Source organism: Vogesella indigofera (genome assembly GCF_028548395.1).
Classification (GTDB): Bacteria; Pseudomonadota; Gammaproteobacteria; order Burkholderiales; family Chromobacteriaceae; genus Vogesella; species Vogesella indigofera_A.
This window is the reverse complement of the sequence record NZ_JAQQLA010000004.1, coordinates 110,739-1,005,969: the sequence shown is the minus strand read 5'-3', so window position 1 is coordinate 1,005,969 and position 895,231 is coordinate 110,739. Positions and strand designations below refer to the sequence as shown.

At 65.2% G+C, this 895,231-nt stretch carries 852 protein-coding genes, 16 tRNA genes, 1 rRNA gene, 4 pseudogenes and 1 riboswitch; of the genes and pseudogenes, 471 read left to right on the top strand and 402 right to left on the bottom strand.

The features are described from left to right. The 3 genes from PQU89_RS10555 to recQ form a co-directional block, all read right to left on the bottom strand. Nucleotides 1-73 (bottom strand): 16S ribosomal RNA (locus PQU89_RS10555); the annotation flags it as partial. A 471-nt stretch (nucleotides 74-544) separates the two neighbouring features. Continuing rightward, nucleotides 545-1,762 (bottom strand): bifunctional glutamate N-acetyltransferase/amino-acid acetyltransferase ArgJ, encoded by a 1,218-nt coding sequence (argJ, locus tag PQU89_RS10550; protein WP_272765775.1) that lies wholly within the window; start codon nucleotides 1,760-1,762, stop codon nucleotides 545-547. A 55-nt stretch (nucleotides 1,763-1,817) separates the two neighbouring features. Then, complete coding sequence (recQ, locus tag PQU89_RS10545) at nucleotides 1,818-3,614, bottom strand: DNA helicase RecQ (RefSeq protein WP_272765774.1); 1,797 nt, start codon at nucleotides 3,612-3,614, stop codon at nucleotides 1,818-1,820. A 122-nt stretch (nucleotides 3,615-3,736) separates the two neighbouring features. On the opposite strand from recQ, the gene PQU89_RS10540 reads away from it, so the two are divergent. From PQU89_RS10540 to PQU89_RS10525, 4 genes are read left to right on the top strand one after another with little or no spacing between them, the layout of a single operon-like run. Continuing rightward, a complete protein-coding gene (locus PQU89_RS10540; protein ID WP_047967493.1) occupies nucleotides 3,737-4,219 on the top strand; it encodes a surface-adhesin E family protein in 483 nt (160 codons plus the stop codon). Nucleotides 4,220-4,260: 41 nt separating this feature from the next. Next, nucleotides 4,261-5,028 carry a ParA family protein gene (locus PQU89_RS10535; protein WP_272765773.1) on the top strand — a complete coding sequence of 256 codons (768 nt, stop codon included), beginning with the start codon at nucleotides 4,261-4,263 and terminating at the stop codon, nucleotides 5,026-5,028. Between the two features lie 17 nt (nucleotides 5,029-5,045). Further along, complete coding sequence (locus PQU89_RS10530) at nucleotides 5,046-7,616, top strand: ATP-binding protein (protein ID WP_272765772.1); 2,571 nt, start codon at nucleotides 5,046-5,048, stop codon at nucleotides 7,614-7,616. After that, a complete protein-coding gene (locus PQU89_RS10525) occupies nucleotides 7,616-8,503 on the top strand; it encodes an ATP-binding response regulator (RefSeq protein WP_272758961.1) in 888 nt (295 codons plus the stop codon). The genes PQU89_RS10530 and PQU89_RS10525 overlap by 1 nt, the downstream gene beginning before the upstream one ends. 155 nt (nucleotides 8,504-8,658) lie before the next feature. Here PQU89_RS10525 and PQU89_RS10520 read toward each other — a convergent pair whose 3' ends face one another. Beyond that, the gene (locus tag PQU89_RS10520; RefSeq protein ID WP_272765771.1) at nucleotides 8,659-10,878 is read right to left on the bottom strand and encodes a DNA internalization-related competence protein ComEC/Rec2; all 2,220 of its coding nucleotides are present in this window, start codon (nucleotides 10,876-10,878) and stop codon (nucleotides 8,659-8,661) included. A 93-nt stretch (nucleotides 10,879-10,971) separates the two neighbouring features. Here PQU89_RS10520 and PQU89_RS10515 point away from each other — a divergent pair, with 93 nt between their 5' ends. Together PQU89_RS10515 and PQU89_RS10510 are read left to right on the top strand one after the other, a co-directional pair. Further along, nucleotides 10,972-11,775, top strand: a complete 804-nt coding sequence (locus PQU89_RS10515) for a class I SAM-dependent methyltransferase (RefSeq protein ID WP_272765770.1) — start codon at nucleotides 10,972-10,974, stop codon at nucleotides 11,773-11,775. A gap of 124 nt (nucleotides 11,776-11,899) precedes the next feature. After that, a complete protein-coding gene (locus PQU89_RS10510; protein WP_272758964.1) occupies nucleotides 11,900-12,295 on the top strand; it encodes an acyl-CoA thioesterase in 396 nt (131 codons plus the stop codon). Between the two features lie 66 nt (nucleotides 12,296-12,361). On the opposite strand, the gene PQU89_RS10505 is transcribed toward PQU89_RS10510, so the two are convergent. Next, nucleotides 12,362-13,771 (bottom strand): MFS transporter, encoded by a 1,410-nt coding sequence (locus PQU89_RS10505; protein ID WP_272765769.1) that lies wholly within the window; start codon nucleotides 13,769-13,771, stop codon nucleotides 12,362-12,364. 80 nt (nucleotides 13,772-13,851) lie between these two features. On the opposite strand from PQU89_RS10505, the gene PQU89_RS10500 reads away from it, so the two are divergent. The 6 genes from PQU89_RS10500 to bluB all read left to right on the top strand — a co-directional run bounded on the left by PQU89_RS10500 (nucleotide 13,852) and on the right by bluB (nucleotide 18,061). Next, a complete protein-coding gene (locus PQU89_RS10500; RefSeq protein WP_272765768.1) occupies nucleotides 13,852-14,826 on the top strand; it encodes a LysR family transcriptional regulator in 975 nt (324 codons plus the stop codon). Nucleotides 14,827-14,978: 152 nt separating this feature from the next. Next, nucleotides 14,979-16,292 (top strand): Na+/H+ antiporter family protein, encoded by a 1,314-nt coding sequence (locus tag PQU89_RS10495; RefSeq protein ID WP_272765767.1) that lies wholly within the window; start codon nucleotides 14,979-14,981, stop codon nucleotides 16,290-16,292. A 63-nt stretch (nucleotides 16,293-16,355) separates the two neighbouring features. After that, nucleotides 16,356-16,431: transfer RNA gene (locus tag PQU89_RS10490), tRNA-Thr, on the top strand. Between the two features lie 87 nt (nucleotides 16,432-16,518). Then, nucleotides 16,519-16,722, top strand: coding sequence for a SlyX family protein (locus PQU89_RS10485; protein ID WP_189374747.1), 204 nt, complete (start codon nucleotides 16,519-16,521; stop codon nucleotides 16,720-16,722). Nucleotides 16,723-16,798: 76 nt separating this feature from the next. Continuing rightward, on the top strand, nucleotides 16,799-17,341 hold the full coding sequence (locus PQU89_RS10480; protein ID WP_272765766.1) for a hypothetical protein: 543 nt from the start codon (nucleotides 16,799-16,801) through the stop codon (nucleotides 17,339-17,341). Nucleotides 17,342-17,404: 63 nt separating this feature from the next. Beyond that, entirely contained in the window at nucleotides 17,405-18,061 is a 657-nt protein-coding gene (bluB, locus tag PQU89_RS10475; RefSeq protein ID WP_272765765.1) for a 5,6-dimethylbenzimidazole synthase, read from the top strand. A gap of 76 nt (nucleotides 18,062-18,137) precedes the next feature. Here the strand turns inward: bluB and PQU89_RS10470 are convergent, their stop codons facing one another. Both PQU89_RS10470 and PQU89_RS10465 read right to left on the bottom strand, forming a co-directional pair. Continuing rightward, nucleotides 18,138-19,805 (bottom strand): ABC-F family ATP-binding cassette domain-containing protein, encoded by a 1,668-nt coding sequence (locus tag PQU89_RS10470; RefSeq protein WP_272765764.1) that lies wholly within the window; start codon nucleotides 19,803-19,805, stop codon nucleotides 18,138-18,140. A gap of 216 nt (nucleotides 19,806-20,021) precedes the next feature. Then, nucleotides 20,022-20,930: a LysR family transcriptional regulator gene (locus PQU89_RS10465; RefSeq protein ID WP_272765763.1), complete on the bottom strand. Its 909-nt coding sequence runs from the start codon at nucleotides 20,928-20,930 to the stop codon at nucleotides 20,022-20,024. A 240-nt stretch (nucleotides 20,931-21,170) separates the two neighbouring features. Here PQU89_RS10465 and PQU89_RS10460 point away from each other — a divergent pair, with 240 nt between their 5' ends. Continuing rightward, nucleotides 21,171-21,929 (top strand): sulfite exporter TauE/SafE family protein, encoded by a 759-nt coding sequence (locus PQU89_RS10460; protein ID WP_272765762.1) that lies wholly within the window; start codon nucleotides 21,171-21,173, stop codon nucleotides 21,927-21,929. Nucleotides 21,930-22,087: 158 nt separating this feature from the next. Here the strand turns inward: PQU89_RS10460 and PQU89_RS10455 are convergent, their stop codons facing one another. After that, a complete protein-coding gene (locus tag PQU89_RS10455; protein WP_272765761.1) occupies nucleotides 22,088-22,555 on the bottom strand; it encodes an Lrp/AsnC family transcriptional regulator in 468 nt (155 codons plus the stop codon). A gap of 165 nt (nucleotides 22,556-22,720) precedes the next feature. Between PQU89_RS10455 and PQU89_RS10450 the strand changes: the two genes are divergently transcribed. The 5 genes from PQU89_RS10450 to PQU89_RS10430 all read left to right on the top strand — a co-directional run bounded on the left by PQU89_RS10450 (nucleotide 22,721) and on the right by PQU89_RS10430 (nucleotide 26,836). Beyond that, nucleotides 22,721-23,329, top strand: coding sequence for a LysE family translocator (locus PQU89_RS10450; RefSeq protein WP_272765760.1), 609 nt, complete (start codon nucleotides 22,721-22,723; stop codon nucleotides 23,327-23,329). 181 nt (nucleotides 23,330-23,510) lie between these two features. After that, nucleotides 23,511-24,860 carry a DNA (cytosine-5-)-methyltransferase gene (gene dcm, locus PQU89_RS10445; protein ID WP_272765759.1) on the top strand — a complete coding sequence of 450 codons (1,350 nt, stop codon included), beginning with the start codon at nucleotides 23,511-23,513 and terminating at the stop codon, nucleotides 24,858-24,860. Then, the gene (locus PQU89_RS10440) at nucleotides 24,835-25,119 is read left to right on the top strand and encodes a hypothetical protein (RefSeq protein ID WP_272765758.1); all 285 of its coding nucleotides are present in this window, start codon (nucleotides 24,835-24,837) and stop codon (nucleotides 25,117-25,119) included. Before dcm ends, PQU89_RS10440 begins: the two co-directional genes overlap by 26 nt. After that, on the top strand, nucleotides 25,068-25,637 hold the full coding sequence (locus PQU89_RS10435; RefSeq protein ID WP_308446593.1) for a very short patch repair endonuclease: 570 nt from the start codon (nucleotides 25,068-25,070) through the stop codon (nucleotides 25,635-25,637). Before PQU89_RS10440 ends, PQU89_RS10435 begins: the two co-directional genes overlap by 52 nt. Then, the gene (locus PQU89_RS10430; RefSeq protein WP_272765757.1) at nucleotides 25,583-26,836 is read left to right on the top strand and encodes a type II restriction endonuclease; all 1,254 of its coding nucleotides are present in this window, start codon (nucleotides 25,583-25,585) and stop codon (nucleotides 26,834-26,836) included. The genes PQU89_RS10435 and PQU89_RS10430 overlap by 55 nt, the downstream gene beginning before the upstream one ends. A 220-nt stretch (nucleotides 26,837-27,056) precedes the next feature. Here the strand turns inward: PQU89_RS10430 and PQU89_RS10425 are convergent, their stop codons facing one another. Next, nucleotides 27,057-28,445, bottom strand: coding sequence for a helix-turn-helix domain-containing protein (locus PQU89_RS10425; RefSeq protein WP_272765756.1), 1,389 nt, complete (start codon nucleotides 28,443-28,445; stop codon nucleotides 27,057-27,059). A gap of 39 nt (nucleotides 28,446-28,484) precedes the next feature. Between PQU89_RS10425 and PQU89_RS10420 the strand changes: the two genes are divergently transcribed. After that, nucleotides 28,485-28,946: a hypothetical protein gene (locus tag PQU89_RS10420; RefSeq protein ID WP_272765755.1), complete on the top strand. Its 462-nt coding sequence runs from the start codon at nucleotides 28,485-28,487 to the stop codon at nucleotides 28,944-28,946. 54 nt (nucleotides 28,947-29,000) lie between these two features. Here PQU89_RS10420 and PQU89_RS10415 read toward each other — a convergent pair whose 3' ends face one another. From PQU89_RS10415 to PQU89_RS10405, 3 genes are all read right to left on the bottom strand, one after another. After that, entirely contained in the window at nucleotides 29,001-30,011 is a 1,011-nt protein-coding gene (locus PQU89_RS10415) for a restriction endonuclease (RefSeq protein WP_272765754.1), read from the bottom strand. Nucleotides 30,012-30,128: 117 nt separating this feature from the next. Continuing rightward, complete coding sequence (locus tag PQU89_RS10410; protein WP_272765753.1) at nucleotides 30,129-32,627, bottom strand: S8 family peptidase; 2,499 nt, start codon at nucleotides 32,625-32,627, stop codon at nucleotides 30,129-30,131. Between the two features lie 15 nt (nucleotides 32,628-32,642). Further along, a complete protein-coding gene (locus PQU89_RS10405; RefSeq protein ID WP_272765752.1) occupies nucleotides 32,643-33,641 on the bottom strand; it encodes an AAA family ATPase in 999 nt (332 codons plus the stop codon). Nucleotides 33,642-33,997: 356 nt separating this feature from the next. On the opposite strand from PQU89_RS10405, the gene PQU89_RS10400 reads away from it, so the two are divergent. The 4 genes from PQU89_RS10400 (at nucleotide 33,998) to PQU89_RS10385 (ending at nucleotide 36,618) form a co-directional block, all read left to right on the top strand. Further along, a complete protein-coding gene (locus PQU89_RS10400) occupies nucleotides 33,998-34,546 on the top strand; it encodes a YkgJ family cysteine cluster protein (RefSeq protein ID WP_272765751.1) in 549 nt (182 codons plus the stop codon). 100 nt (nucleotides 34,547-34,646) lie between these two features. Then, a complete protein-coding gene (locus PQU89_RS10395; protein WP_272765750.1) occupies nucleotides 34,647-35,300 on the top strand; it encodes a hypothetical protein in 654 nt (217 codons plus the stop codon). A gap of 24 nt (nucleotides 35,301-35,324) precedes the next feature. Continuing rightward, entirely contained in the window at nucleotides 35,325-35,795 is a 471-nt protein-coding gene (locus PQU89_RS10390) for a GNAT family N-acetyltransferase (RefSeq protein ID WP_272765749.1), read from the top strand. Next, nucleotides 35,779-36,618: an HNH endonuclease gene (locus tag PQU89_RS10385; RefSeq protein ID WP_272765748.1), complete on the top strand. Its 840-nt coding sequence runs from the start codon at nucleotides 35,779-35,781 to the stop codon at nucleotides 36,616-36,618. The genes PQU89_RS10390 and PQU89_RS10385 overlap by 17 nt, the downstream gene beginning before the upstream one ends. Before the next feature lie 206 nt (nucleotides 36,619-36,824). On the opposite strand, the gene gyrB is transcribed toward PQU89_RS10385, so the two are convergent. The 3 genes from gyrB to dnaA form a co-directional block, all read right to left on the bottom strand. Continuing rightward, nucleotides 36,825-39,215, bottom strand: a complete 2,391-nt coding sequence (gene gyrB / locus PQU89_RS10380) for a DNA topoisomerase (ATP-hydrolyzing) subunit B (RefSeq protein ID WP_272765747.1) — start codon at nucleotides 39,213-39,215, stop codon at nucleotides 36,825-36,827. Nucleotides 39,216-39,372: 157 nt separating this feature from the next. Next, nucleotides 39,373-40,479, bottom strand: a complete 1,107-nt coding sequence (gene dnaN / locus PQU89_RS10375; protein ID WP_047967468.1) for a DNA polymerase III subunit beta — start codon at nucleotides 40,477-40,479, stop codon at nucleotides 39,373-39,375. Between the two features lie 41 nt (nucleotides 40,480-40,520). After that, a complete protein-coding gene (gene dnaA / locus PQU89_RS10370) occupies nucleotides 40,521-41,975 on the bottom strand; it encodes a chromosomal replication initiator protein DnaA (RefSeq protein ID WP_272765746.1) in 1,455 nt (484 codons plus the stop codon). 401 nt (nucleotides 41,976-42,376) lie between these two features. On the opposite strand from dnaA, the gene rpmH reads away from it, so the two are divergent. From rpmH to PQU89_RS10340, 6 genes are all read left to right on the top strand, one after another. After that, nucleotides 42,377-42,511, top strand: a complete 135-nt coding sequence (gene rpmH, locus PQU89_RS10365) for a 50S ribosomal protein L34 (RefSeq protein WP_008955801.1) — start codon at nucleotides 42,377-42,379, stop codon at nucleotides 42,509-42,511. 3 nt (nucleotides 42,512-42,514) lie between these two features. Further along, nucleotides 42,515-42,877 carry a ribonuclease P protein component gene (gene rnpA, locus PQU89_RS10360; RefSeq protein WP_272765745.1) on the top strand — a complete coding sequence of 121 codons (363 nt, stop codon included), beginning with the start codon at nucleotides 42,515-42,517 and terminating at the stop codon, nucleotides 42,875-42,877. Next, on the top strand, nucleotides 42,853-43,062 hold the full coding sequence (yidD, locus tag PQU89_RS10355) for a membrane protein insertion efficiency factor YidD (protein WP_082133746.1): 210 nt from the start codon (nucleotides 42,853-42,855) through the stop codon (nucleotides 43,060-43,062). The genes rnpA and yidD overlap by 25 nt, the downstream gene beginning before the upstream one ends. A 17-nt stretch (nucleotides 43,063-43,079) precedes the next feature. Continuing rightward, complete coding sequence (gene yidC, locus PQU89_RS10350) at nucleotides 43,080-44,738, top strand: membrane protein insertase YidC (RefSeq protein ID WP_272765744.1); 1,659 nt, start codon at nucleotides 43,080-43,082, stop codon at nucleotides 44,736-44,738. A 147-nt stretch (nucleotides 44,739-44,885) separates the two neighbouring features. Next, complete coding sequence (mnmE, locus tag PQU89_RS10345; protein WP_272765743.1) at nucleotides 44,886-46,238, top strand: tRNA uridine-5-carboxymethylaminomethyl(34) synthesis GTPase MnmE; 1,353 nt, start codon at nucleotides 44,886-44,888, stop codon at nucleotides 46,236-46,238. A gap of 232 nt (nucleotides 46,239-46,470) precedes the next feature. Then, a complete protein-coding gene (locus tag PQU89_RS10340) occupies nucleotides 46,471-46,728 on the top strand; it encodes a hypothetical protein (RefSeq protein ID WP_272765742.1) in 258 nt (85 codons plus the stop codon). A gap of 88 nt (nucleotides 46,729-46,816) precedes the next feature. On the opposite strand, the gene PQU89_RS10335 is transcribed toward PQU89_RS10340, so the two are convergent. Then, nucleotides 46,817-47,704, bottom strand: coding sequence for a LysR family transcriptional regulator (locus PQU89_RS10335; RefSeq protein WP_272765741.1), 888 nt, complete (start codon nucleotides 47,702-47,704; stop codon nucleotides 46,817-46,819). 108 nt (nucleotides 47,705-47,812) lie between these two features. On the opposite strand from PQU89_RS10335, the gene PQU89_RS10330 reads away from it, so the two are divergent. Then, nucleotides 47,813-48,616, top strand: a complete 804-nt coding sequence (locus PQU89_RS10330; protein ID WP_272765740.1) for a phytanoyl-CoA dioxygenase family protein — start codon at nucleotides 47,813-47,815, stop codon at nucleotides 48,614-48,616. Between the two features lie 194 nt (nucleotides 48,617-48,810). After that, a complete protein-coding gene (locus PQU89_RS10325; RefSeq protein ID WP_272765739.1) occupies nucleotides 48,811-49,629 on the top strand; it encodes a substrate-binding periplasmic protein in 819 nt (272 codons plus the stop codon). Here PQU89_RS10325 and ugpQ read toward each other — a convergent pair. Beyond that, a complete protein-coding gene (gene ugpQ / locus PQU89_RS10320) occupies nucleotides 49,563-50,300 on the bottom strand; it encodes a glycerophosphodiester phosphodiesterase (RefSeq protein WP_272765738.1) in 738 nt (245 codons plus the stop codon). The two genes, PQU89_RS10325 and ugpQ, sit on opposite strands and share 67 nt — an antisense overlap. Nucleotides 50,301-50,895: 595 nt before the next feature. On the opposite strand from ugpQ, the gene PQU89_RS10315 reads away from it, so the two are divergent. From PQU89_RS10315 to PQU89_RS10305, 3 genes are read left to right on the top strand one after another with little or no spacing between them, the layout of a single operon-like run. Further along, entirely contained in the window at nucleotides 50,896-52,053 is a 1,158-nt protein-coding gene (locus PQU89_RS10315; RefSeq protein WP_272765737.1) for a Re/Si-specific NAD(P)(+) transhydrogenase subunit alpha, read from the top strand. Then, nucleotides 52,046-52,342: a proton-translocating transhydrogenase family protein gene (locus tag PQU89_RS10310; protein ID WP_047967458.1), complete on the top strand. Its 297-nt coding sequence runs from the start codon at nucleotides 52,046-52,048 to the stop codon at nucleotides 52,340-52,342. Before PQU89_RS10315 ends, PQU89_RS10310 begins: the two co-directional genes overlap by 8 nt. A gap of 10 nt (nucleotides 52,343-52,352) precedes the next feature. After that, nucleotides 52,353-53,726, top strand: coding sequence for an NAD(P)(+) transhydrogenase (Re/Si-specific) subunit beta (locus PQU89_RS10305; protein WP_272765736.1), 1,374 nt, complete (start codon nucleotides 52,353-52,355; stop codon nucleotides 53,724-53,726). A gap of 100 nt (nucleotides 53,727-53,826) precedes the next feature. Here the strand turns inward: PQU89_RS10305 and PQU89_RS10300 are convergent, their stop codons facing one another. The 3 genes from PQU89_RS10300 to waaC are packed head-to-tail and all read right to left on the bottom strand — an operon-like array spanning nucleotide 53,827 to nucleotide 56,593. Then, a complete protein-coding gene (locus PQU89_RS10300) occupies nucleotides 53,827-54,372 on the bottom strand; it encodes a GNAT family N-acetyltransferase (protein ID WP_272765735.1) in 546 nt (181 codons plus the stop codon). 14 nt (nucleotides 54,373-54,386) lie between these two features. Further along, a complete protein-coding gene (waaA, locus tag PQU89_RS10295) occupies nucleotides 54,387-55,640 on the bottom strand; it encodes a lipid IV(A) 3-deoxy-D-manno-octulosonic acid transferase (RefSeq protein ID WP_272765734.1) in 1,254 nt (417 codons plus the stop codon). Continuing rightward, nucleotides 55,637-56,593, bottom strand: a complete 957-nt coding sequence (gene waaC, locus PQU89_RS10290; protein ID WP_272765733.1) for a lipopolysaccharide heptosyltransferase I — start codon at nucleotides 56,591-56,593, stop codon at nucleotides 55,637-55,639. The genes waaA and waaC overlap by 4 nt, the downstream gene beginning before the upstream one ends. Before the next feature lie 494 nt (nucleotides 56,594-57,087). Here waaC and PQU89_RS10285 point away from each other — a divergent pair, with 494 nt between their 5' ends. The 7 genes from PQU89_RS10285 to PQU89_RS10255 all read left to right on the top strand — a co-directional run bounded on the left by PQU89_RS10285 (nucleotide 57,088) and on the right by PQU89_RS10255 (nucleotide 63,553). Next, complete coding sequence (locus PQU89_RS10285; protein WP_272765732.1) at nucleotides 57,088-57,849, top strand: glycosyltransferase family 2 protein; 762 nt, start codon at nucleotides 57,088-57,090, stop codon at nucleotides 57,847-57,849. Nucleotides 57,850-57,851: 2 nt separating this feature from the next. Beyond that, nucleotides 57,852-58,820 carry an NAD-dependent epimerase gene (locus tag PQU89_RS10280; RefSeq protein WP_272765731.1) on the top strand — a complete coding sequence of 323 codons (969 nt, stop codon included), beginning with the start codon at nucleotides 57,852-57,854 and terminating at the stop codon, nucleotides 58,818-58,820. A 355-nt stretch (nucleotides 58,821-59,175) separates the two neighbouring features. After that, complete coding sequence (locus PQU89_RS10275; protein WP_272765730.1) at nucleotides 59,176-59,412, top strand: DUF2789 domain-containing protein; 237 nt, start codon at nucleotides 59,176-59,178, stop codon at nucleotides 59,410-59,412. Between the two features lie 146 nt (nucleotides 59,413-59,558). Beyond that, nucleotides 59,559-59,873: a hypothetical protein gene (locus tag PQU89_RS10270; RefSeq protein ID WP_272765729.1), complete on the top strand. Its 315-nt coding sequence runs from the start codon at nucleotides 59,559-59,561 to the stop codon at nucleotides 59,871-59,873. 307 nt (nucleotides 59,874-60,180) lie between these two features. Beyond that, nucleotides 60,181-62,160 (top strand): peptidase U32 family protein, encoded by a 1,980-nt coding sequence (locus PQU89_RS10265; RefSeq protein WP_272765728.1) that lies wholly within the window; start codon nucleotides 60,181-60,183, stop codon nucleotides 62,158-62,160. Nucleotides 62,161-62,313: 153 nt separating this feature from the next. Next, a complete protein-coding gene (locus PQU89_RS10260; protein WP_272765727.1) occupies nucleotides 62,314-62,967 on the top strand; it encodes a CPBP family intramembrane glutamic endopeptidase in 654 nt (217 codons plus the stop codon). Nucleotides 62,968-63,091: 124 nt separating this feature from the next. Then, nucleotides 63,092-63,553, top strand: coding sequence for a DUF3806 domain-containing protein (locus tag PQU89_RS10255; RefSeq protein ID WP_272765726.1), 462 nt, complete (start codon nucleotides 63,092-63,094; stop codon nucleotides 63,551-63,553). Between the two features lie 131 nt (nucleotides 63,554-63,684). Here PQU89_RS10255 and PQU89_RS10250 read toward each other — a convergent pair whose 3' ends face one another. Continuing rightward, complete coding sequence (locus tag PQU89_RS10250) at nucleotides 63,685-64,323, bottom strand: YitT family protein (protein WP_272765725.1); 639 nt, start codon at nucleotides 64,321-64,323, stop codon at nucleotides 63,685-63,687. A 300-nt stretch (nucleotides 64,324-64,623) separates the two neighbouring features. Here PQU89_RS10250 and PQU89_RS10245 point away from each other — a divergent pair, with 300 nt between their 5' ends. The 6 genes from PQU89_RS10245 (at nucleotide 64,624) to PQU89_RS10220 (ending at nucleotide 67,740) form a co-directional block, all read left to right on the top strand. Continuing rightward, nucleotides 64,624-64,803, top strand: a complete 180-nt coding sequence (locus PQU89_RS10245) for a hypothetical protein (RefSeq protein ID WP_272765724.1) — start codon at nucleotides 64,624-64,626, stop codon at nucleotides 64,801-64,803. 78 nt (nucleotides 64,804-64,881) lie between these two features. Next, nucleotides 64,882-65,343: a DMT family transporter gene (locus tag PQU89_RS10240; RefSeq protein ID WP_272765723.1), complete on the top strand. Its 462-nt coding sequence runs from the start codon at nucleotides 64,882-64,884 to the stop codon at nucleotides 65,341-65,343. Nucleotides 65,344-65,511: 168 nt separating this feature from the next. Beyond that, entirely contained in the window at nucleotides 65,512-65,910 is a 399-nt protein-coding gene (locus PQU89_RS10235; RefSeq protein ID WP_272765722.1) for a YkgJ family cysteine cluster protein, read from the top strand. Then, entirely contained in the window at nucleotides 65,907-66,239 is a 333-nt protein-coding gene (locus PQU89_RS10230; RefSeq protein WP_272765721.1) for a VF530 family protein, read from the top strand. The genes PQU89_RS10235 and PQU89_RS10230 overlap by 4 nt, the downstream gene beginning before the upstream one ends. A 65-nt stretch (nucleotides 66,240-66,304) precedes the next feature. Further along, entirely contained in the window at nucleotides 66,305-66,649 is a 345-nt protein-coding gene (locus PQU89_RS10225) for a nucleotide pyrophosphohydrolase (RefSeq protein ID WP_272765720.1), read from the top strand. A gap of 161 nt (nucleotides 66,650-66,810) precedes the next feature. Next, nucleotides 66,811-67,740 carry a GGDEF domain-containing protein gene (locus tag PQU89_RS10220; RefSeq protein ID WP_272765719.1) on the top strand — a complete coding sequence of 310 codons (930 nt, stop codon included), beginning with the start codon at nucleotides 66,811-66,813 and terminating at the stop codon, nucleotides 67,738-67,740. A gap of 55 nt (nucleotides 67,741-67,795) precedes the next feature. On the opposite strand, the gene PQU89_RS10215 is transcribed toward PQU89_RS10220, so the two are convergent. Together PQU89_RS10215 and PQU89_RS10210 are read right to left on the bottom strand one after the other, a co-directional pair. Further along, on the bottom strand, nucleotides 67,796-69,010 hold the full coding sequence (locus PQU89_RS10215) for an HD-GYP domain-containing protein (RefSeq protein WP_272765718.1): 1,215 nt from the start codon (nucleotides 69,008-69,010) through the stop codon (nucleotides 67,796-67,798). A gap of 116 nt (nucleotides 69,011-69,126) precedes the next feature. Further along, nucleotides 69,127-69,297 (bottom strand): hypothetical protein, encoded by a 171-nt coding sequence (locus PQU89_RS10210; protein WP_272765717.1) that lies wholly within the window; start codon nucleotides 69,295-69,297, stop codon nucleotides 69,127-69,129. 70 nt (nucleotides 69,298-69,367) lie between these two features. Here PQU89_RS10210 and PQU89_RS10205 point away from each other — a divergent pair, with 70 nt between their 5' ends. The 4 genes from PQU89_RS10205 (at nucleotide 69,368) to PQU89_RS10190 (ending at nucleotide 73,935) form a co-directional block, all read left to right on the top strand. Then, the gene (locus PQU89_RS10205) at nucleotides 69,368-71,446 is read left to right on the top strand and encodes a methyl-accepting chemotaxis protein (RefSeq protein WP_272765716.1); all 2,079 of its coding nucleotides are present in this window, start codon (nucleotides 69,368-69,370) and stop codon (nucleotides 71,444-71,446) included. Nucleotides 71,447-71,747: 301 nt separating this feature from the next. Further along, nucleotides 71,748-72,668 carry an aspartate carbamoyltransferase gene (gene pyrB / locus PQU89_RS10200; protein ID WP_047968249.1) on the top strand — a complete coding sequence of 307 codons (921 nt, stop codon included), beginning with the start codon at nucleotides 71,748-71,750 and terminating at the stop codon, nucleotides 72,666-72,668. An 11-nt stretch (nucleotides 72,669-72,679) separates the two neighbouring features. Next, a complete protein-coding gene (gene pyrI / locus PQU89_RS10195) occupies nucleotides 72,680-73,147 on the top strand; it encodes an aspartate carbamoyltransferase regulatory subunit (RefSeq protein WP_189374787.1) in 468 nt (155 codons plus the stop codon). A gap of 140 nt (nucleotides 73,148-73,287) precedes the next feature. Further along, nucleotides 73,288-73,935, top strand: coding sequence for an Ivy family c-type lysozyme inhibitor (locus tag PQU89_RS10190; RefSeq protein WP_272765715.1), 648 nt, complete (start codon nucleotides 73,288-73,290; stop codon nucleotides 73,933-73,935). 76 nt (nucleotides 73,936-74,011) lie between these two features. On the opposite strand, the gene PQU89_RS10185 is transcribed toward PQU89_RS10190, so the two are convergent. Further along, nucleotides 74,012-75,919, bottom strand: coding sequence for an SEL1-like repeat protein (locus PQU89_RS10185; protein WP_272765714.1), 1,908 nt, complete (start codon nucleotides 75,917-75,919; stop codon nucleotides 74,012-74,014). A gap of 484 nt (nucleotides 75,920-76,403) precedes the next feature. Between PQU89_RS10185 and PQU89_RS10180 the strand changes: the two genes are divergently transcribed. Then, a complete protein-coding gene (locus PQU89_RS10180; protein ID WP_272756201.1) occupies nucleotides 76,404-76,778 on the top strand; it encodes a hypothetical protein in 375 nt (124 codons plus the stop codon). A 158-nt stretch (nucleotides 76,779-76,936) separates the two neighbouring features. Further along, nucleotides 76,937-77,134: a hypothetical protein gene (locus tag PQU89_RS10175; protein WP_272765713.1), complete on the top strand. Its 198-nt coding sequence runs from the start codon at nucleotides 76,937-76,939 to the stop codon at nucleotides 77,132-77,134. Between the two features lie 75 nt (nucleotides 77,135-77,209). On the opposite strand, the gene PQU89_RS10170 is transcribed toward PQU89_RS10175, so the two are convergent. From PQU89_RS10170 to thiC, 3 genes are all read right to left on the bottom strand, one after another. After that, the gene (locus tag PQU89_RS10170; protein ID WP_272765712.1) at nucleotides 77,210-78,220 is read right to left on the bottom strand and encodes a tetratricopeptide repeat protein; all 1,011 of its coding nucleotides are present in this window, start codon (nucleotides 78,218-78,220) and stop codon (nucleotides 77,210-77,212) included. A 51-nt stretch (nucleotides 78,221-78,271) separates the two neighbouring features. Beyond that, complete coding sequence (locus tag PQU89_RS10165) at nucleotides 78,272-79,303, bottom strand: tetratricopeptide repeat protein (RefSeq protein WP_272765711.1); 1,032 nt, start codon at nucleotides 79,301-79,303, stop codon at nucleotides 78,272-78,274. Nucleotides 79,304-79,448: 145 nt separating this feature from the next. Further along, nucleotides 79,449-81,329: a phosphomethylpyrimidine synthase ThiC gene (gene thiC, locus PQU89_RS10160; protein ID WP_272765796.1), complete on the bottom strand. Its 1,881-nt coding sequence runs from the start codon at nucleotides 81,327-81,329 to the stop codon at nucleotides 79,449-79,451. 145 nt (nucleotides 81,330-81,474) lie between these two features. Further along, a riboswitch (TPP riboswitch) is annotated at nucleotides 81,475-81,614 on the bottom strand. Between the two features lie 128 nt (nucleotides 81,615-81,742). On the opposite strand from thiC, the gene PQU89_RS10155 reads away from it, so the two are divergent. The 3 genes from PQU89_RS10155 (at nucleotide 81,743) to PQU89_RS10145 (ending at nucleotide 83,649) form a co-directional block, all read left to right on the top strand. Continuing rightward, a complete protein-coding gene (locus PQU89_RS10155) occupies nucleotides 81,743-82,402 on the top strand; it encodes a protein-L-isoaspartate O-methyltransferase family protein (RefSeq protein WP_272765710.1) in 660 nt (219 codons plus the stop codon). After that, nucleotides 82,402-82,728, top strand: coding sequence for a rhodanese-like domain-containing protein (locus tag PQU89_RS10150; RefSeq protein WP_272765709.1), 327 nt, complete (start codon nucleotides 82,402-82,404; stop codon nucleotides 82,726-82,728). The genes PQU89_RS10155 and PQU89_RS10150 overlap by 1 nt, the downstream gene beginning before the upstream one ends. A gap of 207 nt (nucleotides 82,729-82,935) precedes the next feature. Then, nucleotides 82,936-83,649, top strand: coding sequence for a uracil-DNA glycosylase (locus PQU89_RS10145; protein WP_272765708.1), 714 nt, complete (start codon nucleotides 82,936-82,938; stop codon nucleotides 83,647-83,649). A 153-nt stretch (nucleotides 83,650-83,802) separates the two neighbouring features. Here the strand turns inward: PQU89_RS10145 and PQU89_RS10140 are convergent, their stop codons facing one another. Then, complete coding sequence (locus tag PQU89_RS10140) at nucleotides 83,803-84,576, bottom strand: response regulator (RefSeq protein ID WP_272765707.1); 774 nt, start codon at nucleotides 84,574-84,576, stop codon at nucleotides 83,803-83,805. 170 nt (nucleotides 84,577-84,746) lie between these two features. Here PQU89_RS10140 and PQU89_RS10135 point away from each other — a divergent pair, with 170 nt between their 5' ends. Next, the gene (locus PQU89_RS10135) at nucleotides 84,747-85,286 is read left to right on the top strand and encodes a hypothetical protein (RefSeq protein ID WP_272765706.1); all 540 of its coding nucleotides are present in this window, start codon (nucleotides 84,747-84,749) and stop codon (nucleotides 85,284-85,286) included. Between the two features lie 177 nt (nucleotides 85,287-85,463). Here the strand turns inward: PQU89_RS10135 and PQU89_RS10130 are convergent, their stop codons facing one another. Beyond that, complete coding sequence (locus PQU89_RS10130; protein WP_272765705.1) at nucleotides 85,464-86,132, bottom strand: flagellar basal body L-ring protein FlgH; 669 nt, start codon at nucleotides 86,130-86,132, stop codon at nucleotides 85,464-85,466. Between the two features lie 178 nt (nucleotides 86,133-86,310). On the opposite strand from PQU89_RS10130, the gene purT reads away from it, so the two are divergent. Continuing rightward, nucleotides 86,311-87,546 carry a formate-dependent phosphoribosylglycinamide formyltransferase gene (gene purT / locus PQU89_RS10125; RefSeq protein ID WP_272765704.1) on the top strand — a complete coding sequence of 412 codons (1,236 nt, stop codon included), beginning with the start codon at nucleotides 86,311-86,313 and terminating at the stop codon, nucleotides 87,544-87,546. 61 nt (nucleotides 87,547-87,607) lie between these two features. Beyond that, complete coding sequence (locus tag PQU89_RS10120; RefSeq protein ID WP_272765703.1) at nucleotides 87,608-87,949, top strand: FKBP-type peptidyl-prolyl cis-trans isomerase; 342 nt, start codon at nucleotides 87,608-87,610, stop codon at nucleotides 87,947-87,949. Between the two features lie 250 nt (nucleotides 87,950-88,199). Here PQU89_RS10120 and PQU89_RS10115 read toward each other — a convergent pair whose 3' ends face one another. From PQU89_RS10115 to PQU89_RS10070, 10 genes are all read right to left on the bottom strand, one after another. After that, a complete protein-coding gene (locus PQU89_RS10115) occupies nucleotides 88,200-88,598 on the bottom strand; it encodes a helix-turn-helix domain-containing protein (protein WP_272765702.1) in 399 nt (132 codons plus the stop codon). 522 nt (nucleotides 88,599-89,120) lie between these two features. After that, the gene (locus PQU89_RS10110) at nucleotides 89,121-89,912 is read right to left on the bottom strand and encodes a DinB family protein (RefSeq protein WP_272765701.1); all 792 of its coding nucleotides are present in this window, start codon (nucleotides 89,910-89,912) and stop codon (nucleotides 89,121-89,123) included. A 240-nt stretch (nucleotides 89,913-90,152) separates the two neighbouring features. Then, entirely contained in the window at nucleotides 90,153-90,629 is a 477-nt protein-coding gene (locus tag PQU89_RS10105; RefSeq protein ID WP_272765700.1) for an SRPBCC family protein, read from the bottom strand. A gap of 51 nt (nucleotides 90,630-90,680) precedes the next feature. Further along, nucleotides 90,681-91,088 carry a VOC family protein gene (locus PQU89_RS10100; RefSeq protein WP_272765699.1) on the bottom strand — a complete coding sequence of 136 codons (408 nt, stop codon included), beginning with the start codon at nucleotides 91,086-91,088 and terminating at the stop codon, nucleotides 90,681-90,683. Next, entirely contained in the window at nucleotides 91,073-91,807 is a 735-nt protein-coding gene (locus PQU89_RS10095; protein WP_272765698.1) for a helix-turn-helix transcriptional regulator, read from the bottom strand. Before PQU89_RS10095 ends, PQU89_RS10100 begins: the two co-directional genes overlap by 16 nt. A gap of 1 nt (nucleotide 91,808) precedes the next feature. Continuing rightward, nucleotides 91,809-92,051, bottom strand: a complete 243-nt coding sequence (locus tag PQU89_RS10090; RefSeq protein WP_272765697.1) for a recombinase RecA — start codon at nucleotides 92,049-92,051, stop codon at nucleotides 91,809-91,811. Nucleotides 92,052-92,115: 64 nt separating this feature from the next. Next, nucleotides 92,116-92,430 carry a hypothetical protein gene (locus PQU89_RS10085; protein WP_272765696.1) on the bottom strand — a complete coding sequence of 105 codons (315 nt, stop codon included), beginning with the start codon at nucleotides 92,428-92,430 and terminating at the stop codon, nucleotides 92,116-92,118. Continuing rightward, complete coding sequence (locus tag PQU89_RS10080) at nucleotides 92,427-92,909, bottom strand: EVE domain-containing protein (protein WP_272765695.1); 483 nt, start codon at nucleotides 92,907-92,909, stop codon at nucleotides 92,427-92,429. Before PQU89_RS10080 ends, PQU89_RS10085 begins: the two co-directional genes overlap by 4 nt. After that, complete coding sequence (locus PQU89_RS10075; RefSeq protein WP_272765694.1) at nucleotides 92,906-93,274, bottom strand: VOC family protein; 369 nt, start codon at nucleotides 93,272-93,274, stop codon at nucleotides 92,906-92,908. The genes PQU89_RS10080 and PQU89_RS10075 overlap by 4 nt, the downstream gene beginning before the upstream one ends. 294 nt (nucleotides 93,275-93,568) lie before the next feature. Next, nucleotides 93,569-95,422 carry a sigma-54-dependent Fis family transcriptional regulator gene (locus PQU89_RS10070; protein WP_272765693.1) on the bottom strand — a complete coding sequence of 618 codons (1,854 nt, stop codon included), beginning with the start codon at nucleotides 95,420-95,422 and terminating at the stop codon, nucleotides 93,569-93,571. A 272-nt stretch (nucleotides 95,423-95,694) separates the two neighbouring features. Here PQU89_RS10070 and adh point away from each other — a divergent pair, with 272 nt between their 5' ends. From adh to PQU89_RS10045, 5 genes and pseudogenes are all read left to right on the top strand, one after another. Then, nucleotides 95,695-97,209, top strand: coding sequence for an aldehyde dehydrogenase (gene adh / locus PQU89_RS10065; RefSeq protein ID WP_272765692.1), 1,515 nt, complete (start codon nucleotides 95,695-95,697; stop codon nucleotides 97,207-97,209). A 183-nt stretch (nucleotides 97,210-97,392) separates the two neighbouring features. Continuing rightward, entirely contained in the window at nucleotides 97,393-98,544 is a 1,152-nt protein-coding gene (yiaY, locus tag PQU89_RS10060; RefSeq protein WP_272765691.1) for an L-threonine dehydrogenase, read from the top strand. 211 nt (nucleotides 98,545-98,755) lie between these two features. Then, nucleotides 98,756-99,928 (top strand): annotated as a pseudogene (locus PQU89_RS17160) (FIST signal transduction protein); the annotation flags it as partial. A 159-nt stretch (nucleotides 99,929-100,087) separates the two neighbouring features. After that, on the top strand, nucleotides 100,088-100,744 hold the full coding sequence (locus tag PQU89_RS17155; protein ID WP_373322804.1) for a methyl-accepting chemotaxis protein: 657 nt from the start codon (nucleotides 100,088-100,090) through the stop codon (nucleotides 100,742-100,744). A gap of 191 nt (nucleotides 100,745-100,935) precedes the next feature. Next, nucleotides 100,936-101,589: an META and DUF4377 domain-containing protein gene (locus tag PQU89_RS10045; RefSeq protein WP_272765690.1), complete on the top strand. Its 654-nt coding sequence runs from the start codon at nucleotides 100,936-100,938 to the stop codon at nucleotides 101,587-101,589. Nucleotides 101,590-101,668: 79 nt separating this feature from the next. Here PQU89_RS10045 and PQU89_RS10040 read toward each other — a convergent pair whose 3' ends face one another. Then, the gene (locus PQU89_RS10040; protein ID WP_272765689.1) at nucleotides 101,669-102,574 is read right to left on the bottom strand and encodes a DMT family transporter; all 906 of its coding nucleotides are present in this window, start codon (nucleotides 102,572-102,574) and stop codon (nucleotides 101,669-101,671) included. A 137-nt stretch (nucleotides 102,575-102,711) separates the two neighbouring features. On the opposite strand from PQU89_RS10040, the gene PQU89_RS10035 reads away from it, so the two are divergent. Then, the gene (locus PQU89_RS10035; RefSeq protein WP_272765688.1) at nucleotides 102,712-103,176 is read left to right on the top strand and encodes an Lrp/AsnC family transcriptional regulator; all 465 of its coding nucleotides are present in this window, start codon (nucleotides 102,712-102,714) and stop codon (nucleotides 103,174-103,176) included. Between the two features lie 196 nt (nucleotides 103,177-103,372). Here PQU89_RS10035 and PQU89_RS10030 read toward each other — a convergent pair whose 3' ends face one another. Beyond that, nucleotides 103,373-103,975 (bottom strand): CBS domain-containing protein, encoded by a 603-nt coding sequence (locus tag PQU89_RS10030; RefSeq protein ID WP_120812827.1) that lies wholly within the window; start codon nucleotides 103,973-103,975, stop codon nucleotides 103,373-103,375. Between the two features lie 278 nt (nucleotides 103,976-104,253). On the opposite strand from PQU89_RS10030, the gene PQU89_RS10025 reads away from it, so the two are divergent. Beyond that, nucleotides 104,254-104,649 (top strand): ribonucleotide reductase subunit alpha, encoded by a 396-nt coding sequence (locus tag PQU89_RS10025; RefSeq protein WP_272765687.1) that lies wholly within the window; start codon nucleotides 104,254-104,256, stop codon nucleotides 104,647-104,649. A 97-nt stretch (nucleotides 104,650-104,746) separates the two neighbouring features. On the opposite strand, the gene PQU89_RS10020 is transcribed toward PQU89_RS10025, so the two are convergent. Beyond that, nucleotides 104,747-105,343, bottom strand: coding sequence for a phosphorylase family protein (locus PQU89_RS10020; protein ID WP_272765686.1), 597 nt, complete (start codon nucleotides 105,341-105,343; stop codon nucleotides 104,747-104,749). A 144-nt stretch (nucleotides 105,344-105,487) separates the two neighbouring features. On the opposite strand from PQU89_RS10020, the gene PQU89_RS10015 reads away from it, so the two are divergent. Beyond that, complete coding sequence (locus PQU89_RS10015) at nucleotides 105,488-106,636, top strand: HD-GYP domain-containing protein (protein ID WP_272765685.1); 1,149 nt, start codon at nucleotides 105,488-105,490, stop codon at nucleotides 106,634-106,636. Nucleotides 106,637-106,834: 198 nt separating this feature from the next. Here the strand turns inward: PQU89_RS10015 and PQU89_RS10010 are convergent, their stop codons facing one another. Then, on the bottom strand, nucleotides 106,835-108,016 hold the full coding sequence (locus PQU89_RS10010) for a benzoate/H(+) symporter BenE family transporter (RefSeq protein WP_272765684.1): 1,182 nt from the start codon (nucleotides 108,014-108,016) through the stop codon (nucleotides 106,835-106,837). A 207-nt stretch (nucleotides 108,017-108,223) separates the two neighbouring features. On the opposite strand from PQU89_RS10010, the gene PQU89_RS10005 reads away from it, so the two are divergent. Beyond that, the gene (locus tag PQU89_RS10005) at nucleotides 108,224-109,648 is read left to right on the top strand and encodes an aminotransferase-like domain-containing protein (protein WP_272765683.1); all 1,425 of its coding nucleotides are present in this window, start codon (nucleotides 108,224-108,226) and stop codon (nucleotides 109,646-109,648) included. Between the two features lie 69 nt (nucleotides 109,649-109,717). Next, on the top strand, nucleotides 109,718-110,035 hold the full coding sequence (locus PQU89_RS10000) for a putative periplasmic lipoprotein (protein ID WP_272765682.1): 318 nt from the start codon (nucleotides 109,718-109,720) through the stop codon (nucleotides 110,033-110,035). An 82-nt stretch (nucleotides 110,036-110,117) separates the two neighbouring features. On the opposite strand, the gene PQU89_RS09995 is transcribed toward PQU89_RS10000, so the two are convergent. Next, nucleotides 110,118-110,858: a sporulation protein gene (locus PQU89_RS09995; protein ID WP_272765681.1), complete on the bottom strand. Its 741-nt coding sequence runs from the start codon at nucleotides 110,856-110,858 to the stop codon at nucleotides 110,118-110,120. 202 nt (nucleotides 110,859-111,060) lie between these two features. Between PQU89_RS09995 and PQU89_RS09990 the strand changes: the two genes are divergently transcribed. Continuing rightward, a complete protein-coding gene (locus PQU89_RS09990) occupies nucleotides 111,061-112,161 on the top strand; it encodes an NAD(P)/FAD-dependent oxidoreductase (RefSeq protein ID WP_272765680.1) in 1,101 nt (366 codons plus the stop codon). Nucleotides 112,162-112,187: 26 nt separating this feature from the next. Here PQU89_RS09990 and PQU89_RS09985 read toward each other — a convergent pair whose 3' ends face one another. Further along, nucleotides 112,188-112,958 (bottom strand): substrate-binding periplasmic protein, encoded by a 771-nt coding sequence (locus tag PQU89_RS09985; RefSeq protein ID WP_272765679.1) that lies wholly within the window; start codon nucleotides 112,956-112,958, stop codon nucleotides 112,188-112,190. Further along, the gene (locus PQU89_RS09980; RefSeq protein WP_272765678.1) at nucleotides 112,939-113,739 is read right to left on the bottom strand and encodes an MOSC domain-containing protein; all 801 of its coding nucleotides are present in this window, start codon (nucleotides 113,737-113,739) and stop codon (nucleotides 112,939-112,941) included. The genes PQU89_RS09985 and PQU89_RS09980 overlap by 20 nt, the downstream gene beginning before the upstream one ends. Nucleotides 113,740-114,191: 452 nt before the next feature. Here PQU89_RS09980 and PQU89_RS09975 point away from each other — a divergent pair, with 452 nt between their 5' ends. After that, nucleotides 114,192-114,389, top strand: coding sequence for a DUF1059 domain-containing protein (locus tag PQU89_RS09975; RefSeq protein ID WP_120812923.1), 198 nt, complete (start codon nucleotides 114,192-114,194; stop codon nucleotides 114,387-114,389). A gap of 672 nt (nucleotides 114,390-115,061) precedes the next feature. Here the strand turns inward: PQU89_RS09975 and PQU89_RS09970 are convergent. The 7 genes from PQU89_RS09970 to PQU89_RS09940 all read right to left on the bottom strand — a co-directional run bounded on the left by PQU89_RS09970 (nucleotide 115,062) and on the right by PQU89_RS09940 (nucleotide 123,422). Further along, nucleotides 115,062-115,871 carry a toll/interleukin-1 receptor domain-containing protein gene (locus PQU89_RS09970; RefSeq protein ID WP_272765677.1) on the bottom strand — a complete coding sequence of 270 codons (810 nt, stop codon included), beginning with the start codon at nucleotides 115,869-115,871 and terminating at the stop codon, nucleotides 115,062-115,064. Nucleotides 115,872-116,162: 291 nt separating this feature from the next. Continuing rightward, the gene (hutH, locus tag PQU89_RS09965) at nucleotides 116,163-117,698 is read right to left on the bottom strand and encodes a histidine ammonia-lyase (protein WP_272765676.1); all 1,536 of its coding nucleotides are present in this window, start codon (nucleotides 117,696-117,698) and stop codon (nucleotides 116,163-116,165) included. 87 nt (nucleotides 117,699-117,785) lie between these two features. Further along, nucleotides 117,786-119,474, bottom strand: a complete 1,689-nt coding sequence (gene hutU / locus PQU89_RS09960; protein WP_272765675.1) for a urocanate hydratase — start codon at nucleotides 119,472-119,474, stop codon at nucleotides 117,786-117,788. An 86-nt stretch (nucleotides 119,475-119,560) separates the two neighbouring features. Continuing rightward, nucleotides 119,561-120,493 carry a formimidoylglutamase gene (gene hutG / locus PQU89_RS09955; RefSeq protein ID WP_272765674.1) on the bottom strand — a complete coding sequence of 311 codons (933 nt, stop codon included), beginning with the start codon at nucleotides 120,491-120,493 and terminating at the stop codon, nucleotides 119,561-119,563. A 3-nt stretch (nucleotides 120,494-120,496) separates the two neighbouring features. Beyond that, on the bottom strand, nucleotides 120,497-121,732 hold the full coding sequence (gene hutI / locus PQU89_RS09950; RefSeq protein ID WP_272765673.1) for an imidazolonepropionase: 1,236 nt from the start codon (nucleotides 121,730-121,732) through the stop codon (nucleotides 120,497-120,499). Between the two features lie 198 nt (nucleotides 121,733-121,930). Continuing rightward, nucleotides 121,931-122,656 carry a histidine utilization transcriptional repressor HutC gene (gene hutC / locus PQU89_RS09945; protein ID WP_272765672.1) on the bottom strand — a complete coding sequence of 242 codons (726 nt, stop codon included), beginning with the start codon at nucleotides 122,654-122,656 and terminating at the stop codon, nucleotides 121,931-121,933. A gap of 67 nt (nucleotides 122,657-122,723) precedes the next feature. Continuing rightward, nucleotides 122,724-123,422: a dienelactone hydrolase family protein gene (locus PQU89_RS09940; protein ID WP_272765671.1), complete on the bottom strand. Its 699-nt coding sequence runs from the start codon at nucleotides 123,420-123,422 to the stop codon at nucleotides 122,724-122,726. A 122-nt stretch (nucleotides 123,423-123,544) separates the two neighbouring features. On the opposite strand from PQU89_RS09940, the gene PQU89_RS09935 reads away from it, so the two are divergent. Both PQU89_RS09935 and PQU89_RS09930 read left to right on the top strand, forming a co-directional pair. Further along, nucleotides 123,545-124,414 (top strand): D-hexose-6-phosphate mutarotase, encoded by an 870-nt coding sequence (locus tag PQU89_RS09935; protein WP_272765670.1) that lies wholly within the window; start codon nucleotides 123,545-123,547, stop codon nucleotides 124,412-124,414. A 35-nt stretch (nucleotides 124,415-124,449) separates the two neighbouring features. Further along, complete coding sequence (locus PQU89_RS09930; RefSeq protein WP_272765669.1) at nucleotides 124,450-125,031, top strand: hypothetical protein; 582 nt, start codon at nucleotides 124,450-124,452, stop codon at nucleotides 125,029-125,031. Nucleotides 125,032-125,175: 144 nt separating this feature from the next. On the opposite strand, the gene PQU89_RS09925 is transcribed toward PQU89_RS09930, so the two are convergent. After that, nucleotides 125,176-125,904 (bottom strand): 16S rRNA (uracil(1498)-N(3))-methyltransferase, encoded by a 729-nt coding sequence (locus tag PQU89_RS09925; RefSeq protein WP_272765668.1) that lies wholly within the window; start codon nucleotides 125,902-125,904, stop codon nucleotides 125,176-125,178. Nucleotides 125,905-126,078: 174 nt separating this feature from the next. Here PQU89_RS09925 and PQU89_RS09920 point away from each other — a divergent pair, with 174 nt between their 5' ends. Next, nucleotides 126,079-126,864, top strand: coding sequence for an inositol monophosphatase family protein (locus PQU89_RS09920; RefSeq protein WP_272765794.1), 786 nt, complete (start codon nucleotides 126,079-126,081; stop codon nucleotides 126,862-126,864). 74 nt (nucleotides 126,865-126,938) lie between these two features. On the opposite strand, the gene PQU89_RS09915 is transcribed toward PQU89_RS09920, so the two are convergent. The 4 genes from PQU89_RS09915 to rarD (PQU89_RS09900) all read right to left on the bottom strand — a co-directional run bounded on the left by PQU89_RS09915 (nucleotide 126,939) and on the right by rarD (PQU89_RS09900) (nucleotide 129,996). Further along, entirely contained in the window at nucleotides 126,939-127,829 is an 891-nt protein-coding gene (locus PQU89_RS09915; RefSeq protein WP_272765667.1) for a DMT family transporter, read from the bottom strand. Nucleotide 127,830: 1 nt separating this feature from the next. Further along, nucleotides 127,831-128,493: an alanine--tRNA ligase-related protein gene (locus PQU89_RS09910; protein WP_272765666.1), complete on the bottom strand. Its 663-nt coding sequence runs from the start codon at nucleotides 128,491-128,493 to the stop codon at nucleotides 127,831-127,833. Further along, nucleotides 128,490-128,939 carry a GNAT family N-acetyltransferase gene (locus tag PQU89_RS09905; RefSeq protein ID WP_272765665.1) on the bottom strand — a complete coding sequence of 150 codons (450 nt, stop codon included), beginning with the start codon at nucleotides 128,937-128,939 and terminating at the stop codon, nucleotides 128,490-128,492. Before PQU89_RS09905 ends, PQU89_RS09910 begins: the two co-directional genes overlap by 4 nt. A gap of 148 nt (nucleotides 128,940-129,087) precedes the next feature. Continuing rightward, nucleotides 129,088-129,996 (bottom strand): EamA family transporter RarD, encoded by a 909-nt coding sequence (gene rarD, locus PQU89_RS09900; RefSeq protein WP_272765664.1) that lies wholly within the window; start codon nucleotides 129,994-129,996, stop codon nucleotides 129,088-129,090. 372 nt (nucleotides 129,997-130,368) lie between these two features. On the opposite strand from rarD (PQU89_RS09900), the gene PQU89_RS09895 reads away from it, so the two are divergent. Further along, nucleotides 130,369-133,863, top strand: a complete 3,495-nt coding sequence (locus PQU89_RS09895) for an indolepyruvate ferredoxin oxidoreductase family protein (protein WP_272765663.1) — start codon at nucleotides 130,369-130,371, stop codon at nucleotides 133,861-133,863. Nucleotides 133,864-133,922: 59 nt separating this feature from the next. Here PQU89_RS09895 and PQU89_RS09890 read toward each other — a convergent pair whose 3' ends face one another. Continuing rightward, entirely contained in the window at nucleotides 133,923-134,153 is a 231-nt protein-coding gene (locus PQU89_RS09890; protein WP_272765662.1) for a hypothetical protein, read from the bottom strand. Between the two features lie 246 nt (nucleotides 134,154-134,399). Between PQU89_RS09890 and PQU89_RS09885 the strand changes: the two genes are divergently transcribed. From PQU89_RS09885 to PQU89_RS09870, 4 genes are all read left to right on the top strand, one after another. Continuing rightward, nucleotides 134,400-134,963, top strand: a complete 564-nt coding sequence (locus tag PQU89_RS09885; protein ID WP_272765661.1) for a YIP1 family protein — start codon at nucleotides 134,400-134,402, stop codon at nucleotides 134,961-134,963. Between the two features lie 11 nt (nucleotides 134,964-134,974). Continuing rightward, nucleotides 134,975-135,397 (top strand): DUF488 family protein, N3 subclade, encoded by a 423-nt coding sequence (locus PQU89_RS09880; protein ID WP_272765660.1) that lies wholly within the window; start codon nucleotides 134,975-134,977, stop codon nucleotides 135,395-135,397. An 89-nt stretch (nucleotides 135,398-135,486) separates the two neighbouring features. Further along, complete coding sequence (locus PQU89_RS09875) at nucleotides 135,487-135,936, top strand: MarR family transcriptional regulator (protein ID WP_272765659.1); 450 nt, start codon at nucleotides 135,487-135,489, stop codon at nucleotides 135,934-135,936. 176 nt (nucleotides 135,937-136,112) lie between these two features. Next, complete coding sequence (locus PQU89_RS09870) at nucleotides 136,113-137,885, top strand: GGDEF domain-containing protein (protein ID WP_272765658.1); 1,773 nt, start codon at nucleotides 136,113-136,115, stop codon at nucleotides 137,883-137,885. Between the two features lie 31 nt (nucleotides 137,886-137,916). Here PQU89_RS09870 and PQU89_RS09865 read toward each other — a convergent pair whose 3' ends face one another. Continuing rightward, on the bottom strand, nucleotides 137,917-138,405 hold the full coding sequence (locus PQU89_RS09865; protein ID WP_272765657.1) for a GNAT family N-acetyltransferase: 489 nt from the start codon (nucleotides 138,403-138,405) through the stop codon (nucleotides 137,917-137,919). After that, nucleotides 138,402-138,512 carry an LPS translocon maturation chaperone LptM gene (gene lptM, locus PQU89_RS09860; RefSeq protein ID WP_189375630.1) on the bottom strand — a complete coding sequence of 37 codons (111 nt, stop codon included), beginning with the start codon at nucleotides 138,510-138,512 and terminating at the stop codon, nucleotides 138,402-138,404. The genes PQU89_RS09865 and lptM overlap by 4 nt, the downstream gene beginning before the upstream one ends. An 88-nt stretch (nucleotides 138,513-138,600) precedes the next feature. Here lptM and cyaY point away from each other — a divergent pair, with 88 nt between their 5' ends. From cyaY to PQU89_RS09815, 9 genes are all read left to right on the top strand, one after another. After that, on the top strand, nucleotides 138,601-138,918 hold the full coding sequence (gene cyaY / locus PQU89_RS09855; protein WP_272756271.1) for an iron donor protein CyaY: 318 nt from the start codon (nucleotides 138,601-138,603) through the stop codon (nucleotides 138,916-138,918). Further along, on the top strand, nucleotides 138,919-139,329 hold the full coding sequence (locus PQU89_RS09850) for a YqaA family protein (RefSeq protein ID WP_272765656.1): 411 nt from the start codon (nucleotides 138,919-138,921) through the stop codon (nucleotides 139,327-139,329). Nucleotides 139,330-139,516: 187 nt separating this feature from the next. After that, nucleotides 139,517-140,299: a 16S rRNA (adenine(1518)-N(6)/adenine(1519)-N(6))-dimethyltransferase RsmA gene (gene rsmA, locus PQU89_RS09845; RefSeq protein ID WP_047967719.1), complete on the top strand. Its 783-nt coding sequence runs from the start codon at nucleotides 139,517-139,519 to the stop codon at nucleotides 140,297-140,299. 113 nt (nucleotides 140,300-140,412) lie between these two features. Beyond that, the gene (locus PQU89_RS09840; RefSeq protein WP_189375634.1) at nucleotides 140,413-141,147 is read left to right on the top strand and encodes an amino acid ABC transporter ATP-binding protein; all 735 of its coding nucleotides are present in this window, start codon (nucleotides 140,413-140,415) and stop codon (nucleotides 141,145-141,147) included. Between the two features lie 104 nt (nucleotides 141,148-141,251). After that, complete coding sequence (locus PQU89_RS09835) at nucleotides 141,252-142,151, top strand: glutamate/aspartate ABC transporter substrate-binding protein (RefSeq protein WP_272765655.1); 900 nt, start codon at nucleotides 141,252-141,254, stop codon at nucleotides 142,149-142,151. A 130-nt stretch (nucleotides 142,152-142,281) separates the two neighbouring features. Continuing rightward, the gene (locus PQU89_RS09830; protein WP_272765654.1) at nucleotides 142,282-143,025 is read left to right on the top strand and encodes an amino acid ABC transporter permease; all 744 of its coding nucleotides are present in this window, start codon (nucleotides 142,282-142,284) and stop codon (nucleotides 143,023-143,025) included. Continuing rightward, nucleotides 143,025-143,690 carry an ABC transporter permease subunit gene (locus PQU89_RS09825; RefSeq protein WP_272765653.1) on the top strand — a complete coding sequence of 222 codons (666 nt, stop codon included), beginning with the start codon at nucleotides 143,025-143,027 and terminating at the stop codon, nucleotides 143,688-143,690. The genes PQU89_RS09830 and PQU89_RS09825 overlap by 1 nt, the downstream gene beginning before the upstream one ends. Nucleotides 143,691-143,692: 2 nt before the next feature. After that, the gene (locus PQU89_RS09820; RefSeq protein ID WP_047967758.1) at nucleotides 143,693-144,427 is read left to right on the top strand and encodes an amino acid ABC transporter ATP-binding protein; all 735 of its coding nucleotides are present in this window, start codon (nucleotides 143,693-143,695) and stop codon (nucleotides 144,425-144,427) included. Between the two features lie 165 nt (nucleotides 144,428-144,592). Further along, nucleotides 144,593-145,822 carry an EAL and HDOD domain-containing protein gene (locus PQU89_RS09815; RefSeq protein WP_272765652.1) on the top strand — a complete coding sequence of 410 codons (1,230 nt, stop codon included), beginning with the start codon at nucleotides 144,593-144,595 and terminating at the stop codon, nucleotides 145,820-145,822. A gap of 68 nt (nucleotides 145,823-145,890) precedes the next feature. Here PQU89_RS09815 and PQU89_RS09810 read toward each other — a convergent pair whose 3' ends face one another. Further along, nucleotides 145,891-147,027: a PilT/PilU family type 4a pilus ATPase gene (locus PQU89_RS09810; protein ID WP_272756277.1), complete on the bottom strand. Its 1,137-nt coding sequence runs from the start codon at nucleotides 147,025-147,027 to the stop codon at nucleotides 145,891-145,893. A 15-nt stretch (nucleotides 147,028-147,042) separates the two neighbouring features. Next, nucleotides 147,043-148,080 (bottom strand): type IV pilus twitching motility protein PilT, encoded by a 1,038-nt coding sequence (locus PQU89_RS09805; protein ID WP_272765651.1) that lies wholly within the window; start codon nucleotides 148,078-148,080, stop codon nucleotides 147,043-147,045. Between the two features lie 121 nt (nucleotides 148,081-148,201). Here PQU89_RS09805 and PQU89_RS09800 point away from each other — a divergent pair, with 121 nt between their 5' ends. The 6 genes from PQU89_RS09800 to aroG all read left to right on the top strand — a co-directional run bounded on the left by PQU89_RS09800 (nucleotide 148,202) and on the right by aroG (nucleotide 152,723). Next, nucleotides 148,202-148,891, top strand: coding sequence for a YggS family pyridoxal phosphate-dependent enzyme (locus tag PQU89_RS09800; RefSeq protein WP_272765650.1), 690 nt, complete (start codon nucleotides 148,202-148,204; stop codon nucleotides 148,889-148,891). A gap of 52 nt (nucleotides 148,892-148,943) precedes the next feature. Then, a complete protein-coding gene (gene proC / locus PQU89_RS09795; protein ID WP_272765649.1) occupies nucleotides 148,944-149,753 on the top strand; it encodes a pyrroline-5-carboxylate reductase in 810 nt (269 codons plus the stop codon). After that, on the top strand, nucleotides 149,750-150,334 hold the full coding sequence (locus tag PQU89_RS09790) for a YggT family protein (RefSeq protein ID WP_238377330.1): 585 nt from the start codon (nucleotides 149,750-149,752) through the stop codon (nucleotides 150,332-150,334). Before proC ends, PQU89_RS09790 begins: the two co-directional genes overlap by 4 nt. A 76-nt stretch (nucleotides 150,335-150,410) precedes the next feature. Then, nucleotides 150,411-150,716, top strand: coding sequence for a c-type cytochrome (locus PQU89_RS09785; protein WP_047967728.1), 306 nt, complete (start codon nucleotides 150,411-150,413; stop codon nucleotides 150,714-150,716). A gap of 274 nt (nucleotides 150,717-150,990) precedes the next feature. Next, complete coding sequence (dksA, locus tag PQU89_RS09780; protein WP_047967729.1) at nucleotides 150,991-151,401, top strand: RNA polymerase-binding protein DksA; 411 nt, start codon at nucleotides 150,991-150,993, stop codon at nucleotides 151,399-151,401. A gap of 245 nt (nucleotides 151,402-151,646) precedes the next feature. Beyond that, entirely contained in the window at nucleotides 151,647-152,723 is a 1,077-nt protein-coding gene (gene aroG, locus PQU89_RS09775) for a 3-deoxy-7-phosphoheptulonate synthase AroG (RefSeq protein WP_272765648.1), read from the top strand. 65 nt (nucleotides 152,724-152,788) lie between these two features. On the opposite strand, the gene PQU89_RS09770 is transcribed toward aroG, so the two are convergent. Continuing rightward, entirely contained in the window at nucleotides 152,789-153,583 is a 795-nt protein-coding gene (locus PQU89_RS09770; RefSeq protein ID WP_272765647.1) for a TIGR00266 family protein, read from the bottom strand. 90 nt (nucleotides 153,584-153,673) lie between these two features. Beyond that, nucleotides 153,674-153,835, bottom strand: coding sequence for a hypothetical protein (locus PQU89_RS09765; RefSeq protein ID WP_272765646.1), 162 nt, complete (start codon nucleotides 153,833-153,835; stop codon nucleotides 153,674-153,676). A gap of 93 nt (nucleotides 153,836-153,928) precedes the next feature. On the opposite strand from PQU89_RS09765, the gene PQU89_RS09760 reads away from it, so the two are divergent. Continuing rightward, complete coding sequence (locus PQU89_RS09760; RefSeq protein ID WP_272765645.1) at nucleotides 153,929-155,086, top strand: HPP family protein; 1,158 nt, start codon at nucleotides 153,929-153,931, stop codon at nucleotides 155,084-155,086. Nucleotides 155,087-155,158: 72 nt separating this feature from the next. Here the strand turns inward: PQU89_RS09760 and fba are convergent, their stop codons facing one another. The 5 genes from fba to tkt all read right to left on the bottom strand — a co-directional run bounded on the left by fba (nucleotide 155,159) and on the right by tkt (nucleotide 161,594). Continuing rightward, nucleotides 155,159-156,223: a class II fructose-bisphosphate aldolase gene (gene fba / locus PQU89_RS09755; RefSeq protein WP_047967732.1), complete on the bottom strand. Its 1,065-nt coding sequence runs from the start codon at nucleotides 156,221-156,223 to the stop codon at nucleotides 155,159-155,161. Between the two features lie 80 nt (nucleotides 156,224-156,303). Further along, complete coding sequence (locus tag PQU89_RS09750) at nucleotides 156,304-156,939, bottom strand: LysE family translocator (RefSeq protein ID WP_272765644.1); 636 nt, start codon at nucleotides 156,937-156,939, stop codon at nucleotides 156,304-156,306. A gap of 239 nt (nucleotides 156,940-157,178) precedes the next feature. Then, on the bottom strand, nucleotides 157,179-158,351 hold the full coding sequence (locus PQU89_RS09745) for a phosphoglycerate kinase (protein WP_272765793.1): 1,173 nt from the start codon (nucleotides 158,349-158,351) through the stop codon (nucleotides 157,179-157,181). Between the two features lie 176 nt (nucleotides 158,352-158,527). Next, complete coding sequence (gene gap, locus PQU89_RS09740; protein WP_272765643.1) at nucleotides 158,528-159,541, bottom strand: type I glyceraldehyde-3-phosphate dehydrogenase; 1,014 nt, start codon at nucleotides 159,539-159,541, stop codon at nucleotides 158,528-158,530. Nucleotides 159,542-159,602: 61 nt separating this feature from the next. Next, nucleotides 159,603-161,594 (bottom strand): transketolase, encoded by a 1,992-nt coding sequence (gene tkt, locus PQU89_RS09735; RefSeq protein WP_272765642.1) that lies wholly within the window; start codon nucleotides 161,592-161,594, stop codon nucleotides 159,603-159,605. A gap of 276 nt (nucleotides 161,595-161,870) precedes the next feature. Here tkt and PQU89_RS09730 point away from each other — a divergent pair, with 276 nt between their 5' ends. Further along, on the top strand, nucleotides 161,871-162,599 hold the full coding sequence (locus PQU89_RS09730) for a BPSS1780 family membrane protein (protein ID WP_272765641.1): 729 nt from the start codon (nucleotides 161,871-161,873) through the stop codon (nucleotides 162,597-162,599). Nucleotides 162,600-162,632: 33 nt separating this feature from the next. Here PQU89_RS09730 and PQU89_RS09725 read toward each other — a convergent pair whose 3' ends face one another. Next, the gene (locus tag PQU89_RS09725) at nucleotides 162,633-163,091 is read right to left on the bottom strand and encodes a GNAT family N-acetyltransferase (protein WP_272765640.1); all 459 of its coding nucleotides are present in this window, start codon (nucleotides 163,089-163,091) and stop codon (nucleotides 162,633-162,635) included. 89 nt (nucleotides 163,092-163,180) lie between these two features. Between PQU89_RS09725 and parC the strand changes: the two genes are divergently transcribed. Genes parC through PQU89_RS09710 form a run of 3 tightly spaced genes read left to right on the top strand, consistent with a single transcriptional unit; the run spans nucleotide 163,181 to nucleotide 168,397 of the window. Continuing rightward, nucleotides 163,181-165,535 carry a DNA topoisomerase IV subunit A gene (gene parC / locus PQU89_RS09720; RefSeq protein ID WP_272765639.1) on the top strand — a complete coding sequence of 785 codons (2,355 nt, stop codon included), beginning with the start codon at nucleotides 163,181-163,183 and terminating at the stop codon, nucleotides 165,533-165,535. A 5-nt stretch (nucleotides 165,536-165,540) separates the two neighbouring features. Continuing rightward, nucleotides 165,541-167,094, top strand: a complete 1,554-nt coding sequence (locus PQU89_RS09715) for a sensor histidine kinase (protein ID WP_272765638.1) — start codon at nucleotides 165,541-165,543, stop codon at nucleotides 167,092-167,094. Next, nucleotides 167,060-168,397 (top strand): sigma-54-dependent transcriptional regulator, encoded by a 1,338-nt coding sequence (locus PQU89_RS09710; protein WP_272765637.1) that lies wholly within the window; start codon nucleotides 167,060-167,062, stop codon nucleotides 168,395-168,397. Before PQU89_RS09715 ends, PQU89_RS09710 begins: the two co-directional genes overlap by 35 nt. 103 nt (nucleotides 168,398-168,500) lie before the next feature. On the opposite strand, the gene PQU89_RS09705 is transcribed toward PQU89_RS09710, so the two are convergent. Beyond that, nucleotides 168,501-170,537, bottom strand: a complete 2,037-nt coding sequence (locus tag PQU89_RS09705; RefSeq protein ID WP_272765636.1) for a methyl-accepting chemotaxis protein — start codon at nucleotides 170,535-170,537, stop codon at nucleotides 168,501-168,503. 169 nt (nucleotides 170,538-170,706) lie between these two features. Next, complete coding sequence (locus PQU89_RS09700; RefSeq protein ID WP_272765635.1) at nucleotides 170,707-171,582, bottom strand: LysR family transcriptional regulator; 876 nt, start codon at nucleotides 171,580-171,582, stop codon at nucleotides 170,707-170,709. A gap of 103 nt (nucleotides 171,583-171,685) precedes the next feature. On the opposite strand from PQU89_RS09700, the gene PQU89_RS09695 reads away from it, so the two are divergent. Both PQU89_RS09695 and PQU89_RS09690 read left to right on the top strand, forming a co-directional pair. Then, complete coding sequence (locus tag PQU89_RS09695; RefSeq protein WP_272765634.1) at nucleotides 171,686-172,615, top strand: DMT family transporter; 930 nt, start codon at nucleotides 171,686-171,688, stop codon at nucleotides 172,613-172,615. Beyond that, nucleotides 172,603-172,806 (top strand): 2-hydroxymuconate tautomerase family protein, encoded by a 204-nt coding sequence (locus PQU89_RS09690; protein ID WP_047967743.1) that lies wholly within the window; start codon nucleotides 172,603-172,605, stop codon nucleotides 172,804-172,806. Before PQU89_RS09695 ends, PQU89_RS09690 begins: the two co-directional genes overlap by 13 nt. Before the next feature lie 87 nt (nucleotides 172,807-172,893). On the opposite strand, the gene PQU89_RS09685 is transcribed toward PQU89_RS09690, so the two are convergent. The 3 genes from PQU89_RS09685 to PQU89_RS09675 form a co-directional block, all read right to left on the bottom strand. After that, nucleotides 172,894-173,376: a YehS family protein gene (locus PQU89_RS09685; RefSeq protein WP_120810358.1), complete on the bottom strand. Its 483-nt coding sequence runs from the start codon at nucleotides 173,374-173,376 to the stop codon at nucleotides 172,894-172,896. Between the two features lie 39 nt (nucleotides 173,377-173,415). Continuing rightward, a complete protein-coding gene (pdxH, locus tag PQU89_RS09680) occupies nucleotides 173,416-174,057 on the bottom strand; it encodes a pyridoxamine 5'-phosphate oxidase (protein ID WP_272765633.1) in 642 nt (213 codons plus the stop codon). A gap of 93 nt (nucleotides 174,058-174,150) precedes the next feature. Further along, entirely contained in the window at nucleotides 174,151-175,035 is an 885-nt protein-coding gene (locus PQU89_RS09675) for a LysR substrate-binding domain-containing protein (RefSeq protein WP_272765632.1), read from the bottom strand. 106 nt (nucleotides 175,036-175,141) lie between these two features. Here PQU89_RS09675 and PQU89_RS09670 point away from each other — a divergent pair, with 106 nt between their 5' ends. From PQU89_RS09670 to PQU89_RS09630, 9 genes are all read left to right on the top strand, one after another. Beyond that, nucleotides 175,142-176,272, top strand: a complete 1,131-nt coding sequence (locus PQU89_RS09670) for an S-(hydroxymethyl)glutathione dehydrogenase/class III alcohol dehydrogenase (RefSeq protein WP_441372968.1) — start codon at nucleotides 175,142-175,144, stop codon at nucleotides 176,270-176,272. Nucleotides 176,273-176,335: 63 nt separating this feature from the next. Beyond that, nucleotides 176,336-177,175: an S-formylglutathione hydrolase gene (gene fghA, locus PQU89_RS09665; RefSeq protein ID WP_272765791.1), complete on the top strand. Its 840-nt coding sequence runs from the start codon at nucleotides 176,336-176,338 to the stop codon at nucleotides 177,173-177,175. Nucleotides 177,176-177,286: 111 nt separating this feature from the next. Then, nucleotides 177,287-178,540 carry a glutamyl-tRNA reductase gene (hemA, locus tag PQU89_RS09660; protein WP_272765631.1) on the top strand — a complete coding sequence of 418 codons (1,254 nt, stop codon included), beginning with the start codon at nucleotides 177,287-177,289 and terminating at the stop codon, nucleotides 178,538-178,540. Further along, complete coding sequence (gene prfA / locus PQU89_RS09655) at nucleotides 178,540-179,622, top strand: peptide chain release factor 1 (RefSeq protein ID WP_047967750.1); 1,083 nt, start codon at nucleotides 178,540-178,542, stop codon at nucleotides 179,620-179,622. The genes hemA and prfA overlap by 1 nt, the downstream gene beginning before the upstream one ends. A gap of 327 nt (nucleotides 179,623-179,949) precedes the next feature. Next, the gene (locus PQU89_RS09650) at nucleotides 179,950-180,396 is read left to right on the top strand and encodes a hypothetical protein (protein ID WP_272765630.1); all 447 of its coding nucleotides are present in this window, start codon (nucleotides 179,950-179,952) and stop codon (nucleotides 180,394-180,396) included. A gap of 84 nt (nucleotides 180,397-180,480) precedes the next feature. Further along, complete coding sequence (locus tag PQU89_RS09645) at nucleotides 180,481-180,933, top strand: hypothetical protein (protein ID WP_272765629.1); 453 nt, start codon at nucleotides 180,481-180,483, stop codon at nucleotides 180,931-180,933. 635 nt (nucleotides 180,934-181,568) lie between these two features. Next, nucleotides 181,569-182,438, top strand: a complete 870-nt coding sequence (locus PQU89_RS09640; RefSeq protein WP_272765628.1) for a DMT family transporter — start codon at nucleotides 181,569-181,571, stop codon at nucleotides 182,436-182,438. 23 nt (nucleotides 182,439-182,461) lie between these two features. Further along, nucleotides 182,462-182,860 (top strand): hypothetical protein, encoded by a 399-nt coding sequence (locus PQU89_RS09635; protein WP_272765627.1) that lies wholly within the window; start codon nucleotides 182,462-182,464, stop codon nucleotides 182,858-182,860. Nucleotides 182,861-182,931: 71 nt separating this feature from the next. Next, complete coding sequence (locus PQU89_RS09630) at nucleotides 182,932-183,123, top strand: YgaP family membrane protein (RefSeq protein ID WP_047967753.1); 192 nt, start codon at nucleotides 182,932-182,934, stop codon at nucleotides 183,121-183,123. A 68-nt stretch (nucleotides 183,124-183,191) separates the two neighbouring features. Here PQU89_RS09630 and PQU89_RS09625 read toward each other — a convergent pair whose 3' ends face one another. Both PQU89_RS09625 and PQU89_RS09620 read right to left on the bottom strand, forming a co-directional pair. Next, a complete protein-coding gene (locus tag PQU89_RS09625) occupies nucleotides 183,192-184,499 on the bottom strand; it encodes an ATP-binding protein (protein ID WP_272765626.1) in 1,308 nt (435 codons plus the stop codon). Beyond that, nucleotides 184,496-185,227 (bottom strand): response regulator, encoded by a 732-nt coding sequence (locus tag PQU89_RS09620; RefSeq protein WP_272765625.1) that lies wholly within the window; start codon nucleotides 185,225-185,227, stop codon nucleotides 184,496-184,498. Before PQU89_RS09620 ends, PQU89_RS09625 begins: the two co-directional genes overlap by 4 nt. 197 nt (nucleotides 185,228-185,424) lie before the next feature. Here PQU89_RS09620 and PQU89_RS09615 point away from each other — a divergent pair, with 197 nt between their 5' ends. Both PQU89_RS09615 and PQU89_RS09610 read left to right on the top strand, forming a co-directional pair. Beyond that, on the top strand, nucleotides 185,425-185,832 hold the full coding sequence (locus tag PQU89_RS09615; protein WP_272765624.1) for a hypothetical protein: 408 nt from the start codon (nucleotides 185,425-185,427) through the stop codon (nucleotides 185,830-185,832). A gap of 70 nt (nucleotides 185,833-185,902) precedes the next feature. After that, nucleotides 185,903-186,226 (top strand): hypothetical protein, encoded by a 324-nt coding sequence (locus tag PQU89_RS09610; protein WP_272765623.1) that lies wholly within the window; start codon nucleotides 185,903-185,905, stop codon nucleotides 186,224-186,226. Nucleotides 186,227-186,310: 84 nt separating this feature from the next. On the opposite strand, the gene PQU89_RS09605 is transcribed toward PQU89_RS09610, so the two are convergent. The 4 genes from PQU89_RS09605 to PQU89_RS09590 form a co-directional block, all read right to left on the bottom strand. Then, nucleotides 186,311-187,285: a quinone oxidoreductase family protein gene (locus PQU89_RS09605; protein ID WP_272765622.1), complete on the bottom strand. Its 975-nt coding sequence runs from the start codon at nucleotides 187,283-187,285 to the stop codon at nucleotides 186,311-186,313. Between the two features lie 231 nt (nucleotides 187,286-187,516). Continuing rightward, entirely contained in the window at nucleotides 187,517-188,113 is a 597-nt protein-coding gene (locus PQU89_RS09600) for a YqiA/YcfP family alpha/beta fold hydrolase (protein ID WP_272765621.1), read from the bottom strand. After that, a complete protein-coding gene (locus tag PQU89_RS09595) occupies nucleotides 188,110-188,889 on the bottom strand; it encodes a substrate-binding periplasmic protein (protein WP_272765620.1) in 780 nt (259 codons plus the stop codon). The genes PQU89_RS09600 and PQU89_RS09595 overlap by 4 nt, the downstream gene beginning before the upstream one ends. Then, complete coding sequence (locus PQU89_RS09590; protein ID WP_272765619.1) at nucleotides 188,870-189,628, bottom strand: substrate-binding periplasmic protein; 759 nt, start codon at nucleotides 189,626-189,628, stop codon at nucleotides 188,870-188,872. The genes PQU89_RS09595 and PQU89_RS09590 overlap by 20 nt, the downstream gene beginning before the upstream one ends. Before the next feature lie 124 nt (nucleotides 189,629-189,752). On the opposite strand from PQU89_RS09590, the gene metH reads away from it, so the two are divergent. The 4 genes from metH to PQU89_RS09570 all read left to right on the top strand — a co-directional run bounded on the left by metH (nucleotide 189,753) and on the right by PQU89_RS09570 (nucleotide 196,411). Further along, nucleotides 189,753-193,478 (top strand): methionine synthase, encoded by a 3,726-nt coding sequence (gene metH / locus PQU89_RS09585; RefSeq protein WP_272765618.1) that lies wholly within the window; start codon nucleotides 189,753-189,755, stop codon nucleotides 193,476-193,478. Nucleotides 193,479-193,480: 2 nt separating this feature from the next. Beyond that, nucleotides 193,481-194,305 carry a substrate-binding periplasmic protein gene (locus PQU89_RS09580; protein WP_272765617.1) on the top strand — a complete coding sequence of 275 codons (825 nt, stop codon included), beginning with the start codon at nucleotides 193,481-193,483 and terminating at the stop codon, nucleotides 194,303-194,305. 163 nt (nucleotides 194,306-194,468) lie between these two features. Beyond that, nucleotides 194,469-195,974, top strand: a complete 1,506-nt coding sequence (locus PQU89_RS09575) for a SulP family inorganic anion transporter (RefSeq protein ID WP_272765790.1) — start codon at nucleotides 194,469-194,471, stop codon at nucleotides 195,972-195,974. Between the two features lie 188 nt (nucleotides 195,975-196,162). Beyond that, entirely contained in the window at nucleotides 196,163-196,411 is a 249-nt protein-coding gene (locus PQU89_RS09570) for a hypothetical protein (RefSeq protein WP_272765616.1), read from the top strand. A gap of 149 nt (nucleotides 196,412-196,560) precedes the next feature. Here PQU89_RS09570 and thiE read toward each other — a convergent pair whose 3' ends face one another. Together thiE and thiD are read right to left on the bottom strand one after the other, a co-directional pair. Next, nucleotides 196,561-197,175: a thiamine phosphate synthase gene (thiE, locus tag PQU89_RS09565; RefSeq protein WP_272765615.1), complete on the bottom strand. Its 615-nt coding sequence runs from the start codon at nucleotides 197,173-197,175 to the stop codon at nucleotides 196,561-196,563. Further along, on the bottom strand, nucleotides 197,162-198,022 hold the full coding sequence (thiD, locus tag PQU89_RS09560; RefSeq protein WP_272756318.1) for a bifunctional hydroxymethylpyrimidine kinase/phosphomethylpyrimidine kinase: 861 nt from the start codon (nucleotides 198,020-198,022) through the stop codon (nucleotides 197,162-197,164). Before thiD ends, thiE begins: the two co-directional genes overlap by 14 nt. A 65-nt stretch (nucleotides 198,023-198,087) precedes the next feature. Here thiD and PQU89_RS09555 point away from each other — a divergent pair, with 65 nt between their 5' ends. The 12 genes from PQU89_RS09555 (at nucleotide 198,088) to PQU89_RS09500 (ending at nucleotide 209,696) form a co-directional block, all read left to right on the top strand. Then, the gene (locus PQU89_RS09555) at nucleotides 198,088-198,252 is read left to right on the top strand and encodes a rubredoxin (RefSeq protein ID WP_047968505.1); all 165 of its coding nucleotides are present in this window, start codon (nucleotides 198,088-198,090) and stop codon (nucleotides 198,250-198,252) included. Between the two features lie 65 nt (nucleotides 198,253-198,317). Next, nucleotides 198,318-199,097, top strand: a complete 780-nt coding sequence (locus PQU89_RS09550; protein WP_272765614.1) for a M48 family metallopeptidase — start codon at nucleotides 198,318-198,320, stop codon at nucleotides 199,095-199,097. A 3-nt stretch (nucleotides 199,098-199,100) separates the two neighbouring features. After that, nucleotides 199,101-199,457 (top strand): MmcQ/YjbR family DNA-binding protein, encoded by a 357-nt coding sequence (locus tag PQU89_RS09545; protein WP_272765613.1) that lies wholly within the window; start codon nucleotides 199,101-199,103, stop codon nucleotides 199,455-199,457. Beyond that, nucleotides 199,458-199,874, top strand: coding sequence for a CopD family protein (locus PQU89_RS09540; protein ID WP_272765612.1), 417 nt, complete (start codon nucleotides 199,458-199,460; stop codon nucleotides 199,872-199,874). After that, a complete protein-coding gene (locus PQU89_RS09535; RefSeq protein WP_272765611.1) occupies nucleotides 199,871-200,275 on the top strand; it encodes a DVU_2496 family lipoprotein in 405 nt (134 codons plus the stop codon). The genes PQU89_RS09540 and PQU89_RS09535 overlap by 4 nt, the downstream gene beginning before the upstream one ends. Continuing rightward, complete coding sequence (locus PQU89_RS09530) at nucleotides 200,259-200,720, top strand: CYTH domain-containing protein (RefSeq protein WP_272765610.1); 462 nt, start codon at nucleotides 200,259-200,261, stop codon at nucleotides 200,718-200,720. The genes PQU89_RS09535 and PQU89_RS09530 overlap by 17 nt, the downstream gene beginning before the upstream one ends. A gap of 131 nt (nucleotides 200,721-200,851) precedes the next feature. After that, a complete protein-coding gene (locus PQU89_RS09525; protein ID WP_272765609.1) occupies nucleotides 200,852-201,274 on the top strand; it encodes a hypothetical protein in 423 nt (140 codons plus the stop codon). An 848-nt stretch (nucleotides 201,275-202,122) separates the two neighbouring features. Further along, the gene (locus PQU89_RS09520) at nucleotides 202,123-202,902 is read left to right on the top strand and encodes a zinc metalloprotease (protein WP_272765608.1); all 780 of its coding nucleotides are present in this window, start codon (nucleotides 202,123-202,125) and stop codon (nucleotides 202,900-202,902) included. Nucleotides 202,903-203,079: 177 nt separating this feature from the next. Next, complete coding sequence (locus PQU89_RS09515) at nucleotides 203,080-203,397, top strand: thioredoxin family protein (RefSeq protein ID WP_272765607.1); 318 nt, start codon at nucleotides 203,080-203,082, stop codon at nucleotides 203,395-203,397. A 447-nt stretch (nucleotides 203,398-203,844) separates the two neighbouring features. Next, complete coding sequence (hemL, locus tag PQU89_RS09510) at nucleotides 203,845-205,122, top strand: glutamate-1-semialdehyde 2,1-aminomutase (RefSeq protein ID WP_272765606.1); 1,278 nt, start codon at nucleotides 203,845-203,847, stop codon at nucleotides 205,120-205,122. A gap of 80 nt (nucleotides 205,123-205,202) precedes the next feature. Next, the gene (locus PQU89_RS09505) at nucleotides 205,203-209,327 is read left to right on the top strand and encodes a DEAD/DEAH box helicase (protein ID WP_272765605.1); all 4,125 of its coding nucleotides are present in this window, start codon (nucleotides 205,203-205,205) and stop codon (nucleotides 209,325-209,327) included. 144 nt (nucleotides 209,328-209,471) lie between these two features. Continuing rightward, the gene (locus PQU89_RS09500; protein WP_047968488.1) at nucleotides 209,472-209,696 is read left to right on the top strand and encodes an HP1242/YdcH family protein; all 225 of its coding nucleotides are present in this window, start codon (nucleotides 209,472-209,474) and stop codon (nucleotides 209,694-209,696) included. Nucleotides 209,697-209,760: 64 nt separating this feature from the next. On the opposite strand, the gene PQU89_RS09495 is transcribed toward PQU89_RS09500, so the two are convergent. Then, complete coding sequence (locus tag PQU89_RS09495) at nucleotides 209,761-210,042, bottom strand: hypothetical protein (RefSeq protein ID WP_272765604.1); 282 nt, start codon at nucleotides 210,040-210,042, stop codon at nucleotides 209,761-209,763. Between the two features lie 343 nt (nucleotides 210,043-210,385). On the opposite strand from PQU89_RS09495, the gene PQU89_RS09490 reads away from it, so the two are divergent. After that, nucleotides 210,386-212,209 carry a phosphoenolpyruvate carboxykinase (GTP) gene (locus PQU89_RS09490; protein WP_272765603.1) on the top strand — a complete coding sequence of 608 codons (1,824 nt, stop codon included), beginning with the start codon at nucleotides 210,386-210,388 and terminating at the stop codon, nucleotides 212,207-212,209. Nucleotides 212,210-212,398: 189 nt separating this feature from the next. Continuing rightward, nucleotides 212,399-214,258, top strand: coding sequence for an ABC transporter ATP-binding protein (locus PQU89_RS09485; RefSeq protein WP_272765602.1), 1,860 nt, complete (start codon nucleotides 212,399-212,401; stop codon nucleotides 214,256-214,258). Between the two features lie 60 nt (nucleotides 214,259-214,318). On the opposite strand, the gene PQU89_RS09480 is transcribed toward PQU89_RS09485, so the two are convergent. The 3 genes from PQU89_RS09480 to PQU89_RS09470 all read right to left on the bottom strand — a co-directional run bounded on the left by PQU89_RS09480 (nucleotide 214,319) and on the right by PQU89_RS09470 (nucleotide 215,988). Beyond that, entirely contained in the window at nucleotides 214,319-214,963 is a 645-nt protein-coding gene (locus PQU89_RS09480) for a tetratricopeptide repeat protein (RefSeq protein WP_272765601.1), read from the bottom strand. A 32-nt stretch (nucleotides 214,964-214,995) separates the two neighbouring features. Then, nucleotides 214,996-215,727: a substrate-binding periplasmic protein gene (locus PQU89_RS09475; protein WP_272765600.1), complete on the bottom strand. Its 732-nt coding sequence runs from the start codon at nucleotides 215,725-215,727 to the stop codon at nucleotides 214,996-214,998. A gap of 69 nt (nucleotides 215,728-215,796) precedes the next feature. Continuing rightward, the gene (locus tag PQU89_RS09470; RefSeq protein ID WP_272756334.1) at nucleotides 215,797-215,988 is read right to left on the bottom strand and encodes a Lar family restriction alleviation protein; all 192 of its coding nucleotides are present in this window, start codon (nucleotides 215,986-215,988) and stop codon (nucleotides 215,797-215,799) included. Between the two features lie 106 nt (nucleotides 215,989-216,094). Between PQU89_RS09470 and PQU89_RS09465 the strand changes: the two genes are divergently transcribed. Continuing rightward, nucleotides 216,095-216,529, top strand: coding sequence for a PaaI family thioesterase (locus tag PQU89_RS09465; protein WP_272765599.1), 435 nt, complete (start codon nucleotides 216,095-216,097; stop codon nucleotides 216,527-216,529). Between the two features lie 60 nt (nucleotides 216,530-216,589). Here the strand turns inward: PQU89_RS09465 and PQU89_RS09460 are convergent, their stop codons facing one another. The 6 genes from PQU89_RS09460 to PQU89_RS09435 form a co-directional block, all read right to left on the bottom strand. Further along, on the bottom strand, nucleotides 216,590-217,240 hold the full coding sequence (locus PQU89_RS09460; protein WP_272765598.1) for a YiaD family glycine zipper/OmpA-like lipoprotein: 651 nt from the start codon (nucleotides 217,238-217,240) through the stop codon (nucleotides 216,590-216,592). 256 nt (nucleotides 217,241-217,496) lie between these two features. Beyond that, the gene (locus PQU89_RS09455; protein WP_272765597.1) at nucleotides 217,497-219,113 is read right to left on the bottom strand and encodes an NAD(P)/FAD-dependent oxidoreductase; all 1,617 of its coding nucleotides are present in this window, start codon (nucleotides 219,111-219,113) and stop codon (nucleotides 217,497-217,499) included. 135 nt (nucleotides 219,114-219,248) lie between these two features. Continuing rightward, the gene (locus PQU89_RS09450; protein ID WP_272756338.1) at nucleotides 219,249-219,746 is read right to left on the bottom strand and encodes a M48 metallopeptidase family protein; all 498 of its coding nucleotides are present in this window, start codon (nucleotides 219,744-219,746) and stop codon (nucleotides 219,249-219,251) included. Between the two features lie 80 nt (nucleotides 219,747-219,826). Next, nucleotides 219,827-220,834 (bottom strand): class I SAM-dependent rRNA methyltransferase, encoded by a 1,008-nt coding sequence (locus PQU89_RS09445; protein WP_272765596.1) that lies wholly within the window; start codon nucleotides 220,832-220,834, stop codon nucleotides 219,827-219,829. Between the two features lie 298 nt (nucleotides 220,835-221,132). Beyond that, complete coding sequence (locus tag PQU89_RS09440) at nucleotides 221,133-221,486, bottom strand: DUF1304 domain-containing protein (protein ID WP_272765595.1); 354 nt, start codon at nucleotides 221,484-221,486, stop codon at nucleotides 221,133-221,135. Nucleotides 221,487-221,497: 11 nt separating this feature from the next. Then, entirely contained in the window at nucleotides 221,498-221,950 is a 453-nt protein-coding gene (locus tag PQU89_RS09435; protein WP_272765594.1) for an acyl-CoA thioesterase, read from the bottom strand. Nucleotides 221,951-222,016: 66 nt separating this feature from the next. Here PQU89_RS09435 and PQU89_RS09430 point away from each other — a divergent pair, with 66 nt between their 5' ends. Beyond that, entirely contained in the window at nucleotides 222,017-222,610 is a 594-nt protein-coding gene (locus PQU89_RS09430) for a TetR/AcrR family transcriptional regulator (protein ID WP_272765593.1), read from the top strand. A gap of 7 nt (nucleotides 222,611-222,617) precedes the next feature. Here PQU89_RS09430 and PQU89_RS09425 read toward each other — a convergent pair whose 3' ends face one another. After that, on the bottom strand, nucleotides 222,618-223,169 hold the full coding sequence (locus PQU89_RS09425) for a YaeQ family protein (protein WP_272765592.1): 552 nt from the start codon (nucleotides 223,167-223,169) through the stop codon (nucleotides 222,618-222,620). 156 nt (nucleotides 223,170-223,325) lie between these two features. On the opposite strand from PQU89_RS09425, the gene PQU89_RS09420 reads away from it, so the two are divergent. Further along, nucleotides 223,326-224,111 carry a substrate-binding periplasmic protein gene (locus PQU89_RS09420; RefSeq protein ID WP_272765591.1) on the top strand — a complete coding sequence of 262 codons (786 nt, stop codon included), beginning with the start codon at nucleotides 223,326-223,328 and terminating at the stop codon, nucleotides 224,109-224,111. A gap of 114 nt (nucleotides 224,112-224,225) precedes the next feature. On the opposite strand, the gene PQU89_RS09415 is transcribed toward PQU89_RS09420, so the two are convergent. After that, complete coding sequence (locus tag PQU89_RS09415) at nucleotides 224,226-224,828, bottom strand: FMN-binding negative transcriptional regulator (protein WP_272765590.1); 603 nt, start codon at nucleotides 224,826-224,828, stop codon at nucleotides 224,226-224,228. A 264-nt stretch (nucleotides 224,829-225,092) separates the two neighbouring features. Then, nucleotides 225,093-226,277: a 4-hydroxybenzoate 3-monooxygenase gene (gene pobA, locus PQU89_RS09410; protein ID WP_272765589.1), complete on the bottom strand. Its 1,185-nt coding sequence runs from the start codon at nucleotides 226,275-226,277 to the stop codon at nucleotides 225,093-225,095. A gap of 143 nt (nucleotides 226,278-226,420) precedes the next feature. Here pobA and PQU89_RS09405 point away from each other — a divergent pair, with 143 nt between their 5' ends. Both PQU89_RS09405 and PQU89_RS09400 read left to right on the top strand, forming a co-directional pair. Further along, nucleotides 226,421-227,362, top strand: a complete 942-nt coding sequence (locus tag PQU89_RS09405) for a helix-turn-helix domain-containing protein (RefSeq protein WP_272765588.1) — start codon at nucleotides 226,421-226,423, stop codon at nucleotides 227,360-227,362. Next, entirely contained in the window at nucleotides 227,359-228,681 is a 1,323-nt protein-coding gene (locus PQU89_RS09400; RefSeq protein WP_272765587.1) for an aminotransferase-like domain-containing protein, read from the top strand. The genes PQU89_RS09405 and PQU89_RS09400 overlap by 4 nt, the downstream gene beginning before the upstream one ends. A gap of 168 nt (nucleotides 228,682-228,849) precedes the next feature. Here PQU89_RS09400 and ccoG read toward each other — a convergent pair whose 3' ends face one another. Continuing rightward, nucleotides 228,850-230,238, bottom strand: coding sequence for a cytochrome c oxidase accessory protein CcoG (gene ccoG / locus PQU89_RS09395; RefSeq protein WP_272765586.1), 1,389 nt, complete (start codon nucleotides 230,236-230,238; stop codon nucleotides 228,850-228,852). Between the two features lie 176 nt (nucleotides 230,239-230,414). Continuing rightward, complete coding sequence (locus PQU89_RS09390) at nucleotides 230,415-232,253, bottom strand: diguanylate cyclase (RefSeq protein WP_272765585.1); 1,839 nt, start codon at nucleotides 232,251-232,253, stop codon at nucleotides 230,415-230,417. A gap of 123 nt (nucleotides 232,254-232,376) precedes the next feature. Here PQU89_RS09390 and PQU89_RS09385 point away from each other — a divergent pair, with 123 nt between their 5' ends. Beyond that, a complete protein-coding gene (locus PQU89_RS09385; RefSeq protein WP_272765584.1) occupies nucleotides 232,377-232,814 on the top strand; it encodes a hypothetical protein in 438 nt (145 codons plus the stop codon). A gap of 202 nt (nucleotides 232,815-233,016) precedes the next feature. Here PQU89_RS09385 and PQU89_RS09380 read toward each other — a convergent pair whose 3' ends face one another. The 3 genes from PQU89_RS09380 to PQU89_RS09370 form a co-directional block, all read right to left on the bottom strand. Then, nucleotides 233,017-233,643 (bottom strand): LysE family translocator, encoded by a 627-nt coding sequence (locus PQU89_RS09380; protein WP_272765583.1) that lies wholly within the window; start codon nucleotides 233,641-233,643, stop codon nucleotides 233,017-233,019. Nucleotides 233,644-233,672: 29 nt separating this feature from the next. Beyond that, nucleotides 233,673-234,203: a GNAT family N-acetyltransferase gene (locus PQU89_RS09375; protein ID WP_272765582.1), complete on the bottom strand. Its 531-nt coding sequence runs from the start codon at nucleotides 234,201-234,203 to the stop codon at nucleotides 233,673-233,675. A 753-nt stretch (nucleotides 234,204-234,956) separates the two neighbouring features. After that, nucleotides 234,957-236,126 (bottom strand): GGDEF domain-containing protein, encoded by a 1,170-nt coding sequence (locus PQU89_RS09370; protein ID WP_272765581.1) that lies wholly within the window; start codon nucleotides 236,124-236,126, stop codon nucleotides 234,957-234,959. A gap of 186 nt (nucleotides 236,127-236,312) precedes the next feature. Here PQU89_RS09370 and PQU89_RS09365 point away from each other — a divergent pair, with 186 nt between their 5' ends. After that, nucleotides 236,313-237,029: a pseudouridine synthase gene (locus PQU89_RS09365; protein WP_272765580.1), complete on the top strand. Its 717-nt coding sequence runs from the start codon at nucleotides 236,313-236,315 to the stop codon at nucleotides 237,027-237,029. Between the two features lie 125 nt (nucleotides 237,030-237,154). Here the strand turns inward: PQU89_RS09365 and PQU89_RS09360 are convergent, their stop codons facing one another. The 6 genes from PQU89_RS09360 to PQU89_RS09335 all read right to left on the bottom strand — a co-directional run bounded on the left by PQU89_RS09360 (nucleotide 237,155) and on the right by PQU89_RS09335 (nucleotide 242,691). Continuing rightward, the gene (locus PQU89_RS09360) at nucleotides 237,155-237,487 is read right to left on the bottom strand and encodes a rhodanese-like domain-containing protein (RefSeq protein WP_272765579.1); all 333 of its coding nucleotides are present in this window, start codon (nucleotides 237,485-237,487) and stop codon (nucleotides 237,155-237,157) included. Continuing rightward, nucleotides 237,487-238,695, bottom strand: a complete 1,209-nt coding sequence (locus PQU89_RS09355) for a heme biosynthesis HemY N-terminal domain-containing protein (protein ID WP_272765578.1) — start codon at nucleotides 238,693-238,695, stop codon at nucleotides 237,487-237,489. The genes PQU89_RS09360 and PQU89_RS09355 overlap by 1 nt, the downstream gene beginning before the upstream one ends. A 3-nt stretch (nucleotides 238,696-238,698) precedes the next feature. Next, a complete protein-coding gene (locus PQU89_RS09350) occupies nucleotides 238,699-239,727 on the bottom strand; it encodes a uroporphyrinogen-III C-methyltransferase (RefSeq protein ID WP_272765577.1) in 1,029 nt (342 codons plus the stop codon). Between the two features lie 192 nt (nucleotides 239,728-239,919). Next, nucleotides 239,920-240,672: a uroporphyrinogen-III synthase gene (locus tag PQU89_RS09345; RefSeq protein ID WP_272765576.1), complete on the bottom strand. Its 753-nt coding sequence runs from the start codon at nucleotides 240,670-240,672 to the stop codon at nucleotides 239,920-239,922. A gap of 1 nt (nucleotide 240,673) precedes the next feature. Then, complete coding sequence (hemC, locus tag PQU89_RS09340) at nucleotides 240,674-241,609, bottom strand: hydroxymethylbilane synthase (RefSeq protein ID WP_272765575.1); 936 nt, start codon at nucleotides 241,607-241,609, stop codon at nucleotides 240,674-240,676. 188 nt (nucleotides 241,610-241,797) lie between these two features. Continuing rightward, nucleotides 241,798-242,691, bottom strand: coding sequence for an AEC family transporter (locus PQU89_RS09335; protein ID WP_272765574.1), 894 nt, complete (start codon nucleotides 242,689-242,691; stop codon nucleotides 241,798-241,800). Between the two features lie 52 nt (nucleotides 242,692-242,743). Between PQU89_RS09335 and ppc the strand changes: the two genes are divergently transcribed. Beyond that, complete coding sequence (gene ppc, locus PQU89_RS09330; protein WP_272765573.1) at nucleotides 242,744-245,452, top strand: phosphoenolpyruvate carboxylase; 2,709 nt, start codon at nucleotides 242,744-242,746, stop codon at nucleotides 245,450-245,452. Between the two features lie 70 nt (nucleotides 245,453-245,522). Here ppc and PQU89_RS09325 read toward each other — a convergent pair whose 3' ends face one another. Then, nucleotides 245,523-245,663, bottom strand: a complete 141-nt coding sequence (locus tag PQU89_RS09325; protein ID WP_189373217.1) for a hypothetical protein — start codon at nucleotides 245,661-245,663, stop codon at nucleotides 245,523-245,525. Between the two features lie 103 nt (nucleotides 245,664-245,766). On the opposite strand from PQU89_RS09325, the gene PQU89_RS09320 reads away from it, so the two are divergent. From PQU89_RS09320 to PQU89_RS09310, 3 genes are all read left to right on the top strand, one after another. Further along, a complete protein-coding gene (locus PQU89_RS09320; protein ID WP_272765572.1) occupies nucleotides 245,767-246,675 on the top strand; it encodes a LysR family transcriptional regulator in 909 nt (302 codons plus the stop codon). 145 nt (nucleotides 246,676-246,820) lie between these two features. Continuing rightward, nucleotides 246,821-247,735, top strand: coding sequence for an EamA family transporter RarD (gene rarD, locus PQU89_RS09315; protein ID WP_272765571.1), 915 nt, complete (start codon nucleotides 246,821-246,823; stop codon nucleotides 247,733-247,735). A gap of 248 nt (nucleotides 247,736-247,983) precedes the next feature. Next, complete coding sequence (locus PQU89_RS09310; protein ID WP_272765570.1) at nucleotides 247,984-251,220, top strand: DNA translocase FtsK; 3,237 nt, start codon at nucleotides 247,984-247,986, stop codon at nucleotides 251,218-251,220. A 131-nt stretch (nucleotides 251,221-251,351) separates the two neighbouring features. Here PQU89_RS09310 and PQU89_RS09305 read toward each other — a convergent pair whose 3' ends face one another. The 11 genes from PQU89_RS09305 to PQU89_RS09255 form a co-directional block, all read right to left on the bottom strand. Further along, a complete protein-coding gene (locus tag PQU89_RS09305; RefSeq protein ID WP_272765569.1) occupies nucleotides 251,352-252,455 on the bottom strand; it encodes a methyl-accepting chemotaxis protein in 1,104 nt (367 codons plus the stop codon). A gap of 68 nt (nucleotides 252,456-252,523) precedes the next feature. Then, nucleotides 252,524-253,732 carry a winged helix-turn-helix domain-containing protein gene (locus PQU89_RS09300; RefSeq protein ID WP_272765568.1) on the bottom strand — a complete coding sequence of 403 codons (1,209 nt, stop codon included), beginning with the start codon at nucleotides 253,730-253,732 and terminating at the stop codon, nucleotides 252,524-252,526. Between the two features lie 178 nt (nucleotides 253,733-253,910). Then, nucleotides 253,911-254,852 carry an oxygen-dependent tRNA uridine(34) hydroxylase TrhO gene (gene trhO / locus PQU89_RS09295; RefSeq protein WP_272765567.1) on the bottom strand — a complete coding sequence of 314 codons (942 nt, stop codon included), beginning with the start codon at nucleotides 254,850-254,852 and terminating at the stop codon, nucleotides 253,911-253,913. Between the two features lie 120 nt (nucleotides 254,853-254,972). Beyond that, nucleotides 254,973-256,397, bottom strand: a complete 1,425-nt coding sequence (locus PQU89_RS09290) for a sensor domain-containing diguanylate cyclase (protein WP_272765566.1) — start codon at nucleotides 256,395-256,397, stop codon at nucleotides 254,973-254,975. A 213-nt stretch (nucleotides 256,398-256,610) separates the two neighbouring features. Then, the gene (gene tal, locus PQU89_RS09285) at nucleotides 256,611-257,672 is read right to left on the bottom strand and encodes a transaldolase (RefSeq protein WP_272765565.1); all 1,062 of its coding nucleotides are present in this window, start codon (nucleotides 257,670-257,672) and stop codon (nucleotides 256,611-256,613) included. Nucleotides 257,673-257,831: 159 nt separating this feature from the next. Continuing rightward, nucleotides 257,832-259,136 carry a phosphate regulon sensor histidine kinase PhoR gene (phoR, locus tag PQU89_RS09280; RefSeq protein WP_272765564.1) on the bottom strand — a complete coding sequence of 435 codons (1,305 nt, stop codon included), beginning with the start codon at nucleotides 259,134-259,136 and terminating at the stop codon, nucleotides 257,832-257,834. 4 nt (nucleotides 259,137-259,140) lie between these two features. Beyond that, entirely contained in the window at nucleotides 259,141-259,830 is a 690-nt protein-coding gene (gene phoB / locus PQU89_RS09275; protein WP_047965829.1) for a phosphate regulon transcriptional regulator PhoB, read from the bottom strand. Nucleotides 259,831-260,296: 466 nt separating this feature from the next. After that, the gene (locus PQU89_RS09270) at nucleotides 260,297-261,703 is read right to left on the bottom strand and encodes a 4Fe-4S binding protein (protein ID WP_272765563.1); all 1,407 of its coding nucleotides are present in this window, start codon (nucleotides 261,701-261,703) and stop codon (nucleotides 260,297-260,299) included. Further along, nucleotides 261,700-262,515 (bottom strand): FTR1 family iron permease, encoded by an 816-nt coding sequence (locus PQU89_RS09265; RefSeq protein WP_272765562.1) that lies wholly within the window; start codon nucleotides 262,513-262,515, stop codon nucleotides 261,700-261,702. Before PQU89_RS09265 ends, PQU89_RS09270 begins: the two co-directional genes overlap by 4 nt. A 24-nt stretch (nucleotides 262,516-262,539) precedes the next feature. Further along, nucleotides 262,540-262,869 carry a cupredoxin domain-containing protein gene (locus PQU89_RS09260; protein ID WP_120810301.1) on the bottom strand — a complete coding sequence of 110 codons (330 nt, stop codon included), beginning with the start codon at nucleotides 262,867-262,869 and terminating at the stop codon, nucleotides 262,540-262,542. 201 nt (nucleotides 262,870-263,070) lie between these two features. After that, nucleotides 263,071-263,616, bottom strand: a complete 546-nt coding sequence (locus PQU89_RS09255) for an iron transporter (protein ID WP_238377240.1) — start codon at nucleotides 263,614-263,616, stop codon at nucleotides 263,071-263,073. A gap of 672 nt (nucleotides 263,617-264,288) precedes the next feature. Here PQU89_RS09255 and PQU89_RS09250 point away from each other — a divergent pair. Then, nucleotides 264,289-264,732 (top strand): Lrp/AsnC family transcriptional regulator, encoded by a 444-nt coding sequence (locus PQU89_RS09250; protein WP_255908084.1) that lies wholly within the window; start codon nucleotides 264,289-264,291, stop codon nucleotides 264,730-264,732. Between the two features lie 50 nt (nucleotides 264,733-264,782). Here PQU89_RS09250 and PQU89_RS09245 read toward each other — a convergent pair whose 3' ends face one another. From PQU89_RS09245 to gap (PQU89_RS09230), 4 genes are all read right to left on the bottom strand, one after another. Continuing rightward, nucleotides 264,783-265,046 carry a hypothetical protein gene (locus tag PQU89_RS09245; protein WP_272765561.1) on the bottom strand — a complete coding sequence of 88 codons (264 nt, stop codon included), beginning with the start codon at nucleotides 265,044-265,046 and terminating at the stop codon, nucleotides 264,783-264,785. Then, nucleotides 265,043-265,429: a phage holin family protein gene (locus tag PQU89_RS09240; RefSeq protein ID WP_272765560.1), complete on the bottom strand. Its 387-nt coding sequence runs from the start codon at nucleotides 265,427-265,429 to the stop codon at nucleotides 265,043-265,045. Before PQU89_RS09240 ends, PQU89_RS09245 begins: the two co-directional genes overlap by 4 nt. Further along, nucleotides 265,429-265,743, bottom strand: coding sequence for an ElaB/YgaM/YqjD family protein (locus tag PQU89_RS09235; RefSeq protein ID WP_272765559.1), 315 nt, complete (start codon nucleotides 265,741-265,743; stop codon nucleotides 265,429-265,431). Before PQU89_RS09235 ends, PQU89_RS09240 begins: the two co-directional genes overlap by 1 nt. 278 nt (nucleotides 265,744-266,021) lie before the next feature. After that, a complete protein-coding gene (gene gap, locus PQU89_RS09230) occupies nucleotides 266,022-267,032 on the bottom strand; it encodes a type I glyceraldehyde-3-phosphate dehydrogenase (RefSeq protein ID WP_272765558.1) in 1,011 nt (336 codons plus the stop codon). A gap of 214 nt (nucleotides 267,033-267,246) precedes the next feature. On the opposite strand from gap (PQU89_RS09230), the gene PQU89_RS09225 reads away from it, so the two are divergent. The 3 genes from PQU89_RS09225 (at nucleotide 267,247) to PQU89_RS09215 (ending at nucleotide 269,180) form a co-directional block, all read left to right on the top strand. Continuing rightward, nucleotides 267,247-267,897, top strand: a complete 651-nt coding sequence (locus tag PQU89_RS09225) for an MBL fold metallo-hydrolase (protein WP_255908081.1) — start codon at nucleotides 267,247-267,249, stop codon at nucleotides 267,895-267,897. Next, entirely contained in the window at nucleotides 267,897-268,220 is a 324-nt protein-coding gene (locus tag PQU89_RS09220; protein WP_272765557.1) for an MGMT family protein, read from the top strand. Before PQU89_RS09225 ends, PQU89_RS09220 begins: the two co-directional genes overlap by 1 nt. 189 nt (nucleotides 268,221-268,409) lie before the next feature. After that, nucleotides 268,410-269,180, top strand: coding sequence for a DeoR/GlpR family DNA-binding transcription regulator (locus tag PQU89_RS09215; RefSeq protein ID WP_047965841.1), 771 nt, complete (start codon nucleotides 268,410-268,412; stop codon nucleotides 269,178-269,180). A gap of 84 nt (nucleotides 269,181-269,264) precedes the next feature. Here PQU89_RS09215 and kynU read toward each other — a convergent pair whose 3' ends face one another. Continuing rightward, a complete protein-coding gene (gene kynU / locus PQU89_RS09210; protein WP_272765556.1) occupies nucleotides 269,265-270,515 on the bottom strand; it encodes a kynureninase in 1,251 nt (416 codons plus the stop codon). A 312-nt stretch (nucleotides 270,516-270,827) separates the two neighbouring features. On the opposite strand from kynU, the gene PQU89_RS09205 reads away from it, so the two are divergent. The 3 genes from PQU89_RS09205 to PQU89_RS09195 all read left to right on the top strand — a co-directional run bounded on the left by PQU89_RS09205 (nucleotide 270,828) and on the right by PQU89_RS09195 (nucleotide 274,018). Then, nucleotides 270,828-271,319, top strand: coding sequence for an Lrp/AsnC family transcriptional regulator (locus tag PQU89_RS09205; RefSeq protein WP_272765555.1), 492 nt, complete (start codon nucleotides 270,828-270,830; stop codon nucleotides 271,317-271,319). A 105-nt stretch (nucleotides 271,320-271,424) separates the two neighbouring features. Next, nucleotides 271,425-273,314 (top strand): ribonuclease catalytic domain-containing protein, encoded by a 1,890-nt coding sequence (locus PQU89_RS09200; RefSeq protein ID WP_272765554.1) that lies wholly within the window; start codon nucleotides 271,425-271,427, stop codon nucleotides 273,312-273,314. Nucleotides 273,315-273,466: 152 nt separating this feature from the next. Beyond that, nucleotides 273,467-274,018, top strand: coding sequence for a methylated-DNA--[protein]-cysteine S-methyltransferase (locus PQU89_RS09195; protein WP_272765553.1), 552 nt, complete (start codon nucleotides 273,467-273,469; stop codon nucleotides 274,016-274,018). Between the two features lie 197 nt (nucleotides 274,019-274,215). Here the strand turns inward: PQU89_RS09195 and alaC are convergent, their stop codons facing one another. The 7 genes from alaC to ocd form a co-directional block, all read right to left on the bottom strand. Continuing rightward, nucleotides 274,216-275,424 carry an alanine transaminase gene (alaC, locus tag PQU89_RS09190; protein ID WP_272765552.1) on the bottom strand — a complete coding sequence of 403 codons (1,209 nt, stop codon included), beginning with the start codon at nucleotides 275,422-275,424 and terminating at the stop codon, nucleotides 274,216-274,218. Between the two features lie 146 nt (nucleotides 275,425-275,570). After that, on the bottom strand, nucleotides 275,571-276,329 hold the full coding sequence (locus PQU89_RS09185) for an ABC transporter ATP-binding protein (protein ID WP_272765551.1): 759 nt from the start codon (nucleotides 276,327-276,329) through the stop codon (nucleotides 275,571-275,573). A gap of 32 nt (nucleotides 276,330-276,361) precedes the next feature. Then, nucleotides 276,362-277,078, bottom strand: a complete 717-nt coding sequence (hisM, locus tag PQU89_RS09180; RefSeq protein WP_272765550.1) for a histidine ABC transporter permease HisM — start codon at nucleotides 277,076-277,078, stop codon at nucleotides 276,362-276,364. After that, nucleotides 277,075-277,764 (bottom strand): ABC transporter permease, encoded by a 690-nt coding sequence (locus tag PQU89_RS09175; protein ID WP_272765549.1) that lies wholly within the window; start codon nucleotides 277,762-277,764, stop codon nucleotides 277,075-277,077. Before PQU89_RS09175 ends, hisM begins: the two co-directional genes overlap by 4 nt. Before the next feature lie 89 nt (nucleotides 277,765-277,853). After that, the gene (locus PQU89_RS09170; RefSeq protein WP_272765548.1) at nucleotides 277,854-278,624 is read right to left on the bottom strand and encodes an ABC transporter substrate-binding protein; all 771 of its coding nucleotides are present in this window, start codon (nucleotides 278,622-278,624) and stop codon (nucleotides 277,854-277,856) included. Nucleotides 278,625-278,665: 41 nt separating this feature from the next. Continuing rightward, nucleotides 278,666-279,586: a citrulline utilization hydrolase CtlX gene (ctlX, locus tag PQU89_RS09165; protein WP_272765547.1), complete on the bottom strand. Its 921-nt coding sequence runs from the start codon at nucleotides 279,584-279,586 to the stop codon at nucleotides 278,666-278,668. Between the two features lie 20 nt (nucleotides 279,587-279,606). Next, a complete protein-coding gene (gene ocd, locus PQU89_RS09160; protein ID WP_272765546.1) occupies nucleotides 279,607-280,719 on the bottom strand; it encodes an ornithine cyclodeaminase in 1,113 nt (370 codons plus the stop codon). Nucleotides 280,720-280,769: 50 nt separating this feature from the next. Here ocd and PQU89_RS09155 point away from each other — a divergent pair, with 50 nt between their 5' ends. Then, nucleotides 280,770-281,192 carry an Lrp/AsnC family transcriptional regulator gene (locus tag PQU89_RS09155; RefSeq protein WP_272765545.1) on the top strand — a complete coding sequence of 141 codons (423 nt, stop codon included), beginning with the start codon at nucleotides 280,770-280,772 and terminating at the stop codon, nucleotides 281,190-281,192. A 55-nt stretch (nucleotides 281,193-281,247) separates the two neighbouring features. Further along, nucleotides 281,248-281,730, top strand: coding sequence for a hypothetical protein (locus tag PQU89_RS09150; RefSeq protein ID WP_272765544.1), 483 nt, complete (start codon nucleotides 281,248-281,250; stop codon nucleotides 281,728-281,730). Between the two features lie 302 nt (nucleotides 281,731-282,032). On the opposite strand, the gene PQU89_RS09145 is transcribed toward PQU89_RS09150, so the two are convergent. The 10 genes from PQU89_RS09145 to PQU89_RS09100 all read right to left on the bottom strand — a co-directional run bounded on the left by PQU89_RS09145 (nucleotide 282,033) and on the right by PQU89_RS09100 (nucleotide 292,724). Then, nucleotides 282,033-282,929: an aldo/keto reductase gene (locus PQU89_RS09145; protein ID WP_272765543.1), complete on the bottom strand. Its 897-nt coding sequence runs from the start codon at nucleotides 282,927-282,929 to the stop codon at nucleotides 282,033-282,035. Next, on the bottom strand, nucleotides 282,929-284,038 hold the full coding sequence (locus tag PQU89_RS09140; RefSeq protein WP_272765542.1) for an ABC transporter ATP-binding protein: 1,110 nt from the start codon (nucleotides 284,036-284,038) through the stop codon (nucleotides 282,929-282,931). The genes PQU89_RS09145 and PQU89_RS09140 overlap by 1 nt, the downstream gene beginning before the upstream one ends. A gap of 3 nt (nucleotides 284,039-284,041) precedes the next feature. Continuing rightward, nucleotides 284,042-284,899, bottom strand: coding sequence for a carbohydrate ABC transporter permease (locus tag PQU89_RS09135; RefSeq protein WP_272765541.1), 858 nt, complete (start codon nucleotides 284,897-284,899; stop codon nucleotides 284,042-284,044). Next, complete coding sequence (locus tag PQU89_RS09130; protein WP_272765540.1) at nucleotides 284,892-285,794, bottom strand: carbohydrate ABC transporter permease; 903 nt, start codon at nucleotides 285,792-285,794, stop codon at nucleotides 284,892-284,894. Before PQU89_RS09130 ends, PQU89_RS09135 begins: the two co-directional genes overlap by 8 nt. 109 nt (nucleotides 285,795-285,903) lie before the next feature. Beyond that, the gene (locus PQU89_RS09125) at nucleotides 285,904-287,148 is read right to left on the bottom strand and encodes an ABC transporter substrate-binding protein (protein ID WP_272765539.1); all 1,245 of its coding nucleotides are present in this window, start codon (nucleotides 287,146-287,148) and stop codon (nucleotides 285,904-285,906) included. A gap of 303 nt (nucleotides 287,149-287,451) precedes the next feature. Then, nucleotides 287,452-288,876, bottom strand: coding sequence for a sensor histidine kinase (locus PQU89_RS09120; RefSeq protein ID WP_272765538.1), 1,425 nt, complete (start codon nucleotides 288,874-288,876; stop codon nucleotides 287,452-287,454). An 11-nt stretch (nucleotides 288,877-288,887) separates the two neighbouring features. After that, nucleotides 288,888-289,571 (bottom strand): response regulator transcription factor, encoded by a 684-nt coding sequence (locus PQU89_RS09115; RefSeq protein WP_272765537.1) that lies wholly within the window; start codon nucleotides 289,569-289,571, stop codon nucleotides 288,888-288,890. A 199-nt stretch (nucleotides 289,572-289,770) separates the two neighbouring features. Further along, nucleotides 289,771-291,054 carry a TRAP transporter large permease gene (locus tag PQU89_RS09110; RefSeq protein WP_272765536.1) on the bottom strand — a complete coding sequence of 428 codons (1,284 nt, stop codon included), beginning with the start codon at nucleotides 291,052-291,054 and terminating at the stop codon, nucleotides 289,771-289,773. Beyond that, complete coding sequence (locus tag PQU89_RS09105) at nucleotides 291,051-291,662, bottom strand: TRAP transporter small permease (RefSeq protein WP_272765535.1); 612 nt, start codon at nucleotides 291,660-291,662, stop codon at nucleotides 291,051-291,053. Before PQU89_RS09105 ends, PQU89_RS09110 begins: the two co-directional genes overlap by 4 nt. 69 nt (nucleotides 291,663-291,731) lie before the next feature. After that, complete coding sequence (locus PQU89_RS09100; protein ID WP_272765534.1) at nucleotides 291,732-292,724, bottom strand: DctP family TRAP transporter solute-binding subunit; 993 nt, start codon at nucleotides 292,722-292,724, stop codon at nucleotides 291,732-291,734. Between the two features lie 364 nt (nucleotides 292,725-293,088). Between PQU89_RS09100 and PQU89_RS09095 the strand changes: the two genes are divergently transcribed. Together PQU89_RS09095 and PQU89_RS09090 are read left to right on the top strand one after the other, a co-directional pair. Then, nucleotides 293,089-293,982 carry a LysR family transcriptional regulator gene (locus PQU89_RS09095; protein WP_272765533.1) on the top strand — a complete coding sequence of 298 codons (894 nt, stop codon included), beginning with the start codon at nucleotides 293,089-293,091 and terminating at the stop codon, nucleotides 293,980-293,982. Between the two features lie 111 nt (nucleotides 293,983-294,093). Then, complete coding sequence (locus PQU89_RS09090; protein WP_272765532.1) at nucleotides 294,094-295,191, top strand: 4-oxalomesaconate tautomerase; 1,098 nt, start codon at nucleotides 294,094-294,096, stop codon at nucleotides 295,189-295,191. Nucleotides 295,192-295,330: 139 nt separating this feature from the next. Here PQU89_RS09090 and PQU89_RS09085 read toward each other — a convergent pair whose 3' ends face one another. Continuing rightward, nucleotides 295,331-295,957, bottom strand: coding sequence for a bifunctional 4-hydroxy-2-oxoglutarate aldolase/2-dehydro-3-deoxy-phosphogluconate aldolase (locus tag PQU89_RS09085; protein ID WP_120810283.1), 627 nt, complete (start codon nucleotides 295,955-295,957; stop codon nucleotides 295,331-295,333). 131 nt (nucleotides 295,958-296,088) lie between these two features. Next, a complete protein-coding gene (gene edd, locus PQU89_RS09080; protein WP_272765531.1) occupies nucleotides 296,089-297,927 on the bottom strand; it encodes a phosphogluconate dehydratase in 1,839 nt (612 codons plus the stop codon). 253 nt (nucleotides 297,928-298,180) lie between these two features. Between edd and zwf the strand changes: the two genes are divergently transcribed. From zwf to PQU89_RS09050, 6 genes are all read left to right on the top strand, one after another. Next, nucleotides 298,181-299,653 (top strand): glucose-6-phosphate dehydrogenase, encoded by a 1,473-nt coding sequence (gene zwf / locus PQU89_RS09075; protein ID WP_272765530.1) that lies wholly within the window; start codon nucleotides 298,181-298,183, stop codon nucleotides 299,651-299,653. A 266-nt stretch (nucleotides 299,654-299,919) separates the two neighbouring features. After that, entirely contained in the window at nucleotides 299,920-300,597 is a 678-nt protein-coding gene (gene pgl / locus PQU89_RS09070) for a 6-phosphogluconolactonase (RefSeq protein WP_272765528.1), read from the top strand. Beyond that, on the top strand, nucleotides 300,578-301,564 hold the full coding sequence (locus PQU89_RS09065) for a glucokinase (protein ID WP_272765527.1): 987 nt from the start codon (nucleotides 300,578-300,580) through the stop codon (nucleotides 301,562-301,564). The genes pgl and PQU89_RS09065 overlap by 20 nt, the downstream gene beginning before the upstream one ends. Then, complete coding sequence (hexR, locus tag PQU89_RS09060; RefSeq protein WP_272765526.1) at nucleotides 301,557-302,408, top strand: transcriptional regulator HexR; 852 nt, start codon at nucleotides 301,557-301,559, stop codon at nucleotides 302,406-302,408. Before PQU89_RS09065 ends, hexR begins: the two co-directional genes overlap by 8 nt. 42 nt (nucleotides 302,409-302,450) lie before the next feature. Next, nucleotides 302,451-304,097 (top strand): glucose-6-phosphate isomerase, encoded by a 1,647-nt coding sequence (gene pgi / locus PQU89_RS09055; protein ID WP_272765525.1) that lies wholly within the window; start codon nucleotides 302,451-302,453, stop codon nucleotides 304,095-304,097. 372 nt (nucleotides 304,098-304,469) lie between these two features. Next, the gene (locus tag PQU89_RS09050) at nucleotides 304,470-306,080 is read left to right on the top strand and encodes a methyl-accepting chemotaxis protein (RefSeq protein ID WP_272765524.1); all 1,611 of its coding nucleotides are present in this window, start codon (nucleotides 304,470-304,472) and stop codon (nucleotides 306,078-306,080) included. A gap of 43 nt (nucleotides 306,081-306,123) precedes the next feature. Here PQU89_RS09050 and PQU89_RS09045 read toward each other — a convergent pair whose 3' ends face one another. Continuing rightward, the gene (locus tag PQU89_RS09045; RefSeq protein WP_272765523.1) at nucleotides 306,124-306,381 is read right to left on the bottom strand and encodes a hypothetical protein; all 258 of its coding nucleotides are present in this window, start codon (nucleotides 306,379-306,381) and stop codon (nucleotides 306,124-306,126) included. Between the two features lie 179 nt (nucleotides 306,382-306,560). On the opposite strand from PQU89_RS09045, the gene PQU89_RS09040 reads away from it, so the two are divergent. Both PQU89_RS09040 and PQU89_RS09035 read left to right on the top strand, forming a co-directional pair. Beyond that, nucleotides 306,561-307,349 carry a substrate-binding periplasmic protein gene (locus tag PQU89_RS09040; protein ID WP_272765522.1) on the top strand — a complete coding sequence of 263 codons (789 nt, stop codon included), beginning with the start codon at nucleotides 306,561-306,563 and terminating at the stop codon, nucleotides 307,347-307,349. A 314-nt stretch (nucleotides 307,350-307,663) separates the two neighbouring features. Beyond that, on the top strand, nucleotides 307,664-308,242 hold the full coding sequence (locus PQU89_RS09035) for a LysE family translocator (RefSeq protein ID WP_272765521.1): 579 nt from the start codon (nucleotides 307,664-307,666) through the stop codon (nucleotides 308,240-308,242). Here PQU89_RS09035 and PQU89_RS09030 read toward each other — a convergent pair whose 3' ends face one another. The 3 genes from PQU89_RS09030 to PQU89_RS09020 form a co-directional block, all read right to left on the bottom strand. Continuing rightward, nucleotides 308,243-309,073 carry an AraC family transcriptional regulator gene (locus PQU89_RS09030; protein WP_272765520.1) on the bottom strand — a complete coding sequence of 277 codons (831 nt, stop codon included), beginning with the start codon at nucleotides 309,071-309,073 and terminating at the stop codon, nucleotides 308,243-308,245. 325 nt (nucleotides 309,074-309,398) lie between these two features. After that, on the bottom strand, nucleotides 309,399-310,781 hold the full coding sequence (argH, locus tag PQU89_RS09025; RefSeq protein ID WP_272765519.1) for an argininosuccinate lyase: 1,383 nt from the start codon (nucleotides 310,779-310,781) through the stop codon (nucleotides 309,399-309,401). 109 nt (nucleotides 310,782-310,890) lie between these two features. After that, entirely contained in the window at nucleotides 310,891-311,424 is a 534-nt protein-coding gene (locus PQU89_RS09020; protein ID WP_272765518.1) for a hemerythrin domain-containing protein, read from the bottom strand. Between the two features lie 612 nt (nucleotides 311,425-312,036). On the opposite strand from PQU89_RS09020, the gene ampD reads away from it, so the two are divergent. Next, entirely contained in the window at nucleotides 312,037-312,588 is a 552-nt protein-coding gene (gene ampD, locus PQU89_RS09010; protein WP_272765789.1) for a 1,6-anhydro-N-acetylmuramyl-L-alanine amidase AmpD, read from the top strand. A 22-nt stretch (nucleotides 312,589-312,610) separates the two neighbouring features. Here ampD and PQU89_RS09005 read toward each other — a convergent pair whose 3' ends face one another. The 3 genes from PQU89_RS09005 to gcvA all read right to left on the bottom strand — a co-directional run bounded on the left by PQU89_RS09005 (nucleotide 312,611) and on the right by gcvA (nucleotide 316,935). Then, nucleotides 312,611-313,813 (bottom strand): hypothetical protein, encoded by a 1,203-nt coding sequence (locus tag PQU89_RS09005; RefSeq protein WP_272765517.1) that lies wholly within the window; start codon nucleotides 313,811-313,813, stop codon nucleotides 312,611-312,613. A 196-nt stretch (nucleotides 313,814-314,009) separates the two neighbouring features. Beyond that, a complete protein-coding gene (kup, locus tag PQU89_RS09000) occupies nucleotides 314,010-315,875 on the bottom strand; it encodes a low affinity potassium transporter Kup (protein ID WP_272765516.1) in 1,866 nt (621 codons plus the stop codon). 178 nt (nucleotides 315,876-316,053) lie between these two features. Then, on the bottom strand, nucleotides 316,054-316,935 hold the full coding sequence (gene gcvA / locus PQU89_RS08995; protein WP_272765515.1) for a transcriptional regulator GcvA: 882 nt from the start codon (nucleotides 316,933-316,935) through the stop codon (nucleotides 316,054-316,056). Nucleotides 316,936-317,013: 78 nt separating this feature from the next. Here gcvA and PQU89_RS08990 point away from each other — a divergent pair, with 78 nt between their 5' ends. From PQU89_RS08990 to PQU89_RS08960, 7 genes are all read left to right on the top strand, one after another. Next, on the top strand, nucleotides 317,014-317,565 hold the full coding sequence (locus PQU89_RS08990; RefSeq protein WP_272765514.1) for a chromate transporter: 552 nt from the start codon (nucleotides 317,014-317,016) through the stop codon (nucleotides 317,563-317,565). Next, on the top strand, nucleotides 317,562-318,086 hold the full coding sequence (locus PQU89_RS08985) for a chromate transporter (protein WP_272765513.1): 525 nt from the start codon (nucleotides 317,562-317,564) through the stop codon (nucleotides 318,084-318,086). Before PQU89_RS08990 ends, PQU89_RS08985 begins: the two co-directional genes overlap by 4 nt. A 60-nt stretch (nucleotides 318,087-318,146) precedes the next feature. Further along, on the top strand, nucleotides 318,147-320,219 hold the full coding sequence (locus PQU89_RS08980; RefSeq protein WP_272765512.1) for a KAP family P-loop NTPase fold protein: 2,073 nt from the start codon (nucleotides 318,147-318,149) through the stop codon (nucleotides 320,217-320,219). A 111-nt stretch (nucleotides 320,220-320,330) separates the two neighbouring features. Next, nucleotides 320,331-322,037, top strand: coding sequence for a proline--tRNA ligase (locus PQU89_RS08975; RefSeq protein ID WP_272765511.1), 1,707 nt, complete (start codon nucleotides 320,331-320,333; stop codon nucleotides 322,035-322,037). Nucleotides 322,038-322,045: 8 nt separating this feature from the next. Beyond that, on the top strand, nucleotides 322,046-322,672 hold the full coding sequence (locus tag PQU89_RS08970; RefSeq protein WP_272765510.1) for a lytic transglycosylase domain-containing protein: 627 nt from the start codon (nucleotides 322,046-322,048) through the stop codon (nucleotides 322,670-322,672). 87 nt (nucleotides 322,673-322,759) lie between these two features. Further along, nucleotides 322,760-323,581 (top strand): class I SAM-dependent methyltransferase, encoded by an 822-nt coding sequence (locus PQU89_RS08965; RefSeq protein WP_272765509.1) that lies wholly within the window; start codon nucleotides 322,760-322,762, stop codon nucleotides 323,579-323,581. A 21-nt stretch (nucleotides 323,582-323,602) separates the two neighbouring features. Further along, entirely contained in the window at nucleotides 323,603-324,487 is an 885-nt protein-coding gene (locus PQU89_RS08960) for a LysR family transcriptional regulator (RefSeq protein WP_272765508.1), read from the top strand. A gap of 200 nt (nucleotides 324,488-324,687) precedes the next feature. On the opposite strand, the gene PQU89_RS08955 is transcribed toward PQU89_RS08960, so the two are convergent. From PQU89_RS08955 to PQU89_RS08930, 6 genes are all read right to left on the bottom strand, one after another. Beyond that, a complete protein-coding gene (locus PQU89_RS08955; RefSeq protein ID WP_272765507.1) occupies nucleotides 324,688-325,437 on the bottom strand; it encodes an anti-sigma factor family protein in 750 nt (249 codons plus the stop codon). Then, complete coding sequence (locus PQU89_RS08950; RefSeq protein ID WP_272765506.1) at nucleotides 325,434-325,937, bottom strand: RNA polymerase sigma factor; 504 nt, start codon at nucleotides 325,935-325,937, stop codon at nucleotides 325,434-325,436. Before PQU89_RS08950 ends, PQU89_RS08955 begins: the two co-directional genes overlap by 4 nt. A gap of 6 nt (nucleotides 325,938-325,943) precedes the next feature. Then, on the bottom strand, nucleotides 325,944-326,312 hold the full coding sequence (locus tag PQU89_RS08945; RefSeq protein WP_272765505.1) for a COG4315 family predicted lipoprotein: 369 nt from the start codon (nucleotides 326,310-326,312) through the stop codon (nucleotides 325,944-325,946). Nucleotides 326,313-326,483: 171 nt separating this feature from the next. Beyond that, nucleotides 326,484-327,710, bottom strand: coding sequence for a D-serine ammonia-lyase (dsdA, locus tag PQU89_RS08940; protein ID WP_272765504.1), 1,227 nt, complete (start codon nucleotides 327,708-327,710; stop codon nucleotides 326,484-326,486). A 64-nt stretch (nucleotides 327,711-327,774) separates the two neighbouring features. Then, entirely contained in the window at nucleotides 327,775-328,062 is a 288-nt protein-coding gene (locus tag PQU89_RS08935) for a GIY-YIG nuclease family protein (RefSeq protein ID WP_272765503.1), read from the bottom strand. Between the two features lie 52 nt (nucleotides 328,063-328,114). After that, on the bottom strand, nucleotides 328,115-329,296 hold the full coding sequence (locus PQU89_RS08930) for an aminotransferase class I/II-fold pyridoxal phosphate-dependent enzyme (RefSeq protein ID WP_272765502.1): 1,182 nt from the start codon (nucleotides 329,294-329,296) through the stop codon (nucleotides 328,115-328,117). A 157-nt stretch (nucleotides 329,297-329,453) separates the two neighbouring features. Between PQU89_RS08930 and PQU89_RS08925 the strand changes: the two genes are divergently transcribed. Further along, the gene (locus PQU89_RS08925; RefSeq protein ID WP_272765501.1) at nucleotides 329,454-329,834 is read left to right on the top strand and encodes a VOC family protein; all 381 of its coding nucleotides are present in this window, start codon (nucleotides 329,454-329,456) and stop codon (nucleotides 329,832-329,834) included. A gap of 77 nt (nucleotides 329,835-329,911) precedes the next feature. Here PQU89_RS08925 and ccsB read toward each other — a convergent pair whose 3' ends face one another. From ccsB to PQU89_RS08910, 3 genes are all read right to left on the bottom strand, one after another. Then, the gene (gene ccsB / locus PQU89_RS08920; RefSeq protein WP_272765788.1) at nucleotides 329,912-331,045 is read right to left on the bottom strand and encodes a c-type cytochrome biogenesis protein CcsB; all 1,134 of its coding nucleotides are present in this window, start codon (nucleotides 331,043-331,045) and stop codon (nucleotides 329,912-329,914) included. Then, the gene (locus PQU89_RS08915) at nucleotides 331,045-333,066 is read right to left on the bottom strand and encodes a cytochrome c biogenesis protein ResB (protein WP_272765500.1); all 2,022 of its coding nucleotides are present in this window, start codon (nucleotides 333,064-333,066) and stop codon (nucleotides 331,045-331,047) included. Before PQU89_RS08915 ends, ccsB begins: the two co-directional genes overlap by 1 nt. Nucleotides 333,067-333,138: 72 nt before the next feature. Continuing rightward, the gene (locus PQU89_RS08910; protein ID WP_047965890.1) at nucleotides 333,139-333,756 is read right to left on the bottom strand and encodes a c-type cytochrome; all 618 of its coding nucleotides are present in this window, start codon (nucleotides 333,754-333,756) and stop codon (nucleotides 333,139-333,141) included. 91 nt (nucleotides 333,757-333,847) lie between these two features. On the opposite strand from PQU89_RS08910, the gene yihA reads away from it, so the two are divergent. Further along, nucleotides 333,848-334,495, top strand: coding sequence for a ribosome biogenesis GTP-binding protein YihA/YsxC (yihA, locus tag PQU89_RS08905; RefSeq protein ID WP_272765499.1), 648 nt, complete (start codon nucleotides 333,848-333,850; stop codon nucleotides 334,493-334,495). 179 nt (nucleotides 334,496-334,674) lie between these two features. Here the strand turns inward: yihA and gabP are convergent, their stop codons facing one another. Then, nucleotides 334,675-336,078, bottom strand: coding sequence for a GABA permease (gene gabP, locus PQU89_RS08900; RefSeq protein WP_272765498.1), 1,404 nt, complete (start codon nucleotides 336,076-336,078; stop codon nucleotides 334,675-334,677). A gap of 197 nt (nucleotides 336,079-336,275) precedes the next feature. On the opposite strand from gabP, the gene pdxR reads away from it, so the two are divergent. Beyond that, on the top strand, nucleotides 336,276-337,802 hold the full coding sequence (pdxR, locus tag PQU89_RS08895; protein WP_272765497.1) for a MocR-like pyridoxine biosynthesis transcription factor PdxR: 1,527 nt from the start codon (nucleotides 336,276-336,278) through the stop codon (nucleotides 337,800-337,802). Nucleotides 337,803-337,858: 56 nt separating this feature from the next. Here the strand turns inward: pdxR and PQU89_RS08890 are convergent, their stop codons facing one another. Genes PQU89_RS08890 through PQU89_RS08880 form a run of 3 tightly spaced genes read right to left on the bottom strand, consistent with a single transcriptional unit; the run spans nucleotide 337,859 to nucleotide 339,817 of the window. After that, complete coding sequence (locus tag PQU89_RS08890; protein ID WP_272756444.1) at nucleotides 337,859-338,710, bottom strand: septal ring lytic transglycosylase RlpA family protein; 852 nt, start codon at nucleotides 338,708-338,710, stop codon at nucleotides 337,859-337,861. Between the two features lie 40 nt (nucleotides 338,711-338,750). Continuing rightward, a complete protein-coding gene (gene trmL / locus PQU89_RS08885; RefSeq protein WP_047965962.1) occupies nucleotides 338,751-339,215 on the bottom strand; it encodes a tRNA (uridine(34)/cytosine(34)/5-carboxymethylaminomethyluridine(34)-2'-O)-methyltransferase TrmL in 465 nt (154 codons plus the stop codon). Nucleotides 339,216-339,253: 38 nt separating this feature from the next. Beyond that, a complete protein-coding gene (locus tag PQU89_RS08880) occupies nucleotides 339,254-339,817 on the bottom strand; it encodes a ComF family protein (RefSeq protein ID WP_272765496.1) in 564 nt (187 codons plus the stop codon). A gap of 216 nt (nucleotides 339,818-340,033) precedes the next feature. Here PQU89_RS08880 and bioB point away from each other — a divergent pair, with 216 nt between their 5' ends. From bioB to PQU89_RS08845, 7 genes are all read left to right on the top strand, one after another. Then, complete coding sequence (bioB, locus tag PQU89_RS08875; protein ID WP_272765495.1) at nucleotides 340,034-341,017, top strand: biotin synthase BioB; 984 nt, start codon at nucleotides 340,034-340,036, stop codon at nucleotides 341,015-341,017. Between the two features lie 82 nt (nucleotides 341,018-341,099). Next, nucleotides 341,100-342,251, top strand: a complete 1,152-nt coding sequence (bioF, locus tag PQU89_RS08870) for an 8-amino-7-oxononanoate synthase (protein ID WP_272765494.1) — start codon at nucleotides 341,100-341,102, stop codon at nucleotides 342,249-342,251. Nucleotides 342,252-342,344: 93 nt separating this feature from the next. After that, a complete protein-coding gene (locus PQU89_RS08865) occupies nucleotides 342,345-345,221 on the top strand; it encodes an EAL domain-containing protein (RefSeq protein WP_272765493.1) in 2,877 nt (958 codons plus the stop codon). A gap of 67 nt (nucleotides 345,222-345,288) precedes the next feature. Then, complete coding sequence (bioH, locus tag PQU89_RS08860; RefSeq protein WP_272765492.1) at nucleotides 345,289-346,053, top strand: pimeloyl-ACP methyl ester esterase BioH; 765 nt, start codon at nucleotides 345,289-345,291, stop codon at nucleotides 346,051-346,053. Beyond that, nucleotides 346,050-346,955: a malonyl-ACP O-methyltransferase BioC gene (gene bioC, locus PQU89_RS08855; RefSeq protein ID WP_272765491.1), complete on the top strand. Its 906-nt coding sequence runs from the start codon at nucleotides 346,050-346,052 to the stop codon at nucleotides 346,953-346,955. Before bioH ends, bioC begins: the two co-directional genes overlap by 4 nt. A gap of 11 nt (nucleotides 346,956-346,966) precedes the next feature. Further along, nucleotides 346,967-347,860 (top strand): patatin-like phospholipase family protein, encoded by an 894-nt coding sequence (locus PQU89_RS08850; RefSeq protein ID WP_272765787.1) that lies wholly within the window; start codon nucleotides 346,967-346,969, stop codon nucleotides 347,858-347,860. 39 nt (nucleotides 347,861-347,899) lie between these two features. Further along, the gene (locus PQU89_RS08845; RefSeq protein WP_272765490.1) at nucleotides 347,900-348,547 is read left to right on the top strand and encodes a glutathione S-transferase family protein; all 648 of its coding nucleotides are present in this window, start codon (nucleotides 347,900-347,902) and stop codon (nucleotides 348,545-348,547) included. A 61-nt stretch (nucleotides 348,548-348,608) separates the two neighbouring features. Here PQU89_RS08845 and dinB read toward each other — a convergent pair whose 3' ends face one another. From dinB to PQU89_RS08830, 3 genes are all read right to left on the bottom strand, one after another. Then, nucleotides 348,609-349,679: a DNA polymerase IV gene (gene dinB, locus PQU89_RS08840; RefSeq protein WP_272765489.1), complete on the bottom strand. Its 1,071-nt coding sequence runs from the start codon at nucleotides 349,677-349,679 to the stop codon at nucleotides 348,609-348,611. A gap of 18 nt (nucleotides 349,680-349,697) precedes the next feature. Beyond that, nucleotides 349,698-349,997: an Rdx family protein gene (locus tag PQU89_RS08835; RefSeq protein ID WP_272765488.1), complete on the bottom strand. Its 300-nt coding sequence runs from the start codon at nucleotides 349,995-349,997 to the stop codon at nucleotides 349,698-349,700. A gap of 325 nt (nucleotides 349,998-350,322) precedes the next feature. Next, nucleotides 350,323-353,043: a bifunctional diguanylate cyclase/phosphodiesterase gene (locus tag PQU89_RS08830; protein ID WP_272765487.1), complete on the bottom strand. Its 2,721-nt coding sequence runs from the start codon at nucleotides 353,041-353,043 to the stop codon at nucleotides 350,323-350,325. A 156-nt stretch (nucleotides 353,044-353,199) separates the two neighbouring features. Here PQU89_RS08830 and PQU89_RS08825 point away from each other — a divergent pair, with 156 nt between their 5' ends. Beyond that, nucleotides 353,200-354,360, top strand: a complete 1,161-nt coding sequence (locus PQU89_RS08825) for a glycerophosphodiester phosphodiesterase (RefSeq protein WP_272765486.1) — start codon at nucleotides 353,200-353,202, stop codon at nucleotides 354,358-354,360. A gap of 63 nt (nucleotides 354,361-354,423) precedes the next feature. Here PQU89_RS08825 and PQU89_RS08820 read toward each other — a convergent pair whose 3' ends face one another. Next, a complete protein-coding gene (locus PQU89_RS08820) occupies nucleotides 354,424-356,034 on the bottom strand; it encodes a methyl-accepting chemotaxis protein (protein ID WP_272765485.1) in 1,611 nt (536 codons plus the stop codon). 188 nt (nucleotides 356,035-356,222) lie between these two features. Next, a complete protein-coding gene (locus PQU89_RS08815; RefSeq protein WP_272765484.1) occupies nucleotides 356,223-356,684 on the bottom strand; it encodes a copper chaperone PCu(A)C in 462 nt (153 codons plus the stop codon). 231 nt (nucleotides 356,685-356,915) lie between these two features. On the opposite strand from PQU89_RS08815, the gene PQU89_RS08810 reads away from it, so the two are divergent. The 4 genes from PQU89_RS08810 (at nucleotide 356,916) to PQU89_RS08795 (ending at nucleotide 359,591) form a co-directional block, all read left to right on the top strand. Beyond that, nucleotides 356,916-357,560 carry a MarC family NAAT transporter gene (locus PQU89_RS08810; protein ID WP_047965910.1) on the top strand — a complete coding sequence of 215 codons (645 nt, stop codon included), beginning with the start codon at nucleotides 356,916-356,918 and terminating at the stop codon, nucleotides 357,558-357,560. A gap of 91 nt (nucleotides 357,561-357,651) precedes the next feature. After that, nucleotides 357,652-358,476, top strand: a complete 825-nt coding sequence (locus tag PQU89_RS08805; RefSeq protein WP_272765483.1) for an AraC family transcriptional regulator — start codon at nucleotides 357,652-357,654, stop codon at nucleotides 358,474-358,476. 75 nt (nucleotides 358,477-358,551) lie between these two features. Beyond that, the gene (locus tag PQU89_RS08800; RefSeq protein ID WP_272765482.1) at nucleotides 358,552-359,274 is read left to right on the top strand and encodes an AzlC family ABC transporter permease; all 723 of its coding nucleotides are present in this window, start codon (nucleotides 358,552-358,554) and stop codon (nucleotides 359,272-359,274) included. After that, nucleotides 359,271-359,591, top strand: coding sequence for an AzlD domain-containing protein (locus tag PQU89_RS08795; RefSeq protein WP_272765481.1), 321 nt, complete (start codon nucleotides 359,271-359,273; stop codon nucleotides 359,589-359,591). Before PQU89_RS08800 ends, PQU89_RS08795 begins: the two co-directional genes overlap by 4 nt. Nucleotides 359,592-359,730: 139 nt before the next feature. Here PQU89_RS08795 and PQU89_RS08790 read toward each other — a convergent pair whose 3' ends face one another. From PQU89_RS08790 to PQU89_RS08765, 6 genes are all read right to left on the bottom strand, one after another. After that, entirely contained in the window at nucleotides 359,731-360,108 is a 378-nt protein-coding gene (locus PQU89_RS08790; RefSeq protein ID WP_272765480.1) for a putative zinc-binding protein, read from the bottom strand. A gap of 91 nt (nucleotides 360,109-360,199) precedes the next feature. Further along, on the bottom strand, nucleotides 360,200-361,297 hold the full coding sequence (rodA, locus tag PQU89_RS08785) for a rod shape-determining protein RodA (RefSeq protein ID WP_272765479.1): 1,098 nt from the start codon (nucleotides 361,295-361,297) through the stop codon (nucleotides 360,200-360,202). Next, complete coding sequence (gene mrdA, locus PQU89_RS08780) at nucleotides 361,278-363,230, bottom strand: penicillin-binding protein 2 (RefSeq protein ID WP_272765478.1); 1,953 nt, start codon at nucleotides 363,228-363,230, stop codon at nucleotides 361,278-361,280. The genes rodA and mrdA overlap by 20 nt, the downstream gene beginning before the upstream one ends. A 5-nt stretch (nucleotides 363,231-363,235) precedes the next feature. Then, complete coding sequence (gene mreD, locus PQU89_RS08775) at nucleotides 363,236-363,739, bottom strand: rod shape-determining protein MreD (protein WP_047965917.1); 504 nt, start codon at nucleotides 363,737-363,739, stop codon at nucleotides 363,236-363,238. A gap of 67 nt (nucleotides 363,740-363,806) precedes the next feature. Then, nucleotides 363,807-364,700 (bottom strand): rod shape-determining protein MreC, encoded by an 894-nt coding sequence (gene mreC / locus PQU89_RS08770; RefSeq protein WP_272765477.1) that lies wholly within the window; start codon nucleotides 364,698-364,700, stop codon nucleotides 363,807-363,809. A 44-nt stretch (nucleotides 364,701-364,744) separates the two neighbouring features. Beyond that, nucleotides 364,745-365,788, bottom strand: coding sequence for a rod shape-determining protein (locus tag PQU89_RS08765; RefSeq protein WP_255908014.1), 1,044 nt, complete (start codon nucleotides 365,786-365,788; stop codon nucleotides 364,745-364,747). A gap of 215 nt (nucleotides 365,789-366,003) precedes the next feature. On the opposite strand from PQU89_RS08765, the gene gatC reads away from it, so the two are divergent. The 19 genes from gatC to lpxC all read left to right on the top strand — a co-directional run bounded on the left by gatC (nucleotide 366,004) and on the right by lpxC (nucleotide 387,282). Beyond that, entirely contained in the window at nucleotides 366,004-366,291 is a 288-nt protein-coding gene (gene gatC, locus PQU89_RS08760; protein ID WP_047965920.1) for an Asp-tRNA(Asn)/Glu-tRNA(Gln) amidotransferase subunit GatC, read from the top strand. Nucleotides 366,292-366,364: 73 nt separating this feature from the next. Further along, nucleotides 366,365-367,816, top strand: coding sequence for an Asp-tRNA(Asn)/Glu-tRNA(Gln) amidotransferase subunit GatA (gatA, locus tag PQU89_RS08755; RefSeq protein WP_272765476.1), 1,452 nt, complete (start codon nucleotides 366,365-366,367; stop codon nucleotides 367,814-367,816). Between the two features lie 67 nt (nucleotides 367,817-367,883). Beyond that, entirely contained in the window at nucleotides 367,884-369,311 is a 1,428-nt protein-coding gene (gatB, locus tag PQU89_RS08750; RefSeq protein ID WP_272765475.1) for an Asp-tRNA(Asn)/Glu-tRNA(Gln) amidotransferase subunit GatB, read from the top strand. A gap of 293 nt (nucleotides 369,312-369,604) precedes the next feature. Further along, nucleotides 369,605-370,051, top strand: a complete 447-nt coding sequence (gene mraZ / locus PQU89_RS08745; RefSeq protein WP_272765474.1) for a division/cell wall cluster transcriptional repressor MraZ — start codon at nucleotides 369,605-369,607, stop codon at nucleotides 370,049-370,051. Continuing rightward, entirely contained in the window at nucleotides 370,048-371,007 is a 960-nt protein-coding gene (rsmH, locus tag PQU89_RS08740; RefSeq protein WP_120810237.1) for a 16S rRNA (cytosine(1402)-N(4))-methyltransferase RsmH, read from the top strand. Before mraZ ends, rsmH begins: the two co-directional genes overlap by 4 nt. Continuing rightward, nucleotides 371,004-371,282 (top strand): cell division protein FtsL, encoded by a 279-nt coding sequence (gene ftsL, locus PQU89_RS08735; protein ID WP_082133628.1) that lies wholly within the window; start codon nucleotides 371,004-371,006, stop codon nucleotides 371,280-371,282. The genes rsmH and ftsL overlap by 4 nt, the downstream gene beginning before the upstream one ends. Beyond that, nucleotides 371,279-373,033 (top strand): peptidoglycan D,D-transpeptidase FtsI family protein, encoded by a 1,755-nt coding sequence (locus PQU89_RS08730; protein WP_272765473.1) that lies wholly within the window; start codon nucleotides 371,279-371,281, stop codon nucleotides 373,031-373,033. Before ftsL ends, PQU89_RS08730 begins: the two co-directional genes overlap by 4 nt. Further along, on the top strand, nucleotides 373,030-374,517 hold the full coding sequence (locus PQU89_RS08725; RefSeq protein ID WP_272765472.1) for a UDP-N-acetylmuramoyl-L-alanyl-D-glutamate--2,6-diaminopimelate ligase: 1,488 nt from the start codon (nucleotides 373,030-373,032) through the stop codon (nucleotides 374,515-374,517). Before PQU89_RS08730 ends, PQU89_RS08725 begins: the two co-directional genes overlap by 4 nt. Further along, nucleotides 374,501-375,874, top strand: coding sequence for a UDP-N-acetylmuramoyl-tripeptide--D-alanyl-D-alanine ligase (locus PQU89_RS08720; protein WP_272765471.1), 1,374 nt, complete (start codon nucleotides 374,501-374,503; stop codon nucleotides 375,872-375,874). The genes PQU89_RS08725 and PQU89_RS08720 overlap by 17 nt, the downstream gene beginning before the upstream one ends. Before the next feature lie 5 nt (nucleotides 375,875-375,879). After that, complete coding sequence (gene mraY, locus PQU89_RS08715; RefSeq protein WP_373322802.1) at nucleotides 375,880-376,962, top strand: phospho-N-acetylmuramoyl-pentapeptide-transferase; 1,083 nt, start codon at nucleotides 375,880-375,882, stop codon at nucleotides 376,960-376,962. A 12-nt stretch (nucleotides 376,963-376,974) separates the two neighbouring features. Then, a complete protein-coding gene (gene murD, locus PQU89_RS08710) occupies nucleotides 376,975-378,342 on the top strand; it encodes a UDP-N-acetylmuramoyl-L-alanine--D-glutamate ligase (protein WP_272765469.1) in 1,368 nt (455 codons plus the stop codon). Further along, nucleotides 378,342-379,505, top strand: coding sequence for a putative lipid II flippase FtsW (gene ftsW, locus PQU89_RS08705; protein ID WP_272765786.1), 1,164 nt, complete (start codon nucleotides 378,342-378,344; stop codon nucleotides 379,503-379,505). The genes murD and ftsW overlap by 1 nt, the downstream gene beginning before the upstream one ends. 75 nt (nucleotides 379,506-379,580) lie before the next feature. Further along, on the top strand, nucleotides 379,581-380,672 hold the full coding sequence (murG, locus tag PQU89_RS08700; RefSeq protein WP_272765468.1) for an undecaprenyldiphospho-muramoylpentapeptide beta-N-acetylglucosaminyltransferase: 1,092 nt from the start codon (nucleotides 379,581-379,583) through the stop codon (nucleotides 380,670-380,672). Between the two features lie 38 nt (nucleotides 380,673-380,710). Beyond that, the gene (gene murC, locus PQU89_RS08695; protein WP_272765467.1) at nucleotides 380,711-382,105 is read left to right on the top strand and encodes a UDP-N-acetylmuramate--L-alanine ligase; all 1,395 of its coding nucleotides are present in this window, start codon (nucleotides 380,711-380,713) and stop codon (nucleotides 382,103-382,105) included. Nucleotides 382,106-382,155: 50 nt separating this feature from the next. Continuing rightward, a complete protein-coding gene (locus PQU89_RS08690) occupies nucleotides 382,156-383,067 on the top strand; it encodes a D-alanine--D-alanine ligase (RefSeq protein WP_272765785.1) in 912 nt (303 codons plus the stop codon). Further along, nucleotides 383,057-383,785 (top strand): cell division protein FtsQ/DivIB, encoded by a 729-nt coding sequence (locus tag PQU89_RS08685; protein ID WP_047965933.1) that lies wholly within the window; start codon nucleotides 383,057-383,059, stop codon nucleotides 383,783-383,785. The genes PQU89_RS08690 and PQU89_RS08685 overlap by 11 nt, the downstream gene beginning before the upstream one ends. A gap of 42 nt (nucleotides 383,786-383,827) precedes the next feature. Beyond that, nucleotides 383,828-385,039, top strand: coding sequence for a cell division protein FtsA (ftsA, locus tag PQU89_RS08680; protein WP_202902695.1), 1,212 nt, complete (start codon nucleotides 383,828-383,830; stop codon nucleotides 385,037-385,039). Nucleotides 385,040-385,087: 48 nt separating this feature from the next. Beyond that, nucleotides 385,088-386,272: a cell division protein FtsZ gene (gene ftsZ, locus PQU89_RS08675; RefSeq protein WP_047965934.1), complete on the top strand. Its 1,185-nt coding sequence runs from the start codon at nucleotides 385,088-385,090 to the stop codon at nucleotides 386,270-386,272. Nucleotides 386,273-386,370: 98 nt separating this feature from the next. Then, nucleotides 386,371-387,282, top strand: coding sequence for a UDP-3-O-acyl-N-acetylglucosamine deacetylase (gene lpxC, locus PQU89_RS08670; protein ID WP_272765784.1), 912 nt, complete (start codon nucleotides 386,371-386,373; stop codon nucleotides 387,280-387,282). Nucleotides 387,283-387,348: 66 nt separating this feature from the next. On the opposite strand, the gene asd is transcribed toward lpxC, so the two are convergent. From asd to PQU89_RS08650, 4 genes are all read right to left on the bottom strand, one after another. Next, a complete protein-coding gene (gene asd / locus PQU89_RS08665) occupies nucleotides 387,349-388,194 on the bottom strand; it encodes an archaetidylserine decarboxylase (RefSeq protein WP_272765466.1) in 846 nt (281 codons plus the stop codon). A gap of 95 nt (nucleotides 388,195-388,289) precedes the next feature. Then, nucleotides 388,290-389,195: a DMT family transporter gene (locus PQU89_RS08660; RefSeq protein WP_272765465.1), complete on the bottom strand. Its 906-nt coding sequence runs from the start codon at nucleotides 389,193-389,195 to the stop codon at nucleotides 388,290-388,292. Between the two features lie 12 nt (nucleotides 389,196-389,207). Further along, nucleotides 389,208-389,741, bottom strand: a complete 534-nt coding sequence (locus tag PQU89_RS08655) for a CNP1-like family protein (RefSeq protein WP_272765464.1) — start codon at nucleotides 389,739-389,741, stop codon at nucleotides 389,208-389,210. A gap of 2 nt (nucleotides 389,742-389,743) precedes the next feature. After that, nucleotides 389,744-390,517, bottom strand: a complete 774-nt coding sequence (locus PQU89_RS08650; protein WP_272765463.1) for an NRDE family protein — start codon at nucleotides 390,515-390,517, stop codon at nucleotides 389,744-389,746. A gap of 88 nt (nucleotides 390,518-390,605) precedes the next feature. Between PQU89_RS08650 and PQU89_RS08645 the strand changes: the two genes are divergently transcribed. From PQU89_RS08645 to oppF, 7 genes are all read left to right on the top strand, one after another. Continuing rightward, nucleotides 390,606-390,836, top strand: coding sequence for a sulfurtransferase TusA family protein (locus tag PQU89_RS08645; protein ID WP_272765462.1), 231 nt, complete (start codon nucleotides 390,606-390,608; stop codon nucleotides 390,834-390,836). 56 nt (nucleotides 390,837-390,892) lie between these two features. Continuing rightward, nucleotides 390,893-391,924, top strand: coding sequence for a dihydroorotase (gene pyrC / locus PQU89_RS08640; protein ID WP_272765461.1), 1,032 nt, complete (start codon nucleotides 390,893-390,895; stop codon nucleotides 391,922-391,924). Between the two features lie 229 nt (nucleotides 391,925-392,153). Continuing rightward, nucleotides 392,154-393,761 (top strand): peptide ABC transporter substrate-binding protein, encoded by a 1,608-nt coding sequence (locus PQU89_RS08635; protein WP_272765460.1) that lies wholly within the window; start codon nucleotides 392,154-392,156, stop codon nucleotides 393,759-393,761. A gap of 187 nt (nucleotides 393,762-393,948) precedes the next feature. Then, nucleotides 393,949-394,869, top strand: a complete 921-nt coding sequence (oppB, locus tag PQU89_RS08630; protein ID WP_047965941.1) for an oligopeptide ABC transporter permease OppB — start codon at nucleotides 393,949-393,951, stop codon at nucleotides 394,867-394,869. 14 nt (nucleotides 394,870-394,883) lie between these two features. Next, complete coding sequence (locus PQU89_RS08625; protein ID WP_082133630.1) at nucleotides 394,884-395,801, top strand: ABC transporter permease; 918 nt, start codon at nucleotides 394,884-394,886, stop codon at nucleotides 395,799-395,801. A 12-nt stretch (nucleotides 395,802-395,813) separates the two neighbouring features. Further along, nucleotides 395,814-396,815: an oligopeptide/dipeptide ABC transporter ATP-binding protein gene (locus tag PQU89_RS08620; protein ID WP_272765459.1), complete on the top strand. Its 1,002-nt coding sequence runs from the start codon at nucleotides 395,814-395,816 to the stop codon at nucleotides 396,813-396,815. Next, a complete protein-coding gene (gene oppF / locus PQU89_RS08615; RefSeq protein ID WP_272765458.1) occupies nucleotides 396,808-397,794 on the top strand; it encodes a murein tripeptide/oligopeptide ABC transporter ATP binding protein OppF in 987 nt (328 codons plus the stop codon). The genes PQU89_RS08620 and oppF overlap by 8 nt, the downstream gene beginning before the upstream one ends. Before the next feature lie 510 nt (nucleotides 397,795-398,304). On the opposite strand, the gene secA is transcribed toward oppF, so the two are convergent. Next, nucleotides 398,305-401,013 carry a preprotein translocase subunit SecA gene (secA, locus tag PQU89_RS08610; protein WP_272765457.1) on the bottom strand — a complete coding sequence of 903 codons (2,709 nt, stop codon included), beginning with the start codon at nucleotides 401,011-401,013 and terminating at the stop codon, nucleotides 398,305-398,307. A gap of 222 nt (nucleotides 401,014-401,235) precedes the next feature. On the opposite strand from secA, the gene PQU89_RS08605 reads away from it, so the two are divergent. Beyond that, nucleotides 401,236-401,664: a DciA family protein gene (locus tag PQU89_RS08605; RefSeq protein WP_047965945.1), complete on the top strand. Its 429-nt coding sequence runs from the start codon at nucleotides 401,236-401,238 to the stop codon at nucleotides 401,662-401,664. Nucleotides 401,665-401,971: 307 nt separating this feature from the next. Continuing rightward, complete coding sequence (locus PQU89_RS08600; RefSeq protein WP_047965946.1) at nucleotides 401,972-403,255, top strand: DUF3422 family protein; 1,284 nt, start codon at nucleotides 401,972-401,974, stop codon at nucleotides 403,253-403,255. 87 nt (nucleotides 403,256-403,342) lie between these two features. Here PQU89_RS08600 and PQU89_RS08595 read toward each other — a convergent pair whose 3' ends face one another. From PQU89_RS08595 to PQU89_RS08585, 3 genes are read right to left on the bottom strand one after another with little or no spacing between them, the layout of a single operon-like run. Continuing rightward, on the bottom strand, nucleotides 403,343-403,690 hold the full coding sequence (locus PQU89_RS08595) for a YfaZ family outer membrane protein (protein WP_272765456.1): 348 nt from the start codon (nucleotides 403,688-403,690) through the stop codon (nucleotides 403,343-403,345). 30 nt (nucleotides 403,691-403,720) lie between these two features. Continuing rightward, nucleotides 403,721-403,891: a hypothetical protein gene (locus PQU89_RS08590; RefSeq protein ID WP_272765455.1), complete on the bottom strand. Its 171-nt coding sequence runs from the start codon at nucleotides 403,889-403,891 to the stop codon at nucleotides 403,721-403,723. A gap of 27 nt (nucleotides 403,892-403,918) precedes the next feature. Further along, nucleotides 403,919-404,551 carry a YceH family protein gene (locus PQU89_RS08585; protein ID WP_272765454.1) on the bottom strand — a complete coding sequence of 211 codons (633 nt, stop codon included), beginning with the start codon at nucleotides 404,549-404,551 and terminating at the stop codon, nucleotides 403,919-403,921. A 126-nt stretch (nucleotides 404,552-404,677) separates the two neighbouring features. Between PQU89_RS08585 and PQU89_RS08580 the strand changes: the two genes are divergently transcribed. Beyond that, nucleotides 404,678-405,445, top strand: coding sequence for a TlyA family RNA methyltransferase (locus PQU89_RS08580; RefSeq protein ID WP_272765453.1), 768 nt, complete (start codon nucleotides 404,678-404,680; stop codon nucleotides 405,443-405,445). Between the two features lie 153 nt (nucleotides 405,446-405,598). On the opposite strand, the gene PQU89_RS08575 is transcribed toward PQU89_RS08580, so the two are convergent. Beyond that, a complete protein-coding gene (locus tag PQU89_RS08575; protein ID WP_272765452.1) occupies nucleotides 405,599-406,084 on the bottom strand; it encodes a universal stress protein in 486 nt (161 codons plus the stop codon). A gap of 196 nt (nucleotides 406,085-406,280) precedes the next feature. On the opposite strand from PQU89_RS08575, the gene PQU89_RS08570 reads away from it, so the two are divergent. Further along, a complete protein-coding gene (locus PQU89_RS08570; RefSeq protein WP_272765451.1) occupies nucleotides 406,281-406,616 on the top strand; it encodes a hypothetical protein in 336 nt (111 codons plus the stop codon). A 65-nt stretch (nucleotides 406,617-406,681) separates the two neighbouring features. Here the strand turns inward: PQU89_RS08570 and PQU89_RS08565 are convergent, their stop codons facing one another. Further along, nucleotides 406,682-408,034, bottom strand: coding sequence for a glutamine synthetase family protein (locus PQU89_RS08565; protein ID WP_272765450.1), 1,353 nt, complete (start codon nucleotides 408,032-408,034; stop codon nucleotides 406,682-406,684). 484 nt (nucleotides 408,035-408,518) lie between these two features. Beyond that, nucleotides 408,519-409,778 carry a glutamate-5-semialdehyde dehydrogenase gene (locus PQU89_RS08560; protein WP_272756495.1) on the bottom strand — a complete coding sequence of 420 codons (1,260 nt, stop codon included), beginning with the start codon at nucleotides 409,776-409,778 and terminating at the stop codon, nucleotides 408,519-408,521. A gap of 288 nt (nucleotides 409,779-410,066) precedes the next feature. On the opposite strand from PQU89_RS08560, the gene PQU89_RS08555 reads away from it, so the two are divergent. Together PQU89_RS08555 and PQU89_RS08550 are read left to right on the top strand one after the other, a co-directional pair. Next, entirely contained in the window at nucleotides 410,067-411,968 is a 1,902-nt protein-coding gene (locus PQU89_RS08555; protein WP_272765449.1) for a propionate--CoA ligase, read from the top strand. Between the two features lie 152 nt (nucleotides 411,969-412,120). Then, nucleotides 412,121-412,855, top strand: a complete 735-nt coding sequence (locus PQU89_RS08550) for a pseudouridine synthase (RefSeq protein ID WP_272765448.1) — start codon at nucleotides 412,121-412,123, stop codon at nucleotides 412,853-412,855. A 160-nt stretch (nucleotides 412,856-413,015) separates the two neighbouring features. Here PQU89_RS08550 and PQU89_RS08545 read toward each other — a convergent pair whose 3' ends face one another. The 8 genes from PQU89_RS08545 to PQU89_RS08510 form a co-directional block, all read right to left on the bottom strand. Further along, nucleotides 413,016-413,396, bottom strand: a complete 381-nt coding sequence (locus PQU89_RS08545) for a cupin domain-containing protein (protein WP_047965956.1) — start codon at nucleotides 413,394-413,396, stop codon at nucleotides 413,016-413,018. A 118-nt stretch (nucleotides 413,397-413,514) separates the two neighbouring features. After that, nucleotides 413,515-415,395: an MFS transporter gene (locus tag PQU89_RS08540; protein WP_272765447.1), complete on the bottom strand. Its 1,881-nt coding sequence runs from the start codon at nucleotides 415,393-415,395 to the stop codon at nucleotides 413,515-413,517. 260 nt (nucleotides 415,396-415,655) lie between these two features. Further along, complete coding sequence (locus PQU89_RS08535) at nucleotides 415,656-416,912, bottom strand: D-amino acid dehydrogenase (protein WP_272765446.1); 1,257 nt, start codon at nucleotides 416,910-416,912, stop codon at nucleotides 415,656-415,658. A gap of 129 nt (nucleotides 416,913-417,041) precedes the next feature. Continuing rightward, nucleotides 417,042-419,078 (bottom strand): prolyl oligopeptidase family serine peptidase, encoded by a 2,037-nt coding sequence (locus tag PQU89_RS08530; protein WP_272765445.1) that lies wholly within the window; start codon nucleotides 419,076-419,078, stop codon nucleotides 417,042-417,044. A 358-nt stretch (nucleotides 419,079-419,436) separates the two neighbouring features. Beyond that, nucleotides 419,437-420,405 (bottom strand): hypothetical protein, encoded by a 969-nt coding sequence (locus PQU89_RS08525; protein ID WP_272765444.1) that lies wholly within the window; start codon nucleotides 420,403-420,405, stop codon nucleotides 419,437-419,439. A gap of 217 nt (nucleotides 420,406-420,622) precedes the next feature. After that, nucleotides 420,623-421,381, bottom strand: a complete 759-nt coding sequence (locus PQU89_RS08520) for a sulfite exporter TauE/SafE family protein (protein ID WP_272765443.1) — start codon at nucleotides 421,379-421,381, stop codon at nucleotides 420,623-420,625. Beyond that, a complete protein-coding gene (gene ltaE / locus PQU89_RS08515; protein WP_272765442.1) occupies nucleotides 421,378-422,406 on the bottom strand; it encodes a low-specificity L-threonine aldolase in 1,029 nt (342 codons plus the stop codon). The genes PQU89_RS08520 and ltaE overlap by 4 nt, the downstream gene beginning before the upstream one ends. 128 nt (nucleotides 422,407-422,534) lie before the next feature. Continuing rightward, nucleotides 422,535-422,759 carry a hypothetical protein gene (locus tag PQU89_RS08510; RefSeq protein WP_047966654.1) on the bottom strand — a complete coding sequence of 75 codons (225 nt, stop codon included), beginning with the start codon at nucleotides 422,757-422,759 and terminating at the stop codon, nucleotides 422,535-422,537. 171 nt (nucleotides 422,760-422,930) lie between these two features. Between PQU89_RS08510 and tcdA the strand changes: the two genes are divergently transcribed. Further along, nucleotides 422,931-423,716 (top strand): tRNA cyclic N6-threonylcarbamoyladenosine(37) synthase TcdA, encoded by a 786-nt coding sequence (tcdA, locus tag PQU89_RS08505; protein ID WP_272765441.1) that lies wholly within the window; start codon nucleotides 422,931-422,933, stop codon nucleotides 423,714-423,716. A 114-nt stretch (nucleotides 423,717-423,830) separates the two neighbouring features. Here the strand turns inward: tcdA and PQU89_RS08500 are convergent, their stop codons facing one another. Further along, nucleotides 423,831-424,565 carry a substrate-binding periplasmic protein gene (locus tag PQU89_RS08500; RefSeq protein WP_272765440.1) on the bottom strand — a complete coding sequence of 245 codons (735 nt, stop codon included), beginning with the start codon at nucleotides 424,563-424,565 and terminating at the stop codon, nucleotides 423,831-423,833. Between the two features lie 73 nt (nucleotides 424,566-424,638). Further along, nucleotides 424,639-426,273, bottom strand: a complete 1,635-nt coding sequence (locus PQU89_RS08495) for a methyl-accepting chemotaxis protein (protein ID WP_272765439.1) — start codon at nucleotides 426,271-426,273, stop codon at nucleotides 424,639-424,641. 305 nt (nucleotides 426,274-426,578) lie between these two features. Between PQU89_RS08495 and PQU89_RS08490 the strand changes: the two genes are divergently transcribed. From PQU89_RS08490 to PQU89_RS08385, 22 genes are all read left to right on the top strand, one after another. Beyond that, the gene (locus tag PQU89_RS08490; RefSeq protein ID WP_272765438.1) at nucleotides 426,579-427,175 is read left to right on the top strand and encodes a Maf family protein; all 597 of its coding nucleotides are present in this window, start codon (nucleotides 426,579-426,581) and stop codon (nucleotides 427,173-427,175) included. A gap of 15 nt (nucleotides 427,176-427,190) precedes the next feature. Continuing rightward, nucleotides 427,191-428,687, top strand: coding sequence for a ribonuclease G (rng, locus tag PQU89_RS08485; RefSeq protein ID WP_272765437.1), 1,497 nt, complete (start codon nucleotides 427,191-427,193; stop codon nucleotides 428,685-428,687). Nucleotides 428,688-428,741: 54 nt separating this feature from the next. Then, nucleotides 428,742-429,524, top strand: a complete 783-nt coding sequence (cysE, locus tag PQU89_RS08480; RefSeq protein ID WP_047966649.1) for a serine O-acetyltransferase — start codon at nucleotides 428,742-428,744, stop codon at nucleotides 429,522-429,524. A gap of 337 nt (nucleotides 429,525-429,861) precedes the next feature. Then, complete coding sequence (locus PQU89_RS08475) at nucleotides 429,862-430,704, top strand: isopenicillin N synthase family dioxygenase (protein WP_272765436.1); 843 nt, start codon at nucleotides 429,862-429,864, stop codon at nucleotides 430,702-430,704. A 335-nt stretch (nucleotides 430,705-431,039) separates the two neighbouring features. Next, complete coding sequence (locus PQU89_RS08470) at nucleotides 431,040-431,270, top strand: DUF2061 domain-containing protein (RefSeq protein WP_272765435.1); 231 nt, start codon at nucleotides 431,040-431,042, stop codon at nucleotides 431,268-431,270. 106 nt (nucleotides 431,271-431,376) lie between these two features. Continuing rightward, nucleotides 431,377-433,527 carry a UvrD-helicase domain-containing protein gene (locus PQU89_RS08465; RefSeq protein ID WP_272765434.1) on the top strand — a complete coding sequence of 717 codons (2,151 nt, stop codon included), beginning with the start codon at nucleotides 431,377-431,379 and terminating at the stop codon, nucleotides 433,525-433,527. A 37-nt stretch (nucleotides 433,528-433,564) separates the two neighbouring features. Continuing rightward, nucleotides 433,565-435,271 (top strand): response regulator, encoded by a 1,707-nt coding sequence (locus tag PQU89_RS08460; RefSeq protein WP_272765433.1) that lies wholly within the window; start codon nucleotides 433,565-433,567, stop codon nucleotides 435,269-435,271. Then, nucleotides 435,223-436,104, top strand: coding sequence for a hypothetical protein (locus PQU89_RS08455; RefSeq protein WP_272765432.1), 882 nt, complete (start codon nucleotides 435,223-435,225; stop codon nucleotides 436,102-436,104). The genes PQU89_RS08460 and PQU89_RS08455 overlap by 49 nt, the downstream gene beginning before the upstream one ends. Nucleotides 436,105-436,156: 52 nt before the next feature. Then, nucleotides 436,157-436,336: a DUF3460 family protein gene (locus PQU89_RS08450; RefSeq protein ID WP_047966672.1), complete on the top strand. Its 180-nt coding sequence runs from the start codon at nucleotides 436,157-436,159 to the stop codon at nucleotides 436,334-436,336. A gap of 64 nt (nucleotides 436,337-436,400) precedes the next feature. Next, entirely contained in the window at nucleotides 436,401-437,066 is a 666-nt protein-coding gene (locus PQU89_RS08445) for a class I SAM-dependent methyltransferase (RefSeq protein WP_272765431.1), read from the top strand. 103 nt (nucleotides 437,067-437,169) lie between these two features. Next, nucleotides 437,170-437,574, top strand: a complete 405-nt coding sequence (locus PQU89_RS08440) for an ExbD/TolR family protein (RefSeq protein ID WP_272765430.1) — start codon at nucleotides 437,170-437,172, stop codon at nucleotides 437,572-437,574. Next, on the top strand, nucleotides 437,574-438,431 hold the full coding sequence (locus PQU89_RS08435; protein ID WP_272765429.1) for an energy transducer TonB: 858 nt from the start codon (nucleotides 437,574-437,576) through the stop codon (nucleotides 438,429-438,431). Before PQU89_RS08440 ends, PQU89_RS08435 begins: the two co-directional genes overlap by 1 nt. Before the next feature lie 4 nt (nucleotides 438,432-438,435). Beyond that, complete coding sequence (gene tolB / locus PQU89_RS08430) at nucleotides 438,436-439,734, top strand: Tol-Pal system beta propeller repeat protein TolB (protein ID WP_272765428.1); 1,299 nt, start codon at nucleotides 438,436-438,438, stop codon at nucleotides 439,732-439,734. A gap of 66 nt (nucleotides 439,735-439,800) precedes the next feature. Continuing rightward, nucleotides 439,801-440,364, top strand: a complete 564-nt coding sequence (locus PQU89_RS08425; protein WP_272765427.1) for an OmpA family protein — start codon at nucleotides 439,801-439,803, stop codon at nucleotides 440,362-440,364. A gap of 61 nt (nucleotides 440,365-440,425) precedes the next feature. Beyond that, complete coding sequence (locus tag PQU89_RS08420; protein WP_272765426.1) at nucleotides 440,426-441,181, top strand: YbgF trimerization domain-containing protein; 756 nt, start codon at nucleotides 440,426-440,428, stop codon at nucleotides 441,179-441,181. Between the two features lie 307 nt (nucleotides 441,182-441,488). Further along, entirely contained in the window at nucleotides 441,489-441,977 is a 489-nt protein-coding gene (gene purE, locus PQU89_RS08415) for a 5-(carboxyamino)imidazole ribonucleotide mutase (protein WP_047966639.1), read from the top strand. 1 nt (nucleotide 441,978) lies between these two features. Then, nucleotides 441,979-443,109: a 5-(carboxyamino)imidazole ribonucleotide synthase gene (locus PQU89_RS08410; protein ID WP_272765425.1), complete on the top strand. Its 1,131-nt coding sequence runs from the start codon at nucleotides 441,979-441,981 to the stop codon at nucleotides 443,107-443,109. 53 nt (nucleotides 443,110-443,162) lie between these two features. Beyond that, nucleotides 443,163-444,026: a phosphoribosylaminoimidazolesuccinocarboxamide synthase gene (locus tag PQU89_RS08405; RefSeq protein WP_272765424.1), complete on the top strand. Its 864-nt coding sequence runs from the start codon at nucleotides 443,163-443,165 to the stop codon at nucleotides 444,024-444,026. Nucleotides 444,027-444,199: 173 nt separating this feature from the next. Continuing rightward, nucleotides 444,200-444,781 (top strand): GNAT family N-acetyltransferase, encoded by a 582-nt coding sequence (locus PQU89_RS08400; RefSeq protein ID WP_047966636.1) that lies wholly within the window; start codon nucleotides 444,200-444,202, stop codon nucleotides 444,779-444,781. A gap of 91 nt (nucleotides 444,782-444,872) precedes the next feature. After that, a complete protein-coding gene (locus PQU89_RS08395) occupies nucleotides 444,873-445,805 on the top strand; it encodes a sodium-dependent bicarbonate transport family permease (RefSeq protein WP_272765423.1) in 933 nt (310 codons plus the stop codon). 10 nt (nucleotides 445,806-445,815) lie between these two features. After that, nucleotides 445,816-446,118 (top strand): P-II family nitrogen regulator, encoded by a 303-nt coding sequence (locus PQU89_RS08390; RefSeq protein WP_189373371.1) that lies wholly within the window; start codon nucleotides 445,816-445,818, stop codon nucleotides 446,116-446,118. Between the two features lie 21 nt (nucleotides 446,119-446,139). Then, nucleotides 446,140-447,078 (top strand): alpha/beta hydrolase, encoded by a 939-nt coding sequence (locus tag PQU89_RS08385; protein WP_272765422.1) that lies wholly within the window; start codon nucleotides 446,140-446,142, stop codon nucleotides 447,076-447,078. A 117-nt stretch (nucleotides 447,079-447,195) separates the two neighbouring features. Here PQU89_RS08385 and PQU89_RS08380 read toward each other — a convergent pair whose 3' ends face one another. From PQU89_RS08380 to PQU89_RS08360, 5 genes are all read right to left on the bottom strand, one after another. Further along, nucleotides 447,196-447,579, bottom strand: coding sequence for a diacylglycerol kinase (locus PQU89_RS08380; protein WP_047966633.1), 384 nt, complete (start codon nucleotides 447,577-447,579; stop codon nucleotides 447,196-447,198). Next, nucleotides 447,576-448,595: an FAD:protein FMN transferase gene (locus tag PQU89_RS08375; RefSeq protein ID WP_272765421.1), complete on the bottom strand. Its 1,020-nt coding sequence runs from the start codon at nucleotides 448,593-448,595 to the stop codon at nucleotides 447,576-447,578. The genes PQU89_RS08380 and PQU89_RS08375 overlap by 4 nt, the downstream gene beginning before the upstream one ends. Nucleotides 448,596-448,642: 47 nt before the next feature. Continuing rightward, nucleotides 448,643-449,596 (bottom strand): glutathione synthase, encoded by a 954-nt coding sequence (gene gshB, locus PQU89_RS08370; RefSeq protein ID WP_272765420.1) that lies wholly within the window; start codon nucleotides 449,594-449,596, stop codon nucleotides 448,643-448,645. A gap of 7 nt (nucleotides 449,597-449,603) precedes the next feature. Next, on the bottom strand, nucleotides 449,604-450,887 hold the full coding sequence (gene gshA, locus PQU89_RS08365) for a glutamate--cysteine ligase (protein ID WP_272765419.1): 1,284 nt from the start codon (nucleotides 450,885-450,887) through the stop codon (nucleotides 449,604-449,606). A gap of 172 nt (nucleotides 450,888-451,059) precedes the next feature. Beyond that, entirely contained in the window at nucleotides 451,060-452,004 is a 945-nt protein-coding gene (locus tag PQU89_RS08360) for a carbohydrate kinase family protein (protein WP_272765418.1), read from the bottom strand. 123 nt (nucleotides 452,005-452,127) lie between these two features. On the opposite strand from PQU89_RS08360, the gene PQU89_RS08355 reads away from it, so the two are divergent. Then, on the top strand, nucleotides 452,128-452,616 hold the full coding sequence (locus PQU89_RS08355; RefSeq protein WP_272765417.1) for a TlpA disulfide reductase family protein: 489 nt from the start codon (nucleotides 452,128-452,130) through the stop codon (nucleotides 452,614-452,616). A gap of 58 nt (nucleotides 452,617-452,674) precedes the next feature. Here the strand turns inward: PQU89_RS08355 and PQU89_RS08350 are convergent, their stop codons facing one another. From PQU89_RS08350 to PQU89_RS08340, 3 genes are all read right to left on the bottom strand, one after another. Further along, nucleotides 452,675-455,827, bottom strand: a complete 3,153-nt coding sequence (locus PQU89_RS08350) for a bifunctional diguanylate cyclase/phosphodiesterase (RefSeq protein WP_272765416.1) — start codon at nucleotides 455,825-455,827, stop codon at nucleotides 452,675-452,677. Then, complete coding sequence (locus PQU89_RS08345) at nucleotides 455,827-456,648, bottom strand: phosphate/phosphite/phosphonate ABC transporter substrate-binding protein (RefSeq protein ID WP_272765415.1); 822 nt, start codon at nucleotides 456,646-456,648, stop codon at nucleotides 455,827-455,829. Before PQU89_RS08345 ends, PQU89_RS08350 begins: the two co-directional genes overlap by 1 nt. A 313-nt stretch (nucleotides 456,649-456,961) precedes the next feature. Further along, nucleotides 456,962-458,983 (bottom strand): NADPH-dependent 2,4-dienoyl-CoA reductase, encoded by a 2,022-nt coding sequence (locus PQU89_RS08340; protein WP_272765414.1) that lies wholly within the window; start codon nucleotides 458,981-458,983, stop codon nucleotides 456,962-456,964. 330 nt (nucleotides 458,984-459,313) lie between these two features. Here PQU89_RS08340 and PQU89_RS08335 point away from each other — a divergent pair, with 330 nt between their 5' ends. Then, complete coding sequence (locus PQU89_RS08335) at nucleotides 459,314-459,655, top strand: zinc ribbon domain-containing protein YjdM (protein WP_272765413.1); 342 nt, start codon at nucleotides 459,314-459,316, stop codon at nucleotides 459,653-459,655. A 52-nt stretch (nucleotides 459,656-459,707) separates the two neighbouring features. Next, complete coding sequence (locus PQU89_RS08330; RefSeq protein WP_272765412.1) at nucleotides 459,708-460,277, top strand: carbonic anhydrase; 570 nt, start codon at nucleotides 459,708-459,710, stop codon at nucleotides 460,275-460,277. Between the two features lie 137 nt (nucleotides 460,278-460,414). Here PQU89_RS08330 and topA read toward each other — a convergent pair whose 3' ends face one another. From topA to PQU89_RS08310, 4 genes are all read right to left on the bottom strand, one after another. Next, the gene (gene topA, locus PQU89_RS08325; protein ID WP_272765411.1) at nucleotides 460,415-462,709 is read right to left on the bottom strand and encodes a type I DNA topoisomerase; all 2,295 of its coding nucleotides are present in this window, start codon (nucleotides 462,707-462,709) and stop codon (nucleotides 460,415-460,417) included. A 135-nt stretch (nucleotides 462,710-462,844) separates the two neighbouring features. Next, a complete protein-coding gene (locus tag PQU89_RS08320; protein ID WP_255907963.1) occupies nucleotides 462,845-463,303 on the bottom strand; it encodes a Smg family protein in 459 nt (152 codons plus the stop codon). Nucleotides 463,304-463,321: 18 nt separating this feature from the next. Further along, nucleotides 463,322-464,431, bottom strand: a complete 1,110-nt coding sequence (dprA, locus tag PQU89_RS08315; protein ID WP_272765410.1) for a DNA-processing protein DprA — start codon at nucleotides 464,429-464,431, stop codon at nucleotides 463,322-463,324. Further along, on the bottom strand, nucleotides 464,428-465,444 hold the full coding sequence (locus tag PQU89_RS08310; protein WP_272765409.1) for a LysM peptidoglycan-binding domain-containing protein: 1,017 nt from the start codon (nucleotides 465,442-465,444) through the stop codon (nucleotides 464,428-464,430). The genes dprA and PQU89_RS08310 overlap by 4 nt, the downstream gene beginning before the upstream one ends. Nucleotides 465,445-465,559: 115 nt before the next feature. On the opposite strand from PQU89_RS08310, the gene def reads away from it, so the two are divergent. The 8 genes from def to PQU89_RS08270 all read left to right on the top strand — a co-directional run bounded on the left by def (nucleotide 465,560) and on the right by PQU89_RS08270 (nucleotide 474,075). Next, entirely contained in the window at nucleotides 465,560-466,063 is a 504-nt protein-coding gene (def, locus tag PQU89_RS08305; protein ID WP_272756545.1) for a peptide deformylase, read from the top strand. 83 nt (nucleotides 466,064-466,146) lie between these two features. Continuing rightward, nucleotides 466,147-467,067 carry a methionyl-tRNA formyltransferase gene (gene fmt, locus PQU89_RS08300; RefSeq protein WP_272765408.1) on the top strand — a complete coding sequence of 307 codons (921 nt, stop codon included), beginning with the start codon at nucleotides 466,147-466,149 and terminating at the stop codon, nucleotides 467,065-467,067. Between the two features lie 57 nt (nucleotides 467,068-467,124). Continuing rightward, a complete protein-coding gene (htpX, locus tag PQU89_RS08295; protein WP_272765407.1) occupies nucleotides 467,125-467,979 on the top strand; it encodes a zinc metalloprotease HtpX in 855 nt (284 codons plus the stop codon). A gap of 84 nt (nucleotides 467,980-468,063) precedes the next feature. After that, nucleotides 468,064-469,311 (top strand): 16S rRNA (cytosine(967)-C(5))-methyltransferase RsmB, encoded by a 1,248-nt coding sequence (gene rsmB, locus PQU89_RS08290; RefSeq protein WP_272765406.1) that lies wholly within the window; start codon nucleotides 468,064-468,066, stop codon nucleotides 469,309-469,311. Then, nucleotides 469,274-469,885: a DUF4390 domain-containing protein gene (locus PQU89_RS08285; protein ID WP_272765405.1), complete on the top strand. Its 612-nt coding sequence runs from the start codon at nucleotides 469,274-469,276 to the stop codon at nucleotides 469,883-469,885. Before rsmB ends, PQU89_RS08285 begins: the two co-directional genes overlap by 38 nt. Next, entirely contained in the window at nucleotides 469,885-471,996 is a 2,112-nt protein-coding gene (locus tag PQU89_RS08280; RefSeq protein WP_272765404.1) for a sensor histidine kinase, read from the top strand. The genes PQU89_RS08285 and PQU89_RS08280 overlap by 1 nt, the downstream gene beginning before the upstream one ends. Further along, complete coding sequence (locus PQU89_RS08275; RefSeq protein ID WP_047966614.1) at nucleotides 471,996-473,264, top strand: sigma-54-dependent transcriptional regulator; 1,269 nt, start codon at nucleotides 471,996-471,998, stop codon at nucleotides 473,262-473,264. Before PQU89_RS08280 ends, PQU89_RS08275 begins: the two co-directional genes overlap by 1 nt. 52 nt (nucleotides 473,265-473,316) lie before the next feature. Next, nucleotides 473,317-474,075, top strand: coding sequence for a HesA/MoeB/ThiF family protein (locus tag PQU89_RS08270; protein WP_272765403.1), 759 nt, complete (start codon nucleotides 473,317-473,319; stop codon nucleotides 474,073-474,075). Nucleotides 474,076-474,146: 71 nt separating this feature from the next. Here the strand turns inward: PQU89_RS08270 and PQU89_RS08265 are convergent, their stop codons facing one another. The 5 genes from PQU89_RS08265 to PQU89_RS08245 all read right to left on the bottom strand — a co-directional run bounded on the left by PQU89_RS08265 (nucleotide 474,147) and on the right by PQU89_RS08245 (nucleotide 476,904). Continuing rightward, nucleotides 474,147-474,638 (bottom strand): peroxiredoxin family protein, encoded by a 492-nt coding sequence (locus tag PQU89_RS08265; protein ID WP_047966612.1) that lies wholly within the window; start codon nucleotides 474,636-474,638, stop codon nucleotides 474,147-474,149. A gap of 34 nt (nucleotides 474,639-474,672) precedes the next feature. Then, nucleotides 474,673-475,083: an acyl-CoA thioesterase gene (locus tag PQU89_RS08260; RefSeq protein ID WP_272756553.1), complete on the bottom strand. Its 411-nt coding sequence runs from the start codon at nucleotides 475,081-475,083 to the stop codon at nucleotides 474,673-474,675. Nucleotides 475,084-475,172: 89 nt separating this feature from the next. Next, nucleotides 475,173-475,535, bottom strand: coding sequence for a VacJ (locus PQU89_RS08255; protein WP_272765401.1), 363 nt, complete (start codon nucleotides 475,533-475,535; stop codon nucleotides 475,173-475,175). A 13-nt stretch (nucleotides 475,536-475,548) separates the two neighbouring features. Continuing rightward, on the bottom strand, nucleotides 475,549-476,388 hold the full coding sequence (locus PQU89_RS08250; RefSeq protein WP_272765400.1) for an energy transducer TonB: 840 nt from the start codon (nucleotides 476,386-476,388) through the stop codon (nucleotides 475,549-475,551). Nucleotides 476,389-476,439: 51 nt separating this feature from the next. Continuing rightward, the gene (locus PQU89_RS08245) at nucleotides 476,440-476,904 is read right to left on the bottom strand and encodes a Dps family protein (protein ID WP_272765399.1); all 465 of its coding nucleotides are present in this window, start codon (nucleotides 476,902-476,904) and stop codon (nucleotides 476,440-476,442) included. A gap of 77 nt (nucleotides 476,905-476,981) precedes the next feature. Between PQU89_RS08245 and PQU89_RS08240 the strand changes: the two genes are divergently transcribed. Continuing rightward, nucleotides 476,982-477,284, top strand: coding sequence for a DUF167 domain-containing protein (locus tag PQU89_RS08240; RefSeq protein WP_272765398.1), 303 nt, complete (start codon nucleotides 476,982-476,984; stop codon nucleotides 477,282-477,284). Here the strand turns inward: PQU89_RS08240 and PQU89_RS08235 are convergent. Continuing rightward, nucleotides 477,270-477,710: an FxsA family protein gene (locus tag PQU89_RS08235; RefSeq protein WP_272765397.1), complete on the bottom strand. Its 441-nt coding sequence runs from the start codon at nucleotides 477,708-477,710 to the stop codon at nucleotides 477,270-477,272. The genes PQU89_RS08240 and PQU89_RS08235 overlap by 15 nt on opposite strands. Nucleotides 477,711-477,725: 15 nt before the next feature. Between PQU89_RS08235 and cutA the strand changes: the two genes are divergently transcribed. The 4 genes from cutA to PQU89_RS08215 all read left to right on the top strand — a co-directional run bounded on the left by cutA (nucleotide 477,726) and on the right by PQU89_RS08215 (nucleotide 478,428). Beyond that, nucleotides 477,726-478,049, top strand: a complete 324-nt coding sequence (gene cutA, locus PQU89_RS08230; protein ID WP_047966605.1) for a divalent-cation tolerance protein CutA — start codon at nucleotides 477,726-477,728, stop codon at nucleotides 478,047-478,049. A gap of 122 nt (nucleotides 478,050-478,171) precedes the next feature. Further along, a tRNA-Lys gene (locus PQU89_RS08225) sits at nucleotides 478,172-478,247 on the top strand. Nucleotides 478,248-478,261: 14 nt separating this feature from the next. Next, a tRNA-Lys gene (locus tag PQU89_RS08220) sits at nucleotides 478,262-478,337 on the top strand. A 15-nt stretch (nucleotides 478,338-478,352) separates the two neighbouring features. After that, nucleotides 478,353-478,428 (top strand) — tRNA-Lys (locus PQU89_RS08215). A 125-nt stretch (nucleotides 478,429-478,553) separates the two neighbouring features. Here PQU89_RS08215 and PQU89_RS08210 read toward each other — a convergent pair. From PQU89_RS08210 to wrbA, 4 genes are all read right to left on the bottom strand, one after another. Then, nucleotides 478,554-479,615, bottom strand: coding sequence for an HD-GYP domain-containing protein (locus tag PQU89_RS08210; protein WP_272765396.1), 1,062 nt, complete (start codon nucleotides 479,613-479,615; stop codon nucleotides 478,554-478,556). 133 nt (nucleotides 479,616-479,748) lie between these two features. Next, on the bottom strand, nucleotides 479,749-481,644 hold the full coding sequence (locus PQU89_RS08205) for a sensor domain-containing diguanylate cyclase (RefSeq protein WP_272765395.1): 1,896 nt from the start codon (nucleotides 481,642-481,644) through the stop codon (nucleotides 479,749-479,751). Between the two features lie 223 nt (nucleotides 481,645-481,867). Beyond that, nucleotides 481,868-482,839: a TerC family protein gene (locus PQU89_RS08200; RefSeq protein WP_272765394.1), complete on the bottom strand. Its 972-nt coding sequence runs from the start codon at nucleotides 482,837-482,839 to the stop codon at nucleotides 481,868-481,870. Between the two features lie 310 nt (nucleotides 482,840-483,149). Then, nucleotides 483,150-483,743, bottom strand: coding sequence for an NAD(P)H:quinone oxidoreductase (wrbA, locus tag PQU89_RS08195; RefSeq protein WP_047966602.1), 594 nt, complete (start codon nucleotides 483,741-483,743; stop codon nucleotides 483,150-483,152). Between the two features lie 44 nt (nucleotides 483,744-483,787). Between wrbA and PQU89_RS08190 the strand changes: the two genes are divergently transcribed. After that, on the top strand, nucleotides 483,788-485,014 hold the full coding sequence (locus PQU89_RS08190) for a YihY family inner membrane protein (RefSeq protein WP_272765393.1): 1,227 nt from the start codon (nucleotides 483,788-483,790) through the stop codon (nucleotides 485,012-485,014). Here PQU89_RS08190 and PQU89_RS08185 read toward each other — a convergent pair. From PQU89_RS08185 to ispB, 4 genes are all read right to left on the bottom strand, one after another. Continuing rightward, nucleotides 484,945-485,805, bottom strand: coding sequence for a DUF3025 domain-containing protein (locus tag PQU89_RS08185; RefSeq protein WP_272765392.1), 861 nt, complete (start codon nucleotides 485,803-485,805; stop codon nucleotides 484,945-484,947). The two genes, PQU89_RS08190 and PQU89_RS08185, sit on opposite strands and share 70 nt — an antisense overlap. A gap of 7 nt (nucleotides 485,806-485,812) precedes the next feature. Further along, on the bottom strand, nucleotides 485,813-485,938 hold the full coding sequence (locus PQU89_RS08180) for a hypothetical protein (protein ID WP_272765391.1): 126 nt from the start codon (nucleotides 485,936-485,938) through the stop codon (nucleotides 485,813-485,815). Nucleotides 485,939-485,996: 58 nt separating this feature from the next. Beyond that, nucleotides 485,997-486,071 (bottom strand) — tRNA-Arg (locus PQU89_RS08175). A gap of 16 nt (nucleotides 486,072-486,087) precedes the next feature. Continuing rightward, nucleotides 486,088-487,059 (bottom strand): octaprenyl diphosphate synthase, encoded by a 972-nt coding sequence (ispB, locus tag PQU89_RS08170; protein ID WP_272765390.1) that lies wholly within the window; start codon nucleotides 487,057-487,059, stop codon nucleotides 486,088-486,090. A 183-nt stretch (nucleotides 487,060-487,242) separates the two neighbouring features. Here ispB and rplU point away from each other — a divergent pair, with 183 nt between their 5' ends. The 11 genes from rplU to PQU89_RS08115 all read left to right on the top strand — a co-directional run bounded on the left by rplU (nucleotide 487,243) and on the right by PQU89_RS08115 (nucleotide 498,315). Next, nucleotides 487,243-487,554: a 50S ribosomal protein L21 gene (gene rplU, locus PQU89_RS08165; protein ID WP_082133678.1), complete on the top strand. Its 312-nt coding sequence runs from the start codon at nucleotides 487,243-487,245 to the stop codon at nucleotides 487,552-487,554. Nucleotides 487,555-487,567: 13 nt separating this feature from the next. Beyond that, nucleotides 487,568-487,843 carry a 50S ribosomal protein L27 gene (gene rpmA, locus PQU89_RS08160; RefSeq protein WP_047966597.1) on the top strand — a complete coding sequence of 92 codons (276 nt, stop codon included), beginning with the start codon at nucleotides 487,568-487,570 and terminating at the stop codon, nucleotides 487,841-487,843. Nucleotides 487,844-488,005: 162 nt separating this feature from the next. After that, nucleotides 488,006-489,217, top strand: coding sequence for a GTPase ObgE (gene obgE, locus PQU89_RS08155; RefSeq protein WP_272765389.1), 1,212 nt, complete (start codon nucleotides 488,006-488,008; stop codon nucleotides 489,215-489,217). Between the two features lie 574 nt (nucleotides 489,218-489,791). Further along, nucleotides 489,792-490,112 carry a hypothetical protein gene (locus PQU89_RS08150; protein ID WP_272765388.1) on the top strand — a complete coding sequence of 107 codons (321 nt, stop codon included), beginning with the start codon at nucleotides 489,792-489,794 and terminating at the stop codon, nucleotides 490,110-490,112. A gap of 477 nt (nucleotides 490,113-490,589) precedes the next feature. Continuing rightward, on the top strand, nucleotides 490,590-491,879 hold the full coding sequence (locus PQU89_RS08145) for a hypothetical protein (RefSeq protein WP_272765387.1): 1,290 nt from the start codon (nucleotides 490,590-490,592) through the stop codon (nucleotides 491,877-491,879). Beyond that, nucleotides 491,876-492,577, top strand: a complete 702-nt coding sequence (locus PQU89_RS08140) for a hypothetical protein (RefSeq protein WP_272765386.1) — start codon at nucleotides 491,876-491,878, stop codon at nucleotides 492,575-492,577. Before PQU89_RS08145 ends, PQU89_RS08140 begins: the two co-directional genes overlap by 4 nt. Beyond that, nucleotides 492,577-495,387, top strand: a complete 2,811-nt coding sequence (locus tag PQU89_RS08135) for an AAA family ATPase (protein ID WP_272765385.1) — start codon at nucleotides 492,577-492,579, stop codon at nucleotides 495,385-495,387. The genes PQU89_RS08140 and PQU89_RS08135 overlap by 1 nt, the downstream gene beginning before the upstream one ends. A 264-nt stretch (nucleotides 495,388-495,651) precedes the next feature. Further along, nucleotides 495,652-496,323: a CsgG/HfaB family protein gene (locus tag PQU89_RS08130; RefSeq protein ID WP_272765384.1), complete on the top strand. Its 672-nt coding sequence runs from the start codon at nucleotides 495,652-495,654 to the stop codon at nucleotides 496,321-496,323. 39 nt (nucleotides 496,324-496,362) lie between these two features. Next, on the top strand, nucleotides 496,363-496,704 hold the full coding sequence (locus tag PQU89_RS08125; protein WP_272765383.1) for a DUF4810 domain-containing protein: 342 nt from the start codon (nucleotides 496,363-496,365) through the stop codon (nucleotides 496,702-496,704). Nucleotides 496,705-496,728: 24 nt separating this feature from the next. Then, a complete protein-coding gene (locus PQU89_RS08120; RefSeq protein WP_308446594.1) occupies nucleotides 496,729-497,382 on the top strand; it encodes a DUF799 domain-containing protein in 654 nt (217 codons plus the stop codon). A 195-nt stretch (nucleotides 497,383-497,577) separates the two neighbouring features. Then, nucleotides 497,578-498,315 carry a M48 family metallopeptidase gene (locus tag PQU89_RS08115; protein WP_272765381.1) on the top strand — a complete coding sequence of 246 codons (738 nt, stop codon included), beginning with the start codon at nucleotides 497,578-497,580 and terminating at the stop codon, nucleotides 498,313-498,315. A 159-nt stretch (nucleotides 498,316-498,474) separates the two neighbouring features. Here PQU89_RS08115 and PQU89_RS08110 read toward each other — a convergent pair whose 3' ends face one another. Beyond that, a complete protein-coding gene (locus PQU89_RS08110; RefSeq protein WP_272765380.1) occupies nucleotides 498,475-499,623 on the bottom strand; it encodes a glycerate kinase in 1,149 nt (382 codons plus the stop codon). A 152-nt stretch (nucleotides 499,624-499,775) separates the two neighbouring features. On the opposite strand from PQU89_RS08110, the gene PQU89_RS08105 reads away from it, so the two are divergent. From PQU89_RS08105 to tpx, 5 genes are all read left to right on the top strand, one after another. Continuing rightward, complete coding sequence (locus PQU89_RS08105; protein WP_272765379.1) at nucleotides 499,776-500,642, top strand: MBL fold metallo-hydrolase; 867 nt, start codon at nucleotides 499,776-499,778, stop codon at nucleotides 500,640-500,642. Nucleotides 500,643-501,012: 370 nt separating this feature from the next. After that, entirely contained in the window at nucleotides 501,013-502,446 is a 1,434-nt protein-coding gene (locus PQU89_RS08100) for a high affinity choline transporter 1 (protein WP_272765378.1), read from the top strand. 126 nt (nucleotides 502,447-502,572) lie between these two features. Beyond that, entirely contained in the window at nucleotides 502,573-503,472 is a 900-nt protein-coding gene (locus PQU89_RS08095) for a DMT family transporter (protein WP_272765377.1), read from the top strand. Between the two features lie 22 nt (nucleotides 503,473-503,494). Then, a complete protein-coding gene (locus PQU89_RS08090; RefSeq protein WP_255907927.1) occupies nucleotides 503,495-503,890 on the top strand; it encodes a carboxymuconolactone decarboxylase family protein in 396 nt (131 codons plus the stop codon). A gap of 123 nt (nucleotides 503,891-504,013) precedes the next feature. Further along, nucleotides 504,014-504,511, top strand: coding sequence for a thiol peroxidase (tpx, locus tag PQU89_RS08085; RefSeq protein WP_272765376.1), 498 nt, complete (start codon nucleotides 504,014-504,016; stop codon nucleotides 504,509-504,511). 92 nt (nucleotides 504,512-504,603) lie between these two features. Here the strand turns inward: tpx and PQU89_RS08080 are convergent, their stop codons facing one another. The 4 genes from PQU89_RS08080 to PQU89_RS08065 form a co-directional block, all read right to left on the bottom strand. Beyond that, nucleotides 504,604-506,256: a methyl-accepting chemotaxis protein gene (locus tag PQU89_RS08080; protein WP_272765375.1), complete on the bottom strand. Its 1,653-nt coding sequence runs from the start codon at nucleotides 506,254-506,256 to the stop codon at nucleotides 504,604-504,606. Between the two features lie 143 nt (nucleotides 506,257-506,399). Continuing rightward, a complete protein-coding gene (locus PQU89_RS08075; RefSeq protein ID WP_272765374.1) occupies nucleotides 506,400-508,373 on the bottom strand; it encodes an HD domain-containing phosphohydrolase in 1,974 nt (657 codons plus the stop codon). Nucleotides 508,374-508,391: 18 nt separating this feature from the next. Next, on the bottom strand, nucleotides 508,392-509,249 hold the full coding sequence (locus PQU89_RS08070; protein WP_272765373.1) for a PDC sensor domain-containing protein: 858 nt from the start codon (nucleotides 509,247-509,249) through the stop codon (nucleotides 508,392-508,394). 177 nt (nucleotides 509,250-509,426) lie between these two features. After that, on the bottom strand, nucleotides 509,427-509,966 hold the full coding sequence (locus PQU89_RS08065; RefSeq protein WP_272765372.1) for a gamma carbonic anhydrase family protein: 540 nt from the start codon (nucleotides 509,964-509,966) through the stop codon (nucleotides 509,427-509,429). A gap of 70 nt (nucleotides 509,967-510,036) precedes the next feature. Here PQU89_RS08065 and PQU89_RS08060 point away from each other — a divergent pair, with 70 nt between their 5' ends. The 4 genes from PQU89_RS08060 to PQU89_RS08045 all read left to right on the top strand — a co-directional run bounded on the left by PQU89_RS08060 (nucleotide 510,037) and on the right by PQU89_RS08045 (nucleotide 514,501). Next, complete coding sequence (locus PQU89_RS08060) at nucleotides 510,037-512,079, top strand: M3 family metallopeptidase (protein ID WP_272765371.1); 2,043 nt, start codon at nucleotides 510,037-510,039, stop codon at nucleotides 512,077-512,079. A gap of 254 nt (nucleotides 512,080-512,333) precedes the next feature. After that, complete coding sequence (locus PQU89_RS08055; RefSeq protein ID WP_272765370.1) at nucleotides 512,334-512,813, top strand: hypothetical protein; 480 nt, start codon at nucleotides 512,334-512,336, stop codon at nucleotides 512,811-512,813. Nucleotides 512,814-513,577: 764 nt separating this feature from the next. Continuing rightward, nucleotides 513,578-514,021: an Imm50 family immunity protein gene (locus PQU89_RS08050; protein WP_272765369.1), complete on the top strand. Its 444-nt coding sequence runs from the start codon at nucleotides 513,578-513,580 to the stop codon at nucleotides 514,019-514,021. Between the two features lie 162 nt (nucleotides 514,022-514,183). Next, nucleotides 514,184-514,501 (top strand): hypothetical protein, encoded by a 318-nt coding sequence (locus PQU89_RS08045; protein ID WP_272765368.1) that lies wholly within the window; start codon nucleotides 514,184-514,186, stop codon nucleotides 514,499-514,501. 124 nt (nucleotides 514,502-514,625) lie between these two features. Here PQU89_RS08045 and PQU89_RS08040 read toward each other — a convergent pair whose 3' ends face one another. From PQU89_RS08040 to PQU89_RS08030, 3 genes are all read right to left on the bottom strand, one after another. Then, a complete protein-coding gene (locus tag PQU89_RS08040; protein WP_272765367.1) occupies nucleotides 514,626-514,931 on the bottom strand; it encodes a hypothetical protein in 306 nt (101 codons plus the stop codon). A 217-nt stretch (nucleotides 514,932-515,148) separates the two neighbouring features. Continuing rightward, a complete protein-coding gene (locus tag PQU89_RS08035) occupies nucleotides 515,149-516,585 on the bottom strand; it encodes a sensor histidine kinase (RefSeq protein WP_272765366.1) in 1,437 nt (478 codons plus the stop codon). Continuing rightward, nucleotides 516,575-517,249 carry a response regulator gene (locus PQU89_RS08030; RefSeq protein ID WP_047966579.1) on the bottom strand — a complete coding sequence of 225 codons (675 nt, stop codon included), beginning with the start codon at nucleotides 517,247-517,249 and terminating at the stop codon, nucleotides 516,575-516,577. Before PQU89_RS08030 ends, PQU89_RS08035 begins: the two co-directional genes overlap by 11 nt. Nucleotides 517,250-517,435: 186 nt before the next feature. On the opposite strand from PQU89_RS08030, the gene PQU89_RS08025 reads away from it, so the two are divergent. Continuing rightward, nucleotides 517,436-518,416, top strand: a complete 981-nt coding sequence (locus PQU89_RS08025; protein WP_272765365.1) for a tripartite tricarboxylate transporter substrate binding protein — start codon at nucleotides 517,436-517,438, stop codon at nucleotides 518,414-518,416. A gap of 185 nt (nucleotides 518,417-518,601) precedes the next feature. On the opposite strand, the gene PQU89_RS08020 is transcribed toward PQU89_RS08025, so the two are convergent. Continuing rightward, the gene (locus tag PQU89_RS08020) at nucleotides 518,602-519,222 is read right to left on the bottom strand and encodes a LysE family translocator (RefSeq protein WP_272765364.1); all 621 of its coding nucleotides are present in this window, start codon (nucleotides 519,220-519,222) and stop codon (nucleotides 518,602-518,604) included. Nucleotides 519,223-519,438: 216 nt separating this feature from the next. Next, entirely contained in the window at nucleotides 519,439-519,621 is a 183-nt protein-coding gene (locus PQU89_RS08015; RefSeq protein WP_147424464.1) for a hypothetical protein, read from the bottom strand. 255 nt (nucleotides 519,622-519,876) lie between these two features. On the opposite strand from PQU89_RS08015, the gene xth reads away from it, so the two are divergent. Beyond that, entirely contained in the window at nucleotides 519,877-520,647 is a 771-nt protein-coding gene (gene xth / locus PQU89_RS08010) for an exodeoxyribonuclease III (protein WP_272765363.1), read from the top strand. 66 nt (nucleotides 520,648-520,713) lie between these two features. Here the strand turns inward: xth and PQU89_RS08005 are convergent, their stop codons facing one another. From PQU89_RS08005 to PQU89_RS07975, 7 genes are all read right to left on the bottom strand, one after another. Then, nucleotides 520,714-521,244: a DinB family protein gene (locus PQU89_RS08005; RefSeq protein WP_272765362.1), complete on the bottom strand. Its 531-nt coding sequence runs from the start codon at nucleotides 521,242-521,244 to the stop codon at nucleotides 520,714-520,716. Next, nucleotides 521,241-521,786 (bottom strand): DUF1523 family protein, encoded by a 546-nt coding sequence (locus PQU89_RS08000; RefSeq protein ID WP_272765361.1) that lies wholly within the window; start codon nucleotides 521,784-521,786, stop codon nucleotides 521,241-521,243. The genes PQU89_RS08005 and PQU89_RS08000 overlap by 4 nt, the downstream gene beginning before the upstream one ends. A 164-nt stretch (nucleotides 521,787-521,950) precedes the next feature. Continuing rightward, nucleotides 521,951-522,379 carry a universal stress protein gene (locus tag PQU89_RS07995; protein ID WP_272765360.1) on the bottom strand — a complete coding sequence of 143 codons (429 nt, stop codon included), beginning with the start codon at nucleotides 522,377-522,379 and terminating at the stop codon, nucleotides 521,951-521,953. 12 nt (nucleotides 522,380-522,391) lie between these two features. Then, entirely contained in the window at nucleotides 522,392-523,126 is a 735-nt protein-coding gene (locus PQU89_RS07990; protein WP_272756595.1) for a TerC family protein, read from the bottom strand. Between the two features lie 81 nt (nucleotides 523,127-523,207). Further along, nucleotides 523,208-524,716 carry a tripartite tricarboxylate transporter permease gene (locus PQU89_RS07985; protein WP_047966571.1) on the bottom strand — a complete coding sequence of 503 codons (1,509 nt, stop codon included), beginning with the start codon at nucleotides 524,714-524,716 and terminating at the stop codon, nucleotides 523,208-523,210. Continuing rightward, nucleotides 524,717-525,229 carry a tripartite tricarboxylate transporter TctB family protein gene (locus PQU89_RS07980; RefSeq protein WP_272765359.1) on the bottom strand — a complete coding sequence of 171 codons (513 nt, stop codon included), beginning with the start codon at nucleotides 525,227-525,229 and terminating at the stop codon, nucleotides 524,717-524,719. A gap of 3 nt (nucleotides 525,230-525,232) precedes the next feature. Continuing rightward, nucleotides 525,233-526,186: a Bug family tripartite tricarboxylate transporter substrate binding protein gene (locus PQU89_RS07975; protein ID WP_272765358.1), complete on the bottom strand. Its 954-nt coding sequence runs from the start codon at nucleotides 526,184-526,186 to the stop codon at nucleotides 525,233-525,235. A gap of 563 nt (nucleotides 526,187-526,749) precedes the next feature. Here PQU89_RS07975 and PQU89_RS07970 point away from each other — a divergent pair. Next, complete coding sequence (locus PQU89_RS07970) at nucleotides 526,750-526,953, top strand: cold-shock protein (RefSeq protein WP_047966568.1); 204 nt, start codon at nucleotides 526,750-526,752, stop codon at nucleotides 526,951-526,953. A 222-nt stretch (nucleotides 526,954-527,175) separates the two neighbouring features. Here PQU89_RS07970 and PQU89_RS07965 read toward each other — a convergent pair whose 3' ends face one another. The 5 genes from PQU89_RS07965 to PQU89_RS07945 all read right to left on the bottom strand — a co-directional run bounded on the left by PQU89_RS07965 (nucleotide 527,176) and on the right by PQU89_RS07945 (nucleotide 530,946). Beyond that, nucleotides 527,176-527,901 carry an anaerobic ribonucleoside-triphosphate reductase activating protein gene (locus PQU89_RS07965; RefSeq protein ID WP_272765357.1) on the bottom strand — a complete coding sequence of 242 codons (726 nt, stop codon included), beginning with the start codon at nucleotides 527,899-527,901 and terminating at the stop codon, nucleotides 527,176-527,178. Further along, nucleotides 527,864-528,025, bottom strand: a complete 162-nt coding sequence (gene nrdD, locus PQU89_RS07960) for an anaerobic ribonucleoside-triphosphate reductase (protein ID WP_272765356.1) — start codon at nucleotides 528,023-528,025, stop codon at nucleotides 527,864-527,866. Before nrdD ends, PQU89_RS07965 begins: the two co-directional genes overlap by 38 nt. A gap of 153 nt (nucleotides 528,026-528,178) precedes the next feature. Continuing rightward, the gene (locus PQU89_RS07955) at nucleotides 528,179-529,900 is read right to left on the bottom strand and encodes a ribonucleoside triphosphate reductase (RefSeq protein WP_272765355.1); all 1,722 of its coding nucleotides are present in this window, start codon (nucleotides 529,898-529,900) and stop codon (nucleotides 528,179-528,181) included. Nucleotides 529,901-530,067: 167 nt separating this feature from the next. Then, nucleotides 530,068-530,262, bottom strand: a complete 195-nt coding sequence (locus tag PQU89_RS07950; protein WP_047966564.1) for a YqaE/Pmp3 family membrane protein — start codon at nucleotides 530,260-530,262, stop codon at nucleotides 530,068-530,070. Between the two features lie 123 nt (nucleotides 530,263-530,385). Next, the gene (locus tag PQU89_RS07945; RefSeq protein ID WP_272765354.1) at nucleotides 530,386-530,946 is read right to left on the bottom strand and encodes a helix-turn-helix domain-containing protein; all 561 of its coding nucleotides are present in this window, start codon (nucleotides 530,944-530,946) and stop codon (nucleotides 530,386-530,388) included. Between the two features lie 82 nt (nucleotides 530,947-531,028). On the opposite strand from PQU89_RS07945, the gene PQU89_RS07940 reads away from it, so the two are divergent. Further along, nucleotides 531,029-531,931 carry a DMT family transporter gene (locus PQU89_RS07940; RefSeq protein ID WP_272765353.1) on the top strand — a complete coding sequence of 301 codons (903 nt, stop codon included), beginning with the start codon at nucleotides 531,029-531,031 and terminating at the stop codon, nucleotides 531,929-531,931. A 210-nt stretch (nucleotides 531,932-532,141) separates the two neighbouring features. Here PQU89_RS07940 and PQU89_RS07935 read toward each other — a convergent pair whose 3' ends face one another. After that, complete coding sequence (locus PQU89_RS07935) at nucleotides 532,142-533,209, bottom strand: glycosyltransferase family 4 protein (protein WP_272765352.1); 1,068 nt, start codon at nucleotides 533,207-533,209, stop codon at nucleotides 532,142-532,144. Then, entirely contained in the window at nucleotides 533,197-534,018 is an 822-nt protein-coding gene (locus tag PQU89_RS07930) for a UDP-2,3-diacylglucosamine diphosphatase (protein WP_272765351.1), read from the bottom strand. Before PQU89_RS07930 ends, PQU89_RS07935 begins: the two co-directional genes overlap by 13 nt. A gap of 187 nt (nucleotides 534,019-534,205) precedes the next feature. Between PQU89_RS07930 and PQU89_RS07925 the strand changes: the two genes are divergently transcribed. The 6 genes from PQU89_RS07925 to PQU89_RS07900 all read left to right on the top strand — a co-directional run bounded on the left by PQU89_RS07925 (nucleotide 534,206) and on the right by PQU89_RS07900 (nucleotide 539,592). Next, the gene (locus PQU89_RS07925; RefSeq protein ID WP_272765350.1) at nucleotides 534,206-535,846 is read left to right on the top strand and encodes a phosphoethanolamine transferase; all 1,641 of its coding nucleotides are present in this window, start codon (nucleotides 534,206-534,208) and stop codon (nucleotides 535,844-535,846) included. Between the two features lies 1 nt (nucleotide 535,847). Next, nucleotides 535,848-536,600 carry a phosphatase PAP2 family protein gene (locus PQU89_RS07920; RefSeq protein ID WP_272765349.1) on the top strand — a complete coding sequence of 251 codons (753 nt, stop codon included), beginning with the start codon at nucleotides 535,848-535,850 and terminating at the stop codon, nucleotides 536,598-536,600. Nucleotides 536,601-536,662: 62 nt separating this feature from the next. Next, nucleotides 536,663-536,932, top strand: a complete 270-nt coding sequence (locus PQU89_RS07915; RefSeq protein WP_189353907.1) for a PepSY domain-containing protein — start codon at nucleotides 536,663-536,665, stop codon at nucleotides 536,930-536,932. Nucleotides 536,933-537,052: 120 nt separating this feature from the next. After that, nucleotides 537,053-537,589, top strand: a complete 537-nt coding sequence (locus tag PQU89_RS07910) for a cytochrome b/b6 domain-containing protein (protein WP_272765348.1) — start codon at nucleotides 537,053-537,055, stop codon at nucleotides 537,587-537,589. Between the two features lie 42 nt (nucleotides 537,590-537,631). Then, the gene (locus PQU89_RS07905; RefSeq protein WP_272765347.1) at nucleotides 537,632-538,294 is read left to right on the top strand and encodes a response regulator; all 663 of its coding nucleotides are present in this window, start codon (nucleotides 537,632-537,634) and stop codon (nucleotides 538,292-538,294) included. Then, nucleotides 538,291-539,592 (top strand): ATP-binding protein, encoded by a 1,302-nt coding sequence (locus PQU89_RS07900; protein ID WP_272765346.1) that lies wholly within the window; start codon nucleotides 538,291-538,293, stop codon nucleotides 539,590-539,592. The genes PQU89_RS07905 and PQU89_RS07900 overlap by 4 nt, the downstream gene beginning before the upstream one ends. A gap of 185 nt (nucleotides 539,593-539,777) precedes the next feature. Here the strand turns inward: PQU89_RS07900 and PQU89_RS07895 are convergent, their stop codons facing one another. Beyond that, nucleotides 539,778-540,956, bottom strand: coding sequence for an NAD(P)H-dependent flavin oxidoreductase (locus tag PQU89_RS07895; RefSeq protein ID WP_272756612.1), 1,179 nt, complete (start codon nucleotides 540,954-540,956; stop codon nucleotides 539,778-539,780). 531 nt (nucleotides 540,957-541,487) lie between these two features. Between PQU89_RS07895 and PQU89_RS07890 the strand changes: the two genes are divergently transcribed. Beyond that, complete coding sequence (locus PQU89_RS07890; RefSeq protein WP_272765345.1) at nucleotides 541,488-542,453, top strand: LysR family transcriptional regulator; 966 nt, start codon at nucleotides 541,488-541,490, stop codon at nucleotides 542,451-542,453. 150 nt (nucleotides 542,454-542,603) lie between these two features. After that, nucleotides 542,604-543,890, top strand: coding sequence for an NAD(P)/FAD-dependent oxidoreductase (locus PQU89_RS07885; protein ID WP_272765344.1), 1,287 nt, complete (start codon nucleotides 542,604-542,606; stop codon nucleotides 543,888-543,890). 117 nt (nucleotides 543,891-544,007) lie between these two features. Here PQU89_RS07885 and PQU89_RS07880 read toward each other — a convergent pair whose 3' ends face one another. Further along, a complete protein-coding gene (locus PQU89_RS07880; RefSeq protein ID WP_272765343.1) occupies nucleotides 544,008-544,385 on the bottom strand; it encodes a SirB2 family protein in 378 nt (125 codons plus the stop codon). Nucleotides 544,386-544,648: 263 nt separating this feature from the next. On the opposite strand from PQU89_RS07880, the gene recC reads away from it, so the two are divergent. The 8 genes from recC (at nucleotide 544,649) to PQU89_RS07840 (ending at nucleotide 557,003) form a co-directional block, all read left to right on the top strand. Next, a complete protein-coding gene (gene recC / locus PQU89_RS07875; RefSeq protein ID WP_272765342.1) occupies nucleotides 544,649-547,831 on the top strand; it encodes an exodeoxyribonuclease V subunit gamma in 3,183 nt (1,060 codons plus the stop codon). A 67-nt stretch (nucleotides 547,832-547,898) separates the two neighbouring features. Then, a complete protein-coding gene (locus PQU89_RS07870; RefSeq protein WP_272765341.1) occupies nucleotides 547,899-548,747 on the top strand; it encodes a GIY-YIG nuclease family protein in 849 nt (282 codons plus the stop codon). Between the two features lie 14 nt (nucleotides 548,748-548,761). Continuing rightward, complete coding sequence (gene recB / locus PQU89_RS07865) at nucleotides 548,762-552,322, top strand: exodeoxyribonuclease V subunit beta (RefSeq protein WP_272765340.1); 3,561 nt, start codon at nucleotides 548,762-548,764, stop codon at nucleotides 552,320-552,322. Nucleotides 552,323-552,907: 585 nt separating this feature from the next. Further along, a complete protein-coding gene (locus PQU89_RS07860; protein ID WP_272765339.1) occupies nucleotides 552,908-553,222 on the top strand; it encodes a hypothetical protein in 315 nt (104 codons plus the stop codon). A gap of 118 nt (nucleotides 553,223-553,340) precedes the next feature. After that, a complete protein-coding gene (gene pap, locus PQU89_RS07855) occupies nucleotides 553,341-554,825 on the top strand; it encodes a polyphosphate:AMP phosphotransferase (protein ID WP_272765338.1) in 1,485 nt (494 codons plus the stop codon). Nucleotides 554,826-554,899: 74 nt separating this feature from the next. Further along, on the top strand, nucleotides 554,900-556,621 hold the full coding sequence (gene recD / locus PQU89_RS07850) for an exodeoxyribonuclease V subunit alpha (protein WP_272765337.1): 1,722 nt from the start codon (nucleotides 554,900-554,902) through the stop codon (nucleotides 556,619-556,621). Between the two features lie 88 nt (nucleotides 556,622-556,709). Beyond that, a complete protein-coding gene (locus PQU89_RS07845; protein ID WP_272765336.1) occupies nucleotides 556,710-556,841 on the top strand; it encodes a hypothetical protein in 132 nt (43 codons plus the stop codon). A gap of 85 nt (nucleotides 556,842-556,926) precedes the next feature. Beyond that, a tRNA-Pro gene (locus PQU89_RS07840) sits at nucleotides 556,927-557,003 on the top strand. 522 nt (nucleotides 557,004-557,525) lie between these two features. On the opposite strand, the gene PQU89_RS07835 is transcribed toward PQU89_RS07840, so the two are convergent. Continuing rightward, nucleotides 557,526-558,305 carry a ferredoxin--NADP reductase gene (locus PQU89_RS07835; protein WP_272765335.1) on the bottom strand — a complete coding sequence of 260 codons (780 nt, stop codon included), beginning with the start codon at nucleotides 558,303-558,305 and terminating at the stop codon, nucleotides 557,526-557,528. 254 nt (nucleotides 558,306-558,559) lie between these two features. Here PQU89_RS07835 and PQU89_RS07830 point away from each other — a divergent pair, with 254 nt between their 5' ends. Further along, nucleotides 558,560-559,555 (top strand): isocitrate/isopropylmalate dehydrogenase family protein, encoded by a 996-nt coding sequence (locus tag PQU89_RS07830; protein ID WP_272765334.1) that lies wholly within the window; start codon nucleotides 558,560-558,562, stop codon nucleotides 559,553-559,555. A gap of 209 nt (nucleotides 559,556-559,764) precedes the next feature. Here PQU89_RS07830 and PQU89_RS07825 read toward each other — a convergent pair. After that, nucleotides 559,765-559,849, bottom strand: a tRNA-Tyr gene (locus tag PQU89_RS07825). A 132-nt stretch (nucleotides 559,850-559,981) separates the two neighbouring features. Here PQU89_RS07825 and PQU89_RS07820 point away from each other — a divergent pair. Together PQU89_RS07820 and PQU89_RS07815 are read left to right on the top strand one after the other, a co-directional pair. Further along, a complete protein-coding gene (locus tag PQU89_RS07820; RefSeq protein WP_272765333.1) occupies nucleotides 559,982-561,226 on the top strand; it encodes an ATP-binding protein in 1,245 nt (414 codons plus the stop codon). Further along, the gene (locus PQU89_RS07815) at nucleotides 561,223-561,747 is read left to right on the top strand and encodes a response regulator transcription factor (protein WP_272765332.1); all 525 of its coding nucleotides are present in this window, start codon (nucleotides 561,223-561,225) and stop codon (nucleotides 561,745-561,747) included. Before PQU89_RS07820 ends, PQU89_RS07815 begins: the two co-directional genes overlap by 4 nt. A gap of 591 nt (nucleotides 561,748-562,338) precedes the next feature. On the opposite strand, the gene PQU89_RS07810 is transcribed toward PQU89_RS07815, so the two are convergent. The 8 genes from PQU89_RS07810 to PQU89_RS07775 form a co-directional block, all read right to left on the bottom strand. Further along, nucleotides 562,339-564,015, bottom strand: a complete 1,677-nt coding sequence (locus tag PQU89_RS07810) for a flagellinolysin (RefSeq protein WP_272765331.1) — start codon at nucleotides 564,013-564,015, stop codon at nucleotides 562,339-562,341. 211 nt (nucleotides 564,016-564,226) lie between these two features. Further along, nucleotides 564,227-565,609 carry an FAD-binding oxidoreductase gene (locus tag PQU89_RS07805; protein WP_272765330.1) on the bottom strand — a complete coding sequence of 461 codons (1,383 nt, stop codon included), beginning with the start codon at nucleotides 565,607-565,609 and terminating at the stop codon, nucleotides 564,227-564,229. Continuing rightward, nucleotides 565,606-565,938, bottom strand: coding sequence for a hypothetical protein (locus tag PQU89_RS07800; RefSeq protein ID WP_272765329.1), 333 nt, complete (start codon nucleotides 565,936-565,938; stop codon nucleotides 565,606-565,608). Before PQU89_RS07800 ends, PQU89_RS07805 begins: the two co-directional genes overlap by 4 nt. Nucleotide 565,939: 1 nt before the next feature. Continuing rightward, nucleotides 565,940-566,563: a glutathione S-transferase family protein gene (locus tag PQU89_RS07795; protein WP_272765328.1), complete on the bottom strand. Its 624-nt coding sequence runs from the start codon at nucleotides 566,561-566,563 to the stop codon at nucleotides 565,940-565,942. Nucleotides 566,564-566,736: 173 nt separating this feature from the next. Then, a complete protein-coding gene (locus tag PQU89_RS07790) occupies nucleotides 566,737-567,369 on the bottom strand; it encodes an exopolysaccharide biosynthesis protein (protein ID WP_272765327.1) in 633 nt (210 codons plus the stop codon). A gap of 81 nt (nucleotides 567,370-567,450) precedes the next feature. After that, on the bottom strand, nucleotides 567,451-568,806 hold the full coding sequence (locus PQU89_RS07785; RefSeq protein WP_272765326.1) for an aldehyde dehydrogenase family protein: 1,356 nt from the start codon (nucleotides 568,804-568,806) through the stop codon (nucleotides 567,451-567,453). Between the two features lie 250 nt (nucleotides 568,807-569,056). Next, nucleotides 569,057-569,935 carry an NUDIX hydrolase gene (locus PQU89_RS07780; protein WP_272765325.1) on the bottom strand — a complete coding sequence of 293 codons (879 nt, stop codon included), beginning with the start codon at nucleotides 569,933-569,935 and terminating at the stop codon, nucleotides 569,057-569,059. A gap of 250 nt (nucleotides 569,936-570,185) precedes the next feature. Continuing rightward, nucleotides 570,186-570,262: transfer RNA gene (locus PQU89_RS07775), tRNA-Arg, on the bottom strand. Nucleotides 570,263-570,426: 164 nt separating this feature from the next. On the opposite strand from PQU89_RS07775, the gene PQU89_RS07770 reads away from it, so the two are divergent. Then, nucleotides 570,427-571,164, top strand: coding sequence for a c-type cytochrome (locus PQU89_RS07770; protein WP_272765324.1), 738 nt, complete (start codon nucleotides 570,427-570,429; stop codon nucleotides 571,162-571,164). A 145-nt stretch (nucleotides 571,165-571,309) separates the two neighbouring features. Here PQU89_RS07770 and PQU89_RS07765 read toward each other — a convergent pair whose 3' ends face one another. After that, the gene (locus PQU89_RS07765) at nucleotides 571,310-573,325 is read right to left on the bottom strand and encodes a UvrD-helicase domain-containing protein (protein WP_272765323.1); all 2,016 of its coding nucleotides are present in this window, start codon (nucleotides 573,323-573,325) and stop codon (nucleotides 571,310-571,312) included. 324 nt (nucleotides 573,326-573,649) lie between these two features. Between PQU89_RS07765 and PQU89_RS07760 the strand changes: the two genes are divergently transcribed. After that, nucleotides 573,650-574,477, top strand: a complete 828-nt coding sequence (locus tag PQU89_RS07760) for a symmetrical bis(5'-nucleosyl)-tetraphosphatase (protein WP_272765322.1) — start codon at nucleotides 573,650-573,652, stop codon at nucleotides 574,475-574,477. A gap of 83 nt (nucleotides 574,478-574,560) precedes the next feature. Here the strand turns inward: PQU89_RS07760 and PQU89_RS07755 are convergent, their stop codons facing one another. From PQU89_RS07755 to mutM, 3 genes are all read right to left on the bottom strand, one after another. After that, entirely contained in the window at nucleotides 574,561-575,886 is a 1,326-nt protein-coding gene (locus tag PQU89_RS07755) for a dicarboxylate/amino acid:cation symporter (protein ID WP_272765321.1), read from the bottom strand. 237 nt (nucleotides 575,887-576,123) lie between these two features. Beyond that, the gene (locus tag PQU89_RS07750; protein WP_272765320.1) at nucleotides 576,124-576,909 is read right to left on the bottom strand and encodes a lysophospholipid acyltransferase family protein; all 786 of its coding nucleotides are present in this window, start codon (nucleotides 576,907-576,909) and stop codon (nucleotides 576,124-576,126) included. Nucleotides 576,910-576,943: 34 nt separating this feature from the next. Further along, on the bottom strand, nucleotides 576,944-577,759 hold the full coding sequence (gene mutM, locus PQU89_RS07745; protein ID WP_272765319.1) for a bifunctional DNA-formamidopyrimidine glycosylase/DNA-(apurinic or apyrimidinic site) lyase: 816 nt from the start codon (nucleotides 577,757-577,759) through the stop codon (nucleotides 576,944-576,946). Between the two features lie 79 nt (nucleotides 577,760-577,838). Here mutM and PQU89_RS07740 point away from each other — a divergent pair, with 79 nt between their 5' ends. From PQU89_RS07740 to PQU89_RS07685, 12 genes are all read left to right on the top strand, one after another. Then, the gene (locus PQU89_RS07740) at nucleotides 577,839-579,596 is read left to right on the top strand and encodes a tetratricopeptide repeat protein (protein ID WP_272765318.1); all 1,758 of its coding nucleotides are present in this window, start codon (nucleotides 577,839-577,841) and stop codon (nucleotides 579,594-579,596) included. Next, a complete protein-coding gene (gene lolB, locus PQU89_RS07735) occupies nucleotides 579,593-580,174 on the top strand; it encodes a lipoprotein insertase outer membrane protein LolB (RefSeq protein WP_272765317.1) in 582 nt (193 codons plus the stop codon). Before PQU89_RS07740 ends, lolB begins: the two co-directional genes overlap by 4 nt. Further along, nucleotides 580,171-581,025, top strand: coding sequence for a 4-(cytidine 5'-diphospho)-2-C-methyl-D-erythritol kinase (gene ispE, locus PQU89_RS07730; protein WP_272765316.1), 855 nt, complete (start codon nucleotides 580,171-580,173; stop codon nucleotides 581,023-581,025). The genes lolB and ispE overlap by 4 nt, the downstream gene beginning before the upstream one ends. A gap of 9 nt (nucleotides 581,026-581,034) precedes the next feature. Continuing rightward, a tRNA-Gln gene (locus PQU89_RS07725) sits at nucleotides 581,035-581,111 on the top strand. Nucleotides 581,112-581,136: 25 nt separating this feature from the next. After that, nucleotides 581,137-581,213, top strand: a tRNA-Gln gene (locus tag PQU89_RS07720). A gap of 85 nt (nucleotides 581,214-581,298) precedes the next feature. Then, nucleotides 581,299-582,282, top strand: a complete 984-nt coding sequence (locus PQU89_RS07715) for a ribose-phosphate pyrophosphokinase (RefSeq protein WP_189351774.1) — start codon at nucleotides 581,299-581,301, stop codon at nucleotides 582,280-582,282. A gap of 70 nt (nucleotides 582,283-582,352) precedes the next feature. Next, on the top strand, nucleotides 582,353-582,640 hold the full coding sequence (gene rplY / locus PQU89_RS07710) for a 50S ribosomal protein L25 (protein WP_189373034.1): 288 nt from the start codon (nucleotides 582,353-582,355) through the stop codon (nucleotides 582,638-582,640). A gap of 89 nt (nucleotides 582,641-582,729) precedes the next feature. Further along, entirely contained in the window at nucleotides 582,730-583,311 is a 582-nt protein-coding gene (gene pth / locus PQU89_RS07705) for an aminoacyl-tRNA hydrolase (RefSeq protein ID WP_189351772.1), read from the top strand. A gap of 122 nt (nucleotides 583,312-583,433) precedes the next feature. Next, a complete protein-coding gene (gene ychF / locus PQU89_RS07700; protein WP_272765315.1) occupies nucleotides 583,434-584,525 on the top strand; it encodes a redox-regulated ATPase YchF in 1,092 nt (363 codons plus the stop codon). A 306-nt stretch (nucleotides 584,526-584,831) separates the two neighbouring features. Beyond that, nucleotides 584,832-585,611, top strand: a complete 780-nt coding sequence (locus tag PQU89_RS07695) for a transporter substrate-binding domain-containing protein (protein ID WP_047967960.1) — start codon at nucleotides 584,832-584,834, stop codon at nucleotides 585,609-585,611. Between the two features lie 84 nt (nucleotides 585,612-585,695). Further along, the gene (locus PQU89_RS07690) at nucleotides 585,696-586,334 is read left to right on the top strand and encodes an amino acid ABC transporter permease (RefSeq protein ID WP_272765314.1); all 639 of its coding nucleotides are present in this window, start codon (nucleotides 585,696-585,698) and stop codon (nucleotides 586,332-586,334) included. A 16-nt stretch (nucleotides 586,335-586,350) separates the two neighbouring features. Beyond that, on the top strand, nucleotides 586,351-587,517 hold the full coding sequence (locus tag PQU89_RS07685) for a cystathionine gamma-synthase (protein WP_272765313.1): 1,167 nt from the start codon (nucleotides 586,351-586,353) through the stop codon (nucleotides 587,515-587,517). Nucleotides 587,518-587,707: 190 nt separating this feature from the next. Here the strand turns inward: PQU89_RS07685 and PQU89_RS07680 are convergent, their stop codons facing one another. The 3 genes from PQU89_RS07680 to PQU89_RS07670 form a co-directional block, all read right to left on the bottom strand. Then, entirely contained in the window at nucleotides 587,708-588,187 is a 480-nt protein-coding gene (locus tag PQU89_RS07680) for a GlcG/HbpS family heme-binding protein (RefSeq protein ID WP_047967962.1), read from the bottom strand. Between the two features lie 183 nt (nucleotides 588,188-588,370). Continuing rightward, complete coding sequence (locus PQU89_RS07675) at nucleotides 588,371-588,988, bottom strand: response regulator transcription factor (RefSeq protein WP_272758044.1); 618 nt, start codon at nucleotides 588,986-588,988, stop codon at nucleotides 588,371-588,373. Further along, a complete protein-coding gene (locus tag PQU89_RS07670; protein ID WP_272765312.1) occupies nucleotides 588,985-590,415 on the bottom strand; it encodes a sensor histidine kinase in 1,431 nt (476 codons plus the stop codon). Before PQU89_RS07670 ends, PQU89_RS07675 begins: the two co-directional genes overlap by 4 nt. Nucleotides 590,416-590,557: 142 nt before the next feature. Here PQU89_RS07670 and PQU89_RS07665 point away from each other — a divergent pair, with 142 nt between their 5' ends. Continuing rightward, nucleotides 590,558-591,313 (top strand): substrate-binding periplasmic protein, encoded by a 756-nt coding sequence (locus PQU89_RS07665; RefSeq protein ID WP_272765311.1) that lies wholly within the window; start codon nucleotides 590,558-590,560, stop codon nucleotides 591,311-591,313. Between the two features lie 73 nt (nucleotides 591,314-591,386). Here the strand turns inward: PQU89_RS07665 and PQU89_RS07660 are convergent, their stop codons facing one another. Both PQU89_RS07660 and PQU89_RS07655 read right to left on the bottom strand, forming a co-directional pair. Further along, nucleotides 591,387-593,645 (bottom strand): arginine/lysine/ornithine decarboxylase, encoded by a 2,259-nt coding sequence (locus tag PQU89_RS07660; RefSeq protein ID WP_272765310.1) that lies wholly within the window; start codon nucleotides 593,643-593,645, stop codon nucleotides 591,387-591,389. A gap of 536 nt (nucleotides 593,646-594,181) precedes the next feature. Beyond that, nucleotides 594,182-595,663: a phospholipase D-like domain-containing protein gene (locus PQU89_RS07655; protein ID WP_272765309.1), complete on the bottom strand. Its 1,482-nt coding sequence runs from the start codon at nucleotides 595,661-595,663 to the stop codon at nucleotides 594,182-594,184. 254 nt (nucleotides 595,664-595,917) lie between these two features. On the opposite strand from PQU89_RS07655, the gene gltB reads away from it, so the two are divergent. The 6 genes from gltB (at nucleotide 595,918) to PQU89_RS07625 (ending at nucleotide 608,489) form a co-directional block, all read left to right on the top strand. Continuing rightward, complete coding sequence (gene gltB, locus PQU89_RS07650; protein WP_272765308.1) at nucleotides 595,918-600,363, top strand: glutamate synthase large subunit; 4,446 nt, start codon at nucleotides 595,918-595,920, stop codon at nucleotides 600,361-600,363. 80 nt (nucleotides 600,364-600,443) lie between these two features. Next, nucleotides 600,444-601,859 (top strand): glutamate synthase small subunit GltD family protein, encoded by a 1,416-nt coding sequence (locus PQU89_RS07645; RefSeq protein ID WP_272765307.1) that lies wholly within the window; start codon nucleotides 600,444-600,446, stop codon nucleotides 601,857-601,859. A gap of 281 nt (nucleotides 601,860-602,140) precedes the next feature. Next, nucleotides 602,141-602,410, top strand: coding sequence for a hypothetical protein (locus PQU89_RS07640; protein ID WP_272765306.1), 270 nt, complete (start codon nucleotides 602,141-602,143; stop codon nucleotides 602,408-602,410). Nucleotides 602,411-602,489: 79 nt separating this feature from the next. Next, entirely contained in the window at nucleotides 602,490-605,318 is a 2,829-nt protein-coding gene (locus PQU89_RS07635) for a YjbH domain-containing protein (protein WP_272765305.1), read from the top strand. A 54-nt stretch (nucleotides 605,319-605,372) separates the two neighbouring features. Continuing rightward, the gene (locus PQU89_RS07630) at nucleotides 605,373-607,247 is read left to right on the top strand and encodes an SLBB domain-containing protein (protein ID WP_272765304.1); all 1,875 of its coding nucleotides are present in this window, start codon (nucleotides 605,373-605,375) and stop codon (nucleotides 607,245-607,247) included. Nucleotides 607,248-607,298: 51 nt separating this feature from the next. After that, a complete protein-coding gene (locus PQU89_RS07625) occupies nucleotides 607,299-608,489 on the top strand; it encodes a GumC family protein (protein WP_272765303.1) in 1,191 nt (396 codons plus the stop codon). 159 nt (nucleotides 608,490-608,648) lie between these two features. On the opposite strand, the gene PQU89_RS07620 is transcribed toward PQU89_RS07625, so the two are convergent. The 25 genes and pseudogenes from PQU89_RS07620 to PQU89_RS07500 form a co-directional block, all read right to left on the bottom strand. Further along, complete coding sequence (locus PQU89_RS07620) at nucleotides 608,649-609,851, bottom strand: glycosyltransferase family 4 protein (RefSeq protein WP_272765302.1); 1,203 nt, start codon at nucleotides 609,849-609,851, stop codon at nucleotides 608,649-608,651. An 11-nt stretch (nucleotides 609,852-609,862) separates the two neighbouring features. After that, the gene (gene wecB, locus PQU89_RS07615; RefSeq protein WP_272765301.1) at nucleotides 609,863-611,005 is read right to left on the bottom strand and encodes a non-hydrolyzing UDP-N-acetylglucosamine 2-epimerase; all 1,143 of its coding nucleotides are present in this window, start codon (nucleotides 611,003-611,005) and stop codon (nucleotides 609,863-609,865) included. Nucleotides 611,006-611,014: 9 nt separating this feature from the next. Beyond that, a complete protein-coding gene (wbjC, locus tag PQU89_RS07610; RefSeq protein ID WP_272765300.1) occupies nucleotides 611,015-612,130 on the bottom strand; it encodes a UDP-2-acetamido-2,6-beta-L-arabino-hexul-4-ose reductase in 1,116 nt (371 codons plus the stop codon). A 2-nt stretch (nucleotides 612,131-612,132) separates the two neighbouring features. Beyond that, nucleotides 612,133-613,161: a polysaccharide biosynthesis protein gene (locus PQU89_RS07605; protein ID WP_272765299.1), complete on the bottom strand. Its 1,029-nt coding sequence runs from the start codon at nucleotides 613,159-613,161 to the stop codon at nucleotides 612,133-612,135. Nucleotides 613,162-613,169: 8 nt separating this feature from the next. After that, a complete protein-coding gene (locus PQU89_RS07600; RefSeq protein ID WP_272765298.1) occupies nucleotides 613,170-614,387 on the bottom strand; it encodes a glycosyltransferase family 4 protein in 1,218 nt (405 codons plus the stop codon). Further along, nucleotides 614,384-615,490, bottom strand: coding sequence for an N-acetyl sugar amidotransferase (locus tag PQU89_RS07595; protein ID WP_272765297.1), 1,107 nt, complete (start codon nucleotides 615,488-615,490; stop codon nucleotides 614,384-614,386). Before PQU89_RS07595 ends, PQU89_RS07600 begins: the two co-directional genes overlap by 4 nt. 60 nt (nucleotides 615,491-615,550) lie before the next feature. Continuing rightward, complete coding sequence (locus PQU89_RS07590; protein WP_272765296.1) at nucleotides 615,551-616,789, bottom strand: hypothetical protein; 1,239 nt, start codon at nucleotides 616,787-616,789, stop codon at nucleotides 615,551-615,553. A gap of 17 nt (nucleotides 616,790-616,806) precedes the next feature. Next, nucleotides 616,807-617,559: an AglZ/HisF2 family acetamidino modification protein gene (locus PQU89_RS07585; protein ID WP_272765295.1), complete on the bottom strand. Its 753-nt coding sequence runs from the start codon at nucleotides 617,557-617,559 to the stop codon at nucleotides 616,807-616,809. A 2-nt stretch (nucleotides 617,560-617,561) separates the two neighbouring features. Continuing rightward, entirely contained in the window at nucleotides 617,562-618,173 is a 612-nt protein-coding gene (gene hisH, locus PQU89_RS07580; RefSeq protein ID WP_272765294.1) for an imidazole glycerol phosphate synthase subunit HisH, read from the bottom strand. Continuing rightward, nucleotides 618,157-619,644: a hypothetical protein gene (locus PQU89_RS07575; RefSeq protein ID WP_272765293.1), complete on the bottom strand. Its 1,488-nt coding sequence runs from the start codon at nucleotides 619,642-619,644 to the stop codon at nucleotides 618,157-618,159. The genes hisH (PQU89_RS07580) and PQU89_RS07575 overlap by 17 nt, the downstream gene beginning before the upstream one ends. Beyond that, nucleotides 619,641-620,918, bottom strand: a complete 1,278-nt coding sequence (locus PQU89_RS07570; protein WP_272765292.1) for a lipopolysaccharide biosynthesis protein — start codon at nucleotides 620,916-620,918, stop codon at nucleotides 619,641-619,643. The genes PQU89_RS07575 and PQU89_RS07570 overlap by 4 nt, the downstream gene beginning before the upstream one ends. Next, on the bottom strand, nucleotides 620,915-621,583 hold the full coding sequence (gene hisH / locus PQU89_RS07565) for an imidazole glycerol phosphate synthase subunit HisH (protein WP_272765291.1): 669 nt from the start codon (nucleotides 621,581-621,583) through the stop codon (nucleotides 620,915-620,917). Before hisH (PQU89_RS07565) ends, PQU89_RS07570 begins: the two co-directional genes overlap by 4 nt. Further along, a complete protein-coding gene (gene hisF / locus PQU89_RS07560; RefSeq protein ID WP_272765290.1) occupies nucleotides 621,580-622,350 on the bottom strand; it encodes an imidazole glycerol phosphate synthase subunit HisF in 771 nt (256 codons plus the stop codon). The genes hisH (PQU89_RS07565) and hisF overlap by 4 nt, the downstream gene beginning before the upstream one ends. A 43-nt stretch (nucleotides 622,351-622,393) precedes the next feature. Next, nucleotides 622,394-623,107 (bottom strand): acylneuraminate cytidylyltransferase family protein, encoded by a 714-nt coding sequence (locus PQU89_RS07555; RefSeq protein ID WP_272765289.1) that lies wholly within the window; start codon nucleotides 623,105-623,107, stop codon nucleotides 622,394-622,396. A 13-nt stretch (nucleotides 623,108-623,120) separates the two neighbouring features. After that, nucleotides 623,121-624,302, bottom strand: a complete 1,182-nt coding sequence (locus PQU89_RS07550; protein WP_272765288.1) for an N-acetyl sugar amidotransferase — start codon at nucleotides 624,300-624,302, stop codon at nucleotides 623,121-623,123. A gap of 17 nt (nucleotides 624,303-624,319) precedes the next feature. After that, nucleotides 624,320-625,372, bottom strand: coding sequence for a nucleotidyltransferase family protein (locus PQU89_RS07545; RefSeq protein ID WP_272765287.1), 1,053 nt, complete (start codon nucleotides 625,370-625,372; stop codon nucleotides 624,320-624,322). 49 nt (nucleotides 625,373-625,421) lie between these two features. Further along, on the bottom strand, nucleotides 625,422-626,582 hold the full coding sequence (neuC, locus tag PQU89_RS07540; protein ID WP_272765286.1) for a UDP-N-acetylglucosamine 2-epimerase: 1,161 nt from the start codon (nucleotides 626,580-626,582) through the stop codon (nucleotides 625,422-625,424). After that, nucleotides 626,579-627,583: an N-acetylneuraminate synthase gene (gene neuB / locus PQU89_RS07535; protein WP_272765285.1), complete on the bottom strand. Its 1,005-nt coding sequence runs from the start codon at nucleotides 627,581-627,583 to the stop codon at nucleotides 626,579-626,581. Before neuB ends, neuC begins: the two co-directional genes overlap by 4 nt. Continuing rightward, on the bottom strand, nucleotides 627,580-628,215 hold the full coding sequence (locus PQU89_RS07530; protein ID WP_272765284.1) for an acetyltransferase: 636 nt from the start codon (nucleotides 628,213-628,215) through the stop codon (nucleotides 627,580-627,582). Before PQU89_RS07530 ends, neuB begins: the two co-directional genes overlap by 4 nt. After that, nucleotides 628,212-629,363 (bottom strand): LegC family aminotransferase, encoded by a 1,152-nt coding sequence (locus tag PQU89_RS07525; protein WP_272765283.1) that lies wholly within the window; start codon nucleotides 629,361-629,363, stop codon nucleotides 628,212-628,214. Before PQU89_RS07525 ends, PQU89_RS07530 begins: the two co-directional genes overlap by 4 nt. A 7-nt stretch (nucleotides 629,364-629,370) precedes the next feature. Then, the gene (locus tag PQU89_RS07520; protein ID WP_272765282.1) at nucleotides 629,371-630,360 is read right to left on the bottom strand and encodes an NAD-dependent 4,6-dehydratase LegB; all 990 of its coding nucleotides are present in this window, start codon (nucleotides 630,358-630,360) and stop codon (nucleotides 629,371-629,373) included. Further along, nucleotides 630,357-631,472, bottom strand: coding sequence for a DegT/DnrJ/EryC1/StrS family aminotransferase (locus PQU89_RS07515; RefSeq protein ID WP_272765281.1), 1,116 nt, complete (start codon nucleotides 631,470-631,472; stop codon nucleotides 630,357-630,359). The genes PQU89_RS07520 and PQU89_RS07515 overlap by 4 nt, the downstream gene beginning before the upstream one ends. A gap of 12 nt (nucleotides 631,473-631,484) precedes the next feature. After that, nucleotides 631,485-631,952: an acyltransferase gene (locus PQU89_RS07510; RefSeq protein ID WP_272765280.1), complete on the bottom strand. Its 468-nt coding sequence runs from the start codon at nucleotides 631,950-631,952 to the stop codon at nucleotides 631,485-631,487. Next, nucleotides 631,949-633,010: a Gfo/Idh/MocA family protein gene (locus PQU89_RS07505; RefSeq protein ID WP_272765279.1), complete on the bottom strand. Its 1,062-nt coding sequence runs from the start codon at nucleotides 633,008-633,010 to the stop codon at nucleotides 631,949-631,951. Before PQU89_RS07505 ends, PQU89_RS07510 begins: the two co-directional genes overlap by 4 nt. A 509-nt stretch (nucleotides 633,011-633,519) precedes the next feature. Beyond that, a pseudogene (locus PQU89_RS07500) lies at nucleotides 633,520-633,849 on the bottom strand (transposase); the annotation flags it as partial. Between the two features lie 422 nt (nucleotides 633,850-634,271). On the opposite strand from PQU89_RS07500, the gene PQU89_RS07495 reads away from it, so the two are divergent. From PQU89_RS07495 to PQU89_RS07455, 9 genes are all read left to right on the top strand, one after another. Continuing rightward, entirely contained in the window at nucleotides 634,272-635,405 is a 1,134-nt protein-coding gene (locus PQU89_RS07495; RefSeq protein ID WP_272765278.1) for an MraY family glycosyltransferase, read from the top strand. Between the two features lie 246 nt (nucleotides 635,406-635,651). Then, the gene (groES, locus tag PQU89_RS07490) at nucleotides 635,652-635,939 is read left to right on the top strand and encodes a co-chaperone GroES (protein WP_047966754.1); all 288 of its coding nucleotides are present in this window, start codon (nucleotides 635,652-635,654) and stop codon (nucleotides 635,937-635,939) included. 47 nt (nucleotides 635,940-635,986) lie between these two features. Continuing rightward, a complete protein-coding gene (gene groL / locus PQU89_RS07485; protein ID WP_272758063.1) occupies nucleotides 635,987-637,630 on the top strand; it encodes a chaperonin GroEL in 1,644 nt (547 codons plus the stop codon). Between the two features lie 136 nt (nucleotides 637,631-637,766). Then, on the top strand, nucleotides 637,767-638,510 hold the full coding sequence (locus tag PQU89_RS07480; RefSeq protein ID WP_272765277.1) for a Nif3-like dinuclear metal center hexameric protein: 744 nt from the start codon (nucleotides 637,767-637,769) through the stop codon (nucleotides 638,508-638,510). 124 nt (nucleotides 638,511-638,634) lie between these two features. Then, complete coding sequence (gene petA / locus PQU89_RS07475; RefSeq protein WP_272758065.1) at nucleotides 638,635-639,219, top strand: ubiquinol-cytochrome c reductase iron-sulfur subunit; 585 nt, start codon at nucleotides 638,635-638,637, stop codon at nucleotides 639,217-639,219. A 15-nt stretch (nucleotides 639,220-639,234) separates the two neighbouring features. After that, nucleotides 639,235-640,572 (top strand): cytochrome b, encoded by a 1,338-nt coding sequence (locus PQU89_RS07470; RefSeq protein ID WP_272765276.1) that lies wholly within the window; start codon nucleotides 639,235-639,237, stop codon nucleotides 640,570-640,572. 13 nt (nucleotides 640,573-640,585) lie between these two features. Further along, the gene (locus PQU89_RS07465) at nucleotides 640,586-641,347 is read left to right on the top strand and encodes a cytochrome c1 (protein ID WP_272765275.1); all 762 of its coding nucleotides are present in this window, start codon (nucleotides 640,586-640,588) and stop codon (nucleotides 641,345-641,347) included. Between the two features lie 153 nt (nucleotides 641,348-641,500). Continuing rightward, a complete protein-coding gene (locus tag PQU89_RS07460) occupies nucleotides 641,501-642,103 on the top strand; it encodes a glutathione S-transferase N-terminal domain-containing protein (protein ID WP_272765274.1) in 603 nt (200 codons plus the stop codon). Between the two features lie 9 nt (nucleotides 642,104-642,112). Continuing rightward, nucleotides 642,113-642,532, top strand: coding sequence for a ClpXP protease specificity-enhancing factor (locus PQU89_RS07455; RefSeq protein WP_272765273.1), 420 nt, complete (start codon nucleotides 642,113-642,115; stop codon nucleotides 642,530-642,532). A gap of 246 nt (nucleotides 642,533-642,778) precedes the next feature. Here PQU89_RS07455 and PQU89_RS07450 read toward each other — a convergent pair whose 3' ends face one another. Continuing rightward, the gene (locus PQU89_RS07450; protein WP_272765272.1) at nucleotides 642,779-644,083 is read right to left on the bottom strand and encodes an ammonium transporter; all 1,305 of its coding nucleotides are present in this window, start codon (nucleotides 644,081-644,083) and stop codon (nucleotides 642,779-642,781) included. A 23-nt stretch (nucleotides 644,084-644,106) separates the two neighbouring features. After that, on the bottom strand, nucleotides 644,107-644,445 hold the full coding sequence (gene glnK / locus PQU89_RS07445) for a P-II family nitrogen regulator (RefSeq protein ID WP_047966746.1): 339 nt from the start codon (nucleotides 644,443-644,445) through the stop codon (nucleotides 644,107-644,109). 250 nt (nucleotides 644,446-644,695) lie between these two features. Between glnK and PQU89_RS07440 the strand changes: the two genes are divergently transcribed. The 6 genes from PQU89_RS07440 to PQU89_RS07415 all read left to right on the top strand — a co-directional run bounded on the left by PQU89_RS07440 (nucleotide 644,696) and on the right by PQU89_RS07415 (nucleotide 648,856). Next, complete coding sequence (locus PQU89_RS07440; protein WP_272765271.1) at nucleotides 644,696-644,986, top strand: accessory factor UbiK family protein; 291 nt, start codon at nucleotides 644,696-644,698, stop codon at nucleotides 644,984-644,986. Nucleotides 644,987-644,990: 4 nt separating this feature from the next. Continuing rightward, nucleotides 644,991-646,502, top strand: a complete 1,512-nt coding sequence (locus PQU89_RS07435) for a YifB family Mg chelatase-like AAA ATPase (RefSeq protein ID WP_272765270.1) — start codon at nucleotides 644,991-644,993, stop codon at nucleotides 646,500-646,502. A gap of 41 nt (nucleotides 646,503-646,543) precedes the next feature. Continuing rightward, nucleotides 646,544-647,221, top strand: a complete 678-nt coding sequence (locus tag PQU89_RS07430; RefSeq protein WP_272765269.1) for an SPOR domain-containing protein — start codon at nucleotides 646,544-646,546, stop codon at nucleotides 647,219-647,221. Between the two features lie 13 nt (nucleotides 647,222-647,234). Then, nucleotides 647,235-647,843 (top strand): thiol:disulfide interchange protein DsbA/DsbL, encoded by a 609-nt coding sequence (locus PQU89_RS07425; RefSeq protein WP_272765268.1) that lies wholly within the window; start codon nucleotides 647,235-647,237, stop codon nucleotides 647,841-647,843. Between the two features lie 73 nt (nucleotides 647,844-647,916). After that, nucleotides 647,917-648,735, top strand: a complete 819-nt coding sequence (locus PQU89_RS07420; RefSeq protein ID WP_272765267.1) for an undecaprenyl-diphosphate phosphatase — start codon at nucleotides 647,917-647,919, stop codon at nucleotides 648,733-648,735. A gap of 44 nt (nucleotides 648,736-648,779) precedes the next feature. After that, nucleotides 648,780-648,856, top strand: a tRNA-Met gene (locus tag PQU89_RS07415). Nucleotides 648,857-648,996: 140 nt separating this feature from the next. On the opposite strand, the gene purB is transcribed toward PQU89_RS07415, so the two are convergent. From purB to ffh, 3 genes are all read right to left on the bottom strand, one after another. Next, nucleotides 648,997-650,367 (bottom strand): adenylosuccinate lyase, encoded by a 1,371-nt coding sequence (purB, locus tag PQU89_RS07410; protein ID WP_272765783.1) that lies wholly within the window; start codon nucleotides 650,365-650,367, stop codon nucleotides 648,997-648,999. 79 nt (nucleotides 650,368-650,446) lie between these two features. After that, nucleotides 650,447-651,346, bottom strand: coding sequence for an ATP-grasp domain-containing protein (locus PQU89_RS07405; RefSeq protein WP_272765266.1), 900 nt, complete (start codon nucleotides 651,344-651,346; stop codon nucleotides 650,447-650,449). A gap of 63 nt (nucleotides 651,347-651,409) precedes the next feature. Next, nucleotides 651,410-652,765 carry a signal recognition particle protein gene (gene ffh, locus PQU89_RS07400; protein ID WP_272765265.1) on the bottom strand — a complete coding sequence of 452 codons (1,356 nt, stop codon included), beginning with the start codon at nucleotides 652,763-652,765 and terminating at the stop codon, nucleotides 651,410-651,412. Between the two features lie 136 nt (nucleotides 652,766-652,901). Between ffh and PQU89_RS07395 the strand changes: the two genes are divergently transcribed. Both PQU89_RS07395 and PQU89_RS07390 read left to right on the top strand, forming a co-directional pair. Continuing rightward, entirely contained in the window at nucleotides 652,902-653,684 is a 783-nt protein-coding gene (locus PQU89_RS07395; RefSeq protein ID WP_272765264.1) for a cytochrome C assembly family protein, read from the top strand. A gap of 54 nt (nucleotides 653,685-653,738) precedes the next feature. Then, nucleotides 653,739-654,104, top strand: a complete 366-nt coding sequence (locus PQU89_RS07390) for a ComEA family DNA-binding protein (RefSeq protein ID WP_272758077.1) — start codon at nucleotides 653,739-653,741, stop codon at nucleotides 654,102-654,104. A gap of 72 nt (nucleotides 654,105-654,176) precedes the next feature. On the opposite strand, the gene PQU89_RS07385 is transcribed toward PQU89_RS07390, so the two are convergent. Continuing rightward, nucleotides 654,177-655,136 (bottom strand): histone deacetylase family protein, encoded by a 960-nt coding sequence (locus tag PQU89_RS07385; RefSeq protein ID WP_047966788.1) that lies wholly within the window; start codon nucleotides 655,134-655,136, stop codon nucleotides 654,177-654,179. Between the two features lie 77 nt (nucleotides 655,137-655,213). On the opposite strand from PQU89_RS07385, the gene PQU89_RS07380 reads away from it, so the two are divergent. The 3 genes from PQU89_RS07380 to PQU89_RS07370 are packed head-to-tail and all read left to right on the top strand — an operon-like array spanning nucleotide 655,214 to nucleotide 659,013. Beyond that, entirely contained in the window at nucleotides 655,214-656,122 is a 909-nt protein-coding gene (locus PQU89_RS07380; protein WP_272765263.1) for an AAA family ATPase, read from the top strand. Next, nucleotides 656,106-657,053 (top strand): DUF58 domain-containing protein, encoded by a 948-nt coding sequence (locus PQU89_RS07375; protein WP_272765262.1) that lies wholly within the window; start codon nucleotides 656,106-656,108, stop codon nucleotides 657,051-657,053. Before PQU89_RS07380 ends, PQU89_RS07375 begins: the two co-directional genes overlap by 17 nt. Beyond that, nucleotides 657,043-659,013: a transglutaminase TgpA family protein gene (locus tag PQU89_RS07370; RefSeq protein WP_272765261.1), complete on the top strand. Its 1,971-nt coding sequence runs from the start codon at nucleotides 657,043-657,045 to the stop codon at nucleotides 659,011-659,013. The genes PQU89_RS07375 and PQU89_RS07370 overlap by 11 nt, the downstream gene beginning before the upstream one ends. A 31-nt stretch (nucleotides 659,014-659,044) precedes the next feature. On the opposite strand, the gene rpoS is transcribed toward PQU89_RS07370, so the two are convergent. The 5 genes from rpoS to nadA form a co-directional block, all read right to left on the bottom strand. Beyond that, on the bottom strand, nucleotides 659,045-659,989 hold the full coding sequence (rpoS, locus tag PQU89_RS07365) for an RNA polymerase sigma factor RpoS (protein WP_047966738.1): 945 nt from the start codon (nucleotides 659,987-659,989) through the stop codon (nucleotides 659,045-659,047). 46 nt (nucleotides 659,990-660,035) lie between these two features. Then, nucleotides 660,036-661,184 carry a peptidoglycan DD-metalloendopeptidase family protein gene (locus PQU89_RS07360; protein ID WP_272765260.1) on the bottom strand — a complete coding sequence of 383 codons (1,149 nt, stop codon included), beginning with the start codon at nucleotides 661,182-661,184 and terminating at the stop codon, nucleotides 660,036-660,038. Beyond that, the gene (locus tag PQU89_RS07355) at nucleotides 661,181-661,852 is read right to left on the bottom strand and encodes a protein-L-isoaspartate(D-aspartate) O-methyltransferase (protein WP_047966736.1); all 672 of its coding nucleotides are present in this window, start codon (nucleotides 661,850-661,852) and stop codon (nucleotides 661,181-661,183) included. Before PQU89_RS07355 ends, PQU89_RS07360 begins: the two co-directional genes overlap by 4 nt. Further along, on the bottom strand, nucleotides 661,837-662,577 hold the full coding sequence (gene surE, locus PQU89_RS07350) for a 5'/3'-nucleotidase SurE (RefSeq protein ID WP_272765259.1): 741 nt from the start codon (nucleotides 662,575-662,577) through the stop codon (nucleotides 661,837-661,839). Before surE ends, PQU89_RS07355 begins: the two co-directional genes overlap by 16 nt. 142 nt (nucleotides 662,578-662,719) lie before the next feature. Continuing rightward, the gene (nadA, locus tag PQU89_RS07345) at nucleotides 662,720-663,637 is read right to left on the bottom strand and encodes a quinolinate synthase NadA (RefSeq protein WP_272765258.1); all 918 of its coding nucleotides are present in this window, start codon (nucleotides 663,635-663,637) and stop codon (nucleotides 662,720-662,722) included. A 240-nt stretch (nucleotides 663,638-663,877) separates the two neighbouring features. On the opposite strand from nadA, the gene PQU89_RS07340 reads away from it, so the two are divergent. The 6 genes from PQU89_RS07340 (at nucleotide 663,878) to xerD (ending at nucleotide 669,568) form a co-directional block, all read left to right on the top strand. Beyond that, nucleotides 663,878-666,580, top strand: a complete 2,703-nt coding sequence (locus PQU89_RS07340) for a bifunctional acetate--CoA ligase family protein/GNAT family N-acetyltransferase (RefSeq protein WP_272765257.1) — start codon at nucleotides 663,878-663,880, stop codon at nucleotides 666,578-666,580. 77 nt (nucleotides 666,581-666,657) lie between these two features. Beyond that, nucleotides 666,658-666,906, top strand: coding sequence for a 30S ribosomal protein S16 (gene rpsP / locus PQU89_RS07335; protein WP_047966732.1), 249 nt, complete (start codon nucleotides 666,658-666,660; stop codon nucleotides 666,904-666,906). Nucleotides 666,907-666,941: 35 nt separating this feature from the next. Then, complete coding sequence (gene rimM, locus PQU89_RS07330; RefSeq protein WP_272765256.1) at nucleotides 666,942-667,448, top strand: ribosome maturation factor RimM; 507 nt, start codon at nucleotides 666,942-666,944, stop codon at nucleotides 667,446-667,448. Then, nucleotides 667,448-668,215: a tRNA (guanosine(37)-N1)-methyltransferase TrmD gene (gene trmD, locus PQU89_RS07325; protein WP_120810434.1), complete on the top strand. Its 768-nt coding sequence runs from the start codon at nucleotides 667,448-667,450 to the stop codon at nucleotides 668,213-668,215. The genes rimM and trmD overlap by 1 nt, the downstream gene beginning before the upstream one ends. Nucleotides 668,216-668,219: 4 nt before the next feature. Further along, nucleotides 668,220-668,582, top strand: a complete 363-nt coding sequence (gene rplS / locus PQU89_RS07320; RefSeq protein ID WP_047966729.1) for a 50S ribosomal protein L19 — start codon at nucleotides 668,220-668,222, stop codon at nucleotides 668,580-668,582. Between the two features lie 80 nt (nucleotides 668,583-668,662). Further along, entirely contained in the window at nucleotides 668,663-669,568 is a 906-nt protein-coding gene (gene xerD, locus PQU89_RS07315; protein WP_272765255.1) for a site-specific tyrosine recombinase XerD, read from the top strand. A gap of 178 nt (nucleotides 669,569-669,746) precedes the next feature. Here the strand turns inward: xerD and clpA are convergent, their stop codons facing one another. Both clpA and clpS read right to left on the bottom strand, forming a co-directional pair. Continuing rightward, nucleotides 669,747-672,023, bottom strand: a complete 2,277-nt coding sequence (gene clpA, locus PQU89_RS07310) for an ATP-dependent Clp protease ATP-binding subunit ClpA (protein WP_272765254.1) — start codon at nucleotides 672,021-672,023, stop codon at nucleotides 669,747-669,749. Next, complete coding sequence (clpS, locus tag PQU89_RS07305; RefSeq protein ID WP_047966726.1) at nucleotides 672,023-672,331, bottom strand: ATP-dependent Clp protease adapter ClpS; 309 nt, start codon at nucleotides 672,329-672,331, stop codon at nucleotides 672,023-672,025. The genes clpA and clpS overlap by 1 nt, the downstream gene beginning before the upstream one ends. 229 nt (nucleotides 672,332-672,560) lie before the next feature. Between clpS and PQU89_RS07300 the strand changes: the two genes are divergently transcribed. Further along, nucleotides 672,561-672,764: a cold-shock protein gene (locus PQU89_RS07300; protein ID WP_047966725.1), complete on the top strand. Its 204-nt coding sequence runs from the start codon at nucleotides 672,561-672,563 to the stop codon at nucleotides 672,762-672,764. 65 nt (nucleotides 672,765-672,829) lie between these two features. Here PQU89_RS07300 and mdtH read toward each other — a convergent pair whose 3' ends face one another. Then, nucleotides 672,830-674,056, bottom strand: a complete 1,227-nt coding sequence (gene mdtH, locus PQU89_RS07295) for a multidrug efflux MFS transporter MdtH (RefSeq protein ID WP_272765253.1) — start codon at nucleotides 674,054-674,056, stop codon at nucleotides 672,830-672,832. A 94-nt stretch (nucleotides 674,057-674,150) separates the two neighbouring features. Between mdtH and PQU89_RS07290 the strand changes: the two genes are divergently transcribed. Further along, nucleotides 674,151-675,038, top strand: coding sequence for a LysR family transcriptional regulator (locus PQU89_RS07290; RefSeq protein ID WP_272765252.1), 888 nt, complete (start codon nucleotides 674,151-674,153; stop codon nucleotides 675,036-675,038). A 70-nt stretch (nucleotides 675,039-675,108) separates the two neighbouring features. On the opposite strand, the gene icd is transcribed toward PQU89_RS07290, so the two are convergent. Continuing rightward, nucleotides 675,109-676,353 (bottom strand): NADP-dependent isocitrate dehydrogenase, encoded by a 1,245-nt coding sequence (gene icd / locus PQU89_RS07285; RefSeq protein ID WP_272765251.1) that lies wholly within the window; start codon nucleotides 676,351-676,353, stop codon nucleotides 675,109-675,111. A gap of 302 nt (nucleotides 676,354-676,655) precedes the next feature. After that, nucleotides 676,656-678,893 (bottom strand): NADP-dependent isocitrate dehydrogenase, encoded by a 2,238-nt coding sequence (locus tag PQU89_RS07280; protein ID WP_272765250.1) that lies wholly within the window; start codon nucleotides 678,891-678,893, stop codon nucleotides 676,656-676,658. A 465-nt stretch (nucleotides 678,894-679,358) separates the two neighbouring features. On the opposite strand from PQU89_RS07280, the pseudogene PQU89_RS07275 reads away from it, so the two are divergent. Further along, a pseudogene (locus tag PQU89_RS07275) lies at nucleotides 679,359-679,877 on the top strand (pseudouridine synthase); the annotation flags it as partial. A gap of 204 nt (nucleotides 679,878-680,081) precedes the next feature. Continuing rightward, complete coding sequence (aceK, locus tag PQU89_RS07270) at nucleotides 680,082-681,863, top strand: bifunctional isocitrate dehydrogenase kinase/phosphatase (protein ID WP_272765248.1); 1,782 nt, start codon at nucleotides 680,082-680,084, stop codon at nucleotides 681,861-681,863. A gap of 64 nt (nucleotides 681,864-681,927) precedes the next feature. Here aceK and PQU89_RS07265 read toward each other — a convergent pair whose 3' ends face one another. From PQU89_RS07265 to PQU89_RS07255, 3 genes are all read right to left on the bottom strand, one after another. Beyond that, entirely contained in the window at nucleotides 681,928-682,359 is a 432-nt protein-coding gene (locus tag PQU89_RS07265) for a hypothetical protein (RefSeq protein ID WP_047966786.1), read from the bottom strand. A gap of 112 nt (nucleotides 682,360-682,471) precedes the next feature. After that, the gene (gene mutS, locus PQU89_RS07260; RefSeq protein ID WP_272765247.1) at nucleotides 682,472-685,015 is read right to left on the bottom strand and encodes a DNA mismatch repair protein MutS; all 2,544 of its coding nucleotides are present in this window, start codon (nucleotides 685,013-685,015) and stop codon (nucleotides 682,472-682,474) included. A 97-nt stretch (nucleotides 685,016-685,112) separates the two neighbouring features. Then, entirely contained in the window at nucleotides 685,113-686,984 is a 1,872-nt protein-coding gene (locus PQU89_RS07255; protein ID WP_272765246.1) for a sensor domain-containing diguanylate cyclase, read from the bottom strand. Nucleotides 686,985-687,156: 172 nt separating this feature from the next. On the opposite strand from PQU89_RS07255, the gene PQU89_RS07250 reads away from it, so the two are divergent. The 4 genes from PQU89_RS07250 to PQU89_RS07235 all read left to right on the top strand — a co-directional run bounded on the left by PQU89_RS07250 (nucleotide 687,157) and on the right by PQU89_RS07235 (nucleotide 690,357). Beyond that, nucleotides 687,157-687,738 (top strand): GbsR/MarR family transcriptional regulator, encoded by a 582-nt coding sequence (locus PQU89_RS07250; RefSeq protein ID WP_047966785.1) that lies wholly within the window; start codon nucleotides 687,157-687,159, stop codon nucleotides 687,736-687,738. A 2-nt stretch (nucleotides 687,739-687,740) separates the two neighbouring features. After that, a complete protein-coding gene (locus tag PQU89_RS07245; protein WP_272765245.1) occupies nucleotides 687,741-689,078 on the top strand; it encodes a cytochrome ubiquinol oxidase subunit I in 1,338 nt (445 codons plus the stop codon). Continuing rightward, complete coding sequence (locus PQU89_RS07240) at nucleotides 689,075-690,085, top strand: cytochrome d ubiquinol oxidase subunit II (protein ID WP_272765244.1); 1,011 nt, start codon at nucleotides 689,075-689,077, stop codon at nucleotides 690,083-690,085. The genes PQU89_RS07245 and PQU89_RS07240 overlap by 4 nt, the downstream gene beginning before the upstream one ends. A 137-nt stretch (nucleotides 690,086-690,222) precedes the next feature. Next, nucleotides 690,223-690,357 carry a DUF3149 domain-containing protein gene (locus PQU89_RS07235; protein WP_082133684.1) on the top strand — a complete coding sequence of 45 codons (135 nt, stop codon included), beginning with the start codon at nucleotides 690,223-690,225 and terminating at the stop codon, nucleotides 690,355-690,357. A 175-nt stretch (nucleotides 690,358-690,532) separates the two neighbouring features. Here PQU89_RS07235 and arsA read toward each other — a convergent pair whose 3' ends face one another. The 5 genes from arsA to PQU89_RS07210 all read right to left on the bottom strand — a co-directional run bounded on the left by arsA (nucleotide 690,533) and on the right by PQU89_RS07210 (nucleotide 695,997). Next, a complete protein-coding gene (arsA, locus tag PQU89_RS07230) occupies nucleotides 690,533-692,290 on the bottom strand; it encodes an arsenical pump-driving ATPase (RefSeq protein ID WP_272765243.1) in 1,758 nt (585 codons plus the stop codon). A 172-nt stretch (nucleotides 692,291-692,462) separates the two neighbouring features. After that, nucleotides 692,463-692,539 (bottom strand) — tRNA-Pro (locus tag PQU89_RS07225). A gap of 142 nt (nucleotides 692,540-692,681) precedes the next feature. Next, nucleotides 692,682-693,395 (bottom strand): GntR family transcriptional regulator, encoded by a 714-nt coding sequence (locus PQU89_RS07220; protein WP_047966784.1) that lies wholly within the window; start codon nucleotides 693,393-693,395, stop codon nucleotides 692,682-692,684. A 135-nt stretch (nucleotides 693,396-693,530) separates the two neighbouring features. After that, complete coding sequence (locus PQU89_RS07215; protein ID WP_272765242.1) at nucleotides 693,531-694,958, bottom strand: aldehyde dehydrogenase family protein; 1,428 nt, start codon at nucleotides 694,956-694,958, stop codon at nucleotides 693,531-693,533. A gap of 136 nt (nucleotides 694,959-695,094) precedes the next feature. Then, nucleotides 695,095-695,997 carry a dihydrodipicolinate synthase family protein gene (locus PQU89_RS07210; protein ID WP_272765241.1) on the bottom strand — a complete coding sequence of 301 codons (903 nt, stop codon included), beginning with the start codon at nucleotides 695,995-695,997 and terminating at the stop codon, nucleotides 695,095-695,097. Nucleotides 695,998-696,308: 311 nt separating this feature from the next. Here PQU89_RS07210 and PQU89_RS07205 point away from each other — a divergent pair, with 311 nt between their 5' ends. From PQU89_RS07205 to PQU89_RS07180, 6 genes are all read left to right on the top strand, one after another. Beyond that, complete coding sequence (locus PQU89_RS07205; RefSeq protein WP_272765240.1) at nucleotides 696,309-697,310, top strand: 4-hydroxyproline epimerase; 1,002 nt, start codon at nucleotides 696,309-696,311, stop codon at nucleotides 697,308-697,310. A gap of 2 nt (nucleotides 697,311-697,312) precedes the next feature. Then, nucleotides 697,313-698,605: an NAD(P)/FAD-dependent oxidoreductase gene (locus PQU89_RS07200; protein WP_272765239.1), complete on the top strand. Its 1,293-nt coding sequence runs from the start codon at nucleotides 697,313-697,315 to the stop codon at nucleotides 698,603-698,605. A 261-nt stretch (nucleotides 698,606-698,866) separates the two neighbouring features. Beyond that, a complete protein-coding gene (locus tag PQU89_RS07195) occupies nucleotides 698,867-700,015 on the top strand; it encodes a branched-chain amino acid ABC transporter substrate-binding protein (protein ID WP_272765238.1) in 1,149 nt (382 codons plus the stop codon). Nucleotides 700,016-700,168: 153 nt separating this feature from the next. After that, on the top strand, nucleotides 700,169-701,101 hold the full coding sequence (gene lhpI / locus PQU89_RS07190; protein WP_272765237.1) for a bifunctional Delta(1)-pyrroline-2-carboxylate/Delta(1)-piperideine-2-carboxylate reductase: 933 nt from the start codon (nucleotides 700,169-700,171) through the stop codon (nucleotides 701,099-701,101). Next, a complete protein-coding gene (locus PQU89_RS07185; protein WP_272765236.1) occupies nucleotides 701,098-702,096 on the top strand; it encodes a proline racemase family protein in 999 nt (332 codons plus the stop codon). The genes lhpI and PQU89_RS07185 overlap by 4 nt, the downstream gene beginning before the upstream one ends. Before the next feature lie 185 nt (nucleotides 702,097-702,281). Further along, nucleotides 702,282-703,655 carry an NAD(P)/FAD-dependent oxidoreductase gene (locus tag PQU89_RS07180; protein ID WP_272765235.1) on the top strand — a complete coding sequence of 458 codons (1,374 nt, stop codon included), beginning with the start codon at nucleotides 702,282-702,284 and terminating at the stop codon, nucleotides 703,653-703,655. Nucleotides 703,656-703,773: 118 nt separating this feature from the next. Here the strand turns inward: PQU89_RS07180 and PQU89_RS07175 are convergent, their stop codons facing one another. After that, entirely contained in the window at nucleotides 703,774-704,562 is a 789-nt protein-coding gene (locus PQU89_RS07175; RefSeq protein ID WP_272758113.1) for an inositol monophosphatase family protein, read from the bottom strand. 149 nt (nucleotides 704,563-704,711) lie between these two features. Here PQU89_RS07175 and PQU89_RS07170 point away from each other — a divergent pair, with 149 nt between their 5' ends. The 3 genes from PQU89_RS07170 to PQU89_RS07160 are packed head-to-tail and all read left to right on the top strand — an operon-like array spanning nucleotide 704,712 to nucleotide 706,841. Next, nucleotides 704,712-705,485 carry an RNA methyltransferase gene (locus tag PQU89_RS07170; protein ID WP_120810456.1) on the top strand — a complete coding sequence of 258 codons (774 nt, stop codon included), beginning with the start codon at nucleotides 704,712-704,714 and terminating at the stop codon, nucleotides 705,483-705,485. A gap of 1 nt (nucleotide 705,486) precedes the next feature. Then, entirely contained in the window at nucleotides 705,487-706,386 is a 900-nt protein-coding gene (locus tag PQU89_RS07165; protein WP_272765234.1) for a DUF1853 family protein, read from the top strand. After that, nucleotides 706,383-706,841 (top strand): flavodoxin family protein, encoded by a 459-nt coding sequence (locus PQU89_RS07160; protein ID WP_272765233.1) that lies wholly within the window; start codon nucleotides 706,383-706,385, stop codon nucleotides 706,839-706,841. The genes PQU89_RS07165 and PQU89_RS07160 overlap by 4 nt, the downstream gene beginning before the upstream one ends. Before the next feature lie 242 nt (nucleotides 706,842-707,083). On the opposite strand, the gene PQU89_RS07155 is transcribed toward PQU89_RS07160, so the two are convergent. The 8 genes from PQU89_RS07155 to dapC all read right to left on the bottom strand — a co-directional run bounded on the left by PQU89_RS07155 (nucleotide 707,084) and on the right by dapC (nucleotide 713,185). Further along, nucleotides 707,084-707,872: an MlaA family lipoprotein gene (locus PQU89_RS07155; RefSeq protein ID WP_272765232.1), complete on the bottom strand. Its 789-nt coding sequence runs from the start codon at nucleotides 707,870-707,872 to the stop codon at nucleotides 707,084-707,086. Nucleotides 707,873-707,874: 2 nt separating this feature from the next. After that, nucleotides 707,875-708,165, bottom strand: a complete 291-nt coding sequence (locus PQU89_RS07150) for an STAS domain-containing protein (RefSeq protein WP_272765231.1) — start codon at nucleotides 708,163-708,165, stop codon at nucleotides 707,875-707,877. Beyond that, nucleotides 708,162-708,770, bottom strand: coding sequence for an MlaC/ttg2D family ABC transporter substrate-binding protein (locus tag PQU89_RS07145; RefSeq protein WP_272765230.1), 609 nt, complete (start codon nucleotides 708,768-708,770; stop codon nucleotides 708,162-708,164). The genes PQU89_RS07150 and PQU89_RS07145 overlap by 4 nt, the downstream gene beginning before the upstream one ends. 44 nt (nucleotides 708,771-708,814) lie before the next feature. Beyond that, complete coding sequence (gene mlaD / locus PQU89_RS07140; protein ID WP_272765229.1) at nucleotides 708,815-709,318, bottom strand: outer membrane lipid asymmetry maintenance protein MlaD; 504 nt, start codon at nucleotides 709,316-709,318, stop codon at nucleotides 708,815-708,817. A 12-nt stretch (nucleotides 709,319-709,330) separates the two neighbouring features. Further along, nucleotides 709,331-710,116, bottom strand: coding sequence for a lipid asymmetry maintenance ABC transporter permease subunit MlaE (gene mlaE / locus PQU89_RS07135; protein WP_272765782.1), 786 nt, complete (start codon nucleotides 710,114-710,116; stop codon nucleotides 709,331-709,333). Continuing rightward, nucleotides 710,116-710,928: an ABC transporter ATP-binding protein gene (locus tag PQU89_RS07130; protein WP_272765781.1), complete on the bottom strand. Its 813-nt coding sequence runs from the start codon at nucleotides 710,926-710,928 to the stop codon at nucleotides 710,116-710,118. Before PQU89_RS07130 ends, mlaE begins: the two co-directional genes overlap by 1 nt. Nucleotides 710,929-711,089: 161 nt before the next feature. Continuing rightward, entirely contained in the window at nucleotides 711,090-711,911 is an 822-nt protein-coding gene (gene dapD / locus PQU89_RS07125) for a 2,3,4,5-tetrahydropyridine-2,6-dicarboxylate N-succinyltransferase (RefSeq protein ID WP_272765228.1), read from the bottom strand. A gap of 83 nt (nucleotides 711,912-711,994) precedes the next feature. Continuing rightward, on the bottom strand, nucleotides 711,995-713,185 hold the full coding sequence (gene dapC, locus PQU89_RS07120; protein WP_272765227.1) for a succinyldiaminopimelate transaminase: 1,191 nt from the start codon (nucleotides 713,183-713,185) through the stop codon (nucleotides 711,995-711,997). Nucleotides 713,186-713,232: 47 nt separating this feature from the next. On the opposite strand from dapC, the gene PQU89_RS07115 reads away from it, so the two are divergent. The 5 genes from PQU89_RS07115 to PQU89_RS07095 all read left to right on the top strand — a co-directional run bounded on the left by PQU89_RS07115 (nucleotide 713,233) and on the right by PQU89_RS07095 (nucleotide 716,580). Next, on the top strand, nucleotides 713,233-714,150 hold the full coding sequence (locus tag PQU89_RS07115) for a DMT family transporter (RefSeq protein ID WP_272765226.1): 918 nt from the start codon (nucleotides 713,233-713,235) through the stop codon (nucleotides 714,148-714,150). Nucleotides 714,151-714,522: 372 nt separating this feature from the next. Beyond that, entirely contained in the window at nucleotides 714,523-714,831 is a 309-nt protein-coding gene (locus PQU89_RS07110) for an ArsR/SmtB family transcription factor (protein WP_272765225.1), read from the top strand. A 14-nt stretch (nucleotides 714,832-714,845) separates the two neighbouring features. Continuing rightward, a complete protein-coding gene (locus PQU89_RS07105) occupies nucleotides 714,846-715,424 on the top strand; it encodes an ArsI/CadI family heavy metal resistance metalloenzyme (protein WP_272765224.1) in 579 nt (192 codons plus the stop codon). Further along, nucleotides 715,417-715,911, top strand: a complete 495-nt coding sequence (locus PQU89_RS07100; RefSeq protein ID WP_272765223.1) for an arsenate reductase ArsC — start codon at nucleotides 715,417-715,419, stop codon at nucleotides 715,909-715,911. The genes PQU89_RS07105 and PQU89_RS07100 overlap by 8 nt, the downstream gene beginning before the upstream one ends. Before the next feature lie 3 nt (nucleotides 715,912-715,914). Then, nucleotides 715,915-716,580: an aquaporin gene (locus tag PQU89_RS07095; RefSeq protein ID WP_272765222.1), complete on the top strand. Its 666-nt coding sequence runs from the start codon at nucleotides 715,915-715,917 to the stop codon at nucleotides 716,578-716,580. Between the two features lie 108 nt (nucleotides 716,581-716,688). On the opposite strand, the gene PQU89_RS07090 is transcribed toward PQU89_RS07095, so the two are convergent. Genes PQU89_RS07090 through PQU89_RS07075 form a run of 4 tightly spaced genes read right to left on the bottom strand, consistent with a single transcriptional unit; the run spans nucleotide 716,689 to nucleotide 719,823 of the window. After that, complete coding sequence (locus tag PQU89_RS07090; RefSeq protein WP_272765221.1) at nucleotides 716,689-717,255, bottom strand: LutC/YkgG family protein; 567 nt, start codon at nucleotides 717,253-717,255, stop codon at nucleotides 716,689-716,691. Then, on the bottom strand, nucleotides 717,252-717,692 hold the full coding sequence (locus PQU89_RS07085; protein ID WP_272765220.1) for a GNAT family N-acetyltransferase: 441 nt from the start codon (nucleotides 717,690-717,692) through the stop codon (nucleotides 717,252-717,254). The genes PQU89_RS07090 and PQU89_RS07085 overlap by 4 nt, the downstream gene beginning before the upstream one ends. Further along, complete coding sequence (locus PQU89_RS07080; protein WP_272765219.1) at nucleotides 717,689-719,071, bottom strand: lactate utilization protein B; 1,383 nt, start codon at nucleotides 719,069-719,071, stop codon at nucleotides 717,689-717,691. Before PQU89_RS07080 ends, PQU89_RS07085 begins: the two co-directional genes overlap by 4 nt. After that, the gene (locus tag PQU89_RS07075; RefSeq protein ID WP_272765218.1) at nucleotides 719,068-719,823 is read right to left on the bottom strand and encodes a (Fe-S)-binding protein; all 756 of its coding nucleotides are present in this window, start codon (nucleotides 719,821-719,823) and stop codon (nucleotides 719,068-719,070) included. Before PQU89_RS07075 ends, PQU89_RS07080 begins: the two co-directional genes overlap by 4 nt. Nucleotides 719,824-720,003: 180 nt before the next feature. On the opposite strand from PQU89_RS07075, the gene PQU89_RS07070 reads away from it, so the two are divergent. From PQU89_RS07070 to PQU89_RS07060, 3 genes are read left to right on the top strand one after another with little or no spacing between them, the layout of a single operon-like run. Next, on the top strand, nucleotides 720,004-721,188 hold the full coding sequence (locus tag PQU89_RS07070; RefSeq protein ID WP_272765217.1) for an efflux RND transporter periplasmic adaptor subunit: 1,185 nt from the start codon (nucleotides 720,004-720,006) through the stop codon (nucleotides 721,186-721,188). A 1-nt stretch (nucleotide 721,189) separates the two neighbouring features. Further along, a complete protein-coding gene (locus tag PQU89_RS07065) occupies nucleotides 721,190-723,127 on the top strand; it encodes a MacB family efflux pump subunit (RefSeq protein WP_272765216.1) in 1,938 nt (645 codons plus the stop codon). 14 nt (nucleotides 723,128-723,141) lie between these two features. Next, a complete protein-coding gene (locus PQU89_RS07060; RefSeq protein ID WP_272765215.1) occupies nucleotides 723,142-724,518 on the top strand; it encodes an efflux transporter outer membrane subunit in 1,377 nt (458 codons plus the stop codon). Nucleotides 724,519-724,673: 155 nt separating this feature from the next. Here PQU89_RS07060 and PQU89_RS07055 read toward each other — a convergent pair whose 3' ends face one another. Both PQU89_RS07055 and PQU89_RS07050 read right to left on the bottom strand, forming a co-directional pair. Further along, nucleotides 724,674-725,552 carry a cation diffusion facilitator family transporter gene (locus tag PQU89_RS07055; protein WP_272765214.1) on the bottom strand — a complete coding sequence of 293 codons (879 nt, stop codon included), beginning with the start codon at nucleotides 725,550-725,552 and terminating at the stop codon, nucleotides 724,674-724,676. A 70-nt stretch (nucleotides 725,553-725,622) separates the two neighbouring features. Then, nucleotides 725,623-726,180, bottom strand: a complete 558-nt coding sequence (locus PQU89_RS07050) for a hypothetical protein (RefSeq protein WP_272765213.1) — start codon at nucleotides 726,178-726,180, stop codon at nucleotides 725,623-725,625. A gap of 66 nt (nucleotides 726,181-726,246) precedes the next feature. On the opposite strand from PQU89_RS07050, the gene PQU89_RS07045 reads away from it, so the two are divergent. The 5 genes from PQU89_RS07045 (at nucleotide 726,247) to PQU89_RS07025 (ending at nucleotide 728,954) form a co-directional block, all read left to right on the top strand. Continuing rightward, the gene (locus PQU89_RS07045; RefSeq protein WP_272765212.1) at nucleotides 726,247-727,233 is read left to right on the top strand and encodes a serine/threonine protein kinase; all 987 of its coding nucleotides are present in this window, start codon (nucleotides 726,247-726,249) and stop codon (nucleotides 727,231-727,233) included. Nucleotides 727,234-727,411: 178 nt separating this feature from the next. Continuing rightward, a complete protein-coding gene (locus tag PQU89_RS07040; RefSeq protein ID WP_272765211.1) occupies nucleotides 727,412-728,644 on the top strand; it encodes an aspartate kinase in 1,233 nt (410 codons plus the stop codon). Nucleotides 728,645-728,701: 57 nt separating this feature from the next. Continuing rightward, nucleotides 728,702-728,795, top strand: a tRNA-Ser gene (locus tag PQU89_RS07035). 5 nt (nucleotides 728,796-728,800) lie between these two features. Further along, nucleotides 728,801-728,877: transfer RNA gene (locus PQU89_RS07030), tRNA-Arg, on the top strand. A 2-nt stretch (nucleotides 728,878-728,879) separates the two neighbouring features. Beyond that, nucleotides 728,880-728,954: transfer RNA gene (locus tag PQU89_RS07025), tRNA-Glu, on the top strand. A gap of 110 nt (nucleotides 728,955-729,064) precedes the next feature. Here the strand turns inward: PQU89_RS07025 and PQU89_RS07020 are convergent. Continuing rightward, nucleotides 729,065-730,282 (bottom strand): DUF1615 domain-containing protein, encoded by a 1,218-nt coding sequence (locus tag PQU89_RS07020; RefSeq protein WP_272765210.1) that lies wholly within the window; start codon nucleotides 730,280-730,282, stop codon nucleotides 729,065-729,067. A 55-nt stretch (nucleotides 730,283-730,337) separates the two neighbouring features. Next, nucleotides 730,338-731,087 carry a substrate-binding periplasmic protein gene (locus PQU89_RS07015; RefSeq protein ID WP_272765209.1) on the bottom strand — a complete coding sequence of 250 codons (750 nt, stop codon included), beginning with the start codon at nucleotides 731,085-731,087 and terminating at the stop codon, nucleotides 730,338-730,340. 278 nt (nucleotides 731,088-731,365) lie between these two features. Here PQU89_RS07015 and PQU89_RS07010 point away from each other — a divergent pair, with 278 nt between their 5' ends. The 3 genes from PQU89_RS07010 (at nucleotide 731,366) to PQU89_RS07000 (ending at nucleotide 736,053) form a co-directional block, all read left to right on the top strand. Then, complete coding sequence (locus tag PQU89_RS07010; protein ID WP_272765208.1) at nucleotides 731,366-733,681, top strand: YgiQ family radical SAM protein; 2,316 nt, start codon at nucleotides 731,366-731,368, stop codon at nucleotides 733,679-733,681. A gap of 265 nt (nucleotides 733,682-733,946) precedes the next feature. Next, a complete protein-coding gene (locus PQU89_RS07005; protein WP_272765207.1) occupies nucleotides 733,947-735,422 on the top strand; it encodes a protein adenylyltransferase SelO in 1,476 nt (491 codons plus the stop codon). A gap of 181 nt (nucleotides 735,423-735,603) precedes the next feature. Beyond that, nucleotides 735,604-736,053: a GNAT family N-acetyltransferase gene (locus tag PQU89_RS07000; protein ID WP_272765206.1), complete on the top strand. Its 450-nt coding sequence runs from the start codon at nucleotides 735,604-735,606 to the stop codon at nucleotides 736,051-736,053. A gap of 95 nt (nucleotides 736,054-736,148) precedes the next feature. Here PQU89_RS07000 and PQU89_RS06995 read toward each other — a convergent pair whose 3' ends face one another. Continuing rightward, a complete protein-coding gene (locus PQU89_RS06995) occupies nucleotides 736,149-737,231 on the bottom strand; it encodes a type II asparaginase (RefSeq protein WP_272765205.1) in 1,083 nt (360 codons plus the stop codon). Between the two features lie 393 nt (nucleotides 737,232-737,624). Between PQU89_RS06995 and PQU89_RS06990 the strand changes: the two genes are divergently transcribed. Together PQU89_RS06990 and PQU89_RS06985 are read left to right on the top strand one after the other, a co-directional pair. After that, nucleotides 737,625-738,554, top strand: a complete 930-nt coding sequence (locus tag PQU89_RS06990; protein ID WP_272765204.1) for a 2-hydroxyacid dehydrogenase — start codon at nucleotides 737,625-737,627, stop codon at nucleotides 738,552-738,554. Continuing rightward, a complete protein-coding gene (locus PQU89_RS06985) occupies nucleotides 738,554-738,838 on the top strand; it encodes a YkgJ family cysteine cluster protein (RefSeq protein ID WP_272765203.1) in 285 nt (94 codons plus the stop codon). The genes PQU89_RS06990 and PQU89_RS06985 overlap by 1 nt, the downstream gene beginning before the upstream one ends. An 88-nt stretch (nucleotides 738,839-738,926) precedes the next feature. Here PQU89_RS06985 and PQU89_RS06980 read toward each other — a convergent pair whose 3' ends face one another. Further along, on the bottom strand, nucleotides 738,927-739,385 hold the full coding sequence (locus PQU89_RS06980; RefSeq protein WP_272765202.1) for a COG4315 family predicted lipoprotein: 459 nt from the start codon (nucleotides 739,383-739,385) through the stop codon (nucleotides 738,927-738,929). Nucleotides 739,386-739,540: 155 nt separating this feature from the next. Here PQU89_RS06980 and PQU89_RS06975 point away from each other — a divergent pair, with 155 nt between their 5' ends. Further along, nucleotides 739,541-740,062 (top strand): hypothetical protein, encoded by a 522-nt coding sequence (locus PQU89_RS06975; RefSeq protein WP_272765201.1) that lies wholly within the window; start codon nucleotides 739,541-739,543, stop codon nucleotides 740,060-740,062. A 104-nt stretch (nucleotides 740,063-740,166) separates the two neighbouring features. Beyond that, complete coding sequence (locus PQU89_RS06970) at nucleotides 740,167-740,463, top strand: DUF7684 family protein (protein WP_272765200.1); 297 nt, start codon at nucleotides 740,167-740,169, stop codon at nucleotides 740,461-740,463. 121 nt (nucleotides 740,464-740,584) lie between these two features. On the opposite strand, the gene PQU89_RS06965 is transcribed toward PQU89_RS06970, so the two are convergent. Beyond that, nucleotides 740,585-741,028, bottom strand: a complete 444-nt coding sequence (locus PQU89_RS06965) for a multidrug/biocide efflux PACE transporter (RefSeq protein WP_047966675.1) — start codon at nucleotides 741,026-741,028, stop codon at nucleotides 740,585-740,587. Nucleotides 741,029-741,119: 91 nt separating this feature from the next. On the opposite strand from PQU89_RS06965, the gene PQU89_RS06960 reads away from it, so the two are divergent. Next, entirely contained in the window at nucleotides 741,120-741,986 is an 867-nt protein-coding gene (locus tag PQU89_RS06960; protein ID WP_272765199.1) for a LysR family transcriptional regulator, read from the top strand. Here the strand turns inward: PQU89_RS06960 and PQU89_RS06955 are convergent. From PQU89_RS06955 to PQU89_RS06935, 5 genes are all read right to left on the bottom strand, one after another. Further along, complete coding sequence (locus PQU89_RS06955; protein ID WP_272765198.1) at nucleotides 741,967-743,679, bottom strand: ABC transporter ATP-binding protein; 1,713 nt, start codon at nucleotides 743,677-743,679, stop codon at nucleotides 741,967-741,969. The genes PQU89_RS06960 and PQU89_RS06955 overlap by 20 nt on opposite strands. A 50-nt stretch (nucleotides 743,680-743,729) precedes the next feature. Further along, entirely contained in the window at nucleotides 743,730-744,815 is a 1,086-nt protein-coding gene (locus PQU89_RS06950; protein ID WP_272765197.1) for an ABC transporter permease, read from the bottom strand. A 4-nt stretch (nucleotides 744,816-744,819) separates the two neighbouring features. Beyond that, nucleotides 744,820-745,758 carry an ABC transporter permease gene (locus tag PQU89_RS06945; protein ID WP_272765196.1) on the bottom strand — a complete coding sequence of 313 codons (939 nt, stop codon included), beginning with the start codon at nucleotides 745,756-745,758 and terminating at the stop codon, nucleotides 744,820-744,822. 26 nt (nucleotides 745,759-745,784) lie between these two features. Further along, a complete protein-coding gene (locus tag PQU89_RS06940) occupies nucleotides 745,785-747,557 on the bottom strand; it encodes an ABC transporter substrate-binding protein (RefSeq protein ID WP_272765195.1) in 1,773 nt (590 codons plus the stop codon). Nucleotides 747,558-747,676: 119 nt separating this feature from the next. Further along, nucleotides 747,677-748,585: a LysR family transcriptional regulator gene (locus PQU89_RS06935; RefSeq protein ID WP_272765194.1), complete on the bottom strand. Its 909-nt coding sequence runs from the start codon at nucleotides 748,583-748,585 to the stop codon at nucleotides 747,677-747,679. 119 nt (nucleotides 748,586-748,704) lie between these two features. Between PQU89_RS06935 and PQU89_RS06930 the strand changes: the two genes are divergently transcribed. Next, complete coding sequence (locus PQU89_RS06930) at nucleotides 748,705-749,115, top strand: DoxX family protein (RefSeq protein ID WP_272756683.1); 411 nt, start codon at nucleotides 748,705-748,707, stop codon at nucleotides 749,113-749,115. A gap of 68 nt (nucleotides 749,116-749,183) precedes the next feature. Then, the gene (locus PQU89_RS06925; protein ID WP_272765193.1) at nucleotides 749,184-749,966 is read left to right on the top strand and encodes a DODA-type extradiol aromatic ring-opening family dioxygenase; all 783 of its coding nucleotides are present in this window, start codon (nucleotides 749,184-749,186) and stop codon (nucleotides 749,964-749,966) included. A gap of 155 nt (nucleotides 749,967-750,121) precedes the next feature. On the opposite strand, the gene PQU89_RS06920 is transcribed toward PQU89_RS06925, so the two are convergent. The 6 genes from PQU89_RS06920 to PQU89_RS06895 form a co-directional block, all read right to left on the bottom strand. Continuing rightward, complete coding sequence (locus PQU89_RS06920) at nucleotides 750,122-750,985, bottom strand: LysR substrate-binding domain-containing protein (RefSeq protein WP_272765192.1); 864 nt, start codon at nucleotides 750,983-750,985, stop codon at nucleotides 750,122-750,124. Next, on the bottom strand, nucleotides 750,945-752,084 hold the full coding sequence (gene alr / locus PQU89_RS06915) for an alanine racemase (RefSeq protein WP_272765191.1): 1,140 nt from the start codon (nucleotides 752,082-752,084) through the stop codon (nucleotides 750,945-750,947). Before alr ends, PQU89_RS06920 begins: the two co-directional genes overlap by 41 nt. 190 nt (nucleotides 752,085-752,274) lie before the next feature. Beyond that, the gene (locus PQU89_RS06910; protein ID WP_047967794.1) at nucleotides 752,275-753,039 is read right to left on the bottom strand and encodes a transporter substrate-binding domain-containing protein; all 765 of its coding nucleotides are present in this window, start codon (nucleotides 753,037-753,039) and stop codon (nucleotides 752,275-752,277) included. A gap of 221 nt (nucleotides 753,040-753,260) precedes the next feature. Then, nucleotides 753,261-754,022, bottom strand: a complete 762-nt coding sequence (locus tag PQU89_RS06905) for a transporter substrate-binding domain-containing protein (protein WP_272765190.1) — start codon at nucleotides 754,020-754,022, stop codon at nucleotides 753,261-753,263. A 33-nt stretch (nucleotides 754,023-754,055) separates the two neighbouring features. After that, nucleotides 754,056-754,865 carry a carbon-nitrogen hydrolase family protein gene (locus PQU89_RS06900; protein ID WP_272765780.1) on the bottom strand — a complete coding sequence of 270 codons (810 nt, stop codon included), beginning with the start codon at nucleotides 754,863-754,865 and terminating at the stop codon, nucleotides 754,056-754,058. A gap of 8 nt (nucleotides 754,866-754,873) precedes the next feature. Beyond that, nucleotides 754,874-756,070: a methionine aminotransferase gene (locus PQU89_RS06895; protein WP_272765189.1), complete on the bottom strand. Its 1,197-nt coding sequence runs from the start codon at nucleotides 756,068-756,070 to the stop codon at nucleotides 754,874-754,876. Between the two features lie 78 nt (nucleotides 756,071-756,148). Here PQU89_RS06895 and PQU89_RS06890 point away from each other — a divergent pair, with 78 nt between their 5' ends. Continuing rightward, nucleotides 756,149-757,036 (top strand): LysR substrate-binding domain-containing protein, encoded by an 888-nt coding sequence (locus tag PQU89_RS06890; RefSeq protein WP_272765188.1) that lies wholly within the window; start codon nucleotides 756,149-756,151, stop codon nucleotides 757,034-757,036. Nucleotides 757,037-757,094: 58 nt separating this feature from the next. Here PQU89_RS06890 and PQU89_RS06885 read toward each other — a convergent pair whose 3' ends face one another. The 11 genes from PQU89_RS06885 to gmk all read right to left on the bottom strand — a co-directional run bounded on the left by PQU89_RS06885 (nucleotide 757,095) and on the right by gmk (nucleotide 766,993). After that, complete coding sequence (locus PQU89_RS06885; protein WP_272765187.1) at nucleotides 757,095-757,817, bottom strand: alpha/beta hydrolase; 723 nt, start codon at nucleotides 757,815-757,817, stop codon at nucleotides 757,095-757,097. A 276-nt stretch (nucleotides 757,818-758,093) separates the two neighbouring features. Continuing rightward, nucleotides 758,094-758,170: transfer RNA gene (locus tag PQU89_RS06880), tRNA-Ile, on the bottom strand. A 30-nt stretch (nucleotides 758,171-758,200) separates the two neighbouring features. Next, entirely contained in the window at nucleotides 758,201-760,129 is a 1,929-nt protein-coding gene (rpoD, locus tag PQU89_RS06875) for an RNA polymerase sigma factor RpoD (protein ID WP_047967789.1), read from the bottom strand. A gap of 57 nt (nucleotides 760,130-760,186) precedes the next feature. Then, the gene (gene dnaG, locus PQU89_RS06870; RefSeq protein ID WP_272765186.1) at nucleotides 760,187-761,992 is read right to left on the bottom strand and encodes a DNA primase; all 1,806 of its coding nucleotides are present in this window, start codon (nucleotides 761,990-761,992) and stop codon (nucleotides 760,187-760,189) included. Nucleotides 761,993-762,002: 10 nt separating this feature from the next. Further along, complete coding sequence (locus PQU89_RS06865; RefSeq protein ID WP_272765185.1) at nucleotides 762,003-762,449, bottom strand: GatB/YqeY domain-containing protein; 447 nt, start codon at nucleotides 762,447-762,449, stop codon at nucleotides 762,003-762,005. 105 nt (nucleotides 762,450-762,554) lie between these two features. Further along, nucleotides 762,555-762,767 carry a 30S ribosomal protein S21 gene (gene rpsU, locus PQU89_RS06860; RefSeq protein WP_047967786.1) on the bottom strand — a complete coding sequence of 71 codons (213 nt, stop codon included), beginning with the start codon at nucleotides 762,765-762,767 and terminating at the stop codon, nucleotides 762,555-762,557. Between the two features lie 129 nt (nucleotides 762,768-762,896). Beyond that, nucleotides 762,897-763,691 (bottom strand): thiazole synthase, encoded by a 795-nt coding sequence (locus PQU89_RS06855; protein ID WP_272765184.1) that lies wholly within the window; start codon nucleotides 763,689-763,691, stop codon nucleotides 762,897-762,899. 24 nt (nucleotides 763,692-763,715) lie between these two features. Beyond that, nucleotides 763,716-763,919: a sulfur carrier protein ThiS gene (gene thiS, locus PQU89_RS06850; RefSeq protein WP_272756753.1), complete on the bottom strand. Its 204-nt coding sequence runs from the start codon at nucleotides 763,917-763,919 to the stop codon at nucleotides 763,716-763,718. A 2-nt stretch (nucleotides 763,920-763,921) separates the two neighbouring features. Then, a complete protein-coding gene (locus tag PQU89_RS06845) occupies nucleotides 763,922-766,084 on the bottom strand; it encodes a RelA/SpoT family protein (protein ID WP_272756754.1) in 2,163 nt (720 codons plus the stop codon). Nucleotides 766,085-766,092: 8 nt separating this feature from the next. Next, complete coding sequence (gene rpoZ / locus PQU89_RS06840; protein ID WP_047967782.1) at nucleotides 766,093-766,299, bottom strand: DNA-directed RNA polymerase subunit omega; 207 nt, start codon at nucleotides 766,297-766,299, stop codon at nucleotides 766,093-766,095. A 67-nt stretch (nucleotides 766,300-766,366) separates the two neighbouring features. Further along, entirely contained in the window at nucleotides 766,367-766,993 is a 627-nt protein-coding gene (gmk, locus tag PQU89_RS06835; RefSeq protein ID WP_272765183.1) for a guanylate kinase, read from the bottom strand. A gap of 164 nt (nucleotides 766,994-767,157) precedes the next feature. On the opposite strand from gmk, the gene PQU89_RS06830 reads away from it, so the two are divergent. Both PQU89_RS06830 and PQU89_RS06825 read left to right on the top strand, forming a co-directional pair. After that, nucleotides 767,158-768,453, top strand: coding sequence for an NCS2 family permease (locus PQU89_RS06830; RefSeq protein WP_373322788.1), 1,296 nt, complete (start codon nucleotides 767,158-767,160; stop codon nucleotides 768,451-768,453). 12 nt (nucleotides 768,454-768,465) lie between these two features. Next, on the top strand, nucleotides 768,466-769,023 hold the full coding sequence (locus PQU89_RS06825; protein WP_272765181.1) for an adenine phosphoribosyltransferase: 558 nt from the start codon (nucleotides 768,466-768,468) through the stop codon (nucleotides 769,021-769,023). Between the two features lie 110 nt (nucleotides 769,024-769,133). On the opposite strand, the gene PQU89_RS06820 is transcribed toward PQU89_RS06825, so the two are convergent. The 6 genes from PQU89_RS06820 to PQU89_RS06795 form a co-directional block, all read right to left on the bottom strand. After that, nucleotides 769,134-771,116 carry a methyl-accepting chemotaxis protein gene (locus PQU89_RS06820; RefSeq protein ID WP_272765180.1) on the bottom strand — a complete coding sequence of 661 codons (1,983 nt, stop codon included), beginning with the start codon at nucleotides 771,114-771,116 and terminating at the stop codon, nucleotides 769,134-769,136. A 210-nt stretch (nucleotides 771,117-771,326) separates the two neighbouring features. Further along, nucleotides 771,327-772,586 (bottom strand): UDP-N-acetylglucosamine 1-carboxyvinyltransferase, encoded by a 1,260-nt coding sequence (murA, locus tag PQU89_RS06815; RefSeq protein WP_272756758.1) that lies wholly within the window; start codon nucleotides 772,584-772,586, stop codon nucleotides 771,327-771,329. 9 nt (nucleotides 772,587-772,595) lie between these two features. Then, nucleotides 772,596-772,844: a BolA family protein gene (locus PQU89_RS06810; RefSeq protein WP_245961109.1), complete on the bottom strand. Its 249-nt coding sequence runs from the start codon at nucleotides 772,842-772,844 to the stop codon at nucleotides 772,596-772,598. 47 nt (nucleotides 772,845-772,891) lie between these two features. Beyond that, entirely contained in the window at nucleotides 772,892-773,647 is a 756-nt protein-coding gene (locus tag PQU89_RS06805; protein ID WP_272765179.1) for an ABC transporter permease, read from the bottom strand. After that, nucleotides 773,647-774,549, bottom strand: coding sequence for an ABC transporter ATP-binding protein (locus tag PQU89_RS06800; RefSeq protein WP_272765178.1), 903 nt, complete (start codon nucleotides 774,547-774,549; stop codon nucleotides 773,647-773,649). Before PQU89_RS06800 ends, PQU89_RS06805 begins: the two co-directional genes overlap by 1 nt. A 39-nt stretch (nucleotides 774,550-774,588) precedes the next feature. Next, the gene (locus tag PQU89_RS06795; RefSeq protein WP_272765177.1) at nucleotides 774,589-775,239 is read right to left on the bottom strand and encodes a TetR family transcriptional regulator; all 651 of its coding nucleotides are present in this window, start codon (nucleotides 775,237-775,239) and stop codon (nucleotides 774,589-774,591) included. A gap of 262 nt (nucleotides 775,240-775,501) precedes the next feature. Between PQU89_RS06795 and PQU89_RS06790 the strand changes: the two genes are divergently transcribed. The 3 genes from PQU89_RS06790 to PQU89_RS06780 are packed head-to-tail and all read left to right on the top strand — an operon-like array spanning nucleotide 775,502 to nucleotide 781,193. After that, nucleotides 775,502-776,677, top strand: coding sequence for an efflux RND transporter periplasmic adaptor subunit (locus PQU89_RS06790; protein ID WP_245961110.1), 1,176 nt, complete (start codon nucleotides 775,502-775,504; stop codon nucleotides 776,675-776,677). 15 nt (nucleotides 776,678-776,692) lie between these two features. Then, complete coding sequence (locus PQU89_RS06785) at nucleotides 776,693-779,821, top strand: efflux RND transporter permease subunit (RefSeq protein ID WP_272765176.1); 3,129 nt, start codon at nucleotides 776,693-776,695, stop codon at nucleotides 779,819-779,821. Further along, a complete protein-coding gene (locus PQU89_RS06780) occupies nucleotides 779,811-781,193 on the top strand; it encodes an efflux transporter outer membrane subunit (protein WP_272765175.1) in 1,383 nt (460 codons plus the stop codon). Before PQU89_RS06785 ends, PQU89_RS06780 begins: the two co-directional genes overlap by 11 nt. Before the next feature lie 92 nt (nucleotides 781,194-781,285). On the opposite strand, the gene fnr is transcribed toward PQU89_RS06780, so the two are convergent. Beyond that, a complete protein-coding gene (fnr, locus tag PQU89_RS06775; protein ID WP_047967772.1) occupies nucleotides 781,286-782,032 on the bottom strand; it encodes a fumarate/nitrate reduction transcriptional regulator Fnr in 747 nt (248 codons plus the stop codon). Between the two features lie 111 nt (nucleotides 782,033-782,143). Between fnr and hemN the strand changes: the two genes are divergently transcribed. Next, the gene (hemN, locus tag PQU89_RS06770) at nucleotides 782,144-783,553 is read left to right on the top strand and encodes an oxygen-independent coproporphyrinogen III oxidase (protein WP_272765174.1); all 1,410 of its coding nucleotides are present in this window, start codon (nucleotides 782,144-782,146) and stop codon (nucleotides 783,551-783,553) included. Nucleotides 783,554-783,774: 221 nt separating this feature from the next. Here hemN and PQU89_RS06765 read toward each other — a convergent pair whose 3' ends face one another. The 4 genes from PQU89_RS06765 to hmpA form a co-directional block, all read right to left on the bottom strand. Then, entirely contained in the window at nucleotides 783,775-785,196 is a 1,422-nt protein-coding gene (locus PQU89_RS06765) for an alanine/glycine:cation symporter family protein (protein WP_272765173.1), read from the bottom strand. 308 nt (nucleotides 785,197-785,504) lie between these two features. Then, complete coding sequence (locus PQU89_RS06760) at nucleotides 785,505-785,732, bottom strand: DUF2798 domain-containing protein (RefSeq protein ID WP_272765172.1); 228 nt, start codon at nucleotides 785,730-785,732, stop codon at nucleotides 785,505-785,507. A 243-nt stretch (nucleotides 785,733-785,975) separates the two neighbouring features. Beyond that, nucleotides 785,976-786,425 (bottom strand): Rrf2 family transcriptional regulator, encoded by a 450-nt coding sequence (locus PQU89_RS06755; RefSeq protein WP_272765171.1) that lies wholly within the window; start codon nucleotides 786,423-786,425, stop codon nucleotides 785,976-785,978. Between the two features lie 51 nt (nucleotides 786,426-786,476). Continuing rightward, the gene (gene hmpA / locus PQU89_RS06750; RefSeq protein ID WP_272765170.1) at nucleotides 786,477-787,733 is read right to left on the bottom strand and encodes an NO-inducible flavohemoprotein; all 1,257 of its coding nucleotides are present in this window, start codon (nucleotides 787,731-787,733) and stop codon (nucleotides 786,477-786,479) included. Between the two features lie 124 nt (nucleotides 787,734-787,857). Here hmpA and PQU89_RS06745 point away from each other — a divergent pair, with 124 nt between their 5' ends. From PQU89_RS06745 to PQU89_RS06735, 3 genes are all read left to right on the top strand, one after another. Further along, complete coding sequence (locus PQU89_RS06745; RefSeq protein ID WP_272765169.1) at nucleotides 787,858-788,073, top strand: hypothetical protein; 216 nt, start codon at nucleotides 787,858-787,860, stop codon at nucleotides 788,071-788,073. Between the two features lie 107 nt (nucleotides 788,074-788,180). Then, nucleotides 788,181-789,011 carry a flagellin N-terminal helical domain-containing protein gene (locus PQU89_RS06740; RefSeq protein ID WP_272765168.1) on the top strand — a complete coding sequence of 277 codons (831 nt, stop codon included), beginning with the start codon at nucleotides 788,181-788,183 and terminating at the stop codon, nucleotides 789,009-789,011. Nucleotides 789,012-789,086: 75 nt separating this feature from the next. Continuing rightward, complete coding sequence (locus tag PQU89_RS06735; RefSeq protein WP_272765167.1) at nucleotides 789,087-790,049, top strand: hypothetical protein; 963 nt, start codon at nucleotides 789,087-789,089, stop codon at nucleotides 790,047-790,049. Here PQU89_RS06735 and PQU89_RS06730 read toward each other — a convergent pair. From PQU89_RS06730 to PQU89_RS06700, 7 genes are read right to left on the bottom strand one after another with little or no spacing between them, the layout of a single operon-like run. Beyond that, nucleotides 790,024-792,114 carry a flagellar biosynthesis protein FlhA gene (locus PQU89_RS06730; RefSeq protein WP_272765166.1) on the bottom strand — a complete coding sequence of 697 codons (2,091 nt, stop codon included), beginning with the start codon at nucleotides 792,112-792,114 and terminating at the stop codon, nucleotides 790,024-790,026. The two genes, PQU89_RS06735 and PQU89_RS06730, sit on opposite strands and share 26 nt — an antisense overlap. Beyond that, nucleotides 792,111-793,253, bottom strand: a complete 1,143-nt coding sequence (gene flhB, locus PQU89_RS06725) for a flagellar type III secretion system protein FlhB (protein WP_272765165.1) — start codon at nucleotides 793,251-793,253, stop codon at nucleotides 792,111-792,113. The genes PQU89_RS06730 and flhB overlap by 4 nt, the downstream gene beginning before the upstream one ends. Continuing rightward, nucleotides 793,246-794,025, bottom strand: a complete 780-nt coding sequence (gene fliR / locus PQU89_RS06720) for a flagellar biosynthetic protein FliR (RefSeq protein WP_272765164.1) — start codon at nucleotides 794,023-794,025, stop codon at nucleotides 793,246-793,248. Before fliR ends, flhB begins: the two co-directional genes overlap by 8 nt. Nucleotides 794,026-794,030: 5 nt before the next feature. Continuing rightward, nucleotides 794,031-794,303 (bottom strand): flagellar biosynthesis protein FliQ, encoded by a 273-nt coding sequence (gene fliQ, locus PQU89_RS06715; RefSeq protein WP_047968382.1) that lies wholly within the window; start codon nucleotides 794,301-794,303, stop codon nucleotides 794,031-794,033. Further along, nucleotides 794,303-795,061 (bottom strand): flagellar type III secretion system pore protein FliP, encoded by a 759-nt coding sequence (gene fliP, locus PQU89_RS06710; RefSeq protein WP_272765163.1) that lies wholly within the window; start codon nucleotides 795,059-795,061, stop codon nucleotides 794,303-794,305. The genes fliQ and fliP overlap by 1 nt, the downstream gene beginning before the upstream one ends. Further along, the gene (gene fliN / locus PQU89_RS06705) at nucleotides 795,058-795,411 is read right to left on the bottom strand and encodes a flagellar motor switch protein FliN (protein ID WP_189372871.1); all 354 of its coding nucleotides are present in this window, start codon (nucleotides 795,409-795,411) and stop codon (nucleotides 795,058-795,060) included. The genes fliP and fliN overlap by 4 nt, the downstream gene beginning before the upstream one ends. 3 nt (nucleotides 795,412-795,414) lie before the next feature. Next, on the bottom strand, nucleotides 795,415-796,269 hold the full coding sequence (locus PQU89_RS06700; protein WP_272765162.1) for a FliM/FliN family flagellar motor C-terminal domain-containing protein: 855 nt from the start codon (nucleotides 796,267-796,269) through the stop codon (nucleotides 795,415-795,417). A 262-nt stretch (nucleotides 796,270-796,531) separates the two neighbouring features. Between PQU89_RS06700 and fliE the strand changes: the two genes are divergently transcribed. From fliE to PQU89_RS06610, 18 genes are all read left to right on the top strand, one after another. Then, on the top strand, nucleotides 796,532-796,870 hold the full coding sequence (gene fliE, locus PQU89_RS06695; protein WP_047968386.1) for a flagellar hook-basal body complex protein FliE: 339 nt from the start codon (nucleotides 796,532-796,534) through the stop codon (nucleotides 796,868-796,870). A gap of 13 nt (nucleotides 796,871-796,883) precedes the next feature. Further along, complete coding sequence (gene fliF, locus PQU89_RS06690) at nucleotides 796,884-798,578, top strand: flagellar basal-body MS-ring/collar protein FliF (protein WP_272765161.1); 1,695 nt, start codon at nucleotides 796,884-796,886, stop codon at nucleotides 798,576-798,578. Next, entirely contained in the window at nucleotides 798,562-799,623 is a 1,062-nt protein-coding gene (locus PQU89_RS06685) for a flagellar motor switch protein FliG (RefSeq protein ID WP_272765160.1), read from the top strand. Before fliF ends, PQU89_RS06685 begins: the two co-directional genes overlap by 17 nt. Then, entirely contained in the window at nucleotides 799,620-800,312 is a 693-nt protein-coding gene (fliH, locus tag PQU89_RS06680; RefSeq protein WP_272765159.1) for a flagellar assembly protein FliH, read from the top strand. Before PQU89_RS06685 ends, fliH begins: the two co-directional genes overlap by 4 nt. A 1-nt stretch (nucleotide 800,313) precedes the next feature. Next, entirely contained in the window at nucleotides 800,314-801,624 is a 1,311-nt protein-coding gene (gene fliI, locus PQU89_RS06675; RefSeq protein ID WP_272765158.1) for a flagellar protein export ATPase FliI, read from the top strand. Next, nucleotides 801,621-802,067, top strand: a complete 447-nt coding sequence (locus PQU89_RS06670; protein ID WP_272765157.1) for a flagellar FliJ family protein — start codon at nucleotides 801,621-801,623, stop codon at nucleotides 802,065-802,067. Before fliI ends, PQU89_RS06670 begins: the two co-directional genes overlap by 4 nt. A gap of 78 nt (nucleotides 802,068-802,145) precedes the next feature. Next, the gene (gene fliD / locus PQU89_RS06665; protein WP_373322787.1) at nucleotides 802,146-803,495 is read left to right on the top strand and encodes a flagellar filament capping protein FliD; all 1,350 of its coding nucleotides are present in this window, start codon (nucleotides 802,146-802,148) and stop codon (nucleotides 803,493-803,495) included. Between the two features lie 13 nt (nucleotides 803,496-803,508). After that, nucleotides 803,509-803,901: a flagellar export chaperone FliS gene (fliS, locus tag PQU89_RS06660; protein WP_272756786.1), complete on the top strand. Its 393-nt coding sequence runs from the start codon at nucleotides 803,509-803,511 to the stop codon at nucleotides 803,899-803,901. Beyond that, nucleotides 803,888-804,175 carry a hypothetical protein gene (locus PQU89_RS06655; protein ID WP_272765156.1) on the top strand — a complete coding sequence of 96 codons (288 nt, stop codon included), beginning with the start codon at nucleotides 803,888-803,890 and terminating at the stop codon, nucleotides 804,173-804,175. The genes fliS and PQU89_RS06655 overlap by 14 nt, the downstream gene beginning before the upstream one ends. Next, nucleotides 804,172-805,278, top strand: coding sequence for a flagellar hook-length control protein FliK (locus tag PQU89_RS06650; RefSeq protein WP_272765155.1), 1,107 nt, complete (start codon nucleotides 804,172-804,174; stop codon nucleotides 805,276-805,278). Before PQU89_RS06655 ends, PQU89_RS06650 begins: the two co-directional genes overlap by 4 nt. After that, the gene (locus tag PQU89_RS06645; protein WP_272765154.1) at nucleotides 805,275-805,748 is read left to right on the top strand and encodes a flagellar basal body-associated FliL family protein; all 474 of its coding nucleotides are present in this window, start codon (nucleotides 805,275-805,277) and stop codon (nucleotides 805,746-805,748) included. The genes PQU89_RS06650 and PQU89_RS06645 overlap by 4 nt, the downstream gene beginning before the upstream one ends. Nucleotides 805,749-805,751: 3 nt before the next feature. Further along, complete coding sequence (locus PQU89_RS06640) at nucleotides 805,752-806,450, top strand: FliA/WhiG family RNA polymerase sigma factor (RefSeq protein WP_272765153.1); 699 nt, start codon at nucleotides 805,752-805,754, stop codon at nucleotides 806,448-806,450. A gap of 39 nt (nucleotides 806,451-806,489) precedes the next feature. Then, entirely contained in the window at nucleotides 806,490-807,353 is an 864-nt protein-coding gene (gene motA / locus PQU89_RS06635; RefSeq protein WP_272765152.1) for a flagellar motor stator protein MotA, read from the top strand. Nucleotides 807,354-807,366: 13 nt separating this feature from the next. Beyond that, nucleotides 807,367-808,356: a flagellar motor protein MotB gene (locus PQU89_RS06630; RefSeq protein ID WP_272765151.1), complete on the top strand. Its 990-nt coding sequence runs from the start codon at nucleotides 807,367-807,369 to the stop codon at nucleotides 808,354-808,356. Nucleotides 808,357-808,596: 240 nt separating this feature from the next. Beyond that, nucleotides 808,597-809,280, top strand: a complete 684-nt coding sequence (locus PQU89_RS06625; protein ID WP_272765150.1) for a Crp/Fnr family transcriptional regulator — start codon at nucleotides 808,597-808,599, stop codon at nucleotides 809,278-809,280. A gap of 83 nt (nucleotides 809,281-809,363) precedes the next feature. Continuing rightward, on the top strand, nucleotides 809,364-809,627 hold the full coding sequence (gene flgM, locus PQU89_RS06620) for a flagellar biosynthesis anti-sigma factor FlgM (protein ID WP_272765149.1): 264 nt from the start codon (nucleotides 809,364-809,366) through the stop codon (nucleotides 809,625-809,627). 2 nt (nucleotides 809,628-809,629) lie between these two features. Further along, the gene (gene flgN, locus PQU89_RS06615; protein WP_272765148.1) at nucleotides 809,630-810,061 is read left to right on the top strand and encodes a flagellar export chaperone FlgN; all 432 of its coding nucleotides are present in this window, start codon (nucleotides 809,630-809,632) and stop codon (nucleotides 810,059-810,061) included. Next, nucleotides 810,048-810,755: a glucosaminidase domain-containing protein gene (locus PQU89_RS06610; RefSeq protein ID WP_272765147.1), complete on the top strand. Its 708-nt coding sequence runs from the start codon at nucleotides 810,048-810,050 to the stop codon at nucleotides 810,753-810,755. Before flgN (PQU89_RS06615) ends, PQU89_RS06610 begins: the two co-directional genes overlap by 14 nt. Before the next feature lie 76 nt (nucleotides 810,756-810,831). Here PQU89_RS06610 and flgA (PQU89_RS06605) read toward each other — a convergent pair whose 3' ends face one another. Next, on the bottom strand, nucleotides 810,832-811,557 hold the full coding sequence (gene flgA / locus PQU89_RS06605; RefSeq protein WP_272765146.1) for a flagellar basal body P-ring formation chaperone FlgA: 726 nt from the start codon (nucleotides 811,555-811,557) through the stop codon (nucleotides 810,832-810,834). Between the two features lie 130 nt (nucleotides 811,558-811,687). Between flgA (PQU89_RS06605) and flgB the strand changes: the two genes are divergently transcribed. From flgB to PQU89_RS06545, 12 genes are read left to right on the top strand one after another with little or no spacing between them, the layout of a single operon-like run. After that, complete coding sequence (flgB, locus tag PQU89_RS06600) at nucleotides 811,688-812,047, top strand: flagellar basal body rod protein FlgB (RefSeq protein WP_272765145.1); 360 nt, start codon at nucleotides 811,688-811,690, stop codon at nucleotides 812,045-812,047. Between the two features lie 3 nt (nucleotides 812,048-812,050). Continuing rightward, on the top strand, nucleotides 812,051-812,464 hold the full coding sequence (flgC, locus tag PQU89_RS06595) for a flagellar basal body rod protein FlgC (RefSeq protein ID WP_047966881.1): 414 nt from the start codon (nucleotides 812,051-812,053) through the stop codon (nucleotides 812,462-812,464). Next, complete coding sequence (locus PQU89_RS06590) at nucleotides 812,464-813,150, top strand: flagellar hook capping FlgD N-terminal domain-containing protein (protein ID WP_272765144.1); 687 nt, start codon at nucleotides 812,464-812,466, stop codon at nucleotides 813,148-813,150. Before flgC ends, PQU89_RS06590 begins: the two co-directional genes overlap by 1 nt. 6 nt (nucleotides 813,151-813,156) lie before the next feature. After that, nucleotides 813,157-814,347, top strand: coding sequence for a flagellar hook protein FlgE (locus PQU89_RS06585; RefSeq protein WP_272765143.1), 1,191 nt, complete (start codon nucleotides 813,157-813,159; stop codon nucleotides 814,345-814,347). Between the two features lie 2 nt (nucleotides 814,348-814,349). Beyond that, the gene (locus PQU89_RS06580) at nucleotides 814,350-815,075 is read left to right on the top strand and encodes a flagellar basal body rod protein FlgF (protein WP_272765142.1); all 726 of its coding nucleotides are present in this window, start codon (nucleotides 814,350-814,352) and stop codon (nucleotides 815,073-815,075) included. 14 nt (nucleotides 815,076-815,089) lie between these two features. After that, nucleotides 815,090-815,878, top strand: coding sequence for a flagellar basal-body rod protein FlgG (gene flgG / locus PQU89_RS06575; RefSeq protein WP_120810532.1), 789 nt, complete (start codon nucleotides 815,090-815,092; stop codon nucleotides 815,876-815,878). Continuing rightward, a complete protein-coding gene (flgH, locus tag PQU89_RS06570) occupies nucleotides 815,875-816,519 on the top strand; it encodes a flagellar basal body L-ring protein FlgH (protein WP_272756802.1) in 645 nt (214 codons plus the stop codon). The genes flgG and flgH overlap by 4 nt, the downstream gene beginning before the upstream one ends. Before the next feature lie 8 nt (nucleotides 816,520-816,527). Continuing rightward, nucleotides 816,528-817,628, top strand: coding sequence for a flagellar basal body P-ring protein FlgI (locus PQU89_RS06565; RefSeq protein WP_272765141.1), 1,101 nt, complete (start codon nucleotides 816,528-816,530; stop codon nucleotides 817,626-817,628). Continuing rightward, nucleotides 817,628-818,056, top strand: coding sequence for a flagellar biosynthesis protein FlgJ (locus PQU89_RS06560; protein WP_272765140.1), 429 nt, complete (start codon nucleotides 817,628-817,630; stop codon nucleotides 818,054-818,056). The genes PQU89_RS06565 and PQU89_RS06560 overlap by 1 nt, the downstream gene beginning before the upstream one ends. A 9-nt stretch (nucleotides 818,057-818,065) precedes the next feature. Further along, nucleotides 818,066-819,439: a flagellar hook-associated protein FlgK gene (gene flgK / locus PQU89_RS06555; protein ID WP_272765139.1), complete on the top strand. Its 1,374-nt coding sequence runs from the start codon at nucleotides 818,066-818,068 to the stop codon at nucleotides 819,437-819,439. A gap of 10 nt (nucleotides 819,440-819,449) precedes the next feature. Next, nucleotides 819,450-820,361 carry a flagellar hook-associated protein FlgL gene (gene flgL, locus PQU89_RS06550; protein ID WP_272765138.1) on the top strand — a complete coding sequence of 304 codons (912 nt, stop codon included), beginning with the start codon at nucleotides 819,450-819,452 and terminating at the stop codon, nucleotides 820,359-820,361. 13 nt (nucleotides 820,362-820,374) lie between these two features. Next, nucleotides 820,375-821,412 carry a hypothetical protein gene (locus PQU89_RS06545; protein WP_272765137.1) on the top strand — a complete coding sequence of 346 codons (1,038 nt, stop codon included), beginning with the start codon at nucleotides 820,375-820,377 and terminating at the stop codon, nucleotides 821,410-821,412. 83 nt (nucleotides 821,413-821,495) lie between these two features. Here PQU89_RS06545 and udk read toward each other — a convergent pair whose 3' ends face one another. From udk to iscR, 10 genes are all read right to left on the bottom strand, one after another. Next, entirely contained in the window at nucleotides 821,496-822,110 is a 615-nt protein-coding gene (gene udk / locus PQU89_RS06540) for a uridine kinase (RefSeq protein ID WP_047966871.1), read from the bottom strand. Between the two features lie 136 nt (nucleotides 822,111-822,246). Continuing rightward, nucleotides 822,247-822,882 carry a glutathione S-transferase family protein gene (locus tag PQU89_RS06535; RefSeq protein WP_272756809.1) on the bottom strand — a complete coding sequence of 212 codons (636 nt, stop codon included), beginning with the start codon at nucleotides 822,880-822,882 and terminating at the stop codon, nucleotides 822,247-822,249. 168 nt (nucleotides 822,883-823,050) lie between these two features. Further along, the gene (gene iscX, locus PQU89_RS06530; RefSeq protein WP_047966869.1) at nucleotides 823,051-823,245 is read right to left on the bottom strand and encodes a Fe-S cluster assembly protein IscX; all 195 of its coding nucleotides are present in this window, start codon (nucleotides 823,243-823,245) and stop codon (nucleotides 823,051-823,053) included. 27 nt (nucleotides 823,246-823,272) lie between these two features. After that, nucleotides 823,273-823,614, bottom strand: a complete 342-nt coding sequence (gene fdx / locus PQU89_RS06525; protein ID WP_047966868.1) for an ISC system 2Fe-2S type ferredoxin — start codon at nucleotides 823,612-823,614, stop codon at nucleotides 823,273-823,275. A gap of 52 nt (nucleotides 823,615-823,666) precedes the next feature. Next, entirely contained in the window at nucleotides 823,667-825,526 is a 1,860-nt protein-coding gene (hscA, locus tag PQU89_RS06520; protein WP_272765136.1) for a Fe-S protein assembly chaperone HscA, read from the bottom strand. Nucleotides 825,527-825,593: 67 nt separating this feature from the next. Continuing rightward, a complete protein-coding gene (gene hscB / locus PQU89_RS06515) occupies nucleotides 825,594-826,139 on the bottom strand; it encodes a Fe-S protein assembly co-chaperone HscB (protein WP_272765135.1) in 546 nt (181 codons plus the stop codon). Nucleotides 826,140-826,226: 87 nt separating this feature from the next. After that, entirely contained in the window at nucleotides 826,227-826,550 is a 324-nt protein-coding gene (gene iscA / locus PQU89_RS06510; RefSeq protein ID WP_047966865.1) for an iron-sulfur cluster assembly protein IscA, read from the bottom strand. Nucleotides 826,551-826,597: 47 nt separating this feature from the next. Further along, nucleotides 826,598-826,981 carry a Fe-S cluster assembly scaffold IscU gene (gene iscU, locus PQU89_RS06505; RefSeq protein ID WP_047966864.1) on the bottom strand — a complete coding sequence of 128 codons (384 nt, stop codon included), beginning with the start codon at nucleotides 826,979-826,981 and terminating at the stop codon, nucleotides 826,598-826,600. A gap of 58 nt (nucleotides 826,982-827,039) precedes the next feature. Beyond that, nucleotides 827,040-828,257: an IscS subfamily cysteine desulfurase gene (locus tag PQU89_RS06500; RefSeq protein ID WP_272765134.1), complete on the bottom strand. Its 1,218-nt coding sequence runs from the start codon at nucleotides 828,255-828,257 to the stop codon at nucleotides 827,040-827,042. Nucleotides 828,258-828,282: 25 nt separating this feature from the next. After that, on the bottom strand, nucleotides 828,283-828,768 hold the full coding sequence (iscR, locus tag PQU89_RS06495) for a Fe-S cluster assembly transcriptional regulator IscR (protein ID WP_047966862.1): 486 nt from the start codon (nucleotides 828,766-828,768) through the stop codon (nucleotides 828,283-828,285). 266 nt (nucleotides 828,769-829,034) lie between these two features. Here iscR and PQU89_RS06490 point away from each other — a divergent pair, with 266 nt between their 5' ends. Then, nucleotides 829,035-830,156 carry a beta-ketoacyl-ACP synthase III gene (locus tag PQU89_RS06490; protein WP_272765133.1) on the top strand — a complete coding sequence of 374 codons (1,122 nt, stop codon included), beginning with the start codon at nucleotides 829,035-829,037 and terminating at the stop codon, nucleotides 830,154-830,156. A gap of 62 nt (nucleotides 830,157-830,218) precedes the next feature. On the opposite strand, the gene PQU89_RS06485 is transcribed toward PQU89_RS06490, so the two are convergent. Beyond that, nucleotides 830,219-831,142, bottom strand: coding sequence for a LysR substrate-binding domain-containing protein (locus PQU89_RS06485; RefSeq protein ID WP_272765132.1), 924 nt, complete (start codon nucleotides 831,140-831,142; stop codon nucleotides 830,219-830,221). Nucleotides 831,143-831,524: 382 nt separating this feature from the next. Between PQU89_RS06485 and PQU89_RS06480 the strand changes: the two genes are divergently transcribed. The 12 genes from PQU89_RS06480 (at nucleotide 831,525) to PQU89_RS06425 (ending at nucleotide 846,101) form a co-directional block, all read left to right on the top strand. Next, nucleotides 831,525-833,117, top strand: coding sequence for an ABC transporter substrate-binding protein (locus PQU89_RS06480; RefSeq protein ID WP_272765131.1), 1,593 nt, complete (start codon nucleotides 831,525-831,527; stop codon nucleotides 833,115-833,117). A gap of 334 nt (nucleotides 833,118-833,451) precedes the next feature. After that, nucleotides 833,452-834,480: an ABC transporter permease subunit gene (locus PQU89_RS06475; protein ID WP_272765130.1), complete on the top strand. Its 1,029-nt coding sequence runs from the start codon at nucleotides 833,452-833,454 to the stop codon at nucleotides 834,478-834,480. Nucleotides 834,481-834,490: 10 nt separating this feature from the next. Further along, nucleotides 834,491-835,414 (top strand): ABC transporter permease subunit, encoded by a 924-nt coding sequence (locus tag PQU89_RS06470; RefSeq protein ID WP_272765129.1) that lies wholly within the window; start codon nucleotides 834,491-834,493, stop codon nucleotides 835,412-835,414. 9 nt (nucleotides 835,415-835,423) lie between these two features. Further along, nucleotides 835,424-836,401, top strand: coding sequence for an ABC transporter ATP-binding protein (locus PQU89_RS06465; protein WP_272765128.1), 978 nt, complete (start codon nucleotides 835,424-835,426; stop codon nucleotides 836,399-836,401). Next, on the top strand, nucleotides 836,398-837,372 hold the full coding sequence (locus PQU89_RS06460) for a peptide ABC transporter ATP-binding protein (RefSeq protein ID WP_272765127.1): 975 nt from the start codon (nucleotides 836,398-836,400) through the stop codon (nucleotides 837,370-837,372). Before PQU89_RS06465 ends, PQU89_RS06460 begins: the two co-directional genes overlap by 4 nt. Nucleotides 837,373-837,490: 118 nt before the next feature. Next, nucleotides 837,491-838,036: a pantetheine-phosphate adenylyltransferase gene (coaD, locus tag PQU89_RS06455; RefSeq protein ID WP_047966854.1), complete on the top strand. Its 546-nt coding sequence runs from the start codon at nucleotides 837,491-837,493 to the stop codon at nucleotides 838,034-838,036. A gap of 86 nt (nucleotides 838,037-838,122) precedes the next feature. After that, a complete protein-coding gene (locus tag PQU89_RS06450) occupies nucleotides 838,123-839,070 on the top strand; it encodes a class I SAM-dependent methyltransferase (RefSeq protein WP_272765126.1) in 948 nt (315 codons plus the stop codon). A 132-nt stretch (nucleotides 839,071-839,202) separates the two neighbouring features. Further along, a complete protein-coding gene (trxA, locus tag PQU89_RS06445) occupies nucleotides 839,203-839,568 on the top strand; it encodes a thioredoxin (protein ID WP_255907816.1) in 366 nt (121 codons plus the stop codon). A 25-nt stretch (nucleotides 839,569-839,593) separates the two neighbouring features. Continuing rightward, entirely contained in the window at nucleotides 839,594-840,133 is a 540-nt protein-coding gene (locus PQU89_RS06440) for a glutathione peroxidase (protein WP_272765125.1), read from the top strand. Nucleotides 840,134-840,406: 273 nt separating this feature from the next. Further along, nucleotides 840,407-841,669 (top strand): murein transglycosylase A, encoded by a 1,263-nt coding sequence (gene mltA, locus PQU89_RS06435; RefSeq protein WP_272765124.1) that lies wholly within the window; start codon nucleotides 840,407-840,409, stop codon nucleotides 841,667-841,669. A 187-nt stretch (nucleotides 841,670-841,856) separates the two neighbouring features. After that, nucleotides 841,857-842,966: an efflux RND transporter periplasmic adaptor subunit gene (locus tag PQU89_RS06430; protein WP_272765123.1), complete on the top strand. Its 1,110-nt coding sequence runs from the start codon at nucleotides 841,857-841,859 to the stop codon at nucleotides 842,964-842,966. Between the two features lie 15 nt (nucleotides 842,967-842,981). After that, nucleotides 842,982-846,101, top strand: a complete 3,120-nt coding sequence (locus PQU89_RS06425; protein ID WP_272765122.1) for an efflux RND transporter permease subunit — start codon at nucleotides 842,982-842,984, stop codon at nucleotides 846,099-846,101. Nucleotides 846,102-846,170: 69 nt separating this feature from the next. On the opposite strand, the gene PQU89_RS06420 is transcribed toward PQU89_RS06425, so the two are convergent. Then, the gene (locus PQU89_RS06420; RefSeq protein ID WP_272765121.1) at nucleotides 846,171-846,989 is read right to left on the bottom strand and encodes a mechanosensitive ion channel family protein; all 819 of its coding nucleotides are present in this window, start codon (nucleotides 846,987-846,989) and stop codon (nucleotides 846,171-846,173) included. 188 nt (nucleotides 846,990-847,177) lie between these two features. On the opposite strand from PQU89_RS06420, the gene hemE reads away from it, so the two are divergent. From hemE to PQU89_RS06385, 7 genes are all read left to right on the top strand, one after another. Next, nucleotides 847,178-848,242 (top strand): uroporphyrinogen decarboxylase, encoded by a 1,065-nt coding sequence (hemE, locus tag PQU89_RS06415; protein WP_272756827.1) that lies wholly within the window; start codon nucleotides 847,178-847,180, stop codon nucleotides 848,240-848,242. Nucleotides 848,243-848,601: 359 nt separating this feature from the next. Further along, nucleotides 848,602-850,776 (top strand): primosomal protein N', encoded by a 2,175-nt coding sequence (locus PQU89_RS06410; protein WP_272765120.1) that lies wholly within the window; start codon nucleotides 848,602-848,604, stop codon nucleotides 850,774-850,776. Then, nucleotides 850,777-852,156, top strand: coding sequence for a D-alanyl-D-alanine carboxypeptidase/D-alanyl-D-alanine endopeptidase (gene dacB / locus PQU89_RS06405; RefSeq protein WP_272765119.1), 1,380 nt, complete (start codon nucleotides 850,777-850,779; stop codon nucleotides 852,154-852,156). It begins immediately after the preceding gene. A gap of 64 nt (nucleotides 852,157-852,220) precedes the next feature. Further along, entirely contained in the window at nucleotides 852,221-852,478 is a 258-nt protein-coding gene (gene grxC / locus PQU89_RS06400) for a glutaredoxin 3 (RefSeq protein ID WP_272765118.1), read from the top strand. Nucleotides 852,479-852,562: 84 nt separating this feature from the next. Beyond that, nucleotides 852,563-853,015, top strand: coding sequence for a protein-export chaperone SecB (gene secB, locus PQU89_RS06395; protein WP_189352543.1), 453 nt, complete (start codon nucleotides 852,563-852,565; stop codon nucleotides 853,013-853,015). A 68-nt stretch (nucleotides 853,016-853,083) separates the two neighbouring features. After that, the gene (locus PQU89_RS06390) at nucleotides 853,084-853,464 is read left to right on the top strand and encodes an SH3 domain-containing protein (protein ID WP_272765117.1); all 381 of its coding nucleotides are present in this window, start codon (nucleotides 853,084-853,086) and stop codon (nucleotides 853,462-853,464) included. A gap of 8 nt (nucleotides 853,465-853,472) precedes the next feature. Further along, nucleotides 853,473-854,474, top strand: coding sequence for an NAD(P)H-dependent glycerol-3-phosphate dehydrogenase (locus tag PQU89_RS06385; RefSeq protein ID WP_047966841.1), 1,002 nt, complete (start codon nucleotides 853,473-853,475; stop codon nucleotides 854,472-854,474). Nucleotides 854,475-854,546: 72 nt separating this feature from the next. Here the strand turns inward: PQU89_RS06385 and PQU89_RS06380 are convergent, their stop codons facing one another. The 6 genes from PQU89_RS06380 to aroQ all read right to left on the bottom strand — a co-directional run bounded on the left by PQU89_RS06380 (nucleotide 854,547) and on the right by aroQ (nucleotide 859,762). After that, nucleotides 854,547-855,080, bottom strand: a complete 534-nt coding sequence (locus PQU89_RS06380) for a redoxin family protein (protein ID WP_272765116.1) — start codon at nucleotides 855,078-855,080, stop codon at nucleotides 854,547-854,549. A gap of 132 nt (nucleotides 855,081-855,212) precedes the next feature. Continuing rightward, a complete protein-coding gene (locus tag PQU89_RS06375) occupies nucleotides 855,213-856,421 on the bottom strand; it encodes a DUF3426 domain-containing protein (RefSeq protein ID WP_272765115.1) in 1,209 nt (402 codons plus the stop codon). A gap of 2 nt (nucleotides 856,422-856,423) precedes the next feature. Then, entirely contained in the window at nucleotides 856,424-857,314 is an 891-nt protein-coding gene (gene prmA / locus PQU89_RS06370; RefSeq protein ID WP_272765114.1) for a 50S ribosomal protein L11 methyltransferase, read from the bottom strand. A 4-nt stretch (nucleotides 857,315-857,318) separates the two neighbouring features. Further along, on the bottom strand, nucleotides 857,319-858,674 hold the full coding sequence (accC, locus tag PQU89_RS06365) for an acetyl-CoA carboxylase biotin carboxylase subunit (RefSeq protein ID WP_120810555.1): 1,356 nt from the start codon (nucleotides 858,672-858,674) through the stop codon (nucleotides 857,319-857,321). Between the two features lie 151 nt (nucleotides 858,675-858,825). Continuing rightward, complete coding sequence (accB, locus tag PQU89_RS06360; protein WP_272765113.1) at nucleotides 858,826-859,284, bottom strand: acetyl-CoA carboxylase biotin carboxyl carrier protein; 459 nt, start codon at nucleotides 859,282-859,284, stop codon at nucleotides 858,826-858,828. Nucleotides 859,285-859,312: 28 nt separating this feature from the next. Further along, nucleotides 859,313-859,762, bottom strand: coding sequence for a type II 3-dehydroquinate dehydratase (gene aroQ, locus PQU89_RS06355; RefSeq protein ID WP_047966835.1), 450 nt, complete (start codon nucleotides 859,760-859,762; stop codon nucleotides 859,313-859,315). Nucleotides 859,763-860,040: 278 nt separating this feature from the next. Between aroQ and queA the strand changes: the two genes are divergently transcribed. From queA to PQU89_RS06315, 8 genes are all read left to right on the top strand, one after another. Next, nucleotides 860,041-861,066 (top strand): tRNA preQ1(34) S-adenosylmethionine ribosyltransferase-isomerase QueA, encoded by a 1,026-nt coding sequence (gene queA / locus PQU89_RS06350; protein WP_272756835.1) that lies wholly within the window; start codon nucleotides 860,041-860,043, stop codon nucleotides 861,064-861,066. 4 nt (nucleotides 861,067-861,070) lie between these two features. Then, nucleotides 861,071-861,442, top strand: coding sequence for a gamma-butyrobetaine hydroxylase family protein (locus tag PQU89_RS06345; RefSeq protein ID WP_272765112.1), 372 nt, complete (start codon nucleotides 861,071-861,073; stop codon nucleotides 861,440-861,442). 2 nt (nucleotides 861,443-861,444) lie between these two features. Continuing rightward, complete coding sequence (ubiE, locus tag PQU89_RS06340; protein ID WP_047966832.1) at nucleotides 861,445-862,179, top strand: bifunctional demethylmenaquinone methyltransferase/2-methoxy-6-polyprenyl-1,4-benzoquinol methylase UbiE; 735 nt, start codon at nucleotides 861,445-861,447, stop codon at nucleotides 862,177-862,179. Next, nucleotides 862,179-862,703 (top strand): M15 family metallopeptidase, encoded by a 525-nt coding sequence (locus PQU89_RS06335; RefSeq protein WP_272765111.1) that lies wholly within the window; start codon nucleotides 862,179-862,181, stop codon nucleotides 862,701-862,703. The genes ubiE and PQU89_RS06335 overlap by 1 nt, the downstream gene beginning before the upstream one ends. Further along, nucleotides 862,700-863,026: a DMT family transporter gene (locus tag PQU89_RS06330; protein ID WP_272765110.1), complete on the top strand. Its 327-nt coding sequence runs from the start codon at nucleotides 862,700-862,702 to the stop codon at nucleotides 863,024-863,026. The genes PQU89_RS06335 and PQU89_RS06330 overlap by 4 nt, the downstream gene beginning before the upstream one ends. Further along, nucleotides 863,026-863,610 (top strand): ubiquinone biosynthesis accessory factor UbiJ, encoded by a 585-nt coding sequence (locus PQU89_RS06325; protein WP_272765109.1) that lies wholly within the window; start codon nucleotides 863,026-863,028, stop codon nucleotides 863,608-863,610. Before PQU89_RS06330 ends, PQU89_RS06325 begins: the two co-directional genes overlap by 1 nt. Nucleotides 863,611-863,621: 11 nt before the next feature. Continuing rightward, a complete protein-coding gene (gene ubiB / locus PQU89_RS06320; protein WP_272765108.1) occupies nucleotides 863,622-865,148 on the top strand; it encodes a ubiquinone biosynthesis regulatory protein kinase UbiB in 1,527 nt (508 codons plus the stop codon). A 136-nt stretch (nucleotides 865,149-865,284) separates the two neighbouring features. Further along, a complete protein-coding gene (locus PQU89_RS06315; protein WP_272756840.1) occupies nucleotides 865,285-865,638 on the top strand; it encodes a carboxymuconolactone decarboxylase family protein in 354 nt (117 codons plus the stop codon). A 49-nt stretch (nucleotides 865,639-865,687) separates the two neighbouring features. On the opposite strand, the gene PQU89_RS06310 is transcribed toward PQU89_RS06315, so the two are convergent. Together PQU89_RS06310 and PQU89_RS06305 are read right to left on the bottom strand one after the other, a co-directional pair. Further along, a complete protein-coding gene (locus tag PQU89_RS06310) occupies nucleotides 865,688-866,029 on the bottom strand; it encodes a GlpM family protein (protein ID WP_272765107.1) in 342 nt (113 codons plus the stop codon). Then, nucleotides 866,029-866,397: an Mth938-like domain-containing protein gene (locus PQU89_RS06305; RefSeq protein WP_272765106.1), complete on the bottom strand. Its 369-nt coding sequence runs from the start codon at nucleotides 866,395-866,397 to the stop codon at nucleotides 866,029-866,031. The genes PQU89_RS06310 and PQU89_RS06305 overlap by 1 nt, the downstream gene beginning before the upstream one ends. 139 nt (nucleotides 866,398-866,536) lie before the next feature. On the opposite strand from PQU89_RS06305, the gene PQU89_RS06300 reads away from it, so the two are divergent. The 9 genes from PQU89_RS06300 to PQU89_RS06260 all read left to right on the top strand — a co-directional run bounded on the left by PQU89_RS06300 (nucleotide 866,537) and on the right by PQU89_RS06260 (nucleotide 875,194). Continuing rightward, nucleotides 866,537-867,766: a pyridoxal phosphate-dependent aminotransferase gene (locus PQU89_RS06300; protein ID WP_272765105.1), complete on the top strand. Its 1,230-nt coding sequence runs from the start codon at nucleotides 866,537-866,539 to the stop codon at nucleotides 867,764-867,766. A gap of 129 nt (nucleotides 867,767-867,895) precedes the next feature. Further along, nucleotides 867,896-869,206, top strand: a complete 1,311-nt coding sequence (locus PQU89_RS06295; RefSeq protein WP_272765104.1) for a homoserine dehydrogenase — start codon at nucleotides 867,896-867,898, stop codon at nucleotides 869,204-869,206. Then, entirely contained in the window at nucleotides 869,199-869,543 is a 345-nt protein-coding gene (locus tag PQU89_RS06290) for a hypothetical protein (RefSeq protein ID WP_272765103.1), read from the top strand. The genes PQU89_RS06295 and PQU89_RS06290 overlap by 8 nt, the downstream gene beginning before the upstream one ends. Before the next feature lie 5 nt (nucleotides 869,544-869,548). Further along, on the top strand, nucleotides 869,549-870,955 hold the full coding sequence (gene thrC, locus PQU89_RS06285) for a threonine synthase (protein ID WP_272765778.1): 1,407 nt from the start codon (nucleotides 869,549-869,551) through the stop codon (nucleotides 870,953-870,955). Between the two features lie 141 nt (nucleotides 870,956-871,096). Next, nucleotides 871,097-871,774, top strand: coding sequence for a flagellar basal body P-ring formation chaperone FlgA (gene flgA, locus PQU89_RS06280; protein WP_272765102.1), 678 nt, complete (start codon nucleotides 871,097-871,099; stop codon nucleotides 871,772-871,774). Nucleotides 871,775-871,849: 75 nt separating this feature from the next. Then, nucleotides 871,850-872,134: a flagellar biosynthesis anti-sigma factor FlgM gene (gene flgM, locus PQU89_RS06275; RefSeq protein WP_272765101.1), complete on the top strand. Its 285-nt coding sequence runs from the start codon at nucleotides 871,850-871,852 to the stop codon at nucleotides 872,132-872,134. A gap of 15 nt (nucleotides 872,135-872,149) precedes the next feature. Next, the gene (gene flgN / locus PQU89_RS06270) at nucleotides 872,150-872,614 is read left to right on the top strand and encodes a flagellar export chaperone FlgN (RefSeq protein ID WP_272765100.1); all 465 of its coding nucleotides are present in this window, start codon (nucleotides 872,150-872,152) and stop codon (nucleotides 872,612-872,614) included. A 63-nt stretch (nucleotides 872,615-872,677) separates the two neighbouring features. Beyond that, complete coding sequence (locus PQU89_RS06265; protein ID WP_047966820.1) at nucleotides 872,678-873,592, top strand: CobD/CbiB family protein; 915 nt, start codon at nucleotides 872,678-872,680, stop codon at nucleotides 873,590-873,592. Nucleotides 873,593-873,700: 108 nt separating this feature from the next. Then, the gene (locus PQU89_RS06260) at nucleotides 873,701-875,194 is read left to right on the top strand and encodes a DEAD/DEAH box helicase (protein ID WP_272765099.1); all 1,494 of its coding nucleotides are present in this window, start codon (nucleotides 873,701-873,703) and stop codon (nucleotides 875,192-875,194) included. A gap of 61 nt (nucleotides 875,195-875,255) precedes the next feature. Here PQU89_RS06260 and PQU89_RS06255 read toward each other — a convergent pair whose 3' ends face one another. Continuing rightward, complete coding sequence (locus PQU89_RS06255) at nucleotides 875,256-875,966, bottom strand: alanyl-tRNA editing protein (RefSeq protein ID WP_272765098.1); 711 nt, start codon at nucleotides 875,964-875,966, stop codon at nucleotides 875,256-875,258. Nucleotides 875,967-876,083: 117 nt separating this feature from the next. Between PQU89_RS06255 and PQU89_RS06250 the strand changes: the two genes are divergently transcribed. From PQU89_RS06250 to PQU89_RS06215, 8 genes are all read left to right on the top strand, one after another. Beyond that, complete coding sequence (locus PQU89_RS06250) at nucleotides 876,084-876,725, top strand: RluA family pseudouridine synthase (RefSeq protein ID WP_272765097.1); 642 nt, start codon at nucleotides 876,084-876,086, stop codon at nucleotides 876,723-876,725. Nucleotides 876,726-876,760: 35 nt separating this feature from the next. Beyond that, on the top strand, nucleotides 876,761-877,354 hold the full coding sequence (locus PQU89_RS06245; protein WP_272765096.1) for a 3'-5' exonuclease: 594 nt from the start codon (nucleotides 876,761-876,763) through the stop codon (nucleotides 877,352-877,354). Between the two features lie 78 nt (nucleotides 877,355-877,432). Further along, nucleotides 877,433-878,824 carry a 3'-5' exonuclease family protein gene (locus PQU89_RS06240; RefSeq protein WP_272765095.1) on the top strand — a complete coding sequence of 464 codons (1,392 nt, stop codon included), beginning with the start codon at nucleotides 877,433-877,435 and terminating at the stop codon, nucleotides 878,822-878,824. A 27-nt stretch (nucleotides 878,825-878,851) separates the two neighbouring features. Continuing rightward, nucleotides 878,852-879,523: a TIGR01621 family pseudouridine synthase gene (locus PQU89_RS06235; protein WP_272765094.1), complete on the top strand. Its 672-nt coding sequence runs from the start codon at nucleotides 878,852-878,854 to the stop codon at nucleotides 879,521-879,523. Between the two features lie 344 nt (nucleotides 879,524-879,867). Continuing rightward, nucleotides 879,868-882,915, top strand: coding sequence for a transglycosylase domain-containing protein (locus PQU89_RS06230; RefSeq protein WP_272765093.1), 3,048 nt, complete (start codon nucleotides 879,868-879,870; stop codon nucleotides 882,913-882,915). Nucleotides 882,916-883,264: 349 nt separating this feature from the next. Further along, nucleotides 883,265-886,267 carry a response regulator gene (locus PQU89_RS06225; protein ID WP_272765092.1) on the top strand — a complete coding sequence of 1,001 codons (3,003 nt, stop codon included), beginning with the start codon at nucleotides 883,265-883,267 and terminating at the stop codon, nucleotides 886,265-886,267. Continuing rightward, nucleotides 886,264-887,367 (top strand): HD-GYP domain-containing protein, encoded by a 1,104-nt coding sequence (locus tag PQU89_RS06220; protein ID WP_272765091.1) that lies wholly within the window; start codon nucleotides 886,264-886,266, stop codon nucleotides 887,365-887,367. The genes PQU89_RS06225 and PQU89_RS06220 overlap by 4 nt, the downstream gene beginning before the upstream one ends. 459 nt (nucleotides 887,368-887,826) lie before the next feature. Continuing rightward, nucleotides 887,827-888,300 (top strand): tyrosine-type recombinase/integrase, encoded by a 474-nt coding sequence (locus PQU89_RS06215; RefSeq protein ID WP_272765090.1) that lies wholly within the window; start codon nucleotides 887,827-887,829, stop codon nucleotides 888,298-888,300. Nucleotides 888,301-888,369: 69 nt separating this feature from the next. On the opposite strand, the pseudogene PQU89_RS06210 reads toward PQU89_RS06215, so the two are convergent. Both PQU89_RS06210 and PQU89_RS06205 read right to left on the bottom strand, forming a co-directional pair. Continuing rightward, nucleotides 888,370-889,300: pseudogene (locus tag PQU89_RS06210) on the bottom strand (IS5 family transposase). Between the two features lie 263 nt (nucleotides 889,301-889,563). After that, nucleotides 889,564-892,032, bottom strand: a complete 2,469-nt coding sequence (locus PQU89_RS06205; protein WP_272765089.1) for a toll/interleukin-1 receptor domain-containing protein — start codon at nucleotides 892,030-892,032, stop codon at nucleotides 889,564-889,566. 343 nt (nucleotides 892,033-892,375) lie between these two features. On the opposite strand from PQU89_RS06205, the gene PQU89_RS06200 reads away from it, so the two are divergent. Continuing rightward, nucleotides 892,376-892,507, top strand: a complete 132-nt coding sequence (locus tag PQU89_RS06200) for a hypothetical protein (protein WP_272765088.1) — start codon at nucleotides 892,376-892,378, stop codon at nucleotides 892,505-892,507. Nucleotides 892,508-892,701: 194 nt separating this feature from the next. On the opposite strand, the gene PQU89_RS06195 is transcribed toward PQU89_RS06200, so the two are convergent. Further along, complete coding sequence (locus PQU89_RS06195) at nucleotides 892,702-892,944, bottom strand: hypothetical protein (protein WP_272765087.1); 243 nt, start codon at nucleotides 892,942-892,944, stop codon at nucleotides 892,702-892,704. A gap of 324 nt (nucleotides 892,945-893,268) precedes the next feature. Beyond that, on the bottom strand, nucleotides 893,269-894,927 hold the full coding sequence (locus PQU89_RS06190; RefSeq protein ID WP_272765086.1) for a hypothetical protein: 1,659 nt from the start codon (nucleotides 894,925-894,927) through the stop codon (nucleotides 893,269-893,271). Nucleotides 894,928-895,231: the final 304 nt, after the last annotated feature.

Below are 895,231 nucleotides of genomic sequence, written 5' to 3'. Positions count from 1 at the left end.
GTTACCGTTCGACTTGCATGTGTAAAGCATGCCGCCAGCGTTCAATCTGAGCCAGGATCAAACTCTTCAGTTCAATCTCATAGCAATTTTTTGGCACGCAAGTTCAAAGAAACATCGTTTCTCAGAATCTTGACAGTGCAAGTATTTGGCTTGGCCAGACACTTACACCTATCGGTTATTCGTTTTGTTAAAGAGCAGTGCTGAACCGCGTTTCGTTTGCGGCGTCAGCTGAGGAGGCGAACTATAGCTAAGCGCAGAAGCAGCGTCAACAGGTTTTTTGCAGAAAAGTACGGGTTTTAACAAAAAAGCAAACCAAGCCACTGATTTACAAACAATTACCCGATTAAACTATTTTGCAGACTACCGCAAAACCCGCCGCCAAGCCGCCCGTCAGCCCCCGGCCCCACCAGCCAAATATTCAAATACCGCCTTTTTACGCCCGATTTTTATATTTACCCGCTTTTGAAACGTTAACGGCCGCCTGATGGCGGCCGCTGACGCGGACAACGTTGGCCGCAAGCCTGCGGCCAACCTTGGGCGACGCTTAACTGCGATAGTCGGCGTTGATCTTCACGTACTCATAGGAGAAGTCGCAGCTCCACACCGTGGCGTTGGCTAGGCCGCGACCCAGCACCACGCGCACAGTGATCTCGGCCTGTTGCATCACGCGCTGGCCGTCCGCTTCCTGGTAGTCCGGATTGCGGCCGCCATCCTTGGCCACCAGCACGTCGTCCAGGTACAGCTCGAGCCGATCGACATCCAGATCGTTGATACCGGCGTAGCCGATGGCGGCGAGCAGGCGACCGAGGTTGGGGTCGGAGGCGAAGAAGGCGGTCTTCACCAGCGGCGAGCGGCCGATGGCGTAGCCGACGGCCTTGCACTCGGCTACGCTGCGGCCGCCTTCGACCTGGATGGTGATGAACTTGGTGGCGCCTTCGCCGTCACGCACGATGGCCTGCGCCAGCTCGACGGAGACGTCCAGCAACGCAGCCTTCAGCTGCTCGTAGGCTGGGTGGGTGACGGAGTCGATGCGCGGCGCGCCGCTCTGGGCGGTGGAGATCAGCATGAAGCTGTCGTTGGTGGAGGTGTCGCCGTCGATGGTGATGCTGTTGAAGCTGAGGTCGGCGACTTCCTTCACCAGCTGGCTCAGCACCGGACGGGTGATGGCGGCGTCGGTTGCGATGAAGCCGAGCATGGTGGCCATGTTCGGGTGGATCATGCCGGCGCCCTTGGCGATGCCGGTGATGCTGACGGTGTGACCGTCGATGTCGATGGTGCGGCTGGTGGCTTTCGGCGCGATGTCGGTGGTCATGATCGCCTCGGCGGCATCGGCCCAGGTGGCGGCCTGCCGTGTCGGCAGTGCGGCGACGATCTTGTCGACCGGCAGCGGCTCGAGGATGACGCCGGTGGAGAACGGCAGGATCTGTTCCGGCAGGCAGTCCAGTTCCTTGGCCAGCGCCTCGCACACCGCGCGCGCGTTCTGGCGGCCGGATTCGCCGGTGCCGGCATTGGCGTTGCCGGTGTTGATCACCAGCGCGCGGATCTGCACGCCGGCGTCGAGATTCTGTTTGCAGATCTGTACCGGGGCGGCACAGAAGCGGTTTTGCGTGAACACGCCAGCGACGGTATTGCCCTTGTCGATGCGGATGACCAGGACGTCCTTGCGGCCCGGCTTCTTGATACCGGCGCAGGCGTAGGACAGGTCCACACCAGCGATGGGCGCGAGCTGCGCGTTATCGATGGGCTTGAGATTCACTGGCATGACGTTTCTCCGTAATTTGGTGTCGCGTCATTGTAACTGAATCCGCGATCCCGGATCACGCCTCGCCGTCGCGCACCAACGCCAGCAGGGCCGCGCCGTAACGGGCGACCTTCAGCTCGCCGAGGCCGTAAATCTTCTTCAGTGCGGCCAACGTTTGCGGCCGTTGCAGCACCAGCTCCTGCAGGCTCTTGTCGGAGAATACCGCGTAGGCCGGCACGTTGTGCTCGTCGGCGGTGGCCTTGCGCCAGCGCCGCAGCGCCTGCCACAGCCGCTCCTCGCGCTCGGTGCGCAGCCAGCGCTCGGCGTGCACGCTCTGCCGCTTCTTGTCGTCGGCCAGCGGCCGCAGCGCGATCTGCTGCTGCCCCTTCAGCAACGGCCGGCAGGCGTCGGTGAGCAGCAGCGACTGGCCGCGCACGATGTCAACCACCAGCAGCTTGCGCGCCACCAGCTGGCGGATGATGGAACGCCAGCCCTTCTGGTTCAGCTCGCGGCCGATGCCGAAGGTGGACAGCTTGTCGTGGCCGAAGTGGGTGACGCTCTGGTTGGCGCGGCCGAGCAGCACGTCGATGACATGGCTGGCCGCGAAGCGCTGCCCCACTCTATAGATGCAGGACAGCAGTTTCTGCACCGGCACCGTGGCGTCGAAGGTGGCCGGCGGGCGCTGGCAGTTGTCGCACTGGCCGCACGGTGCAGACGACTCGCCGAAGTAGGCGAGGATCTGCTGGCGGCGGCAGCTGGCGGTTTCGCAGTAGCCGAGCATGGCGTCGAGCTTGGTCAGCTCCACCTGCTTCTGCTGCTCCGCGCTGTCGCCCGATTCGATCATCTGCGTCAGCTGCACCATGTCGTTGAGGCCGTAGCACAGCCAGCTGGTGGCCGGCAGACCGTCGCGGCCGGCGCGGCCGGACTCCTGGTAGAAGTTCTCCGGACTTTTCGGCAGGTCGATGTGGGCGACGAAGCGCACGTCCGGCTTGTCGATGCCCATGCCGAAGGCGATGGTCGCCACCATCACTATGCCGTCCTCGCGCAAAAAGGCGCGCTGGTTGGCGTCGCGCTCGGCGTGGCTCATGCCGGCGTGGTAAGGCAGCGCGCGCAGGCCGTTGTCGCACAGCCACTGCGCGGTGTCGTCCACCCGCTTGCGCGACAGGCAGTAGACGATGCCGGAGGCGCCGGGGTAGTCGTGTTCGATGAAGGCCAGCAGCTGCTTCTTGGCGCTGTCCTTTTCCACCACCTGGTAGAACAGGTTCGGGCGGTCGAAGCTGGTGACGAACTGGCGCGCGTCCTGCAATTGCAGGAAATGCAGCATGTCGGCGCGGGTCTCGGCGTCGGCGGTGGCGGTCAGCGCGATGCGCGGCACCTGCGGCCAACGTTGGAACAGCAGCCCCAGCTGCTGGTATTCGGGACGGAAGTCATGCCCCCACTGGCTGACGCAGTGCGCCTCGTCGATGGCAAACAGCGCGATCCGCGGCAGGCTAGCCAGGAAATCGAGGAAGCGCGGGCTGAGCAGCCGCTCCGGTGCCACGTACAGCAGGTCCAGCTCGCCGCTGCGCGCCATGCGGGCGATCTCGCGCGCGTCGTCCGGCGCGGTGGCGGAATTGAGGCAGGCGGCGGCGACGCCGGCTTCCTGCAGCGCCGCCACTTGGTCCTGCATCAGCGCGATCAGCGGCGACACCACCAGCGCCACGCCGTCGCGCAGCAGGGCCGGGATCTGGTAGCACAGGCTTTTGCCGCCGCCGGTGGGCATCAGCACCAGCGCGTGGCCGCCGTCGGCGACATGCTCAATGATGTCGCCCTGCATGCCGCGGAACGCCGGGTAGCCGAAAGTGTTCTGAAGTATCGAGAGCGCGTGCTGCATCGGTGATTTCCATTGGGGGCGTCCATTGTACGCCAAAGCGGCGCGCCGCCCGCGACTCGCCACTTTGGCTTTATCGGCAGAGTGTGCGAGACTTTCCCATGTCTTTAGAAAGTAGCCGTGATATGCGATTGATTTTCCTTGCCGCCGCCAGCCTGCTGCTGGCCGCCTGCGCCACCCAGCCGCGCCCGGGCAGCACCAAGCCGGTACGGCCCGGCACCGCCAAACCGCTACCGGCACCGGTCACCGTGCCCAACGCCGAGTGGCAGATCATCGGCGTGTCGCCCAACGGCAATATCCTGCACGAGGTCGACGTGCTGAGCATCCGCCGCGAAGGCGCGCTGACGGTGTTCCGCGACCGCAAGACCATCTTCAATCCGCGCAAGGAAAACTTCCTCAACACGCCACAGCACAAGTATTCGCTGAACCAGTGGGAAGTGAACTGCACCGCCAAGACCTTCCGCCTGCGTAGCATGGCGCTGCTCGACGACGGCGGCCGCCAGCTGCTCAGCCGCAGCTTCAGCGAGGCAGAGATCAAGCCGATGCCGGTGGTGAAGCAGTCCGCCGCCTTCCAACAGGTGGAATTCGTCTGCCAGCGCAGCCGCTGAGCGGCCTAACGATTTCGTGATTTGACCCCCGGGGAGCCAGCATGCGTCGCGTTGTATTCAATCAGAAGGGCGGAGTCGGCAAGTCGACCATCACCGTCAACCTCGCCGCCGCCGCCGCCGCCGCCGGGCGTCGCGTGCTGGTGGTCGATCTCGACCCGCAAGGCAACAGCAGCCACTACCTGAGCGGCAGCACCACGCCGCCGCCGGTATCGGTGGCCGGGCTGTTCCACCAGATGCTCAACATCAGCATGTTCGAAAAGCCGGTAACCGACTTCGTCACCGCCACCGCCCACCCCAACCTCAGCCTGCTGGCCTCGCACCCGGAGCTGGCCGAGCTGATGGTGAAGCTGGAAGCGCGCTACAAGATGTTCAAGCTGCGCGACGCGCTGGAACAGCTAGACGGCCACTTCGACGAGATCTGGATCGACACCCCGCCGGCACTGAACTTCTACACCCGCTCGGCGCTGATTGCGGCCAACCGCTGCCTGATCCCGTTCGACTGCGACAGCTTCTCGCGCCACGCGCTGCTTGGGCTGATCGACAGCGTCGGCGAGATCCGCGCCGACCACAACAGCGGCCTCAGCGTGGAAGGCATCGTCGTCAACCAGTTCCAGCCGCGCGCCAGCCTGCCGCAACGGCTGGTGCAGGAGCTGCGCGACGCCGGCCTGCCGGTGCTGGACCCGCCGCTGTCGGCGTCGGTGAAGATCCGCGAATCGCACGAGCGCAGCCTGCCGATGGTGTACCTCGATGCGCGCCACAAGCTGTCGCAGGAATTCGCCGCGCTGTACCAGACCCTGCGCCGCCAGTAGCCGGACAGGGCCGCCCGGTGATAACCGCACGCTCGCCGCGCATCCTGTGGCTGCTGGGCACCTGCAGCGGCCTGCTGCTGTGGCTTAGCGCCAGCTGGCTGCAGCAGGACAGCGAACGGCAGCAGCTGCGCAACCAGCAGCTGCGCGAGGCGGAACTGCTGGTCGACAACGCCGCCAACCAGCTCAACTACGCGCTGCTGGCCGGCCAGGCCGCCACCGAGCTGCTGCTGTCCGACAACGGCCAGAACGGGCAGAGCGCGTTCCAGCGCTACGCGCCGTTCATCCTCTCCGACAACACGCTGTTCGATTTCGTGGCCACCGCGCGCCGCATCACCCCGTCGCAGCGGCTGCTGTACGAACGGCAGCAGACGGTGATCCTGCGCGAATACCGCGACGGCCGGCTGACCAACGCGCAGCCGCGGCCGCTGCACTTCCCGGTGGAACAGCAATACCCGGAAAACAGCAAGGCACTGCCGGCGCAGCTCGACCTCGCCTCGCAGGGCAATGTCGACGCCGCGCTGCAGCGGGTGAGCAAGACCGGCCGCCCGGCGATCGCGCTGATCCAGGCCGGCAACGCCAGCCGCCTGTCCGCCTTCTTCAGTGCCCGCGGCCGCCCCGGCGACCAGCTGCTGGTGATGGGCATCAACCCCGGCGGCCTGCTCAGCACGGTGCCGATGGCGGGCGACGTGTTCCGCCCGGCGCTGCCCTACCGCCTGCGCGTGCTGCTGAAGGATCGTGCGCAGACGGTGATCCTCGACAGCGTGGGGCTGGATCACCCGCCGCCGCCGGAACAGCCGGCGCTGTCCTCCACCCGCACCATCGGCGGCCAGCCGCTGATCTTCGAGCTGTACCCGACCGCCGACAGCGACAGCATTCACCACTACGGCCAGGACGCGGCGCTGCTGCTGGCACTGGTGATCATGGCCACGCTGTCCGGCCTGATCGTGCGCCACAGCCAGCACAGCCAGCAGGCACAGCGCCAGCGACTGCAGGCACAGGGTACGCAGAACGCGCTGCTGCAACAGCAGCTGCAGCAGCAACAGCAACAGGAAGACGGCTACAAGCAGACCATCCTGCGCCTGCGCGCCATCGTCGAGGGCAGCGGCGACGCCATCCTGGTGATCGGCCGCGACGGCCTGATCCGCGACCTCAACCGCGCCGCCGAGGCGATGCTGGGCCAGTCGCGCGACGTGCTGCTGGCGCTGCCGGCCGGCGCGCTGCTCAGCGAGCTGCACCCGGCGGAGCCGGCGCTGGGCTTCGAGCACCATGTCGCGCCGCGCATCGGCCGCCCGTTCGAGGCGCTGATGATCTGCAGCGCGTCGCAGATGCTGCAGGTGGAGGTGTCGCTGACCCACGTGGTGATCGAGCAGGACGCGGTGTACATCGCGGTGTGCCGCGACATCTCGGCGCGCAAGGCGAGCGAGGCGGCGCTGATCCAGCTGAAGGACTCGCTGGCGGAGCAGGTGGAAACGCAGAGCCGGCAGCTGTCGGCGCTGCTGGACGCCAGTCCGATGGCGATGGCCTACATCGTCGAGCTGGAGTTCAAGCAGGTCAACCACGCCTTCCTCGAGCTGTTCCTGCGCCGCGAGGACGAGATCATCGGCCAGTCGACGCGCATCCTGTACGACAGCGACGAGCACTTCGCTCGCACCGGGCGCCAGGTGTACCCGGTGCTGCACAGCGGCCAGGTGTCGCAGGGCGAGATCTGCCTGCAGCGCGGCGACGGCGCGGCGCAGTGGGTGTACATGTACGGCAAGGCGGTCAGCGCCGACAAGCCGGCGCTGGGCTCGATCTGGCTGTACCAGGACATCTCGGCGCAGCGCGCGGCGGAAGACAACCTGCGCCACGCCAAGGAGCTGGCCGAGGAAAACAGCCGCGCCAAGACCGAATTCCTCGCCAACATGTCGCACGAGCTGCGCACGCCGATGCACGCCATTCTCGGCTTTGCCGAGATGGGGCAGAACCGCGTCGAGCGCGTCGCCGCCGACAAGCTACGCCACTACTTCGAGCGCATCCACAGCAGCGGCACCCGCCTGCTGACCCTGCTCAACGACCTGCTCGACCTGTCGAAGATGGAGGTCGGCAAGATGATCTACACCATGGCGCCGTGCGACGTCGGCCAGGTGGCGCGCGAGGCGGTGGACGAGCTGCGCGGCATGGCGCAGCGCCACGATGTCTACCTGCAGCTGGTGGTGCACGGCAATGCCGCGCTGTACGCCGAGATCGACGCCTTCCGCATCGGCCAGCTGCTGCGCAACCTGCTCAGCAACGCCATCAAGTTCAGCCCCGCCGGCGCGCCGGTACAGATCGACCTCGCCATCGACACTGCGGCCAACCTTTGCCTCAGCGTGCGCGATTTCGGCCCCGGGGTGCCGGCCGCCGAGCAGGAGCAGATCTTCAATACCTTCATACAAAGTTCGCTGACCAAGACCGGCGCCGGCGGCACCGGCCTGGGGCTGGCGATCTGCCGCGAGATCGTGCACGCCCACCGCGGCCGCATCGAGATCGTGCCGGTTGCCGGCCGCGGCGCCCATTTCCGCGTCACCCTGCCGCGAGGCAGCGTTGGCGCCAGCGAGGAGTCAGCCTGATGAAAAAACGCCTGTTACTGGTCGACGACGAACCGTTCAACCTGGAACTGATGACCGACCTGCTGGAGGACGCCGGCTACGACACGCAGCAGGCGCTGAACGGCGAGGACGCGTGGCAGATCCTGCAGCGCGAGGGCGAACAGTTTTCCGCCATCCTGCTCGACAAGATGATGCCCGGCATCAGCGGCGTCGACCTGCTCAAGCGCATCAAGGCCACCGAACGGCTGGCCTTCCTGCCGGTGATCATGCAGACCGCGGTCGGCGCCGCCGCCAGCGTGCAGGAAAGCCTGGCCGGTGGCGCCTTCTACTACCTGACCAAGCCGTTCTCGCGCGACATGCTGCTGGCGGTGGTCGGTGCCGCCACCGAGCACTGGGACCGCCACCAGTACTTTGTCGAGCTGGCCAACCAGCAACTGGACGCGCTGCAGCACCTGGAGCAGGCCAGCTTCAGCTTCCGCCAGCTGCACGAGGCACGCTGCGTCACCGCGCTGCTGGCGCGCACCAGCAGCAGCCCGGAAAAGACCGCTACCGGCCTGTTCGAGCTGATCGTCAACGCCATCGAGCACGGCAATCTGGAGCTGGACTACCAGGAAAAAACCCAGCTGCAGCGCGAGGACCGCTGGCAGGAGACGCTGCAGCAGCGGCTGGCCGACCCGGTGCTGGGCGCGCGCGAGGTTCGCGTCGGCATGCAGCGCCACGGCCGCGACCTGCACTTCACCATCAGCGACCAGGGCAACGGTTTCGACTGGGCGCGCTACCTGGTCGACGACCCCACGCAGCTGATCAGCAGCCACGGCCGCGGCATCCTCATCGCGCGCAAGCTGTCCTTCGACCAGCTGCAGTACCAGGGCAACGGCAACCAGGTGCTGGCCATCGTTCACGGCTGAGCACCTGTTCACGATCTGCCATGACGGATATCCACGGGGCGATGCGGCGTTGAAAACGGCTACGGCGTGCGAGTTGATCTCCCGCTAAACGCCGCTTCCGCAGTCGTTTCCGCCCTGTCCGCGTGAGCGCGCTAGATCGTGAACAGGTTCTAAGGTCACGGCCTCCAGTAGCGTGCCGCCTGCGCCCGCCGCGCCTGCAATTCGCCCTCTCTGGGCCCCAGCCGCAACGCCAGTGCGCCGTCGTGATCGCTGCGCCACACGGTGATGCCGGCCGCGTCCAGCCGCGCCAGCACCTGCGGGTGCGGATGGCGGTAACGGTTGCGGTAGCCGGCGCTGAGCAGCGCCATCTGCGGCTGCACCTGCCGCAGCCAGTCGTCACCGCTGGAAGTACGGCTGCCGTGATGGCCGAGCACCAGCCACTGGCTGCGCAGCGCACTGCCGTAACGCGCCAGCAACGCCTGCTCCACCGCCAGCGGCGCATCACCGCTCAGCAGCAGCGCCTGCCCGGCGGTGGCGACCCGCAGCACGCAGCTGTGCGCGTTGTCCTCGCCCTGCCACGCCGGCGGCGGCCACAGCACGTCGAAACGCACGCCGTCCCACACCCAGCTCTGCCCGCCGCGGCACGGCTGGGCGCCGGGATAGAACTGCGGCTGGCCGGCGAGGATGCGGCCAACCTTGATGCCCTCGCGCAGGCTGGCGGCGGCGCCGTCGTGGTCGCTGTCGTGGTGCGACAGCAGCAGCGTGTCCAGCCGCCGCACATCCAGCGCGCGCAACGCCGGCAGCAGCACCCGCGTCGCCTCGCCGGCGCCGGTGTCGTACAGCAAGGCGTGCTGCCGCGTGCGCAACAGCACCGCCAGCCCCTGGCCGACATCGAGCAGCTCCACCGCCAGCGTGCCGCTGGCCGGCGGCGGCACCCGGTACAGCAGCAGCGGCAGCAACAGGCAGCCGCCCAGCGCGCGCCCGCTCCACGACCACGGCAGCAGGGCCAGCAGCGTGCCGGCCAGCGCCGCCAGCAGCAGCGGCCACGGCAGCTGCGGTACCGCGTACAGCGGCGCACCGGCCAGCAGGTCCACCCAGGACCAGAGCAGCTGTGCCACCCACCCCGCCGCCACGGCTAGCCAAGGCCACGGCAGCAGCGCCGCCAGCAAGGCCAGCGGCGTCAGCAGCAAGGACACCAGCGGCGTGCCCAGCGCATTGGCCAGCGGCGACACCAGCGGCAGCTGGCCGAAGAACAGCGCCAGTGGCAGCGTCGACGCCAGCGTCACCAGCCCTTGCGCCTGCAGCGCGGTCTGCCACTTGCCGCCCGGCGCGCGGCGGCCGGCCACCATCACGAGCAGCGCCGCCACCAGCCCGAACGACAGCCAGAAGCCCGGCGCCAGCACCGCAAACGGATCGAGCAGCAACACCAGCGTCAGCGCCGCCAGCCAGATCTGCAACGGCGACAGCCCGCGCTGGCTGGCCAGCGCCACGGCCGCCACCACGAGCATCCACAGGCTGCGCTGCGTCGGCACCGAAAAACCGGCCAGCGCGGCATAGGCGCCGGCGGCCAGCATCGCGCCGCCCAGCACCCACCACAACGGCCGCCGCAGCGGCGGCAGGTAGCGCAGCGCGCGCCGCAACAGCCACGCCACCAGCAACGCGATCATCGTGATGTGCAGCCCGGAGACGCTGACCACGTGGGTCAGGCCGGTGGCGGCCAGCGACTGCCAGTCGCCACGCGTCAGCGTCTGCTGCGCCCCCACCGCCAGTGCCGCCACCAGCGCGGCGGCGCGCGGCTCGTCACAGCCGGTCAGCAGCCGCTGCGCCACCCGTTCGCGCAGGCGGTCGATGTGCGCCGGCCAGTCCGTTGCCATGCCCAGCGCCTGCCGCCCCTTGAACACGCTGCCGGTGGCCAGCACCCCTTCCGACCAGTACCACGCCTCGGCGTCGAAGCCGGCAACGTTGGCCGCACCACGCGGCGGACGCAGGCGCGCGCTGAGGCGCCAGCGGCTGCCGGCCGGCCACGCCTGCTGCCGGTAGTCGCTCAGCTCCAGCAGCGGCGGCAGGCGGATGTCCGGCGCGGTTTCCTCCACCTCGAAGCGCAGGCGCACGCCGAATTCGCCGGGCTTGGCCAGGCCGCGCACCACGCCGCTGAACTGCACCACCTCGCCGACCAGTGCCGCATCCAGCCGCTGCGCCAGACGCAACTCTGCCCGCCACGCGGCGTAGCCCAGCCCCAGCGTGGCGGCCACCAGCGCCAGCAGCCACAGGCGACGCGTGCGCCACCACAGCGGCCACGACAACAGCAGCACGGTCAGCAACAAGGGCCAGCTCGGCAGCTGCGGCAAAAACACGCACAACACCACCCCGGCACAGAAACAGGCAAGCAGCAACATGCGACCATTTATTCACATTGCATCAAGAAAGGCAAAGCGCTTGCTGCCGCCACAGCGATCCCGTATCTTCGCCGCGTCAACGAAGGAAGCCGCATGCACGCCACCCCCCTGTACTGCGCCGAAAGTGCGCGCCGCGACACCGCCGAGCAACTGGCCAGCCGCTTTGCCCTGCCTCTGGTACGGCAGCGGCCGACGGACGGCTACTGGCTGGAACTGGGGCCAGAGCGGCTGGAGCTGGTCACCTGCGCCAAGCACGGCGCGGTGTACGCCGAATTCGTGGAAGGCGCCGCCCGCCACCGCCGCGAACAGGGCGGCGGCCGCGGCCAGCCGGTGGCCAAGGCGGTGGGGCTGAAAGGCGCCAAGGACCTGCCGCGGGTGGTGGACGCCACCGCCGGCCTCGGCGGCGACAGCTTCGTGCTGGCCACGCTGGGCTGCCACGTCACCATGCTGGAGCGCTCGCCCGTCGCCGCCGCGCTGCTGGCCGACGCGCTGGAGCGCGCCGCGCGCGATCCGTCGACCGCCGACATCGCCGCGCGCATGACGCTGGTGCACGGCAACGCCATCGCCTGGCTGGCGCAACAGGCCGCGCTGCCACGTGCCGAGCGTCCGGAAGTGGTGTTCGTCGACCCGATGTTCCCCGACACCGACAAGAAATCCGCCGCCGCCAAGAAAGGCATGCAGGCGTTCCAGCACGTGATCGGCGACGACCTCGACAGCGCCGAGCTGCTGGCCGCCGCCATCGCCGCCGCCACCGTACGCGTGGTGGTGAAACGGCCGCAACGCGGCGTGCCGATCGAGGGCGTGAAGCCGTCGGTGGTGCTGGACGGCAAGTCCACCCGCTTCGACCTCTACATCATCAAGGCGCTGCGGCCGCAGGACTTCACGGACGCGGACTGAGCTTGCGGCCAACGTTGGCCGCGCCGGCCCGCTTGCCATTCCGCGCGCGCCGCCCCTTGCGTTACACTGCCCGCCCCGGCGTGTATACCGCCATCCCCATCAACCCCGATCTGGAGCCATAGCGATGTCCGTGTTTGCCGTTGAATTCAAGGTGCGTGATTACGAGTGCGATATGCAGGGCATCGTCAATAACGGTGTCTACTTCAACTACCTGGAGCACGCGCGCCACGAATTCCTGCTGCAGAAGGGCATCGACTTTGCCGAGCTGGCGCGACAGAAGGTGAACCTGGTGGTGGTGCGCTCGGAGCTGGACTACAAGGCGTCGCTGACCAGCGGCGACCAGTTCGTGGTCACTGTGGCGTTCGAGGCGGTGTCGCGCGTGCGCTTCGGCTTCCGCCAGCAGGTGATCCGCCTCGCCGACCAGAAGGTGGTGCTGGAGGGGCTGATCATCGGCACCGCCGTCAACGAGCGCGGCCGCCCGGCGATTCCGGAAGCGTTCGCCGCGCAGCTGGCCGGCTGAACCCGCCGCCCCGAAACAACGCCCTGTCCCGCGACAGGGCGTTGTCGTTTGCGGCCAACCCTGGCGCTACACGAAGCGACGCTGCAGGCGCAGCAGCACACCGATGCACAGCGCCAGCAGCAGCAAGCCGTAGAAGAAATCCTGCCCCGCCAGCAGCAGCAGCGGGCCGGCGGCCAGCTCCGGCTGCGCCGCCAGATGCGCGTCGCTGCGCTGCTGCAGGATGAGCACCGCCCACGACAGCCCCAGCGCGCTAGCCACCTCGCGCATCGCGTTCTTCACCTGGTAGGCGTGGCTGAACACCTGCTCGTCGACGTGGCTGAAGGTGGCGGCAGCGGTGGTGCCGAGAAAGAACGGCAGGAACAGGCCGTTGAACAGCAGCAGCCCGGCCGCCAGCTGCCAGCCCCCACCCGTAGCGCTGTGCGCCAGCAGCGCGGCGGCCAAGGCCAGCAACAGCGTCCCCGCCAACAGGAAGCGGCGCAGATGCGGCCAGCGCAGCATCAGCTTCAGGTGCAGGATGGCGAAAGGCAGCGCCAGCAGGCCGCTGCCGCCCAGCAGCCAGCCACTGTGCAGCAGGCTCAGACCCAGCCCCTGCGCCATGTACAGCGGCAGCACATAGCCGCAGGCCGACATCACCACATAGGCCACGCCGTACACCGCCATGCCCCACAGGTAGCGCTCGCTGGTGAAGCGGCGGTACGGTACCAGCGGCGCCGACCGCCGCCATTCGTGGCGCAGGTGCAGCAACAGCAGCACGCCGGCCAGCAGCCCCAGCGACCACAGCAGCGCGCCGTGCGCCGCCAGCTCGAAACGGGCGCGCTCCAGCACCCATTGCAGCAGGAATACGCCGGCCACCAGCAGCGCGAGGCCCCACGGGTGCAGCCGGTCCGGGCGTTCGTTGGCCACCGGTTCCGCTTCCGGCACCGCCTGCCGCACCACGTAGTCGGCGAGCGCCACCAGCGGCAGCAACACCCAGAACAGCGCCTGCCAGCCGGTCACCGTCAGCAGGCCGGCGGCGAGGATGGGCGCCAGCCCGGAGCCGAGCATGATGCCACCGGGCAGGAACAGCATCGCCTGCAGCCGCTCGCGGCCGCGGTAGTGCATGATCTGCACCCTTGACGCGGTGAAGAACGCCGCCCCGCCCAGCGCCTGCACCATGCGCGCGACGATGAAATCACCCGCCGTCTGCGACAGCGCGCACAGCAGTGCGCCCACGCCGAAGGCCAGCAGCGACAGCCGCAGCATGGTGCGGTAGCCGAGGCGCTGCACCCACCAGCGGTGGCTGAGGATCATCAGCACCGCCACCGCGGCGTAGCCGGCGGCGGCGAGGCTGAATTGCTGTGCCGTGGCGTGCAGACCGTGGCTGATGCGGCCGGCGCCGAAGGCCACCATCATGGTTTGCAGGTATTCCAGCGCCACGATCAGCGCGATGGCAAGGTGGTGCAGGCGGTAACGCGGCGCGACGGCAGCGATAGACATGACGGACAGCCGGTAACGGGAACGTGGCATTATCGGCAGCGACGGTACTATCATGGAAATCGATTATCAGAATACTGATCATGAACGAATTCGATCTTGATGCCGACGCGCTGCGTCGCCTCGACCTCAACCTGCTGCTGGCCTTCGACGTACTGATGCAGGAACGCCACGTCAGCCGCGCCGCCGCCCGCCTCTACCTCGGCCAGCCAGCGATGAGCCACGCGCTGGCGCGACTGCGCAAGCTGCTCGACGATCCGCTGTTCATCCGCTGCGGCAGCCGCATGGAGCCGACCGCGCGCGCACTGGCGCTGGCGCCGGCGGTGCACGCCTGGCTGCAGGAGGCCAACCGCTTCCTGTTCCGCCAGCCGCCGTTCGATCCGGCGGCGGTCAACGCCAGCCTGCGGCTGTCGATGCCGGACGGCATGGAGGCGATGCTGTACCCGTCGCTGATCGCCGCGCTGCGGCAGCAGGCGCCGCAGCTGCAACTGCGTTCGCAGCTGCTGGAGACCGACCAGCAGCTGGCCGCGCTCGACAACGACGAGGTCGACCTGCTGATCACCGCCGCGCCGCTGCCGCTGCGCGACTGGCACAGCCGGCGGCCGCTGTTCGACAGCGGCTTCTGCTCGGTGCACAGCACGCAGCAACTCGTGCTGTCGGCGACACCGTCGCTGGCAGAGCTGGCGGCCTGCGATCACGTGGTCAGCAGCTATCGCGGCACCGCCGCCGGCGTCATCGACCACCTGTTTGCCGGCCACGGCCTGGCCCGCCGCATCGTGGCACTGGCGGCCAGTCTGATGGCGATCGCGCACATCCTGCAGCAGGCGCCGCTGGTCTCCATCCAGCCGGCGCTGTACCACTCGCTGTTCGACCTGCATCCCGCGCTGCGCTGCTCGCCGCTGCCGGGCGCGGCGCAAATCCAGATCGACCTGGTCTGGCACCGCCGCAACGACGGCCACCCGCTGCACCGCTTCCTGCGCCAGGTGTTGCTGGCCCAGCTGCAGCAACTGTTCGCCGCCGAGATGGCCGCCGGCCAGGCCACGCCGCTGCAACGCTGACCCCGACGGTGGACGCGCCCTCCTCCCACCCGCCGCTGCGGCCAACCCTGGCCGCCCGCCTTGCCCCTCGTGCGCCGCATTCGACAGTGCTGCGCGCTTGCGCTACCCTTGCGCCCTTTTTTTCATTTCAAATCAGTACTTTGTATATACAAATGAATGCCATCCTGATCGCAGTAACCCTGATGCTGGCGCTGACCCTCGCCCGCACCCACGTCGTCATCAGCCTGCTGCTGGGCGCCCTCGTCGGCGGCCTCAGCGGCGGGCTGGACCTGGCGCAAACGCTGGCCGCCTTCAACAAGGGCATCACCAATGGCGCGGCGGTGGCGCTGTCCTACGCGCTGCTGGGCGCCTTCGCGGTGGCCATCGCCAAGTCCGGCCTGCCGCACGCGCTGGCCGATGCCGCGGTGGCGCGGCTGCAGCGCAGCGACGGCAAGGCGCGGCTGAAGTGGCTGCTGCTGGCGCTGCTGGCGGTGGTCAGCGTGATGAGCCAGAACCTGGTGCCGATCCACATCGCCTTCATCCCGCTGCTGATCCCGCCGCTGCTGTACGTGATGGCGCGGCTGCAGCTGGATCGCCGCGCGGTGGCCTGCGTGATCACCTTTGGCCTGGTGACGCCCTACATGCTGTTCCCGGTCGGGTTCGGCGACATCTTCCTGAACCAGATCCTGCTCGGCAACATTGCCAAGGCCGGCATGGACGTCTCCGGCGTCAACGTGATGCACGCGATGGCGATCCCGGCCGCCGGCATGCTCGTCGGCCTGCTGCTGGCGGTGTTCGTCAGCTACCGCAAGTCGCGTTCGTACTCGCTGGGCAAGATCGAGAACGCCGAGCGCACCGGCACCCGCATCAGCCGCAAGGGCACCGTCACCGCGCTGCTGGCCATCGCCGGCGCGTTCGCGGTGCAGCTGTACAGCGACTCGATGCTGCTGGGCGCGCTGTGCGGCTTTTTGCTGTTCATCGCCACCGGCGCGCTGAAATGGCGCGAGGCCGACGACGTGTTCAGCGACGGCATGAAGCTGATGGCGATGATCGGCTTCGTGATGATCACCGCGCAGGGCTTTGCCGAGGTGCTGACCGCCACCGGCCAGATCGGCGAGCTGGTCAGCGCCTCCGCCAGCCTGTTCGGCGACAACCGCGGCATGGCCGCGTTCGCGATGCTGTTTGTCGGGCTGGTGGTGACCATGGGCATCGGCTCCTCGTTTTCCACCGTGCCGATCCTGACCGCGATCTACGTGCCGCTGTGCATCCAGCTCGGCTTCTCGCCGCTGGCGACGGTGGCCATCATCGGCACCGCCGGCGCGCTGGGCGACGCCGGTTCGCCGGCGTCGGACTCCACGCTGGGGCCGACTTCCGGCCTCAATGTCGACGGCCAGCACGACCACATGCGCGATACGGTGATCCCCACCTTCCTGCACTACAACCTGCCGCTGCTGGCCGCCGGCTGGGTGGCGGCGCTGGTGCTGTAGGCCAAAAAAATGACGCGGGGACTTGCCAGATAAACAATCTTCGGCAATAATGCACGCCTCTTCGCCGGTGTAGCTCAGATGGTAGAGCACCTGACTTGTAATCAGGGGGTCGCGAGTTCGATTCCTGCCGCCGGCACCAGGATTTACGGGGTTTCCAGAAATGGAAACCCCGTTTTCCGTTCTATGATCAGAAAAGCACCACCACCACACTCAGCGGGTACCAATCATGGAATCACGCCTCATCGAACTGGAAATCAAGGTTGCGCTGCAGGAAGACCTGCTCGACGCGCTCAATCTCACCGTCACCCGCCAGCAGCAGCAGATCGACCTGCTGCAGGAACAGCTGCGCCACCTGTACCAGCTGCAACAGGGCGCCAGCCAGGATGACACCGTCGGCTCGCTGCGCGACGACATTCCGCCGCACTACTGAACCGCCACACTCACTGCGTCGCCCCGCTTGCGGCCAAGGTTGGCCGCAACGGCGCCGCGCTTGCCGGAAGCACCGCATGAGCACACCCCGCGCCTTCATCACCCCCCTCGCACCGCAGCTGGCCGGCCTGAGCTGGGCCATCGGCGGCAGCACCCTGCTGCAACAGCTCGGCCTCGTCGACGAGCCGCGCGACCTCGATCTGATCACCACTGCCGAGGACTTCGCCGCCGTCAAGGCGCTGCTGCTGCAACACGCCAGCGACATCACCCCGCCGCCGCATCCGCTGTACGCCACCCGCCACTTCGCCCGACTGCAGACCGCCGACGGGCTGGAGATCGACCTGATCGCCGGACTGGCGATCCGTCTGGACAAGGGCCAGTTCCAGTGGCCGTTCGACGATGGCGCCATCTGGCAGGCGGACGGCCTCAACTGGTGCATGGCGGAAGACTGGGCGCTGCTGTACCGGCTGATGGGCTACAGCGAACAGACCGAGGCGCTGGACGATTGGCTGGACGAGCACGGCGTGAGCAACCCGCAGCGCATCGCCGCCAACCTGTTCGCCGGCTACCCGGAAAAGTACCTGAAGCCGGCGCCGGACTGGTGGCCGTGGGAAGAGTGAAACCCGCGCGTTTCACGTGAAACCGTCCCCCGCCCTACCTTTCCCCTTCTCACGAGCCCCCGCATGAGCCGCTACAGCGACGCCGAGATTGCCACCGTCTACCGCGTGATCCGCGAACGGCGCGACATGCGCCACTTCCGCCCGGAGCCGCTGGACCCGGCGCTGCTGCAACGGCTGTTGCAGGCGGCGCACCACGCGCCCAGCGTCGGCTACATGCAGCCGTGGCGCTTCATCCGCATCAGCGATGCCGCGCTGCGTGAGCAGTTGCACGCGCTGGTGGAGCAGGAACGGCAGCGCACCGCCGCCGCCCTCGGCCAGCGGCAGGAGGAATTCATGCGCCTGAAGGTGGAGGGCCTGCGCGAGTGCGCCGAGGTGCTGGTGGTGGCGCTGATGGACGGCCGCGAACGCCATGTGTTCGGCCGCCGCACGCTGCCGGAGATGGATCTGGCCTCGGTGGCCTGCGCCATCCAGAACATGTGGCTGGCGGCGCGCGCCGAGGGCATCGGTCTGGGCTGGGTGTCGATCTTTGATCCGGACGCGCTGGCCGCGCTGCTGCGGTTTCCACCGGGCGCGCGCGCGGTGGCGATACTGTGCATCGGCCACGTCGACGCCTTCTACGACAAGCCGATGCTGGAGCAGGAAAACTGGGCGCAGCGCCAGCCACTGGCGGCGCTGCTCAGCGAGAACGGCTGGGGCGACGTGCCCGCCGGCGCCAGCTAGCCGGCATCGCCCAAAACACTGCGGCCAACCTTGATCCAAGGTTGGCCGCAATGTTTTAACGCCGGAGTCTACAGGCTTAGCGCTTGCCGGCCGCCTCTTCGCGGCGGCGCTTGGCCTCTTCCAGCAGGTAGACCTGGTAGTCGTCCAGATCGCCCTCGAAATCGCTGACCCCGCCGCGCGACACCATCCAGAACTCGTCGCACACCGCGCGCAGCAAGGCGCGGTCGTGGCTGACCAGCATCACCGAGCCTTCGAACTCGTTCAGCGCCACGCTCAACGCCTCGCGGGTGGCGAGGTCCAGGTGGTTGGTCGGTTCATCCAGCAGCAGCAGGTTCGGCCGCTGCCACACGATCATGCACAGCACCAGCCGCGCCTTCTCGCCACCGCTCATGCTGCCCACCGCCTGCTTCACCATGTCGCCGCTGAAGTTGAAGGTGCCGAGGAAATTGCGCAGCCCCTGCTCGCGGCAGTCGTTGGCCGACGGCCGCATCGCCGCCGGGGTGTCGCGCGCCAGGCGGAACATGTGCTGCAGCGGATCGTCCTCCGGGCGCAGCACGTCCAGCTCCTGCTGCGAGAAGTAGCCGATGTTCAGCCCCTTGCCGCGGATGATCTCGCCGCCGACCGCCTGCAGCGCCTCGGCCACGGTTTTCACCAGCGTCGACTTGCCCTGGCCGTTGGCGCCGAGAATGCCGATGCGCTGGCCGGCCAGCACGGTGCGGTTGACGTTGCGCACGATCACCGTCGGCGGCGTGTCTGCCGGCGCGCCGTCCATGGCCGGATAGCCGAACGCGGCGCCGGTCATCGACAGCATCGAGTTCGGCAGGCTCATCGGCTCCTTGAATTCGAACTGGAAGTCGGCGTCGGCCAGCACCGGCGCGATCTTCTCCATCCGCTCCAGCGCCTTGACGCGGCTCTGCGCCTGCTTGGCCTTGCTGGCCTTGGCCTTGAAGCGGTCGATGAACTTCTGCAGGTGCGCCATCTTTTCCTGCTGCTTGGCCTGCGCCGCCTGCTGCAGGATCAGCTGTTCGGCACGCATGTCCTCGAACTTGCTGTAATTGCCGCCGTAGCGCACCAGCTTGGCGTTGTCGACGTGCAGCGTCACCGTGGTGACGGCGTCGAGGAATTCGCGGTCATGGCTGATCACCACCATGGTGCCGGCGTACTGCTTCAGCCACGCCTCCAGCCACACCAGCGCGTCCAGATCCAGGTGGTTGGTCGGCTCGTCCAGCAGCAGCAGGTCGGACGGACACATCAGCGCGCGCGCCAGTTGCAGCCGCATGCGCCAGCCGCCGGAGAAGCTGTTCACCGGCTGCTGCAGCTCGGCGACGCTGAAACCCAGGCCGAGAATCAGCGCCTGCGCCCGTGCCGGCGCGTCGTGGGCGCCGGCGTCGTTGAGCGCGGTATAGGCGTGCGCCATGCGCATGTAGTCTTCGCCGGCCTCGGCCTCGGTCACCTCCTGCTGCGCGGCGAGCAGGGTGGTATCGCCTTCGACCACGAACTCGGTCGCCGTCTGCGCCGTTTCCGGCATGTCCTGCGCCACCTGCGACATGCGCCACTGCGACGGGATCGACACATCGCCGCCGTCTTCGTGCAGCGAGCCGTTCAGCACCGCGAACAGCGAGGATTTGCCGGCGCCATTGCGACCGACGAGGCCGACTTTCTCGCCGGGATTGAGCGTCACCGACGCGTTGTCGAGCAGGACTTTGGTGCCGCGGCGCAAGGCCACGTTTTTCAGAATGATCATGGGAAGCGCCGTGCGGCGGCAGGAAACAGGTTACGCCGCGACCGGCGACAAGGCGGGAAGACGACAGGCAATGCGGCCAACGTTGGCCGCATCAGGACAAGGGTGCTGCCACAGCAGCGTGGCGCCGCCCTATGCTGCAAAGCAATAAAAACGGCGCGGCGCAGATGGTAACACGCCCCCTGCCCGCGCGCCGGCCTGGCCATAAAAAACAATCGCTTATGACGGCTGCGGCCATCCCTGGCGCAAGGCGTCGAGGAACAGGCGCACGCGGGCGGGCAGGCGGCCACGGGCATACACCGCGTGCATTTGCGGGTCCAGCCCCGCCGACGAGGTCAGCCGGTAGGCCGGGCACACCTTGACCAGCGCGTTGTCGCGCACCGCCGCCTCGGCCAGCCAGTCGGCCAGGCGGGCAATGCCGGCACCGGCGCGCGCCGCGTGGTACACCGCGGCGCCGGAATTGAGGCGATAGCGCGGCGCCACCCGGAAGCGGCGCTGTTCGCCATCGGCGACAAAGTGCCAGTCCTTGAGGATACGCGGCGCGGTATGCACGATCAGCTCGTGCCGCGCCAGCTCGTCCGGGTGCAGCGGCAGCCCCATGCGCCGGATGTAGTCGGGGCTGGCATACAGGTGGCGCCGGTAATTCCACAGCGGAAAGCCGATCAGCTCGCTCGACTGCGGAAAGGCGCCACGAATGGTGAAATCGAGCTTTTCCTGTATCGGGTCCAGCGGCTCGTCGCTGAAGCGCACATCGATGCTCACGTCCGGATGCTGGCGGCCAAAGTCGGCCAGCACCGCCGGCAGCACGCCGATGGACAGGCTTTCCGGCGCCGCGCAGCGTATCCAGCCGGGCGCCTCGCCGCCCAGCCCGGCCAGCGCCTCTTGCGCCGCCGCCTGCAGATCGAGGATCTGCCGGGCGTGCGGATAATAGCTGGCCCCCGCCGCCGTCAGGCTGAGCAGCTTTTGCGAGCGTTGCAGCAGCTCTCTGCCCACGGCCTGTTCCAGCGCCTGGATGGCGCGCGTCACCGCGCTGGGCGAACGCCCCAGCAGGCGCGCCGCCGCGACAAAGCTCTGTCTTTCCACCACGGTACAAAACACGCGGATTTCCCACAGCAGGGAGGTCGACATGGAGACTCCTGTTCCGTTTTTCGCAACACCATATTGCAACACGGTCGTGGCGGCCAGCACTAAGCTGCCTGCCGTTGCCGCTTCGTCGCCCCGCCGGCCACGCCGCGGCCGCTGATCCTGACTTTCATCCAGACCGGTATCCGCCATGCACCCCATCGCCGCCCAGACGCGCCATCCTGCCGGATGGCCAGCCCCGCCCCGTCCCCGTACCCCGTCCCGCCACGGCTGGAGGATCGCGCCATGCTGACCCTTGCCATGCTGTGCGGCTTTGCCTTCTGTGCCGGATTGATCGACGCCGCGGTGGGCGGCGGCGGGCTGATCCAGATCCCCGCCCTGTTCAACCTGCTGCCCAGCGTGCCGTCCGCCACCCTGCTCGGCAGCAACAAGCTGGCCTCGGCCTGCGGCACCTCGCTGGCGGCACGCACCTTCATCGGCCGCGTCCGCGTGCCGTGGAGCCTGGTGCTGCCGGCCGCCATCAGCGCCTTCGCGATGGCCTTTCTCGGTGCCGCCGCCGTGTCGTCGGTGCCGCAAACCCTGATGCGGCCGCTGGTGCTGGTGCTGATCGTGGTGATGGCGATCTACACCTTCCGCAAGAAGGACTTCGGCCAGCTGGCGCGGCCGCAGACCGTCGGCACCCGCGAGCGAGTGCTGTCGGTGCTGATCGGCGGCGGGATCGGTTTCTACGACGGCCTGTTCGGGCCCGGCACCGGCAGCTTCCTGATCTTCCTGTTCGTGCGCTGTTTTGCCTTCGATTTCCTGCAGGCCTCGGCGGCGTCCAAGTTCGTCAACCTGGCCACCAATATTGCGGCGCTGAGCTTCTTCGTGCCCGCCGGCAAGGTGCTGTACGGGGTGGCGCTGCCGATGGCGGCCTGCAACATGCTCGGCGCCGTGGCCGGCAGCCGGCTGGCGATGCGGCACGGCACCGGCTTCGTACGCGGCCTGTTCCTGGGCCTGCTGCTGCTGCTCATCGTCAAGCTCGGCTACGACATGCTGAAATAAGCCGCCACCTCCCGGCTGAGCCACCCCGCCGCAGCCGGCGGCGGGCATGGCAAACCATGCGGCCAACGTTGGCCGCAACGGCACAGGCGGGTGGCCGGCCGGCACGGCCGCTCATCCCCGGCCCGCGCCCCGGCCTTGCCAAAACCGCAGCACGACGGTTACAGCGGCAGCGCGTGGGTCAGCTTCACCGTCTCCATCGGCACCTCGGTTTTCACGCTCTGCACGCTGGCGATGCGCGTCAGCTGCTCGGCGTGAAACTTGCGGTACGACGCCAGATCCTGCGTCACGATGCGCAGCAGCGCGTCACACTCGCCGGCCATGATGTGGCATTCCACCACCTCCGCCATGTCGCGCACGCTGGCGATGAAATGGTTGGTGGTGTCCGCGTCCTGCGCCTTGAACCACACCCGCGCGAACAGCGACAGCCCGGCGCCGACCTTGGCACCGTCCAGCACCGCCACGTAGCGCTTGATCACGCCGTGCGCCTCCAGCAGCTTCACCCGCCGCAGGCACGACGACGGCGACAGGCCGGCCGCGCGCGCCAGCTCGATGTTCTGCAAACGACCGTCGCGTTGCAGCGCGTGCAGAATGCGACGATCAATACTGTCCAGCTTTACGGCATCCACTGCGGCTATCTCCTGAAATATTCGCAGCCGATTCTATCGGCAAGCCCGACTCCGCGTCACAACACAACCCGATTTCAGCGCGAAAACCCTAGAATTTTCGGCAGCCACGCGTCATTGCCCGCCCGGCAACGGCCACCCGCTAATCTGCCCGAGAAAGAATGCCCCATGCCCAGCGATACCCTGCTGCTGTTTGCCCTCACCGTCTTCCCGCTGGTCTGCAGCCCCGGCCCCGACATCCTGTTCGTCGCCTCGCAAGGCCTGAGCGGTGGTCGCGCCGCCGTGCGCCGCGCCACGCTCGGCATCCTCGCCGGTTACAGCGTGCACGCGCTGCTGGCCGCCTTCGGCATCGCCGCGCTGCTCAGCGCCTGGCCGCCGCTGCTGCACGCCATCCGCTGGACCGGCCTTGCCTACCTGCTGTACCTGGCGTGGCAGATGTTCCGCGCCGCCAGCCGCCCCGGCAGCCTGCAGCTGGACAGCCGCCCGGTGCACGGCCTGTTGCGCAAGGGCCTGCTCACCAGCCTGCTCAACCCGAAAGGCCTGCTGATCTACCTGTCGATCCTGCCCAACTTCATCCGCCCCGGCGCCAGCGTGGCGACGCAGGCGCTGCTGCTATCGGGTATCTTCATCGTCTCCTGCGCGGTGGTATACAGCGTGATCGGCTACAGCGTCGCCGGCATGGCCGGCAAGGGCCGCTTCAGCGACCGCAAACGGCGGCTGGCGGAAGCCACGGCGGGGGGGTTGCTGCTGCTGGCGGCGGGGAAGCTGGCGGCGTGAGGACGGCGGCCAGGGTTGGCCGCATGTTCAGACCGACTTCAGCATGCAATACGGACCCGACGACCCCACTTTCCCCAACCGTCCCGGCAACATAAATGCGAAGAAATAGCCTTATAAAACATCAGCTTGACATAGAAAAACCAATCGCACCTGGACTTTGGGAATTTTCGTGTCAAAATGCATGAAAAATTCCCAGAGAACAAGCATGAACACACGTCACGACCTGATCTGCCAGTACCTTGATGAAGCCCTGAAGTACTACAACAAGGCCGAACTGGCAAAACGCCTGGGCACCGATCAGGGCACCATCCGTCGCTGGGTTGCGCGCGAAACCGAACCGCGCCCCTATTTGGTGGACAGCCTGAAACAGCTGTTGCTGCCATTCGGCCCCAAGGAAGAACGCAAGGAAGAATTCAGGTTCATCGACCTGTTTGCCGGTATCGGCGGCATACGCAAGGCATTTGAAGATATTGGCGGCAAATGCGTCTTCACCAGCGAATGGGACAATTACGCCCAGAAAACCTATGCGGCCAACTTCCGCCATGATGACCACCCGCTAAACGGCGACATCACGCAAGTCATTGCCGGCGATATTCCCAGCCATGATGTTCTGCTGGCCGGCTTCCCCTGCCAGCCGTTCTCCATCGCCGGGGTGTCCAAGAAAAATGCACTCGGCCGCGCTCACGGCTTTGAAGACGAAACCCAGGGCACCCTGTTTTTCGACGTAGCCCGCATCCTGCAGGAAAAGCGCCCCAAAGCCTTCCTGCTGGAAAACGTGAAAAACCTGATGTCGCACGACAAGGGACGCACCTTTGACGTGATCCGCCGCACACTGACAGAAGACCTCGGCTATCACATCCACTACCGCATCATTGATGCCCAGCATTTCGTACCGCAACACCGCGAACGGATCGTGATCATCGGTTTCCGCGATCCGGCCGAATTCAGCTGGGACTTGCTGGACCTGCCGCCGAAAGGCTGCAAGACGATGAAAGACATCCTGCACAAAACGGATGGTAGCGAACCCTATATCGAGCACGACGGCGACAAGTACTTCGATCACGAGAGCCGTCAGGTCAACCCGAAATACACGCTGACGCCAAAGCTGTGGCAGTACCTGCAGAATTACGCGGAAAAACACCGCGCCAAAGGCAATGGCTTCGGCTTCGGACTGGTTGGTCCGCACAGCGTGGCCCGTACTCTCTCCGCCCGCTACTACAAGGACGGCTCGGAAGTGCTGATCGACCAGGGCGAAGACAAGAACCCCCGCCGCCTGACCCCCCGCGAATGCGCCCGCCTGATGGGGCTGGATGATTCATTCGTGATTCCCGTATCCGATACCCGCGCCTACAAGCAGTTTGGCAACTCGGTCGTAATGCCGGTTTTCAAGGCTGTCGCCCAGGTCATGAAACCATTCATCACCCGCGAAGAATTCAACCCGGTCATCCAGGACATGTGGCCTGATGATGGGCACGCATTTGATCTGAAAGAAAAAGGAAGCCCCTATGCCATCCTTGAACAGGATTCCTGACCTTGCAGGAGATAGCCGCGAGGACATGCAGCAATGGTTCGACATGATGGACCGGCTGGACCTGATTTATCACCCGGAAGACCCGGCCGGTGAAATCGTTCATATCGATAGCGGCAAGCCGTTCTTTTCCACCGAAGAGGCAATCAAGGCAGATTCGGTCGTGCAGCGACTGTTTGCGCTGCACGGCAATGATGTTCTTGACACCGCATGCCCGTACTTCATGCAACGTTTTGGCATCCCCGACCCGAATCAGCAGTGACCGATATCGTCGACAAAGCCACCCGAAGCCGGATGATGTCCGGCATCCGGGGCAAAAATACCAAGCCCGAGCTTGTTCTCCGCAAAGCTCTCCATGCTGCCGGTTTCCGCTACCGCCTGCATGTCAAGGATCTCCCTGGGAAACCGGATCTGGTTTTCCCGAAGTACAAGGCCGTAATCTTTGTCCATGGGTGCTTCTGGCATGGGCATGACTGCCGCTATTTCAAGGTGCCACAGACTCGTACCGAATTCTGGTTACAGAAAATCGGCCAGAACAAGTTACGTGACGAGAGTCAGCATGCTGAACTCGTCAAGCAAGGTTGGCGGATACTGGTCGTTTGGGAGTGTGCGACAAGATCGAATAGATCAATCGGACTGTTTATGTTGATTGACTATGTCACGGACTGGCTGCTAAAAGGTTTGTCTACTAGCCAGATAGACGAATCAGGATTGAAGCCCTTGCCATGTTCAGCGACAGAATCAGTGACTACTTCGAAGGCGTTGCCGCCAAATACCTGAGTGCCGTGGATGCCGACCCGGGCCGCTCCCACCAGCACGAAATCGGTGGGCTACCCGCAGCAGGATTCAAACAATGGCTTGGCACTCCCGGCAAGACAGAAGAATTCCGTTTCAAGGCACGCCAGATCTACATCCGGGACGAAAACGAAGCCCTTCTTACCTGTGAAAGTGAAGTCACTTGGTATGACAGCCGCCGCAAGGTAGCCCACCGTAGTCCGGAATACCGGCTGTACTACTATGACAGCCAGGTCACCCAACAACTCTCCCCTGGTGATTTCTTCCTCGTCGCCAAAATGAAGGATGGCACCCTGCTGATGGTCTTCACACCGGCAGGCAGCTCCATCGAAAACCAGCTCCGTACTCTCTTCGGTCTGGGGCTGATCGACGAGCGTTTCCGGGCGGGTACGCTGGACTCCATCAGCTTGCTGCTTCCGTTACGGCTGATGCTGGAAGACCTGGGTATAGAACTGAGCAAACCAGCCGTTGCAGACGACCAATGGCTTGGCCAGCTGGTGAATGCCTTTGGCGGAGTGGTATTCCCTGGAACAGCAGATTTTTCCCAATTTGCACGGGAGTCCATTGCCAAAGAAGTGGATCCGATCACCCGACCGGATGACACCTTGATGGGCTGGATGGAGCATGAAGAAAAGCTCTTCCGGATCTATGAACGCCACCTGGTTCAGGACCGGCTGCGAGCCGGTTTTGGAGACAACGGGGATGATGTGGATGAGTTCATCAGCTTCTCCCTCAGTGTCCAGAACCGACGCAAATCACGTGTTGGCCATGCCTTCGAAGGCCATCTTGACCACCTCTTCAGACTGCACAAACTGAAATTTCAACAAGGCAGGGGAAAAGGACACGTTACTGAAAACAACGCCAAGCCGGACTTCCTCTTCCCGTCTTTTGCCGACTACAGCAATCCTGACTTCCCTTCTGGCAACCTCATCATGCTGGGCGCCAAGACCACCTGCAAGGATCGCTGGCGCCAGGTACTGAGTGAAGCAGCCCGAATTCCGTCAAAACACCTCGTTACGCTGGAAGCCTCTATCAGTGAAACCCAGACCGATGAAATGGCGTCTCATCATCTCCAGCTGGTCATCCCCACCAGCATTCATGAGACCTACACCGTAAGGCAACAGGAAACACTTCAAGACCTCCAAGGATTTATCGACCGGATCAAAGAAATACAGTCCATCTAGCAACACTGTAAGTTGGGCTGGCCAGGTTGGTGCTGAGTGCTGCTAAGCCCAAGATTCACTATATTTCGCTGCTAATCACAGCTCAATGTGTGGTGATTACATTAGTTTTACGAATGTAATCAGCCAATAAAAAAGCGGCCATAAGGCCGCTTTTTCTTTTAAAAACAAAAACTTATATCTGTAGGATACCATTTTCGTCTAGATCTGGGTCTTTGCCAGATCAACGAGGTTCTAGTCGAAAGTGGGACGGATCGGGTATCGGCGTCCCATTTTCGTAGATTATCCTCTCCCAAGCTTTCTCACGTCGTTTCACAGTGTCGTGCCACTTCGTCAGGTCGCCAACGCTGTGCTTGGCGATGAACCGGTCAAGTGCTTCAGAACGAGTATAGACCAGCTGACGGCATGCTTCGATGCTGGTTCCGCGAAGCGGGTAGATCGACACGGCCTTCAGCATGAGCATGGCCTTTCTGGGTGAATGGCCAATCCTGTCAGCAATCTCAGTTCCGAAGATGTGCTGTCGGAGGAAGCGATCCACATCGATCGTCCGAACCCGTGAACCATGGTGCTTTCTGGTTCCTAGCTTGTGAGAGCGGATGTAGTCGTTCTGGGTGAGCCAGTAAGCAACCTGCTGTTTCACCCCTAGCACTTCCGCCAGCTCAGGAATCGTAACCCAATTGACCCGGTCTGTTTGCATGGCGGCCCGCCACTGGATCAGATCCTTGCGCTTGAATACCCAGCGGCTGATACCTGCTTTGCCGATAAGCGCTCTAGTCAGCACGAACGCTCCCGCCTTGACCTCCTCCACCAACGACACGATTTCGTCAGCATTCCACTGCCAGTAATGCAGAACATCGGCTAGCGAAATCTCGTCATCGTCTACGTAGTAAACGCATGGCAGCTCCTCTCCCAGCTCCGCCAGTTGGTATACCTCCGTACTGGAGATGCACCATGGCAAAGGCTGCTGGTCGTTCACTCGCCGAGCAGAGGGGAAAAGCAGTTTCAGTATCCGCCTCATCCTGACTTTGCCCAGCCCAAGAATCTCCATGGCCTTACCCAAGGTGACTTCTCCAGCCAGCTCCTCCTCCACTCGTGCCAGCTGGTCTTTCCGTACCATCAGGAAATGCCGGCCCTTGGCACTGATTGTCTCCTGGCCATCTAGTTGACCGGAGCGGACGAGATAGCGCAGCCTGGCCATCGAGATGCCAAGCCGATCCGCTGCTGCCTTGCCCGGGATCCAATGCGCGTTTTCCAGCACAGAATCTGTCAGGCGTCGATTACGCCGGGCGAGTATCCCCTTCCAACTATGGGTCACCCACTGCTCGAAGGCCTCACGCATCGGGCGATAGACGCCACCACGCAGACCACCTTGGTAAAGGTACTGGTACGCCTCCTTGAAAACAGCCTTCAGGCTGTTTTTTGCTTCGCCACCATTACTTTGCAGCACATCGAGCGCCAGGTGGAATTTCTCGGGCCAGACCACCAGGATCTCGGCAGCCAGCGACGAAATCGCCCAAGAAACCTCCATGGCGCCGCCTCGGGCAATCTTGAGCGGCCTAAAATTAGCAGCCGGGTCCAGATATACCCCCAGATAGCGGATCAGCGTTTGCAACTGGGCAATCGTCAACCCATGGAAAGGGTATACAAGTGCATGCTGATCGCAGGGGGGGCGTTCAAGCACCGGGGGTTGGCTGCTGAATTTTTTGAGGTCTTCAACGCCAAGATTTTCAGTAGGACTGTCTGGGAGAATGGCCAATGCGAGTTAGATGCAGGGGTCTTTATTCATGGAGTGAGCATGCTCAATGACGTCCTCTCCAACGTGGTGGACGAAGGCCCCTTGCACTCCCAGGATGACATCTACAGGGCCAAGCAGCACCTCATGTATGGGAAGAAAGGTTTTGATTGCCTGTTCGGGTTTAGCATCCCCGTGGTTCCCGCGTGGAAAGCAGGCCCGCCAACAAGAAGTCAGTACCAGGATGGCATGCTTAAGCTGTTGCAATGGCTGTGGGGATGGACCCACCTGAGAACACAAACCATGGGGAGATTTCCCCATGATGATCTTTGGGAGCGCATTAGCACGCAGATTGGTGTGGGCCGGCTTGGCCGAATATAGCGATGGCTGCAGGCACGGCCATATAGCAGAGATTTTAGATGTCCGCATGCATCACTACAGCCTGATGATTCCTGTACCCGGTGTGCGTAGTACAGAAAGCCATTTTTTTAGCCCTTCTCTTTCTACCTCTCGTATCGGATAACCACGCGCAGTAACTGTACTTCGAGCCGCTGGGCTGAGTTCGGAAGTTGTAACAATCACGCCGTACTCCGCACCTTCATACTCAACATCGGCATGCAACCCCTTTACGATAACCCGATCCACTTTGGCCTTTTGACGTTTACATTGCACTAAACAAAGAGGCTTGTCTGCCGGATCAGAATCCTGCTTCCATACGCGAACGTCTACACCATCGTCGTTGCTTCCAGGCCCAAGCTTTACCTGGTATCCCTCACGGTGAAAAAACTCAGCAGTAAGCTCTTCGAACTTTCTCCAATGTATTTCTGGCATCCGCTCATGATTATTCGACAAATAGTTCACAAAGCGCTGGTCGATGAACTTGCCACCTTCCGGATCATCACGGGCACCCGTAAAAAGCTTCTTCAACGCAAGCGGGCTTGTCCAATCAACGGAGCGGCCAATGGAATGCGGACTAAGTGTGAATGCACGATTCATCACTTCAATTTGTTCCATAGCCATTTGGAGACCAACTTTACCGAACTGTTCGCGACACTTAATCAGGAATGGGGTTGGGTCGATTGCTTTGGAGCCTTTGGCCAAAGTCTTATTTATCAAATCCATCCACATCTCTCTGAAAATTATGTGCATCCCCTCATACTCGTGGAGCAGGTTCATTCGGCGATATTTGTGAATACGCTTAATACCTATATGATCGCCGTCATACTCTTCTTCTGTGTAGCCAATTCGATATAGGAGCTTGTAAAACAGCGCCTCATACTCTTCTGAACGCAGCCTAGTTCCATACTCTTCAGACCGACGTATTATGTCGGGATACTCAGTTCCGGTGAGGTGATCACAGAGCTCTTCGATAGAGAGTGCAAGACCTGCTTTGTATCCTGCAGTCTCGGATAGTCCATCAGCCAATACTCCCGGACCGAAGTTCATTCCACCCACACTAGTTCCCCTTGTGATGCATAACAGAACTTACTTTGGCACTGGCACCCGCATATCAATTGATATTGATGACAGAGGTTTTCGGTTCCAACATCTGCAGTACTCGACCTAGACCTGAATTTGAACATGCCCCTGAACAGCAATTTGCTGCTCGATGCTAGCGTACAAGTCCTGCTCAACTGCTGGTGCCTCAATCGATACTATCAACGCATACCGGGCTACCCGGTTATAGCGTTCATGACCCGGCCGATTCCGCCACCAGCCCATTGCAGGATACACCGCCAATTGACCCCTGCTGGCCAGTTCGGCAGCAGTCCCGGTCCAACTATCGGAAAGCATTGACCCGCGAGCACGTAAGCGTTTCCCTATGAACCAGTTTGGGTCCCCAACGGCAGCTCCGGGCAGCCCCTGCTCTTCGTCGGCCGCTTGAGCATTAATGCGACCACGGAAAGACGCCTCATTTTCCAAGGGCCGCCTCACTTCGAATCGGAGGGAGTGAGATTGATAGGCGTATTTGTCGATACCACCCCGCTCGCCGGGGTTGGGCTCAATGAAATATGACAGGGTCACCCGCAAAGTGACCTGGGTGTCACCTAGGGCCTCCAGGATATCGGTTGGCCATGGAAGGTCGTGCAGATGCATGTCGCAGGTGCGAACCTTCCCGTTTGCTTTATGGAATGGCTGGAGCTGATCCTGCACGACCATTGTCAGTGAGTTGCCAGCACTATAGAGGGCTCGCTCAAGACTAGGTACACCATAGCCGCAATGTCGTAGAAGTTGCTTCAGATTATCGCGGTTGACGACCCCGTTTGGGATATAGGCGTCGAGCATAGGCTGGGTCCATCGAGCCGAGTGCACCATCAATGCTCGCACCGTTTCTGGCCAGAATGTTGGGTAGGCCGCCTTGACCCGTGCCGCCATGCCAGCGGCTAGTGCCGTTGCGGCACTAGTTGCCCAGCTTACGGAGAAAAGCCGCTCATGCGGCTCATGGCATGTTGTCAGTAGGGAGAGGCTGTCAAATTGGGAGGCAAAGTTTGCCGCTTCATCCACTCCCGCATTACCACCCTCCATGACGATGTCCGGCTTAAACGGCCAATCTGACTGCCACGTCACTGATGTCGTCGTGTAGGGACTGAGTCCGTTCGCTGGTGCAATCGGCTGGTAATGCTGGGCGCCGGCCTCAGTGATCGTAGTAAGTTGGGTATAGGCTCCAACGGTAAGTGCATTCCAGGACTGCCCAGGATCGTGCACCGTATTTGTATAAAGGCTAGTCGGATACTCCGTCCAAGCAGCAGAGTCCATTGTATTGCCAGCACAGAGCACAAACAGGCGGGGTCTTTCGCCTTGACCAGCGTAGTCAGAAGCAAGCCGGTCGATCTCTGCAGACCATGACGATGGTCGTCCGCGGTCACGCCCATCGGGAGAGGAAACAGCCATCGCAAATACTCGTCGCCGTGCGGGGTCGGTAACCTCTACCCGCCCAACCGCTTCGGCAGTAATTGCGCCATAGGATTCGCCTTCGTTATCACCAGGCCAGCGTAGGATTTTTACCGACTCAAGCCGATGTGGAATTTCAATCGATTCCTCCCCTTCCAGGGCCAAAACAAGATCACCGATCAGTGACAGGCCTGCAAGTTCGGTTCCATGGCCGTTCTGATCATCAGGCCCCCAGCCCGGCTCGACACTGTGCCTATCCGCATCGGCCACCATCGGTGCCAACAGTGGATGGCCATGATTTACCCCAGTGTCCAACAAGGTTACATAGGTGTCAGCGACGAGCATTGGCGCGAGACGGCCCTCAAGGTTTGCAGCCCACTCCGCTTGTTCATCAGTCCGTTGTGTATTAAAAAATTCCGCCGTGGTTTTGGCGCGCCGCAGCTCGGCAATCATGTTGAGCACTAACGCGGACTGCAGCAACTGAGCTTTACTTCCATGTACCTGTACCACTGATCGCTCAGGGAAATGTAGTACACGCTCACTCATGCTCAAGCCAGACATGTCGACCAACTTACGAAAGTCAGCTAGCACTTGTTCCCTATGGTTGCCAGCAGGTAACCAAGCCTCCCACCAGATCGCTTCGTCGTCGTTCGCAGGTAAAGCTTCTGTACTATCGGTCCATAGCGACTGGAATGTCGCCACACGGATTGCGCTAATGGCATCAACCAATGGCTGGTTATCTAGCGGTCTACCATTCTTGTTTGTTTTGTATTCGGCGTACGCGGTAATGAGCTTTTCGAAATGCAGTAATTTGTCTTGAGGAACAAAAACGGTAGCCAGCACCTGATTGTCTGATTGTCGTACATTCAGAAGCTCAATGCCCTGATTATCCCGGGCAAGGCTAGCAGCGGCCATCTCGACGCCTTGCTGGCTTAGAAATTCGACCTGGATACCTATTGCGGTCTGGACATCAGCTGCATGTTGCTCAGCCACCCGCTGTCGCTGCGCAGAAGCAACTTGCGCCAATTGTGCTCTTAGCGTTCTCGCATGTGCCTGGCGTTCCAGCCGAGGCACTTCGGTACTGCCGCCGCCGCCATAAGCGGTAAATCCTTCACGGGTACGCGTACTCTGGGGAAGAAGGTGGGGGCGGTCGTAATCCTCTAAAGCCATGCGTTGGTGAATTCCTTATGCTTTGCTTGCGATAGTGCGTCGCCGTACGGTATGACGCAGCTGTAGTAGCTGCCGCAGTGAGTCAGCAGGCACGTTGGCTTGATCATGCATCACAGCTTCCTTGACTGCGTCGTCGATTGCTCGGGTGATTTCAGCATGGCTCAAGCCTTCAGCCTCGGTGGCTAAGTTGGCGAACGCCTTGGGGGACTTAAGATAGCTAGCCAAACGCATACGCAGTAGTGCCTGAATCTCCTCACGTGCCGGCACGTGGTATTCGATCACGTCGTCGAAGCGGCGAAACAGCGCCTCATCCAGGATATCCGGATGGTTCGTAGCTGCGACGATCACGCTGCTGGAATCGTCCTGCTCAATCATCAGGAGGAAGCTGTTCAATATGCGGCGGATCTCACCGACATCATTGGCCATGCCCCGCTGACTACCGATTGCGTCAAACTCATCAAAGAAGTACACCCCCCGTGTAGACGACACGGCATCGAACACTTGACGTAGCTTTGCAGCGGTTTCACCCATGAACTTGGTGATCAAGGCATCTAAGCGTACAACGAACAAGGGAATACCCAACTCTCCTGCCAAGGTGGCGGCAGTCATTGTCTTGCCGGTGCCGGACGGCCCTACAAGGAGCAGCTTACGCCTTGGATGCAGACCGTGGCTGCGCAGTTTGGCAAAGTGACGCTGCTCTTTCAGCACTTGCTGCAACGCAGCAAGCAGCGATTCGGAGAGCACCATGTTCGACAGTCGTTGGGATGGGTAAGAGACGCTAAGCAGCGAAGCAAGCTCGCCCTTTGGCCGAGCCATTGGTATGGCACTATCGGCTAAACTGGTATTACGGCGCGCCTTTGCAGCATCGATCAGCTCGCGCATCTCCTCTGCCAATCTGCCGTGCCCCTGCTTTGCTTCATGGGCAGCCATTTGCATCGCCACAGAGTAGAAGTGGCGGTCGTCGCCATCCGCGAAAGAGCGCAGTAGTGCTTTGAGTTGATCGCCGTTAGCCATAATGCCCACATTGTCTCGCATTATCCAAGGAAAGCATAGCTTACGTGCAGTAGCAGCACACCCCGGGTGGGGGCTGTGGACAGATCAGGTACTCATGGACGACGTGGACCTATGATTGGAAGTCCATTGCCCTGCAAAAACTAGACCCATCATGCCACCGAAGCGGATGACTGCTACAGCCGACGCCCTGTTCCCGGTGCTGTTGATCCAGCCACAGATCGCCAAAGCGGCCCGTCATGCGTTTGTGCTAGCATGGTGGCTCAGACTGTTGCAGTCACTCGACAATGCGATTAGCAGCATAACTGTACGACTGCTCCGATAGGATCTTCGTGTCACTCCTCCGTTATGGACTAAATATGGGCCTCAAGGAAGACCAGGCGTATGCGCAATCTAATTGCGAGCGACAAATTGCATCATTCCCAGTGAGACTATTAAAGCAGGAAGCTGGTATCAGTGATCGATTAGAGCAGGCCAAGATCGCACCGCTCAAGAAACTAGCAGCAGTGTACGAGCTTTTGGACGACATAGGCAGCCATGTCGCTCCTGCTACTCCGTGCAAAAAAGGGTGTTCAAACTGTTGTCATATTGCGGTGACAGTCAGTGAGATTGAGATTCAGTATATTGAGATTCATGCCAAACGAAAACGCTTGAAGCAACCACTCTCAAATTCAGAATTTCATGGTGTTCCTTGCCCTTTCCTAAAGAGCAATGCTTGCAGTATCTATTCTGCTAGGCCCTTTGTTTGTCGACAGTTTCACTCGCTAGCACCTACAGCAGAGTGGTGTGCACCTGAGAAATCTTTTCAAGGCAAGTTCCCTCTCATCCGGTCAAGCGAAGCTCAAAAAGCTTTTGATGCTCTCCGAGGTGGCAATCAAATATGGGATATACGACAAATTTTCGTTTAAACAGGTGTCAGAAGAAGGTGAGCGAGTCTAGAAAGACTCCAAACCCAGAGATTGGAGCCGAGGCTTTCATCACTCCCCACCACGGAAGTTACTCCATGGAATGTCCAATGAGCTGGTTTGTGTAAATTCCATTACAAGCACCATGTATAACGTTTCTAAGATGAAGTCGAAACTAGCGGATGCCGTTACCGTTGTAGAGAGCGATATTAGAGCTCAGTTTGCAGTTGCATTCAAATCACTCTACAGAGACGGGGTGGTGCCTGACGGTTTCCCAAACTTATCCCCGCCCATAGACCAAGTCCACCTCACTAGTCCTGAGGACCTTAAACGGGTCTACTCTGGACAAGGCTTCTACGTCATTCTTTCGGATCGCCCCGTCGATGGAAACCGTTGTCAGCTGAACCACGGGACACTGCGTGCGATCTATCGCGGCGAATGCAGAACCGTACGAAAACGAATTCAAAGCCACCTATTCAATGCACAATACAACGCAAACTATGAGGAGCGCTCCTTCCGCTACGTTGCTGACCAGAAGAAAACAAGAAGCTCCTTCTACGAGCCACACTGGCCTCACTGCTTGAAGCTCGATCTGGATGGACCTAGCGGTGTCGATATAGATCAGGCACCACACAGCGACTACAAGTGGTTTGTACTTGTACATCGAATGAAAGACAGTTCGCAGCGGGTACGTCAACTTGCAGAGCTTGCATTTGACGACGTCTTCGGACATCCGGCGGGCAGTCGTGATACCTAACCTAATTGATAAGCCAACATAACAATGCCAATCGACGTCGTGATTCAACTCATGGAGCGTGATGAGTTTCTTGCCATGAAGAACTCATTCAACTTGAGTAACGAATTTAGACAGAAGCTCCACTCCTACGTTGAGTGCCATAAGAATTTTCTTGGGGCGGAAGACTCCGATTTTCGGCATGCCATTTTTTTTGCGCATGAGCAAGGCTCTTGCCAAGGGGTTGCCTTCCATTACTTTTACGTCAAACTAAGCACCGGCCAATGTGAGTTGTTTGGCCTTTTCGTTGAGCCACAATATCGTTCAAAGGGTCTTGGAGCCGAATTGCTTGCTAAGGCACTCGATCTATCCGTTAGTTTAGGTGTGACATTTGTTTCCATCAGCCTCACCGGGAAAAATTCCAGCACCGGGAAGCTTGTAGCAAATTTTCTCCGAAAAACTCAAAAATATCGCCCCGTAGTTCAGTTCAGGGTGATCGCAGATGACAAGTATCTTTAGCTCAAATATTCTCAAAGAGGGTCCGAAAATGGCACGATATAGAAATGTCGCAAACAAAATTTCAGGAGGGCCGGCCTACGATCTGATTCTGGCTGTGGAGAGGTATGTCTACAACTATCCAAGCAGCTCGAATGAATCAATTCACCATCAGGATATCGATTTAACAAGCATTGCTATTCAGTCAATTTCAATTTCAGAAAACACGGCACTACACAAGGTCTTGCACGAACTGGCATACATCGAGTTCTACTTGTATCTATATGACGATATAGACTGGGTAGATAATATATTTGACTTTGCTGAATACGCAACATCAATGTTTCCTGAAATGAACTTGGAAACTCCTATCGAATTTCTTTCTAAGCAGGAGTCAGATATTTATTATGCCAAGAAGAAATACGACCAATATTTTATTCACGGATTAAATCATTTAGTTAATTCGGCCTTTGCCGTGCTATGGCATCGAAAGAGTTTCTTGCTGGATTTCAACTTGAAAATAGCTGAAAAAATCAGACCTCTGAAGAAATGCGATTTCCCTATGCTGGAGCAGGATGGGAGAGTCCCTCGAACTACTTATTTTAAAAAGTGGATTCAAAATGCTATTCAATTAAGGGAAAGAGGGAATTGTCATTATTGTGGTCGAGTTGTTGCTTCACCCGCTATTGCAAATCAAGAATACGACATTGATCACATGGTCCCTATAGCTCAAGGAGGGACAAATGATCCGACAAACCTGGTTCTTTCTTGCCCCTCTTGCAACAACGACAAGCGGGCAAGCATAAGGTCTTTCGATGATGTTTTTAATTGGCCTAAAATAAACTAGTAATTTGCAGCCGACGGCCTTGACGGACCGTAACTATTCTCAGTTGAATACGAAGCAGCCTTGCTGCCACAAGCCTCATCGATTACTGAGAAATGAAAAAATGGCCTCCAAACCTGGAGGCCATTTGCTAAGCTGAGTACAGCTGGCAGAATCCCAAAAATCTAGAAAAGTGGGAAAAATCTAGATATTCGTGGGATCCTACAATATCACACGTCGATATTCCGCGCAATCAAGGCATGGCTTTCAATGAAGGCACGTCTTGGTTCCACGTTGTCGCCCATCAGCGTGGTGAACACGTCGTCGGCGGCCATCGCGTCTTCGATGCGCACTTTCAGCAGGCGGCGCACGGTCGGGTCCATGGTGGTTTCCCACAGCTGGCCCGGGTTCATCTCGCCCAGACCCTTGTAGCGCTGGATGGACAGGCCCTTGCGGGTTTCGCCCAGCAGCCAGTCGAGACCGTCGCCGAATTCGGTGATCGGCTTCACGGTGTCGCCGCGCTTGACGCTGGCGCCGTCGCGCAGCAGGCCGTGCAGCATGTCGCGGGTCTGGCACAGGATGTCGTAGTCGGCGGTGGCGAGGAAGTCCTGGTCCAGCGCGGTGACCAGCACGTTGCCGTGCAGCTGGCGGGTGATCTTCAGCATCCAGGCGTCGTTCTTGTCGTCGCGCAGCACGTTGAGGCGGATCAGTTCCGGCGGCAGCACGGCGGCCAGTGCGGCAACGGCGGCGTTGGCGGCGGCTTCGCTGTCGAGGGTGATGCGGCCAACCTTGAGGAAGGCGTGCAGCACCAGCGGATCGACGACGCGGCTTTCGCGATCGATGGCGGCGCGGGCGAGCAGGAACTGGCGCGCGACTTCGCCCAGCGTGTCGCCGGACAGCGCGGCTTCGCCGGCGGCCGGGATCAGCTCGGCCTTGTCCAGTGCCAGTTGCAGCAGGTACTGGTTCAGCTCGTAGTCGTCCTTCAGGTAGCGTTCCTGCTTGCCGTGCTTGGCCTTGTACAGCGGCGGTTGCGCGATGTAGATGTGGCCGCGCTCGACCAGTTCCGGCGTCTGGCGGTAGAAGAAGGTCAGCAGCAGGGTGCGGATGTGGGCGCCGTCGACGTCGGCGTCGGTCATGATGATGATGCGGTGGTAGCGCAGCTTGTCCGGGTTGTATTCGTCCTTGCCGATGCCGCAGCCCAGTGCGGTGATCAGGGTGGCGACTTCCTGGCTTTGCAGCATCTTGTCGAAGCGGGCGCGCTCGACGTTGAGGATCTTGCCCTTCAGCGGCAGGATGGCCTGGAACTTGCGGTCGCGGCCCTGCTTGGCAGAGCCGCCGGCGGAGTCACCCTCGACCAGGTACAGTTCGGACATCGCCGGGTCTTTTTCCTGGCAGTCGGCCAGTTTGCCGGGCAGGCCGAGGCCGTCCATCACGCCCTTGCGGCGGGTGATTTCACGCGCCTTGCGCGCGGCTTCGCGGGCGCGGGCGGCGTCGACGATCTTGCCGATGATGATCTTGGCGTCGCCCGGGTTTTCCATCAGGAAGTCCTTCAGGGCTTCGCTGATCACTTCGTTGACCACCGGACCGATTTCGCTGGAGACCAGCTTGTCCTTGGTCTGGCTGGAGAATTTCGGGTCCGGCAGCTTCACCGACAGCACGCAGGTCAGGCCTTCGCGCATGTCGTCGCCGCTGGTATCGACCTTGGCCTTCTTGGCGGCATCGGATTCCTCGATGTAGCCGTTGAGGGTACGCGTCATCACCTGGCGCAGCGCGGTGAGGTGGCTGCCGCCGTCACGCTGCGGGATGTTGTTGGTGAAGCACTGCACGTTTTCCTGGTAGGAATCGTTCCACTGCATCGCCACTTCCACGGTCATGCCGTCCTTTTCGCCGGTGGCGTAAAAGGTCTTCGGGTGCAGTACCGACTTGTTGCGGTTCATGTACTGCACGAAGCCGGCAACGCCGCCGGAGAAGGCGAAGCTTTCTTCCTTGCCGCTGCGCTTGTCGAGCAGGGTGATGGCCACGCCCTGGTTGAGGAAGGACAGTTCGCGGATGCGCTTGGCGAGGATGTCGAAGTGGAATTCGATGACGCCGAAGGTTTCTTCGCTGGCGCGGAAGGTGACTTCGGTGCCACGGTAGGTGGTGTGGCCGGTCATGGTCAGCGGCGCCACGGCTTCACCGCGGCGGAATTCCATTTCGTGCACCTGGCCGTTGCGCCAGATTTTCAGCTTCAGCCAGTCGGACAGCGCGTTGACCACCGACACGCCGACGCCGTGCAGGCCGCCGGAGATCTTGTAGCTGTTGCTGTCGAATTTGCCGCCGGCGTGCAGCACGGTCATGATCACCTCGGCGGCGGAGCGGCCTTCTTCCGGGTGGATGTCAGTGGGGATGCCGCGGCCGTTGTCTTCCACCGAGATCGAGTTATCGGGGTGGATGGTGACTTTGATGGTGTCTGCGTGGCCAGCCAGCGCTTCGTCAATGGCGTTGTCCAGCACTTCGAACACCATGTGGTGCAGACCGGTGCCGTCCTGGGTATCGCCAATGTACATGCCGGGGCGCTTGCGTACTGCATCCAGACCCTTCAGGACTTTAATACTGTCCGCGCCGTATTCCTGTTCGCTCATAAAACCACTCTTTTGTCAGCCAGTGCGTCCGGGGCGGTTGCCCCACTGTTGAAAACTGTTGCCGTGCCGGCCTAACCGGCGTGCGGCCAACGCTGGACAAAGGTTGGCCGCAGTGCGATGCCGCCCGCCACCGTTGCCGGTGGCGGATGGCATGTCGTCAGATGCGCATCGGCATCACGACATACTTGAAGTTGCTGTTGTCGGGGATGGTGACCAGCGTGGAGCGCACGCTGTCGCCAAACGCCATCTGCAGGGTGTCGGCCGACAGGTTGGTCAGCACGTCCAGCAGGTAGTTGATGTTGAAGCCGATCTCCAGCTCGCCGCCCTGGTAGGCGATTTCCAGTTCTTCCTGCGCTTCTTCCTGCTCGCTGTTGGTACACAGGATGGACATCGCGCCCGGCTTCAGCACCAGCCGCACGCCGCGGAATTTCTCGTTGGCGAGAATGGCGGCACGCTGCAATGCGTGCAGGAAGGTCACGCGCTCGATCAGGAAGATCTTGTCGTTATCCAGCGGCACCACGCGGTTGTAGTCGGGGAACTTGCCGTCGACCACCTTGCTGATGATCACGGTGTTGCCGAAGCTGAAACGCACCTGGTTGGACAGCAGCTCGATGTTGATGGTCTCGTCGCTGTCCTGCAGCAGCTTGTACAGCTCGAGGATGGTCTTGCGCGGCAGGATCACCTCGGCCTTGTCGAGGCTGGCCTCGATGTCGGCGCTGGCAAACGCCAGGCGGTGGCCGTCGGTGGAGATCAGGCGCACCTGGTTGCCTTCGGTCTGCAGCAGCAGGCCGTTCAGGTAGTAACGGATGTCCTGCACCGCCATCGCGTACTGCACCTGCGAGATCAGGCGCTTCAGGTCGCGCTGGCTCAGGCTGAAGCTGGCTTGCGCGGCACTGCCGGCCGACAGCAGCGGGAAGTCGTCCGCCGGCAGCGTCTGCAGGTTGAAGCGGCTCTTGCCGGCTTTCAGCATCAGGCGGCCGTCCTGCTGTTCCAGCGTGACCATGCTGTTGCCGGGAATGGCGCGCAGGATGTCCTGCAGCTTTTTCGCCGAGGTGGTCAGGCGGAACGCGTCGCCGGCGATGTCGTCCGGGCTGGCGGTGGTGATCTGGATTTCCAGGTCGGTCGCCAGGAAGCTGACGGCTCCTGCCTGTTTTTCGATCAGCACATTCGACAGAATGGGCAGGGTGTGGCGGCGCTCGACGATGCCGGTAACAGCCAGCAGTGGCTTGAGCAGGGCATCGCGTTCGGCTTGCAGAATCAGCATGTGCGGACTCCCGAAGGGTTACAGTGTCGTTATCAAATGAATCAGTTGCGCAACATCGCGAGCAACGTATCGTAATCGTGCGCGATTTCGCTGTCATTACCGCGCATTTCGGCAATGGTCTTGCAGGCGTGCAGCACGGTGGTGTGGTCGCGGCCGCCGAAGGCGTCGCCGATGTTCGGCAAGCTGAGCGAGGTCAGCTCCTTGGCCAGCGTCATCGCCACCTGCCGCGGCCGCGCGATGTCGCGCGAGCGCTTCTTGCTGTGCATGTCGGACAGCTTGATCTTGTAGTAGTCGGCCACCGTCTTCTGGATGGTCTCGATGGTGACCTGGCGGTTGCCGGCGGCGAGGATGTCCTTCAGCGCTTCCTTAACCAGCTCCATGGTGATGCTCTGGTTGCTGAAACGGGCGTAGGCCACCACGCGCTTGAGCGCGCCTTCCAGCTCGCGCACGTTGCTGCGCACGTTCTGGGCAATGAAGAAGGCGACGTTGTGGTCGAGCTTGGTGTTGTCGGCCTCGGCCTTCTTCATCAGGATGGCGACGCGCATTTCCAGCTCCGGCGGCTGGATTTCCACGGTCAGGCCCCAGCTGAAACGCGAGATCAGGCGCTCTTCCATGCCCTCGATCTGCTTCGGGTAGCTGTCGCAGGTCATGATCACCTGCTTGCCGCCCTCGATCAGCGCGTTGAAGGCGTAGAAGAACTCTTCCTGGGTGCGGTTCTTGCCGGCAAAAAACTGGATGTCGTCGATCAGCAGCAGGTCCAGACTATGGTAGTAGCGCTTGAACTCGTCGAAGGCCTTGTGCTGGTAGGCGCGCATGATGTCGGCTACATAACGCTCGGCGTGGATGTAGCGGATCTTGGCCTGCGGATTCTTCAGGTAGACGTGGTTGCCGATGGCCTGGATCAAGTGCGTCTTACCGAGGCCGACGCCGCCGTACACGAACAGCGGGTTGTAGGCCGGGTCGCCCGGGTTCTCGGCGATCTGCATCGCCGCGGCGCGCGCCAGCTGGTTGCCCTTACCGGTCACCAGCGTGTCGAAGGTGAAGCTCGGATTGAGGCGGGTGCTCTCGTGGCCACCGCCGATGGCCTTGACCGCGGTCTGCTTCGCCGTCGGCGCAAACTGGCTGCTGCCGGTCGCGGCGCTGACCTTGGCCACCGCCGCCGCCACGTCAACGTTGGCCGCAGGCGGGTTGTCGTTGCTGCGCGGCGCACTGCTGGCCGGCGCCGGACGCGCCACCGCGACCGGTGCCCCGGCGGCGGCGCCAATGCGCAGCTCCACCGACACTTCGCCCAGCAGTTCGATCGCCAGCGCCTCGATGTGCGCCAGGAAACGATCTTTAATGAACTGCAGGATAAAGCGGTTTGGCGCGTACAGCACCACACCCTCGTCGCCTGCCTCGGCAGAGAGCGGGCGGATCCAGGTGTTGAATTGCTGTGAGGACAGTTCTTCCTCAAGACGCGTCAGGCACGCAGGCCAGAAGTTTTCCGGTTCAGTCATCAATGCTTCATGTTAAAAACGAAATGCCGCCGCAGACTAAAAGGTAGTTCGGGGGCGGCGGGGAGGCTGCGCGCGCGGCGGGTGCCGGGCGGCAGTCACGATGTTTTGGTGTGGAATCGCCCTGTCTCTACAGTCTGGCGGGCGGCGATCCGGCGCTGCCGATGCCGTCCGGGCGGACAGGGTCACAAGCGGTACATTCTACTGGCTTTGCCAAAAGTTATCCACAGCACCGGCGAAATATCGCCGCCGCCGGCCACGGCGGGCAACAGTGGCCAGCGGATTGCCACGACTGTGACCGCGCCGCCGACAATCGGGGCCGCAAACTGTTAATTAGGTTGACAATTCCGGCATTTATCTATGTAATCACGCGTTTATTTCCGTTTCGAAACAGGAAAACCATCATGAAACGTACTTACCAGCCTTCCACTACCCGCCGCAAGCGTACCCACGGCTTCCTCGTTCGCTCCAAGACCCGTGGTGGTCGCGCCGTTCTGGCCGCCCGTCGCGCCAAAGGTCGCAAGCGTCTGGCTGTATAACGCTTGGACAACACATTTCGCCGTGCGCACCGGCTGTTAAAAACGGATGAGTTCTCATCCGTTTTTCATTTGCGCAACGCGCGCAGCAACCAATTGTTCCAGGTGTATGCCCGCCCGAACGGTCTGACCCACGCCCGTCTCGGTCTGGTGGTCGGCAAGAAGGTGGCCAAACGCGCCAACCGCCGCAACTACATCAAGCGCACCGTGCGCGAGTGGTTTCGGCTGCACCGTCATGATCTGCCGCCGATGGATTTTGTCGTCAGATCACGCCAGGCCTACTATCGCGGCGAATATCACGAAGCGGTAAAGGCATTGGCTGCGCTCTTTGCTAAACTAGCCCGATGTCACGACTCTTCGTCCTCTTGATCCGCTTTTACCAGCTGGCGATCAGCCCCTGGCTGCCGCCACGTTGCCGGTATCAGCCAACCTGCTCCGGCTATGCCATCGAGGCATTGCAAAAGCACGGCGTGATCAAGGGCAGCTGGCTAGCGATACGACGGATTAGTCGTTGCCACCCCCTCGGTGGCAGCGGCCATGACCCGGTTCCCTGACTTTTCCGGTAAGTAAGATGGATTCCAAACGACTGATCATCTTTATCGCGCTGTCATTCAGCATCCTGTTGCTATGGCAAGAATACTTTGCGCCGAAACCCGTCGCAAAGCCTGCCGTGACACAGCAAGCCAGCACAGCCGCGAGCAGTAGCGATACCCCTGCCGCCAGCGCCAGCAACGTCGCCCAGCCTGCCGACAGCAGCAGCCTGAGCCGCGGCCAGCGCATCACCGTCACCACCGACCTGGTCAAGGCCGAAATCGACACCACCGGTGGCGATCTGCGCAGCCTGCAACTGCTCAAGCACAATGCGGCGGAAGACGCCAGCAAGCCGTTCGAGCTGTTTACCGACAAGGGCGCCCACCTGTACGTGGCGCAGACCGGCCTGGTCTCCGCCGGCAACGCCGCGCTGCCGACCCACAAGACCGTGTTCACTGCCGAAAAGACCGCCTACACGCTGCAAGGCGACAAGGTCGAGATCAAGCTGACCGCGCCGGAAGCCAATGGCGTCAAGGTGAGCAAGGTGTACACCTTCCACAAGGGCAGCTACCTGATCGATGTGCGTTACGACATCGTCAACGCCGGCACCACGCCGCTGGCCAGCACCGCCTACTTCCGCCTGCTGCGTGACGGCAAGGCACCGGAAGGCGAAAGCCGCTTCGCACAGACCTTCACCGGCCCGGCGGTATACACCACCGAAGGCACCTTCCAGAAGGTCGCCTTCTCCGACCTGGACAAGGGCAAGGCCGAGTACGTGAAGAACACCGACAACGGCTGGGTGGCGATGCTGCAGCACTACTTCATGAGCGCCTGGATCCTGAAACCGCTGGACGGCAAATCGGTGTGCGCCAACGCGCAGGCGTGTACCTTCCAGCTGGAGCCGAAGAGCGGCGCCTACTCCGCCGCCGCCATGGTCAGCGTGGCACCGATCGCTGCCGGCCAGAGCGCCAGCATCGCGGTTCCGCTGTACGCCGGTCCGGAAGAGTACAACACCATCACCAAGGTGGCCGACGGCATGGCCTACGCCAAGGACTTCGGCAAGGTGCACATCTTCGCCTCGCCGCTGTTCTGGCTGCTGACCAAGCTGCACACCATGGTGCAGAACTGGGGTTGGGCCATCATCCTGCTGACGCTGATCGTGAAGGCGGTGTTCTACCCGCTGACCGCCGCTTCCTACCGCTCGATGGCGAAGATGAAGGTACTGGCTCCGCGTCTGGAAAACCTGAAGCAGCAGTTCGGCGACGACCGCATGAAGTTCCAGCAGGCGGTGATGGAGATGTACAAGACCGAGAAGGTCAATCCGCTCGGCGGCTGCCTGCCGATGCTGATCCAGATCCCGGTGTTCATCGGCCTGTACTGGGCGCTGCTGGCCTCGGTCGAGCTGCGCCAGGCCGACTGGCTGTACATCGCCGACCTGGCCCGTCCGGACCCGTACTACATCCTGCCGGCGCTGATGGCGATCACCATGTTCGCGCAGACCTTCCTCAACCCGCCGCCGGCCGATCCGATGCAGGCGAAGATGATGAAGATCATGCCGGTCGCGTTCTCGGTGATGTTCTTCTTCTTCCCGGCCGGTCTGGTGCTGTACTGGGTCGTCAACAACCTGCTGTCGATCGCACAGCAGTGGTATGTGAACCAGAGCATCGAAAAAGCCCGCAAACTGGCACTGCAGTCGTAAGCAGCCGCAAGCTGGCGTAAAATCAAAGCCCGGCCGCCATGGCCGGGCTTTTTGTTGAGGGTCTCCAGCCAAGCGCCACCGCTTGCCTCGACACCTTCGCCTTGCGGCCAACGTTGGCCGCAAGCAACCGACCGGACGGATCCCGCGATGAACCTTGCCTACACCCCCAGCACCATCTGCGCCGTTGCCACCGCCCCCGGTCGTGGCGGCGTCGGCGTGGTGCGCATCTCCGGCCGCGCACTGCTGCCGCTGGCCCAGGCCCTCAGCGGCGGCAAGACGCCCAAGCCGCGCTACGCCACCTATACCGATTTTGTCGCCGCCGACGGCAGCGCCATCGACAACGGCCTGCTGCTGTTCTTCCCCGGCCCCCACAGCTTTACCGGCGAGGACGTGATCGAGCTGCAGGGCCACGGCGGGCCGGTGGTGCTGAAGATGCTGCTGTCGCGCTGCGTCGAACTGGGAGCGCGCCTGGCCGAACCTGGCGAATTCACCAAGCGGGCGTTCCTCAACGACAAGCTGGACCTCGCGCAGGCGGAGAGCGTCGCCGACCTGATCGACGCCGCCAGCGAAAGCGCCGCCAAGAGCGCGCTGAAATCGCTGAAGGGCGCCTTCTCCGGCGAAATCCACACCCTGGTCGACGAGCTGATCACTCTGCGCATGCTGGTGGAGGCGACGCTGGACTTCCCCGAGGAAGACATCGACTTCCTCGAAAAAGCCGACGCCGTCGGCAAGCTGCAGCGCCTGCGCGGCCAGCTGGGCAAGGTGCAGGCCACCGCCCGCCAGGGCGCGCTGCTGCGCGAAGGCATGCACGTGGTGCTGGTCGGCCAGCCCAACGTCGGCAAGTCCAGCCTGATGAACGCGCTGGCCGGCGACGACATCGCCATCGTCACCGACATCGCCGGCACCACCCGCGACACCGTGCGCGAGGAGATCGTCATCGACGGTGTGCCGGTGCACATCATCGACACCGCCGGCCTGCGCGACACCGACGACGTGGTGGAAAAGATCGGCATCGAACGCACCTGGCAGGCGGTGGAACGCGCCGACGTGGCGCTGGTGCTGGTCGACAGCCGCGACGGCATCGTGGCCGAGGTCGAGGCCATCCTGGCCAAGCTGCCGCCACGCCTGCCGCGGGTGCACGTGTTCAACAAGGTCGACCTGTCCGGCGACAAGGTTGGCCGCAGCGAGGAAGAAGGCCACCCGGTGGTGCGCCTGTCGGCCCGTACCCACGCCGGCGTCGACGACCTGCGCGCGCTGCTGCTGGAAATGATCGGCTACCAGGGCGACAGCGAGGGCGTGTTCCTGGCGCGCGAACGCCACCTGGACGCCATCGCCCGCGCCGCCGGCCATCTCGACCTCGCCGCGCAGGACTGGCAGCAGGTGGAGATCTTCGCCGAGGAGCTGCGCATGGCGCAGAACGCGCTGTCGGAAATCACCGGCCGCTTCACCCCCGACGACCTGCTGGGCGTCATCTTTTCGCGCTTCTGCATCGGCAAGTAGACCCCCGCCCTGCCATCACCGCACACACCCGCCGCTGTGGCGGGTGCGGGCTGTCTGCCGGCCCGCCGCACCGCTAAGCGGGCTAGCGCACCGACCGCCGCCACCGCCGCGGCGCAGTGTGGCTGTCGGGCCCGCTGCGGGCCCGGCGTTGCCGCATCATCATGATGCTGGCAGCCGCAGGCACCCACGCCTGCCATCACGCTGAGGTCCGGCTATGACAGAAAACGAGATAATGGCAAAGCTGAAGAGTATTCGCGGCGGGCGCGACCGTGCCGTGCTGGCCGGTTTCTGGCTGATGATGGGCTCGCGGCAGGGCGTGAAAACACTGGGCTTCGCCGAGCTGCGCAGCCTGAGCGGCGACAGCCGTGCACTGTTCCACGCCATCAGCAGCGGCCTGCTGTCGCACCGCCTGCCGCAGCTGTCCAGCCGCCACACCACCGAGCTGTTGCACATGCTGCACGCCGACCACGGCCTGCCGGCACTGCATTAAGCCCCCGCCAACCGGCGCCGCACCCGCGGCGGCGCCTCCCTGACCAGCAATCCGCCCGCGTGGTGGATTGCTGTTATCCGCCGCTGCCTCAGTCCGCCGCCTGCGCCGATGCGACAAAGGCCGCCACCAGCGGCGACGCCTCGGCCCCCGGCGCCTGCGCCAGCACCACCCGCTGCGCCGGCAGCGCTTCCGTCAGCGGGCGACAGGCGATGGCCCGGCCGTCGTAGCTGCAGTCGCCGGCCGGGCGGGTGCACGACAGCGCCACGCCATAGCCGTGCGCCACCAGCCCGCGCTGCATCTCGAAGCTCTGTACCGTTTGCGCGATGCGCGGCGTCAGCTGCTGCTGCCAGAACAGCGACAGCAGGTACTCGCGGGTGTGCGGAATGTCCTCCAGCACCAGCGGCTGGCTGGCCAGCTGCGCCAGCGACACCGACGTTTGCGCCGCCAGCGGATGATCGGCCGGCAGCAGCGCGTACGGCGCCAGCTCCGCCAGCGTGCAGCGCGCCATCTGCGCGTCGATGGCCAACTCGTAGGTCAGCGCCAGCTCCGCCTTGCCGCTGCGCAGCGCGCGCTGCACCGTGGCCAGATCACCCTCCAGCAGCGTGACCGCCACCTGTGGATGGCGCGCGTGAAAACCGGCCAGCAGCCGCGGCGCAAAGTAGGGGCCGAGATCCTGGAAGCAGATCAGCGCCAGCTGGCCGCGCAGCTCGCCGGGCGTATCGCCAGCACCGAGTGCCGCCGCTTGGCCAAGAATGTCGCGCGCCTGCGCCAGCACGCGCTGGCCGGCAGCGGTCAACTCCACCCCGCGGCTGGCCTGGCGGCGGAACAGCGTGCTGCCGAGCGCCGCCTCCAGCTGCGCGATGGCCAGCGACACCGACGGTTGCGACACGTGGCAGGCGCGCGCGGCGGCACTGACGCCACCATGCTCGACGGTAGCGACGAAGTACTGCAGCTGGCGCAGCGAGAAATTGATCATGTTTTCCAATAATGAAAAATAGGAAATATATATTTTTATTATGATAGCGCCAGATCCGATACTGAGGCGGCCAACTAGGCATTCCCCACCGCAAGCAAGGAGCAGCAGATGCAGGCAGTCACTATCGGTAATGAACAGATCGCGGCGTTCCAGCGCGACGGCGTCATCGTACTGCGCGGCGTGTTCCGCGACTGGATAGAACCGCTGCGCGACGGTTTCGAGCAGGTACTGGCCGCCCCCGGCCCCTTCGCGATCGAGAACGTCGGCAACAATGAACGCGGCCGTTTCTTCGAGGATTACTGTAACTGGCAGCGTATCGAACCGTTTTCCCGCTTCATCCACCAGTCGCCGGCGGCGGCACTGGCCGGGCAGCTGATGGGGGCGCGCCAGGTGCAGATCTTCCACGAGCACATCCTGGTGAAGGAACCGGGCACCGCCAAGGCCACGCCGTGGCACCAGGACATCCCCTACTACTGTGTCGACGGCGAGCAGACCGCCAGCTACTGGATTCCGCTGGATCCGGTGACGCAGGACAACACGCTGCGCGTGGTGCTCGGCTCGCACCGCTGGCCGAAGCTGGTGCGCCCCAAGCGCTGGGCCAGCAACGAGAATTTCTTTGCCGGCGACGACGACTACATGGAGATGCCGGACGTGGAGGACGGCAGCTACACCATCCTCGCGCCGGAACTGGCGCCGGGCGACGCGGTGCTGTTCGATTTCCGCACCGTGCACGGCGCCGCCGGAAACCAGGGCGGCAACCGCCGCCGCGCCTTTTCCGCCCGCTTCCTCGGCGACGACGTGTGCTATGCCGAACGTCCTGGGCGCACCTCGCCGCCCTTCCCCGGCATCAACCAGCGCCACGGCGAGCGGCTGCGCGAGGACTGGTTCCCGGTGGTGTGGTCGGCCGGCTGAGGCGGCAACGGTGGCGGGCGCTGCTATCGTGGCCGCCCGCGGCCAACATCAGCATCAGCACCAGGGTTGGCCGCAACCATGTCAAAGAGATAAGTTGCGGCCGACACGGCATGTTACGCTGTGCCTTGGCGTGCCCTCCCGCCACCGCGGGAGGCAACACGCCACCTTGCCAACCCTTGCCCCGCCCGCTGCCCATGATCGTCCGTACCCTGCTGTTTGCCCTGCCCCTACTGTGGCTGGCCCCGCCGGCCAGCGCCGCCGCCACGCCCGCACCGACGCTGGTATACGCCTTCAGCCGTTTCGAGCCGTACAAGACCGTGGACGCCGACGGCAAGCCGGGCGGTCCCTACACCGTGCTGCTGCAGGAGCTGGCACGGCGCAGCGGCGTGCAGCTCGACATCGTGCACTGCCCGCTGCAACGCTGCCTGGCGCTGCTGCAGCGCGGCCAGGCCGATCTCAGCATCGGCATCCGCGGCAACGCCGAGCGCGACCGCTATCTGGATTTTCTCGACCCGCCGTTCGCGCCGGCCACCGCCACCGTGCTGTTGCAACGGCGCGACGATCCGCGCCCGATCCGGCACTACGACGATCTGTATGCGCTGCGTGTCGGGGTGGTGGAAGGCGCCAGCTATTTCCAGCGTTTTGATGACGACAGGCTGATGCGTCGCGATGCCGCACCCAGCGCCAGGCTGGCACTGCGCAAGCTGAGCGCGAAGCGTTTCGACGTGCTGCTGATCAATGCGCAACAGGGTAGCCAGCTGAGCCGGGAGCTGGGCGCCAGGCAGTATCGCCGCGCCGAATTGCAGTTTCCCGGCGAGCTGCCGCGCCGCATCGCGCTGTCACGGCTATCGCCGGCGGTACAGGCCGCCAGGCCGCGACTGGCGGCACAATTGCAGCAGATGCTGCGCGATGGCAGCGTCCGGCGCATTCTGGCCGGCGATGCTGTTCAGGCAGCCCACGCCGGGTCGAAGCGGTCGGGACGGTCGCTGCACAGCATGTCGACCCCCCACTGACGCAGGCACTGCATCTCCTGCGGCTGGTTTACCGTCCACGCCATCACCGCTAAGCCAAGGCCGTGCAGCTGTGCCACCCACTCCGCGCTCAGCGCCCGGTGGCAGACATGCAGCGCGCGGCAACCCAGTGCCTGCGCCTGCGCCACCAGCGCCGGGTTCAGCTCGTCCACCAGCAGCGCCAGCGGCAGCTCCGGCGCCGCCTCGCGCACCCCGATCAGCGCCTCGGCGCTGAATGAGGACACCAGCGGCAACAACGCCGCGCCCTGCCAGTGCTGGCGGATCTGTGCCGCGCACAGCTGCCCCATCTGCCGCGCGTCGCCAGCCGGCTTCAGCTCCAGATTGACCGCCATGCCCAGCCGCCGCAGCGCGGCGGCCAGTTTTTGCAGACTGGGCAGCGCCTCGCCGGCAAATGCCGGATGGTGATGGCGGCCAGCATCCAGCTGCAGCAGTTGTGCCGCGGTGTGCGCCGCCAGCGCGCCGTTGCCGCTAGTGGTGCGCTCCAGCTCGGCGTCGTGGGCGATCACCGCCACCTGGTCGGCGCTGAGTTGCACGTCGCACTCCACCGCCGTCACCCCCAGCCTGTGTGCCAGCAGCAGGCCGGCGAGCGTGTTTTCCGGCGCCAGCGCGCCGCCGAGGCGGTGGGCAAAGCCCACCGGATAAGGCCAATGCATGAGCGTCTCCTTGTCGTGAACGGGTGGCACCGCTAACAAAACCTCGCAATGCACCCGGGCCAAGGCGCGCCAACACAGGCCGTACCAGTACTACGGCCAGGCGGCGCAACGCAGGATCAGGGGGGTGTTCGCGGCGGTTAGCGTTATCCCTTAAGCGTAAGCCCTTGTTTACAGCATGGCAGGCAAAACGGTTTACTGAAACGGCTATTGCGGCGCAATAAATCGCTTTGACATGAAGAATGCGGCCAACTCTGGCTGCCAGCTGGCGGCAAGCGTCGTCACGGCGTCCGGATGTTGCCCCGCAGCAACGTACAAAAATGGCAACAGTTGTGTGCTATCAAGGCGTGATTGATGAAAATACATCGTCAAATCATTTGATTAAAAAACTGTCAGACAGTATTCCTATAGCCAACTGCAACGTGTCCGGCGGCCAACGCCGGCAACCGGATGTCGCTTTTATGTAAAAGCATTGCGCCAAATCACAAATTTGTGATTAATTACCAATTCAAACGCTCGTTCGAAATCAAGCCTCGCACGGGCGTTCGCTATCTCTGTTTATTTTTTAGTCATTCAACCATTTGCAGAAAGGAAGACCATGCAAATCGCTATTGCCACCGAACGGCTGGCAGGTGAACACCGCGTGGCCGCAACACCGGAGACGGTGAAGAAACTCGTCGCCATGGGTCACTCCGTGGTGATCGAGGCCGGGGCCGGGCGACACGCCGCGGCACCGGATGCGGCCTATGTCGAGGCCGGCGCAACGTTGGCCACATCGCGCGGCGCGGCGCTGGGCCAGGGCGACATCGTGCTCACCGTGCGCCCGCTGCCCGCCGACGCCATCGCCGAGCTGAAGGACGGCGCGGTGCTGATCGGCCAGCTCTCGCCGTACCACAACGACACCTTCCCGGCTCTGGCAGCCAGGAAAGTATCGGCCTTCGCCATGGAGCTGCTGCCGCGCACCACCCGCGCGCAGAGCATGGACGTGCTATCCAGCCAGAACAACATCGCCGGCTACCGCGCGGTGCTGCTGGCCACCCACTACTACCCGCGCTTCATGCCGATGCTGATGACCGCCGCCGGCACGGTGAAACCGGCACGGGTGCTGATCATGGGCGTCGGCGTCGCCGGCCTGCAGGCGATCGCCACCGCCAAGCGCCTCGGCGCGGTGGTGGAAGCCACCGACGTGCGCGCCTCGACCAAGGAGCAAGTGGAATCGCTGGGCGGCAAGTTCATCGAAGTGCCGATGAGCGATGAAGAGAAAAAAGCCAACGACGGCGTCTACGCCAAGGAGATGTCCGACGACTACAAGCAGCGGCAGGCCGAGCTGGTGGCCAAGCACGCGCGCCAGGCCGACATCATCATCACCACCGCGCTGATTCCGGGCAAGAAGGCGCCGACGCTGCTCAGCGCCGAGGTGGTGCAGGCGATGAAACCGGGCAGCGTGATCATCGACCTCGCCGCCGAAGCCGGTGGCAACTGCGCGCAAACGGTACCGGGCGAGGTAATCACCACCGACAACGGCGTCACCGTGGTGGGCAGCACCAACCTGCCGGCCCTGGTGGCGGCCGACGCCTCCAGCCTGTACGCGAAGAACCTGCTGACCTTCCTCGGCCTGATGCTCAGCAAGGAAGGTTTTACCCTGAATCTGGAAGACGACCTGCTGGCGGCCACCCTGGTCACCCATGCCGGCGAAGTGCGCTTCCCTGCGGCCAACGTGGCAAGCCCAGCCAAGAAGGAGACCACTCATGGTTGATCCGTTCATCACCAGCTTCACCATCTTCGTCCTCGCCGTGTTCGTCGGCTACCACGTGGTATGGAACGTCACCCCGGCGCTGCACACGCCGCTGATGGCCGTCACCAATGCCATCTCCGGCATCATCATCGTCGGCGCCATGCTGCAGGTGGTGGACATCAACGGCAGCGAGCTGAGCGTGACCTCGGTGCTGGGCACCATCGGCATCTTCCTCGCCAGCATCAACATCTTCGGCGGCTTCCTGGTCACCCAGCGCATGCTCGACATGTTCAAGAAGAAGAAAAAATAAGGGACACACGATGGAAAATCTCTCGGCAATACTTTATCTGGTCGCGGCGGTGCTGTTCATCCTGGCGCTGAAGGGGCTGTCGTCGCCCACCACCGCCATCCAGGGCAACCGCTACGGCGTGATCGGCATGCTGCTCGCGGTGGCCACCACCTTCATGGTGATGGACAAGCCGGTACTGGCGCTGATCATCGGCGCCATCGCCGCCGGCGGCGCCATCGGCGCCTGGAAGGCGAAGACGGTGCAGATGACCGGCATGCCGGAACTGGTGGCGGCGATGCACTCGCTGGTCGGCCTGTCCGCGGTGCTGATCGCGGTGGCCGCCATCTTCCACAGCGGTGTCGAGCACACCGCGGTGCAGAAGGTGGAGCTGTTCATCGGCGCCTTCATCGGCGCCATCACCTTCACCGCCTCGGTGATCGCCTACGGCAAGCTGTCCGGCAAGTTCGGCGCCAAGGCGATCAACTTCAGCGGCCAGCACCTGCTGAACCTGGTGCTGGCGCTGGCGATGGTCGGCTTCGGCGTGCTGTATTTCGTCAGCGACAGCCACGCCGCCTTCCTGGCGATGGTCGCCATCGCGCTGGTACTGGGTGTGACGCTGATCATCCCGATCGGCGGTGCCGACATGCCGGTGGTCGTGTCGATGCTCAACAGCTACTCCGGCTGGGCGGCGGCGGGTATCGGCTTCACGCTGAACAACCCGGTGCTGATCATCGCCGGCGCCTGCGTCGGCGCCTCCGGTGCCATCCTGTCCTACATCATGTGCAAGGCGATGAACCGCTCCATCGTCAGCGTGCTGCTCGGCGGCTTCGGTGCCGAGACCGCCAGCGGCGGCGGCAGTGACGCCGGCGGGCCGAAGCACTACAAGTCCGGCTCGGCCGAGGACGCCGCGTTCCTGATGGGCAACGCCGACAGCGTGATCATCGTGCCGGGCTACGGCCTGGCGGTATCGCGCGCGCAGCACGCGCTACAGGAGTTCGCCACGCTGCTCTCCGAGAAGGGCGTCAACGTGCGCTACGCCATCCACCCGGTAGCCGGGCGTATGCCGGGGCACATGAACGTGCTGCTGGCGGAAGCCGAGGTGCCGTACGAGCAAGTGCAGGAGATGGAGGAGATCAACTCCGACTTCGCCAACACCGACGTGGTGCTGGTGATCGGCGCCAACGACGTGGTCAACCCGGCGGCACAGAAGGACAAGGCCAGCCCGATCTATGGCATGCCTATCCTGGAAGCGCACAAGGCGCGCACCGTGATCGTGGTCAAGCGCTCGATGAACGCCGGCTACGCCGGTCTGGACAACGAGCTGTTCTATCTGGACAAGACCATGATGGTGTTCGGCGATGCCAAGAAGGTGGTGGAAGAGCTGGTAAAAGGCGGCGGCCACTGATGCCGCCCGCTGCGGCCAGGGTTGGCCGCAAACAAAACCCCCGTCGCGTGCCACGCGGCGGGGGTTTTTTCATGGCGCTGGCGGTGTGGGCACCGCGCGCTCAATGCAGCGCGACACCGTACAGGAACTGCCCGGCCGCCTCGCCCGGCGGCGGCGCCGACAGCAGCCGCATCCCCAGCCGCGCGCACAGGCGGTGTGCCGCCTGCTGGCTGTCGGCCACCGGCACGCGGATGTCGCGCACCTGGTAGTGGCCGAAGGCCAGCACCAGCATCCGTTCCACCGCCTCGGTGAACAGCCCCTGCCCCTGCCAGTCGCTGTGGCCCCAGAACTGCAGCAGCCACGACTCGTCCGGCTGGTGTTGCAGGCGCAGCCAGCCGACGACCTCGTCGCCCAGCCACAGCAGCGCCACCTTGCTGTCACCGCGCTGCCAGTTGCGCTGCACCTCGTAGCAGTAGCGCTCCACCAGCGCCACGTCCAGCACCGGCTGCGACCACGGCAGATCGGCGGCAAAGCCCTGCAACTCGTGCTGCGAGGCGACGATGGCCTGGAACAGCGCCGCGCCGTCGCCCGCCTGCGGCGCCACCAGCACCAGCCGCGGCGTGCGGATGCCATCCAGTAGCGGGTCAGACGGGGTAATCACTGCCATGACGGCCTCCTAGACTATGGATCGAGCTGGCTGGCCAGCAGCGCGACGATGCGGGCGCTGGCGCCACGATGCTGCGCGGTAAACGCGAGGCCGGCGTCGCGCATTGCCGCGCGCTGCGGCGCGTCGGCCAGCAATTGCAAGGCCAGCGCCACCAGGGCGCCGGCGTCGGTCACCTGCCGCGCGGCACCGGCGGCCAGCGCCAACTGGCTGGCCTCGGCAAAATTATAGGTCGACGGCCCCAATAACACCGGCACACCGATGCTGGCCGGCTCGATCAGGTTCTGCGCGCCGAAATCCAGCAGCGAGCCGCCGACAAAGGCGACATCGGCGGCGGCGTAATAGGCGAACAGCTCGCCCATGCTGTCGCCTATCCACACCTGCGTTTCACGTGAAACCGGCAGCGGGTCGCTGCGCCGCTGCACGGCAAAACCCTGCTCCGCCGCTAGCGCGGCGACGCCGGCGAAGCGCTCCGGATGACGCGGCACCAGCAGCAGCAAGGCGTCGCCCATCTTGGCCGCACGCCACGCCGCCAGGATCAGCGCTTCCTCGCGGTCGCGGGTGCTGGCGCACAGCCACACCGGCCGCTGGCCGATACGTTCGCGAAATGCTGCCCCCAGTGCCAGCTGCGCCGGCGGCGGCGTGAAGTCGTACTTGGTATTGCCGCACACGCGGATGTTGGCCGCGCCCAACGTCGCCAGCCGTGCGGCGTCGGCCTCGCTCTGCGCCGCCACCGCGCGCAACTGGCGCAGCGCCGGGCGGATCAGCGCGCCGATGCGGCGGTAGCCGCGCAGCGATTTTTCCGACAGCCGCGCATTGACCAGGAAGGCCGGTACACCGGCCTGCGCGCAGGCGTGCAACAGGTTGGGCCAGATCTCGGTTTCCATCAGGATCAGGCAGCGCGGCCGCAGCGCGGCGACAAAGCGGCGCATCACCCGCGCGTTGTCGTACGGCAGGTAGCGCACCTCGGCGTCGGGGTACAGCTGCTGCGCGGTGGCGCGCCCGGTCGGCGTCATCTGAGTGATGACGAAACGCGCCTGTGGATACTGTTCACGCAGCAAGGCCACCAGTGGCTGTGCCGCGCGCGTCTCGCCCACCGACACCGCGTGCAGCCAGATCACCTCGCCGCCCGCCTGCGGCAGCGCGTCGCCGAAGCGCTCGTCCCAGTGTTCGAGATAGGCCGGTGCCTGGCGCGCGCGTTTTCGCAGGTAGTGCTTGATCAGCGGCGTCGCCAGCGGCCACAGCAGGCTGTACAGCGCGCGCGCGATCATGCGCCGCGCACTCGCGCCAGCAGCGCCAGCACCGCGTCCACCGCCGGGATCTCGCCGGCACGGCCGATGTTGGCCGCCCGCGCGGTTTCCACCACCCCGGTCAGCGCCGGGTCGGTATCGGTATAGATCGCCACCAGCGGCACATCCAGCGCGTTGGCCAGGTGGGTCAGGCCGGTATCGACGCCGATCACCGCCGCGGCGTGGCCCAGCAGCGCCGCCGCCTCGCGCAGATTCATCTTCGGTGCCAGCACCGCGCCGGGAATGGCCGCGGCCAACCTTTGCGCGCGCTGCTGTTCCACCGCACTGCCCCACGGAATGACGATGGCCAGCCCCTGCCGCTGCAGTGCCTGCGCCAGCGCGATCCAGTGCGTCTCCGGCCACAGCTTGCTGTCGCGGCTGGTAGCGTGCAGCAGCACCGCGTAGTCACCGCCGGCCAGCCACGGCAGACGATCCCCACAGCGGATGCCGAATACCGGGGCGCCCTCGGGCCGGTAGCCGAAGGCAACGCCGAACAGCTGGCGGTTGCGCTCGATCGCCGACAGCTGGCGGCTGACCGCGTAGCGGCGGTCATAAAAACGGCTGGCCAGCGGTTCGCGGATGCTGGCGCGGTCGTAGCCGGCCAGCGGGCCGTTGGCCCAGCGTCCGGGAATGGCGCTCTTCAACAGCCCCTGCGCGTCCAGCACCAGTTCCCAGCGCGTGGTGGCCAGCGTGTGCCGCAGCGTCGCGATCTCGCGCCAGGTGGCGGCCTTGAACAGGTTCTTGCGCCAGCGTCGCCAGGCGATGGGGATGGTGCGGCTCACCAGAGGATGCAGACCGGGAATGTCGGCGAAGCCTTCTTCCGCCAGCCAGCTCACCGTCAGCTCCGGGCGGTGGCGTGCCAGATCGGTCAGTGCCGGCCAGGTGTGGATAAGGTCGCCCATCGACGATGTGCGCAGCAACAGGACGTTTTTCATGCGCCGGATTTTACGGGCAGCCCTGTGGTTAACCAAGTAAAATCAGGGCTACCGCTTTGTGGATAACTGGCAGTGGATAAATATCGTCAAAACTGTCCACAAGCTGTCCTGTGGCTGGCAGGCCCTTCAAAGACCCAGCGCCCAACAAGCCAAACTGTTGAAAACATTGCTAAATAGCGGGTTATCCACAGAAAAGTGTCCACTACATCAGTATCTTCATATTTAAAATAGGCAAACAATGAAAAGATGAGGTGCAGCCTAAAACGGCTGGACACACGGTTTGCGTCATTGCTGACAAGAGATTGTGGATAAGCGGGCAGCGCGGCAAGATGGCAAAATTGTCCACAACTGATGCACGCCATTCCAGCTGCGGCAACGACAAGCTAGGCGATAGTGCAAGTCGTTGAAAAAAATGGTCTTTAACGTGTTATCCACAGACCGGCACTGCCTTCTACTATCCTTATCCTTTATATAACTAGAAAGTACTAGAAAGAATGTCGCGCCAACTTAGCGTGGTTCTGATCACCAAAAATGCCGAAGCGCTGCTGGAAAAATGTCTGCAAAGCTGCGCCTTTGCCGACGAGATCGTGGTGGTGGATTCGGGGAGCACCGACAGGACATTGGCAATAGCCTCTGCCTATAAGGCAAAAGTTATCCACCAAACGTGGCTGGGATTCGGTCCGCAGAAGCAATTCGCGGTACAGCAGGCCAGCCACGACTGGGTGCTGTGTCTGGATGCCGACGAGTGGTTATCAGAAAAATTACGCCATGAAATCAGCAGCTTGCTGCACAATCCGGCACTTGGTGCCTACCGCTTCGCGCGCAGCAACAAGTTCATGGGCCGTTTTTTGAAGTTTGGCGAAGGCTATCCCGATTACAGCCTGCGGCTGTTCGACCGCCGGCAGGCACGCTGGTCCGACGACGTAGTGCACGAGTACGTGATCGCCAATGGCGAAGTCGGCACCCTGGGCGGTGACCTGATGCACGAATCCGGCGAAGACATCGCGCTGTACCTCGGTAAACAGAACCGCTACACCAGCCTGCAGGCAGAAACGCTGTATCAGCGCGGGAAAAAGGCGGGCATCGCCAAGCTGCTGCTCAGCCCGCTGCTGCGCTTCGTGAAGTTTTACCTGCTGCGGCAGGGGTTTCGCGACGGCCTGCCCGGACTTGTCCACATCAGCATTGGCTGCTTCAACAGTTATCTCAAATACGCGAAGCTGATCGAGCTGCACCGGCTTCGCCCACAGGAAAAATGACGATGAAAGTACTGGTCACCGGCGCCGCCGGTTTCATTGGCCGCGCGGTATGTGAAAAACTGCTGGATCGCGGCGATGTGCAAGTGATCGCTGTGGATAACCTCAACGACTACTACGCGGTGGCGCTGAAACACGCGCGTCTGGCCACGCTGCAGGGTCGTGCCGGCTTCGTTTTCCACAAGCTGGACATCGCGGACTGGGCCGCCCTCGACGCGCTGTTTGCCGCCGAGCGCCCGGACTACGTGATCCACCTCGCCGCCCAGGCTGGGGTGCGCTACAGCATCGACAACCCGCACGTCTACGCGCAGAGCAACCTGGTCGGCCATACCAACATCCTCGAAGCCTGCCGCCGCCACCCGGTACAGCACCTGGTGTTCGCCAGCTCCTCCAGCGTCTACGGCAAGAACGCCAAGGTGCCGTTCAGCGAGGACGATCGCGTCGACGAGCCGGTCAGCTTCTACGCCGCCACCAAGAAGGCCAACGAGGTGATGGCACACAGCTACGCCCACCTGTACCAGCTGCCGGTCACCGGCCTGCGCTTCTTCACCGTCTACGGCCCGTGGGGCCGCCCGGACATGGCGCCGTGGCTGTTTACCGAGGCCATCCTCAACGGCGACCCGATCAAGGTGTTCAACCACGGCCAGATGCAGCGCGATTTCACCTTCATCGACGACATCGTCGAGGGCGTGCTGCGGGTGATGGTGCATCCGGCCAGCGGTGACGTGCCGTTCGCGGTGTTCAACATCGGCAACCACAACCCGGTGCCGCTGATGGCCTTCATCGAGGCCACCGAAGCCGCCTGCGGCCGCGAAGCCGTCAAGCAATACCTGCCGATGCAGGACGGCGACGTGCCGGTCACCTACGCCGACACCGCGCGGCTGCGCGATGCGGTCGGTTTCTCGCCGGACACGCCGCTGCGCGACGGCATGCAGGCGTTTGTCGACTGGTATCGCGGTTACCACCAGTGTTGAGCGTTCTCCAGCGCAACGGCGACCTTGCACCCCGCCGCTGGCCGGCGGCCGCGGCGTCACTCGCGCTGTATCGTGGCTGGCGGCCCGTAAACCGGCCGCCAGCGCCCGCTGCCGTCGTCAACACCTCGTGCTGACGGAAGCGCACGCCAGGCACGTGGCGGGCGGCTGTGGCGCCGTGCTACCGCCTTGCCGCGTCATCCTGCTGCTACCGCCGGTGTGACGGCCAGGCTTGCCCACCGTTGGCCGCGCCGTTGCCGATGGCACCTGCAACGGTTTGCCGCCGCGACGATGCGGCAATTTTTGCGCCACGGTCTAAGCTGAACTGATGAATTTTCCAGCACGGGAGGCGGCAATCATGGATACCGGGCATCACGAACTGACCGAGCTGTTTGCACAGCTCGGACTGGACAACAGCACCAAGGCGATCAACCAGTTTGTACAGAGCCATCCGCTGCCGGAACAGGTGGTGCTGGCGGAGGCGCCGTTCTGGAGCGCGAGCCAGGCCGCGTTCCTGCGCCAGTCGCTGGACTGCGACGCGGAATGGTCGGACGCGGTCGATACCCTGGCGACTCTGCTGCAGCAACGCGGCTGACGCCACCATCCGGCGCGGATGACGGCCGGCGCCGAGGCGGCAATAAATGACAGCCAGATCAACGGCTTGCCGGCGGCTGCGGCCAACGTTTGGTGTCGCGGCGGCATGGTCTATGCTGGGTTATAACGCTGCCCGAGGAGCCCGTCATGATGATCGCCCGCTGGAGTATCGAGGCCAAGTTTGGCCACAAACCGGAAGTCATCGCCGAGATGCAGCGCTGGCTGCGCGACATCGGCTCGCAGGTCGGCTGGACGCCGCAGCGCGTGCGGCTGCTGACCGGCTCGATCGGCGTCAAGGAGTCCACCATCCAGTCCGAAATCGAGATCGCCGATCTGGCCGAGCTGGATGCGGCCTGGAGCAAGCTGGGCGCCCTGCCCGACCACGCCGCGTGGAGCAAGGCGCTGGAGCCGCACGTGGTGTCCGGCACCCAGCGCTGGGAAATCCTGCGCGTCATCGGCTAAGAACCTGCACGATCTGCTGCGAATGATCGCTAAATGGGCGGGACCGCGTTGAAAACGGCTTCGGCATGCGGGTTGATATCCGGATAAACGCCGCTTCCCCAGCCGTTTTCGCCTTGCCTCGTTCTGGCTCGCGAGATCGTGAACACGTTCTAGCCGCCACCCACCGCATCAGCACCCGGGGATGACCGCGCGTCGTCCCCCGGTCGGGTAGTGTTGCGGCCAACGTTGGCCGCAACATCGATCCCACCCAAGTACCTGATTCTGCTATCATTCCGCGCCTTGCCCCCACCCACCGCAGGAAGTATTCATGAGTCTGTTGCCGCACCAGGTTGAGCTGTTGTCCCCCGCCAAGAACATCGACATCGGCCGCGAGGCGATTTTGCACGGTGCGGACGCGGTCTATATCGGCGGGCCGAGCTTTGGCGCGCGGCACAACGCCTGTAACAGCGTGGCGGAGATCGCCGAGCTGGTGCAGTTTGCCCACCGCTACCACGCGCGCATCTTCACCACGCTCAACACCATCCTGCACGACGCCGAGCTGGACGCCGCGCGCACGCTGATCTGGCAATTGTACGACGCGGGTGTCGACGCGCTGATCGTGCAGGATATGGGCATCCTGCAGCTGGACCTGCCGCCGATTCAGCTGCACGCCTCCACCCAGTGCGACATCCGCGACGCCGCCAAGGCGCGCTTTCTGTCCGATGCCGGCTTTTCGCAGGTGGTGCTGGCGCGCGAGCTGACCATCCCGCAAATCCGTGCCATTGCAGACAACGTCGGCGATAGTGCCACCATCGAATACTTCATCCACGGCGCGCTGTGCGTGGCCTTCTCCGGCCAGTGCTACATCAGCCACGCCGACAACGGCCGCAGCGCCAACCGTGGCGATTGCTCGCAAGCCTGTCGCCTGCCGTACACCCTCACCGACGAAAAAGGCGGCGTGGTCGCCTTCGACAAGCACCTGCTGTCGATGAAGGACAACAACCAGAGCCGCAACCTCGAAGCGCTGCTCGACGCCGGCGTGCGCTCGCTGAAAATCGAAGGCCGCTACAAGGACGTCAGCTACGTCAAGAACATCACCGCCCACTACCGCCTGCTGCTCGACGAAATCATCGAGCGCCGGCCGGAACTGGCGCCCGCCTCCAGCGGCAGCAGCGAAATCTACTTCGCGCCCGATCCGGACAAGACCTTCCACCGCGGTGCCACCGACTACTTCGCCACCGGCCGCAAGATCGACATCGGCGCCTTCGACTCGCCGAAATTCGTCGGCGTCGAGCTGGGCAGCGTGCACTGGGTCGGCGACAACTGGCTGGAGATCGCCACCGCCGACAGCATGGCCAACGGCGATGGCATCAACTACATGAAGAAGCGCGAAGTTGTCGGCATGCAGCTCAACACCGTGCAGCAGATCGGCCACGTGCCGGGCGGCGAGCTGCTGTGGCGCTGCGTGCCCAACGACCCGGCGGTGCTGGCCGGCCTCAAGCCCGGCACCCGCATCAGCCGCAACCGCGATCACGCGTGGGAGCTGTCGCTGCTGAAAAAATCGGCAGAACGCCGCATCGGCGTGTGGCTGAATCTGGACCAGACCGCCGACGGCCTGGCGCTGACCGTCACCGACGAGGACGGCTGTAGCGCCACCGCCCACGCGCCACTGGCGCTGGAGCCGGCCAAGGACGCCGTCCGCGCCGAAGCCAGCCTGCGCGACGCCGTCGCCAAGCTCGGCAACACCCTGTTCGTGGCCAACGACGTGGCGCTGAACCTGGCGCAGCCGTGGTTCGTGCCGTCATCGGTGATCAACGCGCTGCGCCGCGACGCGGTGGAAAAACTGGAAGCCGCAAGGTTGGCCGCATGGCCGCGCCAGCCGCGCAAGGCGCCCGTCGAGCCGCCGGTACCGTATCCGGAAAAAAACCTCAGCTACCTCGCCAACGTCTACAACGCCAAGGCCTGGGATTTCTACAAGGTGCACGGCGTGGAAGTCATCGAGCCGGCCTACGAGGCGCACCAGGAAGAAGGCGAAGTCAGCCTGATGATCACCAAGCACTGCCTGCGCTTCTCCTACAACCTGTGTCCGAAGCAGGCCAAGGGCGTGAAGGGCGTGATGGGCCAGGTGCGCGCCGACCCGATGGTGCTGAAATCCGGCGACGAGACCTACACCCTGAAATTCGAATGCCGCCCGTGCGAGATGCACGTGATGGGCAAGATGAAGAAGCACATCCTGAAATCGCCTCCACCGAGCGAGATCCCGGCGACGGCGCCGATTACCTTCTTCAAGCAGCGGCCTGCTTCGTGAGCTAGCGGATGATTGATGCGGCCAACCTTGGCCGCAGGAGTTCTCCTTTAACAAACAACAAGGGCAAGCCAGTCGGCTTGCCCTTTTGTCATAATGGGAGGTGTCTTGTTGCCGCCAAAGCTCCGGCCGATCACCTCATCAAAGCGACTACCCATGCCAAAGTTCAACCTTTACCCAACCCAGGCACTCATCATCAGCCTTATCTGTTTTGGCCTGCCTACGCTGACATCCCTACAAATCGTCAGCGCAGGATTCCCCATGCTTACGCTCAGCGATGACAGCAATGCCGGCATGATCCTCATTGAGCTGATACTTGCCGCCACCGCCTTGCTCTATCTACGGGCACAGGGTTTTGACATTGCCGACCTTTACCCTCGACCAAGCTGGCGCAGCACACTGGCCGGATTGCTGCTAACCGTAATTGCTTGGCTGGCCAGCGGACTGATAACTTCGGGGGTAGCGAGTCTCACACACATTGCCGGTCAGCACGGTATGAGCCGCTTCTCCTTTGCGGAGCTGTCGCTCGTGTCTATCGTATGTTTTGCCATGATCAACGGCACCTTCGAGGAAGTCTTCCTACTAGGCGTGCTGGCTCGCGGTCTACATCATCAAGGTCCGTCGCTGGCCCTGGGCATATCGCTGCTGGTACGCATGCTTTATCACCTGTATCAAGGGCCGCTGGGCGTGGTATGGGTACTCACCTTCGGGTTGACACTCAGTATTGCCTATCTCTGGAAACGAACGCTATGGCCTCCGGTGCTGGCGCATATCCTGTGGGATATCGTGCCCTTCTTTCACCAGGGGTGAGGCTGCTGCTGATGCACTAGCAGAGCAGCAGGCTAGCATTTGCCAGCAGGGTGGATTCATCTGTGCCACATGAAACAACAAGGGCAAGTGGTAAACACAGGCAGGCCCTAAGAAGAGATCCCACATGAGCCGATCATTGCTACTACTACTGTTGTTCGGGAGCCAGATGTTGGCCGCACAAGAAATATCCCCGCTGGGGGAACAGGATATCGCCGCCCTCAATGCTCAGCGCCAATTGGTCCAATACTTCCTGCCGGCGGGTGATCACTCCACTGTACCCAGCAAGCTCGGCGCCTTGCGTGCCTTGCTGGACGCTAGGCAATTCCGCCTCGACCAGACATACGAACTACAGGCGATGGGCGTGGTACTGGGGGATGTGTTCGTCCAAGAATTGGAATTCAAGTGGGTGATGGTTAGTGATGAATATGGTCGTGACCCAGCGCTGCAATACCAGAACTCCTCCCTCCTGCTGTTCCCGCTAACCATGATCTCCAAACGCATTGAGAGTGGGGAAACTGTCGATGTTTTTACGCTTTACAACGGCATAGCAGATCACACCAGACAGCGTATCCAGGCTCTGCAATAAGCATGACCTTTAGTCGTACAGTCATGAGAAATGCAGCACAGTAGGTTGGGCTGAGCTTGCGAAGCCCAACGTTTACCTCGATTGACAAAAAAAGTTGGCCACAAGCTGTCATGCTTTGTGGACAACCTTGCTTACGATGCCGCGATGTAACGATCCGGCCGGTGATAAAAGCCGATCACCAGACTCATCGCGGCGGCGCCGATCAGCGAGCCGATCAGTTGCGGCAGGCTGCAGAGCAGCAATGATGCCAGCAGGATCAAGAGGTCGATGCCGAATTGCAGCTTGCCGGCGCGCAGGCCGTAGCGTTGCTGCACGTACAGCGCCAGGATGTTGATGCCGCCGACGCTGGCCTTGTGGCGGAATAGCGCGATCAGGCCCATGCCGAGCAGCAGCTCGCCCAAGAGGCCGGTGGAGTACGGGTTGAGGGTGCCGGCAAACGGGAACAGCTCGCGGCATTGCGTGGACAGCAGTGACACCAGCGCGACGCAGACAAAGGTGCGCACGGTGAAGGCCGCGCCCATGTGGCGCAGCGCCAGCCAGTAGAACGGCAGGTTGATCAGGAAGAACAGCCAGCCAAACGGCGCGAGGCCCTGGTAGTGCAGCAAAAAGGCGATGCCGGCGGTGCCGCCGGTGAGCAGGCCGGCCTGCACGAACATGGCCATGCCGAAGCCGATGAAGGTGGTGCCGATCAGGATGGCGAGCAGGTCTTCTGCCCGGCTGTGTGCCAGCGGATTGTGTCCGCTTGTCAGGCGCGTGGTGTCGGTAGTCATGTGGATACCGTTTGGGGGAATTGTCAGAAACGGCGCACCGGGTAAGGGCGCCGCACCGGTAGCCGTCGCAGCAAGAAGCCTGCCAGCCAAGCGGCGGGCGACGCGTGGCGTTGAGCGGTTGTGCGCCTTGTGGTGGGGCAAAATGCCGCACCGGCCGCGGCGCTTGCACCCGCATGGTGCCGGCCGCTGCTTTCGGCCAACCTTGGCCGCTGTCTTGCAGGCGCCGGCGACACCAGCCGGAATGCCGCCGCATTTCGTGCTACAACGGCAGCATCCGCCCTTTCTCTTGCCGTGCCGATCATGGATTTTTTGCGCCGCTTTTTCCTGCGTCACTACCGCGATCCCTACACCCGCTTTTCGCTGCTGATGTGTGTGCTGATGCTGGCCTTGCTGCTGCTGGTGTGGCTGTTCGGGCTGGACACGCCGGCGCATGAGCCGGCGCCGTTGCCGCCGCCGGCGACCATCGGCGTGCCGGTGTAGTCGCTGCGGCACGCGGCCTTGCTTGCCAGCCGGCGATGATGGCGGGATCATCGGTGGCTTACTTCGGGGGGTGATGCGATGAACGGGCTGTTATTGGCGCTGGCGTTTGTGATGGGAGTGGTGGTGCCGCTGCAGGCGGCGATCAATCACCAGCTGAAGCTGCTGATCGGCGGCAGCCCAGTGCTGGCGGCGCTGGTGTCGTTTGCCGTCGGCAGCGTGACGCTGACCATCGCCGCGCTGCTGACCGGGCAGAAGTGGGTCGGCCTCGCCGCCCTGCCGCGTGCGGAATGGTGGATGCTGACCGGTGGCGCGCTGGGGGCGCTGTTCGTGTTCGGCACCACGCTGCTGGCGCCACGGCTGGGGGTGGCGGTGATGCTGTCGCTGATCATCGCCGGCCAGGTGTGTGCGTCGCTGTTGTTCGACCGTTACGGCTGGCTGGGGATGCCGCTGAAGGAGATCAACAGCTGGCGCCTGGCTGGCGCGCTGCTGGTGGTGGCCGGGGTGCTGCTGGTGAATCTGGGCGACCGCATCGGCAAGTAACGGGTGGCGTGGCGTTTCATGTGAAACCGTGGCGGTGAGTCGGACCGTGGCCGCTCCGGCAGCGCCGGCCGACAAACAGCACAATGGCAACAGCGGATTGCGTTACAATCCGCTGTTTTTCATTGCGGCGGCAGAAATGCTGCCGAATCAGGGTTTTAAGGAATCAGTGTGGCCGATATCGAGCGCCTCGATACGTGGGTAAAGTACAAGAACGGCCTGTGCAGCGACTGCATGGGCAGCTGTTGCAGCATGCCGGTGGAAGTGAAGCTGCCGGATCTGGTGCGCATCGGCGTGGTGGACGAGTTCGAGCTGGAAGAACCGATCAAGAACATCGCCAAACGTCTGGAAAAGCAGCGCATCATCCAGCATTTCAACTTCAAGAACGGTATTTTCACACTGACGCAACGCGCCAACGGCGATTGCCAGTATCTGGACCAGAAAACCCGGCTGTGCAGCATCTACGCGCTGCGGCCGAATACCTGCCGCAATCACCCGCAGGTCGGCCCGCGGCCGGGGTTTTGCGCCTACACCCGTAATCCGCAGCATGGCCGCAAGGTGAGTATATGAGCGACAAACAAAGCAACAATCCGCTGCACGGCGTGACGCTGGAAGCGATGCTGACCGAGCTGCACGCCCACTACGGCTGGGATGGTCTCGCCAGCCGCATTGCGGTGCGCTGTTTCAGCCACGAGCCGAGCATCAAGTCCAGCCTCGCCTTCCTGCGCCGCACGCCGTGGGCGCGCGACAAGGTGGAGGCGCTGTACCTGCAGCTGAAGAAGCCGAAGCGCAGCCTGGCGCCGAAGGCGGCCACCGCGCGCGCGCCGGCCGGCCAGGGCGCGTCCAGGGCGCCGACCATCCTGTTTGCCCGCAAGACGCCGCCGACCGACGACGCCTGAGCCGGCTGCCGGCAAACCATCCGGCCGCGACACGCGTCGCGGCTTTTTCACGCAAGGAGCCGCCGATGACCGTGCCCGCCGTATTGCTCGATGCCCGTGGCCTGATCGCCGCACAACGCCAGTTTGCCGACGAGCGCGACTGGCAGCGTTTCCACACCCCGCGCAACCTGATGCTGGCGCTGACCGGCGAGGTCGGCGAGCTGGCGGAACTGTTCCAGTGGCGTAGCGACGCCGAGGCGGCGGCGATGGCGAGCGAGCCGCAGGCCTTCGAGCGGCTGCAGGAGGAAATCGCCGACGTGATGATGTACCTGGTGCGGCTGGCCGATGTCTGCGGCGTCGATCTCGACCACGCGTTGCAGGACAAGCTGCAAAAGAATGCGCTGAAATATCCGGCCGCCGGGCGGGAATAAATTGCCACAGTTTTGCCGTAGCTCACGGATGTTATTTATAGAAAGCAGCGGCAATTGATAATTCAATACTTTTCTATCCGGCGCGACGCCGGCAAGCAAACATGCCGTTGGCTTAGCCTGTGCTAAGCTGGCCGATTGTGTTTGCCGCCAGATCCCGACCGATGAACCAAGCCGACACGCTGTCTTTCCACGCCGCCTCGCCATCTGCCACCCGTCTGCAACAGCTGTACGCGGCGCTGCCCTACCCGGTGCTGCTGTTTGACGGGCACGGGCAGCTGGAATTTGCCAATCATGCCGCACAGTGCTGTCCCGATGCGCAGCCGGCGCTGCAACAGCTGGCCGCCGGCGCCACGCTGGCGACGGTGACGCTGCCCGGGCTGAGCGCCGACAGCTTCGCCCAGGTGCTGGCCACGGCCGCGCCGCAGAGCATGGAGCTGAGCCTGCCGCAGGCCGATGGCCGGCCGGGACACTACCAGATCACGCTGACGCCGCTGTGCGACGCCAGCGGCAAGGTGGACGGCGTGCTGCAGACCCGCCACGACGTCACCCGCCAGCGCCAGGAAGCGCAGCGCCTGCAGTTGCTGCAGGGCCACCTGCTGGAGATGGCGCACCGCGACGCGCTGACCAATCTCGCTAATCGCCGCTATCTGGAACTGAAACTGGAAAGGTTGGCCGCAGACAGCGCGTCCAGCCTGTGCGCGCTGCTGTTCATCGATCTCGACCGCTTCAAGCCGATCAACGACGCCCACGGTCACGACACCGGCGACGCGGTGCTGTCGGCGATTGCCGCGCGGCTGAAGCAGGCCTTGCGCGGTACCGACCTGCTGGCGCGCATCGGCGGCGACGAGTTTGCCATCCTGCTGGAAGGCGTCACCGAGAGCGGCGCGCGCGCGGTGGCCGGCAAGATCATCCAGGCACTGGACGAGCCGTTTGCCGAGCTGTCGCCCCCGAACCGGCTCGGCCTGTCGGTCGGCATCTGCCTGTTCAAGAGCGGCGCGACGATGCCGGCCGAGGTGCTGGCCGAGGCCGATCAGGCGATGTACCGCGCCAAGCGCCGTGGCGGCCGCCAGTTCGAGCTGCAGCAGCTGTAAGCCGACCACGCCACGACAAAACGGCCACCCGCGTTTGCCGGTGGCCGTTGTTGTTTCACATGAAACGCAAGGGGTTGATGCCCCACTTTTCCGGCGCCTCGTGGCGCACGATCTTGTCGCCGCCGCCAAAGCCCAGCGGCCGCGACAGGTCGATGATTTCCGGCTGCAAATAGGTATTGCTCTTGCTGCTGAACATCACCTTGATCTTCGGTGTCAGCAGGTTGCTGTCGTGCTGCTCGATCACCACCCCCAGCTTGCCGGATTCCAGCAACACCAGCGTGCCGACCGGGTAGATGCCGACGCAGCGCATGAAGGCCTGCACCAGCTTGGGGTCGAAGTGGTATTTCGACCATTCGAAGATCTTGCGCAGCGCATCGGTCGGCGCCATGCCCTTGTGATAGCAGCGATCGGCGGTGATGGCGTCGTAGACGTCGACGATGGCCGCCATCTTGGCCAGCGTGCTGATGGTGTCGCCGTTCAGTTTGTGCGGGTAGCCGCTACCGTCGACACGTTCGTGGTGATGCAGGGTGATGTCGAGCGGAATCTCGCCGATGCCCTCGGTGCGGCTGAGGATGTCGAAACCGTCGCGCGGGTGGCGCTTGATGATGTCGAACTCGTCCTCGGTCAGCCGCCCCGGCTTGTTGAGGACCTCGTCCGGCACCAGCGCCTTGCCGGTGTCGTGCAGGATGCCGCCCAGCCCGGCGAGGTGGATGGTTTCCATGTCCATGCCCACCGAGCGGCAGAAGGCGATCATCAGCGTGCCGACGCTGACCGAATGCAGGAAGGTGTAGTCGTCCTTGTTCTTGATGCGCAGCAGCGTCAGCAGTGCGCCGCTGTTGCTGAGCACCGATTCGGTGATCGATTCGATCATCGGCTCGACCTGCTCCAGCTCCACCGCCCGCCCCAGGCGCACATCCTGCATCACGGTCTTGACCAGCGCGTGCGCCTGGCTCTTGATGCGGTTGGCGCGGCCCAGCTCCTCGGCAAACGACAGCGTGATGATCGGTGCCGGCTTGCCGGTGACCGCCTCGATCATCTGCTGCTGCAAGCTGGCGTTGACCTCGTCCACGCTGCGCGCATGGCTGACGTCCAGACCCTTTTCGGTATCGATGTAAATCTCGTGAATACCGGCTTCGACGATCTTGGCGATTTCGTCATCGCTCTTGATCAGGAAGCGCTTGCGGAAAAAAGGATGAGAGGTCCAGTCGCAGTTCAGGTCATGCACATACATGCCGATCTTGACGTCGGCAATATCAATACACTTGATCATGGCGTGGTTTTCTTGGCGTCTGCTCAGGAAAAATGTTTTAAAAACAGTGCTTAAGCCGATGTTGGCAGTACGGTGGCCGGCGCATGGTGATCCACGACAAGTTTGTGCCACAAAGCTTATCCGCCGATTATGGCGGCAATCGGCGATGCAAATAGGGTTTTATTTGTATTGATACTGGTTATCATTATTTTATTCAAATAAATAGTGATTAATAATAATTTTGGCAATTTACCAATGAAAATTGGTGCATTTTTTCTTATTCCGCGCTGGCGATAGTCAATTTTCATGCAAGTCGATATTCTAGGTATAACGACTTAACAATAAAGCCGGATAACGCGAGCTACAGGAGTGCAGGGCATGACGCAGAGTACACGTTGGGGGCATCTGGGGAACCGTATCATCGGCGTTGCCGCGGTGGCGGTGGCGGTCGGTTTTGCGGTGATGATCGCCATCATCGCCAAGCAAAGTTATGACGCCGCAGTCGAGCAGGGTAACCAGCTGGCTTCGGAGCAGGCCGGCCGCGTGGCGGACAGTGTCGAGGCCAAGCTGGCCAACGGCTTCGCCATTCCGCGCAGCATGGCCGCCAGCGTGCAGGGGCTGCAGCGCGCGCAGGCGGTGGAGCGCAAGGTTGTCGACAACATCCTGCTCAGCTCGCTGGACAATACGCCGGGCATCATCGGCGCGTGGATGATCTGGGAGCCGAACGCGCTGGACGGTCGCGACGACGAATTCCGCCGCGACTGGCCGAAGCACGACCCGACCGGGCGCTACACGCCGTACCTGACGCGCGGTGGCGACGGCAAGGCAGCGCTGGACGTGATGATGTCGAGCGACCGGGTGGCAAAATTCCCGGAGTGGCAGGACAGGCTCACCGAGTACGCACCGGACTATGAAAAATCCGGCTGGGGCGATTTCTACTTCGTGCCGAAATCGCGCGGCCGCGACACCATCACCGAGCCGTTCTTCTACGACGTGCAGGGCAAGCAGGTGCTGGAAAGCTCGCTGGCGGTGGTGATGAAGGACGCGTCCGGCAAGATGCTGGGGGTGTCCGCCGTCGATCTGGCGCTGGACGACCTGCAGAAGCAGTTCGGCGCCATCCGCCTGTATGACACCGGCTATGTACGCATGGTGTCCGAGGGCGGCCTGTTCGTGGTCAACCCGCAGCCGGAGCTGGTCGGCAAGGCGGTGGCCAGTGGCGATCCGCTTGCGGCCAACCTCGACAAGATCAGGAAGGGCGAGCGCTTCGTCTACGAAGACGGCGGTTTTACCCACTTCTTCTACCCGATCAAGGTGGCGGACAGCGGCCAGTTCTGGGCCGCGGGCGTCAGCGTGCCGACCGCGGCGATTACCGCCACCGCCAACAGCCAGCGCAATACCGCCATCGTGGTCGGCGTCATCGCGCTGGCGCTGATCATCCTGGTGCTGACGCTGCTGATCCGTACCCTGACGCGGCCGCTGAACACGCTGGCGGAAACCATGGAGCAGTTCGCCAGCGGCAAGGGCGACCTGACGCTGCGCCTCACCGTCAGCAACCGTGACGAAATCGGCCGCACCGCCGCCGCCTTCAACCGCTTCATCGAGAGCCTGCGCGAGATGTTCATCGAGGTGCGCGAGCAGAGCCTGGCGGTGAGCCGTTCCGCCGGCCAGCTGGCCGACTCCGCGGTGCAGGTGGAACAGTCGTCGGCGCAGCAGTCGGACGCCGCCAGCGCCACCGCCGCCGGCGTGGAGCAGGTCACCGTCAGCGTGCACCATATCGCCGATACCGCGATGCTGGCCGAGAGCATGGCGCGCGAAACCGGCGTGCTGACCGAGCACAGCGTGGCGACGGTAGACAAGGTCACCGGTGAGATCCAGCGCATGACCAGCAATATGCAGGCGCTGGCCGGACGCATGGGCGCGCTGGGTGCGCGTTCGGCGGAGGTCAGCACCATTGTCGGCGTGATCAAGGATATTGCCGATCAGACCAACCTGCTGGCGTTGAATGCCGCCATCGAGGCGGCGCGCGCCGGCGAACAGGGGCGCGGCTTTGCGGTGGTGGCGGACGAGGTGCGCAACCTCGCCGGTCGCACCGCCGAGGCCACGGTGCAGATCAGCCGCATCGTCAACGCCATCAGCAGCGAGACCAACGACGCGGTGGACGAGGTGAAGCGCAGTACCGAGCTGGTGTCGGTCAGCGTCGGCATCGCCGAGGAGGCCAACGTGGCGATGAAGGGCGTGTACGAGAAAAGCGTCGATCTGGTAGACAACATCGGCGATATCGCGTCGTCGACGCGGGAGCAGTCGAACGCCACCTCGGAAATCGCGCAGAACGTGGAGCGCATCAGCACCATGGCGCAGTCCAACAGCGAAGTGGCGCGCGAGGTACGCGCCGCGGTGGAGCAGCTGCGCGAGCAGTCCGCCAGCCTGGAAGCGCTGGTCGGCAATTTCCGTCTCTGAGCACCACCCGCCGTCCCCGCAACGCCGTCCGTCATGGGCGGCGTTTTTTTATTGCCCGCTTTGGCCTGACAGCGCGCGGTGATTTTCGTATAATCCGCCGGTTTGCTTTGCGAGACCCGCCATGTCGCCCTTACCCTGCCCGCTTCCTTGCCCCGCCGCGCTGTCTGCGCGTCGCCAGGCGTTGCCGGTACGGGGTCGACACGACGCCGGGCCGCTGCATTGATATATAAAGAAGCTCCTGATCCGGCATCAGGGGCTTTTTTTTCAGCCATTGATTCTGTTATTGCCAAAGGTGACCGCCATGCCCAACCCGCTTTATCGCAAGCACATCATTTCGATACCGGATTTCACGCGCGAGGAACTGGAACTGGTCGTGCAGACGGCGGCACAACTGAAGGCCGCGCCGCGTGGTGACCTGCTGAAGGACCGCCTGCTGGCGACCTGCTTCTTCGAGCCGTCGACCCGTACCCGGCTGTCGTTCGAGACCGCGGTGCAGCGCCTGGGCGGCAACGTGATCGGCTTTGCCGACGGCGCCAACACCTCGGCGAAGAAGGGCGAGACGCTGGCCGACACCGTGCGCATCATCAGCTCCTACACCGACGCCATCATCATGCGCCATCCGAAGGAAGGCGCCGCGCGCGTGGCCAGCGAGTTCTCCAGCGTGCCCATCATCAACGGCGGCGACGGGGCCAACCAGCACCCGTCGCAGACGCTGCTCGACCTGTTCACACTGCAGGAAACCCAGGGCCGTCTCGACAACCTGACGGTGGCCTTTGTCGGTGACCTGAAATACGGCCGCACCGTGCATTCGCTGGCGCAGGCGCTGTCGCTGTTCGGCGCCAAGTTCTACTTCGTCGGCCCCGAGGCACTGGCGATGCCGGACTACCTGTGCGAGGAGCTGGACGAGCGCGGCATCAGCTACAGCATCGCCGCCACCATCGAGGAAGTGATCCCGCACATCGACATCCTGTATATGACCCGCGTGCAGCGCGAGCGCTTCGACGAGGCCGAGTACAAGAAGATCCAGGGTCAGTTCGTGCTGCGTGCCGACATGCTGCGCAGCGCCCGCCCGAACATGAAGATCCTGCACCCGCTGCCACGGGTGGACGAGATCACCACCGACGTCGACGCCACGCCGCACGCCTACTACTTCGAGCAGGCGAAAAACGGTGTCTACGCCCGCCAGGCGCTGCTGTCGCTGGTCCTCAACGAAACGGTGTGAAAGGAAAAACCATGACTGAAAAAGTGTATGCCCGCAATGTCGAGGCGCTGAAATCCGGCACCGTGATCGACCACATTCCGGCCGGCCAGGGCCTGCGCATCCTGCGCCTGTTCCAGCTGGCGGAATACCGCGAGCGCGTCACCGTCGGCCTCAACCTGCCCAGCGGCCACATGGGCAGCAAGGACCTGATCAAGGTTGAGAACGTGGTGCTGAGCGAGGAACAGGCCAACGAGCTGGCGCTGTTTGCGCCGCGCGGCACCGTCAGCGTGATCGAGGATTTTGCCGTGGTACGCAAGCAGAAGCTGGCGATCCCGGACACGGTGGAAGGCATTTTTGCCTGCCCCAACTCCAACTGCGTGTCGCACGTGGAGCCGGTGCAGAGCCACTTCAGCGTGCGCGTCACCGAGCACGACACCAAGATGAAGTGCAAGTACTGCGAGAAGGTGTTCAGCAAGGACATCGTGGTCGACGTGCGCTAAGCCTGCCGGTGTCGGCAGCGGGCGGTCGCGGGCAGCCGCTGCCGCCTTTTTCATGCTTGCGGCCAACCTTGACCACCGGTGACGGGAACTCGCCGCCGCGGCGCGGCTTCCAAGCACTTATTTGTCTTGTGGAGAACATCATGTGGCGTCCCCTGCTGCTGGCCGCGCTCGGCCTGCCCCTGTTGCTGGCCTGTAGTGACGAACAGGTCGGCAAGCTGCAACAAGACGCGTCCGCCGCCATCGGCGTGGCCGGTGCCAAACTGCAGCAGGCCAGCGCGCCGCTGGCCGAGATCAAGCAGCAGGCGGCCACGGCGTTGGACAAGGCCGGCACGCTGGCCGGGGAGCTGCAGCCCAAGGTGCAGCAGCAGGTGGACGAACTGAAGCAGCAGGCCGGCGCGGTACGCGAGGTGGTGAGCGCGTGGCAGGGCAAGGGCGACTGGACGGTGCTGGAAAAGCAGGTCGGCCAGTATCCGCGCGACAGCGGCCTGTTCGACAAGCCGCCGCTGGCAGCACCGCTGGCGGCGCTGCTGGGCAAGGACCTGGCCAAGTTCAAGCGCTTCATGGACACCCAGAGTCCGCTGCAGCAGGACCGGCTGCTGTTCGTCACCGGCAACAAGCGCCACGCGGCGCAGGATGGCGCCGCCTACCTGCTGATCGACGTGTCGCAGCGCAGGCTGGAGGCGGGGCTGATCGAGAACGGCCTGCTCAAGGTCTACGCCAGCGAGGGCACACCGTTGCAGCCGCCGGCCGAGGTGCGCACCTTCATCGGCAATCTGCAGCGGCAGTAAGCGGCGCCGGCGCAAGGTTGGCCGCAATGAAAAACGCCACGACCGGGGTCGTGGCGTTGTGCTGTCGGCGCGTGGTTCAGCGTTTGCGCTTCAAGGACTTCTTGGCGTAGAAGGTCTTGCTGGCGGCCTTGCGGCGGGGGCTGCTCTTCAGCTGGCGATCCAGTTCCGGCAACAGGCGGCCGGCGACGTTCATGCGTCGCGACAGCTCCTGCGCGCTGGCGATCTGCTCCGGCTTCATCTCGTGCTGCAGCTGGTTCAGCTTGCTGGCGGCCAGCGCATTGCCCTGCGCCCGTGCCAGGTTGTGCAGCGCGTAGGCCAGCACCTCGTTGTGCGGGATGCCCTGGTAGCTGTAGGCGGTGTAGGCATGGCCGAGGCTGTTCAGCGCGTCGACCTGGTACTTGGCGGCGGCCTTGCGATACCAGCTCAGCGCCAGTTTCAGGTCGCGCGACACGCCCTGGCCATTTTCGTACAGGCTGCCGAGCTGGAATTGCGCTTCGGCGTTGCCCTGCTTGGCGGCCTTGGTGTACCACTGCGCGGCGTCGAAATAGTCCTGCTCCACGCCCTGGCCCTGACGGAACAGGTTGCCGAGGCTGGCCTGGGCGCCGGCATGGCCCTGCTCTGCCGCCTTGCGCAACCACAGCGCGGCCTGGCTGGCGTCCTGCGGCACGCCCTTGCCCTGTGCGTACAGCTGGCCGAGGTTGGCCTGCGCGTTCATGTCGCCCTGCTCGGCGGCCTTTTGATACCACTGGGTGGCGTCGCTGAGGCTCTGCGTGACTTCCACGCCCTGCTCATACAGCTGGCCGAGCGCGTTCTGCGCCTGCAGGTGATCCTGCGCCGCGGCTTTCTGGTACCAGCTGGCGGCTTCCGCCAGATCCGGGTTCACGCCGTTGCCCTTCTCGTACAGCTCGCCCAGGCCGTACTGCGCCTCGGCATCGCCCTGCTCGGCGGCCTTGCGATACCAGCTGGCGGCTTGCAGCTCGGCACCCTTCTGGTACCACTGCAGCGCCTGCGCCGGGTCTTTCGGCACGCCGCGACCGCTCTGATACAGGCTGGCCAGTGCCGTCTGCGCATTGGTGTGGCCCTGCTCGGCGGCCTTGCGATACCAGTTGGCCGCCAGCGCAAGATTGCGTGGTGTACCGCGACCGTTCTGGTGCAGCACCGCTAGTGCGTATTGGGCGTCGGCGATGCCCTGCTCGGCGGCACGGCCGAACCAGGTTGCGGCGGCGGCCAGATCCTGCGGCATGCCCTGGCCGTTCTGGTACATCAGACCCAGTGCGTGCTGCGCCGGGGCGTAGCCCTGCTGCGCGGCCTTGTGCTGCCACTGCGCGGCATCGATCAGGTTGCGCGGTACGCCTTTGCCGGTGAGCAGCAGGTTGGCGTAGTGGTACTGCGCCTCGGCGCTGCCCTGTTCGGCGGCGCGGCGGTACAGCACCGCCGCCTGATTGCTGTTTTGTGCCACGCCGACGCCGTTCTGCGAGATCTGCGCCAGCTGGGTGCGCGCCAGCGCGTTGCCCTGCCGTGCCGCCTGCTGGAACAGGCTGGATGCCTGCGCCAGATCCTGCGGCACGCCGCGGCCGTACTGGTACATCAGGCCGAGGCTGGTCTGCGCGGCGATACTGCCTTGGGCCGCGGCTTTTTGGTACCAGCTAACGGCGGTGGCGTAGTCCTGACGCACTCCGAGGCCGTTTTCATACAGGCCACCCAGCTTGTACTGGGCGTCGACATTCCCCTGCACCGCGGCCTTGTCATACCAGCGGGCAGCCTCGGCCAGATCCGGAACCACGCCCTGGCCCTTGCGGTACATCTCGGCCAGCAGCAGCTGAACGCGCGGATTGCCCTGCTCGCCGACCGGGGTCAGCTCTTGCAAGGCGGTGGCAAAATCCCCTTTGCCATAGGCAAGACGGCCTTCTTTCAGACCTGCCATCGCGGGCGCAGCCAGCAGCATGCTGGTCAGAAGGACGGAAGTAGCAAAATGTCTGTTCATGTGCGTTTCTTCATTTTGTAGAGAGGCCGTGCCGATCGTGTGCGGGTAATGAAACCTGATCCGCGCGGGGTAACATTTTATTCTGCATGATTAACGGCTAGTTTAACGGCTAATCATAAGCTGTTAAAGGATTGTCCATGCCGCGCCGCGGGTATTTGATAGCAAAGTGTTGCAGCCGTGGTGTCCGGCACGGTTTCGTCATGACTTTGCGCTTGATCGTGGCATGAGTCACCCGCTAGCGGTGCGCCGGCGCAGCAATGTGGTGCCGCCGCGCGCGGCCACGGCTGCGCGATGATAAGGATGCCGTCCGGGCGCAACCTTGTCCATGATCAGGCAATGGCGACACTGCGGCCAACTTTCATTGCTTTGACATAAACGGCGCCGCCGATTTGCTGCGGAAAAGCGCGCCAGCCTCACCTATGATGAAATCTCGGCGCCGGTTGCGCCGCTGCCGGATGGCTGGGTGACAGCACAGGGGGGCATCATGTTTGACAGTCGGTTCTACTTTACCGGAGCGACGATCCTGGCGGTGCTGTCCACGCTGGCCGCCGCCTGGACGCTATTGATGTTCTCCGTGCTGCTGATCTTTGTCGGGCTGTGGCAGGCCGACCGCGAGCAGATCCGCGAGCTCTCCCCCAGCACCGCGGTGATGTTCGTGATGCAGGACGACAGCTCCCCGCGCTCGCTCGACGATTTCATCGGCCACCACCTGATGTTCTACCAGGACGGCATCCCGGTCTATCGCGACCTGTTCGACGGCGATCACTACTGGCAGCTGCTGGAAGCCGACAGCAAGGCGCAAAGCGGCGACGACATCATCCGCGTGTTCCCCGGCGTCAGCTACCGGCGCAAAGCCTGATTTTGCGCCATCGCCACAAGCAAGGGCTGCCGTTTTGCTGTCCGGCGCCAAGCTTGGCCGCAAGGCGCTGCCGGCTTGACGCCGTTCCACGTGAAACTCCTTACCGACTCGGCCTGCGTATTGCCGGTGAATGAAGCATCGTCCCCTGGAATTCATTCATGCTGCCACTGCGCCCCGCCCTGCTCGCCACTGCCCTCGTTGCGGCCAACCTTGCGCATGCCGATGTGCCGGTCGGTGCGCCGTTTACGCGGGAGCAGCAGCGCTTGATTCAGCTGTCGAGTGACACTGAACCTGACAATCAAGGCGATGATCTACAGCATTTTTTCACTTTCCTTGTCATGTACATCTGTAGATGAGGCTAAATATGAGAGCTCAACAGCTAAAAGCCCTGGTCAGTCGTGGTGCCGCTGTAGATCCCCCACCGCTGCAAACTACTTGATGGCATCGAATAGCCGCTCGGATTCGACAATCATGTTTTTTCCCTGCTCCGGCTTGCCGTTCATTTTGTACAGCCAGCCCAGCCCGTTCAATGCAACGGCGTATGCGTAATGCTGCTTCCCGACATTGGCGGCGAAGAGGTCCAGCGCTTGTAGATAATAGCGCTCGGATATTTCCACATGACGCAGATACTGATGAGCATCGGCCAACTCGCGCAACACGATAGCCTGGTGCAAAGGGCTGCTGTTCGTACTTCCCTGTTCAGCTGCCAGCACCTCCTCAAATAGTGGAATCGCACGGTTGTAGTGTTTGCTGTTGATATAGTTGGCAGCAAGACGTGCTTTGGTCACCCGTATCGATGGATGGGTAGCTGGCATGATTTGTTGCTTGAGTGTCAGGGTCTGTTGCAAATACTGCTCGGCAGTAGACCAGTCTTTCTTGCGATCATAAAGCGTGCCGAGGTTATGCAAGCTTTCGGCTACCTCGGGGCTGCTTTCTCCCGCAAGACTCTTGCGCATGGTAAGCGCCTGCTCATGTAACCGAATGGCTTCGCGGTAATTAGCGGTGTACTGGCGTAACAAGGCCAGATTGTTCAATGACTCTGCGACAAGCAGATGCTGCGGTCCCAGCAGCTGTATGCGCAGGGCAAGGGCCTGTGTGCCTACAGGGTCTGCCTCTTTGTAGCGGCTGCTGTCCCGCAGAATTTCGAACCATGCATCTAGCAGGTCGGCATACAGTAGAGAGTCGGCTGGTACGGCTTGTGGGCCGTACAGCAGGGATTGCAGCAAGGCGCCTGCTTCCTGATAGCGATCCTTATGTAGCCAGCTGCGGGCAAGGTCTCGCTGTGCCTGCCAGCGGGCGGGCTGGTCGGTGGCGCTGGCAAGCGCCGCTTCTGCCTGTTGGGTGGCTTGCTGGTAATTGCCCTGCCGCAGCAGGTCGTCAACACTGTCGGCATGGCAGGCAATGGCGAAAAGCAGGGGGATGACGGGACGGAAAATGTGCATATGGGCAGCCCAGGGTTATGTGCTTGCAGTCAGAAATTATCCGGCATGTTGTCAGTTTTGGTTTTCCGCAGCTTCCATGATGCGCTGGCCCTCGGTGATCAGTTGCTGACCTTCGCCGCTATCGCGGTTCTTTTTCAGCAGCCATCCCAGGTTGTTCATGGCCTGTCCGACGGCATAATGTTTTGCTCCCAGTGCCTGCTGTAGCACTACCAAGGCCTGTCTGTAGTACTGTTCCGCTTCCATGGCCTTGCCCTGGTCTTGAAGGCAGTCAGCGATGGCGCGTAAGGTTCTGCCCGTCTGGTCAAGAGAGTCTTCGCCATTCCGTTGGGTCATGGCCAGAGTGGCTTGCAACTGCGCCATGGCTTCGTCGAAACGCTTTTCCTTGCGGTACAACCAGCCCAGCATGCGCATGCTGCGAGTCAGGCTGGGGTGGTCCGGGCGCAAGACATGCTGCTTGATACGGATGGCTTCGATCATCATGGGTTCGGCCTGTTGGTACTGACCGGGAACCATGTGATTGAAGCTCAGGTTGTACAGGCTTTCTGCCACAGGGTAACTGTCATGCCCTGCCAGTTGTTCGCGTATTTGCAGTGCTTGCTTCAGCAGCTTCTCGCTTTCAGACATCTGGTCTTGCATGCCCAGGGCAACTCCCAGGTCATTCAGTGTCTGGGCAACGTCCAGATGCTGCTCCCCCAGTTGCTGCTGACGCGTAGCCAGTATGCGCCGGTAGAGTTTGCTCGCCGGCTTTGCCTGCTGCAGGTCCATATAAACGGCAGCCAGTCCATCTTGTACTTCTGCCTCGAGCAGGCTGCCGGGGGAAATCTGGCGGTTGTCCTGCAGCAAGGCCTTGAACATTTGTTCCGCCTGAGCGGGTTGGCGGTGTTCCCGGGTGGCGTTGGCCAGATCGATTTGCGCACGTAATTGGCCAGTGGAGTCATCTGCGGGGAGTTGCTGCAATGCTTGGCTGGCCTGTTGTAGTGCCAGTTGGTAGTAGCCGTCCTGCAGCAATTGTTTGATGTCTGCGGCCTGTGCGGGCAGTGCCAATGGCATACATAACAGCAGACTGAATAAAACGCTTTTCATGCGATGCCCCTTCGGTTGGAGCCAGCATGGTGCCGCAAAATATGCCGGCGGGGAATATGGCTTTGTAATGAAGACGTACCCGCCACAAAAGGTTGGCCGCATCGCTGCGGCCAACCTTTATCGTTTCAGCTGGAGCAAAACCGGCTTACACCTTGTCGTACAGCTTGCCGCCGCCTTTCACGAACTCGATCGATTTCACTTCCATACCCTTCTGCAGCGCGTCCTGTTCGCTGATGCCCTGTTTGGCGGCGAATTCGCGCACATCTTGCGTGATCTTCATCGAACAGAAGTGCGGACCGCACATCGAGCAGAAGTGCGCCACCTTGGCGCTGTCTTTCGGCAGCGTCTCGTCGTGGAATTCGCGGGCCTTGTCCGGATCGAGGCCGAGGTTGAACTGGTCTTCCCAGCGGAACTCGAAGCGCGCCTTGGACAGCGCGTTGTCGCGAATCTGCGCGCCCGGATGGCCCTTGGCCAGATCGGCGGCGTGCGCGGCCAGCTTGTAGGTGATGATGCCTTCCTTCACGTCATTCTTGTTCGGCAGGCCCAGGTGTTCCTTCTGCGTCACGTAGCACAGCATGGCGGTGCCGTACCAGCCAATCTGCGCTGCACCAATCGCACTGGTAATGTGGTCGTAGCCCGGTGCGATGTCGGTGGTCAGCGGCCCCAGGGTGTAGAAAGGCGCCTCGTGGCACCACTCCAGCTCCTTGTCCATGTTCTCCTTGATCAGCTGCATCGGTACGTGGCCGGGGCCTTCGATCATCACCTGCACATCATGTTTCCACGCGATCTGGGTCAGCTCGCCCAGCGTCTTCAGCTCGCCCAGCTGCGCGGCGTCGTTGGCGTCCCAGGCGCTGCCCGGGCGCAGGCCGTCGCCCAGCGAGAAGGCCACGTCGTAGGCCTTCATGATCTCGCAGATGTCCTCGAAGTGGGTGTACAGGAAGTTTTCCTGGTGATGCGCCAGGCACCACTTGGCCATGATCGAGCCGCCACGCGACACGATGCCGGTCATGCGTCCGGCGGTCAGCGGTACGTACTGCAAGCGCACACCGGCGTGGATGGTGAAGTAATCGACGCCCTGCTCCGCCTGCTCGATCAGGGTGTCCTTGAAGATTTCCCAGGTTAGGTCTTCGGCCTTGCCGTTGACCTTTTCCAGCGCCTGGTAGATCGGCACGGTGCCGATCGGTACCGGGCTGTTACGCAGGATCCATTCGCGGGTTTCGTGAATGTTCTTGCCGGTGGACAGGTCCATGATGGTGTCGGCGCCCCAGCGGATGCCCCAGGTCATCTTGTCCACTTCTTCGCTGATCGACGACGTTACTGCGCTGTTGCCGATGTTGCCGTTGATCTTCACCAGGAAGTTGCGGCCGATGATCATCGGCTCGGATTCCGGATGGTTGATGTTGTTGGGGATGATGGCGCGGCCGGCGGCGATTTCCTGGCGCACGAATTCCGCGGTGATGGTGTCCGGCAGGTTGGCGCCGAAGCTGTGGCCGGGGTGCTGGCGGGTCATCAGCTCCAGCAGGCGGTCGTTCTTGCCGCCGGCCGTTTTCAGGCTCTCGACATACGCCTGGCGGTTGAGGTTTTCGCGGATGGCGACGTATTCCATCTCCGGGGTGATGATGCCCTGCCGCGCGTAGTGCATCTGGCTGACGTTGCGGCCAACCTTGGCGCGGCGCGGTTTGCGCTGCAGGTTGAAGCGCAGGTCGGCGAGCTTGGGGTCGGCTTCGCGCTGGCGGCCGTAGTCGCTGGACAGGCCGGCCAGCAACTCGGTGTCGTCGCGCTCGGCGATCCACGCCGCGCGCAGCGGGGCGAGGCCGTTCTGGATATTGATCTGGGCTTGCGGGTCGCTGTAAGGGCCGCTGCAGTCGTAGACGTAGATCGGCGGGTTCTGCTCGCCGCCGAACTGGGTCGGGGTGTCGGCCTGGCTGATCTCGCGCATCGGCACGCGGATGTCGGGGCGGCTGCCCTCGACGTAGATCTTGCGGGAATTCGGCAGCGGCGCGATGGCGGCGGCATCGACCACCATCTGTTGGTTGGGCTTGTGGCTATCGGGTGTGGCAGGCGCGTTCATCGGGCAGGTTCTCCAAGGCGATGAAACGGCGCAAGGAGCGGCCCGGAAGATCCGGCTGCAGGCAGGCCGCCGTGCTGCGGAACGGATGGCAGCGGGCGGTGTCTGGCAGATTACGCTTCCCTACGCCGGTATTATCCGGGTCAGGTTCGAAGGGTGACTCTCACCCACTGCGGCTGCTGTCCCCGCCGGCGCCTTGGCGCGGATGGTACACAAGCCGGAGCAGGACCCCTAGCGATGCTGTGAAGGTAAGGTAAATGTGGGATAATCGCAAGTTAGCAATCGTGCGGACGATTGCGAAAGCTCGGTTGTCGCAGCCCGGTTTTCAGAGTCGTCCTTGATATTGTCTTGAATCCAAGCCGGAGTTTCCGATGAATTTCGAACAAGCCCGCTTCAATATGGTTGAGCAACAGATCCGTCCGTGGGACGTGCTCGACACCTCCATTCTCGATCTGCTGTTCCACGTGAAACGCGAAGATTTTGTCGGTACCGACAAGCGTGCGCTGGCCTTTGTCGACACCCAGCTGCCGCTGGACAACGGCTGCACCATGCTGGAGCCGAAAGTCGAAGCCCGCCTGGTACAGGACCTGCAGGTGAAAGCCAGCGACAAGGTGCTGGAAATCGGCACCGGCAGCGGCTACCTGACCGCACTGCTGGCCGCCGTCGGTCAGCACGTGTACAGCGTCGACATCGACGCGCAGCAGCTGCAGCAGGCTGCGGCCAACCTCAAAACCGCCGGCATCAAGAACGTGACGCTGAGCCAGGGCAACGGTATTGACGGCCTGGCGGCGCAGGCGCCGTTCGATGTGATCTGCGTCGGCGGTTCGGTACCGGTGGTGCCGGAAGCGCTGAAGGCGCAGCTGGCTGTCGGCGGCCGCATGGCGGTAATCGTCGGCGACGCGCCGGTAATGGTCGCCAAGATCATCACCCGCGTGTCCGAAACCGCGTATCAGGAAAGCGTCAGCTTCGACACCAATATCGCGCGCCTGCAGCAGCTGGACGCGATCGAACCGTCGCGCTTCAGCTTCTGATGATCCGCGAAATCAACGCCCGCGAGCTGGCCGACTGGCTGGCCGACGCTTCCCGCCCGCAGCCGGTGCTGCTCGACGTACGCGAGGACTGGGAGTTCGCGCTGTGCCGCATAGCCGGTTCGCGCCAGATTCCGATGAACCTGATCCCACTGCGCCACAACGAGCTGCCGGATGACACCCCGGTGGTGACCATCTGCCACCACGGCGTGCGCAGCTACCAAGTTGGCCTGTTTCTGGAGAACGCCGGCTTCGAGCAGGTGCTGAGCCTGCGCGGCGGCGTGGCGGCGTGGGCGGACGAGGTCGAGCCGGCGATGGCGCGCTACTGAGCCGACGTGGGCCGCAAGCAAAGCCGTTCCCTGTGGAGCGGCTTTTTTATTGGCACCGTTGCCGGCCCGGCATGCCGTCACGCGCGGGTCTTGGCGTGTCTGGCGCGGTGTTGGTAGCCGCTATTGCTGCCGCGGGTTCGGTGGCCGCAATGACTCGCCTGCCCGCTGGCGAGCCCTGAATTTTTCGTGATTCCGATGGTTAACAACATGACTTATCTCGCCCCCGCCCTTGCCGCCCTGCCTGCAGCCTGGCAGCAGGTGCTGGCAACGCCGGCCATCAGCGCACAACTGGCTGCGATCGACGCAAAACTGGCGGAGCGCGCCGCCGCCGGCGCGGTGATCTACCCGCCGCGCGAGCTGGTGTTCAACGCGCTGCGCCACGTGGCGCCGGCCGACATCCGCGTGGTGATCATCGGCCAGGACCCGTACCACGGCGCCGGCGAGGCGATGGGGCTGAGTTTCTCGGTGCCGGACGGGGTGAAGATCCCGCCCAGCCTGCGCAACATCTACAAGGAACAGCTCAGCGACCTCGGCCTGCCGCCGCCGGCCAGCGGCAACCTGACGCACTGGGCGGCGCAGGGCGTGCTGCTGCTGAATGCCTCGCTGACGGTGGAAGCCGACCGCGCCGGCAGTCACGGCAAGCTCGGCTGGCAGCCGGTGACCGACGCGCTGATCGACGCGGTGAACGCGGCCAATCCCGGCTGTGTGTTTCTGCTGTGGGGCAACTGGGCGCACGGCAAGGCCGAGCGCATCGATGCCGCCCGCCACTGCGTGCTGAAGGCGGCGCACCCGTCGCCGCTGTCGGCCAGCCGCGGCTTTCTCGGCTGCCGCCATTTCTCGCAGGCCAACCGGTGGCTGGCCGAGCGCGGCCGCGGCGAGATCGCCTGGGGTGGCGCGGTGGCTCAGGGCGGGCTGTTCTAGCTCGCAGGCTGCGGTCAACGTTGGCCGCAACGGCGCCGCGTCGCTTGGCGGCCCGGATGGCCAGCGGCTGAGACGGCGTTCACCGCGCAGCCGGCGTGCTGACCCCGGTCACGCCGCCGCTTGCGTGTTGCCGCGCGCGCTTGGCGCCGGCGTTCACAGGCAGCTGGTCGCCGCGTCCAGGATGTAGCCCTCGCCGCGCACGGTGCGGATCAGGTGCGGGTTGCGCGGGTCGTCCTGCAGCTTGTGGCGCAGGCGCGAGATCAGGATGTCGATGCTGCGGTCGAAGGCGTCGACGGTACAGCCGCGGGTCAGGTCCAGCAGCAGCTCGCGGTCGAGGATGGTGCGCGGCCGCTGCAGCAGTACCGACAGCAGGCGGAATTCGGCGTTGGACAGCGGGATCACCACGCCCTGCTTGTCCTGCAGCTGGCGCAGGCCGACGTTGAGGCGCCAGTCGCCGAACTGGATCTGGCGTGGCGGCTTGTCGCTGCCGTGGCTGGCGGCCGGCTGGCGCCCGGCCTGGGTGCGGCGCAGCACCGAGTGGATGCGCGCCACCAGCTCGCGGATGTCGAACGGCTTGCTGACGAAGTCGTCGGCGCCGACTTCCAGGCTGATGATGCGTTCGATCGGCTCGCCGTGGGCGCTGATCATCAGGATCGGCACCGCGGACTGGCTGCGGATCTCCTTGCACAGCGTCAGCCCGCTTTCGCCGGGCAGCATCAGGTCGAGCACGATGACGTCGAACTGGCGGCTGGCCATCGCCTCGCGCATGGCGCGGCCGTTGCCGACGCCGACGCAGCTCATTGCGTAGCCGTGCAGGTACTGGCAGATCAGGCTGCGGATGTCTTCGTCGTCGTCCACCACCAGCACGTGCAGCATGACAGACGCGGCGCCGGGGGCGACGGTAAGGGCGGGACTGCTGGAAATCATGGGTATCAGGGCCTGCGCCGGAACTCGATCGCGCCAGCTTAAACAGCGGCTGCAACGCCGGTGTGTGCGTTGTGTACGGGAATGGATACAAAGCGGCAAACTGCCCGCTACATCGCCGCGCGTAGACTACCGGCTGGCTCTCCCTCATGCCGCCGCGCGCGGCCGTCCCCATGCCCCACTCCTGCCCGCCTTTCGTCCGCCTCGGCCTGCTGCTGGCCTGCGCCAGCCTCGGCGGCTGCATCACCATCCAGGCGCTGCCCAACCCGGTGCGCGAGGTGTTCACCTTCGGCTTTTCCACCGCCACCGAGATGCAGGCGATGGCGGAAAAGGAACGCCAGGTCAGCGAGCGGCGGCTGGCACCCTACCCGCAGCTGTGCATCGAATGGAACGAACGGGTGACGGTACCGGACTTCCTGCGCGTGGTGGAGGACGGCCTGCGCCGTCGCGGCGTGGCCAGCCAGGTGTACGCACCGGGCACCCTGCCCGCCGGCTGCGTGGTGCTCAGCTACGCCGCCAGCCGTGCCTGGGAACAGGATTTTGCCTACATGAGCCACGCCACGCTGGCGCTGCGCAAGGACGGCAACGTGCTGGCCAAGGTGGAGTATGAGCCGCGCCGCCTCGGCTTCGACAAGTGGGCCAGCACCGAGGCCAAGCTGATCTTCCTGCTCGACCAGCTGCTGTTCAGCGGCGGCCCGCGCGACGTGCGCTAGCGGCCTGCGGCCAACCTTGTGCGCAGAACCGGTGCACGATTTGTCGCGAATGGCTGCCAATGGAGCGATACGGCGTTGAAAACGGCGCCGGAATGCGTGTTCCTATCTGGAGCAACGTCGCTTCATCCGCCGTGTTCGCCCTGTCTCGCGTGAGCGCGCGAGATCGTGACCCCGCGCTCAGTACAGGCTGACCGCGGCGCCGAACAGCAACTGCACCCACGCCAGCACGCCGGCGTCCAGCGGCATGTTCTGGTTGACCTGGTCCAGCCGCGCGTTGATCACGTACTTCGACGAGATGCTGTTGCCGGGCTGGATGTGGTTGCCGTTGACGATGCCGGAGAAGCGCAGCACGCTCTGCTTGCCGTTGACCAGCACCGCCTTGTCGCCACCGACCACCAGATAGCCGTTGGGCAGCACGTCCAGCACCGACACCATGATGTTGCCGTTGACCTTGTTGCTGTTCTTGACGCTGCTCTGGCCGTTGTCGTTGATGCTGTAGTCGGAGTCGACATCGACCTCGAACAGCTGCTTGATCAGCCCCGGCATGGTGTGCAGCGCGCCGGGGCCGTTGATGCTGGTGGCGCCGCTGGCCTTGTCGTTCAGCTGCCGGCTGCTGCTGCTGCTGACGTCCTCCTCGATGGTGACCACGATGCTGTCGCCGACGTGCTTGGCGATCTGGGTCTCGAAGAACAGCCGCGCGGTGGCCGGGTTGAAGATGCCGCCGCCGCTGTCCTGTGCCAGCAGCGGTCGCAACTGCGGGTAGCTGCTGGTCGGCAGCTGCACCACCGACGGCGTGGTACAGGCCGCCAGCAGCAGCGGCAACAGCAGGGAGATGACACGGTGCATGGCTCGGATCCGGCAAATTTGACCCCACCATTCAAGCATGCCGCGGTTGTCGCATTACGGCGCTTTCGTTTCCGCCAGCAGCAAGTTGGCTACATATCGCCAACAATGGCGACATTTGCCCGCGACTGGTGCCGGCGCCGGCCGCCCGCTGCCGGGCGGCGGCGGTGCGCATGCTAAAATGCGGCATCGACAGCCACCCGCGAGTATCCCCATGCGTATCGGAACCCCTCTTTCCGCGTCGGCCCGACGCGTCATGCTGCTGGGCAGCGGCGAACTGGGCAAGGAAGTGGTCATCGCCCTGCAGCGCCTCGGCGTGGAAACCATCGCCGTCGACCGCTATCCCGACGCGCCGGCGATGCAGGTGGCGCACCGCAGCCACGTCATCAATATGGCCGACCCCGCCGCGCTGCGCGCGCTGGTGGAAGCCGAGCGGCCGCACCTGATCGTGCCGGAGATCGAGGCCATCGCCACCGAGGAGCTGCTGCGCATCGAGGCCGACGGCCTCGCCGAGGTGATCCCCACCGCGCGTGCCGCCAACCTGACCATGAACCGCGAAGGCATCCGCCGCCTGGCCGCCGAGGAGCTGGCGCTGCCGACCTCGCCGTACGCCTTTGCCGCGAGCCAGGCCGAGCTGCAGGCGGCCATCGCCGCCGGCATCGGCTACCCCTGCCTGGTGAAGCCGGTGATGTCGTCCAGTGGCAAGGGCCAGTCGCTGCTGAAGGGTCCGGCCGATGTCGCCACCGCCTGGCAGTACGCAGTCAGCGCCGGCCGCGTCGACAAGGGGCTGGTGATCGTCGAGGGCTTCATCGACTTCGACTACGAGATCACCCTGCTCACCGTGCGCGCCAGTGACGGCGCCGGCGGCATCGCCACCCACTTCTGCGCCCCGGTCGGTCACCTGCAGCAGCGCGGCGACTACATCGAAAGCTGGCAGCCGCAGCCGATGTCGCCGCTGGCGCTGCAGCGCGCGCAGGACATGGCGGCACAGGTCACCGCCGCGCTCGGCGGCCGCGGCCTGTTCGGCGTCGAACTGTTCGTCAAGGGCGACCAGGTGTGGTTCTCCGAGGTCAGCCCGCGGCCGCACGACACCGGGCTGGTGACGCTGGCCAGCCAGATCTACAGCGAATTCGAGCTGCACGCGCGTGCCATCCTCGGCCTGCCGGTGGACGTCACGCTGCGCGATGCCGCGGCGTCGGCGGTGATCTACGGTGGCCTGGACGAAGCCGGCATCGCCTTCGACGGCGTCGCCGAGGCGCTGGCGGTGCCGGGCGCCGACCTGCGCCTGTTCGGCAAGCCGGAAAGCTTCGAGCTCCGCCGCATGGGCGTGGCGGTGGCGCGGGCGGACGATGTGGACACCGCGCGTGAACGGGCGCGGCTGGCGGCGGGCAAGGTCAAGCCGGTCAGCGGCAACTAGGCGTTGCGGCCAACGTTGGCCGCACGCGGTAGCACAGCATCAACAAGGAGTGACAGACAGCATGAATGAAGAATTGCGGATTGAAGATCTGCTACCCGGCGACGGCAAGGCGGTGGTCAAGGGCGCACTGATTACCACCCAGTACCGCGGCTGGCTGGAGGACGGCACCTGCTTCGATTCCTCCTACCAGCGCGGCAAGCCGTTCCAGTGCGTGATCGGCAGCGGCCGCGTGATCAAGGGCTGGGACCTGGGCCTGATGGGCATGCGCGTCGGCGGCAAGCGCAAGCTGTGGGTGCCGGCCCACCTCGCCTACGGCGAGCGCCAGATCGGCGCCCACATCACACCGCACTCCAACCTGATCTTCGAGATCGAGCTGCTGGAAGTGCTGACCCGCGACGACTGAACGCCGTGGCGCCATGAAAAACACCCCGCTACCGGTGTCCGGTCGCGGGGTGTTTTGCCGTGTGGCGGCCTGCGGCCAAGGTTGGCCGCAGGTAGCGGTGTGCGGAGTATGATTCGTGACTATCTTCGGTCGCAAATCATACCGGCGGTTTAGGGGGCGGTGCTTGCCGTCTGCCGCCGGGCGGCAACAAGCGCCGGGTGGGGTGCGATGTGATTTCGTGACAGCCGAGGTCACGAATCACACTGGCCGCTCAGAACTCGACGGTCACCTTCTTCGCCCCCATCGCTTTGGCGCGGGCGATCAGCTGTTCCAGCGTGGCGTCGGCCAGCAGGATGCCGGGAGCCAGCGGCGCGGCCGGCTGTGCCGTCGTGGCGGGGGGCACGGCCACGGGCGGTGTCACCGGCGGTGGTGGGCTGGTGGCGGCGCTGGCGTTGTCGGCCAGCAGGGCCGCCAATACCTTGCTCAGTCGTTCGTAGGCTTCGCGGCTGGGCTTGATGTTGCTGCCGTCCTGCGCCTCGTAGCGCTGGATGGCGGCGGTGGACAGTCCGACCTGGGCCGCCAGCGCGGTGCGCGACAGCTGCAATTGCTTGCGGATGGCTTTCAGCGCCGGGGCAAATTCGGCACTTTCAAAGTCGGGCAGTACGGACATCGCGCTCTCCAGCAGATCAGGAATAAGCGTTGATCATACACAGGATGCACCGGTTAATACAATAAAACATACAGTCAGCGGCGACATGGCCGGGTGTGTGTATGGTGTTTGCCACATTTGGTATATAAATCATACATAACTACTACGGTTCTACCGATTAATCGGCGTTTTATCAATAGCTTGTGCGTTGTGTGTGATTTGCTGCAAAAACACGATCACACCATGATCACACAGGCAATCCGTGGGCAACTCCGTGCGATAGTGTTGCTTGTATGATTGTGTGAAATGTATGTCGTGCCCTGTTCATACCATGGTGGCGGCCGGGTGTGGCGCGCTGCTGCCACTGATGACGGGGGCGGTATGCTGCTGGCGCGATCGATGACAGGTGACGCGGCGATGTGGGGCAGACCGGTGGCAGCCATGGCCAGCCGCCACCGGCTGACAATGGCTGCTCACTCCTTGATCGTGCCCGGTACTGACGCGGCCGGCGCGCCCAGGCTTGGCCGCGACACCGGCGGCCGCTCAGGCCGCGCAGCCGTCCAGTGCCAGCAGCAGCTCGTCGATTTCCTGCAGGTGGGTGTCGTCGTGCGCGACCATGTCGGCGACCAGCTCCGCCAACGTCAGCCGCTGGCGGCCCTCCCAGACGCCGATGCGGGCCTGGGCCTCGGCGTCGCAGCCCTGCAGCAGCACCAGCAGCTCGCCGCGGGCACGGACCATGCCGCTGGCCGCCTGCGCGTAATCCTGGGCCTGGTAGTCGCGGGCGATGGCCCACTCGCTGCCGTTGACGCCGTGCAGCAGTGGCTGCGGCTGTTCGAGGATGGCGCGCACGCGCGGGCGGAAGGCGTCGTCGTCGAGATCGCGCAGGTGGCAGAGGTGTTCCAGCGCGGAGAAGCCGATGCCGGCCGGACGCGCGCGCTGGCGTGCCGGTGGCAGTTCCGCCAGCCGCTGCAGCACCTGTTGCGGCATCGCGGCGAGGCTGGCCAGCAGCTCGGCAAAGCTGCGCGGCTGCGGCAACGGCGACCACACCGCGCCGTAGCTGAAGTAGCCGCCCGGCACCCGTCCGCGCGGGCGCAGCAGCTGGTGGCCGTGGCGACGCATCACGTCGCCGACCATGGCGCCGCAGAACTGGCGTGCGCTTTGGTCGGCGGCGACTTCGGCGAACTTGTGCTGTAGTTCGTGGACGATGGCCGTCACCGCCGGAATGCCGGCGCGCGACAGCGCCGCGTATTCGAGGTAGCGCTGCGGGGTGTCGATCAGCTGTTCCAGCTGCTGGCCGAGGGCGCTGCGGCGGAACTGGTCAAAGCGGTTGTGCATGGTTATGGCCAAATAACGTATCAATTTGCTACGTTACTGGCTAGTGGCCGCCACGGCAAGCCGTTTCTGCCGCGCGCAGTCGCTGCTGACCCGGCTGGGCCGCGCGCCAGCGCTGCGCGCCGCTGGCGATGCCGTCAGGCGTGCGGCCAACCCTGGCGGCGGCTGTCGCGGCGCGAGCCACGCCCGATCGCGCCCCCGCCGCATCGTGCCGTACCGTGCGCGCCCGGCCGTGGCCCGGCGCTACAGCGTGCGCGCCAGCGCGATCATCTGTTCCATGCAGCGGCCCCAGCCGTCGTGAAAGCCCATGTCGGCGTGGGTCTGGCGGTCGATGGCGTCCTTGTGCAGCACGCGCGCGTTGTAGTGGGTGCCGCCGTTGGCCAGCGCGTCAAAGCTGATTATGGCGGTGAAGAACGGCTTGCTGGCGGGGCGGAAGCCCGGCTGCAGCGCGTCGCTGAACACCAGCCGCTGCTGTGGCACGATGTCGAGGAAGCAGCCACTGGTCGGGTAGCGGGCGCCGTCCGGCGCCTGCATCACGGTGCGGAACACGCCGCCCGGCTGCAGCTGCATCTCGCACTCGGGGGTGGTCAGCGGCGCCGGTGCCCACCACTGTTGCAGCAGCGCTGGGGTGGTCCACACCCGCCACAGCAGCGCCGGCGGCAGCGCGATGTCGCGGCCCAGTTCCAGGTCCAGGTGTTCGTCGAAGGGTGGCAGGGTCATGATGGCTCCTTGATCAGGCGCCTGCGGCCAACGTTGGCCGCAGGCGCGGGTTCAGACGTGCGGGAAATCCGGGTTCCACGCCACTTCCCACAGGAAGCCGTCGGCGTCGGCGAAGTAGCCGCTGCGCCCGCCCCAGAACGCGTCCTGTGCCGGCTTGACGATGTGGCCGCCGCGGGCGGCGACCTTGGCCAGCAGCGCGTCCACCTGTTGCGCGCTACGCACATTGTGCGCCAGCGCAAAGCCGGGAAACGCCGCCGGCGGGCTGTCCGCCACGCCGGCGTCGGTGGCCAGCGCCGTGCGCGGGTACAGCGACAGCCAGGTGTGGCCGAGTTCGAAAAAGGCGACCCCGGCGCCGTCCGGCATCGCGATCTGCGGCAGCTGCAGCACGTCGCGGTAGAAGGCGGTGGCGCGCGCCAGATCGGCGACGCCGAGGGTGACAAAGCTCAGTCTTGCTTCCATGCGTGGTACTCCTGATGCCAGGGCTGGCTCATTTGCTGTTGCAGATGCCGACGCGCCGGCTCGCCGACGGCGGCGTGGTGCAGGAAGGCATCCAGCGAAATGCCGTCCGGCCACGGCGTGTCGTTCTGTTGTATAGCCTGCATCCGGTCAACGCGAAAATGGCGATAGTCGCGGCGCAGCAGGCACCACGCCGCCAGCGTCCAGCGGTCACCCCAGAAGAACAGCCCCAGCGGCGCCAGCGTGCGGCAGCTGGGCTGGCCGGCCTCGTCGCGGTAGTCGATGGCGAGGCAGCGCCGCGCGTGGATGGCGGCGGTGATGCCGCCCAGCCGTTCGCGCGGGTAGCCGTGGTGGCGCGCGGCAAACAGCGGTGCCGGCGCCAGCCCGGCGGAGCCGAGCACGGCGTGGATCTTGGCCAGTGCGCTGGCGGCGGCGTCGGCGGTGGCGTGGTCGGCCCACGCCGCCAGCATGCGGGCGCCGACTTCCAGCGCCGACAGCTCGGCCGCGGAAAAGCTCAGCGGCGGCGGGGTGAAGCCGGCTTCCAGCCAGTAGCCCTCGCCGGCCTCGCCGTTGAGCGGCGCGCCGCTGGCCATCAGGTCGGCCATGTCGCGGTACACGGTGCGCGGCGACACCTCCAGCCACTGCGCCAGCTGCGCCGCGGTGGTGCGGCGGCGGCCGCGCAGCAGCAGCAGGATCTGCAGCAGGCGATCGGCGCGGCGCATGTCAGCCGCCGTCCTGCTGCCGTGCCAGCCGGATCACGGCGCGGATGGCGGTGCGCGCCTGCGGGCTGTTGCCCCAGCAACTGCTGCGCAGCATGAGGCCGATGCGGCGGCACAGTTCGGCTTCGTCGCCGTCGCGCAACTGCGCCAGCGACTGGTAGCCCAGCTGTTCCAGCCGCGCGATCACGGTGTCGCCGACGCCGTGCAGCGCGCGCATGGCCTGTCGTTCGTGTCCGGGAAAAGCCATGCTCGCTCCTGATGATGAATGAATGGCAAGGATAAACTGCGGGCCATGTCGGCGGGGCGTTTTGTCAGGCGATGCGGTGGTAGAACGCCAGCAGCGCGCTGCCGGGGGCGATCAGGCTGAGAAAGTGCGCACCGTGCGGATCGTCCGGCCACAGCTGGCACAGCGCGACGGCGCGTTCGCGGCTGTCGGCCAGCACCAGGTCGACATAGCTGTCGTCGTCGCCGCGCCACAGCGTGTGGCTGACAAAGCCGGGCTGGTGGCGCAGCAAGTGCTGTTCGACTGCCTGTGCGGCTTGGCGCAGCGTGTGTTCGCTGACGCCGGGGCGCAGCTGGAAACTGGCGAATTCGAGCCCGCCGACAGGGGGGAGTGAGGTAGTCATGGTGTGGGGCTTTCGTCAAAAAGGGGGTAGGCCGGCGCTGGCGGCAACGCGGCCGGCAGGACCGCCTGCATCGCCGCGGCAATCAGCTGGAAATCGGCGGCGCTGATCTGCAGGTGGCCGAAACGCAGCGGGTAGCCCCAGCGTGCCGGGTCGGTGATGAAGGCCAGCTGCGTGAGCAAGGGCCGGATCGGCGCCGCTTGTGCGGCGACAAAGGCGACATCGCGCCGCCACGGCCGGAAGTGTTCGCCCATGCTGACGCGGTACGGCGCGCCGGCGCAGACGGTGCCGATGGCGGTGAAGGCCTGGCACGGTGTTTTGCCGCCTAAGACCTCGACCGGCGAGTAGTACACCAGCCCGTCGCCGGCCGCCATGCGCGCCAGCGGTGCCGCCTTGCCGTGACACAGCTGGGCAAAGCCGCCGGCCACGCCGCGGCCAACGTGTTCGCGGCAGGCGACGCCGATCCAGTAGCGCCGGCTCATGGCGCGTGGTGCAGGCCGATGTGGTTGCCCTCGCTGTCCTGGAACAGCGCGATGTCGCCGTTGCCGTCCGGCAGCGTCAGCCGTGGCTGCAGGATCACGCCGCCGGCGGCCTGGATGCGCGCCAGCAGCGCGTCCATGTCCGGGCCGCCGTCCAGGTAGACGCGGGTGCCGGCGCCGCCGGCCTGCAGCCGCGGGCTGGCCATGATGCAGCCGGGGTGCTCGCCGCCGGCGAGGCGGAACACGGCGATGCGCTCGCCCATGAAGGGCTCGACGTGCAGTTCCACGTGGAACGTCTCGCGGTAAAAGGCGACCGCGCGCTCGAAGTCGGTGGCGGGAATTTCAAACCAGTGAACAAAGGCAGACATGGTGTGGCTCCGGTAGCAGGTTGGCGGCAGAGTTTGCCGTTGCCCAGTATCGCAACCGGCTGCTGACAGCCTGCTGTCAGTAGTCTTTTGTCATGGCGAAATTATTTTTGCCGGCGGCGGCCAGCGCGAGTGTGGTTGTCGTGTCGTGCGCGGTTGGGTGCCGTCCCCGCCACGGCAGCGGGTGTCACGGCGGTGCGGGAGGGCGGGAGCATGATGATGGTGGTCGCGGGCAGCTACGCCGCCCGCTTGCTGGCGGCACCTTCGCGCCCCGCCGGCGCGTGGCTGCGGTGTGCCTCAGCCCTGGCGCAGGCGGCGGTAGAAGGTGCTGCGGCTGATACCCAGCGCGCGCGCGGCGGCGCTGGCGTTGCCGCCGTGCTGTTGCAGCAGCTGCGCCAGCTGCCCGCTGGCGGCGCTGGTCGCCGCCGGATGGTGTTCGCGCAGGGTGTCCGGCAGATGAGACAGCCCCAGTTCGGTGCCGTCGTCGACCAGTGCCAGCAGCGTCTTCAGCAGGTTGTCGAGCTGGCGCAGGTTGCCCGGCCACGGGTAGCGGCGGATGAAGTCGGCCAGCGCCGCCGACAGTGTGACGCCGCGCCGCGCGCCGCCGTGCTGCGCCAGCAGGTTGGCCGCAATCTGCGCCACGTCGCCGCGCTCGCGCAGCGGCGGCAGTCGTAGCGGATAGTGGCCGAGGCGGTAGTAGAGGTCGGCGCGGAAGCGGCCGGCGGCGACTTCGTGCTCCAGGTTGCGGTGGGTGGCGGCGACGATGCGCACGTCCACCTTCTGGCCGATGCCGCCGCCCAGCGGCACCACCAGCCGCTCCTGCAGCACGCGCAGCAGCCGCGCCTGCAGGCTGGCCGGCATGTCGCCGATCTCGTCGAGGAACAGGATGCCGCCGTCGGCCTCGCGCAGACGGCCACGGGCGCCCTGCTTGCGCGCGCCGGTAAAGGCGCCCTCCTCGTAGCCGAACAGCTCGGCCTCGATCAGCCCTTCCGGAATCGCCGCGCAGTTGACCGCCACCAGCGGCGCGCCGGCGCGGCTGCTGGCGGCGTGCAGCGCCTGCACGAAGCGCTCCTTGCCGACGCCGGTTTCACCCAGCACCAGCACCGGGATGTCGGCCTCCAGCAGCCGTTGCCCGCGTTGCAGCAGCCCGTCCGGCAGCGCGCCGGCGTCGTTGCGGCCAACCTTGCTGTCCGCCGCCCGGCCGGCACGCGCGGCGGCGTGCTCAATCGCTGCCGCGGTGGGCGCCGCATGCCGCGGGGTGGGCGGCAGCAGCCGCGCCGAATACAGCTGGCCGCCGTGGCGCAGCGAGGCGACGCCGATGTCGTGGCGGCTGAGCCAGTGTTCCAGGCTCTGCCCGGCCAGCGCGGCAAAGCGGCTGTGGCCCAGCGCCGGCCAGTCCAGCCCCAGCGCCGAGAGCGCGGCACGGTTGGCCGCGCGCAGCACGCCGTCGTCGTCGAAGCCCAGCCGCCCGCAGCGCGGCGTGGTCAGTGTGGCGGCGTCGGGCGCGAAGCGCAGCTCGAACAGCGCGCCGGCCTGTTCGTCGAACAGGCGCTGTTCGATGTGGCGCACCGCCGCCTGCACCTGCTGCTGCTGCGCGTCGCCCAGCTTGCGCGGCAGGCCGGAGACGTCGACCACCCCCAGTAGCTCGCCCTGCGGGCTGACGATGGCGCCGGCGGTGCAGGACAGCTGGCGGTTGCGCTCCAGGTAGTGCTCGCTGCCGCGCACCCGCACCGGGCCGCCGAGTACCAGCGCGGTGCCGATGGCGTTGGTGCCGCGCACGTCCTCGCGCCAGTCCATGCCCGGTAGCAGCGCCACCCGTTCGGCGCGGTCGAGAAAGGCCGGGTGCCCCATCTGGTCGAGGATCACGCCGTGGCGGTCGGCGACGATCACCACGTGGCCGTCGTCGACCACGCTGTCGAACAGCGCGTCGATCGCCGGTCGCGCCAGCTGCAGCCAGTCGGCGTTTTCCTGCTGCCGGCTGCCGAGGCTGGCGGCATCCAGCTTGTCCGGCAGCCGCAGCCGCGCCGCGGACAGGCCGAGGCCGAGGCAGCGCCGCCACGAGTGCAGGATCGGGCCCGGCACGCTGTTGTCGGGCAGGGTTTCGCCCTCGAAAAAGCGGCGGCGGATTTCGGCTAGCGGCAAGGACGACATGGTGGCTCCGGCTTGTGTCAGTGTGTCGCGACAGGTGTGTCATGCTGCGACAGCGGCGCTCGGCTCGCTCCGCCGATTATGCGCGCCCGGGGGCGGCGAACAAGCGCTAAAAAAACAGCGCCGCTGGCGCGCTGCAGCATCGACACGCGGCGGTGGCCGGTTTTGCAAGGTTGGCCGCACGCTGCGGTGCAGCATCAGAAAACGCTGGCACGCGCCGTGCACTGTTGCAGTCACACCCGCTTGAGGTGAGCCAAGACAACAGGAGAGAGACGATGAGCACCATTACCCCGGCCCAGTACGGCCTGAACCTGAAATCCCGCTACGACAACTTCATCGGTGGCCGCTGGTTGCCGCCGGTCAATGGCCGCTACTTCGAAAACCTGACCCCGGTCACCGGCAAGGCGCTGTGCGAGATCGCCCGCTCCGACGAGGCCGACATCGAGCTGGCGCTGGACGCCGCCCATGCCGCCAAGGCAGCGTGGGGCAAGACCAGCGTGGCGCAGCGCTCGCTGATCCTGCTGCGCATCGCCGACCGCATGGAGCAGCACCTGCACACGCTGGCGACGGTGGAAACCTTCGATAACGGCAAGCCGATCCGTGAAACGCTGGCCGCCGACATTCCGCTGGCGATCGACCACTTCCGCTACTTTGCCGGCTGCATCCGCGCGCAGGAAGGCAGCCTCGGCGAGATCGACGCTACCACCGTCGCCTACCACTTCCACGAGCCGCTGGGCGTGGTCGGCCAGATCATCCCGTGGAACTTCCCGATCCTGATGGCGGCGTGGAAGCTGGCGCCGGCACTGGCCGCCGGCAACTGCGTGGTGCTGAAACCGGCGGAACAGACGCCTCTGTCGATCCTGATCTTTGCCGAACTGGTTGGTGATTTGCTGCCGCCGGGGGTGCTCAACATCGTCAACGGCTTCGGCACCGAGGCCGGCAAGGCGCTGGCCACCAGCAAGCGCATCGCCAAGATCGCCTTCACCGGTTCCACCCCGGTCGGCCGCCTGATCATGAACTACGCCAGCCAGAACCTGATCCCGGTGACGCTGGAGCTGGGCGGCAAGTCGCCAAACATCTTCTTTGCCGACGTCGCCGCCAAGGACGACGCCTTCTTCGACAAGGCGATCGAGGGCTTCGTGATGTTCGCGCTCAACCAGGGCGAGGTATGCACCTGCCCGAGCCGCTCGCTGGTGCACGAATCGATCTACGACCGCTTCATGGAGCGCGCGCTGAAACGCGTGGCGGAGATCAAGCAGGGCAACCCGCTGGACCCGTCCACCATGATCGGCGCGCAGTCGTCGCAGGAGCAGATGGACAAGATCCAGAGCTACCTCGCCATCGGCAAGGAAGAAGGCGCCGCGGTACTGGCCGGCGGCAGCCGAGCCCACCTCGGCGGCGAGCTGGAAGACGGCTACTACATCCAGCCGACGGTGTTCCAGGGCCACAACAAGATGCGCATCTTCCAGGAGGAAATCTTCGGGCCGGTGCTGTCGGTGACCAAGTTCAAGGACACCGAGGAGGCGCTGCACATCTCCAATGACACCCTGTTCGGCCTCGGCGCCGGGGTGTGGACCCGCGACATGAACACCGCCTTCCACATGGGCCGCGGCATCGAGGCCGGCCGGGTGTGGACCAACTGCTACCACGCCTACCCGGCGCACGCGGCGTTCGGCGGCTACAAGCAGTCCGGTATCGGCCGCGAAACGCACAAGATGATGCTCGACCACTACCAGCAGACCAAGAACCTGCTGGTCAGCTACAGCGAGGACAAGCTCGGCTTCTTCTGAGGCTGAGCCCGGCCGGCGCAGGCCGGCCTGTATCACCGGCGCGGCGGCGGGCTGCCTGCCGCCGCGTCGTACCGTCACACCTGAACGCTGGCGCAGCACGCACCCACTGCCAGCGGTCGCAGATGAACCGTAGCCGGGCCGCAGTGTTGCGGCGGGCAGAGCCAGACAAAGGGATTACCTACCATGACGACTACCACTTTCTTCATTCCGCCGGTCAACCTGATCGGCGACGGCTGCCTCAACGACGCGCTGCAGGCGATCCGCGGCTACGGCTTCCGCCACGCGCTGATCGTCACCGACGCCGGGCTGGCGCGTGCCGGCGTCGCCGCCAAGGTCGCCGCGCTGCTGCAGGCGCAGGATATCGAGGCCACCATCTTCAGCGGCGCGCAGCCGAACCCGACGGTGGCCAACGTCGAGGCCGGCCTCGCGCTGCTGCGCGAGAAACGCTGTGACTGCGTGATCTCGCTCGGCGGCGGCTCGCCGCACGACTGTGCCAAGGGCATCGCGCTGGTGGCCACCAACGGCGGCCACATCGGCGACTACGAGGGCGTCGACAAGTCGGCCAAGCCGCAGCTGCCGCTGATCGCCATCAACACCACCGCCGGCACCGCCAGCGAGATGACGCGCTTCTGCATCATCACCGACCAGACCCGCCACATCAAAATGGCCATCGTCGACCGCAACGTGACGCCCATCCTGTCGGTGAACGACGCCTCGCTGATGCTGGCCAAGCCGGCGGCACTGACCGCCGCCACCGGCATGGACGCACTGACCCACGCCATCGAGGCCTACGTGTCCACCGCCGCCACCCCGATCACCGACGCCTGTGCGCTGCAGGCGGTGCGGCTGATTGCGACCAACCTGCGCACCGCGGTGCGCAACGGCCAAGACCTGCACGCCCGCGAACAGATGGCCTACGCCCAGTTCCTCGCCGGCATGGCCTTCAACAATGCATCGCTCGGCTACGTGCACGCGATGGCGCACCAGCTCGGCGGCTTCTACGACCTGCCGCACGGGGTGTGCAACGCGCTGCTGCTGCCGCACGTCGAGGCCTTCAATGCCAGCGTCGCCGCCGGCCGGCTGGCCGATGTCGCCGCCGCGATGGGCGAGGATGTCGCGGCGCTGGATGCCGCCGCCGCCGCCGAGTGCTGCCTGGCGGCGATCCGCCGCCTCGCCGCCGACATCGACATCCCGGCCCGGCTCAGCGAGCTGGGGGTGCAGGAAGCCGACATTCCGCTGCTGGCCGCCAACGCGCTGAAGGACGCCTGCGGCCTGACCAACCCGCGCCCGGCCAGCCAGGCCGAGATCGAGGCCATCTTCCGCCAGGCGCTGTAACCCGCCCTCCTGGCACGGCGCCGCGGCGGCAGGGCTCCCTCCCGCTGTCGCCGCAGCGCTGCTGCCTTGTCCTTGCCCGTCTGATGTGTCGCAACACAGACGGGTTTTTTTGGGCCTATCATTTCGATGTCATGGCCGGCGCGGTACCCCGCCCGCCGGCCGCTGCTGCCACCCCCCGGTGGCCTGAGCGCCCCCAACCGCTGGAGTCCGCATGTCGTTTTTCCGTAACCGAACCCCCCGTGCGCACGCTGCCGCCAGCGCCGTCCCGCCGCTGCAGGTCGTGCGCAGCGACAGCCACAGCTATGAAGCGGCGCTGGCCGCCAGCGCCAGTCCGCGGGTGCGGCTGGTGCTGGGCTACGTCAACCCGTCCGCCAACCTGGAACAGATCGGCCGCAGCATCGCGCGCCATTTTCCGCAGGCGAAGATGCTGCTGACCACCACCGCCGGCGAGCTGTGCAGCCGCCAGGCCGGCGACGCGCTGTACCTGCCGGCCGACGGCCAGTGGCAAAGCATGGTGTTCCAGCTGTTCGACGAGGCGCTGCTGGCCGGGGTGCACATCGAGACGGTGGCGCTGGCCTGCGACGACATCAAGGCCGGCGCCCCGGTGCTGAGCCACGCCGCGCGCATCGCGCGGCTGCAGGAGCACGTTGGCCGCATCCGGCTGCCGTTCGCGATGCGCCACGACGAGGGCTTCGTGCTGACCCTGGTCGACGGCCTGTCCAACAGCGAGAGCTACCTGCTGGAGGCGCTGTACGAATCCGGCAAGCTGCCCTACCTGTTCGTCGGCGGCTCCGCCGGCGGGCCGCTGGATTTCTCGATGACGCGGCTGTACGACGGCCAGCAGGTGTGCGACGGCCATGCGGTGTTCGCCTTCATCAAGCTGGCGCCGGCCTACCGCTACGGCGTGTTCAAGAGCCAGAACTTCGAGGACAGCGGCAGCCACTTCACCATCGCCGAGGCCAGCACCGAGCTGCGCCGCGTGCACTCGGTGATCGACGAACACAGCGGCGAGATCCGCAACGTGCTCGACGCGCTGGCCGCGCACTTCCGCTGCCCGCGCCAGCAGCTGGCGGCCAAGCTGCAAAGCCACAGCTTCGGCATCAAGATCAATGGCGAGCTGTTCGTGCGCTCGGTGCTGGCGGTGAACGAGGCCGGCGGCTACCTGCAGTTCGCCTGCGACCTCGCCTTCGGCGAGCAGCTGCACCTGCTGCGCAGCACCGATCTGGCCGAGCACACCCGCCGCGATTTTGCCACCTTCAGCGCCGGCAAACCGGCCGCGGTCGGCGCCATCCTCAACGACTGCATCCTGCGGCGGCTGAACAACGCCGGCGCGCTGGCGCGTGCCAACGTCTACGGTGACATCCCCGTTGCCGGTTTTTCCACCTTCGGCGAGCTACTCGGCGTCAACATCAACCAGACGCTGACCGCGATCTTCTTCTACCCGGCGACGGCGGAGTTCAGCGACGATTTCGTCGACCGCTTCCCGGTGCACTACGCCAACTTCAAGAACTACTTCTACCGCCGCGAGCTGGCGCGCGCGCAGATGACCGGGCAGATGAAGAGCCGCGTCATCGCCGAGCTGAACGGCTACAAGCACTTTGCCGCGCAGCTGATGGCCAGCCTGCCGCTGTTCCGCGATACCACCACCGAGCTGGTGTCGCATCTGGGCGTGATCGAGCACGACATCCACCGCTTTGGCAGCGAGATCCAGCGCGGTGCGCAGACCGCCGGCACGGTGACCGCACGCATCGTCCATCTGGAAAAGGATGCGCAGCAGATCGGCGAGGTGATGCAGATGATCAAGAAGATCGCCGAACAGACCAACCTGCTGGCGCTGAACGCCGCCATCGAAGCCGCCCGCGCCGGCGAGGCCGGGCGCGGCTTTGCCGTGGTCGCCGACGAGGTGCGCAAGCTGGCCAACACCACGCAGTCGAACCTGGACGCCACCGGCGGCGCGGTGGACAACGTGATGAACGGGGTGCGCGATGTCGGCGGCGACGTGCGCGACATGGGCAGCCAGGTCAGCGGCTTTGCCGGCGAGATGGGCAAGGTGGTCGGCACCCTGCAGCAGCTGGCCGCCACCTCGCAGCACAGCAAGCTGCGCGTGGACGAGATGCTGGGCCAGACCGAGGCGCTGTACGAAAAAATGCGCGCGGTGGACAAGGAGCTGGACGCGATCCTGAAGCTGGAGCAGCAGTAAGCCTGGCGGGCGGCAGGGCCTGGGCGCCGGTGCTTGTGTGACGGTGTGTGACCGGCTTCACAAACCTTAACCAGCGCCTGATTGACGCTGGCATGAGGTGGCCGTTAGCCTTGCGGCCATCCTGGCAGGGCGTGTGTTCCCCTGCCGCCCTGCGCCGCGTTGTTGCCGGCGCCCTGCCGCAAGGAGTCCGCATGAGCCTGTCCCGCTATTCCGCCCTCATCTCCGCGGCGCTGCTGGCCGCCTGCGCCGCCACCACGCCGCAACCCGACGGCCGATGGAAGTCGGCCGGCGACAGCGAGCCGCCGATCGAACTGGAACTGAAAAACGGCCGCCTGTCGGTGTCCGGCGGCTGCAACCGCCTGTTCGGCACCGCCCGCGTCGAGAACGGCGTGCTGATCGTCGACCAGCTGGCCAGCACCATGATGGCCTGCGACGCGGTGTCGATGGCGCGCGACCGCGACCTCAGCCAGCTGCTCAACAGCCGGCCGACGGTGCGGCAGCAGGACGGCCACTTGTTGCTGGCCGGGCCGGGCAAGCAGCTGGAGTTGCGGCAGCAGGAGGATCTGTCGGCGGCGCCGACGCGGCTGATCTACGTCGCCGCCGAACGCCGGCCGTGCAGCGGCGTGGCGCCGATGCAGTGCCTGCAGGTGCGAGACAGCAAGGACGCGCCGTGGCAGCTGCACTACGGCGAGATCGAGGGCTTCCGCCCCGAGCCGGGCATCGCCTACCGCCTGCGCATCAAGGAAGTGAAGGTCGCCAGGCCGGCGGCCGACGCGCCGTCGCTGCGCTGGGTGCTGGACAAGGTGCTGGAACAGAAACTAGAACAGCAGCTGGTCGCGCCGTAAAGCGCGAGGTAGTTACATAAAAAACAGTGCGGCCAACCTTGTGCAAGGTTGGCCGCACTGTTTTGGCATCAGGAAAAACTCAGCGCCGCGCGATCAGCACGATGCCCATCCCGATCAGCAGCATGCCCAGCAGCTCGCCGCTGCCCGGCCATTCGCCGAGGCTGCCGGCGGCCATCGCCACCGCCAGCACCGGGATCACCAGCGCGTTGAAGCTGAGCGTGGACGCCGGCAGGCGGCGCAGCAGCCACAGCCAAGCCAGCCAGCCGACCGCGCTGGAGAACACGCCGGAGTAGATCATGCCCAGCACAAAGGCCGGCGACCAGTGGATGGCGGCGAAATCGGCGAACGGCAGCAGCAGCGGCAGCGGCGCGAGGCCGATCAGCGCCTGCCAGCCGGAGAAATTGAGGCTGTCGAGCTGGCCCTGCTGCGCGGTCTTCTTGGTCAGCACCGAGCCCAGCGCCCACAGCAGGCCGGCCAGTACCGCCAGCAGCATCGGCAGCACGCCGTGCAGCTGCCACGGCGCCACGATCAGCATCAGCCCGGCAAAGCCGGCGATCAGCGCCCGGCGCGCGTTGGCGGTGAACGGCTCCGCCAGCAGCCAGCGCGACAGCAGCGCCACCCAGAACGGCATGGTGAACACCAGTACCGAGGTGCGCCCGGCGGCGCCGGCCACCAGCGCCAGCGTCACCGTCAGGCCGTAGGCAAAGGTGGTGGTCAGCCCGACCTTGGCGGCCTCGCCCAGCCGCTGCGGGCGGATGCCGTGGCCGCGTGCCAGCAGCACGCCGAACAGCGTCAGGCTGCCGATGCTGGTGCGCAGGATCAGGTGCGTGATCGGCGTCGCCGCCTGCAGCGTCACCTTCATCACCACGTAGTTGTACGCCCACATCGTCACCAGTCCGGCAAACAGCGCGTAGGGCAGCCAGCGGCTGGTGGACAGCGCGGCAACATTGGCCGCCAGGCGGCGGGCGGGGTTGAGGGTGCTCATAGGAGGCTCCGGTGGCGGGCGTTTGCCCGATGCGATGCCTACAGTGTAGAAAGCCCGCCGTGGCCACTTGCTGCGTTATCATGCGCCACGGTGCAGCGACGCTGCTTTTGAACGGCCATTGACGCAGGATTCCTGAAATGCTGGATGCTTACGATCGCAAACTGCTTGCGCTGCTGCAGGAAGACGCGCGCCAGACCCACGACCAGCTTGCCGAGGCGGTCAACCTGTCGCCGACCGCGGTCACCCGTCGCCTGAAGCGGCTGCGCAGCGAGGGCATCATCCAGCGCGAGGTGGCGCTGGTCGATCCGGCGCTGTTCGGCCGCACGCTGCGGCTGGTGGTCAACGTGATGCTGCAGCGTGCGCAGGCACCGCTGGTGGACGCGTTCAAGGCGGCGATGGAAGCGGCGCCGGAGGTGATGGAGTGCTACAACGTGACCGGGCGGCCGGATTTCGTGCTGATGGTGCTGGTGCGCGACATGGGCGACTACGAGCGCTTCGCCCGCGCCCACCTGATGAACAACCCGCACGTGCGCGAGTTCGAGTCGCTGGTGGTGATCAATACCTGCAAGTACAGCACCGCGGTGCCGGCCGATCCGGGATGAGCGCCGCTGACAAAACCCCTGATCCTGCGTTGCGCCGCCTTGCCGTACGACTGGTACTGTCTGCGTCGGCGCGCCTTGGCTCAGGTGCGCTGCGAGGTTTTGTTAGCGGCGCTGAACGCGGCCCTGCAAATGAATGCGGCCAACCTTGATCAAGGTTGGCCGCAATGTTGTCGGGGCTGCGTTAACGCGCCGCGGCTCAGTCTTCGTGCAGCAGCGCGTGTTCGATCTCGGAGAACGCCTGCGGCACGCGGATGAAGTTCAGCGAGATGCCGAGCCGGCGCGCGATGTGCGAGGTGGAGAACAGGCCGCACACTTCCAGGTGCTTGCTGCTGCCGTTCAGCTCCACCACCAGCGCGTGCTGGCGGCCGGTGTGCTTCATGGTGGCGACCAGCTGGCCGATGCTGGCGTTCGCCACCTCGGCCATGTCCAGTGCCTCCAGCTCGCGGCGCGGCGTCATCACGTCGGAAACCAGCAGTTCATCGTGGCGCTTGCCGCGTTCCTGGATGCATTTCATCGGCCGCTCGCCGAGCACGTCGGAGGCGGTGAGCAGGCCGGTCAGCGCGCCCTCGCGGTCGGTGACGAACAGCAGGCGGATGCCGTGGCTGACCATGCGTTCGTGGGCGTCGTGCAGCAGCGCGTCCTCGCAGATGCTGACCGGGTCGATCACCTTCAGGTCGGTCATCACGTCCAGCGCCGGGCTTTTCAGCGACAGCGTGCGTTGCGGGCGCTGGTCGACGTGGATCAGGTCGGTGGTTTGCGGCAGGGAAAGGGTGGTCAGGGCTTGGTACTGGGTGTCCATGGCGGGCGCTCCTCGTCTGTTTTCTGGTTTTGCCGCGCGCCGGGCACGAGCTCCCGACGGCGGTGCGCAATACCGGGGGCAACACCATCACGCTTCCCCATTGGCACCCCAGTGTCTTTATCTAAGCACGCTTTGCCGGCGCCTGGCGCGTTTTTCGTGGCCGGCAGCTGATTTTCGTCAACCACAGGAGCTAGCCGGCTCCGTCTTTTGGCGTATCGGCAACAGTTGCCGCCGCCCGTACACTGCTAGTCCCGCCCCGTGTATCAGGATCGCCCGCCATGACCGCCATTACCGATTTCGCCAGCCTGCTGGCCGCCGCCCGCGCCCAGCCGACCCCGCAGCGCCTGCTGTTCGCCTTTTGCGAGCGCCGCCTGCACGACGACCACACGGCGCAGGAAGCAGAACGCTTCGCCGCCGGCGAAGGTGGCATCCTGCAACCCATCCTGTGTGTCGACAAGACCCCGGCCGAGCTGAACGATTTTGCGCAGCTGGCACAGGACGCCGACGCGCTGGACAAGCGCTGGCAGCTGGTGTTCGTCGCCGCCATCGACAGCAGCAGTAGCGCCGACGCCGACGGCCCGCTGAAACGCATGGTGCAGACCATCCAGACCGGTGGCGACGTGGCGCGCTATCTGGCGTTCAACCGCGACGGCGCGCTGCTGCAGTTCCTGTAAACAGCATTACCGTGTCGAACGGCCCGGGCAGGGATTCCTGCGGCGGGCCGTTTTTGCGTGTGTACCGGCGCGCGGCCGGCCTCATCAGGAACGGGGATTACGCCGCCGGCAGCTGCGCCAGCAGCTGGTGCAGCGCCGCGTGCAGCGCGCTCACCGCACCGTCCATGTCCCAGTCGTCGTGTCCCGGCTGCACCACGTTGGAGATGGCGCGCAGCTCGATGAAGGGCACGTTTTCCTGCAGGCAGACGTGGAAGAAGGCGGCGCCCTCCATGTTCTCGATCTCCACCTCGCTGCTGTCCACGAACGGCGCCAGCGCCGCGTTCAGCGACAGGCTGCGCGCGCGGCGCAGGCTGCTGGTTGCCGGCAGGTGCGGGCAGTGCAGCGTGTGGCGGCGCTCGAACGCCATCTCCAGCGGCAGCTGCGCCAGATGGGTAAAGCCCTGCGGCGTGAAAAAGCCGAGATCGCCCTCCACCTCCGAGCTGACCAGCACCACCTCACCGATGGCCAGCCCGGCCTGTGGATACATGCCGGCGATGCCGGCCAGGATCAGCAGCGACGGCCGCTGCGCGTGGATCGCCTTCAGCGTGGCGTAGGCGGTGGCGGTCAGCCCGATGCCGCTGATCACGGTGTGCACCCCGGGGTGCTGGAACTGGCGCGCCTCGGTGGCGGTGGGAAACAGGATGCAGATGCTCATGGCGGCTCGCGGGCTGGTGAAAAGGGACAGCCGCCACTATGCCACAGCGGCCGGCGCGGCCGGGCGGCGGCGGCCTGCATTTAGTGGTGTTCTTTTCAGGAATTTGAGCCATTACTGAATAATCCCGTCGCCGGTGCCATTGCCATGGCCGATTCCGCCAAGACCCGACTGCCGTCCTCCTTCGTCCGTATCGGCCAGCCCTTGCCGGTCGATGTCTACCACGAGAGCGGCATCCTGCTGCTGAAGAAGGGCCACTACGTGCTGACCCCGGAGCAGCGCGAGCGCCTGCTCGCCGCCGGCCACGGTGACAGCGAGGCGGTGGCGGCGCGGCTGGAACGCGAGCAGCAGGAGCGCGCGGCGCGGCGGCAGCAGGACAGCCTGGCGCAGCCGTGCAATCCGCTGGTGGAGTTCGAATTCCTGCTGCACCGCACCGAGGGCCTGCTCAGTCACGGCCTGGCGGTGCGCGGCCTGGGCAACGCGCTGCGCGAGGTGCTCGCCAGCCTGCTGGAACTGAGCCAGCGCCTGCCGGACGGCATGCTGGCGGCCAGCCTGCTGCTGGATAGCCGCCTGCCCGCCGCCGCGCACGGGCTGCGGGTGGCGACCACGCTGGCGGTGCTCGGCCGCCGCCTGGGGCTGGATGCGGCGACGCTGCACAGCGCCTGTGGCGCGGCGCTGACCATGAACATCGCCATCGTCGGCCTGCTCGGCAAGCTGCGGCAGCAGGACGAGCCGCTGAGCGAGGCACAGGGCGCGGCCCTGCTCGCCCATCCGGTGATCGGCTCCGCCATCCTGCGCGAGGCCGGCATCGACGACGAGCTGTGGCACAGCCTGGTGCAGAGCCACCACGAAAAGCCGGACGGTAGCGGCTACCCGCAGGCGCTGCGCGGCGACGAGGTGCCGCCGCTGGCGCGCCTGCTGGCGCTGCTGGACCAGCTCGGGGAGCAGGTGGAAAGCGGGCGGCTGTTGCCGTCGCAGGCGCTGGCGACGCTGTTCCGCGATCCGGCCAGCGGCCACGATCCGGCGCAGCTGGCGGCGCTGGTGAAGGAGCTGGGTGTGTATCCGCCGGGCAGCTTCGTCGAGCTGGCCAGCGGCGAGATCGCGGTGGTCACCTACCGCGGCGACAGCGCCAACACGCCGCGGGTGGCGGCGCTGCGCCGTCGCGACGGCCCGCCCTACGCCGAGCCGCTGTTGCGCGACACCCGCCAGCTGTCATTCCGTATCTGCAAGGCGGTCGGCCGCGGCAGCACCGGCGTCAAGCCGGCCTATCTGATCCGGCTGTGGCAGCGGCGCTGAGCGCTGTGTCACGCACTGGCGCCCGATCGCTGATGCGGTGATCCGGCCTGAAGTACGATCCCAAAATGCACCGCGACCACTTGTAAACATCGCTTGCGCAGCCGTTTTCACCTGCCCTGACGTTGGCACGCCAGCGGGTGATGCCGTGGCGGGTGGCAACGCCCGGTTCGTCGGCTACCGGCGTGACGCTCCGCCCGCTCAGGCGCCGCGCAGCGCCAGCCGTGGCTGCCAGCGCAACACGGCACTGGCGGCGACGCCGGCCAGCAGCGCCCACAGCGGCGCGCCGATGCCGGCGATGCTGACGCCGGACGCGGCCACCACGAAGGTCAGCAACGCCGCCTCGCGCTGGCTGTCATTGCCGAGCGCCGCGGTCAGCGACGAGGCCAGGGTGCCGAACAGCGCCAGCGCCGCTGCCGCCATCACCAGCGCCTTGGGCAGTACCAGCAGCAGCGCCACCAGCGAGCCACCCACCGCCGCCACCAGCAGGTAGCTCAGCGCCGCCACCACGCCGGCCTTCCAGCGTTGCTGCGGATCGGGATGGCATTCGGGGCCGGTGCACATCGCCGCGGTAATCGCCGCCAGCACCACGCCATGGCCGCCGAACGGCGCCAGCAGCAGCGACACGCCGCCCAGCAGGCTGACCGGCACCCGCGCCGGCAGCTGGTAGCCGTCGTTTTTCAGCACCGCCATGCCGGGCAGGAACTGACCGGTCAGCGCCACCAGCGCCAGCGGCAGTGCGATATTGCTCAGGCCGGCGACGCTGAACTGCGGCGTGGTCCACAGCGGGCCGCTGGCCGTTGCGGCCAACGTTGGCGTGGCGGCAAAACCGCCCTGCAGCGCCAGCAGCACGCAGCCGAGCAGCAGCGCCGCCATCAGCGCGTAACGCGGCCACAGCCGGCGGCCGGCAAAGAACGCCAGCGCCATCGGCAGCACCAGCGCGGCGTGATCGCGCGCCGCCGGCACCAGCTCCACCACGAAACGGAACAGGATGCCGGCCAGCAGCGCGGCGGCCAGCGCCGGCGGAAAGCGCTTCATCAGCGCGTCGAAGGCGCCGCTGACGCCGACCAGCCATACCGCAAGGCCGGCCAGCACGAAGCCGCCGACGGCCTCCGGGTACGGCACGCCGGGCAGGGATGCCAGCAGCACTGCGGCGCCGGGCGTCGACCACGCGGTAATCACCGGCATCTTCCAGCGCCACGACAGCCACAGCCCGGCGACGCCGGAGCCGAGCGACACCGCCCACAGCCACGAGGCCAGCTGCGCCGGGGTCAGCCCGGCCTGCTGCGCGGCGTGCACGATGATGAGAAAGGGGCCGGTGTAGCCGACGGCAATGGTCAGCACACCGGTGATCAGGGTCGATGGGGGTAGGTGTTTGAGCATGGTAGTCCTTCAGGTCAGAGGCCGCCGCCGGCCGCAGGTGAGTGGTGCGGTGGGCGGCATCCGGCGTCGGTGGACGCTGCCGGTGCGGGTAGCGCGGCGACCGGACTGCCGTGGTGTTGCCACTGTACGGCGTGGCGTTGCGGCCAACCTGCCACAGCCGGCTACAACAGGCTGGCGCATCGCGCCACTGTTCTATATAACAGCGGGATGAACCCGAGCGCCCTCCCCGTTTACCGCCACATCGCCCATACCCTGACCGCCAGGCTGGACAGCGGCGAATTCCCACCCGGCAGCCGCCTGCCGGCGGTGCGCGCGCTGGCCGCCGAATTCGGCGTCAACACCCTCACCGCGCTGGCCGCCTACCGCTATCTGGAACAGCAGCAGCGGGTACTGGCGCGGCCGCGCGCTGGCTACTTCGCCGCACTGCCGGCGGCGCCGTCATCGCCCGGTGCCGCCGCACCGCTGCCCAGCGCCGCGGCGCTGGTCGATGTCAGCAGCCGCATGTCCACCCTGCTGCAGCTGGGCGACGAGCGCATCCACACCCAGCTGCACATGGCCGAAGCCGCCGCCAGCCTGTATCCGGCCGCCGAGCTGGCGCGGCGCCTGCAACTGACGCTGACGCGGCAGCCGGAGCTGATCGGCGCCCACTTGCCGGCCGGCGAACAGCGCCGGCTGCTGGCAGCGCTGGTGCGCCTCGGCCACGAGCGCGGCCTGGCGCTGGACGAAGGCGGCATCCTGCTCACCCACGGCATTACCGAGGGCATCAGCCTGGCGCTGCGCCACCTGACCCGCCCCGGTGACACCGTGGCGATGGAAACGCCGGTCTATTTCGGCCTGTTGCAGACGCTGGAAGGGCTGGGGCTGAAGGCGCTGGAAATCCCGTGCACGCCGGAGGCCGGCCTGTCGCTGGAGGCACTGGAATTCGCGCTGCACCACGGCCCGGCGGTGAAGTGCCTGGTGTGCGTGCCCAACTTCCAGAACCCGACCGGCGCGCTGATGCCGGACGACAACAAGAAGCGGCTGCTGGCACTGGCGCGCAAGCACGGCGTCACCATCATCGAGGACGACGTGTTCGGCGACCTGCACTACGGCAACGTGCGGCCGACGCCGCTGAAGGCGTGGGACCGCGACGGCGAGGTGATCTACTGTGCCTCGTTCACCAAGAGCTTCGCGCCGTCGTTCCGCCTCGGCTGGCTGGCCGCCGGCCGCCACCACGGTGCACTCTCAAGGCTGTGCGCCAGCAGCACACTGGTGTCGTCGCCGCTGCTGCAGGTGGTGCTGGCCGACGTGCTCGACAGCGGCGACTACGCCCGCATCAGCCAGCGCCTGCGCCTGCAGCTGGCGGCGCAGATGACGGCCACCGCCGATGCGGTGCTGCGGCACTTTCCGCGCGGCACCCGCGTGCGGCGGCCACAGGGCGGCGTGGTGCTGTGGGTGGAGTGCCCGGAGACGGTGGACAGCACGCGGCTGCTGCAGCGCGCGCTGGCAGAGGGCATCAGCTTTGCGCCCGGGGTCGCGTTCTCGGCCGCGCCGCGTTTCGGCCACTGCCTGCGCATCAATTGCGGCCAACCTTTCACCCCGGCGCTGGCGGCGGCGATCGCGCGGCTGGGGCAGCTGGCGCTGGGAAACTGAGCGCACTGCGGAACTTGCCTGGTTTTGCCCGCTCTATCGCGGGCATCTTTTAACCGGAGAATCAACAACATGCGTGCAGTCATCGTCGTGTTACTGGCCAGCCTGGGGCTGGCAGCGTGCAGCGAGCAGCAAACCGCGAAATTGCAGCAGGATGCCTCCGCCGCCATCGGCGGCGTGCATCGGGTGGTGGCGGACAGCAGTGCGCCACTGGGCGCGTTGCGGCAGCAGGCCGGCCAGCTGGCGCAGGACGCCAGCGCGGCGCTGGGCGTCGCCACGCGGGTGGGCAAGGCCGCGGCGGCGCTGGATCCGGAGCTGGGGCAACAGCTGGACGAGGCCCGGCAGCAGGTCGATGCGGTGAAAGAGGCGGCCTCGGCGCTGAAACCGTAAGCCGCGGCGCCAGGGTTGGCCGCAACCTGCAAAAAAGCCGCGTCGGACCGACGCGGCTTTTTGTCGTTGTTGCAGCGGCCGTTTACAGCGCCAGACGCTGGCGCAGCTCGGCGACCCAGTCGCGGCTGGCGAAATCGGCGCCCATCACCAGCACCAGATAGCCGTCGCCGCCGAAGCGCGAGTCGACCTCGACCAGCACGTGGGTGTCGTGGCCGTGGGGGATGAAGGTGAGCTCGATCTCCTGGATGCGGAAATTGCCGCCGCGCGGCTTGAGCTCGAATTCCTGGTAGCAGCCCAGCGTGCTCGTCACGTTGCCGACGCGGGCGGTGCCAACCTCGACGTCGGTGCTGTACAGGGGCCAGCCCAGCTGCTCGAAGGCGGCCAGCAGGGTACCGATCTGGGCCGTTGGGTGGATCTCCAGCAGGTCGCGGTCGTTGGCGTCGACGGCGGCGGCGATGGCGAGGTCGGTATGGATCCACACCGGCAGCGGGCGGCCGTAGTGCGGCAGCGCGTTGACCGGCGTTTCCGCCGGCAGCAGCAGCTGGAGCGGCAGCTGGCGTGTTTCGCCGGCGCGGATGGTGAAACGCTCGGCGACGCGGATCACGCCCAGCGCGATGGCGCCGCGCGCCTCGTGGTCGCCGGCTTCCTGCTCCGCCTCGGTCATCAGCACCAGTTCGATTTTCTCGATGTCCTGGTCGGCGTTGCCGCCCTGCACCAGCACGTGGCCGGACAGCACCTCGCCGGGACGCAGCCGCGGGTTGTCGAGACGGGTATCGATTTTGGCGCCGCCGACGCCGATGGAAGCTAGCAGTTTCTTGAACATGGTTGATCCGTGAAATGAAAGAGAGGCAGCGTGGCAGACCATGCCGCCGTCGTCAGGTTCCGCCGGCGGGCTACCGGCGTCAGCGTGGCGGCATGGTAGCGGAAATTCCCCGCCCGCGGCAGCGGTGTGGCCGCCGGTACCCGCCCGGCTTTACCCCCGCGCAGCATCAGGGTAAAACAGCGCCACGACAACGGAGACAGCGATGGAAAAAGTCGATTGCGTAGTGATCGGTGCCGGGGTGGTGGGCCTGGCGATTGCCCGCGCGCTGGCGCAGGAAGGCCGCGAGGTGATCGTGCTGGAGGCGGAGGCCGCCTTCGGCCAGCACACCTCCAGCCGCAACAGCGAGGTGATCCACGCCGGCATGCACTACCCGGCCGGCAGCCTGAAAGCGCTGCACTGCCTGCGCGGCAAGCGGCTGCTGTACCAGTACTGCCGCGAGCGCGGCATCGGCCATCGCCAGACCGGCAAGCTGATCGTGGCCGTCGATGACAGCGAGATGCCACGGCTGGTGGCGTTGCAGGAAAAGGCGCTGGTCAACGGCGTCACCGACCTGACCTGGATGGACCGCCGCGTGCTGGCCGAGGTCGAGCCGGCGCTGCAGGCGCACGCGGCGCTGTACTCGCCCAGCACCGGCATCGTCGACAGCCACGCGCTGATGCTGTCGCTGCTGGCCGACGCCGAGGCCGCCGGCGCGGTGCTGGCGTTGCAGTCGCGCGTCATTGGCGGCCAGGAAACCAAGGACGGCATGCTGCTGTTCGTCGACGGTAGCGAGCTGCTGGCCGGCACCGTGGTCAATGCCGCCGGCCTCACCGCGCACGTGCTGGCGGCGAAGATGCGCGGTGTTCCACATGAAACCATCCCGCGCGTGCGCTATGCGCGCGGCGTGTACTTCACGCTGTCGGGACGGCACCCGTTCTCGCACCTGATCTATCCGCTGCCGGAGCCGGGCGGCCTCGGCACCCACCTGACGCTGGATCTGGCCGGCCAGGCGCGCTTCGGCCCGGACGTGGAGTGGATCAACCACATCGACTACCGCGTCGATCCCGACCGCGTCGACGGCTTCTACCACAGCATCCGCCGCTGGTGGCCGCAGCTGCCGCAGGGCGCGCTGTCGCCAAGCTACAGCGGCATCCGCCCCAAGGTGATCAACGAGGACAAGCCGGAGGGCGACTTCCTGATCCAGGGCCAGGAGGGCCACGGCATCCGCGGCCTGATCAACCTGTTCGGCATCGAATCGCCCGGCCTCACCGCCTGCCTGTCGCTGGCCGACGAGGTGCTGCGCCGCTGCCGCCAGTACTGGTAGTCAGCCGCGCTGGCGGCCAAGCCGGCTCATGGCTGCGCCTCGCTGCCGTAGCGGGCGAAGATTACCTGGTACTGCGGGCTGGCCTTCAGCGCGCGGATGCGGGCATCCACCCGCGCGCGCAGGCCGCTGTCGCGGAACAGTATCCCGGCCTCCTTCGGCGGCAGCAGCGGGTAGATGCGCAGCGGCGGGGTGTGGTCCTGTGCCGCCGGGTACAGCTGGCGACGCTGCCACTCGAAGATCAGCCGGTCGCTGAGGATGACGTCGACGCGGCCGGCCAACAGGTTGAGCAGCTGGTGGCCCTGGTTGCCGGCTTCCAGATAATTGCCGTCGGCCAGCGCCAGCAGCCGGTCGTAGCCGGCCGGCAGCGAATTGCCGGCGCCATCCCACGCCATCACCCGCCAGCGCACCAGATCGCCCAGCTGCTCGATTTCCAGCTGGCGACGGCCGAGCGCGACCGCGACATTGTCGAAGCTGTGCAGCGGCTGGCTGATGCTGCCGTTGAGCTGTTCGTACTGCTGCTGTTGCGGGCTGATGTCGTACAGCGCGTCCAGCTGGCCGCGGCGGTAGGCCTGCAGCCGCCGCGCATAGGGCTGCTGCACGCTATGCAGGTGCAGACCCTCGGCCTGCAGCGCGCTGCGCAACAGCTCGATGGCGATGCCGGTGCGGCCGCCGGCCTGCACCCACGGCGGAATCGACTCCGGAAAGCCGACGTACACCGCGCGCGCGGCGCTCGCACTGCCGCCGCCCAGCAGCAGGCCGAGCAACAGCGCGCCGGCCTTAATCGAAGGCCAGCGCACTGTCCAGCACCTCCACCGCATCGCCCAGCTGCAGCGTGCCGCTGTTGCGCGCAATCACGTTCACGCCGAAGCACACCCCCTCCGCCAGCCGGCGGTAGCCGAGCAGCGTTGCCAGTGGCTGCCGCTGCGGATCGGGCTGCGCGCTGTCCGGATCGACGGTGGTCAGCACGCAGCGGGTGCAGCGGCTGACCACCTCGAACTCGATGGCGCCGATGCGGAAGCGGCGCCACTCGTCTTCCTCAAAGGCGAAGGTGTCGTCCACCACCAGATTGGGGCGGAAGTGGCGCATGCTCACCGGGCTGTCCAGCCGGCTGTTGAGATCGGCCAGCGATGCCTCGCTCAGCAGCAGATAGGGATAGCCGTCGGCGAACGACAGCCTGTCGGCGGTAGTTTTCTGCACGCGGGTGGAGTCGCCCAGCCACAGCAGCCGCAGCGGTTCGCCGAGATAGTGGCTGAGCCAGGCGTCGGCCGCCGCGTCGCCGTGCAGCGCGCTGAACGTGGATTTCCACACCGTGGCCGGCACCCGCTGCCGGTAGCTGGCCGGGCTGGTCAGCAGCGGCGGCATTCCCGGCGCGGTGAAGCACCACTGACCGTCGTCCTGCCGCGTGACGCCGACCTGCACCAGCCGCGGGTGGCTGCGCGCGCTGATGAACTGGCCGTCGGCGCGGCTGGCCAGCCACACGCGGTCGTCGCGCAGCCCCTGCGGCGTGACCTCGGCGTGGTGCAGCGCATTGCCGCGGCAGGATTTCAGCGGATGGACGAACAGTTGGGTGAGGGCCATGACGGGCTCCGGACGCAGGATCGAAGCGGCAAGCTTAGCCGCTGTGCGGCGTCATCACAATGCCGCGCGCATGAAATGGGTGGCGCCGCTGCGGCGATGACGCAGCCATGGCGAGTTGCGGTGGGCTGGCGGCCTGCCCCGTCCTCGCCCTTGCTGCGCACCGCGCCGTTTGTCGCACCCAGCCAGCGCTGGCTGGCGGTCGTCAGCATCACCCATGTCGTTCATGGCAGGCCGAAACAAGGTTGGCCGCAACACCGTGACGGCGTGCGGCCAACCTTGCTGTTGCTGCGTGGTCAACGCCGGGCGGCTCCAGCCGGCCCGCCCAAGTTGGCGTGTTGGCGCGCAAGGGAAAATGCTATAACCCAGGTGCCAACAAGCAAGAACCCATCACAGTATCGGGGTGTCGCCATGCGCATGGTGTGCACGTCCCCGAGGGGGCCGAGGAACAAATCATGGCCAGGAAACTCATCGACTGCCGCGAACACAGCGGCAGCCCACCACAATGCACCGTCTCGATTGCCGCCGACAGTGAAGACGAACTGCTCGCCGCCGCCGTACAGCATGCGGTAACGGTACACGGCTATCCGGACACACCGGAAATGCGCGAGCAATTACGCCAGATGTTCAAGGACGAACCCGCCGCGCACTGACACGAGGCCGGCACGGCAAACCACAACCAACGGCTCCCGCGGGAGCCGTTGTCATGTCTGACGGCGGCTTGTTTGCCTGTCGCGGGTCTAGCCCTCGCCCCAAAGGTTGGCCGCAAGGCGGTGATGGCTTGCGGCCAACCTTTGCCATTCATCCGCAGTGAGCATTGGGCCTCCGGGTGAGTGGACTCCCCGGATGCGCCTGCGGCTTATCCAGGCTACGTGTCTACAGACCTGACTTGCCGTGTTCGACCCGCTAGTCGGCTCCGAACCGGCGTGCCCCGCTCCCGTTGGTGCCGGCCGTAAAAACGGCCGCCAGCCCGGAAACAAGCCGCCCCCTTTTGAGCGCAGCGTATGGGCGGCGCCGGGCTGGTGACCGTTTTTGCGGGAATTCCGGCGCCTTCGGGTCGCCTTTTCTTTGCTTCCTTTCTTTTTGGCGAAGCAAAAGAAAGGGAGCCGCCGCCGCGCGGAAAGCGGCAGATAAAAACATCCGCGCAGCGGAGTCGCTAGACAAAAACAAGGTTGGCCGCAAACCCGTGACGGCTTGCGGCCAACCTTTGTATTGCTGCGCGGTGAAAGCTGGGTTTGGAAAAATAAGCACTAACCTGCATGGCCGACTTACCACGTTGCCAAATTTTGATGTAATGCGGTGAATATTAGGCGGTGCTTTTTTATTTATATTTTTCCATTAGGTGATTGGTTTTTATTGCCAGCATATTTTTTTAATTTACTGTTGATATATGATTCTGAATAGTTTTGGCTTTTTAAATAAGAGATTAATTCTTCGTTAGAGAGTTTTCCAGCATTAATCATGCTCAAAATTCTTTTCTCAATATGAAAGTCATCATCCGAATTGAAATGATTTTCAGTGCTTGTGTGGATCGATTTGCTATTAACTTCCATTTCAAGATCACGAATTCTTCTGGCCATGTTTCTAGTGTTGGCAAGAATTTCTGAAAGAATATCTTCTTCAGATCTAGGTGGTGAAACTTCACCTAATGGATTTTCGGTTAATGCTAGTTTAAATTTTTTATCAAATTGATCCCAGTATGTATCAAAAACTTGTCTCAATATTCTTTCGTCAAGTGACTTTTCATCAAGGCAATTATTAATTGTTCTAACTAACTCCCATACACTACTAGACTCTGGAAGTGTATGATTAAATTGAGCTAGGGGGTCTTGCAAATCACTAGGCTGCAGATCAATTAAAAAAGTACATACCCTGTTTGTTGTCAGCCCCTTAGTAAGTGCTCCAGTTTCAAAAAGAATCCATGGCTTATCCTTATTTTCCTGAGTTAAACAAACAATCCCAACCGACACATCTTTTAGTTTGTCATTGATTTCAGAAAACCATATTGCACCACGATCAATATCTCTGGTTGATATCCATGGTTGGGATGCCTGAATGACACATTTCAACCAGTCACTTATCAGTTCTGCAATTGCCCGGCTACGTTTTCCAGACCAACTTACAAATATTTTCATCGTAAACCCTTATATTATGATTGAAAAACAATACTAAATTTATATTCTATATGGTTCATTTCGTAGTCTAGATAAGGCATAGTATGGGCCCCTCAACGCAGCCTTGCCATCTCCCGCCAAAGCCTCCTCTCGGATGCACCTGTGGTTGATCCGTGCTACTTATCTACCTATTGGTTTTTCCTGTCACCCAGCTATCATAACCGTTAGTCACAACAAAAGGGCAAGCCCTCATCAGGCTTGCCCTTGTTCACATCACGCTGCGGCCAACGTTGGCCGCAAGCTACCCCACCCTTACAGCGACGGCAGCAGGCCGTCGATGGCGAAGCGGTTGTACTCGGCACGCTGGATCAGTGCGCAGGCTTTTTCGATGTCCGGAGCGAAGTAGCGGTCTTTGTCGTAGAACGCTACTTCGGCGCGCAGCATGGCCTTGGCGCTTTCCAGCGCGTCGGCGGCCTTGTTCGGGGCGCGGAAGTCCACGCCTTGGCAGGCGGCCAGCAGCTCGACGGCCAGGATGCCGGCGGTGTTGTCGGCCATGTCGCGCAGGCGGCGGCCGGCGAAGGTGGCCATCGATACGTGGTCTTCCTGGTTGGCGGAGGTCGGCAGGCTGTCGACGGACGCCGGGTGCGCCAGCGACTTGTTCTCGGAGGCCAGTGCCGCACCGGTAACCTGGGCGATCATGAAGCCGGAGTTCACGCCGCCGTTGTTGACCAAGAACGGTGGCAGCTTGGACAGGTTGCTGTCGATCAAGAGCGCCATGCGGCGTTCGGACAGCGAGCCGATTTCGGCAATCGCCAGCGCCAGGTTGTCGGCTGCGAACGCTACCGGCTCGGCGTGGAAGTTGCCGCCGGACAGGATGTCGTTGTCGTCGGCGAATACCAGCGGGTTGTCGGAAACGGAGTTGGCTTCCACCAGCAGCACTTCGGACGACTGGCGGATCTGGGTCAGGCAGGCGCCCATTACCTGCGGCTGGCAGCGCAGGCTGTACGGGTCTTGCACCTTGCCGCAGTTGGCGTGCGAGTCGGCGATCTGCGAGCCGGCACCCAGCAGCGCGCGGTATTGCGCGGCGGCGTCGATCTGGCCCTGATGGCCGCGTACCTGGTGGATGCGGTCGTCGAACGGGGTGCGGCTGCCCTGGGCGGCTTCCACCGACATCGCGCCGGCGACGGAGGCCGCAACGTACAGGTCTTCGGCGGCGAACAGGCCTTCCAGCGCGAAGGCGGTGGACGCTTGGGTGCCGTTCAGCAGCGCGAGGCCCTCTTTCGGGGCCAGCACGATCGGTTCCAGACCGGCGGCGCGCATCGCGTCACCACCGTGTACGCGGTCGCCGTTCACGAAGGCTTCGCCTTCGCCGATCAGCACCGCGCTCATGTGCGACAGCGGTGCCAGGTCGCCGGAGGCGCCGACGGAACCCTTCTGCGGGATCACCGGGTAGATGCCCTTGTTGAACAGGGTGATCATCGCTTCCAGCACCAGACGGCGGATGCCGGAGAAGCCGCGCGACAGCGAGTTGATCTTCAGCGCCATGATCAGGCGCACGGTGGAGTCCTTCATCGGCTGGCCGATGCCGGCGGCGTGCGACAGCACGATGGAGCGTTGCAGCAGTTCCAGCTCGTCGGCGGCGATCTTGGTGTTGGCCAGCAGGCCGAAACCGGTGTTGATGCCGTACACGGTACGGTTTTCGGCCAGCACGCGCGCCACGGTGGCGGCGGAGGCGTCGATGGCGGCGTGGGCGGCCGGGTCCAGTGCCAGTTGCACGGAGGCGTCACGGGCGATCAGGCGCAGTTGGGCCAGCGTCAGCTTGCCCGGGGTAATGGTGATGGTGGTCATGATGGTCCTTCCTTTGCGCGGCGACAGTTTGGCCGCGACAGATGTGTCGGTGCTGCGGCCAACCTTGTGGGCTGGCCGCACGCGGATTTACTTGATCATCGGCAGCTTGAGGCCGAAGCGCTTGGCCGCGGCAATTGCCTGCTCGTAGCCAGCGTCGGCGTGGCGCATCACGCCGGAGCCGCAGTCGTTGACCAGCACGCGCGCCAGGCGCTCGGCGGCGGCGTCGGTGCCGTCAGCCACGATCACCATGCCGGAGTGCTGCGAGTAGCCCATGCCCACGCCGCCACCGTGGTGCAGCGATACCCAGCTGGCGCCGCCGGCGGTGTTCAGCAGCGCGTTCAACAGCGGCCAGTCGGATACGGCATCGGTGCCGTCCTTCATCGCCTCGGTTTCGCGGTTCGGGCTGGCCACCGAGCCGGTGTCCAGGTGGTCGCGGCCGATCACGATCGGCGCCTTCAGCTCGCCGTTCTTGACCATCTCGTTGAAGGCCAGGCCGGCGATGTGGCGTTCGCCCAGACCCAGCCAGCAGATACGTGCCGGCAGACCCTGGAAGCTGATGCGCTCGCGTGCCATGTCCAGCCAGCGGTGGGTGTGCTTGTTGTCAGGGAACAGTTCCTTGATCTTGGCATCGGTCTTGTAGATGTCTTCCGGATCGCCGGACAGTGCCACCCAGCGGAACGGACCCTTGCCTTCGCAGAACAGCGGACGGATGTAGGCCGGCACGAAGCCCGGGAAATCAAACGCGTTCTTCACGCCCTTGTCGAAGGCGACCTGACGGATGTTGTTGCCGTAATCGACGGTCGGGATGCCCATCGCCTGGAAGTCCAGCATCGCCTGTACGTGCACCGCGCAGCTGTTGGCAGCTTCGTCGGTGAGGCGGGCGTGCAGTTCCGGCTCGCGCTGCGCGTCTTTCCACTGTTCCACCGTCCAGCCGATCGGCAGGTAGCCGTTGATCAGGTCGTGGGCGGAGGTCTGGTCGGTCACCAGATCCGGCTTGATACTGCCAGCCTTCGCACGTTTCACCAGCTCCGGCAGGATGTCGGCGGCGTTACCCAGCAGCGCGATGGACACCGCTTCCTTGCGGGAAGTGTGTTCCTTGATCAGTTCCAGCGCGTGGTCGATGTCGCGCGCCTGCTTGTCCACGTAGCGGGTACGCAGGCGGAAGTCGATGCTGCTCTGCTGGCATTCGATGTTCAGCGAGCAGGCACCGGCCAGGGTAGCGGCCAGCGGCTGGGCGCCACCCATGCCGCCGAGGCCGGCGGTCAGGATCCACTTGCCCGACAGGTCGTTGTTGTAGTGCTGGCGGCCGGCTTCTACAAACGTTTCAAAAGTACCTTGCACGATGCCCTGCGAGCCGATGTAGATCCAGCTGCCGGCGGTCATCTGGCCGTACATGAACAGGCCCTTGCGGTCCAGTTCGTTGAAGTGTTCCCAGTTGGCCCACTTCGGCACCAGGTTGGAGTTGGCCAGCAGCACGCGCGGGGCGTTGGCGTGGGTCTTGAACACGCCGACCGGCTTGCCGGATTGCACCAGCAGGGTTTCGTCTTCGTTGAGGTCTTTCAGCGATGCCAGGATCTGGTCGTAGCACTCCCAGTTGCGTGCGGCACGGCCGATGCCACCGTACACCACCAGCGCCTGCGGGTTCTCGGCGACGTCCGGGTCGAGGTTGTTCTGGATCATGCGGTAGGCCGCTTCGGCGATCCAGTTCTTGCAGTGCAGTTCGGTGCCGTGCGGGGCACGGATTACGCGGCTAGCGTCAAAACGCGGGTCAGTCATGGGAGTTGCTCCTATCGGGTCTTGCTCTGTCAGGTGTTGTTCACTACGTAAGCCGCCGCCGGTTTGCGCCGCACAGCGGAATGCTGTCAGCGCCGCAGTTGGCGCGTGATCGACCATGCCAGTCGCGCGGCGGCCTTGGCGCCGTGGCTGTCCTGGTCAAAATTGGGGTTGAATTCCACCAGATCGGCACCGACCAGCTTGCCGCTCTTGGCGATCTTGCCGACCAGCGCTTCCACCACGCTGATGTCGACGCCGTAGCCGGCCGGGGCCGACACCGCCGGCATCTGCGCCGCCGGCAACACGTCGAGGTCGATGGTCAGGTACACCGCGTCGACGCTGTCGATGAACTCGGCCAGCTGGTGGCGGGCATCGGCCAGCTGCCAGGCGGTCATGTCGCTGTCCAGCCGCCACTCGGCGCCAAGGTTGGCCGCAGCGTCGAACAGCGCGCGGGTGTTGGCGGTTTCGGCGACGCCCAGGCACAGGTAGCGGAAGTGCTGGCCGCGCTTCGCACACTCGGCGGCGATCTGCGCGAACGGCGTGCCGCTGGTGGCTTCGTCGGCGGTGCGCAGGTCGAAGTGGGCGTCGAAGTTCACGACGCCGATACGCTTGTCCTGATGCGCGTCGGCGAGGCCCAGCCAGTGGCCGAAGGCGGTCTCGTGGCCGCCGCCCAGCACCAGCGGCAGGTGGCCGGCGTAGACGATGGCGCTGACGCGTGCGGCCAACCTTTGGTGTGCGGCGTCCAGATCGCCGTCGTCGCAGCTGATGGTGCCGGCGTCGTACAGCGGCAGCGTCGGGTGGTAGGCCAGATTGGCCAAGGCCTTGCGCAGTGCCTGCGGGCCGGCGACAGCGCCGGTGCGGCCCTGGTTGCGGCGCACGCCTTCGTCGCAGGCGAAGCCGAGGATGGCGATGCCGGGCGCGGCGCCGGCGGCCAGCGGCTGCACTACCTGGTGCCAGCGGCGGGCGGCGTCGCCTTCGGCGGCGTCAATGCGGCCAGTCCACATGCTCATGTCGATAGTCATGGTTTATCCCTCGTGCTGCACCACGCCACGGAACACGCGGCGGGTCAGCGGGTTGGTGCCGAGGCCGTATACGATCTCGGCCGGATGGTCGATGTCCCACAGCAGCAGGTCGGCGACAAAGCCGGCGGCCAGCTGGCCGTGGGTGGCGCCGCGACCCAGCGCCTGCGCCGCGTGGCGGGTGGTGCCGCGTAGCGCCTCTTCCGGCGTCAGGCCGAACAGCACGCAGGCCTGGTTCATCGCGAGGCGAATGGAGGCAAACGGGCTGGTGCCGGGGTTCAGGTCGGTGGATACCGCCATCGGCACCTTGGCCGCGCGCAGCTTGTCCACCGGCGGTTTCTGCGTTTCGCGCAGGAAGTAGTAGGCACCGGGCAGCAGCACCGCCACGGTGCCGGACTTGGCCAGCGCGGCGACGCCGGCGTCGTCCAGGTATTCGATATGGTCGGCGGACAGGCCGCCAAACTCGGCCACCAGCGCGGCGCCATGCAGGTTGGACAGCTGCTCGACGTGACCTTTCACTTTCAAACCATGCGCCTGCGCCGCCTCGAACACCTGGCGGGTCTGCGCCGGCGAAAAGCCGACGCCTTCGCAGAACACGTCCACCGCCTCGGCCAGCTCTTCCTGCGCTGCGGCGGGGATGATGACCTCGCACACGTGGCGGATGTAGCCGTCGGCGTCACCGGCGAATTCCGGCGGCAGCGCGTGCGCCGACAGCAGCGTAGTGGCCACTTCCACCGGCAGCGCGGCTTCCAGCCGGCGCGCGGCGCGCAGCTGCTTCAGCTCGTCCGCCAGCGTCAGGCCGTAGCCGGACTTCATCTCGATGGTGGTCACGCCTTCCTTCATCAGCGCCTTCAGGCGCGGCAGGCTCACCAGTGCCAGCTCGTCCTCGTCCAGGCCGCGGGTGGCGCGCACGGTGGAGATGATGCCGCCGCCTTCGGCCGCGATCTGCTGGTAGGGCACGCCGGTGAGGCGCTTTTCCCATTCCGCGGCGCGGTTGCCGCCGTACACCAGGTGGGTGTGGCAGTCGATGAAGCCGGGGGTGATCCACGCACCCTTGGCGTCGCGCACCTCACCGCTGCCGGCGAAGGTGGCCAGCGCCTGCGTTTGCGGCAGCACGGCGTGGATGCGGCCTTCACGCAGCCACAGTGCGTGGCCGTCCAGCGCGCCATAGGGCGCAAGGTTGGCCGCGTCGAAGGTGGCGAGACGGGCGTTGATCCACAGGGTGTCGGGGCTGCTGCTCATGGTGGTGTCCGCTGTTTTGCGATTAATTGTATATACATTTAGTTGATCGCAAGGCGGGCGTCAAGATTTTTCTGCGGCCGGATCGTTTGCCGCGCGCTAGGCGACGGGCCGGAAAGGTGGTGAAAAACCCAATAAAAACAAAAGGCCACGCGCTGGCGTGGCCTGTTTCCGGGTGTTGCGTAAATGTATATACATTTACTATTTGCGTACCCGCGTCTGCGAGCGCAGCTTGTAGCCGGCGCCGGGGTGCAGCAGCCGCGCGAAGCTGACTAGGTGCTTGCCGGACCAGGTGCGGCGCAGCACGCGCAGGCAGGGTTCGCTGGGGAGCAGCCCCAGCAGGCTCTGCGCCTCTGTGTCCGGCAACACCGCCTCGACGGTGTGCTCGACATCGGTCAGCGGGCAGGCGCGCATCAGGTAGGCGTTCGGCGTCTCGCGCTGGAACTGCTGCGCCAGGTAGTCCGGCGCCCACTGCGGGTTGATGTAGCGGTCTTCGAGCTGGATCGGGGTGTCGTCCTCGAAGTGCACGATCAGCGAGTGGAACACCGGCATGCCGACGCCCAGCGCCAGTCGCAGCGCCACTTCCTCGCTGGCGGCTTCCTCGCGCACGAAGTGCACCTCGGCGCGGTAGGCGTGGCCGCGGCTGGCGATCTCCTCGGCGATGTTGTTGACGTCCAGGAGCGGCGATTCCGCCTTGCGCTCGGCGACGTAGGTGCCGTCGCCGGCGTAGCGCAGCAGCACGCCGGCCTCGGCCAGATCGCGGATCGCCTTGTTGACGGTCATGCGCGACACGCCGAACTGGCGGGCCAGCTCCACCTCGGGTGGAATCTTGGCGCCGGGGGCGAAGCTGCGGCTCTTGATACCGTCTAGAATGAAATCGCGGATGCGCAGGTAGTGCGGCTTGGAGGCGGGTTTGGGCGTGCTCATGCAGCGATTGTAAGCTGAAACGGACGGAAAAAGGCGCGGCCGCCGGCGGGCGGCCGCGCGCGGTGCTTCAGTCGAGGTGGGCGGCGAGAAACTGCAGGCTGCGGCCGTGCGCCAGTGCCGCGGCGCGCTGGTCGTACATCGGCCGGCCCCAGCAGTTGAAGCCGTGGTCGACGCCGGCGTAGTCGTGGAACACCGCGTTCGGCTTACCGGCAAACGCCGCCTTCACCGCCGCCACCATGTCCTGGCTGATGTGGCCGTCCTGCGCCGCGTAGTGGAACAGGATAGGCATGGTGATGTCGGCGGCCACGTCCAGGTGCTGCTGGATGCCGCCGCCGTAGTAGCACACCGCGGCATCGGCCTGGCTCAGCGCCGCGGCGCGATAGGCCAGCTGGCCGCCGAGGCAGAAGCCCAGCGTCGCCACCTTGCCGTCCACTTGCGGCAGGGCGCGCAGGGTCGCCACCGCCGCCGCCACGTCGGCAGCCGCCAGCGCGGTATCCACCCGCTGGTAGTAGCCGAAGGCCTGCTGCGTGCCGGCGTCGTCGTAGGCGAGGTCCACGCGCGGGCTCAGCCGCCAGAACACGTCCGGCGCCAGCACCACGTAGCCGTCCAGCGCGTACTGCTCGGCCACGGCGCGGATGTGTTCGTTGACGCCCCAGATCTCCTGCACCAGCACGATGCCGGGGCCGCTGCCGGTTGGCGGTAGCGTCAGGTAGCCGGAGAAGGTTTCGCCTTGTGCGGTTTGAATGTCGATCCAGCGTGAATTCACGGCATCACTCCTTGGTACAGGGTTGGAACGCAGAACGCCGGCGGCATGGCGCGCTTGGCAAGCCGGCAGGAACTGTTGCATTGTAGCCGTCACACCGCTACTACGCCTGCAAGGATGTCATCATGACCCACCCTGTCCATCCCGACCTGCTGCCCGCCGGCGTGCGTGCCATCGAACTGGCCCCCGGCATGCCCGGCCTCGCCTTCAGCCACCCGGATTTCAGCGCCGTGCTCAGCCTGTATGGCGGCCAGCTGCTCGACTTCATCCCCGCCGGCGGCCAGCCGCTGCTGTACCTGTCGCCGCAGGCACAGCTGCAGCCGGGCAAGGCCATTCGCGGCGGCATCCCGCTGTGCTGGCCGTGGTTCGGCCCCCACCCGACCGACAGCAGCCGCCCGCAGCACGGCGTGGCGCGCACTGCGCTGTGGACGGTGAACGCGGTGGTGCGCAGCGACGACGGTTTCCACCTCAGCCTCAACGGCCCGCGCGAGGGCGAGCTGCAGGCGTCGCTGACGCTGCTGCTGGCCCCGCAGCAGCTGTCGCTGACGCTGACCACGCGCAACCTCGGCAAGACGCCGCAGCCGCTGAGTCAGGCGCTGCACAGCTATGTCGCGGTCAGCGACATCCGCCAGCTGCGCCTGCTGGGCCTGGCGCAGGCGCCGTACCACGACAAGCTCGACGGCCAGTTCAAGAGCTGGCCGGACGGCGACTGGACGCCGCAGGCGGCCACCGATGCGGTAGTGGCCAGCGCCGCGCCGCTGCAACTGCACGATGCCGGCTGGCAGCGTCAGCTGCAGCTCTCCAGCAGCGGCAGCGCCAGCACCGTGCTGTGGACGCCGTGGCAGCAGGGTGCGGCCAAGCTTGCCGACCTGCCCGCCGACGGCTGGCAGCATTTCCTGTGCCTGGAGGCGGCCAATGCCGGCGCCGACGCGCGGGTGCTGGCCGCCGGCGAGGCGCACAGTCTGACGCAGCAGCTGCGCGTCGCGGCGTTATAATCGCGCTTTACCTGATTCACCGGAGCGTGACGAGTATGCTCAAGCCCGATCGACTAGATCGATTCCTGCCGCAGGTGTTCCCCAGCGGCGTCAAGGTCAGCAGCTTTGCCAAGCACTGCCCGCACTGCAAGAAACTGGTCAAATCGCCGGCCATGCACGGCGTGGCGCTGCTGGTGGTCGACCGCGTGTTCATCCTGGCGCGCGCCGAATGCCCGCAATGCGGCAACCGTTTTGAAGTGAAGTGCATGTTCGACGACAGCAAGCAGGTGCACCCGGTGCTGCTGCCGACGCTGATGGTGCGTTGGCTGATGCTGTGGCATGCGCGGCAACTGCGCCGGCGCGGCATCCCGCTGAAACCGCTGGCGACGGTGGTCGGCGACGAGCAGGACGCGGTGGCGACGCAGGAGCGCGTCGGCCTGCTGCTGGCCGACAGCGAGGTGACCAAGTCGCCGGAAACGGTCGGCAGCTATCTTGGCCTGCCGATCGTGGCGTGGATCGAATACCAGGGCCAGCGCTATAACTACGACCGCGCGGTGCCGGAAGAGGGCCAGTTCCGCCTCAGCCAGTACGAGGCGCTGTTTGATCGGCGCCTGATCTACCGCCGCAGCGGGCACTGAGCGGCGAGTGACAGACAAGCAAAACGGTGGCACGCAGCCACCGTTTTTTATTTGACGGGGTGCCCGGCGACGGGCGTGGCGGCCAACCTTGCCGCGGGCCTTGCTCAGGCCCAGGGTTGGCCGCAGTGAAAGTGGAGCGCGGTCTCAGGCGTCGTAGTCGCCCCACACCGTCTGCATCGCCGCCGCCGCCGCCAGTGCCGCGGTTTCGGTGCGCAGGATGCGCGGGCCGAGCTTGAGCGGGGTCCAGCCGGCGCCGATCGCCGCCGTCTCTTCCGCCGCCGACAGCCCGCCTTCCGGCCCCGCCATCAGCCACGCCTTGCCGGGTGCGGTGGCAATGTCGGCCAGCCGCTGCGTGCCCAGCGGTGACAGCACCAGATGCGCGTCGCCGTCCGGCTTCGCCGCCAGCCACTGCTTCAGCGTCAGGATCGGCAGCACCTCGGGGATGGTATTGCGCCCGCACTGCTCGCAGGCGGAGACGATGATCTCCTGCCAGCGCGCAAGACGCTTGTCGGCACGGTCGCCGGCCAGCTTGACGATGCTGCGCTCGGTCATCAGCGGCTGGAACACGCTGACGCCCATCTCCACCCCCTTCTGCAGCGTGAACTCCATGCGGTCGCCGCTGGAGATCGCCTGTGCCAGCCCCAGCCACAGCGGCGACTCGCGGCTGCTGTCGTCGAAGCGGCTGATGTCGCAGTCGGCATCGCGCTTGGCGATGGCGGTGAGCGTGGCCTGGTACTCGCCGCCACGGCCGTCGAACAGGGTGATGGCGTCGCCTTCTTTCAGCCGCAATACCTGCACATGGCGCACGACATGGTCGGGAAGGGACAGCGAACGCAGGCCGGCGAGGGGTGTGGCAACAAAAAACCTGGGCATGGTGTGTTGAAAGTCTGTGGTGATGGCGGTATTTTGCTTGTTTTGCTGCAATTGCAACAACCACTGTTTTCAATTCGCCCCCGCGGGGGACGGCTTGAGGTGCGGGCCCACCGGCCTGCCAACCGTGTTAACCCGTCCGCTGACCGGCGGACGCGCCAGGAGAAGCGCATGCAGGTGGTCGACGAGGTCATCCGTACCGTTCGTAACGTGGCCCAGACCGAGGTCATGCCGCGCTTTTTGCGCGTCGGCAAGACGCGCAAGGACGACGGTTCGCTGTTTACCGAGGCCGATCTTGGCTGCCAGCAGGCGTTGCAGCGCGACCTGCCACAGATCCTGCCGCACCCGGTGCTGGGCGAGGAAATGACGCGCGAGGAGCAGGACGCGCTGTGGGCGGCCAATCCGGACGGGCTGTGGGTGGTCGACCCCATCGACGGCACCACCAATTTCGTCAACGGCCTGCCCTACTTCGCCATCTCGGTGGCGCTGATGGTGAACGGCATCAGCGAGCTGGGCGTGATCTACAACCCGGTGGCCGACGAGATGTTTTACGCGCGGCGCGGCAAGGGCGCCTACCTCAACGGCAACCGCCTGCCGCTGAAGACCACGCGCAACAGCATGGGCGACGCCATCGCCGCGGTGGAGATCAAGTACCTGCGCTCCGGCAAGCTGGCGGCGCGCATGAACAGCGTGGCGCCGTTCGGCAGCCAGCGCAGCATGGGCTCCAGCACACTGGACTGGTGCTTCCTCGCCGCCGGCCGCTACGATCTGTACCTGCACGGCGGCCAGCGGCTGTGGGACTACGCCGCCGGCGCGGTGATCCTGGAGGAAGCCGGCGGCCGCATCGCCAGCCTCAATACCGATGACTACTGGACGGACACGCTGTGGAAGCGTTCGGTGATCGCGGCGCTGGACCCGGAGCTGTTCGGCCACTGGCACCGCTGGGTGCGCGCCAACCAGTAAGCCGGCGCACACCCGGAAACGTTGCGGCCAACCTTGGGCAAGGTTGGCCGTTTTGTTTTTGCGCGCGGCGGCCGTCAGCGTGCCACGAGCAGCATGCTGCCGACGACGCTGGTGGCGGCACCCAGCCAGGCCAGGGCCGGCGGGCGTTGCCGCAGCACCGCCCACAGTAGCGGCAGGATCAGCACCGGCGTCATCGCCGACAGCATGCCGACGCTGGCGACGTCGCCCTCGCGCAGCGCCAGCATGATCAGCGTCATGCCCACGCCCTGGCCGATCACGCCGTTGAGCACGGTCTGGCCGAACAGCCGCGGCGACAGCGGGCTTTGCAGCCGCGCGTGGCGGTTGCCGCTGGCCCACAGCAGCCAGTGCGCGCCGCAGCTGACGGCGATGCGCAGGCCGTTGGCGGTGAGCGGATCGACGCCGCCGGCCATCACCGGCTTGGCCAGCAAGGTGCCCAGCGCCTGGCATAGCGCCGCGCCCAGCCCCAGTGCCACCCCCAGTTTGATACCCTGCCCGCTCTCCCACTGTGGCTGCTCGCCATCGCGGCGGCCAAAGGCGATCGCGCACAGCACGCCGGCGAATACCAGCCCGCTGCCGATGGCGGCGCGGGCGCTGAGCGTTTCGCTGAGCAGCATCACCCCCAGCGCCACCGAGAACACCGCATGGGTGGCGAACAGCAGGCCGGTACGGCGCGGGCCGAGGCGGTTCATGGCGGCGAACATCAGCGTGTCGCCGAGGAAGATGCCGGTCAGGCTGGACAGCAGCAAGAGGCCAAGGTTGGCCGCCGCCAGCCCCTGCCAGCCGCCACCGGCGAGGCTGAGACCGCCCAGCAACAGCGTCAGCAGACTGAGGCGGATGCGGGTAAAGCCGAAGGAACCCAGCTGCCGCGACGGCGTGGCGCCAATGACGGCGCTGATGGCCCAGCAGGCGGCGGCGCCCAGCGCCGCCAGATCGTAGAGCAGCATCTCAGTTTTCCTGTTGCGGGGTGTCGTCCAGCAGCGTGATTTCCACCCGCTCCTTGCCGCGGCCGACGTTCTTGCGCTTCAGCGCGATGCGGCCAACCTCGGCGGTGTGCCTGAGGTGGGTACCACCGCACGGCACGCGGCAGTAGCCGGGCACTTCCCAGTAGCGGCGCTCGTTGGCCGCATCGGAAAACGCGCTGACAATGGGGGAATCGTTGTCGATCAGCGCCTGTACCCTGGCGGTGATGGTGGCCAGCTGCGTGGTAATCGGCTGCGGCAGCGCAAAGTCGATGCGCGCCTTGTGCTCGCCGATGTGGGCGCCGATCTTTTCCACGCCGTCGACGTCGCGGCAGATGGTTTCCAGCGTCAGCTCGGCGGCGAAGTGCAGCCGCATCAGCCGGTAGCGCCGTGGCCAGTCGATGCGCACCGTCACCGCGTTGCCCGGCTGCAGGCCGTGGCCGGCAGCCAGGGTGTAGACGATGTCCTGCCCCTGCTTTTCCGCCAGCAGCACCGGCTGGCCGGCGATGCTGCCGGTGTCGCTTTCCTGGCCGCCGCTCTCGGCATAGAAGATGGTTGCCTGCAGCGTGACGCGCTCGCCGTCGACCGTGGCGACCTGGGTGGCCAGCTCGCTCAGGTAGGGATCGTCCCAGAACGCCTTGTGCGTCATGCCTGCTGCTGTTCGCCGGCCAGCCGCCGGTAGACGTCCGGGTCCCGCTTTTCCATGATCCACTCCGGCGTCCCCAGCGCGGCAAAACCGTACTGCGCGTACAGACCGTGGGCGTCGGCGGTGGCCAGCATGAAGCGGCGCAGGTTCTGCAGCTGCGGATGGGCCTGGATGTAGGCCATCAGCGCCTTGCCCGTGCCCTGGCCGCGCACGCTGTCCAGCACGAACACGTCGCCGAGGTAGGCGAAGGTGGCGAAATCGCTGATCACGCGCGCAAACGCCACCTGCTGGCCGCGTTCGTCGTAGCCGCCGATGCACAATGCGCCGTCCAGCGAACGCTCGAAGATGTCGCGCGGCAGGCCGCGTGCCCAGTAGGATTCGCCGCTCAGGTAGCGGTACACCATGTCGCGGTCCAGCCGCTGCTTGTCGGTATCGAATGTGATGCTCATGTCTGCCTCCCTTGCAGCCTGTCACGCTACTGCCGGCTGGCCGTGGCGGCAAGCGGGGTGGGCAGAACACTGTGTGAAGCGGCCTGCCAAAAGCAATGCGGCCAACCCTGAACCAAGGTTGGCCGCATGTTCCTTGCCCTGCGCCTGCTTACGCCTGCTGCAGGCGGCGTTGCTTCCAGTAGCTGAGCAGCCCGGCGCCGGAGTACAGCGCCAGCCCGCTCCAGATCAGCGCGAAGCCGACGGCGCGTTCCGGGCCGAACGGCTCCTGGTACAGCAGCACGCCCAGCAGCAGCTGGATGGTCGGGCCGAGGTACTGGATCAGGCCGACGGTGGCCAGCTTCAGCCGCCGCGCGCCGCTGGCGAACAGCAGCAGCGGGATGGCGGTGACGATGCCGCCGCCGACCAGCAGCAGGTCGGTCGCGAGGCCGAGGTGGCCGAAGCCGCCGTTGCCGCTGATCTCGAACCACAGCAGCGCGGCCGCCGCCAGCGGCAGCATCAGGAAGGTTTCCAGCGCCAGCCCTTCCAGTGACGGTAGCGACGCCTGCTTGCGCAGCAGGCCGTAGACGCCGAAGGAGCCGGCCAGCCCCAGCGCCACCCACGGCAGGCTGCCGACGCCGATGGTGATCCACGCCACGCCGAGGGTGGCGAGGCCGACGGCGCTGGCCTGCGGCCGCGTCAGCCGCTCGCCGAGGAAGAAGCGCCCCAGCAGCACGTTGACCAGTGGATTGATGAAGTAGCCGAGGCTGGCTTCCACCACGCGGCCGTCGTTGACCGCCCAGATGTAGATTAGCCAGTTCAGCGACAGCAGCAGCGAGGACAGCGCAAAGATGCCGAGGCGGCGGGTGTCGCGCACGCTGTCGGCCAGCCAGCCCCAGTTGCGCTGCAGTAGCAGGATCAGTGCCACGAACACGGCCGACCACACGATGCGGTGGCACAGGATCTGCAACGCCGGCACGTCGTGCAGCAGCTTCCAGTACAGCGGGAACAGGCCCCAGATGAAAAAGGCACCGACGGCATACAGCACGCCGCGCGAGGTTTCCTGACGGGAGGTAGACATGGGAGGCACCGCAAAGGTTGGCCGCAGGCCGGCTTGTGGCCGGTGGCGGCAGGGTCAAGGGTGCACTCTACCGCCCGCCGCTGGTCTACTCAATGGCGGGGGCGAAACGCTGTGTTCTGCGCCCGGCGGCGGCCGCGCATGCTGCACTGGCACATAAGCCGCACCTGCTGCGGTGAAACGACAATTATGTTGACGTTTACGTTTACGTCACCTAGTCTGCGCCCTGTGCCGCGCCGCCACCTGCGTGCGCCGGCCACCGCCACAAAAAGACGCCACAGGCGCTACAACTAGAGATAGAGATTGCCAGCAAGCGCCGCTCACAAGGCCGGCCTCGCCCCGTTGCCACAAGCACAGAATGATGGAGGAGAAACCATGTCGATTCGCCATGTCGCACTGGAAGACAAATACACGGCAGCTACCGGACAGGTATTGCTGAACGGCATCCAGGCGCTGGTGCGCCTGCCGATGATGCAGCAGGAGCGCGACCGCGCCGCCGGCCTCAATACCGCCGGCTACGTCACCGGCTACCGCGGCTCGCCGCTGGGTAACGTCGACCAGAACATGCAGAAGGCGGAGAAATACCTCAAGGCGCACAATGTGGTGTTTCACCCCGGCCTCAACGAAGATCTGGCCGCCACCGCGGTATGGGGCACGCAGCAGGTCAACATGTTCGACGGCGCCAAGTACGAAGGCGTGTACGCCATGTGGTACGGCAAGGGCCCGGGCGTGGACCGCTCCGGCGACGTGATCAAGCACGGCAACGTGGCCGGCACCAGCAAGCACGGCGGCGTACTGCTGATTTGCGGCGACGACCACGCCGCCAAATCCTCCACCTTCCCGCACCAGTCCGACCACATCCTGGCCGCCAGCATGATCCCGGTGCTGTCGCCGTCCGGGGTGCAGGAGGTGATCGACTATGGCCTGCACGGCTGGGCGATGAGCCGCTACTCCGGCTGCTGGGTGTCGATCAAGGCGATCACCGACACCATCGAAAGCTCGGCAGTGGTCGACATCAGCCCGGATCGTGTCAACTGCGTGATTCCCGACGACTTTCCGCTGCCGGCCGACGGCCTGTCCATCCGCTGGCCGGACACCCCGCTGGCGCAGGAAAAGCGCGTGCTGCACCACCGCCTGTACGCGGCGCTGGCCTACGCGCGCGTCAACAAGCTGAACCACGTGACGCTGGATTCGCCGAAGGCGCGCTTGGGCATCATCACCTGTGGCAAATCCTATCTCGACGTGATGCAGGCGCTGAACGACCTAGGCATCGACGAGGCGCTGGCCGCCGATATCGGCCTGCGCATCTTCAAGGTGGGCATGGTGTGGCCGCTGGAGCCGGAAGGCGTGCGCGAATTCGCGCAGGGGCTGGACGAGATCCTGGTGATCGAGGAAAAACGCCAGATCATCGAATACCAGTTGAAGGAACAGCTGTACAACTGGCGCGACGACGTGCGCCCGCGCGTGGTGGGCAAGTTTGCCGAAAAAGGCGAATGGGCGCTGCCGCACGGCGACTGGCTGCTGCCGGCCGCCGGCGAGCTGACCCCGGCGATGATCGCGCGCGCCATCGCCAGCCGGCTGGCCAACATCTTCGACAGCCCGGTGATCCACGACCGCTTGAAGTTCTACGACGACAAGGAAGCGCAGCTGGTGCAGCCGCGCGAGGCGATCAACCGCATTCCGCACTACTGCTCCGGCTGTCCGCACAATACGTCGACCAAGGTGCCGGAAGGCAGCCGCGCGGTGGCCGGCATCGGCTGCCACTACATGGCGCACTGGATCGAGGGCGACAGCACCAAGACCTTCACCCAGATGGGCGGTGAAGGCATCACCTGGCTGGGCCAGGCGCCGTTCACCACCACCAAGCACATCTTTACCAACCTCGGTGACGGCACCTACTTCCACTCCGGCCTGCTGGCGATCCGCGCCGCAGTGGCCGGCAAGGTGAACATTACTTACAAGATCCTGTACAACGACGCGGTGGCAATGACCGGCGGCCAGCACGTCGACGGCTACCTGGACGTGCCGATGATCACCCGTCAGGTGCACGCCGAAGGGGTTGGCCGCATCGTGATTACCAGCGACGATCCGGACAAGTACCGCACCGCGCACGGGCTGAAGGAAGGCCTGGCGCCGGGGGTGGAAGTGTTCCACCGCCGCGAGCTGGACCGCATCCAGAAAGAGCTGCGCGAGCTGGAAGGCGTCACCATCCTGATCCACGACCAGACCTGTGCCGCCGAGAAGCGCCGCCGTCGCAAGCGTGGCGAATTCCCGGACCCGGACCGCCGCATCTTCATCAACGAGCGCGTGTGCGAGGGCTGTGGCGACTGCAGCAAGAAATCCGGCTGCCTGTCGGTGCTGCCGGTGGAAACCGCGCTCGGCCGCAAGCGCAAGATCGACCAGAGCAGCTGCAACAAGGACTACAGCTGCGTCGAGGGCTTCTGCCCCAGCTTTGTCAGCGTCTCCGGCGCCAAGCTGAAAAAGTCCAGCGGCAACAAGACCGGCCTCGACAGCATGAGCACGCTGCCGGAACCACGGCTGCCGGCGCTGCACGAGCCGTACGGCATCATGATTACCGGCGTCGGTGGCACCGGCGTGGTCACCATCGGCCAGGTGCTGGCGATGGCCGCCCACCTCGACAACAAGGGCATCACCGTGCTGGACATGGCCGGCCTGGCGCAGAAAGGTGGTTCGGTGTGGTCGCACGTGCGTATCGCCGACAGCCAGGACAAGCTGCACGCGGTGCGTATCGCCGCCGGCGACGCCAATCTGGTGCTGGGCTGCGACCTGGTGGTGACCGCCGCCGAGGAAGCGCTGGCCAAGATGCGCGAGGGCTTCAGCCACGTGGTGGTCAACAGCTACGAATCGCCGACCAGCGCCTTCCTGAAGAACCCGGACGTGCGTTTCCCGGCGCGGGCGATGAAGGACGCGATCATCGAATCGGTTGGCGGCAGCCACTTTGCCGAGGTCAACGCCACCCGCATCGCCACCGCGCTGATGGGCGACGGCATTGCCGCCAACATGTTCATGCTCGGCTACGCCTGGCAGCAGGGGCTGGTGCCGGTATCGCTGGAAGCGATCATGGCGGCGGTGGAGCTGAACGGCGCCGCGGTGAAGTTCAACCAGGATGCCTTTACCTGGGGCCGCCACGCCGCGCACGACCTGCAGCGCGTGGAAACGCTGGTGTCGCCATCGGCGGTGGTGCAATTCGTTCCACGTGAAACCGTGGACGGCGTGCTGCATCACCGCAGCAAGGAGTTGGTGGCCTATCAGGACGAAAAACTGGCCGCCCGTTACAAGGCGCTGGTGGCAAAAGTGCAGGCCGCCGAAGAGCAGGCCCATCCTGGCAGCAGCGCGCTGGCACTGGCAGTGGCGAAGAACTACTACCACCTGCTGGCCTACAAGGACGAGTACGAAGTGGCGCGCTTGTACAGCGACGGCGTGTTCCAGCGCGAGCTGGCGGCGCAGTTCGACGGCGAGCTGAAGCTGACCTTCCACTTCGGCGCCAGCTGGATGACCGGCCACCAGCCGCGCAAGATCAACCTCGGCCAGTGGGCGCTGAAGGCGATGGGCGTTATCGCCCGCTTCAAGAGCCTGCGCGGCACCGCGCTAGATCCGTTCGGCTACCAGGCCGACCGCAAGCTGGAACGTGTGCTGATCGGCGAGTTCGAGACGCTGGTGGACGAGTTGTGCGGCAAGCTGACCGCGGCCAACCTGGCCACCGCCACCGAGATGGTCAAGCAGTACGAAGGCATTCGCGGCTTCGGCCATGTCAAGGACGCCGGCCTCGCCAGCGCCCGTGGCAAGCTGGCAGAACTGCGGCAGGCGTTCGAGGCGTTACCGCACACCGGCAAGGGTGCAGTGGCGTAACGGGCAATGTTTGAGGGTGTTTGAGCGGGCCGCTGGCCCGCTTTTTTTATGGCGCCGGCTCAGGACGGAAACAGGCTCAGCCGGCGCGCGCCTTCCACCGCCTGCTCCATATTGTTGCTCTCGTCCTGCCACACCCACACCTTGTGCAGCGGGTCGAACGCTTCCACCAGCCACAGCCGGCCGCCGGTGCCCAGCGCGATCAGCCGCGCGCGGGTCGGGCGCTGGTAATTGAACACCACCGCGTCGCTGGTAACCGGGGGTTTGCTGCTGCTGGCAAACAGGGATTGCATGGCAAGACTCCATCGGGACAGTGCTGTTGCAATGCAAAAGCCGTGCCAGGATCAGACCGGCATGAGCCTTGCCACCGCTGGCTGTGCTGCGGTGCTGCGGTGCTGCGGTGCAGCAGGTGGCGTCCTGCACCGGGATAAGGCACGACTACGTCTTCTGGCGCCTTGTATTTATATCGTAATACGATATATTTCAGAAGAGGACGCGCCCTGTCGTGCCCGTCCGTCACGTCAGCAAGGAGTGTCACCATGACCCCGCTTACCCCGCTTCGCATGTTGCTGTCCTCGCATCACGGCTGGGACGAAATCGCCAACCACCATGCCTCGACCGCCCGGTCCTTTTTCCGCATCGTGCTGCCGGCCTCGTTGTTCGCCGCCGCCATGCTGCTGTATGCCGCCTATTTCAACGGCGAGGTGTACGCGCCGCAGGTGCCGCTGGCACAGTGGCAGGCGGTGATCGTGCTGTTCCTGCTGCTGAACTGGTTCAGTGTGCATCTGATGGCCAGCTTCATCCGGCTGGCAGTGCACGCCGAGGTGCGGCCGCCGTACGCCGACTGCTACCGGCTGGCAGCGCTGGCTCCGCTGCCGATCTGGCTGTCGGCGCTGTCGCTGCTGGTGCCGCTGCCGTTCTTCAATATGGCGATCGGCCTGCTCGGGCTGCTGGCTTCCGGACTGCTGATCTATCACGGGCTGGATGCGCTGTTCGAGCATGAGGACTCGGTGCGCACCGAGTCGCTGGCCTACACCGTGTTCACCGTCGGCGCCCTGTTGTGGGCGGTGCTGGTGGCGCTGATCGCGGTACCACTGCTATGAGGGCGCCAGAGATGAGTTCCGCCATCCAGCTGTTGCCGGCCAGCCAGTGTCCGGCGCAACGCGACAACGTGTTCCTGCTCGCCGCGCGCTGGCCGGCGGCGCTGCCGCGCGGCAGCCTGCCGCGGGCACAGTGGCTGCCGCGCGCGCTGCCGGCGCCGGGGCTGCTGGCCTGGCTGCGCCGTGACCCGCTGCGCTACGCGCTGTTCTGCGACACCTACTGGGCCGATCTGGCCGCCAACCCGCCGCGCTGGCAGGCGCTGCTGCAGGCCGCCGCCGCGGGCGGTGTGGTGCTGCTGTACGACGGCGAGGACGGCCTGCTCAACCCGGTGCGTGCGCTGGCGCGCTTCCTCGAGGCTCGCCTGGCGGCGCAGAGCTACTGGCAGGACGCCGCGCAGCGCAGCTCGCCGGTGTGCTACGCCGGCCGGTCGCACTGAGCATGGCGACGGCATCGCCCGAACGCGCCGCCACGGCGGCGGTACGGAAATCTGCTACGCTGGCGGGCTTGTTGCCTGGTATTGCCACGATGAACCCTTCCCCTCCGACTCCGCTGTCCAAGGACGACTTCGAGCGTCTGGCCGATTTCCGCTACCGGCTGCGCCTGTTCCTGCGTTTCAGCGAGGAGCTGGCGCAGAGCAACGGCATCACCCCGCTGCAGTACCAGCTGCTGCTGCAACTACGCGGCTACCCCGGGCGCGACTGGGCGACGGTGGCGGAGCTGGCGCAGCGGCTGCAGTCGCACCACCACAGCGTGGTCGGCCTGGTCAGCCGTTGCGAGGCGCAGCAGCTGATCGTGCGCAATCCGGGACGCGAAGACCGCCGCTGTGTCGAGATCAGCCTGGCGCCGAAGGGCGAGGAGCTGGTGCAGCAGCTGGCGCGCGCGCACCGCGACGAGCTGCTGGCGCTGCGCCAGAGCAGCGGCAGCCTGTCGCTGGACCTGCTGCTGCAGGCGGCGCAGAGCCTGGTGCCGGACTGAGGCGGCAACGCTCGTCGCCGCGCCAATCCGGCCGTCATGACGGTGCCGCTTGTTGCGCTGCGATTGTTGTTTTTTGCACGTTGCCGCTGCCAATCCGTCATTGCGGCCAACCTTCTGCTACGCCCTCGCCATAAATCGGTATATAAATTCAGCCATCTGAATCCCCGGTGGTTTTTATGATTGGTGCTGACAAATCCCGTGACCCGGCGCACGCATCGCGTCGCCGCCAGCCGGCGACCACCGTGCTTGCCGCGGCGACTACGGCCGGCAGCACGGGATCGCAGCGCCAGGCCCTGTTGCGCTTGTTGCGCACCGCGCGCGAAGCCGGCAGCAGCGGTCGGCACCATCACGGTTTGCAGGCGGCGGAAACGGCGCTGCAACTGGCCGGCGAACATGGCTTCGAGCACCTGCGCAGCGAGGCACTGGCCCTGCTGGCGCTGCACCGTTTCCGCCTCGGCCAGCTGGCCGACGCCATTCCGCCGGGGCTGGAAGCGGCGTCGCTGCTGGAGCGGCCCGCCGATGCCGCCGCCCGCGCCGAGGTGCTGTGCACGGTGGCGATGGCCTGCAATGAGCTGGGGCTGGCGCACGACGGCCTGAAGTACGCGCTGGAGGCGCTGAGCGCCGCCCGCCTCTGCCAGCAGCCGCTGATGCTGAGCTGGGCGCTGAACCGCGCCGGGCTGTGCACCTTCAGCGCGGTCGGCGATCTGGAGCAAAGCGTGGCGCTGTTGCAGCAGGCGCGCGAGCTGGCGGTGCAGCACGGCCATCTCATCGCGCTGTTCAGTGCGATCAACAATCTCGGCTCCAGCTACCGCACCGCCGGCCAGCTGGCGCAGTCCCTGGCCCAGGCCGGCGCCGCGGCACTGCTGGCGCAGTCGCTGGATTATTTCCAGCAGGCGGCGACGCTGTCGACCACGACGGACAACCCGCACCTGCAAGCCAGCGCCATCATCAATCTGGCGGAAATCCTCACCGATCTCGCATGCTACGACGAGGCGCTGACCGAGCTGGCGCAGGGCCGCGAGCTGGCGCGGTGTGGCGACTTCGCCGCGTTGCAGCACCGTGCCGACCTGGCGGAGGCGATCATCCTGCACCGTACCGGGCAGCTGCCGGCGGCGATCGCGGTGCTGAAGCGGGTGCTGGCGCTGCCGGCCGAGCAGATCGAATACGAGATGCGGGTGCTGGCGCACGAGGCGCTGTACCGCGTGTACAAGGACGGCGGCCAGTTCGAGCCGGCGCTGCGGCAGCTGGAGCGGTTGCGCCAGCTGGAACAGTCGCTGGCCGACAAGCGCAGCAGCACCCAGGGCTGGGCGATCCGCAAGGAGCTGGAAATCACCAGCGCGCGGCTGGAAACCGAGCGCGAACGGCTGAAGGCCGAGCACGAGCGTCTGCGCGCGGTGCGGCTGGAGGCAGAAAAATCGGTGGCCGAGGCGCGCATGAGCGAGCTGGAACAGGCGGTGCTGGTCGACGCACTGACCGGGGTCGGCAACCGCCGCTGCCTCGACCGCGAAGGCCCGGAGCGGCTGGCGCAGTTGCAGGGCGGCTTTGACGGCATGGCGGTGGTGGTGCTGGATCTGGACTACTTCAAGTCGATCAACGACCGCTTCGGTCACGCCGTCGGCGACGACACCCTGCGCAAGGTGGCGCAGCTGGTGGTGCTGCACACCCGTTCGGTCGATCTGGTGGTGCGCTATGGCGGCGAGGAGTTCGTGCTGCTGCTGATGGAGACGTCGCAGGAGGCGGCGGTGGCGACCTGCGAGCGCCTGCGGCTGGCGCTGATGGACTACGACTGGAGCACGCTGCACCCGCTGCTGCACGTCACCACCAGCCTCGGCATGGCGTGGCAGAACCAGCCGCAGGACTGGGAGCGCACGCTGCGCGCCGCCGACCTGGCGCTGTACCAGGCCAAGCACAAGGGTCGCAACCGGCTGGAGGTGGCGCCGGCGCTGTAGCCGGCGGTCACGGCGCGGGCGCCGCTACGGGTCAGGCCGGAGTCAGCACCTTTTCCAGCAGCCGGTAGTGGGTGCCGCCGAGGCCGGCCTCGGCAAAGCCTTCACTGTGGTACAGCGTGCGCCCCACCGCGTTGTCGTCGCGTACTTCCAGCGTCAGCTTGGCGCAACCGCGCTGGGCGGCGGCGCTGGCCACGGCCTGCAGCAGCAGGCGCCCCACGCCCTGGCCGCGCGCGGCGGACAGCACCGACAAATCATGCAGATTGCACACCGGCGCCGCGTAAAAGCTGGAAAAGCCCAGCACGCACAGTGCGTGGCCGACCGCCTCGTCGCCCTGCTCCGCGATCAGCGCGAACAGGCCGGGATGACCACCCAGTGCCTGCGCCAGCTGTTGCTGGCGCGCGGGCGTCAGCCCCTCGCCACCACCCATCGCATCGCGGGCGTAGGCATCGGTCAGCCGTGCCAGCAGCAGGCAGTCGCCGGCGTCGGCAAGGTTGGCCGCACGCAGTTGCAGTGCGCTCACGGCGCGGTCTGCTGCTGGCCGGCCGGGGCGGGCAGATACAGCGGACCCTTGAAGCCGCAGGCGGTGACAACGGTGGCGACAAGGACAAACATCAGCGCAGTACGCATACGGAATCCGGTAGCTATGGCAAAATCGCAGTCTAACAGGCGCGAGCCTCCCACCCCAAGCCATGCGGCCAACCTTTAGGACTTTTCCATGACTGAAAGCGAATTCCTGACCCTCACCGACGGTATTTTCACGCGCATCGAAGCAGCACTGGATGAGGCGGAGCTGGATCTGGACTGCCTGAGGATGGGGAATGTGCTGGAAATCGAGTTCGACAGCGGCGAGAAGGTGGTGGTCAACCGCCACGTGCCGAACCAGGAACTGTGGATCGCGGCCAAGAGCGGCGGTTTCCATTTCGCGCTGCGCGACGGCCAGTGGCTGGCGGCGCGTGACGGCAAGGAGTTCGGCACCACGTTGTCGGCGGTGGTCGGCCACGCCGCCGGCTGCGACTTCGTGTTTGCCGTCTGAGTGAGTAGCTGGCTGCTGCTGGGCGGCCTGGCGGCGTCGGCATTCCTGTCCGCCACCGTGCTGCCGGGCAATTCCGAGCTGGCGCTGGGCGCCTTGCTGCTGCAGCGGCCGGAGCTGTTGTGGCCGGCGCTGCTGGTCGCCACCGCCGCCAATGCGCTGGGCAGCGTCAGCAGCCTGTGGTTGGGGCGCTGCGCGCCGCCCAGGCCGCTGCCGCCGCGAGCGGCGGCGTGGTTCGCCCGTTTCGGCCCGGCGGCGCTGTGGCTGAGCTGGGTGCCGCTGGCCGGCGATGCGCTGCCGCTGGCCGCCGGCTGGTTGCGGCTGGCGTTCTGGCCCTGCGTGCTGTGGATTACGCTGGGCAAGGCCAGTCGTTACGCCTTGCTGGCGTGGGGAATGCTGGGCGTTATCCGGTGAGGCGTACGCGCCGGCCGGTCGCTGTCCGGATTTCCGGACGCCATGCCGGCTGCGACATCACCATGGCGTTGTACTGGCGCGCGGCACGATCGCCGCTATGCTTGAGTTAGAACTTTATCTTTGTGCGACAGTATTTGCCCGCCATCGCCGGCCGAGCCTGTCGCCGTTTTTCATCCAGAAAGTAGCAATGAGCAAACACATTCCGCGCAAGCGCTTCGGCCAGAACTTCCTGCAGGACAGCAAGGTGATCGAGGACATCGTCAGCGCCGTCGGTGCCCAGCCGGGCGATGTGGTGATCGAGATCGGCCCCGGCCTCGGTGCGTTGACCAAGCCGCTGCTGCAGCGTCTAGACCATCTGCATGTGGTGGAGATCGACCGCGACATCATCAGCCGCCTGCGCGGCGAGATCTCGCCCAAGCGGCTGACCATCCACGAGGGCGACGCGCTGGCCTTCGATTTCGGCAGCGTCTGCGACGGTCCGTTCAAGCTGGTCGGCAACCTGCCGTACAACATTTCCACCCCGCTGCTGTTCCACCTCGCCTGCTACGGCAACCGGGTCACCGACATGCATTTCATGCTGCAAAAAGAGGTGGTCGACCGCATGGTGGCGGCGCCGTCGACGCCGGATTACGGTCGTCTGACAGTGATGTTGCAGTACCGTTTCGACATGGAACAGATCTTGCTGGTACCGCCGGGTGCATTCTACCCGCCACCGAAAGTGGATTCCGCGGTGGTAAGGATGATTCCTGATGCCGGTCGCTGCGGCGTGGCAACCGACGAGGCGCTGCTGGAAGAGATCGTGGCGCAGGCCTTTGGCCAGCGGCGCAAGACCTTGCGCAACAACCTCAAGGGCGTGATCAGCGACGAGGCCTTGCAGTCGCTGGGTATCGACCCGGCCGCCCGTGCCGAGACGCTGAGCGTGCAGCAGTATGTGGCGCTGGCCAACCATCTGGCCGCCGCGCGCGGCTGACCATGTTGCGCTGCGGCTTGCTGTACCAGGTTGGCCGCAGCACAATCCGTATTGAATGATGCGGACCGTGCCGCACCACGATGCTGGCTGTCACAGGAATTAAAGGAAAAGCGATGATTCGTTTCAACAATGTCCACAAGTGGTTCAAGGACTTGCACGTACTGAACGGGATTGACCTGCAGGTGGCGCAGGGTGAAGTGGTGGTGGTGTGCGGGCCGTCCGGCTCCGGCAAGTCGACCATGATCCGCACCGTGAACCAGCTGGAAAGCATCAACGAGGGCGAGATCTGGGTCGATGGCAAGAACGTCGCCGATCCGAAAACCGATCTCAACGCGCTGCGCGCCGAAGTCGGTTTCGTGTTCCAGCACTTCAACCTCTACCCGCACCTGTCGGTACTGGACAACATCACGCTGTCGCCGATCAAGGTCAAGGGCATGGACAAGGCTGCCGCCGACAAGCAGGCGGTGGCGCTGCTGGAGCGGGTCGGCCTCGCCCACAAGAAGGATGCCTTCCCGGCGCAGCTGTCCGGCGGCCAGCAGCAACGCGTGGCCATCGCCCGCGGCCTGGCGATGGAACCGCGGGTGATGCTGTTCGACGAACCGACCTCCGCGCTGGACCCGGAGATGATCGGCGAAGTACTGAAGGTGATGAAGGATCTGGCCGAATCCGGCATGACCATGATGGTGGTCACCCACGAAATGGGCTTTGCCCGCGAAGTGGCCGACCGGGTGGTGTTCATCGACCACGGCAAGATCGTGGAACAGGCGCCGCCGGAAGAGTTTTTCAAGAACCCGCAACACGAACGGGCACAACAGTTTTTACGGCAATTGCTCACCCCGATGAGCTGATTGCCTGCCGGCACTGCCGCAGTGGCGGTGCCAGGTTTCCGGGCCATACCTAGCCGGTACGGCTTGATAAAAGCAGCAAAACCCAAGAGAAAATGGAGAAACCAATGCGTTTTACGACTCGTCTGCTGACTACTGCTGTCATCGCTTCCGCCTTTGCCGCCCCGGCCATGGCCGAAGGCACCCTGGACAAGATCAAGAGCTCCGGCGTGATCGTGCTCGGTCACCGTGATGCCTCGATCCCGTTCTCCTACCTGGCGAACGATCCGACCAAGCCGATCGGTTACTCGCACGACCTGCAGCTGAAGGTAGTCGAGGCGGTCAAGAAACAGCTGAAGATGCCTAACCTGCAAGTGCGCTACAACCTGGTGACCTCGCAGACCCGCATCCCGCTGGTACAGAACGGCACCGTGGACCTGGAGTGCGGCTCCACCACCAACAACCTGGAGCGCCAGAAGCAGGTTGCCTTCTCCGTCGGCATCTTCGAGATCGGTACCCGCCTGATGACCGCCAAGACTTCCGGCGTCAAGGACTTCCCGGACCTGAAGGGCAAGAACGTGGTGACCACCGCCGGTACCACTTCCGAGCGTCTGCTGAAGGCGATGAACGCCGAGAAGCAGATGGGCATGAACATCATCTCCGCCAAGGACCACGGCGAATCGTTCCTGATGCTGGAATCGGGCCGTGCCGTCGCCTTCATGATGGACGATGCGCTGCTGTACGGCGAAATGGCCAAGGCCAAGAACCCGGGCAACTGGGTCGTGACCGGCAAGCCGCAGTCGTTCGAAATCTACGGCTGCATGCTGCGCAAGGAAGATGCCGCCTTCAAGAAAGTGGTCGACGACGCGATCAAGGCCACCTTCAAGTCCGGCGAAGTGAACAAGATCTACAGCAAGTGGTTCATGGCACCGGTACCGCCAAAAGGCCTGAACCTGAACTTCCCGATGTCCGACGAGTTCAAGGCGCTGGTGGCCAAGCCGACAGACAAGTCTGCCGAGGAAATGTAAGCAGCTTGTTGGTAATGACGGAGCGGGTTTTCTGAAGCAAGCGTGAAACGAGACCGGGACCGGGCGGCAACGCCCGGAAACCCGCTCCCGGAGGGGCGCTGCTGGCGCCCCTTTTCTTTTGGAGAAGTCAATGAATTACAACTGGGACTGGAACATCTTCTTCAAGTCCACAGGCATCGGCAGCGAAATCTACCTGGACTGGTTCGTCTCCGGTCTGGGCTGGACCATCGCGGTGGCGCTGCTGGCCTGGATCATCGCCCTGCTGCTGGGGTCGGTGCTGGGCGTGATGCGCACCCTGCCGGGCAAGGTGCTGCCGGCGATTGCCACCGCCTATGTCGAGCTGTTCCGCAACGTGCCGCTGCTGGTGCAGCTGTTCATGTGGTATTTCGTGGTGCCGGACTATCTGCCGGAGCCGCTGCAGATCTGGTTCAAACAGGACCTGAACCCGGCGACCTCGGCCTATGTTTCGGTGGTGGTGTGTCTGGCGCTGTTTACCGCGGCGCGGGTGTGCGAGCAGGTGCGTACCGGCATCCAGGCGCTACCCAAGGGCCAGAGTGCCGCCGCGCTGGCGGTCGGTTTCAGCATCGGGCAGACCTATCGCCACGTGCTGCTGCCGCAGGCGTTCCGCATCATCATCCCGCCGCTCACCAGCGAGTTCCTCAACATCTTCAAGAACTCCTCGGTGGCGTCGCTGATCGGCCTGATGGAGCTGCTGGCGCAGACCAAGCAGACCGCGGAATTCAGTGCCAACATCTTTGAAGCGTTTACCCTCGCTACGGTGATCTACTTCGTGCTCAACATGAGCCTGATGACGCTGATGAGCCTGGTGGAGAAGAAAGTGCGCATTCCCGGCATGATGGGAGGGGCCAAATAATGGATTTCAGCCAGATTATCCCGTCGTTGCCCAGCCTGTGGGACGGCATGAAACTGACGCTGCAGCTGCTGTTGCTGGCGGTCGCGGGCGGCATCGCCCTCGGTACCGTGCTGGCACTGGCGCGCATGTCCAACAGCGCGGTGCTGTCCGGTTTCGCCAAGGCCTACGTCAACTACTTCCGCTCCATCCCGCTGCTGCTGGTGATCACCTGGTTCTACCTGGCGGTGCCGATGATCCTGAACTGGATCACCGGCGAGTTCATCGCCGTCGGCGCCTTCACCTCCTGCCTGGTGGCGTTCGTGATGTTTGAGGCGGCCTACTACTGCGAGATCGTGCGCGCCGGTATCCAGTCGATCTCCAAGGGGCAGATCAACGCCGCCTACGCCGTGGGCATGACCTACAGCCAGGCGATGCGCCTGATCATCCTGCCGCAGGCGTTCCGCAAGATGACCCCGCTGCTGCTGCAGCAGACCATCATCCTGTTCCAGGACACCTCGCTGGTGTATGCAGTCGGTTTGATCGACTTCCTCAATGCCGCGCGCGCGCGCGGCGACATCATGGGGCAATCGCACGAGTTCCTGATTTTTGCCGGTGCGGTGTACTTTGTTATCAGTTTCGGCGCGTCCACTCTGGTGAAGCGTCTGCAGAAGAGGTTGGCAGTATGAGCATGATCGAGATCAAGAACGTCAGCAAATGGTACGGTGACTTCCAGGTGCTCACCGATTGCACGACCGACGTCAAGAAAGGCGAAGTGGTGGTGGTGTGCGGCCCGTCCGGTTCCGGCAAGTCCACGCTGATCAAGACCGTCAACGCGCTGGAGCCGTTCCAGAAGGGCGACATCATCGTCGACGGCATCTCGGTGGGCGATCCGAAGACTGACCTGCCCAAGCTGCGCGCCCGCATCGGCATGGTGTTCCAGAACTTCGAACTGTTCCCGCACCTGTCGATCACCGAGAACCTGACCATCGCGCAGCAGCGCGTACTCGGCCGCAGCAAGGACGAGGCGATGCAGAAGGGCATGCACTACCTCGACCGTGTCGGCCTCAAGGCGCAGGCTAACAAGTTCCCCGGCCAGCTGTCCGGCGGCCAGCAGCAGCGCGTGGCGATTGCCCGCGCGCTGGCGATGGACCCGATCGCGATGCTGTTCGACGAACCGACGTCGGCGCTGGACCCGGAGATGGTCAACGAGGTGCTGGACGTGATGGTGGAGCTGGCCCACGAAGGCATGACCATGATGTGCGTGACCCACGAGATGGGCTTCGCGCGCAAGGTGGCCAACCGCGTGATCTTCATGGACCGCGGCGCCATCGTCGAGGACTGCGAGAAGGAAGAATTCTTCGGCAATATCGACGCCCGTTCCGAGCGCGCGCGCCAGTTCCTGTCCAAGATCCTGGCGCACTGAGCAAGCGCCTGGCCGCCGCCGTTGCGGCCAACCTTGCACCGACAACGCCACCCTCGCGGTGGCGTTTTTTTACGCCTGCGGTCGCGGGTGTGGTTTTTTCCCCCGTCATGGTTGCGCTGGGTCATGCCTGACATCGGCCGGTCATGATCGCGGTTTTGTTTGACGATGGCATCCGCTAATATCGCCGACATGTACACCACCATCTATCTTGGCCGCCAACCGATTGTCGATGTCCAGCAGCAGCGCGTGGCCTACGAACTGCTGTTCCGCTCCGGGCCGGAAAACCGCGCGCTGTTCCAGGATGACGTCAACGCCACCGCCTCGGTGATCCGCCACACCTTCATCGATCTGGGCATGTCGCGGGTGCTGGAGGGCTGTCCCGGCTTCATCAATGTCAATGAACGGCTGCTGAAAAGCCCGGTGCTGGACTTGCTACCGCCGGAGAGCATCATCCTCGAGATCCTGGAGAGCGTGCCGCTGGACGATTCGGTACGCGAGCGCTGCCGCGAGCTGCAGGCGCGCGGCTACCGGCTGGCGCTGGACGACGTCAGTGACATCACCCCGGAAATCCAGGCGATGCTGCCGCTGGTGTCCTACCTGAAGATCGACCTGCAGCAGGTATCGCTGGCGCGACTACCGGCGCTGCTGCAGCGGCTGCAGGGCTACCGCGGCCAGCTGCTGGCGGAGAAGGTGGACAGCTACGAGCAGTTCGAGCGCTGCCGCGAGCTGGGCATCCGCCTGTTCCAGGGCTACTTCTTTGCCAAGCCGACCGTCATGCAGCAGAACCGCGCCCATCCGCACCGCGCGCTGATGCTGCGCCTGCTGGGACTGGTGATGCAGGACGCCGAGCTGCTGGCGCTGGAAGAGGTGTTCAAGGGGGCGCCGGACATGGTGGTCAGCCTGCTGAAGCTGGTCAACGCCGCGGAAAACTACGGCCGCCCGGTGCGCTCCATCCGCGAGGCGCTGACCATGCTCGGCTCGTCACGGCTGAAGCGCTGGGCGCTGGTCATCCTGTTCGCCGCCGATTGCCGCCCGGACAGCGGCCCCAGCCCGCTGCTGGAAATGGCGGCGGTGCGCGGCCGCATGATGGAGCTGCTGGCGCCGCCGGCCGAGCGCGACGAGGCGTTCATGACCGGCATCCTGTCGCTGGCCGACAGCCTGCTGGGCATGAGCATGCAGTCGCTGGTGGCGTCGCTGTCGCTGCGCGACAAGGTGCTGCAGGCGCTGCTGTACCGCGAGGGCATGCTCGGCGACCTGCTGGCGCAGACCGAGCTGGCCGAGTGTCGCGAGGCGCAGGCACCACTGCCGACGCTGGCGGCGGACAACTTCAACCAGGTGCAGCTGGAAGCGCTGGAGTGGGTACGCAAGATGTGGAGTGACGACTTTCTCACCTGAGCGGTGGAGCCGGACGCGCGCCGGGAGGGTGCAAGGTTGGCCGTAAGCCGGTGCGGCCAACCTTGTGCTTACACGATGTCGAGGTGATCGAGTCCGCCCAGCGGATCGCTGTGCTTGCTCTCTTCGCCGTAGAGCTTGATCTTCAGGCGCAGGTCGTTGACCGAGTCGGCGTTGCGCAGCGCGTCCTCGAAGCTGATCTGGCCGCTTTCGTACAGCTCGAACAGCGCCTGGTCGAAGGTCTGCATCCCGGTTTCGCGCGAGCGCCCCATCACCTCCTTGATGCTGGATACCTCGCCCTTGAAGATCAGGTCGGCGATCAGCGGGCTGTTGAGCAGGATTTCCACCGCCGCGACGCGGCCCTTGACCTGCTTCAGCGGAATCAGCCGCTGCGACACGATGGCGCGCATGTTCAGCGACAGGTCCATCAGCACCTGCTGGTGGCGCTCCTCCGGGAAGAAGTTGAGGATGCGGTCCAGCGCCTGGTTGGCGTTGTTGGCGTGCAGCGTGGCCAGGCACAGGTGGCCGGTCTCGGCGAACTGCAGGCCGTACATCATCGACTCGCGGTCGCGGATCTCGCCCATCAGGATCACGTCTGGCGCCTGGCGCAGCGTGTTCTTCAGCGCCACCTCCCAGCTCTCGGTGTCCACGCCGATCTCGCGCTGGGTGATGATGCTCTTCTTGTGCTGGTGCACGTACTCGATCGGGTCTTCCAGGGTGATGATGTGGTCGGCCGCGGTGCTGTTGCGCCAGTCCACCAGCCCCGCCAGCGAGGTGGACTTGCCGGAGCCGGTGCCGCCGACGAAGATCACCAGCCCGCGCTTGATCATCGCCACGTCCTTCAGCACCGCCGGCATTTTCAGCTGGTCCAGCGTTGGGATCTCGGTGTTGATCTTGCGCAGCACCATGCCGGCCTTGCCCTGCTGCATGTAGGCGCTGACGCGGAAGCGGCCGATGCCGGGCGGGCTGATGGCGAAGTTGGCCTCGGAGCTGGATTCGAACTCCTCCATCTGCCGGTCATTCATCACCGAGCGCACCAGCTCCTTGCAGTGCTGCGCGGTCAGCGCCTGCGGCGCCACCGGGGTGATCTTGCCGTCGATCTTCATCGCCGGCGGAAAGTCGGAGGTGATGAAGATGTCGGAGGCGTTCTTGCTGGCCGCGTGCTTGAGCAGATCGTGGATGAATTTTGATGCCTGGTCCTTTTCCATGCGCTACTTCCTCGCTTAGAACGCGTCCTTGTTGGAAGCCTTTTGCCGGGCTTCCTGAATCGAAATCACATTGCGCCGCACCAGTTCCTGCAGGCACATGTCCATGGTCTGCATGCCGTACTGCTGGCCGGTCTGGATCATGGAGTTGATCTGCGCGATCTTGTTTTCGCGGATCAGGTTGCGGATCGCCGGGGTGCCGATCATGATTTCATGGGCGGCGACGCGACCGCTTTCGTCCTTGGTCTTCAGCAGCGTCTGCGAAATCACCGCGCGCAGGCTTTCCGACAGCATCGCGCGCACCATTTCCTTTTCGCCGGCCGGGAACACGTCGACAATACGGTCGACGGTCTTGGCGGCGCCGCTGGTGTGCAGGGTGCCGAACACCAGGTGGCCGGTTTCGGCGGCGGTCAGCGCCAGGCGGATGGTTTCCAGGTCACGCATCTCGCCGACCAGGATCACGTCCGGGTCCTCGCGCAGCGCGCTCTTCAGTGCGTTGGCGAAGCTCTGCGTCTGGGCGCCGAGTTCGCGCTGGTTGATCAGGCCCTTCTTGCTTTCGTGCACGAATTCGATCGGGTCTTCCACCGTCAGGATGTGCGAATACTGGTTCTCGTTGACGTAGTCGACCATCGCCGCCAGCGTGGTGGACTTGCCGGAGCCGGTGGGGCCGGTGACCAGCACGATGCCGCGTGGCAAGTCGGCGATCTCGCGGAAGATTTTCGGCGCGTTGAGGTCTTCCAGCGACAGCACCTTGGACGGAATCACGCGGAACACCGCGGCAATGCCGCGGTTCTGCTGGAACACGTTGACGCGGAAGCGGGCGATGCCCGGCAGCTCGAAGGAGAAGTCGCACTCGAAGGTCTCTTCGAAGGCCTTGCGCTGGTGGTCGTTCATGATGTCGTACACCATGTCGTGCACGTCATTGTGCGCCATCGGCGGCAGGTTGATGCGGCGGATGTCGCCGTGTACCCGTATGATCGGTGGCAGCCCGGACGACAGGTGCAGGTCCGATGCCTTGTTTTTGACCGTAAAGGCCAGAAGTTCGGAAATTTCCATATAATTTCTCCGCGTCCGCAACAATGCCGGGTTCATCGAGTGATGCGGACGATTGTAACGCCGCCGGGTGCCGCTGCCCACTGAGGCTGCGGCCAACGGCGGGAGAGAAAGCGAGCAGACGATGACAGATATCAGCAGCGCGCTGCAGCGGGTGAGCGCGGCGATCGGCAGTGCGGCACAGGCCGCCGGCCGCGAGGGCGACAGCGTGACCCTGCTGGCGGTGAGCAAGACCTTTCCGGCGGCGGCAGTGCGCGAAGCCTACGCCGCCGGCCAGCGCCGCTTTGGCGAGAACTACGTGCAGGAGCTGCAGGCCAAGGCCGCAGAGCTGCAGGATCTGGCGCTGGAGTGGCATTTCATCGGCCCGCTGCAATCGAACAAGACGCGGCCGGTGGCAGAGCTGGCGCACTGGGTACACTCGGTGGAGCGGCTGAAGATCGCCGAACGGCTGTCGGCGCAGCGCCCGGCGGCGCTGCCGCCGCTGAATGTCTGCATCCAGGTCAATGTTTCCGGCGAGGACAGCAAGAGCGGCTGCGCGCCGGACGAGGTGCTGCCGCTGGCGCAGGCCATCGCCACCCTGCCCGGCCTGCGCTTGCGCGGGCTGATGTGCATTCCGGAGCCGACGCAGGAGGCGGCAACGTTGGCCGCACGCTTCGGCGTGCTGGCGACGCTGCAGCAGCAGCTGGCGGCGGCCGGCATTGCCACCGACACGCTGTCGATGGGCATGTCCGCCGACATGGCGGCGGCGATCGCCGCCGGCAGCACCATGGTGCGCGTCGGCACCGCGATCTTCGGCGCGCGTCACTACGGCTAACCATCCAACCATGTTTCGCCAGCGGGCGAAGCACCAGAACCAGGGGAAAACCATGCGTATCACGTTCATCGGTGGCGGCAATATGGCCTCCTCCATCATTTCCGGCCTCTGCCAGCAACCCGGCCAGCAGATCAGCGTGGTGGAGCTGCACGAAGACAAGCGCGCCAGCCTGCAGGCCGAGTTCGGCGTCACCGCGCTGGCGACGCTGCCGGCCCGCTTTGCCGCCGACGAGGTGGTGCTGCTGGCGGTCAAGCCGCAGGCACTGCAGGCGGTATGCCAGCAACTGGCGCCACGGCTGCACGGCGCACTGGTGGTGTCGATCGCCGCCGGGGTGCGGCTGGACGCGCTGAGCCGCTGGCTGGGCAGCTCGCGCATCGTGCGGGTGATGCCCAACACCCCGGCCATGGTCGGCAAGGGCGTGTCCGGGCTGTACGCCGCCGCCGACATCGGTGAGGCGGATCGCCGCACCGCGGAAGGCATCATGCAGGCGGTCGGCATCACCAGCTGGCTGGAGACCGAGGGCGGCATCGACGACATCACCAGCGTCTCCGGCAGCGGCCCGGCCTACGTGTTCTACTTTATCGAGAGCATGATCGAGGGCGCCTGCCAGGTCGGCTTCAGCGAGCAGGAAGCGCGGGCGCTGGTACTGGGCACCTTCGAGGGCGCGGTGGAGCTGGCCAAGCAAAGCCCGCTGCCGGTGGCAACCTTGCGCACCAACGTGATGTCCAAGGGCGGGACCACCGAGCGCGCCATCGCCCGTTTCGAGGCCGAGGGCGTCAAGGCGGCGATCATCGCCGGGGCGCTGGACTGTCGCGCCCGCTCGGTGGAGCTGGGTGACCTGTTGAGCAAGGACGACGAATGATGCTGCTGGAAACACTGCAATTCCTGATCAAGACCATCAGCGAGCTGTTCGTGCTGGTGCTGCTGATGCGCTTTTACCTGCAGGTGGCGCGGGCGCCGTTCAAGCATCCGCTGACCCAGTTCGTGATCGCGGTCAGCAATTTTGCGGTGTTGCCGTTGCGGCGCTGGATTCCGGCGTGGCGCAGTTATGACACCGCCACCATGGTGCTGGCCTGGGTGGTGTCCCTGCTGGCGCTGATCAGCATCCTGCTGCTCAACCCGCTGCCCTACGACCTGCTGCACCCGCAGAGCTGGCTGGCGCTGACGCTGCTGGCGCTGCTCGACGTGTTCCGCCTGTCGCTGTACCTGTTGATGGGCGCGGTGTTCGTGCTGGCGATCCTCAGCTGGGTCAATCCCTACAACGGCCTGCGCCCGGTGCTGGAGGCGCTGACCCGTCCCTACCTGCGACCGTTCCAGCGCGCGGTGATCGGCGGTGTCGACCTGTCGCCGCTGGTGTTGCTGCTGGTGATCCAGGTGATCCTGATGCTGCCGGTCCGGATGCTGGAAATGTCTTTCTTGATGCAACTCAAGATGGCAGTATGAGCATTCGGTTATCAAGTGGAGTCGCCTGCCTGGCTACGGAGTCAGGTCAGGAGTTTGATCCTGTGGAGAACTTTGCATGAAGAAAATGCTATTGGCCGCTGTGGCCCTGGGCGTGCTGGCCACCCCCGCTTTTGCCAACCTGCAGCTGGCGCAGAAATACGCCTGTGTCGCCTGTCACGCGGTAGACAAGAAGATTGTCGGCCCGGCATACAAGGATGTTGCCAAGAAATACGCGGGCGACAAGAGTGCCGAAGCCAAGCTGGTGGCCAAGGTCAAGGCCGGCGGTTCCGGCGTCTGGGGCCCGATCCCGATGCCGGCTCACCCGCAGGTCAGCGATGCCGATCTGAAAACGCTGGTGAAATGGGTATTGAGCCAGAAGTAATCATGTTTTATGCAACATAAAGCGCCGTCAGGCGCTTTTGTTGCGTTGGCACGGTGCCTTTTGCCGCCGCGGCCGCTTTCCGTGTTTCTTGCCAATGTCTTAAGTCGGGCCTTAATCGGCCTGCCCTCTTGAGTTCACCCCCGTTCGGCACTATATACACAAGATAAAAGACAGTTGCGACGGAGATGGCGTACGGATTGTGTTGCACTTTCCTTATGCCGTCGGTAATCTTCCACGCCTGTTGCCACAACTTTATAGCTGGAAGCATCAAACTATGGCCAAGCTGACTGAACAAGACATCATCAACTGGTCCGGCGATGACTACATGAACGCCGACCATCTTGAGTTCTTCAAGGAGCGCTTGTTGAACATGCAACAAGAGCTGTTGAGCAACGCCAGTGCCACGGCTAGCCACCTGCAGGAGCAGGAAGCCACGCCCGATCCGGCGGATCGCGCCACACTGGAAGAAGAGTATGCGCTGGAGCTACGCACCCGCGACCGCGAGCGCAAACTGCTGCAGAAGATCCAGTCCACCCTGCGTTTGATCGAAGACGGCAGCTACGGCTATTGCGAAGACACCGGCGAGCCGATCGGCCTCAAGCGCCTGCTGGCCCGCCCGACGGCATCGCTGTCGGTGGAAGCGCAGGAGCGTCGCGAACGCATGAAGCGCCAGTACGCCGACTGAGCACCAGGTTGGCCGCATTGCCCAACGAAAGCACCCTTATGGGTGCTTTTGCTTTTTATAGGCCATTATTTTGGCAAAGCCTGCCAATGGCGCTGTTTTATGGCCGGCCGTTTGGCAGGTCATGCCGCTGCGGCGTGGCGCAGCCGCACCAAAAAATCGCCGGTCGCGATACGGTTTAGGGCTTGGCATGGCTGGGTGAAGCGGGTAATGTTGCTATGCAAACAAAAGAGACCAAGGACACAGCAATGCACCGCCAGACCGACGACGTCAGAATCCGAGACATCAAAGAACTGCTCCCGCCGATTGCTCACCTGTACGAGCTGCCGATCAACGAATCCGCCGCCGAGCTGATCTTCAACGCCCGTCGTGACATTGCCCGTCTGCTGCGTGCCGAGGACGACCGCCTGCTGGTGGTGATCGGCCCCTGTTCCATCCACGATCCGGCCGCGGCGGAAGAATACGCCCGCCGCCTGCTGCCGCTGCGCCAGAAGTACGCCGCCGACCTGCAGATCGTGATGCGTGTCTACTTTGAAAAACCGCGCACCACCGTCGGCTGGAAAGGCCTGATCAACGATCCGCACCTCGACGAGTCCTACGACATCAATACCGGCCTGCGCCTGGCGCGTCGCCTGCTGCTCAACCTCAATAGCATGGGCATGCCGGCGGCCACCGAATTCCTCGACATGATCACGCCGCAGTACCTGGCCGACCTGATCAGCTGGGGCGCCATTGGTGCGCGCACCACCGAATCGCAGGTGCACCGCGAGCTGGCCTCCGGCCTGTCCTGCCCGGTCGGTTTCAAGAACGGCACCGACGGCAACCTCAAGATCGCTGTCGACGCCATCCGCTCCGCCAGCGTGTCGCACCACTTCCTGTCGGTGACCAAGACCGGCCATTCCGCCATCGTGGAAACCGGCGGCAACCCGGATTGCCACGTGATCCTGCGTGGCGGCAAGGAGCCGAACTACGAAGAACGCTTCGTCAAGGCCGCCGCCGCCGAGCTGGCCGCCGTTGGCCTGCCGCAGAAGCTGATGGTGGACTTCAGCCACGCCAACAGCCGCAAGGACTACCGTCGCCAGATGGAAGTGTGCGACGACATCGCCGCGCAACTGGTGGCCGGCGACCAGCACATCTTCGGCGTGATGGTGGAAAGCCACCTGGTGGAAGGCCGCCAGGACCTGAAACCGGGCTGCGAACTGACCTACGGCCAGAGCATCACCGACGCCTGCATCGGCTGGGACAATACCGAAGCGCTGCTGCAGACGCTGGCCGACGCGGTCCAGGCCCGTCGCGCCAAGGTCGGCGTGCCGTCCGGCAAGTAAGCCTGCCGCCGACAGAAAAGCCCGGAGCACGCTCCGGGCTTTTTTCATTCAGGCGCGGACGCGTTTCAGTCCTTGCCGTCCAGGATATTGCCGAGGCCGCCGAGCAGCGAGCCCTGTTCGCTGCTGTTGCCACCGGCCTTGGGACTGGCGGCGACGATGCGGTCGGCCAGCCGCGATAGCGGCAACGACTGCAGCCACACGCGGCCGGGGCCGGTCAGCTTGGCGAAGAACAGCCCTTCGCCGCCGAACAGCGCCGACTTCAGCTTGCCGACGTACTCGATGTCGAAATCCACCGTCGGCTGGTAGGCCACCACGCAGCCGGTATCGACGCGCAGCACCTCGCCCGGCTGCAGCTGGCGGCTGGTCAGCGTGCCGCCGGCGTGCAGGAACACGTAACCGTCACCGTCCAGCTTCTGCATGATGAAGCCCTCGCCACCGAACAGGCCGGTGCCGATCTTCTTCTGGAACGCGAGGCTGAGGCTGACGCCCTTGGCGGCGGCGAGGAAGCTGTCCTTCTGCGCGTACAGCGTGCCGCCCAGCTCCAGCAGGTGCACCGGCACGATCTTGCCGGGATAGCTGGCGGCAAAGGCGACGCGGCGCTTGCGCTGGCCCTGGTTGAGGTAGACAGTGGTGAACAGCGATTCGCCGGTGATCAGTCGCTTGCCGGCGCCGAGCAGCTTGCCCAGCAGCCCGCTCTGCGCCGCCGAACCGTCACCGAAGATGGTGTCCATGCTGACATCGTCTTCCATGTAGTACAGCGCACCGGCCTCGCCGACCGCGGCCTCGCCGGGGTCCAGCTCCACTTCGACGTACTGCATGTCGTCGCCGAAGATCTGGTAGTCGATCACATCCATTGCCATCTTGTTCTCCTTGAGCGCCATTGCCGGCATGCGTTCATGCTAGCGGCTGGCCATGCCAAATGCAAAGCCGGGCGCGGCGGGAGCGCCGCTTCAGTGCGGCTCGAGGTCCTGCGCTGGTGGGGTGGCGTCGGCCGGCGGCTGCTTCGGTGGCCGCAGCAGCATGATCCACAGGTGGAACACGATACCGGCCAGCGGCACCAGGCCGAGGATGACCACGAAGACCCATTCGAGGGGGGAGAAAAGTTCGCTCATCGGCATAGTGTACGCAGCGCGGCGCCGGCGGCCAAGCGGCGGATGCGGGTCGCAAAGTGGCAAACCAAATACATCTTCAAATATAATGGCGGGATGATGACCTCTCTTGCCTTGTTGCCGGCCGGGCTGCGCCGGCGTCTGCAGCGCTGGTGGCCGGAGCCGCTGGTGATCGGCCGTCGCGAACAGCTGGCGGTGGCTGCCGCCGCGCTGTTTGCCATCGCGCTGACCGGCCTGCTCACCGCGCTGACCCTGGGACCGGCGCCGTTGCTGGTGGCGTCGATGGGCGCGGCGGCGGTGCTGCTGTACACGCTGCCCAGTAGCCCGCTGGCGCAGCCGTGGCCGCTGCTGGGCGGTCACCTGGTGTCGGCCGCCATCGGCGTCGCCTGCGCGCAGTGGCTGCCGTGGCCGTGGCTGGCGGCCGGCGTCGCGGTCGGGCTGGCCATCTTCGCCATGATCGCCTTGCGCTGCCTGCACCCGCCCGGTGGCGCCATCGCGCTGAACGCGGTGGTGGGCGGCCCGGCGGTGCAGGCGATGGGCTACGGCTTTGTCGCGCTGGTGCTGTGCAACGCGCTGCTGATGCTGGCGCTGGCGTGGCTGCTCAACAATTACCTGCTGCGCCGCCCCTATCCGCGCGCGCTGCCGCCGCCCAACCGTCACCTGATCCGCGATCCGGCGCCGCTGGCGCGGCTGGGTATCCGCGAGGAAGACATGGAAGCGGCGCTGGCCGGCTTCAACCACCTGCTCGACATCAGCCGCAGCGATCTGGAACAGGTGATGACGCTGGCGGAAATGCACGCCTACCGCCGCCGGCTGGGCGACATCCGCTGCCGCGACATCATGTCGCGCGACGTGATCAGCCTGCGCCCGGATACCGCGCTGGCAGAGGCATGGCGGCTGCTGCGCCAGCACAAGGTGCGCGCCTTGCCGGTGGTTACCGACGCCGGCCAGGTGCTGGGCATGGTGTCGCTGGTGGACTTCCTCAAGCGGCTGGACGGCTCGCCGCAGGGGCTGCGCGAACGGCTGGCGCGCCTGCTCAGCGGCCGCGCCGGCGACAGCCGGGTGGCGGCAATCATGAGCAGCACCCTGATCAGCGTGCGCGACGACCTGCACCTGGTGGAGCTGGTGCCGCTGTTTGCCGACCGCGGCCTGCACCATGTGCCGGTGCTGCACGACGACGGCACGCTGGCCGGCGTGATCAGCCAGTCCGACCTGATTGCCGCGTTGTTCCGCGACCGCCTGTCCGGCGCCTGATGCGGCCAACGTTGGCCGCAAGCCAAAAAAAACGCCACTCCGCGGAGTGGCGTTTTGCATGGCGGGTGCAGCTTACTTCACGATCTGCGCCAGCTGGCCTTTCAGGTACAGGTTGGCCATGGTGTCCAGGCTCACCGGCTTGATCTTGCTGGCCATGCCGGCGGCGCCGAACGCCTCGTAGCGGGCGATCACGATGTCGCGCATCGCCACGGTGCTGGCGGCCAGGTATTTGCGCGGGTCGAACTCTTTCGGGTTCTGCGCCAGGAAGCGGCGGATGGCGCCGGTGGAGGCCAGACGCAGGTCGGTGTCGATGTTGACCTTGCGCACGCCGTGCTTGATGCCTTCCACGATCTCTTCCACCGGCACGCCGTAGGTCTCGCCCAGCTCGCCGCCGAACTCGTTGATGATCTGCAGCCACTCCTGCGGCACGCTGGAGGAGCCGTGCATCACCAGGTGGGTGTTCGGGATGCGGGCGTGGATTTCCTTGATGCGGTCGATACGCAGCACGTCGCCGGTCGGCTTCTTGCTGAACTTGTAGGCGCCGTGGCTGGTGCCGATGGCGATCGCCAGTGCATCCACGCCGGTGTCCTTGACGAACTGGGCGGCTTCTTCCGGATCGGTCAGCAGCTGGCTGTGATCGAGCACGCCTTCGGCGCCGACGCCGTCTTCCTCGCCGGCCATGCCGGTTTCCAGGCTACCCAGGCAGCCGATCTCGCCTTCCACCGACACGCCGCAGGCGTGGGCGAAGTTGACCACGGTGCGGGTGACGTCGACGTTGTAGTCGTAGTCGGCCGGGGTCTTGCCGTCGGACTTCAGCGAGCCGTCCATCATCACCGAGGAGAAGCCGAGCTGGATCGAGCGCTGGCAAACGTCCGGGCTGGTGCCGTGGTCCTGGTGCATCACCACCGGGATATGCGGGAATTCTTCCACCGCCGCCAGGATCAGGTGGCGCAGGAACGGCGCGCCGGCGTATTTGCGCGCACCGGCCGAGGCCTGCACGATCACCGGCGCGTCGACCTTGTCGGCGGCTTCCATGATGGCGCGCATCTGTTCCAGGTTGTTGACGTTGAAGGCCGGTAGGCCGTAGCTGAATTCTGCCGCGTGGTCCAGCAGCTGACGCATCGAAACGAGTGCCATGGGTGAGTCTCCAGTAGTTGAATGCTTGTCGCGCCCGCCGTGGCCGGCGCGGAAAAAGGTTGGCCGCAACGGCCGGTGGTTCAGGCGCGGCTGACGGTGCTCAGCGCCACGCCGGCCGCCATGAAGGAGCCGCCTGCGAAGCGGTTCATCAGGCGCTGGCGCAGCGGGCTGGTGATCCAGTGCTTGAGCTTGGCACCGCCGAAGGCGTACACCACCTGCCAGCTGCTCTCGATCACGTAGAAGGTGCCGGCCAGCACCACCAGTTGCGGCATTTGCGGTGCATCGGCGCGCATGAACTGCGGGAACAGCGCGGCAAAGAACACGAAGGCCTTCGGGTTGCTCATCGCCACCAGGAAGCCGGTGCGGAAGCGCTGCCAGTTGCTGACGGCGGCTGCGCCGTCGTCGTCACCGTCGCTGCCCATGCGCTCGCTGACCGGCGCGCGCCAGGCCTGGTAGCCCAGCCACACCAGGTAGGCGGCGCCGGCGTACTTGACGAAGGAGAACAGCTGCTCCGAGGCGGCCAGCAGCGCGCCGAGGCCCGCGGCGGAACCGCCCATGATGATGCCCAGCGCCAGCAGCAGGCCGGCCATGGTCGGCAGCGCACCGCGCAGGCCGAAGCGGATGCCGTGGCTCATCGCCAGCAGCATGTTGGGACCGGGGGTCGCCGACACGAAAAACACGGTGACGACGAAGATCAGCCAGGTATCGAAGGCCATGGGCGCTGCTCCTTGCATCGGTAATGGGGGGGTGTTGCCGAGTCTAGGCGCAACGCCTGTACCCGGCAAGTTACAACACCGCCGCTGCGGCCAACATTGGCCGCAGCAACGACCTGCTGCGCTTTGCGCGATACCGCGTTGAAACCGGCTTCGGCATGCTCATTGACGCCATGTCAATTCCGCTTCCTCAGCCGTTTTCGCCTTGTCTCGCGCAAGCTCGCGAGGTCGTTAGCCGGTTTTCAGGCGCGTGCGGCCAGCATTGCCACCGCCGGCAGTTCCTTGCCTTCGAGGAACTCGAGGAAGGCGCCGCCGCCGGTGGAGATGTAGCTGATCTGCTCGGTCAGGCCGTACTTGGCGATCGCCGCCAGGGTGTCGCCACCGCCGGCGATGGAGAACGCCGCCGACTTGGCGATGGCCTCGCCCAGCGCCTGGGTGCCGTGGCTGAACTGCTCGATCTCGAACACGCCGACCGGGCCGTTCCACACCACGGTGCCGGCCTTGGCGACGATGTCGGCCAGCACCTTGGCCGAGTCCGGGCCGATGTCGAGGATCATGTCGTCGGCGCCCACCTCGGCCACGTTCTTCAGCGTGGCGGTGGCGCTTTCGGAGAACTCGCTGGCGCACACCACGTCAGTCGGCAGCGGCACATCGCCGCCGCGGGCGCGGATCTTGGCGATCACGCGGCGGGCGTCATCGACCAGATCGGCTTCGGCCAGCGACTTGCCGATGGCACGGCCTTCGGCCAGCAGGAAGGTGTTGGCGATGCCGCCACCGACGATCAGCTGGTCAACCTTGTCGGCCAGCGCCTCGAGGATGGTGAGCTTGGTCGACACCTTGGAACCGGCGACGATGGCCACCAGCGGGCGCGCCGGTGCCAGCAGCGCCTTGCCCAGCGCGTCCAGCTCGGCTGCCAGCAGGATGCCGGCGCAGGCGACCGGCGCGAACTGGGCCACGGCGTGAGTGGACGCTTCGGCGCGGTGCGCGGTGCCGAAGGCATCGTTGACGAAGATGTCGCACAGGCCGGCGTAGGCACGGCCCAGCGCTTCGTTGTTCTTTTTCTCGCCCTTGTTCAGGCGCACGTTTTCCAGCATCACCACCTCGCCGGCGGCCAGCGTCACGCCGGCTTGCCAGTCGGCGGCCACGGTCACGGCCTGACCCAGCAGCTCGGACAGGCGCGCGGCCACCGGGGCCAGGCTGTCTTCCGGTTGCGGCTCGCCTTCGGTCGGACGGCCGAGGTGGGTCATCAGGATCACGCTGGCACCGGCCTTCAGGCAGTGCTCGATCGACGGCAGGCTGGCGCGGATGCGGGTGTCGTCACCGATGACGCCGTTCTTGAGCGGCACGTTCATGTCGACGCGGATCAGTACGCGCTTGCCGGCCAGCGCCAGGTCGGTCAGTTTCTTGAATTGCAATTTCATCTCCTCAGCTAGGTAGGGTGGGCGGTTCGGCCCACCATCGCCCGGAATGCGACGATCTGCCCGCAGGCAGATCGTCGCATTGCCGTTCAAACAACGGTGTGGGCCGGACGTGTCCGGCCCACCCTACCAGGCATGCGGCCAACCTTGCGGCCGGCCGGCATGGTCTGGCTTTATTTTGCTGCAAACATCGCGCGCGCGGTCTTCAGCATCTGCTGACAGAAGCCCCACTCGTTGTCGTACCAGGCCAGCACTTTCACCATGTTGCCGCCGGTGACCTTGGTCAGCGTGGCGTCGAAGATGGAGCCTTCGGTGCTGTGGTTAAAGTCGCTGGAAACCAGCGGCAGGGTGTTGTAACCCAGGGTGCCCTTCATGCTGCCTTCGGACGCGGCCTTGACGATCTCGTTGATCTCGTCCTTGGTGGTGTCGCGGGAAGCGGTGAAGGTGAGGTCAACCAGCGACACGTTGATGGTCGGCACGCGCACCGAGAAACCGTCCAGGCGGCCTTTCAGTTCCGGCAGCACCAGGCCGACGGCCTTGGCGGCGCCGGTCTTGGTCGGGATCAGGTTGTCGGTGGCGGAACGGGCGCGGCGCAGGTCCTTGTGACGCACGTCGGTCAGCACCTGGTCGTTGGTGAAGGCGTGAATGGTGGTCATCAGGCCCTTCTTGATGCCGATGGCGTCGTTCAGCGCCTTGGCCACCGGGGCCAGACAGTTGGTGGTGCAGGACGCGTTGGACACCACGGTCATATCGGCGGTCAGCACGTCGTGGTTGACGCCGTAGACGATGGTGGCGTCAACGTCGTCGCCGCCCGGGGCCGAGATCAGCACCTTCTTGGCGCCGGCGTTGATGTGCGCCTGGCACTTTTCCTTGCTGGTGAAGGCACCGGTGCACTCCAGTACCAGGTCCACCTGCAGCTTGTCCCACGGCAGTTCGGCCGGGTTGCGGGTGGAGAAGAACGGGATGCGGTCGCCGTTGACGATCAGGGTGTTGTCGTCGTGGCTGACTTCGGCGGCAAAGCGGCCGTGCACGGTGTCGAACTTGGTCAGGTGCGCGTTGGTGGCCAGATCGCCGGAGGCGTTGACGGCCACGATTTCGAAGTCGTTGCGCAGGTTGTATTCGTAGATCGAACGCAGCGCCTGGCGGCCGATACGGCCGTAGCCGTTGATCGCGATGCGGATGGTCATAATTTTCTCTCCCAAGAAAATGTGAAACGGCCGTCCCTCTTAGCGGGGACGGCCTGGTGTGTTATGCGCGGATGACGTTCTTGGTCTTGGCGACGACATTTTCCACGGTAAAACCGAATTCCTTGAACAGCACGCCAGCCGGCGCCGATTCGCCGAAGTGGTCGATACCGATCACTTCGCCTTCCAGGCCGACATACTTGCGCCAGCCGTCGGTGACGCCGGCTTCGATGGCGATGCGCGGCACGCCGGCCGGCAGTACGCTGGCCTGGTAGGCCTTGTCCTGCTTGTCGAAGGCGTTGGTGCACGGCATCGACACCACGCGCACGGCGATGCCGTCGGCGGCCAGCGCTTCCTGTGCCTTCAGTGCCAGTTCCACTTCCGAACCGGTGGCGATCAGCACCGCCTTGGCATCGGCCGCATCGCGCAGCACGTAGCCGCCCTTCTTCACGCCGGCGATCTGTGTCGCATCACGGCTGACGAACGGCAGGTTCTGGCGGCTGAAGATCAGGCACGACGGGTGGTCCTTGGCGGCCAGCGCGTCGGCCCACGCCACCATGGATTCCACGGTGTCGCACGGACGCCATACCGCCATGTTCGGGATCAGGCGTAGGGTGGCGATCTGTTCCACCGGCTGGTGGGTCGGACCGTCTTCGCCGAGACCGATGGAATCGTGGGTGAACACGAACACCGGGTTGATCTTCATCAGCGCCGCCATGCGCAGCGCGTTGCGTGCGTATTCGCTGAACATCAGGAAGGTGGCGCCGAACGGCTTCACGCCGCCGTGCAGGGCCAGACCGTTCATGATCGCGGCCATGCCGAATTCGCGCACGCCGTAGTGGATGTAGTTGCCGCCGGCTTCCGGGGTCACCGCGACCGAACCCGGCCAGTTGGTGAGGTTGGACGGCGTCAGGTCGGCGGAGCCGCCGATCAGTTCCGGCAGTACTTCGGCCAGCGCGGCGATGGCGTTCTGCGACGCCTTGCGGGTGGCGATGGTCTCGCCCTTGTCGTTGGCGGCGGCGATCTTGGCGGCGACGTGCGCGTCCCAGCCGGCCGGCAGCTCACCGGCCATGCGGCGGGTGTACTCGGCGGCCAGTTCCGGATGCGCGGCGGCGTAGTCGGCGAACAGCTGGTTCCAGCCGGCTTCCAGCTCGCTACCCTTGGCGCGGTAGTTCCACGCGTCGTAGATGTCCTGCGGGATCACGAACGGCTCGTACGCCCACTTCAGGTTGGCGCGCGCGGCGGCGATTTCGGCACTGCCCAGCGGGGCGCCGTGCACGTCGTGGCCGCCCTGCTTGTTCGGCGCACCCTTGCCGATCACGGTCTTGCAGCAGATCAGCGTTGGCCGCGCGGTTTCCTTCTTCGCGGTGGCGATGGCGATCTGCAGCTCTTCGGCGTCGTGACCGTCAACGTGGCGGATCACCTGCCAGCCGTAGGCTTCGAAACGCGCCGGGGTGTCGTCGGTGAACCAGCCTTCGACGTCGCCGTCGATGGAGATGCCGTTGTCGTCGTAGAACGCGATCAGCTTGCCCAGGCCCCAGGTGCCGGCCAGCGCGCAGGCTTCGTGGCTGATGCCTTCCATCATGCAGCCGTCACCGAGGAAGCTGTAGGTGTGATGGTCGACAATCGGGAAGCCGTCGCGGTTGAATTCGGCGGCGAGGATCTTCTCGGCCAGCGCCATGCCTACTGCATTGGTGATGCCCTGGCCCAGCGGGCCGGTGGTGGTTTCCACGCCCGGTGCGTAGCCGTACTCCGGGTGACCCGGGGTCTTGCTGTGCAGCTGGCGGAAATTCTTGAGATCGTCGATCGAAAGGTCGTAGCCCGAGAGATGCAGCAGGCTGTAGAGGAGCATGGAGCCGTGCCCGTTGGAGAGCACGAAGCGGTCGCGGTTGGACCAGTCTGGATTGACAGGGCTATGCTTCAGGTGATCGCGCCACAGTACTTCGGCGATATCCGCCATGCCCATCGGGGCGCCGGGGTGACCGGATTTGGCCTTTTCCACGGCGTCCATCGACAGGAAGCGCACGGCATTGGCAAGCTCGGTTCGGGAGACCATTCGGGAAGAACCTCAATTTGTAGGGAACCGGAACAACAGTGACGCCATCGCTTTTGCCGACGGGGTAACCGTTGCGAAATCATGGAATTATCGCTGAATTCGGGCTTTTCAGGCAACCTTGGCCGCAGGCTGCGATACGGCAAAGGACGTGATTTTCGGCAGGAAGGTGGTGCCAGCAGGTATAACCATGCCAATGGTGAGTCATTTGTCGGGGCTTATGCCGCCACTGTGCACAGGCGGGGGGCCATCACATCAACAACAGGGGAGTTGTCAGCCGTGGAGTCCGTATCCATTCCGGTGCCGCACAAGGTGCCGTTTCGCCAGGGTGCCACCTGGGTCCAGCATGCGTTTTTCCTGGTGCGCGAACAGCCGCTGACCTGGCTGCTGTTTGCCGCGATGTACGGCATGATCCAGCTCACCGTGGCGGCGCTGCCGGTGGTCGGCCAGTTCCTGAGCATGGTGCTGGTGCCGGTGTTCGCCGGCGGCTTCGTGCTGGCGGCGGCCAAGGCGATGCGCGGCGAGCAGCTGCGCCCGCTGGACCTGTTCCTGATGCTGAAGCCGCACTGGCAGCGGCTGGTGATGCTGGGTATCGCCTACTTCGGCCTGCTGGTGCTGTTGCTGATGATGATGGCGGTGCTGCTGTTGCTGCTGTTCGGCGACACGCTGCAGACCGGGCAGGCGTTCGAGCGCTCGCCGGTGCTGATGCTGCTGATGACGCTGCTGCTGGGCGGCAGCCTGTTCGTCGCGTCGCTGAGCTACTGGTTCGCGCCGGCGGAAATCGTGCTGCGCGACGGCGAACCGCTGCCGGCGATGCGCTACAGCGCGCGCGCCGGCATGGCGAACTGGGGCGCGATGCTGTACTGCGGCCTGATCCTGGCGGTGTTGTTCGGGCTGGCGCTACTGCCGTTCGGCCTCGGCCTGCTGCTGTGGCTGCCGGTGATGTTCGTCACCGTGTTCATGGCCTGGCACGATGTCTGCGGCGACGGCATGCCGCGCCACCGCTAGGCGGTTGCGGCCAACCTTGCGCCGGCGGCCGCGTCAGGCGCAGGCGTTGTGGCGGCGCATGTCCAGGTGCAGGATACCGCCGTCGTCGTAGGGCTCGGACAGCACCACGAAGCCGAGGCCCTCGTAGAAGCGCTGCAGCGAGGCCTGCGCCGACAGCATGATGGCGCGCCCCGGATACAGCTGTTCGCAGTGGTGGATCGCCTGCTGCACCAGCTGCCGCCCCAGCCCGCCGCCACGGCGATAGGGCGCGATCACCACCCGGCCGATGGCCACCGCGTCCGGATACTTGACGCCCGGCGCCAGCAGCCGGGCGTAGGCCACCAGCTGCTCGCTGCCGTCGCGGCCGCTGAGATGCCAGCAGCGCTGGTCGAGACCGTCCAGGTCGCCGTAGATCGACTGCTGCTCCACCACGAAGACCTGATCGCGCAGCTGCAGTACCTCGTACAGCTGCTGCACGCTGAAATCGCCAAAACCGTGGCAGTGCCACTTCACTTGACTTGCCATAGTACAATTTGCCCCATTGCCAGTTTTGTGACCCACACCATAGCACGATGTGCTGACTGCACGCCGTACGGACCCTTATGAATCACGACGATCTGTTTGCCGGCACGCTGCCCGACGCCAGCGTGCCCCCTGCCCCGCCCGCGCCGCCGGCGGCCGATCTGGTCGACGACGACGGCCAGCTGGCGCTCGACCTGTACGCCGAGCGCGCCTATCTCGAATACGCGATGAGCGTGGTCAAGGGCCGCGCGCTGCCGGAGGTGGCCGACGGCCAGAAGCCGGTGCAGCGCCGCATCCTGTACGCGATGCGCGACATGGGTCTGGTGCACGGCGCCAAGCCGGTGAAGTCCGCCCGCGTGGTCGGCGAAATCCTCGGTAAATACCATCCGCACGGCGACAGCTCCGCCTACGAGGCGCTGGTGCGCATGGCGCAGGACTTCACCCTGCGCTACCCGCTGATCGACGGCCAGGGCAACTTCGGCTCGCGCGACGGAGACGGCGCCGCGGCGATGCGTTACACCGAGGCGCGGCTGACGCCGATCGCCGAGCTGCTGCTGGGCGAGATCGACATGGGCACCGTGGACTTCGTGCCCAACTACGACGGCGCCTTCGAGGAGCCGGCGCTGCTGCCGGCGCGCCTGCCGATGATGCTGCTCAACGGCGCCTCCGGCATCGCGGTGGGCATGGCCACCGAGATCCCGCCGCACAACCTGAAGGAAGTCGCCTCCGCCGCGCTGGCGCTGCTGGCCGATCCGGATATGAGCACCGCCGAGCTGATGCAGCACGTGCCGGGGCCGGACTTCCCCGGCGGCGGCCAGATCATCACCGCCCACGACGACATCCTGGCCGCCTACGAGGTTGGCCGCGGCAGCGTGCGCGTGCGCGCCAAGTGGGAAGTGGAAAAACTGGCGCGCGGCCAGTGGCGCATCATCGTCAGCCAGCTGCCGCCCGGCTCCAGCGCACAGAAGGTGCTGGCCGAGATCGAGGAGGCCACCAACCCGAAGCTGAAATCCGGCAAGAAGGCGCTGACCCAGGAACAGCAGAACCTGAAGAGCCTGATGCTGTCGCTGCTCGACCGCGTGCGCGACGAGTCCGACAGCGAACAGCCGGTGCGGCTGGTGTTCGAGCCGAAGTCCAGCCGCCAGGACCCGGACGAGTTCATCAACATCCTGCTGGCGCAGACCAGCCTGGAAGGCAACGCCTCGATGAACCTGGTGATGATCGGCCTCGACGGCCGCCCGGCGCAGAAGGGGCTGAAAGCCATCCTCGCCGAGTGGCTGTCCTTCCGCCAGCACACCATCACCCGCCGCCTCAACTACCGTCTCGGCCAGGTCGACAAGCGCATCCACATCCTGGAAGGGCGCATGATCGCCTTCATCCACATCGATGAAGTGATCCGCGTGATCCGCGAATCGGACGAGCCGAAGCCGGACCTGATCAAGGCCTTCGGTCTGTCCGAGGCACAGGCCGAGGACATCCTCGAGATCCGCCTGCGCCAGCTGGCGCGGCTGGAAGGCTTCAAGCTGGAGAAGGAGCTGGCCGACCTGCGCAAGGAGCGCGACAACCTGCGCCACCTGCTGTCCAGCGAGGCGGCGCTGCGCGGGCTGATGGCCGAGGAAATCCGCAGCGATGCGGTGAAGTACGGCGACGTGCGCCGCAGCGAGATCAAGGTCGCCGAGCGCGCGGTGCTGACGCAGACCACCGCCGACGAGCCGGTGACGGTGATCCTGTCGCAGAAGGGCTGGATCCGCGCCCGCGTCGGCCACAACGTCGACCTGTCGGCGCTGACCTTCAAGGACGGCGACGGCCTGCACACCGTGGTGGAGACGCGCACGGTGTGGTCGCTGATCGTGCTCGACAGCCGCGGCCGCGCCTACACCATCGACCCGGCCGACGTGCCGACCGGGCGCGGCGACGGCGTGCCGGTGGCCAGCCTGGTCGAGCTGCAGGACGGGGCCAAGCCGGCGCAGCTGTTGTCCGCGCCGGACGCCACCCGCTACGTGGTGGCCGGCAGCGGCGGCTACGGCTTCATCGCCAAGCTCGGCGACATGAGCGGCCGCGTCAAGGCCGGCAAGGCCTTCCTGACGCTGGACGCCGGCGAGACGGTGCTCTCGCCGGTGCGCATTGCGGCCAACCTTGACGGCCTGCGCTTGGTGGCCGCCAGCGACGGCGGCCGTGCGCTGGCGTTCCCGGCCGGCGAGCTGAAGGAGCTGGCCAAGGGCCGCGGTCTGATGCTGATGTCGCTGGCGACGGACGAGGCACTGACCGCCATCGGGCTGGTGGCCGGTGACAAGGCGTTGCTGGCGACGCTGTCGGTGCGCGGCAAGAGCGCGGACGAGAAGCTGGCGCTGGCTGAGTTCGATGGCAAGCGCGGCGCCAAGGGCAAGCTGCTGCCGAAGAAATGGACGGTCGGCGCCATCCGCCAGCCGGACTGAACGCGATGACGCCGCCGCCCGCCGCGCTGTTGTCGACCCGCAAGGCGCTGCGCTTTTTCAACCTGTTCCGCATCGCGCTGGTGGTCGTGCTGCTGCTGATGACGCAGTGGGTGCTGCCGGCGCAGGTGCTGGATCACGGCGCGCTGTGGCTGTGGGCGCTGGCCTACGGCGCGCTGGTGGTGGCCGGCGCGGTGGTCGGCCGTCTGGCGCTGCCGCTGTCGTGGCTGCTGACGGCGACGTTGGCCGCCGACATCGTGCTGATCAGCAGTTTCACCCATCTCTACGGCGGCGTGAAAAGCGGCTTCGGCATGCTGCTGCTGCCCTTCCTGGCGGTAGCCGGCATGCTGGTCAGCGGCCGGCTGGCGCTGTTCTACGCCGCGCTGGCCACCTTCAGCCTGTTTGCCAGCGTGGCGCTGAACGCCTGGCACGACGGGCTGGACAGCAACCAGCTGCTGCAGGCGGCGCTGCTGGCGATCGCCGGCTTCGTCACCAGCGCCACCACCTGGCTGCTGTCGCGCAAGGCGCGGCAGTCGGAGCTGCTGGCGGCGCTGCGCGGCAGCCAGCTGGCCAGCCTCAACCGCGTCAACGCGCTGGCGCTGCAGGCGCTGCGCGAGGCGGTGCTGGTGCTGGACGCACAGGGTGTGCTGCGCCAGTTCAACGCCACCGCCAGCCGCCTGCTCGGCGAACTGCAGCGCGACCGGCTGCAGCCGGTGCTGCAGCCGCTGATCCGGCGCTGGCACCTGCAGGGCATGCCGCTGCAGGAACAGGAGATCGACCTGGTGCTGCGCGGCCAGCAGCTGATCGGGCGCATGGTGCCGCTGGCGGAAGACGACAGCCTGCTGCTGGTGGTGTTCCTGCAGCCGGCGGAACAGCTGGCCGCAGAGGCGCAGCAGCTGAAGCTGGCGGCGCTGGGACGGCTGACCGCCAATATCGCGCACGAGATCCGCAACCCGCTGGCGGCGATCAGCCACGCCGCCGAGCTGCTCGGCGAGGAGGCGGTGGCACCGGTCACGCAGCGGCTGAGCAGCATGGTGCGCGACAACTGCGCGCGCATCGAGCGGCTGGTGGCCGAGGTGCTGCAGCTTAACCGCCGCGACCGCGTGCACGGCGAGGTGTTCCTGCTGCGCCCGTTTGTCGACGAACTGATCGCCAGCTTCCTGCTGGCGCACCCGGAATACCACGGCCGCCTCGGCTGGCAGGTGGAGGCGACGGTGGCGGTGCGCTTCGACCGCAGCCACCTGCAGCGCATCCTCACCAACCTGCTGGCCAATGCCTGCCGCCACGGCAGCGCACAGCCGGGCGCGGTGCAGCTGGTGGCCACCGCGCAGCGGCTGACGGTGCTGGACGACGGCCCCGGGCTGGATGCCACCGCGCAGGGCCGCCTGTTCGAACCCTTCTTCACCACCGAAAGCAGCGGCACCGGCCTCGGCCTGTACATCGCGCGCGAGCTGGCGCAGGCCAACGGCGCGCAGCTGTCCTACCAGCCGCCCGGCGGCTGTTTTCAACTGACCTTTCCGGAAAGCCATGACCCCGACCTCCTCCTGCGTACTGATCGTTGACGACGAGCCGGACCTGCGCGAGCTGCTGCAGCTGACCCTGCTCAAGATGGGGCTGCAGGTGCTGGCCGCGGCCAACGTTGCCGACGCCTGCCGCCTGCTGGCGCGCGAGCGCTGCGACCTGGTGCTCACCGACATGCGGCTGCCGGACGGCGAAGGGCTGCAGGTGGTGCAGTACATCCAGCAACAGCAGCTGGACATCCCGGTGGCGGTGATCACCGCCTACGGCAGCACCGAGAACGCGGTGGCGGCGATGAAGGCCGGCGCCTTCGACTACCTGGCCAAGCCGCTGAGCCTGGCCGCGCTGCGCGCGCTGGTGAAGTCGGCGCTGCAGGTGCGCGAGCCGGCACCGGTCGCCGGCGGCGAGTCGCGCCTCCTGGGCGGCGCGGCGGCGATCCGCGACGTGCGCGCGATGATAGACAAGCTGGCGCGCACGCAGGCGGCGGTGCACATCAGCGGCGAGTCCGGCACCGGCAAGGAACAGGCGGCGCGGCAAATCCACGAGCAGAGCGCGCGCGCAAGCCAGGCTTTCGTCGCGGTGAACTGCGGCGCGATTCCGGAGACGCTGATGGAGAGCGAGTTCTTCGGCTACCGCAAGGGCGCCTTCACCGGCGCCGACGCCGACCGCGACGGCTTCTTCCAGCTCGCCCACGGCGGCACGCTGTTCCTGGACGAGGTCGCCGACCTGCCGCTGGCGATGCAGGTCAAGCTGCTGCGCGCGATCCAGGAAAAGAAGGTGCGCCGGCTGGGCGCGGCGCAGGAGGAGGCGGTCGACGTGCGCCTGGTCAGCGCCACCCACCGCGACCTGGTGCAGCTGGTGGAGCAGGGCCGCTTCCGTCAGGACCTGTACTACCGCCTCAACGTGATCGGGCTGGCGATGCCGCCGCTGCGCGAGCTGCGCGACGACCTGCCGCAGTTCGTCGCCCGCCTGCTGCAGCGCTTCAGCGCCGGCAGCGAACAGCCGCAGCTGGACGAGGCCGCGTTGCAGGCGCTGCTGGCCTACCACTACCCCGGCAACTTCCGCGAGCTGGAGAATATCCTGGAGCGGGCGGTGGCGCTGGCCAGCGACGGCTGCATTTGCGCCGGCGACCTGCAACTGGGCGCCAGCGGCGCAGAGGCGGCCGCGCCCGGCGCGCAGCCGCAGGACGGTGGCGAGACGCTGCAGGACTACCTCGACCGCGTCGAGCGCGCCGCCATCGACAAGGCGCTGCAGGCCAGCGACGGCAACCGCACCCAGGCGGCGCGGCTGCTCGGCGTCAGCTTCCGCTCGCTGCGCTACCGGCTGGAGCGGCTGGGCATGAAGTGAGTGCCGGTACCGCAGCGTTGCGGCCAACCTTGGCCGCATGAAAAAGGCGTTACCGCAGCGGTAACGCCTTTTTTGCTGCCTTTTTGCTGTTGTGCGTGGCGGTCTACACGCGGAAGCGTGCCACCGACTGCCGCAACTGCTGCGCCATCGCCGTCATCTCGCAGGCGGCCAGCGAGGCGTCGTGCGCCTTCTGGTGGTTCTGGTCGGCCTGCTGCGCCACCCGCTCCACGTTGTGGGCGATGTCGAAGCTGGCGGTGCTCTGCTCGCGCAGCGCGTCGGAGATACCGGCTACCGCCAGCTCCACCTGCTTTGCGCCGTCGCGGATGCTCTGCAGGCTGGCGCCGGCCTCGCCGGCCGATTTCACCCCCGCCTCCACCTGCACCACGCCGCTGCTCATGCTGTCCACCGCCTCGCGCGCCTCGCTCTGGATGCGGCCAACGGTGGCGCTGATTTCCAGCGTCGACTGCGTGGTGCGCTCTGCCAGCTTGCGCACCTCGTCGGCGACCACGGCAAAGCCGCGCCCCATCTCGCCGGCGCGCGCCGCCTCGATCGCCGCGTTCAGCGCCAGCAGGTTGGTCTGCTCTGCGATGTCGCGGATCACCGTCACCACGCGGCTGATCTGCTCCGAACGCTCGCCCAGCTGGGTGACGGTGGCGGCGGTGCTGCCCGACGCCGCCGCGATCTCGCGCATGGTGTCCACCGTGCGGCTGACGATGGCCTCGCCGCTGCGCGACACCTCGTCCGACTGCACCGCCAGCTCGCGCGCGCTGCCTGCGTGCTGGTTGACCTGCTGGATGCTCTGCGTCATTTCCTCGACGCAGGCGGCCATCGCCGACACCGCCGCGCTCTGCTCGCGCGAGCTGCCGGAGACGTCGTCGGACAGCGCCGCCAGGTTGTGCGCGTTGTGCGCCAGGCTGTCCACGCTCTGGTTCACCTCGCTGATCAGCTGGCGCAGCGCCTGGCACATGTGGTTGCTGGCGGCCAGCACCTCGCCGATCTCGTCGCGGCGCTGATTGTCGATGCTCACCGTCAGGTCACCGGAGGCGACGCGGCGCGAGATGTCCACCAGCTGCGCCAGCGGGCGGCTGACCCAGTAGCGCATGGAAAAGTACACCAGTACCACCAGCAGCAGCGTCACCAGCAGCGTGCCGAGCAGCATCTTCAGCTGCATCTCGTGCGGCTCGCGTACCAGTTCGTCCTGGTAGGCGCCGGTGGCCACCAGCCAGCCCCAGCGCTCATAGGTGAGGAAGGTGGCCAGCTTGCGGCGCGGCTCGCTGGCGCCCGGGTCCAGCCACAGGTAGCTGCTCTGCCCGTTTTTCTGCGCCAGCATGGTCTTGATGAAGGGATTGCCGTCGGCGTCGGTCTTGTCCAGCAGGTTCTTGCCGGCGGCCGACGGGTGGATCAGCAGCTCGCCGGGGCGCTGTCTGGCGTCCACCACGTACACGTAGCCGCTGTCGCCGATCTTCAGCGACAGGATCTTCTGTTTCAGCGCCTGCAACCCGTCGCTGTAGTCGATGCCGGCGAACATGGCGCCGACCACCGTGCCGTTGCCATCCTTCAGCGGCAGGTAGTGGGTCATGTAGTCGCGGCCGAACAGGTTGGCGGTGCCGGTATACGGCTGGCCGCCGCGCAGCAGCGGGTAGGCGGGATGGTCGTGGTCGAGGCGGGTGGCGACGGCGCGGGTGCCGTCTTCCTTCTTCAGCGACGAGGCGATGCGCACGAAGTCGTCGCCCTCGCGCACGAACAGCGTTGCCACGCCGCGGGTGGCGGTGCTGAAGCGGTCGACCAGCGCGTCGTTGCTGTTGAGCAGCAGCTCGCCGCCGTACAGCGCCGGGGTGCTGATGCCGCTGACGCTGACCGGGGCGCTGCTGTCGCTGCGCAGCGGCTGCGGCAGGCTGGCCGCCAGCTGCGCCGCGCTGTTGCGGGCATTGTTTTCCAGCACGCTGGCGTAGGCGTCAATGGTGTCCACCACCTGCTGGTTGGTCTGGCTCATGGCGGCGACCGAGCGCTGCTCCATGCGGTTGCCCAGCCAGCTGCTGATGACGATCCCGGCGACGCCGAGAACCACGAAAAGGGCGATGCTCAGCAACAGGCTGAGCTTTTGGGCCAGAGACAATCCGGCGAGTTGCAGACGGGGCATGGCGACATCCGGTGATGGTGGGTGGTTGTTGTCATAAAAATGCCTTGTTATGGCAACAATGGGCCGGATGCTAGCCGTGGTGTGACGATGGCATGTTGATTTCGGTCAACTGCGACTGCTTATCCTTTTGATTGGAAAGATTTTTCTCAAACGGGCGGCAGGCCGCGCATCAGGCTGCGCTTTCGCCGACTATCGTGGCACAAGCTGCCAACAGCCCGGCAAAGGCGTCCACCGCGGCATGGCGTTGCTGGCGACGGCGGATCAGCACGGTGTCGGCGATGGCGATATCGTCCGGCAGCGCGTGGCAGGTCACGCTGTCACCGGCCGGCATGCAGGCCAGCAGCGCCTGCGGCACCAGCGCCAGTCCCATGCCGCTGGCGGCGCAGCTGATCATCGCGTGGTAGGAATCCAGCTCCACGATACGGTCCACCGCGCAGCCGCTATGGCGCAGCCACAGCTCCAGTCGCTGGCGGTAGGCGCAGCCGCTGTCGAAGGCCAGCAGCGTGTGCGGCCGGTCTTCCAGCAGCGGCGGCCGCCCGCGCGCGCCGATCAGCAGCAGCGTTTCGCGGCAGAACGGCTGGCTTTCCAGCCGCGCGTCTGCCACCGGGCCGCACACCAGCGCGCAATCGAGCGTGCCGGCCAGCACTTCGGCAATCAGCCGCGCGGTGGCGCCGGTGCGCAGTTCCAGCTGCACCGCCGGATAGCGCTGGTGGAAGTCGGCCAGCAGCGGCGGCAGGCGCACCGCGGCGGTGTTTTCCATCGCCCCCAGCCGCAGCTGGCCCTGCGGCGCGTTGCTGATCACCGCGTCGCGGGCCTCCTGCGCCAGCCCCAGCAGCTGGCCGGCGTAATCCTGCAGGATGCGCGCCGCCGGCGTCGGCTGCAGCCGCTTGCCCTCGCGCTGGAACAGGCTGACGCCGAGGTCGTCTTCCAGCTGGCGGATGCGGGTGGTGATGTTGGACTGCACGCGGTTGAGGCGGCGCGCGGCGGCGGTGATGCCGCCTTCCTGCAGCACCGCCTGGAAAATGGCGAGGTCGCCGAGATCCATGATCGTTCTCTCCGGGAGATGATTTTTATCATATTAATTCATTTTTCAGGATGAGCACGCTGCGGCATAGTGGACGCCTGATTGTCGTTGCCGAAAGCCTGCCATGCCCGCTGCTGTCCCGCGTCGCGGTTACTTCTACATCCTGGCCTGCGTGCTGCTTTGGAGCAGCTTCATGCTGATCGCCCGCCTCGGCGGCAAGACGCCGCTGACGCCGTACGACGTGCTGGCGCTGCGGCTGGCCACCGCCAGCGCGGTGCTGTGCTGGCTGCCCAAGCCGCCGGCCGCCGCCTGGCGCGATGCGGCCATGTGGGGGCTGGCGCTGATCGGCTGTGTCGCCTTTTGCCTGCTGTGCTACGGTGCGGTGCGCTGGGTGCCGGCGGCGCACCTGGCGCTGCTGGTAGCCGGCCTGCAGCCGTTCCTGCTCGCCCTGCTGCTGCTGTTGTGGCGGCAAGGTTGGCCGCAACGCGCGACGTGGCCGGGCTACGCGCTGATGGCGCTGGGCCTGCTGCTGCTGGCGTGGCCGCTGTTTGCTGGCCAGGCGGCGCCGGGGCAGTGGCTGGGCGACGGCATGCTGCTGCTGGCCGGCGTGCTGTGGGCGCTGTACGCGCTACTGGCCAAGCGGAGGCCGTATGATGCGTGGCAGATGACCAGTTTCGTCACGCTGGCGTCGGCGCTGCTGTACTTGCCGGTCTACCTGCTGTGGCTGCCCAAGGGGCTGGCGCAGACGCCGTGGCCGGTGATCGCCGGCCAGGCGCTGTTTCACGGCATCAGCCCGGCGATCGTCGCCATGCTGTGCTACCTGCGCGCGGTGGCGCTGCTGGGGCCGTCGCGGGTGGCGGCCTTGATGGCGCTGATCCCGGTGGTGGCCGGGGTGGCGGCGGTGCCGCTGTTGCACGAACCGCTGACGCCGGCGCTGGCCGGTGCGTTGTTGAGTGTGTCGCTGGGCGCCTGGTGGGTGGCGCGCCCGGTCTCTGTTGAACGTGGTCGCGGCTTGCGGCCCACCCTTACCGAGGAGAAACCATGCCGTACGTGAATATCAAGATTACCCGCGAGGGCGCGACGCCGGAGCAGAAGGCGGAACTGATCGCTGGCGTCACCGGCCTGCTGCGCGACGTGCTGGGCAAGAACCCGGCCACCACCGTGGTGGTGATCGACGAGGTCGACACCGACAACTGGGGCATAGGCGGCGAGAGCGTCACCGTGCGCCGCGCGCGCGGCAGCTGAACGCCGGCGAAATGACACTGCGGCCAACCTTGTCCAAGGTTGGCCGCAGTGTTTTTGCTGCCGGTCTGCGTGTCTGGCGCGGGCGGCTTACGCCTTGCCGCTGGCCGCGTCGTCCGGCCGTTCGCGCAGCGCCAGCCCCTTCAGCAGGTAGCGCAGGAACTGGTCGCCGCAGGGGCGGAAGTGCTTGTGGTCGGCCTTGCGGAACAGCGCGCTGATCTCGCTGCTGGACACCTTGAAGTCGCTGCGCGCCATCAGCGCCTCGATGTCTTCCTGTTTCAGGTCGAAGGCGATGCGCAGCTTCTTCAGGATCTCGTTGTTGTTGAGGCGCAAGAGCGGCGCCGGTGCCGGCGCGCCGTCGCGGCGGCCGCGGCGTTCGATGATCAGGCCGTCGAGAAAGGCGCCGAGCAGCTCGTCGCTGCACTGGCGGAAGGCCGGATCGTCGTCCTTCTTCAGCAGCGGCGCGAAGTCGTCGTCGGCCAGCGGCTCGACGTGGCGCAGGATCGCCAGCATGCGGTTGTCGGGGCAATCGATGATGAAGCGCACGCTGCGCAGGATGTCGTTATTGATCATGGCTGTCTTCAGGGTTGGCCGCAGGCGGCCAACGTCGGGTTAGGGGGCGAGGCGCTGGCGCAGCCAGCTGCCGTCGGCTTGCAGGGTGTACAGCACGCGGTCGTGCAGGCGGCTGGGACGGCCCTGCCAGAATTCGACGCGGTCGGGCACCACCGCGTAACCGCCCCAGTGCGGCGGGCGCGGCACCGACAGCGGGTGCTTGAGGCCGAAGCCGGCGGCGCGGCTGACCAGCACCGTCTTGCTGTCGATCACGCTGCTCTGCTCGCTGGCCCAGGCGCCGATGCGGCTGGTGTACGGGCGGCTGGCGAAGTAGGCGTCGGACACCTCGTCCGCCACCCGCGCTACGCGGCCCTCGATGCGCACCTGCCGTTCCAGCTCCGGCCAGAAGAAGGTAATCGCGATATAAGGATTGCCGTCCAGCTGGCGGCCCTTGCGGCTGAGGTAATTGGTATAGAACACCAGTTGTCCGTGTTCCACCCCTTTCAGCAGCACGATGCGCGCCGACGGCCGGCCGTGTTCGTCGACACTGGCGACGTGCATCGCGGTCGGCTCGTTGACTTCGGCGGCGATGGCCTCGTGCAGCCACTGCTCGAACTGGGCAACGGCGTCCGGCAGGCAGTCGTCGGGTGAGAGTTCGTGTCGGCTGTATTCCAAGCGGATATCGGCGAGATTGAGCGCCATGACTGGCTCCTGAATGAATGACGGCGGTGGCCGCAAGGCGGCAAGCTTGGCCGCCATGATACCGCAGGCGGTCGCCACGATGGGCGCAGCCGGCTAGGGCAGCTGCCGCTGTGGCAGTTCGGCGGCGAGGAAATCGACCAGCATGCGCACCTTGGGCGACAGCTGGCGGTTGTGCGGGTACAGCGCCCAGATGCCCTCGTCCGGCTCCTGGTAGGCGCCCAGCAGTGCCACCAGCGCGCCGCTTTGCAGATGGCGCGCCACGTAGTAGTCCGGCAGCTGCACGATGCCGACCTGCTGCAGCGCGGCGTGCACCAGCGCGTGGCCGCTGTTGCAGCGCAGGCTGCCGCGCACGCGCAGCAGGCGGCGCTTGCCCTGTTCCTGCACGTGCCACACCTCGTTGCTGCCGAGCAGGCAGTTGTGCTGCTCCAGCTCCGACAGGCTGTTGGGGATGCCGTGGCGCGCCAGGTAGCCGGGCGCGGCGCAGATGAACTGCCGCCGCGACGCCAGCCGCCGTGCCATCAGCGACGAGTCGGCGAGGTGGCCGATGCGGATCGCCAGGTCGTAGCCGTCGTGCACCAGGTCCAGCAGCTGGTTGCTGAGGTTGAGGTTGATCTCCAGCGCCGGGTACTGCTGGCCGAAGGCGGTGATCAGCGGCGCGATGTGGCTCTCGCCGTAGGCCAGCGGCGCGGTCAGCTTCAGCGTGCCCTGCGGCACCGCCAGATGCTGCGACACCGCGCGCTCGGCGTCGGCCAGCGAATCCAGCAGCTGGCGGCAGTGCTGCAGGTACAGCTGGCCGGTCTCGGTCAGCGTCACGTGGCGGGTGGTGCGATACAAGAGCTGCGCGCCCAGCCGCGTCTCCAGCCGCGTCACCTGGCGGCTGACCTGCGCCACCGACAGCGACAGCGCCAGCGCGGCGCGGGTAAAGCTGCCCTGCTCGGCCACGCTGACGAACTCGCACACCCCTTCCCATGCCAGCATTGTTGCTCCCTGTAAAAAATCATTTACCGATAGTGGCGATTATCGGCGAAAAAAGCGGTAATACAATGCCGCTTTAGTCTGTCGCACTGTCAGCAAGGAGCACGTCGTGAGCGAAATCATCAAATGCAAGGCCGCGGTGGCCTGGGCCGCCGGCCAGCCACTGTCCATCGAAGACATCGAAGTGATGCCGCCGCAAGCCGGCGAGGTGCGCGTGCGCATCGTCGCCAGCGGCGTGTGCCACACCGACGCCTTCACCCTGTCCGGCGAAGATCCGGAAGGCATCTTCCCCTGCATCCTCGGCCACGAGGGCGGCGGCATCGTGGAGTCGGTCGGCGCCGGCGTCACCAGCGTCGCCGTCGGCGACCACGTGATCCCGCTGTACACGCCGGAGTGCGGCGAGTGCAAGTTCTGCAAGTCGGGCAAGACCAATTTGTGCCAGAAGATCCGCGCCACCCAGGGCCGTGGCCTGATGCCGGACGGCACCACCCGTTTCCGCAGCAAAGACGGCCAGCCGATCTACCACTACATGGGTACCTCCACCTTCTCCGAGTACACCGTGCTGCCGGAGATCTCGCTGGCCAAGGTGAACCCGGCGGCGCCGCTGGAAGAAGTGTGCCTGCTCGGCTGCGGCGTCACCACCGGCATGGGCGCGGTGGTGAATACGGCCAAGGTCAAGGCCGGTGACAGCGTCGCCATCTTCGGCCTCGGCGGCATCGGCCTGTCGGCCATCATCGGCGCGCGCATGGCCGGCGCCGGCCGCATCATCGGCATCGACATCAACGAGGGCAAGTTCGAGCTGGCGAAGAAGCTGGGCGCCACCGACGTGATCAACCCGAAAAGCTTCGACAAGCCTATTCAGGACGTGATCGTGGAAATGACCGACGGCGGCGTCGATTTCTCCTTCGAGTGCATCGGCAACGTCAATGTGATGCGTTCGGCGCTGGAGTGCTGCCACAAGGGCTGGGGCGAGTCGGTGATCATCGGCGTCGCCGGTGCCGGCCAGGAAATCAGCACCCGCCCGTTCCAGCTGGTCACCGGCCGCGTGTGGCGCGGCTCGGCCTTCGGTGGCGTACGCGGCCGTTCCGAGCTGCCGGACTACGTCGAGCGCTACCTGAACGGCGAATTCCGCCTCGACGACTTCATCACCCACACCATGCCGCTGCAGGACATCAACACCGCGTTCGAGCTGATGCACGAGGGCAAGAGCATCCGTTCGGTGATCCACTACGACAAGTAAACCATAGTCGGCTGCGGCCAACGTTGGCCGCAGCCGCCACCGGGAGAGACACGACAGATGAACCTGGAAATGATCGCCAGCAACAAGAGCTTCGGCGGCTGGCACAAGCAGTACCGCCACGATTCGGCGGTGCTGGGCTGCCGCATGCGCTTTGCCGTCTACCTGCCGCCGCAGGCCGCCAGCGGCCAGCCGGTGCCGGTGCTGTACTGGCTGTCGGGGCTGACCTGCACCGACGAGAACTTCATGCACAAGGCCGGCGCGCTGCGCGTCGCCGCCGAGCTGGGCATTGCCATCGTGGCGCCGGATACCAGCCCGCGTGGTGACGACGTCGCCGACGACGCCGGCTACGACCTCGGCCAGGGCGCTGGCTTCTATGTCAACGCCAGCGAGGCGCCATGGATGCGCCACTACCGCATGTACGACTACGTGAGCCAGGAGCTGCCGGCGCTGATCGCCGCCCACTTCCCGGTCAGCGGCCGTCGCGCCATCGCCGGCCACTCCATGGGTGGTCACGGTGCCTTGATCTGCGCGCTGAAACGGCCGCAGGACTACGTGTCGGTGTCGGCGCTCAGCCCGATCGCCAACCCGGTCAACGCGCCGTGGGGGCAGAAGGCGTTCAGCGCCTACCTCGGTGCCGACCGCGCCGCGTGGCAGGAATGGGACGCCAGCGTGCTGATGGCCGCCGCCAATGCCGACGCGCGGCTGCCGTGCCGGGTCGATATCGGCCTCGCCGACGGCTTCCTCGCCGAACAGCTGCAGCCGGAAGCGCTGGAACGCGCCGCCGCCGCCAGCGGCTACCCGCTGCAGCTGCACCGCCACGACGGCTACGACCACAGCTACTACTTCATCGCCAGCTTCATCGAGGCGCAGCTGCGCTTCCACGCCGGCCACCTGTTCGCCTGATGCAGGTCAAGCCGCCGCCGGCCACGGCTGGCCGTCGCGCGGCCGGCGCCCTCGCCGCGGCGGTTTTGGGCTAGAATAGCCCGTTTCCCACTGCGGCTTTTCCTTGCACTCATGCACCTGGTTGCCTTTGGACTGAACCACCACACCGCCCCGCTGGCGATACGCGAACGGCTGGCCTTCCCTGCAGAAACCCTGCCGGGCGCCTTGGCGCAGCTGGTGGATTCGCAGGCCGCGCGCGAGGCGACCATCGTCTCCACCTGTAACCGCACCGAGCTGTACTGCGCCACGCAGCAGCCGGACGCGGCACTGGCGTGGCTGGCCAACTACCACGGCCTGAGCCTGGACGAAGTGCGTCCCTACCTGTACCAGCTCGACGCCGCCGAAGCGGCGCGCCACGCCTTCCGCGTCGCCTCCGGGCTGGATTCCATGGTGCTGGGCGAAACGCAGATCCTGGGCCAGATCAAGGACGCGGTGCGCACCGCCGAACGTGCCGGCACCCTCGGCAGCCTGCTCAACGGCCTGTTCCAGAAAACCTTTGCCGTGGCCAAGGACGTGCGCAGCCAGACCGCGGTCGGCGCCAGCTCGGTGTCGATGGCCGCCGCCGGCGTGCGCCTCACCGAGCAGATCTTCGCCTCGGTCGGCGAGCTGAACGTGCTGTTCATCGGCGCCGGCGAGATGATCGAACTGGTCGCCACCCACTACGCCGCGCGCAACCCGGCCTGTATCACCGTCGCCAACCGCACGCTGGAGCGTGGCCAGGCACTGGCGGCGCAATTCGGCGGCAACGCCATCACCCTCGCCGAGCTGCCCGATCACCTGCACCACTACGACGTGGTGGTCAGCTCCACCGCCAGCCAGCTGCCCATCATCGGCAAGGGCATGGTCGAGCGCGCCATCAAGGCGCGCCGCCACCGCCCGATCTTCATGCTCGACCTGGCGGTGCCGCGCGACATCGAGGCCGAGGTCGGCGAGCTGTCCGACGTCTACCTCTACACCGTCGACGACATCGCCGGCATCGTCGAAGTCGGCCAGCAGGCGCGCAGCCAGGCGGCGGAAGAAGCCGAAACCATCATCGCCCACCGCGTCGGCGAATTCACCGACTGGCTCAAGCGCCGCGAAAGCGTGCCGCTGATCCGTGCGCTGCGCGACGAAGCCGAACGCACCCGCCGCAACGCGCTGGAGGCCGCCATGAAACAGCTGGCCAAAGGTGCACCGCCGGAAAAAGTGCTGGAAGTCCTGTCGGTACAACTGACCAACAAACTGATGCATCCGCCGACGCAGGCGCTGTCTTCCGGCAGCGGCGCGGCGCACGACGCACAGGTGGCGCTGATCGCCAGCCTGTATCGTTTGCACCCGGAGTCGTAATGAAACCCTCGATTGCCGCGAAACTGGCCCAGCTCGATGACCGGCTGGAAGAAGTCACGCAACTGCTGATGTCCGAACAGGCCACCGCCAATATGGACACCTTCCGCAAGCTCACCCGCGAACACGCCGAATTGACCCCGGTGGTCGAGGCGTTCAACGCCTACCGCCAGTGCGAAGCCGACATCGCCACCGCCAGCGAACTGCTGGACGACCCGGACATGAAGGAATTCGCGCAGGAAGAAATTGGCGACGCCAAAAACCGGCTCGCCGCGCTGGATGTCGAGCTACAGAAACTGCTGCTGCCGAAAGACCCCAACGACGACAAGAACATCTTTCTTGAAATCCGCGCCGGCACCGGCGGCGACGAGGCGGCGCTGTTCGCCGCCGACCTCTTGCGCATGTACACCCGCTTTGCCGAACGCAACCGCTGGCAGGCCGAGATCGTCTCCGCCAGCGAATCCGACCTCGGCGGCTACAAGGAAGTCATCGTGCGCCTGGTCGGCCAGGGCGCCTATTCCAAGCTGAAATTCGAATCCGGCGGCCACCGCGTGCAGCGCGTGCCGGCCACCGAGACCCAGGGCCGCATCCACACCTCCGCCTGCACCGTGGCGGTGATGGCCGAAGCCGACGAGATCGCCGAAGTGGTGCTCAACCCCGCCGACCTGCGCATCGACACCTATCGTGCCAGCGGCGCCGGCGGCCAGCACATCAACAAGACCGATTCCGCGGTGCGCATCACCCACCTGCCCACCGGCATCGTCGCCGAATGCCAGGACGGCCGCTCGCAGCACGCCAACAAGGCCAGCGCGATGCAGGTACTGGCGGCGCGCATCTACGACATCCAGCTGCGCGAGAAGAACCAGAAGGAAGCCGCCGAGCGCAAGAGCCTGATCGGCTCCGGCGACCGCTCCGAGCGCATTCGCACCTACAACTACCCGCAGGGCCGCATCACCGACCACCGCATCAACCTCACCTTGTACAAGCTGGATCAGGCGATGGACGGCGACCTGTACGAGCTGACCGACGCGCTGGTGGCCGAGCGCCAGGCGGAGCTGCTGGCGCAGCTGTCGGAGGGCAGTTGAGGGATTGAGCTGGCGGCCGAGGTTGGCCGCAAGCGGTAACAGAAAAGGGCAAGCCGTCACGGTTTGCCCTTTTGTCATTGTGAGCAACATAATGCCTTTGGAGTATTTTGGATTGTAAGTTAGACTTAGTATGATGTAATCAGAATGGTAGAAGCCATTAGGTTGAACAAAATGAACCGGGGGGCGAATCAGAAGGAGGTCATCCATATCTATTGGCATGAATTGAAATATATATATTTCAAATATAAAAAGCTCGAAGTGACGTCAGTTAAATGATCTAAACAGCCGATTGAAGGCTTGCTGAGTTCTTAAATGCAGGGTGGCTTAATGGAAGTCTTAAAGTTTGGATTTGATGTTTTATTTGAACTTCTTTGTGGAGGTTATTATTATTTTTGTGGGTTGATTGTTGTTGGAGTTGTTATCGGGTGTGTTTTCCCTAGATTGCAAGAAGTGAAAATCTATCGACGAATTTTAATGTCCGCTGTGATTTTCCTTGTGATTGGATTTTTGTTTGCAGTTGGTTATTATGTTTATTTTCAGCATGAATATTATAAATTCGATCTCGATGGAGACGGATTTATTGATGAGCTTGAATATTTGAATGTGCCAAAATGGGGAAGAGAGTCGAGTGGCGCAATATTTTTGAGTTTGTGGGTGTTGTTTGGTACTTGGATGCTGCCGATTATTGGTTTTATTATTGAAATAATGTCCTCGCTTTTTGTTTTTATAATTAATAAGTCATGTTTTTTTAACAGGCACGGTAGGTTGGACTGAGCTTGCTAAGCTAAAGGGTTACCGCGATTGAATGAGCCAAGAGGGAGTCAAGACATAAAAGTTCGCTATCCATAAGGGGTTGTTATGATTGCAAGAAAAAATGTGCGAGAGTTTGATATTTATACGAGATTTGGAGTGGTTGAATGCCCATTTTCAGAGGCTGATTGTAGGCATCTGGAAATGCAACTTATGGGTAGGGTTGAATTAATAGTAATTAGTCAAATTGTTGGTGATGCTGATGTTATTAATTTGAAAATGGCAATTGAAGCTGGTGAAATTAATGTTTGTGATTTTGAAGAATTTTGTCATGGTAATGGTGAATTATTTGATCTTTATAATGCAGAATTGGCATCTGGATTTTTGGAGGCGTTTTATGGAAAAAAGATCGCATGGGTTCATTTGTGTGAGAGTGAGTTTGTTGAGTATGATTTTGGTTTAATTCTTGATTTTGTTAATGGGTTTGATTGTGTTCTTATAGACCAAGAGGTATGTGCGTGTGTTTTGAGGGATTTTTATCAGCACGGTAGGTTGGGCTGAGCTTGCGAAGTCCGACGTTTGAATGACCAAGGTTGGCCGCAAGCCGTAGAAGGTTTGCGGCCAACCTTGTTTTTGATGTGTTGAATCCGCTGCGCGGATGTTTTTTATCTGCCGCTTCCGCGCGGCGGGCGGGAAAGGGGGATACCGTATCCCCCTTTTCAATCCCCGCTCTTCCCGGAGGCGCAAGAATCCCCGCGACAACTGCCGCCATCCCGGCGCCGCCCATACGCTGCGCTCAAAAGAGGGCGGCTTGTTCCCGGGCTGGCGACAGTTGTCACGGCTTGCGCCAACGGGAACGGGTGCGTCGGTCCGATTCCGGCTGGCGATTGAACCGGTTTGCGGCCAACCTTTCCGTTTTTATTTTCGTGTCTTTTCGTGGTCAAGGCCGCCTTTGTCCGTGTCTTTCCGTGTACTTCCGTGGCCCAAAATCCAGACCGCTTGCCGCGACAAGGTTGGCCGCAAGCCGCCGTCGTGGTGCATCGCCCTGGGTGATGCACCCTACCGTGCTGCCCGGAAACCCTGACTGCAAAGCAAGAATCGGATCGTCATGCCGCTCGCGTTTGCCTACACTGTTATTTTCGCGAGGGCGTGATGATGACGGTAACGAATATGACGGGCGTGGCGGGAGTACGGCGATGACGGAGCCGCGCGACTGGTTGTGGTTGCTGCTGCTGGCGGCGATGTGGGGTGGTTCTTTCCTGTTCATGCGCGTGGCGGTGCCGGCGCTGGGGCCGTTCCCACTGATCGCGCTGCGCCTCGGCGTGGCGACGCTGGCGTTGTTGCCGCTGTTGTGGTGGCAGCCAGGCGGCTTCGGGCTGTGGCGGCAGCACTGGCGCGCCATCGCCGTGGTCGGCGTGTTCCTGTCGGCGCTGCCGTTCTGCCTGATCGCGTGGGCGACGCTGACGCTGCCGGCCGGGGTGGCGTCGGTGTTGAACGCCACCACGCCGCTGATGACCGCGCTGTGGGCGATGCCGCTGGCCGGTGAGGCGATGACGCGGCAGCGCGCCGCCGGGCTGGCGCTGGGGCTGGCCGGGGTGCTGGTGCTGACGCTGGGGCGCGGTGCGGCGTTCGGGCTGGACAGCGCGCTGCCGGTGCTGGCGATGCTGGGCGCCACCGCCTGCTACGGCTGGTCCGGGCACATGGCCAAGCGCTGGCTGCCGGGGTTGCCGCCGCTGGTGACGGCGACCGGCAGCCTGGCGTCCGGCGCCATCCTGCTGTTGCCGCTGGCACTGTGGACGTGGCCGCCGCAGGCGCCGACGGCCACGGTGTGGGGCGCGGTGCTGCTGCTGGCGCTGGCCTGTACCGCGTTTGCCTACGTGATCTTCTACCGCCTGATCGAGAAGCTGGGCGCTACCCGCGCCAGCAGCGTCACCTATCTGGTGCCGGTGTTCGGGGTGCTGTGGGGCGCGCTGTGGCTGGGCGAGGTGGTGAGCGTGGCGATGCTGGCCGGCGGTGTGCTGATCCTGGCCGGGGTGCTGCTGCTGAGCTGGCAGCGCCGCGCCTGAACGGGGCAGTGCGGGAGACGGCGATGCGCTGGCGCAGGGTGTTGGCGGTGTGGGGGCTGATCGTGGCGGCGGAGACGCTGCAAGGCGTGCTGCGCCGGCTGTGGCTGGTGCCGTGGCTGGGCGAGCCGGCGGCGCGGCAGCTGGGGGTGGTGAGCGGCGCGCTGCTGATCCTGCTGCTTACCTGGCTGACGCGGCGCTGGTTGCAGCTGCGCACGCCGGCGCAACAGCTGCAGGCCGGTGCGCTGTGGCTGCTGCTGATGCTGCTGTTCGAGTTCGGCCTCGGCACGCTGCTGGGCTATCCGTCTGAGCGGCTGCTGGCGGATTACGATCCGCGCGCCGGCGGTTATCTCGGGCTGGGCATGCTGGTGTTGCTGCTGGCGCCGTGGCTGGTCGGCCGTGGCGGCGGCCGCGATGGCGACTGACTTGCAAATTGTATATTGGAAAATAATTTATATATGAATATAATGAATTATCGACAACAAGGAGCAGGGCGATGAAACAGAATATCGGCAATACCGAACGCGTGATCCGCATCGTGGTGGGACTGGCGATCACCAGCCTCGCCTTCATCGGGCCGGCGTCGCCGTGGGCGCTGCTGGGGCTGGTGCCGGTGGCCACCGGCGTGTTCGGCTGGTGTCCGCCGTACGCGCTGCTGGGCATCAATACCTGCAAGCACAAGTCGTGAGCGCTTCGTCGCCATCATGAAAAAACCGGCCATCTCGGCCGGTTTTTGTTTGCGGGCAGCGGACGCCCTCAGCCGGCGTCGGCCAGCGTCGGCAGCGTGATCACCACCGCGAAGCCGCCGTCCGGCGGGTAGTCGAAGCGCAGGCTGCCGCCGTGCTGCGCCACCACGCGGCTGACGATGGCGAGTCCGAGGCCGCTGCCGCCGTCGCTGCCGCGGTGTGCGGCCAACCTTTCGAACGGCGTCAGCGCCGCCTGCTGCAGTTCCGGCGCGATGCCGGCGCCGCAATCGTGCACGCGCAGCTCGCAGTGGCCGGCGCCGGGCTGCAGGCTGACGCTGAACGGCGAGCGGCCGTAGCGGCGCGCGTTTTCCAGCAGGTTGGACAGCAGCCGCTGCAGCGCCAGCGCGTCGCCGTTGATGGTGGCGTCGCGGCGCTGCCAGGCAACGTCCATGTCGTCGCGGCGGAACTTGGTCAGCACGTTGTCGATCAGCTCGCCCAGCGCCAGCGGCGTCAGCGGCCGCGTTTCCTCGCTGCGTGCGAAGTCGATGAACTGGCCGACGATGCGCGACAGCTCGTCGATGTCGTTGAGCATGCCCGGCTTGTCGCCGAGGTCGTCCTGCAGCTCCACCGCCAGCTTCAGCCGCGTCAGCGGCGTGCGCAGGTCGTGCGACAGCCCGGCCAGCATCAGCCGCCGCTCACTGGCGGCCTTGTCCAGCGCCAGCGCCATGGTGTTGAAGCGCTCGATCACGTCGCGCACCTCGCGCGGGCCGCTGACCGGCACCGCCTGCGGCATGCGCCCGGCTTCGAGGTGGCGCGCGGCATTGGCCAGCCGGCTCAGCGGCCGCGTGGTGCGCCACGCCAGCGCGAAGGCGGCCAGCACCGACAGCAGCGCCACCAGTCCGGCGGCCTGCAGCGTCGGCTGCAGCGCCGGCGGCAGGTAGCGGCGCAGCGGCATCACCAGCCAGTAGTGGCTGTCCAGCACCGGTACCTTGATCCACAGCTCACGGCGTTCGGCGCGGCTCATGCGCACGCTGACCGGCTCGCCGACGGCGCTGCCCAGCCAGGCTTCCAGCGGTGCGGTAAAGGCGGGGGCGGGAAAGGTCTGTGCCGGCGCCTGTGCCAGCGGCAGCAGCCGCGGCAGGCCGGGCAGGTTGTTGCGCAGCAGGAAGGCGTCGCGCTCCGCCGCCGGCAGCCGGTCGAGCGCCTCCTCGTAGTCGGCCAGCGTGTCCAGCACCTGCGCGTACAGCTGCCGCGCCAGCAGCGCGCTTTTCTGTTGTTCGGTCAGCCACAGCGTGAACACCTGGCTGGCCAGTACCGCCAGCACCACCAGCGCCGCCAGGCGCAGGAACAGCGTGCCGCCGAAGCGCGCCAGGTTCATGTCGCTTCCCTTGCCTTGCCGTCCGGCACGAACACGTAGCCGTAGCCCCATACCGTCTGCAGATAGCGCGGCGCGCCGTCGCCGTCCTCGATCAGCTTGCGCAGCCGCGAGATGTGCACGTCGATGCTGCGATCTTGCGATTCGCCGCCGCCCTTGCCCAGCGCCAGCTCCATCAGCTGTTCGCGCGTCAGCGGCCGTCGTGGGTGGCTGGCCAGCGCCAGCAGCACCGCGTACTCGGCGGTGGTCAGCGTCACCGGCTGGCCGTCGCGCAGCAGCTCGCGCCGCGCCGGGTGCAGCTCGCAGCGGCCGAAGCCGAGTACCTGGCCGGCGTCGTGCTGCGCCATCACCACCGGCGTCTGCGCATGGCGGCGCAGCACCGCGTGGATGCGTGCCGCCAGTTCGCGCGGGTTGAACGGCTTGGCCAGGTAGTCGTCGGCGCCCATTTCCAGGCCGAGGATGCGGTCGATGTCCTCGCCGCGCGCGGTGAGCATGATCACCGGGATCTGCTCGCCCTGCGCGCGCAGGCGGCGCACCACCGCCAGCCCGTCGTCGCCGGGCATCATCACGTCCAGCACCAGCAGGTCCGGGCGGTTGCGCGCCAGCTTGCGGTCGAGGTCGCGCGCGTCCGGCAGCGTATCAACGCTGAAGCCCTGCTGCGCCAGGTAGCGCTGCAGCAGCTCGCGCAGGCGCACATCGTCGTCGACGACCAGTATCTTGTGGTTTTCCATCCGTCACATCCCGAGTCTTTATCTGCCAAGCGTAACGCGCCTGCCGCGCCAAGTCAGCCCGGATATGAACAGCCGTTAACGTGGCTGCCGTGGTTAACACCTATTAACACTTGCCGCCGCCGCAGCAATACCCGCGCAAAACCTGCCACGTACAGTCAGCTCATCCCCTTTTGATGTCGTAACCGAGGAGTCTGACCATGAATGCCAAACGTACCGTTGCCGTGACCCTGCTTGCCAGCCTGCTGGCCGGCGTATCGCTGACTGCTTTCGCCTTTGGTGGCGACGGCAAGCCGCAACGCGAGGAAATGCGCCAGAACATGCGCGCCTACCACGAGGCGGTGATGTCCGGTGCGCTGACCGACGCCGAGCTGAGCCAGCTGAAGAAGGAGCGCGACGCCGCGCACGCACAGATGCAGAAGCTACACCAGCAGCTGCAGGCCAAGACCAAGGCCTTGATCGCCAACAACGAGCGCAGCGCCAAACGCGAGACCTGGCCGGAAGCGGTGGCCGGCAAGCAGTACCGCGGCGACAAGATGCGCCACCATCGCGGTGACGGCGCCCATTGCGCCGTGCCGGCGACCCCGGCTGCCGCCAAAGGCAACTGAGCCGGGGACCTTTGAGCACACCGCCGCTGCCGGCATGGCAGTCGGGCGGTGTGCGGGATAAAATGCACGCATGAAAGCCCTTTTCCTGCTCCTGCTGGCGCTGCTGGCCGGCAATAGCGCGCTGGCTGCACCGCCCTGGCGCGTCGACAACGGCCCGCCCGCGTGGCAGGCCGAGGCGGCGCCACCGCATCGCCTGCGCGACCTGCGCCTGCGCGAGGCGGTGGAGCGCGGCGAGCTGACGCGGGAAGAGGCGCGGGCGCTGAAACGGCTGCGCCGCTGGCACTACCTGCCGCCGGATGGCGACGGCGCCGAGCGCGGCCCACGCCCGGAGCGGCGCGACAAGCCGTCACGCCACCAGCGCTGGCGCCAGCAGCAGGACGCCGAACGCGACTAGGTGCGGTGCTGGCATCAGGGAACACTAAAAAAGGTTGGCCGCATCGCTGCGGCCAACCTTTTTGCCATCCGGGCGGCGTGGCGTTCAGGGCCGCAGGATGATGGAGCCTGTGGTGCGCCGCGCTTCCAGGTCGGCGTGCGCCTGTGCCGCGTCGGCCAGCGCGTAGCGCGCCGAGGGCTGCACCTTCACCGCGCCGGCGCCGATGCGCTCGAACAGCGCCTCGGCGCTGGCTTCCAGCTCGGCGCGGGTGGCAACGTAGTCGCCCAGCTTGGGGCGGGTGAAGAACAGCGAGCCCTTCTGCGACAGCAGCAGCGGCGCGAACGGCGGCACCGCGCCGGAGGCATTGCCGAAGCTGACGAACATGCCGCGCGGCGCGAGACAGTCCAGCGACATCTCGAAGGTATCCTTGCCCACCGAGTCGTATACCACCGGCACGCCGCGGCCGCCGGTCAGCTCGCGCACCCGCGCCACCACGTCTTCCTCGCGGTAGTTGATCACCTGTTTGCAGCCCAGCCGCAGCGCGATGGCGGCCTTGTCGGCGCTGCCGACGGTGCCGATCACGTTGACGCCCAGCGAGCTGAGCCATTGCACCGCGATCTGGCCGACGCCGCCGGCGGCGGCGTGCCACAGCACGGTCTGGCCGGCCTCCACCGCGTAGGTGCGGCGGATCAGGTACTCCACGGTCATGCCCTGCAGCATCACGCAGGCGGCGGTGTCGTCGTCGATGTCGTCCGGCAGCTTCACCAGCAGCGCCGCCGGCAGCGTGCGGTACTGGCTGTAGGCGCCCTGCGCGCCGCCGGCGTAGGCGACGCGGTCGCCGACCTGCAGGTGGCTGACGCCGTCGCCGACCGCCTCCACCACGCCGGCGGCCTCGGAGCCTAGCCCGGACGGCAGCGGCAGCGGATACAAGCCGCTGCGGTAGTAGGTGTCGATGAAGTTGACGCCGATGGCGGTGTGGCGCAGCAGCACCTCACCGGCGGCCGGCGTGGGGATGGCAGCCTGTTCGGCGCGCAGGACGTCGGGGCCGCCGCAGTGCGACAGGCGGATGGTCAGGTTCATGGGGCCTCCGGAGCGTGGGGTCGGTAACAGGCGGCAGTGTGCCGCAAAGCGCACGTGGCGCGGGGGAACACAGTGTTCGCTAGAGCCTGTTCACGATCGGCTGCGACTTTATCTCAATGGGGCGATACCGCGTTGAAAACGGCTTCGGCATGCGGGTTTATATCCAGCTAAACGCCGCGCCCCCGGTTTTTGCCTTGACTTGCATGAGCGCGCGAGGTCGGAACACGGCTCTTAGCCGGCGGCCGATGCCTGGCGGCGGTAGTAGTCGTCGACAAAGCGCGCGACGCCGGGCAGCAGCTGTGGCCACGCCTGCAGGCGGTGGTCGTCGCCGTTGCGCACCAGCTGGCGGGCGCCGGCGTAGTGGCGCACCGCCTCGCGCCAGTCCAGCACTGCGTCGGCCGTGCCCAGCAGCAGGTAGTAGCGCACCGGCGTCAGCCGCGAGGGCCGCATCGCTGCCAGCTGCTGCATGTGCTCGCGGCCGAGGCGGTAGTCCTCGCCGGTGTACGGGTTGTGCAGCGGGCCGAGGAAGTGTTGCAACTCGCGCTCCGGCCAGATCGCCGGGTTGATCAGCACCGCCGGCAGCCGGTGTTGTTCGGCGAGCGCGGTGGCGTAAAAGCCGCCCAGCGAGCTGCCGATCAGCGCCGTCGGCTGCTGTTGCGCGATCAGCAACTGCAGCTGCTGCATCGCCTGTGCCGGATACGGTGACAGCTGCGGACACAGCAGCTGGCCGGCGGCCGGGTGCTGCTGCAGCCAGGCGGCGGTCTCGCGCGCCTTCAGCGATTGCGGGCCGGACTGGAAACCGTGCAGATAGAGATAACGCTGGCTCATGGCACTTGGTAAGGCTTGAGGCGGGCGGCCAGCACGCCCTGCTGTTGCAGGGTGCGGATCGCGTGGTTGAGGCTGGCCGGCGCCAGGTGCGAGCGGCGCGACAGCGCGCAGCTGAGCGGCATGCGCGACAGCACCAGCGGTTGCAGCTGCACCTGGCGCGCTTCGCGCAGATTGTTTTTCAGCCACCAGGCAAAGCTCAGCTCGTCGACCACCGCGACGTCGACCACGCCACTGGCGGCGGCGCGCAGCTGCAGGTTGGCCTGCTGCTGGTCGATGCGCTGCGCGCCGTGGGCAAAGGCGTACGCCAGTGCCGGGTAGTGGTAGCCGATCACGGTGCCGATGCGGCGGCCGTTGAGCTGGCTCAGCGAGGTGATGCGCTCGTGCAGCGTCAGCGGCGACACGAAACGCTCCACCTGCTCGGACAGCGGCAGCGACCAGTGGAAGCGTTCCGGCGCCTCCCACCACGCCGGATTGGTGTTGCACACCATGTCGATCTGGCCGTTCTGCAGGTAGCTGTCCATGCGCTTGCGCGCCAGCGGCAGGTACTGCACGCGCTGGCCGAGCTGGTGGCCGATGCTGTCCAGCAGGTCCTTCCACACCCCGCCGTCCAGCTGCAGCTGCGGGCTGTAGGAAAAGATCATCGACGGTGCTGCGTCGTTCTCGGTGACGCCGACGGTGAGGGTGTCGTCGGCGGCGGTGGCAGGCAGGGTCACGGCCAGCAGGCACAGGGCGCCGGCCAGCCGTTGCGGCCAACGGTTAGCGGTTTTTCCATTCATAGCGGTCAAGGATACGCCGGATGCTGCCGTTTTGTTCCATCTCGCCGATGGCCTGGTCGAGCCGGCTCTCGCTGTAGCGGCTGCCCGGCGACACCGCGCAGCGCGTCGGCATCACCGACACCACCAGCGGATGCAGCCGCAGGTTGGCCGCCTGCGCCGGGTTGGCGCGCGCCCAGGCGCTCATCTCCAGCTCGGAATTGATCACCACGTCGACCATGCCGGTCTGCAGCGCGCGCATCAACAGCGGCAGCCGCGGCTGGTTGACGCGGGTGGCGCGCTGGCCCTGCCACAGCGGCTCCACCGTGGTGTAGTGATAGCCGCCGATGACGCCGATGCGCTGGCCAGCCAGCTCGTCGATGCTGTCGATGGTGCGCGGGTGCGGCTTCAGCGACATCACCCGCTCGATCTGCGGGTAGAACTCGCGCGTCCAGCCGACGCGCGAGGCGCCGACATACCACGCCGGATTGGTGTTGCACACGATGTCGATGCTGCCGTTGTCGATCGACATCTCCACCCGCTTGCGCGACACCACGATGAACTCCACCGGTGCCTTCAGCGTGCGCCCCAGCTCTTCGCCCAGCTCCTTCGACAGCCCGCCGACCAGCTGGCTGCCGGCCAGCACCACGATCGGGGCGGAGTCGGAGTCGGCGACGCCGATACGCAGCGCCGGCGCGGCCTGGGTGCCGCTGGCCAGCAGGCCGGCAGCGGCAATGGTTAGCACCAGAAGTGGGGTTTTCATATGAAGCACCAGCCAGATGGTTATAAATGCTCGATCTAAGGATTCGATCTCGCAGCCGCGTGCGCAATGTTAAGATAACCGGCTCCGCATCTACGTAGTTTTACTTAAAAAAGCCGCCTTTGCCATGTCAAAAATTGCCCAGCACTCCGCCTACGACTTGCTCGCCCGCCGTATCCTGATTCTGGACGGCGGCATGGGCACCATGATCCAGCGCCACCGGCTGGAAGAGGCGGACTACCGTGGCGAGCGCTTTAGCGACTGGCCGCGCGACGTGAAGGGCAATAACGACCTGCTGGTGCTGACCCAGCCGCAGATCATTGCCGGCATCCACCAGGCCTATCTCGACGCCGGTGCCGACATCATCGAGACCAACAGCTTCAACGCCACCGCCATCGCCATGGCCGACTATGGCATGGAAGAGCTGGTGTGGGAGCTGAACTTTGCCGCCGCCAAGCTGGTAAAAGAGCTGTGCGTGGCGATGACCGCGGCCACCCCGGACAAGCCGCGCTTCTGTGCCGGCGTGCTCGGCCCCACCAGCCGCACCTGCAGCATCAGCCCGGACGTGAACGATCCGGGCTACCGCAACGTCACCTTCGACGAGCTGGTGGAGACCTACACCGAGGCCATCGACGGTCTGGTGCAAGGCGGCGCCGACTTCCTGCTGGTGGAAACCATTTTCGACACGCTGAACGCCAAGGCGGCGGTGTTCGCGATCCACAAGTATTTCGACGAGCGCCCGGACACGCTGCGGCTGCCGATCATGGTGTCCGGCACCATTACCGACCAGTCCGGCCGCACCCTGACCGGCCAGACCACCGAGGCGTTCTACAACAGCCTGTCGCACGCCAACGCGATGAGTTTCGGCCTCAACTGTGCGCTGGGTCCGGATCTGCTGCGGCCGTACGTGGAAGAAATGTCGCGCATCTCGGCCACTTTCGTGTCGGTGCACGCCAACGCCGGCCTGCCCAACCCGCTGGCCCCCACCGGCTACGACCTGACGCCGGAAGACATGGCGCCGCAGGTGCGCGAGTGGGCGGAAGCTGGCTTGGTGAACATCATCGGCGGCTGTTGCGGCACCACGCCGGAACACATCGCCGCCATCTACCAGGCGGTGAAAGACCTGCCGCCGCGGCCGCTGCCGCAGATCGAACCGAAGTGCCGGCTGTCCGGGCTGGAACCGTTCAACATCGGCGACAAGGACCTGTTCGTCAACGTCGGCGAGCGTACCAACGTCACCGGCTCCAAGGCGTTTGCCAAGCTGATCCTCAACGGCGACTACGCCACCGCGCTGGACGTGGCGCGGCAGCAGGTGGAAAACGGCGCCCAGATCATCGACATCAACATGGACGAGGGCATGCTGGACGCCCACGCAGCCATGGTGCGCTTCCTCAACCTGATCGCCGCCGAGCCGGACATCAGCCGCGTGCCGATCATGATCGACTCGTCAAAATGGGAGGTGATCGAGGCCGGCCTGAAGTGCATCCAGGGCAAGGGCATCGTCAACTCCATCTCGATGAAGGAGGGCGTCGACAAGTTCATCGAGCAGGCGCGCCTGCTGCGCCGCTACGGCGCGGCGGTGATCGTGATGGCCTTCGACGAGGTCGGCCAGGCCGACACCTACGCGCGCAAGGTCGAGATCTGCGAGAAGAGCTACCGCATCCTGGTGGATGAGGTCGGCTTCCCACCGGAAGACATCATCTTCGACCCCAACATCTTCGCGGTGGCCACCGGTATCGAGGAACACGCCCGCTACGGCCTGGACTTCATCGAGGCCACCGGCTGGATCAAGCAGAACCTGCCGCACGCCAAGATTTCCGGCGGCGTGTCCAACGTGTCGTTCTCCTTCCGCGGCAACAACAAGGTGCGCGAGGCGATCCACGCCGTGTTCCTGTACCACGCCATCAAGAACGGCATGACCATGGGCATCGTCAACGCCGGCGCGCTGGAGGTGTACGACGAGGTCGACGCGGTGCTGCGCGAGCGCATCGAGGACGTGGTGCTGATGCGCGGCGACGACATCATGGCGGTGACCGAGGCGCTGATCACGCTGGCGGAAAGCTTCCGTGGCGACGCCAAGGAAGCGAAGGGCGAAGACCTCGCCTGGCGCAGCCAGCCGGTGGAAAAACGGCTGGAGCACGCGCTGATCAAGGGCATCACCAGCTTTATCGTGGAAGACACCGAAGAGGTGCGCCTGAAGTGCGAGCGCCCGATCCACGTGATCGAAGGCCCGCTGATGGACGGCATGAACGTGGTCGGCGACCTGTTCGGCGCCGGCAAGATGTTCCTGCCGCAGGTGGTGAAATCGGCACGCGTGATGAAGGCCGCCGTCGCGCACCTGGAGCCGTTCATCGAGGAAGAAAAGATCCGTATGGGGCTGCAGGACGCGCCGGCCAAGGGCGTGATCATTATGGCCACGGTGAAGGGCGACGTGCACGACATCGGCAAGAACATCGTCGGCGTGGTGCTGCGCTGTAACAACTACAAGGTGATCGATCTGGGCGTGATGGTGCCGTGCCAGACCATTCTCGACGCCGCGCGCGAACACAAGGCCGACATCATCGGCCTGTCCGGGCTGATTACCCCCAGCCTGGAAGAAATGGCGCACGTGGCCAAGGAAATGCAGCGCCAGGGCTTCGACATCCCGCTGTTGATCGGCGGCGCCACCACCAGCCGCGTGCACACCGCGGTCAAGATCGCGCCGAACTACAGTGGCCCGGTGATCTACGTGCCGGACGCCAGCCGTGCGGTGGGCGTCTGTTCCAACCTGCTGTCCGACACCCTGCGCGACGCCTTCGTGCAGGAGGTGTCCGACGACTACGCCCGCGCCCGCGCCATCTTCGAGAGCCGCGGCGACGCCAAGCTGCTGCCGATCTCTGCCGCGCGCGAACAGCGCCACCGCATCGACTGGGCGCACTACAGCCCGCCGGTGCCGAAGTGGCTGGGCGTGCGCCGCTACGTCAATTACGACCTGGCCGAGATTGCCGAGGTGATCGATTGGACGCCGTTCTTCCAGAGCTGGGAGCTGGCCGGCCGTTATCCCGCCATTCTCAGCGACGAAGTGGTCGGCGAATCCGCCACCGCACTGTGGGTCGACGCGCAGGCGATGCTCAAGCAGATCATCGACGAGAAATGGCTGAGCGCCAACGCGGTGATCGGACTGTTCCCGGCGGTGAGCGTCAATCATGACGATATCGAGATTCTCGATCCGGCAACGCGGGCGCCGCTGCTGACCTGGGTCGGCCTGCGCCAGCAGCTGGTGAAGACCGACAAGGATGGCAACAAGAACCCGGACTGGTGTCTGGCCGACTTCATTGCGCCGCGTGACAGCGGTGTCGACGACTACATCGGCGCCTTCGCCGTCACTGGCGGCCTGGGCATCGACCCGCACGTGGCGCGCTTCGAAGCCGCCAACGACGACTACTCGGCCATCCTGCTCAAGGCGCTGGCCGACCGCTTCGCCGAGGCCTTTGCCGAGCTGATGCACCGCCGCGTGCGCACCGAGTTCTGGGGCTACGCGGCGGACGAGGCGCTGGACAACGAGGCGCTGATCGACGAGAAGTACGTCGGCATCCGCCCGGCGCCGGGCTACCCGGCCTGTCCGGACCACACCGTGAAGAAGGAGCTGTTCCAGCTGCTGGACGCGCCGGCGATCGGCATGACGCTGACCGAAGGCTACGCCATGCTGCCGACGGCGGCGGTGTCCGGCTTTTACTTCAGCCATCCGGACTCGCGCTACTTCGGCGTCGGCAAGATCAGTCGCGACCAGGTGGAAAGCTACGCGCTACGCCGCGGAGTCAGCGTGGTGCAGGCCGAACGCGACCTGGCGCCCAACCTCGGCTACAACGCCTGATCATGGCGCACTACCCGGCCCAAGGTTGGCCGCGCCGGCTGCTGGCGGCGGCGCTGCTGTGTCTGGCACTGCCGGCGCAGGCGCTGGAGTCGCCGCCGCTGCCGGTGCTGCAGGTGGCGCTGGGTGAAAACAAGCCGCCGTACATCATCGCCGACGAATCCCGCGGCATCGAGTACGAGCTGGTCAGCAGCGTGCTGCGCGCCGCCGGCTACCAGCCCAGAATCCTGCTGCTGCCCAACCAGCGCGCGCAGCAGGCGCTGGCCGACGGCCGCATCGACGCCGCCATCTCCAACGACGGTCCGTTCGTGTCCGAGCCCTACATCGCCTACCGCAATATGGCGATCACGCTGTGCCAGCGCCACCTGCAGCTGAAACACATCGCCGAGCTGGGCCAGTACCGGGTGGCGGCCTTCCACAACGCGCAGCGCTTTCTCGGCGCCGAGTTCGCGGCGATGACCAGGAGCAATGCCGCTTACGTCGAGTCGTCGCCGCAATCCATCCTCAACAACCTGCTGTTCACCGGCCGCACCGACGTGGTGATCTCCGACCTGTACATCTTCCTGCACTTCTCGATGCAGCCGGATGTGCCGCTGAACAACCGCCAGCCGCTGTGCACCCACGCGCTGTTCCCGCCGACGCAGTACGCGCTGTCCTTCCGCGACGTGCGCGCGCGTGACCGCTTCAACAAGGCGCTGCAGCAGCAGGCGCAGGCCGGGCTGTACCAGACGCTGGCGCAGCGCTACCGCCTGCCGGGGCAGAGCCAGCCGCTGTTCCGCCCGCAGCCGCCCGGCAGCAGCGCCTTGCGGCCAACCCTGGGCGCCGGCTGAGCGCCGTTCGCGGCGACAAGTCCCTGTTTCTGTAGCATAATCGCTCCCTTTTTTCGCCTGCCAGGCCGTGCCGCCTGCCTGCCGTCCTGCCTTTGTCTTGCCTGATATCGTTTGCCGCCGCCTGCCGGCGCGCACCCTGTTGCGGAGTAGCGTGTTGACCAAAATGACCCCGTCGGCGATCAAGACCGACTTTTTCAGCGGCATCACCGTGGCGCTGGCACTGGTGCCGGAGGCGATCGCCTTCGCGCTGGTCGCCCACGTCAGCCCGCTGACCGGGCTGTACGCCGCCTTTTTCCTGTGCCTGATCAGCGCCAGCTTCGGCGGCCGTCCGGGCATGATCTCCGGCGCCACCGGCGCGCTGGCGGTGGTGATGGTGTCCATCGTCACCCGCTACGGCGTGGAATACCTGTACGCCAGCGTGGTGCTGATGGGGGTGCTGCAGCTGCTGTTCGGCGCCTTCAAGCTGGGCAAGTTCATCCGCATGGTGCCGCACTCGGTGATGCTGGGCTTCGTCAACGGCCTGGCGCTGGTGATGACGGTGGCGCAGGCCGGCCATTTCAAGAGCGGCGGCCAGTGGCTGGCCGCGCCGCAGCTGGCGGTGATGGCGGTGATGGCGGCGCTGACGGTGCTGACCATGGCCATCATCTACCTGCTGCCGCGCCTGAGCCGTACCATTCCGGCGGCGCTGGCGGCGATCCTGATCGTGGCCGGCGTGGTGGCCGGCTTCGGCATCGACACCAAGACCGTCGGCGACATGGGCTCCATCGCCGGCGGCCTGCCGCAGTTCCACCTGCCGCAGGTGCCGCTGACGCTGGACACGCTCTACATCATCCTGCCGTATGCGCTGGTGCTGGCCGCCATCGGCCTGCTGGAGTCGCTGCTGACGCTGAACCTGATCGACGACATCACCGACAGCCGCGGCCAGCCCAACCGCGAGGCGCTGGCGCAGGGCGGCGGCAACGTGGTGGCCGGCCTGTTCGCCACCATGGGCGGCTGCGTGCTGATCGGGCAGAGCATGATCAACATCAACAACGGCGCCCGCCACCGCCTGTCCGGCATCGTCGCCGCGCTGTTCCTGCTCGGCTTCATCCTGTTCCTGGCGCCATGGATCGAGCAGATCCCGCTGGCGGCGCTGGTCGGGCTGATGCTGGTGGTGTCGCAGAAGACCTTTGCCTGGGGCAGCCTGCAGGTGCTGCGCAAGATCCCGCGCCAGGACGCGATCATCGTCGTCGGCGTGACGCTGATCACCGTGCTCACCGATCTGGCGGTGGCGGTGCTGTGCGGCGTGGTGTTTGCCGCGCTGGTGTTCGCCTGGCAGCACGCCAAGACCATCCGCGTCACGACCCGCACCGACGCGCAGGGCTGGAAGGTGTACGAGCTGGAGGGCAGCCTGTTCTTCGCCTCCACCGCCAACTTCAGCGAGCTGTTCGCGCCCAAGAGCGACCCCGAGCACGTGGTGATCGAGTTCCGCCGCGCGCGGGTGGTCGACCACTCCGCCATCGAGGCCATCGACGCGCTGGCCGCGCGCTACCAGCAGGCCGGCAAGACGCTGCACCTGCGCTACCTGAGCCCGGATTGCCTGGAGCTGCTGGACAAGGCCAAGGGCATGGTGGAGGTCAACCAGTTCGAGGACCCGCACTACCACATCGCCGACAACAAGCTGGGTTGAGCCGCATCGCGCACCTCCGCACCGCCACGCCGCCGCGTGGCGGTTTTTTTGCGGCCAACGTTGGCCGCGCCATGTTGCCGTCTTGTAACAGGGTGGATGCAAAACCGCAGCATGGATAAGTTGCGCTGACGCTAGGCTACAAATCGTCATGCCGCAGGGGCGGCAACAGCACAGCAAAGGACAGCAAGATGAGTCTCTCCGGCATCGCGGCAGCGGGGTCCACCGTGGCCTACGGCCTGGGCAGCGTGGGTAGCGGGGTGGTGAAGATCGCCTCCGGCGTCGGCGACATCAGCGCCGGCGCGCTGCAGGTGGCCACCGGCGTGGTCAGCGGCATCGAGGAGGGCGGCGACGCGCTGTATGGCGGTTTCTCCGCCACCGGCGCGGCGCTGGCCAGCGGCCTGCAGCTTGTCGGCGGCATCATCGACACGGTGGCCTGACGCCGGTTCACGATCGCGCGCTCACGCGAGCAGGCGGGACCCGGTGAAAACGGCTGCGGCAGGCGGGTTTATCTCCGGATAAACACCGCTGCCGCAGCCGTTTTTAATGCCGTCCCGCCCGGTCTGGAGCGCCGGGCGTGGAGTGCTGCTCAGCGGTACAGCGCCGCCAGCGTGCGCGCCGCGGCGCCGGGGTCGGCCTGTTCGAACAGGCCGCCGATCACCGCGATGGCGTCGGCGCCGGCGGCGACCACCGCCCCGGCGTTGGCGGCGGTGATGCCGCCGATGGCGACCCGCGGCACGCCGAGGCCGGCGGCGTCGGCGAACAGCGACAGCGGCGCCGCCACGGCGCCGGGCTTGGTGGCGGACGGATACACCGCGCCGAAGGCGACGTAGCTGGCGCCGGCGGCCACCGCCGCCTGTGCCAGCGCCAGGCTGTCGTAGCAGCTGGCGCCGACGATGGCGCCGGGGCCGAGCGCGGCGCGGGCGGCGGCGATGCCGGCGTCGTCGCGGCCAACGTGCACGCCGTCGGCGCCGACCGCGCGCGCCAGTTCGACATCGTCGTTGACGATGAACAGCGCATTGCGGCTGCGTGCCAGACTGACCAGGATATTGGCCTGCCACAGCCGGCGCACCGTGTCGCTGCCCTTGTTGCGGTACTGCAGGATGCGCGCGCCGCCGTCGAGCACGGCGCCGACCTGCTCGATCAGGCGCTCGCTGTCGTCGGTGTCGGGGGTGATCGCGTACAGGCCGTTAAACGTTTGCATCTTGTTCCTTGTCGGCATCGTCGTCGCCAGCGTCGTCATTGGCCCAGAACAGGCGGTCGGGAATGAACTGGCCCATGCCGGGGCGGAAGCCGTAGCGCAGCGCCTGCCAGGTGTAGTCCTGCGCCTCTTTCACCGCCTCCGGCACCGCCAGCCCGCGCGCCACCAGCCCGGCGATGGCGGCGGCGAGGGTGCAGCCGGAACCATGGAAGCTGCCGTTGAGTCTAGGCCAGGTGTCGACGCGGATTTCGCCGCCCAGGTCGTAGAGCCGGTTTTCCACGTCGCGCGTCGGCTCGTGGGTGCCGGTGATGAACACGTAGTCGCAGCCCAGCCGCGTCAGACGTTTGGCGCAGTCGGCCACCGACAGCTCTTCCTCGTCGTCGGCGTCATTGGCCGCCAGCCGCCGCGCCTCGATGCTGTTGGGGGTCAGCACGGTCACCTGCGGCAACAGCATGTCGCGCAGCACGTGGATCATGTCCTCGCGCGCCAGCTCGTCGCCGGCGCCGCTGGCCAGCACCGGATCGTAGATCAGCGGGATATCCGGGTAGTCGGCGATCAGCTCGGCGATGGCGACCACGTTATCGATGCTGCCGATCATGCCGACCTTGAACGCGGCCACCGGCATGTCTTCCAGCACCGCGCGCGCCTGGTCGAGCACCCATTCGTCGTCGATGACCATGAAGTCCTGCACGCCGCGGGTGTCCTGCACCGTGATGGCGGTGATCACCGACAGCGGATGGCAGCCCATGCTGGCCAGGGTCAGGATGTCGGCCTGGATGCCGGCGCCGCTGGTGGGATCGGCTCCCGCCAGCGTCAGCACGATAGGCGGGAGAATGATGTCTTGGCTCAAGGCTTAACCTCTCTGGTCTCACAGGATTTACAATACGGATTTTAACCGAGCGAAGGCTTAACACTATGCAAACCTGGATGTGTCTGATCTGCGGCTTTATCTACGACGAAGCGGCGGGTCGCCCGGAAGACGGCATCCCGCCCGGCACCAAGTGGGAAGATGTGCCGATGAACTGGACCTGCCCGGATTGCGACGCCCGTAAAGACGATTTCGAGATGATGGCGTTCTGAGTGACGCCGCTGCAAGAGGAAACATGAAAATGGCTAACTGGCTGACCCGGACCGGATGTGTCCTGATGCTTTCCGCGGCTGTTGCCGGCTGTGTCAACACCACCGCCACCGGCGCCGTAGGTGCCAGCCGCAAGCAGCTGATGCTGCTGTCGCCGCAGGAAGTGGAGCAGGCCTCCGCGCAATCCTATGTGCAGGAAGTGGGCAAGGCGCGTAGCGCCGGCACGCTCAACACCGACGCCGCGCTGACCGCCCGCGTGCGCGCGGTGTCGCAACGCCTGATCGCGCAGGTGCCGGTGTTCCGCGCCGACGCGCGCAGCTGGAAGTGGGAAGTGAACGTCACCCAGTCCGACGACCTGAACGCCTACGCGATGGCCGGCGGCAAGATCATGGTCTACAGCGGCATCGTCAACCGCCTGCGCCTGAGCGACGACGAGATGGCGGCCATCATCGGCCACGAGATCTCGCACGCGCTGCGCGAACACTCGCGCGAGACCATGAGCCAGGCCTACGCACAGCAGATGGGCCTCGGCATCGTCGGCCAGCTGGCCGGCCTGTCGCAAGGCTCGATGGAACTGGCCGCGATCGCCACCGACGTGGCGCTGACCAAGCCCAACAGCCGCACCATGGAATCCGAGGCCGACATCATCGGCCTGGAGCTGATGGCGCGCGCCGGCTACAACCCGAACGCGGCGGTGACGCTGTGGCAGAAGATGATGCAGAACGGTGCCGGCACCGGCCCGAGCTTCCTGTCCACCCACCCGTCCGGCCCGGCGCGTATCGACGAGCTGCAACGCCAGATCCCGCGCGTGCTGCCTCTGTACAACGCCGCCCGCAAGGCGCGCTGAGCGATGTCGCCGTCACTTGATGCCGCGCTGCTGCACCAGCTGGAGCAGCACGCGCTGGCGCTGCCCGACGTGGTGCTCGACATCAAGTGGGGCGGCGTGCGCGTGCTGCAGATCGAAGGCAAGATGTTCGCCACCTTCCACGATGGCGGCGTCGCGTTCAAGGTCGACGCCGACGACTTTCTCGCGCTGTGCGACCTGCCCGGCGTCACCCCGGCGCCCTACCTGGCACGTGCGCGCTGGATCAAGCTGCACACGCTGCAGAGCTTCAGCGTGGCGCAAATCGAGGCCAGGTTGGCCGCAGCACGTATCATCGTGCTTTCCCGGCTGTCAAAAGCCACCCGCGCGCAATACGGACTCTGAATGACCTACCTCTATCTCAAGGCCTTCCACCTGTTCTTCGTGGTGTCCTGGTTCGCCGGCCTGTTCTACCTGCCCCGGTTGTACGTTAACCTGGCGCTGGCCGAGCCGGGCAAGGAATACGACCGCCTGCTGCTGATGGCGTTCAAGCTGTTCCGCTTCATGACGCCGCTGGCGGTGCTGGCGCTGGCGCTCGGCCTGCTGCTGTGGCTGGGCTATGGCGTTAGCGGCGGCTGGCTGCACGCCAAGCTGGCGCTGGTGGCGGTACTGGTCGGCTACCACGGCTACTGCTACCGGCTGCTGCAGGACTTCGTGCAGCAGCGCAATCGCCGGAGCCACGTCTGGTTCCGATTCTTCAACGAAGTACCGGTACTGCTGCTGCTGGCAGTGCTGATCCTGGTGGTGGTGAAACCGTTTTGATCAAGCTCCTGCTTCCCCTCGCGCTGGCCGCGCTGCTGACCGGCTGCCAGCAAGACTGCGACGGTCACGTCTACGTGCTGGCCCAGGGTCTGGCCGCCGGCGACAGCGTGCCCGGCAAGATGAGCCCGGCCCAGCTGCCGGCCGGCTTCCCGCGCGGCCAGTTGTCGTCCGATGGTTCCTACGCCGGGCGCAAAGCCTATTGCAACGTCACCGCCGCGCGCAGCGACTACGTCGACAGCGCCCGTGCCGGTCGCATCGCCGTGCCCGGCGCCTGGTCGGTATGGCAGACCGACGCGCGCTGGCCGGACGACGTGCACCCCTATCGCCCCGCGGACTGGCGCCTGAAGGCACCGGCCCGCCTCGTCAAGGAAATGGAAAAACACAATGGCAGTGGAAATTGAACGCCGCTTCAAGGTAAACGGTGACGCCTGGCGCGGTCTGGCCGAGGGCGTGCGCTACCGTCAGGGCTACCTGTCGGTGGAAAAGGAACGCACCGTGCGCGTGCGCGTGGTCGGCGACCAGGCGTGGCTGACGCTGAAAGGCCAGATCAGCGACATCAGCCGCCACGAGTTCGAATACCTGATCCCGGTGGCGGAGGCGCAGACCATCATGGATGCGATGTGCCCGATGGTGGTGGACAAGCTGCGCTACCGCATCGACTTCGGCGGCTTTGTGTGGGAGGTGGACGAGTTCTTCGGCGCCAACGCCGGGCTGGTGCTGGCGGAGATCGAGCTGCCGTCGGAAGACACCGCCTTCGACAAGCCGGCATGGATCGGCGAGGAAGTGACTTTTGATGGCCGCTTTACCAACGCTTATCTGTCGAAGCATCCGTTTGGGTCGTGGTAAGCGGCTGAGGCGGCGGCCGAGGTTGGCCGCAAGGTGAGGTGAACAAGGGCAAGCCGGCTGGCTTGCCCTTTTGTCATATCTGGTTAGTATTCACTTGTCCAATCAACCTCGGCACAGCCCAAGGACGAACTGTGAGCACAAGCAAACCTATCGGCATCCTGCTGTCTCTGCTGTTATCGGGAAGCGTATTGGCGGATGAACCAGAAATTAGCAACTACTCGGGAAGGGTTACCTTCTCTGCCAACGCAGCAGATCAGCTTGGCTATGACTGCTTCAGTCAACATGCCCGACATTATCTATTGACGGAACTTCCACTCTTTTTCTCATCCGAGTTTGCCAAACATGGCCTGCTGTTTGGGCAGGATGCCGGTACGTATCGGATAGCCCTGATCATTGATGAGAGTTCGATTATTCGGGGTCACAAAACACTCGGAACGGACGAAAACTCCCGCGTGGTACAAACCATACTCAAGCTCGGTGCTTTGCCCAAACTCGGTGAAGAGAACAAGTGTGTTGCCGGCAACGCATACATCTATACCATCGACATTCGCTGAGCCGATAAGCCTCACCCATCAAGGAATGGTGCCACATGCACCGATTATTGCTGCTACTGCTGTTGCTTGGCACGCTAGCTTGGGTTGATCTTGCGAAGCCCAAATCTAGGCCAATCACGCTATGCTGATCCATGACGCTTCCCTTCATTCAAGTGACGGTGACACTTCACTTTGGCACCTAGATGCCGCAGAAGAGAGGCGTCCATTTCATTAACGTTCACCGAGATGGAATGACCAAGGTTGGCCGCAAGCCGTTTCGGGTTTGCGGCCAACCTTGTTTTGTCTGATGACTCCGCTGCGCGGATGTTCTTTATCTGCCGCTTTCCGCGCGGCGGCGGGGCACTTTCTTTTGCTTCGCCAAAAGAAAGTACCCAAAGAAAAGGCGACCCGACGGCGCAGGAATTCCCGTAAAACCGTCCGCCATCCCGGCGCCGCCCATCCGCTGCGCTCAAAAAGGGGCGGCTTGTTCCCGGGCTGGCGGACGGTTTTACGGCCTGCGCCAACGGGATGGGTGGCGTCGGCCACTCGTAGCCTGGATAAGCCGCAGGCGCATCCGGGGAACGCGGTAGCTTGGGCTGAGCTGACGAAGCCCAGCGTTCACAGCGATGGAATGACCAAGGTTGGCCGCACGCCGTTTCTGGTTTGCGGCCAACCTTGTTTTGTCTGCGGACTCCGCTGTGCGGATGATGTTTGTCTGGCGCTTTCCGCTTTCCGCTATCGACCGGCGGTGCGTCGTGTCGCTCTACTGTTATTGCATGATGAAAGACAGATTTTTGCCTGCATGGCATTTGTATTTGTGTTACGGCTGGGCATTACTGTGAAGGGGACACTTCACGGGGGCTTGCATCATGTCACGTACCACGCTTCTGGCCGGCACGCTGCTGGCTTCCATGCTGGCGGCGCCGCTGGCGCAGGCCAGCCATGCCTGGGGCAATTACCATTGGGCCCGCACCGGCAACCCGTTTACCGTGCCGCTGGGCAATAACGTCGACGGCAACTGGCTGGAGTTCTTCAAAACGGCGGCGGCGGACTGGACCAGTTCCTCGGTGCTGGACACCGAGATGGTGACCGGAGGCACCACCGCCAAGCGCTGCCGGCCGACGAGCGGCCGGGTCGAGGTCTGCAATTCGGCGTACGGCAATAACGGCTGGCTGGGGCTGGCGCAGATCTGGGCCAGCGGCAGCCATATCGTGCAGGGCACCACCAAGCTCAACGACAGCTACTTCAAGACCGCCAGCTACAACACGCCGGCCTGGCGCCAGCTGGTGATGTGCCAGGAGGTCGGCCACAATTTCGGGCTGGGGCATCAGGACGAGAACTTCAACAATGAAAACCTCGGCTCCTGCATGGACTACACCCGCAGCCCGGACAGCAACCAGCATCCCAATGCCCACGACTATGCGCAGCTGGAGGCCATTTACAGCCACGACGACGACAGCACCTCGCTGGCGGCGATGCCGGCGGCGATGGCCAATCTGGAGCTGGCGACCCGCGGCCAGTGGGGGCGGCTGTTGCGCAGCCAGCGTGGCGGCATGGTGGAAACCTACGTGCAGGATTTCGGCCACGGCTGGCGCGTGTATACGCACGTGTTCTGGGCGGTGGAGCGCGGCCAGCGGCCGCATGACTGAGCCACTTCGCCACGCGGGCTGAATCATCGCATCTGGCAGGCAAGGTTGGCCGCAAGCCGTGCCGGGTTTGCGGCCAACGTGCGTTCAGGCTGCTGCGCGTTTCCGGCTATCATCACCGGTACCCGCCGGCTGTCAGGCCGGCGCGGCCACCCGTCCGATAGCTGAAGGAAGCCCGCGATGCCCTACGTTGCCACTTACCCCGCCGCCGCACCCGAGCGCGCCAGTCTCGACGCCAGCACCGGTACGCTGCTGCTGGAGTTCGGCGTCGACTGGTGCCCGCACTGCCAGGCGGCGCAGCCGGCGATCGCGCAGGCGCTGGCGGCGCAGCCGGCGCTGACCCACATCAAGGTGGAGGACGGTGCCGGGCGGCGGCTGGGGCGCAGCTTCCGCGTCAAGCTGTGGCCGACGCTGATCCTGCTGCGCGACGGGGTGGAGGTCGGACGCGTGGTGCGACCGCTGACGGTGGACGAGGTGGCGCCGCTGCTGGCGCCGTGACGCGGTGATCTTGTCTCTTGCTGATGGCTGGCGGTGTGTTGCCCTGCGGGTGACGCACCCTACCGTTCGGGCTGGCGATTGAACCGGTTTGCGGCCAACCTTGTTTTCGCGTTCTTTCGCGGGTGTCGTGGCCAAAGCCGCCTTGGCCTTTGTCCATGTTTTTCCGTGGCATGAATCAAGACCGTTGACCGCGACAAGCCCGGCCGCCCGCCGCCATCGCGCTGGCCGAACGCTGCGTTTCTGCCCGGTGGTGGCCTTGCGCGGCGATTTGCCGGACAATCCTGCCTCGATAACAGACGCCCGCGTAGGGCGCACGCTTCTGGATACAGGTCAACGCCGCGACGCGTGCGCTGCCGTATCGTGACCGACAGGATTTTGCCGGGCTGCCACGGGCGGCCCGTTGCCCATTAGCCAGCGCGGCGTGCGACGCCGCCAGAAAGGAAAACGATGTCCCGCAATCTCGAACTGTTTGAACGTGGCAAGCAAGTGATCCCCGGCGGCGTCAATTCGCCGGTGCGTGCCTTTGGCCAGGTCGGCGGTACGCCGCGCTTCGTCAAGCGCGCCGAGGGCGCCTATTTCTGGGATGCCGACGACAAGCAGTACCTGGACTACGTCGGCAGCTGGGGCCCGGCCATTCTCGGCCACGCCCATCCCGAGGTGGTGAAGGCGGTGCAGGATGCGGCCGTCGGCGGCCTGTCCTTCGGTGCGCCGACCGAGGGCGAGGTCGAGATCGCCGAGGAAATCTGCAAGCTGCTGCCGTCGGTGGAGCAGGTGCGGCTGGTGTCCTCCGGCACCGAGGCGACGATGACGGCGATTCGCCTCGCGCGCGGCTTTACCGGCCGCGACCTGATCGTGAAGTTCGAGGGCTGCTACCACGGCCACTCCGACAGCCTGCTGGTCAAGGCCGGCTCCGGCCTGCTGACCTTCGGCAACCCGTCCTCCGGCGGCGTGCCGGCCGACTGCACCAAGCACACGCTGGTGCTGCAGTACAACGACGTGCAGCAGCTGGCCGACACCTTCAAGGAGCTGGGCGACAAGATCGCCGGCGTGATCCTGGAGCCGATCGCCGGCAACATGAACCTGATCAAGCCGTCGGCCGAGTTCGTGCAGGCACTGCGCGCGCTGACCGAGCAGTACGGCGCGGTGCTGATTTACGACGAGGTGATGACCGGCTTCCGCGTGGCGCTGGGCTGCGCGCAGGGCCTGCACGGCATCACGCCGGACCTGACCACGCTGGGCAAGGTGGTCGGCGGCGGCATGCCGCTGGCGGCCTTCGGCGGCCGCGCCGACATCATGGGCAAGATCGCGCCGCTGGGGAATGTGTACCAGGCCGGCACGCTGTCCGGTAACCCGCTGTCGGTGGCCGCCGGTCTCGCGACCTTGCGCCTGATTCAGCAGCCGGGCTTCCACGACACCCTCGGCCGCCGCAGCGCGCGCCTGGCCGCCGGCCTCGCCGACGCCGCGCGCGACGCCGGTATCGCCATGACCACCGACAGCGTCGGCGGCATGTTCGGCTTCTACTTCAGCGACACGGTGCCGGCCAGCTACGCCGAGGCGACGCGTTGCGACATCACCCGCTTCAAGGCCTTCTTCCACGCGATGCTGGACGAGGGCGTGTACCTGGCGCCGTCGGCCTACGAGGCCGGTTTCATCTCCATCGCCCACACCGACGAGCTGGTCGAGCAGACCATCTCCGCCGCACGCCGTGCGCTGAGCCGCGTATAATCTTGCCCTGCCCAAGGTTGGCCGCATGCCCTTGACCGGGTGTGCGGCTTTTTTGTTTTTGCTTTTCCCGATCGCCGCCAATGACCGATTTGTTTGCCGCCCACACCATTGATCAACTCGCACCGGCGCATCTGGCCGTGCTGCACGCGCTGGCCTTGCTGCCGGCCGGCGAATCCAGGCCCAACCTGCTGACGCTGCTGCAGCTGAACCTGATCCGCGACGAGCAGGGCAAGGCGGTGAACAATGACAAGCTAGGCGAGATCCTCGGCGATCTGGAGCACCAGGGCTGGATCGTGCGCACCGCCGGCCTGCCCTACCGCATCGCGGCGGGCGCGCGCAATACCGTGCTGCTGCAGCTGCTGCACGACCGCCAGGAGCGCACCGCGTGGGACGAGCTGCTCACCGAGCACCTGTCGATGTCGCCGGCGGCGCGCGGCAAGCCCGACCTCGCGCTGATCCAGCTGCGGCTGTGGCTGGCGATCCTGCACGGCCAGGTCGGCGCGGCGCAGGACTGGCTGCAGCGCTACCAGCAGGCGGCGGCCCTGCACAGCGGCAGCCTGCCGCAGGCGCCGTTCAAGCGCCTGTTCGCCAACGCCGCCGGGCGCCAGCTGTTCGACCAGCTGGTCGACGACATCCAGGTGCTGCTGCTGCTGGACTACCTGCCGGAGGCCAACTACCGCTTCGACACCTTCCGCGAAGGCTACCGCTACGCGCTGTCGCGGCTGGACGACGGCTACCGCGACTGGGACCAGCTCACCAGCCTGCTGATGCTGCAGTTCCTGTGGCGCGGCGACATCCAGCGCCTGCTGCAGGAGGCCGCCGCCGGCGAGGGCTTCGCCATCAGCAGCCTGTTCTTTTTGCACACCGTGTCCGGCCGTTACGGCGAGGCCCTGTCCACGCTGCAGCAGTGGCTGGACGAGCTGAAGGCGCAGACGCAGAAGCGCAAGATCGAGCTGCCGGCCGACCTCAACGCCTTCCACTGCATCGCGCTGTTGGGCAGCCCGGACAGCCCGCAGCGCAGCAGCGCGCTGAAGCAGGCGATCAGCAGCGGCATCCGCCAGCATTTCGGCCACAGCTACTACGTGTTGCAGCATCTGGTGCTGCAGCACGAGGGCGGCGCCATCAGCAACAACCTGACGCTGCCGGACGCCTCGACGCTGGCCGGCGTCGACGGCCTGCTGCTGGCGCTGGCGATGTACTGGCTGGACGTGAAGCAGGCGCGCACGCCGCAGTGGCAGGCGGCGCTGCAGAACTTCCGCGAACAGATGCAGGACGAGGGCTACCTGTGGGTGGCCGCCGAGCTAGACGCGCTGCTGGCGGTGCAGTTCGGCCAGCCGCGGCAGCAGCCGGACTGGCACAAGCAGCACCGGCTGAAGCCGCTGCTGGAGGCGTTCCAGCGCCAGGAGGCGTGGCAGCAGGCGCTGCACGCGCTGCGCCAGCTCGGCCCCAACAAGAGCGAAAGCCGCAGCGCGGCGGCGCAGGGCCAGACGCGGCTGGCGTGGCTGCTCAGTGCCGGCGCCCACGGCGTGATGCTGGAAGCGCGCGAGCAGAAACGCTCGGCCAAGAACCAGTGGAGCCGCGGCCGCACCGTGTCGTGGCGGCGCCTGTTCGACGGCGACGACAGCCTCGACTACCTGCTGCCGCAGGACCAGCAGATCATCAAGGTGCTGCGCGCGCAGCACGAGCACCACTACCACGCCAGCAGCATCTACGAGATCGACGCCGAAAAGGCGCTGCCGCAGCTGATCGGCCATCCGGCGGTGTACTGGAGCGACGCGCCGGATGTCGGCATCGACATCGTCGCCGGCAGCGTGGCGCTGCAACTGCAGGAAAGCGGCGAGCTGATCCGCATCAAGCTGGTGCCGGGCAAGATCGCGCCGGACAGCGAGATCGTGTGGGACAAGGCGACGCCGACGCGGCTGGCGGTGTACAGCATCAGCAAGGAGGTGCGCCAGATCGCCACCATCCTCGGCAAGGAGCTGAGCGTGCCGCGCGCGGCCAAGGCGCAACTGCTGGAAGCGGTGCGCGACATCGCGCCGCTGGTGCCGGTACACACCGACATGCCGGAGCTGGCGGCGCACATCGACAGCGTGCCGGCCGACGGCCGCCTCTACGCCCACCTGCTGCCGCTGAGCGAGGGGCTGCGCCTGCAGCTCTTGGTACGGCCGCTGCCGGGCGGCAACTGGTGCAAGCCGGGGCACGGCCTGGAAAACATCGTTGGCGACAGCGACGGCAAGGCGGTGCAGACCCGCCGCAACCTGAAGAAGGAACAGAAGGCGCTGAAGAGCGTGCTGGCCGCCTGTCCGCTCTTGGCCGCCAGCGACAACGACGGCCAGGAGTGGCTGCTGGCCGAGCCGCAGGCGGCGCTGGAAGTGCTGTCCGAACTGCAGGCGCTGGACAGCGCGCTGCTGGAGTGCGTGTGGCCGGAAGGCGAGCGCCTGCGCATCAAGTCGCGCCGCGGCCTGGCGCAACTGAGTCTGGGCATCAAGCAGCAGGGCGACTGGTTCGTGCTCAACGGTGCGCTGCAGCTGGACGACGGCCGCGTGCTGCAGCTGCGCGACCTGCTGGAGCTGATGCGCGAGACGCCGGGCCGCTTCCTCAAGCTCGGCGACGACGACTGGCTGGCGCTGACTGAGGCGATGAAGAAGCGGCTGGAAGAGCTGGCGCTGCTGGCCGACCACGTTGGCCGCGACGGCCTGCGCGTGTCGGCACTGGCCGCCGCGCAGCTGGCGGAGCTGGCCGGCGAGGTCGGCGACTTCGACGCCGACGACGCGTGGCAGGCGCAGGCCGAGCGCCTGCAGTCGCTGCAGGCATTCCAGCCGCAGCTGCCGTCCACGCTGCAGGCCGAGCTGCGCGACTACCAGCGCGACGGCTACGACTGGATGGCGCGACTGGCGCACTGGGGCGTCGGCGCCTGTCTCGCCGACGACATGGGTCTGGGCAAGACGGTACAGACGCTGGCGCTGCTGCTGGCGCGCGCGCCGGGCGGGCCGCAGCTGGTGGTGGCACCGACCTCGGTGGCGCTGAACTGGCTGTCGGAGGCGGCGCGTTTCGCGCCGACGCTGAAGGTGCGCCCGTACCACCAGTTCCGCTCGCTGGTCGACCTCGGGCCGCTGGATCTGGTGGTGGTCAGCTACGGCCTGCTGCAGCAGGACGCCGCCGCCTTTGCCGCCATCGAGTGGCAAAGCGTGGTGCTGGACGAGGCGCAGGCGATCAAGAACGCCGGCACCAAGCGTGCGCAGGCGGTGATGGACCTGCAGGCCGGCTTCCGCCTGGCCGCCAGCGGCACGCCGGTGGAAAATCACCTCGGCGAGCTGTGGAGCCTGTTCCGCTTCCTCAACCCCGGCCTGCTCGGCAGCCAGGAACGCTTCGCGCAGCGCTTCGGCAACCCGATCGAGCGCGGCGACAAGGGCGCGAAAAAGGCGCTCAAGGCGCTGATCCAGCCCTTCATCCTGCGCCGCACCAAGACCCAGGTGCTGGACGAGCTGCCGCCGCGCACCGAGATCACGCGCAAGGTGCCGCTGTCGGCCGACGAGCTGCACCTGTACGAGGCGATGCGCCAGCAGGCGGTGGCCAAGCTGGACGAGCTGAAGGGCGCCGACGGCAAGCAGATGCAGGTGCTGGCCGAGATCACCAAGCTGCGCCGTTTCTGCTGTCATCCGCAGCTGGTGCTGAAGGACAGCACCATCGCCGGCAGCAAGCTGGCGGCGTTTGCCGATATCGCCGACGAACTGCTGGAAAACGGCCACAAGGCGCTGGTGTTCAGCCAGTTTGTCGACCACCTGTCGCTGGTGCGCCAGCATCTGGACGCGCGCGGCGTCGCCTACCAGTATCTGGACGGCACCACCCCGGCCAAGGCGCGCAAGGAGCGCGTCGACGCCTTCCAGCGCGGCGAGGGCGACATCTTCCTGATCAGCCTGAAGGCCGGCGGTACCGGCCTGAACCTGACCGCCGCCGACTACGTGATCCACCTCGACCCGTGGTGGAACCCCGCGGTGGAGGACCAGGCCTCCGACCGCGCCTACCGCATGGGGCAGCAGCGGCCGGTGACCATCTACCGGCTGGTGGCGGAGCACACCATCGAGGAACAGATCGTGGCGCTGCACGCCGCCAAGCGCGACCTGGCCGACAGCCTGCTGGAAGGCGGCGACGTCAGCGCGCGGCTGGATGCCGACGCGTTGCTGGCGCTGCTCAAGGGCGCCTGAGCACGGGTGGCGCCGGCCTGCCGGCGCTACCATGCATACGGCATTGGCCTTGCTTGCGCTGGATCAAGTCGGAGGGCGCTGGCGGGCGTAGCATGAAATCGACAGCCTGTTTCAGGCAACGACCCACCCACAAGGAGCTTGCCCATGTTTCCAGAATTCCGCGACCTGATTTCCCAGCTGAAAACCGAAGACAGCCGCTTCAGCCGTCTGTTCGACAAGCACAACGAGCTTGACCAGCAGATCAAGAACATGGAAGCGCACATCACCCCGGCCACGCCGCTGGAGATCGAGACCCTGAAAAAGGAAAAGCTGCAGCTGAAGGACGAGCTGTACGTGATCCTGAAGAGTGCCTCGGTCAGCGCCGGCTGATTGCTGCCGGCCATGAAAAAACCGCCTGATGCACAGGCGGTTTTTTTTATGGCTGGCCGGCGGCTTAAGCGGTCAGGGCAGCCAGCAGCGTGTCCGGCTGGCTGTGGCCGTCCAGCAGCAGGCGGATGCGGTTGAAGGTGGTGCTGGCCAGCTGCGGGTGCTTGGCAAACGGTACCAGGCCGTCGTGCGGCCAGCCGGCGGCCAGCAGCACCTGCTTGCGGAAGATGCTGCCGGCGACACCGCCGCCGCCCATCTGCATCAGCTGCTGTTCGATCAGGGTGTGCGGAAACGGGGTACGGCGCAGGGTGCTGAAGTGATCGGGGTGCACTGCTTCGTCAAAGGCCATGTCTGCTCCTTGGTGGCTTGTCATTGTCATTGCATTGAACACGCGATGGCCGTCGCCGGCAAGTGTTGTCGCTGCCGGCTGACGCCGGGTTGGGTGCGCGGCGGCTTGCGGCCAACCTTGTGCGGTGCTGGTGGGTGTAGTTTTACGCTTACGTAACCCGGTGCTTACGTCACCGGCTTTACCGGATTTTTTTGTTTTTCGTGCAACAAATCCCTGTTTGCCGTGCAAAAACTTGGTGTTGTTTGCGTTTTGGCAGGTCGGGATGAACCTCGCCGACTACAAATCGGCGACAATAACAGACTCGGTTGTCCCCCTCTGTCCATCCCTGTTGTCGAGGTTTGTCATGTCGCTGCAAGCACCGTCCTATATTCAGCATTCCGAACTCATCGCCTGGGTTGCCCAAGTGGCTGCCCTGACCAAACCGGCCGCCATTCACTGGGTGGATGGTTCGGCAGAAGAAAACGAGCAGTTGCTGGCGCAAATGGTCAAGGCCGGTACCCTGACCCGCCTCAACCCGGCCAAGCGCGCCAATTCCTACGCCGCCTTCTCCGACCCGTCCGACGTGGCGCGGGTGGAAGACCGCACCTATGTCTGCAGCGCGCACAAGGCCGACGCCGGCCCCAACAACAACTGGATGGCGCCGGACGAGATGCGCGGCACGCTGAACGGCTTGTTCGACGGCTGCATGGCCGGCCGCACCATGTACGTGATCCCGTTCAGCATGGGCCCGCTGGGTAGCCCGATCGCGCACATCGGCATCGAGATCACCGATTCGCCGTACGTGGTGGCGTCGATGCGCATCATGACGCGCATGGGCCGTGCGGTGTACGAGGTGCTGGGCAAGGATGGTGACTTCGTGCCCTGCGTGCACTCGGTGGGCGCGCCGCTGGCCGCCGGAGCGGCCGACAAGCCGTGGCCGTGCAATCCGGACACCAAGTACATTGTGCACTTCCCGGAGTCGCGCGAGATCTGGTCCTACGGCTCCGGCTACGGCGGCAACGCGCTCTTGGGCAAGAAGTGCTTCGCGCTGCGCATCGCCTCCACCATGGGCCGCGACCAGGGCTGGCTGGCCGAGCACATGCTGATCCTCGGCGTGGAAAGCCCGCAGGGCGAGAAGTCCTATGTCGCGGCGGCCTTCCCCAGCGCCTGTGGCAAGACCAACTTCGCCATGCTGATCCCGCCGAAGAGCTACCACGGCTGGAAGGTCAGCACCGTCGGCGACGACATCGCCTGGATCAAACCGGGTGCCGACGGCAAGCTGTACGCGATCAACCCGGAAAATGGCTACTTCGGCGTGGCGCCGGGCACCTCGGTGAAATCCAACCCCAACGCGATGGCGATGTTGCACGAGAACGTGATCTTCACCAACGTGGCGCTGACCGACGACGGCGACGTGTGGTGGGAAGGCATGACCAAGGAAGCACCGGCGCACCTCACCGACTGGCAGGGCCAGGACTGGACGCCGGCCATCGCCAAGGAAACCGGGCGCAAGGCGGCGCACCCGAACGCGCGCTTCACCGTGTCGGCCCAGCAGTGCCCGTCGCTGGACGCGGCGTGGAACGACCCGGCCGGGGTGCCGATTTCGGCCTTCATCTTCGGCGGCCGCCGCTCCTCCACCGTGCCGCTGGTGTTCCAGGCTGCCGGCTGGGCCGAGGGCGTGTACATGGCGGCGACCATGGGTTCGGAAACCACCGCCGCCGCCTTTGGCGCGCAGGGTGTCACCCGCCGCGACCCGTTCGCGATGCTGCCGTTCTGCGGTTACCACATGGGCGACTACTTCCAGCACTGGCTGGACATCGGCCAGCGCGTCAGCCAGGCACCGGGCATCTTCTGCGTCAACTGGTTCCGCACCGACGCCGACGGCAAGTTCCTGTGGCCGGGCTTCGGTGACAACATGCGCGTGTTGGAGTGGATCGTCGGCCGCGTACAGGGCCGCGCCGAGGCGGTGTCCGGCCCGCTGGGCTGGGTGCCGGAACACGGCCACCTGAACTGGGACGGGCTGGACGAGGTCACCGCCGAGCGCTTTGCCGCGCTGATGGCGCTGGACCACGCCACCTGGCAGCACGAGCTGGCGGCGCACGACGAATGGTTCGCCAAGCTGGCCGACCGCCTGCCGCCGGCACTGGCGGCGCAGCGTACCCGCCTCAGCGCGGCGCTGATCGCCTGACGTCCGGCGTTACTGCGCAAAACGGCTGCCCGCGGGCAGCCGTTTTTGTTTGCGGCCAACCTTGGCCGGCTGCGCTACAGTGCGATAAAGAAGTTGCGTATCGATACGCTTAACGCTATTGTCATTGGCCCGTTTTATAACCTGTACTGGCATAACCTTGCTGTTATGTCGGGAAAAGGAGTGTTCTTTATGTTGTCATGGTTCGAAAGCCGGGTGAATCCGTATCCGGAGACCCCGCCCGCGCAACCGCCGCAAGGCTTCTTTCCGTTCATCTGGGCGGCCACCGCCGGCACGCGGCCACTGATCCTGGCGATGACCACGTTCACCGCCTGCATCGGCGCCTTCGAGGCTCTGCTGTTCTCCATGCTCGGCTCGGTGGTGGACTGGCTGGGCAAGGTGCCGCCGGCGCTGCTGTGGCAGGAACAGAAGCACAACCTGCTGCTCTTGGCCGGCATCCTGCTGGCCAGCCCGCTGCTGATCGCCTTGCAGGCGATGTGCAAATACCAGGGCCTGGCCGGCAACTTCCCGATGCGGCTGCGCTGGATCTACCACCGCCACCTGCTCGGCCAGAGCATGAGCTTCTACCAGGACGAGTTCGCCGGCCGGGTGTCGGCCAAGGTGATGCAGACCGCGCTGGCGGTACGCGACACGGTGATGATCGTCACCGATATCCTGGTATTCGTGGTGATCTACTTTGTCACCATGATCGCGGTGGTCGGCAGCTTCGATACCGCGCTGCTGTGGCCATTCATCGGCTGGCTGCTGCTGTACGTGGCGACGCTGGCCTACTTCGTGCCGCGGCTGGGCAAGGCCGCCAGCGCGCAGGCCGACGCGCGCAGCCTGATGACCGGGCGCATCACCGACGCCTACACCAATATCGCCACCGTGAAGCTGTTCTCGCACGGCCAGCGCGAGGCCGGCTTTGCCCGCGGCGCGATGCAGGAATTCTTGGCCACCGCCTACCGCCAGATGCGGCTGGTCAGCGGCTTCGAGATCGTCAACCACCTGCTGAGCATGCTGCTGATCGCCAGCACCGCCGGCGCCACCCTGTGGCTGTGGACGCGCGGCGCGGTCGGCGTCGGCGCGGTGGCGGCGGCCACCGCGATGGCGCTGCGCCTGAACGGCATCTCGCACTGGATCATGTGGGAGATGTCCAGCCTGTTCGAGCACATCGGCACGGTGCAGGACGGCATCAACACCCTGTCGCGCGCGGTGGCGATCAAGGACGCGCCGCAGGCGCTGCCGCTCAAGGTTGGCCGCGGCGAGGTGCGCTTCGAGCAGGTCAGCTTCAGCTACGGCGGCACGCGCACGGTGATCGACGAGCTGTCGCTGACCATCCGCCCCGGCGAGAAGATCGGCCTGGTCGGCCGCAGCGGCGCCGGCAAGTCCACCATCGTCAACCTGCTGCTGCGCTTCTACGACGTGGAAAGCGGCCGCATCCTGATCGACGGCCAGGACGTCGCGCAGGTGACGCAGGACAGCCTGCGCGCGCAGGTGGGCATGGTGACGCAGGACACCTCGCTGCTGCACCGCTCGGTGCGCGACAACCTGCTGTACGGCCGCAACGACGCCAGCGACGCGCAGATGATCGCCGCCGCCGAGCGTGCCGAGGCGCACGAATTCATCCAGACGCTGACCGACCCGAAAGGGCGCAGCGGCTACGACGCCCACGTCGGCGAGCGCGGCGTGAAGCTGTCCGGCGGCCAGCGGCAGCGGGTGGCGATTGCACGGGTGATGCTGAAGGACGCGCCGATCCTGCTGCTGGACGAGGCCACCAGCGCGCTGGATTCGGAGGTGGAGGCGGCGATCCAGCGCAGCCTGTACCGGCTGATGGAGGGCAAGACCGTGGTAGCCATCGCGCACCGGCTGTCGACCATCGCGGCGATGGACCGCCTGATCGTGCTGGACAAGGGCCGTATCGTGGAGGAAGGCGACCACGCCAGCCTGCTGGCGCGCGGCGGCCTGTACGCACGGCTGTGGGCGCACCAGAGCGGTGGCTTCCTCGGTGAGGAGGCGGAGGACGACGAGACGGTGCTCAGCCTCGGCTGAACGCGTCGCAGACCAAAACGGCGGGGTTTCCCCGCCGTTTTGCATGCTGCCGGCCGCCGGCTACAGTGCCTGGCCGCTGATCTGTTTCGCCAGCTCGATCGCCTTCAGCGTGGCGGCGACATCGCCCTGCACCCCGGCCTTGGCGTACCAGCGGATCGCGCTTTCCAGGTCGCGGCGCACGCCGTGGCCGTACTCGTACATGCTGGCGATCAGGTATTGCGCGCCGGCGTCACCCTGCTCCGCGGCCTTTTCATACCAGTAGGCGGCGCGGGCGTAGTCCTGCGGCGCGCCGCGGCCGAGGAAGAACTGGGTGCCGAGGTCGATCTGCGCCACGATCAGGCCGTGGTTGGCCGCGCGGTCGAACCAGTAGGTGGCGCGCGTCAGCGACTTGGGTACCGCGTCGCCGTTCTCGTACAGGATGCCCAGCGCGTGTTCGGCTTGCGGTAGCTCTTTCTCCGCGGCGCGGCGCAGCCAGTACAGCGCCTTGGGCTTGCTGGTGGCGACGGCCTCGCCGCGCCAGTACAGCATCGCCAGATTGAAGGCGGCGACGCGGTCGCCGGCGCCGGCGGCCTCCTCGAAGTGCTGGCGCGCGCTGGCCAGCTTGCCGTCGTGGTAGTCCTGCCAGCCGGGTACCGGCGGCGGCTCGGCGGCCAACGTGGGTGTCGCACCCAGTATCAGGCACAGCAGCAAAGACAGATGTCGCATGGCGTCCCCCTTCCTGTCCGGAGCGGGTGCGCTTACAAGCCCCAGCGCCGGTAAATGGCGTCCAGCTTGCCGGCACGCTGCAGGCGCTGCAGCGCGCTGGCAAAGCGTTGTGCCCGCGCGCTGTCGCCCTTGGCAAAGGCGACATAGCGCGGCATTTCCACCAGCGGGCGCGGCAGGATGCGTACCTGCTGTTCTGCTCGCTGTTCGCGCACGAAGTGCATCAGTTGCAGGCGGTCGCCGACGATGATGTCGATGCGGCCGGCCAGCAGCATGGCGACCAGCTGGCGCGGATTCTGCGCGCTGCTGTCGCGCACCAGCGCGAAGCTGTCGAAGGCGGCCTCGTAGGCGTAGCCGCTGACCTGGCCGACGACATACGGCGCCAGATCGTCCAGCCGGCGCCAGTCGACCAGCGGCAGCTTGCGCGTGGTCATGAACACGGTGGCGCCGCTGCGCAGCGGGCCGACCAGCTCGTACTGCGCCTTGCGTTCCGGGGTGCCGGCGAACTGGAACGCCATCTCGGCATCGCCCAGCGCCAGCATCTGCTTCACCCGTGCCCACGGATACAGCCGCAGCTGGTATTCGATGCCGGCCTCGTGCAGCACCGCCTGCACCACTTCCACGTCCAGCCCGCGCGGCTGCGGGTCTTCGCCGTACTGGAAACTGTACGGCGCGAACTGCTCGTCGCCGACCACGCGCCAGCCGCCGGCCAGCGCCGGCAGTGCCGCACTCAGCAGCAGGCAGAACAGGAAAAAGCGCACAGGCATCTCCGACCGTATCCTGATTTCATGCTAGACCATGGCCGGCACAATGCCCGCATCCGCTGTCGGCATGGCTCAGCGGATCTTGTTCCAGTTGGCGATCGCTTCCTTGCGATTGTCGGCCTGCGAGCCGATCGCCGAGCAGGTGCCCTGGCCGGCGTAGCGCGAGCACTGCACCCAGAAACGGCGCGAGCCGGCTTTGACCACCTCGGCGGGGGCGCCGCACTTGTGGCAGGGCTTGGGGGTAACGGGCGTGATGTCGCTCATGTTCGGCTCGCTGGATAAGGGAAAGGGACGGCGATGATACCGCAAAGCCTGCGGCCAACGTGGTCGGCTGTTAAGCTGCTTACTTCACTGTAGTCAGGGATGGCAGATGATGCATGGCGACACGGCAGCACGCATGACCCCGCAGGCCTTTCAGGCGCTGATCGACGAGGCGCTGCCGCTGTGCGCGCTGTTCGGCATCCGCTGCGAGCACATCGGCTACGGCCGGGCCCGGCTGCGCATGCGGTTCGACCCGGCGCAGACCCGCCCCGGCGGTACCGTCGCCGGTCCGGCGCAGATGGCGATTGCCGATGCCACGCTGTATGCGGTGGTGCTGGGCATGATCGGCCCGGTGGAGCTGGCGGTGACCACCAGCCTCAACATCAATTTCCTGCGCAAGCCGCCGCCGGCGGACATCATCGCCGAAGGCCGCATCCTCAAGCTGGGGCAGCGGCTGGCGGTGGGCGAGGTGCTGCTGTACTCCGACGGCGCTGCCGAGCCGGTGGCGCACGTCAGCGGCACCTACTCCATTCCGCCGCGCTGAGCGCAAAAAAAACCGCCCCTGGCGCATGGCGGCAGGGGCGGTGGCGGCCGTACTGACGGCTTACTGCTTGATCGGATCGATGGCGATTTCGACGCGGCGGTTCTTGGCGCGGCCTTCGGCGGTGCCGTTGTCGGCTACCGGCTGGCTGGAGGCGTAACCGACGCTGCGGATGCGCGCGGCGGCGACGCCACGCTGCTGCAGCACGCTGGCCACGGCGGCGGCACGGCGCTCGGACAGGCTCTGGTTCAGCGCCTGGCTGCCGGTGCTGTCGGTGTGGCCGGCCACCACCATGGTGGTGTCGGCGTACTGTGCCAGCACGCCGGCCACGTCACCCAGCGTCTTCACCGCGCCGCTGCCCAGTGTGGCGCTGCCGGTGGCGAAGGTGATGTTTTCCGGCATTACCAGCTTGATCTGGTCGCCGACGCGCTGCACCTGCACCTGGCTGTTGGCCAGTTTTTCGCGCAGCAGTTTTTCCTGGTAGTCCATGTAGGCGCCGACACCGGCACCCAGCGCGCCGCAGGCCAGTGCCGAGTTGCGTGCGCCTTTGCCGCCATGGGTCAGCGCGCCGACGATACCGCAGGCTGCGGCGGCGCCGAGGCCGTAGGTGGCGGTCTTGCTCATTTCACTCTGGCCGGTTTGCGGATTGACTGCACAACCGGTAACGGCGACGGCGAGGCTGGCGATGGCCAGCGATTTGATGGAAAGCTTCACGGTAGTTCCTTTGCAAGCAAGGGTTTCAACAGGTAGGCGCCCGATACGTGCCGGGCGCTGGTTATGACCCGGTTGGTGGCAAGGACCGGTGTGTGGCCCTGCGGCCAACCTTGGTTTTAGCACGTCAGACTAACAATTGCCGTGACGTGACTCGTGTGCATACGGGCGTTTTACCACGGCCGCCAGGCGGTCGCAGCAAAAAATGCGGCGCGCCAGCCGGGCGCGCCGCATTTCGACAGGGATGGCCGGTACGGGTTCAGTGCAGGCCGAGCATGCTTTTCGCCACCGCCTCGGCGATGCGGATGCCGTCGACGCCGGCCGACAGGATGCCGCCGGCGTAACCGGCGCCTTCGCCGGCCGGATACAGGCCGCGCACGTTCAGGCTCTGCAGGTCGTCGCCGCGGGTGATGCGCAGCGGCGAGCTGGTACGCGTCTCCAGCCCGGTCAGCACCGCGTCGTGCATCGCGTAGCCGCGGATCTGGCGGTCGAACGCCGGCAGCGCCTCGCGCATCGCCTCCACCGCGTACGGCGGCAGGATGCTGGCCAGGTCGCTCATCTTCACCCCCGGCTGGTACGACGGCTCCACTTCACCCAGTTGCGTCGACGGCTTGCCGGCGAGGAAGTCGCCGACCAGCTGCGCCGGCGCCTCGTAGTTCTCGCCGCCGAGCTTGAACGCCAGCTCTTCCAGCTGCCGCTGTAGCGCGATGCCGGCCAGCGGGCCGTCGCCCGGGTAGTCTTCCGGCGTAATGCTGACCACCAGAGCCGAGTTGGCGTTGCGCTCGTTGCGCGAGTACTGGCTCATGCCGTTGGTGACCAGCCGCCCCGGTTCGGAGGCGGCGGCGACCACGGTGCCGCCCGGGCACATGCAGAAGCTGTACACCGCGCGGCCGTTCTTGGCGTGGTGCACCAGCTTGTAGTCGGCGGCGCCGAGGATAGGGTGGCCGGCGTGCTTGCCGTGACGCGCCTTGTCGATCAGCGACTGCGGGTGCTCGATGCGGCAGCCGATGGAGAACGGCTTGGCTTCCATGTACACGCCGCGCGCGTGCAGCATCTCGAAGGTGTCGCGCGCGCTGTGGCCCAGCGCCAGCACCACGTGCTCGGACAGCAGCTGTTCGCCGTTATCCAGCACCACGCCGCGCAGCTGCTGCTGGTCGCCGTCGCCGTCCAGCAGCAGGTCGGTGACCTTGTGCTCGAAGCGGATCTCGCCACCCAGTTCGATGATGGTGGCGCGCATCTTCTCCACCATGGTCACCAGCTTGAAGGTGCCGATGTGCGGCTTGGCGACGTAGACGATCTCCTCCGGTGCGCCGGCCTTGACGAACTCGTCGATCACCTTGCGACCGAGGTAGCGCGGGTCCTTGATCTGGCTGTACAGCTTGCCGTCGGAGAAGGTGCCGGCGCCGCCTTCGCCGTACTGCACGTTGGATTCCGGGTTCAGCACGTTCTTGCGCCACAGGCCCCAGGTGTCCTTGGTGCGCTGGCGCACTTCCTTGCCGCGTTCCAGCACGATGGGCTTGAAGCCCATCTGCGCCAGGATCAGCGCGGCGAAGATGCCGCAGGGGCCGAAACCGACCACCAGCGGCCGGCACGGCAGCGTCGCCGGCGCCTGGCCGACGTAGTAGTAGTTCATGTCCGGCGTGGCGCCGACGTGCGGGTCGCCCTTGAATTTTTTCAGCAGCGCGTCCTCGCCGGCGATGTCCAGATCGACGATGTAGATCAGCTGCTGCGAGGAGCGGCGCGCGTCGTAGCTGCGCTTGAAAACGGTGAGCGCGCGGATGGCGCTGTCGGGCACGCCGAGGCGGGCACAGACGGCCTCGCGCAGCGCGGAGTCATGGTGGTCAAGCGGCAGCTTGATTTCGGCGAGTCGCAACATAATCGGGCTTTCATGGGCGGCGGGTAGTGCCGCAAATCGTTGTCAAATCAACAGGGTGCGTATTGTAGGCGAGCGGATGGGCGATGTCAGCAGGACCAGGGTTGGCCGCAAGGCGTTGCGGCCAACCTTGTCGCCTCAGCGTTCCAGCTCGCGCGCGGTCAGCCACAGCCGGGTGTCGAACTCCAGCTGGTGGTAATCGGGCAGCATGTGGCAGCACAGCTGGTAGAACGCCTTGTCGTGGTTCTTTTCCTTCAGGTGCGCCAGCTCGTGCACCACGATCATCTGCAGGAACGGCTCCGGCGCCTCGCGGAACAGGGTGGCGATGCGGATCTCGTTCTTGGCTTTCAGCTTGCCGCCCTGCACCCGTGACACGAAGGCATTGGTGCCCAGCGTGCCGTTGACCGGGTGCATGTTGTTGTCGTATTGCACCTTGGCCAGCGGCGGCGCGTTCTTCAGGTAGCGCTGCTTCAGCGCCATCACGTAGTCGTACAGCGCGCGGTCGGTGCCGGCGTCGTGGCGCTCGGGATAGCGGCGGGCGAGCCACTGGCCGAGCTGGCCCTGGTCCAGCAGCGCGCGCACCTTGTCCAGCAGTTCGGCGGGATAGGCTTGCAGATAGGTCAGCGGCTGGCTCATGAGGGTCGTGCTCGATCTCGGGTCGTTGAAACAGGGACAGCGCCCGGCGGGCGCTGTCGCGGCTGGCAGTGGGGCGGCGCTTAGACGTGCAGCAGCGCCATCTTCAGCGGATGCTTGCCGTCAAACGACGGGAAGTCGGCTTCCGGGGTAATCCACTCCACGTCGCGCACGGTGCGGCCAACCTTGGCGGCGCTGCGCTTGAGCTGGTCCAGCCAGGCGTCGGCATCGACCTGCGCCACGTTGTTGCAGCAGATGATGATGCCGCCCTCGGCGGTGGTCAGCAGCGCCGGCTTGAACAGCGCGGCGTAGTCGTTGATCAGGTCGACCACGCCGAACGGGCTCTTGGCGTAGCGCGGCGGATCGAGGAACACCAGGTCAAACTGGCGCGCTTCCAGCGGCTGGAACGGTGGCATTTTCTTGCCGCGCACCATCTTCGCCTGGCCGAGGCCGGACAGCTGGCGGATGGCCGGGAAGAAGTCGCTCTGCACGCAGCGCGGGCGGGTGGCCAGGGTGTTGAGCTTGGCGTTGCCGCGCGCCACGCGCAGGCTGGATTCGGCAAAGTCGACGTTCATCACGAAGCTGGCGCCGGCCTTGGCGGCGGCGACGCCGACACCGCCGGTGTAGGCGAACAGGTTGAGCACGCTCTTGCCTTCCGCCAGCTGCATCACGCGGCGGCGGCCGGCGCGCAGGTCGAGGAACAGCCATGGGTCCTGACCGTCGTGACGCGCCTCGAAGTGGTAGTTGACGCCCAGCTCGCTGATCACGCGCGGCTGTTGCGCCTCGACCAGTTCTTCCTCGCTCAGCGCGTTGCCGATGCGCGAATTGCTGCCGCTGCGGTCGTTGTACACCGCGTGCAGGCCCAGCGGCGCGTAGTGGTCGAGGATGGTCTGGTGCTCTTCGTCGCTGAGCGGGGTGTGGAAGGTCTGGATCAGCAGCACATCGCCGTAACGGTCGATGGTGAGGCCGTCGCGACCTTCGACGCTGCCGTGAAACAGGCGGTAGGCATTGGTGTTTTCGTCTTGCAGTTGCGCCAGCAGCGCGGTGCGCTGGGCATCGGCGGCTTGCAGCAGGGGCAGCAGTGTGGACATGGCTTCTCGCAATTCCTGAAAAAAGTGCGGCCGGTGGTCATCTTGCCCCGGCCGAGAATGGCGGAATTGTACGCTGATACCGCCACCGCTGTCGCAGCCGGTGTGGCGTCGCCGCAACCTGCCGCCACATATTGCGGCCAACCCCGGCTGTGCGTTAGAACCTGTTCACGATCTGCTGCGCTTCGGCGATACGGCGTTAAAAACGGCTTCGGCATGCTTGTTTATATCTGGATAAACGCCGCTTCCTCAGCCATTTTCGCCTTGTCTCGCTCTAGCTCGCGAGATCGTGAACACGTTCTTAGGCCAGCCACCACAGCGCCAGCGCCACGGCTGCCGGCAATGCCTGCACCAGTAGGATCTTGCGGCTGGCGGTGGCGGCGCCGAACACGCCGGCGACGATCACGCAGCCGAGGAAGAAGGGCGCGATGGCGGCGGGGCTGCCCGGCAGCAGGCTCCACAGCAGGCCGGCGGCAAGAAAGCCGTTGTACAAGCCCTGATTGGCGGCCAGCACGCGGCTGGCGGCGGCGAATTCCGGCGTCAGGCCGAAGGCGCGACGCCCGGCCGGGCGCGTCCACAAGAACATTTCCAGCACCATGATGTAGACATGGAGCAGTGCGACCACGGCGATGGCGAGATTGGCGGCGAGCGTCATGGCGGCTCCGTTCAGGCGCTTTGCGGCAATGGCAGCGCGGCAAAATCGGCGCTGCGCGGCAGGGCGGCGAGGATGTCAGCCAGCGCCGGCGGCGGCGCGATCAGCTTGCGGCTGCGCAGGTCCAGCCAGGCGCCGGTCACCTCGTACACCGCGGCCAGGGTGCCGTCCGCCTTGCGCATTTCCTGGCGAATGTGCCAGCGGCTGTTGTCCGGGCTGGCGGCGGCGATCAGCACATTGATGCTAAGGCGTTCCCCCAGGTTCACCTCGCGGCGATAATCGGTGCTTTCGCGGAACAGTACCGGGCCGAAGCCCTGGCGTTTGAATTCGTCGGCGCCGAAGCCGGCCGCCTGCAGCCACTCCAACCGGGTGTGGGTGCACAGGTCGGCGTAGGCGCTGTGGCGCATGTGCTGGTTGGCGTCGATATCGGCCCAGCGGACCTCGACGACTTTGCTGAATGCGGTCATGAGTGTGATTCCTAAAATAGAACGATCGTGCTATTTTGCACGAAGACAGCGGCAAGGCAAGCAGCGATGACGAAAAAGGCGGCAACGAGAGAGGCAATTCTGCAACAGGCACTGGCGCTGGCCAGCCAGGTCGGCGTCAGCGGGCTGACCATCGGCAGCCTGGCGGCGGCCAGCGGCCTGTCGAAAAGCGGGCTGTTCGCCCACTTCGGCAGCAAGGAGGCGCTGCAGCTGGCGGTGGTGCAGGCGGCACAGGCGCAGTTCGTCGCCGAGACGGTGCAGCCGGCGCTGGCGCTGCCGCGCGGCATGGCGCGGCTGACGGCGCTGTTCGACGGCTGGCTTGCACGCATGGAGCAGGGCCGCTACCCGGGCGGTTGTCCGCTGCTGGCGGCGGCCTATGAATTCGACGACCAGCCCGGCGCGGTGCGCGAGGCGCTGGTCGCCGGCCAGCGCTGGCAGCGCGACACGCTGCAGCGGCTGCTGCAGCAGGCCTGTGACGCCGGCGAGCTGGCGGCGGATTGCGACGTGGCGCTGCTGGCCTTCATGCTGTTCGGGCTGGTGCAGAGCGCGCACCACGACCGGCAGCTGCTGGACAGCGCCGACGGCGTGGCGCTGGCGCGGCGCGGCTTCGTGCGGCTGATGGCGACGCACCAGGCCGGCTGAGTGCCGCTCAGCGTTCCCCGCTGCCGTACAGCCGCTGCGGCGTCACCGCGACGCTGCCTTTTTCCGACGACAGCCACAGCGTGCCGTCCTGGATGGTGGCATTCAGCTGCATGCTGCGCTCGCACAGCGTGGCCAGCTCGGCCAGCGTTTCCGGCGTGATGCTGAAGATGTTGAGGTGGTCGAAGCGGCCAACCTTGCCTTCCATGCCCTGCCACCAGATGTCGGCGGCGCGGCCACCGTAGGTGTACAGCCACACCTTGGCGGCACGGCCGCAGGCCTTGCGCAGCCGCTTCTCGTCCGGCTCGCCCAGCTCGATCCACTCTTCGATCTCGTCGCTGAAATTCTTGTGCCACAGGTCCGGCTCGTCGTCGTCGCTGATGCCGCGGGTGAAGGCCATGTATTCGCCGGCGTGCAGCGCGAACACCGCGATGCGCAGCATCATGCGCTCGATGGTTTCCGACGGGTGCTGCGCGATGGTCAGGCTATGGCTGTCGTAATAGCCGCGATCCATGTCGGAAATGGTGAGGTCGGCTTTGTAGATGGTAGCTTTCAGTGCCATGGCGGGCTTTCGCTGGGGAAGGTTGCGGTCAAGGCCGGCAGTGTACCGCTTTTGCCCCGCCTGCGCCCGTGGCGGCGGGTATTATTGCCGCTTGGCGACAGCTTCTGCTTACGATAGGCTGCTGTGCAACGCAAAATGGCGCAGACCGGGGTGAATATGACGTTGTTCCGCAATTTCATGCTCTTGCTGCTGCTGGCGTGTCCGCTGCCGTTGCTGGCCGGCGAGGCGCCACTGCAGGTGCGCTTTTCCAACCAGGCCTACCCGCCGTTCATGGGCGAGCAGCTGCCGCGCGGCGGCATCCTGTCGGCGGTGGTGAGCGAGGTGTTCCGCCGCGGCAATGTCAGCGTCCGCTACGACTGGTATCCCAACCATCGCGCCATCCAGCTGGCGCGCAACGGCGATGTCGACGGCAGCCTCGGCTGGACGCCGAACGAGGAGCGGCTGCGCGACCTGCTGTTTTCCGAGCCGGTGATGCCGTTCCGCATGGTGCTGTTCCAGCGCGCCGGCGAAAGCTACCCGTGGCAGACGCTGGCCGATCTCGCGCCCTACCGTTTCGGCATCACCGCCGGCAATTTCTATTCCGATGCCTTCAGCAGCCTGCAGCAGCAGGGCGTGCTCAAGGTCGACATCGCCAGCGACGACGGCAGCAACCTGCGCAAGTTGCTGGCCGGCCGCATCGACCTGTTCCCGATGGAGTGGGAGGCCGGGCAGCTGCTGGCACGCAGCACGCTGCGACAGCAGCAGGCGCGGCAGCTGGTGCCGCAGGCGCGCGAGTACTGGACCACACCGCTGTGCGTGGCGGTGTCGCGCAAGCATCCGCAGGCGGCGGAGCTGATCGCCCGCTTCAACCGCGAACTGCGCAAGATGCGCGACAGCGGCGAGCTGGCGCGGTTGATCGCGCAGACGCGGCAGCAGGTGTACGCCCGCCTCGGCGTCGGCTGACCGGGCGCCACTCACCCAAACCCTGATCCTGCTTTGCGCCTCCTTGCCGTACGACGGCTACTGTCTGCGTCGGTGCCTTGGTTCAGCTGCGCGGCGAGGTTTTGCTAGCGGGGCTTATTGGCGCTCTGCCATGCGCGCTGCCAGCTGCCGCTGTTCGCCGTCGCCTGCCTGCAGCGCGGCGATCACCGCGGCCACGTCTTCCGGCTTGCGGTTCTGGCTCAGCTTTTCCTTCACCTCCCAGCGCGTGACCCGCAGCCGGAAGCCGACGATGGCGCGCTGCATCGCCGCCAGCGCCGCGGCCGGTAGCGCCGCCGGCGTCCAGCCGTCGGCACCTTCGAAACGGGCGGCCAGTTGCGTCAGCAGCGCCGTCAGCTCGTCGCCGCTGACCGCCTCGGCCTGGCCGTGGGCGTGCGCCACGCGGTAGTTCCAGGTCGGCACCATGCCGGTGCTGACATACCAGCGCGGCGACACATAGCCGTGCTCGCCGTGAAAGATGGCGACGCTGGGCGCGTTCAGCAGCGCGGCGCTGTGGCCGTTGGCGGCGGCGAGGTGGCCGAGCAGGCAGTCCGCGTCGTGCGGATCGGGCAGCAACAGCAGGTGGCTGAGCCACGGCGTGTCCTGCTGCTGGGTCAGCAGTGTGGCAAACGGAAACTCGGCGGCGAGATTGCGGCCAACGTTGGCCGCAGCGGCAAAGGACGGGGGCTGGTACAGGGGCATGGCAGGCTCCGGGCTTGGGATTGGCCCTGATGTTGCCGCCCGGCTGGCCCCTTGCCCAGTGCCACTTTCTGCCGCTGCCACGGAGCCAGTCCAGTGCGGCGGACAAGGCCTCGCCGCGTAGCTGCACCAAGGCGCGTTGCCACAGACGGGGCAACAGGCCCGCCAGGGCGGCGCCACGCCGGATCAGGGAGCGCGGCGCAAAAAAAGCCAGCACCGGCAGGGCCGGGGCTGGCAATCATCATCAGAGGGGATGTAAGCGGTGGCTCAGTCCACTTCGTCGAACGGCTGGCCGACGTAGTTTTCGGCGATGGTCTTCAGCCCGGCCGGTGAGCTGGTGTAGTAGTCGTAGTCGGTGCGCTGCATGCGCTTGTCGAAGGCGTCGGCATCTGGGAAGTCGTGCAGCAGGTTGGTCATGAACCAGGAGAAGCGCTCGGCCTTCCAGATGCGGCGCAGTGCCAGCTCCGAGTATTTTTCCAGCAGGTCGGTACGGCCTTCCTGGTACACCTTCACCAGGATGCGGTACAGGTAGCACACGTCGGAGGCGGCCAGGTTCAGGCCCTTGGCGCCGGTCGGCGGCACGATGTGGGCGGCGTCGCCGACCAGGAACAGTTTGCCGTACTGCATCGGCTCCACCACGTAGCTGCGCAGCGGGGCGATGCTCTTTTCCAGCGACGGGCCGGTCACCAGCTTGTCGGCCACGTCCTGCGGCAGGCGGGTTTTCAGCTCGTCCCAGAAGCGCTCGTCGGACCAGTCTTCCACCTTGTCCGTCAGCGGCACCTGCAGGTAGTAGCGGCTGCGGGTTTCCGAGCGCTGGCTGCACAGCACGAAACCGCGCTCGTGCTGGGCGTAGATCAGCTCCTCGTTCACCGGCGGGGTGTCGGACAGCAGGCCCAGCCAGCCGAACGGGTACACGCGCTCGAAGTGGCTGAGTACGTCTTCCGGAATGCTCTTGCGCGACACGCCGTGGAAGCCGTCGCAGCCGGCGATGTAGTCGCAGTCCAGGCGCACGGTTTCGCCGTTTTTCTCGAAGGTGATGTACGGCTTTTCGCCCTTCAGCTCGTGCGGCTGCACGTTGGCCGCTTCGTAGATGGTGGTGGCACCACAGGCGGCGCGTGCTTCCATCAGGTCGCGGGTGACTTCGGTCTGGCCGTACACCACCACGGTGTCGCCGCCGGTCAGTTCCTTCAGGTTGATGCGGTCGCGCTTGCCGTTGTAGATCAACTCGATGCCGTCGTGCACCAGGCCTTCGCGGTCCATGCGCTCGGCTACGCCGGCCTCGCGCATCATGTTGACCATGCCCTGTTCCAGCACGCCGGCGCGGATGCGGCCCAGCACGTAATCCGGGGTCTGGCGTTCCAGAATGATGTTGTCGATGCCGGCCTTGTGCAGCAATTGGCCCAGCAGCAGGCCGGACGGGCCGGCGCCGATGATGGCGACTTGTGTTTTCATGATCGCGTTCCTCTTGTGTTGCTTTTTGCTGTGTATAGCCCAGCACTCGGGCTGGTGTGACGGTATTTTTGGTCAGCAGCGGGCGACATAACAGGCAATTTCAGGTAAAAAAACAGGACTTTTCGCAGAAGCGCACGGGGAATATGATGTTGCAGCACAGCAGGGACATTCCGGTATTCAAGCTGTATGGCGAGGGCGCGGCGTGGCCGACGCCGGACCTGCTGCACTGTGAAAGCATCTCCAGCCGCAGCCAGCGCCACGGCTGGGAGATCGACCAGCACCGCCACGCCGACCTGTACCAGCTGCTGTACGTGCGGCGCGGCCCGGCGACGCTGTTCATCGAGGAGCACTGCACGCCGGTGGCGGTGCCGGTGATCCAGGTGGTGCCGGCGATGTGCGTGCACGGCTTCCAGTTTCACGACAGCATCGACGGCTACATCATCACCCTGGCGGCGCCGCTGGTGGCGTGGCTGCAGGAGTGCCTGGCCAACTGCCCGCCCCTGCTGCAGCAGCCGGGCTGCTACGCCGCCGACGCCGAGCTGGACGCGCTGTTCCTCGCCATCGCCCGCGAATACGCGACCCCCGCCGCCGGCCGCGACGTGCTGCTGCGCTCGCTGATGTGCGCACTGGTGGTGCTGCTCAGCCGGCAGCTGCCGCAGGCGGCCAGCAGCGAGGACCGCCCCGACCGCGGCCAGCCGCAGCTGGTGAAATTCTCGGCGCTGGTGGAACAGCACTACGCCGCGCACTGGCCGGTCAGCCGCTACGCGCGGCAGCTGGGCGTCACCAGCGCCCATCTCAACAGCGTCTGCCGCCGCCTGAGCGGGCACAGCGCGCTGCAGATCGTGCACCAGCGCCAGTTGCTGGAGGCGAAGCGCAACCTGATCTATACCGTGCTGACGGTGAGCCAGATCGCCGACGTACTCGGCTTTGCCGAGCCGGCCTACTTCATCCGCTTCTTCCGCCGCCTCACCGGCGTCACCCCGCGCGTGTTCCGCCAGCGCGGCGGCGTGGTGCCGGCGCTGCCCGCGACGGCGGCAAAGCGTCATAATGGCGGCTCCGCCCCGGCAAACGAGCACACCTCTTGAGCAAATACGGCACCATCGTCCAGCACGTCATCGACAGCATCGAACACGGCAGCTACCAGGCCGGCGATGCGCTGCCCTCGCTGCGCCAGCTGGTGGCGCAGCACGCGGTCAGCCTCAATACCGCGCGCCGCGCCTACTACGAGCTGGAGCGGCTGGGCTACGTCGAGGCGCACGCCCGCAGCGGCTACGTGGTCGCCGCCGGCGCGCTGCACGGCGCCGACAGGTTGGCCGCGCCGCTGGGCGCGCCCTTCATCGACACCGCGCTGTACGACACCCGGCCGCTGACGCACGCCTTCATCGGTGCCATGCGCCGCTACGACCAGGCGCTGGCGGAGCCGGCGCTGGCCGGGCTGCCCGCGCTGCGTCGCCAGATCGCGCAGCAGGCGCACGCAGAGGGCTGGCGGCTGCAGGCCGACGACGTGCTGGTGACCTGCGGCGGCATGGAGGCGCTGTCGCTGGCCATCGCCGCGGTCACCCACGGCATCGCCGACCCCTGCGTCGCGGTGCTGCTGCCGGCGTTTCCCGGCCTGCTCGGCTGGCTGGGCGAGCACGGCGTGCGCGTGTTGCCGCTGGTGGCGGATGCCGACGACCGCCTGCCGCTGGCGGCGCTGGCACGGGCGCTGGCCGCCGGCGAGGTGCACGCCATCGCGCTGATGAGCGCGTTCTGTCACCCGCACGGCCGCTCGCTGTCGGCGGCCAACCAGCAGGCGCTGCTGGCGCTGGCGCAGCAGTTCGATGTGCCGCTGATCGAGGACGACGCCTATCGCCATCTCGGTTTTGCCGACGCGGTGCCGCAGCCGCTGAAGGCGCTCGACCACGACGGCCGCGTGCTGTTGTGCAGCACCTTTTCCAAGTCGCTGGCGCCGGGCTACCGCGTCGGCTGGCTGGCGCCGGGCCGCTACGCCGACATCGTGCGGCGGCTGAAACTGGCGCACACGCTGGCGTCGCCGCTGCCCAACCAGCTGGCGCTGGCGGAGCTGCTGGCCGGCGGCCGCCACCTGCCGCTGCTGGCGCGCCTGCGTGGCCAGCTGGCGCAAAAGGTGCGTGCACTGGAGGCGGCGTTGCAGCCGCGCCTGCCGGACGGCGTGGTGCTGCGCGCGGCGGAGGGTGGCTATTTCGTGTGGCTGGAACGGCTGCCGTGCGACAGCGTGCAGCTGGCGGCCGAGGCCGAGCGCGCGGGCATCGTGCTGGCGCCCGGCACCCTGTGCCTGCCGGGCGAGGCCGGCCGCCGCGCGCTGCGGCTGAACGCCAGCTATTTCGATCCGCTGCGGCAGCAGGCGGCGCTGGACTGGCTGGCGCGCGCGCTGCGCCAGGGCTGAGCGTTACGGCCAACCTTGTCGTCCTTAGTACCGGTTCGCAACTGATCTGAACGGGGCGATACGGCGTTGCAGACGGCTGCGGCACGCTGGTTGGTGTCTGCCTGAACGCCGCTTCCCCAGCCGATTTCGCCTTGTCTCGTTTGAGCGCGCGAGATCGTGAACCGGCGCTTACGGCATCAGCAGTCGTGCTTCCTCGTGCAGCACCTGACTCGGGTCGTTGAGGTTGACGATGCGCACGCTGACGGTGTGGCTGCCGCTGGGCAGCAGCGCCGGATCGGCGACCAGCGCGACGTTGAAGCTGGTGACGCTGTCGCCGGCCACCTGCAGCGGCGGTGCCTCCACCCGCACCAGGCCGGTGCTTTCCACCTGCAGCTGGTAGCGGCGGCTGTCGCGCTCGGTGTTCATGATGCGCACGTTGTAGACGTTCTCGATGTAACCGTCGTTGCTCTCGCGCTGCATCACCGCGCGGTCGCGCAGGATGTCGACCTTGAACGGCACCCGCAGCGCGAGGCCGGTGGCCGACAGCGCGACGATGGCCAGCAGCAGGCCGCTGTAGACCAGCGCGCGCGGCCGCTGCCGCAGCAACGGCAGCGGCTGCTGCTGTTCCATCGCGTGCTGGGTGCTGAAGCGGATCAGGCCGCGCGCCTGGCCGGTCTTGTCCATCACCTCGTCGCAGACGTCGATGCAGGCGGCACAGCCGATGCACTCGTACTGCAGTCCGTCGCGGATGTCGATGCCGGTCGGGCACACCTGCACGCACAGCCCGCAATCGACGCAGGCGCCCTGCGGCTTGTCGTCGCGGCCAACATTGGCCGCAATCGGGATGATGGCGTGCTGCTTGCGCCGCGCGCCGCGCGGTTCGCCGCGCTTGTCGTCGTAGGCCACCAGCAGCGTGTCGCGGTCGAACATCGCGCCCTGGAAGCGGGCGTACGGGCACATGTGCTTGCACACCTGCTCGCGCAGCACGCCGGCCAGCAGCCAGGTGAAGCCACCGTAGCTGAGCGCAAACAGCGCCTCCCACACCCCGATGTGGCCGGCGCCGAGGTTGGCCGCCAGCTCGCGCATCGGCGTGAAATAGCCGACCAGGGTCAGGCCGGTCCACAGCGAGAACGCGGCCATCAGCAGCTGCGTGGTGCCCTTGCGCAGCACTTTCTCCGCGCCCCACGGTGCGGCGTCGCGCTTGCGGCGCTGGTTGGGCGGGCCTTCCACCCAGCGCTCGATCCAGATCATGATCTCGGTGTACACCGTCTGCGGACAGGAAAAGCCGCACCACAGCCGCCCGGCCAGCATCGTCCACAGGAACAGCCCCAGCGCCGCCACGATCAGCGCCGCCGCCAGGTAGATGAAGTCCTGCGGCAGCAGCGTCAGGCCGAACAGGTACAGCCGCATGCTGTCGAAATCGAAGCGCGTCGCCTGTTGCCCGCCCCAGTTCAGCCACGGCAGGCCGAAGTAGAGCAGTTGGGTGATGACGACGAAGGCGACGCGCAGGCTGTTGAAACGGCCGCCGGTGAGGCGCGGGTAGACTTTGCTGGAGACGAAGTGCAGGGGCGTTGCCATGATGCGGACCCAAAGAGAAACGATGCCCGAGCTTAGGCGGCGTTCCGTGGCGGCAACAGGCACAGAGCGGCGCGATCGGCAGGACACAGCCGCGCCGGCGGCAAGCGGGTTTGACGTGGATCAGACGGAACGCAGCGGCCAGGGTTGGCCGCAGGTCCCGGAACGTGAACAGGCTCTCAGCCGGTGCGCACGCAGTTGCGGCCTTCCTGTTTGGCGAGGTACAGCGCGGCGTCGGCGCGCGCGATCAGCGGCGTCGGCGTTTCCTCGCCCGGGTACAGCTCGCTGATGCCGATGCTGACGGTGAAGCGCACCGCCTCGCCGCCCAGCGGGTTGTCGAGGCTGATCTGCTCCACCGCCTCGCGCACCCGTTCCATGATCAGGCTGGCGTTGTAGCGGTCGGTGTCCGGCAGCAGGATGGCGAACTCCTCGCCGCCGAGACGGCCGCAGACATCCTCCAGCCGCACGTTGAACTGGATGCAGGAGGCGAAGCGGCGTAGCACCTCGTCGCCGAAGCCGTGGCCGAAGCGGTCGTTGAGGCGCTTGAAGAAGTCGAGGTCCAGCATCGCCAGCGACAGCGGCCGTTGCCAGCGCTGGCCGCGCGCGATTTCCTCCTGCGCCCGCTGCAGGAACTGGCGGCGGTTGTACAGCCCGGTCAGCTCGTCGGTATTGGCGAGGCGTTCCAGGTCGGCCTGCAGTTTCTTGGCGGCGCTGATGTCGTACTTGATGGCGACGATGTGGAGCAGCTCGTTGTACTGGTCGCGCACCGGCGCCACCGACACCGTCTCGACGCAGGTGTGGCCGTCGCGGTGGGTGCTGGTCAGCTCGCCGCGCCAGTTCTTGCCGTCGTGGATCGCCTGCGCCAGCTGCTCCTGCAGCTCCGGCTGCTGTTCCAGCAGCAACTGAGCCAGCTGGCGTTGGCCGCGCACCTCGTCGAGGCGGTAGCCGGACATGCTGCTGAATGCCGGGTTGATGTACTGCACCACGCCGTTGCCGTCGGCGATGGCGATGGCCTCGGCGGCGTAGTCGATCGCCGCGCTGCGGATCGACAGCGCCTCGCTCAGCGCCACGTTGTGCAGGTAGCGGCGGGTGGCGTACACGATCAGCAGCACCATCACCAGCCAGCTGGTGAGGAACAGCACCAGTTTGCTCCACCACGGCTCCAGCAGAGTTTCCTTGTCGATGCCGACCGACACGATCACCGGCAGGTGCTCGATCTGGCGCGTGGCGTGCAGGCGGCGGCGGCCGTCGAAGATCGAGGTCACCTCGTACTGTGCCTCGCTCAGATTGTTGCGGATCATCGCCTCGGCTTCCGGGTCCGGCACCGGCTGCGTCGGCAGTTTCGGCAGCATCGGCTGGCGTGCCAGCAGCTGGCGCTGCTTGTCGGCAAAGATCAGCACGTCGTAGCGGTTGCCGATCATGGCGCGGTTGATCTGGGTCTGGAAGTGCTCGACGCGCACCGCGCTGCCGATCAGGCCGATCACCTTGCCGTCGTCGCCGCGCACCCGCTGCGTGGCCAGCACCACGTCGTCGCCGCCGACGGTGTGGAAGCGTTCGCTGACGAAGCGGTCGTCGCGGTTGTTGGCCAGCATCGCCTTGCAGTAGCTGCGCTCGCTGGCGTCAAAGCCGGGCGACACCTTGAACGACAGCACCAGCTTGCAGTCGCGGTCGACCAGGATCAGGTCGTAGGCTTGCGGCATGCCGTGCATGGCGCGCACCAGCCGCGTCTCCAGCGCGCTGCGCGCCGGGCTGTCGCTGGTGGCGGCAAAGTCGGCGGCGCCGAGCTGCTTGGCCAGCGCGCTCTGGATCAGGTCGATTTCGCGGAATTCGCGCTGTATCCACTCCGACAGCAGCAGGTTGGTGACGCGGGCCTGGTTGAAGCCTTGCTTCAGCGCGCTGCGGTAGGAGGAGGCCAGCTCCAGCGCGCCGAGGCCGAGCAGCAGCAGGCACAGTGCGGCACTGAGCAGTAGCGTCTTGGCGGTGAGGCTGGACAGGGAAAAGCGCGGGAGGCTGGGCATACGCTGGGTGACGAAGTCGCGATAAGGGATTCTCGCATGAAGTTTTGCGCCGCCGCATGACGATTTGCAGCGGCGTGCGCAACGCGTTGTAATGCGCGCTTCAGGTCTGAGTGAGTCTATGTCATGGAATACCGGTTCGGGTTTGCCGAAATACCGCTGCGCCTGCGCCGCAGCGCGCAGTTATTGTGGCTGTCGCTGCTGCTGGGGGCGGTGACGCAGCTGGGCGAGCGGCTATGGCTGGGCAGCGCCTTGCCGCTGGTGGAGCTGGCGCGGCTGCTGGCCTTCGTGGTGCTGGCCTACGGCCTGTCGGCGTGGGTAGTGTGGGAGCTGGCGCGCGGCCGGCCGTGGGCGCGACTGGCGCTCAGCGGCTGGCTGCTGCTGTCGCTGTTCGCGTGGCTGAGCCAGCTGGCGACGGCGCTGCCGTGGTGGCAGCACGGCGCCGACGCGCTGGTGTTGCTGCTGGACGCGCTGGCGCTGTACCTGGCGTGGACGGGCAGTGCCGCGCAGTGGTTCCGTAGCCAGCGCCACGCCACCGACGCGGCACCATCCGATCACGACTAGCCAGCGGGCTGCCGCCTGCCGCGTATTGGCGCAGTGGCGTGGGCAACGCCGTGAACGGGCGACTTTCTTGGGTTAACGCCGGTTTTCATCGGCGTTCTTGCCTGATTGTCGCGGACGGTGAACGGCCCTTGCGCCGCGCCTGACGACACGGAAAAGACAATGCAGCCAACCTTGGGCAAGGTTGGCCGCATTGTTTTTGCGCTCAGCGGCTGAAGATCAGGCGCAGCCCGAGCGCGACGAATACGGCGCCGGCGATGCGGTCCAGCCACATGCTGCGGCGCGGCGTGGTCATCAGCCATTGCCCGGCGTAGCCGGAAAAATAGCCGAGCAGGCCGAACAGCAGCGCCGCCTGTAGCGTGAACAGCACCCCCAGCTGCAGCGTCTGCCAGGCGATGGCGCCACCGTCGGCGACGATGAACTGCGGCAGGAAGGCGAGAAAGAACAGCACCACCTTGGGGTTGATGGCATTGGCCAGCAGTCCCTTGCCGAACAGCGCCGCCAGCCCGTCCTGCTGGCTCTGGCCGCCGCCCTGCCACTGCCGGCCGTGACTGCGCAGCGCCTGCACCCCCAGCCACACCAGATACAGCCCGCCGGCGAGCTTCAGCGCCAGGAAAGCGGTGGCCGACGCCGCCAGCAGCGCACTGATGCCGGCCGCGGCCAGCAAGGTGTGGCTGAGGCAGCCCAGCGCGCAGCCCAGCCCGAACACCATGCCGTGACGCCGCCCGCGCGCGATGCCGAGGCTCAGCACCATCAGGTTGTCCGGCCCCGGCGACAGCGTGATCAGCATGGCGGCGGCGAGAAAGGCAAAAATCTGGTCGGGGGTCAGCATCATTGGCTCCTGCTATAACGACTGCATTATCAGAGACTTGCGGGTGCTGCGTGACCGGCGCCGGTCAGCGCCTTGCCGAAAATGATCAGGTCGCGGTGCACGCCGTCCAGTACCGCCACGCGCGGGAAGTGCGCCCACTGTGCAAAGCCGTGGCGCTGGAACAGCGCGAGGCTGGGCAGGTTGTGGCCGAACACGAAGCCGAGCAGGTTTTCCACGCCGTACTGTGGCGCGATGTCCAGTACCTGCTGCAGCAAGCGGCTGCCCATGCCGCGCCCGCGACAGCTTTCCGCCAGGTAGATGCTGACCTCGGCGGTGCCGTTGTAGGCGGGGCGGCCGTAGAAATCGGACAGGCTGATCCAGGCGATGACGGCGCCCTGTTCGCGCACCACCCACAGCGGGCGGCGTTCGGCGTTGTGGGCATGGAACCACGGCAAGCGGCTATCGACGCTGACCGGTTCCAGATCGGCGGTCACCATGCGCCCGGCGATGGTGCTGTTGTAGATGGCGACGATCTGCGGCAAGTCGTCGAGGGTGGCGATGTCCAGCTGCACGTGACTCATGGTGTCTCCTTGTTCCGATCGAAACATTGTGCTGGATGGCGGCCGCTTTGTGAATGTGCAATCGGGGTGCGGAACAGATTGTTTTGGAATGCCATTTCCGGAGGACCTCCGCCGTCCGACAGTCGCGGTCTGTCCATTTTGTAATAAAAATTATGAAATACATGATTTAAGTACGTTGCAAATTGCATTAGCGTGGTGCTGCCGTACGGGCTTGGTGGCGGTGGCTGGCTGGACGTAGGCGCAGGGGGGGGCGCCGCAGCGTAGGGATCTGTGTCGGCGGCGTGGTAGTGGACAGCTAAGGCTGTGAGCTGGCGAGCTGTGCCGCAGCGCTGGGCTGAGGTTGTGGGCTGGGTATTGGCCGGGTAGTGCGGTGACGCGGCCGCCAATGCCCGGGAGTCGGTGGTGCGCGGCGCAATTGGCTGGTGCTGGCGTTGCGGCAATGCGTGCTGGTACCTAAGCCGTGGCAAAGGTTGACCGCAGCCGGCTATGGAAACCTTGCGTCTTACCTAGGGTGAGATCGCCGCCGGTGCGGCGTGAGCGCCGTCCGCTGCGATGGCGTAAGGGAGGGCGCTGTCGGGCAGGGCGCGGGGTGTTACCGGCGCCGTCGTTCTAGGTGGCGGCGCGGGGTGCGACATGCGGTCTGGCGCGGCTATGCGGGCTGATCGTGCCGGAAGGTGTGGTTGCCGTCTGTGGTTGCCGTCAGTGGCCAGCGGCATCGGAGTACAGCAGGCCGCATGGGATGTGTTGCCGTCTTTAGCCTGAGGCGGAGCTGTCGCTGTCGACCACGCGGTTGCGGCCGCCGGACTTGGCCAGATACAGGCGGCGGTCGGCGCTGTCGAACAGCTGGTTCCAGCTAGCGCCGGGCTGCGGCGTGCAGCTGGCGACGCCGATGCTGGCGGTCAGCTGCGTCGCCGGGTCGGTGGGGTTGAGCAGGATGTCGTTCAGCGCGCGGCACAGCTTGTCGGCAACCTGGCGCGCGCCGGCGGCGTCGGTGTCCGGCAGCAGCAGGCAGAATTCCTCGCCGCCGATGCGGGCGAAGATGTCGCCCTGGCGTACCTCGTCGGCGATGTGGTCGGCCACCGCGCGCAGCGCCTGGTCGCCCTTGCGGTGGCCGTAGGTGTCGTTGATGTTCTTGAAGTGATCGAGGTCGATCATCAGCAGCGCCAGCGAGCGCTGCTGGCGGCCGTGCAGTGCGTACTGGCGCAGCGCCAGATCGAAGAAGGTGCGGCGGTTGAAAATGCCGGTCAGCGGGTCGAGCGCAGCCAGCTTGCTCAGCTGGCGGTATTGCAGCTCGCGCTGCACCTGGATGAAACCAAGCTGCAGCATCACCGCGCTGAGCAGGGTCAGCACCAGCAGCGCCGGGCGGCTGAACAGTGGCGGCACGTCCGGCTGGCCGGCGCTGGTGGCATAGGCCAGCAGGTAGAGGCAGAACAGCGCGCTGGCACTGCCCAGTACCAGCGCCGCCGGGCCGCGCTTGCGACGCTTGTGCAGCAGCTGGTGGGCGATGCCGGCGAAGAACCAGCTGCTGACCAGCAGGAACAGCGCCTGGCGCGGCGCGGCCTGCGGCAGCAGGAAAACGCCGCCGAGCAGCAGCGCGGTCTGCGCCGCCGAGGCCGCTGCGCCGTGCCACCACCGGCGGCGGCTTTCGGTCAGCCGTGCCACCGCCTGACCGAGCAGCTCGTTCTTCAGACCGGTGAGTAGCGCGCTGGGCAGCAGCCAGGCGGTGATGCCGCCGGCCGGCAGGATGGCGGGCGGGAAGGCGAAGTACAGCATCAGCGCCGCCATCAGCAGCGAGCCGCCGAGCCAGAACGCCTCGATGCCGCGGCCGGTGAGCCGGTCACGCCCCGCGTACACCATCACCCCGCCAATGCCGTAAACCAGGGCAATGGCGGTGAGGAGGGTCGGGGTGTCCAGCGGTGCCATGCGGCAAATATCCTGATCGGTTATTTTTTAAAAAAGCAATCGGTAATTGTACCACGCTTTTAATCAGTATCTGTAAGCTGCCGCGTTGATTTTAAAGAATTATCTGTTCAGAAAGATGGACTTATCCGTCATGGCGGGGCCACTGGCTGGCGGGCCGGAATGGGGCGGCATGCTAGAATGCGCGCTATGGAACTGTATCGATTCTTGCAACAACAGGGCTTTGGCGGGCGCAAGGCCTGCCGCGAGCTGGTGGACTACGGTCTGGTCGAGCTGGACGGTGTGCCCGCGTCCGACTGGCGCATGGCGGTGGAGCCGGCGGCGATCCGCACGCTGTGCGTCGATGGCGAGTCGTGGCCGGTACTGGCGTTGCCGTGCTACCTGATGCTGCACAAGCCGGCCGGCTATGAGACCTCGCACCAGCCGCAGCACCACCTCAGCGTCTACCGCCTGCTGCCGTGGCAGTTCGCCAATCTCGGCATCTCCGCCGTCGGCCGGCTGGATGTCGATACCACCGGGCTGCTGCTGTTTTCCACCGACGGCCAGTTTGTCCACAGCCTGAGCTCGCCGCGCAAGGTTATCCCCAAGTGCTACCAGGTCACCACCCGCCACGCCATCACGCCGCAACTGCTGCAGCAGCTGCGCGACGGGGTGCTGCTGCACGACGAGAGCGCGCCGCTGGCCGCCACGCTGGTGGAGCAGCTGGACGAACACCGTTTCAACATGAGCATCACCCAGGGCAAGTACCACCAGGTGAAGCGCATGGTCGCCGCCGCCGGCAACCGTGTCGAGCAGCTGCACCGCATCGCGATGGGCGAGTTGCCGCTCGGCGAGCTGGCGGAGGGGCAGTGGCGGCTGCTGACGGCGGCGGAACTGGCGCTGCTCGGCTATCCGGCGCCGGGCTAGTGTCGCCCGGCCTGGCTGCGGTCCGTGGCCAAATAAGCACCCTCACAAAGCACTGCGGCCAACCTTGAGCAAGGTTGGCCGCGGTGTTTATTGCCGTTCAGAGCCGGTAATTCAGGGGCCGGGCTTCAGGGCTGGGGCGTCAGCTGCAGGGTGGTGGCAGCGGCGTCAATGCCGCCCAGATTGCTGACCTGGCGGTAGCCGAGCTGTTGCAACAGCTGCTGCGCCATCGCGGAGCGATTGCCCGTGCGGCAGTACAGCTGGATCGGGGTGTCCTTGTCCGGCGCCAGCTGCTGGATCTCGCTGCCGATGCGGTCGAGCGGCAGCAGCGTGGCACCCGGCAGGTGACGCTGCGCGTATTCTTCCGGGCTGCGCACATCGATCAGCAGCGCGTCAGCCAGCGCGCTGCCCAGCCACAGACTGCAGGCGAGGACAAGTACGCTACGGACCAGGGGTTTCATCAGCAGCCGTTCTCCAGCGCGATTTTCAGTGCGTCCTGATAGTGGCGTTCGGCCTTTTCCGGCTTGTCGATCGCCAGTAGCAGCTTGGCCAGTTCGGCGTGCGCACACAGGGTAGGCTGAATAGACAGGCTGGCTTCCAGATAGTTCTGCGCCTTGCCCCACAGCTGTTCGGCGTGTGCCAGGCGGCCCAGCGACAGCAGCAGCAGGTGGTCGCGCGGCCGCGATTTCAGCCAGTTTTCCGCGTCGCGCAGCAGCGTCAGCCGGCGCGGGCTGTCGATGTGGCCGGCCAGCAGGCCCAGCTCGCGCGCCAGCTCCGGCGTCGCCTGTTCGTCGTCGGACAGCGCGCCGGCGATCAGCTCCGCCGCCATGTCGTAGGCGTCGAGCTTGATCAACTGGTTGGCGATGTCGGCGACCAGCGCCGGGTTCTGCCGCTCGACCCCGGGGATGCGTTTCAGCCAGTCGCGGATCTCGCGTTCGCTGCTGAAGCTGGCCAGCTGCTGGCGGTAGGCGGCGAGGCGGTAGCGGCGCGCCTGCTCCGCTTCCAGCGCGTCGGCCTTCAGCAGTTTCTCGGTTAGCGTCAGCACGTGTTCCGGCTGCTTCAGCATCAGGCGGATCTTCAGCTCCAGCCGCAGCGCCGAGGTCAGATTGCTGGAGATGGCGCGCGCGCGCTCGACGGCGGCCAGCGCCTCCAGCGGCTGCTTGCCGTCGAGGCGGATCTGCGCTTCGAGCATGTGGCGTGCCAGCTGGATGCGTTCCGGCATGTCTTCCAGCCGTGCCAGATAGCCGTCGCGGCGTTCCGGATCCTGCACGCTGGCGGCGCTGCGCGCGGCGATCATCAGCGCCAGGCCGCGGTTTTCATCGGAATACTCGTCGTCGATCGACTTTAGTGCCTCGCGTTCGGCGCGCTGGAAGCGGCCTTCGAACATCGCGATCGCCGCCTCGCGCAGCGCGTGGCGCGACGCCTTCAGCTTGCGCTGGCGCTGGTAGGTGCGCACCTCGTGCGGCAGGTTGGCCGCAATGCCGAGCAGGCGCAGCACGCCGTAGGCGACCAGGATCAGCAGCACGATGGCGAGGATCAGGAAGTTGAACGATACCTCCATGCGGTACGGCGGCACGAACAGGATGGCGTAGCCGGTGTTGATGGTGGAGGCAAGGCCAATCAGCACCGCGAGGGCAAACAGCCCGACGACCCAGAATACGAATCTCACGCTTTATTCCTCTTTGTTGCCCTGCGCTTCGCGCACGGCTTTCAGGCTGGCAGACAGGTCCGGTAGCGTTACGCTCAGGCGTACCGCGGCCAGCTCGGACAGCACCGCCTGCCACTGGCGGGTGGTCGGCGCGTCGCGGTCGAAGTAGCGCGCGGCGTACTGGCCGGCGGCGGCGAGATCGGCCTGATAGGTGGCACCATCGCGCTGGATCAGCGCCAGACGCGCGTCCAGTAGGCGCATTTTCAGGTTTTCACGCAGGAAGAACGCCTGCTCCGGCGACAGCAGCAGCGCCTCCGGCTTGTCCATTCGGCGGATGCGCACCAGGTCGCCCAGGCTCTGCGTCAGCTCGCCGGCCAGGCGCGACCACCACGGCGCATCGGCGGCCACGTTGAGCTGCGCCACCGGCTTGCCGCCGAGGCGATGATGGTCGATCACCAGCGGCAGCGTCTCGGCGCCCAGCATCAGGGTGTCCAGCTTGACGGTCAGGCCGACGGTGTCGAGGTAGGGCAGCGCCTTCAGCGTTTCCAGATCCTTGGCCACCGCGCGCTTGACGCCGATCAGGCCGGGATTGTCGAAGTGCGACAGCCGTGTCTGCACCACTTCCAGTGCCGACACCGCGCCACTGACATTGCCGGCCAGCTGCAGCTGCTGGCTGGCGACGCCGAGGGTGTGCTCCACTTCGGACAGCAGCCAGTCGCTGCGGTCCTTGGTCAGCTCTTGGTACATGCTGCTGAGGGTGGCGTACTGGCCGGCGGACTCGTTGACGCGGGCCTCGACCAGCGCCAGCTTGGCTTGCAGCTCGCGGGTGCTGGCCTGGGTCAGTTCGGCCTGGTTCTGCAGCGCCTTGGTGCTGCCTCCGGCGTCGGCCAGCCGTTCGGCCAGCGCCTGCTGCGCCTTGTTCAATTGCTGGCGGGTATCCAGGTACTGCCAGCCGGTGAGGCCCAGCGCGACGACAGCAACGATCAGCGCAAGGTTGACGGGTGGTTTGTTTGGCTTGCTGCTGCCGTTTTCAACTGGAGTGGCTTCGCTCATGGATGACGGAGAACCGGAGTGTGGCCCAGCCAAAAGGCGTGGCCGTGTTTGCTCGAATATGGCGGCATCTGCGCCGGGATCATTGCGCCCTGCCGTGCTGTCTCGCGGCGCGGCGGCGGCGAAACAAATCTTAACAGAACCGTGGCATTGTAACCGCGCCGTCCCGGTGCTGCCAGCGGCGCGGCCCGGCGGTTAACGCGGGCCGGTCAGCAGCGCGCACAGCGCGTGCTCGTCGGCGGCCAGTAGCGGCTGCACCACGCCCAGCTGCTGCAGGGTGGCGGCAATGCGCGGGTGCAGCGCGATGAAACGGCAGGCCAGCAGCGCACGCCGGCGCGTGGCGCCGGCCTGGTGGAACAGTTGCTGCGCGCTGTGGCTGGAGGTGATCAGCAGCGCCGGCGACGGGCCGGCGGCGGCGAGGCGGTCGAACAGTGCCCAGTCGGCTTGTACCGGCACGCGGCGATAGACCTCCGCGTAGTGCACCCGTGCGCCGCGATGGGCGAGGGTTTCCCCAAGTTGTGGCCGGCCGCCGTCGCCACGCACAATCAGTACCGTTTGTCCGGCCAACTGTTGCAGCGGCGGCAGCGTCAGCAAGGCGTCGCTGTCGTTGCCGTGTGGCGGGTGCAGTACCGCGCGGCCGCTGAGCACGGCCAGCTTGTCGGCGCTGGCGCGGCCGACGCAGGCAAGGTTGGCCGCAAGCGGCAGGTCGGCGAGGTGCGGCCACGCCAGGTCGATGCAGGACGGGCTGACGAAGACCAGCCAGTCGGCCTGCATCGCGGCGGCGGGCAGTGCCGCCAGCGCGGCGTCATCGGCGACGGTGTCCTCGACGCAGAACGGCTGCGCCGTGATGCCGGCGGCCTGCAGCCGCTGCGCCTGCTGTGCCGCCTGTGCCTGTGGCCGGACCAGTAACAGGGTGGGCAGCAGCGTGGGCCGCGGCGTGGCCGGCATCTTACTTGGCGGCCTGTTCGGCGATCACGGCCTCGATCAGCGGGCCGGCGTCCTGCTCCAGCAGCTTCTTGGCCACCGCGCGGCCGAGCGCATCGGCGTAGTCGCGCGGCGCGCTGGCGCTGGCGGTGAGCATAACCGAACCGTCCGGATGAGCGACGAAACCGCCGAGGGTGATCACGTCGTCGGTGATGGTGGCGAAGCCGCCGATCGGGATCTGGCAGCTGCCGCCCAGCACGCGCGACAGCGAACGTTCGGCGGTCACGCAGGCGTGGGTGTCGGCGTGGTTCAGCGGCGCCAGCAGGTCGATGAGGTCGGCGCGGTCAGCGCGGATCTCGATGCCCAGCGCGCCCTGACCGACCGCCGGCAGGCTCTCCGACGGCGCCAGCTCGGCGCGGATGCGCTCGGCCAGCTCCAGGCGCTTGAGGCCGGCGGCGGCGAGGATGATGGCGTCGAATTCGCCGTCGTCCAGCTTGCGCAGCCGGGTCTGCACGTTGCCGCGCAGCGGCTTGATGGTCAGGTGCGGGAAGCGGGCGCGGATCTGCGATTCGCGGCGCAGGCTGGAGGTGCCGACCACGGCGCCTGCCGGCAGCTCGTGCAGGCTGGCGTAGTTGTTGGACACGAAGGCGTCGCGCGGGTCTTCGCGCTCGCAGATGGCGGCCAGCGCGAAGCCCTCGGGCAGGTTCATCGGTACATCCTTGATGGAGTGCACGGCGATGTCGGCGCGGCCCTCCTGCAGCGCCAGCTCCAGTTCCTTCACGAACAGGCCCTTGCCGCCGATCTTGGACAGTGTCTTGTCGAGGATCTGGTCGCCCTGGGTGGTCATGCCGAGGATCTCCACCGTCAGCGCCGGGTACAGCGCCTCGAGGCGGGCTTTGATGTGTTCGGCCTGCCACATGGCAAGTTTGCTTTCGCGGCTGGCGATGACGAGTTTGTTCATGGACGGCGATCCTGCACTGGCAAATGGAAAGATGGCGCGCATTTTAGCACGAGCGTTGCGGCCAACCTTGATGCAAGGCAGTGTGTGTAGCTGCAACAGTACTTGTAGTTTAACTACACGGCGACGGCGTTTTGCGGCAGGATGGATTGTCGGCGCGCGGGCTGTGGTCCAGCACGCGACAAGGCGTGCTAGTGCAGCAGGCTCAGCATCAGCGGCAGGCTCAGCATCGCCGCCAGCGTCGAGGTGGTCACCACTGCGGCGGCCAGCTCGCCGTCGCCCTTCATGCGCACCGCGAGGATGTAGGCGGAGGTGGCGGTCGGCAGCATGCTCATCACCAGCGTCGCCTGGCGGTAGACGCCGGAGAGCCCGAACAGCTGCACCGTGGCGACGGCGATCAGCGGCAGCAGCAACAGCTTGATGCCGTTCCAGTACAGCAGCGGCGCGTAGTGGCTGGCCAGCGCGGTAAAGCGCAGCCCGGCGCCGACGGTGATCAGCCCCAGCGGCAGCGCGGCGGCGGCGAGGTGGTCGATGGCGGCGAACAGCGGCTGCGGCACCGGCAGGCCGGACACGTTGGCCGCAAGGCCGCTGACTATGCCCCAGATGATCGGGTTGCGCGCCAGCTCGTACAGCATGCCCTGCTGGCTGGTTTGCGACAGCTGCCACACCGCCATCAGGTTGACCACCGGCACCATCACGCCGCACAGCAGCGCGATCACCGCGATGCCGGGGGTGCCGGCGAGGCTGCCCATTACCGCGAAGGCGACGTAGGTATTGAAACGGTAGGCGCCCTGGTTGCCGGCGGCGAACGAGGCCTGCGGCAAGCGGAACAGCGGCTTGGCGGCATTGCCGAGCAGGAAGCCGGCGCCGGTGAACAGCAGGCCGCTGGCCAGCATCGGCAGGCTGGCGGCAAAGTCCAGCTCGGCCCGTGCCAGCGCGCGGAACAGCAGTGCCGGGAACAGGATGAAGTAGACGAATTTTTCCGCCTCGGCCCAGAATGCCGGCGACAGCATGCCGCTGCGGCGCAGGGCAAAGCCGGACAGGATGAGCAGGAAATCGGGTAACAGGATCAGCGCCGGGTTCATCGCGCTATCTTCGCAGCATTCGCATCACCATAACAATTAGGGAAAGCAGAGTATGACGGAACTGGACAAGGACTTACCGCTGCGCGCCGACATCGCGCGGCTCGATCGTTTGCTGGAAAACCTGCTGCGCGAGCAGGCCGGCGAGGAGGTGGTGACGGAAATCCGCGCCATCCCCAGCGGCGCGCAACAGCACGACCGCAGCGCCGACGCGCTGGTCGGCCGGCTGAGCCCGGCGGCGACCACCGCGCTGGTGCGCGCCTGTGGCCTGTATTCACAGCTGTTCAACATCGCGGAAGACCTGCACCACGCCCGCCGCCGACGCGCGCACCAGCGTGCCGGCAGCGCGCCGCAGCAGGGCAGCCTGGCACGGGCGCTGAGCCACATCCATGACGCGGGCGTCGACTTCGGCAAGCTCAACCGCGCGCTGCAGGAAGCCAGCGTCAGCGCGGTGCTGACCGCGCACCCGACCGAGGTGCAGCGCCAGAGCGTGCTCGACGGCCACCGCGCGGTGCGCAAGTTCCTGGCGCAGCTGTCGTCGCCGGAGATCACCCCGGAAGAAGAGCAGGAGCTGGAAGCCAAGCTGCAGCGCGTGATCCACTCGCTGTGGCAGACCACCGAAATCCGCTCCTTCAAGATGACCGTCGCCGACGAGATCGAGAACGGCGTCGCCTACCACCCGCTGTCCTTCTTCCAGGCCATTCCGGCGCTGTACGAGCGCCTTGGCAAGCAGGTGCGCGAACTGTGGGGCGAGGACGCCAAGGTGCCGTCCTTCCTGCGCGTCGGCAGCTGGATCGGCGGCGATCGCGACGGCAATCCCAATGTCGACGCCGCGGTGCTGCGCCACGCGGTGACGCGGCAGGCGGAGGTGGCGTTCAAGCACTACTTCTACGAACTGGCGGGGCTGTATCGCGAGCTGTCGCTGTCGTCGCGCCACGTGCAGGTGTCGGCCGCGGTGCAGGCCTTGGCCGCCGTGTCGCCCGATACCGCCATCAGCCGTCGCGAAGAGCCGTACCGGCTGGCGCTGGCCACCATCGAGGGCCGGCTGTCGGCGCTGGCGGCCCGGCTGGGGCTGCCGCTGCGCGGTCGCTGGACCGCCGGCGAGCCTTACGCCGACACCGCCGAGTTGCTGGCCGACCTGCAGGCGCTCAGCGATTCGCTGGTCGCCCACGGCAGCGCGCTGCTGCTCGACGGCCGCCTGGGCAAGCTGAAACGCGCGGTGGACGTGTTCGGCTTCTTCCTGATGCCGCTGGACCTGCGCCAGCACGCCGAGAAACACGCCGGCGTGGTCAGCGAGCTGTTCGCCCACGCCAACCTGGAACACTACGAGGCGCTGGACGAGGCGGCGCGGGTGCGCGTGCTGCTGCGCGAACTGGCCACGCCGCGGCTGCTGTACTCGCCGTTCCTGAGCTACAGCGCCGACAGCGAGAAGGAGCTGGCCATCTTCCGCGAGGCGGCCAAGGTGCAGGCCGAGTTCGGCGTCGATGCCATCAGCCAGTGCATCATCTCCAACTGCGCCACGGTGTCCGACATCCTGGCGCTGGCGCTGCTGGCCAAGGAAAGCGGCCTGCTGCGGCTGCACGGCGGCGCGCCGAGCATCAGTCTCAACCTGGTGCCGCTGTTCGAAACCATCGCCGATCTGGACGCGGCGGCCGGCATCATGCAGCAGCTGTTCGCGCTGCCGTGGTACCAGCAGCTCTTGAAGAGCCGCGGCGGGGTGCAGGAAGTGATGCTCGGCTACTCGGACAGCAACAAGGACGGCGGCTACGTCACCAGTCAGTGGGAGCTGTACCAGTCCGAGCAGCGCCTGGTGCGCGTGTTCGACGCCGCCGGCATCAAGATGCGCCTGTTCCACGGCCGCGGCGGCTCGGTCGGTCGCGGCGGCGGCCCGTCCTACGAGGCGATCATGGCGCAGCCGGCCGGCACCGTGGTTGGCCGCATCCGCATCACCGAGCAGGGCGAGATCATCACCTCCAAGTTCGCCGATCCGGACAACGCCACCCGCAATCTGGAGGCACTGGTGGCGGCGGCGCTGGAATCGACGCTGGCGCACAGCGACAGCGGCGCCACCGACGAGAGCGTGCTGGCGGAGCTGTCCGGCCACGCCTTCAAGACCTACCGCGCGCTGGTGGAATCCGACGGCTTCATGCAGTACTTCATGGAGGCGACGCCGATCGGCGCCATCGCCAAGCTCAACATCGGCAGCCGCCCGGCGTCGCGCAAGAGCCTCACCAGCATCAAGGACCTGCGCGCCATCCCGTGGGTGTTCTCGTGGTCGCAGTCGCGGGTGATGCTGCCGGGCTGGTACGGCTTCGGCTCCGCGGTGCACGCCTTCCTCGACGCCCACGGCGAGGACAGCGGTCTCGCCCAGCTGCGCGCGCTGCACCAGGCGTCGCCGTTCTTCCAGGTGATGCTGTCCAATATGGAACAGGTGCTGGCCAAGGCCGACCTGGAGATCGCGCGCCGTTACGCGGCGCTGGTCGGCGATGCCGCGCTGACCGACCGCCTGTTCGGCCGCCTGCAGGCGGAACACGACAAGACGCTGGCGGCGTTCTTCGCCATCACCGGGCAGCAGAAACTGCTGGAAACCAACCCGACGCTGGCGCGTAGCCTGGACACGCGGTTGCCATACCTGGACGCGCTCAACCTGCTGCAGGTCGAGCTGCTGCGCCGCCTGCGCGAGGCACCGGACGATGCCGAGGCGCTGTACGCGATCCACCTCACCATCAACGGCATCTCCGCCGGCCTGCGCAACAGTGGCTGAGCACGCCGCGACCAGCAAGGACAAAGCCTCCCGTCAGGGAGGCTTTTTTCGTGGTGGCCGCAGCCGGCGGTTAGAACCAGCGACCACGGCTATAGCGCTCGGCCTCGTGGCGCAGGTCTTCCAGCTGGGTTTGGTGGCAGTCCAGCGTGTATTCCGGCAGCAGCGACCAGTGGTTGCTCCAGTAGGCAAGTAGGCGACGCAGCGTGTTCATGGCATCCTCACTGTTGAGTGGTTGATCGTGTTTGCAGCATAGAAGACATCGACCGACAGAAAAATGGCCAATTACTTGATGGTTTGTCGAGAAAATGAAAACAATGCCACCGCCAGACGACGTGCTGGCCTTTGAAGCGGTTGCCCGTTGCGGCAGCCTGACCGCCGCCGCGACGGCACTGGGCTGCACCAAGAGCATGGTCAGCCTGCGGCTGAAGGCGCTGGAGCGGCAGCTGGGTGCGGTGCTGGTGTTGCGCACCACGCGGCGGCTGGCGCTGACCGAGGCCGGCCAGCGGCTGCTGCCGCACGCGCAGGCACTGCGACACAGCCTGCTGCAGATGCAGCCGGCGGTGGACACCGCCAGCTGCGAGGTGGAAGGGCCGATCAGCATCAGCACTACCTCGTCGATGTCGACGCTGCTGGCACCGCTGCTGGTGGCGCTGGCGCAGCAGCACCCCGGCCTGCAGCTGCGGCTGGAGGTCAACAACCGGGTGCAGGACCCGCTGGCCGACGTGCTGGACTTCTGCCTGCGTTCGCGCAAGGTGTACGACGAGTCGCTGGTGGCGCGCTCGGTAGGCTGGGTAGAGGAGGCGCTGTACGCGGCGCCGGCGTATCTGGCGGCACAAGGTTGGCCGCAACACCCGGACGAGCTGGCCGGCCACCGCCTGCTGGGCGACGAGCAGCAGGCACAGCAGCGGCTGTACCGCGGCAGCGAGATGGTGACGGTGGCGATGCCGCCGCCGCTGCTGTACAGCGAGACCTACCTCGTCAACCACCAGCTGGCGTGCGCGGGGCTGGGCATCACCGCGCTGCCGGATTTCCTGGTGGCGGAGGACGTCGCCGCCGGCCGCCTGCAGCGGGTGCTGCCGCAGTGGCACTGCGACCACTGGCCGGTGTTCCTGATCTTTCCCTACCGCCAGCCGCTGCCGCGCAAATACCAGGTGTTCCTCGATTTCGTGCTGCCGCGCCTGCGGGCGCTGCTACAGCCGGCGGCCCCGCTGGCGGCCGGCTGATTCCGCCGCGCCGACCGCGGCGGGCAAAGCCGTATTCTGAGTGCATGAAGGCCGCGCTGGCGTTGCTGGGCGCAAGCGGCGCTTGCTGCTGCGCTGCGGCACGGGCAGGATAGCGGGCTACCCCCATCCATCGAACGGTTTTGTCATGTCGCACCCTGTTGCCCCGTCCGGACGCGGAATCGCGTTCTCGCTCGCCGCCTCGCTGCTGTTTACGGTGCTGTCCGGCTATACCACCCTGCTGCGGCCGCTGGACGGGCTGGCCATCTTCGCCTGGCGCATGATCTGGACGCTGCCCGGCGTGCTGCTGATCGTGCACCTGACCCGCAAGCGCCAGGCGCTGGCCGAGCTGCTGCGCCGCTTCGTGCGCGAGCCGGCGCTGTGGGCGCTGGTGCCGCTGATGGCGGCGCTGAACGCGGTACAGCTGTGGGTATTCCTGTGGGCGCCGCTGAACGGCCAGACGGTGGCGGTGTCGATGGGTTACTTCCTGACACCGCTGGTGATGGTGCTGGTCGGCCGCGTGCTGTACGGCGAGCGCATGTACCGGCTGCAGTGCATCGCGGTGGCGCTGGCGTTGCTGGGCGTGCTGCACGAACTGTGGCTGACGCGCGCCATCGCCTGGCCGACGCTGCTGGTGGTGCTCGGCTACCCGCCGTATTTCGTGCTGCGCCGCATCAGCAAGATGGAGCCGGTGTCCGGCTTCGCGCTGGAGATGATGCTGATCTTCCCGGTGGCGCTACTGCTGCTCTACCTGCAGGGCGAGGCCGGCTGGGGCGTGCTGGCGCAGCCGCTGTTCTGGCCGCTGCTGGCCGGTCTCGGCCTGATCAGCTCGGTGGCGCTGCTGCTCAACATCACCGCCAGCCACCTACTGCCGATGGGGCTGTGGGGGCTGCTGGGCTATGTCGAGCCGGCGCTGCTGTTCCTGCTGGCGATCACCTTCCTCGGCGAGCCGCTGTCCGCCGACCGGCTGCTGACCTACGGCCCGATCTGGCTGGCGGTGCTGCTCACCGGCGCGCACACCCTGCGCCAGCAGCGCAAGCAGTCGCCCGGCCCGGCGCACTGAGCAGCGGGTTCACGATCTCGCGCGCTCACGCGAGACAAGACGAAAACGGCAGAGGAAGCGGCGTTTAAGCCGATATCAACCCGCATGTCGCAGCCGTTTTCAACGCCGTATCTCCCCGTTCCGACCAGTCGTCGCCGATCGTGAACGGGCGCTGAACCGGCGCACGCGGCAGCGCTGCCGCAAGGTGTACAATTCTGCCCCTGCGCGCCGCCGGCGCGCCTAAACCAGTTACGGAAGCGGACTTCTCCATGTTGTGGTTGCTGACCTTACCCCTGTTGTTTGTCGTGCTGCTGCTGTGGGCGCTGAACAGCGGCAAGCTGAAAAACACGCCGTTGCAGGCGCGCTGGGATGAACTGTTCGCCGAGGTGCCGGACGAGGATGCCGCCGCGCAGATGCCGCCATTGGACGATCTGCCGGTCGCCGACATGCCGCCGGCCGAGCTGCAATGGACGCCGCGCGCCACACCGCGCCCGCCGCGGCGCAGCGGCCTGCAGGCGGGGGACGACACCAGCCAGACGGTCGTCAGTCCGCCCGCCGCCGACAGTCCGGTGACCACCCAGGCCGCCGCGCCAATCGCACCGCCACTGGTCGAGCTGCCGCTGACGGTGCCGCGCTACATCCGCAAGCCGGCGCCAGCGGCCGCCGCACAGCATGACAAGCTGCCGGTGATCGGCCTGGCCGAAGTACAGCGCAATCTGCAGAGCGACGTGCAGCGGCGGCAGAAGCTGGCCGCCAGCGAACGCCGCCAGCGCCGCCTGCAGCAGCAGGACGAGGCCAGTGCGCTGCCGCTGATCGACCCCGACGAGGTGCGCGCCAGCCTGCAGCAGCTGCATGGCAAGCGCGACGCGGCCCCGCCACCGCCGAAACCGGTGGTGGTGCTGCAGCCGACGCCGGTGATGCGCGCGCCATCCCCCGCGCACCGTCCGGACGAGCAGACACGGCAGCGCAACGCCGAGGCGCTGTTCGGCGCCGGCTCGCGCTTTGCCGGTGCCACGCCGGCCACCGCATCGCCCGCACCAAGCATTGCGCCCGCTGGCCGTGTCGACAGCCCGCCGCCCGCGGCACCCGGCCTGGCCGCGTCGAAGCCGCCCGTGCTGCCGGCTGCCCCCGCCGTCGCGCCAGCTGCTACGCCGCTGCCACCGACCAGCGACGACCCTATCGCCGACGGCACAGCGCACCACAGTGCGCCGGCGGAGGCGAACCCGGAACCGGCCGCTGCACCGTTGGCGGTGCCGGTTGCCGCCGTCGCGACAGTGTCTGCCGGCGCACCGGCTGAGGGCAGCCTGACGGACGACAGCGACAGCGACAGCGCGCCGCCGCTCTCCGCCTGGCCGGCAGCAGTCACGGCTTTGCTTTCCGCCGATCACGGCAATGCGGCGGTCGCTGACAAGCACGCACACTGGTCGCAGCCGGCTGCGGCCATTGAGTCGGCGCTGTCATCGGTCGCACACGATACCGGTCGTGCGCCGCAGGAGCCGGCGGCGGTAGAAACCGCCACGCCGGCCAGCCGCACGGCCGCGTGGGCACCGCCCCCGACCGGCGCAAGCACGATGCCGGACTACGTGGACGCACAGGCCTTCGCCGCGCTCAGCCCGGCACCAGATGCGGACGCTGACATGGACACGGATGTTGAGACCGTTGTTGCCGGCCCGTACACCTGCACGGACACGGATCAGGCTGCCGCCGTGGCGGATACCGCCGCCGCGGAGGATGCGGAAGAGGTGGAAGATGCGGAGGTGGTGGAAGATGCGGAGATGGTGGAGGCGGCAGCTAGCGCAGCCAGCGCCGACATCGTCTGGCACCTGCTGGCCGACGACGCGCCGGCGGCCGTTAGCGAGACCGCCCCCGTCGGCCTGGTGTGGCAGCTGATCGACGAGCCGGCGCCTGCGGCCAACCTTGGCGCTGCGCCGCAGCCCGACACCGCCACAACGTTGGCCGCAGCGCCCGCCATCGTCCCTACGGCGGCCAGACCGCATAGCGTGCCGGTGGTGTACGGCGACGCCTGCCTGCCGTCGCTGGACCTGCTGCGGCCGCCGGAAAGCGACAAGGCGGTGCAGAGCGAGGACTACCTGATCGAGCGCGGCATCCTGATCGAGGAAAAGTGCGCCGAGTTCAAGGTCAAGGTGGCGGTGGTCGACGCCTACGCCGGCCCGGTGATCACCCGTTACGAGGTGGAACCGGCGGTCGGTGTGCGCGGCAGCCAGGTGGTGAACCTGGCCAAGGATCTGTCGCGCGCGCTGGGCGTGGCTTCCATCCGCGTGGTGGAGACCATTCCCGGCAAGACCTGCATGGGGCTGGAGCTGCCGAACCCGAAACGGCAGATGATCCGCCTGTCGGAAATCTTCAGCGCCGAGGTGTTCCAGCACTCCGCGTCCAAGCTGACGCTGGCGCTGGGGCAGGACATCAGCGGCGCGCCGGTGGTGATGGATCTGGCCAAGGCGCCGCACCTGTTGGTGGCAGGCACCACCGGCTCCGGCAAGTCGGTGGGCGTCAACGCGATGATCCTGTCCATGCTGTACAAGGCGACGCCGGACGAAGTGCGCTTCATCATGATCGACCCCAAGATGCTGGAGCTGTCGGTGTACAACGACATCCCGCACCTCTTGGCGCCGGTGGTGACCGACATGAAGCTGGCCGCCAACGCGCTGAACTGGTGCGTGGGCGAAATGGAAAAACGCTACCGCCTGATGAGCCACCTCGGCGTGCGCAATCTGGCCGGCTACAACGACAAGGTGCGCGCCGCCGAGGCCCGCGGCCAACGTTTGAGCAACCCGTTCAGCCTGACCCCGGAAACGCCGGAGCCGCTGGCGACGCTGCCCTTCATCGTGGTGGTGGTCGACGAGTTCGCCGACCTGATGATGGTGGCCGGCAAGAAGATCGAGGAGCTGATCGCGCGGCTGGCGCAGAAGGCGCGTGCCGCCGGCATCCACCTGATCCTCGCCACGCAACGGCCGAGCGTGGACGTGATCACCGGCCTGATCAAGGCCAACATCCCGACCCGCATCGCCTTCCAGGTATCCAGCAAGATCGACAGCCGCACCATCCTCGACCAGATGGGCGCCGAGAGCCTGCTGGGTCAGGGCGACATGCTGTACCTGCCGCCGGGCACCGGCTACCCGCAGCGCGTGCACGGCGCCTTCGTCACCGACGAGGAGGTGCACGCCATCGTCGAGGACCTGAAGCAGTGGGGCGAGCCGGACTACGTGGAAGGCCTGCTGACCGGCGAATCGGTGGCCGACGACGAACAGGCGGACGCCAAGGGCCGCGCCGCCGCCGCCAGCGAGAGCGACCCGCTGTACGACGAGGCGGTGGAGATCGTGCTGCGCACGCGCAAGGCGTCGATTTCCTCGGTGCAGCGCCAGCTGCGCATCGGCTACAACCGCGCCGCGCGCCTGATCGAGGACATGGAAGCCGCCGGCATCGTGTCGGCGATGGAAAGCAACGGCAACCGCACGGTGCTGGTGCCGCAGCGCGGCGACTACTGAGCCGCTTTCCCGGCAGCACAACGGCAGCCCGCGGGCTGCCGTTTTTTTGTCTGTGCGCGGGAGTCGGCCGCTTGCGGCCAAGCTTGGCGGCTACGCCGTCGCAGCGGCGCGGCTCATGCCATGGTGGCGCTTCAGGCGGTCGTTTTCAGCTCGCTGAGCATGCGTTCCAGCCCGCCCATCACGCTGGCGTTGGCCTGCTCCATCGCCGCCAGCTCGTGCAGCGCGGCGTCGGGGTTGCCGGCGTAGAACAGCTCCAGCGCGCGCCGCGCGTGCTGGTGTACCTCGCGGTGCGGGCTTTCCAGCGCGCCGTAGCCGGGCAGGCGCGAGAAGCGCTCCTTGCCGTCGCCGGCGTAGTACCACTGGCCGAGGCGGCATTGCGTCTCGTCCGGCAGCTGTTCCGGGCGCAGCGCCGAGATGCCCATGAACACCTTGTACACCTCCAGCTTCATCGCCAGCTCTTCCAGGTTGGCCAGTTCGACGCCGGACAGCTGCGCGGCGGCGGCGATGGTCGCTTCCATGTGCTGCGCCTGGTCGTACAGCCGCTGCATGCTGTGCATCGCCTGTTCGCTGTCGCCGGAGAAGCGGCTGGCGTCGTCGGCGCCCTGCTGCATGGTGTGCTTGGCGCTCTCGGTTTCGGCCTGGATCAGGCCGACCAGGCCGGCGATCTCGGTGGTGGCCTTGGCGGTACGCTCGGCCAGCTTGCGCACCTCGTCGGCGACCACGGCAAAGCCGCGCCCGGATTCACCGGCGCGCGCGGCCTCGATCGCCGCGTTCAGCGCCAGCAGGTTGGTCTGGTCGGCGATGTCCTTGATCAGGCGCACGATGCCGCCGATCTGCTCCGCCTGCTGGTGCAGGGTGGCGACGTTGGTGGACGCCTGCTCGATGCGCTGGAACATGGTCTTCAGGTTGCCGGCGATCAGCTGGAAATCGTTGCGGTTGCCGTCGGCCTGCGTCGCCATCGCGTGCGCGGCGTCCTTTTCCTGGCCGAGGCTGCCGGCCAGCCCCTGGAACGAGTGCTGCACCCCGCCCAGCGAGTTGCCGAAGCTGCCGATATTGGCGAACACCCCCTGCAGCATCGCGCGTTCGCGCGTCAGCGTGTCCAGCTGCGTGCGCTGGCTGGCGTGCTCGCCTTCCAGCGCGGCGAGGCGGGCCTGCAGGTGCCGGTTTTCCTGTTGCAGGGCGGTGTTGTCGCTTTGGGCTTGCTGCAAGGCAGCGCGGGTGTGGCGGAAGAACATGCGGATTTCCCCTCGGGTGGTGGTTGCCGCATCTTACGCGGCGGCGGGCGACAGGCAAAACGGGCAGATCAAGTTTCCGGCGATGGCGGCTGCAGCCAGCGCTCGCTGTGACGGGTAAAGGCCAGTGTCGGCGTGGCGTGCCAGTCGGCGGCGCGTTGCAGCGTGCGCAGCAGGTCGTCGCGCAGGCGCTGCGTCGGACGCACGCCGGCTTCCAGATACAGCGCCTTGACCTCGAACACGCCCTGCGCGCGGTGCGCCTTGGCGTCCAGCCGTCCGACCAGGCGGCCGCGGCTGAGCACGGGCAGCACGAAGTAGCCGAACTGGCGGCGGGCGGCCGGGGTGTAGCATTCGATGCGGTAGTCGAAGCCGAACAGTTCGCTGGCGCGCTTACGGTCCCACACCACCGGGTCGAACGGCGACAGCAGCGTGGTGGCGGTGGCGCGCAGGCTGTCGTCCTGCGCCGCCTCGCGCAGGCTGTGGTGCACGAAGACCTCGTGCGGCCAACCTTCGACGCGCACCGGCAGCAGCTCGCCCTCGTCGGCCAGCCGGTGCAGCAGCGCATCGTACTTGCCGCGCCTGAGGCGGTAGTAGTCGGCGACCCAGCCGGTCTTGACGATGCCCAGCGCGCGGCAGCTGGCGCGCACCATGTCGCGTTGCGCCGCCTCCGGCGTCGGCAGGTCGCGGGCGTCGTCCCAGCCGGGCAGCACCCGCTCGGCCAGATCATAGACGCGCTGGAAATTCTGCCGCTCGCGCACCATCAGTCGGCCGCTGCTGAACAGCACTTCCAGATGGCGTTTTTCCGGCTTCCAGTCCCACCAGCCGTTGCCCTTGCCGCCCTGGCGCTCGAAGTCGCGCGAGCGTACCGGGCCGCGGGCGCGGATGTGTTCGACCAGCGCGTCGATCTCGGCGCCGTGCTTCTGCATCCATTCCACCGAGAATTTCCAGCCCATCGCCGCCGGATCGAGCATGCGGTGGCGCAGCAGGCGGTAGTCCTCGACGGGCACGAAACAGGCCTCGTGCGCCCAGTATTCGAACAGCGCGCCCTCGGCCAGCAGCGCGTCCAGCCACGCCGGGTCGTAGTGGCCGAGGCGGCTGAACAGCACCAGGTAGGGGCTGCGCGCCACCACGCTGATGGTGTCGATCTGCAGCAGCGCCATGCGGCGGATGGCGGCCAGCACGTCGTCCTTGCTGGCCTTGCGGCGCGGCGGGGTCAGCAGCCCCTGGGCGTGCAGGTGCAGCGCGCGGGCGTGATCCGGGGTCAGATGCAGGCGGCTCATACGGCGGGTCGGGGTGTCAGGATAAGCCGCCAGCATAGCGCGTCCGCCGCGGGGTGGGGAAGGGGCGCGGCGGTGCCGGCGTCAGCGGCACTCGCGGGTGGCGGCCATGAAAAAAGGTTGGCCGCAGCGTTGCGGCCAACCTTGTGTTGTGGCGTGCAGGCTCAGATCGTGAACAGGCTCAGCCTTCGCCGTGCACCATGCTGCGTCCCAGCGGGCTGGGCTCATTACGCTGGCGTGCCAGCTCGATCTGCTTCTGCCGCTCGCGGGCCTTGGCGCGGGTCTTCTCGCTGAGCGTGTCCCAGCAGTGCGGGCAGCTGATGCCGGGGCTGTAGTGCTCGGAGGCGCGCTCGGCGGCCGATACCGGCTGGCGGCAGGCGTGGCACAGCTCGTACTCGCCTTCCGTCAGGTCGTGGCGCACGGTGACGCGGTTGTCGAACACGAAGCAGTCGCCCTGCCACAGGCTCTGCTCCGCCGGTACCTGTTCCAGGTATTTCAGGATGCCGCCCTGCAGGTGGTACACCTCTTCGAAACCCTCGTTCAGCATGTAGCTGGAGGCTTTCTCGCAGCGGATACCGCCGGTGCAGAACATCGCTACCTTCTTGTGCACCGCCGGGTCGAAGTGCTGTTTCACGTACTCCGGGAATTCGCGGAAGCTGGCGGTTTTCGGGTCGATGGCGCGCTGGAAGCTGCCGATGGCGACCTCGTAGTCGTTGCGGGTGTCGATGACCAGCACTTCCGGGTCGCTGATGAGGGCGTTCCAGTCCTGCGGCTGGACATAGGTGCCGACGGTCTTGTTGGGATCGACGCCGGGCACGCCGAGGGTGACGATTTCCTTTTTCAGCTTGACCTTGGTGCGGTAGAACGGCTGCTCGTCGCAGTACGACTCCTTGTGCTCCAGCGCCGCCATGCGCGGGTCACTTTTCAGCCAGGCCAGCAGCGCGTCGATGCCTTCGCGGCTGCCGGCTACGGTGCCGTTGATGCCTTCTTCTGCCAACAGCAGCGTGCCCTTGACGTCATGGGCCTGCATGGCCTGGTGCAGCGGTTCGCGCAGCGCGACGTAGTCGGTCAGGGTGACAAACTGGTACAGCGCGGCGACGACGATGGGGTGGTGGGTGTGCATCGGTGGTCTCCAGGTGGTCGCCCGCGTAAAGGGCGGACCGGGGCGCGCCGGAATTGACGCAACCGCGCAGTTTACCCGAGGCTGGCGCGGCGGCCAACGCGGGGCGCCGTCAGTGCGCCGTCAGCGCGCGATGCGGTTGCGGCCGTCGCGCTTGGCCTGGTACAGCAGCGCGTCGACGCGGCCGAGCAGCGCGTCGATGGCATCGTGGCGCCCGGCGAACTCGGTGACGCCAATGCTGACCGAGGTGTACAGCTCGCCCTTGGCGGTGGTCACCGGCTGCATGCCGATCAGCTGGCAGATGCGCTGCAGCGGCACCATCGCGTCGTCGGCGTCGGCGTCCGGGAAGATGATCATGAATTCCTCGCCGCCCCAGCGGTAGACGCGGTCGATGGTGCGCACGCTGTCCTGCATCAGCACCGCGACGGCGCGCAGCACCTCGTCGCCGGTTTGGTGGCCGTAGCTGTCGTTGATGCGCTTGAAGTGGTCGATGTCCAGCAGCGCCAGCGCAAAGCGGCGGCCGCGGCGGGTGGCGCGCTCCTGTTCTTCCTGCAGCCGGATGTAGAAGGCGTGGCGGTTGCCAAGGCCGGTCAGGCTGTCGCTGTAGGCCATGGTCTCCAGCTGCTTCTGTACTTCGCGCAGTGCGCGGGTGCGCTCGGCGACGCGCTGTTCCAGCGTGTGGTTGACGTCGTCCAGCTGCTGGATCACCAGCCCGATGCAGTGTGGCGCCAGCCCCACCGACAGGATCATCAGCGACAGCGCGACATAGCTCAGGCTGTGCTCGTAGGCCAGCTGCGGCCCCAGCTCGCTCAGCAACAGCAGCAGGCTGGCGAGGGTGAGCAGCGCCACCGCGATGCTGGAGCCGATGATGCGGTAGCGGATGGAGACATAGATCAGCGTCAGCCCCAGCAGCCAGATCAGCCACGGGTGCACGCCCTGTGCCAGCAGCAGCGGCAGCGCCACCAGCGCCGCGATCTTCAGCGTCAGGCCGGCCAGCCGTGGCCACGGCACCTCGCGCAGCACCAGATACAGCGGGGTGACCACGAACAGGCCGAGGCAGTCGCCGGAGGTCATCATCGCCAGCCCGGCCAGATGGCCCTGCGCGGTGGCCGGCGCGCCGAGGGCGTGGTTGATCAGGTACATCGCCCAGGTGGTCAGCAGCGGCGGCAGTACGCACACGCGCCAGAAGAAGCGCTGCAGGCCGCCGACATCGTGCAGCAGGCGCCGCGGCGCGCCGCAGCCGCGCCACGCCAGCCAGCTTTGCAGGCTGTCGAACGGCGCCAGCAGCAGCCCGGCTAGCAGCGCCGTGCCCCAGTTGCCGCCGAAGAACAGCCAGCCGCCGGCATTGGCGATGGCGCTGGACAGCAGCACCAGCGGCAGGCCGCGGTGGCCGGCCAGCAGCAGCATGATCAGGCCGATGCCGGACGGCAGCCACACCACGGTGAGCGAGGACGGCGGTTTCGCCGCCAGCCACATGCCCAGCCAGGCCAGGCTCACGTAGAGCAGGACCAGCAACAGCGAGTGGTGATAGCGGGGAGTGGTTGTCATGGCAGGCCCGGGCAGGGGTGGCGGCTGGTTGCGGTGGGCGGTCACTGCCGCCTGCTGTTGTGGCAATTATCAGCCGATAACCCTGTGCCGACCAAGGGCTAAATTTGATCCGCGTCAGCCAGGTGCCAACTGGCGTTGCGGCGGTGGCCAAGGTTGGCCGCAAAAAAACGGCGACCGTGCGGTCGCCGTTTTTCGATGCGCTATGTCACGAGCTCAGGCGGTGAGCTGCAGCAGCTCGGCAAATGCCTGCTCGAACAGCGCGAGGCCGTCCCGCTGCAACTGCTCGCCGACGGCGTCGAAGTCGATGCCGGCCGCCTGCGCCGCGGCCAACGTTGCCAGCGCCGCGTCGCCGTCAGTGGCCAGCGTGGCGGCGGCGTGGCCGTGGTCGCGGAACAGCGCCAGCGTGGCGTCCGGCACGGTGTTGACGGTGTCGGCGCCGATCAGGCTTTCCACGTACAGCACGTCGGAGTAGGCCTTGTTCTTGGTGCCGGTGGACGCCCACAGCAGGAACTGCGGCCGCGCGCCGGCGGCGTGCAGCGCGACGAATTCGGCACCGTGGAAACGCTGCAGGTAGTGCCGGTAGGCCGCCTTGGCCAGCGCGATCGCCGCCTTGCCCTGCAGCGCGGCCGGCAGTTGCGGATCGAGCAGGCTGTCGACGCGCGACAGGAAGAAGCTGGCCACCGCCTTGACGTGGCGCAGTGGCTGGCCGGCGGCATGGCGCGCAGTCAGGCCGGCGATGTAGGCGTCCCACACCGCTTCCACCTGCTTCAGTGAGAACAGCAGCGTGATGTTGACGTTGATGCCCTCGGCGGTCAGCTGGCGGAAGGCGGCGATGCCTGGCGCCGTGGCCGGGATCTTGATCATCGCGTTGGGACGGTCGATAGCGACCCACAGCCGGCGCGCGGCGGCGAGGGTGCCGGCTTCGTCGTGCGCCAGTGCCGGCGACACTTCCAGCGACACGTAGCCGTCGTCGCCGGCGGTGGCCCGGTATTGCGGTAGGGTGAGGTCGCAGGCGGCCTGGATGTCGGCGATGACCAGCGTTTCGTAGCGCTGTTCGGCGCTCAGCGTGGCGTCGGCTTTCAGCTGCGCCAGCTCGTCGCGGTAGCGCGGGTCGGTGCTGATCGCCTTGTGGAAGATGGCCGGGTTGGAGGTGACGCCGGCGATGCCGTCGTCGGCCAGCAAGCGGGCCAGTTCGCCGCTGGCGATCAGTTCGCGCGACAGGTTGTCCAGCCAGAGACGCTGGCCGAAGGGGCGGATGGCTTGTAGACGATTCATGGTGAGGGTCCCGGTATTGGTTTCATTTTTTGGCACCCCATCGTAGCGTGCGCCCGCGCTGAAGCAAAGAGACTACAGCGCGGCGGCTGCAGCTGGCCGCCAGTACATCGGCGACTACGTGGCGGGCGGCGGCCGGGCAGTACGGCCGCCACCGGTGGCTCATTCGTGGGCGGCCAGCTGTTCGGCGTTGAAGATCACGCTGAAGCAGCTGCCCTTGTCCGGCTCGCTGTGCACTTCCAGCCGCGCCTGGTGGCGCGCCAGCACGTGCTTGACGATGGCCAGGCCGAGGCCGGTACCGCCGTTGCCGCGCGAACGGCCGCGGTCGACGCGGTAGAAGCGCTCGGTCAGCCGCGGCAGGTGTTCGCGCGGGATGCCGATGCCGGTATCGCTGACGCTGAACACGGCGCGACCCTCGTCCGCCTCCTGCCAGGCGAGGGTGATGCTGCCGCCTTCCGGGGTGTAGCGTACCGCGTTGGACACCAGGTTGCCGAACGCCGAGTGCAGTTCCTGTACGTTGCCGCGCAGCCAGCGGTGGCAGTGGTTGTCCAGCGTGATCTGGTGACGGCCCTGCGACAGGCCTTCGGCTTCCACCATCAGCGTGTCCAGCAGCTGGTCCATGTTCACCGTTTCCTGCTGCATGCTGCGCGGGCTGTTCTCGATACGCGACAGCGTCAGCAGGTCCTCGACCAGGCTCTGCATCCGCCGCGACTGTTCCAGCATCAGCGCCAGGAACTGGCGCAGGGTGGCGTCGTCGACCTCCGGCATGTCCGACAGCGTCTCCAGGAAGCCGCCGACCACGGTCAGCGGCGTGCGCAGCTCGTGCGACACGTTGGCGACGAAGTCGCGGTGCACGGTCTGCACCCGTTCCAGCTGGGTGATGTCGCGCGACAGCAGCAGCTTGCGGGTGATGTCGAACGGCACCAGCTGGATGGACAGCACGCGCTCGTCCGGGGTCGGGCTGTGCAGGATCAGCGGCTGGCTGTAGCTCTGCGCCGCCATATAGGTATGGAACGAGGGCTGGCGCACCAAGTTGAGGATCTGGTTGCCGACATCGGCCTTTGGGTCCAGCCCGAAGTGTTCGACGCCGACCGGGTTGACCCACTCGATGCGGTCGTACTCGTCGAGTACCACCACGCCGTCCGGCATCGCCTCGCCGGCGTTGATGAAGCGGTCGAGGATGCTGGCCAGCTTGCGCTTGCTCTGCTTCTGCTTGCGCGCCTGGCGGTACAGCGCCATGAACGCGTTGTGCCAGATGCCGTAGCCTTCCGGGATGCGGCCGGGGGCCGGCCGCTCCAGCCAGCGCAGCAGCAGGCCGATATGGTGCAGGTGGAAGCCCAGCCACAGCAGCAGCTGACCGGACAGCACCAGCAGCCCGATGTCCGGGCCGTAGATCAGCGAAAAGCCGAAAGCGATGCTGCTGATGGCGAACAGCCAGCCCAGCGAACGCCGCGCAAAGTCAGTCAATGGATTACCCCTGTGCCGAGAAACGGTAGCCGGTACCGCGCACGGTCTGGATCAGCGCGTCATGGCCGGTGGCCTCCAGCGCGCTGCGCAGGCGGCGGATGTGCACGTCGACGGTGCGTTCCTCGACGAAGATGTGGTCGCCCCACACCTGGTCCAGCAGTTGGGTGCGCGAGTGCACGCGTTCGGCGTGGGTCATGAAGAAGTGCAGCAGGCGGAATTCGGTGGGGCCGAGGTCGATGGTGTCGCCGTTGCCCTGCACGCGGTGGGTGGCCGGATCCAGGCGCAGCCCCTTCACCTCGACCGCGTCGTCGGTCATCTGCGGCGCGCGGCGGCGCAGCACCGCCTTGATGCGCGCCAGCATCTCGCGCGGCGAGAACGGCTTGGTGATGTAGTCGTCGGCGCCGGCCTCCAGCCCCTGCACCTTGTCCTGCTCCTCGGAGCGGGCGGTGAGCATGATGATCGGGATCTGGCGGGTGCGCTCGTCGCCGCGCAGTTTGCGCGCGATCTCGACACCGGAGGCACCCGGCAGCATCCAGTCCAGCAGGATCAGGTCCGGCAAGGCATTCTTCACCAGCATCAGCGCCGCCTCGGCGGTACTGGCGCGCAACACGTGATGGCCGGCCTGGGTCAGGTTGAAGGCAATCAGTTCCTGGATCGCGGGCTCGTCTTCGACAAGCAGGATATTGGCAGCCATGTGGGCATCCTCCCATTGGAAATTATGGCAAGGATAGAAACAGGGCGTTACAGAAATATGACGCTTCATGCTTCCGTCCGTTCCATGCCAACGAAATGGCAGGATATGCCGCTGCTGGCCGGATAAACAGCGCGATTATGGCATGAATCGACGCCGGATCCGTGCGCCGTTCATTGATTTGTAATCAAGTTTTGTACCAAGAAATTAACGGCGGTGTCACATGCCGGTGCTCGCGTGGTGCCGCGATCTGGCCGCGTTCGTGATCGCCGGTCAGCCAGGTGTTGCGGGGACGGTCTCGACGACGCGGCCCCATGCGGTAACCCGTACCCAGAGTGACCAGGGGTCATGCCCGGCCTGCTGCTGCGAGCCACGGCAACGGCATCCGGCGGCGGAAAAAAGCTTGGCCGCAAGCATGCTTGCGGCCAACCTGGCTGACGGCTGCGACGTGATTCAGGGCTTCAGGCGCTTACCACCACCAGAACAGCCAGCCCCAGGCGCTGTCTATCCACAGCAGCGCGGCGCAGAACGGCAGCAGTGCCAGCGCCTGGCGCAGTCGGCTGCGTTGCCAGCCGGCGCCGATGCGCGCCGCCAGCCACAGCGACCAGCCATTGGCACCCAGCAACAGCAGCAAGCGCACGTCGTTGACCCACGGCCACACGATGTGTTCGCTGCGCAGCAGGCTGAGGGTGACGGTGGTGAGGCCGAGGAATACGCCGCAGCCGGCCAGCGGGATCAGCGCCTGCACCAGGTGGTGGAAGCGCTGCCGCTGCCAGCCGTGGCAGGCCACCGCCGCCGCCAGCAGCAGGCTGCACAGCCCACCCAGCGCGATGGCGGTGGCGGCGATGTAGGCCAGCAGCAGGCCGCCGTCCAGCCAGCTGAACACGTCGTTGCGCAGCGGGTAGTTGGTCAGCAGCCACCACGGCGCGTCGGCGTCCAGCGGCCACAGCAGGTCGCGCTCAATCAGCCACTCCGCCAGCGCCGTACGCAGGGTGACGAACCACGGGCTGGCGCTCCAGTGGAAGGCGCCAATGGCGACGCCGAGCAGGCCGAACAGGATCAGCGCGCTCTGCCAGCCGTCGGCGTCGCGCGCGCCGAGGCGCACCACCTCGTCGGCTGGCGAACGGGCGCTGAGCGTCACCGCGTCGCGGTGGCTGCTGCAGCGGCCGCACATGTGACAGCCGCTGGCGCCTTCCATCTGGCGGATGGGCAGCAGCGGTGCACAGTCCACCGCCTTGATCGGCAGCACGCGCTTGTTGTCCAGCGACGCCTGCCACGCCTGCTCGCTGACGCGGAAATGCAGCGGCGCCAGCTTGGCCAGCAGCGCGAACACGCCGTTGACCGGGCACAGGTAGCGGCACCAGGCGCGCTTGCCGCGGGTGTAGTAGTAGCCGACCCACACCGCGGCGACGGTGGAGCCGCCCAGCACCAGCAGCACCGCCTGCGGATACTGGTAGACGCTGACCATCTGCCCGTACACCGTGGTCAGCACGAAGGCGGTGAACGGCCAGCCCGGCCAGCGCAGCCAGCGCGGAATCGGCCGCGCCTTGCCGTGACGCGCCGCCCATTCCGACAGCGCGCCCTCCGGGCACAGCACGCCGCACCACAGCCGGCCGAACAGCACCATGGACAGCAGCACGAACGGCCACCAGATGCCCCAGAACGCAAACTGTGCGATCAGGGTGACGTGGTTCCACAGGTGCGCGGTTTCGTCCGGCAGCGGCGTCAGCACCGGCAGCACGATCAGCAGCAGGTATACCGCCACCACCAGCCACTGCAGGCGGCGGATCAGCGGCGCGTGCCGCTGCAGGCCATCACCGACCCGCGCCAGCCACGGCCGCGCGGCTGGCGCCGTGGTGCAGTCGTGCGGTTTCATGCGGCCAACCTTGTCGCCACGCGGCGGCTGCGCCAGCGCATCAGCGCCAGCACCGCCAGCCAGTAGCCGGCGTAGGCCAGCAGCGTCATTAGCGCCGGGTGGGCGCGGTAGCCCGTCAGCGCCGATACCACGCCGCCGCTGGCGCTCATGTCGTCCAGCAGCGCCGAGCTGTCCCACAGCGGATCGACCAGTGCCGGCAGGATGTCCAGCGAGATCAGCTTGTCGATGCCGCTGGTGAACAGCGCCGCCGCCAGCAACAGCAGCATGATTTCGGTGGCGCGGAAGAACAGCCGCCACGACAGGTAGCGCCCGCCCAGCTGCAGCAGCCAGAACGACAGCAGCGCCAGCAGGAAGCCGGCGACCCCGGCCAGCAGCAGCGGCCACAGCGCGGCGCCCTCGCTGCCGGACAGCGTGCCGTACAGGAAGACCACGGTTTCGCTGCCTTCGCGGCCGACCGCCAGCGCCACCAGCAGCAGGATGCCCCAGCCGTTATTGCGCGCGCGGCTGGCGGCAAGGCCGGCCTCCAGCTCGCGCTTCAGGCTGCGGCCGTGCTCGCGCATCCACAACACCATGTGCACGATCAGCGCCGCGGCGCTGAACACCATCGCCGCCTGGAACAGCTCCTGGTAGCTGCCGAACACCTCGCTGGCGGCAAACAGCCCCAGTGCCAGCAGCGCCGCCAGCAGCAGCCCGGCCAGCACCCCGCCCCACAGCCAGCGCTTGCCGCCGGCGGCCGGGTTTTGCGACAGCCACGCGTGCAGGATGCCGATCACCAGCATCGCTTCGACACTCTCGCGCCAGACGATAAACAAGACCTGTCCCATCGCGCCTGCCCCTTACTTCACGACCAGCACGCCCTGTGCCGTCGCCATGTGGAATTCGTCAAAAAACTTGTACTCGCCGGCGCTGAGCGGGTTGAACACCACGAAGCTCTGCGCGCCGGGAGCCAGCACCTTTTCCTTGCGCAGCTGCAGGCTTTCGAACTCCACCGGCGTCTTGCCGCGATTGAAGATCTCTATCTTGAAGCGCTTGCCGGCCGGCACCAGCAAGCGTGCCGGCTTCAGCTGGCCGTCGTTCAGTTCCAGCCGGAAGACCGGCAATTCCTCGGCGTGGGCGGTGCCGGCCAGCAGCAGGGCCAGCAGCGGCAGGATATGGCGTGCACGCATGGGTGTGCTCCTGTGGGGGTGGGCTGCGGCCGGGTGCGGCCGCAGCGGGTGCGGTTTGGAGCCTGTTCACGATCTGCTGCGCCTGGATGCCAAAGCGGCGATACGGCGTTAACGACGATTTAGGCCTGCGTATTGACTGCCTCTAAACGCCGCTGGCTCAGCCGTTTTCGCCTTGTCCCGCGTGAGATCGTGAACCCGCTCTTAGTAGCCGCCCTTCTTGCCGATACCGGCGTAGGTGAATTCGTAGTTCAGCTCGATCGGCTGGAACCACGGCGCGACGCCGGTTTCCTTGTCGACATGACGGCCGAAGTGGGCGTGCGGGTTCATGCTCGGCGGCAGGATGGTGTACTTCAGCTTGTACTTGCCCGGGCCTTGCAGCTTGATGTTGTCGCCGTAGTGCGGGCCGTCGGAGGCCACCATCGGCATGAAGTCGCCGCTGATGCTGTCCTTGCCGCCGACCTTGCTGATCTCGTACTTGATCAGCAGATACGGTACCCAGTCACCCTCGGCCAGGCCGTTCTTGTTGCTGGCGGTGGCGTGGATATCGGCTTCGAGGTGGATGTCGGACTGTTCCGCCTTGCGCATCATGCCGTCCGGTTCCATCTTCACCGGCTGCAGGTAGACGGCGGCGATCTCCATGCCGCCTTTCAGCTGCGGCTTGCCGATCGGGTATTCCAGCGCCTGAGCCGACAGGCTGAGGCCAAGCAGCACGGGCAGTGCCAGCGCCGGGATCATGCTTTTTTTCATCACGGGTTCCTTTGCGGAGGGGGCGCCATTAAAGCAGCGCGAATCTTAATAAAAACTTAAATGCGAACTTTTACTGTTGCCGGCAAGCCACAGCGGCAGGCAAGGTTGGCCGCAAGCCGCAAGCCGCAAGCCGCAAGCCGCAAGCCGCAAGCCGCAAGCCGTTGCGTCGGCGGTAAAACCGGCCGTGGCCGGGCGCGCGTGAGAGGCACGCTGCGGCGGCATGACTACAAAGAAGAATGCTTCGTATTGTCGTCAGCGCGCAGCAGCAGCGGATTGATCTGGATTAAGGGCTGGCGAGATAAGGTGGTGCGGGGCGGGGAAGGATGGCGATCGCACGCGGTGGGGGCAGGGGGTCGCGGGGACGTGCGCGGCGCAAAAAAAAACGCCTGTCCGGTGAGGGACAGGCGACTAAGGGTCGGTTTGCGGCCAGTCGGGCCACAAACACAAAGACCAGGGACAAAGAGATCACCAGAACAGTTCAAAGATGCCAGGGACACCGACACCCTCATACGTATCCAGAAGTCGACAGCCTCGGGCGCGGACCCGCTACTGCCAACACGGGGCGAATTGTACGTGGCTTGTTGCCCCCCGATAACAGGCAATCAAAGGTTTTATTGTCGATGTTCTTTGTATACAATTTATTTTTGGCAAATTTACTTTCGAATCCAAAGCATGGACAAGTTTGACCGCAAAATCATTGCTGCACTGCATGAAAACGCCCGTCTCAGCTACGCCGAACTGGCTCGCCGCGTCAGCCTGTCGGCGCCGGCTGTTGCCGAAAGAGTGGAAAAACTGGAGCGTTCCGGTGTCATTGCCGGATATCGGGCAATAATCAACCCGGAAAAGCTGGGTTACCCGATCCAGTGCCTGATCGAGCTGACGGTGAAAAACCTGGAATACTACGGCGTGCTGGAGACGCTGAAGACGATGCCGGAGATCACCGAGTGCTACTCGATCACCGGCAGCAGCGGGCTGATGATCAAGGTGGCAGTCGACAATATGGCCACCCTGCAGCAGGTGATCGCGCGGCTGATGCAGTACGGCGACACCAAGACCTCGATCGTGATCGACGTGCCGGTCGGCGCGCGGATGCCGGGCTGGCGCGACGACGAGTAAACCTGCGCCACGGCGGCGGCTCGCCGGGAATCCGGCGGCCGACGTTGTCGTCAGCGCCGCAGCAGCCGCCACAGGCCGAGGATGGCGAGCAGCCACTTCAGCCAGCGCCTGAGCCGGCCGTGGCGCAGCAGCAACAGCGCACTGCCGAGCAGGCCGCCGCCGGTGGCGGTGGCGGTGCCGAACAGGCTGACGCCCTCGCGCAGCAGCTGCGCCGGCCGGCGCCAGCGCTCGCTTTCCAGCGTCAGCTGTATGCGCAGCAGCTCGCCCTTCAGTAGCAGCAACTGCTTGTGCTGTTCGCGTTGTGCCCGTGTCATGGCTGCTCCTTGCCGGACAGCGCCTGCCAGTCCTTGCGCAGCTCCTGCAGCGTGCAGGCGAACGCCGCCGGCGCGCGTTCCGCCCGCCGCCGCAGCGCCAGCAGCAGGCCGATGCCGCTGCCGGCCAGCAGCAGCGCGAGCACCCCCATCACCGTGGCGCGCCACGCCGCCGGCGTCACCAGCGCCACGAACAGCAGCAGCGCAATCAGCGCCGCCAGCAGCAGCACCACCGCCAGCCCCGCCAGCATGGTCTGCAGCAGCAGGCGCTCCTGTTGTTCCTGCCACTCCAGCCGTGCCAGTTCGGCACGGCTGGACAGCAGCGCGCCCAGCCCGTGCAGCAGCGAGGCAAGACTGCCCGGGCGCGGGCGCGGAGTGTCCGCCATCAGCGGCGCGACACCAGCAGCCCGAGCAGGAAGGCGATGGCGGCGGCGATGCCGATCGCTTTCCACGGGTGTTCATGCACGTACTGGTCGGTGACCTTGGCCGCCGCGCGGGCTTTGGCCACCGTCAGCTTTTCCGCGTCCAGCAGCCGTTCCTTGGCCAGTTTCAGGTTGGCGCTGAGCTTGGTGCGCAGCTCCTGCGCCTTGGCGCCGCCTTCCTCGCCGGCACCGGCCAGCAGCTCCTCGGTGTGGTTGAGCACGCTGCGCACATCGGCCAGCAGTTTTTCTTTCTCGGCGTTAAGGATTTGATCGGGCATGACTACCTCCGTGGACGAACATCACGACGTGGAAAAAACCTGAGCCCTGTCCCGGTCGCGGGCACGCTCGCTGCCGGCCGCGCACGGCGGCGGGCAGTTCAGTGCGTTGTGATGACGGGTGCGGAATGGGCGGTGCCGGTGGTTAAAACTGCCGCGCCGGCAGGTTTGAGCATAGACGTAAAAAAGCCTGCCCGGTGGCGGGCAGGCAAACGGTTTATGCACGAAGAAGCAACAGAACCAAAGAGCAAGGCGTCCGTCTCCACACGGACGCCGGGGAATCACTTGGCGGCAGCCCAGGCGCGTGCGGTATCCAGCATGCGGTTGGAGAAGCCCCACTCGTTGTCGTACCAGGACAGCACCTTCACCTGGCGGCCTTCGATCACGCGGGTCAGCGAGGCGTCGAACACGCTGGACGCCGGGTTGTGCATGAAGTCGATGGACACTAGTGGCAGAGTGTTCACCGCCAGCACGCCCTTCAGCGCACCGTTCGCGGCGGCGGTCACGATCTCGTTCACCTCGGCCACGCTGGTGTCGCGGCTGGCGGTGAAGGTCAGGTCCACCAGCGACACGTTGGCGGTCGGCACGCGCACGGCGAAGCCATCCAGCTTGCCTTTCAGCTCCGGCAGCACCAGGCCTACCGCGGCGGCGGCGCCGGTCTTGGTCGGGATCATCGACAGCGCGGCGGAACGGGCGCGGCGCAGGTCGCTGTGTTCGGTATCCAGCAGCACCTGGTCATTGGTGTAGGAGTGCACGGTGGTCATCAGGCCGTGGGCGACGCCGATGGCGTCGTTCAGCGGCTTCACCAGCGGTGCCAGGCAGTTGGTGGTGCAGCTGGCGTTGGAGACGATGCTCATCTCGCCGCGCAGGGTGTTGTCGTTGACGCCGAACACGATGGTGGCGTCGGCATCATCCGCCGGGGCGGAGATCAGCACCTTCTTGGCACCGGCTTGCAGGTGCAGGCCGGCCTTGTCGCGCTTGGTGAAGATGCCGGTGCATTCCAGCACGATGTCCACCCCCATCTCGCCCCACGGCAGCTCGGCCGGGTTGCGTACCGACAGCAACTGGATAGCCTTGCCGTTGACCACCAGCTTGTCGCCGGCCAGTTCCACGGTGCCGGGGAACGGGCCGTGGATGGAGTCGTACTTGGTCAGGTGGGTGTGCAGTTCCGGGTTGCCCAGATCGTTGATGGCAACGATTTCAATATCCTGCCCGGCAAAGCGTTCCTGCCAGGCACGCAGTACCATGCGACCGATACGGCCATAGCCGTTAATTGCCAGTTTCAGTGCCATGATGACTCCTCTTTCTTGTGTTTGGCCGGACGCACGGTCGCGTCCCGATGCATGACATCGTTGCCGCAATGACCGATGTACTCAACCGACTACACCACTGTAAGGGGTGGATTACCAACACTTGCCGCAGGGGCTTGCCGGCGGCGGCAAGGTTGGCCGCACCGCCCGCCCGTGCCACAATCGCAGGACCGATTTCCTTCAAGTGATGCCCGCCATGTCCCTGCAACTGCAAGTCGTCCCGGTGACGCCGTTCCAGCAAAACTGTTCCGTGATCTGGTGCGATGTCACCCGCCGTGCCGCCGTGGTCGACGCCGGCGGCGACATCGACCGCATTCTTGCCTTCGTGCGCGAACACGACCTGACGGTGGAAAAGCTGCTGCTCACCCACGGCCACATCGACCACGCCGGCGGCGCCCGCGCGCTGGCCGATGCGCTGGGGGTGGCGATCGAAGGCCCGCAGCGGGCGGAAAGCTTCTGGCTCGACCAGCTGCCAAGCCAGGGCACCATGTTCGGCTTTCCGCGCAGCGAGCCACTGACGCCGGAGCGCTGGCTGGAAGAGGGCGACACGGTGACGGTGGGCGAGGAAGTGCTGGATGTGCTGCACTGTCCCGGTCACACCCCGGGTCATGTGGTGTTCGTCAGTCATGCGGCCAACCTTTGCATCGTCGGCGACGTGCTGTTCCAGGGCAGCATCGGGCGCACCGACTTCCCGATGGGCAACCACCAGCAACTGATCGACGCCATCCGCGGCAAGCTGTTCGCGCTGCCGGACGACATGGTGGTGGTGCCGGGCCATGGCCCCTTTACCACTATAGGAGAGGAGCGGCGCAGCAACCCCTTCGTTGCCGACCGCCGCTACGGCTGATGGCGCCGGAGTTCGAACACGCGGTGCTGCGCGCGCTGCGCGAGATCCCGCCGGGGAGGGTCAGCACCTACGGCACGCTGGCGGCGCTGGCCGGCTACCCGCGCCACGCACGCCATGTCGGCGCGCTCTTGGGGCGGCTGCCGGCGGAGCTGGCGCTGCCGTGGTTCCGCGTGGTCGGCAGCGGCGGCCGCATCGCGCGGCCGGGCAGCGAGGGCGCCGACTACCAGCGCCTGCTGCTGCTGCAGGACGGCATCGAGCTGGACGGCAAGGGTCGCGTCGACCTGTTCCGCTACGGCTGGCCGCCGGCGTACTTCCTGCGCTGAGCGGCCTGCACGCCCCATCTCCGGCGCGTCGCCCTGCGAGTGACGCACCCTACGCCGGTCTGCACGCCAGCCGCGACAGCGCTGGCGTTTTTTATGGCAAATGGTTCGTTTGTGGCGCCGAAAAGTTGCGGTTTATGTAGCAACTATGTTAAAGACTAAGCTGTAATTTTCGTTTACGAACTTGCTGCCATGAGCCGATCACCCAGACACGACAAGATTTTGCAGCTGGTGCGCGAAAACGGCTTTATGCCGATTGAAGAGCTCGCCCGCTTGCTGGACGTTACCCCGCAGACCATCCGCCGCGACATCAACCAGCTGTGCGAGGCCAACCTGCTGCGCCGCTATCACGGTGGCGCCGCCCTCGGCAGCAGCGTGGAGAACGAGGATTACTTCGCGCGCAAGGGCAAGCTGCAGAGCGAAAAGGCGCACATCGCCGACATGATCGCGGAAAACATCCCCGACCATGCCTCGCTGTTCATGAGCATCGGCACCACCATCGAGGCGGTGGCGCAGGCGCTGACCAGCACCCACAAGGGGCTGCGCGTGATCACCAACAACATCCACGTCGCCTCCATCATGTCCACCAACCCGGATTTCACGGTGATGATCACCTCCGGCGTGGTGCGTGCCTCCGACGGCGGCATCACCGGGGTGGCGACGCTGGACTTCATCAACCAGTTCAAGGTCGACTACGCGGTGATCGGGGTGTCGGGAATAGAGGCCGACGGCTCGCTGCTCGATTTCGACTACCGCGAAGTGCGCGTGGCACAGGCGATGATGGCCAACGCCCGCCACCGCTTCCTCGCCGCCGACCACAGCAAGTTTGGCCGCAATGCGCTGGTGCGCATGGGCCACATCAGCGAATTCAACGCCATCTACACCGACGCCATGCCGCCGGAGAGCCTGAAGAAGCTGCTGGAGGAGCACAGCGTGCGGATGTATCTGGCCGATCCGGTGTAACAGGTCGCCGGCCGACAACACGCAGCACAAAACAGGGCACCCGCGGGTGCCCTGTTTGTTTATGGCGCAAGGTTGGCCGCAGGCTCAGGTCACCGCGCCGCGGCGGTGGAATTGCGGCGCATCCCAGCTGCCGCTGTCGAGGATCTGCTTCAGGGTGTCGACCGCGTCCCAGATGTCGGTGTAGCCGAGATAGAGCGGGGTGACGCCGAAGCGAAGCACTTCCGGCTCGCGGTAGTCGCCGATCACGCCGGCGGCGATCAGCGCCTGCATCACGGCAAAGCCGTGCGGGTGACGGTAGCTGACGTGACTGCCGCGCTGCGCGTGCTCGCGCGGGGTGATCAGCGTCAGCGGATGGTCGCCGCAGCGCTGTTCCACCAGCTCGATGAACAGGTCGGTCAGCGCCAGCGACTTGCGCCGCACCGCGTCCATGTCCGCCTGCAGCGCGACGTCCAGCCCGCACTCCAGCAGCGCCAGCGACACGATGGGCTGCGTGCCGCACAGGAAACGGCGGATGCCGCCAGCCGGCTGGTAGTCGCTGCCCATCTCGAACGGCCGGGCGTGGCCCCACCAGCCGGACAGCGGCTGCCAGAAGCGGTCCTGGTGCCGCGGCGCCACCCAGATGAAGGCCGGCGCGCCGGGGCCGCCGTTCAGGTACTTGTAGGTGCAGCCGACGGCAAAGTCGGCGTCGGCGGCGTTCAGCGCCAGCGGCACCGCGCCGGCGGCGTGCGCCAGATCCCAGATCGTCAGCGCGCCGTGGCGGTGGGCGAGTTCGTTGGTCGCCGCCATGTCGTACTGGTAGCCGGTGCGGTAGTTGACGTGCGACAGCAGCAGCACGGCGACATCGTCGTCCAGCGCCTGTTGCAGCGACAGCGCCTCGTCGGTCAGGCGCAGCTCGTAGCCCTGCTGCAGCAGGTCGATCAGGCCCTGGATCATGTACAGGTCGGTGGGGAAGTTGTCGCGTTCGGATACGATCACCCGCCGCGCCGGATGCGCCTGCTGCTGGATGCGCAGCGCGGCGGCCAGCGCCTTGAACAGGTTGAGCGAGGTGGTATCGGTGACCACCACCTCGTCGGCGCCGGCGCCCAGCAGCGCCGCCAGCTTGTTGCCCAGCCGCGCGGGCAGCTCGAACCAGCCGGCGTCGTTCCAGCTGCGGATCAGGCCTTGCCCCCACTCTTCGGCGATCACTTGCTGGCTGCGCGCCAGCGCGCTGTGCGGCAGTACGCCCAGCGAATTGCCGTCGAGGTAGATGGTGTCGGCCGGCAGTGCGAACTGCTGGCGAAAGCTGGCAAGCGGGTCTTGCTGGTCGGCCTGCAGGCAGGCGTTACGGCTAAGCATGGTAGGGCTCCTTGTGGGCTACGAATCTGTTCAATGTCTGCTGCGACTGATCCCGATGGGGCGATACCGCGTTAAAAACGACTTCGGCATGCTGGTTTATCTCCAGCTAAACTCCGCTTCCTCAATCGTTTCTGCCTTGTCTCGCTCTAGCTCGCGAAACCTTGAACAGGCTCTAGGGTTGGCCGCAACTCCACGACCATGGATATAGCTTAGCAGCGTCGCCCGCCGGAAAAATTGCAAGTTCGCATTGTGAAAGTGCCTGATTTCGCAGAATATTCACTTTTGTGGTGATAATTTCGTGGAGTCTTGCAAATGCAACTGGACGCGATCGATTGGCGCATTCTGGCCGCGCTGCAGCACAACGGCCGGCTCAGCAACCAGGACCTGGCCGACCAGGTGGCGCTGTCGCCGTCGGCCTGCCTGCGCCGGGTGCGCATGCTGGAGGAGTCGGGCCTGATCCGCGGCTACCGCGCCGAGCTGGACGCGGCGCGGCTGGGTTTCGAGCTGGAGGCGATGGTGCAGGTCAGCCTCGACCGCAGCCGCGACGACTGGCACGACACCTTCCTGCAGCAGGTGCAGGCCTTCGACGAGGTCGCCGCCGCCTACATCGTCGCCGGGCCGTGCAACTACATGCTGCACGTGCGCTGCGCCAATCTGGCGGCGTTCTCTGCCTTTGTCGTCGACAAGCTGAACAAGCTGCCGGGCATGCGCGACATCTGTTCCTACATCGTGATGCAGACCATCAAGAACCATCTTGGCGTGCTGCCGCTGGCGGACAAGACAACGCGTGGCGGCGTGTCGTGACAAAACCCACACCGCGGTGCGATGGCACGGCGGGATGACGGGCGCTGCTGGTATACTTTCCGGTTTCACCTACGATCCGGGGCGAGTCTGTCCCGCAGAGCCAGCATGAACGTCTTTTACGAAGAAAGCGGCAGCTTCAAGGTGGGCAGCATCGTCTCCCGCAATGATGCCAGCCTGCAAGTCGACACCCAGCACGGCAAGCGCGCCAAACTCAAGGCCGCCAATGTGTTTCTGGAGTTTTCCAGCGCGCTGCAGGAGTTCCTGCCCGCGGCCGAGGCGATTGCGGCCGACATCGACGTCGACTTTCTGTGGGAATGCTGCGGCGACGACGAATTCGGCTTCGACACCCTGGCCGCCGACTACTTCGGCCACGCGCCGAACGCGTTCGAATCGGCCGCCATCCTGATCAAGCTGTACGCGGCGCCGATGTACTTCTACAAGAAGGCCAAGGGCCGCTTCAAGTCGGCACCGGAAGAGACACTGAAGGCGGCGCTGGCCGGCATCGAGCGCAAGAAGCGCGAACAGGAACAGGTCGACGCCTGGGCCGCCGAGCTGGCTGCCGGCACGCTGCCGGACGCGATCCGCAGCCACCTGATGCCGCTGCTGTACCGCCCGGACAAGAACACCCTCGAATTCAAGGCCTTCGACCAGGCCAGCCGCGCCAGCGGCCTGCCGCCGCTGCGCCTGGCGCACCACGTCGGCGGCATCCCGTCGGTGCCGGAATACCTGATGGCCGGCTTCCAGCTGGAGCACTTCCCGAAAGGGCTGGGCTTCGGCAGCTACGCGCCGGCCACCATGCCGGCCGACCTGCCGCTGTCCGACGTCGCCGCCTTCTCCATCGACGACGCCGCCACCACCGAGATCGACGATGCGCTGTCGGTACAGTGGCTGGACAACGGCAACATCCGCGTCGGCATCCACATCGCGGCGCCGACACTGGGCGTGGCGGTCGGCTCCGACATCGAGAAGCTGGTGCACAACCGCCTGTCCACCGTCTACTTCCCCGGCGACAAGATCACCATGCTGCCGGACGACGTAGTGCAGCAGTTCACGCTGCAGGAAGGCCAGGCCTGCCCGGCGCTGAGCCTGTACGTGGAAGTGGCGCCGGATTTTTCGCTGGTCGGCTTCGACAACCGCATCGAGCGCGTCAACATTGCGGCCAACTTGCGCCACGACCAGCTGGAACAGGTGTTCAACGAGGACACCTTGGCCGCAGACGGCTTCGGCCCGGACTACGCGTTCAAGCGCGAACTGGTGTGGCTGTGGCAGTTTGCCAACGCCCGCGAGGCGTTCCGCGGCAAGACGCCGGACCCGAACCGTCCGCCGCAGGTGGACTACAACTTCAACGTGGTGGACGGCAAGGTCATCATCAGCGTGCGCAAGCGCGGCTCGCCGATGGACAAGCTGGTGTCCGAGCTGATGATCCTCGCCAACAGCGAGTGGGGCCGCATGCTGGCCGAGGCCGACATCCCGGCGATGTACCGCGCGCAGAGCATGGGCAAGGTACGCATGACCACCCGTCCGGAGCCGCACATCGGCCTGGGCGTCGCGCAGTACGCGTGGAGCACCTCGCCGCTGCGCCGCGCGTCGGACTTCGTCAACCAGCGCCAGCTGGTGGCGATGATCCGTGGCGAGACGCCGCAATACCCGCAGGGCGACGCGATGCTGTTCGCGCTGCTGCGCGACTTCGACGCCGCCTACAGCGCCTACCTCGGCTTCCAGGACAAGATGGAGCACTTCTGGTGCCTGCGCTGGTTCAGCCAGCAAGGCATCAGTGAGCCGACCGCCAGCTACATCAAGGAAGACCTGGTGCGCATCGACGGCGTGCCGATGCGCCAGCGCATCCCCGGCCTGCCGGAGCTGGCCGCCGGCGACCGCATCAAGCTGCAGATCATCCGCATCGACGAGCTGATGCAGGAGATCGAGTTCCGCTTCATCGAGGTCGTCGAGCGCAAGCAGCAGCCGGCCGCGGCGGCGACCGAACAGCCGGCCTGAGGCCGAGGCAGCAAGGCCCCGCACTGCGGGGCCTTTTTTTGTCTGTGCTCGCGCTGCCCCGTCCCCGGTGCCGCGCCAGTGCGCTGGATGCCGGTTATGATTCGCTCAGCGGCTTTGGCTACACCTTCAAGAAACCCACCGGCAGCGCCCTCATGCACAGCAAACAGTACGCCCCCATCCTGCTTCACCGTTTTCCCAGCCCGCTGGGGCCGATGTTCGTGTGCGCCAGCGAACAGGGCGTGTGCCTGCTGGAGTTTGCCGTTAGCCGCCGCGTCGAGCGCGAGTTCGAAGACCTGCAGCGCCTGCTGCACACCCGCATCGTCGCCGGCGAAAACGCCCACACGCGCCAGGCCGAGGCCGAGATCGGCGAGTACTTTGCCGGCACGCGCCAGCAGTTCGGCGTGGCGCTGCACCTGCCCGGCACCGCCTTCCAGCAGCAGGTGTGGGCGGCGCTGCAGGCCATCCCCTATGGCGACACCGCCAGCTACCAGCAGCAGGCCGAGCGGCTGGGCAATCCTGCCGCCATCCGTGCGGTGGCCGGCGCCAACGGCGCCAACCGCGTATCCATCATCGTGCCCTGCCACCGCGTGATCGGTAAGGACGGCAGCCTCACCGGCTACGGCGGCGGCCTGCAGCGCAAGGCCTGGCTGCTGCAGCACGAGCAGCGCAGCCGCTTTGGCGAGGCGCAGCCGCAACTGTTCTGAGGCCCGACCCGCCAGTGCGTTGCGGCCAACGTTGGCCGCAACGCAAAAACGCCGCCCGGTGTGGGCGGCGTTTTGCATGGTCTGGTCGGTTTGGTCGTCCGGACAAGTGTGGTTGTCCGGATAAGTCTGGCCGCCCGGATAAGGCGAAGCCGCATCCGGGGAGTCATCGGCAGCCGATGCCTACTGGGCAATCAGGCTCACCCCGGCGGCAGGATGCCATCGGCGCGGAACATGGTCTTGATGCCGCGGATCGCCTGGCGGATGCGGCTCTCGTTCTCGATCAACGCGAAGCGCACGTACTCGTCGCCGTAGTCGCCGAAGCCGACGCCGGGCGACACCGACACCTTGGCCTGGTCCAGCAGCAGGTTGGCAAACGCCAGCGAACCCAGGCTGCGGTAGTGCTCGGGAATGCGCGCCCAGATGTACATCGACGCCTTCGGCAATTCCACCTGCCAGCCCGCCTCCATCAGCCCCTTGTACAGCACGTCGCGGCGCTTCTGGTAGGTGGCGGCGATGTCCTTCACGCACTGCTGGTCGCCTTCCAGCGCGGCGATGGCGGCAATCTGCAGCGGGGTGAAGGTGCCGTAGTCGTGGTAGCTCTTGATGCGCGCCAGCGCGGCGACCAGATCGGGGTTGCCGACCATGAAGCCGATGCGCCAGCCGGCCATGTTGTAGCTCTTCGACAGCGTGAAGAACTCCACCGCGATGTCCTTGGCGCCCGGCACCTGCATGATGGACGGCGCCTTCCAGCCGTCGAACACGATGTCGGCGTAGGCGAGGTCGTGCACCACGAAGATGTCGTGTTTCTTGGCCAGCGCGATCACGCGCTCGAAGAAGTCCAGCTCCACGCACTGCGCGGTGGGGTTGGACGGGAAGCCGATCACGATCATCTTCGGCTTCGGGTAGCTACCGCGGATGGCGTTTTCCAGCTCGGCAAAGAAGTCGATGCCCGGTGCCAGCGGCACGCTGCGGATCTGCGCGCCGGCGATCACCGCGCCGTAGATGTGGATCGGGTAGCTCGGGTCCGGCACCAGCACGGTGTCGCCGCGGTCCAGCGTCGCCAGCATCAGGTGCGCCAGGCCTTCCTTGGAGCCGATGGTGACGATGGCCTCGCTGTCGGGGTCGATTTCCACCTGGTAGCGCTCCTGGTACCAGCGGCTGATGGCGCGGCGCAGGCGCGGGATGCCTTTCGATGCGGAGTAGCCGTGGGTATTGGGGCGCTGTGCCGCCTCGGTCAGCTTGGCGACGATGTGCGGCGGCGTGGCGCCGTCGGGGTTGCCCATGCTCATGTCTATGATGTCGTCGCCACGGCGGCGGGCGGCCATCTTGCGTTCGGCGGTGATGTTGAAAACGTAAGGCGGGAGACGATCGATGCGCGCAAAGCGGCGCTTGCCAGTAGCTGACATGGGAAGTCCTTCAACGTAAGCGCCCGGATCCGTCCGAGCGACGCCCTCCCGACACAGGAGGAAACGCCATACTACGCGGCGGCGCGGCGCGGCGTCCACTGTCGCGGCCGGCGTTGCGGCCAACGTTGGCCGCAACACCGGCGGCCTTACTTCAGGCTGCCCTGCAGGAATTGCCGCAGCCGCTCGCTCTGCGGCTGTTCGAACAGCCGTTGCGGTGGGCCCTGTTCCTCGATCCGGCCCTGGTGCAGGAACAGCACGTGGCTGGACACCTGGCGGGCGAAACCCATCTCGTGGGTAACCACGATCATGGTGCGGCCTTCCTCGGCCAGCGTCTGCATCACCTTCAGCACCTCGCCGACCAGCTCCGGGTCCAGCGCCGAGGTCGGCTCGTCGAACAGCATCACCTCCGGCTCCATCGCCAGCGCGCGGGCGATGGCGACGCGCTGCTGCTGGCCGCCGGACAGGTGCGCCGGGTACTTGTCCTCCACCGCCGGCGGCAGGCCGACCTTGGCCAGGTACTTGCGCGCGCGCGCCAGCGCCTCGTCGCGGCTGACGCCGAGCACGGCGACCGGCGCCTGGATGATGTTTTCCAGCACCGTCATGTGCGACCACAGGTTGAAGTGCTGGAACACCATCGCCAGCCGGGTGCGCGCCGCGGTCAGCTCGCGCGGGTTGGCGATGCGCTGCCCCGGCGGCGGTGCCTGCAGCACGTGCTCGCCGAGGGTGACGCTGCCGGCACAGGGCATCTCTAGGAAGTTGATGCAGCGCAGGAAGGTGCTCTTGCCGGAGCCGGACGAGCCGATGATGCTGATCACGTCGCCCTTTCTGGCCCGCAGCGAGATGCCCTTCAGCACCTCGTGCGCGCCGAATTTCTTGTGGATGTCATCCACGATCAGTGTGTACATGCTGTTCTCCTCTTGTTATGGGCTGCGCCGTATCAGGCGCGGCTGTCCGGCGCCTGGAACGCCAGCCATTTCTTTTCCAGCTGCCGGAACAGGCCGACGATCAGGAACGACACCAGCGCGTAGATCAGCGCCGCGGTGCCGAAGGCCTCGAACGACGCGTAGGTGGCGGCATTGACGTCGCGCGCCACCTTCAGCAACTCCGGCACGGTGGCGGTGAAGGCGATCGGCGTGGCGTGCAGGATCAGGATCACCTCGTTGCTGTAGTTGGGCAGTGCGCGGCGCAGCGCCGACGGGATGATGATCTGGCGGTACATGGTCCAGCGCGACATGCCGAAGGCCTCGGCGGCCTCGATCTCGCCGTGCGGAATGGCGCGGATGGCGCCGGCGAGGATCTCCACGGTGTAGGCGCTGGTGTTGAGCACGAAGGCCAGCAGCGCGCAGTTGAAGCCGTCCTGGAAGAACTGGTTCAGGCTGGGCTGCTGCTGCACCAGCGCCAGGCTGTACACGCCGGAGTAGATGATCAGCAGCTGGATGTACAGCGGCGTGCCGCGGAAGAAGTAGGTGTACAGGTACACCGGCAGGCGCAGCGCGCGCTGGCGCGACACGCGGGCGATGGCCAGCAGGATGGACAGCGGCAGGCCGATGGCGATGGTGGCCAGCAGCAGCACCATGGTCATCGCCAGGCCGGACAGGTGCTGGCCGTCGCTCCATAGGTAGGCCGGCCAGTATTCGGTGATGATGTCGATCACAGTCTGCTCTCCTTCACGCCGGTGTTGTAGCGCTGCTCCAGCCGATGCAGCACTACGCTGGACACGGTGCTGATCGCCAGGAAGATGAACGCCGCCAGCCAGCTGAAGTAAAACAGCAGCATGGTGCTGCGCCCGGCGTCCTGGGTGACCTTGATGATGTCGGCGAGGCCGATGATGGACACCAGCGCCGAGGCCTTGACCAGCACCTGCCAGTTGTTGCCAAGGCCAGGCAGTGCGAAGCGCATCATCTGCGGGAACAGGATGCGGCGGAACACCAGCAGCCGGCTCATGCCGTAGGCGGTGCCGGCCTCGATCTGGCCGCGCGGCACCGCCAGAAAGGCACCGCGGAAGGTCTCGGTAAAGTAGGCGCCGTAGATGAAGCCGATGGTGACCACCCCGGCGCTGAACGGGTCGATGTCGATCTGCGCCAGCGCCAGCCGGTCGGTCACGTGGTTGAGGCCGATCTGCAGGCTGTAGAACATCAGCAGCATCATCACCAGATCGGGCACGCTGCGGATCAGCGTGGAGTAGCACTGCGCGCTGCGGTACAGCAGCGGATGGCGCGACAGCTTGCACAGCGCGCCGAGCAGACCGAAGGCGATCGCCAGCGCCAGCGACAGTAGCGACAGCTTGATCGACATCCAGGTGCCGTCGAGGATCTGCGCCTCATAGCCATGGAACAGCATGGGAGGTCCTTTCAAAAAAACCGCCATTGGCAACAGAGAAACCAATGGCGGAAACTGCAACTAACCGGTTGCCTGGGAGTAAACGGGAGTCAGTTGTTGTAGATGTCGAAGGAGAAGTACTTGCCGGCGATCTTGTGATAGCTGCCGTCCTTCAGCATCTCGGCCAGCGCGCGGTTGATGTCCTTGCGCAGCGCCTCGTCTTCCTGGCGCAGGCCGATGCCGGCGCCGATGCCGAAGATGTCCGGGTCTTTCAGCGTGGTGCCGGCGAATTCGAAATTGGCGCCCTTGCTGCTCTTCAGCAGGCCGTATTCCGCCTCCACCGCGTCTTGCAGGCTGGCTTGGATGCGGCCGGAGGTCAGGTCCTGGTACACCTGTTCCTGGTTCTGGTAGGCGACGACGTTGACGCCGGCCGCCTCCCAGCGTTTCTTGGCGTAGGTTTCCTGCACCGTGCCCTGCTGCACGCCGACGCGCAGCCCCTTCAGCGCCGAGGCGGTCGGCTGCAGCTTGCTGCCCTTGCGCGCCACCATCCGCGTCGGCGAGTTGTACAGCTTGTCGCTGAACGCGATCTGCTTCTTGCGCGCCTCGGTGATGCTCATCGAGGCGAGGATGGCGTCGAACTTGCGCGCCTTCAGTGCCGGGATCAGGCCGTCGAAGTCGTTCTCCACCCACACGCACTTCGCCTGCAGCCGGCGGCAGATCTCGTTGCCGAGGTCGACGTCGAAACCGGCGATGCCGGTGGCGGTCTTGTACTCGAACGGCGCGTAGGCCGGGCTGGTGCCGAACTTGATCACGTCACCGGGCTTGGCCACGGCGCTGCCGGCGGCGCAGGCCACGGCGAGGACAACTAGTGCTTTTTTCATTTCTCGTTTCTCCTGGGACAGGCTGGCCTGAAGTGGCCGGCTTATTGCTTTTGCGGTAGGAAGTTCTCGGCCACCATGCAGCGCGCGCCGCCGCCGCCGAGGTTCTCGATGGTGTCCAGCGGCGCGTGCGCCACCGTGCCGTTTGCGGCCAACGTTGCCTGTTGCTGCGGGGTGAATGCCTGCCAGGCGCGCGACGACATCGCGAACACCGCGTTGCCGGCGGCGTCGGCCAGCTCAATCACGTTGCCGCAGAAGTTCTCCATCTGCCGGTAGTCGATCTCGATGATCTGCTTGCCGTGGCGCTGCAGCTGCTCGCGCACCCGCTGGCGGGCGCTGGCCGGCTGGATCGACTCCAGGCACACCACTGCCAGCTTGCTGCCGACCGCCATCATCACGTTGGTGTGGTAGATGGCGGCGCCGCCGCGGTCGACGGCGTCGAACACCAGTGCCTGGTAGTCCAGCCGCATCAGCAGCGCGGTCAGCACCTCGGGGTGGCTGCGCGAGGACAGGCAGACGTAGGCGAGGCGATTGGCGTGGTCGAACACCATCGAACCGGTACCCTCCAGGAACTTGCCCTCCGCCTCGAAGGCGCTGAGGTCGGCCAGCTCGCCGACCCGGTACTGCGCACGGATGCGCGCGATCACGCTGTCGCGGCGTTCGCGGCGGCGGTTGGGCGCCTCCATCGGGTACAGGAACACGCGGCCGTCCGGGTGCATGCTGATCCAGTTGTTGGGGAAGATGGAGTCCGGGGTATTGCCCTGCTGCTCGTCATCGATCACCAGCACGCTGACGCCGGCGGCGCGCAACGCCGCCACATAACCGTCAAACTCCGCCCGCGCGCTGTCCTGCGCCGCCGCGTCGTCCTGGCCCGGCTTCTGGAAGCGGTTCGACTCGCTGGTTTCCGGATTGGAAAAGAAATTGGCGGGGCGTACCATGACAATGTTGTGAGTGGTCTGTTTCATCTCGCTGCTCGCAATCGTGCTCAGGCAATAAGGGAATAAAGGTTTTTCGGATTAATCGGCGCCGGAATCAGATTAATGGTCTTGCCGATATTAAGTATCGTGGCTTTATCCAGCACATAACGCAGTGCCGAGAAATCCTCCAGCGCAAAACCAACCGAATCAAATACCGTAATATCGCTGTCCTGTTCGCGGCCGGGTTTATCGCCGTTTAATACCTGCCAGAATTCGGTGACCGGGAAATCCGCCGCCATTTGCTGAATATCGCCCTCGATGCGCGTCTGCGGTTCGAATTCGACGAATACCATGGCCATTTCCAGAATGCCGGCATGGAGTTCGGTCTTGCCGGGGCAGTCGCCGCCGACGGCATTGAGGTGCACGCCGGGGCGCACCATGTCCGGGGTCAGGATGGTGGCGTAGTTCTTGTCGGCGGTGACGGTGGTGATGATGTCTGCGTCGCGGCAGGCGTCGGCGGCCGACGCCGCCGGCAGGATGCGGATGCCGGGGTAGCCGGCGAGGTTGTGCTGCAGCTTGCGGGTGGCGGCGGCATCGATGTCGTAGACATAGAAATCGCGCAGGTTCAGCAGCTTGTGGAAGGCGAGGATCTGGAACTCGCTCTGCGCGCCGTTGCCGATCACCGCCATGGAGCGGGCATCCTTGCGCGCCAGCTTGCTGGCAAACAGCGCCGAGGTGGCGGCGGTGCGCAGCGCGGTGGTGATGGTCAGCTCGCTGAGCAGCAGCGGGTAGCCGCTGCCGACTTCGGCCAGCGCGCCGAACGCCATCACCGTCAGCATATTGTCCCTGGTATTCTTCGGATGGCCGTTGACATATTTGAAGCCATAATATTGTGCATCCGAGGTCGGCATTAATTCGATGACGCCTTCTTCCGAATGATTGGCAACGCGGGCGCATTTCTCAAACTCTTCCCAGCGGCTATAATCTGATTCAATATATCTGGCCAGTTCGGCAATAAAATCGGCGGTGCCGATTTCCTGAACGAGTTTGCGGATATCCTGGGTGTCGATGTAGCGGGTCACGGGCGTTGCCTTTCGGGTAATTTGTTTAGCGCGGTTTATTGTTGATTTGCCGTTATTTTCTACTTTGTATTTGCCAATAAGAAGTTGACAATCTGTCACTTTTTCAGCGAAAAACTGGCAGATTGATCTTTTGGGGTAGCGTTATGTCAATGAGTGATACAGATCGCCAGCTGATCGCGCTGCTGCGCGACAATGCGCGCATGTCGGTGACCGAGCTGGCGCAGCGGCTGCGGGTATCGCGCGCCACGGTGCAGAACCGCATCGACAAGCTGGAGCAGAGCGGGGTGATCATCGGCTACACCGTGCGGCTGAAGCCGGAGGCGGAGGGGCACCGCATCCGCGCGTGGATGGGCATCGCGGTGGAGGGCAACAAGGCGCAGGCGGTGCTGCAGGCGCTGCGCGGCGAGCCGCACGTCTACGCGCTGCACTCCACCAACGGCCGCTGGGACATCGTCACCGAGCTGCGCGCCGACACGCTGGAGCAGTTCGACCGCGTGCTGGGCCGCATCCGGCTGATCCCCGGCATCGCCGCCACCGAGACCAGCCTGCTGCTGTCCACGCACAAGGTGTAATGCCGGTTGCGGCCAACCTTGGCCGCAGCACCAGAAGAAACAGAAAGGAACAATCATGCCGCCACGTACGCTGGCCGAACTGGACGCCCTGCGCGACGAATGCAAGGCGATGGTGACCAAACGTGCCGGCCTCTCCGCCGGTGCCGCGGTGCTGCCGATCCCGGGGCTGGATATCGGCACCGACGTCAGCCTGCTGCTGGAAATGATCCCGGCCATCAACCGCAAGTTCGGCCTCAGCCCGGAGCAGATCGAGGCGCTGGATCCGCAGCTGAAGAAGATCATGCTGGTTGCCATCACCAGCATCGGCAGCGAGCTGGTCGGCAAGCTGGTGACGCGGCCCTTGCTGCTGAAGGTGCTGCAGCGGATCGGGCTGCGGCTGGCGACCAAGTCGGCGGCCCGCTTCGTGCCGCTGCTGGGACAGGCGCTGGCGGCATCGCTCAGCTTTGGCGCGATGAAGCTGGTCGGCAACGCGCACGTGGACGACTGCTACGCCGTCGCCCGCAAGGTGCTGCTGGCGGGGCAGGCAAGGGCCGACTAGGCGCGCGGGCGCCCTCCGCTACGCGGGAGACAAGGTTGGCCGCCGGCGATCGCTGGCGGCCAAGCTTGTTTTTTGGGGGAGGTTGGCGGGTAACGGGCGCGGCGCGTCGCTGGCCGGCAGCACGGTTTGCGGCCAACGTTGTGCACGGCATGGCGGCCGCAGCCGTGATGGCATGGGCCGTCTTTGGCCGCTGGCGGGGGACTTGTGGCCAGGGTTGGCCGCATGAAAACAGCGGCCCGCGGGCCGCCGTGCTGAGGAAAAGGGTATGGTCGGGCGCCGTGGCCGTGGCGACTGCCGCCGGCTCAGGCCACTTCGTGGCCCTGCGCCGCCTGCAGCAGCGCGAACCAGTCCTGTCGTGCCAGCGTCAGCCGGCAGGCGGCCGCGGCGTCGTCGAGTGCGGACAGCTGGCGCGAGCCGACGATGGGCAGCGGCCGGCACGGGTGGCGCAGCAGCCACGCCAGCGCGATGGTGGCGGCGCTGACCGCGTACACCCCGGCCAGGCGCTGCAGTTCTGCCGCCAGCGCCGGCTTGGCGGCAGCGTCGAACAGGCGGCCGCCGGCCAGCGGCGACCACAGCATCGGGCGCACGCCCAGCTGCTGGCACTGGTCGAACGTGCCGTCGATGAGCGGATCGAGATGCAGCAGCGAGGCCTCGATCTGGTTGGTTACCAGTGGCGTGCGCGACGCCAGCAGCGCGTACTGCGCCGGCGTGAAGTTGGACACGCCGAAGTGCAGTACCTTGCCGGCCTCGCGCAGGCGGGCGAAGGTTTCCGCCACCTCGTCGGCGTCCATGAGCGGGTCCGGGCGATGGATCAGCAGCAGGTCCAGATGGTCGCTGCCCAGATGCTGCAGCGAGGCGTGCACGCTGGCGGTGATGTGCGCCGCCGAGCTGTCGTAGTGCTTCAGCCGCCAGCCGCGCGCCGCGTCCGGCGGCTTGATGCCGCACTTGCTGACCAGCTGGATGTCGTCGCGCCGCGACGGGTTGGCCTTCAGCCAGCGGCCGAACAGCGCCTCGCAGCGGAAGCCGCCGTACAGGTCGGCGTGGTCGAAGCTGGTGATGCCCAGCGCGATGGCGTGTTCCACCCACGCCGCCAGCGCCGCGTCGTCGAAACCCCACTCGTCCAGCCGCCAGACGCCGGCCGCTACCGGTGACAGCAGCGGCCCGTCTGCGGCCAACCTTTGCAAGGTCAGCCGGCTCATTACACGATCCGCGCTTCGGTTGCCGGGTCGAACAGCACCGCCTTGGACACGTCGAACACCAGGTCCATGCTCTCGCCCGGGTACTTGGCCTCGGTCGGGTGGGTGCGGCAGCAGACCTTGGTGTTGTTCAGCGACACGAATACCAGCGTGTCCGGGCCGGTCGGCTCGATCACGTCGATGTGGCAGGCCATCACCGGCAGTCCCTCGCGGTAGGCTGTGCGCGCGTCGGTGATCTGTTCCGGACGGATGCCGAAGATCACTTCCTTGCCCACAAACGCGGCCAGCTTCGCCTTGTCGTGCGGCAGCGGCAGCACCACGCAGCCGTTGTCGTCGCAGATCTTGACGCCGATGTCGCTGCCGGACTGCACCACGGTGGCCGGGATGAAGTTCATCGACGGCGAGCCGATGAAGCCGGCGACGAACAGGTTGGCCGGGTTGTCGTAGATGTCCTGCGGGCTGCCGAACTGCTGCACGATGCCGTCCTTCATCACCGCGATCTTGTCGCCCAGCGTCATCGCTTCAATTTGATCATGCGTCACGTAGACGATGGTCGATTTCAGGCGCTGGTGCATCAGCTTGATCTCGGTACGCATCTCGACGCGCAGCTTGGCGTCGAGGTTGGACAGCGGCTCGTCGAACAGGAAGATCGCCGGGTTGCGCGCCAGGGCGCGCCCCATCGCCACCCGCTGGCGCTGACCGCCGGACATCTGCCCCGGCTTGCGCTCCAAGAGGTGGGTGATCTGCAGCATCTCGGCCACGCGCTTGACGGTGGCGTCGATGTCGGCCTTAGGCGTCTTGCGGATTTCCAGGCCGAAGCTGATGTTCTCGCGCACCGTCATCGACGGGTACAGCGCGTAGCTCTGGAACACCATGGCGATGTCGCGGTCCTTGGGCGACAGCTCGTTGACGCGCTTGTTGCCGATGGCGATGTCGCCGCTGGAGATGTCGTCCAGGCCGGCGATCATGTTCAGCAGTGTGGACTTGCCGCAGCCGGAGGGACCGACCAGGATCAGGAACTCGCCGTCCTCGATGGCGATGTTGATGCCCTTGAGCACGTCGGTGCCGTTGGCGTAGGTCTTGCACACGTTATTGATGGAAAGCGCTGCCATTTCTTAACCTTTCACGGCACCGGCTGTCAGGCCACGCACGAAGTAGCGGCCGGCAACCATGTAAACGAACAGGGTAGGCAGCGCGGCGATGATCGCCGCGGCCATGTCCACGTTGTATTCCTTCACCCCGGTGGAGGTGTTGACCAGATTGTTCAGCGCCACCGTGATCGGCTGCGATTCGCCGGAGGCGAACACCACGCCGAACAGGAAGTCGTTCCAGATCTGGGTGAACTGCCAGATGACGCAGACCACGAAGATCGGGCCGGAGATCGGCAGCAGGATGCGGAAGAAGATGGTCCAGAAGCCAGCGCCGTCGATGCGCGCCGCCTTCACCAGCTCGTCCGGCACCGTGATGTAGAAGTTGCGGAAGAACAGGGTGGTGAACGCGGTGCCGTACACCACGTGCACCAGCACCAGCCCGGCGGTGGTATTGGCCAGTCCGAGCAGGCCCAGCAGTTGCGCCATCGGCAGCAGCACCACCTGGAACGGGATGAAGCAGCCGACCAGCAGCATGGTGAACAGCGCGTCGGAACCGCGGAAGCGCCACATCGACACCACGTAGCCGTTGACGGCGCCCAGCAGAGTGGAGATCGCCACCGCCGGCAGCGTCATCTTGATCGAGTTCCAGAAGAAGCCCTGCATGCCGTTGCATTCGACACCGGTACAGGCTTCGGCCCACGCCTTGCTCCAGGCGCCGCCCTGCCACAGCTGCGGCAGCGCCAGCATATTGCCCTCGCGGATGTCGTCCAGGCTCTTGAACGAGGTGGTCAGCATCACGTACAGCGGCAGCAGGTAGTAGATGGCCATCAGGAGCAGCGCGGCGTAAACCAGCGCGCGGCCAACGGTGAGGTTCTTAAACACGTTTGGCACTCCTTGTTTCCATATACATCAGCGGCACCAGCACGGCGACGATGGTGATGAGCATCATCATCGCGGAGGCGGCACCCACCCCCAGCTGGCCACGGGTAAAGGCGAACTGGTACATGAAGATCGCCGGCACGTCGGACGAATTGCCGGGGCCGCCGCCGGTCAGCGCCATCACCAGGTCAAAGCTCTTGATGGCGATGTGCGACAGGATCAGCAGCACGCTGAAGAACACCGGGCGCAGGCTGGGGATCAGGATGCGGCGGTAAATGGTGGGCAGGCTGGCGCCGTCGACCTGTGCCGCCTTGATGATGGAGTCGTCGATGCCGCGCAGGCCGGCGAGGAACAGCGCCATCACGAAACCGGACGACTGCCACACGCCGGCGATGACCACGGTGTAGATCGCCATGTCCGGATTGACCAGCCAGTCGAAGGTGAAGTCGGTGAAGCCGAGGTCGACCACCACCTTCTGCAGCCCCATGTCGGGGTTGAGCATCCACTTCCACGCGGTGCCGGTGACCACGAAGGACAGTGCCATCGGGTACAGGTAGACGGTGCGCAGTGCGCCTTCGGCGCGGATTTTCTGGTCCAGCAGCACCGCCATCAGCAGGCCGACCAGCAGGCAGAACAGGATGAACAGGCCGCCGAAAATGCCAAGGTTGGCCGCAGCGGTCCACCAGCGCTCGTTTTCGAACAGCGCCTGGTATTGCACGAAGCCGGCCCACTCGTAGCGCGGCATCAGGCGGGACTCGGTAAACGAGAGCCAGCCGGTCCAGGCGATGAAGCCATAGACGAAGATCAGGCTGGCAGCCAGCGTCGGCGACAGCACCAGCTTGGGCAGCCAGCGGTCGGCCAGCGCGTGCAGGCTGCCTTGGGATGAAGATCCGGACATGATGATTCCTTGCTGTCTCGGTACAAAAACACGGGGCCGGTCCGCCCGCCTCGGGCGGACCGGTCAGACCGGCGGCGGGGGGCCGCCGGTGCCGCGGATCACACGCTACTTAGCGCACTGCGCCGGCACGGGCCAGACGTTCGGTGGCCTGTTGCGCGGTCATGCTCGAGTTCATGAACTGCGAGATCACGTCCACCATCGCGCCTTCGGTGGCGGACGGCATCGCCATCTTGTGGGCGAAGCTCGGTACCAGCTTGTTGCCCTTGGAGGCGGCGCTCATGTCGAAGCTGGACTTCTTGGCGCAGTCGTCAAACTTGGCCATCGGCGTGTCGAGACGGGCCGGGATCGAGCCCTTGTTGAGGTTGAACACTTCCTGGAACGCCGGGCTCATCACCGTGGCGGCCAGCTTGGCCTGGGCCTGTACCGCGGCCGGGTTTTTCTGCTGGAACATGGCCAGGCTGTCGATGTTGAAGGTGAACGCGTTCTGGGTGCCCGGTGCGTCGGTGCAGATGAAGTCCTTGCCCGGTACCTTGCCGGCAGCGGTGAATTCACCCTTCGCCCAGTCGCCCATGAACTGCATGCCGGCCTTGCCGTTGATCACCATGGCGGTGGCCAGGTTCCAGTCGCGGCCGGCGGCGCCCTTGTCGATGTAGGTTTTCACCTTGCCCAGCGTTTCGAACACCTTGACGGTGGTCGGGCCGGCGAGGGTGGCCTTGTCCAGTTTCACGAACGCCTTGTTGTAGTAGTCGGCACCGCCGACGCCCAGCGCCACCGATTCAAACAGGGTGGCGTCCTGCCATGGCTGGCCGCCGTGGGCGATAGGCTGGATGCCGGCCTTTTTCAGCTTGTCGGCGGCGGCAAAGAATTCCGGCCAGGTCTTCGGCACCGTGGCGCCGGCCTTCTTGAACGCTTCCGGGTTGGCCCACAGCCAGTTGACGCGGTGCACGTTGACCGGCGCGGCCACGTACTTGCCCTTGTACTTCATCACGCGGCTGACCACCGGCGGCAGCTGCTTGTCCCAGTTGCCTGCACGGGCTACGGCGTCGATATCGGCCAGCACGCCTTCGGCACCCCACTCCTGGATCGCCGGGCCCTTGATCTGGGCGGCGGTCGGCGGGTTGCCGGACACCACGCGCGTTTTCAGCGCGGTCATCGCGTTGTCACCGCCGCCACCGGCAACGGCAAAATCCTTCCACGTCACGCCCTGGGCGCTCATCATCTTCTTCAGTTCGGCGACGGATTTGGCTTCGCCACCGGAGGTCCACCAGTGCAGGACTTCCACGTCGGCGGCCTGGGCGGCAACAGGGAACAGGCTGGCTGCCAGCACGGCCGCGCTCAGACGTTTCAGTTTCATAACTCTCTCCTTCTGTGTTGTGATGTCCGCACGGATTTTTTTGTAATGCGGATAACGGTGTCCCGGCAGCAGGGCGCCCAAATCGGGGCGGCCGCACAGGATTGACTGCACTATAGCGGGCAACCGTAAGTTTTGTGTAAGGATTGGGAGGGTATGGCGTAAGGAAATGGGGCGTGGGTCATGCACCGCGTCATGACATTTGAGAAAAGCTTGCTTTTGCTGGATGAAATGGTTGCTGCGCTGCACCAAAAAGCGGCGCTGTAGTGTGTCAACTACACTACGCGCCGTGGCGGCGGCGCCGTTCTAGTGCGGCAACAACGCGAAATCGACGCTGGCAACCAGGCCATGCGGCAGATTGTCGGACAGCACGATGCGGGTGTGATGGCGGCGCGCGATTTCCTGCACGATGGCGAGGCCGAGGCCGCAGCCCTTGCCCTGGCCTTCGGCACGGCCGCGGTAGAAGCGGGCGAACACCTGCTCGCGCTCGCGCTCGGGAATGCCCGGGCCGTTGTCGCACACCTGCAGTGTCACCGTGCCGGCGGTGCGCGTCAGCTTGACGGTGACCTCGCCGCCGGGCGGCGTGTACTGGATGGCGTTGTCGATCAGGTTGGCCAGCAGCTCGCGCAGCAGGCCGCCGTGACCGGTGACCGGCAGCGCATCGTCGGCCGCCTCCAGCCCGAGGTCGATATCGCGCGCCAGCGCCAGCGGCACCGCCTCGCTGGTGACCTCGCGCGCCAGCTGGCGCAGGTCCAGCGTCGCCAGCTGCAGCCCGGCCTCCGGCTCGGCGCGTGCCAGCGCCAGCAGCTGGTTGATCAGGCGGATGGAGCGCGCGACGCTGGTTTCCACCTGCAGCAGCTGGCGGCTGGCGCTGGCGACATCGGGCGGTGTAGCGGCCAGCTCGGCGCGCACCAGCTCGCTCTGCGACTTCAGCCCCGCCAGCGGCGTGCGCAGCTGGTGCGCGGCGTCGGCGATGAAGCGGCGCTGCTGCGCCACCTGGCCGTCGACCTCGTGCAGCAGCTCGTTGATGGCACGCGCCAGCGCGCGCACCTCGGACGGCGCGTTGTCGATCTCGATCGGCGCCAGGTCGCGCGGCGAGCGGTTTTCCACGCTGCGGCGCAGGTGGCGCAGCGGCGACAGGCCACGGCTGATACCGGCCCACACCAGCACGCTGGTCAGCAGCATCACCGCCAGCAGCGGCAGCCCCATGTCGCGCAGGATCTTGCGCGCCAGCTCGGCGTTCAGCGCCCGGCTTTTCGCCACCTGCACCAGCATCAGCTCCGGCCGGTCCGGGGTGCCGGCCGGCAGGTACAGCGCGGCGACGCGTACCTCCAGCCGCTTGATGCGGCCATCGTAGAAGAAGGTTTCCCCCGGCTTGCGCTGCAGGCTGGCCGGCGGTCGCGGCATCGCCGGTTCGCCGAGTAGGAAGGCCTCCGGCGGCGAGCTGACCATGTAGTAGATGCGGTCGTCCGGGTCCTGCTCCAGGATCTCGCGCGCCGCCTGCGGGAAGTCGATGTAGAAGCCGTTGCCGAACGGTTTCACCTGCCGCGCCAGCGCGCGCGAGGACTTGGCCAGCGAGCGGTCGATCACCTCGCCGGCGTAGCTCATCGCCATGCTGTGCGCCAGGAAGGCGGCGCCCAACCACAGCACCAGCTGCGGCAGCAGTAGCCACAGCAGCAGCTGGCGGCGCAGCGACAGCTGGCGGGGGCGAGCGGCGGGCGGTGTCAGCATGCGGCCAACCTTCAGGCGCCGGTGTCGAGCCGGGCCAGCAGGTAGCCCAGCCCGCGCACCGCGCGGATGCCGACGCCGCTGCCGTCCAGCTTCTTGCGCAGGCGGTGCACGTACACCTCCACCGCGTTGGCGCCGACTTCCTCGCCGTCGCCAGACAGCTCGCCGGCGATCTGCTCCTTGGTGACCACGCGGTCGGCATGGGCCATCAGGATGTCGAGTAGCTGCAGCTCGCGCGCCGACAACTCCAGCGCCTGCTGGTCGGCCCACGCGCGCTGCCCGCCGCGGTCCAGCCGCAGGCGGCCGAAGTGCAGCTCGTCGCGCACGTTGTCGACGACGCGGTGGCGGCGCAGCAGCGCGCGGATGCGCGCCTCCAGCTCCGGGAATTCGAAGGGCTTGACCAGGTAGTCGTCGGCGCCGGCGTCCAGCCCGGCGACGCGGTCCTCCATGCTGTCCAGCGCGGTCAGCAGCAGGATGGGCAGCGCCGGCCGGTGCACGCGCACGTTGCGCAGCACCTGCAGGCCGTCGAGGCCGGGCAGGCCGATATCGAGGATCACCGCGTCGAACGGCTCGGCCAGCAATTGCTGCTGCGCGGCGAGGCCGTCGGCGGCGTGGCTGACGCTGAAGCCGAGCTGGCCCAGGCGGGTGAGCAGGGCATCGGCGAGGACGGCGTCGTCTTCGGCTAGAAACAGTTTCATGGCGGGGTCCGGCTGCGGGCTGAGACAAGCCATGATGTTAGAAGCTCGCGCCGGCTTTGGCGAGGGGAAAGGTTGGCCGCAAGCGCCAGCGGGTGGGCGGGACGGGCAGGGGAGGGCCGGATGCTGGCGGTGCGGGCGGTTTTCCGGTAGCCGCCGGGCAGCGGTACCGGAAAACCGGGAACGACATCGGTGCGAGCCGTTACATCATGCCCAGAGTCCTGGGCAACCACAGCGAGATCAGCGGCACGTAGGTGACCAGCACCAGGAAGGCGAGCATGGTCAGCAGCCATGGCCATACCGCTACGGTCAGCTCGGTGATGCCCATCTTGGTGATGCCGGAGGCGACGTACAGGTTCAGCCCTACCGGTGGGTGGCACATGCCGACTTCCATGTTGACCACGATCAGGATGCCGAAGTGCACCGGATCGATGCCCAGCGCCACCGCCACCGGGAACAGGATGGGCGCGAAGATCAGCACGATGGACGCCGGTTCCATCACGTTACCGGCCAGTAGCAGGATGATGTTCACCACCAGCAGGAAGGCGATCGGGCCGAGGCCGGCGTCGATCAGCCAGCCGGCCATCGCCTGCGGGATGCCTTCGCTGGTCATCAGGAACGAGAACAGTACCGCGTTGGTGATGATGTAGAGCAGCATCGCCGACATGCTGGCCGAATCGAGCAGCACCTTGGGCACCTGCTTCAGCGTCAGGTCCTTGTACACGAACACGGCGACGATGAAGGCGTACACCGCCGACATCGCGGCTGCCTCGGTCGGGGTGAAGATGCCGGTGTAGATGCCGCCGATCACCACCACGATCAGGAACAGGCCCCACATCGATTCGCGGAAAGCGTGCAGGCGCTGGCGGAACGAGGCCTTGGGCAGGCGCGGGTAGCCGAACTTGCGCGCCCGGTACCAGGTGGTGAGGCCGAGGAAGGTGGCCAGCATCAGTCCCGGAATCACGCCGGCCATGAACAGCTGACCGACCGAGGTGTTGGTGGCCACCGAGTACATCACCATCGCAATCGACGGCGGGATCAGGATGCCCAGCGCGCCCGAGGTGGTGATGATACCGGCGCCGAAGTCACGCGGGAAGCCCTGCTTCACCATTGCCGGCAGCAGGATGGAGCCGATGGCGACCACGCAGGCTGGGCTGGAGCCGGACACCGCGGCAAACAGTGCGCAGGCGATCACGCCGGCGAGGCCGAGGCCGCCGTGCCAGTGGCCGACCATGGACGAGGCGAAGTTGATCATGCGCCTGGCCACCCCGCCGTGAGTGAGGAAGTTGCCGGCGAGGATGAAGAACGGGATCGCCATGATCTCGAACTTCTCGATGCCGGTGAACAGCTTCAGCGCCACCGCCTCGATCGGGACTTCGGTCATGGTGAACAGGAAGGTCAGCACGGTGAGGCCGAGCGAGATGGAGATCGGCATGCCGGTCAGCATCAGCACCAGCAGCAGGGTGAAAATGATGAGGGCGCTCATGGCTTGCCTCCTTTATTGCTTACATCGTGCGGATGCAGGTTGTCGTCCAGTGCGTACCAGTTGCTGTCTTCGGCGACGTCGTCCATGCCTTCGACGTGGGTGTGGTCGTGTTTCGGCAGCTCACCGGTCTTGAGGAAGTTGACCATGACCTGCAGGAAGCGGAAGCACATCAGGTACGAGCCACAGGGCACGGCGAGGTAAACCAGCCACATCGGGATTTCCAGATCCACCGAGGTCTGGTCGGTATGGGCGATTTCCCAGACAAAGGTGGCACCGAGGGTGCCGACGATGCCGGTGAACAGTGCGCCGGCCAAGAGGCCGATGACGATGAAACGGCTGCGGTTGTGGTCGGACAGCTTGTTGATCAGCACGTCGACGCCGACGTGGATGCCGGTACGCACGCCGTAGGCGGCACCGAACTTGGCCATCCATACGAACAGGTAGATGGTCAGTTCCTGCGCCCACGACATGTGGATGTCGCCGAGCAGGGGTTGCAGCAGGCTGATGCCGCTGCCGTAGCGGTGGGCGACGGCAAAAAAGGTGATCAGCGTCGCGGCGGCCATCAGGGTGGCGATCAGCCACTCTTCAAGATGATCCAGAAATTTCACGTGAGTCTCCGCAAAGGTAGGGAATCAAAAGAGGGGCGCACCCCTCTTGTACGCATGCGGTGTCGCCGCTTATTTGGCGACGGCAGCCTTGACCGAATTGATCATGGCCATGCCGATACGGGGTGCAATCTCGTTTTGTACCGATTGCATGGTGCTGACCCACTGTGCCTTTTCTGCCGGTGTCGGGTCGTAGAACTGGATCTTGCCGGAGGCCTTCATCCTGGCATAAGCCAGCGCAGTGTCTTTCTCGGCAACCTGATCGTTGTAAAGGGTGGCGTCTTTCATCGCACTTTCCAGAATGCTGCGGATGTCCGGCGGCAGCTTGTCCCAGAACGGCTTGTTCACCACGACCGCGTAGCCGCTGTAGGAGTGCTTGGTGTTGACGGCATACTTCTGCACTTCGTACTGCTTCTGGGTGTAGAGGTTGGAGATGTTGCTGTCGCCACCGTCCACCACGCCGGTCTGCATCGCCTGATACACCTCACCCAGCGACATGGTCTGCGGCATGGCGCCGACCGACTGCACGATGGCCTGGTTGACCTTGGAGGAGTTGATGCGGATCTTCAGCCCCTTCATGTCGGCTGGCGTGCGCAGCGGCTTGTTGGCACTGAACACGCGGAAACCGTTGTCCCAGAAGGCCAGCCCTTTCATGCTGCGGGCCTCCAGCTTTTGCAGCAGGCTCTGGCCGACCGGGCCGCGGGTGACCTTGTGCACCTGCTCTTCGTTCATGAACAGGTAAGGCACGTCGAAGACCTCGAATTCCTTCAGCCCCATCGGGCCAAACTTGCTGGTGGTCGGCGCCAGCATCTGCACCGAGCCCATCTGCAGCGCTTCCAGCTCTTCCTTGTCCTTGTACAGCTGGCTGTTGGGGTAGATCACTACCTTGACGCGGCCCTTGGTGCGCTCTTCCGCCAGCTTCTTGAAGTACTCCGCCGCCTGGCCTTTCGGGGTGTCGGTGGCGACGACGTGGCTGAACTTGATCTGGATCGGATCGGCGGCAATGGCGGCGGTGGCGGTGCCCAGCAGGACGGCGGCAGCGATGGGGGTAAGCAGATGCTTCATGGTGTTCTCTCCTGTTATGTCGGGATGGTCAGGTGGCTGGCGCCGCTCGCGGCATCGCGCTTGGCTGACGATCTGACTTTATTGTGGTGATGAATCGGTATTTTGTTAAATGCATTATTGTCTGTGATTGATTACTTTTGCTCATCAGTTTGGCCGGCTGCGGCGCTGTCCAGACTACGGTGCCGCACGGCGCCAGGGTGGTGCGCGGCAAAAAAAAACGCCACCGGGCGGTGGCGTCGAAACTGGGAGTCGGCTGCCGCCGCTGGCGGACGGCTGGCGCAGGCGGCGGCAGCGACGGCGCAGTTTGTGCGGTCGCCATTTTGCAGTAAAGTAAATTTATCTTGCTGATCTATGAGAATTTGTCATGAAAATCGACACCATCGGCGTGCAGGCCTTCATCGCCATCGCCGAAAGCGGCAGCTTCCAGACCGCGGCGGAAAGCCTGTTCCTGTCGCAGGCCGGCATTACCCGCCGGCTGCAGAACCTGGAGGACTACCTGGGGGTGAAGCTGATCGAGCGCACCACCCGTTCGGTGGCGCTGACCAAGGTCGGCGAGGAATTCCTGCCGCACGCCAAGCGCCTGCTCAGTGAGCTGGCGTCGTCGCTGACCGAGATTCGAGACACCGGCCGCCTCAAGCGCGGCAGCGTCACCATCGCCTGCGTGCCGACGGTGGGGGTGCGCTTCCTGCCACGCATCATCCAGGCCTACTCCGCGCTGTACCCGGACAACCACATCAAGATCCTCGATCACACCTCGGCCGGCGTCTCCAGCGCCGTGCTGCAGCGCGAGGCCGAGTTCGGCATCACCATTGCCGATTCGCACCACGCCGAGCTGAACAGCGTGCCGCTGTTGCAGGATGAATTCGCGCTGGTGTGCCGCGACGATCACCCGCTGAGCCGGCACGAGGCCTTGCAGTGGAAGGACCTGGAGCCGTACCCGCTGATTTCCATCGGCCAGCTCAGCGGCAACCGCCCGCTGCTGGACCGCGCGCTGGAGGAGCAGGACGTGGTGATCCAGTCGCTGTACGAGGTGCAGCGGGTGTCCACCGCGCTGGGGCTGGTGGCGGAAGGGGTCGGTGCGGCAGTGCTGCCGCGGCTGGCGCTGCAAAGCGACGCCTACCCGCGCATCCGCGTGCTGCGCCTGACCGGGCCGGTGATCGCGCGCGGGCTGGTGCTGATCTCGCGCAAGACCGCGGAATTCTCGCCGGCGGCGGAGGCGCTGTACCAGATGGTGCGCCGCCATCAGCACAGCGACTGAGGCGGCAATTAATGATCAAAGCGCAATAATTCAGGATATAAATTCATTTCTCTTGAGGGCGGCGGATGCACAGAATGGAAAGCGAGATCAATTTTCTGTCCGAGGCGTTCCATGCTGATTCCCATTCCCTGCGTCGTGATGCGCGGTGGTACCTCCAAGGGCCCGTTCTTCCTGCTCGACGACCTGCCGCACGACGAAGCCACGCGCAACCGGGTGTTGCTGGCCGCGATGGGCTCGCCTGACCGGCGCCAGATTGACGGCCTCGGTGGCGGCGACAGCCTGACCAGCAAGGTGGTGATGGTCAGCAAATCCGCACGCCCCGGCATCGACGTCGAGTACCTGTTCGCGCAGGTGTCGATCGACAGTGAAACGGTGGATACCTCGCCCAACTGCGGCAATATGCTGGCCGGGGTGGCGCCATTTGCCATCGAGCACGGCCTGGTCGCCGCCGGGATGCCAACGACGCGGGTCTGCGTCTTCAACCGCAACACCGGCAAGGTGGTGGAGGCGGTGGTGCAGACCCCCGGCGGCAAGGTCAACTACGAGGGCGACGTCCACATCGACGGCGTGCCCGGCAGCGGCGCGCCGATCCTGCTCAACTTCCTCGACGCCGCCGGCGCCAAGACCGGGCGCCTGCTGCCCACCGGTCGGGTGCAGGACGTGATCGATGGCGTGGCGGTGTCCTGCGTCGATTTTTCCACACCGATCGTGTTCATCGCCGCCGAGTCGCTCGGCAAGAGCGGCTACGAGAGCAAGGCGCAACTGGACGGCGACGGCGCCCTGCTGGCGCGGCTGGAGACGATCCGGCTGCAGGCGGCGCAGCGGATGGGCATGGGCGATGTGCGCGGCAAGGTACTGCCCAAGCTGGTGTTGCTGGCCAGACCGGCACACGGCGGCCAGATCAGCTCGCGCTACTTCGTGCCGTGGAACTGCCACGCCGCGCACGCGGTGACCGGCGCACTGTGTGTCGCCGCCGCCTGCAGCATCCCCGGCACCATCGCCGCGGCCCTGGTGCAGCCCGACGCCGGGCAGCCGGGGCTGATCGGCATCGAGCACCCGTCCGGGCGGCTGGATACCCGGGTACAGATCGACGGCAGCGACGGCGACGGCCTGCCGCTGATCCGCAGCGCCGGGGTGGTGCGTACCGCCAAGCCCATCGTGTCCGGCGTGGTGTACGTGCCGGGCAGCGCCTGGCAGGCCACCGCCTAGCGTCATCGTTTCCACGCTCCCACTCTCCTCTTGCCCCGTCACCCGACGGGGCTTTTTTCGTGGTGGGCGGCCATAAAAAAAGGGCTTGCCGGGGAGAGTCGGCAAGCCCTTGTGAAAAACGGGAGAGCAAGTCTGCGGCTTAGCGCACCGCCAGCGCGCTGGCCTGTTGTGCCAGCGCGGTGATGCGCGCCCAGTCCTGGGCGGCGATGGCGTCGTCCGGGGTCAGCCAGCTGCCGCCGACGCACAGCACGTTGGGCAGCGCCAGGTAGTTCGGCGCGCTGTTGATGTCGATGCCGCCGGTGGGGCAGAAGCGCAGCTCCGGCAGCGGGCCGGCCAGCGCCTTCAGCAGCTTGATGCCGCCGACCGCCTCGGCCGGGAACAGCTTGAGGATGTTGAAGCCTTCGTCCTGCGCGTGCATCGCCTCGGACGGGGTGGCCACGCCGGGGATGAAGGGCACGCCGGACGCGCGCGCGGCGGCGGCCAGCTCCGGGGTCAGGCCGGGGCTGATGCCGAACTGGGCGCCGGCGTCGAGCGCGGCTTCCAGGTGGGCGCGGGTGCGAACGGTACCGGCGCCGACGATGGCATCCGGCACTTCGTCGCGGATGCGGCGCATCGCCGCCAGTGCGGCCTTGGTGCGCAGCGTGATTTCCAGGGTGCGGATGCCGCCGGCGACCAGCGCGCGGGCGAGATCGACCGCGACCGCGGCGTCGTTGACTACGATCACCGGCATTACCGGGCCTTGGCGTAGCAGAGTCAGTGCGTCCATCTATCTATCCTTTTCGATTGCCACAGAAACCACAGAAGCACACAGAAAGTGTCGGCGCGGCTGGCGCGCTGCCCGCTGCTGCCGGTGTTGTCCGGGCGCGGCTTCCGTGTTTTCCGTGGCGAAAAATACGTTTACTGCTTGCTCCACAGCGGATGGGCGAAGGTCATCGCGCCTTCCTCGGCGGTGGTGGCCTGCTGGCGCATGCCGGCGAACAGGTCGCGGCCGACGCCGTGCTGGTGCGGTTCAAGGTTGGCCGCAACGTGTTCGCGCGCCGCCCATTCCGCCGCCGGCACCAGGATGCTCAGCTCGCCGCTGTTGGCATCCAGCCGTACCAGGTCGCCGTTCCGTACCTTGCCGATGTCGCCGCCGAGCAGCGCTTCCGGCGACACGTGGATGGCGGCCGGCACTTTGCCGGAGGCGCCGGACATGCGGCCGTCGGTGACCAGCGCCACCTTGAAGCCGCGTTCCTGCAGCACGCCCAGCGGCGGCGTCAGCTTGTGCAGCTCCGGCATGCCGTTGGCGCGCGGACCCTGGAAGCGGATCACCGCGATGAAGTCCTTTTCCAGCTCGCCACGCTTGAAGGCGGCCAAGAGTTCGTTCTGGTCGTGGAACACCACCGCCGGCGCTTCCACCACGCGGTGTTCCGGCTTCACGGCGGAGACCTTGATCACCGCGCGGCCGATGTTGCCGGTCAGCACCTTCAGGCCGCCGTCGTGCGAGAACGGCTTGGCCGCGGTGCGCAGCACGCCGTCGTCGCCGCTGGTCGCCGGCGCCGCGCGCCAGGCCAGCTTGCCGTCGTCCAGCCACGCTTCGCTGGTGTGCGCGCGCAGCCCCTTGCCCATCACGGTGGTGACGTCGTCGTGCAGCAGGCCGGCATCCAGCAGCTCGCGGATCACGAAGCCCATGCCGCCGGCGGCGTGGAAGTGGTTCACGTCGGCCTTGCCGTTGGGGTAGGCGCGCACGATCAGCGGCACCACCGCGGACAGCTCGTCGAAGTCGTCCCAGTTGATGTCGATACCTGCAGCGCGGGCGATGGCATTGATGTGCAGGGTGTGGTTGGTGGAGCCGCCGGTGGCGAGCAGGCCGACGATGCCGTTGACGATGGCTTTCTCGTCGATGACGTCGCAAATCGGGGTGAAGCGCGGGCCCTGCGCGCTGATCTCGGCGGCGACACGGGCGGCGTGGCGGGTCAGCGCCTCGCGCAGCGGGGTATTCGGATTGACGAAGGCGGCGCCCGGCAGGTGCAGGCCCATGATCTCCATCAGCATCTGGTTGGAGTTGGCGGTGCCGTAGAAGGTGCAGGTGCCGGGGCCGTGGTAGGACGCCGATTCCGATTCCAGCAGCGCGTCGCGGCCAACCTTGCCCTCGGCAAACAGCTGGCGCACCTTGGCCTTGTCGTCGTTGGAGATGCCGGTGGTCATCGGCCCGGCCGGCACGAACAGCGCCGGCAGGTGGCCGAAGGACAGCGCGCCGATCAACAGGCCCGGCACGATCTTGTCGCAGACGCCGAGGTATAGCGCGGCGTCGAACATCTGGTGGGAGAGGGCGATGGCGGTGCTCATCGCGATCACGTCGCGCGAGAACAGCGACAGCTCCATGCCCTCGAAGCCCTGTGTCACGCCGTCGCACATCGCCGGCACGCCGCCGGCCACCTGCGCGGTGGCGCCGGCCTTCAGCGCCTCGTCCTTCAGCAGTGCCGGGAAGGTCTCCAGCGGCTGGTGCGCGGACAGCATGTCGTTATAGGAGGTGACGATGGCCAGGTTGGGGCGCACCGACTCTTTCAGGTGAATCTTGATCCCGTCCGGCATCGCGGCGAAGGCGTGCGCCTGGTTGGTACAGGACAGGTGGGCGCGCTCGACCTTGCCCTGACGCACGGCGGCGTGGGCCTGGGCCAGATAAGCGGCGCGGGTGGCGCGGCTACGCTCGATGATGCGCTGGGTAACGGCAGCAAGAACGGGATGCAGACTCATTGGTGTAGGCCCTGATTGGTGTGTCTGAATGGTAGTTTTACTACAGTATGTTGGCAAGGTGTTACGCGATAAAAAAGCGGATTCCGGCGCCTGCGATGCCTTTAAATCCATATAAATCAGTTGTTTGATGGCGTGTTGGCGATCGGCAACAGTGGGGTGTGTCAATCTGACTGGCTACGTTTTCACGTAGACAAGTTGTTTTCGTTTGGTAATATAACTACATCACAACCCACTGTGCGAGAGAACAATCAGGATGGAGAACACAAACCTGCACACCCCGGCATTCGACATGGTGCTGTTCGGGGGTACCGGCGATCTGGTGATGCGCAAACTGCTGCCGTCGCTGTACCAGGCGCACGCCGCCGGCCTGCTGCACGATGAGGGCCGCCTGCTGGCGCTGGGCCGCCGCGACATGAGCCGCGACGACTATCTGGCGATGGTGGAAAAGAGCGCGCGCGTCCACATCAAGGAGGGCTTCTCCGATGCCGCCTGGACCGGCTTTCTCGCACGGGTGGAATACCTGACGGTCGACGCCGCCACGCCGGAGCACTATCCGCGCCTGGCCGCGGCGCTGCAGCAGGGCGGGGAGCGGGTGACGGTGTGCTACCTCGCCACCGCGCCGGACCTGTTCGAGGGCATCTGCGACAACCTGGCCGCCGTCGGCCTCAACCACGAGCGCGTGCGCGTGGTGCTGGAGAAGCCGCTGGGCCACGACCTGGAGTCGTCGCACGAGATCAACGAAGCGGTGGCCCGCCACTTCAGGGAAGAGCAGCTGTACCGTATCGACCACTACCTGGGCAAGGAATCGGTGCAGAACCTGCTGTCGATCCGCTTCGCCAACGCGCTGTTCGAGCCGCTGTGGCGCCGCGAGTGGATCCACGACGTGCAGATCACCATCGCCGAGGACCTCGGCGTTGGCACCCGCGGCGACTTCTACGACAACACCGGCGCGCTGCGCGACATGGTGCAGAACCACCTGCTGCAGCTGCTGTGCATCGTGGCGATGGAGCCGCCGGCCAACCTCGGCGCAGACGCGGTGCGCGACGAGAAGCTGAAGGTGCTGAAGGCGCTGCGCCCGTTTACGGAGCAGGACGTCGCCAACAAGACGGTGCGCGCGCAGTACAAGGCCGGCGCCGTCGGCGGCCAGCCGGTGGTCGGCTACCTGCAGGAGCAGGGCATCCCCGCCGCCAGCCACACCGAGACCTTCGTCGCCATCAAGGCCGAGATCGACAACTGGCGCTGGGCCGGCGTGCCGTTCTTCCTGCGCACCGGCAAGCGCATGCAGGAACGGGTGGCTGAGATCGTGATCAATTTCCGCGACGTGCCGCACCAGCTGTTCCCCAGCCCGCTGGGGCTGAACACCGCCAACCGGCTGGTGATCCGCCTGCAGCCGGAAGAAAGCATCCGCCTGTACTTCCTGGCCAAGGAGCCGGGCGATACCCAGCGCCTGCAGCCGGTGCACCTGAACCTCGATTTCCACGAGTCGTTCAAGGTGCGCCGCGCCGACGCCTACGAGCGCCTGCTGCTGGACGTGATCCGCGGCAAGCTGGCGCTGTTCATGCGCCGCGACGAGCTGGTGGAAGCGTGGCGCTGGGTGGAACCGATCATGGACAACTGGGCGCGCAGCACCACGCCGCCCAAGCAGTACACCGCCGGCAGCTGGGGCCCGGCCGCCTCCAGCGCACTGCTGAGCCGCGACGGCATCAGCTGGCACGAGGAGTGTTAAGAACCTGTTCAAGGCCTCGCGAGCTAGAGCGAGACAAGGCGAAAACGGCTGAGGAAGCGGAATTGACATGGGGTCAATGAGCATTCCGAAGGCGTTTTCAACGCGGTATCGCCGAAGCGCAGCAGACATTGAACAGGTTCTAAATCCGGACTGGCGGCCGGCCTTCAAGGTTGGCCGCATGAACGGTGGCGACACCCCGCCGCCGGCGCATTGACACAACAAGACGCGCGGCAACACAGCCGCGCGCAGGCAACGGAGACACAGAGATGATGTTCCACGCTTTCGAATCGCAAGCGGCGGCGGCCGAGGTGCTCGCCCGCCGCGTCGCCGCCGACCTCGCCGCCGTCATCGGCCGCCGCGGTCACGCGGTGCTGGCGGTGTCCGGCGGCCGCTCGCCGGTGCCCTTCCTGCAGGCGCTGTCCGCCGAGGTGCTGGACTGGTCGCGCGTCTGCGTCACCCTGGTCGACGAGCGCGTGGTCGCGCCCGATCACGCCGACAGCAACGCGGCGCTGGTGCGCGATCACCTGCTGCAGGGCGGCGCCGCCGACGCCGCATTCCGGCCGCTGGTGAGCACGGCGGCCAACGTTGACGCCGAGCTGGCGCAGGCCGCGGCGCAGTGGCAGACCCCGGACGTGGTGGTGCTGGGCATGGGCGACGACGGCCATACCGCGTCGCTGTTCCCCGACGCCGCCAACCTTGCCGCCGGCCTCGATCCGGCCAATCCGGCAGCGCTGCTGGCGGTGGCGCCACCCGAGGCGCCGCACACCCGCATCAGCATGACGCTGGCCGAGATCCTGCGCAGCGGCAAGCTGTATCTGGCGATTGCCGGTGACAACAAGCGGCGGGTGCTGGAACATGCCAGCCGCACGCTGAGCGCGGCACAGCCGGTCAGCCATCTACTGCAACAAACGGAGAACCCGCTTCATGTCTACTGGGCAGCCTAATCCTTTCCCGCGTCTGTTGGCCGACATCGGCGGCACCAACGCCCGCTTCGCGCTGGAAACCGCACCCGGGGTGCTGGAAGACATCGACGTGTTGCCGTGCAAGGACTACCCGACGCTGGTCGACGCCATCCGCAGCTATCTGGAACACGCCGCCACCCGCGCCGTGCACCACGCCGCCATCGGCATCGCCAACCCGGTCACCGGCGACTACGTGCAGATGACCAACCACCACTGGGCGTTCTCGATCGAGGCTACCCGCCAGGAGCTGGGCTTTAGCACGCTGCTGCTGCTCAACGACTTCACCGCGCTGGCGATGTCGCTGCCCTTCCTGCCGGCCGACGAGCTGGTGCAGGTCGGTGGCGGCGAGCCGCGCCACGGCGCCAAGGCGCTGATCGGCGCCGGCACCGGCCTCGGCGTCTCCGGCCTGCTGCCGCACGGCGGCGGCTGGGTGGCGATCGCCGGCGAGGGCGGCCACGTCGCCTTCGCCCCCGGCAACGAGGAAGAAGTGGCGCTGTGGCGCTACGCGCAGCGCCGTTTCGGCGAGCATGTCTCCGCCGAGCGCTTCCTGTCCGGCCCCGGGCTGGAACTGATCTACGACGCGCTGGCCGAGGCAGATGGCGAAGCCGCCGGCCAGTTGCCGGCGGCGGCGATCAGCGAGCGCGGCCTGTCCGGCAGCTGCCCGCGCTGCGCGCAGACGCTGGCGCTGTTCTGCGGCATGCTCGGCAACGCCGCGGCCAACCTGGCGGTGACGCTGGGCGCGGTCGGCGGCGTCTACATCGGTGGCGGCATCGTGCCGCGCTTTGGCGAACTGTTCGCGCACTCGCCGTTTCGCGCCCGCTTCGAGGCCAAGGGCCGCTTCCGCGACTACACCCGCGCCCTGCCGGTGTACGTGATCCACAGCGCCTACCCGGCGCTGACCGGGGTGCAGGCCGCGCTGCGCGAACATCTGGGAGAACGTGATGCTTGAGAAAATCCGTGCCGAGCTGGATACCCTGTCCGGTGCCGAACGTCGCGTCGCCGAGCAGGTGCTGGCGCAGCCGTATACCGTGATGCAGTCGGCGGTGTCCGACATCGCCGCCAGCGCCGGCGTCAGCCAGCCGACGGTGATCCGCTTCTGCCGCAGCATGGGCTTTAGCGGCCTGTCCGACTTCAAGCTCAAGCTGGCCGGCACCCTGGTCGGCGGCGTGCCCTACGTGCACTCCAGCGTGCGCCCGGAAGACCCGGTGTCGGAGATCACCGCCAAGGTATTCGACAACACCGTCACCGCGCTGCTCAAGTGCCGCAACGAGGTCAACCCGCAGGCGGTGGACGAGGCGGTGGAGCTGCTGGCCCACGCCCGCCGCATCGAGTTCTATGGCCTCGGCAACTCCGGCATCATCGCCGCCGACGCGCAGCACAAGTTCTTCCGCTTCGGCATCCCCACCGTCGCCTACGCCGACAGCCACATCCAGATCATGGCCGCCTCGGTGCTGACCCCGGACGACGTGCTGGTCACCATCTCCAGCTCCGGCCGCTCGCGCGAGCTGATGGACGCGGTGGATGTGGCACTGGCCAACGGCGCCAAGGTGATTGCCATCACCGTGCCGGACACGCCACTGGCGGCGCGCGCCACGGTGACGCTGGCGGTGGATTCACCGGAAGACAGCGAGACCTATAGCCCGATGCTGTCGCGTATCCTGCATCTGGTGCTGATCGACATCCTCACCGTCGGCGTCGCGCTCAAGCGCGGCCCCGGCCTCGTGACGCAACTGGAAAAAGCCAAACGCAGCCTGAGGCAAAAACGGCTGCGCAGTGAACACGACGACGAATGAGCCGCCCCAAGGTTGGCCGCAACTAACACACCCGGAGAAAACATGAGCACGCTGACCCAGCTTCCCGCCTGGCACGCCCTGTGGGATCACTTCAACGAAGCCAAAAACCTGCACATGCGCGAGCTGTTCGACAGCGATCCTGCGCGTGCCGAACGCTACTCACTGGAAGTGGGCGGCCTGTTCCTGGACTACTCCAAAAACCGCATCACCGACACCTCGCTGCAGGGACTGATGGCGCTGGCGCGCGAAGCCGGGCTGCCGGCCCGCATCAAGGCGATGTTCAAGGGCGAGAAGATCAACCGCACCGAGAACCGTGCCGCGCTGCACGTGGCACTGCGCAACCGCACCAACTCGCCGATCCTGGTCGACGGCGAGGACGTGATGCCGAAGGTGAACTCGGTGCTGGCGCGCATGGGCAAGTTCGCGCACGCGGTGCGTTCCGGCGAGTGGCTGGGCTACACCCACCAGCCGATCACCGACATCGTCAACATCGGCATCGGCGGCTCCGACCTCGGCTCGCTGATGGTCTGTAGCGCGCTGAAGCCCTTCGGCCACCCGCGCATGAACATGCACTTCGTGTCCAACGTCGACGGCGCGCAGCTGAAGGAAACGCTGAAGAAGGTGCACCCGGAGACCACGCTGTTCGTGGTGGAATCGAAGACCTTCACCACCCAGGAAACGCTGACCAACGCGCTGACCGCGCGCGACTGGTTCGTGGCGCGCGCCCGCGACGAAAAAGCCGTGGCTAAGCACTTCGTGGCGGTGTCCACCAACAAGAAAGCCGTTGCCGACTTCGGCATCGACCCGGCCAATATGTTCGAGTTCTGGGACTGGGTCGGCGGCCGCTACAGCCTGTGGTCGGCGATCGGGCTGCCGATCATGCTGTACCTGGGCGAGGAGAACTTCACCGAGCTGCTCAACGGCGCCCACATCATGGACCAGCACTTCGCCAACGCGCCGTTCGAGCAGAACATGCCGGTGCTCTTGGCGATGATCGGCATCTGGTACATCAACTACTACGGCGGCGGCAGCCATGTGATCGCGCCGTACGACCAGTACCTGCACCGGCTGCCGGCCTTCATCCAGCAGCTGGACATGGAGTCCAACGGCAAGCAGACCATGCTCGACGGCAATCCGGTGGATTTCGAGACCGCGCCGATCATCTGGGGCGAGACCGGCATCAACGGCCAGCACGCGTTCTTCCAGCTCTTGCACCAGGGCACCCACATTTCGCCGATCGACCTGATCTGCTCGCTGCAGAACAGCTCCAGCCTGCCCGGCCACCACGAGATCCTGCTCGCCAACGTGTTCGCGCAGGCGGAGGCGTTCATGCGCGGCAAGACCGCGGAAGAGGCGCGCGCCGAGCTGGAGGCGCAGGGGCTGAAGGGCGCGGCGCTGGAGGCGCTGGTGCCGCACAAGGTGTTCGCCGGCAACCGCCCGACCAACACCCTGCTGATGGATAGACTCGACCCGCGCAACCTCGGCTCGCTGATCGCCGCCTACGAGCACAAGATCTTCGTGCAGGGCGTGATCTGGCACATCAACAGCTTCGACCAGTGGGGGGTGGAGCTGGGCAAGCAGCTGGCCAAGACCATTCACGCCGAGCTGGCCGGCAAGCTGAAGTCGGCGCCGCACGACAGCTCGACCAAGGCGCTGATCGAGCGCTACCGCCGCGCCAATGCGCAGTAAAGCGCCCGCCGCCAGCCGGCCGCAGCCACATCAACCGGAGCCTAGTGCTCCGGTTTTTTTATGGCCGCACCGGATGCGGGGCTAGGGAAAGCCGCAATGCGGAACTCCCCAATGGTGGAGCCGGCGGTGGCGGCACTAGCATGCCCTTCCCGCCAAGGCCGCCGTGTCGTGGCGGCTTCATGACAATGGCCGAAGATGCCGGCGCAAGGTGATGACGTTGGCCGCAAGGGGCGGCGCGCGGCGGCCGGCAAGCCGCAATATTACCAAGCCGCTGTCAGCGCTTTGTAAGGTCGCGCTGCTAGTCTGGGCCGCGAGTTGTCTGCGCGGGCCGCTTATCGGCCTGCACCCGTCTTTGTTTGCAAGGAAATCATCATGCGTGTTTCTACCCGGCTGGCCGTCATCATCCTGGCCAGCTTCATCGGATTGCTGCTGCTGGCCGGGCTGTCGCTGCACAGCATCCGCCAGTCGCTGTACGAGGAAAAACAGGCCTTCATCGTCAACCAGCTGCGCATGGCGGAAGGGGTGCTCGGCCACTACGCCGCCGCGGCAGAGCAGGGGCGGCTGAGCCAGGCCGACGCTCAGCAGCAGGCGCGCCAGGCGCTGGCGATGCTGACGGTGGGCGACGTGTACTTCTTCGCCCGCGACAAGGACAACGTGATGCAGGTGCACGTGAAGGCCGACCGCATCGGCAAGGTCGACCTCGGCTCCAAGCTGCCGGATGGGCGCACCACGGTCGACGCCTACAACGAGGCACTACGCACGGCCAAGTACGGCATTACCGAGATCTACACCACGCGCAAGGGCTCCGATCAGCAGGTGCCCAAGCTCAACGGCGTGGTGCGCTTCGAGCCGTGGGGCTGGATGGTGGGCACCGGCATCTTCGTCGACGACATCGCCGCCACCTTCTGGCGCAGTGCCTCGCTGCTGCTGGCGCTAGCGGCCTTGGTTTTGGTGGTGCTGGCGGCGCTGGCGCTGACCATGTCGCGCCGCATCATCGGCTCGCTCGGCGGCGAGCCGGCCTACGCGGTGGCGGTGGTGGAGGCGATCGCCGCCGGCGACCTGAACCAGACCATCCGCCACAACGGCAAGCCGCACAGCCTGCTGTTCGTGATGGCGGCGATGCAGCAGAAGCTGCGCGAGATGATCGCGCAGATCAGCGACTCCGCCGCGCAGCTGGGCGACACCGCCGCCGCGCTGGGCGAGCAGATGCAGCGGCTGGACACGGTGTCCGCCACCGCCAACGATTCCACCACCGCGGCGGCGGCGGCGATCGAGCAGCTGTCGGTGAGCATCGATCACGTGTCCGACAGCGCGCGGCAGACCGAGGTCGATTCGCGCGGCGTGGCGCAGCTGGCGCAACAGGGACTGGGAGTGGCGCAAGGCGTGGTGTCCAGCATCCGCGGCATTGCCGGCGAGGTCAGCGACGCCTCCGGTCGCGTGCTGTCGCTGAGCGAGCGCACGCGCAGCATCAGCGGCATCGCCGACACCATCCGCGACATCGCCGACCAGACCAATCTGCTGGCGCTGAACGCGGCGATCGAGGCGGCGCGGGCCGGCGAATTGGGACGCGGCTTCGCGGTGGTGGCGGACGAGGTGCGCAAGCTGGCGGAACGCACCGCGCAGGCCACCAGCGAGATTTCCAGCATCATCCACAGCGTGGTGCAGGAGACCGCCGGGGTATCCGGCGCCATGGAGCAGATCGCGCCGCTGGTGGAGGACGGCGTGCAGCAGGTGACGCAGCTGGCCGGCGCGCTGGGCCAGATCGACGACAAGGTCGGCCACACGCTGGAACGTTTCCGCAACGTGGCGCTGGCGATGAGCGAGCAGAGTCAGGCTGGGGTCAGCATCGCCGGCAGCGTGGAGCAGGTGGTGCACGTGGTGGAGGAAACGCAGTCCTCGGTGCGCTTCACCACCGGCGCCTCGGCGCGGCTGCAAACGTTGGCCGCAGACCTGCAGCAGGCGGTGTCGCGCTTCCGCGTGTAGGCATGACCGGCCTGTGACCGCCAGCGGCCACAGGCCGCGCTACTCAGGAGGCGCTGCTGTCGCGCAGGCACTTCTTCACGAAGCTGTTCTTGGCGGCGCCGGCCAGTTTTTTCTCGGCCGCCTTGCCGTCGCACATGGCTTGCGCGTTGCCCGGCTGTTCGCGTTCGCACTTCTTCATGAAACTGTTTTTGGCGGCGCCGGCGAGCTTCTTCTCGGTGGCCATCTTTTCGCAGGCCGGATTGGCGGCCAGTAGCGGGCCGGAGCACAGGGCGAGGGTGAGCAGCAGGATCAGTTGACGCATGGTGTGTCCTTTCGGGAGGGGGAGTCAGGCTGGGCGCCGTCGCGGCGCCTGGCTTCACTATGGTTGCTGCCGGTCAAAAATGAAATACTGGTAGTTGCGCTATGCTGGTCATGGCATTGTCACCCGGCGATGCCATCATGAGCGGCCACGGTGAGGACAGACACGGGATGCGACACGGAATGAACTGGAGATGGGTTTGCGGCGGGCTGGCGCTGCTGTGCGGCCTGCCGTTGGCGGCGCAGGCGGCCAGCACGCGCCCGCCGCTGACCATCGTCGCCATGGACCAGGCGTCGCCACCCTACGTCATCGGCGAAGGCGACCATTTCGCGCCGCAACCCGGCCTTGCCGTCGAGCTGGCGCAGCGGGCGGCGAAGGCCTGTGGCGTCGAGCTGCAATTGCTGCGCCAGCCGGGGCTGCGCATGCTGCAGAGCCTGAAAAGCGGCAGCGCTGACGCGGCGCTGTTGCTGTCCTACAACGAGGAACGCGCGCAGTTCGCGGTCTACCCGTTGCGCGACGGCCAGCCCGACGGCCGCCAGCGCATGAGCACGCTGCGCTACGTGCTGTTCGTGCGCCACGACAGCCTGCTTGCGTGGGACGGCGAGCGGCTGAGCCCGCCACAGGCGGTGGTGGGCAGCAATATCGGCTGGTCGGTGATCAAGGATCTGGAGCGCTTCCAGATCAAGGTGGAAACCGCGCTCAACGTCGACAGCAACTTCAACAAGCTGCAGGCCGGGCGTATCGACGCCTACGCGATCCAGGACCTGCTGGCCGCCGGCTACCTGTCCACGCATCCGAAGCTCGCGGTACGCGCGCTGCCGCAGCCGCTGGTGAGCAAGGACTACTTCATGCCGTTCAGCCGCCAGTTTGCCGCGCGCCAGCCGCAGCTGGTGCAGTGCATGTGGCAGCAGGTGGCGCGCCAGCGCGACGCGCTGCTGCAGCGGCGCATGGCGATCTATCTCAATCACTGACGCAGCCAGGGTTGGCCGCAAGAAAAGCCGACGCGCTGGCGTCGGCTTTTTGTCGTGGCCAGCGGAATCGGCCGGCCGGATTGCCCCGGCCGGACGCGCGCGGTGGCACGCGGCTTGCCGTGCCGCTCGCCTGCCCGCTGCTGTCGGGCGTGGCCGCCTGTTGCAAGGCTTTGCTTACCAGCCACTCCACGCCTTTTTCGCGATCACCGGCAGGCTATTGGCGGGGCATGGCCGTCAACAGGGTAATTTCGTTCAATACCGGTCAATCCGGATTTCTTACGCTGCAGGCTCTTTACATCAGCGGGGAGCAACCCATGAGCCTGTATCTGTCGATGTCCTTGTTTGCGCTGGCGGCCTCCATCTCTCCGGGGCCGGTGAATCTGCTGGGCCTCGCCCACGGTGTGCAGTACGGTTTTCGTGCCAGCTTGCGGCATGTCACCGGCGCAACCATGGGATTTACCCTGTTATTGCTGTTGATCGGCCTCGGCCTGCACGAGGTGCTGAGCCACTGGCCGCTGGTGACCGTCGCCATCAAGTGGGCCGGTGCCGCCTTCCTGCTGTACATGGCCTGGAAGTTGTTCCGCGCGGATGGCGCACTGGGAGACCAGCGTGCCGGGCAGGCGCCGTCGTACTGGCAGGGGGCCCTGATGCAATGGCTGAACCCGAAGGCCTGGCTGGCGTCGGTGGCCGGGATGGGGGCTTTTGCCGGCGGCGACAGCCTGCTGGTCTGGCAATTCAGCGCGCTGTACTGGGCGATCTGCTATCTCTCGCTGGCCTGCTGGGCTTATGCCGGCGCGGCGCTGGGGCAATACCTGCACTCCGCCGCCCGTATCCGGCTGCTGAACCGCTTGCTGGCGGTCTTGCTGCTGCTGAGCACGGTCTTGCTGTTCTGATCAGCACCGGTAATGGCCCGGCGTGACGGCGGTGAGGCGTTTGAACACGCGCTGGAAATGCGCCTGGTCGGCAAAGCCGCTGGCGTGCGCGACTTCCGCCAGTGGCTGGCGGCCACGCAGCAGACGTCTGGCATGCTGGATACGGCAGTTGAGCAGATAGGCGTGCGGTGTCATGTGATAGTGCTGGCTGAAGGCACGGATCAGGTAGGACGGTGACAGCGAGGCCGCCGCGCAGATCTGCTGCAGACTCAAGGACTCGGTCGCGTGGCTGTGGATAAAGTCGACTGCCCGCGCCAGTTTGTCCGGTGCGCCAGATGTTGCCAGCTTGCCATGCGCCAAGGCGGACAAGGCCTCGCTGAAGAACTGTACGGCGACGCTTTCCTTCAGTAGCGGTTCGCTATCGGTGGCGGTCAGCACGGAGTGAAAACGGGTAAAGGCAGCGTACAGGCGCGGGTCGAGACTAAGCTGGCAGGCCAGCGGCTGGAAGTCGCCATGCGGCGACAGCCCCAGTTCGGCCTGCCGTGCGCCCAGCCAGTCCCGGTCCACATACAGCATGCGATACGCCCAGCCGGCGCCGCGAACCGGCGCGCAGGCGTGCACCTCGCCCGGATTCATCATCAGTACGCTGCCGGCGGCGATCTCGTGCCGCTGGTTGCCGTTCAGGTAGTGGCTGTGACCGCCATCAATCACGCCGAGCGAGAACGTTTCGTGCGAGTGTTTTTCATAGCAGACCTGGCGGCCGTCCGCGACGGTGCGGGACTCGATGAAGGGCAGCGCGTCATCACGCCAGAAGCGGGATGCTTGCTGCGGGGCCGGGCGTGCTTGTGCCATGGTTGCGTCACTTCTATCCGACATTGAACACGAACAGCATAGCTCGCCCCGGTACAGAAGCAACAGAACCGTCACAGGGTGGTCGGCTCTGTTGTCGTGTTTTGCCGCGCCGGTCTTTCGTCGGCCCCGTGAGGTGGCACGGGTTCAGCCCGCGCTGGCATCGCTCGTGCATTGGCCGGCAAGGCGGTTGCTGGCCGCGGCGGACGGTTTCTTCCGGTGGCCTTGGCTTGGCAAGAGGGTTGGCGCGGGCGCTGGAAAACAACAAGGCCGGGATGATCCCGGCCTTGTTGTTCATGCGGGCGGCGCAAGGTTGGCCGCAAGCCGCTTAGCCAGCCAGACGCGCGCGGTGGCGGGCGATCTGCGCGCGCACCTGGTTCGGCGCGGTGCCGCCGACGTGGTCGCGCTGTGCCAGCGAGCCTTCTGGCGTCAGCACGCTGAACACGTCCTGCTCGATCAGGTCGCTGAACTCGCGCAGCTTGTCCAGGCTCAGGTCGGCAATGTCCACGCCCTGCAGCTCGGCGTGGCGCACGGTCAGTGCCACCACTTCGTGGCTGTCGCGGAACGGCATGCCCTTCTTCACCAGGTAGTCGGCCAGGTCGGTGGCGGTGGCAAAGCCCTGCAGCACCGCGGCGCGCATCGCGTCCTTCTTCACCGTGATGCCGCGCATCATGTCGGCGTAGATGCGCAGGGTGTCGATCAGCGTATCCGCGGTGTCGAACAGCGGTTCCTTGTCTTCCTGGTTGTCCTTGTTGTAGGCCAGCGGCTGCGCCTTCATCAGGGTGACCAGTGCGATCAGGTGGCCGACCACGCGGCCGGACTTGCCGCGTACCAGTTCCGGCACGTCCGGGTTTTTCTTCTGCGGCATGATGGAGCTGCCGGTGCAGAAGCGGTCGGCGATGTCGATGAAGCCGACGCGCGGGCTCATCCACAGGATCAGCTCTTCTGACAGGCGGGAGAGGTGCACCATCACCAAGGACGCGGCGGCGGTGAATTCGATGGCGAAGTCACGGTCGGACACCGCGTCCAGCGAGTTGTGGCACACGTCGTCGAAGCCCAAGAGCTGCGCGGTGTAGTGGCGGTCGATGGGGAAGGTGGTGCCGGCCAGCGCGGCGGCGCCCAGCGGCAGACGGTTCACCCGCTTGCGGCAGTCGGTCATGCGCTCGGCGTCGCGGCCCAGCATCTCGACGTAGGCCAGCATGTGGTGGCCGAAGGTCACCGGCTGGGCGACTTGCAGGTGGGTGAAGCCCGGCATCACGGTGTCGGCATTGGCTTCGGCCAGGTCCAAGAGGCTGGTCTGCAGCTCGGCGATGAAACCGACGATGGTGTCGATCTGCGCGCGCAGCCACAGGCGGATGTCGGTGGCCACCTGATCGTTACGCGAGCGGCCGGTGTGCAGGCGCTTGCCGGCGTCGCCGATCTTGTCGGTGAGGCGGCGCTCGACGTTCATGTGCACGTCTTCCAGATCCACGCTCCACTCGAAGTTGCCGGCGCGGATGTCGGCGATGATGGCGGCCATGCCGTCGCGGATCGCGGCCAGATCGGCATCGGACAGCACGCCGCACTTGTTGAGCATCGCGGCGTGGGCCAGCGAGCCTTCGATGTCGAATTCGGCCAGACGGTTATCAAAGGTGACCGAAGCGGTGTATTTCTTGACCAGCTCGGAGACCGGCTCGGAGAAGCGGCCAGACCAGGCGTGCGTGTCTTGCATGGTGATGATGTCCCGGGTTTGTACGTGGAGGGCGTGTCTGGCCAACGATTATAAGGAAAGCCCGCCATCAGGGCGAGGGCGGGCTGGTTTCAAGCGTTCGATTGCGCGCCTAGCGTGGCGTGGTGCGCCGCGCCGCCATGCGCTGGCCCGCATCGCGCAGCTCGTCCTCGCCGATCAGCTGGCCGGCGACCGGGAACAGCCAGTCCTCCTCGCGCTGCGCGTGTTCGCGGTACAGGCGGGTGAACTCGGCGATGGCGGCGGCGTCCAGTTCCGCCAGCTCGCCGCGCCCGAAGGCCTGCAGCTGGTCGTGGATGGCGCGCCAGCGCGCGTTCAGGTAGCCGTGCTCGGCCAGCAGCTGCTCGATCTTGGCGGCGGCGTCCGGCTGCCGCGCCACGATCAGCGGGAACAGCTCCTGCTCCTCGTCCTGGTGGTGCGCCGGGCCGGCGATCTCGAAATAGCGCACGATGCCGGCGATGGTGTTCAGCGCGGCGTGGCTGTGGCCGTGGCTGGCGATATAGCCGGGCAGCGCGTCCAGCTGCTCGCAAAAGTGGCGTACCTTGTCGTGGCAGGCGTACAGCATGTCCAGCGGTTCGTCGAAGGAAGGCGCGGGGATCGCGCTGGTGAGGGCGTCCAGGCTCAGCATGGCGTGCTCCAGAAAACGGTGGGATGGTTTCAGTATGGTGCATGGCGGCGCCGCTGCCCATGATCCGTCTCAAGCGGCGGGCGGGGATTTGCATTACAGTCTCGGCTGATATTGATTTGTTGCAGGCGAGTGATGACTGTCCCGTTTCTGATCCGTGAACTGTGCCGCGACGATGCGGCCAACCTTGCCGCGGCGCTGGCGCTGCACGACGCCGCCCACGCGCTGGAAGTGGCGTGGCTGGATGGCTACCCGCTGCCGCGGCTGTGGTGCAGCAGCGCCGACATCGCCGCCAGCCCGTTGCGTCTGTTCGCCGGCTACGACGAGCAGGGCCAGCTGTGCGCTGTGCTGGCCTGCGGCCGTGGCGACGACGGCAGCCTCGACATCGTGCGCACGCTGGTGGCGCCGGCGCGGCTGGGCGAGGGCTGGGCCGGGCGTCTGCTCACCGCTGCGCTGGCCGGCGAGAACGTCGCCACGGTCAGCAGCGCGCAGGCCAACCGTGCCGCACTGCGCTGCTACCACAAGGCCGGTTTCGTGCGTGTGCGCGACTTCGCCACCGCGGACGGGCTGGCGCTGACCACGCTGCGCTGGCAGCGCGACGACAGCGAGCTGCTGCTGACGCTGGACGCCGGCGGCTGGGTCAACGAGGCGCAACAGCTGCCGTCGCCAAACTGCGACAGTTATCCACAACCGGCGGTGCCGCTGCTGGTTATCCACAATATCAGCCTGCCGCCGTACCGCTACGGCGGCGACGGCGTGGCGCAGCTGTTCGGCAATACTCTCGATCCGGCGGCCGATCCCTACTACGCCACCATCGCCCACCTGCGAGTGTCGGCGCACTTCTTCATCCGTCGCGACGGCAGCCTGCTGCAGTTCGTGTCCACCCGCCAGCGCGCTTGGCACGCCGGGGTATCGCAGTGGCGCGGCCGCGAGCGCTGCAATGACTTCGCACTCGGCATCGAGCTGGAAGGCTGCGACTTCGAGCCGTTCTGCCACGCGCAGTACCGCACGCTGGCAGCGCTGGCGCGGCTGCTGCAGCGCGAGTGCGGCATCGAGGCCATCACCGGCCACCAGCACATCGCGCCGGGGCGCAAGACCGATCCGGGGCCGTACTTCGACTGGCCAAGGTTGGCCGCAGCGGTGGGGCGGGCATTGCCGGAGAACTGAGCCGGTGGCGTGAGGAGGGGGGTCAGAAGTCGCGCCAAGAGGCGGTCTTGCGGTTGAGGCTGCTGGCGGTGCCGGTACTGATGACGGGCGGCAGGCTGATGCTGCCGGAGCCGGTATTGGCGGACCAGCCCCGGAACTGGGTATTGGCGGTGAGATCGGACAGGTTGTCCTCGGTCACCAGCGTGCCGGTGAGGGTGGCGCCGCCCCAGCCGTTCTTGCCGCAGCTGTCGGCGTAGTAGACGAGACCGTAGATCACTACGCCGCCATTCATTTTCGGGCAACCGGCGCCGGTATCGAATACCAGGATTGCCGGCTGGCTCGGGCTGCCGATGTCCTGATGCCAGTTCTTGCTGACGATGTCCCCGATATTGCTGGCGTCAAAGTAGTAGACGGTGCGCTGGTAGCTGGTGCCGGCTTGCTGTGCCGCCAGTTCCACCGCCGCCTGCGCCTCCGATTCCAGCTGGATCTGCTCCTTGCTGGTGTCCGGGAACACGAAATCCCACGCACTGCCGCTGAAGGCATTGCCCTGCACCTGACCGGTGACCGACAGGTGGCCCGGCTGGTTGGCCGCGGCGGAGGCCGAGGTCATGATCGCCACGCCGCTGTCGCCGGCGGTCACCGACGGATTGCCGGTGATGCAGCTTTTCTTCTTGCCGCAGTCGCCGAGGCTGCCTTCGACCACGATCGGCGCAAAGCTGGCCAGGTTCAGCGTCACTGGGGTGGTGGTCGTGGTGGTGAGGGTGCCGAGCTGTACCTTCTGGCGGATGCTGGCACTGGCGTCGCCGCTGGCGGTGGCGCGGATCTCCAGGGTGTTGGGGGCAGCGGCGTTGCGCCACAGCGATACCGCCACGCTGTAGCTGCCGATGCTCTGCGCGCTGACGGTGCTGCCGAACAGGCTGCTGCTGGCCTGCTGGTTGTTGCCGCTGGGGCCGCTGCCGTCGTTGCTCCAGTTGCCGGCGCTGGCCAGTGCCGTGCTGCTGACCGCGCCGGAGGCGAGCCAGGCCAGTGCGTGTTCGACCCCGCCACGGGCGGCCTCCATCGCCTTGGACTGGCTGACCAGGTTGTTGCCGGTGCGGATCTCGAACAACAGGCCGGCACTGCTCTGGAACACCATCAGGCTGCTGAGGAACAGTACCAGCAAGGTCATCGCCAGCGTCACTACGCCCTGTTGTCGGGACTGGCGGCAGGTGGCAGGCGAGCAGATGGAGCAGGTGCGGCTGGGCATGATGGCGACGGCGGGAGGGGGCGCTGCGGCAGGCGGCGCGTCAGGATGGCGGGTGTTTGCGGGCAGCTTTCGTGCAAACGGCATAGCCATTCATCGTATATAAATGCCAATAAAGTGGCAATATTACCAATACAAAAGGGCAAGCCATCGGCTTGCCCTTGTCGTTGCAGGTTGCGGCCAACCTTGGCCGCTTGTTTTACAGCTCGACCTGCGCGCCCATCTCCACCACGCGGTTGGTCGGGATCTGGAAGAAGTCGGTGGCGCGCAGCGCATTGCGGCTCATCCACACGAACAGCGTCTCGCGCCACGGCGACATGCCTTCGCGATCGGTCTGGATCAGCGTTTCGCGCGACAGGAAGAACGAGGTGTCCATCAGCTCGAAAGCCAGGCCCTTCGCCGCACACAGGTCGAGGATCTGCTGCACGTCCGGCGTTTCCTTGAAGCCGTAGTAGGCCATCACCCGCCAGAAGCTGCCGGACAGCTGCAGGATTTCCACCCGCTCGTCTTCGTCGACATAGGGGATGTCCTCGCCGCGGATGGTCATCAGCACCACCCGCTCGTGCAGCACCTTGTTGTGCTTCAGGTTGTGCAGCAGCGCGTGCGGCACGCCGTGGGTGGAGTTGGTGAGGAATACCGCGGTGCCCTGCACCCGGCCCGGCGGGTAGGTCTCCATGTTCTCGACAAAGCCGTCCAGCGGAATCGCCATCTCGTTCAGGCGCTGCATCAGCAGCCTGCGGCCCTGCTTCCAGGTGGTCATCAGGATGAAGGCGCCGATACCGATCAGCAACGGCAGCCAGCCGCCGGCGAAGATTTTCACCACGTTGGCGAGGAACAGCGGCAGGTCGATCACCAGCAGCGCGACCAGCAGCGGTGCCACCAGCGCCCGCGGCCAGTTCCAGCCACGCCAGGCGACGGTGCACACCAGGATGGAGGTGATCACCATGGTGCCGGTGACGGCGATGCCGTAGGCGCCGGCCAGCGCGCTGGAATTCTGGAACATGATCACCACCATGATCACCGCCGCCAGCAGGCCCCAGTTGATCAGCGGGATGTAGATCTGGCCGATCTCGTTGTCGGAGGTGTGGGTGATCTCCATGCGCGGCAGGTAGCCCAGCTGCACCGCCTGGCGGGTCAGCGAGAACACGCCGGAGATCACCGCCTGCGACGCGATCACCGTGGCGCAGGTGGACAGGATCACCAGCGGCAGCAGCGCCCACTGCGGCGCCAGGTGGAAGAACGGGTTGGTGCGTGCCTCCGGACTGGCGAGGATCTCCGCGCCCTGGCCGAAGTAGTTCAGTAGCAGCGCCGGCAGCACGTAGAAGAACCACGCCAGGCGGATCGGCTTGGCGCCGAAGTGGCCCATGTCGGCGTACAGCGCCTCGGCGCCGGTCAGCGCCAGCACCACCGAGCCGAGCGCCAGGAAGCCGATGGCGCCGTGGCTGAACAGGAATTCGATGCCCCACAGCGGATTCAGTGCCGCCAGCACCGCCGGGTTGCCGGCAATGCCGTGCACGCCGAGCGCGGCCAGCGCCGCGAACCACAGCATCATCACCGGGCCGAACAGCTTGCCGACACTGGCGGTGCCGTGCTTCTGGATCAGGAACAGGCCGGTCAGCACCGTCAGCGCCAGCGGCAGCACGTAGGGCTTGAACGCGGGGGTGATCACCTCCAGCCCTTCCACCGCCGACAGCACCGAGATCGCCGGGGTGATCACCACCTCGCCGTAGAAGAAGCCGCCGCCCATCAGACCGATGGCGGCCAGCATCCAGCCGCGCGGGCCGACGCAACGCCGCGCCAGCGCCATCAGCGTCAGGATGCCGCCCTCGCCGCGGTTGTCGGCGCGCAGCACGAAGCTGAGGTATTTCAGCGACACGACCAGGATCAGGCCCCAGACGATCAGCGACAGGATGCCCAGCACGTTGGCCGGCGTCACCGCCAGGCCGAGGTGGGGGCCGAAGCATTCTTTCAGGGTGTAGAGGGGGCTGGTGCCGATGTCCCCGTACACGACCCCCAGCGCCGCCAGCGTGATACCGGCGAGCGCCTGTTTGTTTTGAGCCTGCATGATTTTGTGTATTTTTTGGTGGGTGGCGCCGCCACGGATGTTGCAGCGCAGTATTGCGAATCTCGGGTGAGCGCGAAGCTTACTCTTGTGCCCCCCAATGTGCCATGCGGCGCCCGCTTTTGTAGCGCAATTGTGGCCGCAGTGTAGAGCCGATGCGACAGGTGGCGCGTCGGCGCGGCTAATTGCCGCCTTCCTCCTCCAGCCAGGCGCAGAAATCGGCGCACAGCGGGTCTTCCGCCAGCGTCAGCGGCAGCACCCAGGAATAGCCGCGCGCCTTCACCCGCGGCCCGTCCAGCGGCGCCACCAGCTTGCCGCTGGCGATCAGCGCGTCGGTCACCGGCTGTGCGCTGAGCGCCACCCCCAGGCCGTCGACCGCCGCCTGCAGCGCCAGATAGTAGTGGTCGAAGTGCTGGTGCGCCGCCGCCTGCAGCGCCGGGCTGCCGGCCGCCGCCAGCCAGCGTTCCCACGACACCGGCCGCGTTTCCGAGTGCAGCAGCGTGTGCTGCGCCAGATCGGCCACCGTCGCCAGCGGCCTGCTCGCCAACAGCGCCGGGCTGAGCAGTGGCTGTTCGTGCTCGGTGAGGAACAGGTGCGACACGAAGCCGTGCCAGTGGTCGTGGCCGCGGCGGATGGCGATGTCGAAATCGGCGTGCTGGTCGTGGATGATGGTGTCCGAGGTTGCCAGCCGCAGCTCGACGCCGGGATGGCGCAGCTGGAAGCGGGTCAGCCGCGGTAGCAGCCAGTGCATCGCCAGCGTCGGCGTGGCGTTGATGCGCAACTGCCGCGTGCGGCCCTGGGTCAGCCGCTCGGTGGCGGTGGCGATGCTGTCGAACGCGGTCTGCAGCGCCGGCAGGTACTGGCGGCCGTTGTCGGTGAGCAGCACACGTTTGCCGACGCGGTCGAACAGCGCCAGCCCCAGCCACTCCTCCAGCTGCTTGATCTGGCGGCTGATGGCGCCGTGGGTCACATGCAGCTGTTCCGCCGCGGCGCTGAAACTGCCGCAGCGTGCCGCGGCTTCAAAGGCGCGCAAGGCATTGAGAGAGGGAAGTCGCCGGTTCATGCTTGTGAGCATAGCGCACAAGCGAAGTCGGAAAAACTCGTTTGTCGCCAACTCTGCTTCCGCACTACGCTACGGGTCATGGAAACACACAACATCCCCACCCGCCGCGAGCTGTTCACCGGCTTTTTCGGCATCGGCATCGTCGGTTTCGGCGGCGTGCTGCCGCTGGTGCACCACATGCTGGTGCTGCGCAAAGGCTGGCTGACCGACGCTGAATTCACCGAACTGCTCGGCCTCGGCCAGATCCTGCCCGGCCCCAACGTGGTCAATCTCAGTGTCGCCGTCGGCGGCCGCTTCCACGGCGCCAGCGGTGCGCTGCTGGCGTTCAGCGGCCTGCTGCTGGCGCCGTTCTGCATCGCCATGCTGCTGGTGTCGCTGTACCAGCAGTACCGCGGCCTGCCGGCGCTGCAGCAGGTGCTGGCCGGGCTGGCGCCGGCGGCCACCGGCCTGATCTTCGGCATGGGGCTGCGACTGGCCGCCAAGCTGGAGCGCAGCAGCTGGTGCATCGCGCTGGCGGTGCTCACCTTTGTCGCCATTGGCCTGCTGCACTGGCCGCTGCTGCCGTTGCTGCTGGTGATGGTGCCGCTGGCGGTGACGCTGGCCTGGCACCTGCAGAAGGAGCCGACATGAGCGCGATGCTGCTTGCCCTGTTCCTGGTGTTCGGCCAGCTGTCGCTGATGGCGGTCGGCGGCGCCAACGCGGTGGTGCCGGAAATGCTGCGCATGGTGGTCAACGAGCACGGCTGGATGACGGCGGCGGAATTCACCGCGCTGTTCGCCATCGCGCAGTCGGCACCGGGGCCGAACGTGCTGATCGCCAGCCTGGTCGGCTGGCAGATGGCCAGCCTGCCCGGCGCCGCCATCAGCCTGCTCGGCATCTGCGGCCCGTCCTCGGTGCTCAGCTTCTACGTCGCCAGACTGTGGCAGCGTTTCCGCGATTACAAGCTGTGCCACGCCATCCAGCGCGGCTTCGCGCCGCTGTCGATCGGGCTGGTGCTGGGCGGCGCCTGGCTGCTGGCCGGCATCGCCAACACCGGTTGGAGCGCGTGGCTGCTGTGCGCCCTCAGCGCGCTGATCGCTTGGCGCACCAGCCTGCACCCGCTGTGGCTGCTGGGCGCCGGCGCCGTGGCCGGGCTGCTGGGCTGGGTGTAGCCGTCCGCGCGGATCGCGCATGGCATAATCGGCGGCATCCCCTTGCCGCCGGTACGCACCATGACCGTTTCTGCCTTCGCCGCTGATATCCCCGCCACCGAAGATCTGCTCGGCTTTACGCCGCACGCGCAAAGGTTGGCCGCAACCATTCTGCAAGGTCTGCCCGAGGGGCAAAGCTTCGTCATCGGCATCGAAGGCGAGTGGGGCGAGGGCAAGTCCAGCTTTATCCATTTCCTCAAGCAGGCATTCCCGCAAGGCGATACCGATCCGTTGCGGCCAACCTTGGTCGAGTTCAACCCGTGGTGGTTTGAAGGTTCGGATCAGCTGTTAAGGCATTTTTTTGATGAATTGCTGGGACAGATAGATTGGTCGCATCGCTTGCGCGACTCTGTACGGACAAAGCTAAATTTGCTGGGTAGTGCCGGAGTTCGAGTTGGCAAAGTCTTGCAGGCATGCTCTATCGGTTGTGTTGAACCAGCGACAATTGCAGCTGTTGCAGCCTTCGGCAAGTCCATTGAGACAGGGGCTGGGGCGATACATTCGAACAGCCAGCCCAAGTCATTCCATCGTTTGCGAGGTAATGCGGCTAACGCACTGAAGACTCTCCAATTCAAGACCATCGTTTTCATCGACGATCTCGACCGGCTGCCGGCAAGCGAAATCTGCGAGCTGTTCCGCGTCATCAAGGCGGTCGCCGATCTGCCCAATATCGTCTACGTCATCGCCTATGATCGCGCCATTGTTGCGTCAGCTTTGGACTCTATGCACAAAGACCGTGGCGAAGCATATCTGGAAAAAATCATCCAGCTGCCGTACCGGTTACCCACACCTAAACACAGTGATCGGCTTCGCTATCACAAGACGCAGTTGGGAAGCTCGTCATTGCTGAAAGAAATAGTGTGCAGTGATGACTTGGAAGTAAAACTGGCCCTGAGTTTGGTCACGGATGCTTTTTTGCTGAAGCCGCGAGATGTCAAACGGTTGCTTGCCAGCTTGCTGACGAGTCGCCATGTTCCGGCAGAAATTCGGCTGGACCCGCTGGACTTTGTGTTTCTGGAGGCACTGCGGCTGAAAGATCGTGCCCTTTGGCGACAGCTTGTTGCGGCGTGGCTTGATTGCCAGTTTTATGCTCAGTTCGATAGTTCACAAAGCACGTCGCGCGAATCACAACGGCAAACGTGGCTGCAATCCCGATTCCCGGACTTTGACAAAAGACCGGCTGCTGTACAACGCTCAGTGATGTTTTTTACCAACTGGCCATTGGTAGCAAAGCTGGATGTTGCTCCCAGGGTTTCTACGCCGCAGCGATTGGCACAACTGGAAGCGCTGTTTGTTTCCGGAATGCCAGTTTCTGATGAGCAACAAGCTTTGATGGGCATGGCTAATGGCTATCTGCAGCAGACGTTGGCCGACAAGGTATTCGATAACGCGCAATTGGACCGATTTATCCGGACAGAAACCTCCTCTATGCTGCAAAAGAGATTGCCTGACGACGGGAGAGTTGGGCTGTTCCTGTATGAAGTAAAGGGTCATCTGCAGCATGGCGCTTGGTCAGACGTGTCACGTGCGCACTTGATGGCGGTAGCCCGCTTTATTGAAGAGGAGCTGGATAGGACCACTAGAATGAGTCCCATGATCCACTACTTGGCAGATGTGGTGGCACTAGTCAATGCATCAGGAGTCAGTGCATTCAGTGTGCATGACATGCTGCAGGAGTGGTTGAGGCGTGACTCGGCGCCGAGTGTGGTTTCGTGCCTGGCGTTTATCAAGGAATCAGCTTTTACCAGTCTGCAATCCGATGTCGCCAAATATTATTTGGGTTGCCGTTTGCACGAGCTATTACGCGACCCACAGCGTTTACTCATTTTGCTGGAAATGTCCAAGCATGCAGAGCTGCATGGAGCATGGCTGGATAGCCTGGAAGACTATTCAGAACTGACTGAAAAAGATACCGAGTTCCTTTCCGCGATGTTCCGTTCAGAGACTGGACGGCAAGCGTTGGCTTTTAGTGATTGGCTATACCGGTCTGAACGGTTCTGTGGGCTGGTGCATGCGTTGCGCAAGACGTATACGGATCCGCAGTTCGAGAATGGAGCCCGATTCTTCCTGGACAGGGCCGCTCAATTAAGCTGAGGCCAAGCGTGGTGGCATCCCTGCTCCTTCATGCGGCCAACCTTTCCGCCGTCTGCCCTAAACGGCTACAATCAGCGCTATTTCGCAGAAATCTCAAGGATAACCAACACCATGCGCGCCTCGCAGTTTTTCATCTCCACCCAGAAAGAAGCCCCCGCCGACGCGGATATCGTGAGCCAGAAGCTGATGCTGCGTGCCGGCTTCATCCGCAAGGTCGCCGCCGGTGTCTACTCATGGATGCCGATGGGCCTGCGTTCGCTGAAGAAGGTCGAGAACATCGTGCGCGAGGAAATGAACCGCGCCGGCGCCATCGAGATGGTGATGCCGGTGGTGCAGCCGGCCGGCCTGTGGCAGGAAACCGACCGCTTCGACAGCATGGGTGCCGAGCTGCTGCGCTTCAAGGACCGTCACGACCGTGATTTCGTGATCCAGCCGACCTCGGAAGAGGTGGTTACCGACATCGCCCGTGCCGAGCTGCGCAGCTACCGCGCGCTGCCGAAGAACTTCTACCAGATCCAGACCAAATTCCGCGACGAGCGCCGTCCGCGCTTCGGCGTGATGCGCGGCCGCGAGTTCACCATGAAGGACGCCTACTCCTTCGACCGCAGCGCCGAAGACGCCGGCAAGAGCTACGACAACATGTTCGCCGCCTACTGCCGCATCTTCGACCGCCTGGGCCTGACCTACCGCGCGGTGGCAGCCGACACCGGTGCTATCGGCGGCGACCGCTCGCACGAATTCCAGGTGATCGCCGAAACCGGCGAAGACGCCATTGTCTACTGCCCGACCTCCGACTACGCCGCCAACATCGAACTGGCCGAAGCGGTGGCCCCGGCCGGCGAGCGTCCGGCCGCTGCGGCCAAGCTTGAGAAAGTCCACACCCCGAAGGTGAAGACCATCGCCGAGCTGGTGGACTTCCTGAAGATCGACATCACCGCGACCGTGAAGGCGGTGGTGGTGGAAGGCGAAAAGGGCGACGCGGTGCTGATGCTGGTGCGCGGCGACCACGAACTGAACGAAGTGAAGGCCGAGAAGATCGCCGGCATCAAGAAGCCGCTGACCTTCGCCGCACCGGCCGTGATCAAGGACGCCTTCGGCGCCAACCCCGGCTCGCTGGGCCCGGTGGGCTTTAGCGGTCGCGTGATCGCCGACCGTACCGTGGCCAAGATGGCCGATTTCGTGATCGGCGCCAACGAGGACGACCAGCACTACACCGGCGCCAACTTCGGCCGCGACTGTGCCGAGCCGGAGGTGGCCGATCTGCGTAACGTGGTGGTCGGCGACGTGTCGCCGTGCGGCAACGGCGTGCTCGATATCCAGCGCGGCATCGAGGTCGGCCACGTGTTCTACCTCGGCACCAAGTACTCCAAGGCGATGAACGCCACCTTCCTCGACGAAGACGGCAAGCCGAAGCATTTCGAGATGGGCTGCTACGGCATCGGCGTGAGCCGCATCCTCGGCGCCGCCATCGAGCAGAACTACGACGACAAGGGCATGATCTGGCCGGATGCGATCGCGCCGTTCAGCGTGGTGATCTGCCCGGTCGGCTACGACCGCTCCGAAGGCGTGAAGGCCGCCGCCGACGCGCTGTACGCCGGTTTGCAAGACAAGGGCGTGGACGTGATCATCGACGACCGCGGCGAGCGCCCGGGCGCGATGTTTGCCGACTGGGAGCTGATCGGCGCACCGCACCGCGTCACCATCGGCGACCGCGGCCTGAAGGAAGGCAAGGTCGAGTACCAGCACCGTCGCGATGCGGAATCCACCGCGGTGGCACCGGACGCGGTGCTGGACTTCGTGCTGGGCAAGCTGGCCTGATTGCGGCCATGAACGCGCCGCGCCTTGCCTGCCTGCTGCTGCTGTTCACGCTGGCCGCCGTGCCGGCGTGGGCCGGGGCGCAGCGCGAAGAGGCGCTGGCGGCCAACGTGGCCAGCGCCATGTCGCGCAGCATCTCCGACGTCAACGCGCCGCGGCTGGTGTTCGACAACCCGCACGAGGGCGTGGCGTGGCTGGCGGAGATGTCGCGGCGGCTGCAAAAACGCATCCCGGATCAATGGCTGCGCGAGCGGCTGCTGACCGCGGTGCAGTACGAGGCCACCCGCGCCGGACTCGACCCGCAGCTGGTGCTGGGGCTGATCCAGGTCGAGAGCGGCTTCAACAAGTACGCGATCTCGCCGGTCGGCGCGCGCGGCCTGATGCAGGTGATGCCGTTCTGGGTGCGCAGCATCGGCAACCGCGAGCACAACCTGTTCGAGCTGACGCTGAACCTGCGCTACGGCTGCACCATCCTGCGCCACTATCTGGACCTGGAGCGCGGCAACCTGTTCCGCGCGCTGGGGCGCTACAACGGCAGCCTCGGCCGTGCCGAGTACCCCAATCTGGTGGTCGGCGCCTGGCGCAGCCACTGGCAGTGGACGCCGCCGGCCGGCTTGCAGCAGACCGCCGGTCACTGAGTCGGCCGCGCCTGTCACACCCACTGACGCCATGCTTCCGGCCGCAAGCCCGTGCTTGCGGCCAACCTTTTTTATACGGACACCGCGATGAGCCTGATCCCCGAAATCAAACCGCAGCAGTCGATCGAACTGCTGAAAGAACTGCACATCCTCACCCGCGACGGCAAGATCAACCAGGACACCCGCCGCAAACTGAAGCAGGTGTATCACCTGTACCAGTTCATCGAGCCGCTGATGGCCGACGTGCTGGCAAGCAAGGGCAGCCTGACGCTGGCCGACCACGGCGCCGGCAAGTCCTACCTCGGCTTCATCCTCTACGACCTGTTCCTGAAGGATAAGCCCGCTGCCCACGTCTACGGCGTGGAAACGCGGCAGGATCTGGTGGACAAGTCGGTGGAGCTGGCGCAGCGGCTGGGCTTTGCCGGCATGGAGTTCCTCAACCTCACCGTCGAGCAGTCGATCACCTCCGACGCGCTGCCGGCGCAGGTGGACATCATCACCGCGCTGCACGCCTGCAACACCGCCACCGACGACGCCATCCGCTTCGCGCTGGCCAAGGACGCCAAGTACATCGTGCTGGTGCCGTGCTGCCAGGCCGAGGTGGCTGCGGTGTTGCGGCAGAAGAAGAACGAGACCTTCGGCAAGACCGCGCTGTCCGAACTGTGGCGCCACCCGATCCACACCCGCGAGTTCGGCAGCCAGCTCACCAACGTACTGCGCTGCCTGCAGCTGGAAGCGCGCGGCTACCAGGTCACCGTCACCGAGCTGGTGGGCTGGGAGCACTCGATGAAGAACGAGCTGATCATCGCCAAGAAGGTCGGCGGTGCGAAAAAGAGCGCGCGCGAACGCCAGGAAAGCATCCTGCGCGAGCTGAACCTGGAAGAGCTGCGCCAGCGCTTCGCCTACTAAGCTCCGCCCGATGACCCGCCTATGAGCCGCCGCCTCGACGCGACCCTGCTGGCCGACCTGTGGTTCTTCCACGCGGTGGCGCAGTGCGGCGGCTTTCGCCGCGCCGCCGAACAGCTGGCGGTGACCCAGGGCGCGGTCAGCCAGCGCGTGCAGCGGCTGGAGTCCCGCCTGCAGCTGAGTCTGTTGCAGCGCGGTGGCCGCAGCCTGCAGCTCACCGCCGCCGGGCAGCAGCTGTTTGCCGCCTGTGACAGCGGCTTCGATACCGTGGCCACCACCTTGGCCGCATTGCAGCGCGAGGCGGCGCCGGCCAGCGTGCGGCTGGCGGCACCGCCATCGCTGGCGCTGGAATGGCTGCTGCCGCGACTGGGGCGTTTCGCCCGCCTGCAGCCGGCCATCAGCGTCGACCTGCTGGCCGACAACCAGCCCTACAGCCCGGCGGCGCTACGTCAGGCCGGCATCGATCTGGCGCTGCGCTACCTGCCGCAGGCGCCGCAGGATGCCGCCTTCGTGCTGCCGGAATACGGCTTTCCGGTTGCCGCCCCCGCTTTCGACCCCGCCGGCCACGGCGGCCGCCTACTGCACGACGACGCGCCGTGGAGCACGCCAGCACCGGCCGGTAGCGAGTGGGCGCTGTGGCTGGCCGCCCACGGCCGGCCATCCTGCTGCGATGCCGGCGAGCGTCACTTCAACCAGGCGCAACTGGCCTACCGCAGCGCACAGGCCGGCGACGGCGTGGCGCTGGGGCGGCAGCTGCTGGTGGCACGCTACCTGCAGGACGGCAGCCTGTGCCGGCTGGACGAGCATCCGCCGCTGCTGCTGGGCTACTACGCGCTGTATCCGGTAGGCAGCAGCGCGGCGCTGCAGCTGCTAGTGGACTGGCTGGTGGCGGAGATGCAAGGCAGCTAGGGTCGGCAAGGTGGGCCGCTAGACTGACGCTGAGCTTGCAAAGCCCGGCGTTTACCGCGCTGAAATGACAAAGGTTGGCCGCAAGCCGTCTCCGGTTTGCGGCCAAGCTCTTTGCTATATCCGCGATTGTGGAATCACGCCGCCGGCAGCGGCATGAACGCCGTGCTGGCCAGAGTGGTGTGCACGTCGCAGTCGGGGGGCTACGGGGTCGCCAACTGGTGGTAGACCTGGGTGGCCAGCTGTGACAGCGCGGGGGCCTGTTCGCCGGCGACCAAGGCATAGCCGAAGTCGCGGTCTTGCCAGTAGAACACCTGGTTGTTGCCGCGTCGCTGCTGGCGGAAGGCAGCCAGCGGTGCGTTGGCCGGGCTGGCCTGCAGGTACAGGGTGACCCGCTGTCCGGTCTCGTGCTCGTACATGAATTGCGCGGCACTGCCGCTGTCGCCGGGTAACAGGCGGCCGCCCACCAGTCGGTAGCCTTGTGCGGTCAGCGTCGGTACGCGTATCGGCTTGCCCAGCCGGCGCGATAGCCAGGTCAGCAGATGATCGCGCTGTTCCACGCCCACCTCGACCGGATGGCGTTGCTCGGGGGTATAGACGGTGTGGGCAACGCTGGCATAGCCGGGCAGGGCGGCGACACTGGCCGGCAGCGTGGCGGTGTCGGCCGGTGGCTGCTGCCAACTGGCGGTGCCGTAGCCCACGGCAAAGGCCAGCAACACGCTGGCTGTCATGGCCGGCGGCCCGGACCAGCGCCACCGCGGACGTGCCGGCAGTGGGGTATGCTGCGGCGGGAAGGCGGCGCGGAGCAGTAGCGACTGGCGTTGCCATCCGGCCACCAGCATCTGCTGTTGCGGATGGTCGGCCAGCCATTGCGCCACTTCGGCGGCCCGGGCGGGCGGCAACAGGCCGTCAGCGTAAGCGTGCAGGTCGGCTTCGGAAATCGGGGTCGTCATGAGTGGATAGCCTTGCCGGAGGGGATGTCGTTTTCTGACAGCAACAGTCGCATGCGGGTCCGGGCGCGCGACAGCCGTGACATCACGGTGCCGAGCGGAAGCTGCAAGCTCTGCGCCACTTCCTCGTAACTGAAACCCTCCAGCGAGACCAGCAGCAGCACTTCGCGCTGCTCGACCGGCAGGCGCGCCAGCGCACGGTCCAGGTCGCGGCGCCACAGCAGCTGTTCCGGCGTCAGTGTATCGGCCTGTTCCGGCATGACCTCATCGGGCATGAACTGCAGCGGCCGATCGTGCCGCAGTTGGTCGATGAACAGGTTATGCATGATGGCAAACAGCCACGGCCGCAACGCGCGCCGGGATTGCCAGAAACGGCATTTCTCCAGCGCGCGCGCCACCGTGTCCTGCACCAGATCGTCGGCGATGCCCGCCTGCCCGCTCAGGGCTCGGGCATAGCGGCGCAGGGCCGGTAGCTCGTCCAGGATGGCCTGGCGGATGCCCATGCCGGATCAGGGCCGGGCGAGGTGCCAGACGTTATTGAAACCGTCGCCGCTGGTGTCGCCCGGTTTGCTGTCCTTGACCCAGAAATACAGTGGTTTGCCCTTGTAGGCCCACTGCTTATTGCCGTCATCACGGGTAATCACGGTGTAGTCCGCCACCGTCTTGGCATCTGCCGCCGCCATCAGCGGTGGCCAGTTGGCCGCGCACGGACCGTTGCACACGCTCTTGCCGCTACCGGCGGTGTCCTTGTCGAAGGTGTACAGGCTCATACCATTGCTGCCGGTCAGGATGTCGTTATGGGTCCGGGCCGGCATGGTGTCGGCCAGCACGGTCTGGGTACACAGCAGCAGGGACAGCGCAGTCATCAGGGTCTTCATCGGGGTCTCCAGTTCGGGGAAAAGTACCGGATATACGTCCCGGCCCTCCAGTTTATTCCTGGGCTGATGAAAAAAGATTGCCGCGGCAAGCGGTGCCGCGTGTGGCCCAGACAAGCTGCCGCTGCATCCGGGATGCATGGCCAGCCTTTTTGCTATTGAGCGGCCTTTAAATCACCCCGCCAGCAGCGGCAAAAACACCTCGTCCGGTAGGCCGTTGCCGCCGGTGGTCCACACCACCGGGATTACCTTGCCCGGCCATTGCTCGGCGGCCAGCTGATGGGCGACGAAACCGGCGGCGGCGGATGGCTCCAGCCGCAGGTCGTGTTGTTGCCACTGCTGGCGCACGGCGGCCAGCAGGCTGGCGTCGCTGACGGTGACCACCGCGTCGATCAGCTGTCCGACGATGCCGGCCACGGTGGCGGAGGCGCGCGGCACCGCCAGGCCGTCGGCCACGGTGCGGTTGTCGAGGCCGATGTCGTATACCGACAGCGCGTCGTCGCCAGTGGCGAGGCGCAGCAGGAAGCAGGGCGAGGCCACCGGCTCCACCAGCACGCACTGCACCGCGTCGCCGAACAGGCATTTCAGGCCGAAGGCCACGCCACCGGGCGCGCCGCCGACGCCGCAGGGCAGGTACACCCGCAGCGGCTGCTCGGGCGTTGGCCGCAGGCCGGCAGCGTCCAGTTGCGCCGCCAGATCCCAGGCCGCGGCGGCGTAGCCGAAGAACAGCAGCAGCGAGCTTTCGTCGTCGATGAAATAGGCGTGCGCATCGCTGGCGGCGCTGTCGCGGGCGGCGGCCACCGCCAGTGCGTAGTCGCCGGGGTGTTCCACCACGCTGGCACCCAGCGCGCGCAGGCGCTGTTTTTTCCATTCCTTGGCGTCGTGCGACATGTGTACTGCCACCCCCAGCCCCAGCGCACGCGCCATCACCCCGACGCTGTAGCCGAGGTTGCCGGTGCTGCCGACCAGGATGCGGTGCTGCGCGAACAGCTGCCGCGCTGGCGCATCGGCCAACACGGCGTAGTTGTCGCCGGCGTGCAGCAGGCCGGCGGTCAGCGCCAGTTGCTCGGCGTGGCACAGCACCTCGTACACGCCGCCGCGCGCCTTGATGCAGGCGGTGATCGGCAGCGCGTGGTCGGCCTTCACCCACAAGGGTTGGCCGCTGTCATCGGTTTGCTGCAGCAGCGGCGAATCGATGCGGCCATCTGCCGCCACGCTGTCCGGAAACAGCCACGCCAGCAGCGGCGCAAAGCGTTGCCAGCGGGCGATGGCGGCTTCGATGTCGGCACGGCCGTAGCGGCTGGCGGCCAGCGCTTGTGCGGCGGGCAGCAGGGAAGGGTTGTGCCACAGCAGCGGCTGGCCGTGGCGCAGGGCGGTGGGGAGGGTATCGAGAGGGAACATGGCGCTTTCCTGTCAGGAGATGACCGGCAGTGTGAGCGTGGCTGCTAGCGGCGGCAAGCCAGCATTACTGCGCGGTCTGATTAGCTGGGCTAATCGCGGTATCGCTGCGGTGTGCCGCCAGCCACGCCCGCTTTTGCGCTGCGTTCATCGCCTTTACCGCCAGTTCGGCGCGCAGCGCCTCGCCCTTGTCGGCAAATTCCAGCACCAGCGCGATGCGCTCCGGCGGGAAGCTGCGGGTGTAGCGCGCACCCTTGCCTTTGAGGTGGGCGGCGTAGCGTTTTTCCACGTTATTGCTGATGCCGGTGTACAGGCTGCCGCCGCGGCATTCCAGCAGGTACAGGTACCAGCTCATTGGGCGCAAGGTTGGCCGCAAGGCATGCGGCCAACCTGTTGGGTTGCGGAGATCACTCGGCCAGCGCCTGCTGCAGGTCGGCGATGATGTCGCGGATGTCCTCGATGCCCACCGAGCAGCGCACCAGCCCGCCGGGAATGCCCAGCGCGATGCGTTCCTGCTCGCTGCACTCCACGTGGCTGGTGGTGCTGGGCACCCCCAGCAGGGTATCTACCGTGCCCAGCGTGGCGGCACGGAGCAGCCGCTGGCAGCGTGGCAGCAACCGGCGCACGGCGGCAAAACCGCCGGCCAGCTCGAAGCTGAGCACGCCGCCGAAGCCGTGCATCTGCGCGCGGGCGATGGCGTGCTGCGGGTGGTCCGGCAGGCCGGGGTAGTTCACCTGCGCCACCGCCGGCTGCTGCTGCAGCCACTGCGCCAGCGCCAGTGCGTTGTCGTTGTGCTGGCGCATGCGCAGCGCCAGCGTCTTGATGCCGCGCAGGATCAGGAACGCGCTCATCGGGTCGAGGCAGGCGCCGTGGATCTCGCGGTAGTGGCGGATGCGGTCGGTCAGCGCCTGGCTGCCGCAGACGATGCCGCCCATGGCGTCGGCGTGGCCGCCGAGGAATTTGGTGGCGCTGTGCAGCACCAGGTCGGCGCCCAGCGCCAGCGGGTTCTGGTTCACCGGGGTGGCGAAGGTGTTGTCGATCACCACCAGTGCGCCGGCGGCATGGCCGGCGGCGGCCAGGCGGCGGATGTCCTGCACCTTCAGCAGCGGGTTGGTCGGCGATTCCAGGTACAGCAGCTCGCAGCCGCCGGCCAGCGCCGCCTCGAAGGCGGCGGCGTCGGTGGTGTCGCACAGCGTCACCTGTACGCCCCACTGCGGCAGGGTGTGCTGCAGCAGGTAGTGGCTGCCGCCGTAGGTGTCCTTGCCGGCCACCACCCGCGCGCCGGGCTTGAGCAGCGCCAGCAGTGTGCTGCTGATCGCCGCCATGCCGCTGCCGAAGCTCACCGCCGCCGCCGCGCCTTCCAGTGCCGCCAGCTTGGCTTCCAGCGCCAGGCTGGTGGGGTGGGCGCTGTTGCGCGCGTACAGCGGGCCGGCCACCTCGCCGCGCGCCACCTGCTCCCAGCTGTCCACATCCGGGTAGCCGTGGGCGATGCCGAACTCGATCGGCACCGCCAGCGCGGCGTGCGGGCGGAAATCGTCTTCGCCGGCGCGGACGGCGAGGGTGGCGGGATGCAGGGGAAGTGTGCTCATGACGGCTCCGGCAAGTGATCGGGCAGCGGACGGGCTGCGCCGCGCCTGCAGGGGGCGCGGCGCTGGCGGCAGTGTGCCGTGATCGCCGCGCGCGGTAAAGTATGGCGCTGGGCCGCCGCGGCATGGCGCGGCAGCGTGTGCCCGGCAAGGAGGCAGGATGCAAATCGAAGGGCTGGATCATCTGGTGCTGACGGTGGCGGACATTCCGCGCACGGTGGCGTTTTATCGCGATGTGCTGGGCATGGTGCCGGTAACCTTCGGCGAGGGCAGGGTGGCACTGGAATTCGGCCGGCACAAGATCAATCTGCATCCGGCGGCCGCGCCCTTGCTGCCGCACGCGCGGGTGCCGCAGGCGGGCAGTGCCGATCTCTGCCTGATCGTGGCCGGCGAGCTGGATGAGGTGGCGGCGGAGCTGACGGCCAAGGGCGTGGCCGTCGAGCTGGGCCCGGTCGCGCGCACCGGTGCGCTGGGGCCGATCCGCTCGCTGTATCTGCGCGATCCGGACGGCAACCTGCTGGAGCTGTCGGTGTATGGCTGAGCGGAAAACGCCACGACCCGGCGCAGGGTCGGGTCGTGGGGGTGACAAGGTTGGCCGCATGCGGCCAACCCTGGGTATTACAGCGCGCCGTAGGAGTGCAGGCCGGACAGGAACATGTTGACGCCGATGAAGGCGAACGAGGTCACCAGCAGGCCGACCACCGCCCACCACGCCAGCGGCTCGCCGCGCCAGCCCTTGACCAGGCGCATGTGCAGCCAGGCGGCGTAGTTCAGCCACACGATCAGCGCCCAGGTTTCTTTCGGGTCCCAGCTCCAGTAGCCGCCCCAAGCGTCCGCCGCCCACATCGCGCCGAGGATGGTAGCGATGGTGAAGAACAGGAAGCCGACGGCGATCGCCTTGTACATCACCTCGTCCAGCACCTCGGCCGAGGGCAGGCGGCTGGCGAGGATGCCGCGGCGGATCAGCAGTTGCGCCACGCCTATCATCGCCGACATCGCGAACGCGCCGTAGCCGACGAAGTTGGCCGGCACGTGGATCTTCATCCACCACGATTGCAGCGCCGGGATCAGCGGCTGGATCTCGTGTGCCTGGCGGTCGAAGGTGTACCACAGGATGAAACCGACCGCGGCGCTGATCACCAGCAGCACGAAGGCGCCGACCTGGCGCACCGCGAACTTGGCCTCGTAGTACAGGTACATCAGCGCGGTGATCAGGCAGAACAGGATGAACACTTCGTACAGGTTGGAGACCGGGATGCGGCCAACGTCCGGCGCGATCAGGTAGCTCTCGTACCAGCGGGTGAACAGCCCGGCCAGCGCGAACACCGCCGCCGCCCAGGTCAGGCCGCTGCCCATGCGCATCAGCAGGCCGGCGCGGGAAAGGGTGCCGGCCCAGTACAGCACGGTAGCGAGGAAGAACAGCGTGCACATCCACATGAACGACGACTGGCTGGACAGCAGGTACTTCAGGCCGAAGCTTTCCGCCGCGCGCGCCAGGTTGTGGTCGTACAGCTGGATCGCCAGCAGCGACACGCCGCCGGCCAGCGGGAAGAACCAGCGCCAGCTCGGCCAGAACCAGCCCAGTGCCACCAGGCCGATACTGCTGCCCACCAGAATCAGCTGTTCGTAGTAGTCCAGCGCGCTGCCGTACAGGCTGAAGCTGTAGCCGGCCGCGACGATGATCAGCAGCGCGTACAGCCAGTCACCGGCGGCCAGACGCTTGTACAGCGGTTGTTGCAACACCATCTCCATCATGCTTCTCCAGCCTGTTTGTTCAGATAGTCGACCATGCGCTCGAAGTCCTGGTCCAGATCGCGGTTGTGGCGGTTGGAGGTCATCGCCAGACGGGTGCCGTCGCGCTGCAGCAGCAGCCAGACGCGCACTTCGCGCACGTAGAACATCAGGATGATGCCGATCACCAGCAGCAGCGAACCAAGATAAACCACATTCTTGCCCGGCGAGCGCGTCATTTGCAGGCCGGAGGACTGCACCTGGTCAAAACCGCTCATTTCCAGGTACACCGGCGCCGCGTAGTCCTGCAGCGCGCTGACGCTGACCAGACTGTCGAGCAGGAAGCGGTAGTGCTTGGCGTCCTGCGGCCACGCCGGCAGACCGGCCTTGGCCTGCGCCACGTCCATCACGTCGACCACCGCGCCCTGCAGGATCTTGATGTAGGTCTGCGCGATCGCCTGGCGCTTGTCGGCCGGCACCTTGTCGTCGAGGAACTGTTCCAGCGCGCCAAAGCCGCCCTGGGCAAAGCGGGACAACACCCAGCGCACGCTGTCGGAGAACTGCTGCTGCATCGCCGGGCTGATCGCCTGGCCCTGCATCGCCTTGGCGGTGGTGCGCTGACGGATCTCGTCGTACAGCGCCGGGTTCTTCAGCGCCGCGTACAGGCGCATGAAGCTGGCGATGCTCATATCCTTGTCGAGCGGAATGCGCAGGTACTGGAACGGCTGCGCCACGTCGCTGCGCACCCCGGACACCTGGTACCACTCGCCGTCCTGCTGCATCGGCGCCATGTAGTGCTGGTATTCGCGCGCCTGGCCGTGCTGGTCGCGCAGCTTGAAGCTGATCGACGGGCCGATGTTCTTCAGCGCCTTGGTGTCCTGCCGTACCGAGCGCGCGTCGTTGAGGCGCTGTGCCAGCGACTTGTCGTCGCTGCCCGGCGCGCCGGTGTTTTCCACGTTGAACACGCGCAGTTCGCCGAACTCCAACTGGTAGTCGCGGCCGTTGACCTTCAGTGGCTGCGCGCCGAGCGAGCTGCCGCGAATCGCGGTCGGCGCCGCCTGCGGCGTCTGCAGGTTCCACGCCTTCAGCTGCAGCGGCGAGCCGCCGTCGCCGAAGCTGGCCTGGTAAATGGCCACGCCGTCGACCACCAGCGGGTGGTTGACCTTGATGGTGTGCTCGGAAGTCTTGCCGCTGTCCTTGTCGGTGATGACCAGGTCGCTGGCGAACAGCTTGGGCATGCCGTTGCTGTAGTAGTCGACGTGGAATTTCTTCAGCGTGACGATGAACGGCAGTTCCTGCACCAGGTAGCCGTTGCCGCTGTTCATGAAGATCACGTCGGCGCTCTTGCCTTCCGGCACCGTCACGCTGCCGCGGAACGACAGGTTGCCGGCGCCAAGGCGGCTCTGTTCCGGAATCTGTGCCTGCGGCAGTTCGCGCGTTTCCGGCTTGATGCTGCCGGTCAGCTCGCCGAGCTTGAGCGGCAGGTTGCCGTCCATCAGGCCGCCGATGCAGATCACCACCATCGCGATGTGGGCGAAGAAGTAGCCCAGCTTGTTGGCGCTGCCCTTCTTCGCCGCCAAGAGCACGCTGCCGTCGTCGCGTGGCACCCGCTTCACGCGCAGGCCGTGGCCCTGCAGCAGGCGCATCGCCCGCGCCTCGTCCAGCGTCAGGTCCAGCTGCTGGCTATGGCGCATCGCGCGCAGCGAGTTGTCGGTGGCGCGCTCGCGGAAGCTCTTCATGTCGCGCAGGAAGGCGGGGCCGTTGCGGATGATGCACAGTGTGGTGGACAGCACCAGGAAGGCGAGGATCAGCAGGAACCACGACGAGTGGTAGACGTCGTACAGGCCCAGCTTCTCGAAGGCGACAAACCAGAACTGGCCGAACTCGAAGGCGTAGTTGGGGTAGGGCTCGTTCTGCTTGAGCACGGTGCCGATGATCGAGGCGATAGCCAGGATGGTCAGCAAGCCGATGGCGAAGCGCATCGAACTGAACAGCTCGTACGCGCGGTGAAGATTCGATGCTGAAGGCTTATTGGGTTTCATGTATTTTCGAAGCACGACAAAGGGGGGCGTGAAGGCCCCCCTTTGGAACGTGTCAGCAGCAAAAAGTTGCGCTTAACGCAGGCCGGAAATGTATTCTGCGACCGCTTTCATGTCGGCGTCAGACATGCGCATGGCCACATCGGCCATGATCGAGTTCTTGCGATCCGTGCCAGCCTTGAAATCATTCAGCTGTTTGACGATGTAGGCAGCGTGCTGGCTACCCAGTGCCGGGTACTGGGCCGGGAAGCCCTTGCCGGCGGCACCGTGGCAGGCCATACAGGCCGGCACGCGGGTCACCGGGTTGCCGGCCTTGTACAGCTTCTGGCCGGCAGGCAGCAGTGCCTTGTCGTTGGCCTGGCGTGCTTTCAGCTTCTGTTCGCTGAAGTACTCGGCCACGTTCTTCATGTCGGCGTCGGACAGGCTGGAAGCCATGCCCAGCATGATCGGGTTCTTGCGTTCGCCACTCTTGAAGGCCTTGAGCTGGCTCTCCAGGTATTTGGCGTGCTGGCCAGCCAGCGACGGGTTGGCGGAGGCCACGCTGTTGCCGTCCGCACCGTGACAGGCGGCACACACTTGCTCGGCAATCACTTTGCCTTTGGCGACATCGCCACGGGTCACAGCTGGGGTGGCGGCCAGTGCGCTACCGGCGAGGGTAGCGGCAGCGATCGCCAACAGCATCTTACGTTTCATGGTCACTCCTCGAGAGAGATTGCGTAAATATCTGTAAAGGTGGCAATTTCAAACCTGCTATTCTATACCAACTGACTTTACACTTACTACTATGACGATCTTTCAGAACGCCCGCTTCTTTACCACCGTAAATCATCTTAAGGATTTGCCGCCGACCCGTGCCGAGATCGCCTTTGTCGGGCGCTCCAATGCCGGCAAGTCCAGCGCCATCAATACCCTGTGCAATCGCACCCGCCTGGCCTTCGTGTCCAAGACGCCGGGGCGGACGCAGCATATCAATTTCTTCGACTTGGGCCAGGAACGCTACCTGGTCGACCTGCCCGGCTACGGCTACGCCGAAGTGCCGGAGGCGGTGCGCGCGCACTGGGTGGAACTGCTGGGGCAGTACCTGCAGTCGCGTACCAGCCTGATCGGTCTGTTGCTGATCATGGATTCGCGCCGGCCGCTGCGCGATCTGGACTGGAAGATGATCGAGTTTTTCAGCGAGACCAACCGTCCGGTGCACATCCTGTTGTCCAAAGCCGACAAATTATCGCGTCAGGAGCAGCAGAAAGTCTTGGCCTCGGTCAAAAAAGAACTGCATGACTACCCGCAAATCAGCATCCAGCTGTTCTCCAGCTCGAAGAAGACCGGCACTGCCGAAGTCGAGCAGCAGGTGCAGGACTGGTTCGCGGCGGTGGCGGAGGACGATCTCGGCGCCGAAGAAAATCACGGTGCCGCCGGAACTTTGCCCGAGTAAGCCGTCAAAGTAAGCAGGTGTTCACACCTTCCTGCTTCACCTCCCTGAGCAGGAGCCTGCAAAGGTATTGACCCCGGCCCGTGCCGGGGTTTTTTCTTGCCTGCACGGCGGCGCGGCGGCATGAAAAAAGCCCGCCAGAGGCGGGCAAGCAGACAGGATTGGTTTGGTGCGGCGTGGACTCAGCCAACGTTGGCCGCAGCCAGCGCCGGGCTGCTGTGGCGCCAGCCGGTACCCAGCAGGCGCGAGCGGACCCAGCCGACGAGCAGCAGCAGGATGGTCAGCACGGCGGTGCTCAGCACCTCGATCTGGTGGTCGGGGCGGAAGGCCATGATCACCAGCACTGCGGCGATGAACAGGATCACCGCCCAGGTCAGCCACGGGAACAGCCACATCTTGAAGGCCGGGGTCTCGCCGCGGGCGATCATGCGCTGGCGCATGCGCAGTTGGGAGATGGCGATCGCCATGTACACCAGCAGCGCGATGGCGCCGGAGGTGGCCAGCAGCACGTTGAACACCGCTTCCGGTACCAGATAGTTGGCGATCACCATCATGAAGCCCACCACCATCGAACCCAGCACCGCGTTCTGTGGCGTGCCGTTGCCGGCGGTCTTGTTGAATACCTGCATCGCGTCGCGACGGGTGGACAGCGAGTACAGCATGCGCGAGGCGGTATACAGCGCCGAGTTCAGGCAGCTGGCCACCGAGATCAGCACCACCACGTCGACGATGGCCTTGGCGTTGGGGATGCCGATCAGCTCCAGTGTGCGCTGGTAGGAGCCCAGTGCGGCCAACTGCGGGTCGTTCCACGCCACCAGCGAGGTCACCACGAAGATCGAACCCAGATAGAACAGGCTGATGCGCCATACCACCGAGTTGGTGGCCTTGGTGATCTGCTGCTGCGGGTTGTCGGATTCCGCCGCGGCGATGGTGACGATCTCGGTGCCGAGGAAGGTGAACATGGTGGTCAGCATCGCACCCAGCACCGCGCCGAAGCCGTTGGGCATGAAGCCGCCGTGGGCGAACAGATTGGACACGCCACTGGTCTGGCTGCCCGGAATCAGGCCCATGATGGCGGCGGCGGCAATGGCGAGGAAGGCGATGATGGCGACCACCTTGACCAGCGCGAACCAGAACTCGAATTCGCCGTAGTTCTTCACGCTGAACAGGTTGGTGATGGTCAGCAGCACGGTGATGCCCAGCGCAAACGCCCACAGCGGCACGCCGGCAAACCAGGTGTGCAGGATGGTGGCGGCGGCGGTGGCCTCCAGCGGGATCACCAGTACCCAGAACCACCAGTACAGCCAGCCGATCAGGTAACCGGCCCAGTGGCCGATGGCGCGGTCGGCGTAGGTGGAAAACGAGCCGGTGTCGGGCGAGGCGACCGCCATCTCGCCGAGCATGCGCATGACCAGGATCACCAGCAGGCCGGCGATGGCGTAGGCGATCAGCACCGCCGGGCCGGCTTCGGCAATGGCGTGGCCGGAGCCGACAAACAGGCCGGCGCCGATCACGCCGGCGATGGACAACATGGTGACGTGACGTTCCTTGAGCCCGTGGCTCAGTCCTGGGGATGAAGCACTCATTGAATCAGATTCTCCGTTGGCGGCTGCCTGGTGACCGTGCGCGGACGCGCCGATACCGTTATTGGGTTGCTGGGGAGTGCAGGGCAGCCGCGATTGTTGTTGCAAGCAAAAGCCGGCGGCAGTGTAAGCGCTGATTGGTGATAAAATTAGACCCAATCCTGTTTTTTTAATAGAACCAATCTGCGCGGTTTCCTGTCATGGCGTCCCCGTCCTCCCCGTCCCAGATCGTGCTGCAGCAAATGCTGGCCGACCTGCTGCTGCAGCACTTCCGCCGCGACAGCGCCGAATCCAACACCCTGCAGCTGTACCGCCTGCTGCGCGACGGCATCCTGCAGGAGGTGCTGCCGCCGGGGCTGAGGCTGCCGTCGTCGCGGCAGCTGGCGCAGGAGCTGGGCATCGCGCGCAACACCGTGATCCACGTCTACGAACGGCTGGTGGTGGAGGGTTATCTGGCGGCCGGGGTTGGCCGCGGCACCTTCGTGCTGGATACCGGGCCGGAGCGCCTGCCTGGGCGCGAGCCGGCGGCGACCAGGGCCGGCGCCGACAGCCTGGCCGAGATCTCGCGGCGCGGCACGCAGCTGGTGGCGCAGGCCGGTGCCGGCGACAAGCAGTGGGGCGCCTTCATGCCGGGGGTGCCGGAGGTGCGCACCTTTCCGTCACGCACCTGGATGCGGCTGCACAACCGCCAGTGGCGCAAGCCGCAGCCGGACCTGCTGACCTACTCCGTCGGCCCCGGGCTGCCGGCGCTGCGCAGCGCGCTGGCCGACTACCTGCGCAGCTCGCGCGGCGTGATCTGCACCCCGGAACAGATTATCGTCACCAACGGCTCGCACGCGGCGTTACAGCTGATCGCGCTGCTGCTGGGCGACGTCGGTGACACAGCATGGGTGGAGAATCCGGGTTACTGGGGCGTGCACAGCGTGTGGCGCAGCAGCGGGCTCGACACGTTGCCGGTACCGGTCGACGGCGAGGGGCTGCAGGTGGAGGAGGGCGCACGGCTGGGGGCGCCGAAGCTGATCTACGTGTCGCCGTCACACCAGTACCCGCTGGGCGCGGTGATGAGCCTGGCGCGGCGGCGGCGCTTGCTGGCCTATGCGCGGCGACACAACAGCTGGATCGTGGAGGACGACTACGACAGCGAATTCCGCTACGGCCGCTCGCCGCTGCCGTCGCTGCAGGGGCTGGACCGCCACGGCCGCGTCATCTATCTGGCCACCTTTTCCAAGGTGATCTATCCGGGGCTGCGGCTGGCCTACATGGTGGTGCCGGAAGCGCTGGTCGCCAGCTTCCAGACCGGGCTGTCGGAGATGTTCCGCGGCGGGCAGTACCTGACGCAGGCGGTGCTGGCGGATTTCATCGCCGAGGGCCACTTCGTGTCGCACATCCGCCGCATGCGCCATCTCTATGCGCTACGGCGCGAGACGCTGCTGGCGGCGATCGCCGCGCATTTTGGCGCGCGACTGCCTATCCATGACGGCGCCGCCGGCCTGCACCTGGTGCTGGGCTTGCCCGATGGCTGCGACGATCACGCCATTGCCGAGGCCGCGTTGCAGCAGGGCATCCTCACCCGGCCGCTGAGCGCCTATTACCGCGGCGCGGCGCCGGCGCAGCAGGGCCTGCTGCTGGGCTATGCCCACGTGCACGAGCAGGATATCGCCGGCCACTTCGCCACCCTGGCCGCGGTGATCAAGGCGGCCGGCATTGGCCTGGCGCCGGCACCATGAAAAACCGCCCGGCTACGCGGAGGTAGGCAGGCGGTGCTGGTACTGGTGCAGCGGGCTTAGCGGGTGATCACCGGCGCCACGCTGAGTGCATTGGCGACGGCCAGCGCTTCGTGGTCGCCCTGGAACGGACCCATGCGGATGCTGTAGATGCCCTCGTGATTGACGATGGCCAGCTTGTCGTCGTGCAGGCTGTCGTCGGCCAGCAGCTTTTTCAGCTCGGCCTCGGCACGGGCCAGTCGCGAGAAGTTGCCCAGCTGCAGGTACAGCGGATCGCTGGCGGCAGCCTGCATTGCGGGCGGCTTGGTGGCGATGCGTTCGCTGCCCTTGACCGGGAACACGCGCTCGATCAGAACCTCGGCCGAGCCGCGGTTGACGTAGCCCAGACGGTGGGCAGCGGCGTAGCTAAGGTCCATCAGCCGGCTCTTGTGGAACGGACCGCGGTCATTGATGCGCACGATCACCGATTCGCCATTGCTGACATTGGTGACGCGGGCATAGCTCGGGATCGGCAGCGTCGGATGCGCCGCGGTCATCGCGAACATGTCGTAGCGCTCGCCGGAGCTGGTCTTGCGACCGTGGAACTGTTTGCCGTACCAGGATGCGCGGCCGGTCTTGCGGTAAGGCTTGGCGCTCTTGTCCGGGCGGAAGCTCATGCCCAGCGCGGTGTAGGGCAGGTTGGCCGCAGCGATCAGCGGTTCTGCCTGGGGAACGGCGTCCGGAACCAGGTCCAGGTTAACCGGGATGTTGCTGCCCGGGCCGTCATTCTGAAAGTAGGCGCCCGTTTTGGCAGGCGATTTTTTGGTCGTGACCTTGGCTGTCTGGGTGGCAGTTGCCGGTCTGACGGTGGTACAGGCCACCAGTACAGCACTGATGAACGCAAGCCACAGCCATCGGTAAAAAGGTCGCATGAACCTCTCCTATGCTGTTGCGCCAACTCAGTGAACTGGCTCAGATCCCTCCGGCAAAACCGTGTTGACGCCAGGCCTCGAAGACGAGGACAGCGACAGCATTAGAGAGATTGAGACTGCGTGATTCGGCCCGCATCGGCAACCGCACCCGCTGGTCAGTCGGGAGACTGTCCAGTACTTCCTGGGGCAAGCCGCGTGATTCAGGTCCGAACAGCAAAACATCGCCGGGTTGGAAGGCGATGCGGTCGTGCCGCGTGGCGCCCTTGGTGGTGGCCGCGAAGATGCGGCGCGGGCCAAGGTGGGCCAGACAGGCTTCCCAGTTCTCGTGAACCACCATGCGGGCGTACTCGTGATAGTCGAGTCCGGCGCGTTTCAGTTTGGCGTCTTCGAGCGGAAAACCCAGCGGTTTGACCAAGTGCAGTTCACAGCCGGTGTTGGCACAGAGTCGAATAATATTGCCCGTATTGGGCGGTATTTCCGGCTGGTAGAGAACAACAGTAAACATCGTTGCGGGGTGAATAATCCGGTAAATCAACAGGTTGGTCAAATTTTGTGGTCGGAGGCCCTGGCAAGCACCCAGGCTTCGACCCGTTTTGCGCCCGCTTTTTGCAGTGCCTTGGCCAGCGCATCGAGGGTGGCACCGGTGGTGGCGACGTCATCGACGATGGCGATGGAAAGCCCGTCACAGCGGCGTTTTACGCAAAAAGCATCGCGCACATTGCGCAACCGCTGGCGGCGGTCGAGTGCGGCCTGCGGCGCAGTGTTGCGTTTGCGCACACACAAGTCGTGGGCGATGCGGCCGCCGATTGTAGCAGCGACTGCCTGCGCCAGGGCATCCGGCAGGTTAAAACCGCGTTCCGCCAGCCGTGCCGGCGCCAGTGGCACCGCGACCACCAGGTCGATTTCCGGCCGCTGCGGCGTGCGTTGCAGCTGCAGCCGCAACAGGCTGGCGAGCGCGCCCTGCAGCGCCGGCTGGCGGCTGTATTTACAGGCGCCGATCAGGCCGTCGAGCGGGTAGCCGTAGCCGTAGGCGGCGTGCAGGCGCGCAAACGCCGGCGCCGCGCGCTGGCAATGGCCGCAAGGCACCAGGCTACTGGCCGCTGCCACGGCGCATATCGGGCAACGCGTGGCGGCGGGACTCGCCAGCACGGCGGTACAGGCGTCGCAGACGCCGCCGGCACAGGGACGTTGGCCGCACAGCTGGCAATGCTGCTCAAAAACAAGGCAGTTGTTAAGCAATGCCGCAATCACGTTTGACAGCATGGTCGGCCCTCGCGCAAGATTCGCCCAGTTTTTACTCTCAGACAGTGACGATAGCCCACCATGACCCAGGCCACCATCCAATTCCAGCGTCCCACCACCCTGCACCCCGAATCCGCGCTGTGGAGCCAGCAGGAAATCGAGGCGCTGTACGACCTGCCATTCATGGAGCTGGTGTTCCGTGCCGCGGAAGTCCATCGCCAGCACTTCGACCCCAGCCGCGTGCAGCTGTCGACGCTGGTGTCGATCAAGACCGGCGGCTGTCCGGAGGACTGCGGCTACTGCCCGCAGTCGGTGCACCATGAAACGGCGGTGGAAAACCAGCCGATGATGACGGTGGACGAGGTGGTGGACGCCGCGCGCCACGCCAAGGCCAACGGCGCCGGCCGCTTCTGCATGGGCGCCGCCTGGCGCGGCCCGAAGGATGCCGACCTGGAAAAGACGCTGGACATGGTGCAGCGAGTGAAGGCGCTGGGGCTGCAGACCTGTGCCACCTTTGGTCTGCTGAAAGACGGCCAGGCCGAGAAGCTGAAGGATGCCGGCCTCGACTACTACAACCACAATCTGGACACCGCGCCGGACAAGTACGCCGACATCATCCAGACCCGCGACTACGAAGACCGCCTCGCCACGCTGGGCAAGGTGCGCGGCGCCGGGCTGTCGGTGTGCTGTGGCGGCATCGTCGGCCTGAACGAGACCCGCGAGCAGCGCGCCGGGCTGATCCTGCAGCTGGCCAACCTCGACCCGCAGCCGGAATCGGTGCCGGTGAACAATCTGGTGCAGGTGACCGGTACGCCGCTGGACGGCGCCGAGTCGCTGGACTGGACCGAGTTCGTGCGTACCATCGCCGTGGCGCGGCTGACGCTGCCGAAGAGCTATATCCGCCTGTCCGCCGGCCGTCGCGAGATGCCGGAAGCGATGCAAGCGTTGTGCTTCCTCGCCGGCGCCAACTCCATCTTCTACGGTGACAAGCTGCTGACTACCGGCAACCCGGACGTCGACGCCGACCGCGCGTTGATGGACAAGCTGGGCCTGCAGCCGCTGTAAACTGCCGCCATGGCATCGAAAAGCACCTTGCCACTGGCGGGTGCTTTTTTTTCATCAATACAAGCAAGGAAAGGTTGGCCGCATGCGTCCCGATCAACTCGCCGGCGCGCTGTCGCAACTGCAGGCCGAACACCGCCTGCGCCAGCGCGCGGTACTGGACAGCCCGCAGGGGCCGCGCGTCAGCATCGGCGGCCGCGACTATCTGGCCTTCGCCAGCAACGACTATCTCGGCCTCGCCAATCATCCGGCGCTGAAGGCGGCGATGCGCGAGGCGATCGAGATGTGGGGCGTCGGCGGCGGCTCCTCGGCGCTGGTGGCCGGCCACTTCGCCATCCAGCAGCAGGCCGAGGAGGCGCTGGCCGAGTTTGTCGGCTGCGAGGCGGCGCTGCTGTTCGGCTCCGGCTATGCGGCCAACCTTGGCGTGGTCAGCAGCCTGGTCGGCCGCGGCGACGCCATCTTCGCCGACAAGCTCAACCACGCCTCGCTCAACGACGCCTGCCAGCTGTCGCGCGCCGAATTCAAGCGCTTTCGCCACAACGATCTGGCGCATCTGGCGCAGTTGTTGCAAAACACGCCAGCGCAATCGCGGCTGATCGTGGTGGACGCGGTGTACAGCATGGAAGGCGACGAAGCGCCGCTGACGGAGCTGCTGCAGCTGGCGGAGCGCTATGACGCATGGCTTTATCTCGACGACGCGCACGGTTTCGGCATCCTCGGCAACGGCCGCGGCGCGCTGGTCGAACACGCGCTGCAGCACCCGCGCGTGGTGTACATGGCCACGCTGGGCAAGGCTGCCGGGGTGGCCGGCGCCTTTGTCGCCGGCAGCCGCCAGCTGATCGACTGGCTGGTCAACCGCGCGCGCACCTATATCTTCACCACCGCCCATCCGCCGGCGCAGGCGGCGGCGGTGCTGGCCAGTTTGCAGCTGATCGAACAGGAATCGTGGCGTCGCCTGCTATTACAAGAGCATATTTCGGCATTGCGTGCCGCGCTGGCGGAAACTTCTTTCCGGTTATGCTCTTCCCGTATGCCAATTCAAGCGATTATCATTGGCGGCAACGAGGCTGCCGTGCAGATGGCAGGGGATTTACAGGATTCGGGGATCTGGGTTCCCGCCATCAGGCCTCCCACGGTGCCGGCAGGAACCGCGCGCTTGCGCGTGTCGCTGTCGGCGGCGCATTCCGGGCAGGACGTTTCACAACTGGCACAGGCGCTGGTCAGGCTGTTGCGCTGACCCGGTCGCTGCCGTTGCCCTGTCTGGTGTGCCCTATAACAATAAAATCGCGGTTGCGATGCGTGGCCGCGTAGTGGGCTCAACCAAAATCGTATGAATAGCACGGCTGATATTCTGTTTTCGCCCGAAGAAGCCGCCGAAGCTGCCCTGGATTTCCTGTTCTGCTGGCAGCTGCCGCTCGGGGCGAGCGTTTGGGGGAAGCTGGGGGAGGCGTGGCGCTGCCTGGCGCAGCGGGGGGATGTGTCCGCCCTGCCGACGCCGCAGGCGGATGCTCCGCTCCCGCCGCTGGATGCTGCCGTCTGCTGCCAAGTACTGGGCAGCCACGCGCAGCCGCTCGGCTTCCTGTTCTGGCATGGCTGCGCCGCCAGCGAGCGCACCGCGCAGCTGGCGTTGCTGCTGACCGGCCACCTGACCAGCGCCAGCCTCAGCAATGACCTGAGCGCGGCGCGCGTCACCCACCATACCCTGCTCGACATCAACCGCCTCGCCAACGAGTCGCAGAATGTCGAGCACTTCCTGCGCCGTCTGCATCGCGCGGTGAGCCGGCTGATGCCGGCCGACAACTTCTATATCGCGTTGCTGGACGAGAGCGGCAACGCACTGCGCTTCCCCTATTTCGCCGACGTGATGGAGCCGCGGCCGCCGCGACCGGACGAGGTATTCCCCTGCGGCGGGCAGACGCTGTCGCTGACCGCCTGGCTGTGCCGCCAGCACTCCTTCATGCTGTTGTCGGGCGCCGAGATCGACAAGCTGTGTCGGCAGCAGGGCGTGGTGATGTCCGGGCTGATGCCGTCGTGGTGGATGGGGGTGCCGCTGCTCGATGCCGCCAGCAAGGTGGTCGGTGCGGTGGTGGTGCAGAGCTACGACGTGCACCAGCGCTTCGACGACGCGGCGCAGAGCGCCTTCCTGTTCATCGCCCACCATATCGCCAGCGCGCTGGACCGGCTGGCGCACCGCGCCGAGCTGGAGCGCAAGGTGTGGCTGCGCACCGCCGAACTGGAAGGCATCAATATCCGCCTGCACGCCGAGGTGGCCGAGCGCAAGCGCACCGAGCAGCTGCAGAGCGTGCTGTTCCGCATCGGCGACATCTCCAATACCAGCCTGTCGATGGAGGCCTTTTTCGTCGGCCTGCACCGGCTGCTGTCCGAATTCATCGACGCCAGCAACTGCATGGTGTGCCTGCACGACAGCGAGCGCAACGAGCTGAGCTTTCCCTATTGTTCCGACCTGTACCTGACCGACCCGCTGCCGCAGCGCCCCGGGCGCGGCCTGCTGGAGCAGGTGCTGCACAGCGGCCGGCCGTTGCTGCTGGCCGAAGCCAGTGGCCATGTGCTGCTGGCCAGCGACGATCACGACATCGCGGTGCCGGTCAGCTGGCTGGGGGTGCCGCTGTACAGCGGCAACGAACTGCGCGGTGTGCTGGCGGTGCAGAGCTACGAGCCGAGCGTGCGCTACTCCTACCGCGACCAGGAACTGCTGGAGTTCGTCGCCAACCACATCGGCAGCGCGCTGGCGCGGGTGCAGGCGCTGGACGACCTGCAGCGCGCCTATGCCGACCTGGAGCAGCGCGTGCTGGAGCGCACCAACGAGCTGGATGCCGTCAACGCCCAGCTGCAGCACGACAGCCTGCACGATCCGCTGACCAAGTTGCCCAACCGCAGCTACTTCTCGCGCGTGCTGAAGCGCAACTGGGACCAGTTCCAGCTCGATCCGACGCAGCGCTTCGCGGTGGTGTTCATCGACCTCGACCGCTTCAAGCTGGTCAACGACACCCTCGGCCATCTTGCCGGCGACCACCTGCTCACCGAGGCCGGGCAGCGCATCCGCAGCTGCCTCGGCTATGCCGATTTCCTGGCCCGCCTCGGCGGCGACGAGTTCGCGGTGCTGCTGTCCGGCGTCGACTCGCTGGAAGAGTGCGAGCGGCTGGCGCAGAGCCTGGTCGGCGAATTCGAGCGTCCGATCATGCTGTCCGGGCGCGAGCTGTTCACCACCGTCAGCGTCGGCCTGGTGCTGGCCGACAAGGAACACTACTCGCGCGCGGAGGACCTGCTGCGCGACGCCGACCACGCGATGTACCGCACCAAGCAGCGCGGTCGCCACGGCTACACCCTGTTCAACCACGAGCTGCGCCGCAACCAGGCCGACCAGCTGGCGCTGGAAGCCGAGCTGCGCCACGCGCTGGAAAACCGTCACGAACTTGTGCCCTACTACCAGGCGATCGTGGACAGCCACAGCGGCAAACTGGCCGGCTTCGAGACGCTGGTGCGCTGGCACCATCCGCAACGCGGCCTGATCGCGCCGGGCGTGTTCCTGCCGATGGCGGAGGAGAGCGGCCTGATCCTGAAGCTGGACCGCTACATGATCGAGCACGCCTGCGCGCAGCTGGCGCAGTGGTACGGCAGCGGCCGCATCGACCACGCGGTGTGCCTGCACATCAACCTGTCCTCGGCGCACTTCCACGATCCGGGGCTGGTCGGCTGGCTGCAGGAGCTGATGCAGCGGCACGCGTTGCCGGTGGGCACGCTGCACCTGGAAATCACCGAAAGCGCGCTGATCGACGTGCCGGACGTGGCGATCGAGGTGATGCGGCAGCTGAAGGAACGCGGCATCTGCCTGGCGCTGGACGACTTCGGCACCGGTTACTCGGCGCTGTCCTACCTGCACCGCTACCACTTCGACGTGCTCAAGATCGACCAGGCCTTCGTGCGCGACATCCACTGCCACGAGGAATCCTCCGCCATCGTGCGCGCCATCCTGGCGCTGGCGGCGGCACTGGGGCTGGACGTGGTGGCGGAAGGGGTGGAAACCATGCTGCAGGTACAGACCTTGCGCCAGCTCGGCTGCCCGCGGCTGCAGGGCTACTACTTTGCGCGGCCGGCTCCGGCGGCGGAGCTGGACTGGCCGCGGCTGGCCGGCATGCAGCAGGAGCTGGCCCACGCCGGCGATGGTTTGCTGCCGTCGCTGGCATGAGTGCAACGGGCTTTCTTTCTCGGCGCGCTATTGCGAAAATCGGGTTTTGCCCCATTTGCACTAGTCGATGACCCTGTTTATAGAATCCCGCGGCCGTGGCCCGGATCTGGTGCTGCTGCACGGCTGGGGGCTGCACGGCGGCGTGTTCGAGCGCGTTGCGGCCAACCTTGAAGCCGACTTCTGCCTGCACCTGGTGGACCTGCCCGGCCACGGTGCCAGCGCCGCGGCCGCGCACTTTGACGCGGCGGCGATTGCCGACGCGCTCGCCGGCCACTTCCCGCTGCCGGTGCACCTGCTCGGCTGGTCGCTCGGCGGCCTGATCGCGCAGCACTGGGCGGCGCAGCATCCGCAGCAGGTGCGCAGCCTGGCGCTGGTCGCCACCAGCCCGCGCTTCGTGCGCGACGAAGCTTGGCCGCACGCGCAGGCGCGCGCGGCGATCGAGGGCGTCGGCGCCAATCTCGACACCGCGTTCGAGCTGACGCTGGAGCGCTTCCTCGCGCTGCAGATGATGGGCGCGCCGGCGGCACGCGACACGCTGAAGGCGCTGAAGGCGCAGCTGTTTGCCCACGGCCGGCCGCAGGGCCTGCTGCCGGCGCTGCACTGCCTGCTGCATGCCGACGCGCGCGCGCTGGCACCGACCATCGCCTGTCCGGTCGGCCTGTTCTACGGCGCGCGCGACGCGATCACCCCGAGCGGGGCCGGGCGCTGGCTGGCCGAGCAGCTGGCCGACGCCACTTTTTACGACTTTCCCCAGGCTTCGCACGCACCGTTTCTGTCGCATGAAACGGACTTTGTCGAAGCCCTGCGACTACACCTGGAACAGCACGCATGAGCGAAGCGTTTTACACCGACAAAGACCGCGTTCGCGCCTCGTTCGAGCGGGCGGCCACCAGTTACGACTCCGCCGCGGTGCTGCAGCGCGAGGTGTCCGACCGCATGGCCGAGCGTCTCGACTACATCAAGCTGCAACCGGCGGTGATCCTCGACGCCGGCAGCGGCACCGGCTACGGCGCGGCGATGCTGCGCCAGCGCTATCCGCAGGCGCGGGTGCTGGAGTTGGACCTGGCGCACGGCATGCTGTGTGCGTCGCGCGAGAAGCAGCGCGACGGCCAGGGCATGCTCGGCCGCCTGTTCCGCCGTCCGGCGCCGTGGCAGCTGTGCGCCGATGTCGAGCGCCTGCCGCTGGCCGACCACAGCGTCGACATGATCTGGTCCAATCTGGCGATCCAGTGGGTCAACGTGCCGGACAGCGTGTTCGCCGAATTCCAGCGCGTGCTGAAGCCGGAGGGCATGGTGATGTTCTCGACGCTGGGGCCGGACACGCTGACCGAGCTGCGCGCCGCCTTCGGCGCGGTGGACGGCGCCACCCACGTCAACCAGTTCATCGACATGCACGATCTGGGCGATGCGCTGATGCACTGCGGCTTCTCCGAGCCGGTGATGGACATGGAAAAGATCGTGATGACCTACGACAGCGTGCGCGAGGTGATGCACGATCTGAAGGCGATCGGCGCCCACAATGCAACTGCCGGCCGCAATCGTGGTCTGATGGGCAAGCACACCTGGCAGCGGATCTGCGACGCCTACGAAACCCGGCGCCGCGACGGCCAGCTGCCGGCAACCTACGAAGTGCTGTACGGCCACGCCTGGAAGGCGCAGCCGAAGAAAAAGCCGACCATACTGGCTGACGGCAGTCAGGTGATCGAATTCAGTCGTTCCCCACCCAAGCAGTGAGAGCCTTGCCCATGTGGTCTGTGTCCAGAATTGCAGCCAGTGCTGCAATTTTTTTATTGGCGGCGTGCACCACGCCGACCCCACCGGTGGTAGTGGTCCCGAAACCGGTACTGAAACCGAAAGTCGCGCTGGCGCTGGGCGGCGGCGCGGCCAAGGGCTTCGCCCATGTCGGCGTGATCCGCGTGCTGGAGCAGAACGGCATCGTGCCGGACATCATCACCGGCACCAGTGCCGGCAGCATCGTCGGCGCCATCTATGCCTCCGGTGTCGACGGCGAGGCGCTGCGCTACCGTGCGCTGCGCATCAACGAGAGCGACCTGCGCGACTTCACCTTCTCCACCTCCGGTTTCCTGAAGGGCGAGAAACTGGCGGCGATGGTCAACCAGCAGGTGGACGGCAAGAAGATCGAGCAGCTGACGCGCCGCTTTGGCGCGGTGGTCACCGATCTGGACAGCGGCGCGCGGGTGGTGCTGAAGAGCGGCGACACCGGCACCGCGGTGCGCGCCTCGGCGGCGATTCCCAACGTGTTCCAGCCGGTGACCATCAATGGCCGCCGCTATGTCGACGGCGGGCTGACCAGCCCGGTGCCGGTGATCGCCGCCCGCGAGATGGGTGCCGACATCGTGATCGCGGTCGACATCTCGGCCAAGCCCACCGGCAAGAGCGCGCTCGGCTTCCTCAGTTTGCTCGACCAGAGCCTCAACATCATGAGCCAGGCGGCGCTGGCGCAGGAGCTGAAGCAGGCCAACGTCACGCTGCGGCCGCGGGTATTGCACATCGGCTCCGCCGATTTTGACGAGCGCGGCGCGGCGATGCTGGAAGGCGAGAAGGTGGCGCGCGAAGGGCTGCCGGTGATCCGCCAGGCCATCGAGCGCTGGGCGACGGCGCGCAGCGCGGCCAAGTGATGCCATAATGGCGCCACCAGCAATTATTGGAGTTTCCGCATGATCATCCTGTACGGTTCCGCGCTGTCGCCTTGGTACAACAAGGCCAAGGTGGCCCTGCTCGAAAAGGGCGTCAACTTCGAGGAACGGCCGCAGCGCCCGTCGCAGGACGAGGCGGTGCTGGCGGCCAGCCCGATGGGCAAGATTCCCTACGTCGACATCAATGGCTTCAAGCTGGCCGAATCCGGTGCCATCGTGGAGTGGCTGGAGGATGCCTACCCGACGCTGTCGCTGCTGCCGCCGTCGACCAACGGCCGCGCCCGCGCCCGTGAACTGGCGCTGCTGATCGAGCAGTACCTGATCGCCGCCAGCGCGCCGCTGGTGCGCCACGCGCTGTTCGGTGCGCCGCTGTCGGAGCAGGACAAGGCCGACACGGCGGCCAGCCTGGCGCGTGGTGCCGCCGCGCTGGCGCGACGCATGGTGCCGGAGGGCAACTGGTTGTGCGGTGACGATTTCACCGTCGCCGACATCGCGCTGGCGGTGGCGCTGCCGCATCTGGGCTACCTTGGTAGCACGCTGCTGGGCCACGATCCGCTGGCCAGTCTGCCGCTGCCGCCGCAGTACCACGAGCGGCTGGCGCAGCGTGCCAGCGTGGCGCGCATGTGGCACGACCGCGAGCAGGCGCTGCGCAAGTTCCTGCCGCACTAAGCGATAGCGGCGGTGTCACCCGACAGCCATCCAGCCTCGCGGCGGATGGCTGTTTTGCCGTCTACGGCAGCCCATCTTCGAACAGCGGTAGCTGCTGCGCCGCCGGGCTGTCCTCGCGCATACGCACGCCGACGCCGAGCAGGCGCACCGGCTTGTTGCCGCGGGCGAAGCCGGTGTGCAGCAGCTGTTGGAATACTTCTGCGGCCAACGTTTGCCCAGCCAGCTCGACCGTGGTCTGGCTGAAGTCGGCAAACTTGATCTTGACGTTGAGGCCGCGAAACGCCGGCGTGCCGAGGCGCTGCAGCCGCTGTGCCAGCCGCACCAGCAGCGGTGCCAGTTCGGTTTCACAGCTGGCGAGATCGGGTAGGTCGCGGGGGTAGGTTTCCTCCACGCTCACCGATTTGCGCTCGCGCGAGGGCTCCACTGCGCGGTGGTCAATGCCGCGCGACAGGTCATACAGGGTTTTGCCGAACTTGCCGAAGCGCTGCAGCATTTCCAGCAGCGGCAGCCGCTGCAGGTCGCCGCAGCTGTGCAGTCCCTGTGCCTTCAGCCTGGCGGCGGTGACGGCGCCGACGCCCCAGATCTTTTCCACCGGCAGGGTCTCGACGAAGGCGGCGACATCCTGCGGGCGCACCAGCCATTGCCCGTCGGGCTTGTTCCAGTCGCTGGCGATCTTGGCGAGAAACTTGTTGGGGGCGATGCCGGCAGAGGCGGTGATGCCGACCTCGTCGCGGATGGCGGTGCGGATTTCTGCCGCCATCAGGCTGGCGCTGCCGTGGCAGTGCGGCTGGCCGCTGACATCGAGGTAGGCCTCGTCCAGCGACAGCGGCTCGATCAGGCTGCTATAGCGGTGATAGATCGCCTGCGCCGCGAGGCTGGCCTGCTTGTAGCGGGCAAAGTCCGGCGGCACGATCAGGAGCGCCGGGCAGCGGCGCAGTGCCAGCGACGATGGCATTGCTGAGTGCACGCCGTAGCGGCGCGCCTCGTAGTTGCAGGTGGCGATCACGCCGCGCTGTCCCGGCTGGCCACCGACGGCGAGCGGGATGTCGCGCCACGCCGGGTTGTCGCGCATCTCCACCGCGGCGAAAAAGCAGTCGCAATCGATGTGGATGATCTTGCGCTGGGTGCTCACCTGGCCGCCAATCGGGTGTCAGCCGCCGCGTTCGCTGTGGCCGAGACCCTTGTCCGGCGCGATGCGGTCGCGCAGCAGCTGTTTCAGCTGCTTGATGTCGGGAAAACCGCCGTCGCGGGCGCGGTCCCACAGCAGGTCGCCGTCGACGCGCACCTGGAACACGCCGCCGCTGCCCGGTTGCAGCGCGACTTCGCCGAGTTCCTTTTCAAAGGTGGTCAGCAGTTCCTGCGCCATCCAGGCGGCACGCAACAGCCAGCGACAGCCGGTGCAATAGCGGATGGCGACAACGGGCAACAGCGGGGAAGTGTCAGAGCTCATGAAGGTTGGCCGCAAGCAAAAAGGCCATGGTAATGCTGAATACGAGAGGGGGAAACCCGAAGGGACGCTGCACCGCTACCTTGCTTCGCAATATCTCTGTGTTGTTGTGTCGTGGCTCTTTGAAGAGCTGTATTTTCTCCTCCATCACCCGGCTATCTGTGTAAACCTGGCGCTGTGCGTGGAGGCAGCGGTGCAAACGCAGGGCCAGTGTGCATCAAGCCGGTGCATTGGGGAAGCACGCTGCGCGATTGTCCGACAATGTTGCTTTGCACCATGTTACATCTTTGCAACGTTTGCTTACATTTACCGACGGTGCCGCCGCCGGCTATAGCGCCAGCGTCGGATTGTCGATCAGGAAACGCTCCATGTCGCCGGCCGGCAGCGGGCGGCTGATCAGGTAGCCCTGCGCGTAATCGCCGCCATGCTCGGCCAGAAAGCGCGCCTGGCGGATGTTCTCGATGCCTTCGCCGGTGACCGAGGCGCCGAGGGTGTGCCCCATCGCCACGATCATGCGCACCAGATTGCTGCCGCCGACGCTGTCCGGCACCTGGTCGAGGAACTGCTTGTCGATCTTCAGCTTCTCGGTGGGGAAGCGGCGCAGGTAGCTGAACGAGGCGTAGCCGGTGCCGAAATCGTCGATGGCGATGCCGATGCCCTGCGCGCGCAGCTTGTGCAGGTTGCTGTCGATGGTCGGCGTGTTGCGCAGCGCCAGTCCCTCGGTCACCTCCAGCTCCAGCGCGTCGCCGGGCAGGTGGTGGGTGGCCAGCTGGCTGGCAACCACCTCGGCAAAGCGCGCGTCCTCCAGCTGCACCAGCGACACGTTGACCGAGATCACGAACTGGCTGAGGTAGCGCGCGCGCCACTGCACCGCCTGGCGGATGGCCTCGCCCAGCACCCACTCGCCGATGTCCTTGATCAGCCCGGTTTCCTCCGCCAGCGGGATGAAGTCGGTCGGGGGGATGCGGCCGAGGTTGGGGTGTTCCCAGCGCACCAGTGCCTCGGCGCCGGCGACGCGGCCGTTCTTCAGCGATACGTACGGCTGGTAGTGCAGGCTCAGTTCGCCGCGCGCCACCGCCTGGCGCAGGTCGTTCTGGATGTGGTGGCGGCGGCGCCAGTTGTCGTTCATCTCCGGGCGGAAGCGCACCCAGTTGCCGGCCGGGTCGTTGCGCGAGATCTGCAGCGCCAGCTCGGCGTGTTCCAGCAGGCCGTCGGCATGGATGGTGTCGTGCGGATAGATGCTGAGGCCGGTGCTCAGGCGCAGGAACAGCTGCTGTTCCTGCAGGAACAGCGGTTGCCGCAGCTGGTCGCACAGTGTGTCGGTACGGTGGCTGATGCTCAGCTCGTCTTCGTCCAGCAGCAGCATGGCAAAGCGGTTGTCGGCGTGGCGCGCCACCATCTCGCCGTTGCGCGCCAGCTTCTCCAGCCGTTCGCCGAGCAGGCGTATCAGCTGGTCGCCGCTGTCGCGGCCGTACAGCTCGTTGATGTTGGCGAGGCCTTCCAGCGACAGCATCATGCAGCCGATCGGGCGCTTGTCGCGCGCCTGGCTGTTTTCGCGCTGCTGGATCAGTTCGCCCAGCTGCATCTGCAGTCGCGAGCGGTTGGGCAGACCAGTGAAGCGGTCGTAGTAGAACTGGCGGTACAGCTCACCCTCGGCCTGCAGCCGGGCGGAGGACTCCATCACCAGCGCGATGATGTCGGCGGCGGAGCAGATGAAGTTGACGTCTTCCTGGCGCCAGGCGCGGCGCAGGGTGCGGCTCTCGGCGCAGATGATGCCGTGCTGCAGGCCACCGACCATGATGCTGGCGTCGAGCATGGCCTTGATGTCGCGTTCCGCCAGATGGGCACGCAGCGACAGCAGCCGTTCGTCCTGCAGCGGTTGTACGCTGCTGAGGTAGCGCTGTTCGCGCAGCGCGTCGAAGTAGTCGGGGTGCTGCTCCAGCTGCAGCACGTCGCCGCTGAAGCGCAGGCTGTCGCCGGTATCGACGCCGGCGAGACAGTGCAGGCTCTGCTGGTCGGCGCTGAACTGCCACACGCTGACGCGGCTGACGCCGAGGGTCTGCGCCAGCAGCGGCAGGATCTCGTCGATGTACTCCTGCAGCACCTGCGTCTCGCTATGGCGCGCCGCCACCAGCTGCTGCAGCGCGCGACCCTGCTGTTCCAGCCGCTGCGAGCGGCGCACGTTGGCCTGCTGTTGCAGGTAGCCGGCGCGCACGATTAGTCCGGACAGCAGCAGCATGAAGGCCAGCAACAGCAGGCTCTGCGGCAGCAGCCGCTGCAGTACCGCATCGCCGGGGCGTTCGTTGTCCCATTCCAGCAGCCCCAGGGTCTGGCCCTGGCTGTTTTCCAGCGCCAGTGCCGCGCTGTGCTGCGGCGTGGCGGAGAAGTTCAGCGACAGCCGGCGCAGCGAGTTGCTGGCCGCCATGTCCTGCAGCAGGCGCTGGTCCAGCGCGCGCGCGAACAGCAGGTAGCGCGCGCGGCTGTCGGGCGAGGCGCCGGACTCCAGCGCGATGCGCTGGATCGCCACCAGATAGATGGCGGTCTGCGGCTGGCCGGTCAGGCTGTTGCCGTGTTGCTGGCGCAGCAGCAGGCTGGGGCCGGCGCTGGCTTGCTGCGGGTCGTAACGGTCGGCCTGGCGCAGCAGGTTCTGCCACTGCCGCGGCTCCAGCTGCAGCAGCCGTTGCGGCTGCGGGCTGACCACGCCGCGGTCCAACGCGTACAGCACGCCGGCGGCGGGGTCGAGCAGCAGCGCGATGTCGACATCCAGGTTCTGGTACACCGAGCCGGTCAGGTTGGCCGCAAGCCAGGCGCGGTCCATCTGCGGCGACTGGCTCTGGCGGTACATCTCGTCCCACACCGCGTAGTCGTTGAGCGCCTGGCCCAGCGTCTTGCGCTGGCGCAGCAGCTCCTGTTGCAGGGTCTTGCGGGTGAGGGCGGCGACTTCCTCGTCGACCTTGTCGGCGGCGTTGTTGGCCAGCTGCCACAGCCCGGCCAGGCCGACCAGCAGGATCACCCCCAGCAGCAGGCCGGGGCGCAGGCGGAATCTCATCGAAAATGGACGCATGTCTCAGCAGTATTCGGGGCACGGCGCGGACAGGGCGGGGCGCTGTCATCGCCGTTACATGTTGCGGTCAATAAAATGTCATGTTGTTCTGTCACGCTGCGGCAGCGATTTCACATTGACGCTGTTCAGGGAGTGTACCCAATGAAGACCATGCCTTTGCGCCTGCCGTTGCTGGCCATCCTGCTGTCGGGGCCCGTGCTGGCCGCCGGCCCATCCCCGTTCCCGACGCTGGACGGCAAGCCGCCGCTGGTGGTGGCGCACCGCGGCGCGTCCGGCTACCTGCCGGACCATACCCTGGAAGGATACGCGAAGGTGATCGAGCTGGGCGCGGATTATATCGAGCCGGATCTGGTCAGCACCAAGGACGGCGTGCTGATCGCGCGCCACGAGCCGAACCTGAAGGACACCACCGACGTCGCCCTGCATCCGGAATTCGCCGCGCGCAAGCGCACGCTGAAGGTGGACGGCGTCGAGGAAGAGGGCTGGTTTGCCAGCGACTTCACCCTCGCCGAGATCAAGACCCTGCGCGCGGTGCAGCCACGCGCCGACCGCAGCAAGGCGTTTGACGGCCAGTTCCTGATCCCGACCTTCGACGAGGTGCTGGCGCTGCGCGCACAGCAATCGCAGACGCTGGGCCGCGAGATCGGCATCTATCCGGAAACCAAGCACCCGACCTGGCACCAGCAGCAGGGCCTGGCGCTGGAGCAGCCGCTGGTGGCGGCACTGGCCAAGTACCGGCTGAACCGCAAGGCGGCGCCGGTATTCATCCAGTCGTTCGAGGCGGCCAACCTCAAGACGCTGCGCAAGCTGACCCCGAACAAGCTGGTGTACCTGCTGGACGCCAACGACGTGCGGGCCGATGGCAGCATCGACACGATCCGCCCCTATGACCACGTGGTGGCCGGCGACGCGCGCACCTACGCCGACATGCTGACCCCGGCCGGGCTGAAGGAGGTCCGTCGCTTCGCCGACGGCATCGGCCCGTGGAAGCCGTACCTGATCAGCTGGCAGGCGATGACCGACAAGGCCGGCAAGGCGGTGGACGTCAACGGCGACAAGGTGGTCGACCAGCGCGACATGACGCTGTTGGAGCCCAGCAGCGTGATCCGCGACGCACACAAGCTGGGGCTGGTGGTGCACCCCTACACCTTCCGCAACGAGGCCAAGCACCTAGCGGCCAACTTCATGGACAAGCCGGCGGAAGAGTACCGCCTGTACTTTGCCGCCGGCGTGGACGGCGTGTTCACCGACTACACCGACACCGCGCTGGCCACCCGCCGCCTGATGCAGCAAGGCCAGTAAGCGTCGCGCCGGTCATGAGCAGGGCCGCCCACCGGGCGGCCCTTTTGCGTGGGCGCTACCGGCTCAGACGCGGTACACCGACACTTCCTGTTCCATGCCCTGCGACAGGCCCTGCAGGCGGTTGGCCAGCTCGGTGACGTGGCCGGCGGCGGCGGAATTCTCCTCCGCCATCTGCGCCACGGTTTCCACCTGCTGCGCGATGCTGTTGGCGGCGCTGCCCTGCTCGCGGATGGCGCTGCTGATCTCGCCGACCAGATGCCGGCTCTGGCCGGCGACATCGGAAATCGACTGCATGGTGCTGCGCGCCTTGGCCGCTTCGCCGACGCCGTTTGCCACGTTGTGGACCGCGCCCTGCATCCGCTCGGCAGCGGAGCCGGACACGCTCTGGATCGCGTTGATGATCTGCGCGATCTCCTGTGTCGACAGCGCGGTGCGCTCGGCCAGCTTGCGCACCTCGTCGGCGACCACGGCAAAGCCGCGCCCGGTCTCGCCGGCACGGGCGGCCTCGATCGCCGCGTTCAGCGCCAGCAGGTTGGTCTGCTCGGCGACGTCCTTGATCACGCTGACCACGGTGGCGATGTCGCGGGTGCGTGCCACCAGTTGCGCCATCTCGCTGGAGGCGCTGTCCACGGCGCCGGCGATGCTCTCGATCGACTGGGTAGTGTCGCCGATCACCTGCTCGCCCTGCTGCGCGCGCGCGCCGGTGTCCTGCGCCAGGTGGTTAGCCTCGATGGCGCGGTCGGCGACATGGTTGATGCTGACGGTGATCTGTTCCAGCGCCGCCGCCATGGTGGCGGCGGATTCGCTCTGCGCGGAGGAGCCGGCGGCGACCTGCCTGGCGGAGCCGGCCAGCTCGGTGGCCGACTGCGACACGTCGCGCGCGGCGGTGATCATGGTGCGCAAGCTATCCTGCATCTTGGCGATCAGCTGGTTGAAGGCGCCCAGCATCAGGGCGATCTCATCCTTGCCCTGCACCTCGCAGCGGGTGGTGAAATCCAGCGTCTCGGCCAGCTGGCGGATGCTCTGCTGCGCGCGGCTGACGCTGCCCACCACCTGGCGGTAGGTGCGCCAGCCGCTGAAACAGAGCAGCAGGATGGCGACCGCGGCCACCGTGGCGGCAATCAGCTTCGCCTGCTGGTTGACGTCGATGGCGTGCTGCTTGGCGCTATCGGCCAGCTGCTGGTTGAACTGGGTGTGCTGCTTGGAGATGCCGTTGATGCGCTGGAAAATCACCCGCGCACTGTTGGCCATCACCTGCGCCTCTTCCTTGCGGTTGCTGCGCGAGGCGTCGAGGATCGGCGCGTAGACGCGGCCCAGCTCGGCGAGACCCTCCTTCAGCTTGCCGTGGTAGTCGCGGTCCTGCTCGTTGACGATCATCGGCGCGTACTTGTCCAGCGCGGCGGCGGCATGCTGGCCGTGCTCGGCGAAGGACTGCGCGATCTCGCCCATCTTGCTGTCGTCACTGCTGAGGATGTGCGCCAGCAGCGAGTTGCGCTGTTCCAGCAGCGCGCTGTCGAAGGCGGCCAGGGTTTGCATGCTCGGCATCACGTTGTCGCTGATGTTTTCCAGCTCGGTGTAGACGCGGTTGAGCTGCAGGAAGCTGGTGACGGCGAGGATCAGCAGGCCGCCGATGGCCAGTGCGATCAGCAGGCCTAGGCGTTGCGATATTTTCATGGTGTTCTTCCGCAGGCTAGAGTCGTTGCTCGAGTGTAGCGGAGAAATAATATGAAAAACGATTATGTCGTTGGCGAAGCGGCGGTTTGTGAATAGTTGCGGCCGGGGCGGGGCTTGCGGCCAACGTTGGCCGTAACGGGGCGCTGGCCGGATGCCGCCCGGCGTGGTGCCGGGCGGGAGTGGGGAGCTTAGTGGCCGGCGGGATGGACGGGCGCCATGCCGCTTTCCACTTTCACTTCCACGGTGACCTTGCCGGCCTTTTCAAATTGCAGCTGCAGCGGGAAACGGTCGCCGCTGACCGCCTGTTTCGGTACCTGCAGCAGCATCAGGTGCAGGCCGCCGGGGGCCAGCTTCACCTGGCCGGCGGCCGGCAGCTCGATGCCGCCGCTGACCTCGCGCATGCGCATCACGCCGTTGTCGTTGAGGTGCTGGTGCAGCTCGGCGCGCGCCGCCTGCGGTGTGCTGGCAGCCAGCAGCCGGTCGGCGCCACCGCTGTTGCTGATGGTCATGAACACCGCCGCGGTCGGGCTGCTGGCCGGCATCGCGCGGCTGTAGGGGTGGTCAATCTTCAGCGCGCCGACGCTGTAGTCATGGGCAAGGGCGGGTAGCGACAGCAGGCCGGCGAGCGCGGCAAGGGCGATTTTTTTCATGGTGTATGGGGACAGGTGGCAGTGGTGACGAGCATAGCATGCAGCCCCCGCCGCCAGCTGCGGCATAATGTCGCAGCGCGGGCGCGATCAGCCGGCGGCTGGCCGTTGCCGGGCCGCCGGTTTCGCCCACGGCGGTGGCTGGCTACAATGCCCGCCCGCGCTGCTGCTGCCGCTGCTTGTGGCGGCAGGTGGCCCTGTTTCCAGATCCTTATTTCCAGATCAAGAAAAGCGATGTTCAAGACCCTGTATCTGCAGTTCCTGTTTGGCGGGCTGGTGAGCCTGCTGGTGATCACCAATCCGCTGTCCAAGATCCCACTGTTCGTGTCGCTGACGCAGGGCATGAGCGAGCTGCGTCGCGCGCAGCAGGCGCGCATGGCCTGCGTCTACGCCGCCGCGATCATGCTGGTGTGCCTGCTGGCCGGCAACCTGATCCTGGCCGCGTTCGGCATTTCCTTCGGCGCGCTGCGTATCGCCGGCGGCTTCGTGGTGGCGGTGCTGGGCTACCGCATGCTGTTCCTGTCGCAGGATCCGGGCATGGCGCCGAAGACCAACCGCCGCGAGGACTATTCCTTCTTCCCGCTGGCGATGCCGGGCATCAGCGGCCCCGGCACCATCGCGGTGGTGATCGGCATCGCCACCGAGATTGCCGAACTGCACAGCCGCACCGAGAAGCTGCTTGCCTTCGGCATGACCATGCTCGCCATCGTCAGCACCGCGCTGGTGACCTGGCTGGTGCTGCGCTCGTCGACGCTGATCGCGGCGCGCATGGGCCGCGCCGGCACCGAGGTGCTGGGCCGGCTGATGGGCTTCTTGCTGATCTGCGTCGGGGTGCAGTTCATCGGCTCCGGCATCCGTACCTTCATGGCCGGCTCGTAAGCGGCCGGCGGCAGGGTTGGCCGCAAGATCGTTCAAGCCCCCGCCGCCGCGGCTGTGCCAGAATGGGGCCGTCCCCTGCCGAGCCGCTACCATGTCCGCCGTTCCTGCCGAATACGCCCGCTACTTCCGCGCCGACGACATCGCGCCGCTGGAGTGTCTGGACGCGTTCTACACCCGGCAGGTGTTCACCCCGCACTTTCACGAGGAGTACGTGGTCAACGCGCTGACGCTGGGCGCGCAGTCCTACCGCTACCACGGCAGCTCGCACGTCGCCGGCGTCGGCGCGCTGGTGCTGATCAATCCCGGCGAGGTGCACACCGGCGAATCGGCCGATGCCGCCGGCTGGGGCTATCGCGGTTTCTACCCGTCGGCGACACTGATCTGCGGCCTCGCCAGCCAGCTGGCCGGACGCCCGGTGGAGCCGTTCTTCCGCCAGACGGTGATCTACGACCTCGATCTGGCGCGGCGGCTGGCGCTGCTGCAGCCACTGCTGGCGCAGTGCCACGACCGGCTGCAGCGCGAGAGCGCGCTGTACGCGGTGTTTGCCGACGTGCTGCAGCGGCACATGGGCGTGCGTGAGCAGCTACTGGCGCGCGACCAGCCGCGACTGCAGCAGGTGCGCGCGTTGCTGGCCGACCGCCTCGCCGACAACCTGTCGCTGCAGCAGCTGGCCGACAGCGCCGGCCTGTCGCCGTGGCATCTCAACCGCAGCTTCCGCGCCGAATTCGGCTTGCCGCCGGTGGCGTGGCGCAACCAGCTGCGCGTGGCGCGTGCGCGCCAGCTGCTGGCGCAGGGCGTGGCCCCCGGCCAGGTGGCGGCGCAGCTGGGCTTTGCCGACCAGCCGCACCTGACGCGCGCCTTCCGCGCCGCGCTGGGGGTGACGCCGGCGGCGTACCAGCGCGCGGTACGCCGCTAGCCGGCGCAAGATCGTTCAAGACGGCGCCGGCGGCGGCGGCCTACAATGCGGCCAACCTTTTGCTGTGGAGCAAGCATGTCGCAACGACTTCCCCCGCTGCTGGCCGGTGCCCGCGATTCGCTGCCGATGCTGGTCGGCGCCGCGCCGTTCGGCGTCATCTTCGGCACGCTGGCGATCGCCAGCGGCATTCCGGCGTGGGCGACGCTGGCGCTGTCGGCGCTGGTATTCGCCGGCTCGTCGCAGTTCATCGCCGTCAGCCTGATCAGCAGCGGCACCGCGCTGCCGGTGATCTGGCTGACCACCTTTGTCGTCAACCTGCGCCACGCACTGTACAGCGCCACCTTGCTGCCCTACGCCCGCCACCTGCCGGCGCGCTGGCGCTGGTCGCTGGCGTTCTGGCTCACCGACGAGACCTTCGCCGTGGTCGAGCACCAGCTGCGACAGCAGGACAACGAGTTCGACGGCGCCTGGTACTGGCTGGGCTCGTCGCTGGCGATGTACGGCAACTGGCAGCTGTGGACGGTGATCGGCGTGCTGCTGGGGCAGAGCGTGCCGGGCCTCGCCGATCTGGGGCTGGATTTCGCGATGGTGGCCACCTTTGCCGCCATCGTCGCGCCGCAGCTGAAAAAGCGGCCGGTGCTGGTGGCGGCGCTGCTGGCCGGGGTGGTGGCGCTGCTGGCGCGCGAGCTGCCGTTCAAGCTGGGGCTGATGCTGGCGGCGCTGGCCGGGGTGGCCGGCGGCGTGCTGGCCGAGCGGCTGGCGACTGGCGGCAAGCCAGAGATGAAGGAGACGGCATGAGCCTGCAACTGTTGCTGACCATTGCCGGCATGATCGTGGTCACCTACGGCATCCGGCTGAGTTTTCTGGTGTTCGGCCACAAGCTGAGCTTCCCGGCCTGGCTGTCGCGCGCGCTGCACTACGTGCCGGCGGCGGTGCTGACCGCGCTGATCGTGCCGATGGCGCTGGCGCCGCAGGGGGCCATCGACCTGTCGCCGGGCAATGCCTACCTGCCCGGCACCGTGGCCGCGGCGGCGGTGGCCTTCTTCAGCCGCCACACGCTGGCGGCGATTGTCAGCGGTTTCGTGGTGTACGGCCTGTGGCGCTGGCTGCTGTGAGGTGGGCCGCCGCCGCGGCGGCACTGGTGGCGGCCGTTGAGAATGGCCGCTTTTTCATCTTCTAGCCGATGTAATCTGACCGGTAGCGGCGCGGAATGGCCGCGACCGCTGGCATCGCATGCTGGCAGTTGCTACCGCCTTACCGTGGCGGTTGCAGCGCCTGCGCCGCCGCTACCAGCTGCGGCCACAGCCGCTCGGCGTCGGCGTTGTCGAAATCGGCGTGCTTGCGCTTGATCACGCCGTGGTCGGACAGCTCGATGCTCAGATCGGCCTGCAGTCCGGCCTGCTGCAGGCAGCCCTGCACGCAGCGCAGCGGACAGCCGTCCAGCGCCAGGATGCGGCGGCCGCTGCGCGCCAGTCGCAGCAGCGTCGGCACCTGGCCGCCGACGCCGGCGATGCAGGACATCTCGGCGTGACCGGCGCGGGTGAGGCGCAGCGCGAAGTGGTTGGCCAGCTGCGCGGCGCTGGAGCAGCCGGAGCAGGCGTAGACCAAGGGCAGCGAGGGATCGGGTTTCATGGCGTCCAGCCTAGCGCGCCGGCGGCGGGCGCGCCATCGGCCGCATGGTCTAGGCCGGATGGCCGGCTTGCGGCCAACCTTGTGCCGCGTGCTAGCGGCGCTGCAGCTTGCCGATGCCCATCAGCATGCCGAGGCCAATGGCCAGCGACACGGTGGCGGTACCGCCGTAGGACATGAATGGCAGCGGCACACCGACCACCGGCAGGATGCCGGCGACCATGCCCATGTTGACGAACACGTAGACGAAGAACGACAGCGTGATGGCACCGGCCAGCAGCCGGCCGTACAGCGTCGGCGCGCGCGCGGTGATCAGCAGGCAGCGGCTGATGATGCCGAGGTATAGCGCCAGCAGCAGCAGGTTGCCGGCGAGGCCGAACTCCTCGGAGTACACGGCGAAGATGAAGTCAGTGGTGCGCTCGGGGATGTAGTCGAGGTGGGTCTGGCTGCCGGCCAGCCAGCCCTTGCCCCACACCCCGCCGGAGCCGATGGCGATCATCGACTGGATGATGTGGTAGCCGGCGCCGAGCGGATCTTCCATCGGGTCGATCAGGGTCAGCACCCGCTTGCGCTGGTAGTCGTGCATCAGGTTCCACACCACCGGCAGGCTGGCGAGGAAGGCGACGCCGCCGCCGATGATGATCTTCCAGGACAGCCCGGCAAAGAACAGCGCAAAGAAGCCGGCGCCCATCACCAGCGTGGCGGTGCCGAGGTCGGGCTGCTTCAGGATCAGCAGGCCGGGGATCACGATCAGCACCGCCGCCACCACGTAGTGGCGCCAGTTGAGGGTGGTTTCGTATTTCTGGAAGTACCACGCCAGCATCATCGGCAGCGCGATCTTCATGATTTCGGACGGCTGGATGCGGCCGATGCCGACGTTTAGCCAGCGGGTGGAGCCGTTGACGGTGATGCCGAACAGCTCGACGCCGACCAGCAGCAGCACGCCGGCAGCATACAGCGGCAGCGCCAGATGCATCACCGTCTGCGGACTCAGCCGCGCCAGCAGCCACATGATGAGCAGCGACAGCGCGGTGTAGACCAGCTTGTTGTCGATCTTGGCCCAGCTCTGGTTGGAGGCGGAAAACAGCGCGATCATGCTCAGCACGAACACGCCGGCGAGCAGCGCCAGCAGCCAGCCGTCGAGCGGGTCCATGATGGCGTGGGTGAGGCGCTTAGCGAGCGACACTTGCATCTTGCTTTCCTGTTGCCGAGGGCGGGAAGGTTTCCAGCTGGCCGCGGATGTCGTCGGGCAGCTTGCCGGTCAGGTAGTAGTCGAACAGCGCGCGCGCGATCGGCGCCGCGGCGGTGGCGCCGAAGCCGGCGTTTTCCACGATCACCGCCACCGCGATCTTCGGCTGCTCCACCGGGGCGAAGGCGATGAACCAGGAGTGGTCGCGGTGCTGCTCGGCCAGTGCGCCGGCGTTGTACTTGGCGCCCTGCTTGATCTGCACCACCTGCGCGGTGCCGGTCTTGCCGGCCATCGAGTACTGCAGGCCCTGGCCGAGGCGCCAGCCTGTGCCGCCGGGCTGCATCACCGCGCGCATGCCCTGCTTGATGTAGTCGTAGTGCGGCTGCTTGAACGGCAGCTGCCTGTACGGCGCCGCCTCGATCAGGCGCGTCTTGCCGTTGCGCGCGTCGGTGACCTTCTGCACCAGGTGCGGATGGAAGGCCTTGCCGTCGTTGGCCAGGATCGCGGTGGCATTGGCCATCTGCAGCGGGGTGTAGGTGTTGAAGCCCTGGCCGATGCCGATGCTGACCACGTCGGCCGGCAGCCAGCGGCGGTGCTCGTCGCGATAGCGCGTGCCGGCAAAGCGGCGCGCCTTCCACTCCTTGGACGGCAGCACGCCGACCGCCTCGCCGTCGAGGTCGATGCCGGTGCGGCTGCCGAGGCCGAACTGCGCCAGCAGCGGGTGAATGCGGTCGATGCCCATGTCCCACGCCAGCTTGTAGAAGAAGGTGTCGCTGGACACCGCGATGGCCTTGGCCAGGTTGGCGGAGCCGTTGCCGCGCGGGTTGGAGTCGCGGAACTGGTGACTGGAGCCGGGCAGGGTGAAGTAACCCGGCGCCGGGCGGATCTCGCTCGGGGTGATGGCGCCGGCTTCCAGCGCCGCCATGCCCATGAACGGCTTGAAGGTGGAGCCGGGCGGATACATGCCGCGGATGGCGCGGTTGATCAGCGGCCGCTGCCAGTCTTCGTTCAGGCTCTGCCAGCTCTGGCTGTCGATGCCGTCGATGAACAGGTTGGGATCGAAGCTGGGCTTTGACAGCAGCGCCAGCACGCCGCCGCTGCCCGGGTCGATGGCGACCAGCGCGCCGCGGCGGGCGCCGAACAGCTTGTCGGCGACATCCTGCAGATGGATGTCCAGCGCCAGTTGCAGGGTGTTGCCGTGTACCGGCGCGGTGCGGCGCAGCGAGCGCACCGCGCGGCCGGCGGAGTCGGTCTCGATTTCCTCGAAGCCGTTCTGGCCGTGCAGGTCGTCCTCGTACACCGCCTCCAGCCCCAGCTTGCCGATGTGGGTGGCGCCGCGGTAGTTGGCGGTCTTCTCGTCCGCGGCGAGGCGATCCTTCTCGCGTGGGCCGATGCGGCCGATGTAGCCGAGCACGTGGCTGGTCAGCTCCTTGTACGGGTAGTCACGGTACAGCCGCGCCTTGACCTCGACGCCGGGGAAGCGCCACAGGTTGGCCGCCAGCCGTGCCGCCTCGACGTCGTCCATCTTCAGTCGTAGCGGCACCGGCTCGAAGTCCTTCGATTCCGACAGGAATTTCTGGAAGCGCTTCAGGTCGCGCGGCGTGATCGGCACCACCTGGCCCAGGGCCTTGATGGTGGCGTCGAGGTTGTCGATCTTGTCCGGGGTCAGCTCCAGGGTGTAGGAGGCGTAGTTGCGCGCCAGCTCAATGCCGTTGCGGTCGACGATCAGGCCGCGGTTGGGCTGTACCGGCACCAGCGAGATGCTGTTGTTCTGGGCGAGGGTGGCGAAGTGTTCGTACTGGAACACCTGCAGCCAGACGAAACGCGCCACCAGCAGCAACAGCATCAGCACCATGAACAGGTAGGCGACCAGCAGCCGCCAGTACAGCTGGCGTTCTTCGGTGTGCGGGTCTTTGAGGCGTGCGGCTTGCTTCATGGCGCTTAGTGCCGTTCGCTACGGTAGGGCAGCAGCATCAGCTTGGTCAGCAGCGGCCACAGCAGGGCGCCGATCAGGGCCGGCAGGAAATAGCCGAGGCCGGGCAGCGAGGCGCCGACGCTCCAGCGCGCGACCGCCATCAGCAGCTGGATCAGCATCATCAGCACCAGGATCACCAGCGTCTGCTGGCCAAGGTTGAACATCACCAGCTGCTGCTGGCGCAGCAGGATCAGGTAGGCTCCGACGGAGTAGGCCAGCGCGTGCTGGCCGAACATGCTGGTCGACACCACGTCGGCCAAGAGGCCGATGCCGAAGGCCATGCCGATGCCGATGCGCCGTGGCTGGTTCACGCTCCAGTACAGGATCAGCAGTGCGACGAAGTCGGGCAGCCAGCGGTTGGAGCCTTGCGGCAAGGGCAGCAGCTCCAGCGCCAGCGCGACGACGAAGGTCAGCGTGATGAAGCGGCGCTTGACCGGCTTGAGCAGTTCTTGCGGGCGATCGTAGTTCATGATGGTCGGGACTGACGGCAATGGCGCAGCTGGACACGGCCGCTGCCGGGGTGGAGGGCATCACGCATCATGGCGATTTCTTGTCGGTCTTGGCGGCGTCGGCCGGCGGTACTACCGGCGGCGCGGCCGGCAGGCGGCGGTTGGGCATGATCACCACGAAGCGGCTGGACTGCACGCCGGCGATCACCTCGCTGCGCACGCGGGCAAAGGCGGCGCCGCCAAGGCGGTCGATCTGTTTCACCCGCGCCACCGGAATGCCCTGCAGGTAGACGCCGTCGACGCCGGAGGTGACCAGCAGGTCATTGTCGCGGATGTCGGTGCTGATCGGCAGGTAGCGCACTTCCACGCCGCCGCCAAAGCCGTACAGCAGCGCGCGATGGCCGGTACGCTCGATCATTACCGGCACGATGTAGTGGCGGTTGATCACCTGGGTGACCTCGGCGCTCAGCGGTTGCACGCGGGTTACCTGGCCGATGAGGCCGTTCTCGTCGATCACCGCCTGGCCGCTGGCGATGCCGCTGCTGCTGCCCTTGTCGATGATCAGGCGATAGGAAAACGGATCGCGCCCGGTGTACAGCACCTCGGCCACCACGCCGGCATGCGACGGCTGTGCCGCCAGCGCATTGAGCTGGCGCAGCTGCTGCAGCTCCTTCTCCAGCGATGACATGCGCATCAGGTGCGAGGACTGGATCAGGTCGCGTTCGCGCAGCGCGTCGTTCTCGCGCTTCAGTGCTGCCTGCGCGGTAAAGAAGTCGCCGACCTGCATGGTGAGGTTGAGCGGCACGTTGGCCGCACGCTGCAACGGGTAAAGCACCACGGAAATGGCGTCGCGCGCCTTTTCCATCAGGCCGTACTGGCTGTCGCCGATCAGCAGCGCCAGCGAGGTGAGCACGCACAGGAACAGGCGGCCGCCGGGCTGCAGGCCCTGGTTGGCAAAGCTGGGAGTGTTGGCAAAGTTCATGCAGCACAACGTCACCTCTTGCGAGGTGACGTCTGGTCAGGAAATCAGGGAACGCTGGTGAAAATGGTGCCGACCTTGTCCATTTTTTCCAGCGACTTGCCGGAGCCGCGTACCACGCAGGTCAGTGGCTCTTCGGCGATGAACACCGGCAGGCCGGTTTCCTCGGCCAGCAGGCGGTCGATGTCTTTCAGCAGCGCGCCGCCACCGGTCAGCACCATGCCCTTGTCGGCGATGTCGGCGCCTAGTTCCGGCGGGGTCTGTTCCAGCGCGATCTTCACCGCCGACACGATCTGGTTCAGCGGCTCGGTCAGCGCTTCCAGGATCTCGTTGCTGGACACGGTAAAGGCGCGCGGGATGCCCTCGGCCAGGTTGCGGCCCTTGACTTCCATTTCCTTCACTTCGGCGCCGGGGAAGGCGGAACCGATGGTTTTCTTGATTTCTTCGGCGGTGGCTTCGCCGATCAGCATGCCGTAGTTGCGACGGATGTAGTTGATGATGGCTTCATCAAACTTGTCGCCGCCGACGCGTACCGAATTGGAGTACACCACACCGCCCAGCGAGATCACGCCGACTTCGGTGGTGCCGCCGCCGATGTCGACCACCATCGAGCCGGTCGGCTCTTCCACCGGCAGGCCGGCGCCGATGGCGGCGGCCATGGTTTCCTCGATCAGCTCGACGCGGCGGGCACCGGCGGCTAGCGCCGAGTCCTTGATCGCGCGGCGCTCGACCTGGGTCGAGCCGCACGGCACGCAGATCACGATGCGCGGGCTGGCGGCGAAGAAGCGGTTGGGGGTGACCTTCTTGATGAACTGCTTCAGCATCTGCTCGGTGACGGTGAAGTCGGCGATCACGCCGTCCTTCATCGGGCGGATGGCCTGGATGCTGCCCGGGGTGCGCCCCAGCATTTTCTTGGCTTCGAGGCCGACGGCCAGGATCGATTTCTTGTTGCTGGGGATATCGTTGTGAATGGCGACCACCGACGGTTCGTCCAGCACGATGCCCTTGTTGCGCATGTAGATCAGGGTGTTGGCAGTACCGAGGTCGATAGCCAAGTCATTGGAGAAGTATCCGGTGAGCGAGCGGAGCATGGGGGTCGGTCCTGAAATGTTTTTTGAACGTTGCCTTATCGAAAACGACGGCACGCGTAATTAAATCGTGTTTGGGACAGGGCGGACAGGTAAAGATTCACTGTCCGCAGCGGTCCCGGTTGCCAAGCAGGTCTGGCCCCTTGGTTCTTGGGCTAATGTAACCAATTATGATACCCTACAACGCTTGAAATATTAAAGATTTTGACGAGGACGCCATGTCGTTGAGCCATCAGGATGTTGCACGTATTGCGCGCCTGTCCCGCATCGCGGTAACAGACGCCGAAATCGACGCGGTAAACCGCCAGTTGAACAGTATTCTCGGCCTGATCGAGCAGATGCAGGCGGTCAATACCGACGGCATCGAGCCGATGGCGCACCCGCAGGATGTATCGCTGCGCCTGCGCGAAGACGTTGTCACCGAGCCGAACCGGCGCGAGGCGTGCCAGGCGGTGGCGCCGCAGGTGGAAAAAGGCCTGTTCCTGGTGCCGAAAGTCATCGAATAAGCCGCTGCGGCCAACCTTTGCCGCATCTGCCCTGCCACCGAGGCGGGCCTTCTCTACGGAAGCTCTCTACACGATGATTCACGCTACGCTAAAACAATTGTCGCAACAGCTGGCCGACAAGCAGGTTTCTGCCGTCGAGCTGGCCACCGAATACCTGCAGCGCATCGACGCGCTCAACCCGCAGCTCAATGCCTTCATCACCGTTGACCGCGACAAGACCCTGCTCGAGGCCGCCGCCGCCGACGCGCGCCGTGCCGCCGGTACCGCCGGGCTGCTGACCGGGGCGCCGATCGCGCACAAGGACATCTTCTGCCAGCAGGGCTGGAAGACCAGCTGCGGCTCGAAGATGCTCGACAACTTCATTTCGCCCTACGACGCGCACGTGATCGAGCAGTGCCGTGCCGCCGGCCTGGTGACGCTGGGTCGCGCCAACATGGACGAGTTCGCGATGGGCTCGTCCAACGAGAACAGCTACTACGGCGCGGTGAAAAACCCGTGGGACCTGAACGCCATTCCAGGTGGCTCCTCCGGCGGTTCCGCCGCGGCTGTCGCCGCGCGGCTGGCGCCGGTAGCCACCGCCACCGACACCGGCGGCTCCATTCGCCAGCCGGCCAGCCACTGCGGCGTGACCGGCATCAAGCCGACCTACGGCGTGGTGTCGCGCTTCGGCATGGTCGCCTACGCCAGCTCGCTGGATCAGGGCGGGGTGATGGCGCAGACCGCCGAAGACTGCGCGCTGATGCTGAACGTGATCGCCGGCTTCGACGAGCGCGATTCCACCAGCCTGGAGCGCGCCCGCGAAGACTACAGTCGTGAGCTGGATAAGCCGCTGGCCGGCCTGCGGGTCGGCCTGCCGCGCGAGTACTTCGCCGACGGCCTCGCCGCCGACGTTGGCCGCATCATCGACAATGCCGTCGCCGAGCTGAAGAAGCTGGGCGCCGAGGTGGTGGAAGTGAGCCTGCCCAACACCCAGCTGTCGATCCCGGCCTACTACGTGATCGCGCCGGCGGAAGCCTCGGCCAACCTGTCGCGTTTCGATGGCGTGCGCTACGGCCATCGCGCCAGCGAGTACAAGGATCTGGTCGACATGTACGAGAAGTCGCGCGCCGAAGGCTTCGGCAGCGAGGTGAAGCGCCGCATCATGGTCGGCACCTATGTGCTCTCTCACGGCTACTACGACGCTTACTACATCAAGGCGCAGAAGATCCGCCGTCTGATCGCCGACGACTTCAAGGCCGCCTTTGCCGGCTGCGACGTGATCCTCGGCCCGGTGGCGCCGACCGCCGCCTTCAATCTGGGCGAAAAGTCCGGCGACCCGGTGCAGATGTACCTGTCCGACATCTACACGCTGTCGGTGAACCTCGCCGGTCTGCCGGCGATGAGCGTGCCGGCCGGCTTCAGCGACAACGGCCGCCCGGTCGGGCTGCAGATCATCGGCAACTACTTTGCCGAAGCCAAGATGCTGAACGTGGCGCACCAGTTCCAGCAGGCGACCGACTGGCACAGCAAGGCCCCGGCCCTGTAATTACGCGATCAACAAAGGTTGGCCGCAGTCTGCGGCCAAGCTTTAAAACAAGAAGGATTTTCCAAACATGAAATGGGAAGTCGTTATCGGTCTTGAGGTGCACGTGCAGCTCAACACCGTTTCCAAGATTTTCTCCGGCGCCAGCACCGCTTTCGGCGCCGAACCGAACACCCAGGCCTCGCTGGTGGAGCTGGCGCTGCCGGGCGTGCTGCCGGTACTGAACAAGGCGGTGGTGGAGAAGGCGATCCGCCTCGGCCTGGCGCTGGACGCCACCATCAACCAGAAGAACGTGTTCGCCCGCAAAAACTACTTCTACCCCGATCTGCCCAAGGGCTACCAGATCAGCCAGATGGAGCTGCCGATCGTCGAGCACGGCAAGCTGAACATCCTGGTCGGCGACGAGGAGAAGTCCATCCGCGTCACCCGCGCGCACATGGAAGAAGACGCCGGCAAGTCGCTGCATGAAGACTTCCACGGCATGACCGGCATCGACCTCAACCGCGCCGGCACGCCGCTGCTGGAGGTGGTGTCCGAGCCGGACATGCGCTCGGCGGAAGAGGCGGTCGCCTACGCCAAGGCGCTGCACACGCTGGTGACCTGGCTGGGCATCTGCGACGGCAACATGCAGGAAGGCAGCTTCCGCGTCGATGCCAACGTGTCGGTGCGGCCGTTCGGGCAGGCCGAATTCGGCACCCGCCGCGAGGTGAAGAACCTGAACTCGTTCCGCTTCCTGGAGCAGGCGATCAAGTACGAGACGCAGTGGCAGATCGAAACCATCGAAGACGGCGGCAAGGTGCAGCAGGCGACGGTGCTGTTCGATCCGGATTCCGGCGAAACGCGCATGATGCGCAGCAAGGAAGACGCGCACGACTACCGCTACTTCCCGGACCCGGACCTGCTGCCGGTGCGCATCAGCGACGAGCAGATCGCGCGCGTTCGTAGCGAGATGCCTGAGCTGCCGGCGCAGATGAAGGCGCGCTTTGTCGACGCTTTCGGTGTCACCCCGTACGACGCGGCGGTACTGACCGGCAGCCGCGCGCTAGCCACCTATTTCGAGGCGGTGGCGACGGCCTCCGGCCAGGGCAAGCTGGCCGCCAACTGGCTGGGTGGCGACGTTGCCGCGCGCCTCAACCGCGAAGGCAAGGACATCGCCGAGCTGCCGATTGATGCCGAACGCTTGTCCGGTCTCTTGGTGCGCATTGCCGACGGTACCTTGTCCAATAAGCTGGCCAAACAGGTATTTGATGCGATGTGGGACAGCGGGCTGTCTGCCGATGTCATCATCGAGCGCGACGGCCTGAAGCAGGTGTCCGATGCCGGCGCCATCGAGAAGATGGTGGAAGAGGTGCTGGCCGCCAACCCGAAAGCGGTAGAAGAATTCCGCGCCGGTAAGGAAAAGGCGCTCAACGCGCTGGCCGGGCAGGTGATGAAGGCGTCCAAAGGCAAGGCCAACCCGGCGCAGGTGCAGGAAATCCTGAAGCAGAAGCTGGCGTAAGCCTGTAAAAACAGCGGCCGCCCTGTATTTGGCAGGGCGGCCGCTGTTTTTTGTTTTGTGGTGCTGCTTGTCAATGGCATGACTTGACACTCTGCCTGCAGAGGATGCTGTAAGCCGCTGATTTCTCTTGTTTTCCCTTCGCTTTGACCTGCCCTAAGTCTTTGTCGCGAAAGGCGAAATGCCACAAATCAATATTGACCGGCTGATGTCGTTTCCCTATAGTGGCGAAAAGTGGGGCAATGTGGGTAATTGTGGAGTGTCAGCGCATTAATTTCAGGTGATGTGACAACAAAATGATCGGCGGCGTAAGCATTGTCTCTCTCGACAGCAAGGGGCGTCTGGCCATACCGGCCAAGCACCGGGAGACACTGTTGTCTGCGTTCGGCCATCGCCTGGTGATCACGCTGGAATCGTCCGAGCACCTGCTGTTGTACCCCGAAGCCAACTGGAAACCGGTGGAAGAGCGTTTGCTGAAGCTGCCGGCCGCCAATCCGGCCCTGAAGCGCTACCAGCGCCTGATGCTCGGCCACGCCGACCTGCTGGAGATGGATGCCGCCGGCCGCATCCTGCTACCGGCGCGGCTGCGCGAGCTGGTCAAGCTGGACAAGGACGTGGCGCTGGTGGGGATGGGTAACCGATTTGAATTGTGGGATGCCGCCCAGTGGGACGCGCAGACCGATGCTGCGCTGGAGCTTGATCCGGCCGAACTGGCGCAGCACCTTGGAGATTTCACACTTTGACCGACGCAGTTTTTGTTCACCGCACGGTGCTGCTCGACGAAGCCGTAGAGGCGCTCGCCATCCGCAAGGATGGCGTTTACGTTGATTGCACCTTCGGGCGCGGCGGCCACAGTCGCTTGATTCTGTCGCAGCTGGGCCCGACGGGCCGGCTGATCGCCTTCGACAAGGACCCGGAGGCGATTGCGGTCGCCACCGCACTGGCGGCCAGCGATGCCCGCTTTACCATCGTGCACAACGGCTTTGCCGCCTTTGCCGCCGAGCTGGACGCGCTGGGCGTGGCCCAGGTCGACGGCGTGCTGATGGATCTGGGGATTTCGTCCCCGCAAATTGACGACGGACGCCGCGGTTTCAGCTTCCGTTTTGACGCGCCGCTGGACATGCGCATGGATACCACCCGCGGCCAGACTGCCGCGCAGTGGCTGGCCACGGCTGACGAGGCGGATATTGCAGAGGTAATCAAGACTTATGGTGAAGAGCGGTTTGCTCGCAAGATCGCAGCAGCCATTGTTGCGCACAGGGCTGAACGTCCCCTCGAAACGACGCGTGAGCTCGCTGTGCTCGTTGGGAAAAACGTCCGTACTCGCGAACAAGGTCAGGACCCCGCGACGCGAACCTTCCAGGCGATCCGGATCTACATCAACCGCGAGCTGGACGAGCTGAAGGAAATCCTGCCGCAAACGGTGGCAAGGTTGGCCGCAGGCGGCCGCCTGGCGGTGATCAGCTTCCATTCTCTGGAAGACCGCATCGTGAAGAACTTCATTCGCGATGCCAGCACCACCGACAAGCTGCCGTCGTGGGTACCGGTGCGTGCCTGTGACATTCCCGAGGCGGCGATCAAGCCGGTGGGCAAGGCGATCCGCTGCAGCGAGGCGGAAGTGGCGGCCAACCCGCGTTCGCGTAGCGCGATCATGCGCGTGGCGCAGCGTATCGGCGGGCAGTGGCAGGGCACAGAGTGAGCCTTAACAAGCTGAATGCGGTACTGCTGCTGCTGTTGATCCTGTGTGCGATGTCGGTAGTGAGCTCCACCCACGTGGCACGCAAGCTGTATTACGAGCTGGAAAAAGAACAAAAGCTGGCACGCCAGCTGGATGTGGAGTACGGGCAGTTGACGCTGGAACAGAGCACCTGGGGCGCGCATGCGCTGATCGAGAAGACTGCCGCCGCGCGCCTGCAGATGCTGACGCCGAGCCAGCGCCAGGTGCATGTGATCACGCCTGAGGGCGTGCGATGAGCCGGGTGTACACGCCGCGTTACCAGCAGAACCTGAAGCCGGCGATGCGGCTGGCGCCGGGACGGGTCACCGTGGTGCTGTTGCTGTTGGGCGCGCTGCTGCTGGCATTGCTGGCACGGGCGATCTACCTGCAGGTGGTGCAGCAGGATTTCCTGCAGAACCAGGGCGATGCGCGCTTCCGCCGCACGCTGCTGCTGGAGGCCAACCGCGGCGAGATTACCGACCGCAACGGCGAGCCGCTGGCGATCAGCACCCCGGTGCAGTCGATCTGGGCCAGCCCGGTCGACATGGAGCTGGGCAAGGTGCCGGCCGCCAAGCTGCAGCAGCTGGCGCGGCTCTTGGAAATGCCGCTGGACGAAGTGAAACGCAAGCTGTCGGACAACAAGCGCGAGTTCGTCTACCTCAAGCGCCAGATCAGTCCGGCGCTGGCGCAGCAGGTGATGGCGCTGGAGATTCCGGGGGTGGCGAAGCAGCAGGAATTCCGCCGCTACTATCCGGCCGGCGAGATGCTGGCGCACGTGGTCGGCTTTACCGGCGTGGACGGCAAGGGGCAGGAAGGTTTCGAGCTGACGCGCGAGAAGATGCTCGCCGGCAAGCACGGCAGCCGCACGGTGCTGAAGGACCGCCGCGGCCACATCGTGGAAGACCTGGCGGTGATCGAGCCGCCGCGTGACGGCCAGACGCTGCAACTGTCGATCGACAAGCGCATTCAGTACCTCGCCTACCGCGAGCTGAAGGCAGCGATGGAAGTGAACAAGGCGAAAGCCGGCGGGGTGGTGGTGCTGGATGCCCGTACCGGCGAGGTGCTGGCACTGGCCAACACCCCGTCGTACAACCCGAACAACCGTGCGGTGCTGGAGCCGGAAATGCGGCGCAACCGCGCGGTGGTGGACATGTTCGAGCCCGGCTCGACCATGAAGCCGTTCCCGATCGCGATGGCGCTGGATGCCGGCAAGGTGACGCCGGACACGGTGTTCGACACCCAGACCTACCGCATCGGTCCGGCCACGGTGCGAGATACGCATCCGAAGCCGGTGATGACGGTGACGCAGATCATTCAGAAGTCGTCGAACGTCGGTTCGTCGAAGATGGCGGCGATGTTCTCGCCGGAGGATATGTGGACGTTTTACCGGCAGGCCGGCTTCGGGCAAAGCCCGCAAACCGGTTTTCCGGGTGAGAGTGCCGGTCGCCTGCGCGACTGGCAGAACTGGCGCCCGATCGAGCAGGCCACCATGTCGTTCGGTTATGGCGTCTCGGTCAGCCTGCTGCAGCTGGCGCGTTCGTACACGGTGTTTACCAACCGCGGCGCGCTGTTGCCGGTGTCGTTTACCCGTCTCGGGGCGCCGTTGCCGGGCAAGAGCCTGATCAAGCCGGAAACCGCGAAAAAGATGCGCGACATGATGGTGACGGTGACGGAAGAAGGCGGTACCGCGGTGCGCGCCCAAGTGCTGGGCTACCACGTTGGCGGCAAGTCCGGTACCGCGCGCAAGCTGGTCGGTGGCGCCTATGCGGCCAACAAGCACATCGGCCTGTTTGTCGGTTTTGCGCCGGCGACCACGCCACGGCTGATCGTGGCAATGATGATTGATGAACCGGGTGCCGGTGCCTACTACGGTGGTGCGGTGGCCGGGCCGGCGTTTTCCAACATCATGGCCGGCAGTTTGAGAATTCTGGGGGTCGAGCCGGATGCTCCCTCCAACAATACATTGATTCCGGAACACCAGATTTCGGAAGTGCGGGAAGAAACATGAAAACAAGCTTGATCGACTTGCCTGACTGGGACCCTGCCGTGTTGCAGGGTTTGGGCGTCGCCATTTCCCGCGTCGAGGCGGACAGCCGCCGCGTATTCCCCGGTGACGTGTTCCTCGCCTGCCGTGGCGAGTACAGCGACGGCCGCGACTTCATCGCCGCCGCGCTGGAAAAGGGCGCCGCCGCGGTGCTGTGGGATGACGCCGACGGCTTCGTCTGGAATCCGGCGTGGCAGGTCCCCAATCTGGCGGTGCCGCAGCTGCGCGAGCGCGCCGGCATCGTCGCCGCCCACGTCTACGGCTACCCCAGCCGCGACATGGCGGTGATCGGCATTACCGGCACCAACGGCAAGACCTCGATCTCGCACTGGCTGGCGCAGGCCTACGCGCTGCTGGGCGAGAAGGCGGCGCTGATCGGCACCGTCGGCAACGGCTTTTACGGCGCACTGACCGAAACCACCCACACCACGCCCGACCCGATCACCGTGCAGCAGAAGCTGGCGGAATACCGCCGCCAGGGTGCGCACATGGTGTCGATGGAGGTGTCCAGCCACGGTCTCGACCAGTTCCGCGTCAACGGCGTCAGCTTCCGCAGCGCGGTGTTCACCAACCTGACCCGCGACCACCTCGACTACCATGGCACGATGGAAGAGTACGGCGCCTCCAAGGCCAAGCTGTTCCACTGGCAGGGGCTGCAGCACGCGGTGATCAACGCCGACGACGCCTTCGGCCGCACGCTTGCCGCCGGCATCGATGCCAACACCCGGGTGATCAGCTACGGTCTGGAGCAGGGCGACGTGCGCCCGCTGAGCCTTGCGGCCAACCTTGACGGCCTGCAGCTGAGCGTCACCACGCCGTGGGGTGAGGCCGAGATCAAGAGCCCGTTGCTGGGCCGCTTCAATGCGGCCAACATGCTGGCCTGCCTCGCCGTACTGTGCGCCAATGGCGTCACCCTCGACGACGCCGCCCGCGTGCTGGGCAAGATCCAGCCGGCGCGAGGTCGCATGCAGCGCATCGGCAGCAGCCTGGAGCCGCTGGTGGTGGTCGACTACGCGCATACCCCGGATGCGCTGGAAAAGGCCTTGGCCACCCTGGCCGAGATCCGCCCCGCCGGCGGCAAGCTGTTCTGCGTGTTCGGCTGCGGTGGTGACCGCGACAAGGGCAAGCGCCCACTGATGGGCGAGATCGCCGAGCGCATCGCCGACGTGGCGGTGGTCACCAGCGACAACCCGCGCAGCGAAGACCCGCAGGCCATCGTCGCCGACATCCTGGCCGGCATGCAGGCGCCGGGCCACGTCGAAGCCGACCGCGCCGCGGCCATCCACTGGGCGGTCGCCCACGCCCGCGTCGGCGACGTGATCCTGATCGCCGGCAAGGGCCACGAGGAATACCAGGACATTGCCGGCGTGAAGCAGCCGTTCTCCGATTTCCGTGTCGCCGAAGACGCGCTCACCGCCTGGGGGGCCAACGATGCTGCCGCTGTCTGATGCCGCCGCCCTGTTGTCCGGCGAACTGCTCGGCAGCGATGCCAAGTTCCTGCGCGTGGTTACCGACAGCCGCACGGTGCAGGCCGGCGACCTGTTCGTGGCGCTGAAGGGCGACAATTTCGATGCGCACGATTTTGTGCCGGAAGTGCTGGCCAAGGGTGCGTTCGCGCTGGTGCGCCGCGACTATGCGGCTACTGCCGGCAGTGTGATCCGCGTCGACGACACCCGGCTGGCGCTGGGCACCCTGGCTGCCGCTTGGTGCGCGCGGCTGGACGTGAAGCGCATTGGCATCACCGGTTCCAACGGCAAGACCACGGTCAAGGAGATGGTGGCCGCCATCCTGCGTGCCCATGCCGGCAACGATGCCGTGCACGCCACCGCCGGCAACTTCAACAACGACATCGGCCTGCCGCTGACGCTGTTGGCGCTGCGCCCGGCGCACCGCTATGCGGTGATCGAGATGGGCATGAACCACTTCGGCGAGATCCGCTACCTGAGCGGCCTGACCCGGCCGCAGGTGGCGCTGGTCAATAACGCCATGCGCGCGCACCTGGGCGGCGGCTTTGACAGCACCGCCGACATTGCCCGTGCCAAGAGCGAAATCTTCGAAGGGCTGAGCGCTGACGGCGTCGCCATCATCAATGCCGACGACGCGCAGCAGGCGATCTTCGCCGTCGCCGCCGGCCAGCATCGCCAGTTGCGTTTCGGCCTGAGCGCTGCGGCCAACGTTCGTGCCCGCGACATCGTCGCCAGTGCGACCGGCAACTGTTTCACCCTGATTTGCCCGCAAGGCGAGCAGGCGATCGAGCTGCCGGCTGCCGGCGAACATAACGTGCGCAACGCGCTGGCCGCCGCCGCTGTGGCACTGGCACTGGAAGTGCCACTGGCCGCCATCGCCGCCGGCCTGGCCGCCTTTGCCGGCGTCAAGGGTCGCCTGCAGCTGAAGCCGGCCGCCTGTGGCGCCACCGTGATCGACGACAGCTACAACGCCAATCCGGATTCGATGAAGGCCGGCATCGACGTGCTGGCCGCCTACCCGGCACCGCGCGTGTTCGTGATGGGGCAGATCGGCGAGCTGGGCGACACCGCACCGGCACTGCACGCCGAAGTGGGCGCCCATGCCCGCGCCCGCGGCATCGAGCAGCTGCTGTGTCTGGGCGAGCTGAGCCGCCAGGCGGCCAACGCCTACGGTGCTGGCGCCGAGTATTTCGACGACATCGCCGCGCTGCTGGCGCGGCTGGATGCCGTGGTCACCCCGGCCAGCACGGTGCTGGTCAAGGGTTCGCGCTTCATGCGCATGGAACGGGTCGTTGCCCATCTGGTAACCCCACAACAACAAGAAAACGGGAAGGGCTAAACGTGCTGCTGTTACTGGCTGAACTGCTAAAGGACCACATCCGGGCTTTCAACGTCCTCAACTACGTCACGCTGCGCGCGGTGATGGCGGCGCTGACTTCGCTGGTGATCTCGCTGTGGCTGGGGCCGTGGGTGATCGCCAAACTGACCGAACTCAAGGTCGGCCAGGCGGTGCGCAGCGACGGCCCGCAGACGCATCTGGTGAAGACCGGCACCCCGACCATGGGCGGCACGCTGATCCTGCTGGCGATGAGCGTCACCACCCTGCTGTGGGCCGACCTTTCCAACCAGTACGTGTGGCTGCTGCTGGCGGTGACGCTGGGCACCGGCGCGCTGGGTTTCTACGATGACTGGCGCAAGGTGGTGTACAAGGATCCGAACGGGGTCTCCGCCCGCTTCAAGATGGCGTGGCAATCCACCGTCGCCATTGCCGCCGGCGTGTTCCTGATCACCACCGCCAAACTGCCGGCGTCCACCGAATTCATCATCCCGTTCTTCAAGAACGTGATCTATCCGCTGGGCGGCATCGGCTTTTGCGTGTTGACCTACTTCGTGATCGTCGGCACCTCCAACTCGGTCAACCTCACCGACGGCCTCGACGGCCTCGCCGCGCTGCCGGTGGTGATGGTGGCCGCGGGCCTGTCGATCTTCGCCTACGTCGCCGGCCACGCGGTGTTCTCCAAGTATCTGGGCATGCCTTTCGTGCCCGGCGCGCACGAGGTGGTGGTGTTCTGCGCCGCCATCTGTGGCGCCTGCTTGGGCTTCTTGTGGTTCAACGCCTATCCGGCGCAGGTGTTCATGGGCGACGTCGGCGCGCTGGCGCTGGGCGCCGCGCTGGGCACCGTGGCGGTGATCGTGCGCCAGGAAATCGTGCTGCTGATCATGGGCGGCCTGTTCGTGGTCGAGGCGCTGTCGGTGATGATCCAGGTGGCGTCGTTCAAGCTCACCGGCAAGCGCGTGTTCCGCATGGCGCCGCTGCATCACCACTATGAACTCAAAGGCTGGAAAGAGACCCAGGTGGTGGTTCGCTTCTGGATCATCACCATGATGCTGGTGCTGGCAGGTCTTGCCACGCTGAAACTGCGCTAAGGAAAGCTGACCATGGATCTGGCTAACCGTCACATCATCGTTATCGGCCTCGGCGACACCGGCGTGTCCGCCGCCCGCTGGCTGCTGGCGCACGGTGCGCGGGTGACGATGGCGGACAGCCGCGACAATCCGCCGAATGCGGCCGCCGTTGCGGCCAAGCTTGGCACGGTGCCGCTGCGCCTGGGCGCGTTCAGCGACGCCACCTTTGCCGACGCCGACATGCTGATGGTCAGCCCCGGCGTCAGCGTCCGCAGCCCGGCCATCGCCGCCTTCGCCGCCGCCGGCGGCGAGGTGGTCGGCGACGTGGAGCTGTGGGCGCGCGCCATTGCCGGTAGCGGCGCCCGGGTGATCGCCATCACCGGCTCCAACGGCAAGAGCACAGTCACCAGTCTGGTGGGGCATCTGTGCGAGGCCGCCGGGTTGGACACCGTGGTGTGCGGCAATATCGGTTTGCCGGTGCTGGACGCGCTGGCGGCGCGCGAAGCCGCCGGACGGGCGCCGGAGGTGTGGGTGGTGGAGCTGTCCAGCTTCCAGCTGGAAACCACGCACAGCCTGCGGGCGGACGCCGCCACGGTGCTGAACATCTCCGAAGACCATCTGGATCGTTACAACGACCTGCTCGATTACGCGCACAGCAAGACCGCCATCTTCAACGGTGACGGCGTGCAGGTGCTGAACCGTGACGACGTATTCTGCCGCGCGATGGTGCGCGCCGGACGACGGGTGGCGTGGTTCTCGCTGCGCGAGGACGCCGATTACGCATTGCAACAGACGGCTAGCCGTTATCAGCTGGTCATCGCCGGGCAGGCGCTGTTCGACTGCGCCGACATGCCGCTGCAAGGCCTGCACAACGCCGCCAACGCCTTGGCGGCACTGGCGTTGTGCGAGGCGATCGGCCTGGCGCGCGCACAGCTGCTGCCGGCACTGAAGACCTTCCGTGGTCTCGCGCACCGCGTCGAGTTCGTCGCCGAGTTCGGCGATGTAATGTACATCGACGACTCCAAGGGCACCAATGTCGGCGCCACCGAGGCGGCGCTGAACGGCATGACCCGCAAGGTGGTGCTGATCGCCGGCGGTGACGGCAAGGGCCAGGACTTTGCACCGCTGGCTACCGCCTGCGCCCGCATCGCCCGCGCGGTGGTCCTGATCGGCCGCGATGGCCCGCAGATCGGTGCCGCGCTGGCCGGCAGCGGCGTGCCGCTGGTGGCGTGCCAGACGCTGGAGGATGCCACCCGCGAGGCGGCCAGCCTGGCCCAGCCCGGTGACGTGGTGCTGCTGTCGCCGGCCTGTGCCAGCCTCGACATGTTCAAGAATTACGCGCATCGCGCCCAGGTGTTTGTCGACACCGTCGCGCAGCTGCAAGCGGAGCGCCTATCGTGATGCACGCCGCGCGCAGCCGCTACCACCACAGCACCGCCATCACCGTGATGGACGAGGCGCTGATGTGGGCGATTGCGCTGTTGCTGTCGGTCAGCCTGGTGATGGTGTTCTCGGCGTCAATTGCCAACGCCGAGGCCGATCCGGCGACCAACAGCCCGTACTTCTACCTGATGCGCCACATGGTGTTCATGGTGATCGGGCTGTCGGCGGCGGCAATGACCTTCATGATCCCGATGGCGTGGTGGCAGCAGTACGCGGGCAAGTTTTTCCTGTTCGCCGGCTTCCTGCTGGTGCTGGTGCTGATTCCCGGCATCGGCCGGGTGGTGAACGGCTCGCGGCGCTGGATCAACCTGATCGTGCTGAATTTCCAGCCGTCGGAAGTGATGAAGCTGGCGGCGGTGATCTACGCCGCCGACTACACCGTGCGCAAGGCGGCCAAGCTGCACAGTTTCAGCCAGGGTTTCCTGCCGATCCTGATGGCGATCGTGCTGGTGGCCTTCCTGCTGCTGGCGGAGCCGGACTTCGGCGCGCTGATGGTGGTGATGAGCATCACCATGGGCATCGTGTTCCTCGGCGGCATCAACCTGCGCATCTTTGCCGGGCTGGCGTTGATGGCGGTGGCGGCGATCGGCCTGCTGATCGTGACCTCGCCGTACCGGGTGAAGCGGGTGCTGGGTTTCCTCGATCCGTGGGAAGACCCGTACGGCAAGGGTTACCAGCTGTCGCACTCGCTGATCGCCATCGGCCGTGGCGAGTGGCTGGGCGTCGGCCTCGGCGGCAGCATCGAGAAGCTGTTCTACCTGCCGGAGGCACACACCGACTTCATCATGGCGGTGATCTCGGAGGAATTCGGTTTCATCGGCATCTGCGTGGTGCTGGGGCTGTATGCGTGGATTGTGCGGCGTGCCTTCCACATCGGCACCGAGGCGAAGAAGCTGGAACGCTACTACCCGTCGCTGGTGGCGCAGGGCATCGGTATCTGGCTGGGGATCCAGACCTTTTTCAACGTCGGCGTCAACATGGGCCTGCTGCCGACCAAGGGTCTGACCCTGCCGCTGATGTCCTTCGGCGGCTCGGCGATGCTGTGCAACCTCGCGTCGCTGGCGGTGCTGTTGCGGGTGGATTATGAAAACCGCCGCCTCATGCGAGGTTTCAAGGTTTAACGAATCACGTTGCGGCCAACGTTGGCCGCAATGGCAATGAATAACCGGCAGGTCCGGAGCAAGAGAAAGCAAGAGATGACAAAACGCACGGTGATGGTAATGGCGGCAGGCACGGGTGGACACATCGTCCCCGGCATCGCCGTTGCCCGCGAGCTGCAACAGCGCGGCTGGCAAGTGCTGTGGGTCGGCACCGAGCGTGGCATGGAAAACAAGCTGGTGCCGCCGACCGGCATCCCGCTGATCCGGCTGGCGTTCCACGGCGTGCGCGGCAAGGGACTACTGGGTTCGGTAAAAGGCGTGCTGCAGCTGGGGGCCGCCTTTGTGCGCAGCCTGAAGCTGATGTTCGAACACCGTCCGGACGTGATCCTCGGCATGGGCGGTTACGTGTGCCTGCCGACCGGTCTTGCCGGCGCGCTGCTGTGGAAGCCGCTGGTGATGGTCAACGCCGACGCCGGTCTGCTGCTGAGCAACAAGGCGCTGTTGCCGTTTGCCGATCATCTGGCCTGCGGCTTTGACGGTGAGGCTGCCAAGCTGAACAAGGCGGTGGTCACCGGCAACCCGGTGCGCGCCGAGATCGAGCAGATGACGCCGCCGGCCGAGCGCTTTGCCGGCCGTACTGGCCCGCTGCGCGTGCTGGTGGTCGGTGGCAGCCTGGGCGCCAAGGTGCTCAACGACACCCTGCCGCAGGCGCTGGCACTGCTGCCGGCCGAGGCGCGGCCGCTGTTGACGCACCAGACCGGCGACAAGAATTTCGATGCCGTGCAGCAGGCGTATGCCGCTGCCGGGCTGAAGGTTGGCCACGACATTACCTTGCTGCCGTTTATCGACAATATGGCGGCGCTGCTGGCCGACTGCGACGTGATCCTGTGCCGTGCCGGCGCGATCACCATCAGCGAACTGTGCGCCGCCGGCGTGCCCAGCATCCTGGTGCCGCTGGTGGTGTCCACCACCTCGCACCAGCGCGACAACGCGGCGTGGATGGCGGCCCATGGCGCGGCCATCCATCTGCCGCAACAAGACATGAATCCGCAGCAACTGGCCAGCCTGCTGGCGGGGCTGACCCGTCCGCAGCTTCTGCAGATGGCCAAACAGGCACGAACGCTGGCCAAGCCGGCCGCGGCGGCCAAAGTGGCCGACCTGTGCCAGGCGCTGGCGGATACCGAATAGGACTGGGCCTGGAGCGGGCCCGAGCAAGAGAAGACACCATGAAACATCGCGTCAAACACATACACTTTGTCGGCATCGGCGGCGTCGGCATGTGCGGCATCGCCGAGGTGCTGCTGAACCTGGGCTACACCGTGTCCGGTTCCGACATGGCCGACAACGCCGCCACCAAGCGCCTGACCGAGCAGGGCGCGCGCATCTTCTTTGGCCATGACGCCACCTACATCAAGGGTGCCGACGTGGTGGTGACCTCCACCGCGGTGAAGGCCGACAACCCGGAAGTGCAGGAAGCACAGGCCAACCACGTGCCGGTGATTCCGCGCGCGATGATGCTGGCCGAGCTGATGCGCTTCAAGCAGGGCATCGCCATCGCTGGCACCCACGGCAAGACCACCACCACCAGCCTGACCGCGTCGGTGCTGGGTGCGGCCAACCTTGACCCGACCTTCGTGATCGGCGGCAAGCTGACTGCGGCTGGCACCAATGCCCGCCTCGGCAGCGGCGACTACCTGGTGGCCGAGGCCGACGAATCGGACGCCTCCTTCCTCTATCTGCAGCCGGTGATGTCGGTGGTGACCAATATCGACGCCGACCACATGGACACCTACGACCACAGCTTCGACAAGCTGAAGCAGGCGTTCGTCGACTTCATCCACCACCTGCCGTTCTACGGCCGTGCCGTGCTGTGCGTCGACGACGAGCACGTGCGCAGCATCGTGCCGCAGCTGAAAAAACCGGTCACCACCTACGGTCTGGATGACAGCGCCGATGTCTACGCCGAAAACGTGGTCGCCGATGCCGGCCAGATGCACTTCGACGTGGTGGTGAAGGCCGACGGCCTGCGCTTCCCGGTGACGCTGAACATGCCGGGCCGCCACAACGTGCTCAACGCGCTGGCCGCCACCGCCATCGGTCTAGAGTGCGGCGCGGAGGTGGAAGCGATCCAGCGCGGTCTTGCCGAGTTTGCCGGTGTCGGTCGCCGCTTCCAGCGCTACGGCGAACTGCCGGCCAAGGATGGCGGCAGCTACACCCTGATCGACGACTACGGCCACCATCCGGTGGAAATGGCGGCGACGCTGGCCGCGGTGCGCGGCGCCTTCCCGCAGAAGCGGCTGGTGCTGGCGTTCCAACCACACCGCTACAGCCGTACCCGCGACCTGTTCGAGGACTTCGTCAAGGTATTGAACGGCGTCGACTGCCTGTTGCTGGCGGAAGTGTACGCCGCCGGCGAGGCACCGATCGTGGCGGCCGACGGCCGCGCGCTGACGCGGGCGGTACGGGTTGGCGGCAAGGTGGAGCCGGTGTTCGTCGAGCAGATCACCGACATGCCGCAGACCATCAGCGACATGGTGCGTGACGGTGACGTGGTGATCACCATGGGCGCCGGTTCCATCGGCGGCATCCCGGCCAAGCTGGTCGCGGCGAGCAAGGCATAACCTAGGACAAGGTTGGCCGCGTGCAGCTCACGCGGCAGCAAGGAAACATGATGAAGCAATTTGGCAAGGTGGCAGTGATCATGGGCGGCAGCTCCGCCGAGCGCGAAGTGTCGCTGATGAGCGGCAACGGCGTGCTGGCCGCGCTGCAGAGCAAGGGCGTCGATGCGCACAAGTTCGACCCGTCGGAAAAGCCGTTGTCGGCGCTGCAGACAGAAGGTTTTGCCCGCGTGTTCAACATCCTGCACGGCCCGTTCGGCGAGGACGGCACGCTGCAGGGCGCGCTGGAGAGCATGGCCATTCCCTATACCGGCTGCGGCGTGATGGCGTCGGCGATCTGTATGGACAAGTGGCGCACCAAGCTGCTGTGGAAGGGCGCCGGCCTGCCGATCCCGGATTTCGAGCTGCTGAGCGACGACAGCGATTTTGACGCCATCGAGGCCCGCCTCGGCCTGCCGATCTTCGTGAAGCCGTCCACCGAGGGCTCCAGCATCGGCGTCACCAAGGTGAAGGAACACGGTGGCTTGAAGGCGGCGTACGCCGAGGCGCGCCAGTACGACGATATCGTGATTGCCGAGCAGTTCATCGGCGGCGGCGAGTACACCTGCGCCATCATCGACGGCAAGGCCTACCCGACCATCAAGATCGAGCCGGCCACCGAGTACTACGACTACCAGGCCAAGTATTTCCGCGACGACACCGTCTATCGCTGCCCGTCCGGACTCGCGCCGGAGGTGGAGCAGCGCGCGCGTGAACTGGCGCTGCAGGCATTCCGCGTGCTGGGTTGCCGCGGCTGGGCGCGCATCGACTTCCTGATGGACGAAGCCGGCGGCATCTACCTGCTGGAAGCCAACACCAATCCGGGCATGACCAGCCATAGCCTAGTGCCGATGGCGGCGCGGGTCGAGGGGCTGTCCTACGAAGATCTGTGCGTACAGGTGCTGGCGGCAGCTCATGTGGGATAACCATGCGGTACTGCGCGCGCTGGCGAACATGCTGTTACTGGCCGCGCTGCTGATGTTGCTGTACAGCGCCGGGGTGTGGTTGACGCACTCGCCGCTGTTTCCGGTCAAGCGGATCGCGATTGGCGGCCAGTTCGTGAAGGTGACACCGGTGCAGTTGAAGTACATCGCGCAGCACGAGCTGTCCGGCACCTTCTTCACGCTGGACATCAACAAGACGCGCGGTGCGTTCGAGAAGCTGCCGTGGGTGCGCGAGGCGCAGGTGAGGCGCACGTGGCCGGATCGCCTGCAGATCACCATCGCGGAACATGTCGCGGTGGCGCGCTGGGGCGAAAGCGGGCTGATCAGCAAGGAAGGCCGCTGGTTCGATGCGGCCAGTGACCAGCCGCTGCCGGTGCTGTTCGGGCCGGCGGGCAGTGAAAAGGAAATGGTACAGGCCCTGCACACGTTCGGGCCGGTACTGGCACAGGCCAGGCTGAAAGTGCGGCAATTGTGGTTGAGCGAGCGCCGCGCCTGGAAGATGGAACTGGATAACGGGGTAATGCTGGAGCTGGGACGTGGCCCGGTGAAGGAGCGGTTGGCGCGGTTTGTCGAATACTGGCCGCGCAGCCTGGCCACCATGCCGTATCGCATCGAGTACATCGACCTGCGTTACCCCAATGGATTTGCCGTGAAGATGCCGGAATACCAGGCAAGCACGGCAACAGCAAACAAGCTTTGAGTGTTGGAGCGACAGGTGAGCAAACCTAAAGAAAGCAAGAACATGCTGGTCGGCCTGGATATCGGGACCTCGAAGATCGTCGCGATCGTTGCCGAGGTGCTGGAAGAGGGCCAGATCAACATCATCGGCATGGGCCAGGTGCCGTCGCGCGGCTTGAAGCGCGGCATGGTGGTCAACATCGAGTCCACGGTGCAGGCGATCCAGCGTGCGCTGGAAGAGGCCGAACTGATGGCCGACTGCAAGATCCACCAGGTGTTTACCGGCATCGCCGGCAGCCACATCAAGAGCGTCAATTCGCACGGCATGGTGGCGATCAAGGACCGCGAGGTGACGCCGATGGACATCGAGCGCGTGATCGAAACCGCGCGCGCGGTGACCATTCCGCCGGATCACCAGGTGCTGCACATCCTGACCCAGGAATACAGCATCGACGGTCAGGAAGGCGTGCGCGAGCCGCTGGGCATGAGCGGCGTGCGCCTGGAGGCCAAGGTGCACATCGTCACCGGCGCGGTATCCGCCGCGCAGAACGTGGCCAAGTGCGTGCGCCGCTGCGGGCTGGAAGTGTCCGACCTGGTGCTGCAGCCGATGGCGTCGGCGATGGCGGTGCTGTCCGAGGACGAGAAGGAACTCGGCGTCTGCCTGATCGACATCGGTGGCGGCACCACCGATATCGCGGTGTACACCAACGGTGCCATCCGCCATACCGCGGTGATCCCGATTGCCGGTGACCAGATCACCAACGACATCGCCATGGCGCTGCGTACCCCGACCAAGGAAGCGGAAGACATCAAGATCCAGCACGGCGTGGCGCTGGTGTCGCTGGCCGATGCCTCGCAGATGATTGAGGTTCCGGGCGTCGGCGAGCGCGGTCCGCGCCAGATGTCGCGCGCCACGCTGGCCGAAGTGATCGAGCCGCGGGTGGAAGAACTGTTCCAGCTGGTGCAGCAGGAGCTGCGCCGCAGCGGTTTCGAGGAAGTGTTGTCGTCCGGCATGGTGATTACCGGCGGCGCCAGCCTGATGCCGGGCATGGTCGAGCTGGCCGAGGAAGTGTTCCACATGCCGGTGCGTATCGGCGTGCCGAAGTATGTCGGCGGTCTGTCGGAAGTGGTGAAGAATCCGCGCTTCTCGACCGGCGTCGGCCTGTTGCAGTACGGCAAGGACCAGATGAATCCGCGCGCCCACCACAAGGTGGACGATGGCGGCGTAGGACAAATGTTTCAAAAAATGAAAGCCTGGTTTGCCGGAAATTTCTGAGCATGACCAGGGTCTCGGGTTCGCTCATCTTTTAACAGGAGAGAAAAAATGAGCATGGTATTCGAAGTAATGCAGGAAACCGCCTCCGAGGCGGTGATCAAGGTGATCGGTGTGGGTGGTGGCGGCTGCAACGCCATCGACAACATGATCGACAATCTGGTGAACGGCGTGGAATTCATCTGCGCCAACACCGATGCCCAGGCGCTGAAGCGCAACAAGGCCGCGCAAAAGCTGCAGCTGGGTAACAACCTGACCCGCGGTCTGGGTGCCGGTGCCAATCCGGAAGTTGGCCGCAGCGCCGCGCTGGAAGACCGCGAACGCATCGCCGAGATGCTGCGCGGCGCCAACATGGTGTTCGTGACCGCCGGCATGGGCGGCGGTACCGGCACCGGCGCCGCACCGGTGGTGGCGGAAGTGGCCAAGGAAATGGGCATCCTCACCGTCGGCGTGGTGACGCGTCCGTTCGATCACGAAGGCAAGCGCATGCGCGTCGCCAACGACGGCATCGAGCTGCTGAAGAAGCATGTCGATTCGTTGATCGTGATCCCGAACGAGAAGCTGATGGACGTGCTGGGTGACGACGTGTCGATGCGCGACGCCTTCCGCGCCGCCGACGACGTGCTCAAGGGCGCCGTCGCCGGGATCTCGGAAGTGATTACCTGCCCCGGCCTGATCAACGTCGACTTTGCCGACGTGCGTGCGGTAATGGGCGAAATGGGTCTGGCGATGATGGGTTCCGCCTTTGCCTCCGGCATCGACCGTGCCCGTGTCGCCGCCGAACAGGCCGTGGCCAGCCCGCTGCTGGACAACATCACGCTGGAAGGTGCCCGTGGCGTACTGGTGAACATCTCCACCGCGCCGGGTTGCCTGAAAATGAGCGAATACCGCGAAATCATGTCCATCATCCGCCAGTACGCCGACGATGATGCACAGGTGAAGTTCGGTACCGCCGAAGTGGAAGACATGCCGGAAGACACCATCCGCGTGACACTGATCGCGACCGGCCTGGGCCAGAAGCCGCAGACCAGCCGTGACGAGCGCCCGGAATATATCAAGATCGTGAAGACCGGCACCGACAATATCGCGATGGAAGTGGACTACAACGAGCTGGGCAACACCCCGGCCGTGATGCGTAGCCGCAACCGCCGTGCCACCGGTGCCGCCGACTTCTCCGATCCGTCGGTCAGCGAGTCGTTCGACATCCCGGCCTTCCTGCGCAAGCAGGCGGACTGATAGCGCAGACCTATAGTCGGTATCCGGTCAATCAATAAAGTACTAGCGTGAGCTGTGCTAGAATCGGTGTCACTGTAACGGCTTGAAAGCATGTGATGATTTTGCAGCGCACCTTGAAAAAAGCGATCAGCGCGACCGGCGTTGGCCTGCATTCGGGGGAAAGGGTGAAGCTGACCCTGAACCCGGCGGCGCCCGACACCGGTATCGTGTTTCGCCGTACCGACCTGCCCGAGCCGGTCAGTGTCAAAGTGCATCCTTCGCTGGTGAACGATACGCGCCTCTCCTCGACGCTGGTCTCCGAGACCGGCGTGCGTATCGGCACCATCGAACACCTGATGTCCGCTTTTGCAGGGCTGGGCATCGATAACCTGCTGATCGACGTCACCGCGGCGGAGATGCCCATCATGGATGGCTCCGCCGCGCCGTTCATCTTCCTGTTGCAAAGCGCCGGCATCGTCGATCAGGCGCAGCCGAAGCGCTTCATCCGCGTCAAGCAGCTGGTCGAGGTGGTGGAAGGCGACAAGTGGGTGCGACTGGCACCGCACGACGGCTTCAGTGTCGAGCTGTCGATCGAGTTCAACCATCCGGCGTTCAACCGTGCGCCGCAGACGGTGCACATCGATTTCGCCAACCGTTCCTACATCGACGAAATCAGCCGCGCGCGCACCTTCGGCTTCATGCACGAGGTCGAGTACATGCGCAGCCACGGTCTTGGCCGCGGCGGCAACCTCAACAACGCCATCGTGATCGACGACGAGTACGTGCTCAACCCGGAAGGGCTGCGTTTTCCGGACGAGTTCGTGCGCCACAAGATCCTCGATGCCATCGGTGACCTGTACATCGTCGGCCATCCGCTGATCGCCGCCTTCAGCGGCCACAAGTCCGGCCATGCGCTCAACAACAAGCTGTTGCGCGTGCTGCTGGATACCCCGGAGGCGTGGGAGTTCGTCAGCTTCGGCGACGAGCACGACGTGCCGTCCAGCTTCCACCGCCTGCCCGACGTGGTCTGAAGGTTGGCCGCATGAAAAACCGCGCTGCGAGTGATCGCCGCGCGGTTTTGCATTGGGCTGGTCGTCTTAGCGCGGCGTGCTCATCGCCTCGCCCAGGCGTACCGGCTTGCTCGGCAGCCAGGCCGGGTTGAACGTCATGCTGTGCTGCGGGAACAGCAGCACCACGGTGGAGCCGAGCAGGAAGCGACCCATTTCCTCACCCTGCTTGAGGGTGATGTCCTGGCCGGCGTAGGACCACTCGGTGACCTCGCTGCGACGCGGCGGATTGACTACGCCGTGCCAGCTGGTGGCCATGCTGCCGACCACGGTGGCGCCGACCAGGGTCAGCACCATAGTGCCGTGGGCGGTGTCGAACACGCACACCACGCGCTCGTTGCGGGCGAACAGGCCGGGTACGCCGCGTGCGGTGGTCGGGTTGACCGAGAACAGCGCGCCGGGCACGTAGATCATGCGCTGCAGCGTGCCGTCGCACGGCATGTGGATGCGGTGGTAGTCGCGCGGGCTGAGGTAGATGGTGGCGAACTGGCCATCGGCGAACTGGGCCGCCAGGCTGGCGTCGCCGCCGAGCAGTGCGGTGGTGGAGTAGTGGTGGCCCTTGGCCTGGAAGATCTGGTCCTGCGCGATGTGGCCGAACTGGCTGATGGCGCCGTCCACCGGGCAGGTCAGCGCCGCGTCCGCCTGCGGCCGCACGCCGTCGCGCAGCGCGCGGGTGAAGAAGGCATTGAAGGTGTCGTAGCTGGCGATGTCCGGATTGGCTGCTTCCGCCATGTTGACCTGGTAACGGCGCACGAACCAGCGGATCAGCCGCGTGGTGCGCTCGCCGCCACGGGCATTGGCAACCCGGCCGGCAAAGGCGGTCAGCGCCTGCTTGGGCAGCAGGTATTGCGGCAATACGGCAAGACGATCGGACACGATGACACCCTAATTCGAAAAAACAGCGGCAGATTATACCGGTGCCGCCGCGGCCGGCGGGAAAAACCGTGCTGCCGCGCGCGGCGGGCCGCGGGTTATTCGGTGAGCGTCAGCTCCGCCGGCTTGCGTTCGCGGCTGATTACCACCACCGCCGCTAGGATCAGCGCGCCGCCGGCCAGCTGCGACAGGGTGACGGCTTCATGCAGGAACACCGCCGCCAGCAGCACGGTGACCACCGGTTCCACCGTCGACAGCAGCGAGGCCTGGGTGGCGTCGGTTTTTTCCAGCCCGGCCAGGAACAGCGCGATGGCAATCACGGTGGAAATCAGCGCGATCAGCGCAATGGCCAGCACGCCGCTACCGCTCGCCGGCGGCTGCAGCCCCTGCAGGCTGACCACGATGCCATTGCACAGGGCCGCCGACAGCGTCACCACGCAGGCGGCCGCGAGCGGGTGGCCGCGCTCGCGCAGGCGGCTGCCGGCCAGGATGTACAGCGCGTAGATCAGCGCCGCGCCCAGCCCCAGCAGCAGGCCGCGCAGCGAGGTCGACCACTCCAGTCCGATGGTGACCGCCAGCCCGCCCAGCGCCAGCAGCAGTGCCAGCAGGCGGCGTCGGGTCAGCGGCTCGCCGAGCAGGCTGGAGAGCAGGATCACGATCACCGGGAACAGGTACAGCAGCAGCGCCACGGTGCCGGCCGAGGCGTAGTGCAGCGCATTGAAATAACAGGCCGACATGCCGGCGTAGCCGACTGCGCCCATCGCGATCAGCGTCAGCAGGCTGCGACCGCGCGGCCACGGCAGCCGTCGCAACAGCACCAACGGCAGCAACAGCAGCCCGGCCACCAGGAAGCGCAGGAACAGCAGGCTGCCGGTGCTGACACCGTCGGCGTAAGCCTGCTTGGCAAAGATCGCCATCGCGCCGAAGGCCACCGCGGAGAGCAGGATCTGGGCGGGGCCGAGCAGCTTGTGGCCGGGCGACAGGGTGGTGGCTGAGGCGGTCATGGCGGCATCCGTTTACTTTTTGCGCGGTCTGGCGTCCGGCTTGTTCAGGTTGGCGAGCAGCGCTTCGGCGCTGCGTGGCGCCAGGCCGTCCGGGCACAGGTTCTTCAGCATGGTCTGGCGGAAAGGATCGCCAAAGCTGGCCTTCTGCCATTTGGCCTTGGTCGACTCGATCCAGCGCTTGCCCTCGGTGTCGGCAAAACCGTAGCTGCGCAGGCTGCGCTCGTTGCAGTGCGCGCCTTCACGGCTGATGTTCTCCGCGCCCTTGCTGCTCAGCTGGCGCAGGCTGAAACGGGTGACGCCATCGCTGCCGAGCTGGATCGAGCCGGCGTCGATGAACACGCGCTGTTTGACCTCGCCTGGCATCTCGATCTCGCGCCAGTCGAAGCTGGCTGGATAGTCGATCAGCGGCACGCTGGCTTCCTGCCACGGGGCTTCTTCCTCGTACCAGTTCTGCTTGCTTTGGACTGGGCGGTCTTTACCCAGGGCGCCGGCCAGTGCAAGGTTGGCCGCAACGGCGATGACAAGGGCAGGGGCAAGGTATTTCACGATCATGAGTTCCTGTTGGGAGTGAGGCGCATGGTCTGGCGACGGCGACCGCTTTCACGGCCGCCCAGTCCCCAGCTGACTTCGGTAAAGCTTAATTCGCCGCGCGCGTTCAGCATCAGCACCGACGAGGCGCGAGTGCCGTAGTCGCGACCGTTGATGAACACCGGCGACAGCATTTTTTCCAGCGCCAGGCCGACGCCGGTATTGGGCAATTGTTCCACCGGCGCCGGGGTCGGGTCGCTCAGCCAGCGCAGGATGTCGTTCTCCGCCGGTGGCCGTGTCTGTTGCTGCAGCTTTGCGCGCAGCTGTTCGCACTTGAACCAGCGGCTGTTCATGTCGGCATTGGACAGCACATGGATGCCCGGCGGCACCCGGTTGAGCATGCCGCTGCGGCTGTTGAAGTGCAACAGGTTGCGGATCTCGCCGAACAGCAGGTTGAACGGCGCGAACTGGCCGTGCTCGGCCTTGAGCCAGGCGGCGAATTCCAGCGCCGATTCGTTGCCGCTGACAAAGCGCTTGACCAGCTCGCCGCGCGAGCGCGCCGCGCTGCGGGCGTGGCCCTCGCGGATGTGGGTGACGGCGGCAAAGCGGCCGCGCACGTCCATCGCCAGCCAGCTGCCGCCGGCCTGCAGGTCGCGGCCACCAAGCACGTCCGGATGCTCCGGGCGCCAGAAATCCAGCGCCGCGGTGGGGCGGGCGTAATACTCGTCACGGTTGGCCGCCACCAGCAGCGGCCCGCAGGCGGCGGTCTGGTAGGCGAGGGCGATCACACACATATAATGGTATTGCGCACTTGGGCAATCTGCCGGCGCACCTTAAAATAGATCGCTTCATTGTAACGTGTAATGGCAGGGGATAGTTTTCATGCAGCCAGATCTTCAACTCGACCTGTCCGGTCTCAATTGTCCGCTGCCGATCCTGCGCGCGAAGAAGGCGCTGGCCGGCCTGAGCAGCGGCCAGGTGCTGTCCGCCATCGCCACCGATCCTGGTGCGCCGAAGGATTTCGAGGCCTTTTGCCGCCAGACCGGCAATGCGCTGTTGGAGTCGTCCACCACCGACGATGGCCGCTTCCTGCTGGTGATCCGCCGCAAATAAGACACCACCGGCGTTGCCACGGCGGCGCCCGCTTTTTATTCAAGAAAGGTTTTGCCATGCAACTGACCATTACCCGCCCCGACGACTGGCACCTGCACATCCGTGATGGCGAGGCGCTGGCGGCGGTGCTGCCGGATACCTGTCGCCAGATGGGCCGCGCCATCATCATGCCCAATCTGAAGCCGCCGGTGACCACCGTCGAGGCAGCCGCCGCCTACCGCGAGCGCATCCTGGCTGCGCGTCCGGCCGGCAGCCACTTCGAGCCGCTGATGACGCTGTACCTGACCGAAACCACCACGGCGGAAGAAGTGCGCAAGGCCAAGGCGTCCGGCTTCGTGCACGGCATCAAGCTGTACCCGGCCGGCGCCACCACCAACTCCGACGCCGGCGTGCGCGACGTGAACAACGCGATGGCGGCTCTGGAGGCGATGGCCGAAGTGGGCATGCCGCTGCTGGTGCACGGTGAAGTGACCGACCCTGCCGTGGACGTGTTCGACCGCGAGGCGGTGTTCATCGATACCGTGTTCGAGCCGCTGATGAAGCGCCTGCCGCAACTGCGCGTGGTGTTCGAGCACATCACCACGCAACAGGCGGCGGAGTACGTCGCCGGCGCTGCGGCCAACGTTGCCGCCACCATCACCGCCCACCACCTGCTGATGAACCGCAATGCGCTGTTTACCGGCGGCATCCGTCCGCACCATTACTGCCTGCCGGTGCTCAAGCGCGAGCGGCACCGCGAGGCGCTGCTTAAGGCGGCGACCAGCGGCAGCGACAAGTTCTTCCTCGGCACCGACAGTGCGCCGCACGCGCGCCACACCAAGGAAAACGCCTGCGGCTGCGCCGGCATGTACACCGCCAATGCCGCCATCGAGCTGTACGCCGAGGCGTTCGAAGCCGCCGGTGCGCTGGACAAGCTGGAGGCGTTCGCCAGCTTCAACGGCCCGGCGTTCTACGGCCTGCCGCGCAACAGCGACACCATCACTCTGGTGAAGGAAAGCTGGCAGGTGCCGGCGGAAATCGCCTACGGCAACGACACGCTGGTGCCGCTGCGCGCCGGCGAGCATGTGTTTTGGAAATGCCTGGCATGAGTAAGGCTCATGCCTTGGCATAAATGTGGTGTTTCTGCTCGAATTCTGTGAAAGAAATGCCACGCTTTTTGCTTGTCGTGGTGGCTAGTTCATGTTTTAGTGCTTGTGGCGCACTTTATGGCTGGGCATAATTGCCTCGCCTTTGCGTATTGTATCCATATCGTGCTGAGGGCCAGCCTGGGGTTGGCCCTCGTCGTTTCAAGGAGAGCAGGAGAATATGAAAAAAACCATGACAATCAGTGTGTTGGCAGCTTCCGTTGCCCTAGGCCTGGGCGTATCCGGCGCCGCGTTTGCCGCCAAGGTACCAGCCGGTACCCCGCTGGCCGCCAAGCAGGAAATCGTGCGCAACAACGGTTCCGAAGCGGAATCGCTGGATCCGGCCATCGCCGAGTCGGTGGGTGCCAACAACCTCGTCCGTGACCTGTTCGAAGGCCTGACCGCCACCGACAACGAAGGCCGCGTCGTGCCGGGTGTGGCCGAATCCTGGAAGCAGAAAGATCCGACCACCTGGGTATTCACCCTGCGCAAGAACGCGAAATGGTCGGACGGCTCCAGCGTGACCGCTGATGATTTTGTCTATGGTATTCGTCGTTTCCTCGATCCGAAGACCGCCTCCACCTACGCCACCACCTACGGCGCCTTCCTGCTCAACGGCGTTGAAGCCGCCGAAGGCAAGAAGCCGGTCGCCGAGGTAGGCGTCAAGGCGCTGGACAAGTTCACCCTCGAAATCAAGACCCCGTACCCGGTAGCCTTCCTGCCGGAAGTGGTGTCCAACGGCCAGCTGGGACCGGTACCGAAAGCGGCCATCGACAAGTTCGGCAAGGACTGGGTCAAGCCGGGCAATATGGTCAGCAACGGCGCCTTCGTGCTGAAGGAGTGGCAGGTCAACAGCAAGGTGGTACTGGCCAAGAACCCGCAGTACTGGGACAACAAGAACGTGCAGCTGACCCGCGTCACCTACCTGCCGATCGAAGACGGTTTTGCCGACGTGAAGATGTTCCTGTCCGGTGAAAACGACTGGGTGTACCAGCTGCCACCAGGCACCTACGAGAAGTACAAGGCAGAGCTGCCGAAAGACATCCGCAACGCGCCGATGCTGGGCCTGCGTTACTACGGTCTGAACCACAAGGACCCGGTGATGAAGGACGTGCGCGTGCGCAAGGCGCTGAACATGGTCATCGACCGTGACATCCTCGCCACCAAGATCACGGCCGATGGCCAGGTTCCGGCCTACAGCGCCATCGTGCGTGGCACCAGCGGCGCCGACGTGACCAGCTACGACTGGGCGAAATGGCCGATGGCACAGCGCGTGGCCGAAGCCAAGAAGCTGCTGGCCGCCGCCGGCGTGAAGCCGGGCAGCAAGGTCAAGTTCAGCTACAACACCAGTGAATACCACAAGAAGATGGCGATCTTCGCCGCCTCGGAATGGAAGACCAAGCTGGGTCTCAACACCGAGCTGGAAAACATGGAATTCAAGGTGCTGCTGAAGAAGCGCCATGACGGTGAATACCAGATCGGCCGCAACGGCTGGGTGGCCGACTATAACGACGCCAGCACCTTCCTGACCCTGGTGCAGTGCGGCTCCGAGCAGAACGACAACTTCAACTGCAATCCGAAGGCCGAAGCGCTGATCAAGCAGGGCAACCAGGCGCAGAATCCGGCCCAGCGCAAGCAGCTGCTGACCCAGGCCACCAAGATGATCATGGATGACTACCCGATGATCCCGCTGCTGCAGTACACCGTACCGCGGCTGGTGAAATCCTACGTTGGCGGCTACACCACCAAGAATCCGATGGACCGCTACCGCAGCAAGGACCTGTACATCATCAAGCACTAAGCTGAGTTGATGGCAGTCTGACGGGGCTTGCCCCTGATGTGCGCAGACCGGGTGTGCTCCGTGACGGGGCCACCCGGTCTGGTTTGAAGTGATGGCGATTGCTGCACTGCCGCGACCAGCGGTGCTGCTGCCGCTTGCCCACCTGCATTGCTGCAATGCAAAGCGCTATCCGTCCTGGAGTACTCCCATGTGGTCTTACGCTTTACGACGCGTGTTGATGACGATCCCCACCCTGCTGCTCGTCATCACCGTCTGTTACCTGATGTTGCACGCCACCCCCGGTGGCCCGTTTGACACCGAACGCAAGGTTTCCGCGGCGGTGATGGCCAACCTGCAGGCCAAATACCATCTGGACCTGCCGCTGTGGCAACAATACCTCCTCTATCTCAAGAGCCTGCTGCAAGGCGATTTGGGGGCTTCTTTCCGTTACGCCGACTGGAGCGTCAACGAGCTGGTGGGTAATGCACTGCCGGTATCGCTGGCCATCGGCGGCGGTGCACTGCTGCTGTCGGTGATCATCGGTGTGGCGCTGGGCATCATCGCCGCGCTGCGCCAGAACAGCCTGATCGACTACTTCGTGATGCTGGTCGGCAACCTCGGCAGCGCCTTTCCCTCCTTCGTGATCGGCCCGGTGCTGATCCTGCTGTTCGCCATCTGGCTGAGCGTGCTGCCGGCCGGCGGCTGGAACGACTTCGACCCGCGCTACATGGTGCTGCCGATCGCACTGCTGACCTTCATCAACGTGTCCACCATCGGCCGCGTGATGCGCGGCAGCCTGATCGAGGTGCTGAACAGCAACTTCATCCGCACCGCGCGTGCCAAGGGCCTGCCGCTGCGGACCATCGTGTTCCGTCACGCGCTGAAACCGGCGCTGATGCCGGTGGTGTCGGTGCTCGGCCCGCTGGCGATCTCGTCGATCACCTCGGCGGTGGTCACCGAGTCGGTGTTTTCCTTGCCCGGCCTGGGCAAGCTGATCATCAACGGCGCCTCCAACCGCGACTACACGCTGGTACTGGGGCTGGTGGTACTGGTGACCGTGTTTGCGGTGATTCTCAATCTGCTGGTTGACCTCGCATACGCGTATCTCGACCCGAAAATCCGCTACTGAGCGAGGGCTTGCACATGTTGTTCAGAAGTAAACAAAAGGCGGTGGCCGAGGCCATGGCGGCCAACCTGAGCATGGCCGCGGTCGAAGGCCGCAGCCCGTGGGCCGATGCCCGCGAACGCTTCCTGCGTAACAAGGCGGCCGTGGTGAGTCTGATCCTGCTGTCACTGGTGGTGCTGGCCTGTGTCTTCGGGCCGATGCTGCTGCCGCACAGCTACGAGGACACCGACTGGGATGCGATGGCGATGGCGCCGACCTGGCACAACCTGCACCTGTTCGGCACCGATGATCTCGGCCGCGACCTGCTGGTGCGCACCCTGATCGGCGGCCGCATTTCGCTGATGGTCGGCCTGATGGCCACCATCGCCTCGGTCACCATCGGCATCGTGTGGGGCGCCACCGCCGGCTTCCTCGGCGGCAAGGTCGATACCGTGATGATGCGCATCGTCGACATGATGTACGCGGTGCCCTACCTGCTGATCGCCATCCTGATGGTGACCCTGCTCGGCCGCGAGTTCTATCTGGTGGTACTGACCATCACCGTGTTCTCGTGGATGGACATGGCGCGCGTGGTGCGCGGCCAGACGCTGTCGGTGAAGTCGAAGGAATTCGTCGAAGCGGCGCGCGCCATCGGCGTGTCCACCGGCAGCATCATCTTCCGCCACGTGGTGCCCAACCTGCTGGGTATCGTGGTGATCTACACCACGGTGACGGTGCCGGGCGTGATCCTCACCGAGTCGGTGCTGTCCTTCCTCGGCCTGGGCGTGCAGGAGCCGATGACCAGCTGGGGTGTACTGATCGAAGACGGCACCGGGGTGATGGAAACCACACCGTGGATGCTGCTGTTCCCTGCGGCCATGCTGTCGCTCACCCTGTACTGCGCCAACTATATCGGCGACGGCATGCGTGACGCGCTGGACCCGAAAGACCGATAAGAGGAGAACAGCATGAGCCTGTTACAAGTAAACAATCTCGGCGTGCAGTTCCAGACCCCCGACGGTCTGGTCAGCGCCGTCAATGGCGTCAGCTTCGACCTGCAGCCCGGCCAGACGCTGGGCATCGTCGGCGAATCCGGCTCCGGCAAGAGCCAGAGCGTGCTGGCGATGATGGGCCTGTTGGCCAAGAATGGCAAAGCCAGCGGCGAAGCGCTGTACAACGGCCAGAACCTGCTGACCATGAGCCCGAAACAGCTCAACAGCATCCGCGGCGACCGCGTGTCGATGATCTTCCAGGACCCGATGACCTCGCTCAACCCCTACCTGACGGTGGAGCGGCAGATGACCGAGGTGCTGGAACTGCACAAGGGCATGACCCGGCGCGAGGCGAAAAAGCGCGCCATCAGCCTGCTGGAAGCGGTGCGCATTCCCGAGGCGGCCCGCCGCGTCGACATGTACCCGCACGAGTTCTCCGGCGGCATGCGCCAGCGCGTGATGATCGCGATGGCACTGCTGTGCGAACCGGAAATCCTGATCGCCGACGAGCCGACCACCGCGCTGGACGTGACGGTGCAGGCGCAGATCCTCAGCCTGCTGAAGGACCTGCAGCGTGACTTCGGCACTGCCATCGTGATGATCACCCACGATCTGGGCGTGGTGGCCGGGCTGTGCGAAAAAGTGATGGTGATGTACGGCGGCCGGGTGATGGAGTACGGCAGCGCCAACGACATCTTCTACCAGCCCTCGCACCCGTACACCATCGGCCTGCTCGGCGCACTGCCGCGGCTGGACCACGACGGCAGCGAGCTGGTCAGCATCCCCGGCAATCCGCCGAACATGGCCAACATGCCCAAGGGCTGTCCGTTCTCCGAACGCTGCACTCATGTCAGCGAGCTGTGCATCGGCACGCTGCCGCCACTGGCTGCCTCTGCGGCCAACCCTGCCGTGCTGCGCGCCTGTCACAAGGCGCCGCAGGAGCTGAAACCGTCCGTCGAGGTAGTGGCCCATGTCTGACAAGAAACTGATTCTCTCGGTGCGCGACGTCAAGGTGCACTTCAAGGTCAAGGGCGGCAACGACTGGCCGTGGACGCCGAAGAAAACGCTGAAGGCGGTCGACGGCGTCAGCTTCGACCTGTACGAAGGCGAGACGCTGGGCGTGGTCGGTGAATCCGGCTGCGGCAAGTCGACGCTGGCGCGCTCCATCCTCAACCTGATCCCGGCCACCGCCGGCGAGATCGTGTGGATGGGCAAGGATCTGCGCCAGGGCAGCGAAAAAGACTGGCTGGCGGTGCGCCGCGACATCCAGATGATCTTCCAGGACCCGCTGGCCTCGCTCAACCCGCGCATGACCATCGCGCAGATCATCGGCGAACCGCTGCGCGTGCACCGCCCGGAGCTGTCGTCCGACGAGGTGATGAAGCGCGTGCGCGCGATGATGGTCAAGGTCGGCCTGCGTGAGCAGATGATCAACCGCTATCCGCACGAGTTCTCCGGCGGCCAGTGCCAGCGCATCGGCATCGCCCGCGCGCTGATCCTGGAACCGAAGCTGATCATCTGCGACGAGCCGGTGTCGGCGCTGGATGTGTCGATCCAGGCGCAGATCATCAACCTGCTGAAGGAACTGCAGCGTGAGATGGGGTTGGCGCTGATCTTCATCGCCCACGACCTGGCGGTGGTGAAGCACATCTCCGACCGCATCCTGGTGATGTATCTCGGTCGCGAGATGGAGCTGGCGGAGAAGCACGCGCTGTACGACAAACCGTCACACCCGTACACCCGCGCGCTGCTGTCGGCGATCCCGATCCCGGACCCGAAACTGGAGCGCAGCAAGGTGATCCAGATCCTGCAGGGCGACCTGCCCAGCCCGATCAACCCGCCGTCCGGCTGCGTGTTCCGTACCCGCTGCCCGCTGGCGGAGGCGCAGTGCGCCGGCGAACGCCCGGAATTGCGCCGGCTGAGCGCCGACACCCAGTCCTCCTGCCTGCTGGCCTGAGGCACAAGGTTGGCCGCAAGCCCGCGGCCAAGCTTGCCGACACCACCCTGTCGTCGCACCCGCGGCGGCAGGGTTTTTTCATGGCTGATGCACGGGCCGGCCGGCGCTAACGGCGGCGTTTGCGGGCGGGGTGGCGGTTGCGGGAGGCTGGTCGTGTTGGTGGCAGTGCTTGTCGCGCACGGTGACGTGTGCTGCGGCGCGGAGCTTGGTGCCATTGTCGTGCCGTGCGGACGGAAAGCCCGTTACGGTGGGGTAGGGTGTGCCAGATGGCTGTGCGCCGCTGGCTGTCTGCAGCGGGCCAGGGTTGGCCGCAGGCTTGCAGGTACCTGCCGCTGCGATGATCGCCGGCAGCGGTGGCGTTGTCGCCGTTCGGCTTGCTGGTGGTTCAGGGCGGAGACGGGCAGGCCTATGCGGCCAACTTTCTGCCGCGTGCGCTGACCGCCAGCGTGGCAGCATGAAAAACGCCGCCGTGACGTGATCACGGCGGCGTGGTGGGCAGCTGGCTACGGCTCAGCTCAGCTGGCCATGGCACTGCTTGTAGCGTTTACCGCTGCCGCACGGGCAGGCGTCGTTGCGGCCGACACGCAGGCCCTGTGCCGCCAGCGCGGTGGCGGAGAACGGGTTGTCGTCGCCGGATACCGCCGATGGCAGCTCGTCGTGGTGCAGTTCCATGCCGCTCACCTGGTGCGGGGCCACCGCTTCCACGTCGGCTTCGCTGCGTACCTGTACCGTCATCAGCACGCCGACCACGCTGCGCTTGATGCGGTCCAGCATGCCGGCGAACAGTTCGAACGCCTCGCGCTTGTATTCCTGCTTCGGGTTCTTCTGTGCGTAGCCGCGCAGGTGGATACCCTGGCGCAGGTGGTCCATGGCGGCGAGGTGTTCGCGCCAGTTGTTGTCCAGCATCTGCAGCACCAGACCGTGCTCGAACTGGCGCATCGCCGCTTCGCCGGCCTGTTCGACCTTGTCCTGATAGGCGGCCGTGGCCAGCTCCAGGATGCGCTGCTTGATGTCGGGAATGTCCAGCGTCGGCTGTTCCTGGATCCACTGCGCCACCGGCGCGGCGAGCAGGAATTCGCTTTCCAGCGCCTTTTCCAGCCCCGGCAGGTCCCACTGTTCTTCCAGCGATTCCGGCGGGATGTGCTGGTCGATGAGGTCAGACAGCACGTCGTCGCGCATATTGCTGACGATGGCGGACACGTCCTGGTCTTCCAGGATCTCGTTACGCTGCTGGTAGATCACCTTGCGCTGATCGTTGGCGACGTCGTCGTATTCCAGCAGCTGCTTGCGGATGTCGAAGTTGCGGCCTTCCACCTTGCGCTGCGCGTTCTCGATGGAGCGGGTTACCCAGCTGTGCTCGATCGCCTCGCCGTCCGGCATTTTCAGCTTGTCCATGATCATCGCCACGCGGTCGCCGGCGAAGATGCGCAGCAGCGGGTCTTCCAGCGACAGGTAGAAGCGGCTGGAGCCGGGGTCGCCCTGACGGCCGGCACGGCCGCGCAACTGGTTGTCGATACGGCGCGACTCGTGGCGTTCGGTGCCGATGATGTGCAGGCCGCCGGCGGCCAGCACCTGTTCGTGGCGCTGTTTCCAGTCGGCGCGGATGGCGTCGATGCGCGCGGCCTTGTCGGCGTCGGACAGGGTGTCGTCGGCTTCCACCGCCTTGATTTCCGGTTCCGGGTTGCCGCCGAGCACGATGTCGGTACCGCGGCCGGCCATATTGGTGGCGACGGTGATCACGCCGGGACGGCCGGCCTGCACGATGATGTCGGCTTCACGCGCGTGTTCCTTGGCGTTGAGCACGTTGTGCGTGAGGCCGGCGTCGCCGAGCAGCTTGGCGACGATTTCCGAGTTTTCGATGCTGGTGGTGCCGACCAGCACCGGCTGGCCGCGTTGCTGGCAGTCGCCGATGTCGGCGAGGATGGCCGCGTATTTTTCGCGCGCGGAGCGGTAGATCTTGTCCTGGCTGTCAATACGCACCATCGGACGGTTGGTCGGGATCACCACCGTCTCCAGGCCGTAGATGCTCTGGAATTCGAAGGCTTCAGTGTCGGCGGTACCGGTCATGCCGGACAGCTTGCCGTACAGGCGGAAGTAGTTCTGGAAGGTGATCGACGCCAGCGTCTGGTTCTCGCGGTTGATCTGTACGCCTTCCTTGGCTTCCACCGCCTGGTGCAGGCCGTCGGACCAGCGGCGGCCGGACATCAGGCGGCCGGTGAACTCGTCGACGATGATCACTTCGCCGTCCTGCACCACGTAGTGCTGGTCACGCATGAACAGCGCGTGCGCCTTCAGCGCGGCGCCGAGGTGGTGCATCAGCGAGATGTTGGCCGCCGAGTACAGGCTGTCGCCGTCCTGCAGCAGGCCCATCTCGGCCATGATCTGTTCCGCGCGCTCGTGACCGGCTTCGGACAGCAGCACGCTGTGCGCCTTTTCGTCGACCCAGTAGTCGCCGTCGCCGTCTTCGGTTTCCTGCTTCTGCAGGCGCGGCGGTACCTGGTTGATCAGCTGGTACATGGCGACGTTGTCGTCGGCCGGACCGGAGATGATCAGCGGCGTGCGCGCCTCGTCGATCAGGATGGAGTCCACTTCGTCGACCACGGCGAAGTTCAGTTTGCGCTGCACCTTCTCGCCCAGCGAGAACACCATGTTGTCGCGCAGGTAGTCGAAGCCGAATTCGTTGTTGGTGCCGTAGGTGATGTCGCTGCCGTAGGCGTCCTTCTTGGCGTCGTGCGGCATCTGGCTGAGGTTGACGCCGACCGACAGGCCGAGGAAGTTGTACAGCTTGGCCATGATGCCGGCGTCGCGGCTGGCCAGATAGTCGTTGACGGTGATCACGTGCACGCCGTTACCGGACAGCGCGTTGAGGTACACCGGCAGGGTGCCGACCAGGGTCTTGCCCTCGCCGGTACGCATCTCGGCGATCTTGCCCTGGTGCAGCACCATGCCGCCGATCAGCTGCACGTCGAAGTGGCGCATGTTCAGCACGCGGCGGGAGGCTTCGCGGCAGACGGCGAATGCCTCCGGCAGCAGCGCGTCCAGCGTTTCGCCCTTGGCATGACGCTCCCGGAACTCGGTGGTCTTGGCCGCCAGCGCTGCGTCGGACAGCGCGGTCATGGTGCTTTCCATGGCGTTGATGCGCGCCACAACCTGTCGGTATTCCTTCAGCAGGCGTTCGTTGCGGCTGCCGAATACTTTCTTAAGGAGCGTCGAAATCATTGTCTGAACATCCAGCGGCCAGCGGGCCGAAAAAAATGGCTTAAAGTGTAGCACACGAATAAGCGGCATAGATGGGGCCGATTCTGCGCGGAATCAAGATGCATGGCGATGAATTGCCAGTCCTTGCGGCCAACCTTGCGCCCGCCGCGTGGCGGCGCGGATGGCAAGGCAGGCAGGGCGGTTTAGCGCTAAACTGCGGCTATCCCTTTGCCCGACTTCATCATGAGCAGCCTGCACCTCACCGCCTTCAGCCGCCGCGACAAGCAGCTGGCCGACCTGACCGCCGCCGCCCACGCCATCCTGGCGCTGGACCGCGCGTTCAAGCGCCTGCTGCCGGGGCAGCTCGGCCAGTTCTGCCAGGTGGCCTGCGTGCGCGACGGCGAACTGGTGGTCTACGCCCACAACAGCACCGTGGCCGCACGCCTCAAGCTGCTCGGCAACAGCCTGCTGGCGCCGCTGCAGCGCCAGGGCCACCCGCTGCGCAGCCTGCGCGTCAAGGTACTGCCGACGCCGCCCAAGCTGCGCAAGCCGAAATCCTTCGCCCTGTCCGAGGCCGGCGTCAGCGCCTTCGACGACGCCGCGCGCCAGATCCGCAACCCGGTGGTGCGCGAGGCGATGCTGGCCCTGCTGGCGCACCACAAGCCGCGCTGAGAACGTGTCCACAATCTCGCGCGCTCCGCGAGACAAGGTGAAAACGGCTGGGGACGCGGCGTTTATCCAGAGATAAACAAGCATTCCAAAAGCGTTTTTAACGCGGCATCGCCCCATTTGAGATGAAGTCGCAGCAGATCGTGAACCGGTTCTGATGGTGAGCCGGGCACAGAATGTACCAGCGGGTGTGGTATTCCTGAGCGATTGCCGTGCCGCCGCGACTGGCGGGCTGGCGGTGGCCGGTGCCGCCGTTTATGCTGCGGTGCAGATGCCGACAGAGCATCGTCAACTGGACACTGCCTAGATCATGACAACCCTCACCAGCCACCCGTTACGACGGGTGCTCAATGACGAAGCCCATGCTCGTCCCCCGATCGCCATTCCGTCGCCGGCGCGCCTCTCCACGCTGACGCTGCTGTTCGACGACGACGACAGCGCGCAGCGTGCCGCCTTCATCGAGCTGTTCCGCCGCCTCGGCCTGCCGCTGCCGGACCCGCGCGGCGCACACCATACCGGCATCGCCGGCGACCTCACCGTGCGCTGGGCGCTGCATACCGAATTCGTGCGTTACACCTTCGTGCTGTCCGGCGACTGCGTCGACCCGTTCGAACGCACCGCGCTGGACCGGCTGCCGAAGGACTGGCTGGCCAGCCTGCCCGGCGAGCTGATGGTGGCGATCCATGCCGTGCTGCTGCCGGCGTCGCAGGAGGCGCCGGCCAGCGAGATCTCGCAGCGCTGGTTCGGCGGCCATGACCTGATCGGCGCCGAGATCGGCGACAACAACGGCGTCGCCTACACCGACCTGCGCCTGCACCCGGACGCCCGGCTGACCGAAGGCTTCAGCCGCTACGTGGTGATCGACCGCGACATGGGGCCGTCACAGTCCGGGCGCATGCTGCAGCGCCTGTTCGAGATCGAGACCTACCGCCTGCTGGCGCTGCTGGCGCTGCCGGAGGCGAAGCGGCAGGCGCCGGAATTGAGTCGCCTCGGCACCCAGCTGCGCAGCGTCACCCAGCGCATGGCGGAGCAGAGCGATACCGACGCGCTGCTGCTGGACGAGCTGACCGATCTCGCGGCGCAGGGCGAACAGCTGATCGCGGAGAGCCAGTACCGCTTCGCCGCCGCGCGTGCCTACTACAAGCTAGTGGAGCGGCGCATCACTGAGCTGCGCGAGAGCCGGCTGCCGGGGCTGCAGCCGTTCCGTGAGTTCATGGAGCGGCGGCTGGTGCCGGCGATGGAGACCTGCGACACCGCGGCCAAGCGCCAGGAGCGGCTGATGGCGCGGCTGCAGCGCAGCACCGCCTTGTTGCGCACGCGGGTGGAGGTGATGCACGAGGCGCAGAACCGCGCGCTGCTGGCGAGCATGAACAAGCGCGCCGCACTGCAGCTGCGCTTGCAGGAAACGGTGGAAGGGCTGTCGGTGGGGGTGCTGACCTACTACGCGATCGGCCTGCTGTCCTATCTGTTCAAGGCCGGCAAGGCGCTGGGCGCGCCGATCAATGCCGAGCTGGCCACCGGGCTGTCGGTGCCGCTGGTGGCGCTGGCGGTGTGGTGGGGCATGCGGCGGCTGAAGCGCACCGTGCTGCACTGAGTCAGCATAGGCAGCAAGGTTGGCCGCAACGCAAACCGGCCCGACAGTGTGCGCTGTCGGGCCGGTTTGTCATCGGGCGCTGAGTGATCAGAACGCGACGCTGACCCCGGCGTAGGCACCGTCGGCGATGCTGCGGTCGCGCTGGCTGTCGTTGCGCTTGACCTCGAACACGCGGTAGCCGGCTTCGACGCCGACCAGCTTCAGCGGGCTCCAGCGCAGGCCGACCATGCTGTCGCTGACCGATTTCACACTGCCGCTGGCGGCCGACGACGGCGCGTAGAAGCCCTGCGCGAACAGCTCGGTGCTGGCCGGCAGGTCGATAGTCAGGCGGCCGCCGACCATGGCGGCGCTGGCGTAGCCGGCCGATTCCAGGTAGGCGAGCTTGCCGCCCAGATCTAGGCGCAGCAGCGCCGGTACCGGCAGGCCGAACAGCACGCCGATGGCGCTGGCCTGGGGCTTGTCGCCCTACGGCGTGGCCTTGCGCGCCACGATGTGGTCGATGCTGATGCCGGGGCCGAGGCCGGTCGGCATGCGGGTGAGGAAGTCGTAGTCACTGCCGCGGGCGAGGGTGGTGTCGCCGGCAACGGCGGACAGTGGCAGGCAGGCGGCGAGGGCCAGCAGGGCAGGTTTCAGCATGATGTTCTCCGGAAAAGGGGGGCGATGTTACGCCTGTCCGGCGCGCTCTTCCAGCTCGGTGATGCGCTGCAGCAGGCTGGTGACGGTCTGTTCCAGCGCGCTGACCCGCGCGGCGAGACTGTCGTCGCTGGCGGTGGGCATCGCGGCGACGGCGGGCTGTGCCACCGGATGCAGGGTGTGCACCCAGCGCGCCTCGCGTTCGCCCGGCTGCCGTGCCAGCTTCAGCACCAGCGGCGGGTATTTGTCGGCCAGCGCATTTAGCGCGGTGTCGACTTCCTCGACACTGGTGAAGCTGTACAGGCGTCCGGCGCGGGTGCGCAGCTCGGCCGCGGTCTGCGCGCCACGCAGCATCAGCAGCGCCAGTGCGGCCAACCTGGCGCCGTCGATGTTCCACGCGTAGTTGAGGCGGTGTTCGTACTTGGCGACGCGGCTGCCAGCCGGCAGCCGCTCGTTGACCAGCTTGGCGGCGAGCAGGCTGTCCAGCGTGGCGCTGAGATCGGCCTCGCTCAGCTGCAGCACCGGCTCGCGGCTGGTCAGCTGGTTGCAGGCGGCCAGCAGCGCGTTGAGGGTCAGCGGATAGCTGTCCGGGGTCAGCGCCTGTTTCTCGATCAGCGCGCCGAGGACGCGTACCGCGTGCGGTTCCAGTGTCAGGGTGTCCATTTTGTTCTCCTTGTGGCCATGGCTGCGGCCATCATCGCATCTTATGGTGGCACTGCGGCAGTCTTGACAGCCCGCGGCGCATTGCGCACCCTTGCCGCCCGATTGCCTGTTTGTGGAGTGCGCCTGATGCAACGTGTTGATTTGTTACTGGTCGAGCTGGGTCTGGCGCCATCGCGCACCGCGGCGCAGGCGCTGATTGCTGCCGGGCGGGTCAGTGTCGACGACGGCGGCCAGTTGCGCGACATCGGCAAGGCCAGCCAGAAGCTGCCGGCCGACAGCCGCTTCGTGATCGTGCCGGACGAGGCCGACCGCTACGTGTCGCGCGGCGGGCTGAAGATGGCCGGCGCGCTGGCGCAGGCCGGCTTGCAGATCGGCGGCTGGACGGCGCTGGATGTCGGCCAGTCCACCGGTGGTTTTTCCGATTGCCTGCTGCAGGCCGGTGCCCGGCGGGTGGTGGGGGTCGATGTCGGCCATGACCAGCTGGCGCCAAGGTTGGCCGCCGATCCGCGCATCGTCGCCTTCGAGGGCGTCAACGCCCGCGCGCTGGATCACGCGGCGCTGTTGGCCGCCAATGATGGCGCACCGTTCGACCTGATGGTGTGCGACGTGTCGTTCATCTCGCTGGCGCTGGTGTACCCGTCGGCGTTGCCGCTGATCCGGCCGGGCGGTTACCTGCTGAGCCTGGTCAAGCCGCAGTTCGAGGTTGGCCGCGAAGGGCTGGGCCACGGCGGCATCGTACGCGACGCGCAGCTGTACGCCGGGGTGGAGCAGAGGATCAGTGCGCTGGTGGCCGAGCTGGGCTTCCAGCGGCTGGGCTGGTTCGACAGCCCGATCAAGGGCGGCGACGGCAACCGCGAGTTCTTCATCTTCGCGCAGCGCCATCCCGCCATCTGAGCACGTGCCCACGATCTCGCACGCCCAGACAAGACGCAAACGGCTGCGGCATGCGTGTTTACCGCAAGGTAAACGCCGCAGCCGCAGCCGTTTTTAACGCCGGATCGCACCGTTGCGATCCGTCTCGGCAGATCGTGAACCGGGGCTGATCGCTCAGCCGATGCTCGGCAGTGGGTTGTCGTCGTCTTCCGGATTGCGCACCACCAGCAGCGGCAGCGTGGTCTTGCGCATGATTTCCTCGGCAAAGCTGCCCATCAGCAGGTGACGCCAGCCACGGTGGCCGTGGGTGCCGATCACCAGCAGGTCGCTGGCGATCTGGGTGGCGCAGTCGACCAGCGCCTGCGTCATGCTGCTGCCGCCTTCTGGCGCCTCCAGCAGGAAGCAGTCCGCCTGGGGCACCCCCATCTGCCGCGCGTAGTCGGCGGCCTCGTCGAGGATGGCCTGGCCGCGGCCGCGAGCCTCTGCCTGCAGTGCGCCGCTGTCGAGCAGGCCGACGCTTTCGATGGCGAAGTCGTGCAGCGACACCACATGCACCAGGGACAGGCGGGCCTTGCCGGCGGCGGCAAGACGAACCGCCTCGATCAGGGCCGGGCGGGCGTTATGGCTGCCGTCGAGGGCAACCGTCAGATGCTGGTACATGCACTTCTCCTTTGCGGGTGAGGGAGTTCGGATCCAGGCGGCAGTGTAACGCGCCGGTCATGTCATTGGAATGGTTGGCGCGGCGACTGGCCGGTGCTGGCAAGGCCGGCCCTCATGCCATTTATAGGTGTTTTCACGGATAGGTTCGCCAGCGATTGCAGATTAGAATCTTGTCATTATTACAGGAGGATATGCCGTGTTCGCTTGGTTCGCTCTCTCTGCATTATTGGTGTTTGCTGCCCTGTACTGGTTGTTCTTTGTCAAGCCGGCGCAGCAGCGGGCCAGGTCCAAGGCCGCCGCCCGTGCCGGCACGGCGCGCTATGCGATGCACGCGCAGACGCAGCCGCTACAGCACGATGTTCACCTCACCGGACCGGCCTACGGCGCCCTGCTGCGCCTGGCACGCGGCGACCGGCAGAAGGTCGAATTCTGGATCATCGAAGTGCAGCGCCAGATGCCGGGCCATACACGCAGCGACGCCATCGCGCTGCTGGCCGAGCGCACCGCGGTGCCAATGGCCGCCACCGCGTAAGCGCCATCCCGTCTCATCAGCACAGGCCACGGCAATGCCGTGGCCTGTGTCATTTCCCGCCGCCGTCAGGCCAGCACGGACAGGTAGCGGCGCTCCCACGGGGTGATCTCGCCGTGAAAATGCTGCAATTCCACTTCCTTCACCGCGGCGTAGGCCAGGCTGAATGCCTCGCCGAACAGGCGGCTGTCGCTGTCGGCACCCTGCATCGCCGCCAGCGCCGCATCCAGCGTATTGGGCAGCAGCTCGCTGTCCGCCTGCTTGAACACGTTGCCCTGCGCCGGGGCGCTCGGCTGCAGGCCGTCCTCGATGCCGAGCAGGCCGGCGCCGAGGCTGGCCGCCAGCGACAGGTAGGGGTTGGCGTCGCAGCCGGGCAGGCGGTTTTCCACCCGCCGCGCCTCCGGGCCGCCCTGCGGAATGCGCAGCCCGACCGAGCGGTTGTCCAGCCCCCACGACACGTTGACCGGCGCCGCCAGCCCCTTGACGAAGCGGCGGTAGGAGTTGGGGCTAGGGCAGAACAGCGGCATCAGCTTGGGCAGATGGGTCTGCAGGCCGCCGATGAAGTGGTGGAACAGCGCGCTCTCGTTACCGTGGCGGTCGCTGAACACGTTGTTGCCGTCGTGGTCGACCAGGCTCTGGTGCAGGTGCATCGAGCTGCCCGGCTGGCCGGCCAGCGGCTTGGCCATGCACACCACGTTGAGGCCGTGGCGGTTGCCGGTTTCCTTGAGCAGGGTCTTGAACAGGAAGGTCTGGTCGGCCAGCGCCAGCGCGTCGCCGTGCTTGAGGTTGATCTCGAACTGGCTGGGGCCCATCTCGTGCACCCAGGTATCGGTGGCGATGCCGAGCTGCTCGCAGCCGCGGTAGACGTCGTCGAAGAACGCTTCCAGATCGTTGAGGGTGGTAAAGCTGAACGAGTCGAAGCCGACCTCGCGCCGGCCGTTGCGCAGCGCCGGCGCCTGGAACGGCAGCGCCGGATCAGGGTTGGCCGCAAAGATGTAGAACTCCAGCTCCGGTGCCACCACCGGCTGCAGCCCGCGCGCGGCGTAGCCGGCCAGCACCCGTTTCAGCGCCGAGCGTGGTGCGAACGGGGTCAGCGCACCGTCCAGATCGACGCAGTCGCACAGCACCAGCGCGCGCGGCGTGCTGGCCCACGGCACCGGGCGCAGGGTGGCCAGGTCCGGGCGCAGCGTGGCGTCGGGGTCGTTTTCGCCGTAGAAGCGGTAGTCGGGGAATTCGCCGACACAGCTCTGGATCGCCACCGCGCGCGCAATGCGCAGCGTCTGGCCGCTGATGAAGGCCTCGCGCGGCAGCGTCTTGCCGCGGGCAAAACCGCTGACATCGGCAAAGCACAGCTCCACGTCACGACAGCCGCGCTCGCGCAGCCACTGGCTCTGTTCGGTATTGGGTACGACTGGGTACATGCACGACTCCTGAACGGGATGGCGGGGCGCAAGCGCGGTGCCAACGGGCCAGACGATTATGCCTGTGCGGTAATGCAGGGCAAGCATTTTGTTCCGCATGGCGGTACATTGTTTCAAAAAATGGAAATAAACTGCGTATTGCTGCCAAAACCGGGGTTTGTCCTGCCAGCTTGTCCACAGCGCCTTGTTTTCACTGTAGCACTGTGACGGGTAGGGGCCATATTCGCCCGCGCCGGCCTGCCGGTGTCGGCAAGTGCTTGTTGGCAAAGCGCTTTCGCGCGCGTGGCGCCTGGTTTTGGCTCGTGACAATTGCACCTGGCCACACGCTTGCACGGCGTGGCCAATCTTGTGCACAGCTTATCCACAGCTGGCTGTGGAGGAGTGGCGCCACCGGCAGCGGCAGGCGTGGCAACGGCTGGCGGAAAAGACAATGCGCCGCGGGCAGGGCTGCCGGCGGCGCATCGGGGGTGGAACTGGCGCGGGCTTACTGGCGGATCTGGCCGTCGCCGAGCACGATCCACTTCTGGCTGGTGAGGCCATGCAGCCCCACCGGGCCGCGGGCGTGGATCTTGTCGGTGGAGATGCCGATCTCGGCGCCGAGGCCGTACTCGAAGCCGTCGGCAAAGCGGGTGCTGGCGTTGACCATCACGCTGGCGGAGTCCACCTCGCGCAGGAAGCGGCGCGCGCGGCCGTAGTCATCGGTGACGATGGCATCGGTGTGGTGGCTGCCGTAGTGATTGATGTGCTCGATGGCGTCGTCGATGCCGCCCACTACCTTGATGGCCAGCACCGGTGCCAGGTATTCGGTTTCCCAGTCGGCCTCGGTGGCGGCGACCACCTTGTCGCCGAGGATGCCCTGGGTGCGCTCGCAGCCGCGCAGCTCGACGCCCTTCTCCCAGTACGCCGCGGCCAACCTTGGCAGGATGAACTCGGCAAACGCGGTGTGCACCAGCAGCGTTTCCATGGTGTTGCAGGTGCCGTAGCGGTGGGTCTTGGCGTTCAGCGCGATGTTGAACGCCTTGTCCGGGTTGGCGGTGTCGTCGATGTAGACGTGGCAGTTGCCATCCAGATGCTTGATCACCGGCACCCGCGCCTCGCGGCTGATGCGCTCGATCAGGCCCTTGCCGCCGCGCGGCACGATCACGTCGACGTATTCGCTCATGGTGATCAGCTCGCCCACCGCGGCGCGGTCGGTGGTTTCCAGTACCTGTACCGCGTGCAGCGGCAGGTCGGCCACGCGCAGACCCTCGTGCACGCAGGCGGCGATGGCCTGGTTGCTGTGGAATGCCTCCGAGCCGCCGCGCAGGATCACCGCGTTGCCCGATTTCAGGCACAGGCCGGCGGCGTCGGCGGTCACGTTCGGCCGCGCCTCGTAGATGATGCCGACCACGCCCAGCGGCACGCGCATCTTGCCCAGCTGGATGCCGGACGGGCGGTAGGTGAAATCGTCCATCTCGCCGACCGGGTCCGGCAGCGCGGCGATCTGGCGCAGGCCCTCGGCCATGCCGTGCACGGTTTTTTCCGACAGTGTCAGGCGGTCGATCAGCGCTTCTTCCAGTCCGTTCTGGCGCGCGTTTTCCAGATCCACCATGTTGGCCGCAACCAGTTGTTCCAGATCGCGCTCGATGGCGTCGGCGATGGCCAGCAGCGCCTTGTTTTTCTGGTTGGTGTCGGCGCGGGCGATGGCGCGGCTGGCCTTGCGCGCGGCCTGGCCGACGACGTTCATGTAGTGTTTGATGTCCATGGCTTTGTCCTGTCCTGCGGGCGTTTTCTTAGCGTGACAGCGTACCGCATCTGCCCCGCTTTCGACCAGTGTTGTGCAACGCCAGTCGGCGGTAGCGCCGGCGAACGGCGGGCGGAATGCGCCGCCGGCTCGGCATTTCCGCAACGTCCAATTTCGCACCGGTCGCCGGCAGGTGGCGTGCGCATTGACCTTGCCCGCCAAAGGGCTTAATTTGTCTGACAAGCAACCGCTTGGTTGTTTAGAAGCAGACCGCGCGCCAGATGCGGCAGACACAAGAGAGACCCCGACATGACCTCGTACCACGACTTCCATCGCCGCTCCATCGACGACCCGGCCGGCTTCTGGGCAGAGCAGGCGCAACGCATCCACTGGCACAAGCCCTTCGACCAGGCGCTGCAGTACGACGAACCGCCGTTCCGCGACTGGTTTGCCGGCGGCGAGACCAACCTCTGCTACAACGCCATCGACCGCCACCTGGCCGCGCGCGGCGAGCAGGCGGCGCTGGTGTACGTGTCGAGCGAGACCGGCGCCGAGCTGCAGTACAGCTACGCGCAGCTGCACGAGGAAGTGGCGCGCTTCGCCGCCATCCTGCAGGCGCAGGGCGTGGAAAAGGGCGACCGGGTGCTGATCTACATGCCGATGATCCCGGAGGCGATCTTCGCGATGCTGGCCACGGTGCGCCTCGGCGCCATCCACTCGGTGGTGTTCGGCGGCTTCGCCTCCGCCAGCCTCGCCACCCGCATCGAGGATGCCACGCCCAAGGTGCTGGTCACCGCCGACGCCGGCATGCGCGGCGGCAAGGTAATCGCCTACAAGCCGCTGGTGGACGAGGCGCTGACGCTGGCCGGCGCCAGCGCGCCGGGCAAGGTGATCGTGGTCAACCGTCACCTGGCCGAGGCGCCGATGATGAAGCCGGGGCGCGACCTCGACTACGCCGCGCTGCGCGAGCAGCATCTGAACGACCGCGCCGAGGTGACGTGGGTGGAGTCCAACCACCCCAGCTACATCCTGTACACCTCCGGCACCACCGGCAAACCGAAGGGCGTGCAGCGCGATACCGGCGGCTACGCGGTGGCGCTGGCGGCGAGCATGGACTACATCTACGGCGGCAAGCCGGGCGAGTGCTACTTCTCCACCTCCGACATCGGCTGGGTGGTCGGCCACTCCTACATCGTCTACGGCCCGCTGCTGAACGGCATGACCACGCTGGTGTACGAAGGGCTGCCGATCCGCCCCGACGCCGGCATCTGGTGGCAGCTGGTGGAAAAGTACAAGGTCACGGTGATGTTCTCGGCGCCGACCGCCATCCGCGTGCTGAAGAAGCAGGATCCGGCCTGGCTGCACAAGTACGATCTCTCCAGCCTGCGCGCGCTGTTCCTCGCCGGCGAGCCGCTGGACGAGCCGACCGCCAGCTGGATCGCCGCCGAATTGCAGGTACCGGTGCTGGACAACTACTGGCAGACCGAAACCGGCTGGCCGATGCTGACGCTGTGCAACGGCGTCGAGCCCAAGGCGGTCAAGTTCGGCAGCCCCGGGCTGCCGGTGTACGGCTTCAACGTCAAGCTGTTCAACGAGGCCACCGGCGAGGAAGTCGGGCCCGGCGAGAAGGGCGTGATCGGCGTGCTGCCGCCACTGCCGCCGGGCTGCATGAGCACCATCTGGCAGCAGGACCAGCGCTTCGTCGACACCTACTTCAGCCTGTTTCCGGACAAACTGGTGTACTCCAGCTTCGACTGGGGCATCAAGGACGCTGACGGCTACTTCACCATCCTCGGCCGCACCGACGACGTGATCAACGTCGCCGGCCACCGCCTCGGCACCCGCGAGATCGAGGAAGCGGTCAGCAGCCATAGCGCCATCGCCGAGGTGGCGGTGGTGGGGGTGGAAGACAGCCTCAAGGGTCAGGTACCGAAGGCGTTTGCGGTGGTGAAAAATCCGGCGCTGCTCGACGACCCGGCCAGCCGTGCCAAGCTGGAAAAAGAAGTGATCGCGCAGGTGGCGGCGCAGCTGGGCGCGATCGCCAACCCGGCGCGGGTGTACTTCGTCAACCAGCTGCCCAAGACCCGCTCCGGCAAGGTGCTGCGCCGCTCAATCCAGGCGCTGGCCGAAGGCCGCGATCCGGGCGACCTGACCACGCTGGACGACCCGGCCGGCATCGAACAGATCCGGCAGAGCATCGAGCAGGCCTGAGCCGGCGGAGCGGCAAGCCGCGACGGTCGCCGTCGCGGCTTTTTGCTGTCCGGCGCCGGCCGTTTCTGCCGCGTGCGGCCAACGTTGGCCGCACAGCGGTGGCAAAACAGCGGATAATCGTTGCCCGATTCCCTACATTTCAGATTGCCGCCATGTCCGACGACACCATCCGCCTTTCCAAACGCATGACCGAGCTCGGCCTGTGCTCCCGCCGCGAGGCCGACGAATTCATCGAGCAGGGGCTGGTCAAGGTCGATGGCGTGGTGGTCGACGTGCTCGGCAGCCGCGTGCGCCCGGAACAGCGCATCGAGCTGGAGGCGCGCGCGCTGAACGAGCAGGCCGAGCGCGTCACCCTGCTGCTGCACAAGCCGGTCGGCTATGTCAGCGGCGCGGCGGAGATGTCCGGCGAACGCCCGGCGTGGCAGCTGATCAAGGCCGACACCCTGTCGCCGGCCGACCGTTCCGGCTACACCTTTCTGCGCAAGCACCAGCTGCACCTCGCCGCCGCCGGGCGGCTGGACGTCGATGCCTCCGGCCTGCTGGTGCTGACCCAGGACGGCCGCGTGGCGCGCAAGCTGCTGTCCGGTGACTGCGAGCAGGAATTCCTGGTATGGATCGACCGTCCGCTGGACGACGCCGGCCTCGCCGCGCTGAAGGCCGGCGTCAACAGCGACGGCGACAGGTTGACCGCGCTGCGCGTCAGCCGCCAGAGCGACAGCCAGCTGTGCTTCGTGCTGCGCGAAGTGCAGCGCCGCCACATCCAGCGCATGTGTGCCGCGGCCGGGCTGCAGGTGAAGGCGGTGCGCCGCATCCGCATCGGCCGTGTGCGGCTGGGCGAGCTGCAGCAGGGGCAGTGGCGCTACCTGACCGAGAACGAGAAATTCTGACACGGCGCCGTGTCACGCGGTGCCGGCAAGCAAAAACCCCTGCTTGAGGCAGGGGTTTTTGTTGGGCGTTTCGCGGCAATTCGCGCCGGCGCCGCGCTCAAAGCCCCCAAGGTTGGCCGCATCGGCGCTGCGGCCAACCTTGGGCGTGATAAACGCTGGCTCAGTCCTTGCGCGCCAGGCGGTCTTCCTCGAACACGGCGAAGGTCTTCTTCGCCGGCTCCACCACCTCCCAGATGCCCTCGAAGCCTTCCGGAATCACGAAGTGCTGGCCGGCGACGATCTCGACCATGCCGCCGTGGTCGTCGTGCATGCGCACGCGGCCTTCCAGCAGGGTGCAGAACTCGCACTCGGTGTACTTCACCCGCCACGCGCCGACCCCGCCGGACCACAGGCCGGCGTGGAACTGGCCGGTCGGATCGCTGTAGTGCATCTCGACGGTTTGCTGGCACTCACCGGCCAGGCGGCGCTCCAGCGGCGCGGAGAACGAGTCCGGGGTGATGTCCTGCTGATGGAACAGGACGATATCGTTGGCGTTGGACATTGAACGCTCCTCTGTGGTGTTATTTTCTACAACATGTTGATTATGTTTGACACTTTGGCACAGCTGGCCGCCGGCGGCAAGCCACGGCGCCCGATTGTGATCAAATTTTGCGGGCGGCTCAGCGCCAGTCGCCACGCAACTCGCTGACCGTCCGCTGCAGCGCGGCGGCGCTGACCTCGCTCGCCGCCAGCGCCGGCGCCGCCTTCAGCGCGATGCGCGACCAGAAGCGGCGCGGCCAGCTCAGCATCGCCTTGCCGTAGCGGCGCGAGAAAAAGCTGCCCCACATGCCGCATAGCGCCATCGGCACCACCGGCACCGGCGTGCGCGCCACGATCTCCTCGATGCCGAGCTTGAACAGGCTGATCTCGCCGTTGTCGGTGAGCTTGCCCTCCGGGAAGATGCACACCACCTCGCCGGCGGCCAGCGCCGCGGCTACCTCGTCGAAGGCGCGCGCCTTGGCGTGCGGGTCTTCCTTCGCCGGCGCGATCGGGATGGCGCGCGCGGTGCGGAACACAAAGCCGAGCAGCGGGGTGCGGAAGATGTGGTGATCCATCACGAAGCGGATCGGGCGCCGTACCGCGCCGGCGAGGATCAGCGCGTCCATGAAGCTGACGTGGTTGCACACCAGTACGCAGGGGCCGTGCTCCGGAATCTGTTCCAGCCCGTGGTGGCGCACGCGGTACAGGGTGTGGGTCAGCAGCCAGATCACGAAGCGCATCAGGAATTCCGGCAGCAGGCTGTAGATGTAGGCGGCCACTACCAGGTTCAGCAGCGCCGCGATCAGCAGCACCGTCGGGATGCTGACGCCGTTGGCGGCCAGCACCGCCGCAAACGCCGCCGACACCACCATGAACAGCGAGTTGAGGATGTTGTTGGCGGCAATGGCGCGCGAGCGGAATTCCGGCGCCGAGCGCGACTGCACCAGCGCGTACAGCGGCACGATGTAGAAGCCGCCGAACACGCCGATCAGCGCGAAGTCGGCCATGGTGCGCCAGTTGCCGGCGCTGGCGATGAAGGCCAGCCAGTCCAGCGTGGCAGCCGGATGCGGCGGGGTGGCGAAGTAGAGGTCGATGCCGAACAGGCACAGCCCCAGCGAGCCGAACGGCACCAGCCCCAGCTCCACCTTGCGCCCGGACAGCTTCTCGCACAGCATCGAGCCGGTGCCGACGCCGAGCGAAAACAGCGTCATCAGCAGCGTGTACACCGTGGCGTCGCCGCCGAGCACGTCGGAGGCATAGGTCGGCAGCTTGGACAGGTAGATGGCGCCGAGGAACCAGAACCAGGAGATGCCAAGCAGGCTCAGCCATACCGGCCGGCTCTGCTTGGCGTGGCGCACGATGCCCCAGGTCTGGCGCGCGAAGTTCCAGTCGATCGGCAGCGCGGCGGCGGTCGGCGCCGCCGGCGGCATCTTCCGCGCTGCGGCCAGGCCGGCCAGCGCGCAGGCCAGGAGCGCCAGCACAATGCTGATGCGGCTGTCGTCGGCATTGACCAGTACCGTGCCGGCCACCTGGCCGAGGATGATGGAGACGAAGGTGCCCATCTCGATCAGGCCGTTGCCGCCAACCAGCTCGCCGGGACGCAGGTACTGCGGCAGCACGCTGAATTTCAGCGGCCCGAACAGGGTGGAGTGCACCCCCATCAGGAAGATGGTACTCATCAGGATCACGCCGTCGTGCCGCCAGAAGCCCAGCGCCGCCAGCAGCATGATGGCGATTTCCACCTGCTTCACCAGCCGCGCGATGGCGGCCTTGTCGTACTTTTCGCACAGCTGGCCGGCGGTGGCGGAGAACAGGAAGAAGGGCAGGATGAACAGCGCCGCCGCCAGCTGGATCATCAGCTCCGGCGCCAGTCCCAGCATCTGCATGCCGTGGAAGTTGATCAGCACGATCACCGCGTTCTTCAGCAGATTGTCGTTGAAGGCGCCGAAAAACTGGGTGACGAACAGCGGCAGGAAGCGCCGGGTGCGGAACAGGTCGAACTGGTTGGGGTGGTGCGACATGGTGCGGCGAGTCTCGAGGGGCCGGGTGGGCGATGGCTGCATGGTAAGGCAGCGTGAGCGTTGCGGCCAACCTTTGCAGCCGCGCGCGTGCCGCCGTCGTGGCGGTGGCGGCTCACAAGCGGTTCACGATCCGCGGCAAGGGGTCGCAACGGCGCTACGGCGCTGAAAACGGCTGCGGCATGCCTTTATCCCTGCCTAAACGCGTTTTCCTCAGCCGTTTGCGCCCCGTCGCGCGTCAGTGCGCGATGGTGAGTACGCGCTCACAGCGCCGGGGCGGGGAAGGCGATGTCCGGTGCGCGCCCGGCGATCAGGTCGGCCAGCAGCCGGCCGGAGCCGCAGGCCATGGTCCAGCCCAGCGTGCCGTGGCCGGTGTTCAGCCACAGCTTGCGGTAGCGGCTGGCGCCGATGTAGGGCACGCTGGACGGCGTCACCGGCCGCAGTCCGCACCAGAATTCCGGCGGCGCGCTGTCGCGCAGATCGGGGAACAGCTGGCGTGTGCGTCGCAGCAGCGCGTCGCAGCGCACCGGGTTGAGCGCGAGGTCGAAGCCGGCGAATTCCGCGGTGCCGGCGATGCGCAGTCGCTGCCCCAGCCGCGAGAACACCAGTTTGTACTGGTCGTCGGTGAGGCTGGTCACCGGCGCGACGCTGTCATCCGGCAGCGTCAGCGTGGCAGAGTAGCCCTTGGCCGGAATGACCGGTAAGGACAGCCCCAGCGGTCGCAGCAGCAGCGGGCTGTAGCTGCCCAGCGCCAGCACGAAGCCGTCGGCGACGATGCGCTCTCCGCTGGCGGTGTGCGCGGCGACGATGCTGTCGCCGTCGCGTTCCAGGCGACTGATGACGGTATCGAGGCGGAAGCTAACGCCGGCGCGGCGGCAGAAGTCCGCCAGCTGGCTGCTGAAGCGTTGCGCGTCGCCGGATTCGTCCTCGGCGGAGAAATCGCCGCCCACCAGCTGGCGGCGGGCGCTGGCCAGCGCCGGCTCGATCGCCACGCACTCGTCCGCCGTCAGCGGGCGGCGGTCGCAGCCGTAGTCGCGCATGATGTCGGCGGCGTGCAGCGCCTGCTCGAATTCCTTCGCGTCGGTATACAGGTGCAGGATGCCGCGCTGCAGCTGGTCGTAGTGCAGGCCGCCCTGCGGCGCCAGCTCGGCGCGCAGCGCCTGCAGGCAGCTGCGGCTGTACTGCGCCAGGGTGGTGATCGGGCGGATGTTGGCGCGGGTGCGCCGTGCGCGGCACTCCAGCAGGAAGCGCCAGCTCCAGCGCCACAGCGCCGGATCGGCGCGCAGGCGCAGCAGCAGCGGCGCGTCCTCCTGCCCCAGCCACTGCCAGATCTTGCGCGGCGTGGCCGGGTTGGCCCACGGCTCGGCGTGCGACACCGCGATCTGGCCGCCGTTGGCAAAGCTGGTTTCCTGCGCGGCGGCACCCTGGCGGTCGATGACGGTGACCTCGTGCCCGGCGCGGGACAGATACCAGGCACTGGCGACGCCGACCACGCCGGCACCGAGGACGACGATCTTCATGCGCGTTCCGGAGTATAGAAGTGAAGAAAAGCCCGGCAAACGGGCCGGGCTATGGTAACGGGGCCGCGCACTCGCGGCCAGTGCCTTGCGGCCAACCTTGTATCCAGCGCAAGGTCGGCCGCACGCCGTTCAGTCCATCAGCTGGCGATACAGGTAGACCAGCACCCGCGCCAGTTCCTCGGCGGTCTGCTCCTGGCCGGTATTGCCGCCGTGGCCGCCGCCGCTGGTTTCGAGGAACAGCACCTGGTGACCGAAGGACTGCATGCGCGCCACCATCTTGCGCGCGTGCGCCGGGTGCACGCGGTCGTCCTTGCTGCTGGTGGTGAACAGCGCCAGCGGGTAGCGCGCGTCGGCGCGCACGTGGTGGTAGGGCGAGTACGCCGCCAGCGCCGCGCGCTCGTCCTCGTCCTGCGGATCGCCGTATTCGTCGATCCAGCTGGCGCCGGCCAACAGCTCGGTATAGCGCAGCATGTCCAGCAGCGGCACTTCGCACACCACCGCGTTGAACAGCTCCGGCCGCTGCACCATGCAGGCGCCGACCAGCAGGCCGCCGTTGCTGCCGCCCTCGATGCCGAGCCGGCGTGCGCTGGTGATGCCGCGCGCGATCAGGTCTTCCGCCACCGCGATGAAGTCGTCGAAGCTGACCTGGCGATGGATGCCCTGCGCCGCCTGGTGCCAGGCGGGGCCAAACTCGCCGCCGCCGCGGATGTTGGCGACCACGAACACGCCGCCCTTTTCCAGCCACTGCGGGCCGAAGTTGTCCATGTAGTAGGGCATCATCGGCACTTCGAAACCGCCGTAGCCGTACAGCAGCGTCGGCGCGCTGCCGTCACGGGCGAGGTTGCCGCGATGGACGATGAAGTAGGGGATCTCGGTGCCGTCGCCGGCGCGCGCGTGCAGCTGTTCCGCAACAAAGCCGGTCGCATCGAAGGCCAGCGGCTGCGAGCGCAGTACCTCCGGCTCGCCGCCTGCCAGCAGATCCAGCCGGTACAGCGCGGCCGGGGTCAGGAAATCGCTGTAGCTGTAGTAGAGCAGATCGCTCTGCCACGGCTGGTCGGCGAACTCGATCACGCCGCCGCTGGGCAGCGGGTTGGCGTGCGGCAGCCAGTCGTCGCCCTGCCGGCACAGCGTCACCAGCCGGCTCTTCACGTTGTCGATGACGATGATGGCCAGCAGGTGCAGCGTCGCCTCCACCATCTCCACCGACTGCCGCGCGCCGGGCACGAACAGCGCGGCGATGCGGCCAACGGTGCCGCTGGCCGCGTCGCAGGCCACCGCCAGCAGGCTGCCGGCGGCGTAGGTCTGCCCGTCAACCTCCCAGTCCTCGGCCAGTTTCACGATCAGGTCGCCGTGGCTGTAGGCCTCGATCTCGGCGCGCGGCGGCAGCGGCAGCGCGGTGAGCGCAAGGTTGGCCGCAACGTGATGGTAGGTCTTGCTGTAGAAGCTGTCGGAGGCCTCTATCATGTCGAACGGCGTGCCGTCGGCATCGAGAAAGCGCCACGCCGCCGCCATCATCGCCTCGTCGTCCAGCTGCAGCAGGCACCGCGCCTCGTCCCAGCTCTGGCCGCGCTCAAGCAGCCACACCTCGCGCGGATAACCGGCACGGGTCAGCTGCGATTCCTCCCACGCCGGGCACACGAACACGCTGTCCAGATCGCGCCACGCGATGTGGTTCTTGCCGTAGGGGAAGCTGAAACCGCCGGCGACGAAGGCCTGCGCCTCGACGTCGTACTCGCGGCTGACGGTGGCGTCGGAGCCGCCCGGCGTCAGGCTCAGCAGCGCGCGCGCCGGCTGCTCGGTGTAGTGCGCCACGCCGTCCAGATACCAGTCCACCTCTTCCGTCGCCGCCAGCGCGTCGATGTCCAGCACCGTCTGCCAGTCCTGCGAATTGGCACGGTAGGCGTCCAGCGTGCAGCGGCGGTAGATGCCGCGCGGATGCTCGCCGTCCTGGTGGAAGTTGTACAGCCAGCCGTCGTACTCGGCAAAAAACGGAATCTGCCGCGTGTCGCGCAGGTTGGCGAGGATGCTGTCTTTCAGCGCGTCAAAGCGCGGGTCGCTGTCGAGTAGGGTCTGGGTGGCGGCATTCTGGTGCGCCACCCATTCCAGCGCGGCGTCGTCGTCGAGGCTTTCCAGCCACTGGAAGTCATCGGAAGTGTGATCGGTCATATCGGGACAGGCAAAGGTTGGCCGCAAGGGCAGCGATGGCCGGATTGTGCGGCAGAAGGGGACGGCGGTCACGCGGGATGTGGCGGTGGGAGGAGCGTCGTAGCAGTTACGCCCTTAAGTTAGGGCTGCAGATTGGCCAACGCGGACATCCCGGATGTTTCTAGCTGAATGACTGCAATAGAACTCAAGTCTGCTATCGGTTTGCCAGTTGCGGCATTGAGGATACGGCCACTCAGGAACGCTTGGCACGAGGGGGAAAGCAGGGAAGGGAATCTGTAAGTTGTAACTTGCTAGGCATTCCGCTCGACGAAGTTGTTTGATGGAAAAGCCATACTGGCATTGCGCGTTGACGTTGAGATTATGCTTCGTCCGCGACACCGAACAGGGCATATGTTTTTTTCCGGAGCGCGGCGCTACAAAATTCATCCATATCCATGAGGCTGATGATTGCATCAACTTGCTCTTTGCTCCGATGTGGAAGGGAAAGTACTCGTTCAATTGAGGACTTGGATAGGTACTGATTAATGTACTGGAAGGGGTTTAGATCTTTCGGAAGGTGCGAGATGGTTGTGTTCCAATCGTGCATCTTACTGATGCCTTCGTAGTTGCGTTTGTATTGAAGATACTGCTGTATCTCGGCACTGTACTTGGCGTACACGGCACCGCGATGCCATGAATAGAACGAGTGAACGTGCTCACGATAGGTAAAGAAAAGCTCGTGTAGATCTATTGGATCTACTGAAGCTTCGATGTATTTCTTCGCCTCAAGCGTCCAGTTTGACCAAGCCAGAAGTTCTTTCTTTTGCACAACAAACCTAGCCCGTCTTCCTTCGAAGGCGGGACCAAGTGAGATGGTCCAGTTGGTTTGTGCGATACGCCAGTGTGAGTTGTAGTTCCTCAAATCCTGAAGAAAAGCATGAATTCCTGGTGTCGAAAAGTGCGTCGTGAGTTGATTTTGGTAGTCTGGAACTGGTGTTTTTCTCTCGAAATTCCGTGCATGATCGACAAGTGACATGACGGAAGTAGTGCAGTTAAAGAGCCGTCTTTTTACCTCCCTAGTATGTTGTTCTGCAGCACAACCTTCGGCTTCGTACCAGAAAGAAGGACTCTGGCTTCTCTCTGCGAACAGAGATATTTCATCGATAAGATCAGAAATATTGACATTTAGTATCCATACTGAGTCTTCTAACTCTTGAATGGAGCGCCATAATTTTCCTTCTTCTGTTTCTTCAATCGCAGCTTTTGCGTCTGTAAAGCTACGGAAGATAGCCGTTTCGATATCTGTTCGCGTCCAAGGTTTGGGAATAGTGTCGAGGTAACGAGTCATGATCTTATCGGTCATTAGGATGTCAAAATACCGGATGATTTAGTAATCATATGGACCGACCTTGGCCAGCTTTATGGATATATATCCGAACAATTGCGGCAGAATCAGGGTCGGTTTTGTAAATAGCCGGTCAATGACCGCTTTGGCCGAGGCGTTGCCATCTGCCAGCCTTCAAACAAATTCCAGCTACCGTTTACATTGCTGCTTGATTGCAACCTCAGCCGTACACCTTCCAGAAAAACGCCAGCGTCAGCACGCTGCCCAGCGCCACCACCACGCGCTTGAGCCAGATCGCCGGCAGGCGGCGGGCGAGGCGGGCGCCTGCCACGCCGCCGGCGATGGTGCCGGCCAGCATCACCAGCGCCGCCGGCCAGTCGACGATGCCGGCGGCGATGAAGGTCACCACCGCCACGCCAGAGATCACGACCGACAGCCAGGTTTTCAGCGCGTTCATCCGCGTCAGCGTGTCCAGCGCGAACAGGCTGTACAGCGCCAGCATCATGATGCCCATGCCGCCGCCGAAGAAGCCGCCGTAGATGCTGACCACGAACTGCCCGGCGAGCAGCCCGCCGCGGCTGCGGTGGGCGTTGGCCGCGTGCCGGCCCATCCAGCGGGTGAGGGTGGCGCTGAAGGCGAACATGGCGGTGGCGAGCAGGATCAGCCACGGGATCAGCACGTCAAACAGTCGTGGCGATACCACCGTCACCAGCCAGGCGCCGAGCAGGCCGCCGGCGAGGCTGGCCACGCTCATGCCGGCGAACTGGCGCTGGCCGACGAGTTCGCGGCGGAAGGTCAGGCTGCTGGCGACATAGCCCGGCCACTGCGACACCGAGCTGGTGGCGTTGGCGACAATGGGCGGCAGCCCGGCGGCGACCAGCGCCGGGAAGGTGAGCAGCGTGCCGCCGCCGGCGACGGCGTTGAGCGTGCCGGCGGCAAACGCCGCCGCGAACAGCGCCAGCGCGAGGGTGAGCGTCATGCCGCCAGCACGCTGGCGAACACGGCGACGATGCGGTCGATCTCGGCGCGGCCAACCTGCCAGTGCGTGACCAGCCGCATCAGGCCGTGTTCGGGGCCGTTGGCCTTGATACCGGCATCCGCCAGCGCAGCCATCAGCTGGCCGCTGTCCAGCGTGTCCGGCAGGCGGAACCACACCATGTTGATGTGCACGTCGTCCAGATTGACGCTGATGCCGGGCAGGGCGGCCAGTTGCTCGGCCAGATAGCGGGCGTTGGCGTGGTCTTCCGGCAGGCGGGTCACCATCTCGGTCAGCGCCAGGATGCCGGGCGCGGCCAGCACGCCGGCCTGGCGCAGGCCGCCGCCCAGTAGCTTGCGATTCTTGCGCGCGCGGGCGATGAAGGCGGCCGGGCCGGCGAGGATGGAGCCGACCGGTGCGGCCAACCCTTTGGACAGGCAGCACATCACCGTGTCGCTGTAGCGGGTGATGTCGCGCACCTCGCAGCCCAGGTGCACCGCGGCGTTGAACACGCGCGCGCCGTCCAGGTGCACCGGCACGCCGTGCTGCTGCGCGACGTCCCACACCGCCTGCATGGCGGCCAGCGGGATGACGCGGCCGTTGCTGTGCGCGTTCTCGACGCAAATCAGCCCGGTGCGCGGCCAGTGGATGTCGTCACCGACACGGATGCGCTTTTTCACCTCATCGGCGCGCAGCACGCCGTCGGCACTGGCGATGGTGCGCAGCTGCACGCCGGCAATCACCGCCGCGCCGCCGGTTTCGTGCCACACGATGTGGCAGTCGTCGCCGAGGATCACTTCGTCGCCGCGCTGGCAGTGGGTGTACAGCGCCAGCTGGTTGCCGAAGTTGCCGGAGGGCACGAACAGCGCGGCTTCCTTGCCCAGAATGCTGGCTGCCAACGTTTCCAGCTCGCGCACGGTGGGGTCGTCGCCGTAGACGTCGTCGCCGACCACGGCGTCGAACATGGCCTGGCGCATGGCGAGGGTGGGCTGGGTTACGGTGTCGCTGCGGACGTCAAGCACGGACATGGCGGGCTCCAAATGACACACGGCAGCCGTGGGGCTGCCGTGTCGGGGTTGATCGGCAATGACACGATTGTGCCAGCCGTCATCGAGCCTGTAGAGGCCTATTTCGGATCAGTGTGTTCCGCGCGGGGTCAGCGAACGTGGTAGGCGGCCTTGATGGCGTCGGCCTGTTGCCGGGCGGCGGCCAGTGCGCTGCCGGGCATGCTGATGTCGGCACCGCAACTGCAGCGCAGCGGCTGGTCGGGGGCCAGGCTGGCCAGGTGCTGGCGGGTTTGGTGGCTGCACTGCGGGCAGGCAATCACCACCGTGGCCTTGTAGTGCTTGTCCAGATCGATGTCAAAACGCGGCAACTTCATGCGCAATCTCCCGGTTGTCGCTGCCGCCCGCGGGATGCGGTGGCAGAATTTTTATGTTAGATCAACGATTTGCCTTGGCAAGGGCTGTTTGCACCGGCAGCGGCCGCCTTGGCAGCAGGGGGGCGTTTTCGGTATGCTTGGCCGTTTTTTCCTGATGAATGTCGAGCGAAGATGAGTGCCGATCTGGAACGCCGCTTTGGCGGTATTGCCCGTTTGTATGGTGACGCGGCCTTGCAGCGTTTTGCTGCGGCCAGGGTCTGCGTGATCGGCGTCGGCGGCGTCGGCTCGTGGGCGGTGGAGGCGCTGGCGCGCAGCGGCATCGGCCACCTGACGCTGATCGACCTCGACAATATTGCCGAGTCCAACACCAACCGCCAGCTGCCGGCGCTGGACCCGTACTACGGCATGGCCAAGGTTACCGCGCTGGCCGAGCGCGTGCGCGCCATCAACCCGGCCTGCGTGGTGACCGAGGTGGAAGACTTCGTCACCGAGGACAATCTGGAGCCGCTGCTGGGGCAGGGCTACGACTACATCATCGACTGCATCGACAGCCTGAAGATCAAGACCGCGATCACGGCCTGGTGCGTGCGGCGGCGGCAGAAATTCGTGGTTTCCGGCGGTGCCGGCGGCCAGATGGACCCGTCGCGCATCGCGCTGGCGGATCTTTCGCAGGTGACGGAAGACCCGCTGCTGTCCAAGCTGCGCTACAACCTGCGCCGCAATCATGGTTTCACGCGGGAGTTGGGCAAGAAGCTGGGGGTGCCGTGCGTGTACTCCACCGAGCCACTGGTGTATCCGCAGGCGGCGGCCTGCGAGGTGGGTGAGGTGGGCGAGGCGCGCGGGCCGCAGGGGCTGTCCTGCGCCGGCTTTGGCGCCAGCATGGTAGTCACCGCCAGCTTCGGCCTGTTTGCCGCGTCGCAGGTGCTGAACCAGCTGGCGCGCACCGCCAAACGTTAGGGCCTGTTAACGCTTGTTTCATCGCGGCGGCCGGTCTTTCCCGGAGGCAGCGCGCGAAAAACGGCCCTGGCTGGGTGATTCCTTGCCGGGGCCGTTTGACCGTGTTAACAGGCGCTAATTGCGCGGCAGCTGGTACTTGTCGCGGTAGAACTGCTGGATGCGCTCGTACTCGCCGCTGCCTTTCAGCTTCAGCAGCGCGGCGTCGAAGTCCTGGCGTAGGCGCTCGCTGCGAAAGCCGACATGGCGCGGCGAGCTGGGGAACAGCGCGTAGCTGAGTACCGCCTGGCTGCGGTTGTTGAGATCGCGCTGCGTCGGGTTGGCGTGGAAGATCAGTTCGTCGCCGATCACCACGTCGACGCGGCGGTTGAACAGCATCTTGTTCTGGATGTCCTGGTCGCCCTGTTCCGCGTAGCTGGGCGCGCTCTCCACCGCGCGGCGGAAGTCGTCGCCGAGCAGGCGGCGCGCGTTCTGGAACGCCACCACCCGGTACTGCGCCAGCTGCGACAGCTGCGTCAGCACGATGCCGCTGCCCTGCAGCACGATGGCGCGGTTGCGGTAGTGCAGCAGCGGCTGCGAATAGAACACCCCTTCCAGCGACCCCGGCACCAGCGACAGCATGGCATCGACCCGGCCGCTGTCCAGCATCGCCAGCCCGCGTGCCTGCGGCAGCTGCACCACCAGTGGCTGGTGGCCGGCCAGCCGCAGCGTGGCCAGCGCCAGCGCCACCTCCAGCCCGCTGTTGCCACCCGCCTCGACATACGGCGGTTTGGCGAGGCCGACGGCCAGCCGCACGATGTCGGCGTGCGCGCCGGCGGAGAACAGGCAGCAGATCAGGAGCAGGCGTAGCATGCGGTACCGTTCTGTCATTGGCGGGGCGTAATCTCCAGATTAGATCAAAAGCAAAATGACAGGTAACTGATCGTTACATCTTGAAGCGCGCCAGCGACAGGTTCAGCAGTCGCGCGGTCTGTTCCAGGCTGCCGGCCTCATCCGACAGCTGCTGGCTGGTCTGCCCCTGCTGCGTGCTTTGCTGGTCCAGCTGCTGCATGCCGTGGTGCATTTGCTGCAAGTCGTTGCGGATAGACTGCTGCTCGCTGACGATCTGGCCGAAGCGGCTTTCCAGTGACGCCAGCACCTGCCGCGTCTGTTCCAGCGCCTGCTCCATCGAGGTGGAGGCGCCGGACAGGGTGGCGGCCTCGTCGGCCTGGTGGGTGATAATGCCGGCGGTATCGTGGATGGTGTTCAGCAGCTTGGCGACAAAGCTGTCGGTCTCCGACAGCGTGTTCTGCGTCTGGCCGGCCAGCTTGCGCACCTCGTCGGCGACCACGGCAAAGCCGCGTCCGGCTTCGCCGGCACGGGCGGCTTCGATGGCCGCGTTCAGCGCCAGCAGGTTGGTCTGCTCCGAGATACCGGCGATGCGCTGCAGGATCTGGGTGATGTGCTGCACGTCGCTGGACAGCGCGTCAAAACGCTGCGCCAGCTCGCGGTTGGCGGCGACGTGGCTCTGCATGTCCTGTGCCATCACCCCGACCTGGCTGCGCGACTGCTGTAGCTGCTGCTGCACCGCTTCCATGTGCTGCTGCACCTCGTCGATGGTGTGGCGGCTGTTTTCCGCCAGGCCGTGGATGCGCTCGCTGCGCTGCGCCAGCTGGCTCAGCTGCTCGCGGCTGCTGCTGCTGGAGCTTTGCGTGTCGTGCGCATTCTGGCGCACGTTTTCGGCGCTGTGGAAGGTGTCGCGGGCGTGGTTGGCGACATCGAGCAGGGTGTCGCGGAAACGCTGGCACAGCAGGTTGAAGCTGTGCGCGATCTGCGCGATCTCGTCACGGCCCTGCGGGCGCAGCGGCGCGTTCAGCTGGCACTCCTCGGCGTGCAGCGCGATGTGGCTGGAGATGCGCAGGATGGCGCGCGATACCAGGCCGGACAGCCACCACGCGATCAGGGTGCCGATCAGTAGGCTCAGGCCGCCGATGAGCAGGGTCTCCTCCAGCACCCGCTGGCGCGAGGCCAGCGCGTCGGAAAGCAGGATGTCGGCGGCGATCACCACCTGCTGGCCACCGATGGTCTGCGGGATGAACACCGAGCGGAAGGTGCCGTACTTGTCGGTGTATTCGTCAAATTCGATGCTGTTTTGCCGGAAGCTGCGCTTCAGGCCGTCACTGGGCTCGTACTCTTCCAGGTGGTGACCGAAGGAGTTCTCCGCCAGTTCCTTTTCGCCGGCGCCATCGGCGAGATAGACGATCTTGCCGTTCTTTTGCCACAACAGGTACAGGTAGACCACGTTGAACTGTTTGGCATAGGCGTCCAGCTTGCGGGCGTTGCTGACCATCTGCGCCTGGCTGATGCTGCCGGGGCTGAACATGCTGGCGAGGAACTGGTCGCCGAGCAGGGCCGGCACCGCGCGCGCGCTGGCGTTGAGACGGGTATCGATCAGCGCCATCGCCTGTTCGCTGCTGCGCAGGTAGGTGTGGGTGCAGAACGCCAGCACCGTGACGATGTTCAGGAGCAGGAACAGGCAGGCCAGCTTGGTGCGCAGGCTGATGTCGTGCAGCAGTTTCATGGGGTCGCCATCCTTGTTATTGCAGTGGGGAAGATGCCGTGCGGGCTGTATTTTTTCATGACTTATAGATCAGAGAGGCGATATTGCCACTTTTCTGATTTGTCACAATGTTTTTCGAGTGAAACGACATTTTTCATGTTGTATGAAATGACATTCGCGCACGGCGGCCGCCCCCGGCGGGACAAAGCTTGGCCGCAGGATGGCGTGTCGCCGGCCGGCGCCAGCGCGCGCGGCCAACATATCCGGCACTGGCCCGCTCTGGTAATCTTGTGGCAATTGCGTTTCCCTTTGCAGATTGCCCGCTCATGAATTCCCGAAAGATCCGTCTTTATCTGGCCTCCGGCAGCCCGCGCCGCCGCGAGATCCTCGAACAACTTGGTTTCCAGCTGGAGCGCGTGCACGCCGACGTCGACGAGACGGTGCAGCCGGGCGAGGACGCCGTCGGCTACACCCAGCGTCTGGCTGCGGAAAAGGCCGCCGCCGGCTGGAGCGTGGCGATGGCACTGGAGCTGCCGTCGCGGCCGCTGCTGTCGGCCGACACCACCGTGGTGCTGGACGGCGAGATCTTCGGCAAGCCGACCGACGCCGACGACGCCTTCCGCATGCTGCGCGCCTTTTCCGGGCGCACCCACCAGGTGCTGACCAGCGTGGCGATTCGCGAGGGCGAGCGTACCGAGATCGCCACCAGCTGCACCGACGTCACCTTCAAGCCGCTGAGCGACGCCGAGATCGAGCGCTATCTCGATACCGGCGAACCATTCGACAAGGCCGGTGCCTATGGTATTCAGGGCAAGGCTTCGGTATTCGTGCAGCACATTTCCGGCAGTTTCACCGGCGTCGTCGGTCTGCCCGTCTTTGAAACCGCGCAACTGCTGGCGGCCTTTGACATCACCCTGCCCTGAGCACGAAAGGCCACCATGCTGCAACAACCGATTCCCCTGCCACGCGATCTGCCTCGTCCGAAAGAGCAGATCCTGGTCAACATCACGCCGCAGGAAACCCGGGTCGCGGTGCTGGAAGACGCCGTGGTGCAGGAGCTGCACATCGAGCGCGCCGCCAGCCGCGGCATCGTCGGCAACATCTATCTGGGCCAGGTCAAGCGCGTGCTGCCCGGCATGCAGAGCGCCTTCATCGAGATCGGCTTCGAGCGCGCCGCCTTCCTGCACATCGCCGATGTACTGGAACAGCGCCAGCACCCGAGCGAGCCGCAGCGCATCGAGAAGATGCTGTTCGAGGGCCAGACCGTGCTGGTGCAGGTGATCAAGGATCCGATCGGCACCAAGGGCGCGCGGCTGTCGACGCAGATCAGCCTCGCCGGCCGTTTCCTGGTGCACCTGCCGCAGGAAGAACACATCGGCATCTCGCAGAAGATCGAGGTCGAGGCCGACCGCCTGTCGCTGAAGGCGCGGCTGGAAAAGCTGCTGCCGGACGGCAGCCCGCGCGGCTACATCATCCGCACCAGTGCCGAGACCGCCACCGACGAAGAGCTGCGTGCCGACGTCGAGTACCTGTCCAAGCTGTGGTCCGACATCCGCCACAAGTCGCAGCACCTGCCGGCCAAGAGCCTGCTGTACGATGATCTGCCGCTGGCGGTGCGCGTGCTGCGCGACATGGTCAGCGACCACACCGAAAAGGTGATCGTCGACTCCACAGAGAACTACGGCAAGATGGTCGAGTTCGCGGAGAACTACGTGCAGTCGGCGGTGGACAAGATCGAGCGCTACAGCGGCGAGCGGCCGCTGTTCGAGCTGCACGGCATCGAGACCGAGATCGAGAAGGCGCTGTCGCGCCGCGTCAACCTGAAGTTCGGCGGCTACCTGATCATCGACCAGACCGAGGCGATGACCACCATCGACGTCAACACCGGCGGCTTTGTCGGCAACCGCAACTTCGACGAGACCATCTACAAGACCAACCTGGAAGCGACGCTGGCACTGGCGCGCCAGCTGCGGCTGCGCAACCTGGGCGGCATCATCATCGTCGACTTCATCGACATGGATAATGCCGAACACCGCGAGGCGGTGCTGGCCGAGCTGGCCAAGGCGCTGGCGCGCGACCGCACCCGCGTGACGCTGAACGGCTTCACCAGCCTGGGGCTGGTGGAGGTGACGCGCAAGCGCACCCGCGAGAGCCTGGCGCACGTGCTGTGCGAGTCGTGTCCGGTGTGTCAGGGCCGCGGCGAGATCAAGACCGCGCAGACGGTGTGTTACGAGATCCAGCGCGAGATCGTGCGCGAGACGCGCCGCTTCGAGGCCAAGGGTTTCCGCATCCTGGCGTCGCAGAGCGTGATCGACATGCTGCTGGACGAGGAATCGCAGAGCCTGGCGATGCTGATCGACTTCATCGGCAAGCCGATCTCGCTGTCGGTGGAAGCCACCTACAGCCAGGAACAGTTTGACGTCGTGCTGTTGTAAAGCGCAGGGCTGCCGCCACGTTGGCAGGGTGGCAGCAACAGAAAGGCAGTAGAAATGAGTGAAGCAAACCGCGATCCCTTGTGGCTCGCCATCCTGCAGGAAACCGAACAGGCGGTGCGTGACGAACCGCTGCTGGCCAGCTTCCTGCACATGACGGTATTGCGGCACAGCACGCTGGAAGACGTGCTGGCCTTCCACCTGTCCAGCAAGCTGGCCAGCCCGGTAATGGACGCCCGCGCGCTGCTGGAACTGTTCCGCGAGGCGCTGGCCGCCGATCCGCAGATCAGCCGCGCGATGCGCGCCGACATCAGCGCCTGCTACGACCGCGATCCGGCCTGCGACCGCTACTCCACGCCGCTGTTGTACTTCAAGGGCTTCCATGCGCTGCAGAGCCAGCGCATCACCCACTGGCTGTGGCAGCAGGACAGAAAGACCCTGGCGTATTTCCTGCAAAACCGCATCTCCGAGGTCATGAGTGCCGACATTCACCCGGCGGCGCGCATCGGCGAGGGCGTGATGCTGGATCACGGTACCGGCGTGGTGGTCGGTGAAACCGCGGTGATCGGCAATAACGTGTCCATCCTGCACGGCGTGACGCTGGGCGGTTCCGGCAAGGAACGCGGCGACCGTCACCCGAAAATCGGCGACGGCGTGATGATCGGCGCCGGTGCCGCCATCCTCGGCAACCTGCGCGTCGGCGAGTGCGCCAAGGTCGGTGCCGGCAGCGTGGTGCTGGACGATGTGCCGCCGCACACCACGGTGGCCGGCGTACCGGCCAAGGTGGTGGCGCAGCTGGGTCCGGGCACCCCGGCACTGGACATGGACCAGCGCGTGTAGCCGCCGCGCGCGTCCGCACCGTACGGCAAGCCAGACGGCTTGCCGTTTTTTTTTTGTGGCGGCGTGTCATGACCGCCCGTGCGGCAAAGGTTGGCCGCAATGCGGTGGCCGCCCGCCGACGCGTGGCCCGAAGCGCGGCTGGTGATCGCGGCAGCGCGCGCCGCCGGGTGCTATTGTTATGGCATTAATACTGCAAAATGCGGCGTGACGGGCAACGTAAATGACGTTGGTAAATTAAATAGGGTGCTTTCGTGCACGGGCGCGGCTGTGTAGAATCGGCCGCCGTGTCCCGTCCCGATATTGCCTGACGGTCACTTTCTGCAAGGGAACCCTTCCCATGAATGTACGCGTTGTAGACTACCGCGCCGCCGATGCGGCCGCACAATTCACCCGCAGCCTGCACGAAACCGGCTTCGGCGTACTAGTCAACCACCCCATCCCGCAGGATCTGGTCGAGAGCATCTACCGCGACTGGCTGGCCTTCTTCGACAGCGAGCAGAAGCACGACTACGCGTTCTCGGTCGAGAAACAGGACGGCTACTTCTCTACCGCGATCTCGGAAACCGCCAAGGGCGCGACGCAGAAGGACATCAAGGAATACTTCCACGTCTACCCGTGGGGCCGCATCCCGGCGCAGCTGAAAACCGACGCGATGCGCTACTACGACACCGCCAACGCGCTGGCGGCCGAGCTGCTGGGCTGGGTGGAGCAGTACACGCCGGCCGACATTGCCGCCGGCTACAGCGAGCCGCTGTCCGGCATGATCCAGGGCAGCAACAAGACGCTGCTGCGCGTGCTGCGCTACCCACCGCTGACCGGCCAGGAGCCGGAAGGCTCGCTGCGCGCCGCCGCGCACGGCGACATCAACCTGCTCACCATCCTGCCGGCCGCCAACGAGCCGGGGCTGCAGGTGCAGGACATGGACGGCAACTGGATCGACGTGCCGTGCGACTTCGGCATGCTGATCATCAACATCGGCGACATGCTGCAGGAAGCGTCGCAGGGCTACTATCCGTCCACCCAGCACCGGGTGGTGAATCCGACTGGTGCCGGCGCGAGCAAGAGCCGGGTGTCGCTGCCGCTGTTCCTGCACCCGCGCGACGAGGTGGTGCTGTCGGCGCGCTACAGCGCCGGCGCCTACCTCGACGAGCGCCTGCGCGAACTGGGCGTGAAGATGTAAGCCAGGCTTGCGGCCAACCCTGGCCGCCGGCTGAGCGCCGGCGCCTCCGCAATTTGCGCGGCGGACGCAGCTTGTCACCATGTGGCCGCCGGCCTTGCCTGGCGGCCACGTTTTTTTCTGTCGCGCGCGGCCTGAGCCGCATCCTGTTGCCCGCGCCCGCGCCCGTGTCCGGTCGGGGGGACGACCACATGGGCTGCGCTGTTTGCTGCCTTGCAGTCTCAGCATCTCGATCTGAATTGTCGCTATTGATGTACTAAAAACATTCAATTTTAACTATCGAATGCAACTGGCTATCATCACCCTGTACCGCATCACCAGCCAGCCGGGAGGCCATCATGCTCAAGACCGTCACTTTCGCCATCTGCCACTTCAGCGTGGCGTTCTCGGTCGCCTGGTTGCTGACCGGAAGCCTTGGCATCGCCAGCCTGCTGGCACTGGTCGAGCCGCTGGTGAATACCGTCGCCTACTACTTCCACGAGAAGGCGTGGGACGGCATCCGCGCGCGGCGGCAGCGCGCGCCGCATCACGCCAGCGCCGGCCGGCACGGCTTTTCTCACGCTCATTGAGCAGGCCGGTGGCGACAAGGTTGGCCGCAATGCGTTGCGGCCAACCTTGTCCGGGCGGGTGGTGGTGTAGAATCGGCGTTTTGCGCGTCACCTCAAAGCCTGCCCCATGAATAACGATCTGCTCGCCGGTCTCAATCCCGAACAACTCTCCGCCGTCACCTGGCCCGCCAAGAGCGCGCTGGTGCTGGCCGGTGCCGGCAGCGGCAAGACGCGGGTGCTGACCACGCGCATCGCCTGGCTGCTGCAGACCGGGCAGACCAGCCCGGCCGGCGTGCTGGCGGTGACCTTTACCAACAAGGCGGCGCGCGAGATGCAGACGCGGCTGGCGGCGATGATCCCGGTCAACGTCAAGACGATGTGGATCGGCACCTTCCACGGCCTGTGCAACCGCTTCCTGCGCGTGCACTACCGCGACGCCGGCCTGCCGCAGACCTTCCAGATTCTCGATTCCGGCGACCAGTCGTCGGCGATCAAGCGCCTGCTGAAGAGCCTCGACATCTCCGACGAGAAATTCCCTCCCAAGCAGGTGCAGCAGTTCATCAACGGCCAGAAGGAGTCCGGCGTGCGCGCCGGCGAGCTGTCGGCGCACGACCCCTACACCCGCAAGCTGATCGAGCTGTACGCCGCCTACGACGCGCAGTGCCAGCGCGAGGGCGTGGTCGATTTCGCCGAGCTGCTGCTGCGCAGCTACGAGGTGCTCAGCCGTAATGCCGCACTGTCTGAGCACTACCGCAACCGTTTCCGCTTCGTGCTGGTCGACGAGTTCCAGGACACTAACCGCCTGCAGTACGCGTGGCTGAAGCTGCTGGCCGGGCCGGACAACGCGCTGTTCGCGGTCGGCGACGACGACCAGTCGATCTACGCCTTCCGCGGTGCCGAGGTCGGCAATATGCGCGCGCTGCTGTCCGATTACGGCGTCAGCGGCCCGATCCGGCTGGAGCAGAACTACCGCTCGGCAGGCACCATTCTCGACGCCGCCAACGCGCTGATCGAGCGCAACGACGGCCGCCTCGGCAAGAGCCTGTGGACCGACGCCGGCCCCGGCGACAAGATCCGCCTGTACGAGGCCTATTCCGACGGCGAAGAGGCGCAGTTCATCGTCGACGAGGTCAAGGCGCTCGCGCGCGACGGCTGGAACCTGGCCGACATGGCGGTGCTGTACCGCTCCAACGCGCAGTCGCGCATCCTGGAACACGTGCTGGTGCAAAGCGGCGTCGCCTACCGCATCTACGGCGGGCTGCGCTTCTTCGAGCGGCAGGAGATCAAGCACGCGCTGGCCTATCTGCGGCTGGTGGCCAACCCCGAGGACGACAACGCGCTGTTGCGCGTGATCAACGTGCCGGCGCGCGGCATCGGCGCGCGCAGCGTGGAAAACCTGCAGACCGCCAGCCGCGAGCAGGGCGTCAGCCTGTGGCAGGCGCTGTGCGGCGCCGGCGGCGGCCGCACCGCCGGCAAGCTGGCCGAGTTCGTGCGCCTGATCGACAGCCTGCGCCAGCGCTGCGAAGGCCTGACGCTGGCGGAAACCATCAGCCTGATCATCGACGATTCCGGCCTGCGCGCCATGTACGAGGCCGACCGCAAGGACGGCGAGGAGCGCCTCGCCAACCTCGACGAACTGGTCAACGCGGCGCTGGGCTTCCTGGCGCAGGAGCCGGCGATGGCGGTGATTGAATTCCTGACCCAGGCCAGCCTGGAGGCCGGCGACCACCAGGCCGACGCCGGTGCCGACGCGCTGCAGCTGATGACGGTGCATGCGGCCAAGGGGCTGGAATTCGACGCGGTGTTCGTCGGCGGGCTGGAGGAGGGGCTGTTCCCGCACGAGAACAGCATGAACGACGGCAAGGGGCTGGAGGAGGAGCGGCGGCTGATGTACGTGGCGATGACGCGCGCGCGCAAGCGGCTGTACCTGTCCAGCGCGCAAAGCCGCATGCTGCACGGCCAGAGCCGCTATCCGATCCGCTCGCGCTTTGTCGACGAGCTGCCGGCCGAGCTGTTGCAGGTATTGTCTGCTACCGTTAAAACGGCGGCGCCGGTGCGCGACAGCTACGCGCAGGGCCGCATCGCGGCGGCGCCGCTGGCGGCCAACCTTGGCGGCTGGAAGATGGGGCAGGGCCTGCGCCACACCAAGTTCGGCGACGGGGTGGTGATCAATGCCGAGGGCGCCGGCGACGATGTGCGCCTGCAGATCAATTTTGCCGAGCACGGCATCAAGTGGCTGGATTTGCGTTACGCCAAAGACAAACTCAGCGCGCAGTAAGCGCTGTCCGCCACGGCGGCAAAGGGGAATTCAGACCATGAGCGAGCAGCCGATCCACTCCTCGACCTTCAACGCCATCACCAGCGTGCAGAAAAGCCGGCACCACAAGGAATACAACAATCCTTACGCCAAGAAGCAGTTCCTGATCGTCGACAGCGTGCCGGAGATGCAGCGCGCGCTGGCGATGACGCTGGCGTCGTTCGGCGCCGAGAAGGTGGAGTACGCCGGCAAGGCCGGTGACGCGCTGGTGAAGCTGATGCGCTACGACTTCGACGTGGTGCTGTGCGATTTCGACCTCGGCAGCGGCAACGACGGCCTGTACCTGCTGGAGGAGGCGAAGGAACGCAACCTGCTGAAGCAGTCCTGCGTGTTCATGATCGTCAGCGGCGAGCGCCGCGCGGCCAAGGTGATCTCCGCCGCCGAGCTGGTGCCGGACGACTACCTGCTGAAGCCGTTCACCGGCGAGGTGCTGGCCGAGCGGCTGGAGCGCGCGATGCGCCGCCGCGACGCCTTCCGCTTCGTCGACGAGGCGCTGATGAACCACGAATACCTGGCCGCCATCGACGCCTGCAACAAGAAGATCGGCGAGCGCAGCGAGTTCACCCTCGACTTCATGAAGCTGAAGGGCAGTCTGAGCCTGAAGATCGGCGACTACGACAGCGCGCGCGCGCTGTACGAGCAGGTGCTGAAGATCCGCGAGCTGCCGTGGGCGCAGCTGGGGATGGCCAAGTCGCTGGCCTCGCTGAAGCAGGTGGAGCCGGCGCTGGCGATGTTCCACCACATCGTGATGGAAAACGAGCACGTGATGGAGGCCTACGACTGGCTGGCGCGGCTGTACCAGGGCAACCACGAGCTGGCGCAGGCGCAGCAGGTGCTCAAGCGCGCCACCGAGCTGTCGCCGGCGACGGTGCGCCGCCACAAGGCGCTGGCCGAGGTGGCGCTGGAAAACGGCGACCTGGCGCAGGCGAAGGACGCCTACGGCACCACGCTGGAATTGTCCAAGGCCAGCTGGCACCGCAACCCGGTGCTGTACGCGACGCTGGCGCGCACGCAGCTGGCCTGCGGCGAGAAGGGGGAGGCGATGAAGACGCTGGCCTCGCTGCGCCGCGACTACAAGTACAAGCCGGAAGGCGAGTGGATGGCCGACGTGCTCGACAGCCAGATCCAGCAGCACAGCGGCAACAAGCAGCAGGCGGAAAAGCTGCTGCAGTCCGCCGCCGAGCGCCTGCCGCAGCTGGACAAGCTGTCGGCCGAGGAAAAGATGGAGTTCGCGCGTACCTGTTACGCGCAGGGGCAGAAGGCGATGGGCGATGGCGTCGCCAGCCAGCTGATCCGCAACAACCACGACAACGAGCTGCTGCTGCAGAGGCTGTCGACCATGTTCGACCAGCTGGGCATGGCCGACGCCGGCGCCGACCTGATCATGCACAACGTGCAGGGCATGGTCGACCTCAACAACAAGGCGGTGCGCGAGGCACAGGCCGGCGAGCACGACAAGGCGATCGCCATGTTCCAGCAGGCATTGCAGGAGATGCCGGACAGCATCCAGCTGATGCTGAACCTGGTCAACGCCGTGATCGCCCAGGTACACCTCAAGGGCTGGCATGAGAGCCATGTGCGCCAGGCCTACGACTACCTGCAGAAGGTGCGGCAGGTGGCGCCGACCAACAACAAGCTGCAGAAGCTGATGCAGGCGTGGCGGCTGCTGATCGAGCAGCACGACAAGCGGGAGTTCCTGCTCTGAGCGCGCCGCTGGCCAGGGTTGGCCGCAGCGTACAGCTGGCGCTGCTGCTGCTGGGCTGGCTGGCGCTGGTGCTCAGCAGCGGCTTCCTGGCGCTGGAAGCCAGCCGCGCCGATGCCGAGCAGGCGCTCCAGCGGCAGGCGCAGCAGCAGTCGGCGCTGTTGACGCGCGATCTGCTGCAGCTGCACCAGCACCTGCTGGAGCTGGCGCAGCAGTTCGCCACCACCCCCGGCGATCAGATCCCGGCGTGGCAGGCGGGCATGGTGTTGCAGCGCTTTCCGGCGCTGGAGCGGGTGGCGCTGTTGCGCGACAGCGAGGACGGCCTGCTGGTGACGCAGGTGGTGCCGCTGCGCCTCGGTGCCGGCGTGGTGCCGTGGCAGGATCTGGCACGGCAGCCGGCGGTGGCGGCCAACCTTGGCCGCCTGCGCCAGGGCCAGCCGCAGGTGCAGATGCTGCAGGGCGAGGGCGAGCAGGCGCAGCTGCTGAGCATCTATCCGCTGGCGCGCGCCAGCGACAAGCGTTTCATCGCGCTGTGGCTGCGGCCGCAGCGCTGGCTGCCGGCGCTGGCGGAACCGGATGCCGGCCGCGCGCTGCAGCTGATGGGGGATCCGCATCCGGCGGTGGCGTGGCCGGCGATGCTGCAGGTGCGCGAGGTGGTGATCGTCGGCGAACAGCGCTACTGGCTCAGCCTGCAGCGGCCGCTGCGCGGCAGCGATTTCCGTATTTCGCTGTGGTTGCCGCTGCTGCTGGTGTGGCTGCTGCTGCTGGGACTACTGCTGGTCGGCGCGGTTTTCCGCGGGCGGCTGGCGCGCGGTCTTTCCCTCGCCGACAGCTGAAAGCGGCGCGGTTTTGCAGTACAATCGGACCATCATTTTCCGGGGTCATACCATGTACCAGTCCGAATTCACCCAATTCATGAACGATTTCCTGGCGAAAAACCCGCAGGTAGAGAGCGAACGCCGCGAGCTGCGCCTGACCTGGTGGGATCGCAAGCTGGATCTGGAGGACCTGCGTCGCTGGAACGCGTCCAAGGTGCCGCAAAAGCCGTACGTGTACCAGCCGGACTGAGCATTACGCCCGCCGTATCGCCGACCAACGCCCGCAAGGGCGTTGTGCTTTTCTGGAGTAAAGCATGACCCGCACGACCATCGCCGTTGACGACCAGCTGGCCGCCTACCTGCTGCAGATCGGCGTCACCGAGCACCCGGTGCAGACCGCGCTGCGCGAGTTCACCGCCACCCACCGCATGGCCAAGATGCAGATTTCCCCGGAACAGGGACAGTTCCTCGTCTGGCTGGTCAAGCTGCTCGGTGTGCGCCGCTATCTGGAGATCGGCGTGTTCACCGGCTACAGCGCGCTGACCGTGGCGCTGGCCATGGGCGAGCAGGGCCGTACCGTGGCTTGCGACATGAGCGTCGAATTCACCACCATCGCCCGCGACTACTGGCGCCAGGCCGGGGTCGAGGACAGCATCGCGCTCTACGTGCAGCCGGCGGTGCAGACATTGCAGATGCTGCTGGACGACGGCCAGGCCGGCAGCTTCGACCTCGCCTTCATCGATGCCGACAAGACCAGCTACCCGCAGTACTATGAAGCCTGCCTGCAGCTGGTGCGCCCCGGCGGCGTGATCGCGGTCGACAATATTTTCCTGAACGGTCGTGTGGTCAGTCCCAAGCCGGGTGACCCGCCGGCAGTGCGGGCGATGCAGGCCTTCAATGCCAGCCTGAAGCACGACCCGCGGGTGGTGATGTCGGTGCTGCCGATCGGCGACGGCATGACCCTGCTTACCCGCCGCTGATGCCTGCGTCGCGGAACTGTTGCCGTGCCGCGGCGGTCTGTTGTTACCCGTTTCTCCGGCGGCCCGCCGTGCCGGCCGCCCCTTCTAGCCACAGGAATGCCCGATGCTGCAGCGACGCCCGCGCCGAATGATGAACCAGATGAACGTCGTGCCCTATATCGACGTGATGCTGGTGCTGCTGGTGATCTTCATGGTGACGGCGCCGATGTTCACCCCCGGCGTGATCGAGGTACCCAGCGTCACCCGCGCGGCGCAGGTGGACAGCACGCCGCTGGAAATCAGCATCGAGGCCGACGGCCGCTACCTGCTGGGCGAGGGCGGCAAGCGCGAGCCTGCGGCCAACCTTGACGCGCTGATCGCCGAGGTCAAGGCGCGGCTGCGCGACAATCGCCCGGTGGTGGTCACCGCGCACCGCGATCTCAAGTACAGCGACGTGGTGAAGGTGGCCGACCGCCTGCACCAGGCCGGCATCACCCGCGTCGCGCTGACGGTACGGCAGGGCAACTGATGTCGCCGCAGACGGGCGCCATCGGTTACGGCGCGTGGGGCATGTCGCTGCTGCTGCATCTGGTGCTGCTGCTGCCGCTGTGGTGGCTGTATGCGCCGGCGCCGGTGTACACGCCGCCACCGCTGGCGGTGGAATTGTGGGCCGGCGGTGCGCCGGCGGCGCCGACCCAGACGCCGAAAGTGCGTGCCGCCCCGCCGGCCGCGACGGTGGCGGAGGCCGCCACCCCCTTGCTGGCCGATGCCGACATCAAGCTGAAGGCCAGCCGCCCGCTGCAGCAGCACAAGGCACCGCCGCCGCCGGTGGCCGCGGAAAAACCGCTGCCCAAGCCTGCGGAAAAAGTGCCGGAGAAAGTGCCAGAAAAGGTGACGGCCAAGGCCGCCAAAGCGGTGCCTGAGCCGGCCAAGACCAGCGTGCCCGCCGCCAAACCGTCCGCCAAGGCGAGCGCCAGGCCGGCGCCAAGCGCGGATAACGACCTGCTGGCCGAGCTGGACCTGCCGCCCGGCCCCGGCAACGCCAAGCAGAGCCAGCGCGGCGGCCAGGGCGGTGTCGTCGGCGGCAGCAGCAATGGCGTGGCCGACGCCAAGGCGCTGTACGCGCAGACATTGAGCAACCGCGTGCGCCCCTACGTGACTATCCCCGACGGGCTGAAAGGCAACCCGGAGGTGGTGCTGCAGATCGAGATCCTGCCGTCGCTGGAAGTGCGCCAGATCCGCCTGCTGCGCAGCAGCGGCAACCCGCAGTACGATGAGGCGGTGCAGGCCGCCGTGCGCGAGATGCGCCGCTTCCCGCCGCTGCCCAAGGGCGCGGCGTTCGCCGACTACCGGCGCGTGACCATGTCTTTCCGTCCTAAGGAGTAATGCCTTGTCCGCCACCGTCTCCGGCTTCTGGCCGCGCCTGTTTGCCCTGTTGCTGCTGAGTATGACCGTTGCGGCCAACCTTGCCCGCGCCGACCTCAGCGTGGAAGTGATCGGTGGCGGCAGCAACCGCTACCCGGTGGCGATCGTGCCGCTGCAGGGCGAGAGCCTGCTGCCGGAGGCGATCACCGCGACGGTGAAGAGCGATCTGGCGATGACCGGCGCCTTCAGCCTGCTGGAGACGGGTGTCGGCGACGCGCTGGCGGCACCGGCGCAGCTGAACGCGGCGGCGTGGCAGCAGCGCGGCGCGCGCGCGGTGGTGTACGGCAAGCTGGTCAGCCTCGGCGGCGATCGGGTGCGGCTGACGTTCTGGGCCGACACCGTCAGCCCGCGCGAGCAGAAGCTGAGCGCGGAATTCGATCTGGCGCCGGAGCAGCTGCGCGACATGGCGCACCGCATGGCGGACATGGTGTACGAGGCGCTGCTGGGCGAGAAGAGCCTGTTCTCCAGCCGCATCGCCTACATCACCCAGAGCGGCAAGGAGTACCGGCTGCAGATCGCCGACATGGACGGCCGCCGCGCGCAGACGGTACTGCGCTCGCGCCAGCCCATCATGTCGCCGGCGTGGAGCCCGGACGGCACGCGCCTGGCCTACGTTTCCTTCGAGCAGCAAAAGCCGGTGATCTACGTGCAGGATCTGGTCAGCGGCCAGCGTCGCGTGCTGGCCAATTTCCGCGGCAGCAACTCGGCGCCGGTGTGGAGCCCGGACGGGCGGCGGCTGGCGGTGGTGCTGACCACCAGCGGCAACTCGCAGGTGTACCTGATCAATGCCGACGGCGGCGGCGTGCAGCGTTTTTCCTATAGCGACGCCATCGACACCGAGCCGGCGTTCAGCCCGGACGGCCGCCAGATCGTGTTCGTGTCCGACCGCAGCGGCAGCCCGCAGCTGTACGTGCAGGCGCTGGACGGCGGCCGCAACGCCCGCCGCGTCACCTTCGAGGGGAACTATAACGTGTCGCCGACGTTCTCTCCGGATGGGCGCCAGATCGCCTACGTCCGGCGCGAGGGCGGCCGTTTCAAGGTGATGCTGCTCGATCTGGCCAGCGGCGACAACCGCCTGATCAGCAATAGCGCCTTCGACGAATCGCCAAGCTTCGCCCCCAACGGCAAGATGGTGCTGTACGCCAGCGAGGAGGGTGGCCGCAGCGTGCTGTACGCCGCCGCCACCGCCTATCCCGGCCGCGTGCGGCTGGGCACCCTCGGCGGCCAGGTGCAGGATCCGGCCTGGGGGCCATTCAATCCTTGATGCGGTGCCGGCGGTACGCGCATCATGTTGCCAGTTAATCCATCCCATCCGATGCAGGAGAGCCGAATGAAGAAATCACCGTTTATCGTCGCCATCGCGGCGGCGCTGCTGGCCGCGTGTGCCAGCACCCCGGCGCCGGTCGTCAGCAATCCGCCGGCCACCACCGTGCCGAGCGCGCCTAGCGTGGCCACCGTCGATGTCACCGGCAGCGAGCCGGTGCTGCAGGGCGGCAAGGTCAGTGCCGCGCAACTGGCGGCGGCGGTGAAGGCGGCGCCGGACCAGCGCAGCGCGCAGGCGCTGCTCAACGGCCACAGCGTGTACTTCGACTTCGACCAGTCGGTGGTGAAGGATGACCAGCGCGGCGTGGTGGAAGGCAATGCCGCCTTCCTCAACCGCTTCAGCAGCAAGGTGCTGGTGCAGGGCAATACCGACTCCCGCGGCAGCCGCGAGTACAACCTGGCGCTGGGCCAGCGCCGTGCCGAAAGCGTGAAGCAGTCGCTGGAAGTGCTGGGCGTGAAGCCGGCGCAGATCGAGGCGGTCAGCTTCGGCAAGGAAAAACCGCGTGCCGAGGGTGACAGCGAAGCGGCCAACGCCGAAAACCGCCGCGCCGACTTCGTCTACCCGCAGTAATGTGTTGACCCGGTTGCGGGATGGCGACACGCCGTCCCGCGCTGTTTTTCAGGATGCCACCATGAGCTTGCCCCGCCTGTTGCCCGTCGCCGCCCTCAGCCTGCTGCTGGGCGCCTGTGCCACCACCAGCGATATCGAACAGACCCGCCGCGAACTGGACGCAGCCAAGCAGCAGACCAGCGCGCGGCTGACCGAGGTCGAGTCGCGGCTGTCCAACGAGCGGCTGCTGGATCTGGTCAAGGAAGTGGCCTCCCTGCGCAGCGAAATGGCGGCACTGCGCGGCCAGAACGAGATGCTGCAGCACCAGCAGGGCGAAACGCTGAAACGGCAGAACGACCTGTACGCCGACCTCGACCTGCGCTTGGGCAAGCTGGAACAATCTGCCAGCAGCCCGGCGGCGAGCGGCGAGGCGGAGACTGCCGCGGCCCCGGCGGCGCCACTGGTCAGCCCGGCGCAGGACGCGCTGAACAAGGCGCTGGCGACGCTGCGTAACCGCGAGTTTGCCCGCGCGGTGCCGGAGCTGAAGGCGGTGATGGACAAGTTTCCGGCCAACAGCGAGGCGCAGGAAGCCAGCTACTGGCTGGGCGTGGCGCACACCTACCTGAAGCAGTACGACGCCGCCATCGACATCCACCGCCGCTTTGCCGAGCAGTATCCGGCGCACGTGCGGGCGCCGGAGGCGCTGCGGCTGATGGCGGAAAACCAGATCGAGCTGCAGCAGAAGGACCAGGCCAAGGTCACCCTGCGCAAGCTGATCAAGCTGTACCCGAACAGTGCGGCGGCGACGAAGGCGCGCGAGCGGCTGGCAAAACTGTAGGAACCTGTTCACGATCTGCTGCGACTGGTCTCTAATGGGGCGATACGACGTTAAAAACGACTTCGGCATGCTTGGTCTCTGGATCAACTCCGCTTCCTCAGCCGTTTTCGCCTTGTCTCGCGTGAGCGCGCGAGATCGTGAACACGTTCTAACGCGGCGGCCTGTCGGCGCGCCGAAAACGTCAAAAGCGGCCATTGGCCGCTTTTTTTGTGGCGCCGGCGCTGGTGCGCTCTGCAAGTCAGCTCGGCAAGCCCTTGCCGAATCAGGTAAAATCGCGTTTTTCCCCTCCTTGATGGAACCCGCCTCCATGATCGAAGTTGGCATCGTGATGGGTAGCAACAGCGACTGGGAAGTCATGCAGAACGCCGCGCGCGTGCTGAAGGACTTCGGTGTCGCGTTCGAAACCCGCGTCGTCTCCGCGCACCGCACTCCCGACCTGCTGTTCCAGTACGCCGAAGAAGCCGAAGCGCGTGGCCTGAAGGCCATCATCGCCGGCGCCGGCGGTGCCGCGCACCTGCCGGGCATGCTGGCCGCCAAGACCCACGTTCCGGTGCTGGGTGTACCGGTGCCGTCCAAATACCTGCGCGGCGAAGACTCGCTGCTGTCCATCGTGCAGATGCCGAAGGGCATTCCGGTGGCCACCTTCGCCATCGGTGAAGCCGGTGCCGCCAATGCCGCGCTGTTCGCGGTGGCGATGCTGGGCAATGCGCAGCCGGAACTGGCCGCCAAGCTGAAGGCCTTCCGCAAGCAGCAGGAACAGACCGTGCTGGCGATGAGCCTGCCGGAGGTGGACTGACATGGCGGCCATCCTGCCCCCGGCGATGCTGGGCATACTCGGCGGCGGCCAGCTCGGCCGCATGTTCGTCTCCGCCGCCAAGCGCATGGGCTACCGCGTCACCGTGCTGGACCCGGACGCCAACGCGCCGGCCGCCGACTTTGCCGACGTGCACCTGTGCGCGCCGTTCAATGACGCCGCCGCGCTGCAAACGTTGGCCGCAAGCTGTGTCGCGGTGACCACCGAATTCGAGAACGTCAACGCCGACGCCATGCGCGCGCTGGCGAAAACCACGCGCGTGTCGCCGTCCGGCGACTGCGTGGCCATCGCCCAGGACCGCATCGCCGAGAAGAGCTGGATCAACAAGGCCGGCCTGCCGACCGCACCGTATCTGGCCATCGAAAGCGTCGCCGACATCCAGGTCGAGCTGGCGCCCTACCTGCCGGGCATCCTCAAGACCGCGCGTCTCGGTTACGACGGCAAGGGCCAGGTGCGGGTCAAGACCGCCGACGAAGCCCGCGCCGCCTACGCCGACCTCGGCGGCCAGGCCTGCGTGCTGGAAAAGATGCTGGACCTGAAGCTGGAAGTGTCCGCCATCGTCACCCGCACCAGCAGCGCCCAGGTGGCGGTGTTCCCGGTGTCGGAGAACATCCACAAGAACGGCATTCTCGACGAATCGATCGTGCCGGCGCGCATCAGCCCGACCCTGGCCGCACAGGCTCAGGATTACGCGGTGAAGCTGGCCGAAGCGCTGGACTACGTCGGCGTGCTGGCGGTGGAGTTCTTCGTGCTCGCCGACGACAGCCTGGTGGTCAACGAGATCGCGCCGCGGCCGCACAACTCCGGCCACTACACCATCGACGCTTGCGTCACCGACCAGTACCAGCAGCAGGTGCGCGCCATGTGCGGCCTGTTGCCTGGCCGTACCGAGTTGCTGTCGCCGGTGGTGATGGTCAACCTGCTGGGCGACGTGTGGCGCGAGGACGGCGGCGAGCCGCTGTGGGACGTGCTGATGGAGGCACCGAACGCCCACCTGCACCTGTACGGCAAGAAAGAGGCGCGTGCCGGTCGCAAGATGGGGCACTTCACCGTGCTCGCGGCCAACGTCGACGACGCGCTGGACCAGGCGCGCGCGCTGAAGGATACGTTGTAAGAATCCAGGCGACGCCCACAAGGCGTCGCCGTTTGCTTTGTGAAGGAAGTTTCATGACCCAACTGACCAGCCTGAAGAAAATCTATTCCGGCAAGGTGCGCGATCTGTACGAGATCGACGACAAGCGCATGCTGATGATCGCCTCCGACCGCCTGTCGGCGTTCGACGTGATCCTGGACGACCCGATTCCGGGCAAGGGCCAGATCCTGACCGCGATCTCCAACTTCTGGTTCGAGACGCTGAAGGACGTGGTGCCCAACCACCTGACCGGCGACAAGCCGGAAGACGTGGTGTCGGCGGCAGACCTGCCGCTGGTGGCCGGCCGCGGCGTGGTGGCCAAGCGCCTGAAGCCGGTGATGATCGAGGCGGTGGTGCGCGGCTATCTGGCTGGCTCCGGCTGGAAGGAATACCAGAAGTCCGGCACCGTGTGTGGCATCGCGCTGCCGGCCGGGCTGAAGGAATCCAGCAAGCTGCCACAGCCGATCTTCACGCCGTCGACCAAGGCGGCGGTGGGCGATCACGACGAGAACATCACCTTCGCGCAGTGCGAGGCCATCGTCGGCGCCGAGCTGGCAGCCAAGGTGCGCGACACCGCCATCCTGCTGTACCAGACCGCGTCCGAATTCGCGGCCAAGCGCGGCATCATCATCTGCGACACCAAGTTCGAGTTCGGCCTCGACGAAGACGGCACCCTGACGCTGATGGACGAGGCGCTGACGCCGGACTCCAGCCGCTTCTGGCCGGCCGACAGCTACGCCGAAGGCACCAATCCGCCGTCGTTCGACAAGCAGTTCGTGCGCGACTGGCTGGAAGCCTCCGGCTGGAACAAGCAGGCGCCGGCACCGGCGGTACCGCTGGACGTGCGCGAGAAGACCGCCGCCAAGTACCGCGAAGCGCTGGAAAAACTGACCGGCTAAGGCTGGCATACCGCCGCTTGCCGCCGAACGCCCGTACCCCCCCCGGTACGGGCGTTTGCCTATGCCGCTTGCGCCACGGATGCGGGGTGGCGCCGGCAATGGCATACTGACGCACTTTCGGCGGCCTGCGGCCAACCTTGTTCCCCATTCCTTGCGTTTTCCGGAGTACTGACATGCCAACCACCCAGCCATCGCTCAGCACCGCACGTCTGCACCTGTTGCCGGCGGAAAGTGCGTGGGCGCGTGCCATGCTGGATTACCAGGTGCGCAACCGCGAGCATTTCGCGCCATGGGACCCGACCCCGGGCGGGATGTTCTACACCGAGCTGTTCTGGGCGATGCGCATGCGCCAGCGCGAGATGGACTGGAAGGAAAGCCGCGGCGCGCTGTTCCTGGTGATGCCGGAGAAGGAAGCCGGCCGCGTGATCGGCACCGTCAGCCTGTCCAATATCAGCCGCGGCGTGTTCCAGGGCTGCCATCTGGGCTACAACATCGATCACGCGCACCAGGGCCAGGGCCTGATGCGCGAGGCGGTGGAGGCGGTGATCGCCTTTGCCTTCGGCACGCTGAAGCTGCACCGGGTGCAGGCCAACTACCAGCCGGAAAACGAGCGCAGCGCCGCGCTGCTGAAGCGGCTGGGCTTCCAGATCGAGGGCCACGCCCGCGACTACCTATTCCTCAACGGTGCCTGGCGCGACCACGTGCTGACCGCGCTGATCAACCGCAACTACGACCACACCCCGCTGCAGGCCTGAGCGCCGGCACGAAACTTCCCTTTCTTTGCCTTGTCCAGCTGACGCCGCCGTCAGCCGGACGGCAGGATCACGAGCCAATGAAAGGAGTGAGATGACACTGGATCCGGTTGTACTGTTTTTCCTGTTGGGGCTGTTCGCGGCCCTGGCGCGTTCCGAACTGAAGCTGCCGCCGGCGCTGTACGAGACGCTGTCGGTGTTCCTGCTGCTGGCCATCGGCCTGAAGGGCGGTGTGGCGCTGGCGAAAACCGGCAGCCCACAGGTATTGCTGCAGGTGTTGCTGGTGATCCTGCTGGGCACGCTGCTGACGCTGCTCGCCTTCGGCATCCTGCGCTGGCGCCTGAACCGTGCCGATGCGGCGGCCACCGCTGCCCATTACGGTTCGGTCAGCGTGGTGACCTTCGCGGTCGCCGCCAGCTTCCTCGCGCGGCAGGGCATCGAGGCCGAGCCGCAGCTGACACTGTACCTGGCGGTGATGGAGATGCCGGCGCTGGTGGTCGGGGTGTTGCTGGCGCGGCTGGGCGACGGGCAGCAGCTGCGCTGGGGGCAGCTGGCGCACGAGGTGTTCCTCGGCAAGAGCATGGTGCTGTTGCTCGGTGGGCTGGTGATAGGCTGGCTGGCCGGGCCGACGGGCATCGGCAGCCTGTCGCCGCTGTACGTCGACCTGTTCAAGCCGGTGCTGTCGCTGTTCCTGCTGGAGATGGGGCTGCTGACGGCGGCCAAGCTCGGCGGCTTGCGGCGCCAGGGTGGCTTCGTGGTGCTGTTCGGGCTGCTGGTGCCGCTCGGCTTTGCCTGCATCGGGCTTGGCAGCGCCTACGCGATGGGACTGTCGGCGGGTGGAGCCTTGCTGCTGGCGACCCTGTGCGCCTCGTCTTCCTACATCGCCGCCCCGGCCGCGATGCGTATTGCGGTGCCCGAGGCCAATCCGGCGCTGTCGCTGGCGGCCAGCCTGGGGGTGACCTTTCCGTTCAACCTGCTGTTCGGTATCCCTTTGTACTGGATGCTGACACAATGGCTGTATGCCTGAGGAGCGTGCGATGACCTTTCATGCCAAGAAACTGTTGACCATCGTCACCGAAGCGGTGCTGGAAGCGCCGCTGGTGAAAGTGCTGCAGCAGCTCGGTGCCCACGGCTATACCGTCAGCGATGCCCGTGGTGGCGGTAGCCACGGCGTGCAGGGCGGCGGTTGGTCGTTCGAGGGCAATATCCGCGTCGACGTGGTGTGCGATGCGGCGGTGGCGGAGGCGATCGCCGCGCACTGCCAGCAGGCCTATCTGCCGCACTACGGCCTGATCCTCTACGTGTCCGATGTCGGTGTGCTGCGTGCCGACAAGTTCTGATCCTGTCTTGCAGGGGGTGCGATGAAGCCTTTCCAGCTGACGGCCAGCGATGGCCACGTGATCCACGGTGTGTCATGGCCGACGCAGCAGGCGCCGCGCGGCGTGCTGGTGATTGCCCACGGCATGAGCGAGCACGCCGAACGCTACGACGTGCTGGCCGGGCGGCTGGCGGCCGCCGGTTACTGGGTCTACGCCCACAACCACCGTGGCCACGGCCGCGAGGCGCCGCTGCCGGGCTGGTTCGCCGCGCACGACGGCTGGTCGCTGGTGGTCGACGACCTGCGCGAGGTGGTCGATCACGCCGCGGCGGCGCATCCGCAGACACCGCTGGTGCTGTACGGCCACAGCATGGGCAGCTTCGTGGCGCGCGCCTTTTTCCTGCGCTACGGCCAGCGCCTGTCCGGCATGGTGCTGTCCGCCACCGGCTATCGTCAGCGGGTGCTGGCCCGGCTGATGCGCGGCGTGGCAAGGTTGGCCGCAAGGCTGGGCGGCGCCACCAGTCCCAGCCGGCTGATGACGGCGCTGGTGTTCGGCAGCTTCAATCTCGGTTTCATGCCGACGCGCACCACGCTGGACTGGCTGTCGCGCGATGTGGCGCAGGTGGACGCCTATCTCGCCGATCCGCTGTGCGGCCAGTTTCCGACGCCGCAGCTGTGGATAGACCTGTTCGGCGGCATCATCGCGCTGGAGCGGGGCGAGGCCGCCGCGCGCGGCCTGCACGATTGCCCGGTGTGGCTGCAGGCCGGCAGCCGCGATCCGGTCAGCCTCGGCAAGTTCGGCCTCGGCCAGCTGGCGCGACGCTACCGCAAGGCCGGGCTGCACGACGTGACGGTGACGGTGTATCCCGGCGCCCGCCACGAGATGCACCACGAGACCAACCGCGCCGAGTTCGAGGCCGACCTGCTGGCCTGGCTCAACCGCGTCTGCCGTTCAGGGCGCGTTCACGATCTCGCGAGCTAGAGCGAGACAAGGCGAAAATGGCTGAGGAAGCGGCGTTTAGCTGGATGTAAACACGCATGCTGAAGCCGTACTCACCGAGTAACGTTTCACAAAGCGCAGCAGATCGTGAGCAGGTTCTCAGCCAAATAGCACCAGTCCCCAGACCAGCAGCAGGTTGACGAGGCCCAGCAGCTGCGCGGCGCTGCCCATGTCCTTGGCGCGCTTGGCCAGCGGGTGGCGTTCCAGCGAGGTGTGGTCCACCGCCGCCTCGATCGCGGAATTGAGCAGCTCGATGATCAGCGTGGCGATGGAGCTGGCCACCAGCAGTGCGCGTGCCAGCGGTGTGGCGTCGACCACGAACAGCGCCAGCGGCACCAGCAGCAGCGCCAGCAGCGACAGCTGGCGGAAGGCGTCCTCGTGGCGGAAGGCGGCGCGCAGGCCGTCCAGCGAGTAGCCGAAGGCGTTCAGCAGGCGGCGCAGGCCGGTCTTGCCCTTGAACGGGCTTTCTTGATGCGGTGTCATCCGTTTCCTGTTTCGGTAATGCTGTCCGGCGCCACGCGCCAGTGCAGCCGTGCGGCCAGCGCGGGGTTCAGCCACGCGCGGCCCTGTCCGTCGATCAGCAGCCAGCCGGCCACGCCCAGCGAGCGCGCGTGGCGTGCGGCCAACCCCGGCCCGTCCAGATACAGCGGTTTGCTGGCGACGTCGGAGCGCAACCCGGCATCGCTTGCCGGCGCGATCAGCACCGTCGCCGACTGCAAGCGGCAGTCGCTGTTGCCGTCGCGCGGGTCGATCAGGTGGCAATGGCGGCGGCCGTCGCGCAGCACATAGCGCTGATAGTCGCCGGAGGTGCCGATCGCCTCGCCGTCGTGCAGCGGCAGCGTCGCCATCGCCTCGTTGCGGCGTGGGTGGCGGATGCCGACCTGCCACGGCGTGCCGTCGGCTTTCTGCCCCAGCGCCATGATATTGCCGCCAATATTAAGTAACGCTGAACGGATGCCGGCGGCCTGCAATTGCCGCCGCGCGCGATCCAGCGCCCAGCCCTTGGCCATGCCGCCGACGTCGACCTGTAGCGTGCGCTTGTCGCTGCGCACCTCGCCGTCGGCGCTGATGCGCAGGTCGCGCAGCCGCGGCCGGCTCGCCACCACGCTCTGCAGCGCGGTCATGTCGATGGCCGTGCTCGCCGGCGTGTCCTGGTGAAAGCCCCACAGCGCCACCAGCCGGCCGATCGCCGGCGAGAACAGCCCGTCGCTGCGTGCCTCCAGCGCCTGTCCGCTGCGCAGCAGTTCCAGCAGCTCCGGCGACGGCCGGTACGGCTGGCCGTTAGCTATGGCGCGGTTCAGACGGCCGGCGTTGCTGTCCGGCTGCCACGGGTGCAGCAGCCGGTGCAGGCGGTCCAGCTCGGCCAGCACCGCGGCGGCGGCCTGTTGCGCCTGCTGCGGCGTGGCGGCGTTGAGCTTCAGCTCGACACGGGTACCGAACACGTAGCTTTCCTGCTGCCACGGCGGTGGTGGTTCGCTGCAGGCGGCAAGGCCGGACATGACAAGGGCGGCCAGCGCCGCCCTTGTGGTGAAGCAGGTTGGCCGCATCAGCGCCGTTCCGTCACCGCGCGTTCCAGCGCATCGATGAACAGGCCGGCGACATCGATGTCGCTGTGGTTCATGATTTCACGGAAACATGTCGGGCTGGTGACGTTGACCTCGGTCAGGTAGTTGCCGATCACGTCCAGCCCGGCCAGCAGGATGCCGCGCCGTTTCAGCTCCGGCGCCAGACCCTCGGCGATCTCGCGGTCGCGCGCGCTCAGCGGCCGTACTTCGCCGCGGCCGCCGGCGGCGAGGTTGCCGCGGTTGTCACCGCCCTGCGGGATGCGCGCCAGGCAGTAGTCGACCGGCACGCCGTCGATCACCAGGATGCGCTTGTCGCCGTCGCGGATTTCCGGGATGTAGCGCTGCGCCATGATGGTGCGCTTGCCCTGTTCGGACAGGGTTTCGATGATCACGTTCAGGTTCGGGTCATCCGGCCGCGCGCGGAAGATGCTGCTGCCGCCCATGCCGTCCAGCGGCTTGAGGATGGCGTCTTGGTGCTGGCGCACGAAGGCCAGCAGCCGCGACGGCTGCGAGGTGACCAGCGTCGGCGCGGTGAACTCGGCAAAGTTGAGGATGGCCAGCTTCTCGTTGAAGTCGCGCAGCGCCTGGCCCTTGTTGAACACGCGCGCGCCCTCGGCCTCGGCCAGCGTCAGCAGCTGGGTGGCGTACAGGTATTCGAGGTCGAACGGCGGGTCCTTGCGCATCACCACCGCGCTGAACGCGTTCAGCGGCAGGCGCTGGCCGTCGCTGGCGCGGAACCAGTCCTTGCCGTCCTTGCCGGTGAGGCTGACGCTGACGACGTCGGCCTGGATGCGACCACCCTCGATGGCGATGTCGCGCGCCTCGCAGAAGTAGATCGCGTGCTGGCGTGCCGCCGCCGCTTCCATCATCGCGAAGGTGCTGTCTTTCTTGATCTTGAAGCCGGCCAGCGGGTCGGCAATGAACAGGATTTTCATACGGGCCTCACTCGGCGTCAGGGTCGGTATCTTCCAGCTCCAGCGCGGCGGCCAGCATTGCCAGCCGTGCGATCACGCCGTAGGCGTAGAAGCGGTTGGGGGCGTCGTTCGGTGCCGCCTTGTGGTCGGGCAGGCAGTGCTGTTCGAACGACAGCGGCACGAACTGCATGCCGGGGGCGTTGAGGTTTTCGTCGATGCCGCGCCCGGTGTGCACGCGGTAGAAGCCGCCGATCACGTAGCGGTCCATCATGTACACCACCGGCTCGGCGACACCGTCGTTGACGCATTCGAAGGTGTACACACCTTCCTGCACGATGACTTCGGAAACTTCCAGCCCTTCCTTCACCACCGCCATCTTGTTGCGCGCCTTGCGGTTGAGGCCGCGCACCTCGTCGCCGCTCTTCACGCTCATGATGCCCATACCGTAGGTGCCGGCGTCGGCCTTCACGATCACGTACGGCTCGTGGCTGATGCCGTATTCACGGTACTTGACGCGGATTTTTTCCAGCATCTGTTCCACCAGCTCGGCCAACTGGTCCTCGCCCTGGCGCGACTGGAAGTCGAGGCCCTTGGCGGCGAAGAAGTAGGGGTTGATCAGCCACGGGTCGATCGACAGCATCTGCGCGAAGTCGGCGACGACCTTGTCGTAGGCGGCAAAGTGGTTGGTCTTGCGCCGCACCGCCCAGCCGGCGTGCAGCGGCGGCAGCAGGTTCTGTTCGATGTTCTTCAGAATGTCGGGCAGGCCGGCGGAGAGGTCGTTGTTGAGCAACACGATGCAGGGACTGAAGCCGTCGGCCAGCACCACGCGGTTGCCGCGCCGCTCCAGCGGCTCGATGGTGATGATGTCGCCACCCGCGGCAGTCAGCTGCGTCGGCGCGGTGATTTCCGGATTCAGCGAGCCCAGGCGCACCTTCAGCCCGGCCTGCTCGAAGATGTGTACCAGGGCCGCCACGTTCTGCAGGTAGTAGGTGTTGCGGGTGTGGTTTTCCGGGATCAGCAGGATGCTCTTCGCCTCTGGACAGGCGCGTTCCACCGCGCTCTGCGCCGCCTGTACCGCCAGCGGCAGGAATTCCGGATTCAGGTTGTTGAAACCGCCGGGAAAGAGGTTCATGTCCACCGGTGCCAGCTTGAAACCGCTGTTGCGCAGGTCAACCGAGCCGTAGAACGGGGCGGCGTGGTTGTTCCACTGCTTGCGGAACCAGTGCTCGATGTGCGGCTGTGCCGCCAGGATGCGGCTTTCCAGTTCCAGTAACGGTCCGGTGAGTGCCGTGGTCAGGTGCGGTACAGTCATGAATCCCTCTCTTGCCCGTCAATCGATGAGTGTCAGTTTAACTGCAGGATGGTGGGGTCGCGACAGGGCTTATTCAAGTCAAAATGCAAACAGGCCGGCAAATGCCGTCGCCTGCGGCAGTTGCCGGCCTGCCATCGCGCGATGGTCGCCAGTCGGATTCAGCGCGGGCGGCTTACAGCGGCCACGGTTCGTTATAGGCCTGCTGGTACAGCGCGCGCAGTTTTTCCCAGTCGAAAAAGTGGTTCTGCGGGCCGTGGCTGGTGACCTTGATCGCGCCGATGACATTGGCGAGGCGGCCGGTGGTTTTCCAGTCCAGCCCCTGCCGGATGCCGTACAGCAGGCCGGCGCGGAAGGCGTCGCCGCAGCCCATCGGGTCGAGCGGCTTGATCGGCATCTGTACCCGCGGAATCAGGTGGATGGTGTCGTCGGCGTAGATCTCGGCACCCTTGGAGCCGCGGGTGACGATCAGTGCCTCGACCTTGCCGGCTAGCACCTCCACCGGCAGCCCGGCGCGTTCGCGCATCAGTTCGCTCTCGTAGTCGTTGATGGCGACATAGCTGGCCAGCTCCACGATCTCGTTCAGCTCGTCGCGCGACAGCAGTGGCAGCTCCTGGCCGGGGTCGAAGATGAACGGGATGCCGGCCGCGTGCAGCTCGCGGGTGTGCTGCAGGAAGGCAGCGTGGCCGCCAGGCGATACAATCGCCACTTCGATGCGCTCCGGCACGTCGGCGATGTGGTTGACGGTGGCGTGGTCCATGGCGCCGGGATGGAAGGCCATCAACTGGTTGCCATCCTTGTCGGCGATGCCGAAGCACTGCGAGGTGTACTGGCCGCGGATGGTGCGGATGAAGCGGTCGTCGACACCGGCGCGCTTCAGGTGCTGGCGGTAGGGCTCGAAGTCTTCGCCCACCGCGCCCATCACCAGCGGCGTCTCGCCGAGCAGGCACAGGCTGTAGGCGATGTTGCCGGCCGGGCCGCCAAACTCGCGGCGCATGGTCGGCACCTTGAAGGTGGTCGAGATCTTGTGCAGCTGATCGGGCAGAATATGGTTATCGAAGCGGTCTTCGAAATTGAACAGCGTGTCGTAGGCTAGCGCCCCGCAAACGAGAATGGACATGGCCCGTGCGTCAACAGAAGGGGAATCGACCATTCTATCACGAAGCCGCGGCCGTGCCGCGGTGAACTGTGGCGTACTGGTGGCGATCTAACGCCATCTGACGCATTACTCCGGAATAAACTGATGTCTGTAAAAACCATGCTTTCGCGCCGCCTGCTGTTGGGCGGCCTGTTGCTGATGCCGCTGTGCGCCGTGGCCGGCGGCCTGCTGGACAGCGCCGTGCTGACCGAGCTAGGCGGCAAGCCGGCCAGCTTTGCCCGCTACCAGGGCAAGACCACGGTGGTGAACTTCTGGGCCACCTGGTGTGCACCGTGTCGCAAGGAGATGCCGCTGCTGTCGGCGCTGGCGCCAAGGTTGGCCGCACGCCAGGTGCGCTTCGTCGGCATCGCGCTGGACCAGCCGGGCGAGGTGGCGGCCTACCTGAAGCAGCTGCCGGTCAGCTATCCGGTGCTGATGAGCGACGGCGAGGGCATCGCACTGATGCGCGCGCTGGGCAACCGCAGCGGCGGGTTGCCGTTTACCGTGGTGCTGGACGAGCAGGGGCGGCCGCTGGCACGCATCGCCGGGCTGGTGAGCGAGGCGGAGCTGATGAAGGCGCTGCCGCTGCGCTGACGGCGTTGCGGCCAACCCTGGGTCAATGACGCTGAGCGACGCGCGCTGACGCCGCCGCTCAGATCATCACTTCGGCGGCGCTTTTTACTGCGGCCGCGGCGGTCGCCGGCGCATCCAGCAGCTGGCGCACCTGCTGCTGCAATTCGTCGCGCAGTTGCTGCAGCTGGCGCACGGTCTGCTCGTCGGCGTCCTGCAGCTCGAACTGGCGCCAGGTCAGCACCCGCTCGTTGAGGGTGTACAGCTGCTGGTGCAGCTGGCCGATGCGGCGGTACAGCGGGTGCTGGCCGAAGTAGGCGCTGCCGGCACCGTGATACCAGTTGTCGAAATCGCGGTAGCTGTTGCCGTGCTCCTGCTGCGGCAGCTCGCGCGCGCCTTGCTGCAGCCAGTCGATCAGGCGGTTGCTGGCCTGGCGGTGCGCCAGTTCCAGGTTGAACAGCTTGGTGTCGTCGCCGGTCCAGCGCCGTTTGCTGGCCAGCTGCCAGGCGGCGGCGCCCTGCCACTGCTGCGCCCAGCCGAGCAGCGCGTCCGCCGGCATCGGCCTCGCGATGCCGAAACCCTGCGCGTGGTCGCAGCCGATGTGCAGCAGCAGGCTGCCGTGCTCGATGCTTTCCACGCCCTCGGCCACGACCGAGCGGCTGAACGCCTCCGACAGCCCGATGATGCCCTGCACGATGGCGAGGTCGTCGCCGTCCTCGTGCATGTCGCGGATGAAGGACTGGTCGATCTTCAGCTTGCCGGCCGGCAGCCGCTTCAGGTACAGCAGCGAGGAGTAGCCGGTGCCGAAGTCGTCGAGCGAGAACTCCACCCCCAGCTCGCGGCAGGTGGTCATCAGCGCGCCGACGCGGGTGATGTCCTTCAGCGCGGTGCTTTCCAGTACCTCGATTTCCAGCATCCCGGCCGGCAGCTCCGGGTATTCCGCCAGCAGCGCCGCCAGCCGTTCGGCGAAGTTGTCCTGCTGCAGGTGGTAGGCGGAGATGTTGACGCTGACCGGCAGCGTCATGCCCTGCGCCTGCCAGAAGCGCATCTGCGCCAGCGCGCTGCGCAGCACCCATTCGCCGAGTGCGATGTCCAGCGCGCTGCCTTCGGCGTCGTCGAGGAAGTGGGCCGGTGTCAGCAGGCCCTTTTCCGGATGCTGCCAGCGCATCAGCGCCTCGGCGCCGACCACGCTGCCGTCACGCATATTGACCTTGGGCTGATAGAACAGGCACAGCTCGCCTTGCTGCAGCGCTTGCGCCAGCCGCCCCAGCCCTTCCTGGCGGAAGCGGCTCTGGCGGTCGTGCTCGGCGTCGAAGATCTGGTAGCCGTTGCGCCCCTTTTCCTTGGCCTGGTACATCGCCTGGTCGGCGTGGCGCAGCAGGGTGTCCGGGTCCTGCTCGTCCTGCGGATACAGCGTGACGCCGATGCTGGCCGAGATCTCGATGTGGATGTCGCCCAGCAGTACCGGATGGGCGACGGTGTCCAGCACCCGTTGCAGGCTGTGGCGGCAGGTCTGCAGGTCGGGCAGGCCGGACAGCAGCAGCACGAACTCGTCACCGCCCAGCCGCGCCAGGGTGTCGCCGCCCTGCAGCGTGTGCTGCAGCCGCTCGGCGACCTGCACCAGCAGGCGGTCGCCGACCTCGTGACCGTAGCGGTCGTTGACCGCCTTGAAACCGTCCAGATCCATGAAGCAGATCGCCAGCCAGTGGCCGCTGTGCTGCGCCTGGGCGATGGCCACCTTCATGCGGTCGGCCAGCAGCACGCGGTTGGGCAGGTGGGTGAGCGGGTCGTGGTGCGCCATCTGCGCCAGCCGGTTTTCCTGCGCCTTCATCACCGTGATGTCGGCGAACACCGCGATGTAGTGGCGCACATTGCCGGACTGGTCGTGGATCACCGACACCGACAGCAGCAGCGGAGCCACCTCGCCATCCTTGCGCCGGTTCCAGATCTCGCCCTGCCAGTGGCCGCTGCTTTGCAGCTTGTCGCGCATGGCGAGGTAGAACACCGAATCGTGCCGTGCCGACTGCAGCTTGCGCGGGGTATGGCCGATCAGCTCGTCGCGCTCGTAGCCGGTGATGCTGCAGCAGGCGCGGTTGACGTCCAGCAGCCGGCCACGGGCATCGGCAATGATGATGCCGTCGTGGGAGTGCTTGAACACGCCGGCCAGCAGCCGCAGCCGCTCTTCGGCACGGGTCTGCTCGGTGATGTCGTTCCAGGCGCCGATGATGCCGGCGATGTCGCCGTGGTCGTTGTAGAACACGTCCTTGGACAGGATCACCTCGCGGCGCTGCTGGCGCTGGGTGACGATGCTGGCCTGGTAGTCGAGGTGCGGCTGGCCGGCAAGCAGCTCGGCGTCGTGCAGGCAGTGCACCGCGGCGATGTCGGCCGGCCACAGCTCGGCTGGGGTCTTGCCGCGGATGTCGATGCGGCCGTAGCCGGTGACGCGGGTGAAGGCGGCGTTGCAGCCGAGGAAGCGCCCCTGCGCGTCCTTGTAGAACATCGGGATCGGGATCGCCATCAGCAGCATGTCGGCAAAGCGCTGGCTCTTGGCCCAGTGCTCGTCGGCGGACTGCACCGCCGCCGCCATGCGGTTGAAGGCGGCGCCGAGGCGGCCGATCTCGTCGTGGCGGCTTTCCGGCGCCCGTGTCAGCAGCTTGCCTTGCCCCAGTGCCTCGGCGGCGAGGGACAGGTATTGCAGTCGCCGGCTCAGCCACAGCGTGACCCAGATCATCCAGCCAGTGGCGAGGATGATGCCGGCGACGATCAGTGGCCCGGTGCGCTGCGCGAGACCGCTGAGCATGCGGCTGGATTCGCTCTGCCGCAGGCCGGCTTGGATCTGGCCCTGGCTGATCTTGAAGCGGGTATCGAAGATGTCGTCGTCGCTGTCCGGCAGCGAGCGATCCACTTGCGGCTGCAGGCCGTCGGCGAGGCCGGCACGGGCCAGCTCCTTGCCGCTGGAGTCGCGGATGATCAGGTAGGCGATGTCGCCGCCGTGGGTCAGCTCGCTGGCGATTTCCTGCAGCGTGATGAAGTCGCGCTCCAGCAACGGCGCGATCAGCGCGGCCTGCAGCTCGCTGTGCAGGCTGCGGGTGCGCAGCTGCGCCTGCGCCACTGCGGTGTCCTGCAGCACGCGCACGCTCTGCCAGGCGATACCGGCAAAGACCAGCAGCTGGATCAGCAGCAGCACCGGAATGATGGCCCATTTCAGCGAACGGGGGCGCAGCGGCAGACGCATTATCGCAGCAGCCCTTTCAGGTCCCGGACGAACGGATCCAGCGCGCGCATGTCCTGCTCGCTGACCGGGCGCAGGCCGCCGTGCTTGAGGTCGCGGCTGAAGGCGCGTCCCTGCGGCGTGTCGTTGGCAAAGACCAGCAGCTGTTGCTGCAGCCGTGCCAGCCGCGCGTCGCCGAGACGCTTGTGGCCGAGGTACAGCTGCGGCGTGGTGTGCGGCAGGCGGGCCAGGATGCGGATCTTGCTGCTGATGTCGCCGCCGAACTGGTGCAGCGCGCTGACCGAGATAATGGCGGCCGCCGACTCGCCGCTCAGCAGCGCCGCCAGCGAATTGGCGTGGCTGCCGGTGGGGTGGATGACAAGGTGCTGGCCGGGGCTGAAGCCGGCCTGGCTCAGGTAGCGCTGTGCCGCCAGGGTCAGGTTGGCGAGGCGGTCGCTGGTCGACACCGTCTGGCCGCGCAGCTGCGCCAGCTCGCGGATGCCGTCACGGCGGGTGACCAGCAGCGGCTCCAGATCGGCCAGCGGTCGCGCCAGCGGCTGGTAGTCCTGCTCCTGCTGCGCCAGGCGGCCGAAGTAGGGCGAGGTGGCGATGATGTCGTAGCGCCCCTGGCGCGTGCGCTCGAGGAAAAAACTGTAGTCGGCGGCGCTTTCCAGCGTCACCGGCTGCTGCAGGCTGCGTTCCAGCTCGGCGCGCAGCGGCTCGTACAGCGTGGCCAGCTTGCGGGCCGACATATAGGGCACCACGCCCAGCACCAGCGAGGCGGCGTGCGCGCTTGCCAGCAGGCACAGCCACAGCAGGCCGGCGGTCAGTAGGTTCTTGGCCATCCATCCAGTCTCGTTATCGTTGGGTCGGCATGGCGCGGTGCGGCATGGACACGCTGGCAGGATCGTCAATGACAATGGAATTTAATTGCGCGATTGCCCTGCCAATAATGAAGCAAATACGCGGCGGGTGCAAAAACGGGAACTGATCTGGCGCAAACGAGGTGCGAAATCTATCGAAATGTGGCGTTGCAGCAAAATGCCATAACCATGAAGCGTTGCGGCCAACCCTGGTGCAAGGTTGGCCGCAAGCGGGGGGATGGTGCCGGCGCGCCGTCATGGCGCGCCGGCCGTGCGGCGTGATGCTATCTGGCGCTCAGATGCCGGCCGCCAGCCGCGCGCCCTGGTCGATGGCGCGCTTGGCGTCCAGCTCGGCGGCGACGTCGGCACCGCCGATCAGGTGCACCGCCTTGCCGGCGGCAAGCAAGGGCTGCTGCAGTTCGCGCAGCGGGTCCTGCCCGGCGCAGACGATAATGTTGTCCACCGCCAGCACTTGCGCTTCACCCTTGATGGTCACGTGCAGCCCGGCATCGTCGATCTTGTCGTAGCTGACGCCGGCAATCATCTGCACCTTCTTCATCTGCAGGCTGGCGCGGTGGATCCAGCCGGTGGTCTTGCCCAGCCCGTCGCCGACCTTGCTGCTCTTGCGCTGCAGCAGATAGATCTCGCGTGGGCTGGGGTGCGGTTGCGGCCCCTGTGGTGCCAGGCCGCCGGCGTGCGCCAGCTGCATGTCCACCCCCCACTCGCGCATGAAGGCGGCGGTGTCCAGCGAGCTCGACTTGCCCTCGTGGCTGAGGAATTCGGCGGTATCGAAGCCGATGCCGCCGGCGCCGATGATCGCCACCCTGCGGCCAACCGCTTTGCCATGCTTGAGCACGTCGAGGTAGCTCAGCACCTTCGGGTGTTCGATGCCGGGAATCGCCGGCAGTCGCGGCGCGATGCCGGTGGCGAGGATCACCTCGTCAAAATCCTGCAGCTCGGCGGCGCCCACGCGGGTGTTCAGCCGCAGCGTTACGCCGGTCAGTTCGATACGGCGCGCGAAGTAGCGCAGCGTCTCGTGGAACTCCTCCTTGCCCGGGATCCGCTTGGCGACATTGAACTGGCCGCCGATCTCGCTGCCTGCATCGAACAGGGTGACATCATGGCCGCGCTCGGCGGCGATGGTGGCGAACGCCATGCCGGCGGGGCCGGCGCCGACCACCGCCAGTTTCTTCGGGGTGGCGGTCGGCAGATAGTTGAGTTCGGTCTCGCGGCAGGCGCGCGGGTTGACCAGGCAGCTGGTGAGCTTCCCCTGGAAGATGTGGTCGAGACAGGCCTGGTTGCAGCCGATGCAGGTGTTGATCTCGTCGCTGCGGCCGGCGGCGGCCTTGCTGACGAACTCGGCGTCGGCGAGGAAGGGTCGCGCCATCGACACCATGTCGGCACAGCCGCTGGCGAGGATGTCCTCCGCCACCTCGGGGGTGTTGATGCGGTTGGTAGTGATCAGCGGAATGCTCACCTTGCCCATCAGCTTCTTGGTGACCCAGGCGAAGCCGCCGCGCGGCACGCTGGTGGCGATGGTCGGCACTCGCGCCTCGTGCCAGCCGATGCCGGTGTTGATGATGGTGGCGCCGGCTTTTTCCACTTCCTGCGCCAGCTGTACCACTTCGTCCCAGCTGCTGCCGTTGTTGACCAGGTCCAGCATCGACAACCGGTAGATGATGATGAATTCGGTACCGACCGCGGCGCGCACCGCGCGCAGCACTTCCAGCGCGAAGCGGATGCGGTTGTCGAAGCTGCCGCCCCAGTCGTCGGTGCGCTTGTTGGTGTGGCGCACGATGAACTGGTTGATCAGATAGCCTTCCGAACCCATCACCTCCACGCCGTCGTAGCCGGCGTCCTGCGCCAGCTTGGCGCAGCGAGCGAAATCGGCGATGGTGCGGCGGATATCGTCTTCCGACATCTCGCGCGGGCGGTAGAAGTTGATCGGCGCGCAGATCGGCGACGCCGATACCAGGTTTTCCTGATAGCTGTAGCGGCCGGTGTGCAGGATCTGCAGCGCGATCTTGCCGCCGGCGGCGTGCACCGCGTCGGTGACGATGCGGTGCTGCGGCACCTCGTGCGCGTCGGCCAGCATCGAGGCGCCCTCGGCGACGCGGCCTTCCTCGTTGGGGCCGACACCGCCGGTGACGATCAGGCCGACGCCGCCGCGCGCGCGCTCGGCGTAGAACGCCGCCATCTTCTCGAAGCCTTGCGGCGCCTCTTCCAGTCCGGTATGCATCGAGCCCATCAGCACGCGGTTTTTCAGCGTGGTGAAGCCCAGATCCAGTGGTGCCAGCAGGTGCGGATAAGCCGTCATGGTGTTGCCCTCGTGTGGGTTGCGGCGTTGCGACCAGGGTTGGCCGCAAGGCAAGTTGTTGATTATTGGTTATGTGTCAGCCTTGCTGGCGAAGATACTTACTGATCAGTAAGTTGTCAAACCTGCCATGCGCCGGTGTGGCGGGAGGGCGAGGGTGACGTGCGCGGTGGCCGTCGCGCGCGGCAGCCGGCAATGACAAGACTGCGCCTTTTGCTGGCGAAAACGGTGGCGGCTGGCGGATAATACGGCACTCGTAAAGACCGCACCGTTTGCAGGGTTGTTGATGCGCCCGGGGCGCTGCGGCCGCCACATTCAGAAACAAGGTACAGCATGACTAATTTGCCCCAATGCCCGCAGTGCAGCTCGGAATTCACCTACCAGGACGGCGCCATGTTCGTCTGCCCCGAGTGCGCCCATGAGTGGTCCGCCGAGGCGGCCACGGAAGAGGCCGAGCCGCAGCGCGTGGTACGCGATGCCAACGGCAACGTGCTGCAGGACGGCGACAGCGTCACCGTGATCAAGGACCTGAAGGTCAAGGGCTCGTCGCTGGTGGTCAAGGTCGGCACCAAGGTGAAGAGCATCCGCCTGGTCGACGGCGATCACGATATCGACTGCAAGATCGACGGCATCGGCGCGATGCAGCTGAAGTCGGAATTCGTCAAGAAAGCCTGATCCGCCGCGCCGCAGACGCTGCGGCAGGGCAGGACACGAGAGGAGGGATGTGATGTGCCAAGCACCACAGTGGCCGGCGGCTGACTGCCACGGCAGCGCGGCGCAGCCGGTCGGCCGGCGCCAGTTCGTGAAACTGGCGGCCATGGGCGGCGCCGCGGCGCTGCTGGGCAGCTTCTTGCCGCGCACTGCGCACGCCGCCGGCGGCACCGAGGCGCTGCTGCTGTCGTGCATGGATTACCGGCTGGTCGACGACACCGAGCGTTTCATGGCCGGCAAGGGCATGAAGGACAAGTACGACCACATCGTGCTGGCCGGCGCCTCGCTCGGCGCGGTGACCGGCAAGTTCCCGGCGTGGAATACCGTGTTCTGGGAGCACCTCGACGTCGCCATCAGCCTGCACCACATCCACAAGGTGATGCTGCTCGATCATCGCGACTGCGGTGCCTACAAGGTGGTGCTGGGCGAGGACTTCGGCCAGGCGCCGGACAAGGAAACCCGTGTCCACGCCGAGACGCTGATGGCGCTGCGCAAGGCGATCCTGCAAAAGCACCCGCAGCTGCAGGTGGAGAGCTACCTGATGGCGCTGGACGGCAGCGTGCAGCAAATCGTGGCCCGCGCCTGAGCCGGCCGCTCACCCCGCACCGCCGCCCGGGTCTGCCGCCGCGGCGGTTTTTTTGCGGCCAACGTTGGCCGCCAGCGCGCGACAGGCAATAAAAAACGCCGCTGAGTTCAGCGGCGTTGTCTTGAGGCGGAGCCGGATCAGGCTTCTTCCTTGCCTTCCGGCGGTGCGATCTGCTCGGCGTAGCCGCACTCCTTCTGCGGGCACACCTTCTCGGTGCCGCGGCGCTTGGTGATCTTGATGGTCAGGATCGGCCAGTGGCACTGCGGGCACGGCTCGGCCACCGGCGGGTTCCAGGTGGCGTACTTGCACTTCGGATAGGTATTGCAGCTGTAGAACAGCTTGCCGTAGCGGCTCTTGCGTTCGATCAGGCTGCCGGTCTTGCATTCCGGGCACTGCACGCCGGTGTCGCGCGGTTTTTCCAGCGGCTCGATGTGCTTGCACTTCGGATAGTTGGCGCAGCCGATGAACTTGCCGTAGCGGCCCTTCTTGATGTGCAGCTCGCCACCGCATTCCGGGCAGGTGCGGTCCTCGATGATGGTCGGCGCTTCCGCCTCGGCGGCGGCCTGTTCCGCGGTTTCACCGACGTTGCGGGTGTAGTCGCAGTCCGGGTAGCCGGTACAGGCGATGAAGCGGCCGCGCTTGCCGAACTTGATCGACAGCGGTTTGCTGCATTTCGGGCAGGCTTCGTCCAGGCTTTCGGTGGTGACTTCGGCGCGGCTGATGCCTTCCTTCTCGGTCAGCTGCTTGGAGAAACCCTTCCAGAAGCTGTCCATCACCGGCACCCACTGCCGCGTGCCGCTGGCAATTTCGTCGAGCTGGTTTTCCAGCTTGGCGGTGAAGTTGTAGTCGACGTACTGGGCGAAGTGCTCGGTCAGGAACTTGTTGACGATGTCGCCGGTGTCGGTCGGGTAGAAGCGCTTCTTGTCGAGGATCACGTACTCGCGATCCTTCAGCGTCGAGATGATGCTGGCGTAGGTCGACGGCCGGCCGATGCCGAATTCTTCCAGCGACTTCACCAACGAGGCTTCGGAGAAGCGCGGTGGCGGCTGGGTGAAGTGCTGCTCGCCGTACAGCTTGTCCACCGGCAGCGCGTCACCTTCGTTCAGTAGCGGCAGCTTGGCGTTTTCCTCGTCCTCGGCGTCATCGACGTCTTCCTCGTACACCGACAGGAAGCCGGCGAATACCAGCACCTGACCGCTGGCGCGGAAGATGCCGTCGCCGACACTGATGTCGACGCTGGTGGTGTCGAACTTGGCCGGTGCCATCTGGCAGGCCAGCGTCCGTTTCCAGATCATGTCGTAGAGCTTGAACTGGTCGGAGGTCAGGAACGGCTTCATCGCCTCCGGCGTGCGCAGGATGGAGGTTGGCCGCACCGCCTCGTGCGCCTCTTGCGCGTTCTTGGACTTGTTCTTGTACGCCACCGGGTTCTTCGGCAGGTGTTCGGCGTCGAAGCGCTCGCCGATGTAGCCGCGGATTTCCTCCACCGCCTCGTTGGCCAGCGCCACCGAGTCGGTACGCATATAGGTGATCAGGCCGACGGTGCCTTGGCCGATGTCCACGCCTTCGTACAGCTGCTGCGCGGTACGCATCGCGCGGTCGGTGGTCATGCCCAGCTTGCGCACAGCCTCCTGCTGCAGCGTCGAGGTGGTGAACGGCGCGGCCGGGCTGCGCGATTTCTTTTTCTTCTCGATGCTGGTGACCACCGCGTCGTGGCCCTGCAGTCGGGCCAGCACGTCGGCCTGTTCCGCTTCGTTCGGCAGCGCGAACTGGTCGAGCCGGGTGCCGGCCAGCGTGGTCAGCTTGGCGCTGAACTTGGTGCGGCCCTTGTGGCTGTCGAGGTGCACCGACCAGTATTCCTGTTCGACGAAGGCCTTGATCTCGTTCTCGCGTTCGCAGATCAGGCGCAGCGCCGGGCTTTGCACGCGGCCGGCAGACAGGCCGCGGCGGATTTTCTTCCACAGCAGCGGCGACAGGTTGAAGCCGACCAGGTAATCCAGCGCACGGCGCGCCTGCTGCGCGTCGACCAGATCCTGCGCGATGGCGCGCGGGTTGGCGATGGCGTCCAGCACCGCGTTCTTGGTGATCTCGTGGAACACCACCCGTTGTGCGGTCTTGTCCTTGAGCAGTTTTTTCTTGTTGAGGATTTCCACCAGGTGCCAGGAAATGGCCTCGCCTTCGCGGTCCGGGTCAGTTGCCAGATAGACATGGTCCACCTCGGCCACTGCCTTGACGATGGCATCAACGTGCTTGCTGTTGCGCGCCACGACCTGGTATTTCATCGCGAAGTCTTTTTCCGGATCGACAGCGCCGTTCTTCGGCACCAGATCGCGGACGTGACCGTAGGAGGCGAGGACTTCGAAGTCCGGACCCAGGTATTTTTTCAGCGTTTTCGCCTTGGACGGCGATTCGACAATCAGCAGGTTTGAGGGCATAACGGTCTGTTTTCGGTAGTGCGCCGGGGGGCACGACAATATTGTGTATTCATCAAACAAAACAAGAGCGCAAGGTTTGCGCTCTTGATCGGGCGTTTTTCCGCTGCGGCCAACCTTGAGGCACGCAGCCGGGGCTTACTGCATCGTGGGTTCGCCGTGCAGCGCGCACAGCAGGTCTTCGCCGAGCAGGATCGGCAGTTCCGCGCCTTGTGCCCACAGCACCATCAGTGCCGCCAGCTTGGCGCTGGGCAGGGAGATCTCGTCGTCGGGCATCGCCAGCAGGCGGTCGATCAGCATTTCGCGTTGTGCCGGCGACAGCGCGCCATTGTGCTCCAGGAACAGGATCAGGCCGCGAATCTCGCCGCTGAGGCGGGTATTTTCCTGTTCGCTGAAGCAGCGGAAACCGCTGCCGGCATCGGCACCGTCGTAGCTGCCGTCATTGAGCTGGTTCAGGCCGTCCAGCCAGTCCAGTGCGTCGCTGATTTCCTCGTTTTCAAAGCCGGCCGCTGCCAGCTGGCGACCGAGGTCGTCACGTTCCGGGCAGGCTGCGGGGTCGTTGAACTCTTCGAGAAGATAGGCGAGAACATCAAACATCTTTATTTAATCATCGGGTTAGGTGGGACGGCTTGGCGCGGGTGATCGGCGCTGGTAGCGCCCGCCGTCCAGACTTTCGATGTGTCCGGCCAGCTCAAGCTCAAGAAGCATCGCGTAAAGCTCCCCTGCCGTCAACTTGAGTCGTGCCGCCAGGGTGTCGCTGTCGACCGGGTCGTAGCCGATGGCGGCCAGCAACGGGTGCGCGCCGGTGTCGCTGGCGGCGGGCGTTGCCGCGGTGCTGGCGGTGGGGGCCGTCGCCAGCCGGCCGATCTCGTCCAGCACGTCGTCGGCGCTCTCCACCAGCCGGGCGCCGTCCCGGATCAGGCGGTGGCAACCACGCGCCTGCGGGTTGTGGATGGAGCCGGGGATGGCCATCACGTCGCGGCCGGCTTCCAGCGCCAGCCGCGCGGTGATCAGCGAGCCGCTCTGCGGCGCGGCCTCGACCACCAGGCAGCCGCGGGCGAGGCCGGCGATGATGCGGTTGCGCTGCGGGAAGTGGCCGGCCAAGGGCGGGGTGCCGAGCGCGAACTCGGACAGGATCAGGCCGTGGCCGGCGATGCGGTGCGCCAGCTCGCGGTTGCGCGCCGGATAGACGCGGTCGATGCCGGTGCCGATCACGGCGATGGTGCTGGCCGCCTCGGGCAGCGCGCCCTCGTGCGCGGCGGCGTCGATGCCGCCGGCCAGACCGCTGACGATGCTGTAGCCGTGTGCGGCCAACCTTTGGGCAAAGGTGCGGGCATTGTCCGCGCCCTGCGGCGTGGCGTGGCGGCTGCCGACCACCGCCAGCATCGGCTGCGCCAGCAGGGCGCGCCGGCCGCGGGCGAACAGCAGCGGCGGGGCGCTGCCGGCCTCGGCCAGCTGGCACGGGTAGTCGTCGTCGTTGAGCGTCAGCAGGTGGCAGTCCGCGCCCTCTGCCCACTGCAGCGCCGCCTCGGCGGCGCGGGCGCCGTCACCGGCGTCCAGTGCCGCCAGCGTCTTGCTGTCGAGGATGTCGCGCAGCTGGCCGTGGCCGGCACGGCAGGCGTGGCCGGCATCGCCGAAGCGCTGCAGCAGCTGCAGGAAGCGTTGCGGGCCGATGCCGGGGGTCAGCGCCAGCGTGGCCCAGTCGAGCAGGGATTGCGGGCTCACGGTTGCGCGATGCGGTCCTTGATCATGATCGGCTGGGTGGCGTCCAGCACCAGCGCGTAGGAGGCCTTGTTGAACACGCGGAACACGATCAGGCGGCCGACTTTCTCGCTGGGCAGGGTCACCTGCTGCTTCTTGTCGACGCTGATCTGGCGCGGTGCGCGGTAGATGCCGAACACGTGGCCGACCTCGACGCCGTCGCGGGCGCCGCGGTTGATCAGCACGTTGAACTGCTGGCCGATCTCATTGACGCCGGCGTAGCTGGTGACGATGCGGCCTTCCAGCTCCGGCGGCGGCTCGTGCGGGGTGTAGTTGAGCAGCGGCGCGGGCAGGCTCTTCAGCAGGTGGTCGCCGACCAGCACTTCTTCCGCGATCTTGCGCACGCTGAGGGTGGACACCTCGTCCAGCTTGTCGACCATTAGGTCGCCGCCGTAGGTGGCCTCATGGCCGAGCACCTCGTTGCTGTCCGGGTCGGTGATGGTGCGCCCCAGGCGGTAGGCCTGCCACAGGCCGCCGGAATCCAGCCCCTGGCTGTAGGCGCGGTCGGTGGTGGACAGGATCACGCGGTTGTCGGGGCCGGCGATGATCTTCGGCGACTGCAGGTAGCTGGCCTCGTCCTCGATCAGCAGCGGGCGCTTGAGGAAGGGGTCGATGATCCGGGCCGGGATGGTGGGAATGGCGCTGTCCAGCTGCTCGGCGCGCACCCGCGGCGACAGCTTGACCACGCGCAGCGCGCTGCTGTCCAGGCGCAGCCGCGGCTTGCCGTCGACCATCTCCAGGTGCAGCACGTTGCCGGGGTAGATCCAGTGCGGGTTTTTCACCTCGTCGCGGTTCATGTTCCACAGCTGCGGCCATTTCCACGGCGCGGTCAGGTAGCGGCCGGAGATGTCCCACAGCGTGTCGCCGCGCTTGACCACGTAGCGTTGCGGCGCATCCGGCCGCAGCACCAGGGTGTCGGCAAATGCGGCGGCAGAGAGGCCCAGCGCGAGGATGAGCGGTATAATAGGTTTAAACATTGATGATTTGACCCCACCTGACCGGCACTGGCTCAGTAATTTATAGTGAAACCGGATGCTGGCAACATTATCGTTGCCTGTCACGGCATCCTACAACTGGAATAACGGTTTGATTATGGCACTGCTCAACATTCTGCATTACCCCGACCCGCGTTTGCACAAGGTTGCCCGGCCGGTAACCAGCTTCGACAGCGCGCTGCAGCAGCAGATCGACAACATGTTCGAGACCATGTACGAGGCCAAGGGTATCGGCCTCGCGGCGACGCAGGTGGATTTTCACCAGCGCCTGATCGTGATCGATATCTCCGAGGACCGCAACGAGCCGCGCGTGTTCATCAACCCGGAGTTCCTGCACAAGGACGGCGAGACGGTGTACGAGGAAGGCTGCCTGTCGGTGCCCGGCATCTACGACAAGGTGACCCGCGCCGAGCACGTGAAGGTGCGTGCACAGGACGCCAAGGGTGAGTTCTTCGAGCTGGAAAGCGGCGGCCTGCTGGCGATCTGCCTGCAGCACGAGGTGGATCACCTCGATGGCAAGGTATTCGTCGAATACCTGTCCGACCTGAAGCAGAACCGCATCCGCACCAAGATGAAAAAGCGCGAGAAGCACACCCTGTAAGCCAGGGATGGCGGCCAGGCTTGGCCGCAAGCTGGTGTCGGGACACGCGCCGCGTGTCCCTTTGCATTTGCAAGGATAGTCCGATGAAACTGATTTTTGCCGGCACGCCGGTATTCGCCGCCGCCGCATTGCAGGCGCTGCTTGATGCCGGCCACGACATTGCGCTGGTACTGACGCAGCCGGACCGCCCGGCCGGGCGCGGCATGAAGCTGAAGCCCAGCCCGGTGAAGGAGCTGGCGCTGCAGCACGGCCTGCGCGTGGAACAGCCGCTGACGCTGAAGACACCGGAAGCGCAGGCGCTGGTGGCCGAGGTGCAGGCCGAGGTGATGGTGGTGGCCGCCTACGGCCTGCTGCTGCCCAAGGCGGTGCTGGAGATGCCGGCGCGCGGCTGCCTCAACATCCACGCCTCGCTGCTGCCGCGCTGGCGCGGCGCGGCGCCGATCCAGCGCGCCATCCTCGCCGGCGACGCGGAAACCGGCATCACCATCATGCAGATGGACGTCGGTCTTGATACCGGTGACATGCTGAGTATCCACCCGCTGACTATCGCGGCCGACGACTCTGCCGCCAGCCTGCACGACAAGCTGGCCACGCTCGGCGCCGACGCCATCGTCGCCACCCTGGCGCAGCTGGACGGCTGCACGCCGCAGCCGCAGCCGGAGGAGGGCGTCACCTACGCCGCCAAACTGAGCAAGGACGAGGCGCGCATCGACTGGACGCAGCCGGCGGCCGACATCGCCCGCGCCATCCGCGCCTACAACCCGGCGCCGGGTGCACACACGCTACTGGGCGGCGAGGCGCTGAAACTGTGGCAGGCCCACGCCGTTGCCGGCACTGCGCCGGCCGGCGAGGTGCTGCGCGCCGACGCCGACGGCGTGGTGGTCGGCACAGGTAGCGGCCTGCTGGTGCTGACCCAGCTGCAGGCCGCCGGCGGTAAAAGGTTGGGCGCACGCGAGTTTGTCGCCGGTCGCAGCGCGCTGGCGGGAACCCGGCTCGGGGCTTGATATTCCAATGCCGATGCCCCCATATCGGGAGCATGGGCTTGCACAAAGGAGTACGCGATGGGCTTTAACTGGCTGAAAACCACCATCCTGATGGCGGCGATCGTGGCGCTGTTCGGGATGATCGGCGGCATGATCGGCGGCCAGAGCGGCATGCTGCTGGCCTTGCTGTTCGGTGGCGTGATGAACGTGTTTGCCTACTGGAACTCCGACAAAATGGTGTTGCGCATGTACAACGCGCAGGAGGTCGACGCCCGCACCGCACCGGAGCTGTACAACATGGTGGCCGAGCTGGCGCAGCGCGCGCAGATGCCGATGCCGCGGGTGTACGTGATCCACGAGGAGCAGCCGAATGCGTTCGCCACCGGCCGCAATCCGGAGCACGCGGCGGTGGCGGCCACCACCGGCATCATGCGCATGCTGGACTACCGCGAACTGCGCGGGGTGATGGCGCACGAGCTGGCCCACGTCAAGCACCGCGACACGCTGATCTCCACCATCAGCGCGACCATGGCGGGTGCCATCTCGGCGCTGGCCAACTTCGCGATGTTCTTCGGCGGTCGTGACGAGGAAGGGCGCCCGGCCAACCCGATCGCCAGCATCGCGGTGGCGCTGCTGGCACCGCTGGCGGCCAGCCTGATCCAGATGGCGATCTCGCGCGCGCGCGAATTCGAGGCCGACCGCGGCGGCGCCGAAATCAGCGGCGACCCGCTGGCGCTGGCCAGCGCGCTGCAGAAGATCGAGTACTACGCGCAGGGCCGCATCATGCCGGCGGCCGAGGCGCATCCGGAAACGGCGCAGATGATGATCATCAACCCGCTGTCCGGTGGCGGTCTCAGCAGCCTGTTCCGCACCCACCCGCATACCGAAGAGCGCATTGCCCGCCTCAATCAGATAGCGCGCAACGGTCGCTGACCGGTATCATTGCACCATTATTTAAAACGGCCACCGTTCCCTGTGCGAACGGTGGCCGGTTTCATTGGAAAGAACCAGACTGACATGCATCGAATCCAGGAGTTGGCCGCGGGCATCATCGCGCGTGTAGAAGAAGGGCGTACCCTGACCGAGGCGCTGGGCAATATTCAGCGCAGCGAGACCCTGACGCCCGGCGAGCGCGGCGCGCTGCAGGACATTGCCTACGGCAGCCTGCGCAATCTCGGCCAGTTGCGCTTCATCCTGCGGGCACTGGTGCCCAAGCCGCTGCCGGCGGTGGATGTCGAGCGCCTGCTGCTGGTGGCGCTGTACCAGCTGATCCACACCCGTGCCGCGCCGTACGCGGTGGTCGACCAGGCGGTGACGCTGGCGCAGGACCTGGCCGCCGGCCGTCTCAAGGGCCTGGTCAACGGCGTGCTGCGCAACTTCCTGCGCAACAAGGACCAGCTGCTGGCCGATGCCCAGGCCGACAACGAGGCGCGCTACAACCACCCGCGCTGGTGGGTGCAGAAGGTGCGCGCCGCCTATCCGACGCGTTGGACCGACATCCTGGAAAAGAGCAACCGCCATCCCCCGATGACGCTGCGCATCAACCGCCGCCACGGCACCGCCGCCGGCTACGTCGAGGCGCTGCAGGCGTCCGGTCGCGGCGCCAAGGCGCTCGGCGACTACGCAGTGAAGCTGGATGCACCGTGCAATGTGCGCGACCTGCCGGGTTTTGCCGAGGGCCGCGTCTCGGTACAGGACTTCGGCGCGCAACAGGCGGCGCTGCGGCTGGATGTCGCCGACGGCATGCGGGTGCTGGATGCCTGCGCCGCCCCCGGCGGCAAGAGCGGTCATTTGCTGGAGTTGGCCGATATTCAGCTCACCGCGCTGGATATCGACGCGGCGCGGCTGGAACGGGTGGCCGAGAATCTGGCGCGCTTGCAGCTGACGGCCACGTTGGCCGCAGCCGATGCCGCCAAGCCGGACAGCTGGTGGGACGGCGTGCCATTCGACCGCATCCTCGCCGACGTGCCGTGCTCGGCCAGCGGCGTGGTGCGTCGCAATCCGGACATCAAGTGGCTGCGCCGGCCGGACGATTTCGCCGCGCTGGGCCAGCAACAGGCGGCGATGGTGGACGCGTTGTGGCCGCTGCTGGCCAAGGGTGGCAAGCTGCTGTATGCCACCTGCTCGATCATGCCGGAAGAGAACCAGCAACAGCTGGACGCCTTCCTGCAGCGTCATCCGGATGCACGCCTGGCCGGCTCCGAACAACTCTTGCCTTCGGCAGACCATGACGGCTTCTATTACGCGCTGCTGGAAAAAGCTTAAGCAACAGCTGCTACTGCTCGCCAGCCTGCTGCTGCTGGTGCAGGCCGGGCTGTGCCACGCCGCCGATGGTATCGTGGCGCAGCGACTGCAGCTGGAGGCGCAGGATGGCGCGCTCAGCGTGGCCAGCCGTTACCGCATCACCCTGCCCGCCATGCTGCAGCAGGCGCTGCAACAGGGCGTGCCGTTGACCTTCCGTCTGACCTTCGAGCTGACGCGACCGCGCAGCTCGGCCTACTGGCTGCAGCTGTCGCGCTGGTTCGAGCCGGCCGCCAGCCTCAGCTTCAAGCTGAGCCACTACGGCCTCACCGGCCGCTACCGCGTCACCATCGGCGGCCTGTCCAAGAACTACGCCTCGCTCGACGAAGCGCTGGCCGCGGTTGGCAGCATCGCCGGCTGGAAGGTGATGGACATCGCCGACTGGTCGCCGGCGGAGCAGCAGCAGCTGCGCGGCCGGCTGCGACTGGAGCTGGACCTCGGCCAGCTGCCGCGCCCGTTCCAGCTCAATGCGCTGGGCGCCGATGACTGGGCGATGGATTCCGGCTGGAACAGCATCGCCCCGTCAGGAGGCAACTGATGCGCTATCCCGTCATCGCCACCGCCTTCGGCTTCGTGCTGCTGTACCTGCTGGCGATTTCCACCGGTAACACCTCCAAGCTGGCGGAATACTACTGGTGGGTGTTCGGCCTCAACGCCTTCGGCCTGGTCGGCCTGCTGGCGGTGGTGGCGCGGCAGATGCTGCGCCTGCGCCGGCGGGTGAAGAGCCGCGAATTCGGCGCCAAGCTGACGCAGAAGCTGGTGGTGATGTTCACCCTGATCGCGCTGCTGCCTGGCATGCTGGTATTCACCGTCTCCGCACAGTTCCTGACGCGCAGTATCGAGAGCTGGTTCAACGTCGAGGTGGAAAACGCGCTCGACCGCGGCCTGGAGCTGGGGCGCAACGCGCTCGGCTTCGTGCTGTCCGATCTCAGTCGCAAGTCGCGGCTGGTGGCGCGCGACATCGCCGACTACAGCGACCACAGCCTCAACAGCCAGCTGCTGCGCATGCGCGAACAGTTGGGGGTGCAGGAGATCGCGGTCTACAACCAGCAGGGACGGCTGCTGAGCTTTGCCGGGCCGGATGACGTGCGCTACCTGCCGCGGGCGCCGGATCCGGACGTGCTGCGCAGCCTGCGCCAGCGCAAGAGCCACGAGATCATCGACAGCGATCCCGACGGCACGCTGGAGCTGAAGGTGCTGCTGTCGTACCGCAGCTACGTCAACGACCAGACCCAGATCATCCAGATCATCCAGCCGGCGCCGGTGGACATCGCCCGCGACGCCGAGCTGATCGAGGACGCGCGCGCCGAGTACCGGCAGCTGGTGCTGTCGCGCGACGGCCTGAAAACCTTCTACATGCTGACGCTGGCGCTGGTGTTCCTGCTGGCGCTGACCGCGGCGCTGGCGTTTGCGCTGTTCATCTCCGAGCGGCTGTCGGCGCCGCTGTCGGAGCTGGCCGCCGGCACCCGTGCGGTGGCGCAGGGCGACTTTTCCAAGCGCCACCCGGTGTACCGCAAGGACGAGCTTGGCATCCTCACCACCATGTTCAACCGCATGACGCAGCAGCTGGACGAGGCGCGCCTGACCGCCGACGAGAGCCGGCGCCTGCTGGAATCCGGCAAGCTGTACCTGGAGAGCATCCTCGCTAACCTGTCGACCGGGGTGATCGCCTTCGACTACAACTGGCAGCTGCGTGCGGCCAACACCAGTGCCTCGCGCATTCTCGGCGTCGACTTCGGCGAGCTGTCCGGCCACGAACTGCAGGTGTGGCCGGTGCTGCGCCCGGAACTGTCGCCGCTGGTGGAAACCATCCTGCGCGAGGCGGCGACCATCAATCCGCACGACTGGCAGCAGCAGATCGACTACCTCGGCGCCCAGGGGCCGCGGCAGCTGGTGGCGCGCGGCGCCATCCTGCCGGAACAGCCGGCCACCGGCTACGTGGTGGTGTTCGACGACATCACCGAGCTGGGCCGCGCACAGCGCGACGCGGCGTGGGGCGAGGTGGCGAAACGGCTGGCGCACGAGATCCGCAACCCGCTGACGCCGATCCAGCTGTCGGCGGAACGGCTGGCGATGAAGCTGGCCGACAAGCTGCAGCCGTCGGACGCCGAGATGCTGAAGCGCGCCACCGACACCATCATCAAACAGGTGACCGCGCTCAAGGGCATGGTCGACGCTTTCCGCGATTATGCGCGGGCGCCGAAGATCAAACTGGTCAAACTGGAGCTGAATACGCTGCTGCGCGAGGTGCTGGTGCTGTACGAAAGTAACCCCGCGCTGAAGGTGGATTTAAGCCTGCAAGCCTTGCCAGTCATGGGGGACGCGGCTTTGCTGCGTCAGGTGCTGCACAATCTTTTGCAGAACGCACAAGATGCAATCCTTGACGCTGACATCCCGATGATTCAAATTAGCACCCGACTAGAAGGAAGGAACGTGCTCGTCTGCGTAGAGGACAACGGTGTTGGCTTCAGTCCGGACATCCTTCCCCGTGCGTTTGAGCCTTATGTAACCAACAAGGCCAAGGGGACAGGATTGGGACTGGCCGTGGTGAAAAAGATAGTGGAGGAACACCATGGACAGATCACCCTTGCCAATGCACAGAGCGGCGGTGCGCGCATCCTTCTCACCCTGCCCTTGCTGGAGGCTTAATGCGAAGCAGCGATATTCTGATTGTTGATGACGAGATCGGTATCCGGGAGCTTCTCTCGGAGATTTTGCAGGACGAAGGCTATACCGTCGCGCTGGCTGAAAATGCCGAAGTGGCTCGTCAATTGCGCAACCAGACCCGACCAGCGCTGGTGCTGCTGGATATCTGGATGCCGGATTGTGACGGCGTCACCCTGCTCAAGGAGTGGGCCAAATCCGGGCAACTGAACATGCCGGTGGTGATGATGTCCGGTCACGCCAGCATCGACACTGCCGTCGAGGCAACGCGCATCGGTGCCTTCGATTTCCTCGAAAAACCGATTGCCCTGCAGAAACTGCTGACCACGGTGCAGCGTGCGCTGAAATACGGCGACATGCAGGCCAATACTTCGCTCAATCTCGACAAGATGGGCAAGAGCGAAACCGTGCAGGAGCTGAAGAAGCAGCTGGAGCGGGTATCGAAACTGAAGTCGCCGGTGCTGCTGACCGGTGAGTCCGGCGCCGGCTTCGAGCTGGTGGCGCGCTTTTTCCACCAGGGCAATACGCCGTGGGTGACCCCGGCCAAGGTAGAGCAGCTGGCGGATGCGCCGCTGGAATTGCTGCAGAAAGCCAATAACGGCGTGCTGTTCCTGCCGGAAATCGGCCAGTACAGCCGCCGCACGCAGCAGGGCCTGCTGTTCCTGCTGTCCAAGCTGGACCGTTTCAACGTGCGGCTGATCTGTTCCTGCAGTCGTCCGCTGCAGGAACTGCTGGTCGATCCGGAGTGCGACAACCGCATGCTGACAGCGCTGTCCAGCGTGATCGTGCCGATTCCGGCGCTGCGCGAGCACCCGGAAGACATCACCTCGATCGCCGAGCAGATCCTGCACGAGCTGGTGGAGTCGAAGCAGGTGCCCAGCCGCAAGCTGACCACCGCGGCACTGAACGCGCTGCGCCAGTACGACTGGCCGGGCAACCTGGAGCAGTTGCGCAGCATCATCAAGAGCCTGGCGCTGACCGCAGAATCCGGAGAGCTGGACGCGCCGGAAGTGAACAAGGTGCTGGCGCAATTCCGCCACGACAAGCCTGCGGAAGAAACTGGTTTCGATTTCAGCCTGCCGCTGCGTGAACTGCGCGAACAGCTGGAACGCCGCTATTTCGAGTACCACATCGTGCTGGAAAACGGCAATATGAGCCGGGTGGCGCAAAAGGTCGGCCTGGAGCGCACCCACCTCTACCGCAAACTGAAGCAGCTGGGCGTCAAGTTCAGCCGCAAGGGTGCGGAAGAATAAAACCTGAATCAAGATCAAGGGAGATGGCCGCGTTTGCGGCCATTTTTGCATCATGACGCAAGAACTGAACGACGCAGCCCTGCTGCGCTACAGCCGGCACATCCTGCTGCCGGAAATCGACATCGACGGCCAGCAGCGCCTGCTGGCCTCAAGGGTGCTGGTGGTCGGCGCCGGCGGGCTCGGCGCGCCGGCACTGCTGTATCTGGCCAGTGCCGGTGTCGGCCAGCTGACGCTGGTCGACGACGACACCGTGGAGCTGACCAATCTGCAGCGGCAGATCATTCACGATATGGGTACGCTGGGGCAGCGCAAGGTGGACTCGGCGGCGGCAAGGTTGGCCGCCATCAATCCGGACGTGCAGTTGCGGCTGCTGGCCGAGCGCCTGCAGGGCGACAGGCTGGCTGCCGAGGTGGCGGCGCACGATCTGGTGCTGGACTGCTCCGACAACTTCGCCACCCGCCACGCCATCAACCGCGCCTGTGTGGCGGCCGGGGTGCCGCTGGTGTCCGGCGCCGCGGTACGCTTTAGCGGCCAGCTGGCGGTGTACGACGTGCGCGACGACGCGTCGCCGTGCTATCACTGCCTGTTCCCGGAGGAAGGCGAGGCCAGCGACGGGCCGTGCGCCACCTTCGGTGTGCTGGCGCCGCTGGTCGGTGTCATCGGCAGCCTACAGGCGGTGGAGGCGATCAAGCTGCTGGCCGGGCGCCGTCCGGCGCTGGGGCAGCTGACGCTGTACGATGCACTGGATGGCAGCTTCCGCCAGCTGAAGGTGCCGCGTGATCCGGATTGCCCGGTGTGCGGCCAACGTTAGCCACTAGCGGCGGCATGAAAAAAGCCGTTGCCATCGACAGGATGGCAACGGCTTTTTTGCGGCCTGAGAGATCAGGCTTTCAGGTTCTGCTCGATCAGCTGGTGCAGTTCGGTGAAGTCCGGCTCGCCGACATAGCGCTTGATGATATTGCCCTGCTTGTCGATCAGTACCGAGGTCGGGGTCAGCTGCACCTCGCCGAACGCCTTGGCGATGCTGCCGCTGCTGTCCAGCGTGACAAAGAAGGGCAGCGCGGTGTCCTTGACGTAGGTCTGCACGTAGTTGGGCGGGTCGTAGCTCATCGCCACGGCCACGGTTTCGTAGCCTTGCGGCGCATACTTCTCGTGGGTGGCGCGCAGTTTCGGCATCTCGGCCATGCAGCCGCTGCAGCTGGTGGCCCAGAAATTGACCAGCACCACCTTGCCTTTCAGGCTGTCGGTGCTGGCGGTCTGTCCCGACAGGTTGGTGTAGTGGACTTGCGGCGCCTGCGGCTTGTTGAACAGCGCGAGGTAGGCGACGATGGCGAGTACGGCGATGCCGACCAATGCCAGTATCCATTTTTTCATGACTGAGTCTGTCCTGTTGCAAAGGCGGTGATGATCAGGCTTGGTGTTGCAGCCCGGTCAGAAGTTCCCGCAGTTTACCCTCGATCGCCACCGCCTTGTTCTGCTTGCCGTCAAATGCGACGAAGGTGACGTCGGCCTCGGCCACCACCGTGTCGCTGCCGGCCAGCTTCACGCACTGGTGGATCACTGCGCTGCGGTTGCCGACCGACTTGACCGCGGTCTCGATCACCAGCTGGTCGTTCATGGTCGCCGGGTAGCGGTAGTCGATGTTGATGTTGACCACGATCAGCGCGATGCCGGAGCTGAGGAAGGCCGGCAGGTCGGCGCATTCCTCGAAGAAGGTCCAGCGCGCTTCTTCCAGGAACTCCAGGTAGCGCGCATTGTTGACGTGGCTGTACAGGTCGAGGTGGTAGCCGCGAACCTTGATGCTGGTGCTGTGAGTCATGATTTCCCCTTCGTGTGGAAAAGCCGTTGCCGGCAAGGTGGTGTCAGTTTGTTGTTGCCGTGCCGGCGGTGGGCCGCCGGCGCCGGGGTTTACTGACTATCCAGATCAAACGGCTGGAACGCCTCGCGCTCCAGCGGGCTGCTGACCAGGTCGGTCAGCACCGGGTGAATGTCGATGTCGAACCAGTCCATGAACAGCGCCGCGTTGAGCGTCGGCGGCCACAGCGTGTCGTCCTCGCACCAGTCGGCCAGCTCGGCGCTGAACAGCGCGTGGTAGTGCTCTGCAAGGAAATCGGCGGGGTCGACGTCGTCGACGTGCGGGATCAGCAGCGCATTGCCGTTGCGGCGCAGCTCGTCCAGCGCTACGGCCGGGGCGCCGGGCAGGCTGGCCAGCCAGTCGGCGAACGGCTGGCGCGGTTTCAGAATGACGACGCTGCGATTGACTTCAAACATGGTGGATCCTGTATCAATTGGCGGAGAGCTGGTTGGCGGTGGTGAAGCTCCATTTGCGCACCACCTCCAGACTACGGAAATCTGCGGCCAACGTTGGCGGGAACGGGGCGTAGGGGGCGGCCATGCGCACGATGTTCTGCGCGGCCTGGTCCAGCACCGCGTGGCCGGAGCTGCGCAGCAGGCGCACTTCCTGCAGTGCGCCGTCGGCGCGGATCACCACCGCCAGCTCCAGGCTGCCGTACAGGTTCTGCGCCCGCGCTTCTGCCGGGTAGTTGCGTTTGCCGATGCGTTCGATCTTCAGGCGCCAGTCTTCGACGTAGCGGGCCCAGCTGACCCCGGTGGCGCTGACGCCGAACACCGCCTTGGCCTTGTCCTGTGCTTCGCCGCCGACGGCATTGGCGCTGCTGCCCAGCTGCCGCGCCTGGCTCAGCCAGTCCTGGGCGCTGCGCGGCGCCGCTTCCGGGGCAGTGGGTGGTGTGGTGTAGGCGGACTGTTCACGGCTGAGCACCGCGGCGGACTCGGCCTTGGGAGCGGCCGGCGCCGACGTGGCCCTGACGCGGGTGGCAGTGGTGGTGATGGCGACCGCCGCCGGCGCGGGTTTGGCGGCTGGGGCGGCGCTGCCGGCCAGGCTGTCGTGCTGCGCCAGCTGCGTGGCCAGCGGCGGCGCGCTGCTGGCCGGCGGGGTCGCCAGCAGTGTGACTTGCAGCGCCGCCGGCTGCCATGACGGAATGCGTGGCAGGCCGTGCCGGCCGACGGCAAGCAGCAGCAGTAAATGCAGCGCCAGCGACACCAGGATCGCGGCATGAAACAGCGATTTGTCCGGTGGCGCTGGCGTAGGTGTGAAACGTGTCATGAGTGAGCGTGCGGTTACACTTTGCGGCAGTGTATCACGCGCGCTGTGGCCTCAGCTTTCCAGCAGGCTGCGCAGCATCCATGCCGTCTTTTCATGCACTTGCAGGCGCTGGGTCAGCAGGTCGGCAGTCGGCTCATCGCTGGCCGGCTCGGCCACCGGGAACAGCGAGCGCGCGGTGCGGCAGACCGTCTCGTGCGCCTGTACCAGCTCACGGATCATGTCCTGCGCCTTGGGTACGCCCTGGCTTTCGGCGATCGAGGTCAGGCGCGCGTAGTCGCCGTAGCTGCCGGGGGCGATGTGGCCCAGCGCGCGGATGCGTTCGGCGATCTGGTCGACGGCCAGCGCCAGTTCGTTGTACTGCTGCTCGAACATCAGGTGCAGCGTCTGGAACATCGGCCCGGTGACGTTCCAGTGGAAATAGTGGGTCTTCAGATACAGGGTGTAGGTGTCGGCCAGCAGTTTCGACAGGCCTTCGGCAATGCGGGTACGATCCTGTTCGCTGATTCCAATATCCATGGTGATCTCCTGTCTTTATGGGTGTCGTTGCAGTATACGCCCGATTTACAATAGCCTTTTTTGAGGTGGGGCAGGCCATGAACCCCTGGTTAACTTCGCAGCCGGACGGTGTTCGGCTGACCTTGCACCTGCAGCCCGGTGCGCGCAAGACGGCGCTGGTTGGCGAACACGGCGACGCGCTGAAAATCAGGTTGGCCGCACCGCCGGTGGAGGGCAAGGCCAATGCCGCGCTGCTACTGTGGCTGGCGCAGGCGCTGGCGGTGTCCAAGTCGTCGGTGACGCTGCTCAGCGGCGAGCGCAACCGCCACAAGATCGTCGCCATCCGCGGCATCGATGCCGCCACGGTACTGGCCCGCTTGCAGGCCTTAATGCAGCCGTGAGTTGGGATCGACGGTCTTGTCGACGCGCTGGTATTCGCCTTCGATGATGTCACCGCCGGCGCTGCCGTCCGCGGCCGGTGGTGGCGACGGTGGTGCCATGTTCGCCAGTGTCGGGCCGCGCCATGGCAGCATCAGCAGCAGGGCCAGCACGTCGCTGATCAGGCCGGGAATGGCAAACAGCAGGCCGGCCAGCATCACGCGCAGCGGCCACAGCAGGGCGAGCAGCGACACCTGGCCCTGTTTCAGCACCGAGCCGATGGTCAGCAGGCTGGCCAGCTTGCTGTTGCGCATCATCGCCACGCCGAGCAGCACGGTGAACAGCAGCCAGGCGATGGTCCAGCCGCCGCCGATGGCGTCGGCCAGCGTGACCAGCGAGAAGATCTCGGCAAACGGGTACAGCAGTAATACGATCAGAAACGCACGCATAAAACAGGTATCCAGATGGAAGTGATCATGGTGCTGTGCAATGTGCCGGATGCGGCACTGGCACAACAAATTGCGGAGACGCTGGTCGGCGAGCAACTCGCCGCCTGTGTCAATATCATGGCGCCGTGCCGCTCAGTGTATCGCTGGCAGGGCAAGCTGGAAAACGCCAGCGAGGTGCCGTTGCAGATCAAGACCACCGCGGCGGCCTATCCGGCACTGCAGGCGCGCTTGCTGCAGCTGCATCCCTACGAGGTGCCGGAGATCGTCGCGCTGCCGCTGGCGGCCGGGTTGCCGGCTTATTTGACATGGGTGGCCGCGGAAGTTCTTTCAAGCCCTTGACGCAAAAATTGTTTTTGCGTGTGTTTTGCTACGGAATATTGGCGGATAGCACAAATTTCAAATTATCGGCCAAGAAAATCTTGACGCGAAAAATCGGCTTCGGTATAGTTTCGTTCTCTCGGGGGTCGTTAGCTCAGTTGGTAGAGCAGCGGACTTTTAATCCGTTTGTCGCAGGTTCGAATCCCGCACGACCCACCACCGAGACCCCTGATGGGTCGTTAGCTCAGTTGGTAGAGCAGCGGACTTTTAATCCGTTTGTCGCAGGTTCGAATCCCGCACGACCCACCATCAGGACCCTTACGGGGGTCGTTAGCTCAGTTGGTAGAGCAGCGGACTTTTAATCCGTTTGTCGCAGGTTCGAATCCCGCACGACCCACCATGAATACAGACATCAAGCCCAGTCGCCAGACTGGGCTTTTTGTTTTTCTGTTCCGCACGGCGTTGCTGCGTTTGCTGACCCGTGTGCCTCGGCTGTCCTCCACTTCTTTTTCTGTTTGCTACCGCCTAGCCCGTCGGGCTGTCGACCCGGCATTGCCACAGCCTGGCCAGTGCCGGCAGGTGGCGCGCTTCGACCGTCATTTGTGCCGGGCTGGCGATGCGGCTTGCCGTCGGCACGATGCTGGCGTCGCGGCCGAAGCGGACGGTCAGCGGCGTGGTGATGTCGTCGCCGTGCTGCACCACGATGGCGGTGTCGCCCTGCTCCAGCTTGACGAAGCTGCCCGGCGGATACAGGCCTACCTCCTTGATCAGGCAATCGGCCAGCTTGGCGTCGGCCAGGGTGTCGCGTTGCTGGAACAGTTGCACCATCGCGCTCTTGGGTAGCTGCGAGCGGCGGTAGTGGCGGGGGTGCAGTCGCGCCATCGCGACATCGGCGACATGCAGCAGGTGGGCGCCGGGGCTGATCTTGCTGCGGCCGAGGCCGAACGGATAGCCCTTGCCGTTCCACTGTTCATGATGTTCCAGAATCGCCAGATGCCAGATCTCGTCATCGACACCGACTTCGCGCAGCATCGCGGAGCTGGCCAGCGGGTGCAGGCGCAGCTGCTTGGCCTGCAGCGAGGACAGCGCCTCGGCCTGGTGGCTGAGTTGCTGCTGCAGGTTGACCATCGCGATATTCATGGTCAGCGCGGCGCAGACCAGTGACTCGCACTCGGCTTCCGCCAGTGCCAGCCGCTGTGTCAGCCGCGCCACCAGCAGCGCGACATGCACGGCATGGGCGTGCGCGTAGTGGGCGTAGGGCAGCAGCAGGCCGGCGGCCAGCGTGGCTTCCGGGGCGTGATTGGCCAGCCGGCGCAGGCTGCCGGCCAGCGCGCGCAGCTGTTGCTCGCTGTCGTCATGGTCGAGCAGGCGGGTGGTCAGCCACTCCAGCTGGGCATAGGCCCACGGCAGCGCCAGGAACGGGTCCTGTTCGTGCTGCGGCGGGCACACCGGCTGCGGGTCGTGGAAATGGCTGCGCGCGCGCTCCTGGCGGCGCTGCTTTTCTCCGGCGCTGAGCCAGATTTCGAGATCGCTGCTCTGGGTCAGACGATTGCGAACGTAGAGTGAATCTGGCAGGTAGTGCAGCATGACAACGGCTCCGGCGGTGCTGGATCCGGTGGCGGCAGCGGACTGCCGGTTGCGGTGGTGGCAACGCCGGATCAAGGCGGTGTGCCAGCGATTATGCCAGAAGCGCCGGCGGCCGCCACTGCTGCTGCCGTGGCTATGGCGGGGCGTCGCCGTAAAAGGCCAGGCGGTTCTTGCCGGCGCGCTTGGCCTGGTACATCGCCTTGTCGGCGGCGTTGAGCAGGGTATTGGCGCTGCTGTCGTGGCTGCCGTCGTAGAGGGCGATGCCGATGCTGCTGGACAGGGTGACCGCCACGCCGGCGATGCTGTGGATGGAGGCGATCTGCTGCAGCAGCTTGCCGGCCACCAGTGCGCTGTCCTGCTGCGGCTGCACCAGGTTTTCCAGGATGACGGTGAACTCGTCGCCGGCCAGCCGGGCGGCGCTATCGGTCTCGCGTACCGCACCGCGCAGCTCGCGGGCGAAGCGCTGCAGCGCCATGTCGCCGAAGTCGTGGCCGTGACTGTCGTTCAGCGCCTTGAAGCCGTCGAGGTCGAGAAACAGCAGCGCCATGCTGTTGCCGCTGCGGCGGCTGCGGGCCATCGCCTCGCGCAGGCTCTGCATCAGCGCGCGGCGGTTGGGCAGCCCGGTCAGCGAGTCGTGGTAGGCCTCGAATTGCAGCTGGTCCTGCAGCTGCTTGCGCTCGGTGATGTCCACGCCCAGCACGTAGAAGCCCTGCAGTTGCCGCTGCGGGTTGTAGTGCGGGATCAGGGTGATGTGGACCCAGATCTTGCCGTGCAGGCTGGCCATCTGCACCTCGTATTCGCTCTGCTCGCCGCGCAGCACCTTGTCGAAATGCGGCCGTGCCACCGCGTACACTTCGCTGTCGAGCATGTCGGCGACCTTGCTGCCGGTGATGGTGTCCGCCTTCCAGCCAAACCATTTCTCGTAGCCGAGGTTGACGAAGCGGTAGTGCAGCCCGGTATCGATATAGGCGATGATGGCCGGCACATTGTCGGTGATCATCTTGATGCGGGCGCGGCTGTCGAGGATCTCGGCCTCGTCGGCCTTGCGTTGCGAGATGTCGTGCAGGAAGGCGTTGATCAGCATCCGCCCCTGGCTGTGGATCGCGCTCAGCGTCAGCTCGATCGGGAAGGTGCTGCCGTCCTTGCGACAGGCGCTGACCTCGACGCGCTGTCCCAGCATCCGTGGCTGGCCGGTGCGCACGAAGCGGCACAGGCCGGCGTGGTGGGCGGCGCGCAGCGGCGGCGGGATGATCAGCTCGGCCAGCAGCCGGCCGCCGGCCTCCTCTCGCGTCCAGCCGAAGGTGCTCTCCGCGGCGCGGTTCCAGCCGACCACCAGCCCCTGCTCGTCGATCTCGATGAAGGCGTCGGTGGTGTTTTCCAGCGTGGCGTGAAAGTGCTCCTTCTCCGCCAGTAGCGCGCTTTCGTAGGCGTTGCGCTGCGCGATTTCCTGGTGCAGCTGCGCCAGCGTGGTTTCCTGCTCCTGTGTGCGCAGCTGCACGCGCTGCTCCAGCTCGGCCTGCAGCTGCTGCAGATCCTGCGCCGCTTCCAGCCCCCACAGGTACTGCTCTACCATCCGCGCCAGGTCCTGCAGCGTCTGCTGCTCGCCGTCGTCGAGCTGCCGTGGCTGGTCGTCGATCAGGCACAGCGTGCCCAGCGCGTGACCGGCACGGGAGAAGATCGGCTGTCCGGCGTAGAACACGATGTGCGGCGCCGCCGTCACCAGCGGGTTGTCGGCAAAGCGCGGGTCCAGGCGTGCATCGGCGACCAGTAGCGCCTGCGGCTGCAGGATGGCGTGGCCGCAGAAGGAGATATCGCGCGCCGTTTCGCTGACTTCCAGCCCGACGCGCGACTTGAACCACTGCCGCTTGGCGTCGACCAGCGTCACCAGCACGGTCTTGACCTTGAACACGCGCTGCGCCAGCCGGGTGAGGCGGTCCAGCTCGGCGGCGGGCGGCGTGTCCAGCACACCCAGACGCTGCAGGGCGGCCAGGCGGTCGTGCTCGTTGGCGGGCAATCGGGGCGTGTGCATGTCGGACTCTGGCGCGGGCAAGGGGTCACGGGTTCGGGCAGTGTTCACATCCGTTGTAGGATGTCGGCATCATTTTTGCGAACAATGTTCGCGTTGCCTCACCAAATCATACGCCAGTGCCGGCCTGCCGCGGGCTGGGAGTGAGGGGGAGTGGCGGCGGGAAGGGGTGGAAAAGCCTGCGGCCAACCTTGTAACACCAAGGTTGGCCGCAGGCAGCACCGGGTCAGGCGGCTTTTTTCGGGAACAGCAGCGAGGCGATCACCGAGCCGATGATGACCACGAACACCACCGCCAGCGACACCGCCACCGGAATGTGCAGGAATTTCAGCATCAGCAGCTTGACGCCGATGAAGCTGAGCACGATGGCGAGGCCGTAACGCAGCAGGTGGAAGCGGTCGGCAACGTCGGCGAGCAGGAAGAACATCGCGCGCAGACCGAGGATGGCGAAGATGTTGGAGGTCAGCACGATGAACGGGTCCATGGTCACCGCGAAGATGGCCGGGATGCTGTCCACCGCGAACACCACGTCGGACAGCTCCACCATCATCAGCACCAGGAACATCGGCGTGGCGTAGCGCAGGCCGTTCTTCATCACGAAGAAGGCTTCGCCGTGGTAGTCGTCGGTAATGCGCAGGTGGCGGCGCAGGAAGCGCAGCAGCGCGTTATCGGCCAGATCGGCCTGCTCATCCTTCTCCGGCAGCATCATCTTCAGGCCGGTAAACAGCAGGAAGGCCCCGAACACGTACAGGATCCAGCTGAATTCCTTTACCAGCGCGGCACCGAGGAACACCATCACCGTGCGCAGCACGATGGCGCCGAACACGCCGTACAGCAGCACGCGGCGCTGGTATTCCACCGGCACCTTGAAGAAGCCGAAGATCAGCAGGAACACGAAGATGTTGTCGACGGCCAGCGATTTTTCGATTACGTAGCCGGTGAAGTATTCCAGCGTTTTCTGGTTGGCGACGGCGGGACCGTAGGCCGGATCATTGGCCAGATACCACCACAGCCAGCCGCCGAAGCTGCAGGCGACGCCGACCCAGATCGCCGACCAGATGCCGGCTTCCTTGATCGACACCTTGTGGGAGCCGCTCTGCTTCAGTGCCAGCATGTCGACGGCGATCATGAGCAGTACGGCCACGAAAAAGACAGCGTAAAAGAAAGGCGATCCGATCGAGGGGAGGGCCTGTTCCATGGTGTTGATGACTCCTTGTGTGTAGAAAATGTAAGGCACGCATTGACCCCGAACGCCATGCGGCGGGCGGGGCGCGGCCATTTGTTGTGGGCGCGGGTGGCTGGCTTGTCCAGCCGTTGCGCGTCGATTTGACCGGCCGCCGGGGGCGCGGTTCCGTCGCCGGTGCGGCTTAGCGGGAAATGTGAGGCGGAGAAGTGCGGTGCGAAGATGAGCGGTGCGGAGAGGTGTGGTGCGGAGAGGTGTGGTGCGAAGACGTGCGGCGGGCAGCGCAAGGTTGGCCGCAACGCTTGCGGCCAACCTTGATCCGCGATCAGGCGGCCAGCTTGCGCGCGGCCTCGGCCAGGCGGCGGCCCTGGGCGATGGCGAGCTGCTTCTCGTCCTCGCTCAGCGTCACGTTGTTGTCGTGGCCGGCGACATGGCTGGCACCGTAGGGGGTGCCGCCCGTACGGGTGTGGCTCAGTGCCGGCTCGGTGAACGGCAGGCCCAGCAGCAGCATGCCGTGGTGCAGCAGCGGGATCATCATCGACAGCAGCGTCGATTCCTGGCCGCCGTGCTGGGTGCTGCTGCTGGTGAACACGCAGGCCGGCTTGCCGGCGAGCGTACCCTGCATCCACTCCGGCGCGGTGCCGTCGAGGAAGTACTTCATCGCCGCCGCCATGTTGCCGAAGCGGGTCGGGCTGCCCAGCGCCAGGCCGGCGCAGTCTTGCAGATCCTGTTTTTCGACATAGGGCGCGCCGCTGTCCGGCACCGCCGGCGCGGTGGCCTCGCACACGGTGGAGACCTTGGGCACGGTGCGCAGCCGCGCGCGGCAGCCGTCGACGCTGTCGATGCCGCGGGCGATCATGCGGGCCAGCTCGCGGGTGGCGCCGTGCTGGCTGTAGTACAAGACCAGAATGTCGTGCATGAAGATTCCTATGGGTTAACATTGGCGAATTGCTGGATTCTAGCGTGTTTGATCGGATGATCGTGTCGTTTACCTCCCTGCCCCTGACCGGCTTTGTCCGTTTTGTCGCCGCGCGGCTGGCGCAGCAGCGCGTGCTGCAAGTGGCCGGCAGCCTGACCTTTACCACCCTGCTGGCGCTGGTGCCGCTGCTGACCATCGCGCTGACGGTGATGTCGGCGTTTCCGGTGTTCGGCGACTACAGCACCCGCTTCAAGGTGATGCTGCTGTCGACGCTGGTGCCGGAATTCGCCGGCAAGGTGATTACCGTCTACATGCGCCAGTTCGCCGACAACGCCGAAAAACTCACCGCCGCCGGCATCGTGATGCTGGGCGCCACCTCGCTGATGCTGATGGCGACGGTGGAGCGCACCTTCAACAGTATCTGGGGCGTGCGCCGCGCGCGGCCGTGGCTGCAGCAGAGCATGGTGTACTGGACGGTGCTGACGCTGGGGCCGCTGGCGCTGGGCGGCGGCCTGCTCGGCTGGCGCGTGCTGTTCAAGTACACCCACATCGAGCGCTACTCCACGCTGCTGGACGAGGCGCTGCAGTTCGGCGGCGGCCTGCTGCTGACGACGCTGATGCTGGCGCTGCTGTTCCGCATCGTTCCCTACCGCTACGTGCCGCGCCGCCACGCGCTGCTCGGCGCGCTGTGCACCGCGCTGATGCTGGAGGTGACCAAGCTGATCTTCGGCTTCTACATCGGCGAGATCGCCAGCTATCAGCTGGTGTACGGCGCCTTCGCCAGCCTGCCGGTGCTGCTGCTGTGGCTGTTCTGCCTGTGGCTGGTGGTGCTGACCGGCGCGGTGCTGACCGCGTCGCTGTCGTACTGGGAGGGGCGCGCCTGGCAGCGGCGCAACGAGTCGCGGCGCCGTTTCCTCGATGCGGTGGAGCTGCTGGTGCTGCTGGACCAGGCGCAGGGCGAAGGCCGCGCGCTGCGGCCGGAAGCGCTGCGGCAGCAGGTGCTGGTCGGCTACGACGAGCTGGGCCACGTGCTGGACCGCCTCGCCGCCGCCGGTTACGTGCAGTGCGGCCAGCGCGAGACCTGGGTGCTGACCCAGCGCGCGGAGGCGATCGCCCTGGCCGACATCTTCCGCCTGTTCGTGTACCGGCCGGAACTGCGCGAGTGCGACGACGACATCGCCGCCGCGCTGGCCGAGGTGTTTCAGCCGATGATGGGCGAGCTGGAAGCGATCTCGGTGGCCGACTTCGCACGCCGCGTCGGACGGAAATAGGCGGTATTGTCGTAGAACGCCGCGTCACGGTTGGCGTCCCACCAGCCGGGGATGCCCAGCAGCGGCAGCGGCAGCAGTTCGCGCGGGCTGGCGGCAAAGTCGTCGTCGCCCGTCAGTCGTGCCGCCAGCATCTGATCCAGGATGTCCACCTGTTCCGCACCATCCAGCCGGAAAAACGCCTCTTCCACCGGCAGCAGCAGCGCCTTGCCGCACCAGCCTATGTGCATCGCCAGCCCCTGTTCCAGCAGTGCGTGACCGATGACGTGGGCGCCGATGCGTGTGCCCCACGCCGCGCGCTGCTCGACAAACAGCGTCTGCCACTGCATGTCGTGCAAGGCCTGCGCCAGCGCCGGGTCGCAATACGGCACGACGACGCCGCTCTCGTCCAGCAGCGTGCCGGCATCGCGGCGCGGGCCGCGGCGGAATTCGTCGCCGTTGATCGCCGCCACCTGGCGTGCGTTCATCGCCAGCTTGCTGCGCGGCCAGCTCAGCCAGCACAGCGCATTGAACCAGTCGTGCCAGTTGTCGCCGCGCGTCGGCACCTCGCCGGTGCTGCCGATGTGCATCTCGTAGTACAGCTCGGGGTCGGCGTCGCGCAGGAAGCGCTGCCGCGGCGGCAAAGGTTGGCCGCAGGCGCGCGCGTGCTCGATCAGGCGGTCGAAGTCGGCCTGTTGCGGCCAAGCCTGGCACGCGGCGGCATCGCGCCAGCGCGCGATGCTGTCGTACAGCGGATGCTCGGGCCAGGCGCCGAACGCGGTCGGCAGGTGGGCGAGGGTGGTGCGGGCCTGCATCGCCGGCTTACTGCGGCTGGCTGGCGCTGTGGCCGGCGGCGGCCGGGGCCTGCGGGCGGGTGAAGTGGTTGATGGCGGTGGCCAGCACGATGCCGAGGATGATCAGCAGGCCAAGGCGTTGCAGCAGGTTCATGGGAAAGCTTCCGTAATAAGCAAAACGCTACCGGTGGCGGTAGCGTTGGTGGTGATGATGGTATCCCCGACAGGAATCGAACCTGTAACTGCCCCTTAGGAGGGGGCTGTTATATCCATTTAACTACGGAGACAGCCAAGAAAACGGGGTCAGGCGTCGCGGCGTACCGACAGGCGCGCCAGCTCGGCCAGCGCGGTCTTGTAGTCGCTGTCCGGCAGCGGGGCCAGCACCGCGATGGCGCGTTCGGCGGCTTTTTCTGCCTCGCCGCGCGCATAGTCCAGCGCGCCGCAGGATTGTACCGCAGCCATCACTTCGCCGAAACGCTCGCGGCTGGCGGCTTCCAGTGCCTCGCGCACGGTGGTGGCGGCCTGTTCGCTGCCCTGGCGCATGGTGTAGATCAGCGGCAGGGTGACCTTGCCTTCGGCTAGGTCGTCGCCGACGCTCTTGCCGATGGTGCCGGCGTCGCCACTGTAGTCCAGTACGTCGTCGATGATCTGGAACGCGGTGCCCAGGTGCATGCCGTAGTCGGCCAGGGCCTGTTCCTGCTCGGCGCGGGCACCGGCCATGATGGCGCCGACGCGGGTGGCGGCCTCGAACAGCTTGGCGGTCTTGTACTGGATCACCAGCAGGTATTGTTCTTCGGTCAGACTGGTGTCGCCGATGTTGAGCAGCTGCAGCACCTCGCCCTCGGCGATGATGTTGGTGGCGCCGGCCATCACTTCCAGGATGCGCATATTGTTGCTGGCGACCATCATCTGGAAGGCGCGGGTGTACAGGAAGTCGCCGACCAGCACGCTGGCGGCATTGCCGAACATCGCGTTGGCGGTCTGGCGGCCGCGGCGCATGTCGGATTCGTCGACCACGTCGTCGTGCAGCAGGGTGGCGGTGTGGATGAACTCCACCATCGCCGCCAGCTCGTGCAGGTACGGTTCGCCGTAACCCATGGCACGGCCGGCCATCAGCGTCAGCACCGGGCGCAGACGCTTGCCACCGGCAGAAATGATGTATTCCGCTACCTGGCGGATCAGGACGACGTCGGAATGCAGGCGCGTGCGGATGACCTGGTCGACAGCTTGCATATCGTCGGCGGTCAGCGTGCGAAACAGCGGAGTGGAGGACATTGCTACCGGTTCAAATGGTCGGGAAAACCGCGCGATATTAGCAGACAAGGCCGCTGTGTTGCCATGGCAAACACGTTTGCCACGCAGTGTCGACAAAAATATTGACACCTATCAGGCACTTGCGTATATTTTCGCGTTCTTCGCGCACACTGCGCGCAAGAAAGAATATTAGGAGCTATACGAATGTATGCGGTCGTAAAAACTGGCGGTAAACAGTACAAAGTTTCCGTTGGCGAAAAACTTAAAGTAGAACAGATACCTGCAGACGTCGACAGCCAGATCGTACTTGAAGAAGTGCTGATGATTGCTGACGGTGAGCAAGTTTCCGTAGGCGCGCCTCTGGTAGCTGGCGCAACTGTCCAGGCAACCGTGGTTGCTCATGGTCGTGGCGACAAGATCCGCATCTTCAAGATGCGTCGTCGTAAGCACTACCAGAAGCATCAGGGTCATCGTCAGAACTACACCGAAATCCGCATCGACGCGATTTCCAAGTAAGGGATAAATAGACATGGCACACAAAAAAGCAGGCGGTAGTTCCCGCAACGGTCGTGATTCCGAAGCCAAACGTCTGGGCACCAAAGCCTACGGCGGCGAGCTGATCCCGGCTGGTTCCATCATCATCCGTCAGCGTGGCACCCGTTTCCACGCTGGTGAAAACGTTGGCATGGGCAAGGATCACACCCTGTTCGCCAAGGTTGACGGCTACGTGAACTTCGCGGTTAAAGGCGCTGCCCAGCGCAAGACCGTTAGCGTTGTTCCGTACACTGGTGTTGACGCAGAGTAATTCTGTAGCCACCGGAAAAAGCCCTATCGCACGATAGGGCTTTTTTGTTTGTCCGATTATCGTATTGGCCACACGAGGTGTGAGGCGCAAGGGGCTGCGGCCAACCTTGGGCAGCCGGCGGCCGTTTGCGCCTGACTCCTCGCAAGCATTTAGGAGAGTTTCATGAAATTTATCGACGAAGCCCGCATTGAAGTGCGCTCCGGCAAGGGCGGCAATGGTTGCTGCAGCTTCCGCCGTGAAAAATTTGTACCGCGTGGCGGCCCGGACGGCGGCGACGGCGGTCGTGGCGGCGACGTGATCGCGGTGGCCGATGAAAACATCAACACCCTGGTCGAATACCGCTTCGTGAAGAAATACCTCGCCGTTAACGGCGAGAACGGCCGCGGCGCCGACTGCTACGGCAAGGGCGGCGACGACATCCGCCTGCGCCTGCCGGTTGGCACCCAGATCTACGACGAGCACACCGGCCAGCTGATCGCCGACCTGACCTTCCACGGTCAGGAACTGGTGCTGGCCAAGGGCGGCAAGGGCGGCCTCGGCAACATCCACTTCAAGAGCTCGCTCAACCGCGCGCCGCGCCAGTTCACCCGCGGCGAAGAGGGCGAGATCTACAACCTGCGCCTGGAGCTGAAGGTCCTGGCCGACGTCGGCCTGCTGGGCATGCCCAACGCCGGCAAGTCCACCTTCATCCGCGCGGTGTCCGCCGCCAAGCCGAAAGTGGCCGACTATCCGTTCACCACCCTGCACCCGAACCTGGGCGTGGTGCGCATGGACGACACCTCCAGCTTCGTGATCGCCGACATTCCCGGCCTGATCGAAGGCGCGGCGGAAGGCGCCGGCCTCGGCCACCGCTTCCTCAAGCACCTGTCGCGTACCGGCATCCTGCTGCACCTGGTCGACATCGCGCCGTTCGATCCGGACGTCGATCCGGTGCGCGAGGCACGCGCCATCGTCGAGGAGCTGCGCAAGTACGACGAAGCGCTGTACAACAAGCCGCGCTGGCTGGTGCTGAACAAGGTCGACATGCTGCCGGAAGAAGAGCGCGAGCTGACCGTGTCCGCCTTCCTCGAAGCCTACGGCTGGCCGAAGGCGCAGGCCGACGACCGCTTCGGCTTCGACATGACCGCGCCGCGCCACTTCGTGATCTCCGGCCTGACCGGTGAAGGCACCCGCGAGCTGGTATTCGCGATCAAGGAATACCTCGACGTGCTGCGCGCCGCCGAGAAGAAGGCGCGCCTGGAGGCGGAAGAAGCCGAACGCGCCGCCAAGCTGGCCCGCGCCGCCGCGGCCGGTGCCGCACCGGTGGCCGCGATCCAGACGCTGGTGGCGGATGACGCGCCGGCTGCGGATGCGGGTGCGGATAGCGCCGAGTAAGTTGCTGCGGCCAACGTTGGCCGCAAGGTGATGTAAACAAGGGCAAGCCGGATGGCTTGCCCTTTTGTCATTTTTTGGGTGGTATGATGGGTGAAATTCGGGTGGATTGCAGGCCGAGCGACGTTGAGTTTCTGACATGGTGAGCGTTGGGTTTCGCAGGCGCTCAGCCCAAGCTATGGTCCTGAGAGCGGACGGGAAAACTAATAAAGGCTGAAGATTTTTATGGTGAAATATGTTTTTATCATTGGTGCGTTGTCCTGTTTTCTTGCTATGCGAGTCATATTCTTCAATCACAAGATGAAAAGGCCCCCGCTCGGCTTTAGGGATTTTATGCAGTACCGAATGAGGACGGTCACTGTGATTTTATGCTCATTATTATCTTTAATTGTATTTAGCATAGGAGTCCACGAGGCGGGAGGGGACATCAGCCCAGTTCTCTTCTTTTTTGCTTTTGTTTTCCTTATTCCTATTGCTTATGTTGTCTATTTGGTGAGGAAGGACTCTAATAGCAATTAACACGTAGGTTAGGCTGAGCCTACGTAGCCCAACGCTTACCGCGATTGAATAACAAAGGTTGGCCGCAAGCCGTAACAGGTTTGCGGCCAACCTTGTTTTTGTCTGGGGTATCCGCTTCGCGGATGTTTTCTATCTGCCGCTTTCCGCGCGGCGGCGGCTTACTTTCTTTTGCTTCGCCAAAAAGAAAGTAAGCAAAGAAAAGGCGACCCGACGGCGCAAGAATTCCCGTGCAAACTGCCGCCATCCCGGCGCAGCCCATCCGCTGCGCTCAAAAGAGGGCGGCTTGTATCCGGGCTGGCGGCAATTTGCACGGCTTGCGCCAACGGGATTGGGTGCGTTGGTGCGGTTTTGGTTTTTGTGGGGCGTGGTGTTCGGTTAGGTCGTATATCGGGTTAGCGCAGCGTAACCCGACATGCCTGCGGCCAACCTTGCCATTTTTATTTTCGTGTCTTTTCGTGGGTTTCGTGGCCAAAGCAGCTTTGCTTTTGTCCATGTTTTTCTGTGTGCTTCTGTGGCTAAAAATCAAAACTGATTACTGCGACAACGTTGGCCGTAAGTCGCGTCGGGTTACGCTCCGCTAACCCGACCTACAAACTGGCTGGTGATTGAAATGGGTTGTTGCCCATCTTTTGTTTTTATTTTCTTGTTCTTTCGTGGGTTTCATGGCCAAAGCGGTTTTCCCCGTGTGCTTCCGTGGCCAAAAAAACAAAACCGCTTACAGCCTCAACGTTGGCCGCAAGCCGCGCCGGCTTGTGCTGCGCCACCCTGAGCCACCCTCCCGTCGCGCTCATCCCCCGCCGCCATTGACGGCACGGCCTGTCCGCTCCGACAATCCACGGCTGTTTAACGCCGCTGGATGCTTGCCTTGGATTCCCTTTCCGATTTTTTCCGCCCCGGGCTCAGCCCGGACGCGCTGCCGGCGCTGAACCGGCTGTCGGCGGCGTGGCCGTATCTGGCGGTTTTCGTCACCCTGTTTCGCGGCGGTGACGAGGAAGTGCTGATGCGGTTGCTGGTGCTGCACGAGCTGGGCAGCCGCGCCGAGGCGCCGTACTGGACGCCGCAGGATATCGCGCAGCGCTTCGCCTATCTCAACGACACCAAGCTGAACACCATTCTCGGCCGCCTGCGCGAGGGCGAGTTGCTGGTTTACGACAGCGACGGCGGCCATTACGCCTTGTCCGACACCGCGCGCGTGGCGCTGTCGGCGCTGGCGACGCTGATCGACTTTGCCGGCGACGACGTCGAGCTGGGCTATCTCGCCAGCCAGGTGGCGGCGGGGCAGGCGGTGGGGCAGGTGTCGGACGAGGCGTTGCAGCATCTGCTGGCGCGGCTCAATGAGCTGCACGCCGAGTTCGCCGATGCGCTGGAATCGCAGTCCGAATTCCGCATCCGCGCCGCGCAGCACCGGCTGGAGTCGGTGTGGCGCTGGGTGGCGAAGTCCACCGACGTGGTGCGCGGCCTGACCTGCGACGAGCGGCTGAGCCTGACCACGCTGAGTCAGGCGCAGGCGATCGCGCTGGCGCAGAGCCGCATGCTTGCGCTGGCGGGCACCTTCGAGCGCCGGCTGGCGCAGCTGGCGGCGCAGCGCGTGCATCTGGGCAGCTCCGGGCTGACCTCGACCGACATCGCCGACTGGCTGCGCCACCAGGGCCTGGCTCGGCTGGCGGGGCTGGCCGACGGTGTGATTGCGGCCAACGTCGAGCCGGCGTTCCTGACCACGCCGGAGCTGGCCGACGTTGCCGAGTACGAGCTGCTCGGCCGCGAGCGCGCGCGCGAACACGATAACGCGCTGCCGGCGGCGGCCAGCGCCGAGACCGCCGACGCGGTCGAGGCCGAACGCCTGCTGGAGGCCGAGGCGCTGTACGACACGCTGGCGGCGCTGCAGCTGGCGCCGGCGGACGGCGTGCCGATCAGCGACGCGGTACTGGCTGCCAGCTACAACGAAACCGCCTACCGGCTGTCGCTGCTGTCGCTGCTGGGCGACCCGGAAAGCCGCAGCGACCGCGGCGTGATTGCCGCGCTGGCCAAGCTGCCGCTGGCGCTATCCGGCGGCGATGTCGTGCTGGCGCTGGACCACCCGGAGGTGGCCAGCCTGTCCGACGCGCAGCTGACCGTGACCCCGACATCCCGAGACTCAACATCATGATGGAACAATCCCTCACCGTACTGGTGTCGCGCCTGCTGGCGCACCGCGTGATTCCGCGCAGCGACGCGCTGGCGCGCCGCGCGCTGCTGGACGACGCCTTCCGCGCCGAGTTGGACCAGAGGTTGGCCGCCGTCGGCCTGCGGCTGGTGGAAAACCCCTACGCCGAGCACATCGCGGTGGCGCTGCTGCCGGCGATGACCGAGCCGGTGTTCGGCTCGGGTGAAGCGTGGCTGAACAACAACCTGGGGCTGCCGCGCGACGGCGTGGCGCTGCTGGTGATCGTGTGGGCGCTGATCATCCTGCCCAAGCGCGAACGCCAGATCAGCCGCGTCGAGGCCGGCCGCGAGGGGCAGCACGACATGTTCGGCGCGCAAAAGCCGCTGGAAACCGGCGACACGGTGTCGGTCGGCATCTCCGAGGACGCGCTGTACGCCGACTTCGGCAAGCAGCTGGGCGGCCGCACCCGCTTTGCGGCCAACCTTGGCCGCCTGGTCAACCTCGGCTTCCTCAACCGCCGCAACAAGTGGCTGGAGGAAGGCCCGATGCTGGACCTGATGGTCGACTACGCCCAGCTGGCGCCGCGCATCATCGAAGGCGCGCTGGCCGACGTGCTCGGCCGCCGCCAGGCCCTGCTGCAGGAGGCCGCCGCGACCGCGCCGGTCGTAGAAACCGACAACAGCCAAGTGGAGAACGCCTGATGTTCCAGATGAAATCGGTAGAAATGGTGCACTGGGACTTCTGGCAGCGGCTGACCGTGCCGCTGGACGCGCAGATCGTCACCATCATCGGCCCCAACGGCTCCGGCAAGACCACGCTGCTGGACGCGCTGCGCACGCTGCTGGCGATCAAGTGCTCGGGCAAGCGCGACTACAAGCGCTATGTGCGCAACAACCGCGAGCCGTTTGCCTTTCTCAAGGGCGTGGTCGCCAATCCGCGCCGCCTCAATGGCGGGCTGTATCCGACGCCGTTCTTCCCGCTGTTGAGCGAGGAGGTCACCCTGCTGTGCCGCATCAAGAAGCAGGGCGGCGACTGGGTACGCCACTACGCCATCGCCGAGGGCGACGTGGCGCTGGACAGCGCGGTCGGCGATCCGGCGCTGGCGTGGCTGGGGGTGCAGGAATACCGCCGCCGGCTGGAAGCGGCCGGCCTCACCGCCGCCGTCGGCGAGGTGCTGGCGCTGGAGCAGGGCGACACCGACAAGCTCACCGAGTACACGCCCAAGCAGTTGCTGGATCTGGTGTTCCAGGTGTTCGGCGACAAGGACGTGCTCGACAATTACCAGCACGCGCGTGACGAACAGCGCGCCGCCGAGGCCGAGCTGAACGCGCTGTCGCAGCAGCAGGAGGCGCTGGAAGTGCGCGTCGAGGCGATGAAGACGCGCGCCAACCGCTATCTGGAATGGACCGGCCTGCACAAGCGCGTCACCCGCCTGCGCGACGAGGCCTTGCCGGTGCTGGGCCTGATCGATGGCCGCAGCGCCATCGCCCGACAATGGGGCGACTACCGCCGCGTACAGCATGACTACCTGAATGTCAGTGCTGACCACCGTGCCACGCTGCAGCTGATGGCCACGCTGCGCCGCGCCGAGAGCGAGGCGCAGGCCGCCCGCGCCCAGGCCGACAGCGAGCGCCACCACGCGCAGCAGGCCTTCATGCACGCTCGCGACGCGCTGCGCGACGTGCAAAGCCAGCTCAAGGAACGCGACCGGCTGCAGGCGCTGGCCGGCCAGCAGTACGGCGATGACGCCGCCACGCTGACGCAAAGGTTGGCCGCACTGCGCCACGACGCCGACAGCCTGCGCGACAGCCTGCGCAGTGCCAAGCGCGAGCGCGACGAGCACGGCGCCGAACTGGCGGCGCTGGAAAGCGGCAAGCCGCGCGCGCCGGACGATGTGCGCCACTTCCGCGCCGCGCTGGACGAGGCCGGCATCGGGCACAGCATGCTGTGCGACATCGTCGAGGTGACCGATGCCGCGTGGCAGGGCGCGGTCGAGGCGCTGCTCAAGCCCTACCGCCACGTGGTGCTGCTGGCCGACCCCGCCGACCGCCGCGCCGCCTGGCAGCTGGGCGAGAAATTGCGCTACCGCCACTTCGTGGTGCCGGACACCGCCAGTGTGCCGCGCGCGCGCGGCAGCAGCCTGCTGGAGGTGGTGCGCTTTGCCGAACCGGCGCCGGAATGGCTGTACCAGCAGATGAACCGCGTTAGCCGCGTCGCCGACGTGGCCGCCGGCAGCAAGGAAGACGGCGACTGGATCACGCCGGAAGGCTATTTCCGCGAACGTCGCGGCGCGCGCCACATCGGCGTGCCGCAGCGCGATTTCGCCTTCGGCGAGGCGGCGCGCCAGTCGCGGCTGCTGGACCTGCGCGCCACGCTGACGACGCTGAACCAGCGCATCATCGCCGGCGAGGAGCAGTTGGTGGCCGCCAGCCGCGACATCGCCGCGCTGGCCGACTACCTGTCGGGCATGGATTCCATCGCCCAGCTGGCCAGCCGCGCCGACGAATTCGCCGCGCTGGAGGCGCGGCTGACCACGCTGCAGGCCAGCGTCGCCGAGCACGGCGCCGCACTGGCCGATGCCGACAGCGCCTGCCGCGACGCCGAAACCCGGCACAGCGACGCGCGGCTGGCGCATGACCGCGTCTGCCAGCGCGAACAGGACAGCCTGAACCGGCAGGCCGCGCGCCGGCTGGAAGCGGAGCAGGCGCGCCGCACCCTGCGTCGCCTGCTGGCCGAATTGCGCGACAGCCACAGCCGCCTGCCGGTCGCGGCGCAGGATGCCGCCTACGTCGCGCAGCTGACCGAGGAGTTCGAAACCGCCGCCGACGTGCGCCACGAGATCCACTATCTGGAAGAAAAGCTGGCCGCCGGCGACTGGGAGTGCGACGACGCGGTGCTGCAGCTGAAGGACAAGCTGCAGGAAGACCTGAGCGCGCTGGCGCGCGAATGCCAGCGCCGCCAGGCGGAGGTGGAACGCGCCGCCGGCCTGACCACCGACGCGCGCGAGGCGTATCTGGGCAAGCTGCGCGCCACGGTGCGCGCCTACGGCAGCAACATCAAGCGCCTGGGCGAGCTGGCCGGCATCGGCGTCGAGGTCGAACTGCCGCTGCTGTCCAATGACGACACCGCGCTGGCGCAGGCTGGCCTCACGCTGAAGTTCAACTTCGACCAGAAGGGCATGATGGGCATGAACGACGGCGAGGCGTCCGGCGGCCAGCAGGTGATGAAGTCGCTGATCCTGCTGATCGGGCTGATGATGGACGAGGCCAACCCATCCGGCTTCGTGTTCATCGACGAGCCGTTCGCGCATCTGGACATCTTCAACATCGACCGCGTCGCCGGCTTCCTGAAAGCCACCGAGGCGCAGTACCTGATCACCACGCCCAACACCCATAACATCAACATCTTCGCGCCGTCCGGCCTGACGCTGGCCACGCGCAAGAAACGCCCCGGCGAGCAGTGGGCGCCGGCCATCCTGCAGACGCGGAGAAGGCTGGAGGCGGAAACCTGATGCTGACCACCCCGGTACCGGTGACCGGGGTTTTTTGCGGCCAGCGTGGCCGATAATGACCGCGGGGCAGACAGGGCAAGCTGCCCGATCGTCATTTTTTGCTTGGAGATGGTTATCGGATCATGTGATGATATGTGGCTATATTTATAAATTTTATTAAATACTCGTCATTGCATGGTGTGCTTGCCATGGGACTGGAACTGGTCCCGCCTGGCGCCGTGCACCGGCGGTGATAAGGTGATCATGTTGAGGCTGGAGCATCCGATGAAGAAACCGTTACTTTCCCTTTCCCTGCTGGCGCTGCTGGCGGCGACAACGGGTTGTGCCACCGAGAGTTCGCGCAGCCTGGAGGTGGCCAAGGTCGCCACCGCCGGCACGCCTTACCAGGGGCAGCGCAGCCTGATTTCGGTCGGCAAGTTCGATAACCGCTCCAGCTATATGCGCGGCATCTTCTCCGACGGTGTTGATCGTCTGGGCGGCCAGGCCAAGACCATCCTGATTACCCATTTGCAGCAGACCGGCCGTTTCAATGTGCTGGATCGTGACAACATGACCGAGATCGGGCAGGAAGCGGGCTTCAAGAAACAGGCGCAGGCCATCAAGGGAGCCGATTTCGTGGTCACCGGCGATGTCACCGAGTTCGGGCGCAAGGAAGTGGGTGACCACCAGCTGTTCGGCATCCTCGGACGCGGCAAGCAGCAGATCGCCTACGCCAAGGTCAACCTGAACATCGTCAAGGTGCAGACTTCCGAAGTGGTGTACTCGGCACAGGGTGCCGGTGAGTACAGCCTGTCCAATCGCGAGATCATCGGTTTTGGCGGTACCGCCAGCTACGACTCCACCCTGAACGGCAAGGTGCTGGATCTGGCGGTGCGGGAAGCGGTGAACAATCTGGTCGCCGGTATCCAGTCCGGTGCGTGGCAACCGGCGCCCTAACCCTGTCAGGTAAACACAATGATGATGTTATCGCGAGGCATGAGCATCGGCGCCGGTTTGCTGCTGGCGGCGGTCATGAGCGGATGCGCCAACCAGCCCAAGCCGCTGTACCACTGGGGGCCTTACCAGCCGCAGGTTTACGAATACTTCAAGGGTGATGGCGCCGGCGAGCAGGAGCAGATTGCCGCGCTGGAAGAGAATATCCAGAAGGCAAGAGCCAAGGGGGAGGCGTTGCCGCCCGGCTACCACGCCCATCTTGGCCTGCTGTATAGCAAGGCGGGGAAGGAGGACCAGGTGAAACAGCAGTTCGAGACCGAAAAAGCGCTGTTCCCGGAATCGTCGTCCTTTATGGACTTCTTGCTGCGCAAATTCAAAAAGTAAGGGATCGCAATGCGTTTTTCATGGATGAAAGGCCTGCTTGCCGCGGTGGGCGTGCTGGTACTGGCCAGCGGCTGCGCTACCCAGAAGCCTTATGACTACACCGCCTACAAGCAAAGCCGCCCCAAGTCGGTGCTGATTCTGCCGCCGCTCAACAGCTCGCCGGACGTGAAGGCCACCTACAGCATGCTGGCGCAGATGAGCACGCCGCTGGCCGAATCCGGCTACTACGTGTTTCCGGTGGCGGTGGTGGATGAAACCTTCCGCCAGAATGGCCTGACGGCTCCCGGCGACATGCAGGCGGTGCCGCCGGCCAAGCTGCACGAGATCTTCGGTGCCGATGCCGCGTTGTATGTGGACGTCAAGCGTTACGGCGTGACCTATACCGTGCTCAGCAGTGACGTCACGGTGGTGGCCGAGGCCAAGCTGGTGGACCTGAAAACGGGGCAGTTGCTGTGGGATGGCCGCGCCAGTGCGTCCAGTGCCGAGCAGCAAAACAACAGTGGCGGTCTGGTCGGCATGCTGGTGTCGGCGGTGATCAACCAGATCGCCAACTCGCTGACCGAAAAGGGCCACGTTTACGCCGGCATCGCCAGCCAGCGCCTGCTGAGTGCGCAGCCCAACGGCGTGCTGTATGGCCCGCGCTCGCCGCGCTACGGCCAGGACGGCGTGCCACAGTAAGTACCGGCGGCGGCAGGTGCCGCGGAGCAAGGCCAGGCCAGGGTTGGCCGCAAGCCAAAACGGTTTGCGGCCAACCCTGTTTTACGCTGTGGCCCGTGCTGCTGGGTGGTGCTGGCCTTGGTTTTGCCATGCCATAGACATGAACTGTTTATTCCAATAGAATGCCGCGCTTTGCTACCCACGGTGATTCCGCACATGAAACAGCTCGCTCTCGTTGCCGCCCTCGCGGCTTGCCTGGCCGCTCCGGCGCAGGCGTTCAACCTCAACTCCGTGCTCAGCGCCGGTACCGACCTGGTGAAGTCCGCCACCCTCAGCGATGGCGAAGTGAAGGGTATGGCCGCCGAGGCCAGCAAGTCGATGGACAAGCAGAACAAGGTCGCTGCCGCCGGCAGCGCCTACGGCAAGCGCCTGAACAAGATCGTGCAGGGGCTGGGCAATGAAGACGGCCTGCAGCTGAACTTCAAGGTGTACCAGAGCAAGGAAGTGAACGCCTTCGCCATGGCCGACGGTACCGTGCGCGTGTACAGCGGCCTGCTGGACAAGATGACCGACGACGAAGTGCGCTATGTGATCGGCCATGAAATCGGCCACGTGAAGCTGGGCCACACCAAGAAGGCGATCCAGGTCGCCTACGCCGCGTCCGCGGCGCGCAAGGCGGCGGCCGGCAGCGGCAACAACATCGCCGCCTCGCTGTCGGAGTCGGAACTGGGCGATTTCGCCGAGCAGATCGTGCACGCGCAGTTCTCGCAGTCGCAGGAAAGCGACGCCGACGCCTACTCGGTGGAATTCCTGAAGCGCCACAACTACAACCTGCAGGGCGCGCCGGCGGCTCTGCGCAAGCTGGCCGCGCTGTTCGGCAACGAAGGCAGCGTGCTGGCCAGCCACCCGGCGCCGGGCGACCGTGCCGACAAGGTGGAAAAGCTGATCAAGTAAGCTTGACCGGTCTGCATCACGCAAAACAGCCCGCCATTGGCGGGCTGTTTTGTTGTGTGCCCGGGAGGCGGGCGTGTCCGATGACGGCGGGGCAGGCGGGTCGTGGCTACGACCTTGGCCGGGGCAGGCCCCTTGCTTGCGGTCGCTGGCCTGGCGCGGCTAGCGGCGCGGTATTGCCTGCAGCGCCAGCAGTGCGCCGACGTTGCGGGCGCAGCGTTCCAGGTTGGCCGCGGCGTGTTCCAGCGCGTCGTCGAGGGTGGTGATCTGCTGCACGCAGGCGAACACCGCGTCGATGCCGTGCTGGTGGACCGCCTCGACACCGTCGCCGAGGCTGCCGCCGATGGCGATCACCGGCAGGCCGTGCTGCTTGGCGCGGCGCGCGACGCCGATCGGGGTCTTGCCGAACACGGTCTGGCCGTCGAGGCGGCCCTCGCCGGTGATGACCAGGTCGGCGCCGGCCAGCGCCGCGTCCAGCCCGACGCTGTCGAGCACGATGTCGATGCCGCGGCGCAGCTGGCAGGGGAAGAACGCCAGCGCCGCCGCGCCCATGCCGCCGGCGGCACCGGCGCCGGGTACCGTGGCGATGGTGTGGCCAGTGTGCCGTTCCAGCTGCCGGCCGTAGTGCGCCAGCGCCTGGTCCAGCTGCGCCACCATCGCGGCATCGGCGCCCTTTTGCGGACCGAAGACGGCGGAGGCTCCGTGCGGCCCGCACAGCGGATTGTCGACGTCGCAGGCAATGTCGAAGCGGCACTCGGCCAGCCGCGGGTCCAGCGTGCTGCTGTCGATGTGTGCCAGCTGCGCCAGCGCGCCGCCGCCAAGTGGTAAAGGTTGGCCGCAGGCATCCAGCCAGCGCACGCCGAGCGCGGCGAGCATGCCGGCGCCGCCGTCGTTGGTGGCGGAGCCGCCCAACGCCAGGATGATGTGGCGCGCGCCGTGGTCCAGCGCGCTGCGGATCAGTTCGCCGGTGCCGTAGCTGGTGCTGTGCAGTGGATTGCGCTCAGGGCGCGGCACGTGCTCCAGCCCGCTGGCACTGGCCATCTCGATGACGGCGCCGCGGCCGTCGCCGAGCAGGCCCCAGTTGGCGAACAAGGGCGTATGCTGCGGGCCGGTGACGCGCTGGCGGATGCGCTGGCCTGCCGTGGCGTCCAGCAGTGCGTCCAGCGTGCCCTCGCCGCCGTCGGCGACCGGCAGCCGCAGCAGCTCGGTGTGCGGCAGCAGCGGCGCCAGGCCGCGGGCGATGATGGTGGCGACTTCGCGCGCCGACAGGCTTTCCTTGAATGAATCCGGGGCGATCACGATTTTGCGCATGGTGGCGATGTGGCGGCAAAAAGTTGGGTAAGCGATTCTATGTCATCGCCGCCGCCACCGGGCAAGGGCATCGCCGCGGCGGCATGACAAAACCAAGCACTTGCTCGATAATGCGCTTTTGCCACCGACCCTATCCTCAGGAGCCTGCCGCGATGCGTACACTGACTTCCCTGCTCGGCAATTCACAACAACTCGACGGCGGCGCGATGTTCGGCAACGCGCCGCGCGCGGTGTGGGCCGGCTGGCTGGCGCCGGATGCGGCCAACCGCGTGCCGCTGGCCTGTCGCTGCCTGCTGGTGGAGGAGGGCGACGGTCGCCGCATCCTGCTGGAAACCGGCATCGGCGCCTTTTTCGCGCCGAAGCTGCGCGAACGCTACGGCGTGGTGGAGGCCGAGCACGTGCTACTGGACGCGCTGGCGGCGCAGGGGTTGAACGATGTCGACATCGACGTGGTGGTGCTGTCGCACCTGCACTTCGACCACGCCGGCGGCCTGCTGGCGGCGTGGGACGGCGGCCCGGCGCGGCTGCTGTTCCCCAACGCGCAGTTCGTGGTCGGGCGCGAGGCGTGGCAGCGGGCGCTGAATCCGCATCCGCGCGACAAGGCCTCCTTCGTGCCGGAGTTGATCGCGCTCTTGGAGGCCAGCGGCCGGCTGGTGCTGGTCGATGATGCGACGCCGGCCTGCCTGCCGCCGGACTGGCGCTTCCATGTCTCCAACGGCCACACCCCGGGCATGCTGCTGGCGGAAATCCCGCTGCCGGGCGGGCCGCTGCTGTTTGCCGCCGACCTGATTCCCGGCGCGGCGTGGGTGCACGTGCCGATCACCATGGGCTACGACCGCTACCCGGAGCTACTGATCGACGAGAAGCGCGCGCTGCTGCAAAGGTTGGCCGCAGCCGGTGGCCGCCTGTTTTTCACTCACGATCCGCAGCTGGCCTGCGGCGAGGTGCTGCTCGATGGCCAGACGCAGCGTTTCAGCGTGACGGCGACGCAGGCAACATTAAGCAGGCTCGCGATTTGACCTTGTCATTGTTTAACATAATTGACGACAGTAAAACGCATGATTGAGGCACAATAGGCCACAGCTGCTGTCGTGCATGGCACTGGCGATACGCCCGCTTTTGCGCAGTACTATCTAGCTATAACTCGATGAAATCACTTGATTTTTCTGGCGGGTGCTGCTGGCGAGATACAAAACCCCGATGCCGTGACGGTGTCGGGGTTTTGTTTTTTGTTACGGCGAAGTGTTTAAAAAATTGCTCATTTGCGGGGTGCGCTGGCTATAATGCCAGCACAATTACATAGGTGAGGTACGGCCTAGCCCTGCAGGATGCGGGTGCCGCCGGATCATCATTCTGACAACGCTACCAAGGATTGAGGAGACGGAAGTAATGCTTGTCTGGTTTGTCGTGCTCTATCTGGCTGTTACCGTCGGTATCGGCCTGTACGCTTCAACGCGTGTTCACAATGCCAAGGACTTTGCCTCGGCCGGCGGCAGCATGCCGCTGCCGGTGGTCACCGCGATGGTGTTCGCCACCTGGTTCGGCTCCGAGGCGGTGCTGGGCATTCCGTCCACCTTTCTGCAGGAAGGCTTTGCCGGCATTGTCGAAGACCCGTTCGGCTCCTTCGGCTGTCTGATGCTGGTCGGCCTGCTGTTCGCCAAGCGGCTGTACCGCATGAATCTGCTCACCATCGGTGACTTCTTCCGCAACCGCTACGGCAATACCGTGGAGGCCATCACCAGCGTGGTGATCATCCTGTCCTACCTGGGCTGGATCGCGGCGCAGATGACGGCGCTGGGTGTGGTGTTCAACGTGCTGTCCGAAGGCGCCATCACCACCACCCAGGGCACGCTGCTGGGCGCGGTGATCGTGCTGTTCTATACCCTGTGCGGCGGCATGCTGTCGGTGGCATTCACCGACTTCCTGCAGATGTCGGTGATCGTCGGCGGCCTGATCTACCTGGTGTGGCTGGTATCCGGCATGGCGGGCGGTTTCGACGTGGTGGTGGCCAAGGCCGCCAGCGAGAACAAGCTGTCCTTCATCAACGATACCAGTCCGAAAGGCATCGTCGCCTTCATCGGTGCGGCGCTGACCATGATGCTGGGCTCGATTCCGCAGCAGGACGTGTACCAGCGCGTGATGTCGGCCAAGAACGAGAAAGTGGCGGTCCAAGGCTCCATCCTGGGCGCCATCATGTACCTGACTTTCTGCATGCTGCCGATCTTCCTGATCAGCGCCGCTTCCATCATTGACGCGAAAATGGTGGCTACCCAGCTGGGTATCGATCCGCAGATGGTGCTGCCGCGCCTGATCCTGGACAAGACGCCGCTGTTCGCGCAGATCATGTTCTTTGGCGCGCTGCTGTCGGCCATCATGTCCACCGCCTCCGGCACGCTGATGGCGCCGTCGGTGACCTTCGTGGAAAACGTGCTCAAGCACTTCATGCCCAAGATGAGCGACCGCCAGTTCATCAAGGCCATGCGTTTGTCCATCGTGGTCGCCGCGGTCGTCACCACCGCGTTTGCCCTGTACTCCGATGCCAGCATCTACGAGATGGTGGGCAATGCCTACAAGGTGACGCTGGTGGCGGCGGTGGTGCCGCTGTTTGCCGGCCTGTTCTGGAAGCGGGCCACCACGCAGGGCGCGCTGCTGTCGATGCTGCTGGGGGTGGTGAGCTGGGTGGCGCTGGAACTGAGCTACACCGACGACGCGTTCTGGCCGCCGCAGCTGGCCGGCCTGCTGCTCAGCGTGCTGGGCATGCTGCTGGGCTCGCTGACACCGCAACACTTTGCCGTGCGTCAGCTGCAGGTGCAGCGCGCCTGACGATTGCAGAAGTACTCCTGGGGAAGGGGACTGGCCGGGGCAATTGCCCCGGCTTTTTTTCATGAACAGTCTGTTGCCATGGCGCAGCTTGTCAGGCTTGCGGCCAACGTGGCAAGGTAGCAGGCTATGACGAAACCATTCCCCTCGCCGCGGCTGGCCTATCTGCTGCTGACGCTGACTGCGCTGTTCTGGTCCGGCAATTTCGTGCTGGCGCGCGCGATGCACGCCAGCGTGGCGCCCATGACCTTATCCTTTGCCCGCTGGAGCATCGCGCTGTGCCTGCTGCTGCCGTTCGGCGCCGCGCCGGCGTGGCGCCAGCGCGCGCTGTGGCTGCCGTACTGGCGCCGGCTGCTGGCCCTGGCGCTGCTCGGCGTCACCGGCTTCAATTCGCTGGCCTACTGGGGCCTGCAGTACACCGCCGCCACCAACGCGGTGCTGCTCAATTCCTTCATCCCGATCCTGATCGTGCTGTTCGGCGCGCTGTTCTTCGGCGTGGCCATCGCCCGCCGCCAGGCGCTGGCGGTGGCGATTTCCTTTGCCGGCGTGCTGCTGGTGGTGGCGCACGGCGACTGGCACAGGTTGGCCGCTCTCGACATTAACCGCGGCGACGCGGTGGTGTTCCTGGCGATGGTGGCGTGGGCGCTGTACACGCTGCTGCTGCGCGGCATGCCGCCGGCGCTGCACCGCATCGGTCTGCTGACGCTGCAGGTGGCGATCGGCCTCATCGGCATCGCGCCGCTGTTTGCCTGGGAGCTGGCCAGCGGCCGCCACACGCCGCTGAACGCCGCCACGCTGGCCACCTTTGCCTACGTCGGCACCCTGCCGTCGGTGGCGGCCTACTATTTCTACAATCTGGGTGTGGCGCGCGTCGGCGCGGCGCGGGCCGGCATGTTCATCCACCTGATGCCCGGCTTTGGCGCGCTGCTGTCGATGCTGTTCCTCGGCGAGGCACTGCAGCTGTACCACCTGGCCGGCATCACGCTGATCCTGGCCGGCGTCACGCTGGCGACGCGCAGCCACACCTGAAACCCCACGCAAGGAGAGCAGCATGAGCGAACAGGACAAACAGCAGGGGCTGGCACGGCGCACGCAGGTGATGGGCGAGGCCTTCGCCAGCCGTGCGATGAGCGGTCTCGACGGCTTCAACCGCCCGCTGCAGGACTGGCTCAACGAGCACGCCTGGGGCAGCACCTGGCAGCGCGACGGGCTGGAGCTGAAAACGCGCAGTCTGCTGACCTGCGCCATGCTGGCGGCGCTGGGGCGCAGCCAGGAGCTGAAAGGCCATATTCGCGGCGCCATCAACAACGGCGCCAGCCTGGTGGAAATCCGCGAAACCCTGCTGCACACTGCGGTATACGCCGGTGCGCCGGCAGCGGTGGAAGCATTCCGCGCCGCGCGCGAGGTACTGGACGAACTGGGGCTGTCGCTGCCTGAGCACGAGTAGGGCGGTCGACACGTAAAACAGGCACGGCTTGCGGCCAACCTTGTTGGTAACAGGGTTGAATTCTGCGGCACATGCCCCACACTCAGCTGATCACCCACCCTTCTTTTGAAAAGGAAGCATCCGATGGCAACCGTTACCCTGCGTGGCAATGCTGTAGACGTGGCCGGCGCCCTGCCGGTCAAAGGCGACAAGGCTCCGGCGTTCAGCCTGACCAATGGCGATCTGGCCGATGTCGGCCTGGCCGCCTTCGCCGGCAAGAAGAAAATCCTCAACATCTTCCCGTCCATCGACACCCCGACCTGCGCCACCTCGGTGCGCAAGTTCAACGAGAAGGCCGCCAGCCGCGACGGCGTGGCGGTGCTATGCATCTCCGCCGACCTGCCGTTCGCGCAGAAGCGCTTCTGCGGCGCCGAAGGCATCGACGGCGTTGCCAACCTGTCCACCTTCCGCCACGCCGAATTTGCCGAAGCCTACGGCGTGAAGCTGGCCTCCGGCCCGCTGGCCGGCCTTACCGCGCGTGCGGTAGTGGTGCTGGACGAGAACGACACCGTGCTGCACAGCGAGCTGGTGGCCGAGATCGGCAGTGAGCCGGACTACGACGCGGCACTGGCCGTACTCTAAGTCACCCGGCAAGGTTGGCCGCAAGGCCGACCTGCAATACAAAACGGCGCTCATGCAGATGAGCGCCGTTTGTGTTTGCTGACGGTGCCGCGTCAGGCTGCGCCGCTATTGCGGGATTCGAAGCGCGGTTTGTTGGCCGAGAACGGTACCGCGGCGCCGGTCTGGCTGTCGATGCGGAACCAGGCCAGATCACGGTTCATCTGCGCCGACACCTCGCGCCAGCGCCCCATCGCCGGCGCCAGCGATTCCATCTTGCCGAAGATGTCGCTGGCCAGTGCCGACACCTCGCTGCCGCGGCTGCGGATGTGGCCGCCGGCCTGGCTCTGCTGGTGGCTGGCCTCCGCCACCTCGCGCAGCACCTGGTTGATGGTGACCAGCGCGCTGTCCATGCTCAGCAGCGCCTCGCCCAGCGAGGTCTGCGCCACCACGCTGCCGTGGCTGGCCTGGTGCGCGGCGTCCATGGTGGCAGCCAGCGCCTTGGTGGCGCCCTCGATGCGCAGCAGGGTGTCGAAGATGCCGGCGGTGGCGCTGGAGGTGCGCTCCGACAGCTTGCGCACCTCGTCGGCGACCACGGCAAAGCCGCGGCCGTGCTCGCCGGCACGCGCGGCCTCGATCGCCGCGTTCAGCGCCAGCAGGTTGGTCTGCTCCGCCACGTCGCGGATCATGTTGCTGATCTGCGCGATGTCGGAGATGGCGTGCTTCAGCTGCTCGGTCTCGCCCACCGCGCCCTGGATGCGGCCGGCCAGCGCCTGCAGCGTGCCGGCGGTGTCGCCGGCCAGCTCGCGGGCGTGGGCGGTGCGCTCGGTGGCGGTGTCGGCGTCCTGCAGCGCACGGCGGATGTGGCTGACGATTTCCTCGGCCGAGCTGGCCACCGCGTTGGCGGCGTGGTTGCTGTGCTCGGCGGTTTCCGCCTGCTGGCGGGTGGTGCCGATCACGTGGTGGGTGAGGTCGAGGATGTCCTGCGCCTCGCGCTCGCTGCCGGCGGCATTGCTGCGCACGGTGCCGAGCAGCTCGCTGAGCTTGTCGAGGAAGCGGTTGATGTGACCGGCGGCCTGCGACAGCTCGTCGCGGCCGCTGACCGGCAGCCGGGTACTGAGCTGGCCCTCGCCGAGCAGGTCGGCGGCGTGCTGCATCGCGGCGATCTGCTTCTTCAGCCGTTGTGCCAGCAGAACCTGCGACAGCACCACCGCCACGCTGGCGACGCCGAGCGGCCCCAGCACCAGCAGCACCAGTTGCAGCATCGCCTGCGCCATCGCGCTTTCGGCGCTGGCCAGCTGGCGCTGCTCGTTATCCAGCGTGCTGTCGATCAGGTTGACCAGCGGCACGATGCTGAGGCTGTAGGCGCGCTCCGGGATCGACAGCGCGTCTTCCGGCGCGGTTTCTGCGATGGTCAGCGCCGAGCGCAGGTTCTTGGCAAACTCCTGCCAGTAGCCCTGTGCCTTGCCGGCGAACACCTGGCGGCTGGCGGGCGGCAGTGCCTGGCTGATCGCCGGGATCAGCTTGCCGACGTTCTGCTGCACCCGCGCCAGCCGCGGCGCGGTGTCTTCCAGCAGCGGATCGGCGCGTGCCAGTGACAGCACCTCCGCCTTCAGCGTCTGCAGGTGGGTGGACAGCTGCTGCCGCTCGCGATAGTCGGCAAATTGGTGGCGCAGCGACAGCAGCTGCTGGCTGCTGAGCAGCATCACCACGATCAGACAGCCAAGGGTAAAGGCTACGGTTAGCCACAGGCGTTTTACCAGCGTCATTTTCAATTGATCCCTTCAAGATGCGCGCAGTGTAGGGCGGCGACATTACCGGGATATGACGTGTTAACTTGGCCGTCATGGCGCCTGCTGCGTTGCCGCAGTAGCACCCTAGCCGTTGTGGGTGACGTTTTGGTGACGCCGGCTCAGTGTTGATGCAGGCTTTGCCGCGGCCGGTAGGCGTGGCTGTCGGCGACGTCGGCCTGGGCGGCGGCCAGATAGCGCCCGGCGTAGTGGCGCCAGATGCCGCTGTCGAGGAACAGCTGGTACAGCTCCGGGTCGAGGTGGCCGTCCTCCGCCATCTTGCGCATGATCTGCAGCGCCTCCGACAGCGGCTTGGCCGGCTTGTACGGGCGGTCGGCGGCGGTCAGCGCCTCGAACACGTCGGCGATGGCCATCACCCGTGCCAGCACGCTCATGTCCTCGCCCCTCAGGCCGCGCGGGTAGCCCTTGCCGTCGATGCGTTCGTGGTGGCCGCCGGCGATCTCCGGCACGTGGGCGAGGTGGGCGGGGAAGGGCAGCGCGTGCAGCATCTTGATGGTTTCGGTGATGTGGGCGTTGATCTTGTAGCGCTCTTCCTCGGTCAGCGTGCCGCGGCGGACGGACAGGTTGGTCAGCTCGCCCTTGTGGTACCGCAGCTCCGGCACCTTGACCTTGAAGCCCCAGCGGTTGTCGGCCGGCAGCGTGTCCGCGCCGCTGCGCGCGATGCGGTGTTCCGGCTTGTCGGCGAGCAGGTTTTCCTCGACCGGCAGCGACGGCACGGCGATGCCGGCCAGCCGCGCGCGTTCCATCGGCCCCAGCCCCAGGCGGTCGTCCAGCGTGCGCGTCCAGCGGCGAGCGGCGATCTGTTGCAGCCGCGCCAGGTCGGCGTCGTCCATGAATTCGCCGCCCAGGTTGCAGCGCGCGACGAAGGCGAAGTCGTCGTCCAGCTGCGCCTTCTGCCGCTCGCACTGCTCTTTCAGCAGCGCGGCGTCCTCGCCGGCGGCAAGGCCCTGCCAGTAGGCGACATCGGCGTCACGCTTCAGCAGCTCGAAGCGCATGCGGATCTCATGGATGCGGTCGTACAGCGTTTCCAGCTTGGTGGCCTTGTCGACCACGTACTCCGGGGTGGTGACCTTGCCGCAGTCGTGCAGCCAGCTGGCGATGTACAGCGCCTCGCGGTCGGCGGCGCTGAGCCGGAAGCCGGCAAACGGCCCCTGCTGGCTCTGGTGCGCGGCCTCGGCCAGCGCCTGCGCCAGTTCCGGCACCCGCTGGCAGTGGCCGCCGGTGTACGGCGACTTGGCGTCGATGGCGCCGGCGATCAGCTCCACCAGCGCGTTCATCAGCTGCTGCAGCGCCGAGGCCAGGCGGCGGTTGTCGATGGCGATGGCGGCAAAGCCGACCAGTGCCTGCAGGTAGTGGATGCGGTGGCCGCTCTGGGTGTGGGCGATGCTCTCGCTGCTGGCCAGCACCAGGAGGCCGAGCAGTTCCTGCGACTCCAGCCGCAGCGGCAGCAGGATCAGCTGCCGGGTGTCCTCGCCCAGCAGGCTGCGCATCTCCACCGGGATCAGCGCCGGGTTGGCCGCAATCTGTTGTGGCGCGCTGGCGGCCAGCGTGTCCAGCAGCAGCGCGTCGTCCAGCGGCAGCTTGCCCAGCTGCAGCGGCTGCTCGTGCTCGTCGCGGCTGATGGACGGCGCCAGCTGCGCACCATCCATCAGCCACAGCCCGCCACGCTGTGCCGGCAGCGCGTGCATGGTCGATTGCAGCACGGTGCCCAGCAGCTGCTCCAGCGCGTTCTCGGCGACCATGTCGCGGCTGAGACCGATGAAGTCGCGGATGGTGACCTTCATCGCCTCCGACGCCGCCATCAGCTCGTTCAGCTCGCGCACCGGGCTGGGTGGCAGGCTGCTGTCGGAAAAATCCAGCGACTGGATGCGGCCGGAGGCGGCCACCAGCTGCCGCAGCGGCTGGCTCAAGAGGCGCGACAACAGCCAGCCCAACGGCAACATCAGCAGCAGGATCAGCAGCGGAATCCACGCCGCGCGCTCGGCCACTTCGCGGCCGGCGGCGAACAGCTCGTGTTCCGGCATCACCATCACCAGCTGCTGGCGGCTGCCGCCGGGCAGCGCCGACACCGCCACGTGCCACTGCTGGCCTTGTCACTCGATCACCGCCGGTGGCGGCTTGCCGGGGTGCCATTGCGTGCCCAGCGTCGCCAGTGCCGACGGCGCGCTCTCGCCGAGCTTGACCGGACGCGGATCGCGTTCGTCGGTATGGGTGCTGGCCAGGATGTCGTGCGCGGCGTTGACGATGGCCATCTGCGCCGTGGCGCTGGGCAGGTTGTGGCGCAGGATGGTGCCCAGCGTCAGCAGGCGCAGGTCGGCGCCGGCCACCGCGCTGGCGTCGCCGTTCTGGTGCGCGTAGGTGAGGCCGATCAGGCCGGTGGTGCTGAAGCGGTAGGGTTCGGTGGCGGCGGCACCATGATTGGCCACCGCCTGCTGGTACCACGGCCGCTGCCGCGGATCGTACACCCGGCGCAGCACCAGCTCCGGCTGCACGCTGTTCAGCGCGTCGTCGAGGAAGCTGAAGCGCTGCTCGGCGACGCCATCCGGCTGCTGCTGCACCAGCTGTCTGGCCCAGCGTGCATTGGGGGCGGCATCCGGCAGCGCCTGGCGCACGACGTCGTCCAGCCGTCGCAGCAGGAAAAAGTCGCCGTTGGGGTAGGCCATGTACACCGCCTGCAGCGCCGGGTTGCCGCGCAGCACCGCCACCAGCTGTCCGGTGTACAGCACCCGCTCTTCCATGCTGTAGGTTTCCGCCAGTGCAGAGTGCGCCAGCAGGTTGGTGGTGGCGGCGGCACCAGCGCCGCTCTGCTCGATATTGCCGGTGATCAGGGTGCTGGTGGCGCGGAACAGGTTGTGCTGCGCCAGCGTCAGCTGGTTCTGCATCGCGCGGTAGTAGAAGAAACCGAGTGCGGCCGCGGTGGCCAGTACCAGCACCGAGATCAACACCGTCAACCATACTTGTAATGACTGTCCGCTTCTGGGGAGAACCTGTGGCATCACGTTTTGGCTCCGTTAAGGGTGGCGCGCCCGGTACTGGCTATTTATGCTTGCAGTATTACAAATGTTTTATGCCTTGGTAATGAATAATGCGCGCGGCGCGGCATTTGCCGCCGGCCGCGCCACAATTGGTCACAGATTGGCTTTGTGCTTCTGCATCACCTTCAGGTAGTGCTCGGCGGAATACCGGAAGTAGGCCAGCTCGTCCTCGGTCAGCGGCCGCACCTGCTTCACCGGGTTGCCCAGGTACAGGTAGCCGCTCTCCAGGCGCTTGTTTGGCGGCACCAGGCTGCCGGCGCCGATCAGCACCCGGTCCTCGATCACCGCGCGATCGAGGATAATGCTGCCGATGCCGACCAGTACTTCATTGCCGATGGTGCAGCCGTGCAGGGTGACGTGATGGCCGATGGTGACGTGCTTGCCGATCACCAGCGGCGCGCCCAGCGGATCGGATTCCTTGCGGTGGCTGACGTGCAGCATGGCAAAATCCTGCACATTGCTGCCTTCGCCGATGGTGATGCGGTTGACGTCGCCGCGCACCACCGCGCACGGCCATACCGACACGTTGGCCGCAAGCTCCACCTCGCCGATCACCACCGCGGCGGGGTCGATATAGCAGGAGTCGTCGATCTGCGGCTGATGGCCGTCGTAAGGGCGGATATTGCGATTCACTGATTTGTCCCTATCTCTAGAAAGATTCGCGCCGGCAACAGCACGGCGCACTGCCTACAGGATGCCAAACATGACCACCAATCCGCTACTGGACTTTAGCGATCTGCCGCGTTTTGCCGCGATCAAGCCCGAACACATCACCCCGGCGCTGGACGTGCTGCTGGCCAATGCCCGCGCCGCCATCGACAAGGTCATCGCGGCCGGCGGCGACGACTGGGACAGCGTGGCCGAGCCGCTGTCCGACGCCACCGAGCAGATCTCGCGCGCCTGGGGCGTGGTCGGTCATCTCAACGGCGTGATGGGCAACACCGAAGGCTTGCGCGACGCCTACAACGCCGAAATCCCGCGCATCTCCGCCTTCTTCACCGAACTGGGGCAGAACCTCGACCTGTACGCGCGCTTCAAGGCCGTTGCGGCCAACCCTGCGTTCGCCGGCGCCTCTGCCGCGCGCAAGAAGATCATCGACAACGACCTGCGCGACTTCCGCCTGTCCGGCGCCGAGCTGCCGGAGGCCGACAAGCAGCGCTTCGCCGCGCTGTCCAGCCGCCTGGCCGAGCTGTCCAACCAGTTCTCGCAAAACGTGATGGACGCCACCGACAGCTTCGCGCTGTACATCGACGACGTCGCGGAACTGGCCGGCATCCCGGAGGACAGCATCGCCATGTACGCGGCGCTGGCCGAGGCCGACGGCCAACCAGGTAAATACAAGCTGGGCCTGCAGTTCCCGCTGCTGTTCCCGGTGCTGCAGTACGCCGACAACCGGAGCTTGCGTGAAAAACTGTACGAAGCCAACGCCAAGCGCGCGTCCGAATTCGGCCCCGCCGAACAGGACAACAGCGCGCTGATCCGCGAAAAACTGCAGCTGGCGGCGGAAGAAGCGCAGCTGCTCGGCTTTGGCAACTACGCCGAGCTGTCGCTGTACACCAAGATGGCGGAAAGCCCGCAGCAGGTGATCGACTTCCTGCGCGATCTCGCCCGCCGTGCCAAACCCTACGCCGAGCAGGACCGCGCCGAGCTGGAAGCCTTCGCCCGCGACGAGCTGGGCTTGGACACGCTGCAGGCGTGGGACATCACCTACGCCGCCGAGAAACTGCGCGTCGCGCGCTACGCCTTCTCCGAACACGAAGTGAAGCAGTACTTCCCCGAGCCCAAGGTGCTGGCCGGCCTGTTCAGCGTGGTGCACAAGCTGTACGGCATCACCGTCGAGCAGAAGGACGCCGAGACCTGGCACGAGGACGCGCGCTACTACCAGATCTTCAAGGACGGCGCGCTCCTGGGCGGCTTCTACCTTGACCTCTACGCCCGCGATGGCAAGCGCCCCGGCGCGTGGATGGACGACGTGCGCGGCCGCCGCCTGAAAAACGGCACGGTGCAGACTCCGGTCGCCTACCTGGTGTGCAACTTCACCCGGCCACTGGGTGACAAGCCGGCCTACTTCAGTCACGACGAAGTCACCACCCTGTTCCACGAATTCGGCCACGGCCTGCACCACCTGCTCACCCGCGTCGACGAGCTGGGCGTGTCCGGCATCAGCGGCGTGGAGTGGGACGCGGTCGAGCTGCCGAGCCAGTTCATGGAAAACTTCTGCTGGGAATGGGACGTGCTGCAGGGCATGACCGCGCACGCCGACAGCGGCGAACCGCTGCCGCGCGCGCTGTACGACAAGATGCTGGCGGCCAAGAACTTCCAGTCCGGCATGCAGACCGTGCGCCAGCTGGAGTTCTCGTTGTTCGACATGCTGCTGTACACCGACGCCAAGCCCGACTCCGTCGACTGGCTGGCGCTGCTGGAAACGGTGCGCGACGAAGTCGCCGTCAACCGTCCGCCGGCCTACAACCGCTTCCCCAACAGCTTCAGCCACATCTTCGGTGGCGGCTACGCCGCCGGCTACTACAGCTACAAGTGGGCGGAAGTGCTGTCCGCCGACGCCTACGCCGCGTTCGAGGAAGCCGGCGGTGCCAATCCGGAAGTCGGTCGCCAGTTCTGGGACGAGATCCTGGCGGTGGGCGGTAGCCGTCCGGCGCTGGAGTCGTTCCGCGCCTTCCGCGGCCGCGATCCGCAGATTGATGCGTTGTTGCGGCATAGCGGGATGAGTGAGGTGGCGGGGTCGTGATGACCGCTTAGCGGGAGAACGCGGCCAACGTTGGCCGCAGATGATATGGAAAGGGCAAGCCGAGGTGGCTTGCCCGTTATGCTATTGTGGAAATGTTATAATATTTGGATTTAAATTGATGTGATGAGAGGCCGGGCTGAATTTTAGTCAGGTGTGGTGCGGGGAGCGGTAAATTTTTGGCTTCACAGGCCTCGCCCAACACGATCGTGCGGCTTCTTCGGGATAAAAAGAAAAGCACATTGAATGGGGGTGATATGTCTGATGAAGACACAATGATTGAAGAGTTATACTGTATAAAAAAGAGTGGAAATATTATGGAGGAAGATTTTTTATTTTATTTTTCTTCAAAATATCCATCGGTTAGGGCATTGGCTGCAAGAGTGGTAGGTTTGAACTTGAAGAAGGAATTTGCGTGTAAGCACATTGTTAAGGCAATTGATTCTGAGTGTGACGAGGAGGTAGTCCAGTCATTGGTGGATTCGTTGGTTTCTCTTGTCCATGCTGGGATTTGTGATAAAAAAATTGTTGCGTCTAAGTTAAAGAAATTACTTGTTTTTGGATGCGGGAGTGATGAGTTGAAGGGCGGGGTTTATTTAGGGCTGTTGAAATTGTTCAAAACAATTACTCCACGAGAGTATGCGATTTCTCCGGATTGTTTAAGTGAAATGAGCTTGGATGTTGATTTTATTGAATCGATACCTTTGGTGAATGGTGATAAAGGTTGTGAAAGTTAGGTTCGGGCGTGTGACGCGTCAGGTTGGGTGCTGTCACCCCGAAGGGGGACGCATCATTGAATGGAAAAGGTTGGTCGCAAGCCGTAACAGGTTTGCGGCCAACCTTGTTTTTGTCTGGGGTATCCGCTGCGCGGATGTTTTTATCTGCCGCTTGCCGCGCGGCGGCGGGAAAAGGGGCTGCCGCCGCCCCTTTCCAATCCCCGCTCTCCCGAAGGCACAAGAATTCCCGTGCCAACCGCCGCCATCCCGACGCCGCCCATCCGCTGCGCTCAAAAGAGGGCGGCTTGTTTCCGGGCTGGCGGCAGTTTGCACGGCTTGCGCCAACGGGGCGGGGCGCGCCGGTGGGGTTTTGGTTGTTGTAGGGTGTGCATCATTGATGCCGACGTGTAGCCCGGATAAGCCGCAGGCGCATCCGGGGATGTGCTCACGCCCCCGGATGCGCTATCGCTTATCCGGGCTACGGGTTGTAGGGAGCTTGTTTCCGGGCTGGCGGCAATTTGCACGGCTTGCGCCAACGGGACGGGCGCGTCGGTGCGGTTCTGGTTGTTGCGGGGTGTGCTCATTAATATAACGTGCGTCACTTGGCTTGCCGGGCGCCGCACCGCTGATACGCAAAGGTTGGCCGCAGAATAATTTTTGAAAGGGCGTACCTAATGGTTTGCCCTTTTGTCATACTGGCGTGCCATCTGTTGAGATTGCGAAATACCAGACTGAACAGAGTTGCCGCTTACACAATACGTTGAATATTTTCGGATAGAGCCACCATGCAAGCATATGAGTTCATCGAGGGGTACGAGCAGGTTGTTGCCCGGTTTGGGATGTGGCCGAGTTTTCATGATGGTGAAGTGCTGCGAATTATTCTGGATCGGGTGCCTCGCTTACCAGACGGGGCAAGTGTCCCGTCAGTCGAGATTCACCTTCGCGGCTGGATCATGGGGCCAGAATTTGCTGAGGATGGCAGCTACAAACTCCACAACGATTCTGTCGTGCACCTGCTGTTTGAAGACATTTTTGAATTCGAGCTTGAAGGCTTCAATCAACAGAATGTTGTGTCGTCGCTAAACCTCTCGCTGTGCGACGAGCCTCATGGGGGGCGCGACACACTACACGTAGAACTTAAACACTGCTATCAGTTTTGCTGTGAGTTCAAGGCTCTCCGCGCAAAGGTTATTGCTGTCACTCCATATGTCAAACCCTCCGCCCGTTAACCTGAGGGCAAGCAGCACCCTGTCTGTCATTGGATACCCCTATGCAACATCAGTGGTTCCTCTGCTCGCAAAACCGCTTGCGCAACGCGGTAAGTCGGGCATGTAGGTTGGTGCTGAGCTTGCGAGGCCCAACGTTTACCGCTTATTCAGGAATGGCATCGTATGTCGCTATCAATTCAAAAAATGCATGATGCAACCCTGCTGGCGATCCACTTTGATTGGATGTCACGTACGTGCACGTTCGATTTTGCCGGGGCGCCGACTTTACTAGAGCCTTTTGCCATTAGTTTTTTTGATGTCACTGAGCTTGTGGTGCCTGCAAAGCAAGAATGGGGATCATCCAATTCCGTTCTTGAGGTTCTGGATCAAGGAACGGGTTGCCATGACTTTATCATGCAGTCTGGTGACATCATCCGGGTTGTAGCGTTTAACCATTCTGGATTGTCCCCTCTATCTCAACATGGTAAGTCTGGCGTGTAGCCTGGTGCAGAGCCTGCGACGCCCAGCGGTTACCGAGAATCAATGAACAAGGTTGGCCGCAAGTCGTCATGGTTTGCGGCCAACCTTGTTTGGTTTGTGCTCGTCGCTGCGTAGCGGTGGTGATCTACCACCGTTTTCTCAGGCGCAGTTCCACCTGATGACGCTTCACCTTAACCGACATGCGGGTGTCGTCGTCCAGTCGCCAGCTGGGGCGCAGGTCGATCTTGTTGCTGCTGGTCAGCTCGTTTCTTTCCAGTATGAAACTGGGTGTCGGCGGGGGGATGAAGGTCTTGTCGCCGGCGCTCGCCGCTTCCAGCTGCAGGATCAGCGGGGCGGATCGGGCGCACTTGAGGATTTCCGACGCACAGATGGCGTGGGTCGGCTGGGCGATGCCGAACAAGAGCAGGCTGAGCAGAAAAGAGCGTGTCATGGCGCGTGTCCCGCCGGGGCGACCCAGTGTCGCCGCTAGCTTCAGCATGGTTCATCTGTGGCGACTTGCAAGCCCTGTTTTGGGGCGGGAGGGGGCGGTGGGCGGTGCTGTTGCGGCATTGCCACGCGGCGGCATGACAGCGTTTTGGCTAGTCCGTTGCCGGGGCGTCAGGGGGTGAATTCCGGCGCTGCCTGCGGCCAAGGTTGGCCGCAGGTGTTCAGCGCTTGAAGGCGAGTTGCACCAGCAGACCGCCCAGTTGCGGGCCATTGTGCAGGCTGATGTCGATGTCGTGGAGGCGGCAGATGTCCTTGACGATGGCGAGGCCGAGGCCGCTGCCGCCGGGGGCGGCGTCGGGCAGCTGGTGGAAGCGCTCGAAGACCTGTTCGCGTTGCTCGGGCTGGATGCCGGGGCCGCTGTCCTCAATCTCGAAGATGCAGCCGCGGTCGCCGCCGGGGGCGGCGTCGTACAGGCGCAGGGTGATCACGCCGCCGCTCGGGGTGTGGCGCAGCGCGTTGTCGAGCAGGTTGAGCAGCACTTCCTCAATCAGCATCTGCTTGCCGTGGATCGGCACGTTCTGGTCGCGGCAGCGGTTTTCCAGGCCGAGGTCGATGTCCTTGCGCCGCGCGGCGGCCAGCTTGGCCATCACGATCTTCTCGATGCTGTCGAGCAGCGAAAACGGCGGCTGAGGCCGGTCGCGGCGCAGCTGGTGGCTGCCGGAGTCCATCTTGGCCAGCAGCAGCAGCTGGTTGGTGAGACGGGTGGTCTTCTTCAGCATCTGCTTCAGCTCGGTGAGGCTTTCGCGCATCACTTCCGGGCTGCCGTCGCGCAGCGCGTGTTCGGCCTGGGTGGTCATCACCGCCAGCGGGGTGCGCAGCTGGTGCGAGGCGTCGGCGGCGAAGCGCTGGTAGCGCATCAGCAGCTGCGCCAAGCGGCGACGGTACTGGTTGATGGCGGCGACCAGCGGCAGCAGTTCGCTGTGGGTGGTACCGACCTCGATGTCGCTGAAGTCGCCGGGCGGGCGGCGGATCACTTCCTCGCCCAGCTGGCGGATAGGCTGCAGGATGCGCGTCATCGCCAGCCCGACGAAGCACAGCGCGCAGAACACCAGTAGTCCCTGGCCCCACAGCGTGTAGTTGAGCACCTGGTGCGTCATGTACTGCCGCGCCTCGGTGGTTTCGGCGACCTCGACCTTGATCATGCCCTGCAGCCCGCCCTCGAACAGCGGCTTGTAGAAGGTGGCCATGCGGATCGGCCGTTCGCGGTAGATGTCGTCGTGGAAGTGCACCAGCGCCGGGTACAGTTCGGTGCGCGGCGTGTTCTTCGGCATCTGCGGCAGGTCGCCGTAGCCGGAGATGATGTTGCCGGCGAAATCGCTGACGCGGTAGAACATCTGGCCGCGGTTGTCGTATTCGAAGTTGTCGAGCGCGATGTAGGGCACTTCCACGTGCAGCTTGCCGTTGCGCACCATCACCTGTTCCGCGATCACCCGCGCCGAGGCCAGCAGGGTGCGGTCGTAGGCCAGGTTGGCCGCGGCGCTGCTGATCTGGTAGGCGACCACGGTGTTGATGATCCACAGCAGCAGCAGCGGCAGTAGCAGCCAGCGCACGAACTTGCCGAGCAGGCTGCGGCGGTTGAACAGCTGCTCAAGGCGCATCGCGCTGTTCCAGCAGGTAGCCCAGCCCGCGCAGGGTGGTGATGCTGACGTTGCTGCCGTCCAGCTTCTTGCGCAGGCGGTGGATGTAGACTTCGATCGCCTCCTGGTTGGCGTTGTCGTCGAGGGTGAACACCTGGTTGAACAGCCGCTCGCGGTTCAGCGGCTGGCCCTTGCGCCGGATCAGCACCTCCAGCACCGTGTGTTCGCGCCGCGTCAGCGTCAGCAGCTTGCCGGCCAGCTCGAAGAACTGCTGCTGCTTGCTGTAGCGCAGGTCGCCACACTGCAGCCACGCGTTTTCGTGGCCCTGGTGGCGGCGCAGCAGCGCCTTCAGCCGCGCCTCCAGCTCGTCCAGCTCGAAGGGCTTGACCAGATAGTCGTCGGCGCCCATTTCCAGGCCCTTGACTTTGTCCGACAGCTCGCCGCGCGCGGTGAGCACCAGCACCGGCAGGGTCTGGTGGCGGGCGCGCAGCCGCTGCAGGATGGTTTCGCCGCTCAGCCGCGGCAGGTTCATGTCGAGGATGGCGAGGTCGTATTCTTCGGTTTTCAGCGCGTTGTCGGCGTCGATGCCGTCGCCGATCACGTCGACGACGTAGCCGCTGGCGGTCAGCGCCCGCGCCAGCCAGTGGGCGAGGTCGGGCTGGTCTTCTATCAGGATGATGCGCATGCTCTCTCTTTGTCTCTGTGCGTGCCGGGTGAAAGGTTGGTGAAAGTGCTTGTGCTTATGATCGTCTCCAATAATACGGAGCGTGATTCGCCAACCCCGGACAAGCGTTGCGCCTGACGGCGCGGGTGTCAATAGGCAGTATCGGGGCCAGACAAGGCGAACGGAATAATGAGGAGTCAACACATCATGGCAAGAACCTGTGTTGCCGTGCTGGCGGGCGCGCTGCTGCTGGTGTCGCTGGCCGCGGCGGCGGAGCCGGACGACCCGGAATGCATCGCTCCGGCACGGCCCGGCGGCGGCTTTGACCTGACCTGCAAGCTGGCGCGCGCGGCGCTGAACAACAGCAAGCTGCTGACGCGGCCGCTGCGCATCAGCTACATGCCGGGCGGCATCGGCGCGGTGGCCTACAACACCGTGGTGGCGCAGCGTCCGGCGGACGGCAACATCATCGTCGCCTTTTCCGGCGGCTCGCTTCTGAATCTGGCGCAGGGTAAGTTCGGCAAGTACAACGTCAACGACGTGCGCTGGCTGGCCGGGGTTGGCGCCGACTACGGCATGATCGCGGTGCGCACCGATTCGCCGTACCAGAACCTGAAACAGCTGGTGGCGGCGGTGAAGGCACATCCCAGCGAGATCGTGTTCGGCGCCGGCGGCACCGTCGGCAGCCAGGACTGGATCAAGACGGTGCTGATCGCGCGCCAGGCCGGGGTCAGCCACCAGCAGATGCGTTATGTCGCGTTCGAGGGCGGTGGCGAGACCACCACCGCGCTGCTCGGCGGCCACATCCAGGCGGCGTCCGGCGATCTCAGCGAGGTGATGCCGCAGCTGGACCAGCGCAAGATCCGCGTGCTGGCGGTGATGTCGGACAAGCGCCTGCCGGGCCGGCTGTCCGGCATTCCCACCGCGCGCGAGCAGGGTTTTGACATCGTGTGGCCCATCATCCGCGGCTTCTATGTCGGGCCCAAGGTGTCGGCCGCCGATTACGCCTACTGGGAAACCAGCTTCCGCAAGGTGATGGCGACGCCGGAATTCGCGCGGCTGCGCGAGGGCTACGACCTGTTCCCGTTCAGCCTCACCGGTGCGCAGATGGACGCCTATGTCAAACGCCAGGTGAAGGAATACCGCAAGATCGCCACCCAGTTCGGGCTGGTGTACCAGACACTGTGAGCGCCTGCCGGCGCTCGCTACCGGTTCCACGTAGTACTCTCTTTTGCCACGCCTGACCGGCGTGGTTTTTTTATGGGGCGGCGGCGGAACTTGTGGCGGGGTGGCGCGCTCCTAGCTGTGGTTGCATGCAGTGAAAGAACTAGACGTTGGCCCCCGCCGCAAGCGGGGGCATTCTTTTTGCTGCGTCAGTGCTGCATCGCGGCCAGTGTCACGCCGGCCACCACGAACAGGCCGCCGGAAGTACGCGAGAAGCGCTGCAAACGTTGGCCGCAGGCCAGCCACACGCCGAGCCGGCCACCGGCGGCGGCCAGCAGCACGGCGATGACCAGGTCGGCCACCACCCAGGTGACGGCCATCACCGCGTATTGCGGCCACAGCGGCTGTTGCGGCTCCAGGAAGCGCGGCAGCAGCGCGCTGAAGAACACGGTGTCCTCCGGATTGCTGATCGCCAGCAGGAAGGCGGGGCGGAAACCGCTCCACAGCTTGCTGGCCGGCGCGGCACTGGCGCCGCCGCCGATGCTGAACGGCTTGCGCCACAGCGCCACCCCCAGCCACACCAGATAGCCGGCGCCGAGCAGCCTCACCACATTGAACGCGGTCGGCGAGGCCAGTAGCAGCGCGCTGATGCCCAGCGCCGACAGCGCCATCAGCAGCAGCGCGCCGGCGGAAAAGCCCAGCGCATTGGGAATGCCGCCACGGGCGCCGTGCTGCGCGCCGTGCGACAGGGTCAGCAAGGGCGCCGGGCCGGGCGCCGCCATCAACAGCACGATGGTGCCGAGGTACATCAACCAGTTATGGAAATCCATTGCAAAATCCTTGGCCCGCGGCCTGGCCGGCGCTAGCAACACCGGGACAGCCGCGGCTGGCGCACGACAAGGGGCGCAGGCAGGCGGCATGACGGCATCACCGTGCGGCAAGGGCGGCAACGGGCGACAGGCACAGTACGGGCGCGGGACGCGGGTACTGCGCGTTTTACGACATCAAATCAGCGGGAAAGTAAGGCGGCGAACAGCGGCGGGAAGCTAACGGGGCGGCTCGGACTGGGTGTCCGGCTGGGCAGCGGCGTGCAGGGTGTCGCGATGACGGAAGGTCGGGGTACGCATGGCAAAGCTCTGCGCGATCGGCGCCAGGCGGTTGCGTTGCGGGTGCAGCGTCGGGCAAATGGCGACGGCGGACTGCGGCAGTTGTTTGGAATTGAACGACAATTTGGACATCCGGTTACGATAACGGAACCATTCTAGGCAGCCGCGCACGGCTTTGGCAAATCGGCTTGCGGTGGTTGTTGTTTATTTGTTTAAACATGGTTAGGCAAAAATCAGCCACTTGGCGCCGTATTTGGCGTTTTTGTGTTTGGAATATTAGTCACCGGCGTGCTGCGCACAGGCGGGTGGCGGGCGCGGTTTGCCAGCCCGCAGCCGGCACGCTAAGGTGGCGGCCTGCAATCAATTAGGAGCCTCGCTATGCGTCTTGCCACCTGGAACGTCAACTCGCTGAAAGTGCGCCTGCCGCAAGTGCTGCAATGGCTGGCCGACAACCCGATCGAGGTGTTGTGCCTGCAGGAACTGAAGATGGACCACCCGGTGTTCCCGCTGGCGGAGATCGAGGCCGCCGGCTACCAGGCGGCGTGGTTCGGGCAGAAGACCTATAACGGCGTCGCCATCCTGGTGAAGAACGGCTGCAGCATCAGCGACGTGGTGGCCGGCATCCCCGGCTACGACGACGAGCAGCGCCGCGTGATCGCCGCCACCGTCGACGGCGTGCGCGTGGTGTGCGCCTACTTCGTCAACGGCGAATCGGTGGAGTCGCCGAAGTACCAGTACAAGCTGCAGTGGCTGGCCGAGCTGGAGCGCTACGTCGCCAGCGAGCTGGCGGTGCATCGCGACTTCGCGCTGCTGGGCGACTACAACATCGCGCCGGAAGACCGCGACGTGTACGACCCGGAGGGCTGGCGCGAGCAGGTGCTGTGCACCACGCCGGAGCGCGAGGCCTTCCGCCGCCTGATCGGCCTGGGGCTGGCGGACAGCTTCCGCCTGTTCAATGATGAGGACAAGCAGTACAGCTGGTGGGATTACCGCGCGATGATGTTCCGCCGCAACATGGGGGTGCGCATCGACCACATCCTGATCAGCGCCAGCCTGCAGGCGCGTGCCAGCGGATGCGTGATCGACAAGCTGCCGCGCAAGTGGGAGCGGCCGTCGGATCACACCCCGGTGGTGGTCACGCTGGCCTGAGGCGGCACGTCAGCCAGCCGGTAACACATTGCGGCCAACCTTTGCCAAGGTTGGCCGCAATGCCGTTCAGGCTGCCGGCATCGCGATCAGGTCGGTCACGCCGACATCCAGCCCGATCTGCGACAGCAGGGTGGTGAGCTGGCCGCGATGGTGGGTCTGGTGGTTGAACAGGTGCACCAGTACCTCGGGCAGCGGCCGGCTTTGCGCTTCGCCACGCATATTGTGGTAGTCCAGCACCTGGGCCAGCGCGGCCGGCGCCAGCTCCAGGCTCCACTGCACGATCAGCGCATCCAGTTGCCGGCGCCGCTGTTGTTGCGCGGCAAAGCCGTCGACCAGTGGCAGATCCAGCCGTGCCGGCATCGCCTGCTGGTGCAGTGGCTTAAGGCTGGCAAAACCCGCCGGATGCGTCGCCAGCCGTTTCAGCCAGATGGTGTCGGCGACCAGCAGGTGGTTGAGCGTGCCGCTGATCGAGCCGAAAAAGGCGCCGCGCGCCTCATCCAGCGCCGCTTGCGGCAGCGTGCCGGCGACGGCGTACAGCTTGTCGTTCATCCACTGGTTGTAACGGGCCAGGTGCCGTACATAGTCGCAGCTGATCATGTCATGTCCTTGTTGGTGGCGTCCGGCTGGCGGCGCGTCACGCGATACAGGCCCCAGCCGGCGGCGGCGAGCAGGGTGAACCACAGCGCGAACCAGAACCAGCGGAAAAAGCTCCAGGTGGCTTCGCCGGCTTCGGCGAGGCGGATGGCGGTAACGTTGGGGTACAGCGACAGCATGTTGATGCGCCAGCCGTAGCTGGTGAGGTAGGCCGGCTGCCGGGCGTTGGCAATGGCGTTGGCGGTGGCCTGCACGTCGGAGGCGTCGAACTTGAAGTAGAACGGCCAGCCCCAGCCGGTGTCCTCGTTGCGGTAGACGCGCACGTCGTCGATGGCGTGCTGGGTGTAGATCAGGTACATGTCGCGCACCGGCTGGTCGGCCGGGTTCTGGCGGCTGATCGGCCCGTCCTTGTCCGCCAGCTTGACCTCGACACCGGTGATGCTGGTGATGCTGTGTTCCGGCAGGTAGTAATCCAGCAGCGCGCTGCCGAGCAGGGCGACCAGCGCCAGCAGGGCGAAGGCGAATGTACGTAGTTTGTGGCGCATGGTGGCATGCTCCGTAGGGCGATGATGCCATCATTGTACGGGCCGCCGGCTGCGGCTGTACACGGCGGCGGCAAGGTTGGCCGCAAGCGTGCCGCCCATGAAAAAGCGGCTTTCACCGTCGGCACAGTGCCGGGATGAAAGCCGCTGTCGCGGGGGCGTGTTGCTTACTTGATCACGGTCACCGGCACCGCCGACTGGTGTACCACGTCGGTGGCCACCGAGCCCAGCAGCAGCTGGCCGAGGCCGCTGCGGCCGTGCGAGCCGATGATGATCTGGCTGAACGCCATCTCCTGCGCGTAGCGGGCGATGGTGTCGGCGATGTGGCCGACCGCGATGTGCTGCTGGCAGGCCTGACCGGCCTGTTGCAGCAGCGCGCTCGCCGCTTGCAGCGCGGCAAGGCCTTCCTCGCGGTAGTAGTCTTCCAGCTGGTCGTGGCCGACAAACAGGCGCACGTGGCCGGATTCGACCGGGATCTGCACGTTCAGCAGGTGCAGTTCCAGTGCCGGGTTGAGCTTGGCCAGTTGCAGGGCGTGTTCTACCGCGCGCAGCGCGTGCGCCGAGCCGTCTACCGGAATCAGGATACGAGTGCTCATGGTGTCCCTTTCTTAGCTGTGGTCTTTGTTGGCGGCCAGCGGAATCTCGTGCAGCGGCGCGGCGGCGGCGGTCTTGCGGCTGGCGAGGAACTTGCCGGTCACCACCACGAAGATGGCACCCGCCGCGGCGTTGACGTAGTGCAGCCAGCTCGGCGCGTCGGCCAGGTACGGCTTCACCACCACGTCGCCGGTCACCATGTCGCCGGCGATCCAGCCCAGCAGCGCGGCACCGAAGGTGATCACGATCGGGAAGCGGTCCATCAGCTTGAGCACGAACTTGCTGCCCCACACGATGATCGGAATGCTGATCACGATGCCGAACACCACCATGCCGAGGTTGCCCTTGGCGGCGCCGGCCACCGCGATCACGTTGTCCAGGCTCATCACCGCGTCGGCGATGATGATGGTCTTGATGGCGCCCCACAGGTGGGTGCTGCCCTCGATATTGCCGTGGGCGTCGTCATCCTCCGGTTGCAGCAGCTTGATGCCGATCCACAGCAGCAGCAGCGCACCGACCACCTTCAGGTAGGGCAGCGCCAGCAGTTGCAGCGCGAAGAAAATCAGTACCACGCGCAGGCCGATGGCACCGGCCACGCCCCAGAAGATGCCACGACGGCGTTGTTCTTCCGGCAGTTTGCGGCAGGCCAGCGCGATGACGACCGCGTTGTCGCCGCCGAGCAGGATGTCGATGGCGATGATCTGCAGCACCGCCAGCCAGAAGGAGCTTTCAAACAGGATCTCCGGCATTGTGTTGTCCTTGTGCAGTGAAAAATGTCAATTAAAAGGACACCTGGCCAGCAAAGAGCCAGGTGTCCCGGGAGGTTTGGTTTAACGTGCGCTGTCCAGCAGGGCCTGGCGGCGTTTCATCAGTGGCGGTACCACCAGGATGGCGGCGGTGACCAGCAGGATGACCAGCGAGATCGGGTGCGTCAGGAACACGGTCAGGTCACCCTCGTTGATCGACATGGCGCGACGGAAGTGTTTCTCCGCCATCGGCCCGACGATCAGGCCGACCACCAGTGGTACCACCGGGAAGTCGAAGCGCCGCATCAGGAAGCCCAACACGCCGATTATATAGAGCAGCATCAGGTCGAACCAGCTCTGTCGCAGCGCGTAGGCACCCATGGTGGCCAGCACGATGATGCCGCCGTAGAGCAGCGGGCGCGGCACTTTCAGGAATTGCACCCACAGGCCGACCAGCGGCAGGTTCAGCACCAGCAGCATCACGTTGCCGATGTACAGCGAGGCGATCAGGCCCCACACCAGTTCCGGGTTGGTATCAAACAGCAGCGGGCCGGGCACGATGTTGTACTGCTGGAACGCAGACAGCATGATGGCGGCGGTAGCCGAGGTCGGGATGCCCAGCGTCAGCAGCGGCACCAGCGTGCCGGTGACCGCGGCGTTGTTGGCCGCTTCCGGGCCGGCCACGCCTTCGATGGCGCCCTTGCCGAACTGCTTGCGCGTCTTCTCGTCGGCCAGCTTGCGCTCGGCGGAGTAGGACAGGAAGGTCGGCATCTCGGTGCCGCCGGCCGGCAGGGTGCCGAACGGGAAGCCGATGGCGGTACCGCGCAACCACGGTTTCCACGAGCGTTTCCAGTCGTCCTTGCTCATCCAGAAGCTGCCCTTCAGCGATTCGATGCGGCCGGCGATCTTGTTCTCGTAGGTGGCGGTGTACAGCGTCTCGCCCACCGCGAACAGGCCCATCGCCACCACCACGATGTCGATGCCGTCGATCAGCGGCAGCAGTCCGAAGGTGAAGCGCGACTGTCCCGACTGGCCCTCGATGCCGATCAGGCCCATAGACAGGCCCAGCAGCAGAGCGATGAAGCCCTTCAGCGGCGAGTTGCCGAGTACCGCCGACACCGCGGCGAAGGTCAGCATCATCAACGCGAAGGTTTCCACCGGGCCCAGCTGCAGCGCGAAGCCGGCGATCACCGGCGCCAGCAGCGTCAGCAGCACGGTGGCGATGGAGCCGGCGACGAAGGAGCCGATGGCGGCGGTGGACAGCGCCGGACCGGCGCGCCCCATCTTCGCCATCTTGTTGCCTTCCAGCGCCGACACGATGGAGCCGGCTTCACCCGGGGTGTTGAGCAGGATGGAGGTGGTGGAGCCACCGAACATGGCGCCATAGTAGACACCGGCCAGCATGATCAGCGCGCCGGTCGGGTCGACACTTTGCGTGACCGGCAGCAGCAGCGCCACGGTCACCGCCGGGCCGACGCCGGGCAGCACGCCGATGGCGGTGCCCAGCGTACAGCCGAGCAGCGCCCACAGCAGGTTGGCCGGGGTCAGCGCGGTGGCAAACCCCAGACTGAACAGGGCATTCAAGGAATCCATTTACAGCACCCCCGTGATCAACGCCGGCAGGTTCAGCCCCAGCGTCTTGAACAAGTGAAACAGGCCGAGGGCCAGCAGGAAGGACAGCACCAGATCCAGCGCCGGACGGCGTGTCTCCAGCGCGCGGCAGATGCCGAAGCAGAGGAAGGTGCCGGCCAGGGTAAAGCCGACCAGGCCGATCAGCGCCATGTGCGCCAGCAGGCTGCCACTGGCAATGATGAACATGTTCCAGTTGGCCTCGCCGCGTTCGGCGGCTTCTTCCGCTTCCAGTTGTTCCGTGTCGTCTTCGCCTGCGCTGAGGATGGTGTCCGGCCCGTTACGGTGACGGCGCTGCATCAGCAACGCGCCCCCGGCAACGATCAGACCGGCCACCACCAGCGAAGGAAAGAAGCGCGGACCGATGCCGGCATAACCGGCCTCCTCAGGGATATCGCCGATCTGCCAGGCCATCACCAGGCCGATCAGGATGATCCCGATGGCGAGCAGTTGCTCGCCGGTTACGCGCTTGATCATGGCTTAGTTACCCAGCTTCAGTTTCTTGACGGTGGCTGCGGTGCGCTTGATGTCTTCGTTGAGGAAGGCCTTGAAGCTGTCACCGCTTTGCAGCATGTCCAGCCATTCCATCTTCTCGGCCTTGGCCTTCCAGCTTGGCGACTTGACCGCGGTTTCCACCATCTTGATCAGGTCGTTGCGCTGGGCGGGGGTGATACCGGGGGCGCCAAACACGCCGCGCCAGTTGTAGACCACCACGTCGGTGCCCTGCTCGCGCATGGTCGGTACCGGGATGTCGGCGTTGCGGGTGGAGGCGGAGATGCCCAGTGCGCGTACCTTGCCGGCCTTGATCAGGTCGGCCAGTTCGCCGTAGCCGCTGATGTAGGCGGAGATCTGGTTGCCGAGAATGGCCGCCTTGCCTTCGCCGCCGCCGGCGAACGGGATGTAGTTCAGCTTGTCGGGATCAACACCGGCTTTCTCGGACATCAGGCTGGCCATGATGTGGTCGATGCCACCGGCCGAGCCGCCACCGATGCTCACCGCACCCGGTTTCGCCTTGTAGGCTGCCATCAGGTCTTTCAGGTTCTTGAACGGCGAGGCGGTCGGCACCACGATGACGTTGAATTCACCCATCAGACGCGCAATCGGCGTCACCATGCCGAAGTTGACCGGCGACTTGTTGGTTTCCAGCGCGCCGACGGTGACGGCACCGGCCACCAGCAGTGCATTCGGATTGCCTTTTTCGTTATTGACGAACTGTGCCATGCCGATGGCACCACCGGCGCCGGCCTTGTTCTCGACCACCACGCTCTTGGCCTGGCCGGACGTCTGCAGCGCTTCGCCGAGGGTGCGGGCAATGGTGTCAAAGCCGCCGCCCGGGTTGGCCGGCGCCATGATCTTGAATTGCTCTACCTGGGCCTGGGCGACAAACGGGGTGACCGCCAGCAGGCAGCTTACGAACAGTTTCGACAGTTTCATTGTGTAATCTCCGGAGTGTTGCATATTGTTGTGTATGCCGAGGTGGCATCAGCGGGAGCTTGGCTCCTCACCCTGTGCGTCCCCTGCGGCCTGACGTTGCCTGCCGCGCAGGTCACGCCACCTCAGGTGGGGCGAGCAAATTATAGGGTGGCCAACCTTTCAACTAGCTTTCAGCGCGGCAAGCAGTTTCAATGTCGCCAACCCGTGCATTTGGCATAGGTAAAGATGCGCCGGAATACAAGCCTGCTCGCCGCAGTGGCATGGCATCAGCGGCGGGCAAACCGTGGCGGCGCTGCGGTGTGCGGGTCGCGGCAGCAGGGCGTGGACGGGTGGTTACTGACTTTTATGGGATTTATTAAGGGTAAAACAAAAATAAATTCAATTAATCGTTGACCGGGGGAGGGATGCTGCGTATAACTGTGCTGGCAGGACCTTCAAGCAGCAGATTGCTTGCGACATCGTTGATCCACCTCAAAAGCGGCACGTCATTGTTACCGGTTTGATTCCTTGATCGTCATGCACCTGGGCAATTGCCCGTCAATCTCGTTTTAAAGGAATTAAAAATGGAAACTGGTACCGTTAAATGGTTTAACGATGCAAAAGGCTTTGGCTTCATCACTCCAGATGCAGGCGGCAACGACCTGTTCGCTCACTTCTCCGAAGTGCGCTCGGAAGGCTTCAAATCGCTGACCGAAGGCCAGAAAGTTAGCTACACCCCAGGTATGGGTCAAAAAGGCCCACAAGCCACCAACATCCAGGCTCTGTAATTTTTTACAGCGTTTGATAAAAACCCCGCTACGGCGGGGTTTTTTGTTTTTCCCGCCCGTTATCGCCGCTGCCGTGGCGGGCGCACACCGGCACAATGTCCGCTAACGGACGTTGTGCCTTTTTGTTGCCGGGAAAACGGGATGTCGCTACGCCGCATGGTGTTGCCGGCGGCGGGGGGGGGGGCTGAGGTGGTCGCGGCAGCGGCCAGGGTTGGCCGCTGCCTAGCCGGTGCGCAGTTCAAAGTGTGCAAAGTGGCTGGCCACCGCCGCCTGCAGCGCCGGCGCCGGCCAGCCTGCGGCGATGGGGGAAAACGGCTGCGGCAATTGCGGGCTGGGGCGCAGCAGCTGCCAGGCGTAGCGGCGCACGCCACGCTGGGACAGCCACGCGGCCAGCTGGCTCAGCGTGCTGTCGTCGTGCAACGCGGGGTGGATGGTGCTGCGGCATTCGTAGGCGACGCCGCTGGCTTGCAGCAGCGCCAGGCTGGCGGCGGCACGCTCGCCGCTGCCGGCCACCGCGGTGATGGCCGGATACTGTGGCGGCAGGGTCTTGATGTCCAGCCCGACCCAGTCCAGCAGTGGCAGTACCGCCGCCAGCCGTTGCGGGTGGCTGCCGCCGCTGTGCAGGCCGGTGGCAAAGCCCATGGCACGCACCTCGGCCAGCAGCGCCGGCAAGGCCGGCTCGGACAGCGGCTCGCCACCGGAAAACACCACCCCGTCCAGCAGACCGTGCCGTGCCTGCAATTGCGCGCGCAGCTGCGGCCAACTGGTCTGACCGTGGCGGCGCTGCAGCAAGCCGGGATTGTGGCAGTAGCCGCAGCGCCATGGGCAGCCGGCGAGGAATACCACCGCGGCGAGCCGGCCCGGCCAGTCGCAGGCGGAGAACGGCTGCCAGCCGCCGATGCGGGCGCGCTCAGCCGACGCGCTGTTCGTCGAAGTGGCAGCGTTCATGGAACTCGCCCTGTTTGCCGGTATTGAACGAGGCCACCGGGCGGTGGTAGCCCATCACCCGTGTCCATACCTCGCAGCGGGTGCGTTCTTCGTCTTTCAGTTCGATGCTTGGCTGGTTGTGCATGGTGTTTCCTTTCAAGGGTTGGCCGCATGGCGGCGGTGGGCATTACTTTTTTCGTAGCCCGGATAAGCGAGGCGCATCCGGGAAACAGACAGTGCATCCGGGGACACGGGTGGCCACTTCCGGATACGCCTGAGGCTTATCCGGGCGACCGGCTCAGTCGCAGCAGGCGGCGCGGTATTTTTTCTCGATCAGCTCGGCGTCGCACTTCGGGCAGAAATCATGCCGCCCGGACAGGTAGCCGTGCGTCGGGCAGATCGAGAAGGTCGGGGTGATGGTGATGTAGGGCAGGCGGAAGTTTTCCAGCGCGCGCTTCACCAGCTGGCGGCAGGCGTCGGCGCTGCTCACCGCCTCGCTCATGTACAGGTGCAGCACGGTGCCGCCGGTGTATTTGCGCTGCAGTTCGTCCTGGCGCAGCAGCGCCTCGAACGGGTCGTCGGTAAAGCCCACCGGCAGCTGGCTAGAGTTGGTGTAGTACGGCTGCTGCGGCGTGCCGGCCTGCAGGATGCCGGGGTAGCGCTTGTTGTCCTCGCGCGCGAAGCGGTAAGTGGTGCCTTCCGCCGGCGTGGCTTCCAGGTTGTACAGGTGGCCGGTGGCCTGCTGGAACTCCACCATGCGCGCGCGGATGTGGTCCAGGTAGCGGCAGGCGAAGGCATGGCCCCAGTCGCTGGTGATGTCGTGGGCGTCGGCGCTGAAGTTGCGGATCATCTCGTTGATGCCGTTCACCCCCAGGGTGGAGAAGTGGTTGCGCAGGCTGCCGAGGAAGTGGCGGGTGTACGGGTACAGCCCGCCGTCGATGTGCTGCTGCACCACGCGGCGGCGCGCTTCCAGCACCTCGCGCCCCAGGTCCAGCAGGCGGTCGGTCTCGGCCAGCAGCGCCGCTTCGTCGCCGGCAAAACGGTGGCCCAGCCGTGCGCAGTTGACGGTGACCACCCCCACCGAGCCGGTCTGCTCGGCACTGCCGAACAGGCCGTTGCCGCGCTTCATCAGCTCGCGCAGGTCCAGCTGCAGGCGGCAGCACATGCTGCGCACCATGTGCGGCTCCAGCTCGGAGTTCACGAAGTTCTGGAAGTAGGGCAGGCCGTACTTGGCGGTCATCGCGAACAACAGCTCGCTGTTCTCGCCGTACCAGTCGAAATCCTTGGTGATGTTGTAGGTGGGGATCGGGAAGGTAAACGCCCGCCCCAGCGCGTCGCCGGCCAGCATCACCTCGATATAGGCGCGGTTGATCAGCGCCATTTCTGGGGCGCAGTCGCCGTAGCGGAACGGCATCTCCTCGCCGCCCAGCACCGGGATCTGCTCGCGCAGGTCTTCCGGGCACACCCAGTCGAAGGTCAGGTTGGTGAACGGCGTCTGCGTGCCCCAGCGGCTGGGCACGTTCAGGTTGTAGATCAGCTCCTGGATCGCCTGCTTCACCTGCGCGTAGTCCAGCGCGTCCTTTTTCACGAACGGGGCGAGGTAGGTATCGAAGGAGCTGAACGCCTGCGCGCCGGCCCATTCGTTCTGCAGCGTGCCAAGGAAGTTGACGATCTGGCCGCAGGCGCTGGACAAGTGCCGCGGCGGCGCCGATTCCACCTTGCCGCCGACGCCGGCAAAACCCAGCTGCAGCAGGGTGCGTAGCGACCAGCCGGCGCAGTAGCCGGACAGCATGTCCAGGTCGTGGATGTGCAGGTCGCCGTGGCGGTGCGCGCTGGCGGCTTCCGCAGGGAACACTTCGTTCAGCCAGTACTCGGCGGTGAGCTTGCCGGCGATGTTGAGGATCATGCCGCCCAGGCTGTAGCCCTGGTTGGCGTTGGCCTGCACCCGCCAGTCGGCACGGGACAGGTATTCGTTGATGCTGCTGACCGCATCCACGTGATGTTTGGGGCGTGTGTCCATGTTTTTTCCAATATCTTGTGTTTGGCGCATTGTATGGACGCAGCATGTGGTAGTGATTGATGTGGATCAAGAACGCAAAAATTCTTATGGCATGATGTGGCGCCATGAAAAATGGCCAGCCGGTCGTTGCCGGGCTGGCCATCGGGAGGCGGCGCGCGGCGCCTGCGCTAGCGTGCTTGTGCCAGCGCCTGTTTGATCTTGAGGTCGGTCTTGTACTGGCTGAGCGCGTACACCGACCAGATCGCCGCCGGGATCCAGCCGATCAGCGTGCACTGCAGCAGCAGGCAGAACAGGCCGGCAAACGGGCGCTTGATGGTGAAGAATTGCAGCCAGGGCAGCAGGATGGCGAGTAGCAGGCGCATGGTGACTCCGATCGCGGATGGACAGTGACGAGGGATTTGATGCTATCCGTTTATGTCAAAATCATCAAATGCCGTGGCGGCGGGCGGCTGCCGCGCTGACGGCGGCCAACGTTGGCCGCAGTCTCAGCCGGGTGCCGGCATCACGATGCTGCGCTGGAAGCGCAACAGGCTGCTACCCGGATTGTGGTAGCGGTAGCCGTGCTCGGTGCCGTAGCCGGCGGTGTCGCCCGCTTGCAGCGTGCGCTCGTGCCCGGCGTAGGCCAGTTGCAGTGTGCCGCTGTGCACCTCGACGATCTCGCCGCAGCCGGTCGGATCCGGCGCGGCCAGGTAGCTGTCGCCGGGCGCTAGCTGCCACTGCCACAGTTCCAGCGTGCAGCCGGCCAGCGCCAGGCTGTGCAGCAGGGTGGCGTGGCTGTCGCTGCTGTCGCCCTGCCACACCCGTACCGGCGCGTCACTGCCGGGGGCACGCACCAGCTCGGAGAAAGTCAGCCCCAGCGCGCTGGCGAGACGGTCGAGGGTGGCGATGCTGACATTGCTGGCGCCGGCTTCGATGTTGACCAGCATGCGGCGGCTGACCTCGGCGCTGGCGGCCAGCTTTTCCTGGCTCAGGCCGCGCTGCTGGCGTGCCTCGCGCAGGTTGCGGGCGACATGGCTGAAGACTTGCAGGGGAATGTGTTCGCTCATAAGTGCAATATATTGCTCATCAAACGAGTTGTGCAGTATAGTGCACAAAACTGAGCCACCACCCTACACGCGAGCCATCCCCATGTCCACCATCGCCCTGCCCGCGGCCCAGCCGCCGCGTTCCCTGCTGCCCGACCTGTCGCTGGTTGGGGTCACCCTGATCTGGGGCGGCACCTTCCTCGCGGTACAGACCGCGCTGCAATGGAGCGGCGCCTTCGCCTTTGTCGGCATGCGCTTTGCCGTCGCCGCCTTGCTGGCGCTGCTGCTGTGCCGCCGCCAGCTGGCCGGCATCAACCGCACCGAGCTGCTGGGCGGCGTCTTCATCGGCGTGATCCTGTATTTCAGCTACAACCTGCAGACGCTGGGGCTGGGCCATATCGCCAGCAGCACCTCGGCCTTCCTCACCGGCTTGTACGTGCCGCTGGTGCCGCTGCTGCAGTGGGGACTGTTCCGCCAGCGCCCGGGCTGGCTGGCGTGGGCGGGGGTGGCGCTGGCGTTTGCCGGCCTGCTGCTCCTGGCCGGGGTCGATGGCCTCAGCATTAAGCTGGGCTTAGGCGAATGGCTGACCATCGCCGCCACCGTCACCATCGCGCTGGAAATCTGCCTGCTCAGCCGCTTTGCCGCCGGCTGCAACGCCGGGCGCATGGCACTGGTGCAGCTGGCGACGGTGGCGCTGCTGTCGCTGGCCACGGCACCGCTGGCCGGCGAGGCGCTGCCGCAGTGGCAGCCGCTGCTGCTGGTGAGCGTGCTGGCGCTGGGCGCGGCCACCGCGCTGATCCAGATCGTGATGAACTGGGCGCAGCAGACGGTGCCGGCCACCCGCGCCACCATCATCTACGCGATGGAGCCGGTGTGGGGCGGGCTGATCGGCTGGCTGGCCGGCGAGGCGATGAGCGCCGGCAAGGTCGGCGGCGCGGCGCTGATCGTGGCCAGCGTGCTGCTGAGCCAGCTCAGCGCGCACAAGGTGACGCACGCGCCGGCCTGATCCTTAGAACCTGTTCACGATCTGCTGCGCTTCGGCGATACCGCGTTAAAAACGGCTTCGGAATGCTCATTGACCCCATGTCAACTCCGCTTCCTCAGCCGTTTTCGCCTTGTCTCGCTCTAGCTCGCGAGATCGTGAACACTTTCTTACGATGCACAACAATGCGGCCAACCTTGGGCAAGGTTGGCCGCAGCTGTTTTGGCATCGCGTTCAGCGCCCGCCGCCGGTGGTGAAGGCCATGCCTTCCTGCTCGCCCAGCGGACGCGGACAGAGGTGGGATTCGAACTGCCGCGTCGCCGCCGTCCAGGAGTAGCCCTCGGCCACGCGGCGCACCTGGTCGCGGTCCAGCGTCAGCGCCTGCAGGCAGGCGGTGCGCAGGTCGGCGTGCAGCACGCCGCCGCCGCTGCTGCCGACCACGTCCAGCGGGCCGGCCACCGGGTAGGCGGCCACCGGCGTGCCGCAGGCCATCGCCTCCAGCAGCACCAGGCCGAAGGTGTCGGTCAGGCTGGGGAACACGAACACGTCGCCGGCACGGTAGAAGCGCGCCAGCTCGTGCTGCGGGAACACGCCGGCGAAGTAGACATCGGGGTATTTCGCCTTCAGTTCTGCCAGCTGCGGCCCCTCGCCGACCACCCATTTCGAGCCCGGCAAGTCCAGTTTGAGAAAGGCCTCGATGTTCTTCTCTACCGCCACGCGGCCGATGTAGAGAAAGCGCGGCTGCGCGGTGTCCAGCCGCTCGCGCTCGCCGGGGCTGAACAGGCGGGTGTCGACGCCGCGGCTCCACAGCACCACGTTGTGAAAGCCGCGCGCCTTGAGGTCGGCGACGATGGCCGGCGTCGGCGCCATCACCGCCTGCGCGCGGTTGTGGAAGCGGCGCATCCACGCGTAGCTGAGTGCCAGCGGCAGCCGGGTGCGGGCGTGGATGTATTCCGGGAAACGGGTGTGGTAGGCGGTGGTGAACGGCTGGCCGTGGCGGCGGCACCAGCGCTGCGCGGCGAGGCCCAGCGGGCCTTCGGTGGCGATGTGCACCGCGTGCGGTGCGAAGGCGGCCAGTTTCGCCGCCACCTTGCGGTAGGGGAACAGCGACAGCCGGATGTCGGGATAGGTCGGGCAGGGCAGGGTGGCGAAGCCGTCGCCGTCGTCCGTCTCGCCGCCCAGCGGGGTGATCAGGGCCACCTGGTGGCCGAAGCCGCGCAGCTCGCGCACGGTTTCGGTGATGCTGCGGACCACGCCGTTGACCTGTGGCAGCCAGGCGTCGCTGATGATCATGATGCGCATGTTTCGACCTCTGTCGGGATGGGGGCGGGCGGCACAAGGTTGGCCGCAATGCTCTGCGGGATGGCGTCGCCTGCCTGCTGCGTCCAGTGCACGATCTCCAGCGTGCCGTCGTGGTGCTCGACCAGCGCCGACAGGCTTTCCACCCAGTCGCCGCAGTTGCCGTACACGATGCCGTCGATGTCCTTCACCTCGGCCTTGTGGATGTGGCCGCAGACCACGCCGTCGTAGCCACGACGGCGCGCCTCGGCGGCGAGGATGTGCTCGAAGTCGCTGATGAAGTTCACCGCGTTCTTCACCTTGTGCTTCAGGTATTGCGACAGCGACCAGTACGGCCGCCCCAGCTTGTGGCGCAGCCAGTTGTAGTGGCGGTTGAGGCCGAGGATCAGCGTGTACAGGCTGTCGCCGACATAGGCCAGCCACTTCGCGTGCTGGATCACGCCGTCGAACTCGTCGCCGTGGATGACCAGCAAGCGCTTGCCGTCGGCGGTGTGGTGCTCGGCCTCGCTGCGGATGGCGATGCCGCCGAAATCCAGCCCGGCGTATTGCCGCGCCGCCTCGTCGTGGTTGCCGGGCACGTAGATCACCCGCGTGCCCTTGCGCGCCTTGCGCAGCACCTTCTGCACCACGTCGTTGTGGCCCTGCTTCCAGTACCACGACTTCTTCAGCTGCCAGCCGTCGATGATGTCGCCGACCAGGTACAGGGTGTCGGAGTCGTGGTGGCGCAGGAAGTCGAGCAGGAAGGCGGCCTGGCAGCCGGCGGTGCCGAGGTGGACATCGGAAATCCAGATGGTGCGGTAGCGCTGGTTCATCGCGTGCTCCGGCGGGGGCAGATGCGCCGATGGTGGCGCAGCGATGTGACAGGCGGATGTGGCGGCGATGACGATCCGGTGACGCGTGATGAACAGGCTCTAAGGCTGGCTTAAGGCTGGCCTGTTTTCATCGGCATCAGGATGAGCGGGCGTGCCTGCTCCGAAACCCGTTGCCGAGAGACCCCGCATGAAGCTTCTGTTCCGTCCGCTGCGCGCCGAATGGCTGGCGCTGCTCATGGCGCTCTTGTTCGTCACCCTGTTCAACCTGCCGTTCTGGCGCCACCTGCTGCAGATCATGGCACCGCTGGACGGCCAGGATGTGCGCATGCTGCTGCTGGCTTTTGTGTTCGTCAACGCCTGTTTCACCCTGCTGCTGCTGTTGCTGCTGTGGCCGAAGATCGCCAAGCCGCTGCTGACGCTGCTGTTGCTGCTCACCGCCGCGGTCAGCTATTTCATGAACCAGTACGGGGTGCTGATCGACAGCGACATGGTGCGCAACGCGCTACAGACCGATGTGGCCGAGGCCGGTGACCTGCTGTCGTGGCGGCTGTTGCTGACGCTGCTGCTGCTGGGCGGCCTGCCGTCGTGGTGGCTGTGGCGCACGCCGCTGCACTTTCGCGCCGCGTTGCCGGAGCTGGGTGTGCGCGCGCTGGCGTTGCTGCTCAGCGGCGCGGTGCTGCTGCTGGTGGCGCTGGGCGCCTACCAGGACTTCGCCTCGCTGTTTCGCAACCACCGCGAGCTGCGGCTGGAGCTGACGCCGAGCAACTACCTGCAGGCCACCAGTTCCTATCTGCGCAAGGTCAACGCCACGCCGCAGCCGCTGCTGCGCATCGGCGGCGACGCCAGGCGCGATGCGGCCGCCAGCGGCAAGCCGCGGCTGCTGGTGCTGGTGGTCGGCGAGACCGCTCGTGCCGACCATTTCTCGCTCAACGGCTACCCACGGCCGACCAACCCGCAGCTGGCCAAGGTGGCGGGGCTGGTCAATTTTCCCGATGTCTGGTCCTGCGGCACCGAAACCGCGATCTCGGTACCGTGCATGTTCTCGTCGCGGCCGCGCGACAGCTTCGACGCCGAAGAGGCGCGCCATCGTGAAAACCTGCTCGACGTGCTGGCCCACGCCGGGGTGCAGGTCAGCTGGCGCGACAACAACTCCGGCTGCAAGGAGGTGTGCAAGCGCGTGGCCAGCAGCATGCTGTACGACAGCACCGATCCGCGCTTCTGTAGCGGCGGCGAGTGCCACGACGCGATCCTGCTCGACAGCCTGGCGGCCCGGCTGCAAAACCTTCGCGGCGACAGCGTGCTGGTGCTGCACCAGAAGGGCAGCCACGGTCCGGCCTACTACAAGCGCTACCCGGCGGCGTTCGCCCGCTTCGGCCCGGTGTGCGAGACCGGCGAGCTGCAGAAGTGCAGCCGCGAACAGATCGTCAACGCCTTCGACAACACCATCCTCTATACCGACCACGTGCTGGCGCAGCTGATCGCCACGCTGCAGGCGGCGCCGCAGGTGGCCAGCAGCATGCTGTACCTGTCCGATCACGGCGAATCGCTGGGCGAGAACAACCTCTACCTGCACGCCACGCCCTACCTGATCGCGCCGGAGGCGCAGAAGCACGTACCGATGCTGGCGTGGTTCTCGCCGCAGTGGCAGCACGACAGCGCGCTGTCCGATCGCTGCCTGCAACAGCGGAGCCGGCAGCGCTACAGCCAGGACAACCTGTTCCACAGCGTGCTGGGACTGATGGCGGTGCGCACCGCGCTGTACCAGCCGACGCTGGACATCTTCGCCGCCTGCCGTGCGCCACAGCCGGCCGCGGCGCTAGGGACCTGAGATGGCGGTGCCTGAGATGGCGGCGCCAAGGTTGGCCGCAACGGCCGCCGGCCTGCCCGCCGCCTTCTACGCGCGGCAGCTGCTGTGGCTGCTGCTGCTCGGCACCGTGCTGTGGTGGCTGGAGGCGGCCACCCGCCTCGATGTCACGCTGGCGCAGCTGTTCTTCGACCCGCTTACCCAGCACTTTCCGCTGCAGCACAGCCTGTGGCTGGAGTGGCTCAACCACCGCTTGCCGAAGTACGCGCTGATCGCCGCCAGCGGCGGGCTGGCGCTGCGTGCCATCCGTCAGCGCGAGGCACGTCTGGGCTACGCAGTGCTGGTGATGTGGCTGGCGACGCTGGCGGTGTCGCTGCTGAAGGCGCACAGCGCGCACTCCTGCCCGTGGGACCTGCAGGCCTTCGGCGGCAGCGGCGAGTGGTTCGCGCTGTTCGGCGCGGTGGCGGCGAATCCCGGCCCGGGGCAGTGCTTCCCCGGCGGCCACGCCTCCGGCGGCTTTGCGCTGCTGGCGCTGTTCTTCTACTGGCGGCCGCACGCGCCGCGGCGGGCACGGCAGGCGGCGGTCGCCGCGCTGGTGCTGGGCTTGCTGATGGGGCTGGGGCAGATGGTGCGCGGCGCGCACTTCCTGTCGCACAACCTGTGGAGCGGTTGGGTGGTGTGGCTGGTGGCGGTGCTGCTGTTTGCCGCCTTCGACCTGGGTCGTGCCGCCAGCACCGCAAAAAGTGCCGGCCAGTTACCCGGCATAAGCGGTGCTTAAGCTTGCCTTGCTTTAATGAAACTGTACCTGCGCTGTTGCAGGCTTTGACCAGGAGCGTAACGATGAAAAAACTGATTGCTGTGGCCCTGATGGCCGCTTTTGCTTCCTCCGCCGCCTTTGCCGGTGCCGAGTGTGCGGCCCAGCCGAAAGACAAGTGGCAGAAAGAAGCCGACTTCCAGAAACAGCTGACGGCGCAGGGTTACCAGATCAAGAAGTTCAAGGTGTCCGGCAACTGCTACGAAATCTACGGCAAGAACAAGCAGGGCCAGAAAGTGGAAATCTACTTCGATCCGGTCTCCGGCAAGGCAGTGAAGAGCGAAATCGACGATTGAGCCGTCGCGCGGCCGCGGCGCTCGCCGCCGGCGGCCATGTTTCTGCCGCGGTGATGCCGCGACTGCCCGCGGGGCAGGGTTGCGGCCCTGTCCCGCGCCATTTTTGCAAGGAGTGTTGCCATGACGCCAACTGCCTTACCCCGTCAGGAAAAAGTGTGGGACATCGTGGTCCGCCTGTTCCATTGGAGCCTGGTCGCCTGTGTGCTGGCCAATCTGCTGTTGCTGGAAGAGGGTGATCCGCCGCACCGCTGGGCCGGCTATATCGCGCTGGGCCTGATCGCGCTGCGCCTGGTGTGGGGCTTTGTCGGCAGCCGGCATGCCCGCTTCGCCAGCTTCTTCCCGACCCCGAGCCGTCTCAAGGCGCACCTGGGTGCGGTGAAGCAAGGCCAGCACCCGCAGACGGTGGGGCATAACCCACTGGGCGCACTGATGATGTTCGCGCTGATGGGCCTGGTGCTGTCTCTGGGCGTCAGCGGTTACCTGATGGGCACCGACCAGTTCTGGGGCGAGGAATGGCTGGAAGAAGTGCATGAGGCGCTGGCGACCCTGTTGCAGGTCGCGGTGCTGCTGCACGTTGCCGCCGCGCTGCTGATGAGCCGCATCGAGCGGGTGAATCTGGTTCGTGCGATGATTACCGGCATCAAGACGTGGCGCTGAGCCGCGACAATCGGCAACGGTAAACAGGCAACGGGATCAGGCATGCGGGTATTGATAATCGAAGATGACGAACTGATTGGCGACGGGCTGCAGGCCGGGCTGTCGGCGCTGGGTTTTGCCTGCGACTGGCTGCGCGACGGCAAGCAGGGGCTGGCCGGCATCGGCGCCGCGCCCTACGACGCGGTGGTGCTCGACCTCGGCCTGCCCAGCATGGACGGGCTGGCGGTGCTGGCGGCGTGGCGGCGCAGTGGCCGCAGCGAACCGGTGCTGCTGCTCACCGCCCGCGACGCGGTGGACGACCGCATCCGTGGCCTGGACAGCGGCGCCGACGACTACCTGGTGAAGCCGTTTGCGCTGGGCGAGGTGGCGGCGCGGCTGCGCGCGCTGGTGCGCCGCCGCAGTGGTCACAGCACGCCGCTGCTGCAGCACGGCCGTGTCAGTTTTGACCCGGCGGCGCGGCGGGCGACGCTGGACGGCGCGGCGGTGGAGCTCAGCGCCCGCGAGCTGGCGCTGCTGGAGCTGCTGCTCGGCAACAAGGGCCGCGTGCTGCGCCGCGAACAGATCGAGGAAAAGCTGTACGACTGGGCACACGAGGTGGAGAGCAACGCCATCGAGGTACACGTGCACCATCTGCGCAAGAAACTGGGCAGCGACTTCATCAAGACGCGGCGCGGTATCGGCTACACCCTCGGGGACGAGGCATGAGCTACAGCCTGCGCGGCACGCTGATCAAGAGCCTGCTCAAGGTGGTGACACCGCTGTGGCTGGTGGCCTGCGCGTTGCTGGCCTTCCACGCCTGGCACGAGGTCAACGAGCTGTACGAGGAACAGCAGACGCTGTTCGCGCGCCAGCTGTACGGCACGCTGCCGACGCTGGGCGCGCGCAGCGAGCCGCAGCTGCCGCAGGTCGGCGACAGTGACCACCAGGCGGTGGCGGCGTGGAACCGGCGCGGCCAGCTGCTGCTGGTCGACAGCGACGGCCTGCAGCTGGACGCCCGTCCCGGCTACACCGGCTTTGCCAGCCTGCGCCAGGACGACGAGGACTGGCGCGTCTACTACCTGTCCGGCGCGACCGGCAGCGTGGCGGTGGCGCAGGAGATGTCCGAGCGCTGGGAGATGATAGGCGGCCTGCTGCTGACGCAGGGACTGCTGTGGCTGCTGCTGCTGCCGTTCGCGCTGCTGGCTTTGTGGTGGGCGGTGGGGCGCGGCCTGGCGCCGCTGGCGCACATCCGGGAGCAGCTGCAGCAGCGCGCGCCGGATGATGCCACGCCGCTGCCGCGCGAGGTCCCCAGCGAGCTGCACACCCTGATCGACGCCATGAATGACCTGATCGAGCGCGTGGCGCAGACCCTGCAGCGCGAACGGCGTTTTACCGCCGACGCCGCCCACGAGCTGCGCAGCCCGCTGGCGGCGATGCGGGTGCAGGCCGAGGTGGCGCAGCTGGTGCAGGATCCGGCGCTGCGCGAGCGGGCGCTGCAGCAGCTGATGAACGGTGTCGATCGCAGCAGCCACCTGCTGGCGCAACTGCTGGCACTGTCGCGGGTGGAGGCGGCCGAGCAGCAACACGAGGCGCTGGACTGGCCGCTGCTGCTGCAGGAACTGGGCGAGGCGGTGTCCGGGCTGGCCGCCAGCCACCATGTCACCCTGCAGCTGCCGCCGGCCGGGCACACGCAATGGCCGCTACAGCACGGCGACCGCACCCTGCTGCTGCTGATGCTGCGCAATCTGCTGGACAACGCGATCCGCTATGGTGGCGGTACCGTCAGCCTTGAGGCCGACGCCACGCGGATCAGCGTCAGCGACGAGGGCGACGGTGTGGCGGAGGCCTTGCTGGACAAGGTGCGTGAGCGCTTCTACCGGCCGCCGGGACAGCAGCAGACCGGCAGCGGCCTCGGCCTGTCCATCGTGGAGCGCATCGCCGCACTGCACGGCCTGCAGCTGAGCCTGCACAACCGCGTCGGGGGCGGGCTGCAGGCGGTGTTGACACGCGGCCACGGCGGATAGCGGGTGCGGCCAACGTTGGCCGCATGTCGGTCCGGAAGCGCTTCAAGGCCTGCGGCACGGGTTTCAATGGGGCGAGACGATGTTAAAAACGACTGCGGCAGCGGTGTTTATCCTAGAGATAAACACGCATGCCGCAGTCGTTTTTGCCTTGTCTCGGGTCAGTGCGCGAGACCTTGAATCGCGGCTCAGGCGCCGCGCAGGTCGAGCGGCTTTTCGCCGGTGAGGAAGTAGTGGATGGTTTCGCGCGCGCTCTTGATCGCGTCGCCGAAGGGCAGCGGCTCGGCGCCGCGGAAGAACAGGCCCTTGCTGGTTTCGCCGCGGAAGGCGGCCGCGAGCTTGAGGTCGATGCAGAACTGGCCGACCTTGGACAGACCGTCGCGCAGGCCGCACACCGTCAGGCAGTTCAGCGCCTGCGTGCAGCGCGCTGGATCGGCCTTGGCGTTGGCCTGCAGCTTGTCCTCGCGCTTGAGGTAGCTCTTCAGGAACGGGGTCAGGATGCCGCGCGCCGGCAGGCCGGCCACCGACATGAACTCGACGATGTCCTCGCGCGTGGCGCCGGCCAGCGTGCGCTTGAAGTTGATGTGCGCGTCGCCGTCGCTGGTGACGGCGAAGGCGGTGCCGATCTGCACGCCGCTGGCGCCGTACTGCTGCAGGTAGGTCTGCACCTTCTCATGGCTGTTGACGCCGCCGGCGACGATCAGCGGAATGCGCTCGCGTTCCAGCCCCAGGCCCTTGAACAGCTCGAAGCTTTCTTCCAGCACGCGGGCAAAGTCGAACTTGGCATCGCCGACCCCGGCGATGCTGGCGGCGCCGAGGTGGCCGCCGGCGTGGTTGGGATGCTCGATCACGATCGCATCCGGCAGCCGGCCCTTCTTCATCCAGCGCTTGAGCACGATGCCGATGCCGCGCGATTCCGACAGGATAGGGATCAGCGCCACCTCGGGGTGGTTGCTGGCCATCTCCGGCAGGTCCAGCGGCAGGCCGGCGCCCATCACCACCGCGTGTGCGCCGGACTCGCAGGCCTGGCGCACCAGCGCGGCGTGGTCGTCCACCGCCTTCATGATGTTGACCGCCACCATGCCGTGACCGTCGGCGCGTTGCAGTGCGCCCTTCACCTCGCGATCGAGCGCGATGCGGTTGAGGCGGTTGATGCCGTCCTGGCCCTCAAGGTTGGCCGCATCGGCCAGCAGGTCCTCGTGCAGGTGACGCAGGTCGACGCTGGCCACGGTGCCGACACCGCCCTCACGCGCCACGGCACCAGCCAGTTGTTTGGCGGAAATGCCGACACCCATCCCGCCTTGCACGATAGGCAACAGGCTGCGGCCGCGAATTACGAGCGGGGAAAAGGCATGGGGGCGGGACATGGCAAACTTTCTGTTGGGCAAAGGAACGATTGTGGCGGCAAGGGCGCGCGCCAGCGTTGACGTGGGTCAAGCGGCCTTGGCGGCCGGGCGGGTGGTGGCGTGCCGCGACGACGGCAGTGTTGTATTCCCGCCGCAGGCAATGACAAATGCGAGAAACGTCGCGGAGTCTGGGCGCAAGCCGCGGTTGCCCGCATTTAGGGCGTCGATTCCGGCCATTTCTCTGTCATTACCGCTGTTTTCGTCATATTTTGCTGCGGACGGGCACTTTTGCGGGCGTCGACGGCCACAACATGGCCGTTGCAGGCGATCTTGGCTTGTCATTCGCATGAAATGCTGACCATTGCCGCACAAATTCGACACAAAACTGGTAGGAATGGGACTTATCATATTTAATGGAAAATAAGGAAATAGCTTTAACAGAATCGCTGTTTCGCTTATCATCTTTCAAAGTGTTTTGTTAATCGCCGGTTTCTTTTGTGGTGTCTCTTGTTAAATGTGATGCGCCGCCGGCCTAACTGATTGAATCGAGCTATGGATACCTTGAAAGCATTAATGGTCTTCATGACCACTGCTGAGAATGGCAGCTTTTCCGATGCCGCCCGCAAACTGGGCGTGTCGCCTGCCGCGGTCAGCCAGAGTATTGCCAGGCTCGAACAGGAACTGGAGGTGCGGCTGTTCAACCGCACCACGCGCCAGCTGACACTGACCGAGGACGGTCGCCGCTTCTACTCGCAGTGCCGCGGCCCGGTCAACAACCTGGATTCCGCGATCAACCAGCTGAAAGCCAGCCGCGACGAGCCGGCCGGCCACCTGCGCATCAGCCTGCCCAATGCCTTCGGCCGCCGCTTCATCCTGCCGCTGATGGAAGAATTCTGTTCCCGTTACCCGAAGATCCGCGTGTTTTTCGGCATGGGCGACCACTTTAGCGACCTGATCGAAGACGGCTACGATGTCGGCGTCCGCGTCGGCATGATGCCGGACAGCCGCATGGTGGCGCGCCACCTGGCACACATCCCGCAGTACGTGGTCGCCGCGCCGGAATACTGGGAGGCGCACGGCAAGCCGCACATCCCGGAAGACCTGTCCTCGCACGACTGCATCAATTTCCAGTTCCCGACCTCCGGCCGGCTTTACAAGTGGGAATTCGAGCGTGACGGCGAGCGCATTCCGCTGGAAGTCGGCGGCACCTACACCGCCAACGACGTCGACGGCGTGCGCGAACTGGCGCGCCTCGGCCTGGGCGTGGCGCAGCTGCCGGGGCACGAGATCCTGAATGACGTGCGTACCGGCAAGCTGCAGGTGGTGCTCACCGATTTCGTGTCGATGGAGCGCTCGATCTACATCTGCTTCCCGCACCGCGACCACATCGCGCCGCGCACGCGGGTGTTCGTCGATTTCGTGGTGGAAAAGCTGCTCGACCACCCGGACATCATCGCCGAGCTGCCCGGGGTCGACCTGTCGCAAAAGCGCGAAGAGCTGCGACAGACCATCCTGTAAGCACACGCACAGCCCGGGCAACCGGGCTTTTTTTTTGCAGTGCAATGTTTAACATATTAGACATTTTTGCGGCGCTATCTGATAATCAAGCCAGATTGAGCGCCGCCCGTGGCGGCCCTGTTTAAAAAATGCAGTATCGAGGACTCCGCCATGAGCCAGACTACCGAACACACCCGCTCCTATTACGCCTACTCCGCCAACCCGTCGCCGCAGCGGCCGGCGCTGCAGGGCAGCCAGCAGGCCGACGTCTGCGTCGTCGGCGGTGGCTACACCGGGCTGTCCACCGCGCTGCACCTTGCCGAAGCCGGTTTCAAGGTGATCGTGCTGGAAGCGGCGCGGGTCGGCTGGGGTGCCTCCGGCCGCAACGGCGGCCAGATCGTCAACAGCTACAGCCGCGACATGGACGTGATCGAGGCGCGCCACGGCAAGGACGCCGCGCAAAAGCTGGGGGCGATGGCATTCGAGGGCGGCAAGATCATCCGCGAGCGCATCGCCAAGTACGACATCCAGTGCGACTTGAAGGACGGCAACGTGTTCGCCGCCTTTACCGACAAGCAGCTGGACGAGCTGGAAGCGAAAAAACGGCTGTGGGAAAGCTACGGCCACACCGGCATCGAGATGATCGACAAGGCCGGCATGGCGCGCATCGTCGATTCCGGCCAGTACGTCGGCGCGCTGCTCGACCACTGGGGCGGCCATATCCATCCGCTGAACCTGGTGCTGGGTGAGGCGGCGGCGTTCGAATCGCTGGGCGGCCAGATTTTCGAGCAGTCGGCGGTGACCGACATCCAGCGCGGCGAGGTGGCGGTGGTGAAAACCGCAGAGGGCCAGGTCAGCGCCCGCTTCGTGGTGGTGGCCGGCAACGCCTACCTCGGCGACCTGATCCCGAAACTGGCGGAAAAGAGCCTGCCGTGCGGCACCCAGGTGGTGACCACCGAGCGGCTGGACCCGGCGCTGGCCAAATCGCTGCTGCCGGGCGACCACTGCGTGGAAGACTGCAACTTCCTGCTCGACTACTACCGCCTGACCGCCGACAACCGCCTGCTGTACGGCGGCGGCACCGTGTACGGCGCGCGCGACCCGGGCGAGATCGAGAGCCTGATCCGCCCCAAGATGCTGCACACCTTCCCGCAGCTGGCCAAGGTCAAGATCGAGTTCACCTGGACCGGCAACTTCTCGCTGACGCTGTCGCGGCTGCCGCAGGTTGGCCGCATCGACAGCAATATCTACTACTCGCAGGGCTGCAGCGGCCACGGTGTCACCTTTACCCACCTCGCCGGCCGCATCCTGTCCGAGGCGATCCGTGGCCAGAGCGAGCGCTTCGACGCCTTCGCCAGCCTGCCGCACTACCCGTTCCCCGGCGGCCGCCTGTTCCGTGTGCCGATGCTGACGCTGGGCGCGTGGTGGTACGGCATGCGCGACCGCCTCGGCGTCTGAGGCCTGTTCACGATCAGCGGCGTACTCGCGGGATCGCGAGTACGCTCTGAAACCCCCGGTTCATTCTCCCTGCTGTCTGTTGCACCGGCCCGTTGCGGGCCGGTTTTTTTTACGCGCTCAGAACGGCCACGCCAGCTTGGTCTTGGCCACCGCGATCATGTACAGCGGCATCGCCAGCGCCAGCGCCAGCACCACCGCGCGCCACGGCGAGCCGTGCAGCTTTTTCAGACCGATGCTGCCCAGCGCGATATAGGCCAGCAGTGCCAGCAGCTTGGCCGCCAGCCACGGCTGGTTGTGCGGCGAAAAGCCGGCCCACACCGCCAGCGTCACCCCGGCGGCGAGCAGCAGGGTGTCGATCAGGTGCGGCGCGATGCGCAGCGCCTTGCCCTGCAGCAGCGCCGGCTTGGTGTAGGACAGCGCGGCGCGCGCGGCGAACAGCGTCACCGACAGATAGGCCAGCCCGGCGTGGGCGTGTTTCAGTACGAGATAATCCATGGTCGGGGTTCCTGTGTGTCTTCGTGGAAGCTGTTCAATGTCTGCCGTGACGGATCTCGATGGGGCAATACGGCGTTAAAAACGCCTTCGGCAGGCTTGTTTATATCGGGATAAACGCCGCCTCCGCAGTCGTTTTTGCCTTGCCTTGCTCCAGCTCGCGAGACTTTGAACAGGCTCTTATCCGGATCGGGTAATGGTAGCGGCTTTGCCCGGCGGCGGGGGTGCTAAACTTGGCACCTTGATGACTACGCCATCACCACGCCATGTCCCTGCACCTGTACCAGTCCAACCGCCTCGAAGCCCTCGGCATACTCTATCGCCACCTGACTGACACGCCGCTGGCCGATCCGTTCGCGCCGGAAGTGGTGATGGTGCAGAGTCGCGGCATGGGGCGCTGGCTGACGCTGCAGCTGGCGCGCGAGCGCGGCCTCGCGGCCAACCTTGAGTTCGTGCTGCCGGCCGGCTTTGGCTGGCGGCTGATGAAGACGGTGCTGCCGGAGCTGCCGCCCAAGTCCGCCTTTGCGCCGGAGGTGCTGACCTGGCGGCTGATGGCGCTGCTGCCGACGCTTTCCGGCGAGCCGTACACGCCGCTGGTGCGCTACCTGCAGGGCGGGCCGCTGGCCTGTTTCGAGCTGGCCGGCAAGATCGCCGACATCTACGACCAGTACCTGGTGTTCCGCCCGGCGTGGATACGCGCGTGGGAGGCCGGCCAGCGCCTGGATCTGGGCGAGGACGAGGCGTGGCAGGCGGCGCTGTGGCAACAGCTGGCCGCAGACTTGCCCGGCCGCCACCGCGTCACCATGCTCGACGACTTCTTTGCCCGCCTGCGGCCGGAGCACCTGCCCGAGCGGGTGTCGGTGTTCGGCATCGCCACGCTGGCGCCGATGTACCTGGCGCTGTTGCTGCGCATGGCCGAGCTGACCGAGGTCAACGTGTTCCTGCTCAACCCGTGCGAGGCCTACTGGGGCGACATCGTCGACGCCCGCGGCCAGCTGAAGCTGTTTGCCCGTGGCGAAAGCGCTGACGGCGGCCACCCGCTGCTGGCCTCGCTGGGGCAGCAGGGGCGCGACTTTTTCGACGACATCGCCGCCGGGGTGCCGGACGCCGAGTCGATGTTCCTGCCACCGGCCGGCGACAGCCTGCTGGCGCGGCTGCAGCGCGACATCCTGCAGCTCAACCCGCCTGCGGCCAACGTGCAGCCACCGGCGACAGACGACCGCTCCATCGTCTGCCACATCACCCACAGCCCGATGCGCGAGCTGGAAGTGCTGAAAGACCGGCTGCTGGCGATGCTGGTGGCCGACCCGACGCTGACCCCGGCCGACATCGCGGTGCTGACGCCGGACATCAACGCCTACGCGGCCTACATCGACGCGGTGTTCGGCTACCGCAGCGACGCGCCGTCCATCCCCTACAGCATCGCCGACCGCCGCCTGACGCGTGAAGTGCCGCTGTTGGCCACCTTCGGCGCGGTGCTGCAGCTGGCCGACTCGCGCTTTGCCGCCGACGAGGTGCTGGCGTTGCTCGACTGCCGCGAGCTGCTGGCCCGCTTCGGCCTCGCCGACGAGGACGTCACCCTGCTGCGCAGCTGGGTGCGTGGCGCCGGCATCCGCTGGGGCCGCGACGCGGCGCACAAGGCGGCGCTGGGGCTGCCGGCCGAGGCGGTGCACAGCTGGCGCTGGGGGCTGGACCGCCTGCTGCTGGGCACGCTGCTGCCGGCCAGCCTCGCCGGCGACGGCGAGCCGCTGTTCGGCGGCCTGCTACCCGACGGTGCGGCGCAAGGCCAGGCCGCCGAACGGCTGGCACGGCTGGGCGCGCTGTTCGACACCCTGTGCGTGCTGGCCGAGCTGTGGGCGCAGCCGGCCAGCGTCGCCGACTGGGCCGAGCGCCTGCGCGAAGCCGCCGCCAGCCTGTTTCAGGTGGAGGAGGACGGCGAGGCCGCGCTGCAGGTGCTGCACGGCATCGCCGACGAACTGGCCGCCGACGCCGCGCTGGCCGCTTTTGACGGCTGCGTGCCGCTGGCGGTGGTGCGCGACGCGGTGCTGCGCCAGCTGCAGGTGGCCAGCAGCGGCGGCTTTCTCACCGGAGGGCTGACCTTCTGCGCGATGGTGCCGATGCGCTCCATCCCGTTCCGCGTGCTGTGCCTGATCGGCATGAACGACGGCGCCTACCCGCGCGACGAGCGTCCGGTCAGCTTCGATCTGGTGGCGCGCCATCCGCAAAAGGGCGACCGCTCGCGCCGTTTCGACGACCGCTACCTGTTCCTGGAGGCCATCCTCTCTGCCCGCGACACGCTGTACCTGAGCTGGGTCGGCCGCAGCGTGCGCAGCGACGAGCCGCTGCCGCCGTCGCCGCTGGTGGCCGAGCTGCTGGACACGCTGGCCGCGATGAGCGGTGGCGACATCAGTGACACGATCACTACCCGCCATCCGCTGCAGCCGTTCTCGCGCGCCTATTACCGCGCCGCCGACAGCTTCGAGCCGGTGTGGCAGCAGGCGCTGGCCGCGCCACCGGCCGTGCCGCAACCGTTTGCGGCCAACCTTGCGCTGCCGGACGCTGCCATAGTGCGGCTGGCCGACCTGCTGCGCTTCTGGCGCAATCCGGTGCGGGCCTGGCTGGCCGACCGCCTCGGCCTGAAGCTGGAGCGCATCGCCGACGAGCTGCCCACCCGCGAGCCGTTCGCCATCGACCGCGACAGCCGTGCCGACATCCGCGACACGCTGGTGCACACCCTGCTCGCGCGCCAGCCGCTGCGCCACGCCGAAGCGCGGCTGCAGGGCCGCGGCCTGCTGCCCGACGCCGCGCTGGGCAAGTCGTGGCTGGCGCTGGAACGCGCCGCCAGCGCCCGCTTCGCCGCGCGCCTGCCGGCCACGCTGCTGGACGACACCCTGCCGCCGCAGCCGGTGCGGCTGCAGCTGGGCGACATCCTGCTCAGCGGCGAGTTGTCCGGCCTGCGCCCCGAGGGCCTGCTGCGCGTGGTGCCGCGCAAGGCCTACGCCGGCGACCTGATCGCACTGTGGCTGGAACACCTGGTACGCCTCGCCGCCGCCGTGCCCGGCATCGCGCCGCAATCGCAGCTGTTTGCCGAAGACGGCGTGCACAGCTTCGGTACGGACGACGGCGACGGCACGGCGCTGGACGCGTGCGGCCTGCTGCACGCCTGGCTGCTGCGCTACCGCCAGGGGCAAAGCCAGCCGCTACCGTTCTTCGCCCGCACCTCGCTGGCCTACGCCCGCGCCAAGCCGGGCCAGGAACTGGACGCCGCGCAGAACGAATGGGCGCCGGACTTCACCGGCTTCGGCCGCAGCCCGCAGCGCGACGACGCCGCCAACCAGCTGGTGTTCCGTCATCAGGAACCGCTGTCCGACCCGCTGTTCGCGCAACTGGCGGAAACGCTGCTGAAGCCGATGGTGAGCGCAGTGCAGATGGATAATGGGGTCGGTTAAAAGAAATCCGGTACTTTATTAAGGCTTGGAATAAAGACTGACATATTCAAAGAAAGATACATACCCGATGCTAACAATTAAAAGCTTACTGGCAAGTGCAGGCATGGATTTTTCGTCTCGCGTAAAATTCGTAAGGCATAAACACAATCAACTGGATCTGCAGCGGCTTTATCTCAATGACCAGTTAGATATTTATCAGGCATCGCAGAGCGCGCCAGTTTTTTCCGATTGCGATCAGCTTGTTTCCTTTATTGGCACGGAGGGCAATCAGGCTCAATTTGTTGGCGTTTATCAAGTCAAGAGCGTTGAATATCAAGAAGACTATCGTTGGCCAGAACACTACCTCTACGCTGAGCAGGAAAAACCTTCTTCTTATATTTACTCGCTACAAAAGGACCCACGCTTTGCTGCACTGGAGGGGCGACTACTCATTGATTGGGGTAAGGCTGCTCTAGCATGGCATCAGTGGGCACACGACAAGGACAAGGAGGTGGTCGCTGTGCTGCCTGCTGGTTATGTCAGCGAGTTTCCGGGTTATCTGGATTTCGTTATTACTTCTCATGAGTTACGCAAAATCATTGCTAATCCAGCCGCCAATACTCGCTGGCATCAGATGCTGGCTGCGGTTGCTGGGGTGTATCTGATTGTGGATGCCTCTACAGGCAAGCAGTACGTTGGATCGGCATACGGACAGGAAGGCATTCTTGGTCGCTGGAAAACCTATGCCGCTACCGGCCATGGGGACAACGTGCAACTGATCGAGTTGCTGCAGACTGATCCGAAGCATGCATCTCATTTCCGCTTTTCCATTCTACGGACCCTACCGCGCGGGATGACCAAGGGTGAGGTGATTGCAGTTGAAAACCTTTACAAAACCAAGCTCGGTAGTCGTGCATTCGGCCTGAATTCCAATTAGTGAACGGTACAGACATGCACCCCCTCGACCCCCTGAACTGCCCGCTCACCGGCACCAACCTGATCGAAGCCTCGGCCGGTACCGGCAAGACCTGGACCATCGCCGCGCTGTATACCCGCCTGCTGCTGGAACACGACGCCGACGGCAACCCGCCGCCGACGCTGGACAAGCTCCTGGTGGTGACCTACACCAAGGCCGCCACCGCCGAGCTGCGCGACCGTCTGCGGCGGCGGCTGACCGAGCTGGCGCGGGTGATGGACGGCGAGGCGGTGGGGGATGACTTCCTCGCCGCGCTGGCGGCGCGGCTGGCGGTTCAGGATGGCGCCATGGCGCGCGAGCGGCTGCGTACCGCCATCAACGGTTTCGATGCGGCGGCGATCTACACCATTCACGGCTTCTGCCAGCGGGTGCTGACCGATGCGGCGTTCGACAGCGGCCAGACCTTTGCCGCCGAGCTGGCCAGCGACAACCTGGCCGAGTTGCAGCAGCTGGCCGACGATTTCTGGCGCCAGCACATCGTGGCACTGCCGCAGCTGGCGCAGGTGCTGGCCGAGAACGGCGACACGCCGGAAGGCTGGCTGGCCGAGATCCGCCCCTTCCTGTCCAAGCCCTATCTGCGCCACCCCGACATCGACAGCGCCGCGCTGCTGGATGCGCGCGCGGCGGCGGCGGCAGCGTGGCAGCCGCTGCAGGCTGCGGCCGCCACCATCGAGGAGGGCGGCGCCTGCCTGCTGGCGGCCGAAGGGCTGAGCCGCACCAGCTACAAGCCGGAGCAGCGCCAGCGCTACCTGAAGCTGCTGCAGCATCTGGCGGCGGACGCCAGCCTGCCGCAGCTGACGTCGGCGCAGGAAAAAGACCTGCAGCGGCTGACGCCGGCGGCGCTGGCCAAGGGCTGCAACAAGGGCGCCACGCCGCCCGAGCATGCGCTGTTCGGCCTGATTGAAACGTGGCTGGCGGCTTGGGCGGCCTACAGCGCCGCGCTGGGGCAGCAGCTGGCCGGGCTGAAGCTGCAGCTGATAGCTTGGATCAACCGCCACGCGGTGGCGCAGCGCCGCGCCACGCGCAGCCGCGGTTTCGACGACCTGCTCACCGATCTGGCCGCCGCGCTGGAGGATGCCGAGCACGGGCCAAGGTTGGCCGCACGCATCGCCGCGGATTTTTCGGTGGCGCTGATCGACGAATTCCAGGATACCGATCCGCTGCAATACCGCATTTTCCGCCACGCCTTCGTGCAGCAGCAGCGGCCGGTGTTCATGGTCGGTGATCCGAAACAGGCGATCTACAGCTTTCGCGGTGCCGACATCTTCGCCTATCTCGCCGCGCGCAACGATGCGCCCGCCGAGCGCCAGTACACGCTGCTGACCAACCGCCGCTCGCAGCCGTCGCTGGTGGCGGCGGTGAACGCGCTGTTCGACCGGCCGCAGCCCTTCCTGCTGGATGGCATCGACTATCCGGCGGTGGACGCGGCGCCGGCCGGCGGCAGCGTGCTGGAAGTCGACGACGGCGATGCCGCGTTCAACCTGCTGACCTTCCCGGCCAGCGACAGCGCCAAGGGCGTATCGAAAACCGAGGCCACGCCGTATGCCGCCGACGCCTGCGCGCACGAGATCGCGCGCCTGCTGGCGCTGGCGCGGGCCAATCAGGCGCGGCTGCGGCGCGGTGACAGCGTACGGCCGCTGGCCGGCGGCGACATCGCGGTGCTGGTGGCCACCCACCGCCAGGGCGACGCGGTGCGCGAGGCGCTGGCGGCGCGCGGCGTGCCGTCGGTGGCGCTGACGCAGGAAAGCGTGTTCGCCAGCCGCGAGGCGGGCGAGCTGCTGGCGCTGCTGCGCGCGTGGGCGGAGCCGGCCTCGGAAGGGCGGCTGAAGGCGCTGTGCGCCACCGAGCTGTTCGGCCTCGACGCCGCGCGGCTGCTGGCGCTGCTGGACGACGAAACGGCGTGGGAGGCGCAGCTGGCGGCCAACCTTGACGATCACAAGGCGTGGCAGCAGCGCGGCTTCATGGCGGCGTGGCGGGCGTTCTTCGCGCGGCAGGCAGTGGCGGTGCGGCTGCTGCCGCAGCCGGACGGCGAGCGGCGGCTGACCAACCTCGGCCATCTGGCCGAGCTGATCCAGCAGCAGAGCGAGGGCATGGCCGGCATCGCGCCGCTGCTGGCGTGGTTCGAGGCGCAGGTGGCCAGCCCGCCGGCGGCGGAAGAGGCGCTGCTGCGGCTGGAAAGCGACGCGGAGCTGGTCAAGATCGTCACCATCCACACCGCGAAAGGGCTGCAGTACCCGCTGGTGTTCTGCCCCTTCCTGTGGGACGGCGCGCTGGAGCGGCGCGACACCACCTTCTGGCGCTACCGCGACGGCGACGAGTCGTGGCTGGCGCCGGACGATCTGGTCAGCGCCGGCGCGCGCGATGCGGCGCGCAGCGAAATCCTGGCGGAAAAGCTGCGCCTGCTGTACGTGGCGCTGACTCGCGCCGAGCACCGCCAGTACGTGGTGTGGGGCCATGTGCAGAAGATGCACACCGCCGCGCTGTCGTGGCTGCTGCACGGCCGCGCCGCGGCCAACCTGGCGCAGCTGGAGGCCGGCGAGCTGCTGGCGTCGCAGCTGGCGGACGACGTGGCCGATCTGGCCGCGCGGTTGCCGCACGCGGTGCGCTGCCGCGAGGTGGACGTCGCGCTCAACGCGCTGTCGCCGGAAGCGGCGCCGAACTTCGTGCCGCAGCTGGCCGGCGTCAACCGCTCGCTGTACACGCCGTGGCGGGTCAGCAGCTTTACCGGCCTGACGCGCCATCTGCACGGCAGCGCCAGCCCGCGCAGCGAGGCGCCGGATCACGATCACGGCCCGCTGCAGCAGCCGGACGCCGCGGTGGCGGCCGACCGCTTCAGCTTTCCGCGCGGCGCGCGCGCCGGTACCTGCCTACACGACATGTTCGAGCGTGCCGATTTCACCCGGCCGGAAGACTGGCCGCAAGTGGTGCAGGAGGCGCTGCACAAGCACGGTTTCGACGCGCTGTGGCAGGACGCGGCGCTGGCGATGCTGCACGACACCATTCACTGCGACATCGCGCCCGGCGTGCGGCTGGCCGGCGTGCCGAACACGCGGCGGCTGGTGGAGATGGAGTTCACGCTGCCGGCCGACGGCCTGAGCCTGGCTAGGCTGCAGCGCATCCTCACCGACCCGGCCATGGGCCTGGCCGCGCCGCTGCGCGAGGCCGCGGCCACGCTGACCTTCGACCGCGTGCAGGGCTACCTGAAAGGCTTCATCGACCTGGCCTTCATCCACGGTGACGCGCTGTGGCTGGTGGATTACAAGTCCAACCACCTCGGCGACGGCTTTGCCTGCTACGGCGACGACGCGCTGGCGGCGTCGGTGGCGCGCGAACACTACTACCTGCAATACCTGATCTACTGCGTGGCGCTGCGCCGCTACCTGGCCCAGCGCGCGCCGCAGCTGCATCTGGGCGGTGTGCGCTACCTGTACCTGCGCGGCATTAGCAACGCGGGCTACGGTGTGTGGCGCGATGCACCGTCGGACGCGCTGCTGGATGCGCTGGATGGGGTGTTCCGGGCCACGGCGCCGGCGTAGGGGGCGTCACCAAGGCTGACCGCATGCCGTCACCGGTCTGCGGCCAACCTTGTTTTGGTCTGGAGTATCCGCTGCGCGGATAATTTTTATCTGCCGCTTTCCGCGCGGCGGCGGCTTACTTTCTTTTGCTTCGCCAAAAAGAAAGTAAGCAAAGAAAAGGCGACCCGACGGCACAAGCATTCCCGTGCAAACCGCCGCCATCCCGGCCCGCTGCGCTCAAAAGAGGGCGGCTTGTTTCCGGGCTGGCGACAGTGTGCACGGCTTGCGCCAACGGGATGGGGCGTGTCGGTGCGGCTCTGGTTTTTGTGGGGTGTGCTTATTGATGAAGGGTGTGTCACCCGGCTGGCCGGGCGACGCGCCTGGCGGTGTTCAAAGCTTGGCCACAAGCAATCATGCCATCGTGGTGCGTCGCCCTGCGGGTGACGCACCCTACTCTTCTGGATGGGGGGTGTAAGTAGCAAATAGGTCGGTTTGACATTGGAGTAGGCGCGGTGTGGCCTCGTCACAGTCGGTATTTTTTGGGTGACAAATGCATAATGCACCGATAGTGTTGATCGCTTGAATGTATGGCTCAAGGAGAGAGCATTGGAAAATATCTCGCTGATATTTGTACTTGGTGTCATGGCGTTGCTTTTCTGGCTGGGTACATCCAAACGCGGTAAAAGCCTGTTTTTTACTGGAAGGATCGTCAAAACTTTTGATGGTGCCCACATGCGCCACCGCATGATTACCAATGACATCAAGGTGCATGTCCTTGATGCCGGGCCTGTCAGGTTTGTCGGGCTGGAAATTGTGGCTAAGTCCTTTGCAAGTTACCAGATGACTCCTCTGACCCTGCCGGCGGCAGAGGCGAGGCAATTGGCACAAATGCTGCTGGAAGCGGTGGATTATCAGGAATAGGGTCGTTTGCCACACATCAACACCACCGCGGTGCTCTGCCGCCACAATCCACGTTCTACAATCATGTCATCATTGCCGTCTGCCATACTCTGCGGCCAACCTTTACGGGAAGATCACCATGTTTGAATCCGCCGAGATCGGCCACGTCATCGACAAGAGCACTTACAAGGCCGAGGAGGCCGCGCTGCGCGAGGCGCTGCTGGACGTGCAGTACGAGCTGAAGCAGCGCGGTGAATTCCCGCTGCTGTTGCTGATCCACGGCATGGACGGTGCCGGCCGCGGCGAGACGCTGAGCCAGATCAACGAGTGGCTGGACCCGCGCCTGATCCACACCGCCGCCTTCGACAAGCCCAACGACGACGCGCGCGAACGGCCGTGGATGTGGCGCTACTGGCGCGAGCTGCCGGCCAAGGGGCGCATCGGCATGTTCTTCGGCTCCTACTACTCCGATGCGCTGTTCGACCGCGTCGATAGCAAGACCAACCGCGACGCCTTCGACAAGCAGCTGTTCGACATCCTGCGCTTCGAGCGCATGCTGGCCAACGACGGCGTGCTGGTGCTCAAGTTCTGGCTGCACCTGGCCGAGGACAAGCAGAAGAAGCGGCTGAAGCTGCTGGAGAAAGACCCGGCCACCGCGTGGCGGGTGACCGAGGCCGACTGGAAGCACCACGGCCAGTACAGCCGCATCAAGAACAATGCCGAGCACATGATGCGGCTGACCAACACCGCCTACGCGCCGTGGCTGGTGGTGGACGGTGAGGATGCCAACTACCGCAGCCTGACCGTCGGCCGCGCGCTGTTGCAGGCGCTGCAGCAGCGGCTGGCGCTGGACCACGTGTGGCAGGCGCGTTCCGACGTGGCGGCGATCACGCCGCCGGCGGACAACAAGCTGTTGCTGGAGTCGCTGCAGCTGGATCAGGCCTTGTCCAAGGACGACTACAAGCAGCAGCTGGAGGCGCTGCAGGGGCGGCTGAACGGGCTGACGCGGCATCCGAAGTTCGCCGAGCACTCGCTGGTACTGGCGTTCGAGGGCAACGACGCCGCCGGCAAGGGGGGCGCCATCCGTCGCATCACCCAGGCGCTGGACGCGCGGCGTTACCGCATCGTGCCGGTGGCGGCGCCGACCGAGGAGGAACGCGCGCAACCGTGGCTGTGGCGCTTCTGGCGCCACGTGCCGGGCAAGGGCAAGGTCACCATCTTCGACCGCACCTGGTACGGCCGCGTGCTGGTGGAGCGGGTGGAGGGCTTCGCCGAAACCGCCGACTGGATGCGCGGCTACTACGAGATCAACGACTTCGAGCACCAGCTGCGCGACAACAACGCCATCGTGCTCAAGTTCTGGCTGGCGATCAGTGCCGACGAGCAGCTGGCGCGCTTCAAGTCGCGCGAGGAAACCGGCTTCAAGCGCTTCAAGATCACCGAGGAAGACTGGCGCAACCGCGACAAGTGGGACGACTACAAGGTGGCGGTGTGCGACATGATCGACCGTACCAGCACCAGCGCGGTGCCGTGGACGCTGGTGGCGGCCAACAACAAGTACTACGCGCGCATCAAGATCCTGACCACCATCTGCGAGGCGCTGGAGGCGAAGCTGGGCGCCTGAGTGTGGCGTGCGGTATCGTGATGTCCATCCCGGTTACCCGCTGCGGCGGGTAACGTCTTTTGCCAGGTTTGCCCATGACTGCCACTGTCAGCGACAGCTTTCTTCCCGACCAGCTTGCGCGCCTGTTCGCGCGGCTGGACCCCGAGCACGGCCCGGCGTTGCAGCCGCTGCTGCAACGGCTGCTGGCGGCGGTGGCCGGCGGCCACGTCTGCCTCGGTGGCCTGTCCGGCGACGACTACGCGCGGCTGCGGCGCAGCCCGCTGGCCGGCCGCGCCGGCGACTACACGCCGCTGGTGTTGGACGAGGGCGGGCGGCTGTACCTGGCGCGGCACTGGCAGGACGAGACCCAGCTGGTGGCGGCGCTGACGCTGCTGGCGCGCGACCCGCAGCCGTTCGGCGGCGATGTAGAGAGTGTGCTGGACGCGCTGTTCGACGGTGCCGCGGCCGGCGACTGGCAACGGCTGGCGGCGCGGCTGGCCACCGAGCGCCGCTTCATGGTGATCTCCGGCGGCCCCGGCACCGGCAAGACCACCACCGTGGTGCGGCTGCTGGCGGCGTTGGCGTCCCTGTCGCCGCGGCCACTGGTGATGGCGATGGCGGCGCCGACCGGCAAGGCGGCGGCGCGGCTGACCGAATCGGTACGCGCCGCGCGCGACAAGCTGCCGGTGGCCGACGCGGTGCGCGCGCAGCTGCCGGACAAGGCGCAGACGCTGCACCGCCTGATCGGGCTGGTCCCGGGCACCGCGCGCCCGCGCCAGCATGCGGCCAACCCGCTGCCGCTGGACGTGCTGGTGGTGGATGAGGCGTCGATGGTGGATCTCAGCCTGATGGCGCAGACGGTGGCGGCGCTGCCGTCGCACGCGCGGCTGATCCTGCTCGGCGACCGCGACCAACTGGCCTCGGTGGAGGCCGGCGCGGTGCTGGGTGACATCTGCAGCCGCCAGGCGTGGCGCAGCGACACGGCGCAAGGCCTGGTTGCCGCTGGCGTCAGCCTGCCCGGCGTGATCGACGATACGGCCATCCTCACCGACAGCGTGGTGGTGCTGCAGAAAAGCCACCGCTTCGGTGCCGACTCCGGTATCGGCCGCCTGGCGCGCGCGGTCAATGCCGCGGCGCTGGACGAGGTGCACGCACTGCTGGCGCAGCACGAGCTGGCCGACATCCGCCTGCAGCCGGCGCTGCCCGAGGCCGCCGGCCTGTTGGCACAGCGCGCCGACTACTGGCAGGCGCTGGCGCAGCTGGATGACGCAGCAGAAGACTGGGCGCCGCTGTTTGCCGCCTTCCACCGCTTCATGCTGCTGGCGGCGGAGCGGCACACGGTGGCGGCCATCAACGCGCAGATCGAGGCCGAGCTGGAAAGGCTTGGCCGCAAGACCGTCGGCAGCGACTGGTACGCCGGCCGGCCGGTGATGGTGACGCGCAACGACTACGGCATCGGCCTGTTCAACGGCGATATCGGCCTGACCGTGGCGCGCGGCGGGCGGCTGCGGGTGGTGTTTCCCACCCCGGACGGCGGCTGGCGCGAGGTGGCGCCGGCGCGACTGCCGGAACATGACACCGTGTACGCGATGACGGTGCACAAGTCACAGGGTTCGGAGTTCGCCAGCGTGTGGCTGGCGCTGCCGGCGGCGCCGAGCGCGGTGCTGACCCGCGCGCTGGTATATACCGCGATTACCCGCGCCCGTGACGTGTTCGTGCTGGCCGGCAACCCGGCGGTGCTGGAGGCCGGCGTGCTCAACGCGCCGCCGCGTCAATCCGGCCTTGCCGAGCGGCTGTGGCCGCAGCCGGCGGCGTGAGCGGCGAACCAATCGCCTGCCGGCGGCGTCTGTCTGCTACAGGCTGACGGACTGGCCGCCAGCATCCTGAGCGTGAAAGGTTGGCCGCATGACGACACCACTGAAAATCGGACTCTCTGCCCGCATCTACCACCCGCAGCCCGGCGCCGCGCACCTGCTCGACTGCACCCCGGTGCTGGACCGCTTCCTGTTGCGCGCGCGGGAGCGCTCGCGGCGCTGAATGGCGTGGCCGTATTTTTTCTCGGAGAATGGCTTGACAGGACGGGGAGCGTTACTTATAATTTGCTCCACTTCTTCGGAAGTGACGGAGTGTAGCACAGCCCGGTAGTGCGCCTGCTTTGGGAGCAGGAGGTCCAAGGTTCGAATCCTTGTACTCCGACCAACATGAAAGCCAGTTATCCTCGTGATAACTGGCTTTCGCGTATTCTGCGGCCCGCCAGAACAGTCTGGCGGGCCGTTGTCGTTTCCGCGCCGTCTTTCCCGTCTTGCCGTATACCGGCACCGGTGTATGGCGCACCGCACAGCGCCGCCCACGCCGCTGTTAAAACGCCCAAGGTTGGCCGCACGGCTTCCTTATCCTGCCGCCGTTTACCCGTTTACCCGTTTACCCGTTTACCCGTTTACCCGTTTACCCGTTTACCCGTTTACCCGTTTACCCGTTTACCCGCGCCCGTCCGGCGGTCGCATGGCGGGGTTTGCCGCGTGCACCGGCTTATCCACAGCGGCGGGCCTGCGCTGCAAGTTATCCACAATCGGCACGCTCATGGCTGCCGGGGCCGCTGAAGGGCACGGCCGGGCACCACGCCATGTCCGGCGCGCCAATACATGCGGGGTGGGCGCCAAAAGCAAAACACCCCGCACGCGGCGGGGTGTGACAGGCTGGCCGCAAGCGGCACGGCGGACCTTATTTTTCGACGAAGGCGCGTTCGATGGCGTAGTGGCCTGGTTCGCCCATGCGTGGCGATTCGACAAAGCCGAGGCTGTCCAGCATTTTGCAGGTGTCTTCCAGCATCGCCGGGCTGCCGCACAGCAGGGCGCGGTCGGTCTGCGGATTCAGCTGCGGCAGGCCGATGTCGCTGGCCAGCTTGCCGTTGAGGATCAGGTCGGTCAGACGGCCCTGGTTGCGGAACGGTTCGCGCGTCACGGTCGGGTAGTAGATCAGCTTTTCGCGGATCATCTCGCCCAGGAACTCGTGCTCGGCCAGTTCCTTGGTGATGTAGTCCTGGTAGCCCAGCTCGCTGACCCAGCGTACGCCGTGGATCAGCACGATTTTTTCGTAGCGGTCGTACACGTCCGGGTCCTTGATGATGGACATGAACGGGGCGAGGCCGGTGCCGGTGGACAGCAGGTACAGGTTCTTGGCGTCCGGCAGCAGGTTGTCCTGCACCAGAGTGCCGGTCGGCTTGCCGGAGATCACCACCTTGTCGCCCGGCTGAATGTTCTGCAGACGCGAGGTCAGCGGGCCGTTCGGCACCTTGATCGAGTAGAACTCAAGGTGCTCTTCCCAGTTGGCGCTGGCCACCGAGTAGGCACGGATCAGCGGTTTGCCGTTCACTTCCAGACCGATCATCACGAACTGGCCGTTGATGAAACGCAGACCCGGATCGCGGGTGCAGGTGAAGCTGAACAGGGTGTCGTTCCAGTGATGAACGGACAGGACGGTTTCGGAGGAAAGAGTAGCCATGAGTGTCGTCTTTATCAAACGGGCAAATTCAACAAGCGCGTATTCTAACCCGACTTCCAAATAACTGCTTGGATGTAAAGGTTCTGTCTTTATTGCTTTTTTGATTTATATCAGGGGATAGAATGATATCCGTTCTCGAATAGCCCGCTGTGGCGCGCTTGCCGGCCGCTGTGGCGGCGCCACTTGCCCTGTGCCGGGCGGCGCGATATGTTGCCATGCAACAACAAGCAGACGACACAGAGCGGGAGCAGAAGATGAAACTATGCGTGATCAGCGGCGATGGCATCGGCCGCGAAGTGGTGCCGCAGGTGGTACGGGTCTTGCGCCGGCTGCTACCGGCGGTGCAGATCATTGAGGCCGAGGCCGGCTGGGACACCTTCCGGCAGCAGGGCACGGCACTGCCGGCGGCCACGCTGGCGGCGGCGCGCGACTGCGGTGCGGTGCTGTTCGGCGCGGTCAGCTCGCCGGCGTATCCAGTGACCGGTTACCGCTCGCCCATCGTGCAGCTGCGGCGCGAGCTGGGTTGCCACGCCAATGTGCGGCCAACCCTGAGCCTGCCCGGCAGCGGCGCGACCGGGGGCATCGACCTCTTGATCGTGCGCGAGAACACCGAAGACCTCTACGTCGGCGAGGAACAGTCCGACGGCGATACCGCCACCGCCATCAAGCGCATCACCCGTGCCGCTTCGCGCCGCGTCGCCGAAACGGCGTTCCGCCTGGCGCAGGACGGTGGCCGCCGGCGTGTGACCATCGTGCACAAGGCCAACATCATGCCGCTCACCGACGGCCTGTTCCGCGACGCTGCGCGCGAAGTGGCCAGTGCCTATCCGCAGATCGCGGTGGACGAGCTGCTGGTCGACACCGCCGCGCTGAAGCTGGCGCAGGCGCCGCAAGCTTTCGACGTGCTGCTGGCGCCCAATCTGTACGGCGACATCCTGTCCGATCTGGCGGCAGCGTTCGGCGGCGGGCTGGGGGTGGCGGCGTCGCTGAACCTGGGTGCCGAGGCGGCGATTGCCGAGCCGGTGCACGGCTCGGCACCGGACATCGCCGGCCGTGGCATCGCCAACCCGGTGGCGGCGCTGCTGTCGCTGGCGCTGCTGTTGCGCCACTGGTGGGCGCGGCCAACCTTGGCCGCAACGCTGGAGCAGGCGGTACGGCGCACGCTGGCCGACGGCATCGCCACGCCCGATCTCGGCGGGGACGCGAGTACGGCGGCGTTTTGCGATGCGGTGCTGGCGCGGCTGGGCTGAGTACGGCGGGACAGGACAGGCTGCGACAAGATGCCGCATTCCGCTGCCGCCGGCCATTGGCTATAGTCAGAAGTGGCGGGGAGGCGTCTTCGCCGGCGAACTGGAAGTGGCCGTCCGCAGCAGCGGGCGGCTTTTTTTGCGGCCGCGGGCTGGTGGCGCCGGCAAACAAAAAAGCCCTGACGCGGGGCGCAGGGCTTTGATGAGTCTTGTGGTGGGGGGAGAAGGATTCGAACCTTCGAAGGCTGAGCCGTCAGATTTACAGTCTGATCCCTTTGACCGCTCGGGAATCCCCCCGACAAGAGCGGCGCATATTAGCCGCCCGTTTTTTTTCTGTCAAGCCTGTGCCCGGCAAAAGGCGGGACCGGCCGCTGCGACAAATCGTCGCAGCCTGCCGCGCGCGGCGACGGCGATGCTAAAGTAGCCGCCATGATGACTTCCACTTTTCCGGCGCTGTTTGCGGCCAACCTCGGCCAGGTGGCGCAGGCGGTGCGCCGCCTGCGCTGGCTGATGCTGGGCGCGGCGTTGCTGGCGCTGGCACTGGCCGCATTGCTGGCGCTGCGGCTGCCGTGGCTGCTGCTGGCGCAGGCGCTGGCGACGCTGGCGCTGCTCAACTTCGCGCTGCGGCACTGGCCGCTGCCGCCACGCTCGCAGCTGGCGCTGGGTCTGTTCGGTGACGTGCTGGTGCTCTCCGAGGTGCTGGCCTTCAGCGGCGGCGCCGCCAACCCGCTGGCCTCGCTGTACCTGCCGCCGGTGCTGCTGGCGGCATTGCTGTTGCCGCCGCGCCAGGCGTGGCTGCTGGCACTGCTGAGCCTGGGCGGCTACGCGCTGCTGTTTGGCTGGCACCTGTCGTGGCCGCTGGCCGGCGACGATGCCGCCTACGCCTTCCGTCTGCATCTGGTCGGCATGTGGCTGACCTTCGCGGTGTCGGTGCTGTTGCTGACCACCTTCGTGTCGTCGCTGGCGCGGCAACTGGCGCAGCGCGAGGCGGCGCTGGCGCAGGCGCGCGAGGCGCAGCTGCGCGACGAGCAGCTGGTGGCGCTGGGCGTGCAGGCGGCCGGCACCGCGCATAGCCTGTCGACGCCGCTCAACACGCTGACCCTGCTGTGCGACGAGCTGTGCGCCAGCCACGCCGCCGATGCCGCGCTGCAGCCCGATCTGCAGCTGATGCGGCAGCAGCTGGCGCTGTGCCGCCAGGCGCTGGTACAGCTGAAGGCCGGCGCCGAAAGCCGGCCACCGCCGCAGCCGATCGGCGATGCGCTGGCGCAGCAGCTGCAGGGCTGGCAGGCGACGCGGCCGGGGGTGCGGCTGCAGCGCGACGGCCTGCTGTACGGCGGGCCGCTGATGGCGCCGGACCCGCGCTTCTGGCCGGCGCTGTGCAACCTGCTCAACAATGCGGCGGATGCCGGGGGCGGCGAGGTGGAGCTCAGCGCCGCCATCGCCGCCGGGCAGCTGCAACTGCGCATCCGCAACCGTCGCGGCCGCCTTAGCGACGCGCAGCTGGCACGCGCCGGGCTGGCGCCGCTGGACAGCGACAAGCCGGCCGGCCTCGGTCTTGGCGTGATGCTGTCGCACGTGACGCTGTCGCATCTGGGGGGTGAGTTGCGGCTGGAAAACGATGCCGCCGGTGGCGTATGCGCCACGCTGCGGCTGCCGCTGGAGGGCGAGGCATGATGGACATCCTGCTGGTGGAGGACGACGCGGTGTTCGCCGCGATGCTGGCGCGCAGCCTGCAGCGCCGCGGCCATGCTGTACGCCATGCGGCCAACGTTGCCGGCGCGTTGCAGGAAGTGGCCAGTGCGCCACAGGCGATCATCCTCGACCTCAATCTTGACGGCGACAGCGGCCTGCGCCTGCTGCCACAACTGCTGGCCGCGGCACCGCAGGCACGGCTGCTGGTGCTGACCGGCTACGCCAGCATCGCCACCGCGGTGGAGGCGGTGAAGCTGGGCGCGGTCAACTACCTGGCCAAGCCGGCCAGCGCCGACGAAATCCTCGCCGCGCTCGGCACGGTGGCGGCGGACCCGGAGCGCGCACTGCCCGCCGCACCGATGTCGCTGAAGCGTGTCAGCTGGGAACACCTGCAGCGGGTGCTGGCCGAACACGACGGCAATGTCTCCGCCACCGCCCGCGCACTGAACATGCACCGCCGCAGCGTGCAGCGCATGCTGGCCAAACGTCCGGTGCGCGATTGAGGCGCCGATCCGCCGGTCACGGCGTGCTCGTCGCCAAGAACCTGTTCACGATCTGTTGCGACCAGATATCAGTGGGTGATCCTGCGGTGGACTTGGCCAAAACGTGCGTATTGATATCGGCATCGACGGCGCTTTTTTGGCGACATTCGCCGTGCCTGACTTTGGCTCGCGAGAGCGCAAGTAACTGCTAAGCCCCTGATAAAGCAGTGGACAAATTAGAGCAATTGCCTTAAATTGTGCGCTGCACTCAAGCCGAAAGGTTTTTGTGGTGTTAGCCCCTCGAAGCATCCGTCGGCCCCGTGCCGGTGTGGTGTTTCTTCCTCGTGTTGGCCCCTGTGGAAACCCTCAGGGGATTTTTTTTGCCTGCTCGCCGTGACCGGCCGGTCGTGGCACCCGCACCGAATACGCCAATGCGGGCAACCTTGAGACAAGGTTGGCCGCATTGTTTTTGGGGGGGCGCTGCCGCGCATTCGCACGTGGGCGGCACGTGCCTGGCGTTGGCAACAACAGCCCGCAGCGTCCTTGAGCCTTGGCGCGCCACCGCAGACCGTACAGCGACGACGCAACGCAGGAACAGGGGTTTTGTTGGGCTTAGACTTGCAACAGCCGTAGCACGTTCTGGCTCTGGCTGTTGGCCTGCGCCAGCATCGCGGTGCCGGCCTGCTGCAGCACGCTTTGCCGCGTCTGGTTGGCGGTTTCCTGCGCGTAGTCGGCGTCCAGGATGCGCGAGCGCGCGGTGCTGGCGTTCTCGGTCGAGCTCTGCAGGTTCTGGCTGGCACTGTCCAGCCGCGACATCATGCCGCCGATCTTGGCCCGCTCCTGCGAGACGTAATCCAGCGCCTGGTCGAGGTGGAAGATGGCAAACTTGGCCAGCTTGTCGAGATCGAGATCCTGCAACCCGAGCGAGGCCACGTTCACCGCGCCGACCGAGCCTTGCAGCGTGTCGCCGGCATTGCTGCCGCTTTGCACGGTGAAGAAGTTCTGCCCGGTGGCACCGGCGATGTCGGGGAAGTCCAGCTTGAAGCCCTGCAGCACGTTGGCGCCGGACAGCGAGGCGTTGTTGTCGTCCAGCGCCGTTTCTGCGGTCAGGATCGTGCCGCCGTCGGCATCGGCGCCGCCGACGGCGCCGGTGTCGGTATTGCTCAGGTCCATGCTGCCGATGAAGGCGGCGCCATTGGTGTTCCATGAGGCGATGAAGGCGGCGCTAGTGGCCAGGTTGCCCTTGGTGGCGCTGTTGATGGCGGCATCGAGGGTGGCGCCGCCATTCAGCGCTTGTATCACGTCCTTGATGCCGCTGCCGCCGGCCTGTTTCACCTGCTGGTGCAGGTAGCGGGTGGCGGCGTAGGCGACCGAATAGTGGGCCGAGTCGCTGGCCCACGCGCCAAGAGCGGTGCCGCCGACCAGAGCGGCGGCGCTGCCGGCCGCCGCTACGTCACCGGCCAGCCGCTCGTCGGCGCCGTGGATGAATTCGGCGGTGCCCTCCATGAACCAGGTCGGCAGCGTGGTGATGTTCATGCTGCGTCCCATCACCGCGTGCACCATCTCGTGGGCGATCACGCGGTCGTTGTAGAACGGGGCGCTGCCGCCGTTGGGCAGGTTGGCGGGCGTGAAGTCGGCCATCTCGACATTGAGCGCCACGCCGAGCATCCTGCCGCCGCCATCGGTGCCGGTGTAGCTGACCGAGGCCAGCGTGCCGCCTGGGGTGCCCGGATTCAGGTTCACCGTCATGGTGGCACCGTCGCCCTGGATACCGTAGAACTGCTTGATGCGGCGCTCCGACGCCTCCAGCCAGCCCAGCTGCAGGCCGTCCATCACCGCGCGCTTGTCGGTATCGCCGCCGAGGCTGGTGGTGGATTGCGAAAACACCTGCTGGCCGTTGAATTCGGTCTCGCGCCCGATCTGGTCTATGCCCTGCAGCAGCTGGTTGGCTTCCGCCTGCAGTGCCTGCCGGTCGGGGCTGCTCAGCGTGCCGTTGGCGGCCTGCACCGACAGCTCGCGCATGCGCTGCAGCATGTCGCTGACCTTGGCCAGCGCGCCTTCGGTGACCTGCAGCATCGAGGCGTTGTCGGTGACGTTGCGCAGGCCCTGGCGCTCGCCGCGGATTTTCGCATCCATGCGGCTGGCGCTGGCCTGGCCGGCGGCGTCGTCCATCGCGCTGTTGATGCGCAGGCCGGAAGACAGCCGCGCCAGGGTCCGCGTCAGGCTGTTGCTCGACTTTTCTAGTTGCCGCTGTGCATGCATGGCCAGCGTATTGGTATTGATTTGCACGAAGCGCGATCTCGCAGAGCGATGCTGGTGGCAAGGGATGATCCCTTATCGGCGCGGCGCAGTTGTTCTTGAGGGCTTTTGTTGCAGGATTATGGTTGTTTTGTATTGCCATGCCATTGTTTTTTATAGAAATACAAATGCATAGTTGATGCGCTTGCGGCCAACCTTGAGACAAGGTTGGCCGCATCGTTTGGGGGGCGAGAGGGCTGCGCTACAGCCACTTGCCCGGGTTCATGATGCGCTGCGGATCGAGCGCCTGCTTCACCGCGCGCATCACCGCCAGCGCCGCCGGGTCCTTGTAGCGCTGCAGCCAGTGGCCCTTGAGCTGGCCGACGCCGTGCTCGGCCGCCAGTGTGCCGCGCAGGCGGTGGACCTGTTCGTAGACGATGGCGTTGACCGCGTTCTCGTCGGCAAACAGCTCGGCATTGCCGGGGCGGGTGTGGCTGATGTTGTAGTGCAGGTTGCCGTCGCCGGCGTGGCCGAAGGCGACGATGCGCACGCCGGGGAAGGCGGCCTGCAGCGCCGCGCCGCAGGCGTCGAGAAAGGCCGGGATCGCCGAGGTCGGCACGCCGATGTCGTGCTTGATGCTGGGGCCGTCGCGCTTTTGCAGCTCCGACATCTGTTCGCGCAGCTGCCACAGTCGCGCGCGTTCGCTGTCGTTCTGCGCCAGCACGCCGTCGCCGAGGCCGCGCGCGGCCAGCCACTGCAGCAGCCGCTCCTGCAGACTGGTGTTGTCGCCGCTGTCGGACAGCTCGACCAGTAGCGCCCACGGCGCCTGGAACGGCAGCGCGCCCGGCTGGTACTTGGCCACCAGCTGCTGGCACACCTCGGACATCATCTCGAAGCTGGTTAGCCGGTCGCCGAACGCCGCCTGCAGCGCGTTGAGGGTGGCGATGGCGGCCTCGGCGCTGGCGACACCGAGCAGCGCGGTGGCGTGCGCGGACGGCTGCGGAAACAGCTTCAGCGTGGCGGCGGTGATCAGCCCGAGCTGGCCCTCGGCGCCGATGAACAGCTGCTTCACGTCTAGGCCGCTGGTGTCCTTGCGCAGCGCGGTCAGCGCGTCCAGCCGCTGCCCGTCCGGCAGTATCACCTCCAGCCCCAGCGTCAGCTCGCGCATGGTGCCGAAGCGCAGCACGGCGAGGCCGCCGGCGTTGGTGGACAGGTTGCCGCCGATCTGGCAGCTGCCTTCGCTGGCCAGTGACAGCGGGAACAGCAGCCCGGCGCCGGCCGCCGCCGCCTGCACCGCCGCCAGCGTGCAGCCGGCCTCGACGGTGATGGTCTGGTTGGCCGCGTCGAGGGCGCGGATGCGGTTCAACCGCCGCAGCGCGATCACCAGCTGCCGGCCGCTGTCGTCCGGCGTCGCCGCGCCGCAGGTGGAGGTGTTGCCGCCCTGCGGCACGATGGCGATGCGGTGGGCGGCGCAGAAGCGCACCAGCGCCGCCACTTCGTCGCTGCTGCCCGGCAGCGCCACCGCCAGCGGCGCGCCGTGGTAGCGGCCGCGGTAGTCGGTAATGAAGGGCGCGATGTCGTGCGGCGTGGTCAGCAGGTTGGCGGCGCCGACAATGGCGGCCAGCGGTGCAAGCAGATCGGTCATGACGTGGTTTCCGGTTCGGCGCTGGTGTCGGAGTCGCAGCCGGCGCCGATGGCCAGGTAGCGTCGCGCCAGCGGCGCGAACAGCGGCACGGCGACGGCGGGTAGCCAGCGCAGGTAGTGGGTGGGGGCGGTGAGCAGGCCGCAGTGGTAGCGCGCGGCCGCGGCCTGCCAGCGCAGTGCCGGGCAGGTGCCGTCACGGTGACGCAGCAGCAGGCGGGACAGCGGGCAGGGCGCGGCCGCGCAGCACACGCCGCAGCCGTTGCAGGCGGCGCCGAGCGCTGGTTTGGCCGGTGCGGCGCGGGCCAGCCAGATGCGCTGCGGTGCGCTCATGTCAGTGCCCGCGCTCCGGCGCCAGCAGTACGTCCGGATGCTGCCAGCCTGGCTGGGCGGCGATGCGCGCCAGCCAGGCGCCGACCTGCGGCCAGGCTTGCAGGTCGATGCCGGCGTCGGCCGCCCACCACAGGTAGGCGCAGGCCGACAGGTCGGCAACCGACAGGCCGCCGGCGAGCAGGTAGTCCTGCGTCGCCAGTTGCGCGTCGAGCACGTCGAGGTCGGCGCGGCAGCGCTGTTCCAGCCAGGCTTCGACGGCCGCCGGCTGCGACTCAAACCGGCGCGCGTAGCGCAGATTGGGCAGCGACAGGCCGATGCGGTTGCTCTCCCAGTTCAGCCATTCGCGCAGCGCCTGGCGCTCGCCGGGCTGGCCGGCGAGCACGCCCTGGCTCTCCGCCAGCCACTGCAGGATGGCGTTGGACTGCACCATCGCCACGCCGTCGACCACCAGTGCCGGCACCTCGTCCCAGCGGCTGGCGGCGCGGAATTCGGCCGGGCGCTCTGCGCGCGGCGTGGACAGCGCAACGTTGCGGTATTGGTGTGCGACCTTGCCCAGCACCAGCGCCAGCCTGATCTTGTAGCTGTGGCCGGACAGACGGTTGCCGTAGAGGAGGAGACTGCTCATGAGGGAATCCTGTGCCAGACGGGCGCTGCCCGCTCAAGCCCCCGATGATACGCGCAAGTGGCGGCCTGGCGCTGCTGGCAACCGCTCGCCGCATCCCTGCGTCCGGGCGCGCCGACGCCGACAGGAACAGTCGTATGGCGAGGCGGCGCCACGCAGGATCGGGGGCATGACATTTAATCCGGCCAGCTGCCGCGCAGCAGGCGGTAGCCCCAGGCCAGGATCTCGGCGCCGGCCCACCACAACAGCGCGACATAGGCCCACGCCAGCATGGTGGCGACATAGCCGGCCAGCAGCAGCGCGCCGTCGCGCAGCCGCAGTCCCCACGCCAGCAGCGCCACCGCGGCGGCGGGCACCATGTTGTCGAAGGAGATCACCGGCACCGGCACCATCATCGACAGCCCGGCCAGCGCCAGCATGCCACCATTGAGATGGCGGTAGCGCGGCGAGCTGAGCCGCAACAGTCGCGGCCGGCTGCGCGTCAGCAGGCGCTGGTTGAACCGTGCCAGCAGCCGTTGCAGGCGCTCGTCCAGCGCCGGCGGCAGGCGGCGTTGCGCCAGCCACGCCGGCAGCGCCACCGGCCGTGCCAGCAGCAGGCCGCCGGCCAGCAGCAGGCACAGCGCGCCGACGCTGGTGGCCATGCCGGGTACGGTCAGCGGCAACAGCAGCGGCAGTGCCAGCAGCCCGAGCCAGCGCAACTGCTGGCGCGGGTGGCGGCCGACGGCTTCGCCCAGGGTGGCGTGCGTCAGCGGGGCAGGGAGGGTGCGCGCCCGGCGGGTGCGGGCGGGGCGGGAGCGGTGAGGCAGCATGGCGGTCCACGGAATGAAGGCAACAAGCACTATGCGACCGGCGCATGGCGAATTTGTTGCAGGCCGCAGCCGCCACGGGCGTTATTTTTGCCAGTAGGTTTTCACGTTGACGAATTCGTAGAGGCCGAACTCGGACAGCTCGCGGCCGTAACCGGAGGCCTTGACGCCGCCGAAGGGCAGGCGCAGGTCGGAGCTGGTATAGCGGTTGATGAACACCGCGCCGGCCTCGATCTCGCGCCCCAGCCGCCACGCCTGCTCGGTGTCGGCGCTGAAGATGGTGGCGCCGAGGCCGAACGGGGTGTCATTGGCGAGGCGGATGGCGTCGTCGACGTTGGCCGCACGCAGGATGCTGGCCACCGGGCCGAATACTTCCTCGTGGTAGATGCGGCAGTCGTTGTTGACGTGGTCCAGCACCGTGGCCGGGTAGTAGAAGCCGGCGCCGTGCGGCATGATGCCGCCGGCCAGCAGCTGCGCGCCGTGGCCGAGCGCGTCCAGCACCTGCGCGTGCAGCGCCTCGCGCAGGTCGGCACGGGTCAGCGGCGCCAGCGTAGTGGCAGCGTCGGCCGGATGGCCAGGCACCAGCGCGCGGACGTGTTCCAGGAACGCGGCGACAAAATCATCGGCGATCTCCGGCACCACGATCATGCGCTTGGCGGCGTTGCAACTCTGGCCGGCGTCGCGAAAGCGCGAGTGCGCGGCCTCGCTGGCGGCGGCCTCGACATCGGCGTCGGCCAGCACGATGAACGGGTTGCTGCCGCCCAGCTCCAGCACCGTCTTTTTCAGGTGGCGGCCGGCCATGGCGGCGATCTGGCGCCCGGTGGTGGTGGAGCCGGTGAAGGCCACCGCGTCGCAGCCGCGGATGGCGTCGTCGACCGCCTCGTGGTCGATCCACGCCACGTCCAGCACCGCCAGCCCGGCGCGACGCACGATGTCCAGCAGCAGCGCGCTGCACTGCGGCACCGACGGCGCCGGCTTCACCAGGCAGGCGTTGCCGGACATCAGCGCCGGCACCGCAAAGCGCAGCACCTGCCAGATCGGGTAGTTCCACGGCATGATCGCCAGCACGATGCCCAGCGGCTCGAAGGCGACGCCGCTCTTGCTGGCGCCGGTGGCGATGTCCTTGCTGGCCAGCAGCGTCGGCGCCAGGTCGGCGTAGTAGCGGATCAGCTGCACCGACTTGTCGATCTCGGCCAGGCATTCGCGCTCCAGCTTGCCCACTTCCAGCGACACCAGGGCCGCCAGCGCATGACGGCTGGCTGCCAGCTGGTCGGCCAGCAGCAGCAGGCGCGCGGCGCGTTCGGCGGTCGCGAGGTGCGACCACGCGTGCTGCGCGCGGCGCAGCGCGGCCAGTTGTGGCGGCAGGGAATCGGCGGACAGGGCGGGGCGGGTGTACACCACCTCGCCGGAGGCAGGGTTGCAGCTGGTAAAGGCGGTCATGACGCGGCGGCTTGGCTACGGGGAAAGAAGGTCACTGTAGCAAAAATCCATCCGTCGCGGCAGCGGCAAAGGTTGGCCGCAACGGTCGCGGCCAAGCTTTGCCGGCTTGAAGTGTGCTCACGCTCTCGCGGGTGAGTACGAGACAAGGCGAAAACGGCTGAGAAAGGGCGTTTATCCCGCTTCAGACACGCATGCTGAAGCCGTACTCACCGCGCAACGTCACGAAGCGCGGCAGAGCGTGAACACGCTCTCAGCGGCCGGCGGTGTCGGTGCCGGGCACGCCGCGCACGCCGGCCAGCAGCGTGTGCAGCGCGGCATCTTCGCCCCAGTAGCCCAGCCGCGCCAGGCAGTCGATGGCGGTCAGCGCGGCATCGCTCATGAACTGGCCGTTGACCAGGTGCTGTTCCACTTCCGCCAGCGGCATCAGCACGTGCTCGGCGACTTCGCCGTCCTGGTTCTGCGGGATTTCGCCTTCCTTCAGCCACAGGTCGAACACGTACAGCCATTCACGGTGCAGGCCGCGCGGCACCGGGCGCTCGGCCAGCAGCAGCGCGGTCTGCGGCAGCAGTTCCAGCCGGGTCGGCGGAATGCCAGCCTCTTCCCAGCCCTCGCGCTCCAGCGCGATCTGGATGCTCTCGCCGGCGGCGATGCCGCCGCCCATCAGGTTGTCGAGGCGGTTGGGGGCCACGTCCTTGAACGGGCTGCGGCGGCCGACCCACATGCGGATCTCGCCGTCGACCATGCGCTGCAGGCCGTTGAGGTGCACCGCGCGGCTGGTCAGCCCCAGCGGGCGGAACGCGGCGCGCTCCATCTCGAACGCCGGCGTGCCGTCGGTGAAGTAGGCGGTGAATTTTTCGTCGCGCCAGCCGTTGAGCCAGCCGGCATCGCGCCAGCGCAGCGCGGCGGCGGCAAGGGTGGCGCTGCGCGCGGCAAAGTCGGCCTCGTCATCCAGCGCCTTCAGCACGCCGTTTTCCTCGCGGAAGATCGCCGCCTCCTGCGCCAGCAGGCGTTCGCGCCAGATGTCGTTGACACAGCCGATACGCTGACCTGCGAGTTCGAGCGGGGCATAACCAGTCTTGTCGTAGCACACGATCTGTTCGAGTGCGGCGGTAACGGCTTGCAACTGCATGACATCTCCTGCCTGTTTTCGTGAAGGCGACATCTTACGGAGATTTGCCGCGGCGGACAGGAATTTGCAGCAGGATGGCATCTGGTGCGCGTGCCGGCGTGTGCATGTGCAACAGTCGCGGCGATTGCCTGCGCACGGAACATGCCCAGAGTATATAAATGCAGCTGACAGCGAGGGAAGACGCAGCGAGGAGGCTGCTTTGACAATCCGCAAAGAACACTGCGGCGGGATGCCGGATAATCCGGCGGATTGGCGCACCCGAGTGGGATCGAACCACTGACCTTCAGCTTCGGAAACTGACACTCTATCCAACTGAGCTACGGGTGCTGCGCAAAAAAGCAGGCGGATCATAGCGCAAAGCGGCGCCCAGCGTCCAGTCGTGACTGCCGGTTTCACGGATTTCCGGAAAGTTCCTGGCGCCTTTGCCTTGTGCGGGGGCTTTCCGTATAATTTCCCCAATTTTTGAATGACATTATTACAGCGAGGCTGGAATGAGTAACGAAACCAAAGCGCCAGGCCAGATCGTCACGATCTTGCTCGGTATCGTCGTACTGGTCGTGGTGGGTATCTGGTTGCTGGCGAAACTGGCCACCAGCGGTTTTGATGTCAATGCGGAAGTGATGAGCAAGGAAGCCGTTGCCGCCCGCCTCAAGCCGATCGGCGAATCCGTGGCCAGCGACGCGCCTCCGGGCATGCGCACCGGCCAGCAGGTTTACAGCGGCATCTGCATTTCCTGTCACGGCACCGGCCTGGCTGGCTCACCGAAATTCGGTGATGCCGGTGCTTGGGGTCCGCGCGTGGCACAGGGCTGGGATACCCTGGTCAAGCACGCACTGGAAGGCTTCAACGCGATGCCGGCCAAGGGTGGCGCAGCCGACCTGTCCGACGACGAGCTGAAACGCGCGGTGGCCTATATGGGTAACGCCGGTGGCGGCCAGTTCACCGAGCCGCCAGTGGGTGGTGCCGAAGGCGCCGCAGCGGCGGATCCGGCGGTGGTGGGCAAGAAGGTGTACGCCAGCGTGTGCATGGCCTGCCATGACAGCGGCGCGGCCGGCGCACCGAAGTTCGGCGACAAGGCCGCCTGGGCGCCACGTCTGGCCAAGGGCCTGGACGGTCTGGTGGCTTCCGCCACCAAGGGCCTGAACGCGATGCCACCCAAGGGCGGCTACAGCGGCTCCGATGCCGAATTCAAGGCTGCCGTGGAATACCTGACCAACGCCGCCAAGTAAGTTGCCGGCAGTTGTCATCCAAAACGTCGCGCTGTTGCGCGGCGTTTTTTATTGCCCACCGCCCATGATGTGCCGGCGTGTCGGCCGCACCGGCTGGCGCATCCGCCGCTGGCAGTAGCCGCCAGGGTTGGCCGCAATGCGGCGCTCACTCCTCCGGCTTCTGCACCTTGCTGTCGAGGCTGGCCATCAGGCTGGCCAGCTTGCTCTTGCCCTCGCGCTTGCTGACGATGGGCTCGGCGCCGGGTTTGCCGAAGTGGCGGATGTCGTCGCCGTTGATCTCGCCGATGAAGCGCGACGGCTCGACGAACAGCCACTCGCCGGCGCGGCGGCGCTTCACGCAGTAGGTCAGCGTCAGGCTGCGCTGGGCGCGGGTGATGCCGACGTACATCAGCCGCCGTTCTTCCTCCACCATGCCGTTGTCCACCGATTCGCTGTGCGGCAGGATGCCTTCCTCACAGCCGATCAGGAACACGTGTGGGTATTCCAGCCCTTTCGACGCGTGCAGAGTGGACATTTTGACGGCATCGACCTCGCCTTCGTCGCGGCCTTCCAGCATGGTGATCAGCGCGATGGTCTGTGACAGCTCAATCAGGTTCTTGCCGTCGGCGTCACCCTTTTTCTGCAGCCACGCCACCAGGTCCATCACGTTTTTCCACTTCACTTCCGCGGCGCGCTGGCTGTCCTCGCTGTCGTACAGCCAGGCTTCGAAGCCGATCGCCTTCAGCATTTCCATCACCAGCTCACCGGCCGGCTCGCGCGTGGCGCGGTATTCCAGGTTGACGATGAAGCGGCAGAAGTCCTGCAATGGCGCCAGCTGCGCGGCGCCGACCTGCAGCTGGAAGCCTTCCTCGTGCGCGGCGGCGAACAGGCTGTTGCCGCGCTGGCCGGCCCAGGCGCCGAGCCGTTCCAGCGTGGTGGCACCGACGCCGCGCTTGGGCGTGGTCAGCGCGCGGATGAAGGCCGGGTCGTCGTTGGGGTTGGCGATCAGGCGCAGGTAGGACAGTACGTCCTTGATCTCCGGCTTGTCGAAGAAGCTCTGCCCGCCGGCCATCTGGTAGGGGATGCGCTGGTTGCGCAGTGCCTGCTCGAAGATGCGTGCCTGGTAGTTGCCGCGATAGAGGATGGCGTAGTCCTTGAACTCGGTGCGGTGCTCGAACTTGTGCGCCAGGAGGCGCTGCACCACCACGTCGGCCTCGTGTTCTTCGTCCTTGCACTGCACCACGTGGATCGGCTCGCCCAGGCCCAGTTCGCTCCACAGCTGCTTCTCGAACAGCTTGGGATTGTTGGAGATCACCGAGTTGGCGGCACGCAGGATGCGCGCGGTGGAGCGGTAGTTCTGCTCCAGCTTGATGACCTTGAGTTTTGGGAAGTCGTGCTGCAGCAGGCGCAGGTTTTCCATGTTGGCGCCGCGCCAGGCGTAGATCGACTGGTCGTCGTCGCCCACCGCGGTGAACATGCCGCGTTGGCCGGTGAGCAGCTTCACCAGCTGGTACTGGCAGGTGTTGGTGTCCTGGTATTCGTCGATCAGCAGGTAGCGCAGCTTGTGCTGCCACTTCTGCAGCACCTCGGCATTGCTGTTGAACAGCTCGACCGGGAAGCGGATCAGGTCGTCGAAGTCCATCGCCTGGTAGGCGGTGAGCGTGGTCTGGTAGCTGGCGTAGGTCATCGCGCAGATGCGGTCGAACTCGTTGTCGGCCTGCACGATGGCGGCGTCGGGGCCGAGCAGCTCGTTCTTCCACAGCGAGATGCGGCTCTGCACCTTGCGCACCTCGTCCTTGTGCGTGGTCTTGAGCACGTCGGAGATGATCTTGGCGGCATCGTAGCTGTCGAGGATGGAGAACTGCGGCTTGTAGCCGAGGTGCGGCGCCTCCTGGCGCAGCAATTGCATGCCCAGCGAGTGGAAGGTCGACACGGTGATACCCTTCAGCTCGCGGCTGTTCATCAGCTTGCCGACGCGCTCCAGCATCTCGCGCGCCGCCTTGTTGGTAAAGGTGATGGCGGCGATGTTGCGCGCGTCGTAATTGCCCTCGCGGATCAGGTACTCGATCTTCTGGGTGATCACCCGCGTCTTGCCGGAGCCGGCGCCGGCCAGCACCAAGAGCGGGCCGTCCAGCGACATGATGGCGGCGCGTTGCGGCGGATTCAGTTGCAGCAGGGACATGAGGTGTCGTCAATCTTTCATGGACAACGCGCATTGTAGAGCCAGCGGCACGATACGGCCATGCGCTTTCCTTTATCATTGGCGGCCGGCGCGCTGCCGTGGCAATCGCGGCGGGCGCGACGTTGCGGCACGGCTCAGAGCGCGTTCACGATCTAGCGAGCTAGAGCGAGACAAGGCGAAAACGGCTGAGGAAGCGGCGTTTATCCAGATATAAACCAGCATGCCGAAGCCGTACTCACCGTGTAACGTTTCACGAAGCGCAGCAGATCGTGAACAGGCTCTCAGGCCAAGGTTGGCCGCATTCATCAATCAGGACAACAACACATGGCCACCTACGCGATTGGCGATTTGCAGGGCTGCTTCACGCCCTTTATGGCGCTCTTGCGCCAGATTGAATTCAACCCCGGCCGCGATACGCTGTGGCTGACCGGCGACCTGGTCAACCGCGGCCCGGAATCGCTGGCGGTGCTGCGCTGGGTGTTCGAGCACCAGGACTGCACGCAGATCGTGCTCGGCAACCACGACCTGCACCTGCTGGCGGTGGCCGAGGGCTACGGCAAGATTCACAGCGACGACACTATCAACGACGTGCTGGACGCCGCCGACAGCAAGCTGCTGCTGGACTGGTTGCGTTGCCAGCCGCTGATGATCTACGAACAGGGCTACGCGATGGTGCACGCCGGCCTGCTGCCGGAGTGGAGCATCAACAAGGCGCTGCGGCTGGCCGAGGAGGTGGAGGACGAGCTGTCGGGCAAGGACTACCGCAAGCTGTTCGCCAAGCTGTACGGCAACAAGCCCTCGCGCTGGCACGGCGAGCTGAAGGGCATGGACCGCTGGCGGCTGATCATCAACGCGATGACGCGGATGCGCTTCATCAACAACGACGGCGAGCTGGACCTGTCCTACAAGGGCGAGCTGGACGGTGCGCCGGCGCACTTGCGGCCGTGGTTCGCGGTCGACGGGCGGCGTAGCATGGATACGCCGATCATCTGCGGCCACTGGTCGGCGCTGGGGCTGATGCTGAGCGAGGACGTGCTGGCCATCGACAGCGGCTGCCTGTGGGGCGGCAGCCTGACCGCGGTGCGGCTGGAAGACCGCGCCCAGTTCTCGCTGCCGTGCCCGCCCTACCGCGAGATCGGCAAGGGCAGGTAAGCCCCGGCGGCTGCGGCCAACGTTGTCGGCAATGAAAAAGCCCCTGTCTTGCGACAGGGGCTTTGTGTTGGCGGAGAGCGGGATCAGCTCAGCTCTTGCGACACTTCGCGGATCAGGTGCGGCGCCTCTACCGGTGCACCGTGGTTGATCGGTGTCGGGTTGGCCAGCTCGCGCTGCATCTGCGCCACGTCCAGCGAATCTTCCCACTTAGCAACTACCACGGTGGCCACCGCGTTGCCGATCAGGTTGGTGATGGCGCGGGCTTCGGACATGAAGCGGTCGATACCGAGGATCAGCGCGAGGCCGGCGACCGGGATTTCCGGTACCACGGCCAGGGTGGCGGCCAGGGTGATGAAGCCGGAGCCGGTGACACCGGCGGCGCCCTTGGAGGTGAGCAGCAGCACGCCGAGGATGGTCAGCTCTTGCGTCAGGGTGAGGTCGATATTGCAGGCCTGGGCGATGAAGATCGCCGCCATGGTCAGGTAGATCGAGGTGCCGTCGAGGTTGAACGAGTAACCGGTCGGTACCACCAGACCCACCACCGGCTTGGCGCAGCCGAGCTGCTCCAGCTTGGTCATCAGGCGCGGCAGCGCGGATTCCGACGACGAGGTGCCCAGCACGATCAGCAGTTCTTCCTTGATGTACTTGATCAGCTTCCACACGCTGAAACCGTAGAAGCGGGCGATGCTGCCCAGCACCAGACCGACGAACAGTACGCAGGTCAGGTAGAAGGTGCCCATCAGCGAGGCCAGCTGCACCAGGCTGCCGACGCCGTATTTGCCGATGGTGAACGCCATCGCGCCGAAGGCACCGATCGGGGCCAGCTTCATGATGAAGCCGATCATCGCGAACAGCACGTGCGACACTTTTTCAAAGAAGCCCAGTACCGGTTTGCCCTGCTCGCCCATCAGCGACAGGCCGGCGCCGAACAGCACCGAGAACAGCAGTACCTGCAGGATCTCGCCGTCGGCAAAGGCACCGATCGCGCTTTGCGGGATGATGTGCAGCAGGAAGTCCACCGTGCTCTGGCCGGCGGCCTTTTCGGTGTACTTGGCGATGGCGCCGGTATCCAGCGTGCTCGGGTCGATGTTCATGCCGCTGCCCGGCTGCACGAAGTTCACCACCAAGAGGCCGATGGCCAGTGCCAGCGTGGTCACCACTTCAAAGTACAGCAGCGCCTTGCCGCCGACGCGGCCAACCTTTTTCATGTCTTCCATGCCGGCAATGCCGACCACGATGGTGCAGAAGATGATAGGTGTGATCATCATCTTCACCAGCTTGATGAAGCCGTCACCGAGCGGTTTCAGCTTGGCGCCGAGTTCCGGCATCAGGTGGCCGAGGGTGACCCCCAGTACGATGGCGACAATGACCTGGAAATACAGGCTCTTGTAAAACGGTTTTTTCTGCATGGTGCACTCTCCTGTGTCTGGCGCCGTGATGGTCGCTCACGCTGTGTTGGCGTGTTGGCGAGGATCATGCGGCAGGCAGGCAGGGCGCCAACATTGGGTATTTCCCCATCGCGGAAAACCCTATTGGGGAATCTCCGTATTGGTTTTTGCCGGCTAGCAGGCTGGCATGGTGGCGGTGCAGCATCGGTGATGCCCCATGCAGGCGGCGTGAAGTGTTGCCGGGCAGGGCCTGGACGGCTATTCGGCGGCGACGGGCTCGGCCGGCAGTTGCAGCGCGTCGCGGATGGCGTCGCGTGCGGTTTCCGACAGCTGGAAGCGGCTGGCCAGCGCGGTGTCGTAGGGCGGGATGGCGGCGGTGTAGCTCAGCTCCACCACCATGGCGCGGCTGGCCAGGATCAGGCACAGGCTCTGCCAGAAGCTGGTGTCGCCGGCGTAGGCGGCGGCGGCGCAGTAGTGGCCGCCGGGGGTCAGGTAGCGGATCGCTACCGGCTGCACCGTGGCGTGCGCCAGGCGCGAGGCCTCGAACAGCGAGGCCTTGAACGGCAGCAGGCTGCGGCCGTCGGAGGTGGTGGCCTCAGGGAACACAGCCATGCAGCCGCCGTCCTGCAAGGCCTTGGCCAGCTGTTCGTTGACGCGGCTGGCGTCGCGGCGGTTGTTGCGGTCGATGAACAGGGTGCCGGCGTTCTTGATCAGGAAGCCGGCCAGCGGCCAGTCGCGCAGCTCCTTCTTGGCCACGAAGCGCGATACGGTGACGCTGTTGAGCGCGAAGATGTCCAGCCACGACACGTGGTTGGCGACCACCAGGGTGTTGGGGGGGTAGACCGCCGGCGGCGTGCCGTGGACGCGCACCTTGATCGCCAGGATGTGCAGCAGGTGCCGCGACCAGCGCTGGGTGATCACCGCGCGGGCCGGCTGCGACAGGCGCGGGTAGCGGGTGGCGATCACCAGCAGGCCGCGCAGCAAGTGCATGCCGAGGCGGCCGAGGCGGAGCAGGCGGGTAGGCCAGGAGGTGGGACGATGCACGATAGGCTTTATCAGTCAGGCGACGCGGCGCAATTTAACACGGCTGGCAATGCGGGCAAAAGCAGGAGCTGCGCTGCCCCTGGCGCAGCTCGCGGATCAGGCTGCCGCAGACGTGGCAGGGCAGATCGCGGCGGCCATAGACCATATAGCTTTGCTGGAAGTAGCCCGGTTTCCCCTTGGCGTCGACAAAATCGCGCAGCGTGCTGCCGCCGGCGTCGATGGCGCGCGCCAGCACCGCCTTGATTTCGGCGGCCAGCCGCGCGCACTCCGCACCGCTGAGGCCGTTGGCGGCGCGGGCCGGGTGGATGCCGGCGTGGAACAGCGCCTCGTTGGCGTAGATGTTGCCGACGCCGACCACCACGTGGTTGTCCATGATCGCCAGCTTGATGGCGCTGCCGCGGCGTCGGATCGCCTGCTGCAGTACCGCGCCGTCGAAGGCGTACGACAGTGGCTCTGGCCCCAGCTGTGCCAGCAGCGGGTGCGCCTCGACCGGCCCCTGCTGCCACAGGATGGCGCCAAAACGGCGCGGATCGCGATAGCGCAGAACCGTTTGCCCCAGATCGATGTCTACATGGTCATGCTTTTCCGGCGGCGTGCCCGGCGTCACGAAGCGCAGGCTGCCGGACATGCCCAGGTGCAGGATCAGCGTGCCGTGTTCGAAGTCGACGAGCAGGTACTTGGCGCGGCGGCTGATGCCGAGCACGCGGCGACCGGCAAGGTTGGCCGCCAGGTCCGGCGGCACCGGCCAGCGCAGGCGCGCCTCGCGCACGGTCACGCCACGGATGGTGGCGTGCAGCAGCAGGGGTGCGATGCCGCGACAGGTGGTTTCGACTTCTGGCAATTCCGGCATTGCAGTTTTCCTTGCCGTGAGCATGATTAAATGAATGGGCGTGGTATTCTACCCGTCTGAACCGATGTTTAGGCCAAGCATGAACGCACTACTCCGTATCGCCGCAGCACTTGCCCCCCTTGCCCTGGTCGCCTGCGCCAGTGTCCCGCCCGCTCTCCCCACGTCGTCCGTCAGCGCGGAAGCGGTGGTCGAGGATCTCGCCGACGAGGCGGTCGAGGAGGAAACGGTCGACAACCCGCGCATTCCCAAGCTGGAGCTGAGCGAGGAGTGGCTGTACGGCCTGCTGGCCGGCGAGATCGTGGTGCAGCGCGGTGGCGCCGGTGTTGCCGCGGAAACCTACCTGCAACTGGCGCGCGAAACCCGCGACCCGCGCGTGGCGCAGCGGGCCTCCGAATTCGCGATGTTCTCCGGTAACGTGCGCCAGGCCTCCGAGGCGCTGGCCTTGTGGATCGAGCTGGACCCGGATGCCGATTCGGCGCGCGAACAGCTGCTGATCGCGCTGCTGCGTGCCGGCAAGCTGGCGGAAAGCCAGCCGCTGGTGGAAGGCATGCTGGCGCGGCAACCGGCGCGTGCCGGTGCCATCTTCGTGCAGCTGGCGCGACTGCTGGCGCGGCAGCCGGACCGGGTCGCCGCGGCGAAGCTGGTCAGTGACCTGGCCGAGCGCTATCCGGAGCTGCCGGAAGCGCGCTTTGCCCACCTGGCGGTGGCTGCCGAGGCCGGCGAGCAGGCCGAGGTCGACAAGGAGTTCGCCCGTCTCGCCAAGATCGCCCCGACGTGGGACCTGCCGCTGCTGTGGCAGGTCGACCGCCTGCGCCGTCACTCTGTGCCCAGTGCCATCGACTTCCTGCAGGCACAGCTGCAACTGCGTCCCGCCGCCAGCCTGGAGCTGAACCTGACCATGGTGCGGCTGCTGGCCAGCGAGAAGCGCTACACCGACGCCCAGCGCCACGCCGAAAAGGCGCTACAACAATACCCGAAACAAGCGGAACTGCTGAACATGGCCGGCCTGCTGGCGTTCCAGAACGGCAACCTGCAGCTGGCGCGTCGCCAGCTGGAGGCCGCGCTGCAGGCCGGTTACGCCGATGCCGATACCCTGCGCTACACCCTGGGCCAGCTGGCGGACGAACAGAAGCAGCCGCAACAGGCGCGCCACTGGTACCAGCAGGTGGGGCAGGGCGAGAACTACCTGCCGGCACGACTGCGCCTGGCGCAGCTGGATGCCGCGGACGGCAACTGGCAGCAGGCGATCAACGACCTGCAGCCGCTGAGCAACGATGCTAACCAGCTGGTGCGGGTGGTCGCACTGCAGGCGCAGATCGCCAAGAACGCCGGCGATCGCGCGCAGGCGATGACGCTGCTGAACCAGGGGCTGCAACGCCAGCCGCGGGCCACCGAACTGCTGTACGACCGCGCACTGCTGTCGGAGCTGGACGGGCAGTTTGCGCTGGCGGAAAAAGACCTGCTGCAGGTGCTGGAGCTGGTGCCGGATCATGTGCACGCGCTGAATGCGCTGGGCTACGCGCTCAGCAACCACACCACCCGCTACCGCGAGGCGCTGGCCTACGTGGAGAAGGCGCACCAGGCGGCGCCGGATGACCCGATGATCCTCGACAGCCTGGGCTGGGTGTACTACAAGCTCGGCAAGCTGGAGCAGGCGCTGCAATACCTGCAGGCGTCCTACGCCAGCATGCCGGATGCCGAAGTGGCCGCCCATCTCGGCGAGGTGCTGTGGCAGTCCGGGCGCCTCGACGAGGCGCGCAAGCTGTGGGCCGAGGCACGCAAGAAGGAGCCGGATCACCCGGTGCTGCGTGAAACCCTGCAGCGCCTGCAGCCATGATCGTGCGCTGGCTGTTACTGCTGCTGCCGCTGCTCGCTGGCTGCGCCTCGTTTCAGGAGGTGCCGTCCACTGCGGCACCGCTGCAGGCACAGGTGCAAGACCAGCCCTTCGACGTCGCCGGCAGGCTGGCGGTGAATCTGGACGGCAAGGGCCACGTCGCCGGCTTTGACTGGCAGCACACCGCGGACGACGACCAGCTGGCGATCAAGACGCCGGTGGGCAATACCGTGGCCAGCCTGCACCGCGACAGCCATGGTGTTACCCTGCTGGCCGACGGCCAGCAGCAGTTCGCCAGCGATGTCGAGACGCTGACCGAGCGCCAGCTGGGCTGGCCGCTGCCGCTGGCCAACCTGGTGTGGTGGGTGCGTGGCCACCCGGCGCCGCAGTTTCCCTACACCACCACCCCGGAAGGCCACCTGCAGCAGCAGGGCTGGCTGATCCGCATCCACCGCGATGCGGCCAACCTTGCCCAGCCGCGCCGCGTCGAGCTGGAGCGCGAGGGCCTGACCATCCGTCTGGTGCTGTCTGACTGGCGCCAGTTTGTTCCCCTGTTACCCGTTGCTCCCGCTTTGCCATGACCGATTCCGTTTTTCATGTCTTTCCCGCTCCGGCCAAGCTCAACCTCAACCTGCTGATCACCGGCAAGCGTGACGATGGCTATCACCTGCTGGACAGCGATTTCCGCTTCATCGACCTGTGCGACAGCATCGACATCGCGCTGCGCGACGACGGCGACATCGTGCTGCTGAATCCCATTCCCGGCGTGCCGCCGGACAGCGATCTGACCGTGCGCGCGGCGCGGCTGTTGCAACAGGCCAGCGGCAGCACGCTGGGCGCCAGCCTGCGCCTGCACAAGCGCATCCCGATGGGCGGCGGCCTCGGCGGCGGCTCCTCCGATGCGGCGACGGTGCTGCTGGCGCTCAACCGCCTGTGGGGCTGCGGCCTGTCGCGCGCGGCGCTGATGCAGCTGGGCGTGCAGCTGGGGGCCGACGTGCCGGTGTTCATCTTCGGGCGCAATGCGCGCGCCACCGGCATCGGCGAAGAGCTGAGCGAGATCAGCCTGCCGGCGGCCTGGTATGTGGTGTTGCACCCAACAGTGCATGTGCCGACGGCGACGGTTTTCAAGGAATTTTCACGTCAGGTGTTGACAGGGCAGGTCAGTTTCTCCACAATGCGAACCCTAGCAACGACGCCGCAAAAACAAAACGATTTGCAAAGCGTTGTTTGCCAAATGTATCCAGCGGTAAATGAAGCCTTGAGCGCATTAAGAGAATGCGGCTCGCCGTTGATGACCGGTTCCGGAGCCTGTGTCTTTCTGGAATGCGGTAACGAAGATCAAGCAAAAACAGTATATCAGTCCTTGTCGTCACGATTCAGCGGCTTTGTTGCCAAGGGGTTGGCAGCGCATCCGATGTTTGACGGGGAATAGCAGTGCTACTGGGGAGTCGCCAAGTTGGTTAAGGCACCGGATTTTGATTCCGGCATGCGAAGGTTCGAATCCTTCCTCCTCAGCCAATACCCTGCACAATTTAAAGAATACTGGGGAGTCGCCAAGTTGGTTAAGGCACCGGATTTTGATTCCGGCATGCGAAGGTTCGAATCCTTCCTCCTCAGCCAGGCTTACGAGAGTAAACTAAGAAAAAAAGCGTGTAAGGCTCCTTACACGCTTTTTCTTTATCTACCGATTTAAGGCAATTCTTTTATGGCTGCATACGATAGTTTGATGGTCTTCACCGGGACGGCAAATCCGGAACTGGCGCAAAACGTGGTCAAGCACCTCGACATTTCGCTGGGACGCGCCGACGTCGGCAAATTCAGCGATGGCGAAGTCGCCGTTGAACTGCTGGAAAACGTGCGCGGTCGCGACGTGTTCATCCTGCAGTCGACCTGTGCGCCGACCAACGACAACCTGATGGAGATCCTGACCATGGCCGACGCGCTGAAACGCGCCTCCGCCGGTCGTATCACCGCCGCGATTCCGTACTTCGGTTACGCTCGCCAGGATCGTCGTCCGCGCTCCGCCCGTGTGCCGATCACCGCCAAACTGGTGGCCAACATGCTGACCAGCGCCGGTATCGACCGCGTGCTGACCGTTGACCTGCACGCCGACCAGATCCAGGGCTTCTTCGACATGCCGGTGGACAACGTGTACGCGACCCCGGTGCTGCTGAAGGACATCCGTTCGCAGCGCATCGAAGACCTGATCGTGGTCAGCCCGGACGTCGGCGGCGTGGTACGTGCCCGTGCCGTGGCCAAGGCGCTGAATACCGATCTTGCCATCATCGACAAGCGTCGTCCGAAAGCCAACGTGGCCGAAGTGATGAACATCATCGGTGACGTGCAGGGCCGTACCTGCCTGATCGTCGACGACATGATCGACACCGCGAACACCCTGTGCAAGGCCGCTTCCGCTCTGAAAGAGCGCGGTGCCGAGCGCGTGCTGGCCTACGCCTCGCACGCCATCTTCTCCGGCCAGGCCGTGGATCGCATCAACAATTCGGACATCGACCAAGTCGTGATCACCGATACCATTCCGCTGTCGGCGCAAGCCAAGCAGAGCAGCCGCATCCGCGTGGTATCGATTGGTGGCCTGATCGCAGAAACCCTGCGTCGCATCAACAACGAAGAATCGGTGTCCTACCTCTTCAATGAGGATCTGGTTTCGTCGGGCGCCTGCCTGCCGTAAACGTTCAGCCCACTGGTCGCGGTGGGCTGGAGATTTAAATCAAGCTGCAAAGCTAACTGGAGTTATTCAAATGGCAATCGAAGTTATCGCTACCAAGCGCGTTCTGGAAGGTACTGGTGCGAGCCGCCGCCTGCGTCGCGCTGGTCAAACCCCTGCTGTTGTTTACGGCGCAGGTAAAGAAGCCGTGTCCATCACCCTGGACCACAACACCATGTACTACGCGCTGAAAACCGAAGCCTTCCACAACGAAGTGCTGGATCTGGTAATCGACGGTCAGAAAGAGCAAGTTAAAGTTGCTGCTTTCCAGAACCACCCGTTCAAGCAACTGGTGCTGCACATCGACTTCGCTCGCGTGTAATGCTTAAGCGCCTCACCGTTTGACGGTGCGGTACGAGGCCCGCTGCTGATACTCTCTGCAGCGGGTTTTTCATTGTTGGGATCAAGAGAATGTCGGCAATCCGTCTGGTGGTGGGGCTGGGGAATCCCGGGCCGGAATACGAAAGAACGCGCCATAACGCAGGCTTCTGGCTGGTGGACGAGCTGGCCTGGCAGCACAAGGCGCCGCTGCGTGGCGAGGGCAAGTATTTCGGCGAGGTCTCGCGCGCCACCTTGGCCGCAGGCGACCTGTGGCTGCTTAAGCCGATGACCTACATGAACCTGTCCGGCCAGGCGGTGGGCGCGCTGGCGCGCTTCTACAAGATCGCGCCGGAAGAAATCCTGGTGGTGCACGACGAGCTGGACCTGCCGCCGGGCGCGGCGCGGCTGAAGCAGGGCGGTGGCCACGGCGGCCACAACGGCCTGAAGGACATCATCGCCAAGCTGGGCTCGCCCAACTTCTGGCGCCTGCGCCTGGGCATCGGTCATCCCGGCGATCGCAACGAGGTCGCCAACTTCGTGCTGAAAAAGGCGCGCGCCGAAGAGCAGCAGGCGATCGACGACGCCATCGCCAAGGCGCTGCAGGTGATGCCGGACGTACTGGCCGGCAACAGCGCGGCGGCGATGAAGACGCTGCACACCGCCGCCAAGTAAACGTTGGCCGCAGGCTGCGGCCAACACCCGAGTGCACAAAAAATGATCGGCCAGGTGGTACAATGCCACCGGTCAATGCCTGCGGCGCCAAGCGCGCAGGCCGGAAAATTCGAGGAATTCCCATGAGTCTGAAATGCGGTATTGTCGGTCTGCCCAACGTCGGCAAGTCCACCCTGTTCAATGCACTGACCAAGGCCGGTATCGAAGCGGCCAACTATCCGTTCTGCACCATCGAGCCTAACGTCGGCATCGTGGAAGTGCCGGATCCGCGCCTGGACGAGCTGTGCAAGATCGTCAACCCGCAGAAGACCCAGCCGGCCATCGTCGAATTCGTCGACATCGCCGGTCTGGTGGCTGGCGCCTCCAAGGGCGAGGGCCTGGGCAACAAGTTCCTGGCCAACATCCGCGAGACCGACGCCATCGTCAACGTGGTGCGCTGCTTCGACGACGACAACGTGGTGCACGTTGCCGGTCGTGTCGATCCGATCGCCGACCTGGAAACCATCGGCACCGAACTGGCGCTGGCCGACATGTCGGCGGTGGAAAAGGCCATCATCCGTGACGGCAAGAAGGCCCGTGCCGGCGACAAGGACGCGCAGAAGCTGGTGGCGCTGCTGGAAAAACTGATGCCGCACCTGAACGAAGGCAAGCCGGTACGCAGCATGAAGCTGGACGCGGACGAGCAGGCGCTGCTCAAGCCGCTGTGCCTGCTGACCATCAAGCCGGCGATGTATGTCGCCAACGTGGCGGAAGACGGCTTTGACAACAACCCGCACCTGGACAAGCTGAAGGCACTGGCCGCAACCGAAGGCGCGCCGGTGGTGGCACTGTGCGCCGCCATCGAGAGCGAAATCGCCGACCTCGACGACGCCGACAAGGTGGAATTCCTCGCCGACATGGGCCTGGAAGAACCGGGCCTCAACCGCCTGATCCGCACCGGCTACAAGCTGCTGGGGCTGCAGACCTACTTCACCGCCGGGGTGAAGGAAGTGCGCGCCTGGACCATCCACGTCGGCGACACCGCGCCGCAGGCGGCCGGCGTGATCCACACCGACTTCGAACGTGGCTTCATCCGCGCGCAGACCATCTCCTACGCCGATTTCATCGCCTACGGTGGCGAAGCCAAGGCCAAGGAAGCCGGCAAGATGCGCGCCGAAGGCAAGGAATACGTGGTGCAGGACGGCGACGTGCTGAACTTCCTGTTCAACGTGTAAGCCGTTTGCGGCCATGCCGGCCGCGACGGCATCAGCAAGCCCGGCGTCGCCGGGCTTTTTCTTTGCCGGCGGGCTGTGGCGCGGCGGGTCGCCTTGGCGGCAACTGGCAATACTTCCGCGCCAGCGCGCGGGATATTGCGTACAATCGCGCTCTGGATTGCCGCTGACCCGGCACCGCTGTTATCCGCTTTTGGTGATTTCCTTATGCGTTTTCATTCGCTGCCAAGGCTGGAGCAAAGCGGTCGGCTTTGTTATAGTTCTTTCTGTTTTATTGATTTTGAAATCAATATCAAAAAGGAATAAAAAATGAAAAAAGTTCTGCTTACCCTGACGCTGCTGGGCGTTGCGGCCAACGTTTACGCTGCCGACCTGCTGGACACCGTGCAGCAGCGCGGTACGCTGAAGATTGCGCTGGAAGGCACCTACCCGCCGTTCAACTTCAAGGACAAGGACCAGAAGCTGACCGGTTTCGAGGTGGAGCTGGGCGCGGCACTGGCACAGAAGCTGAAGCTGAAGCCGGAATTCATCACCGGCGAGTGGAGCGGCCTCCTGGCCGGCCTGCAGGGCGGCAAGTTCGACGTGGTGCTGAACCAGGTGTCGATCACCGACAAGCGCAAGGAAGTGTTCGACTTCTCGCAGCCGTACACCATCTCCAGCGCGCAGCTGATCGTGCGCAAGAACGAGAAGCGCAGCTTCAAGAGCCTGGCCGACCTCGCCGGCAAGAAGATGGGTGTGACCCAGGGCAGCAACTACGCCGAGATGGTGAAGGCGCAGGGCGGTATCGAGTCCAAGTTCTACCCGTCGGCACCGGAAATCTTCCAGGATCTGGCCACCGGCCGCATCGATGCCGGCATCAACGACAGCCTGCTGATCCCGTTCGCGATCAAGGAAGCCAAGCTGCCGCTGAAGGCCGGCGCCGCGGTGGGCAGTGCGACGCAGATGGGTATCCCGTTTGCCAAGGGCAATCCGAAGTTCAAGGTGGCGCTGGACGGCGCGCTGAATGCCTTGCACAAGGACGGCAGCTTCAAGAAAATCTCGGTGAAGTGGTTCGGCATCGACGTATCGAAGGCACCGGGCGCACGCTGAGCGCTGCGGCCAACCTTGACGCCTCCGCCAGTTGCGGAGGCGTTTGTATTTGAAGGATGAATGATGGAATGGCTTGAGTTGGCAATGACTGCCGTCCCGGTGCTGATGACCGGGGTCGGCTATACCTTGCTGTTCGCGGTCTCGGCGATGGTGCTGGGCCTGACGCTGGGCTTCGCCGTGGCGCTGGTGCGCATCGCGCAGGTGCCGCTGCTGTCGCAGCTGGCGGCGCTGTACGTCAGCCTGATGCGCGGCACGCCGCTGCTGGTGCAGATTTTTGTCATCTACTACGGCCTGCCCAGCGTCGGCATCGAGTTCGAGCCGGTCACCGCCGGCATTCTGGCGCTGACGCTGAACGTGGCCGCCTACCTGTCGGAGAGCCTGCGCGGCGCGATGGCCGGCGTCGAGCGCGGGCAGTGGGACGCGGCGCTGTCGCTGGGCCTGGGCTGGTGGCCGGCGGTGCGCTACGTCATCGCGCCGCAGGCGGTACGGCTGGCGGTGCCCAGCCTCGCCAACAGCCTGATCTCGCTGATCAAGGACACCTCGCTGGTATCGGTGATCACCGTCTCCGAGCTGATGATGGTGACCAAGGACCTGATCGCGCAGACTTTCCAGCCGCTGCCACTGTACCTGATGGCGGCGGCGATCTACTGGGTGTTGAGCGCGCTGTTCGAACAGGTGCAGCAACGGGTGGAGCGCCACTTCGGCCGCGCCCACGCCCGCTGACGCGCCCCATGCGGCCATGAGCGAAACGAGGGATACCATGAAATTTGCCACCAAGGCGATCCACGCCGGTTTTGACTACCACCAGCACAACCGCGCGGTGATGCCGCCGATCTACCAGACCTCCGCCTTTGCCCACGACGCGGTGGGCGAGTCGCTGGAATTCGCCTACGCCCGCACCGGCACCCCGACGCGGGCGGCGCTGGAGGCCAACTTCGCGGCGCTGGAAGACGCCGCGCACGGCCTCGCCTTCGCCAGCGGCATGGCGGCGATCGACGCGGTGCTGCGCGCCACGCTCAAGCCCGGCGACGAGGTGATCGCGGTGGCTGACCTGTACGGCGGCGCCTACCGCATCCTCGACAAGGTGCTGGCGGCGCAGGGCATCAAGGTGACCTTTGCCGACCTGTCCGATGCGGCCAACCTTGAGGCCGTCATCAGCAGCAACACCCGGCTTGTGTGGCTGGAGACGCCGACCAACCCGCTGCTGGGCATGGTCGACATCGCCGCGCTGGCGGCGATCGCCCACGGCCACGGGGCGGTGGTGGCGGTGGACAACACCTTCGCCACGCCCTACCTGCAGAACCCGCTGAATCAGGGCGCCGACATCGTGGTGCACTCCGCCACCAAGTACCTCGGCGGCCACTCCGACGTGCTGCTGGGGCTGGTGGCGGTCAACGACGCGGCGCTGTTCAAGGCGATCAAGTTCATCCAGAACGCCGCCGGCGCGGTGCCGGGGCCGCAGGACTGTTTCCTGACCCTGCGCGGCATCAAGACGCTGGCGCTGCGCATGGAGCGGCACTGCGACAACGCCGAGAAGGTCGCCGCCTTCCTGCAGGGCCATCCGGCCATCGACAAGGTGTTCTTCCCCGGCCTGCCCGAGCATCCAGGCCACGAACTGGCCAAACGCCAGATGCGCCGTTTCGGCGGCATCGTCACCGTCTACCTGAAGGAAGACAGCCGCGCCGCCGCCAGCCGCGTCGCCAGCCGGTTGCAGCTGTTCCTGCTGGCGGAGTCGCTGGGCGGGGTGGAGTCGCTGGTCAACCACAGCTACACCATGTCGCACGGCGGCATGCCGCCAGAACAGAAGGCGGCGCTGGGCATCCGCGAGGGCCAGCTGCGCTTGTCCATCGGCATCGAGGACATCGACGACATCCTCGCTGATCTGGCGCAGGCGCTGGCGGAGTAAGCGCTGCCGCCAAGTTTGGCCGCAACGCACTTGCTGACAAGCCACGCTCTAGGGCGTGGCTTTTTGCATGGCCTGCCGCCGGGCGACGGTTTGCGGCTGCGGCCAAGCTTGGTCGCAGCCCAGTTCGGGAAAGCAAAAGCCACGCTCGAGAGCGTGGCTTTTTTCAGGCGTGCGAAACGCCGGTCGGGACTTACTTGAACAGCGCGGCGTTGGCGTCGATGGCGGCCAGTGCGCACTGCTCGTCGAGGTGGCCGCCAGGGGCGCCGCCGATACCGATGGCGCCGATCACCTCGTTACCGGCCTTCAGCGGCACGCCACCACCCAGCAGCAGGAAGCCGGGGATGTCGGTGAGGTTGGCCGCGCCCGGATTCTTCTGCGCGTTTTCCATCATCGCCTGGGTCGGCGCCTTGGCGGAGGCGGAAGTGAACGCCTTGGCACGGCTGGCCTCGATGGTGTGCGGGCCGGCATTGTCAGCGCGAGCGAAGGCTTTCAGGTTGCCGGCGCGGTCCACCACGCTGACGCCGACGTTCCAGCCCTTGGCCTGGCACTGCGCCACCGCGTCGCTGGCCAGCTTCTGCGCGTCGGCCAGCGCGATATTGCGTTCGGTCACCGGTGCGGCATGGGCGGCGCTGGCGGCGAGCAGGGTAACGGCGATGAGGGTACGGATCATGATCAAGCTCCTGTGCGGAATGAGTGGGGACGACAGGATCAGCTTAGCTGCTGTCGCGCCGTCGCGATATTCGGTCGATTACGCGGTGGCCTCCGTAGCAGTACGGAGCCGGCTATTGGCCGCGGGACGGGATGAGTGGTGGCGCGGGCAGGGTCGCTGGGCGTGCTTGTGCCGGCGCGCCGCTCAGCGCTGCGGCAGCAGCAGCAGGTAGTGGCGGATCAGCTGCGCCAGGGTGTCGACCTCCAGCTTGGCGAATACGTTGGCGCGATAGGTTTCCACCGTGCGCGGCGACAGCGCCAGCTCGCGCGCGATCTCCTTGTTGGTCATGCCGTCGGCGATGCGCTGCAGCACGTCCAGCTCGCGCCCGGAAAGCCGTTGCAGCCGCTGCTGCGCGGCGAGGCTGGCGGCCTGCTTGTCGCGGCGGGCGATGTGCTGGCGCACCGCTTTTTGCACGCTGTCGAGGAACACGTCGTCGTCGACCGGCTTCTGCAGGAATTCCTCGGCGCCGTTCTTGAACGCGCGGCGACAGAGGTCGACGTTGCCGTGGCCGGTGAGCATGATCACCGGCAGGTCGCTGCCGGCGGCGAGGGTGTCGAGCACGTCCAGCCCGCTGATGCCGGGCATGCGGATGTCCAGCACCACGCAGCCGATGCTGTGGCGGTCGTGCTGCGCCAGGAACTGCTGCGGGCTGGCAAAGCCCTCGGCGCGCAGACCGACGCTTTTCAGCAGCAGCGCCAGTGCCTCACGCACCGCGTCGTCGTCGTCGACCAGGTAGATCAGCGGGGAGTGGTGCTGGTTCATGCGTTGTCCTCTTCGGCCAGCGGCAGGCACAGCGTGAAGCAGGCGCCGCCGGCTGGCAGGTTGGCCGCAGTGAGCTGGCCGTGCAGGCTGTGCGCCAGTGTCTCGCACAGGCTCAGTCCCAGCCCCATGCCGCCGGGCTTGGTGCTGAAAAACGGCTGGAACAGCTGCGGCAGGTCGGCGGTGGCGATGCCGGGGCCGCTGTCGCTGACTTGCAGCCGGTAGCGACCGGCGTCGATGTCGGCGCGGATCTCGATGTGGCCGGACTGGCCGGCCAGCGCGTCGACCGCGTTCTGCAGCAGGTTGTGCACGATCTGCTCCAGCGCCACGTTGTCGGCCAGCGGCCGCCGCCCGGCACTGGCATCAAGACAGTGCAGGCGGATGCCTAGCGCCGCCAGCTCGGCCTGGCGCAGGACTTGTACCGAGGCCAGCAGCGCGGCGCTGTCGACGGCAGCCAGCGGCCGCGGCGCCTGCTGCGTCACCAGCGTGCGCAGGCGGGCGATGATGTCGCCGGCGCGCTTGGCCTGCGCCGCGCTGCTGGCCAGCGCCTGGCGCACCGTGTCGCGCTCGTCGTCGTCGTCCAGCAGCCGCTGGCAGGCGCGCAGGTTGGCGAGGATGGCGGTCAGCGGCTGGTTCAGCTCGTGCGCCATGCCGGCGGCCATCTCGCCGAGGGTGCTGAGGCGGCTGACGGCGGCCAACCTTGCCTGTTCCCGCTCACGCTGTGCCTGCTGCCGCGCCTGGCGACGGCTGTGCTGCCACGCCAGCAGCAGCGCCAGCGCCGCGCTGACCGCCAGCCAGCTCAGCCACGGCCACTGCGCGATGCCGTAGCGCTGCTGGCTGTGAAAAGTGAACGGCTGCGCGCTGGTCGGCAGCGGCTTGTCGAGCGTCATCGACCAGCCCCAGGCCGGCATCGGCTGGCTCAGCAGCACACTGTTGCCACCGGGCAATTGCAGCTGCACCCGCTGCAGCGTGGCCGGCCACTCGCCGGCTGCCAACAGCCGGCGGCTGTCGAGCAGCAGGCTCCAGCCGGACGGCGCCACCAGCCAGTATTGCGCGACCCCGGCGGCCTGGGTCTGGATGCGGCGCTGTTGCCGCGCCCTTGCCAGCGTGGCGGCCAGTGGCGGCGGCGCGTTGCCGCTGCCCAGCCAGCGGCCGTCCTGCAGCAGGCCCAGCGCCAGCAGCTGCGGCATCGCCGGGCGCAGGCCGGCCAGCAGCTCCGCCGCTGGCGGCGGCCGTTGCTGCAGCACGAGGGTGGCCAGTACCGCCTCGTGCTGCACCATCTTCTGGCTGAGCAGGCGGTGGGCGATGCTGCTGTTCTGCTGGAACAGGCTGCGTTGCTGGCTGAAGCCGGCCAGCAGCAGTACGCCGCCGGCGAGCAGGCTCAGCAGTAGCCAGCTGGCGGGCAGCAGATAGGGGCGCAGGGGTGTCATGCTGCCATTATGGCATTGCCGCCGGCGGGCGGCGTTCCGTAGCGCTACGGAGTCCGGCACGCTGCGGGCGGCCGGCTTGTGCCGTGTGCCGTGGTGGGCTACAACGCAGCAAGAGGCTCCCTTGTCCCGTCGCGGAGGGCTTATGCGGCTTGCGAATGCTCTGTTGCTGGCCTGTTGCTGCCTGCAGCCGCTGCTGGCGGGGGCACATGCCATGCTCAAGGTGGTGACCGAAGACGCGCCACCGTTCAATTTCATCGTCGGCCAGCGCCTGCAGGGGCCGGCGCCGCGCTTTGTCGAGCAGTTGCTGCGTCATGCCGGGCTGCCGTTCCAGCATCATGTCTATCCGTGGGCGCGCAGCATGGCGCTGGCCAGCCACCAGCCCAACGTGCTGATCTATTCGCTGGCGCGCACCCCGGCGCGCGAGGCGCAGTTCCACTGGCTGGGGCGATTGGGCTCGGAGCGGGTGGCGCTATATGCGCTGGTCAGCCGCCGCGACCTGCGCGCCAGCACGCTGGCGGAGGCGGGCAGCCTGCGCATCGGCATCAGCAACCAGGATGTGCGCGGCCAGTGGCTGCGCGAGCAGGGCTTTGCCGAGGTCAGCGCCAACCGCCACGCCGGGCTGGACGTCGCCGACAACATGGAAACCAATCTGCGCCGGCTGCAGCTGGGCTGGATCGATGCGGTGCCGCTTTCCGAGGGCAGTCTGCAGGCCTATTGCCGCCGCGAGCTGCTGGATTGTCGCCAGTTCCGCCAGCTGCTGCCCTTGCCGCTGACCATGGAGCTGTACCTGGCCGCCAGCCTTGGCACGCCACCGGCGACACTGGCGCGACTGCGCCACAGCTATCAGGCGCTGCAGCGCGACGGCAGCTTTGCGCGCGCCTTTCGCGGCTACCAGTAAGCCCACTGCACGGCCATGAAAAATGCGGCCAACCTTGTACAAGGTTGGCCGCATTGTTTGCCAGCGCTCGGGATCAGGCCTTCACGCAATCCACGAAGTAGGTCTTCTTGCCGTCGCGGACTTCGGCGATCAGGCCGTGCACGTCGGTCTCGAAGCCGGGGAAGCCGCGGTTGAACTGCTCGGTGAAGCGCAGGTAGTCGACGATGGTCTTGTTGAACACTTCGCCCGGAATCAGCAGCGGGATGCCCGGCGGGTACGGAGTCAGCAGTACCGCGGTGATGCGGCCTTCCAGCTGGTCGACCGGCACGCGCTCCACTTCGCGGTGCGCCATCTTGGCAAACGCGTCCGACGGCTTCATGCCCGGTACCATTTCCGACAGGTAGATCTCGGTGGTCAGTCGCGCCACGTTGTGCTCGTGGTAGGCGCGGTGGATCTTCAGGCACAGGTCCTTGAGGCCGACGCGCTCGTACTCCGGATGCTTGGCGATGAAGTCCGGCATGCAGCGCCACAGCGGCTGGTTCTTGTCGAAATCGTCCTTGAACTGTTGCAGCGCGGCCAGCAGCGTGTTCCAGCGGCCCTTGGTGATGCCGATGGTGAACATGATGAAGAAGCTGTACAGGCCGGTCTTTTCCACCACCACGCCGTGTTCGGCCAGGTACTTGGTCACCATCGATGCCGGGATGCCCAGCTCTTCGAAGCTGCCGTCCACGTTCAGGCCTGGGGTCAGGATGGTGGCCTTGATCGGGTCCAGCAGGTTGAAGCCGTCCTCGATGCCGGCAAAGCCGTGCCAGGTTTCGCCGGTTTTCAGCTCCCAGTCCTGCGGGTCGCAGATGCCGTCTTCCGACAGCTTTTCCGGGCCCCACACGCGGAACCACCAGTCCTCGCCGTACTCCTCGTCCACCTTGCGCATCGAGCGGCGGAATTCCAGCGCCTCGGCCAGCGATTCCTCGACCAGTGCCTGGCCGCCCGGCTGCTCCATCATCGCCGCCGCCACGTCGCAGCTGGCGATGATCGCGTACTGCGGGCTGGTGGAGGTGTGCATCAGGTAGGCTTCGTTGAAGCTGTGGGTGTCCAGCTGGCGGTTCTGCGGGTCCTGCACCAGGATCTGCGACGCCTGCGAGATGCCGGCCAGCAGCTTGTGCGTGGATTGCGTCGAGAAGATCATCGACTCCTTGCAGCGCGGACGGCCTTCGCCGATGGCGTGGAAGTCGCCGTAGAAGTCGTGGAAGCTGGCGTGCGGCAGCCACGCTTCGTCAAAGTGCAGGGTGTCGACCTCGCCATCCAGCAGGCCCTTGATCTCCTCGACGTTGTACATGATGCCGTCGTAGGTGGACTGGGTGATGGTCAGGATGCGCGGCTTGGCGTTCGGGTTCTTGGCCAGCGCCTCGCGGGCGAACGGGTTGGCCTCGATCTTGGCGCGGATCGCGTCCAGCGAGAATTCCGCCTTCGGGATCGGGCCGATGATGCCGTAGTGGTTGCGCGTCGGCATCAGGAACACCGGAATGGCGCCAGTCATCATGATCGCGTGCAGGTTGGACTTGTGGCAGTTGCGGTCGACCAGCACGATGTCGCCGGCGGCGACGGTGCTGTGCCACACGATCTTGTTCGAAGTCGAGGTGCCGTTGGTGACGAAGAAGCAGTGGTCGGAGCTGAAAATGCGCGCCGCATTGCGTTCCGAGGCCGCCACCGGGCCGGTGTGGTCCAAGAGCTGGCCCAGTTCCTCCACCGCGTTGCACACGTCGGCGCGCAGCATGTTTTCGCCGAAGAACTGGTGGAACATCTGGCCGACCGGCGATTTCAGGAACGCCACGCCGCCGGAGTGGCCGGGGCAGTGCCAGGAGTAGGAGCCGTCCTGCGCGTAGTTGACCAGCGCGCGGAAGAACGGCGGCGCCAGGGTGTCGAGGTAGCTCTTGGCCTCGCGGATGATGTGGCGCGCTACGAATTCCGGGGTGTCCTCGTGCATGTGGATGAAACCATGCAGCTCGCGCAGGATGTCGTTGGGGATGTGGCGCGCGGTGCGCGTCTCGCCGTACAGGTACACCGGGATGTCCGGGTTGCGACGGCGGATTTCGGCGACAAAGCCGTACAGGCCGCCCAGTGCCGAGGTGGCATCTTCGTCGGTCTGGAATTCCTCGTCGTCGATCGACAGGATGAAGCCGGCGGCGCGGCTTTGCTGCTGCGCGAACGAAGTCAGGTCGCCGTAGCTGGTGTAGCCGATCACGTCCATGCCTTCGGCCTGGATGGCGTTGGCCAGCTCGCGGATGCCGGAGCCGCTGGTGTTCTCGCTACGGAAATCTTCGTCGATGATGACGATCGGGAAGTGAAAACGCATACCTGAGTCCTTAGTTGCTTTAACTCGGACACTGCCGTGATGCGCAAGGCGGCTGCAGACGAAGGCTTGGGCTTCCCGCGTGGGCAGGAGGAGTCCCGGGCACCTGTAACGCCTGTTACGGCCTTCGCGGCATGGCCGGAAGTGTCACTCGGTGCGCGTTGGGGCACAGTTCTGTACGTACGACGTGATGCCGCCGCCCTGGATGGCTGGCCTTGAGGCGCGTGGTTTTTCCGTCTTGCCGTCCCGATGGAAATCGGGGGCAAGGCCGGAGCAAAGGGGCGCTTTGCACCGCGGTCCGCACTGGGCAAAGCCTTGCTTTGCCTTCACGTCTGCCGGCTTAGGGTGTTGTCGTCCGGGTGGCCCCGCAAGGTTGGCCGCAACGGAAAACACCTTCGAATAACCCAAGAAAGCGCGCATTGTAGCGGCAATGGCGGCACAGATGTTGCACAGCAGTATCACGCACCCGCCGTCGCTGTCATTTCACGGTAATACTGCGCCGGGCAAGGCTGGCCGGGGCGCGGCGGATGATCGCAAAATCAAGGCTTAACATCATCGTCCGGCGGCGGCTTGTCCGGCCTGGCGGGCACGACGGGGTGTTGTTTTTTTTGCCAGCGGCGGCGGTACAGCGTGGCGGCGCGCAGCAGCACCGAGACGCCGGCAAAACCGAGCAGCAACGCCAGCGGCAGCGCCGCCAGCCACGGAAACAGCAGCACCAGCAGGGTCAGGCCCAGCAGGGTCAGCGCGATGCTGAGGAAGGAGGCGGCCTCGCTCTGCTCCACGTTGCGGGTGCCGCGCACCGCGGCGCCGACGGCATCGCCGATGCGCAGCGCCTGGCGTGCGGCGGCGGCGGCCCCGACCACCGCCTGCTGCCGCACCGGCAGTCGCCGTCGCTCGCCGCGCGCGTGTTTCAGCGCCGGGCGCAGGTGCTGGCCGCTGAGCACGATCTCGGTGGCGTGGTCCAGGTCCTGCAGGAAGCGGGTTTCCATCTGCCGCGCCAGCGCCTCGTCCTCGATCGCCAGGTCCAGCTCGCGGTTGGCCAGCCAGCTGGAGACGTTGAGATTGGTGGAGCCGATGCGCGCCCAGCGGCTGTCGGCGACCGCGGTCTTGGCGTGGATCATGGTGCCGTCCCACTCGAACACCCGCACCCCGGCGCTGAGCAGCGGCCGGTACAGCGTGCGCGACACGGTGGCGATCCAGCCGATGTCACTGGAGCGCGGCACCAGTAGCCGCACGTCGACGCCGTCGCGCGCCGCCTGCTGCAAGGCGGTGAGATAGGTGCTGGTGCCCATGAAGTAGGCATCGGTCAGCCACAGCCGCCGCCGGGCAAAGCCGGCGATCAGCAGATCCAGCCGCATCAGGTTGGCGGTGGCCGGGGTGGTGGCGATCAGCCGCGCGGCGACCTCGCCATGGCTGCTGCGGTCGGTGGCGACGGGCGGCAGCGCGCCGTCGCCGGCGTGCAGCCAGCTGTCGGCAAAGGCGGTGACGGCATCGTCCAGCAGCGGTCCCTGCAGCCGCAGCCCGGTATCGCGCCAGTCGTTCCAGCGCGAGCTGGCGCACAGCCCGCCGATGAAGGCGGTGTGGCCGTCGACCACGATCAGCTTGCGGTGGTCGCGGCCCAGCAGGCGAAAGCCCTTGCCGAACGACGGCGGCTGCCACACCCGCACCTGGGCGCCGGCCAGCAGCAGCGGCTTGAAAAAGCCGCGGTAGTGTTCGCGCCAGCTGCCCAGCCAGTCGTAGAGCAGGTACACCCTGACGCCTTGCCGTGCCTTGTCCTGCAGCGCGCTGCGCAGTTGGCGGCCGAAGTCGTCGTCGGCGAACAGGTACATTTCGACCAGGATGCAGTGCTCGGCCTGAGCGATGGCGTCCAGCCAGGCGGCAAAGTTGGCCGCGGCGTCGAACAGCAGTTCGACGCGGTTGCCGGCCACCAGCGGGGCGCCGGCCGAGCGTGCCAGTGCCTGCTCCGCCAGCTGGCGGAACAGGCTGGGCGTCGGGGCGGGACGGCCGTCGCGCATGCTCATCGCTTATCCTGTTTTGTATACATTACACAGTAGTTTGTAGGGTGTCAGACGTGGCTTTGTCTGGTCGTGTTTTTGAATGTTGATGTCTCTTAAACATAAACTTTTGTGGTGTTTGCGTTGTATTTTTTTTGCATAAAAACAACTCAAGTTGTTGATTTTATGTTGATAATGCGTCGCACAAAAAGCGGTTGCAGGTCAGCTATCTTGACCTTAGAATCAATCCATTCGCTACACATTATAATCAGGGACCTAGAATGGACAGACAGCGTTGGTTGGAGGGCACCTTATACAGCCCCGACTTCGAACAAGACAGCTGTGGTTTCGGCTTGATCGCGCAACTGGACGACAAGCCGTCGCACTGGCTGGTGAACACCGCCATTTCCTCGCTGGCCAAGCTGACGCACCGCGGTGCGGTCGCCGCCGACGGCAAATCCGGTGACGGCTGTGGCCTGCTGTTTCGCAAGCCGGACGGCTTCCTGCGCGAAGTGGCCGCCGAAGCCGGCATCACCCTCAAGGCAGTGTACGCCGCCGGCCTGGTGTTTGCGCACCCGCAAGACGGTGAGCGCAGCCGCAACCGGCTGAAGGAGTATCTGGAGCAGCAGGGGCTGGAAGTCGCCGGCTTCCGCGCGGTGCCGATCGACCTCGCCGCCTGTGGCGAGCAGGCGCTGGCGTCGTTGCCGAGCTTCTACCAGGTATTCGTCAACTGTCCGTTCGGCATGGACGAGCTGTCGTTCCAGCGCCGCCTGTACATGGGCCGCCGCCAGGCGGAAAAGGCCAACAAGGCCGACGACCCGTACTTCTACCTGCCGACGCTGTCGCCGCACACGCTGTCGTACAAGGGCCTGGTGACGCCGGACAACCTGCACAAGTTCTACCTCGACCTGTCCGACCCGCGTTTCGAGTCTAGCTTGGCGGTGTTCCATCAGCGCTTCTCCACCAACACCTGGCCACAATGGAAACTGGCGCAGCCGTTCCGCTTCCTGGCGCACAACGGCGAGATCAACACCGTGCAGGGCAACCGCCACTGGGCGCGTGCACGCGAGCGCATCATGTCCTCGCCGCACATCGACATGGACGCCATCCGCCCGATCGTGCAGACCGACGGCTCCGACTCGATGTCGCTGGACAATATGCTGGAAGGCCTGCTGATGGGCGGCATTCCACTGTTCCGTGCGCTGCGCCTCTTGGTGCCGCCGGCATGGCAGAACGTGGACAGTACCGACAAGGACCTGCGCGCGTTCTACGAATTCAACTCCATGCACATGGAGCCGTGGGACGGCCCGGCCGGCATCGTGCTGACCGACGGCCGCTACGCCGGCTGCATGCTGGACCGCAACGGCCTGCGCCCGGCGCGCTGGGTCCTGACCAAGGACAACATCCTCACCATCGCCTCCGAAGTCGGCGTCTGGGACTACAAGCCGGAAGACGTGGTGAAAAAGGGCCGCGTGAAGCCGGGCCAGCTGTTCGCCGCTGACCTGCAGACCGGCGAGATCCTGTATCCGGAAGACATCGACGCGCAGCTGAAATCGGCCAAGCCGTACCGGCAGTGGATCAAGGACGCCGGTTCGCGTCTGGAGCTGTCGATCGAGGACGACGCCGGTCTGGAAGCCTGGCCGAAAGAGCAGCTGCTCACCTACCAGAAACTCTTCAACATCAGCTTTGAGGAGCGCGACCAGATCCTGCGCGTGCTGGCCGAGGAAGGCCAGGAGGCGGTCGGCTCGATGGGTGACGACACCCCGATGGCGGTGCTGTCCCAGAAGGTACGCTCGCCGTTCGACTACCTGCGCCAGCAGTTCGCGCAGGTGACCAACCCGCCGATCGACCCGATCCGCGAAGCGATCGTGATGTCGCTGAACACCGTGTTCGGCCCCGAGCGCAATATGTTCGAGGAAACCGCCGAACACGCCAAGCGGTTGGAAGTGCGCAGTCCGGTGCTGTCGCGCGAGAAATTCCTGCGCATCACTACCCGTCCGGAAGCCTACCTGAAGGCCACCACCTTCGACCTGTGCTATGACCCGGCCGAAGGCAATCTGGAACAGGCGATCCGTAAGTTGTGCGCCCACGTGGTCGAGGCGGTACAGGAAGGCACCGTGATCGTGGTGCTGTCCGACCGCACCATTGCGGCCAACCGTCTGCCTATCCACGCGCTGTTCGCCACCGGTGCCGTGCACCACGCGCTGATCGACGCCGGCCTGCGTTGCAAGTCCAACATCCTGCTGGAAACCGGTACCGTGCGCGACCCGCACCAGATGGCCGCGCTGATCGGCTATGGCGCCACCGCGGTGTACCCGTACCTCGCGTACCAGAGCATTGTCGATCTGGTCGCCACCGGTGACGTCAACCTGCGCATCAACGAGGCACTGCAGCACTACCGCAAGGGCATCAACAAGGGCCTGATGAAGGTGCTGTCCAAGATGGGCATCTCCACCATCGCCAGCTACCGCGGCGCGCAGCTGTTCGAAGGCATCGGCCTGCACGAAGACGTGGTGGCGCTGTGCCTGAAGGGCACCGTGTCGCGCATCTCCGGCGCCAACTTTGATGATTTCGAGGACGACCAGCAGAAGCTGTCCAAGCTGGCGTTCAACCCGATGCGGGCGGTGACGCAGGGCGGCCTGCTGAAGTACGTGCACGGGGAGGAGTACCACGCCTACAACCCGGACGTGGTGATGACGCTGCAAAAGGCGGTGCAGAACACCGACTACGACGCCTACAAGCAGTACGCCGAACTGGTCAACAACCGTCCGGTGGCGATGTTCCGCGACCTGATGACGCTGAACTTCGACGGCATCACCCCGATCTCCATCGACGAGGTGGAACCGGTGGAAAGCATCCTCAAGCGTTTCGACTCCGCCGGCATGTCGCTGGGCGCGCTGTCGCCGGAAGCCCACGAGGCGATGGCCACCGCGATGAACCGCCTCGGCGGCCGCTCCAACTCCGGTGAGGGCGGGGAAGACCCGTCGCGTTACGGCACCGAGAAGATGTCCAAGATCAAGCAGGTGGCGTCCGGCCGTTTCGGCGTCACCCCGCACTACCTGGTCAACGCCGAAGTGCTGCAGATCAAGGTGGCACAGGGTGCCAAGCCGGGTGAAGGCGGCCAGCTGCCGGGCGACAAGGTGTCGCCGCTGATCGCCAAGCTGCGCTGCTCCAAGCCGGGCATCTCGCTGATCTCGCCGCCGCCGCACCACGACATCTACTCCATCGAAGACCTGGCGCAGCTGATTTTCGACCTGAAGCAGGTCAACCCGACCGCGCTGGTGTCTGTGAAACTGGTGGCCGAGCCAGGCGTGGGCACCATCGCCGCCGGTGTGGCCAAGGCCTACGCCGACCTGATCACCATCTCCGGTTACGACGGCGGTACCGGTGCCAGCCCACTGGCGTCGGTGAAGTACGCCGGCAGCCCGTGGGAGCTGGGCCTGACCGAGGCGCAGCAGGTGCTGCGCGCCAACGGCCTGCGTGGCCGGGTGCGGGTACAGACCGACGGCGGCCTGAAGACCGGCCTCGACGTGATCAAGGCCGCGATCATGGGCGCCGAGAGCTTTGGCTTCGGTACCGGCCCGATGGTGGCGCTGGGCTGCAAGTTCCTGCGCATCTGCCACCTGAACAACTGCGCGACCGGCGTGGCAACGCAGGAAGTGAAGCTGCGCTCGAAGTACTTCATCGGCCTGCCGGAAATGGTGATGAACTACTTCCTGTTCATCGCCCAGGAAACCCGCGAGTGGATGGCCAAGCTCGGCGCCCGCAACATGGAAGAGCTGATCGGTCGCATGGAGCTGCTCAACCTGGAGGCCGGCGTCACCGACAAGCAGCACAAGCTGAACCTGGCGCCGCTGCTGTCGCAGGGCACGGTACCGGATGACGTGCCGCGCTTCTGCGTCACCGACTCCAACCCGTCCTTCGACAAGGGCGAGCTGGCCGAGCAGATCCTCAAGGATGCGCTGCCGGCGATCCACAACAAGCAGATGCTGGAACTGCGTTACGACATCGAGAACATCCACCGCTCGATCGGTGCGCGCCTGTCCGGCGAGATCGCCCGCGTGCACGGTGCCGCCGGCCTGCCGTTCGGCTGCCTGAAGGTGAAATTCAGCGGTTCCGCCGGCCAGAGCTTCGGCGTGTGGAACGCATCGGGTCTGCACCTGGAGCTGGAAGGCGATGCCAACGACTACGTCGGCAAGGGCATGGCCGGTGGCCGGGTGGTGATCTACCCGCCGAAGGACGCCGCCTACAAACCGGACGAGTCCATCATCATCGGTAACACCTGCCTGTACGGCGCCACCGGTGGCCAGCTGTTCGCGGCCGGCGTCGCCGGCGAGCGCTTCGGGGTGCGCAACTCCGGTGCGCTGGCGGTGATCGAGGGCGCCGGTGACCACTGCTGCGAGTACATGACCGGCGGCAGCGTGATCGTGCTGGGCGAGACCGGCTACAACTTCGGTGCCGGCATGACTGGCGGCTTCGCCTTCGTGTTCGACCGTGCCGAGAAGTTTGCCTACCGCTACAACAACGAGCTGGTGGACATCAACCTGATCAACGGCGAGGCGATGGGCATGTACCGCGCCTACCTGCTGGAGAAGATCGCCAAGCACGTCGAGCTGACCGGTTCCGAAACCGGGCGCGCGATGCTGGAGAATTTCGACGACTACGTCGACTACTTCTGGCTGGTGAAACCGAAGGCGGCCAAGCTCGACAGCCTGCTGAAAGACTAAGCGACGGGCGGCCTGTCCGCCCCTGGACAAGAAAGAAACGCCTTGCGGCCAACGTTGGCCGCAAGGACGGAGGAATGATCATGGGTGACGTTTTCCAGTTCATGAAGCTCTCGCGCAACCCCGGCGACAAAGTCGAAGCCGCGGTGCGCAAGATCGAGTTCAAAGAGATTTACACCCCGCTGCACAGCGTGGATGCCGGTGACCAGGCCGGGCGTTGCCTGTCCTGTGGCAACCCCTACTGCGAGTGGGAGTGCCCGGTGCACAACTACATCCCCAACTGGCTAAAGCTGGTGAAGGAGGGCAAGCTGTTCGAGGCGGCCGAGATGTCGCACAAGACCAACAGCCTGCCGGAAATCTGCGGCCGCGTCTGCCCGCAGGACCGCCTGTGCGAAGGTGCCTGCACCCTGGAACAGGGCGGCTTCGGCGCCGTCACCATCGGCAGCGTGGAGAAGTACATCACCGACGAGGCGTTCAAGGCCGGCTGGCGCCCCGACATGTCCAAGGTGATCTGGACCGACAAGAAGGTGGCCATCATCGGCGCCGGCCCGGCCGGCCTCGCCTGCGCCGACGTGTTGGTGCGCAACGGCGTCAAGCCGGTGGTGTTCGACCGCTACGAGGAAATTGGCGGCCTGATCACCTTCGGCATCCCCGAGTTCAAGCTGGAAAAGAGCGTGATCAAGACCCGCCGCCTGATCATGGAAGAGATGGGTGTCACCTTCCGTCTCAATACCGAGATCGGCGTGCAGGTCACCATCGACGAACTGTTGGAAGAGTACGACGCGGTGTTCATGGGCATGGGCGCCTACAAGTTCATGAAGGGCGGTTTTGACGGTGAATACCTGCCCGGCGTGCTGGAAGCGCTGCCGTTCCTGATCAACAACGTGCGCCACAGCATGGGCACTCTGCCGGAAGGCGAGGAGCACCTGTCGATGCAAGGCAAGCGTGTGGTGGTACTGGGTGGTGGCGACACCGCTATGGACTGCAACCGCACCGCCATCCGCCAGGGCGCCAAGAGCGTGATCTGCGCCTACCGCCGCGACGAGGCCAATATGCCGGGTTCCAAGCGCGAAGTCGGCAATGCCAAGGAAGAGGGCGTCGAGTTCCTGTGGAACCGCCAGCCGCTGGGCATCGGCGAGGGCGCCGACGGCAGCCTGCGCTTGCACTTGGCGGAAACCCGGCTGGGCGCGCCGGACGAGAAGGGCCGCCGTGCCGCCGAGGTGGTCGAAGGCTCGGAACAGGTCATCGAGTGCGACCACGTCGTGATCGCCTTCGGTTTTCAGACCGAGGCGGCAGACTGGTTCGGCCACACCGGCATCAAGACCGACAAACGCGGTCGTACCGTGGCACCGGAGCAGCAAGCCTTCAAGCACCAGACCAGCAATCCGAAGATCTTCGCCGGCGGCGACCAAGTGCGCGGCGCCGATCTGGTGGTGCGGGCGGTGTTCGAGGGGCGGCAGGCAGCGGAGGGGATGTTGAGCTACCTGCAGGTGTGGTAAGCCCAAAGTTGTTCTATCTTGTTTTGTTGAAGACCCGTCGTTAGACGGGTTTTTAGCTAAATTATTAGGCTATCTAGGCGGTTGGGGCTGGAGGATAAAAGTGGTATTGCTCAATGTATCCTGCATGGCCATTAAAGAGTAGTATTTAATTTGCCTATAATTTTCGTGTAATATGACGTTGGCTATACTATAACCCCCTGATTTTGCTTAAAATGGGGGCTGTTAGTCTGGTCTTGACCATGTCTCGTATTCAGTGTCTGCAAGAAACGGAGCTTTTTAAGATGAAAAAATCCCTGATGTTGGTCCTCATTTCCGGTCTGCTCACAGGCCAAGCCTTTGCAGCTGAAGAAGCCGCGGCGACCTCTGCTGCTGGTTCCTCTGCAGCTGGTACCACTTCTGCTGCTGCGGCTGGTGCGGCTGGTACTACTGCTGGCATTGCTGGGCTGTCGGTAGGTACGATCGCTGCTATCGGCGCTGCTGTGGCCGCTGCTGTGGCGGTATCGTCGAATTCCGATTCGTCGACCTCCCACGCCTCCACTAGCCACCATTAAACGTGAAGTGGCTTGAACAAGGCCAGATGCTGTTTTTCCCGGTATCTGGCCTTTATTTGAATTCTCATAAAAAAACACTGTGTCTAAATCGTTTGCTCTTCTGAGTAGTAGTATCCCTTTTCTGATCTGCCGGCTGGCTTTCGGTACCCCCAACCTGTCCGGCCAGGATGGCTACATTAATATGCCAAGTGCATATGCCGGAGAGGATGGTACCTGGAGCATCGGTTACAGTTACGACAAGCCCTATAGCTCGTTGTGGACGTCAGTCACCATCCTGCCGGCCTTGCAGATGACGGCGCGTTATGTCGGTATTGCCGGCATCGCCGGTTTTGATAACCAGCAGTACGGTGGTAACTACGGCCGTTACAAAGACAAGGTGTTCGATGCTAAGCTGCAATTGCTGCCGGAGGGTGAATACACCCCCGCCATTGCAGTCGGCCGTACCGACTTGTTTGGTACCGGCCGGTTCCGTGGAGAGTACGTTACCGCCAGCAAGAAGCTGGACGACGTGGAGGCGACAGTCGGTGTCGGTACCAACCGCATAGACGGCCCCTTTGCAGGGGTGCGCTGGACTCCATCACAGAACCCGAACTGGGCGCTACTGGCCGAGTACGACGCCAACGATTATCAAAAAGACTTCCGCGCGAGCGAAACCTTTGCCAAAGAGCGTACTCCCGGCATCAAGGCCGGGGTGGAATACCGCTGGGGCTGGCTTTCCATGCAAGCGGCTTATCAGCGTAGCCACAGCAGCCTCAATGCCATGGTGAATATCCCGCTCAACGAGCGGGAATTCGTGCCCAAGATTCAAGAGCCGTCTTATTTCGCACCGAAAGAGATTCCTGTCCGTCCCAGTGCCGAAGAGTGGCGTACCCACCCGGAGCATGCTCAGGCGCTGCAAAGAGTGCTGCAAAAGCAGGACTACACCCTGATCAGCATTTCCTATCGCAGCGGCACGCTGACGCTGAATCTGGGCAACAGCCGCATCTCCGATGTCGGGAGAGCCGTGGGGCGTGCCGTGCGTACCGCGCTCTATTACGCTCCGCGCGAAACCCGCACCATCAAGGTCACCTATACCGAGCTTGACCTACCCGTCGCCACCTATGAATTTTTCGACATGGCGGCGCTGAGTGACTATCTGGCCGGCAAGATCAGCCGCGAACGCTTCAAGGAATTTGTACTGGTCCGCTCCGCTAACCCGCATGATCGCATCGCCCACAGCGAAGACAAAGGCCCTCTTGCCACCGGCCTGTCCGATGAGGCTGGGTTGTCCATACTGCTGTCGGAGGATGGTGACGTCGTTCAGCTGCGCAAGCAGGATTCGCTGCTCAACCGCTTCAAGGTTGCCCCCAAACTGGCTTTTTACTTCAATGACCCCAGCGGTGCCTTGCACTATGACCTCAGCCTGGCCAGTAATATCGATCGCCGGCTCGGGGAGGGGGTGTACCTGAATGCCGGTATTGGCGCCACGGTATTGGAAGACGTCAGTGACGTGAGCCAGGCCTCCAACAGCCTGCTGCCGCACGTACGCTCCGATGTGGCTGAGTACAAGCGCGGGAACCGGGTCAAATTATTTAAGGCTGTCCTCAGCCAGTATTACAAGCCGGCAACCAACTGGTACGCTCGGGCTTCGGCTGGCCTGTACGAAGAAATGTTTAGCGGGGTGGGCGGGCAGGTGCTGTTTGTTCCGCCAGGCCAGCGCTGGGCGGCCGATCTAAGCGTGGATGCCGTCCGACAGCGGGACGTAGATGGCTGGTTTGGCATGCGGGATTACCAGACGGTAACGTCGCTGGCCTCGCTGCATTACCGCCTGCCCTACGGCACCACGGCCACGCTGCGCGCCGGCCGCTTCCTGGCCAAGGATAATGGCGTCCGGCTCGAATTCAAACGTCGCTTCCGTTCCGGCATCGAGATCGGAGCCTGGTACACCTACACCAACGGTAACGATATCACCTCGCCCGGCACGCTAACGGCGCCGTATCACGACAAAGGCATTTTCTTCTCGATCCCGCTGGACGCCATGCTGACGGTCGACTCCCGCTCCAAGGGGAGTTTCTCCATGTCCCCATGGACGCGGGACGTGGGCCAGATGGTGGCGAGCCCGGGCGATCTGTATGGCATTGTCGAGGGTGACGAACAACAAGTGCAGGCATTCGACGGCCTCGGCAATTTTGCCGAGCACCTGTCCGAGAGTGAACACCCTGCCATCAGTCGTCCTGTGGAGCGCTACAACCCGTGGCCCCGGGTCCGCTTGCGGCTGGATGACAGCGCTGCCGCGCTGCCAGAAGTGCCCGCCTTGCTCAAAGGCAGCCTGCTGGTGGCCGGTGCCGTGGGCGTGGCCAGCCTGAGCGACAAACGCTGGGGCAACTTCATCAGCAATCATGAAGGTAACAGCCTGCTCAAGCGCTGGGATTCCGCTTCATCTATCGCACCCTGGCTCGGTGTGGGGGCTGCGGGAGCGGCCATGATGCTGGGAGATGACCGCCTCAGCAACACCGGGCTGATCGCTTTGCAATCAGCCGCGGTAGCCGGCGGCAGCAGCCTGCTGATCAAGCAGGCGGTCAACCGCTCCCGCCCCGAGGCCGACAATGGGCACTGGACTACACAGCATGCAGGTCAAAGCCGAAGCGACAGCTCATTCCCATCCAACCATGCGGCGGTAGCCTTTGCCGTGGCCACGCCCTTTGCCGAGGAATACGGCGCCCCTTGGCTTTATGGGGTGGCCGCCGCAGCCTCGCTCGGCAGAACTGCCCAACGCCAACACTGGCTCTCCGATACCGTGGCCGGTGGCTTGCTTGGCTATGCGGCTGGCAAATGGTTGTGGAAGGCCCAGCGCCAGGAAGGGCGCTATCAGACCGGGCTGAATCTGGGGCCCGACCAGATCGGCGTTACCGTCAAGAAAAGTTACTGATAGCCCACAAACAGGATTCCAAATCTAGGTTTAATACGAATGCACAAGTCACCCATGAGCACCTCGATACGCAAGATCTGCCATGCCGTCTCCATCACTCTGCTGAGCGGCAGCGTGGCAGCGGCAACTCTACCGGCCAATAACCCCATGCTGACCCCGGGTTACGATGTCTCGACGGCCAGCGGCCTGCCCAGTATCAGCAATGGCATACCGGTCACGGCCAATGTGGTGAAGGCGAGCGCACCGTCGATACCCGGCCTGGCCGACCTGGCGCGCCAAGGTAGTGCATTCAGCAGCTATATCAGCCAGGTGACAGGTGCATCTCTCCCTCTGTTTGGGCAATCCCTGTTCCACGGTGTGCCGACCACCTTTGCCCCGCTGGAAGCCGGGCAGGTCAACCCGGATTATGTGATCGGACCGGGGGATGAACTGCAAGTGCGCGGCTGGGGCATGGTGGACATCGACCTCACCGTGACGGTGGACCGCAGCGGCAGCATCTATTTGCCCCGCGTCGGGTCGGTCAACGTGGCCGGTGTGAAATACCGTGACCTGCAAGGCCATCTAAAAAAAGCGGTCAACCGCATTTTCACCAACTTCGAGTTGACTGCCAGCCTCTCCCAAACCCGCGCGGTGCAGGTCTACGTGGTCGGGCAGGCCGTGCGCCCCGGCACCTACACGCTGAGCGCCATGAGCACCCTGCTCAACGCACTGTTTACCTCCGGCGGCCCCAGCGGCACCGGTACCATGCGTGACATCCAGGTGAAGCGTGGCGGCCAGGTCGTCACCCATTTCGACCTGTACGACATGCTGGTCAAGGGAGACAAAAGCCACGATATCCCGTTGCAAGACGGTGACGTGATCTTCCTCCCCGAGGTCGGCCCCTTGGTGGCCCTCACCGGCGATGTCAAAAACCCGGCCATTTACGAGATGAAAGGCCAAACCACGCTGGCCGACATCATCAACTGGTCCGGCGGCCTGAACTCCGCCGCAGCCCCCAAACAGGTCATCGTTGAGAAGAACATCGACAACCGTTACCAGGCCGTGACGGAAATCGGTGCCGACAAAGGCCGTCTGCAATCCAGCCTAGCGGCGCTGCCTCTGGCCCCTGCCGACATTTACCGGGTGTTCTCTCCCGGCGCCGTGGCAGTGGTGGCGCAGAAAGAGCGCGAATTTGTCAGCGTGGGGGGGGAGGTTCAGCAGACGGGCGTGTTCCAGATCAACAAGGGCGAAACGTTGCGTGAACTGGTCGCCCGGCTGGGCGGCCCGCGTGAAGACGGTTACCTGTTTGCCACCCAGCTGAACCGGGAAAGTGTCCGTGTCGCCCAGCAGGCCAAGCTGAACGAGGCGGCCGACCGCTACGAAAAAGAGGTGGAACGCTCCGCCTCCGGACGCCTCTCCGGCCTTTCCAACAAGGAAAACATCGAGGCGTTGACCGCCGAAGTGGAATGGCAGCAACGCGTGGCCCAGCGGCTGCGTACGGTGCAGGCCACCGGCCGCATCGTCCTGGAACTGCCCGATGGCCATGCTGAGCTGAAAAACCTGCCCGATATCCCGCTGCAGGACGGCGACAGCATCTATATCCCGCGCAAGCCGGGCACGGTGGATGTGCTGGGGGCGGTGTACCAGCAAAACACCTTCATCTTCAAACCACGCCGTAACGTAAACGATTACCTGGATCTGGCCGGCGGCACCGCCGCCAGCGGCGACAAGGATGAAATGTACGTCATCCGCGCCGACGGCACCGTGCGTAGCAACCGCAATACCGGCTGGCTGGCCGGGCTGGGAGGAGAGCGCATCAACCCGGGCGATGCCGTGGTGGTGCCGGAAAAGATCGAGCGCAGCAACTGGACCCAGTCCCTCAAGGAATGGACCAGCATCCTGTACCAGTTTGGCTTGGGGGCCGCCGGCCTCAAGGTACTGAAAGACTGATAACACGTCAGGCGGCAGTGAGTACGGTCGCCTTCAGCACGGATACGCAAAATGTCTGAACACAACACGCAACAAGCAACACTGCAAGACGATGAGATCAATCTGATGGACATTGCCGTCGCCCTGGTGCGGCAGAAAAACTGGCTCATCGGTTGCACGGTGAGTGCTGGCACCTTAGCCTTGGTGGCAAGCTTGCTGATGACTCCCATTTTTACCTCTACAGCACGTATTTTACCTCCACAGCAGCAATCTTCTGGTATTAGCGCGGCACTTGGTCAACTTGGTGCTCTGGCGGGTGCTGCAGGTGGTTTGGCTGGTATCAAGAACCCCAATGATTTGTATATTGGCATGATGCAAAGCGAAACGGTGGTCGACAAGTTGATCAAGCAGTTCAAGCTGCAGGAGCGCTATGAAACCAACACAATGGTCGCCACCCGCAAGGCCTTGGAAGGTGTCAGCAAGATCAACAGCGGCAAAGATGGGCTGATCAGTGTCAGCATAGATGACAAAGACCCTGTGTTTGCTGCCCGGCTAGCCAACGCCTATGTAGACGAGTTGAAGAAGCTGACACAGACCCTGGCTGTTACCGATGCCGCCCAGCGCCGGCTGTTTTACGAGAAACAGCTCACGCAAGCCAAAGATAGCCTCGCCGATGCCGAGGTGGAGCTGAAGAAGACACAAGAAAAAACGGGTCTGCTGCAATTGGACAACCAAGTGGCTGCTATTATCAGCAGTGCCGCTCAGCTCAAAGCCAATATCGCCGCAAAAGAAGTGCAACTGGAGGCGATGAAGAGTTTTGCCACCACGCAAAACCCGGATTACTTACAAGCCAAAGAGGAGCTTATTGGCTTGAAGGGTCAGCTGTCCAAGATGGAAAAGGGAAAGCCCAGCGAGGGTGATTTTATGGTGCCCACCGGCAAAGTGCCGCAAACCGGGCTGGAATACGTACGCAAGCTGCGCGACGTCAAGTACTACGAAACCATGTTTGAGCTGCTGGCCAAACAGTTTGAAATGGCCAAGCTGGAAGAGTCCCGCGACAGCTCCATTATCCAAGTGCTGGACAAGGCTACACCTCCGGATTGGAAGTCCAAACCCAAGCGTGCGTTGATAGTCGTTGGGGGGCTGCTTGGTGGCTTGTTTGCAGGGATATTGTTGGCTCTAGTGCGTGAGAAGCTGAATAAGAGTAGGGATGCTGGGAGTAACCGCTGGCAAGAGCTTAGAAATGCTTGGCAAGGCGAATAGTCGAGAAAGACCGTATGAGGTAAAAAGCAAATCCGCCATGAGGCGGATTTGCTTTTTATACCATGGACTGCTTGAAATATGTCCGCGTGTGATGGTGAACATCGGGCTGTACCATGATCGCTTCTGGTTCCCCATCTCTGATACAGGCTGATGCGGAGTTTATTTCCTCTGGCCACCGTTGAGTGCCGCAACGATTTGCGATACTGCCGTCTCCGGGGAAAACAGCCGGGCATACAGCGCACGGCAGCGTTCCTTGAATGGCTCCTCGCCATCCAGCGCTTGCAGTAATGTCATGGCAAGCTGTTGCAGGGTATCCAGCGAATTGTTTTCGCACACAAATCCAACCTGTTCCTGGCGAATAATGTTGGCGAGGTCGTTGCCGGCGTTGATATTTGCCAGTACGGGGAGCCCGCTCTGCATATAGGTCAGAAATTTGCCCGGGATATTATGTGATTTATGCCGGGGATCCAGTGCCACGAGTCCGACACTGCATTGCGCATACAGGCCGGGAATTTCGTCCGGATGAATTTCATCATGGAACAGCACATTATCCAGGCCACGTGCCGCAGCATCGGCGGCAAGGGTTTTGGCATCGCTACCACGACCGACAAACAGGAAGCCTACGTCCGTGCGTGCCCGCAGTTGTTCCGCCAGATCCAGCATGATGGTCATGCCTTGCGCGATGCCCATATTGCCGGCATAGACAAAGACCTTCCGTCCGGCCAGCACGCTATCGTCCAGCCTGATCGAACAGTGCCCGACCGGGGCATCCGCCAGCCAGTTCTGCAGCACTTCGATACGGCGCCCCGGCTGCCGTGACCAGCTGTCAAAGTAGGACAGGTTGCCGGGCGTCTGCACGCCAACCACATCGGCAATCGAGTACTGATAGCGGGCCACAGCCGCAAAGAACCGATAGGGCAGGCCCCGCCCCATCAGCCCCATGTCCACCGCCCATTCGGGAAAGATGTCGCGAATGATCAGGTAGCCCTTGCACTTGCTCGATCGCTTGAGCGAGCTGGCAAGCGGGCCGTGGAATATGGAGGGGGCGTACCATGCCACGCCATCCCACTGCTCGTGGGCGAGCGGGCTCTTGCGCAGATTGCGCAGCATGGAGAACGGCATCAGAAATTCGCCGATGGTGCGGCGTACATAGCCGATATCCTTGGTGCGCGGCGCGCGCAGGCGCAATATCCGCACGCCATCCAGCGTTTCCAGCTGCCAGCGACCGTCCAGCTCGGCCGATGGCAGCAGCACCGTCAGCTGGTGGCCCTGGCGCGCGAATTCGCGCGACAGATCGCGCAGCTGTACCGCCCCGGAGGTGCGCAGCGGGGGGAAGGTATCGGCGATGAGGGCGATTTTCATGGGCTGCGCCATCAGTACTGCTTCCACACCACACGGTTCACGTAGTCGGTGTAACTATGAATGATGCGCACTACCTTGTCGGCCACATTCGGCATGCTGTAGTCGGCAACCAGGCGCAGGTTGCGCTCGGTGCCGCGCAACTGCGAATCAAGTATCGCCAGACCCTGGCGTACCCGCTCGGTGGCTAGCCCGACCATCATCACCGCGGCTTCCTCCATCCCCTCCGGGCGCTCGTGGGCCTCGCGCAAGTTCAGGGCGGGAAAGTTCAGGATCGATGATTCTTCATTGATGGTGCCACTGTCCGACAGCACGGCCTTGGCGGACATCTGCAGCCTGACGTAGTCGTGAAAGCCAAGCGGCTTGAGCAGGCGCACCCGGGGGTGGAAACTGGCGCCGGTTGCATCGACCCGTTTCTGGGTGCGGGGATGGGTTGAAACGATGACCGGCAGCTCATGATCCTCGGCCACGGCATTCAGTACTTCCACCAGCCTGGAGAAGGCCAGTCCGGATTCGATATTCTCCTCGCGGTGGGCGCTGACCACAAAGTAGGCTTGCTCCTGCTCCTGCAGCTGCAGGCGCTGCAGGATGTCGGAGGACTGGATCTGCGGCAGGTAGTGATGCAGCACTTCGTACATCGGGCTGCCGGTCTTGATTACCTGGTCCGGTGGCAGGCCTTCCCGTAGCAGATAGTCGCGGGCGATGGTGCTGTAGGTGAGGTTGATGTCGGCGGTGTGATCCACGATACGACGGTTGGTTTCTTCCGGCACACGCAGGTCGAAGCAGCGGTTGCCCGCCTCCATGTGGAAGATGGGAATCTTGCGCCGCTTGGCGGGGATCACCGATAGGCAGCTATTGGTATCGCCCAGCACCAGCATGGCATCTGGTTGCTCGCTGGCCAGCACACGATCAACGGCAATGATCAGATTGCCGATGGTGTGGGCGGCGCCGCTACTGCCTTCTGCACTATTCAGAAAGTGATCCGGTTTTCTGATGCCTAGGTCGTCAAAGAAAACCTGGTTCAATTCGTAGTCGTAGTTTTGCCCGGTATGTACCAGCACATGCTCGCAGTGCTCATCCAGTGCGGCCAACACGCGGGATAGCCGGATAATCTCGGGTCGGGTACCGACCACCGACATAACTTTCAGTTTTTTCATGGTTTTCACTTACAGCGGGCAGGCATAGGTATCCGGCCTGGCGCGATCGAAGATTTCATTGGCCCACAGCATTACTACCATCTCGTCCGTGCCGATATTGGTAATGTCGTGGGTCCAGCCTGGAACCGTCTCGACGATTTCCGATTGCTCGCCGCCGGTGACGAGTTCGAAGGTCTCGCCCGTACCCATGTGACGGAACTTGAAGCGTGCTTGCCCCTTGATCACCAGGAACTTCTCGGTCTTGCTGTGGTGGTAGTGACCGCCGCGCGTAATGCCAGGATGGGCGGTAAAGAATGAAAACTGCCCGCAATCCGGCGTCTTGAGCATTTCCACGAATACGCCGCGCGCATCGCCATGCCGGGGTACCGGGTAGGCAAATCGCTCGGTTGGCAGGTAGCTCACGTAGGTGGAATACAGCGCGCGCAGCAAGCCGGTGCCGACGCGAGCGGTGAGCAGCGTGGCGCGGCTGTCGCGGAATGCCTGGATCAGCTGCACCAGCTCGCCAACGGTGGTGGTATAGCGCGGAGCGAGCATCTCGAATCCATCGACATCCACGGCGCTGTCCGCACCATCCAGCAGCTGGATGAAGCGCTCGATCACATCATCGATGTAGACCAGCGTCAGCGATGCGGCCGGATCATTGACCTGTATCGGCAGGTCGCGGGCGATGTTGTGGCAGAAGGTGGCCACCGCGGAGTTGTAATTCGGCCTGCACCATTTGCCAAACACATTGGGCAGACGGAACACATGCACGGGGCTACCGCTATCGCGCTGCAACTCGAACAAGGTATCCTCGGCAGCATGCTTGCTGACTCCATACGGGTTGTCATGTGCAGCCTGGGTGGACGAGGTGTACACCACCGGCGGGCGGCGGCCACTGGCGCGTATTGCAGCACACAGCTGGCTGGTTAACCCGGCGTTGCCGGTGGCAAATTCCTGCGGGTCCTGCGGTCGATTGATGCCGGCGAGGTGGAAGACAAAGTCGACTCCCTGCAGCAAGGCGGGCAGCTGCGCGGCATCGTGTTCGCGTGTGAAGCAGACCACATCCACGTCTTTGCGCTCAGCCAGATGCAGCTGCAGATTCTTTCCGACAAAGCCGTTCGCACCCGTAATCAACACTTTCATGCTTATTCCTCGGGCTCTACGTGTTCGCCATCAATGGTTGCCCGCATGAAGCGCAGCTTCATCAACAGTGCCTGCATGCCCTGCACATCCAGGCGTGCCGTATTGTGGGAGTTGTACTCGGTGGCTTCCGATATCTTGATCTCGCCCTGCTCGACGAACTTGCCGTAATTCAGGTCACGCAGATCCGGTGGAATGCGGTAATAGCCCCCCAGGTCCTGGGCGGCAACCATTTCTTCGCGGCTGAGTAGCACCTCGAACAACTTCTCGCCATGCCGTGTGCCGATGATATTGATCGGGTGCGCTGGCACGCCGAGCAGACCAGTCAATGCCTTGGCTAGGGTTTCGATGGTGGCTGCCGGGGCCTTCTGCACGAAAATCTCGCCCGGATTGCCATGTTCGAATGCAAACAGCACCAGATCCACCGCGTCATCCAGCGTCATCATGAAGCGGGTCATGTTCGGATCGGTAATGGTAATGGGCTGTCCGGCGCGAATCTGCTTGCTGAACAGCGGAATGACTGAGCCACGCGATGCCATCACGTTGCCGTAGCGGGTGGTGCAAATTACGGTGCCGTTGCTGGAGCGGGATTTGGCTACGATTACTTTCTCCATCATCGCCTTGCTGATACCCATGGCGTTGATGGGGTAGACGGCCTTGTCGGTGCTCAGGCAGACCACGCGCTTCACACCGCAGTTGATGGCCGCTTCCAGCACGTTTTCGGTACCCAGCACATTGGTTTTTACTGCTTCCATGGGGTGAAACTCGCAGGAAGGTACCTGCTTGAGCGCGGCCGCATGGTAAATGAAATCAACGCCGCGCACGGCATTCAATACCGACTGGTAGTCTCGTACGTCACCGATATAAAACTTCAGCTTCGGGCTGTCATACTTCTTGCGCATGTCGTCCTGTTTCTTCTCATCGCGACTCAGGATACGAATTTCACGCAAATCAGACGCCAGAAAGCGACGCAGTACGGCATTTCCGAACGAGCCGGTGCCTCCGGTAATAAGTAGCGTTTTATCAGTAAACATGAAGGTTCCTAATCATGCTTGCCAGCAATGGAGCGATACATGGAAAGCAGCTCTCTGGAGTTGTTGGCAACATCAAAATTCTGGTGTGCGAGCGCTTTTGCCGCACTACCCATTACTTTGCAATTTTCGCGGTCATTCAATAAGTATTCAATGGCACTGGCAATTTCTTCTGCCGATTTCGGTGAAATCGCCAGACCGGTCTCGCCGTGAATCAAGGTATCGCTGAACGGATTTTTGACTGCAACGATGCTGGGCACGCCATAGAATGCCGCTTCGAAAATGGGGCGGCCGGGGGCATCGTAATGCGAGGGGAAGCAAAGTACGTCCACGTGCTTGTAGACCTGGCCGATATTCGATGTGAAGCCCAGCAGGTGAAAGGTTGGCCGCAAGGCGTGCTGATCCAGAAACTGCTCCACTTCCGCGCGCGAATTCTGCTGCAGGCCCAGCGCTTTCACCAGGCTGGCCTTGAGCCCCTTTGATGGCCTGGCATCGTCGCCTACCACGATGAACTCCACGTCCAGCCCTTTATTCTTCAGCAGCAGTGCGGCTTGCAGCAGCTCCTGAATACCCTTTACCTTCAGCAGGTTACCGACAAAGCCCACTTTGAACGACGTAGCAGAAAGCTTGGTCAGGGCATTGGACACCGCCGAGGTGTCCGCTTGCTCTTTTACGCGGAAAGAATTGTGAATAATGCTGACCGGCATGTCCGGTGGCAGCGAGGCGCGCACGTTCTGATCGATGGCCACAATGCCTGCCGCCAGGCGCTGGAACAGGCGGTTGACCAGTTTAGTGCGCCAGGAAGCTGGGTCGTTCCTGGCTACCGAGCGCACATGAACCAGTGCGGGCGTATTGAAAAAACGCTTGGCCAGCCACAGCGTCAGCAGGCCGGTGAACTCGTTGACATGAATAAGATCCACGCTGCCGAATTGCGCGCGCGCCTGCCGCAGAGCCTTGATGGTATAGGGCAGGTAGGCGATCTCACGCAGCAAGACCAGCCATCTGGTGCCCCTGTAGTGGCTGTAGCGGGTATTGTCGAACTGTGTCAGACCCTTGGCCGCAACTACCGGCCCCAGTTTGCCGAAAAAGTCCGAGACAGTGCCTTGCTGGGTGATGAACAGCGGGCGAACTGCATCGGCTGGCATTTCGGACAGTGCCTCGAACAAGCTGCGCGATGCCCCGCCGAATGCACCAGTAAAATGCAGGCATAACACCTTGAGTGGTTTCATCCGATATATCTGCGAGTAGTATTGACAATCTTCTTGGCCCGCTCGAAAAGGGCGTGGCTGGTGTTGTAGTTCTCGAATGTCAGTGTCGGTGCCGACATAATGCTTTCGAATTCCGTTTCACGGATCTGCAGTTTCTTGATGACGTAGGTCCTGTCTTCTTGCAGCAGGTTTTCCGGGTATACCGGCTCCTGCATCAATTCAAGCGCCTGCTCCCGGCTCAATTGACCGGAACAAATCAGGTTGGAGTAATGGGCCTTGCGCTTGTCGATATTGAACTTGCGGGGCAGGATGTACGCTTGGTAGAAGCGCGTATAGATCGATTCGTAGTGCTTGCCGCCATAATAAACCCAGTCCAGCTCATCTTGCAGTACGCGCATGGCTTCGGTTTTCCCATATTCGACATAGTTCAGGATGGAAACCATGCGAATCTTTCGAGCAAACATGTAATAGCCAAGCTTTGCCAAGGAGAAGTGCGGGTAAGTTGTCAATCTGGACTTGCCAAAACGCTTGTGCACATCCTTGATATAACGCCAATCAAAATAGCCGTAGCCCCATTTTTCCGGCAGGATAGCTTCGGTTACCACATTGGTGCCGGTAATGACATGCTTCAAGCCGTATTTGTTGGCCATTTTGTACAATAGGGTGAATATGGCGTGATCGGTTGGCACTTCACCATCAGGGGTGGAGGCCTTCAGGAATGAAAGCTGCAGATCGCGAAACTCTTCCCAGTCGATGACGTGGGTGTATAGATCGATGTCCAGTTTCTGCAGGGTCTTTTGGATGTTGGCGACCGCAAGCTCGGAATTCCAGCCATTGTCCAAGTGAACTGCCAGCGGACGCAGCCCGTATTTCTTTACCAGCCAGGCAACATATGTGCTATCGACTCCACCGCTGATGCCGATGATGCAGTCGTAAGGCTTTCCTTTGCCTGCAGCCTTTATTTCTTCAATAAGTGCGGATAGCTTTTCATCCCGATTTTCATCCTGGATCAGCCGTGTTGCCTTGATTTTTTCATAGCGAAGGCAGTGATTGCAGATTCCATTTCCGGTAAAGGAAATGTCGGGATCGGACTCGTCCATTAAGCATTGTACGCATATTTTCATTTTTGTGACTGTTTCTCGTGAAGTTTATTTGCTCGTGTTGAATGATGGCCTTGTGAGCTTTTAATTATTGATGGGTGGCGGTGTGTTCGTGTTTTTATGAATGGGGATTGTTGTGATGATATGTTTTTTTATTGCTATGCTGCAGAGCATTGCCGAGATGAAAAATGAAATAGTTGGCAATGCCAAAGGGATTGCCTGGATCAGAAAAACGGAGGTAAAGAAAATTTTTAGTAAAAGCGATCGATTTCCCATGCCAGGTAATGATTTTGTCATCAAATAAATCATAAAAAAAATAAAAGGGATGGAAAATATACCTACTTCATACAGAACCGAGCCGCTCAGAGAGAGAACTCGATTTAGGCTATCAATGCTGTGGTAAGTGCCGGCTAGGAATTCTGGAAGATTTTCTGCTGATTCACGCCATGTCCCGTAGCCATTTGGCATGAGGTGATTGTTGAAGCTCTGGATGTGAGAGTTCAATATCTGGACAACCCTATCACTGACAGAGCCGTCAATAGACAGAATGTCTGAAAATTCAACCGAGGATGCTGCCGATAAAATATAAAATATTCTGAATTTCTCAATGGCGATTTCAGAGTTTGTGCCGAATGCGGATAGGAAAAAATCAGATAAAAGTATGGTGGTCATGCCTGTCCCTGCCAGAAGCAGAAATGGCCGGAAAAGTAATAGGTAGGCCAATACAACTGCCGCCACCAGCAAAATTACAAGAGTGGATCGTGATAAAAATAACAGCTGAAAGGCGATCAAGGTGTAAACTGCGTAGTCTGGCCTTGATAGCTTGATCTTTATGGTGTTGTGCTGAACGGTATAGGCTGTAGCTATTATGAGTAGCCATAAGCCATAAAAGGTCGGCTCCGGGGCGAATGAAGTTACGCCACGGCCTCCGGTCAAGCTGAATTCGCGAGTTCTTGGCGACAGGAATTTTATGATTGATGGGTCCCAGAACTGAATAATTGCAATTGCCCCCCATATGAACAATATGCATAAGTAAAATTTCCTGCTAGGTATTCCATATGTTTTGAAATAATGAATAAGTGCCAGCGGAATAAAAAGTATGGATATATACCCTGTGATGCCGCGTATCCCTTCCATGTTTGGCGAGTACAGCAATGTAGCAAAACCGCCAAATAGCATGATGACCATAGGCCAAAGGTAACGGCTGGTACTCCGGACATAAAGGATCGAGTATACAGCGGCTAGCACTAGCGCAATTGGTTGCGTGTCGGATGCCGTAGGAGCCGGCGAGGACCAAGGGAACATGCATGCAATCAGTAACATGAATCCAATCTGTTTGCTTAGCATATGTCTTCTGAGATCGAAGTGGGATAGGTAATCAGGACAGCGCGATGCGGTCCATGAAAGACAAACATGGCACCCGCGGCCATTGCCTTGGCTCCAACGTTGGCCGCAGCCTTGAAGTCGGCAATGCTACCAGCGCCACCGGCAACGATTACGGGAATATCGACGCTGTGCAGCGTTTTGCTGATCAGCTCCAGATCGTAGCCAGTCATCGTGCCGTCACGATCGATGGCATTCAGGAACAGTTCACCCACCCCCAACTCCTGCATCTGCTTGGCAAAATCAACGGGCGTCTGTCCGGTGCCAGTGCTGGCACATTCCACGAATACCTCATAGCGCCCCAGCAGTTTGCGTTTGACATCAATCGAAACTACTACGGCCTGGGAGCCGAATTCGTTGACGGCTTGTCTGATAACTTCCGGACTTTTCCAAGCGGCGGTATTGAAAATGACTTTCTCTACCCCGGATTTCAGAATACGCCGGGCATCCTCCAGCGTATGAATGCCACCTCCGTAGGCAAGCGGCATGAAGCATTCGCTGGCCACCTCTTCGATCAGCTGAAAATTGGGTTTGCGCTTTTCCCTGGTGGCGCTGATGTCGAGCAGGATCAGCTCATCGACTTCCTTGTCGTTGAAGATCTTGATGGCATTGATCGGATCGCCAACATATTTGGGGTCTTTGAATTTCGTGGTCTTGACCAGACCTTGGCCTTTCAACAGAAGGCAGGGAATGATTCGATTCTGCAACATTACTACGCAAGCTCCGCAAAGTTCTTTAATAGCTGCATGCCGAATTTGTGGCTCTTCTCCGGATGAAACTGGAAGCCCCAAATGTTGTCATGCCGAAAGGCGCTATGAAACTCGCCGCCATAGCTGGTGGTCAGCAAGACGTCTTCCTGATTGTTGCATTCAACATGGTAGGAGTGAACAAAGTAGAAGCGGGAGCCGGTGTCCAGGTTTGTCAGCAGTGGGTCATCCTTGACCTGTCTGACCTGGTTCCAGCCCATGTGGGGTACCTTGAGCGAGCGGTCGCTAGGTCTGATTCTTTTGACCTGAGCATCAATCCAGCCAAGGCCAGGAATGCTGCCCTCGTCGCTCGATGCCGTCATGAGCTGCATGCCCAAGCAAATGCCCAGCACCGGTTTTTTGCGAGAAATGACATAATCATTAAGTACGGGTTTGAGGCCACGCTCAGTTAGGCACTGCATGCCCGCATCGAAAGCGCCTACCCCCGGTAGTAACAGCTTGGGGGCATTCATGATCACATCCGGGTCGCTGGAGGTTATGGCTTGGCATCCAACTTTGCGCAGCATATTCTGGATGGAGCCAAGATTCCCTACGCCATAATCAATGATGACTACCATTATTCTCTCCGGCTTTATTATTGATACCTATAATTTTTTCGATGAAATTTCGGTAGTTTGCTTTCCAATCAGGCTGCCATAATTCATGCGCCTGTATCGCGAAAGGGGAGCCTCCAGAAAATACGTCGTCGCTCGATAGTAGCATTTCCAGCTCCTGCATGGAGGAAAAGGAAGGAAACGGCAATTCCGGAAAGGCAAATCTCGATTTGTCGGTTTCCCACAAAAGCACTTTGTCTACCAGCCCCACCGCTTCAAATAGGCCGGTTGATAGCTCACTTACCACCGCTGAAACCTGCTGCAGCGATGTATATATATCGCCATTGCTATCGAGTACGACGCCGGCCGGCATTGCCAGCGTCTTGATTCGCTCCCTTTCCAGCGGATGGGGGCGGAATAGCGTGCTGTAGCCATACTTGCCCACTATGGTATGGATATTGGCCGCCAGTTCGAGATACAGCTGTGTTTCGATACCATCACCCAGCACCAGTACGTGCTTGCTTTGGTCAGTACCTGCCGAGAATTGCTTCAATGATTCTGTCAGATGCGGATTGCCGATGGCCAGCTTGTGCACGGGCATATTTGTTTGCTGGCTCCACCAGTTGCCGTAGGTCAGCAGATAATCGGGTAGGGTTTGCCGAAACAAGGGGCTAGCCGCCAGGGTAGGGGCGACATTATAGCCGTCATGCCCTTTGGCAATTGCGCCATGCTGGTACTCGGCGGTTGCCACGCCGGCCATTCTTGCTGCGTGCACTATGGCTATGGCGCGGGCGCCATAGCAGGCTCCTTCCTTAAACATGAGCCGGGTGTTATGCCGTGCAAACCAGTTCGCATGGTAATTTGCTGAAATGGGGAATGCGGCCAACTGCCGGGCAAGGGCAAGCTTGAGCGAGTCCTTCTGCCCTGCGGCCAATTGGTAGCCCAGGGCGCTGAAGGTATTGCGTGCGGCATGTTCAATGATTGCACTGGCCAGATTCCGCTCGCTTGCGGTGACTCTCAGCCTGCCCATCAGGTGCAGGTATGAGTTGAACGGGGTGGCGTGGACGATGCCTTCGAAATGGTAGTTCTGCCACCAGGTCCAGTCCCCCTGGGCCTGATACAGCATGCTTCGCTGTGGATAGCAGCCGGCAAAGTAACCTGCCAGCCGTTCGCGGGTTACTTGATTCTTGCTGAAATTACCCAGCCCGGTGGTAAAGAAGCAGATTTCAGCTGAGAAACTGTTGCGGTGTATCCAGTTGTACAGCTGGCTGCGCGCCAGGTAGCTGGTCACCTGCAGCAGGCTGCGCTTGGCCGGAGCAGTATTCAGCTCGGCGGACGAGTACAGCAGGTCGGACATCAGCGTCCGGATGAATTGCGTCCGGATCAATGGCCAGGCGGGCAGAGTGGTATCCGGGCAGCTGTACTGCAGCAGTGCCTCGTCATCTTCCAGCGCCAGTAGTTGCTGTAGCGTGTAGTTTTGTTTTTCAGGATTCATGGTTTGTTGGTCCCAACTGCGGCCATGCCGAACCAGGGCATGCGGTAGCAGGTCTGGGATAGTGCCCAAGCACCAAAAAACAGCAGTGCTTGGCCGATCATGAATGCCTGTGCCGCACCCGCTATGCCGTTTATCTGGATGAGTTGCCAGTTGAGCACGGTGGTTATTACCCCGGCAGATATTGTCAACATAGAAAGTAGTTCAGTGCGTCTGGCAAAGAAAATGTAATTGGTTACCATGTAATACATGCCGGTAAAGGCATTCCCCAGCATGATGTAAACAATTATTGGCGAAGCCGACTGGTACTTAGGTCCAACCAGTATGCCCAGCAGTTGTGGCGCACATATACTTCCCACTATCGCCAGAGTAATGATCACCAGAAAATAAATATAGGTATGACGAACTATCTTCCGCTTTTTTGCCTGGTCCGCATGGTGGAGGTTCTCCATCAACCATGGTGCAAAGGCCTTGTTAAAGGCATCCGCAGATATTCCTAGGACCAACCCTATCTGTATTGCAACAAGATAGATGCCGGTGCTGGCCACATCCAGAAAGTTGGTCACCATGAAGCGATCGGCAGTAGCCAGCAGTAGCCCGCCGATTGCATGCGGTACCAGCGGAATACCATAGCGCAGTGCATCTTTGGCGTACGACATGCTTAGTTTGCGTGTCAGCCAGCCTTCACGGCGCAGCCAGTACAGGGCAATCAGGGCGGTGACTGTCCAGGCTATGGCGATGCCGAACAGTCGACCTTGCCACGAGAGCAGCAGCACTACCACCAACAGGATGGAAATCAAGCCATCCATCATGGCGTGATTCAGCCGCAGGGCGCCAAATTTCAACGGTTGCTTGGAGGCCTGCCACAGGGTGAGCAGGGTCTGTACCAGAAACTGCAGTGCAGCAACGCCCACCGCTACCATGAGCCACGACAGGGGTAGGGCAGTGATGGATTGTATCTGGCTTGAAAATATCCAGACAAATACCGCTAGCACTGCGGTGGTTATAATCAGAATGCTGAGCGTGGTGGAGACATAACGTGGGATGGAAAATTTTTCTGACTCGAAATAGCGAACCATGACCGCGCCATGAGTGTTAAGGCCGGCAGCAACCACAAAAAAGGACACCACCATGGTAAACATGGCGATCAGACCATAGTCCGCAGGGGATAACAGGCGTGTCAGGACCGGCAGCAGCAGAAATGGAACACCGGCAACAGCAAAATTGGAGATCGTATAGATGGCTGCGTCACCGGCGAATTTGGAGCACAGCTTCATGAGACCTTGCTGATGAGTGGTTGTTTTAGATAGGCGGCGATAATCGCCAGGCCCACTTTGCCGCTTTTCTCCGGGTGGAATTGCAGGCCAGTGATATTATCTTTCTTGATTGCTGCAATAATATCGTGCCCACCGTAGCGGTACGTGGCCAAAGTGTGCAACTGATTATCCGGCGTGTAGTGAAACGAGTGGACAAGGTAGATGCTCTGCTCGGGGGTGAGCGAAGCGAGTATGCTCCCGCTCCAGTCGGCATATGACGGTTGCTGCAGCGGGTTCCAGCCGATAACGGGAATCTTGAGTACAGTACCATCCTGGGCTGTGGGGGGAATGGCATTTACCTGACCGGGTATCAGATCCAGGCCGGTGTGATTACCGAACTCCATGCTGCTGGTTGCGAACAATTGCATGCCCAGGCAGATACCAAGCAGCGGACGGCCACTGGCGGCAAATTCTCGTATGGCCTGGTCAAGGCCTCGCTCCTGCAGTCCGATCATTCCATCGGCAAATGCGCCTACCCCGGGTAGCACTACCCGGTCGGCGCTCAGAATTTCAGCCGGATCGCTGCTGATGCTGATATTGTCGGCACCGCAAACTTCAAAAGCACGTTTTACGCTGTAAAGATTGCCGATACCATAATCGACGATGGTAACCTTGGTGTTTGTCATGCTATTCTCACCTTGACATTCATTTCTGCGGCTATATTGCGCAATTCGGCCAATTCGGTTCGGTCATAATGCAGGGCATCGGCAAATGCCACGGCATCGGCACCGCTGGCGATGACATCTTTCAGGTGCTGCGGCTCTCCATAACCTCCGCTCATGATGACTGGGACAGGTGACACGTCGCTGACTGCCTTCAGCAGTTCAAGGTCGAAGCCCTTGCGGGTACCTTCCTGGTCAATGGATGTCAGCAGAATTTCGCCGGCCCCCAGTTCGATGCCGCGTTTTACCCATTCAATCGCATCCAGGCCGCTTTTTTCCCGTCCGCAATCGGTATAGATTTCCCACTGGTTATTGCCGTGCCGCTTGGCCTCAATGGAAAGTACCATGCATTGAGAGCCGAATTTCTGCGCGACTTCGCGAATAAGCTCCGAACGATGAACTGCCGCGGTATTGATGGCGACCTTGTCTGCTCCGGCGCGGAGCAGTTTGCTGACATCCTCTATTGATCTGATGCCCCCGCCCACGGTCAGGGGAACAAATACATCGTGTGCGGTGCGCTGAACGATTTCCACAAGATTTGAGCGTCCATACAGGCTGGCGACAATATCCATGTAAATCAACTCGTCCACACCTTGCTCGTAATAACGGCGAGCATACTCTTGAGGGTCGCCAACTACGCGAAGCCCTTCCAGGTGTACCCCTTTAATAAGGTTTTCACCTTTGACGTCCAGCCTGGCAATCAGGCGAACTGATCTGTCTTTAGCGATCATTTCTGTCTCTAATGGATTGTTCAATCAACTGCTCAGCTGCTTATCAGTTTTGCTCGACCTTGCGGCGGAAGATTTCAAAGTCTTCGACATTGTCGATGTCGATGGATCGTTCTCTTGGCATGACATAGGCGATGCTTTCTTCAGCAAGAAAGCTCCCTGTTGCGCGCAGCCAGTCTACCCGTGCGATGTAAATCGCTCCGTTGAGAACATAAACCGGAGGCAGGTCCTGCCGGCGACTCGCCGTACTGCGCTCCGGGAGAAGTGCGTGCAGCTTGCCATTCTCTGCCAGGCGGTACATCCAGTAGGGTGATTGCTCCGCTTCGCATACCGATACGCAACTCGGTGCACCACTGGCTTGCAGTAATGAAAAGGCAGCATCGATATCGGCAGCGGTACGCAGCGGAGAAGTGGGCTGCAGCAATGCAACGTAATCGTAGCCAGGAAGCTGATCCAGCGCGTGGAGTACGACGTCCATGGAACTGGCGGTGTCGCTTGCCAGCTCGCCAGGGCGGCGAAAGGGGACATCGCAGCCCCAGGCGGCAGCCACCGCCATGATCTCGTCGTCATCGGACGACAGAACCACACGGTCAACACACTGCGCCTCCTGTGCAGCGGTGACCGTCCAGGCCATGAGTGGCTTGCCGCCGGCAGGAAGCACGTTTTTGCGCGGCAGCCCTTTCGAGCCGCCCCTGGCGGTAATCAAGGCAACAACGTTTACACTGTTCCGGCTTTTATTGCTGGTGGCTTTTTTTGGCATGTGGCCTGTTTACCTACATCCCAAGATTTTCTGTTTCTGTAACTTCATTCCAAATGGGGTGGCGTAGTTTCCACTCATCCCCTTCTTTTTTCCAGATGTGATCCGAACGCCAGCTGTCAATTACTGCTTGAACCTGCTCGTCAGTGATGGAGCAGTACTCCAGAAATTCTTTATAGTATTTCTTGGGGAATTCATGGTCGTAACGTTTGACAAGCGCGATGCCTTCCTCACGCGTAATCTTTCCATCTCGTATTTCATGTGCGGTATCGGAAGTTGCACGGCCAATGCCAAATTTGATGTAGGCCAAGTAGTAATGGAAGCCATCAATTTTGTCATCAAGGCTTGCATATTTTGAGTAAGTTCCTTCTGAGCGCTCCGTGTTGGGCGTGAAGTCTGTATGCTCACGACAGTAGTAGTAGTTTTCCTGCGGGTCCCAGAATTTGTAATAACCAAGGAAATGGATTTCGGTTTTGTTTTTCTTGATATCTTCATGCTTTGGGGCCATGAAGGGCATCAGGTCCGCTGCGGTAAGCCCATGCTCCATCCAGAACTGGGGGGGGAGTCCGGAAAAATAATGATCGTCATGATCTTCAATGTCACGAGTAGGGCGGAAAGCATTTTTCATGTTGCCACCGTACTCGACTTCGCCATTCTCGCCGTACATGATAAGTTGCACGTTATGCTTTACTGCCATGTGCAGGGGGAAATTAGTCTGCCCGTAGATGAATGGCTGGAATGGATCACCCAAGTGAGTAAATGCCAGGTTAGTTAGCTTACGCGTCACTTTTGGGTTCGGTGTCCCCATTACATGGTTAAACCCAGAGGCAATAAATGCATCAAGGTTCTGTCTACCTAACTCAGTAGCTTTAAGAGGGGCCCATGTGACTGCTAGCGGATTCATTCCATACTTATACTTGAGCATGTGCGCCACAAAGCTGCCGTCTTTGCCGCCGCTGCATGGCACGATAACATCATACTCACCATTGCTTTTGCGATGTTTATTGCAGAGCTCGACCAGTTCGGCTTCTCGCTGCTTCCAATCTACTTTTGTGCGCTTATATTCTGCATAATTGCATGCGGAGCAGACACCATTTTCATCAAATTTTATGCGCGGCCGTTGATTTGAGATTGTACATTTTTTGCAAAATTGTATTTCGGCGGGCAGGTTGTACTGCTTGATAAGGTCTCTTTTCATTTTGATATCTCAAAGTTTTAAAATTTGCTTTGTGCCAATGCTAAATCGTCTGGGCGGCCAACATCTAACCAAGGCTCATGCATCGGGTAAACAATCGTGCGGCCATGGTTTTCTTTTATGCGTTCGAAGAGTGCCGGCATATCGCAGTGCTGGTTTTTGCCCAAGTAGTGCAATGCATCAGGGCTCAGTACGTAAATTCCGGCATTTATATGGCTGCGGTAAATGGGTTTTTCTTCGAATCCATCAATGTCAATACCTTTTGTCTTTACGACGCCAAACTGATTTTGAATTTCATGCTGGCGAGTGGCCATCGTGGCAGTCGCATTGTGGTGCATGTGGAAATCCAGAATATCCTTGTAGTGAATGTCGGTCAGCACATCACCATTGGTTACAATAAATGGTGCATCCGGGATATTGGGCATGGTGCTTAAACAGCCCGCCGTTCCAAGTGGCGAATCCTCACGCAGGTATTCAATATTGACTCCCCATTCGCTACCGTCTCCAAAATGTTCCTCAATCATGCTGCCGAGGTAGTGCAAAGAAATGGAGAAATTTTGGAAACCATCTGCCCGGGCCCGTTCAATAATGTGCACCAGCATCGGCTTGCCACCGACTTCCAGCATCGGTTTTGGACAATTCTCGGTGTGCGGACGCAGCCTGGTACCTTTCCCGCCAGCCATGATGACCATTCGATTGCCGAGCAGGGTAGGAGTGATAATTGAGTCCAAAACATGGAGGCCGACAATTTTGCCCTCGTTGTCCACTATCGGCAACTGGTGAATTTTGTTGGCCTTCATGAGCTGCAGAACATGCTCGCGGCCAATTTCAGGTGGTACCACCAGAGGAGTGCGGTGAATTATGCTATCGATTGTGCTATCAAGAGTCAGTCCTTTCAGGAAGGCCCGACGGATATCTCCGTCTGTCAGGGTACCTGCAAGCTTATTATCTTCTGTCGCAGCTAACACAATCTGCATGCCAGACGTTTCAAGGCTATAAATAGCTTGCTGGATCGTTGAATCGAGTGGTACTAGGGTTGTTTGCCAAGAATGTAATTCATAACCAGTATTCATTTTTGTGAGCGGGCTTTAGATAAGGGTGATAGTGTTTTGTTTATATGGCCTATCGTGGTAGGTCGTGGAATTTCTTTTTCACTAATCCTTCGAGTGGCCAATATTTAATTACATCAACTATTTTCTCACTTGCTCCCCCATCGCCATATGGATTTACCGTGAGTGGCAGTGTTGTCCTAAAGGCTGGGTGGTACAGTTGCTGCAGGGCTGTGCAGATGCTGCTTAGGTCTGGCTCACAATGAATTACACTGCTGGCGGAAAGCCGGCCTTTTTGCCGGTCACCGATATTGACAGTACCTATGTGCATACTGGGTGCCTCGGCAAGCCCACTCGAGGAGTTGCCAACGACGCCATCGACAAACTGCAGGCAGGACAGGTATCGCAACTGCCCCAGTGATGTGTACAAGCGGGTATGCGGACGGCTGCGGGTGAAGTCTTCTAGCATTGCGGCCAACTCGTGTCCGCCGGTATCGGCATTGGGCATGGTGAAAATCAGATGGGTGTCTTCCAGCTCATCCAGTGCGGCAAGCATGGCACTCATCTGGTTGGCAGAGCTTTGCTTGTCCAGTGTTACCGGGTGAAAGGTCACCAACAGGCTCCTACTGCCCAATTTGAAGTCTAGTGCGGCTTCAAGTGCCTGGCGATCTAGCAACCGCGTGCGCTTGATGGCATCGATGCCCAGACCTCCCACGTTGAAGACCCGCTCCGGTTGTTCGCCAAGCTGGATCACCCTGCGGGCATAGTCAGCTGCGGCAACAAAATGCAGATGCGACATCTTGGTAATGGAGTGCCGAATCGCCTCGTCGAAGGCGCCCTCGGTGGTTTCACCTCCGTGCAGATGGGCTACTGGAATGCCGGCAATCAGCGCGGCGGTAACCGCGGCGAGCAATTCGAAGCGGTCGCCAAGCACCACCAGCAGATCGGGCTGCAAACTGGCGTAGGCGTCGGCAAAGCCTATGGTGCCAAGACCGATGGACTTGGTAACCGCTGTTGCACTGTTGGCACCCAGCAGCATTTCCACTTTGTGGTCGATGTCAAAACCTGCCTGCTCGATCTCGTGGTAGGTGTGGCCGTACTCCGGCGACAGATGCATGCCGGTGGCGATTACCTGCAGGGTAAGCTCGGGGGCGTCCTGGATTTCCTGCATCAGCCAGCGCAGCAGGCCGAACTCGGCACGGGTGCCGGTAACGACACAAATTTTCCGGTTCATAGTTCGATCAGCTCATCGGTGGCAAAGTCGCGGCGCGCGGTTTTACCGATAACGGCATCCCATTGCATGGGGGAAATGCCGGTGCCGGGGCGCTTGGTGGTCAGGTTTTCCGGGCTGAACAACTCGCCAGCCTTGATGTCACGCAGTGCCACTATCGATTTTCGGGCAATCGGCTTGTTCTTGAGCTCGCTGGGGCTTGGGCGCTTGATGCCATCGCCCAGGGCCTGCTCGATATTGCGGATGCCGCATACCATTGCCGCCAGTTCTCCCGGCTCCAGGCTGGCGCGATGGTCGGGGCCGGGCAAGTTGCGATCCAGCGTGAAGTGCTTTTCTATGACGCGAGCCCCCATGGCCACCGCGGCAATCGGCACCTCAATGCCTGGGGTGTGGTCCGAGTAACCGACTTCAACACCGAATGCCTGCCTGATGCTGAGCATCGCGCGGAGATTGACCTCCTCCATCGGCGTGGGGTACTCGGTTGTGCAATGCAGGATCGTAATCAGGCTGCGCGGGGTGCCATTGGCTTCAATGGCCTCGATCGCAGCTTCGATATCGGCCAGATTGGCCATGCCGGTGGACAGCAGAGTGGGCTTGCCGAGCCGGCTTATCTCACGCAAGAGCGGCAGATTGGTCAGTTCGCCGGAAGGAATCTTGACCATTTCCAGGCAGCCCAGCTCGCTTAGCAGCGCGAGGCTGTCTTGGTCGAAGGCCGTGGAAAAGAAACCGATGCCATGCTTTTTGCACTCGGCGATGAGCATCTCGTGATTCGCACGCGAGAGTTCCAGCTTGCGGATCATTTCCAGTTGGCTCTCATTCGCACCCGTGGTCTGCTTTTGGTAATCGGCCTTGGGGGCGCTTGCCGCCACGATTTTCCTTGCCTGGAAGGTCTGGAACTTGACCAGGTCGGCTCCGGCGGCTGCTGCTGCTGCGATGAGCTGCCTGGCAAGCGCCATGTCGCCATTATGATTAACGCCAGCTTCGGCAATGATGAGAGTCTTCATTTAGTTTTCCTGCCTGGAACGCCTACATAGACAGCGTCCGCATCGCAATCGGTGATGATTACTGCCCCGGAGCCGATCAAGGTGTTGTTGCCGATGGTGACTTTTCTATCGCTGCTACCTTGATTGATGATGGCGCCAGCGCCAATCCAGGCCGCCTCACCGATGCTGACATTGCCCAGAATGCAGGCGTTTGGCGACACGGTGACATAGTCGGCAATGATGGAATCGTGGCTTATGGTTGCATTGAGATTGAAAAGGGTGAAATCACCAACCGAAATATTGCTGGTGAAGCGCACTCCGGCACATATGATGACACCGCTTCTGGTTTCGATGTGCTGACGTTGGCCGCATCCAAATGTGGCACTGGGGTGAATCAGATTGCCAAAGCGTACGGTGTTGGCGTGGCGCGCCGCAATTTTTGCACGCACCGCGCCCTCGCCGATGCCGATGGCATAAGGCATATCCTTGTAATTGCCAACCTCGGATTCGAGTATCACATCGCCGCTATCATGGAATGCCGCGCGCTCCTCGGCGTTACGCGCCACGAAGACTGCGCTATAGCCCAGGGCGTCTGCTATATCCCTGGCTTCGCGCGCCATGCCGGAGGTGCCAAAGATGCCGATGCGTTTCACGCTTGGACTTCCGTGCGCACGCTGCTAGGCAGGTTGACGACGCGGGCTTCCAACCACTCGGCATTATCCAGCTCGCCGTGTCTGCAATGCGAATACATGGGCAAGCGGTTCATCAGCGCCCAGATTGGGCGGGTCATGACACCCTGCGCATTGGTTTCCTTCAACAGGGCATCACGGTGCTCGCGGTTGTCGCATAGCACGGCATTGAGCCAGTAGTTAGAGCGGCAGCCGGCCGGCTCGGTCACGAAGTGAAGATCACTGTTCTTCAGGGTATCGGCATAGCGTGCGGCCAACGTTCGCTTGCAGGCGATGAAGCTTTCCAGCTGCTCAAGCTGGGCGCAGCCTAGGGCCGCGTTCAGGTTGGGCAGACGGTAGTTGTAGCCGATCTCGTCATGCACGTATTCGTAGGGATGGGCTTGCTTGGCCGTGGTGGTCATATGCTTTGCCCGGCGGCCGAGTTCGTCATTGGCCAGAATCATGCCGCCACCGCCGGTGGTGATGATCTTGTTGCCATTGAAGCTCAAGGTGCCGAGTAGGCCGAATGTGCCGGTATGCCGTCCCTTGTAGAGGCTGCCAAGCGACTCGGCGGCATCTTCCACCAGCGCTAGGTGCCAGCGCTGGCACACGGCTATCAGACCGTCCAGATCTGCCGGGTGCCCGAAGGTATGCATCGGCAGGCAGGCACGAATCACGCGGCCGTCGTCCCTGGTACGGCAGGTGCCGTCATCGTGCAGCAGTGCATTGGCTTCCAGCCAGTTTGCCAGCGCCGCGGGTGACAGGCCCATGGTGTCGCGGTCTACATCGACGAACACCGACTCTGCGCCACAGTAGGCAATCGCATTGCAGGTGGCGACAAACGTGAGGGGCTGGGTAATGACCAGGTCGCCCTGCTTCACGCCAGCCAGCAGCAAGGCGATATGCAGCGCCGCGGTACCGTTAACAGTGGCGACGGCGCGCGGACTGTCGGTATAGGCCGCCATCTCACTCTCGAAGCGGTCCACATAGGCGCCAACACTGGAAACGAAGGTAGAGTCGATGGTTTCCACGACGTATTCCCGCTCATTGCCTGTGAACACCGGGGCGTGCAGCGGGATGAACTCGTTGCTTTGGTATTGTTCGCGAACAAACCGGATGAGAGAGTCGAACATGGCGGGCTCAGACGTTGTAAATATCGGCCTTGTACTTGGCCAGGTTCTCGGGGCGGGTAAACCATTCCACGGTGGCTTGCAGACCGTCCCGAATGCTGTACGCAGGCTCGAAGCCAGTCAGCTCGTGGATTTTCCGGTTGTCGCACCACAGGCGGAATACTTCCGACTTCTCGGGGCGGATGCGCTGCTCATCGGTGATGAATTGCACATCGCTGTGCATCAGCTCGCGGATCAGGTTCAGGGTATCGCCGACGGAGATTTCAAAATTGGAACCAATGTTGACCGTCTCGCCAATTGCCTTGTCGCTGCGTGCCAGCGCCAGGAAGCCGCGACAGGTGTCGGTTACATAGTTGAAGTCGCGGGTCGGGGTAATATCCCCAAGCTTGATCTCTTTCTTGCCGCTGGCAATCTGGCTGATGATGGTGGGAATGACTGCGCGGGCGGATTGGCGCGGGCCATAGGTATTGAATGGCCTTGCAATCGTCAGCGGCAGGTTGAAGGCGTTGAAGAAGCTCATTGCCATGGCATCTGCGCCGATCTTGGAAGCGCTATACGGCGACTGGGGCTGCAGCGGGTGCTTTTCGTCGATCGGCACATACTGCGCAGTACCGTACACCTCGCTGGTCGAGGTGTGAATGACGCGTTGGACACCGTTCTCCAGTGCCGCCTGGCAAATGTTCAGCGTTCCCTTGATATTGGTGTCGACATAGCTATCTGGCGCTACGTAGGAATAGGGAATCGCAATCAATGCTGCCAGGTGGAAGACAAGGTCGACGTCCTTGGTAATGTGCTTGCAGTAGTGCGGGTCACGCACATCGCCGCTGAGCACCTCGATCTCCTTGCGGCATTCGACATCCTCCAGCCAGCCCCAGTGGTTGAAGGAGTTGTACTGGGAAAGCGCTCGAACAGCATAACCTTCCTTTACCAGCAACTCGGTGAGGTGGGAGCCGATGAAGCCATCAGCTCCGGTAACCAGCACTTTCTTGTGCGTGCTCATGATTCGTTTTTCTCACAAAATTCGGTAATAGCTGCCACCACGTAATCCATTTGTGCATCCGTCAATTCCGGATAAATGGGAAGCGACAGAATGCGTGACTGGTTGGCATACGCATTCGGAAAGTCGGCTGGCTGGTGTTCGAAACGGCGATACGCCGGCAGGAAAGGCAGGGCGACCGGGTAGTTGATGACGGTCTGGATGCCTTTGGCGGCCAGATGCCGGGCAAGCTCATCCCGTTGCTCATGCTTGATCACGTAGAGATGCCATACATGATCGCGGCCGTCCGCCACGTGCGGGGTTTCAATACCAGCGATGCTGGAGAGCAAGTCGCTGTAGCGCTGGGCACGATTCTGGCGCTGCGCAGTCCAGCCGGGAAGGTGCGGCAGTTTGACCGACAGGATGGCCGCCTGGATGCCATCCAGGCGGCTATTGATGCCCTCGATCTGGTGGTCGCCTTTGCGAAGGCCGCCATGCCTAGCGAACATTGCCATCTTTTCTGCTAGCGCGGAATCATTGGTGACGACGGCACCGGCATCGCCCATGGCGCCAAGGTTTTTACCCGGATAGAAGGAGAAGGAAGCTGCATCACCGAAGGTGCCAACCAGCTTGCCTTTGTAGCGGGCGAGATGCGCTTGGGCGCAATCTTCCAGTACCCAGAGCTTGTGCTTGCGGGCAATTTCCATGATCGGACCCATGTCGGCTGCTTGGCCGTACAGGTGCACAGGAATGATGCCGACGGTTTTCGCCGTGATCTTGGCCTCAATGGCGCGCGGGTCAATGGTGGAAGTGTCTGGCTCTGTGTCGCAGAATACAATCTTGGCGCCGGCCTGGGTGATGGTCTCCGTGGTGGATATCCAGGAGTGCGCGGGGGCGATGACCTCATCTCCCGGCTTGACGCCCAGCGCAATCATGGCGATGTAGAGCGAATCGGTGCCGTTGGCGCAGGAGACGCAGTGCCGGCGATCCATCAACTCGGCAAACATCTGCTCGAATTTGTCTACATACGGGCCGCGGACGAAGAGCGACTTTTCGATCACATCGCTGATGGCCAAATCAATCTCAGTCTTGATGCCTGTATATTGGGCATGCAAGTCTACAAATGGGATATTCATGATTTGCTAATTTCAATTCTGTTTTCTGATGAGACGGGCAGGGTTGCCGGCATAAATCCCTGGTGTATCGATATCTTTTGTTACCACCGCGCCAGCTCCAATAACGACGTTGTCGCAGATCGATACTGGCAAAATAGTTGCATTGCTGCCGATGGAGACATTTTTACCAATTTTGGTGCTCAGCCATAAAGACTTATCACCACGCGCGGGACCGCCGTTGCTGAATAAATCATTGATGAACATCACGCCATGACCGATGAAACAGTCGTCGGCAATCTCCACCAGCTCACAGATAAAGCTGTGAGACTGGATTTTGGTGCGCTTGCCGATTGTTACGCCACGTTGTATCTCAACGAATGGACCAATGAAAGAATCATCGTCAATGGTGCTGCCGTACAAATTGACAGGTTGAACGACCATGACATTCTTGCCAAACACAACATCAATAATTCCGGCTTCGCGTAGTTTAGGCGCGTTCAAAACGAGCCACCCAGTTTGCAGTGCTGGGGACGGAAGCGCAGGTGAACCTCTTTGCCGGTTTCGATGGATTCATAAATGGCATTGATCAACTCAAGACTCTTGCGTCCTTCCAGTCCATCTACCAGGTGCCGTCGATTGTTCTTGATGCAGTCAACTACGTGCTCATAGTAAGCCTGGTGGCCAAAGCCATACACATTCGGCGGGTTGACCGAATACGCTTCCATGACTTCATCATCGCCCGGCATGGGGTCAACAAAGTTCCAGACCTTCATTTTGTTGACAGCGAAGCCGGCGATTTCGACTGTGCCACCTTCCCCTAGTACGGATATGGAACCTTCTAGATCTTTGGGGCGTACCGCGGTAGTGGCTTCGATAATGCCAAGTGCACCATTGCGGAACTTGAGCGTTACCACGGCAGTGTCTTCCGCTTCGATTTTTGCCAGGGCGGTGGTGCTGCGGGCGAACACGCTATCCACTTCGCCGAGCATCCACTCAAGCATGTCTACATGGTGGCTTGCCTGATTGGTGAGTACGCCTCCATCCATGGCCCAGGTGCCACGCCAGGGTGCTTGGTCATAGTACTCCTGAGGGCGGCACCAACGCACGCGCACTGTGCCCAGGATGAGCTTGCCAAAGCGGCCTTGCTCCAGGGCTTCGCGCAGTTTCACGACAGGGACGTTGAAGCGATTCTGCTTGACGACGAACAGCTTGACGCCAGCATTGTCGCAGGCGCGGATCATGGCGTCGGCATCATCTAGTGTCAGTGCCATGGGCTTTTCAACGATAATATGCTTGCCATACTGTGCTAGATCCACCACGTTCCGCGCATGATTGCCACTTTCGGTCAAGACAACTACGGCATCAATATTCTCGCTCTGCATCATGGCATGCATGTCTGTGTAATGTGGCACAGAGAAGCGCTCGCCGATGGCGGTGGCCTTTGATGACTCGAGGTCGCATACAGCAGCCAGTTTCGCGCCCTCAATCTGGTTCAGTCCAAGAAGTTCTGCATGTCTTTTGGCAATTCTTCCACATCCAATCAGTGCAAATTTCACCATGAGAGTACTCGCCTTATCCAATAAGTAAGAAATTTATTGTCGGGCCCGATTGTTTTTTATCAGGCTGGGTTGATTTTGGTGTAATTTTTTTGTTTTTCTTAAAATGCTAGGTAAATTTCTGTCGTTGAAGCTGGTTTTTTAATTGTGAGGGTGAGGCAAATATTTTATATATAAATTCCTTTTGTTTGCTTTGTGATTTCTTGAATGGTGGACGGTTTGCAGTTTTCTTTCCCTAATTTTATGATAAGGCGGTAAGGGGGTGTCTATAGTTCCATCCAAACCATGGGGGCCTGTTGAGGCATCGAGTTCGCTGAGGCGCACCACTCGCATGGCTAAGTTAAATATTGGCGGTGCTCGTCTTACGGTGTTTGTCAACGTAGTTGTCGCGTAAACCGTTTTTAGGCCGCAAGCCGTAGCGGCATTTCCTCCCGTTCCGGATTCAGCGCCACGGTACCTTGGGGAGCCCAGTTGCGCGTGTCGCGTGACCAGCGCTCCGGACGGCATTCACAACTCGACTGCTGGCCGGCAATGCACGCTTGCCGCCAGGCTTTGACTTGTTCCGGATGCAACCCCTTGCTGCGGCAGTATTCGCTCAGTTCGATCTCGGACAGCGTCGCGATCTCGACCACAACGGCGAACTTGGCTTCGGCTGGCCAGTTATCTGGTAAGCTCTTGTTTCCTGACATAGCGGCCCCTTTTGCTTTAGCTTGCTTGCGCCAATTGTACAGAGTCTGTTCCGAGATTTCCTCCAGCCGGACCCGTTCCGCCACCGACAGGTTGAGCGGCGGCAACAGCTTCTTCAGCAACGCGACCTTGCGCTCGGATGAGTAACTAGCCATTCCTTTCTTTTTCCCCGCCCCCGGACCATCAACTCACTGGATCAGAAGGCACGACAACTATCCTGACGTCGGGGAGGTGGAAACCTGTGTATATTGGCTGGGAGCGATCTTCTGCATGGTGTTGGCAGCTAATTATTTAACTTTCTCTGTTGTAAATATTTAATCATTATTAATTGTTGTGGTGCTAGTATTCTGGCATATATTGTCTGGATTGTGGAGTACTTCTGAGCTAAAATTCTTTTTTGGTTGCCGCTATCTGCTTCGCGATTTACGTATCTACGTATCTTGGCTTTGTCCGTTGCCACGAATTCAGTCTGCAGCCGCGTGGCGATAGGCTGCGCTGGGTGTCGGCGGCGTTGTCGGGTTGCGATTTTAAAGCTTGATTAAGACAATTGTTGGTGTTTCTTTTTGAGGAGTTGGACGTGTTCATCGGCCTATTTTTTGGGGCGCTCCTAGCCGCTATGTTGATGACTATCGCCATCATTCGCAGTGCCCATCTGCATGCCCACTTGTCGATGGATGGGGACTTGTCCGGTCCGCAGAAATTCCACGCGACACCTACCCCGCGCGTGGGAGGGGTGCCCATCATGGTCAGCATGATGTTGACGGCTTCTGGCACTTGGTATGCGGGCTTGCCAGAGTTTGCCTCTCTGCTACTGGCCAGTTTGCCGGTATTTTTGGCTGGTTTGACCGAGGATTTGACCAAGCGGGTGCGTCCGCTATATCGCCTGTTGTTTGCTTTTGGTTCTGCAGCCATGGCGATATGGCTGTTGGGTGCGGCCTTGCCGTCGTTAGGCATTCCAGGTGTGGACGATGCCATGACGGCGTTACCGTGGTTGGCTCTGTTGCTGACGGTGTTTGCTGTGGGGGGGGTGTGCCACGCAGTCAACATCATTGATGGCTACAACGGGCTGATGGGTGGGGTGGCCATGGCGATTGCCGCCGCCTTGGCTTATGTGTCGTCTACCGTGGGTGATATGGCACTGCTTGCCATTTCGCTCTCCTTGCTGGGGGCCATTCTGGGTTTCCTGGTGTGGAACTTCCCTCGAGGCATGATCTTTGCCGGTGATGCTGGGGCCTATCTAGTGGGCTTTCTGCTGGCGGAGGTGTCGGTGTTGCTGGTAGTGCGCCATCCTGGGGTGGTGTCGCCATGGTTTCCCATGCTGCTGATGATTTATCCTGTGTTTGAGACGGTGTTTTCTATTTATCGTCGCAAAAAACGTCAGGCCGCAGCAGGTTTGCCCGACAGCATGCACTTTCATCAGATGGTCTACAAGCGCTTGGTGCGGTGGATGGTGGGTAAGCGCGAGGCCAAGCATCTGCTGCGCCGTAACAGCCTCACCGCCCCTTATCTGTGGGGTGTGGCTCTGTTCTCGGTCATGCCGGCGACCTTGTTCTGGCAATACGAATGGGTTCTGCAGCTATGTTGTGCCTTGTTCATCTTGCTGTACGTTTGGCTTTATCGCCGGATTGTGCAGTTTCGCGCGCCGCGCTGGCTGGTGCTGCGTCGTGCCGAGGGTGATGTGCGTCCCAAGCTTGTCACTAGTTCCCGCTGATTCTTCTGTTTGCCTTGTGCCCTGCCGGCTTTCCAATCGGCAGGGCTTTTCCCTTGTCAGTATTCGTAGTGAACGCTATCGGCTTGGTGAGGTTGATTGATAAAAATTCCTCCGCCGTTGCCCTTGAAAACCCCTTGCCCCGTCCCTACCATTAGCACTCGCAAGCGCCGAGTGCCAGTCACTCGGTCAATCTGCTGCTTTGATAGGTATTCATCTTTCAACAGCCACTGCTATTAGGAGAGATCAATGGCAATTCGTCCTTTACACGATCGTGTTGTTATCAAGCGCCTTGAGGCTGAAGAGAAGACAGCCTCCGGTATCGTTCTGCCTGGCGCCGCTGCTGAAAAGCCGGACATGGGCCAAGTCGTTGCGGTTGGTAACGGCAAGATTCTGGAAAACGGCGAGCGTCGCGCACTGGAACTGAAGGTCGGCGACAAGGTTATTTTCGGCAAGTACTCCGGCCAGACCGTCAAGGTTGACGGCGACGAGCTGCTGGTCATGCGCGAAGAAGACGTAATGGGCATCGTCGAGTAATCCGACCCGCTACCGTTTATTGAACTGAATTCTGGAGATTGAAGAACATGGCTGCAAAAGACGTACGCTTTGGTGATTCCGCCCGCGCCAAGATGGTGGTGGGTGTCAATGTGCTGGCTGATGCCGTAAAAGTGACCCTCGGCCCGAAAGGCCGCAACGTGGTCCTGGATCGCTCCTTCGGTGCGCCTACCATCACCAAGGACGGTGTATCAGTTGCCAAGGAAATCGAACTGAAGGACAAGTTCGAGAACATGGGCGCGCAGATGGTGAAAGAAGTCGCTTCCAAGACTTCCGATGTGGCCGGTGACGGCACCACCACCGCTACCGTACTGGCACAGGCCATCGTGCACGAAGGCATGAAGTTTGTGACTGCCGGCATGAACCCGATGGACCTGAAGCGCGGTATCGACAAGGCCGTGATTGCCCTGGTCGGCGAGATCGCCAAGATCGCCAAGCCATGCGCAACCACCAAGGAAATCGCCCAGGTTGGTTCCATCTCTGCCAACTCCGATAGCGATATCGGCGACATCATCGCCACCGCGATGGAAAAAGTCGGCAAGGAAGGCGTGATCACCGTTGAAGACGGCAAATCGCTGAACAACGAGCTGGACGTGGTAGAAGGCATGCAGTTCGATCGCGGCTACCTGTCCCCGTACTTCATCAACAACCAGGAAAAACAGATTGCCGCACTGGATAATCCGTTCATCCTGCTGTTCGACAAGAAAATCTCCAACATCCGCGACCTGCTGCCGGTACTGGAGCAGGTGGCCAAGTCCGGCCGTCCGCTGCTGATCGTTGCCGAAGATGTGGAAGGCGAAGCGCTGGCCACCCTGGTGGTGAACACCATCCGCGGCATCCTGAAAGTGGTTGCCGTGAAGGCGCCAGGCTTCGGCGACCGTCGCAAGGCCATGCTGCAGGACATCGCCACCCTGACCGGCGGTACCGTGATCGCTGAAGAAGTGGGTCTGACCCTGGAAAAAGTGACCCTGGAAATGCTGGGTCAAGCCAAGCGCGTTGAAGTGGGTAAGGAAAACTCCACCATCATCGACGGTGCGGGTGATCACGCACAGATTCAGGCTCGCGTTGCCGAAATCCGTCAGCAGATCGAAGCTGCGACTTCCGACTACGACCGTGAAAAGCTGCAAGAGCGCGTGGCCAAGCTGGCCGGCGGTGTGGCCGTGATCAAGGTTGGTGCTGCCACTGAAGTGGAAATGAAAGAGAAGAAGGCCCGTGTCGAAGACGCGCTGCACGCAACCCGTGCTGCCGTTGAAGAAGGCGTGGTGCCTGGCGGTGGCGTTGCCCTGCTGCGCGCCCGCTCGACCCTGACTAGCCTGGCTACCTCCAATGCCGATCAGGCTGCCGGTGTGAAGATCGTGCTGAAGGCGATCGAAGCCCCGCTGCGCCAGATCGTTCAGAACGCCGGTGACGAGCCATCGGTGGTGGTGAACAAGGTGCTGGAAGGCAAGGGCAACTTCGGTTACAACGCGGCGTCCGGCGAATACGGCGACATGCTGGAAATGGGCGTACTGGACCCAGCCAAGGTGACCCGCACTGCACTGCAGAATGCGGCGTCCATTGCTGGTCTGATGCTGACTACCGACTGCATGGTTGCCGAGCTGCCGGAAGACAAGCCAGCAATGCCGGACATGAGCGGCATGGGTGGTATGGGCGGCATGGGCGGCATGATGTAAGCAGCCTCGCTCCCGCGACCTGGAAACCCCGCGCTACGGCGTGGGGTTTTTTATTGCGGCCAACCTTGTGGCAAGGTTGGCCGCATTGTTTTCCGGCGCTGCTCTGGCACAATGGCGGCAATTCAAGGAGATGATCATGCAATTGACGGAATTGCTGGCGGTGCTCGACGCCAAACTGGAGCCGGCCCGGTTCAAGGATTACGCCCCCAACGGTTTGCAGGTGGAGGGACGCAGCGAGGTCAGGAAGATCGTGACCGGCGTTACCGCCTCGCAGGCGCTGATCGACGCCGCCATCGCAGCACAGGCCGATGCCATCGTGGTGCATCACGGCTATTTCTGGAAAAACGAGGCGGCGCCGATTGTCGGCATCAAGCGCCAGCGCATCGCCAGCCTGCTGCAGCACGGCATCAGCCTGCTGGCCTACCATCTGCCGCTGGACGCCCATCCCGAGCTGGGCAATAACGCGCAGCTGGCGCGGCAGCTCGGCATTGCCAACCCGCAGCCGACCACAGCAGAGCCCTTGCTATGGCAGGGAGACTGGGGGCAGGGCACTGCGGCGGATTTTGCCGCGCAGCTGGCCAGCCGCCTGGGGCGCACGCCGTTGCTGCTGGGCAACGCGCAGCGCCGTGCCCGCCACATCGCGTGGTGTACCGGCGGTGCGCAAGGCTATTTCGAACAGGCGATCGCGCAGGGGGTAGATGTGTTCATTTCCGGTGAGGTTTCCGAGCAGAACCTGCACCTGGCCGAAGAGACCGGTGTCGTATTTCTTGCGGCAGGTCATCATGCGACCGAGCGTTATGGTGTAAAAGCACTGGGTGAGTGGCTGGCTACGCAACATGCATTAAATGTTCAGTTTATCGATCTGTACAACCCGGTTTAATGTGATGTCCATGACGTCAATCAGGTGATTTGTCGTCTATGCGCTTCAAGTTCCATCCGGTAATCAGGTAGAATTACGAGGTTTTAAGTTTAGAGCTCGGTTTCCACGTTTGAGGATGACTGTAATGAGTGAACAACACGTTGACACGGGGCGCCGTCGCTTTCTGACGGTGGCCACCAGCGCGGTTGGTGGTGTGGCGGCAGCCGGGGTGGCTGTGCCGTTTTTGATGAGCTTTGCACCTTCTGAGCGTGCCAAGGCTGCTGGTGCGCCGGTCGAGGTCGATATCAGCAAGCTGGAGCCGGGCCAGAAGATCAACGTCGAATGGCGCGGCAAGCCGGTGTGGGTGCTGTCCCGTACCCCGGAGCAGCTGAAGAATCTGGCGACCATCGAAGGCGAGCTGCTGGATCCGAAATCGGAATCGCCGGAACAACCGGCATATTGCAAGAACGCGACCCGCTCCATCAAGCCGGAGATTCTGGTCGCGGTAGGTATTTGTACGCACCTGGGCTGTTCGCCAACCCACCGTCCGGATATCGCGCCTGCCGATCTGGGTCCGAAATGGGTCGGTGGTTTCTACTGTCCTTGCCACGGCTCCAAGTTCGACTTGGCCGCCCGTGTCTACAACGGTGTGCCGGCGCCGAAGAATATGGAAGTCCCGCCGCACAAATACATGTCCGATACCCGTCTGCTGATTGGCGACGACAAATAAGCGAGGGGAGAACACATGAGCAAAGGACAACAAGTGCTTAACTGGATTGATGATCGCTTCCCGCTGTCGTCGATGCTGAAAGAGCATGTTACCGAATACTACGCGCCGAAAAACTTCAACTTCTGGTACTTCTTCGGCAGCCTGGCAATGCTGGTGCTGGTGATCCAGATTGTGACCGGCATTTTCCTGACCATGAACTACAAGCCGGACGGCACGCTGAACGGCTCCGGCATCCCGGTGGCGTTTGCTTCCGTCGAGTACATCATGCGCGACGTGGCCGGCGGCTGGGTCATCCGTTACATGCACTCCACCGGCGCCTCCATGTTCTTCGTGGTGGTGTACCTGCACATGTTCCGCGGCCTGATCTACGGTTCCTACAAGCAGCCACGCGAACTGGTGTGGGTGTTCGGTACCCTGATCTTCCTGTGCCTGATGGCGGAAGCCTTCATGGGCTACCTGCTGCCGTGGGGCCAGATGTCGTTCTGGGGCGCGCAGGTGATCGTCAACCTGTTTGCCTCGATCCCGGTGATCGGCCCAGACCTGTCGGTATTCATCCGTGGTGACTTCGTGGTTGGCGACGCAACGCTGAACCGCTTCTTCGCACTGCACGTGATCGCGGTACCGCTGATCCTGCTGGCGCTGGTGGTGGCCCACCTGATCGCGCTGCACGAAGTCGGCTCCAACAACCCGGACGGCGTCGAGATCAAGAAGCTGAAGGACGACAAGGGCATTCCGCTGGACGGCATTCCTTTCCATCCTTACTACACCGTGAAAGACGTATTGGGTGTGGCGGTGTTCCTGATCGTGTTCTCCGCAATCGTGTTCTTCGCACCGGAGATGGGCGGCTACTTCCTGGAGCATCCTAACTTCGACCAGGCCGACCCGCTGAAGACCCCGGCACACATTGCGCCGGTATGGTACTTCACCCCGTTCTACGCCATTCTGCGTGCGGTACCGTCGTTTGCCGGTACCCAGGTATGGGGCGTATTGGCGATGGGTGCGGCCGTGGTGCTGATTGCCTTCCTGCCGTGGCTGGACAAGTCGCCGGTGAAGTCGATCCGCTATCGCGGCTCCAAGTTCAAGACCATGCTGGTACTGTTCATCATCAGCTTCATCGGTCTTGGCATCCTGGGTGCGCTGCCGTCGACCAACGTGCGGACCCTCGTGGCCCAGATCTTCTCTGTGGTGTACTTCGCATTCTTCTTGGCCATGCCGTTCTACACCAAGAATGATGTGGGTTCGACTCCGGTTCCGACTCGCGTCACCATGAGCACGCCTGCCCGTCAGGTACGCTTCGCAGTTCTGGTGGTCGTGACGCTGGTGGCCGCAACCCTGTTTGCGCAATTCATCTGATAGAGGGGGCACTATGAACAAGACTATTCGTCAACTGATCGCCGCTGTCGCCCTCGTTGTTCCTGCTGCCGGCGCATTTGCGTCCGCGGCCGGTCCGGCGCTGGAGAAAGCGCCGATCAACGTCCAGGACACCGAAAGCCTGCAGCGCGGTGCGCAGATTTTCGTCAACAACTGCCTGTCCTGCCACTCGGCCAGCGCCATGCGCTACAACCGTCTGACCGAAATTGGCCTGACCGAAGACCAGATCAAGGGCAACCTGATGCTGGCGACGGACAAGATCGGCGAACAGATGAACGTGGCGATGGACAAGAAGGATGCCAAGGTATGGTTCGGTGCGGTACCGCCGGACCTGTCGGTGATCGCGCGTTCGCGTGGTGCCGATTACCTGTACGGCTATCTGCGCGGTTTCTACCGCGACGAAACCCGTCCGACCGGCTGGAACAACCTGGTATTCGACAAGGTGGGCATGCCGCACATCCTGTGGAACTGGCAGGGTGAGCAGGTGCTGGAAACCGTGAAGAATGCAGAAGGCCACGAAGAGCACCAGCTGAAGCTGATCAAGGCCGGCACGCTGACCAAGCTGGAAAACGGCAAGGCCAACACCGCCGAGTTTGACAAGCGCATGGCTGACCTGACCAACTTCATGGTGTACATGGCCGAGCCGATGCAGGTCAAGCGTCAGCAAATCGGTTACATGGTGCTGCTGTTCCTGTCCTTGCTGCTGTTGCCGCTGGCCTACTTCCTGAAGAAGGAATACTGGAAAGACGTGCACTAAGCGGGTTTTGACAGAAAAAAGGCGATGCTGCGGCATCGCCTTTTTTGTTTGCAATCAATGGTTTATGAAACTTTTCTGGTAATTGTCAAGTCAAAAGTGCTAAAATTGCCTGTTATTTCATCAACTTGCCCGCTTTAAGGAATCCAATCCGCCATGATGACCCTCTACTCCGGTACTACCTGCCCTTTCAGCCAGCGCTGCCGCATCGTGTTGTTCGAGAAAGGCATGGACTTCGAGATCATCGACGTGGATATTCACAACAAGCCGGAAGACCTGGCTGTGATGAACCCGTACAACGAAGTACCGGTGCTGGTCGAACGTGACCTGATCCTGCATGAATCCAACATCATCAACGAGTACATCGACGAGCGCTTCCCGCACCCGCAGCTGATGCCGGCCGATCCGGTGATGCGTGCCCGCGCGCGCCTGTTCCTGTTCCGTTTCGAGCAGGAGCTGTTCGTACACGTCAAGGCGCTGGAAAGCGGTGCCAGTGGCAAGGAAGCCACCAAGGCCCGTGAAGGCATTCGCGACGGTCTGGTGACCATCGCCCCGATTTTCGCCAAGCAGAAGTTCATGCTCGGCGAAGAGTTCTCGATGATCGACGTGGCGATTGCGCCGCTGATGTGGCGCCTGGAGCACTACGGCATCGACCTGGGCAAGAGCGCGGCGCCGATCCTGAAGTACGCCGAGCGCCTGTTCCAGCGCCAGTCGTTCATCGATTCGCTGACCCCGGCTGAAAAAGCCATGCGCAAGTAAGGGACCGCCGTGTCGACCAGTACCAAGCCCTACCTGATCCGCGCACTACACCAGTGGTGCACCGACAACGAGCAGACACCGTACCTGGTGGTGCATGTCGATGGCAGTGTCACGGTGCCGCTGGAGTTCGTGAAGGACAACGAGATCGTGCTCAACATCGGCTACAACGCCACCAAGAACCTGCAGATCGACAATGACTGGTTGTCGTTCTCGGCGCGTTTTGGCGGGGTCAGCCGTGACATCTGGGTGCCGATCGGCAATGTGCTGTCCATCTTCTCGCGCGAAACCGGCGAGGGCATGGGCTTCGAGCTGGAGCCGGTCACCGGCGAGCGGCCGCAGCCGACGGCAGAGCCGGAGTCGGCCGCGACCGACACACCGGCCAGCGGCAAGGACAAACCGTCGCGTTCGCACCTGCGTATCGTCAAGTAAGTCACACGACTGCCGCTCCCACTAAAAAAACCGCCCGCTGTTGGGCGGGTTTTTTTTGTGGCACAAGTGGCAAGGTTGGCCGCAGGCAGTCCGGGAGCTTGGGCGCAGGGTAGGGGCGGTTGCCAGCGGTACTGTCTCTGCGTGTGCCCGTCAGGTGAGTGTCGCCGCCGTGGCGGCAAGAAAAAACCGCCCGACAGGCGGGCGGTTGTGATTGCGGCCAACGTTGGCCGCAGGTGGTCGGCAGGCTTACTCGATACGTTCGCCGTGCAGCGCAACGTCCAGGCCTTCGCGTTCTTCTTCTTCGCTGACACGCAGCCCCATCACCGCATCGATGATCTTCAGCAGCACGAAGGTGACGATGGCGCAGTAGACGGCGGTCGCCAGCGCGCCTACGGTCTGGGTCATCACGCTGCCTTCCACGCCGCCGATTTCCTTCACCGCAAACACTCCGGTGAGGATGGCGCCGATCAGGCCGCCGACACCGTGCACACCGAAGGCATCCAGCGAATCGTCATACTTCAGCATGTGCTTCAGCGAGGTGGCGCTCCAGTAGCAAACCAGACCGGAAATCAGGCCGATGGCCAGTGCGCCTTTGGCATCGACAAAACCGGCGGCCGGGGTGATGGCCACCAGGCCGGCGACGGCACCGGAGACGATGCCCAGTACCGACGGCTTGCCCTTGGCGATCCATTCCGCCGCCATCCAGGCCAGTGCCGCCATGCCGGTGGCAACCTGGGTAGCGACCATCGCCATCGCGGCACGACCGTCAGCCGCGACCGCCGAGCCGGCGTTGAAACCGAACCAGCCTACCCACAGCATCGAGGCGCCGACCATGGTCAGCACCAGGTTGTGCGGCGCCATCGCTTCGCGGCCGTAACCGACCCGCTTGCCCAGGACCAGTGCCGCCACCAGACCGGCAATACCGGCGTTGATGTGCACGACGGTGCCGCCGGCGAAGTCGAGTACTCCATGGTCAAACATCCAGCCGCCCGGTGCCCACACCCAGTGTGCGACCGGGACGTACACGACCAGCGACCACAGTGCCATGAACACCATCATCGACGAAAACTTCATGCGTTCGGCGAAGGCACCGGCGATCAGCGCCGGGGTGATGATGGCAAATGTCATCTGGAACATCATGAACACGCCTTCCGGAATGGAGGCCGCCAGTGGGTGTACCGTCAGCTTGGCTTCGTCCTTCAGGTAGAGCATGCCGTCGAGGAAGATGCGGTCAAAGCCGCCGATGTACGGGTTGCCCGGCATGAACGCCAGGCTGTAACCGATTACCGCCCACAGCACGGTGATCATGGCGCAGATGGCAAAACTTTGCATCAGCGTGGACAGTACGTTTTTCTTGCGCACCATGCCGGCGTAGAACAGGGCCAGGCCGGGAATGGTCATGAACAGCACCAGCGCGGTGGAGGTCAGCATCCAGGCGGTGTCGCCGCTGCTGATGGTGCTGGTGGCGACCAGCTGCGGCAGGTTGGCAAAGCTGGGTGCCGCGAATAGTGCCGACAGTAGCGCCGAGGCGCTGATGGACAGTTTCTTCATTATGTTTCCCCTTGCATCAAGCTTCAGACAGCATCGGCGCCGGTTTCGCCGGTGCGGATACGAACGACTTGCTCCAGATCCATCACGAAAATCTTGCCGTCACCGATCTTGCCGGTGCGGGCGGCGCTCTCGATGGCCTCGACCACCTGATCCAGCAATTCGTTGGCGATGGCAATTTCCAGTTTGACCTTGGGCAGGAAGTCGACCACATATTCCGCGCCACGATACAGCTCGGTATGCCCCTTCTGGCGACCGAAGCCTTTGACTTCGGTCACGGTAATGCCTTGAACACCGATGGCAGAAAGCGCCTCCCGGACTTCGTCAAGCTTGAACGGCTTGATAATTGCGCTGACCAGTTTCATGTTTGACTCCTTGATGCGAGGTTGTGCGTAAAAAGACGATTCGGCCAATGCATGAACTGTGCCAGCAATGTATTTCCTTTATTTATCAGCAGCATAGTTTGTGATTTCCTTTTTGGTGCATCATTTTTCGTGCCATGCACTGCAATCCGGCCGCCACATGCCTCAGTGTGGTGCGTGCGTGTTTCTGCAGTGGTGAACGCTTTTTGCTAAACTCAAATTCAATCCACCATGACAAAGTCAAGGAGCTGCCATGCTTAGCCAGAAACTATTCGATGAAATCAGCAACAAGATCAGCGAGACCATCGCCGCCAGTCCTGCCAAGGACATCGAGAAAAACATCAAGGCGATGATGGGCGCCACCTTCGCGCGCATGGATCTGGTGACGCGCGAGGAGTTTGACGTGCAGCAGGAAGTGCTGGCCCGCACCCGCGAGCAGCTGACACAGCTGGAAGCGCGCCTGCAGGCGCTGGAAGCCGCTGCCGTGGTTGAGACCGGCGCTCCTGCGGCTGACGCCCCCGCGGCAGACATCGAAGCACAATAACCCCATGACGCTGGCCGTTTGCTTCAGTCGTGCCCTGTCCGGCTTGTGTGCGCCGCAAGTCAGCGTCGAGGTGCACCTGTCAAACGGCTTACCGTCGTTCACGCTGGTCGGCCTGCCGGATACCGAGGTCAAGGAAAGCCGTGAGCGGGTGCGTGCCGCACTGCTACAGTCTGGCTTTGATTTCCCGGCACGGCGCATTACCGTCAATCTGGCGCCGGACGATCTGCCGAAGGAGTCCGGGCGTTTCGATTTGCCGCTGGCGATCGCCTTGCTGGCCGCTGCCGGGCAATTGCCGGCAGAACAGCTGTCCGGTTATGAACTGGCGGGCGAGCTGGGGTTGGGTGGCGAGTTGCGTCCGGTGCGCGGCGCATTGGCGATGGTCAATGCCGCGCGCGACAGCGGCCGCGCCTTCATCCTGCCGCGTGCCAGTGCCAACGAGGCAGCGCTGGTACACGGCGTCAGCATCTTTGCCGCCGATACGCTGGCCGAGGTGTGCGCGCATCTGGCCGGCATCGCCCGTTTGCCGGAGGTGTCGGCAACGCTGATGCCGCCAGCGGAACAAGCTTATCCCGATCTGTCCGAAGTTCGTGGCCAGGGCGCCGCCAAGCTGGCGCTGGAGCTGGCCGCCGCCGGTGGCCACAGCCTGCTGATGCAGGGGCCACCGGGCACCGGCAAGTCAATGTTGGCCGCACGCCTGCCCGGCATCCTGCCGCCGATGACGCTGGACGAGGCGCTGGAGAGCGCAGCGGTGCAGTCGCTGGGCAGCCAGGGCTTTGCCCTGTCCCGCTGGCGGATCCGTCCCTACCGCTCGCCGCACCACACCGCTTCCGCGGTGGCACTGGTTGGCGGCGGTTCCGAGCCGCGTCCCGGCGAGATCAGCCTTGCGCATCGCGGCGTACTGTTTCTGGATGAGCTGCCGGAATACGATCGCAAAGTATTGGAAGTGCTACGGGAACCGTTGGAGAGCGGCGAGATCCATATCTCCAGAGCCGCGCGGCAGGTAACCTATCCCGCGCGTTTCCAGTTGCTGGCGGCAATGAATCCCTGCCCGTGCGGCTATCTGGGGCATCCGCGCAAACCGTGTCGCTGTACGCCCGAGCAGGTCAGCCGATATCGCGCTAAAATATCGGGTCCGCTGCTGGACCGCTTTGACCTGATGGTGGAGGTCGGTGGTTTGTCGCTTGACGAGCTGCAGGCCTTGCCCAGCGGTGAGGGCAGCCAGGCGGTACGCGAGCGGGTGGGCACGGCGCGCGGGCGGCAGCTGCAACGGCAGGGCAAGATCAATGCCGAGTTGAATTCGGCAGAACTGGCCGAGGTCTGCCCGTTGCCGGCGGCGGAAAGCGCATTACTAAACCAGATGCTGGACAAGCTGGACTTGTCGGCGCGTGCCTATTTCCGGGTGCTGCGAATTGCGCGCACGCTGGCGGATCTTGGCGGGCACGCCTATCCGCTACGGTCGCATCTGTTGCAGGCAGTACAATTCAGGCGAGGGTTGGCCAGCTTTGGCAGTCGTTGAATCCCCGTGTTGTTGGCAATACCCTCCATTTAGTGAGTTTCATGAGTAATCGAGATTTGAAGCAGGTGCGTAGTTCTTCCCGCAAACCGTCCGGCAACAGCAAGGGTGGTGGCGGCATGATGGCCGGCGTGCTGGTTGGCCTGATCGTCGGCGTCGGCGTGGCGATCGGCGTGGCGTTTTACATGAACAAGGCCAGCGTGCCGTACAGCAATCTGGAGCGCTTGCAGGCCACGCATTCCCCCGCATCGGCACCGGCTGCCGAGGTGCTGGCGCCGGGGGCGAAACTGAATACCGCCGAGCCGGCTCCGGTTGTGGCGACCCCGAAAGCGGCGGCATCGCAAAGTGCCGCCGTGGCACCGCAGGACGACGAGCAACGCTTTGATTTTTACAAGATCCTGCCGGGACAGCTGGAAGCGGTGCCGGTCGATCCGGCACAGGGAACTGATGCCAAGGCCGAGCGTCCGACAGCAACACCGGCCAAGCTCTATCTGCAGGCCGGTGCGTTCAATAACGAAAGCGATGCCGACAATATGAAGGCCAAGCTGGCGTTGATGGGGGTGGAGGCCAACATCCTGTCCAGCAATGTGCCGGAAAAAGGCCTGATTCACCGGGTGCGGATCGGCCCGTTCGAACGTGCTGCCGATGTCGACGCCTTGCGTCAGCGCCTGCGGCAGGACGGTATTGATGTCGTGGTGGTGAAGTTGTCAGCCAAACAATAATCTAGTGGATTTCATGATGAAAAAATGGGTATTAGCTGCATTATTCCTGTCGTCGTCGCTGGCGCATGCCGCACTGGTCGAAGGCCGTGACTACACCGTGCTGGCCAAGCCGCAGCCAACCGTTGCTGCCGGCAAGGTGGAGGTGATCGAGTTCTTCTCTTACGCCTGCATTCACTGCTACAACCTCGATCCGTCACTGGAAGCGTGGCGCAAGCAGCTGCCGGCCAACGTGCAGTTCCGCCGCGAGCAGATCGTGTGGAACAAGCCGATGGAAGGGCTGGCACGCCTGTTTGCTACCTTTAATGCCACCAAGACACTGGAAAAACTGCACCAGCCGGCTTTTGACGCGGTGCTGAAGAAGGACATCAATCTGGCGGACGAGGCCAAGCTGCGCCAGTGGCTGCCAAGCCAGGGCGTCAATGCCGCCAGCTTTATGCAGACCTACAAGTCGTTTGGCGTGAATGCGCAGGTGGCCCGTGCCAGCAAGATGACCCGCGATTATGCGGTGCAGGGCACGCCGGCGATCGTGGTCGGTGGCAAGTACATGGCGCAGCCGGCGGAACCGGCACGCCTGCTGCAGGTGGTCAACGAACTGGTGGCCAAGGTGGCGAGCGGCAAATAAGCGCCGCATGCGGGCAACACAAGGGTCGTCTGTGGACGGCCCTTTTATATTGAAGTGAAAGATCGGGGGCGTGGTGGACTGGTTGTTTTTGGCGAAAGCATTGTTGTTGGGGGTGGTGGAGGGCTTGACCGAGTTTCTGCCGGTATCCAGTACCGGCCACCTGATCGTGGTCGGCGACCTGATCGGCTTCTTTAACGAGGGCAAGGTATTTGAAGTGGCGATCCAGCTGGGGGCGATCCTGGCGGTGCTGTTTGAATACCGGCAGCGTTTTGTCAGTGTCGCGACCGGTTTGCGTTCCGATCCCAAGGCGCAACGCTTCGTGCTGAATCTGCTGGTGGCGTTCCTGCCGGCGGCGGTGATGGGGCTGCTGTTCATCAAGCAGATCAAGTACTACTTCTTCAACCCGGTCAGCGTCGCCACGGCACTGATCGTTGGCGGGCTGCTGATCCTGTACGCCGAGCGGCGTACCCACACCGTGCGGGTGCACCAGGTGGATGACATCGGCTGGCGCGATGCGTTGAAGGTCGGCTGTGCCCAGGTGCTGGCGATGATTCCGGGCACCTCGCGCTCTGGTGCCACCATCATCGGCGGTATGTTCTTCGGTCTGGATCGCAAGGTTGCCGCCGAGTTCTCCTTCTTTCTGGCGGTGCCGACCATGTTTGCCGCCACTTTCTACGACTTGTACAAGCATCGCGACGTGTTGTCGCTGAGCGATGCACCGATGTTCGTGGTCGGCTTTGTGGCCGCCTTTGTCAGCGCCTTGCTGGCGGTACGCACCCTGGTGCGCTTCATCGCCACACATACCTACGAAGTCTTTGCCTGGTACCGTATCGTGTTCGGTGTCGTCATTCTGATGACCTGGTACTGGGGCTGGGTGAGCTGGAGCGTTTAATGCTTGACGGCGGGGTCCAGGCAGGGTACTATCTCTTTCTCAGTCGCGGGATGGAGCAGTCTGGTAGCTCGTCGGGCTCATAACCCGAAGGTCGTAGGTTCAAATCCTGCTCCCGCAACCAAGGATTTTAAAAGCCGTCAATCAGTCAGATTGACGGCTTTTTGTCGTGCACGTTTTTTGTGCAGGCCGCTGGCCATAATGGTGCGACCATGAAAAAAGCCACCCGACGGGTGGCTTTGTGCTTGCAAGGTTGGCCGCAACTCAGATGCGGCGGGCCAGCTCTTCCGCCTTGCCGACGTAACCGGCCGGGGTCAGTTCCAGCAGGCGGACTTTTTCCGACTCCGGAATTTCCAGGCCCTTGATGAAGGCGGACAGGGTGTCGCGGGTGATGCCGTCCTTGCCGCGGGTCAGCTCTTTCAGCTGCTCGTACGGGTTCGGCACGCCGTAGCGGCGCATCACGGTCTGGATCGGCTCGGCCAGCAGCTCCCAGGTGGCGTCCAGGTCGGAAGCCAGCATCGCCGGGTTGATTTCCAGCTTGTTGAGACCCTTCATCAGCGCCTTGAAGCCCAGCAGGGTGTAGCCGAAGCCGACGCCCATATTGCGCAGCACGGTGGAGTCGGTCAGGTCACGCTGCCAGCGCGACAGTGGCAGCTTCTCCGCCAGGTGGCCCAGCACGGCGTTGGCGAGACCGAAGTTACCTTCCGAGTTTTCGAAGTCGATCGGGTTGACCTTGTGCGGCATGGTCGAGCTGCCGACTTCGTCCTTCTTCACCTTCTGCTTGAAGTAACCCAGCGAGATGTAGCCCCAGATGTCGCGATCCAGATCGATCAGGATGGTGTTGATGCGCGACAGTTGCTGGTACAGCTCGGCCATGTAGTCGTGCGGCTCGATCTGGATGGTGTACGGGTTGAAGGTCAGACCCAGGCCGGTGACGAAGCGGCCGGCCAGGCTTTCCCAGTCCACGTCCGGGTAGGCAACGATGTGGGCGTTGTAGTTGCCGACCGCACCGTTGATCTTGCCCAGCAGTTCCTGCTTCACCAGCTGTTCGCGCTGGCGCTTGAGGCGGTACACCACGTTGGCCAGTTCCTTGCCCATGGTGGACGGGGTGGCTGGCTGGCCGTGGGTGCGGCTCATCATCGGGATGGCGGCCTGGTCGTGTGCCAGCTGCGACAGCTTGGCGATCACTTCGTCCACTGCCGGCAGCATCACGGTGTTGCGGGCCGTCTTCAGCATCAGCGCGTGCGACAGGTTGTTGATGTCTTCCGAGGTGCAGGCGAAGTGGATGAATTCGCTGGCGGCCATCACTTCCGGGTTGCCGGACAGGCGCTCTTTCAGCCAGTACTCGATCGCCTTCACGTCGTGGTTGGTGCGGGCTTCGATCGCCTTCACTTCTTCGCCGTGCTGGATCGAGAAGTTGTCGATGACGTCGTCGATTTCACGGATGGTGGCGGCGGAGAACGGCTTTACCTCCTCGATGCCCGGTTCGGCTGCCAGCATTTTCAGCCATTCCAGTTCGACCTTGATGCGCGCTTTCATCAGGCCAAATTCGGAGAAAATGGCGCGCAGTGGCTCTGCCTGGCCGGAGTAGCGGCCGTCGAGCGGGGAGAGGGCGGTCAGCGTTGTCAGATTCATCACTCAGTGCTTCCAGGTTGCTGGCCAGCAGGGCTGGCCGGTTGCTTCAAAAAGAAATGGGGTGCCAGGTTGGCCGCAATCAGGCGGCCAGGCGGCGCGCAATGCCGGCGGCCAGCTTGTCGGCGGCGGGCGGGCAAAAGCGGAAAAACAGTTCCGGTTCGATCATTTCCAGCTCCATGATCGCCAGTTGGCCGTCGTTGTCGCGGATCAGGTCGACGCGGGCGTACAGCACGTCGAACGGCACCGCCGCGACCGCGGCCTCGGCGAACAGGATCTCGTCGGCCGACGGCTCGAAGCGGTGCACGCTGCCACCGTGGTCGTCCTGGACGCGGAAATCGCCGGCCTTGGCGGTCTTGCGGATGGCATGGGTGTACTGGCCGTCGATCACCATCAGCGACAGCTCGCCCTGTTCCAGGATGTTGCGCTGGAACGGCTGCAGCATCAGCGCCTCCTGTTCCACCAGCTCGCCAAAGGTGCACTCGTGCTGTTCGCTATCGAGGGCGTGGAAGCGATAGGTGTGACGGGCGGCGCCGGAGACGGTGGGTTTCAGGATGACTTCTTCCCAGCCGCTCTCGGCGACGATATGCGCCAGCGAGCGCGGATCGCCGCGCTCGATGAACAGGGTTGGCACGATGTTGACGTCTCGTTCGGCCAGTACGCCGAGGTAGTGCTTGTCGATGTTCCAGTGGATCAGGCCGGCCTCGTTGAACAGGCGGGTGCTGCGGTTGACCTGGGCCAGCCACGGTGCGAATTCGGCAAAGCGGTGGAAGTAGTCCCAGGTGCTGCGGAACACGGCGGCGCGGCATTGTGTCCAGTCGTAGGCCGGATCGGCCCAGTCCTTGCGGCCAACCTTGAGTCCCTGCTGTTCCAGGGCGGCCAGCACCAGATTGTCCTCGGTGTGTACCTGCTGGCTGTACCAGTCGGCAGCATCCAGTGACAGCAGTTTGTGGTCGGTCAGCACGACAACGTCGTAATGCATATGCGGTACTCTATCCGTGTACAACGTGAAAAACGGGGCCGGCCGTCGCCGGTGCCCGTTGCCTTACATGCCAGGCATCATGCCTTTCATGCCCTTCATCAGTTTCATCATGCCGCCCTTGGACGAGAACTGCTTCATCATCTTCTGGGTCTGCTCGAACTGTTTCAGCAGGCGGTTGACTTCCTGCACGCTGACGCCGGAGCCGGTGGCGATGCGGCGCTTGCGGCTGGCTTTCAGCAATTCCGGCTTGCGGCGCTCTTCCATGGTCATCGCGTTGATGATGCCCTCGATGCGGCGCATGGATTTTTCGGCCTCGGCACCCTGTACACCCTTGGCTAGCTGGCCGATCTCGCCCGGCATCTTTTCCAGCAGGCTGGTCATGCCGCCCATCTTCTTCATCTGCTGCATCTGCGCCTTGAAGTCCTCGAGGTCGAAACCCTTGCCGGACTTCAGCTTCTTGGCCATCGCTTGCGCTTCTTTTTCGTCGATGCCCTTCTGCACATCTTCGATCAGCGACAGTACGTCACCCATGCCCAGGATGCGGCTGGCGAGACGGTCGGGGTGGAACGGCTCGAGGCCGGTCAGTTTTTCGCCGACACCGATGAACTTGATCGGCTTGCCGGTGATGTGGCGTACCGACAGCGCGGCACCGCCACGCGAGTCACCGTCCATCTTGGTCAGGATCACGCCGGTCAGCGGCAGGGTCTCGTTGAAGGCCTTGGCGGTGTTGACTGCATCCTGGCCCTGCATCGCGTCGACCACGAACAGGGTTTCGATCGGCTTGAGGAAGGCGTGCAGCGCCTTGATCTCGGCCATCATCGCTTCGTCGATGGCGAGACGGCCGGCGGTATCGACCATCAGCACGTCAAACAGGTGACGCTTGGCGTGATCCAGTGCCGCGGCGGCGATGTCCAGCGGCTTCTGATCCGGAGACGACGGGAAGAACTCGACGTCGACCTGTTCGGCCAGCGTTTTCAGCTGTTCGATTGCGGCCGGACGGTACACGTCGGCGGAAACCACCAGAATCTTCTTCTTCTGGGTCTCCTTCAGCAGCTTGGACAGCTTGCCGACGGTGGTGGTCTTGCCGGCGCCCTGCAGGCCGGCCATCAGCACGATCGCCGGCGGCACGGCGGCCAGGTTCAGCGCGTCGTTCTTGTCCCCCATCAGTCGCACCAGCTCGTCGTTGACGATGCCGATCAGTGCCTGGCCCGGGGTCAGGCTGCCCATCACTTCCTGGCCCAGTGCGCGTTCCTTGACCTGCGCGATGAAAGTCTTGACGACCGGGAGCGCGACGTCGGCCTCCAGCAAGGCCAGCCGCACTTCGCGCAGGGCGTCCTGGATATTGGTTTCGCTGATGCGCGCCTGGCCACGAATGGTTTTCAGCGCACTGGTAAGTCTGGAAGTAAGGTTGTCGAGCATGCGGTGTCCTTCTGTCTGCCAAGCAAGGGCTGCTTTGGTGTAGACTCTTTAATCATTTATTTTACCACGAGCCGCCCCCGGTTCGCAGACCTGCCACACCTCCATGAGCGGATTACTTTTCATCTTGGTCACTTTGTTGACTTTTGGTTACCTGGGCCTGGCGGTTCACTACCTTGGCCACTGGCGCGGGCGTGTGCTGTGGCCGCGCCAGAGCGGTATCGAGCACTCCTTGCTGGGGGCGCTGCTGCTGCTGCACGCCATCGTGCTGACGCTGCCGGTTTTCCATAGCGGCACGGTGAGCCTGGGGCTGGGTACCGCGCTGTCGCTGCTGTCGTGGATGATGTTGCTGATTTTCTGGACCGGCAGTTATTTCTCGCGCATGGAGGGGCTGCAGACCTTTCTGGTGCCGGTTGCGTTCGTCGCGGTGCTGCTGGCGGAAATCCTGCCGCTGCCGCGCAATACCTATGCCGTGAACGATGTCGCTTTTCTGCTGCATATGGTGGTGTCGCTGCTGGCCTACAGCCTGTTTGCCATCGGGGCGCTGATCGCGATCCTGATGCTGATGCAGGAGCGGGCGTTGCACGAGCGCAAGCCGGGCCGCCTGTCCGGTAAGCTGCCGCCGTTAATGGTGATGGAAAACTTGATGTTCCAGACACTGGGCACCGGTTTCCTGCTGCTGACCGCCAGTCTGGCCAGCGGCGTGCTCTTTTCCGAAGAGGTGTTCGGCAAGCCGGCGGTATTCAGTCACAAGACCGTGTTTGCGGTGACGTCCTGGCTGGTGTTCGGTGCCTTGCTGGTTGGCCGCAAGTATCGCGGCTGGCGTGGCAGGATGGCGATACGCTGGACGCTGGGCGGTTTTGCGCTGTTGTTGTTGGCGTACATCGGAACCAAGGCTGTAATGCAATTTGTCTTGCACTGATGTTTATTTATTTGGGATATTTGTTGCGCGGTCATTAAAAACCATGGGAGCCAAATGATGAAACTGTTCTTCGCTGCATTGCTGTCCCTGCTGTTCTCTGTGGCGGCGCTCGCTGCCGTCAATGCCAACACCGCCAGCCAGCAGGAGCTGGAGTCGCTGAACGGCATCGGTCCGGTCAAGGCCAAGGCGATCATCGACTATCGCACCAAGAATGGCCCGTTCAAGAGCTATGCCGATCTGGAAAACGTACCGGGCATCGGTGCCAAGACTCTGGAAAAGCTGAAGGCGGATCTGCAGGTCGGTGGTGGCGCAGCCAAGGCGGCGACCAAGACACCGGCCACCAAGGCACCGGCAGCCAAACCTGCTACTGCCGCCAAGCCGACCGTGGTGCCGGCCCCGGCTCCGGCGAAAAAGCCATAAGCTGAGCACCCGCCTGTCCCAACAAAAAACCTGCACCGTGGTGCAGGTTTTTTTTACGGCCGTACGGCGCGCTTAGCCGTCGGACAACACCTTGATATGCGCCGCGGCACTGCGGCCCAGTGCCGACAGGTCATAGCCGCCCTCCAGCACCGACACGATACGTCCTTCGCAATGGGTGGCTGCCAGTTGCAGCAGCTTGCGCGTCACCCACTCGTAGTCGGCCTCGGTCAGCGCCAGCGAGGCCATGTCGTCTTCGCGGTGGGCGTCAAAGCCGGCCGAGATGAAGATCATTTCCGGCTTGAATTCTTCCAGTTGCGGCAGCCACAGATACTCGACCGCCTCGCGGAATTCGCGGCTGCCGCTACCGGCCTTCAGCGGCACATGGTGCATGTTCGCCCCCAGTGGTTGGTCGCCGCTGTAGGGGAAGAACGGATGCTGAAAAATCGACACCATCATCACCCGCGGGTCATCGCGGAAGATTTCCTCGGTGCCATTGCCGTGGTGGACATCGAAATCGACGACGGCAATGCGCTGCAACTTGTAGCTGGACAGTGCATGGGCAATGCCGACCGCGATATTGTTGAAAAAGCAGAAGCCCATCGAGCGGGCGCTTTCGGCGTGGTGTCCTGGGGGCCGGATCGAGCAGAACGCATTCGGCGCCTCCTTGTTGCACACCATGTCGACCGCCTTCACTACCGCACCGGCGGCGCGCCTGGCGGCCTGCAGGGTGCCGGGGCACATCGCGGTATCCGGGTCGACACGGAAGGTGCCCACCGACGGCGAGCACGCCTCGATGTATTCAACATAATGGGGTGGGTGCACGCGGGCCAGCTGCTGTTCGCTCACCAGTGGCGCCTCCACTTCCTGCAGGCTGTCAAACAGCTGCGCCGCCATCAGCTGGTCCTTGATGGCGACCAGGCGCTCCGGGCATTCCGGATGGCCGCTACCCATATTGTGCTGCAAGCAGTCGGAGTGGCTGATAAAGGCGGTGAGTCCACCGCCGGTCAGGTGCGATTTGAGCCAGGTGAGCACGCGCGTTTCCTTGTTGCGTTGTGGTGGCAAAAGGGATATATGAAATCTTTATAAAGTGTGCGGCCAACGGACTTCAAATGCAATCCATCTCCTTTGCGTATCGTCAACTGAACGCGTTGATTCTGGGTAAACCGCTACAAATCCGCCTGGCGCTGACCTGCATGCTGGCCGGTGGCCACCTGCTGATCGAGGATGTGCCGGGGGTCGGCAAGACCACGCTGGCGCATGCGCTGGCCGGGGTGCTGGGGTTGGATTACCGCCGCGTGCAGTTCACCAGCGACTTGCTGCCGGCCGACATGCTGGGAGTGAGCCTGTTCCGTCCGGACGAAGGGCGCTTTGAATTCCAGCCGGGGCCGGTGTTTTCGCAGTTGTTGCTGGCCGACGAGATCAACCGCGCCTCGCCCAAGGTGCAGTCGGCGTTGCTGGAGGCGATGGAAGAACGCCAGGTGTCGATCGATGGCCAGACGCACGCGCTGCCCAAACCGTTTTTCGTGATCGCCACCCAGAATCCGGACGGGCAGCTGGGTACCTTCCCGCTGCCGGAGTCGCAGCTGGACCGTTTCCTGATGCGCATCTCACTGGGCTATCCGTCGCCGGAGTCGGAGCGTGCACTGCTGCTGGCCGGCGACCGGCGACAGGCCTTGTCGGCATTGCCGGCGGCGATGAATGCTGGCGAGCTGCTGGCGCTGCAGCAGAAAGCGACACAGGTCACCGTCAGCAGTGCGCTGGCCGACTATGTGCTGGCATTGCTGCTGGCCAGCCGCAAGCGCGAACTGTTCATGCACGGCCTTAGCCCCCGTGCCGGCTTGGCCGTTCTGGCCGCCGCACGTGCCTGGGCGATGCTGGACGGTCGCGACCACGTGCTGCCGGAGGACGTGAAGGCGGTGTTTGTGGCGGCGTGCGCGCATCGCCTGCAGTCGCGGTTGCCGGGCATGAATAGTATTGATGCTGCACAGCGGTTGCTGGACCATGTCCCGCTGGCGTAAGGCGGCATCGTCCTGGATGCTGCGCCGGCTGCCGCGACAGCAGCAGCTGGTGCTGGGGCAGTCGCGCATTTACCTGCTGCCGACCCCATTTGGCTGGGGCCTGCTGCTGGTGGCGTGGGCGGTGTGGATCGGCGCGCTCAACTATGCGGTCAGTCTCGCCTATGTGCTGTCGTTCTGGATCGTGTCTCTGGTGCTGATTGCCGTGGTGCTGGCCTATCGCCAGCTGGCCGGCCTCGCGATCCGTTGCGGGACGGCTGACGATGTGGTGGCCGGCAGCCACGCGCTGTTTCCGCTGCAATTGCAGTGGCCAGAGAGCGAGTCGCGGCTGTTGCACCTCGGCTGGCATGACGAGGCCGGCGGCGTGGTGCTGGACTCCCCCGGTGAGGTGCTGTTGCCACGACTGACGCTGCAGCGTGGCCAGATGACGATACCGCCGCTCCGTGTCTATTCCGAATCGCCACTGGGGCTGGTGCGGGCCTTTGCCTACCTGCGGCTGCAGACACAGGTGTGCGTTTATCCACAGCCCTGCGCCGACGAGCGGGTGGCAGCCAGCCTGCCCGACGGCGGCCAGTCGCGTGAACCGCAACCGGTGCCGGGCGAGTTGTTTTCCCACCTGGTGGCCTGGCAACCGGAGCTGGGTGCCAGGCGCATCGCCTGGAAAGCCTACGCCCGCCGCGGCGTGCTGCTGGCGCGGCGTTTCGAGGAACCGCAAGCGGCGCGGGCGACCTGCCTGCTGGAGTGGTCGGCCTATCCGGAGCAGATGGTGGCCGAGGCCCGCCTGTCGCGGTTGTGCTGGCAGCTGCTGGCGGCGGCACGGCGCGGCGAGGACGTCCTCCTGCGACTGCCGCAGCAGGAGTTGCGACTGACGGCGGGCGAGGTGCGGCCGGGGCTGCGTGCGCTGGCCGGCTTTGGAGTACGCGATGCGCAGTGAACCGCGTCTGGCCCACTTTGCCGTTCTGGCGGCGCTGGCGCTGACCGTGCTGCCGCTGTTCCTGCAGTTGCCGCCGTGGGTGCCTCTGCTATTTTCGCTGCAGCTGGGCGGCCGTGCGTGGCTGGCGTGGCAGGGGCGGCAGCTGCCGCATCGCGTGTGGTTGCTGCTGGCGATGATCGTGCCGGTGCTGCTGCTGTGGCTCAGCCTGCGCACCCTGGTTGGCCGCGAAGGCGGCGTGGCGCTGCTGCTTTTGCTGACCGGATTCAAGGCCTTCGAGACGGTGACGCTGCGCGACTGGCGCGTGCTGCTGGGGCTGGGCTTTTTCCTGGCCGCGACGCCGCTGCTGTTTGACCAGAGCCTGCCGTCGGCCCTGTGGCTGCTGCTGTCGCTGTTCGTGCTGACCTGGGCGATGGTGTTGCTTGCCGGGGTTGACAGCACTACCAGTCCGCGTGCCGCCGCGCAGGCACTGCTGTATGCAATGCCGCTAATGCTGCTGCTGTTTGTTGCCATGCCGCGGCTGCCCGGCCCGCTGTGGAGCATGCCGACAACGGACCAGCGCGCCACCAGCGGCCTCAGTGACAGCCTGGCGCCGGGCAGCATCGGGCAGATGATTCCGTCGCGGGAGCCGGCGTTTACCGCCCAGTTTCGCGGTCGCCAGCCGTCGCGCGAGCAACTGTACTGGCGGGTGATGGTGTTCGACCGCTTCGACGGCGCGCGCTGGACGGTAGGCAGCGTGCCGGACAGCGGCGCCACCGTCCTGGCGCCGGGCGCGGACAGTGAGCTGTCGTACTCTATCACCGCCACGCCGTTCAAGGGCGCGTTGCCGGTGCTGGAGCATGCGGTATGGGTCGGTGAGGGCGTGCAACAGCTTGCCGCCCAGCTGGTACGGCGCATCGATGCCCGCAACGAGGCACGCCTGCGCTACGACGCGCGCAGCGTGGCGCAGGCCGGCTATCCGGCGGCGCTGAGTGCGGAGCAGCGTGCGCACTATCTGCAACTGCCTGCGGCCAACCTTCGTACCCGGCAGCAGGGCGAGTTCTTCGCGCGTCAGTTCCGGGACGAGGCCGGGCGCCTGGTGGCGTTGCGTGCCTGGCTGCAGCAGCAGGGGCTGCGCTATACGCTGTCGCCACCGCTGCTGCAGGGTGATGTGGTTGACGATTTCCTGTTTTCCAGCCGCCAGGGATTCTGCGAGCACTTTGCCTCAGCCTTTGCCACGCTGGCCCGTGCTGCCGGCCTGCCGGCAAGAATCGTGGTCGGCTTTCAGGGCGGCGAATTCAATGCAGGTGGGCAGTTCTGGCTGGTGCGCTCTTCTGATGCCCACGCCTGGACCGAGGTGTGGCTGCAGGGACGCTGGCAGCGGGTGGACCCGACAGCGCTGGTGGCACCGTCGCGCGTCGTCAGTGAGGTTGGCGAGCTGGTGCCGCAGGCGCAGGCGGTGCTGCCGGTGCTGGGGCGCCGTCCGCCGGCCTGGTGGCGCAGCGCCCACGCGCAATGGCAGCGGGCGGGTTTTGTCTGGCAGCAGTGGGTGGTGGATTACGATGCCCGGCGGCAGCAGAGCCTGTTCCAGCGCCTGGGGCTGGGCCGGGTGGGCGTGGGTAGTGTGATGGCGGTGCTGCTGCTGGGTGGTGTGTTACTGGTGTTGCCGTTGCTGTTATGGCTGTTGTGGCGCCGGCCGCCACCGCGCAGCTATCCGGTGCGTGGCTGGCAGCTGCTGGTGCTGCGCCTGCAGCAGGCCGGTGTCACGGCGCAGGCCAGCGATACGCCGACACAGCTGCGCGACAAGGCTGCGCTGCTGGCGCCAGTGTTGCAGCAACAGCTCACGCGCCTGCTCGCGGACTGGCAGCAATGGCGTTACGCCGAGGGGGCCACCGATGCTGATCCGCGCTGGCGTGGCTGGTGGTGGCAGGTGCGCCGTTTCCGGCCGCCAAGGTTGGCCGCAAAAAAACGCACAGGGCGCTAGCACCTGTGCGTGTTGTCGGCCGGCGGCGATCTCAGAGCAGGAAGTCCTTGGAGATGCCCTTGCGGCGCAGGATGCGGCGCAGGTGTTCTAGTGCCTCGATCTGGATCTGGCGCACCCGTTCTCGGGTCAGGCTCAACGTGGCGGCCAGTTCTTCCAGGGTGCAGATCTCGTGGTTGTTGAGGCCGTAGCGACGTTCGATCACCATGCGCTGCTTTTCGGTCAGCTGCGACAGCCATTCATGCACGAAATGCTCGATCTGCACATTGTGCAGCTGCGCGTCCGGTTCCTCGTGCTGCTCGTCGGGGATCGATTCGCCGATCGACAGCATCGGATCGATATCCAGTGGCGCATCCAGTGATGCCATGCGCTCGTTGAGGCTCATCACCTTGCGGACTTCTTCCACCGGCTTGTCGACCAGATGGGCGATTTCGTCCAAGGTCGGTTCGCGGCCGATCTGGCTTTCCAGATGGCGCGAGGCGCGCAGGTAGATGTTGAGTTCCTTGATGACGTGCACCGGCAGGCGGATAGTGCGCGACTGGTTCATGATCGCCCGTTCCACGCTCTGCCGGATCCACCAGGTGGCATAGGTGGAGAAGCGGAAGCCGCGCTCCGGATCGAACTTCTCCAGCGCGTGCATAAGGCCGATGTTGCCTTCCTCGATCAGGTCGAGCAAGGCCAGGCCGCGATTGATGTAGTGCTTGGCAATGTTGACCACCAGCCGCAGATTGTGCTCGATCATCTTCTGCCGGGCGGCAAAATCGCCTTGCACCACGCGGCGCGCCAGCGCCACTTCTTCCGCTGGTGTCAGCAGAGCATTGTTGCCGATATCGTTGAGATAGATCTGGGTGACGTCGGTGACTTCGCTGACTGCCGAGCTGACACTGCTTTCCTCGGCCTCAACGGCTTCCTTGGCTTCCGCCTCCTGCTCTACCTCTTCATCCAGCACTTCTTCAAGTAGTTCCAGATCATCGCTCATGATGCTTTCCCCCGCTTGCAGTTACCCCGATGCAGGGGAGTCCCTGCTAGGGTTTAGCTTCCAGAAACTTGCTCGGGTCTACCGGCTTGCCCATTTCCCGGATCTCGAAATGGAGTTTTACTTGATCTGCGTCGGTATCACCCATTTCGGCAATTTTCTGGCCTTTCTTGACCGCTTGTCCTTCTTTGACCACCAATGCGCTGTTGTGTGCGTAGGCTGACAAATAAGTCTTGTCGTGGCGGATGATGATCAGCTTGCCATAACCGCGCAGGCCGCTGCCACTGTAGACCACCTTACCGTCGTTGGCTGCCATCACCGGCTGTCCCAGTTTGCCGCTGATGTTGATGCCCTTGTTTTGCTCCGAGAAACCCCGGAGCACCTTGCCCTGCGTAGGCCACTGCCACTGGTTGCCTGTCGCGGCCGCGGTTTCCGGGCGGCTGCTGTCGACTGTCGGAGCCGCCGTGGCCGGAGTTGTCGTGCCGATAACCTTTGGTGGCAGCTTATCTTGTGGCGATTTCTCCTGTGGTGCCGGCGGCTTGCTGCCACTGCTGCCCTCAGCCAATTGAGGCAGCTGTTTGTTTGCATTCTCCGAATATGGCAGCTTCAATGCCTTCGGATGTTGTTTCAGCGTCTCGTTACCGTTTTTGGCGCCGCTGCTGACCGTATTGCTTGCCGTTGCCACTTCGACTGGTGGCTTGGTCACCGTCACCGGGGCGGCGCCGCCGGGTGGCGTCAGGCGCAGAGTCTGGCCAACCTTGATGTTGTAGCCATCCAGATTATTCCATTCCGCCAGATCCTGATAGCGCAGACCATTATTAACCGCAATGCGGTACAGCGTTTCGCCGGCCTGGACCTGGTGTGTGCTGCCGGCAGTCGGCGTATTCGCCTTCGGCAGTGAGCCCAGCCGGATCGGGCTGCTCTGCGTGCCGGTCGCTACCGGGCCGCTATTGGTGGCTTTACTGCCGCTGGCGGTGCTGCCGAGAATGCTGGCCTGACCGGCCACAATCGGTGCCGGTGTTGGGCTGCTGGTGGCGCAGGCGGCCAACAGCAGCGGCAGGGCGAAAGGCAACGGTTGGATCAGTTTAAATACATGCTTGTACATTGGCTTGAAGATGTTATATGCCAGTTCTGAGCTGGCTGTAAATTGTCTGACAATCTGGCTGGCGCGTGTTGTTGCGTTTGTGCCCTGCATCATTGCTTGCCGGGTAGCAGCGGCACAAAACGGACGGCTTCCAGCCGGGTTTCCTGAATTGCGGTGGCGGTCTTTTCGTACAGCCACAGGTGCTGCTCCTGATCGCCGATCGGCAACACCAGCCGGCCTCCGGTTGCCAGCTGTGGCAGCAGCGCCGGCGGGACCTGGCGGGCGGCAGCGGTCATGATGATGCCGTCAAACGGCGCCACATCGGGCAGGCCCTGGTGGCCGTCACCATGAACCAATCTGGCATGGACCAGCTTGGCATTGCGAAGGTTCAGCCGTGCCTTGTCGAGGATGCCGGACAGGCGCTCAACGGAATAGACCTGGGCGCCGGTTTTCAGCAGCACGGCCGTCTGGTAGCCGCAGCCGGTGCCGATCTCCAGGATCTTGCCGGGGCTGCTGCGTCCTTCCAGCAGCTTTTCGGTCATGCGTGCCACCGTCAGCGGCTGTGAAATGGTCTGTCCCTGCCCGATCGGCAGCGACACGTCGTCGTAGGCGCGGGTTGCCAGTGCCTGGTCGATGAACAGGTGGCGCGGCACCTCGTACATCGCCGCCAGTACCCGCTCGTCGCGTATGCCCTGCTGGCGCAGGCGCTCGATCATGCGCAGGCGTGTGCGTTCGGAAATCATGCCGTAGCTGCCCTGGGCAACGCTTACTGGTTGAGCCATGTGCGGATGAATCCCATTTGTTCGCTGGCAGTCAGGTCTATCATCAGCGGCGTGACCGAAATCCGGTTATGGCGAATGGCGTGGAAATCGGTGCCGGCACCGGCGTCCTGCTCCAGGCCGACCGGGCCGACCCAGTACACGGTGTCGCCGCGCGGATTCTTGCCGGCAATCACCGGCTCGGCATGGTGGCGGCGGCCGAGGCGGGTGACCTCGATCTGCTGCAGCTGTGCTACCGGCACGTCGGGGACATTAACGTTCAGCAGTACCGGGTGGGTAAACGGTGTCTTGAGGATGTTGGCCATCAGCAGGTCGACGGCATGGCAGGCGCTGGCGAAGTGCTGGTGCTTGCCTGCCAGCGAAACGGCGACCGCCGGAATGCCGAGCAGGAAGGCTTCGGTGGCGGCGGCAACGGTGCCCGAGTACAGCGTGTCGTCACCCATGTTCGGGCCGTGGTTGATGCCGGAGAACACCATGTCCGGCTTGAAATCGAGAAAGCCGGTGACGGCGACGTGCACGCAGTCGGTAGGGGTGCCGTTAACGTAGTAGTAGCCGGACGCAGCCTGTTTCACGCTCAGCGGCCGGTCCAGCGTCAGCGAGTTACTGGCGCCGCTGCGGTCGCGCTCCGGTGCTACGACCACCACCTCGCCGTATTTGGCCAGGGTGCTGGCCAGGGCCGCGATCCCCGGCGAGAAATAACCATCATCATTGCTAACAAGAAATTTCATGGCAACCTTCCATCCAGACCATCCGATTGTATCTGCGTATGCTGGTGGCGCAAAATTTCTCTGTCCGGTCGACACGGCCGCCGGCGCAGAATGAAAAAGGGCCGGCGTATGGCCGGCCCGGTGTGCTGCATTGTGCTATTGCTCAGGCGTAGTAGCGCTGGCTGAAGTCGAGCATGCGTTCGATCGGCAGTCTGGCGGCGTCCATCTCGGCCTGGCTCAGGTAGTCGATGCGGGTGCCGAGGCCTTGCTGCGCGCGCTTGACCGCTTCGATGGTGTTCATCTTCATGTACGGACAGGAGTTGCACTGGCAGCCGGCGTAGATCGGCGCCTGGCGGATGTCCAATTCCGGGCGGGCGAGGCGCATGTTGTAGAGGATGCCGTCTTCGGTGGCGACAAAGATCACGTCGCTGACCGCGCCGTCATAAGCCTTGATCCAGTTGAGCATGCCGGAGGTGGAACCGACGTACTGTGCACGCTTGAGCACCGGCAGCGGGCTCTCCGGATGGGCAATCAGGTAGGCCTTGCTGTTGACCGCTTCCAGCGCCTCGTTGAGCGCGGCCTCGTTGAACTTGTCGTGCACCTCGCACACCGCAGACCACAGCGGCATGTCGTAGCCGTACTGGTAGTTGAGGTAGCCGCCCATGTTGCGGTCCGGCGAGAAGATGACTTTTTTGCCTTGCTGGTACAGGTGGGCAATGATGTCATCGACGTTGCGGCTGGTGACGATCCAGTCAGACAGTGCCTTGTGCGCGGCCGAGGAGTTGATATAGGACACGTGCACGTGATCGGGGTGGCTCTCGCGCCACTGGCGCAGGGCCTCGACATCGGTCTGCGTCACCAGCGAACAGGTGGAGCCGGCGTCTGGCAGGATCACTTCGGCTTGCGGATTCAGGATTTTTGCCGTCTCGGCCATGAAGCGCACACCGGCGAAGACGATAATGTCGGCTTTGGATTCGCGCGCGAACAAGGACAGCTCTAGGCTGTCTCCCACCTTGTCGGCCATTTGCTGGATTTCGGGCTGGGTGTAGTAGTGCGCAAGTGTGACGACGCGTTTAGACATGATAGCAATCCCCGGCGCGGGCGTGGGCCCTAGCTGTTGGCGTTGATTCTTGATGCGGCGCAACAAAAATGCAGCGCCAAACAGGGAAGATTAGCAATAATGATCGCGCGGCGCTACTGTTGAGATGCGTTGTATGCCGTAGGCAAGTAGCAGCTGTATCTTTACACATCTGCAATGGCAACCGGCGGCCGGTAGCGCCACTCAGGCCGGAAAACCTCTGTCCATCAGGATGGCAAAACTATGAAACCGCACTATCTGACCCCGTTGTTCTCTCCCCGCAATGTCGCCGTGATCGGCGCCAGCGATACGCCCGGCTCGGTGGGGCAGGCGGTGTTTGCCAACCTGCTGGCCGGCAACTTCCAGGGCAAGCTGTATCCGGTCAACCTCAATCACCGCATCGTCGGCGGCATTGCCGCCACCCCGTCGGTGCGGCTGATCGAAGGGCCGATCGATCTGGCGGTGGTGACCACGGCGTTGCGCGGGTTGCCGGCCATCGTCAAGGATTGCGGCAAGAAGGGGGTCAAGGCGATCCTGCTGGCCAAGGATTTCTCCGATTCGGAAGACGTGGAGCGCGCGGCGATGGACGAGGCGCGCTCGCTGGCGCGCCACTACGGCATCCGCATCCTCGGCCCCAATGTGCTGGGCCTGATGCGGCCGGTGGCCGGCTTCAATGCCAGCAACTACAACAGCAGGGTGAAGGCGGGCAATCTGGCGCTGGTGTCGCAGTCCTCGGCGCTGTGCACCGCGATGCTGGACTGGGCCGACAGCAAGGGCATCGGCTTTTCCAGCGTGGTGTCGGTCGGCGAGGCGCTGGACGTCGAGTTCGGCGAAATCCTCGACTACCTGATTGCCGACAATTTCACCCAGGGCATCCTGTTGCATGTGCACCACGTCCACGATTCGCGCCGCTTCATGAGCGCGCTGCGGGCGGCCGCGCGGACCAAGCCGGTGGTGGTGGTGAAGTCGGGGCGCTACGAGGACGACGTGATCGGCGTCACCCACTCCTCGAACATGGTCGAAAGCGGCGACGTGTTCGATGCCGCGCTGTCGCGGGCCGGTGTGCTGCGGGTGGCCACCATCGCGCAGCTGTTTACCGCGGCCAAGGTGCTTGCGGCCAACTATCGCGTCACCGGCAAGCGCCTGGCGATCGTCACCAACGGCATCGGCCCCGGCGTGCTGGCGGCCGACAGTGCCTATATGTACGGCGTGGAGCTGGCCAAGCTGTCTGCCGCCAGTCTCGACCTGCTCAACGAGTCCTTGCCGCGCAACTGGTCCGGCAGCAACCCGGTCGACATCATCGGTGACGCCAGCCCGGTGCGCTTCCGTACCGCGGTCAAGGTCTGCCTCGACGATCCCAATGTCGACGGCGTGCTGGTGATCTTCACGCCGCAGGCCGGCACCGACCACCTGACCACCGCGCAGCTGATGGTCGGCTTGCAGCGCGAGAGCAACAAGCCGCTGTTCCTGTCGTGGCTGGGCGATGCCAAGGTGTCGGAGAGCCGCGAGCTGTTTTCCAAGTCCAAGTGCGCACATTTCCGCGCGCCGGAGTTCGCCATCGAGGTGTTCCGCAACCTGGCCTCCTACCACCAGAACCAGCAGTTGCTGCTGCAGACGCCGGGGCCGCTGGAAGGCGAGCGGCTGGTGCCGGACGTGCTCAGCGCCCGCGCGGTGATCGCCACGGCGCAGGCGGAAGGGCGCAGCATCCTGTCGGAGCGTGAATCGAAGGCGGTACTGGCCGCCTTCAACATCCCGGTCAACCCGACAAGGTTGGCCGCAAGCGAGGACGAGGCGGTGCGCTACGCCGCCGAGATCGGTTACCCGGTGGTGCTGAAGATCGACTCGCCGGACATCATCTACAAGTCGGATGTCGGTGGCGTCGAACTCAATATCAGCAACGAAACCACGCTGCGCGACGCCTATCGCGGCATCATCGGCCGCACGCTGCAGGCGCGGCCGGAGGCGAAGATCGTCGGCATCTCGGTGCAGCCGATGCGCAAGCGCCGCTTTGCCCGCGAGCTGATGGTGGGCGTGACCCACGATGCCTCGTTCGGGCCGGTGATCACCTTCGGCGCCGGCGGGATCGCGGTCGAAGTGATGCAGGACCGCGCCTTGAGCCTGCCGCCGGTCAACCACTATCTGGTGGAGCGGATGATCGACAAGACTCGCATCGGCAAGATACTCGGCCCGTTCAAGAACATGCCGGGCATCGACATGGAGGCGCTGAAGAATATCGTGCTGCACGTGTCGGAGCTGGTGTGCGAATTGCCGGAAGTGCGCGAGATGGACATCAATCCGCTGATGGCGGACGAGTCCGGCGTGGTGGCGCTGGACGCGCGCATCATCGTGCAGCCGCAACCGCAGGGCAAACCCTACGGCCACATGGCGATCATGCCGTACCCGGTACACATCGTGCACTGCGCGCTGCTGAAGGACGGCACCACGGTGATGATCCGGCCGGTGCGTCCGGAGGATGCGCAGATGCAGCAGGAATTTGTGCGCAACCTGTCCGAGGAAAGCCGTTACAACCGTTATATGTCCAGTATCAAGCAGCTGTCGCAGAGCATGCTGGTACGCTTCACCCAGCTCGACTACGACCGCGAGATGGCGCTGGCGATGGTGCGCCAGACCGATGACGGCGAAGAGCAGCTGGCAGTGGCGCGCTACATTACCGACCCCGACAACGAGAGCTGCGAGTTTGCGCTGGAGGTGGCCGACTCGTGGCAGGGCAAGGGCATCGGCGTGACCCTGATGCAGGCGCTGTTCGACGCGGCGCGCGAACAGGGGCTGAAAACCATGGTCGGCGAGGTGCTGGCCGGCAACAAGGGCATGCTGAAACTGATGGCGCGGCTGGGGTTTGTGGTGACCACGCATCCGGAAGACCGGGCGCTGACCATCGTGACCAAAGACCTGCAGGGCGAGGCGACGGTGAAGTCCCTGCAATAAGCGCTTGCGGTATAAGGGAAAAGTGCCATAAAATCGGAAGCTTTTCTACGATTCCGTAATTTTAAGGACAATCGACAATGGTAGTGATTCGTCTTGCACGTGGTGGCTCTAAAAACCGCCCGTTCTACAGCGTGGTAGTAACTGATTCCCGCAGCCGTCGTGATGGCCGCTTCATCGAGCGCGTTGGTTTCTACAACCCGGTCGCCAACGAGAAGGAAGAGCGTGTTCGCCTGTCCATGGACCGTCTGAACTACTGGATCGGTACTGGCGCACAAGTATCTGATTCCGTTGCAAAACTGCTGAAAGAGCAGCCAAAAGCCGCTTGATCTCCGTTGATCTGCCAATAACGGAGCCTGAGCGCATGCGTGATGATGATCTGGCAATAATGGGTTTTGTCCGCGGCGCGTTTGGTGTTCGTGGCTGGATCAAGGTACACGCGGATACCCAGTTCGCTGACAGCCTGTTTGACTACCCGGTCTGGTGGATCGGCAAGGAAAACGACTGGAAGCCTTTTACGTTCAAGGACGGGGCGGTGCAGCCAAAGAACTTGGTGGCACAGCTGGAAGGAGTCACTGGGCGTGAACAGGCTGAGGCGATGCGTGGCCTGAAAGTTGCAGTACCCAAGGTGGAGTTGCCGCCTGCCGAAGATGGCGAATATTACTGGTCGGACCTGATCGGTATGGACGTCATCAATGCGGAAGGCCTCTGTCTGGGCAAGGTTGTGGACCTGATGGAAACCGGCGCCAATGACGTGCTGGTAATCAGCGGTGAACACGGCCAGATCCTGATCCCGTTTGTGGCTGCCTATGTCGGCGATGTCGACACGCAGAACAAGCAGATCAAGGTCGAGTGGGGGCTGGACTACTGATGCAGCTTGATGCGGTATCACTGTTCCCCGAAATGTTTGATGCCATCACCCGCTACGGGGTCACCCGTCGGGCGCTGGAACAATCGATCTGGCAGTTCTCGGCGTGGAATCCGCGTGATTTCACTACCGACAGTTACAAGACGATCGACGATCGCCCTTACGGCGGCGGCCCCGGAATGGTCATGATGGCCAATCCGCTGGAGCAGGCCATTGCGGCCGCGAAAGCCAGGCAGCAGCAGCAAGGTGTCGAACGCAGTCATGTCGTGTACCTGTCGCCGCAGGGGCAGCCGCTGACGCACCAGCGGGTGGCGAGTCTGGCCGCAATGCCGGGCCTGATCCTGTTGTGCGGGCGTTACGAAGGCATCGACGAGCGCTTGATCGACCAGGAGGTCGATGAAGAGATTTCGGTCGGTGACTACGTGCTGTCCGGTGGTGAATTGCCGGCGATGATCGTGATGGATGCGGTGGTACGGCTGTTGCCGGGTGTGCTCAATGACATGCAGTCCGCCTACGAAGACTCTTTCGTGGATGGCCTGCTGGATTGCCCGCACTACACGCGCCCGGAAGAATATCGGGGTGTCCGGGTGCCAGAGATTCTGCTCTCCGGTAACCATGCCCTGATCGCCAAATGGCGGCTGAAGCAGTCTCTCGGACGCACCTGGTTGCGCCGGCCGGACTTGCTGAAAGACCGCATTTTGACAAAACAGGAATCTCGGCTGCTGACGGAGTTTCAGCAGGAACAAGATTCCCTGAAAAACAAGGAGTAGCAACATGAATCTGATCCAGCAACTGGAACAGGAAGAAATCGCTCGTCTGGGCAAGACTTTCCCTGAATTTGCACCTGGCGACACCGTTGTCGTGCAAGTCAAGGTTAAGGAAGGTACCCGTGAGCGTCTGCAGGCTTACGAAGGTGTTGTGATCGCTCGCAGCAACCGTGGTCTGAACAGCTCTTTCATCGTGCGCAAACTGTCCGCCGGTGAAGGCGTTGAGCGTACCTTCCAGCTGTACTCCCCGCTGATGGCTTCCATCGAAGTGAAGCGTCGCGGTGACGTACGTCGTGCCAAGCTGTACTACCTGCGTGGTCGTACCGGCAAGTCCGCACGTATCAAGGAAAAGCTGCCAAACCGCAAGTAATCTACTTGCGAAGGCTTTGCCTCAAGAAAGCGCCAGCCTGTTGCTGGCGCTTTTTTCATGTCGGTACGCAATAAGAAATCATGGCACAGCAAACACAGTCCGCATCCTCCGCGCCGGCACTGGACGGCTTTCTCGATCACCTCTGGCTGCTGGATAACCTGTCGCTGAACACGCTGGCCGCCTACCGCCGCGATCTGGGGCGGGTGCACGAGTTACTGCAGGTGCAAGGCAGCACCTTGGAGGAGGCCGATACCCCGGCGCTGGAACAGGTGATGCTGGCGCTGATCGAGGTCGACAAGCCGGCGACCCGTGCGCGGCGCTTGTCGGCGGTGCGGCGCTATTACCAGTACCTGTGTCAGCAGCAACTGCGCGACGATGACCCGGCGGCCAGGCTGCAGGCGCCGCGGTTGGGGCTGCGCCTGCCGACCTCGCTGTCGGAGCAGCATGTAGAGGCGCTGTTGCAGGCGCCGGATTGCGAGGCGCCGCTCGGGTTGCGCGACCGTGCGCTGATGGAGGTGCTGTACGCTACCGGGCTGCGCATCAGCGAGCTGGTCGGCCTGACGTTGGGTCAGCTGTATCTCAACGACGGCTATCTGCGCGTGGTCGGCAAGGGCAACAAGGAGCGGCTGGTGCCGCTGGGCGAGGTGGCCGAGGACTGGCTGCGGCGCTATCTGGCGGAGGCGCGCACGCTGATCCTGGGGGCGCATCGCTGCGATGCGGTGTTTGTCAGCCGTCGCAAGCAGGCGCTGACACGGCAGATGGCCTGGGTGCTGATCACACGCTACGCGCGGCAGGCGCAGTTGCCGCCATTGAGTCCGCATACCCTGCGGCATGCCTTCGCCACCCACTTGGTCAACCACGGCGCCGACCTGCGCGTGGTGCAGTTGCTGCTCGGTCATGCCAGCCTGTCCACCACCCAGATCTACACCCATGTCGCACGCGAGCGTCTGAAGGCCCTGCACCTGGCTCATCACCCGCGCGGCTAAGCGCCACTAACAAAACCCCTGATCCTGCGTTGCGCCTCCTTGCCGTACTACTTGTACTGTCTGCGTCGGCGCGCCTTGGTTCAGGTGCTCTGCGAGGTTTTGTTAGCGGCTCTAAGGTTGGCCGCAGGCAAGAAAAAACCCCGCGTCGTGACGCGGGGTTGTGCTTTGGACGTCAGCCTCAGGCAACGTCGGCGGTTTCCTCGAAGCTCAGCTGGACCTTCTCCGCGTCGTCGATGTCCACCGTCACCTCGCCGCCATTGGCCAGGCGACCGAACAGCAGCTCGTCGGCCAGCGCCTTGCGGATCATGTCCTGGATCAGGCGTGCCATCGGGCGGGCGCCCATCAGCGGATCGAAGCCCTTCTTCGCCAGGTAGGCGCGCAGCTCGTCGGAGAAGTGGACCTCCACTTTCTTCTCTTGCAGCTGCTGTTCCAGTTGCATTAGGAACTTGTCCACCACCTGCAGGATGATCTGCTCGTCCAGCATGCGGAACGGGATGGTGGCATCCAGCCGGTTGCGGAATTCCGGGCTGAACAGGCGCTTGATGTCCGCCATTTCGTCCCCAGCCTGCTTGCTGTTGGTGAAGCCCATGCTCGGCTTGGCCAGCGCTTCGGCGCCGGCGTTGGTGGTCATGATGATCACCACGTTACGGAAGTCGGCCTTGCGCCCGTTGTTGTCGGTCAGCTTGCCGTGGTCCATCACCTGTAGCAGCACGTTGAAGATGTCCGGATGCGCCTTCTCGATTTCGTCCAGCAGCAGCACCGCGTACGGTTGCTTGTTGATGGCCTCGGTCAGTAGGCCGCCCTGTTCGAAGCCGACGTAGCCCGGTGGTGCACCGATCAGGCGCGATACCGCATGGCGCTCCATGTATTCCGACATGTCGAAGCGGATCAGCTCGACGCCGAGGAAGTAGGCCAGCTGTTTCGCCACTTCGGTCTTGCCGACGCCGGTCGGGCCGGAGAACAGGAAGGAGCCGATCGGTTTCTGCGGATTGCCGAGGCCGGAGCGTGCCATCTTGATGGCGCTGGTCAGCGCCTCGATCGCCTTCTCCTGGCCGAATACCACGTTCTTCAGGTCGCGGTCGAGGTTCTTCAGCACGTTGCGGTCATCGCTGGAGATGGTCTTCGGAGGAATGCGCGCGATCTTGGCGATGATTTCCTCGATCTCGGACTTGTTGATCACCTTTTTCTGGCGCGACTTCGGCAGGATCTTCTGCGCGGCGCCGGCTTCGTCGATCACGTCGATCGCCTTGTCCGGCAGATGACGGTCGTTGATGTAGCGTGCGGACAGCTCGGCGGCGGTCGTCAGCGCCGATACGGTGTACTTCACGCCGTGGTGCTCTTCGAAGCGGCTCTTCAGCCCCTTGAGGATTTCCACGGTCTGTTCCACCGTAGGTTCCACCACGTCGATCTTCTGGAAGCGGCGCGACAGCGCGCTGTCCTTCTCGAAGATACCGCGGAACTCGGTGTAGGTGGTGGCGCCGATGCAGCGCAGGCTGCCGTTGGACAGCGCCGGCTTCAGCAGGTTGGACGCGTCCAGCGTGCCGCCGGAGGCGGAGCCGGCACCGATCAGGGTGTGGATCTCGTCAATGAACAGGATCGCGCCCTTGTCTTCCGACAGCTGCTTGATCACCTGCTTCAGTCGTTGTTCGAAGTCGCCGCGATACTTGGTGCCGGCGAGCAGGGCGCCCATGTCCAGCGAGTAGACGGTTGCCGTGGCCAGTACTTCCGGTACGTCGCCACCGACGATGCGTCGCGCCAGACCTTCGGCGATGGCGGTCTTGCCGACTCCGGCCTCGCCGACCAGCAACGGGTTGTTCTTGCGGCGGCGGCACAGGATCTGGATCACGCGCTCGACTTCACTGGCACGGCCGATCAGCGGGTCGATCTTGCCGTCACGGGCCAGCTGGTTCAGGTTCTGGGTATAGCTCTCCAGCGCCCGGCCAGGGTTGGCCGCGGCTTCTTCCTGGTCGGCATCATTGTTTTCGCTGTGCTCGCTGCTGCCAGCTCCGCTGGCTTTCGGGCTTTGCTTGGTGATGCCGTGCGAGATGAAGTTGACCACATCCAGGCGCGAGGTTCCCTGCTGGTGCAGGTAGTACACGGCATGGGAGTCCTTTTCGCCGAAGATCGCCACCAGGATGTTGGCGCCGGTGACTTCTTTCTTGCCGGAGGACTGCACGTGCAGGATGGCGCGCTGGATCACGCGCTGGAAGCCGAGCGTGGGCTGGGTTTCCACTTCGTTGTCACCCGGGACGATCGGGGTGTGTTCGTCGATGAAATCGCCCAGCTGTTTCTTCAGCTGTTCGATATTGGCGCCGCATGCGCGCAACACTTCGGCAGCAGACGGATTGTCTGTCATCGCCAGCAGCAGATGCTCAACGCTGATGAGTTCATGCCGCTTGCGCCGTGCCTCCATAAATGCCATGTGCAGGCTTACTTCCAGTTCTTGGGCAATCATCAGTTTTCCTCCATGACACACTGCAGCGGTTGCTGGTGCGCCCGTGCGTGCTGCGAAACTTGTTCAACTTTGGTCGCGGCGACATCTTTAGTATAAACACCGCAAACGCCTTTGCCTTCTGTATGTACCTGCAACATGACGCGTGTTGCCTTGGTCTCGTCCATGTAAAAAAACTGCTGCAACACGGCGACCACAAAATCCATCGGGGTAAAGTCGTCGTTCAGCAGCAAGACCTTGTACAGGGGGGGCGGGGCCGTCTTGCTGCGGGACGCCTTGAGCGTCGTGTCATCCTGATACTGCGTAGACATGTGGGCTTTCTACTAATTCATGCTTGCTTGAAGTTTGGTTCGCGGTGCTTTTTTTTCAAGAGTAACGCATGGTATTGTGCTTGTCGCTTGACGTCTTAGTACGGCTGGCGTAAAAACGAACTGTAAGTTGGCTTACCAGTTTGCATAAGGTTGTCCTTTGCATGCTTGTAGGCTCGAATTGTCAGGCTGCTGCAGCCTGTTTTCATTATGCATGTAAGGATAGTTACAGATGGCAACTGGTATTGTTAAATGGTTTAACGACGCTAAAGGTTTCGGTTTCATCACTCCTGATGGTGGTGGTGACGACCTGTTCGCGCACTTCTCCGCGATCAATATGCAAGGTTTCAAAACCCTGACCGAAGGTCAGCGTGTATCTTTCGACATCGTCCAGGGCCCTAAAGGCAACCAGGCGTCGAACATCCAGGCTGCCTGATTTAGCCGCGTCTGACGCAAAACCCCCGCCAGCTGTGCTGGCGGGGGTTTTTGCATGGTGCGGCCTCAGTGCGTGGGTTGTGCTGCCAGCCACCAGCGTCGCTGCCGTTCTGCGCCGCGGTCGGCACGGAACTGGCGGTGCAGCAGCAGGCAGGTCAGGTAGCCGACGAGGCTGAGCACCAGCCACGGCAAGCCGGGCTGTTGCAACTGGCGTGCGATGTCCAGCAGCCAGCCGCCGCCGACATAGCCGCTGGCGCCGCCCAGCGCCAGCCCCATGCGGCTCATGCCCATATAGCTGGCGCGGGCCTCGGCCTTGGCGAAGCCGGCGATGCGCGCCTCGCGTGGCGGCTCGGTGATGATGGTGCCGAGATAGAACAGCCCCAAAACGACGAAGGCGGGCTGCCAGGACTGGATCTGGCTCATCAAGAGCAGGCTGCTGCTCATCAGCAGGATGCCGGCCAGAATGCGCGCCTCCTGCGACAGATAGCGTTCACCCAGCCGTGCCAGCGGGTACAGCAGGCTCAGCGACAGCAGCGTTTCCAGCGTGTACATCCAGCCGACGGCGGCGGCGGTGCCGGCCAGCTGTTTCAGCGTCACCGGTACCAGCAGCATGATCTGTACCCCCAGCGCGTAGTAGCCGCTGAGGATCAGCACGAAGCGCATATAGGCGCGATCGTGCAGCACGGTGCGCGCTGCGGCCGACGGCGGCGCGCGTTTGCTGGCCACGCGGTAGGGCGGCAGCAGCTGCGCGTTGACCAGTGCCGCCAGCAGGAAGATGGCACAGCCGCTCATGCCGACCCACCAGAAGTCGTAGTGCAGCAGCCAGGAGCCGAGCAGGGCGCCAATCACCGCGCCGGCGCTGTCCTGCATCATCAGCAGGGTGTAGAAGCGGTTGCGCTCGTGCGGGCGGGTCAGCTTCACGATCAGCGCCGAGCGCGGCGGATCGAACAGCGTGCCGCCCAGCCCGGAGAACACGCAGGAGGCGATCAGCCACCACGGCGAGCTGGCGTTGGCCATCATCGCGAAGCCGGCGGCGCGCAGCAGCATGCCGCTGACGATCAGCGGCTTGGCGCCGTAGCGGTCGGCCAGCGTACCGCCGAGCAGGCCCAGCCCCTGCTGCAGCAGCTGGCGGATGGCCAGCGCCACCCCGACCAGCGTGGCGGCCCAGCCGAGCCGGTCGACAAAGTGCAGGCTGATCAGCGGAAAGACGATGAAGAAGCCCATCACCACCAGCAGGTTGTCGGTCATGATGAACCATCGGCCGTAACGGCGGGCTTGTTCCGGGCTGGACATGATAGGCTTTCTGCGGGGTTGATAACGGCATTTTCCGCGCGCTTCAGTTATTATTGAAGCCATTAACTTGCAATATTTGCTATCCGGATTACTTATGTCTATTGCGATGGATGATCTGCAACTGCTGCTCGATATCGTGGCCTGCGGCAGTTTCAGCCAGGCGGCGGCGCGGCGCGGCTGGTCGCAGCCGCAGGTGAGCCAGCGCGTGGCGCTGCTGGAGGCCGAGGTCGGTGCGCAGCTGTTTCGCCGCCACCGGCGCGGCGCCTTGCCGACACCGGCGTGCGAGGCGTTCCTGCCGGCGGCGCAGCAGGCACTGGATGCGCTGCAACGCGGACGCGAGGCACTGCAGCGCGAGCCGGCGCTGCCACGGCTGACGCTGGCCAGCCTGCCGTCGCTGTCGTCGGTGATCTTCGGGCCGGTGCTGCTGGCGCTGGCCGATGCCGCGCTGGAGATCCGCTGTAGCACCGATCATTCGCCGGCGATCATGGAGCGCTTGCTGACCGGGCAGGCGCAGGTCGGCTTCGTGCTGCGCTGCCCGCCGATGGCCGGCATCCAGATGGAGCGTATCTGGCGTTCGCCGATGGTGGCGGTGGTGCACAACCGTCACCCGCTGGCCAGCGCCGGCAGCCTGCAGCTGGCCGACATCGCCAACGAGCGGCTGGCGCCGCAGTACTGGGGCGATGGCTGCGACGAGCTGCTGTCGCTGATCCGCGCCGCGCGGCGGGTGGCCGGTCCGATCCATGCGGTGCAGCCGGCGGTGGCGGCGCGCGAGCTGGCGATGGAGCACGGCTTCCTTACCTTCATGCCGGAGGTGGCGGTGCGGCGCGACCTGCGTGACGGCCGGCTGGTGAAGCTGCAGATCAGCGACCTGCCGCTGTGGGAGTGGGAGGTGATGATGGCGTGGCGCACCGGCAAGCGTGCGGACGCACCGTTGCAGCAGGTGCTGGACACGGTGCGCGCGCTGGCCGGCGAGTGGCGCTAGCGTTGCGGCCAACGTTGGCCGCAACGCAAAAGGCCCGCCGTGGCGGGCCGGGTCGCACGAGCGGCGAGGCTTACATGCGCGCGATCATTGCGTCACCGAAGGCGGAGCACGACACCTCGGTGGCACCGTCCATCAGCCGGGCGAAGTCGTAGGTCACCTGCTTGTCGGCAATGGCGGCCTCCATCGACTTGATCACCAGGTCGGCGGCTTCCTTCCAGCCGAGGTGGCGCAGCATCATCTCGGCGGACAGGATCAGCGAGCCCGGGTTCACCTTGTCGAGGCCGGCGTACTTCGGTGCGGTGCCATGGGTGGCCTCGAAGCAGGCGTACTGATCGGAGATGTTGGCGCCCGGCGCGATGCCGATGCCGCCCACCTGCGCCGCCAGCGCGTCGGAGATGTAGTCGCCGTTCAGGTTCAGCGTGGCCACCACGTCGTACTCGGCCGGGCGCAGCAGAATCTGCTGCAGGAAGGCATCGGCAATGGCGTCCTTGACGATGATGTCGCGCCCGGTTTTCGGGTTCTTGAACTGGCACCACGGGCCGCCATCGATCGGCTGGGCGCCGAACTCGTCCTGCGCCAGCTTGTAAGCCACATCACGGAACAGGCCTTCGGTGAACTTCATGATGTTGCCCTTGTGCACGATGGTCACCGACTGGCGGTCGTTGTCCACGGCGTAGCGGATAGCGGCGCGCACCAGGCGCTGGGTGCCCTCGATGGATACCGGCTTGATGCCGATGCCGGAGCTGTCCGGGAAGCGCATCTTCTTCACGCCCATCTCGTCCTGCAGGAACTTGATGATTTTCTTGGCGCCCTCGGACTGTGCCGCCCATTCGATGCCGGCGTAGATGTCCTCGGTGTTCTCGCGGAAGATCACCATGTTCACCAGTTCCGGGTGCTTCAGCGGCGAGGGCACGCCCTGGAAGTACTGCACCGGGCGCACGCACTGGTACAGGTCCAGTTCCTGGCGCAGCGCCACGTTCAGCGAGCGGATGCCGCCGCCGACCGGGGTGGTCATCGGGCCCTTGATCGATACCGCGTACTCCTTCAGCGCGTCGAAGGTTTCCTTCGGCAGCCACTCGTCGGGGCCGTACAGGCGGGTCGACTTCTCGCCGGCGTAGACTTCCATCCAGTGGATCTTCTTGCTGCCGCCGTAGGCCTTGGCCACCGCGGCATCGATCACCTTGATCATCACCGGGGTGATGTCGATGCCGATACCGTCGCCTTCGATGAACGGGATGATCGGGTGGTTCGGAATCGGCTGGCCCGGGATGATTTTCTGTCCGTCGGCCGGTACCGTGATATGGGATGCGCTCATCAATATCTCTCCTTTGTGGACTCCATCTGTGTTGAGCTGTGTCGTGGCAATCCGCGTTGCCGCCTTGAGCTGTCGCCCCCTGCGTGACCGAGGGTGGCCGTTTGTTATTGTTAGCTCAAGGTTGGCCGCAGCGGTATCGGTGTTTGCTGCTGTGCCACGCCGCTGATTGTAGCCGAGCACGTGCTTGGTGGAACATGATCGACCGCAAGCGCTCATCAACGGCAAGAAAAAACGCCAGGGCTAGGCCCTGGCGTTGTCGGGTGCTGGCAGCGCGGTCTGGCCGCGCTGCCTTTGCTTGCGGCTTAGCCGCGCGCTGCCGCCAGCGCGGCGTTGAAGGTGGCGCTCGGGCGCATCACCGCCTGGCACTTCGCGCTATCGGCCAGGTAGTAGCCGCCGATGTCCACCGGCTTGCCCTGCACCGCCTTCAGCTCGGCCACGATCTGCTGTTCGCTCTCGCTCAGCGTCTTGGCCAGCGGCGCGAACTGGGCTGCCAGTGCGGCGTCCTCGCTCTGCGCGGCCAGTTCCTGCGCCCAGTACATGGCGAGGTAGAACTGGCTGCCGCGGTTGTCCAGCTCGCCGGTTTTCGGCGACGGACCCTTGCTGTTGTCCAGTAGCTTGCCGGTGGCGGCGTCCAGCGTCTTGGCCAGGATCTTGGCCTTGCCGTTGCCGGTTTTCAGACCCAGGTCTTCCAGCGATACCGCCAGTGCCAGGAACTCGCCCAGCGAATCCCAGCGCAGGTGGTTTTCTTCCACCAGCTGCTGTACGTGCTTCGGTGCCGAGCCGCCGGCGCCGGTTTCGTACATGCCGCCGCCGGCCATCAGCGGCACGATGGACAGCATCTTGGCCGAGGTGCCCAGTTCCATGATCGGGAACAGGTCGGTCAGGTAGTCGCGCAGGATGTTGCCGGTTACCGAGATGGTGTCCAGGCCGCGGATCACGCGTTCCAGCGTGTAGCGCATCGCGCGCACCTGCGACATGCACTCGATGTGCAGGCCGGTGGTGTCGTGATCCTTCAGGTACAGCTTCACCTTCTTGATCAGCTCGTTTTCGTGCGGACGGTACGGGTCCAGCCAGAAGATCGCCGGCATGCCGGAGTTGCGGGCACGGGTCACGGCCAGTTTCACCCAGTCGCGGATCGGGGCGTCCTTGACCTGGCACATGCGCCAGATGTCGCCTTGCTCCACGTTCTGGCTCAGCAGCACTTCGCCGGTCGCCAGATCGACGATGTTGGCGATGCCGTCTTCGGAGATTTCAAAGGTCTTGTCGTGCGAGCCGTACTCTTCGGCCTTCTGCGCCATCAGGCCAACGTTCGGCACCGTGCCCATGGTCTTCGGATCGAAGTTGCCATGCCATTTGCAGAAGTTGATCATTTCCTGGTAGATGCGGGCGAAGGTCGATTCCGGCATCACGGCCTTCACGTCCTTCAGGCGGCCGTCGGCGCCCCACATCTTGCCGCCGTTGCGGATCATCGCCGGCATCGACGCATCGACGATGATGTCGTTCGGCGAATGGAAGTTGGTGATGCCCTTGGCGGAGTCCACCATCGCCAGTTCCGGACGGTGTTCGTGGCAGGCGTGCAGGTCGCGCTTGATCTCGTCCTGCTTGGATTGCGGCAGGGTGGCGATCTTGTCGTACAGGTTGGCCATGCCGTTGTTCACGTTCACGCCCAGTTCGTCGAACAGCGCGCCGTGCTTGGCGAAAGCATCCTTGTAGAAGATCTTCACGCAGTGACCGAACACGATCGGGTGCGACACCTTCATCATGGTGGCCTTCACGTGCAGCGAGAACATCACGCCGGTCTTGTGTGCGTCTTCGATTTCCTTCTCGTAGAACTCGCACAGCGCCTTCTTGCTCATGAACATGCTGTCGATGATCTCGCCTTCCAGCAGCGATACCTTCGGCTTCAGCACGATGGTCTGGCCGCTGTTGGTGACCAGCTCCATCTTCACGTCGCGCGCCTTGTCCAGGGTGATGGACTTTTCGCCGTGGTAGAAGTCGCCGTGGTGCATGTGCGATACGTGGGTGCGCGATGCCTGGCTCCACTCGGCCATGCTGTGCGGGTGCTTGCGCGCGTATTCTTTCACCGCCTTCGGTGCGCGGCGGTCGGAGTTGCCTTCACGCAGCACCGGGTTCACGGCGGAGCCCAGGCACTTGCTGTAGCGGGTCTTGATCGCTTTTTCTTCGTCGCTTGTCGGGTTTTCCGGGAAGTCCGGCACCGCGTAGCCCTTGGCTTGCAGTTCCTTGATGCAGGCCTGCAGCTGGCCGACGGAGGCGCTGATGTTCGGCAGCTTGATGATGTTGGCGTCCGGGTCTTGCGTCAGGCGGCCCAGTTCGGCCAGGGTGTCAGGCACCTTCTGGGCGTCGCTCAGGTAGTCGGGGAATTCGGCCAGCACGCGCGCCGCGACCGAAATGTCGGCGGTGTCGATATTGATGCCGGCGGCGCCGGTAAAGGTCTGGATGATCGGCAGGAAGGCGTTGGTTGCCAGCGCGGGCGCTTCGTCGGTGAGGGTGTAGATGATGGTCGGTTGTTCCGAAGGCATTACTCTATCTCCATGATTATTTTGTGACGACTAACGATGGCACGGGGGCTTGCGGTGCTGGACGACAACCCGTGTCGACGCGGGGAAAGGCTGTGAAAGGCCGGCTCTTGGTTCGTCAGGTGCCAGCGGCGCCCGGAACGGTGATGCCCGGTGACTCTCGGGCGACTTTTCAGATGCGAATTATACTCCGTCCGCGCCCTGCTGTTCGACGCACATTCGAACTTTGGTGTCGTTTTTCCGGTGAACGCTTGTTCGAATGTGAATTGTGTTGCGCCGCGGCTACGCCGGGCGCCGCCTATTCCGAAGCGCTATATCTGCTATGGTGTCGCCGTTTTCTAAAACGAATGTTTGAATTGCCGCGCACGGCACGAGGTTGGCCGCAGCCGCCGGCGGCAATGCGCATGTGACTGCGGGTGACCAGCCTTGCTATCATCCGGGCCATTGCTTAATACCGGCGGCGCGGACATGTCCCAACTCTTCTTGCTCAACAAGCCCTACGGCGTGATTTGCCAGTTTTCCGAGCACCCCTTGCATCCCACGCTCAAGTCCTGCGTCGCCCAGCCCGGCATCTACCCGGCCGGCCGGCTGGATACCGACAGCGAGGGCCTGTTGCTGCTCACCGGCGACGGCGAGCTGCAGCACCGCATCAGCGACCCGCGCTGGAAACTGCCGAAGACCTACTGGGTGCAGGTGGAAGGACGGCCGGACGAGGACAAGCTGGCTGCGTTGCGCGCCGGGGTCGATCTCGGCGATTTCGTTACCCAGCCGGCCGAGGTGCGGGTGTTGCCGGAGCCGCCGGCACTGTGGGAGCGCAAGCCGCCGGTGCGCTTTCGCAAGACGGTGCCGGACACCTGGCTGGAGATCATCATCAGCGAAGGCAAGAACCGCCAGGTGCGGCGCATGACCGCCAAGGTCGGCCTGCCGACGCTGCGCTTGGTGCGGGTGGCCATCGGCCCGTGGCGGCTGGACGAGCTGCAGCCGGGCATGCTGCGCTGCATCGAGGTGTCGCTTGCCGACCTGCCGCGCACGCGGCATGCTAAACCGGCCGCGCCGGCGCCAGCCAGGCAGGACAGGGCGCCGGCGGCAGCGCCAGCCGCGCCAGCGCCGCGCTTCCGCTTCGCCAAGAAAAAGTAATACCGCAGCAGTCATCTCTCTCCGCTCGCCAGCAGGCGCAACCGAGGTGCCACGATGCAGATTCCCGAATACTACAACCCGGTGGCGCGCGAGATTGCGCAGGCGCTGGTGGATGGCTTCAACCGCCACTACCGGCTGTTTCGCGCCACCAGCCAGCAGGCCAAGCAGCTGTTCGAGGCGGCCGAGTGGCAGGGGGTGCAGAAGCTGGTGCGCGACCGCATCCAGTTCTACGACGAGCGCGTGCACGAGACGGTGCAGCGCCTGAAGCACCAGTTCCACGCCGATCTGCTGGACGACGAAATCTGGCAGCAGGCCAAGCTGTACTTCATCGGCCTCTTGACCAACCACAAGCAGCCGGAGCTGGCGGAGACCTTCTTCAACTCGGTGTTCACCCGCATCCTGCACCGCGACTACTTCAACAACGATTTCATCTTCATCCGCCCGGCGATCTCCACCGAGTACATCGAGTCCGATCCGCCGTCCTACCGCAGCTACTACCCCAAGCAGCGCGGTCTGCGCCACACGCTGCGCCAGATCGTGGCCGACTTCGGCTGGCGGCGGCCGTTCGCCAACCTGTCGCGCGACCTGGCCTGGGTGATCCGCGCAGTGGACGAATACTTCGCGCAACGTTGGCCGCAGGCCGAGGCCAACCTGCAGATCCAGCTGCTCTCCAGCGCCTTCTACCGCAACAAGACCGCCTACATCTTCGGCAAGGTGGTGAATGGCGGCCAGATCTACCCGTTCGCGCTGCCGGTGCTGCACGACGCCGACGGCCGTCTGTACCTGGACACCGTGCTGCTGGAGCCGTGGCGCATCGGCGTGCTGTTCTCCTTCAGCCGTGCCTACTTCATGGCCGACATGGAGGTGCCGTCCGGCTACGTGCAGTTCCTGCGCTCGATGCTGCCGACCAAGACCAAGGCCGAGCTGTACACCATGCTCGGGCTGCAGAAGCAGGGCAAGAACACCTTCTACCGCGACTTCATGCAGCACCTGCAGCACTCCAACGACCAGTTCACCGTGGCGCCGGGCATCCGCGGCCTGGTGATGCTGGTGTTCACCCTGCCGTCCTACCCCTATGTGTTCAAGCTGATCAAGGACGTGTTCGGCGGCCCCAAGGAAGTGGACCGCGCCACGGTGAAGGCCAAGTACCAGCTGGTGAAGCGCCACGACCGGGTTGGCCGCATGGCCGATACCCTGGAGTTTTCCAACGTGGCGTTTCCCAAGGCGCGCTTCAGCGACGAGCTGCTGGACGAGCTGCGCCGGCTGGCCACCAGCTCGATCGAGGAGGGCGACGACACGCTGGTGATCAAGCACCTGTACATCGAGCGGCGCATGAAGCCCTTGAACCTGTACCTGATGAACAGCGACACGGCGGAAAAGGAGCGCGTGGTGCGCGAGTACGGCGACGCGATCCGCGATCTGGCGGCGGCCAACATCTTCCCCGGCGACATGCTGTTCAAGAACTTCGGCGTGACGCGCTACGGGAGAGTGATCTTCTACGACTACGACGAAATCGAGTACATGACCGACTGCCACTTCCGCCGCATTCCGCCGGCGCCGAACCCGGAAATGGAGATGTCCGGCGAGGTGTGGTACCCGGTGGCGCGCGGCGACGTGTTTCCGGAGGAGTTCGGCACCTTCCTGCTGGGCGATCCGCTGGTGCGGCGGGTGTTCCTGCAGTACCACCGCGAGCTGCTGGATGCCGGCTTCTGGCAGTACAAGCAGCAGCGCATCCGCGACGGCCATATCGAGGACTTCTATCCCTACCCGGTGGAGCTGCGCTTCTGCCATCGCTACGCCGTCCGGCCGCGGCGGCAGGGGGCCGGCGCGCCGTAGCGGCCGGCGACGGGCATAAAAAAACCGGGAGTTCAGCGCTCCCGGTGTGGTGGTGACCCTGTGCCTATTGTGGCGTGCACTGGTGGTCCTGGAAGTAGGCGATCGGACCCGCGCTGGTCAGGCCGATATGAAAACAGCTGTCCTCCGCAAAAGTGACACCCAGGTTTTCGGTGGCGCGTACCACCTCGAACAACACTTCGACTTCCTTGAAATACTTGGCAACACGGTCATTGCCGTCCAGCCACGCCAGAATGCGGTCCCGCTGCGGGTGTTCGCTTTCCAGACTGAGCTGGCAATCGGAACAACTGACCAGGCTGATTGCCGGTGGGATGGAAATATTCAGGCTGGCAAGCTCTTCACGCACAATGGCGGAGAATTGCGACAACTCCCGCATCGCGCGCTCGCGGATGCCTGAAAGAGGGAGGGCTTCGCCACCGTTGGCCGTACCGAACAGGCGGGCCAGAGCGGATGTAACGGCGTAACCTTCTGCATGCATGATATGGGGTTCCTCCAGTGGGGCAGCATTGATCGGGTGCTCACTCGTCTGCACTGTGTTTGCGGCAGATTCGTGTTTGTATTGTAGGCAACCGTATGCAGAACGCCTGTCTTTATTTTGTCATTTTTTGCAATTCGTACAGCAGCTCCAGCGCCTGCCGCGGCGTCAGGCTGTCGCTGTCGATATCGCGCAGCCGCTCCAGCGCCGGGTGCGGCTCGGCCTCCACTTCCACCACGCGCGGCGTGCTGAACAGGTCAGGCTGCTGGTTGGCGGCGGACTGATTTTCCAGCTCGGTGAGATAGCGTTTTGCCTCGCGGATCACCTTCGGCGGCACGCCGGCCAGCTGCGCCACCGCCAGGCCGTAGCTCTGGCTGGCCGGGCCGTCCTCGACGTGGTGCAGGAACACGATACGGTCCTTGTGCTCCACCGCCGACAGGTGCACGTTGGCCACCGTGTTGTAACTGGTGGCGAGGCTGGTCAGCTCGAAGTAGTGGGTGGCGAACAGGGTGTAGGCGCGGTTCTTCTCGATCAGCGCCTTGGCGATCGCCCACGCCAGCGCCAGGCCGTCGAAGGTGGAGGTGCCGCGGCCAACCTCGTCCATCAGTACCAGCGACTTGTCGGTCGCGTTGTTGAGGATGTTGGCGGTTTCGGTCATCTCCACCATGAAGGTGGAGCGGCCGCCGGCCAGGTCGTCGCTGGCGCCGATGCGGGTGAAGATGCGGTCGATGGGGCCGATGGTGGCAGCGTCGGCCGGCACGAAGCTGCCGATGTGCGCCAGCAGCGTGATCAGCGCGTTCTGGCGCATATAGGTGGACTTACCGCCCATGTTCGGGCCGGTGATCAGCAGCAGCTTGCGTTCTGCGGCCAACCTTGTGTCGTTGGCGATGAAGCGCTCCACTTCCGCCTCCACCACCGGGTGGCGGCCGGCGACGATGTCCAGCCGCGTCTCGGCCACGAACTGCGGCTCCACGTAGTTGTGGTTGGCGGCGCGCTCGGCAAACGCCGCCAGCACGTCCAGCCCGGCCACCGCCTGCGCGATCAGCTTCAGCTCGCTGATGTGCGGCGCCAGTTGGTCCAGCACCAGCTCGTACAGCTGCTTTTCCAGCGCCAGCGACTTGTCCTGCGCCGACAGCGCCTTGTCCTCGAAGGTTTTCAGCTCCGGCGTGATGTAGCGCTCGGCGTTCTTCAGCGTCTGGCGGCGGCGGTAGTCTTCCGGCACGTTCACCGATTGCGCCTTCGACACCTCGATGTAGAAACCGTGCACGCGGTTGAATTCCACCTTCAGCGTGCTGATGCCGGTGCGCTCCTTCTCGCGCGCCTCCAGCTGCAGCAGGAAGTCGCCGCAGTCGTTCTGGATCGCGCGCAGCTCGTCGAGATCGGCATTGAGGCCGTGGTTGATCACGCCGCCGTCACGCAGGAAGGAGGCCGGCTCCGGCAGGATGGCGGCGCGCAACAGGCTTTCCACCGGCGAGTCGTCCGGCAGCAGCGTCGCCAGCTTGGCCAAGAGTGGCGCGTCAAGGCTTGCGGCCAACGTTTTGGCGCCGCTGAGCGCGTTCAACGAATCGCGCAGCGCGGCGAGATCGCGCGGCCGTGCCGAGCGCAGCGCGATGCGCGCGGTGATGCGTTCGATGTCGGCCACCTCGCGCAGCTGGGCGTGGATGTCGTCGTGGCGGGCAAGCAGCGCGCGCACCGCCTGCAGGCGGCGTGCCAGCTTGTCGTGGTGGCGGATCGGGTGGTGCAGCCAGTGGCGCAGCAGGCGGCTGCCCATGCTGGTGGCGCAGCCGTCCAGCAGCGACGCCAGCGTCGGCGAGGGCTCGCCGCGGATGGTTTCGGTCAGTTCCAGGTTGCGGCGGGTGGCGGCGTCCATGCGGATCAGCTCGCCGGCGTCCTCCACCGCCAGCTGCGCGATGTGCGCCGGGTTCACGCCCTGCGTCGACTTCACGTACTCCAGCAGCGCGCCGGCGGCGCCGACCGCCACCGGCAGGGTGTCGGCACCGAAGCCGGCCAGGTCGCGGGTGCCGAAGTGGCGGGTCAGCGCCAGCTGCGACGATTCGGCGTCGAACTGCCACGGCGGCAGCTTCTTTTTCGGCATCGCGATGCTATCGAATACCGCCAGGCCGGTGTCGTCCGGGATCACCAGCTCGGCCGGCTTCAGCCGCTCCAGCTCGCTGTGCAGCTCCTCGACGCCGGTCTGCATCACCTTGAATTCGCCGCTGGCCAGCGACAGCCACGCCAGCCCCAGCGTGCCCTTGTGCAGGTTGACGGCCAGCACCAGGTTGTCGCGCTTGTCGTCCAGCAGCGCGGCGTCGGTGAGGGTGCCGGGGGTGACGATGCGCACCACCTTGCGCTCCACCGGGCCCTTGCTGGTCGCCGGGTCGCCGATCTGCTCGGCGATGGCCACCGACTCGCCCATCTTCACCAGCCGCGCCAGATAGCCCTCGGCGGCGTGGTAGGGGATGCCGGCCATGCGGATCGGGTTGCCGCCGCTGGCGCCGCGCGCGGTGAGGGTGATGTCCAGCAGCCGCGATGCTTTCTCGGCGTCATCGTAGAACAGCTCGTAGAAGTCGCCCATGCGGTAGAACAGCAGCTTGTCGGCGTGTTCGCGTTTCAGGGCGAGATACTGCTGCATCATCGGCGTGTGCTGGGGTGTGGTCATCAGGCTGTCCGTCGGAGGTAATAAAGGTTGGCCGCAATAGGCAACGCCCCGACAGGCGGGGCGCGGCAAGCCATTTTACGGGATGTGGCCGGTGTCGTCACGGCGGGTCGGCGCTGAGCGCGACGGCGCGGTGGCGGCCGGCGGCCTTGGCCGCGTACAGCGCGCTGTCGGCGCGGGCGAGCAGGGTGCGGCTGTCGTCGTCAGCCTGCAGGCAGGCGACGCCGATGGAGCTGGTGATGGCGAGGATGTGGTGCCCGCTCTGGATGCGCAGCTCGCTGATGTCGTCGATGATGCGCTCGGCCAGGTCCAGCGCCTCGTGCAGCCCCAGCCCCGGCAGCAGCAGGCAGAATTCCTCGCCGCCGATGCGGCCGGCGACATCGCTTTCGCGCAGCACTTCTTCCAGCGCGTCGCCCAGCGCGGCCAGCACCAGATCGCCGGCGTGGTGGCCGTAGCGGTCGTTGATCTGCTTGAAGTGGTCGAGGTCCAGCATCAGCACCGACAGCGGCGCGTGCTGCACCTGCGCCAGCTGCAGCTGCGTTTCCAGCCGCGTCAGCAGCGTCGGGCGGTTGAACAGCCCGGTCAGCGCGTCGATGGTGGCCTGCTGCTCAAGGATGCGCTGCAGCGCCTTGCGCTGGCTGATGTCACGCGCCGAGCCCCAGATCACCGGCTGCCCGTCCAGTATCAGGCGACGGGCGCTGACCTCGACTTCGAGCAGCGCGCCGTGCTTGGTGCGGTTAACGCTTTCGAAGGTCTCGCCGTCCTCGCCGGTGGCGGCCAGCCGCTGGCGGATGCTTTCCGGCGTGCTGCCGGGCACCACCTGCCACAGGTGCATGTGCAGCAGCTCGTCCAGGCTGTAGCCCAGCATCTGGCACAGGCTGTCGCTGGCTTCGAGGAAGCGGCCGTTCATGTCGATGATGGACAGGCCGTCGGCGGCGTTCTGCAGGATGGCGCGGTACCACTGGCTGCGGCTGTCCAGCTGGCGGTGGATGGTGTGGTTTTCCAGCAGCAGCGCCAGCAGGCGCGCTGTGTCCTCGAGGATGGTGATCGCCTGCGGCGTCGGCGCCGACGGCGTGCGGTGGTAGACGGCGAAGGTGCCGTGCACGGTGCCCTTGCTGTCGATCAGCGGCTCCGACCAGCAGCTGCCCAGTTCGAAGCGCGCCGCCAGCTCACGGTATGGCGCCCAGTTGGGGTGCAGCTGCAGGTTTTCCGCCACCACCCTTTTCGCGTGCCACACCGCGGCGCCGCAGCTGCCGACCATCGGGCCGGGGGCGAGGCCGACCAGGCGTTGCTGGTAGGCGCTGGGCAGCGACGGCCCGGCCACCGGCTGCAGGCGGCCACGCGAATCCAGCAGCAGGATGGAGCAGCGCCATTCGGGCAGCGCCAGCTCGATCTGCTGCACCACGGTGTGCAGCAGGGCGTCCAGCGGCGTGCCCTGCGCGTTCTGGCGCAGGATGTCGCTGTGCAGCAGCTGCCAGTGCTGGCGCCTGGCCTGCTTTTCGCGCTGTTGCAGCTGTTCCAGCTCGGCGCCGGCGCGCTCGATGAAGGGCTGCAGCAGTGCCGGCAGTTCCGGCGCGAAGAAGTCGGGGCGCGGGTCCAGCAGCGCCAGATGGCCCAGGCAGTGCGCGTCGCCGTCCAGTAGCGGCCAGGCGAGGCAGCTCTGCCACGCCCGCTGGCCGGCCCCAGGCTGGTATTGGGACTGGCACTGCCGCAGGCCGCGGCCAAGCAGCAGCGGCTGCCGGGTGTCGAACAGGCAGTTGCAGGGCAGCTGGCGCGGTGTGCTGCCGGTGGCATCGTTGGCAAACAGTACCTGCAATTGGCGGTGCGGGCCGCCGCTGCGCTGCGACAACAGCACGCACTCGGCCCCGGTCAGGCAGGCAAGCTGGTTGACCAGTTGTTGCAGGTACTTTTTGCCGATGCAGCTGGCGCTGTGCAGCAGCAGGGCATCGCGGATGCGGTAGGGATCGGGCATGGCTGGCGCGCTCGGTGCGTATCCGTTTCAGTATGCGACTTAGTTCCGGCTTGCGGAAGCAATGAATGGTGGCCGCCACGGCATGGTGCTGGCGTGTGGTTTGACAAGCATTATTTCCAGCGTCTATGATCCATATCAAACTTTCAGAAATTACTGAAAATTGGAAAACGACATGAACCTGCCACCCCTGATTCAATCCTTCGTGCTGCATTTCGGCGAAATGGGCAGCCACTGGGGCATCAACCGCACCGTGGGCCAGATCTACGCCTTGCTGTACGTCTCCGACAAACCGCTCAACGCCGACGACATCGTCGAGGCCATCGGCTGTTCGCGCTCCAATACCAGCATGGCGCTGAAGGAGCTGCAGGCGTGGCGGCTGGTCAAGCTGCAGCACCTGCCGGGTGATCGCCGCGAGTACTTCTCCACCCCGGACGACGTGTGGGCGATCTTCAAGACCCTGGCCGAGGAGCGGCAGAAGCGCGAGGTGGAGCCGACGCTGACCATGCTGCGCGGCGCGATCATGGAAACGCCGTCCGGCGACGCCGAGCGCCACGCCCAGGCGCGCATGAACGAGATGTACCAGCTGATCGAGCTGGTGACCAAGTGGTTCGCCGACATCCGCGACATGGACGTGGACACGCTGCAGAAGCTGATGAAGCTGGGCAGCCAGGTGCAGAAGGTGCTGCAGTTCACGCAGAGCATCGGCCGCCTGACCGGCCGCGACAGCAACCGTAATGCCGACGCGGAGGCCTGAACATGGACAGCTTCGACCCGCTGACGCTGGCGCGCATCCAGTTTGCGGCCAACATCAGTTTCCACATCCTGTTTCCCACCATCAGCATCGCCATGGGCTGGGTGCTGCTGTACTTCAAGACCCGCTTCGACCGCAGCGGCGACGTGGCGTGGCTGGACGCCTACGGCTTCTGGGTCAAGATCTTCGCGCTGACCTTCGCGCTGGGGGTGGTGTCTGGCATCACCATGAGTTTCCAGTTCGGCACCAACTGGCCGGGCTATATGCAGAAGGTCGGCAACGTGGCCGGGCCGCTGCTGGCCTACGAGGTGCTGACCGCGTTCTTCCTGGAGGCCACCTTCCTCGGCGTGATGTTGTTCGGCCGCTCGCGGGTGAGCAACCGCGTGCACACGCTGGCCACCTTCCTGGTGGCGTTCGGCACCACGGTGTCGGCGTTCTGGATCATCGCGCTGAACTCGTGGATGCAGACCCCGGCTGGCGTCAGCGTGGTGGACGGCAAGGTACACGTACAAAGCTGGCTGGCGGTGATCTTCAACCCGTCGATGCCGTATCGCCTGACGCACATGCTGCTGGCCTCCGGCCTGACGGTGGCCTTCCTGGTGGCCGGGGTGTCGGCCTACCGCTGGCTGCGCGGCGACCGCGCTGGCGGCGTGCGCTATGCGCTGAAGACCGGCGTCACCCTGGCCGCCATGCTGATCCCGCTGCAGATCCTTGTCGGTGATGCGCACGGGCTGAACACCTTCCACCACCAGCCGGCCAAGCTGGCGGCGATCGAGGGCGTGTGGCACACCGAGCGCGGTGCGCCGCTGCTGCTGTTCGCGCTGCCGGACGAGGCGACGCAGTCCAACCGATACGCGCTGGGCATTCCCAAGCTGGCCAGCCTGATCATCACCCACCAGCCGGAGGGCGAGATTCGCGGTCTGAACGAGTTTGCCGGCGCCCATCCGCCGGTGGCCAAGGTGTTCTGGAGTTTCCGCGTGATGGTGGCGGTGGGCGTGGCGATGCTGCTGGCCAGCTGGCTGGCGGCGTGGCAGCTGCGCCGCCGTGGTGAACCGGCGCCGTGGCTGAGTCGCGTGCTGGTGGCGATGACCTTCTCTGGCTGGCTGGCGACGCTGGCCGGCTGGTACGTGACCGAGATCGGCCGCCAGCCGTGGCTGGTGACCGGCATCCTGCGCACCGCCGATGCGGCCTCCACGGTGGGCGGCGGCATGATCCTGTCCACCTTGCTGATGTACCTGGCGCTTTACGCGGTGCTGCTGGCGAGCTACGTGTCGGTGGTGTTCTATCTGGCGAAGAAGGCCGGCCAGCCGGTTGCGGCCAACCTTGAAGGAGTCTCGGCATGAATGCGGAACTGTGGTTGCCGGTGATCTTTGCCGGCCTGATGGCCATCTCCTTGCTGGCCTACGTGATCCTCGACGGCTACGACCTCGGCGTCGGCGTGCTGCTGCCGCTGGGTAGCGACAGCCAGCGCGACACCATGATCGCCAGCATCGGCCCGTTCTGGGATGCCAACGAAACCTGGCTGGTGCTGGGCGTCGGCCTGCTGCTGGTAGCGTTTCCGATGGCGCACGGCATCATCCTCGGCGAGCTGTACCTGCCGGTGGCGCTGATGCTGCTGGGGCTGATCCTGCGCGGCGTGGCCTTCGACTTTCGCGTCAAGGCGCAGGCGCACCACCAGCCGGCGTGGAACGCCGCCTTTGCTGCCGGCTCGCTGCTGGCGGCGCTGAGTCAGGGCGTGATGCTGGGGCGTTACCTGACCGGCTTCGCCCCCGGCGCGGCGGCGTGGGGCTTTGCGCTGCTGGCCGGCGCCGGGCTGACCGCCGGCTATGTGCTGCTGGGCGCCGGCTGGCTGATCATGAAAACCGAGGGCGAGCTGCAGCAGCGTGCCACGCGCTGGGCGCAGCGCGCGCTGCTGGGCACCGGCCTCGCGGTGGCCGCGGTGTCGATCGCCACCCCGCTGGCAAGCGCCCGCATCGCCGCCAAGTGGTTCCTGCTGCCGGACTTCCTGCTGCTGTTGCCGCTGCCGCTGATCACGCTGGCGCTGTTCGTGCTGCTGGCCGTTAGCCTGCCAAGGTTGGCCGCAAGGCAGGCGGCCGGGCGCGACAGCTTCTGCTGGCTGCCGTTTGCCGCCACCGTCGGCATCGTGCTGTTGTCGTTCTGGGGGCTGGCCTACAGCGTGTTCCCGGAGATCGTCATCGGCCGGCTGAGCATCTGGCAGGCGGCCAGCGACGCGGAGGCGCTGTGGGTGATCCTGATCGGCGCCGCGGTGGTGCTGCCGGCCATCATCGGCTACACCGTGTTTGCCTACCGCGTGTTCTGGGGCAAGGCGCGCGAACTGAGCTATTCCTGAGGGGAGGGCGGCAGCGGGCTGTCGCTTTCCGGTGGGTGCCTCGCGGCGGATTGACCTGTATCAAAGTCCCTGTCAAGGGTAGGGGTAAGATCAAATTTATCCTGATTAGATACCGGAACCACCGGGAGGAGCTTGAAATGGAACTGTGGAAACAACTGCTCTCTGACGACGTCGGCCTGCTGAGTGTCATCACCATCGGCGTCACTTCGGTGATCGTCACCACCATCATCGTGATGTTCATCAAGAAGGTGAAAAACAGCGACCGCAAGTAAGCGCGACGCCGATTTCCGCAAAAAGGGTACGACCACGGTCGTACCCTTTTTCATGGCTGTGCGATTGACTGGCAACACCCCGCAAACCCGTTAAGCCCGGGCGCGCCGCCGCCGATCGTCGCGGCAGCACGCCGCGGCGGCGCAAGGCCGGACCGCGAGTGTTGCTTGCGGCGCCTTAGTGGCGGGCCAGCCGCTGCAGCCGCATCACACCGACCGGTTCTTCCGCCTGCAGCGGCACGATTGCCCAGCGCCGCGCGTGCTGCCGTGCCACCAGCTCGATCTGCGCCAGCTCGTTGCCGGCACGCTGTTGCAACAGCGGCGACTGCGGCCGCGCCAGCGCCAGGCTGTTGTTGATCAGCCAGGCCCACGGCTCGATGCCGGCGCGGCGCAGGTCGGCCTGCAGGTTGGCCGCCTCCAGCACCGGCGTGGTCTCCGCCAGCGTCACCAGCAGCACCTTGGTCTGCACCGGGTCCTGCAGCTGCATCATCGGCGTGGTGAAGTGCAGCCCCTTGCTGCCCATCTGCCGTGCTACCTCGCGGTGATAGGCGCCGGTGGCGTCCAGCAGCAGCAGGGTGTGGCCGGTGGGCGCGGTGTCCATTACCACGAACTGCCTGCCGGCACTGCGGATGATGCGGGAAAAGGCCTGGAACACGGCGATTTCCTCGGTGCACGGCGAGCGCAGGTCTTCTTCCAGCATCGCGCGGCCGGCGGCATCCAGATGCTTGCCCTTGCTGGCCAGCACCTGTTCGCGGTAGCGCGCGGTTTCCGCCTGCGGGTCGATGCGGCTGAGCTGCAGCGTGGGCAGCGCGCCGGCCACGGTTTCGGCGAGATGGGCGGCCGGGTCGGAGGTGGTCAGGTGCACGGCGTGGCCGCTGCTGGCCAGCTCCACCGCCACCGCGGCGGCCAGTGTGGTCTTGCCGACACCGCCCTTGCCCATCAGCATGATCAGGCCGTGGCCGTCACGCGCCAGCTCGTCGACTAGGCTGGCCAGATCCGGCGCCGGCGGCGGGGCGGGCGCGGCCACCGGCGCGCCGGCCGGTGTGCTGGCGGCCGGTTGCAGCAGTGCCTGCAACGCCGCCACCCCGACCAGATTGAACGGCAGCAAGGGCAGCAGGTCGCGCGGCAGCGCCTGTAGTGACTCTGGCATTGCCGCCAGGGCCGACTGCTCGCGTTGCCAGAGTGCGCGCGCCAGCGGATCGTCGCCGACCGCCTGCTGCGGCAGCACGCCATTGAGTACCAGATACTGCTGCTGTAGGCCGAGGGCGGCCAGTTCGCCTTGCGTGCGCGCCACCTCGCGCAGCGTCGCCGGCTGCGGCCGTGCCACCAGGATCAGCCGCGTCCTGCTGCCATCGGCCAGCGCGGCCACCGCCGCCTGGTACTGGCTGCGCTGCTTGTCGAGGCCGGCCAGCGGCCCGAGGCAGGAGGCATCGCCCTTGCCGGCTTGCAGGAAGCCGCTCCAGGCACCGGGGAGCTGCAACAGGCGGATGGTGTGGCCGGTGGGCGCGGTATCGAACACGATGTGCTGGTATTGCCGCTGCAGTGCGGCATCGGTGAGCAGGGCGGTGAATTCGTCAAAGGCGGCGATCTCGGTGGTGCAGGCGCCGGACAGCTGTTCGGTCAGGCTGTTGACCTCGGCGTCCGGCAGTACGCCGCGCAACGGGGTGATGATGCGGTCGCGGTACTGCTGCGCCGCCGCCTGCGGGTCGATCTCCAGTGCCGACAGCCCGGCGACGCTGTCGATGGTGGTGATGCGGTTGCCGATCGCGGTGCCGAATACCTGGCCGACATTGGAGGCCGGATCGGTGCTGACCAGCAGCACGCGCTTGCCTTGCGCCGCGAGATGGATGGCGCTGGCGCAGGCCAGCGAGGTTTTGCCGACACCGCCTTTGCCGGTGAAAAACAGGAAGGGTGGGGCCTGGTCGAGAAAGTGCATGGGCAACCTTTCGGCAGTGCGGCCGGCAACGCCAGCGGCGGGCGGGCAGCGTGGGGGAGGGGTTCACTACAGCATGGCAGATGCGCGGCGCGGCGGCAGTGATCGCCGTCAACTGCGCGCCACAAACGGCAAAAGCCGGAAGTGCTGGGTAGCACTTCCGGCTTTCTGATTCTGGTCGGGGTGAGAGGATTCGAACCTCCGGCCTCTACGTCCCGAACGTAGCGCTCTACCAGGCTAAGCTACACCCCGAATGCTGTGTATTTTAGCCAGCTTGCCGGCCAAAGAAAAGCCCCCTGCCGCGGTGTGGCTTCCGCCTGTGCGCCAGTGCCGGCGCTGCCGGCAGCGATTTTTCCGGCAAAACAAGGCCTTAGCCACCACCGCGCGGGCGGGCTCAGGGCGCGGCTTTTTTCTTGCGTCCGCGCGGGGTTTTCTGCTGGCTTTCCTGGGCGCGATACCACGCCTCCAGCGCTTCCTCCGCGTTCATCACGTGCTGGCGCAAAAAGGCCGCCGCGCTGATGGCGTCCTTCTGCTTGCACAGCTCCAGCAGCTGCGTGTGTTCGCGGTGGGCGCGGTCGTTGAAGCCGGTGAGCAGGATCTGCATCCGCGTGTAGCGGTCGGTGCGGTTGTGCAGCTGTTCGATGATGGCCAGCGTCTGCGGCCGGCTGGCGGCGCGGTACAGCGCGAGGTGGAACTGCGCGTTGAGGATGCCCCAGGCGCTGATGTCCTTGTCGCGCAGCGCGGTCTCGAAGCGGGCGAGCAGCGCCTCGGCCTCGGCGATGTCGGCGCTGGTCTGGCGCGGGATCGCCTCCAGCAGCACGTCGCACTCCAGCAGCACGCGCACGCGCAGCAGCTCGACGATTTCCGGCAGCGACAGCTGTGACACCACCGCGCCCTTGTTGTCCTCGATATTGACCAGCCCTTCCGCTTCCAGCTGGCGCAGCGCCTCGCGGACCGGAACCCGGCTCATGCCCAGCTCGCGCGACAGCGCTTCCTGGCGCAGCTGGCTGCCGTCCGCCCATTCGCCGGCCAGGATGCGCTGGCGGATGGCGTCGGTGGCGACGGTGGTGAGTGACAGCGGTGCGCTGTCCTTGCTTTCCTGACTCATGGTGACCTCTTTCATGCAGGCGCTACCTTACCATAGCTGGCCGGCCGGCCACGCGCTTGTCATTGCTGGCAGCGACAAAAAAGCGCCCCGCAGGGCGCAAGGTGCAGTCAGGGGCGCCTGCACGCAGAGCAAGCGTTACAGGCCGAGATAGCTGGTCTTGACCGTGGTGTAGAACTCCGCGGCGTAGCGGCCCTGCTCGCGCGGGCCGTGGCTGGAGCCTTTGCGGCCGCCAAACGGCACGTGGTAGTCCACGCCGGCGGTGGGCAGGTTGACCATCACCATGCCGGCCTCGGCATGACGGCGGAAGTGGGTGGCCAGCGCCAGCGACTGGGTGCAGATGCCGGCGGCCAGCCCGAACGGCGTGTCGTTGGCCAGCGCCAGCGCGTGCTCGTAGTCGTCGGCGCGCAGCACCGCCGCCACCGGGCCGAAGATCTCCTCGCGGCTGATGGTCATCTCAGGCGTGCAGCCGGCAAACAGCGCCGGCGACTGGTAATAGCCGCGAGTGGCCAGCGTCAGCCGCTCGCCGCCGCACAGCAGGCTGGCGCCGTCGGCCAGACCTTTTTCCACATAGGACAGATTGCCGGCCAGCTGCGCTTCGCTGGCCACCGGGCCGATCTGGCTGGCGCTGTCCAGCGCGTGACCGACACGCAGCGCCGCCGTGCGCTCGGCCAGACGCGCGACGAAGGCGTCGTGGATGCCATGGCAGACGATGATGCGGCTGCTGGCGGTGCAGCGCTGGCCAGTGGAATAGAACGCACCGTTGATCGCACACTCCACCGCCTGCTCCAGCTGCGCGTCGTCGGCGATCAGCAGCGGGTTCTTGCCGCCCATTTCCAGCTGTACCTTGATGCCGCGCGCCGCGCAGTCTGCGGCCAACCTTTGTCCGGTGGCCTGCGAGCCGGTAAAGCTCAGCGCGTCGATGCCGGCATCCAGCAGTGCCGGCCCCAGCACGCGGCCGCTGCCCATCACCAGGTTGAACACCCCGGCCGGCAGCCCGGCGCGGTGCAGGATGTCGGCCAGCGCCCAGGCCGAGCCCGGCACCAGCTCGGCCGGCTTCATCACCACGCAGTTGCCGAACGCCAGCGCCGGCGCGGCTTTCCACGCCGGAATCGCAATCGGGAAGTTCCACGGCGTGATCAGCCCCACCACGCCCACCGGCTCGCGGCTGATCAGCACTTCCACCCCGGGGCGTACCGAGTCCAGCAGTTCGCCCTGCTGGCGCAGCGCCTCGCCGGCGAAAAACTTGAAGATCTGGCCGGCGCGCGCCACCTCGCCGATGGCTTCCGGCAGCGTCTTGCCTTCCTCGCGCGCCAGCAGGGTGCCCAGCTCGATCTTGCGCGTCAGGATCTCGCTGCCGGCGGCATCGAGGATGTCGGCGCGCTGCTGCGGCGTGCTGCGCGACCAGGCCGGAAAGGCGGCGCGGGCGGCGGCGACCGCGTCGCGCATGTCGGTGACAGAGGCGCTGGCGTAGTCGCCGACCACGTCGTCGAGGTCGGACGGATTACGGTTGACGATGGCCGGCTGTCCGCCGCGCCACTCGCCGTTGATCAGGTTGCAATGCATGGAAACTCCCGGTGGCTGCCGGCAGGCGGCAGCGCGCATCCGCCGCAGGGGCGGGCCTATGGACAGGAAGGCCGCCGGCCATGGCGGCCATGGCGGCCATGGCCGGCGGCTGGCGGCCAAGGTTGGCCGCAACGGCTTACAGCGTCGGCAGCGCCGGACGGCTGGCGAGGCCGGCCTCGATCACCGCCGCCACGCGCTCGCGCTCGGCGCCGACCAGCGGCAGGCGCGGCGCGCGTACATGCTCGGTGCCGACGCCGACCATCGCTTCGCACAGCTTCAGGTTCTGCACCAGTTTCATCGACACATCCAGGTGCAACAGCGGTGCGAACCAGCGGTAGATGGCGCGCGCTTCTTCCACGCGGCCAGCCTTGGCCAGCTTGTAGATGGCCACGGTCTCTTTCGGGAACGCCACCACCAGGCCGGCGACCCAGCCGTCGGCGCCCATCACGATGCTTTCCAGCGCCAGGTCATCCACGCCGCTGAAGATGGCGAAGCGGCTGCCGACCGCGTTGATCACGTTGGTCAGGGTGCGGATGTCGCCGCTGGATTCCTTGATCGCCACGTACTTCGGTTCCGCCGCCATTTCCGCGTACATCTCCGGGGTGATGTTCACGCCGTAAGCGATCGGGTTGTTGTAGATCATGATCGGCAGCGGGCTGGCATCGGCCACGCGCTGGTAGTGGTTGAGCGTTTCGCGCACGTCGGACACGTAGCGCATCGCCGGCAGCAGCATGATGCCGTCGGCACCGGCGGTGTGTGCCGCCTGGGCCAGCGCGGCGGCGGCGCGGGTGCTGTCCTCGGCCACGGTCAGCAGCACCGGCTTGTTGCCGGCGACTTCCTTGGCCGCCTTCAGGATGGTGATCTTTTCGTCGGCGGTGAGGGTGGAGGCTTCGCCCAGCGAGCCGCAGACGATGATGCCGTCGGCGCCGCATTCCAGCTGCCACTTGATGTGATTCACGGTGCCGGCGAGATCCAGCGATTCGTCGGCGTGGAATTTGGTGGTGACAGCGGGGAAAACGCCAGTCCAGAGATGTGCCATGAAGTGTGCTCCTTGCGGGTGTGCTGCAGCCGGGTGCTGCGTTCGGTTCCCATGCTAGGACTTTTTGTATCCAATCCTCAAGCTTTTTTGTATGCAATGTTTGCATTTTGTCGCGGCGGCAAAATGCTGCGCTGCGGCTGTGTTTTTTTGCGACAACGGCTGTAAGTGTTGATTTTATTGGATATATTCCGGTTTTTGGTGGGTGACGACAGCGGGTGGTAACTGTGTCATTTCGGCGCAATGCATTCAGTTATTGCATTCAAAACGTCAAAATCCTACAGTGGGTTCAACGCAAGCAAGGAGCAAACGTGATGGCAGTGACAGAATTTGAATGCATAGACGGCCACACCTGCGGCAACCCGGTGCGGTTGGTCACCAAGGGCGCGCCGGCGCTGAATGGCAACACCCAGGCCGAGCGCCGGCTGGACTTCCTGGCCCGCTACGACTGGATGCGCACCGGCCTGATGTACGAGCCGCGCGGCCATGCACAGATGTCCGGCGCCTTTCTGTACCCCCCCACCCGTGACGACTGCGACGTGGCGGTGCTGTACATCGAAACCAGCGGCTGCCTGCCGATGTGCGGCCACGGCACCATCGGCGTGGTCACCATGGCCATCGAGCACGGTATCGTTACCCCGAAGACCCCGGGCGTGCTGAATCTGGACACCCCGGCCGGCAAGGTGGTGGCCGAGTACACCCAGCTTGGCCGCAAGGTGAAATCGGTGAAGCTCACCAATGTGCCGTCCTTCCTGTTCATGAAGGACGTGGAGGTGGAGATCGCCGCGCTGGGCAAGCTGAAAGTGGACATCGCCTACGGCGGCAACTTCTACCCCATCGTGGAAGCGCAGCAGAACTACCGCGACATGGCCGACTACACCCCGGCGCAGCTGGTGGCGATGGGCAACGAGCTGCGCGACTACATCAACGCAAACTATGAAATAGTCCACCCGCTGGATGCCAACATCCGCGGCGTGCGCCATGTGCAGTGGACCGGCGCGCCGAAGACGCCAGGCTCGCATGCGGCCAACGCCGTGCTGTACGGCGCGGCGGCACTGGACCGCTCGCCATGCGGCACCGGCACCTCGGCACGACTGGCGCAGCGCTACGGCCGCGGGCTGATGAAGAAGGGCGACGTGCTGGTGCACGAGAGCATCATCGGCAGCCAGTTCACCGGCACCATCGAGGCGGAATGCGAAGTCGCCGGCATCCCGGCCATCATCCCCGGCGTCGCCGGCTGGGCGATCACCACCGGCTACAACCGCATCCTGCTGGACGACGCCGACCCGTACGTGCACGGCTTCGTGGTGGCCTGATGATGAGCGCACCGCGAGACAACACACTATTGCAGCCGGCGATGACGGCCGGCGGCCGGCACGTGATCGTGGTCGGCGCCGGGATTGTCGGCATCGCCACCGCGCTGCAGCTGCGCCTCGCCGGTTGTGCGGTGACGCTGCTCGACCGCGGCGAGCCGGCGATGGAAACCAGCTACGGCAATGCCGGCGCCTTCGCGGTGAGCGACATCATTCCGCTGGCCGAGCCGGGGGTGCTGCGCAAGGTGCCGGGCTGGATGTTCGATCCGCTGGGGCCGCTGGCACTGCGCTGGCGCTACCTGCCCAGCCTCACGCCGTGGCTGCTGCGCTTTCTGGCCGCCAGCCGCCCAAGCAAGGTAGCCGAGCTGACCCGCCAGCTGAGCGCGCTGCTGTCGCGGGTGAATGCCGACTACGCGCCGCTGATCGAGCGCGCCGGGCTGGGTCACCTGTGGCGCCGCCACGGCAACCTCACCCTGTACCGCAGCGAAGCGGAATTCCGCGCCGCCGCCGGCGCCTGGCACAGCAAGCGCCTGCACGGTGTCGAGTGGCGCAAGCTGGCGCGCGCCGAGCTGGCCGCCCTCGCGCCGCAGATAGCCGACGAGTGGCAGGTGGCGGTGCAGGTGCCGCAGTGGTCGCACGTCGATGACCCGTACACCTTCAGCCGCGGCCTGTTCGATGCCTTCATCCGCGAAGGCGGCCGTTTCATCCAGGACGAGGTGCTGGCCACCGCGGCCAACGTTGGCCGCATCGTCGGCGTGGACACCGCCAGTAATGGCCGGCTGCAGGCCGACACGGTGGTGATCGCCTGCGGCGTGTGGAGCGACCGCTTTGCCCGCCAGCACCGCTGCCGCCTGCCGCTGGAAAGCGAGCGCGGCTACCACGTCACCCTGCCCAATGCCGGCGTGGCGCTGCACCACTTCATCCAGTGCGCCAGCGAGAGCTTCGTGATCCTGCCGATGGCGAACGGCGGCCTGCGCCTGGCCGGCACCGTCGAGCTGGCGCACCGCGACGCGCCGCCGGACTGGCAGCGCGCCCACATCCTGATCGAGCGCGCCCGCCGCATCGTCGGCGACTTCAGCACCGAGGGCATGAGCGTGTGGATGGGCAACCGCCCGTCGCTGCCGGACACTCTCCCGGTGATCGGCCCGGCACCGGATTGCGGCGGCCTGTACTTCGCCACCGGCCACGGCCACCTTGGCCTGACGCTGGCGGCCACCACCGGCGCACTGCTGACCGAGCAGATCTGCGGCCAGGCCTGCAGCCTGGACGCCAGTGCCTATCGCCCGGACCGTTTTTGAGCCGCACCGTTTTTGCCGCCGTGCCCCGGCACGGCGGCTGGTTTGTAGTGGATGAGGCGTTGCTAACAACATCCCGCAGGGCACCTGAGCCAAGGCGCGCCGACGCAGACAGTACATTTCGTACGGCAAGGAGGCGCAACGCAGGATCAGGGATGTTGTGAGTGACGCCAAGCGCGGCACCAAGACCGCAAGACAGACCTTGGGCAACAAACAGCCGCCTTTGCGGCCAACCTTCAGTCGTGAACACAAAGGAGAAACAGCATGAAGCATTCCATCGCACCACGCGCACTGCATCTGGTCCTGGCACTGGGCGGCATGATGGCCCCGTTCGCCATCAGCGCGGCACAGGCCGACACCGTGGTGAAACTCGGCTTTTCCTCGCCGCTGTCCGGCCCGCAGGCGCACTACGGCAAGGACAACGAGAACGCCACCCGCCTGGCCATCGACGACCTCAACGCCAAGCCGATCACCATCGGCGGCCAGAAGGTGAAGTTCGAGCTGGTGTCCGAGGACGACCAGGCCGACCCGCGCGTCGGCACCCAGGTGGCACAGCGGCTGGTCGATGCCGGCGTGAAGGCGGTGATCGGCCACTTCAACTCCGGCGTGTCGATTCCGGCCTCGCGCATCTACTCCGATGCCGGCATCCCGCAGCTGTCGGTGTCCACCAACCCGGCCTACACCACCGCCGGCTACAAGACCGCGTTCCGTCTGGTCGGCAGTGACAGCCAGGTCGGCGGCTCGCTCGGCCGCTACGCGGTGATGCAGCTGAAAGCGCAGCGCATCGTGGTGATCGACGACCGCTCCGCCTACGGCCAGGGCATCGCCGACGAGTTCATCAAGTCGCTGCAGACCATGGGCAAGAAGCCGGTGAAGCGTGAATACACCAGCGACAAGGCCACCGACTTCACCGCCATCCTCACCGCGCTGAAGGCGCAGAACCCGGACGTGGTGTTCTACGGCGGCGCCGACGCGCAGGCGGCACCGATGGCGCGGCAGATGAAGCGCCTGGGTATCAACGCCAAGCTGATGGGCGGCGACATGCTCAGCACGCCGACCTTCATCAAGTTGGCCGGTGCCGACTCCGCCGGCCACTACTCGGCGGTGCCGGGTGGCGAGCTGGGTTCGCGTCCGGCCGGCCGCGACTTTGAAGCCCGCTACAAGGCGCGCTTCAAGCAGGAAGTGGTGCTGCTCGGGCCGCAGTTCTACGACGGCGTGATGATCGTGGCGGACGCGATGAAGCGCGCCAACTCCACCGAGCCGGCCAAGTTCCTGCCGCTGATCGCCAAGACCGGCTACAAGGGCGTCACCGCTGACTTCAGCTTTGACGGCATGGGCAACCTGAAGAACGCGCCGGTGACCATCTCGGCGGTGGAAGGCAACGACTGGAAGGTGAAGACCGTGGTGCAGTAAGCACAGTGGCGCGTCGCCGCTGGTTGTGTGTCATGCGCCGCGGCGGCGCGTCGTTGTGGAGGTACCGCTGGCGGCCGGCCGTGCCGGCGCTGGCGCTTGCAGTTGCATTTGGGGCCGGCGCAAGCCGGCCACTTTTTTAGTGGAGAGAGTCCGATGTCCCTTGTTTCCCCCTTGCCCGTGCTCGACGCCGCCGCCACCCAGGCGCGGCTGCCGATGGCGCAACTATGCCGCCAGCTGGCGCAGGCCGTCGCCGAGCTGGCCGCTGGCCACATCCACAGCCCGGAGCGGCAGGCACTGCCGCTGCCCGAAGGCGGCACCCTGCTGTCGATGCCGGCCAGCGCCGCCGACATCGCCATCCACAAGCTGGTCAACGTCTGCCCGCACAACGCCGGGCTGGGCCTGGCCACCATCCACGGCGTGGTCAGCGTCTACGATGCGGTCAGCGGCGTGCCGCAGCTGCTGCTGGACGGCCCCACCGTCACCGCGCGCCGCACTGCCGCGGTATCGCTGCTGGCGATCCAGGCCCTGCTGCCGCAGTCGCCGCGCCACGTGGCGCTGGTGGGCACAGGCAAACAGGCGCGCGCCCATGCCGCGGCACTGGCCGAAACCTGGCCCGGCCTGCGCGTGGACATCCACAGCCGCAGCGCAGACAGCGCCGCCACCGCCTGCCAGCAACTGGCCCACCTGCCGCTAGAGCTCAGCCCCAAGGTTGGCCGCATCGACGACAGCGCCGAGGTGGTGATCCTGCTTACCACCAGCCGCAGCCCGCTATACAACGAGCCGGCGCGCGCCGGCCGGCTACTGATCGGCACCGGCGCCTTCCGCCCGGAGATGGCCGAGCTGGGGCCGACCAGCATCGCCGGTAGCCAGCTGTTCTGCGACGACGTGCCCGGCGCCCGCCACGAAGCCGGCGACCTGATCCAGGCCGGCGTGGACTGGGCGCAAGTACACAGCCTGGCCGACGCGCTGGCCGGCCGCTTCGACCCCGCCGCGCCCAAGCTGTTCAAGAGTGTGGGCAGCGCCGCCTGGGACCTGGCCGCCGCCCGCTGCGCACTGGCCACCAGCCAACAGGAGCAACAGCCATGAACTGGCAGACCCGCACCTTCGACACCATCGAAATGCACACCGGTGGCGAGCCGGTGCGCATCATTCCCGGCCTGTATGACGACATCCACGGCGCCGACATCCTGGCCAAACGCCGCGACATGCGCGAGCGGCTGGACGGTGTGCGCCGCCTGCTGATGTTCGAGCCGCGCGGCCACTACGACATGTACGGCGCGGTGCTGGTGCGCCCCAGCCTGCCCGGCGCCGATCTGGCGGTACTGTTCATCCACAACGAGGGCTACAGCACCATGTGCGGCCACGCGGTGATCGCGCTGGCGCGCTACGCGGTGGAGCACGGCCTGGTGCCGCGCAGCGCGCCGCTGACGCGGGTCGGCATCGAATGCCCGTGCGGGCTGGTAACCGCTTGGCTGGCGGAGGACGGCAGCGTCAGCTTCGACAGCGTGCCGGCGTTCGCCTTCGCGCTCGACCACCCAGTGCACGTGCCCGGCATCGGCAAGATCAACGTCGACATCGGCTACGGCGGCGCTTTCTACGCGGTGATGTCTGCGGTCAAGCTTGGCGTGTCGCTGGACGGCCGCCTGCGCGACGTGGTGGATGCCGCCAGCGCGCTGTCCGAGGCGGTACGGCGCAGCATCAGCGTGCGCCACCCGGAAGCCGAGGACCTGGGCTTTCTGTACGGCAGCATCCTCACCGACGGCGTGGAGCGCGCCGGCGACGGCCCCAGCCGCAATGTGTGCGTATTCGCCGATGCCGAAGTGGACCGCAGCCCCACCGGCTCCGGCGTCACCACCCGCATGGCGCTGCGCCACGCCCGTGGCCTGGTGGCAGTGGGCGAAGCTTGCGTGTTCGAGAGCCTCACCGGCGCGCGCTTTAGCGCCAGCGTGAACGGCGCGGCCAACCTGCCCGGCCACGATGCAGTCACCGTCCGCGTATCCGGCCGCGCCCACTACAGCGGCAAAGCCAGCTGGACACTGGAAGCGGACGACGACATCGGGCGGGGGTTTCTGCTGCGCTAGGGTGAGCCAGCGCCGGTACGGGGACGGCGTTGGCCATTCAGCGGCAGGCAGGGGGAAGCGGTTCCCGACGTGGGGGCAGGGCGCCTTAGTCGCCAGCACGATATCGATTGCAGTTATTCGGATTGCAGCGTGGCCGACATTCCCATAATTTGGGCACCCCGTTGCCTGTGGATACCGCTACCGCCATGACTGCCGCCTCTTATCCTGCTCTTGATTATCCCGCTCTTGCCCAGCCGTTTACCCCGACCGACAGCGATGCCGCGCTGCCGGCCAGTGCCGATGTGGTCATTATCGGCAGCGGGGTGATCGGCATCTGCGCCGCGCTGGAGCTGGCGGCACAGGGGCTGCAGGTGGCGGTGCTGGAAAAGGGGCTGATCGCCGCCGAACAGTCCAGCCGCAACTGGGGTTGGGTGCGCCAGCAAGGCCGCGACCGGCGCGAGCTGCCGCTGATCGTGCACAGTCTGGCGCGCTGGGAGCAACTGCAGCACAGCACGGGCAGCGATCTGGGCTTTCGTCGCACCGGGCTGCTCAGCCTGACGCGCGACGCGAAGGAACTGGCGCGCTGGCAACGCTGGGCGGTGCGCGGGCGTGCCGCCGGCATCGAGGTGCAGGAACTGGACGCGGCCGCGGCCGAGGCGCTGCTGCCGTCGATTGCCGCGCCGTGGCTGGGCGGCATCGCCACCCCGGACGACGCCCGTGCCGAGCCGGGCGTGGCGGTGCCGGCACTGGCCGCCGCCGCGCGTCGCGCCGGGGTCAGCCTGCACCAGCACACGGCCGCCCGCACGCTGTTGCTGGAGCAGGGCGCGGTGGCCGGCGTGATCACCGAGCACGGCACCATTCGTAGCCATTCGGTGTTGCTGGCGGCCGGGGCGTGGTCATCGCTGTTCTTGCGCCAGCATGGTGTCAGGCTGCCGCAATTGACGGTGCGCGCCACCGTGGCGCGTACGTCGGCCTGCGCCGCCATCGTTGCCGGCACCTTCTGCTCCACTGATTTCTGCCTGCGGCGGCGGCTGGACGACGGTTTTACCCTGACGCTGCGCGAGGACGAGATCTTTGACCTGGAGCCGGACAGTTTCCGTTTCCTTGGCGATTTTGCTCCGCTGCTCTGGCGCAACTGGCGCCAGATCAAGCTGCGTGCCGGGCTGGGGCATTTTGTCAGCAGCTGGCGGCGGCAGCGTACCCGCACGCCGCAACAGCGCTCTGCATTCGAAATCGAGCGCATCTACAACCCGGCACCGGACACCACGGTCGCGGACCGGGCCTTGCAGCGCCTGAAGCACGGCCGGGCGCAGATGGCCGAAACCACGCTCGCCGCCAGCTGGGCCGGGCGCATCGATCTCACTCCGGATCTGGTGCCGGTGATTTCGCCGGTGGCCAGCCTGCCGGGGCTGGTGCTGGCGACCGGTTTCAGCGGACACGGTTTCGGCATCGGCCCCGGGGCCGGGCGGCTGGCGGCAGACTTGCTGCGCGGCGCGCCGCCGGTGGTCGATCCGGCACCGTTTCGCCTGTCGCGCTTCAGCGACGGCAGCCCGTTGTTCATCGACCCGGATGTGATCTAGCGCCGGCCGCCTCGCCGCGCTGCGGCTGGCGCACTAGCCGGCGCCGCAAACAAAACACCCCCGGCCGTGAGGCGCGGGGGTGTTTGGTGCTGGCGGCCAAGGTTGGCCGCAGCGGGGATTACTTGACGTGCTTGCCGATGATGGGCAGCAGCTGGCCCAGCACTTTTGGCGGGGCGGCGACGATGTCGCCGCTTTCCAGCCAGGTCTGCTCGCCGTGCATGTCGGTGACGATGCCGCCTGCCTCTTGCACGATCAGGCTGCCGGCGGCGATGTCCCACGGCTTGAGGTTGAATTCGAAGAAACCGTCAACGCGGCCGATGGCGACGTTGCACAGGTCCAGCGCGGCGGAGCCTTCGCGGCGGGCGCCGGCAGTCTTGCCCAGCACGTCCTTCAGGATGGCCAGATGGGTGTCGAGCATGCTCTGGTCCACGACCGGGAAGCCGGTGGAGATCAGGCATTCGTTCATGTTGATGCGCTTGGAGACGCGGATGCGACGGTCGTTCATGAACGAGCCAACGCCGCGGCTGGCGGAGTACAGTTCGTTGCGGTTCGGGTCGTAGACCACGGCTTGCTGGATCTGGCCGCGATGCGCCATCGCGATGGAGATGCAGTATTGCGGGTGGCCGTGCAGGAAGTTGGTGGTACCGTCCAGAGGGTCGATGATCCATTCGTATTCGGACTCGCCGATGCCTTTGGCGCCGGACTCTTCTGCTAGAATCGCGTGCTTCGGATAGGCTTCCATGATCACATCAATGATCGCTGCTTCGGCGGCACGGTCTACGTCGGAAACAAAGTCGTTGTGCTTCTTGTTTTCGACACGAACGGATTCCATGTTCAGCGATGCTCGCTGGATGATGTTGCCCGCACGGCGTGCTGCTTTGATGGCGATGGTGAGAATTGGATGCATTGATAGCCTCTGAATGAATCATCTGGGCAGGCGCGCGGGCGGGGTCGCCACGGCGCGGCTGCCATATCACTGGTCGATGTTAAGGAACAAAAAAACCCCGCGCGGTGCGGAGTTTTTGAATAAACCGCGATTCTACGCAAAAGTAGCCAATGAATAAACCCCAAGTACCTGATTTTTTGAAGAACATTCGCGTCGTGCTGGCGCGTCCCAGCCATCCGGGCAATATCGGCTCGGCGGCACGGGCGATGAAAACCATGGGCCTGACCCGGCTGTATCTGGTCGAGCCGAAGGCGTTCCCGCACGAGGAGGCCAATGTGCTGGCCTCCGGCGCGGTGGACGTGGTGGAAAACGCCATCGTGGTGTCCAGCCTGGCCGAGGCGCTGGCCGATGTCAGCGTCGCCTGCGCGCTGACCAGCCGCCGCCGCGAACTGTCCACCCCGCTGTCGACGCCGCGCGAGACCGCGCCGGAGCTGATGGCGCGGGCGCGTGACGGCGAGCAGGTGGCGCTGGTGTTCGGCAACGAGACTTTCGGCCTGTCCATCGACGAGGTGGAGCAGTGCAACCGGCTGGTGACGGTGCCGGGCAACCCGGACTACTTCTCGCTGAACCTGGCGATGGCGGTGCAGGTGATGACCTACGAGCTGTTCAGCCACAGCGGCGTCAGCGTCGACTACCTGAAGCCGGAAGACCGCAGCGCGACGCTGGGCGAGGTCGACAGCTTCTGCGGCCATCTGGAAGCGGCGATGGCCGACGTCGGCTATCTGGAGCATCGCAACAGCGAGCGCCTGCTGCGCCGCATGCGCACGCTGTTCCACCGCGCCGCGCTGCAGCGCGAGGAGATCGACATCCTGCGCGGCTTCTTCAAGCAGGCGCAGCGCTTTGCCGACGGCACGCTGCCGCCGCGCAAGAAAAGCGGCGACTGAGATGACGGCGGCCAACCTTGCGGCGCTGCACACGCCGGCGGTGCGCGACCTGGCCTGGCTGCTAACGTCGGCGTCGCCGTGGCAGGACAGCGCCGACATCGACCCGGCGCGGCTGCTGGGGGCGCAAGGTTGGCCGCAATTGCTGGCGCTGGACGCGGCGCCGCAGCCGCTGCTGGCGTATCTCGCGGCGCACCCGGTGCGGCGGCTGGGTTTCTACGCCGAGCGGCTGCTGGCGTTCTGGTTCGGCATCGCGCCGCACATCGAGCTGGTGGCGGCCAACCTGCCGGTGCGCGACGGCGGCAAGACGGTGGGTGAGTTCGACTTCCTGTTGCGCGTCGACGGTGCGCCGCTGCACCTGGAGGCGGCCAGCAAGTTTTATCTGCAGCTGGAAGACGGCGCCTGGGTCGGCGCCAGCCTGCGCGACGCGCTGCTGCTGAAGGCCTGCAAGACGCGGCAGCAGTTGCAGTTGTCGCGCCATCCGGCGGCCTGTCTGCCGGACGGTTTTGCCAACTGCGAGGTGGCGGCGCGTACCAGCGGCTGGCTGTTCTCGCCGCCGCAGGCAGCGGCGACAAGCTTGGCCGCACCGCTGAATGCAGAGGCCAATCGCGGCTGGTGGATCACGTGCGATGACGACTGGCCGCAGCAGGCGGCGGACAGTCGCTGGTGCCAGCTGTCGCGCCTGCGCTGGCTGGCGCCGGCCTTGCTCGATCGTGAGGACACGTTGTCGCTGGCCGAGCTGCAACTGGCCAGTCGGCAGTTTGCCGCGCCGCAGCTGGTGGCGGAGCTGCTGCCGCGTGGCGACGGCCGCTGGCAGGAAGTGGCGCGCGGTTTTGTCACGCCGCGCGACTGGCCGCAGCCGGCCCTGCTGTTGCCCTTGCTGGCACGGCTGGAGGCAGCATGAAAACGCTGTTGCTGGTGTACGCCAGCCAGAGCGGCCATACCCTGCAGCTGGCGGACGCCGCCGCGCGCGGCATCGCCCAGCTGGCGGAGGAGGTCAGCCTGCGGCAGCTGCCGGCGCTGCAGGCCGGCATCGACGACCTGCTGCACGCCGATGCCTTGCTGCTGGCGACGCCGGAAAACTTCGGCTACATGGCCGGCGCGCTGAAGGATTTTTTCGACCGCACTTACTACCCGGCGCAGGGCCGGGTCGACGGCCTGCCCTATGCGCTGCTGGTGTCGGCCGGCAACGACGGCCGCGGTGCGGTACAGGCGGTGGAGCGCATCGCGCGCGGCTATCCGCTGCAGCAGGTGCTGCCGCCGCTGATCGTGCGGGGCGAGGCGACGGCGGCGGATCTGGCGGCGGCGGAGGAGCTGGGTGCCACGCTGGCGGCGGGGCTGTCGATCGGCATGTACTGAGTGTTGCGGCCAACCTTGGCGCCGCCAACGGAACTGCCTCAGAATCTGTTCAATGTCTGCTGCGCTTCGGCGATACGGCGTTAAAAACGCCTTCGGAATGCTCATTTACTCCATGTAAACTCCGCTTCCTCAGTCGTTTTCGCCTTGTCTCGCTCTAGCTCGCGAGACTTTGAACAGGTTCTCAGGCCGAGGCAAAGAAAAAGCCACCGCAGGGGTGGCTTTGTTCGTAACGGGTGGCCGGCTCAGGGCGCGCTGGCTGCGGCGGCGCTGGCGTCGCCCGGGGCATTCCCCGCCGGGGCGCTGGCGTCCGGCTCGTCGACCAGATCGTCGATGTTCAGTTCTTCTTCCGCTTGCGGCTTGCCCTGCGACAGGCCCAGCTGGTGGGCGCGCATCTGCAGGAAGCCGTCACGCATGTAGCTGTAGCTGTCCAGCGCGGCGCCATCGACCATCTCTTCCAGTCCCAGCAGCTTTTCGCGGGTGTTGACCGCATTCAGTACCCGTGCCACGGTGGCCTGGGTGTGGGTGTGGAACACGCTGGTGGCCGGCTCCAGCGAGTTGCTGATCAGCATGCCGCTGCCGTCGCGCACGGTGGACGGCCCCAGCAGTGGCAGCACCAGGTAGCTGCTGTCCTGCCAGCCGTAGTGGGCGAAGGTGTCGCCCAGCGTCGCCTTGCTGCTCTTCAGCCCCATCGGCGTGGCGATGTCGATCAGGCCGAACAGGCCGAAGGTGCTGTTGAACGACACGCGCAGCACGTCGGTGAGCGCCAGTTCCGCCTTGCCCTGCAGGGTGTTGTTGGCGGCGCTGTACACGTCGCGCAGGTTGTCGAAGAAGTTGCCGACCCCGGTGCGCACCGGCTGGGGCGTCACCTGCTGGTAGGCCTGCGCCACCGGTTTCAGCACCGCCTTGTCCGCGGCGTCGTTGAAGCGGTAAACGGCACGGTTCAGCGGCTCCAGCGGATCCTGCGGATGGCTGGGGGTACTGGCACAGGCGGTCAGCAACAGGCAGCCGCCGACAACAAGCAGACGTTTCATGATCAGTTTTCCGGAGGCAGTTCCAGCAGCGGGGTCAGTTCGTAGAGCCGGGCCAGACCGTACAGGCCGGCCGGGATGTGGCTCAGCTTGATGTTGCGCGCGTCCTTGCGCCGGCGCAATGCCAGCAGCAAGGCCAGCGCCGCGGAGTCGCAGTGGCTGACACCGCCGAAGTCCAGCGTCATGGCACCGTTGACCAGCATCCTGTCCAGCTGCAGCTGGGTGTCGGCGACACTGTCCATGGTCAGCGCGCCGTCAAGGCGCACCACGCCGGTCTGGGTCTCGGTCAGCTTCATGCCGCCTTGGCACCGTTGTTCTTGTCCTGCAGCGACTTGATCAGGCCGTCGATGCCGCTCTTGCGCACCTGTTCGCCGAACTGGTTGCGGTAGATGGTGACCAGGCTGCCGCCTTCAACGGTGACGTTGAATACCTTCCAGCCCTGTGGCGTCTTGTACAGGGTGTAGTCGACGTTGATCGGCTTCTTTTCGGCCGAGCCCGGCAGCGTCACTTCCGACTTCACTACCGCCTCGCGGCCTTCGTTGTTGAGCAGCACGTTCGGCTTGATGTCGATCTGCGCGTTCTTGAAGCGGGTCATGGTGGCGGAGTAGGTGCCGACCAGCAGGGTCTCGAATTCCTTGGCCAGTTGCTGCTTCTGCGCCGGGGTGGCGGCGCGCCAGTCCTTGCCGACGGCCAGTGCGGTCATGCGCTGGAAGTCAAACTTCGGCGTCACCATGTTGATCAGCTGCTCGCGAACCTTGGCACTGTTCTTGCCATTGTCCTTGCTCAGCATTTCCAGTGCCTGGCGCGAGGTGTCACGTACCAGATCCACCGGGGTATCGGCGGCGTGGGCGATGCTGCTCAGACCGAACAGCATTGCAAAACAGGCAAACAGCTTTTTCATGATGGTTTTCCGTATCTCGGGTAACAAGGGCTTGGATGGTTTTTTCAGGGAGCAGTTTCCGCAGCGGCGGCATCGGCCGCTGCGGCTTTGTTGTTGCCTTCGGCAAAACTGGTCATGAACTTGCCGATCAGCTGTTCCAGCACCAGTGCCGACGAGGTCAGCTGCAGGCGGTCGCCGGGCTTCAGGTTTTCTTCCTCGCCGCCCTGTACCAGGCCGACGTACTGTTCGCCGAGCAGGCCGGCGGTGAGGATTTCGGCGCTGGTGTCACGGCTGAAGTGGTACTGGCCGTCCAGCGTCAGCGTGGCGCGGGCAACGTAGCGTTTGGTGTCCAGCTCGATATTGCTGACGCGGCCGACCACCACGCCGGACGATTTCACCGGTGCCTTCACCTTCAGGCCGCCGATATTGTCGAATTCGGCGATCAGGGTGTAGCTGTTGTTGTTGCTTTGCGGCGTCAGGTTGGCCACTTTCAGCGCCAGGAAGGTCACCGAGGCGAGACCGATGGCGACGAAGATGCCAACCCACAAATCAATGATGGAACGTTTCATGATGGCGAATTCCTAAAACATGAAGGCGGTCAGGACAAAGTCCAGCGCCAGGATAACCAGGGCCGAGGTCACCACGGTACGGGTGGTGGCAGAAGAGACGCCCGCGGCAGTGGGCGTGGCGTCAAAGCCTTCGAACACCGCGATCAGCGTTACCGCGATGCCGAAGAACAGGCTCTTGATCAGGCCGTTGATCACGTCGAAGTGCAGGTCGACGTTGTTCTGCATCTGCGACCAGAAGGTGCCTTCGTCCAGCCCGATCATCACCACGCCGACCAGATAGCCGCCGAAGATGCCCATCACGTTGAACAGCGCGGCGAGGATGGGCATCGAGATCACGCCGGCCCAGAAGCGCGGCGCCACCACGCGGGCGATCGGATCGACCGCCATCACGCTCATCGCTTCCAGCTGTTCGGTGGCCTTCATCAGGCCGATTTCGGCGGTCATCGCGCTGCCGGAGCGGCTGGCGAACAGCAGCGCGGCCAGCACCGGCCCCAGTTCGCGCAGCAGCGACAACGCCACCAGCGCGCCCAGCGCGTCGGCGGAGCCGAAGCGCGACAGCGTGTTGTAGCCCTGCAACCCCAGCACCATGCCGACGAACAGGCCGGACACCACGATGATGATCAGCGACAGCACGCCGGCGAAGTACACCTCGCGGATGGTGAGCTGGAAGCGCAGCAGGCTTTGCCCGGAGTGGGCGATGATGGCCAGCAGGAAGCGGCTCATCACGCCCAGCTTCCAGATGGCATTGATGGTGCTGTGGCCGAGTTTGCGCAGCGGTGCGAGCAGGTTGTCCAGCATCATGCGCCCTCCAGGCCGAAGCTGCCGGCCAGACTCTGCTGCGCCGGGTAGGCGAAATGCACCGGACCGTCGGCCTCGCCGTGAATGAACTGGTGTACCCACGGCGAGTCGGAGGCGCGTACCTCGTCCGGAGTCCCGGCGGCGGCGATCTTGCCGCCGGCGATGAAGTAGACGTAGTCGACGATTTCCAGCGACTTGTGCACGTCGTGGGTGACCATCACCGCCGAGGTGCCCAGCGCGTCGCTCAGCTTCTTGATCAAGAGCGCGATGGTGGCCAGCGAGATCGGGTCCAGCCCGGTGAACGGTTCGTCGTAGAGCATGATCTGCGGGTCGAGCGCGATGGCGCGCGCCAGCGCGATGCGGCGCGCCATGCCGCCGGAAAGCTCGGCCGGCATCAGCGCTTCGGTGCCGCGCAGGCCGACGGCGTGCAGTTTCATCAGCACCAGATCGCGCACCATCGCCGGGCTCAGCGAGGTGTGCTCGCGGATCGGGAACGCCACGTTGTCGAATACCGGCAGGTCGGTGAACAGCGCGCCAAACTGGAACAGCATGCCCATGCGGCGGCGGTGCTGGTACAGCTCGCGCTGGTTCATGCGGCCAACGTCGCGGCCGTCGACCAGTACCTGGCCCTGCTGGGCGCGGATCTGGCCGGAGATCAGCCGCAGCAGCGTGGTCTTGCCGCTGCCGCTGCCGCCCATGATGGCGACCAGCTGGCCACGGCCGATTTTCAGCGAGATGTCCTGCAGGATAAGACGGTCGCCATAGCCGAAGCTGACGCGGTTGAATTCGATGAAACTGTCGTTTTGCACGATGTGGTGGCGAGTCCTTGGGGGGAACAGGTAAGGGGATCGTGTTCACGATCCCCTCCGCTTTGTTCCTTATTCTACCTGCCTATGCTGCATGGCGCAAAAAGGCAGCGCCATGACGGGTGCAATTGTGGCAGGCCGGTGCACAGTGTGGCACCGGCGCCGGCTTATACGCCGCGCAGCAGTTCGTTGATGCTGGTCTTGCTGCGCGTCTGCGCGTCGACCTTCTTCACGATCACCGCGCAGTACAGGCTGTGGCTGCCGTCTTTCGATGGCAGGTTGCCGGACACCACTACCGAGCCCGGCGGGATGCGGCCGTAAGTGACTTCGCCGGTTTCGCGGTCGTAGATCTTGGTCGACTGGCCGATGTAGACGCCCATCGAGATCACTGAGCCTTCGCCGACGATCACGCCTTCCACCACTTCCGAACGCGCGCCGATGAAGCAGTTGTCTTCGATGATGGTCGGGTTGGCCTGCAGCGGCTCCAGCACGCCACCGATGCCGACGCCGCCGGAGAGGTGCACGTTCTTGCCGATCTGGGCGCAGCTGCCGACGGTGGCCCAGGTGTCGACCATGGTGCCTTCGTCAACGTAGGCGCCGATGTTGACGTAGGACGGCATCAGCACGGTGTTCTTGGCGATGAAGCTGCCCTTGCGCGCCACGGCGCCCGGTACCACGCGGAAGCCGGCGTCGGCGAAGCGCTGCTGGTTCCAGTCGTTGAACTTGGTGTCGACCTTGTCGAAATAGCGCGACACGCCGTCGTCCAGCACTTCGTTGTCGCGGATGCGGAACGACAGCAGCACCGCCTTCTTCACCCACTGGTTGACCACCCAGTCGCTGCCGTTCTTCTCGGCGACGCGCAGGGTGCCGGCGTCCAGTTCATTGATGACCTGTTCGATCGCCGACTTCAGTTCGACGGAGACGGTGGCCGGGGTGATCTCGGCGCGTTTTTCAAAAGCTTCTTCGATGAGGGCTTGAATCGGGTGCATTTGGCTCAGTCCTTTGGCAAGGTGGATTTCTACAGACATGATGGGTCTTCTGCTGGTTTGGTTGTTCGGTTGTGTTATTGCTTTTAGTGGTAGTGCTGCAAAAACTGTTCGATGCGCGCGGCGGCGGCGACGCATTCCGCCAGCGGCGCCACCAGCGCCAGGCGGACACGGCCGGCTCCGGGGTTGACGCCGTGCGCGTCGCGGGCAAGGAAGCTGCCGGGCAGCACGGTGATGTGCTGCTGCGCGAACAGGTCGCGGGCGAAGCGGGCATCGTCACCGCCGGGCACCGCCGCCCACAGGTAGAAGCCGGCGTCCGGCCGCGTAACGTCCAGCACCTGCGACAGGCGCGGAGTGACGGCGTCGAACTTGGCAGTATACGCGTCACGGTTGGCCGCCACATGCTCTTCGTCGTTCCAGGCGGCGATGCTGGCCTGCTGGATGGTGACGCTCATCGCGCTGCCGTGGTAGGTACGGTACAGCAGGAATTTTTCCAGCACTTTGGCATCGCCGGCGACAAAGCCGGAGCGCAGGCCGGGGGCGTTGCTGCGCTTGGACAGGCTGGTGAACATCACCAGCCGCTCGAAGCCGCGGCCGAGTTGTTGTGCCGCCTGCAGCCCGCCCAGCGGCGGGGTGCCGAAGTGGATCTCGGAGTAGCACTCGTCGCTGGCGATGATGAAACCGTAGCGGTCGGACAGCGAGAACAGTGTGTTCCAGTCGGCGAGCGACATCACCGCCCCGGTCGGATTGCCCGGGCTGCATACTACGACCACCTGCGTGCGCTGCCAGATGGCCTCCGGCACCGCCGCCCAGTCCGGCTGGTAACGGTTGGCGGCCAAGCAATTGACATAGTAAGGTTCGGCACCGGCCAGCAGCGCGGCGCCTTCGTAGATCTGGTAGAACGGGTTGGGCGAGATCAGCACCGGCTTTTGCTCGCCGCGCGGATCGATCACCGCCTGTACGAAGGAAAACAGCGCCTCGCGGCTGCCGCACACCGGCAGTACTTCACGGGCAGCATCCACGCTGACGCCGTAGCGGCGCTGCAGCCAGCCGGCGCAGGCGCCGCGCAGCGCGTCGCTGCCGAGGGTGGCCGGATAGGCGGCGAGGCCGTCCAGCGCGTCGATCAGCGCCTGTTTCACCACCGCTGGGGTCGGGTGCTTCGGCTCGCCGATCGACAGGTTGATGTGCGGCAGGTCGGCAGGAGGCGTCACGCCGGCCAGCAGGCCGCGCAAACGCTGGAACGGGTAGGGCTGCAACAGTTCGAGGTGGGGATTCAACGCCGCTTCCTTGCAATGCAACAAAACGACAAGTGTAAGAAAAGACTATGAATCTGGCAAAACAAAAGCTGCTGGCGGTGACGTGCGCACTGACCACGGCACTGGTGTGGGGGCTGATGTGGTTCCCGTTTCGCACGCTGCACGAGGCCGGCTTTTCCACCGCCGCCACCTCGCTGACGGTGTACCTGGTCTCCGCCACGCTGGGCGTGGTGCTGTTCCGCGAGGTATTCCGCCGCGAGGCACGCTTCGAATTCATCCTGCTGCCGCTGGCCCTGCTCTATGGCTGGTGCAACTTCAGCTACACCTGGGCGGTGTCGGAAGGGCAGGTGATGCGCGTGCTGCTGCTGTTCTACCTGTCGCCGCTGTGGAGCGCGCTGTTTTCCTGGCTGCTGCTGCACGAGCGGCTGAGCCGCATCGGCTGGCTGGTGATCGCCATGTCGCTGGGCGGCATGATGGTGATCCTGTACCGGCCGGGGCTGTTTAGCGGCGATTTCTTCTCCAGCCGCGCCGACTGGCTGGCGCTGTCCGGCGGCATCAGCTTCGCGCTGGGCAATGTGCTGTCCAAGAAGGCGTACGCGCTGCCGGTGGCGCTGAAGTCGGCGATGGTGTGGCTGGGCGTGGCCGCCTGCGGCCTGGCGTCGCTGCTGTGGCGCGGCCAGCTGGGCGCGGAGCTGGCGCTGCTGCACGGCGAGGTGCTGCTGATCGTGCTGGTGCTGGGTGTCACGCTGCTGGCCACCAGCATCATCTCGATGCACGGGCTGTCGATCCTGCCGGCGACGCAGGTGATGACACTGATGCTGATGGAGCTGCTGTTCGCCGCCATTTCCGCCTATCTGCTCGCCGGCGAGCGCATGCAGCTGCAGGAGTGGATCGGCGGCGCGCTGATCGCCAGCGCCAGCCTGCTGTCCGGCCACATCGTCGCCAAGCCGAAGCCGGTGGCGCAGCCGCTGCCGCAGGCGGCGTAAGAAGCTGTGCAATGTCTGCTGCGACTTGTTCGCAATAGGGCGATACGGCGTTAAAAACGCCTGCGGCATGCTGGTTATCTCCAGCTAAACGCCGCTTCCTCGGACGTGTTCGCCTTGTCTCGCGTGAGCGCGCGAGACTTTGAACAGGTTCTAAGGCAAGGTTGGCCGCAGGTATTGCGGCCAACCTTGTGCTGATGCATTCCGTTATTGCCACGCCACGCCACGCCACGCCACGCCAGCCCGGCCCGGCCCGGCCCGGCCCGCGACGCCGGCCAGGCCGCCACTCACTCCTCTGTGTTTGCCGCCTTCGTCACTTGTGTTTTGCCACGGCGTTGGCGATAATCAATTCAATATTTCAACGATTGTCAAAATATGGAAACGAAATCCGCCGTCAAGATGCTGGCCGCGCTGGCGCAGGAGACCCGCCTCGCGGTGTTCCGCCAGCTGGTGGAGGCCGGCCCCGCCGGTCGCGCCGCCGGCGAGCTGGCCGAGGCGCTGGGCTGTGCGCCGGCCACCTTGTCCTTCCATCTGAAAGAGCTGTCCAACGCGGCGCTGATCGAGGGGCACCAGGATGGCCGCTTCGTGATCTACGCCGCCAACTTCGCCAGCATGAACGCGCTGCTGGCGTTTATGACCGAAAACTGCTGTCGCGCTTCCAGCGCCGACGGCTGTGCTTGCTGAACAGGAGAACTGTCATGAAACGACTGCATATTCACGTGTCGGTGGATGAACTGGCCACCAGCATCCGCTTCTATAACGCGCTGTTCGGCGCCGAACCGACGGTATTGAAACACGACTACGCCAAGTGGATGCTGGACGATCCGCGCGTCAACTTCGCCATCAGTCAGCGCGGCGCCCCGGCCGGGCTGGATCACCTGGGCATCCAGGCCGAGAACGGCGACGAGCTGGCCGAGCTGAAGCAGCGCATCGACGCCGCCGGCATGGCGGCGCTGACGGAAGAGGGCACCACCTGCTGCTACGCCAGATCGGACAAGCACTGGGTGCAGGACCCGTCCGGCATCGCGTGGGAGACCTACCACACGCTGGACAGCGCGCCGACCTATAACGACGCGCCGCAGGCGGTCGCGGCCAACCCCGACAGCTGCTGTGCCCCGGCACCGGCCGCGCTGGCGGCCGCCGACGCCTGTTGCGCCCCGGCTGATAGCAGCACTACGGCCAGCGCCTGCTGCGCACCGGCCCCGCAAAAAGTCCAGCTGATCGCGCGCAAGAACATCGAAGCCATCGTTTCCAAGGAAAGGAAGTCCCGTGACTGACAAGGTCTACAACGTGCTGATCCTGTGCACCGGCAACTCGGCGCGCAGCGTTCTCGGCGAAGCGCTGATCAACCATCTGGGCCAGGGCCGCTTCAAGGGCTACAGCGCCGGCAGCCAGCCTGCCGGCAAGGTCAACGCCTACGCGCTGAAGACCCTGGAAAAGCACGGCATCGACAGCAGCGGCTACCGCAGCAAGAGCTGGGACGAATTCGGCACGCCGGATGCACCACAGATGGACTTCGTGTTCACCGTCTGCGGCAGCGCCGCCGGCGAGACCTGTCCGCTGTGGCCGGGCACGCCGCTGCGCGCGCACTGGGGGCTGGAGGATCCGGCCGGCGTCGGCAGTAACGACGACGAGGCGATGGCGGCGTTCGCGACGGCATACCAGATCATCCATCGCCGCGTCAGCCGCTTCGTCGCGCTGGACATTGCCGCCATGGGCGAGGACGAACTGAAGGCCGAACTGGCCGCTATCGGGAAGGCATAAACGATGCGGGCATTGGTTGCAGAAGCCATCGGCAGTGCCTTGCTGCTGGCGGTAGTGGTCGGCTCCGGCATCATGGGGCAAGCCCTGGCCGCCGGAAACGACGCGGTCGCCTTGCTGGCCAATGCGCTGGCCACCGGCGCCGGCCTGCTGGTGCTGATCACGCTGTTCGCGCCGCTGTCGGGCGCGCACTTCAATCCGGCGGTCAGCCTGGTGATGGCAGCGCGTGGCGAATTGCCGTGGCCGCGCGTGCTGCCTTATCTGGCGGCGCAAGTGGTCGGCGCCGTCGCCGGCGTGCTGCTGGCGCACGCGATGTTCGACCTGCCCTTGCTGCAGGCGTCACAGCACGTGCGTAGCGGTTGGCCGCAATGGCTGGCCGAGGTCACCGCGACCGCCGGCCTGCTGCTGACCATTCTGGGTGGCGTGCGCCATGCCCGCGACAAGGTGGCGCTGCTGGTAGCGCTCTACATCGTGGCGGCGTACTGGTTTACCGCCTCGACCTCGTTCGCCAACCCGGCGGTGACGCTGGCGCGCAGCCTGACCGATACCTTTGCCGGCATCGCGCCGGCCGATGTCGGCGGCTTTGTGCTGGCGCAGCTGGCGGGAGCAGCCATCGGTGGCGCACTGGGCGGCTGGCTGTTTGCCGCCGAGCGGGGCACTGCCGACGCCTGAGGCGGCAGCTTTGTTTGCCAGAGGCCGCAGCTTGCTGCGGCTTATTTTTTCATCCAAAAAAAAACGGCCCGCAGGCCGTATCAAGAGAAGCTACAACGCAGATTCGGTTCACACGAAGATCACCAGCGCCGCCATCGCGCCGTGCGCGCCCATCACCAGGCTCTGTTCGATGTCGGCGGTGCGCGAGCTGCCGCTGATGAAGCCGCCAAAGCCGTGCTCGCGGATGCTGACGCGGGCGTAGGCGTCGCGCATGGTGTCGACGATGGCGTCTTTGGGTACCACCAGCACCAGCTTCTGGGTGAGGAAGTACAGCGCACGCTGGCTGTTGCCGGCGTGGCTGACCCACACCGCCGCGCTTTCCGCCACCGCCAGCTCGCCGGGCACGATGGCGATATCGACGTCGTGCCAGTCGTGCGGCGCGGTTACCTGTTCCGGGTTGGCGGCGGTGATATCGGCCACGCGGCCGGCTTGCGGCCAACGTTGCGCGACGATGCCGGCGACGGTTTCGCCCGGCTGCAGTTGCACCGCATCGCCGCCGAGGTTGCGCACCAGCGTGGCAAAGGCGTCGAACTTGTCGGCAAAGGTGATGAACGGCACCGCGTCGATGTCCGGCAGCGCCGGGCCTTGCGGGCGGTTGTGCCGCAGTTTGGCCAGTATCTGTTCGCGGCTGCTCATGGCGCGCTCCATTGGTAATGGTTGTCCCAGTCGTCGGCCTGCAACAGTACAAAGCCGTGACGCTGGTAGAAAAGGTTGGCCGCACTGTGCTTCAGTGCGCCGAGTCTTATGGGCAAACCCTGTGCTGCGGCCTGCTGCTGCAATTGCTGCAGCAGCGCGCTGCCGATGCCGTGGCCGCTGTGTGCCGGCGCCAGATACAGGTGATGCAGGTACAGGTGGTCGGCGGCGGTGTGCAGCGCGTACCAGCCGATGCGCTCGCCATGCTGCACGATCCAGCGGCTGTGCTGTGGCGCAAAGCTGGCGGCCAGGCGGTCGCGGGCGCGCCCGGCGTCGAAGCGGCCGATGGCTTCCAGACTGGGCTGCATCGCGGCGATGCGCAGTGTCAGCAGCGCCTCGAAATCGTCGGCCGCTACCGGCGTGGTGTGCCAGTCGCTCATGGTTTGTCCTTCTGCCGTGCCTGCCACATCTCCTTGAAGCTCTGTGCCGGCATCTGCGGCAGCTCGCGTCCCGGCCGGCTCCACGCGCTGTGCTGCGTCAGCGCCACCGGCATGATCGGCACCACCTTGCGCATCAGCTTGCCGCCGGCGTCCAGCAGCGACGGATGCTGGGTCAGGAAGCGCATCGCCAGCAGCCCCATCTTCTTCACCGGCTTCAGCGTGCCGGCGTCGAAGGCGCGCTTGCGCTGCAGGATCAGCTGTTCGTGCAGGTTGATCTTCACCGGGCACACATTGCTGCACGAGCCGCAGGTGGTGCAGGCAAACGCCATGCTGCCGTGCTTCTTGATGTCGCGGCTGGGGCCCAGCGTGGAGCCGATCGGCCCCGGAATGATGTAGCTGTAGCTGTGGCCGGTGCTGCGGCGGTACACCGGGCAGGTGTTCATGCAGGCGCCGCAGCGGATGCAGCGCAGGCTCTGCGAGAAGTCGTCGCTGCCGAGGATGTCGCTGCGGCCGTTGTCGACGATGACGATGTGCATCTCGCCGCCGGGGCGCGCCTGCTGGAAGTGCGAGGTGTAGGTGGTGATCGGCGAGCCGATGGCGGAGCGCGCCAGCAGGCGAGTGAACACGCCCAGGTGCGCCTGCTTGGGGATGATCTTTTCCAGCCCCATGCTGGCGATGTGGATCGGCGGCAGCGCGGTGCCGAGGTCGGCATTGCCTTCGTTGGTGCACACCACCACGCCACCGGTTTCGGCGATGGCGAAGTTGACGCCGGTGAGGCCGGCGCCGGCGGTGAGGAAGTGCTCACGCAGGTTGGCGCGCGCGGCGTGGGTCAAATAGGTCGGGTCGTTGTTGCCTGCCTCGGTGCCCAGCTCCTTGTGGAACAGCTCGGAGATCTGTTCCTTCTTCAGGTGAATGGCCGGCATCACGATGTGGCTCGGCGGTTCGTGGCGCAGCTGCACGATGCGCTCGCCCAGATCGGTGTCGATCACCTCGATGCCGCGCTGCTCCAGATACGGGTTCAGCCCGCATTCCTCGGTCAGCATCGACTTCGACTTTACCAATTTTTTAACGTTGGCCGCCGCCAGGATGCCGTGCACGATACGGTTGTGCTCGTCGGCGTCGGCGGCCCAGTGCACGGTGACGCCGTTGCGCTCGGCGTTGGCCTGGAATTCGGTCAGGTACTCGTCCAGCCGCGACAGCGTGTGCGACTTGATCTGCTGCGCCAGTGCGCGCAACTGTTCCCACTCCGGCAGCTGCTTGGCCTGCGCGTCGCGCTTTTGCCGCACCCACCAGATGGCGCTGTCGTGCCAGCGCGCCTGTTCGCGGTCCTGCAAAAAGGCGGCCGCCGCTGCGGCGTGGTTGATGTTGTCCTGCTTCATGCAGCGCCTCCGCGTCCGGTGAGGATCTCGACGATGTGCAGCGGGCGGATGGGCCGGCACTTGTGGCGGATGATGCCGCCCATGTGCATCAGACAGGACGGGTCGGCGCCGACGATGAACTCGGCACCGGTGGCCTCGTGCTGCGCGACGCGGTCTTCGCCCATCGCCACCGACACTTCCGGCTCGTCCACGCTGAAGGTGCCGCCAAAGCCGCAGCACTCGTCGCGGCGCTCCGGCAGCCGCACGTCGACGCCGTCCACCAGCTGCAGGATGCGTTCCAGCCGCGAGTGGTAGGGGATCATCAGCTCCGACGGCGCGGCGTGGCCCAGCTCGCGCAGGCCGTGGCAGCTCTGGTGGATCGACACCGGGTGCGGGAAGTACACCGGCTTGGGCAGCCTGTCCACTTTCAGCACGTCCTGCAGGAATTCCACGATCTCGTACACGCGCGGCTGCATGGCCTGATAGTCGGCGTCGTCGGCGATGTACCACGGGTAGTGATGCTTGACGTGCGAGGTGCAGCTGCCGGACGGCGACACGATGTAGTCGTAGTCCTTGAACACGCGGGTAAAGCGGCGCGCGGCGTCGCAGGCGCCCTGGCTGTCGCCGTTATTACTCAATGGTTGGCCGCAACAGGACTGTTCCAGCGGGTAGACGACATCGATACCGTAGCCTTCCAGCAGCTCGGCGGTGGCCATCGCCACGTGCGGATACAGTTCGTTGACGAAACAGGGAATGAAAAGGGCGACGTTCATGGCGTAAGCGGGGTCTCCAGCGCAATGCCCGGGCAGGCTCGTTCTGGATTAAAGCCCGTGCCGGTGCGCCTGCCAATGCGGAATTACCCTTGCGCCGGCAATTGTCAGTAGCCTGATACATTGCGGTGATGATGGCGACAACTTGCTGCGCTGAAATGGGCGTCCGTATTGGAGGATGTCATGACGCAACACTCAGCAAATCCGGCAGCAAATCCGGCGCGCCGCTGGCGTCGGCGCGGCCTCGGCCTGCTGCTGCTCGCGGCGCTGCTGCTGGCCGCCTGCACGCTGTGGCCGCAGCCGGCCGCGACCAGCCAATGGCTGACGCAGCGCGTCAGCAGCGGCGAGCTGGAACAGACCGTGACCGCGCAGGGCGCGCTGGCGCCGCGCGACTATGTCGATGTCGGCGCCCAGGTGTCCGGCCAGCTCAGCCGCGTCTACGTCGCCATCGGCGAGCAGGTGAAAAAAGGCCAGCTGCTGGCGCAGATCGACCCCGAGGTGTACCAGACCAAGGTCGCCGCCGACCAGGCCGCGGTCGCCGACCTGCAGGCGCAGCTGGAGCAGCAGCAGGTCGCCACCGCGCGTGCGCGCCAGCTGCTGACACGGCAAACGGCGCTGGCCAAGGTGGACGCGACTACCAGCGAGACGCTGGAGCAGGCGCAGGCCGGCTTCGAGCAGGCGCGCGCCGGCGAGCGCTCGCTGCAGGCGCAGCTGGCCAAGGCGCAGGCGACGCTGAAGGGCGATGCGGCCAACCTTGGCTACACCCGCATCTATGCGCCGCTGGACGGCACCGTGGTGTCGCAGACGGTGCTGCAGGGGCAGACCATCAACGCCAGCCAGTCGGCGCCGACGCTGCTGCGCGTGGCGCGGCTGGACACCATGACGGTGGAGGCGGAGGTGGCCGAGGCCGACATCCCGCTGCTGCGCCCGGGCATGGCCGCCTATTTCACCACGCTGGGTGACAGCCAGACCCGCCACGCCGCCAGCATCCGCCAGATCAAGCCGACCCCGACCACCAGCAACGACGTGGTGCTGTACACCGTGCTGCTCGACGTTGCCAACCCCGGCCACAAGCTGATGATAGACATGACGGCGCAGGTGTTTTTCAGCCTTGCCAAGGTCAGCGGTCTGCCGGTGGTGCCGCTCACCGCGCTGCAGCCGCTGGCGGTGGGTCGCAAGCGCTACCGCACGCAGGTGCTGAACCGCGACGGCCAGCCGGAAACGCGCGAGGTGGAGGTGGCGCTGCTCACCCGCAGCCAGGCGGCGATCCGCAGCGGCCTGCGCGTCGGCGAGCAGCTGGTGCTGGCGCAGCAGGCGGCCGGCGGCAGCAAGAGCGGCAGCCTGCCGCCGCCACCACCGGGAGGCTGACATGGGCGCACTGTTAAGCCTGCAGCAACTGGGCAAGCTCTACCCCAACGGCGACGAGACGGTGCCGGCGCTGGCCGACATCACGCTGGACATCGCCGAGGGCGAGTTCGTCGCGCTGCTTGGGCCGTCCGGCTGCGGCAAGTCGACGCTGATGAACATCCTCGGCTGCCTCGACCGCCCCAGCCACGGCTGTTACCTGGTCAACGGCCAGGACGTGGCGATGCTGGACGGCGACGCGCTGGCGACGCTGCGCCGCGACAGCTTCGGCTTCGTGTTCCAGCGCTACAACCTGCTGGCGACGGCGAGCGCCGAGGACAACGTGGCGCTGCCGGCGATCTACGCCGGCGTCGGCCGCCAGCAGCGTCGCCAGCGGGCGCAGCAGCTGCTGACGCGGCTGGGGCTGGGCACGCGGCTGATACACAAGCCGGGGCAGCTGTCCGGTGGCCAGCAGCAGCGGGTGTCGATCGCGCGTGCGCTGATCAACGACGCGCCGGTGATCCTCGCCGACGAGCCGACCGGCGCGCTGGACAGCCACAGCGGGCAGCAGGTGCTGGCGCTGCTGCAGCAGCTGCACCGCGAGGGACGCACCATCGTGCTGATTACCCATGATCTGGACATTGCCCGCCACGCCGAACGCATCGTGCGCCTGCGCGACGGCCGCATCGAGTCCGACAGCGGCGCGGTCGTGCGGCCAACGTTGGCCGCAACCGTAGCGGCAACGCCGACGCCGCTGCGGCCGTCCGGCGCGGTGCAGTGGCTGGAGACGCTGCACATGGCGCTGGGCAGCCTGCGCGCCAAGCTGTTCCGCACCGCGCTGACGCTGCTGGGGGTGATCATCGGCGTCGCCGCGGTGGTGACCATGCTGGCGATCGGTGACGGCAGCAAGGCCGACGTGCTGCAGCGCATCTCGGCGATGGGCACCAACCTGTTGCTGGTGCGCCCCGGCGCCGCCGGTATCCGCCCGACGGGCGAGATCGCCAGCCTCACCGCCGGCGACGCCAGCGCGATGCAAGGGCTGCCCAATATCGACAGCGTGGTGCCGATGCGCAGCGGCAGCGCCACCCTGCGCGTCGGCAACCGCGATTACCAGACGCAGCAGGTGCAAGGGGTGTGGCCGAGCTACAGCCGCGTCAAGGACTGGACGGTCAGCCGCGGCGCCTTCTTCGGCGACGCGGAAGAGCGGACGCAGGCGGCGGTGATCGTGCTGGGGCAGACCGTGGTCGACAGCCTGTTCCCGGCCGGGCAGCAGCCGGTCGGCCAGTACGTGATGGTGTCCAACATCCCGTTCGAGGTGGTGGGGGTGATGAGCAGCAAGGGTGCCAATACCTTCGGCCAGGACCAGGACGACGTCGCCTTCGTGCCGCTGTCCACCGCGCAGTCGCGGTTGTTCGGCGGCCAGTACGTCAGTTCGATCACGGTGAAGATCGCCGACATCGGCGTCAGTGGCGCCACCGAAACCATGCTGCAGCAGCTGCTGCGCGCCCGCCACGGCAGCGAGGACTTCCAGCTGCGCAACACCGCGTCGCTGGTGGAGATGATCACCTCGACGCAGAACACGCTGACGCTGCTGCTGGGCTCGGTGGCGGCGGTGTCGCTGCTGGTCGGCGGCATCGGGGTGATGAACATCATGCTGGTGTCGGTGACCGAGCGCACCCGCGAGATCGGGCTGCGCATGGCCACCGGCGCGCGGATGCAGGCCATCCTGCTGCAGTTCAATGTCGAGGCGGTGCTGGTGTGCGGCCTCGGCGGCGTGATCGGCATCGTGCTGGGGCTGGCGCTGGTGTGGGGCCTGCGCCTGGGCGGGGTGTCGGTGGCGTTTTCATGGCTGCCGCCGCTGCTGGCCTTCGGCTGCGCGTTTGCCACCGGCTGCGTGTTCGGCTACCTGCCGGCGCGCAAGGCGGCGCAGCTGGACCCGGTGCTGGCACTGGCCGCGGAATAATCAGGAACATAATCATGAAACAACATTCATCCTGGCGCCGGCGGCTGGGCGTGCTGGCCGTGGCGCTGGCCCTCAGCTCTGCAACGTTGGCCGCAACACCGGGCAGCGCCGACATCCCGCTGCAGCAGGACGGCTGGCGCGCGCCGACCGGCCAGTGGCACGCGCCGCGCAGCAATGCAGAGTGGTGGCAGGCCTTCGGCAGTGCCGAGCTGGTGCAGCTGATCGCTGACGCTCGCGCCGCCAACCCGGAGCTGCTGGCGGCGCAGGCGGCGATCGCCAAGGCGCAGGCGGTGCGGACGCAGACCGCCGCCGGCGGCCTGCCGCAGCTGAGCCTGTCCGGCAGCGCGCAGCGGCAGCAGGGCAGCAGCAGCGTCAGCCTGGCGCCGACGCTGAGCTACCAGCTCGACTGGTGGGGGCGGCAGCAGGCGCTTCTGGCCGGCGACAGCGCACGACTGGTGGCCAGTGTCGCCAGCCGCGACGCGGCGGCGCTGACGCTGGAGGGCGAGGTGGCGCGCCAGTATTTCTCGTTGCTGCTACTGGACGAACAGCAGCAGCTGGACAGCCGGCGCCTGCTGCTGCTGACGCAGCGGCTGAGCCTGTTGCAGCAGCAGATCCGGCTGGGGCAGACGGCGCCGCGCGACGAGGCGGAGCTGGTGCAGACGATTGCCACGCTGCAGGCGACGCTGGCGGCGCAGCGCCTGGAACTGCAGCAGGCCTACAACGCGCTGGCGGTGCTGTGCGGCAAGGCGCCGCAGGATTTCCGGCCGCAGGGCAGCAAGCTGCAGGCATTGTCCCTGCCGCTGCCGGCCGACATCCAGCCGGCGCAGCTGCTGCAACGGCGGCCGGACATCCGTGCCGCCGACGCCACGCTGCAGGCATTGCAGGGCGACGTGGCGGCGGCGCGCGCCGCGCTGTACCCGACGCTGACGCTGTCGTTGCAGGGCGTGCTCAGCAGCGCCGGCGGCGGTCCGGCGCAGTGGCTGGGCAGCGCACTGGCCAGCCTGGCGGCGCCGCTGTTCGACGGCGGCAAGCTGAAGGCCGGCGTGGCGCTGAGCGAGGCGCAATACCAGGCGCAGCTGCAGAACTGGCGCGGCACGGTGCTGGCCGCGTTGCAGCAGGCGGACGACGCGCTGCACGCGGTGGCCAGCGGCGAGCAGGGGATGCAGGCGCAGCAGGCGAAGCTGGGTGCGGCGCGGCGCACGGAACAGATCGATGGCGCGCGTTACCGGCTGGGGGCGCTGGAGCGCGGCACGCTGCTGGACACGCAGGCGAATACCTTGGCGGCGGAGTCGGCATGGCTGGCGGCGCGGCAGGCGCAGCTGGCGGCCAGGGTCACGCTGTACCAGGCACTGGGCGGCGCGCCGCTGGCGGCAGAACACGACGCCGCCTGAGGCGGTGTGCGTGACGGTGTCGCGCCGGCCTGGCGGCGGCCGGGGCGGCGGGGTGAACGGCACCGTACCAAGACACCGTGACGCCTGCCGGCGTCACGGTGTTTTCCTGCGCGCAGCTAAGATCGAGAACAGGTTCCAAGGTTGGCCGCAGGCGTTCACACCGGGTCGATGTGGGTCATCACGTCCAGCACCGGCTGGCTGCTCATCACCCGCAGCCGCGCCGCGGCGGCGATGTCGTGCCCCTGGTGCACGGTCAGATTGCCGTCGATCTCGAGGTGGACGTCGACCTGGATCTGGTCGGCCATGCGCCGCGTGCGCAGGTCGTGCACGCCCTGCACCCCCGGTGTCGCCAGCAGCGTGGCGCGGATGGCGGCCACGGTGTCCGCGTCGGCGGCGCGGTCCATCAGGTCGTGCAGCGCGTCCCAGGCGAAGCCCCAGCCGGTCTTGCCGACCATGAAGCCGACCAGCGCCGCCGCCAGCGGATCGAGCCAGGTGTAGCCGGCGAGGTTGCCGGCGATGCCCAGCGCCACCACCAGCGACGAGGCTGCGTCGGCGCGCGCATGCCAGGCGTTGGCCACCAGCATGCTGGAGCGCACCTCGCTGGCGATCTTCAGCATGTAGCGGAACAGCAGTTCCTTGGACAGCAGCGTCAGCAGCGCGACCCACAGCGCCGCCTGGTGTACCGGCGCCAGCGGGGTGCCGCTGGTGATCTTGTTACCGGCGCCGAGCAGCATGCTGGCACCGGCACCCAGCAGCAGCAGGCCCAGCGCCAGCGAAGCGGCGGTCTCGTAGCGCTGGTGGCCGTAGTGGTGGTCGTCGTCCGGCGCCTTGTGACTGTGGCGGCGGGCCAGCAGTGCGACGAAATCGGCGATCAGGTCGGACAGCGAGTGCAGCGCGTCGGCCACCAGTGCCTGCGAACCGGCCCACAGCCCGGTGATGATCTGCAGCACGGTGAGCATGACATTGACGGCAACGCTGAGCCACAGGCTGCGCTGCGCGGCCTGCTGCAGGGAGGGATGCGGATGCGGGTTCATGCCGGGCTCCGGAAAAAAGGGGGGATGCTGGCAGCGGCGACTGAAGCCAGCCTTAACGCGCGCCGGTGGCTCATGGCAGATCCTGCTCGTCGTTTTCGTCCAGCGGCGGCAGGTTGGCCAGCAGCTCGCCGAGCAGGCTCTGCGTCAGCCACGCCGGCACCGCCGGCAGCTGCCACTCGGCCTTGTCGGCGCACAGCAGCAGCGTGCGCAGGAAACGGTGAAAACCGGGACGGCTCTGGCGCAGATTCAGCGTCTTGTCGCCGCAGACAAAGCTGAGGCTGGCGTAGTCGCGGCCCAGCTGTGCATCCAGCCCGGTGCACAGCAGGATGTCGCTGTCGCCCGGCCGCGCCGGCGCGCTGTCGCTGAACTGCAGCGGGCGGTGATGCCGGTCGCGGCCGTCGAGGTCTTCCTCGTTCATCGCCATGCGGTGTTCCAGCGCGATGCGCTCGTCCTCGTTGCCGGCACCGGGAACGCCGTCGCCGGGTACCTGGCTGGCGAACAGGCGCGCGATGTCGTCGACAATGGAGCAGGTCAGGCGCCGCGTCAGCCACAGCTTGTGGTCACCCGGCTGCACCACCACCAGCAGGCGGTCTTCGGACTGGAAATAGCTAAAGGAAGTTGAACTCATCCGCGGATGGTAAAGGCTGGCCGACAAATCGCAAAGCATCGCGCCATGCGTCTTATAATGCCGGTCATGACAGCCAACTCCCTGCACCCCTTTTCGCGCCTGACCCCGGATTTCCTGCTCGACGCGGTGGAAAGCCTCGGCCTGCGCTGCGACGGCCGCCTGCTGGCGCTGAACAGCTACGAAAACCGCGTCTACCAGATCGGCATCGAGGACGGCACGCCGCTGGTGGCCAAGTTCTACCGCCCGGAGCGCTGGAGCGACGCGCAGATCCAGGAAGAACACGATTTCGCCGCCGAGCTGGCCGAGCGCGACATCCCGGTGGTGACGGCGCTGGCCTTCGGCGGCCGCACGCTGCACCACTACCAGGATTTCCGCCTCGCGCTGTTCCCGCGCCGTGGCGGTCATGCGCCGGAGCTGGACGACGCGAACACCCTCGCATGGCTGGGGCGCTTCCTCGGCCGCCTGCACTCGCACGGTGCGGTGGCGCCCTACCACTTGCGGCCAACCCTGGACCTCGACAGCTATGGCGAGGCCTCGCTGCGCTGCGTGCAGGAACAGGCGCGGCTGCCCTACGACCTGGCCACCCCCTACGAGCAGGCGGCACGACAGGCGCTGGACGAGGTGCAGCGCGCCTTCGACCGCGCCGGCGACGTCAGCTGGCGCCGCGTGCACGGCGACTGTCACGTCGGCAATATCCTGTGGACGCAAGAGGGACCGCACTTCGTCGACCTCGACGACAGCTGCATGGCGCCGGCGCTGCAGGACCTGTGGATGCTTCTCAGCGGCGACCGCGCGCAGCAACAGGCGCAGCTGCTGGAGCTGATCGTCGGCTACGAGGACTTCTGCGATTTCGACCGCCGCGAGCTGCACCTGCTGGAAGCGCTGCGTACGCTGCGCCTGCTGCACTACAGCGCGTGGCTGACGCGGCGGCGCGACGATCCGGCCTTTGTCGTTGCCTTTCCGTGGTTCGATACCGCGCAGTACTGGCAGGAGCGCATTGTCGAACTGCAACAACAGCGGGAGGCGATGCGCGAGGCCCCGCTCTGCGTCTGAACCCGCCCTCCGGCGGGTTTTTTTGACCCCGGAATGGCCGTGCTCGCGCACGGTTGCGGCACGGCTTGCTGCACTGCGGGACAGGGCGTGTTTTTTGCGGCGCGGCGGCTTGCATTTCTGTAGCAGATCAGGCAAGAATCATCGTTCGACATCCAAAACCCTATCAAGAAAACATAACATGGCACTTATCGTACAAAAGTACGGCGGTACCTCGATGGGCTCCCCGGAGCGCATCAAGAACGTGGCCCGCCGTGTCGCCAAATGGAAAGCCCAGGGACATGATGTGGTGGTTGTCGTATCCGCCATGAGCGGGGAAACCAACCGCCTGATCGCATTGGCCAAGGAAATCCAGGATCAGCCTGATCCGCGCGAACTCGATGTAATCATCTCTACCGGCGAACAGGTCACCATCGGCCTCTTGTCCATGGCGCTGAAGGAAATCGGCGTCGAGGCCAAGAGCTACTGCGGCTGGCAGGTGCGTGTCGTCACCGACAGCGCCTTCAACAAGGCCCGCATCCAGTCGATTGACGAAGCCGCGATGCGTGGCGACCTCAACGACGGGCGCGTGGTCGTTGTTGCCGGCTTCCAGGGCATCGACGAGCAGGGCAACCTCACCACGCTGGGTCGTGGCGGTTCAGACACCTCCGCGGTGGCACTGGCGGCGGCGCTGAAGGCCGACGAATGCCAGATCTACACCGACGTGGATGGTGTCTACACCACCGACCCGCGCGTGGTGCCGGAAGCGCGCCGCCTGAAGACCATCACTTTCGAAGAGATGATCGAGATGGCATCGCTGGGCTCCAAGATCCTGCAGATCCGCTCGGTGGAGTTCGCCGGCAAGTACAAGGTACGCCTGCGCGTGCTCTCCAGCTTTGAAGACGAGGGCGAGGGCACACTGATTACGTTTGAGGAAGATGAGAATATGGAAAAGGCCGTAGTTGCCGGTATCGCGTTCGACCGTAACGAAGCACGCATCAACGTCAAGGGCGTGCCGGACAAGCCGGGCATCGCCTACCAGATCCTGGGCCCGATCGCCGATGCCAACGTTGAAGTCGACATGATCATCCAGAACGTCGGTGAAAACGGCACCACCGATTTCTCCTTCACCGTGCCGCGCGGCGAGTTCCCGCGCACCATGGGCGTGCTGCGCGACGTGCAGACCCACATCGGCGCCGCCAAGATCGACGCCGACGACAAGGTGGCCAAGGTGTCCATCGTCGGTGTCGGCATGCGCTCGCACTGCGGCATCGCCTCCACCATGTTCCGCACCCTGGCGGAAGAGGGCATCAACATCCAGATGATCTCCACTTCCGAGATCAAGGTATCGGTGCTGATCGACGAGAAATACCTGGAACTGGCGGTGCGCGTGTTGCACAAGGCCTTCGGTCTGGACCAGGCAATTGCCAATTAATTGGCACTAAAGCTTGACGGCAGGCGCCTTCGTTAGTATTATGGCGCCTCGCTTGACGGAGAAATGGCCGAGAGGTCGAAGGCACTTCCCTGCTAAGGAAGCATACGGGCTTAAACCTGTATCGAGGGTTCGAATCCCTCTTTCTCCGCCAGCACTGCACCCGTAGCTCAGTTGGATAGAGTATTTGGCTACGAACCAAAGGGTCGGGCGTTCGAATCGCTCCGGGTGCACCATAGTCCCTATAGTTTAGCGGTTAGAACACTGCCCTTTCACGGCGGCGGCCGGGGTTCGATTCCCCGTGGGGACGCCAGGATTCAAGCAAAAACACCACCTTCGGGTGGTGTTTTTGTTTTTTCTGTCGCCGGTGTGTGCTGGCCGGCAAAAAAAAAGCCCACCGTGTCGCGGTGGGCTTTTTGCCGTTTACAGCGGGCTGCGCTTCAGGCAGTTGTCGTAGCGCCAGCCTACGCGTTTGGCAAACCACTCGGTGGTCAGCTTGCGCGTGATCTTCGGGCTGTTCAGGCGGATCTGCGGAAACGCCTCGCGCGCCACCTTGCGCCCCAGCTGCTGGTCGGCCAGCGCCATCACCTTCTGGTACAGCGCGCTCTGGCTGAAGCTGCTGTTCTTTTCCTGCTTCAGGTCGCGCAGGATGGCGCTGTCGCTCAGCCCCAGGCGCTGGCTCATCTGGTACAGCGCGCGTTCGGTGCTGCTGGCCTCGCCGGAGGGCAGGCCGTCGCGGTAGCGCAGCAGGTCGCCATCCGGCGCCAGTTTGCGCCCGCTCAGCTGTGCCACCGCGAGCTGGAAGGCGGCGTTGCGGCTGGAGTAGCGACCGGCGTTGAAATCGGCGAAGCGGTACACCATGTCGCGGTAGCCGGCCGGGTAGTGCAGCAGGTTGGCGGTGCCGAAGTAGATGCCGCCGCGGCGGCTGAACACCTCGTCACGCAGGCTGCCCTGGTAGCGGTAGGGATAGGGCCAGGCGCGGATGTGGCCCTGGGCGAAGTCGACGCTGACCTGCATGGTGCCGGCGGTACGGATCGGGTTCTTCATGCCCACCGGCAGGCCGAGCTTGCCGGCCTCGGCCGCCATGTCCTCGAACAGGTCGTTCATCTGTCGCTCGGTGCGCAGGCTGTCGATACGCGACTTGTAGCTCTCGCCGGTCGGCGACGGTTTCAGCAGCGCCGCCTTCACCAGCGGCAGCGGGATGTGGTAACCGGCGACCTTTTCCTCGATCTTGTTCCACACGATGGCCGGCAGGCCCGGCACCACCGGGTCGGCCTGGAAGGTCGATTCCTGCTCGATCACCGCGATCACCGCGCAGAAGTTCTCCGCCGTCGGCGGCAACTGCAGCGCGCTGATGGCGTTGACGATGTCGTCGCGCCAGCCGCTGCGCGGTTTGACGTAGTCCGGCAGCAGCTTGTCCAGCAGCTGTGCCGGCGGCAGGGTCGCCTTTTTCGGTGGCGTTACGCTGGGCGGGGTGCTGGGGGTGATCACCGGCGCGGTGGCGACCGGTGCCGAGGCCGGCTCGGCCAGGCCGTCCTGCTGGCTGGCCAGCGGGAACGGTGTGGCCACCGGGGCCGGGGTGTGGCTGGCGCAGCCGCCCAGCAGCGACAGCAGGACAACAGGGAAAAACAGCGATCTCATGGCACGGTGTTCCGCTAATCGGCAAAGGGCAGATTCTAGCGTAACTGTCCGCAGTTCAGTCGACGCTGTCGGTGTGCTGGAAGCGGTTGAGGATCTGCTGGTACAGGCCGTTGCCGTTGAGCGTGGCCAACCCACGGTTGAAGCGGTCGCGCAGCGCGGCCGAGCGGAAGGCGACGCGGTAGGGCAGCTTCTCGAACAGCTGGTGGTAGCTGACCGGCTGCACCATCTCGCGGAAATCGCTGACCACGCGCTGGTTCATGTACTTGAAGATGCGCTGGTCGGCGACCACCACGTCGATCAGGTGACGGTACAGCAACCGGTTCTGGTCGACCTGGTTGCCGGTCTCGCCGTAGCGAGGATTGTTCGCCGCCATGCGTGCGAACTCGGCGCCCAAGTACTGCGTCGCCAGCGGAAAGGCGGAGATGCTGTACTTGCCCAGCTCGGCCACCTCGCGCAGCTGCAGGTTGCGGCTGCGCAGGGTGATCGCGACATCCTCGTAGTAGACGTAAGGGTCGGAGTAGGCCGCCTTCAGCCCGGAGTCGGGGCGGATGGTGGCGATGGCGTCGATGCGCGGGTTTTTCAGCGCCAGCGGCAGCCGCTTCTGCGCCATGAACACCGGCTGCATGCCCAGTCCCTCGGCGCGCAGCGCCTCGCGGATGATCTCCACCTCGATGCCGGATGCCTGCTGCGGCATCACGTACGGCTCCAGCGATTCGCCGAAGGCGACGTTCAGCACCTGCGCTGCGGCCAACGTTGGAGACAGGCTCAACAGCACGGCGGGCAGCAGACGGTAAGGGCGGCTCATGGGGTGCATCCTGGGCGAGGTAATGACATTTGCCTGATCGATTGGCCGCGTCAATTGCCGCCGCCACTTCCATGCTACACCTTCTGTCGGCAAGGTGAACGGCCGGCCGTGGCCGTCGCTGGCAGAACAGCCTGTTCTGCGGTGCTCGTAGTGCTGCAAAAGCCGTAACTTTTTTATGGGTATTGCAACGCTATGTCGATGAAAAAAAAGCCTTTTTCAGATGAAAGCCGCGCCGCTTTCTGGCACAATGCGCGGTCTTACACGGAATACCTGCCACGATGACGCTTCCTGCCGCACCACAACCGATCAACAGTTACCGCAAATACTGGGCGCAACGCTTCGGCACCGCGCCCTTCCTGCCGATGAGCCGCGCCGAGATGGACGAGCTGGGCTGGGATTCCTGCGACATCATCATTGTCAGCGGCGACTGCTACATCGACCATCCGAGCTTTGGCATGGCGCTGATCGGACGGCTGCTGGAGGCGCAGGGTTTCCGCGTCGGCATCATCGCGCAGCCGGACTGGAACAGCGCCGATGCCTTCCGCGAGCTGGGCAAGCCCAACCTGTTCTTCGGCGTCACCGCCGGCAACATGGACTCGATGATCAACCGCTACACCGCCGATCGCCGCCCGCGCTCCGACGACGCCTACACCCCGCACGCCGAGGCCAACAAGCGCCCGGACCGCGCGGTGACGGTGTATGCGCAGCGTTGTCGCGAGGCCTATCCCGGCGTCGGCGTGATGATCGGCAGCATCGAGGCCAGCTTGCGCCGTATCGCCCACTACGACTACTGGAGCGAGAAGGTACGCCCGTCGGTGCTGGTGAACTCCAAGGCCGACATCCTGCTGTACGGCAACGCCGAGCGCGCGCTGGTGGAAATCGCCCACCGCGCCTCGCGCGGCGAGAAGCTGTCCGAGATGCGCGACATCCGCGGTACCGCCTTCGTGGTGCCGCACGGCTGGCTGCCGGACGCGGAATGGCAGGAGATGGACTCCAGCGTGGTCGACGTGCCGGGCAAGGTCGATGTCCACCTCAACCCGTACGAAGAGATTCCGGAACAGGCGGCCAAGGCCACCGCCGGCAACGATCCGGCCAAGCCGCAGGTGATCCGCATCGAATCGCGCGAGGAGCGTCTGGCCAAGCGCCGCGCCGAACGCGCCAAGACCGTGATCCGCATCCCGTCCTACGAGGCGGTCGCGCACGACCCGGTACTGTACGCGCACGCCAGCCGCACGCTGCACCTAGAATCCAACCCGGGTAACGCCCGCGCGCTGGTGCAGGGCCACGGCACGCGCGACGTGTGGCTGACGCCGCCGCCGATCCCGCTGAGCACCGAGGAAATGGACTTCGTGTTTGGCGCGCCCTACGCCCGCAATCCGCACCCGAGCTACGGCGATGCGCACATCCCGGCGTGGGAGATGATCAAGTACTCGGTCAACATCATGCGCGGCTGTTTCGGCGGCTGTACCTTCTGCTCGATCACCGAGCACGAGGGCCGCATCATCCAGAGCCGTTCGGAAGAATCGATCCTGAAAGAGATCGAGGAAATCCGCGACAAGACGCCGGGCTTTACCGGCCATATTTCCGATCTCGGCGGCCCGACCGCCAATATGTACCGCCTGTCGTGCAAGGACCCGAAGATCGAGCGTTCCTGTCGCAAGCTGTCCTGTGTCTATCCGGACGTGTGCGAGAACCTCGGCACCGACCACGGCCCGCTGATCCAGCTGTATCGCAAGGCGCGCGCGCTGCCGGGCATCAAGAAGATCAACATCCAGTCCGGCCTGCGCTACGACCTGGCGGTGAAATCGCCGGAGTACATCAAGGAGCTGGTGCAGCACCACGTCGGCGGCTACCTGAAGATCGCGCCGGAGCACACCGAAGAAGGCCCGTTGTCGAAGATGATGAAGCCGGGCATGGGCGCCTACGACAAGTTCAAGGAACTGTTCGAGCGCTTCAGCCGCCAGGCCGGTAAGGAGCAGTACCTGATCCCGTACTTCATCGCCGCCCACCCCGGCACCAGCGACGAAGACATGGTCAACCTGGCGCTGTGGCTGAAGAAGAACAACTTCCGCCTCGACCAGGTGCAGACCTTCACCCCGACGCCGATGGCGATGGCCACCACCATGTGGCACACCCGCCGCAACCCGCTGAAGCGCCTGTCGCGCAGCTCGGAAAAGGTGGACGTGGTGCGCGACGGTTACCGTCGCAAGCTGCACAAGGCACTGCTGCGCTACCACCACCCGGACAACTGGCAGATCATCTACGAGGCGCTGATCGACATGGGGCGCGGCGACCTGATCGGCCACAGCAAACAGTGCCTGATCCCGCCGACGCCGCCGGGCGACAAGGCCGCCGCCGCGCGCCACCGCTTCGGCCAGCAGCCGCTGAGCCGCGGCAAGCCGCAAGGCCAGCGCGCCCCGGCCGGCAGCCCGCGCAGTAGCGGCAAGACCTTCACCGCCAGCGCCAAACCGGCCGCCGCCCGCGCACCGGCCGCCGCCCGCGCACCGGCCGGCAAGCCCGCCGCCGCCAAGCCCAACACCGGCCGTGGCGGTGGTGGCAGCAAACCGGGCAGCAAGGTTGGCCGCAGCCGTTAAGCCTCATTACCACAGCCGCCCTCCGGGGCGGCTTTTTGCTGCCGCGCGCGGCGCACCTTGTCGCCGTGGCACGGTCGAACCCCCATCAACCTTAGAACCTGTTTACGATCTGCTGCCACTGATATCAATGGGGCGATACGGTGTTAAAAACGCCTCGGCATGCTGGTTTATCTCCGGATAAATACCGCTTCCTCAGCCGTTTTTGCCTTGTCTCGCGTGAGCTCGCGAGATCGTAAACAGGTTCTTATAGCCGGAAAGCCAGATCATGCCCCTCATCGCCTTCGATAACAGCTACGCCCGCGACCTGCCGCAACACGCGGTGCCATGGCAACCGGCCACCCCGCCGCAGCCGCAGCTGCTGTACTGGAACGCCGCGCTGGCACAGGACCTGGGGCTGGATAGCGCCGACGTGGCGGCGGAAACGCTGGCCGCGCAGTTCTCCGGCGCACAGCTGCCGGACGGCGCGCAGCCGATCGCGCAGGCCTACGCCGGCCACCAGTTCGGCGGTTATTCGCCGACGCTGGGCGACGGCCGCGCGCTGCTGCTGGGCGAAGTCATCGATTCCCGCGGCCAGCGTCGCGACCTCGCCTTCAAGGGCAGTGGCCGCACCCCGTTCTCGCGTCGCGGTGACGGCAAGGCGGCGGTGGGGCCGATGCTGCGCGAGCTGATCATCGGCGAGGCGATGCAGGCGTTGGCCATCCCTACCACCCGCGCACTGGCGGTGGTGGCCACCGGCGAGAACGTGTCCCGCGAGCGGCCATTGCCCGGCGCGGTGCTGACCCGCGTCGCCGCCAGCCACCTGCGCGTCGGCACCTTCGAGTACTTCGCCAACGGCGAGGACGAGGACGCGCTGCGGCAGCTGGCCGACTACGCCATCCGCCGCCACGATCCGGCGCTGCTGGATGCGGCCAACCCTTATCTTGCCTTCCTCGACGCGGTGTGCCGGCGCCAGGCGCGGCTGATCGCGCAGTGGATGCACGCCGGTTTCATCCACGGCGTGATGAACACCGACAACATGACCATCAGCGGCGAAACCATCGACTACGGCCCGTGCGCGTTCATGGATGCCTATGACCCGGCCACCGTGTTCAGCTCCATCGACGAGCGCGGCCGCTACGCCTACGGGAACCAGCCGGCCATCGCGCAGTGGAACCTGGCGCGGCTGGCGGAAACGCTGCTGCCGCTGCTGGACGCCGAGTCGCAGCAACAGGCAGTGGCGCAGGCCACCGACGTCATCCACCGCTTTGTCGACCATTACCGCGAACAGTGGCTGGCGCAGGCGCGGCACAAGCTTGGCCTGCTCACGGCACAGGACGACGACCAGCAGCTGGCCGACGACTGGCTGGCGCTGCTGCAGGCGCAGCAGGCGGACTTCACCCTCGCCTGGCGCTACCTCGCCGACGCGGTGGACGGCGACGGCGCAAGACTGGCGGCCCAGTTTGCCGATCCGGCCGCGCTGCGGCCGTGGCTCGTGCGCTGGCAGCAACGCCTCGCCGCCGAGCCGCAGCCGGCTGCCACACGCGCCGCCGCCATGCGCGCACTCAACCCGCTGTACATCGCGCGCAATCATCTGGTGGAAGAGGCGCTGGCCGCCGCCAGCGAGCACGGCGACATGAGCCTGACGCTGCGGCTGCTGGACGTATTGGCAGATCCCTACACCGAGCGCGACGGGCTGGAACGCTATGCGCTGCCGGCGGCGCCGGAGCTGGTGGCCGGCTACCGCACCTTCTGCGGCACGTAAACCTGGCCGGCTAACACCAGTTGTCCAGATCAATAAACGAAGGTTGGCCGCAAGCCGTGACCGGCGGCGGCCAGGCCGGGCTGCGCGGGCGGGACATGGTTGTACGGAAGCGGGCGCCAGCCTCGCACCCGGTGGCGGATTGTCGCTAGACTGGCTGCTTCATCACTCCGGGAGTCCGGCCATGTCGCAGCACCGTTTCCAGTTCAGCCTTGGCGCCGATCCGCAGGCGCGCGAAGTCGTCCAGCTGGGCCTCAAGGCCTTCAACGTCGGGCAGATCGGCGACTATGCCTATCAGGACTTCGAGCTGTACGCGCGGGACGAGGGCGGCGCGGTGGTCGGCGGCCTGTTCGGCCACTCCGGCATGGGCTGGCTGTACGTGGACTACCTGTGGCTGGCCGAGGCGCAGCGCGGCGCCGGCTTGGGCGCGCAGTTGATGGCGCAGGTGGAAGACGAGGCGCGCCGTCGTGGCTGCGTCGGCGTGTTCCTGTACACCTACAGCTTTCAGGCGCCGGACTTCTATCACAAGCTGGGCTACCAACTGCTGGGCGTGCTGGACGACTGCCCGCCGGGGCACCAGCGGCTGTATCTGAAAAAGCCGCTGCCGGCGGTCGCCGCGTCGCCCGTGGCCTGAACCGTGTGCGCGTGTAGGCACCACCGGATCAGCGTCGATAGCCGCAAAAAAACAGCAGCCCGCAGGCTGCTGTTCCGGCTGTCGCGGCGTGCCGCTCAGTAGGTGTAAAACATCTGCTGGATTTTCTTGGTGTCGCTGGTTTTGGTCAGCGACAGCATCAGCAGGATGCGGGCTTTCTGCGCATTCAGGGTGTCGGAGACCACAAAGTCTTCCTTGTCGTCGTTCACTTCACCGTTGCGGGCCACGATACCGGCGCCGACGCGCGAGCTGCGTACCACGATCACGCCTTTCTGGCGCGCTTCGCGGAAGGCCGGCAGCATTTGTGCCGCCATGCTGCCGTCACCGACGCCGGCCTGCACGATGCCCTTGGCTCCGGCGGCCACGTTGGCATCCAGCGCCACGCGGTTCATGTTGGCATAGCCGTACACGATGTCGACTTGCGGCAGAGCCTCCAGCTTGCTGACATCAAATTCGGTGTCGGCGGTGTGCTTGCGTACCGGCTGGCGGTAGAAGTGCGGCTTGTTGTCCTGCATGAAGCCGAGGAAGCCCAGATCCGGCGACTTGAAGGTGTCGGTGGTGGAGGTGTTGACCTTGCTGACATCGCGACCGGCGTTGATCTGGTCGTTCAGTGCCACCAGTACCCCCTTGCCGGCAGCGTCCTTGCTGCCGGCCAGCAGCACGGCGTTGTACAGGTTGATCGGGCCGTCGGCACTGATGGCAGTGGACGGGCGCATCGCGCCAACCACGACTACCGGTTTCTTGCTTTTCACGGTCAGGTCGAGGAAGTAGGCGGTTTCTTCAATGGTGTCGGTGCCGTGGGTAATGACCACGCCATCGACGTCTTTCTGTGCCAGCAGTTCGTTGACGCGCTTGGCCAGTTTCAGCCATACCTCGTTGGTCATGCTTTCGCTGGCGATCTGGGCGACCTGCTCGCCGCGCACGTTGGCCGCCTTTTTCAGTTCCGGCACGCCTTCGATCATCTTGTCCACGCCGAGCTTGGCCGCGGAGTAGCCGATGGTGGTGGTGCTGGTGGCGCCGGTACCGGCAATGGTGCCGCCGGTCGCCAGGATCACCACGTTAGGCAGCTTGGCGGCGGTGTCTTCGGCGTGGGCAACCGAAAACAGGGCGGAGCACAGCAGGACGGTGGTGAGGCGGGCGAAATGTTGGCTGGTTTTCATGTCTCGTATTCTCCTTTGGTGGTTTCGTACCCGGGCGCGTACGCATCGGGTTACGGGGGCCGCATGGCGGCTGGGCGGTGATGCCGGTGCCGGCTCTGACGGCCGGTTACCGGGTGTTGGCCCGCCTGTTTCATCGCAATAAGCGCGCCAGATAGGCCGCGAGAGGCCGCTTTATCAAGTGCATGATTTTTATGGCGTTAATTCCGCGCAATCGGCACGCGGGACGGAAATCCGTTTTTGGGGCCATACCGGCAGACCGGAATTCCGAACGCGATCCGTGCCGTACCGCATCGGTCTGCCGTAGCTGGCGTGCTGCGCACTGGCGACAATGCCTTGCCGGCCGGTGCGGCATTGGCAGTAAGATGTCAGCCTCACCTTATCGCCAGGCCCGCCATGATCCTGATCCACACCCCCAGCAGCAAGGAAGTTGCCGCCTACCTCGACCTGTTCCGCACCGCGCTGCCGCAGCATTGCTTCATCAGCCTGGAGGAGATGACACAGCCGGAGGCGGTGCGCTACGTGATTACCTGGGGGCCGCCGCCGGCGCTGTTTGCCGGCCTGCCGAATCTGCAGGCGGTGTTTGCGCTCGGTGCCGGCGTCGACAAGCTGCTGGCGCGTGACGACCTGTCGCCGGTGCTGTCGATCTACCGCCTGCTCGATGGCGGCATGGCACAGCAAATGAGCGAATACATCCGCTTCGGCGTGCTGTCCTATCAGCGGCACATGGATGTCTATCGCCGCCAGCAGGCGGCGGGGGTGTGGAAGATGCTGGCGCCGAAACTGCCGGCGCAAGTGCGCGTCGGCGTGCTGGGGCTGGGCGAGATCGGCAGCGCGGTGGCACAGGCGCTGGCCGCCGACGGTTACCGGGTCAGCGGCTGGAGCCGCTCGCCGCGCCAGGTGCCGGGCGTGGACTGCCTGTTCGGTGACGAGGGACTGGACGAACTCTTGGCCGGCAGCGAAGTGCTGGCCTGCGTGTTGCCGTCGACGCCGCAGACGCAGGGTCTGCTGGATGCGCAAAGGTTGGCCGCACTGCCGCCAGGCGCGATGCTGATCAACGCCGGCCGTGGCGACCTGCTGGACGAGGAGGCGCTACTGGCACTGCTGGATGCCGGCCATCTGCGCTGTGCGCAGCTGGACGTGTTTGCCAGCGAGCCGCTGCCGCACGGTCATCGCCTGTGGCAACACCCGGCGGTGACGGTGACGCCGCACATCGCCGCCATCACCCTGCGCGAGGAAGCCGTGCGCCAGATTGCGGCCAACCTTGAGCGGCTGGCGGCGGGGGACGCGGCGCAGGGACTGGTGCTGCGCGAGCGCGGCTACTGATGGCGCAGCAGATCAGTTGCGACAGCTGCCGTGCTTGTTGTTGCCGGCTGGAGGTGATGCTGATCGCCGGTGACGACGACGTGCCGGACCGCTTCGTCACCCAGGACCAGTGGGGCGGCCACGTGATGCTGCGGCTGGACGACGGCTGGTGTGCGGCGCTGGACCGGCGCACCATGCTGTGCACCATCTACGCGGTGCGGCCGTGGATCTGCGCCGACTATCAGGAAGGCGAACCGGATTGCCTGGAGCAGCGCAAGCTGATCCCGCTTTTCCCGGCGCGCTAGTGGCACCGGCCGCGCCAGCCGGCGGGCGCAGGCCGCGGCCGGACAGCGCTGCGGCCAGGCTTGCGCGCGGGGTCACATCACTGGCGCGTCACGGGCGCACCACGTGCCAGACATTGCCGATATTGTCGCCCATGGCATCGCCCGGCCTCTGGTCGCCGGACCAGAAGTACAGCGGCTTGCCGCGATAGGTCCATTGCCGGCTGCCGTCGTTGCGGTTGCTGAGGCCGTAGTCGCCGCTGGCGCTGGCGCCGGGCGGGGCGAGGTAGGGTGGCCACTTCATCGCACAGTCGCCGTAGCACACGCTGCTGCCGGCCTGATCCCTGTCAAAGCTGTACAGCGTTTTGCCGCCGTGCGCCATCAGCATGCCGCCGCGGAACATCGCCGGCGGCATCATCGCCATGCCGCTATGCATGCCGTCGTGTTGCATCATCGCGCCATCCTGCGGCATGGACATGCCGCCCTGCGCGTGGCGAGGGCCGTGACCGTAGCCGCCGCAGCCTGCCAGCAGCGACAGCGCCATGGCGGCCATGAGTAGAGGAGAGTTCATCGTCGATTCCTTTCCGGAAGTGTGGCAAGAGCCTCCCTTACCATAGCCCATGGCTGCGGCGTTGTCGGGCGATGACACGGTGTGGTGGCGGCTAGCCAGTGTCGGCGCCGGCGGCGTAACATCGTCGCATCGTCATGTTCTTGCCGGTGCCGCACATGTCCCTTCTTCCGCTCTATGCCCGGCTGCAGCAGCAGTTGCCGGCGGGCAGCGCTCTCACCCTGTTGCAGCTGGATGGCGACGAAACCCGGCTGGCCACTGGCCGCGGCAGCGAGGCGCCGCGGCTGCTGAGCCTGCCGCTAGGCTACCGCCGCACCGCGCAGCAGCACTTCCGCCACCAGCCACCGACGGCGGCGGAAATCGAGCTGGCGATCATGACGGTAGAGGATGCGCTGGCGCCGGCACGGGCGCAGCTGGCACCGGCGTCGCTGCTCTACAGCCAGGATGGCGCGCTGCGGGCGCTGGCCGCCCATGCCGGCGTACAGGGCAGCGGCACGCTGCTGCTGTCCACCGCGCAGCTGGAGTTCACCTTCGGCCGTTTTGCCGAGGTGGTGCAGGGGCGTCCGGCGGCGCTGGAGGGGCTGCCGACGGACGGCGAGTTTGCCGCCCGGCTGCTGATCCTGCGCGAGCTGAGCCACCATCTCGGCTTTGACGGCATCCACCTGCTGCCGGAGCGTTAGCTTTACCTTATCGCTTTACTCAACTACGCCGGGTCTCTTGAGCGTCGCCACCACGGGGTGGGCTGGCGCTGTGGGTTGTTGCCGATGAAACGTTAGGAGTCCCTATGTCTAAATGCATCGTTTTAGTTCCGAGTGCACCTTACTCTGACGAGAGTGAAGCGTTTTTGCGTTCACTTTTGGCGGAAGCGCCTGACCTGTTATCTGTTGTCGGTCCATACGCGGGGAGTTGGGAAGATGGGGTGGATTGGCTGTGTGTGAAGCTGGAGGTGCGTGAAAATACTGAGGCTTTCTGTATCACCACGGCGCATATTGATGACCGGTTTGAAGACGTGCTGGCTTTTGCAAATCAATGGTGCGAGCTGAAAGGGTGGCAACACGATGTCCGCGTTGTTAGAACCTAATCTTTGGGCCAAGCGGAATTCCGCATGACAAGTTGGCCCGTAGTGCTTATCTCCGACGATAAACGACATCAAGGTTGGCCGCATTGTGGCGAAAAGCGCGTGATACAGAGTGGGCGCGTTTTCAGCCCTGCGGACTCAGTCGCCGCGCTAGCAACCGCGCGCGGGCATGGTCGTAGCACCAGTTGAAGACGTAAGTGTAGGGCAGGAAGAACAGCAGGATGCCGACATCGAGCAAAAACGCCTGCCAGTAGCTGATCGCCATCCACCACGCCGCCACCGGCACGCACAGGAATACCAGCCCGCCCTCGAAGGCGATGGCGTGCACGCTGCGCACCAGCGGCGTGCGCTGCCAGCCGGCGCGCCGCTCCAGCCGTTCGAACAGCGCGTTGAACAGCATGTTCCAGCTCATCGCGATGCTGGACATCAGCAGCGCCAGCACGCCAACGTGGCCGAGGCCGGCATCCAGCAGCCAGCTGCCCAGCGGCACCAGCAGCGCCATCGCGCACACCTCGTACAGCACGGCATGCAACAGCCGTTCACGCAGCGTCTTGTCGGGGGTCATCATTGCGGCCAACCTTTCTTTTGCTATCGGATTGACGGCCAGTGTGATAGGTTTTTCTGCCTGATAACAGCTAGCATCCATCGGAGAAACCGATATGTTCATCTCTGCTGACGCGATCGCCGCGTTCGTGCTGGCCGCGGAGCTGGGTTCGTTCTCGGCTGCGGCGCGGCGGCTGGGCAAGCGCCAGTCCACCATCAGCGAGACCATCGCCAACCTGGAGATCGACCTCGGCGTCACGCTGTTCGAGCGTGGCGGGCGCCAGCCGCAGCTCACCGCCGCCGGGCAGCGGCTGCTGCCGGCGGCGCGGCAGACGCTGGCGGCGCAGGACAGCCTGCAGCTGGAGGCGCAACTGCTGGCCGGCGGGCTGGAGCCGCGGCTGACGCTGGTGCTGTCGGATACCTTTCACACCGGCGATTTTGAGGCGATGCTGTCCGAGTTTGCCGAGCGCTTTCCGACGCTGGAGCTGGAGTGCCTGGTCGGCGAGCAGGAGGACGTGCTGGCGCTGCTGCAGAGCGGCCGCGCGCAGCTGGGCCTGCTCACCGCGCTGGCCGGCTACCCGGCCGACATTGCCAGCTGCAGTCTGCCGCGGCCGGCCGACACCGCGCTGTATGTCGCGGCCGGCCACGCGCTGGCGCGGCTGGACACGGTGACGGCGGCGGCGCTGCGCCAGCATCGCGAGCTGCGGCTGAAGACCTATCAGGACAGCCCGGTAGCGGACAATGGCGGCCTGTGCTGGTCGGCGCCCAGCTATCTGCTGCTGATGGAAATGGCACTGCACGGCTTCGGCTGGGCCGAGCTGCCGGACTGGCTGGTGGCGCGCTACGGCGCCGGCCTGCAGATGCTGCCGGTGGCCGGCTGGCCGCGGCGGCAGCGCATCGACGCGGTGTGGGCGCGGCCGCGGCCGCTGGGTGCCGCCGCGGCGTGGGTGTTGCAGCGTTTGCTCACGCCACCCGCGGCTTGATGCAGTGCGGCCAACCTCGCGGGATGGCGTCCAGCAGCTGGCGGGTGTACGGGTGCTGCGGTGCGGCGTACAGCGTGTCGGCGTCGGCCAGCTCCACGCAGCGGCCGTGCTGCATCACCAGCACCTGGTCGGACAGGTGCTTCACCACCGCCAGGTCGTGCGAGATGAACAGGTAGGACAACCCCAGCTCGTCCTGTAGCGACTGCAGCAGGTTGAGCACCTGTGCCTGCACCGACACGTCCAGCGCCGACACCGATTCGTCGCAGATCAGGATTTCCGGGTGCATGGTCAGGCAGCGCGCGATGGCGATGCGCTGGCGCTGGCCGCCGGAAAACTCGTGCGGATACTTGGCCAGTGCCTTGCGCGGCAGCCCGACGTGTTCCAGCCAGTCGCCGGCCAGCTGCAGGCGCTCCTCGGCATCGCAGCCGATACCGTGCAGCAGCATCGGCTCGGTCAGGATCTGCGCCACGGAGAAGCGCGGGTTGAGCGAGGCGTACGGGTTCTGGAACACGATCTGGATGCGGCGCTTGTAGGCGCGCAGCTGGCGCGGCGTCAGCGCCAGCATGTCCTCGCCCTCGAACAGCACCCGCCCGGCGCTGGCCTGCTGCAGCCGCATCAGCGCCAACCCCAGCGTGCTCTTGCCGGAGCCGGATTCGCCGACGATGCCCAGCGTGCGGCCGCGCATCAGCGTGAACGACACCTCGTCCACCGCGCGCTGGCTGTGGCGACCGCCAAACCAGCTGTGGCGGCTGTGGTAGTCGACGCAGAGGCCCTGTACCTCCAGGATCACGCGGTCGTCCGCCTGGTAGCCGCGCTGGCGTTGCGGCGGCTCGAAGTAGCAGCTGTCGCCGAGGAAGTCCTTGATCACCGGCAGCCGTGCCGGGCGCTGCGCCAGGTGCGGGCGGCAGCGCAGCAGCGCCTTGGTGTAGGCGTCCTGCGGTGCCTCGAAGATCTGCTGCACCGGCGCGTGTTCGTGGATGCTGCCGTGGTGCATCACCACCACCTCGTCGGCGAACTGGCCGACCAGCTCCAGATCGTGGCTGATGAACAGCACCGCCATGCCGTGCTTTTTCTGCAGCCCGGCCAACAGTTGCAGGATTTGCTGCTGGATGGTGACGTCCAGCGCGGTGGTCGGTTCGTCGGCGATCAACAGCTTCGGCTCGCAGGCGATGGCCATCGCGATCATCACCCGCTGCTGCTGGCCGCCGGACAGCTGGTGCGGGTAGCTGCTCATCTTGCGGTCCGGCGTCGGCAGGCCGACTTCCTTCAGCAGCGCCACCGCGCGCTGGTACGCGGCCTTGCGGCCAACCCTGGTGTGCAGCATCAGCGTCTCGATGATCTGCTCGCCGACGCTGAATACCGGGTTGAGCGAGCTCATCGGCTCCTGGAACACCATGGCGATGTCGCCGCCGCGCAGGCAGCGCATCTCGCGGCGGCTGGCGGTGAGCAGGTTGCGTCCGTCGAACAGGATCTCGCTGCCGGCATCGATGTGGCAGCCGTGCTCCGGCAGTAGCCGGGTGATCGCCATCGCGGTCACCGACTTGCCGGAGCCGGATTCACCGACCAGCGCCACGGTCTTGCCGGCCGGGATGTCGAAGCTGATGCCTTTCACCGCTTCGGCGCCGTGGCCGTGTTCGTCGCGGAAGCTGACGCACAGCTTGCGCACGCTGAGCAGGGGCGGGGTGGGGTTCACGATGTCACCTTCGGGGCCTGTTTCACTTTTGGGCTATTTCACTTTCGGCGCTATTTCACTTTGGGATCGAGCGCGTCGCGCAGGCTGTCGCTGAGCAGCGAGAACGCGGTGACCAGCAGCGACATGCACAGGGTGACGGCCAGCATCTGCCACCAGTAGCCCTGCAGCAGCTCGGCCGGTGCCTCGGCCAGCATCGCGCCCCAGCTGACCTGGGTGACGCCGACGCCGAAGCCGAGGAAGGACAGGATCGCCTCGTACTTGATCAGCGCCACCGTCAGCATGGAAAACTGCACCAGCAGCAGGTGGCTGACGTTGGGCAGGATGTGGTGGAACATGCGGCGGCCGTGGCCGGCGCCGATGGCGTCGGCAGCGCGCACGTACTCGCGGCCCTTGTGCTTGATGAATTCGGCGCGCATCAGGCGGAAGGTGCCGGTCCAGCTGGTGAACGCCATCACCAGCACCACGGTGCCGATGCCGCGGCCGCTGACCGCGGCAAACGCCAGCAGCAGCAGCATGTCCGGCACCGAGGTGAACACGCTGTAGCCCCACATCAGCAGGTCATCGAGCAGGCCGCCGAAGTAGCCGGACAGCGCGCCGAGCACGGTGCCGATGGCCAGCGCCAGCAGCGCGCCGGCGATGCCGACCTGCAGCGAGGTGGCGGTGCCCTGCAGCAGCTTCTGCAGCACGTCGCGGCCGCGCTGGTCGGCGCCCAGCGGCAGGCTGTCGGCCCGTGCCTGCTCGGCGCTGCGGTACTGCGCGGATTGCTGCTGGGCGGCGGCGAGATCGGCCGCCAGCGGGTCCTCTTCGGCGGACAGGCCGGTGGCGCCGCTGCTGCCCTGGGCGGCGGCGCTGGTGGCACGGCGGTCGGCGGCGTCGATGTCGGCGGCGTTGAGCTCGACATGGTGCGGCGCGGTGCCGGCGAACAGCGTCGGCGGCGCGTAGGGATGGGCGACCTCGTCCTGCCAGTGGCTGGCGACGAGGCCGCTCCAGGCGGCCAGTGCCAGCAGCAGGTAGGCGCCGACGATGCACAGTGCGGTAAAGCCGATGCGGTCGCGGCGCAGCCGGCGCCAGCCGATGCGCGTCAGGCTGTTGTGGTGGTGCGGGGCCGCAGGCGGCGGGGAAGAAGTGTGGGGCATGGTGTCAGTGTAGCTGCACGCGCGGGTCGATCAGCTTGTAAACGATGTCGGTCAGCAGGTTGAACAGCATGGTGGCCAGCGCGATGTAGATGGTGATCGCCTTGATCACCGGGAAATCGCTGCGCTCCACCGCCATCACCACCTCCTTGCCCATGCCGGGGATGCCGAAGAAGGTCTCCAGCAGCATGGCGCCCATCATCAGGTAGGGCAGCGACATCATCAGCGAGGTCACCACCGGGATCATCGCGTTGCGCAGCACGTGCTTGAGCATGATCACCGGCTCGGACAGGCCCTTGGCGCGCGCGGTGCGCACATAGTCGTGGCTCAGCTCCTCGACAAAGCAGCTGCGGTAGAAGCGGATGTCCGGCGCCAGGCCGACGATCACTCCCAGCAGCAGCGGCAGCGGCAGGTAGTGCAGCAGATTGTCGAGCGTGCTGTCGCTCCAGCCCATGATCGGAAACCAGCCGCCCTTGAACGCCAGCCAGTACTGGCCGGCGATGATGTACACCAGCGCGCTGACCGACATCGCGCAGGTGGCGATCAGCGTCACCAGCCGGTCGGTGACGCTGCCGCGCAGGTAGGCGACCAGCGCGGCGATGCCGATGGCCAGCACGGTGCCCAGTAGCAGGATGCTGCCGGTGAGCAGCAGCGACGGGCCGATGCGGCTGTGCAGCAGCGCCGACACCGGCTGCTGCGTCGACCACGAGGTGCCGAAGTCCAGCGTCAGCACCTGGCGCACGAAGATCAGGAACTGCTGCGGCAGCGGCAGGTCCAGCCCCAGCTGCTGACGGATGCCGGCCAGCGCCTCCGCACTCAGGTTCTTGCCGGCGAGGATGTAGGACGGATCGCCGCCGACCCAGTTGAACAGCACGAACAGCAGCAGCATCACGCCGAACAGCGTCGGCACCATCTGCCACACGCGGCGGACGATATAAGCCAGCATGATTTATCCTCCGGCCGCGCGGCCGTTCATTTCTGCAGATCCAGGTAGCGCCAGCTGGTGCCCAGCAGCGGGTGCAGCTTCAGTCCCTTCACGTAGCGGTGCGCCAGCGTGCTGCGCATGCGGATGTCGCCAAAGATCCACGGCTGCTGCGCCACCACGATCTTGTTCATCGCGTCGTACAGCTGGTTGCGCTCCGGGCCGTGCGGCAGTTTCAGCGATGCTTCGAACAGGCGGTCGTAGTCGGTGTTCTTGAAGTCGGCAGCGTTGGAGTCACCGGCATTCTTGCCGTACAGCAGCTGCATGAAGTTCTCGCCGTCCGGGTAGTCGGCGCCCCAGGCCATGCCCCACATCTGCAGCTTGCCCTGGTGGTTGGCCTTGGACAGTTCGTTCCACTTTCCCTGCTTGAAGCTGAGGCGGATCTTCAGCGTGTCGAAGGTCTTCTGCCAGTATTCGTTCCACTGCTTGTCCAGCGCGCTGGTGCCGCAGGCCAGCTCGATCGCCAGCGGCTTGCCGTCCGGCCGGGTACGGTAGCCGTCGCTAGCTACGCGATAGCCGAAGCGGTCGAGCAGCGCGTTGGCCGCCGCCGGATCGTACTTGGGCGTGCCACGGAAGGCCGGGTTGTGGCCGGCCACCCCGGCCGGCACGATGTAGTTCATCGGCACCGCCTGGCCGCGACGGATGCTGGCAATGGTCTCGCTCACCGGGAACGCCATCGCGATGGCACGGCGCAGCGCGATCTTGTCCTTGCTGTCGCCGCCGACCACCGGATCCTGCATGTTGAAGAAGTGGAAGGTGATCTCCGGCAGCAGCTGTCGCTGCAACTGGATGCCCTGCCGCGCGTACTGCTCGGCCAGCCGCACCTTGAGCGGGTCTTTCGGGTCGATCACCAGTGCGCTTTGCAGCGCGGCCTGCGGGATGCCGCTGATATCGAGCTGGCGGTTGAGGAAGGACAGCCACAGCGGCTGTTCTTCCTCGATGACGGAGATCTCGATGCGGCCAACCTGCGGCAGGGTCTTGCCCTGCAGCGCCTGCACCACCGCCTTGTCCACCGGATCGTTGCCCGGTGTGGCGTTGAATACCAGCTTGCGAAAGCCCGGGTTGGCCTCCAGCACGATGCGGCTGCCCGGCTTCCACTCCTTCAGCAGGTAGGGGCCGGTGCCGACCGGGTGGGCATTGGTGTTGTCGCGGTTGGCCTCGATCACCTCGCGCGCCACCGCGCCGAAGGCCGGCATCGCCAGGATGGGCAGGAAGTTGAAATTGGTGGTGGTCAGCGTTAGCTGCAGCGTGTACTTGTCCAGCACCTTGATGCCTTCCAGCGGCGCGTCGTAGTTCAGCGTGCCCTTGCCGGCGGCCTTCACCAGCTCGTTGCCGCCGACGAAGCGGCCGTCGACCAGGAAGCTCCACGGCGAGTGGATGCTGGGGTCGAGGTGGCGCTTGATGCTGTAGGCGTAGTCGGCGGCGGTCAGCTCGCGCTTCTTGCCCTTGAAGGCCGGATCGGCGGCGAAAAAGATGCCGGGCTTGAGGCGGAAGGTGTACACCTTGCCGTCGGCGGAGATGGTGGGCAGCGCGCTGACGGTATTGGGAATCAGCTTCGCCGGCCGCGCCAGGTAGTCGTAGGTGACCAGCGGATCGAAGATGTTCTCGGTGACGGTGCTGGAGTACAGGTCGGAGACCTTGGCCGGATCGAAGCCTGTTTCCGGCGCGTTCAGCGCCACGCGCAGCACCTTGTTCATGTCGGCGGCCTGCGCCGGCAGCAGCACCAGGGCGGCCAGGGTGGCCAGCAGGGCGTGTTGGTTCATGTCGGCTCCTCGGGTTTCTTTCTATTCTGGCAACAAATGCCGGCTTTTGCGCGCGCGGTGCGGCCGGGCGGCGTGCTTGCGGCCAAAGGGTAAAGCAAACGGTGCGCCGGCGCAGCGTTTCAGCGCGCGGCCGGCGGCGCCAGTCGCGCCAGCATGTCCTGCAGCAGCTCGATCAGCACCCGCACCTTCATCGGCAGGTAGCGCCGTGCCGGGTACACCACGTACACCTCGGCGCTGCGGGTGCGGTAGTCGCTCAGCAGCGGCTGCAGCTGGCCGCGTTGCAGTGCGTCTTCCAGCAGAAAGCGCGGCTGCAGCAGGATGCCCATGCCGGCCACCGCGGCGCTGACCAGCACGTCGCCGTTATTGCTCTGCAGCGGGCCGTCCACCGCCACCGCGATTTCCTCGTCGCCGTGCCAGAAGCGCCACACCTGTGGCTGGTTGCCCTGCTGGTAGCGCAGGCAGCTGTGGCGGGCGAGGTCGGCCGGCGTCTGAGGCGCAGGGTTGGCCGCAAGGTAGGACGGCGCCGCACACAGCAGCATGTCGATGCGCCCCAGCGGCCGCGCGATCAGGCCGCCGCCCAAGGGTTGGGTGCTGATGCGCAGCGCGAGGTCGAAGCCGTCCTCTACCAGGTCGACCTGGCGGTCGGACAGTTCCAGCTCCACCTGCAGCAGCGGGTGGCGGCAGCGCAGCTCGGCCAGCCACTCGCCGAGGTAGCGCATGCCGAAGGACAGCGGCGCCGCCATGCGCAGCGTGCCGCGCGCCTCCACGCTCTGCTGCATCGCGGCGGCGTCGGCTTCTTCCAGCTGCGCCAGCACCAGCGCGGTGCGCCGTGCGTAGTCCAGCCCGGCCTCGGTGAACGCCAGCCGCCGGGTGGTGCGCTGGATCAGGCGGGTGCCCAGCTCCTGCTCCAGCGCGCCGAGGTACTTGCTGACCATGGCGGTGGACATCTCCAGCCGCGCCGCCGCCGCGACGAAGCTGCCGCTGTCGTGAATGCTGTGAAACACCCGTAATGCCACCAGCTTGTCCATGATTGTTTCTTTTTGGTTAGCAATTCATTGCATGAATAGCCGTTTATTCGCGCTCTGGCAAGGTGTTTAATGCAGTCATCGCCACGCAGCGTGGCGCCACCCACCCGAAGGAAACCATCATGATCGACCAACGTACCGCTCCTTACGCCGCCCTGATCCTGCGTCTGGCACTGGGCCTGATGTTCGTCGCGCACGGCGCGCTGAAACTGTTCGTGTTCACCCCGGACGGCACCGTCGGTTACTTTGCCTCGCTGGGGCTGCCGGCGATCTTCGCCTACCTCACCATCGCCGCCGAGCTGGGTGGCGGCGTGCTGCTGCTGCTGGGCGTGGCTACCCGTCCGGTGGCACTGGCCCTGATCCCGCTGTTGATCGGCGCCGGCGTGCTCGGCCACGGCGGCAACGGCTGGGTGTTCAGCAACCAGGGCGGTGGCTGGGAATATCCGGCCTTCCTGGTGGTGGCGGCCGTCGTGCAGGTGCTGCTCGGTGACGGTGCCGCGGCGCTGAAGCCGGTCGGCTACAAAAAAGGCTGATTTAACACATCACGATGATCCCGATGGCGGTGCCAGTGTGGCACCGCCCTTGCTACAGGTAACGCACCATGTTCTTCGCTCCCTTGTTTCTGTCCCATGGCGGTCCGGATGTGCTGATCAACGGCTCGCCGGCACCGGCGGTATGGCGCGCTCACGCCGACAGCCTGCCGCGGCCACGCGCCATCCTGATGATGTCGGCGCACTACCTCGCGCTGCAGCCGCTGCTCGGCAGCAGCCCGCGCTGGGGCACGGTGCATGACTTCGGCGGCTTCCCGCGCGAGCTGTACAAATTGCAGTATCCGGCGGCGGGCGACGACAGCGTGCTGGCCGAGGCGATGGCGCTGCTGGCGGCGGCGGGCATCAGAGCCCGTCACGACGGCGCCGAGGGGCTGGATCACGGCGCGTGGGTACCGCTGCTGGCGATGTATCCACAGGCCGACATCCCGGTGATCACCATCAGTACCCTGCCGCGGCAGGACGCGCGCGCGCACTACCAGCTGGGGCTGGCGCTGGCGCAGCTGGCCGAGCAGGGGGTGCTGATCATCGGCTCCGGCAGCATGACGCACAACCTGTACGAGCTGTCGCGCGCCGGCGGCCCGGAGCAGCCGTGGGCGAAGGCGTTTGCCGACTGGATGGCACAGCGCTTGCAGGAAAACGATATCGAGGCCTTGCTGGACTGGGAGGCGCGGGTGCCGTTTGCCAAGCAGAACCATCCCAGCGACGAACACCTGCTGCCACTGTTCTTTGCACTGGGCGCTGCGCACGGCAAGGTTGGCCGCAGCCTGCACCGCGGCATCGAGCTGGGCGCGCTGGCGATGGACGCCTGGGCGTTCGACGGCGCGGCGGCCTGAGTTTTTAGCGTGTGTTCACGGTCTCGCGAGCTGGCGCGAGCCGCGAAAACGGCAGAGGAAGCGGCGTTTAGCCGGAGATAGACCGGCATGCCGAAGCCGTTGTTAACGCGATATCGCCCCATTGAGATCTGGCGCAGCACAGCGGGAGCAGGTGCTCAGATCGCCTGCTGCAGCCACTGCACCAGTGGCTGCACCCGGCGCAGGTGGCGGTCGTGCGGCGGCAGCACCAGGTAGTAGCCCTTGCCGCTGCGCACGCTGCGCGGGCAGGGGGTGACCAGGCTGCCGTCGCGCAGCGCATCCTGCACGATCAGCGGATCGACCAGCGCGATGCCCAGCCCGTGCCGTGCCGCTTCGATGCCCATCACGTCGGCATCGAACAGCAATTCCTTCTGCCCCTTCGGCCACGGCGCCGCCAGCCACAGCTGCCAGTCGTGACGGTCGCGGCTGGTGTGGATCAGCGGATACTGCGCCAGCGCGTCCTCGGCCAGCGTCAGTGCCCCGCCCAGCAACGACGGCGCCGCCACCGGCGTCAGGACTTCCTGATGCAGCAGCTGCACGCTGACCCCCGGCCAGTTGCCGTCGCCGTACTGGATCGCCATGTCGAACAGCCCCCAGTCGAAGGCGGGCTTCTCTTCCCACACCGTGCTGACGCTGATGTCGAGATCGGGAAACTGTTCCTTGAAGTTTTGCAGTTGCGGCACCAGCCAGCGCACCGCGATCGACGGTGGCGACTTGATGCGGATGCTGTGCTGGCGCTGGTTGAGTTGTTCGCAGGTTTCGCTGATCTTCTGGATCGCCTCGTGCAGGCCGTGCTGCAGCGTGGCGCCCTCCGGCGTCAGCGTGATGCCGCGCTGGCTGCGCACCAGCAATGGAAAGCCGAAGTGTTCTTCCAGGTTGCGCACCTGGTGGCTGACCGCGCTTTGCGTCAGGTACAGCGTATCGGCGGCTTTGGTGAAGCTTTGCAGGCGGGCAACCGCCTCAAAGATACGCAAGGCATTGAGCGGGGGCAGTTTGGTCATCGGGCAGCGAACGCGGGTGGCTATCGGCCACAATCTGCCGTATCGGTAGCCGGCTCGTCAATGCGCACTGCAATTCTTCGCTGATGGTGCCGCAGCGCCAGGCGATCTCGTCGCAGCTCAGCGCCGGGTCGCCCCACAGCGTCACCTCGTCGCCGATGCCCACCTGCGGCTGTGCGGACAGGTCGATCGCCAGCACGTTCATCGCCACGCGGCCAACCAGCGGCACGCGCTGGCCGTTCACCAGCACCGGGGTGCCGCTGGGCGCCGCGCGCGGGTAGCCGTCGCCGTAGCCGGCGCCGACGATGCCGATGCGCATCGGCTTCTCGGCGGTAAACGCGGCGCCGTAGCCGATGCTGTCGCCGGCGGCCAGCTCGCCGATGTGCACGATGCGCGCGGCAAAGCGCATCGCCGGCAGGATGCCGGCCGGCCACAGGCTGGTGTCGGGGTAGAACGGGTTGTTGTTGTACAGCAGGCCACCGAGGCGCACCGCGGCGCCGTGGGTCAGCGGCGCGCGCAGGGTGGCGGCACTGTTGGCCGCGGTAAACGGCAGCCCGGTGGTGGTGACCACCTGCATGAAGCGCTGCCACGGCGCATCCAGCCGGATCGCCAGATCGTCGGCGCAGGCGAAGTGCGTCATCAGTCCGGCCACCTCGCAGATGCCGTCCTGCTGCAATTGCCGTACCACCTCGATGGCGCGCTCCGGTACGAAGCCGAAGCGGTTCATGCCGGTATTGACCTTGACCCACACCCGCAGCGGCAGGCCACAGGCACGCAGCCACTGCAACTGGTGCTCGGAGCGCAGCACCACGTCCAGCTGCCAGGCGTGCGCCTCGTCCAGCTCGCGCGCCTCGATGGCGCCTTCCAGCAGCAGGATAGGTGCGTGGATGCCGGCGTGGCGCAGCGCGATGGCGTCGTCGAGGTTGATCAGCGCAAAGCCGTCGGCATCGGGCAGCGCCTGTGCCACACGCAGCAGGCCGTGGCCGTAGCCGTTGGATTTCACCACCGCCCACACCCGGGTACCGGGCAGCTGCTGCCTGGCGATGGCGTAGTTGTGGCGCAGGGCGGGGAGGTTGATTTCGGCGTAGGCGGTGCGGGTCATGGCGGGTCTTTCGTGCCGGGGCAGGGCGCCCCGGCGGTCGGTTCAGCAAAAATCATCACGATCTGCTGCGCTTCGTGAAACGTTACGCGGTGAGTACGGCTTCGGCATGTGACTCATATCTGGATAAATGCCGCGTCCTCAGCCGTTTTCACCTTGTCTTGCGTGAGCGCGCGAGATCGTGAACACGCTCTTACTTGAACGGGTAGATGTCGTAGCTGAAGTACTTGTTCTGCACCTGCTTGTAGGTGCCGTTGTCGATGATCTTCTTCAGCGCGGTATTGACCTTGGCCAGCAGCTCCTTGTTGCCCTTCTGCACCGCGATGCCGGAGCCCATGTAGTACTTCGGATCGTTGTACACCGGGCCGACGAAGGAATAGCCCTTGCCCATCGGCTTCTTCAGGAAGTCCTCGTCGCCGACGTTGGCGTCGAGGTAGACCGCGTCCAGGCGCTGGTTGCTGAGGTCAAGAAAGCTGTCGGTGACCTTGCCGTACAGCTTGAGCTTCACGCCCTTCGGTACCCACTTGGCAGTGGCTTCCTCGCGCTGCACCGAGGTGCGCAGCACGCCGATGGTCTTGCCCTTGAACCACTTGTCGTCGATCTTGGTGCCGGACTTGGCGATCAGGCGGCCGGGGATGTTGAAGTACATGTCGCTGAAGTCGACCGCCTTGGCGCGCTCCGGGGTGATATTCATCGAGGCGATGGCGAGATCGTATTTCTTGGCTTGCACCGCCGGGATGATGCCGTCGAAGTCCATGGTGCTGACTTCGCACTGCAGCTTGGCCTCGGTGCAGATGGCGCGGGCGATGTCCGGATCGAAGCCGACGATGCTGCCGTCCGGGTTGACCTTGGAGAACGGCGGGTAGCTGACGTCGGTAACGATGCGCACGGTCTGGGCATTGGCCAGCAGCGGCAGGGAGCACAACAGGGACAGCGCGAGGACTTTGTTGCAGTTCATGGTGATCTCCGATTGTTTCTTGGTTTGGTGTTGGCGGCGGTGCCGGTGCCGTTGAAGTCAGGCTAATGATCTGACGGCTGCGGAACAAATGATTTATGGCGATCGGCGCATGAGAGAAATTCATGCTGCGCCGCACGGAGAGGGGCGGGACAAGGTTGGCCGCAGACGACAAAACACCGGCGCGCGGCCGGTGTGGTCGGGTGTGCTGCCGCGCGGGCGGATCAGTCTTCCAGCAGGCCGTCCAGCTGGTGCTTCTTCAGCAGCGCCGCGTATTCGCCGCTGGCCTTGACCTGGTCGATGGCCTTGTTGAGGCGCTGTTTCAGCTCGCCATCCTGCTTGCGCAGCGCCACCGCCACGCCCTCGCCGAGGAGCTTGTCCTTGCGACCGTCAAACACCGGGCCGCTGAAGGCGAAGGCCTTGCCGTTCGCGGTATCGAGGAAGCCCTTCTGCAGCTGCACGGTGTTGCCGAAGGTGAAGTCGGCGCGGCCGGAGGTCAGCTCCAGCATCGGGTCCTGCGCGTTGACGTAGCGCTTGATGCTGGCGCTCTTGAAGTTCTGGGTGACGAAGCGGTCCTGCGGCGTGCCGGTTTGCACCGCGATGGTCTTGCCCTTCAGGTCGGCGCTGAGCGCGGCGCCTTTGCGGCCGACGAAGCGGTTCTGCATCAGGTAGTACACCTTGCTGAAATCCACCACCTTGCGCCGCTCGTCGGTGATGTTCATCGACGACATGATCGCGTCGTACTTCTTCGCCTGCAGGCCGGGGATCAGCCCGTCCCACGGCTGGTTGATCACCTCGCATGGTGTGGCCATCGCCTTGCACACGGCGTAGGCAAAGTCGACCTCGAAACCGGCGACCTTGCCGCTGGCGTCGACATACTCGAACGGCGGGTAGGTGGCGTCGGTGGCGATGCGCAGCGGCTCGGCAGCATGGGCGGCGAACGGAGCCAGCAGGCTGGCAGTCAGGATCAGGTGCTTCAGTTTCATGTTTTCTCCTTGAGACACTTTGTAGTTGGTGCTTTAGCCAATGAAACGACGGTGTTGCAGCGCCGGCAGGCGGCTGCGCCAGGTCTGTTGCCCGGTGAAATCGAGTGTCGCCAGCGCGATGCCTTCGCCCTCGGCGTGACAGGCCAGTACCTGCCCCCACGGATCGATGATCATGCTGTGGCCGAAGGTGCGTTTGCCGCCGGGGTGCACGCCGCCCTGGCCGGGCGCCACCACGAAGGCGAGGTTTTCCACCGCGCGGGCGCGCAACAGCAGCTCCCAGTGCGCGAGGCCGGTGGTGTGGGTGAACGCCGCCGGCGCGGTGATCAGTACCGGAGCCGGGGCCTGGCGGTACAGTTCGGGGAAGCGCAGGTCATAGCACACCGACAGTCGCGTCGGCCCCCACGGCGTAGTGGCGCTGACGATGCTGTCGCCGGCCTGCATGGTGTCGGCCTCGGCGTAGCGTTCGCGGCCGTCGTCGAAGCCGAACAGGTGGGTCTTGTCGTAGCGCGCCGCGCACTGCCCCTGCGGACCAAACAGCAGGCTGCTGTTGCAGAACCGCCCCGGCTGCGTGCCCTGTAGCGGCAGGGTGCCGGCCAGCAGCCAGACGCCGTGGTGGGCGGCGGCGGCGGCCAGTCTTTGTTGCAGCGGGCCGGCGCCGAAGGGCTCGGCCAGCGCCAGCCGCGCGCGCTCGTCGGCCGGCATCAGGTAGAAGTACTCCGGCAGCGCGACGAACTGCGCGCCCTGCGCCGCGGCGTCGGCCAGCAGCGCCTCGGCTCGTGCAAGGTTGGCCGCAAGGTCGTCGCCGGACACCATCTGGATGGCGGCGGCGGTCAGTGTTTCCATCGCCATGCTCAGCCTCCGATCCGGCACAGGCGCTCGGCGCCGGCGAGCAGGGTGACGTCGTCCTTGGCGAAGGACAGCCGGATCACCTGCTGGTCGGTGCCGTCGCGGTAGAACGCCGACACCGGGATGGTGGCCACGCCGTGCTCGACGATCAGGCGCTGCACGAAGTCGCTGTCGCTGTCGCCGGACAGGTGGCCGAAGCTGGCCAGCATGAAGAAGCTGCCCTGGCTCGGGATCAGCTTCAGCGGCGATTCCGCCAGCGCGCGGGTCAGCAGGTCGCGCTTGTGCTGGTAGAACGCCGATAGTCCGAGGTAGTGCTGCGGTTCTGCCATCAGCCGTGCCAACGCGTACTGCATCGGGGTGTCGGCGGCGAACATCGCGAACTGGTGCACCTTGCGGATCTCGTCCATCAGTACCCTGGGCGCCAGGCAGTAGCCGACGCGCCAGCCGGTGACGTGGAAGGTCTTGCCGAAGGAAGTCACCACCACCGAGCGTGCGGCCAACTTGGGATGACGACTCATGCTGTGGTGCAGCTCGCCGTCGAACACCACGTGCTCGTACACCTCGTCGGAGAGGATGATGATGTTGCTGCCCTCGGTGAGCGCCTCCAGCCGGGCGATGTCGGCGGCGGAGAGCACGGTGCCGGTCGGGTTGTGCGGGGTGTTGAGCAGGATCATGCGCGTGCGCGGCGTGATGCGGGCGGCGACCTCGTCCCACGGGATGGCGAACTCGGGGGCCGCAAGCTTGATCACCACCGGAGTGGCGCCCTGCAGCTCGATCATCGGGATATAGCTGTCGAACGCCGGCTCGAACACGATCACCTCGTCGCCGGGATGCACCAGCGCGGCGATGCTGGAGAACAGCGCCTCGCTGGCGCTGGCCATCACCGTTACCTCGTCGTCGACGTCGTAGTGCTGGCCGTACAGCGTTTCCACCTTGGCGGCGATCGCCTCGCGCAGCAGCGGCAGCCCGCTCATCGGCGCGTACTGGTTGTGGCCGGCCTGCATCGCCTCGTGCGCATAGCGCACCAGATCGGCGCTGCACGGGAAGTTGGGCGCGCCCTGCGACAGGTTGATGGCCTGGTGTTTGGCGGCCAGCTGGCCGATCACGGTGAAGATGGTGGTGCCGACATGCGGCAGCTTGGACTGGACGGTGACGGAGTTGTGCATGATCTGTGGGGGCAGGTTGTGGTATCTGGCGTCCATTGAACGCCACTGCCTCTTGTGCGACAAACGATTTATCGGCATGTTATGGCTGAGAATTTTTCAGTCATGGAGGCCGCGATGCCGCGCCGCAATCTGCCGCTGTATGCCTTGTCGCTGTTCGAGGCCGCCGCCCGTCACCAGAGCTTCACCCGCGCCGCCGACGAGCTGTGCCTGACCCAGGGCGCGGTCAGCAAGCAGATGGCGCAGCTGGAGGCGCACCTGGGCTACCCGCTGTTCCACCGCTACGCGCGCAGCCTGAAACTGTCGGTGCAGGGCGAATGCCTGCTTGGCTACGTGCAGCAGGCGCTGGGCCTGCTCGACAAGGGCGTGGCGGAGGCGGCGGCGGCCAGCCCGCCGTTGCGGCTGAAGGCGCCCAGCTGCATCGCACGCTGGTTATTGCAGCAGTTGCGGGCCTTTGCCGACGAGGCGCCGGAGATCAGCGTGCAGCTCAGCGGCGTGCACGCCCACGACATCGACTTTGCCCGCGAAAACTACGACCTGGCCATCGTCTATCGCCCGCTGGCCAGCGCCGGCGAACGCGGTGTGGTGCTGTTCGCCGAACGGCTGACGCCGGTGCTGGCACCGTCGCTGCTGGCACAGGTTGGCCGCAAACTGGACAGCCCGGCGGCGCTGGCCGCCTATCCGCTGTTGCACCCGTCCGCCGACCGTCGCGACTGGCGGCAATGGCTGCAGGCCAACGGCGAGCGGCAACCGGCGCTGATGGCCGGCACCGTGTTCGACACCCTCGACCAGGCAATGAATGCGGCGCTGCAGGGCTTCGGCGTCACCCTCGGCGACGTCACCCTGCTGGCGGAAGAGCTGAAAAGCGGGCAGGCGATCGCGCCGTTCACCAGCTGTCTGGACAGCGGTTATGGCTACGTGCTGCTGCTGCCGGAACAGGCGCCGGCGGCTGCGGCGTTGCGGCTGCAGCAGTGGTTCCAGCAACGCATCGCGCCCGAGGCCTGAATCCTTTCCGCTAATGCCGCGATGGCGGCATCACGCCTGCCCGCAGCGGAAAGACGGCTCAGTGTAGCCAGCGCGCGGCCAGCCAGTGGCAGAAGTCCTGCACCATCGCTGCGGTCAGCTGGTGGCCGGCCGGATAGCGCTGCAGCTGGTGTGGCACGCCCAGCTCGTTCAGCCAGCGCTCGGCTTTTTCTGCCCACGCCAGCGGCAGCTTGTCGTCGAACTCGCCGTGAGAAATGAAACCGGCCAGCGTCGCCAGATCCTGTGGCGCGGCCAGCAGCGGCGCGATTTCCGGCAGAATGCGGCCGGACAGCAGGCCGAAGCCGCCGACCAGCTGCGGCGAGGTCAGCGCCAGACCGGCACTCATGATGCCGCCCTGGCTGAAGCCGGCGACCACCGTCTGCGCGGCGCCCAGTCCGCTGTCCGCCTGCAGGCTGGTCACCAGTCGTTGCAGCTGCTGGCGGCTGGCTTCCGCCTGCGCCGGATTGATAGCCGGCCCTTGCGCGCCAAAGCTGACCTGGAACCAGCCGAACTGGCCGGGGCCGAAAGCTAGCGGCGCCTGCACCAGCACCACCCTGACCCGGGCATCCAGCTGTTGCCCGAGCGCGGTCAGCTGTCCCTCGTTGCCGCCCACGCCATGCAACAGCAGCAGCAACAGTTGTGGCGCGGTGGCCGTGTCGGCCTGCAGCACGCGGTAGAGCAGGCCGGAGGCGGCATCCTGGCGCAGTGCCGATGGCTGTTGCGTGGGCAGGGACGGGGACTGGTGGGGTGGCTGGCTGTGCATCGGAGTTCCTTGGCTAAACGGCGGTGCCATTGCTGGCGGATGACCCTGATTCTGCAGCCGGACTGGCCGGCGATAAACAGGCATGGACGAAACGGATTATTGCCTTGCGGGAAATAATCGGTGTGGAGGGCGAGTGGCCGTGCGGTGCGGGGCTGTGTTTATGGCACGGTTAGTGTTGTCTGGCGGCGGGGTAGGCCAGCGGGGACAGGTGCGGTGCGGCGGCGAACAAAAAAGAAAAAGGACTTACAGAGTGATCTGTAAGTCCTTGATTTCTTTTGGTGGGCCCTGCGGGGCTCGAACCCGCGACCAAAGGATTATGAGTCCTCTGCTCTAACCAACTGAGCTAAAGGCCCAAACGGCGGCCATTATAGCAGGATATTGGCTTACTGGTTGCCCGGCTCGTTGTCGAGGAAGCTGCGCAGGCGCTCGGAACGGGTCGGGTGGCGCAGCTTGCGCAGTGCCTTGGCTTCGATCTGGCGAATCCGCTCGCGCGTCACGTCAAACTGTTTGCCGACTTCTTCCAGCGTGTGGTCGGTATTCATGTCGATACCGAAGCGCATGCGCAGGACCTTGGCTTCGCGTGGGGTCAGCGAGTCCAGCACTTCCTTGGTCGCATCACGCAGGCTGGAGTACATCGCCGCTTCCGCCGGTGCCACGGTGACCGAATCCTCGATGAAGTCGCCCAGATGGGAGTCGTCATCGTCACCAATCGGGGTTTCCATCGAGATCGGCTCTTTGGAAATCTTCATGATCTTGCGGATCTTGTCTTCCGGCATTTCCATCTTCTCTGCTAGTTCGGCCGGGTCGGGTTCGCGACCGGTTTCCTGCAGGATCTGACGGCTGATACGATTCATCTTGTTGATGGTTTCGATCATGTGTACCGGAATGCGGATGGTACGTGCCTGGTCGGCGATGGAACGGGTAATCGCCTGACGGATCCACCAGGTGGCGTAGGTCGAGAACTTGTAGCCGCGACGGTATTCGAACTTGTCCACCGCCTTCATCAGGCCGATGTTGCCTTCCTGGATCAGATCGAGGAACTGCAGGCCGCGGTTGGTGTACTTCTTGGCGATGGAGATCACCAGACGCAGGTTGGCCTCGATCATTTCGCGCTTGGCGAGGCGAGCTTTGGTCTCGCCGGACGACATCTGGCGATTGATTTCCTTCAGCTCGTTGATGGTCAGCATCGACAGCGTCTGCAGCTCGGCAATCTTGCTCTGCTTCTCGATGATCGCGTACTTGAAGCGCGACAGCACGTCGGACCATGGTTTGCCGGCCGCGATTTCGCGCTCGACCCAGTCCAGATTGCACTCGTTGCCCGGGAACTGGCTGACGAAGTGCTTGCGGTCCATGCGCACACGGCTGACGCAGATGTCGAGGATTTCACGTTCCAGCTTGCGGATGTCGTTGACGCTGCTGCGCAGGCTCTCGCACAGGCTCTCGATCTGGCGGGTGGAGAAGCGCACCAGCATGAACTGAGCGGAAATCGCGTCCTGCACCTCGTTGTACTGCTTGCTGCCAAAGCCGTGCTTGGCCAGCGTTTTCAGCAGCTGGTCGTAGAGGGTGCGGACTTCGGCGAAGTGGGCCAGTGCCTGCTGCTTCAACTCTTCCAGATTGGCTTCGTTGATGCGCGCCTGGTTGGCTTCTTCGTCCTCTTCGCTTTCTTCCTCTTCGTCCTCGTCCAGCTCCTCGTCGGAGGCCGGCTCGGCGAACGGGACTTCTTCGGTGGCTTCTTCGGCGTTCGGGTCGATGATGCCTTCGATGATCTCGTCGATGCGCATCTCGCCGGCTTCAACCTTGGCGATCAGGCCGAGTACCTGTGCCACGGAGCCCGGGCACGCCGAGATGGCCTGAATCATGTTCTTCAGGCCTTCTTCGATACGCTTGGCGATGACGATTTCGCCCTCGCGCGTCAGCAGCTCGACCGAGCCCATTTCGCGCATGTACATGCGTACCGGGTCGGTGGTGCGGCCGAATTCGGCGTCCACGGACGACAGCGCGGCTTCCGCTTCTTCCACCGCGTCTTCATCGGCCACCGCCGGCGTCGAGTCGGACATCAGCAGGGTTTCTGCGTCCGGTGCCTCGTCATAGACCTGGATGCCCAGGCCGCCAATCATGGTGACGATGTTCTCGATCTGCTCGGTGTCGGAGACGTCCTCGGGCAGGTGGTCGTTGATCTCGGCGTAGGTGAGATAGCCACGCTCTTTGCCCAAGGCAATGAGCATACGAAGCCGCTTGCGCTGTTCTTCGATGCTCATTGGCTCGGTTGCCGGTTCGTTATTCTGTTTCTTGATGTCGGGAGAAGCCGCCATTTGGTTTCCTGCTCAAAAAAAGCCGAAAAAAACAATTGATTATATCACAACTCGGTATCACCCGTTGCGGGGGGCCGCGCCGGAGGGCGCCAGCTTCCTTGCAAGCAGGGTGCGCAGTAGTTGTAACTCCTCGCTGCTCAGGTGTTCGTAGCCTTTGGCCGACAGGCTGGAGATCAGGTCGTCGTCGTAACGGTCGGTCAGGCGGATAAAGCCCAGCCGGAAGTTTTCGCGGTCGTTCTGATCCGGGTTGGAGAATTCTTCCGGTTCGCGCATGGTGTCCAACAGGACGGAGTCGATCGTGAGCTCGTGTGGGCTGTGCCGGAAAAATTCTGCCAGTCGTGCTGTCGTCAGTTCGCTGTCACTGGCCTGTATTGCTTCCACGATGGCCACCAGGGTGGCCATCTCGTTTTCGTAGGGCCGATTGTCACTTACTAGGACATCGTGCGCCCACGCGGGGTTCATCAATAGCCACTTGATCTGCTTGCGCACCATCGAGCTGCTGCCGGGGCGGTTCGACTGTTCAGGTAGCTGGTAATCGCGTCGCCCCTTGCGCTCCGGACGGCTGTGTCCAGTGAGCATGTCAAATTCGTCGACATCCATGCCGGCCAGTTCGGCCAGCCTTTTTTTAATGATATAGCCCAAGGTGGGGGCGGCAATCTGTTCCAACAGGGGCTTGGCTTGGCGCACCAGGTCGGCGCGCCCTTCCGGGGTGCTCATGTCGACGCGCGAGGTCAGCTCCTGGGTGAAATACGCCGACAGCGGCACGCTTTGCTCTTTCAGCGCGGTCTCGAAGGCCTCGCGGCCGAATTCGCGGATGTAGCTGTCGGGGTCGTGCTCTTGCGGCAGGAACAGGAAGTGCAGCGCCTTGCCGTCGACCAGCTGCGGCAGGCTGTTTTCCAGCGCCCGCCACGCCGCCTTCTGCCCGGCCTTGTCGCCGTCGAAGCAGAAGTAGACGTGGTCGGCATGGCGCAGCAGCTTGCGCACGTGCTCGCCGGTGGTGGCGGTGCCGAGGGTGGCCACCGCGTACCCCACGCCGTACTGTGCCAGCGCCACCACGTCCATATAGCCTTCCACCACCAGCACGGCATTCGCGTCGCGGATCGCCTGGCGCGCCTCGTACAGGCCGTACAGCTCGCGTCCTTTTTCGAACAGCGGCGTTTCCGGCGAGTTCAGGTACTTCGGCGCATTGGGCGCCTTGTCTTTCGACAGGATGCGACCGCCGAAACCGATGATGCCGCCGCGCTGGTTGCGGATCGGGAACATCACCCGTTCGCGGAAGCGGTCGTAGCGGCGGCCGCCGTCCTCGGCATCGATGACCAGCCCGCACTCGGCCAGCACCGGGCTCAGGTATTCGGGGAACACGCTGGCCAGGTTCTGCCGGTTGTCCGGTGCGTAGCCCAGGGCGAAGCGGGCGGCGACTTCGCCGGTCAGGCCGCGACCCTTCAGGTAGTCGATGGCGACCGGCGCCTGTTTCAGTTGCTGCTTGTAGTAGCGAGCGGCCTGTTCCAGTGCGTCCTCCAGCGACAGCTTCTTCTCGCGCGCCGCGCGGCTGGCCTCGGGGTTGACCGCACGTTCTTCCGGCACCGGCAGGCCGATGCCTTCGGCCAGCATCTTCACCGCATCGACAAACGGCAGCCCCTGGTACTCCATCACGAAGCCGATGGCGGAGCCGTGCGCGCCGCAGCCGAAACAGTGGTAGAACTGCTTGCTGGGGCTGACGGTGAAGGACGGCGATTTTTCCTTGTGGAACGGGCAGCAGGCCATGTAGTTCTGGCCGGCCTTTTTCAGCGGGACGTAACGATCCACCACGTCGACGATGTCGACGCGGGACAGCAACTGGTCTATGAAATCCTGCGGAATCATCCGGCGGGGATCAGCCTGCCAGCTTTGCCTTGATGCGGGCGGAGACGGCGGCCATGTCGGCACGGCCGGCCATATGCGGCTTCAGCAGCGCCATCACCTTGCCCATGTCCTGCATGCCGGCGGCACCGCTGCTGAGGATGGCGCCTTCGATCATGGTGTCGATCTCGGCCTCGCTCAGTTGCTGCGGCAGGTAGGTCATCAGTACTGCCATTTCCGCCTTTTCCTTGTCGGCCAGGTCCTGGCGCTGGGCGGCTTCGTACTGGCTGATCGAGTCACGGCGCTGTTTCAGCATCTTGTCGACCACCGTGGTGATGGCGGCGTCGTCCAGCTCGATACGCTCGTCGACTTCCTTTTGCTTGATCGCGGCCATCAGCAGGCGGATGGCGGCCAGGCGTTCGGTTTCGCGGGCTTTCATCGCCGATTTCATGTCGTCTTGGATGCGTGCTTTCAGGCTCATGATCGTGTCCGTACTTGAGGGGAGAACGTTGGCCGCATGCGGCCAACGTATAAATGGCAAAACCGCAGGACAGGCCTGCGGTCTTCATGCGTACAACCGGGAAGCTTAGTACAGCTTCGGTGGCAGCATCTGGCTGCGGATACGCTTGTAGTGGCGCTTAACGGCGGCCGCTTTCTTGCGCTTGCGTTCTGCAGTTGGCTTTTCGTAGAACTCACGAGCACGCAGTTCGGTCAGCAGACCGGTTTTTTCGATCGCGCGCTTGAAGCGACGCATGGCAACTTCGAACGGCTCGTTCTCTTTAACGCGAATATTCGGCATTTAGCGAAGGTCCTTAAAATCTTGGCTTGAGGCGTAAAACCGCCCCGAGGAAAATGAGTATTGTAAACAACGTCGTAGCTTTTGTAAAAGCCTGATGCAGGGCAAAGGGTATTTGTGTGCCTGAATGCATCATCCCTTGCGGGAAGAAATCACCCCCTCGAGTGGCGAAGACGGAGTCGCCGAATAAAAGCGTCGAGGCATGCGACCCGCCAGATGGGCTTCGCGGCCTGCTTCGACAGCAAGTTTCATTGCCCGTGCCATACGCACGGGGTCTTGTGCTGCGGCGATGGCGGTGTTCATCAACACACCGTCACAGCCTAATTCCATACCGATGGCGGCATCGGATGCGGTACCGACGCCGGCATCGACCAGAACCGGCACCGAGGCCTGTTCGATGATCAGTTGCAGGTTCCACGGATTGAGGATACCCATGCCGGAGCCGATCAGGCTGGCCAGCGGCATGATCGCGCAGCAGCCGATCTGTTCCAGCTCGCGTGCGGCAATCGGATCATCCGAGGTGTACACCATGACATCGAAACCTTCCTTCACCAGCGTTTCCGCGGCTTTCAGGGTTTCGCGCATATTAGGGTACAGATTGTTCGGGTCGCCCAACACTTCCAGTTTCACCAGGCGGTGGTCACCCAGCAGTTCGCGTGCCAGACGCAGTGTGCGTACGGCATCGTCAGCCGAGTAGCAGCCCGCCGTGTTGGGCAGCAGTGTATACCGGTTTTTCGGCAGAAAGTCCAGCAGGTTCGGCTCGCCGGCCGTCTGTCCCAGGTTGACGCGGCGGATGGCGACGGTGACGATTTCGCAGCCGGAGGCATCCAGGGCGTCGGCGGTCTGCTGGAAATCCCGGTATTTGCCGGTGCCTACCAGCAGTCGCGATTGATAGGATTTTCCTGCGATGGTCAGAGCGTCCTGCACGGTGTCTTTCTCCTTGGGGGTAGGTTAGCCGCCGCCAACGGCAACGACGACTTCCAGCGTGTCGCCGTCGCTCAGCCGGGTGTGCGCATGCTGGCTGCGCGGCACGATCTCGCCATTGTGTTCGATGGCGATGCGCTTGCCGCGCAGGTCTAGGGTGTCGATCAGCGCGTCCAGCGTGCCGATCTCGTCAAACTGGCGCGTCTCGCCGTTGATGATGAGCGTGGTCATGATTATTGGCGTCGTTCGGCCTGCTGCACGACATTGACCTGCTGGATCGCGGTCAGCACGTTTTCCAGATGGATCAGGTTGTCGACCTGCAGGCGGAAGTGGATGTGGATGAAGCCGTCGCCACCGTGGTTTTCCTGGGTGTCGACCGTCTCGATATTGGCCGAGGCGTGCGAGATGGCGGCGGCGATTTCGGCCAGCGCGCCGCGCTGGTTGTGCGCCAGCACGCTGATGTTGACGCCGAACATGCGGTCCTTCTGCGGTTCCCAGTTCACTTCCAGCAGCTTTTCCGGGTCGATGCGCGCGGCATTGCCGCAGCCCTTGCGATGCACCAGCAGTCCCTGGCCCTTGCTGATGACGCCGATGATGGCGTCGCCGGGGATCGGGTTGCAGCAGCTGGACAGTTGCACCGCGCCGCCCTCGTTGCCGCGGATGGTGACCGGGCCGACATCCGGGGTCTGCCCCAGTTGTTCGCCGGACAGTTCGAACAGCTTGCGCGCGATCACGATCGCCAGCTGTTTGCCGGTGCCGATGTCGGCGAGCAGGTCGTTGAAGCTGCGCTGGCGTTCGCCCAGCGCGTGCAGCAGGCTGTCTTCCAGCTTCGGCGAGATGTCCAGCGGCGTCGGCGACAGCGCGCTGGCCGCCTGGCGCAGCAGCTTTTCACCGAGCTGCACCGCGTCCTTCTGCTGCAGCGTTTTCAGGTAGTTGCGGATGCCGGAGCGGGCGCGGCCGCTCTGCACGAAATTGAGCCACGACGGGTTGGGCTTGGCCTGGGTCGAGGTGATGATCTCGACGGTGTCACCGTTGCGCAGCACAGTGCGCAGCGGCACCAGATTGAAGTTGACGCGGCCGGCGATGCAGCGGTGGCCGATGTCGGTATGCACCGCGTAGGCAAAGTCGACCGGGGTGGAGCCTTGCGGCAGCACCATGATCTTGCCTTTCGGGGTGAAGACGTAGACTTCGTCCGGGAACAGGTCGATCTTGATGTGTTCCAGGAATTCGATCGCGTCTTCGCTTTCTTCCTGCATGTCGAGGATGCTCTGCAGCCACTGGTGGGTGCGCTGCTTGGCGGCATCGATGCTGGCGTCGCCGGACTTGTACATCCAGTGCGAGGCGACGCCGGCCTCGGCGACGGCGTTCATCTCCTGGGTACGGATCTGCATTTCCACCGGCGTGCCGTAAGGGCCGAACAGGGTGGTGTGCAGGCTCTGGTAGCCGTTGCCCTTGGGGATGGCGATGTAGTCCTTGAACTTGCCGGGGATGGGCTTGTACAGGCTGTGCAGCGCGCCCAGCGTCAGGTAGCAGCTGGCGTTGTCCTTGACCACGATGCGGAAGCCGTAGATGTCGAGCACCTCGGAAAACGACAGGTGCTTTTCCTGCATCTTCTTGTAGATGCTGTACAGGTTTTTCTCGCGGCCCTTGATGGTGGCCTCGATGTTGGCCTCGCCCAGCTTGTGGGTGACGGCCTGTAGGATCTTGTTGACCACTTCGCGGCGATTGCCACGGGCGGCGCGTACTGCCTTGGATAGCACGCTGTAGCGGTGCGGGTGCAGGTGCTTGAACGCCAGGTCCTGCAGCTCGCGATAGACCTTGTTCAGGCCGATGCGGTTGGCGATCGGTGCGTAGATTTCCAGCGTTTCCAGTGCGATGCGCTGGCGCTTGTCCTCGCGCATCGCGTCCAGAGTGCGCATATTGTGTAGCCGGTCGGCGAGCTTGACGATGATGACGCGGATGTCGCGCGCCATCGCCAGCACCATCTTGCGGAAGTTCTCCGCCTGTGCCGATTCCTTGGTCTGATATTCCAGCCGTTCCAGCTTGGACAGACCGTCGACCAGGTCGGCGATGGTGCGGCCGAATTTCTCGCTCAGCGTCGGCTTGCTGACGCCGGTGTCTTCCAGCACGTCGTGCATCAGCGCGGCGGCCAGGCCCTGGGCATCAAGGCGCCAGTCGGTGAGCATCGCCGCCACCGCCAGTGGGTGGGTGATGTAGGGCTCGCCGCTCTTGCGGGTCTGGCCTTCGTGCGCCTCGCGCGCGGTGGCGAACGCCTGCCGCAGCAGTTGCACGTCCTCCGGGCGCAGGTACTGGTTGGCCGCGTCGAACAGGGCCGCCGCCTCGGCGTCAACGAGGGCGTTGTAGTCGATGTGTTCGGCGGCGCTGTCCTGGCTCATGTTGCGGCTTACGACTTGTTGCGGGTCAAGATCTCGCGGCCGATGTGGCCGGCGGCGATTTCGCGCAGCGCGACCACGGTCGGCTTGTTGCGGCCCTGTTCCACAAAGGTGGTGGCGCCGGAGGCAACCTGGCGGGCGCGGTAGGATGCGGCCAGGGTCAGGTCAAAGCGGTTCTGGATACGGTCCAGGCAGTCGTCAACAGTAATGCGGGCCATGAATGGGTGTCTCCCTGGTGAAGGTGGTGCAAAAAATAATGGGGTTGTAGCGGCGGAACTGCAAGTATCAGGCCGGCGTCTGCATTGCGGCAATCGCTGCCTGATGGTGACGGCATTGCCGCTCGCCGCGCAAGCGCTGGCTGCGGATGACGCTGATCAGGTCGAGGCGCGCCTGTTCGAAATCGTCGTTGACGATCAGGTAGTCGTACTCGGCGACCTGGTCGATCTCGGCGCGCGCTTCGGACAGGCGGCGGGCGATAACCTCCTCGCTGTCGGTGGCGCGGCCACGCAGGCGGGCTTCCAGTACCGCGATCGACGGCGGCAGGATGAACACCGATACCGCGTCCGGGAACACCTCGCGCACCTGGCGCGCGCCCTGCCAGTCGATCTCCAGCAGGATGTCGCGGCCTGCGGCCAACCTTTCGCGCAGCCAGCGCTTGCTGGTGCCGTAGTAGTTGCCGTAGACCTCGGCGTACTCGAGGAAATCACCGGCTTCGATCATGTTTTCGAACGTGGCGCGATCGCTAAAGTGGTAGTGCTTGCCGTTTTCTTCACCCTGGCGCGGGGCGCGGGTGGTATAGGACACGGAGAGTTCGACACTGGGTTCAGCTTGCAGCAGCGCGCTGACCAGCGAGGTTTTGCCGGCTCCGGACGGGGCGACCACGATGAAAATCGTGCCGTTTGTTTGCGACATGAGGCTTCCTGCCAACGATCGGAAATAATATTTCAGGATACCACAAGGGCCATTGTTGGTTAAGTACCGTGCAGCCGTGTATCTCGCCGAGCGTGAAACAACCGTTTCAGTTAAAATCGCGCGTTTTGTCAGAAACTTATCTGCGTAATTTGAGGGAGAACAAGATGCTGCTGGAAAGCTTTTTCAAGCTGAAAGAGCACGGCACCGACGTGAGAACGGAGGTCATCGCCGGCTTTACCACCTTCCTGACCATGGCCTACATCGTCATCGTCAACCCGGCGATTTTGTCGCTCACCGGCATGGATTTCAATGCCGTCTTCGTGGCCACCTGCCTAGCCGCGGCGCTGGGCACCGGCATCATGGGCCTGGTCGCCAACTACCCGATCGCGCTGGCGCCGGGCATGGGCCTGAATGCCTACTTCACCTTCACCGTGGTGCAGGGCATGGGCGTGCCGTGGCAGGCGGCGCTGGGCGCGGTGTTCATCTCCGGCATCGTGTTCCTGGCGGTGAGCCTGTTCAAGGTGCGGGAGGCGATCGTCAACGCCATTCCGCAGTCGCTGAAGTTCGCCATCTCTGCCGGTGTCGGCCTGTTCCTCGCCATCATCGCGCTGAAGAATGCCGGCGTGGTGGCCGATCATCCGGCCACGCTGGTGACGCTGGGCAATCTGCACGATCCGAAAGTGCTGCTCGCCATCCTCGGCTTCTTCATCATCGTGGCGCTGGAATACCGCCGCGTGCCGGGCTCGATCATCATCGGCATCTTGGCGGTGACGGTGCTGTCGGTGACGCTGGGGCTGTCCAATTTCGAAGGCCTGTTCGCGCCGGTGCCGAGCATGGCGCCGACTTTCATGCACATGGATCTGGAGGGCGCGCTGTCCGCCGGCCTGCTGGGCGTGATTTTCGTGTTCTTCTTTGTCGACCTGTTCGACACCACCGGCACCCTGGTCGGCGTGTCGCACCGCGCCGGCCTGCTGGACAAGGACGGCAAGCTGCCGCGGCTGAAGCGCGCGCTGATGGCCGACTCGATCGCCATTACCGCCGGCGCGGCGATGGGCACCTCGTCGACCACCGCCTATATTGAATCTGCAGCCGGCACCGCCGTCGGCGGCCGTACCGGCCTCACCGCGCTGGTGGTGGCGATCCTGTTCCTCGCCTGCCTGTGGATTTCGCCACTGGCCAAGACGGTGCCGGCCTACGCCACCGCGCCGGCGCTGTGCTACGTCGCCGTGCTGATGACGCGCGGCCTGGCCGAGATCGACTGGGACGACCTGACCGAATCGGCGCCGGCGGTGATGACCGCGGTGGCGATGCCGTTCACCTTCTCCATTGCCGACGGCATCGCCTTCGGCTTCATCAGCTACGCCGTGATCAAGATCCTGGCCGGCCGCTTTGCCGATCTGAAGCCGGCGGTACTGGTGATTGCCGGGCTGTGGGTCGTGAAACTGGCATTCTTCCACTAAGGCATTGAATTGATGGAAAACCTGAGCAACCTGGATTACTCCCGCTACCTGAAGGGCTGGATCCGCACCGTACCAAACTGGCCGAGCGAAGGGGTGATGTTCCGCGACATCACGCCGCTGCTGCAGAATCCGAAAACCTTCCGCATGCTGATCGACATCTTCGTGCACCGCTACATGGGCGAGCGCATCGACATGGTGGCGGGGCTGGACGCGCGCGGCTTCATCATCGGCTCGGTGCTGGCCTACGAGCTGAATGTCGGCTTCGTGCCGATCCGCAAGAAGGGCAAGCTGCCGTTCACCACCGTGGCCGAGGAGTACGAGCTGGAGTACGGCAACGCCACCGTGGAGATGCATACCGACGCGGTGAAGCCGGGCGACCGCGTGGTGCTGATCGACGACCTGATCGCCACCGGCGGCACCATGATGGCCGGCTACAAGCTGCTGCAGCGCCTGGGTGCGGAAGTGGTCGAGACCGCCGGCATCATCGAGCTGCCGGAGCTGGGTGGTGGCGATTTGATGCGCGAGCTGAACATCCCGCTGTTCACGGTGTGCTCGTTCGACGGCCACTGAGCGTTATTGCCGCCTGAGCCGAAAACCGGCAGCGCCCCCCCAGGGGGCCTGCCGGTTTTTTTTATGCACAAGGTTGGCCGCAAGGGTTTGCGGCCAACCTTGGCGTGCCGTTACAGCTTGAAGCGCTCGATGCGTTGCTGCAGCTCGTCCGCCAGCTGGCGCAGCTGACCGGTGGCGCGGGTGGCATGCAGCACCGACTGATCGGTGCCGTCGATCATGTCGTGGATCTGCGCCACGTTGCGCGCGATGTCGTGACTGGCGCTGGACTGCTGGGCGGTGGCGCTGGCGATGCCGGCCACGGTGCGCATCACCTGCTGGTTGTGGTGGTGGATGCCGGAGATGGCGGCGGCGGCACGTTCCGCCTGTTGTACCCCGGTTTCCACCTGGCGGATGGCGGTGTTCATGCTGTCGTTGGCGTTGCGGGTCTCGTCCTGCACCTGGCGGATGCTGGCGGCGATTTCCACGGTGGCGCCGGCGCTGCGCTCCGCCAGCTTGCGTACCTCGTCGGCGACCACGGCGAAACCGCGCCCCTGTTCGCCGGCGCGCGCGGCCTCGATTGCCGCGTTCAGCGCCAGCAGATTGGTCTGCTCGGCGATGTCGCGGATCACCTGCACCACGTGGCTGATCTGGCCGGAACGCTGCTCCAGCCCGGCCAGCACGCTGCTGAGCTGGCGGATGGTGTCGGCGATGCACGAGATCCCGCTGGCGGTGGCGTGCACGCTGTCGGCGACCTGTTCCGCCTCCTGGCCGGCCTCGCGCACGCTGCCTTCGGCGACGCGGGCGGAGTCGGCGATGTGGCTGATGCTGACCGACAGCTGCTCGATGGCGGCGGCGGTGGCGGTGGCGGCCACCGCCTGCTGTTGCGAGCGGGTGCTGATGTCGCCGGTTTCGCCGGCCAGTGCTTGGGTGGCGTGGTGCACGGCGCCGACCCGCTCGCGCACTTCCAGCAGCATCTGCCGCAGCGACTGGCTGAAACGGTTGAAGGCGCCGGCGGAGGCGCCGATCTCGTCACGGCCGCGGATCGCCAGCTCGCGGGTGAGGTCGCCGTCGCCGGTGGCCAGCGCGCTCAACGCCTGCTGCAGTCGTGTCAGCGGGGTGGTCAGCCGCCGCAGCAACGCGCCGAGCACCAGCAGGATCAGCAGCAGCGCGCCGAGGCTGAACAGGATGGTGTCGCGGGTGGCGGCGCGGCTGTCGGCCAGCGCACGCTCCAGCGGGATCGAGATGCGCACCGCCCACGCGTTGCGAATGTTGCCGACGCGCATCGGCTCGATGTAGTGCAGCACCTGCCCGTCATCGACGTACTGCAGGCTGGCGCCGCTGCGGATCGCGCGCCGCGCCGCGGCCGGCAGGCTCGGGGCCGCCTTGCCGACCAGCGTCTTGTCGCCGGCGCCGAGCACCATGCCGTTGCTGGAATAGATGGTCATGAAGCCGCTGCCGTAGGGCCTGATCGCGGCGGCGACCGCCTGCAGCTGTGCCAGGCCGAAGTCGATGCCGGCGACGCCGAGAAAGCGGCCGTTATCGAGGATGGGGTAGGACAGCGTCGCCATCAGCACCTTGATGTCGTGGTCCTCGTACGGCTCGGTCAGCACCGGCTGCAGGCTGTGCTTCGGGCCGTCGTAGTACTCGCTGCCGGCGGTGTCCTCCGAGCCCCACACCACGTCCTCCTGGCCGCCCTTGCGGAACCAGTAGCTGCCGGCGCGGCCGCTGGCGCCGTTCTCCGGCTGCCCGGCCAGCTCGCGGTCGCGCCCGTCCAGCGCGTCCGGCTCCCAGCCGAGAAACACGCCGATGGCCTGCGGATTGGTCTGCATCAGCCGGCGGGTGTGGGCGCCGGCAAGGGCGCGGGCGTTGGCCGGCGCGCCGCGCTTCAGCACCAGCGCGTAGGCGGCGAGGTCCTTGGTGGTGGTGTAGGCGGCTTCCAGGCGCTGGTTGAGCTTGGCGGCCTCGTTGGCGGCCAGCAGCCGGGTGGCCGCCAGCGCGTGCTGTTCCGCCTGTTGCGTGGAGAGGCGGGCGTTGAGACCGATGATCAGGCTGAAGCCGCCGAGAACGAGCAGGCCGGTGCCGACCAGCAGCTTGGCCTTGATGGTGTCGAACATGATCTTCCTTGTCGCTGCAGCGGGTTGTGGTGGTGCGGGTCGGCTGATGATAGGCGGCGGCGAGGCGGAAGATAAAGCGACGTGTGTTTAATATTTTAAATTAACATGCGGTAAATGACGTTTGTGCAACAGTTTTGTTAAACAGTTATGACCATAAAAAACCGCCGTATCTGCTTTTGCAGCTACGGCGGTGGTGTCGATGTTTAAGATTTAGCTCGCGACGCGGGTGATGTTGGCACCGACGGCATTGAGCTTGGCTTCGATGTGCTCGTAGCCGCGATCGAGGTGGTAGATGCGGTCGACGATGGTCTCGCCCTCGGCGGCGAGGCCGGCGATCACCAGGCTGGCGGAGGCGCGCAGGTCGGTGGCCATCACCGTGGCGCCGGACAGCTTTTCCACGCCCTTGACGATGGCGGTGTTGCCTTCCACTTCGATGTTGGCGCCCATGCGGTTCAGCTCCGGCACGTGCATGAAGCGGTTTTCGAAGATGGTCTCGGTCATCACCGCCGCACCTTCGGCGATGGTGTTCAGCGTCATCATCTGCGCCTGCATGTCGGTCGGGAACGCCGGATGCGGCAGGGTGCGCACGTTGACGGCTTTCGGACGGCGCTTCATGTCCAGCGAGATCCAGTCGTCGCCGCACTCAATCACGGCGCCGGTTTCGGTCAGCTTGTCGAGGATCACGTCCATGCTGCGCGGGGCGGCATTGCGCAGCACCACGTGGCCCTGGGTCATGGCGCCGGCGACGAGGAAGGTGCCGGCCTCGATACGGTCCGGCATGATCGCGTGTTCGGCGCCATGCAGGCGCTCGACGCCCTCGATGACCAGCTTGTCGCTGCCGATGCCCTGGATCTTGGCGCCCATCGCCACCAGGCAGTGGGCGAGATCAACCACTTCCGGCTCGCGCGCGGCGTTTTCAAGAATGGTAGTGCCTTCGGCCAGCACCGCCGCCATCAGCAGGTTTTCGGTACCGCCGACGGTGACCATGTCCATCACGATGTGGGCGCCGCGCAGTTTCTTGGCGCGGGCCTTGACGTAGCCGTGCTCGATGGAGATCTCGGCGCCCATGGCGACCATGCCCTTGATGTGCTGTTCCACCGGGCGCGAGCCGATGGCGCAGCCACCAGGCAGCGACACGGTGGCTTCGCCGAAGCGGGCCAGCGTCGGGCCCAGTACCAGGATCGACGCACGCATGGTTTTCACCAGGTCGTACGGTGCCACCAGGGTGTCGAGGCTGGCGGCGGTGATCTCGAACTCGTGCACGTTGTCGGTCATCACGCGCACGCCCATGCCCTGCAGCAGCTTTTGCGTGGTGGCCACGTCGCGCAGCATCGGCACATTGGTGAGCTTCAGCGTGTCGGCGGTCAACAGGCCGGCGCACAGGATAGGCAGGGCGGCGTTCTTGGCGCCGGAAACACGGATTTCACCGTTGAGCGGGCCGTTGCCGCCTTGAATGACCAGTTTTTCCATTTTCGTGATTTAGCCTTGTTGCTGCGCCCATTCTTCCGGGCTGAGTGTCTTCATTCCCAATGCATGAATCTCGGCACGCATGCGGTCGCCGAGGGCCTGGTACACCAACTGGTGGCGCTGGACGCGATTGCGGCCGGAGAATTCCGCGCTGACGATCACGGCGTTGAAGTGGGTGCCGTCATCGCCCTGCACGTCAATGTAGTCACAGGGAAGTCCGGCGAGAATGACTTCCTTGATATAGTCTGCACTTACCATCATGGTTCCTGTCTTTTGTTGTAATGGCGCGGCACGCAAGGTGCCGCTGCTCAATGGCGAAGCTTGTAGCCGCTGGCGATCAGCCGCATCACCCACAGCGACAGCGCGACGAAACAGCCGCCGACCACCGTCAGCGACAGCCACGGCGAGACGTCGGCCTGGCCGAAGAAACCGTAGCGGAAGCCGTCGATCATGTAGAACACCGGGTTGAGGTGGGAGATGCTGCGCCAGAGCGGCGGCAGGCTGTTGATAGAGTAGAACACGCCGGACAAGAACGTCAGCGGCATGATCAGGAAGTTCTGGAACGCGGCCAGCTGGTCGAACTTGTCGGCCCAGATGCCGGCCATGATGCCCAGCGCGCCGAGCACGCCGCAGCCGAGCACGGCAAAGGCCAGCAACCACAGCGGCTGCGCCGGCAGGCTGAGGCCGAACCAGGCGGTGACCAGCAGCACGCCGCAGCCGACCACCAGCCCGCGCACGACAGACGCAAGCAGGTAGGCGCCGAAGAACGCCGGTGCACTGATTGGCGGTAGCAGCAGGAACACGATGTTCCCGGTGATCTTGGACTGGATCAGACTGGACGAGCTGTTGGCGAACGCGTTCTGCGCCATCGACATCATCGCGAGGCCTGGGATCAGGAACGCGGTGTAGCTGACGCCGGGATAGGCCTCGACATGCTGCGACAGCACGTGCGAGAAGATCATCTGGTACAGCAGTGCGGTCAGCACCGGCGCCATCACCGTCTGGAAGCCGACCTTCCAGAAGCGCAGGATTTCCTTCTTGAACAGGGTAATGAAGCCGTACATCAGAGTTGTCCCCCGTGCATCAGCTTGACGAAAACCTGCTCCAGATCGGTTTCGTGCACCGACAGTTCGCGTACTTCCACTGCGGCCAACCTCAGTTCGCTCAATACCTGCTCCAGTTTGGCAATGTCCGGCAGCGCCAGGATGTGGCGGCCGTCCTGCTGGCGCAGGCTCAGCGGCTGCAGGCTGGCCGGCAATGGTCCCGACAGCTGCAGCGACACTTCGCGCGCCGCGCTGCGCGACAGCAGGGTGTCCTTGTTTTCCAGCGCGATCAGCTGGCCTTTTTTCATCATCGCGATGCGGCTGCACAGCGCTTCGGCTTCTTCCAGATAGTGGGTGGTCAGTACGATGGTGTGGCCGGCGGCGTTGAGTTCCTTCACGAACGCCCACAGGCTCTGGCGCAGTTCGACGTCGACACCGGCGGTTGGTTCATCCAGCACGATTACCGGCGGGCGGTGCACCAGCGCCTGCGCCACCATCACCCGCCGTTTCATGCCGCCGGACAGCGCGCGCATATTGACGTTGGCCTTGTCGGTCAGCCCCAGCTTGTGCAGCAGTTCGTCGACCCAGGCGTCGTTGTGGCGGATGCCGAAATAGCCGGACTGGAAGGTCAGCGTCTCGCGCACGGTAAAGAAGGGATCGAACACCAGTTCCTGCGGCACCACGCCCAGTTTCATGCGCGCGGCGCGCGACTCGGCAACCACGTCGTGACCCATGATGCGGATCTGGCCGCTGTCGGCGCGCGACAGGCCGGCCATGGCGGAAATCAGCGTGGTCTTGCCGGCGCCGTTGGGGCCGAGCAGGGCGAAGAACTCGCCGTGTTCTACAGTGAAGCTGATGTGATCCAGGGCCTGCAGCGACGCGAAGCGTTTGCTGACAGCATCGATGCTGATGGCGTGAGTCATGACAGAAGGGCGGAAGGCGTAAAGACGCGGAGTATAACGCTATTCAGCAGCGCATGGCAGGGGTTGCAGCCAGCAGCGCTCCTTGAAAATACCTTCAAAATAAGGGCTTAACAGCGCGGATAGATTATTGTGAATGGTGCGGTCGTCCTGTGCCAGCAACCAGCTGTGGATCAGGCCGCCGTAGAGGCTGTGCAGGCCGATGGCGGCCAGCTTGGGATCGACATCGGCACGCAGCAATTGCTGCTCCTGCGCACAGTGCAGCACCTGCTGCAGCTTGGCTCGTTTCTCCTGCGTCCAGCTGATCTGCTCCAGCAGCAGCGGGGCCATTTCGCCGACCTGCTCGCAGCCGAGGTGGTGGATGCCGCAGATGCGGCGGATGCGCGGATTGTCGTGCAGCAGCGCAAACATGGCGTGACCGTGCCGCCACAGCCGCGTCGCCGGGTTGACATTATTGTCGAGCAGGCGCGCGTCGAGGATTTCCAGCTCCGGAATGATGCGGTCGCACAGCGCGTTGAACAGGTCGAGCTTGTTGGAAAAGTGCCAATAGATCGCGCCGCGGGTCAGCCCGGCGGCGGCGGCGATGTCGGCAAGCGAGGTCCCGGCGACACCTTTTTCCCAGAATACCTGTTCGGCGGTATCCAGCAGCAGGTGACGGGTTTGCTCGGCTTCTTCTCTAGTCTTGCGTGCCATGTTCTCGAAAGGGTTATTCAACGCGGCGTAAGGATAGCGTTAAAGCCGCTATTGCGCTGGTTGATTTATTTACATACATACACGAATGTATGTATTATGGCGCAAATTTGTCGCATTGTCTGTACCGGAATTCAGAAACGCGTCCTGGCAAGCGGCTGTCAGCACGATTGCATGCTATATAGCCGGTTGGCATTTTTTGACCGGCAGGCAGCGCGCAGACGGCTGTTGCCAATGTACGACGCACACATCAAGGAGATCTCTGGTGAGTTCTTTCAATAATCATAAATGGACGCTGGCGCTGTTGCCGCTGGCAGTGATGCTGACCGCTTGCGGGCAGCAGGGCGAACAGGCTGCCGGTCACGGGGCGATGCCGCCGATGCCGGTTAGCGTGGTGAAGATGGCCGCCGCCGATGTGCCGGTGGTCACCGAGTACGTCGGCCAGGCGGTCGGCTCGCGCGAGGTGGAAGTGCGCGCCCGCGTCTCCGGCATCCTGCAGAAGCGTGCCTACACCGAGGGTGCCAGCGTGCGCGCCGGTGACGTGCTGTTCCAGCTCGACGCCGCGCCATACCAGGCGGCGCTGGAGCAGGCGGAGGCGACGCTAAAGCTGGAAGAGGCCAAGCTGATCCGCGCGCAGCAGGACCACGACCGCGTACTGCCGCTGTTCAAGGAAAATGCCGTCAGCCAGAAGGACCGCGATGACGCGGTGGCCGCGCTGGCCAGCGCCAAGGCCTCGGTCGCCGCCGCCCGCGCCGCGATGAAGTCGGCGCAGATCAACCTCGGCTACACCCGCGTCACCGCGCCGATCTCCGGCGTGACCAGTGCCGAGGCGCGCTCCGAGGGCAGCCTGGTGCAGCCGGGCGATGCCGGGCTGCTGACCAAGATCTCGCAGCTGGACCCGATCTACGTCAAGTTCTCGCTGTCCGACAACGACGTGCTGAAGAACCAGCAACTGGCGGCCAGCGGCAAGCTGCGCCAGCCGGAAGGCGGCCGCTACATCGTGTCGCTGAAACTGCCGGACGGCAGCACCTACGGCCGTGAAGGCCGCATCAACTTTGCCGACCGCGTCATCGACCCGACCACCGGCACCTCGGCGGCGCGCGCCAGCTTCGTCAATCCGGAAGGTACCGTGCGTGCCGGCCAGTTCGTGCGCGTCGAGCTGAAGGGCGCGGTGCGCCTCAATGCGCTGGTGGTGCCGCAGAAGGCGGTGCTGACCTCGCAGCAGGGCAAGATGGTGTGGGTGGTCGGCAAGGACAATACCGTCGAGGCCCGTCCGCTGCAGATCAGCGACAGCGCCAATAACGGCTTCATCGTCGAGAGCGGGCTGAAGGCCGGCGACCTGGTGATTACCGACAACCTGATCAAGCTGCGCCCGGGTGCCAAGGTGGTGCCGCAGGCGGCTGCGGCCAACGTTGCCGCCCCGGCAGCGGCCCAGGGCTAAGGCGAGGAATAACACATGTTTTCATCTTTCTTCATCCGCCGGCCGATCTTTGCCAGCGTGCTGTCGATCGTGATCGTGCTGGCCGGTTTCTTCGGCATGCGTGCGTTGCCGATCGAACAGTACCCGCAGATCGTGCCGCCGTCGGTGGCGGTGACCACTGCCTATCCTGGCGCCTCTGCCGAGGTGATCGCCGATACCGTGGCCTCGCCGCTGGAACAGGCGATCAACGGCGTCGACGACATGCTGTACATGCAGTCCAGCAGCGCCAGTAACGGCCGGCTGACCATCAACGTCACCTTCAAGATCGGTACCAATCCGGACCAGGCGTCGATCAACGTCAACAACCGCGTGCAGTCGGTGCTGTCGTCGCTGCCGGAAGAGGTGCGCCGCCAGAGCGTCAACGTGCGCAAGCAGGCCGCCACCTTCCTGCAGGTGATCTCGCTGTACTCGCCGGACAAGCGCTACGACACGCTGTTCATGAGCAACTACGCGCTGCTCAACGTGGTCGACGAGATCAAGCGCATTCCCGGCGTCGGCCAGGTCACCAACTTCGCCGGTAAGGACTACGCGATGCGGGTGTGGCTGCGGCCAGACCGTCTGGCGCAGTTGAAGCTGACGCCCAGTGACGTTGCCACCGCCATCCGCGAGCAGAACGCGCAGTTCGCCGCCGGCAAGATCAGCGCCGAGCCGAACGCCGGCAAGCCGGACTTCACCTACACCATCACCACCAAGGGCCGTCTGACCGAGGCCAGCGAGTTCGAGAACATCATCGTGCGTGCTGCCGCCGACGGGGCCAAGGTGCGACTGAAGGACGTGGCACGGGTGGAGCTGGGCGCGCTGGGCTATGACTTCTACGGCAAGCACAACGGCCGTCCGAGCATCCCGATCGGTATCAACCTGGCGCCGGGCGCCAACCAGCTGGACACCGCCAAGGCGGTACAGGCGAAGATGGACGAACTGGCGGAGCGCTTCCCGGCCGGGCTGTCCTACTCCATTCCTTACGACACCACCCGCTTCGTCGAGGTGTCGATCCAGGAAGTGATTACCACGCTGATGGAAGCGATGGTGCTGGTATTCGCCGTGGTGTACCTGTTCCTGCAGAACTGGCGCGCGACGCTGATTCCGGGCCTGGCGGTGCCGGTGTCCATCGTCGGTACCTTTGCCGGCATGTACATGTTCGGCTACTCCATTAACACCCTGACGCTGTTCGGCATGGTGCTGGCGATCGGTATCGTGGTCGACGATGCCATCGTGGTGCTGGAGAACGTCGAACGCATCATGATGAAAGAGGGCAAGCCGCCGCGCGAAGCCACCATCCAGGCGATGAAGGAAGTCAGCGGCCCGGTGGTCGCCATCGTGCTGGTGCTGTGCTCGGTGTTCATCCCGGTGGCGTTCATGGGCGGTATCGCCGGCCAGATGTACAAGCAGTTCGCCATCACCATCGCGATGTCGGTAACCATCTCCGGCATCGTGGCACTGACGCTGACCCCGGCCTTGTGCGCGGCGATGCTGAAGTCCGAGCATCAGCACAGCAACGCCTTCTTCGACGGCTTCAACCGCCTGTTTGACCGCATCACCCTGCGCTACAGCAGCGGCGTGGCCTTCCTGATCAAGCGTTCCGTGCTGGCACTGGTGCTGTTTGGGCTGCTGATCGGCGCCTCGGCGTGGCTGTTCAAGCTGATTCCGTCGTCGCTGGCGCCGGAAGAAGACCAGGGCTACATCATCTCCGCCACCATCCTGCCGGACGGCGCGGCGATCAACCGCACCGTGGACGCGATGGACAAGCTGGACGTGGAAATTGCCAAGAACCCGGCGGTGAAGGACGTGATGAGCTTTGCCGGCTTTGACATCCTGTCCGGCTCCAACCGCACCAATACCGGTGTCACCTTCATCACCCTGAAGCCGTGGGACGAGCGCAAGGCGCCGGGCATGTCGGCGCAGGAGGTGGTCGGCGACGTGTTCATGAAAGGTGCCGGCATCAAGGAAGGGCTGGTACTGGCCTTCAACCCGCCACCGATCTCCGGCATGTCCTCCACCGGCGGCTTCGAGGCCTACGTGCAGAACCGTGCCGGTGCCTCGGCCGGCGAGCTGGCGGCCCAGGCGCAGGCGCTGATGATGGCGGCGGCAAAACGGCCGGAACTGGCCGGCGTACAGAGCACCTTCTCCGCCAACGTGCCACAGGTCAACGTGCAGCTGGACCGTGAAAAGGCCAAGGCGCTGGGCGTGCCGATCGACGACGTGTTCGACACCATGCAGAGCACCTTCGGCGCGCTGTACGTCAACGACTTCAACAAATTCGGCCGCATCTTCACCGTGCAGCTGCAGTCGGAGGCCGAGTTCCGCAAGAGCGTCGACAACCTGCGTACCGTGTTCGTGCGTGCGCAGAACGGACAGATGATTCCGCTGTCCAGCCTGGTGACGGTGGAACAGGCCACCGGCCCGGAAATCGTCGAGCGCTACAACGCCTTCCCGTCGGCCAAGCTGGTCGGCGGCCCGGCACCGGGCTACAGCTCCGGCGAAGCGCTGGCGGTGATGGAACAGCTGGCGAAGGAAACCCTGCCGGATGGCTACACCCTGGCGTGGACCGGCTCCGCCTTCCAGGAGAAATCCACCGGCGGTGCCTCGTCGACGGTGTTCGTGATCGCGCTGGTGATGGTGTTCCTGATCCTGGCGGCACAGTACGAGCGCTGGACGCTGCCGATCGCGGTGCTGACCGCGGTGCCGTTCGCGGTATTCGGCGCGCTGGTGGCCAACTGGCTGCGCGGGCTGGAGAACGACATCTACTTCCAGGTGGCACTGGTGACGCTGATCGGCCTGGCGGCGAAGAACGCGATCCTGATCGTCGAGTTCGCGGTGCTGAAGATGGAAGAGGGGCGTTCGCTGACCGAGGCGGCGGTGGAGGCGGCCAAGCTGCGTTTCCGCCCTATCGTGATGACCTCGCTGGCCTTCATCCTCGGTTGCGTGCCGCTGGCGATTTCCAGCGGCGCCGGCTCCGCCAGCCGTCACTCGATCGGTACCGGCGTGATCGGGGGCATGTTGGCCGCAACCTTCATCGCGGCACTGTTCATCCCCCTGTTTTTCAAACTGATTATGCAGTGGAGTCAGCGCAAGCCGGCGCCACAAGGAGAACAGCATGATGCTTAAGCAAGCGCTGTTGCCAATCATGGTCGCCGCCGCGCTGTCGGCGTGCGCGGTCGGCCCCGACTACCAGCGTCCGCAGCTGGAAATGCCGCAGGCTGCGGCCAACGTGGCGCCGGTTGCCAGCGACTGGTGGCGCAGTTTCGAGGATCCGGTGCTGGACGCGATGATAGACGAATCGCTGCGCTACAACCGTGATCTGGTGCAGGCCGCGGGGCGGGTGGAAGAAGCCGCCGCCGCCGCTGGTGTGGCGCGTGCCGGCCTGCTGCCGCAGGTCAGCGCCAGCGCCGGCAGCGGCCGCAGCCAGATCTCGGCCTACAGCAGTGGCGGCGGGGCGCTGCTCGACAGCCGCCAGGCCGGGCTGACCGCCAGCTGGGAGCTGGACCTGTGGGGCAAGCTGCGCCGTGAACGCGAAGCGGCGCTGGCCGACGTCAGCGCCAGCGAGCGCTCGCTGGCCGCGTTGCGGCTGTCGCTGGGCAGCCAGGTGGCCAAGAGCTACTTCCAGCTCGCCAGCTACGATGCCCAGCTCGCCAGCGCCCGTGCCACGCTGCAAAGCCGCGAGCAATCGCTGCAGCTGCGCCAGAAACGCTTCAACGGCGGCATGACCTCCGAACTGGAGCTGCGCCAGGCCGAGGCCGAGGCCGCCAGTGCGCGTGCCACCGTGCCGCAGCTGGCACAGGCGGTGACGCAGACCGAACACGCGCTGGCAGTGCTGCTGGGCCGTTCGCCGCGTGACATTGCGGCCAACCTTGGCCGCGGCAAGGCCTTGTCGGCGCTGGCCGAGCCGGAGCAGATCCCGTCAGGTCTGCCGTCCGACCTGCTGCTGCGCCGTGCCGACGTGGCGGCGGCGGAAGCCAGCCTGATCGCGGCCAACGCCCGCATCGGCGTCGCCCGCGCCGCCTACTTCCCGAGCATCAGCCTGTCGGCAGGCATCGGCAGCGCCAGCACCGCGCTGGTCGACCTGTTCAGCGGCCCGGCGCAGACCTGGAACTTTGCGGCCAACCTGACCGCGCCGATCTTCAACGCCGGCCGTATCGCCGCCGGTGTCGATGCCGCCAACGCGCGCCAGAAGCAGGCGCTGGCGGTGTACGAGAAGACGGTGCAGCAGGCGTTTGCCGATACCCTGGACGCGATGTCGGCGGTCAGCACCACGCGTGCCACCGAACAGGCGCAGCTACAGCAACTGGCGGCACTGCGCGAGGCGCTGCGCCTGGCGCGGCTGCGCTACGACAACGGCTACTCCAGCTATCTGGACGTGCTCGATGCCGAGCGCGGCGTGTTCCAGGTGGAGCAGGCACTGTCCAGCGCCCGCCTGGCGCGGCTGTCGGCGGTGGTGTCGCTGTACGCGGCACTGGGTGGAGGCTGGCAGGCCGGCTGACCCCGCAACGCACGATGCAAAAAGCCCGGATCGACTGATCCGGGCTTTTTTTTTGCAGCGCGCCGGCGGGCGGCGCGATGGTATGTATGGGCTTAGCCGGCGCTGTTGGCCTGCGAGCAGCCGGCCACCAGGGCCTTCAGCTCTTCCGGCCGCACCAGCTGGATGTGCTTGTGATCGACCAGGATCCAGCCCTGCTGCTGGAATTTTGACAGCGTGCGGCTGACGGTTTCCAGTTTCAGGCCGAGGAAGCTGCCGATTTCCTCGCGGCTCATGCGCAGGATGAAATCGTTGGCGGCAAAGCCGCGGCTGGCCAAGCGCTGCGACAGGTTGAGCAGGAAGGCGGCGAGGCGTTCTTCCGCCTTCATGTTGCCCAGCAGCAGCATCACCGACTGGTCGCGCACGATCTCGCGGCTCATCAGGCGGAAGAAGTGGTGTTGCAGGCTGGGGATGTCGCGTCCCAGGCTTTCCATGCGGCTGAATGGCAGCTCGCACACCTCGCTGTCCTCCAGCGCGATGGCGTCGCAACCGTGGGTGTTGGAGGAAATGCCGTCCAGCCCCATCAGTTCGCCGGACATGTGGAAACCGGTGACCTGTTCGCGGCCGTCCTGGCTGGAAACGCAGGTCTTGAAATAACCGGTGCGCACCGCGTATAAAGAACGGAAGCCTTCTCCGCTGCGGAACAGGTACTCACCGCGCTTGAAACGGCGGCTCTGACGGATAACGGCATCCAGCTGGGCCATCTCGTCACGGTTCAGCCCCACCGGCAGGCACAATTCACGCAGGCTGCAGTTGGAACAAGTGACTTTCAGCGAATGCAGGGGGGAGGACAGATCGTTCATACCGAGAGTCGATTTCCAGGGACAGATGAGCTTGCTTGATGAGCGTCAATGCAGATCAAGGCGTAATTGCGCAAATTTACCAGTCCCCCACCAGATTTCCAATCAAAATATATGATGACTGCTCATTCTGCATTTATCCCGACCCAATGTGTTTTCGACCGGACCCTGATCGAAACACTGGAAGGGTCCGGTCCGCGTTACACCTCCTATCCGACTGCCGATCGTTTTCACGCCGGTTTTGGGGTGAGTGATTATGAGCATTGCCTGGCGCAGCGCACCATTGGGGCAAACCATCGCGGCATTTCGCTGTACGTGCACATCCCGTTCTGCAACACCATCTGCTACTACTGCGGCTGCAACAAGATCATCACCAAGGACAAGAGCCGCGCCGACGCCTACCTCGACTACCTGGAAAAGGAAATCGCGTTGGTGGCGGAAAAACTCGGCTGTCGCGAGAAGGTGATCCAGCTGCATTTCGGCGGCGGCACGCCGACCTTCCTGTCCGATGCACAGCTGGACCGGGTGATGGGCGTCATCAACCGCTACTTCGAACTGCTGCCGGAAGGCGAGTTCTCCATTGAGATCGACCCGCGCAAGGTTGGCCGCGACACGGTGCTGCATCTGGGTCGGCTCGGTTTCAACCGCATGAGCGTCGGCATCCAGGATTTCGATCCGGCGGTGCAGCAGGCGGTGAACCGCATCCAGAGCGAGGAAGAAACCCGGCTGGTGATCGACGCCGCGCGCGAGGCCGGCTTCAAGTCGGTGAGCGTGGACCTGATCTACGGCCTGCCGCTGCAGACCGCGCACTCGCTGGAAAGCACCGTCAACAAGGTGATCGCGATGGCGCCGGACCGCATCGCGCTGTACAACTACGCGCACCTGCCGACCGTATTCAAGCCGCAGCGCCGCATCAACGAGGCCGACCTGCCGTCCAGCGCCACCAAGCTCGACATCCTGCAGAACTCGGTGCAGCAGCTGAGCGACGCCGGCTATGTGTTCATCGGCATGGACCACTTCGCCAAGCCCGGTGACGAGCTGACCCGCGCGCTGGAACAGGGCCGCCTGCAGCGCAACTTCCAGGGCTATTCCACCCACGCCGACTGCGACATGATCGGCTTTGGCGTGTCATCGATCGGCAAGGTCGGCCCCTGTTACAGCCAGAATGAAAAGGACATCGACGCCTACTACGCGGCGCTGGACGCCGGCCACCTGCCGGTGATGCGCGGCATGACGCTGACCCAGGACGACATCCTGCGCCGCAGCGTGATCCAGGCGCTGATGTGCCGCTTCTCGCTGTCGGTGGAGGCGATCGAGCAGACCTTCGCCATCAATTTCGCCGAGTACTTCGCCGACGAGCTGCCGAAGATCCGCGAATTCCAGCAGATGGGCCTGCTGCATTTCGACGGCGACTTCCTGATGGTGGAGCCGAAGGGCCGCTTCCTGATCCGCAATATCGCGATGGTGTTCGACCGCCATCTGCGCGAACGCGACACGCACGCGCGCTATTCGAAAACCATCTGACCCTCGCCGCCCCGGTGGCGTGATGGCAGGCACACAGGTTGGCCACAGCGATGCGGCCAACCTTTTTCTTTATGCCGGCCACGGCGGCGCGTGGGCGAGGGTGGCGGTGCGCTCTGCTACGCAGGGATCAGCTAGCGCTCGCTCCGCCGGCCCGGCGCCATGGCCGGGCGCAAAAAAGCCCGCTTTCGCGGGCTTGCTCGGAACAGGGTTGGCCGCAAGGCTTACCACACGTCCTTGTGGATCTTGGCTTCGATTTCCGGATACTGCTTCACGTCGAACACCGGCTGCTTCACGCCGGCCTTCAGCTGCTGCTGGTAGTCCTTCAGCAGCACGAACACGTACTTGGACAGCATCACGATGGCGAACAGGTTGATCAGCGCCATCACCCCCATCGCCAGGTCGGCCATGTCCCAGACCAGCATCGAGCTGCCCAGGCAGCCGAATACCACCATGCCCAGTACCGCCAGACGGAACACGAAGATCACCGTCTTGTTGTTCTTGATGAACTCGACGTTGCCTTCGGCGTAGGCGTAGTTGCCGATGATGGTACTGAAGCAGAACAGGAACATGATCACCGCCAGCAGCGTGCCGCCCCAGCTACCCAGCGTGGCGTTCATCGCCGCCTGGGTCAGTTGCACGCCCTTCAGCTCGGCGCCGGGCACGAAGGCGCCGGACAGCAGCACGATCAGCGCGGTGCAGGTACACACGATCATGGTGTCGATGAACACGCCAAACATCTGGATCAGGCCCTGCGATGCCGGGTGACGGGTGGTGGCGGCGGCGGCGGCGTTCGGGGCCGAGCCCATGCCGGCCTCGTTGGAGAACAGGCCGCGCTTGATGCCCAGCATCATCGCCTGGCTCAGCGCGTAGCCGGCAAAGCCGCCGGCGGCCTGTTCCAGACCGAAGGCGCTCTTCACGATCAGCAGCAGCACGCCCGGCACTTCACTGGCATGGGTGATGATCACGTACACGGTCATGCCCAGATACAGCGCGGCCATCAGCGGCACCATCCATTCCGCCACCTGGCCGACCTTGCGCAGGCCGCCGAAGATGATCGGCGCGGTCAGCAGCACCAGGCCGATGGCGACCAGGTTCTTGTCCCAACCCAGCGCGCCTTCGGTGGCGGCGACGATGGAGTTGGCCTGCACCGCGTTGAACACCAGGCCGAAGGCGACGATCAGCGAGATCGAGAACGCCATGCCCAGCCAGCGCATGTTCAGGCCCTTCTGGATGTAGTAGGCCGGACCGCCGCGGAAGGTGTTGTCGTGGTGGTTGACCTTGAACAGCTGTGCCAGGCTGGACTCGGCGAAGGCACTGGCCATGCCCAGCAACGCGGTCATCCACATCCAGAACACGGCGCCAGGGCCGCCCAGCGCGATGGCGGTGGCGACGCCGGCAACGTTGCCGGTACCGACGCGACTGGCGAGGCCGGTGGCGAAGGCCTGGAACGAGGAGATGTCGTTACTGCCGGCGACGTGGTTGCGGCCACCCAGCATTTCCTTCACGCCGCGCGGCAGCAGGCGGATCTGCATGAAACCCATGCGCAGGGTGAAGAACAGGCCGATGCCCAGTAACAGGTAGATCAGTAGCTGACCCCAGATCAGGTCATTGCCGGCATTGATCCAGCCATGAAGTAATTCCATATGTGCTCCAAATGCGTGTCGAGTGCAACGCCGCCGGCAGCACTTGTGGCGGTGCCGGCAACATCAACGGGCTCAGGGTGTTGTTATGGACAATTGCCGCTTCAGCGGTCTTGTGGTGCCAGGTTTTCAGCGGTGATCGCCGCTGAAGGGGCGGCATGATAGCGTATTTGCAACGGGATGGTGTTCGTTTGTGATGATTTTTGGCGGATAAAACCCTGTTTGCCGATGGGTTTTTGCCTTTTTGATTCTATTTGATTGAAAGCGAACGAAAACGAACGGCGGCCGAGCGGCCGCCGGGGGAGATGGCGTCAGGGGCCGACGTAGCGCAGCAGCAGACGGCGCAGGCGCGGCGCCCCGATCAGTACCAGCGGGAAGGCGCAGCTCCACGCCAGCAGCCAGGCGTGCAGCCAGCGGCCGACAAAGCCGGCGTCGATGCCGGTGTTGACCGCGGTGAGGATGCCCGACATCAGGAAGGCCATGTAGCAGGACATCAGCAGGGCGAACAGCAGGGTGTGTTTGCGGGAAGGAGGGGACATGGTGCTCTCGCTACGGTGGGGGTAGCGCATTTTATATAATGTAAAGCGACTTGACCAATATGACCGTGTATCCAGGTCTGGCGCGGGCACGCGCTCGGGAGCGGTGCCGGGGCGCGTACTCACGCGCGACAGGTGATAACGACCGTGGCGGCGGCGTTGACTCGGGGTAAAGGCGCAGGCCTGGAGCGTGCCTAACACCGTAGCGCCGCATGGCGAGCCGTCGCTGCGGCTTTTGAGCGCCGCTCAGGACAGCGCGCGCGGCGACATGCGGTGCAGGATGGCGATCGCCTGGCTGGTCGGCGTGCGCACCGCATCGGCCAGCGTGTAACGGTCCAGCGCGCTGAAAAAGGCCTGCAGCGCCTCGTCCAGCATCCCTTTCAGCTGGCAGCTGCCGCGCAGCTGGCACGGCGGCTCGGCGCAGTCGATCAGCTCGGTGACGCCTTCCAGCTGGCGGATCACCTGTCCCAGCAGGTAAAGGTTGGCCGCACGCGCCAGCGCCAGGCCGCCGCCCTTGCCGCGGGTGGTGACCAGCCAGCCCTGCTGCGACATGAAGTGCACCACCTTGACCAGATGGTTGCGCGACACGGCGAAGCGCTCGGCGATCTCGCCGATGGTGACCGGCGCCACGCGCGGCTCGTCGGTGAGGTACATCAGGACGCGCAGGCCAAGGTCGGTGAAGTGGGTCAGTTGCATGCAGGGGTATCCGGGTAAAAGCGGGCCGCCGCTGCGGCCCGCTGTGCGCGATTATAGCGCGGTGCCACCGGTGCCGAAGGCTTCGGCGTGAATGCGCCCGGCATCGACGCCCAGCGCCAGCAGCGCTTGCTGCTGCGCCTGCATGAACGGCAGCGGGCCGCACAGGTAGTAGTCGGCGTCGGCGACGATCATTTCTGCCGTCGGCGTGATACGGCCGGCGTGATGGTAGTGCACGCCCGGCTGATCCTCGGCGCGCGGCGCTTCATAGTAGATACGGCTGTCCAGCTGCGGGTACTCGGCCGCCAGATTGGCGACGTGCTGGCGGAAGGCGTGCACGCTGCCGTCGCGGCAGGCGTGCAGGAAGCGGATGCTGCGCGGGCTGTTTTGTTGCAGCAGCTGCTCCAGCATCGCCAGCAGCGGGGTGATACCGACGCCGCCGCTGATCAGCACCACCGGCGTGCTGCGTTCCTGGTGCAGGAAGAAGTCGCCCATCGGCGGCGCCAGGTCCAGCAGTGCGCCGGCCTCGATCGCGTCGTGCAGCACGTTGGACACCATCCCCGCCGGGCGGCTGTCGTCGCCGGCCTCACGCTTCACCGAGATGCGCAGCGCCGTGCCGCCGGGCGCGGCCGACAGGCTGTACTGCCGCGGCTGCATCATGCCCAGTTCCGGCACTGCCAACCGCACCGACACGTACTGCCCCGGCAGGTAGTCCGGCAGCGCGCCGCCGTCGGCCGGCTGCAGATAGAAGGAGGTGATTTCGGCGCTCTCCGCCACCTTGCGGCCAACCTTGAACGCGCGCCAGCCGCTCCAGCCGCCGCGCTGGGTGGCCGCCTGCTGGTACAGCTTGTTTTCCTCTGCGATCAGGATGTCGGCCAGCTGGCCGTAGGCGGCGGCCCAGGCGGCGATCAGCTCGTCGCTGGCGGCGTCGCCCAGCACCTCGCGGATCGAGGCCAGCAGGTGGCCGCCGACGATAGGGTAGTGCTCGGCGCGGATGCCGAGGCTGGCGTGCTTGTTGGCCACCAGTGTCAGTACCGGTGCCAGCACCGACGGATCATCGATGTGCTCGGCGTAGGCGGCCACCGCCATCGCCAGTGCCTGTTGCTGGCTGCCGGCCTGCTGGTGACCCTGGTTGAAGATCTGCTTCAGTTCCGGATTGTGCTGGAACATGCGCGCGTAGAAGTGGCGGGTGAGGGTGACGCCGTGTTGTTTCAGGACGGGGGCGGTGGCCTTGACCAGTTGACGGGTGTGCTGATCCAGCATCGTGCTTTCCTTTAATGTTGTGTAAAAAATACATGTTTTTGCGCGCAAGCGGCGATACGCGGTCAACGTTCGGGCCGGAGATGGGCGGTAGCGAACGCGGCAGGACAGGCTGGCTTAAAACATGTACAAATAATACATGTTTAATTTCCTCGTGTCAGCCCCGGAGTCCGTCATGTCGCACACCATCGAAACCACCGCCCGCCGCGCCGCCCTGGCCGCCTTGTTGCTGTTTGGCGGCTGCCTGTATCTGGCCTATCAGGAACGGATGCCGCTGGCGCTGGGCTGGGTCATCGCCGCCCACCTGCTGCTGACGCTGTCGGCCGGGGTGTTCAAGCTGTCGGTGGTAGTGGTGATGGCCTGCCGTCACGGCCGCCGCCATGCAGTGTGAATTTTCACGTTTCGCCGCATTTAAGGCGCAGTGCCGTGCTGCCGTCTTGTACTGGTGATGGCGCAACAAGCGCTGTTCCAAACTTCCTCAATACGGAGCGATAGATCATGCTGAGCCTTCACACCAACGCCGCAGCCCTGTTCACCAAAAGCAACCTGAATACCAGCCAGAACTCGCTGACGACCTCGATGACCCGTCTGGGTACCGGTTATCGCATCAACTCGTCGCAGGACGATGCCGCCGGCCTGCAGATCGCGACCCGTCTGGAAGCACAAAGCCGTGGCATGACCGTGGCGATGAAGAACGCGCAGAACGGTATCAGCCTGTTGCAGACTGCCGACGGCGCGCTGTCCGAAGTGTCCAACATCATGCTGCGTATGAAAGACCTGGCCACCGAAGCGTCTACCGCTACCGCCACCGCTGCCGACAAGACCGCAATGAAGGCTGAATTCGATGCGCTGGGCGCCGAAATCACCAACATCATGACCAACACCAAGTTCGGTGGCGAAGCGCTGCTGACCGGCGGCAAGCTGGCCGCAGCGATGAAGTTCCAGGTGGGTGCCACTGCGGCCGAAGCCTACACCTTCAACGCCTCCGCCGATCTGACCGCCATCGGTACCGCCAACACCGCGCTGATCGCCGGTGACCTGTCGATTGCCGATCCAAGCGCCGTGATCGCACTGGCTGACACCGCTGTTGCCGCCGTTGGCACCCTGCGTTCTTCCATCGGTGCCGGCGCCAACCGCCTGAACCACATCAGCAACAACCTGGCCAACGTCAACAACAACACCCAGATCGCCAAGTCGCGCATCATGGACACCGACTACGCCAACGAAACCGCCAACATGACTTCGCGTCAGATGCTGATGCAGGCCGGCACCTCGATGCTGAAGCAGTCCGGTTCCATCGGTCAGCTGGCCATGTCGCTGATGCAGTAAACGCAGTACCCGTTGTACCTTTAATCAGTCTGCAGCCGCCGCGAGGCGGCTGTTGTCATATTGGCGGAGGGCAGGATGGCGGAAGCGATACGGCCGGTCGGTACAGTCAGTGCGGTGCAGCCGGCGGCAACGGCGACGTCGCAGCAGCGGCTGCAGCCGGGCGACATCCTCAATCTGCGCGTGGCGGCGCTCATGGCCGACGGCAGCGTGCAGCTGGAAGGCGACGCGCTGTCATGGCTGCTGCGGCAATGGCCGGCGAGCCTGCCGCCACCGGTGCCGGGCAGCGTGCTGCCGTTCCGGGTGCTGGCCGCCGGGCCGCCGCCGCAACTGACACCGCTGCTGCCGTCCGCCGCACCGCCGCAGGCACCTTCGGCGGACGACGGCCCGCCGCTGGCGGCGACGCTGCCGGCGCCGGCGTTTCGCCAGGCGGTGTTGCCGCCGGCGCAGCTGGCCAGCGCCTGGCGCGAGGCGCTGGTGGGCACCTTGGCCGCGGCGGCGGCGCAGTTTCACCGCGAGGCCGGCAGCCATCTGCCCGGCGTGCTGCTCGGCGCATTGCCCGATCTCGCGCTGGCGTCGCTGCGCGGCCAGGCCGCGTTGCCGCTGCCCTTGTGGTTGCCGATGTGGTTGTGGGGCGGGCCGCTGCTGGGCTGGCAGGTGGAAGACCAGCCGGAGGCGGAGGACGCCGCCGCGCCACCGGCGGCGCTGGACCTGCTGCTGGAGTGCGAACTGCCGCAGGGGCGGCTACGGCTACGGCTGCGGCTGGATGGCGCGGGGCTACTGCTGTGCTTTCACGGCGAGGACGCGCTGTGCGACTGGCTGCGGACGCAGCGCGGCAGCCTGCTGGCGGCGCTGCACGGCGCCGGTTTCGAGATCAATGCCTGCCACATCGCCACCCGGCCGGCGCTGTCCGGCCTGGCGCTGGGGAGGCACGGCGTCAGCCTGTTCGAGGCATCGCGGCTGCCGGCGTCGCTGTTTGCCGCCGCGGTGCTGATTCTGGAAGTCCTGCTGCCGGCTAGCCCAGCGTCCCCACCAGGCTGACCTCGCGGTTTTCCGGCACCTCGTTGTAGGACAGGATGTGCAGGCCGGGCGCGAACAGACGTCCGTAGCGCGCCAGCAGCGGGCGTAGCTGCGGCATCACCAGCAGCAGCGGCGGCGTCGCCATCTGCTTCATCTGGTCGCGGATGATGGGCATGTTCTGCTGCAGCTGCTGCAGCACGTTGGGGTCGATCGGGAAGCTGTCCAGCGCCGCCTTGCCGCTCTGCTGCGCCTGGCCCAGCGCGCCGAGCAGCAGGTTTTCCAGATCGGCGCCGAGGTTGAACGCCTTCATCTCGCCGCGTGGGCCGAGGATGGCCTGCACGATCTGCCGCTTCAGCGCGGAGCGTACCTCCGCCGCCAGCATGATCGGCTCCTTGCTGTTGTCGGCGGCTTCCACCAGCGTGGTGGCGATCGCCTCCACCGGCTTCAGCGACACGCCGTCGGCCAGCAGCGCACGGTACACCTTCAGCTGCTGGTTGGCGGTGAGCGCCTGCGACAGCGCCTGCGCCAGCTTGGGCGCCTGTGCGGCCAACCTTTCGCCCAGCGCGGCGACGTCGTCGTGGCGGAACAGCTCGGCCAGGTGGTCGCGCATCACCTTGTTGAGGTGGGTGGCGATCACGCTGGCGCAATCGACCACCTGGTAGCCCAGCCCCAGCGCGCGCGCCTTGTCCTGCATCTCGATCCAGGTCACCGGCATCGCGAACGCCGGGTCGACGCCGGGTATGCCGTCCAGCGTGCCGTACACCTGCGGTGACGGGATCGCCATCAGCCGGTCGGCGTGCACCTCGGCCTCGGCGATGGTGCTGCCGGCGAGCAGGATCGCGTACTGCGCCGGCTTCAGCTTCAGGTCGTCGCGCACCGCCACCGCCGGCAGCAGCAGGCCCATGCTTTCGCTCAGCGTCTGGCGCACGCCTTTCAGGCGCTTGCTCAGCGGCGCGCCCTGCGCCTTGTCGATCAACGTCACCAGCTTGTAGCCCAGCGACAGCGTCAGCGTCTCGCTGTACGGCAGGCTGTGCCAGTCCAGCTCCGGTTCGCCGTCGCCCTGCAGCACCTGCTGCAGCGCGCCGTGGTCCAGCGGCGTGCTGCTTTTGGCCGGTGCCTGCTGCAGCCGCCAGCCGACAAAGGCCAGCAACGCGGCAAAACCGATGAAGGTCGGCCACGGCATGCCGGGGATGATGGCGAGCATGAACATCATGCCGGCGGCGGAGTACAGCACCACCGGCGAGGCCAGCATCTGGCTGCTGACCTGCTCCTGCATGTCGCCGGAGTCGCTGACGCGGGTGACGATGATGGCGGCGGCGGAGGACAGCAGCAGCGCCGGGATCTGCGCCACCAGGCCGTCGCCGATGGTCATCAGCGCGTACTGGCGGAAGGCGTCGCCCAGCGCCATGTCGTGCATCAGCGTGCCGATGGCGACACCGCCGATCAGGTTGATCAGCAGGATCAGGATGCCGGCGATGGCGTCGCCGCGCACGAACTTGGAGGCGCCGTCCATCGCGCCGTAGAAGTCGGCCTCGGTGCTGATGTCGCGCCGGCGCTGCTGTGCCGCCTCCTGGGTGATCACCCCGGCGTTGAGGTCGGCGTCGATCGCCATCTGCTTGCCCGGCAGCGCGTCCAGCGTAAAGCGCGCCGACACCTCGGAGATGCGCTCGGCGCCCTTGGTCACCACCATGAAGTTGATGATCATCAGGATCACGAACACCACCAGGCCGACCACGAAGTTGCCGCCGATCACCACGTGGCCGAAGGCCTCGATCACGCGGCCGGCGGCGTCGGTGCCCTGGTGGCCGTCGAGCAGCACCACCCGCGTCGAGGCCACGTTCAGCGTCAGCCGCAACAGCGTGGCGCCGAGGATGATGGTGGGGAAGATGGAGAAGTCCAGCGGCCGCCGCGCCGACACGCTGACCAGGATGATGATGATCGCCAGCACGATGTTGAAGGTGAACAGCAGGTCCAGCACCAGCGGTGGCAGCGGCAGGATCACCATCGCCAGGATGGCGAGCAGGTACAGCGGGGTGGCGACCTTGTGGCGCGCCAGGAGGGCAAGCAGACGGTTGAGGGCGGTCATGTTGTCGTTTTCGGATTGGCGAGATGGGCTGGCACCGGCAAATCATCCGGCAAGGTTGGCCGCAGGCGGCGTTTGCCGCTGCGGAAGGCTTTCAGCTGCAAGACATAGGTCAGCACCTGCGCCACGGCGCGGTACAGCGGCGCCGGGATCTGCTGGTTGACCTGGGTAGTGTGGTACACCGCCCGCGCCAAGGGCGGGATGGTGAGCACGGCAATATCGTGTTCGGCGGCGATGCGGCTGATGCACAGCGCCATCTCGTCGACGCCCTTGGCGATGATGAACGGCGCCTCGGCGCGGTCCTCGTCGTATTTCAGCGCCACCGCGTAGTGGGTCGGGTTGACGATGATCACGTCGGCGCCGGGCACCGACTTGCGCAGCCCGCGCTGCGCCAGCTGCTGCTGCACCTGGCGGATGCGCTGCTTGATCTGCGGGCTGCCCTCGGTCTTCTTGTACTCGTCCTTCAGGTCCTGCTTGCTCATGCGCTGCTCGCGCTGGAACAGCAGCCACTGCAGCGGCAGGTCGATCACCGCGAACAGCACGAACACCGCCGCCAGCGCCAGCAGCGCCTGTAGCAGCCGCGCGCCGGCGGCGGCCAGCGCCTCGTCCAGCGGCAGGTCCTGCAGCGCGAAGAAGTCCTGCATCGCGGAGAGCGCCACGCTGTACAGCACGCCGCCGAGCAGCAGCGCCTTGAGGATGGACTTGCCGACCTCGCTGGCGTGCTTGGCCGACACCACCCGCCCCAGATGGCTGAGCGGGTTGAGTCGCTTCAGCTGCGGGAAGAAGTGCTGGCCGACGAAGATCCAGCCACCGGGCAGCAGCGAGAACAGCACCACCAGCAGCGGGATCACCAAGAGCGGCAGCAGCATCTTCACCAGCAGGGTCAGGCTGCCGGCGAATAGCATCGACCACACGTTCTCCAGCGTGCCGCGGCCGCCGAGCGAGGCGAAGGCCAGCGCGAACAGGCGGCGGAAATCGGCCAGCCAGTCCGGCATCTGCCAGAAGCTGAGCCACACCGCCACCACGATGCCGACCGCGGTGGCGACATCCTTGGAGCGCGGCACCTGGCCCTGCTTGCGTGCCTCGCGCAGCTTGTGCGGCGAGGCCTTTTCCGTCTTGTCGCCGTTGTGCGCCTCAGCCACCGCGCGCTCCCAGCATGCCCTGCAGCAGCTTGAGCATCTGGCCGCTGAGGCGCAGGTAGTGCTGCGGCAGGTAGTGCAGCACCAGCCCCAGCGTCAGCAGCCCGAACAGCGTCACCACCGGAAAGCCGAGCGAGAACAGGTTCAGCGCCGGCGCCACGCGGTTGATCAGGCCGAAGCCGACCTGCACCACGAAGGTGGCGAACACCGCCGGCAGCGCCAGCAGGATGGCGGCGGAAAACACCCAGCCCAGGCTTGCGGCCAACCTTGCCAGCGACTGCGGCAGCAGGCCGCTACCGACCGGCCACACCTTGAAGCTGTCGAACACCACCTGGGTCAGCACCAGGTGGCCGTCCATGGCGAAGAACAGCAGCGCCGCCAGCAGGTACAACAGGTTGGAGATCACGTCGGAAGAGCTGCCGTTGCCGGGGTCGTTCATCACCGCCATCGACAGCCCCATCTGCGACGACACCAGGAAGCCCAAGAGTGACAGGATGGTCATCACCAGCTGGAAGGCGAGGCCGAACAGCAGGCCGATGACGGCCTGCTCGATGGCGGTGACCACGCCGTGTAATGAAAACGGGTCGATGGGCGGCAGGCCACGCATCGCCGGCAGCGTCGCCACCGCCAGCGCCAGCGCGAGACCGAGGCGGGCGCGCACCGGCACCACGCTTTCGCCGAGGAAGGGCGCGATGCTGATCGCCGCGGCGTAGCGGCAGAACGGCCACCACAGCGCCGGCAGCAGCACCAGCAGTTCGGCGAGTACGGCGTTCATGTCGCTCAGCCGACCAGCGTGGCGGCGCGCTGGAAGATGTCGATGCAGAAATCCATCAGCATGCCGGTGATCCAGTGCCCGGCCAGCGCGATGGTGGCCAGCGTCACCAGCAGGCGCGGCAAAAAGGACAACGTCTGTTCGTTGATCTGCGTCGCCGCCTGCACCAGGCTGACGATGACGCCGACGATCAGGCTGGGCAGCACCAGCAGCACCACCAGCACGATCACCACGTGCAGGCTGTCGTTGACGAGGTCGACGGCAATATCGGGAGTCAGCATCAGTAGGCCTGTATCGAGGTAACCAGGGTGTTGACGGTCAGCGACCAGCCGTCCACCAGCACGAACAGCAGTAGCTTCAGCGGCAGCGAGATCACCAAGGGTGAGAGCATCATCATACCCATCGCCATCAGCACGCTGGACACCACCAGATCAATCACCAGGAAGGGGATGAACAGCATGCAGCCGATCTGGAACGCGGTTTTCAGCTCGGACAGCACGAAGGCGGCCAGCTTCACCGCAAAGGCGTGCTGGCGCGGGTCGCGGATGTGGCTCTCGCCGGACAGCTTGGCGATCTGCGCCAGCGCGCTCTTGCCGGTCTGCGCCAGCATGAAGCGCGACAGCGGCGCCTCGGCGCGCAGCAGCGCCTCCGGCATGCTGATCTGGTCCTGATCGTAGGGCAGCATCGCCTTGTTCCACACCTCGACGCCGACCGGGCGCATCACCAGCATCGTCAGGATCAGCGCCACGCCGGTGACGATGCGGTTGGGCAGGCCCTGTTGCAGGCCCAGCGCCTGGCGCAGCAGCGACAGCACGATCACGAAGCGGGTGAAGCTGGTCATCATCAGCACCAGCACCGGCAGCAGACCGAGCAGGGTCATCAGCACCAGGATCTGGGTCTTGACGGTGAAGTCCACCGCGCCGCCCTGACCGCTGGCGGACAGCAGCTTCAGCGTGTCGTCGGCCTGCGCCAGCGGCGCGGCCAGCAGCAACAGCGCCGGCAGCAGCGGCCGCAGGCGGCGCCACAGCGATGCCATCATGAGGTCAGCGCGTCGAGGTCGAGATTGTCCAGCGCGATCACGCGCAGGCCGTAGTTCTCGCCGGCGACCACCACTTCGGCCTTGCCGATGGCGGTGCCGTTGATCTTGATGTCCAGCGGCGCGCCGGCCAGCTTGTCCAGCTCGATCACCGAGCCGGGGTCGATGCTGGCGAGGTCGGCAAGCGAGATCTCGGCGGTGCCGACTTCCAGCGTCAGCGACACCGGGATCTTGCGCAGGAAGCCCTGCATGTCGCGCGCCGGGCGTGCCGCGGCTAGCGGCTCGGGGCTGGCGTCGGCGGCGGGCATGCCGTCCAGCATGCCGTCGAGGTCGAAATCGTCGGGTGATTGCATCGTTTACTCCACATCCTGAAATGAGGTAAGGCACAGCTTGCCGCCGCGGTCGACCACGCTGGCGGCGAACAGGCGCTTGCGGCCAACGTAGACATCGGTCTGCGGCGGCAGCCGGATCGGCAGCACGCTGCCGACCTGCAGGTCGAGCACCTCGCCCAGCGGCAGCCGTTTTTCCAGCAGTTGCGCGCGCAGGCGCAGGCGCAGCTGCTCGGTGAACGGCAGCGGCTCGCTGCTGGCCACCGCTTCCGGCAGCCGGTCGCCGGCCAGCTGTTGCAGCAGGTAGCCGACGCTGTCGTCGTCCAGCCCCAGCGCGATGCGGCCCTGCGGTGCGCCGCTGGAGTCGGCCAGCGTCAGCACCGCCTCCCAGCTCGGCTTGTCGCGCAGTGCGAACGGCAGGTTGTCGATGCCGTCGCCGGCGGCGAGCGCATGGCCGCCGCGCTGCATGCTGGCCAGCAGCAGCTGCGACAGACGGTTGCCGAGCAGGCGCGCCAGGCGGTGTTCGGTTTCGGTTTCCCGGCTGCTGTCGGCCGCGCCGGCACCGCTGCCGTTGCCACCGTAGCGGTAGTCGAGGATCTGCAGCAGCAGCTGGCGTTCGATGTGCACGGCAAAGGCGCCGCCGCCCCAGCGGTGCCAGGTGCGGCGTGGCGCCTCCTGCGGCGCGTCGCCGGCAACGAGCTCGCTGAGCACGAAGCGGGCGTGGTAGCGCGCGTTCAGTTCGCGCTGCACGAAATCGGCCAGCGCCTGCTGCAGGGTGCGCAAGTACACGGGCAGCAGGTGGAACGGGCGGCCCAGGGTTGCGGTGGCAACGGGGGGCAGTCGCGCGCCGTCGGCTGGAGCAAGAATTCTGGACTTGGGCATGGCGGGTCGGTTTCAGGTGGCGGTATCGGGCTGGCCGGCGGGCAGTTGTCGCCGCGACGCACTGATGGAAGCCGCATCTTACTGAATGCCCTCTTGGCGGAAGGGTGAAAATTCACATAACGATCTGTGAAAATTTACACGGTTCATTGGTAAGTGCACGTTTAAACTGCGCCACGTTCCAATCCTTCCTGCTGCCGGCCCGGACAGGGCTTTCCGCCCGCTGCCGCCACGACGCAGGCAAACGCTTTTCGTGAGAGAGAGCATGGCAATTAACCTTGATCTGCTGATCGCTGCCGATCAGCAGCAGATCGCCAAAGACATGGGCGCGCTGTCGCACATCGCGGCCGCCTCGCCGCTGGAGACGGGCAGCGCCGATACGGCGGTCAGTTTCTCCGGCGCGATGATGAACGCGGTCAGCGAGGTCGATACCCAGAACCGCGTCGCCAGCGACAAGATGGCCGATGTCGACAGCGGCCGCAGCGACGATCTGGTCGGCGCCATGATGCTGAGCCAGGAAGCCAGCCTGTCCTTCTCCATGCTGATGCAGGTCCGTAACAAGGTCGTCGCCGCCGTTGACGACCTGATCAAGATGCCAATCTGACTGGCGGTTCCCCGTGCTGACTCAACTCAAAAACGGCTTTTCCGGCCTGCGGGCCAAAGGCCTGCCCCCGGCGGCGCTGCCCGCCGCCACCTGGCGTTACCTGTTGCCGCTGCTGATGCTGGCGCTGGCCTTGACCGTGCTGGTGGTGGTCTACCTGTGGCACGACGACGCCAGCTACAAGCCGGTGTTCGGCGAGCAGGAAAAGGTGTCCGCCGCCGACATGATGGCGGTGCTCGACGCCGAGAAGATCCCCTATCGCCTGCATCCGCAGAGCGGCCAGGTGCTGGTGCCGGAGGCGCAGTTGGGCCGCGTACGGATGCAGCTGGCCGCCAAGGGCGTGGTAGCGCAGCTGCCGGCCGGGCTGGAGCTGCTCGACAACAACGATCCGCTGGGCGTCAGCCAGTTCGTGCAGGACGTGCGCTTCCGCCGCGGCCTGGAGGGCGAGCTGGTACAGAGCATCCTGGCGCTGGAGCCGGTGCGCGCCGCGCGCGTGCACCTGTCGCTGCCCAAGAGCAGCGCCTTCGTCGGCGCCAACGAGGACAAGGGCTCGGCCTCGGTGGTGGTGACGCTGAAGGCGGGGCAGAGCCTGAGCAACGAACAGGTGTCCGCCATCGTCAAGCTGGTGTCCGGCAGCGTGTCCACGCTGGACCCGGCACGGGTGACGCTGGTCGACCAGGCCGGCAACCTGCTGTCGGCACGGCTGACGCTGGCCGAGGGCGGCATCGCGCTGAACGAGAGCGACAACGAGCGCCGCCACCGCGAGCAGGCGCTGGAAAACGTGCGCGCGCTGCTGGCGCCGGTGGTCGGTGCCGACAACTTCCGCGTCAGCATCGCCGCCGAAGTCGACAACGACCGTATCAACGAAACACGCGAGAAGTACGGCGAGGCGCCGAAGGTGACCAACGAGGCCTCGCGCGAGGAAAAGAGCAACGAAAAGGCGGCGCTGGGCATTCCCGGCTCGCTGTCCAACCTGCCGATCGACACCGACGCCTCGATGCCGGCGGCCGATGGCTCCGCGATCAGCAAGAACGCGGTCACCCGCCAGTACGCCTACGACCGCAGCATCATGCAGATCCAGCATGCGCGCGGCGAACTGTCCCGTCTCAGCGTGGCGGTGGTGCTGAACGAGGGCGCGGCGCCGAACGGCAGGGCGTGGACGTCGGCGCAGCTGGCCGGCATCGACAAGCTGCTGCGCGGCGGCCTCGGTATCAAGGCCGAGCGCGGCGACGCGCTTGTGTTGTCGGCGCTGGCCTTCCCGGCACAGGCGGCGCCGCTGCCGTGGTGGGAAGAGGGCGGCGTGTGGCTGCCGAGCGCGCTGTCGTGGGCCGGTTACGCGATCAGCGGCCTGCTGCTCTACCTGCTGCTGGCGCGGCCACTGTTGAAGCTGCTGCGGCAAAGGTTGGCCGCACCGTTGCCGGCGGCACTGCCGGTGGCGTTTGCCAGCCCCGAGCCGCTGTTGCTGACCCCGGACGACACGCCGCAGCCGGCCCCGGCCGACGAGCGCCCCGCCGTGGCGGCGCTGCCCGACCCGACGGCGGCACGCAGCGGCAGCACCGTGGTGCCGCTGCTGGAGAACTACGATCTGCCGCCGGCCGGTTCCAGCGTCGACGTGCTGGTCGATCACCTGAAGCATCTGGCGGCGAAAGAGCCGGAGCGCGTCGCCGAAGTCGTCAAACAATGGGTACAGAAAAATGGACGAACTCAATAAGTCCGACCTGCTGCACAACGCGGCGGCCAGTGCCGGCGTCGCGCTGGGCAACGCGGAAGGCATGACGCCACTGGAACAGGCCGCCATCCTGCTGCTGTGCATGGGCGAGGAGCCGGCGTCGGCGGTGCTGCGCTGCCTGTCGCGCGAGGAGCTGCTGGCGGTGACGCAGGAGATGTCGTCGCTGAGTGGCATCAAGGTCGACGCGGTGAAGACCAGCATCCAGAAGTTCTTCGACGAATACCGCGAGCAGAGCGGGGTGCACGGCGCCAGCCGCGCCTTCCTCAAGCGCTCGCTGGACCTGGCGCTGGGCAGCGACATCGCCAACAGCGTGCTCAACAATATCTACGGCGACGCCATCCGCCCGAAAATGGCGCGCCTGCAGTGGGTGTCGCCGAAGTGGCTGGCCGACCGCATCGCCGGCGAACACGTGCGCATGCAGGCGGTGTTCCTCGCCTTCCTGCCGCCGGCGCTGGCCGGGCAGGTGGTCGACGCGCTGCCGCAGGACAGCCGCGACCTGGTGCTGGTCAACATCGCGCGGCTGAAGGACATCGACCGCGAACTGCTGCAGGAGCTGGAAGAGCTGGTCAACAGCTGCCTGGACAGCCTGCACACGCAAAGCACGCTGGTGGAAGGCATGCAGCAGACCGCCGACATCATCAACCGCCTGCCGGGCGACCGCGCGCGCATGATCGAGCTGCTGCGCGGCCATGATCCGGAGATCGTCAACGAGATCGAGGCGCGCATGTACGACTTCTTCATCCTGTCGCGGCAGACCGAGACCGTGCTGCTGCGCCTGACCGAGGAGGTGCCGCTGGAGATGTGGGCGATCGCGCTGAAGGGCGCCGAGCCGGCGGTCAGCCAGGCCATCACCCAGACCATGCCGCGCCGCCAGGCGCAGGCGTTCGAGTCGATGATGCGCCGCTCCGGCCCGGTGCCGCTCAGCCGCGTCGAGGAAGTGCGCCGCGACATCATGGCGCAGGTCAAGACGCTGGCCGAGGCCGGCGAGATCGACCTGCAGCTGTTCGCCGAGGAAGTCGTCGAGTGAACCCGTGGCGTGCTTACCGCTTTCCGCCGCTCTTGGCGGCACAGCTCGGCGCACTGGCGGTCGCCGAGCCCGGCTCGGCGCAGGCTTCCGCCGCCGACGGCTTTCGCCAGGGCATGGACCTCGGCTACGGCGAGGGCTACGCCAGCGGCGAGAGCGCCGGCAAGCAGGCCGGCTTTGACGCCGGCCTCGCCGCCGGGCGCGAACAAGGCCGCCGCGAGGCGATGCAGCAGGTGCTGGCGCAGTTCGACGGCGCGGCACGACCGCTGGACGCCGCCACCGCCGCCATGGAGCGCTGCCGCGTCGACTACCAGAGTGCGCTGCGCGAGGACGTGATCAACCTGGTGGCCAAGGTAGCGCGGCAGGTGATCCGCTGCGAGCTGACGCTGAAACCGGCGCAGATCCTCGATCTGGTGGAGGAAACGTTGGCCGCACTGCCGCCACGTGCCGGCGAGGTGGAAATCCTGCTCAACAGCGAGGAATACCAGCGAATCCGCGAGCTGGCGCCGGAACGTGCCAGCCGCTGGGCGCTGCGCCCGGACAGCACGCTGGCGCAGGGCGAGTGCCGTATCCGCAGTGCCGACAGCGACATCGATGCCGGCTGCGAGCAGCGCCTTGGCGCCTGCGTCGAGCGCCTGCGCGAACAATTGAGTGCCGACAGCGCGCTGCCGCTGCCGGCGGGAGACGACTGAGATGCTGCGCGACGCGCTGGCGCGGCTGGACCTGTCCGACGTGCCGCTGGCCACCGTCACCGGCAAGCTGGTCGGCGCCTCCGGCCTGCTGCTGGAGAGCATCGGCTGTCCGCTGGAAACCGGGCAGCGCTGCCTGATCGAGACCGCCAGCGGCCACTACCTGGAAGCGCAGGTGGTCGGTTTCCGCCGCGAGGTGTCCTACCTGATGCCGTACAAGAAGCCGGTCGGGCTCAGCACCGGCGCGCGGGTGATTCCTGCCGCCGACAGCGCCGGGCTGATGATCGGCAACAGCTGGCTGGGGCGCATCGTCAACGGCCTGGGCGAGCCGCTGGACGAGCGCGGTCGCCTCGGCGGCGACATGCCGCTGGCGGCGCATCCGCCGCAGATCAACCCGCTGCGCAAGCAGCCGGTGGCGCAGCCGCTGGATGTCGGCGTCGCCGCCATCAACGGCCTGCTGACGCTGGGCCGCGGCCAACGTGTCGGCCTGTTCGCCGGCAGCGGCGTCGGCAAGAGCGTGCTGCTGGGCATGATCACCCGCCACACCGAGGCCGATGTCGTGGTGGTCGGCCTGATCGGCGAGCGCGGCCGCGAGGTGCGCGAATTCGTCGAGCACGCGCTGGGACCGGCCGGCCTCGCCAAGGCGGTGCTGGTGGTGGCGCCGGCCGACGAATCGCCGCTGATGCGGCTGAAGGCGACCGAGCTGTGCCACACCATCGCCGCCCATTTCCGCGATCAGGGCCGCAACGTGCTGCTGCTGGTCGATTCGCTGACCCGCTACGCGATGGCGCAGCGCGAGGTAGCGCTGGCGCTGGGCGAGCCGCCGGCGACGCGCGGCTATCCGCCGTCGGTGTTCGGCATGCTGCCGGCGCTGGCGGAGAGCGCCGGCAACGGCGAGGGCACGAGCGGCAGCATGACCGCGATCTACACCGTGCTGGCGGAAGGCGACGACCAGCAGGATCCGGTGGTCGACACCGCGCGCGCCATTCTCGACGGCCACATCGTGCTGTCGCGGGCGCTGGCGGAGCAGGGCCACTACCCGGCGATCGACATCGGTGCCTCGGTCAGCCGCTGCATGAGCCAGATCGGCAGCCGGCCTCACCTGGACGCGGCGCGCACGCTGAAGGCGCTGTGGGGCCGCTACCAGGAAATCCGCGGCCTGATCCCACTCGGCGGCTACGTGCCGGGCGCCGACGCCCAGGCCGACCGCGCGGTACGGCTGATGCCGCAGATCGAACAGCTGCTGTGCCAGCGTGCCGACGACGCCGCCACGCTGCCGCAGGTGATCGCACAACTGGAGGCGCTGCTCGCATGATCAAGGCCCGCACCACGCTGCAAAACCTGCAGCAATTGCTGACACTGAAGGACGCCGACGTGGCGCGCCTGCAGCGCGAAGTCGCCGACAAGCGGCAGCTGCAGGAACGCTACCAGCGCAACATCCAGCGCATGGACGAGCTGTGCCGCCACAGCGGGGCCAGCGGCAGCCGCACGCTGCCGGCGCTTGCCCTCAATTGCGCCGGCTACAAGGACGCGCTGCTGCAGCTGAAACAGTCGCAGCAGCTGGATCTGCAGCTGGCCGAGGCCGATACCGCGGTCAGCCAGCAGGCGCTGCTGGCGGCAAGCCTGCGGCGCGAGGTGCTGGCGAGCCTGCAGCAGCGCACCGCCGCCGATCTGGCGCAACAGCAGCAACGTCAGGAACAGAAGCGCAGCGACGACCAGGCCAGCCTGGCGTGGCTGCGACAGCAGGGGCTGATGTGATTATTCACACTTTTTCAAGCAAACAGCGCGCCGCGTCGCCTTGTCAGGTATTCGCTACGCGTTCGGAGGAACAGGAAAGTGGACATTAATCCGTCACAGATGGCATCGCAGATGGCATCGATCTACATGCAGAGCGCCGAGCAGCAGCTGGCGGCGCAGAACAAGACCAGCAAGGCGCGCAGCGACGGCCTCAGCCAGCTGCAGAAGGCGCTGCAGGACTTCCGCAGCAGCCTTTCCACCCTGGCCGGCAAGAAAAGCATGCTGGCGATGAGCGCCAGCCTGAGCCGCGACGGTATCGCCACCGCCAGCGCCGGAGCCACCGCGCAGGCCGGCAGCTACTCGCTGTTCGTGGACAAGGTCGCCTCCGCGCACCAGCTGGCGTTCGGCAATATCGGCGGCGTGCCGGCGGCCGAGGGCGGCAGCTTCAGCGTCACGCTGCAGGGCGGTGCCACCTTCAATGTCAACCTCGCCAGCGCCGACGTCGACGGCGACCTCAGTCTGTCGGCCAGCGAGATCGCGCGCGCCATCAACCAGGCTGCCGACAACCAGGGCAAGGTCAACGCCATGGTGCTGACCGCCGACGGCCAGAGCAGGCTGGTGCTGTCGTCCGCCGCCACCGGCGCCGCCGGCCAGATCAGCCTGAATACCGGCGGTATCGGCAATGCCGCGCTGAAGGCGGCGCTGGACGCGCCGACGCAGCTGAGTGCGGCGCAGGACGCGGAAGTGTGGCTGGGTGGCAAGACCACCGGGGTGCTGGTGAAGCAGGCCTCGAATACCTTTACCGCGATCCAGGGCGTGACGCTGACGCTCAGCCGCGCGATGAGCGACGGCGATGCGCTGCTGCAGCTGACCGTGGCGCGCAACGACGGCGACACCGCGGCCAACCTGCAAAGCTTCGTCGACAGCTACAACACGCTGCTGAAATCGCTGGGCACGCTTACCAGCAGTGGCGACGGCAAGACCGCCGCCGGCATCTTCGCCTCCGATTCCGGGGTGCGAACCCTGCGCGACCAGCTCAACAACATGGTGCGGCAGAACATTGGCGGCGTGCGCCTGGCGGAGATGGGTGTCAGCGCCAGCCGCGACGGCAGCCTGACGCTGGACCGCAGCAAGCTGACCAAGCTGCTGCAGGACAAGCCGGCGGCGCTGGACGGCTTCTTCAGCGACAGCAACGGCGACGGTCTGATCAAGTCGGTACGCGGCTACCTCGACCAGTGGCTGAGCACCACCAAGGGCGTGATCACGCAGCGCCGCGACTCCATCGAGCGCATGCAGGGCGATCTGGACAAGCGCAAGATCCGCCTCGAAGCCGAATACCAGCAGGTCTACCAGCGCTATCTGGGGCAGTACTCGCGCCTGCAGGCGATGCAGAGCCAGATGAGCAGCACGCTGGACAGCCTCAACAACTACTTCGCCCAGAACCAATAAGGACCGCGCCATCGTGGACTACGACGCTTACCGCAGCTATCACGCTGTCAACCTGGAATCGCAAACCGCCACCGCCTCGCCGGTACAGCTGGTGCTGGTGCTGTTTGACGGCCTGCTGGAAGAGCTGGCGCGGGCGCGTGGCCACCTGGAACAGCAGCGCTACGAGCAGAAGGGCGACAGCATCAGCAAGTGCATCAACATCCTCAACGGCCTGTCCAGCGCGCTGGACAGCGACCACGGCGGCGAGGTGGTGACCAATCTGGCGCGGCTGTACGACTACTGCGTGTTCCGCCTCTATCACGCCAGCATCGAACTGGATCTGGCGGCGCTGGACGAGGTGGTGCAGCTGCTGCACACGCTGAAGGGCGGCTGGATGGGAGTACAGGAACAGCATGCCGCACTTTGACGTCACCGCCTTCGGCCAGCAGCTGCAGCAGGCGGTGGCGAGCCGCGACTGGGACGCGTTGCAGCGCCTCGACCGCGCGCTGGCCGCGCAGCTACCGCAAGCGCCACGACTGCGCCCGGACGAGGTGACGCAGCTGCAGCAGTTCTACCAGGCGCTGCTGCGCGAGATCGGCAGCGCCTTGCAGCAATCGGAACAGGACATCGCGCGCTGCCTGCAGCAGCGCGAGCAGAGTCTTGCCTACGCCAATGTCAGCGAATTTGCGGAACAACCATGAACAGCACCCTTTTGGCGCCTGCCGCCCCCGTTCCTGCCAGCGCTCCCGCCAGCGCGGTGGTGGCCGCGGCCTTGCCGTCTGCCGCCGCCGGCAGCGGCGGCCCGTCGCTGTTTGCGCTGCTGATGGACGGCCTGCCGGCCACCGACGGCGAGCTTGCGACCGACACGGCCGCGCCTGACGCGACGAGCGCCGATAGCACGGCACCGGTGCTGGCTAGCACGTTGCCATTCGCCGCGTCGCCATTGCCGTCGGCAGCAATGACACCGGCCGCCGACACCGCGGCCACGCCGAGCGGTGCCGGCGCCGGATCGGCATCTGTCGCCGGTGCCGGCTTGTCGCCGCTGAGTACGGAACAGATCGCACTTGCCCCCCTGGCGCGTGGCGCGGCCCCGGCGCCGGCAGCGGCCTTGGCGGCAACGGCACTGCCGGTCATGGCGGGCAGCCTGCTTGCGGCCAACGTTGGCCGCAACGGCGGCACGAGCAGCGACAGCAGTAGCCCGGTCTCAGGCAGCAGCAGCGAGACCGCGCCGCTGGCAGCCGACGCAGCGGTCGGCACACCACCGTCGGTCGAGCCGCGCTTGCTGGCCGGTGGCCTAACCGCGCTGCCGGTACCGGCGCACGAACTGGGCCAGCGGCCGGCGGCCGCGGCGGCGGTGCCGGAGTGGGCGCCGCTGCCGGTCGACGACGGCAGCGCCAGCGGCCAGGGCGGCGCGCTGCACCAGCTCTTGGCGCAGCGGCTGGCGGTGCAGTCCAGCCACGGCATCGACCGCGCGCTGATCCGGCTTGACCCGCCGTCGTTCGGCTCGCTGGAAATCGCGCTGCGCCACGAGGGCGGCCACCTCACGGTACAGCTGACCGCCAGCAACGGCGACATGGCGCGCCAGCTGCAGGGTATCGGCGATCTGCTGCGCCAGGAACTGGGCAACCGCCAGTTCCAGTCGGTGCAGCTGGAGGTGCGCCACGGTGCCGGCGACGGCCAAGGCGGACAACAGCAGGGACGGCGCGAGCCGGAACAGCAGGCGAGCCCGGGGCGCGCGCTGCAGCTGGCGGCAGAAGATGACGGATTTGGCCTGGCAAGTTATCAGGCAGGAGCAGAGGCATGAAAAGCAAAACGGTGGTGATTTTCCTGGTCAGCATGCTGCTGACGCTGTTGCTGGGCGGCGGCGGCACCTACTGGTGGCTGCAGCAGCAAGGCGGTGCGGCACTGAGCAGCCCGCTGCGCGAGCCGGTGGCCGCGGTGGCGGCAGAGCCGGCGACGCCGAAGCGCTACCTCACCCTCGACAAGATCATCGTGATGCTGCGCGAGGCGAGGCAGGACGAGCTGCACTACATGTCGATCGACCTGGTGTTCCGCACCGACAACGAGCAGCAGGCGCAGGTGAAGGAGCAGCTGCCGCTGTTGAAGAGCATCGCGGTACGCGCGCTGTCGCAGCTGACGCGCACGCAGGCGGCGGCGATGAGCGTGGACGAATTCCAGGCCTTGCTGCTGCAGCACTACAGCCAGGCCTACCGCAAGGACCAGCAGCCGCAGCCGTTCAGCGACGTGCTGGTCAGCAAGCTGATCGTCGAGTAAGCGATGAACGCCGCCTACGCGCTGTTCGAGACCCCGGCGCTGGACGAGGGCGCGATCATCGCCCGCCACGCGCCGCTGGTGAAGCGCGCGGTACGGCAGCTGTCGTCGCAGGTCGGCGCGGTGCTGGAGCGCGAGGACATGGAGCAGGTCGGCCTGCTGGCGCTGCTGGAGGCGGCACGGCGTTACGGCGAGCCGGACGAGCAGTTCACCGGCTTTGCCATGCTGCGCATCCGCGGTGCGATCCTCGACGAGTTGCGGCGCCTGGACTGGCGGCCGCGCAGCGTGCGCCAGGATGCGCACCGCCTGCGCGACGGCTGGCGGGCGCTGACGCGGCAGCTGGGGCGCGAGCCGTCGGAGCGCGAGGCGGCCGCGGCGCTGGGCATCAGCCTGGACGAGGTGCAGGCGCTGCTGCTGGCGGAAAACGCCGAGGCGATGCACAGCTTTGACGAGATCGTCGCCAACGGCGGCGATGTCGGCGACGAGCGCGCGCCGGAACAGCAGCTGCAACTGCGCATCGCGCTGGCGTCGGCGCTGCAGCACCTGGCGCCGCGCGAGCAGCAGGTGATCCAGCTGTACTACGAGCACGAGCTGAGCCTGAAGGAAATCGCGCTGGTGCTGGAGCTGACCGAGGCGCGGGTGTGCCAGATCAACAAGGCGGCACTGAAGAAGATGAAAAACTGCCTGGCGGCCGCGCCCGACTGAGGGTCGCCGCCGGGTCTTGCTTAACAGGGAAGGATCAACATGCAGCTCATCCTGGGCATCGGCATCGTGCTGGTGTGTGTATTTGGCGGCTTCATGCTGCATGGTGGCTCGATGGCGGTGATCTGGCAGCCAGTGGAGCTGCTGATCATCTGTGGCGCGGCGCTGGGCGCGCTGGTGCTGGGCAACCCCAAGCACGTGCTGGTGGAGATGGTGGGCCAGATCAAGCGCATCGTGATGCGCAAGAAGCACGGCGCCGAATTCCAGCGCCAGCTGCTGCTGCTGATGTACGAGCTGCTGATTACCGCCAGCCAGGGGCTGAAGGCGCTGGACGAGCACGTGGAATCGCCACGGCAGAGCCCGCTGTTCAACCGCTACCCGCTGGTGCTGCAGCAGCCGAAGCTGCTGGCCTTCATCGTCGACAACTTCCGGCTGATGGCGATGGGCAAGATCAACGCGCACGAGCTGGAAGGCGTGCTGGACCAGGAGATCGACGCCATCCACGAGGAGCTGAACCAGCCGTCGAAATCGCTGCACAAGATCGGCGAGGCGATGCCGGGCTTCGGCATCCTGGCGGCGGTGCTGGGCATCGTGATGGCGATGAACAGCGTCAGCGAGGGCGCCAGCGCCGGCGAGATCAGCCAGAAGGTGGCGGCGGCGATGGTGGGTACCTTCATCGGCATTTTCTTCTGCTACGGCGTGCTCGACCCCTTGAGCAACGTGATGCATCAGCAGGTGAAGGAAGAGCTGTCCAACTTCGAATCGGTGAAGGTGGTGCTGACCACCCACGCCGCCGGCAAGCCGCCGCTGCTGGCGATCGACGCCGGCCGCCGCCTGGTGCAGCTCAATACCAAGCCCAGCTTTTCGCAGCTGGAGTCGTGGATCAATGCGCTGGAAGGCGTGTGAGGCATAGCGCGCAATGAGTGCACTGAAACACCGCGAGCAGCACGAGGGAGCGGTCATCAAGAAGGTGTCGCGGCGCGAGGAAGACAGCGCCCACGGCGGCGCGTGGAAGGTGGCGTTTGCCGACTTCGTGCTGGCGCTGATGTGCCTGTTCCTGGTGCTGTGGGTGCTGGCGGCGCGCGAACAGGAAAACCTGGAGCAGCTGCTGCGCGACGGTGGCGGCAAGCCGACCGCGGAAGGCACCAACTACCGCATCGAGCACCAGGGCACGCCGCCGGGCAGCCTGATCCCGCGCGAACTGGTGCCGGGGCTGAGCACCACGCAGCCGAGCGCGGACAGCCGGCTGAAGACCACCGGCTTCCCGACGGTGCTGGACGGCGACGGCCGCCGCGTGCGCCAGAAGCTGGAGTCGCCGGCGGCGCTGAACCAGCTGGCGCAGATGCTGGCGTCGATGTCGAAACAGGCCGGGCTGGAAAGCAACCTGCAGCTGGTGGTGACGCCGCAGGGCCTGCGCGTGATGTTGCACGACACCGAGCGCGAGGGCATGTTCGAGCGCGGCAGCGCCATCATCAACCGCCGCTTCAAGGGCCTGCTGCAGGAGATGGGGCAGCTGCTGTCCTCGCTCGACAACCAGCTGCTGGTGATCGGCCACACCGACGCCATGCAGTACCGCAGCGCCGGCAATACCGCGCTGTCGAACTGGAGCCTGTCTGCCAACCGCGCGATGAGTGCACGGCTGCATCTGCTCGATGGCGGCCTGCGCAAGGAGAGCGTGCTGCAGGTGGTGGGCATGGCCGACCGCGCGCCGCTGGACAAGCGGCAACCGACCGCGGCGCACAACCGCCGCATCGAGCTGCTGGTGCTGACGCCAGAGCAGGCGGACAGCATCAGTGCCATGTTCGGTGCGCCGCAAGCGGCCGGTGCTGCCGAAAAACGCAGCGAAATCAGCGTGGCGCCCAACCCCGACCTGGACATGCTGCGCGCCAAGATGAACAACCCCGGCTGAGGGCGCAAGTCCTTGTTGCGGCAAGAAAAAACCCGGCCTCGTGCCGGGTTTTTTTATGGCGGGTAAGCCATTGTCGTGCCGAGGTTGCGGCATTTATTGAGATTGTAAACATTGTGTATCTAATTGACGGGTTGATTGGTAATATTTACAATCAAATCACAATATCAAAAAACGGCCCCGCCGGAAGATCCCGGTCGGGAACGCAACCCCGTAGTGCACACTGTAGGAAGAAGTGAAGAAATGAATCTGGACGACATCAAGGCGCAGTTGGCCGCAACCGATTTTTTTGCCGACCAGCCCCCCGTGGTTTTGGACAGAGTGATCGACCATGCCATTTCCCTGCGCGTGCGCAAGGGCGAATACGTGTTCCAGGAAGGGCAGACCGTGTCCGCCATCTACCTGGTGGTCAGCGGCCGGCTGCAGGCGCACGTTTCCGATAGCGCCAACCGCAAGTACGTGCTGATGTTCAACAACCCCGGCGAGCTGATGGGCGAGGTGTCCTACCTCGACGGCGGCCCCTGTGCCTGGAGCGCGATGGCGGAGGAGGACTGCCTGCTGTTCAAGTTCAACCGCAATGACCTGATCAGCATTTTCGGCACCGCCGACGGCCTGCCCAGCGACACGGTGCGCAACCAGATCCTGATGCGCCTGGCCGGCATGGTGCGCCGCATCTCGGCGTCGGCCAAAAGCCTGGCGCTGCTCGATGTCTACGGTCGCATCCGCCTGCTGTTCAACGACTACACCGTGGTCCGTGACGGCGTGATGCAGCTGCAGCAGACCTTTACCCAGCAGGAAATCGCCGATCTGATCGGCTCCTCGCGCGAGATGGTGGCGCGCATCCTCAAGGAGCTGGTGTTCGGCCGCTACATCACCATGGAAAACCGCCGCATCGTGCTGCTGAAGATGCTGCCGGAGAACTTCTGAGCCGGCGCCAGCGCCGATTTAAGTTTTCCACCGCGACGGTCGTCCTTTACTGGATAACCGTCTTATTCCTGTCCGAGGCCGACATGCGCATCACCCCACTCCGTCCCGAACTGCGTGACAACGCGATCCAGTCCGACCGCAGCCAGGCGCCGGCCGCCAGCGGCAAGGCGTCTGTCGCGCCGCTGCCGGCCGCCCAGCCGCTGAACCAGGCTGCCGGCGTGCTGCAGGCGCTGCCCGAGGTCGACCTCGACAAGGTGGCCGCGGTGCGCGCCGCGCTGGCGCGCGGCGAAATCAGCTTCGACGCAGTTAAGCTGGCGGCCACCATCGCCGCCTATCACCGGGGCTGAGCATGCCGGCAAAGGCACAGTGGCGGCAGTTGCTGCAGGACATCCACAGCGACCTGGACGATTACCGGCAGCTGCAGCTGGCACTGGAGCAGCAGTTTTCCGCCGCGCTGGCGCACGACGCGGCGACACTGTCCTGCTACGCCGACCGCATCGGCCAGCTGGTGGCGCAGCTGCAGCAACGCCGTCTGCGCCGCGAACAGCTGGCGCGGCAGCTGCTGGCCGGCAACGTTGGCCGCAAGCCGTCACTGATGGCGCTGTTTGCGTTGCTGCCGGAGCCGGCACGCCAGCGCTGCCAGCAGCAGTGGCAGGCGCTGCAGGCGCTGGCGGCCGACTGCAAGCAGCTCAACGAACGCAACGGCCAGCTGCTGCTCAACCAGCACGAGTGCTACCAGCGCGTACTGTTCGGCGAAAGCGATACCTATGCTGCACCCTGATTTCCGCATTACCTCCCCGGCCATCGCCACGCCAGCCAGCGGCGGTATCGCGCCGGCGACGGACGGCGGCCAGTTCGCCGCCGTGTTCCGCGACACGCGCCAGGAGATCGTGGCACTGATCGACCAGGGCTTTCCGGCCGGCGACGAGGCGCTGACCCCGCAAGGTCTGCTGCTGCGGCAGCGGGCGCAGGCGGCCGCGGCGCCACTACCGGTGGATGGCAGCCATCTTGACGCGCAGCAGCAGGCATTTCTCGGCGACATCCTGCCGCACGCGCAGAAGGCGGCGCGTGCGCTAGGGGTGTCACCCGACATCATCGCCGCGCACGCGGCACTGGAATCCGGCTGGGGACAGGCACCGCTGCGCCGTGCCGACGGCTCCAGCAGCCACAACCTTTTCGGCATCAAGGCTGGGCAGGGCTGGCGCGGCGAGCGCATCGCCGCGCTGACCACCGAACACCAGGACGGGGTGGACGTGAAGCAGGTGGCGCCGTTCCGCGCCTACGCCGACTACGACGGCGCCTTTGCCGACTACGTCAGCCTGCTGTCGTCGTCGCCGCGCTTCAAGGCGGTGCAGGGCGTGGGCAGCGATGCCGCCGCCTTTGCCGCGGTACTGGCCCGCGGTGGTTACGCCACCGATCCCGCCTACGCCAGCAAGTTGCAGCAGACCGTCAGCCGCCTGCGCGGCCCGGCCTGAGGCTGGCCTGAACCCGGCCTGAGCAGGGCACCCGCCGCGATGGCGCCGGCTTGGTGAAGCCTGCCGGCCGGGCGCCTTACTGGCTGATCTCCGGGCTGACCACGCCGGTGTCGATGACGCGGGCGCGGATGACCTTGCCGCTGTTGCCGTTCTTCACCCGTACCCACTCGTCCTTGCCGGCGGTTTCCAGCGCGGTGCCCGCCACCTCAACGCGGATGCCTTCCTGCTCGGCGACGATCGCCACCGCCATGCCGCGTTTCACCAGCGGCGCCGTTTCCAGCAGCAGGGTGCGCAGCGGCGTGCCCTTGCGGATCAGCGTCTTGCTGCGCAGGCCATCCAGGGCCACGCCCGGCGCCAGCAGCGGCTGCGGGCTGCGTAGCAGCACGCGCTGCTCGCTGACGTCGTCCGCGCCCAGCGTCTGGCCGGGGGCGATATCGTTGGCCGCGGCCAGTGCCAGGCCGCTGACTTCGGCGCGGAACAGGTAGCCGATCTCGCCGGCGCCCTGGCAGCGCACCCGTACCCGCACGCGGCCAAGCTGGCTGTCGCTGCCGATCTCGGCCACGGGCTTGCCGAGGCAGCTGCCCGGCGCCAGGCGGGCGGGCAGCGCCTGCAGCCGGATTTGCGGTGCGCGCAGGCCGCTGGCGGCGGCCTGTTGCAGCAGCCATTGCTGCGCGCTCTGCTGCGCCAGTTCGGCCGCTGTGGCGGCCTGCGCGGCCGGCGACAGCAGGCTGCCGGCGCTGAGCAGCAGCAGGCCTGCCGTGCGCCGCAGCGCGGCCGGCGGGCGGTTTGTGAATATTGCCATTGGCTCGGTCTTGGTAATTATTACGTGTACTTGCGGTAGGACGATTAATTAGTATCGCCTTATAACTGGTGGCCGGATTGTCAATCATTGCCACCATATCCATCTTAAGAGAACCGCAAGAGGTGTGGCAATGGGCTTCAGTCTGAGTCAGGCGCTGAGCGTGCATCCGGAGGCGCTGAAACTGCGTGCCGAACGTACCAAGGTACTGGCATCCAATATCGCCAACGAAAGCACCCCCGGCTACCAGGCGCGGGATTTCGATTTCCGCAGCGCCCTTGCCGAGTCCGACACTGCCGGCGGCCTGCTGCTGCAAACCGACGGCGGCGAGCTGGCGTACCGCACGCCCAATCATCCGTCGCGGGACGGCAATACCGTGGAGCTGGGCGTGGAGCAGGCCGAGTTCACGCAGAACGTCGCCGATTTCCAGGTCAGCCTGACTTTTCTCAACATGAAATACAAGGGGCTGGCAAAAGTGATTGCCGGGCAATAAACCATGTCCTTCCGAGATATTTCCCGCATCGCCGGCTCGGCGATGACCGCGCAGACGGTGCGCCTCAATACCGTGGCCAGCAACCTGGCCAACGCCGATTCCGCCGCCGGCTCCGAGGCCGCCGCCTTTCGCGGCCGCAAGCCGGTGTTCGCAAGCCAGATGCAGGGCAGCGGCGAGTGGCAGGGCGTCGGTGTACGCGTGCTGGACGTGGTGAAAAGTGACAAGCCGGTGCGCAAGGTCAACGATCCGTCCAACCCGCTGGCCGACCAGGATGGCAACGTCTACTTCGGCAACGTCAACGCGGTGGAGGAAATGACCGACATGATGGCCGCCTCGCGCGCGTTCCAGACCAACGTCGAGGTGATGGCGCGGGTGAAGGTGATGCAGCAGGACCTGCTGAAACTGGGAGAAGGCTGATGGCCATCGACGCAAGCGCGCTCAACCAGCGCAGCCAGAACGGCGGCAGCACGCAGGCCAGCGCGGTAGCCGGCCAGCAGCTGGGTGCCGACAGCGACATGTTCATGACGCTGCTGATGGCACAGATCAAGAACCAGAACCCGCTGGAGCCGACCGACCCGGCGCAGTTCGTCGGCCAGCTGGTGCAGATGAACCAGATGCAGAGCACGCTGGGCATGCTGTCGGAGCTGAAAAGCAATGCGCTGATGATGCGCGAGCTGCAGGGGCTAGCGCTGGGCGAGCAGGTCGGCAAGCAGGTGCTGGTGCAGAGCGACCGGCTGCAGCTGGACGGCAAGCCGGTTGGCGGGCGCATCACGCTGGACGGCAGCGACGAGGTGCAGCTGCAGCTCACCGGCGCCGACGGCAGCAGCAAACTGATCACGCTGGGGCGCCAGGCCGCCGGCGAATTCGCCTTCACGCTGGACCCGGCCGCCCACGGCCTGCCGGCCGGCCAGTACCAGGCGCAGGTGGTCACCGCCGCCAAGTCCGCCGCGCGGCTGGAGTTCGCCGCCGAGGTGCAGGCGGTGCGGTTGCCGGTGCAGGGCGGCGAACCGATTCTTTCCCTTGCCGGGCTGGGTGAGTACCCGGCGTCGTCGATCACCCGACTGTTGGGGGCTGCCAGCAGCACCTCGTCTACCAGGAGCTAACTCAGCATGAGTTTCGAAATCGCGCTTTCCGGCATCAACGCCGTCAATAGCCAGCTTGGCAACATCAGCAACAACATCGCCAACTCCGGGACCTACGGCTTCAAGTCCAGCCGCGACAACTTCGCCTCGATGTACGCCGGTAGCCAGGCCACCGGTGTCGAGGTCGGCTCCACCACCCAGAACATCGGCCGCGGCGGCAGCGTGGTCGCCACCGGCCGCGCGCTGGACGCGGCGATCCAGGGCGGCGGCTTCTTCGTCACCAAGGACAACAACGGCAGCGTCGCCTACACCCGCGTCGGCATCTTCAACACCGACAAGGATGGCGTGCTGGTCGATGCTTTCGGCCGCAAGGTGCAGGGCTATGCCGCGGTAGAGGGCGCGCCGGCGGGGACGCTGGGCGCACTGGGCGACATCCAGGTGCCGACCGGCCAGGTCGCGGCCAAGGCCAGCAGCACGCTGGAGTACAGCGGCAACCTGTCCTCCGGCTGGGTGGCGCCGGCGGTGGCCTTCGACAAGAACAATCCGGCTACCTTTAACGGCTCCAGCGTGTCGACGGTGTTCGACTCGCTGGGCCAGAAGCACAGCGTCACGCAGTACTTCGTGAAGACCAATCCCAACGAAGTGACCGTGCACTACGCGATGAACGGCGCGCTGCTGCCGACCACCGCGGTGATGACCTTCGGCACCGACGGCCAGCTGACCGCCCCGGCGGCCCCGGTGGCGCTACCGCTGGGCACCCCGGCCGGCGCTGCGGCGCTGAGCGTCAATGTCGACTACAGCGGCACCTCGCAATTCGCCGGCGAGACCACCTCGGCGGTGAACAGCAGCGACGGCTACGCCGCCGGCACCCGTACCGGCCTGCGGCTGGAGGAGGACGGCACCGTGACCGCCACCTACAGCAACGGCGAGAAACGCGCCGTCGGCACCATCGCGCTGGCGACCTTCCCCAACGAGAACGGTCTGGTGGCGGTGTCCGATACCAGCTGGACCGAATCCGGCGCCTCCGGCACCGCGCTGCTGTCGGCGCCGGGCAGCGGCAACGTCGGCACGCTGGCGGTCAACGCGCTGGAGCAGTCCAACGTCGACCTCACCGCCGAGCTGGTCAACCTGATGACCGCGCAGCGCAACTACCAGGCCAACACCAAGGTGATCTCCACCGAGAACCAGGTGATCCAGGCCCTGATGCAGGCCGTCTGAGCATGGACGCGCTGATCTACACCATCATGAGTGGTGCCAACCGCACCCTCAAGGCGCAGCAGGTGCGCGCCAATAACCTGGCCAACGCCGATACCCCCGGCTTTCGCGCCGACATCGAGGTCGCCAGCAGCCAGGTGGTGCCCGGCTACGGCTACGACGCGCGCCACATGACGGTGCTACAGCCCAGCGCGGTGTCGGTGAAGCAGGGCGTGATCGCGCAGACCGGTCGCGAGCTGGACGTGGCGATCCAGGGCGAGGGCTTCTTCACCGTCGCCACCGCCGGCGGCGAGGCCTACACCCGTGGCGGCCAGTTCGATGTCGCCGCCGACGGCACGCTGATGCTGGGCGGCCGCCAGGTACTGGGTGACGGCGGCGCCATCGTGCTGCCGGCCTACCGCCAGGTGCAGGTAGCCGCCGACGGCACGGTGTCGGTGCTGCCGCCGGGCTCGGAAGCGATGCAGGCGGTTGGTCGTCTCAAGCTGGTGAAACCGGCGCCGGAAGAACTGAGCAAGACCAGCGACGGCCTGATCGTCAGCCGGCTGGAGCCAACGTTGGCCGCAGACGACACGGTACGGGTGCAGGGCGGCCATCTGGAGCGCAGCAACGTATCGGCGGTGGAAGAGATGATTGCCTCGATGACGCTGAACCGCAGCTTCGAGATGCAGTTGAAGATGTTCAACGCCGCCAATGACATGGTCGAGGCCGGCAACCGCCTGGTGCGCGGCTGACAGGAGAAACCACCATGAATCCAGCACTGTGGATCAGCAAGACCGGCATCCAGGCGCAGGACGCGCGCCTGGGCGCCATCGCCAACAACCTCGCCAACGCCAACACCGTCGGCTTCAAGCGCGACCGCATGGTGTTCGAAGACCTGTTCTACCAGGTGGAACGCCAGCCCGGCGCGCAGGTGGACGACAACAACCTGTCGCCGTCCGGCGTGCAGCTGGGCAACGGCACCCGCCTGGTCGGCACCCAGAAGATCTTCACCACCGGCAGCATCAACACCACCGGCCAGGCGCTGGATGTGGCGATTGTCGGCCAGGGCTTTCTGCAGGTGCAGATGGCCAACGGCGAAACCGGCTACACCCGCGCCGGCCAGCTGCAGGTCAACGCCGAGGGCCGCCTGGTCAACGCGCAGGGCCTGCCGCTGTTGCCGGCGATCACGCTGCCGGCGGATACCACCGCGGTCAACATCAGCGACAGCGGCATGGTGTCGGTGACGCTGTCCGGCGGCACCGCCACCACCGAGGTCGGGCAGCTGACGCTGGCCAACTTCGTCAACCCCACCGGCCTGCTGGCGCTGGGTGACAACCTGTTCCAGCAGACCACCGCCAGCGGCGAGGCCGTGGTCGGCAACCCCGGCAGCGATGCGCTGGGCAAGCTGCGCCAGCGCGCGCTGGAAGGCTCCAACGTGCAGGTGGTGGAAGAAATGGTGGACATGATCGCAGCGCAGCGTACCTACGAGATGAACACCAAGGTGCTGTCCGCTGCCGACAACATGATGCAGAACCTGGCGCAGGCGGTGCGATGAAGGCGCTGCTGCCGCTGTTGCTGCTGCTGTCGGCCTGCGCGCAGCTGCCGCTGGCGCGCGACAGCGAGGAGCTGCCGCTGCCGCCGGTACCGGAGGTAGCGGCGCGGGGCGTGGCCGGCGGCGTGTTCAATCCGGCCGCCGGCTGGTCGCTGCTGTCCGACCGGCGTGCCTTCCGCAGCGGCGACGTGCTGACGGTGCTGCTGGAAGAAACCACCCAGGCCAGCAAGAGCGCCGGCACCAGCTTCGACAAGCAGTCCGGCGTCAGCATCACGCCGTCCATCATCGGCACCCGCGAGTTCGATACCCAGGTCGGCATCTCCGCCGGCCGCGAGTTTGACGGCAACGCCAGCTCATCGCAGCAGAACAGCCTGTCCGGCGCGCTGACCGTGATCGTGCAGCAGGTGCTGCCCAACGGCCTGCTGCTGATCAAGGGCGAGAAGCAGCTGACGCTGAACCAGGGCGAGGAATTCCTGCGTCTGGCCGGCTATGTTCGCAGCGACGACATCGACGCGCGCAACCGCGTGTCCTCGCTGCGCATCGCCAATGCCCGCATCGCCTATTCCGGCCGCGGCGCGCTCAGCGACGCCAACGCCCCCGGCTGGCTGACGCGCTTCTTTACCAGTCCGTGGATGCCGTTCTAAGAGAAATCATGCCGAAATTCCTTTCCGTGCTGTTCGCGCTGCTGCTGTGCGGCAGCCTCCTTCCGGCGCAGGCGCAGCCGCTGCGCAACCTGGTGCACGTCGAGGGCATCCGCGACAACCAGCTGATCGGCTACGGCATCGTGGTCGGCCTCGACGGCAGCGGTGACAATTCGCAGGTCAAGTTCACCGGCCAGGCGGTGGCCAACCTGCTGAAACAGCTGGGCCTGCAGCAGGGCGAGCAGGCCGATCCGAAAGTGAAGAACGTGGCGGCGGTGACGGTCAGCGCGCTGCTGCCACCCGGCTATCGCCGCGGCCAGACCATCGACGTCACGGTGTCGTCGCTGGGCGACGCCAAGAGCCTGCGCGGCGGCACCCTGTTGCTGACGCAGCTGCGCGCCGCCGACGGCGAGATCTACGCGCTGGCGCAGGGCAATGTGGTGATCGCCGGGCTGTCGGCGCAGGGCAAGAGCGGCTCCAGCATCACCGTCAACACGCCGACCTCCGGCCGCATTCCCAACGGCGCCTCGGTGGAGCGCGAGATCGCCAGCGATTTCGACAGCGGCCCCAGCGTCCACTTCAGCCTGAAGAAACCCAATTTCGAGACCGCCACCAACGTGGTCAACGCCATCAACCAGCGCTTCGGCCGCATCGCCAGCACCCGCAACGCCACCGCCATCGAGGTGCAGGCCCCGACGGACCCGACCGCGCGCGTCGCCTTCGTCGCGCGATTGCAGGCGCTGAACATCAACGTCGGCGGCGAGCTGCCCAGGGTGGTGTTCAATTCGCGTACCGGCACCGTGGTGGTCAGCCAGGGGGTGACGGTACGCCCGGCCGCAGTGTCGCACGGCAGCCTGAAGGTGGTGATTTCCGAGCGGCAGCAGGTCAGCCAGCCCGGCGCCTTCAGTAACGGCACCACCGCCGCAGTGCCGGAATCGCAGCTGCGGGTGGAGCAGGGCGAGGGCCGCATGTTCCAGTGGCCGGCCGGCGCGCGGCTGCAGAGCATCATCGACACCGTCAACAGCACCGGCGCCACCCCGGACGACATCATGGCCATCCTGCAGGCGCTGGACCAGGCTGGCGCCATCGACGGCGAACTGGTGGTGATCTGATGGAAACGGTTTTTTCCCCGGACGGCGGCACAACGTTGGCCGCAACGGCAGATAGCCCGACGGCGATCGCGCCGGCGCAGCGGCAGCAGGTTGAGCGCGCGGCGGAAGGTTTCGAGGCGCTGTTCATCAAGGAGATGCTGGCGCAGATGCGCAAGGCGACGCGCAGCATGGCCGGGCCGGACAGCATCTTCGCCGACAGCATCAACAGCGACATGCTCGATTTTGCCGATATGGCGATCGCCGAGCAGCTGGCGCGCGAGCGCCGCTTCGGCATCAGCGAGGTGCTGATCGCGCAGCTGCTGCCGCAAAATGCGGCGCCGCCACTTAAGGAATCGCCGGCGGCGGTCGCTTATTCCCCAGTACAGGCCGGCGCCGGCAGCGAACTTGCTGCCTTTGCGATGCCGGTGAATCTCCCATTCCGTCAGTAAGGTTACGCTATGCGCATGGTGCACAACGCGCTGTCCGGTACCGCCGCCGCCCAGGCCGCGCTCAATACCGTCAGCCAGAACATCGCCAACGTGATGACCCCCGGCTACTCGCGCCAGGGCGTGGTGCTGGCCACGCTGGTGCCCAATGCCGGCGATCCGCACAGCGCCGGCGCCGGCGTCGATGTCACTGCCATCCGCCGCTTCAGCGACGACTACAAGAACCTGCAGCTGTGGCAGGCGGCGGCCAGCCGTGGCGAGCTGGGCGCGGCGCGTCCGTACTACACCCAGCTGGAACAGGTGATGGGCAACAGCGGCAGCAGCCTGTCGGTCGGCCTCGACAAGTTCTACGCCGCGCTGAACGCGGTCAGCGCCGATGTCGGCTCCAGCCCGCTGCGCGACCAGGTGATCAGCGAGGCCGGCGCGCTGGCGCAGCGCGTCAACCACCTCAACCGCGTCTATGCCACGCAGCAGGCGTCGGTCAACGAACAGCGCGGCGCCACGCTGACCCAGATCAACAGCCTGTCCGGCAATATCGCTGCCCTCAACGCCAAGATCGCCGCGGTGCAGTCGTCGGAGGTGAACACCTCCGGCCTGCTCGACGAGCGCGACCGCCAGATCGACCAGCTGGCGGCGCTGGTCGACGTGCGGGTGATGTCGCAGCCGGACGGCAGCAAGAGTCTGACATTGCGCAGCGGCCAGCCGCTGGTGATGGGCGACACCGCCGCCACGCTTGCCAGCAGTACGCAGCCGGACGGCTCGCAACGGGTGACGCTGGCCTTCGCGCAGGAAACCTTCGTGCTGGCTAACGACAATGTCGGCGGCCAGCTCGGCGGTCTCAATCACTACGAACGCACGGTACTGCGTCCGATGGTGGCGGCGGTGAGCACGCTGGCGCAGGAGCTAGCCGACCGCGTCAACGGCCAGCTGGCCGCCGGTTTCGACATGGCCGGCAACCCCGGCGCGCCGCTGTTCGTGTTCGACGCCGCCAGCGCCGACGGCATGCTGCAGCTGGCCGCGATCCAGTCGTCGCAGCTGGGTTTCTCCGGCAATGCCACCGCCGCCGGCGACAGCCAGAACCTGCTGGCACTGATCGCGGTGAAGGACCAGCAGGTGGTGATCCCCGGCCTTGGCAGCGTGACGCTGAGCGACGCCTACTCGCAGCTCACCGGCCGCCTCGCCATCGATAGCCAGCAGAACAAGGCGGCGCTGAGCACCGCCGAGGTGGTGCGCACCGAGGCGGAGAGCAGCTGGAAGTCGACCAGCAGCGTCAACAACGACGAAGAAGCGGTCAACCTGATCGAATTCCAGAAAATGTACCAGGCGAACATGAAAGTGATCGCCGTCGCCAACGAGCTGTTCGACAGCACGCTGGCCATGCTGTAAGGAGCCGCCGATGCGCATCGCCAGTACCCAGTACCACACCACCATGAGCCTGGCGCTGGACCAGACCAGTGCCAAAACCGCCGAGCTGCTGCAGCAGATGTCGTCCGGCAAGCGCCTCTTGTTGCCATCCGACGACCCGATCGCCAGCGTGCGCCTGCTGCGCCTGGGACGGGAAGAGGCGGCGCTGGGGCAGTACCGCGACAACATCGCCAGCGTGCGCAGCAAGCTGTCGGTGAACGAATCCTATCTGGCCGGCATGGGGCGCGACATGCTCGACATGCGCGACCTGCTGCTGATGACGCTGGAAGGCAGCTACACCGCGCAGGACCTGCGCGACATGGCCGGGCCGCTGCAGAGCCTGCGCGACAGCCTGTTCTACGCCGCCAACACCAAGGACCAGGAGGGGCGCTACCTGTTCTCCGGCACCGCCATCGCGCAGCCGGCGCTGAGCCACGATGCGGCGCAGCCGGCCGGCAGCCGCTACAGCTTCACCGGCAACAGCCAGCCGCAGCAGGTGATGGTCGGCCACGGCGTGACCCAGGCCGCCAACGTGACGCTGGAACACCTGCCGGACTTTCTCAACAGCCTGGATGCGACCATCGCCGTGCTGCAGGACCCGGCGCTGAACCCGCAGGACCCGGCCACCGGCAGCCAGCTGCGTGCCACGCTGCAGGCGCTGGACGTGGCGCACAACCGCAATACCAGCAAGATCTCGCAGCTGGGCAGCAGCCAGAACACGCTGCAGATGATGGCCGACAACCACGGCAACGTCAGCCTCTCCAACCAGCAGAGCATCACCCAGCTGGAAAGCCTCGATTACGCGCAGGCCAATATCAACATGAACAGCTACATGCTGGCGCTGCAGTCCAGCCAGAAGGCCTACGGCCGCGTCAGCAGCCTGACGCTGTTCGACGTGCTGTAAGGTTGGCCGCACCATGAGTCGCTCCTCGCTCCATCTGGACAGTCCGCGCCAGCCGCTGGCGCGCCCCGGCGCCGGCAATCCGGCCCCGGCCAGCAACGCCGGCGCCGCACCGGCCGCCACTCCCGCCAGCACACCATCGTCACTGCCGCGCAGCGGCGGTGATCACTGGCGCTACAGCAGCCAGCTCAACCAGCAGCTGACCGCGGCGCAGCGCGCGCTCGGCTTTGTCGATAGCCTCGCCGGCCAGCTGGAGGCGCTGAAAGGTGAACTCAGCGGCCAGCTGACGCAGCGGCGGGTGGACAGCGCGCGGTTGGCGCGCGGCATCGAGCAGGTGGCGCAGCAGTGGTCGCAGCGCGGCGCGGCCAGCGGCGGCAGTCTCGACAGCCGCCTGCAGTTCCGCCTCGCCGCCGACGCGCGGCAGACCTTCACCGTGCGCGGCCTGGAAGTCGCCAACCTGACGCAGGGCGCGGCGGAAACGCTGGTGTTCTTCAGCGGCGAGCCGGGCAGCGGCCCGGCGGCGGTCAAGGTCGGCGAGCCGCTGAGCGAAGCGGCACTGCTGGCTGCCCTCGGTCGCGCGCTGGCACTGTCCGGCATCCAGCCGCAGCTGGACGAGCAGGGACAATTGCAGTTTTCGGTGGCGGAAGCCGCGTGGCAGGGCGTGCGCGAACGCTTCAGCCTGCGCGGCGGCGGCATCCGCTTCCCCGCCGGCCAGCCGCAGCACCTGAAACTGCAGCCGACGGAGCAGGCGCTGCAGCCGCAGCAGTGGCAAAGCGCCGACCACGCCGGTACCCGCCAGACGTTGCAGAAGGTGCTGCGCGCGCTGGACCAGCTGCAGCTGTCGCGCGCCGCCATCAGCCGCGCGATGGCCGAGGTGCGCCACGCCATCGCGCAGTTGTCGCAGATGAGCGAACAGCTGTGGGCCGACGGCTTCGTCAACGATTTCAACGCCCGCTTCAACACGCCGGACAGCGAGTCGGGGCTGTACGAGGTGGTGCCGGCGCTGCTGGGCGTTAGCCGCTACCGCGTGCTGTCGCTGCTGGCGCTGCCGTAGCCGCCGCCACGGCGCAAGGTTGGCCGCAAAAAAGGGCGTGCCTCCCATCGGGAGACACGCCCTTGTCGCGTGTGCGGTGCGCGTCAGGCGATCAGGCTGGCCACCTTGGTGGTGATGATGTCCACCGCCGGATCGTTGGCGCCGTGCGGCAGGATCACGTCGGCAAAGCGCTTGGTCGGCTCGATGAACTGGTTGTGCATCGGGCGCACCGTGGCCAGGTACTGCTCGATCACGCTGTCGGTGGTGCGGCCGCGTTCGGCGATGTCGCGCTTCAGGCGGCGGATGAAACGCACGTCGGCGTCGGTGTCGACGAAGATCTTCAGCGACATCATCTCGCGCAGTGCGGCGTCGTACAGCGGGAACAGGCCCTCGATCACGATCACCGGTGCCGGCTGGATGGTCACGGTGCGGCTGGCGCGGGTGTGATTGGTGAAGTCGTAGCTGGGCATCTCGATGGCGCGGCCGCAGCGCAGCTCGTCGATGTGCTCGATCAAGAGCGGCCAGTCGAAGGCGTGCGGGTGGTCGTAGTTGGTGGCGAGGCGCTGCTCGAAGCTGAGGTGGCTCTGGTCGCGGTAGTAGTCATCCTGCACGATCACCGCCGCCATCTCTGCGCCTATGGTTTCCAGCACCTTGCGGGTCACCGTGGTTTTGCCGCTGCCGCTGCCGCCAGCGACGCCGATGATGAACGGAGTCGTCATGTTGTCTGTGCCCGATCGAAATGAAAAACCGGCCATTCTAATGACTTGCCGCCAACTTCTCCATCGGCAATGCGTCATTGCTGGCCGGATATGCCAGAAAAACGCCGCGGCCGGCTGTTTTCTGGCAGCGGCATGCTCAGGCGTCGGTGGCGGCCTGCTCCAGTTCCGCTTCATCCAGCCATTGCTGCATCGCCGGCAGCGACAGCAGGCTGTCGGCGTAGGCTTGCGACACCGGGTCCAGCGTCACGCCGTAGCTGACAAAGCGCAGCACCACCGGGGCGAACATGGCGTCGGCGATGCCGAAGTGGCCGAACAGGAAGTCGCCGTCGGCGACGAAACGCTGGCGCAGCTGGCGCCAGATGGCGGTAATGCGCGCGATGTCGGCGGCGCAGTCGGCGGATGGCTGCAGCTGGGTGCGCAGGCAGGTATTCATCGGCATCTCGCTGCGCAGCGCGGTGAAGCCGGCGTGCATCTCGGCGCTGATGGCGCGCGCCTCGGCGCGTTCGGCACGCTCCTGCGGCCACAGCCGCGCCGCCGGGAACAGCTCGGCGAGGTATTCGCAGATCGCCAGCGAGTCGTGCACGCGCAGCAGGCCGTCGAACAGCACCGGCACCTTGCCGGCGGGATTGGCGGCCAGCAGCTGCTGCTTGCTGTCCGGGTGGTAGAGGTGGATGTGTTTTTCGGCGAACGGCTCGCCCAGCTGTTTCAGTACCAGCCACGGCCGCAGCGACCACGACGAGAAGTTCTTGTTGCCGATGACGAGGGTCAGCATGATGGCTCCAGTGCAGGATTGAGGGTCATGCTGCATTACAGCCCAGCACCGGCGGCAGGACAAGCAAAACGCCCTGCCGGGGCGGGCAGGGCGTGACGGCTGTTGCGGCCAACGTTGTCAGGGCCGGTTTTCGTGTGCGGCATCCGGACAGGCAAGCGTTAACAGGCTCTAGTCGGCTTCGTTGATCCAGGCCTGCTGGATCGCTTCCAGCACCTTTTCGCCACCGCGGCTGTGGTCGTCGTCAAAACCGGGCAGGTCTACCACCCAGTTGTGCAGCTCGACGAAGCGGATGGTGGTCGGGTCGATGTCCGGATGCGCCTCGTACAGTTCGATGGCGATATCGTTGATGTCGGTCCATTTCATGGCGCGTCTCCTTGGATGCGGCGTGGCTCAGTGGTGTTCGCGGGCGTGGTTGATGGTGTAGCGCGGGATCTCCACCACTAGGTCTTCGCTGGTGACGATGGCCTGACAGGACAGTCGCGACTGCGCTTCCAGCCCCCACGCCTTGTCCAGCATGTCGTCTTCCAGATCGTCGGATGGCGGCAGCGAGTTGAAGCCTTCGCGTACGATGACGTGGCAGGTGGTGCAGGCGCAGGACATCTCGCAAGCGTGTTCGATTTCGATGTCGTGGGCGAGCAGGGCTTCGCACACGGTGGTGCCGGTGGCGACATCGTCGAGTACGGCGCCCTCGGGGCACAGGTCGGCGTGTGGCAGCACAATGATACGCGGCATGGTCAATCCTTCAGGTGTCGTTCTGCGTTGCGGCCAACGTTGGCCGCAAGGCTTACAGGGTTTCGATGTTCTTGCCGGTCAGCGCGCGCTGGATGTTGCGGTCCATGCGGCGCGCGGCAAACGGTTCACTGGCCTGGTTCAGCTTGTGCGAGCAGGCGTTGATGTCCTTGGTGCTCTCGGCGGCGATGGCGTCGCGCAGTGCCTGCATCGCGGCATCCAGCGCAGCGCGTTCGGCCTCGTCGAGCAGGTCGGCATCGCTGGCCAGCGCGACGCCGATCGCGTCCAGCAGGCTGTCGGCGTCGACCATCGCCTCGCGCAGCTTGCGCGCGTTGATGTCGTCGGCGACGTGGGCGATCGAGTCGCTCAGCATGCGCGTGATCTCGTCATCGGACAGGCCGTAGGACGGTTTCACCTCGATGCTGGCCTCGACGCCGGAGATCATCTCGCGCGCGGTCACTGCCAGCAGGCCGTCGGCGTCGACCTGGAAGGTAACGCGGATGCGCGCGGCGCCGGCCACCATCGGCGGAATGCCGCGCAGCACGAACTTGGCCAGGCTGCGGCAATCGGACACCAGTTCGCGCTCGCCTTGCAGAATGTGCACGGAGAGGGCGGTCTGGCCGTCCTTGAAGGTGGTGAATTCCTGCGCCCGCGCGATCGGGATGGTGCTGTTGCGCGGGATGATCTTCTCGGTGAGGCCGCCCATGGTTTCCAGCCCCAGCGACAGCGGGATCACGTCCAAGAGCAGCCACTCGTCGTCGCCCTTGTTGCCGGCCAGTACGTTGGCCTGGATGGCGGCGCCCAGCGCCACCACCTTGTCCGGGTCGAGGTTGGTCAGCGGCGGGGTGCCGAAGAAATCGCCGACCGCCTTCTGTACCTGCGGCATGCGCGTGGCGCCGCCGACCATCACCACACCCTTGACGTCCTCGGCGCCGATCTTGGCGTCGCGCAGCGCCTTGCGTACCGGCAGCAGCGTCTTGTCGATCAGCGTCTTGCTGATGGCGTGGAAGGTGGCCTGCGACAGTTGCAGGTCGATGGTCTGGCCGTCGGACAGCAGCGCGGTGATGCGGGTGTCGGCGTGCTCGGTCAGCGCTTCCTTCGCCTCGCGGGCGCGGGTCAGCAGCAGGCGGGTGTCGTGCGCGGACAGGCCGTGCAGGCCGGCCTGTTCCAGGATCCAGCAGTAGATGCGGTGGTCGAAGTCGTCGCCGCCGAGCGAGGAGTCGCCGCTGGTGGCCAGCACCTCGAACACGCCGCGGGTCAGCGCCAGCACCGATACGTCGAAGGTGCCGCCGCCGAGGTCGTACACCACGTAGGTGCCCTCGGCGCCGTTATCCAGCCCGTAGGCGATGGCGGCGGCGGTCGGTTCGTTGAGCAGGCGCAGTACGTTGAGGCCGGCCAGCTTGGCCGCGTCCTTGGTCGCCTGCCGCTGCGCGTCGTCGAAGTAGGCCGGCACGGTGATCACCGCGCCGATCAGCTCGCCGCCGAGGCTGGCCTCGGCGCGTTCGCGCAGGGTCCTCAGGATGTCGGCGGACACCTCCACCGGACTCTTGTGGCCGGCGCGGGTCACCAGCTGCACCATGCCCGGCGCGTCGACGAAGCGGTAGGGGCTGCGCGCCACGTCCAGCAGGTCGGCCAGGCCGCGGCCCATGAAGCGTTTCACCGACACGATGGTGTTGTTCGGGTCGCGGCTCTGTTCCGCCTGCGCCTCGAAACCGACGATGGTGCGGCCGTCGTCGCGGTAGCGCACCACCGACGGCAGCAGGCTGCGGCCGTGTTCGTCCGGCAGCACGGTGGCGGCACCGCTTTTCACGGTGGCGACCAGCGAGTTGGTGGTGCCAAGGTCGATCCCGACCGCCAGACGGTGCTGGTGCGGGGCGGCGGATAAGCCGGGTTCGGCGATTTGCAGTAGGGCCATGGCTGCTAGCTACTCTTTATTCAATGATCCGGGCTGGCCGCGGTATTGCGGCCAACCTTGGGTATGCTCAAAACAGCAACGCCTCGATGGCGTCGCCGATTTCCTGATCCAGCTTTTCCAGAAAACGCAGCTTGCGCACCAGCAGCGAGGCACTGACGTGGTCGTGCTGCTCATCCAGCGCCTCGCCCAGCTCGTCTTCCATCGCGCGCACGTCCTGGCGCAGCTGGCGCGACAGCCGCTCCAGCGCGTCGACGTCGTGGCCGTGGCGGGCGTCCTCGATCGCTTCGCGCCACTCCATCTGCGCCATCAGGAACGCCGGCGGCATGCTGGTGTTGGTTTCCTCTGCGGTGTCGACACCGGCCAGTCGCAGCAGGTAGCGCGCGCGCGCCAGCGGCGATTTCAGCGTCTGGTAGGCTTCGTTGACGCGGGTGGCGGCCATTAGCGCGACGCGCTTTTCGGCGTCGCCGGCGCTGGCGAAACGGTCCGGATGCACCTGCGCGGCGGCGGTACGCCACAGCGTGTCCAGCTCGGCGCCGTCCAGCGCAAAGCGGCGCGGCAGGCCGAACAGGGCAAAGTGGTCCTGCTGGAAATCGGAGAACAGGTCGGCGGTCATGGAGGCTTTCTGCGGGCAACACCCGAGGCGGGCTCGGGACGCGACTGCGGCCCCTGTCAGACAGGGGCCGTCAGCACGGCAAGGAAATCAGACGTTGAAGCTCTCGCCACAACCGCATTCGTTTTTCACGTTCGGGTTGTTGAACTTGAAGCCTTCGTTGAGGCCTTCCTTGGTGTAGTCCAGCTCGGTGCCGTCAAGGTAGGCGAGGCTCTTGGCGTCGGTGAACACCTTGACGCCGAAGCTCTCGAACGCGATGTCGTCATCGCTGGCGACATCGACGAATTCCAGCTTGTAGGCCATGCCGGAACAGCCGGAAGTCTTGACGCCGAGACGGACGCCCAGACCCTTGCCGCGCTTGGCGATAAAGTTGCTGACGTGACGGGCGGCGTTTTCGGAAAGCGTGATAGCCATAGTGCGTTTGCCTTCAGGATTAGGAGGGCGGCCACGGCCGCCCGGAATCATTTAGCGTGCTTTTGCTTGTAGTCGGCGACGGCCGCCTTGATCGCATCTTCCGCCAGGATCGAGCAGTGGATCTTGACCGGCGGCAAGGCCAGTTCTTCGGCGATTTCGGTGTTCTTCAGCGCCATCGCCTGATCCAGCGTCTTGCCCTTGACCCATTCGGTCACCAGCGAGCTGGAGGCAATGGCGGAGCCACAGCCGTAGGTCTTGAACTTGGCGTCTTCGATCACGCCCTGTTCGTTGACCTTGATCTGCAGCTTCATCACGTCGCCACAGGCCGGTGCGCCGACCATGCCGGTGCCAACCGATTCGTCGCCCTTGTCAAAAGCCCCCACGTTACGCGGGTTCTCGTAGTGGTCCATTACCTTGTCGCTGTATGCCATGATTTTCTCCTTGTCGATGCGGCCGGCCGGTACAAGGTTGGCCGCATCATGCCATCTGTTAGTGTGCAGCCCATTCGATGCTGTTGAGGTCGACGCCGTCCTTGAACATCTCCCACAGCGGGGACATCTCGCGCAGCTTGCCGATCTTTTCCTGCAGCAGCTTGATCGCGTAGTCGACATCGGCTTCGGTGGTGAAGCGGCCGATGGAGAAGCGGATCGAGCTGTGCGCCAGTTCGTCGTTGCGGCCCAGTGCGCGCAGCACGTAGGATGGTTCCAGCGAGGCCGAGGTACAGGCGGAGCCGGACGATACCGCCAGGTCCTTGATCGCCATGATCAGGCTTTCGCCTTCGACGAAGTTGAAGCTCACGTTCAGGTTGTGCGGCACGCGGGCGTCGATGTCGCCGTTGAGGTAGGTTTCCTCGATGCCTTGCAGGCCGGCCCACAGGCGGTCGCGCAGCATACGGATGCGCTCGTTCTCGGCGTGCATGCTCTCGCGGGCGATGCGGTAGGCCTCACCCATGCCGGCGATCTGGTGCGTGGCCAGGGTGCCGGAGCGGAAGCCGCGCTCGTGGCCGCCACCGTGCATCTGCGCTTCCAGGCGCACGCGCGGCTTGCGGCGGATGTACAGCGCGCCGACGCCTTTCGGGCCGTAGGTCTTGTGCGCGGAGAAACTCATCAGGTCGACCTTCAGCTTGTCGAGGTCGATGTCGATCTTGCCGGTGGCCTGTGCCGAATCCACGTGCAGCAGGATGCCGCGGCTGCGCAGCATGTCGCCGATGGCCGGGATGTCCTGGATCACGCCGATTTCGTTGTTCACGAACAGCACCGACACCAGGATGGTGTCCGGACGCAGCGCCGCTTCCAGTGCCGCGAGGTCGAGCAGGCCGTTGTCCTGCACGTCGAGGTAGGTGACCTCGAAGCCCTGGCGTTCCAGCTCGCGCATGGTGTCCAGCGTGGCCTTGTGTTCGGTCTTCAGCGTGATCAGGTGTTTGCCCTTGCTCTTGTAGAACTGGGCGGCGCCTTTGAGCGCGAGGTTGATCGATTCGGTGGCGCCGGAGGTCCACACGATTTCTTTCGGATCGCAGTTCACCAGGGCGGCGACCTGGGCGCGGGCGTTTTCCACCGCTTCCTCGGCGGTCCAGCCGTAGGAATGGCTGCGCGATGCCGGGTTGCCGAAGTTTTCGGTCAGGAACGGGATCATTACCTCCGCCACACGCGGGTCGACCGGGGTGGTCGCGGAGTAATCGAGGTAAATGGGGTGTTTCAGCTCGCTCATTACGGGTTCTCCACGAGGTCGACGGTCAGATGGTGCCGGCGAGAGGCTCGCTACAGGTGCCATTACGGCGTTGTGGGCGTTGATCTATTACTACGCAGGTTTCTTTGGCGCGCTGCGCATCGACCAGGCTGGCCAAGCTGACTTTCGACAGATAGTCGAAAATGGTCAGGTTCAGGTTGGTCCACAGGTCGTGTGTCATGCAGCGGTGGTTGTCGTGACAGTTCTCGCGGCCACCGCACTGGGTGGCATCCACCGATTCGTCGACCGCGACGATGATGTCGGCGACGGAGATTTCCTGCACGGTGCGCGCCAGCGTGTAGCCGCCACCGGGGCCGCGCACGCTGTCGACCAGCTGCGAGCGGCGCAGCTTGCCAAATAATTGCTCGAGATACGACAGGGAAATGCCCTGGCGCTCGCTGATGCCGGCCAGCGTCACCGGACCGTTTGCTTCGCGCAGGGCGAGGTCCAGCATGGCTGTTACGGCAAAGCGGCCTTTGGTGGTCAAGCGCATGGTGAAAGGCTCCCTGAATAGTTGTGGCGATTATACCCTATATCCGAGTAATTTAGTCAACTATTGCGGGTCTTGGTTCCACGGGACTGTGGTATCGGGAGTGCCGTCTGGCAAAGGTTGGCCGCAAGGGCCGGGACAGGCTAGCGCGTGATTATAACGCGCTTTGCGGCGCGTGGCCGGTATTTTTCCGTCGCGACTGGTGTATGATTCGCACAAACAATTGTTTGAATTTTAGTTGCCATAGCGCACACGCCGAAGGATTCACTATGTATAAGGTTGTCATCAGCGGCACCGGCCTGTTTACCCCGCCCCACGCCGTCAGCAACGAGGCCCTGGTGGTGGCCTTCAACCAGTACGTCGCCGACTTCAACGCCGCGCACGCGGCACAGATTGCCGGCGGCGAGATCGCGGCTCTGACCGAGTCCAGCGCCGAATTCATCGAGAAGGCCTCCGGCATCAAGCAACGCTACCTGATGGATGCCGCCGGCGTGCTCGACAGCCGGCGCATGGCGCCATCGCTGCCGGAGCGCGACAACGACGCGCTGTCGGTGCAGGCGGAGATGGCGGTGGCGGCGGCGCGCGAGGCGCTGGCCCGCGCCGGGCGCACGGCGGCGGACATCGACATGGTGATCGTGGCCTGCTCCAATATGCCGCGGCCGTACCCGGCGCTGTCGATCGAGGTGCAACAGGCGCTGGGCATCAATGGTTACGCCTTCGACATGAACGTCGCCTGCTCCTCGGCCACCTTCGGCATCCAGACCGCGGTCGGTGCCATCGCCAGCGGCCAGGCGCGCGCGGTGCTGATGGTGAACCCGGAGATCTGCTCGGCGCACCTCAACTTCCGCGACCGCGACAGCCATTTCATCTTCGGCGACGCCTGCACCGCGGTGCTGCTGGAGCGTGCCGAGCTGGCCACGGCGGCGCAGCGCTTCGAGGTGGTGGACTGCAAGCTGGCGACGCTGTTCTCCAACAATATCCGCAACAACTTCGGCTTCCTCAACCGTTGCGACGAACGCGGCATCGGTGCGCTGGACAAGCTGTTCGTGCAGCAGGGGCGCAAGGTATTTAAAGAGGTGTGTCCGATGGTGGGCGAACACATCGTCGCGCACCTGCACAGTCAGGCCATCCAGCCTGGCGACGTGAAGCGCTTCTGGCTGCACCAGGCCAACCTGAGCATGAACCAGCTGATCGCGCGCCGCGTGCTCGGGCGCGATGCCGAGGCCGCCGAGGCGCCGGTGATCCTCGACCGCTACGCCAATACCAGCTCCGCCGGCTCGGTGATCGCGCTGCACCTGCATCATGAAGACATGGCCGCCGGTGACCTTGGCGTGCTGTCGTCGTTCGGTGCCGGCTACTCGGTGGGCAGCGTGATCCTGCGCAAATGCTGAGTGGCAAAATTTAAGTGTCACTAAAATGCCACAGTTTACGGTGGCATTTTTTGCGGCTTTTTTTACTGGCCGGCAGCATGCTGCCACGGTACCAGCGCCGGGTCCTGGATCACCTTCATGGTGGCGGTGCGGAAGTCGTGCACCAGAGTGGAGCGGCGGCCGGTGCTGGGGTAGGCCAGCACGTAATCGTGGGTGGCCTCGGTCTGGAAAGGCTTTACGACAATGCCATGTTTTTCCCAGACCTGGGCGCCAAACGGCTCGACGATGGAGACGCCGAGACCGTGCGCCACCATCGCGTAGCGGGTGTGTGAGGTGTGGGTGCGGATCGGAAACCTAGGTTTTTCAATGTCTTGCGGGAAGTATTTGTCTTCCTGGCCCTGGCTGAGTGGGCGGTTGGGTATCCAGCCGATCACGTTCTCGCCGACGAGGTCGGCAGGGGTGATCACCTCTCTGTCGCACAGTCGGTGTCCGGCCGGCAGCGCGCACAGCACCTCCGCCTGCAGGATTGGCTCCACCTCGATGCCGGCGATGGCGGGGAAGGCGAGGCTGAGTGCGACGTCCACTTTCAGGTCCTGCAGCCGTACCAGTACCTCGGCATTGCCGACCGAGTCGATGTTGACCGGCACATCCGGCTGCATCTTGAAAAACTCTTTTAGAATCAAAGGCAATAGCGTGGTGGACAGCACCGGCATGCAGGCGACGCTCAGCGCCTGGGTCTCGTCCTTGCGGATGGTTTCGGCGGCCTTGCGCAGGCGTTCGAGGCCGAGGAAGTTCTCCTCGACCGCCAGCTGGAAGCGCACCGCCGCGGTGGTTGGCTCCATGCGGCCCTTGGTGCGGTTGAACAGGCGAAAGCCGAGGTCTGCCTCCAGGTCGGCGATCAGGCGGCTGACCGCCGGCTGGGTGATGTGCATGCGCCGCGCCGCGCCCACCGTGGTGCCGGTGTCCATTAACGAGCGGAATGCCTCAATTTGGCGAAAACGGATCATGCCGCGGCCCTGGAAAAGTGAAAGCAAAATCCTATAACAAAATCACATTGATGATGATAATAACTTAGTGGATGTGATAGGTTGGCTGTGAAATACTGCGCCGCAGCCGGCAGACTTTGCCCGGTTCGCAGTTTTTTTACTTGGGCTGAGGTGTGCTTTTTCTGATGCTCCGTTGCAGCGATCGGTATAAAGTCAAATCAAACATGCTGCTGCTAGCCATCCACGTAGAACGTTATCGGCTTGTTAGTTGCATGTCGTAATCGGGAAGGGCTTTGCCGCCGTCGTCCGTCAGGATGGCAGCGGAAAACGAGCGGCCCGTCAGCCCGGAACATGGAGGCGTATCAACGCCGTCATTAAAAACACAATAAGGAATAGAGAAACTATGCGAGTTGCTAAACACCTTTTGCTGGCCGCCGGTCTGACTGCCGCGGCATCCGCCGCCCAGGCTGCAGGGACACTGATCTACTGCTCCGAAGCCAGCCCTGAAGGCTTCGATTCCGCACAATACACTGGCGGCTCTACCTTTGACGCTGCCGGTCACGCCATGTTCAACCGCCTGATCGAGTTCAAGGCCGGCTCCACCAATATCGAGCCGGGTCTGGCCGAGTCGTGGACTTCGTCGCCGGACGGCCTGACTTACACCTTCAAGCTGCGCAAGGGCGTCAAGTTCCACACCACCGAATACTTCACCCCGTCCCGCGATTTCAACGCCGATGACGTGGTGTTCAGCTTCATGCGGATGATCGACAAGAACCATCCGTTCCGCAAAGCGTACAACGTTGAATTCCCGTACGCGTCCGATACCGGCCTGGACAGCAATATCACCGCCGTCGAGAAGACCGATCCGTACACCGTGGTGTTCAAGCTGAAGGCACCGGATGCCGACCTGCTGGCCAAGATCGCGATGCCGTTCGCGTCCATCCTGTCTGCCGAATTCGGTGACAAGCTGATGAAGGAAGGCAAGGCGTCGATGATCAACCAGCAGCCGGTCGGCACTGGTCCGTTCATCCTGAAGCGCTACCAGAAAGACGCGCAGATCCGTTACGCGGCCAACAAGCAGTACTGGAAAAAAGGCGACGTCAAGGTCGACAACCTGATTTTCGCGATCACCACCGACCCGTCGGTTCGTGCCCAGAAGATGAAGGCCGGCGAATGCCAGATCATGTCCTATCCGAAGCCACAGGATCTGGCCGGCATGAAGGCTGATCCGGCGCTGAAGATGCTGTCCGCTCCGGGTTTCAATATCGGTTATCTGGCCTACAACGTTGAAAAGCCGCAGCTGAAGAAGCTGGAAGTGCGTCAGGCACTGGACATGGCCATCAACCGCAAGGCGATCATCGATGCCGTGTACCAGGGCCAGGGCCAGGAAGCGGCTAACCCGTTCCCGGCGTCCTTGTGGTCGTACAACAAGTCGCTGCGCAACCAGCCGACCGATATCGCCAAGGCCAAGGCACTGCTGGCCAAGGCCGGCTACCCGAACGGCTTCGAGATCACGCTGTGGGCAATGCCGGTACAGCGTCCGTACAACCCGAACGCCAAGCTGATGGCGGAAATGATCCAGGCCGACTGGGCCAAGATCGGCGTCAAGGCCAAGATCACTTCCTACGAGTGGGGCGAATACCTCAAGCGCATGAAGAACGGCGAGCATGACGCCGGCCTGATCGGCTGGACCGGCGACTACGCCAGCCCGGACAACTTCCTCGGCGTGTTGCTGACCTGCGAAGCCATCGGCGGTTCCAACTACGCGCGCTACTGCAGCAAGGCCTTCGACAAGGAAGTGCTGGGCGCCCGCAAGAGCACCGACCTGAAGCAGCGCACCGCCATGTACGCGAAGGCCCAGGAAATCTTCAAGAAAGATATGCCTTGGTCGACCATCGCCCACTCGGTGGTGAACCAGCCGATGCGCAAGGAAGTGAACGGCTTCAAGATCAGCCCGTTCGGCGACTATTCCTTCAAGGGTGTTAGCGTCAAGTAAGTTCGCGGTATCGCCCGGCTGGTCCGGGTGAATGGCAAGGAGGGCGCCTTTGGCCCCTCCTTGTTCATTATCAGGCGAACGGTTTATGCAAAAGGAAAGTCGGGGCGCGGCAGCGGTGGGTTGATGTCTCGTGATTGACCTGTATCAAGGCGGTCACGTCGTGCGATCCGTAAAGTGCGTCTTGCCGTGGCGGCGATTGCATCTGGTGTAGGTGGGTGGTCAGGTGCAGCTACGTCGCCCGGCACCCCTTCCGCTTTCCTTCCTGCTGTTCCCGTTCCCTGTCTCTTGCAGCAATACGTCACGCCAGCCTTGTGCGTGTACGGGAGACCTTCACATGTTTTTCTTTATCCTGCGTCGTCTTGGCGTGCTGATTCCGACATTTTTCGGCATCACGCTGATTACCTTCAGCCTGATCCGCATGATCCCGGGCGATCCCATCGAAGTGATGATGGGGGAGCGTTCGCTTGACCCTGCCCTGCACGCGGCGGCGATGAAGCGTCTGGGTCTGGATCAGCCGCTGTATATCCAGTATTTCGACTACATCAGCAATCTGTTCCAGGGCAATCTGGGCGCCTCGCTGAAAACCCAGCAAAGCGTGTGGAGCGAGTTCACCACCCTGTTCCCGGCGACGCTGGAACTGGCGCTGTGCGCGCTGGTGTTCGCCACCGTCTGTGGCCTGCTGGCCGGCGTGGTGGCGGCGATCAAGCGCGGCTCCATCTTCGACCACGGCGTGATGGGCATCTCGCTGACCGGCTTCTCGATGCCGATCTTCTGGTGGGGCCTGATCCTGATCATGCTGTTCTCGGTACAGCTGGGCTGGACCCCGGTTTCCGGCCGCCTCGATCTCGCCTTCGACGTGCAGCCCGATACCGGCTTCATGCTGATCGACGCCTGGCGCGCCGAAATGGCCGATCCCGAATACAACGCCGGCGCCTTCAAGGACGCGGTGATGCACCTGATCCTGCCGGCCATCGTGCTGGGTACCATCCCGCTGGCGGTGATCGCGCGGATGACGCGCTCGTCGATGCTGGAAGTGCTGCGCGAAGACTACGTGCGCACCGCCCGCGCCAAGGGCCTGTCGCCGGTGCGCGTGATCTTCATCCACACCCTGCGCAACGCGCTGATCCCGGTGCTGACCGTGATCGGGTTGCAGGTGGGCACGCTGATGGGCGGCGCGGTGCTGACCGAGACCATCTTCTCTTGGCCCGGCATCGGCAAGTGGCTGATCGACGCCATCGGCCGTCGCGACTACCCGGTGGTGCAGAACGGCATCCTGATCGTGGCCACGCTGGTGATCGTCACCAACTTCATCGTAGACATCCTGTACGGCATCGCGAACCCGCGCATCCGTCATGCCAAGTAAGAGGCGAGCAATGACATCTATTTCTACTGCGCCCACCGCGGCGCCGGTTGAAGAGCTGGCCGCCGGCTATCCTTCGCCGCTCAAGGAGTTCTGGCAGGGCTTCTCCCACAACAAGGGCGCCGTCGCCGGGCTGGTGTTCATGTCCATCGTCGCGGTCTGTGCGCTGTTTGCGCCGTGGATCGCGCCGTACGACCCGATCGAACAGTTCCGCGACTACTTCCTGACACCGCCGGCCTGGGCCGACGGTGGCAGCAGCCAGTTCCTGCTCGGTACCGATGAGCTGGGCCGCGACATCCTGTCGCGCCTGATCTACGGCGCGCGCCTGTCGCTGCTGATCGGTCTGGTGTCGGTGGTAATGGCACTGATTCCCGGCGTGGTGATGGGCCTGCTGGCCGCCTTCTTCCCCAAGGCGCTGGGCACCCTGATCATGCGCCTGATGGACGTGATGATGGCCTTGCCGTCGCTGCTGCTGGCGGTGGCGATCATGGCCATCCTCGGGCCGGGCCTGGTCAACGCGATGATCGCCATTGCCGTGGTGTCGCTGCCGGCCTATGTGCGCCTGACGCGTGCCTCGGCGATGACCGAACTGAACCGCGACTACGTGACCGCCTCGCGCGTCGCCGGTGCCGGCCTGTTCCGTCTGATGTTCGTCACCGTGCTGCCCAACTGCATGGCGCCGCTGATCGTGCACGCCACCATGAGCTTCTCCTCCGCCATCCTGGAAATCGCCGCCCTGGGCTTCCTTGGCCTCGGCGTACAGCCGCCGACGCCGGAGTGGGGCACCATGCTGGCCTCGGCGCGTGACTACATGGACAGCGCCTGGTGGGTGGTCACCCTGCCGGGTCTGACCATCCTGGTGTCGGTGTTGTCGATCAACCTGATGGGCGACGGCCTGCGCGATGCGCTGGACCCGAAAATGAAGCGCGCGGCGTAAGGGAAAATCATGAGTCTGTTGCAAATCAAGAACCTCTCGGTCGAGTTCGGCTCCGAGAAAAACCCGTTCCGCGCCGTGGAAGGGCTGGACCTGTCGGTCGACCAGGGCGAGATCGTCGGCATCGTTGGCGAATCCGGTTCCGGCAAGTCCGTCACCATGATGGCGATGATGGGCCTCTTGGAAGGGCAGGGCCGCATCGTCGCCGACGAGCTGACCTTCGACGGCAAGAACCTGCTGACCATCAGCGCCAGGGAACGTCGCAAGATCGTCGGCAAGGACATCGCCATGATCTTCCAGGACCCGATGACCTCGCTCAACCCGAGTTACACCGTCGGCTACCAGATCATGGAAGTGCTGAAGGTGCACCAGGGTCTGCGCGGCGCCGAACTGAAGGCGCGTGCACTGGAACTGATGGAACTGGTGGAGATTCCGGCGGCGAAGACCCGTCTTGAAGCCTATCCGCACCAGCTGTCCGGCGGCATGAGCCAGCGCGTGATGATCGCGGTGGCACTGGCCTGTAACCCCAAGCTGCTGATTGCCGACGAGCCGACCACCGCGCTGGACGTCACCATCCAGGCGCAGATCATGGATCTGCTGGTCAACCTGCAAAAAGAACGCAATATGGCGCTGCTGATGATCACCCACGATCTAGCGGTGATTGCCGAGGTGGCACACCGCGTGGCGGTGATGTACGCCGGTCAGGTGGCGGAAGAGGGCACCGTGCCGCAGCTGTTCCGTCACCCGGTGCATCCGTATACCCAGGCGCTGCTGTCCTCCATTCCGGAACACAGCAAGGGTGCACGCCGGCTGGTAACCCTGCCCGGCATCGTGCCCGGCCAGTACGACCGCCCCAGCGGCTGCCTGCTGTCGCCGCGCTGCCCGTACGCGCAGGAACGTTGCCGCAACGAGCGTCCCGGCATCACCGCGCACGAGCATGGTGCCGTGCGTTGCTTCTACCCGCTATTCGAGAAGAAGGAGGCCCCATGAGCCAGACTGTATTGCAGGCTCGCGACCTGACCCGTCACTACGAGGTGTCGCAGGGCTTCATGAAACCGAAGGCCGTGGTCAAGGCGCTGAACGGCGTGTCGTTTGAACTGCAGGCCGGCAAGACGCTGGCCGTGGTCGGCGAGTCCGGCTGCGGCAAGTCCACGCTGGCGCGGCAGCTGACACTGATCGAGGCGCCGACCGCCGGTTCGCTGGTGCTGGACGGCGTCGACATCGCCAGTGCCGGCAAGGCCGAACTGAAAGCGCTGCGCAGCAAGGTGCAGATGGTGTTCCAGAACCCGTACGCCTCGCTCAACCCGCGGCAGAAGGTCGGTGACCAGCTGGGCGAGCCGCTGCTGATCAACACCAAGCTGACGGCCAAGGAGCGCGAAGACAAGGTCAAGGCGATGATGAAGCGCGTCGGCCTGCGTCCCGAGCACTACTATCGCTACCCGCACATGTTCTCCGGCGGCCAGCGCCAGCGTATCGCCATCGCCCGCGCCATGATGCTGCAGCCGCAGATCGTGATCGCCGACGAGCCGACCTCGGCACTGGACGTGTCGATCCAGGCGCAGGTACTGAACCTGTTCATGGACCTGCAGGAAGAGTTCAACACCGCCTACGTGTTCATCTCGCACAACCTGGCGGTGGTGGAGCACGTCGCCGACGACCTGATGGTGATGTACCTCGGCCGCGCGGTGGAGGTGGGTAGCAAGGAAGTGATCTACGCCAAGCCGCTGCATCCCTATACCCAGGCGCTGCTGTCGGCGACACCGTCGATCTATCCGGAAGACCGCAGCATCAAGATCAAGATCCACGGCGAGCTGCCCAGCCCGCTCAACCCGCCGAGCGGCTGCGCCTTCCACAAGCGCTGCCCTTACGCGACCGAGCTGTGCGGCAGGGAAGTACCGCAATTGCGCGCCCTCGAAGGCCGCGAAGTGGCGTGCCATCATGCGGAAACCATCAACGCCTGATATTCTGCAATGGAGTGCCGCACCGGCGTGATGCGTTACTGCACCGCGCCGGTGCTTTTATTTTTGCAATGCAGCAAAAATACCTTGTCCACCATCCCTAGCCACGCTACATTCCGCCATGACAAATAGTCGCAAAGGAAAGCATCAATTGAAGCGCGCCGTCTATGCCGGTAGTTTTGACCCGGTGACCAACGGGCATTTGTGGATGATTCGCGAGGCCGTGGAACTGTTTGACGAGGTGGTGGTGGCCATCGGCGTCAATCCGGAAAAACATTGCACCTTCAGCGTGGACGAGCGTCTGGACATGCTGCGTGCCGTCACGCGCGGCTTTTCCAAGCTGCGGGTCGAGGTGTTCGAGAACCAGTTCCTGGTCAACTACGCGCAGAGCATTGAAGCCAACTACATCATTCGCGGCATCCGCACCGCCAGCGACTACGAGTACGAGCGCACCATGCGCTACATCAATTCCGACCTGCACGCCGACATCACCACCATCTTCCTGCTGCCGCCGCGCGAGTACGCCGAGGTATCCTCCACCATGGTCAAGGGCCTGATGGGGCCGCAGGGCTGGGAACAGATGATCCGCCAGTACGTGCCGGAACCGGTATACCGCCGCCTGGTGGCCTATCATGAACGGCAGCAGGCCGCGCTGAACAACGACTAGCCGTGCGGCCAACATTGGCCACCACCACGAGCTGAATAGGCGCCGGACATGTTCCGGCGTTTGGTTTTTATTGAAAAGGAAGTTGCATGGTTGACGTTTCCGCCTTTGCCAACCGGCTTGCCAAGAACTACAAGCACTACGCCAAATGGGCGCGCCGCAACGAGCTGGACGCCTGGCGCGTCTACGACCGCGACGTGCCGCAGTTTCCGCTGATCATCGATGTCTACGGCCAGCGCATCCACCTGCAGGAATACGACACCGGCTGGCAGATCGAGGAATCCGAGTACGTGGCGTGGATCGCCGCGGTGCAGCAGGCGATCAGCGACATCACCGGCGTGCAGCTGTGGAACATCGCGCTGAAGACGCGCCGCCGCCAGAAGGGCGAAAGCCAGTACGAGAAGACCGGTCGCGACGGCGAGGACTTCGTGGTGGCCGAGCAGGGGCAGCGTTTCTGGGTCAACCTCGACGCCTACCTCGACACCGGCCTGTTCCTCGATCACCGCAACACCCGCAAGCGGGTGCGCGACGAGGCCGCCGGCAAGCGCTTTCTCAACCTGTTCGCCTACACCGGCAGCTTTACCGTGTATGCGGCCAACGGTGGCGCGGTCAGTAGCGAGACGGTGGACCTGTCCAACACCTACCAGGCGTGGAGCCGGCGCAACTTCGAACTCAACGGCCTCGATCTGGAAAAGCACCAGCTGATCCGCGACGACGTGTTCCAGTATCTGGAAGACGCCGCCTATGCCGGCAAGCAGTTCGACCTGATCGTGATGGACCCGCCCAGCTTCTCCAACTCAAAGAAGATGATGGACGAGCTGGACGTGCAGCGCGACCAGGTCAAGCTGGTCGACGGCGCGATGCGGCTGCTGGCGCCGGACGGCGTGCTGTACTTCTCCAACAACCTGCGCAGTTTCACGCTGGACGAGAGGTTGATCGCCGACTACGCGGTGCAGGACATCAGCGCGCAGTCGGTGCCGGAGGACTTCCGTAACAAGAAGATCCACCAGTGCTGGCGCATCCGCCATCGTCACTGATAGCGGCTGCCAATATGTGGTATCGCGAAATTTAATGGCGGCCATCCCTTGCCTAGTCGCCGCGCAGCGACAATCTTGAAAAGCAGCGAGGTTGGCCGCAGCGGCCGCCGCAACCGAATCCAAGGAGCCGTCATGGCCTATGTAAACGTAACTGCCGATACCTTTAACGATACCGTCGAGGGCGACGGCATGGTGATCCTCGACTTCTGGGCGCCGTGGTGCGGCCCGTGCAAGTCATTCGGCCCGATCTTCGAGGCGGCGGCGGAAAAACACGGCGACATCGTGTTCGCCAAGATCAACACCGAGGACGAGCAGGAGCTGGCCGCCCACTTCAAGATCCGTTCCATCCCGACGCTGATGGCGCTGAAGGACGGCATCGTGGTGTTCCACCAGGCCGGCGCGATGATGGCGCCGCAGTTCGAGCAACTGGTGCAGGCGGTACGTGATCTGGACATGGACCAGGTGCGCGCCGACATGGCCGCCCAGGATCAGGGCTGAGCCGTAAGGCGGGGAGGGCGGGCTGATGCGCAAGCAAGCATGGTGGTTGTGGTTGCTGCTGGCGGCGCCGCTGGCGCAGGCGGCCTGTCCGCAGCTGCTGGATTACCGGGTGCCGCGCCTGACCGGCGGCAGCACTGACCTGTGCCAGTACCAGGACAAGACCATCGTGGTGGTCAATACCGCCAGCGAGTGCGGCTTCACGCCGCAGTTTGCCCAGCTGCAGACGCTGTGGCAGCAATACCGCAGCCGCGGTGTGGTGGTGCTCGGCTTCCCCAGCGACGATTTCTTCCAGGAGCTGGAGCAGGCCAAGGACATTGCCGAGTTCTGCCACAGCAATTACGGCGTCGATTTCCCGATGATGAGCCGGGTCAGCGTGCGCGGCAGCAACGCGCACCCGTTCTACCAGGCGCTGGCCAGCGCGGCCGGCAGCACGCCGAAGTGGAATTTCTACAAGTACATCATCGCGCCGGGCGGCAAGTCGGTGATCGCCTTCGGGCCGCTGACGCGGCCGGATGATCCTGCCTTCCTCAAGGCGCTGCAGCAGCGGCTGCCGGCCGCACCCTGAGCGCGTGTTCACGATCTCGCGAGTTAGCGCGAGACAAGGCGAAACGGCTGAGGAAGCGGCGCTTAGCTGGATATAAACAAGCAGGCCGAAGCCGTTTTTAACGCCCTACGCCTGCGCGCAGCAGATCGGGAACAGGTTCTGGGCGCGGCGCTGGCCGGATTCACGACAACTGCATTGTTATTCCGGCCGCCGTTCCAGTACCATCCGAACTTTCCGGTGCCGTGCCGCTCTACCGCCCATGCCTGTTCCGGGTTTTCCGAGAGTCCTGTTTCCATGCTAAACCGTCTACTGCTGTGCGGCAGCCTGCTGTTGCTGGCCGCCTGTTCCACCGTTTCCACCCCGCCATCGTCGTCGCCCGCCGAGAGCATCCGTTACCAGCCGGCCGCATTCAGCCAGCTGCCGCAGTGGGACAGCTCGCTGGCCAGCGAGAGCCTGCTGGCGCTACGTGAAAGCTGCCGTCCGCTGGCCGGCCGCCCGCAGTGGCAGGCGGTCTGCAGCGAGGCCGCGACGCTGGATGCGGCCAACGTTGACGGCATCCGCCGCTTTTACGAGAGCCGCTTCGTGCCGTGGCAGGTCAGCGAGGCCGGCAAGGACAGCGGCCTGATCACCGGCTACTACGAGCCGCTGCTCAGCGGCAGCCGCCAGCGCAGCGCGCAGACGCCGTATCCGGTGTACGGCGTGCCGCAGGACCTGCTGCTGCTCGACATCAGCGCCGAACAGCGCGCGGCCACGCAGCTGGTGGCGCGCCGCAGCGGCGGCAACCGGCTGCAGGTGGTGCCGGGCAAGACCCAGCCCGGCGCCGACGAGCTGCTGGTGACGCCGGCCGATTTTGTCATCGACAGCCGCACCCGCACGCTGAAGGGCCGCCTCGACGGCAACCGCCTGCTGCCGTACTACAGCCGTGCCGAGATCAATGCCGGCAAGGGCATCAACAGCGCGCCGGTGCTGGCCTGGGTGGAGGACGAAACCGAGCTGTTCTTCCTGCAGGTGCAAGGCTCCGGCCGCATCCAGCTGGAAGACGGCAGCTTTTTGCGGGTGACCTACGCCGAGCAGAACGGTCACCCTTACAAGTCAATCGGCCGCTGGCTGATCGACCAGCAGCAGCTGACACTGGCCGAGGCCAGCATGCAGGGCATCAAAGGCTGGCTGGAAGCCAACCCGCAGCGCCGCCGCGAGCTGTTCGACGTCAACCCCAGCTACGTGTTCTTCCGTACCCTGAATAGTACCGGCGGCGGCCCGATCGGCGCGCTGGGCGTGCCGCTGACCGACGGCCACAGCCTGGCGGTCGATCCGCGCTATATCCCGCTGGGGGCGCCGGTGTACCTGGCCACCACCTGGCCGCTGGACGGCAGCCCCAAGCCGCTGACCCGGCTGATGCACGCGCAGGATACCGGCGGTGCCATCCGCGGAGCGGTGCGCGGCGATTTCTTTTTCGGCTTCGGCACCGAGGCCGGCATGTACGCCGGCCGCATGAAGCAGCAGGGCAAGTTCTGGCTGCTGTTGCCGCGCGGCATGACCCCGGCGCCCCGTCCCTGAGCACGTGCTCACGATCGTGCGTGCGCCCGCGCGAGCCGGCGCAAACGGCTGAGGCTGCGGTGTTTGTCGAGGGATAAACCATGCCGTCGCCGCCTCAGCGCCGTCTCGCCGCGCCGGGATCCGTCACCGTAGATCGCGAGCCGGTGCTGCGCCGCCACCAGATTTGAGTTTGAGAAAGCCTGTCACCATGACCAGCCCGACCCTGTTCCGAACTGCCTGCCTTGCCGCCAGCGTGCTGTTGCTGGCCGCTTGCGGCCAACCTGCCACCAGCGGCCATGATGCCAGTGTCGCCGCTGCCGCCACGCCATTGCGCCAGCTGGCGCGCGGCGACGTGCTGCAGGCCAGGCTGGCGCCGGTTGCCGCCAGCCTGCCGTTTACCGCCACCCTCAACGCGCTGACCAGTATCGAGGTCGCCGCCGAGATCGACGCCAGCGTGCGCGAGGTGCTGGTGCGCGAGGGGGAAACCGTGCGTCGTGGCCAGCTGCTGGCGCGGCTGGACGGCGAGACGCTGCAGCAGGCGCTGGTGGAACAGCAGGCGCAACTGGCCAACGACGAGGCACGGCTGCGACTGGCGCGCCTGAAGCTGGACAAGCAGCGCGAGCTGTACCAGCAGGGTTTCATTTCCAAGTTGGCGTTCGACGAGGTGGACAGCGAATACCGCATCCGCGAAGGCGACGTCAACGCCCGCCGCAGCCAGCTGGCGCGTGCGCGCAAGAGCCTGGCCGATACCGCGGTGCACTCGCCGATGGACGGCGTGGTCTACGCTCGCCGCATTCAGCCGGGCGAGCAGGTCAGCCGCAACCAGAAGCTGTTCGCCATTGCCGACCTCAGCCAGCTGGAGGCGACCGCCAGCATCCCGGCCCGGCAGGTGGCGCAGCTGCAGCCCGGCCAGCGCGCGCACTTCCGCGTCGAGGGCGCCAGCGAGCCGTTTGCCGCGCAGCTGCTGCGCATCAACCCGGTGGCCAATGCCGGCAGCCGCACCTTCAATGCCTATCTGCGCGTCGACAACCGCGCCGGCCGGCTGCAGGCCGGCCAGTTTGTCACCGGCGAGGTGATCCTGCGCGAAATCAGCGACGCGGTGCGCCTGCCGCAGGCGGCGGTGCGCGATGCCGACGGCAGCAAGCCGTGGGTGATGCTGCTGGACGGCAACACCCTGCGCCGTCAGCCGGTCAGCATCGTGTTGCGCAACGACAGCGAGCGGGTGCTGGCGGTGCGCGGCGTTGAGGTTGGCCGCACGCTGCTGGCGGCGCCGCTGCTGGGGCTGAAACCGGGCGACCGCGTGGCGCTGCCGCGCTAAGGAGAAGGTGACACTATGTGGTTAACCCGCGTCAGCGTGCAGAACCCCTATCTTGCCGCCGTGATGATGCTGCTGTTGACGGTGCTGGGCCTGTTTGCCTGGAAGCAGCTGCCGGTGGAGGAGTTTCCCGATATCCGCTTCCCTGTGGCGGTGGTGTCGGCGACCTATCCCGGCGCCTCGCCGGAGGTGATCGAGAGCGAGGTCACCCGCCCGCTGGAAGAGGCGGTCAACACCATCAACGGCGTCAAGCACATCCGTTCCTATTCCTCCGAGGGCGTCGCCACGCTGGTGGTGGAGTTCGAGCTGTCCACCGACCCGGCCATCGGCCTGCAGGAGGTGCGCGACAAGGTTGGCGCCGCGCAGGGCCGGCTGCGGCGCGAGGTGAGCACGCCGACCATCTCGCAGATGAACCCCAACGACGAGCCGCTGATGTCGTACACCTTCAGCCAGCAGGACGGCTCGCAACGCGAGCTGAGCAACTGGCTGGACAATGTGCTGAAGAAGCGGCTGCAGACGGTGAGCGGTGTCGGCGAGGTGAAGCTGGTCGGTGCCAGCAAGCGCGAGATACGCATCGAGCTGCAGCCGTACCGGCTGGAGGCGCTGGGGCTGTCGGTCAGCGAGGTGGCCGACGCCATCGCTGCGGCCAACCGTGATTTCCCGGCCGGCCAGGTCAGCAGTCAGCGCAACGAGCTGTCGGTGCGCGTCGCCGGCAAGCTGGTGTCGGTGGACGACTTCCGCGAGCTGGGCATCGCCACGCGCCAGGGTGCCACCATCCGCTTGGCGGACGTGGCCGAGGTGCGCGACAGCGAGGAAGAAAAGAACAGCATCAGCCTGATCGACGGCAAGCCGGCGGTGGGGCTGGATGTGCGCGCCGCGCGCGGCGCCAACGTGGTGGCGGTGGCCGACGCGGTGAAGGCGATCATCGCCGAGCAGCGGCCGCTGATGCCGGTCGGCAGCGAGGTCAAGCTCACCTACGACAAGTCGGACGAGGTGCGCAAGTCGCTGAGCGGGGTGCAGCAGACGCTGCTGGAGGGCGCCGGGCTGACGGTGCTGATCGTGTTCCTGTTCCTTGGCAGCTGGCGCAGCACGGTGATTACCGGCCTGACGCTGCCGATCGCGCTGCTGGGCACCCTGTTCGCGGTGCAGGCGCTGGGCTTCACCCTCAACGTGATGACGCTGATGGCGCTGTCGCTGTCGATCGGCCTGTTGATCGACGACGCCATCGTGGTGCGCGAGAACATCGTGCGCCACGCCACGCTGGGCAAGGGCCACTACCAGGCGGCGCTGGATGGCACCAACGAGATCGGGCTGGCGGTACTGGCCACCACGCTGACCATCGTCGCGGTGTTCCTGCCGGTCGGCTTCATGGGCGGCATCATCGGCAAGTTCTTCCACCAGTTCGGCCTCGCGGTGACGGTGGCGGTGCTGATCTCGATGTTCGTGTCGTTCACGCTGGACCCGATGCTGTCCTCGGTGTGGCACGACCCGCACCGCCACGGCGATCACCACAAGGGCCCGGTTGGGCGCGCGCTGGACTGGTTCGAGGCCTCGCTCGATCGCCTCGCAGACGGCTACGTGCGGGTGATCCGCTGGGCGCTGGCGCACCGCAAGACGGTGCTGGCCACGGCGCTGGCGCTGACCGTCGGCAGCTTCATGCTGGTGCCGGTGATCGGCGGCGAATTCCTGCCGCGTGCCGACAACGGCGATTTCCGCCTGTCGTTCAAGACCGCACCCGGCTCGACGCTGGAATACACCGCCGCCAAAGCGCGCGAGGTGGAGGCGCAGCTGCGCAGTATTCCGGAGGTGAACACCGTCGACAGCAAGATCGGTGGCGGCCGCTTCGGCGCCGGCCGCAACGAGGCGCAGCTGACCATCGACGTCGGCGACAAGCAGACGCGCGAGCGCGACCTGTTCCAGCTGATGGCGGCGGCGCGCAGCAGCGCGCAGCGGGTGGCCGGCATCGAGCTGGATTCGGTGCAGGAGCTGGGCCAGCACGGCCCCGGCGGCAAACCGGTCAATATCGGCATCCGCGGCAGCGACCTGCAAGCGCTGCGCCAGGCCACCGACGCGGTGATGGCGGCGATTGCGCGCGTCAACGGCGTACGCGACGTGCAGAGCAGCTTTTCCGACGCCGATCCGGCGCTGGACGTGCGCCTCGACCGCGATGCCGCCGCCTCGCTGGGCGTCGATCTGGGTCGCGTCGGCAATACGCTGTCGGTGCTGCTGGCCGGCAGCACGGTGACGACGTGGGAGGCGCCGGACGGCGAAAACTACGACGTGCGCCTGCAGTTGCCGCGCGAGGGGCGCGAGGCGGCGCTGCTGGAGGTGCTGATGGTGCCCGGTGCGCGGCGCGACAACGGCGAGGCCAATATGGTGCCGCTGGCGCAGCTGGCACGCATCGAGCCGGGCAGCAGCCCGCGCCAGATCGAACGCACCGACCTGATGCGCGAGATCAGCGTCACCGCCAACATCAGCGGCCGCAGCGCCGGCGAGGTGTTTGCCGGCGTCGATGCCGCGCTGAAGCAGCTGCGACTGCCGGCCGGGGTGATGCTGTCGCAGGAGGGTGAGCGCAAGAGCATGCAGGAATCGCTGGACTACGCGGTGCAGGCGCTGGCGATGGGGGTGATCTTTATCTATCTCATTCTCGCCGCGCAGTTCCGCAGCTTCACGCTGCCGGTGACCATCATGATGGCGCTGCCGCTGGCCTTCGTCGGCGTATTCGCCGCGCTGTGGCTGTTCGGCTCCACCCTCAACATGTTCTCGGTGATCGGCATCATCATGCTGATGGGGCTGGCGGCGAAGAACGGCATCCTGCTGGTCGACTTCATCAACCAGAGCCGCAAGGAGGGCATGGTGCGGCTGGATGCCATCGTCGAGGCCGGCCGCGTGCGGCTGCGCCCGATCATGATGACCAGCCTGGCGATGATCTTCGGCATGCTGCCGCTGGCGCTGGCCAGCGGCGCCGGTTCGGAGACGCAGCGGCCGATGGCGCACGCCATCATCGGCGGCCTGATCACCTCCACGCTGCTGACGCTGATCGTGCTGCCGGTGGTGTACACCTATCTCGACAGCCTGCGCAGCCGCATCCGCGGCGTACTGGCGCGGCTGAGCGGAGCGGCTGCGCCGGCGCCCTGAGCGCGAGCGCTGCCGGCAAGGACACGGCCGCTGCCATGGCAGCGGCCGTGTCGCGTGTTGCGGCCAACCTTACTGCTTCACGTACACCACCTGCGCCGGCATCGGCGGCGGGAACGCCTCGCCGCCCAGCGCATCGCGGATCAGCTGGTTGCTGTCGAAATACACCTGCCAGTAGTGGTCGTTATGGCAGAACGGGCGTACCGCCAGCACCGGCCCCACCAGGTTGAACTCCAGGATCGCCACCTCTACCGCCGGTTCGGCCAGCACGTTGGGAATCGTCGCCAGCCGCTGCCGGAGCAGCGCCATTGCGGCGGCGGGGTCGGCGCTGCCGGCCAGCTGCGCCTTCAGCTCCACGCGGCGGTAGGGGTTGCTGCTGAAGTTCTGCAGCGTGTCGCCCATGATCTTGCCGTTGCCGACCATGGTCAGCACGTTGTCCGGGGTGTTGATGGCGGTGGTGAACAGGCCGATCTCCTTCACCGTGCCGGTCACGCCGCCGGCGGTGACGAAATCGCCGACCTTCATCGGCCGCAGCACGATCAGGAACACCCCGGCGGCAAAGTTGGACAGCAACCCGGACCAGGCCATGCCGATGGCCACACCGGCGGCGGCGAACAGCGCGGCAAAGGTGGTGGTCTGGATGCCGAAGTAGCCGAGGATGCCGACCACCAGGATCACGTTGAGGGTGACATTGATGGTGGTGCCGAGGTAACGCATGATGGTGGCGTCGACATGCTGCCGCTCCAGCGTGCGCTGCAGCAGGCTGCCGACCTGGCCGATCAGCCAGCGGCCGACGATCCAGAAAGCCAGCGCCGCCAGCAACATGCCACCGATATTGAACGCATAATCCGTGGCGACCTGCTGCCAGTGGGAAAGGTCGATCTGATTCATGACAACTCCTTGTCGGGCGGGTGGGGTCTCCATCCAGTTAAGCAGCTGGCATCGCCGGCAACAAGTTCATTTGCATGAATTGTTGCCGCTGGCGGGCAAAAACATCGGCCGATGCCGCAGTCAGGTCAAGGCAGCGTCGCCGGCGCAGGGTATAATGCGGCCAACCTTTTTCTGCCCGTATAGCCAACATGACCCAGCTCAAGAACGATACCTTCCTGCGCGCGCTGCTGAAGCAGCCGGTTGAATACACCCCGATCTGGATGATGCGCCAGGCCGGCCGCTACCTGCCGGAATACCGCGCCACCCGCGCCCGCGCCGGCAGCTTTATGGGGCTGTGCACCAGCCCGGACTACGCCACCGAGGTCACGCTGCAGCCGCTGGAGCGCTTCCCGCTGGACGCGGCGATCCTGTTCTCCGACATCCTGACGGTGCCGGACGCGATGGGGCTGGGGCTGTCCTTTGCCGAGGGCGAGGGCCCGCGCTTTGCCCGTCCGCTGCGCGACGAGGCGGCGATCAAGGCGCTGCAGGTGGCGCCACTGGACAAGCTGCAGTACGTGTTCGACGCGGTATCCAGCATCCGCAAGGCGCTCGACGGTCGCGTGCCGCTGATCGGCTTCTCCGGCAGCCCGTTCACGCTGGCCTGCTACATGATCGAGGGGGCCGGCTCCGCCGACTTCCGCCACGTCAAGGCGATGCTGTACGGCCGTCCGGAACTGCTGCACCACATCCTGCGCATCACCGCCGACTCGGTGACCGCCTACCTCAACGCGCAGATCGATGCCGGCGCCCAGGCGGTGCAGATCTTCGATACCTGGGGTGGTGCGCTAAGCCACGCCGCGTACCAGGAATTCTCGCTGGCCTATATGCAGCAGATCATCGCCGGCCTCAAGCGCGAGGCTGATGGCCGCCGCGTGCCGGTGATCGTGTTTACCAAGGGCGGTGGCCAGTGGTTGGAGCAGATCGCCGCCATCGGCGCCGACTGTGTCGGCCTGGACTGGACCACCGACATCGGCCAGGCACGCGCCCGCGTCGGCGACAAGGTGGCACTGCAGGGCAACTTCGACCCCAACGCACTGTTCGGCAGCCCGGCGGCGATCGAGCAGGAAGCCGGCCGCATCCTGGCGGCGTACGGTCACGGCTCCGGCCATGTGTTCAATCTCGGTCACGGCATTTCGCAGTTTGCCGACCCGGAACACGCCAAGGCCCTGGTCGCCGCCGTGCACCGCCTGTCGCGCCCGTACCACGCCGTCTGACGCGTCGAACCGGTCACAGCCACCGCCTGCCGGCGGTGGCTTTTTTTGATGCATAAACAAAGCTTGCCGGCAAGGCTTGACAGTTGTCGCCGCAGTTGTTCCACGACTTATGCACACCAAAACGGGGCATTTTTCCGGCCTGTCAAGGCTTGTTGCCAAAGAAATACGAAATTTATATAAGCATCTGATTTTATTGAATTTAATATTTCAGATTAAAATTTGTGCAATCTAATGGAATGCCCGATTGACGTGCTTTTTGCCAGCCGGCTCGTCAGTTGTTCACAAAGTTATCCACAGTATCTGTGCACAGCTGGCGCCAAGCCGCGCCAGTGCTGGATTAGCGGGGAGTCCGTCCCATCATGACTGCAATGCAGCACATCAGTGTCTGGCTCGATGTGCCCTTGCGTGGTGCATTTACCTACCTGCATCCGCAGCCGCTGCCCAGCGGCCAGCGCGTCCGCGTCACCTTCGGCAATCGCGAATTGTGCGGCGTGGTCGACAACAGCGTGCCGCCGCAGGCGCTGGACGAGGCGCGCTGCAAGCCGATTCTGGCGGTGCTGGACGAGCTGCCGCCGCTGCCTGAGGCACTGCTGCAGCAAGTGCGCTTTGCCGCGCGCTACTACCTGCATCCGCAGGGGCAGGCGCTGTTCACCGCCTTGCCCACCGCGCTGCGCGAGCCGCGCGCGGTGACGCCGGCCGATCGCCGTCAGTACCGCCTCAATGCCGCCGGCCTCGCCGCGGCACCGTCGGCGCGCAGCACGGTGAAGCTGCTGCTGTGGCAGGCGCTGCACCAGCCGCAATCGCGCGACGCGCTGCGCCGCGTGCACCCGCAGGCGGGCGCCTTCCTGAAGCAGGCGCTGGCCGCCGGCCAGCTCGACATCCTGCCGTGGCAGGCGCCACCGCTGCAGGTGGCGGCGGCGCTGACGCTGAACGACGAGCAGCAGGCGGCACTGGACGCGGTGGCGGTCAACCTTGGCCGCTTCGGCGCCTTCCTGCTGCACGGCATCACCGGCAGCGGCAAGACCGAGGTCTACCTGCAGCTGATCGCCCGCGTGCTGGCCGCCGGCCAGCAGGCGCTGGTGATCATCCCGGAGATCAACCTGACCCCGCAGCTGATCGAGCGCTTCGCGCAACGTTTTCCCGCCAGCCACATCGTCTGCCTGCACAGCGGCCTGTCCGACGGCGAGCGGCTGCAGGGCTGGGTCGATGCCTGGCAAGGTGTCGCCGACATCGTGATCGGCACTCGGCTGGCGGTGTTCACGCCGCTGCCGCGCGCCGGGCTGGTGATCGTCGACGAGGAACACGACGGCTCGTTCAAGCAGCAGGACGGCCTGCGCTACCACGCGCGCGATCTGGCGGTGTGGCGCGCCAACCAGGCACAGGTGCCGGTGCTGCTGGGCAGCGCCACCCCCAGCCTGGAGACGGTGGCCAACGTCGAGGCCGGCCGCTACCGCAAGCTGTTGTTGTCGGCGCGGGCGCACGGCAGCGCGCGGCTGCCGCGCATCGGGCTGGTCGACACCCGCCGCCTGAAGCTGGTGGACGGCCTGTCCGAACCGGTGATCGCCGCGCTGCAGCAGCGGCTGGCACGGCGCGAGATGAGTCTGCTGTTCATCAACCGCCGCGGCTACTCGCCGGTGCTGGCCTGCACCGCCTGCGGCTGGACCTCGGCCTGCAAGCACTGCAGTGCGCGTATGGTGCTGCACCTGTCGGCGCGCCAGCTGCGCTGCCACCATTGCGGCGCGCAGCAGCGGGTGCCGTTGCAGTGCCCGGCCTGCGGCAATCCCGACGTGCAGCCGCTGGGCGAGGGTACGCAGCGGCTGGAAGAGGCGCTGCGCCGGCTGCTGCCGGAGGCGCGCATCTTGCGCATCGATCGCGACAGTACCAGCCACAAGGCGGCGTGGGACGCGGTGTACCAGCGCGTGCACGCCGGCGAGGTGGACATCCTGCTCGGCACCCAGATGCTGGCCAAGGGCCACGACTTCGGCGCGCTGTCGCTGGTGGTGGTGCTGGGCAGCGACGGCGGCCTCTACTCCGCCGACTACCGCGCGAGCGAGCGCCTGTTCGCGCAGCTGCTGCAGGTGTCCGGCCGCGCCGGACGCGCCGAGCTAGCCGGCGATGTCATCGTGCAGACCAACTGGCCGGAGCACCCGCTGTACCTGGCGCTGACGCAGCATGATTTCGACGGCTTTGCCGCCAGCCAGCTGCAAGAGCGGCGCGAGGCCGGCTTTCCGCCGGCGGCCAGCCAAGTGATCCTGCGCGCCGACGCGCCGCAGTACCACGAGGCGGAGGCCTTCCTGCAGCAGGTGCTGGCGCTGTGCGGCGAACTGCCGCCGCCGCTGTTCGTGTTCGGCCCGGCGCCGGCGCTGATGGCGCGCCTCGCCGGTCGCGAGCGCTCGCAGCTGACCTTCGAGGCGCCGCAACGCTCGGCGCTGCACGCCTGGCTGCGCGAGCTGTTGCCGCAGCTGGATGCGCTGGCGCGCAAGGCGCCGCGCCAATTACGCTGGTCGCTGGATGTCGACCCGCAGGAGATCTGAGTGAGCTTACGTTTGATGGTGGCCATGCTGGCCGTCGCACCGCTGGCGCTTGCGGCCAACCTTGGCGCCCTGCGTGCCGACGAGGTGGCGTTGTGGGCGGCGCCGGTGGAAGGGCGCACAGTGTTCGACGAGCACCGCGCCGATGCCGCGATGAACCCGGCCTCGACCATGAAGCTGGTCACCGCCTGGGCGGCGCTGAACCGGCTGGGGCCGGGCTACCGCTGGCGCAGCGAGCTGAAAAGCAATGCCGTGCTGGAAAACGGCGTGCTGCGCGGCGACCTGTACTGGATAGGCCGCGGCGATCCGCGTTTCGATTCCGCGCGCCTGACCGAGCTGCTGCGCCAGCTGCGCCTGCGCGGCGTGCAACGCATCGACGGCCAGTTGCTGCTGGACAAGCGCGCCTTCAGCCGCATCAGCAGCGCCGACGGCTTCGACGGTGACGCCGAGCGCGTGTTCTCGGTGCCGCCGGATACCCATCTGTCGAACCTGAAGGTGGCGTGGCTGCGCTATTTCTACGAGCAGGGCCGACCGCAGGTGGTGCTGGACCCGCCGCTGCCGGGCTTCCGCCTCGACAATCGGCTGCAGCCCGGCGCCGCCGCCAGCTGCGGCGACGTGCGCGAGCACGCCACGGTCAGCCTCAGCGGCAACAGCATCCGCATCAGCGGCAAGCTGCCGCCGGCCTGCGACGGTGCGGCCAGCTACGTCAACGTGCTGGATAACGACGGCTACGCCGGGCAGAGCTTTGCCGCCATCTGGCAGATGCTGGGCGGCGAGGGGCCGCGTGGCATCGCGCACGGCAGTACCCCGCCCGACGCGCGCCAGCTGGTGCGCCTGGATTCCGAGCCGCTGCCGCAGGCGCTGAGCGACATCAACAAGTACAGCAACAACACCATGGCGCGCAGCGTGTGGCTGACGCTGGGCGCGGAAAACCCGCACAGCGGCGATACCGTGGCCGATGCGCAGCTGGCGGTGCGCTCGCTGCTGCTGGAGCGCGGCATTGCCGCCGAGCCGCTGCAGCTGGAAAACGGCGCCGGCCTGTCGCGGCGCGAGCGCATCAGTGCGCGCCAGCTGGGCGCGATCCTGCTCGATGCCGCACGCGGGCCGTACGCGGCGGAATTCATCGCCAGCCTGCCGCTGGCCAGCGAGGATGGCACCCTGCGCCGCCGCTTCGCCGAGCTGGGGCCGCGGCTGCGGCTGAAGACCGGCACCCTCGGCGACACCCGCGCGCTGGCCGGCTACTGGCAGGCGCCGTCCGGGCAGCGGCTGGCGATCGTGGCGCTGCTCAATTCCGCGCGCGCGGCACAGTTGCAGGGCGCGCTGGACGCGCTGGTCGGCGAGGTGGTCGAGCGTTACGCGGCACAGCTGCAAGGGCAGCCCTGAGCCTTGCCTTGGGCGCGGTAACTGGCCTTATAATCACTGTTTGTTTTAGCTTAAGGCCGTCACCATGAAACCCGTTACCATGTACACCTCGGCCTATTGCCCGTACTGCATTCGTGCCAAGCAGGTGCTGGCCCAGAATGGCGTGGCCGACATTGAAGAAGTCCGCATCGACCTTGACCCGCAGGCGCGCGACACCATGATGTCGCTGACCGGGCGTCGCACCGTGCCGCAGATCTTCATCGGCGACGTGCACGTCGGCGGCTGTGACGACCTGGTGGCGCTGCATTCGGCCGGCAAGCTGGATGTGCTGCTGGCTGGTTGACGCGCGCAGCTGTCATCATTTTCGTGCGATGATCCGCACTTGATTCCAACCCCGCGCCTGACGGCGCTACCGAGATCCAACACCATGAGCGAACAACAAGAGCTGCAACCGGTATTCTCCATCGAAAAAATCTACGTCAAAGACCTGTCGCTGGAAATCCCGAACGCACCCGCCATCTTCCTGGAGCAGGAACAGCCGGAAATCGACATGCAGCTGGCCTCCGAAGGCCGCCAGCTGGAAGACGGCTTCTTCGAAGTGTCGCTGACCGTGACCGTGACCGCCAAGCTGCCGGAAAAAACCATGTTCCTGTGTGAAGTGGCCCAGGCCGGCATCTTCCAGATCCAGCACATCCCGGCAGAAGACATCGACCCGATCCTCGGCGTGGCCTGCCCGAACATCCTGTTCCCGTATGCCCGCGAAACCGTGTCCAGCCTGGTTGGCCGCGCCGGTTTCCCGCCGGTACTGCTGGCACCGATCAACTTCGAAGCCCTGTACATGCAGCAACGCGCCGCCCAGGCCGAAGCCGGTACAGCCTGATCGCGATGAAACCGACTCGCATTGTGTTTGCAGCCGTACTGGCCCTGCTGGCCAGTACGGTTTTTGCATTGGAATTCCGTTCGGTCAAGGAAACCGGCGTCGCGCTGTACGAGGCGCCCAACCTTGCCGCCAAGAAACTGTTCGTGGTCAGCCGCTACTACCCGGTGGAAGTGCTGGTGACGCAGAAGGACTGGGCGCGGGTGCGTGACGCCACCGGCGGCATCGCCTGGATCCCGGCGGCGGCGCTGTCGACGCGGCAGATGCTGCTGGTCACCGCCGAGCAGCTGCCGGTGCGTGCCGCGCCGTCGGAAAGCGCGGCCGTGCTGTACCAGGCCGACAAGGATCTGGCGCTGGAACTGCTGGAGCCGCCGCAAAGCGGCTGGGTCAAGGTACGTCATCGCGACAATACCGTGGGCTATGCCCGCATCGCCGGCCTGTGGGGGCTGTAAGGAACACGATGAAAATAGCCGTACTTGGTGCCGGTGCCTGGGGCACGGCGCTGGCCTTCGCGTTTTGCCGGCAGCATCATGTCACGCTGTGGGGCCGCAACGCCGAGCAGATGATCGACATGCAGGCCACACGCCTGAACCGGCGCTACCTGCCGGAGTGCCCGTTCCCGGCCGATCTGCACCTGTCGGCCGACCTGTCCGAGGCGGTGGTCGGTGTTGATCTGGTGCTGGTGGTGACGCCGATCGCCGGCCTGCGGCCAACCTTGCGCGAGCTGGCACGGCTGAAGGTGGATGCGCCGCTGCTGTGGGCGTGCAAGGGCTTCGAAGCCGGTTCCAGCCTGTTGCCGCACCAGGTGGTGGCCGAGGAGTTCCCCCATCTCAAGAGCGTCGGCGTGCTGTCCGGCCCCAGCTTTGCCCGCGAAGTGGCGCAGGGGCTGCCGGCGGCGGTGACGCTGGCATCGGAAAACTACGCGTTTGCCCGCGACTACGCGCGCGAGCTGCACAGCCCGTTGCTGCGCATCTACGCCAATGATGATCTGGTGGGGGTGGAAGTCGGCGGGGCGGTGAAAAACGTGATGGCGATCGCCACCGGCGTCGCCGACGGTCTCGGCTTCGGCATGAATGCGCGCGCGGCGCTGATCACCCGCGGCCTCGCCGAAATCACCCGTCTTGCGGTTGCGCTTGGCGGCAGCCAGCAGAGCATGATGGGCCTGTCCGGCGTCGGTGATCTGCTGCTGACCTGCACCGGTGCGCTGTCGCGCAACCGCCAGGTCGGTCTCAAGCTGGCGGAGGGCAAGTCGCTGGACACCATTCTCGCCGAGCTGGGCCACGTTGCCGAAGGGGTGCCGACCGCGCGCGAGGTGCTGAAGATGGCGGAGCGGTTGCAGGTGGACATGCCGATCACCGCCGCGGTGTGCGAGCTGCTGTATCACCAGGCCACGCCGCAGCACGTGGTGGAGCGCCTGCTCGGACGCTCGCCCAAGCCGGAGTTCCACGCCCCCGGCGCCTAAAGCGTTGCCACATAGCAACCGCAGCATCCTCACCGGCAGCCTGGCGCTGCCGGTTTTCACGTCTGGCTTGCCCTAGCGTGGCAGGGTGGAGAAGCGTTCCACCAGCTTCTGGCGCAGCTCGGCGAAGTCGAAGTCGTCGTCTTCGTGGCGCAGCCGCTGCGCGTAGTCGATGCGGTCGTCGCCATCCACCAGCCACAGTGCCGGGCAGGTCATGCCGGCCAGCGGCACATCCTGGATCAGCACGCCGAAGTGCTTGTGGAAATCGCGTCCGCGCAGGGTGGAAAGCAGCACCGCATAGGGCAGGCCGTGCGCCTGGCGCGCGCGGGCGAGGCTGAACGGCGAATCCACGGTGATCACGATCAGCTGCAGCTGCGGCCACGGCTCCAGCTGGCGGCGCAATTCCTGCAGCAGTGCCAGTCCGGCCTTGGGTGCGTCCAGCGACAGCAGGGTCACCACCAGCTTGTCGTGACCGAGAAAACGCTCCAGCGACACATCGCGCAGCTGTTCGTCGACCAGCATGAAGCTGGGCAGGATCTCGCCCGCCTGCGGGAAATGGCCGTCTACCGCCAGCCATTCGTCGGCATAGCGGAAATGGGTGTGGGTCATGGTCTGCTCCTGGTTGTTTCTTCATGGTGGAACAGAACATGCGAAAAGCAAGCGCGGGGCGGCGGGCTTATGAAAAAAGCCGGTGACCGGCAGCGTGACGGCTGCGGGCACCGGCTTTAGCGCCAAGCGGTATCAGGGGTAGTAGAAGTGCAGGCTGTAGCCCAGCGCCTTGGCGTCGCGGACTTCCATGCGGGTGACGATCTTCAGCTCGCTGCTGGCGTTGAAGCGGCCTAGCTTGAGATCGTCGGCGGACAGGTACTGTTCCGGTTTCAGCGTCTTGCGGATCAGCACGCGATCCTCGCCGTCCTTCAGCGACACCTCCATCAGCGGGAAAGCCTGCGGATAGGGCGCCAGGTTCTTCAGCGTGGCGTCCAGCTGGATCAGGTGCTCGTGCTGCGGCACGAACGACAGCTCGGACCACTCGGTGCGGATCAGCTGGCGCTGGGTCGGCAGTGGTACCTCGCAACCGAGCGACTGGCACAGCGACTCGAAGGCGGGGCGCAGTTCCGGCAGCTCGGCACTGACCGCGGTGCGGTTGATGAAGGCCAGCTGCAACAGCAACAGCAGCACGCCAATGACGCCGAGCAGGCCGAAGGCGGTGGCACGCAGCCAGTTGCCGTCGCCGGTGCTTGTGTCGCTTGCTTCCGCTTCTGTGTCGCGCTCGCTGGCGGCCGGCGCCGGCGCGGGCGCGTCATCGTCGAGATCGGCGGCGGATATCGGCGGCAGCGGGCTGTCCGCGCTGTCGACCGCGTCGTAGTGTGCGGCCAACCTTTGCTGGCGGCCGGAGGCCGGCGCAGCGGCGGCCGGCGGTTCATCGACCAGTGCCACCGGTTCGCTGGCACGGCTGGCCGGTGTCTGCAGCGCTTCGGCCAGCGCGCGCTGGAAGGCAGCGATGTCCTGCTGCGGCTCGGCGGCTGGGGTGCTGTCCTGCCGGGGCGGGGTATCCAGATCCTGCCATGACAGCGGCTGTTCCGGTTCCGGCAGCAGGTCGAAGTCGGGCAGATCCAGTGCCGCTTCAGGTTCAGGAGCGGCGGCTACCGCTGCCGCGCGCGGTTCGGCGCTGGCGGCAAGGTTGGCCGCATCCCGTTCCGGATGAAAGTCCGGCAGCTCCAACTCAAAGTCGTCGTCGGCCGCGGCTTCGGCGCGGGGGCTCGCCGCGTTGGCCGGGGTACTGATGATCGGCGGCACCTCGGCCACCATCGGTGCCGGCTCGAAATGGCTGGGCGCGTGGAAGACATGGCTACAGCGCCCGCAGCGCACCATGCCGGCAGCAAGGGCGAGGTGGGCATCGGAGACCTTGAAGCGGGTCTGGCAGGCGGGGCACTGTGTGGTGTAGCTCATGGTCAGCCGCGTTTCACGCCGGAAAGGCGGGTCCAGCCGTCGTCGAACACCGGCGCATCCATGTCGAACCATTGGCCGTAGATGGCCGCCAGTTCTTCTGCCTGTTCCTGCAGGATGCCGGACAGCACGATGCGGCCACCGGCGCGCACATGGCTGGCCAGCAGGCCGCCGAGCAGGCGCAGCGGATTGGCGAGGATGTTGGCAACCACGACATCGTACTCGCCCGGCAGCAGGCTGTCGGGCAGGCCGAAGTCGGCACTGACGTCATTCTGCGCGGCGTTGTCGATGCTGGCGCGTACCGCCTGGGCATCGATGTCGATACCGCGGGTGGCGCCGGCGCCCAGCTTCAGTGCGGCAATGGCGAGGATGCCGGAGCCGCAGCCGTAGTCGAGCACCGTTTCACCGCCCTTGATCTGCTCGTCCAGCCATTGCAGGCACAGGCGGGTGGTCGGGTGGCTGCCGGTACCGAAGGCGAGGCCCGGGTCCAGCTGCAGGTTGATCGCCGCCGGATCCGGCGACTGGTGCCAGGTCGGGGTGATCCACAGTCGCGACGAAATGCGGATCGGGTCGAACTGGCTTTGCGTCAGGCGCACCCAGTCCTGCTCCTCGACGCGGCCCAGCTCGTACTGCGGCAGCGGCAGGCCGCACTTGAGCGCGGCCATCGCGATCATGGCGGCGACGTCGGCGTCCTCGGCAAACAGGCAGTTGATCAGGCTGTGTTGCCACATCTGGTCAACCGGTTCGCCCGGTTCGCCGAAAATCGGCTGCTCTTCGGCGGTGCCGGCCAGCGCGTCCTCGATGGTGGCGGACAGGGCGCCGACGTCCATCAGGACGTCGGCGAAGCGCTCGGCCACCGCCGAGTCAGCTTGAATGGTGGCTTGCAGCCATGCCATAGAATTAACTGCCTTTCTTCAACTGCGCCAGACGTTCTTCCAGGTAGTGAATGCTGGTGCTGCCTTTCTGGAAGGCGGCATCGAGGAACAGCTCCTGGTGCAGCGGGATATTGGTCTTGATGCCGGTGATGGCCATTTCCGACAGCGCGACGCGCATGCGCGCCATCGCCTGGTCGCGGGTGTCGCCGTAGGCAATCAGTTTACCGACCATCGAATCGTAATGCGACGGCACGGTATAGCCCTGGTAGATGTGCGAATCGATGCGGATGCCCGGGCCGCCAGCCGGATGGTAGCTCTCGATCTTGCCCGGCGACGGCACGAAGGTGAACGGGTCTTCGGCGTTGATACGGCATTCCATCGCGTGGCCACGGAAGTGGATGTCCTTCTGCTTGAAACGCAACGGCAGGCCGGCGGCGATGCGGATCTGTTCCTGCACGATGTCGATGCCGGTGATCAGCTCGGAGACCGGATGCTCCACCTGCACGCGGGTGTTCATCTCGATGAAGTAGAACTCGCCGTTTTCGTACAGGAATTCAAAGGTACCGGCGCCGCGGTAGCCGATGCGGCGGCAGGCGTCGGCGCAGGCTTCGCCGATGCGCTTGCGCTGCTCGGCGGTGATGCCCGGTGCCGGCGCTTCTTCGATGATCTTCTGGTGGCGGCGCTGCATCGAGCAGTCGCGCTCGCCCAGATGCACGGCGTTGCCGTGCTGGTCGGACAGCACCTGGATCTCGATGTGGCGCGGCTGCTCCAGGAACTTTTCCATGTACACGGTCGGGTTGCCGAAGGCGGCACCGGCTTCGGTACGGGTCATGTTCACCGAGTTGATCAGTGCGGCTTCGGTGTGCACCACGCGCATGCCGCGACCGCCACCGCCGCCGGAGGCCTTGATGATCACCGGGAAGCCGATCTTGCGGGCGATCTTGGTGATTTCGGCCGGATCATCCGGCAGGGCACCGGCGACGCCGGGTACGGTCGGCACGCCGGCTTCGATCATCGCCTGCTTGGCGGAGACCTTGTCGCCCATCAGACGGATGGTTTCCGAGCGCGGGCCGATGAACACGAAGCCGGACTGCTCGACGCGTTCGGCAAAGTCGGCGTTTTCCGACAGGAAGCCGTAGCCGGGGTGGATCGCTTGCGCGTCGGTGACTTCGGCAGCGGCGATCAGCGCCGGTACGTTCAGGTAGCTGAGGGTCGAGGAGGCTGGGCCGATGCAGACCGATTCGTCGGCCAGCTTCACGTATTTGGCTTCGCGGTCGGCCTCGGAGTGCACCACCACGGTCTTGATGCCCATTTCGCGGCAGGCACGCTGGATGCGCAGGGCGATTTCGCCGCGGTTTGCAATCAGGATCTTTTCAAACATGTATTTCTCCACTGCAGGGCGCGCGCCGGTGTGCGATCTGGACCGGGCGCCGTGCGCAGGCTGGGGTTTTTTCCGTAAACGGTGCGTCAAACAACAAGGGCACTGACCAGACTGGCGTGCCCTGTGTTCAGCATGTCGTGCGGCAGACTGCTTATTCGATGATGAACATCGGCTCGCCGAATTCGACCGGCTGGCCTTCTTCGATCAGGATGGCTTTCACCACGCCGGCGCGCTCGGCCTCGATCTCGTTCATCAGCTTCATCGCTTCGATGATGCACAGCGTGTCGCCGACATTGACCTGCTGGCCAACCTCAACGAACGGGGTCGATTGCGGGCTAGGGCGACGGTAGAAGGTACCCACCATCGGCGATTTGACGGTGCCGGGGTTGTTGGCCACCGATACCACGGCCGGTGCTTCGGCGGCAGTCGGTGCTGCGGCTGGCGCGACGTGCTGCGGCACCTGCATGGTCATCGGCTGTGCGTAGTGCACGGTGCTGTTCGGGGAAACGCGGGTAATGCGGACTTTTTCTTCGCCTTCGGTCACTTCCAGTTCGGCAATGCCGGACTCTTCGACCAGATCAATCAGCTTTTTCAGTTTGCGCAGGTCCATGGTTTTCCTTCTTTAGGTATTCGGGTGTTTATGCCGGCTGTGCCAGACGCTTGATCGCGTGGGCCAGGGCCAGCTCGTAGCCGTGTGCGCCCAGACCGCAAATGACGCCGATCGCCAGATCCGAGAAATAGGAATGGTGGCGGAAGGCTTCGCGGGCGTGGACGTTCGACAGATGAACTTCGATGAACGGTACCTTGACACCGGCCAGGGCATCGCGCAGGGCGACGCTGGTATGGGTGAATGCAGCCGGATTGATGATGACCAGATCGGTGCCGTCACCGAGACAGGCGTGGATGCGGTCGATCAGTACGGACTCGGCGTTGCTTTGCAGCGAATCCAGTTCAATACCGGCCGCAGCGGCCTGTTCCTGCAGACGACGGTTGATGTCGTCCAGTGTGTCCCGGCCATAATGCTGTGGCTCGCGCAGTCCGAGGAGATTCAGATTGGGGCCGTGCAGCACAAGGATTTTTCGGGTCAAGGTAGCAGTCTCGGTTTTGATATGGGCGCGAGTTTGCCGCAATTGTCAGCACGATGTCCAGTATTTGCAGTATTTCAAACGCGCGTTTGCTTTTTGCGGTGGCGGAAAATTGTGGTGGTTTGGAGTAAAAACCCCAGTGTCGGTTCCCGCGACACGGCAGCTTGCCGCCTTGTCGCCGGCGATGACTTGATCTGGGGCAAGTGATGCCGCCGGCGGAACGCTGTGCGGCAAACGCGCTCGAAAGGTATAATCCGCCGGTTTCCTTGAAGATGCCTGTCATGCTTGTTTCCGATTTCGATTACCACCTGCCCGAACACCTGATTGCCCAGCATCCGCCGGCCGAACGCGGCGGCAGCCGTCTGCTGCGCGTCGACGGACGGGTGTTGCAGGATGATCACTTTGCCGCCATGGCCGACGCCCTCGACGCCGGCGACGTGCTGGTCTTCAACGATACCCGCGTGATCAAGGCGCGACTGTTTGGCGAGAAGGCCAGCGGCGGCAAGATCGAGGCGCTGGTGGAGCGGGTGCTGAACGAGCACGAGGTGCTGGCGCACGTGCGCGCCAGCAAGTCGCCGAAGCCGGGTACGCGGCTGGTGTTTGCCGGCCGCTGGCAGGCGGAGATGGTCGAGCGCGCCGGCGAGCTGTTCAAGCTGCGCTTCCTGGATGCGGCCAACGTGTTCGACATCCTCGATGCCTCCGGCAAGCTGCCGCTGCCACCTTATATCGAGCGCGATACCGACGGCGACGACGACGAGCGCTACCAGACGGTGTATGCGCGGGAGAAGGGCGCGGTGGCGGCGCCGACCGCCGGCCTGCACTTCACCGACGCCATGCTGCAGACGCTGCGCGACAAGGGCGTGATCCTGTGCAGTGTGACGCTGCACGTCGGCGCCGGCACCTTCCAGCCGGTGCGGGTGGACAACATCGCCGAGCACAAGATGCACAGCGAGATCTACGACATACCGCAGGCGACGGTGGATGCCATCGACGCCGCGCACAAGGTTGGCCGCAAGGTGCTGGCGGTGGGCACCACCAGCATGCGCGCGCTGGAGTCGGCGGCACGGCCGGACGGCGTGTTGCGCGCCGGCCGCGGCGAGACCGACATCTTCATCACCCCCGGCTACCGCTTCAACGTGGTGGACAAGCTGCTGACCAATTTCCACCTGCCCAAATCCACGCTGCTGATGCTGGTGTCGGCGTTTGCCGGTTACGAGGAAATGCGTGCTGCCTATGCCCACGCCGTGGCGCAGGAATACCGTTTCTTCAGCTATGGCGATGCCATGCTGCTAACCCGCAAGGAGTGATGCCATGAGCGGACTGAGCCCGGACAGCGCCCGCCCGGTGGAGATCAAGCTGCACAGCGTGTCGAAAAAGCTGGAGATCAGCTTCGACGACGGCGCCAGCTTCCAGCTGCCGGCCGAGTACCTGCGCGTCTATTCGCCGTCGGCGGAAGTGCGCGGTCACGGCGTCGGCAACGAAACGCTGCAGACCGGCAAGATGCACGTCGGCATCAAGGCGTTGGAGCCGGTCGGCCACTATGCGTTGAAGATCACCTTTGATGACGGCCACGACAGCGGGCTGTTTAGCTGGGCCTACTTATATGAGCTGGGCGTCAAGCACGACCAGTACTGGCAGGATTATCTGAATCGGCTCGCCGCTGCCGGCGCGCTCAGGGAGTAAACATGGACAAGCAGACGCACTTTGGTTTCAAGACCGTCGACGAGAGCGAAAAGGCGGACAAGGTCGCCGAGGTGTTCCACTCGGTGGCACAGAAGTACGACGTGATGAACGACCTGATGTCTGGTGGCCTGCACCGGGTGTGGAAGCACTTCACGCTGACCACCTCCGGCGTGCGCGCCGGTGACAAGGTGCTGGACATCGCCGGCGGTACCGGCGACCTCGCGCGCGGCTGGGCCAAGCGCGTCGGCAAGAGCGGCGAAGTGTGGCTCACCGACATCAACAGCTCGATGCTGACCGTTGGCCGCGACCGGCTGCTGGACGAGGGCATGATCCTGCCGGTGTCGCTGGCCGACGCCGAGAAGCTGCCGTTCCCCGACAACTACTTCAACGCGGTGTCGGTGGCCTTCGGCCTGCGCAACATGACGCACAAGGACGCGGCGCTGAAGGAAATGTGCCGCGTGCTGAAGCCGGGCGGCAAGCTGTTCGTGCTGGAATTCTCCAAGGTGTGGAAGCCGCTGTCGCCGTTCTACGATTTCTACTCCTTCAAGGCGCTGCCGGTGATGGGCAAGCTGGTGGCCGGTGACGCCGACAGCTACCAGTACCTGGCCGAATCGATCCGCATGCACCCGGACCAGGAAACGCTGAAGCAGATGATGCTGGACGCCGGTTTCGGCCGCGTCGACTACCACAACATGACCGGCGGCGTGGTCGCGCTGCACAAGGGCGTCAAGTTCTGATGACGGACCCGCTGGCCGCGCTCAACGCCACGCTCGGCATCGACGTGCAAACGTTGGCCGCACGCGGCCTGACGCCGTTCGCCGAGGCGACGATGCTGGTGGTGGCGGAGCGCAACGCGGCCGGCCGCGAGTTCGAGCTGACGCCGGCCGCCGCCGGCGCGTGGCAGGCGATGCGTGACGCCGCCGCCGCGGACGGGGTGACGCTGCAGCTGGTGTCGGCCTATCGCAGCATCGCGCGCCAGCATGAGATCGTCGCCGCCAAGCTGGCGCGTGGTCAGAGCCTGGACGCGATCCTGCAGGTCAGCGCTGCGCCTGGTTTCAGCGAGCACCACACCGGCCGTGCCGTCGATATCGGCACCCCGGACTCGCCGGTGCTGGAAGAAGTGTTCGAGCAGACGCCGGCCTTCGCCTGGCTGCAGGCCAACGCCGGGCGCTTCGGCTTCGTGATGAGCTTTCCGCGCGGCAACGCCTGCGGCTACCTGTACGAACCGTGGCACTGGTGCTACCGGCAGGAGACGGCATGAACCCGTGGCTGATGCTGGGGCTGGCGATCGTCACCGAGGTAATCGCCACCAGTTCGCTGAAGCTGGCCGCCGGTTTTACCAGGCCGCTGCCGTCGCTGCTGGTGGTGCTCGGCTACATCGCCTCGTTCTGGCTGCTGTCGCAGGTGCTGCTCAGGCTCGATCTCGGCGTGGTGTACGCCATCTGGTGCGGGGTCGGCATCGCGGTGGTGGCGACGGTGGGTGTGCTGCTGTTCGGCGAGAGCCTGTCGCCGCTGCGTATCGCCGGGCTGCTGGCGATCATGATCGGCACCATCTTGTTGAGTTTGTCGGGCAAAGGACATTAATGATGCGTATCCGCGTGGCGGCTTTCAATCATCTGCTGAACCAGCATCCGGCGCAGCGCGCCGAGCTCGCGCAGTTTGCCGGGCGCCGTATCGGCATCGTGCTGCCGCCGCTGGACGTGCACGGCGTGGTCACCGAGGAGGGCTGGCTGGCGGTGTGCGAGGGCGGGGCCGAAGCCACGCTGCGCCTGAAGCACGGCGTGGCGCTGGCGCAGCTGTCCGGCCGCGCGCCGGACCTGGCCGACGTGTTGCTGGAAGGCGATACCGAGCTTGCGGCCAACGTTGGCCGCATCGTGCGCCAGCTGAAGTGGGACGCCACCGAAGACCTGTCGCGCGTGGTCGGCGACATCGCCGCGCAGCGGCTGCAGGGCTTTGCCCGCGGCCTGTTCGGTATCAAGGGCGAGATCGGCAGTCGCCTGCTGGACAACTGGCTGGAACACCTGCGCGAGGAAAGCCCGCTGCTGGCGCGCAGAAGCAGCGTCGAGCAGTTCGTGCGCGCGGTGGATACCCTGCGCGACGACACCGCGCGCCTGGAAAAACGCCTCGCCCATCTCGAAGCCCTGGCGCAAGCCAGCAACCGGAACTGACCTCCCCCATCATGCGCATTGCCCGTTTTAGCAAAATCGCTGCCACCTTTTACCGTTTCGGTCTCGACGAATTCCTTGCCGGCCGCGCGCGCGTCGGCTTCATCCACCGCCTGTGCCAGCTGACGCCGCTGCCGCGCGACCTGTCGGCACCGTTGCCGCAGCGGGTGCGGCTGGCGCTGGAGGCGCTGGGGCCGATCTTCGTCAAGTTCGGCCAGGTGCTGTCCACCCGCCGCGACCTGCTGCCGGAGGCGTACGCCGACGCGCTGGCGCACCTGCAGGACAACGTGCAGGCCTTCGACGGTGCCATCTCGCACCAGGTGATCGAGCGCAATCTGGGGCGGCCGGTGGCGGAACTGTACGCCGAGTTCGACGACGTGCCGGTGGCCAGCGCCTCGGTGGCGCAGGTGCACCGCGCGCGGCTGCACGGTACCGACGGCAAGCCGGGGCGGGCGGTGGCGGTGAAGGTGCTGCGTCCGGGCATCCTGCCGGTGATCGAGCAGGACCTGGCGCTGATGCGGCTGCTGGCGCGGCTGGTGGAGCGCTTCCTGCCGGACGGCAAGCGGCTGAAGCCGCTGGAAGTGGTGGCCGAATTCGACCGCCACCTGCACGACGAACTGGACCTGATGCACGAGGCCGGCAACGCCAGCCAGTTGCGGCGCAATTTCACCGGCTCCGACATGCTGCTGGTGCCGGAGGTGTTCTACGACTACTCGGCGCGCGAGGTGCTGACGCTGGAGTGGATGGACGGCATTCCGGTGGGGCAGATCGAACGCCTGCGCGAGGCCGGCGTCGACCTGAAAAAACTCAGCCGCTTCGGCGTCGAGATCTTCTTCACCCAGGTGTTCCGCCATGGCTTCTTCCACGCCGACATGCACCCGGGCAATATCTTCGTCGCCGCCGACGGCCGCTACATCGCGCTCGATTTCGGTATCGTCGGCAGCCTCACCGAGTCCGACAAGCACTACCTGGCGGTCAATTTCCTCGCCTTCTTCAACCGCGACTACCACCGCGTCGCCACCGCGCACATCGAATCCGGCTGGGTGCCGAAAGACACCCGCGCCGAGGAGCTGGAAGCGGCGGTGCGCACGGTGTGCGAGCCGATCTTCGACAAGCCGCTGTCGCAGATCTCCTTCGGCCTGGTATTGCTGCGCCTGTTCGAGACCAGCCGTCGCTTCAATGTCGAGATCCAGCCGCAGCTGGTGCTGCTGCAGAAGACGCTGCTCAACATCGAGGGCCTCGGCCGCCAGCTCGATCCCGATCTCGACCTGTGGGATACCGCCAAGCCCTTCCTCACCAAGTGGATGAACGAGCAGATCGGCTGGCGCGGCCTGCTGCGCACGCTGAAGCACGAGGCGCCGGAGTGGGCGACCACGCTGCCGGCGATTCCGCGCAAGCTGAACGAGGCACTGTCCGGCAAGAGCACGGAGCTGGTGGTGCAGGGCTACATCCAGCTGATGCGCGAGCAGAAAACGCAGAATTTCCTGCTGAAGCTGATCGCGCTGCTGCTTGGTGCACTGCTGCTGCGCGACTGGCTGTAGCGCGCACCCATCCCGCTCCATCTAGAAGCCGCCTGCGGGCGGCTTTTTTGCGGCCAACGTTGGCCGCAGGCTTGACCTTGTGATTTAAATATATAAAAATATATAACGTAAATCGTTTAATCGTCAGGGGAAGAGCATGAGCCACAACTATCAGGAACTGACCGCCGCGCTATCGGCCAAGCTGGCCGAATTCCGCAAGGAAATGCCGGACACCATGCGCGGTTTCGGCCAGATGAGCAAAAGCGCGCACAGCGATGGCGCGCTGGACAACAAGACCAAGGAGTTGATCGCATTGGCGATCGGCATCGCCGGTCGCTGCCAGGGCTGCCTCGCCTTTCACGGCAAGGCGCTGGTGGAGTTGGGCTGCACGCGCGCGCAATTCATGGAGATGTTGCAGGTGGCGGTGTATATGGGCGGCGGGCCGTCGCTGATGACGGCAGCGGAGGCGCTGCTGGCCTACGAGAGCTTCGGCGGCGAGCGCGCCGGCTAAGAGCGGTGAGGGGGCTGGTGGGGGGGGCTTGCGGCCAACCTTGCCGGCCTCAGGCCATCAGCCGCGTCCAGCCCCACAGCAGCAGTGCGGCGGCCAGCAGCCAGACGAGTGTGGCCAGCAGCAGCGTCGGCACCAGCGCGGTGCGGGTGCTGAGCCAGTACACCACCAGCAGGTACAGCGCGTAGGGCAGCAGCGACCACAGCCCGAACAGCGCGGTGCGCTGCAAGGCCTGCGCGTCGCGCTCGCTGCCGACGATGTAGTGCGCGATCAGCGCAAAGGTGGGAAACAGCGGCACCAGCCCGGCAATGTAGAAGGCGCGCGACTGCGACAGCAGCGCGATCAGCAGGACCGCCAGTGCGCCGAGGCTGCACTTGGCGAACAGCGCCAGCATCAGTCCTGCAGCAGCGCGGCGACCACGCCGCGGCCCTCGGCCAGCAGGATGTTATAGGTGCGGCACAGCGCGGCAGTGTCCATCACCTCGACGCCGATGCCGGCATTGGTCAGCGTCGCGTACAGCTTGGGGTGCGGAAAACGCAGCTTGCTGCCGGTGCCCAGCAGCACCAGTTCCGGCTGCTTGGCCAGCACCGCGGCAAAATCGGCGTCGCAGAAATCCTCGAAACGAGCCGGGCGCCACGGCGTGATGCTGTCGGCGGTGACGATCAGGCTGCCCTCGTGGCGCACCTTGTTGATCTCGACATGGCCGGCGCCGGAGGCGGTGAACAGGTTGGATCCGGCGGTGTTGGCTTCGTGAAGTTTCATGATGTCATCCTGGCGTGAGAAGCTGGTGCAGTGCACCACGTATTGGGATAGGATTATACCTTGCCCGCAAGCGGTGCATGCCCTGCATTGCGCTTGCGACATATCGTGAACCGACCCCCAGCCAGTGGTAACAGCTCCCATGCAGCCTATCCAGAAATCACAAAAACTTGCCAACGTCTGCTATGACATTCGCGGCCCGGTGCTTGAGCACGCCAAGCGCATGGAAGAAGAAGGTCATCGCATCATCAAGCTCAATATCGGCAATCCGGCGCCATTCGGCTTTTTCGCCCCGGACGAGATCATCGAAGACGTGATCGCCAATTTGCAGAATGCGTCCGGCTATTGTGATTCCAAGGGCCTGTTCGCCGCGCGTAAGGCGATCATGCACTACGCGCAGCAGAAGCATATTCCCGGCGTCGGCATGGAAGACATCTACATCGGCAACGGCGTGTCCGAACTGATCGTGATGGCGATGCAGGCGCTGCTCGACAACGGCGACGAGGTGCTGGTGCCTGCGCCGGACTATCCGCTGTGGACCGCGGCGGTGAGCCTCGCCGGCGGCCGCCCGGTGCACTACCTGTGCGACGAGGCCGAGGGCTGGATGCCGTCGATCGCCGACATTCGCGCCAAGATCACGCCGCGCACCAAGGCGCTGGTGGTGATCAACCCCAACAACCCGACCGGCGCGCTGTACCCGGACCACATTCTGCAGCAGCTGGTCGAGGTGGCGCGCGAATTCGGCCTCATCCTCTATGCCGATGAAATCTACGACAAGGTGCTGTACGACGGCGCCACGCACACCTCGATTGCCTCGCTGGCGCCGGACTTGCTGGTGTGCACCTTCAACGGCCTGTCGAAGAACTACCGCGCCTGCGGTTACCGTGCCGGCTGGATGATCCTCGCCGGCGAAAAGCGCCACGCCAAGGACTACATCGAAGGCCTCAACATGCTGGCCTCGATGCGGCTGTGCGCCAACGTGCCGGCACAGTACGCGATCCAGACCGCGCTGGGCGGCTACCAGAGCATCGACGACCTGGTGGCTCCGGGCGGCCGCCTGGCGCGGCAGCGCGATCTGGCCTGGGAGATGCTGACCGCCATTCCCGGCGTAACTTGCGTGAAGCCGCAGGGTGCGCTGTACCTGTTCCCGCGCCTGGACCCCGCCATCTATCCGATCGAGGACGACCAGCAGTTCATTCTGGAGCTGCTGCAGCAGGAGCGGGTGTTGCTGGTGCAGGGCAGCGGCTTCAACTGGGTTGCCCCCGATCACTTCCGCGTGGTATTCCTGCCTAACAGCGACGACCTGACCGAGGCCATTGGCCGTATCGCGCGTTTTCTGGAAAACTACCGCAAACAACACGGTACCGCCTGATCGTGATGCAAAGGGGAGCCGCGGGCTCCCCTTTTTTGCACGCGGCAGGACGCCGAGTACGGCCCGCCACGGTTGGCCGCACTGGACGCCTTGCGCCAGGGACAAATCAATAACACTTTGGAGTTCAGCATGAAACCGATCAACATTGGTCTGATGGGAGTGGGGACAGTCGGTGGCGGTACCGCCACCGTATTGAAGCGCAACGCGGAAGAGATCAGCCGCCGGGCCGGACGCGAGATCCGCCTGTTCATGGCGGCCAACCGCGATATGGCGCGCGCGCGCGAAGTCGTCGGCGACGGCGTGCCGCTGGTCGACGACGCCTTCCAGGTGGTCAACCATCCGGAAGTCGACATCGTGGTCGAGCTGATCGGCGGCGACACCATCGCCAAGGAGCTGGTGCTCAAGGCCATCGACAACGGCAAGCACGTGGTCACCGCCAACAAGAAGCTGCTGGCGATGCACGGCAACGAGATCTTCGCTCGCGCCCAGGAAAAAGGTGTGATGGTGGCGTTCGAGGCCGCGGTCGCCGGCGGCATCCCGATCATCAAGGCGCTGCGTGAAGGCCTGTCCGCCAACCGCATCGAGTGGCTGGCCGGCATCATCAACGGCACGTCCAACTTCATCCTGTCGGAAATGCGCGAAAAAGGCGCCGACTTCGGCGACGTGCTGAAAGAGGCGCAGGCGCTGGGCTATGCCGAAGCCGATCCGACCTTCGACGTGGAAGGCCACGACGCCGGTCACAAGCTGACCATCATGGCGGCGATCGCGTTCGGCATCCCGATGAACTTCGACAACTGTTATCTGGAAGGCATCAGCCAGCTGGAAGGCAAGGACATCCAGTACGCGGAAGAACTGGGTTATCGCGTCAAGCTGCTGGGCCTGACCCGCCGCACCGCCGCCGGTGTCGAGCTGCGCGTGCACCCGACGCTGATCCCGGAAGACCAGCTGATCGCCAACGTCAACGGCGTGATGAACGCGGTGCTGGTGCGTGGCGATGCCATCGGCCAGGCGCTGTTCAACGGCCCGGGTGCCGGTGCGTTGCCGACCGCGTCGGCGGTGGTGGCCGACATTGTCGATGTCGCGCGCCTGCTGACCTCCGATCCGGAACACCGCGTGCCGCATCTGGCGTTCCAGCCGGACCAGCTGCAGAACCTGCCTATCCTGCCGATGGGTGAAGTGGTCAGCAGCTACTACCTGCGCATCCAGGCCGCCGACCGCGCCGGGGTGATGGCCGACATCACCCGCCTGCTGGCGGAGAACAACATCTCGATCGAAGCGCTGATCCAGAAGGGCTCCGCCACCGACGGTTCCGCCGAGATCGTGATCCTGACCCATCGCGTGGTGGAGAAGTCCGCCAACAAGGCGATCGCCGCCATCGAGGCGCTGGATAGCGTCGCCGGCAAGGTGGTGCGCCTGCGCATGGAAGAGCTGAATGGCTAAGTGTGGCTGGCTGCTGTTGTTGCTGCCGGCGCTGGCTTGCGCCGGTAATGGCGCCAGTGGCAGCGCTGGCGCGATCCCGCGCCAGCCGGTGATACAGCTGCTGACCACCGCCTGTCTGGCCAAGGCCGGGCAGGAGCCGCTGCTGAAAAGCCTGCTCAGCAGCCCGGAGGCGGCCAGCGCCTACTGCGGTTGCGCCGGCGAGCGCATCGTCAGCGGCCTCAGCGACGACGAATTGCTGGATGCAGTCAGCAAGGGCAAGGGCGTGGCGCAGGACCCGGTGTGGAAACGGCGCCTGCTCAATGTCGGACTGCAATGTCTGGATCAACTGGTTAAATGAATAACATGCGATACATCAGCACCCGTGGCGGCATGGCGCCGCTTGAATTCTCCGACACCATCCTGATGGGGCTGGCCCCGGACGGCGGCCTGGCGCTGCCGGAAAGCTATCCGCAGATCACGCGTGCGCAGCTGGATGCCTGGCGCGGCCTGTCCTACGCCGAGCTCGCCTTCGAGATCATCAGCCTGTTCGCCACCGACATTCCGGCCGCCGACCTCAAGGACATCCTCGACCGCACCTACACCGCCGAGGTGTACGGCAGCGAAGTGATCACCCCGGTGAAGCGTCTGCACGACGGACTGGTGATCCTAGAGCTGTCCAACGGCCCGACGCTGGCGTTCAAGGACATGGCGATGCAGTTCCTCGGCAACCTGTTCGAGTACGTGCTGGCGAAGAAGGGCGAGCAGCTCAACATCCTCGGCGCCACCTCCGGCGACACCGGCTCCGCCGCCGAGTACGCGATGCGCGGCAAGCAGAACATCAACGTGTTCATGCTCAGCCCGGACGGCCTGATGAGCCCGTTCCAGCGCGCGCAGATGTACAGCCTGCAGGACGCCAACATCCACAACATCGCCATCCACGGCATGTTCGACGACTGCCAGGACATCGTGAAGGCGGTACAGAACGATCACGCCTTCAAGGCCAGGTACAAGGTCGGCACCGTCAACTCCATCAACTGGGCACGCATCGTGGCGCAGGTGGTGTACTACTTCAAGGGCTACTTCAACGCCACCGGCAGCAACGACGAACAGGTCAGCTTCTGCGTGCCGTCCGGCAACTTCGGCAACGTCTGCGCCGGTCACATCGCGCGCCAGATGGGGCTGCCGGTACAGCGCCTGATCGTGGCCACCAACGAAAACGACGTGCTGGACGAGTTCTTCGGCAGCGGCAAGTACGCGCCGCGCGGCACCGCCAACACCTGGGTCACCTCCAGTCCGTCGATGGACATCTCCAAGGCGTCCAACTTCGAGCGCTTCATCTTCGATCTGGTCGGCCGTGACGGCGACAAGGTCAAGGCGCTGTGGGCAGAGGTCGACAGCGGCAACGGCTTCGACCTTGCGGCCAACCTTGGGGCGGTACGCGAGCAGTTCGGCTTCGTCTCCGGCAAGAGCACGCACGCCGACCGGCTGGCGACCATCCGCGCGGTCGATGCCGAGGACGGCGTGGTGGTGGATACGCACACCGCCGACGGCATCAAGGTGGCGCGCGAAGTGCGCCTGCCGGGGGAGACCATCGTCTGCCTGGAAACGGCGCTGCCGGCCAAGTTCGCCGACACCATCCGCGAGGCGCTGAATCGCGAGGCGCCGCGTCCGGACGGCTTCGACGGTCTGGAAGACCTGCCGCAACGGGTGACGGTATTCGATGCCGACGCTGCGGCGGTGAAGGCCTATATCGAGCAGGCGCTGGCCTGAGTCCAGTGGCGCCCGAAGCTTGCCGCCCCCGCCGTCTGGCGGGGGCTTTTTCTTGTCCGGTGCGCGTCGCTGCTCTTTGCGGCGCTGGCAGCCGGCAATCGTTTTTGCATGCTTGGGTGGCGCGGGTACAATGGACGGATGATGCGAAATCCATTGTTGTACGGCCTGTTGCTGCTCAGCCTGTTTGCCAGCGCCGCCGGAGTGCAGGATCTGCGCCAGCTGGAGCAGGTGGCAACGGCGTTTGCCGAGGCGGAGGCCGGCAGTGACGGCTTCCGCTACCAGGTTGGCAAGGCCGATCCGCGCTTGCGGCTGCCGGCTTGTGCGCAGCCGCCGACGGCCGGCTGGCCCGGCGGCCAGAAGCCGCCGTTCACGGCGTTGGAGCTGGCCTGCGCCGCGCAGGGCTGGCGCATCCTGCTGCCGGTGACTGCCAGCCAACTCAGTGTCGGCTATGTCACCACCCGGCAGTTGCGCGCCGGCGAGGTGCTGCAGACGGGTGACATCAAGCTGATGCCGGTCAGCAACCGCGCACTGGCGCTGCAGGCGGTACGCGATCCGGCGCTGATCGTGGGCAAGGCGCTGCGCAGCACCCTGCCGGCCGGCAGCCTGCTGCGCGAAAGCCAGCTACGCCTGCCGCTGGTGATCAAGACCAATCAGCCGGTGCGGGTGCTGGTGCAGGGCAGCGGCTTTGCCATCGGCAGCGACGCGGTGGCACTGGGCAACGCCGCCGTCGGCGAACGACTGAATGTGCGGGTACCGTCCGGCAAGGTGATCTCGGGCGTGGTGCAGGAAGATCTGAGCGTGCTGATCGCGGCGCCCTGAAAAAATAGTCAAGTTTTTGCATTTTCAGGCGATAATGACTTCAGATTACAAAACTTTTTGTCGGGCGGGTGACATATGAAAATCGACAATTCGGGCAAGGTAGCGGCGGCCTACGGCGCGCCGGTGCGTGCTGCCAAGAAGGAAGACGTGGCCACCACGGCGTCGGGCACCACGGCGCGCAGTGAAAGCGTCGCCATCAGCTCGCAGGGCCTCGCCAAGGCGGCGCAGGCGGCCGAGGCGTTCGATGCGGACAAGGTTGCCGCCATCAAGGCTGCCATTGCCGCCGGCGAATTCAAGATCAATCCGGAAGCCATTGCCGACAGCCTGATCGCCAGTACGCGCGAGTTGCTGGCAGGCTGATAGCGGAAACGCGTGATGCCAAGCGAACTGTTCCTACAGCAGTGCCAGCAGGAAACGGCGGCACTGCTTGCGCTATTGTCGCTGCTGGAAGAAGAGCAGCGCGCGATCGTGCGTTTTGACGCGCTGAAACTGGATGCCTGCGCCGTCAGCAAGCAGCAGCAACTGCAGCTGCTGCAGGACAGCAAGGCGCAGCGCCTGGCACTGCTGGCCGCGCACCAGCTAGACGGCAAGACCGCCTTCCTCTCGTGGCTGTCCGCCGCCGAGCCGGCGCTGCAGCAAGCTTGGATGGCGCTGGAGCACGAACTGGCCAAGGTGCAGGCGCTGAACGACAGCAATGCTGCAATGGCGGCAGAACGGATGACCTTTGCCACCGAGGCGCTGACCGCGCTGCGCGAGGAAGCCAAGGCCATCGACGGTTACGGCCGCGACGGCAACTTCGCCGCCACGCTGGCCGCGTCGCGCCGTCTGGGTTCTGCCTGACAGCGATTGTTGTTTTTGTGTTATCTTCCCTCGCGAGTTCATCTCTTGCGTCTGCGTTAATTCATGACCCTGATCTCCCTTATCGTTGCACTGGCTCTGGAACAATTGCGCCCCTTGGGTAACCGCAACCGGGTATGGCGCGTGTTTACCCGTTACGCCAACCATCTGGAACGCACGCTGAATGCCGGCTACAACCGGCACGGCGTACTGGCTTGGGTGGTGGCGGTGCTGCCGGTCGTGGCGGTGGTGATGGCGGTGTACTACGCGCTGTACCAGGCCAGCCCGCTGTTTGCCCTGCTGTGGAACATCCTGGTGCTGTACCTGACCATGGGCTTCCGCCATTTCTCGGGTTCGTTTTCCGAAATCGCGCTGGCACTGGGCGAGGGGCGGGATTTTGACGCACGCAAGGAGCTGGCGCGCTGGACCAACCAGCCGACCTCCGAGCTGTCGATCGAGGAAGTCTCACGGCTGGCCATTGAGCAGGGCGTGCTGGACAGCTACCGCCACGTGTTCGGCACCATGTTCTGGTTCGTGCTGCTGCCCGGTCCGGCCGGTGCCGTGCTGTACCGTGCTACGCAGATGCTGGCGCAGAAGTGGGGCGCCCGCGACGACGATCTGTTCGGCCGTTTCTCGCGCCGTGCCGGCGAATGGCTGGACTGGATTCCAGTGCGTCTGACCGCGGCCAGCTTTGCGGTGATGGGCGACTTCGAGGACGCGGTGTACTGCTGGCGCTCGCAGGCCAAGACCTGGGGCAACTACGCGACCGGCATCCTGCTGGCCTCAGCGGCCGGCGCACTGGGCGTCAAGCTCGGCGATCCGCTGCGTCAGGACTACACCGTGAAATACCGCCCGGAACTGGGTGTCGGCGACGATGCCGACCCCAACTACCTGAAGAGCGCCGTCGGCCTGGTATGGCGTACCGTGCTGCTGTGGTTGTTCGTGGTGTTGCTGATCAGCGTGATCTCATTCTTCGGCTGAACCCAGCCTGTTGCTGCGCCGCCAGTGTTGGCGGCGCTTCGCTTTTTAATTGATTATTGAACGGGGCCGGGGCGCAGTAGTGGCGCCAGCCCTGATGGAGTTCCCGACATGTCTTTTGCCGAACTGGGTCTATCGCCCGAAATTTTGCGGGCCGTAGATGAACTGGGGTACAGCGAAGCCACCCCGATCCAGGCCAAGGCGATTCCGCTGGTATTGTCCGGACGGGACCTGTTGGCCGCGGCGCAGACGGGTACCGGCAAGACGGCGGCATTCCTGCTGCCGATCCTGGAGCGTCTGAAAAAATTTGCCAATCCCAGCGTGTCGCCGGCGATGCACCCGGTACGGGCGCTGATCCTGTCGCCGACGCGCGAGCTGGCCGACCAGATCGGCGTCAACGCCAAGGCCTATACCAAACACCTGCCGTTGCGCTGCACCACCGTCTACGGTGGCGTGAACATGGATCCGCAGACGGCGGACCTGCGCCGCGGCGTCGAGATCGTGATCGCCACCCCGGGCCGCCTGCTCGACCACATCCAGCAGAAAACCATCCAGCTGAACAAGGTCGACGTGCTGGTGCTGGACGAGGCCGACCGCATGCTGGACATGGGCTTTATCCAGGACATCCGCAAGATCATGTCGCTGCTGCCCAAGCAGCGCCAGACCCTGCTGTTCTCCGCCACCTTCGCGCCGGAAATCAAAAGGTTGGCCGCAGACTTCATGCACGATCCACAAACGGTGGAGGTGGCGCGCCAGAACTCCACCAACGCCCAGGTCGAGCAGCTGGTGTATGCCGTCGACAGCGGCCGCAAGCGCGCGCTGCTGTCGCACCTGATCCGCGAACGCGAGATGAGCCAGGTGATCGTGTTCTGCAAGACCAAGATTTCCGCCGACCAGCTGTCGCGCGACCTGAAGCGCGACGGCCACGCCGCCGAGGCGATCCACGGCGACAAGGCGCAGAGCGCACGCCTGGAAACGCTCAACAGCTTCAAGAGCGGCGAGGTGAAGGTGCTGGTGGCCACCGACGTGGCGGCGCGCGGTCTCGACATCTCCGAGCTGCCGTTCGTGGTCAACTACGAAATGCCGAACTCGCCGGAAGACTACGTGCACCGTATCGGTCGTACCGGCCGTGCCGGCGCTTCCGGGGTGGCGATTTCGCTGATGTCGCCGGACGAGGTCAAGCAGCACGAGGCCATCGAGAAACTGACCCGGCAGACGCTGCCGCCGCAGACCGTCAACGGTTTCGAGCGCCGCGATGCGTCGTCCGCCGCCGACAGCGGCTTCGGTAGCCGCAACGCCGGCCGCGAGCGCAGCGATGCGCGCCCAGCACGCGAACCGCGCGCCGAGCGGGCAGAACGCAGCGAACGGCCGGAGCGCAGTGAGCGTCCGGAACGCAGCGAGCGTCCGGAACGCAGCGAACGTGCGCCGCGCGCGCCGCGTGACCTGCGCGATGCTGGCACCCGTAGCCGCGAACAGCGTGATCCGCAGGAAGGCCTGAAGGTGGCGCGCGTCGGCGAGATCGGCGGTCGCATCCTGCCGCAACGGCAGCGTGAAGTGCCGGCGCTGTTGCTGCCGCCGCGTTACAAGGTGAACCAGGAGCGCTAAGCCCCGCGGTTCCGCCCCCACCCGCGCAAGCTGTTTGCGCGGGTTTGTTTTTCCGGCGCGCCTAGTCGGCGAGGGCGATCACCACCCGCTTGTTGCGCGCGCCCTTGCTTTCGATCTTTTTCACCAGCACGCGGCCGATTTCGCCGGTGCGGACCACGTGGGTGCCGCCACAGGGTTGCAGGTCGACGCCGTCGATCTCGATCAGGCGGATTTCCTGCAGGTGCAGCGGCGGTGTCACCGACATGGTCTTGATCAGCTCCGGTTGCGCCTGCAGCGCGGTGCCGCTGGTCATCTTCACGCCGACAGGCAGATCGCGCGTCACCAGCTCGTTGAGCGCCTGTTCGATGGCCTGCGGCTCCAGCTGCATGCCTTCCGGCAGGTCGAAGTCGAGGCGGCCGCCGTCGGCGGTGAGGTTGCCGCCGGTGACGCCGGCCTTGATCACCACCGACAGCAGGTGCAGGCAGGTGTGCACCCGCATGTGGCGATAGCGGCGCTTCCAGTCCAGCGTCAGCGTCAGCGGCGTGCCGGGCGCCAGCAGTGGCGCGGCGGCGTCGAGCTGATGCACGATGCGGCGGCTTTCCTTGTCGCGGCGGGTGTCGTGGACGGTCAGCTGGCTGCCGTTGGCCAGCGTCAGCGTGGCGCGGTCGCCGGGCTGGCCGCCGCCCAGCGGGTAGCACAGGGTGTCGGCCAGTACCAGGCCGTGGGCGTCGTGCTGCAGTACCTGGGTGTCCAGCGTGCGCTGGTAGGCGTCGAGATTGAATTGTTCGGACATGGTTTCCCTCGGTGTCGTGTCGCCGTTGCCGCGCACGAGCGATATGGTTATAGGCAAAGGTTGGCCGCAAGCGGTTAGCGAACAGAATAGATGAAGACGTTGTCGCCACAATCAAGCATGCATACGCTAGATGATTACACGCCGCCGCAAGAGGCGGTCGCGGTGCTGCACGCCGATGCCCAGCTGCTGGTGGTGGCCAAGCCGGCCGGACTGCTGGCGGTGCCGGGGCGGTTGCCTGAAATGCAGGACTGCCTGATCCACCGCGTGCAGCAGCAGTATCCCGAGGCGCTGGTGGTGCATCGCCTGGACATGGCGACCTCCGGGCTGATGGTGCTGGCGCGCAGCCTGGCGGCGCAGCGCGCGCTGAGCGAGGCCTTTGCCAGCCGCGCGGTGAGCAAGCAGTACGTCGCGCTGCTGGACGGCCAGTTGCCGGACGAGGTCGGCAGCGTGGCGTTGCCGCTGATGAGCGACTGGCTGCGGCGGCCGCGGCAGAAGGTGGACGCCGCCGGCAAGCCGGCGCTGACCGAATACCGGCTGTTGCAGCAGCAGGCCGACGGCAGCCGCGTGCTGTTGACGCCGGTCACCGGCCGTACCCACCAGCTGCGGGTACACATGCTGGCACTCGGTTGTCCGATCGTCGGCGACGCGCTGTACGGCGGCCGCGCCGCGCCGCGGCTGATGCTGCACGCGCAGTCGCTGGCGCTGAACCATCCGCACAGCGGCGAGCCGCTGCAGTGGCAACTGGCGGTACCGTTCTGACGGCCGCCAAACCGAAACCCGAGGAAATGAGGCGCATGAGCCAGACCAGACAGTTGTCCCGAGACGAGATCAAGACCCTGCCGCTGTTCCCGGCGCTGGGGCCGGCGCAGATCACGGTGGTGGACCGTGCCGCCTTGCCGGGGGCGCTCGCGGCGCTGCGCGCGGCGCGGGTGGCCGGCTTCGATACCGAGTCGCGGCCAACCTTCCGCAAGGGCGAAGAGGCCACCGGCCCGCACCTGATCCAGCTGGCCACCAGCGACCACGCCTACCTGTTCCCGGTGTCCGACGCCGAGGTGCTGGCGGCGCTGGGTGCGCTGCTGGCCAGCGGCGAAGTGCTGGTGGTCGGCTTCGACCTGCGCTCCGACAAGCGCCACCTGCGCGACCGCTTCGGCATCGAGTGCCAGGCGCTGCTGGATGTCGGCAGCCTGTTCCAGAGCGATTCGCCGACCATCACCGTCGGCGCGGTGCAGGCGGTGGCGCGGGTGTTCGGCCAGTATTTCCGCAAGTCGAAAAAACTGTCCACCTCCAACTGGGGCGCCAAAGTGCTGAGCGAAGCGCAGCAGGTGTACGCCGCCAACGATGCCTGGGTGGCGCTGCGCATCTACCAGGCGCTGCGCCCGGCGCCGTGATGCGGCCAACGTTGGCCGCAACGCCGGCACCATGCGGCAGCGGCGCTGCCGCGATCGATCGATTGACTAGGGGTAAGCATGCTGTTTGAGCGGCCTTGTGCCATTGTCGACCTGGAGACCACCGGCGGCCACATCAGCCGTGACCGCGTGACCGAGGTCGGCGTCATCCTGATTGACGGCGAGCGCGTCGAGCGCTTCGACATGCTGGTCAATCCCGGGCAGCCTATCCCGCCGTTCATCGAGCAGATCACCGGCATCAGCGACGCGATGGTGGCCGATGCGCCGCCGTTCGCCGATATCGCCGCCATGCTGCTGGGCAAGCTGCGCGGCCGGCTGCTGATCGCGCACAACGTGCGCTTCGACTACGGCTTCCTGAAGAACGAATTCAAGCGCCTCAACCTGCCGTTCCGCAGCGAGGTGCTGTGCACCGTCAAGCTGTCGCGGCTGCTGTACCCGCAGCACTTCAAGCACAGCCTGGACAGCATTATCGCGCGTCACGGCATCGTGCAGGCCGAGCGCCACCGCGCGCTGGCCGACGCCGACGCGCTGCACCAGTTCCTGCAGCAGGCGATCGCCGAACACGGCCAGGCTGAGGTCGAAGCGCAGGCGGCGGTGTTGATGGCGGCGCCGGCCGCGCCGCCGGGGCTGGACCCGGAGGTGATGGAGCAGCTGCCGGACGTGCCGGGGGTGTATTCCTTCTACGGCGATGACGGGCAGGCGCTGTATGTCGGCCGCAGCGACAACCTGCGCCGCCGCGTACTGGCGCATTTCGGCGCCGAGCCGCGCCCGCACAAGGACGTGCGCATCGGAGAGCCGATCAAGCGCATCGAATGGCAGGAGACGATCGGCGACTTCGGCGCGCAACTGCAGGAGTTGCAGCTGATCCGCGCCTTGCAGCCGCTGCACAATCTGCGCGGCCGCCTGTCGCAGGAGCTGTGTTCGCTGCAGCTGGCGCCGCTGGACAGCGGCTTCCTGACGCCGCGCATCGTGCTGGCCAGCGAGGTCGACTTCTCGCGGCTGGACACGCTGTACGGCCTGTTCCGCAGCCAGAAGGAAGCCAAGAAGGCGCTGGCGGAACTGTGCGCCGGCAACGGTCTGTGCCAGACCTGCCTGGCGCTGGAAAAGCGCGGTGCGCGCAAGGGAGCCTGCTCCGCCTTTGCGCTGGGCCGCTGCAAGGGCGCCTGTATCGGGCGCGAGGACGCGGCCAGCCACAACCTGCGCCTGCAGCAGGCGCTGGCGCGGCTGAAGCTGCAAAGCTGGCCCTATCCCGGCGCGGTGGCGGTGCGCGAGACCGATCCGGTGTCCGGCCAGTGGCAGGAACACCTGTTCGAGCGCTGGTGCTATCTCGGCTCGCGTCGCGAGGAACAGGCCGCGCCGCAGGGCACGCCGACCTTCGATGCCGATACCTACAAGCTGCTGGCGGCCTTCCTGCGCAAGCCGCAGCCCGATGCCGAATTGCGCATGCTGTGACGCGCGCGCCAGCCACGAGCGAGAGCCATGTTTGATCTGCTGCACACCGATCCGCGTTTTTACGTCATCGCCAAGCATCCCGGCGTCAGCTTCCACGCCGACGGCGAGGAGGCCGGGCTGATGAGTGCGCTGCGCGCCGGGCTGGGCGATGACGCGCTGTGGCCGGTGCACCGCCTAGACCGCGTCACCTCCGGCCTGCTGCTGATCGCGCGCAGCCAGCAGGTTGCGGCCAACCTTGGTGCCGCCTTTGCCGGTCGCGAGGTGGAGAAATACTACCTGGCGCTGTCCGATGCCAAACCGGCGAAGAAACAGGGCCTGATCCGTGGCGACATGGAAAAGGGGCGCGGCGGAGCGTGGAAGCTGTGCCAGAGCCAGCTCAACCCGGCGGTGACGCAGTTCTTCAGCCACTCGCTGGCGCCGGGGCGGCGCCTGTTCCTGCTACGGCCGCGCACCGGCAAGACCCACCAGCTGCGAGTGGCGATGAAGTCGCTGGGCGCCCCCATTCTCGGCGACGCGCTGTATGGCGGCAGCGCCGCCGATCGCACCTATCTGCACGCCTATGCGCTGGCGCTGACGCTGGACGGCGAGGCGCTGCATTTCGTCTGCCCGCCGGCGCAGGGCAGCGAGTTCGCCGTGCCGGCGCTGGCCGCCTACCTGCAGCAACAGCCGCCGTGGACGTTGCCCTGGCCGCAACGCTAGCCTTCTCCCTGATCTGTCGGCGACGGGCCGGAAAGCGCGGCATCGCCCGCCTGGATGACCGCTACGGCAACTGGATACACTGCAGAGCGTGGCGGCGGCAGCTATGCTTTTAAGGGAAAGCGCTTTGCACGCTGTTTTAATTACGGTGCCATGGCGGGCAAGTGGCGATTTAATCGGCAAGCCGCGCCGCTGTCCTGCTAAGCTCCGGGCATAGGGGTAGCCGGTTTTGCCCCATGCCAGCGGTGGTGCGGCGGCTGGTGTGGCAGTACGCCGACGATGGCCGCCACAGTCGCATTGCTTGAATAAAACATTCTGCTCGATATTCTCGCTGGTGAAGCGACGCCATGGATAATTCAGACATCCAACTCAAAAAGGGTAACGGCCGCGGCTGTCGTTATGCGCTGTGGCTTGTCGGCATCCTGTTGCTGCTGCTGATTGGCGGATTGCTGTATCTGCTGCTGGACGAGTTGCAGCACTCGCGGCAGCAGGCGCGCTTTTTCAGTGATGCGGCGCGGGATGCCAGTTATCAGGTCAAAGCGGGGCCGAGCAAGGCCATCCGTTTCCCGACGAGCGGGGGCCCCTATGACCAGCGCCTGGGCTATGCCGCCATGCCCGACTATCTGCAGCGGCTGCAGGCCCGCGGCTACGCCATCGCCAGCCAGGCCGAGCTGTCCGACGGCATGGTCGCGCTGGCCGATCACGGCGTGACGGCGCCGCTTCTGCCGCTGGGCCTGTTCCTGCCGTATCACGAGAAAGACCAGACCGGCCTCACCCTCACTGACGGCTACGGTCAGACCATCTACCAGTCGCGCACGCCGCAGCGCGTGTACGCGGATTTCAACGCCTTGCCGTCCTTGCTGGTCGGCGGCCTGCTGTACATCGAGAACCGTACCCTGCTGGACAAGGACAGTCCGCAGCTCAATCCGGCGGTGGACTGGTCTCGCTTCAGCAAGGCGCTGGTCGACAAGGCGCTGCACCTGTTTGATTCCGGCTATCGCGCCGCCGGCGCCAGTACGCTGGCCACCCAGATCGAGAAATACCGCCACTCGCCGGCCGGGCGCACCAGCTCGGATCAGGAAAAACTGCGCCAGATGCTGTCGGCCTCGGTGCGTGCCTATCTCGATGGCGAGGACACCACCGCCGCCCGCCGCCAACTGGTGGTCAAATACCTGAACACGGTGCCGCTGGCGGCGCGTGCCGGTTTCGGCGAGGTTTCCGGCATCGGCGACGGTATGTGGGCGTGGTACGGGCGCGATTTCGTGCAGGTCAACCGGGCGCTGACCGATGACAGCCTGCCGGTGGCGGAGCGCGCGGTGGTGTTCAAGGAGGCGTTGAGCCTGATGATCTCGCAGCGCAGTCCCTCCATTTTCCTGAACGGCGACATGAAGGTGCTGCAGGCGATGACCGACGCCTACCTGCGCATGATGGCCAGGGACAAGCTGATTACCCCGGCGCTGCGCGACGCGGCGTTGCGGGTGTCGCTGCGGCAGCAGCGCGAACGGGTGCGGCTGCCGGTGGCGGCGGTGATCGCGCAGAAGGGTGCCAATGCGGTGCGCATCAAGCTGGCCGGGCTGCTGGGTGTACGGCGCATGTACGATCTGGACCGGTTGGACCTGACCGCCAGCAGCACGCTGGACCTGACGCTGCAGCAGCAGGTCACCGCCGAACTGCTCAGGCTGCGCGATCCGGACTACGCGCGTGCGGCCAACCTTAACAACGAGTATCTGCTGCAACAGGGCTCGCCGCAGGGGGTGACCTACAGCTTCACCCTGATCGAACGCACGCCCACCGGCAACAAGGTGCGCGTGCAGGCCGACAACTTCGCGCAGCCGTTCGACATCAACGAAGGCGCCAAGCTGGATCTCGGCTCCACCGCCAAGCTGCGCACGCTGGTCAGCTACCTGATGGTGATCCACGCGCTGCACCAGCAATACGCGGCGCTGGGCAGCGAGCAGCTGCTTGCCATCCGGCCCGCAGCCGGCGAATCCGCACTGCGCCGCTGGGCGATCGACTATCTGGCGCAGGCGGCGGACACCAGCCTGACCGCCATGCTGGAGGCGGCGCTGGAGCGCACCTATTCCGCCAGCCCCGGCGAGAGCTTCTTCACCGCCGGCGGGCTGCACACCTTCAACAACTTCGACGAGAACGACGACAGCAAGACACTCACCGTGCGCGAGGCCACCCGCCGTTCCGTCAATCTGGTCTATATCCGGCTGATGCGCGACATCGCGCGTTACTATATGCAGCCGGCGGCGGCCAGCGGCGCAACCGCAGGCGAGGACGACGACGCCACGCGCCGCGAATACCTGCAGCGTTTTGCCGATCGCGAAGGGCGCACCTTCCTGGCCGGTTTCTACAACAAGTACCGCCACAAGGGCGCGGAGGAAATTGACGCCTTGCTGGTGGCGCGGGCACGGCAAAGTCCGAAGAAACTGGCGGTCATTTTCCGCAGCATCCGCCCCGAAGCCGGGCTGGATGCGTTCACCGCGTTCCTGACCCGGCACCTCGACGTGCGGCTGCAGCCCGACGCCAAGATGCTGGCCAGGCTGTATGACGAGCTCGGCCCAGAGCGCTTCAACCTGAACGACCGCGGCTATCTGGCCGGTGTGCACCCGCTCGAGCTGTGGCTGGTGGCCTATCTGCACCAGCATCCGGGCGCCGACTGGAGCGAGCTGGTTCGCGCCAGCACCCAGCAACGGCAAGAGGTTTACCAGTGGCTGCTCAACAGCAAGAACCGGGCAGGGCAGGCGTCGCGCATCAGGGCCATCAAGGAAATCGACGCCTTCAAGCAGATCCATCAGGGCTGGAAGCGGCTGGGCTATCCGTTTGACGCGCTGGTGCCGTCCTACGCCACTGCGCTGGGCGCCTCCGCCGACCGCCCGGCTTCACTGGCGGAACTGATGGGCATCCTGTCCAGTGACGGCGTGCGCCTGCCGACGGTCTACCTCGACAAGCTGCACTTTGCCGCCGGCACCCCGTACGAAACCAGCCTCACCCAGACGCCGGCCAACGGCGAGCGCGTGCTGCCGCCCGAGATTCCCCAGGTGGTGCGCAAGGTGCTGGCCGAGGTGGTGGAGCTGGGCACCGCGCGCCGGGTGGCCGGCGCCTTCGATCTGGCGGACGGTACCCATATCCCGGTGGGTGGCAAGACCGGTACCGGCGACAACCGCTTCAAGGTGTTTGCCAGGGGCGGGGTGCTGACTTCCGAGCGGGTGGTCAGTCGCTCCGGTGCCTTCGCGTTCTATATCGGCGACCGCTACTTCGGCACGCTGATCGCCTACGTGGCGGGGCCGCAGGCGGGCGATTACCGCTTCACCAGCGCCCTGCCGGTGCAGGTGCTGAAGATACTGGCACCGACCCTGCGCCAGCGCCTCGAACTGAAACCGGGCTAGCCCAACACTGTTTCGCAAGCCGCCTTGCCGGGCGTGCCGGCACATGGCGGCGCAGCCCAGTTTCCGTCACTTTCCGTCGTGACGGACTGTTCCCGACTGCCGGCAGACTCGGGCCTGTCAGCGGCTTGCGGCCAACGTTTGATTTGTCATGTGCTGCCTGAAAGTGCGACAGTCTCGATAAATGTCGAATGACTATACAGTCAGATGTGCTACATAGAAAAGGGTGTCTCCCGCGTTCCGATGTGATCCATAGCGAGTTGCCCGAATCATGCAGCGATCAGCCTCATTGCAGTACGAAGGATTCGCCTTTCTGTCGACCTCTGCCCCCTCGCATAAACAGCAGCGGCTGATGCTGGCGGTGATTGTCATCTCCGCGCTGCTGTTCGCTGCGCTGGTGCCGTTTGCCAAGCAGCCGCAGGCCAAGGTATGGGCCTTTATCCCTGCCTATCAGTCGGCACTGGTGCTGAACGACCTGATCACCGCGATCCTGCTATTCGGCCAGTTCTATATCCTGCGCTCGCTGGCACTGCTGGCGCTGGCCACCGGCTACCTGTTCACCGCCTGCATGGCGGTGCTGCATGCGCTGAGTTTTCCCGGGCTGTTCTCCCCCGGCGGGCTGCTGGGGGCCGGGCCGCAGACCACGGCCTGGCTGTACATGTTCTGGCATGGCGGTTTTCCGCTGCTGGTGATGGTCTACACCATGCTGGCGCGGCGGAAGCTGGAACTGCCGTCACGCTGGCACCCCGCCTATGCCATCCTGCTGTGCTGCATGTTGGCCGCACTGGCCACGCTGGTGTTGTTGCTGGTGGTCACGCTGGGACATGCTTATCTGCCACCCATCATGCAGGGCAACCGTTACACGCCGGTCATGCGCGGGGTGGTATTCAGCGTGTGGGGGCTGAGTCTGCTGGCGTTTGTGCTGCTGCTGCGCGACCGGCTGCGCACGACGCTGGACTTGTGGCTGAGCGTGGTGATGTTTGCTTGGCTGTGCGATATCGCCTTGTCCGCGGTGTTGAATGCCGGCCGCTTCGACCTCGGCTTCTACACCGGTCGCATCTACGGCCTGCTGGCGGCCAGCTTCGTGCTGATCGTGCTGCTGCTGGAAAACGGCCTGCTGTACACCCGGCTGGCGCAGAGCGCCGCGGCGCTGCGCGCGGCCAAACACGAGGCCGAGCAAGCCACCTGCGCCAAGTCCATGTTCCTGGCAAACATGAGCCACGAGATCCGCACGCCGATGAACGCCATCATCGGCATGTCCTATCTGGCACTGAAAACCGAGCTGAGCCAGCGCCAGCGCGACTATGTCAACAAGATCCACAATGCCGGCACCTCGCTGCTGGGCATCATCAACGACATTCTGGACTTCTCTAAGGTGGAGGCTGACCGCATCGAGCTGGAGACGGTGAGTTTCCGGCTGGATGAGGTGCTGGAAAATGTGTCGTCGCTGGTCGGGCAGAAGGCGGCGGACAAGGGGCTGGAGCTGCTGTTCGAATGCAGCCCGGCCGTGCCGCAGAGCCTGGTGGGCGACCCGCTGCGGCTGGGGCAGGTGCTGACCAATCTGGTGGGCAATGCCATCAAGTTCACCGAACAGGGGCAGGTGACCGTGAGCATCCAGTTGCTGGAGCAGGTGGGCGACAAGGTCAAGCTGCGCATCGGTGTGACCGATAGCGGCATCGGCATGGATGAGGCGCAGCAGGCGCGCCTGTTCCGGGCCTTCAGTCAGGCCGATGGCTCTACCACGCGCCGGTTTGGCGGCACCGGGCTGGGCCTGGCGATTGCCAAGCGGCTGGTGGAGCTGATGGGCGGGGCCATCCAGGTGGAGTCGGCGCCTGGCTGCGGCAGTAGCTTCCTGTTCAGTGCCTGGCTGGGGGTGTCCAGCGCGGTCGATACCCGCGGCAAGTCCTTGTCCGAGCTGGCAAGCGGACTGCGCGTGCTGGTCATCGACGACAACGCCTCGGCGCGCGACATCCTGTCCGAGCAGTTGCGCGGATTGGGCTTTGCCGTCAGCACCTGCGCTTCCGGGCGCGAGGCGCTGGACATCTACCGCCAGGCCAGCATGGATCACCCGTTCGACATCGTGTTCGTGGACTGGATGATGCCAGTGATGGACGGTGTCGAGACCGCCCGCCGTATCCGGGCGCTGAACGGCGCCAGAATCATCATGGTCACCGCTTTCGGCCGTGACGACGTGCGCGCCGCGGCGGAAGCGGCTGGTGTGGAAGCCTTCTTGGTCAAGCCGGTGAGCCAATCGTCGCTGCTGGACGTGATGCTGGGCCTGTTCGGCGTACAGCGCGAGAGCGATACCGCGCGCCAGATGCTGGCCTTGCCATGTCTGGACGGGGTGCGAGTACTGCTGGCCGAGGACAACAAGATCAACCAGCAGCTGACGGTGGAACTGCTGCAGGCGGCAGGTGCCACGGTCGAGGTGGTGGACAATGGCCGTGATGCGGTGATCCGTCTGGCAGAGCAGGCGGCGGATCACTACCAGCTGGTGTTGATGGACGTACAGATGCCGGTGCTGGACGGCATCGAGGCCACCCGGCTGATTCGCGGTGACCCGCGCCTGCTGGAGCTGCCCATCATCGCGCTGACCGCGGATGTACAGGCGACCGAATACGATATTTGCATGGCTGCCGGGATGGTCGATCGTATCCTCAAACCGGTAGACCCGTACCTGATGTTCGAAACACTGCTGCGCTGGTTACCGTCGCAGTCGGACGCCGGCGCTGCGACCCCGGCCGCGGCGCCGGCAACTGCGGTCCCCACGGCACTGTTCAGCCAGAGTGCTGGTCTGGCCAGCGTGGCCGGCAACCGCAGCCTGTACCTGCATCTGTTGCGCCAGTTCGTGGCGGAAGAGGGTGATGCCGCCACGCGTGTCGCCACCGCACTGGCGGCCGCCGACTACGAGACGGCGGTACGGGTGGTGCACAGCCTCAAGGGACTGGCCGGCACCCTGGGCTTCCTGCGCCTGCAGGCGGTGGCGGCCAGCCTGCAGCGGGCCATCGTCGAGCGCGAGGCACATCAGCAGCCGCTGGCGGACTTCGACCAGCAACTGCTGCGGGTGCTGGCGCTGTTGAAGGACGCGCTGGCGCAGGAAGAGAGCGTCAATGAGCCGTGTCCGGACAACACGGCGCTGCAGCTGCGCGAGTTGGCCGCGCTGCTGGCGGCCAGCGACGGCGATGCGCTGGGGGTTTTTCTGGAACACTCCGATAGCCTGCGCGCGGCCTTGCCTGCCGCCAGTTATGCCGCTTTCGACAAGGCGATGCGGCAGTTCGACTTTCCCGCCGCACGCGACTGGCTGGAGCAGGCAGCGACGGAAGCGGGCATCTGCTGGCAGGAGGACGCGCCATGATCGACTCTTCGCTGCGGCAAGCGCGGCAGACGGTGTTGATCGTTGATGACACACCGGAAAACCTGACCCTGCTGTACAGCCTGCTGAAAGACCGCTACCGCGTACTGGTGGCCAACAGTGGCGAGCGCGCGCTGCAGCTGCTGGCCGGCGAGGCGCTGCCGGACCTGGTGCTGCTGGACGTGATGATGCCGGGCATCGGCGGCTTTGCCGTGTGCCGCCAGCTCAAGAGCGAAGCGCGCACCGCCAGGATTCCGGTGATCTTCCTGACCGCGATGAGCGAACACGACGACGAACAGGCCGGTTTCAATGCCGGCGCGGTCGACTACATCGTCAAGCCGATCTCGCCGCCCATCGTGCTGGCGCGGGTGAATACCCACATGCAGCTGAAGGCGGCGGCGGATTTTCTGGAGGACCAGGCGGCGTTCCTGCGGCGTGAGGTGGATATCCGCACCCGGGAAGTGCAGGTGATCCAGGATGTCACCATCATGGCACTGGCGTCGCTGGCTGAGACCCGCGACCACGAGACCGGCAACCACATCCGCCGCACGCAGAACTACGTGCGGGCGCTGGCGCAGCAGCTGCAGTCACTTCCGCGTTTTGGCGCGGTGCTGGACGACGACACCATCGACATGCTGTACAAGTCGGCACCGCTGCACGACATCGGCAAGGTGGGCATTCCGGATGCCATCCTGCTCAAGCCGGGTAAGCTGACGCCGGAAGAATTTGAAATCATGAAGACGCACACCACGCTGGGGCGCGATGCCATCGCCACGGCGGAGAAGCTGCTGGATGCGCCCAGCAGCTTTCTGCGGCTGGCGCGCGAGATCGCCAACTATCACCAGGAAAAGTGGGACGGCAGCGGTTATCCGGAAGGACTGGCCGGCGATGCCATCCCGGTGTCGGCGCGGCTGATGGCGGTCGCCGATGTCTACGATGCGCTGATCTCGCGCCGGGTGTACAAACCGCCGTTTCCGCACGAGCAGGCGGTGGAGATGATACTGGCCGGGCGCGGCCAGCACTTCGACCCCGACATGGTGGACGCCTTCGACACGATTGCCGAGGAATTCCGCGCCATCGCCCGGCGCTACGCCGACGAATAAGGGATGAGCGGCAGCCCTTCTGCGGTGACGGCTGCGGCAGCCATCAGGCTGCCGGACAGCTAAATGCAAAAAGCCCCGGCATTGCTGTCGGGGCTTTGGACTGATCACGGTCTGGTTTTCAGGTACGGCTGAGTTTCTTCACGAACCCAGCAAACCTGCTGCTCAGACCTGGCCTTCCAGTCTCATCTGCGGCATAGGTATTAGCAATGTAAGTGTTTGATATTTATTGATTTTATCGGATCGCTTTTGTGGTGGTACCCCTGGCGATACCCCACTTTTTCACGGTGTTTTTTTCCGCATCATTGATTGGGGTACCGCACATGCGCTGTTAGGTTGTCTGAACTGTTTGTGTGACAACGGCAAGTGACACAGGAGAAAGCGGATTGTTTGGGTGACAGATAGCAGCAGTGTTCCACACGAGTAGATATTGGCCAGTCTGTAAGCGGCACACGCATTGCCATGCACCTGCTGGTGCTGACCTTTGTGCGCCCAGGCGAGTTGCGCGCCGCACGTTGGGCCGAGTTTGACCTGGAGCGCGCCGAATGGCGCATCCCGGCCGAACGCATGAAGATGCGCCAGCCGCATATCGTGCCGCTATCCCGCCAGGCGCTGGCCTGGCTGGCAGCGCTGCAGCCATTGACCGGGCACGGTGAGCTACTGTTTCCGGCCATGACAGACCACAGCAAGCCAATGAGTGAAAACACCCTCAGCTATGCCATGGGTCGCATGGGCTACCAGGGCACCGCCACGCCACACGGCTTCCGTGCGCTGGCCTCTACCTCGCTGAACGAAGAAGGTTTCGACCCGGACGTGATCGAGCGCCAGCTAGCGCATGCCGAGCGCAACAAGGTGCGCGCCGCCTACCACCGCGCCGAGTATCTGGACGAGCGCCGGAAGATGATGCAGTGGTGGGCGGATTTTGTTGAGGCCTGAGCGATGGATTTTTATGGCTTTGTTGCACAAATCAAGTAATGGCCAAGCTACCCCAATCCCCAGACGGACTCAGCCCATGCGTATCGTTTGCGGCGTGCCCAGTGCCGTAAAGCGATTCAGAATCGCGGCACAGATTTGAAGCTCCGCCACCGGCCGGTCAAAGTCGCGCGACTTGACGCGGTCGGCCAGCAATTTGAAACAGTGCATCTTCATTTCGACCAAGCTGCGGCGATGGTAGCCACTCCACTTTTTCCAGAGTGTGCGTCCCAGATACTTCACCGAGCGTAGCGACTCATTGCGCGCCAGATTGCCTTGTGAATTCCCTTTCCAGAACTGGCCGTTTCGTCGCGGGGAATGATGGCCGCAGCACCGCGCTCCGCTATCGCAGCATGACACAAGCGCGTGTCGTATGCGCCATCCGTGGTCACCGTTACCAACTTCTCGGTCGGCGGTATTTGCGACAGCAACTCCGGCAACATCGTGGCATCGCCAGTCCGATTGTCGGTCACTTCCATCGCGCGGATTTCCAACGTTTGCGCATCAATACCCAGGTGTAGCTTGCGCCATTGGTGGCGGTAGTCGGCGCCATGCTTTTCACCTTCCACTCGCCTTAGCCCATCATCTTGATACCGGTGCTGTCCACCAGAAGATGCGGACAACCCGGCTTTCTTTGTATCGGAATACGAACCTGTAGGTCTTTCTGGCATCGGGAAAGCGTGCTGAAGTCCGGGAGGGCCCAGTCAAGTCCAGCTAGGCGCAAGATGCTTTCGACCATGCCTGTGGCTTGGCGGAGAGCCAGACCAAAAAGACATTTGATGGTGAGGCAGAACTGGATGGCAGCATCGGAAAAAGTTGGGTGCCGCCCCCGTTTCCCGGTGGCTTGTGCCTGCCAGCTCATGTCTTTGTCGAGCTAAAGAAGGAGCTGCCCGCGTTGTTTGAGGGACTGGTTGTAGATCTGCCAGTTGGTGGTTTGGTACTTGGGAGGGAGGGGCTTGCTCATGCAGTCATTCTACCGGACAGGTGCAAGCCCTGATTTGTGCAACAAAGCCTACCAACGGCTAACCTTGTCCTCGCAACTTTAAAAAAATAGCCCCCTCCTGTGTTCCAGTCGGGGGCTTTCTGTTTATGTACCTAAAAAATAAAATTCTTTAGTAAGCTCATCAGCTGTGCTGCAAGCACTTTTAGTGCGAAGTGCCAATAGTTTGGCTGTTGAAAATATATTTCATTTTTCGTTGCGTTGCAATATTTAGATTTAATGCATATTCATTTTCCAGCTATCTTGTTTATTTTGGTGATTAATTTTTCTACAGTTTCAGGTGGATAATTATCTAGCTCTGTTTTTACGATGTGTATCGCATCGGCAAGATATCCTGTGGCAGCTTTTAAGTATGCTCTATTTTTTGCAATAGTGTTTTTTGAGAATGACCTTGATTTTGAAACTTCTTCAATGTGTTGAAGAGTTTGTGCCATTATTTCTGTGTCATTAAATTTCAGTGCAATGTCAAATTTTGCCAAGTATGGATAAGGAGATCTTTCATCTAACGCAATTGCATCATCAATGTAATTGAAAGCTTTTATCCTGTTCGAATTTATTCGTGTTTCAAACAATGATTTTGCGATCAACATCATTTCTTTTGATTGGCTGGAGTTGATAACATCTAATTCAGATATAAGCCTTTCAATTTCTTCCTTGTTGATACTTGGATTTTCACTATTCAATAAGCAGTTTAGATATGATTGAGTTGGGAATTGATTTCCTCGATTTGCCTCATAGTTTTCTTTTGCCATAGCTAATGCCTTGTCAAACTCTTCGATATACAGAAAAACTTGGACAAGCTCTCTTTTGGCTCTTGAAGCAATGTAAGGTATGTCAGTTAATTTCTCGAGGCGTTGAATTGCATCTGAATGCCTCCCACAGACACGATAGTAATAACCTAAGACAAAATCATGCTCTGGCCCATGAATATTGGTTGCCTCTTTTAGAACTCGCTTATCTTTCTGTCTTGCTAAGCTTAGACAGAGATAATATCTAACATCTTGAACAACTTTCTTATCAAGAGTCGATTCTTTCATAAGTAGCATATCTGCTAACTTGACAACACGCTTGAGGTTTTCTCTTTTTTGATATAAGTCTTTTATTGTGCGTAAAATATGCGATGGGACTAAATATCTATCATCTATAGTCTCGCCATTTGTTAGTGCTTCTTTTATTGAGTAGAAAAAATCTGACGCATCTCTTTCAAATTTATTTGTATCTTTTACGAAATTTTCAACATGCGCCTTAAGTTTTTCTTTAAATTCTGTGGGTAAATCAATTCTATTTCTCTTGATTAAATCTCGTATCGTATCGTTCAGGCGCACATATTCTTGCTCGCCACCAATGTAGTCACATATCAAATTTGTCACCAGCTCATCTAAAATTGGCTTGTATTTTTCCTCTTCAACTATTTGAAATAAAAATGATACTCCGATAAATTCAAATTCAGATAGGAGGTATATAAAATCAAGACATTCTTGATTTGCTTCATACTTACGCAATAAGAGTGATGCCTTCTCTGTATTAAAGTCAGTTAGTTGGTGTGATTCTTTTTTTGCACCAGCTATGCCATAGTCAGCAATTAAATTAACGCAAAAAGCAACTTCTTCTGGAAAACCATGTAGTTGTTCAGCAAAGAATGAAAAATCATCTGATCCTAATTGGAAGTTATACAGTTCGAGCAGTCTTCTTAATAGCCCAGCCCTCTCTCTTGTTGAAAGTTCTGGAATTTCTATAGCATAAATTGCTTCATAGTCACGCAGTGATTTTCTATTTGTCCTATATTTTGCAGCTACGCAAATAACAGGTTTTTTGGAAATGTCATATTTCGTAAGCGCATTTATTAGCCAACTAGCAACTTCACGCTCATGATCAACAATGCATCCATTGTCTTCTATGAAGATTATTTCTTTAGATTTCTGTATGTCATGTAACATGCTAGCTAAGAGTGATTCTTTTTCTTCCATCTTCTTGGTCAACATCTCAGATATATTATCTTTTGATGCGGATGTAAGTCCAGTGTCAAATAGTTTATATATAAAGTCCTCGATGCTATCAATACGATCTAATGTTATTTTTATTGGATTGTAATGTATATTAGTAATGCTCGATTTTACTAGCGCATGGATTAGAAACTTGCTTCTGCCAATTTTCTTAAGGCCCGAGGCAATAATGCATGTCGGTTTGATAAGATCGATGTCATCCATTCTACTTTCAAAGTCATCAAGAATCTCATTCCGTCCGACAAAGATATTACTTCTCTTTTCTGCAATTGGATGACTGGCCCAGTGTAATTCGCGAAGTCTTGTTTTTATTCTTCTTGCGGCAACGGCAGGTCTATTTATTAACTTTAAATTATATTGCTCTTTTAGCCAATCTGGAATGCGAGCATCATCGTGAGTTATGTTCTCATCGATTATGATTGGGTAGATTTTTTTTATTACACCTGTACTTATTTTCTCATAAGCCCTGGAAATTTCATTCAGTACCCAGTCTGATTCTAGCGAATTGCTCGAGATAAACAGTGCAAATAAATCGCTAGAATCTATCCGGCTTTCAATTTCAGAAATTGTTTTTTCACCCTCTTCAAATGTCCATGCATCATATTCAATGTTTTCTTGCCCCAAGCGTTCAGCAACAATATTTAAATAATGTTTCTTATCTTGGCTGCTATGAGAGAGAAAAACTTTATTCATGATACTAAGTTCCTGATGTTTGAATTAATATTACATTGATTTTAAATAACAACAGTGATATATAATTTAATGTTGTGCGATAGTAAAATGCGCAATTTTAATATATTTTATATATTAAAATTGGCATTCTCATGAAAAATAAATATTTAACAATTTCTGTAAATGATACACGTATGCACGTTACAGAGGTGTCACATGTAATTCAAAATTCTGTAAAAATACAATTTGGTCATATCCCTGTCCAGGCTTTGTTGCACAAATCAGGGCTTGCACCTGTCTGGTCTGTCCTACTCCCCGTAGACACTAACTTAAGGTGGATAATCCCCATCAAGGAGTAGTGTTCATGTCCAAGACCAGACGTACTTTTCCGGAATCCCTCAAGCGCGAAGCGGTTGAGCAGGTACTTGCCTGCCGTTCATCGCTCACGCTGACCGAACGGCAGGTAACCGACGCATTGCTGACCGCAGGTGATTGAGACTCGAACGGCTGGAATGGCCTACAAGCAGCCTTCCAGCTCGCTCCTGCATCAGCCCAGTCCCCCCCACACCAAAAAACACCCCGAAACCGTGGATGAAGCCTGAAACCCTTGCCTGGCAAGGCTTTCGCGCCCACGGTTTGTTTGTGGGCGGTTTTCTCATTTCGTGGATGTCACCACAAAACCCAACAAAATCAATGCTTTGAGTCCATGAGGCTTTCCACGGTTTCCACGCTTTGCCTGCACGAAACCGTGGATGCACTTGGCATGCTGTGGCCGATTCTGTGGATGGCCTGTTTTTCCTTTTCTTCGCTGTCTTTCTCTATCTCTTTGTTTTTTAAAAGAAAGAGAAGAAAGAAGGAAAACGGTACAAAAACAGCGCCGTGGGCAAAACAGGGCAAACCGTGGGCAGCGGGAGGCAAACCGTGGATAAGCACAGGCAAACCGTGGGCGGCTTGTTCTCAACAATCAAGCACTTAGCGGGATTTTGGCCGCCATCCACGGATTTTTTCTGCGTACTGTGCTACCCAATGGCGCTAAAACCGTCGCCGTTGCCGTGATCTTGCCATAAGCCGTTTTCTATTGTCATAAGTATGGATCAAAAAAGAGCCACTCATTGGCAGCGTTGATGCAGAGAATGGGCCACCGGAAAGGAGGCGCGGGCACCTGGCAGCCAGGTATGGCCAGGCAAGGTTGACCGCAGCAGTCGGCACAAAAAATGCCCGCAGCGGTGCGGGCAGTGGGGTGGGATTGGCTAAGGATCAGTAGCGCGTGTCGGGCGTAGCGTACAGGCCCAGCTGTTCCAGGCTGGCTAGGCTGATGGCGGTCAGGTGCGCGCTGCGGACGCCGTGGATTTTTCGCTCGATGTCGTCGGCCAACACTACGCCACTTTGCAGCAACTGGGCCTTGAAGATACGGCCGGTTTTCACTGGCAGCGCGTCAAACTTGGCGCGCAGGTGCGGGGCAGTGGAAATGTGGTCCATCACATGGTTGGGGCGCACGAACAGCGCCATTTCATTGTGGCCGGTGTCGGTCTTGATCTGGTCCCAGGTGTAGGGGTGGGCAAAGCGTTTGGCGTCGATTTCGGACAGCAGGATTTCCATGATCCACACCCAGGGCAGGCGGGTGCCGTCGGTGTCGGCAATATGGCTGTTCATCTCTGCCAGCAGGTCGGGCATGAAGTGGCCTTGCTCAATGTCGATCTCGGCAAACTCGCACAGAAGCGCCCAAGCAGTCAGGATGGCGCCGTAGTTTTCCATCATGCGCTTGGCGGTGGCGTCGCCGGCCGGGGCGCGGCTGTGCTGCATACAGTGCGCCAGGTACTGCTGATGCAGGTCGCGCAGGCGCTGGGTGTCTATGCTGGCTAGGAACTGCAGCCACGGCCACAGCGGAAACTGCGGCAGGTCGTGTGGAATGATGGTGCCTTGCCGGGCGACGGACAGGCTGCTGCGGCACAGCTTGGACTGCAGGCTTTGTACGTCTACTTCTTCGCCAGCCAGCAGGACCGGCGCACACATCAGGTAAGGGGTAAGGCTGGCCCCAACGCGGGTGAACTCGAAACGGTAGGTGGACTGCAGCAGCGCGTCGATGTCGGACAGGATGGCTTTCGGCAGCTTGGAAAACTCGTCCCAGCCCACCGGCTGCGAGGTGTAGGACACCGAGGCGCGGCGGCGGTGGTCGGTTTTCAGCATCTGGCCGGACAGCACCTGAAACGCCAGCGTGGATTGCAGGCTTTCCAGCAGCTTGGACTTGCCGGAGCCTTTCTCGGCCTGCATTTGCAGGTGCGGGTAAAAGCCGAGCATGGTTTTCAGGTGCGCGCCCAGCGCCCACACTAGGGCGATAGCGGCGGCGTTGTGCTGGAAGGTGGCCTGATACGCCTGCAGCACGGTGCGCGCTTGCTGGGCGCTGCCACGCGGAAAGCTGAGGTTGTAGTACAGGCACTGCTTTTGTGGCTCCACAAAAAAGCAGTCTTTGCCTTCCAGCGCCACCAGTTGGCCATCGCGCCAGGCCAGACCGACAAAGTTAACCACGTCGCGTGCGCCCAGGTGGGCGGCCCGCTCCATTAGGTTGATCATGCGCTGGAACTGAGCCGGTTTCCAGATCGCGCCAAAACGGCCTTTCCACCATTCCAGGTTGAACAGCTTGTCGTCGGTGGCCACCTCGCGTTGCAAGGTCACGCCGTGGCGGGCCAGCTGGGCGCTGATGCCGAACACGGTTTCCGGCTGGTGGTCGGGCGTGCCGTTGATGGTGGCCAGGTGGCTTTGGATGGCGACGTGTGTTACTGGACGTGCGCGGAAGATGGCGGATTGGGGGCGTGAGCGGCTGCCGATAGCTGTTTTGCTATCGGCTTTGCAGATGGTGCTGTCTGGACAAAGTGGGATGCTGCCGGCGCAGGCCGGATGCTGTCGGATGCCTTGCATGGCTGTCCGCGTCTGTCGGGAGGGGGGCGCGGGAAAAGAGCGGCTGCTGCTGCATGGAAGTGCATAAATCTGCATAAAAATGCATAAATTTTCATGCAGGGTAGAGTGTCCGCAAAGCCTGTATTGGCGGGCATTTCAGCTTTTCATGCAGCTGCATAAAAACCGGCGCATGAAGCGGGCAGGCGTGGCGGGGCTACGAGAGCGCGCGCCGGGTGCTGATTGCAGACGGCAGGCTTGGCATCCTTGGTGGGCAGTACAGAGCTTGCCGTGTGTACCCATGCTGGGCATCGGTGGTTTATTGCGA

Coding starts and splice junctions, on each gene's coding strand:
- fliE (WP_047968386.1), top strand. CDS start 796,532: ATGGCAATTAACCTTGATCTGCTGATCGCTGCCGATCAGCAGCAGATC.
- rarD (WP_272765664.1), bottom strand. CDS start 129,996: ATGTCTACCTCCCGTCAGGAAACCTCGCGCGGCGTGCTGTATGCCGTC.
- PQU89_RS07505 (WP_272765279.1), bottom strand. CDS start 633,010: ATGGTGAAATTTGCACTGATTGGATGTGGAAGAATTGCCAAAAGACAT.
- PQU89_RS06385 (WP_047966841.1), top strand. CDS start 853,473: ATGAAAATAGCCGTACTTGGTGCCGGTGCCTGGGGCACGGCGCTGGCC.
- fmt (WP_272765408.1), top strand. CDS start 466,147: ATGAAACTGATTTTTGCCGGCACGCCGGTATTCGCCGCCGCCGCATTG.
- PQU89_RS09475 (WP_272765600.1), bottom strand. CDS start 215,727: ATGCCTGTGCGCTTTTTCCTGTTCTGCCTGCTGCTGAGTGCGGCACTG.
- PQU89_RS09360 (WP_272765579.1), bottom strand. CDS start 237,487: ATGAAACCCCTGGTCCGTAGCGTACTTGTCCTCGCCTGCAGTCTGTGG.
- bioB (WP_272765495.1), top strand. CDS start 340,034: ATGACCCAGGCCACCATCCAATTCCAGCGTCCCACCACCCTGCACCCC.
- PQU89_RS10185 (WP_272765714.1), bottom strand. CDS start 75,919: ATGAACAGACATTTTGCTACTTCCGTCCTTCTGACCAGCATGCTGCTG.
- PQU89_RS07955 (WP_272765355.1), bottom strand. CDS start 529,900: ATGGACACACGCCCCAAACATCACGTGGATGCGGTCAGCAGCATCAAC.
- PQU89_RS07660 (WP_272765310.1), bottom strand. CDS start 593,645: ATGCGTTTTCACTTCCCGATCGTCATCATCGACGAAGATTTCCGTAGC.
- pdxR (WP_272765497.1), top strand. CDS start 336,276: ATGGCGTCCCCGTCCTCCCCGTCCCAGATCGTGCTGCAGCAAATGCTG.
- PQU89_RS09520 (WP_272765608.1), top strand. CDS start 202,123: ATGTCACGTACCACGCTTCTGGCCGGCACGCTGCTGGCTTCCATGCTG.
- PQU89_RS06760 (WP_272765172.1), bottom strand. CDS start 785,732: ATGTCCCCTCCTTCCCGCAAACACACCCTGCTGTTCGCCCTGCTGATG.
- PQU89_RS06375 (WP_272765115.1), bottom strand. CDS start 856,421: ATGAGCTACACCACACAGTGCCCCGCCTGCCAGACCCGCTTCAAGGTC.
- PQU89_RS09370 (WP_272765581.1), bottom strand. CDS start 236,126: ATGGCACCGCTGGACACCCCGACCCTCCTCACCGCCATTGCCCTGGTT.
- PQU89_RS09455 (WP_272765597.1), bottom strand. CDS start 219,113: ATGTTGCGACTCGCCGAAATCAAGCTGCCGCTTGACCACCATGACTCC.
- PQU89_RS09610 (WP_272765623.1), top strand. CDS start 185,903: ATGAAAGCCCTTTTCCTGCTCCTGCTGGCGCTGCTGGCCGGCAATAGC.
- PQU89_RS07390 (WP_272758077.1), top strand. CDS start 653,739: ATGATGAAACTGTTCTTCGCTGCATTGCTGTCCCTGCTGTTCTCTGTG.
- PQU89_RS07755 (WP_272765321.1), bottom strand. CDS start 575,886: ATGCAGAAAAAACCGTTTTACAAGAGCCTGTATTTCCAGGTCATTGTC.
- cysE (WP_047966649.1), top strand. CDS start 428,742: ATGAGTGAAGCAAACCGCGATCCCTTGTGGCTCGCCATCCTGCAGGAA.
- PQU89_RS10510 (WP_272758964.1), top strand. CDS start 11,900: ATGTCCGTGTTTGCCGTTGAATTCAAGGTGCGTGATTACGAGTGCGAT.
- PQU89_RS06910 (WP_047967794.1), bottom strand. CDS start 753,039: ATGAACTGCAACAAAGTCCTCGCGCTGTCCCTGTTGTGCTCCCTGCCG.
- PQU89_RS06545 (WP_272765137.1), top strand. CDS start 820,375: ATGAGTCGCTCCTCGCTCCATCTGGACAGTCCGCGCCAGCCGCTGGCG.
- PQU89_RS07595 (WP_272765297.1), bottom strand. CDS start 615,490: ATGAAAATATGCGTACAATGCTTAATGGACGAGTCCGATCCCGACATT.
- PQU89_RS10280 (WP_272765731.1), top strand. CDS start 57,852: ATGAAAGTACTGGTCACCGGCGCCGCCGGTTTCATTGGCCGCGCGGTA.
- PQU89_RS07045 (WP_272765212.1), top strand. CDS start 726,247: ATGACAGCCAACTCCCTGCACCCCTTTTCGCGCCTGACCCCGGATTTC.
- PQU89_RS07115 (WP_272765226.1), top strand. CDS start 713,233: ATGAATCTGGCAAAACAAAAGCTGCTGGCGGTGACGTGCGCACTGACC.
- PQU89_RS09110 (WP_272765536.1), bottom strand. CDS start 291,054: ATGAGCGCCCTCATCATTTTCACCCTGCTGCTGGTGCTGATGCTGACC.
- PQU89_RS09815 (WP_272765652.1), top strand. CDS start 144,593: ATGGCATCCGCTAATATCGCCGACATGTACACCACCATCTATCTTGGC.
- PQU89_RS08625 (WP_082133630.1), top strand. CDS start 394,884: ATGTTGTTCAGAAGTAAACAAAAGGCGGTGGCCGAGGCCATGGCGGCC.
- PQU89_RS09805 (WP_272765651.1), bottom strand. CDS start 148,080: ATGGAAATTTCCGAACTTCTGGCCTTTACGGTCAAAAACAAGGCATCG.
- PQU89_RS09550 (WP_272765614.1), top strand. CDS start 198,318: ATGCTTTCCGCGGCTGTTGCCGGCTGTGTCAACACCACCGCCACCGGC.
- ychF (WP_272765315.1), top strand. CDS start 583,434: ATGAGTCTGAAATGCGGTATTGTCGGTCTGCCCAACGTCGGCAAGTCC.
- accC (WP_120810555.1), bottom strand. CDS start 858,674: ATGTTTGAAAAGATCCTGATTGCAAACCGCGGCGAAATCGCCCTGCGC.
- PQU89_RS07830 (WP_272765334.1), top strand. CDS start 558,560: ATGAAACTATGCGTGATCAGCGGCGATGGCATCGGCCGCGAAGTGGTG.
- flgC (WP_047966881.1), top strand. CDS start 812,051: ATGTCCTTCCGAGATATTTCCCGCATCGCCGGCTCGGCGATGACCGCG.
- PQU89_RS06295 (WP_272765104.1), top strand. CDS start 867,896: ATGAAACCGATCAACATTGGTCTGATGGGAGTGGGGACAGTCGGTGGC.
- flgA (WP_272765102.1), top strand. CDS start 871,097: ATGCGAAATCCATTGTTGTACGGCCTGTTGCTGCTCAGCCTGTTTGCC.
- PQU89_RS07440 (WP_272765271.1), top strand. CDS start 644,696: ATGCTTAGCCAGAAACTATTCGATGAAATCAGCAACAAGATCAGCGAG.
- PQU89_RS09185 (WP_272765551.1), bottom strand. CDS start 276,329: ATGTACACACTGATCGTGGATGACATCCACAAGAAATTCGGCGCGCAC.
- PQU89_RS08620 (WP_272765459.1), top strand. CDS start 395,814: ATGAGCCTGTTACAAGTAAACAATCTCGGCGTGCAGTTCCAGACCCCC.
- PQU89_RS06670 (WP_272765157.1), top strand. CDS start 801,621: ATGATCAAGGCCCGCACCACGCTGCAAAACCTGCAGCAATTGCTGACA.
- mraZ (WP_272765474.1), top strand. CDS start 369,605: ATGATCGGCGGCGTAAGCATTGTCTCTCTCGACAGCAAGGGGCGTCTG.
- yihA (WP_272765499.1), top strand. CDS start 333,848: ATGACGATCTTTCAGAACGCCCGCTTCTTTACCACCGTAAATCATCTT.
- PQU89_RS09130 (WP_272765540.1), bottom strand. CDS start 285,794: ATGTCCGGATCTTCATCCCAAGGCAGCCTGCACGCGCTGGCCGACCGC.
- iscX (WP_047966869.1), bottom strand. CDS start 823,245: ATGAAATGGACCGACATCAACGATATCGCCATCGAACTGTACGAGGCG.
- flgN (WP_272765148.1), top strand. CDS start 809,630: ATGCCGGCAAAGGCACAGTGGCGGCAGTTGCTGCAGGACATCCACAGC.
- PQU89_RS08450 (WP_047966672.1), top strand. CDS start 436,157: ATGTACCAGTCCGAATTCACCCAATTCATGAACGATTTCCTGGCGAAA.
- PQU89_RS06235 (WP_272765094.1), top strand. CDS start 878,852: ATGTTTGATCTGCTGCACACCGATCCGCGTTTTTACGTCATCGCCAAG.
- PQU89_RS09430 (WP_272765593.1), top strand. CDS start 222,017: ATGACGAAAAAGGCGGCAACGAGAGAGGCAATTCTGCAACAGGCACTG.
- PQU89_RS10485 (WP_189374747.1), top strand. CDS start 16,519: ATGGAATCACGCCTCATCGAACTGGAAATCAAGGTTGCGCTGCAGGAA.
- PQU89_RS08360 (WP_272765418.1), bottom strand. CDS start 452,004: ATGTCCATTCTCGTTTGCGGGGCGCTAGCCTACGACACGCTGTTCAAT.
- flgN (WP_272765100.1), top strand. CDS start 872,150: ATGCCAAGCGAACTGTTCCTACAGCAGTGCCAGCAGGAAACGGCGGCA.
- PQU89_RS08330 (WP_272765412.1), top strand. CDS start 459,708: ATGTGCCAAGCACCACAGTGGCCGGCGGCTGACTGCCACGGCAGCGCG.
- PQU89_RS10170 (WP_272765712.1), bottom strand. CDS start 78,220: ATGCACATTTTCCGTCCCGTCATCCCCCTGCTTTTCGCCATTGCCTGC.
- PQU89_RS09380 (WP_272765583.1), bottom strand. CDS start 233,643: ATGCTGACCCCCGACCAGATTTTTGCCTTTCTCGCCGCCGCCATGCTG.
- rarD (WP_272765571.1), top strand. CDS start 246,821: ATGTCGCACCCTGTTGCCCCGTCCGGACGCGGAATCGCGTTCTCGCTC.
- mlaE (WP_272765782.1), bottom strand. CDS start 710,116: ATGCTGGACAACCTGCTCGCACCGCTGCGCAAACTCGGCCACAGCACC.
- PQU89_RS09465 (WP_272765599.1), top strand. CDS start 216,095: ATGATGCATGGCGACACGGCAGCACGCATGACCCCGCAGGCCTTTCAG.
- PQU89_RS07185 (WP_272765236.1), top strand. CDS start 701,098: ATGAACTGGCAGACCCGCACCTTCGACACCATCGAAATGCACACCGGT.
- PQU89_RS09100 (WP_272765534.1), bottom strand. CDS start 292,724: ATGAAGCATCTGCTTACCCCCATCGCTGCCGCCGTCCTGCTGGGCACC.
- PQU89_RS09425 (WP_272765592.1), bottom strand. CDS start 223,169: ATGGCACTGAAAGCTACCATCTACAAAGCCGACCTCACCATTTCCGAC.
- PQU89_RS07995 (WP_272765360.1), bottom strand. CDS start 522,379: ATGAGCACTCGTATCCTGATTCCGGTAGACGGCTCGGCGCACGCGCTG.
- flgK (WP_272765139.1), top strand. CDS start 818,066: ATGCGCATGGTGCACAACGCGCTGTCCGGTACCGCCGCCGCCCAGGCC.
- PQU89_RS06970 (WP_272765200.1), top strand. CDS start 740,167: ATGTCTAAATGCATCGTTTTAGTTCCGAGTGCACCTTACTCTGACGAG.
- PQU89_RS08255 (WP_272765401.1), bottom strand. CDS start 475,535: ATGTTTGAAGTCAATCGCAGCGTCGTCATTCTGAAACCGCGCCAGCCG.
- PQU89_RS06465 (WP_272765128.1), top strand. CDS start 835,424: ATGAGTCTGTTGCAAATCAAGAACCTCTCGGTCGAGTTCGGCTCCGAG.
- PQU89_RS09005 (WP_272765517.1), bottom strand. CDS start 313,813: ATGCCCAGCCGCACCTGCTCCATCTGCTCGCCTGCCACCTGCCGCCAG.
- PQU89_RS09150 (WP_272765544.1), top strand. CDS start 281,248: ATGCCGCCACGTACGCTGGCCGAACTGGACGCCCTGCGCGACGAATGC.
- PQU89_RS06930 (WP_272756683.1), top strand. CDS start 748,705: ATGATCGACCAACGTACCGCTCCTTACGCCGCCCTGATCCTGCGTCTG.
- PQU89_RS07935 (WP_272765352.1), bottom strand. CDS start 533,209: ATGCGCATCATGATCATCAGCGACGCCTGGCTGCCACAGGTCAACGGC.
- ctlX (WP_272765547.1), bottom strand. CDS start 279,586: ATGAAACAGACCACTCACAACATTGTCATGGTACGCCCCGCCAATTTC.
- PQU89_RS10515 (WP_272765770.1), top strand. CDS start 10,972: ATGCACGCCACCCCCCTGTACTGCGCCGAAAGTGCGCGCCGCGACACC.
- PQU89_RS08835 (WP_272765488.1), bottom strand. CDS start 349,997: ATGAGCTCTGACACTTCCCCGCTGTTGCCCGTTGTCGCCATCCGCTAT.
- PQU89_RS08810 (WP_047965910.1), top strand. CDS start 356,916: ATGTTCAAGACCCTGTATCTGCAGTTCCTGTTTGGCGGGCTGGTGAGC.
- PQU89_RS07790 (WP_272765327.1), bottom strand. CDS start 567,369: ATGCTGCCTCACCGCTCCCGCCCCGCCCGCACCCGCCGGGCGCGCACC.
- flgM (WP_272765101.1), top strand. CDS start 871,850: ATGAAAATCGACAATTCGGGCAAGGTAGCGGCGGCCTACGGCGCGCCG.
- clpS (WP_047966726.1), bottom strand. CDS start 672,331: ATGTCTACGCAGTATCAGGATGACACGACGCTCAAGGCGTCCCGCAGC.
- PQU89_RS06265 (WP_047966820.1), top strand. CDS start 872,678: ATGACCCTGATCTCCCTTATCGTTGCACTGGCTCTGGAACAATTGCGC.
- PQU89_RS09930 (WP_272765669.1), top strand. CDS start 124,450: ATGCTCAAGCCCGATCGACTAGATCGATTCCTGCCGCAGGTGTTCCCC.
- tcdA (WP_272765441.1), top strand. CDS start 422,931: ATGAGTGCCGATCTGGAACGCCGCTTTGGCGGTATTGCCCGTTTGTAT.
- PQU89_RS08350 (WP_272765416.1), bottom strand. CDS start 455,827: ATGCGTCTGCCGCTGCGCCCCCGTTCGCTGAAATGGGCCATCATTCCG.
- PQU89_RS07060 (WP_272765215.1), top strand. CDS start 723,142: ATGAAACAACATTCATCCTGGCGCCGGCGGCTGGGCGTGCTGGCCGTG.
- PQU89_RS10220 (WP_272765719.1), top strand. CDS start 66,811: ATGAACCAAGCCGACACGCTGTCTTTCCACGCCGCCTCGCCATCTGCC.
- PQU89_RS10335 (WP_272765741.1), bottom strand. CDS start 47,704: ATGATCAATTTCTCGCTGCGCCAGCTGCAGTACTTCGTCGCTACCGTC.
- PQU89_RS08475 (WP_272765436.1), top strand. CDS start 429,862: ATGAATGTACGCGTTGTAGACTACCGCGCCGCCGATGCGGCCGCACAA.
- PQU89_RS07055 (WP_272765214.1), bottom strand. CDS start 725,552: ATGAACCCGCATCCGCATCCCTCCCTGCAGCAGGCCGCGCAGCGCAGC.
- PQU89_RS07815 (WP_272765332.1), top strand. CDS start 561,223: ATGATGGACATCCTGCTGGTGGAGGACGACGCGGTGTTCGCCGCGATG.
- PQU89_RS08965 (WP_272765509.1), top strand. CDS start 322,760: ATGAGCCTGATCCCCGAAATCAAACCGCAGCAGTCGATCGAACTGCTG.
- PQU89_RS07575 (WP_272765293.1), bottom strand. CDS start 619,644: ATGAATCCTGAAAAACAAAACTACACGCTACAGCAACTACTGGCGCTG.
- PQU89_RS10415 (WP_272765754.1), bottom strand. CDS start 30,011: ATGAACTTCGGTCCGGGAGTATTGGCTGATGGACTATCCGAGACTGCA.
- PQU89_RS09120 (WP_272765538.1), bottom strand. CDS start 288,876: ATGCTGACACCGCCCGCCGCTCGCCCCCGCCAGCTGTCGCTGCGCCGC.
- PQU89_RS10085 (WP_272765696.1), bottom strand. CDS start 92,430: ATGACTACCTCACTCCCCCCTGTCGGCGGGCTCGAATTCGCCAGTTTC.
- PQU89_RS10460 (WP_272765762.1), top strand. CDS start 21,171: ATGCTGACCCTTGCCATGCTGTGCGGCTTTGCCTTCTGTGCCGGATTG.
- iscU (WP_047966864.1), bottom strand. CDS start 826,981: ATGGCATACAGCGACAAGGTAATGGACCACTACGAGAACCCGCGTAAC.
- PQU89_RS09040 (WP_272765522.1), top strand. CDS start 306,561: ATGAACTGGAGATGGGTTTGCGGCGGGCTGGCGCTGCTGTGCGGCCTG.
- PQU89_RS06985 (WP_272765203.1), top strand. CDS start 738,554: ATGGCGCAGCAGATCAGTTGCGACAGCTGCCGTGCTTGTTGTTGCCGG.
- oppF (WP_272765458.1), top strand. CDS start 396,808: ATGTCTGACAAGAAACTGATTCTCTCGGTGCGCGACGTCAAGGTGCAC.
- PQU89_RS10390 (WP_272765749.1), top strand. CDS start 35,325: ATGCCAATCGACGTCGTGATTCAACTCATGGAGCGTGATGAGTTTCTT.
- PQU89_RS09065 (WP_272765527.1), top strand. CDS start 300,578: ATGTCTACTGGGCAGCCTAATCCTTTCCCGCGTCTGTTGGCCGACATC.
- PQU89_RS06450 (WP_272765126.1), top strand. CDS start 838,123: ATGGTTGACGTTTCCGCCTTTGCCAACCGGCTTGCCAAGAACTACAAG.
- PQU89_RS06905 (WP_272765190.1), bottom strand. CDS start 754,022: ATGAAACTGAAGCACCTGATCCTGACTGCCAGCCTGCTGGCTCCGTTC.
- PQU89_RS09175 (WP_272765549.1), bottom strand. CDS start 277,764: ATGCTGTTCCATGGCTATGAGGCGCAGATCCTCGACGGCACCTGGATG.
- PQU89_RS06755 (WP_272765171.1), bottom strand. CDS start 786,425: ATGCAACTGACCCACTTCACCGACCTTGGCCTGCGCGTCCTGATGTAC.
- PQU89_RS09485 (WP_272765602.1), top strand. CDS start 212,399: ATGTTGTCATGGTTCGAAAGCCGGGTGAATCCGTATCCGGAGACCCCG.
- PQU89_RS07550 (WP_272765288.1), bottom strand. CDS start 624,302: ATGAAAAGAGACCTTATCAAGCAGTACAACCTGCCCGCCGAAATACAA.
- hutU (WP_272765675.1), bottom strand. CDS start 119,474: ATGACTGACCCGCGTTTTGACGCTAGCCGCGTAATCCGTGCCCCGCAC.
- PQU89_RS07245 (WP_272765245.1), top strand. CDS start 687,741: ATGGACAGCTTCGACCCGCTGACGCTGGCGCGCATCCAGTTTGCGGCC.
- PQU89_RS07290 (WP_272765252.1), top strand. CDS start 674,151: ATGTCTATTGCGATGGATGATCTGCAACTGCTGCTCGATATCGTGGCC.
- PQU89_RS08540 (WP_272765447.1), bottom strand. CDS start 415,395: ATGTCGCACCACCCCAACCAGTTCGACCTGTTCCGCACCCGGCGCTTC.
- pth (WP_189351772.1), top strand. CDS start 582,730: ATGTCGGCAATCCGTCTGGTGGTGGGGCTGGGGAATCCCGGGCCGGAA.
- PQU89_RS06900 (WP_272765780.1), bottom strand. CDS start 754,865: ATGGAAACACTGACCGCCGCCGCCATCCAGATGGTGTCCGGCGACGAC.
- tpx (WP_272765376.1), top strand. CDS start 504,014: ATGGCAACCGTTACCCTGCGTGGCAATGCTGTAGACGTGGCCGGCGCC.
- fliQ (WP_047968382.1), bottom strand. CDS start 794,303: ATGCTGACTCCCGATATTGCCGTCGACCTCGTCAACGACAGCCTGCAC.
- PQU89_RS06825 (WP_272765181.1), top strand. CDS start 768,466: ATGGAAAACCTGAGCAACCTGGATTACTCCCGCTACCTGAAGGGCTGG.
- PQU89_RS09095 (WP_272765533.1), top strand. CDS start 293,089: ATGAAAATCGACACCATCGGCGTGCAGGCCTTCATCGCCATCGCCGAA.
- PQU89_RS09390 (WP_272765585.1), bottom strand. CDS start 232,253: ATGCCCAGCCTCCCGCGCTTTTCCCTGTCCAGCCTCACCGCCAAGACG.
- groL (WP_272758063.1), top strand. CDS start 635,987: ATGGCTGCAAAAGACGTACGCTTTGGTGATTCCGCCCGCGCCAAGATG.
- PQU89_RS06640 (WP_272765153.1), top strand. CDS start 805,752: ATGAACGCCGCCTACGCGCTGTTCGAGACCCCGGCGCTGGACGAGGGC.
- PQU89_RS06420 (WP_272765121.1), bottom strand. CDS start 846,989: ATGAATCAGATCGACCTTTCCCACTGGCAGCAGGTCGCCACGGATTAT.
- oppB (WP_047965941.1), top strand. CDS start 393,949: ATGTGGTCTTACGCTTTACGACGCGTGTTGATGACGATCCCCACCCTG.
- PQU89_RS10480 (WP_272765766.1), top strand. CDS start 16,799: ATGAGCACACCCCGCGCCTTCATCACCCCCCTCGCACCGCAGCTGGCC.
- prfA (WP_047967750.1), top strand. CDS start 178,540: ATGAAACCCTCGATTGCCGCGAAACTGGCCCAGCTCGATGACCGGCTG.
- PQU89_RS06330 (WP_272765110.1), top strand. CDS start 862,700: ATGAACCCGTGGCTGATGCTGGGGCTGGCGATCGTCACCGAGGTAATC.
- PQU89_RS07465 (WP_272765275.1), top strand. CDS start 640,586: ATGAACAAGACTATTCGTCAACTGATCGCCGCTGTCGCCCTCGTTGTT.
- udk (WP_047966871.1), bottom strand. CDS start 822,110: ATGACGACTCCGTTCATCATCGGCGTCGCTGGCGGCAGCGGCAGCGGC.
- PQU89_RS09050 (WP_272765524.1), top strand. CDS start 304,470: ATGCGTGTTTCTACCCGGCTGGCCGTCATCATCCTGGCCAGCTTCATC.
- PQU89_RS10180 (WP_272756201.1), top strand. CDS start 76,404: ATGTTTGACAGTCGGTTCTACTTTACCGGAGCGACGATCCTGGCGGTG.
- PQU89_RS10210 (WP_272765717.1), bottom strand. CDS start 69,297: ATGAAAATTGACTATCGCCAGCGCGGAATAAGAAAAAATGCACCAATT.
- PQU89_RS08345 (WP_272765415.1), bottom strand. CDS start 456,648: ATGGCCAAGAACCTACTGACCGCCGGCCTGCTGTGGCTGTGCCTGCTG.
- pdxH (WP_272765633.1), bottom strand. CDS start 174,057: ATGGCGCTCAATCTCGCCGATATCCGCTTGGAATACAGCCGACACGAA.
- PQU89_RS09700 (WP_272765635.1), bottom strand. CDS start 171,582: ATGGATCTCGGCGACCTCGCCATTTTCCAGGCGGTGCTGCAGGAAGGC.
- waaC (WP_272765733.1), bottom strand. CDS start 56,593: ATGAAAAACGTCCTGTTGCTGCGCACATCGTCGATGGGCGACCTTATC.
- cyaY (WP_272756271.1), top strand. CDS start 138,601: ATGACTGAAAGCGAATTCCTGACCCTCACCGACGGTATTTTCACGCGC.
- PQU89_RS08030 (WP_047966579.1), bottom strand. CDS start 517,249: ATGCGCATCATCCTGATAGAAGACCAGCCCGACCTCGCCCACTGGCTG.
- PQU89_RS09630 (WP_047967753.1), top strand. CDS start 182,932: ATGAAACAGAATATCGGCAATACCGAACGCGTGATCCGCATCGTGGTG.
- PQU89_RS09695 (WP_272765634.1), top strand. CDS start 171,686: ATGCCCGCTGCTGTCCCGCGTCGCGGTTACTTCTACATCCTGGCCTGC.
- PQU89_RS10305 (WP_272765736.1), top strand. CDS start 52,353: ATGGAAAATCTCTCGGCAATACTTTATCTGGTCGCGGCGGTGCTGTTC.
- hemL (WP_272765606.1), top strand. CDS start 203,845: ATGTCCCGCAATCTCGAACTGTTTGAACGTGGCAAGCAAGTGATCCCC.
- PQU89_RS09450 (WP_272756338.1), bottom strand. CDS start 219,746: ATGAGCCAGCCGCTGACCTATCTGCAAGCCTATCCCGCCGAACTGCTG.
- arsA (WP_272765243.1), bottom strand. CDS start 692,290: ATGCACTTTCTCGACCAGGCCCCACCCTTCCTGTTTTTCACCGGCAAA.
- PQU89_RS09800 (WP_272765650.1), top strand. CDS start 148,202: ATGACAGATATCAGCAGCGCGCTGCAGCGGGTGAGCGCGGCGATCGGC.
- PQU89_RS09505 (WP_272765605.1), top strand. CDS start 205,203: ATGACCGATTTGTTTGCCGCCCACACCATTGATCAACTCGCACCGGCG.
- PQU89_RS10130 (WP_272765705.1), bottom strand. CDS start 86,132: ATGCACCGTGTCATCTCCCTGCTGTTGCCGCTGCTGCTGGCGGCCTGT.
- PQU89_RS07600 (WP_272765298.1), bottom strand. CDS start 614,387: ATGAAACCACTCAAGGTGTTATGCCTGCATTTTACTGGTGCATTCGGC.
- PQU89_RS07970 (WP_047966568.1), top strand. CDS start 526,750: ATGGAAACTGGTACCGTTAAATGGTTTAACGATGCAAAAGGCTTTGGC.
- PQU89_RS08050 (WP_272765369.1), top strand. CDS start 513,578: ATGCAAGCATATGAGTTCATCGAGGGGTACGAGCAGGTTGTTGCCCGG.
- PQU89_RS08205 (WP_272765395.1), bottom strand. CDS start 481,644: ATGCACACGCCCCGATTGCCCGCCAACGAGCACGACCGCCTGGCCGCC.
- PQU89_RS09420 (WP_272765591.1), top strand. CDS start 223,326: ATGACGTTGTTCCGCAATTTCATGCTCTTGCTGCTGCTGGCGTGTCCG.
- PQU89_RS10300 (WP_272765735.1), bottom strand. CDS start 54,372: ATGGCAGTGATTACCCCGTCTGACCCGCTACTGGATGGCATCCGCACG.
- PQU89_RS08865 (WP_272765493.1), top strand. CDS start 342,345: ATGAATAGCACGGCTGATATTCTGTTTTCGCCCGAAGAAGCCGCCGAA.
- PQU89_RS09625 (WP_272765626.1), bottom strand. CDS start 184,499: ATGAACCTGGCGCGCTTCGGCGGCACGCTGTTCCTGCGCCTGGCGGCG.
- PQU89_RS08135 (WP_272765385.1), top strand. CDS start 492,577: ATGTTCCAGATGAAATCGGTAGAAATGGTGCACTGGGACTTCTGGCAG.
- PQU89_RS07005 (WP_272765207.1), top strand. CDS start 733,947: ATGCCCCTCATCGCCTTCGATAACAGCTACGCCCGCGACCTGCCGCAA.
- mreC (WP_272765477.1), bottom strand. CDS start 364,700: ATGAACTTTGCCAACACTCCCAGCTTTGCCAACCAGGGCCTGCAGCCC.
- PQU89_RS06685 (WP_272765160.1), top strand. CDS start 798,562: ATGGACGAACTCAATAAGTCCGACCTGCTGCACAACGCGGCGGCCAGT.
- aroG (WP_272765648.1), top strand. CDS start 151,647: ATGCACCGCCAGACCGACGACGTCAGAATCCGAGACATCAAAGAACTG.
- PQU89_RS08000 (WP_272765361.1), bottom strand. CDS start 521,786: ATGCGCCACAAACTACGTACATTCGCCTTCGCCCTGCTGGCGCTGGTC.
- PQU89_RS10505 (WP_272765769.1), bottom strand. CDS start 13,771: ATGTCTATCGCTGCCGTCGCGCCGCGTTACCGCCTGCACCACCTTGCC.
- PQU89_RS07910 (WP_272765348.1), top strand. CDS start 537,053: ATGACGCCAACTGCCTTACCCCGTCAGGAAAAAGTGTGGGACATCGTG.
- PQU89_RS10245 (WP_272765724.1), top strand. CDS start 64,624: ATGGATTTTTTGCGCCGCTTTTTCCTGCGTCACTACCGCGATCCCTAC.
- thrC (WP_272765778.1), top strand. CDS start 869,549: ATGCGATACATCAGCACCCGTGGCGGCATGGCGCCGCTTGAATTCTCC.
- PQU89_RS07425 (WP_272765268.1), top strand. CDS start 647,235: ATGATGAAAAAATGGGTATTAGCTGCATTATTCCTGTCGTCGTCGCTG.
- PQU89_RS07715 (WP_189351774.1), top strand. CDS start 581,299: ATGGCTGCATACGATAGTTTGATGGTCTTCACCGGGACGGCAAATCCG.
- PQU89_RS09220 (WP_272765557.1), top strand. CDS start 267,897: ATGGCGCCGGAGTTCGAACACGCGGTGCTGCGCGCGCTGCGCGAGATC.
- PQU89_RS09500 (WP_047968488.1), top strand. CDS start 209,472: ATGTTTCCAGAATTCCGCGACCTGATTTCCCAGCTGAAAACCGAAGAC.
- PQU89_RS07740 (WP_272765318.1), top strand. CDS start 577,839: ATGAACGCACTACTCCGTATCGCCGCAGCACTTGCCCCCCTTGCCCTG.
- PQU89_RS07515 (WP_272765281.1), bottom strand. CDS start 631,472: ATGAATATCCCATTTGTAGACTTGCATGCCCAATATACAGGCATCAAG.
- PQU89_RS10340 (WP_272765742.1), top strand. CDS start 46,471: ATGGCAAAGCTGAAGAGTATTCGCGGCGGGCGCGACCGTGCCGTGCTG.
- PQU89_RS09675 (WP_272765632.1), bottom strand. CDS start 175,035: ATGCTGGCATGGGAAGGGGTGTGCGAGTTCGTCAGCGTGGCCGAGCAG.
- PQU89_RS09020 (WP_272765518.1), bottom strand. CDS start 311,424: ATGCTGAGCCTGGACGCCCTCACCAGCGCGATCCCCGCGCCTTCCTTC.
- motA (WP_272765152.1), top strand. CDS start 806,490: ATGCAGCTCATCCTGGGCATCGGCATCGTGCTGGTGTGTGTATTTGGC.
- PQU89_RS08535 (WP_272765446.1), bottom strand. CDS start 416,912: ATGAAGATCGTCGTCCTCGGTGCCGGCGTGGTCGGCGTCGCCAGTGCC.
- PQU89_RS10250 (WP_272765725.1), bottom strand. CDS start 64,323: ATGACTACCGACACCACGCGCCTGACAAGCGGACACAATCCGCTGGCA.
- kup (WP_272765516.1), bottom strand. CDS start 315,875: ATGCAGGCTCAAAACAAACAGGCGCTCGCCGGTATCACGCTGGCGGCG.
- PQU89_RS09350 (WP_272765577.1), bottom strand. CDS start 239,727: ATGAGCGAAGCCACTCCAGTTGAAAACGGCAGCAGCAAGCCAAACAAA.
- edd (WP_272765531.1), bottom strand. CDS start 297,927: ATGAGTCTGCATCCCGTTCTTGCTGCCGTTACCCAGCGCATCATCGAG.
- tkt (WP_272765642.1), bottom strand. CDS start 161,594: ATGGTCTCCCGAACCGAGCTTGCCAATGCCGTGCGCTTCCTGTCGATG.
- PQU89_RS08795 (WP_272765481.1), top strand. CDS start 359,271: ATGAGCCTGCAACTGTTGCTGACCATTGCCGGCATGATCGTGGTCACC.
- thiC (WP_272765796.1), bottom strand. CDS start 81,329: ATGGTGGTCGATGCCGCCGCCATCGCGCCGCTGCCGAATTCCCGCAAG.
- PQU89_RS09310 (WP_272765570.1), top strand. CDS start 247,984: ATGTTGTGGTTGCTGACCTTACCCCTGTTGTTTGTCGTGCTGCTGCTG.
- PQU89_RS09240 (WP_272765560.1), bottom strand. CDS start 265,429: ATGGCGGACACTCCGCGCCCGCGCCCGGGCAGTCTTGCCTCGCTGCTG.
- PQU89_RS07620 (WP_272765302.1), bottom strand. CDS start 609,851: ATGAAAATCGCCCTCATCGCCGATACCTTCCCCCCGCTGCGCACCTCC.
- purE (WP_047966639.1), top strand. CDS start 441,489: ATGATCGAAGTTGGCATCGTGATGGGTAGCAACAGCGACTGGGAAGTC.
- PQU89_RS06655 (WP_272765156.1), top strand. CDS start 803,888: ATGCCGCACTTTGACGTCACCGCCTTCGGCCAGCAGCTGCAGCAGGCG.
- PQU89_RS06255 (WP_272765098.1), bottom strand. CDS start 875,966: ATGTCCGAACAATTCAATCTCGACGCCTACCAGCGCACGCTGGACACC.
- PQU89_RS09690 (WP_047967743.1), top strand. CDS start 172,603: ATGCCGTACGTGAATATCAAGATTACCCGCGAGGGCGCGACGCCGGAG.
- PQU89_RS07640 (WP_272765306.1), top strand. CDS start 602,141: ATGAAAAAATCCCTGATGTTGGTCCTCATTTCCGGTCTGCTCACAGGC.
- PQU89_RS07680 (WP_047967962.1), bottom strand. CDS start 588,187: ATGATCCGTACCCTCATCGCCGTTACCCTGCTCGCCGCCAGCGCCGCC.
- PQU89_RS06965 (WP_047966675.1), bottom strand. CDS start 741,028: ATGATGACCCCCGACAAGACGCTGCGTGAACGGCTGTTGCATGCCGTG.
- bluB (WP_272765765.1), top strand. CDS start 17,405: ATGAGCCGCTACAGCGACGCCGAGATTGCCACCGTCTACCGCGTGATC.
- PQU89_RS08260 (WP_272756553.1), bottom strand. CDS start 475,083: ATGACTCACAGCACCAGCATCAAGGTTCGCGGCTACCACCTCGACCTG.
- PQU89_RS09770 (WP_272765647.1), bottom strand. CDS start 153,583: ATGGCAATGGATGTGATCGACTACCAGATCTTCGGCGACGACATGCAG.
- PQU89_RS06560 (WP_272765140.1), top strand. CDS start 817,628: ATGGAAACGGTTTTTTCCCCGGACGGCGGCACAACGTTGGCCGCAACG.
- PQU89_RS09990 (WP_272765680.1), top strand. CDS start 111,061: ATGGAAAAAGTCGATTGCGTAGTGATCGGTGCCGGGGTGGTGGGCCTG.
- PQU89_RS06740 (WP_272765168.1), top strand. CDS start 788,181: ATGCTGAGCCTTCACACCAACGCCGCAGCCCTGTTCACCAAAAGCAAC.
- PQU89_RS10525 (WP_272758961.1), top strand. CDS start 7,616: ATGAAAAAACGCCTGTTACTGGTCGACGACGAACCGTTCAACCTGGAA.
- PQU89_RS07795 (WP_272765328.1), bottom strand. CDS start 566,563: ATGAGCAGTCTCCTCCTCTACGGCAACCGTCTGTCCGGCCACAGCTAC.
- PQU89_RS17155 (WP_373322804.1), top strand. CDS start 100,088: ATGACCGGGCAGATGAAGAGCCGCGTCATCGCCGAGCTGAACGGCTAC.
- PQU89_RS10135 (WP_272765706.1), top strand. CDS start 84,747: ATGCCCCACTCCTGCCCGCCTTTCGTCCGCCTCGGCCTGCTGCTGGCC.
- PQU89_RS09435 (WP_272765594.1), bottom strand. CDS start 221,950: ATGACCGCATTCAGCAAAGTCGTCGAGGTCCGCTGGGCCGATATCGAC.
- PQU89_RS06335 (WP_272765111.1), top strand. CDS start 862,179: ATGACGGACCCGCTGGCCGCGCTCAACGCCACGCTCGGCATCGACGTG.
- PQU89_RS08600 (WP_047965946.1), top strand. CDS start 401,972: ATGACAACCCTCACCAGCCACCCGTTACGACGGGTGCTCAATGACGAA.
- PQU89_RS10420 (WP_272765755.1), top strand. CDS start 28,485: ATGCTGATCGCAGGGGGGGCGTTCAAGCACCGGGGGTTGGCTGCTGAA.
- PQU89_RS08355 (WP_272765417.1), top strand. CDS start 452,128: ATGTCTGTAAAAACCATGCTTTCGCGCCGCCTGCTGTTGGGCGGCCTG.
- PQU89_RS07250 (WP_047966785.1), top strand. CDS start 687,157: ATGAACCTGCCACCCCTGATTCAATCCTTCGTGCTGCATTTCGGCGAA.
- PQU89_RS09260 (WP_120810301.1), bottom strand. CDS start 262,869: ATGCGTGCACGCCATATCCTGCCGCTGCTGGCCCTGCTGCTGGCCGGC.
- PQU89_RS08820 (WP_272765485.1), bottom strand. CDS start 356,034: ATGAAAATATCGCAACGCCTAGGCCTGCTGATCGCACTGGCCATCGGC.
- PQU89_RS07020 (WP_272765210.1), bottom strand. CDS start 730,282: ATGAGATCGCTGTTTTTCCCTGTTGTCCTGCTGTCGCTGCTGGGCGGC.
- pyrB (WP_047968249.1), top strand. CDS start 71,748: ATGCCCAACCCGCTTTATCGCAAGCACATCATTTCGATACCGGATTTC.
- PQU89_RS08845 (WP_272765490.1), top strand. CDS start 347,900: ATGATCATCCTGTACGGTTCCGCGCTGTCGCCTTGGTACAACAAGGCC.
- PQU89_RS09170 (WP_272765548.1), bottom strand. CDS start 278,624: ATGAAAAAAGCACTAGTTGTCCTCGCCGTGGCCTGCGCCGCCGGCAGC.
- PQU89_RS08520 (WP_272765443.1), bottom strand. CDS start 421,381: ATGACGCTCACCCTCGCGCTGGCGCTGTTCGCGGCGGCGTTTGCCGCC.
- groES (WP_047966754.1), top strand. CDS start 635,652: ATGGCAATTCGTCCTTTACACGATCGTGTTGTTATCAAGCGCCTTGAG.
- mlaD (WP_272765229.1), bottom strand. CDS start 709,318: ATGAAACGTTCCATCATTGATTTGTGGGTTGGCATCTTCGTCGCCATC.
- secA (WP_272765457.1), bottom strand. CDS start 401,013: ATGATTTCGACGCTCCTTAAGAAAGTATTCGGCAGCCGCAACGAACGC.
- PQU89_RS07370 (WP_272765261.1), top strand. CDS start 657,043: ATGCGCAGTGAACCGCGTCTGGCCCACTTTGCCGTTCTGGCGGCGCTG.
- PQU89_RS09880 (WP_272765660.1), top strand. CDS start 134,975: ATGAGTTCCGCCATCCAGCTGTTGCCGGCCAGCCAGTGTCCGGCGCAA.
- PQU89_RS09760 (WP_272765645.1), top strand. CDS start 153,929: ATGATGACCTCTCTTGCCTTGTTGCCGGCCGGGCTGCGCCGGCGTCTG.
- thiE (WP_272765615.1), bottom strand. CDS start 197,175: ATGCAAACGTTTAACGGCCTGTACGCGATCACCCCCGACACCGACGAC.
- PQU89_RS10040 (WP_272765689.1), bottom strand. CDS start 102,574: ATGAGCACCCTCAACCCCGCCCGCCGCCTGGCGGCCAATGTTGCCGCG.
- PQU89_RS07520 (WP_272765282.1), bottom strand. CDS start 630,360: ATGAGCACGCACAAGAAAGTGCTGGTTACCGGAGCTGATGGCTTCATC.
- PQU89_RS08445 (WP_272765431.1), top strand. CDS start 436,401: ATGACCCGCACGACCATCGCCGTTGACGACCAGCTGGCCGCCTACCTG.
- PQU89_RS06610 (WP_272765147.1), top strand. CDS start 810,048: ATGCTGCACCCTGATTTCCGCATTACCTCCCCGGCCATCGCCACGCCA.
- coaD (WP_047966854.1), top strand. CDS start 837,491: ATGACAAATAGTCGCAAAGGAAAGCATCAATTGAAGCGCGCCGTCTAT.
- PQU89_RS07835 (WP_272765335.1), bottom strand. CDS start 558,305: ATGGCTACTCTTTCCTCCGAAACCGTCCTGTCCGTTCATCACTGGAAC.
- PQU89_RS09685 (WP_120810358.1), bottom strand. CDS start 173,376: ATGATCAATAACGACATCCTGCGCAGCGTGCGCTTCATCATCGATTGC.
- PQU89_RS10025 (WP_272765687.1), top strand. CDS start 104,254: ATGACCGCCATTACCGATTTCGCCAGCCTGCTGGCCGCCGCCCGCGCC.
- rimM (WP_272765256.1), top strand. CDS start 666,942: ATGCGTGATGATGATCTGGCAATAATGGGTTTTGTCCGCGGCGCGTTT.
- PQU89_RS08990 (WP_272765514.1), top strand. CDS start 317,014: ATGGAAACACACAACATCCCCACCCGCCGCGAGCTGTTCACCGGCTTT.
- PQU89_RS09635 (WP_272765627.1), top strand. CDS start 182,462: ATGCGCTGGCGCAGGGTGTTGGCGGTGTGGGGGCTGATCGTGGCGGCG.
- PQU89_RS08890 (WP_272756444.1), bottom strand. CDS start 338,710: ATGCGACCTTTTTACCGATGGCTGTGGCTTGCGTTCATCAGTGCTGTA.
- PQU89_RS07215 (WP_272765242.1), bottom strand. CDS start 694,958: ATGCATTGCAACCTGATCAACGGCGAGTGGCGCGGCGGACAGCCGGCC.
- gatC (WP_047965920.1), top strand. CDS start 366,004: ATGTCGTTGAGCCATCAGGATGTTGCACGTATTGCGCGCCTGTCCCGC.
- PQU89_RS10010 (WP_272765684.1), bottom strand. CDS start 108,016: ATGCTCAAACACCTACCCCCATCGACCCTGATCACCGGTGTGCTGACC.
- PQU89_RS07695 (WP_047967960.1), top strand. CDS start 584,832: ATGAAAAAAGTTCTGCTTACCCTGACGCTGCTGGGCGTTGCGGCCAAC.
- PQU89_RS06440 (WP_272765125.1), top strand. CDS start 839,594: ATGCGCAAGCAAGCATGGTGGTTGTGGTTGCTGCTGGCGGCGCCGCTG.
- PQU89_RS08110 (WP_272765380.1), bottom strand. CDS start 499,623: ATGCGCAAAATCGTGATCGCCCCGGATTCATTCAAGGAAAGCCTGTCG.
- mltA (WP_272765124.1), top strand. CDS start 840,407: ATGCTAAACCGTCTACTGCTGTGCGGCAGCCTGCTGTTGCTGGCCGCC.
- PQU89_RS07945 (WP_272765354.1), bottom strand. CDS start 530,946: ATGAGCGAACACATTCCCCTGCAAGTCTTCAGCCATGTCGCCCGCAAC.
- def (WP_272756545.1), top strand. CDS start 465,560: ATGGCACTGCTCAACATTCTGCATTACCCCGACCCGCGTTTGCACAAG.
- ispE (WP_272765316.1), top strand. CDS start 580,171: ATGACCGATTCCGTTTTTCATGTCTTTCCCGCTCCGGCCAAGCTCAAC.
- PQU89_RS09830 (WP_272765654.1), top strand. CDS start 142,282: ATGAATTACAACTGGGACTGGAACATCTTCTTCAAGTCCACAGGCATC.
- PQU89_RS09300 (WP_272765568.1), bottom strand. CDS start 253,732: ATGAGCCGCCTGCATCTGACCCCGGATCACGCCCGCGCGCTGCACCTG.
- PQU89_RS07930 (WP_272765351.1), bottom strand. CDS start 534,018: ATGAACCAGCGCTACCGCACCATCTGGATTTCCGATGTCCACCTCGGC.
- PQU89_RS07105 (WP_272765224.1), top strand. CDS start 714,846: ATGAAACGACTGCATATTCACGTGTCGGTGGATGAACTGGCCACCAGC.
- PQU89_RS07870 (WP_272765341.1), top strand. CDS start 547,899: ATGCTAACAATTAAAAGCTTACTGGCAAGTGCAGGCATGGATTTTTCG.
- PQU89_RS09595 (WP_272765620.1), bottom strand. CDS start 188,889: ATGAATGGAAAAACCGCTAACCGTTGGCCGCAACGGCTGGCCGGCGCC.
- PQU89_RS09245 (WP_272765561.1), bottom strand. CDS start 265,046: ATGACACGGGCACAACGCGAACAGCACAAGCAGTTGCTGCTACTGAAG.
- PQU89_RS07915 (WP_189353907.1), top strand. CDS start 536,663: ATGAAAAAACTGATTGCTGTGGCCCTGATGGCCGCTTTTGCTTCCTCC.
- PQU89_RS07240 (WP_272765244.1), top strand. CDS start 689,075: ATGAATGCGGAACTGTGGTTGCCGGTGATCTTTGCCGGCCTGATGGCC.
- ffh (WP_272765265.1), bottom strand. CDS start 652,765: ATGCTCGACAACCTTACTTCCAGACTTACCAGTGCGCTGAAAACCATT.
- PQU89_RS08830 (WP_272765487.1), bottom strand. CDS start 353,043: ATGAGATTCCGCCTGCGCCCCGGCCTGCTGCTGGGGGTGATCCTGCTG.
- PQU89_RS08400 (WP_047966636.1), top strand. CDS start 444,200: ATGCCAACCACCCAGCCATCGCTCAGCACCGCACGTCTGCACCTGTTG.
- fliR (WP_272765164.1), bottom strand. CDS start 794,025: ATGAACGCCGTACTCGCCGAACTGCTGGTGCTGCTGCCGGCGCTGTGG.
- fliN (WP_189372871.1), bottom strand. CDS start 795,411: ATGCAATCACCCGACGATTTCGACCTCGACGGCATGCTGGACGGCATG.
- PQU89_RS07435 (WP_272765270.1), top strand. CDS start 644,991: ATGACGCTGGCCGTTTGCTTCAGTCGTGCCCTGTCCGGCTTGTGTGCG.
- PQU89_RS09650 (WP_272765630.1), top strand. CDS start 179,950: ATGGAAGTCTTAAAGTTTGGATTTGATGTTTTATTTGAACTTCTTTGT.
- PQU89_RS09620 (WP_272765625.1), bottom strand. CDS start 185,227: ATGGAAAACCACAAGATACTGGTCGTCGACGACGATGTGCGCCTGCGC.
- PQU89_RS07800 (WP_272765329.1), bottom strand. CDS start 565,938: ATGAGCGCACCGCAGCGCATCTGGCTGGCCCGCGCCGCACCGGCCAAA.
- PQU89_RS08385 (WP_272765422.1), top strand. CDS start 446,140: ATGAAGCCTTTCCAGCTGACGGCCAGCGATGGCCACGTGATCCACGGT.
- PQU89_RS07015 (WP_272765209.1), bottom strand. CDS start 731,087: ATGAGCCGCCCTTACCGTCTGCTGCCCGCCGTGCTGTTGAGCCTGTCT.
- PQU89_RS10500 (WP_272765768.1), top strand. CDS start 13,852: ATGAACGAATTCGATCTTGATGCCGACGCGCTGCGTCGCCTCGACCTC.
- trhO (WP_272765567.1), bottom strand. CDS start 254,852: ATGCACACCCACCACCCCATCGTCGTCGCCGCGCTGTACCAGTTTGTC.
- lhpI (WP_272765237.1), top strand. CDS start 700,169: ATGTCCCTTGTTTCCCCCTTGCCCGTGCTCGACGCCGCCGCCACCCAG.
- clpA (WP_272765254.1), bottom strand. CDS start 672,023: ATGATTGCCCAAGAACTGGAAGTAAGCCTGCACATGGCATTTATGGAG.
- PQU89_RS07010 (WP_272765208.1), top strand. CDS start 731,366: ATGACGCTTCCTGCCGCACCACAACCGATCAACAGTTACCGCAAATAC.
- yiaY (WP_272765691.1), top strand. CDS start 97,393: ATGACGACTACCACTTTCTTCATTCCGCCGGTCAACCTGATCGGCGAC.
- PQU89_RS08025 (WP_272765365.1), top strand. CDS start 517,436: ATGGCAAGAACCTGTGTTGCCGTGCTGGCGGGCGCGCTGCTGCTGGTG.
- PQU89_RS07255 (WP_272765246.1), bottom strand. CDS start 686,984: ATGCCCGATCCCTACCGCATCCGCGATGCCCTGCTGCTGCACAGCGCC.
- PQU89_RS08115 (WP_272765381.1), top strand. CDS start 497,578: ATGAAACAGCTCGCTCTCGTTGCCGCCCTCGCGGCTTGCCTGGCCGCT.
- gmk (WP_272765183.1), bottom strand. CDS start 766,993: ATGTCGCAAACAAACGGCACGATTTTCATCGTGGTCGCCCCGTCCGGA.
- PQU89_RS09645 (WP_272765629.1), top strand. CDS start 180,481: ATGATTGCAAGAAAAAATGTGCGAGAGTTTGATATTTATACGAGATTT.
- PQU89_RS08320 (WP_255907963.1), bottom strand. CDS start 463,303: ATGTTTGATGTTCTCGCCTATCTTCTCGAAGAGTTCAACGACCCCGCA.
- PQU89_RS08130 (WP_272765384.1), top strand. CDS start 495,652: ATGAAGAAACCGTTACTTTCCCTTTCCCTGCTGGCGCTGCTGGCGGCG.
- PQU89_RS08585 (WP_272765454.1), bottom strand. CDS start 404,551: ATGGACACCCTGACACTGGAACCGCACGCGGTACGCGTCCTCGGCGCG.
- gshA (WP_272765419.1), bottom strand. CDS start 450,887: ATGACTGTACCGCACCTGACCACGGCACTCACCGGACCGTTACTGGAA.
- PQU89_RS10240 (WP_272765723.1), top strand. CDS start 64,882: ATGAACGGGCTGTTATTGGCGCTGGCGTTTGTGATGGGAGTGGTGGTG.
- PQU89_RS09875 (WP_272765659.1), top strand. CDS start 135,487: ATGAACCCTTCCCCTCCGACTCCGCTGTCCAAGGACGACTTCGAGCGT.
- PQU89_RS09715 (WP_272765638.1), top strand. CDS start 165,541: ATGACGCCGCCGCCCGCCGCGCTGTTGTCGACCCGCAAGGCGCTGCGC.
- PQU89_RS10095 (WP_272765698.1), bottom strand. CDS start 91,807: ATGCGCCGCGCCGATCGCCTGCTGCAGATCCTGCTGCTGCTGCGCGGC.
- PQU89_RS08530 (WP_272765445.1), bottom strand. CDS start 419,078: ATGACCGATCACACTTCCGATGACTTCCAGTGGCTGGAAAGCCTCGAC.
- PQU89_RS09365 (WP_272765580.1), top strand. CDS start 236,313: ATGGAACTGTATCGATTCTTGCAACAACAGGGCTTTGGCGGGCGCAAG.
- PQU89_RS08650 (WP_272765463.1), bottom strand. CDS start 390,517: ATGTGTGTGATCGCCCTCGCCTACCAGACCGCCGCCTGCGGGCCGCTG.
- purB (WP_272765783.1), bottom strand. CDS start 650,367: ATGAATCTGACAACGCTGACCGCCCTCTCCCCGCTCGACGGCCGCTAC.
- PQU89_RS10120 (WP_272765703.1), top strand. CDS start 87,608: ATGAATGAAGAATTGCGGATTGAAGATCTGCTACCCGGCGACGGCAAG.
- PQU89_RS09155 (WP_272765545.1), top strand. CDS start 280,770: ATGAGTGATACAGATCGCCAGCTGATCGCGCTGCTGCGCGACAATGCG.
- hutC (WP_272765672.1), bottom strand. CDS start 122,656: ATGAGCACGCCCAAACCCGCCTCCAAGCCGCACTACCTGCGCATCCGC.
- PQU89_RS07820 (WP_272765333.1), top strand. CDS start 559,982: ATGATGACTTCCACTTTTCCGGCGCTGTTTGCGGCCAACCTCGGCCAG.
- rplU (WP_082133678.1), top strand. CDS start 487,243: ATGTATGCGGTCGTAAAAACTGGCGGTAAACAGTACAAAGTTTCCGTT.
- PQU89_RS07985 (WP_047966571.1), bottom strand. CDS start 524,716: ATGGATTCCTTGAATGCCCTGTTCAGTCTGGGGTTTGCCACCGCGCTG.
- PQU89_RS06895 (WP_272765189.1), bottom strand. CDS start 756,070: ATGGACGCCAGATACCACAACCTGCCCCCACAGATCATGCACAACTCC.
- PQU89_RS06765 (WP_272765173.1), bottom strand. CDS start 785,196: ATGGAATTACTTCATGGCTGGATCAATGCCGGCAATGACCTGATCTGG.
- PQU89_RS08725 (WP_272765472.1), top strand. CDS start 373,030: ATGAAAACAAGCTTGATCGACTTGCCTGACTGGGACCCTGCCGTGTTG.
- PQU89_RS07160 (WP_272765233.1), top strand. CDS start 706,383: ATGAAAACGCTGTTGCTGGTGTACGCCAGCCAGAGCGGCCATACCCTG.
- PQU89_RS06480 (WP_272765131.1), top strand. CDS start 831,525: ATGCGAGTTGCTAAACACCTTTTGCTGGCCGCCGGTCTGACTGCCGCG.
- alr (WP_272765191.1), bottom strand. CDS start 752,084: ATGACCCGCACCGCCTACGCCGAAATCAACCTCCCCGCCCTGCGCCAC.
- rpoS (WP_047966738.1), bottom strand. CDS start 659,989: ATGAGCGATGATCTGGAACTACTTGAAGAAGTGCTGGATGAAGAGGTA.
- trxA (WP_255907816.1), top strand. CDS start 839,203: ATGGCCTATGTAAACGTAACTGCCGATACCTTTAACGATACCGTCGAG.
- hutH (WP_272765676.1), bottom strand. CDS start 117,698: ATGACCACCATCACCATTACCCCGGGCAAGCTGACGCTGGCCCAACTG.
- PQU89_RS10155 (WP_272765710.1), top strand. CDS start 81,743: ATGAATTTCGAACAAGCCCGCTTCAATATGGTTGAGCAACAGATCCGT.
- PQU89_RS09615 (WP_272765624.1), top strand. CDS start 185,425: ATGAATGCCAAACGTACCGTTGCCGTGACCCTGCTTGCCAGCCTGCTG.
- PQU89_RS10495 (WP_272765767.1), top strand. CDS start 14,979: ATGAATGCCATCCTGATCGCAGTAACCCTGATGCTGGCGCTGACCCTC.
- PQU89_RS08790 (WP_272765480.1), bottom strand. CDS start 360,108: ATGAAACCCGATCCCTCGCTGCCCTTGGTCTACGCCTGCTCCGGCTGC.
- PQU89_RS09935 (WP_272765670.1), top strand. CDS start 123,545: ATGACCCACCCTGTCCATCCCGACCTGCTGCCCGCCGGCGTGCGTGCC.
- PQU89_RS06475 (WP_272765130.1), top strand. CDS start 833,452: ATGTTTTTCTTTATCCTGCGTCGTCTTGGCGTGCTGATTCCGACATTT.
- tal (WP_272765565.1), bottom strand. CDS start 257,672: ATGAATCGTCTACAAGCCATCCGCCCCTTCGGCCAGCGTCTCTGGCTG.
- lolB (WP_272765317.1), top strand. CDS start 579,593: ATGATCGTGCGCTGGCTGTTACTGCTGCTGCCGCTGCTCGCTGGCTGC.
- prmA (WP_272765114.1), bottom strand. CDS start 857,314: ATGGCATGGCTGCAAGCCACCATTCAAGCTGACTCGGCGGTGGCCGAG.
- PQU89_RS08145 (WP_272765387.1), top strand. CDS start 490,590: ATGCTTGCCTTGGATTCCCTTTCCGATTTTTTCCGCCCCGGGCTCAGC.
- hscB (WP_272765135.1), bottom strand. CDS start 826,139: ATGACCGCCGACCTGTTCTCCGATTTCCAGCAGGACCACTTTGCCCTG.
- rpsU (WP_047967786.1), bottom strand. CDS start 762,767: ATGCCGAATATTCGCGTTAAAGAGAACGAGCCGTTCGAAGTTGCCATG.
- PQU89_RS06995 (WP_272765205.1), bottom strand. CDS start 737,231: ATGAAAACCAGCCAACATTTCGCCCGCCTCACCACCGTCCTGCTGTGC.
- zwf (WP_272765530.1), top strand. CDS start 298,181: ATGGAGAACACAAACCTGCACACCCCGGCATTCGACATGGTGCTGTTC.
- PQU89_RS07145 (WP_272765230.1), bottom strand. CDS start 708,770: ATGAAAAAGCTGTTTGCCTGTTTTGCAATGCTGTTCGGTCTGAGCAGC.
- nrdD (WP_272765356.1), bottom strand. CDS start 528,025: ATGCACAACCAGCCAAGCATCGAACTGAAAGACGAAGAACGCACCCGC.
- PQU89_RS08490 (WP_272765438.1), top strand. CDS start 426,579: ATGAATTCCCGAAAGATCCGTCTTTATCTGGCCTCCGGCAGCCCGCGC.
- PQU89_RS08635 (WP_272765460.1), top strand. CDS start 392,154: ATGACAATCAGTGTGTTGGCAGCTTCCGTTGCCCTAGGCCTGGGCGTA.
- petA (WP_272758065.1), top strand. CDS start 638,635: ATGAGTGAACAACACGTTGACACGGGGCGCCGTCGCTTTCTGACGGTG.
- PQU89_RS09480 (WP_272765601.1), bottom strand. CDS start 214,963: ATGCGACATCTGTCTTTGCTGCTGTGCCTGATACTGGGTGCGACACCC.
- PQU89_RS08060 (WP_272765371.1), top strand. CDS start 510,037: ATGACCACCAATCCGCTACTGGACTTTAGCGATCTGCCGCGTTTTGCC.
- PQU89_RS08765 (WP_255908014.1), bottom strand. CDS start 365,788: ATGCTCCGCTCGCTCACCGGATACTTCTCCAATGACTTGGCTATCGAC.
- iscA (WP_047966865.1), bottom strand. CDS start 826,550: ATGGCTATCACGCTTTCCGAAAACGCCGCCCGTCACGTCAGCAACTTT.
- murC (WP_272765467.1), top strand. CDS start 380,711: ATGAAACATCGCGTCAAACACATACACTTTGTCGGCATCGGCGGCGTC.
- PQU89_RS07890 (WP_272765345.1), top strand. CDS start 541,488: ATGGATACCTTGAAAGCATTAATGGTCTTCATGACCACTGCTGAGAAT.
- PQU89_RS10330 (WP_272765740.1), top strand. CDS start 47,813: ATGCAGGCAGTCACTATCGGTAATGAACAGATCGCGGCGTTCCAGCGC.
- PQU89_RS08510 (WP_047966654.1), bottom strand. CDS start 422,759: ATGAAGTTGCCGCGTTTTGACATCGATCTGGACAAGCACTACAAGGCC.
- queA (WP_272756835.1), top strand. CDS start 860,041: ATGCTTGTTTCCGATTTCGATTACCACCTGCCCGAACACCTGATTGCC.
- PQU89_RS09580 (WP_272765617.1), top strand. CDS start 193,481: ATGGCGCACTACCCGGCCCAAGGTTGGCCGCGCCGGCTGCTGGCGGCG.
- PQU89_RS10440 (WP_272765758.1), top strand. CDS start 24,835: ATGCCATCCTTGAACAGGATTCCTGACCTTGCAGGAGATAGCCGCGAG.
- xth (WP_272765363.1), top strand. CDS start 519,877: ATGCGTCTTGCCACCTGGAACGTCAACTCGCTGAAAGTGCGCCTGCCG.
- PQU89_RS07070 (WP_272765217.1), top strand. CDS start 720,004: ATGACGCAACACTCAGCAAATCCGGCAGCAAATCCGGCGCGCCGCTGG.
- PQU89_RS07165 (WP_272765234.1), top strand. CDS start 705,487: ATGACGGCGGCCAACCTTGCGGCGCTGCACACGCCGGCGGTGCGCGAC.
- PQU89_RS07780 (WP_272765325.1), bottom strand. CDS start 569,935: ATGCAGTTGCAAGCCGTTACCGCCGCACTCGAACAGATCGTGTGCTAC.
- PQU89_RS09140 (WP_272765542.1), bottom strand. CDS start 284,038: ATGGCAGCGCTTTCCATCAATAACGTGTGCAAGACCTACGCCAACGGC.
- gshB (WP_272765420.1), bottom strand. CDS start 449,596: ATGAAAATCCTGTTCATTGCCGACCCGCTGGCCGGCTTCAAGATCAAG.
- PQU89_RS07590 (WP_272765296.1), bottom strand. CDS start 616,789: ATGTTACTGATTGCATGCATGTTCCCTTGGTCCTCGCCGGCTCCTACG.
- PQU89_RS06800 (WP_272765178.1), bottom strand. CDS start 774,549: ATGACTCACGCCATCAGCATCGATGCTGTCAGCAAACGCTTCGCGTCG.
- hemA (WP_272765631.1), top strand. CDS start 177,287: ATGCACCTGGTTGCCTTTGGACTGAACCACCACACCGCCCCGCTGGCG.
- obgE (WP_272765389.1), top strand. CDS start 488,006: ATGAAATTTATCGACGAAGCCCGCATTGAAGTGCGCTCCGGCAAGGGC.
- PQU89_RS09115 (WP_272765537.1), bottom strand. CDS start 289,571: ATGAAACTGTTTCTAGCCGAAGACGACGCCGTCCTCGCCGATGCCCTG.
- rpoD (WP_047967789.1), bottom strand. CDS start 760,129: ATGGCGGCTTCTCCCGACATCAAGAAACAGAATAACGAACCGGCAACC.
- PQU89_RS06215 (WP_272765090.1), top strand. CDS start 887,827: ATGCACCTGCTGGTGCTGACCTTTGTGCGCCCAGGCGAGTTGCGCGCC.
- PQU89_RS08285 (WP_272765405.1), top strand. CDS start 469,274: ATGACGGCTTCTATTACGCGCTGCTGGAAAAAGCTTAAGCAACAGCTG.
- PQU89_RS07200 (WP_272765239.1), top strand. CDS start 697,313: ATGAGCGCACCGCGAGACAACACACTATTGCAGCCGGCGATGACGGCC.
- PQU89_RS08265 (WP_047966612.1), bottom strand. CDS start 474,638: ATGAAAAAATGGATACTGGCATTGGTCGGCATCGCCGTACTCGCCATC.
- PQU89_RS07805 (WP_272765330.1), bottom strand. CDS start 565,609: ATGACCGATCTGCTTGCACCGCTGGCCGCCATTGTCGGCGCCGCCAAC.
- PQU89_RS08310 (WP_272765409.1), bottom strand. CDS start 465,444: ATGTTTAAACCTATTATACCGCTCATCCTCGCGCTGGGCCTCTCTGCC.
- ubiE (WP_047966832.1), top strand. CDS start 861,445: ATGGACAAGCAGACGCACTTTGGTTTCAAGACCGTCGACGAGAGCGAA.
- PQU89_RS09910 (WP_272765666.1), bottom strand. CDS start 128,493: ATGACGCACAAGGCGTTCTGGGACGATCCCTACCTGAGCGAGCTGGCC.
- PQU89_RS10410 (WP_272765753.1), bottom strand. CDS start 32,627: ATGGCTTTAGAGGATTACGACCGCCCCCACCTTCTTCCCCAGAGTACG.
- PQU89_RS10540 (WP_047967493.1), top strand. CDS start 3,737: ATGCGATTGATTTTCCTTGCCGCCGCCAGCCTGCTGCTGGCCGCCTGC.
- PQU89_RS10405 (WP_272765752.1), bottom strand. CDS start 33,641: ATGGCTAACGGCGATCAACTCAAAGCACTACTGCGCTCTTTCGCGGAT.
- PQU89_RS06535 (WP_272756809.1), bottom strand. CDS start 822,882: ATGCTGACCCTCGTCATCGGCAACAAGAACTTCTCGTCGTGGTCGCTG.
- PQU89_RS06565 (WP_272765141.1), top strand. CDS start 816,528: ATGCCGAAATTCCTTTCCGTGCTGTTCGCGCTGCTGCTGTGCGGCAGC.
- mreD (WP_047965917.1), bottom strand. CDS start 363,739: ATGAACTACGATCGCCCGCAAGAACTGCTCAAGCCGGTCAAGCGCCGC.
- PQU89_RS10175 (WP_272765713.1), top strand. CDS start 76,937: ATGCTGCCACTGCGCCCCGCCCTGCTCGCCACTGCCCTCGTTGCGGCC.
- ftsW (WP_272765786.1), top strand. CDS start 378,342: ATGCACGCCGCGCGCAGCCGCTACCACCACAGCACCGCCATCACCGTG.
- PQU89_RS09545 (WP_272765613.1), top strand. CDS start 199,101: ATGTCGCCGTCACTTGATGCCGCGCTGCTGCACCAGCTGGAGCAGCAC.
- wbjC (WP_272765300.1), bottom strand. CDS start 612,130: ATGAAAGTGTTGATTACGGGTGCGAACGGCTTTGTCGGAAAGAATCTG.
- fliI (WP_272765158.1), top strand. CDS start 800,314: ATGCTGCGCGACGCGCTGGCGCGGCTGGACCTGTCCGACGTGCCGCTG.
- gap (WP_272765643.1), bottom strand. CDS start 159,541: ATGACCATCCGCATCGCGATCAACGGCTACGGCCGTATCGGCCGCCAG.
- PQU89_RS07180 (WP_272765235.1), top strand. CDS start 702,282: ATGACTGCCGCCTCTTATCCTGCTCTTGATTATCCCGCTCTTGCCCAG.
- PQU89_RS06645 (WP_272765154.1), top strand. CDS start 805,275: ATGAAAAGCAAAACGGTGGTGATTTTCCTGGTCAGCATGCTGCTGACG.
- PQU89_RS08245 (WP_272765399.1), bottom strand. CDS start 476,904: ATGGATATTGGAATCAGCGAACAGGATCGTACCCGCATTGCCGAAGGC.
- PQU89_RS07450 (WP_272765272.1), bottom strand. CDS start 644,083: ATGAAGAAACTGTCCATCAGCGCCTCGGCGCTACTGTCGGCACTATTC.
- PQU89_RS10520 (WP_272765771.1), bottom strand. CDS start 10,878: ATGTTGCTGCTTGCCTGTTTCTGTGCCGGGGTGGTGTTGTGCGTGTTT.
- PQU89_RS09765 (WP_272765646.1), bottom strand. CDS start 153,835: ATGAGCGAACTTTTCTCCCCCCTCGAATGGGTCTTCGTGGTCATCCTC.
- PQU89_RS10005 (WP_272765683.1), top strand. CDS start 108,224: ATGAACCCGAGCGCCCTCCCCGTTTACCGCCACATCGCCCATACCCTG.
- PQU89_RS07110 (WP_272765225.1), top strand. CDS start 714,523: ATGGAAACGAAATCCGCCGTCAAGATGCTGGCCGCGCTGGCGCAGGAG.
- htpX (WP_272765407.1), top strand. CDS start 467,125: ATGGGCTTTAACTGGCTGAAAACCACCATCCTGATGGCGGCGATCGTG.
- PQU89_RS06945 (WP_272765196.1), bottom strand. CDS start 745,758: ATGCTGGCTTATATCGTCCGCCGCGTGTGGCAGATGGTGCCGACGCTG.
- pobA (WP_272765589.1), bottom strand. CDS start 226,277: ATGAAAACACAAGTCGCCATCATCGGCGCCGGCCCGTCCGGCCTGCTG.
- PQU89_RS08560 (WP_272756495.1), bottom strand. CDS start 409,778: ATGGACATCAAACACTACATGAACGTCGTCGGCCAGGCCGCGCGCAAG.
- PQU89_RS06925 (WP_272765193.1), top strand. CDS start 749,184: ATGTTCTTCGCTCCCTTGTTTCTGTCCCATGGCGGTCCGGATGTGCTG.
- PQU89_RS09205 (WP_272765555.1), top strand. CDS start 270,828: ATGCAACTGGACGCGATCGATTGGCGCATTCTGGCCGCGCTGCAGCAC.
- trmL (WP_047965962.1), bottom strand. CDS start 339,215: ATGTTTACTGTTGTTCTCTACCAGCCGGAAATACCGCCCAATACGGGC.
- mutS (WP_272765247.1), bottom strand. CDS start 685,015: ATGACCACACCCCAGCACACGCCGATGATGCAGCAGTATCTCGCCCTG.
- PQU89_RS06410 (WP_272765120.1), top strand. CDS start 848,602: ATGACTGCAATGCAGCACATCAGTGTCTGGCTCGATGTGCCCTTGCGT.
- secB (WP_189352543.1), top strand. CDS start 852,563: ATGAGCGAACAACAAGAGCTGCAACCGGTATTCTCCATCGAAAAAATC.
- PQU89_RS09995 (WP_272765681.1), bottom strand. CDS start 110,858: ATGTTCAAGAAACTGCTAGCTTCCATCGGCGTCGGCGGCGCCAAAATC.
- PQU89_RS08660 (WP_272765465.1), bottom strand. CDS start 389,195: ATGACCGCCTCAGCCACCACCCTGTCGCCCGGCCACAAGCTGCTCGGC.
- PQU89_RS09575 (WP_272765790.1), top strand. CDS start 194,469: ATGACCCCGTCGGCGATCAAGACCGACTTTTTCAGCGGCATCACCGTG.
- PQU89_RS09215 (WP_047965841.1), top strand. CDS start 268,410: ATGAGCCGATCACCCAGACACGACAAGATTTTGCAGCTGGTGCGCGAA.
- hutG (WP_272765674.1), bottom strand. CDS start 120,493: ATGACTATCGACATGAGCATGTGGACTGGCCGCATTGACGCCGCCGAA.
- kynU (WP_272765556.1), bottom strand. CDS start 270,515: ATGCTTAGCCGTAACGCCTGCCTGCAGGCCGACCAGCAAGACCCGCTT.
- nadA (WP_272765258.1), bottom strand. CDS start 663,637: ATGTCTAAACGCGTCGTCACACTTGCGCACTACTACACCCAGCCCGAA.
- PQU89_RS06425 (WP_272765122.1), top strand. CDS start 842,982: ATGTGGTTAACCCGCGTCAGCGTGCAGAACCCCTATCTTGCCGCCGTG.
- PQU89_RS10140 (WP_272765707.1), bottom strand. CDS start 84,576: ATGATTTCCAGCAGTCCCGCCCTTACCGTCGCCCCCGGCGCCGCGTCT.
- PQU89_RS07085 (WP_272765220.1), bottom strand. CDS start 717,692: ATGAGCGACTGGCACACCACGCCGGTAGCGGCCGACGATTTCGAGGCG.
- murA (WP_272756758.1), bottom strand. CDS start 772,586: ATGGAAAAACTGGTCATTCAAGGCGGCAACGGCCCGCTCAACGGTGAA.
- PQU89_RS08140 (WP_272765386.1), top strand. CDS start 491,876: ATGATGGAACAATCCCTCACCGTACTGGTGTCGCGCCTGCTGGCGCAC.
- PQU89_RS06950 (WP_272765197.1), bottom strand. CDS start 744,815: ATGCCCCACACTTCTTCCCCGCCGCCTGCGGCCCCGCACCACCACAAC.
- murG (WP_272765468.1), top strand. CDS start 379,581: ATGACAAAACGCACGGTGATGGTAATGGCGGCAGGCACGGGTGGACAC.
- hexR (WP_272765526.1), top strand. CDS start 301,557: ATGCTTGAGAAAATCCGTGCCGAGCTGGATACCCTGTCCGGTGCCGAA.
- PQU89_RS06225 (WP_272765092.1), top strand. CDS start 883,265: ATGCTGGCGGTGATTGTCATCTCCGCGCTGCTGTTCGCTGCGCTGGTG.
- PQU89_RS06230 (WP_272765093.1), top strand. CDS start 879,868: ATGGATAATTCAGACATCCAACTCAAAAAGGGTAACGGCCGCGGCTGT.
- PQU89_RS09195 (WP_272765553.1), top strand. CDS start 273,467: ATGCACAGCAAACAGTACGCCCCCATCCTGCTTCACCGTTTTCCCAGC.
- PQU89_RS09810 (WP_272756277.1), bottom strand. CDS start 147,027: ATGGAAAAGGACCAGGCATCAAAATTCATCCACGATCTGCTCAAGCAC.
- PQU89_RS08945 (WP_272765505.1), bottom strand. CDS start 326,312: ATGAAGACCCTGATGACTGCGCTGTCCCTGCTGCTGTGTACCCAGACC.
- PQU89_RS07205 (WP_272765240.1), top strand. CDS start 696,309: ATGGCAGTGACAGAATTTGAATGCATAGACGGCCACACCTGCGGCAAC.
- PQU89_RS06190 (WP_272765086.1), bottom strand. CDS start 894,927: ATGCAAGGCATCCGACAGCATCCGGCCTGCGCCGGCAGCATCCCACTT.
- fliP (WP_272765163.1), bottom strand. CDS start 795,061: ATGATGGCATCGCTGTGGCGCCGCCTGCGGCCGCTGCTGCCGGCGCTG.
- PQU89_RS10020 (WP_272765686.1), bottom strand. CDS start 105,343: ATGAGCATCTGCATCCTGTTTCCCACCGCCACCGAGGCGCGCCAGTTC.
- PQU89_RS09415 (WP_272765590.1), bottom strand. CDS start 224,828: ATGCCCCTGTACCAGCCCCCGTCCTTTGCCGCTGCGGCCAACGTTGGC.
- PQU89_RS10310 (WP_047967458.1), top strand. CDS start 52,046: ATGGTTGATCCGTTCATCACCAGCTTCACCATCTTCGTCCTCGCCGTG.
- fdx (WP_047966868.1), bottom strand. CDS start 823,614: ATGCCGCGTATCATTGTGCTGCCACACGCCGACCTGTGCCCCGAGGGC.
- PQU89_RS07940 (WP_272765353.1), top strand. CDS start 531,029: ATGTCCACCATCGCCCTGCCCGCGGCCCAGCCGCCGCGTTCCCTGCTG.
- PQU89_RS08605 (WP_047965945.1), top strand. CDS start 401,236: ATGAGCAGCCTGCACCTCACCGCCTTCAGCCGCCGCGACAAGCAGCTG.
- PQU89_RS06845 (WP_272756754.1), bottom strand. CDS start 766,084: ATGAGCCAGGACAGCGCCGCCGAACACATCGACTACAACGCCCTCGTT.
- yidC (WP_272765744.1), top strand. CDS start 43,080: ATGGATTCCAAACGACTGATCATCTTTATCGCGCTGTCATTCAGCATC.
- PQU89_RS09600 (WP_272765621.1), bottom strand. CDS start 188,113: ATGAGCCAGCGTTATCTCTATCTGCACGGTTTCCAGTCCGGCCCGCAA.
- ccsB (WP_272765788.1), bottom strand. CDS start 331,045: ATGGAGATGGTGTTGCAACAACCGCTGTACAAGCGTCTGGCCGCCGGT.
- PQU89_RS07480 (WP_272765277.1), top strand. CDS start 637,767: ATGCAATTGACGGAATTGCTGGCGGTGCTCGACGCCAAACTGGAGCCG.
- PQU89_RS07675 (WP_272758044.1), bottom strand. CDS start 588,988: ATGAACCAGCACCACTCCCCGCTGATCTACCTGGTCGACGACGACGAC.
- PQU89_RS09705 (WP_272765636.1), bottom strand. CDS start 170,537: ATGCCCCGTCTGCAACTCGCCGGATTGTCTCTGGCCCAAAAGCTCAGC.
- PQU89_RS09405 (WP_272765588.1), top strand. CDS start 226,421: ATGATGTTGCAGCACAGCAGGGACATTCCGGTATTCAAGCTGTATGGC.
- PQU89_RS07050 (WP_272765213.1), bottom strand. CDS start 726,180: ATGAGTTCAACTTCCTTTAGCTATTTCCAGTCCGAAGACCGCCTGCTG.
- PQU89_RS07685 (WP_272765313.1), top strand. CDS start 586,351: ATGAGCGAAACGAGGGATACCATGAAATTTGCCACCAAGGCGATCCAC.
- PQU89_RS10385 (WP_272765748.1), top strand. CDS start 35,779: ATGACAAGTATCTTTAGCTCAAATATTCTCAAAGAGGGTCCGAAAATG.
- PQU89_RS08935 (WP_272765503.1), bottom strand. CDS start 328,062: ATGAGCTGGTACCTGTACCTGCTGGAATGCCGCGGCGGCAGCCTGTAC.
- PQU89_RS08125 (WP_272765383.1), top strand. CDS start 496,363: ATGAGCATCGGCGCCGGTTTGCTGCTGGCGGCGGTCATGAGCGGATGC.
- recC (WP_272765342.1), top strand. CDS start 544,649: ATGTCCCTGCACCTGTACCAGTCCAACCGCCTCGAAGCCCTCGGCATA.
- PQU89_RS10265 (WP_272765728.1), top strand. CDS start 60,181: ATGAGTCTGTTGCCGCACCAGGTTGAGCTGTTGTCCCCCGCCAAGAAC.
- dnaG (WP_272765186.1), bottom strand. CDS start 761,992: ATGATTCCGCAGGATTTCATAGACCAGTTGCTGTCCCGCGTCGACATC.
- PQU89_RS07380 (WP_272765263.1), top strand. CDS start 655,214: ATGCAATCCATCTCCTTTGCGTATCGTCAACTGAACGCGTTGATTCTG.
- rplS (WP_047966729.1), top strand. CDS start 668,220: ATGAATCTGATCCAGCAACTGGAACAGGAAGAAATCGCTCGTCTGGGC.
- PQU89_RS09710 (WP_272765637.1), top strand. CDS start 167,060: ATGACCCCGACCTCCTCCTGCGTACTGATCGTTGACGACGAGCCGGAC.
- PQU89_RS09890 (WP_272765662.1), bottom strand. CDS start 134,153: ATGCAATCCCTGTTTGCCAGCAGCAGCAAACCCCCGGTTACCAGCGAC.
- PQU89_RS08550 (WP_272765448.1), top strand. CDS start 412,121: ATGTCCGACGACACCATCCGCCTTTCCAAACGCATGACCGAGCTCGGC.
- PQU89_RS06990 (WP_272765204.1), top strand. CDS start 737,625: ATGATCCTGATCCACACCCCCAGCAGCAAGGAAGTTGCCGCCTACCTC.
- PQU89_RS08580 (WP_272765453.1), top strand. CDS start 404,678: ATGCAACGTGTTGATTTGTTACTGGTCGAGCTGGGTCTGGCGCCATCG.
- PQU89_RS08105 (WP_272765379.1), top strand. CDS start 499,776: ATGCGTACACTGACTTCCCTGCTCGGCAATTCACAACAACTCGACGGC.
- PQU89_RS08720 (WP_272765471.1), top strand. CDS start 374,501: ATGCTGCCGCTGTCTGATGCCGCCGCCCTGTTGTCCGGCGAACTGCTC.
- PQU89_RS07900 (WP_272765346.1), top strand. CDS start 538,291: ATGAGCTACAGCCTGCGCGGCACGCTGATCAAGAGCCTGCTCAAGGTG.
- PQU89_RS08985 (WP_272765513.1), top strand. CDS start 317,562: ATGAGCGCGATGCTGCTTGCCCTGTTCCTGGTGTTCGGCCAGCTGTCG.
- PQU89_RS07555 (WP_272765289.1), bottom strand. CDS start 623,107: ATGCCAAAAAAAGCCACCAGCAATAAAAGCCGGAACAGTGTAAACGTT.
- iscR (WP_047966862.1), bottom strand. CDS start 828,768: ATGCGCTTGACCACCAAAGGCCGCTTTGCCGTAACAGCCATGCTGGAC.
- hscA (WP_272765136.1), bottom strand. CDS start 825,526: ATGGCCCTACTGCAAATCGCCGAACCCGGCTTATCCGCCGCCCCGCAC.
- recD (WP_272765337.1), top strand. CDS start 554,900: ATGACTGCCACTGTCAGCGACAGCTTTCTTCCCGACCAGCTTGCGCGC.
- PQU89_RS10105 (WP_272765700.1), bottom strand. CDS start 90,629: ATGACCCTGCCACCCTTCGACGAACACCTGGACCTGGAACTGGGCCGC.
- dsdA (WP_272765504.1), bottom strand. CDS start 327,710: ATGTTCCCTCTCGATACCCTCCCCACCGCCCTGCGCCACGGCCAGCCG.
- PQU89_RS06290 (WP_272765103.1), top strand. CDS start 869,199: ATGGCTAAGTGTGGCTGGCTGCTGTTGTTGCTGCCGGCGCTGGCTTGC.
- hemC (WP_272765575.1), bottom strand. CDS start 241,609: ATGAACAAACTCGTCATCGCCAGCCGCGAAAGCAAACTTGCCATGTGG.
- PQU89_RS09895 (WP_272765663.1), top strand. CDS start 130,369: ATGTCGATTCGCCATGTCGCACTGGAAGACAAATACACGGCAGCTACC.
- neuC (WP_272765286.1), bottom strand. CDS start 626,582: ATGAACCGGAAAATTTGTGTCGTTACCGGCACCCGTGCCGAGTTCGGC.
- phoB (WP_047965829.1), bottom strand. CDS start 259,830: ATGGCTGCCAATATCCTGCTTGTCGAAGACGAGCCCGCGATCCAGGAA.
- PQU89_RS09840 (WP_189375634.1), top strand. CDS start 140,413: ATGATTCGTTTCAACAATGTCCACAAGTGGTTCAAGGACTTGCACGTA.
- mrdA (WP_272765478.1), bottom strand. CDS start 363,230: ATGAAGCAAGCCGCACGCCTCAAAGACCCGCACACCGAAGAACGCCAG.
- PQU89_RS06940 (WP_272765195.1), bottom strand. CDS start 747,557: ATGAACCAACACGCCCTGCTGGCCACCCTGGCCGCCCTGGTGCTGCTG.
- PQU89_RS06580 (WP_272765142.1), top strand. CDS start 814,350: ATGGACGCGCTGATCTACACCATCATGAGTGGTGCCAACCGCACCCTC.
- PQU89_RS10045 (WP_272765690.1), top strand. CDS start 100,936: ATGAGCCTGTCCCGCTATTCCGCCCTCATCTCCGCGGCGCTGCTGGCC.
- flgB (WP_272765145.1), top strand. CDS start 811,688: ATGGGCTTCAGTCTGAGTCAGGCGCTGAGCGTGCATCCGGAGGCGCTG.
- PQU89_RS09530 (WP_272765610.1), top strand. CDS start 200,259: ATGGCAGTGGAAATTGAACGCCGCTTCAAGGTAAACGGTGACGCCTGG.
- flgG (WP_120810532.1), top strand. CDS start 815,090: ATGAATCCAGCACTGTGGATCAGCAAGACCGGCATCCAGGCGCAGGAC.
- PQU89_RS07665 (WP_272765311.1), top strand. CDS start 590,558: ATGCGGCTTGCGAATGCTCTGTTGCTGGCCTGTTGCTGCCTGCAGCCG.
- thiS (WP_272756753.1), bottom strand. CDS start 763,919: ATGACCACGCTCATCATCAACGGCGAGACGCGCCAGTTTGACGAGATC.
- icd (WP_272765251.1), bottom strand. CDS start 676,353: ATGAGCGCATCCCATATCACGGTACCGGCCGACGGACAGAAAATCATC.
- PQU89_RS09385 (WP_272765584.1), top strand. CDS start 232,377: ATGGAATACCGGTTCGGGTTTGCCGAAATACCGCTGCGCCTGCGCCGC.
- PQU89_RS09495 (WP_272765604.1), bottom strand. CDS start 210,042: ATGGCCTTTGACGAAGCAGTGCACCCCGATCACTTCAGCACCCTGCGC.
- PQU89_RS07905 (WP_272765347.1), top strand. CDS start 537,632: ATGCGGGTATTGATAATCGAAGATGACGAACTGATTGGCGACGGGCTG.
- pgl (WP_272765528.1), top strand. CDS start 299,920: ATGATGTTCCACGCTTTCGAATCGCAAGCGGCGGCGGCCGAGGTGCTC.
- rpmA (WP_047966597.1), top strand. CDS start 487,568: ATGGCACACAAAAAAGCAGGCGGTAGTTCCCGCAACGGTCGTGATTCC.
- PQU89_RS08565 (WP_272765450.1), bottom strand. CDS start 408,034: ATGTACCCAGTCGTACCCAATACCGAACAGAGCCAGTGGCTGCGCGAG.
- hemN (WP_272765174.1), top strand. CDS start 782,144: ATGATGACTGCTCATTCTGCATTTATCCCGACCCAATGTGTTTTCGAC.
- flgM (WP_272765149.1), top strand. CDS start 809,364: ATGCGCATCACCCCACTCCGTCCCGAACTGCGTGACAACGCGATCCAG.
- PQU89_RS08210 (WP_272765396.1), bottom strand. CDS start 479,615: ATGCTGCACTACCTGCCAGATTCACTCTACGTTCGCAATCGTCTGACC.
- PQU89_RS06980 (WP_272765202.1), bottom strand. CDS start 739,385: ATGAACTCTCCTCTACTCATGGCCGCCATGGCGCTGTCGCTGCTGGCA.
- PQU89_RS08555 (WP_272765449.1), top strand. CDS start 410,067: ATGACCTCGTACCACGACTTCCATCGCCGCTCCATCGACGACCCGGCC.
- gyrB (WP_272765747.1), bottom strand. CDS start 39,215: ATGAGCGAACAGGAATACGGCGCGGACAGTATTAAAGTCCTGAAGGGT.
- PQU89_RS06865 (WP_272765185.1), bottom strand. CDS start 762,449: ATGAGCCTGAAAGCACGCATCCAAGACGACATGAAATCGGCGATGAAA.
- proC (WP_272765649.1), top strand. CDS start 148,944: ATGCGTATCACGTTCATCGGTGGCGGCAATATGGCCTCCTCCATCATT.
- PQU89_RS06795 (WP_272765177.1), bottom strand. CDS start 775,239: ATGGCACGCAAGACTAGAGAAGAAGCCGAGCAAACCCGTCACCTGCTG.
- PQU89_RS08960 (WP_272765508.1), top strand. CDS start 323,603: ATGAGCCGCCGCCTCGACGCGACCCTGCTGGCCGACCTGTGGTTCTTC.
- gabP (WP_272765498.1), bottom strand. CDS start 336,078: ATGAGTGCTTCATCCCCAGGACTGAGCCACGGGCTCAAGGAACGTCAC.
- PQU89_RS08575 (WP_272765452.1), bottom strand. CDS start 406,084: ATGTACCAGCATCTGACGGTTGCCCTCGACGGCAGCCATAACGCCCGC.
- waaA (WP_272765734.1), bottom strand. CDS start 55,640: ATGATCGCGCGCGCGCTGTACAGCCTGCTGTGGCCGCTGGCGACGCCG.
- PQU89_RS10255 (WP_272765726.1), top strand. CDS start 63,092: ATGAGCCGATCATTGCTACTACTACTGTTGTTCGGGAGCCAGATGTTG.
- PQU89_RS07430 (WP_272765269.1), top strand. CDS start 646,544: ATGAGTAATCGAGATTTGAAGCAGGTGCGTAGTTCTTCCCGCAAACCG.
- PQU89_RS08390 (WP_189373371.1), top strand. CDS start 445,816: ATGACCTTTCATGCCAAGAAACTGTTGACCATCGTCACCGAAGCGGTG.
- aceK (WP_272765248.1), top strand. CDS start 680,082: ATGCAGATTCCCGAATACTACAACCCGGTGGCGCGCGAGATTGCGCAG.
- PQU89_RS07095 (WP_272765222.1), top strand. CDS start 715,915: ATGCGGGCATTGGTTGCAGAAGCCATCGGCAGTGCCTTGCTGCTGGCG.
- PQU89_RS08470 (WP_272765435.1), top strand. CDS start 431,040: ATGCTCAAGACCGTCACTTTCGCCATCTGCCACTTCAGCGTGGCGTTC.
- flgA (WP_272765146.1), bottom strand. CDS start 811,557: ATGGCAATATTCACAAACCGCCCGCCGGCCGCGCTGCGGCGCACGGCA.
- PQU89_RS08590 (WP_272765455.1), bottom strand. CDS start 403,891: ATGCTGAAACCTGCCCTGCTGGCCCTCGCCGCCTGCCTGCCACTGTCC.
- PQU89_RS08525 (WP_272765444.1), bottom strand. CDS start 420,405: ATGACTCGTTACCTCGACACTATTCCCAAACCTTGGACGCGAACAGAT.
- PQU89_RS09085 (WP_120810283.1), bottom strand. CDS start 295,957: ATGGACGCACTGACTCTGCTACGCCAAGGCCCGGTAATGCCGGTGATC.
- PQU89_RS07845 (WP_272765336.1), top strand. CDS start 556,710: ATGACGACACCACTGAAAATCGGACTCTCTGCCCGCATCTACCACCCG.
- PQU89_RS07090 (WP_272765221.1), bottom strand. CDS start 717,255: ATGAGCAGCCGCGAACAGATACTGGCCAAACTGCGGCACAACCGCCCG.
- PQU89_RS08200 (WP_272765394.1), bottom strand. CDS start 482,839: ATGGAACAGGCCCTCCCCTCGATCGGATCGCCTTTCTTTTACGCTGTC.
- PQU89_RS07950 (WP_047966564.1), bottom strand. CDS start 530,262: ATGCGCCTGCTACTCGCCATCCTGCTGCCCTGGCTGCAATTCTTCACC.
- PQU89_RS08495 (WP_272765439.1), bottom strand. CDS start 426,273: ATGAAACTGCTGCACGACATCAGCCTGCGCACCAAGCTGGCCTGCCTG.
- PQU89_RS07195 (WP_272765238.1), top strand. CDS start 698,867: ATGAAGCATTCCATCGCACCACGCGCACTGCATCTGGTCCTGGCACTG.
- PQU89_RS08825 (WP_272765486.1), top strand. CDS start 353,200: ATGAAGACCATGCCTTTGCGCCTGCCGTTGCTGGCCATCCTGCTGTCG.
- PQU89_RS06735 (WP_272765167.1), top strand. CDS start 789,087: ATGGCGGAAGCGATACGGCCGGTCGGTACAGTCAGTGCGGTGCAGCCG.
- PQU89_RS07895 (WP_272756612.1), bottom strand. CDS start 540,956: ATGTCCCGCCCCCATGCCTTTTCCCCGCTCGTAATTCGCGGCCGCAGC.
- PQU89_RS08040 (WP_272765367.1), bottom strand. CDS start 514,931: ATGACACGCTCTTTTCTGCTCAGCCTGCTCTTGTTCGGCATCGCCCAG.
- bioC (WP_272765491.1), top strand. CDS start 346,050: ATGAGCGAAGCGTTTTACACCGACAAAGACCGCGTTCGCGCCTCGTTC.
- yidD (WP_082133746.1), top strand. CDS start 42,853: ATGTCACGACTCTTCGTCCTCTTGATCCGCTTTTACCAGCTGGCGATC.
- PQU89_RS08440 (WP_272765430.1), top strand. CDS start 437,170: ATGCTGCAGCGACGCCCGCGCCGAATGATGAACCAGATGAACGTCGTG.
- PQU89_RS08815 (WP_272765484.1), bottom strand. CDS start 356,684: ATGAAAAAAATCGCCCTTGCCGCGCTCGCCGGCCTGCTGTCGCTACCC.
- PQU89_RS07280 (WP_272765250.1), bottom strand. CDS start 678,893: ATGCCTTCGGAACAACCGACCATCATCTACACCCTCACCGACGAAGCG.
- PQU89_RS08850 (WP_272765787.1), top strand. CDS start 346,967: ATGTGGTCTGTGTCCAGAATTGCAGCCAGTGCTGCAATTTTTTTATTG.
- PQU89_RS10435 (WP_308446593.1), top strand. CDS start 25,068: ATGCCCGTACTTCATGCAACGTTTTGGCATCCCCGACCCGAATCAGCA.
- PQU89_RS08500 (WP_272765440.1), bottom strand. CDS start 424,565: ATGCTACGCCTGCTCCTGATCTGCTGCCTGTTCTCCGCCGGCGCGCAC.
- PQU89_RS10535 (WP_272765773.1), top strand. CDS start 4,261: ATGCGTCGCGTTGTATTCAATCAGAAGGGCGGAGTCGGCAAGTCGACC.
- PQU89_RS08980 (WP_272765512.1), top strand. CDS start 318,147: ATGACCGTTTCTGCCTTCGCCGCTGATATCCCCGCCACCGAAGATCTG.
- rsmA (WP_047967719.1), top strand. CDS start 139,517: ATGAGCAAACACATTCCGCGCAAGCGCTTCGGCCAGAACTTCCTGCAG.
- dnaN (WP_047967468.1), bottom strand. CDS start 40,479: ATGCTGATTCTGCAAGCCGAACGCGATGCCCTGCTCAAGCCACTGCTG.
- PQU89_RS08270 (WP_272765403.1), top strand. CDS start 473,317: ATGACGCAAGAACTGAACGACGCAGCCCTGCTGCGCTACAGCCGGCAC.
- PQU89_RS06500 (WP_272765134.1), bottom strand. CDS start 828,257: ATGAGCGAGCTGAAACACCCCATTTACCTCGATTACTCCGCGACCACC.
- PQU89_RS06380 (WP_272765116.1), bottom strand. CDS start 855,080: ATGACCCACACCCATTTCCGCTATGCCGACGAATGGCTGGCGGTAGAC.
- PQU89_RS07885 (WP_272765344.1), top strand. CDS start 542,604: ATGAGCCAGACTACCGAACACACCCGCTCCTATTACGCCTACTCCGCC.
- PQU89_RS10080 (WP_272765695.1), bottom strand. CDS start 92,909: ATGAGCCGGCGCTACTGGATCGGCGTCGCCTGCCGCGAACACGTTGGC.
- PQU89_RS07585 (WP_272765295.1), bottom strand. CDS start 617,559: ATGTTGCAGAATCGAATCATTCCCTGCCTTCTGTTGAAAGGCCAAGGT.
- PQU89_RS08950 (WP_272765506.1), bottom strand. CDS start 325,937: ATGGGCATCCGCCAGGCCATCCTGGACGAGCTACCGGCCCTGCGCCGC.
- PQU89_RS10075 (WP_272765694.1), bottom strand. CDS start 93,274: ATGTCTGCCTTTGTTCACTGGTTTGAAATTCCCGCCACCGACTTCGAG.
- PQU89_RS06630 (WP_272765151.1), top strand. CDS start 807,367: ATGAGTGCACTGAAACACCGCGAGCAGCACGAGGGAGCGGTCATCAAG.
- PQU89_RS07965 (WP_272765357.1), bottom strand. CDS start 527,901: ATGAACGCTGCCACTTCGACGAACAGCGCGTCGGCTGAGCGCGCCCGC.
- PQU89_RS09790 (WP_238377330.1), top strand. CDS start 149,750: ATGATGCTGCTGGAAACACTGCAATTCCTGATCAAGACCATCAGCGAG.
- PQU89_RS09835 (WP_272765655.1), top strand. CDS start 141,252: ATGCGTTTTACGACTCGTCTGCTGACTACTGCTGTCATCGCTTCCGCC.
- PQU89_RS07655 (WP_272765309.1), bottom strand. CDS start 595,663: ATGAGCATGCGCGACGGCCGTCCCGCCCCGACGCCCAGCCTGTTCCGC.
- PQU89_RS08645 (WP_272765462.1), top strand. CDS start 390,606: ATGCAGCCAGATCTTCAACTCGACCTGTCCGGTCTCAATTGTCCGCTG.
- ubiB (WP_272765108.1), top strand. CDS start 863,622: ATGCGCATTGCCCGTTTTAGCAAAATCGCTGCCACCTTTTACCGTTTC.
- PQU89_RS07170 (WP_120810456.1), top strand. CDS start 704,712: ATGAATAAACCCCAAGTACCTGATTTTTTGAAGAACATTCGCGTCGTG.
- PQU89_RS09825 (WP_272765653.1), top strand. CDS start 143,025: ATGGATTTCAGCCAGATTATCCCGTCGTTGCCCAGCCTGTGGGACGGC.
- metH (WP_272765618.1), top strand. CDS start 189,753: ATGTCAAAAATTGCCCAGCACTCCGCCTACGACTTGCTCGCCCGCCGT.
- PQU89_RS06205 (WP_272765089.1), bottom strand. CDS start 892,032: ATGAATAAAGTTTTTCTCTCTCATAGCAGCCAAGATAAGAAACATTAT.
- PQU89_RS07460 (WP_272765274.1), top strand. CDS start 641,501: ATGATGACCCTCTACTCCGGTACTACCTGCCCTTTCAGCCAGCGCTGC.
- PQU89_RS07150 (WP_272765231.1), bottom strand. CDS start 708,165: ATGAAGCTGACCGAGACCCAGACCGGCGTGGTGCGCCTTGACGGCGCG.
- PQU89_RS06490 (WP_272765133.1), top strand. CDS start 829,035: ATGTATAAGGTTGTCATCAGCGGCACCGGCCTGTTTACCCCGCCCCAC.
- mdtH (WP_272765253.1), bottom strand. CDS start 674,056: ATGTCCAGCCCGGAACAAGCCCGCCGTTACGGCCGATGGTTCATCATG.
- PQU89_RS07300 (WP_047966725.1), top strand. CDS start 672,561: ATGGCAACTGGTATTGTTAAATGGTTTAACGACGCTAAAGGTTTCGGT.
- PQU89_RS07065 (WP_272765216.1), top strand. CDS start 721,190: ATGGGCGCACTGTTAAGCCTGCAGCAACTGGGCAAGCTCTACCCCAAC.
- pgi (WP_272765525.1), top strand. CDS start 302,451: ATGAGCACGCTGACCCAGCTTCCCGCCTGGCACGCCCTGTGGGATCAC.
- PQU89_RS09200 (WP_272765554.1), top strand. CDS start 271,425: ATGAACGTCTTTTACGAAGAAAGCGGCAGCTTCAAGGTGGGCAGCATC.
- PQU89_RS07605 (WP_272765299.1), bottom strand. CDS start 613,161: ATGTTTACTGATAAAACGCTACTTATTACCGGAGGCACCGGCTCGTTC.
- PQU89_RS08800 (WP_272765482.1), top strand. CDS start 358,552: ATGTCGCAACGACTTCCCCCGCTGCTGGCCGGTGCCCGCGATTCGCTG.
- PQU89_RS06730 (WP_272765166.1), bottom strand. CDS start 792,114: ATGACCGCCCTCAACCGTCTGCTTGCCCTCCTGGCGCGCCACAAGGTC.
- parC (WP_272765639.1), top strand. CDS start 163,181: ATGAATCACGACGATCTGTTTGCCGGCACGCTGCCCGACGCCAGCGTG.
- PQU89_RS06890 (WP_272765188.1), top strand. CDS start 756,149: ATGCCGCGCCGCAATCTGCCGCTGTATGCCTTGTCGCTGTTCGAGGCC.
- PQU89_RS06485 (WP_272765132.1), bottom strand. CDS start 831,142: ATGATCCGTTTTCGCCAAATTGAGGCATTCCGCTCGTTAATGGACACC.
- PQU89_RS08120 (WP_308446594.1), top strand. CDS start 496,729: ATGAAAGGCCTGCTTGCCGCGGTGGGCGTGCTGGTACTGGCCAGCGGC.
- PQU89_RS06325 (WP_272765109.1), top strand. CDS start 863,026: ATGATGCGTATCCGCGTGGCGGCTTTCAATCATCTGCTGAACCAGCAT.
- PQU89_RS07770 (WP_272765324.1), top strand. CDS start 570,427: ATGAGTAACGAAACCAAAGCGCCAGGCCAGATCGTCACGATCTTGCTC.
- rodA (WP_272765479.1), bottom strand. CDS start 361,297: ATGCAAGTGTCGCTCGCTAAGCGCCTCACCCACGCCATCATGGACCCG.
- PQU89_RS06805 (WP_272765179.1), bottom strand. CDS start 773,647: ATGTACGGCTTCATTACCCTGTTCAAGAAGGAAATCCTGCGCTTCTGG.
- PQU89_RS09470 (WP_272756334.1), bottom strand. CDS start 215,988: ATGAGCGACATCACGCCCGTTACCCCCAAGCCCTGCCACAAGTGCGGC.
- PQU89_RS07645 (WP_272765307.1), top strand. CDS start 600,444: ATGGGTGACGTTTTCCAGTTCATGAAGCTCTCGCGCAACCCCGGCGAC.
- PQU89_RS06810 (WP_245961109.1), bottom strand. CDS start 772,844: ATGATGGTAAGTGCAGACTATATCAAGGAAGTCATTCTCGCCGGACTT.
- PQU89_RS06650 (WP_272765155.1), top strand. CDS start 804,172: ATGAACAGCACCCTTTTGGCGCCTGCCGCCCCCGTTCCTGCCAGCGCT.
- alaC (WP_272765552.1), bottom strand. CDS start 275,424: ATGTCAGCTACTGGCAAGCGCCGCTTTGCGCGCATCGATCGTCTCCCG.
- PQU89_RS09905 (WP_272765665.1), bottom strand. CDS start 128,939: ATGAGCATCACATTCGATACCGACAAGCAGCGGCTGGACCGCGACATG.
- PQU89_RS08240 (WP_272765398.1), top strand. CDS start 476,982: ATGAACCCCTGGTTAACTTCGCAGCCGGACGGTGTTCGGCTGACCTTG.
- PQU89_RS07920 (WP_272765349.1), top strand. CDS start 535,848: ATGGCGGTGCCTGAGATGGCGGCGCCAAGGTTGGCCGCAACGGCCGCC.
- PQU89_RS06935 (WP_272765194.1), bottom strand. CDS start 748,585: ATGGACAAGCTGGTGGCATTACGGGTGTTTCACAGCATTCACGACAGC.
- PQU89_RS10450 (WP_272765760.1), top strand. CDS start 22,721: ATGCCCAGCGATACCCTGCTGCTGTTTGCCCTCACCGTCTTCCCGCTG.
- PQU89_RS06830 (WP_373322788.1), top strand. CDS start 767,158: ATGCTGCTGGAAAGCTTTTTCAAGCTGAAAGAGCACGGCACCGACGTG.
- neuB (WP_272765285.1), bottom strand. CDS start 627,583: ATGAAGACTCTCATCATTGCCGAAGCTGGCGTTAATCATAATGGCGAC.
- ispB (WP_272765390.1), bottom strand. CDS start 487,059: ATGTCCTCCACTCCGCTGTTTCGCACGCTGACCGCCGACGATATGCAA.
- PQU89_RS08280 (WP_272765404.1), top strand. CDS start 469,885: ATGCGCTATCCCGTCATCGCCACCGCCTTCGGCTTCGTGCTGCTGTAC.
- ugpQ (WP_272765738.1), bottom strand. CDS start 50,300: ATGCATTGGCCTTATCCGGTGGGCTTTGCCCACCGCCTCGGCGGCGCG.
- gcvA (WP_272765515.1), bottom strand. CDS start 316,935: ATGAACCGGCGACTTCCCTCTCTCAATGCCTTGCGCGCCTTTGAAGCC.
- PQU89_RS08730 (WP_272765473.1), top strand. CDS start 371,279: ATGAGCCGGGTGTACACGCCGCGTTACCAGCAGAACCTGAAGCCGGCG.
- PQU89_RS06345 (WP_272765112.1), top strand. CDS start 861,071: ATGAGCGGACTGAGCCCGGACAGCGCCCGCCCGGTGGAGATCAAGCTG.
- PQU89_RS07690 (WP_272765314.1), top strand. CDS start 585,696: ATGACTGCCGTCCCGGTGCTGATGACCGGGGTCGGCTATACCTTGCTG.
- PQU89_RS07880 (WP_272765343.1), bottom strand. CDS start 544,385: ATGGATTATCTCGTACTGAAACACGCCCACGCCGGGCTGGCCTATCTG.
- PQU89_RS08395 (WP_272765423.1), top strand. CDS start 444,873: ATGACACTGGATCCGGTTGTACTGTTTTTCCTGTTGGGGCTGTTCGCG.
- PQU89_RS07630 (WP_272765304.1), top strand. CDS start 605,373: ATGAGCACCTCGATACGCAAGATCTGCCATGCCGTCTCCATCACTCTG.
- PQU89_RS09885 (WP_272765661.1), top strand. CDS start 134,400: ATGACCCCGCTTACCCCGCTTCGCATGTTGCTGTCCTCGCATCACGGC.
- PQU89_RS10260 (WP_272765727.1), top strand. CDS start 62,314: ATGCCAAAGTTCAACCTTTACCCAACCCAGGCACTCATCATCAGCCTT.
- adh (WP_272765692.1), top strand. CDS start 95,695: ATGAGCACCATTACCCCGGCCCAGTACGGCCTGAACCTGAAATCCCGC.
- PQU89_RS10115 (WP_272765702.1), bottom strand. CDS start 88,598: ATGTCCGTACTGCCCGACTTTGAAAGTGCCGAATTTGCCCCGGCGCTG.
- PQU89_RS08080 (WP_272765375.1), bottom strand. CDS start 506,256: ATGACGCTGGTAAAACGCCTGTGGCTAACCGTAGCCTTTACCCTTGGC.
- PQU89_RS06700 (WP_272765162.1), bottom strand. CDS start 796,269: ATGCCCAAGTCCAGAATTCTTGCTCCAGCCGACGGCGCGCGACTGCCC.
- xerD (WP_272765255.1), top strand. CDS start 668,663: ATGGCACAGCAAACACAGTCCGCATCCTCCGCGCCGGCACTGGACGGC.
- PQU89_RS10465 (WP_272765763.1), bottom strand. CDS start 20,930: ATGTCGACCTCCCTGCTGTGGGAAATCCGCGTGTTTTGTACCGTGGTG.
- recB (WP_272765340.1), top strand. CDS start 548,762: ATGCACCCCCTCGACCCCCTGAACTGCCCGCTCACCGGCACCAACCTG.
- hisF (WP_272765290.1), bottom strand. CDS start 622,350: ATGATCGCTAAAGACAGATCAGTTCGCCTGATTGCCAGGCTGGACGTC.
- PQU89_RS07765 (WP_272765323.1), bottom strand. CDS start 573,325: ATGTCCCTGCTGCAACTGAATCCGCCGCAACGCGCCGCCATCATGTCG.
- ppc (WP_272765573.1), top strand. CDS start 242,744: ATGACGGAACTGGACAAGGACTTACCGCTGCGCGCCGACATCGCGCGG.
- PQU89_RS10035 (WP_272765688.1), top strand. CDS start 102,712: ATGCTGGATGCTTACGATCGCAAACTGCTTGCGCTGCTGCAGGAAGAC.
- PQU89_RS08970 (WP_272765510.1), top strand. CDS start 322,046: ATGAACGCGCCGCGCCTTGCCTGCCTGCTGCTGCTGTTCACGCTGGCC.
- PQU89_RS07155 (WP_272765232.1), bottom strand. CDS start 707,872: ATGAAACGTCTGCTTGTTGTCGGCGGCTGCCTGTTGCTGACCGCCTGT.
- PQU89_RS10225 (WP_272765720.1), top strand. CDS start 66,305: ATGACCGTGCCCGCCGTATTGCTCGATGCCCGTGGCCTGATCGCCGCA.
- PQU89_RS09125 (WP_272765539.1), bottom strand. CDS start 287,148: ATGAAACTGAAACGTCTGAGCGCGGCCGTGCTGGCAGCCAGCCTGTTC.
- glnK (WP_047966746.1), bottom strand. CDS start 644,445: ATGAAACTGGTCAGCGCAATTATCAAGCCGTTCAAGCTTGACGAAGTC.
- dnaA (WP_272765746.1), bottom strand. CDS start 41,975: ATGACTGAACCGGAAAACTTCTGGCCTGCGTGCCTGACGCGTCTTGAG.
- PQU89_RS10070 (WP_272765693.1), bottom strand. CDS start 95,422: ATGTCGTCCTTGCCGCTAGCCGAAATCCGCCGCCGCTTTTTCGAGGGC.
- PQU89_RS10285 (WP_272765732.1), top strand. CDS start 57,088: ATGTCGCGCCAACTTAGCGTGGTTCTGATCACCAAAAATGCCGAAGCG.
- PQU89_RS07210 (WP_272765241.1), bottom strand. CDS start 695,997: ATGGCACATCTCTGGACTGGCGTTTTCCCCGCTGTCACCACCAAATTC.
- PQU89_RS10215 (WP_272765718.1), bottom strand. CDS start 69,010: ATGATCAAGTGTATTGATATTGCCGACGTCAAGATCGGCATGTATGTG.
- PQU89_RS07625 (WP_272765303.1), top strand. CDS start 607,299: ATGTCTGAACACAACACGCAACAAGCAACACTGCAAGACGATGAGATC.
- PQU89_RS08340 (WP_272765414.1), bottom strand. CDS start 458,983: ATGACGGCTTATCCGCACCTGCTGGCACCACTGGATCTGGGCTTCACC.
- PQU89_RS08405 (WP_272765424.1), top strand. CDS start 443,163: ATGACCCAACTGACCAGCCTGAAGAAAATCTATTCCGGCAAGGTGCGC.
- PQU89_RS06305 (WP_272765106.1), bottom strand. CDS start 866,397: ATGAAACTTCACGAAGCCAACACCGCCGGATCCAACCTGTTCACCGCC.
- mnmE (WP_272765743.1), top strand. CDS start 44,886: ATGAACCTTGCCTACACCCCCAGCACCATCTGCGCCGTTGCCACCGCC.
- rng (WP_272765437.1), top strand. CDS start 427,191: ATGCTGCAACAACCGATTCCCCTGCCACGCGATCTGCCTCGTCCGAAA.
- PQU89_RS09440 (WP_272765595.1), bottom strand. CDS start 221,486: ATGACGCTCGCCGCCAATCTCGCCATCGCCGTGGTCGCACTGCTCCAT.
- murD (WP_272765469.1), top strand. CDS start 376,975: ATGGATCTGGCTAACCGTCACATCATCGTTATCGGCCTCGGCGACACC.
- rpmH (WP_008955801.1), top strand. CDS start 42,377: ATGAAACGTACTTACCAGCCTTCCACTACCCGCCGCAAGCGTACCCAC.
- rplY (WP_189373034.1), top strand. CDS start 582,353: ATGGCAATCGAAGTTATCGCTACCAAGCGCGTTCTGGAAGGTACTGGT.
- PQU89_RS09325 (WP_189373217.1), bottom strand. CDS start 245,663: ATGAACACGCTGCGTCGCCTACTTGCCTACTGGAGCAACCACTGGTCG.
- argH (WP_272765519.1), bottom strand. CDS start 310,781: ATGCAAGACACGCACGCCTGGTCTGGCCGCTTCTCCGAGCCGGTCTCC.
- PQU89_RS08930 (WP_272765502.1), bottom strand. CDS start 329,296: ATGAGCACACTTCCCCTGCATCCCGCCACCCTCGCCGTCCGCGCCGGC.
- PQU89_RS08005 (WP_272765362.1), bottom strand. CDS start 521,244: ATGATCAGCTGCGACTATGTACGGCACCTGGCCCGTTACAACCAGTGG.
- PQU89_RS08910 (WP_047965890.1), bottom strand. CDS start 333,756: ATGAAACGTAAGATGCTGTTGGCGATCGCTGCCGCTACCCTCGCCGGT.
- PQU89_RS06625 (WP_272765150.1), top strand. CDS start 808,597: ATGAATCTGGACGACATCAAGGCGCAGTTGGCCGCAACCGATTTTTTT.
- PQU89_RS08460 (WP_272765433.1), top strand. CDS start 433,565: ATGAGCGAGCAGCCGATCCACTCCTCGACCTTCAACGCCATCACCAGC.
- PQU89_RS09345 (WP_272765576.1), bottom strand. CDS start 240,672: ATGCCGGCCACGCCGCGGCCCACGCTGCTGCCCACCCTGTTACTGGTC.
- PQU89_RS09970 (WP_272765677.1), bottom strand. CDS start 115,871: ATGAAAATATTTGTAAGTTGGTCTGGAAAACGTAGCCGGGCAATTGCA.
- PQU89_RS07340 (WP_272765257.1), top strand. CDS start 663,878: ATGAAACCGCACTATCTGACCCCGTTGTTCTCTCCCCGCAATGTCGCC.
- PQU89_RS10430 (WP_272765757.1), top strand. CDS start 25,583: ATGTTCAGCGACAGAATCAGTGACTACTTCGAAGGCGTTGCCGCCAAA.
- PQU89_RS06245 (WP_272765096.1), top strand. CDS start 876,761: ATGAGCCAGACCAGACAGTTGTCCCGAGACGAGATCAAGACCCTGCCG.
- PQU89_RS09305 (WP_272765569.1), bottom strand. CDS start 252,455: ATGTTCTTCCGCCACACCCGCGCTGCCTTGCAGCAAGCCCAAAGCGAC.
- PQU89_RS08380 (WP_047966633.1), bottom strand. CDS start 447,579: ATGACACCGCATCAAGAAAGCCCGTTCAAGGGCAAGACCGGCCTGCGC.
- cutA (WP_047966605.1), top strand. CDS start 477,726: ATGGAAGTGATCATGGTGCTGTGCAATGTGCCGGATGCGGCACTGGCA.
- PQU89_RS08410 (WP_272765425.1), top strand. CDS start 441,979: ATGGCGGCCATCCTGCCCCCGGCGATGCTGGGCATACTCGGCGGCGGC.
- ftsA (WP_202902695.1), top strand. CDS start 383,828: ATGCTGGTCGGCCTGGATATCGGGACCTCGAAGATCGTCGCGATCGTT.
- PQU89_RS07175 (WP_272758113.1), bottom strand. CDS start 704,562: ATGCATCCAATTCTCACCATCGCCATCAAAGCAGCACGCCGTGCGGGC.
- PQU89_RS09870 (WP_272765658.1), top strand. CDS start 136,113: ATGATTGGTGCTGACAAATCCCGTGACCCGGCGCACGCATCGCGTCGC.
- PQU89_RS09145 (WP_272765543.1), bottom strand. CDS start 282,929: ATGAGCCGGCTGACCTTGCAAAGGTTGGCCGCAGACGGGCCGCTGCTG.
- PQU89_RS07220 (WP_047966784.1), bottom strand. CDS start 693,395: ATGAGTCAGGAAAGCAAGGACAGCGCACCGCTGTCACTCACCACCGTC.
- wecB (WP_272765301.1), bottom strand. CDS start 611,005: ATGAAAAAACTGAAAGTTATGTCGGTGGTCGGTACCCGACCCGAGATT.
- flgL (WP_272765138.1), top strand. CDS start 819,450: ATGCGCATCGCCAGTACCCAGTACCACACCACCATGAGCCTGGCGCTG.
- PQU89_RS09030 (WP_272765520.1), bottom strand. CDS start 309,073: ATGGCACAAGCACGCCCGGCCCCGCAGCAAGCATCCCGCTTCTGGCGT.
- PQU89_RS07405 (WP_272765266.1), bottom strand. CDS start 651,346: ATGCATTACGACGTTGTCGTGCTGACCGACCACAAACTGCTGTCACTG.
- PQU89_RS07980 (WP_272765359.1), bottom strand. CDS start 525,229: ATGATCAAGCGCGTAACCGGCGAGCAACTGCTCGCCATCGGGATCATC.
- PQU89_RS10165 (WP_272765711.1), bottom strand. CDS start 79,303: ATGAAAAGCGTTTTATTCAGTCTGCTGTTATGTATGCCATTGGCACTG.
- PQU89_RS08095 (WP_272765377.1), top strand. CDS start 502,573: ATGACGAAACCATTCCCCTCGCCGCGGCTGGCCTATCTGCTGCTGACG.
- PQU89_RS07375 (WP_272765262.1), top strand. CDS start 656,106: ATGTCCCGCTGGCGTAAGGCGGCATCGTCCTGGATGCTGCGCCGGCTG.
- PQU89_RS08275 (WP_047966614.1), top strand. CDS start 471,996: ATGCGAAGCAGCGATATTCTGATTGTTGATGACGAGATCGGTATCCGG.
- ltaE (WP_272765442.1), bottom strand. CDS start 422,406: ATGTCCGTGCTTGACGTCCGCAGCGACACCGTAACCCAGCCCACCCTC.
- PQU89_RS10470 (WP_272765764.1), bottom strand. CDS start 19,805: ATGATCATTCTGAAAAACGTGGCCTTGCGCCGCGGCACCAAAGTCCTG.
- PQU89_RS09590 (WP_272765619.1), bottom strand. CDS start 189,628: ATGAAAACCCCACTTCTGGTGCTAACCATTGCCGCTGCCGGCCTGCTG.
- PQU89_RS06920 (WP_272765192.1), bottom strand. CDS start 750,985: ATGACCAAACTGCCCCCGCTCAATGCCTTGCGTATCTTTGAGGCGGTT.
- PQU89_RS06250 (WP_272765097.1), top strand. CDS start 876,084: ATGCATACGCTAGATGATTACACGCCGCCGCAAGAGGCGGTCGCGGTG.
- gap (WP_272765558.1), bottom strand. CDS start 267,032: ATGGCACTGAAACTGGCAATTAACGGCTATGGCCGTATCGGTCGCATG.
- PQU89_RS07570 (WP_272765292.1), bottom strand. CDS start 620,918: ATGAAGCTGTGCTCCAAATTCGCCGGTGACGCAGCCATCTATACGATC.
- pyrI (WP_189374787.1), top strand. CDS start 72,680: ATGACTGAAAAAGTGTATGCCCGCAATGTCGAGGCGCTGAAATCCGGC.
- PQU89_RS06300 (WP_272765105.1), top strand. CDS start 866,537: ATGCAGCCTATCCAGAAATCACAAAAACTTGCCAACGTCTGCTATGAC.
- PQU89_RS09785 (WP_047967728.1), top strand. CDS start 150,411: ATGAAGAAAATGCTATTGGCCGCTGTGGCCCTGGGCGTGCTGGCCACC.
- PQU89_RS10190 (WP_272765715.1), top strand. CDS start 73,288: ATGTGGCGTCCCCTGCTGCTGGCCGCGCTCGGCCTGCCCCTGTTGCTG.
- PQU89_RS08235 (WP_272765397.1), bottom strand. CDS start 477,710: ATGCGTGCGTTTCTGATCGTATTACTGCTGTACCCGTTTGCCGAGATC.
- PQU89_RS10100 (WP_272765699.1), bottom strand. CDS start 91,088: ATGGAAGCAAGACTGAGCTTTGTCACCCTCGGCGTCGCCGATCTGGCG.
- PQU89_RS10000 (WP_272765682.1), top strand. CDS start 109,718: ATGCGTGCAGTCATCGTCGTGTTACTGGCCAGCCTGGGGCTGGCAGCG.
- PQU89_RS09290 (WP_272765566.1), bottom strand. CDS start 256,397: ATGACAACCACTCCCCGCTATCACCACTCGCTGTTGCTGGTCCTGCTC.
- PQU89_RS06470 (WP_272765129.1), top strand. CDS start 834,491: ATGACATCTATTTCTACTGCGCCCACCGCGGCGCCGGTTGAAGAGCTG.
- hisH (WP_272765291.1), bottom strand. CDS start 621,583: ATGACAAACACCAAGGTTACCATCGTCGATTATGGTATCGGCAATCTT.
- PQU89_RS09045 (WP_272765523.1), bottom strand. CDS start 306,381: ATGCGTCAACTGATCCTGCTGCTCACCCTCGCCCTGTGCTCCGGCCCG.
- PQU89_RS08090 (WP_255907927.1), top strand. CDS start 503,495: ATGAGCGAACAGGACAAACAGCAGGGGCTGGCACGGCGCACGCAGGTG.
- pap (WP_272765338.1), top strand. CDS start 553,341: ATGTTTGAATCCGCCGAGATCGGCCACGTCATCGACAAGAGCACTTAC.
- PQU89_RS10315 (WP_272765737.1), top strand. CDS start 50,896: ATGCAAATCGCTATTGCCACCGAACGGCTGGCAGGTGAACACCGCGTG.
- PQU89_RS07975 (WP_272765358.1), bottom strand. CDS start 526,186: ATGAAACTGTCGAAACTGTTCGTAAGCTGCCTGCTGGCGGTCACCCCG.
- fba (WP_047967732.1), bottom strand. CDS start 156,223: ATGGCACTCGTTTCGATGCGTCAGCTGCTGGACCACGCGGCAGAATTC.
- PQU89_RS09540 (WP_272765612.1), top strand. CDS start 199,458: ATGACCTACCTCTATCTCAAGGCCTTCCACCTGTTCTTCGTGGTGTCC.
- PQU89_RS08020 (WP_272765364.1), bottom strand. CDS start 519,222: ATGGATTTCCATAACTGGTTGATGTACCTCGGCACCATCGTGCTGTTG.
- gatB (WP_272765475.1), top strand. CDS start 367,884: ATGAAATGGGAAGTCGTTATCGGTCTTGAGGTGCACGTGCAGCTCAAC.
- PQU89_RS09605 (WP_272765622.1), bottom strand. CDS start 187,285: ATGAACCTGACCATCCGCCTGTCGCACTGCGGCGGCCCCGACGTCCTG.
- PQU89_RS06960 (WP_272765199.1), top strand. CDS start 741,120: ATGTTCATCTCTGCTGACGCGATCGCCGCGTTCGTGCTGGCCGCGGAG.
- PQU89_RS10150 (WP_272765709.1), top strand. CDS start 82,402: ATGATCCGCGAAATCAACGCCCGCGAGCTGGCCGACTGGCTGGCCGAC.
- PQU89_RS10275 (WP_272765730.1), top strand. CDS start 59,176: ATGGATACCGGGCATCACGAACTGACCGAGCTGTTTGCACAGCTCGGA.
- PQU89_RS09925 (WP_272765668.1), bottom strand. CDS start 125,904: ATGCCCAGGTTTTTTGTTGCCACACCCCTCGCCGGCCTGCGTTCGCTG.
- PQU89_RS09975 (WP_120812923.1), top strand. CDS start 114,192: ATGGCCAGGAAACTCATCGACTGCCGCGAACACAGCGGCAGCCCACCA.
- PQU89_RS06240 (WP_272765095.1), top strand. CDS start 877,433: ATGCTGTTTGAGCGGCCTTGTGCCATTGTCGACCTGGAGACCACCGGC.
- PQU89_RS08420 (WP_272765426.1), top strand. CDS start 440,426: ATGAGCTTGCCCCGCCTGTTGCCCGTCGCCGCCCTCAGCCTGCTGCTG.
- PQU89_RS08100 (WP_272765378.1), top strand. CDS start 501,013: ATGCTTGTCTGGTTTGTCGTGCTCTATCTGGCTGTTACCGTCGGTATC.
- PQU89_RS07925 (WP_272765350.1), top strand. CDS start 534,206: ATGAAGCTTCTGTTCCGTCCGCTGCGCGCCGAATGGCTGGCGCTGCTC.
- PQU89_RS06885 (WP_272765187.1), bottom strand. CDS start 757,817: ATGCACAGCCAGCCACCCCACCAGTCCCCGTCCCTGCCCACGCAACAG.
- PQU89_RS06590 (WP_272765144.1), top strand. CDS start 812,464: ATGGCCATCGACGCAAGCGCGCTCAACCAGCGCAGCCAGAACGGCGGC.
- PQU89_RS08180 (WP_272765391.1), bottom strand. CDS start 485,938: ATGAACCTGCTGCAACGCCTTGGCCTGCTGATCATCCTCGGCATCGTG.
- PQU89_RS08690 (WP_272765785.1), top strand. CDS start 382,156: ATGAAGCAATTTGGCAAGGTGGCAGTGATCATGGGCGGCAGCTCCGCC.
- PQU89_RS08425 (WP_272765427.1), top strand. CDS start 439,801: ATGAAGAAATCACCGTTTATCGTCGCCATCGCGGCGGCGCTGCTGGCC.
- wrbA (WP_047966602.1), bottom strand. CDS start 483,743: ATGCACGACATTCTGGTCTTGTACTACAGCCAGCACGGCGCCACCCGC.
- hisH (WP_272765294.1), bottom strand. CDS start 618,173: ATGGTAGTCATCATTGATTATGGCGTAGGGAATCTTGGCTCCATCCAG.
- PQU89_RS09750 (WP_272765644.1), bottom strand. CDS start 156,939: ATGGCCTTCGATACCTGGCTGATCTTCGTCGTCACCGTGTTTTTCGTG.
- ftsZ (WP_047965934.1), top strand. CDS start 385,088: ATGAGCATGGTATTCGAAGTAATGCAGGAAACCGCCTCCGAGGCGGTG.
- PQU89_RS06975 (WP_272765201.1), top strand. CDS start 739,541: ATGTCCCTTCTTCCGCTCTATGCCCGGCTGCAGCAGCAGTTGCCGGCG.
- PQU89_RS08435 (WP_272765429.1), top strand. CDS start 437,574: ATGTCGCCGCAGACGGGCGCCATCGGTTACGGCGCGTGGGGCATGTCG.
- PQU89_RS10110 (WP_272765701.1), bottom strand. CDS start 89,912: ATGCACAACCGCTTTGACCAGTTCCGCCGCAGCGCCCTCGGCCAGCAG.
- dapD (WP_272765228.1), bottom strand. CDS start 711,911: ATGCACCCGATTCAAGCCCTCATCGAAGAAGCTTTTGAAAAACGCGCC.
- dksA (WP_047967729.1), top strand. CDS start 150,991: ATGGCCAAGCTGACTGAACAAGACATCATCAACTGGTCCGGCGATGAC.
- recQ (WP_272765774.1), bottom strand. CDS start 3,614: ATGCAGCACGCGCTCTCGATACTTCAGAACACTTTCGGCTACCCGGCG.
- grxC (WP_272765118.1), top strand. CDS start 852,221: ATGAAACCCGTTACCATGTACACCTCGGCCTATTGCCCGTACTGCATT.
- gatA (WP_272765476.1), top strand. CDS start 366,365: ATGATTCACGCTACGCTAAAACAATTGTCGCAACAGCTGGCCGACAAG.
- PQU89_RS06820 (WP_272765180.1), bottom strand. CDS start 771,116: ATGTTCGACACCATCAAGGCCAAGCTGCTGGTCGGCACCGGCCTGCTC.
- PQU89_RS06785 (WP_272765176.1), top strand. CDS start 776,693: ATGTTTTCATCTTTCTTCATCCGCCGGCCGATCTTTGCCAGCGTGCTG.
- gltB (WP_272765308.1), top strand. CDS start 595,918: ATGGACAGACAGCGTTGGTTGGAGGGCACCTTATACAGCCCCGACTTC.
- PQU89_RS07525 (WP_272765283.1), bottom strand. CDS start 629,363: ATGTTCGACTCTCTCATCCGGTTTGTTCGCGAACAATACCAAAGCAAC.
- PQU89_RS07990 (WP_272756595.1), bottom strand. CDS start 523,126: ATGCCGGAGATCCTGTTTGAAAGCTCCTTCTGGCTGGCGGTGCTGCAG.
- PQU89_RS08685 (WP_047965933.1), top strand. CDS start 383,057: ATGTGGGATAACCATGCGGTACTGCGCGCGCTGGCGAACATGCTGTTA.
- PQU89_RS10145 (WP_272765708.1), top strand. CDS start 82,936: ATGACTTATCTCGCCCCCGCCCTTGCCGCCCTGCCTGCAGCCTGGCAG.
- PQU89_RS09090 (WP_272765532.1), top strand. CDS start 294,094: ATGCTGATTCCCATTCCCTGCGTCGTGATGCGCGGTGGTACCTCCAAG.
- PQU89_RS06460 (WP_272765127.1), top strand. CDS start 836,398: ATGAGCCAGACTGTATTGCAGGCTCGCGACCTGACCCGTCACTACGAG.
- PQU89_RS06585 (WP_272765143.1), top strand. CDS start 813,157: ATGAGTTTCGAAATCGCGCTTTCCGGCATCAACGCCGTCAATAGCCAG.
- PQU89_RS09445 (WP_272765596.1), bottom strand. CDS start 220,834: ATGTCCACACTGCTGCCCCTGCTGCAAGCCGCCGATGCCCAGCGCACC.
- PQU89_RS09980 (WP_272765678.1), bottom strand. CDS start 113,739: ATGGCCCTCACCCAACTGTTCGTCCATCCGCTGAAATCCTGCCGCGGC.
- argJ (WP_272765775.1), bottom strand. CDS start 1,762: ATGCCAGTGAATCTCAAGCCCATCGATAACGCGCAGCTCGCGCCCATC.
- PQU89_RS07760 (WP_272765322.1), top strand. CDS start 573,650: ATGGCCACCTACGCGATTGGCGATTTGCAGGGCTGCTTCACGCCCTTT.
- PQU89_RS07545 (WP_272765287.1), bottom strand. CDS start 625,372: ATGAATACTGGTTATGAATTACATTCTTGGCAAACAACCCTAGTACCA.
- PQU89_RS06200 (WP_272765088.1), top strand. CDS start 892,376: ATGTCCAAGACCAGACGTACTTTTCCGGAATCCCTCAAGCGCGAAGCG.
- mutM (WP_272765319.1), bottom strand. CDS start 577,759: ATGCCGGAATTGCCAGAAGTCGAAACCACCTGTCGCGGCATCGCACCC.
- surE (WP_272765259.1), bottom strand. CDS start 662,577: ATGAAATTTCTTGTTAGCAATGATGATGGTTATTTCTCGCCGGGGATC.
- PQU89_RS08955 (WP_272765507.1), bottom strand. CDS start 325,437: ATGACGACCCCGATTTCCGAAGCCGACCTGCACGCTTACGCTGACGGC.
- PQU89_RS08545 (WP_047965956.1), bottom strand. CDS start 413,396: ATGTCCAACGCCAACGATATCGTCCTGTTCCATCAGCAGGACATCACC.
- PQU89_RS09270 (WP_272765563.1), bottom strand. CDS start 261,703: ATGAAACCGCACGACTGCACCACGGCGCCAGCCGCGCGGCCGTGGCTG.
- PQU89_RS08250 (WP_272765400.1), bottom strand. CDS start 476,388: ATGACACGTTTCACACCTACGCCAGCGCCACCGGACAAATCGCTGTTT.
- PQU89_RS09250 (WP_255908084.1), top strand. CDS start 264,289: ATGGACAAGTTTGACCGCAAAATCATTGCTGCACTGCATGAAAACGCC.
- hutI (WP_272765673.1), bottom strand. CDS start 121,732: ATGAGCAGCAGCCCCGACACCCTGTGGATCAACGCCCGTCTCGCCACC.
- dcm (WP_272765759.1), top strand. CDS start 23,511: ATGAAAAATTCCCAGAGAACAAGCATGAACACACGTCACGACCTGATC.
- PQU89_RS10325 (WP_272765739.1), top strand. CDS start 48,811: ATGATCGTCCGTACCCTGCTGTTTGCCCTGCCCCTACTGTGGCTGGCC.
- PQU89_RS07040 (WP_272765211.1), top strand. CDS start 727,412: ATGGCACTTATCGTACAAAAGTACGGCGGTACCTCGATGGGCTCCCCG.
- rpoZ (WP_047967782.1), bottom strand. CDS start 766,299: ATGGCCCGCATTACTGTTGACGACTGCCTGGACCGTATCCAGAACCGC.
- bioH (WP_272765492.1), top strand. CDS start 345,289: ATGACCCTGTTTATAGAATCCCGCGGCCGTGGCCCGGATCTGGTGCTG.
- PQU89_RS09335 (WP_272765574.1), bottom strand. CDS start 242,691: ATGAACCCGGCGCTGATCCTGTTACCCGATTTCCTGCTCATCCTGTCC.
- PQU89_RS10400 (WP_272765751.1), top strand. CDS start 33,998: ATGGGCCTCAAGGAAGACCAGGCGTATGCGCAATCTAATTGCGAGCGA.
- PQU89_RS09035 (WP_272765521.1), top strand. CDS start 307,664: ATGAGCCTGTATCTGTCGATGTCCTTGTTTGCGCTGGCGGCCTCCATC.
- PQU89_RS08375 (WP_272765421.1), bottom strand. CDS start 448,595: ATGTCCGGCCTTGCCGCCTGCAGCGAACCACCACCGCCGTGGCAGCAG.
- PQU89_RS07235 (WP_082133684.1), top strand. CDS start 690,223: ATGGAACTGTGGAAACAACTGCTCTCTGACGACGTCGGCCTGCTGAGT.
- PQU89_RS09515 (WP_272765607.1), top strand. CDS start 203,080: ATGCCCTACGTTGCCACTTACCCCGCCGCCGCACCCGAGCGCGCCAGT.
- PQU89_RS08465 (WP_272765434.1), top strand. CDS start 431,377: ATGAATAACGATCTGCTCGCCGGTCTCAATCCCGAACAACTCTCCGCC.
- PQU89_RS06745 (WP_272765169.1), top strand. CDS start 787,858: ATGTCGCACACCATCGAAACCACCGCCCGCCGCGCCGCCCTGGCCGCC.
- PQU89_RS09375 (WP_272765582.1), bottom strand. CDS start 234,203: ATGAGTCACGTGCAGCTGGACATCGCCACCCTCGACGACTTGCCGCAG.
- PQU89_RS08975 (WP_272765511.1), top strand. CDS start 320,331: ATGCGCGCCTCGCAGTTTTTCATCTCCACCCAGAAAGAAGCCCCCGCC.
- PQU89_RS10230 (WP_272765721.1), top strand. CDS start 65,907: ATGAGCGACAAACAAAGCAACAATCCGCTGCACGGCGTGACGCTGGAA.
- PQU89_RS08035 (WP_272765366.1), bottom strand. CDS start 516,585: ATGCGCCTTGAGCAGCTGTTCAACCGCCGCAGCCTGCTCGGCAAGTTC.
- PQU89_RS09820 (WP_047967758.1), top strand. CDS start 143,693: ATGATCGAGATCAAGAACGTCAGCAAATGGTACGGTGACTTCCAGGTG.
- PQU89_RS06780 (WP_272765175.1), top strand. CDS start 779,811: ATGATGCTTAAGCAAGCGCTGTTGCCAATCATGGTCGCCGCCGCGCTG.
- PQU89_RS09235 (WP_272765559.1), bottom strand. CDS start 265,743: ATGCCCGATCAAATCCTTAACGCCGAGAAAGAAAAACTGCTGGCCGAT.
- accB (WP_272765113.1), bottom strand. CDS start 859,284: ATGGACCTGCGCAAACTGAAAAAGCTGATTGATCTGGTCGAAGAGTCC.
- fnr (WP_047967772.1), bottom strand. CDS start 782,032: ATGAACGATCTGTCCTCCCCCCTGCATTCGCTGAAAGTCACTTGTTCC.
- PQU89_RS06220 (WP_272765091.1), top strand. CDS start 886,264: ATGATCGACTCTTCGCTGCGGCAAGCGCGGCAGACGGTGTTGATCGTT.
- PQU89_RS06310 (WP_272765107.1), bottom strand. CDS start 866,029: ATGCTGGCGCTGTTCGCCAAGTGCAGCCTCGGCGCACTGGCGGTCCTG.
- PQU89_RS07265 (WP_047966786.1), bottom strand. CDS start 682,359: ATGCATGCAGAAGGTTACGCCGTTACATCCGCTCTGGCCCGCCTGTTC.
- PQU89_RS08335 (WP_272765413.1), top strand. CDS start 459,314: ATGACTAATTTGCCCCAATGCCCGCAGTGCAGCTCGGAATTCACCTAC.
- PQU89_RS09570 (WP_272765616.1), top strand. CDS start 196,163: ATGAGTCTCTCCGGCATCGCGGCAGCGGGGTCCACCGTGGCCTACGGC.
- PQU89_RS08055 (WP_272765370.1), top strand. CDS start 512,334: ATGTCTGATGAAGACACAATGATTGAAGAGTTATACTGTATAAAAAAG.
- PQU89_RS10030 (WP_120812827.1), bottom strand. CDS start 103,975: ATGGACACCCAGTACCAAGCCCTGACCACCCTTTCCCTGCCGCAAACC.
- PQU89_RS10205 (WP_272765716.1), top strand. CDS start 69,368: ATGACGCAGAGTACACGTTGGGGGCATCTGGGGAACCGTATCATCGGC.
- PQU89_RS09255 (WP_238377240.1), bottom strand. CDS start 263,616: ATGAAAAAAAGCATGATCCCGGCGCTGGCACTGCCCGTGCTGCTTGGC.
- purT (WP_272765704.1), top strand. CDS start 86,311: ATGCGGCATCGACAGCCACCCGCGAGTATCCCCATGCGTATCGGAACC.
- hemE (WP_272756827.1), top strand. CDS start 847,178: ATGACCCAGCTCAAGAACGATACCTTCCTGCGCGCGCTGCTGAAGCAG.
- PQU89_RS07355 (WP_047966736.1), bottom strand. CDS start 661,852: ATGGCTCAACCAGTAAGCGTTGCCCAGGGCAGCTACGGCATGATTTCC.
- PQU89_RS10090 (WP_272765697.1), bottom strand. CDS start 92,051: ATGGCTTTTCCCGGACACGAACGACAGGCCATGCGCGCGCTGCACGGC.
- PQU89_RS08805 (WP_272765483.1), top strand. CDS start 357,652: ATGTCCGCCGTTCCTGCCGAATACGCCCGCTACTTCCGCGCCGACGAC.
- PQU89_RS09640 (WP_272765628.1), top strand. CDS start 181,569: ATGACGGAGCCGCGCGACTGGTTGTGGTTGCTGCTGCTGGCGGCGATG.
- ccoG (WP_272765586.1), bottom strand. CDS start 230,238: ATGGCAACGCCCCTGCACTTCGTCTCCAGCAAAGTCTACCCGCGCCTC.
- PQU89_RS07000 (WP_272765206.1), top strand. CDS start 735,604: ATGTCGCAGCACCGTTTCCAGTTCAGCCTTGGCGCCGATCCGCAGGCG.
- PQU89_RS09915 (WP_272765667.1), bottom strand. CDS start 127,829: ATGCTGCTCTACGATCTGGCGGCGCTGGGCGCCGCCGCCTGCTGGGCC.
- PQU89_RS08915 (WP_272765500.1), bottom strand. CDS start 333,066: ATGAAACCCAATAAGCCTTCAGCATCGAATCTTCACCGCGCGTACGAG.
- PQU89_RS08925 (WP_272765501.1), top strand. CDS start 329,454: ATGCAAATCGAAGGGCTGGATCATCTGGTGCTGACGGTGGCGGACATT.
- PQU89_RS09490 (WP_272765603.1), top strand. CDS start 210,386: ATGTCGCTGCAAGCACCGTCCTATATTCAGCATTCCGAACTCATCGCC.
- PQU89_RS06430 (WP_272765123.1), top strand. CDS start 841,857: ATGACCAGCCCGACCCTGTTCCGAACTGCCTGCCTTGCCGCCAGCGTG.
- PQU89_RS07360 (WP_272765260.1), bottom strand. CDS start 661,184: ATGATGCAGGGCACAAACGCAACAACACGCGCCAGCCAGATTGTCAGA.
- PQU89_RS09225 (WP_255908081.1), top strand. CDS start 267,247: ATGTCCCTGCAACTGCAAGTCGTCCCGGTGACGCCGTTCCAGCAAAAC.
- PQU89_RS10015 (WP_272765685.1), top strand. CDS start 105,488: ATGGCCGATTCCGCCAAGACCCGACTGCCGTCCTCCTTCGTCCGTATC.
- rpsP (WP_047966732.1), top strand. CDS start 666,658: ATGGTAGTGATTCGTCTTGCACGTGGTGGCTCTAAAAACCGCCCGTTC.
- PQU89_RS06260 (WP_272765099.1), top strand. CDS start 873,701: ATGTCTTTTGCCGAACTGGGTCTATCGCCCGAAATTTTGCGGGCCGTA.
- rsmB (WP_272765406.1), top strand. CDS start 468,064: ATGCATCGAATCCAGGAGTTGGCCGCGGGCATCATCGCGCGTGTAGAA.
- PQU89_RS07785 (WP_272765326.1), bottom strand. CDS start 568,806: ATGACCGCCTTTACCAGCTGCAACCCTGCCTCCGGCGAGGTGGTGTAC.
- trmD (WP_120810434.1), top strand. CDS start 667,448: ATGCAGCTTGATGCGGTATCACTGTTCCCCGAAATGTTTGATGCCATC.
- PQU89_RS09555 (WP_047968505.1), top strand. CDS start 198,088: ATGCAAACCTGGATGTGTCTGATCTGCGGCTTTATCTACGACGAAGCG.
- PQU89_RS09320 (WP_272765572.1), top strand. CDS start 245,767: ATGCCACCGCCAGACGACGTGCTGGCCTTTGAAGCGGTTGCCCGTTGC.
- PQU89_RS08185 (WP_272765392.1), bottom strand. CDS start 485,805: ATGCAGGCCCGCACCACCCTCGCCCACCTGCCGACCGCGTTCGGCGCC.
- PQU89_RS07470 (WP_272765276.1), top strand. CDS start 639,235: ATGAGCAAAGGACAACAAGTGCTTAACTGGATTGATGATCGCTTCCCG.
- PQU89_RS07075 (WP_272765218.1), bottom strand. CDS start 719,823: ATGAACGTCGCCCTTTTCATTCCCTGTTTCGTCAACGAACTGTATCCG.
- pyrC (WP_272765461.1), top strand. CDS start 390,893: ATGCAACTGACCATTACCCGCCCCGACGACTGGCACCTGCACATCCGT.
- PQU89_RS06315 (WP_272756840.1), top strand. CDS start 865,285: ATGAGCCACAACTATCAGGAACTGACCGCCGCGCTATCGGCCAAGCTG.
- topA (WP_272765411.1), bottom strand. CDS start 462,709: ATGCCCTCAAACCTGCTGATTGTCGAATCGCCGTCCAAGGCGAAAACG.
- PQU89_RS07670 (WP_272765312.1), bottom strand. CDS start 590,415: ATGACACCCCTGCGCCCCTATCTGCTGCCCGCCAGCTGGCTACTGCTG.
- PQU89_RS10270 (WP_272765729.1), top strand. CDS start 59,559: ATGATGATCGCCCGCTGGAGTATCGAGGCCAAGTTTGGCCACAAACCG.
- PQU89_RS10395 (WP_272765750.1), top strand. CDS start 34,647: ATGTCCAATGAGCTGGTTTGTGTAAATTCCATTACAAGCACCATGTAT.
- PQU89_RS07080 (WP_272765219.1), bottom strand. CDS start 719,071: ATGAAGCAGGACAACATCAACCACGCCGCAGCGGCGGCCGCCTTTTTG.
- lptM (WP_189375630.1), bottom strand. CDS start 138,512: ATGCGTACTGCGCTGATGTTTGTCCTTGTCGCCACCGTTGTCACCGCC.
- bioF (WP_272765494.1), top strand. CDS start 341,100: ATGCGTCCCGATCAACTCGCCGGCGCGCTGTCGCAACTGCAGGCCGAA.
- flgH (WP_272756802.1), top strand. CDS start 815,875: ATGAAGGCGCTGCTGCCGCTGTTGCTGCTGCTGTCGGCCTGCGCGCAG.
- PQU89_RS08045 (WP_272765368.1), top strand. CDS start 514,184: ATGTCGCTATCAATTCAAAAAATGCATGATGCAACCCTGCTGGCGATC.